The organism is Leminorella grimontii (assembly GCF_039789245.1).
In the GTDB taxonomy this organism is placed as follows: domain Bacteria; phylum Pseudomonadota; class Gammaproteobacteria; order Enterobacterales; family Enterobacteriaceae; genus Leminorella; species Leminorella grimontii.
In genome coordinates, this window is record NZ_CP146357.1 from 2,271,229 (window position 1) to 3,092,500 (window position 821,272).

At 54.1% G+C, this 821,272-nt stretch carries 716 protein-coding genes, 10 tRNA genes, 2 rRNA genes, 1 other RNA gene, 5 pseudogenes, 1 CRISPR repeat array, 2 riboswitches and 2 other annotated features (2 of these 739 running past the window's edge); of the genes and pseudogenes, 316 read left to right on the forward strand and 418 right to left on the reverse strand.

The genetic code is table 11. The features are described from left to right. Positions 1–11, forward strand: partial view of a ribonucleoside hydrolase RihC gene (gene rihC, locus V8L73_RS10660; protein ID WP_347252961.1) — the end only. Its footprint begins 913 nt before the window's first position; 11 of the gene's 924 nt are visible here — the last part of the coding sequence; its start codon lies beyond the left edge, outside the window; the stop codon is at positions 9–11. Positions 12–210: 199 nt separating this feature from the next. Next, positions 211–1,452 carry a Zn-dependent hydrolase gene (locus V8L73_RS10665; protein WP_347252962.1) on the forward strand — a complete coding sequence of 414 codons (1,242 nt, stop codon included), beginning with the start codon at positions 211–213 and terminating at the stop codon, positions 1,450–1,452. Between the two features lie 76 nt (positions 1,453–1,528). Here the strand turns inward: V8L73_RS10665 and V8L73_RS10670 are convergent, their stop codons facing one another. The 10 genes from V8L73_RS10670 to lolC are packed head-to-tail and all read right to left on the reverse strand — an operon-like array spanning position 1,529 to position 10,048. Further along, positions 1,529–2,173, reverse strand: coding sequence for a hypothetical protein (locus V8L73_RS10670; RefSeq protein ID WP_347252963.1), 645 nt, complete (start codon positions 2,171–2,173; stop codon positions 1,529–1,531). 54 nt (positions 2,174–2,227) lie between these two features. After that, positions 2,228–3,280, reverse strand: coding sequence for a DUF1963 domain-containing protein (locus tag V8L73_RS10675; RefSeq protein ID WP_347252964.1), 1,053 nt, complete (start codon positions 3,278–3,280; stop codon positions 2,228–2,230). Beyond that, positions 3,277–3,945 carry a hypothetical protein gene (locus V8L73_RS10680; RefSeq protein ID WP_347252965.1) on the reverse strand — a complete coding sequence of 223 codons (669 nt, stop codon included), beginning with the start codon at positions 3,943–3,945 and terminating at the stop codon, positions 3,277–3,279. The genes V8L73_RS10675 and V8L73_RS10680 overlap by 4 nt, the downstream gene beginning before the upstream one ends. A 30-nt stretch (positions 3,946–3,975) precedes the next feature. Beyond that, positions 3,976–4,563: a transglycosylase domain-containing protein gene (locus tag V8L73_RS10685; RefSeq protein ID WP_347252966.1), complete on the reverse strand. Its 588-nt coding sequence runs from the start codon at positions 4,561–4,563 to the stop codon at positions 3,976–3,978. Positions 4,564–4,580: 17 nt separating this feature from the next. Beyond that, positions 4,581–5,027, reverse strand: coding sequence for an acetyltransferase (locus V8L73_RS10690; RefSeq protein WP_347252967.1), 447 nt, complete (start codon positions 5,025–5,027; stop codon positions 4,581–4,583). Positions 5,028–5,056: 29 nt separating this feature from the next. Continuing rightward, positions 5,057–5,908, reverse strand: a complete 852-nt coding sequence (gene cobB, locus V8L73_RS10695; protein ID WP_347252968.1) for a Sir2 family NAD+-dependent deacetylase — start codon at positions 5,906–5,908, stop codon at positions 5,057–5,059. Between the two features lie 51 nt (positions 5,909–5,959). Then, positions 5,960–6,871, reverse strand: a complete 912-nt coding sequence (gene nagK, locus V8L73_RS10700; RefSeq protein WP_347252969.1) for an N-acetylglucosamine kinase — start codon at positions 6,869–6,871, stop codon at positions 5,960–5,962. Positions 6,872–6,895: 24 nt separating this feature from the next. Next, positions 6,896–8,149, reverse strand: a complete 1,254-nt coding sequence (gene lolE / locus V8L73_RS10705) for a lipoprotein-releasing ABC transporter permease subunit LolE (RefSeq protein WP_027273037.1) — start codon at positions 8,147–8,149, stop codon at positions 6,896–6,898. Further along, complete coding sequence (lolD, locus tag V8L73_RS10710; protein ID WP_027273036.1) at positions 8,149–8,853, reverse strand: lipoprotein-releasing ABC transporter ATP-binding protein LolD; 705 nt, start codon at positions 8,851–8,853, stop codon at positions 8,149–8,151. The genes lolE and lolD overlap by 1 nt, the downstream gene beginning before the upstream one ends. Then, positions 8,846–10,048 (reverse strand): lipoprotein-releasing ABC transporter permease subunit LolC, encoded by a 1,203-nt coding sequence (gene lolC, locus V8L73_RS10715; protein WP_261830860.1) that lies wholly within the window; start codon positions 10,046–10,048, stop codon positions 8,846–8,848. The genes lolD and lolC overlap by 8 nt, the downstream gene beginning before the upstream one ends. A 417-nt stretch (positions 10,049–10,465) precedes the next feature. Here lolC and mfd point away from each other — a divergent pair, with 417 nt between their 5' ends. After that, positions 10,466–13,912, forward strand: a complete 3,447-nt coding sequence (gene mfd, locus V8L73_RS10720; protein ID WP_347252970.1) for a transcription-repair coupling factor — start codon at positions 10,466–10,468, stop codon at positions 13,910–13,912. A 224-nt stretch (positions 13,913–14,136) separates the two neighbouring features. After that, the gene (locus V8L73_RS10725; RefSeq protein WP_347252971.1) at positions 14,137–15,021 is read left to right on the forward strand and encodes an endonuclease/exonuclease/phosphatase family protein; all 885 of its coding nucleotides are present in this window, start codon (positions 14,137–14,139) and stop codon (positions 15,019–15,021) included. A 44-nt stretch (positions 15,022–15,065) separates the two neighbouring features. Here the strand turns inward: V8L73_RS10725 and V8L73_RS10730 are convergent, their stop codons facing one another. From V8L73_RS10730 to V8L73_RS10760, 7 genes are all read right to left on the reverse strand, one after another. Further along, the gene (locus V8L73_RS10730; RefSeq protein ID WP_347252972.1) at positions 15,066–16,370 is read right to left on the reverse strand and encodes an NAD(P)/FAD-dependent oxidoreductase; all 1,305 of its coding nucleotides are present in this window, start codon (positions 16,368–16,370) and stop codon (positions 15,066–15,068) included. A 268-nt stretch (positions 16,371–16,638) separates the two neighbouring features. After that, positions 16,639–17,178 carry an alpha/beta hydrolase YcfP gene (gene ycfP / locus V8L73_RS10735; protein ID WP_027273031.1) on the reverse strand — a complete coding sequence of 180 codons (540 nt, stop codon included), beginning with the start codon at positions 17,176–17,178 and terminating at the stop codon, positions 16,639–16,641. A gap of 71 nt (positions 17,179–17,249) precedes the next feature. Next, entirely contained in the window at positions 17,250–18,284 is a 1,035-nt protein-coding gene (gene nagZ / locus V8L73_RS10740) for a beta-N-acetylhexosaminidase (protein ID WP_261830856.1), read from the reverse strand. 187 nt (positions 18,285–18,471) lie between these two features. After that, positions 18,472–19,047 carry a penicillin-binding protein activator LpoB gene (gene lpoB, locus V8L73_RS10745; protein ID WP_027273029.1) on the reverse strand — a complete coding sequence of 192 codons (576 nt, stop codon included), beginning with the start codon at positions 19,045–19,047 and terminating at the stop codon, positions 18,472–18,474. A gap of 10 nt (positions 19,048–19,057) precedes the next feature. Then, positions 19,058–19,408, reverse strand: coding sequence for a purine nucleoside phosphoramidase (gene hinT, locus V8L73_RS10750; RefSeq protein WP_027273028.1), 351 nt, complete (start codon positions 19,406–19,408; stop codon positions 19,058–19,060). Positions 19,409–19,552: 144 nt separating this feature from the next. Further along, entirely contained in the window at positions 19,553–19,705 is a 153-nt protein-coding gene (locus V8L73_RS10755) for a hypothetical protein (RefSeq protein ID WP_154656325.1), read from the reverse strand. A gap of 282 nt (positions 19,706–19,987) precedes the next feature. Continuing rightward, positions 19,988–22,390, reverse strand: coding sequence for an autotransporter outer membrane beta-barrel domain-containing protein (locus V8L73_RS10760; RefSeq protein ID WP_347252973.1), 2,403 nt, complete (start codon positions 22,388–22,390; stop codon positions 19,988–19,990). A gap of 524 nt (positions 22,391–22,914) precedes the next feature. Between V8L73_RS10760 and V8L73_RS10765 the strand changes: the two genes are divergently transcribed. The 4 genes from V8L73_RS10765 (at position 22,915) to V8L73_RS10780 (ending at position 26,942) form a co-directional block, all read left to right on the forward strand. Further along, a complete protein-coding gene (locus V8L73_RS10765) occupies positions 22,915–23,145 on the forward strand; it encodes a DNA polymerase III subunit theta (RefSeq protein ID WP_027273024.1) in 231 nt (76 codons plus the stop codon). A 177-nt stretch (positions 23,146–23,322) separates the two neighbouring features. Further along, complete coding sequence (locus V8L73_RS10770) at positions 23,323–24,549, forward strand: PfkB family carbohydrate kinase (protein ID WP_347252974.1); 1,227 nt, start codon at positions 23,323–23,325, stop codon at positions 24,547–24,549. 36 nt (positions 24,550–24,585) lie between these two features. Then, positions 24,586–25,533 (forward strand): nucleoside hydrolase, encoded by a 948-nt coding sequence (locus V8L73_RS10775; protein WP_027273022.1) that lies wholly within the window; start codon positions 24,586–24,588, stop codon positions 25,531–25,533. Continuing rightward, positions 25,530–26,942: an MFS transporter gene (locus V8L73_RS10780; protein WP_347252975.1), complete on the forward strand. Its 1,413-nt coding sequence runs from the start codon at positions 25,530–25,532 to the stop codon at positions 26,940–26,942. The genes V8L73_RS10775 and V8L73_RS10780 overlap by 4 nt, the downstream gene beginning before the upstream one ends. 144 nt (positions 26,943–27,086) lie before the next feature. Here the strand turns inward: V8L73_RS10780 and V8L73_RS10785 are convergent, their stop codons facing one another. The 3 genes from V8L73_RS10785 to V8L73_RS10795 form a co-directional block, all read right to left on the reverse strand. Beyond that, positions 27,087–27,479 carry a hypothetical protein gene (locus V8L73_RS10785; RefSeq protein WP_027273020.1) on the reverse strand — a complete coding sequence of 131 codons (393 nt, stop codon included), beginning with the start codon at positions 27,477–27,479 and terminating at the stop codon, positions 27,087–27,089. Positions 27,480–27,937: 458 nt separating this feature from the next. Next, positions 27,938–28,366 (reverse strand): universal stress protein, encoded by a 429-nt coding sequence (locus V8L73_RS10790; RefSeq protein WP_027273019.1) that lies wholly within the window; start codon positions 28,364–28,366, stop codon positions 27,938–27,940. Between the two features lie 431 nt (positions 28,367–28,797). Next, complete coding sequence (locus tag V8L73_RS10795) at positions 28,798–29,709, reverse strand: LysR family transcriptional regulator (RefSeq protein ID WP_347252976.1); 912 nt, start codon at positions 29,707–29,709, stop codon at positions 28,798–28,800. A gap of 92 nt (positions 29,710–29,801) precedes the next feature. Between V8L73_RS10795 and V8L73_RS10800 the strand changes: the two genes are divergently transcribed. Continuing rightward, positions 29,802–30,944, forward strand: coding sequence for an alanine racemase (locus V8L73_RS10800; protein ID WP_347252977.1), 1,143 nt, complete (start codon positions 29,802–29,804; stop codon positions 30,942–30,944). A gap of 106 nt (positions 30,945–31,050) precedes the next feature. Here V8L73_RS10800 and V8L73_RS10805 read toward each other — a convergent pair whose 3' ends face one another. Together V8L73_RS10805 and V8L73_RS10810 are read right to left on the reverse strand one after the other, a co-directional pair. Continuing rightward, entirely contained in the window at positions 31,051–31,650 is a 600-nt protein-coding gene (locus V8L73_RS10805) for a response regulator transcription factor (RefSeq protein WP_027273016.1), read from the reverse strand. An 11-nt stretch (positions 31,651–31,661) separates the two neighbouring features. After that, a complete protein-coding gene (locus V8L73_RS10810) occupies positions 31,662–33,458 on the reverse strand; it encodes a sensor histidine kinase (protein WP_347252978.1) in 1,797 nt (598 codons plus the stop codon). A gap of 223 nt (positions 33,459–33,681) precedes the next feature. On the opposite strand from V8L73_RS10810, the gene dsrO reads away from it, so the two are divergent. The 4 genes from dsrO (at position 33,682) to V8L73_RS10830 (ending at position 39,229) form a co-directional block, all read left to right on the forward strand. After that, positions 33,682–34,431, forward strand: coding sequence for a sulfate reduction electron transfer complex DsrMKJOP subunit DsrO (gene dsrO, locus V8L73_RS10815; RefSeq protein ID WP_347252979.1), 750 nt, complete (start codon positions 33,682–33,684; stop codon positions 34,429–34,431). Further along, positions 34,428–35,522, forward strand: a complete 1,095-nt coding sequence (gene nrfD, locus V8L73_RS10820) for an NrfD/PsrC family molybdoenzyme membrane anchor subunit (protein ID WP_347252980.1) — start codon at positions 34,428–34,430, stop codon at positions 35,520–35,522. Before dsrO ends, nrfD begins: the two co-directional genes overlap by 4 nt. Further along, positions 35,515–38,607, forward strand: coding sequence for a tetrathionate reductase subunit A (locus V8L73_RS10825; RefSeq protein WP_347252981.1), 3,093 nt, complete (start codon positions 35,515–35,517; stop codon positions 38,605–38,607). Before nrfD ends, V8L73_RS10825 begins: the two co-directional genes overlap by 8 nt. A 130-nt stretch (positions 38,608–38,737) precedes the next feature. Continuing rightward, positions 38,738–39,229: a hypothetical protein gene (locus V8L73_RS10830; protein ID WP_261830843.1), complete on the forward strand. Its 492-nt coding sequence runs from the start codon at positions 38,738–38,740 to the stop codon at positions 39,227–39,229. Positions 39,230–39,266: 37 nt separating this feature from the next. Here the strand turns inward: V8L73_RS10830 and yajD are convergent, their stop codons facing one another. Further along, positions 39,267–39,608, reverse strand: a complete 342-nt coding sequence (gene yajD, locus V8L73_RS10835) for an HNH nuclease YajD (protein ID WP_027273010.1) — start codon at positions 39,606–39,608, stop codon at positions 39,267–39,269. A gap of 799 nt (positions 39,609–40,407) precedes the next feature. Between yajD and V8L73_RS10840 the strand changes: the two genes are divergently transcribed. Together V8L73_RS10840 and V8L73_RS10845 are read left to right on the forward strand one after the other, a co-directional pair. Then, complete coding sequence (locus V8L73_RS10840) at positions 40,408–42,423, forward strand: multiheme c-type cytochrome (protein WP_347252982.1); 2,016 nt, start codon at positions 40,408–40,410, stop codon at positions 42,421–42,423. A 77-nt stretch (positions 42,424–42,500) separates the two neighbouring features. After that, positions 42,501–42,968: a rhodanese-like domain-containing protein gene (locus V8L73_RS10845; protein ID WP_071783231.1), complete on the forward strand. Its 468-nt coding sequence runs from the start codon at positions 42,501–42,503 to the stop codon at positions 42,966–42,968. A 246-nt stretch (positions 42,969–43,214) separates the two neighbouring features. On the opposite strand, the gene ccmI is transcribed toward V8L73_RS10845, so the two are convergent. Together ccmI and V8L73_RS10855 are read right to left on the reverse strand one after the other, a co-directional pair. Further along, positions 43,215–44,108: a c-type cytochrome biogenesis protein CcmI gene (gene ccmI, locus V8L73_RS10850; protein ID WP_347252983.1), complete on the reverse strand. Its 894-nt coding sequence runs from the start codon at positions 44,106–44,108 to the stop codon at positions 43,215–43,217. After that, a complete protein-coding gene (locus V8L73_RS10855; protein WP_347252984.1) occupies positions 44,105–46,066 on the reverse strand; it encodes a heme lyase CcmF/NrfE family subunit in 1,962 nt (653 codons plus the stop codon). The genes ccmI and V8L73_RS10855 overlap by 4 nt, the downstream gene beginning before the upstream one ends. A 673-nt stretch (positions 46,067–46,739) precedes the next feature. Here V8L73_RS10855 and V8L73_RS10860 point away from each other — a divergent pair. The 4 genes and pseudogenes from V8L73_RS10860 (at position 46,740) to V8L73_RS10875 (ending at position 51,933) form a co-directional block, all read left to right on the forward strand. Further along, positions 46,740–47,378, forward strand: coding sequence for a 4Fe-4S dicluster domain-containing protein (locus V8L73_RS10860; RefSeq protein WP_261830840.1), 639 nt, complete (start codon positions 46,740–46,742; stop codon positions 47,376–47,378). A gap of 13 nt (positions 47,379–47,391) precedes the next feature. Then, a pseudogene (phsC, locus tag V8L73_RS10865) lies at positions 47,392–48,168 on the forward strand (thiosulfate reductase cytochrome B subunit); the annotation flags it as partial. A gap of 539 nt (positions 48,169–48,707) precedes the next feature. Further along, positions 48,708–50,060, forward strand: coding sequence for an APC family permease (locus V8L73_RS10870; protein WP_027273006.1), 1,353 nt, complete (start codon positions 48,708–48,710; stop codon positions 50,058–50,060). Between the two features lie 151 nt (positions 50,061–50,211). Further along, positions 50,212–51,933: an amidohydrolase gene (locus V8L73_RS10875; RefSeq protein ID WP_347252985.1), complete on the forward strand. Its 1,722-nt coding sequence runs from the start codon at positions 50,212–50,214 to the stop codon at positions 51,931–51,933. Between the two features lie 83 nt (positions 51,934–52,016). On the opposite strand, the gene V8L73_RS10880 is transcribed toward V8L73_RS10875, so the two are convergent. The 4 genes from V8L73_RS10880 to V8L73_RS10895 all read right to left on the reverse strand — a co-directional run bounded on the left by V8L73_RS10880 (position 52,017) and on the right by V8L73_RS10895 (position 58,983). After that, on the reverse strand, positions 52,017–53,333 hold the full coding sequence (locus V8L73_RS10880; protein ID WP_027273004.1) for a M20/M25/M40 family metallo-hydrolase: 1,317 nt from the start codon (positions 53,331–53,333) through the stop codon (positions 52,017–52,019). 272 nt (positions 53,334–53,605) lie between these two features. Then, positions 53,606–56,047: a trimethylamine-N-oxide reductase 2 gene (locus V8L73_RS10885; RefSeq protein ID WP_027273003.1), complete on the reverse strand. Its 2,442-nt coding sequence runs from the start codon at positions 56,045–56,047 to the stop codon at positions 53,606–53,608. Between the two features lie 57 nt (positions 56,048–56,104). Beyond that, entirely contained in the window at positions 56,105–57,199 is a 1,095-nt protein-coding gene (locus V8L73_RS10890; RefSeq protein WP_347252986.1) for a NapC/NirT family cytochrome c, read from the reverse strand. A gap of 587 nt (positions 57,200–57,786) precedes the next feature. After that, complete coding sequence (locus V8L73_RS10895) at positions 57,787–58,983, reverse strand: amino acid aminotransferase (RefSeq protein ID WP_347252987.1); 1,197 nt, start codon at positions 58,981–58,983, stop codon at positions 57,787–57,789. A gap of 270 nt (positions 58,984–59,253) precedes the next feature. Here V8L73_RS10895 and cobO point away from each other — a divergent pair, with 270 nt between their 5' ends. Next, positions 59,254–59,853 carry a cob(I)yrinic acid a,c-diamide adenosyltransferase gene (gene cobO / locus V8L73_RS10900; RefSeq protein ID WP_347252988.1) on the forward strand — a complete coding sequence of 200 codons (600 nt, stop codon included), beginning with the start codon at positions 59,254–59,256 and terminating at the stop codon, positions 59,851–59,853. A 62-nt stretch (positions 59,854–59,915) separates the two neighbouring features. Here the strand turns inward: cobO and V8L73_RS10905 are convergent, their stop codons facing one another. Beyond that, positions 59,916–60,473, reverse strand: a complete 558-nt coding sequence (locus V8L73_RS10905; protein ID WP_027272999.1) for an acyl-homoserine-lactone synthase — start codon at positions 60,471–60,473, stop codon at positions 59,916–59,918. Positions 60,474–60,574: 101 nt separating this feature from the next. After that, positions 60,575–60,982 (reverse strand): DUF4902 domain-containing protein, encoded by a 408-nt coding sequence (locus V8L73_RS10910; protein ID WP_071783227.1) that lies wholly within the window; start codon positions 60,980–60,982, stop codon positions 60,575–60,577. 281 nt (positions 60,983–61,263) lie between these two features. On the opposite strand from V8L73_RS10910, the gene V8L73_RS10915 reads away from it, so the two are divergent. Further along, positions 61,264–61,974, forward strand: coding sequence for an autoinducer binding domain-containing protein (locus V8L73_RS10915; protein ID WP_036023053.1), 711 nt, complete (start codon positions 61,264–61,266; stop codon positions 61,972–61,974). A 236-nt stretch (positions 61,975–62,210) separates the two neighbouring features. Here the strand turns inward: V8L73_RS10915 and cobT are convergent, their stop codons facing one another. Genes cobT through V8L73_RS10940 form a run of 5 tightly spaced genes read right to left on the reverse strand, consistent with a single transcriptional unit; the run spans position 62,211 to position 66,757 of the window. Then, the gene (gene cobT, locus V8L73_RS10920; protein WP_027272996.1) at positions 62,211–63,260 is read right to left on the reverse strand and encodes a nicotinate-nucleotide--dimethylbenzimidazole phosphoribosyltransferase; all 1,050 of its coding nucleotides are present in this window, start codon (positions 63,258–63,260) and stop codon (positions 62,211–62,213) included. Positions 63,261–63,282: 22 nt separating this feature from the next. Further along, complete coding sequence (locus tag V8L73_RS10925; RefSeq protein WP_347252989.1) at positions 63,283–63,891, reverse strand: histidine phosphatase family protein; 609 nt, start codon at positions 63,889–63,891, stop codon at positions 63,283–63,285. Positions 63,892–63,894: 3 nt separating this feature from the next. Then, positions 63,895–64,647: an adenosylcobinamide-GDP ribazoletransferase gene (gene cobS / locus V8L73_RS10930; RefSeq protein WP_036023052.1), complete on the reverse strand. Its 753-nt coding sequence runs from the start codon at positions 64,645–64,647 to the stop codon at positions 63,895–63,897. Between the two features lie 5 nt (positions 64,648–64,652). Next, on the reverse strand, positions 64,653–65,213 hold the full coding sequence (cobU, locus tag V8L73_RS10935) for a bifunctional adenosylcobinamide kinase/adenosylcobinamide-phosphate guanylyltransferase (RefSeq protein WP_261830834.1): 561 nt from the start codon (positions 65,211–65,213) through the stop codon (positions 64,653–64,655). Continuing rightward, complete coding sequence (locus V8L73_RS10940; RefSeq protein WP_347252990.1) at positions 65,210–66,757, reverse strand: cobyric acid synthase; 1,548 nt, start codon at positions 66,755–66,757, stop codon at positions 65,210–65,212. Before V8L73_RS10940 ends, cobU begins: the two co-directional genes overlap by 4 nt. A gap of 170 nt (positions 66,758–66,927) precedes the next feature. On the opposite strand from V8L73_RS10940, the gene V8L73_RS10945 reads away from it, so the two are divergent. Continuing rightward, positions 66,928–67,131, forward strand: coding sequence for a 2-hydroxymuconate tautomerase family protein (locus V8L73_RS10945; protein WP_027272991.1), 204 nt, complete (start codon positions 66,928–66,930; stop codon positions 67,129–67,131). Between the two features lie 46 nt (positions 67,132–67,177). Here V8L73_RS10945 and V8L73_RS10950 read toward each other — a convergent pair whose 3' ends face one another. Further along, positions 67,178–68,068 carry a VanW family protein gene (locus V8L73_RS10950; protein WP_347252991.1) on the reverse strand — a complete coding sequence of 297 codons (891 nt, stop codon included), beginning with the start codon at positions 68,066–68,068 and terminating at the stop codon, positions 67,178–67,180. A gap of 339 nt (positions 68,069–68,407) precedes the next feature. Between V8L73_RS10950 and V8L73_RS10955 the strand changes: the two genes are divergently transcribed. From V8L73_RS10955 to ade, 3 genes are all read left to right on the forward strand, one after another. Next, the gene (locus tag V8L73_RS10955; RefSeq protein WP_261831149.1) at positions 68,408–69,718 is read left to right on the forward strand and encodes an NCS2 family permease; all 1,311 of its coding nucleotides are present in this window, start codon (positions 68,408–68,410) and stop codon (positions 69,716–69,718) included. A 17-nt stretch (positions 69,719–69,735) separates the two neighbouring features. After that, positions 69,736–71,541, forward strand: a complete 1,806-nt coding sequence (locus tag V8L73_RS10960) for an adenine deaminase (RefSeq protein ID WP_347252992.1) — start codon at positions 69,736–69,738, stop codon at positions 71,539–71,541. Between the two features lie 70 nt (positions 71,542–71,611). Further along, positions 71,612–73,351: an adenine deaminase gene (gene ade / locus V8L73_RS10965; RefSeq protein WP_347252993.1), complete on the forward strand. Its 1,740-nt coding sequence runs from the start codon at positions 71,612–71,614 to the stop codon at positions 73,349–73,351. A 48-nt stretch (positions 73,352–73,399) separates the two neighbouring features. Here ade and V8L73_RS10970 read toward each other — a convergent pair whose 3' ends face one another. After that, the gene (locus tag V8L73_RS10970; protein WP_027272985.1) at positions 73,400–73,612 is read right to left on the reverse strand and encodes a YccJ family protein; all 213 of its coding nucleotides are present in this window, start codon (positions 73,610–73,612) and stop codon (positions 73,400–73,402) included. A gap of 232 nt (positions 73,613–73,844) precedes the next feature. Here V8L73_RS10970 and yqhD point away from each other — a divergent pair, with 232 nt between their 5' ends. Further along, complete coding sequence (gene yqhD, locus V8L73_RS10975) at positions 73,845–75,002, forward strand: alcohol dehydrogenase (protein ID WP_027272984.1); 1,158 nt, start codon at positions 73,845–73,847, stop codon at positions 75,000–75,002. Positions 75,003–75,060: 58 nt separating this feature from the next. On the opposite strand, the gene V8L73_RS10980 is transcribed toward yqhD, so the two are convergent. Together V8L73_RS10980 and nikR are read right to left on the reverse strand one after the other, a co-directional pair. Continuing rightward, positions 75,061–75,975 carry a hypothetical protein gene (locus V8L73_RS10980; protein ID WP_347252994.1) on the reverse strand — a complete coding sequence of 305 codons (915 nt, stop codon included), beginning with the start codon at positions 75,973–75,975 and terminating at the stop codon, positions 75,061–75,063. Between the two features lie 34 nt (positions 75,976–76,009). After that, the gene (gene nikR / locus V8L73_RS10985) at positions 76,010–76,492 is read right to left on the reverse strand and encodes a nickel-responsive transcriptional regulator NikR (RefSeq protein ID WP_027272983.1); all 483 of its coding nucleotides are present in this window, start codon (positions 76,490–76,492) and stop codon (positions 76,010–76,012) included. A 296-nt stretch (positions 76,493–76,788) separates the two neighbouring features. Between nikR and V8L73_RS10990 the strand changes: the two genes are divergently transcribed. The 6 genes from V8L73_RS10990 (at position 76,789) to V8L73_RS11015 (ending at position 83,673) form a co-directional block, all read left to right on the forward strand. Continuing rightward, a complete protein-coding gene (locus V8L73_RS10990; RefSeq protein WP_347252995.1) occupies positions 76,789–77,379 on the forward strand; it encodes a phosphatase PAP2 family protein in 591 nt (196 codons plus the stop codon). A gap of 167 nt (positions 77,380–77,546) precedes the next feature. Next, entirely contained in the window at positions 77,547–78,275 is a 729-nt protein-coding gene (artP, locus tag V8L73_RS10995) for an arginine ABC transporter ATP-binding protein ArtP (RefSeq protein ID WP_027272981.1), read from the forward strand. A 17-nt stretch (positions 78,276–78,292) separates the two neighbouring features. After that, positions 78,293–79,024: an arginine ABC transporter substrate-binding protein gene (artJ, locus tag V8L73_RS11000; protein ID WP_027272980.1), complete on the forward strand. Its 732-nt coding sequence runs from the start codon at positions 78,293–78,295 to the stop codon at positions 79,022–79,024. Positions 79,025–79,036: 12 nt separating this feature from the next. Next, positions 79,037–79,738: an arginine ABC transporter permease ArtQ gene (artQ, locus tag V8L73_RS11005; RefSeq protein WP_027272979.1), complete on the forward strand. Its 702-nt coding sequence runs from the start codon at positions 79,037–79,039 to the stop codon at positions 79,736–79,738. 2 nt (positions 79,739–79,740) lie between these two features. After that, on the forward strand, positions 79,741–80,406 hold the full coding sequence (gene artM, locus V8L73_RS11010) for an arginine ABC transporter permease ArtM (RefSeq protein ID WP_027272978.1): 666 nt from the start codon (positions 79,741–79,743) through the stop codon (positions 80,404–80,406). Positions 80,407–80,937: 531 nt separating this feature from the next. Beyond that, positions 80,938–83,673 (forward strand): autotransporter outer membrane beta-barrel domain-containing protein, encoded by a 2,736-nt coding sequence (locus V8L73_RS11015; RefSeq protein WP_347252996.1) that lies wholly within the window; start codon positions 80,938–80,940, stop codon positions 83,671–83,673. 39 nt (positions 83,674–83,712) lie between these two features. Here V8L73_RS11015 and V8L73_RS11020 read toward each other — a convergent pair whose 3' ends face one another. Beyond that, on the reverse strand, positions 83,713–84,531 hold the full coding sequence (locus V8L73_RS11020; RefSeq protein ID WP_347252997.1) for an SDR family oxidoreductase: 819 nt from the start codon (positions 84,529–84,531) through the stop codon (positions 83,713–83,715). A 383-nt stretch (positions 84,532–84,914) separates the two neighbouring features. Here V8L73_RS11020 and V8L73_RS11025 point away from each other — a divergent pair, with 383 nt between their 5' ends. From V8L73_RS11025 to V8L73_RS11070, 10 genes are all read left to right on the forward strand, one after another. After that, positions 84,915–85,547, forward strand: coding sequence for a glycoside hydrolase family 19 protein (locus V8L73_RS11025; RefSeq protein WP_261830825.1), 633 nt, complete (start codon positions 84,915–84,917; stop codon positions 85,545–85,547). A gap of 196 nt (positions 85,548–85,743) precedes the next feature. Continuing rightward, positions 85,744–85,870 (forward strand) — a sequence feature (His leader region). Positions 85,871–85,920: 50 nt separating this feature from the next. Continuing rightward, positions 85,921–86,820 (forward strand): ATP phosphoribosyltransferase, encoded by a 900-nt coding sequence (gene hisG, locus V8L73_RS11030; protein WP_261830824.1) that lies wholly within the window; start codon positions 85,921–85,923, stop codon positions 86,818–86,820. 4 nt (positions 86,821–86,824) lie between these two features. Next, positions 86,825–88,135 (forward strand): histidinol dehydrogenase, encoded by a 1,311-nt coding sequence (hisD, locus tag V8L73_RS11035; protein WP_347252998.1) that lies wholly within the window; start codon positions 86,825–86,827, stop codon positions 88,133–88,135. Beyond that, a complete protein-coding gene (gene hisC, locus V8L73_RS11040) occupies positions 88,129–89,190 on the forward strand; it encodes a histidinol-phosphate transaminase (RefSeq protein ID WP_261831148.1) in 1,062 nt (353 codons plus the stop codon). The genes hisD and hisC overlap by 7 nt, the downstream gene beginning before the upstream one ends. A 12-nt stretch (positions 89,191–89,202) precedes the next feature. Further along, complete coding sequence (gene hisB / locus V8L73_RS11045; protein WP_027272971.1) at positions 89,203–90,270, forward strand: bifunctional histidinol-phosphatase/imidazoleglycerol-phosphate dehydratase HisB; 1,068 nt, start codon at positions 89,203–89,205, stop codon at positions 90,268–90,270. Beyond that, entirely contained in the window at positions 90,270–90,857 is a 588-nt protein-coding gene (hisH, locus tag V8L73_RS11050; protein ID WP_347252999.1) for an imidazole glycerol phosphate synthase subunit HisH, read from the forward strand. The genes hisB and hisH overlap by 1 nt, the downstream gene beginning before the upstream one ends. A 6-nt stretch (positions 90,858–90,863) precedes the next feature. Further along, a complete protein-coding gene (gene hisA, locus V8L73_RS11055) occupies positions 90,864–91,601 on the forward strand; it encodes a 1-(5-phosphoribosyl)-5-[(5-phosphoribosylamino)methylideneamino]imidazole-4-carboxamide isomerase (protein ID WP_261830821.1) in 738 nt (245 codons plus the stop codon). Further along, entirely contained in the window at positions 91,583–92,359 is a 777-nt protein-coding gene (gene hisF / locus V8L73_RS11060; protein ID WP_261830820.1) for an imidazole glycerol phosphate synthase subunit HisF, read from the forward strand. The genes hisA and hisF overlap by 19 nt, the downstream gene beginning before the upstream one ends. Further along, the gene (gene hisIE, locus V8L73_RS11065; RefSeq protein ID WP_027272967.1) at positions 92,353–92,973 is read left to right on the forward strand and encodes a bifunctional phosphoribosyl-AMP cyclohydrolase/phosphoribosyl-ATP diphosphatase HisIE; all 621 of its coding nucleotides are present in this window, start codon (positions 92,353–92,355) and stop codon (positions 92,971–92,973) included. Before hisF ends, hisIE begins: the two co-directional genes overlap by 7 nt. 270 nt (positions 92,974–93,243) lie before the next feature. Next, complete coding sequence (locus tag V8L73_RS11070) at positions 93,244–94,293, forward strand: DUF695 domain-containing protein (protein ID WP_036023051.1); 1,050 nt, start codon at positions 93,244–93,246, stop codon at positions 94,291–94,293. Between the two features lie 47 nt (positions 94,294–94,340). Here V8L73_RS11070 and V8L73_RS11075 read toward each other — a convergent pair whose 3' ends face one another. From V8L73_RS11075 to V8L73_RS11110, 8 genes are all read right to left on the reverse strand, one after another. After that, entirely contained in the window at positions 94,341–94,673 is a 333-nt protein-coding gene (locus V8L73_RS11075) for a type II toxin-antitoxin system HicB family antitoxin (RefSeq protein WP_261831147.1), read from the reverse strand. 38 nt (positions 94,674–94,711) lie between these two features. Beyond that, positions 94,712–94,987, reverse strand: coding sequence for a type II toxin-antitoxin system HicA family toxin (locus tag V8L73_RS11080; RefSeq protein WP_027272965.1), 276 nt, complete (start codon positions 94,985–94,987; stop codon positions 94,712–94,714). A 134-nt stretch (positions 94,988–95,121) separates the two neighbouring features. Next, entirely contained in the window at positions 95,122–95,439 is a 318-nt protein-coding gene (locus tag V8L73_RS11085) for a hypothetical protein (protein ID WP_261830818.1), read from the reverse strand. Continuing rightward, the gene (gene nanR / locus V8L73_RS11090) at positions 95,436–96,134 is read right to left on the reverse strand and encodes a transcriptional regulator NanR (protein WP_261830817.1); all 699 of its coding nucleotides are present in this window, start codon (positions 96,132–96,134) and stop codon (positions 95,436–95,438) included. The genes V8L73_RS11085 and nanR overlap by 4 nt, the downstream gene beginning before the upstream one ends. Before the next feature lie 164 nt (positions 96,135–96,298). Then, on the reverse strand, positions 96,299–97,156 hold the full coding sequence (locus V8L73_RS11095; protein ID WP_027272962.1) for a phosphogluconate dehydrogenase C-terminal domain-containing protein: 858 nt from the start codon (positions 97,154–97,156) through the stop codon (positions 96,299–96,301). Between the two features lie 19 nt (positions 97,157–97,175). Next, the gene (locus V8L73_RS11100) at positions 97,176–97,973 is read right to left on the reverse strand and encodes a sugar phosphate isomerase/epimerase family protein (protein WP_027272961.1); all 798 of its coding nucleotides are present in this window, start codon (positions 97,971–97,973) and stop codon (positions 97,176–97,178) included. A 2-nt stretch (positions 97,974–97,975) separates the two neighbouring features. Further along, complete coding sequence (locus V8L73_RS11105; protein WP_027272960.1) at positions 97,976–99,337, reverse strand: MFS transporter; 1,362 nt, start codon at positions 99,335–99,337, stop codon at positions 97,976–97,978. 675 nt (positions 99,338–100,012) lie between these two features. After that, on the reverse strand, positions 100,013–100,537 hold the full coding sequence (locus V8L73_RS11110; protein WP_347253000.1) for a GNAT family N-acetyltransferase: 525 nt from the start codon (positions 100,535–100,537) through the stop codon (positions 100,013–100,015). 318 nt (positions 100,538–100,855) lie between these two features. On the opposite strand from V8L73_RS11110, the gene fucO reads away from it, so the two are divergent. The 4 genes from fucO to V8L73_RS11130 all read left to right on the forward strand — a co-directional run bounded on the left by fucO (position 100,856) and on the right by V8L73_RS11130 (position 103,672). Continuing rightward, positions 100,856–102,007 (forward strand): lactaldehyde reductase, encoded by a 1,152-nt coding sequence (gene fucO / locus V8L73_RS11115; protein WP_347253001.1) that lies wholly within the window; start codon positions 100,856–100,858, stop codon positions 102,005–102,007. A 202-nt stretch (positions 102,008–102,209) separates the two neighbouring features. Further along, the gene (locus V8L73_RS11120) at positions 102,210–102,521 is read left to right on the forward strand and encodes a nitrous oxide-stimulated promoter family protein (protein ID WP_347254815.1); all 312 of its coding nucleotides are present in this window, start codon (positions 102,210–102,212) and stop codon (positions 102,519–102,521) included. A 34-nt stretch (positions 102,522–102,555) separates the two neighbouring features. Continuing rightward, positions 102,556–102,705, forward strand: coding sequence for a hypothetical protein (locus V8L73_RS11125; RefSeq protein ID WP_347253002.1), 150 nt, complete (start codon positions 102,556–102,558; stop codon positions 102,703–102,705). 646 nt (positions 102,706–103,351) lie between these two features. Next, positions 103,352–103,672 carry a hypothetical protein gene (locus tag V8L73_RS11130; protein WP_347253003.1) on the forward strand — a complete coding sequence of 107 codons (321 nt, stop codon included), beginning with the start codon at positions 103,352–103,354 and terminating at the stop codon, positions 103,670–103,672. Between the two features lie 591 nt (positions 103,673–104,263). Here the strand turns inward: V8L73_RS11130 and V8L73_RS11135 are convergent. Next, positions 104,264–104,971 (reverse strand): GNAT family protein, encoded by a 708-nt coding sequence (locus V8L73_RS11135; RefSeq protein ID WP_347253004.1) that lies wholly within the window; start codon positions 104,969–104,971, stop codon positions 104,264–104,266. A gap of 200 nt (positions 104,972–105,171) precedes the next feature. On the opposite strand from V8L73_RS11135, the gene sbcB reads away from it, so the two are divergent. Then, on the forward strand, positions 105,172–106,602 hold the full coding sequence (sbcB, locus tag V8L73_RS11140; RefSeq protein ID WP_347253005.1) for an exodeoxyribonuclease I: 1,431 nt from the start codon (positions 105,172–105,174) through the stop codon (positions 106,600–106,602). A 46-nt stretch (positions 106,603–106,648) separates the two neighbouring features. After that, the gene (gene rarD, locus V8L73_RS11145) at positions 106,649–107,572 is read left to right on the forward strand and encodes an EamA family transporter RarD (RefSeq protein ID WP_027272953.1); all 924 of its coding nucleotides are present in this window, start codon (positions 106,649–106,651) and stop codon (positions 107,570–107,572) included. 184 nt (positions 107,573–107,756) lie between these two features. On the opposite strand, the gene V8L73_RS11150 is transcribed toward rarD, so the two are convergent. The 3 genes from V8L73_RS11150 to V8L73_RS11160 form a co-directional block, all read right to left on the reverse strand. Next, positions 107,757–108,524 carry a hypothetical protein gene (locus V8L73_RS11150; RefSeq protein WP_347253006.1) on the reverse strand — a complete coding sequence of 256 codons (768 nt, stop codon included), beginning with the start codon at positions 108,522–108,524 and terminating at the stop codon, positions 107,757–107,759. Positions 108,525–108,777: 253 nt separating this feature from the next. Further along, positions 108,778–109,536, reverse strand: coding sequence for a hypothetical protein (locus tag V8L73_RS11155; protein ID WP_347253007.1), 759 nt, complete (start codon positions 109,534–109,536; stop codon positions 108,778–108,780). A gap of 137 nt (positions 109,537–109,673) precedes the next feature. Continuing rightward, positions 109,674–111,092, reverse strand: coding sequence for an APC family permease (locus tag V8L73_RS11160; protein ID WP_081650707.1), 1,419 nt, complete (start codon positions 111,090–111,092; stop codon positions 109,674–109,676). Positions 111,093–111,742: 650 nt separating this feature from the next. Between V8L73_RS11160 and V8L73_RS11165 the strand changes: the two genes are divergently transcribed. The 4 genes from V8L73_RS11165 (at position 111,743) to sanA (ending at position 115,760) form a co-directional block, all read left to right on the forward strand. Continuing rightward, positions 111,743–112,138, forward strand: a complete 396-nt coding sequence (locus V8L73_RS11165) for a CidA/LrgA family protein (protein WP_027272950.1) — start codon at positions 111,743–111,745, stop codon at positions 112,136–112,138. Then, positions 112,138–112,821 carry a CidB/LrgB family autolysis modulator gene (locus tag V8L73_RS11170; RefSeq protein ID WP_347253008.1) on the forward strand — a complete coding sequence of 228 codons (684 nt, stop codon included), beginning with the start codon at positions 112,138–112,140 and terminating at the stop codon, positions 112,819–112,821. Before V8L73_RS11165 ends, V8L73_RS11170 begins: the two co-directional genes overlap by 1 nt. Before the next feature lie 296 nt (positions 112,822–113,117). Continuing rightward, complete coding sequence (locus V8L73_RS11175; protein ID WP_027272948.1) at positions 113,118–114,815, forward strand: NAD-dependent malic enzyme; 1,698 nt, start codon at positions 113,118–113,120, stop codon at positions 114,813–114,815. Positions 114,816–114,998: 183 nt separating this feature from the next. Further along, positions 114,999–115,760: an outer membrane permeability protein SanA gene (gene sanA, locus V8L73_RS11180; protein WP_027272947.1), complete on the forward strand. Its 762-nt coding sequence runs from the start codon at positions 114,999–115,001 to the stop codon at positions 115,758–115,760. Here the strand turns inward: sanA and yeiB are convergent. Next, positions 115,757–116,923: a DUF418 domain-containing protein YeiB gene (yeiB, locus tag V8L73_RS11185; RefSeq protein ID WP_261830807.1), complete on the reverse strand. Its 1,167-nt coding sequence runs from the start codon at positions 116,921–116,923 to the stop codon at positions 115,757–115,759. The genes sanA and yeiB overlap by 4 nt on opposite strands. Before the next feature lie 9 nt (positions 116,924–116,932). After that, on the reverse strand, positions 116,933–117,604 hold the full coding sequence (gene folE / locus V8L73_RS11190) for a GTP cyclohydrolase I FolE (protein ID WP_027272945.1): 672 nt from the start codon (positions 117,602–117,604) through the stop codon (positions 116,933–116,935). 218 nt (positions 117,605–117,822) lie between these two features. Here folE and moeA point away from each other — a divergent pair, with 218 nt between their 5' ends. From moeA to dusC, 4 genes are all read left to right on the forward strand, one after another. Next, complete coding sequence (moeA, locus tag V8L73_RS11195; RefSeq protein WP_347253009.1) at positions 117,823–119,064, forward strand: molybdopterin molybdotransferase MoeA; 1,242 nt, start codon at positions 117,823–117,825, stop codon at positions 119,062–119,064. A 2-nt stretch (positions 119,065–119,066) separates the two neighbouring features. Next, positions 119,067–119,822, forward strand: a complete 756-nt coding sequence (moeB, locus tag V8L73_RS11200) for a molybdopterin-synthase adenylyltransferase MoeB (RefSeq protein WP_347253010.1) — start codon at positions 119,067–119,069, stop codon at positions 119,820–119,822. A gap of 214 nt (positions 119,823–120,036) precedes the next feature. After that, positions 120,037–120,321 carry a hypothetical protein gene (locus V8L73_RS11205; RefSeq protein ID WP_027272942.1) on the forward strand — a complete coding sequence of 95 codons (285 nt, stop codon included), beginning with the start codon at positions 120,037–120,039 and terminating at the stop codon, positions 120,319–120,321. A gap of 215 nt (positions 120,322–120,536) precedes the next feature. Further along, the gene (gene dusC / locus V8L73_RS11210; RefSeq protein WP_347253011.1) at positions 120,537–121,469 is read left to right on the forward strand and encodes a tRNA dihydrouridine(16) synthase DusC; all 933 of its coding nucleotides are present in this window, start codon (positions 120,537–120,539) and stop codon (positions 121,467–121,469) included. A 23-nt stretch (positions 121,470–121,492) separates the two neighbouring features. Here the strand turns inward: dusC and V8L73_RS11215 are convergent, their stop codons facing one another. Next, on the reverse strand, positions 121,493–122,083 hold the full coding sequence (locus V8L73_RS11215) for a hypothetical protein (RefSeq protein ID WP_051155520.1): 591 nt from the start codon (positions 122,081–122,083) through the stop codon (positions 121,493–121,495). A 338-nt stretch (positions 122,084–122,421) separates the two neighbouring features. On the opposite strand from V8L73_RS11215, the gene pbpG (V8L73_RS11220) reads away from it, so the two are divergent. The 10 genes from pbpG (V8L73_RS11220) (at position 122,422) to V8L73_RS11265 (ending at position 138,253) form a co-directional block, all read left to right on the forward strand. After that, positions 122,422–123,357, forward strand: coding sequence for a D-alanyl-D-alanine endopeptidase (gene pbpG / locus V8L73_RS11220; protein ID WP_347253012.1), 936 nt, complete (start codon positions 122,422–122,424; stop codon positions 123,355–123,357). Positions 123,358–123,446: 89 nt separating this feature from the next. Beyond that, positions 123,447–124,370, forward strand: coding sequence for a D-alanyl-D-alanine endopeptidase (pbpG, locus tag V8L73_RS11225; protein ID WP_347254816.1), 924 nt, complete (start codon positions 123,447–123,449; stop codon positions 124,368–124,370). Between the two features lie 101 nt (positions 124,371–124,471). After that, complete coding sequence (locus tag V8L73_RS11230) at positions 124,472–125,407, forward strand: DUF808 domain-containing protein (protein ID WP_347253013.1); 936 nt, start codon at positions 124,472–124,474, stop codon at positions 125,405–125,407. Between the two features lie 577 nt (positions 125,408–125,984). Continuing rightward, positions 125,985–128,168, forward strand: coding sequence for a 1,4-alpha-glucan branching protein GlgB (gene glgB, locus V8L73_RS11235; RefSeq protein WP_347253014.1), 2,184 nt, complete (start codon positions 125,985–125,987; stop codon positions 128,166–128,168). A 1-nt stretch (position 128,169) separates the two neighbouring features. Next, positions 128,170–130,164, forward strand: a complete 1,995-nt coding sequence (glgX, locus tag V8L73_RS11240) for a glycogen debranching protein GlgX (protein WP_347253015.1) — start codon at positions 128,170–128,172, stop codon at positions 130,162–130,164. Positions 130,165–130,243: 79 nt separating this feature from the next. Beyond that, the gene (gene glgC, locus V8L73_RS11245; RefSeq protein WP_027272935.1) at positions 130,244–131,527 is read left to right on the forward strand and encodes a glucose-1-phosphate adenylyltransferase; all 1,284 of its coding nucleotides are present in this window, start codon (positions 130,244–130,246) and stop codon (positions 131,525–131,527) included. Positions 131,528–131,614: 87 nt separating this feature from the next. After that, a complete protein-coding gene (glgA, locus tag V8L73_RS11250) occupies positions 131,615–133,048 on the forward strand; it encodes a glycogen synthase GlgA (RefSeq protein ID WP_261830798.1) in 1,434 nt (477 codons plus the stop codon). A gap of 136 nt (positions 133,049–133,184) precedes the next feature. Then, positions 133,185–135,629, forward strand: a complete 2,445-nt coding sequence (glgP, locus tag V8L73_RS11255) for a glycogen phosphorylase (protein ID WP_261830797.1) — start codon at positions 133,185–133,187, stop codon at positions 135,627–135,629. Positions 135,630–135,674: 45 nt separating this feature from the next. Beyond that, positions 135,675–137,780 (forward strand): 4-alpha-glucanotransferase, encoded by a 2,106-nt coding sequence (gene malQ / locus V8L73_RS11260; protein ID WP_422655626.1) that lies wholly within the window; start codon positions 135,675–135,677, stop codon positions 137,778–137,780. Continuing rightward, entirely contained in the window at positions 137,777–138,253 is a 477-nt protein-coding gene (locus tag V8L73_RS11265; protein WP_347253017.1) for an AraC family transcriptional regulator, read from the forward strand. Before malQ ends, V8L73_RS11265 begins: the two co-directional genes overlap by 4 nt. A gap of 336 nt (positions 138,254–138,589) precedes the next feature. On the opposite strand, the gene V8L73_RS11270 is transcribed toward V8L73_RS11265, so the two are convergent. From V8L73_RS11270 to V8L73_RS11295, 7 genes and pseudogenes are all read right to left on the reverse strand, one after another. Next, positions 138,590–139,036: a hypothetical protein gene (locus tag V8L73_RS11270; RefSeq protein WP_027272932.1), complete on the reverse strand. Its 447-nt coding sequence runs from the start codon at positions 139,034–139,036 to the stop codon at positions 138,590–138,592. A 3-nt stretch (positions 139,037–139,039) separates the two neighbouring features. Further along, a pseudogene (locus V8L73_RS19885) lies at positions 139,040–139,087 on the reverse strand (hypothetical protein); the annotation flags it as partial. Positions 139,088–139,374: 287 nt separating this feature from the next. Further along, positions 139,375–139,746 carry a hypothetical protein gene (locus V8L73_RS11275; RefSeq protein ID WP_027272931.1) on the reverse strand — a complete coding sequence of 124 codons (372 nt, stop codon included), beginning with the start codon at positions 139,744–139,746 and terminating at the stop codon, positions 139,375–139,377. Between the two features lie 10 nt (positions 139,747–139,756). After that, positions 139,757–140,320 (reverse strand): RHS repeat-associated core domain-containing protein, encoded by a 564-nt coding sequence (locus V8L73_RS11280; protein WP_347253018.1) that lies wholly within the window; start codon positions 140,318–140,320, stop codon positions 139,757–139,759. 52 nt (positions 140,321–140,372) lie between these two features. Continuing rightward, positions 140,373–140,633, reverse strand: coding sequence for a hypothetical protein (locus V8L73_RS11285; RefSeq protein WP_134389065.1), 261 nt, complete (start codon positions 140,631–140,633; stop codon positions 140,373–140,375). A 49-nt stretch (positions 140,634–140,682) separates the two neighbouring features. Further along, positions 140,683–141,171, reverse strand: coding sequence for a hypothetical protein (locus tag V8L73_RS11290; protein ID WP_027272929.1), 489 nt, complete (start codon positions 141,169–141,171; stop codon positions 140,683–140,685). A gap of 242 nt (positions 141,172–141,413) precedes the next feature. Then, positions 141,414–141,584 (reverse strand): hypothetical protein, encoded by a 171-nt coding sequence (locus V8L73_RS11295; protein WP_154656324.1) that lies wholly within the window; start codon positions 141,582–141,584, stop codon positions 141,414–141,416. 138 nt (positions 141,585–141,722) lie between these two features. Between V8L73_RS11295 and V8L73_RS11300 the strand changes: the two genes are divergently transcribed. Beyond that, positions 141,723–141,842, forward strand: coding sequence for a SymE family type I addiction module toxin (locus V8L73_RS11300; RefSeq protein ID WP_134389066.1), 120 nt, complete (start codon positions 141,723–141,725; stop codon positions 141,840–141,842). A 75-nt stretch (positions 141,843–141,917) separates the two neighbouring features. Here the strand turns inward: V8L73_RS11300 and V8L73_RS11305 are convergent, their stop codons facing one another. From V8L73_RS11305 to V8L73_RS19890, 3 genes and pseudogenes are all read right to left on the reverse strand, one after another. Beyond that, positions 141,918–142,289, reverse strand: coding sequence for a hypothetical protein (locus V8L73_RS11305; RefSeq protein WP_027272928.1), 372 nt, complete (start codon positions 142,287–142,289; stop codon positions 141,918–141,920). Between the two features lie 217 nt (positions 142,290–142,506). Then, complete coding sequence (locus tag V8L73_RS11310; RefSeq protein WP_071783223.1) at positions 142,507–142,953, reverse strand: RHS repeat-associated core domain-containing protein; 447 nt, start codon at positions 142,951–142,953, stop codon at positions 142,507–142,509. 6 nt (positions 142,954–142,959) lie between these two features. Beyond that, positions 142,960–143,100, reverse strand: a pseudogene (locus V8L73_RS19890) (RHS domain-containing protein); the annotation flags it as partial. A gap of 815 nt (positions 143,101–143,915) precedes the next feature. Between V8L73_RS19890 and V8L73_RS11315 the strand changes: the two are divergent. From V8L73_RS11315 to V8L73_RS11325, 3 genes are all read left to right on the forward strand, one after another. Beyond that, positions 143,916–144,377, forward strand: a complete 462-nt coding sequence (locus tag V8L73_RS11315; protein WP_347253019.1) for a hypothetical protein — start codon at positions 143,916–143,918, stop codon at positions 144,375–144,377. Continuing rightward, positions 144,374–144,586 (forward strand): helix-turn-helix transcriptional regulator, encoded by a 213-nt coding sequence (locus tag V8L73_RS11320; protein WP_347253020.1) that lies wholly within the window; start codon positions 144,374–144,376, stop codon positions 144,584–144,586. Before V8L73_RS11315 ends, V8L73_RS11320 begins: the two co-directional genes overlap by 4 nt. A gap of 280 nt (positions 144,587–144,866) precedes the next feature. Further along, positions 144,867–145,745: an AraC family transcriptional regulator gene (locus V8L73_RS11325; RefSeq protein ID WP_347253021.1), complete on the forward strand. Its 879-nt coding sequence runs from the start codon at positions 144,867–144,869 to the stop codon at positions 145,743–145,745. Positions 145,746–145,867: 122 nt separating this feature from the next. On the opposite strand, the pseudogene tnpA reads toward V8L73_RS11325, so the two are convergent. Both tnpA and putP read right to left on the reverse strand, forming a co-directional pair. Then, positions 145,868–146,322 (reverse strand): annotated as a pseudogene (tnpA, locus tag V8L73_RS11330) (IS200/IS605 family transposase). A gap of 211 nt (positions 146,323–146,533) precedes the next feature. Then, positions 146,534–148,024 carry a sodium/proline symporter PutP gene (gene putP / locus V8L73_RS11335; RefSeq protein WP_027272921.1) on the reverse strand — a complete coding sequence of 497 codons (1,491 nt, stop codon included), beginning with the start codon at positions 148,022–148,024 and terminating at the stop codon, positions 146,534–146,536. Positions 148,025–148,478: 454 nt separating this feature from the next. On the opposite strand from putP, the gene V8L73_RS11340 reads away from it, so the two are divergent. After that, positions 148,479–149,234 (forward strand): IclR family transcriptional regulator, encoded by a 756-nt coding sequence (locus V8L73_RS11340; RefSeq protein ID WP_027272920.1) that lies wholly within the window; start codon positions 148,479–148,481, stop codon positions 149,232–149,234. Positions 149,235–149,451: 217 nt separating this feature from the next. On the opposite strand, the gene V8L73_RS11345 is transcribed toward V8L73_RS11340, so the two are convergent. The 4 genes from V8L73_RS11345 to V8L73_RS11360 form a co-directional block, all read right to left on the reverse strand. Next, a complete protein-coding gene (locus V8L73_RS11345) occupies positions 149,452–149,841 on the reverse strand; it encodes a M15 family metallopeptidase (protein WP_347253022.1) in 390 nt (129 codons plus the stop codon). Positions 149,842–150,017: 176 nt separating this feature from the next. Further along, positions 150,018–150,809: a contractile injection system tape measure protein gene (locus tag V8L73_RS11350; protein ID WP_347253023.1), complete on the reverse strand. Its 792-nt coding sequence runs from the start codon at positions 150,807–150,809 to the stop codon at positions 150,018–150,020. 213 nt (positions 150,810–151,022) lie between these two features. Beyond that, positions 151,023–151,892, reverse strand: coding sequence for a LysR family transcriptional regulator (locus V8L73_RS11355; protein WP_027272917.1), 870 nt, complete (start codon positions 151,890–151,892; stop codon positions 151,023–151,025). A 746-nt stretch (positions 151,893–152,638) separates the two neighbouring features. Next, complete coding sequence (locus tag V8L73_RS11360) at positions 152,639–156,796, reverse strand: hypothetical protein (RefSeq protein ID WP_347253024.1); 4,158 nt, start codon at positions 156,794–156,796, stop codon at positions 152,639–152,641. Positions 156,797–158,380: 1,584 nt separating this feature from the next. Here V8L73_RS11360 and V8L73_RS11365 point away from each other — a divergent pair. The 6 genes from V8L73_RS11365 (at position 158,381) to V8L73_RS11390 (ending at position 165,179) form a co-directional block, all read left to right on the forward strand. Then, on the forward strand, positions 158,381–158,938 hold the full coding sequence (locus V8L73_RS11365; protein ID WP_027272915.1) for a fimbrial protein: 558 nt from the start codon (positions 158,381–158,383) through the stop codon (positions 158,936–158,938). A gap of 85 nt (positions 158,939–159,023) precedes the next feature. After that, a complete protein-coding gene (locus tag V8L73_RS11370; RefSeq protein WP_027272914.1) occupies positions 159,024–159,728 on the forward strand; it encodes a fimbrial biogenesis chaperone in 705 nt (234 codons plus the stop codon). A 119-nt stretch (positions 159,729–159,847) separates the two neighbouring features. Continuing rightward, complete coding sequence (locus tag V8L73_RS11375; RefSeq protein ID WP_347253025.1) at positions 159,848–162,394, forward strand: fimbria/pilus outer membrane usher protein; 2,547 nt, start codon at positions 159,848–159,850, stop codon at positions 162,392–162,394. A gap of 10 nt (positions 162,395–162,404) precedes the next feature. Then, positions 162,405–162,695 (forward strand): IS1 family transposase, encoded by a 291-nt coding sequence (locus V8L73_RS11380; protein ID WP_134389068.1) that lies wholly within the window; start codon positions 162,405–162,407, stop codon positions 162,693–162,695. A 2-nt stretch (positions 162,696–162,697) separates the two neighbouring features. Continuing rightward, on the forward strand, positions 162,698–163,903 hold the full coding sequence (locus V8L73_RS11385; protein WP_261830785.1) for a fimbrial protein: 1,206 nt from the start codon (positions 162,698–162,700) through the stop codon (positions 163,901–163,903). Between the two features lie 172 nt (positions 163,904–164,075). Next, complete coding sequence (locus tag V8L73_RS11390) at positions 164,076–165,179, forward strand: fimbrial protein (protein WP_161624097.1); 1,104 nt, start codon at positions 164,076–164,078, stop codon at positions 165,177–165,179. 114 nt (positions 165,180–165,293) lie between these two features. Here the strand turns inward: V8L73_RS11390 and V8L73_RS11395 are convergent, their stop codons facing one another. From V8L73_RS11395 to V8L73_RS11405, 3 genes are all read right to left on the reverse strand, one after another. Next, positions 165,294–166,205 carry a dihydrodipicolinate synthase family protein gene (locus V8L73_RS11395; RefSeq protein ID WP_347253026.1) on the reverse strand — a complete coding sequence of 304 codons (912 nt, stop codon included), beginning with the start codon at positions 166,203–166,205 and terminating at the stop codon, positions 165,294–165,296. Between the two features lie 94 nt (positions 166,206–166,299). Then, positions 166,300–168,015 carry a dihydroxy-acid dehydratase gene (ilvD, locus tag V8L73_RS11400; RefSeq protein WP_261830783.1) on the reverse strand — a complete coding sequence of 572 codons (1,716 nt, stop codon included), beginning with the start codon at positions 168,013–168,015 and terminating at the stop codon, positions 166,300–166,302. Between the two features lie 56 nt (positions 168,016–168,071). Beyond that, on the reverse strand, positions 168,072–169,343 hold the full coding sequence (locus V8L73_RS11405; RefSeq protein WP_036023040.1) for an MFS transporter: 1,272 nt from the start codon (positions 169,341–169,343) through the stop codon (positions 168,072–168,074). 412 nt (positions 169,344–169,755) lie between these two features. Here V8L73_RS11405 and V8L73_RS11410 point away from each other — a divergent pair, with 412 nt between their 5' ends. After that, positions 169,756–170,856 (forward strand): glycerol dehydrogenase, encoded by a 1,101-nt coding sequence (locus V8L73_RS11410; RefSeq protein WP_347253027.1) that lies wholly within the window; start codon positions 169,756–169,758, stop codon positions 170,854–170,856. A gap of 68 nt (positions 170,857–170,924) precedes the next feature. Here the strand turns inward: V8L73_RS11410 and amyA are convergent, their stop codons facing one another. The 4 genes from amyA to V8L73_RS11430 form a co-directional block, all read right to left on the reverse strand. Beyond that, the gene (gene amyA, locus V8L73_RS11415; RefSeq protein WP_347253028.1) at positions 170,925–172,403 is read right to left on the reverse strand and encodes an alpha-amylase; all 1,479 of its coding nucleotides are present in this window, start codon (positions 172,401–172,403) and stop codon (positions 170,925–170,927) included. A 167-nt stretch (positions 172,404–172,570) separates the two neighbouring features. Beyond that, on the reverse strand, positions 172,571–173,041 hold the full coding sequence (locus V8L73_RS11420) for a hypothetical protein (RefSeq protein ID WP_347253029.1): 471 nt from the start codon (positions 173,039–173,041) through the stop codon (positions 172,571–172,573). Positions 173,042–173,090: 49 nt separating this feature from the next. Next, positions 173,091–174,119, reverse strand: a complete 1,029-nt coding sequence (locus tag V8L73_RS11425) for a LacI family DNA-binding transcriptional regulator (RefSeq protein ID WP_347253030.1) — start codon at positions 174,117–174,119, stop codon at positions 173,091–173,093. A 12-nt stretch (positions 174,120–174,131) separates the two neighbouring features. Then, on the reverse strand, positions 174,132–175,859 hold the full coding sequence (locus V8L73_RS11430) for a solute:sodium symporter family transporter (protein ID WP_347253031.1): 1,728 nt from the start codon (positions 175,857–175,859) through the stop codon (positions 174,132–174,134). A 221-nt stretch (positions 175,860–176,080) separates the two neighbouring features. Between V8L73_RS11430 and araD (V8L73_RS11435) the strand changes: the two genes are divergently transcribed. From araD (V8L73_RS11435) to V8L73_RS11470, 8 genes are all read left to right on the forward strand, one after another. Further along, positions 176,081–177,832, forward strand: a complete 1,752-nt coding sequence (araD, locus tag V8L73_RS11435) for an L-arabinonate dehydratase (RefSeq protein WP_347253032.1) — start codon at positions 176,081–176,083, stop codon at positions 177,830–177,832. Positions 177,833–177,881: 49 nt separating this feature from the next. Continuing rightward, positions 177,882–178,673: an HpcH/HpaI aldolase family protein gene (locus tag V8L73_RS11440; RefSeq protein ID WP_027272902.1), complete on the forward strand. Its 792-nt coding sequence runs from the start codon at positions 177,882–177,884 to the stop codon at positions 178,671–178,673. Between the two features lies 1 nt (position 178,674). Then, a complete protein-coding gene (locus V8L73_RS11445) occupies positions 178,675–179,559 on the forward strand; it encodes an aldose 1-epimerase (RefSeq protein ID WP_347253033.1) in 885 nt (294 codons plus the stop codon). Next, positions 179,552–180,424 (forward strand): SMP-30/gluconolactonase/LRE family protein, encoded by an 873-nt coding sequence (locus V8L73_RS11450; protein WP_027272900.1) that lies wholly within the window; start codon positions 179,552–179,554, stop codon positions 180,422–180,424. Before V8L73_RS11445 ends, V8L73_RS11450 begins: the two co-directional genes overlap by 8 nt. Continuing rightward, positions 180,424–181,287: an NAD(P)-dependent oxidoreductase gene (locus tag V8L73_RS11455; protein WP_347253034.1), complete on the forward strand. Its 864-nt coding sequence runs from the start codon at positions 180,424–180,426 to the stop codon at positions 181,285–181,287. The genes V8L73_RS11450 and V8L73_RS11455 overlap by 1 nt, the downstream gene beginning before the upstream one ends. 21 nt (positions 181,288–181,308) lie before the next feature. After that, positions 181,309–182,076, forward strand: coding sequence for an SDR family NAD(P)-dependent oxidoreductase (locus V8L73_RS11460; protein WP_027272898.1), 768 nt, complete (start codon positions 181,309–181,311; stop codon positions 182,074–182,076). A gap of 9 nt (positions 182,077–182,085) precedes the next feature. Further along, positions 182,086–182,979 (forward strand): sulfite exporter TauE/SafE family protein, encoded by an 894-nt coding sequence (locus V8L73_RS11465; RefSeq protein WP_027272897.1) that lies wholly within the window; start codon positions 182,086–182,088, stop codon positions 182,977–182,979. A gap of 164 nt (positions 182,980–183,143) precedes the next feature. Continuing rightward, positions 183,144–183,959, forward strand: coding sequence for an ankyrin repeat domain-containing protein (locus V8L73_RS11470; RefSeq protein WP_347253035.1), 816 nt, complete (start codon positions 183,144–183,146; stop codon positions 183,957–183,959). A 68-nt stretch (positions 183,960–184,027) separates the two neighbouring features. On the opposite strand, the gene V8L73_RS11475 is transcribed toward V8L73_RS11470, so the two are convergent. The 5 genes from V8L73_RS11475 to V8L73_RS11495 all read right to left on the reverse strand — a co-directional run bounded on the left by V8L73_RS11475 (position 184,028) and on the right by V8L73_RS11495 (position 188,860). Beyond that, the gene (locus V8L73_RS11475) at positions 184,028–184,582 is read right to left on the reverse strand and encodes a YfaZ family outer membrane protein (protein ID WP_347253036.1); all 555 of its coding nucleotides are present in this window, start codon (positions 184,580–184,582) and stop codon (positions 184,028–184,030) included. Positions 184,583–184,868: 286 nt separating this feature from the next. Continuing rightward, positions 184,869–185,606, reverse strand: coding sequence for a tetratricopeptide repeat protein (locus V8L73_RS11480; protein ID WP_027272895.1), 738 nt, complete (start codon positions 185,604–185,606; stop codon positions 184,869–184,871). A 266-nt stretch (positions 185,607–185,872) separates the two neighbouring features. Continuing rightward, entirely contained in the window at positions 185,873–187,204 is a 1,332-nt protein-coding gene (rhlE, locus tag V8L73_RS11485; protein WP_261830779.1) for an ATP-dependent RNA helicase RhlE, read from the reverse strand. 241 nt (positions 187,205–187,445) lie between these two features. Beyond that, positions 187,446–188,147: a Bax inhibitor-1/YccA family protein gene (locus V8L73_RS11490; RefSeq protein WP_347253037.1), complete on the reverse strand. Its 702-nt coding sequence runs from the start codon at positions 188,145–188,147 to the stop codon at positions 187,446–187,448. 128 nt (positions 188,148–188,275) lie between these two features. Continuing rightward, positions 188,276–188,860 (reverse strand): flavodoxin family protein, encoded by a 585-nt coding sequence (locus V8L73_RS11495; RefSeq protein ID WP_027272892.1) that lies wholly within the window; start codon positions 188,858–188,860, stop codon positions 188,276–188,278. A gap of 446 nt (positions 188,861–189,306) precedes the next feature. Here V8L73_RS11495 and V8L73_RS11500 point away from each other — a divergent pair, with 446 nt between their 5' ends. After that, positions 189,307–190,401, forward strand: coding sequence for an endonuclease/exonuclease/phosphatase family protein (locus tag V8L73_RS11500; protein ID WP_347253038.1), 1,095 nt, complete (start codon positions 189,307–189,309; stop codon positions 190,399–190,401). A gap of 103 nt (positions 190,402–190,504) precedes the next feature. Here V8L73_RS11500 and moaE read toward each other — a convergent pair whose 3' ends face one another. The 5 genes from moaE to moaA form a co-directional block, all read right to left on the reverse strand. Then, positions 190,505–190,963: a molybdopterin synthase catalytic subunit MoaE gene (gene moaE / locus V8L73_RS11505; protein WP_347253039.1), complete on the reverse strand. Its 459-nt coding sequence runs from the start codon at positions 190,961–190,963 to the stop codon at positions 190,505–190,507. Between the two features lies 1 nt (position 190,964). Beyond that, complete coding sequence (moaD, locus tag V8L73_RS11510; RefSeq protein WP_027272889.1) at positions 190,965–191,210, reverse strand: molybdopterin synthase sulfur carrier subunit; 246 nt, start codon at positions 191,208–191,210, stop codon at positions 190,965–190,967. Between the two features lie 14 nt (positions 191,211–191,224). Continuing rightward, positions 191,225–191,707 (reverse strand): cyclic pyranopterin monophosphate synthase MoaC, encoded by a 483-nt coding sequence (gene moaC / locus V8L73_RS11515; protein ID WP_347253040.1) that lies wholly within the window; start codon positions 191,705–191,707, stop codon positions 191,225–191,227. Between the two features lie 14 nt (positions 191,708–191,721). Then, positions 191,722–192,237, reverse strand: coding sequence for a molybdenum cofactor biosynthesis protein B (gene moaB, locus V8L73_RS11520; RefSeq protein WP_027272887.1), 516 nt, complete (start codon positions 192,235–192,237; stop codon positions 191,722–191,724). A gap of 62 nt (positions 192,238–192,299) precedes the next feature. Further along, positions 192,300–193,283, reverse strand: coding sequence for a GTP 3',8-cyclase MoaA (moaA, locus tag V8L73_RS11525; RefSeq protein ID WP_027272886.1), 984 nt, complete (start codon positions 193,281–193,283; stop codon positions 192,300–192,302). After that, positions 193,272–193,406: riboswitch (molybdenum cofactor riboswitch) on the reverse strand. It overlaps the preceding gene by 12 nt. Before the next feature lie 257 nt (positions 193,407–193,663). On the opposite strand from moaA, the gene yvcK reads away from it, so the two are divergent. Then, positions 193,664–194,575, forward strand: coding sequence for a uridine diphosphate-N-acetylglucosamine-binding protein YvcK (gene yvcK / locus V8L73_RS11530; protein WP_347253041.1), 912 nt, complete (start codon positions 193,664–193,666; stop codon positions 194,573–194,575). A gap of 61 nt (positions 194,576–194,636) precedes the next feature. Here yvcK and V8L73_RS11535 read toward each other — a convergent pair whose 3' ends face one another. The 10 genes from V8L73_RS11535 to V8L73_RS11580 all read right to left on the reverse strand — a co-directional run bounded on the left by V8L73_RS11535 (position 194,637) and on the right by V8L73_RS11580 (position 213,171). Further along, positions 194,637–195,122, reverse strand: a complete 486-nt coding sequence (locus V8L73_RS11535; RefSeq protein WP_347253042.1) for a glycine zipper 2TM domain-containing protein — start codon at positions 195,120–195,122, stop codon at positions 194,637–194,639. A gap of 290 nt (positions 195,123–195,412) precedes the next feature. Then, a CRISPR array of direct repeats spans positions 195,413–199,765; the repeat unit is 28 nt; unit sequence TTTCTAAGCCGCCTATGCGGCGGTTCAG. Between the two features lie 189 nt (positions 199,766–199,954). Then, complete coding sequence (gene cas6f / locus V8L73_RS11540; RefSeq protein ID WP_347253043.1) at positions 199,955–200,566, reverse strand: type I-F CRISPR-associated endoribonuclease Cas6/Csy4; 612 nt, start codon at positions 200,564–200,566, stop codon at positions 199,955–199,957. A 3-nt stretch (positions 200,567–200,569) separates the two neighbouring features. Beyond that, positions 200,570–201,568: a type I-F CRISPR-associated protein Csy3 gene (csy3, locus tag V8L73_RS11545; RefSeq protein WP_347253044.1), complete on the reverse strand. Its 999-nt coding sequence runs from the start codon at positions 201,566–201,568 to the stop codon at positions 200,570–200,572. A 40-nt stretch (positions 201,569–201,608) separates the two neighbouring features. Next, entirely contained in the window at positions 201,609–202,583 is a 975-nt protein-coding gene (gene csy2 / locus V8L73_RS11550; RefSeq protein ID WP_347253045.1) for a type I-F CRISPR-associated protein Csy2, read from the reverse strand. Continuing rightward, positions 202,580–203,869, reverse strand: coding sequence for a type I-F CRISPR-associated protein Csy1 (gene csy1 / locus V8L73_RS11555; RefSeq protein ID WP_347253046.1), 1,290 nt, complete (start codon positions 203,867–203,869; stop codon positions 202,580–202,582). The genes csy2 and csy1 overlap by 4 nt, the downstream gene beginning before the upstream one ends. A gap of 107 nt (positions 203,870–203,976) precedes the next feature. Then, positions 203,977–204,174, reverse strand: coding sequence for a hypothetical protein (locus V8L73_RS11560; protein WP_347253047.1), 198 nt, complete (start codon positions 204,172–204,174; stop codon positions 203,977–203,979). A 458-nt stretch (positions 204,175–204,632) separates the two neighbouring features. Then, positions 204,633–208,085, reverse strand: a complete 3,453-nt coding sequence (gene cas3f / locus V8L73_RS11565) for a type I-F CRISPR-associated helicase Cas3f (RefSeq protein ID WP_347253048.1) — start codon at positions 208,083–208,085, stop codon at positions 204,633–204,635. Then, the gene (gene cas1f, locus V8L73_RS11570; RefSeq protein WP_347253049.1) at positions 208,082–209,047 is read right to left on the reverse strand and encodes a type I-F CRISPR-associated endonuclease Cas1f; all 966 of its coding nucleotides are present in this window, start codon (positions 209,045–209,047) and stop codon (positions 208,082–208,084) included. Before cas1f ends, cas3f begins: the two co-directional genes overlap by 4 nt. A gap of 75 nt (positions 209,048–209,122) precedes the next feature. Then, positions 209,123–209,377 (reverse strand): VF530 family DNA-binding protein, encoded by a 255-nt coding sequence (locus V8L73_RS11575; RefSeq protein ID WP_027272883.1) that lies wholly within the window; start codon positions 209,375–209,377, stop codon positions 209,123–209,125. A 164-nt stretch (positions 209,378–209,541) separates the two neighbouring features. Beyond that, positions 209,542–213,171 carry an autotransporter outer membrane beta-barrel domain-containing protein gene (locus tag V8L73_RS11580; RefSeq protein WP_347253050.1) on the reverse strand — a complete coding sequence of 1,210 codons (3,630 nt, stop codon included), beginning with the start codon at positions 213,169–213,171 and terminating at the stop codon, positions 209,542–209,544. 1,110 nt (positions 213,172–214,281) lie between these two features. Here V8L73_RS11580 and V8L73_RS11585 point away from each other — a divergent pair. Further along, positions 214,282–216,942, forward strand: coding sequence for a hypothetical protein (locus tag V8L73_RS11585; RefSeq protein WP_347253051.1), 2,661 nt, complete (start codon positions 214,282–214,284; stop codon positions 216,940–216,942). A gap of 72 nt (positions 216,943–217,014) precedes the next feature. Here the strand turns inward: V8L73_RS11585 and uvrB are convergent, their stop codons facing one another. Continuing rightward, entirely contained in the window at positions 217,015–219,036 is a 2,022-nt protein-coding gene (uvrB, locus tag V8L73_RS11590; RefSeq protein WP_347253052.1) for an excinuclease ABC subunit UvrB, read from the reverse strand. Positions 219,037–219,763: 727 nt separating this feature from the next. Between uvrB and V8L73_RS11595 the strand changes: the two genes are divergently transcribed. Next, a complete protein-coding gene (locus V8L73_RS11595) occupies positions 219,764–220,588 on the forward strand; it encodes a pyridoxal phosphatase (RefSeq protein WP_027272879.1) in 825 nt (274 codons plus the stop codon). Between the two features lie 48 nt (positions 220,589–220,636). On the opposite strand, the gene modC is transcribed toward V8L73_RS11595, so the two are convergent. The 4 genes from modC to V8L73_RS11615 form a co-directional block, all read right to left on the reverse strand. After that, entirely contained in the window at positions 220,637–221,704 is a 1,068-nt protein-coding gene (gene modC, locus V8L73_RS11600) for a molybdenum ABC transporter ATP-binding protein ModC (protein ID WP_347253053.1), read from the reverse strand. Beyond that, the gene (modB, locus tag V8L73_RS11605) at positions 221,704–222,393 is read right to left on the reverse strand and encodes a molybdate ABC transporter permease subunit (protein WP_027272877.1); all 690 of its coding nucleotides are present in this window, start codon (positions 222,391–222,393) and stop codon (positions 221,704–221,706) included. Before modB ends, modC begins: the two co-directional genes overlap by 1 nt. Then, complete coding sequence (gene modA, locus V8L73_RS11610; protein WP_347253054.1) at positions 222,390–223,166, reverse strand: molybdate ABC transporter substrate-binding protein; 777 nt, start codon at positions 223,164–223,166, stop codon at positions 222,390–222,392. The genes modB and modA overlap by 4 nt, the downstream gene beginning before the upstream one ends. A gap of 212 nt (positions 223,167–223,378) precedes the next feature. Then, complete coding sequence (locus tag V8L73_RS11615) at positions 223,379–223,510, reverse strand: AcrZ family multidrug efflux pump-associated protein (RefSeq protein ID WP_027272875.1); 132 nt, start codon at positions 223,508–223,510, stop codon at positions 223,379–223,381. A gap of 246 nt (positions 223,511–223,756) precedes the next feature. On the opposite strand from V8L73_RS11615, the gene modE reads away from it, so the two are divergent. From modE to gpmA, 11 genes are all read left to right on the forward strand, one after another. Then, positions 223,757–224,542, forward strand: coding sequence for a molybdenum-dependent transcriptional regulator (gene modE / locus V8L73_RS11620; protein WP_027272874.1), 786 nt, complete (start codon positions 223,757–223,759; stop codon positions 224,540–224,542). 246 nt (positions 224,543–224,788) lie between these two features. Beyond that, a complete protein-coding gene (gene modF / locus V8L73_RS11625) occupies positions 224,789–226,267 on the forward strand; it encodes a molybdate ABC transporter ATP-binding protein ModF (protein ID WP_347253055.1) in 1,479 nt (492 codons plus the stop codon). A 28-nt stretch (positions 226,268–226,295) separates the two neighbouring features. Continuing rightward, on the forward strand, positions 226,296–226,841 hold the full coding sequence (locus tag V8L73_RS11630; RefSeq protein ID WP_347253056.1) for a hypothetical protein: 546 nt from the start codon (positions 226,296–226,298) through the stop codon (positions 226,839–226,841). Positions 226,842–226,873: 32 nt separating this feature from the next. Then, entirely contained in the window at positions 226,874–227,446 is a 573-nt protein-coding gene (locus V8L73_RS11635) for a cysteine hydrolase family protein (RefSeq protein WP_027272871.1), read from the forward strand. 209 nt (positions 227,447–227,655) lie between these two features. Further along, a complete protein-coding gene (locus V8L73_RS11640; RefSeq protein WP_027272870.1) occupies positions 227,656–228,138 on the forward strand; it encodes a hypothetical protein in 483 nt (160 codons plus the stop codon). A gap of 165 nt (positions 228,139–228,303) precedes the next feature. After that, positions 228,304–229,323 (forward strand): UDP-glucose 4-epimerase GalE, encoded by a 1,020-nt coding sequence (galE, locus tag V8L73_RS11645; RefSeq protein ID WP_347253057.1) that lies wholly within the window; start codon positions 228,304–228,306, stop codon positions 229,321–229,323. Then, positions 229,316–230,371: a galactose-1-phosphate uridylyltransferase gene (gene galT / locus V8L73_RS11650; protein WP_027272868.1), complete on the forward strand. Its 1,056-nt coding sequence runs from the start codon at positions 229,316–229,318 to the stop codon at positions 230,369–230,371. Before galE ends, galT begins: the two co-directional genes overlap by 8 nt. Before the next feature lie 138 nt (positions 230,372–230,509). After that, a complete protein-coding gene (gene ytfE / locus V8L73_RS11655; protein ID WP_027272867.1) occupies positions 230,510–231,172 on the forward strand; it encodes an iron-sulfur cluster repair protein YtfE in 663 nt (220 codons plus the stop codon). A gap of 171 nt (positions 231,173–231,343) precedes the next feature. Continuing rightward, positions 231,344–232,510 (forward strand): galactokinase, encoded by a 1,167-nt coding sequence (gene galK, locus V8L73_RS11660; RefSeq protein WP_347253058.1) that lies wholly within the window; start codon positions 231,344–231,346, stop codon positions 232,508–232,510. After that, complete coding sequence (gene galM, locus V8L73_RS11665) at positions 232,504–233,550, forward strand: galactose-1-epimerase (RefSeq protein WP_347253059.1); 1,047 nt, start codon at positions 232,504–232,506, stop codon at positions 233,548–233,550. The genes galK and galM overlap by 7 nt, the downstream gene beginning before the upstream one ends. 153 nt (positions 233,551–233,703) lie before the next feature. Then, positions 233,704–234,456 (forward strand): 2,3-diphosphoglycerate-dependent phosphoglycerate mutase, encoded by a 753-nt coding sequence (gpmA, locus tag V8L73_RS11670; protein ID WP_347253060.1) that lies wholly within the window; start codon positions 233,704–233,706, stop codon positions 234,454–234,456. Between the two features lie 61 nt (positions 234,457–234,517). Here the strand turns inward: gpmA and aroG are convergent, their stop codons facing one another. Beyond that, positions 234,518–235,585 (reverse strand): 3-deoxy-7-phosphoheptulonate synthase AroG, encoded by a 1,068-nt coding sequence (gene aroG, locus V8L73_RS11675; RefSeq protein WP_347253061.1) that lies wholly within the window; start codon positions 235,583–235,585, stop codon positions 234,518–234,520. A 117-nt stretch (positions 235,586–235,702) separates the two neighbouring features. Further along, entirely contained in the window at positions 235,703–236,116 is a 414-nt protein-coding gene (locus V8L73_RS11680) for a hypothetical protein (protein ID WP_347253062.1), read from the reverse strand. Between the two features lie 240 nt (positions 236,117–236,356). On the opposite strand from V8L73_RS11680, the gene V8L73_RS11685 reads away from it, so the two are divergent. Continuing rightward, on the forward strand, positions 236,357–236,566 hold the full coding sequence (locus tag V8L73_RS11685) for a hypothetical protein (RefSeq protein ID WP_027272861.1): 210 nt from the start codon (positions 236,357–236,359) through the stop codon (positions 236,564–236,566). A 275-nt stretch (positions 236,567–236,841) separates the two neighbouring features. Next, on the forward strand, positions 236,842–237,699 hold the full coding sequence (locus V8L73_RS11690; RefSeq protein WP_347253063.1) for a hypothetical protein: 858 nt from the start codon (positions 236,842–236,844) through the stop codon (positions 237,697–237,699). Positions 237,700–237,701: 2 nt separating this feature from the next. On the opposite strand, the gene V8L73_RS11695 is transcribed toward V8L73_RS11690, so the two are convergent. The 24 genes from V8L73_RS11695 to sucA all read right to left on the reverse strand — a co-directional run bounded on the left by V8L73_RS11695 (position 237,702) and on the right by sucA (position 258,011). Continuing rightward, positions 237,702–238,172, reverse strand: coding sequence for an SF0329 family protein (locus tag V8L73_RS11695; RefSeq protein ID WP_347253064.1), 471 nt, complete (start codon positions 238,170–238,172; stop codon positions 237,702–237,704). An 18-nt stretch (positions 238,173–238,190) separates the two neighbouring features. Beyond that, positions 238,191–238,520 carry a hypothetical protein gene (locus V8L73_RS11700; RefSeq protein ID WP_347253065.1) on the reverse strand — a complete coding sequence of 110 codons (330 nt, stop codon included), beginning with the start codon at positions 238,518–238,520 and terminating at the stop codon, positions 238,191–238,193. A gap of 23 nt (positions 238,521–238,543) precedes the next feature. Next, positions 238,544–239,404, reverse strand: coding sequence for a WGR domain-containing protein (locus V8L73_RS11705; RefSeq protein WP_347253066.1), 861 nt, complete (start codon positions 239,402–239,404; stop codon positions 238,544–238,546). 104 nt (positions 239,405–239,508) lie between these two features. After that, complete coding sequence (locus V8L73_RS11710) at positions 239,509–240,021, reverse strand: hypothetical protein (RefSeq protein ID WP_347253067.1); 513 nt, start codon at positions 240,019–240,021, stop codon at positions 239,509–239,511. Between the two features lie 85 nt (positions 240,022–240,106). After that, a complete protein-coding gene (locus tag V8L73_RS11715) occupies positions 240,107–240,598 on the reverse strand; it encodes a hypothetical protein (protein ID WP_347253068.1) in 492 nt (163 codons plus the stop codon). Positions 240,599–240,747: 149 nt separating this feature from the next. Continuing rightward, positions 240,748–241,314 carry a hypothetical protein gene (locus tag V8L73_RS11720; protein ID WP_027272855.1) on the reverse strand — a complete coding sequence of 189 codons (567 nt, stop codon included), beginning with the start codon at positions 241,312–241,314 and terminating at the stop codon, positions 240,748–240,750. 94 nt (positions 241,315–241,408) lie between these two features. Next, positions 241,409–241,615, reverse strand: a complete 207-nt coding sequence (locus V8L73_RS11725) for a helix-turn-helix transcriptional regulator (RefSeq protein ID WP_347253069.1) — start codon at positions 241,613–241,615, stop codon at positions 241,409–241,411. A 177-nt stretch (positions 241,616–241,792) separates the two neighbouring features. Beyond that, a tRNA-Lys gene (locus V8L73_RS11730) sits at positions 241,793–241,868 on the reverse strand. A gap of 40 nt (positions 241,869–241,908) precedes the next feature. After that, positions 241,909–241,984: transfer RNA gene (locus tag V8L73_RS11735), tRNA-Lys, on the reverse strand. Positions 241,985–242,148: 164 nt separating this feature from the next. Beyond that, positions 242,149–242,898 carry a tol-pal system protein YbgF gene (gene ybgF, locus V8L73_RS11740; RefSeq protein WP_027272853.1) on the reverse strand — a complete coding sequence of 250 codons (750 nt, stop codon included), beginning with the start codon at positions 242,896–242,898 and terminating at the stop codon, positions 242,149–242,151. A 9-nt stretch (positions 242,899–242,907) separates the two neighbouring features. After that, positions 242,908–243,420, reverse strand: a complete 513-nt coding sequence (pal, locus tag V8L73_RS11745; protein ID WP_027272852.1) for a peptidoglycan-associated lipoprotein Pal — start codon at positions 243,418–243,420, stop codon at positions 242,908–242,910. Positions 243,421–243,475: 55 nt separating this feature from the next. Then, positions 243,476–244,768: a Tol-Pal system beta propeller repeat protein TolB gene (tolB, locus tag V8L73_RS11750; RefSeq protein ID WP_027272851.1), complete on the reverse strand. Its 1,293-nt coding sequence runs from the start codon at positions 244,766–244,768 to the stop codon at positions 243,476–243,478. Positions 244,769–244,894: 126 nt separating this feature from the next. After that, the gene (gene tolA / locus V8L73_RS11755) at positions 244,895–245,896 is read right to left on the reverse strand and encodes a cell envelope integrity protein TolA (protein WP_027272850.1); all 1,002 of its coding nucleotides are present in this window, start codon (positions 245,894–245,896) and stop codon (positions 244,895–244,897) included. Positions 245,897–246,000: 104 nt separating this feature from the next. Next, the gene (tolR, locus tag V8L73_RS11760) at positions 246,001–246,432 is read right to left on the reverse strand and encodes a colicin uptake protein TolR (protein WP_027272849.1); all 432 of its coding nucleotides are present in this window, start codon (positions 246,430–246,432) and stop codon (positions 246,001–246,003) included. A 15-nt stretch (positions 246,433–246,447) separates the two neighbouring features. Next, positions 246,448–247,131 (reverse strand): Tol-Pal system protein TolQ, encoded by a 684-nt coding sequence (tolQ, locus tag V8L73_RS11765; protein ID WP_027272848.1) that lies wholly within the window; start codon positions 247,129–247,131, stop codon positions 246,448–246,450. Continuing rightward, the gene (ybgC, locus tag V8L73_RS11770) at positions 247,128–247,532 is read right to left on the reverse strand and encodes a tol-pal system-associated acyl-CoA thioesterase (RefSeq protein WP_027272847.1); all 405 of its coding nucleotides are present in this window, start codon (positions 247,530–247,532) and stop codon (positions 247,128–247,130) included. The genes tolQ and ybgC overlap by 4 nt, the downstream gene beginning before the upstream one ends. Positions 247,533–247,680: 148 nt before the next feature. After that, positions 247,681–247,974, reverse strand: a complete 294-nt coding sequence (gene ybgE / locus V8L73_RS11775) for a cyd operon protein YbgE (RefSeq protein ID WP_347253070.1) — start codon at positions 247,972–247,974, stop codon at positions 247,681–247,683. Continuing rightward, on the reverse strand, positions 247,974–248,078 hold the full coding sequence (gene cydX, locus V8L73_RS11780; RefSeq protein WP_071783221.1) for a cytochrome bd-I oxidase subunit CydX: 105 nt from the start codon (positions 248,076–248,078) through the stop codon (positions 247,974–247,976). The genes ybgE and cydX overlap by 1 nt, the downstream gene beginning before the upstream one ends. Before the next feature lie 23 nt (positions 248,079–248,101). Next, positions 248,102–249,241 (reverse strand): cytochrome d ubiquinol oxidase subunit II, encoded by a 1,140-nt coding sequence (gene cydB, locus V8L73_RS11785; protein WP_347253071.1) that lies wholly within the window; start codon positions 249,239–249,241, stop codon positions 248,102–248,104. Between the two features lie 14 nt (positions 249,242–249,255). Continuing rightward, a complete protein-coding gene (gene cydA, locus V8L73_RS11790) occupies positions 249,256–250,827 on the reverse strand; it encodes a cytochrome ubiquinol oxidase subunit I (protein WP_027272844.1) in 1,572 nt (523 codons plus the stop codon). Between the two features lie 819 nt (positions 250,828–251,646). Continuing rightward, positions 251,647–252,558, reverse strand: coding sequence for a succinate--CoA ligase subunit alpha (sucD, locus tag V8L73_RS11795; protein ID WP_051155514.1), 912 nt, complete (start codon positions 252,556–252,558; stop codon positions 251,647–251,649). Continuing rightward, positions 252,558–253,730, reverse strand: coding sequence for an ADP-forming succinate--CoA ligase subunit beta (sucC, locus tag V8L73_RS11800; protein ID WP_027272843.1), 1,173 nt, complete (start codon positions 253,728–253,730; stop codon positions 252,558–252,560). Before sucC ends, sucD begins: the two co-directional genes overlap by 1 nt. A 214-nt stretch (positions 253,731–253,944) precedes the next feature. Next, complete coding sequence (gene odhB / locus V8L73_RS11805) at positions 253,945–255,180, reverse strand: 2-oxoglutarate dehydrogenase complex dihydrolipoyllysine-residue succinyltransferase (protein WP_027272842.1); 1,236 nt, start codon at positions 255,178–255,180, stop codon at positions 253,945–253,947. Positions 255,181–255,194: 14 nt separating this feature from the next. Then, on the reverse strand, positions 255,195–258,011 hold the full coding sequence (sucA, locus tag V8L73_RS11810) for a 2-oxoglutarate dehydrogenase E1 component (protein ID WP_347253072.1): 2,817 nt from the start codon (positions 258,009–258,011) through the stop codon (positions 255,195–255,197). A gap of 744 nt (positions 258,012–258,755) precedes the next feature. Between sucA and V8L73_RS11815 the strand changes: the two genes are divergently transcribed. From V8L73_RS11815 to V8L73_RS11825, 3 genes are all read left to right on the forward strand, one after another. Beyond that, entirely contained in the window at positions 258,756–260,051 is a 1,296-nt protein-coding gene (locus V8L73_RS11815; protein ID WP_036023031.1) for a citrate synthase, read from the forward strand. 198 nt (positions 260,052–260,249) lie between these two features. Next, positions 260,250–260,879, forward strand: a complete 630-nt coding sequence (locus V8L73_RS11820; protein WP_347253073.1) for a TetR/AcrR family transcriptional regulator — start codon at positions 260,250–260,252, stop codon at positions 260,877–260,879. 8 nt (positions 260,880–260,887) lie between these two features. Then, on the forward strand, positions 260,888–261,745 hold the full coding sequence (locus V8L73_RS11825; protein WP_347253074.1) for a DUF6920 family protein: 858 nt from the start codon (positions 260,888–260,890) through the stop codon (positions 261,743–261,745). 44 nt (positions 261,746–261,789) lie between these two features. Here V8L73_RS11825 and phsC (V8L73_RS11830) read toward each other — a convergent pair whose 3' ends face one another. From phsC (V8L73_RS11830) to V8L73_RS11865, 8 genes are all read right to left on the reverse strand, one after another. Beyond that, entirely contained in the window at positions 261,790–262,545 is a 756-nt protein-coding gene (gene phsC / locus V8L73_RS11830; RefSeq protein WP_347253075.1) for a thiosulfate reductase cytochrome B subunit, read from the reverse strand. Beyond that, on the reverse strand, positions 262,542–263,111 hold the full coding sequence (locus V8L73_RS11835) for a 4Fe-4S dicluster domain-containing protein (protein WP_027272836.1): 570 nt from the start codon (positions 263,109–263,111) through the stop codon (positions 262,542–262,544). The genes phsC (V8L73_RS11830) and V8L73_RS11835 overlap by 4 nt, the downstream gene beginning before the upstream one ends. Positions 263,112–263,123: 12 nt before the next feature. After that, positions 263,124–265,403, reverse strand: a complete 2,280-nt coding sequence (gene phsA / locus V8L73_RS11840; RefSeq protein WP_347253076.1) for a thiosulfate reductase PhsA — start codon at positions 265,401–265,403, stop codon at positions 263,124–263,126. A gap of 366 nt (positions 265,404–265,769) precedes the next feature. Then, complete coding sequence (locus tag V8L73_RS11845; protein ID WP_347253077.1) at positions 265,770–266,369, reverse strand: hypothetical protein; 600 nt, start codon at positions 266,367–266,369, stop codon at positions 265,770–265,772. Positions 266,370–266,452: 83 nt separating this feature from the next. After that, entirely contained in the window at positions 266,453–267,244 is a 792-nt protein-coding gene (nei, locus tag V8L73_RS11850; RefSeq protein WP_347253078.1) for an endonuclease VIII, read from the reverse strand. A 26-nt stretch (positions 267,245–267,270) separates the two neighbouring features. After that, positions 267,271–268,029: a Nif3-like dinuclear metal center hexameric protein gene (locus V8L73_RS11855; protein WP_347253079.1), complete on the reverse strand. Its 759-nt coding sequence runs from the start codon at positions 268,027–268,029 to the stop codon at positions 267,271–267,273. A gap of 99 nt (positions 268,030–268,128) precedes the next feature. Further along, the gene (locus V8L73_RS11860) at positions 268,129–268,524 is read right to left on the reverse strand and encodes a hypothetical protein (RefSeq protein ID WP_347253080.1); all 396 of its coding nucleotides are present in this window, start codon (positions 268,522–268,524) and stop codon (positions 268,129–268,131) included. Next, a complete protein-coding gene (locus tag V8L73_RS11865; protein WP_261832379.1) occupies positions 268,509–268,682 on the reverse strand; it encodes a hypothetical protein in 174 nt (57 codons plus the stop codon). The genes V8L73_RS11860 and V8L73_RS11865 overlap by 16 nt, the downstream gene beginning before the upstream one ends. A 191-nt stretch (positions 268,683–268,873) precedes the next feature. Between V8L73_RS11865 and V8L73_RS11870 the strand changes: the two genes are divergently transcribed. Beyond that, entirely contained in the window at positions 268,874–269,302 is a 429-nt protein-coding gene (locus V8L73_RS11870; protein WP_027272823.1) for an EamA family transporter, read from the forward strand. A 45-nt stretch (positions 269,303–269,347) separates the two neighbouring features. Here V8L73_RS11870 and V8L73_RS11875 read toward each other — a convergent pair whose 3' ends face one another. From V8L73_RS11875 to seqA, 3 genes are all read right to left on the reverse strand, one after another. After that, positions 269,348–280,906 (reverse strand): autotransporter outer membrane beta-barrel domain-containing protein, encoded by an 11,559-nt coding sequence (locus tag V8L73_RS11875; RefSeq protein WP_347253081.1) that lies wholly within the window; start codon positions 280,904–280,906, stop codon positions 269,348–269,350. Between the two features lie 409 nt (positions 280,907–281,315). Beyond that, positions 281,316–282,968, reverse strand: coding sequence for a phosphoglucomutase (alpha-D-glucose-1,6-bisphosphate-dependent) (gene pgm, locus V8L73_RS11880; protein ID WP_027272821.1), 1,653 nt, complete (start codon positions 282,966–282,968; stop codon positions 281,316–281,318). Positions 282,969–282,990: 22 nt separating this feature from the next. Continuing rightward, positions 282,991–283,518 (reverse strand): replication initiation negative regulator SeqA, encoded by a 528-nt coding sequence (gene seqA, locus V8L73_RS11885; RefSeq protein WP_027272820.1) that lies wholly within the window; start codon positions 283,516–283,518, stop codon positions 282,991–282,993. A gap of 150 nt (positions 283,519–283,668) precedes the next feature. Between seqA and V8L73_RS11890 the strand changes: the two genes are divergently transcribed. The 7 genes from V8L73_RS11890 (at position 283,669) to fur (ending at position 290,330) form a co-directional block, all read left to right on the forward strand. Beyond that, on the forward strand, positions 283,669–284,430 hold the full coding sequence (locus tag V8L73_RS11890) for an alpha/beta fold hydrolase (protein WP_347253082.1): 762 nt from the start codon (positions 283,669–283,671) through the stop codon (positions 284,428–284,430). 116 nt (positions 284,431–284,546) lie between these two features. After that, the gene (gene ybfE, locus V8L73_RS11895; RefSeq protein WP_347253083.1) at positions 284,547–284,816 is read left to right on the forward strand and encodes a LexA regulated protein; all 270 of its coding nucleotides are present in this window, start codon (positions 284,547–284,549) and stop codon (positions 284,814–284,816) included. A 128-nt stretch (positions 284,817–284,944) separates the two neighbouring features. Continuing rightward, positions 284,945–285,460 (forward strand): flavodoxin FldA, encoded by a 516-nt coding sequence (fldA, locus tag V8L73_RS11900; protein WP_027272817.1) that lies wholly within the window; start codon positions 284,945–284,947, stop codon positions 285,458–285,460. 671 nt (positions 285,461–286,131) lie between these two features. Continuing rightward, complete coding sequence (cstA, locus tag V8L73_RS11905; protein WP_027272816.1) at positions 286,132–288,198, forward strand: pyruvate/proton symporter CstA; 2,067 nt, start codon at positions 286,132–286,134, stop codon at positions 288,196–288,198. An 85-nt stretch (positions 288,199–288,283) separates the two neighbouring features. After that, a complete protein-coding gene (locus V8L73_RS11910) occupies positions 288,284–288,478 on the forward strand; it encodes a YbdD/YjiX family protein (protein WP_027272815.1) in 195 nt (64 codons plus the stop codon). Between the two features lie 130 nt (positions 288,479–288,608). Continuing rightward, complete coding sequence (locus tag V8L73_RS11915; RefSeq protein ID WP_347253084.1) at positions 288,609–289,658, forward strand: CobW family GTP-binding protein; 1,050 nt, start codon at positions 288,609–288,611, stop codon at positions 289,656–289,658. Between the two features lie 222 nt (positions 289,659–289,880). After that, positions 289,881–290,330: a ferric iron uptake transcriptional regulator gene (gene fur, locus V8L73_RS11920; RefSeq protein ID WP_027272813.1), complete on the forward strand. Its 450-nt coding sequence runs from the start codon at positions 289,881–289,883 to the stop codon at positions 290,328–290,330. A 122-nt stretch (positions 290,331–290,452) separates the two neighbouring features. On the opposite strand, the gene glnS is transcribed toward fur, so the two are convergent. Continuing rightward, positions 290,453–292,123, reverse strand: coding sequence for a glutamine--tRNA ligase (glnS, locus tag V8L73_RS11925; RefSeq protein WP_027272812.1), 1,671 nt, complete (start codon positions 292,121–292,123; stop codon positions 290,453–290,455). Positions 292,124–292,321: 198 nt separating this feature from the next. Then, positions 292,322–294,274 (reverse strand): PTS N-acetyl glucosamine transporter subunit IIABC, encoded by a 1,953-nt coding sequence (nagE, locus tag V8L73_RS11930; RefSeq protein ID WP_261832386.1) that lies wholly within the window; start codon positions 294,272–294,274, stop codon positions 292,322–292,324. Between the two features lie 376 nt (positions 294,275–294,650). On the opposite strand from nagE, the gene nagB reads away from it, so the two are divergent. From nagB to V8L73_RS11985, 11 genes are all read left to right on the forward strand, one after another. Continuing rightward, positions 294,651–295,451 carry a glucosamine-6-phosphate deaminase gene (nagB, locus tag V8L73_RS11935; RefSeq protein ID WP_261832387.1) on the forward strand — a complete coding sequence of 267 codons (801 nt, stop codon included), beginning with the start codon at positions 294,651–294,653 and terminating at the stop codon, positions 295,449–295,451. A gap of 19 nt (positions 295,452–295,470) precedes the next feature. Beyond that, the gene (gene nagA, locus V8L73_RS11940; protein WP_347253085.1) at positions 295,471–296,628 is read left to right on the forward strand and encodes an N-acetylglucosamine-6-phosphate deacetylase; all 1,158 of its coding nucleotides are present in this window, start codon (positions 295,471–295,473) and stop codon (positions 296,626–296,628) included. Between the two features lie 17 nt (positions 296,629–296,645). Continuing rightward, complete coding sequence (gene nagC, locus V8L73_RS11945; RefSeq protein WP_027272808.1) at positions 296,646–297,869, forward strand: DNA-binding transcriptional regulator NagC; 1,224 nt, start codon at positions 296,646–296,648, stop codon at positions 297,867–297,869. 219 nt (positions 297,870–298,088) lie between these two features. After that, entirely contained in the window at positions 298,089–299,759 is a 1,671-nt protein-coding gene (gene asnB / locus V8L73_RS11950; RefSeq protein ID WP_261832389.1) for an asparagine synthase B, read from the forward strand. 221 nt (positions 299,760–299,980) lie between these two features. Then, positions 299,981–300,057 (forward strand) — tRNA-Met (locus V8L73_RS11955). Between the two features lie 3 nt (positions 300,058–300,060). After that, positions 300,061–300,145 (forward strand) — tRNA-Leu (locus tag V8L73_RS11960). A gap of 30 nt (positions 300,146–300,175) precedes the next feature. Then, positions 300,176–300,250 (forward strand) — tRNA-Gln (locus V8L73_RS11965). Positions 300,251–300,297: 47 nt separating this feature from the next. Then, positions 300,298–300,372: transfer RNA gene (locus tag V8L73_RS11970), tRNA-Gln, on the forward strand. 201 nt (positions 300,373–300,573) lie between these two features. After that, a tRNA-Met gene (locus tag V8L73_RS11975) sits at positions 300,574–300,650 on the forward strand. Positions 300,651–300,678: 28 nt separating this feature from the next. Then, positions 300,679–300,763: transfer RNA gene (locus V8L73_RS11980), tRNA-Leu, on the forward strand. Between the two features lie 27 nt (positions 300,764–300,790). Continuing rightward, a tRNA-Gln gene (locus V8L73_RS11985) sits at positions 300,791–300,865 on the forward strand. An 86-nt stretch (positions 300,866–300,951) separates the two neighbouring features. On the opposite strand, the gene ubiF is transcribed toward V8L73_RS11985, so the two are convergent. Continuing rightward, positions 300,952–302,142 (reverse strand): 3-demethoxyubiquinol 3-hydroxylase, encoded by a 1,191-nt coding sequence (ubiF, locus tag V8L73_RS11990; protein WP_422655627.1) that lies wholly within the window; start codon positions 302,140–302,142, stop codon positions 300,952–300,954. Between the two features lie 200 nt (positions 302,143–302,342). Between ubiF and miaB the strand changes: the two genes are divergently transcribed. From miaB to lipA, 23 genes are all read left to right on the forward strand, one after another. Beyond that, positions 302,343–303,767: a tRNA (N6-isopentenyl adenosine(37)-C2)-methylthiotransferase MiaB gene (gene miaB / locus V8L73_RS11995; protein ID WP_027272805.1), complete on the forward strand. Its 1,425-nt coding sequence runs from the start codon at positions 302,343–302,345 to the stop codon at positions 303,765–303,767. Between the two features lie 152 nt (positions 303,768–303,919). Further along, a complete protein-coding gene (locus V8L73_RS12000) occupies positions 303,920–304,975 on the forward strand; it encodes a PhoH family protein (protein WP_347253087.1) in 1,056 nt (351 codons plus the stop codon). A 17-nt stretch (positions 304,976–304,992) separates the two neighbouring features. Beyond that, complete coding sequence (ybeY, locus tag V8L73_RS12005; RefSeq protein WP_261832392.1) at positions 304,993–305,466, forward strand: rRNA maturation RNase YbeY; 474 nt, start codon at positions 304,993–304,995, stop codon at positions 305,464–305,466. 18 nt (positions 305,467–305,484) lie between these two features. Next, positions 305,485–306,363, forward strand: a complete 879-nt coding sequence (gene corC / locus V8L73_RS12010; protein WP_027272802.1) for a CNNM family magnesium/cobalt transport protein CorC — start codon at positions 305,485–305,487, stop codon at positions 306,361–306,363. Positions 306,364–306,370: 7 nt separating this feature from the next. Next, positions 306,371–307,903: an apolipoprotein N-acyltransferase gene (lnt, locus tag V8L73_RS12015; protein ID WP_347253088.1), complete on the forward strand. Its 1,533-nt coding sequence runs from the start codon at positions 306,371–306,373 to the stop codon at positions 307,901–307,903. Between the two features lie 421 nt (positions 307,904–308,324). Further along, a complete protein-coding gene (locus V8L73_RS12020; RefSeq protein WP_027272800.1) occupies positions 308,325–309,221 on the forward strand; it encodes a glutamate/aspartate ABC transporter substrate-binding protein in 897 nt (298 codons plus the stop codon). Positions 309,222–309,310: 89 nt separating this feature from the next. Further along, on the forward strand, positions 309,311–310,048 hold the full coding sequence (locus V8L73_RS12025) for an amino acid ABC transporter permease (protein ID WP_027272799.1): 738 nt from the start codon (positions 309,311–309,313) through the stop codon (positions 310,046–310,048). 3 nt (positions 310,049–310,051) lie between these two features. Beyond that, positions 310,052–310,735 carry a glutamate/aspartate ABC transporter permease GltK gene (gene gltK, locus V8L73_RS12030; protein WP_027272798.1) on the forward strand — a complete coding sequence of 228 codons (684 nt, stop codon included), beginning with the start codon at positions 310,052–310,054 and terminating at the stop codon, positions 310,733–310,735. After that, entirely contained in the window at positions 310,735–311,460 is a 726-nt protein-coding gene (locus tag V8L73_RS12035) for an amino acid ABC transporter ATP-binding protein (protein WP_027272797.1), read from the forward strand. The genes gltK and V8L73_RS12035 overlap by 1 nt, the downstream gene beginning before the upstream one ends. A gap of 234 nt (positions 311,461–311,694) precedes the next feature. Next, a complete protein-coding gene (gene leuS / locus V8L73_RS12040) occupies positions 311,695–314,277 on the forward strand; it encodes a leucine--tRNA ligase (protein ID WP_347253089.1) in 2,583 nt (860 codons plus the stop codon). A gap of 14 nt (positions 314,278–314,291) precedes the next feature. Beyond that, the gene (lptE, locus tag V8L73_RS12045; protein ID WP_261832395.1) at positions 314,292–314,843 is read left to right on the forward strand and encodes an LPS assembly lipoprotein LptE; all 552 of its coding nucleotides are present in this window, start codon (positions 314,292–314,294) and stop codon (positions 314,841–314,843) included. Next, complete coding sequence (holA, locus tag V8L73_RS12050; RefSeq protein WP_347253090.1) at positions 314,840–315,862, forward strand: DNA polymerase III subunit delta; 1,023 nt, start codon at positions 314,840–314,842, stop codon at positions 315,860–315,862. Before lptE ends, holA begins: the two co-directional genes overlap by 4 nt. A gap of 1 nt (position 315,863) precedes the next feature. After that, positions 315,864–316,526: a nicotinate-nucleotide adenylyltransferase gene (gene nadD / locus V8L73_RS12055; protein WP_027272793.1), complete on the forward strand. Its 663-nt coding sequence runs from the start codon at positions 315,864–315,866 to the stop codon at positions 316,524–316,526. 127 nt (positions 316,527–316,653) lie between these two features. Continuing rightward, the gene (gene rsfS / locus V8L73_RS12060; RefSeq protein ID WP_261832397.1) at positions 316,654–316,971 is read left to right on the forward strand and encodes a ribosome silencing factor; all 318 of its coding nucleotides are present in this window, start codon (positions 316,654–316,656) and stop codon (positions 316,969–316,971) included. Between the two features lie 3 nt (positions 316,972–316,974). After that, positions 316,975–317,445, forward strand: coding sequence for a 23S rRNA (pseudouridine(1915)-N(3))-methyltransferase RlmH (gene rlmH, locus V8L73_RS12065; protein ID WP_027272791.1), 471 nt, complete (start codon positions 316,975–316,977; stop codon positions 317,443–317,445). 24 nt (positions 317,446–317,469) lie between these two features. After that, entirely contained in the window at positions 317,470–319,371 is a 1,902-nt protein-coding gene (gene mrdA, locus V8L73_RS12070) for a peptidoglycan DD-transpeptidase MrdA (RefSeq protein ID WP_027272790.1), read from the forward strand. Between the two features lie 21 nt (positions 319,372–319,392). Beyond that, a complete protein-coding gene (mrdB, locus tag V8L73_RS12075) occupies positions 319,393–320,502 on the forward strand; it encodes a peptidoglycan glycosyltransferase MrdB (RefSeq protein ID WP_027272789.1) in 1,110 nt (369 codons plus the stop codon). 40 nt (positions 320,503–320,542) lie between these two features. Beyond that, positions 320,543–321,595, forward strand: a complete 1,053-nt coding sequence (gene rlpA / locus V8L73_RS12080) for an endolytic peptidoglycan transglycosylase RlpA (RefSeq protein WP_347253091.1) — start codon at positions 320,543–320,545, stop codon at positions 321,593–321,595. 166 nt (positions 321,596–321,761) lie between these two features. After that, positions 321,762–322,973 carry a D-alanyl-D-alanine carboxypeptidase DacA gene (gene dacA / locus V8L73_RS12085; RefSeq protein WP_347253092.1) on the forward strand — a complete coding sequence of 404 codons (1,212 nt, stop codon included), beginning with the start codon at positions 321,762–321,764 and terminating at the stop codon, positions 322,971–322,973. Between the two features lie 118 nt (positions 322,974–323,091). Beyond that, positions 323,092–323,355, forward strand: coding sequence for a DUF493 family protein YbeD (gene ybeD, locus V8L73_RS12090; protein WP_027272786.1), 264 nt, complete (start codon positions 323,092–323,094; stop codon positions 323,353–323,355). Between the two features lie 152 nt (positions 323,356–323,507). Further along, a complete protein-coding gene (locus tag V8L73_RS12095) occupies positions 323,508–323,927 on the forward strand; it encodes a VOC family protein (RefSeq protein WP_347253093.1) in 420 nt (139 codons plus the stop codon). 127 nt (positions 323,928–324,054) lie between these two features. Beyond that, positions 324,055–324,726: a lipoyl(octanoyl) transferase LipB gene (gene lipB, locus V8L73_RS12100; RefSeq protein ID WP_347253094.1), complete on the forward strand. Its 672-nt coding sequence runs from the start codon at positions 324,055–324,057 to the stop codon at positions 324,724–324,726. Then, a complete protein-coding gene (lipA, locus tag V8L73_RS12105; protein ID WP_347253095.1) occupies positions 324,719–325,684 on the forward strand; it encodes a lipoyl synthase in 966 nt (321 codons plus the stop codon). The genes lipB and lipA overlap by 8 nt, the downstream gene beginning before the upstream one ends. A gap of 66 nt (positions 325,685–325,750) precedes the next feature. Here lipA and tatA read toward each other — a convergent pair whose 3' ends face one another. Continuing rightward, positions 325,751–325,954, reverse strand: coding sequence for a Sec-independent protein translocase subunit TatA (gene tatA, locus V8L73_RS12110; protein WP_027272782.1), 204 nt, complete (start codon positions 325,952–325,954; stop codon positions 325,751–325,753). An 835-nt stretch (positions 325,955–326,789) separates the two neighbouring features. Here tatA and V8L73_RS12115 point away from each other — a divergent pair. Then, a complete protein-coding gene (locus V8L73_RS12115) occupies positions 326,790–327,158 on the forward strand; it encodes a hypothetical protein (RefSeq protein ID WP_347253096.1) in 369 nt (122 codons plus the stop codon). Here V8L73_RS12115 and V8L73_RS12120 read toward each other — a convergent pair. The 6 genes from V8L73_RS12120 to V8L73_RS12145 are packed head-to-tail and all read right to left on the reverse strand — an operon-like array spanning position 327,155 to position 332,891. Further along, positions 327,155–327,565 (reverse strand): hypothetical protein, encoded by a 411-nt coding sequence (locus V8L73_RS12120; protein WP_347253097.1) that lies wholly within the window; start codon positions 327,563–327,565, stop codon positions 327,155–327,157. The genes V8L73_RS12115 and V8L73_RS12120 overlap by 4 nt on opposite strands. Next, a complete protein-coding gene (locus tag V8L73_RS12125; RefSeq protein ID WP_347253098.1) occupies positions 327,562–328,893 on the reverse strand; it encodes a phosphatase PAP2/dual specificity phosphatase family protein in 1,332 nt (443 codons plus the stop codon). The genes V8L73_RS12120 and V8L73_RS12125 overlap by 4 nt, the downstream gene beginning before the upstream one ends. A 55-nt stretch (positions 328,894–328,948) precedes the next feature. Beyond that, entirely contained in the window at positions 328,949–330,706 is a 1,758-nt protein-coding gene (locus V8L73_RS12130) for a bifunctional alpha/beta hydrolase/class I SAM-dependent methyltransferase (RefSeq protein ID WP_027272779.1), read from the reverse strand. Continuing rightward, positions 330,703–331,341 (reverse strand): lysophospholipid acyltransferase family protein, encoded by a 639-nt coding sequence (locus V8L73_RS12135; RefSeq protein ID WP_027272778.1) that lies wholly within the window; start codon positions 331,339–331,341, stop codon positions 330,703–330,705. The genes V8L73_RS12130 and V8L73_RS12135 overlap by 4 nt, the downstream gene beginning before the upstream one ends. An 11-nt stretch (positions 331,342–331,352) precedes the next feature. Then, positions 331,353–332,273, reverse strand: a complete 921-nt coding sequence (locus V8L73_RS12140) for a phosphatidate cytidylyltransferase (RefSeq protein WP_347253099.1) — start codon at positions 332,271–332,273, stop codon at positions 331,353–331,355. Positions 332,274–332,291: 18 nt separating this feature from the next. Continuing rightward, complete coding sequence (locus tag V8L73_RS12145) at positions 332,292–332,891, reverse strand: CDP-alcohol phosphatidyltransferase family protein (protein WP_027272776.1); 600 nt, start codon at positions 332,889–332,891, stop codon at positions 332,292–332,294. Positions 332,892–333,103: 212 nt separating this feature from the next. On the opposite strand from V8L73_RS12145, the gene V8L73_RS12150 reads away from it, so the two are divergent. The 3 genes from V8L73_RS12150 (at position 333,104) to prfH (ending at position 335,686) form a co-directional block, all read left to right on the forward strand. Then, on the forward strand, positions 333,104–333,721 hold the full coding sequence (locus V8L73_RS12150) for a YiiX family permuted papain-like enzyme (RefSeq protein ID WP_261832406.1): 618 nt from the start codon (positions 333,104–333,106) through the stop codon (positions 333,719–333,721). A 214-nt stretch (positions 333,722–333,935) separates the two neighbouring features. Continuing rightward, a complete protein-coding gene (locus V8L73_RS12155) occupies positions 333,936–335,075 on the forward strand; it encodes an RNA ligase RtcB family protein (protein WP_347253101.1) in 1,140 nt (379 codons plus the stop codon). Further along, entirely contained in the window at positions 335,072–335,686 is a 615-nt protein-coding gene (prfH, locus tag V8L73_RS12160) for a peptide chain release factor H (RefSeq protein WP_261832408.1), read from the forward strand. The genes V8L73_RS12155 and prfH overlap by 4 nt, the downstream gene beginning before the upstream one ends. A 295-nt stretch (positions 335,687–335,981) precedes the next feature. Here the strand turns inward: prfH and V8L73_RS12165 are convergent, their stop codons facing one another. Continuing rightward, positions 335,982–336,299, reverse strand: a complete 318-nt coding sequence (locus tag V8L73_RS12165; RefSeq protein WP_051155511.1) for a hypothetical protein — start codon at positions 336,297–336,299, stop codon at positions 335,982–335,984. A 238-nt stretch (positions 336,300–336,537) separates the two neighbouring features. Further along, positions 336,538–337,239: a deoxyribonuclease I gene (endA, locus tag V8L73_RS12170; protein WP_261832409.1), complete on the reverse strand. Its 702-nt coding sequence runs from the start codon at positions 337,237–337,239 to the stop codon at positions 336,538–336,540. 284 nt (positions 337,240–337,523) lie between these two features. On the opposite strand from endA, the gene V8L73_RS19895 reads away from it, so the two are divergent. Further along, entirely contained in the window at positions 337,524–337,733 is a 210-nt protein-coding gene (locus V8L73_RS19895; RefSeq protein ID WP_420864726.1) for an ECs_2282 family putative zinc-binding protein, read from the forward strand. Positions 337,734–337,952: 219 nt separating this feature from the next. Here the strand turns inward: V8L73_RS19895 and V8L73_RS12175 are convergent, their stop codons facing one another. The 7 genes from V8L73_RS12175 to V8L73_RS12205 form a co-directional block, all read right to left on the reverse strand. Further along, entirely contained in the window at positions 337,953–338,183 is a 231-nt protein-coding gene (locus V8L73_RS12175; RefSeq protein WP_081650700.1) for a YceK/YidQ family lipoprotein, read from the reverse strand. Positions 338,184–338,206: 23 nt separating this feature from the next. Then, the gene (locus tag V8L73_RS12180) at positions 338,207–338,566 is read right to left on the reverse strand and encodes a hypothetical protein (protein ID WP_027272771.1); all 360 of its coding nucleotides are present in this window, start codon (positions 338,564–338,566) and stop codon (positions 338,207–338,209) included. 60 nt (positions 338,567–338,626) lie between these two features. Beyond that, positions 338,627–339,274 (reverse strand): leucine efflux protein LeuE, encoded by a 648-nt coding sequence (gene leuE, locus V8L73_RS12185; protein ID WP_027272770.1) that lies wholly within the window; start codon positions 339,272–339,274, stop codon positions 338,627–338,629. 309 nt (positions 339,275–339,583) lie between these two features. Beyond that, positions 339,584–339,763: a hypothetical protein gene (locus tag V8L73_RS12190; RefSeq protein WP_027272769.1), complete on the reverse strand. Its 180-nt coding sequence runs from the start codon at positions 339,761–339,763 to the stop codon at positions 339,584–339,586. A 68-nt stretch (positions 339,764–339,831) separates the two neighbouring features. Next, a complete protein-coding gene (locus tag V8L73_RS12195) occupies positions 339,832–340,254 on the reverse strand; it encodes a hypothetical protein (RefSeq protein WP_027272768.1) in 423 nt (140 codons plus the stop codon). Positions 340,255–340,567: 313 nt separating this feature from the next. Continuing rightward, positions 340,568–340,828 (reverse strand): DUF333 domain-containing protein, encoded by a 261-nt coding sequence (locus V8L73_RS12200; RefSeq protein ID WP_051155510.1) that lies wholly within the window; start codon positions 340,826–340,828, stop codon positions 340,568–340,570. A gap of 208 nt (positions 340,829–341,036) precedes the next feature. After that, entirely contained in the window at positions 341,037–341,258 is a 222-nt protein-coding gene (locus V8L73_RS12205) for a YgdI/YgdR family lipoprotein (RefSeq protein WP_027272766.1), read from the reverse strand. Between the two features lie 247 nt (positions 341,259–341,505). Here V8L73_RS12205 and V8L73_RS12210 point away from each other — a divergent pair, with 247 nt between their 5' ends. Together V8L73_RS12210 and V8L73_RS12215 are read left to right on the forward strand one after the other, a co-directional pair. Next, positions 341,506–341,733: a DUF465 domain-containing protein gene (locus tag V8L73_RS12210; RefSeq protein ID WP_027272765.1), complete on the forward strand. Its 228-nt coding sequence runs from the start codon at positions 341,506–341,508 to the stop codon at positions 341,731–341,733. 348 nt (positions 341,734–342,081) lie between these two features. Then, a complete protein-coding gene (locus V8L73_RS12215; RefSeq protein WP_261832411.1) occupies positions 342,082–343,173 on the forward strand; it encodes a porin in 1,092 nt (363 codons plus the stop codon). A gap of 74 nt (positions 343,174–343,247) precedes the next feature. On the opposite strand, the gene V8L73_RS12220 is transcribed toward V8L73_RS12215, so the two are convergent. From V8L73_RS12220 to folD, 3 genes are all read right to left on the reverse strand, one after another. Then, complete coding sequence (locus tag V8L73_RS12220; protein ID WP_027272763.1) at positions 343,248–343,775, reverse strand: low molecular weight protein arginine phosphatase; 528 nt, start codon at positions 343,773–343,775, stop codon at positions 343,248–343,250. A gap of 251 nt (positions 343,776–344,026) precedes the next feature. Then, complete coding sequence (locus tag V8L73_RS12225) at positions 344,027–345,211, reverse strand: MFS transporter (RefSeq protein WP_261832413.1); 1,185 nt, start codon at positions 345,209–345,211, stop codon at positions 344,027–344,029. 210 nt (positions 345,212–345,421) lie between these two features. Further along, complete coding sequence (folD, locus tag V8L73_RS12230; RefSeq protein WP_027272761.1) at positions 345,422–346,282, reverse strand: bifunctional methylenetetrahydrofolate dehydrogenase/methenyltetrahydrofolate cyclohydrolase FolD; 861 nt, start codon at positions 346,280–346,282, stop codon at positions 345,422–345,424. A 229-nt stretch (positions 346,283–346,511) separates the two neighbouring features. Between folD and V8L73_RS12235 the strand changes: the two genes are divergently transcribed. Then, positions 346,512–346,588 (forward strand) — tRNA-Arg (locus V8L73_RS12235). A gap of 981 nt (positions 346,589–347,569) precedes the next feature. Beyond that, positions 347,570–347,938, forward strand: coding sequence for an MmcQ/YjbR family DNA-binding protein (locus V8L73_RS12240; RefSeq protein ID WP_027272759.1), 369 nt, complete (start codon positions 347,570–347,572; stop codon positions 347,936–347,938). A gap of 116 nt (positions 347,939–348,054) precedes the next feature. On the opposite strand, the gene V8L73_RS12245 is transcribed toward V8L73_RS12240, so the two are convergent. From V8L73_RS12245 to V8L73_RS12270, 6 genes are all read right to left on the reverse strand, one after another. Continuing rightward, positions 348,055–350,352 carry a hypothetical protein gene (locus V8L73_RS12245; RefSeq protein WP_347253102.1) on the reverse strand — a complete coding sequence of 766 codons (2,298 nt, stop codon included), beginning with the start codon at positions 350,350–350,352 and terminating at the stop codon, positions 348,055–348,057. A gap of 78 nt (positions 350,353–350,430) precedes the next feature. After that, complete coding sequence (cysS, locus tag V8L73_RS12250; protein ID WP_261832417.1) at positions 350,431–351,819, reverse strand: cysteine--tRNA ligase; 1,389 nt, start codon at positions 351,817–351,819, stop codon at positions 350,431–350,433. A 257-nt stretch (positions 351,820–352,076) separates the two neighbouring features. After that, on the reverse strand, positions 352,077–352,526 hold the full coding sequence (locus V8L73_RS12255) for a RidA family protein (protein ID WP_347253103.1): 450 nt from the start codon (positions 352,524–352,526) through the stop codon (positions 352,077–352,079). Positions 352,527–352,599: 73 nt separating this feature from the next. Further along, positions 352,600–353,466 carry a dimethyl sulfoxide reductase anchor subunit family protein gene (locus tag V8L73_RS12260; protein ID WP_347253104.1) on the reverse strand — a complete coding sequence of 289 codons (867 nt, stop codon included), beginning with the start codon at positions 353,464–353,466 and terminating at the stop codon, positions 352,600–352,602. A gap of 11 nt (positions 353,467–353,477) precedes the next feature. Further along, on the reverse strand, positions 353,478–354,032 hold the full coding sequence (locus V8L73_RS12265; RefSeq protein ID WP_027272755.1) for a 4Fe-4S dicluster domain-containing protein: 555 nt from the start codon (positions 354,030–354,032) through the stop codon (positions 353,478–353,480). A gap of 2 nt (positions 354,033–354,034) precedes the next feature. Beyond that, on the reverse strand, positions 354,035–356,368 hold the full coding sequence (locus V8L73_RS12270; RefSeq protein WP_347253105.1) for a molybdopterin-dependent oxidoreductase: 2,334 nt from the start codon (positions 356,366–356,368) through the stop codon (positions 354,035–354,037). Positions 356,369–356,647: 279 nt separating this feature from the next. On the opposite strand from V8L73_RS12270, the gene V8L73_RS12275 reads away from it, so the two are divergent. The 5 genes from V8L73_RS12275 (at position 356,648) to purK (ending at position 360,460) form a co-directional block, all read left to right on the forward strand. Further along, complete coding sequence (locus tag V8L73_RS12275) at positions 356,648–357,355, forward strand: IclR family transcriptional regulator (protein WP_027272753.1); 708 nt, start codon at positions 356,648–356,650, stop codon at positions 357,353–357,355. Between the two features lie 111 nt (positions 357,356–357,466). Continuing rightward, on the forward strand, positions 357,467–357,961 hold the full coding sequence (gene ppiB, locus V8L73_RS12280) for a peptidylprolyl isomerase B (protein ID WP_347253106.1): 495 nt from the start codon (positions 357,467–357,469) through the stop codon (positions 357,959–357,961). A 17-nt stretch (positions 357,962–357,978) separates the two neighbouring features. Then, complete coding sequence (lpxH, locus tag V8L73_RS12285; RefSeq protein ID WP_261832420.1) at positions 357,979–358,704, forward strand: UDP-2,3-diacylglucosamine diphosphatase; 726 nt, start codon at positions 357,979–357,981, stop codon at positions 358,702–358,704. Between the two features lie 173 nt (positions 358,705–358,877). Further along, complete coding sequence (purE, locus tag V8L73_RS12290; protein WP_347253107.1) at positions 358,878–359,387, forward strand: 5-(carboxyamino)imidazole ribonucleotide mutase; 510 nt, start codon at positions 358,878–358,880, stop codon at positions 359,385–359,387. Next, positions 359,384–360,460 carry a 5-(carboxyamino)imidazole ribonucleotide synthase gene (gene purK / locus V8L73_RS12295; protein ID WP_261832422.1) on the forward strand — a complete coding sequence of 359 codons (1,077 nt, stop codon included), beginning with the start codon at positions 359,384–359,386 and terminating at the stop codon, positions 360,458–360,460. Before purE ends, purK begins: the two co-directional genes overlap by 4 nt. A 28-nt stretch (positions 360,461–360,488) precedes the next feature. Here the strand turns inward: purK and V8L73_RS12300 are convergent, their stop codons facing one another. The 3 genes from V8L73_RS12300 to V8L73_RS12310 are packed head-to-tail and all read right to left on the reverse strand — an operon-like array spanning position 360,489 to position 362,811. Next, complete coding sequence (locus tag V8L73_RS12300) at positions 360,489–361,223, reverse strand: phosphodiester glycosidase family protein (RefSeq protein WP_422655584.1); 735 nt, start codon at positions 361,221–361,223, stop codon at positions 360,489–360,491. Positions 361,224–361,272: 49 nt separating this feature from the next. Beyond that, entirely contained in the window at positions 361,273–361,863 is a 591-nt protein-coding gene (locus tag V8L73_RS12305) for a DUF6000 family protein (RefSeq protein ID WP_347253108.1), read from the reverse strand. A 51-nt stretch (positions 361,864–361,914) separates the two neighbouring features. Then, positions 361,915–362,811 (reverse strand): DUF4261 domain-containing protein, encoded by an 897-nt coding sequence (locus V8L73_RS12310; protein ID WP_347253109.1) that lies wholly within the window; start codon positions 362,809–362,811, stop codon positions 361,915–361,917. 351 nt (positions 362,812–363,162) lie between these two features. Here V8L73_RS12310 and V8L73_RS12315 point away from each other — a divergent pair, with 351 nt between their 5' ends. Then, positions 363,163–363,417 (forward strand): type II toxin-antitoxin system RelB/DinJ family antitoxin, encoded by a 255-nt coding sequence (locus V8L73_RS12315; protein ID WP_347253110.1) that lies wholly within the window; start codon positions 363,163–363,165, stop codon positions 363,415–363,417. Between the two features lie 53 nt (positions 363,418–363,470). Further along, positions 363,471–363,773, forward strand: a complete 303-nt coding sequence (locus V8L73_RS12320) for a type II toxin-antitoxin system RelE/ParE family toxin (protein ID WP_347253111.1) — start codon at positions 363,471–363,473, stop codon at positions 363,771–363,773. Here V8L73_RS12320 and yddG read toward each other — a convergent pair. From yddG to ybbA, 4 genes are all read right to left on the reverse strand, one after another. Continuing rightward, entirely contained in the window at positions 363,770–364,648 is an 879-nt protein-coding gene (yddG, locus tag V8L73_RS12325) for an aromatic amino acid DMT transporter YddG (protein ID WP_347254818.1), read from the reverse strand. The genes V8L73_RS12320 and yddG overlap by 4 nt on opposite strands. A 115-nt stretch (positions 364,649–364,763) precedes the next feature. Next, positions 364,764–367,916, reverse strand: a complete 3,153-nt coding sequence (locus tag V8L73_RS12330) for an autotransporter outer membrane beta-barrel domain-containing protein (RefSeq protein WP_347253112.1) — start codon at positions 367,914–367,916, stop codon at positions 364,764–364,766. A gap of 678 nt (positions 367,917–368,594) precedes the next feature. Next, positions 368,595–371,030 carry a putative ABC transporter permease subunit YbbP gene (ybbP, locus tag V8L73_RS12335; RefSeq protein ID WP_347253113.1) on the reverse strand — a complete coding sequence of 812 codons (2,436 nt, stop codon included), beginning with the start codon at positions 371,028–371,030 and terminating at the stop codon, positions 368,595–368,597. Then, on the reverse strand, positions 371,027–371,713 hold the full coding sequence (gene ybbA, locus V8L73_RS12340; protein WP_347253114.1) for a putative ABC transporter ATP-binding protein YbbA: 687 nt from the start codon (positions 371,711–371,713) through the stop codon (positions 371,027–371,029). The genes ybbP and ybbA overlap by 4 nt, the downstream gene beginning before the upstream one ends. On the opposite strand from ybbA, the gene tesA reads away from it, so the two are divergent. The 4 genes from tesA to V8L73_RS12360 all read left to right on the forward strand — a co-directional run bounded on the left by tesA (position 371,684) and on the right by V8L73_RS12360 (position 377,605). Further along, complete coding sequence (gene tesA, locus V8L73_RS12345) at positions 371,684–372,343, forward strand: multifunctional acyl-CoA thioesterase I/protease I/lysophospholipase L1 (RefSeq protein WP_051155509.1); 660 nt, start codon at positions 371,684–371,686, stop codon at positions 372,341–372,343. The two genes, ybbA and tesA, sit on opposite strands and share 30 nt — an antisense overlap. Before the next feature lie 19 nt (positions 372,344–372,362). After that, complete coding sequence (locus V8L73_RS12350; protein ID WP_261832430.1) at positions 372,363–373,139, forward strand: SDR family oxidoreductase; 777 nt, start codon at positions 372,363–372,365, stop codon at positions 373,137–373,139. Between the two features lie 75 nt (positions 373,140–373,214). Further along, complete coding sequence (locus V8L73_RS12355) at positions 373,215–374,069, forward strand: co-chaperone YbbN (protein WP_027272737.1); 855 nt, start codon at positions 373,215–373,217, stop codon at positions 374,067–374,069. A 602-nt stretch (positions 374,070–374,671) separates the two neighbouring features. Next, complete coding sequence (locus V8L73_RS12360; RefSeq protein WP_347253115.1) at positions 374,672–377,605, forward strand: autotransporter outer membrane beta-barrel domain-containing protein; 2,934 nt, start codon at positions 374,672–374,674, stop codon at positions 377,603–377,605. 63 nt (positions 377,606–377,668) lie between these two features. On the opposite strand, the gene V8L73_RS12365 is transcribed toward V8L73_RS12360, so the two are convergent. The 4 genes from V8L73_RS12365 to yfbV all read right to left on the reverse strand — a co-directional run bounded on the left by V8L73_RS12365 (position 377,669) and on the right by yfbV (position 380,381). Then, the gene (locus tag V8L73_RS12365; RefSeq protein ID WP_347253116.1) at positions 377,669–377,902 is read right to left on the reverse strand and encodes a hypothetical protein; all 234 of its coding nucleotides are present in this window, start codon (positions 377,900–377,902) and stop codon (positions 377,669–377,671) included. Between the two features lie 563 nt (positions 377,903–378,465). After that, positions 378,466–379,125 carry a sugar phosphatase gene (locus V8L73_RS12370; protein ID WP_347253117.1) on the reverse strand — a complete coding sequence of 220 codons (660 nt, stop codon included), beginning with the start codon at positions 379,123–379,125 and terminating at the stop codon, positions 378,466–378,468. A gap of 75 nt (positions 379,126–379,200) precedes the next feature. Next, positions 379,201–379,707 (reverse strand): YfbU family protein, encoded by a 507-nt coding sequence (locus V8L73_RS12375; protein WP_027272734.1) that lies wholly within the window; start codon positions 379,705–379,707, stop codon positions 379,201–379,203. Positions 379,708–379,928: 221 nt separating this feature from the next. Then, complete coding sequence (gene yfbV, locus V8L73_RS12380; protein ID WP_027272733.1) at positions 379,929–380,381, reverse strand: terminus macrodomain insulation protein YfbV; 453 nt, start codon at positions 380,379–380,381, stop codon at positions 379,929–379,931. Between the two features lie 436 nt (positions 380,382–380,817). Here yfbV and ackA point away from each other — a divergent pair, with 436 nt between their 5' ends. Together ackA and pta are read left to right on the forward strand one after the other, a co-directional pair. Continuing rightward, entirely contained in the window at positions 380,818–382,020 is a 1,203-nt protein-coding gene (gene ackA / locus V8L73_RS12385) for an acetate kinase (RefSeq protein WP_027272732.1), read from the forward strand. A 74-nt stretch (positions 382,021–382,094) separates the two neighbouring features. Continuing rightward, positions 382,095–384,251: a phosphate acetyltransferase gene (pta, locus tag V8L73_RS12390; protein WP_027272731.1), complete on the forward strand. Its 2,157-nt coding sequence runs from the start codon at positions 382,095–382,097 to the stop codon at positions 384,249–384,251. Positions 384,252–384,312: 61 nt separating this feature from the next. Here the strand turns inward: pta and V8L73_RS12395 are convergent, their stop codons facing one another. From V8L73_RS12395 to yfcE, 3 genes are read right to left on the reverse strand one after another with little or no spacing between them, the layout of a single operon-like run. Further along, on the reverse strand, positions 384,313–384,789 hold the full coding sequence (locus V8L73_RS12395) for a hypothetical protein (protein ID WP_347253118.1): 477 nt from the start codon (positions 384,787–384,789) through the stop codon (positions 384,313–384,315). A gap of 55 nt (positions 384,790–384,844) precedes the next feature. Next, the gene (yfcD, locus tag V8L73_RS12400; protein WP_027272729.1) at positions 384,845–385,387 is read right to left on the reverse strand and encodes an NUDIX hydrolase YfcD; all 543 of its coding nucleotides are present in this window, start codon (positions 385,385–385,387) and stop codon (positions 384,845–384,847) included. A gap of 14 nt (positions 385,388–385,401) precedes the next feature. Continuing rightward, on the reverse strand, positions 385,402–385,947 hold the full coding sequence (gene yfcE, locus V8L73_RS12405; RefSeq protein WP_347253119.1) for a phosphodiesterase: 546 nt from the start codon (positions 385,945–385,947) through the stop codon (positions 385,402–385,404). Between the two features lie 245 nt (positions 385,948–386,192). Here yfcE and V8L73_RS12410 point away from each other — a divergent pair, with 245 nt between their 5' ends. Then, positions 386,193–387,095, forward strand: a complete 903-nt coding sequence (locus tag V8L73_RS12410) for a TIGR01777 family oxidoreductase (RefSeq protein ID WP_027272727.1) — start codon at positions 386,193–386,195, stop codon at positions 387,093–387,095. Between the two features lie 16 nt (positions 387,096–387,111). Here the strand turns inward: V8L73_RS12410 and V8L73_RS12415 are convergent, their stop codons facing one another. From V8L73_RS12415 to pdxB, 10 genes are all read right to left on the reverse strand, one after another. After that, positions 387,112–387,684, reverse strand: coding sequence for a UbiX family flavin prenyltransferase (locus V8L73_RS12415; protein ID WP_027272726.1), 573 nt, complete (start codon positions 387,682–387,684; stop codon positions 387,112–387,114). Positions 387,685–387,850: 166 nt separating this feature from the next. Next, entirely contained in the window at positions 387,851–389,368 is a 1,518-nt protein-coding gene (gene purF, locus V8L73_RS12420) for an amidophosphoribosyltransferase (protein WP_261832435.1), read from the reverse strand. 45 nt (positions 389,369–389,413) lie between these two features. Continuing rightward, the gene (gene cvpA, locus V8L73_RS12425) at positions 389,414–389,908 is read right to left on the reverse strand and encodes a colicin V production protein (RefSeq protein WP_027272724.1); all 495 of its coding nucleotides are present in this window, start codon (positions 389,906–389,908) and stop codon (positions 389,414–389,416) included. 131 nt (positions 389,909–390,039) lie between these two features. Next, on the reverse strand, positions 390,040–390,738 hold the full coding sequence (dedD, locus tag V8L73_RS12430; RefSeq protein WP_347253120.1) for a cell division protein DedD: 699 nt from the start codon (positions 390,736–390,738) through the stop codon (positions 390,040–390,042). Next, the gene (gene folC, locus V8L73_RS12435) at positions 390,731–392,008 is read right to left on the reverse strand and encodes a bifunctional tetrahydrofolate synthase/dihydrofolate synthase (RefSeq protein ID WP_347253121.1); all 1,278 of its coding nucleotides are present in this window, start codon (positions 392,006–392,008) and stop codon (positions 390,731–390,733) included. The genes dedD and folC overlap by 8 nt, the downstream gene beginning before the upstream one ends. Before the next feature lie 87 nt (positions 392,009–392,095). After that, a complete protein-coding gene (gene accD, locus V8L73_RS12440; RefSeq protein ID WP_347253122.1) occupies positions 392,096–393,022 on the reverse strand; it encodes an acetyl-CoA carboxylase, carboxyltransferase subunit beta in 927 nt (308 codons plus the stop codon). Positions 393,023–393,257: 235 nt separating this feature from the next. After that, positions 393,258–393,923 carry a DedA family protein gene (locus V8L73_RS12445; protein WP_027276008.1) on the reverse strand — a complete coding sequence of 222 codons (666 nt, stop codon included), beginning with the start codon at positions 393,921–393,923 and terminating at the stop codon, positions 393,258–393,260. A gap of 8 nt (positions 393,924–393,931) precedes the next feature. Next, entirely contained in the window at positions 393,932–394,741 is an 810-nt protein-coding gene (gene truA / locus V8L73_RS12450) for a tRNA pseudouridine(38-40) synthase TruA (protein ID WP_027276007.1), read from the reverse strand. Then, a complete protein-coding gene (locus V8L73_RS12455; protein WP_347253123.1) occupies positions 394,741–395,751 on the reverse strand; it encodes an aspartate-semialdehyde dehydrogenase in 1,011 nt (336 codons plus the stop codon). The genes truA and V8L73_RS12455 overlap by 1 nt, the downstream gene beginning before the upstream one ends. Before the next feature lie 186 nt (positions 395,752–395,937). After that, positions 395,938–397,065 carry a 4-phosphoerythronate dehydrogenase PdxB gene (pdxB, locus tag V8L73_RS12460; protein ID WP_027276005.1) on the reverse strand — a complete coding sequence of 376 codons (1,128 nt, stop codon included), beginning with the start codon at positions 397,063–397,065 and terminating at the stop codon, positions 395,938–395,940. 272 nt (positions 397,066–397,337) lie between these two features. Here pdxB and queC point away from each other — a divergent pair, with 272 nt between their 5' ends. Further along, the gene (queC, locus tag V8L73_RS12465; RefSeq protein WP_347253124.1) at positions 397,338–398,027 is read left to right on the forward strand and encodes a 7-cyano-7-deazaguanine synthase QueC; all 690 of its coding nucleotides are present in this window, start codon (positions 397,338–397,340) and stop codon (positions 398,025–398,027) included. 14 nt (positions 398,028–398,041) lie between these two features. On the opposite strand, the gene V8L73_RS12470 is transcribed toward queC, so the two are convergent. The 10 genes from V8L73_RS12470 to V8L73_RS12515 all read right to left on the reverse strand — a co-directional run bounded on the left by V8L73_RS12470 (position 398,042) and on the right by V8L73_RS12515 (position 414,897). After that, positions 398,042–398,398: a ComEA family DNA-binding protein gene (locus tag V8L73_RS12470; protein WP_347253125.1), complete on the reverse strand. Its 357-nt coding sequence runs from the start codon at positions 398,396–398,398 to the stop codon at positions 398,042–398,044. A 170-nt stretch (positions 398,399–398,568) separates the two neighbouring features. Continuing rightward, entirely contained in the window at positions 398,569–400,455 is a 1,887-nt protein-coding gene (ppiD, locus tag V8L73_RS12475; RefSeq protein WP_347253126.1) for a peptidylprolyl isomerase, read from the reverse strand. Between the two features lie 224 nt (positions 400,456–400,679). Then, on the reverse strand, positions 400,680–400,952 hold the full coding sequence (hupB, locus tag V8L73_RS12480; protein ID WP_027276001.1) for a nucleoid-associated protein HU-beta: 273 nt from the start codon (positions 400,950–400,952) through the stop codon (positions 400,680–400,682). A 183-nt stretch (positions 400,953–401,135) separates the two neighbouring features. Next, positions 401,136–403,502, reverse strand: coding sequence for an endopeptidase La (lon, locus tag V8L73_RS12485; protein ID WP_347253127.1), 2,367 nt, complete (start codon positions 403,500–403,502; stop codon positions 401,136–401,138). Positions 403,503–403,696: 194 nt separating this feature from the next. Continuing rightward, the gene (locus V8L73_RS12490) at positions 403,697–406,567 is read right to left on the reverse strand and encodes an autotransporter outer membrane beta-barrel domain-containing protein (protein ID WP_347253128.1); all 2,871 of its coding nucleotides are present in this window, start codon (positions 406,565–406,567) and stop codon (positions 403,697–403,699) included. Positions 406,568–407,254: 687 nt separating this feature from the next. Then, complete coding sequence (locus V8L73_RS12495) at positions 407,255–409,750, reverse strand: autotransporter outer membrane beta-barrel domain-containing protein (RefSeq protein WP_347253129.1); 2,496 nt, start codon at positions 409,748–409,750, stop codon at positions 407,255–407,257. A gap of 1,072 nt (positions 409,751–410,822) precedes the next feature. After that, positions 410,823–412,097 carry an ATP-dependent protease ATP-binding subunit ClpX gene (gene clpX, locus V8L73_RS12500; protein ID WP_027275997.1) on the reverse strand — a complete coding sequence of 425 codons (1,275 nt, stop codon included), beginning with the start codon at positions 412,095–412,097 and terminating at the stop codon, positions 410,823–410,825. A 141-nt stretch (positions 412,098–412,238) separates the two neighbouring features. Further along, the gene (gene clpP / locus V8L73_RS12505; RefSeq protein ID WP_036024601.1) at positions 412,239–412,874 is read right to left on the reverse strand and encodes an ATP-dependent Clp endopeptidase proteolytic subunit ClpP; all 636 of its coding nucleotides are present in this window, start codon (positions 412,872–412,874) and stop codon (positions 412,239–412,241) included. Positions 412,875–412,976: 102 nt separating this feature from the next. Next, entirely contained in the window at positions 412,977–414,281 is a 1,305-nt protein-coding gene (tig, locus tag V8L73_RS12510; protein WP_027275995.1) for a trigger factor, read from the reverse strand. Positions 414,282–414,600: 319 nt separating this feature from the next. Further along, entirely contained in the window at positions 414,601–414,897 is a 297-nt protein-coding gene (locus V8L73_RS12515) for a BolA family protein (protein WP_347253130.1), read from the reverse strand. Between the two features lie 318 nt (positions 414,898–415,215). On the opposite strand from V8L73_RS12515, the gene V8L73_RS12520 reads away from it, so the two are divergent. Genes V8L73_RS12520 through V8L73_RS12530 form a run of 3 tightly spaced genes read left to right on the forward strand, consistent with a single transcriptional unit; the run spans position 415,216 to position 418,040 of the window. Then, a complete protein-coding gene (locus V8L73_RS12520; RefSeq protein ID WP_347254819.1) occupies positions 415,216–415,806 on the forward strand; it encodes a YajG family lipoprotein in 591 nt (196 codons plus the stop codon). A gap of 46 nt (positions 415,807–415,852) precedes the next feature. After that, positions 415,853–417,328 (forward strand): muropeptide MFS transporter AmpG, encoded by a 1,476-nt coding sequence (gene ampG, locus V8L73_RS12525; protein ID WP_027275992.1) that lies wholly within the window; start codon positions 415,853–415,855, stop codon positions 417,326–417,328. Between the two features lie 31 nt (positions 417,329–417,359). Further along, the gene (locus tag V8L73_RS12530) at positions 417,360–418,040 is read left to right on the forward strand and encodes a hypothetical protein (protein WP_347253131.1); all 681 of its coding nucleotides are present in this window, start codon (positions 417,360–417,362) and stop codon (positions 418,038–418,040) included. Between the two features lie 58 nt (positions 418,041–418,098). Here the strand turns inward: V8L73_RS12530 and araD (V8L73_RS12535) are convergent, their stop codons facing one another. The 3 genes from araD (V8L73_RS12535) to V8L73_RS12545 all read right to left on the reverse strand — a co-directional run bounded on the left by araD (V8L73_RS12535) (position 418,099) and on the right by V8L73_RS12545 (position 422,376). Continuing rightward, positions 418,099–418,797 carry an L-ribulose-5-phosphate 4-epimerase gene (araD, locus tag V8L73_RS12535; RefSeq protein ID WP_027275990.1) on the reverse strand — a complete coding sequence of 233 codons (699 nt, stop codon included), beginning with the start codon at positions 418,795–418,797 and terminating at the stop codon, positions 418,099–418,101. A 335-nt stretch (positions 418,798–419,132) separates the two neighbouring features. Then, positions 419,133–420,635: an L-arabinose isomerase gene (gene araA / locus V8L73_RS12540; protein ID WP_347253132.1), complete on the reverse strand. Its 1,503-nt coding sequence runs from the start codon at positions 420,633–420,635 to the stop codon at positions 419,133–419,135. Between the two features lie 64 nt (positions 420,636–420,699). Then, entirely contained in the window at positions 420,700–422,376 is a 1,677-nt protein-coding gene (locus tag V8L73_RS12545) for a ribulokinase (protein ID WP_347253133.1), read from the reverse strand. Positions 422,377–422,775: 399 nt separating this feature from the next. On the opposite strand from V8L73_RS12545, the gene V8L73_RS12550 reads away from it, so the two are divergent. The 8 genes from V8L73_RS12550 (at position 422,776) to V8L73_RS12585 (ending at position 432,660) form a co-directional block, all read left to right on the forward strand. Beyond that, positions 422,776–423,765: an arabinose ABC transporter substrate-binding protein gene (locus V8L73_RS12550; protein ID WP_027275987.1), complete on the forward strand. Its 990-nt coding sequence runs from the start codon at positions 422,776–422,778 to the stop codon at positions 423,763–423,765. 167 nt (positions 423,766–423,932) lie between these two features. Next, complete coding sequence (araG, locus tag V8L73_RS12555; RefSeq protein WP_027275986.1) at positions 423,933–425,456, forward strand: L-arabinose ABC transporter ATP-binding protein AraG; 1,524 nt, start codon at positions 423,933–423,935, stop codon at positions 425,454–425,456. Positions 425,457–425,471: 15 nt separating this feature from the next. Next, positions 425,472–426,476 (forward strand): L-arabinose ABC transporter permease AraH, encoded by a 1,005-nt coding sequence (araH, locus tag V8L73_RS12560; RefSeq protein ID WP_347253134.1) that lies wholly within the window; start codon positions 425,472–425,474, stop codon positions 426,474–426,476. Between the two features lie 103 nt (positions 426,477–426,579). Then, a complete protein-coding gene (araC, locus tag V8L73_RS12565; protein WP_261832204.1) occupies positions 426,580–427,482 on the forward strand; it encodes an arabinose operon transcriptional regulator AraC in 903 nt (300 codons plus the stop codon). 709 nt (positions 427,483–428,191) lie between these two features. Next, entirely contained in the window at positions 428,192–429,124 is a 933-nt protein-coding gene (locus V8L73_RS12570; protein ID WP_373876175.1) for an autoinducer 2 ABC transporter substrate-binding protein, read from the forward strand. A 116-nt stretch (positions 429,125–429,240) separates the two neighbouring features. Next, positions 429,241–430,722 carry a sugar ABC transporter ATP-binding protein gene (locus V8L73_RS12575; RefSeq protein WP_027275982.1) on the forward strand — a complete coding sequence of 494 codons (1,482 nt, stop codon included), beginning with the start codon at positions 429,241–429,243 and terminating at the stop codon, positions 430,720–430,722. Then, positions 430,715–431,695, forward strand: coding sequence for an ABC transporter permease (locus V8L73_RS12580; protein WP_027275981.1), 981 nt, complete (start codon positions 430,715–430,717; stop codon positions 431,693–431,695). Before V8L73_RS12575 ends, V8L73_RS12580 begins: the two co-directional genes overlap by 8 nt. Next, the gene (locus tag V8L73_RS12585; protein WP_027275980.1) at positions 431,692–432,660 is read left to right on the forward strand and encodes an ABC transporter permease; all 969 of its coding nucleotides are present in this window, start codon (positions 431,692–431,694) and stop codon (positions 432,658–432,660) included. The genes V8L73_RS12580 and V8L73_RS12585 overlap by 4 nt, the downstream gene beginning before the upstream one ends. A gap of 172 nt (positions 432,661–432,832) precedes the next feature. Here V8L73_RS12585 and V8L73_RS12590 read toward each other — a convergent pair whose 3' ends face one another. From V8L73_RS12590 to V8L73_RS12605, 4 genes are all read right to left on the reverse strand, one after another. Then, positions 432,833–433,321, reverse strand: coding sequence for an SMI1/KNR4 family protein (locus tag V8L73_RS12590; RefSeq protein ID WP_347253135.1), 489 nt, complete (start codon positions 433,319–433,321; stop codon positions 432,833–432,835). A 183-nt stretch (positions 433,322–433,504) separates the two neighbouring features. Next, positions 433,505–434,293 carry a hypothetical protein gene (locus V8L73_RS12595; protein ID WP_347253136.1) on the reverse strand — a complete coding sequence of 263 codons (789 nt, stop codon included), beginning with the start codon at positions 434,291–434,293 and terminating at the stop codon, positions 433,505–433,507. 342 nt (positions 434,294–434,635) lie between these two features. After that, positions 434,636–435,091 carry a hypothetical protein gene (locus V8L73_RS12600; protein WP_347253137.1) on the reverse strand — a complete coding sequence of 152 codons (456 nt, stop codon included), beginning with the start codon at positions 435,089–435,091 and terminating at the stop codon, positions 434,636–434,638. Between the two features lie 264 nt (positions 435,092–435,355). Then, a complete protein-coding gene (locus V8L73_RS12605; protein WP_261832216.1) occupies positions 435,356–435,994 on the reverse strand; it encodes a hypothetical protein in 639 nt (212 codons plus the stop codon). A 109-nt stretch (positions 435,995–436,103) separates the two neighbouring features. Between V8L73_RS12605 and V8L73_RS12610 the strand changes: the two genes are divergently transcribed. After that, a complete protein-coding gene (locus V8L73_RS12610; RefSeq protein WP_347253138.1) occupies positions 436,104–436,424 on the forward strand; it encodes a hypothetical protein in 321 nt (106 codons plus the stop codon). A gap of 62 nt (positions 436,425–436,486) precedes the next feature. Here the strand turns inward: V8L73_RS12610 and V8L73_RS12615 are convergent, their stop codons facing one another. The 3 genes from V8L73_RS12615 to V8L73_RS12625 are packed head-to-tail and all read right to left on the reverse strand — an operon-like array spanning position 436,487 to position 439,478. Further along, the gene (locus V8L73_RS12615; RefSeq protein ID WP_347253139.1) at positions 436,487–437,488 is read right to left on the reverse strand and encodes a tripartite tricarboxylate transporter substrate binding protein; all 1,002 of its coding nucleotides are present in this window, start codon (positions 437,486–437,488) and stop codon (positions 436,487–436,489) included. Between the two features lie 37 nt (positions 437,489–437,525). Next, positions 437,526–439,046 carry a tripartite tricarboxylate transporter permease gene (locus V8L73_RS12620; protein WP_027275978.1) on the reverse strand — a complete coding sequence of 507 codons (1,521 nt, stop codon included), beginning with the start codon at positions 439,044–439,046 and terminating at the stop codon, positions 437,526–437,528. Positions 439,047–439,058: 12 nt separating this feature from the next. Next, positions 439,059–439,478: a tripartite tricarboxylate transporter TctB family protein gene (locus tag V8L73_RS12625; RefSeq protein WP_027275977.1), complete on the reverse strand. Its 420-nt coding sequence runs from the start codon at positions 439,476–439,478 to the stop codon at positions 439,059–439,061. A gap of 603 nt (positions 439,479–440,081) precedes the next feature. Here V8L73_RS12625 and V8L73_RS12630 point away from each other — a divergent pair. Further along, positions 440,082–440,888 carry a hypothetical protein gene (locus tag V8L73_RS12630; RefSeq protein WP_347253140.1) on the forward strand — a complete coding sequence of 269 codons (807 nt, stop codon included), beginning with the start codon at positions 440,082–440,084 and terminating at the stop codon, positions 440,886–440,888. A 54-nt stretch (positions 440,889–440,942) separates the two neighbouring features. Here V8L73_RS12630 and V8L73_RS12635 read toward each other — a convergent pair whose 3' ends face one another. Continuing rightward, entirely contained in the window at positions 440,943–441,434 is a 492-nt protein-coding gene (locus V8L73_RS12635; RefSeq protein ID WP_027275976.1) for a YajQ family cyclic di-GMP-binding protein, read from the reverse strand. 204 nt (positions 441,435–441,638) lie between these two features. Between V8L73_RS12635 and V8L73_RS12640 the strand changes: the two genes are divergently transcribed. The 3 genes from V8L73_RS12640 (at position 441,639) to yajL (ending at position 442,826) form a co-directional block, all read left to right on the forward strand. Next, on the forward strand, positions 441,639–441,878 hold the full coding sequence (locus V8L73_RS12640; RefSeq protein ID WP_261832220.1) for a type II toxin-antitoxin system RelB/DinJ family antitoxin: 240 nt from the start codon (positions 441,639–441,641) through the stop codon (positions 441,876–441,878). Then, positions 441,878–442,165: a type II toxin-antitoxin system RelE family toxin gene (locus V8L73_RS12645; RefSeq protein WP_261832221.1), complete on the forward strand. Its 288-nt coding sequence runs from the start codon at positions 441,878–441,880 to the stop codon at positions 442,163–442,165. The genes V8L73_RS12640 and V8L73_RS12645 overlap by 1 nt, the downstream gene beginning before the upstream one ends. A 73-nt stretch (positions 442,166–442,238) precedes the next feature. Beyond that, the gene (gene yajL / locus V8L73_RS12650) at positions 442,239–442,826 is read left to right on the forward strand and encodes a protein deglycase YajL (RefSeq protein WP_027275975.1); all 588 of its coding nucleotides are present in this window, start codon (positions 442,239–442,241) and stop codon (positions 442,824–442,826) included. Positions 442,827–442,900: 74 nt separating this feature from the next. Here the strand turns inward: yajL and agp are convergent, their stop codons facing one another. The 3 genes from agp to V8L73_RS12665 form a co-directional block, all read right to left on the reverse strand. After that, a complete protein-coding gene (gene agp, locus V8L73_RS12655; protein ID WP_347253141.1) occupies positions 442,901–444,145 on the reverse strand; it encodes a bifunctional glucose-1-phosphatase/inositol phosphatase in 1,245 nt (414 codons plus the stop codon). 151 nt (positions 444,146–444,296) lie between these two features. After that, on the reverse strand, positions 444,297–445,760 hold the full coding sequence (locus V8L73_RS12660; protein WP_347253142.1) for an alpha/beta hydrolase: 1,464 nt from the start codon (positions 445,758–445,760) through the stop codon (positions 444,297–444,299). A 42-nt stretch (positions 445,761–445,802) separates the two neighbouring features. Further along, positions 445,803–446,084 carry a CopG family ribbon-helix-helix protein gene (locus V8L73_RS12665; protein ID WP_261832224.1) on the reverse strand — a complete coding sequence of 94 codons (282 nt, stop codon included), beginning with the start codon at positions 446,082–446,084 and terminating at the stop codon, positions 445,803–445,805. A 400-nt stretch (positions 446,085–446,484) separates the two neighbouring features. Here V8L73_RS12665 and V8L73_RS12670 point away from each other — a divergent pair, with 400 nt between their 5' ends. The 3 genes from V8L73_RS12670 (at position 446,485) to V8L73_RS12680 (ending at position 448,667) form a co-directional block, all read left to right on the forward strand. Further along, positions 446,485–446,946 (forward strand): hypothetical protein, encoded by a 462-nt coding sequence (locus V8L73_RS12670; protein ID WP_347253143.1) that lies wholly within the window; start codon positions 446,485–446,487, stop codon positions 446,944–446,946. An 8-nt stretch (positions 446,947–446,954) separates the two neighbouring features. Further along, on the forward strand, positions 446,955–447,161 hold the full coding sequence (locus V8L73_RS12675) for a helix-turn-helix transcriptional regulator (RefSeq protein WP_347254820.1): 207 nt from the start codon (positions 446,955–446,957) through the stop codon (positions 447,159–447,161). 585 nt (positions 447,162–447,746) lie between these two features. Next, a complete protein-coding gene (locus V8L73_RS12680) occupies positions 447,747–448,667 on the forward strand; it encodes an amidohydrolase family protein (protein ID WP_347253144.1) in 921 nt (306 codons plus the stop codon). Between the two features lie 134 nt (positions 448,668–448,801). Here the strand turns inward: V8L73_RS12680 and V8L73_RS12685 are convergent, their stop codons facing one another. The 4 genes from V8L73_RS12685 to V8L73_RS12700 form a co-directional block, all read right to left on the reverse strand. Beyond that, positions 448,802–449,023 carry a hypothetical protein gene (locus V8L73_RS12685; RefSeq protein WP_347253145.1) on the reverse strand — a complete coding sequence of 74 codons (222 nt, stop codon included), beginning with the start codon at positions 449,021–449,023 and terminating at the stop codon, positions 448,802–448,804. Between the two features lie 55 nt (positions 449,024–449,078). Beyond that, entirely contained in the window at positions 449,079–449,948 is an 870-nt protein-coding gene (locus V8L73_RS12690; protein WP_422655585.1) for a HEAT repeat domain-containing protein, read from the reverse strand. Between the two features lie 71 nt (positions 449,949–450,019). Further along, entirely contained in the window at positions 450,020–450,331 is a 312-nt protein-coding gene (locus V8L73_RS12695) for a hypothetical protein (protein ID WP_347253146.1), read from the reverse strand. Positions 450,332–450,524: 193 nt separating this feature from the next. Further along, positions 450,525–451,145: a hypothetical protein gene (locus V8L73_RS12700; RefSeq protein WP_347253147.1), complete on the reverse strand. Its 621-nt coding sequence runs from the start codon at positions 451,143–451,145 to the stop codon at positions 450,525–450,527. Between the two features lie 70 nt (positions 451,146–451,215). Here V8L73_RS12700 and V8L73_RS12705 point away from each other — a divergent pair, with 70 nt between their 5' ends. Continuing rightward, positions 451,216–451,353 carry a hypothetical protein gene (locus V8L73_RS12705; protein ID WP_347253148.1) on the forward strand — a complete coding sequence of 46 codons (138 nt, stop codon included), beginning with the start codon at positions 451,216–451,218 and terminating at the stop codon, positions 451,351–451,353. 162 nt (positions 451,354–451,515) lie between these two features. Here the strand turns inward: V8L73_RS12705 and V8L73_RS12710 are convergent, their stop codons facing one another. Continuing rightward, positions 451,516–452,568: an ElyC/SanA/YdcF family protein gene (locus V8L73_RS12710; RefSeq protein ID WP_347253149.1), complete on the reverse strand. Its 1,053-nt coding sequence runs from the start codon at positions 452,566–452,568 to the stop codon at positions 451,516–451,518. A 290-nt stretch (positions 452,569–452,858) separates the two neighbouring features. On the opposite strand from V8L73_RS12710, the gene V8L73_RS12715 reads away from it, so the two are divergent. After that, complete coding sequence (locus V8L73_RS12715; protein WP_347253150.1) at positions 452,859–454,478, forward strand: FAD-NAD(P)-binding protein; 1,620 nt, start codon at positions 452,859–452,861, stop codon at positions 454,476–454,478. Positions 454,479–454,584: 106 nt separating this feature from the next. On the opposite strand, the gene V8L73_RS12720 is transcribed toward V8L73_RS12715, so the two are convergent. From V8L73_RS12720 to V8L73_RS12740, 5 genes are all read right to left on the reverse strand, one after another. Next, a complete protein-coding gene (locus V8L73_RS12720) occupies positions 454,585–455,349 on the reverse strand; it encodes a hypothetical protein (protein WP_347253151.1) in 765 nt (254 codons plus the stop codon). A 44-nt stretch (positions 455,350–455,393) separates the two neighbouring features. Further along, positions 455,394–455,843: a hypothetical protein gene (locus tag V8L73_RS12725; RefSeq protein ID WP_347253152.1), complete on the reverse strand. Its 450-nt coding sequence runs from the start codon at positions 455,841–455,843 to the stop codon at positions 455,394–455,396. Positions 455,844–455,857: 14 nt separating this feature from the next. After that, positions 455,858–457,312, reverse strand: a complete 1,455-nt coding sequence (gene thiI, locus V8L73_RS12730) for a tRNA uracil 4-sulfurtransferase ThiI (RefSeq protein ID WP_347253153.1) — start codon at positions 457,310–457,312, stop codon at positions 455,858–455,860. Positions 457,313–457,536: 224 nt separating this feature from the next. Then, positions 457,537–458,340: a hypothetical protein gene (locus tag V8L73_RS12735; protein ID WP_347253154.1), complete on the reverse strand. Its 804-nt coding sequence runs from the start codon at positions 458,338–458,340 to the stop codon at positions 457,537–457,539. Positions 458,341–458,721: 381 nt separating this feature from the next. After that, positions 458,722–460,164, reverse strand: coding sequence for a protein adenylyltransferase SelO (locus V8L73_RS12740; RefSeq protein WP_347253155.1), 1,443 nt, complete (start codon positions 460,162–460,164; stop codon positions 458,722–458,724). A gap of 412 nt (positions 460,165–460,576) precedes the next feature. Between V8L73_RS12740 and xseB the strand changes: the two genes are divergently transcribed. The 3 genes from xseB to dxs are packed head-to-tail and all read left to right on the forward strand — an operon-like array spanning position 460,577 to position 463,624. Beyond that, positions 460,577–460,819: an exodeoxyribonuclease VII small subunit gene (gene xseB / locus V8L73_RS12745; protein ID WP_027275963.1), complete on the forward strand. Its 243-nt coding sequence runs from the start codon at positions 460,577–460,579 to the stop codon at positions 460,817–460,819. Next, positions 460,819–461,721 (forward strand): (2E,6E)-farnesyl diphosphate synthase, encoded by a 903-nt coding sequence (gene ispA / locus V8L73_RS12750; RefSeq protein ID WP_347253156.1) that lies wholly within the window; start codon positions 460,819–460,821, stop codon positions 461,719–461,721. Before xseB ends, ispA begins: the two co-directional genes overlap by 1 nt. Positions 461,722–461,758: 37 nt before the next feature. Further along, positions 461,759–463,624, forward strand: coding sequence for a 1-deoxy-D-xylulose-5-phosphate synthase (gene dxs / locus V8L73_RS12755; protein ID WP_347253157.1), 1,866 nt, complete (start codon positions 461,759–461,761; stop codon positions 463,622–463,624). 308 nt (positions 463,625–463,932) lie between these two features. Here the strand turns inward: dxs and thiL are convergent, their stop codons facing one another. From thiL to nrdR, 5 genes are all read right to left on the reverse strand, one after another. Next, positions 463,933–464,901: a thiamine-phosphate kinase gene (gene thiL, locus V8L73_RS12760; protein WP_347253158.1), complete on the reverse strand. Its 969-nt coding sequence runs from the start codon at positions 464,899–464,901 to the stop codon at positions 463,933–463,935. An 85-nt stretch (positions 464,902–464,986) separates the two neighbouring features. Beyond that, positions 464,987–465,421, reverse strand: a complete 435-nt coding sequence (gene nusB / locus V8L73_RS12765) for a transcription antitermination factor NusB (RefSeq protein ID WP_027275959.1) — start codon at positions 465,419–465,421, stop codon at positions 464,987–464,989. 53 nt (positions 465,422–465,474) lie between these two features. Next, positions 465,475–465,945: a 6,7-dimethyl-8-ribityllumazine synthase gene (gene ribE / locus V8L73_RS12770; RefSeq protein WP_027275958.1), complete on the reverse strand. Its 471-nt coding sequence runs from the start codon at positions 465,943–465,945 to the stop codon at positions 465,475–465,477. 102 nt (positions 465,946–466,047) lie between these two features. Beyond that, the gene (gene ribD / locus V8L73_RS12775; RefSeq protein ID WP_347253159.1) at positions 466,048–467,163 is read right to left on the reverse strand and encodes a bifunctional diaminohydroxyphosphoribosylaminopyrimidine deaminase/5-amino-6-(5-phosphoribosylamino)uracil reductase RibD; all 1,116 of its coding nucleotides are present in this window, start codon (positions 467,161–467,163) and stop codon (positions 466,048–466,050) included. Between the two features lie 6 nt (positions 467,164–467,169). Further along, the gene (nrdR, locus tag V8L73_RS12780) at positions 467,170–467,619 is read right to left on the reverse strand and encodes a transcriptional regulator NrdR (RefSeq protein ID WP_027275956.1); all 450 of its coding nucleotides are present in this window, start codon (positions 467,617–467,619) and stop codon (positions 467,170–467,172) included. Between the two features lie 313 nt (positions 467,620–467,932). On the opposite strand from nrdR, the gene V8L73_RS12785 reads away from it, so the two are divergent. From V8L73_RS12785 to V8L73_RS12815, 7 genes are all read left to right on the forward strand, one after another. After that, the gene (locus V8L73_RS12785; RefSeq protein ID WP_347253160.1) at positions 467,933–468,559 is read left to right on the forward strand and encodes a DUF2589 domain-containing protein; all 627 of its coding nucleotides are present in this window, start codon (positions 467,933–467,935) and stop codon (positions 468,557–468,559) included. A gap of 83 nt (positions 468,560–468,642) precedes the next feature. Beyond that, positions 468,643–469,230, forward strand: coding sequence for a DUF2589 domain-containing protein (locus V8L73_RS12790; RefSeq protein WP_027275954.1), 588 nt, complete (start codon positions 468,643–468,645; stop codon positions 469,228–469,230). Between the two features lie 3 nt (positions 469,231–469,233). Further along, the gene (locus V8L73_RS12795; RefSeq protein ID WP_261832236.1) at positions 469,234–469,680 is read left to right on the forward strand and encodes a lysozyme; all 447 of its coding nucleotides are present in this window, start codon (positions 469,234–469,236) and stop codon (positions 469,678–469,680) included. A gap of 34 nt (positions 469,681–469,714) precedes the next feature. Continuing rightward, on the forward strand, positions 469,715–470,203 hold the full coding sequence (locus V8L73_RS12800; RefSeq protein ID WP_347253161.1) for a ribonuclease: 489 nt from the start codon (positions 469,715–469,717) through the stop codon (positions 470,201–470,203). Between the two features lie 44 nt (positions 470,204–470,247). Beyond that, positions 470,248–470,817, forward strand: coding sequence for a hypothetical protein (locus V8L73_RS12805; RefSeq protein ID WP_347253162.1), 570 nt, complete (start codon positions 470,248–470,250; stop codon positions 470,815–470,817). 91 nt (positions 470,818–470,908) lie between these two features. After that, positions 470,909–471,361, forward strand: a complete 453-nt coding sequence (locus tag V8L73_RS12810; RefSeq protein ID WP_347253163.1) for a hypothetical protein — start codon at positions 470,909–470,911, stop codon at positions 471,359–471,361. Positions 471,362–471,777: 416 nt separating this feature from the next. After that, on the forward strand, positions 471,778–472,299 hold the full coding sequence (locus V8L73_RS12815; protein ID WP_347253164.1) for an RNase A-like domain-containing protein: 522 nt from the start codon (positions 471,778–471,780) through the stop codon (positions 472,297–472,299). A gap of 53 nt (positions 472,300–472,352) precedes the next feature. Here the strand turns inward: V8L73_RS12815 and V8L73_RS12820 are convergent, their stop codons facing one another. Next, positions 472,353–472,952, reverse strand: a complete 600-nt coding sequence (locus V8L73_RS12820; RefSeq protein WP_027275948.1) for a LuxR C-terminal-related transcriptional regulator — start codon at positions 472,950–472,952, stop codon at positions 472,353–472,355. 272 nt (positions 472,953–473,224) lie between these two features. Between V8L73_RS12820 and V8L73_RS12825 the strand changes: the two genes are divergently transcribed. Further along, a complete protein-coding gene (locus V8L73_RS12825; RefSeq protein ID WP_347253165.1) occupies positions 473,225–473,686 on the forward strand; it encodes a lysozyme in 462 nt (153 codons plus the stop codon). A gap of 100 nt (positions 473,687–473,786) precedes the next feature. After that, entirely contained in the window at positions 473,787–474,263 is a 477-nt protein-coding gene (locus V8L73_RS12830; protein ID WP_347253166.1) for a ribonuclease, read from the forward strand. Positions 474,264–474,326: 63 nt separating this feature from the next. Here V8L73_RS12830 and V8L73_RS12835 read toward each other — a convergent pair whose 3' ends face one another. After that, positions 474,327–475,190, reverse strand: a complete 864-nt coding sequence (locus V8L73_RS12835; protein WP_347253167.1) for a DMT family transporter — start codon at positions 475,188–475,190, stop codon at positions 474,327–474,329. Between the two features lie 16 nt (positions 475,191–475,206). Next, on the reverse strand, positions 475,207–476,496 hold the full coding sequence (gene bioA, locus V8L73_RS12840) for an adenosylmethionine--8-amino-7-oxononanoate transaminase (RefSeq protein ID WP_347253168.1): 1,290 nt from the start codon (positions 476,494–476,496) through the stop codon (positions 475,207–475,209). Between the two features lie 119 nt (positions 476,497–476,615). On the opposite strand from bioA, the pseudogene bioB reads away from it, so the two are divergent. The 3 genes and pseudogenes from bioB to V8L73_RS12855 all read left to right on the forward strand — a co-directional run. Then, positions 476,616–477,552: pseudogene (bioB, locus tag V8L73_RS12845) on the forward strand (biotin synthase BioB); the annotation flags it as partial. 113 nt (positions 477,553–477,665) lie between these two features. Further along, entirely contained in the window at positions 477,666–478,370 is a 705-nt protein-coding gene (bioD, locus tag V8L73_RS12850) for a dethiobiotin synthase (RefSeq protein WP_347253169.1), read from the forward strand. Positions 478,371–478,434: 64 nt separating this feature from the next. Beyond that, on the forward strand, positions 478,435–479,484 hold the full coding sequence (locus tag V8L73_RS12855) for a mechanosensitive ion channel family protein (RefSeq protein ID WP_027275942.1): 1,050 nt from the start codon (positions 478,435–478,437) through the stop codon (positions 479,482–479,484). Between the two features lie 78 nt (positions 479,485–479,562). Here V8L73_RS12855 and secF read toward each other — a convergent pair whose 3' ends face one another. From secF to queA, 5 genes are all read right to left on the reverse strand, one after another. After that, positions 479,563–480,531: a protein translocase subunit SecF gene (secF, locus tag V8L73_RS12860; RefSeq protein WP_027275941.1), complete on the reverse strand. Its 969-nt coding sequence runs from the start codon at positions 480,529–480,531 to the stop codon at positions 479,563–479,565. Between the two features lie 10 nt (positions 480,532–480,541). After that, positions 480,542–482,392 (reverse strand): protein translocase subunit SecD, encoded by a 1,851-nt coding sequence (gene secD, locus V8L73_RS12865; RefSeq protein WP_347253170.1) that lies wholly within the window; start codon positions 482,390–482,392, stop codon positions 480,542–480,544. Positions 482,393–482,467: 75 nt separating this feature from the next. After that, the gene (gene yajC / locus V8L73_RS12870) at positions 482,468–482,800 is read right to left on the reverse strand and encodes a preprotein translocase subunit YajC (protein WP_027275939.1); all 333 of its coding nucleotides are present in this window, start codon (positions 482,798–482,800) and stop codon (positions 482,468–482,470) included. 19 nt (positions 482,801–482,819) lie between these two features. Beyond that, positions 482,820–483,953 (reverse strand): tRNA guanosine(34) transglycosylase Tgt, encoded by a 1,134-nt coding sequence (tgt, locus tag V8L73_RS12875; RefSeq protein ID WP_027275938.1) that lies wholly within the window; start codon positions 483,951–483,953, stop codon positions 482,820–482,822. Positions 483,954–484,201: 248 nt separating this feature from the next. Then, complete coding sequence (queA, locus tag V8L73_RS12880) at positions 484,202–485,266, reverse strand: tRNA preQ1(34) S-adenosylmethionine ribosyltransferase-isomerase QueA (protein WP_347253171.1); 1,065 nt, start codon at positions 485,264–485,266, stop codon at positions 484,202–484,204. Positions 485,267–485,431: 165 nt separating this feature from the next. On the opposite strand from queA, the gene V8L73_RS12885 reads away from it, so the two are divergent. Together V8L73_RS12885 and V8L73_RS12890 are read left to right on the forward strand one after the other, a co-directional pair. Beyond that, entirely contained in the window at positions 485,432–486,013 is a 582-nt protein-coding gene (locus tag V8L73_RS12885; protein WP_347253172.1) for an ACP phosphodiesterase, read from the forward strand. Between the two features lie 270 nt (positions 486,014–486,283). Further along, positions 486,284–486,886 (forward strand): peroxiredoxin C, encoded by a 603-nt coding sequence (locus V8L73_RS12890; RefSeq protein WP_027275935.1) that lies wholly within the window; start codon positions 486,284–486,286, stop codon positions 486,884–486,886. Positions 486,887–486,980: 94 nt separating this feature from the next. On the opposite strand, the gene V8L73_RS19900 is transcribed toward V8L73_RS12890, so the two are convergent. The 6 genes from V8L73_RS19900 to brnQ form a co-directional block, all read right to left on the reverse strand. Then, complete coding sequence (locus tag V8L73_RS19900) at positions 486,981–487,214, reverse strand: IS1/IS1595 family N-terminal zinc-binding domain-containing protein (RefSeq protein ID WP_422655587.1); 234 nt, start codon at positions 487,212–487,214, stop codon at positions 486,981–486,983. Positions 487,215–487,339: 125 nt separating this feature from the next. Continuing rightward, positions 487,340–491,485, reverse strand: a complete 4,146-nt coding sequence (locus V8L73_RS12900; protein ID WP_347253173.1) for an autotransporter outer membrane beta-barrel domain-containing protein — start codon at positions 491,483–491,485, stop codon at positions 487,340–487,342. A gap of 621 nt (positions 491,486–492,106) precedes the next feature. Next, a complete protein-coding gene (locus tag V8L73_RS12905) occupies positions 492,107–497,473 on the reverse strand; it encodes an autotransporter outer membrane beta-barrel domain-containing protein (protein ID WP_347253174.1) in 5,367 nt (1,788 codons plus the stop codon). Positions 497,474–498,206: 733 nt separating this feature from the next. Further along, the gene (locus V8L73_RS12910) at positions 498,207–501,596 is read right to left on the reverse strand and encodes an autotransporter outer membrane beta-barrel domain-containing protein (protein ID WP_347253175.1); all 3,390 of its coding nucleotides are present in this window, start codon (positions 501,594–501,596) and stop codon (positions 498,207–498,209) included. Positions 501,597–502,292: 696 nt separating this feature from the next. Then, positions 502,293–503,657, reverse strand: coding sequence for a proline-specific permease ProY (gene proY / locus V8L73_RS12915; protein ID WP_027275931.1), 1,365 nt, complete (start codon positions 503,655–503,657; stop codon positions 502,293–502,295). A 97-nt stretch (positions 503,658–503,754) separates the two neighbouring features. Continuing rightward, a complete protein-coding gene (gene brnQ, locus V8L73_RS12920) occupies positions 503,755–505,080 on the reverse strand; it encodes a branched-chain amino acid transport system II carrier protein (RefSeq protein ID WP_134389122.1) in 1,326 nt (441 codons plus the stop codon). 464 nt (positions 505,081–505,544) lie between these two features. Here brnQ and V8L73_RS12925 point away from each other — a divergent pair, with 464 nt between their 5' ends. The 5 genes from V8L73_RS12925 (at position 505,545) to V8L73_RS12945 (ending at position 509,039) form a co-directional block, all read left to right on the forward strand. Then, the gene (locus V8L73_RS12925) at positions 505,545–507,074 is read left to right on the forward strand and encodes a DNA-3-methyladenine glycosylase 2 (RefSeq protein ID WP_347253176.1); all 1,530 of its coding nucleotides are present in this window, start codon (positions 505,545–505,547) and stop codon (positions 507,072–507,074) included. Then, positions 507,061–507,573 carry a methylated-DNA--[protein]-cysteine S-methyltransferase gene (locus tag V8L73_RS12930; protein WP_347253177.1) on the forward strand — a complete coding sequence of 171 codons (513 nt, stop codon included), beginning with the start codon at positions 507,061–507,063 and terminating at the stop codon, positions 507,571–507,573. The genes V8L73_RS12925 and V8L73_RS12930 overlap by 14 nt, the downstream gene beginning before the upstream one ends. A 6-nt stretch (positions 507,574–507,579) precedes the next feature. Continuing rightward, the gene (locus V8L73_RS12935) at positions 507,580–507,903 is read left to right on the forward strand and encodes a YnfA family protein (protein WP_027275928.1); all 324 of its coding nucleotides are present in this window, start codon (positions 507,580–507,582) and stop codon (positions 507,901–507,903) included. Positions 507,904–508,001: 98 nt separating this feature from the next. Beyond that, positions 508,002–508,634 carry a LysE family translocator gene (locus V8L73_RS12940; protein WP_027275927.1) on the forward strand — a complete coding sequence of 211 codons (633 nt, stop codon included), beginning with the start codon at positions 508,002–508,004 and terminating at the stop codon, positions 508,632–508,634. Between the two features lie 114 nt (positions 508,635–508,748). Continuing rightward, on the forward strand, positions 508,749–509,039 hold the full coding sequence (locus V8L73_RS12945; protein ID WP_027275926.1) for a hypothetical protein: 291 nt from the start codon (positions 508,749–508,751) through the stop codon (positions 509,037–509,039). Between the two features lie 97 nt (positions 509,040–509,136). Here V8L73_RS12945 and V8L73_RS19905 read toward each other — a convergent pair whose 3' ends face one another. The 5 genes from V8L73_RS19905 to frsA all read right to left on the reverse strand — a co-directional run bounded on the left by V8L73_RS19905 (position 509,137) and on the right by frsA (position 514,314). Further along, positions 509,137–509,310 carry an IS1/IS1595 family N-terminal zinc-binding domain-containing protein gene (locus tag V8L73_RS19905; RefSeq protein ID WP_422655628.1) on the reverse strand — a complete coding sequence of 58 codons (174 nt, stop codon included), beginning with the start codon at positions 509,308–509,310 and terminating at the stop codon, positions 509,137–509,139. A 736-nt stretch (positions 509,311–510,046) separates the two neighbouring features. Then, a complete protein-coding gene (gene proA, locus V8L73_RS12950; protein ID WP_261832255.1) occupies positions 510,047–511,297 on the reverse strand; it encodes a glutamate-5-semialdehyde dehydrogenase in 1,251 nt (416 codons plus the stop codon). A gap of 12 nt (positions 511,298–511,309) precedes the next feature. Then, positions 511,310–512,413 carry a glutamate 5-kinase gene (proB, locus tag V8L73_RS12955; protein WP_261832256.1) on the reverse strand — a complete coding sequence of 368 codons (1,104 nt, stop codon included), beginning with the start codon at positions 512,411–512,413 and terminating at the stop codon, positions 511,310–511,312. 192 nt (positions 512,414–512,605) lie between these two features. Then, the gene (crl, locus tag V8L73_RS12960; RefSeq protein ID WP_027275923.1) at positions 512,606–512,977 is read right to left on the reverse strand and encodes a sigma factor-binding protein Crl; all 372 of its coding nucleotides are present in this window, start codon (positions 512,975–512,977) and stop codon (positions 512,606–512,608) included. A gap of 89 nt (positions 512,978–513,066) precedes the next feature. Next, positions 513,067–514,314, reverse strand: coding sequence for an esterase FrsA (frsA, locus tag V8L73_RS12965; RefSeq protein WP_347253178.1), 1,248 nt, complete (start codon positions 514,312–514,314; stop codon positions 513,067–513,069). 512 nt (positions 514,315–514,826) lie between these two features. Between frsA and V8L73_RS12970 the strand changes: the two genes are divergently transcribed. The 6 genes from V8L73_RS12970 to V8L73_RS12995 all read left to right on the forward strand — a co-directional run bounded on the left by V8L73_RS12970 (position 514,827) and on the right by V8L73_RS12995 (position 520,672). Continuing rightward, entirely contained in the window at positions 514,827–515,345 is a 519-nt protein-coding gene (locus V8L73_RS12970) for a Csu type fimbrial protein (RefSeq protein ID WP_027275921.1), read from the forward strand. Positions 515,346–515,439: 94 nt separating this feature from the next. After that, entirely contained in the window at positions 515,440–515,904 is a 465-nt protein-coding gene (locus V8L73_RS12975; RefSeq protein ID WP_347253179.1) for a spore coat U domain-containing protein, read from the forward strand. A gap of 16 nt (positions 515,905–515,920) precedes the next feature. Then, positions 515,921–516,478, forward strand: a complete 558-nt coding sequence (locus V8L73_RS12980; RefSeq protein WP_347253180.1) for a spore coat U domain-containing protein — start codon at positions 515,921–515,923, stop codon at positions 516,476–516,478. A gap of 23 nt (positions 516,479–516,501) precedes the next feature. Beyond that, positions 516,502–517,233, forward strand: a complete 732-nt coding sequence (locus tag V8L73_RS12985) for a fimbrial biogenesis chaperone (protein WP_027275918.1) — start codon at positions 516,502–516,504, stop codon at positions 517,231–517,233. A 9-nt stretch (positions 517,234–517,242) separates the two neighbouring features. Further along, positions 517,243–519,714 (forward strand): fimbria/pilus outer membrane usher protein, encoded by a 2,472-nt coding sequence (locus tag V8L73_RS12990; RefSeq protein WP_347253181.1) that lies wholly within the window; start codon positions 517,243–517,245, stop codon positions 519,712–519,714. Beyond that, positions 519,707–520,672: a spore coat protein U domain-containing protein gene (locus V8L73_RS12995; protein WP_347253182.1), complete on the forward strand. Its 966-nt coding sequence runs from the start codon at positions 519,707–519,709 to the stop codon at positions 520,670–520,672. Before V8L73_RS12990 ends, V8L73_RS12995 begins: the two co-directional genes overlap by 8 nt. A 94-nt stretch (positions 520,673–520,766) precedes the next feature. Here V8L73_RS12995 and V8L73_RS13000 read toward each other — a convergent pair whose 3' ends face one another. From V8L73_RS13000 to V8L73_RS13015, 4 genes are all read right to left on the reverse strand, one after another. Further along, on the reverse strand, positions 520,767–521,057 hold the full coding sequence (locus V8L73_RS13000) for a type II toxin-antitoxin system RelE/ParE family toxin (protein ID WP_347253183.1): 291 nt from the start codon (positions 521,055–521,057) through the stop codon (positions 520,767–520,769). Continuing rightward, positions 521,026–521,262: a ParD-like family protein gene (locus V8L73_RS13005; RefSeq protein WP_071783424.1), complete on the reverse strand. Its 237-nt coding sequence runs from the start codon at positions 521,260–521,262 to the stop codon at positions 521,026–521,028. Before V8L73_RS13005 ends, V8L73_RS13000 begins: the two co-directional genes overlap by 32 nt. A gap of 184 nt (positions 521,263–521,446) precedes the next feature. Next, on the reverse strand, positions 521,447–522,715 hold the full coding sequence (gene mtr, locus V8L73_RS13010) for a tryptophan permease (RefSeq protein WP_373876176.1): 1,269 nt from the start codon (positions 522,713–522,715) through the stop codon (positions 521,447–521,449). Positions 522,716–522,841: 126 nt separating this feature from the next. Continuing rightward, complete coding sequence (locus tag V8L73_RS13015; RefSeq protein ID WP_036024623.1) at positions 522,842–524,215, reverse strand: tyrosine phenol-lyase; 1,374 nt, start codon at positions 524,213–524,215, stop codon at positions 522,842–522,844. A gap of 707 nt (positions 524,216–524,922) precedes the next feature. On the opposite strand from V8L73_RS13015, the gene V8L73_RS13020 reads away from it, so the two are divergent. Continuing rightward, positions 524,923–525,219, forward strand: a complete 297-nt coding sequence (locus V8L73_RS13020) for an Imm53 family immunity protein (protein ID WP_347253184.1) — start codon at positions 524,923–524,925, stop codon at positions 525,217–525,219. 100 nt (positions 525,220–525,319) lie between these two features. Here the strand turns inward: V8L73_RS13020 and V8L73_RS13025 are convergent, their stop codons facing one another. The 6 genes from V8L73_RS13025 to rlmD all read right to left on the reverse strand — a co-directional run bounded on the left by V8L73_RS13025 (position 525,320) and on the right by rlmD (position 533,554). After that, positions 525,320–525,520 (reverse strand): hypothetical protein, encoded by a 201-nt coding sequence (locus V8L73_RS13025; protein WP_261832264.1) that lies wholly within the window; start codon positions 525,518–525,520, stop codon positions 525,320–525,322. Between the two features lie 301 nt (positions 525,521–525,821). Then, the gene (gene eno, locus V8L73_RS13030; protein WP_027275910.1) at positions 525,822–527,120 is read right to left on the reverse strand and encodes a phosphopyruvate hydratase; all 1,299 of its coding nucleotides are present in this window, start codon (positions 527,118–527,120) and stop codon (positions 525,822–525,824) included. A gap of 176 nt (positions 527,121–527,296) precedes the next feature. Then, entirely contained in the window at positions 527,297–528,943 is a 1,647-nt protein-coding gene (gene pyrG, locus V8L73_RS13035; protein ID WP_027275909.1) for a glutamine hydrolyzing CTP synthase, read from the reverse strand. Positions 528,944–529,094: 151 nt separating this feature from the next. Further along, positions 529,095–529,901: a nucleoside triphosphate pyrophosphohydrolase gene (mazG, locus tag V8L73_RS13040; RefSeq protein ID WP_347253185.1), complete on the reverse strand. Its 807-nt coding sequence runs from the start codon at positions 529,899–529,901 to the stop codon at positions 529,095–529,097. An 81-nt stretch (positions 529,902–529,982) separates the two neighbouring features. Further along, complete coding sequence (gene relA, locus V8L73_RS13045) at positions 529,983–532,214, reverse strand: GTP diphosphokinase (protein WP_027275907.1); 2,232 nt, start codon at positions 532,212–532,214, stop codon at positions 529,983–529,985. Positions 532,215–532,234: 20 nt separating this feature from the next. Next, positions 532,235–533,554 carry a 23S rRNA (uracil(1939)-C(5))-methyltransferase RlmD gene (gene rlmD, locus V8L73_RS13050; RefSeq protein WP_261832266.1) on the reverse strand — a complete coding sequence of 440 codons (1,320 nt, stop codon included), beginning with the start codon at positions 533,552–533,554 and terminating at the stop codon, positions 532,235–532,237. An 81-nt stretch (positions 533,555–533,635) separates the two neighbouring features. Between rlmD and barA the strand changes: the two genes are divergently transcribed. From barA to V8L73_RS13065, 3 genes are all read left to right on the forward strand, one after another. Then, a complete protein-coding gene (barA, locus tag V8L73_RS13055; protein WP_027275905.1) occupies positions 533,636–536,428 on the forward strand; it encodes a two-component sensor histidine kinase BarA in 2,793 nt (930 codons plus the stop codon). A 361-nt stretch (positions 536,429–536,789) separates the two neighbouring features. After that, positions 536,790–537,038 (forward strand): CopG family ribbon-helix-helix protein, encoded by a 249-nt coding sequence (locus V8L73_RS13060; RefSeq protein WP_027275904.1) that lies wholly within the window; start codon positions 536,790–536,792, stop codon positions 537,036–537,038. 3 nt (positions 537,039–537,041) lie between these two features. Continuing rightward, a complete protein-coding gene (locus V8L73_RS13065; RefSeq protein WP_347253186.1) occupies positions 537,042–537,317 on the forward strand; it encodes a type II toxin-antitoxin system RelE/ParE family toxin in 276 nt (91 codons plus the stop codon). Positions 537,318–537,450: 133 nt separating this feature from the next. On the opposite strand, the gene pdxJ is transcribed toward V8L73_RS13065, so the two are convergent. The 6 genes from pdxJ to lepA form a co-directional block, all read right to left on the reverse strand. Next, positions 537,451–538,185 carry a pyridoxine 5'-phosphate synthase gene (gene pdxJ / locus V8L73_RS13070; protein ID WP_027275902.1) on the reverse strand — a complete coding sequence of 245 codons (735 nt, stop codon included), beginning with the start codon at positions 538,183–538,185 and terminating at the stop codon, positions 537,451–537,453. A 167-nt stretch (positions 538,186–538,352) separates the two neighbouring features. Beyond that, the gene (recO, locus tag V8L73_RS13075) at positions 538,353–539,081 is read right to left on the reverse strand and encodes a DNA repair protein RecO (protein ID WP_347253187.1); all 729 of its coding nucleotides are present in this window, start codon (positions 539,079–539,081) and stop codon (positions 538,353–538,355) included. Between the two features lie 9 nt (positions 539,082–539,090). Next, positions 539,091–540,017: a GTPase Era gene (gene era, locus V8L73_RS13080; protein WP_036024577.1), complete on the reverse strand. Its 927-nt coding sequence runs from the start codon at positions 540,015–540,017 to the stop codon at positions 539,091–539,093. Further along, positions 540,014–540,694, reverse strand: coding sequence for a ribonuclease III (gene rnc / locus V8L73_RS13085; protein WP_027275899.1), 681 nt, complete (start codon positions 540,692–540,694; stop codon positions 540,014–540,016). The genes era and rnc overlap by 4 nt, the downstream gene beginning before the upstream one ends. Before the next feature lie 236 nt (positions 540,695–540,930). Next, positions 540,931–541,920 (reverse strand): signal peptidase I, encoded by a 990-nt coding sequence (lepB, locus tag V8L73_RS13090; protein ID WP_347253188.1) that lies wholly within the window; start codon positions 541,918–541,920, stop codon positions 540,931–540,933. Between the two features lie 9 nt (positions 541,921–541,929). Next, positions 541,930–543,747 (reverse strand): translation elongation factor 4, encoded by a 1,818-nt coding sequence (gene lepA, locus V8L73_RS13095; RefSeq protein ID WP_027275897.1) that lies wholly within the window; start codon positions 543,745–543,747, stop codon positions 541,930–541,932. Positions 543,748–544,059: 312 nt separating this feature from the next. Between lepA and bhsA the strand changes: the two genes are divergently transcribed. Beyond that, positions 544,060–544,320, forward strand: coding sequence for a multiple stress resistance protein BhsA (bhsA, locus tag V8L73_RS13100; protein WP_027275896.1), 261 nt, complete (start codon positions 544,060–544,062; stop codon positions 544,318–544,320). Between the two features lie 109 nt (positions 544,321–544,429). Here bhsA and rseC read toward each other — a convergent pair whose 3' ends face one another. The 5 genes from rseC to V8L73_RS13125 form a co-directional block, all read right to left on the reverse strand. Next, positions 544,430–544,891, reverse strand: coding sequence for a SoxR-reducing system protein RseC (rseC, locus tag V8L73_RS13105; RefSeq protein WP_261832271.1), 462 nt, complete (start codon positions 544,889–544,891; stop codon positions 544,430–544,432). Between the two features lie 12 nt (positions 544,892–544,903). Continuing rightward, positions 544,904–545,848 carry a sigma-E factor regulatory protein RseB gene (gene rseB, locus V8L73_RS13110; protein WP_036037990.1) on the reverse strand — a complete coding sequence of 315 codons (945 nt, stop codon included), beginning with the start codon at positions 545,846–545,848 and terminating at the stop codon, positions 544,904–544,906. Positions 545,849–545,851: 3 nt separating this feature from the next. Beyond that, positions 545,852–546,487: an anti-sigma-E factor RseA gene (rseA, locus tag V8L73_RS13115; RefSeq protein WP_051155831.1), complete on the reverse strand. Its 636-nt coding sequence runs from the start codon at positions 546,485–546,487 to the stop codon at positions 545,852–545,854. Between the two features lie 51 nt (positions 546,488–546,538). Beyond that, positions 546,539–547,114 carry an RNA polymerase sigma factor RpoE gene (gene rpoE / locus V8L73_RS13120; RefSeq protein ID WP_027275893.1) on the reverse strand — a complete coding sequence of 192 codons (576 nt, stop codon included), beginning with the start codon at positions 547,112–547,114 and terminating at the stop codon, positions 546,539–546,541. 330 nt (positions 547,115–547,444) lie between these two features. Then, on the reverse strand, positions 547,445–548,194 hold the full coding sequence (locus V8L73_RS13125) for a tRNA1(Val) (adenine(37)-N6)-methyltransferase (protein ID WP_347253189.1): 750 nt from the start codon (positions 548,192–548,194) through the stop codon (positions 547,445–547,447). Positions 548,195–548,420: 226 nt separating this feature from the next. On the opposite strand from V8L73_RS13125, the gene srmB reads away from it, so the two are divergent. Then, positions 548,421–549,740, forward strand: a complete 1,320-nt coding sequence (srmB, locus tag V8L73_RS13130; RefSeq protein WP_027275891.1) for an ATP-dependent RNA helicase SrmB — start codon at positions 548,421–548,423, stop codon at positions 549,738–549,740. Between the two features lie 66 nt (positions 549,741–549,806). On the opposite strand, the gene grcA is transcribed toward srmB, so the two are convergent. Then, on the reverse strand, positions 549,807–550,190 hold the full coding sequence (gene grcA, locus V8L73_RS13135; RefSeq protein ID WP_027275890.1) for an autonomous glycyl radical cofactor GrcA: 384 nt from the start codon (positions 550,188–550,190) through the stop codon (positions 549,807–549,809). 360 nt (positions 550,191–550,550) lie between these two features. Here grcA and ung point away from each other — a divergent pair, with 360 nt between their 5' ends. Next, the gene (gene ung / locus V8L73_RS13140; protein ID WP_027275889.1) at positions 550,551–551,228 is read left to right on the forward strand and encodes a uracil-DNA glycosylase; all 678 of its coding nucleotides are present in this window, start codon (positions 550,551–550,553) and stop codon (positions 551,226–551,228) included. Between the two features lie 266 nt (positions 551,229–551,494). Here the strand turns inward: ung and V8L73_RS13145 are convergent, their stop codons facing one another. Both V8L73_RS13145 and grpE read right to left on the reverse strand, forming a co-directional pair. Next, positions 551,495–552,895: a cytochrome-c peroxidase gene (locus V8L73_RS13145; protein WP_261832276.1), complete on the reverse strand. Its 1,401-nt coding sequence runs from the start codon at positions 552,893–552,895 to the stop codon at positions 551,495–551,497. A gap of 288 nt (positions 552,896–553,183) precedes the next feature. Beyond that, on the reverse strand, positions 553,184–553,765 hold the full coding sequence (grpE, locus tag V8L73_RS13150; RefSeq protein WP_347253190.1) for a nucleotide exchange factor GrpE: 582 nt from the start codon (positions 553,763–553,765) through the stop codon (positions 553,184–553,186). Between the two features lie 103 nt (positions 553,766–553,868). Here grpE and nadK point away from each other — a divergent pair, with 103 nt between their 5' ends. The 3 genes from nadK (at position 553,869) to bamE (ending at position 557,029) form a co-directional block, all read left to right on the forward strand. Further along, positions 553,869–554,750, forward strand: coding sequence for an NAD(+) kinase (gene nadK, locus V8L73_RS13155; protein WP_261832278.1), 882 nt, complete (start codon positions 553,869–553,871; stop codon positions 554,748–554,750). Positions 554,751–554,846: 96 nt separating this feature from the next. Further along, positions 554,847–556,508, forward strand: a complete 1,662-nt coding sequence (gene recN / locus V8L73_RS13160) for a DNA repair protein RecN (protein WP_347253191.1) — start codon at positions 554,847–554,849, stop codon at positions 556,506–556,508. Positions 556,509–556,681: 173 nt separating this feature from the next. Continuing rightward, positions 556,682–557,029: an outer membrane protein assembly factor BamE gene (gene bamE, locus V8L73_RS13165; RefSeq protein ID WP_347253192.1), complete on the forward strand. Its 348-nt coding sequence runs from the start codon at positions 556,682–556,684 to the stop codon at positions 557,027–557,029. A gap of 41 nt (positions 557,030–557,070) precedes the next feature. Here bamE and V8L73_RS13170 read toward each other — a convergent pair whose 3' ends face one another. Both V8L73_RS13170 and V8L73_RS13175 read right to left on the reverse strand, forming a co-directional pair. Further along, a complete protein-coding gene (locus V8L73_RS13170) occupies positions 557,071–557,364 on the reverse strand; it encodes an RnfH family protein (RefSeq protein ID WP_347253193.1) in 294 nt (97 codons plus the stop codon). After that, positions 557,351–557,791 carry an SRPBCC family protein gene (locus V8L73_RS13175; RefSeq protein WP_027275882.1) on the reverse strand — a complete coding sequence of 147 codons (441 nt, stop codon included), beginning with the start codon at positions 557,789–557,791 and terminating at the stop codon, positions 557,351–557,353. The genes V8L73_RS13170 and V8L73_RS13175 overlap by 14 nt, the downstream gene beginning before the upstream one ends. A gap of 217 nt (positions 557,792–558,008) precedes the next feature. On the opposite strand from V8L73_RS13175, the gene smpB reads away from it, so the two are divergent. Then, a complete protein-coding gene (smpB, locus tag V8L73_RS13180) occupies positions 558,009–558,491 on the forward strand; it encodes an SsrA-binding protein SmpB (protein WP_027275881.1) in 483 nt (160 codons plus the stop codon). 49 nt (positions 558,492–558,540) lie between these two features. Continuing rightward, positions 558,541–558,905: a transfer-messenger RNA gene (gene ssrA / locus V8L73_RS13185) on the forward strand. A gap of 442 nt (positions 558,906–559,347) precedes the next feature. Here ssrA and V8L73_RS13190 read toward each other — a convergent pair. Next, complete coding sequence (locus V8L73_RS13190) at positions 559,348–560,556, reverse strand: DNA (cytosine-5-)-methyltransferase (RefSeq protein ID WP_347253194.1); 1,209 nt, start codon at positions 560,554–560,556, stop codon at positions 559,348–559,350. Between the two features lie 99 nt (positions 560,557–560,655). On the opposite strand from V8L73_RS13190, the gene V8L73_RS13195 reads away from it, so the two are divergent. Beyond that, positions 560,656–560,892 carry a helix-turn-helix transcriptional regulator gene (locus V8L73_RS13195; RefSeq protein WP_347253195.1) on the forward strand — a complete coding sequence of 79 codons (237 nt, stop codon included), beginning with the start codon at positions 560,656–560,658 and terminating at the stop codon, positions 560,890–560,892. 5 nt (positions 560,893–560,897) lie between these two features. After that, complete coding sequence (locus V8L73_RS13200; RefSeq protein WP_347253196.1) at positions 560,898–561,992, forward strand: restriction endonuclease, SacI family; 1,095 nt, start codon at positions 560,898–560,900, stop codon at positions 561,990–561,992. Between the two features lie 332 nt (positions 561,993–562,324). On the opposite strand, the gene V8L73_RS13205 is transcribed toward V8L73_RS13200, so the two are convergent. Further along, entirely contained in the window at positions 562,325–562,612 is a 288-nt protein-coding gene (locus tag V8L73_RS13205; protein ID WP_422655588.1) for a helix-turn-helix domain-containing protein, read from the reverse strand. A gap of 162 nt (positions 562,613–562,774) precedes the next feature. Between V8L73_RS13205 and V8L73_RS13210 the strand changes: the two genes are divergently transcribed. After that, entirely contained in the window at positions 562,775–563,077 is a 303-nt protein-coding gene (locus tag V8L73_RS13210; protein WP_347253197.1) for a helix-turn-helix transcriptional regulator, read from the forward strand. Positions 563,078–563,226: 149 nt separating this feature from the next. Here V8L73_RS13210 and V8L73_RS13215 read toward each other — a convergent pair whose 3' ends face one another. Beyond that, positions 563,227–564,111, reverse strand: a complete 885-nt coding sequence (locus V8L73_RS13215) for a phosphorothioated DNA-binding restriction endonuclease (RefSeq protein WP_347253198.1) — start codon at positions 564,109–564,111, stop codon at positions 563,227–563,229. 331 nt (positions 564,112–564,442) lie between these two features. On the opposite strand from V8L73_RS13215, the gene V8L73_RS13220 reads away from it, so the two are divergent. The 6 genes from V8L73_RS13220 to V8L73_RS13245 all read left to right on the forward strand — a co-directional run bounded on the left by V8L73_RS13220 (position 564,443) and on the right by V8L73_RS13245 (position 573,834). Then, positions 564,443–565,411, forward strand: coding sequence for a methionine ABC transporter ATP-binding protein (locus V8L73_RS13220; protein ID WP_347253199.1), 969 nt, complete (start codon positions 564,443–564,445; stop codon positions 565,409–565,411). 41 nt (positions 565,412–565,452) lie between these two features. Further along, complete coding sequence (locus V8L73_RS13225; RefSeq protein ID WP_347253200.1) at positions 565,453–566,127, forward strand: methionine ABC transporter permease; 675 nt, start codon at positions 565,453–565,455, stop codon at positions 566,125–566,127. A gap of 21 nt (positions 566,128–566,148) precedes the next feature. Then, positions 566,149–566,991: a DUF169 domain-containing protein gene (locus V8L73_RS13230; RefSeq protein WP_051155829.1), complete on the forward strand. Its 843-nt coding sequence runs from the start codon at positions 566,149–566,151 to the stop codon at positions 566,989–566,991. A gap of 21 nt (positions 566,992–567,012) precedes the next feature. Beyond that, positions 567,013–567,819 (forward strand): MetQ/NlpA family ABC transporter substrate-binding protein, encoded by an 807-nt coding sequence (locus tag V8L73_RS13235; protein ID WP_027275873.1) that lies wholly within the window; start codon positions 567,013–567,015, stop codon positions 567,817–567,819. A 346-nt stretch (positions 567,820–568,165) separates the two neighbouring features. After that, the gene (locus tag V8L73_RS13240; protein WP_347253201.1) at positions 568,166–569,863 is read left to right on the forward strand and encodes an amidohydrolase; all 1,698 of its coding nucleotides are present in this window, start codon (positions 568,166–568,168) and stop codon (positions 569,861–569,863) included. Between the two features lie 869 nt (positions 569,864–570,732). After that, complete coding sequence (locus V8L73_RS13245; RefSeq protein WP_347253202.1) at positions 570,733–573,834, forward strand: autotransporter outer membrane beta-barrel domain-containing protein; 3,102 nt, start codon at positions 570,733–570,735, stop codon at positions 573,832–573,834. 134 nt (positions 573,835–573,968) lie between these two features. Here V8L73_RS13245 and V8L73_RS13250 read toward each other — a convergent pair whose 3' ends face one another. The 6 genes from V8L73_RS13250 to V8L73_RS13275 form a co-directional block, all read right to left on the reverse strand. Further along, on the reverse strand, positions 573,969–576,641 hold the full coding sequence (locus V8L73_RS13250) for an autotransporter outer membrane beta-barrel domain-containing protein (RefSeq protein ID WP_347253203.1): 2,673 nt from the start codon (positions 576,639–576,641) through the stop codon (positions 573,969–573,971). Between the two features lie 185 nt (positions 576,642–576,826). Further along, on the reverse strand, positions 576,827–579,346 hold the full coding sequence (locus V8L73_RS13255; RefSeq protein ID WP_347253204.1) for an autotransporter outer membrane beta-barrel domain-containing protein: 2,520 nt from the start codon (positions 579,344–579,346) through the stop codon (positions 576,827–576,829). A 679-nt stretch (positions 579,347–580,025) separates the two neighbouring features. Beyond that, positions 580,026–580,265, reverse strand: coding sequence for an acyl carrier protein (locus tag V8L73_RS13260; RefSeq protein WP_027275868.1), 240 nt, complete (start codon positions 580,263–580,265; stop codon positions 580,026–580,028). Position 580,266: 1 nt separating this feature from the next. Next, positions 580,267–581,976 (reverse strand): AMP-binding protein, encoded by a 1,710-nt coding sequence (locus tag V8L73_RS13265; protein ID WP_347253205.1) that lies wholly within the window; start codon positions 581,974–581,976, stop codon positions 580,267–580,269. Continuing rightward, entirely contained in the window at positions 581,973–582,545 is a 573-nt protein-coding gene (locus tag V8L73_RS13270; RefSeq protein WP_027275866.1) for a GNAT family N-acetyltransferase, read from the reverse strand. The genes V8L73_RS13265 and V8L73_RS13270 overlap by 4 nt, the downstream gene beginning before the upstream one ends. A 71-nt stretch (positions 582,546–582,616) precedes the next feature. After that, a complete protein-coding gene (locus V8L73_RS13275) occupies positions 582,617–585,694 on the reverse strand; it encodes an autotransporter outer membrane beta-barrel domain-containing protein (RefSeq protein ID WP_347253206.1) in 3,078 nt (1,025 codons plus the stop codon). Positions 585,695–586,904: 1,210 nt separating this feature from the next. Between V8L73_RS13275 and V8L73_RS13280 the strand changes: the two genes are divergently transcribed. The 4 genes from V8L73_RS13280 (at position 586,905) to V8L73_RS13295 (ending at position 601,169) form a co-directional block, all read left to right on the forward strand. Next, positions 586,905–596,333, forward strand: a complete 9,429-nt coding sequence (locus V8L73_RS13280; protein WP_347253207.1) for a BapA/Bap/LapF family large adhesin — start codon at positions 586,905–586,907, stop codon at positions 596,331–596,333. A 66-nt stretch (positions 596,334–596,399) separates the two neighbouring features. Beyond that, a complete protein-coding gene (locus V8L73_RS13285) occupies positions 596,400–597,806 on the forward strand; it encodes a TolC family outer membrane protein (RefSeq protein ID WP_347253208.1) in 1,407 nt (468 codons plus the stop codon). Continuing rightward, on the forward strand, positions 597,803–599,992 hold the full coding sequence (locus V8L73_RS13290) for a type I secretion system permease/ATPase (protein ID WP_347253209.1): 2,190 nt from the start codon (positions 597,803–597,805) through the stop codon (positions 599,990–599,992). The genes V8L73_RS13285 and V8L73_RS13290 overlap by 4 nt, the downstream gene beginning before the upstream one ends. Next, positions 599,973–601,169 (forward strand): HlyD family type I secretion periplasmic adaptor subunit, encoded by a 1,197-nt coding sequence (locus V8L73_RS13295; RefSeq protein WP_347253210.1) that lies wholly within the window; start codon positions 599,973–599,975, stop codon positions 601,167–601,169. Before V8L73_RS13290 ends, V8L73_RS13295 begins: the two co-directional genes overlap by 20 nt. 238 nt (positions 601,170–601,407) lie before the next feature. On the opposite strand, the gene caiD is transcribed toward V8L73_RS13295, so the two are convergent. From caiD to caiT, 5 genes are all read right to left on the reverse strand, one after another. After that, complete coding sequence (gene caiD, locus V8L73_RS13300; protein WP_347253211.1) at positions 601,408–602,193, reverse strand: crotonobetainyl-CoA hydratase; 786 nt, start codon at positions 602,191–602,193, stop codon at positions 601,408–601,410. 128 nt (positions 602,194–602,321) lie between these two features. Continuing rightward, the gene (gene caiC / locus V8L73_RS13305) at positions 602,322–603,872 is read right to left on the reverse strand and encodes a crotonobetaine/carnitine-CoA ligase (protein ID WP_261832887.1); all 1,551 of its coding nucleotides are present in this window, start codon (positions 603,870–603,872) and stop codon (positions 602,322–602,324) included. A gap of 91 nt (positions 603,873–603,963) precedes the next feature. Further along, positions 603,964–605,190 carry an L-carnitine CoA-transferase gene (gene caiB / locus V8L73_RS13310; RefSeq protein ID WP_036023858.1) on the reverse strand — a complete coding sequence of 409 codons (1,227 nt, stop codon included), beginning with the start codon at positions 605,188–605,190 and terminating at the stop codon, positions 603,964–603,966. 79 nt (positions 605,191–605,269) lie between these two features. Continuing rightward, positions 605,270–606,412: a crotonobetainyl-CoA dehydrogenase gene (caiA, locus tag V8L73_RS13315; protein ID WP_347253212.1), complete on the reverse strand. Its 1,143-nt coding sequence runs from the start codon at positions 606,410–606,412 to the stop codon at positions 605,270–605,272. A gap of 41 nt (positions 606,413–606,453) precedes the next feature. After that, entirely contained in the window at positions 606,454–607,983 is a 1,530-nt protein-coding gene (caiT, locus tag V8L73_RS13320) for an L-carnitine/gamma-butyrobetaine antiporter (protein ID WP_027274600.1), read from the reverse strand. 684 nt (positions 607,984–608,667) lie between these two features. On the opposite strand from caiT, the gene V8L73_RS13325 reads away from it, so the two are divergent. The 5 genes from V8L73_RS13325 to V8L73_RS13345 all read left to right on the forward strand — a co-directional run bounded on the left by V8L73_RS13325 (position 608,668) and on the right by V8L73_RS13345 (position 613,515). Continuing rightward, positions 608,668–609,441 (forward strand): electron transfer flavoprotein, encoded by a 774-nt coding sequence (locus V8L73_RS13325; protein WP_027274599.1) that lies wholly within the window; start codon positions 608,668–608,670, stop codon positions 609,439–609,441. 11 nt (positions 609,442–609,452) lie between these two features. Beyond that, positions 609,453–610,394 (forward strand): FAD-binding protein, encoded by a 942-nt coding sequence (locus tag V8L73_RS13330; RefSeq protein ID WP_347253213.1) that lies wholly within the window; start codon positions 609,453–609,455, stop codon positions 610,392–610,394. Positions 610,395–610,456: 62 nt separating this feature from the next. After that, positions 610,457–611,746, forward strand: a complete 1,290-nt coding sequence (gene fixC / locus V8L73_RS13335) for an FAD-dependent oxidoreductase FixC (RefSeq protein ID WP_347253214.1) — start codon at positions 610,457–610,459, stop codon at positions 611,744–611,746. Beyond that, complete coding sequence (locus tag V8L73_RS13340; protein WP_027274596.1) at positions 611,743–612,030, forward strand: 4Fe-4S dicluster domain-containing protein; 288 nt, start codon at positions 611,743–611,745, stop codon at positions 612,028–612,030. Before fixC ends, V8L73_RS13340 begins: the two co-directional genes overlap by 4 nt. A gap of 168 nt (positions 612,031–612,198) precedes the next feature. After that, positions 612,199–613,515, forward strand: coding sequence for an MFS transporter (locus V8L73_RS13345; RefSeq protein WP_027274595.1), 1,317 nt, complete (start codon positions 612,199–612,201; stop codon positions 613,513–613,515). Positions 613,516–613,554: 39 nt separating this feature from the next. Here V8L73_RS13345 and aes read toward each other — a convergent pair whose 3' ends face one another. Further along, on the reverse strand, positions 613,555–614,520 hold the full coding sequence (gene aes / locus V8L73_RS13350) for an acetyl esterase (RefSeq protein WP_347253215.1): 966 nt from the start codon (positions 614,518–614,520) through the stop codon (positions 613,555–613,557). A gap of 472 nt (positions 614,521–614,992) precedes the next feature. On the opposite strand from aes, the gene caiF reads away from it, so the two are divergent. Further along, entirely contained in the window at positions 614,993–615,394 is a 402-nt protein-coding gene (gene caiF, locus V8L73_RS13355; protein ID WP_347253216.1) for a carnitine metabolism transcriptional regulator CaiF, read from the forward strand. A 55-nt stretch (positions 615,395–615,449) separates the two neighbouring features. Here the strand turns inward: caiF and yrbL are convergent, their stop codons facing one another. The 4 genes from yrbL to V8L73_RS13375 form a co-directional block, all read right to left on the reverse strand. Further along, a complete protein-coding gene (gene yrbL / locus V8L73_RS13360; protein WP_347253217.1) occupies positions 615,450–616,082 on the reverse strand; it encodes a PhoP regulatory network protein YrbL in 633 nt (210 codons plus the stop codon). Positions 616,083–616,495: 413 nt separating this feature from the next. Then, positions 616,496–616,579: a damage-inducible type I toxin DinQ gene (gene dinQ / locus V8L73_RS13365; protein ID WP_081650777.1), complete on the reverse strand. Its 84-nt coding sequence runs from the start codon at positions 616,577–616,579 to the stop codon at positions 616,496–616,498. Positions 616,580–616,963: 384 nt separating this feature from the next. Further along, a complete protein-coding gene (locus V8L73_RS13370) occupies positions 616,964–617,512 on the reverse strand; it encodes a hypothetical protein (protein WP_347253218.1) in 549 nt (182 codons plus the stop codon). A gap of 49 nt (positions 617,513–617,561) precedes the next feature. After that, positions 617,562–618,461 carry an acetamidase/formamidase family protein gene (locus V8L73_RS13375; protein ID WP_347253219.1) on the reverse strand — a complete coding sequence of 300 codons (900 nt, stop codon included), beginning with the start codon at positions 618,459–618,461 and terminating at the stop codon, positions 617,562–617,564. Positions 618,462–618,900: 439 nt separating this feature from the next. On the opposite strand from V8L73_RS13375, the gene cfa reads away from it, so the two are divergent. Further along, positions 618,901–620,052, forward strand: a complete 1,152-nt coding sequence (gene cfa / locus V8L73_RS13380; RefSeq protein WP_347253221.1) for a cyclopropane fatty acyl phospholipid synthase — start codon at positions 618,901–618,903, stop codon at positions 620,050–620,052. Positions 620,053–620,129: 77 nt separating this feature from the next. Here the strand turns inward: cfa and V8L73_RS13385 are convergent, their stop codons facing one another. Beyond that, positions 620,130–621,029, reverse strand: coding sequence for a diaminopimelate dehydrogenase (locus tag V8L73_RS13385; protein ID WP_347253222.1), 900 nt, complete (start codon positions 621,027–621,029; stop codon positions 620,130–620,132). 347 nt (positions 621,030–621,376) lie between these two features. Between V8L73_RS13385 and V8L73_RS13390 the strand changes: the two genes are divergently transcribed. From V8L73_RS13390 to V8L73_RS13410, 5 genes are all read left to right on the forward strand, one after another. Continuing rightward, positions 621,377–622,705 (forward strand): MATE family efflux transporter, encoded by a 1,329-nt coding sequence (locus V8L73_RS13390; RefSeq protein WP_027274586.1) that lies wholly within the window; start codon positions 621,377–621,379, stop codon positions 622,703–622,705. 176 nt (positions 622,706–622,881) lie between these two features. Next, positions 622,882–623,232 carry a hypothetical protein gene (locus V8L73_RS13395; RefSeq protein ID WP_027274585.1) on the forward strand — a complete coding sequence of 117 codons (351 nt, stop codon included), beginning with the start codon at positions 622,882–622,884 and terminating at the stop codon, positions 623,230–623,232. A 69-nt stretch (positions 623,233–623,301) separates the two neighbouring features. After that, complete coding sequence (locus V8L73_RS13400) at positions 623,302–623,694, forward strand: VOC family protein (protein ID WP_347253223.1); 393 nt, start codon at positions 623,302–623,304, stop codon at positions 623,692–623,694. 129 nt (positions 623,695–623,823) lie between these two features. Beyond that, the gene (gene grxB, locus V8L73_RS13405) at positions 623,824–624,471 is read left to right on the forward strand and encodes a glutaredoxin 2 (RefSeq protein WP_347253224.1); all 648 of its coding nucleotides are present in this window, start codon (positions 623,824–623,826) and stop codon (positions 624,469–624,471) included. Positions 624,472–624,634: 163 nt separating this feature from the next. Further along, positions 624,635–625,330 (forward strand): pirin family protein, encoded by a 696-nt coding sequence (locus tag V8L73_RS13410; RefSeq protein WP_347253225.1) that lies wholly within the window; start codon positions 624,635–624,637, stop codon positions 625,328–625,330. A 79-nt stretch (positions 625,331–625,409) separates the two neighbouring features. Here the strand turns inward: V8L73_RS13410 and V8L73_RS13415 are convergent, their stop codons facing one another. Further along, positions 625,410–625,979: a recombinase family protein gene (locus V8L73_RS13415; RefSeq protein WP_036023854.1), complete on the reverse strand. Its 570-nt coding sequence runs from the start codon at positions 625,977–625,979 to the stop codon at positions 625,410–625,412. A 36-nt stretch (positions 625,980–626,015) separates the two neighbouring features. On the opposite strand from V8L73_RS13415, the gene V8L73_RS13420 reads away from it, so the two are divergent. Both V8L73_RS13420 and V8L73_RS13425 read left to right on the forward strand, forming a co-directional pair. Beyond that, a complete protein-coding gene (locus V8L73_RS13420) occupies positions 626,016–626,375 on the forward strand; it encodes a gp53-like domain-containing protein (RefSeq protein WP_347253226.1) in 360 nt (119 codons plus the stop codon). Positions 626,376–626,377: 2 nt separating this feature from the next. After that, entirely contained in the window at positions 626,378–626,806 is a 429-nt protein-coding gene (locus V8L73_RS13425) for a tail fiber assembly protein (RefSeq protein WP_347253227.1), read from the forward strand. Here the strand turns inward: V8L73_RS13425 and V8L73_RS13430 are convergent. The 23 genes from V8L73_RS13430 to V8L73_RS13540 form a co-directional block, all read right to left on the reverse strand. After that, a complete protein-coding gene (locus tag V8L73_RS13430; protein WP_347253228.1) occupies positions 626,778–627,203 on the reverse strand; it encodes a tail fiber assembly protein in 426 nt (141 codons plus the stop codon). The two genes, V8L73_RS13425 and V8L73_RS13430, sit on opposite strands and share 29 nt — an antisense overlap. Position 627,204: 1 nt before the next feature. Beyond that, entirely contained in the window at positions 627,205–627,939 is a 735-nt protein-coding gene (locus tag V8L73_RS13435; protein ID WP_347253229.1) for a phage tail protein, read from the reverse strand. Between the two features lie 109 nt (positions 627,940–628,048). Then, a complete protein-coding gene (locus V8L73_RS13440; protein ID WP_347253230.1) occupies positions 628,049–628,960 on the reverse strand; it encodes a phage tail protein in 912 nt (303 codons plus the stop codon). A 121-nt stretch (positions 628,961–629,081) separates the two neighbouring features. Then, positions 629,082–629,675, reverse strand: coding sequence for a tail fiber assembly protein (locus V8L73_RS13445; RefSeq protein ID WP_347253231.1), 594 nt, complete (start codon positions 629,673–629,675; stop codon positions 629,082–629,084). Then, positions 629,675–630,376: a phage tail protein gene (locus V8L73_RS13450; RefSeq protein WP_347253232.1), complete on the reverse strand. Its 702-nt coding sequence runs from the start codon at positions 630,374–630,376 to the stop codon at positions 629,675–629,677. The genes V8L73_RS13445 and V8L73_RS13450 overlap by 1 nt, the downstream gene beginning before the upstream one ends. Beyond that, entirely contained in the window at positions 630,373–631,113 is a 741-nt protein-coding gene (locus V8L73_RS13455; RefSeq protein WP_261832904.1) for a DUF2612 domain-containing protein, read from the reverse strand. Before V8L73_RS13455 ends, V8L73_RS13450 begins: the two co-directional genes overlap by 4 nt. After that, positions 631,110–632,531: a hypothetical protein gene (locus V8L73_RS13460; RefSeq protein ID WP_347253233.1), complete on the reverse strand. Its 1,422-nt coding sequence runs from the start codon at positions 632,529–632,531 to the stop codon at positions 631,110–631,112. Before V8L73_RS13460 ends, V8L73_RS13455 begins: the two co-directional genes overlap by 4 nt. Before the next feature lie 2 nt (positions 632,532–632,533). Further along, positions 632,534–632,884 carry a hypothetical protein gene (locus V8L73_RS13465; RefSeq protein ID WP_027274614.1) on the reverse strand — a complete coding sequence of 117 codons (351 nt, stop codon included), beginning with the start codon at positions 632,882–632,884 and terminating at the stop codon, positions 632,534–632,536. Continuing rightward, positions 632,881–633,546 carry a Gp138 family membrane-puncturing spike protein gene (locus V8L73_RS13470; RefSeq protein WP_347253234.1) on the reverse strand — a complete coding sequence of 222 codons (666 nt, stop codon included), beginning with the start codon at positions 633,544–633,546 and terminating at the stop codon, positions 632,881–632,883. Before V8L73_RS13470 ends, V8L73_RS13465 begins: the two co-directional genes overlap by 4 nt. After that, positions 633,533–634,498 (reverse strand): phage protein, encoded by a 966-nt coding sequence (locus V8L73_RS13475; protein ID WP_347253235.1) that lies wholly within the window; start codon positions 634,496–634,498, stop codon positions 633,533–633,535. The genes V8L73_RS13470 and V8L73_RS13475 overlap by 14 nt, the downstream gene beginning before the upstream one ends. A 36-nt stretch (positions 634,499–634,534) precedes the next feature. Beyond that, a complete protein-coding gene (locus tag V8L73_RS13480) occupies positions 634,535–634,855 on the reverse strand; it encodes a phage baseplate plug family protein (protein ID WP_347253236.1) in 321 nt (106 codons plus the stop codon). Positions 634,856–634,892: 37 nt separating this feature from the next. Then, entirely contained in the window at positions 634,893–635,567 is a 675-nt protein-coding gene (locus V8L73_RS13485; RefSeq protein WP_347253237.1) for a phage baseplate protein, read from the reverse strand. Beyond that, positions 635,564–637,177: a hypothetical protein gene (locus V8L73_RS13490; protein ID WP_347253238.1), complete on the reverse strand. Its 1,614-nt coding sequence runs from the start codon at positions 637,175–637,177 to the stop codon at positions 635,564–635,566. Before V8L73_RS13490 ends, V8L73_RS13485 begins: the two co-directional genes overlap by 4 nt. Next, entirely contained in the window at positions 637,174–637,305 is a 132-nt protein-coding gene (locus V8L73_RS13495; RefSeq protein WP_347253239.1) for a hypothetical protein, read from the reverse strand. Before V8L73_RS13495 ends, V8L73_RS13490 begins: the two co-directional genes overlap by 4 nt. 65 nt (positions 637,306–637,370) lie before the next feature. Continuing rightward, on the reverse strand, positions 637,371–637,787 hold the full coding sequence (locus V8L73_RS13500) for a phage tail assembly chaperone (protein ID WP_347253240.1): 417 nt from the start codon (positions 637,785–637,787) through the stop codon (positions 637,371–637,373). A gap of 92 nt (positions 637,788–637,879) precedes the next feature. Further along, positions 637,880–638,317, reverse strand: coding sequence for a phage structural protein (locus V8L73_RS13505; RefSeq protein WP_347253241.1), 438 nt, complete (start codon positions 638,315–638,317; stop codon positions 637,880–637,882). Between the two features lie 26 nt (positions 638,318–638,343). Then, the gene (locus tag V8L73_RS13510; protein ID WP_347253242.1) at positions 638,344–639,426 is read right to left on the reverse strand and encodes a DUF3383 family protein; all 1,083 of its coding nucleotides are present in this window, start codon (positions 639,424–639,426) and stop codon (positions 638,344–638,346) included. Positions 639,427–639,430: 4 nt separating this feature from the next. Then, the gene (locus tag V8L73_RS13515) at positions 639,431–639,928 is read right to left on the reverse strand and encodes a phage neck terminator protein (protein ID WP_347253243.1); all 498 of its coding nucleotides are present in this window, start codon (positions 639,926–639,928) and stop codon (positions 639,431–639,433) included. Positions 639,929–640,338: 410 nt separating this feature from the next. After that, a complete protein-coding gene (gene lysC / locus V8L73_RS13520) occupies positions 640,339–640,491 on the reverse strand; it encodes an Rz1-like lysis system protein LysC (protein WP_261833084.1) in 153 nt (50 codons plus the stop codon). Beyond that, complete coding sequence (locus V8L73_RS13525; RefSeq protein WP_347253244.1) at positions 640,481–640,843, reverse strand: hypothetical protein; 363 nt, start codon at positions 640,841–640,843, stop codon at positions 640,481–640,483. The genes lysC and V8L73_RS13525 overlap by 11 nt, the downstream gene beginning before the upstream one ends. Next, positions 640,840–641,265 carry a lysozyme gene (locus tag V8L73_RS13530; protein WP_027274623.1) on the reverse strand — a complete coding sequence of 142 codons (426 nt, stop codon included), beginning with the start codon at positions 641,263–641,265 and terminating at the stop codon, positions 640,840–640,842. The genes V8L73_RS13525 and V8L73_RS13530 overlap by 4 nt, the downstream gene beginning before the upstream one ends. Beyond that, entirely contained in the window at positions 641,255–641,566 is a 312-nt protein-coding gene (locus V8L73_RS13535; RefSeq protein WP_309297255.1) for a phage holin family protein, read from the reverse strand. The genes V8L73_RS13530 and V8L73_RS13535 overlap by 11 nt, the downstream gene beginning before the upstream one ends. A gap of 344 nt (positions 641,567–641,910) precedes the next feature. Beyond that, positions 641,911–642,270 (reverse strand): antiterminator Q family protein, encoded by a 360-nt coding sequence (locus V8L73_RS13540; RefSeq protein WP_081650780.1) that lies wholly within the window; start codon positions 642,268–642,270, stop codon positions 641,911–641,913. A 140-nt stretch (positions 642,271–642,410) separates the two neighbouring features. On the opposite strand from V8L73_RS13540, the gene V8L73_RS13545 reads away from it, so the two are divergent. From V8L73_RS13545 to emrB, 4 genes are all read left to right on the forward strand, one after another. Next, on the forward strand, positions 642,411–643,127 hold the full coding sequence (locus tag V8L73_RS13545) for an XRE family transcriptional regulator (RefSeq protein WP_027274627.1): 717 nt from the start codon (positions 642,411–642,413) through the stop codon (positions 643,125–643,127). Positions 643,128–643,390: 263 nt separating this feature from the next. Continuing rightward, positions 643,391–643,897 (forward strand): transcriptional repressor MprA, encoded by a 507-nt coding sequence (gene mprA / locus V8L73_RS13550; RefSeq protein WP_027274628.1) that lies wholly within the window; start codon positions 643,391–643,393, stop codon positions 643,895–643,897. A 244-nt stretch (positions 643,898–644,141) separates the two neighbouring features. Further along, positions 644,142–645,320, forward strand: a complete 1,179-nt coding sequence (gene emrA / locus V8L73_RS13555; RefSeq protein ID WP_347253245.1) for a multidrug efflux MFS transporter periplasmic adaptor subunit EmrA — start codon at positions 644,142–644,144, stop codon at positions 645,318–645,320. Continuing rightward, positions 645,317–646,870 carry a multidrug efflux MFS transporter permease subunit EmrB gene (emrB, locus tag V8L73_RS13560; RefSeq protein ID WP_347253246.1) on the forward strand — a complete coding sequence of 518 codons (1,554 nt, stop codon included), beginning with the start codon at positions 645,317–645,319 and terminating at the stop codon, positions 646,868–646,870. Before emrA ends, emrB begins: the two co-directional genes overlap by 4 nt. Positions 646,871–646,932: 62 nt before the next feature. On the opposite strand, the gene V8L73_RS13565 is transcribed toward emrB, so the two are convergent. The 6 genes from V8L73_RS13565 to V8L73_RS13590 all read right to left on the reverse strand — a co-directional run bounded on the left by V8L73_RS13565 (position 646,933) and on the right by V8L73_RS13590 (position 654,079). Beyond that, entirely contained in the window at positions 646,933–648,069 is a 1,137-nt protein-coding gene (locus V8L73_RS13565; RefSeq protein WP_347253247.1) for a glycerate kinase, read from the reverse strand. Positions 648,070–648,155: 86 nt separating this feature from the next. Then, positions 648,156–649,040 carry a 2-hydroxy-3-oxopropionate reductase gene (gene garR / locus V8L73_RS13570; protein ID WP_245614590.1) on the reverse strand — a complete coding sequence of 295 codons (885 nt, stop codon included), beginning with the start codon at positions 649,038–649,040 and terminating at the stop codon, positions 648,156–648,158. Positions 649,041–649,139: 99 nt separating this feature from the next. Next, complete coding sequence (gene garL, locus V8L73_RS13575) at positions 649,140–649,910, reverse strand: 2-dehydro-3-deoxyglucarate aldolase (RefSeq protein ID WP_027274633.1); 771 nt, start codon at positions 649,908–649,910, stop codon at positions 649,140–649,142. 58 nt (positions 649,911–649,968) lie between these two features. Further along, positions 649,969–651,309, reverse strand: coding sequence for a glucarate dehydratase (gene gudD / locus V8L73_RS13580; protein ID WP_261832367.1), 1,341 nt, complete (start codon positions 651,307–651,309; stop codon positions 649,969–649,971). 68 nt (positions 651,310–651,377) lie between these two features. Next, the gene (locus V8L73_RS13585; RefSeq protein WP_261832366.1) at positions 651,378–652,712 is read right to left on the reverse strand and encodes a glucarate dehydratase family protein; all 1,335 of its coding nucleotides are present in this window, start codon (positions 652,710–652,712) and stop codon (positions 651,378–651,380) included. A gap of 17 nt (positions 652,713–652,729) precedes the next feature. Further along, the gene (locus tag V8L73_RS13590; protein WP_036023863.1) at positions 652,730–654,079 is read right to left on the reverse strand and encodes an MFS transporter; all 1,350 of its coding nucleotides are present in this window, start codon (positions 654,077–654,079) and stop codon (positions 652,730–652,732) included. A gap of 544 nt (positions 654,080–654,623) precedes the next feature. Between V8L73_RS13590 and garD the strand changes: the two genes are divergently transcribed. Continuing rightward, complete coding sequence (gene garD / locus V8L73_RS13595; RefSeq protein ID WP_347253248.1) at positions 654,624–656,186, forward strand: galactarate dehydratase; 1,563 nt, start codon at positions 654,624–654,626, stop codon at positions 656,184–656,186. Positions 656,187–656,252: 66 nt separating this feature from the next. Here garD and V8L73_RS13600 read toward each other — a convergent pair whose 3' ends face one another. The 4 genes from V8L73_RS13600 to dgt form a co-directional block, all read right to left on the reverse strand. Beyond that, entirely contained in the window at positions 656,253–656,972 is a 720-nt protein-coding gene (locus tag V8L73_RS13600; RefSeq protein ID WP_347253249.1) for a type 1 glutamine amidotransferase, read from the reverse strand. Between the two features lie 115 nt (positions 656,973–657,087). Then, positions 657,088–657,843, reverse strand: a complete 756-nt coding sequence (locus tag V8L73_RS13605) for a hypothetical protein (RefSeq protein ID WP_347253250.1) — start codon at positions 657,841–657,843, stop codon at positions 657,088–657,090. A 200-nt stretch (positions 657,844–658,043) separates the two neighbouring features. Continuing rightward, on the reverse strand, positions 658,044–659,198 hold the full coding sequence (locus tag V8L73_RS13610) for a CdaR family transcriptional regulator (RefSeq protein ID WP_027274640.1): 1,155 nt from the start codon (positions 659,196–659,198) through the stop codon (positions 658,044–658,046). Positions 659,199–659,376: 178 nt separating this feature from the next. Continuing rightward, complete coding sequence (gene dgt / locus V8L73_RS13615) at positions 659,377–660,873, reverse strand: dGTPase (protein WP_261832362.1); 1,497 nt, start codon at positions 660,871–660,873, stop codon at positions 659,377–659,379. A 267-nt stretch (positions 660,874–661,140) separates the two neighbouring features. Here dgt and mtnN point away from each other — a divergent pair, with 267 nt between their 5' ends. The 3 genes from mtnN to V8L73_RS13630 are packed head-to-tail and all read left to right on the forward strand — an operon-like array spanning position 661,141 to position 663,319. Continuing rightward, positions 661,141–661,845 carry a 5'-methylthioadenosine/S-adenosylhomocysteine nucleosidase gene (gene mtnN, locus V8L73_RS13620; protein ID WP_347253251.1) on the forward strand — a complete coding sequence of 235 codons (705 nt, stop codon included), beginning with the start codon at positions 661,141–661,143 and terminating at the stop codon, positions 661,843–661,845. A gap of 26 nt (positions 661,846–661,871) precedes the next feature. Continuing rightward, a complete protein-coding gene (gene btuF, locus V8L73_RS13625; RefSeq protein WP_261832375.1) occupies positions 661,872–662,687 on the forward strand; it encodes a vitamin B12 ABC transporter substrate-binding protein BtuF in 816 nt (271 codons plus the stop codon). A gap of 17 nt (positions 662,688–662,704) precedes the next feature. Continuing rightward, positions 662,705–663,319 (forward strand): TRIC cation channel family protein, encoded by a 615-nt coding sequence (locus V8L73_RS13630; protein ID WP_027274644.1) that lies wholly within the window; start codon positions 662,705–662,707, stop codon positions 663,317–663,319. 50 nt (positions 663,320–663,369) lie between these two features. Here V8L73_RS13630 and erpA read toward each other — a convergent pair whose 3' ends face one another. Beyond that, complete coding sequence (gene erpA / locus V8L73_RS13635) at positions 663,370–663,714, reverse strand: iron-sulfur cluster insertion protein ErpA (RefSeq protein WP_027274645.1); 345 nt, start codon at positions 663,712–663,714, stop codon at positions 663,370–663,372. Between the two features lie 379 nt (positions 663,715–664,093). Here erpA and hemL point away from each other — a divergent pair, with 379 nt between their 5' ends. Beyond that, positions 664,094–665,377, forward strand: a complete 1,284-nt coding sequence (gene hemL / locus V8L73_RS13640) for a glutamate-1-semialdehyde 2,1-aminomutase (protein ID WP_027274646.1) — start codon at positions 664,094–664,096, stop codon at positions 665,375–665,377. A gap of 59 nt (positions 665,378–665,436) precedes the next feature. Here hemL and V8L73_RS13645 read toward each other — a convergent pair whose 3' ends face one another. From V8L73_RS13645 to acnB, 8 genes are all read right to left on the reverse strand, one after another. Further along, positions 665,437–666,414, reverse strand: coding sequence for a hypothetical protein (locus V8L73_RS13645; RefSeq protein ID WP_347253252.1), 978 nt, complete (start codon positions 666,412–666,414; stop codon positions 665,437–665,439). 2 nt (positions 666,415–666,416) lie between these two features. Further along, the gene (gene phsC / locus V8L73_RS13650) at positions 666,417–667,202 is read right to left on the reverse strand and encodes a thiosulfate reductase cytochrome B subunit (protein WP_261832357.1); all 786 of its coding nucleotides are present in this window, start codon (positions 667,200–667,202) and stop codon (positions 666,417–666,419) included. Further along, positions 667,199–667,870 (reverse strand): 4Fe-4S dicluster domain-containing protein, encoded by a 672-nt coding sequence (locus V8L73_RS13655; RefSeq protein WP_347254822.1) that lies wholly within the window; start codon positions 667,868–667,870, stop codon positions 667,199–667,201. The genes phsC (V8L73_RS13650) and V8L73_RS13655 overlap by 4 nt, the downstream gene beginning before the upstream one ends. A 190-nt stretch (positions 667,871–668,060) precedes the next feature. Continuing rightward, positions 668,061–668,768: a YdhW family putative oxidoreductase system protein gene (locus V8L73_RS13660; RefSeq protein ID WP_347253253.1), complete on the reverse strand. Its 708-nt coding sequence runs from the start codon at positions 668,766–668,768 to the stop codon at positions 668,061–668,063. A 17-nt stretch (positions 668,769–668,785) separates the two neighbouring features. Next, on the reverse strand, positions 668,786–670,888 hold the full coding sequence (locus V8L73_RS13665) for an aldehyde ferredoxin oxidoreductase (RefSeq protein ID WP_347253254.1): 2,103 nt from the start codon (positions 670,886–670,888) through the stop codon (positions 668,786–668,788). 56 nt (positions 670,889–670,944) lie between these two features. Then, complete coding sequence (locus V8L73_RS13675) at positions 670,945–671,574, reverse strand: ferredoxin-like protein (RefSeq protein WP_027274652.1); 630 nt, start codon at positions 671,572–671,574, stop codon at positions 670,945–670,947. A 640-nt stretch (positions 671,575–672,214) separates the two neighbouring features. Continuing rightward, entirely contained in the window at positions 672,215–672,577 is a 363-nt protein-coding gene (gene yacL / locus V8L73_RS13680) for a protein YacL (protein ID WP_027274653.1), read from the reverse strand. Positions 672,578–672,720: 143 nt separating this feature from the next. Next, positions 672,721–675,321 carry a bifunctional aconitate hydratase 2/2-methylisocitrate dehydratase gene (gene acnB / locus V8L73_RS13685; RefSeq protein ID WP_027274654.1) on the reverse strand — a complete coding sequence of 867 codons (2,601 nt, stop codon included), beginning with the start codon at positions 675,319–675,321 and terminating at the stop codon, positions 672,721–672,723. Positions 675,322–675,713: 392 nt separating this feature from the next. On the opposite strand from acnB, the gene V8L73_RS13690 reads away from it, so the two are divergent. Further along, positions 675,714–675,998: a hypothetical protein gene (locus V8L73_RS13690; protein ID WP_027274655.1), complete on the forward strand. Its 285-nt coding sequence runs from the start codon at positions 675,714–675,716 to the stop codon at positions 675,996–675,998. Positions 675,999–676,060: 62 nt separating this feature from the next. Here the strand turns inward: V8L73_RS13690 and V8L73_RS13695 are convergent, their stop codons facing one another. From V8L73_RS13695 to pdhR, 7 genes are all read right to left on the reverse strand, one after another. Continuing rightward, a complete protein-coding gene (locus V8L73_RS13695) occupies positions 676,061–678,739 on the reverse strand; it encodes a beta-N-acetylhexosaminidase (protein ID WP_347254823.1) in 2,679 nt (892 codons plus the stop codon). Between the two features lie 41 nt (positions 678,740–678,780). After that, positions 678,781–679,107 (reverse strand): ChiQ/YbfN family lipoprotein, encoded by a 327-nt coding sequence (chiQ, locus tag V8L73_RS13700; protein ID WP_347254824.1) that lies wholly within the window; start codon positions 679,105–679,107, stop codon positions 678,781–678,783. A gap of 56 nt (positions 679,108–679,163) precedes the next feature. Beyond that, the gene (chiP, locus tag V8L73_RS13705) at positions 679,164–680,543 is read right to left on the reverse strand and encodes a chitoporin ChiP (protein ID WP_347253255.1); all 1,380 of its coding nucleotides are present in this window, start codon (positions 680,541–680,543) and stop codon (positions 679,164–679,166) included. Between the two features lie 497 nt (positions 680,544–681,040). Continuing rightward, positions 681,041–682,465 carry a dihydrolipoyl dehydrogenase gene (lpdA, locus tag V8L73_RS13710; RefSeq protein ID WP_347253256.1) on the reverse strand — a complete coding sequence of 475 codons (1,425 nt, stop codon included), beginning with the start codon at positions 682,463–682,465 and terminating at the stop codon, positions 681,041–681,043. A 181-nt stretch (positions 682,466–682,646) separates the two neighbouring features. Continuing rightward, entirely contained in the window at positions 682,647–684,518 is a 1,872-nt protein-coding gene (gene aceF / locus V8L73_RS13715) for a pyruvate dehydrogenase complex dihydrolipoyllysine-residue acetyltransferase (RefSeq protein WP_347253257.1), read from the reverse strand. A gap of 25 nt (positions 684,519–684,543) precedes the next feature. Next, positions 684,544–687,213, reverse strand: a complete 2,670-nt coding sequence (gene aceE, locus V8L73_RS13720; RefSeq protein ID WP_347253258.1) for a pyruvate dehydrogenase (acetyl-transferring), homodimeric type — start codon at positions 687,211–687,213, stop codon at positions 684,544–684,546. Positions 687,214–687,319: 106 nt separating this feature from the next. Beyond that, positions 687,320–688,081: a pyruvate dehydrogenase complex transcriptional repressor PdhR gene (gene pdhR / locus V8L73_RS13725; protein ID WP_027274662.1), complete on the reverse strand. Its 762-nt coding sequence runs from the start codon at positions 688,079–688,081 to the stop codon at positions 687,320–687,322. Between the two features lie 802 nt (positions 688,082–688,883). Between pdhR and V8L73_RS13730 the strand changes: the two genes are divergently transcribed. Further along, positions 688,884–690,227, forward strand: a complete 1,344-nt coding sequence (locus tag V8L73_RS13730) for an amino acid permease (RefSeq protein ID WP_261832350.1) — start codon at positions 688,884–688,886, stop codon at positions 690,225–690,227. Positions 690,228–690,298: 71 nt separating this feature from the next. On the opposite strand, the gene ampD is transcribed toward V8L73_RS13730, so the two are convergent. Then, entirely contained in the window at positions 690,299–690,841 is a 543-nt protein-coding gene (gene ampD, locus V8L73_RS13735; protein ID WP_347253259.1) for a 1,6-anhydro-N-acetylmuramyl-L-alanine amidase AmpD, read from the reverse strand. Between the two features lie 247 nt (positions 690,842–691,088). On the opposite strand from ampD, the gene ppdD reads away from it, so the two are divergent. The 8 genes from ppdD to yjfF all read left to right on the forward strand — a co-directional run bounded on the left by ppdD (position 691,089) and on the right by yjfF (position 700,224). Continuing rightward, complete coding sequence (ppdD, locus tag V8L73_RS13740) at positions 691,089–691,538, forward strand: prepilin peptidase-dependent pilin (RefSeq protein WP_027274665.1); 450 nt, start codon at positions 691,089–691,091, stop codon at positions 691,536–691,538. Further along, positions 691,535–693,007, forward strand: a complete 1,473-nt coding sequence (locus V8L73_RS13745) for a GspE/PulE family protein (protein ID WP_347253260.1) — start codon at positions 691,535–691,537, stop codon at positions 693,005–693,007. The genes ppdD and V8L73_RS13745 overlap by 4 nt, the downstream gene beginning before the upstream one ends. Beyond that, positions 693,004–694,191, forward strand: a complete 1,188-nt coding sequence (gene hofC / locus V8L73_RS13750) for a protein transport protein HofC (RefSeq protein ID WP_347253261.1) — start codon at positions 693,004–693,006, stop codon at positions 694,189–694,191. Before V8L73_RS13745 ends, hofC begins: the two co-directional genes overlap by 4 nt. A 98-nt stretch (positions 694,192–694,289) precedes the next feature. Then, positions 694,290–695,183 carry a drug/metabolite exporter YedA gene (gene yedA / locus V8L73_RS13755; RefSeq protein WP_261832346.1) on the forward strand — a complete coding sequence of 298 codons (894 nt, stop codon included), beginning with the start codon at positions 694,290–694,292 and terminating at the stop codon, positions 695,181–695,183. 461 nt (positions 695,184–695,644) lie between these two features. Beyond that, the gene (gene ytfQ / locus V8L73_RS13760) at positions 695,645–696,601 is read left to right on the forward strand and encodes a galactofuranose ABC transporter, galactofuranose-binding protein YtfQ (protein ID WP_027274669.1); all 957 of its coding nucleotides are present in this window, start codon (positions 695,645–695,647) and stop codon (positions 696,599–696,601) included. Positions 696,602–696,683: 82 nt separating this feature from the next. Continuing rightward, positions 696,684–698,192, forward strand: coding sequence for a galactofuranose ABC transporter, ATP-binding protein YtfR (gene ytfR / locus V8L73_RS13765; protein ID WP_347253262.1), 1,509 nt, complete (start codon positions 696,684–696,686; stop codon positions 698,190–698,192). A gap of 12 nt (positions 698,193–698,204) precedes the next feature. Next, positions 698,205–699,221 carry a galactofuranose ABC transporter, ATP-binding protein YtfT gene (ytfT, locus tag V8L73_RS13770; protein ID WP_261832344.1) on the forward strand — a complete coding sequence of 339 codons (1,017 nt, stop codon included), beginning with the start codon at positions 698,205–698,207 and terminating at the stop codon, positions 699,219–699,221. Then, positions 699,214–700,224, forward strand: a complete 1,011-nt coding sequence (gene yjfF, locus V8L73_RS13775; protein WP_347253263.1) for a galactofuranose ABC transporter, permease protein YjfF — start codon at positions 699,214–699,216, stop codon at positions 700,222–700,224. The genes ytfT and yjfF overlap by 8 nt, the downstream gene beginning before the upstream one ends. 72 nt (positions 700,225–700,296) lie before the next feature. On the opposite strand, the gene V8L73_RS13780 is transcribed toward yjfF, so the two are convergent. Next, complete coding sequence (locus V8L73_RS13780) at positions 700,297–701,340, reverse strand: GMP reductase (protein ID WP_261832343.1); 1,044 nt, start codon at positions 701,338–701,340, stop codon at positions 700,297–700,299. 177 nt (positions 701,341–701,517) lie between these two features. On the opposite strand from V8L73_RS13780, the gene V8L73_RS13785 reads away from it, so the two are divergent. The 4 genes from V8L73_RS13785 to yacG are packed head-to-tail and all read left to right on the forward strand — an operon-like array spanning position 701,518 to position 703,938. Next, entirely contained in the window at positions 701,518–702,333 is an 816-nt protein-coding gene (locus V8L73_RS13785) for an A24 family peptidase (RefSeq protein WP_347253264.1), read from the forward strand. Then, a complete protein-coding gene (gene coaE / locus V8L73_RS13790; RefSeq protein ID WP_347253265.1) occupies positions 702,330–702,953 on the forward strand; it encodes a dephospho-CoA kinase in 624 nt (207 codons plus the stop codon). Before V8L73_RS13785 ends, coaE begins: the two co-directional genes overlap by 4 nt. Beyond that, positions 702,950–703,702, forward strand: coding sequence for a cell division protein ZapD (gene zapD / locus V8L73_RS13795; protein WP_027274675.1), 753 nt, complete (start codon positions 702,950–702,952; stop codon positions 703,700–703,702). Before coaE ends, zapD begins: the two co-directional genes overlap by 4 nt. Positions 703,703–703,740: 38 nt before the next feature. Beyond that, on the forward strand, positions 703,741–703,938 hold the full coding sequence (gene yacG / locus V8L73_RS13800; RefSeq protein ID WP_027274676.1) for a DNA gyrase inhibitor YacG: 198 nt from the start codon (positions 703,741–703,743) through the stop codon (positions 703,936–703,938). Between the two features lie 5 nt (positions 703,939–703,943). On the opposite strand, the gene mutT is transcribed toward yacG, so the two are convergent. The 3 genes from mutT to secM all read right to left on the reverse strand — a co-directional run bounded on the left by mutT (position 703,944) and on the right by secM (position 708,164). Then, positions 703,944–704,357: an 8-oxo-dGTP diphosphatase MutT gene (gene mutT / locus V8L73_RS13805; RefSeq protein ID WP_027274677.1), complete on the reverse strand. Its 414-nt coding sequence runs from the start codon at positions 704,355–704,357 to the stop codon at positions 703,944–703,946. Positions 704,358–704,824: 467 nt separating this feature from the next. Then, positions 704,825–707,539 carry a preprotein translocase subunit SecA gene (gene secA / locus V8L73_RS13810; protein ID WP_027274678.1) on the reverse strand — a complete coding sequence of 905 codons (2,715 nt, stop codon included), beginning with the start codon at positions 707,537–707,539 and terminating at the stop codon, positions 704,825–704,827. Between the two features lie 106 nt (positions 707,540–707,645). After that, positions 707,646–708,164, reverse strand: a complete 519-nt coding sequence (secM, locus tag V8L73_RS13815; RefSeq protein WP_422655589.1) for a secA translation cis-regulator SecM — start codon at positions 708,162–708,164, stop codon at positions 707,646–707,648. Positions 708,165–708,199: 35 nt separating this feature from the next. Between secM and V8L73_RS13820 the strand changes: the two genes are divergently transcribed. Beyond that, a complete protein-coding gene (locus tag V8L73_RS13820) occupies positions 708,200–708,709 on the forward strand; it encodes a DUF721 domain-containing protein (protein WP_347253266.1) in 510 nt (169 codons plus the stop codon). Positions 708,710–708,717: 8 nt separating this feature from the next. On the opposite strand, the gene lpxC is transcribed toward V8L73_RS13820, so the two are convergent. The 27 genes from lpxC to cybC all read right to left on the reverse strand — a co-directional run bounded on the left by lpxC (position 708,718) and on the right by cybC (position 735,094). Further along, on the reverse strand, positions 708,718–709,635 hold the full coding sequence (gene lpxC / locus V8L73_RS13825; RefSeq protein WP_027274681.1) for a UDP-3-O-acyl-N-acetylglucosamine deacetylase: 918 nt from the start codon (positions 709,633–709,635) through the stop codon (positions 708,718–708,720). A 109-nt stretch (positions 709,636–709,744) separates the two neighbouring features. Beyond that, positions 709,745–710,902 carry a cell division protein FtsZ gene (gene ftsZ, locus V8L73_RS13830; protein ID WP_027274682.1) on the reverse strand — a complete coding sequence of 386 codons (1,158 nt, stop codon included), beginning with the start codon at positions 710,900–710,902 and terminating at the stop codon, positions 709,745–709,747. A 67-nt stretch (positions 710,903–710,969) separates the two neighbouring features. Then, positions 710,970–712,226 carry a cell division protein FtsA gene (gene ftsA, locus V8L73_RS13835; RefSeq protein WP_027274683.1) on the reverse strand — a complete coding sequence of 419 codons (1,257 nt, stop codon included), beginning with the start codon at positions 712,224–712,226 and terminating at the stop codon, positions 710,970–710,972. Beyond that, the gene (gene ftsQ / locus V8L73_RS13840; protein ID WP_027274684.1) at positions 712,223–713,059 is read right to left on the reverse strand and encodes a cell division protein FtsQ; all 837 of its coding nucleotides are present in this window, start codon (positions 713,057–713,059) and stop codon (positions 712,223–712,225) included. The genes ftsA and ftsQ overlap by 4 nt, the downstream gene beginning before the upstream one ends. A 1-nt stretch (position 713,060) precedes the next feature. Continuing rightward, complete coding sequence (locus V8L73_RS13845; RefSeq protein WP_027274685.1) at positions 713,061–713,972, reverse strand: D-alanine--D-alanine ligase; 912 nt, start codon at positions 713,970–713,972, stop codon at positions 713,061–713,063. Further along, on the reverse strand, positions 713,965–715,392 hold the full coding sequence (gene murC / locus V8L73_RS13850; protein ID WP_036023871.1) for a UDP-N-acetylmuramate--L-alanine ligase: 1,428 nt from the start codon (positions 715,390–715,392) through the stop codon (positions 713,965–713,967). The genes V8L73_RS13845 and murC overlap by 8 nt, the downstream gene beginning before the upstream one ends. A 97-nt stretch (positions 715,393–715,489) precedes the next feature. Beyond that, positions 715,490–716,548, reverse strand: coding sequence for an undecaprenyldiphospho-muramoylpentapeptide beta-N-acetylglucosaminyltransferase (gene murG, locus V8L73_RS13855; protein ID WP_036023872.1), 1,059 nt, complete (start codon positions 716,546–716,548; stop codon positions 715,490–715,492). After that, positions 716,545–717,753, reverse strand: coding sequence for a cell division protein FtsW (ftsW, locus tag V8L73_RS13860; protein WP_027274688.1), 1,209 nt, complete (start codon positions 717,751–717,753; stop codon positions 716,545–716,547). Before ftsW ends, murG begins: the two co-directional genes overlap by 4 nt. Then, positions 717,754–719,073 carry a UDP-N-acetylmuramoyl-L-alanine--D-glutamate ligase gene (gene murD, locus V8L73_RS13865; protein WP_036023874.1) on the reverse strand — a complete coding sequence of 440 codons (1,320 nt, stop codon included), beginning with the start codon at positions 719,071–719,073 and terminating at the stop codon, positions 717,754–717,756. 2 nt (positions 719,074–719,075) lie between these two features. Further along, the gene (gene mraY / locus V8L73_RS13870; RefSeq protein ID WP_027274690.1) at positions 719,076–720,158 is read right to left on the reverse strand and encodes a phospho-N-acetylmuramoyl-pentapeptide-transferase; all 1,083 of its coding nucleotides are present in this window, start codon (positions 720,156–720,158) and stop codon (positions 719,076–719,078) included. After that, positions 720,152–721,528, reverse strand: coding sequence for a UDP-N-acetylmuramoyl-tripeptide--D-alanyl-D-alanine ligase (murF, locus tag V8L73_RS13875; protein WP_347253267.1), 1,377 nt, complete (start codon positions 721,526–721,528; stop codon positions 720,152–720,154). The genes mraY and murF overlap by 7 nt, the downstream gene beginning before the upstream one ends. Further along, on the reverse strand, positions 721,525–722,952 hold the full coding sequence (murE, locus tag V8L73_RS13880) for a UDP-N-acetylmuramoyl-L-alanyl-D-glutamate--2,6-diaminopimelate ligase (RefSeq protein ID WP_422655629.1): 1,428 nt from the start codon (positions 722,950–722,952) through the stop codon (positions 721,525–721,527). The genes murF and murE overlap by 4 nt, the downstream gene beginning before the upstream one ends. 58 nt (positions 722,953–723,010) lie before the next feature. Continuing rightward, entirely contained in the window at positions 723,011–724,783 is a 1,773-nt protein-coding gene (gene ftsI / locus V8L73_RS13885) for a peptidoglycan glycosyltransferase FtsI (protein WP_027274693.1), read from the reverse strand. Between the two features lie 65 nt (positions 724,784–724,848). Then, entirely contained in the window at positions 724,849–725,169 is a 321-nt protein-coding gene (ftsL, locus tag V8L73_RS13890; RefSeq protein WP_027274694.1) for a cell division protein FtsL, read from the reverse strand. Further along, positions 725,166–726,107, reverse strand: coding sequence for a 16S rRNA (cytosine(1402)-N(4))-methyltransferase RsmH (rsmH, locus tag V8L73_RS13895; RefSeq protein WP_027274695.1), 942 nt, complete (start codon positions 726,105–726,107; stop codon positions 725,166–725,168). The genes ftsL and rsmH overlap by 4 nt, the downstream gene beginning before the upstream one ends. A 2-nt stretch (positions 726,108–726,109) precedes the next feature. Then, positions 726,110–726,568, reverse strand: coding sequence for a division/cell wall cluster transcriptional repressor MraZ (gene mraZ / locus V8L73_RS13900; protein ID WP_027274696.1), 459 nt, complete (start codon positions 726,566–726,568; stop codon positions 726,110–726,112). A gap of 465 nt (positions 726,569–727,033) precedes the next feature. Then, on the reverse strand, positions 727,034–728,038 hold the full coding sequence (gene cra, locus V8L73_RS13905; RefSeq protein ID WP_027274697.1) for a catabolite repressor/activator: 1,005 nt from the start codon (positions 728,036–728,038) through the stop codon (positions 727,034–727,036). A gap of 146 nt (positions 728,039–728,184) precedes the next feature. Further along, positions 728,185–729,006, reverse strand: coding sequence for a hypothetical protein (locus V8L73_RS13910; protein WP_347253269.1), 822 nt, complete (start codon positions 729,004–729,006; stop codon positions 728,185–728,187). A gap of 41 nt (positions 729,007–729,047) precedes the next feature. After that, complete coding sequence (locus V8L73_RS13915; RefSeq protein WP_347253270.1) at positions 729,048–729,440, reverse strand: hypothetical protein; 393 nt, start codon at positions 729,438–729,440, stop codon at positions 729,048–729,050. Then, entirely contained in the window at positions 729,440–729,853 is a 414-nt protein-coding gene (locus V8L73_RS13920; protein ID WP_347253271.1) for a hypothetical protein, read from the reverse strand. Before V8L73_RS13920 ends, V8L73_RS13915 begins: the two co-directional genes overlap by 1 nt. Before the next feature lie 59 nt (positions 729,854–729,912). Further along, complete coding sequence (locus V8L73_RS13925; RefSeq protein ID WP_347253272.1) at positions 729,913–730,167, reverse strand: hypothetical protein; 255 nt, start codon at positions 730,165–730,167, stop codon at positions 729,913–729,915. 122 nt (positions 730,168–730,289) lie between these two features. Continuing rightward, positions 730,290–730,571: a hypothetical protein gene (locus V8L73_RS13930; RefSeq protein WP_347253273.1), complete on the reverse strand. Its 282-nt coding sequence runs from the start codon at positions 730,569–730,571 to the stop codon at positions 730,290–730,292. 10 nt (positions 730,572–730,581) lie between these two features. Beyond that, on the reverse strand, positions 730,582–731,673 hold the full coding sequence (locus tag V8L73_RS13935; protein WP_347253274.1) for a hypothetical protein: 1,092 nt from the start codon (positions 731,671–731,673) through the stop codon (positions 730,582–730,584). Positions 731,674–731,788: 115 nt separating this feature from the next. Continuing rightward, entirely contained in the window at positions 731,789–732,280 is a 492-nt protein-coding gene (gene ilvN, locus V8L73_RS13940; RefSeq protein WP_036023881.1) for an acetolactate synthase small subunit, read from the reverse strand. A 2-nt stretch (positions 732,281–732,282) separates the two neighbouring features. After that, on the reverse strand, positions 732,283–734,001 hold the full coding sequence (ilvI, locus tag V8L73_RS13945; RefSeq protein WP_261832331.1) for an acetolactate synthase 3 large subunit: 1,719 nt from the start codon (positions 733,999–734,001) through the stop codon (positions 732,283–732,285). Between the two features lie 199 nt (positions 734,002–734,200). Then, the gene (locus V8L73_RS13950; protein WP_347253275.1) at positions 734,201–734,707 is read right to left on the reverse strand and encodes a cytochrome b/b6 domain-containing protein; all 507 of its coding nucleotides are present in this window, start codon (positions 734,705–734,707) and stop codon (positions 734,201–734,203) included. Further along, complete coding sequence (gene cybC / locus V8L73_RS13955) at positions 734,708–735,094, reverse strand: cytochrome b562 (protein ID WP_027274702.1); 387 nt, start codon at positions 735,092–735,094, stop codon at positions 734,708–734,710. It abuts the gene before it with no gap. Between the two features lie 369 nt (positions 735,095–735,463). Here cybC and leuA point away from each other — a divergent pair, with 369 nt between their 5' ends. From leuA to thiQ, 9 genes are all read left to right on the forward strand, one after another. Next, a complete protein-coding gene (gene leuA / locus V8L73_RS13960; protein ID WP_347253276.1) occupies positions 735,464–737,011 on the forward strand; it encodes a 2-isopropylmalate synthase in 1,548 nt (515 codons plus the stop codon). A gap of 70 nt (positions 737,012–737,081) precedes the next feature. Further along, the gene (gene leuB / locus V8L73_RS13965; protein WP_027274704.1) at positions 737,082–738,173 is read left to right on the forward strand and encodes a 3-isopropylmalate dehydrogenase; all 1,092 of its coding nucleotides are present in this window, start codon (positions 737,082–737,084) and stop codon (positions 738,171–738,173) included. A gap of 14 nt (positions 738,174–738,187) precedes the next feature. Continuing rightward, a complete protein-coding gene (leuC, locus tag V8L73_RS13970; RefSeq protein ID WP_347253277.1) occupies positions 738,188–739,588 on the forward strand; it encodes a 3-isopropylmalate dehydratase large subunit in 1,401 nt (466 codons plus the stop codon). A 12-nt stretch (positions 739,589–739,600) separates the two neighbouring features. Beyond that, positions 739,601–740,203 (forward strand): 3-isopropylmalate dehydratase small subunit, encoded by a 603-nt coding sequence (leuD, locus tag V8L73_RS13975; RefSeq protein WP_027274706.1) that lies wholly within the window; start codon positions 739,601–739,603, stop codon positions 740,201–740,203. Positions 740,204–740,893: 690 nt separating this feature from the next. Further along, positions 740,894–741,625: a winged helix-turn-helix domain-containing protein gene (locus V8L73_RS13980; RefSeq protein WP_347253278.1), complete on the forward strand. Its 732-nt coding sequence runs from the start codon at positions 740,894–740,896 to the stop codon at positions 741,623–741,625. Positions 741,626–741,906: 281 nt separating this feature from the next. Next, positions 741,907–742,623: a DUF554 domain-containing protein gene (locus V8L73_RS13985; RefSeq protein WP_027274707.1), complete on the forward strand. Its 717-nt coding sequence runs from the start codon at positions 741,907–741,909 to the stop codon at positions 742,621–742,623. A gap of 67 nt (positions 742,624–742,690) precedes the next feature. Then, a riboswitch (TPP riboswitch) is annotated at positions 742,691–742,804 on the forward strand. Positions 742,805–742,911: 107 nt separating this feature from the next. Continuing rightward, positions 742,912–743,916 carry a thiamine ABC transporter substrate binding subunit gene (thiB, locus tag V8L73_RS13990; RefSeq protein ID WP_347253279.1) on the forward strand — a complete coding sequence of 335 codons (1,005 nt, stop codon included), beginning with the start codon at positions 742,912–742,914 and terminating at the stop codon, positions 743,914–743,916. Continuing rightward, on the forward strand, positions 743,892–745,496 hold the full coding sequence (gene thiP / locus V8L73_RS13995) for a thiamine/thiamine pyrophosphate ABC transporter permease ThiP (protein WP_347253280.1): 1,605 nt from the start codon (positions 743,892–743,894) through the stop codon (positions 745,494–745,496). The genes thiB and thiP overlap by 25 nt, the downstream gene beginning before the upstream one ends. Next, entirely contained in the window at positions 745,483–746,178 is a 696-nt protein-coding gene (thiQ, locus tag V8L73_RS14000) for a thiamine ABC transporter ATP-binding protein ThiQ (RefSeq protein WP_347253281.1), read from the forward strand. The genes thiP and thiQ overlap by 14 nt, the downstream gene beginning before the upstream one ends. Before the next feature lie 11 nt (positions 746,179–746,189). Here the strand turns inward: thiQ and V8L73_RS14005 are convergent, their stop codons facing one another. Both V8L73_RS14005 and V8L73_RS14010 read right to left on the reverse strand, forming a co-directional pair. Next, entirely contained in the window at positions 746,190–746,879 is a 690-nt protein-coding gene (locus tag V8L73_RS14005; RefSeq protein ID WP_347253282.1) for a DsbA family oxidoreductase, read from the reverse strand. A 256-nt stretch (positions 746,880–747,135) separates the two neighbouring features. Then, positions 747,136–747,714 carry a hypothetical protein gene (locus V8L73_RS14010; RefSeq protein WP_347253283.1) on the reverse strand — a complete coding sequence of 193 codons (579 nt, stop codon included), beginning with the start codon at positions 747,712–747,714 and terminating at the stop codon, positions 747,136–747,138. 203 nt (positions 747,715–747,917) lie between these two features. Between V8L73_RS14010 and V8L73_RS14015 the strand changes: the two genes are divergently transcribed. From V8L73_RS14015 to rluA, 3 genes are all read left to right on the forward strand, one after another. Then, positions 747,918–750,284: a DNA polymerase II gene (locus tag V8L73_RS14015; protein WP_347253284.1), complete on the forward strand. Its 2,367-nt coding sequence runs from the start codon at positions 747,918–747,920 to the stop codon at positions 750,282–750,284. Positions 750,285–750,400: 116 nt separating this feature from the next. Then, positions 750,401–753,313, forward strand: a complete 2,913-nt coding sequence (gene rapA / locus V8L73_RS14020) for an RNA polymerase-associated protein RapA (protein WP_347253286.1) — start codon at positions 750,401–750,403, stop codon at positions 753,311–753,313. Between the two features lie 20 nt (positions 753,314–753,333). Next, on the forward strand, positions 753,334–753,987 hold the full coding sequence (rluA, locus tag V8L73_RS14025) for a bifunctional tRNA pseudouridine(32) synthase/23S rRNA pseudouridine(746) synthase RluA (RefSeq protein WP_347254826.1): 654 nt from the start codon (positions 753,334–753,336) through the stop codon (positions 753,985–753,987). Positions 753,988–753,992: 5 nt separating this feature from the next. Here the strand turns inward: rluA and V8L73_RS14030 are convergent, their stop codons facing one another. Next, positions 753,993–754,520, reverse strand: coding sequence for an ATP-binding protein (locus tag V8L73_RS14030; protein ID WP_347253287.1), 528 nt, complete (start codon positions 754,518–754,520; stop codon positions 753,993–753,995). Positions 754,521–754,555: 35 nt separating this feature from the next. Further along, positions 754,556–755,365, reverse strand: coding sequence for a co-chaperone DjlA (gene djlA / locus V8L73_RS14035; protein WP_261832322.1), 810 nt, complete (start codon positions 755,363–755,365; stop codon positions 754,556–754,558). Between the two features lie 290 nt (positions 755,366–755,655). On the opposite strand from djlA, the gene lptD reads away from it, so the two are divergent. The 6 genes from lptD (at position 755,656) to apaH (ending at position 762,504) form a co-directional block, all read left to right on the forward strand. Then, complete coding sequence (lptD, locus tag V8L73_RS14040) at positions 755,656–758,016, forward strand: LPS assembly protein LptD (protein WP_027274717.1); 2,361 nt, start codon at positions 755,656–755,658, stop codon at positions 758,014–758,016. A 77-nt stretch (positions 758,017–758,093) separates the two neighbouring features. After that, positions 758,094–759,431 (forward strand): peptidylprolyl isomerase SurA, encoded by a 1,338-nt coding sequence (gene surA, locus V8L73_RS14045; RefSeq protein ID WP_347253288.1) that lies wholly within the window; start codon positions 758,094–758,096, stop codon positions 759,429–759,431. Continuing rightward, positions 759,421–760,416, forward strand: coding sequence for a 4-hydroxythreonine-4-phosphate dehydrogenase PdxA (pdxA, locus tag V8L73_RS14050; protein WP_347253289.1), 996 nt, complete (start codon positions 759,421–759,423; stop codon positions 760,414–760,416). The genes surA and pdxA overlap by 11 nt, the downstream gene beginning before the upstream one ends. After that, positions 760,409–761,239 (forward strand): 16S rRNA (adenine(1518)-N(6)/adenine(1519)-N(6))-dimethyltransferase RsmA, encoded by an 831-nt coding sequence (gene rsmA, locus V8L73_RS14055; RefSeq protein WP_027274720.1) that lies wholly within the window; start codon positions 760,409–760,411, stop codon positions 761,237–761,239. Before pdxA ends, rsmA begins: the two co-directional genes overlap by 8 nt. A gap of 5 nt (positions 761,240–761,244) precedes the next feature. Further along, entirely contained in the window at positions 761,245–761,622 is a 378-nt protein-coding gene (gene apaG, locus V8L73_RS14060) for a Co2+/Mg2+ efflux protein ApaG (protein ID WP_027274721.1), read from the forward strand. A gap of 48 nt (positions 761,623–761,670) precedes the next feature. Beyond that, positions 761,671–762,504 carry a bis(5'-nucleosyl)-tetraphosphatase (symmetrical) ApaH gene (gene apaH / locus V8L73_RS14065; protein WP_027274722.1) on the forward strand — a complete coding sequence of 278 codons (834 nt, stop codon included), beginning with the start codon at positions 761,671–761,673 and terminating at the stop codon, positions 762,502–762,504. A 47-nt stretch (positions 762,505–762,551) separates the two neighbouring features. Here apaH and folA read toward each other — a convergent pair whose 3' ends face one another. The 10 genes from folA to ribF form a co-directional block, all read right to left on the reverse strand. After that, on the reverse strand, positions 762,552–763,037 hold the full coding sequence (gene folA, locus V8L73_RS14070) for a type 3 dihydrofolate reductase (RefSeq protein WP_027274723.1): 486 nt from the start codon (positions 763,035–763,037) through the stop codon (positions 762,552–762,554). Between the two features lie 31 nt (positions 763,038–763,068). Then, complete coding sequence (locus tag V8L73_RS14075; RefSeq protein WP_261832318.1) at positions 763,069–763,533, reverse strand: threonine/serine exporter family protein; 465 nt, start codon at positions 763,531–763,533, stop codon at positions 763,069–763,071. Continuing rightward, on the reverse strand, positions 763,530–764,309 hold the full coding sequence (locus V8L73_RS14080) for a threonine/serine ThrE exporter family protein (protein ID WP_027274725.1): 780 nt from the start codon (positions 764,307–764,309) through the stop codon (positions 763,530–763,532). The genes V8L73_RS14075 and V8L73_RS14080 overlap by 4 nt, the downstream gene beginning before the upstream one ends. Before the next feature lie 506 nt (positions 764,310–764,815). Beyond that, positions 764,816–768,037 carry a carbamoyl-phosphate synthase large subunit gene (gene carB, locus V8L73_RS14085; protein ID WP_027274727.1) on the reverse strand — a complete coding sequence of 1,074 codons (3,222 nt, stop codon included), beginning with the start codon at positions 768,035–768,037 and terminating at the stop codon, positions 764,816–764,818. A gap of 17 nt (positions 768,038–768,054) precedes the next feature. After that, positions 768,055–769,206: a glutamine-hydrolyzing carbamoyl-phosphate synthase small subunit gene (gene carA, locus V8L73_RS14090; RefSeq protein ID WP_261832317.1), complete on the reverse strand. Its 1,152-nt coding sequence runs from the start codon at positions 769,204–769,206 to the stop codon at positions 768,055–768,057. Positions 769,207–769,686: 480 nt separating this feature from the next. Beyond that, entirely contained in the window at positions 769,687–770,505 is an 819-nt protein-coding gene (dapB, locus tag V8L73_RS14095) for a 4-hydroxy-tetrahydrodipicolinate reductase (RefSeq protein ID WP_027274729.1), read from the reverse strand. Between the two features lie 190 nt (positions 770,506–770,695). Then, positions 770,696–771,640 carry a 4-hydroxy-3-methylbut-2-enyl diphosphate reductase gene (gene ispH, locus V8L73_RS14100; protein ID WP_027274730.1) on the reverse strand — a complete coding sequence of 315 codons (945 nt, stop codon included), beginning with the start codon at positions 771,638–771,640 and terminating at the stop codon, positions 770,696–770,698. Positions 771,641–771,717: 77 nt separating this feature from the next. Further along, positions 771,718–772,206, reverse strand: a complete 489-nt coding sequence (lspA, locus tag V8L73_RS14105) for a signal peptidase II (RefSeq protein WP_027274731.1) — start codon at positions 772,204–772,206, stop codon at positions 771,718–771,720. Beyond that, the gene (gene ileS, locus V8L73_RS14110) at positions 772,206–775,022 is read right to left on the reverse strand and encodes an isoleucine--tRNA ligase (protein WP_347253290.1); all 2,817 of its coding nucleotides are present in this window, start codon (positions 775,020–775,022) and stop codon (positions 772,206–772,208) included. The genes lspA and ileS overlap by 1 nt, the downstream gene beginning before the upstream one ends. Positions 775,023–775,056: 34 nt before the next feature. Continuing rightward, the gene (ribF, locus tag V8L73_RS14115; protein ID WP_027274733.1) at positions 775,057–775,995 is read right to left on the reverse strand and encodes a bifunctional riboflavin kinase/FAD synthetase; all 939 of its coding nucleotides are present in this window, start codon (positions 775,993–775,995) and stop codon (positions 775,057–775,059) included. Between the two features lie 372 nt (positions 775,996–776,367). Between ribF and rpsT the strand changes: the two genes are divergently transcribed. Further along, complete coding sequence (gene rpsT, locus V8L73_RS14120; protein ID WP_027274734.1) at positions 776,368–776,631, forward strand: 30S ribosomal protein S20; 264 nt, start codon at positions 776,368–776,370, stop codon at positions 776,629–776,631. 174 nt (positions 776,632–776,805) lie between these two features. On the opposite strand, the gene nhaA is transcribed toward rpsT, so the two are convergent. The 3 genes from nhaA to dnaK form a co-directional block, all read right to left on the reverse strand. Then, positions 776,806–777,987 carry a Na+/H+ antiporter NhaA gene (gene nhaA, locus V8L73_RS14125; protein ID WP_347253291.1) on the reverse strand — a complete coding sequence of 394 codons (1,182 nt, stop codon included), beginning with the start codon at positions 777,985–777,987 and terminating at the stop codon, positions 776,806–776,808. A 313-nt stretch (positions 777,988–778,300) separates the two neighbouring features. Next, on the reverse strand, positions 778,301–779,437 hold the full coding sequence (dnaJ, locus tag V8L73_RS14130; RefSeq protein WP_347253292.1) for a molecular chaperone DnaJ: 1,137 nt from the start codon (positions 779,435–779,437) through the stop codon (positions 778,301–778,303). A 113-nt stretch (positions 779,438–779,550) separates the two neighbouring features. After that, positions 779,551–781,470, reverse strand: coding sequence for a molecular chaperone DnaK (dnaK, locus tag V8L73_RS14135; protein ID WP_027274744.1), 1,920 nt, complete (start codon positions 781,468–781,470; stop codon positions 779,551–779,553). A 340-nt stretch (positions 781,471–781,810) separates the two neighbouring features. Between dnaK and satP the strand changes: the two genes are divergently transcribed. Then, positions 781,811–782,389: an acetate uptake transporter gene (satP, locus tag V8L73_RS14140; RefSeq protein ID WP_027274745.1), complete on the forward strand. Its 579-nt coding sequence runs from the start codon at positions 781,811–781,813 to the stop codon at positions 782,387–782,389. A 106-nt stretch (positions 782,390–782,495) separates the two neighbouring features. Here the strand turns inward: satP and ttdR are convergent, their stop codons facing one another. Continuing rightward, complete coding sequence (gene ttdR, locus V8L73_RS14145; protein WP_147654616.1) at positions 782,496–783,419, reverse strand: L-tartrate utilization transcriptional activator TtdR; 924 nt, start codon at positions 783,417–783,419, stop codon at positions 782,496–782,498. A gap of 290 nt (positions 783,420–783,709) precedes the next feature. Between ttdR and ttdA the strand changes: the two genes are divergently transcribed. The 4 genes from ttdA (at position 783,710) to V8L73_RS14165 (ending at position 787,737) form a co-directional block, all read left to right on the forward strand. Continuing rightward, positions 783,710–784,618 (forward strand): L(+)-tartrate dehydratase subunit alpha, encoded by a 909-nt coding sequence (gene ttdA / locus V8L73_RS14150; protein WP_027274747.1) that lies wholly within the window; start codon positions 783,710–783,712, stop codon positions 784,616–784,618. Next, positions 784,615–785,220 carry a L(+)-tartrate dehydratase subunit beta gene (gene ttdB, locus V8L73_RS14155; RefSeq protein WP_027274748.1) on the forward strand — a complete coding sequence of 202 codons (606 nt, stop codon included), beginning with the start codon at positions 784,615–784,617 and terminating at the stop codon, positions 785,218–785,220. Before ttdA ends, ttdB begins: the two co-directional genes overlap by 4 nt. Positions 785,221–785,297: 77 nt before the next feature. Further along, complete coding sequence (locus V8L73_RS14160) at positions 785,298–786,761, forward strand: anion permease (RefSeq protein ID WP_261832312.1); 1,464 nt, start codon at positions 785,298–785,300, stop codon at positions 786,759–786,761. A 61-nt stretch (positions 786,762–786,822) separates the two neighbouring features. Next, a complete protein-coding gene (locus V8L73_RS14165) occupies positions 786,823–787,737 on the forward strand; it encodes a LysR family transcriptional regulator (RefSeq protein WP_027274750.1) in 915 nt (304 codons plus the stop codon). A gap of 57 nt (positions 787,738–787,794) precedes the next feature. Here V8L73_RS14165 and V8L73_RS14170 read toward each other — a convergent pair whose 3' ends face one another. The 6 genes from V8L73_RS14170 to tal form a co-directional block, all read right to left on the reverse strand. Further along, a complete protein-coding gene (locus tag V8L73_RS14170) occupies positions 787,795–788,655 on the reverse strand; it encodes a fumarylacetoacetate hydrolase family protein (protein WP_347253293.1) in 861 nt (286 codons plus the stop codon). Positions 788,656–788,903: 248 nt separating this feature from the next. After that, on the reverse strand, positions 788,904–790,214 hold the full coding sequence (locus V8L73_RS14175) for an MFS transporter (RefSeq protein ID WP_027274752.1): 1,311 nt from the start codon (positions 790,212–790,214) through the stop codon (positions 788,904–788,906). 496 nt (positions 790,215–790,710) lie between these two features. After that, positions 790,711–792,042, reverse strand: a complete 1,332-nt coding sequence (locus V8L73_RS14180; RefSeq protein WP_347253294.1) for an MFS transporter — start codon at positions 792,040–792,042, stop codon at positions 790,711–790,713. A 229-nt stretch (positions 792,043–792,271) separates the two neighbouring features. Next, complete coding sequence (gene mog, locus V8L73_RS14185) at positions 792,272–792,853, reverse strand: molybdopterin adenylyltransferase (protein ID WP_027274754.1); 582 nt, start codon at positions 792,851–792,853, stop codon at positions 792,272–792,274. Between the two features lie 242 nt (positions 792,854–793,095). Further along, positions 793,096–793,560 (reverse strand): hypothetical protein, encoded by a 465-nt coding sequence (locus V8L73_RS14190; protein ID WP_347253295.1) that lies wholly within the window; start codon positions 793,558–793,560, stop codon positions 793,096–793,098. A 120-nt stretch (positions 793,561–793,680) separates the two neighbouring features. Next, positions 793,681–794,634, reverse strand: a complete 954-nt coding sequence (gene tal / locus V8L73_RS14195; RefSeq protein WP_027274756.1) for a transaldolase — start codon at positions 794,632–794,634, stop codon at positions 793,681–793,683. 263 nt (positions 794,635–794,897) lie between these two features. On the opposite strand from tal, the gene yaaA reads away from it, so the two are divergent. Beyond that, on the forward strand, positions 794,898–795,677 hold the full coding sequence (gene yaaA / locus V8L73_RS14200; protein ID WP_347253296.1) for a peroxide stress protein YaaA: 780 nt from the start codon (positions 794,898–794,900) through the stop codon (positions 795,675–795,677). Between the two features lie 324 nt (positions 795,678–796,001). Here yaaA and thrC read toward each other — a convergent pair whose 3' ends face one another. The 3 genes from thrC to thrA all read right to left on the reverse strand — a co-directional run bounded on the left by thrC (position 796,002) and on the right by thrA (position 800,852). Next, a complete protein-coding gene (gene thrC, locus V8L73_RS14205) occupies positions 796,002–797,291 on the reverse strand; it encodes a threonine synthase (RefSeq protein WP_261832307.1) in 1,290 nt (429 codons plus the stop codon). A 170-nt stretch (positions 797,292–797,461) separates the two neighbouring features. Continuing rightward, entirely contained in the window at positions 797,462–798,391 is a 930-nt protein-coding gene (thrB, locus tag V8L73_RS14210) for a homoserine kinase (RefSeq protein ID WP_261832306.1), read from the reverse strand. 1 nt (position 798,392) lies between these two features. Next, a complete protein-coding gene (gene thrA / locus V8L73_RS14215; protein ID WP_347253297.1) occupies positions 798,393–800,852 on the reverse strand; it encodes a bifunctional aspartate kinase/homoserine dehydrogenase I in 2,460 nt (819 codons plus the stop codon). A 77-nt stretch (positions 800,853–800,929) separates the two neighbouring features. Next, positions 800,930–801,049 (reverse strand) — a sequence feature (Thr leader region). 947 nt (positions 801,050–801,996) lie between these two features. Here thrA and arcA point away from each other — a divergent pair. Further along, entirely contained in the window at positions 801,997–802,716 is a 720-nt protein-coding gene (gene arcA, locus V8L73_RS14220; RefSeq protein WP_027274762.1) for a two-component system response regulator ArcA, read from the forward strand. A 72-nt stretch (positions 802,717–802,788) separates the two neighbouring features. Here arcA and creA read toward each other — a convergent pair whose 3' ends face one another. Next, complete coding sequence (gene creA, locus V8L73_RS14225) at positions 802,789–803,271, reverse strand: protein CreA (protein ID WP_027274763.1); 483 nt, start codon at positions 803,269–803,271, stop codon at positions 802,789–802,791. Between the two features lie 254 nt (positions 803,272–803,525). Between creA and robA the strand changes: the two genes are divergently transcribed. Continuing rightward, complete coding sequence (robA, locus tag V8L73_RS14230; RefSeq protein ID WP_027274764.1) at positions 803,526–804,398, forward strand: MDR efflux pump AcrAB transcriptional activator RobA; 873 nt, start codon at positions 803,526–803,528, stop codon at positions 804,396–804,398. Here robA and gpmB read toward each other — a convergent pair. Next, complete coding sequence (gene gpmB, locus V8L73_RS14235) at positions 804,395–805,042, reverse strand: 2,3-diphosphoglycerate-dependent phosphoglycerate mutase GpmB (RefSeq protein ID WP_027274765.1); 648 nt, start codon at positions 805,040–805,042, stop codon at positions 804,395–804,397. The genes robA and gpmB overlap by 4 nt on opposite strands. Positions 805,043–805,099: 57 nt before the next feature. On the opposite strand from gpmB, the gene yjjX reads away from it, so the two are divergent. Beyond that, positions 805,100–805,627: an inosine/xanthosine triphosphatase gene (yjjX, locus tag V8L73_RS14240; protein ID WP_027274766.1), complete on the forward strand. Its 528-nt coding sequence runs from the start codon at positions 805,100–805,102 to the stop codon at positions 805,625–805,627. 48 nt (positions 805,628–805,675) lie between these two features. Here yjjX and trpR read toward each other — a convergent pair whose 3' ends face one another. Together trpR and sltY are read right to left on the reverse strand one after the other, a co-directional pair. Continuing rightward, positions 805,676–805,975, reverse strand: coding sequence for a trp operon repressor (gene trpR, locus V8L73_RS14245; RefSeq protein WP_027274767.1), 300 nt, complete (start codon positions 805,973–805,975; stop codon positions 805,676–805,678). 85 nt (positions 805,976–806,060) lie between these two features. Further along, positions 806,061–807,968, reverse strand: a complete 1,908-nt coding sequence (gene sltY, locus V8L73_RS14250) for a murein transglycosylase (RefSeq protein ID WP_347254827.1) — start codon at positions 807,966–807,968, stop codon at positions 806,061–806,063. A 305-nt stretch (positions 807,969–808,273) separates the two neighbouring features. Here sltY and ettA point away from each other — a divergent pair, with 305 nt between their 5' ends. Then, entirely contained in the window at positions 808,274–809,941 is a 1,668-nt protein-coding gene (gene ettA / locus V8L73_RS14255) for an energy-dependent translational throttle protein EttA (protein WP_027274769.1), read from the forward strand. 104 nt (positions 809,942–810,045) lie between these two features. Continuing rightward, positions 810,046–810,690, forward strand: coding sequence for a hypothetical protein (locus V8L73_RS14260; protein WP_347253298.1), 645 nt, complete (start codon positions 810,046–810,048; stop codon positions 810,688–810,690). 23 nt (positions 810,691–810,713) lie between these two features. On the opposite strand, the gene V8L73_RS14265 is transcribed toward V8L73_RS14260, so the two are convergent. After that, complete coding sequence (locus V8L73_RS14265; protein WP_027274771.1) at positions 810,714–811,613, reverse strand: LysR family transcriptional regulator; 900 nt, start codon at positions 811,611–811,613, stop codon at positions 810,714–810,716. A 106-nt stretch (positions 811,614–811,719) separates the two neighbouring features. On the opposite strand from V8L73_RS14265, the gene V8L73_RS14270 reads away from it, so the two are divergent. Continuing rightward, positions 811,720–812,721, forward strand: a complete 1,002-nt coding sequence (locus V8L73_RS14270; RefSeq protein WP_347253299.1) for a zinc-binding alcohol dehydrogenase family protein — start codon at positions 811,720–811,722, stop codon at positions 812,719–812,721. Between the two features lie 52 nt (positions 812,722–812,773). Here V8L73_RS14270 and radA read toward each other — a convergent pair whose 3' ends face one another. Together radA and serB are read right to left on the reverse strand one after the other, a co-directional pair. Further along, on the reverse strand, positions 812,774–814,153 hold the full coding sequence (gene radA / locus V8L73_RS14275) for a DNA repair protein RadA (RefSeq protein ID WP_347253300.1): 1,380 nt from the start codon (positions 814,151–814,153) through the stop codon (positions 812,774–812,776). Positions 814,154–814,211: 58 nt separating this feature from the next. Continuing rightward, positions 814,212–815,189 carry a phosphoserine phosphatase gene (serB, locus tag V8L73_RS14280; RefSeq protein WP_347253301.1) on the reverse strand — a complete coding sequence of 326 codons (978 nt, stop codon included), beginning with the start codon at positions 815,187–815,189 and terminating at the stop codon, positions 814,212–814,214. A 128-nt stretch (positions 815,190–815,317) separates the two neighbouring features. Here serB and V8L73_RS14285 point away from each other — a divergent pair, with 128 nt between their 5' ends. Then, positions 815,318–816,001 carry an AhpA/YtjB family protein gene (locus V8L73_RS14285; protein ID WP_261832301.1) on the forward strand — a complete coding sequence of 228 codons (684 nt, stop codon included), beginning with the start codon at positions 815,318–815,320 and terminating at the stop codon, positions 815,999–816,001. On the opposite strand, the gene V8L73_RS14290 is transcribed toward V8L73_RS14285, so the two are convergent. From V8L73_RS14290 to V8L73_RS14310, 5 genes are all read right to left on the reverse strand, one after another. Next, positions 815,992–816,777, reverse strand: a complete 786-nt coding sequence (locus V8L73_RS14290; RefSeq protein ID WP_261832300.1) for a TatD family hydrolase — start codon at positions 816,775–816,777, stop codon at positions 815,992–815,994. The two genes, V8L73_RS14285 and V8L73_RS14290, sit on opposite strands and share 10 nt — an antisense overlap. 154 nt (positions 816,778–816,931) lie before the next feature. Further along, positions 816,932–817,123: a CsbD family protein gene (locus V8L73_RS14295; RefSeq protein ID WP_373876177.1), complete on the reverse strand. Its 192-nt coding sequence runs from the start codon at positions 817,121–817,123 to the stop codon at positions 816,932–816,934. A gap of 59 nt (positions 817,124–817,182) precedes the next feature. Then, positions 817,183–817,830, reverse strand: coding sequence for a molecular chaperone OsmY (gene osmY, locus V8L73_RS14300; protein WP_027274777.1), 648 nt, complete (start codon positions 817,828–817,830; stop codon positions 817,183–817,185). Between the two features lie 490 nt (positions 817,831–818,320). Continuing rightward, positions 818,321–818,436: ribosomal RNA gene (gene rrf, locus V8L73_RS14305) — 5S ribosomal RNA — on the reverse strand. 110 nt (positions 818,437–818,546) lie between these two features. Next, positions 818,547–821,272, reverse strand: a 23S ribosomal RNA gene (locus tag V8L73_RS14310) (it continues 268 nt past the right edge of the window).

Consider the following 821,272-nt stretch of genomic DNA (forward strand, 5'->3'; position numbering starts at 1 on the left):
GGTGTCATTAGCCAACGCATCGGCGCGGCGAGCCTTTTCCCCTTTGTATGACCTATATCAAGCTCGCCGTGAATTAGACTAAGGTCTTAATCTCTTATACTGTTATGATGTTCAAAAGCGTTGGTACCCTGCGACGCTAAAGGTTTCAGTTTGGAATACGGGCATCCCCCTCCAAATATTCAGGCAACAACAGACATAAAGGATACTGGAATGGCTCAAGCTCTCACTAAACAATCGGCGCTCGATCTTTTCGAACAAATCACCGCCTTTACCCTTAACGACGGCTCACCGGGCATTACTCGCCTCGCCTACTCCAAAGAGGATGAACAGGCTCACCGGCTGATGATAGAAAAGTGCCGCGAGCTGGGGCTTGAGGTGCGTCAGGACGCCATGGGCAACGTCTTTGCCCGCCTGCCGGGGAAAAATCCCGAACTGCCCGCCGTCGGCACTGGCTCTCACATCGACTCCGTGCCGCAGGGCGGCGCCTACGACGGCGTTATCGGCGTTATGGCTGGCCTGTATGCCATTTCCCAGTTCAAGCCGCAGCAGCTCAAGCGCTCTCTTGAACTGGTGATTTTCCGTGCGGAAGAGTCCAGCCGCTTCGGCTTCGCCTGTATGGCCAGTAAGGTGATGGCCAGCCAGGCCGACTTTGACAAATGGGCGAAAAACACCGACAGCCAGGGCAACAATATTTTCCAAGTGCTGGATAACTGCGGCTATCAAAGCCAGAAGCTGAAAGAGTGTCGCCTGCCGACCGACTACTTCTCCGCCTTTATCGAAACCCACATCGAACAGGGCAAGGTGTTAGAGCATCAGCAAAAACGCATCGGCGTCGTTAACGGCATCGCCGCCCCCTGCCGCTACCGCGTAGAGGTTCACGGCCACGCCGACCACTCCGGCGCAACGCCGATGAGCCAGCGCCACGACGCCCTGGTGGCAAGCGCCGGTATCATTACCGACATCAACACCGCCGCCTGCTATGAGTCCGCCTACGGAACGGTTGGCACCGTCGGCCGCTTGGACGTCACGCCGAACGCCATCAACGTGATCCCCGGCGACGTGACCTTCTACGTCGACATCCGCGGCGTCGATAAATCCAGCGTCAACCGCGTGGTCGCCAAGTTCCTGGCCTCCGTTGAGCACGCCAAGTCCGTACAGGACGTCGTCATACACGTACACGAACTGGCTAACGATATGCCGGTGTTGATGAACGACGATATCGTTCACCGCCTTGAGCGCATCTGTCAGGAACAGGGCGTCCCTTCCGTCACCATGATGAGCGGCGCAGGCCACGACACCATGTACATGGCGCAGGACTTCCCCGCCGGTATGCTGTTTATTCCGTCCAAAGAGGGCATCAGCCACCACCCGGACGAATACAGCGAGTTTGACGACGTCATTTTGGCGGCGGAGATTCTGCAGCAGGCGCTGGGGGAATTGGCTGACGCATAAGCCAAACCTGATGCGCTGTCTTACGAAAAAGCCGGGGGGTTCCCGGCTTTTCTTTTTTAATTAACTCGTCTGGAATTCAGCGCTTTTGTTCCGATTTTTGCCTGATAAACGCCAATACCTCATCGCGCGGATATCCTTCCAGTTCCGCCGGGATCCACAAAAACAGCCCGGAGGTGAAAATGATGTAGTCCACGTTCTTATCGCTAGCCACCGCACTAACCTTGCCCCAACCTAGATTGATCCGCCAGCTTTCAGGTCCTGTATTTATCAGACTGGTTGCGCAGACGCCGCTTTCCGTCAGCTCAAGCAGGCACCCGTCCCTTATGCTGTCGTTCGTGCGGTAAAGAATTTTACTCTGTCGGAGAAACTGCCTTCTCAGCCATAAAACGCCCGCCAGCCCGCCGGAAAGAAACAGCAGCAGGAAGAAGGAGAAGGCATTATCAAAATAGAACAGATAATCATCCTTTGTGTAGGACCAGGCCGAGGCGACAAGTTGAATGCTGCCGCCCTGCGATAACAGTTGGAAGCCAACAGTCATGGCTATCCCTAAAATAGCGCCGCTGGCTATCGACTTCAGGCGAGAAAGAGGCTGCGGCGGACGGGCCTTCATAACGACCTGACTGCATCCTTTCAGGTACTCTTTATACGACAGCGCCTTGGCCGGTATTTCAATACGAAATCTGATTTCGCCTGATGGCATATCTTCTTGGCTATTTGGCATATTCCCTTCTGTATTGCGTTTGATACTTAACCAAAAACACGCAGCTATCCCTAATTAATCAAACTGTAGTTCGCCACTGACGCGATCAAAGCGCCAAGCGGTAAGGTCATCTTCTCTTATCATGGCGTAATAGGTCCCGCCGCCCTGGAGCCCCGACAGTAGGGCCGTATCGGCATAACACTCTTCGCTCCAGGTGAACAGCAGCCGCCACAGAGACTCATCCCCCTTTGCTTCCGCATTAAGTTCCTCTTCAACGCTTTGCTGAATGGGCTCGGCCCAGCCACCCAAAAGCTCACCGCCATAGCTGGCGTCTTCTTCATCAAAAACGGCCTTATATTCGTTATCTAGGTATATTAATTCTTTATACCAGCGTTCATATATTTCTTGCTCTGTCTCACTTAAACCAGGACATACCGCTGGCACACTGATAACAGAACGGGGCTCTAGGCACTCAACCTGCGTCAGGCTGCGCCACGGCTCCCCTATATACTTATCGTGCAGCTCTATCAACGCCTCCGGCGCGGGCAACGACCTCAGGGCATCCAGGGCAACGTCATGCCAGAAGACGAACGGTTGAGCGTCGTCCCTTGTTATATCTCTAAAAAAACTCAATAGCCCACGCTTGGGCAACTTGGGATCGAAGCCCGGATGCTGAGACAGCTCCTCCAAATTAAGCTGAACGACGAAAGCCAGCGGGAAGTCCATTATTTGAGCCAGTTGCAACGCCTTCAACCGTTCTGCTTGTTTTGCTTCTACCTGTTGGAAAATCGCTTTCTGTTCGCCGTTAAGCGGTTCCTGAATACTTTGGTACATATTTTCCATTTCTTCCGCAAACGTCGTATTTCTGGCCAGTTCTTCCTTCAGCGCCAAAATACGCGCCGACGCGTCAACCGGCTTTTCACGCATTGGCCAGCCTTTGCCCGGTGGCCAATCCGGCAGGCCACCCAGTCGGGAACAGCATTTCTGTACGCTGACCATATCGTGCTGGCGGCGCACAAACGCCACAGCGGGGCGCGCCTGTTCCATCACTTTATTTTGGACTGAAGCGCTCAGCGTTGATGCCGCCAGCGCGGCGGCTAAGCGAGTGTGCTCGTGAAACAGGCTCATACGATTTTGTCCTGATTATTAGTAACCTCAGTGCGCTTCGCCTCAATAAACGCCAACGTTTCATCGCGCAGATACCCTTCCAGCGCCGCAGGGATCCACAAAAACAATCCCTCTTCTACCAAGATATAATCAATGTCGTTATGGCTAATAACGCCCTGGATTTTCTGCCAGCTAATACAGCTGCTGGCCTTTGCATTGGCGCAGCGAACTCCCTTTTCCGTTAACTCCAGCAGGCAACCGCCCTGTATGCTGTCATTAACTTGGTAAAGCCGCTGGAGATTTTTTCGATACCTTCTTTTAAATACAAAAGAACGAAGAAGAGAACCTAAGATAAAGGCGCAGAGAAGAATAAACAGCACCTGAGCATTCCGCGCCCGAAACAGCCAATCGGATGAACCGTTGTACCAGCCGGAAAGATTCAGCCTGACGCCCTTTACGGAAAACAGAAACTCACAGGCGAGAATGGCCAGAAGGCCGCATATCAAGCCGAAAATAACGTTTTTTGTGGAGCCTAAATAGCGGTGATGAGATTTCTTTTTATTCCAGGCAAGCCAGCCGCCAACCTGATAGTCGCTAAACGATAAGGACTTTGCGGGAATAGCGATACGATATCGAGCCTCGCTCGCTTCATCGAAAAAGTAGGACTTATCAAACTCCGTTGACATTGGCGTCATTCCTTAACGTAATGTGGGTAACTATTTCTCGGGTAACGATTGTAGCGCACAAAGGGACATGAAGCGCTGGCTTCCTTTAACCAAGCGCTCTGAGCCTGGTTTATAAAGCGAAGGTGCCTTCAGCATAACCACCATCTGCACCCGCTGCTCGCACGAGGTCTTCTCCAGCGTGGTATGAAACAGCTTCTCTGCCGCCTCCCGCGCGCCGTAGACGGCGTTGCCCTGTGCATCCTGACCAAAATAAGCTTTAGCTAACGTCATTGAATACAAAGAATCGTCATCGTATAGAGCGCTCAACCAGTAAGTCCAAACGACGGCTTCCAAATGACGATATAGATGCTTTTTAGCGGGAGGTTTTATCACGCGGACAATATAGCCAAGCGAATTACCGGTTATTTTTATCGCCGTTTCCCGCAGCGATTTCATAACAGGCTCGTCGCTCAAATAGGGCTGAGCTGACACAAGCGACGTCTGAACAACGGGACGAATTTCCAACCAATAATAGGCCGTCATACAAAGATAAACGGCGCATATCAGCACGACAATCTGATGAAAGCCCCAAATCAATAGTGCACCCAACGCCCTCAACGTTCTCTGCCGCCATTCCATGGCAAGGTTCCTTACGCTCAGTTATCCAGCGCCAAATGCAGCAACGGATACGGCTTTCCCATGCCGTCCAGCTCAGAACGCCCTATCACGCTAAAACCATATTTCTGATAAAACGCCAGCGCATCAGGGTTTTGTTCGTTGACGTCGACCTTGCGGATACCGGCTTCGTTGACCGCGTAGTCCATCAGCGCCCTTCCCAGCCCCTTCCCGCGGCAGGCGTCGTCAATAAACAGCATCTCAACCTTATCGTCCGACAGGCCGATAAAGCCGGTGGGCTCGCCGCGTTGGTTGCGCGTGCAGCGTAGCGTCACCTGCGGCAAAAAGTCGTTTAGCAACAGCGGTCTGAGCGCCAGAATGTCGGCCTCAGGCAGAAAGTGGTGGGTTGCACGCACCGAGCGTTCCCAAAGCGCGGTCAGCGCCGGATATTCGTCAGGTGAAACGGTATCAATCTTAATAAAGCTCATGTCTAATCTATGGTCCTAGGCTTCTTACGCTATTTATCTTTACAGCAGTCAAAAGAAAACGCGTCAAGAAACGTTTGTTGAACGTATTCAGGCACGGTTTGGCTGGCTAAGCCGTAGTGCGTTTCGGCAAAGCTGCTGCCCACCTTGCTCGGCTCCAGATTTAACTCTACCGTATGGGCGCCGGACAGGCTTGCCGTACGCACAAACCCGGCCGCCGGATAAACGTGGCCCGACGTGCCGATGGCGATAAAATAGTCCGCCTCGGCCAGCGCCTTGCTAATCTGCTCCATCTCCAGCGGCATTTCGCCAAACCAAACGATGTGAGGACGCATCGGCTGCGGCGGCGTACAGCAGTCGCAGCGGTCGTCAACGGAAAGGTCGCCCTTCCAGTCAAACACTTTCTCAGAGCACGTGCAGCGCACCTTCAGCAATTCGCCGTGCATATGGACAACCCGCAGATTGCCCGCCCGCTCGTGAAGGTTGTCTACGTTTTGCGTGACTAAAAGAAACTTGCTGCCCAGCAGGTTCTCCAGCTTCGCCAGCGCCTTATGGGCCTCATTGGGTGCGATGTTTGGGCTAAGCAGCTGGCGGCGGCGGGCGTTGTAAAACGCCTGCACCAGCTCGGGGTTAGCCTCATAGCCTTCCGGCGTTGCGACGTCCTCAATGCGGTGCTCTTCCCAAAGGCCGTCAGAGGCGCGAAAGGTGCGAATGCCGGACTCGGCGGAAATGCCCGCACCGGTAAGAACGACAACGGAAGGATAAATGCTGGCCTTCATTTCACTGCACTCCGCGTAAATCCGGCCGGAATAGTAGCGCATGCGCCGAAGCCTATGGCTGGCACGCTTCATCTTACGGTGATGCAAACGTCGGTGAATGCGCATGGCGCAAAACTCCTTTTCATCCTGAAGGGCATAACGGCCCTCTATTCTGTCTTAAACGCCGAGATTAAGAAAGGCCGCGCCGCGAACGCCGCCGGAATCTCCCCAGCGCGCTTTCTCAATCGACGGCACGCGGGCCACGCTCAGCAAATGGGGACGAATGCGCTCCGGCAGCAGCAAATACATCTCGTCAAAATTGGACAGCCCGCCTCCCAACACGACCGCATGCGGATCGAGCACGGTAAACACGTTCGCCAAGCACACCGCCAACACGTCGATAAAGCGCGCTACGTGTTCCTGTGCGCGTGCGTCCTTAGCCCTGTAGCGTTCGATAATCGCCTGTGCCGTCAGCGGTTCCTGATAAAAGTGCTGATAAAGCCATTCAAATCCGCGCCCGGAAATATAGTTTTCTATACAGCCGTCGTGGCCACAGCCGCAGTGAACGCGGGGAATGTCTCTGCCCAACAGCTCTAATGCGTCAACGGGAAGGCGAAGGTGGCCAAACTCGCCGACGATATGGTTACGGCCGGAGAACGGCCTGCCGTTAATAATAAGCCCGCCGCCGACGCCGGTGCCAAGGATAATCCCCAGCACGCTCGGATAGTCGACCATCGCGTCATCCCAGGCTTCCGACAGCGCAAAGCAGTTTGCATCGTTCTCAACCTTGACCGGTCGCCCGATGCGTGTCGACAGATCCTTTGCCAGCGGCTTTCCCATCGCAGCCGGAACGTTGGCGGTAAACAGTGCGCCAGTCTCGCCATCCGGCATACCGGGAATGCCGATGCCAACGGAGCCGACAAGGCCCAGTTCGGAGTCGGCTTCCAGCGTCAGGCTCGTAAAGACATCCAGCAGCGCCTGGTAGTCATCGCGCGGGGTGGGAACGCGCTTTTGTATCAGCCGGTTACGCTGTGCGTCAAAAGCGCCAAACTCGATTTTCGTACCGCCCATGTCAAAACCGTAATACATGGTGTACCTCCTCGTCTTATCGTTTTACTGGCCGCTCAATACCCGCGCCGGATCGATGCGGCTGGCCCTGCGAGCCGGATACCAGCTGGCCAACAGGCTCAGCGCAATGGCGGTTGCCAGTACGATAATAATGTCCTGCGGATGAAGTTCTGACGGCAGGAAGTCAATAAAGTAAACGCCGCCGGAAAGAAACTGGTGCCCGACCAGCACTTCAACTTTCTTGATGATGGCGGTCAACTGAAGCGATACCAGCACGCCAAACGCCACGCCGCACAGGCTGCCCACCAGCCCCGCCAGCAGGCCGTACCAAATAAACACGGCGCGAATAAGGCGATCTTTCGCCCCCAGCGTACGCAGCACCGCAATGTCCGAACTCTTGTCTTTTACCGCCATAATCAGCGTTGAGACGATATTAAAGCAGGCGACGCCGATGACCAAAATCATCGCCAGATACATCACGCTGCGCACCAGCTGGATATCGCGGTACATATAGCCGTAAGAGGCAATCCAGCTGCGATAGTAGGCATACTTCCCGCTCGCTTCCGCAGCCGATTTCGCCACGACGTTGGCGGCAAACACGTTGTCGGCCTTAAAGGCAATCCCCGTGACGCTGTCACCCATATCCAAATACTGCTGCGCATCGCCGAGCGGCACCATGCCGTAGCTGTGATCCAGCATGCCGCTAAGCTGCAAAATGCCGGTAACGTGCAGGCGAATGCGCTTAGGCTGGCCTATTTTTAGCTCGTCGCCGCTGCCGTCATTGTTGGGGATCATCACCGTTACCCAGTCGCCCTGCTTCACGTTTAGCGAGTCGGCAATGCCCTTGCCTAAAATCAGCTGCTGCTCGCCGGCCTTAAAGGACTTCCAGGCGTCATTCAGCACGAACTGCGGCAAAGCGCTTAAGCGCTCTTCATCCTTCGGCTCGACGCCCCGGATCTGTATGGCCTTAAGCTGTGTGCCGCTCTCTACCAGCCCGGTAAACAGCACGTACGGCGCAACGGCGGCCACGCCGGGCGCGTGAGACATACGCTCTTGGGCCGCAGGCCAGTCGTTAAACGGCTGCTCCGGCTCAACTTCACCGTGAGGAACCACCGCCAGTACGCGGTTTTTCAGCTCGCGCTCAAAGCCGTTCATGGCGGACAGGCCGATAATCAGCACCGCGACGCCCAGCGCAATGCCTATCGTCGAAATAACGGAGATGAGCGACACCATGCCGCTTCGACGCCGTCCGCGAATAAACCGCAGGGCGATGGTTAGCGAAAGAGGCAGCGCCGACATTACTCAACCTCCAGCACGCTGGCCCGCTGGCTCAACACGCCGTCGCGCATCTCAAGCTGCCTGTCGAGGCGCCGCGCCAGTTCCAGATCGTGCGTCACCACCAGAAACGCCGTACCCTGTTGGCGGTTAAGGTTGCCCAGCAGCTCAAAAATGCTGTCGGCCGTGTTTCTGTCCAGGTTGCCCGTCGGTTCGTCCGCCAGCACCAGAGCCGGGTTATTCACCAGCGCGCGAGCGATCGCCACCCGCTGGCGTTCGCCGCCGGAAAGCTCAGACGGCCGGTGGGCTGCCCGCTTCTCCAATCCTACCGCCGCCAGCATGGCGCGCGCCTGTTCCAACGCCTGAGACGGCTTTTTGCTGCCGATTAAAAGGGGCATTGCGGCGTTCTCCAACGCGGTGAAGTCCGGCAGCAGGTGATGAAACTGATAAATAAAGCCCAACTGAGTATTGCGCAGCTCGGCCTTTTCGGAAGCGCTCATACGGCTGAGCGAGCGGCCGTTGAAAATCACGTCGCCGTAGGTTGGCGCATCCAACCCGCCCAGCAGGTGCAGCAGCGTACTCTTACCGGAACCCGAGCTGCCGACAATCGCCATCAGCTCGCCCGGACGCATGGAAAAGTTGACGCTTTTAAGCACGTCCGTCTTAAGCTTGCCTTCCTGATAGGTTTTGCAAAGGTCTACACATTGCAACAATAAAGAATCACTCATAGCGTAACGCCTCTGCTGGTTGAACGGCGGCGGCCCGCCATGATGGGTAAAGAGTGGAAAGCAGCGCCAGCCCCATAGAGAACAGCGCGATAGTAATAACTTGAGAGTAGTCAATAAGCACCGGCAGCTTCGCGCCGCCGAGCGACATGCCGAAGAACGACATTATGGCGTTAAGCTTATTGGAAAGAAGCAGGCCCAGGCCGGTTCCCAGCAGCGAGCCGATGATGCCGCTGGTAGCGCCCTGCACCATAAAAATACTCATTATTTGGCGACGCTTAAGCCCCTGGGTTTGTAGAATCGCCACTTCGCCCTCTTTCTCCATCACCATCAGGCTGAGCGAAGTAATAATGTTGAACGCCGCGACGGCGATAATCAGCCCGATGAGCAGGCCCATCATGTTTTTTTCCATCCGTACGGCCTGGAACAATTCGCCTTTGCGCTCCCGCCAGTCCTTCATCACCAGCCCTTCGGGAAGCGGCTGCTGGCTTACGCGGTCAATATCGAGCGGGCGCGTCAGGTACAGGCGCCATCCGCTGACGTTGCCGGTCGGATAGCGCATCAGGCGCGAAGCGTCCTGCTGGTTCACCAGCAGTTGGGTGCCGTCAACTTCGCTGCCGGCGGCGAAGGTGCCGATCACGGTAAACAGGCGCTGGCTGGGAATGCGGCCCATTGGCGTAAACTGGCTGGCGCCGGTGACCATCAGGCGCACCCGATCGCCCAGACGTACGCCAAGCTTTTCCGCCAGCTTCTCGCCCAGAATCACTCTGTAGCTGCCGGGCTCCAGCGCGGATACGCTGGTGCTGTAAACGTCGCCCGCCAGCGGGTCGTTATCCTCTTTGGTTATGCCGAGCATGACGCCGACGGCGATGCCTTTAGCGCTCTGCATCACAACGTCGCCGGTGGTCAGCGGCTCAACGCGCGTTACGCCGGTCAGCGTTTTCAGATTGGCCGCGGGAACGGTTTGGGGATTCAGGCTGCCCTGAGGCGTCGTCACCAGCGCCTGCGGCATCAGGCCGAGAATGCTTTTCTCAAGCTCCTGTTCGAGGCCGTTCATGACCGACAGCACGGTCACCAGCGCCATAACCCCAAGCGTAATGCCTATGGTGGAAAGCCAGGAAACGAACTGGCTGAATCGGTCTGACGCTCGCCCACGCATGTAGCGCAGACCTATAAATAACGCAACGGGTTGATACATTAAGGTATGTGACTCAGTTTATCGACGCTTGCGCAAAGCTTGGCAAGCGGCGCGACCAGTTAGAGACATCGGCCTTTCGTCCGGCTATTCGATGTCGTTTTTGCATTCGGTATCCGACGGCGACGGTAAGTTTATCATCGTTATGCCGCTGGAAAAATCCCCGTTTTCTATACCTTAGGCGCGGTAGGCTGATAATCCCGCCGATGGCAGGCCGCTATTTTTTCAGACAAGCCTTTAGGGTTGGATTACTATATGTACCAAATCCTCGCCTGACCGTTTTGAAATGACGTTTGAAACAAAGAATGGGGCGAAGAAAACGTAAGACCCGACAGAATGGGATAGCGGCAAATCGCCGCGCCCAGCGGACGCTATTTGTCCGCCCAATCTGCCAGTTTGATAAAGAGACTTGATGACAGTATGCCTTCTCAACACCGCTTTACTCTGCCCGTGCGCGCCACAGACGTCAGGCAAATCGGCCATTTATACGGCTCCTCTTCCGCGCTCGTTTGCGCCGAAATTATCGACCGCCATCCAGGCCCGGTACTGCTCGTTGCCGCCGACATGCAGCTGGCGCTGCGCATAAACGATGAGCTCAAGCAGTTTACCCAAAAGCCGGTCACTGCGCTGCCGGACTGGGAAACGCTGCCCTACGACAGCTTCTCTCCCCATCAGGAGATTGTCTCATCGCGGCTGCTAAGCCTCTATCAACTGCCGCAGATGCAAAACGGCGCCACTATTCTGCCGGTCAACACTCTGATGCAGAAGGTGTGCCCCCATTCTTTCCTGATGGGCCACGCGCTGGTGACAAAGAAAGGCGATCGCTTATCCAGAGACGGCCTGCGCGCTCAGTTAGAACAGGCGGGCTATCGCGCCGTCGACCAGGTGTTGGAACACGGCGAATTCGCCACTCGCGGCGCGCTGCTCGACCTGTTTCCGATGGGGAGCGACGTTCCCTACCGGCTGGACTTCTTTGACGACGAAATTGACAGCATCCGACTGTTTGACGTCGATACCCAGCGCACGCTTACGGAAGTCGACGCCATCAACCTGCTGCCCGCGCACGAATTCCCAACGGACAAGGCAGCCATCGAGCTTTTCAGAAGCCAGTGGCGAGAGACCTTTGAGGTAAGGCGCGATCCGGAGCACGTTTATCAGCAGGTCAGCAAAGGCGTTTGGCCGTCCGGTATCGAGTACTGGCAGCCGCTGTTCTTCAGCCAACCGCTGCCAACCCTGTTCAGCTACCTGCCCGCCAATACGCTATTGGTGACGCTGGGTGATATCGAAAGCGCCGCCGAGCGCTTCTGGCAGGACGCAAACCAGCGCTTTGAAAGCCGCCGCATTGACCCAATGCGCCCGCTTCTACCGCCGGACGCCCTCTGGCTGCCGACCGACAGGCTGTTTGGCGAGCTGAAGGCCTGGCCCCAAATGCGGTTAAAAAGTGACGACGTCACAGAGAAGGCCGGCAGCATCAATCTGGACTATCGCCCCCTGCCGGACCTCTCCGTTCAGCATCAGAGCAAGTCTCCGTTAGACAACCTGCGACGCTTTACCGAAAGCTTTGACGGCAGCATCGTCTTCTCCGTCGAAAGCGAAGGCCGACGCGAAACGCTTACGGAGCTGCTGGCCCGCATCAAGCTCAAGCCTCGCTCGATAGACGCGCTGCAGCAGGCCGATAAGCCGGGCCACTACCTGATGATAGGCGCCTGTGAGCACGGATTTTTAGACGTCGAAGGCAGGCTTGCCGTTATCTGCGAAAGCGACCTGCTCGGCGAACGGGTAACTCCTCGCCGCCAGGACAGCCGCCGCGCGATCAATACCGACACCCTTATCCGCAACCTGGCGGAACTGCGCCCAGGCCAGCCCGTCGTTCACCTTGAGCACGGCGTCGGCCGCTATGCGGGGCTGACAACGCTCGAAGCCGGCGGCATCAAGGCGGAATACCTGATTCTAACCTACGCAGGGGAAGACAAGCTGTACGTCCCCGTCTCTTCGCTGCACTTAATCAGCCGCTATTCCGGCGGCGCAGAGGAAAACGCACCGCTGCACAAGCTGGGGGGCGACGCCTGGAGCCGGGCGCGCCAAAAGGCGGCGGAGAAGGTGCGCGACGTCGCGGCGGAGCTGTTGGACATTTACGCACAGCGCGAGGCCAAGCCCGGCTTCGCCTTCAAGCAGGACAAAGAGCAGTACCAGCTGTTTTGCGAATCCTTCCCCTATTCCCCTACGCCGGATCAGCAAAACGCCATCGGCGCAGTGCTGGGGGATATGTGCGCCAAGTCCGCCATGGACAGACTGGTCTGCGGCGACGTCGGCTTTGGCAAGACCGAAGTCGCGATGCGGGCCGCGTTTCTGGCCGCCATAAACAACAAACAGGTCGCGCTGCTTGTGCCAACCACCCTGCTCGCCCAGCAGCACTATGACAACTTCCGCGACCGCTTCGCCAACTGGCCGGTACGCATCGAAGTCATGTCGCGCTTTCGCAGCGCCAAAGAGCAGCAGGCCATTTTGCAGGACGCCAGCGAAGGCAAGGTCGATATTCTTATCGGTACCCATAAGCTTTTACAAAGCGACATCCGCTGGAAGGATCTCGGGCTTTTAATCGTCGATGAAGAGCACCGCTTCGGCGTTCGCCAAAAGGAGCGCATCAAAGCCATGCGCGCCGACGTAGGCATCCTGACGCTGACCGCGACCCCTATTCCGCGTACGCTGAACATGGCCATGAGCGGCATGCGCGATCTGTCGATTATCGCTACGCCACCGGCCCGCCGGCTGGCGGTGAAAACCTTCGTTCGCGAGTACGACGACCTGATTATTCGCGAAGCCATTCTGCGCGAAGTGCTGCGCGGCGGGCAGGTCTATTACCTTTATAACGACGTCGCGACCATTAACAAAGCGGCGGAACGCCTGTCGCAGCTGGTTCCCGAAGCGCGTGTCGCCATCGGCCACGGCCAGATGCACGAACGCGACCTTGAGCGCGTGATGTCCGACTTCCACCACCAGCGCTTTAACGTGCTGGTCTGCACCACGATTATTGAAACCGGCATCGACATTCCCAACGCCAACACCATCATCATGGAGCGTGCCGATCGCTTCGGCCTCGCGCAGCTGCACCAGCTGCGCGGCCGCGTAGGTCGTTCGCATCACCAGGCCTACGCCTACCTGCTAACGCCTCATCCAAAAGCCATGACGCCGGATGCCGTGAAGCGCCTGGAGGCCGTTGCTTCGCTGGAAGATCTCGGCGCCGGATTTGCGCTGGCAACCCACGATTTGGAAATCCGCGGCGCGGGCGAGCTGCTGGGCGAAGATCAGAGCGGTCAAATCGCTTCCATCGGCTTCTCGCTCTATATGGAACTTTTAGAAAGCGCCGTCGATGCGCTGAAGGCGGGTCGAGAGCCGTCGCTGGAGGACTTGACCGCCAGCCAGACCGACCTCGAGCTGCGCGTTCCCGCGCTGCTGCCGGATGACTATATGCCGGACGTAAACACTCGTCTGTCATTCTATAAGCGCATCGCCAGCGCTGCGTCCGACGAAGAGCTGGACGAGCTGAAGGTGGAGCTTATCGACCGCTTTGGCCTGCTCCCGGATGCGGCCCGCAACCTGCTGCAAACGGCGGCCATGCGGTTACGGGCGAAACGTCTGGGAATTCGGCGCATCGAAGGGCATGAAAAAGGCGGGTTCGTCGAATTCAGCGACAGCAACCACGTCGATCCGACCTTCCTTATCGGCCTGCTGCAAAAACAGCCGCAGCGCTATAAGCTCGACGGCCCCAGCAAGCTCAGGTTTAATCTCGACCTGAGCGATCGCCCCAAGCGCCTGACCTTTGTCAGCGAGCTGTTGGAGCAGTTTGAACAGCACCGCATCGGCTAACTCCACCGCCTGCCGGTTTTCCCGGCGGGCGTGCTTCCGACCTCGCTACCATTTTTTTCTTTAGGAAAAAACCGATTATCCTCATCAGAGTCCCCCCTACCTGAAAGGCATTTTTTATAAAAAATTTTTATAAACGCAGCATATTGTTTGTGACGTCCGGCACTTTTTTATCCTTGAGCATTAAGTATACCTGTAGCCTCTACTCGAAAAGAGGCTAATCAAAAATGAAAAAGAAGCTCCCCTTGCTCCTACTGGCGGCGCTGTGCAGCTTTGGCGTTAATGCAGAAACAAAAGTTCTGACGCCGGAAAAAGGCGGTACGCCGAATAAAGTCTTCACCGCGGCTCAGGCACCGACAATGACGGTTGCCACTTACAATATGGCCGCCGGGCGGGTTTCAAACCTTACCCAGGTGGCGCAGGCGATAAAAAGCCTGAACGTCGATCTTCTTGCGCTCAATGAAGTCGACGTCAACACGCAGCGCAGTGGGAAAGTCGATCAGCTCGGCGAACTGGCGAAAATGACCGGTATGCACGGCGCCTTTGGCCGGGCGATTGATTTTGAAGGCGGACAGTACGGCGTCGCCATTTTGTCTCGCTATCCTATCGAAAAGCAGCAGGTCTTCCCTCTGCCTTCCGGCGATACCGAGCAGCGCGTTTTGCTGATCGTTCAGGTTAAAAAACCGGGGCTGGACGAGCCTGTGCTGTTTATGACTACGCACCTGGACTGGCAGGCGGATCCAACGCTGCGCCAGCAGCAGATCCGAGAAATTCAAAACATCGTCAGCGGCAGTACGGACTCTTCCTTCTCTGAAATCGCTTCCCGCATCAAAATCCTGGCCGGAGACTTTAACGACGTTAGCGGCAGCGCCGTTATCAACGAGCTGCAGAATCAGTGGACGCCCGTTCTGCAAAAAGATAAAGACATGCGATCTTGGCCGGCGGCCAACCCGGCGTTTGACTTAGACCACATCTTCACCTTCCGCGGGCAGCGGTGGTCCGTCGAATCGCTGGTCGTTCCGAATCAGAAAGCGCAGTGGCAAGGCGTTGACTGGCCGGCAACCAGCGATCACGTGCCGGTGGTCGCAAAGCTGAAGCTAATGGAACAATAAGAAGGTACGTTGGGCGGCCCAAACGGCCGCCCGGAAAGCGCTGTCTAGTGCAGCTTGAGCCTGGGTCGAATAATGCGGTTAATGCTGCCCACCAGCATAATCAGTCCGGTTTTCACATAGCCAAACAGCGCGACCTGATGCATACGGTACAGCGAAATGTAGGCAAGCCTCGCCAGCCGCCCTTCAATCATCATTGAGCCACCCGTCAGGTTGCCCATCAGGCTGCCGACGGTGCTGTATTTAGACAAAGATACCAGCGAACCGCGGTCGGTATAGCGGTAATTCTTCAACGCCTGCCCATTCAGCACGGCCAGCACGTTCTGGTAGCAAAGCGTCGCCATTTGGTGTGCGGCCTGCGCCCTCGGCGGCACGGGGACGCCGCTTTCCTGCATAAGGCTTGCGCAGTCGCCGATAGCGAAAATGGACGGATCTCGCGTCGTTTGTAAGGTAGGCTCAACCACCAGTTGGTTAATACGGTTGGTTTCCAAACCGCCCAGCTCTTTCATAAAGTCCGGCGCCTTGATGCCCGCCGCCCATACCATCAAATCCGCCTGAATGAATTCGCCGCCCTTCGTGTGCAGCCCATTTGCGTCCGCGCTGGTGACCATGGTTTGCGTCATCACGTTGACGCCGAGATTAATCAGTTCCTGATGCGCCGCTGAAGAGATGCGAACCGGCAGTGCGGGCAAAATGCGCTCGCCGGCCTCAACCAGCGTGACGTTTAGCGCGCTGTTGTCTAACCCCTTATAGCCGTAGCTGTGTAGCTGCTTCACCGCGTTATGTAGCTCCGCCGACAGCTCCACGCCGGTAGCTCCGCCGCCGACGATGGCGATGTTCACCCGCTCCCGCTCGCCCGAATGCGCGGAGAACTTCAAAAACAGATCCAGCATGCGGTTGTGAAACAGCTGCGCCTGTTTAGGGTTATCGAGATAAATGCAGTTTTCTTTCACGCCCGGCGTGCCAAAGTCGTTGGACACGCTGCCCAGCGCCATCACCAGAATGTCGTAGGGGATCTCGCGTTCGGGCACCAGTTCTTCGCCCTGCTCCGTGTTGATTCGCGCCAGGCGTATCCGCTTGGCCTCGCGTTCAATGCCGATAAGCGTTCCCAGCTGGAAGTGAAACGCGTTATTTCTGGCGTGGGCCAAATAGCTCAGGGCGTCAACGCCGTCGTCCAGCGCGCCGGTCGCCACTTCGTGCAGCAGCGGCTTCCACAGGTGGCTTTGGTTTCTGTCCACCAGCGTGATTTCCGCTTTGCCTTTACGCCCCAGTTTCTTACCCAGACGCGTCGCCAGCTCCAGCCCTCCGGCGCCGCCCCCGACAATCACTATTTTTTTCTTTTCGCTTTGCACGTTGATTTCCACCTCAATAAGCCATCAATTTCGGTTGGTCATGGCGCAATGCGCCGGTATAAATACGCCTGGCACGTGACCGCCATCACACTAATGGCGGCAGATTATCATATTTGACAATTTGGTTACATTAAAAATGATTTGAATCAATTTTGATAAAATAAACACGCATTGAAATAAATTATAGACGCCGGAATTCGTCGTTACCAGAAAGACAAAGCCCCGCCAGGCTTAGCCCGGCGGGGCTTTGTCGTCTTCACATGAAGTATCAGCGAAGCTTAAACGCTTTAATTTTCTGCAGATGGGGGGATATCTCTTTAAACTTGTGGCCCTGCTTTTCATCCCACAGGATAGGATAGTAGGGAGAAAGCTGCTGGGCGCTGCGCTGGCTGTCCAGCGCTTCATCAAGACGCGAAAGGATCACCAAGCAGTTGTCGCGATTCTTAACGCGAAAATCTTCGACGCACTTGGTGATAATGTCCAGATACTCCTCCGGGCGGTCGATTTTCCCCGGCATGTTTTCATGCGGAAACAGGTTTGGATTGAATATCGTTTGGCGAATACCGCAAAGAAACCCAATCCTCTCAGCCCAAAAGCCGCCAAGGCCTACGCCGCAAATCAGCGGGTTCGGATCGTCAGACTGCTGTATCGCTTTATCGGTCTCTTTGAGCAAGTGTTGCATATCGTGGCGCGGATGCAGCGTGCTGTAGCTGATAAAGCGCACGTCGGGATCGATAAACTGCAGCTGTAAGATCTTTTCATGATTTCCCGGGCTGGTTGAATCAAAGCCGTGCAAATAAATAATCATCTAAGCCTCACTCTGCTGTTTTTGTACCTGATTGCTATCTTGCCCAAAAAGCCGGTTTTTATTCAACCCTTTTATCTTGCCAGCTGCTGTTTGTGCAGATCCCAGCGTTCGCTAAGCTCGGTCAGGCTTTTACTAATGCGCCTGTAGCGTTCGCTTGCCAAAAGCTCTTTGCGCGATATTCTCGCACCGTGCAGCAGGCGAGTTACGCGCTCCGGGTGCATTCCCTGCGGAAGCCCGTCCAGCACCTCAACGGCGCCGTCGCGGTTGTTGCATACCAGAATCATGTCGCATCCTGCGTCCAGCGCCGCCTGGCCACGCTCGGCGTAGCCGCCCATAATGGCAGCGCCTTCCATTGAAAGATCGTCAGAGAAAATGGCGCCGCCAAAGCCTAGCTGCGAGCGCAAAATTGTTTTCAGCCAATGGGAAGAACAGCTGGCGGGACGGTCGTCAACGTCGGGATAAATCACGTGCGCCGGCATAACGGCGTCCAGCAGGCCAGCGCTGAACAGGCGACGAAATACGGCCATGTCGTTCTCATACAGCGTCTGATAAGGACGTGGGTCCACCGGCGTCTCTTTATGAGAATCGGCAGAGACCGCGCCGTGCCCTGGAAAATGTTTCCCCGTCGCCCGCATGCCCGCCTCGTTCATTCCCTGAATAAACTGGGACGCCATAACGGCAACCACCTGCGGATCGCTGTGAAAGGAACGTTCGCCAATGGCTGCGCTCACGTGGCCGACGTCCAGCACCGGCGCAAAGCTGACGTCGATATCCAGACTTACCAGCTCGGCAGCCATCAACCACCCCGCCTCTTTTGCGGCGACTTCGGCCTCATCGTTGTCCAGCAGCGCAGCGAACGACTGGGCGGCAGGCAGGCGCGTGAACCCTTCGCGAAAACGCTGTACGCGACCACCTTCCTGATCGACGGCCAGCAGAAGGCGGCTTTTCGACACAGCTCTTATTTGGCGAACCAGCTCGGCCAGTTGAGCCGGATCGTGAAAGTTGCGGGCAAAAAAGATAACGCCCCCCACCGACGGGTGCTGCAGAATTTCACGCTCTTGCGCATCCAGTTCATAACCGACGACGTCCAACATTACCGGGCCCACGTTTACCTCTCTTATCTGCGATCGTATTGATTAGCGCGCTGTACAAACCGTACGTAGAAAACGCCGTTCATTCTAATTGGGGTATGAAAATAACGAAATAGCGCTTTTGGCAAATCTGTGCGAAACAAACGTCCGTTAAGAAAAAGGCCCGATGAAGTTCGGGCCTCCGTCGTTTGTTTTAGTACGGCTAACGCTGCGCGTTACCCTGACCGGACCAGATAATTTCGCCGGTTGAGGTTTGCATCAGTTGAATAGTGATTTCCGGCGCGCTAGGGCTACCGCTCGCCGAGGCGTAAACGATGTACTTTGCGCCCAGATAGCGAGCCAGGCTCATCGCCTTACTGCGAGAAATCAGGCTATCGTCGCCCTGAATGCCCAACGCCTGGCGAGCGGCCTGCAGCTTGTCGTCCGGCACTAAATCAAACCGCGCGGTGGACTGCAGGGAGTCTTTCAGCGCGTCGGTCGCTACGGACGCCGCCAGCCGCCCGCTGGTGTTGTTTTTCATCTGCTCGAGCAGCAAAATCCCCTTCTCGCTTTCTATCCCCGGGGTGCTGACCATTTTAGCCACCAGCGGCTCTACGCTCGCAGCCCAGTTAATCGCGGTCTCCGGCGGCGGCAGCGTCGGCGGAGTTGGCGGCGGCTCGTAAGGCGGCGGCGCGGGCGGAACGACCACTACCGGCGCTTTATTTTGCGGCTGGTTAACCTGGCAGCCCGCCAGCGCCAGCATCGCTGCGCCCAGAAAAAACCAATGCGTCTTTTTCATACCCGCTCCTTTAGCGCGCCAGCATCGGCCCCAGCGCCTGACCGCCGACCAGATGCATATGAAGATGATAAACCTCCTGGCCGCCGTGACGATTACAGTTAACGATAAGGCGATAGCCGTCTTCTGAAATGCCTTCCTGCTCGGCAATCTTGGCGGCGACAACCAGCATGCGGCCAAGCGCCACCTCGTGTTCTGTTTTGACGTCGTTAACCGTCGGGATCAGCACGTTGGGAATAATGAGAATATGGGTAGGCGCTTGGGGAGAGATATCGCGAAACGCGGTGACCAGTTCGTCCTGATACACGATGTCGGCCGGAATTTCCCGGCGAATGATTTTACTGAAAATCGTCTCTTCAGCCATGTGGTATGCCTCTTAAATGATTGTACTGACAAAAAAGCGTATGCCCCAGTATGAGTAGATAATGCGACGCTTTCAAGCGGTAAGTCCCTTTATAACCTTACGTTTATAGCCTTACGTTACTGAGTAAACGCGCCTATGCCGGGCCTATGCCAGACCGAAAAAGTCGATAAACAGCGTCAGGCCGGCAATGGCGGCGATGGCTATCAAAAAATAGCGCACGTGAAAACGGGTCCCTCTGGCGGCTAAAACCAGACAACCGATGATGATTGCAATGCGAAAAAGGTCTTCAGAGTCCATGCCATTTCCTATTCACGCAGTTCGAAAGAAAATTATAAATTGGTGGCATTATAAAACGCATCGAAGCAATAGTAAGCCCTATCACCATTCCGATGCCTATTTTTATCATTTTGACGAACGACAGACATAACCACAGAGTTAATTCACCCAGCTATCAAAGAAAAAATAAGAGGGTGCAAAGCACCCCCCTTATCACGCTATGGATATTACTATCCGCTTTATCCCCTTCATTCTTCAAGCTGCATAAACATTGGTTGCGACTTGAATTATTTATGGTATCGGTTAAAAACGGCCCTGCACGCCAGCGTGAACGGCGTATCCATTCAGATCGCCTTCAAAACTCTGCATGTATTTCGCATCCAGATAGAAGGAGGTGTTTTTCGCCGCGTTGGCGGTAATGCCTACGCCCGTTTGCCACCAGACGCGATCGACATCAGGGCGTAGCTTAGCGCTGCCTACCTGTACCTCTGGCGTGTCATCAAGATTGCCAACAACGTCAGCCGTCAGATAAGGCTTAAACACTTCATTTTCTTTGTCGAGGGCCGCATCACGGAAGAAACGAACACCGGCGCGCGCAAGACCGCCGCTATAACTATCGCCGCGAACGTCTGAAATCTCATCATTGAAATCATCTGCATTGAGGAATTGGTAAACGATCTGCCCTTGCGGTTCAATCTTCCAGTTTTCCGTCACGCCGAAAGGCTTACCCCCCTCAAGAGAAAGAATCAAACCGTAGCTCTTCTGGTCGGCATCATAGCGGCTGCTATAGTGGTTATCGTAATAGGTAAACTGTGTAACGGCATCAATATATCCGCCATCGTTCGCATAGCGAGTATAATAGCCGCCAATGCTGTAAGCGTTAGTCGTCACGCTACCAGTATCGGCACTTTGACCAGAATAATGGCGTCCTTTATCCCTGGCATCGGTCTGCTGACGACCTAACGTTACGGTTACACCGGCTGTCACGCTTGTGTCTTCTTCTGTGACGCTTTGATATAAATCGCGGCCAAATTGGGCAAACATGGTGTCAAAGTCATAGTTAAAGCGACCGGCTTTAGATTCGGAGTGATTGCCGCCAAAACGTCCCCAAGTCTTATTATCATACCCTCTAGCGAATTGCTGGGTATCACCCATTCTTTCATGTAGCGTGCCAACAGTCTGGTAACCGTACATCATGTTAGCGTACGGAGTGATGATATAGCCGGGCACTTCTTGACGATATTGAACGGGGCCGTCCACTGCGCTTGGCGTACCGTTATCGCTCTTGCCGCCGTTATACGTGCTGCGAAGATACCAGTCGTTCTCGTCGCTAGTGTTACCTTCTTGGGTGCCTTCATGCAGATAGTAATCATAGGCATCCATGCTGATGTAGCTTATATCGCCGCCGGATTGATTAACCAGTTTGAATGAGGCGGTGCTTGTTCCATCAATCTGCACCACGTTAATGCCGTTGCTGGTTGTCTGGCCCCCCTTGCTGCCGGATGCCGCAACCACATAAAGACCATGTTGCCCTTCCGCATCCCCCGTAACGACAATCCGGTCGGTCTGTGCGCTACCGTCTGAATTGAATTTAGTGTTGATTTGGAACGTACCGTTTCCAGAAAGCGCTCCGGTCGTCAGCGTCTTGTCATTGCCTGAGGCAAAATTAACTCGGCTACCGGATTGGAGGTTTAATGAGCTGACGGTGGAACTGCCAGTCATTTCCCAAATACTGTCATTAAGCGAAAGGTTAAGCGTACCTTCATTTGAAGCTTTACCTGTCAGGTTAGAGCCAGCCATATTCAGCGTAAATGTAGAACCGCCCGCAGCACTCAAATCCCCCGTCACCGAAGACTCACTCTCCGCTGACACTAAAAGCGTTGCTCCAGAGCCGGTAATTATGTCTCCATTACTACTTACCTTGGCCAAATTTACGTTCCATTCACCGCTATCAGCATTAATTACGTTAGCAGCAACGTTGTTAGAGTTCAACGTACCATTGGAAAGTGTCAACGTACCTTCAGTTAAGACGCCACTCTCCAATTTGATCAGATCTGTTGCACTCTTTGTTGTAAGTGAACTTACCTGAGCATTATTACCAACAGCTACTGTCGCACCATTTTTTAATAAAAGAGCCGAGGATTGCGCTGTAATATCCACTTTACCACTTAATGAGACCGTACTATTATCTTCAGCAACTAAACCATTACCACCTGAATTAATAGTAGTGTCTTTTTCTATAGCAATTGAACTGCCATTACCTTGGCTATAAATACCATCTCCGGAGCCTGTCGTCGTTATTCCAAGTGAAGTATAGCCTTCAGCATTATCTCGCTTAATTGTGACCATTCCGCCATTTGAAGCATGTACCCCACTACCATCTTGGACCTGAATCAAATCAATATGTCCTCCCGTTGGTCGCGCTCTATCAGCAGTGGTCAACTCCTGAACTATGGAGTTCGAGCCATCGGCAAGGATACCATCCATATCCACTTTAAGCGGATCGCCATCGGGAATATTGACACAGGTGTAACTAAAACTGCCGTTGACTGTATAACGGTCTCCTCCCTCCGCAATGACACTCATATTAGAGCAGTCTGCAATAGCGTTACTGCTATGGCTAATCGCCACAATTACGACAGAAGACAACAATATTTTTGATATAGACACAGCCAACACTTTTCTTTTCAAATTCTCATTAAGCATTCTGGTTCTTCCTATGATGAACAGAGATTATTTAAATCCCTAAAGAAAAACTTATTAAGTAACAATAGAAAACCGACCTAATACAATAAGTATTTTCCTATAATAATCCCGCTGTGGTCCTGTAGAAATGACAAACAGAGCGGATAAAACATTCGAACTATAGCCCTCAACATCCAAAAATAAAGAAAAATATCTATTACCTGTATCTTAGTACAAGTATCTATTGAAATTTTAAAAACAGGATGAACTAAATAATTCAATTTCGTTGTTTGTAATGCAAGCAATTAAAAATAAAACTGTAGTATATAAAAATTAAATTGAGACTCATTGAAATCATCTCAACACCATAAATTATCTGACTTATTGTTTAATTGGTTAAATAAGAACGCATCAAAAAATCTACTTTATTCTAACGCATACTCTTCTCCATATTAAACACGCCTTATTCAAATCACCTACAACAACCAACACAATGAAATCACGATCTCGTTACTGTATACTTCTCCCAAAACGGAGGAACCACCATGACCCACAACCTTGCCGATCTCAACGCTGAAGATCGCGAAAAGGTCGACATCGACCTGCACGCATCAGGCATTGCCTATAAAGAACGCTACGGGATGCCGTTCAACTACCGGGACATCGAGGCCATCATCCCGAAGGCGCAGTTAGACTATTTTAAAGAGCGCGTTGAATTTTTCCGCTCTAACCCCTATCGATTGGGAAAGCTTCCCTACAATCCCGGTGAAAAATAGCGCCTAACGCACGCGGCGTTGCGGTCCGTCAGCGCTGCGTTCTTTCTGTCCTCCTTTTTATCCCTGTTTTTCCGTTTACTTCCGTTTAATTCCGATTCTATTCCGGTCATATGACTGTTATCACTCTTTACTATCCGATGCTTGACTATGATCGCCATACTAAAAGGGAGAGATGCGATGTTCTTAGAAGAAAGAAGAACCCACATTCTGGCTTTTCTTGATAAAAACGAGCGGGCTACGGTGAATCAACTGGCAGCCCTGTTTTCTCTTTCTAAAGAAACCATCCGTCACGATCTCAACGCTCTGGCGAATCAAGGGCTGGTTCAGCGCTGTCACGGCGGCGCACAGATCGTTCGCAAATCGTTCCAGTCCGACCTTATCGGCTCGTCCGACAGCGTAAACATCGAGACGCTGTTAAGAAAAATTAACCGGAAAAAGCCCCGCGCGGCGCGCGTTGAACGCACGGGTCAGTTGACCGGTGGAAAAGTCTGCATTTTAGGATCGTTTAACGTCGACATCGTGGCGAAGGTTGAGCGCTTTCCCAAAGGCGGTGAATCCATTATGGCCGTCGACAGCGCACTAGGGCCGGGCGGGAAAGGCGCCAATCAGGCGCTGGCGGCCAGCAAGGCCGGCGCCGACGTGCACTTTGTCTGCAAGGTCGGTAAAGACCGCTTCAGTCAGCTCGCCTATGAGCACCTTTCCGCATCCGATATTCACTCCTTTACGCTTTATCAGTCAGAGAGCGTCCCTACCGGTAACGCTATCATCTACGTTTCCCAGCAAAACGGCGAAAACATGATAGCCATACACTCAGGGGCCAATCAGGCGATAACCGAGAGCGAAATTATTGCGATACACGAACGGCTGGCGCAGTCTCACGTGCTGCTGGTCCAGTTGGAAAACAACTTTGACGCTACGCTTAACGCTATGAAGATTGCCAGCGCCTTAGGCGTCAGCATCATCGTGAATCCGGCGCCCTATTCTCATGAAATTTTGCCGCATCTTTCTCTGGTCGACATCATTACACCCAACGAAACGGAAGCCTCGCTGCTTTCAGGCATCGAAGTCACCGATTGGAAGAGCGCCAAGAAAGCGGCGCAAGAAATTGCCGGCAAGGGAGTAAAGACCGTTATTATCACCATGGGCAACCAGGGTGCGCTGATTTATGAGAATCAGCGCTTTTATGAAGTTTCCGCGTTTCCCGCCGTCGCCGTAGACACGACCGGCGCCGGCGACGCGTTCACCGGCGCGCTGACGGCGGCCGTTGCCTCTGGGCAAAGCATCCGCTGGGCGGCGACCTACGCCTGCGCCTTCGCCTCTTTGGCGGTGGAGCGGGAAGGCGCTGCAAATATGCCGTCTCATGAGCAGGTTTTACACCGCCTGTCTCAAACCGTTCGCCAATAGGCCTTTTTCATCCTTAACTTAAAGGGAGTGTAAAAAATGACCAAGAAGATTATTCTCGACTGCGATCCCGGGCATGACGATGCGATCGCTCTCCTTCTCGCCCACGGCAATCCGGACATCGAGCTGTTAGCGGTGACCACCGTCGTCGGCAACCAGACGCTGGAGAAAGTCACCCGCAACGCGCTGGCGGTCGCCCGCATTGCTAATATCACCGGCGTTCCCTTTGCCGCTGGCGCGGCGCGCCCTCTGGTGCGTCAGGTAGAAACCGCGCCGGACATCCACGGCGATTCCGGCCTGGACGGCCCAGTGCTGCCGGAACCGACGCTTTCTCTCGATGAGCGCCATGCGGTAGATCTGATTATCGACACCATCATGTCTCACCCGCCCAAAACGGTAACCATCGTTCCCACCGCCGGGCTGACCAACATCGCTCTGGCCGCGCGCATGGAACCCCGCATCGTTGAGCGAGTAAAAGAGATTGTACTGATGGGCGGCGGCTATCACGTAGGCAACTGGAGCGCCGTCGCGGAATTCAACATAAAGATCGACCCCGAAGCCGCCCACATTGTTTTCAACGAAAAGTGGCCGCTGACGATGGTCGGCCTAGACCTGACCCACCAGGCTCTGGCAACGCCGGACGTCGTAGAGAAGATTACGGCCGTCGGCACCCAGCCCGCCAAGTTTGTACTGGAGCTGCTGGAATTCTTTGGCAAAATGTACAAAGACGCTCAGGGCTTCGACTACCCGCCGGTTCACGATCCGTGCGCCGTTGCCTACGTTATCGACCCTTCAGTGATGACCGTACAGAAAGTCCCGGTCGACATTGAGCTGACAGGTACGCTGACGCTCGGCATGACGGTGGCCGACTTCCGCGCTCCGGCCCCGGCGGACTGCCACACGCAGGTTGCGGTCAAGCTCGATCACGAGAAGTTCTGGGACATGGTAGTCGACGCGCTTAAGCGCATCGGAGAGGTACGCGTATGACCGCCACTCCGTCTTCAGGAACAAAGGTCAGCGCGTCGGTCCTGATGACCGCACTGCTGGCCGCCTGTGTGGCATTCCAGCTTAACGCCAGCATGCTTGGCCCGGTGTTGGTCACTATCGCGGAAGAGCTGCACACCGACGAAGCCGCCGTCTCCCTGTCGCAAACCGCATTTTTTACCGCGGCGGCGCTGTTCTCTCTATTTTTACCCCGCCTGAGCGATATCAAAGGGCGTAAAAAGGTGCTGAGCTGGATGCTCGCCATCATGACCGCAGGAACCGTACTGGCCGCGCTGGCGCCCAACATCACCGTTTTGTATATCGCTCGCGTTATACAGGGCGTTTCCGGACCGGTAGTCCCCCTGTGTCTATTGATGCTGCGCCACGAGATTTCCGACGCAAAAACCTACGGTACGCTGATGGGGATAGTCACCGCCGTTAACGGCGGCATCGCGGGGATCGACGCCATTGCCGGCGGGCTTTTAGCCGCCAACTTCGGCTTTCGCTCCGTATTTTGGACTATCACCGTCATTGCGGCGATAGCCACCCTGATGGTGATGAAGTGGGCGCCGGAGTCAAAACCGTCCGAAGGCGTCAAAATGGACTGGCCGGGCGTTATTCTGCTCGTTCTGTCTCTGGCGGCCATGCTGATTGCGCTCGGACAGGCCGGTAATCTGGCCGCTGCAAACTGGCCGCTGGTATTCGGCTTAGCCGCCTTTTCTATCGCCATGTTCATTGCGTTCTGGCAGGTAGAAAAGCGCAGCCAGCAACCGCTGGTCACGACCTACTATTTGAAACAGCGCAGCACCTGGGCGTTATTGCTGACCACTACGCTGACCATGACCGGTATTTTCGCCGTTGTTAACGGGCTGGTGATGTCGTTTGCCCAAAATCAGGCCGTTGGTTTCGGCATGGGCGCGGATACCGCAGCGCTCGCATTCTTAACGCCCTATGCGCTTATCGGTTGGCTGGTTGGCCCCTTCTCCGGTCGACTTGCGCCTACGCTGGGCTATAACCGCGTTTTACGCCTCGGAATCATAGGCAGCCTTATTTCCCTAGGCTTGATGATGCTGATGGGGCTTAACTCGCTGCCTTGGCTTATCGCCGCCGTCTTGCTGATAGGCGTTAGCTACGCGGGCGTCGCCAACATTATGCTTAACGGACTCGGCATCGTGCTGTCGCCTAAGGATAACCCTGGGTTCCTACCCGGTATGAACGCCGGCGCGTTTAACCTCGGCGCAGGCCTGAGCTTCGCCCTGCTGCCCGCCGTTCAAATCATGACGACGCCGACGGGAGGCTCAACGCCTGAAGGCTATTTCAACGGCATTCTGGTTGGCTTGGGCATCACCGTTCTGGCCCTGCTGAGCTCTTGCCTGATACCAAGGCCGGTCGACGCAGAGGTGAAACCTTAAGCGGCCCAATATATTGGTTATTACGCAAAGAGGGCGTGGATTTATCCACGCCCTCTTTTGTTTTCTCGATTTTTACTTCTTGTTTTACCTATTGATTTCCAAAAGCTCTGCGTCTCTTTTTCCGTCTGAAATCCGCTCAACGGATTAACGTATGCCGCGGATAGTAATTCCACCAACCTTTGACCCCGTTTTGGGCATAGTGCTGCCTTCAGACTGGCTGCTTCCATTGGTCGACGCGCTTCCCGCTTTACTGCCGCTGGCGGAGATACCCGCCTTTTTAATACAGTAATTAGCCGTATCGGTCATCACTTTCTGGACTTTCGCCTGGGTTGGGTTGTCCATCGACTGAATCTTTTCAACGTCTTTCTCATGGCGAGATTCAATACACTGGCAGACTTTCACGGCCTGGCTGCGCGTAATTTTCGAGTTCGCCTGTTGCTGCATATCCGCGCAAGCCTCGACATAGCCGCTGTTGGCGGCAAAGGCCGCTCCGCTGATAAATAGCCCGGCGCACAGTAAAAGCGTATTTTTAAACATGAGCTTCATCCCTGATTAATAAAGAAATTAGATGGAATCATTATCTGACGGCGCCAATTAGTCAATACCGGTAAGCGTATTAACTCTATTTTTCATTGCGTTTTTTTCTGTACGTAGAAATACCCCCCTTCCTTTTGTACGCTTTCTTATCCACTTTCGTTAATTTCTCTATACGCCATCTAAAAAGGCTTTTCCCGGCCTCCACTTTGCTGACGGCGTTCGCGTGATTAAAATCACGTTTAATAAATTAATTAATGAAACATACACTGTAATAAGTGATTTTCATCACATGATATAGAGAGGAATGCGTGATGAAGACGATACAAAACCTATTTTCCCGCCTGAATCGGCTGGTTAATGCGCTATCAAGGCCTGCCTTCTATGATATTCCCGGCGAAGGGGTTGAAAAGACTAAAAAATAAAGCCACAGAAGTGGCTTTATTTCTCTATCCCAGAAACTATCTCACAATCAACACCGACGTCGTCGCGTAACGAACGATGCCTGAAGCGTTGGATCCTAACAGGTGAGTCGTGATGTTCGGCCGTCTTGAACCAATGACGATTAGGTCAGCCGAAACCTCTGAACAGGTAACGGCTATCTCATCCCTTGGCGAACCAAAGGCTAAAGAATAAGAGACGGACTCCCGGGGCAGGTCTATCGAATCGGCTAGCTTTTTCAGCTCTTCTTCGGCCTTAATTGACGCCTTGTCCTTAAATTCCAGGTATCCAAGCGCATAGGAGTTAATAATGGCCGTTGAAATAGGCAAAACGTGGAGCAGGTGGATTTTGCCTCCCGTCAGCTTCGCCAGATAAACCGCGTGCTTAATGGCGTTGTTGGTAAGTTCTTCTTCCAGAATATCCACAGGGACTAAAATAGACCGGTACATAGCGCACTCTCCTCTATTGATACATGACCCTATTTCAAATGTAAAAAGATACCTTTTAACTATATTCACTCTACGGAAATTTTTTTGTGAACCGGCTAACCGAATCGGCAATGAAAAAAATTTGCTATATCGTTTCTGCAACGTCCTCACATTCATCTGGATATACGTTGCATAGCGAGCCATGATGCTAAAGAAAAGGCGTTTCTTCCTGTTATCTACTGCACTTAAGCCTCGCTTAATGAAAACGCCAATCCATCACTATTATTAATTTGTCGCTAACCGGGACCTGTGACACTTTAAATTCAGCAGCGTTAATTCTATCTCTGCGTTTATAATAATAAATTGACAGCTATACCAAGGTGATAGCCCTCGCTTTACGCGTGGGCTTTTTTTTTACCGTATGCCTAACCGCCCGTTATCGTAAGGCAGCGTCATTTTCGCCATGGGCGATCGGAAAGCCTTTCTTTTAACAGGGAGATGAAACCGTCGACTTTAGGCGAACTGCGCCGCTGTTCCCCCGCCACCAGCGCGACGATGTCCGCATCCGGCAAGGCATAATCTGCAAGCACTCTTATCAGCGTTCCCTCTTTTATCTGCGGCGCCACGTCCCACTCGGAGCGCATGATGATGCCGTTTCCCAAAAGTCCCCATTGTTTAACCACCTGCCCGTCGTTGCTCGCTAGCAGAGGGTGAATGCGTTTGGCTACCCGGTTTCCCGTAGCGGGATCGGCAAAACGCCACTGCGTAACGTCTTCGCTGTTTTCCCTTAATGCAATACAGTGATGGTGATGAAGATCGTCCGGCGAAAGCGGCATGCCCATACGGGCGATATATTCCGGCGACGCGCACAGGTAGCGCGCGTTTTTAGCAAGCAAAACGCGCTTAAGCGAAGAGTCTCTCAGCTCACCGATATAGATAACGATGTCCCAATCCTGCGCCGTCGACCAGTCCGGCGCGTCGGAAAGTGAAAGCTCAATGCGAAGCTCCGGATGTATACGGCTAAATTCACCCAGCAGCGGCGCCACGTAGCGATTGCCAAAGCCCAGAGGCGCCAGCACGCGCAGCGTGCCGCACACTTTCTGCGAACGGTCGTCCAACAATGCCTGAAGCTCATCCATGTCGTCCAGTATTCTGCCCGCACGCTCCAGCAGCAGCCGCCCTTCCTCACTAAAACGCAGCCCCCGCGCCGGTCGTTGAATAAGCTGAACGCCCAAGCGTTTTTCCAACGCCTTCACCCGAAGCGTAACGGACGCAGCCGATACGCCCAGGTATCTTGCCGCAGAGGCCAGGCTCGGATGTGAGGACAACTCCCGCACAAAGCGCAGATCGTCGCTGCTTATCATTAAGTTTCACCTTAACCTATAACTAAATTAACGTTTATTTTCATCTTATGAGAATGATGAAAAACTACAAACTCTTTTTACAGGGGGGAACTATGAACGCAGACCAGCTGACCGACGGCCTTCAAACGCCTTTTTTGCTTATTGATAAAAACAAACTTCAGGCTAACGTCCACCGCCTACAAACGCGCATTGAGAGCCTGGGCGCCGTTTTGCGCCCGCATCTGAAGACGGTCCGCTCTCTCGAAGCGACCGCGCTTATTTTGCCAACCCGCAGCGCGCCGGCTACGGTTTCAACGCTGGCCGAGGCAGAGGCGTTAGCCGATGCGGGCTACGACAACCTGCTGTACGCCGTCGGTATTTCCGCCAACAAGCTGGAAAGAGCCGCTGCGCTCTTACGCAGAGGCGTTAATCTGCACATTTTGTTGGACAGCCTGGAGCAGGCCGCAGAGGTCGCCGAGTACGGCCTTGCTCACGGCGTAACGTTCAGCGCCTTTATCGAAATTGACTGCGACGGACATCGGGGCGGCCTGCCGGCTGCCGACCCTGCGGTTGTTGATATCGCCCGTCGCCTGTCCGGCGCGGGGGCCCGCTTTCAAGGGCTGTTGACCCATGCCGGAGAGTCCTACTCCTGCTCGACGCCGGACTGCATTCGCGCCGCGGCGCGTCAGGAATGCGGCGCGCTGCTACAAACCGCCGAACTGCTGCAAAGCCAGGGGATCGCCTGCCCAACGCTCAGCGTAGGCTCCACGCCTACCGCCCACTTCGCCGACGATCTGACGGGCATCACTGAGGTTCGAGCGGGCGTATTCACTCTGTTCGACCTCTTTATGCATAACGTCGGCGTCTGCGCCATGGACGACATCGCCATTTCCATCGTCGCCACCGTTATCGGCCACAATAAGCGTCGCAACACGCTGTTTATCGACGCCGGCTGGATGGCCCTTTCCCGCGATCGCGGAACGGCCTCGCAGAAGCAGGACTACCTTTACGGTCAGGTGTGCGATATGTCCGGCACGCCCCTGCCCGGCGTTCGGGTAAATTCCGCCAATCAGGAGCACGGCCTTATCGAGCTGCCCGCCGACGGCCCTTGCGCACTTGAGCGTTTCCCTATCGGCAGCCGCCTGCGCATTCTGCCGAACCACGCCTGCGCGACAACCGCCATGCACCTGCAGTATCAGGCCATTGACGAAAAAGAAGGAACTCGGGAAGTATGGACGCGCATTACCGGCTGGTAGTCGCGTGCGCTTTTAAGAACATTCGTTTATAAGAATAAGCCGCAGCTATGCGGCTCAACGCATGTCAAAACAACGAGGATTTAAGTGACAACGTAACTAAATGAGCTTAAATGACCTCATTCTCGTTTAACATCGAATAAACTACCGCCAGCTCGGAGACCGTCTTGGCGTTCAGCTTTTTCATCAAGTTGGCCCGGTGGACTTCTACCGTTCTGACGGCAATATTCATTTTATCGGCCACCTGCTGGTTTTTATAACCCTGCGTAATCAAAGAAAACATCTCTTTCTCACGCGCCGTCAGCTGGTTCACCAATCGGCGATATTCCCACATGCGTTTATGCCGTTCAGACAAAAGCAGCGCTTTCTCAAGCGCTGCGGCAAGAGCGTTGCCGTCCACCGGCTTTTGGAAAAAGTCGACGGCGCCCTTTTTAAAAGCATCCACCGCCATGGGAACGTCGCCCTGCCCGGTTAAATAAATAACGCTCAGCGGGCTTTCTTTCTCATTCAAAATACGCTGAACCTGCTGGCCGCTCAGGCCCGGCATGCTGCTGTCCAGTATGACACAGCCCGCTTGCTCAAGATCGACGCGGCTTAGAAAATCCTCTCCGCTAGCGTAAACTGCAACCTGAAAGTCGTACCCCTCCAGCATGAATCCAAGCGAACTGCGAACGGAGTCATCGTCATCAACAATATGAATATTTGCCATATCTCTACCGGTTAATCCGGCCCGTCAGTAAGAGGAAATACAATCTCAACGGCACAGCCGTGAGGCAGAACGTTAGTCATGGTCATCCGCCCATGATGGCTTTTCACCACGTCTCTGCATATCGCCAATCCCAGCCCCAGCCCCTCGTCTTTCGTGGAATAAAACGCGCTTTGCAGCAGCTCAGGCTCCGCCGTCATACCGCTTCCGCTATCAACGATTTTGACCGTGGCTTCCCGAGAGGAAAAATGCAGGTAGACAGTAATAAACGCGGAAGATTGACCGTATTGACGGCAGGCGTCGATGCCGTTTTTTATCAGATTAAGGATCAGCTGCTGAAACCCTACCGGGTCGATAAAGACCTGCCGCTCTTCGCCGTCGCGATGAAACGTTACCGATATGCGATGCTTGTCCAACTCATATCTTAAAAGCAGCAGCGTGTCGTTAATAATTGCCGCCATATCGCTCGGCGCTTTCATGCTGGCGCGCTTGTTAATCAGCCCTCTCAGGCGCAAAACGACATCGCTAGCGCGGCTAACCTGATGCTGAATCTGCTCCAACACCGGCAGCAGTTCGGCGGCAGGCTTCCCTTTACCAATGCGCATCAGCCCACCCTGACTGTAATTTTGGATTGCGGCCAAGGGCTGACTAAGCTCGTGCGCAATGCTGCCGCCAAGTTCACCGACGACGGCGACCCGCTGCGCGTGTTCCAGCATAGCGATTTTTTCGTTTAGTTCGTTTTGCGTTTGCTGCAGGCGACGCTGATTTTTATTAAAGCGGTACTCCAGCAGGAAGTGGTAAACGTTGAGCACCACAATGAGCAATATTGCCAACCAGCCCCACTGCTGATTAGCCTTCAGCCAGACCAGCGCCTCTTTCCACCACGGATTTTGCAGAGGATGCATATCCAGATCCTGATACAGCCGGTCGATGGTTAGCTGGCTAACCGGCGTCGTCCACCCCAGCGAGTCAGCGGCGACTGAAGCCGGATGATTCTCAGGCAAGGCCAGCAGAGCGGCGGTAACGCGCTTTGCCATGGCGTCCGATACCTTGCCCGTTTTAGCAAAAGACCAGTTGGGATAAAGCCTGGTTGACGTTTGACAGGCGAATCCCAGCGGAGCCTGATTGTCCAGCACTCGAAAGCCGTTCACCTCGACCCGCCCTTCGCGGATCATGTTCTCCAGCTGACACACGGGTAAAATAGCGCCTTCAATCTTACCGTCGCGCAGTCGATAAACAATGGCGTCCAGCGGGAATCCGTCAAACTCAATAGAGGAAAAGAAGCGGGCGGGATCGTTCCCCGCCTGCTGCATTTCTCGCTTTAGCGTCAGGTAGCCCCCGAACGCCATTTCCGACACGGCGGCGATTTTTTGCCCCTTCATATCGCTGAGGTGGCGGTAAGGCGAATTCTGTCTGACAACGAAGGCGGAGCCGATGGCGTGGGTCGTTCCGCCCTGCTGACGGCTTCGCAGCGTAGCCAGCCAGGAAAACGGATATTGCCGCCCCAATTGGACCGACTGCCCGGGGTTGGTGATAATAAAGTCAACGCTCTGCAACTTAACTGCGTCAGCCATCTGTTCAAGCGTATAGGGATGCAACTCAAAGCGAACGTTGCCAACGCGCTGTGACAGCCACGCCATCATCGGACGCCAGCGCTCAACCGCAGCGAGATCCCCGCGCGTCGCCAGCACGCCGACGTCTATCGTTTCATCCGCCGCTTCGGGATGCGGCTGTGCCATTGCGCTGCTTGAAACGGCGATACCTAACGCCAACGCAAGCCAAATCATCCTCTTTTGTATCTGTTTAAACATGGCTATCCCATATCGATCGCCAAACGGCCTTTCCAGTTGAGCAGTCCCCTAAGGTTACCCGCTTTAATCCGTCTGAGCGAAAAAATCCCCTTCGATTCCTTTGTTGTAGATCAAGAAAGCCCGATACATGTGGAAAACCACAATAGTCGGAAAAAGCCTGCGACGTTAACAATAGCTCCGTATCGAATCACACACTTTCACTGTCAGTTAACGGGATTTCGCTATGGATAAAAACAGACGCCATTTACTTTCCGGCCTCGGCTTAATCACCGCCGGCGCCGCGCTGATCCCGACCGCGCGGGCGGCCTCGACCTCTGACGGACCGAGAGAAGGAATGCGCGGCAAACGCTTTGCAATGGTGATTGACCTGCGCAAGTGCGTAGGCTGCCAAGCCTGTACCGTCGGCTGCGCTATCGAAAATCAGGCGCCGCTGGGGCAGTTTCGCACAACGGTTAAACAGTATCAGGTTTCGATCCCCCCAACCGATATCACCCCCGGCCAGGTCAAAGCCTTTATGCTGCCGCGCCTGTGCAACCACTGCAACGATGCGCCCTGTATACCGGTTTGCCCGGTTCAGGCTACCTACCAGCGTGCAGACGGCATCGTAATGGTTGACAACCAGCGCTGCGTGGGCTGTGCCTACTGCGTACAGGCCTGCCCTTACGATGCTCGTTTTATTAACGAACGCACGCTAACCGCCGATAAGTGCACCTTCTGCGCGCACCGTTTGGAAGCGGGCCTGCTGCCCGCCTGCGTGGAAACCTGCGTCGGTGGCGCAAGGGTAATTGGCGATCTAAACGATCCCAAAAGCGAAATTAATCGGCTTTTGAAAGAAAACGCGGCGGATATCAAAGTGCTCAAGCCTGAGCAAAAAACCGCGCCGCACGTTTTTTATATCGGCATGAGCGAGGAATTTACCTCTCACGTAAAGGGTAACCCGGTCGCCTATACGCCCCAGGGGGAAACGCTATGATAATCACTGAAATCCTTGTTCCCGCCCAGGAAACCGCATGGCTACCGTGGGCCGTTCAGTACTTTTTCTATATTGGGTCAGCTTACGGGGCGGCCATTCTGTTTACGCTGTCCCTGCTGCGTCATCGCCAAACCTCACCGGCGTTAAGAAGCTCGCTGGCGCTGGTATTAGCCATTTCTGCCGCCGTCGGCCCTTTGGCCCTTACGGCCGAACTGCATCAGCCAGGTCGGGCGTGGCACTTTTTCGCTCATCTGACCCCCAGCTCGTGGATGTCGCGGGGCGCCGTTTTACTGCCGTTGTTTTCTTTACTGGCGGTACTGACCGCCTGGCTTTACCTGCGTCCGTCAATACGCGCCCTAGAACAACACCCTAATTCAACGATGCGCAGACTCGCCCTCCTGTCGCTGGGAAAATGGCCTACGTCGCCGCGCACCTTAACGCTCGTTGCTTTGATTACCGTGATTTCAGGGCTCAGCGTTGCGCTTTATACCGGCGCAGAAGTCGCCGCTGTCGCCAGCCGCCCGCTTTGGCATCAGCCAGCATCCCCACTGCTGTGGTTTGTCACCGCCTTTTTAGGAACATCGGGTTTGACTCTGTTGATGCTGTCGACCCTTAGCCGCTTTTCGGCGCCCGATGCGTCGTTTATCCGCAGGGCGATCCTCATCTCTGCACTACTGAGCAGCCTGCTGTTTCCGCTTTGGCTCATCAACGGTCAGGGAATGAATCTAATGATTCATGACGTTTGGCGTTGGCGCATCGGGGGCGTTATGGCGCTGCTTATCGCCTGTTTCATTGCCGCTAGCCGTTCTACGCTTTCTCGCCGGTGGGCCGCTGCGCTCGGCCTTCTTTCTGTGGCGGCCTGCTGGTTCGTTCGCTGGGTAACGCTGTTGAATGTTCAAAGCGTGCCGCGCTACGACGCCGGTCTTTACCCCTATGCCCTGGACTGGGGAACGTCCGGCGTTTTAGGCATTGTCGGTATGGCCGGACTTTGGCTCGCGCTTGCCGTCGTAACGTCAGGCGTCATCGCTAACGATACGTCGCCCTCCCGTTTATCCAACGTTTCAACCGTTCAAGGTGACCGTCATGAATAAGAATCGCCGCAACCTTCTTAAAGCCGGGCTGGCCGTCGGCGGAACCTCCGCGTTTATCGCCGGTTATGGGCAAACGGCTAAACACATACTGGAGGGCGTCATTACCGGCTCTTCTGGAGAAAAGCCTAAACATGCGCACTTCGGCAATTCGCTTGAGCCGGAATACCAGATAACGCACAAGGAGCGCCTGATCGCCAATCCCAATCAGCGCGTAAGTCCGTCAATGTGCCTGGGTTGCTGGACGCTGTGCGGCGTCCGGGTGAGAATCGACAACAGAACGGACGAGATACTGCGCATTTCCGGTAACCCCTATCATCCTCTTTCTCAAGAGCAACAGCTCCCGTTTGAAACGCCGATAAAACGGGCCTATCTGTCTCTGACCGGGGAGTCCGGCACGGGTGACGGCCGTTCCACCGCCTGCGCCCGCGGCAATGCGATGCTGGCGCTGCGCAACAGCCCCTATCGCATTACTCAACCGATGAAGCGAGCAGGGAAAAGAGGAGAAGGCAAGTGGCTCCCCATCAGCTATGAACAACTCTTAAATGAGATCATCGAAGGAGGAGACCTGTTCGGCGAAGGCCACGTCGACGGCCTGCGGGCAATCCGCGATATTGAAACGCCGCTGGACGCTCAAAACCCAGAGTACGGCCCGAAGGCCAACCAGCTGTTGGTTACCAACGCCAGCGATGAGGGCCGCGACGATATTCTTAAACGCTTTACGTTTAACGGCTTCGGCACGCGCAACTTCAGTAACCACGGCGCCTACTGTGGTTTTTCATTCCGTGCGGGGTCGGGCGCGTTGATGAACGATTTGGATAACTATACTCACGTTAAGCCCGATATCGAAAACGTTAAGTTCGCGCTGTTTATCGGCATGTCCCCGGCCCAGGCGGGTAATCCGTTCAAGCGCCAGGCACGACAGCTTGCCAGCGCCAGAACCCGTCCCGACTTCGAATACGTCGTTGTGTCTCCTTCTTTGCCCGCGTCGTCCAGCCTATCGGCCGGCGACAACAACCGCTGGCTGCCGATAAAACCCGGCTCCGACGCGGCGCTGGTGATGGGCATGATCCGCTGGATAATCGAAAATGAGCGTTTCAACGCCCTGTTTTTATCTCAGCCCGGCGAAGCTGCCATGGCGGTGGCCAATACGGCCCACTGGAGCAACGCCACTCACTTAGTTATCTGCGACGAGCAGCACCCAAGGTGCGGCGCATTTCTGCGCGCGTCTGAAATGAATATGCCCTACGGCGGCGAACCGTTGTCCGACGACGATGTGCCTTTAGTTATCGACAAAGCGAGCGGGCAACTCACACTAAGCACGCAGCCTGCACCCGCTCAGCTGTTTGTTGATACGAAAATAGCGACACCGTCGGGAACGGCTCACGTGAAGTCCTCGCTCCAGCTGTTAAAAGAAGAAGCGATGAAGTACGACCTGGATTTCTACAGCCGAGAGTGCGCCATCCCCGTTGAGGAGATTATCCAGCTGGCCACCCGGTTCACCAGCCACGGAGATCGGGCCGCCGTCGATACCCACGGCGGCACCATGCACAGCAGCGGCTTTTATACCGCCTATGCCATCCTGATGCTCAATGCGCTGATCGGCAATCTGAATGTCAAAGGCGGCGTGATGGCCAAGGCCGGGCGCTACCCTACCAGCGGAAAGGGGCCAAGATATAATTTTGCGCAGTTTCCCAACAAAGTTGTTCCTAAAGGCGTTTTCATTTCCCGCAACCGGTTTAAGTATGAGAACACCAGCGAATACCGGCGCAGAGTCGATGCGGGCCAATCCCCCTATCCCACCCGCGCCCCATGGTATCCGTTCTCTCAGCCGCTGATGACCGAACAGCTAAGCGCGGCTATAGACGGCTATCCCTATAGGCTAAAGGCCTGGATAAACCACATGGCCAATCCGCTGTACGCTATCCCGGGAATTGCCGCGCTGTTGGAAGAAAAACTTAAAGACCCACAGCAGCTGCCGCTCATTATCACTATCGATCCCTTTATCAGCGAAACCGGCGCGCTGTCGGACTATCTCATCCCTGACAGCGTAACCTACGAAAGCTGGGGCATGGCCGCGCCGTGGCACGGCGTGCCGACAAAAGCCACCACCGCCCGCTGGCCCGTAGTGAACTGCCTGAATGCACATACGCCCGACGGTCGCCCTATCAACATGGAGAACGTGATTATTGATATCGCCAAGCGGCTTAAGCTCGGCGGCTTTGGCGAAAAGGCAATACAGGACGCCGAAGGAAGCTGGCGCGATATTCACAGCGCGGAAGACTACTATCTGATGGCGGCTGCCAATCTCGCCTTCATTGACGGCGGCGTGCCCAACGCCAGCATGGAAGACGTTCAGCTGTCCGGCCTTGAGCGTTTACTCCCCGCGATGGAAAAAACGTTGGCACCCGACGAGCTGCTCAAGGTCGCCTACGTGCTTGCCCGCGGCGGCCGCTTTGAAAACGCTTCGGAACGCTATCAGGGAAATAGGATGAAACACCGCTGGAAAAAGCCGCTGGCCGTTTGGAATGAAACGCTGGCAACCAGCAGAAACAGTCTGTCAGGCAAACGCTATGTCGGCTGCCCTACCTGGTATCCGCCGCTGACGGCCGACGGCACGCCGCTTCGACAGGTTTATCCTGAGGGCGAATGGCCGCTGCTGCTGACCAGCTTTAAATCCAACGTCCACAGCAGCGTTTCTCAGCTATCCCCGCTTCTTAACTGCGTTAAGGGCGCCAACCCGGTTTACATTCACCCTCAGGACGCCGAGCGATTTGCTATTTCTACCGGCGACGCCTTTACCATTGCAACGCCGGGCGGAGAAATGCGAGCTGCCGCCATCGTCGTGGAAGGGGTTATCCCCGGAACGCTGGCGATAGAGCACGGATTCGGCCATAAAGAACTCGGAGCCAGAGCCCATACCGTTGGAGATAGGCCGCAGGAACCGCGCACAGATGACGTTAAGGGCGTCAATATTAACGACATCGGCCTCACCGATCCGACTCGAGAAGGAAAAGGCGTCCTGCTCGACTGGGTGGTCGGCTCTGCTGCAAGACAGGCGCTGCCAGCGAAGATATCGCGCAGCTAATCCCTCCTCGACGCGTTTATTACGGCAAGCCGCCCGCCGGGCGGTTTGCGTTTATGCCGTATAAAACACATCCTCACTCTTCGCCTTCTGCTACCATATCCCCACACAAACGGCTTAAGAGGGGAAAGCGGTGACCGAGGTAAAATACGCCTATCATCTTAAACGCAGCGCGATTTTGTTAGGCATCCTGTTTTTTGGCTGGTTTACCGGCTTTTCCTACCAGCAGATAGACCAAACCTCTAACTGGCTGGAAGTCGGCCGTTCGGCGACCCTCACGGTAGAACAGACCAAAACGCTGCTGGCCGCAACCACGGCCATATTTGCTCTGCTCACCATAATGTCTCTTATCGCTCTGGCAAACAGCTTTATTTCCTCACGCTGCCGCCTGATCTTCGGCGATAGTGCCGTCAGCTATCCAAAGGGGCACGTGTTTCCTAAAACGATTGAGGTCCCCTATCGGGATATCATCAGCATCGAGCGGGTTAACGCGCAGTTTAATGAGGCTATGGCGGTGACCACTTTGCAGGGCAAGCACGTAATTCAAAAAGGCATGATGAAAAACGAAGCGGCGTTCACCGAGGCGTACGAATACTTGAAAAAGAAGATCGAGGCGAAAGGCTAACACGCCGCGACAGCGCGGCGCGCTATATGTAAAAAGGCTATTTCTTCATTAAATCCTTCAGGTTTGCAAAGGGGCTATAGGTCGCCTCGCCTACCTCTTTCTGTGCATCTTCGCCGGCAACGACCGTCGTACCATACTGTTCCGCTTCCGTATACTTCGAGTGTTCATGGTCGTGGCAGTACAGGCAAAGCATTTCCCAGTTGCTACCGTCTTCCGGATTATTGGAATGGTCGTGATCGATGTGGTGAACCGTCAGTTCGCGCAGGTTTGAATAGGTAAATTCGCGCGCGCACCGCCCGCACACCCAGGGAAAAAGCTTCAACGCCTTCTCCCGATAGCCGCTCTCCAGCCTGGCATAGTTTTTAGGAATGTAAGCCATAAGCCCCGTTCTCATTAATGTTCGATAGAAAGCGCCATTTTAACGCTAAAAAAACCGGGTGAACAGTCGGCGTTAAGGCCCGCTCTCACTTAGCGTCAGCGCGCAACACGTTCCTATTTCCCCTTGCGATTTTTTGATTAATCGCCTTCTTCGTTTTTTAATTAAGAAAGAATTAACAGGAACGTTTCCATTTACTTCTTTATATTAGCTACACCGGTAAGCTTAATCGAGAAATCTAATTATAAATATATTAAATGCATATTTAATTAATCTCGAAATCGTAAAGAACCGTAAAAATAATTAATGACACAGATCACAAAAATATAAAACCAAATGAAAGTGGAATATGTAATGAAAATGAAAAAAGCATGCATACAAGAAAAACAAATAACATTTATCTCAAATATAGATATATCAAAAAACTTCTTAAATGATCTTCTCACACGCATATAAACAGAATTTAATAACGGAATAGATCTTATGAAAATTGAATAATCCTTTTCCGATTTATGGAAAATTAATTAATTGTTAAATAAAAGAAACAATAAGCGTTTTGGCATTCCGCCACAAACGCTTTCCATCAGGCTTATCCCCTTAAAATTAATGACTAAAATCAAAAACCACTCAGTCTTTATGGTTATCTTATGCTTCGGTGATACCTCTTTGTGATTAATTTTTAAGGCAAGGATCACTTTCAGCCCCGCCGCCTCCCCGGCGCGGGCTGGCTAATAAAAATAGCCGACAAAGGGTGTCAGCACCCAAGAAGCAATGCATTTATTCTTATACCAAGGGGCCCACAATGAGCATACGTCGACGATCGCTTTCCTGTGCGCTGTTACTCTCGTTCGGAGTAATGTTGCCTCCCACCGTAGCGCAAGCGCAGCCCTCCGCCGCGCCCGCCGCTACGTCAGGAGCACCGGCGCAACAGGCGGCAACACCGCCGGTTGAACCGTATCCTCCCCGCACGCTGGAAGGATACGTAGTTCAGGAAAAAGATTATTGGGATTATCTGCTTAAAAACCATCCCGTTTTCAAATATCAGGCCGCAGGCCGAATAGTAGGCGAACCCCAGCTTAGCGACCGGGGTGAAGAGTTTGTAGAAATTAGCGGCGGCAAAGCCTATGCGGAAAAACACGGGCGGCCGACCTCCATCACTTATCGCCTGGGCGCAGAATCCTTTCTGGATTTACCCAACAAGTTTGTTGGTCCGGAGAAGTGCGGAGAATGCCACCCGGCACAGTATGAAAAGTGGGAGCGCTCGCGCCACGCCAAGACCATTCGCTTCCCAAGCGAGATGGACGAAGTGCCGGATAAGGACTTCCATAAAGGCATGTACGGCAGTAAAGCCTCTATTCTTCCACAGGGGATTACGCACGACGCTATCTTCGCTATCGTCGGTACGCCGCGAACCAAATACGGCTTTGTTGACAGCTACCTTGTTCGCGGAACCTACCACATTAAAGATGGACTGTTAAAAGACGGCACCGGTACGCTGGTCGCCGGCGGAAACCAGTTCTCTCGCGGCTGGGCGGAGACCTTAACGCCAGAAATGGTGAAGAAGATCGCAAGCTACGTACCGGGTTTCCCCACCAAGCCGGAAGACTTTGGTATCCGAGGCTCTGAAGTATGGGGCATGACGTCTTACGGCGCATCCGACCGGAAAAACTTCCTGTTCCAGCCCGCCAGTTCCTATTGCGAAGTGTGCCATACCTTCAAGTTCGACTTTAAGAATTCGAATGAATTCTTCGCCGCTCTCGGCAAGCCGGAAGAGCTTAGGAAGCATACCATCAGTAAAGGCATCGCCTGTGAAGAGTGTCACGGTGCGGGCGCACACCTTTACGGCGCGCGCGGCGCGGGGATGCCTTCTAACTGTGAACGCTGCCACCAGCGCTTCGCCTGGGACCCTAAAGACGCCGAGAAGAACCCTAAAAATCCGTTCAACTCTTACTTCAAGTCCGCCTGTCCGGCTTGCGGTACGGAAGGTTCGCAGATGTTCAACACCGCCCACTATGAAAAAGGGATGCGTTGTTCTACCTGTCACGATCCGCATGAAGTCACTTCCAACGACTGGAAGTCCGGCTTTACCCGCACCAACCTGAAGAAGCAGTGTACGGACTGCCACGAACAGCAAAAGCAGTTTATGGCTCAAGGGGATACCCACAGCAAAAACAACTGTACCGCCTGTCACATGCCTAATATGGGCAGCTGCGAGAACTTCGCGGCGATCCAATTCCCCGATATGGCTGGCTTCGACAACGTTCGTAAATCGCATATCTGGAAGATTAACGTAGACGAAAAGGCGAAAACGCTGAACCCGCCGGAAGGAAAGCCGCGTGATTCTAGCGTCAAAGGTTGGACCATCGCCAAGCAGGACGGTAAAGGCTATATCGACCTGATGTGGTCCTGTGGACGCACCAGCTTCAGCGATATCGACGTTGCTGAAGGCGGCGGCTGTCACAGCCCGGTGCAGACCGTGCTGTCTGAAAGGCTGCAGTTCAAAGATCAGGAAACCATCTACGGCAAGGTTGTAGAGTGGCAGACCCCGGTTAAAACCGGCTACGCCGAGATCGAAAACGGACTGAAGCTTATCGACAAAAAGCTGCCTAAGAGCGGCCTGAGCCTGGACGAAAAAGTTCAAGTTCAGCTGTTTGCCAAGCAGGCTCGAGAAATTGCCGATGCGGTCAAGAAAGACGGTTCGTGGGGCGTCCATGGCCCACATTACACCAAGAGCCGTATTGAGGAAGGCCAGGCCTATATTCAACAGGCTCAGGCTATTCTGAGCGGCGAAGCCCGCAAAAATAAAGGCAAAATGTAATTCAGCGCCATCACTCATTGAACTACGTCAACGGCGCCCGCAGGGGCGCCGTCATATTCAACCGGTAAGGACGTTCTATGTTAATTCGACATACGCTTATTCCCGCACTGGCGCTCATTGGCGCGGTCGCCCTCTCGCCACTGTCTTACGCTGGTGGCATGGAAGCGCCCGAACGCGTTCTTGATGAATACACGCCGATGCACATCACGCTGAATCAGGCTGAGGCCATGCACGGGCAAAAAAACGTCTACTTTCTTGACGTTAACCCCGATGAAATCTGGAATCAGGGGCATGTTCCCGGCGCTATCCACATCAATCAGGAAAAGTGGCAAAGCCTTCTCCCCAAGGACAAGAACGCAACGCTTATTTTCTACTGCATGAATAAGCTTTGTACCGCCAGCACCGATGCAGCCCGAGAGACGAAAAAGCTTGGCTATACGCACGTATACACCATGCCGGACGGCGTTTTCGGATGGATGGAGTCAGGGAAAGACCTCGAACGAGGAGAAATGCCTAAAACGGACTTTACGCCAGGAAAGAGCTAATTTCCTATCCTTGTATCCAAAGGGCGCAATGCGCCCTTTTTTCATTGCCCGCATTTGGCCCTTAGCGTACGTTTCTGCGCTTTTTTGAGAAATCCGACTCCCAGTCCTGCGCTTCTATTTTTCAGGCGCTACGGCTTCATTAGGCGGCTTAAACGCCGCCATTCTCTGTCGGCAAGCAATAATGCGCGGGCAGAAAAAAGCCACTCGCATTCACGAATGGCCTTATGTTTCTCACGCTATGCGGCGTTAAGGGCGCGCTTTTCCACCGGACTGCGCCAGACGTATGCTCTCTTCTATCGCCGCGATGCGTTTGTCATTTGGCGGCAGCAGATGCAGTAAACGCTTCCAAGCGCGAACGGCCTGCCCGTAATCCTGCAGTTCGTAAGCGTTATAGCCGAACAGGCTAAGCGCCTGAATATTATCGCCATCCTTGTTCAATACGCCGACCAGAACCTCGCTGGCGAGGATATTGTCATTACGCTCTTCGGAACGCACCAGAAGCTCCGCATATCCCAATTGGATATCGACGTTTCCCGGCGCTCTGCGGCTGGCTTCGGCAAACGCCTCTATGCCGGTGGTCATGTCGCGCATATACAGCCCCAGTCTTCCCAACATAACCCAGTCGTCAACCCGCTCAGGATGCTCCGCAAGCTCGCTGCGAAGCCCTACGGCCAGCGTCGCCAGCTGCTGCCTGTCCATACTCTCAACGCCGGATTCAATCAGTGTTTGACGCAGCGCGGGAAGCTGATTCACCCCCTGACGCCATTCGTCCACCTTTTGATAGCTGCCGTTTAGCCAATAAACGCCGATAGAAACCGCAAGCAGCAGCGCCACGCCGGGAAGCGCCAGCATAAGCCGGTGGTTTGCCGAGGATGAGGAAGGCCCCGCCTTTTTCTCCTTCTGCGGCACGTCCTCCAACAGGTTGAACTGCAGCTCCTCTACCATCGGCGCGGCGTCCGCAACCAGCCCCTGCCCCTCTTCGCGGGCAAGTTCGTCCAGCCGTTGCTGATAGAAGCGCTTGTTCAGTTCGTCTCGCGCCAGCGATGATTGCGCTTTTTCACTGCGACGATACAGGGGCCAGACAAAGGCAAAAACGCCTATCAAGAGCGCCAGTACGATGGTCAATATCAGTGACGTCATGATGCGACTACCTCTCTTTTTGCCGCCTTAAGGGGACGATATCGGGCGTCCAGCATGCACAGAATGCCGCCCAATGCCATAAACAGGCCTCCAAACCAAATCCAGCGCATAAAGGGCTTATAGTACAATCGAACGGACCACTGCCCGTCCCCCAGATTTTCTCCCAGCGCGCCGTAAAGATCGCGGCCAATGCCAGCGTCAATCGCCGCTTCCGTCATCACCATTTTAGTCGTTGCGTAATAGCGTTTTTCAGGCGTCAGCGTCGCAACCTGACCGTCGCCTTTTGTGACGACCAGCGTACCCACGTCCGCCGTATAGTTGGGGCCGTCGATAAGCTTAACGTCGACGAGCTTAAAGCTATATCCCTCCAGCGCCACGCTGTCTCCGGGCTTCATGCGCACGTCTCTTTCAATGCTGTAGTTTTGGCTGAAAGCAATGCCGATAACCGTTACCGCAAGTCCCATATGGGCAAGAAACATACCCCACTGGCCGGCCGACAGCCTGCGGGCGCCTTGCCAGAACGAATGCCGATAGGTAATGCGCTCGTAAAAGGCAAAGCAGCTGAGCGTGGCTACCCATATCGCCATCATGAGCCCGATAAACGCAATCACCGAAAAGCGGGATTCGGTCAGCAAAAGGCCCCAGGAGATGCCGACGGTTAGCAGCCCCCCAATCATCAGCCGCTTGGCCAGCGGTGACAGAGAGTCTCTGCGCCAGCGCACCAGCGGGCCAACGCCCAACAGCAGCGCAAACGGGGCCATAATCCAGACAAACATGGTGTTAAAAAACGGCTCGCCGATAGAGATCGAGCCCAATCCCAGCTGCTTATGCACCAGCGGCAGCAGCGTTCCCAGCAGTACGACCAGCATGGCGGCCGTCAGCAGAATATTGTTGGCCAGCAGCATCGTCTCTCTGGAAAACAGGTCATAGCGTACTCGGCTCTTGTTCACCTGCCCGCCCTTAAAGGCGTACAGCAGCAGAGAGCCGCCGATAACCAGCACCAGAAAGCCCAGAATGAACATGCCGCGCGTCGGATCGGAGGCAAAGGCGTGAACCGACACCAGAATGCCCGAACGCACCAAAAACGTTCCCAGCAGGCAGAGCGAAAACGACACAATCGCCAACAGCACCGTCCAAGCTTTGAAGGTTCCGCGCTTTTCGGTGACGGCCAACGAGTGCAGCAGCGCCGTTCCTGAAATCCACGGCATCAGCGAGGCGTTTTCCACCGGATCCCAGAACCACCATCCGCCCCAGCCAAGCTCGTAATAGGCCCAAAACGACCCCAGCACGATGCCCAACGTCAGGAATATCCAAGCGGCCAGCGTCCAAGGCCTTGACCATCTGGCCCAGGCGGTGTCGAGCCGCCCGCTCATCAGCGAAGCGATGGCGAAGGCAAACGCGACGGAAAAGCCGACGTATCCCATATAGAGCAGCGGCGGGTGGAAAATCAACCCGACGTCCTGTAGCAGCGGATTCAGATCATGCCCGTCGATAGGGAAAAACGGCAGCAGACGCTCAAACGGGTTAGAGGTCAGCGTCACAAACAGCAAAAAGCCAACGTTGATCATTCCCATCACCGAAAGCACCCTGGCGACCGCCTCAAGCGGCATACGGCGGCTGAACAGCGCAACGGCCAGCGTCCAGGACGACAGCAGAACGACCCAAAGCAGCAGCGATCCTTCATGCGCCCCCCAGGCGGCGGCAATGCGGTAATATACCGGAAGCTCACTGTTGGAGTTGTTAGCGACGTATACCACCGAAAAATCATTGTTAATCAGTGAATAAACCAGGCACAAGAAGGAAATCATCGTTGATGCGAACAGCGCATAGCTCAAAGGCCGTGCCGTATTCATTATCTGTTGATGTTGGCGATAGGCACCGATGAGAGGGTAAACGCTAAGCAATGCCGCCAAGGCTAAAGAGAGCGACAGGAAAAAGTGGCCCGTTTCCGGTATCATGACGGCGCTCTCCCGGAGTTAACACGCTTTTTGCTGACACAGATATACGCAGAGTGCTTCATCTATCGCTTCCTTCACAGAAAAGTATTTATTAAAAAAATCGATATAGAATCTTTTATCTCATTATTATTTTGGTCCAGTCGAGGTTCAATTCTGGCCAAATCTTAGTAAAATCGATAACGCTAACCACTTTATCTAATATATTAAATTGTCTTTGAGATAGTATCGGCAAAGGCAAAATGCTTAAACCGCATTATTTCGCTTTATTGCTCCACATCAAATAATAAATCCGCCCATCCTGGATGAATGAAGTTTATTTTTCATACCAAATGTTAAATTGAGATAGATCAATCAAAGTCGCTATAAATAACTCTAAAGTACTAACTGGCTTTTAATACCCAAAACAGGTGCCAAAACAAGTAAAGCCAATATATGAAATGCGGATAACAATTATCCCTATAACGCATTTTTCTATTCCTTTATGGAGTAGTCATTTTTATTTTTCACTATTTTATAAAAATTAAAAAAGACTGGAATCGTGTTAAGAGGAAAAAACAATGACCCCCGTTTTTCTATTTAAGCCTCTGTCGTCAATACCTACAGCCTCCCCTTTTCCGCCAAGGATCGTAGAGCAAGCGCAGGAACTCGCCAAAGCCGGTAAAAGGAGAATGCCATGAGCCACTCTCGCCGCCGTTTTTTACTGGCCGTCGGATCCGCCGTATTAATAGCAGGTTCGGGAAGAGCGATCGCCAACGCCATGACTCAAAAGGGCAAGCGCTACGCGTTAATTCACGATGAAACCCGCTGTATCGGATGCAATGAATGCGCCGTCGCCTGCGCCAAGGCCAACGACGTTCCCGCGGGCTACTCGCGCCTTAGCATGATCCCTCTGCCCAAATCCGAGCAGAACGACAATGAAGAACGCTACTTTCGCCACTCCTGCCAACAGTGTGACGATGCGCCCTGCATCAGCGTCTGCCCGACCGGTGCCTCCTATCGGGACGAAAACGGCATCGTACAAATTAATAAGGCGCTGTGTTTAGGATGCGATTACTGCGTTTCGGCCTGCCCTTACGACGTGCGCTATATCGATCCGGTTAAGCACGTCGCCGATAAGTGCGACTTTTGCAGTGAAAAGCGCCTGAGTCAGGGATTCATGCCGGTCTGCGTCAGAATTTGCCCGAAAAACGCGCTGTTTTTCGGCGAAGAAGAAAGCGCAGACGTTCAGCGCCAGCTGCGCGTCGGCACCTACTATGTCCATCAGCTGAAAAACGTCGGTAAGCCCCATATTTACCGCATCGTTTCTTTATAAAAGGAGGCAAACGATGAGCCACTCATGGAACGCCGAGCAGTTTCAGTCTCAACTCTCCTCCCACGTTACGGTGTATACGCCCGACTATTGGCCCACCTGGCTGATTTTAATCGCTTTGGCGATAGTCGGCATGCTGGCCGCGTTGGGTCTCCACGCCTTTTTACGCTATAAGCTTGCCCCCAAAATCAGGCTTGGGCATCAGCATAAAAGCTATTTGTACCCCATCAGCGTCAGGGCCTGGCACTGGAGCAACGCGGCGCTGTTCGTCGTACTGCTGGCCAGCGGCCTGCTTAACCACTTTGCGGTAGGCCCCTATCAGCTCATGGCGACGCTGGTTCAGGTACATAAAATCGCCGGCTTCCTCCTATTAATAAGCTGGATAGGTTTTGTGCTAATCAACGCCTACGGCGGAAACGGTCACCACTATATCGTTCGCTTCAAAGGATTTGTGGGCCGTGCGGTTAAACAAACCCGGTTCTATCTTTTCGGCATCATGAAAGGAGAGCCCCACCCTTTCGAATCCAATGAGGAAAATAAGTTTAATCCTCTGCAACAGGCGGCCTATGTCGCCATAATGTATCTTCTGGTGCCCGCGCTGCTGCTAACCGGTTTTCTGTGCCTGTATCCCTCCTTAGGGCTGGCTGCGGGAATGGGATTTTGGGCGCTGAAGCTTCACTTTGTGCTGGCTCTGGCGGGCCTGATGTTTATGCTGGGCCACCTGTATCTTTGTACGACGGGCGATACGCCGACCACCTCTTTTCACTCAATGATCGACGGCTATCATCGCCATCATGACATTGAAATTATCAGTGAAAATAAGCCGGTGGAAGCGGCGCAGCGGCGCGCTACCGGCCAAACGGTGACACCGTAGCGTAAGCGTAAACAAACAAAAAAGCCGCCGCGCCAGGTACTTCATACGTATCTGGCGCGATGCTTTACAAGAAAGATATTTCATAGAAAAAGAAGCCTTAGTCCAATATTTTATTCTGAGACAACAACATTTATTTACAAAATGAATCCGGCGCAAAGCCTTGCTACGCCTGGCCTGAAGGCAACCTGCGCTAGCGGAGGCAATTTTTGCCATTGTGAAGGATTGCCAAAGCGTAATAAGTGCTATATGGTACGCCCCCTGCGCTCACCCCAGCGGATGGAGATAGCATCGCTATCACCGACGTTTCATTGAAGCATGTCTTATCGGTAAACGATTGACGCCGATAATTCGGAGGTTCTCTGAAAATGAGTGCGGAATTGATTATTTCAGGTGTGGATATTGATGAATGACATCTTTACCCACATTGAATAGGGCTTTTGGGAAGGGCTTGGAAAATAATGCAACAAAACGCGGTACGAATGAAAAGAGTACTTACAGCCCCCGCGCTGGTATTCTTTGGACTGGCCTATATGGTTCCCCTCGGCATCTTTACTACCTACGGACAAGTCACCGTACTTAGCGAAGGCCATCTGCCCGTAGCTTACGTGATTACGCTCGCTGCGGTTCTGTTCACAGCACTCAGCTACTGTCGTATGACCAGCGCGCTCCCACTGTCGGGTTCAGCCTACTCTTACGTACAAAAGACCTTTGGCGGCAATCTGGGCTTTCTGGTCGGCTGGACTCAGCTGCTCGACTACCTGTTTTTGCCGATCATTAACTACATCGCTATCGGCATCTATATGCACGAGGCTTTCCCCTCGATACCGATGAGCGTCATTATCTGCAGTACGATTTTCGTCGTGACCATGCTGAACATTCTCGGCATCAAACTCGTCACAATGATGAACATGCTGATCATCGTTATGCAGCTCGTCTTTATCGGCATCTTCTTATATCTTTGCGTGAAGACTTCATTCACCTTCGATCCGGAAGTTCTGCTGCGGCCGATTCTGTTCGCGACAGATCAGGTCTCAGGCCTGTTTGCCGGTGCGGCGGTGCTGTGCCTCGCCTTCCTGGGCTTTGACGCCATTTCAACCATGGCCGAAGAGACGAAGGACGCCAAACGCGCCCTGCCGCGTGCGATTATGTACACCGTATTTATCGCCGGCGCGCTGTTTATCGTCATCTCCTACTTCGCCCACTTGACCTACCCGGCGTGGCAGGACTTCATTCCGAACGCGGACACCGCCAGCATTGAGGTGATGAAACGCGTAGGCGGAACGATGCTGGCGTTCAGCTTCATCATGGCTTACGTGATCGGCGTTTTCGCTTCGGCCATGACGTCTCAGGCAAGCATCGTACGCATCTTTTACGCCATGGGCCGCGAAGGCGTACTGCCCAAGTCGGTATTTGCCTATATACACCCGAAGCTGCAGACGCCGGTGCTGTCGATTATCTTCGTCGGCCTGGTCTCGCTGTTCTCTCTGGTGCTGTCGCTCGGCATGGTTGCGTCAATGATAAGCTTCGGCGCGCTTATCGCCTTCACGTTCGTCAACCTGTCGGTTATCAAGCACTTTATCATCGACAGCAAAGAGCGCCACGGCGTGAAAAAGCTGTTTACCTGTCTGGTGCTGCCTTCCATCGGCGTACTGCTCACGCTGTGGCTCTGGACCAGTCTTGATAAAGAAGCGCTGACGGTGGGAATTATCTGGCTAGCGATAGGTACGGCGTATCTCACGTTTATTACGCGCGGCTTCCGCAAGACGCCGCCGTCAATCTCCGCTGAAGAAGTCGATCTGATTATCGGCTAATCCGCCTGCGGTTACGCTAGTAAAGCCTAACGGGGGGAATTCAGTTTCCCCCCGTTTTACTATTTAAGACACCCGCCCTGTCGCGGGAAACGCCGGTAGCCCTGTCGCCCTGCCGGTGGGTATCAACATTGACATAAGTGGACTTTCGATAATGACGAAAACCGTGGCCGACGCCATTTATCATAATGGCTATATCTATACTGCCGACGCGCAAAACCGCGTTGTCGACGCTATCGCTATCGCAGCGGGTAAAGTGCTTGCCTGTGGCAGCGTCGAAGAGATGGGTCAATTCGCCGGCTCACATACCGAGCAAATCGATTTACAGGGAAGAATGATGATGCCGGGCATCATCGATGGCCATATGCATCCCTTCTGGGGCGGTGAACAGCTTTCCGGATGCCACCTAAACTATGAATCGCTCACTATCGAACAAATTCTTGAGCGCGTGCAGCAGCACCTGGACAAAGACGTATTAAAAGGCGAAAACGACTGGCTGAAAGTAACCGCCTGGCTTCGTCAGGGCATGCTGCCCGCGGGCGTTAACATGTACCGTTCGGACATGGACCGCCTAAACACCAAGCGTCCCGTTATCCTGTTTTCCAACGACTGCCACACTCTGCTGGCAAACAGCCGGGCGCTGGAGCTATTTGGCATCGATAAAAACGCGCCGGAGCCGAGCGACGGCAAAATCGGCAAAGACGAAAACGGCGAACTTAACGGCATTCTGGAAGACGCGCCCGCCATGCGCGCCGCCGACAGCATTCCGTCTCTCAACGCCGCTCAGGCCGTCAAGGTTGCCGCCATGGTGCAGCGCGAGCTGAACAAACAGGGCGTAACCGCCGTCATGGACGCCCGCGTTTCCCCCCTTCAACTGGACGCTTTCAGCGAGCTGCAAAAGTCCGGCGAGCTGACGGTTCGTTTCCAAGCGGCGAAAGAAATTACGCCGGACGACGCCTACAGCGTTGAAGCGGTCGGTAAAGCGGTGGATAACGCCGTAGCCTTCGCAAACCGCTACCATCAGGCCGAGTGGACGCCGGCGCCGGGCATTGGCCTGCGCAACATCAAGATGTTTGTCGACGGCGTGCTTCAGCCGCCGACCATGACCGCCTCGCTGCTTGAGCCCTACACCATCAACTTCGGAACCGAAGCTGAACCAAACTGGCAAAAGACCGAACGCTACGGCGATCTCTACTTCACGCCGGAGATCCTCGACGAGCTGATGGTGAAAATCGCAGCCGCAGGCTTTGATCCTCATCTTCATACGGTCGGCGAAGGCGCAGTGTCCATTGCCCTGGATGCTATTGAAAAGATGCGAGCGGCCCATCCCGGTAAGGACATCCGTCCCGGTTTGGCCCACAACGAGCTGGTTCACGAGAAAGACTATGAGCGCTTTGCCCGCCTTGGCGCTATCGCCTGCCTGTCCTTCCAGTGGGCTGCGCCGACGGCGGAGCTTATCGCCGCGGAAACCATGATGCTGGGAGAAAAGCGCATGGAAAACCTGGAGCCCATCGCCAAATTTGTTGACGCCGGCGCGGTCGTCGCCTTCGGCAGCGACTGGCCAATCGACGCGCTGGACGAGTGGTTCGACCTGAAAGTTGCCGCTACCCGTCAGGGCCGTACGGTAAATGGCGTAACGCCGCCGCGTCTGGATAACGATCGCAATCTGACCGTAACCGAAGTTTTACGTTCAGCGACTATCGACTCAGCCTACGCTCAGCATCGAGAAGACGTTATCGGCTCTCTGGAACCCGGCAAGTTCGCCGACATGATCGTACTTGACCGCAACGTGTTCCAAATTCCCGCGGCCGACATCGAGAACGTGAAGGTGCTTTGCACCGTCGTGGGTGGAAAGACCGTATACCGCGCGGAATAATGCGCATCGAGTAGCTAATAAATAAAAAACCGCCCCTGCGTTTTCGCAGAGGCGGTTTTTTACATTTGCAGAAAAGCTATGCCCTACTTGGCGGGAGCAATCACGCCCTCTTCAACGACTTTATCCAGCGTCATGATCATCACCACCGTACGGGGAACGAAGGTGCGCACGTCGGCACGCTCGTTTTCCAGATCGTGCGCATTGCTGGTCTCTACGCCCAGACCATCGATGGTAGGAATGTAGCGAGAGGTAAAGTTGCCGATAGAAACGCCGCCGGTCGCCCATTCAACCACGTTGGCGCCGTACTGCTTGTGGGCAATGCTCTTGTAAATATCCGCAAGCTTGGCCGCCTGAGGCGTTTTTTCCATTGCTGGCATGGAGTTTGACGGCCCAACCAGCGTTACCTTCGCCCCCTTCACGGTCGGCGACGCGGCAATCTTTTTAAGTTCGGCGTCGATTCTGTCGCGATCCGCGCTCTTGAAGCCGCGAATATCCAGCTTGGCGTAGGCATCTTTCGGAATGGCGTTGACCTTGGTATTGCCCGTTTTGATAACGCCGACGTTGATAGTAATCTCAGGCAGGAACTGGCCATGGTCGACAACGCCGCGCTTTTTCAGCGCCTCGGCGGTGTAATCAGCGGGGTTTCCCGGCAGCGGCGTCGCCAGCTTCATGATGCGGGTAATCTGATTAGCCAGCTCAACGGTTGCGCTGGCGCTTGACTGCGCGCTGTTGCCCGCGTGCCCCGTCAGCCCTTCGACGTTGATTTCATAGTTCACCACCCACTTACGCTGGGTGTTCATGCCCCATCCGGTCGGAGAAGAGTCGACGGACAGCGTCAGGTCGTGGCGCTTGGCCAGCTCTTCGAGGATCTTGTCTTCCGTTGCGGAGCCGGTTTCTTCTTCAGCGTCAAAGTAGAAGGTCATCTCGGCAAAATTAGTGAAGCCGAGCTGCTTGAGCGATTTGGCAAAGTGAAGCAGCTGCGCAACGGATGCCTTGCTGTCCCCAGCCCCTGGCCCTTTCACTAGCCCGGTAGACTCATCATAGCCGTAGGGCTGCTTTGCCAGGCTGCCGACCGGCTGTACGGTATCCGTATGCCCCAGAAGCAGCACGCGCAGCTTGCCGTTGCCCTTAATATTGGCGATAACGTGAGTTCCCTGTTCGTTCTGGCGAAACTCGACCTGATAACCCAGCGCTTCAAACTGCGCCTTCACCCATTCGGCCATTTTTTTGCTGCCTTCCAGATTACCGGTAGGCGATTCAATTTCAGTAATCGTTTTATGATCGGCCAGATAGGCGGGGAACGCGTCGCCGACCACCTGCTTGACGCGCTCGGCCTCCAGCGCGGCAAAAGAGGAAAAACTCAGGCCCAACAGCAAAGGCGCCACCGCCAGCTTATGCATTTTCACTTACTTGATTCTCCGTATCGTTATTGTTGTTTTTTCGCCGATGGTAACGAATGTTCCACATTGGCGAATTTTTATGTTTATATCATGGCAAATGGTGAATATAAATTTATTTTTAATGACAAATAAATCATAAGAGCAAATATTGAACATACCGAGAATGGATGGGATGCGGTGGCTGACAAACGCCTGTAAAGGTGTTCCATCAGAAAAGACAAAGCCTCTTGGCTAAATGCCAAAAGGCTTTGACGTTACGTCAGGTTAAAACCTCAAGCGGATACTGGTTCACCTTTCGGAGGATCGAACGCCGTTACCGCTAGCGCCGGGCCGGTATATTTCTCAACGGAAACCAGCGAAGTATTGCAAGAACAGCTGTTGGCCAGTTGGGAGGATGGAATATCGTCTGTCAGCACGTTAGCGCCGCCGTTCTTACAAATTCCCGTCGCCGGATCCAGATCGGGCCAGGCCCCTTCGTGAATACAAACGACGCCCGGCTTAATGCCGTCGGTAACCACCGCGCCGACCAATACTTGGCCGCGATCGTTATACGCACGAACCAGATCGCCGTTAGCGATGCCACGCGCTTTAGCATCGTCAGCATTAATCACGATAGGTTCGCGACCGGCTACGGCATACTGCTCTCGCAGCGTCGCATAGTTTAGCTGGCTGTGTAGACGATGTGGCGGATGCGAAGTAATAAGCTGCAGCTGTCCCTCTTTTGCCGAGCCTTTCCATTCCTTAGGTTCAAGCCAAGCCGGGTGCGCCGGGCAGTCCTTATAGCCGAAGCCTTCAATGGTCTTGGAGTAGATTTCTATCTTGCCGCTCGGCGTCCCCAGCGGGTTCATTACCGGATCGGCGCGGAACTCGGCGTAGCGCACGAACTTTGCGTTTTTGTCGCTCTTGCGCATTTCAATCAGCTTGTTTTCCTGCCAGAACTGGCTGAACATCGGCATCGCCACGCGTTGAGCGCGTGCGCCCTTCTGCGCTGCGTCATAGAACTCTTTCAGCCAATCCATCTCCTCTTTGCCTTCGGTAAAGACCTTGCGGCCGCCAGCCTTGAGCAGCTCGGTCATATCGGCAAACACGTCAAAGTCGTTGCGCGACTCGTACATCGGAGGAACAACCTGCTTCATCGGCACCAGGTGCTGGTTACTGTAGTCGCCGCTCATGGTCAAGTCGTTGCGCTCAAACGAGGTGGTGATCGGCAGCACGATGTCCGCATGCTTGGCCGCTGCCGTCCAGTAGCATTCAGAGATTACGATCATCTCCGGCTTCTGCCAGGCCTTGATCAGACGGTTAGTGTCCTGATGGTGGGTAAAGTTCGCGCCGCCGGTCCACCAAATCATCTTGATGTCAGGAAGCGTAACTTCATGGCCGTTATGCTGAATTTTTGTATTTGGCTTTTCCAGCGCATCGACGATACGCGCTACCGGAAAACTCGCGACGACTTCAGTCACCGGCCAGTCACTCCCCGCCGCGACAGAAGAGGACATTGACGGCAACACGCCGCCGACGCGAGTTGGATTGCCCCCATTCGCATAGTGGAAGGAGAAGCCAAAACCGCCGCCTTCAGTACCGATCTGGCCCAGCATCGCCGCCAGCGTCACCAGCATCCAATGTTTCTGTTCGCCGTACTGCTGGCGCTGAATACCCCAACCGCCCATGATCATAGTGCGGTTCTTGCTGAAAATTTCCGCCAGCAGCTCAAGCTGCTCGGCCGGCACGCCGCAGATCTCAGCCGCCCAGGCCGCGGTCTTCGGCGTCTTGTCGGTTTTGCCCAACAGGTACTCTTCGAACTTGTCGTAACCGGTGGTGTACTTATCCAGAAACGCCTTATCGTGCATCGACTTGGTGACCAGCGTATGGGCAATACCCAGCATCATCGCTACGTCGGTACCGACGTGAGGCGCAATCCACTGAGCGTTATCACCGAAAAATTCAATCGTTTCAGAGCGCATCGGGTCAATGGCGATCACTTTCTTGCCCGAGCTTTTGAGCTGGTTAAAAAACTCCAGCCCCTGCTCATCGGTAATCGAATACGCCGCTTTCAGCGTATTGAGCGGGTTAACGCCCCACAGCACCACAACCTGAGAATGCTCTAGGATCAGCGGATAAGAGGTCTGCTGTTCGTAAACCTCAACGGAACCCACCACGTGTGCCATAATGACCTGCGCCGCGCCCGTTGAATAGTCTCCCATATAGCCACAATAACCGCCCGCCAGGCTCATATAGCGCTGCATCAACGGTTGCGCCTTGTGGAGTACGCCGCTGGAACGCCATCCTGGCGCACCGGCATATATGGACGCAGGGCCGTACGCCTTACGAATACGCATATGCTGCTCATGAATGAGTTTATACGCCTCATCCCAGGAGACGCGGACAAACTCGTCGCTGCCGCGCTTGCCGTCCGGCGTGGTTGGGTTCGCCATAAAGCCCTTGCGCACCATCGGATACTTGATGCGCGCTTTAGTATAAAGCTGATCGACCACGGTCGATTGCATGCTGTTTGGTATCGTCTTCGCCAATGCGCCTTTGGAAGAAACCGCCTTCCCGTCTTTGACCTCTACGTACATTGCCCCCCAGTGAGCGGCTGTCAGTACGGTTCCGGCAGGGGCCTCGGCCCATGCCGGAAGAGGGATTGCTGAGGATATCGCCATAGCCCCAGCCGTTACTCCTGCACCCTTAATAAAACCTCGACGCGTTACGTTCATAGGTTATCCTCTTTTATTATTAATAATGACTTCATGTCTTACTTCTTACTTATTTTCTTACTGTTTCATGTCCTTCGCGTTGTACTGGAAGTATCGGGTCAAAATGTCCAAATTCTGTGGCGTAATGTCCGTCCGGTCCCCCATACCTTTGGCTACGGCAGGCCAGGCGTTAACGGTATAGTGTTTAGATGAAATCTTGGCGTGGCAGCCGGAGCAGTAAACGGTGTCCAGATTTTCCGCATAGCCCCACAGCGCTTTTCTGTCGGCCAATACCGGCTCGGTAATCGTTCCCGCCAGGCTGACCGGGCGCCACTCGTTGCCATAATCATCCTTAACGTAGTCGCCCTGCACCTTCAGCGCCGCCTGCCCTGCTTCGCTTAAGCTTGCGAGGATCAGACGCTGGCCTTTTTCCAGATAGATAACCTGCTCTGCACCCTTCATCTGGGAGCCCCTCAGTTCCACTTCACGCGTAGCACCGTTTGCCTTCATTACCTTCAGCGCAGTAGCCGGGTACACGGTCGCCAGGTCGCCCATTTTGACGGGCGTCGCCGGATAGACCACTTTGGCGTCGGCAGCGGTTTGCTTGGCGACATTCATCACTTCGTCCAGCGCCTTATCGTCCATTTTGATTTCCGGTGGGAAGTGAGCAACGCCCTTGTGGCAGTCGATGCAGGTCTGCCTCTCTTTGATACCAAGATTGTGCATCTTCTGCGCGTCCTGACTTTGCGAAGCAAGATCCATAGCATCAAAGGTGTGGCAGGAGCGGCAGGTGGCGGAGTCGTTCGCCTTTAGCTGGTCCCAAACGGTCTGGGCCATCGCCAAACGATGCTCTTCATAAAGCTCCGGCGTGTCGATTTTTTTACTGACGAACTGGTGGTAGACGTCTTTGCTGGCCTTCATCTTGGCGACGAAGAAGTCGAGAGGCGCTTGAGGAATATGACAGTCGGAACACTCGGCGCGAATGCCTTTCTGATTTTTGAAGTGGACGGAGCCCTGATACTCCTCATACGGCGCCTGCATGGTGTGGCAGGAGAGGCAGAAGCTGGTTTCTGACGTTTTGTGCAGCATATAAGAACTGCCGCCAAATCCGAGTACGCCAATAACGATCCCTAATATAATGCCAAAGGCAAGCCTGGACTTCCTTATTTTCATAATAAAGCTCTTCTCTTTCATTAATAAAATGCCCATGATTGAATATGACAGTCGGGCTATAAATAACAGATCTAACTTCTATTGATTTTTACAGGCGGGAATTGAAGATGGATATATTTGACATATAAAAACTACTTTACATATAAAATCATTTTTAACTTCCTTGTGCCTGACGGAATCACCAGAAGGATCACATAGGCTATCTCCCTTTTATTCTCATGGCCATAAAAATTTGTTATTTATTGATATCAAACAATAATTATTAGTAATGATTGTTATTATTGTGAATTAAATTAAATCAAATGAATGTGATATTCATCACAATTTTTCAGAAACGGATGTTTTCCATAGTGTATTAAAATGTGTTGATAAAAAAACATTTGAATCACAAAATAACAACAGCACGAAGATTAAAACCGTATAAATATATCTAACCTCCTTATGGTCAGCATTAATAATTTATAATAAAAAACAGTCAGGTGCTCTCAACATATAATTTCACCTGAATTCATTTTTATCATTTATGAAGCCCTATATAAAACGGCCCGACAAATTTGCCAGGCCGCCGATAGAGAAAAGAAAAGTAATTACGCCAGAACGGCGGCAAACGCCTGCGCGACGCGATCGACGTTACGACCATTAAGCCCCGTCAGGCACATACGCCCGTTTCTGACCAGATAGATGGCGTGCTCTTCTTTCAGACGATCGACCTGTTCAGGCGAAAGGCCGGTATAGCTGAACATGCCGGTCTGCTTCACCAAATAAGAAGCATCCAGACCCGGCAGCGTTTCGGCCATCACGTCAACCATTCGCTGGCGCATGGCCAAAATGCGGGTACGCATCTGCGCCACTTCGTCTACCCACACGGCCTTCAACTCCGGGTCGGACAGCACGGTAGCGACGATCTGCGCCCCGTTAATCGGCGGGCTGGAATAGTTGCGGCGCACCGTTGCCTTGAGCTGCCCCTGAACTCTGGCAGCCTCGTCGGCGCTGTCGCAGAATACCGATAGCCCGCCGCAGCGCTCGCCGTAAAGCGAGAAGTTTTTAGAGTAGGAGTTAGACAGCAGGCAAGGAATACCGGCGTCAGCCGCAGCGCGAATGGCGTAGGCGTCTTCGTCCAGGCCTTTGCTAAATCCCTGATAGGCGATGTCCATAAAGGCGATAAGGCCACGGTTGGCCAGTACGGCGATGACGCGATCCCACTGCGCGGGAGAAATATCGGCGCCGGTCGGGTTATGGCAGCACGGATGCAGCAGAACGATGCTTTTTGGCGGCAGCGTTTCCAACGTCGCTAGCATTTGCTCAAAATCCACGCCGCCGGTCTTGCTGTCAAAATAGGGATAGCGGTTAACCTTAATGCCTGCCCCCTCGAAAATCGCTACGTGGTTATCCCAAGTGGGGTTGCTCACCCACACCTGAGAATCGGGGAAATAGGCCTTAAGAAAGTCAGCTCCAACCTTCAAGGCGCCGGAGCCGCCCAGCGTCTGGATTGTCGCTACGCGCTTCGCCTCAAGCGCTGCGCTCTCTTTTCCCAACAGCAGGCGTTGGGTTACGGCCTGATAGGCCGGCATGCCGTCCATCGGCAGATAGAGCAGCGGCGTATCCCGCTGCTTAAACAGGCGCTCCCTGGCTTCGGCAACGGAACTCAGCACCGGCACCCTTCCCTGCTCATCATAGTAAAGGCCGATGCTCAGATTGACCTTATTCTGCCGCTCGTCTTTAGAAAACGCTTCCATCAGGGACAGTATTGGATCCCCGGCATACGCATTAACATGTTCAAACATTCCTTACCCCTTTCCTTATATGTATAGACGGCAGGCTCATTTACGCCGTTTTTAATCTTTCAGACCTTCGCCCCTACGAAACACGTTCCATTCTAATACCATAAGAGCCCGCCAGAGCGATAGCCCCGCCGCTAATAATGTTCAGAAATCGTTTCTCTTTTTGGCCTTCATGCTACCCTTTAGACGATACCGCACGGTAAATCGTAAACCGCAAGCGGTATACAGCAACGTTTACTTCAATCCTTATTCAGGAGCTTTGAGCCTATATTTATGGATGCGCAAAACCAGCAACGCCATCAGCTGCGCCAGCAGAAAATCAAGCAGCAGGTCGACAAGCGCATCGCCGACGCAACCGAGTCGCGCGGGCTGCTTATCGTTTTCACCGGCAACGGAAAAGGCAAGAGCACCGCGGCCTTTGGTACGGTGACCCGTGCCGTAGGACACGGTCAGCGAGCCGGCGTCGTTCAATTTATCAAGGGCGAATGGCCGTGCGGCGAACGTGACCTTTTGGCAAAGTGCGGGGTGGAGTTTCAGGTTATGTCTACCGGTTTTACCTGGGAAACCCAAAATAAAGAAACGGACCGTCAGGCTGCGCAGGAAGTCTGGCAGCACGCCAAGCGCATGTTGAGCGACAGCGACCTTGACCTGGTCGTGCTCGATGAGCTCACCTATATGGTCGCCTACGGCTATGTCGATCTTAATGAAGTCATCGACGCCGTTCACCGTCGCCCGACAGAACAAACCGTCATCGTTACCGGTCGCGGCTGCCATCGCACTCTGCTCGACATGGCCGATACGGTTAGCGAAATGCGTCCGATAAAACACGCGTTCGATAGCGGATTAGCGGCACGACGCGGCATTGACTGGTAGAAACGACGATAGCCAGCCTTTTTCACCGGCTGGCTATCGAAAAACGGCTTAAAAATACCTCGTTAAGTTAAATCAATAATGCAGGCGATAACCGGTTGGCCGTCGACCTTCACCGGAGCCCCGCCCCGGTGTACCTTGTAACCTAATCCCCTGATCAGCCGCTCGACCGCCAGCGGTGAAACGGTAACGATGGTCGTGATGTTATACCTTGCCAAATAGTCTACCGATGCCTTTAATAGCCCTGCGGCTACCGTTGAAGAAAGGCTCCCTTTCTGCTTTTCTAAACTTGGCGCATTCAAATCCAGTGCGGAAAAGCGCGATATCTCCCAGATGAAGGGGGAATGAGGAGGTGGATTGCCGTTAAGCAGCTGGGGGAAAACTTCGCTGAGAAGATAAGGTTCGCTGGTAGGTAGAAGTCTTGAACATCCGACGATCTCTTTCTTTTCATTTCTGGCTACAACGTAAATGGTATCGGGCTTATCAAACTGATCCCTTTCGTATCCGACCGGGGTGTCCAGTTCCCAGCCCAATTTTTCGACAAAAACGCGATACCGATAGGCGGCCAGTTCATGTTCTAAACCGCGGGGTAGTGTGCTTGTAGAACCGGTTAAAAATTCCATTGTAAATGCTCCAATATTATTAACTGTTGGGAAAAAACATATTAATAACATCGCATTACCAATGGTAACCTGACAGTTTTACTAGCTATAAATCGCAATTCTCAGGTGATATGATGAAATATTTCGTGCTCCCATCTCATCGTATCAAGCTTACTGGTCAAAACTCGCTGCAGGTATTCTTCATCACAAAGGATAAGCCCTTCGCCTTCATATCGTTGAAAGGCTACGTTGCTAAACACCGGGCCGGATTTTACAAATCGACAGACTGCGTTTTCATAGCGCAGCTCCCAGTCCCATCCAAGAGATACTGTTGGGGAATCGCCGCTGACCCACTCCGTATAGCCGCCAATCGTTGTAACAACGCCTCCTGTAGAATGCAACCATTCTGGTTCTTCATAGGCGGCAGAATACAGATGAGAGAACTGAAGGTTGTAAAAATCATCCACGTTGATATACACGCGGCAATCCAGCCCACATCCTCTCTGTTCCACCTCTCGCTGACTCTCCAATGAACTCTCTCCTACGGTTTGCTGAGATCCTACATAACAAATGTGACTATTGTAACTTCCTTCGTTTACAGCTCTCAATTATGATATTAGTATGCTAGTAACCTTAATATGTCACTCGTTCAATTATTACCGTCGAGAATATGTAAAACCAGTTTTGTGAATTTGCACAATACTTATACTACCTATAGAGTAAGTAACACATTGGCTATATCGGTTATAATATAATGGCGTTTGGCGTTTCTCTTTGGCCTACCGCCTGTACAGCTACAAAAGGACTGATATTGAAAATCAATTTATATAAGACTTATGAGAGCCTATCAAAGTCTAAAAGTAAGGATGCATTTTTCTCTACGCTTCAAAAAGCGGCGCAGAATTTGGGATTCGAGTATTGCGCTTATGGCGTTAGATCTACCTATCCCGTTTCGTCTAATAAGACCCACGTGATAAATAATTATCCAGACGACTGGAACTTGACGTACCAGCTAAATAACTATTTTGAGATCGACCCTACCGTACATCACGGCCTGCGCTCTACCCAAGCCTTTTTGTGGGAGGAAAGCATCCACAAGGAAGCTCCCATATTTTGGGAAGAGGCGAAAGCCTTTGGTATCAATTATGGCATGTCGCAATCCCAGAAAGACGCCTTTGGCCGTATCGGCATGCTTTCCTTCGCCAGCGCAAACAACCATATGGACGCCAAAAGTCTGTTAGTCCATGCGCCTTCTCTTATCTGGCTTTCCCAGATAGCCCATGCCCGTCTGTCCGATTATTTAATGCCGCTGGAAAATGGTGAAACCGACTATCAGCTCACCAAGCGCGAGAAAGATATTCTGCGCTGGACTGCGGAAGGCAAAACGTCAAATGAGATTGCTATCGTTATGTCTATCAGCGACAGAACCGTTAATTTCCATATAAACAATATTATTAAGAAACTATCCGTTCCAAATAAAACCGCGGCGGCGGTAAAAGCGTTAGTACTTAATCTTCTTTAAGGCGCCTTATTGCCGAAAAAGAAAAACTCTTTTCCATTATCGGGATCAAAATATTCCTACGGACTCTCACGCCCGTCCAAACAAAATAGCATAATAATCTATATTATTAATTATAACGATCGAATCGATCGAATAAATCAATAAAAATAATAAATTAATTAAAACCCTCAAAACGCAATTGGCAGAAAGGTGAATTTTTTTCCCCACTTATTGGGCATTCGCACAATAATGCACGGCTACTTGGACAGTGCGATATCACCCGACGCCAGCGTTCCCATGTTTGCAGGAATTGCGCACGCAGCATCAATAATAGGAAACATCAGCGCCGCACCGCTGCCTTCTCCCAGTCTCATACCCATATTAAGCACCGGGTGCAGTTTCAACGCCGCTAACGCAATCAGCGTTCCTTTTTCAGCCGAAGAATGAGACGGCACTAAATAAGGATAGACCCGTGGCGTAATTTTCACCGCCGCCAGCGCCGCCGCATAGGAAAGAAATCCGTCCAGAACGACGGGGACGCCCGCTGCTGCCGCGCCGATAATGACGCCAGTCATGCCGCAGAGATCGAATCCCCCCACCTTCGCCAGAACGTCAACGCCGTCCTGCGCATCTGGGCGATTAACGGCTATCGCTCGGTTCACGACCTCAACCTTATGCTGCAACCGCCGCTCGGGAAAATTAGCGCCGACGCCCACCGTTAGCTCCGGCGCGGCGTGGCACATAACGCTAACCATTGCCGCCGCCGGCGTCGTGTTCGCCATCCCCAATTCGCCCACGCCAATCAGGCTTACGCCTTTCTCGACCTGCGCAATAGCCAGGTTCGCACACCGCTCGATTAAACAATATGCCTCATCGCGCCGCATCGCTGGCCCCATCGCAATATTGTCGCTTCCCTGTCTAACCCGAAAATCAAGCACGCGGTCAATCGTATCGCCCTTGATGCCGGTATCCACCAACAGCACCTCCGCGCCGGCCTGCTTCGCCAACACGTTTACGCCCGCCTTTTCCTCAACCATATTGACCATTTGCATGCGGGTAACGACCTGTGGCGCGCTCGATACGTCCTCATCATATACGCCATGATCGGCCGCCGTTACGATAATCTGTTTACGTGGGTAAGCGGGGGCAAGCGTATGGGATATCCCACTAAGCTGAATGGCTAACGACTCCAGCCTTCCGAGGCTACCAATCGGCTTAACCAGGCCGTTCAGGCGTTCCGCCATCCCCTTTTCACAGGCGTCGCTCGGTGTGTTAATCGCGTTAATAATGTGGTTAAGCGTTTGCATGTACGGTCGCCTTCATGTTGCGTTAAGCGTGCGGTAAGGCGTCAACGTTTAGCTGACGAACAACCGCGTGCCCTTGATGAATGTCCACGACGCTGTAAGCGCCGTGAGAAAAGGTGAAGTGCCAGAACGCGCTCGGCGGCATGTTCAATAGGGAAAGAAGAATACAGCGCAGCGTACCCTGGTGCCCGACGAACAGCACCGTTTCGAACGAGGCCTCTTCCGCACGTTTTAACCATGTACTAAAGGTCTGTGCAATACGCGCGGAAAAATGCTCAAAGCTTTCGCCCGCAGGCGGCGCGACGCTTTGCCAGTCGGCGCACCATTTTTCATAGTTCTCTGCGTCGTTAAGCGCAATTTCCTGATAGTGACGGTCTTCCCATTCGCCAAAGGCTATCTCGTTGAATCCTTCAATCGGCTCACAGCGCGCGTCCGGCGCAATCAGAGACGCCGTCTGACGGGTTCGCCGCAGGCCGCTCGCAACGGCGACGTCAAACGGCAGGTGGCCGATGGCTTTCGCCAAGCGCTTCCCCTGCTCTACGCCGCTTTCATTAAGTCCGTAATCGGTTAGGCCCGCATAAACGCCGCGTTGATTGACCTGCGTCTCGCCGTGGCGCACAAAGTAAATCCGCATCCGTCAGTGCGCCATCAGCAAAAGGAATACCAGTTCCGAAATTTCAATACCAGCGCCCACCGTATCTCCGGTTTGGCCGCCCAGCTTATTCTGAATCATGGCGCGATACACCAGTAGGAAAACGCCGCTTGCCGCCGCCATCAGCACGCCGTAGCCACCGGCGAAAAGGAACGTCAACATCGCCCCCAAAATAAGCGCCGTGTAAAATTCACCTGCGCTGATATTACCGATAAACAGATTTCCCATGCCGCTTTCTCTCGCATAGCGCTGCCGATACATCAGCAACGCGCCAAGCGAACGCCCGACCACGGGCGCGGCAATCAGTAGCCCGATAGCGGAAGGTTTACTTTCCGCTATCTGGTAAATCGCCAGCACGTGTAACACAACCTTAAAAATCAGCGCCAGCGCGCCCTGCGTGCCGATACGGCTGTCGCGCATAATTTCCAACATGCGTTCCCTGGGGCGGGAAGAGAAAATGCCGTCAGCCGTATCCGCCAGGCCGTCCAAGTGGAAAGCGCCGGTTATCATTGCGACGGTAAGCACCGCAAAGGCCGCCGCCAGCAGGTTCCCCCACCACAGTTGAGTGATTGAAAACACAAACGCGCTGCACAGGCCGACAACCAGTCCTGCGAGGGGAAACGCTTTAATCATTTGGCGATAGTCAGCGAGCGGGACCGGATCGGTATAGCGCCCAGGAACGGGGATTCGAGTAAGAAACTGTAGCGACAGTAAAAACAGCCTGAAGAATGCTCTCATGATAATTAACCCTTTATTTTTACCTCGATGCCGGACACCGTCAGGTAGACCTCGTCCGCCCGTTCCGCCATCTTTTGGTTGACTCGCCCGGCGATGTCGATAAACCGCCGCGACAGCGTATTATCCGGTACGACGCCCCACCCCAGTTCGTTAGTGACAATAATCACCTCGCCGTCCACCGTGCGGCAAGCCTCCAGCAGATCGTCAATTTCAACCGCCAGCCAGCGCTCCAGAGCCCCGTAGTCCAACGCCTGCGGATCTCGCCCGTCCGCCCAGTCAAACAGCAGGTTCGTCAGTAGGGTCGTCACGCATTCCAAAAGGATAACCGAATGGGTATTTGACCGTTCGCGCACCGCATCGCCCAACCGGCGATGGCCTTCATAAGTATGCCATCCCTGTGGCCTTGACCGCCTGTGGCGAGCAATCCTTTCCGCCATCTCTTCATCAGTAGGCAGCGCGGTCGCGATATACAGTACGTCTCGGCCGAGCCTTGCAGCCGCTTCGTTAGCCAGTCGCTCCGCCGTTTTGCTCTTTCCGCTTCGGGCTCCGCCGGTAATCAAAATCATAACCGCTCCACCGCGGCGGTTTGCCGCATAATGCGATAGATCCGTTCGATATCGATGCTGGCGCGCATCTGGCGCGCCAGCCTTTCGTACTCCTGCTCTTTGAAGGCGCTAAAGCTGCTATCCTGCGCAAGCGACGCGAGCCCTTTGCGCAGTCGAAGCCGGTTGAGCAACGTTCTGGCAAACGGCCCTTCGTCAAACAGGCCGTGCAGATAGCTGCCCATCACGTTGCCTTCCGCGTTTATCGCGCCGTCCGTCTCGCAAACGGCCGCTCCGTTACGGGCGTTCAGGCGGCAGAATGAAGATAAGGGCGCACAGCCCACCGTCTGCCCCATGTGAATTTCATAACCGGTAACAGGGATTTCACCAAGCGAGGAAAAAATGCCCGTTCCCTCCGGTGAATCAATTGTGGCACTCACCTGCGCCGTCGTTTTCTGCGGGAAAAAACGCGTCTCAATCGGCAGCACCCCCAGCCCCTCGCATTCCTCAATGCCGGACTCCACGCCGTCGAATACGCGCCGCCCCAGCATCTGATAGCCGCCGCAAATGCCCACGATCGGTACGCCGAGCGTAGAAAGCCTGCGTACCTCATCCGCCAATCCGCTGTCGTGCAGATAGTTCAGATCCCCTATCGTATTTTTACTTCCGGGAATAATCAGCAGATCCGGATAACCAATCGTCTCTCCGCGCGCCACATAGCGCAAAAGGACGTCAGGCTGAGCGGCCAGTGCATTAAAATCGGTGAAGTTAGACATATACGGCAGGTGAATGACGGCAACGTCCAGCTCTTCGCCTTTGGCTCGCCGCAGCTGTCGGTACTTGTTTTGGCTAACGCCTACGCTGTCCTCGTCTTCCAAAGACAGCGTCATAAACGGCATTACGCCCAGCACCGGTACGCCGGTCAGCTTTTCAATGGCGTCAACGCCGGGCGCCAGCAGTGCGATGTCGCCTCGAAACTTATTGATAATAACGCCCTTAATTCTGGCGCGTTCCTCTTCCGACAGCAAAGCCAGCGTGCCGTAAATGGCGGCAAAAACGCCGCCGCGATCGATATCGGCGACTAAAATAACCGGTGCATCGACTCGCTCGGCCAGCCCCATATTGACCAGATCGCCTTCGCGCAGGTTGATCTCCGCCGGGCTGCCTGCGCCTTCGATTACGATTGCGTCGAATTCATCCGCCAGGCTGCAGTAGGCCCGTTCAACGATTTCCATCAGGCGCGGTTTGCTCTGGTGGTAGCTTTGGGCTTCCATATCGCTAAGCGCTTTCCCCATCAGCACAACCTGGGCCCGACAGTCGCTGGTCGGCTTAAGCAATATGGGGTTCATTCGCACGTCGGGGGCAATGCCTGCGGCTTCGGCCTGAAAGATCTGGGCTCGCCCCATTTCTTCCCCGCTGGCCGTAATGCCTGAATTCAGCGCCATATTTTGCGATTTAAACGGCGCAACGCGAAGGCCATCCTGTCGGAAAATACGGCACAGGCCTGCGGTCAAGACGCTCTTACCAACGTCCGACGCGGTTCCCTGCAACATGATGGATAAGGTCATAAAAAGCGGCTACCCTTGCGCTAAGAAAAATACAAAATGAAAGCGTGGTCTCAACGTTAGAATACCGTTTTTTGCGCTACCGCCCAACTGACACAGCCAGCTATGGAGAAACGCGACCTCCTTAGTCATACTTCAAAAGAAAGTGTTATACAACTAAACGGAGCCTTTTCATGCCCTACGTTAACATCAAAATCACGCGCGAAGGCGCAACTCAGGAACAGAAAAAGCAGTTGATAGAAGGCGTCACCCAGCTTTTGGTGGACGTGCTGAATAAAAATCCGGCCACGACCGTCGTCGTGATTGACGAGGTCGATACCGACAACTGGGGTATCGGCGGCGTTCCCGTTACCGAGCTAAGAAAAATCCCGCGCTGAGTTAACCACCGTCGCGTTTTCTCGACCTAGCCCAAGCGTGGCGGTTTCAGGAAAGCATCGCGTCATCAACCGAATACTTAACGATGACGCGATTGTGGTACAGGCGCTCTGACGTCAGGATCTGCGGATCCTGCCCTTTGGTTGATATGTCCCGCCAGATCTCGTTGTGACGATACACCGCCTTCCCTTCGCGCACGAACCGGTGTTCCTTTTGATAAACGTGATATTTAACGTCTCTTTGCGCGGTACACAGCAGCTCGCCCTCCAGCTGATGTTCGGCGACGTTAAACACCAGTTGGAAGGTGTCTTGCGTTGGGTTATAGAGCACCAAATCGATATAGTTATAAAAAATGGCGGCGCCGGAGCCAAACGGCAAAATGCGCCCTTCGTCAGGGAAAGGATCGAAGCTGTGATTGGCTCGCTCAACCACCTTCAGCGGCGAATGCAGCGCCATCCAGTGAATCAGGTTGCTTAACTGGCAAATTCCGCCGCCGACGCCGCTCCTCGCTTCGCCAAACGACAGCTCCATGCCTTCCACAAAGCCGCGGCTGCGGGTGGGCTTCCCTACCAGTTTACAGAAAGAAAAGTACTCACCGGGGCCGATAACGATGCCGCTGGTCGCTGCCGTCGCCAGGCGCAGGTTAATCACTTTGTTATGCTGCAACGCCATGTCGCAGTCTCCCAGCCTGCGGATAAGCTTGGACGTATGCTTGATAAAGCGATATTCAAGGCGATTGGGATCGATGCGGCTTGCATACCGGCGAGAGGAGAAGCGCCAGCTTAACCGCCGAAACAGCCTGCGCTGTTCGACCCTTAGCCGATAAAGTACGGGATGATAAGAAGACAGCGGTTTGCGCACGGGAGTTAGTCCATTAACGGAAAGCGGTGAGGCATACTGGCCGACGTTTATGTGCTGGGCATGAAGTACGCCGGTCAAATCTCCTTTTTGGCGCGGTTCTTTGTTTCAAAAAGAAATAATGCCTTATACATCAAATTGTTTTATAGCATCTTCAGACATCTATCTCATAAACTGAAAGCAAACGTTTGCATTTTTACGAAAACGTTTGCTATACTACGCGCAGAAGATAAAAAAACGATGAAAACCGTCCTTTTGGTTGGTTTTATAAAAACTTAATCTCCCTGATTACGGTCGTGCCGCTACACTATGTGTAGCGGCATTTTTCTTTTTTAAGGCCTCTGAAATCAGGGAAATAGCACACCCGGTTCAAACAGCCTACGGAGAAAAAAAGTGGCCGATGTCGCAAGCAGCGTATCCATGACCAAGCCAAAGCGTTCGCTTTTACAGCGCCTGTTCAAGCTCGAAGAACACGGCACAACGGTAAGAACCGAACTTATCGCCAGCTTTACTACCTTCATCACGATGGTTTACGTGATTTTCGTCAACCCGCAGATCCTCGGCGCCGCCGGCATGGACATGAAGGCCGTGTTCGTTACCACCGCGCTTATCACCGCCGTGGGTTGCATTCTGATGGGCTTTATCGCCAACCTTCCGATAGCCGTAGCGCCGGGCATGGGCATCAACGCCTACTTTGCCTACGTGCTGGTCGCCGGTATGGGGCTTGCCTGGCAAACTGGGATGACGATTGTCTTTCTCGGCGCGGTCGGCTTTTTCCTGCTGTCCATATTCCGCGTTCGCTACTGGATGGTGTCGAATATTCCCCTCTCGCTGCGTATCGGCATCGGCAGCGGATGCGGCCTGCTTATTGCGCTGATCGGACTTCATAATGCCGGCATCATCGTCGCCAACCCCGACACCATGGTCACTATCGGCAACGTCAAGTCCATCCCCTTCGCGCTGGGCAGCCTGGGCTTTCTCTTGATTGCCGTTCTGGCCTATCGCGGCCTGCACGCGGCAGTGCTGATTTCCTTCGCCGTCGTCACGTTTATCGGCTGGCTTTTGGGCGACGTACAGTACAAAGGCGTGCTGAGCGTCCCGCCAGACATCTCCCCGGTCGTCGGCCAGCTCGATCTGAGCGGCGCGCTCAATATGACGCTGGCGGGCATCATCATCTCTGTGATGCTGATTAATCTGTTCGAATCCTCCGGCACGCTAATCGCCGTCACCGACAAAGCGGGCCTGGCTGATGAAAAAGGCTGCTACCCGAATCAGCAAAAGTCCCTGTGCATTGACAGCCTGAGCTCCGTCGGCGGCGCCTTTATGGGCACGTCTGCGGTGACCGCCTATATCGAAAGCACCTCCGGCGTCGTCGTCGGCGGCCGTACCGGCCTGATGGCGGTCGGCGTCGGCGTGCTATTCCTGCTGGCGATTTTCTTCTCGCCGCTGGCGGAAATGGTGCCCGCCTACGCGACCGCCGGCGCCCTGATTTACATCGGCGTGTTGATGATGTCCGACCTGACCCGCATTGACTGGAACGACCTGACCGAGTCGGTCCCGGCCTTCGTTGCGACCGTAATGATGCCGTTTAGCTTCACCATTACCGAAGGGATCGCCGCAGGCTTCGTCGTCTACTCGTTTATGAAACTCGGCACCGGGCGCTGGCGTGAAGTCTCCGCCTGCACCGCGGTAATGACCCTTTTGTTCCTAGGACGCTACATCTTTTTATAAAAACTGGAGTATCAGGCATGTTACAAGAAGACTTACGTGAAATGATCGACGCCGGCGCCGCCAAGCGCGCTGCGGATCTGGTTATCTGCAACGGCCAGTTGGTCAACGTAAACTCTGCGGAAATCTATCCGGCCGACGTGGCTATCTATCGCTCGCAAATCGTCGCCACCGGCGATGTGTCCGACTATATCGGCCCTAATACCCAGCGCATCGACGCCAAGGGCAAGTATCTGGTCCCCGGGCTTATCGACGGCCACCTGCACATCGAATGCAGCAAGCTCTCCATGACCAGCTTCGCCAAGGCGGTAGTACCACACGGCACCACCAGCATTATTTCCGGTCTGGATCAGTACGTTGTCACGTCCGGGCTTGAGGGTATTCGCGAAGTGCTTGACGAAATCGACCAAGGCCCGCTGAAGGTATTCTGGGGGCTGCCGTTCATCACGCCCTATACCCTGCCCCAAAGCAACGTCGGCTTTAACGTCACGGCTGAGACCCACCGTGAAGTACAAAAGTGGCCGGAAGTGTTCGGCATATGGGAAACCGTATCCGAGTTCGTAGAAAACCAGCACGACGACGTGATGAAGGCCATTGAGCTGGCGCGCGAAAACCGCCTGCCTGTATTCGGCTGCGCGCCGATGACCCGCGGCAAGAAGCTGAACTCCGTCCTGTGCGCTGGCCTGCGTCTGGACCACGAAAGCTACGATCATCAGGAGATGATGGAGAAAGTGCGCAAAGGCATGTACGTGCTGATCCGCGAATCCTCCATCTCCCACTTCATGCGTGAAAACATGAAGATCGTGACGCATCTGAATCCGCGTATCTCTCGCCGCGTCAGCTTCTGTACCGACGACGTCATCGCCTCCGACATTATGACTAACGGCCACATGGACAAGCTTATCCGCATGGCGATTTCCTGCGGCGTAGACCCCATTACGGCCATCCAGATGGGCTCTATCAACTCGGCAGAGGCCTACCGTATAGACCACCTGGTCGGCTCCATCTCTCCAGGGCGCTTCGCCGACATCCTGCTGGTAGAAGACCTGCGCGAATTCAACATCGATACCGTGATCGCTAAAGGCAAGCTTACGGTAGAAGGCGGCAAGATGGCCTACGATCTCCAGCCTCCGGTTCGCAGCGCCACGCTGCTGCAAAGCATGAAGCTTAAGCCGGTCGCAGCCGCCGACATGAAGGTGCGCACGACGCTCGACGCGCCGCGCGTTCACGCCCTGTCGCTGGACGTCGACTTCAACGTGCCGTTCGTTCGCAAGGGTCGCAACGTCGAGCTGGACGTGGTTGACGGTGTGGTCATGCCGGACGTCGCCAACGACGTGCTGTATGCTACCGTGGTCGAGCGCTTCGGCAAAACCAGCACTAAGCCGGCGGTCGGCTTCTGCTCCGGCTGGAAGCTAAAGGCCGGCGCGATGGCGAGCTCCTGCGCGCCTGACGACAACAACGTCATCTGCATCGGAACCAACTCGGAAGATATGGCGCTGGCGATAAACCATTTGGCGGAGAACGGCGGCGGTCAGGTTATCGTTCGCGGCGGTAACATTCTTGGCTTCCTGCCGCTGCCCATTTGCGGTATCGTGTCCGACCTTGAGCCGGAGGTCATGGCGGCAGAAGAAGAGAAGCTGTTGCAAATTGCCCGCGAGCTGGGCTGCGATCTGCCTGACCCGCTGTTCTACATGTGCTGTCTACAGATTACCGCCATTCCGGACTATGCCATTACCGATCTGGGCGTGATTGACTTCCACCAGCAAAAGGCCTTCGACCCGGTCTTACGCTGCGGCTGCAGCCACGGCAAGCTGCACAAGCACTAATCATCATTTGTTTTAACCGCGGCGCGCCTGGGTGCGCCGCAAATTCTACACGCATTCCCCGAGGTACACCGTGAGCGATAAAGACCAGCTGGCAACCCTGATAGATATGGCTGCGGGCCGCATTCCCGCAGACCTGCTTATCGTTAACTGTAAAGTCGTCGACGTATTCAACCAAACGCTGATAGACGGCCCTCTGGCCATCGGCTGTGGTAAAGTCGTCGGCTGTGGCGACTACGAAGCCAAAGAGATTCTCGACGCCAAAGGCGGCTACGTAATGCCGGGCCTTATCGACGGCCACGTGCACATCGAGTCCTCCTCCCTGACGCCGCCGCAGTTCGCCCGCTGCATTTTGCCTCACGGCACCACCACCATCATTGCCGATCCGCATGAAATCGCCAACGTCTGCGGCCTTGACGGCATTCGCTACATGTTGGACGCTTCCCGCGAGCTTCCCCTGAACGTGAAGGTCATGCTGCCCTCCTGCGTACCCGCTACGCCGTTTGAGCAGGCAGGCGCCGTGCTTGAAGCGGAAGATCTGGTCAAACTTATCGACGAAGACGGCATTCTCGGCCTTGGCGAAGTGATGGACTACCCCAGCGTCATCAACCACGCGCCGTCGATGATGGAAAAACTCATGATGGCCAAGCGCCATGACCGAGTGATTGATGGCCACAGCCCCGGCGTCAAGGGCAAAGACCTGACCGCCTACGCGATGGCCGGCATCATGACCGACCACGAATGCAGCCATCGCGAAGAGATGATAGCCCGCCTGCGGCTGGGGATGTATATCTTGCTGCGCGAAGGCTCAACCTGCAAAGACCTGCTCAACCTGCTGCCGGAAATCACCCCGGCCAACGCCCGCCGCTGCGTGATGTGTACCGATGACCGCGAGCCGTCCGACATTCTGACTACCGGGCACATCAATAAAAACCTGCGCCTGGCGGTCGAGGCGGGTCTGGATCCGATGCTGGCCATCACCATGGCGACTCTGAACGCCGCCGAGTGCTTCCGCCTGCGCGGCAAAGGCGCGCTGGCGCCGGGCTATGATGCAGATATTCTTATCGTCGACGACCTAAAGAACTTCAGCGCCAAACACGTGCTGACCGCCGGTAAGGAAGTCGCCCGCGACGGTAAAATGCTGATCGAGCTGCCCAACTACGTTTCCGACGCCGTGCTAAACACCGTACGCCTGGCGCCGCTTTGCGAGGCAGACTTCCAGCTAACGTTAACCAGCCGTCAGGCCCGCGTTATCGGCGTTATCCCCAAGAGCGTCGTCACTAAAGGCCTGACGATGGAGATCAATCTTGACGATCGGAGCCAGTTCACCTGCGAACGTAATCCCGGCCTCAACAAGCTGGCGGTCATTGAGCGCCACCACGCTACCGGCAACATGGGGCTGGGCATTCTGGCCGATTACGGCCTTAAGAACGGCGCAATCGCAGTTTCCGTCGCGCATGACTCCCACAACATCGTGGTCGTCGGTGATAACGATGCCGACATGCTGGCAGCGGTTAAAGACGTTGAGGCGATGGGCGGCGGCTTTACGCTGTGCCGAGCGGGCAAGATTTTAGCGCACCTGCCGCTGCCGGTAGGCGGTCTGATGTCGGACAAAAGCGCACAGGAAGTGGCCGAGCAAATCGAGCGCATGCTGCTGCTTGCAAGCAATGAGTTTGGCATTAACAAAGAAATCCAGCCGCTGATGACGCTGGTATTTATGACGCTGCCGGTGATCCCGCAGCTCAAGTTAACGTCCAACGGGCTGTTTGACGTGGTTAAGTTCCAACCGGTCGAAGTTTCTCTGGCGGATTAAAGCGAAAAGGCCGCCGACACATGCCGGCGGCCCTTAAGGATTCAGGCGTTAAACGTTTTTACGTTCGACGGTTTCTTCACCCCAATAGAGCACGTCGGCCTTAGTTTTACTGAAGGCCAGCGGCAGCACTTCATCTACGCCCTCTTCCCAAATTTGCTGAGCCTTTATTTCATCATTATTCGCCAGTTCGAAAATGGCCTCCGCTATCTCAATCGAGGTCTCGCGTACTTTGGCCCATTCTTTAACGTTGGTATTCGGCATTCCATCTTCTCCTGAAAAATCATAGTTAGGATGTACCCCTATAAAGTATTGCCCAATCAGCGGAATTTGCACGGGCATAACATGCTTTCCTTAGGAAAAAGCCACTTTTCGACATTGAAATTCCACCTGCCGGCCCCCATACTTTGTGGCAGTCAACGTACTATCAAAGGCATAAAATCCACTATGGACACCCCGTGCCTTATCACCTTTTCTCCATCAGGGAGCCTATCGTATGAATAACTTCACGCTTCATCTCGCCACGAAAGTCGTCTTTGGCCAAGGGCAGATAGCCCAGCTTCCCAAGCTTATTCCTGCTGACGCCCGCGTACTGATTACCTACGGCGGCGGCAGCATCAAGCGCAACGGCGTGCTCGATCAGGTCCATCGCGCGCTGGAAGGCTACCAGCTGTTCGAGTTCGGCGGCATTGAGCCTAACCCGGCCTATGAAACGCTGATGAAGGCCGTGGAAGCGGTTCATAACAACAAGGTAGACTATCTGCTGGCGGTCGGCGGCGGCTCCGTGCTGGACGGCACCAAGTTTATCGCCGCGGCGGCAAAATATGCCGGCGACACCTGGGACATTATCAGCAGCGGCGGAAGAAAGGTGGCCGACGCGCTGCCCATCGGCAGCGTACTGACGCTACCAGCAACAGGTTCCGAAATGAACAGCGGCGCAGTCATCAGCCGTAGAGAAACCGGCGACAAGCAGGCCTTTCATTCCCCCTACGTGCTGCCGCGCTTCGCCATTCTGGATCCGCTGACCACCTACACCCTGCCGCCGCGTCAGGTCGCTAACGGCGTAGTGGACGCGTTTATCCACACCGTCGAGCAGTACCTGACTTACCCGGTTGACGCCAAAGTGCAGGACCGCTTTGCAGAAGGGCTTTTGCTCACGCTGATTGAAGAAGGCCCCAAGGCGCTGAAAGAGCCGGAAAACTACGCGGTGCGCGCCAACATCATGTGGAGCGCAACGATGGCGCTTAACGGGCTAATCGGCGCCGGCGTGCCACAAGACTGGGCGACCCACATGCTGGGCCACGAGCTGACCGCCATGCACGGCCTTGACCACGCACAGACGCTGGCCATCGTGCTGCCGTCAATGCTCCGGGCGAGAAAGGCCCAGAAGTGGGAAAAACTGCTGCAGTATGCCGAGCGCGTCTGGGGAATTGATACCGGGACCGAAGACGAGCGCATCGAGGCCGCCATTAAGGCGACGGAGAAATTTTTCCAGCAGATGGGCGCACCGACCCGCCTTTCCGACTACGGCCTGGACGGCAGCACCATCCCGGCGCTGGTGAAAAAGCTGGAAGAGCACGGCATGACCCAGCTCGGTGAACGCCGCGACGTTACGCTGGAAGAGAGCCGGAAGATTTATGAGGCGGCTCGCTAAAGGCATAAGCGAAGTGTAAAAGAAACGCCGCCCGGGTTATCCTCGGCGGCGTTGTTATTTATTCAGTGCCCTTCGCGCCGTTATTAGCCCTTTTCGACGCCTCGGCAAGCGCGGCCTTCGCCTTACTCAGCTCATCCGCCGTCATCTTTTCTTCACAGCGCTTAACCATCGTCAATGCGTCTTCATCTCCGCTCTGGGCCGCCAGCGAGAACCAGACGTAGGCCTGTGTGTAATCTTTGTCTACGCCTCTTCCGTTGTAGTAACGAATGCCAACATTGTAACAAGAGTCGGTATCACCCTGTTCCGCCGCTTTGAGATACCACATCATCGACAACCTGTCGCTTTTGGGGACGCCGCGGCCGCTGCTATAAAGCCCGCCGAGATTATACTGAGCGTCGATAGTCCCCTGTTCGGCAGCTTTGCGATACAGCTCTGCCGCCATGACCTCATCCTTCTCAACGCCATACCCATTTTCATACATAAAGCCCAAATTGCTTTGCGCCCGTCCAAGTCCCTGCTCGGCCGCCTTTCGATACCACTTTACGGCCTCAACGTCATCCTGTACCACGCCAGTCCCGCGCCGGAACATCAGCCCGAGGTTAAATTGGGCATACGAATCTCCCTGCTCGGCCGCTTTTCGGTACCATTCAGCCGCCTGCTCATTGTTTTGCTCAACGCCCAACCCCTTGCGGTACATAATCGCGAGGTTGTACTGTGCGTCGACATATCCCTGTTGCGCCGCCTTTCGATACCATTCAACTGCCCGCACGTCGTCTTGCGCAACGCCCTCTCCGTGACGATATTTCAGCGCCAGGTTGTACTGTGCGACGGGGCTTCCCAGATCGGCCTGACGCTGTAGTTCATCCAGCGTTTCTTGCGCCGACGTGCAAAAGCTCAGCAGCGCACCAATAAACGCCAGCGCGGCGGCCACGTGTTTGAAGCCACGCGCTGCAATAGAAGAGAGAAAGATCATAGTTCTACAGTCCTTATAGAAACACCCAACGTTCCTAGTCGTCAGCCTCAGGCACATCGTGCTCATGATGATGGTGAGAATGGGAATGTCCGTGATGAGAATGCTCGTGTCCGCCGGTGTTGTCCGGCACTAAAATAAGCTTGCCGTACCTGACGCCGCGCTCGGTGATCACCTGCTCCGCCAGCTGGCTAACCCGATCGGCTTCGCCTTTTAGCATCGACACTTCCATACAGCTGCCGTGATCGAGGTGCACGTGCAGGCTGGCCAGCGTCAGATCGTGTTGCTCATGGAAGGTACGCGTCAGCCGCTTGGAGAGCTCTCTGGATTCATGATCGTATACATACACCAGTGCGCCCACGCAGGGCGGATTCCCCTCTACCGCAGAGGACGAGTGCTGAATGCCCGCACGCGCTAAATCGCGAATAGCCTCTGAGCGATTCTGATAGTTCTTTTTCTTGATGATGTTATCAATCTCTTCCATCAGATCGTCATCGATAGAAATCGTAATGCGCTGCATTTCCGTTCCTCCTGCCGTAGGGAACCGTCATAAAGTAACGGATATCATAGCCTTTGCCGCCGGGGCCGTCGAGGTTCGAACCCTATTTGTCGCGTTTACAGCGGCATAAAAATGAGCGACTCATGTTACAAAAATTAACCTATTGTAAATATAAACAATTTTTATATTTTGAAACAAATAACACGTTTCTTTATTTCTCCATTTAAGGGATTTTAATACCCAAGTTCCGAGGATTTATATACCATCGTCGGATCTACTCGGCTCTATAACATTAAATCAAGTTAAAGGAATAACCCGTGAGTCCCATTGATTATGCTATTCACTTAATACTTAGCGGAATTTTGATCGTTGGCGTTTATCAGTTTTACTTTTTCACCCAACGACACATGCTGGTTAAGCCACGTGAATTCAACTCCACCATTGATGAAAAAATCCCTTTTTGGCCCTGGTGGTCGTGGATTTACAGCTTTCTTTACTATCCGGCCATTCTTTATATCAACTGGATCGTAGAAGACTCTCGCCACTTCATCATGATAGTCTTTAGCTACATCATCCTGTTGGTGATGCAGATGACGTTCTTCTCCCTGTTCCCGGTTTCAACGCCCAAGCACTGGCGGAGCATCAACACCGGCAAAAGCTGGTCGGAAAAATTCCTGCTGTTCGTTCAGAAATTTGACGATTCATCCAACTGCTTCCCCAGCATGCACGTTTCCGTCGCTACGCTGACCGCGCTGCTGGCTTACAGTACGTTAGGTCCGTGGGTATTCCTGTTCCCGGTGCTTATAGCCCTTTCGTGCACCTTTACCAAGCAGCATTACCTCCTCGACCTGCCGGCAGGCGCCGCGCTGGGCTGGGCCGCTTATGAGATCCACTGCCTGATTATGTAACCTTCTTTATCGGCGGCCGCGTCGTTGGCCGCCGCTATCTCTTTCATACCGTCCGTTTCTTAAAGACCGCTTTTCATCAAATAGCAATAAAATTTATCCGGCTTTGATTGCATCCCCATCCCGTCGACGATACCATTACCGCATTCATTACTATTCATTAATGTCGCATGAGTATTCACTTAAAAAACATTAACTGCTTCTACGGCAACCACCAGGCGCTGTTTGACATCTCGTTAGACTGCCCAAGCGGTGAAACGCTGGTTCTGCTTGGCCCGAGCGGTGCCGGTAAGAGCTCGCTGATTCGCGTGCTTAACCTGCTGGAAATGCCGCGTTCAGGCCAGCTTTCCATTGCCGGCAACGACTTTAACTTCAGCGTGCCGCCTTCTGAAGGCGCCATTCGCGAGTTACGCCGTAACGTCGGTATGGTGTTTCAGCAATATAACCTGTGGCCCCATCTGACGGTAATGCAAAACCTGATTGAAGCGCCCTGCCGCGTGCTTGGCCTGTCTAAAGACGTAGCCATCAATCGAGCGGAAAAGCTGTTAGCCCGCCTGCGGCTGGGTGAATTTAGCGCACGCTATCCTTTACACCTTTCCGGCGGCCAACAGCAGCGCGTCGCCATTGCGCGGGCGCTGATGATGGAACCGCAAATTCTGCTGTTTGACGAACCCACCGCGGCGTTGGACCCAGAAATCACCGCACAGGTTGTTAGCATTATTCGCGAACTGGCCGATACTGGCATTACTCAGGTTATCGTGACTCACGAAGTGGAATTCGCCAAGAAGACCGCCAGCCGCGTCGTCTATATGGAGCAGGGGCACATTGTCGAATACGGCGACGCCCAGGCGTTTACCCACCCGCAAACCGAGGCGTTTGCCGGATATCTTTCTCACTAAATTCTCTGGAGCTCGTTATGAAAAAACTGCTGATCGCTACGCTAATCGCCGGAATGAGCCTCTCCGCCGCCGCTGCGGAAAAAATTCGCTTTGCAACCGAAGCCTCCTACCCTCCGTTTGAGTTTATGGATGCCAATAACCAAATTCAGGGGTTTGATATCGACCTGGCTAACGCGCTGTGTAAAGAACTTCAGGCGGAATGCACCTTTACCCACCAAGGTTTTGACAGCCTGGTCCCCGGCCTGAAGTTCCGCCGTTTTGACGCCACGATCGCCGCAATGGACGTCACACCGGAGCGCCAACAGCAGGTTGCGTTCACTAATACCTACTATGACAACTCCGCGCAGTTTATTGCTATCAAGGGCAAGGTCGCCAGCATTGACGCGCTGAAAGGCCAGCGCGTAGGTATGCAAAACGGTACAACTCATCAGAAGTACCTGCTGGACAAGCACACCGAGATGACTCCCGTTGCCTATGACAGCTATCAAAACGCCATTCTTGACCTAAAAAGCGGCCGCGTTAACGCCGTCTTCGGCGATACCGCCGTCGTCGCCGAGTGGCTGAAGAAAAACGACGACCTTGAAACCGTCGGCGACAAGATCAATGACAACACCTACTTTGGCACCGGTTTCGCTATCGCGGTCAACCAAAAGAACACGGACCTTCGCGATAAGCTAAACGGGGCGCTGGAAAAAATTAAGCAAAACGGCACCTACCAGGCTATTTATGATAAATGGTTTCAAAAGTAAGTAAGCCCATAGATGAATGAAATACTGCCCCTAGCAAGCGCCACCGGCATGACCGTTGGCCTTGCCGTTTGTTCGCTGGTATTAGGACTGGCGCTGGCCATGCTGTTCGCCGTCTGGGAACTGGCGCGCGTGCGCGTCGTCGCGCTTATCGCCACGGTAATCGTCACGGTGCTGCGCGGCCTGCCCGAGATACTGGTCGTGCTGTTTATCTACTTTGGCGCATCGCAGCTTTTAATCACGCTGGCCGACGGCTTCACGCTGTTTGGCGTCACCGTTCAGGTTGAGATTGAAAACTTCGACGTTAGCCCCTTCCTGTGCGGGGTTATCGCCCTTTCTCTGCTGTACGCCGCCTACGGCTCGCAGACGCTTCGCGGCGCGCTTAAGGCCGTTCCGCGCGGCCAGTGGGAATCGGGTCAGGCGCTGGGGCTAAGTAAGGCGGCGATCTTCTTTCGCCTAATCATGCCCCAGATGTGGCGCCACGCCCTGCCCGGATTAGGCAACCAGTGGCTGGTGCTGCTAAAGGATACGGCGCTGGTGTCGCTTATCAGCGTTAACGATCTGATGATGCAAACCAAAAGCATTGCTATCCGCACTCAGGAACCCTTCAACTGGTTCATCATCGCCATGCTGATTTATCTGGTCATTACGCTCATAAGCCAGCGCCTTTTGGCCTATATAGAACGGCGGATCGTCCGCTTTGAGCGGAGGGCGTAACCATGTTGAAATATTTACCCGACGTCCTGCAAGGCCTGCACGTCAGCCTGCTGCTCACGCTGATTTCACTGGTTCTCGCCCTGTTTTTAGCACTGCTGTTCACCGTCGTACTCACGCTAAAAACGCCGGTGATAACTCAGCTGGTCAAAGGCTACATCGCGCTGTTCACCGGAACGCCGCTGCTGGTACAAATCTTTCTTATTTATTACGGCCCCGGTCAGTTCGAAAGCCTACAGGACTATCCCAAGCTTTGGCTCATAATATCTCAGCCCTGGCTTTGCGCTATAGTGGCGCTGGCGCTTAACAGCGCGGCCTACTCGACACTGCTGTTTCACGGCGCCATCAAGGCGATTCCCGACGGCCAGTGGCAATCTTGCCATGCGCTTGGGATGTCTCGCGGGCAAACGCTGCGCATCCTGCTGCCCTACGCCTTTAAGCGCGCGCTGTCGTCCTATTCCAACGAAGTCGTGCTGGTGTTCAAAAGCACCTCTCTGGCATTCACCATCACGATGATGGACGTCATGGGCTACAGCCAACTGATGTATGGCCGCACCTATGACGTGATGGTTTACGGCGCGGCGGGCCTTATCTACCTGTGCGTCAACGGCGGGCTAACGCTGATGATGCGCGTGATTGAGAAAAAAGCGCTGGCGTTTGAACAGCGTTAGATAGTTTTTCAGTTTATCTTTCCCCCGCTAACGGCCCTGAACCCTGTTCCGGGCCGTTATTTTAAGCGCCTCTCCTATACGATCGGCACATCCGAAACGTCATCGTATTTTTTATCCGTCCTACTTTTCATTAAACGGAAATACTCATAAAGAGTTATTTTTATTAATTCAAACAAAATAACTTAATAAAATATCAAACGCATTAAAAAATAAACCTCAATTCAATTCACTTAAATAAAACAAAAAAAATACAAATCCAAAAATGGACTAATCCATTCATTAACTCACACTGCCATTAACGATTGGTTACATAGATATACTGGTAAACATCCAACACAGAGAGACAACGCAGCATAAATAAGTATAATTCGCCCATGCTAAGGCTGCTCTCGCGGCGCTTCCACAGCAGGATAAAGGCCCCAAAATTTATTAATAAAAGCGTTCAATTAACACATTGAGCGTTAAGGTTTTATTTTTAAATTCGGCCGGATGACGAGTTATTATTTAATGGAATTATTCTTTAGTCATTATATGAACCTGAAAACAAAACCCGTTTTATTATCTATTGCCATAAGTTCAATACTCTTTGAATGCCCCGCATTAGCCTATACCGCCACCGTCGCTAAAGGCGCTACGGTTTACGGTGAGACCATTACCGGAAGCACAAACGCAGTCCAGAACGTACACGGTACGGCCAACGACACGACGATTATGATGGGCACTCAGTCTATCCAAACCGGAGGCGTCGCCAACAATACGACCATTAACGCAGGCCAGCAGAGTATTTATGCAGGTGGAACTTCAAATGAAGTCACCCTGAACGGTGGAATGGTGCAGATTAACGGCGTGCTCAACGGAATTACGGCGACGGGAGGAAAGGTCATCGTTAACGCGGGTCAAGGCGGCGCAACGAATCCCTATGCGGCCGGCCAGCTTCACAACGCCGTACTATCAAACGCAGCCCAGCTGGTTAACCGCTTCGGCATTGATTACGACACCGTTGTCAACGCAGGCGGCCTGCTTGAAACAGGCACCACCACGGACTACGGCTGGAAAAACAGCGCTATTTCCAACAACGCCGTCATAAACGCAAACGGCAGACAAACGGTGGACAATGGCGGAACCAGCAACGGCAGCACGGTTAACGTCGGCGGCGTTCTTGCCGTCAAATACTACACCCATAAAGAATTTTCCTGGGATACTGCCGGAACGCAATACGGTACGGCCAACGGTTCCATCGTCTACGGCGTGATGAACAATAGCGGCGCTGTAGACAATGCGACGGTTGTTAAATCCGGCGGCCAGTATACAGCGACGGGAAACGCAGTCGACAACAGAATAGCCACCTCCTATGACGCCGTCATCGAATCTGGAGGAAGCGCTACGCTGTATAAAGACGCGGTAGCCGCGGGCTGGAACATTCAGGGCCGCGCCGACGTTAACAGCGCGACGGCCTCGATTAAAGACAGTACGGTTAACGGCGGCAGCCTGCAAATAACACAGGGTACGGCAAACGGCGTCGTCATTAACGGCGGCATCATGCGCAATGTTTCAGGCCAAGACGTCAACACCGTGGTGAACGGCGGCTCGTACTCGCTTGGCGGAACGTTGAGCGCATCGTCCTCTCACCTTACGGTTAACGACGGCGGCCGCGCCGACGTTTATTCAGGTACGCTGACGGACGCCGAGATCGGTGGCGCAATGTTTGTCACCGCAGACCCCTCTGCGCCCGAAAGTACGTCTACCCTGCTCGGCCACTTCGCGGTGAACGAAGGCGGGACGCTCAACCTGTCATCCGGCATCAACGCGCTGGGAGCAAACTTTACGGTATCCGACTCTGGCGCCATTTATCTCAGCGACGGCGCCTTCACGGTGACTCATGCGTTAAACGCAGTAACGCTCAACGGAGGACGCATCGTCTTTATGCAACCGAAGAGCGGCAATACGCCTGCAAATTACGCCACCCTGACGCTCGATAGCCTGAGCGGCTCGGGGCAATTCATAATGAACACCAGTCTGGCAGGCCTGCGGGGCAACCTGCTGAAGGTCACCGGCCAGGCCAACGGGAGCTTCGGCGTTCACGTCGCCGATACCGGCGTAAGCCCTACCTCAGACGCAGGCCTTTTGCTGGTTAAAACCGGCGGAGGAAACGCCGATTTTACGCTGGCTAACGCCGGAGGCGCTGTCGATCTGGGGACCTACCAATACCGGCTTGTGGGTGATGGAAACGGCGCCTGGACGCTGACGGCCTACGCGCGCCCGGCTCCGACGCCAGAGCCGCAGCCAGAGCCAGATCCCGCGTCAGACGGCGATTCAGTTCCGGATCCCGTCCCTGCGCCTCTAACACCGCCAGCTCCTTCAATAACGCCCAGTACGGCGGCGGTGCTGTCAATGGCGACAACGGCGCCGATGATATTTGAAACCGAACTAAATCCGGTGCGAGCGCGCCTCGACCAAACGCGCACGCATGCGCACGGCGCTGACGCATGGGGAAGCTATATTACGCGTCGAGTCAGCGTCAACAGCGGCGCTGGCGCTGGTTACGATATGGATCTCAACGGCCTCTCCGTCGGCGCTGACGCAACCCTGGATACCGACAGCGGCGCACTGACCAAGGGCATATTCTTTTCCTATAGCCGCTCCGACGTCGATTTCGATCGTCAGGGCAGCGGCGACGTCACGGCCTATTCTATCGGCGCCTATACCAGCTACCTTCACAACGACGGCTTCTATCTCGACGGCATCGTTAAGGTCAACCGATTTGAAAACGACGTTAACGCAAGAATGACCAGCGGCGCTTCTGCCGACGGCAGCTACAACTCCAGCGGGATCGGCGCAAGCGTTCAGGGTGGGAAATACTTTTATGCGGGTAAAACCTACTTCGCCCCCTATCTGTCCATCACTGGATTTATGACTGACAGCAGCCGCTATCGGCTCTCTAACGGCATGCAGGCTCGCGTAGACGCCCAACGCTCGCTGTTGGCGGAAGGCGGCATCAACGTGGGGCATGAGTTCAGCGTGAAAAGCGCCAGCGTTGTTCCTTATTTAAAGCTTGCGGCGGTTCAAGAGTTTGCTAACGGCAACGACGTAAAGGTCAATGACGATCGCTTCGTTAACGACCTCAGCGGCACGCGCGGCGTATATCAGTTCGGCGTCAACGCGCGGCTAACGCCGAGCCTGTCGCTGCACGTTGATGCAGGATATATGCAGGGCAGCGGCGTAGAGTCGCCGTGGGCCGTCGGCGTTGGCGGTTCATGGTCGTTTTAATCCCAAAGCGCCCGTCGTAAGGCCGTCTTCCCGTCGGCCTTACATTCTCATCGGATCCGGAAAGCGGTATTCAAACCCCAGTTCGCGGCAAATCGCCTGCCCGTTAACGATACGCCCCAAAGAGGTTTTCTCCGTCGGCGTAAAGGTCGGCTCGGCCAGCCCCAGGCTTTTCGCCGCGGCGGGATAGAAGTCACGCTTGCGGGGGTGTTCCGGCGCGCACAGGTTATAAATCCGGCTGTCGTTCTCCTGTCGCAGCAGCAGCGCGATGGCAGCCATCACGTCCTCCTGATGCACTAGATTTACGCCGCAGTTACCCTCCGGCAGTTCCTGCCTACCCGCCATAAAGCGCCCAGGGTGTCGCTCCGGCCCCACCAACCCTGCGGGGCGAAGAATGTCTACCGACGTATGGGGCAGACCGTGCAGCCAGTCCTCCAGCGAAGCCAGCACACGGCCGCTGGCGGTTTGTGGATGTCTGGGCGACACTTCGGTCACTTCCCCCTCTTCACGGCCGTATACCGACGTAGAGCTGATAAAAATAATCCGGCCCACGCGCTGGCTTAGCGCGCCGTCGACCAAGAGCTGAACGGACTGCCGATAGGCCTGTGCGCTCTCTTCATCCCTGCCCGCAGGAAGCGTGATGATTAATACGTCGCACGCCATCAGCTGCTGCCAGTCCTCTTCTTCGCATAAGGGCTGGGGCTCCATGACCAGCGGATAGGCCTCTATGCCCGACAGCCGCGCAGCTTCCACGCCGTCCGCCGTCGTTTTGCTGCCGACAACGCGATATCCCTGCCCCATTAAAGTCAGTGCCAGCGGCATGCCGAGCCACCCCAGTCCAATAATTGAAATTGTTTTCATCGTCTGTTGCCCGTCTCGTTTTTGGTTGGCCATGAGTTCATTTTATATACTATAGCCTCTAAACTACAAATCCCCTGTTTTTCAATCAATAACATGACATTGCGGACAGAACAGGCGCCTTTAACGAGCGGCCTAAAGTAAGAACGCACCCATTCCTTTCTTCCGTTTTATAAGATTAACGTATCAATTTGATTTAACGACAAAAATCGATGCCAAATTTAGTCACTCTTCCTGTGTACATTTGAACTCCATCGCAAAATATAAGTTCAAACGCTATATGCTGAAACGGTAGGAAAAAGCATCAAGGCTGAATAAATCATAAATATTTTCATATAGATAAATTATTAACAGCCCTTAAGAATGGCTATTATGGAGGAAATCCAATGACTCGCGACCAGTTCAGGAAGGCGGCAGGCATCAGCGACGCTTTAGCCGACAGGTGGTATCCCAGCATTATTTCGGCTATGAATGAATTCAAAATAACCACGCCACAAAGGCAGGCGGCGTTTCTGGCGCAGGTTGGCCATGAATCCGGAGGCTTTTCCAGAATAGCGGAAAGCTTTAACTACAGCGTTTCCGGGTTAAGCATTTTCAGTAAATATCTTACGCCAGCACAGCGAAACGAATTAGGCCGCCAGACTCGAGAGAAAACCGTGCCTAAAGAGCGGCAGATAAAAATCGCCAATCTGGTTTATGGCAATCGTTATGGCAACGGCGCAGACGAAGGCTGGAAGTTCAGAGGCCGGGGACTAATCCAGATCACCTTCAAAAATAACTATGCTGACTGTGGTAAAGGCTTGGGCGTCGACCTCATAAGCAAGCCAGAAATGCTTGAATGGGAAGAATATGCCGCCCGCTCTGCCGGATGGTATTGGGACTCGAGGAAGCTAAACGCGTTTGCAGACGAGGGAGAGTTCACCAAGATTACCAAGGCTATCAATGGCGGCCTTAACGGACAGGAAGACAGGATAAAAAGACGGAAGCTGGCCGAGAGCGTTTTGCTCCCAACTAAATAGAACGGGCGTGGGGAACGCCCGGTTCCCCCTAGTCGGTTCCTCTTTTACGCGCTAACCCAAACAAAAATAAAAAGAATGAAAAAAACGGTTGCCATTATGGGGCGATATAGAGTAGGTTAATCGGCAGTGCATAATTATTAACCCCGTTATTACGTTTAAAGGCGCAAAAAATCATGTTCAACGTTTTGTTCAACCACCATCATCACCATCACCCTGACTAGTCTTTCAGGCGATTGGTGCTGGGAGACGACTCGATTCTTCCAGCGGCGGACAAGCGTTAACAAAGAGAGCCCTCGGAAGAATTCTTCCGAGGGTTTTTTTATGTCCGCCGTTTTAACATCACAACCTACAGAGCGATAAGAAGAGGATTACCATGTTAGACAAAAGCCGTTTACGGATAGCCATTCAAAAGTCAGGCCGTTTGAGCGAAGAATCACAAAAGCTGTTTGCCAACTGTGGCATCAAAATCAACCTTCAGCAGCAGCGCCTGATCGCCTTCGCTGAAAACATGCCGATGGACATCCTGCGCGTGCGCGATGACGATATTCCGGGGCTAGTGATGGACGGCGTAGTCGATCTGGGGATCGTCGGCGAGAACGTGCTGGAAGAAGAGCTGCTCAACCGCCGCGCCCAGGGCGAAGATCCTCGCTACAACACCCTGCGCCGCCTCGACTTCGGCGGTTGCCGTCTCTCTATCGCCATGCCGCTGGACGCCGAATACACCGGCCCGCAAAGCCTGCAAAACTCACGTATCGCTACCTCTTATCCTCACCTGATGAAACGCTATCTGGATGAACAAAACGTTCGCTTCAAGTCCTGTTTGTTAAACGGCTCCGTTGAAGTCGCTCCCCGCGCCGGCCTGGCTGACGCCATCTGCGATCTGGTCTCCACCGGCGCTACGCTTGAGGCCAACGGCCTGCGCGAGGTCGAAGTTATCTATCGCTCCAAGGCAACGCTGATTCAGCGCGAAGGCGAAATGTCCGATGACAAACAGGAGCTTATCAACAAGCTGCTGACCCGCATTCAGGGCGTCATTCAAGCCAGAGAATCCAAGTACATCATGCTGCACGCGCCTAACGACCGCTTAGACGAAATCGTCTCGCTGCTGCCGGGCGCTGAGCGCCCCACCATCCTGCCGCTGGCGGGCGACCAAAATCGCGTGGCGATGCACATGGTCAGCAGTGAAACCCTGTTTTGGGAAACGATGGAGCGTCTCAAAAGCCTCGGCGCCAGCTCCATTCTGGTACTGCCAATCGAGAAGATGATGGAGTAACGACATGCAACTGACATACTGGCAGCAGTGTAACCCACAGCAGCAGCGTGAGCTGCTGTCACGCCCGGCGGTCAATGCGTCAGCGCGCATCAGTGACGCCGTCAGCAACATCATTGAAAAGGTGAAGTCTCAGGGCGATCGCGGGCTTTTAGAGTTAAGCGCCCGCTTTGATAAGGTCCAGACCGACAGCCTGCGAGTGAGCCCGCGGGAAATCGACGCTGCCGCGGCCCGCCTGGGCGACGATATCAAGCAGGCGATGGCCATCGCCGCACGCAATATCGAAACCTTTCACCGCGCACAGGTATTGCCCGACGTTGACGTTGAAACCCAGCCCGGCGTGCGCTGCCGTCAGGTGACGCGCCCCATTGACGCCGTCGGCCTTTATATCCCCGGCGGCACCGCGCCGCTGCTTTCAACGGTACTGATGCTCGGCATTCCTTCACGCCTGGCGGGCTGTCGTAAGGTGGTGCTCTGTTCGCCGCCGCCCATTGCCGATGAGATTCTTTATGCGGCGACGCTGTGCGGAATTCAAGACGTCTTCCAAGTCGGCGGCGCGCAGGCGATTGCCGCCATGGCCTTTGGCAGCGAAAGCGTGCCGAAAGTCGATAAGATTTTTGGCCCCGGCAACGCCTACGTTACCGAAGCCAAGCGCCAGGTCAGCCAAGCGGTCGGCGGCGCAGCCATCGACATGCCCGCCGGGCCGTCAGAAGTGCTGGTGATCGCCGACGGCGGTTCAACGCCCTCATTTATCGCCGCCGACCTGCTGTCGCAGGCGGAACACGGCACGGATTCGCAGGTCATCCTGCTGACGCCGGACGAAGACATCGCTCAGGCAGTTTCGGAAGAGCTGGATAAACAACTCGTGACGCTGTCACGAAAAGAAATCGCCGTTCAAGCGCTGGCGGAAAGCCGCCTTATCGTCACGGAAAGCCTGGATCAGTGCGTTGAAATCAGCAACCGCTACGGGCCTGAGCACCTGATTTTGCAGACCCGCGATCCCGAATCTCTGGTTGAGCGCATCACAAGCGCCGGTTCGGTATTCCTCGGCGACTGGTCGCCGGAATCCGCCGGCGACTACGCCTCCGGCACTAACCACGTGCTGCCGACCTATGGCTATACGGCAACCTACTCCAGTTTGGGCCTGGCCGACTTTCAAAAGCGCATGACCGTACAAAAGCTTACCGCCGAAGGGTTTATGGCGCTAGCGCCGACGATAGAAACGCTGGCGCAGGCAGAACAGCTTACCGCCCACCGTCGAGCCGTTTCGCTGCGGGTAGAAAAATTAAATCAGCTAAATCAGGAGGCGTCATCGTGAGTAACATTGAGCAGCTTGTCCGTGATAACGTCAGAAAACTGACTCCCTATCAGTCCGCCCGCCGCATTGGCGGTAAAGGCGACGTGTGGCTCAACGCCAACGAATATCCGGAAGCGACGGCCTACCAGCTGACGGAACAGACCCTTAACCGCTACCCGGAGTGCCAGCCCGTTAAGGTGATTGAACGCTACGCCGCCTATGCGGGCGTCAAGCCCCAGCAGGTGCTGGTCAGCCGCGGCGCCGACGAAGGCATTGAGCTTCTGATGCGCGCCTTCTGCGAACCGGGAAAAGACGCCGTGCTCTACTGCCCGCCGACCTACGGCATGTACAGCGTCAGCGCGGAAACGTTAGGCGTAGAGCGCCGCACGGTGCCCGCCACCGCCGACTGGCAGCTGGACATTCCCGCCATTGAGCGCGCGCTCGACGGCGTGAAGCTCCTTTACGTCTGCAGCCCCAACAACCCGACCGGCAACCTCATCAACCCGGACGATATCCGCACGCTGCTCGACATGACAGCAGGCCGCGCGCTGGTGGTGGTCGACGAGGCCTATATTGAGTTCTGCCCGCAGGCCAGCGTGGTAAGCTGGCTGAAGCAATATCCGAATTTAGTGGTGCTGCGCACCCTTTCCAAAGCTTTCGCCCTGGCCGGGCTGCGCTGTGGATTTACGCTGGCAAGCGAAGAAATCATCGGCATTTTGCTTAAGGTTATCGCCCCCTATCCGCTTTCCACGCCGGTGGCCGACATCGCCGCCCAGGCGCTGACCGAAGCGGGCATATCCACCATGAGAAAGCGCGTCGAGTCCCTTAACGCCCGCCGCGACCGCCTGCTGCAGCAGTTGAAAGAGTGCGGCGACGTAACGATGACCTACGGCAGCGAAACCAACTATCTGCTGTTTAAGCTCACGGATTCCGAGCGCGTATTTAAAGCGCTGTGGGATAAGGGGATTATACTTAGAGATCAGAACAAACAGCCGGGTCTGCAGGGATGCCTGCGTATTTCCATCGGTACGCAGCGCGAATGCGACGCCGTCATCGACGCCCTGAAAGCCCTGTAAGGAAAAGCGCCAATGAGTAAAAAATACCTCTTTATTGACCGCGACGGCACGCTGATTGCCGAGCCCCCCGTCGACTTTCAGGTCGACCGGCTGGACAAGCTGGCGATGGAGCCGTTCGCCATTCCCGCCCTGCTGAAGCTGCAGGAAGCCGGCTTTACGCTTGTGATGATCACCAATCAGGACGGGCTGGGCACCGCCAGCTTTCCGAAAGAAGACTTTCTGCCGCCCCACAGCCTGATGATGCAAATCTTCGAATCGCAGGGCGTTCGCTTTGAAGACGTGCTTATCTGCCCGCACATGCCCGCCGACGGCTGCGACTGCCGCAAGCCGAAAACCAAGCTGGTCGAACGCTATCTGAACAGTGAGGTAATGGACTACGCTAACTCTTGGGTCATCGGCGACAGGGAAACCGACCTTCAGCTGGCTGCCAACATGGGCATCGGCGGTATCCGCTACCAGCGCGATGAGGCGGGCTGGAATCAAATCGTCAAGCAGCTCACCCAGCCGGACCGCCATGCTCACGTCGTTCGCACCACCAAAGAGACCTCCATCGACGTTGAAGTGTGGCTCGACCGCGAAGGCGGTAGCCAAATCAACACCGGCATCGGCTTCTTCGACCACATGCTGGACCAGATAGCCACCCACGGCGGCTTTCGCATGAACGTCAACGTGAAGGGCGACCTGATTATCGACGATCACCACTCGATTGAAGATACCGGGCTGGCGCTGGGCGAAGCGCTGAAAAAGGCGCTGGGCGACAAGCGCGGCATCGGCCGCTTCGGCTTCGTGCTGCCGATGGACGAATGCCTGGCGCGCTGCGCGCTGGACATCTCCGGCCGCCCGTGGCTTGAGTACAACGCCGAATTTAAGCACCAGCGCGTCGGCGATATGAGCACCGAGATGGTCGAACACTTCTTCCACTCGCTGGCCTATTCGATGGCCGTCACCCTGCACCTGAAAACCAAAGGTAAAAACGATCACCACCGGGTCGAAAGCCTGTTCAAGGCCTTCGGCCGCACGCTGCGCCAGGCCATTCGCGTTGAGGGCAACGCGCTGCCTAGCTCAAAAGGAGTGCTGTGATGGACGTCGTCATTCTGGACACCGGCTGCGCCAACCTGGCTTCGGTGGCTTACGCCATCAAACGGCTGGGCTATGAGCCCTCCGTCAGCCGCGAGCCTGACGTGGTGCTGCGCGCCGACAAGCTGTTTCTGCCCGGCGTCGGCTCTGCGCCGGCGGCGATGAACATGCTGCAAGAGCGCGACCTCATTACGCTGATTAAGGCCTGCACCCAGCCCGTGCTGGGCATCTGCCTCGGCATGCAGCTGCTGGCCGCACGCAGCGAAGAGGGCAACGTCGATACGCTCGGCATCATCGACGCGCCTATTAATCGGATGGAGACCGGCGGCCTTCCCCTGCCCCACATGGGCTGGAACCGCGTTACGCCGCTGGCGGGCCATCATCTGTTTCGCGGCATCGACGATGACGCCTACTTCTATTTCGTCCACAGTTTCGCCATGCCGGTTTGTGAGGCGACAATCGCGCAAAGCGACTACGGCGGCGCGTTTACCGCTGCGGTCGAACAGGACAACTTCTTCGGCGTACAGTTTCACCCGGAGCGCTCCGGTCAAGCCGGCGCTCAATTGCTGAAAAACTTTTTGGAGATGTAAGCCCAGATGATCATACCCGCACTAGACCTGATTGACGGCGCCGTCGTGCGCCTGCATCAGGGTGACTACGGACAAAAGCGCGACTACGGAAACGACCCGCTGCCGCGTCTGCAAAGCTATCAGCAACAGGGCGCCGAACTGCTTCACTTAGTCGATCTGACCGGCGCCAAAGATCCCAGTGCCAGACAAATTCCCCTGCTGCGTAAGCTGCTGGCCGGCGTCAGCGTTCCAGTACAGGTCGGCGGCGGCGTTCGCACCCAAGAGGATGTCAGCGCCCTGCTGGACGCCGGCGCTACACGCGTCGTAATCGGTTCCACCGCAGTGAAGCAGCCCGATCTAGTCACCGGCTGGTTTAAGCGCTTCGGCGCAGACGCGCTGGTGCTGGCGCTGGACGTTCGCATCGGCGAAGACGGCAAAAAGCGCGTCGCCGTCAGCGGCTGGCAGGAAAATTCCGACCAAACGCTGGAGGAAGTCATAGAGCGCTATCGCCCCTACGGGCTGCGGCACGTGCTGTGCACCGATATCTCCCGCGACGGTACGCTTGCCGGCTCTAACGTTGAGCTGTATCGCGAAACCTGTGCCCGCTATCCTGATATCGCCTTTCAGGCTTCCGGCGGCATCGGCGACCTAAACGACATTGCGGCGCTCACGGGCAGCGGCGTTGCCGGGGTTATCGTTGGGCGCGCCCTGCTGGAAGGCAAATTTACCGTAGAGGAGGCCATCTCATGCTGGCAAAACGGATAATTCCCTGTCTGGACGTTCGGGACGGCCAGGTGGTTAAAGGCGTTCAGTTTCGCAATCACGAGATCATCGGCGACATTGTGCCGCTGGCCAAGCGCTACGCCGAAGAAGGCGCTGACGAACTGGTGTTTTATGACATCACCGCCTCTTCCGACGGCCGCGTGGTGGACAAAAGCTGGGTATCCAAGGTTGCGGAGGTAATAGATATCCCCTTCTGCGTCGCGGGCGGCATAAAAAGCGTTGAGGACGCAGGGCAAATTCTCGCCTTCGGCGCGGACAAAATTTCCATCAACTCACCGGCGCTGGCCAACCCGTCGCTGATAACTCAGCTTGCCGATCGCTTCGGCGTTCAGTGCGTCGTCGTAGGCATAGACACCTGGTACAACGCCGAGCAGGAAAGCTATCAGGTTTATCAGTTTACCGGCGACGAAGCCCGCACCAAGGCAACCGCTTGGCAAACTCTCGACTGGGTTCAGGAAGTGCAGGCGCGCGGCGCGGGCGAAATTGTGCTAAACATGATGAATCAGGACGGCGTTCGCAACGGCTATGACCTCAAGCAGCTAAGGCTAGTGCGGAGCGTATGTAACGTACCGCTTATCGCTTCCGGCGGCGCGGGCACGATGGAACACTTCTATGACGCCTTTAGCGACGCCAACGTCGACGGCGCGCTGGCGGCCTCGGTGTTCCATAAACAGATTATCAATATCGGCGAGCTGAAACGCTATCTGGCCGATAAGAAAGTGGAGATACGCCTATGTTAACGCAATTAACGCAAGAACAGCGCCAGGCGCTCGACTGGGAAAAAACCGACGGCATGATGCCCGCCATCGTACAGCACGCCGTTTCCGGCGAAGTGCTGATGATGGGCTATATGAATCAGGAAGCCCTGCACGCCACCGAACAAAGCGGAAAGGTCACCTTCTTCTCGCGCACCAAGCAGCGGCTGTGGACCAAGGGCGAAAGCTCGGGCCACTTTCTTGACGCCGTCAGCATTACGCCGGACTGTGACAACGATACCCTGCTGGTTTTGGCCAAACCCCATGGCCCTACCTGCCACAACGGCACCGACAGCTGCTTCGCGCCCGCCGAGCCGGAGTGGACGTTCCTCTACAAGCTGGAACAGCTTCTGGCCGATCGCAAAACCGCCTCGCCGGAAAGCTCCTACACCGCAAGGCTTTACGCCAGCGGCACCAAGCGCATCGCGCAGAAAGTGGGTGAAGAAGGCGTAGAAACCGCGCTGGCCGCCACCGTGCACGACCGCGAAGAGCTGACCAACGAAGCCGCCGATCTTGTCTACCACCTGCTGGTTCTGCTGCAGGATCAGGATTTGGATCTCAGTGCGGTGATAGGAAGGCTGAGGGAAAGGCATAGTTGATGGAACGGGCGGCGTTTTGGGGTTATGGAACGCCGCCGGTTTTTATTTTCTGCTTTTCCAACACCTGCTGCCGTTTGGATATTCTTAGCCGTACATACTCATAGCATGACGAATATCATTCCCTTCAAATCCCTTTTTAAGCCACTTACTCTAGCCGTCTTTTCAAATTCACAATAATATCTAGGACGACAGAATCCATTTGATAAATTGCACATTGGTTGATTATTTATTACGTTAAGCCAGGAATCTAAAAACGGAGTTAAATAAAAAATGGAATTAACCACAAACGACACAAACGACGCAGTCGCACAATTCTGGCGGGATTTCGTCGCGCTTGAACCCTCTCTTAAGGGCCTCTCTTCGCGGGAGCGTTTTGACAAAGCCAATGAGGTTCTGGCGACCTATTTCTCCGACATTGCGCTGGAAATGGCCGGTTCGCCGGAACATGAACCGATGGAGATGATTTTCACCGCTCACGGCGTGCGCGATCGCTTTCCGCTAGTGATGGAACTCGTCGCAGGAGCGCCGACGCTGCAATATCATCAGGTCGTCGCCTTTCGTCAACGGATGGCGAATCCTGAACGCTTTGCCTTTCGAATGATGGATAACCCGTTTGAACTGAGCGCAGAAAAGATGAGCTTCGCCTGCGAGGCGGACGGCGGGCAAGTCGGCCTGTACCTGAAGTTCGACTTTGAGGTGCCGTACGATATGCGCAATCGCATACAGAATATGGCTTATATCACTCTCGACCACGTGCTTGGTGAATACGACTTCGCCGTTAAGACCGGCTTTGTCGAGTTCGATCTCAGTGAAGAACAGCAGCAGCGCCTCACCTGGACGCCGCTCGGTCAGCTTCCCGCCATTTTTGACCGCTTCTGGCGCGGCGTTTCCGGTTATACCGGCGTATTCCCCGTTGGCGAAGAGCGCAGGTGGTGCGGCCTGCGGGCGGAAACGGACGACGGCGAGCTGCTGGTGACGGTACACGACAGCGCCAGAAACGTGGCCATGCGCGCCGACCTTGGCTGGGTCACGCGGCTACAAATCGACGTGGCGGATAACGGCTTGGAAACCGTTCAGGACCTACAGGACGAAATTGACGCCTATCTGGAATCTCAACGCGAAGGCGTGATGGCCTATTCGCAGCTGCAGGCGCCCTTTCGCGAAGCGGCGTATTACTCCGGCGACGCGGCAAAAACCGAGCGGCTTATCCGTCAGGCCCTGCAGCGGGCGGGCATTGAGCAGTTTGAGCTGAACAGCGAATACGATCCGTCGTGGCAGCAGTATTTCGGCTATGCGGTGCACGTTCCTCGCGATGCTTAAGCCTTACAAGAAATAGACGTCCCCTTCGGGGGACAATTTCACTATCCTCAATGGCGCGACAGCCGCTCTTTCAACGCTTCAACAATAAACGAATTCAACGACACTTCAGACGCGGCGGCGGCATGCTCCAACTGCTCGCCGAACCATTCAGGATAGCGCAGCGTAAACGTCCTTTGCTTTTCCTTTCGGGCATACGGCTCGATCCCGTGCGCTTTACAGTCTTCCAGATACTCATGTAGAGAAATCTCGCCTTCGCGTTTTAGTGCGCTAATGCTATCGGCGACAAAATCACAGTAACCGGACAGGCCAAGAAAGCGACCGCGAAAGGCGTTCAGTTCTGGAACAAAGCTAATAATCGCCGGCTGACCGGCTACAACCATGGTGTTAAGCGTATTAATATCAGGCTGTTTCTTCATATTCATGGCATTACCCCCAAACTCATAAGCCAATCACGAACGTTGACGACAGCCCCTTTATCCGTATCCGGTGACGGGTGCGGACGATGAAAATGCGCGATGCTGCCAGCCAGAAAGAACTTTATTCTTGAGCCGCGCCCCTCTTTCACTTCCCCACCGAGAGCAATAATCAACGACTCAATTTCTTTCCATTTTATCCCTGCCAAAGCAGGTGTCTTAAAAATTTGCGCCAGGGTAGAATATTGCCTCTTCCTTAGCAATTTCACCTTTCCTTGCATACACCCATCACGACTTCATATAGTGAAGTCATAATAGCGGTGTAAAAAATGAAGTCAATAAATGAAGTCAAATAATGAAATTTTTTTATCAGACTTTTAATAAAAATGAAGAGTCGTTCAAAGCCGTTGAGGATTCACTTTTTCCCTATAACCTTCCCTTCCCCAACGATATTCCCACCTTCCGAAATAGAAAACTCAGCGCCTTCCAAAAACAGCGCCCCATAATCCACGCCGCCATACATCGTTTCAATCACGGAGCTTCCCCAGCCGCCCAGCGAAATTGTATCGCCGTCCACAAACCGGACGCCGAGATAGTCCTTCGTTCCTTTCACTATAAGATGGGGACAATAGAAGCGGCAGGAAAGATTGGGCGCAGTTGAGCGGCAGCCAGGCCCGGAGGCGTAAAACAGCACGTCGACCAACAGCGTTTTTATTTCTGCGCCCGCGCTCACTTCATCAACACGTGATCGAGATGCTCAATCATCGCCTTCTCCGCGCCAATGGGATCGTGCGCGGCAACGCAGCGGTAGATTTCTTCATGCTCTTTTTGCGTTACGTCGCGCGGCTTGAAGTTGAGCATTTCGCCTCGGAAGTCCGCCATCCACTGAAACACGGCTTCGGACACCGCCATGTAGATAGGGTTGCCGGAAATGCGCGCCAGTTCCTGATGGAAGGCCATGTCCGACAGCACGAATTCTTCGTGGGTCGGCGCGTCGCGCATGGCGTTCAGCTCGTTTTGCAGCCTAGTTAAGTCGATGGCGTTGGCCTTCTGCGCCGCGATTTTGGCAATGCCGGATTCAAAGAAGATACGGGCCTCAAGCAGGTAGTCGATATTACGGCTGGAGCTCGACAGCATGTGGCGCGCTGTGAGGTCGATTTGTTCGATCATCGAATGCATGTCCACCCGAGCAATGCGGGAACGCTCGCCGTGGCGGATGGTGATAATGCCCATGCCGGAAAGGCGCTGCATCGCTTCGCGCACCACCGGGCGGCCTACGCCGAACAGGGCCATCAGTTCCCTTTCCGTCGGCATCGGATCGCCGGGCTGCATATCCTCTTCGCGAATGAGGTTAAGCAGCTGCTCAAACACTTCGTCGGACAGCTTCTTACGCTGGATCACGCGCGACTTCATTTCGGGAATGGCCATCAACGCACCTGTATTAAACACAATCAGTTAGACGGCATTCTATCGGCATAATCCGGGAGGCACAACAGAGGGACGGCAAAAGCAAAAAAGGCGGACCGCTCGCCGAATCGCGCGAAGGCCCACCTTGGGGACGACCGTTAAAACAGGAGGCTCAGTAGCCTATCTTAGCGCTTGATGGCGTCAATTTTCAGCATCCGCGCCAGCACGATATCCAGCTCTTTTTCATCAAAAATGGTTTTCCAATCCGGCTTGATAATCTTCTCTTTGCCGTAGTCGATAGCGATCATACAGGCGTCGGAGAACGGGTTGGTAGCGCGGAAGGCGACGGCCAGCGCAATCTGAACGTGCCCATACATGATGGCCTTCGCCGCCGCTTCCGGCACGCCGCTGTAGCGCACGGTTTCGTCCAGCGCTTCTTTCATCAGCGTACCGACCATGCAGGTGACGGTTTCCACCAGCGTTGGCTCCAGATAGGCCAGCTGCTTGACGGTAATCCAGTGAACGTCGTCAACCGGTGCATACATCTGGCGAACGATCTTCTCCAGCGCTTGGCGCTGTGCGTCAGTGCCCTGCTCAAACGACGCCACGATAGACTGCACCGCCGCCACGCCGCCAAAGGCGTCGGCATACTCTTCCTTGGTGTAGCGCTCAAGGAATACCGACGGATGGCACGGGTGCGCTACCGCGTACTGGACGCCTTCGCGCTGGAAAATCAGGTTGGCGTAGGAAGCCGCCGGGTCGAGCGTCAGCAGAATGGCGCCCTGCTTCATTTTCGGCACCACGTCGGCAGAGATTTTTTGCAGCGCAATGTCCGGCACCGCCAGTATCACCACGTCGCTGTTGGGAATGGACGCATCAGCGTCGGTCACTTTACGACCGGCGTCTTCAACCCGCTTTTGCCCCGCCGGCGCGTTTTCACAGTAGTAAACCTGATAGGCGCTTTTTTGCAGATTGTCGGAGATGCGCATCCCCATTTTGCCGCCGGCCCCTAACAAAGTGATGGTTTTCAGTTCAGTAGACATTCAAGTGCTCCTTATTGATTTAAAGACGATTGCGTATGTAGTTCAGGCTGTGGCGCGTCCACTGATTTTCCAAACGACAGGTGGTAACGGCGTTGGTCTCCCACGGCAGCCAGTGCTCTACGATTTGGTTAATTCCCCTCTCCTGCGGACGGACTTTTTCTACCATGTAGTCGTAATCTAAAAGCCCTTCCCCCAGCGGGCAGCCGACCAGGTTGAACCCCACCCAGCCCGCCTGACGGGTGAAGTGGAAGTCCTTAACGTGCAGGTTCAGCACCCTGTCGGCGGTGTTGTTAATCACGTCGCGAGGCTGCTCCAGCGCGGCGACGCAGTTGGCGGGGTCAAGGCATATTCCCAGCCACGGCGAGTTTATGCTGTCGATAACCGACATCATGGTTTGGCTGCTGACCTGTTCGTAGGTCTCAAGGCAGAGCCGGATATTTGACGCTTCAAACTCAGGCAAAGCCCGGCGCAGCAGCGCCTCGGCTTCCTGCGTCGTTGGGCGATGAGTCGGCGAATTGAACATGCTGCGCAGCAGGCGGACGTTTAGCTGCCGACCAATATGTAAATAGCGATCCAATACTTCCGCCGAAACGCCCTTGGTGCCCAGCTCCAGCTCAATGCCATAGCCTTCGGCCTGCTTGCGAAGCGCGACCAGCTCGGCATCCGTCATCCTCGTCACGGCCTCAAAGTCGCAGATCTGGAACAGCTTCACCTCCATCTCTGCGCACTGTTCGAGCATCTGCGGCAGCCCCATCGGGGACGTAACCCTGTCAGACGCGCGCCAAAAGAAACAGTAAGTGCTAAGCCCTACGCCCATAGTTAGTTTTCCTCCGGTGATAACGTATTTTTCATGTCGGACTGCACGGGCGCATTCGCCGCGCCGTAGCGCTGCAAGAGCGTCATCAACACGGCGGAAAGCAGCATAAAGCCGCCGACGACAAACATCGGCACGGTGTAGCCGCCGGTAGCATCGCGCAGCATGCCGGTGATGTAGCCCGCAGAGAAGCCGGCGATATTGCCGATGGTATTGATAAGCGCGACTGCGGCAGCGGCGGCAGCGCCGGTTAAAAAGCGCGTCGGCAGCGTCCAGAAGTTGGGCAAAGCGCAGAAGATGGCGCAGGCCGTTACGGTAATCACGGCAATAACGGCGGTTGGCGATTCCATATACAGCGCCAGAGGTACGCTAATTGCCCCCGCCACGGCGGGAATGGTGATGTGCCAGCTGCGGATGCCCCGCTTCGACGCATCCTTGGACCAAAAGTACAGCGCAACGGCTGCGGGCAAATACGGAACGGCGGTAATAAGCCCCTTGTCGAAGACGTTGAACGTCACCTGGAACTGCTGTTGGAAGCCGTTAATGATGGTCGGTAGGAAGAAGCCCAGCGCGTACAGGCCGTAGATAAAGCCGAAGTAGATAAGGCACAGCATCCATACCTGGCCGTTGAACATCACCGTCATCACGGTCGGATGTTTATGAGTCTGCTTGGCCTGATGCTCACGGTTAAGCTCGGTTACCAGCCAGCGCTTTTCGTCTTCGTTGAGCCACTTGGCCTCTTCCGGCTTGTCCACCAGATAGAACCAGGCCAGGATGCCGACAAGAATGGCGGGGATGGAAACGCCGAGGAACATAATCCGCCAGCCCGGCAGGTCAAAAAGCCCGTGCTGTTCGATCATCATCGCGGCCAGCGGCGCACCGATTACCGTCGTCAAGGGCTGCGCCAGATAAAACAGCGACAGGATCTTGCTACGGTAGGCGGACGGCACCCACAGGCTTAAGTACAGGATCGCGCCGGGAAAGAAGCCGGCTTCGGCAATCCCCAACAGTACGCGCAGCGCATAAAGCTCCGTCGAGCTGGAGACCCAGGTAAACAGCAGGGACACAATACCCCAGGACACCATGATCCTCGCCAGCCACTTTCGCGCGCCGTAGCGGTGCAGCGCCAGGTTGCTAGGTATTTCAAGCAAAATGTAGCCGATAAAGAAAATGCCTGACGCCAGCCCGAACTGCGCCGCGGTCAGGCCAAGATCCTGCGTCATGCCGTTTGGCCCGGCAAACGAAATCGCGGTTCTGTCCAGAAAGTTAATAAAGAACATCAGGGCCACGAACGGCACCAGACGCATAGAGATTTTCTTGATGGCCGACTTCTCGGCCTGCTCGGGGGAGCTATTCTGATGACTCATTGAGCTACCTCATTGTCATCACCCATCCTGCCAGCCGCTTCTATATTGTTTATGTCAACTGGTATGATGAGGTGATATCTTGTTGTATAAATGACAATTCGCTCAGCTTCCGCGGGTACAGAGGCCGAACGTACGAAAAATCAGTGGGTATAACGGGCTACCGCAGCGCCCAACCGCCGCGATAAGCAGAAACCGCCTTTGGCTGGCGCGGTAATAACAGCGTTCTTGTATCGGCTCACGGCACGCATGGTCTCGTCCTCCCTTTTACATACCCGGCTGTAAGCCTCTGTTCGCCGCTAACGTTTTCGCGTACGTCAAACTTCATCGACAATTGGTATGATGAGGTGATTTCTTTTTATAAGTAGAAGAGAAACCGCATTAGCGTCAATCGGTCCCTCTACCGTCACGGATCATTTGATACAAATAAAGAACAAATGATTAATTACCATTTGCCCTTTTTATGGTCAAACACTTCGCCGGTTTAAAGTTAAGGGATACGATTCAGCTCACATATTGGTCAAAATGACGGAATTAGCAACAATACCTTTTCATTAGTGTTAAATATTTTAAACAAAATGGCCTAAACGTGTGCGGGACAGGTCAAAGACAAATGTTTTCATCCACAACAAAAATGAACATAAGATCATCAAATGAATATTTGAAATGAAAAGATGGCTATTTTGCCATTACGACACCGCAGAGATCCTGGTAAAAACGCTGATACTCTTGCGGCGCCAGCGCTCGCCCATGGCTAAGCACCTTTAGGGCATGGCCATCGAATTCAGCGCGATACGGCGGGTGAACGTGGGAATAACCGTTTTCAACAAATCCCAATCCGCGATAGAAGCTTAACCTTTTGGTGGAAACGTCGTCGACAACCGGGTCAATCTCCAGAATGACCGTCTTCTCCGTACTCGAAAGCAGCTCGGTCAACAGGCGAGAGCCGTATCCTTTGCCGCGGACTTCGTCGCTGATGGCGTAGTGTTCAATATAGATATAGTCGTCAAACGCCCAATAGGCGACGAAGCCAATAAAAGCGCCCTCTTCCTGATAGGCATAGAGGAAGTAGTTATCCGCCGTTAATCCCTTGGCCTGATGCTCGAACGTTCGCTGCTCAAACCTGGGAAAGGCGCGGCCGTACAGTTCACGAAGCGGGGCAAAAAGGGGCTCATCGGTGCGGGTAATGCGGATAACGTTCATCTCAATCTCTACAGGTTAGATAATAAAGCAATGCTACAAAACGAAGAGAGAAACATACCCCAGCTGCCGGTATTTTCCAACCATTCCATTCTGTTAGAGGCTGATATTTTGTTTATCGACCGGTCAGTTTATATTTATCATCGACAATTCACAAAATAACGAGAAAAAGACTGAAATCAGCGTTTTATAACCTACATCAACGTTCTTCAAAGTAACTAAACCTACTCTGGTCTCCATTATGGTGAAGTTAATTCCAATACAGTGGAAACCTACGCTCAGCCAGCATTTTTAATATTCACACGTTTATGGAGCTTACCTATGACAAACAGAATGATCCTCAATGAAACCTCCTATTTTGGCCCCGGAGCCATCGCCCACATCGTCGATGAAGTGCAAAAACGCGGCTTTAAAAAGGCGCTTCTGGTAACGGATAAAGATCTGATTAAATTCGGCGTTGCCACCAGAGTCAGCGCGCGGCTTGAGAAGGCCGGACTGGCCTACGAAATTTTTGACGACGTCGTCCCCAACCCAACGATCGCCGTCGTTACAAAAGGCGTAGAGGCCTTCAAGCGCGCCGGCGCGGACTACCTGATTGCCGTAGGCGGCGGCTCCCCGCAGGACACCTGCAAAGCCATCGGTATCATCATCAATAACCCCGAATACGCCGACGTCAGAAGCCTGGAGGGCGTAGCCCCCACCAAGAAAGCCAGCGTACCGATGATAGCCATCCCGACAACGGCGGGAACCGCAGCCGAGGTCACAATAAACTACGTGATTACAGATGAAGAGAACCGCCGTAAGTTCGTCTGCGTCGATCCTCACGACATTCCCATCGTCGCCATTATCGATTCGGAAATGATGGCCAGCATGCCGCCGTCGCTGAAAGCGGCAACCGGCATCGACGCCCTGACCCACGCCATTGAAGGCTACACCACAAAAGGCGCCTGGGAGCTGACGGATATGATGCACCTGAAGGCGATTGAGATTATCGCCCGCTCCCTTCGCGCGTCGGTAAAAGGCTCCCCAACGGGCGTTGAAGACATGGCGCTTGCCCAGTACGTCGCCGGGATGGGCTTTTCCAACGTCGGTCTGGGGCTGGTGCACGGCATGGCTCACCCGCTGGGCGCGTTCTACGACACGCCGCACGGCGTTGCAAACGCCATTTTACTGCCGCACATTATGGCCTATAACGCCGACTTTACCGGCGAAAAGTTCCGCCAAATCGCCGTCGCCATGGGCGTAAGCGCAGCCGCCGACATGCCGATAGCCCAAGCGAGAGAGGCCGCCATCGAGGCCGTTAAGCAGCTCAGTAAAGACGTCGGCATTCCCGCTCGCCTTCGCGACGTCGGCATGAAGGAAGAAGACATTGACGCGCTGGCGAACGCCGCGTTTGCCGACGTTTGTACCGGCGGTAACCCCCGCGATACCAACGAGGAAGACATCAAAGCGCTGTACCGCTCTATTTACTGATTGCCGCGAGTTCAGGGGCCCTTCAGGTAAACGCCAGGGCCCTTTTCTTTTGCGCTTTTGATGGATTAAACATGCATAAAAAACACACTTTATACTTTACCCCACGCGTCATTAAGATTATCGTCTGACCCTGAAGCCGGAACAAAGGAGAAAGTCAGCCGTGGATAAACGTCTCAAGCGCGAAGCCAAAACCATCGAAAACATGATTGAGCTTTATGCCCGCGCGCACCCGCCCGAGGAGGAAGACGTCGATCGCTACCAGCGGCTGTATCAATATGCGCTCAAGCGTTTAGAAAAATGTCGCTTTGGCGCCCAAAAGCCCGCCTGTAAGCAGTGCCCTATTCACTGCTATCAACCCCAAAAGCGAGAGGAAATTAAAGTCGTCATGCGCTGGGCGGGGCCAAGAATGCTCCTTCATCATCCCATATTGGCTATTCGTCACCTGATTGACGATCGTCGGCCCGTCCCTCCGATACCGGAAAAACGGCGAGCGCCAAAAGCGCTCGAGAAATAGCCGTTGATACAGCTTCAGCAGCCTATCCCAACACATGAGCCGCCCGCGTTCTGAAGGCGACGCACAAACGCTAAAGAGCGCCCACGCCGATACGAGCCAGAAAATGAATCAGCCGGATGGACAAATTGACGATGGCAGGCAGAAGCATTTCGCAGGAATTTCCGGCATTGCGGAAATACCGTGACCAAGACCTCTTTATCCCATAACCCCCAACGGGAATTGGCCCTGAGCGCAGGCGGATCTTATGAATGGTCGCGTTACCCGAGACGGATAGCGCAATATCAAAACGATGAAGCGGAGCAAAAAGCAACGCATTAATCAACACGCATTCGAAATGGAAAATAGCATCAAGAAATGTAAATTCGAACGCCTAATGTAAACAAAGGTAATGGTCATTGCGGGTGATAAGTTAATTGATTAATATTACTAACGCTATAGACACATAGCGAACGTATTTTCATGATTTCCTTGCCGCCCCGCCCCCCTGCGGGGCTTTTTTTTAACTACTTACGCCCTTATTTTTAGATTGTGCGATGACTATCATTAAGTATAGACCGCCCGACACCAAAGCGTTGCAATTCGCCACCACAAAAGCTCACAAACCGTTTATTTCATTTGAAGCTATATGTCGTAATTTCCATAAAATAAGTGGCAATTATTTTATGGAAATTAATAATTGTAAAATGAAAATTCAAATTAACTTAACAATTAATAAGTTAGCGCCATCCACCACTTCGTGTTTGTTATAAAAAAGCTAGTAAGAACGGAATTCACGCTATATTATCGCCACAGCTTTATAGGGTTGAACTTATCTAAATCAGGAGGATTATATGAAAATAGCTAAGGCGTTAGCCTTAATCGCCGCCGCTGCCGTTATTGCGGGCTGCTCATCAAATGTGAAGGAGCAGGATCTGCAAACTAATGCCGCATTTGCTTTGGGAGTCGACACCAATAAAGTGGCCGTTTCCAACGTTCAAAAAAGCGGCGTTAAAACAACGTTCAATGCTCAAGTAGGAAAGAAAACTTACAGCTGTTACGTTACCTCTACGCCAAGATACCTATGGATCCCCGGCGCGGTTTCTGATGCAATCTGTTCTGGCGGAGGGAAAAAGACCTGCGACGCACTTTCCCAAAAGGCCGGCCGTTGCTAGTCACAAAGTATAAAAATTTGCTTTCTAATTAGTCGTGCTATGCGCACAATTGCCCTTGCAATAAGGGCAATTAAAAGCTATTCGTCCTTAGTAAAATAGGCTTCAAATTGAATAACAGCCCGTTATGGGTATCCGACCTTATTTCATTTTCCGCATGCGCCGCGCAGGTAAACGCCAATAATAACGGTATGGACAGCCGGTAAAGTTTCACTTTCATGAAAGTTTGCCCGTTTTGAAACTCGCGCCGGCGTTTCCGCTTCGCATTATTCGATCAGTTAATAAAGCCCAGCTCCAGATCGCATATCAGCTTTATCAACGGCAAAATCACCATCGCGCAGGCAAAAAAGAAGGTTTTTTTAGTCATTGAACACATCCTTGTATCTAAAAACGTTAAAGCGCTAATCCTTAGCGCTTACGAAGTCGAAAACGCCCCGCTTTCGACATGGGAGAGCACCGGTTTCAACGCCATGCGAGACTCGACGGACGCGCCCAATCGGATAGCGATGAAACACTGTGCCGGCAATTAAATAATGAATTGATTTTTAATTCAAATAAAAATGCGCCCTTTCCTTTACCTATCGGCCATACGCTTCAAGAACGAAAAAACGACAGCGGATGAAGCTGGGAGCCGTTTGCATCAAAGTTATCGCCTGACAGCCAGGACGCCAGCGCCTTTTTATTGGACGGCCATTCTTTATCAAGCAGCGAGAACCACGCCGTATCGCGCGTGCGCCCCTTGTACACCACGGCCTGACGAAAAACCCCTTCCGGCTGGAATCCCAGACGCTGCGCGGCTCGGCGAGAGGGCTCGTTGAGGTTATCGCACTTCCATTCGTATCGACGATACCCCAGGGTATCAAAGACGTATTTCATCAGCAGATATTGCGCTTCCGTCGCGACCCGCGTGCCTTTTAGCAGCGGAGAATAGGCGACGTGCCCAACCTCGACGACGCCGTTGCGGACGTCAATGCGCATCAGCGCCACGCTCCCCACCGGAAGCCCGCTTGCGTTATCGACGATGGCGTAATGCAGCGGATCCTGACTTTGTTCCATCGTCACCGCGTACTCAAGGTAGTCCTGTTCCGCTAAGAATGGTCCCACCGGTAACCAGGTCCAATCTCTTCCGTCCTGCGCCTGAGAGTAGGCGTGAAACAGCGCCTTACCGTGCTCTTTGGCGCTAAACGGCGTCAGGGTACAGTAATCTCCGGTTAACGCGATGCGTTCAGGCCTTGGACGCGCCTCCCATTGAGGAAGATCGTCGCCGACGGGCTGACCGTAGCTATTGATGCGAGGTGACATGGGCTCTCCACTTTCCAAATTATCAATATCGTAGTCTATAACGCATCTGCTTAAATAAGCTATGGGGTCGTCACTTATATGAAGCCCTATTATCTATCATCCCCTTTTGCCCGAACAAAATTGAAAGGCTTGAATTTCCCGTTAATGTTATCCTAACGCCCAGACAATCCATTCACGACTGCGGCACGGCAATAAAAAGCATGAAAGACGAAAAAGCACAGCCCACTTTCTATGTCCATGATTATGAAACCTTCGGCATCAGCCCGGCCTATGACCGCCCGGCGCAGTTTGCCGGCATTCGTACCGATGCAGATTTCAACGTTATCGCCGAACCACAGATAGTCTACTGCAAACCCGCCAACGACTACCTTCCCGACCCCGATGCCGTGATGATAACGGGCATTACCCCGCAGGAAGCACAGCGCAAGGGCGTGGTTGAGGCCGAGTTTGCACAGCAAATTCACGACCAGTTCAGCCATCCAAATACCTGCATCGTTGGCTATAACAACGTGCGCTTTGATGACGAAGTCAGCCGCAATCTGTTTTATCGCAACTTCTTCGACCCTTACGCCTACAGCTGGCAGCAGGGCAACTCGCGCTGGGATTTACTCGACGTAATGCGCGCCTGCTATGCGCTTAGGCCGGAAGGCATTGAGTGGCCGCTAAACGAAGAGGGGCTGCCCAGCTTTCGCCTGGAGCACCTGACCAAGGCCAACGGCGTAGAGCACAGCCATGCGCACGACGCAATGTCCGACGTGTACGCCACTATCGCTATGGCAAAGCTGGTCAAGCAGGCGCAGCCCAAGCTGTTTGACTACCTCTATCAGCATCGCGGCAAGCGAAAAATAGAAACGCTGATCGACATCGTCAACATGGCGCCGCTGGTGCACGTTTCCGGCATGTTTGGCGCACAAAGGGGAAATACCAGCTGGGTAGCCCCCCTCGCCTGGCATCCTGAAATGAAAACCGCAGTTATCGTCTGCGATCTGGCGGGCGATATGTCGCCGCTGCTGGAACTCGACGCAGACACGCTGCGCGAGCGGCTGTATACCCGCCGCGACGAGCTGCCGTCAGGGCAATCGCCGGTTCCCCTGAAGCTGATTCATACCAACAAGTGCCCGGTGCTGGCGCCGGCCAAAACGCTGCTGCCGGAAAACGCCGAGCGTCTGAACATTGACCGTCAGCGCTGTCTGAAGAACCTGCAACTGCTAAAAGAGCACCCTGAAGTGCGCGAGAAAGTGGTCGCGGTATTTGGCCAACCGGCGGAATTCCCGCCGATAAGCGACGTTGACGGCCGCCTGTACGACGGCTTTTTCAGCGACGCCGATCGAACCGCCATCGGCATTATCCGCCAGACCAAGCCGGAAAACTTGCCCGCGCTGGAACTGAGCTTCAACGACGACAGGCTTGCCCCGCTGCTGTTTCGCTATCGCGCCCGCAACTATCCGCATACGCTGGACGACGGCGAACTTCAGCGCTGGCACGCCCACCGCCAGGCGGTGCTGACGCAAGAGCGCCTGCTGGCCTATGCGGAGAAAATCGAGGCGCTGGCCGAGCAGCACGCCGACAGCGAAGAAAAAATAGCATTGCTCAAACAGCTCTATCTTTACGCGCAAAAACTGGTAGGGTAAGACCAATATGATTACGCCGCGCATCGTGTTCCGACGATTGCGGTGAATGCTGAATAAAAAGGAGAGCGCGTTGAAATCCGGCGCTGCGCTGGCAGTCTTTTCCTTCGTGCTGTGGGGCATTACGCCGCTTTACTATCGGCTGCTGCCCGGCGCATATCCTCTTGAGATGTTAGCGCAGAGAGTGCTGTGGTCCGTGCCGCTACTGCTGCTGGTAAGACCGCTGTTTTCCCACCGTACCCGCTGGAAAGAGGCATGGCGGGACAAACGCTCCATTCTGTTTTGCCTGCTAGCGACCGCCATCATGGCCGTTTCCTGGTGTACCTTTACCTACGCCTTAACTCACGGGCAGGTGCTGGCGGCAAGTCTGGGCTATTTTATCAATCCCCTTTGCTCCGTCCTGCTCGGAACGCTTTTTCTGCGTGAACGCATGAGCCTGCCGCAGAAGCTGGCGGTCGGCTTTGCCGCAGCCGGCGTAGCCTATCAGCTTATCCAATATGGCCAGCTGCCGGCGTTGGCGCTCATTATGGGCAGCGCTTTTGCTCTGTACGGCCTTGCCCGTAAGTTTATCCGCTTTGACATCATTACCGCTCTGACAATCGAAACCCTGTGGCTGGTGCCGCTGGCTCTGTTAATCACCCTTCTTCTACCGATTTATGGCGAAAGCCAGCTGGCGAACGCCGACCTGCAGACCTACGTTTACTACGCGCTCACCGCCCCCGTCACCCTGCTGCCGCTGATGTTCTTCGCCGCCGCCGTCAGGCGCACTACGCTGATTACCGTCGGGCTGGCGCAGTACATCGAGCCCACGCTACAGTTTTTACTGGCGATTTTTCTGTTCAACGAGGCGTTCGACAGCGTTAAGGGCGTCAGCTTCGGCCTGATTTGGATTGGCCTGCTGTTTTGCGTTTCGGGCATGTTTAGCCAGTGGGTTCGGCAGTGGAAGAGCAAAAGGCTGGCGGCGTTGAGATGAGAAAAATGGAATAAGCAAACATAGACTCAGCTTACGGCCAATATTTTTCCTACCGCCTGGCGTAGGTGGCGATTGTTGACAATAGCCGGTGAAAAATTGTTGTTTTTTAATAAAGAGGAAAAGTCGTGAGGCAACTACACACGATAGTCATGTGCAGCGCCTCTTTGACATAGTGATAAAAAAGTTACTTCATCATATCCTGACACTCTTTCGCCATGCCGTCCGTATCGCTACCGTAGAAGTAGTTCCAGTAGGCGCGCTTTACCATTGCGATTGGCAGCAGGCCGCTGCTTCTCATTCGGCCAAGCACGAAGGCCTCGTTAAAGGAGAGGTTTTCTTTTTCGATAAACATCACCGTTTCAAATTCTTCAAGCCCAATCTCACACGCCTGCGACAGCGGATAATCGGCTTTGCCCTTAAGATAGTCATCCTTACTCAGGTTGCCCTCTTTTTGCCAAACCGAAGCCGCATAGTCACAGTAGGCCTTCAGCGTTTTCTCTCCCTTCACGCTTTTCAGGAAATAGAGCTCTTTGTCCTTTTCCTTGAGCATGTTGAACATCTTGGATTCATCCATTAGCGTAGCCGACATTTTTTCCTGGAACGAGGCGCGATACTGAAGGCATATCTGCGGCACCAGGCTGTCGATGTGGGCGGTTAGCGCATCCTGATTCAGGGACATGGTTTCATCGCATTCTTCAGCCGTTTTATTTTCGCTGATAAACTTCTGTTCCAGCAGCTTTTGCTGCGCCCGGCGGTCTATCCCCACCAGCTCTGCAGGCACCTTATCGCCGGCGGCCTGCATCAGGCTCGGCTCGGTCATAAAGTCGACCATCACCCGGCAGCTCTGCGGCAGGCGGGGATCGTAGTTGTGCTGCCCGGTCGTCGAACAGGCGGAAATCAGCAGGGAAGATGCGGCAACGCACCAGAGGGCAAAGGCTTTTTTAGTTTTCATAGGATTGTCCATTCCAATTTTGGTTATTAATTTACGAAAAAACCGATGATAACAATCAATGTGGATTAAGAAAAAGCATTAACGCAAAAAATAGAGAATCAACGTAGAAAATTGAGTGAATAGTGGTTCAAATAATGGCGCCGTAATAGGCTAATTGTAATATTCCATGCCCATAATATTTTAAAATAGCGATCGTTTACCCGATCGCTAAACATGCTAATAGAACTTCATTGACTTCCGCTTATATTCTCACTTAGCGAGCGTTAATCAATTCACCTACTTTCTGACACTTTTTCGCCATTGCTTCTGAATCTTTTCCGAAGAGGGTATTATTATAAACTCGCTTAATAAGCATCTCAGACATCATGTCTATTTTCTTCTTTTTATCGTTATCAGAAGCCGCTTGCGTATCGAATAACTTTGGTTCTAACTTTGCCAAATTATTTTCGCACGGCTGGGGTAAAGGATAGGCAGATTGCAATTTACGATAGTCATCAAGCGTTAGCAGTTTGTTGGCTCGCCAAGTAGAAACCGCATAGCTACAGAAATTCTTCAGGACCTTTTCTCCTTTAATCGCTTTAAGTCGATAAAGCATGGCGTCCTCGTGCTCCATTTGAATGTTTGTATAACCATCGCCACGCCCCTTTGCGTCAAGCCTTTCTTTAAATAACGCTCGGTGCTGTAGACAAACCAAAGGCATCATTTTATCTGGGCCTACTTTTGTTATTCTCCCAGTTAAAAATAGGAGGCAGTCCTCATCGCTCTTATTTGCGCCAAGCAATGTTTTTTCCATCCACTTCCGCTGTTGATCGCGACTTTTTCCCTTCATCTCTTTAGGAATAAAATTCTCCCCTTCAGCAATCATGAAAGGTTCTGTCATAAACTCGGCTACGGCGCGACAGCTCAACGGCAATTCAGGCGTGTAGCGATACGACGCAGCGATTGAACTCGTTGAGGCTAATAAAGTAGAAGAGGTGATAATGCAGCAGAGTAAAAATTTAGTTTTTGACATGTTAAGGCACTCACCATCCATTTGAGTTATAAATAATATCCTCTTAGTACTTTAAATAAAAAATCGCTCAAATAAAACAAAAAACCGCAGGCCGTTTGGCACTGCGGTTTTTTATTTTCAGCTTGGGCCGACGTTCGCTACTCGACCTTCAGCGGCTCCGGCAGCACTTCCTGCACCGGGGCTTTTCCCCGGTTGGCGCCGAGCGTCGGCACCGGACGGCGGAAGCCGCGGGTGATAAACGCCAGATAGAGGATCCCCAGCCCGCCCCAAACCAGGCCCAGACGCAGAGAGTCCGCCTCCAGGTTCAGCCACAGGATAACAATCATCAGCGCGCCCAATAGCGGCAGCACGAGGAAGCTGAACACGTCTTTGGCCGTTTTATTGCGCTTTTGGCGAATAAAGAAGAACCAGAACACGGAGATGTTCACAAAGCTGAACGCCACCAGCGCGCCGAAGTTAATCAGCGAAATGGCGCTTTCCAGGTCTAAAAACAGCGCCAGCAGCGCAATGACGCCCACGATCAGAATATTGCTGACCGGCGTCTTCCACTTCGGATGCACGTAGCCAAACACCTTCTCTGGCAGCACGTTGTCGCGCCCCATGACGTACAGCAGGCGGGCGATGCTCGCGTGAGAAGCCAGCCCGGACGCCACCGCACCGACGACCGTACAGCACAGCAGAACGGACTGAAACAGCTTGCCGCCGACGTACAGCGCGATTTCCGGCGTGGCGTTGTCCGGGTCGTTAATCAGCGTCAAGTCGGGAAAATAGAGCTGAATAAAGTAGGAAACCGCCACGAAGATAATGCCGCCGTACAGCGCGGTCAGGAAAATCGCGCGCGGAATAACGCGCTTGGGATCCGGCGTCTCTTCCGACAGGGTGCTGACCGCGTCAAACCCGAGGAAAGAGAAACACAGCACCGTCGCCCCGGCGATAATCGGCACCAGATGCGCTTCGTTTGAGAAGAACGGGCGGGTCAAATCAACCGCATGTCCCGGTTCCCCTTGGCTCAGTCCGCTCCACACCAGATAGATAAACACCACCAGAATGGCGACCTGAAAAAACACCAGCACCATGTTGAGGTTAGCGACCCAGTTAACGCCGCGCAGGTTGGTGATGGTCATGACCAGGATGCAGCCAACAACCCAGATCCACGAATGCACGTCAGGAAACAGCGCCGTCAGGTAAATCTTCGCCAGCAGCACGTTGATCATCGGCAGGAACATATAGTCCATCAGGGAGAGCCAGCCCACCATGAACCCAACGTAGGGATTTATCGCCTTTTGCGAATAGGTGTAGGCCGAGCCCGCCTCAGGGAACTGGCGCACCAGCTTACCGTAGCTTATGGCGGTAAACAGCACCGCCGCCAGCGCAAGCATATAGGCGCTGGGCACGTGCCCTTCCGTCTTGCCGGAAACGATGACAAAGGAGTCAAATACGGTCATGGGCGTCAGATACGCCAAACCGATGACAACGATTTGCCACATTTTCAGCGTACGCTTGAGCTGGACGCGATTAGTAACGGGTATAGAAGTCGCAGATAGACTAATAGACATAGCCGCATTCCCCCGTGCTCTCAACTTTTTTACTCGATGAAACGTAAAGCAGAGAGGCCGCAAGGGAATGACTTAGGCGGCTAATAGAAGAAGGGTAACATCGGATGGCCAAGTGCAGGACGTTGGGGGCTCCATAGTCGCTGCGGCGGTATGAATTACCGACGCAGAGAGGTGGTTTAAGGATGGATATTTTCATATTTATTCCTTATTCAATAAGTTACCGGTTTAATCGGTAGTAGCGAATAATTATTAACCTCGGAATAAGCCCTATAAACCTTTATAACTTAAAGATTTATAACCATTTTTCTCTGGCCGGATGCAAAAAAATAACCGACATTCTTTTATGCCGGTTATTCAATATCGGATGCATTTTGCACCACAATTATCCCCTTGCCAATAGGTGAAAAAAAATAATTTTTTCTTTTATAGAAACATTTTAAAACATCAATAAAAACAAATAATTAAAAACAACAAATGCGGCGTAAGTTTCCCTTTTTATTGACATATTCTCTATACTTTTTCTCACCGCGGATGACCGGTTTAGAAAAATTTTGAAACCATTTCCGGGGTGGTGTATTTTTGTGATCGGTAGCACAATCTAATTTTTAATTTGTATGACAAATAGAACAAGGCATAGAGGGTTATAAACCATGCTTCCCTTTTTGAGCTCCTGCTGGCAGTACGTCAGGGCCTTTGCCCTGATTTATCTCTGCCTGCTGGCGGGCAATCTGTGTGCGAGCGTTATTCCTTTTGAAATTCCCGGCAGCATTATCGGCATGATTATCCTGTTTGTGCTGCTTTGTTCACAAATCCTGCCTTCCGCATGGGTAAAACCCGGCTGTTATCTGTTTATTCGCCACATGGCGCTGCTGTTCGTGCCCGTCTGCATCGGCATCATGAAGTATTACCCTCTGCTGGTCAGCCAGCTTGGCGCGCTGGTCGTTTCCTGCATTGTAAGCAGCCTCGTGACGATGCTGGTCGTCGGCTATTCCTCTCATTATGTGCATAGAGAAAAGCGGACGAACGGCAAAAAGGAGTCATCATAATGTGGTGGGCTATTCCCCTGACGGCAATCGCATTTTACGGCGCGCGCTTTTTAGCCATCAAGCTGAAGACGCCGCTGCTTAATCCAATGCTGATTGCGATGCTGATTATTATTCCGCTTCTGCTGCTGACCCATACCGACTACGACAGCTATTTTGAAGGCAGCTCGCCGATAAACGCCCTGCTTCAACCGGCCGTGGTTGCGCTGGCTTTTCCGCTGTACGAGCAGCTGCATCAAATTCGGGCGCGCTGGAAGTCCCTTCTGCTCATCTGCCTCGGCGGCAGCCTGTTGGCCATGGGCAGCGGCGCTGCGCTGGCGCTTTGGCTCGGCGCATCGCCGGATATCGCCGCCTCCGTGCTGCCCAAGTCCGTCACTACGCCAATCGCCATGGCGACGTCCCACGCGATCGGCGGCATTCCCGCCGTTACCGCGCTCTGCGTCATGCTGGTCGGCATTTTCGGCGCCGTTTTCGGCTACCCGTTGCTTAAGCTGTTAAGGATCACGACCACTTCCGCGCGCGGCTTATCCATCGGCGCTACCGCTCACGCTCTCGGCACCGCCCGCTGCGTAGAGGAAGACTATCAGGAAGGCGCCTACAGCTCGCTGGCGCTGGCCATCTGCGGGGTTATCACCTCCCTGGCCGCACCGTTTGTCTTTCCCATTATTATCCGGCTGTTTTCTTAAATCTTTACGCTGCGTGAGCGCCGAAGGGAGAAAAATCCCTTCGGCGTTAAAGCCGCGTTGCATTTGTTTACATCGCACAGGCAGCAGAATGCCACACTTTGCGCTATACTCAGCAACCCAAGGGAATTGCTCGAACGACATCCGCTAAAAACGTCACACGGATCTCAATATTCAACACAATGTCTATATTTTCATAACATTGCCTGTACATTTGAGCCGAGTTTCTTAAAATTAGCGGACGACGAAGGGCGATGCCCGACTATACCCCCACTGATCCGATATGAAGAGCCAACCTCATGGAACTCGAATACGAAAGTAAACGTCCGCTTTATATCCCTTATTCCGGCCCTGCTCTGCTTGAAACCCCTCTGTTGAATAAAGGCAGCGCCTTTACCGACGAGGAGCGCAGCAACTTCAACCTGCACGGGCTGTTGCCGGAAGCGATTGAGACGATTGAAGAGCAGGCCGAACGGGCCTACAAGCAGTTCATTGAATTCAAAACCGACATCAACAAGCACATCTACCTGCGCAACATTCAGGACACCAACGAAACGCTCTTTTATCGACTTCTCGACGATCACCTGAGCGAAATGATGCCGGTTATCTATACGCCGACCGTCGGCGAAGCCTGCGAACACTTCTCTGATATCTACCGTCGCCATCGCGGCCTGTTCATCTCCTATCCGAACAAAGACAACATTGATGACATGCTGCAAAACGCCACCAAGCAAAACGTCAAGGTGATCGTCGTCACCGACGGCGAACGCATTCTTGGCCTTGGCGATCAGGGCATCGGCGGTATGGGGATCCCTATCGGTAAGCTTTCTCTTTACTGCGCCTGCGGCGGCATCAGCCCCGCCTACACGCTGCCGGTGGTGCTTGACGTCGGCACCAACAACCAGCAGTGCTTGAACGACCCGCTCTATATGGGATGGCGCCATCCGCGCATCACCGGCGACGAATACTACGAATTCGTCGACGCCTTCATCAGCGCCGTTAAGCGCCGCTGGCCCAACGTGCTGCTACAGTTTGAAGACTTCGCGCAAAAGAACGCCATGCCGCTGCTGACCCGCTACCGCGACGAGCTGTGCTGCTTTAACGACGACATCCAGGGTACCGCCGCCGTAACGCTGGGCAGCCTCATCGCCGCCAGCCGCGCGGCCGAAAGCCAGCTTAAGGATCAGACCGTCGTCTTCCTGGGCGCAGGCTCCGCTGGCTGCGGCATCGCCGAGCAAATCATCGCCCAGATGATCGCCGAAGGCCTAAGCGAAACCGAAGCGCGCGCGCGCATTTTCATGGTTGACCGCTTCGGCCTGTTGACCGATCAGATGCCGACGCTGCTGGACTTCCAGGCCAAGCTGGTGCAAAAGCACGATGCGCTGAGCCACTGGAGTACCGACAGTGAAGCTATCTCTTTGATGGACGTGATCCGCAACGCCAAGCCAACGGTGCTTATCGGCGTTTCCGGCCAGGCCGGGCTGTTTACCGAAGAGGCGATCCGCGAAATGCACCGCCACTGCGCGCGCCCAATCGTCATGCCGCTGTCTAACCCAACTTCAAGGGTGGAAGGCCGTCCGGAAGACATCATCAACTGGACCGACGGCGCCGCGCTGGTTGCCACCGGCAGCCCCTTCGCGCCGGTGATGTATAAGGAAAAGACCTATCCTATCGCCCAGTGCAACAACTCCTATATCTTCCCTGGCATCGGCCTTGGCGTTCTGGCGGCTAAAGCAACGCGTGTCACCGACGGCATGCTGATGGCGGCCAGCCGCGCATTAGCGGACTGCTCGCCGCTGGCCAAGCACGGCGAAGGCGCGCTGCTGCCGGAAGTCGATGACATTCAGGAAGTGTCCCGCTATATCGCGCTCAAGGTTGCGAAGATGGCGCAGTTGGAAGGCGTCGCGGTCGTCACCTCTGACGAAGCGCTGCAAAAAGAGATCGACAGCAACTTCTGGACGCCGGAGTACCGCCGCTACAGGCGCACCTCGTTCTAACCGTTCCAATCCAGCGCGGCGGAAGGCTCTCCGCCGCGTTTTTTCTTCAACCACAATCCCCTACCGCTCCCCTTATCTTTAACCTTTCGCCTTAACTTTTCACTTTTGCTCTCTTGTTTTCACGCTTGGCGTAAAGTAGCCTTGATCGGTCTCTGCCTTAAAACAGACTCAATGACGATGCTGATATTCAAACGATTGATTTATAGCCTATTGGCGCTGCTAATTCTCGCACTTGGCGCCGCACTGCTGCTTGACCGCTGGATAAGCTGGCGCACGGCTCCCTATGTCTATGAAAACATCGACGAGCTGCCGCCAAGCCAGGTCGGCGTGGTATTAGGCACGTCAAAATACGTCCGCACCGGCGTCGTTAATCAGTATTATCAGTTTCGCATTCAGGGCGCGCTGAACCTGTATAACGGCAACAAGGTCAGCTATCTGCTTCTCAGCGGCGATAACGCGCAGATGAACTACAACGAGCCCATTACGATGCGCAAAGACCTGATTCAGGCCGGCGTCCCTGCCGCCGACATCGTGCTCGACTACGCGGGCTTTCGCACGCTGGACTCGATAATTCGCACCCGCAAGGTGTTCGACACCAACGGTTTTACCATCATCACCCAGCGCTTCCACTGTGAGCGTGCGCTGTTTATCGCCATGCACAGCGGCATCAAGGCGCAGTGCTACGCCGTGTCTTCGCCAAAGGATATGTTTATGGTGCGGGCCAGAGAGGTGGGCGCCCGGCTGGGCGCACTGTTGGATTTGTACATTCTGGAACGGGAGCCGCGCTTCCTTGGCCCCCTGATCCCTATTCCCACGCCCTATACCTTAAAGAGCGACGAACAGGGATACCCGGCCGTATCGCCGGAACAGCTTTCAACGCTGGATGAAACGCCGGCCAGTGCGCCTTCCCCAACGTCTCCCGCTTCCGCCTCCGCGGCACATTAAGCCCCACGCCTTTGCACAACGGCGTCCGTTAGCTTACGCCACAGCCACTCCAGCGGCCCCTGCCTGAAGTACCTCAGCCAAATAAGAGAAAAAAGCAGATTAACGCCCCAGACGGCCGGAACAAACGCCAGCAGCGTCAGCCTGTCGAAGTGCCGATAGCCGCCAAAATGATAAAACAGCGTAGTGCAAACCAGCGTTTGCAGCAGATAGTTGCTGAGCGTCATTCGCCCCACCTGAGACAGTAAGCTGCGAACGCGGGCCATACCGGCGCTTTGGCCATAGCCGAACCACAGGGCCAGATAGGCCAGCCCCTGCAAAACTGAGCCCACCTCTTTAACAACCTGTAAATAATAGCCGCTCACGGCCAGATCCCACTCAAAGCGCCACTGCAGCGCAACAGCGAAGGCCTTTATCGCTAACGAAGCCAGCAGCCAGAACCAGCCCTGACGACGATAAACCGCCGTACTCCACTCGCCCTTTAGCCAGCCGTTTCTCATCAGCGCCGCGCCGATAAGCATCAGCCCCAGCAGCTGCCAGCCGTACTGTAGAAAAACCGAAAGCAGCACCGACAGCGTCATACTCAGACGTTGGCCCCTTGCCGCTTCACCGCCCGCCAGTTTCCAAGCTGCTTCGCGCGCGATGTCCGTCGCCGTGGGCGTCCAGTCGGCGCTGGTTACCCCTGCCATCAGGGTTCCCATCCAGAAAAGCAGCAGCAGGCCTATGGCAAACAGCACGACGCCGGTGCTCAACAAGCCCCTCACAGTCGATGACGCGCGCATCACCAAAACCCCGCCGATGCCAACCAGCGCATAGGTAAGCAGAATGTCCCCTTCCCACAGCCATACGCCGTGAACAAAGCCCAGCATCGCCAACCAGCAGAGGCGAGACAAATTCCAAAACGAGCCGCGTCGGTGCAAAAGCTCAAGCCCCGCGCCGAACAGCAGCGCGAACGCGGCGAGAAACGATCCCTGCGCCGCGACGTTAAGTATCGTCCAAACCGCGCCGTCGCTAAAAGAGGGCGTTCCGGCGTAAGCGGGGTTCATATAGGCGGCGCGCGGCAGCGCAAAACCGCCGATATTGAGGATAAGAATGCCAAACAGCGCCAGGCCGCGCGCGCCGTCCAGCGCCTGAATGCGGGATGCCTTAACCGGCTCTGCGGGCATGGTTATCGATTAGGGGTGGTGGGGAGCGTGGCGAACCGAGCGTAAAAACTCTTGGCGCGTGCTCGGATTGCTTTTGAATATGCCGCCCAGCGACGTGGTGCTGGTCGAGCTGGTTGCGTCACAGACGCCGCGTGATTTTACGCAGTAGTGGATGGCGTCAATAGACACCGCTACGTTGGTCGTGCCCAAGAGCGTTTGCAGCGCAACCAGGATCTGCTGAGTCAAACGCTCCTGCACCTGCGGACGCTGGGAGAAAAACCTGACGATGCGGTTAATCTTCGACAGGCCGATCACGTAATCCTTTGGAATGTAGGCTACCGTCGCCTTCCCGTCGATGGTGACAAAGTGGTGCTCGCAGGTGCTGGTCAGGGTGATATCGCGCACCGTTACCATCTCATCGACCCGCATCTTGTTCTCAATCAGCGTGATTTTAGGAAAGTTGGCGTAGTCCAGGCCGGAAAAAACCTCATCAACGTACATCTTGGCGATGCGCGAAGGGGTTTCAGCCAGGCTGTCGTCGGTTAAATCGAGATTCAACAGCCCCATTATCGCCGTCATATGCTCTTCGATTTTCTGCTTGCGCGTATCGGCATCCACGGGCGTTCCCCGCAGCGGCGTTTCGAGCCCTTTGGCCTCCAGCGCGGCGTGGACTAATATGGCTTCCTGACTCAGCGACGACATGGCTTGCTCCGTGAAATGAAAATAGTTTGATGGGGATCACAGCCCAACACTGTAATTTAGGCCGCCGTCTTTATCCAGCCCTCTGTAGAAATTTTGTTAACGCCGGTCGCTGTGGATAAATAACCGACATAAAACGAGTGTGCTCACCGCCGGTAAATCGGGCATAATAGAGGCCACTTTTTTCAGCTCAACCCTCGGGTTTGTAATGGAGCCGTCGAATGGACTGCTGTTCAACTACCTCATCGCTGCTTTCTCTGGAACAGGCTTTAGAAAAACTTCTTTCTCAATCCGCCGCGATTACGCAAACGGAACAGATCCCCCTCGCGCAGGCCGTCGGGCGCATTACCGCCCAACCTCTGATTTCACCGCTTAACGTTCCCCCCTTCGACAATTCGGCGATGGACGGCTATGCCGTTCGCCTGGCGGACGTCACGTTGGACGCCGTACTGCCTGTCGCGGGCAAAGCCTTTGCCGGCCAGCCGTTTCAGGGCCAGTGGCCCGCCGGCAGCTGCATTCGCATCATGACGGGCGCGCCGGTTCCTGAAGGAACGGAGGCGGTCATTATGCAGGAACAGGCCGAAGTGCTGGAAAACGGTGTACGCTTTACCCATCTTCCTAAGCCGGGGCAAAACGTGCGCCGCGCCGGCGAAGACGTTCGCTGCGGCGCTGAAGTGCTGCCCGCAGGCTCACGCCTGGGGGTCGCCGAGCTGCCGATTCTGGCCTCTCTTGGCATCGCGCAGGCGACCGTTTATCGCCGCCTGAAGGTTGCGCTGTTTTCTACCGGCGATGAGCTGCAGGCCGTTGGTCAGCCCCTTGCCGACGGGCAGATCTACGACACCAACCGCTTTACCGTTCGCCTGATGCTTGAACAGCTCGGCTGCGACGTTATCGACTTTGGCATCGTCCGCGACGACGAGCAGGCGCTGCGCCAGGCGTTCAAAGACGCCGACGCGCAGGCCGACGTGGTGATCACCAGCGGCGGCGTCTCCGTGGGCGAAGCGGACTACACCAAGCAGATTCTGGATGAGCTTGGCGAAATCGCCTTTTGGAAGCTGGCCATCAAGCCGGGTAAGCCCTTTGCCTTCGGCAAGCTGGACAACGCCCTGTTCTGCGGCCTGCCGGGCAACCCGGTTTCCGCCGCGCTGACCTTCTACCAGCTCGTTCAGCCGCTGCTTATCAAGCTTTCCGGCTACAGCCAGTGGCAGCCGCCGAAGCGCTTTAAGGTCAAGACCACCTCGCCGCTTAAAAAAACGCCGGGCCGACTGGACTTCCAGCGCGGCGTGCTTAGCGTCAACGCCGAGGGCATGCTTGAAGTGAGCACCACCGGCCATCAGGGTTCTCACGTTTTCACCTCGTTTAGCCAAGGCAACTGCTTTATCGTTCTTGAGCGCGAACGCGGCGCAGTCGCGGCCGGCGAGTGGGTCACCGTTGAGCCCTTTAACCACCTGCTGGAGCGCTAAACATGCTGCCGGAATTAAGCGATCGCGAAATGCTGCGCTACAATCGCCAGATTATTCTGCGCGGCTTTGACTTCGACGGTCAGGAAAAGCTGAAGGCCTCTTCGGCGCTGATCGTCGGGCTGGGAGGGCTGGGCTGCGCCGCAACGCAGTACCTCGCCGCCGCCGGCATCGGTTCAATGACGCTGTTGGACTTCGATACCGTATCGCTCTCCAACCTGCAGCGCCAAATTCTACACCGCGATGACCGCATTGACGTTCCTAAAGTCGACTCCGCCGCCGCAACGCTCGCGGAAATCAATCCGGGCGTTACGCTCAAAAAGGTTAACGCGCGGCCCGACGACGCCGAGCTGACGGCGCTGGCCAGCTGCGTCGACATCGTTGTGGACTGCACGGATAACGTAGAAACCCGCAATCAGCTTAATCAGGTCTGCTTTAATCTTAAAAAACCGCTGGTCTCCGGCGCGGCTATCCGCATGGAGGGCCAGGTCAGCGTCTTTACTTACCGCCCGGGGGAACCCTGCTACCGCTGCCTGAGCCGACTGTTCGGCAGCGAGGCGCTGACCTGCGTAGAGGCAGGCGTTATGTCGCCGCTGGTTGGAATGGTAGGCACGATGCAGGCAATGGAAACCATCAAGGTGTTGACCGGCTACGGTATGCCCCTGAGCGGCCGCCTGCTGATGATTGATGCGATGACCATGCAGTTTAGAGAAATAAAGCTGCCGAAAGACCCCGCCTGTCCCGTATGTTCTGCAGCCTAAAGGCGGAAGTAATGCGGCGCCGATAAAAGGGCCGCCGAGCGACAGCGCGCGCTTGGCGGCCATATAGTGACATCGTCACACATCCGACCTCCCCATATTCTCTCTTATATTTGCGATCAAACACTTAGACAAACAACAAACTATTTCTAAAAGAAACTATTTTATTGTAGATTAAGAGTTTATTTGGTTAAGCGGCAGCAGGAAGCCCTTTTTCATGACTTCAAATTTAAAATCATATCGATGCGATCGCTGTGGAAACTATATTCATCGCGGTACGGAAGCCGAAGAAGAAAGCGTCGAAACCGGCAGAACTAAAATAGAGTATCAGGCCACGTTCGCCAATAAGTCCGACAGCCACTGGCTCGGCAGCAACTACAGCGGCATCAAATGCCTTTGCCTGGCCTGTACGAGAGATTTTCTCTCTTTTATCATAGGCGAGCCTACCCCGGCGCCCGCCAACCAAACGAATAAGAGTCGAGCGTCAAGAGACAAGATATAGCGTCGTATCAACGCCAACGTATTCAGCGACAGCGGTCTCCGTAGAACAACGCGTTGAAGATCGCCTGACTTTCTTATTCAGCAACGGGCTTTGGATACCGTTCAACTTTTATATAGTCATCACTCTTTTTTTACGATACAACGAACGCATGACAGACAGCGCCCAACGTGTAAGAATGCCCTCCGCTTTTTATCCAACCCATTTTCGGTGATCCCATGCGCGTTATGCTGGCCCCTATGGAAGGCGTTTTAGACGCCTTCGTACGGGAGCTTTTGACTGACATCAACGACTACGATCTGTGCGTTACGGAGTTTGTGCGCGTGGTGAATACGCTGTTGCCGAAAAAAACCTTCTATCGTCTTAGCCCTGAGCTTCTGCGGGGAGGAAAAACCGCCTCCGGCACGCCGGTTCGCGTGCAGCTTCTCGGCAGTTCTCCCGAATGGATGGCGGAAAACGCCGCCCGCGCCGTCGAGCTGGGTTCCAGCGGTATCGATATCAACTGCGGCTGCCCGGCCAAGAACGTTGTCGGCAGCGACGGCGGAGCCAGCCTGCTGAAAAAGCCGGAAACCATCTATCAGGTCACAAAAGCCGTTCGCGCGGCGATACCGGCAGGCCAGACGCTTTCGGTAAAAGTCCGCCTCGGTTGGGATTCCATCGACCGACGGTTCGACATCGCCGACGCGGTGCAGCAAGGCGGCGCCGATGAAATCGTCGTCCACGGCAGAACCAAAGAGGACGGCTACAAAGCAGAGCGGATCGACTGGCGGGCCATCGGCGATATTCGGGAACGCCTCACGATCCCCGTTATCGCCAACGGTGAAATCTGGAGCTACGAAGACGGGCAGCGCTGCATTGAGCAGAGCGGATGCGAAGATCTGATGGTTGGCCGCGGCGCGCTTAACGTGCCGAACCTGGGCTCCGTCGTCAAACACCGCGCCGCTCCCCTGCCCTGGCCCCAGGCGCTGGCGCTGCTGAAAAAGTACATGCAGACGGAAAACCCTCACGATACCGGCCACTATAACGTCGCCAGAACCAAGCAGTGGCTGGGGTATCTTAAAAAGGCCTATCCACAGGCCGACGAGCTGTTTTCGGTGATAAGAACGGTGAAGGACGCGCCAACGCTTTCAGCCATTTTATTGGCCGCCTAAGCGGCCCTATTCAAGAAGATTGATTACTGCGTGCTGTTCATCAGCGCCAGCAGGCTATTGCGCCGACCGCGCCACGAAATATATCCTCGATACCACTGCGAACCGCTGTCTGACGTATAGAGTTCCATTTCCTGACGCCGTTTGATTAAAACAAACAGGCCATAGGCCGTTTTCACCGCGCTATACAGCATACTTAAAAAGATAACGGCGGATATGGCATCAATTACCCAGTGTCCGATGCGTAGGGTTTGAATGCCTAGAAACGCCATCGCCGTTACCTGAACGGCGAACTTGGCGATAAAGGCGAAAAGAAAAAAGCGGCGTGCGCTTTCTTCATCAAAGAAACAGGGATTCATCAGTGTGGAACGCTTTTCCCGAATCGGGCCGCCGTAGGTATATACGGTCCAGTCTGACTCGCTGGGCGGAACGGTTGCAACCCCCTTTTCTTTTAACTGATGCAGGCGCAAAGAGAGCGCCACGGGAAGCATTAATCCGACAATGACTAAATAGCACAGCGGCGCGCCTATCCCAATAAATGACAGCGCTACCGCTATGATAATCTTAAAAAACAGGGTCGCAGAATAAACAAAAATTCCTGCTGATTGATAGTTCATCGAGCACGCCTTCCTTGTTGGCCACATAAAAAATGACGCTGGGATCATAAGAACTCTTTTATATCGAGTCAATTTATCAACCGCCGATAAAAACGACTGAAGCCTGTCTCATCATGGCGAAACGACTATTATTTAGCCAAACTGGTTCAATTGCGCACCGCGATGCGTTGCTACACGATTTATAATAATTTGAGCCCAATACAATTAATTACAAATAATCGCTCCTGAACGGTAAAAATAACGCATAAATCCCCTGTCCGTAACGCCAATACAAATTTATAATTTTTCTGGCTGAACGTTTTCGTTCAATATTACGTCTCTTATTTAAGTCATCTCATATGCGTACAAAAATTCGTTTAACTTTATTGAGCCTGGCGCTATTGACGTCAGGTTTTGCGATGACAGCGTCCGCAGAGGCCAAAAGCGCCTCTTCGCACGCCCAACCGGCTCAAAAAACGCCCGCCGGCCCGGCGCTTTCGTCAAAGAGCGCACTGGTTGTAGACGTTAAAACCCGCAAAGTCATTTACGCCAATAATCCCGATAAGATTGTTCCTATCGCATCGCTTACCAAGCTGATGACCGCGATGGTGGTGCTTGACGCCAAGCAGCCGATGTCACAGGTCATCCCGGTAAAAATCAACGAAACCAAAGAGCTCAGGGGCGTCTATTCCCGCGTTAAGGTCGGCAGTGAAATCACCCGCAAGGAGATGCTGCTGCTGGCGCTGATGTCATCGGAAAACCGCGCGGCGGCAAGCCTGGCCCACAACTATCCGGGCGGCTATCGGGCCTTCATTAAGGCAATGAACGCCAAGGCGAAGTCGCTGGGCATGAAAAATACCCGCTACGTTGAGCCGACCGGCCTTTCAGAGAAGAATGTCTCTACCGCGCGCGATCTGAGCCGCCTGATTCTGGCGACGCAAAAATATCCGATGCTGAGCCAACTGAGCACCACACAGGGCAAAACCGTGACGTTCGAGCATCCTGCCTATACGCTGGAGTTTCATAACACTAACCACCTGCTGCGCAACGGCAGTTGGGACATCCAGCTAACGAAAACCGGCTACACTGATGAAGCGGGGCGCTGCCTGACGATGCGAACCACCATTAACCACCGGGAAATGGCGCTGATCATGCTGGACGCCTACGGGAAATACACCCATTTTGCCGACGCCAACCGGCTGAGAACCTGGATAGAAACGCAAAAACCGCTGCCTATTGCCGATAACCAGAAGAGCCCCAAAAAGCAAAAGGCCAAGAAGGTCAAACAGAGTTAACGACACGGCCGCTATCACCGGATAGACGGCGTATTTCACTACCCCGCGGCCCCTGGCGGCGGGAAGATTAAATGTTAAAGCGAGCGATGATGAAAAAACGGTTTTATCGCAGTTTACCGCTGGTTTGCCTATTGGGCCTCGGCGGCAACCTGGCCCTTCCCACCTACGCAGCCGAGGCCGCTACAGCGGCACAGCGCAGCAGCCTGCCCGAAATCGCCTCCGGCAGCGCGCTTATCACCGATACCAAAACGGGAAAGGTCATCTATACCCTTAATCCAAACAAGCAGGTTCCCATCGCTTCTATCACCAAGATTATGACCGCTATGGTGGTGCTGGATAAAAAGCTTCCCCTGACGGAAGTCGTCCCCGTAACGATAAATCAAACCAAGGAGCTTGAGGGCGTTTATTCCCGCGTCAGGGTCGGCAGCCACGCCAGCCGCGAAGACATGATGGTCATGACGCTGATGGCGTCCGAAAACCGCGCGGCGGCGGCGCTGGCCCACAGCTATCCCGGCGGCTATGCGGCGTTTATACAGGCGATGAACGACAAGGCGAAGGCGCTGGGCATGAAAAATACCCACTACGTCGAGCCTACCGGGCTGTCCGAACAGAACGTCTCCACCGCCGAAGACCTGACCCGCCTGCTGCTGGCGACCCGCCAATATCCGCTGCTGAGCAAGTATTCGACCGAGCACGAAAAAACGGTTCACTTCCGCCAGCCGGACTACACGCTGGAATTTCGCAATACCAACTATCTGGTGACGAAAGACGAATGGAAAATCCAGCTGACCAAAACCGGCTTTACCAATCAGGCGGGCCACTGCCTGGCCATGCGCACCTCTATCGCAGGGAAAGACGTAACGCTGGTGGTGCTGGACGCCTTCGGTAAATACACCCACTTCGCCGACGCCAACCGCCTGCGCAAGTGGATGGAAACCGGCGAAGCCCCGCCGGTGCCCAAAGCGGCGAAGGAGTATCGTCGCCAGAAGGCTATTGAAACCACGCAGCGTTGATAATTTAACAAAATGCTCCGGTTGATAATAATTTGTTAAGCTTTAGATAAGCCTTTGCGCGTATAATCGGCAAAAATCTTTTATTCTCAGGAGAATACCCCTTGGCAGGAAGCAGCTTACTCGCATTACTCGACGATATCGCCACCGCGCTTGACGACGTCGCGCTGATGACCAAAATGGCGGCTAAAAAGACGTCCGGCGTTTTGGGCGACGATTTGGCGCTCAACGCCCAGCAGGTGACCGGCGTCAGGGCCGATCGCGAACTGCCGGTGGTCTGGGCGGTAGCGAAAGGCTCTTTCCTTAACAAGCTGATTCTGGTTCCGCTGGCGTTAGCCATCAGCGCCTTTATCCCTTGGGCGGTAACCCCACTGCTCATGCTCGGCGGCATCTTCCTTTGCTTTGAAGGGGTCGAAAAGCTGGCCCACCGCTTTTTTCACAAGGATGACAAGGCGCACGCCCAAGGCGGCGAACCAGAGGTAAAAACGCCGGAAGAGATAGCCGCTTATGAGAAGGAGAAGATCAAGGGCGCCGTCCGCACCGATTTTATTCTATCGGCAGAAATTATCGCCATTACGCTCGGTACGGTAGCTGGTGCGACGCTCTCTCAGCAACTGACGGTGATGTCCAGCATCGCCATTATTATGACCATCGGCGTTTATGGCCTGGTTGCCGGTATTGTCAAACTGGACGACGTCGGTTTCTATCTGGCTAAGAAAAAGGCCGCCGCGCTGCGCACCGTTGGCAACGGGCTGGTCAACGTCACGCCCTACCTGATGAAAACCCTTTCCGTCGTCGGCACGGCGGCGATGTTTATGGTCGGCGGCGGCATTCTAACCCATGGTATACCCGCCGTTTCCCGCGTGATTGAAGGCATTGCCCATTCGGCGCTGGCCGCCGTACCCGGCATCGCCGGGCGCATTATTCACGCGCTGACGCCTACGCTGCTAAACATGGCCTTCGGCGTCGTCGCTGGCGCCGTCGCTTTGCTGCTCGTCATGCTTGTCGGGAAAATGAGGTCGTCAGCAAAAGCGGCGTAATTGCACTTTTAAAATAAAAAACCGGCTGTTGCCGGTTTTTTATTTCCTCCAGAAAATGAGCTAACTGTCACAGTTGCTAAGCAGGAACCCTGTTTTAATTAAAAAGATAAATCCCCTCGCTTTATTTTTCCTACTTCCATCTATTTCAATAGCACCGACAACGCTTATAGCACATAACAAACCTCGTTTATTCATTTAAAATCAACGGCAATAATATTAATAGCACATAATATTTGAGTCTCATTTTCAGTATTCTGCGCGCCTACTCGTTTTGCCTGAACGGCCACTGCAAGCGCCGCCGCGCACAGGCTTCTCCGCTGAAAAAATGAGATTTGAATTTCAAAGAGACCGGAAACTCGCCTTTATTTAATTAATAAAAACAACCCAAGTAACATATTGAGCTATCTGGCTAAAAAGAGAGAACAATATAAGAAGCGCCTCACAGAATTCATTTATCAATTGCGTATTGTTAATTATGTAATCCATTAATGTCGCTTTGCATTTTGCGATGGGGACGTTGTTTATTTTTTTCGGCTATTCTTTTTTTATAGCCACAAAACGCAAAGGGAGAATATGGATGTCGACAGCGATCGATGAAAAAGTGATCCAACGACTGTCGTTGGGAAAATGCGCGGATCCGTTCTCCATTTTGGGCCCTCACGCAACGGAAGACGGACTAACCATCAGCGCATTCCTGCCTGACGCTTCGCGCGTTACCGTTTTGGATAAAGACAGCGGCGCCTCGCTGCTTACCCTAACGCCGGGCGAACATAGCGGCTTCTTTCAAGGCGTTCTGCCTCATCGCGACGCGCCCTATCGTTATCAACTCGCCGTCGAATGGGATCGGTATCGGCAGGTTATCGAAGATCCCTACCGCTTTGGCCTGCTGCTGCAGGAAACGGACAGTTGGCTTCTGGCCGAAGGCACCCATCTGCGCCCTTATGAACGGTTGGGAGCCCATCCAATGCGGCTGGACGATATTGACGGCATGGCCTTTACCGTTTGGGCGCCCAACGCGCAGCGCGTCTCGATCGTGGGCGACTTTAACCACTGGGACGGCCGCCGCCACCCTATGCGCCTAAGATCGGAAAGCGGCATATGGGAGCTGTTTTTACCCCATGTCGGCATTGGAGAGCTGTACAAATATGAGCTGGTCGACGCTCACGGCCATCGGCGACTAAAGGCCGACCCCTACGCCTTCGACGGCGACGCGCGGCCGGAAACCGCGTCGCGCACCGCCCTGCCGCCTCACCGTTCGGCCATGCCTCAGTGGCGACGGGAAGCAAACCAATTCTCCTCGCCGATGTCGATTTATGAAGTTCATCTCGGCTCCTGGCAGCGCCACGACGACGGCAGCTGGCTCAGCTATCGCGAACTGGCGGAGCGCCTTATTCCCTACGTGAAGTCGATGGGCTTTACCCACATCGAGCTGCTGCCGATACATGAACATCCCTTCGACGGCTCCTGGGGCTACCAGCCCGTGGGGCTCTATGCGCCGACCCGCCGATTCGGCTCGCCCGAAGACTTTCATTTCCTTATCGACTGCGCTCATCGCGAAGGCATCAGAGTTCTGCTGGACTGGGTCCCTGGCCACTTTCCCAACGACGAGCACGGCCTCGCCCGGTTTGACGGCACCGAGCTCTACGAATACGCCGACCCTCGCGAAGGCCTTCATCAGGACTGGGACACCCTTATCTATAACTACGACAGGCACGAGGTCCGCAACTACCTTACCGGCAACGCCCTTTATTGGCTGGAGCGCTTTGGCCTGGACGGCCTTCGCGTCGATGCGGTCGCCTCCATGCTCTATCGAGACTACAGCCGTGCCGAAGGCGAATGGATCCCCAATCGCCACGGAGGCCGAGAGAACCTTGAAGCCATCGAGTTTTTGCGCTCCGTCAACAGGACGGTAGGCGCCCAGCGGGAAGGCGCGGTGGTTATTGCCGAAGAGTCCACCGACTTTCCCGGCGTCACTCTCCCGCCGGAAAGCGGCGGACTGGGCTTTCACTACAAGTGGAACCTGGGCTGGATGCACGACACGCTCGACTATATGTCCCTTGACCCGATTTACCGCAAGCACCACCACGGCCTGATGACGTTCGGTATGCTGTACGCCTATTCAGAAAACTTCGTGCTGCCGCTGTCGCACGACGAGGTGGTTCACGGCAAGCGCTCGCTGCTTGGGCGCATGCCCGGCGACGCCTGGCAGCAGTTCGCCAACCTGCGCGCCTACTACGCCTTCATGTGGGGATATCCGGGGAAAAAGCTGCTGTTTATGGGCGGCGAATTCGCCCAAGGCAGAGAGTGGAACCACGATGCGAGCCTCGACTGGCACCTGCTTGACGACGTTAACGACGGCTGGCACTGCGGCGTTCAAAATCTGGTGCGCGATCTTAATCACGTCTACAGAGCGCTGCCGCCGCTTTATCGGCTTGACTATCGGCCAGAAGGGTTCGAATGGTACGTGGTGGACGACTGCGAAAACTCGGTGTTCGCCTTCATCCGCCGCGACGAAGAGGGTAATGAGGTGATGGTGGTCAGCAACTTTACGCCAGTGCTGCGGCAAGGCTACCGCATCGGCGTAGCCCAACCCGGCTTTTGGCGTGAAGCGCTCAATACCGACTCGCAGCTCTATCGCGGCAGCAACGCGGGCAACTTCGGCGGCGTCCACAGCGATGAAGCGCCTTCGCACGGCAGGCCTTACTCCCTGTCTTTGACGCTGCCGCCGCTGTCTACCCTCTATTTCGTTCGGGAGGGATAGCATGACGATAGCGCTCACTGCGGGAAAGCCTTATCCCTTCGGCAGCCATTACGACGGCGACGGCGTCAACTTTGCGCTCTATTCCGCCGACGCCGAACGGGTAGAGCTTTGCCTGTTTGACGACGAGGACAACGAGCTGCGCTACAGCCTCCCCTCGCGCAGCGGCAACGTCTGGCACGGCTACCTGCCGAACGGGCTGCCGGGCCAGCGCTATGGCTATCGGGTTCACGGCCCGTGGCAGCCCGAGCGCGGGCTTCGCTTCAATCCGCAAAAGCTGGTTATCGACCCTTACAGCCGAGGCGTAGACGGCAAAGCGCCGGACGCCCCCGAGCTGCTCGATGAAGGCGCTTGGCCCAACGAGCAAGACAGCGCGCCGTTTGCTCCCAAGAGCATCGTTATTGACGAACCTTACGACTGGCAGGACGACCGAAGCCCCCGAGTCGCCTGGCGCGACACCGTGATTTATGAGGCCCACGTCCGCGGACTAACCAAGACCCACCCGGCTATCCCTGCCGTCCTGCGGGGAACCTACGCGGGGCTTTCTCATCCGGTGATGGTGAACTACCTGATTACGCTTGGCATCACCACCCTTGAGCTCATGCCGGTGCAGCTCCATATTGACGAACCGCGCCTGCAGCGCATGGGGCTGGTCAACTACTGGGGCTACAACGTGCTGGCGCCGTTCGCCGTCGAGCCTCGTTACTGGTCGCAGCGCCCCGACTCCACCCCGCTGTCGGAGTTTCGCGACATGGTGAAAACGCTGCACCGCGCGGGCATCGAGGTAATTCTGGACGTGGTGCTCAACCACACCGCCGAGCTGGACGAATCAGGCCCGACGCTCTCTCTACGCGGCATCGACAACCGCACCTACTACTGGCTGGAAGAGAACGGCCGCTATGCCAACTGGAGCGGATGCGGTAACTCGCTGCGCCTTAACGCCCCCGTCGGCCTTCAGTATGCGCTCGACTGCCTGCGCTTTTGGGCGACCGAGTGTCGCGTGGACGGCTTTCGATTCGACCTCGGCTGCGCGCTGGGCAGAGAACCCGAATTCTCTCCCTCTTCCCCGCTGATGGTGGCGCTGCAAAACGATCCGCAGCTGTCGAAGCTAAAGCTGATTGCCGAACCTTGGGATCTGGGCCCCGGCGGTTACCGGCTGGGGGACTTTCCCGCGCCGTTCGCCGAGTGGAACGATCGCTTTCGCGACGCGATGAGGCGCTTTTGGCTGGAAGGCGACGTCGGGCTCGGCGAATTCGCCCGCCGCCTGGCCGCCTCCAGCGACCTCTTCGACAAAAACGGCCGGCGCCCCTACGCGTCGATTAACCACATTACCGCTCACGACGGCTTCACCCTAAAAGATCTGGTGAGCTTTGACCGTAAGCATAACCGGCTCAACGGTGAAGAAAACCGCGACGGACACGGTGATAACCACAGCAACAACCACGGCTACGAAGGGCTGGACGCCCCAGCGGACGTCCTGCTGCTGCGCGAGAGGTCTTCGCGCTCGCTGCTGGCCACCCTGCTGCTATCGCAGGGCACGCCGCAGATTTTGGCCGGGGATGAGCTCGGCAACGCCCAGTGGGGCAATAACAACGCCTACTGTCAGGATTCTCCCCTGACCTGGCTCAACTGGCTGTCGGCGGACGAATCGCTTACGGACTTTGTGTCCGGCCTGATTTCTCTGCGCCGAAAAATTCCGGCATTGGCCGCGCCAAACTGGTGGAAAAGCGGAGACGGCGCGACGGACGTTCAGTGGCTAACCACAGAAGCCGAGCCCATGACGCCCGAGCGCTGGGAGTCCCCTCCCGGCGTCTTGCTGATGTTGTTCTCCAACGAATGGCTCGCGGTGGTTAATCCCTGCGATACGCCGCAGCGCCTTGGCCTCTCAGAGGCGCAGTGGTCCATCGCCGAGCCCTTTTCTCTTGGCGATATTGAAGTTCAAAACCAACGCTACGTGGCACAACCGCGCAGCGTCAGCGTGTTACAGAAAAAAACTTAACGGCAGCTTTGCTGCGCTTACTTTTGCCGTTCCTGATGCAGGAACCTTTATATAGGAATTTTCGATGTTTGGAGGAAACATGGTTAAATCGGACGCCAATCACAAACTCATGCTGGCAAGGCAACTCCCTAAACAGTCCGTCGCGCTGATTCTCGCCGGCGGCCGCGGCTCCCGCCTGAAGGACTTAACCTCCAAACGGGCCAAGCCCGCCGTCCACTTTGGCGGCAAATTCCGTATCATCGACTTTGCCCTGTCCAACTGCATGAACTCCGGCATTCGCCGCATTGGCGTTTTGACCCAGTACCACTCCCACTCGCTGGTGCAGCACATTCAGCGCGGCTGGTCGTTCCTTAACGAAGAGATGAACGAGTTCGTCGATCTGCTGCCTGCTCAGCAAAGAGAAGATCACGAAGAGTGGTATCGCGGCACTGCCGACGCTATCTACCAGAACCTGGACATTATCCGACGCTACCGGGCCGAATACGTGGTCATACTGGCCGGCGACCATATCTACAAAATGGACTATTCGCGCATGCTGCTGGACCACGTGGAAAAAGGCGGGCAGTGCACCGTCGCCTGTATCGCGGTTCCGCGCTCTGAGGCTTCGGGCTTTGGCGTAATGGACATCGCCGAAGACCACCGGATCGTCAACTTTCTGGAAAAGCCGGAGAACCCGCCCGCCATGCCGGGCGATCCGGAAATGTCGCTGGCCAGCATGGGCGTATACGTGTTCAACGCTCAGTACCTCTACCAGCTGCTGGAAGAAGAGAGCCTGAACAGCGAAACCAGCCACGACTTCGGTAAGGATCTCATCCCCAAGGCGGTTTCTCAGGGCGTCGCCTGGGCGCATCCGTTTGACCTCTCCTGCGTCACGTCGGACGTCAACGCCAAACCTTACTGGCGCGACGTCGGCACCATTGACGCCTACTGGAGCGCCAACCTCGATCTGGCCTCGGTAATGCCGGAGCTGGACATGTACAACACCGCCTGGCCTATCCGCACCTACATGGAGCCGCTGCCGCCCGCCAAGTTCGTGCAGGACCGCTCCGGCAGCCACGGCATGACGATGAACTCGCTGATCGGCGCCGGCTGCATTATTTCTGGCTCGGTGGTGCTCAACTCGGTGCTGTTCCCTCGCGTTCGGGTCAACTCTTTCTGTACGCTGGACTCGGCGGTCGTTCTGCCGGACGTGCACATCGGGCGCTCCTGCCGCCTGCGCCGCTGCATTATCGATCGCGGCAGCCACCTGCCTGAAGGGCTGGTCGTTGGAGAAAACGTTGAAGAAGACGAGCGCAGGTTCTGCCGTTCGTCGGGCGGCATTGTGCTGATAACTAAAGACATGCTGGCGAAGATGGAAAAGTAGCCGTTTTCCATCGGCCCTCACCGCTGGCGAGGGCCGCCAAGTAGTGCTTAGATTACTAATATGAATGTTTTTTAATCAGGGGTATGGATGCGAGTATTACACGCCTGTTCTGAACTTTTTCCGCTGTTGAAAACCGGCGGTTTGGCCGACGTGCTCGGCGCGCTGCCCAACGCGCAGGTGGCCGCCGGCGCGGACGTTCGCCTGCTGATGCCGGGGTTCCCGGCGTTAGTGCATCAAATTCTTCCCACTTCCGTGGTTGCCGAGGTGGAAACGTTCGCCGGCAGGGTCGTCCTGCGGTATGGCACCTACAACGGCATCGGCGTTTATCTGATTGACGCCCCCCACCTTTACGACCGGCCGGGCAGCCCCTATCACGACGGAGCGCTGCACGAATACGCCGATAACTATAAGCGCTTCGGCCTGCTCGGATGGATGGCCTGCGAATTGGCCTGCGGTCTGGATGCCTTTTGGCAGCCGAACGTGGTGCACGCCCACGACTGGCACGCGGGTCTGGCCAGCGCCTATCTGGCCGCGCGCGGCTATCCTGCCCGCTCGGTGTTTACCGTGCACAACCTGGCCTATCAGGGGCTGTTCTCCGCTCGGCATATGAACGAGCTTTATCTGCCTACGCACTTTTTACAGCCCGAGGGGCTGGAGTTCTACGGGCAAATCTCTTACCTGAAGGCGGGCCTGTACTATTCGGACATGGTGACAGCGGTCAGCCCAACCTATGCCGAAGAGATAACCCAACCGGAATACGGCTTTGGCATGGAGAACCTGCTCAGCCAGAGAAAGCTGCGCGGCAAGCTGGTCGGCATCCTCAACGGCGTGGACTACGACGTCTGGAGCCCGGAGAAGGACGCCCTGCTGCCTCATGACTACGGCAGCAAGAAGATGACCGGTAAGGCGCAAAACAAGGCGCTGTTCCAGTCGCAAATGGGGCTGGACGTCTCCCCCGACGCGCCGCTGTTTGCCGTCGTCAGCCGCTTGAGCAGCCAAAAGGGGTTAGACCTGCTGCTACAGGCGCTGCCCGAAATTCTCGATCGCGGCGGCCAGCTAGCTCTGTTGGGCAGCGGCGATGAGAACCTGCAGGAAGCCTTTATGGAGGCGGCGCGCCGCCACATTCGTCAGGTGGCGGTTAAAATCGGCTACGACGAAACGCTGGCTCATCGCATTATCGGCAGTGCCGACGTCATACTGGTGCCCAGCCGCTTCGAACCCTGTGGGCTGACGCAGCTCTACGGGCTGCGCTACGGCACCCTGCCGCTGGTGCGCCGCACCGGCGGCCTGGCGGATACGGTAGCCGACTGCTCGTTGGAAAACCTGATGGACAAAAGCGCCACCGGATTCGTGTTTCGAGACAGCAGCGTAGAAGAGCTCAGCGGCGCAATCCGCCGCGCCTTTGCCCTGTGGTCGGATAAGCCCCGCTGGCGCCGCGTTCAGCGCCAGGCCATGGAAAAGGACTTTAGCTGGCGGAACGCCGCCGAAAAGTATCTGGCGATGTATCAGCGGCTGGGCTAACTGCGCCCGCCGCGTTAACACCGCAAAAGGCGGCTTTCGCCGCCAATGCGACAATGATTTACAGCGATCTACGGGCTTCTCTGGCTGAAACGGATTTCCCACAGATTTACCGCTAGTCAATATACGGATTAAGAACATGTCACAATTTCACTTTGAGTCGCCCTCTGAACGCATCATGAACCTGAAAACTGCGATTCAGGAAAAGTTAAAGTTCATTATTGGTAAAGAGCCCGCGCTGGCAACCGAACACGACTGGCTCAACGCCGCCTCTTTCGTCGTGCGCGATATGATGGTCGAACGCTGGCTGCGGTCAACCCGCGCCCACTTTTCCCAATCCGGCCGCCGCGTGTCTTACCTGTCAATGGAGTTCCTGATTGGCCGTACGCTCTCCAACTCGCTTTTGAACCTCGGCATTTACGACGAGCTTGCCGAAGCGCTGGACGACATGGGATTCAGCATCGAGCAGCTGATTAACGAAGAAAACGATCCCGGCCTCGGCAACGGCGGCCTGGGCCGCTTGGCCGCCTGTTTCCTCGACTCGCTGGCCACCCTCGGCCTTCCGGCCCGAGGATACGGCATTCGCTACGAGTACGGCATGTTCAAACAGAACATCGTCGACGGCCAGCAGGCGGAGTCGCCGGATAACTGGCTCGAATACGGCAACGCCTGGGAGTTTCCTCGTCACAACGTGCGCCATAAGGTCTTCTTCGGCGGTCGCGTACAGACGGAAGGCAAACTGTGCCGCTGGGTAGAAACGGAAGAGGTGCTGGCCTGCGCCTACGACCAGATAATCCCCGGCTTCGACACCGATGCGACCAATACGCTGCGCCTGTGGTCGGCGCAGGCCAGTAATGAGATCAATCTGGGTAAGTTTAACCAGGGCGACTACTTTGCCGCCGTTGAGGACAAAAACAACTCGGAAAACGTATCGCGCGTGCTCTACCCCAACGACGCCACCAGCTCTGGCCGCGAGCTGCGCCTCAAGCAGGAATACTTTCTGGTATCCGCCACGCTGCAGGACATTCTCTACAGCCACTGGAGGGCGTATGAAACCTACGACAACCTGGCGGATAAGGTAGCCATCCACCTCAACGACACCCACCCGGTGCTGGCGATCCCCGAGCTGATGCGCCTGCTTATCGACCACCACCACTTTACCTGGGAAGACGCCTGGGAGATGACAATCCGCATCTTCTCCTATACCAACCACACGCTGATGAGCGAAGCGCTGGAGACCTGGCCTGTAGAGATGATGGGGAAAATCCTGCCCCGCCACCTGCAGATTATTTTTGAGATTAACGACTACTTTTTGAAGGTGGTGAAAGAGCAGTTCCCTAACGATCCTGACCTGTTGACCCGCGTTTCCCTGATTGATGAAAGCAACGGTCGCCGAGTAAGAATGGCTTGGCTGGCGGTGATCGGCGGCCATAAGGTTAACGGCGTATCCGCGCTCCACTCAGAGCTGATGGTAACTTCGCTGTTCGCCGACTTCGCCAAAATCTTCCCGCACCACTTCTGTAACAAGACCAACGGCGTAACGCCGCGGCGCTGGATTGGCCTGGCCAACCGGCCGCTGGCCGAGCTGCTGGACGCCAGCATCGATCAGACCTGGCGCACCGACCTGAGCAAGCTGTCGGCGCTGAACGCGATGGTAGACTATCCGGCGTTCATCGAGCAGATTAAAAAGGTCAAGCTGGCCAACAAGAAGAGGCTGGCGGAGTACATCGCTACGCATCTGAACGTCGTCGTTAATCCAAACTCGCTGTTTGACGTTCAGATTAAGCGCATTCACGAGTACAAGCGCCAGCTGCTGAACCTGCTGCAGGTGATCACCCGCTACAACCGCATTCTGAAAGCGCCGGACGATCCGTGGGTGCCAAGAACGGTGATTTTTGCCGGCAAGGCCGCCTCTTCCTACGTTAACGCCAAGCTTATCATTCGGTTGATAAACGACGTAGCCAAGGTCATCAACAACGACGAGCGCATTAAAAACAAGCTGAAGGTGGTGTTTATTCCCAACTACGGCGTCAGCCTGGCGCAAATTATCGTCCCGGCCGCCGACCTGTCGGAACAGATTTCCCTGGCGGGCACCGAGGCGTCGGGCACCAGCAACATGAAGTTCGCCCTTAACGGCGCGCTGACCATCGGCACGCTGGACGGAGCCAACGTAGAAATTCGTGAACACGTGGGCGAGGAGAATATCTTCATCTTCGGCAACACCACCGAAGAGGTTAACGCGCTGCGCCGCAACGGCTACGATCCGCGCAAAATCTACGAAGAGGACACCGAGCTTCATCAGGTGCTAAGCCAAATCGCGACCGGCTTCTTCAGCCCGGAAGAACCCTATCGCTACGGCCCGCTGTTTGACTCGCTGGTCAACTTCGGCGACTACTACCAGCTGCTGGCCGACTATCGTTCCTACCTCAACGCGCAGGAGAGCGTCGACCGGCTGTACCTGAAGCCGAACACCTGGGCGCGGAAGGCGGCGCTAAACATCGCCAACATGGGCTATTTCTCTTCCGACCGAACGATTCAGGAGTATGCGGAAGAGATCTGGGAAATAAAGCCGACCAAGCTGTAGGCGGAGTACGAGATGGATAAAATGCGCCAGACGGCAGACGCCGCGATGGGCGACGACGGGCAAGACCGTTACGACGAGGTCGGCATTGCTCGCGGCTATGTAAACGCCGCGGGCCTTATTGAGCCCATCGATGAAACCGCGCGGCGGCGCATTTATGACGCCATGGCCAGCGGCCTGGAGAGCCCGAATTCCCCGCTGCCGCCGGTGTGCGTTTTCTCAATCGGGGAAAGTTACAATGTCACCTTATTAATTCCCAATCTCTATCAGTGGAAGCTGCGGCCCAATGACTATGCGCTTGCCCCCGCGGACGGCGGCGGATTTTATGAGGGGCAAATCGTCCCCTCTGACGAGCAAATCACCCTGCCCGCCGACCTTGCCTGCGGATACTATCGACTAACGCTACGAGCCGGCGACGCGCTTTGGCACACCAGCGTCATTATCTCCCCCGCCCGCTGCTTTGCGCGCCCGGTGGACGAGCGGCTGTGGGGCATGTGCGTGCAGCTCTATACGCTACGCTCGGCGAACGACTGGGGCATCGGCGACTTCGGCGCGTTGAAAGAGGCGCTGTACGAAACCGCGCGGCGCGGCGGCGCCTTTGTCGGCGTCAACCCTCTGCACGCGCTGTACCCCGCCGTACCGGAAAACGCCAGCCCCTACAGCCCCTCCTCTCGCACCGCGCTGAACGTCGCCTATATCGACGTCGAGGCCGTCGCTGAATTTCAGGCGAGCGAATCGGCCATCGCGTGGTGGAAAAACGCCGACGTTCAAAACGAACGGCAGCGGCTGCGGCAAACCGACAGCGTCGACTATGCGGCGGTGATGACGCTTAAGATGACGGCGCTGCGGCTGGCGTGGCAATCGTTCAACGATCCGCTGCGAAAGCAGGCCTTTCGCCGCTTTCTGGCCGAGCGCGGGGAAGCGATTATCCGCCAGGCGGAGTTCGACGCCCTGCACTACGCGCTGACGCAGAGCCAGGAAAACGCCTGGGGCTGGCCGGTCTGGCCCGAAGACTATCGCCGGCATGATTCTGAAACGGTTCGCCGCTTCGCCGAAAGCCATGACGACGACGTTCGGTTTTACGCCTGGCTACAGTGGCTCGCCCATCAGCAGCTTAGCGAATGCTTTACGCTTTCCCGCCGATTGGGCATGGCCGTCGGCCTGTATGGCGATTTGGCGGTCGGCGTCGCCGAAGGCGGCGTACAGACCTGGTGCGACAAAACTCTCTACCGCATGAAGGCGTCCGTAGGCGCCCCTCCCGACCCGCTCGGGCCGCAGGGGCAAAACTGGGGGCTGCCGCCGATGGATCCGCACGTTTTACGAAAGCAAGCCTACCGCCCGTTTATCGAGGTATTGCGCGCCAACATGCGCTACTTCGGCGCGCTGCGCATTGACCACGTGATGTCCCTACTTAGGCTTTGGTGGGTACCCTATGGCGAAACCGCCGACGCGGGCGGCTACGTGGCCTATCCCCTTGACGACCTGCTGGCGATTTTAACGCTGGAAAGCCAGCGCCATCGCTGCGTGGTCATCGGAGAAGATTTAGGCATCGTGCCGCCGGAGATCGTCCAAAAGCTGCGGGACGCCGGCGTCTATTCCTATAAGGTGCTCTACTTTGAAAAAGAAGGGGTCGGCTTTCGCCCCCCCGAACGCTATCTCCCTCAATCGATGGCTACGCCGACCACCCACGATCTGCCGACGCTTGTCGGCTATTGGCAAAAAGGCGACCTTCGGCTTGGGGAGTCGCTGGGCATCTATCCGGACGCCGAGGTGCTGGCCGCCTTGGATAAGGCCCGCGACGACGACAAGCGGGCGTTGGAAGCGATGCTGCTTGAATACGGTTTCTTAGCCAAACCGCTGTCGCCCGGCGCCATGACGGACGAGCTGAACGTCGCCCTGCACCGTTTTATCGCTTCGACCTCAAGCCAGTTCGTCGGCCTGCAGCCGGAAGACTGGCTGCGCGTTGAAACGCCCGTTAACGTGCCGGGCACCTCCGACCAATATCCCAACTGGCGAAGAAGGCTCCCTGCCACTCTCGCCAGCGCCTTTGAAAGCCCGCTGGGGCAGCGGCTGCTGGAAGCCGTTCAGCGAGGCCGTGAAGGCCGCATGCTCGACGCGGCTGTTCAAACGAACCTTGGGGAAACGCACAAGTGAACATCACGATTGAGACCCGAACCACCCTCACCGTTTATGGCATACGCCACTGCGGCCCCTATAACGAGATATACAGGGCGTTCGACGAGCTGTGGCGCTGGGCTCAGGCCGAAGGGCTGGAGTCGCGAACGCTGTGCGCCATTGCTGTCTATTATGACAATCCAAAGGTCGAACGCCCTGAGCGCTGCCGCTCGGACGCCTGCCTACAGCTCGACGGCCCGTTGGCCGACGAGCAAATGTCGGAGCTTATCGAACCCGTCGAGCTGCTCGGCGGCTGCTACGCCAAGTATCGACACGTTGGCCCCTATGAGGCGCTGGAGCCCGTTTATCAACGGTTCTATCAGGAATGGCTGCCGCAAAGCGACTACCTGCGCGCCAATATGCCGTCGTTTGAGGTCTATTTGAATAATCCGCGCACCACGGCGGCTGAGGCGCTGTTGACGGAGGTTTATTTTCCGGTTGTGCCTAAGTAGCTGGGGGGCTTTTTGTAGGGAGGGGTTGGTGGTAAATCTCGCGGGGTGGATGCGTCAGCACCCGGAATGAGGACCGTCAAGCCACATTGGTCCGCGATTACTCACATAGCTCCATTCAGCACCCAAAGGGCGACTGGCTGGGGCGGAATTTGAGGCCGGGCGGGGTGCGACGATGAAGGTTTTAGAGGAGGTGTATTGTGCTTGTATGCTGCACAGCTACCATAGAAAGATAATGGTTTACTCCCTACCACAGCAGTTCTTCCAGCATGTTCCCGTAGGCATAATATCAGATAGCAAGACCTCAAAGATTTAAAGGGGGTTTCCTGGCTCTTATCTTCAGTATGGGGACTTATATCTTTGAACAGTAAGTTCCGTTTTTATTTTATCTATAGATTTTTCAGGGCAAGTATTACATAAAAAATACATGTAGAAATCATAACCAAAATGAAACTCACACTCATCGGATATAAGCTTGCACCATATATCTTCTCTTAATATCGATTGAACAACCGCTTTAAGTTCACCAAGCGGTATCGCGCCACCTTCAACATAAGGACATTCATCATTATTCAGTTCCAGCCCCTGAATTTTTAGTGATTTTACACCAAGGAAATTACAAGCATCCAGAATATAATCAATATATCTCCCTTCAACTTTTTTATATTCATCCTCTGTTACCTTACAGCCTATATCATAAAAGCTAGTCCATTCGCTCGAAGATGAGCATAAATTATCCAGCTCATCGGTTTGAGCATATTTAGTTATTCTATATGAGTATTTCATTCATTAATCACCTCTTCGAGTGAAATCGGCATCATAAGTTCCAGCTCTTGTCCCTTTGCTTCTTAAATTTTTAACACTAACGACTGCTTTCTAAAATCCCCCACTATGTTAAGCAACAGCTGGGGTAATATATTTTTGCACATACGCCTGGAGGTTTAATCCTCCCGCCAGTACTGTAACGAGGCGCAGGAGCTGAGAGAACAACTTTATCAGGCTGAACAGGTGGTTAAGGGGATTAAGGATGTGCTGGGTTAGTGGACTAAACGGAGATTAAACAATAAAAAGCCGGGAAGATTTAATATCTCCCCAGTTTATGAAAATAAATAGTACAAAAGGTTCTATAGTTTATCTATCCACGTTCTCATATGATTGACATCTCCATCAAAAATAAAACCTTCTCCATTATCGGGCAAGAATAATCGACCGGTATCAAATCTTAAAAACAATTCTTTTTTTGCTTTCTTCTGCTTAATGGAAAAGTCATCACTCCATTTTAATATCTCTTCATTGTGCTTTTTTTCATCAGATAAAAAGACCACGACTGAATTTTCCAATTGTTCATAAGAATGATAAGTTTTCTTGAGTGTAATATCGAAATTTAAATCATCAATTATGTTATATGTAATAAATAGTTCGTTTCCAGACGATTCAATGGTCCTTTCCACCAATGGTATTGAGCCTAACATACTATTATCTATTGTATTTCTCATGTAAACCTCACTAAGGAACGATAATTATCCCAGCTTTAGTACCATCACCAAAGATAATATTATAGTGCGGATTATTATCGTGTAATGGATTTTTCATATTATATAAATCACCCCGATATATTCCCGCTGGTTGTTTCCATACATCACTGAATTTAGTAGCACTATAAAGCTCACCAGACCTTGCAGGGAAATTGTCAACATGAGGTCTAAGATCCGGCATGTTATCTAATAACGCTCTTGCTTCATCAACACTTCTAACCGTGACACCTTTACCATTTCGTAAATCAGATATATTGCGGCGTTGTTGAGCATTACATCCAGCTAATCCTAATGGATCTATCCAAGAGAGTGGATTAGACGCATACGCATATAAGTTTAACCCGCCTCTCAGCCCTATCGGGTCCGGCTGATAATACCTGTTCAGATTGTAAAAGAGCCCGGACTCCTCATCCTCGTACTGCCCCTGAAAGCGCAGCGGATTGCGGAAGCTTATCAACCGTTCGCCGGTCTGCCAGTGGGTGGCTATATCTTCTTCCACCAGATTGCCGTAGGCATCAAACTGGCAGCGGTACACCTCCTCGCCGTTGATGTTCGTCAGGCTGTGCGGCGTGCCGACCAGTTAATGGTTATCTTTTATTTTCTTTATTTGAGACAATGCTTTTAATATTTTCTCTGCCTTGGTTTATTCTATCTCCCTCCGTATATATAGAGAAATGGTTACTATTTTTGGGGCAATAAAGCCCCAAAACAGATTGTCTATCAATTGCATTTTCTGGTATTGTTTGCAAAGGTATACGGCAAAGTGGACATATAAAATCCTCTCCAGATCTAAATTTCCTTAAGACTTCATAGGAATTCATCTTTCTAATATTATCATTCACGCTCATGGTAACCCTCTGTTTAAAGACTTCTTCCTCTATACTTTTTTTGTAAATTCTAAGTGAAGATAAATGGTTTGTTCGTTATTTCTTTTGCCACATTTATTTTACCTAGAGAATATTTACCAACCATAAATTCACCATGGTGGAAGCCAATTGTACAACCATTCTCGAAAATCCTTATCAAGGGTTCAAAAACATCTCTATTTTTAACTGCAATAGCATTTTTTAAATCAATAAAATAATTCCACTTTATATACTCTATTAAATATGCAGCAATATATGCATTACCTGTTTTTTCAATTAACGTCGAACGTAATTTATCTATCTCCATACCTATACTTTGCTGGCATTCAATGCCGAGAATACGGCAGCAATCAAACCTAGGTGATGGGGTATGTTTCCCCTCTAAAAAAGAGAACATAATGGCGACTCGCCGAAAATATTCACGGATAAGAAAAAAATTAACATCAGGAATATCATCGTATTTTTCTATATGCTCAATTCTCAATGCGCGCATTGTTGCTTTTTTCATATTATTAAACATATATCAATACCTTAAAATTTTGGTGAATATCCAGGATATATACCAAAACCTGGCTGTGTAGGTGCCAGATCCTGGGCTCCAGAAGGGGGAGTATCGAATCTCTTTATTGTTAAGTTCCATGATTCAATCCTGCGATATGGAATCCCTTGCCCCATTAAATATCGCTCACCTAACTCATGATTGGCAAGTTGTCTAAACCACGATTTTTGAGCATCAGTTAACTCCTGCTTCTGAGCCATTTCCTAGGTATAAGCGATTTTATCATCGGCTTCAAATCTTCCTATGACTATTAAAGGGCCTTCATCGGTTGCTATTGGATATTCATGCCTGCCGTAGAATATATGTTTTTTTAAAGTTGTAACTTCCTCTGTTGATAAACCTGTATTTTGAGCAACTGTTGGAATATCATCCATTTGGGATAGTCTTATTCTGGCATAGGCTGCATCAGCTGCTGCATCATACTCAAACGGTATATTTCCCCGTTTGGTTTTTTATAGAACTTTGCATATATCGAACATCTTTTGGATCAATATTTCCGTCAATCTTTCCACATGTCAGACCCAACGGGTCGTGAGCTGTATCTGGCGGGGGACTGGCTGACGCAGTGTAACCTTACCGAGCAACCGCTGGCGATCAGCGTGATGCCTGATCAGGTGGTTATTCAGATTTAACAGAGTTGTATGTGCACTGACATTTAATAATTAGCAGGAATGATCCTGATAGGATCATTCCACGCCAGAAGAGAGTTAGCCAACATTCTCCCTTTTAACTAATCTTCCATCATCAAGTGTCAGATAGTCTCTCTTATCTCCATGTGTGATCTCCACATATTCATTAACCACAACCGCATCAACAATTCCACAGAGGTAATGCCAAAAAGACTTTTTGGCATTATTATAAAGAAGCACTCCCCACTCACATGGAATTAAATAGCGCTCTTCAGGAAGATGGATAACATCATACACAATTCCGCCAAGTCGTGATATTTCAGAGCGAGCTTCTTCTGTAAAAACTATTAACCCATCATCTTTTTCACCTTGAGATGCATTACAATCTGGACATCTTTCCAGATCCGACTCATAGCTAGAATAACAATTTTGACATGTAGTATATTTCATCAACCATCTCTTATTTAATTGGAATACTAGATGTAATAACACCTGGACCAGTACCACCAATATGCGGATCAACATGGTCTTAATAACACGTATTTTCTGTGTTACCCCATTTTGGGTCGATGTGCCTTCAAATACCTTACCAAAGAACCCTTCCCTATTAGAAATGACTTGATTTGCAGGGTTATTAGCAACCTCCACTGTAGCATGCGCAATATCTCTATTGCTCCACTCCGATGGGAATGGCGAACCTTTTTTGCCTTTTAGGCTTCATTGATGCATATGGTTCTTGCTTAGGAGGACCAACATGAGGAGAGTGTCTTCTTAAGATATGGCGAAGTGAGCCAAAAGAGAACTTATAGCCATCATTGCCTACAGGAGGGCACGTCGCTAGTCCAAGCGGATCTATCCAATTATTCGGGTTATGTACATAAGCATATGGGTTATATCCACCCATCAGCCCTATCGGGTCAGGCGTAATATACCGCCCCAGTTCCGGCTGATAATATCTGTTCAGATTATAAAAGAGCCCGGACTCCTCATCCTCGTACTGGCCCTGAAAGCGCAGCGGATTGCAGAAGCTTATCAACCGTTCGCCGGTCTGCCAGTAGGTGGACGTCTCTTCTTCCACCAGATTGCCGTAGGCATCGAACTGGCAGCGGTACACCTCTTCGCCGTTGATGTTCGTCAGGCAGTGCGGCGTGCCGAGGTGGTCATTGTGATACCAGTAGACTTTCGATTCCAGATATTTCGGCAGGGTAAGTTTGTTGCCGTCAATCAGCGCCAGCGGGCGGTGGCTTCCCGGTTCATACAGGAACGTCTGCCAGTGGCGCTCGTTGCTCTGACTCTGCTATCGTCACCTCTGAATGTGTTATTTTTTTGTTATAATAAAAAAATGACTATCGTTTTTGGGACAATGTAGTCCAAGAGCATTTCTCCTATCAGAAATATTTTCGGGTATTGAAACTAACCGTAACTTACAATATGGGCACATAAAATCAATTCCATCCCTATACAATCTAAGGACTTCATACGAGTTCATCTTTTTTATATTTTTTTCACACATATCATTACCTCAAAAAGGATTCTTCCCCTGAGGTAGCTCAGAGTAATCACGTCTAACTCTCTCCATCTCTTCTAATCTTTATTTAAGACCGGGTCTCTTTCCTAGTTTAAAAACAAGTTTCATCCTGGCAGCTAAATACTCTTCATATTGTGTCCAATTAGGTATTCTGTTATTTGTGCTATTCTAAATTAGGAGACGCTACTCCCAAAACCTGCCTGCGATCTATTATTTTGCGAGACATCTCCAGACATTTAATTCCTTTTATTGCTGCGAATTATTAGCCGCAGTATTGTCGCGTCGTGCCTGCAAAATCAGGCCACGGGATTGACCTCCTGTATCATTCTTATCAGCAACAGACGGTGCATTTGCGTCTTTCTATATCGTGTGTCCAGCTTTGGAAGCGATATACTCACGCTTCTCCACTCTATGGTGAGCTGGGCGAGGGCATCGTAAGGTGCGCCAGTGTCTGGTAAGGCTGGTAAGGTCAACCCCGTTCAGTTCACCACCCACGAGATTGACCGCTTCGTTGGTGGTTCCATATTCTACTTACCAGAGGCTGCCCTATGGCTACTACCCCAACCCAAACTCACCCGTTACTTTCTCTCTTTCTAAATCCTAACGTCGATTTCACCACCCTGGCCGACCGCTGCGAACTGTACGCCGAAGCCCAGGCGGAGTTAGACTTTCCGGTGCTGCGCGCCGCGTTTTGCGAGCGCCTCATCGCCTGCCTCACGTGGCTTAAAGATACGCAAAATGACCCGATCCCCCGCCATCTGGAATCACAATTTATTATTAATAGCTATCCCCTTGCTTATCCTCGCTTTGAGCCAGATACGGGGCAGCTGTGCGACTACTGCCTTGCGCTGGCGCAGATTCTGGCCAACCGGGAGCTGCCGCACGACGTGGAGCAAACGCTGTCGGACCTGCTGTTTGGGCTGGTCTGCTACCTCGCGGCGGAGCTTAAAGCCCCGCGCTGGGTGCGTACGGCCAATGGGATCGTTCCCGTTCATGGAGGTGAGCTATGAAACCGCAGGACTGGCATTCCGCCGACGTTATCGCAGCATTAAAAAAGCGCGGCACGTCCCTTGCCGCCGTCTCTCGCGACGCGGGGCTGGCGTCCACCACGCTGGCTAACGCACTGGCTCGCCGCTGGCCAAAGGGGGAAAGGCTGATTGCCGGGGCGCTGGGAGTCACGCCGGAGGAAATTTGGCCGTCTAGGTATTACGGCAGGTAGAACGTTTTCTGAGGGGCTTCCCGCGCTGCCGTTAGCCGTGGCGCGGGTCTCCGGGCAGACCGCATAATGGGTAAGCCTTTCACCTCGTCAATCAAATACTGCGATGCCGATAACACGCTGGGCGAACGTTCCGTTTGCCCTTCTCTTCTAACCACCACTTAGAACCCATCCCTTTCAAATTCAACCGCGAGCAAACGCACATTTTCGCAATACGGGATAAGTTTGGGTTAAAAGTACTGGTTATACTTCCATATAAATTTACTAAGGAAGGCGCCACGTCATGATGAAAAAGCCCGCCACGCGGGAAGCGTATCGAAAGCGCATCAGAAAATCTTACGCGCTGCTTGCCCGCTCGCTGGACGCGCCGGTAAACATAGACGCGCTGGCCAGCGAGTCCGCCTTTTCCCGCTACCACTTTCACCGCATCTACACTTCGCTGGTAGGAGAAACCGTTGCCGACACTCACCGCCGCCTAAGGCTAGACCGCGCGGCGTCTTACGTCGCCTCCGGCGCGCGCAGCATCACCGATATCGCCATGGCGTCAGGTTATGAAACGCCGCAGTCATTTTCACGCGCTTTTAAAGCGCAGTTCGGCCTCTCGCCCGCTCAGTATAGAAAAGCGGGAAAATCGCCGAACGACGGGGCGCACGCCCCGCTCTATCCCCCCATCAATCAGGAGACTATCAGCGTGAACGTCACTATCGAAAACCGTCAGGAAGAAACCGTCTACGGCGTCCATCACGTCGGCCCCTATAATGAAATCAGCGGCGCATTTAATGCCCTGTGGCAGTGGGTAATGGAGAATAATCTGCAGGAGCGGGCCAGAGCCGGCATCGGCATTTATTATGACGATCCCACCGTAACGCTCCCCTCGCAGTGCCATTCCGACGCCTGCGTCGCGTTTGACGCGCCGCTCGCCGAGCCGCCGAAGGATGAAAGAATTCAGACCATTCAGCTGGCGGCCGGGCTTTACGCCCGCTACCGCCACGTCGGCCCCTACTCTACGCTGGAACAGGCCTACGGCGCCTTTTATGGCCAGTGGTTGCCCAACAGCGGCTATGAGTGCGCCGATCTGCCGGCGTTTGAAATCTATCTCAACAACCCGTGCGATACGCCGGAAAGCGAGCTGATTACCGATATCTATATGGCGATTAAATAGTAAAAATCATAACCACCCGCATAGCGGGTGGTTTGCTCTTGCCCTATAAGGGCTTGTTACCGACTGCGCCTAAATGACGCCGCTTTCTCTTCGTTCAAGCTAAGTGTCTTTGCTACTTTGGCTTACCCCTTGAAGGGGTCTGTATACTCTTTGCTGCTCAATTTGTCTGAGACTAAATCTGATTTCTCTTGTTCTCTGATATATTTTTGGATTGTCGCTTCATTTAGCCCTACCGTACTTACATAGAAGCCTTCGCTCCAAAATTTTCTGTTGCCAAACTTATATTTTAGATTGGCATGTCTATCAAAAATCATCAGCGAACTTTTCCCTTTCAGATACCCATAAAGCTTGAAACACTCAACTTCGGAGGAATACTTACCAACATATGAACATGATCCGGCATCAGGTGACCTTCTATTATTTCCACTCCTTTATACTTACAAAGGTCTCGTAATATCTCACCTACGCTTGAACGTATACTATTGAAAATCACTTTCCGTCTGAACTTCGGCGAAAAGACGATATGGTATTTGCACAGCCACTTTGTATGCGCTGAGCTTTGTGCTTTAATGCCCATAAACACCTTTCCTCATTTTAGTTACGGTTATTAGCTTGAACATCTATATCGTAACGGAAAGGTGTTTTTCTTGGTATAACCCTTTGATCCCACCCGCAAAGCAGGTGGTTTTATGTTTAAGACGCTAACGCGACTTAAACTGGCTAAAGCCATAATAGAAAGGCGGAATATTATATTCCGCCTTTTCCAATATCACTCTATTACTCTTTTATCAGTCCTTCTCGCCCTGATATTCCGCTTCCGCTTCGTCAAAACGGGTCAGCATTTTTTCGCTTGGCTTGCCGCCCACGCGGCTGAAGACAACGATAGCGATAGCGCCAAACAGGAAGCCAGGGATTATCTCGTACAGGTTAAACCAGCCAAACTGTTTCCATATCAGCACCGTTGCCGCCCCAACCAGCATGCCTGCCAGCGCGCCGTTGCGGGTCATCCCTCGCCACAGAACGGAAAGCAGAATAACCGGGCCAAACGCGGCGCCGAACCCGGCCCAGGCGTACGCGACCAGCCCCAGAACGCGGTTGTCGGGGTTAGAGGCCAAAACGATCGCGATCACCGCCACCAGCAGCACCATCAACCGCCCTACCCACACCAGCTCGCGCTGGCTGGCGTTCTTACGTAAAAACGCCTTATAGAAGTCTTCCGTCAGCGCGCTGGAACAGACCAGCAGTTGGCAGCTCAGGGTGCTCATCACCGCCGCCAGAATGGCCGACAGCAGCACGCCGGCGATCCAAGGGTTAAACAGCAGTTTGGAAAGTTCAATAAACACCCGTTCGCCGTTTTCGCTTACGTTGCCCGCAAGCTGCGGATTGTTGGAGAAGAACGCGATGCCGAAGAAGCCGACCGCCACCGCGCCCGCCAGACAGAAAATCATCCAGGTCATGCTGATGCGGCGGGCTTTGTGGATCACGTGGTGGGAATCCGCGGCCATAAAGCGCGCCAGAATATGCGGCTGCCCGAAGTAGCCCAACCCCCACCCCATAAGGGAAATAATGGCAACCCAGTTAAGGCCTTTAAACATATCCAGATATTCGACGCTTTTCGCCTCAATGACGTCCATCGAGCTGCCAAAGCCGCCGACGGCGATGATTACCATCACCGGCGTCAGTATCAGCGCGAAAATCATCAGCGAGGCCTGAACGGTGTCGGTCCAGCTCACGGCCAAAAAGCCGCCGATGAAAGTGTAGGCGATGGTCGCCGCCGCACCGACCCACAGGGCGGTGTGGTAGTCCATGCCGAAAGTGCTTTCAAACAGGCGAGCGCCCGCCACCACGCCGGAGGCGCAGTAGATGGTGAAGAAAATCAGGATAACCACGGCGGAGAAAATGCGCAGCACGCGGCTTTTATCTTCAAAGCGAGTGGTGAAATAGTCCGGCAGCGTCAGCGCGTTATGGTTGACTTCAGTATGCACCCGCAGGCGACCGGCGACGATACGCCAGTTCAGGTAGGCGCCTATCGTAAGCCCGATGGCAATCCAGCTTTCGGAAATGCCGGACAGAAAGACGGCTCCCGGCAGCCCCATCAGCAGCCAGCCGCTCATGTCGGACGCGCCGGCGGACAGCGCGGTGACAAAGCTGCCCAGACGGCGGCCTCCTAAAATGTAATCGCCAAAGTTGTTGGTCGCACGGTAGGCGGCCAACCCGATAACGATCATCCCCACAATGTAGACCACAAAGGTCACTAGCATTGGTATGCTTTCGGTCATGCAGCTCTCCACATCCACGTCTTGCCGTTATTCAGTCGCTGCCGATGACGGTCGTCTTTTATTGATATTGATAATGCACCGCTCGTCGGCCCATATTCCCGCAGGCGAACGGACAAAAAAGACCGAAATTATCGCCATCTTTCCGCAAGATGACAAGCCGATGACGGATATTCCAATAAATCGTTTTTATGCAGCATGAATCACCACTTGCCGCGAAATTAACCCCACAGGGTTCGCCCATTTTCATCACAAATATCACATTTAAAGTTTGGGCTTTTGCACAGAAGGCGGGCAACGGCGACAAACCGCTCGAAAATTCGTCTCTATTCCCGCGATTTACCCGAGGTTTTCCGAATTTTATCCCCTTTTTCAATCACGAATATTGTGGTTATACTATGAACAACTTTGAATATTGCGCGATACCTCCCAGGTTGGCCATAAATCAGCGATTGCCATGAAAACGATCTCTACCTCTGTCCCCGCTCTTGATAAGGTTGTTCGCGTCTGCGACTTTTTGTCCGATAAAAACGGCGCAACCTTTAGCCAAATTTATCAAGGCGTCGGCATGGCTAAAAGCAGCACCTCTTCGCTGCTTAGCGCCATGGTGACCCACGGCCTGCTGCGGCAGGACGGCGATAAATACTATCTGGGCCTTCGGCTGTACGAGCTAGGCAATAAGGCCGTAGAACAGTACGACATTAAGAAAATTGCCCAGCCGGTGCTGGCCGCGCTGCGCGACGATACCAACTTGACCTGCCACTTGGGCGTCTTACAGGGTTCTTCCCCTATTTACCTCACCAAGCTGGAAAGCCCACAGGCAATTGTTATCCGCAGTTGGGAAGGCAAACGCCTTTCGCTGCACAGCTCCGGCCTCGGCAAAGCGATTATGGCGTGGCTGAGCCCCGAAGAGGTGGACGACCTGCTGAGCGACGAGCTGCCGCTAACGCGCTTTACCGACACCACCATCACCGACGTTCCTACGCTCAAGAAGCAGCTTGCGCTTATCCGACAGCGCGGCTGGGCCTACGACGACGAAGAAGACAGCCAGGGCGTGCGCTGCATCGCCGTGCCGGTGTTTAACCCTCAGGGGCAGGTTATCGCCGCCATCAGCGTTTCCGGCGTGGCGTTCCAAATTCCGGACGATAAACGCGAACAGCTAGCGGAGCGAGTGATGCTGGCGGGGAAGGAGCTGTTGGGAAGGTTGAGGTAGAGGAGTTGCAACTTTCGATGCAAATATAGGCCCCCCTCTTGGGGGCGGGATCTAACACAGGCGCAGTCCCTCATCACCCATAACTAAAGAAAGCCTTCTCCTCCTTCTACAGATCGCGGGCTTTCTTATTGACTCTTTCTGCTTCATGGCGTGCAGCCCTGTTCATCGAGTTAATACACCGCCACGGCCATCGCTAAACCACCGATGATGAAGCGCGTTATTTAGGGTACTCAGACCAAGGCAACTGGTAATGAGGCCCGTCTTTTAACGACTTCCAGTCACCGCCCCATTCAATAACGATCCTTAATTCATTCGCCGCCGCCTTAAACGCATTGGCAATTTGCACGTAGTATTTCCACTCCCAGGATCCGGCTGACGTTGGATAGGCAAATACGTCGACCGCATGACCCGTTAAATGGCGACTATTTGATGTCTGGCTCTTGCCGGCTGCGACTAATTGCTTTTGGCGTTCGATGCTGCGTACCCCTTCGGTAATGGCGAAATCAACCGGGGATAGTTCCAGCGCTCGCCGGACTACCTTGACTAAATCAGGGTGTACGCCGTTCAGGTTGCGCTCGCTTCGACCGCTAAATTTGAAACTGCTCATTTACTCCTCCACTTTTTATGAAACATAGCTAACACGTTGCCGCGAGCGTTCCAGCTCGCGATGCACCAAATCAGGTTTAGTCGCCTCTCTACCCAATCGATGTAGACATACTGTCTAGCGGCGACGCAGCAAGTGAAAGGTCGTTCTGTTAGATATCCGGTTTTATCGCTATGCGCCTAGCTCACCAGCTTTCGCACCGCTTTTTGTTGAAGCAGCGCGCTTATCCACAGGCTCAAAGCGGATGAAGCCGTAGCCGATATCGAAGGGCCACCGACCAGCAGCGGCGTCAGCAGCTGCTTTGTTTCAGCCTGAGCGCAGTCAAAAAGCGGCAGTTTCTCTACGGGGCCCAACAGGTAATTAGCCTGTAAATGTGGATGACGCTGAAAATAGCGCAGCGCATACAGCAACAGATTCGCCTCAGACTTCGGCCATGCGTAGTAGTGCCGCAGAACATAATTCTGCTCAAACAGCAGCCACAGACGGTGGCGTGGTAGCGCCTGCAAGCAGGCGCTCATTACAAAGGGATACCACATCTCCTGAGCTGTTATCAGCTGTTCTACCAGCCAGCTTGCGGGATCCTGCTGCCATTTATCGGCATAAGGCCAGCAGCCGCTGTACAGATAACGGGAAAACACCCGTTCCGAATTGCTAAGCGTTGCTTGACTGACTTCATTGTGCTTAATGTTTCTCTGTTCAAAGTAGCGCTCAGTTAACTGTTTCCGAAAAGTTTCAATAAATCGCGAGCGAAACTGAAATTCAAACGTGCCGTATGAAAAATCGTCGAGACAGATATTGATAGCACCAATATTAATATCTATATCATTATCACCGACAACCTCCCGTATAATATTTTCACAGCCATATTTTAACGACAAGCGAGAAAAAGAATCATGTTGAGTCATAATTTTATGATGTTCATAATTAAATATTTCCATTATCATATTGCAACGATGAATTTTATTATCCATATTTCCCTCAGCGATAAGTATTGAATGCTATTATTTTGATGCTTTAATTAAGTTAATTAAATTTTAATAATGCACATCAATATATAATATCCACCTGAACTTCATGGTATGATTCGACAGCTTAATCTCATGAGAATGAGGTTTCCTACTGCCTATAGAAATAGATGGCAATCTTGTGAAGCAAGCAATTCAACAAGATTGCTTTAGCAAAAGCTAGCGTTCAAACATACCTATAACTTCTCTCATTTCTTTATCGCCAATAGCATTGTTATAGTGTATTGACAAGCTAACTTTGAGATCGGCAAACTCATACTTATTGATATGCTTTATATTGAATAGACCAGCAATACGTTCTGGCATGATAAGCATAGCTTTACCATTTATCACACTAAGCAGCATTGAGGTCATATCCTCATCAACATCCTCAATTCTGAAACAGGGATACGTTTTACCAATTACGTTGCTTAACATCCCTTTAAGCTCATCTCCACCATTACTTTTCTTCCTAATCAGAATTGGAATATTGTTCATCACCTCGCGACTAGAAAAGTCATTTTCATGGATATTTCCAGGACAACATATTACAACGCTTTCTTGTTCAAGAGTTATTTTTTTAATATGAGGTATAGGGACGTGAGAGCGATAAGAAATAAGGATAGTGTGTTTATTTGCCAATAAAAACTCAAATTCCTTAGCTGCAACATAGACATAGTGATATGTAACAGAAAAATTCGCTATGTCAAATTGCTTGATGAAGTTGCATACCATAAGATGTGGAACAGAGAGATCAAATATTATATGAAATTTCTTACCGCGTTTCCTTGGATTAAGATCATTCTCTAATGACAATAACTCATGGTAAATTGGAAGAAGCCTCTTGTGAATTTTAAAAGCTATCTCCGTGGGCTCAAGCTTATTATACTTTCTTATAAATAGCCTTTCAGACAAAATACTTTCTAAATCACTCAGTGATTTTCCTAGTGGGGAGCGTGTAATACATAACTGTTCCGCAGCCTTATTTAAACATTGTGTTTCCATAGCCATCATGAAATATTGCAATCGTTTATTAATAAAAGTATTCATTACTCCCCTCACATTCCAATGTAATAAAAACCAAAATATTCCCATTCACAAAAATACATCATTTGATAATAGCTAACTGACTAATATAATCAAAAAATAATTCCTGTTTTAGTCATTTTGCAAGCAAAATTGCGACCCAGTACAAAGAATAAGATAGCATTTTTATAGTAATACAATTGCTATTAACAATAATTTGGAAACAAACGCTTCGTTAAGCGGCCATATACTTCAAGAAAGGATTACTAGTTTTCTCACAAACCCTTTTTAAACATTAATTTCCATTTGTTATACAATCACCAATAAATACAGTTTATACCAGTCAAAAAAAATAATAATACTTAACTGTAGACAAGGAAAACATCTCAATAAAGCAAATCACACATAAAGGGAGAGAAAAAGTCATTCTCTGTTGATGTTAAACAGAAAAATAGCTATCTCAGTACATGAAAGCAATATGTTCTTAACCTTTTCAGAGCAAACAACAGAATGGTTTACAACTTACTTGTCGACATTGCTTGTGGTCTGTACAGATTTAAGTATTTTGGCATTAGTATTAATGAGCTAACATGATGAACAACCAAACCGCAGGCTCGTTAGTATGCGGTTTTATTTACATAAATTTGTGTAATTGTCTGATTTTGATTTGTTCTATCAAACAATATTCATATGCGGGTCAACTCTTTTCGGGAATTCGCCCATAAGGGCGAATTCCTTCAGAAGAAAAAATAAATCTTATTGGCTTCTATTTACCAATCCATAACGTCTTTAAACTCCTCAGTGATGTAGCGTTTTTCCAGCTTAATTGCCAGGAAACTCCGCAAGGCCTCTTTTTCAATATTAAACCTGTCAGCAATCGACGTCAGGGTACGTCCTCGCCTATACTCCTCAACGATGACGTTTTGGTCTCCTTCCGGCAGATCAAAAACATTGTTATACTGATGCTCTGGCGATACAGGCTTTTCGGGTGTCGCCGGTGTTTCTGGTGAAGACTCCTCTGGCGATACCGGTTTTTCCGGTGCTGCGGGTATTCCTGATGGGCCAGGCTCATCGATCCGGGGCCTTTTTGCAGGCAAGTCTAAAAATTCCTCTAATTCATCTAAATCTTCCAACGGAAGTGCATCAATATTCTCCATAATACGCTCAATCGAATGAATATATTTTATCCCCAGAATTTCAGTCACCTTTTGAAGTGAATTCCCTTTTATCAGCAAATCCAGCGCTTGAATTTTTTGCTCATCAGTCAGCTCAGTGATAACCCTGATAGTGGACGCAGACGAGCCTGGTAACGGTGGAGCGATAATGATATTTCCCGCAGCATCCTCCCTTTCAATCACGCCCATCTCTTCCTCTGAAAGGCCTAAATTATGCATAATATCCTGCGGTTCCAAATCGTTACGAAGCATGAAGATGGCCGAATCCCGTGTTTCCACAGGAATTGAGTCCAGCACGCGTTGACTCTCATCGTGCTGGATCTTCTCCACCATCCAGTACGAGATGCCTTGTTTCTCCGCGATTTCCTGCTTGGTCAGCGCCCCCTCACCGCGCTGGTTCAGTAACGTCCACACTTCCGCTCGCTCGGCCGCCGTCAGGTGGATATCGTGCGTACTTGGCGGCATATCCTTGGCAACCCTGGCTACCACCGATTTCGAAATGCCGAACTCCTTCGCCACCGCCTCTATTGTCTTGCCTTGCCCCAGCCTTCCGACGATTAATTTATTACGCGCCCAAATAATCTGGTTTGCAATACCGCGAACGGTTTCTGCTTGTACTTTAAATCGTCCCGCTATCAGTGCTGTGTTCCGTTCACCGTCTTCCAGAGCTTTAATTATTCCGGTACGTATTTGGGGTTCTGCCCGCCACCAGGCACGCGTACCCGTTTCTGAATTAAAGTTCTTCAGCGTATCCCAGACTCTTCGTATGTTGATCTTCAGTTCTTTAGAAATATCAGCTGCCGACATCCCAAAATCCGACAAATCAAAGATCTGCCTCGCCTGACCACGTGTAACCAGCGCCACGTTTGAAGAGATGCGCATCCGAACCGCTCTACGACTCAACCCAATTGGCGTCGCCTCAATATTACGCTTCGCCAACTCGGAAGCCACCTGTGTAAAACTCTCATTTTCCGCGTTAGTAAATCTATCAATAAGCTCAAACAACTCCATCTCTGGCACGAAACCCGGAATCAATTTATTCCGCAAGGCAATCTTTCTTACCGTCGACTTTGCTACATATCCTATCTCAGCCGCTATCTCACGAGAGACTTGCGTAAAGCTTAAAGGCTGGTTATTAGCTTTCATTAGCTCCAGCTTTTGTATTACCAAACTTTCAATCTCCTCAGAAATTACTCCCCGGTTATAAACCTCTGCAGGAATTATTCCGTGAGTCCTCAGGATATCTCGCACTGCATTTGAATTTATAGGGGTTCCACTCTGCGTCAATTCTCTGGCAATGACTACTGAACTTTTTGTTTCATATAATTCAACAATCTTTTGTTGTACATCTTCCGGGTACTTGGTAGACGCTCCCCCTCCGGTTGAATAGGCTGGCCTGATATTTTTCTTTTTTAATTCATAACCAATTCTACTACGGGTTATACCCAGGCCTGGGTAAGCCTCGTTCATCTTTATGGCTATATCTTTTGTTGAATAAGATTCACTAGTTAGCCTAACAATAAAGTCGACTTGTTCATCGGTTAGTTTTATTATCGGTCGCCTGCTTGAAATTCCCAACGTCAATTTTATATCTAAAATTGTCTTCCTCGTGAGAGTCCTGTATTCCTTTGCCACCTCCTTTATAATATCGTCTACAGCAATATTATTGTTCAACATCGTTATTATATTGTCTTTAACAGATTCCGGGATTTTAGTAAAAGATGAACCAATATTTTCTTTTGCCGCAATTTTACCGACCAGTCCCGGCCTAACCCCTAGACCATTACGAAGATGAGTTAATCGTCTGGAAATCTCGGCGTAATTAACTTTTCCCTCCTGCCGCTGTTGTTCCCGTAACGCATCGACAACCTGCTGCTTCTCTTCTGCAGTTAAGGGGGGATTTTGTACTTTTCCTCCACCTTTCAGGCCCACATCGGAATGCGTTTGCCAGACGCCCTCTTCATCCAGAAAAACCGGGTACTGATATTTAACGTTCTTCCCCTCCGTCGAATAGACTCGCCAGGTATCATTTCCCGCGTCAAAAAGGACCGGATAGATATCGCCCGACTGGTTGATATAGTGATGTCCCTTCTCATCAAACAGTATCCCGGTCCCCTCTTCCTCGCTGAGCGGCCCTTCCGGAAACACCTTGTACTCTTCCGGCAGGCTGACCGATGAGGCCGTTTTCTTTGCCTCCGTCAGTACCTCTTCAGCCAGCATGGGGTGGAACTGCCAACGCCCCTGTGGACTCTGCTTCATGGCAAAATGCGGTTTAAATAAATCGTTTCCATTAAACAACTGGAACCGATCCTGACCAGGGTGCCAGTACACTTCATAATATCGCCCGTCCTGGAAAAGGTAATAGTTTCCCGCGTTATCCACATGAATACCGCTATAGCCATTTACCGGCTTCAGTTCCCGCACATTCTTCAGCGTCACCTCGTAACCGCTGAACGGGATATGCTCTGTGGCTTTGGCTTCATTGCGAATTTGCGCCAACGCTCGGATTTCCGTCGCCAGCGTCCCTTCCAGAGCCTTTGCTTCTTTTGCGAGAATGCTGACTGTCTTACCGACCTCATTTAACGCTTCCGCTATAGAGCCGCCGGGAATAAACTCGCTGACCACCATCGCAGCCAAATCGATACCCTGACGAATATTTGCCGGCAGGTGGGGCGTCTGAATGTACCCAGCGGCCAGATTCATAAAAGGAACCAAATCGAATATCGCCACTTCGATGCCTTCCACCGCAGCCAGTAATTTATCGTGCTGCCTGGCGCCTGGGTACGCATCCTGCGACAGGGCATTGTTACTCACCAGCAGAGCCACAAACGCCTCCCACAAATAGTCGGCATAGTAAATGTCCGGCGAAACGGGCAGGCTCAGCAGTGAGAAAAATGAGGTTGGCCCCGTGCGCTGTTCCGCATTCGCGAGTTCTGCAACCTCAACCTCCCACCCACTAATTTTCCGGCTAAAACCGTCGTCCACGCTCAGTTTGTTGAGAAATGCCAGCAGAATCCGATAGGTATATTTATTCGGGTGATTCGTAAACATCTGGCTTCCCAGCGTTCTGAGACGAACCCAGGGATCTCTTTGCGCGCCAGCCGCCGCGACCAGACGCTCCACTTCCGTATTCGCCTCATTCCAGAGCATTTCCTGCTGAGCACGATGGAACTGCAGCCCTTCAAATATTCTTTCCTGAATTTCGATTTGTAGCTCGATAGCCCGGTAGAAATAGAGCTCGGCTCTTTCAATCGTTGGATTATGGGTGAATAATTCCTGTAAAATTTCCAGCTGAATGACCGGCGTAAGATCCTCAGCCGCGATCCAGCGCGTAGCGCCGATCGGCAGCGTAAACATACGCATGACGAATTCGCCTGGGTCGTTCATTGCCGCTGCGGCTTCCTGATAGATACCTTCCGCGATATGAGTAAACTCGTCCATAACTTGTTTACGCTGGTTAGTATCCTGACTGGTGTGGGCATGGTAGATACTTAGCAGCGTTAAAATCTGCCCTAACCAACGCTCCTGCGAGTCATTGGAGACATTGTTGAGTCGATGGTAAATAGGCAGCAGCCATTCATGAAGCGTCTTCACATCATTCGGATATCCGCGATAAGACTGGGCCTCAACGTTTTTCCACATGGCAAAAGCTTTATTTGTCACCTCTTCCAGCTCATAGTTATAGTTCTGGAGGAAATCCGTATGCCATTTTTGTAACTGGGCATTTTCAATATTGGGATAAATTCTCATCATTGTCTTCCTTAAGATTAATTAATTTCAGCAAGATTGCTGACAGTAATAGAACTTGGCTAACGTCTATTTTTAAAACATCTGACTGGCCTGGTTACAGGCTGAGAAACCTTTCTGTTACCAAGAGGAATTACATCGAAAAATGTTGCTCAATATATCGCTCCCCTGATGCTATTAAAAAATAAGACGGCAGGCGTGATACGCTTAACCAACACACAAGACGTTATTAAATTCTGAATAAAACGCGTCAAATGTGCAGAGAAAAATACCATAAACACAGGGTGCAATAATTATCAAAATCAGCGCAGCAAAATGCTTTTAAATGTTCAGTTAAGCGGGCTTAGTATCATAAAAAAGCCTCAATAATAAAAATACAATCACATTCAACAAGATAGCTTCAAGCCACAGATGAATTCTCTTACACTATATTGTATATACAAACGAAAAATTCGATAAAGAACAATTTTAAAATTAGTATTTTTAAACGTGAGATAATTTAAAAAAAACTTACTTACGTTAATTATAATAAAAACTAATTATATAGAGCTAAAATATTATGAAATACTTTCATTAATATTTTATAATATTACATAAAAACATATTTTAACTATCAAAAAAAATAAGAATAAAAATAGATGAGATTAATTATTAAGAATCCTCCAAAAACCCTAGAGACTAAACGGAAAGAAAGTTAAAAGGAGGATCGAAAACGTCAAGCCTGCACATAATTTTGTAGCGCGACACGAGGCTATTCCTATAGTTGCTTTAGCCAATATGTAGTAATAAGTGTAAAGAAACCGGCTGTCTCATCGGCAGTTCCCTACCCAACCGTGCGTTGGGAGTAATTTCAGGGCGCAAAGCCTCGGGGACAATGTAACTACAAAGTATCCGTAAGAATGGGCCTTGAGACTCAATCTGAAGCTGCCAGCCGCAGACGGTAAGAAGCTTAAAAACAAAAATCAATCATACAATATTAAAGCAACACCTTTAAATAAAAATAATAACAACAAAAACCATAATATATGGATACAAAAACCCCGTAAAAATATAAGTAAAAGCTTAAAAAAAGTGATATCAACTAAATATAGATCTAATAGATCGCATTGATATCGCTCATTAGATCTGGAGCAAAACTCACTGTTGGTAGATAGGTCATTAAAAGAATATTATTCTCATTGCAAATGTTTACACAGAATTATAGATCGTGTTTAATCCACAAAAAGATGGATATCTCTCGTCAAGGATGAGGCGCAGCATGGGCCTAAAAGACGGCCATCACCCTTCACCTTCCTTGATAAGAGCTATACCCCACAGCTTAAGACACATTTAGCATGGGAAATTTAGCCATCTAAAAATACAGACCAAAAATTAAACAACACATTAAACATATTATTTTTTGACAAAGAATTCTCATTCTACCTAAAAGTGGGAATGTTTGCGCGAGCAGATGTGAAAAAAGTCTCTCTATCCCTTTTTCGCCCCTTGATTCGCGTGATGAAGGAAATAATTGGCCTAAAAGATATTTCATATATCACGGTTGATTATTCCAACTTTAAATGACGATGTAAGACCAACATGGAGTTTGTTATGAAGTTCAGTAAATATCTTTTAGCTACCGCTATCGCAGCAACGTTTGGCGCAACCGCCGTTCAGGCCGCGTCTAACGGCACCGTTAACTTCACCGGTGAAGTGATCGACAAGACCTGCGATATCACCATCGACGGTAACGCCAGCCCGGCGACCGTCGTGCTGCAGGCCGTTGATAAAACTCAGCTGGCCGCGGCCGGCGCAACCGCCAAGCGCACCGGCTTCAACATTGAGCTGAGCAACTGTTCTGGCTCCGCCTCTGTGACCAACGCCGCAGCGTTCTTTGAGAACGGCGCTACCGTCGATCCGGTCGGCTACCGTCTGAACAACACCATCACCGGCGGAACTGAAGCCAGCAACGTTCAGCTGCAGCTGGTTGACGCCGCGACCGGCAACGCCATCAAGGTGGGCAGCCCGGATCAGCACACCTCTTCCACCACCTACGATCTGAGCTCAGGCTCCGCTACGCTGCCGTACGCCGTTGAGTACTACGCGACCGGCGCCGCCACGCCGGGCCTGGTCGCCAGCGCCGTTAACTTCACCATCAACTATTTCTAATCGGTCGCTATAACCGATTAATCGTATTGATGAGCGTTACACGGGGGGCGGCCAGCCGCTCCCCGCATCAGGGAGAAAAGCCTTCATGAACCACCGCACCGTTTACCGCAGCGCAGCCGCGCTCGTCTTCTCTTTTATCCTGACCGCGCCCGCGCTGGCCGGGATTGTCATCACCGGTACGCGCGTCATTTACCCGGCCGGTGAGCGCGAGGTCACGGTGAAAATCGACAATCGGGGAGATAAGCCCGTTCTTGCCCAAAGTTGGGTCGATGACGGCGACCCGGAAGCCACGCCGGAAACGGCTAAGGCCCCTTTCACCATCACGCCTCCGGTCAACCGCATCAACGCGGGAAAGGGCCAAACGCTGCGCCTGATGTATACCGGCGAGCCGCTGCCCACCGACAAAGAGTCCGTATTCTGGCTCAGCGTGCTGGAAGTGCCTCCTCTGAACAAAGAAAAGCAAAATCAGCTACAGATGGCGTTCCGCTCGCGCATCAAGATTTTTTATCGTCCGGCCGGCCTGCCGGGCAACGCTAACCAGGCAGGACAGTCCGTTACCTGGAAAAGAGTCAAAGGCGGCGTTGAGGGAACGAACCCTACGCCCTACTACGTGTCTCTGGCAAACATCGCTGAAGACAAGGCGGGCAAACGCCCGATCGGCGACGGCGGCATGATAGCCCCCGGCGGAAAAACGTTTTTCTCGCTGAAAAAGAGCCTCGGCACAATCTATCCCTCTTATATCAACGACTATGGCGGCATCAATCCAACGCCGCAGCCGGTTTCCCCGTAAGAGGCGTTGACTAAAAAACACAAAGAGAGCGCCGCGCGCCGGCGCCAAAATAAAAACGTTTCATTTTTTATCAACTATCGCGTCGTTCCGTTACGGCGCTTTTAGTGAAAGGAATTCACATGTCCTCTTTTCATCGTTCACTGTCACCGCTGACCGCCGCCGTTCTGTTAGCCCTCCCCGGCTGGGCCGCTGCGGATGACGACATTGAGTTCAACCCCTATTTTATGAGCCCCGGCAGCCAGCAGCGCATCGACCTGACGCGCTACAATCAGGATCTGGCGCCGGCGGGCGTGCACAGCGCAGAGCTTATCGTCAACGGCCGCCGCATCGGTCGGGATGAAGTCACCGTGCAGGACAGAACGGTGGACGGCAAGCGGGTGCCCAAAGTGGATCTCTGCGTCAAATCCTCTACGCTCGCCGCGCTGGACATCAACGTCGAGCGGCTAAGCGCACAGGCGCAAAAAGAGATCGCCGACCACAAAGAGAACCAGTGCCTGGCGCTAAACCGCCTGCTGCCCGAAGGCAGCGTGACGTTTGACGCCAACGAGCAGTCGCTCAACCTGACCCTACCGGAAATTTATATCGTCCGCCGCCCCCGCGGCTACGTTAACCCCGAGCAGTGGGATACCGGCATCACGGCGGCGACGCTGGGCTACAACCTTAACGCCAGCCGCACCCGCTTTAACGGCAAGGACAACGACACGCTCTACGGCAACATCAACAGCGGCTTTAACCTCAAGGGCTGGTACTTCCGCCACAACGGCGTGTACACCAAAACCACCGATACCGGCAGCGACTACAACAATATCAACACCTACCTGCAAAGAGACATTCCCGCCGTTCAGGGGCGGCTGCTGGTCGGCGACGCCAACACCAAGGGCGAGCTGTTTGACACCCTGTCGTTTCGCGGCGCGCAGATAGCCAATGAAGAACAGATGTTGCCCAACTCGGTCAGGGGCTATGCGCCGGTGGTTCGAGGCACGGCGCGTACGGCCGCTAAGGTCGTTATTCGCCAGGCGGACAACGTGATTTACGAGCGCACGGTCGCGCCCGGCCCGTTTGAAATCACCGACCTGTACCCCACCGGCTACGGCGGCAATCTGGACGTGTCTATTGAGGAGGCGGACGGCTCGCAGCAGAACTTCCAAATTCCCTACTCGTCAACCAGCAACCTGCTGCGCCCGGGCACCCATCACTACAGCCTGACCTACGGCAAGCTGCGTACCACCCAGCTTAGGAGCGAACCGACGCTGATGGAGGGCACCTATCGGCGAGGCGTCAACAACGCCCTGACGCTGTACGGCGGCCTGCAGGGCAACGGCGACTATCAGGCGGCACAGGGCGGCGCGTCTATCGGTACGCCGATCGGCGCCTTCTCGCTGGACGTCACCCACGCTCGCACCAAGCTGGGAGACGCCTGGGGCGTAGATCAGGGAACGATGTCGGGGGAAAGCTATCAGCTCAAATACAGCCAGATAGTGCAAACCACCGGCAGTAACCTGTCGGTGGCGGCCTACCGCTTCTCAACCGACGGCTATATGGACTTTATGACCGCCATGTCGACCCGCGAGCTGCTGTCGCAAAACTACGGCAAGTCGCAGTATCGACGCGCTAAAAACCGCCTGATGGTAAGCGCCTCCCAGCCGCTGCCGCAGGGCTGGGGCCAGTTTTACGTCAGCGCCTGGCAGCAGGCGTACTGGAACGATCAAAGAACCGATCGGCAGTATCAGTTCGGCTACAACAACCGCTACAAAAAGCTCAACTACAACCTGAGCATCAACCGAAATCAGGACGCGTTCGGCAAGTTCCAAAACACCTACATGATTAACCTGATGCTCCCGCTGGACAACCTGTTCGGCTTTAGCCAAATGGGCACCACGGTAACTCGCGGGCCAGGCAACACCATGAATGAACAGCTGTTCGCCTCCGGCACGGCGGGGGACGAACGCCAGTACAGCTACAACGTCACGGCGGGCCACAACCGTCAGGGCGGCGAAGGGCGTGGAAGCAGCAGCAGCCTGGTGGTCAACGGCTCAATGCGCACGCCGTACACCACCATGAGCGCGCTGGCGGGCAGCGGCAAAGACTACGAGACCTACTCGGCCGGCCTGAGCGGCGCGATGGTAGCGCACTCCGGCGGGCTGACGCTTTCGCCCTACAGCGGCGACACCTACGCGCTGATCGAAGCCAAAGGCGCCAAGGGCGCAAAGATGGTGAGCTATCCCGGCATCAAGGTGGACGGCTTCGGCTACGCTCTCGTTCCCTACCTGACGGCTTATCAGCTTAACGAGGTTGAAATCAGCCCGAAGGGGCTATCGAACAACGTAGAGCTGAACCTGACCAGTCAGAAAGTCGCGCCGTACAGCGGCGCAGTGGTGAAAGTGAAGTACGACACTACCGTAGGTTACCCGGCCCTTATCAGCGCGCCGATGGCCAACGGCCAGCCGCTGCCGTTCGGCGCGGAAGCGTTTGACGCCGACGGGCGCCGCATCGGCGTCGTAGGCCAGGGAGGACGCCTGTTCGCCCGCGTTCCGTCAACCGAAGGACAGGTCAAGGTCGTGTGGGGCGAAGCGCCGGACCAGCAGTGCCAGGTGCGCTACATGCTGCCGGCCAATGCGGATCTGGAGAAAGACAATGCCATTAAGTTTAACTCTCGCTGTGAGTAGAAGTAACGTTATGAGATCGCCAAACCTATTCAACCCTCTGTGCCCCTACTGCCGTAAAAACGACAGAGTGACAAAGCACGGAAAAGGCAGCTCCGGGCTGCCCCGCTACCACTGCAAAGCGTGCAGGCGTTCGTTTCAAACGCAGTACTACTACCGAGGCAATCGCCCTGAGACAAATGAGCAGATACGTCAACTCATCGAACAGGGCTGGGCGCCGGAGAAGATTGGCGCCTATCTAAAAATCAGCGCTAACACGGTCAACCGTCGGTTATCGCTCTATAAGCAAAATAAGGGACATTGATGATGAAAATAGCGACACGCCCCTTTGCGGTACACAAGCCAACGCTAGGGAAATATGCAAATCAGCTTGGCTGTCTCTTATTCAGCTCGCTGGCACTGGCGGCATTTCAGTCGCAGGCGGCAACCTGTAAGCCCTATGTTCCCACCTACTACGAAGACTTCTCGATGCCGATTATCGGCCCGGACATATCGACGATTGGGGAAGATATTACCGTTGGATCGGTTATCTACAGCGGCAGCTATAACTTTACCGTCGACAACAATAAAAGAATTGGCTGGAACTGCAAGGTAGAAGCGGCGGACGTTCCTACCACCTACGAAACCTATATTAAGGCCGACGTTATCGCCATGCCGTCGGGGGGGCCTACGTTCTTTGGCGACAAGGCCGTGTATCCGACCAACGTTCCCGGCATCGGCGTCGCCATCAACGTGCAGCCCGCGGCTCTGAACACCTGGAAATATCCCGATACCTGGTATCAGGACCCTACCCCTATCACCTACGCTGGAACGATAGGGAACTTTGGCTACATGGGGTCAACCAAAGTACAGCTTATCAAAACCGGCCCCATCGCCACGGCGGGAACCCAGCAGGTGTTAAGTTCGTCGTTTCCTACAATCCAACTTTCCGTCGGCGCCATCGCGCCCGCCCCGTTTGAACAACCCTTTATGACCCTCAGCTTCAGCGGCGCAATGACCATGCATACCAAAACCTGCCAGTTGGAAACGACGGTGATAGACGTAGAGTTAGGCTCGCACCCGCGCGCCGACTTTACCGGCGTCGGCAGCGGCACCGAGTGGAAGGATTTTGACATCATTCTGAAAAACTGCCCGCCGTTCCACGGCTACTCGCAGGAAAACGCCTACGAATATTCTTACGTTGAAAGCACAGATAGAACGTTGGGCAACGGCAGAGCCAACAATGTCTCAATCACCTTTAACAGCGCCCACGGCACTTATAACGCGCGCACGGCCCTGCTGGAAAGCGGACCGGACTCTGCTGAGGGCATCGGCATTGAGGTTGCCAGAAGAGGAGACTACACCTATAACGTCAGCCTTAACGGTATGACGCCCTACTCAATTCCTTCCCTAACCACCAGCGATGGAGGAACCTACGTCTACCCGCTGAGGGCCAGATACGTCCAGTACGATTCCAACGTCAAGGGCGGCAAGGCGAACGGGGCCGTGGTTTTTACCGTTACCTATCAGTAACGGAATACGGATGAGAGACAGGGTTCCGCTGACCGACGGTTATCTAAAAATCGGCGTTAACGCGACCGCGCGCCGGTTAACGTTTTATAAGCAAAATTAAGAGACTTTAATAATGAAAATGACGGCGCGCAGGACGTATACAGGGCCGCTCTGCCGACTTTTATCAGGCGCTTTGGCACTGGTAGCGCTACAGGCGCAGGCGGTGAACTGTGAGTTTACCTCTCTTTTCACTGAAAACCTGACAATCCCGGTGATCGGGCCGGGTCTTTCAACGGTCGGAGAGGATGCTCCCATTGGAAAAGTCATTTATTCCGCCCAGTTCATGGGCACGTCCAGAAATACCTCCTATGAATGCACGATAACCGTAGAAGATCTGGAGGCCGGGCAAGGCCAGCAGTTAATGAACGTTTATAACAAGATTGAGACGATCGCCACGCCGTCAGGCGCGCCGACGCAGTCTGGCGATAAGTCCGTTTATCCGACAAACGTTCCCGGCGTCGGTGCCGTTTTTTATATGACGGGCTCGGTTTTTAACAACGCACAGTATCCCGCTATTTGGGAAAGAGAGTTTCAGATAGGGTATGGCACGACAACTCAGGGCCTGGGCCAGGTTTCAATAGTAAAAATAGAGCTGATTAAAACCGGGCCAATACCGGCGGGTACTCAGCTGGTTTTGGGATCTTCGTTTCCCACCTTTCAAATATCCTCCGGCTCCAAATCCCCGATCGCTACCGATCGCGTATTTGTCACGGTGAATTTTAGCGGCGCCATCACAGCGCATACGAAAACCTGCCAGCTGGCTACGCCGGTGATTGACGTCAGCCTTGGCCTGCATCAACGCGCCAGCTTTACCGGCGTCGGCAGCGCAACCGAGTGGAAAGGGTTTGAGATTACGCTGAAGGACTGCCCTCCCTTTTATGGCTACGGCCAGTATAGATATACCGAGTCCAGCGGCTTAACAACCGGTACAAGCAGCGCTAACCGCGTAGCGCTGGCGTTTAACAGCGCCCACGGCGTTGTTGAAAACAATCCCCTGCTGGCCAAGCTGGAAAGCGGGCCGAACTCGGCCGAAGGTATTGGCATTGAGGTGTCCGAAGGTGGTGTAGATAATCCTATAAATCTTGATGGGACCGGCGGCTTCGATCTTCAGAACTTACTCACGGATGACGGAGCGACCTACGTTATTCCGCTGAAGGCCCGCTACGTTCAGTATGATACAAACGTAAAAGCCGGAATCGCGAATGGCGCCGTGGTTTTTACTATCACTTATCAGTAGCGTAATGAAAAGCCCTTGCTGCCGGTTTCACGGATACCGCACCGGTGAAACCGGATGAAAAAAGCCAGGTTTTCCCTGGCTTCATAAACGTGAAATAAACTTCTAGCGAAGGATCTAAACCTTAATCCCCGCCCTTTCCATCACCTCAACCAGCTTCAGCGTCTTCTCGTTAGACAGCCGCTCTACCGGCGCCAGCACCTCGGGGGAGATGTCCAGCCCGCTCAGGCGAATCGCCTGTTTGATGACGCCGAAGAACGGCGTTTCCAGGCCGTAGACCGTCGACAGCTGAGAAAGGCGGCGCTGCAGGTTAAACATCGTCTCATAGTCTTTCTCTTTCCAGGCGCGATAGATGCCGCAGGTAATGTCGGAGGCAAAGTTGGCCGTCGCCGGAATGCCGCCGTTGCCGCCCATAATCAGCGTATCCATCATGTATTCGTCAAAACCCGAGAACACCACGAAGTCGCTGCGTACCGGGCGAACCTGATTGATGATTTCACGCACGTGGCTAATGTTGTCCACCGTGTCCTTGATGCCGATAATATTCGGTTCGTTTTCCGCCAGACGCTTGATAAGGCCGACGCTGATATCCTGCCCGGTCAGCGCCGGAAAGTTGTACAAAATCACCGGCGACTTAACGGCGCGGGCCACGCGGCTGAAGTGGTTATACATGAACTCTTCGCTGAGCAGCGCGTAGTACGGGTTCAATACCAGCACGGCGTCAACGCCGAGAGCGTCGGCATGCTGGCCGAACTCAATCACCTCTTCGGTGCTTGGGCTGCTGATGCCCAGCAGCACCGGCACTCGCCCGGCGATGTGCTTAACGGCGAACTCTGCCACCTCGAAGCGGCGCGCTTTCGGCATGTGGCAAAACTCGCCGCCGCTGCCGAGGATCAGCATACCGTCTACGCCTTCGTTGACCAGTTTATCGATGAGCTTGCCCATACCAACGGTATCAAGACGCCCGTCCTGATGAAATACGGTAGGAACCGGCGGATAGACGCCGCAAAACTTGCTTAAGTCAGCCATTATGTACCTTCTTACTCCATGAAAAATCGGTCTGCGGCGCCCCGCACGAAAGTGGACGGGGCGCCGCGCTTACTGCTTTGTTATCGCCAGTCGACTAGCTGGTATAGGCGCCCGCCATCAGGGACGCGGCCCGCTGGGTAAACTGCTTATAGATGCCTCTGCGCTTTGAGTAGTCCGGCTGCACCCAGCGCGTGCGGCGCTCGGCCAGAATGACCTCGATCTCTTCCGGCGTCTTGCGCTCGCCCTTCACGCCGACGACGTTCAGGCGGCGCGCGGGAACGTCCATCTCGATCAGATCGCCGTCTTCCACCAGCGCAATCGGCCCGCCGTCCGCCGCTTCCGGCGAAACGTGCCCAACGCACGGGCCGCTGGTCGCGCCGGAGAAGCGCCCGTCGGTAATTAGCGCTACGCGGCCGTCAAGGCGTGCGTCATAGACGATGGCATCGGTCGTCATCAGCATTTCCGGCGCGCCGGAGCCTTTTGGCCCTTCGTAGCGAATGAACAGCACGTCGCCCGGCTCAACTCGGTTGTTGATAATCGCCTGCTGTGCGCCCTCTTCCGAATCGAACACCCTCGCCGGGCCGGTGTGCTGATGCATGTCGGCGCGGCAGGCGGCGTATTTGATAACCGCGCCGTCCGGCGCGATGTTGCCCTTCAGAATGGCGATAGAGCCCTTCTTGGTCGCGGACTCCGGGTGTCTTATCACGTCTTCCGGCGCCACTCGGTGGTTGGCCAGATAGCCGCGGTTGCGCTCGAAGAAGCCGGACTGCTGCAGCATCTCCAGGTTATCCCCCAGAGAACGGCCGGTGACCGTCATCACGTCCAGATCCAGCTTGTCGCGCAGCAGCCACTGGATCATCGGCACGCCGCCGGCGAACCAGAACAGCTCGGTGACGTACTCGCCGCTCGGCTGAATGTTGGTCAGATACGGGATGTCGTGGTTAATGCGGTCAAACGTTTCCGGCTTAAGCTCCCAGCCCAGCTCGTGGGCAATGGCCGGCAGGTGGATAAGCGCGTTGGTGCTGCCGCCGATGGCCGCGTGCACCTTGATGGCGTTTTCAAACGCCGCCGGGGTCAGGATCTTACCGCTGGTAATGCCCTTCTCGGCCAGGAACATGGCCTGATGGCCCGCGGCGCGGGAAACGCGGCGGATCTCCGACATGGTGGACGGCATAATGGCGCTGCCCGGCAGGGCCATCCCCAGCGCTTCGGACATACACTGCATGGTGCTGGCGGTACCCATAAACTGGCAGGCGCCTGCGGTCGGGCAGCCGCACTGCTGGTGCGCCTCAACCTGCCTGACGCCGATCTCCCCCTTCTTTAGCTTGGCGGTCAGGCCGCCCAGATCGGAGGTGCTCATATTCGGCGCGGGCCGCATGGAGCCGCCCGGAATGTGCACCAGCGGCATGTCCAAACGCGCGGCGGCGATCAGGTGCGCCGGCACGGATTTGTCGCAGCTGGAAATCAGCACCGCGGCGTCATAGGGCACCACCGAGGCGTGGATTTCCACCATGTTGGCGATGGCTTCGCGGGAGGCGAGGATGTAGTTCATCCCGTCGTGGCCCTGCCCCCAGCCGTCGCAGATGTCGGTGACGTGGTGGCGCACCGCGCGGCCGCCGCTCTCGTGGACGCCCAGCACCGCCTCATACCCTAACTCGCCCAGATGGAAGCTGCCCGGATGGCTTTCGCCGTAGCAGTCGTCAATCAGCACCTGCGGCTTTTGCGTATCTTCCTTGCTGTAGTTCATGCCCATGCGTAGCGCATCTAATTGGGACCAGAGGTCGCGGGCGCCCTGACATTTTTGTTTCATTGCTCTATTCCTTCTTTCTGATTTATTCAATCACGACAGTGTTTATTGGCCGACCGCTACTGCTTGGGCGGGCGCGCCGTAATGGCGGGTAAGGTAAACAGCAGCCCGCTGGCGATAAGCAGCGCGGCAACCAGTACGAACATGCCGGCATTCTGGCTGACGGTCATCGTCAACAGGCCAACCAGATACGGGCCGATGAAGCCGCCGAGGTTGCCCAGCGCGTTGATGCTTCCGCGCACCCCGCCAAGAACGTTGGACGGGAACAGTAAAGGCGGCAGCGTCCAGAACGGGCCGGCGTAGGCCTGCAGGAAGAAGCCGCACAGCACCATGATGCCGTAGGAAACCCAGATGCTGTCTTTCATCACCAGCGACAGCGTCAGGCAGACGGCGAAGCCCAGCAGTGGAATGGCCGTATACAGGCGGCGGTTCATCGTCTTGTCGCACCATTTGGCGATGTAGTACTGGCCGAAGATGCACAGCACGTAAGGGGCTGCCGTCAATACGCCGACCATCGTCATGCCGCTGCCGGTCAGGTTTTTAATCAGGTTCGGCATCCACAGGGCAAAGCCGTAGAACCCGACCTGAACGAAGAAGTAGATGCCGATAAGCTTCCACAGGTTGACGCTGCGAATGACGGTGCTGATGCTGGCCTTGTCGTCTACGGCGGCGTTGGCTTTGTCTTCCGCCAGCTTACGCTCAATCCACTCGCGCTCTTTAGGGTCAAGCCACTTGGCCTGATGGGGGTGGTCGGACACCATCGGCATCCACACGAACAGCAGCGCCAGCGAAAGTACGCCCTCGATGATGAACATTTCGCGCCAGCCGTGCAGCTCGATAAGCCAGCCGGACAGCGGACCGGTGATAATAGACGCCACTGCCAGGTTCATCTGGAAGAAGGCAATCGCGCGCGCCCTCTCCTCGTTAGGGAACCAGTGGCCTATCAGCGCCAGAATCGCCGGATACACGCCGCCTTCCGCGACGCCGAGGATAAAGCGGATAATCAGAAGCTGGGTCTGATTCTGTACGAAACCGGTTAACAGCGCAAAGCCGCCCCAGGCGACGATCGTCCAGGCGATAAACTTTTTGGCGCTGTAGCGTTCGGCGATGTGGCCGCCGGGAATTTGCAGGAAAATGTAGCCGATAAAGAATATCCCGGCGACCAGCCCGGCGAAGGAAGCCGTCATGCCGAGATCTTTATCCATGCCGCCGGCAATACCGATCGCGATATTGGTGCGGTCCATATAGGCAACGATATAGACGAGAATGGTGGCCGGGATGATGTGCATCCAGCGACCTTTCCCTACGGGTTTATTGGAATCTGTGCTCATTTAATAATGTTCCTTGGCTCAACCGCTAAATGTTTAACAGGGAAACGCATCGTTTTACTCATTGTCTTATCCCTTTCGAGATTTCGTTCCATATACAGAACTATCGTTCTATATATAAAACAATCTTCATCTCATCTCTTTCGCGTGTCAATCACCGCATAACGGAAAGTTGAATAACTGTGAGCTGCCTCATGCTGTAAACGCTGAATCCATCCAACATATTGGAATTCTGTTTCTTAAAAATCATAACACGATGATTTAAATGAAAATATTTTATATCACTTCTAAAACATGCTCTCTGTCGCAAAATTTTCCTTTTCGGTTGACGCTTCCTGATGAAGGGTGAAATATAGATCTACATATAGAACAATTGTTCCATATACAGAATCACAGTTAATCTTAAGGAGACGTTATGATCACGACCGCCATTTTCCCCGGCCGCTACGTACAGGGCGCAGGAGCAATAGAGCACTCTTTGGCCGATGAGTTATTGAGATTGGGCAAAAAAGCGTTGGTGTTGCAGGACCCCGTCGTTCACCAAAAGCTGGGCGCGGCCATAGACAAGGCGCTACAGGGAAAGATCGACTACCGCGTTGAAGTGTTCAACAGCGAATGTTCCGATGAGGAAATCGAGCGTATATCAGCGCTGGCTCAGTCCTACGGCACAGAGGTTATCGTCGGCATCGGCGGCGGAAAAACGCTGGACACCGCCAAAGCGACCGGCGCGTCGCTCAAGCGCCCCATCGCCATCGTGCCGACGCTGGCGTCCACCGATGCGCCCTGTAGTTCTTTAGTGGTTATCTACACCGCACAGGGGCAGTTCAAGCGCTACTTGATGATCCCGCGCAACCCGGACGTAGTGGTGGTTGACTCTTCCGTTATCGCCCAGGCGCCGGTGCGCTTTTTAATCTCCGGCATCGGCGACGCGCTGGCCACTTGGTTTGAGGCGGAAGACTGCCGCATAAAAATGGCGGGCAACATGACCGGCCGCCCCGGCCCGATGTCCGCCTTCGGGCTGGCCCGGCTCTGTTACGATACGCTGTTGCAGTACGGAGTGTTGGCCAAATCCGCCTGCGAGCAGCAGAAGGTCACCCCGGCGCTGGAGCACGTTATTGAAGCCAACACGCTGCTTTCCGGCCTGGGCTTTGAAAGCGGCGGCCTGGCGGCGGCGCACGCCATCCACAACGGCCTGACCGTTTTACCGCAAACCCACGGCTACTGGCACGGCGAAAAGGTAGCGTTCGGTACGCTGGCGATGCTAATGCTGACCGACCGCGAACCGGAGGTTATCGATACGGTTTACCGCTTCTGTCAGGACGTCGGCCTGCCGACAACGCTGGCTGACATCGGCCTTGCCAACGTCAGCGACGACGACCTAATGAAAGTGGCGCAGGCCTCCTGCCAGCAGGGAGAAACCATGCACAACGAGCCGCATGAAGTGACGCCTAATAGCGTGCTGGCCGCCCTGCGCGCCGCCGACGCAGAAGGATGCAGACGCAAAGCGATACGTTAAGGCGCGCGCGCCATAAAGCAAAGGCCCGGCGTTACGCCGGGCCAATATGACGAACTTCTGCTGCCGCTCTACTCCGCCACCCACACGCTCACGCTGGCGTCATTGCAGGTAAAAACCCCCTTTCCTTCGCCGTCGCAAATGACCTTTTCCTGACGATGTCCCAGCAGGTCATACCAACTTTTTCCGGAGAAGTGCTCCCCCATCGGGATCGTTTTCTCCCCGTCATCGCCGTTGGACATCACCACCACACATCCCGGCTTATCCTCCGTGCCGCTGCGGGTGAAGGCAATACAGTTCGGGTGATCCAGATAGTCGGTCTGCACGCCCCAAGCGAAGCGCTGCCGCGCCGATATCAGGATTTCCAGCTCGGCGATGACGGGCATATCAATTTTATAGGTTTCGCCATCGCCTCCGGCGCCCTCGTAGCTGGCGCCGAACAGATCGGGATAGAACACCGTCGGTACCCCCTGCTCGCGCAGCAGGATCAGCGCGTAGGCTAACGGCTTAAACCAGGGTTCCACCGGCGCTTCGAGAGACTGCAGCGGCTGAGTGTCATGGTTGGCGACGATGGTCACGGCGTGCCACGGATCGGCGGCAACCAGCGAACCGTCAAAGATTGTGGACAAATCGAAGTCGCGCCCCTGAAGCGAGGCCTGGTGAAAATTGATATGCAGAGGCGCATCAAACAGCATGGTTTTCCCCTCGACCTGGTCGATGTACTGCTGAAGCCTGTCGGTTTCAAAGGACCAATACTCGGCAACGATGAACTTAGGCTCCTCTGACGCCGCCTGAACGTGCTCGATCCAGTCTTTATAAAACCAGGCGGGGATATGCTTGACCGCATCCAGCCGGAAGCCGGAACACGGCACCTGCTCCATTACCCAGCGAGCCCAGTATTTAAGCTCCTCGCTGACCGCATAGTTACGGAAATCGACGTTAGCGCCCATCAGATAGTCAAAGTTGCCCAGCTCTTCATCAACCTCCGTATTCCAGCCTTCCTCCGTGTAGTCGTTAACGATTTTGAAAACGCCGTTTTCATCAGGGTTTTCAATATGGTCAACGCCGCTGAAGCAGTGATAGTCCCAGACAAACTGCGAATACTTTCCCCCGCGGCCGGGAAACGTGAAGCGCGTCCAGGCTTCAGCCTCAATGACTTCGTCGTCAATCTCTTCCCGATTATCCGGATTCACGCGGTTTACCCTAACCGCTTCCTTCTCATCTGCGCCCATTTTGTGATTAAGAACGACGTCCAACAAAACGCCGATCCCGTGCGCCCTCAGCGCTGAAACGGCATCGATCAGCTGCGCCCTGTCGCCATATTTGGTAGCGACAGAGCCCCGTTGGTCAAACTCGCCGAGATCGAACAGGTCATAGGCGTCATACCCTACCGAATAGCCGCCGGAGCCGCCCTTGTACGGCGGCGGTAGCCACACCATAGAAATACCCGTCTGCGCCAGCCACTCGGCGCGCTCGACCACTTCCGGCCACAGCTTGCCGCCTTCGGGGTAATACCAGTGAAAGAACTGCAGCAGGGTTGGATTTTCCATCTTGCGACTCCGTTAAAGAACAGGCTTTAACTTAAAGCCTAGCCGCGAAATGGGGAAATATGTAAAAAGAGGGACGATGAAGCTATGGCCCGACGTAATAGTGGGCCATGGCTTAATGATATTTATTATTTCTTGGCGCCTATATAAACAAGCTGCAGCCACGGAATCTAACCTTTTTTAAACGCCGCCCACTGCTGAAAACGTTCGTCTATCTTTTTTGCCATCAGCGCATAGTTTTCATCCGTATCTTCAACATGATACAAAGAATCGTACTCAAATCCGCCCTTCTCTGCCTTTTCATTAAATACGTCGCAAAAATCGCCGATGAAATAGCTATATTTCTTTCCAAACTCAGTGCCGTCTTCATAGTAATCATTGGCAAACGCGATGCCTGTCTCTGACAGATCTTCATCCAACAGTTTCTCATCGCAGATATCAATTAAAAACTGGGCGCCCGTCATTTCTCCCTGCATCACTTTTTGGATCTCGTCTTCGCAGTCCTCTTTTAGGTCATTCGAAGCAAAGCCGTTGCGTATGCACCATTTAAGAAACATCCCGATATGGACCGCCGCACATTCCGGCGCCAGGTCAGCCGGGTAATCTCCCTCGTAGTGCCAAGATGCATCATCATATTTCATCACGGATCTTCCTAATCTAACGTTGTTTACAGTTGAACGTACAGTAAGGCTAAAACGGCAGCCGCGTACTCCCCCGCGGCATAATCTCAAATCCGACGTCGACGATTTCCCCTTGGTACGATGAATCCTGCGTCATTTTCAGCATCATGTCGGCGGTTCGCGTTGCGATGACGTCGGCGTTCAGGTTAACGCTGGAAAGGGATATCGGCGACAGCCAGGCGCTGGACGGGAAGTCGCCGTAGCCGAGAACGCTCAGCTGGCCAGGGATGGAAATGCCCCGGTCCTGAGCCTCCATCAACAGCGCCGTCGCAATGGCATCGCTGGTGCAGAATATACCGTCAATGCCGCGCTCCTTCACCAGCGTTTTTACCAGCGTTTCCCGGCTAGCCTGCCAGATATTTTCCGAGCGAGGAATGTCGACCAGCAGCGCCCTTTTTCCCTCTTCCTCCAGCGCCCGGCAAAATCCCTCATAGCGCACGCGCGCGCGGATATCGTCGTCAAATCGGGTGGTGAAATAGGCCAGTTGCGCACAGCCGGTGTCAAGCAGATATCGTGCAGCGGAGTAACCGATATGCTCGTGGTTGTTACCCACCTGCGCTGCAAAATCGCCGCCGTTGACCTGCCACATCTGCACTACGGGTACTCCGCTGTTATGCAGCATTTTGAGAGTCGAAGGCTTGTGGTCGGCGCCGGCGATGGCGATAACCGCCGGCGACCACTGCAGGATGGCGCGGATCTGCTCCTCTTCCTTATCGAGGCTGTGGTCGTGAGAGGCGATAGAAAGTTGAAAGCCGCGCTCGCTCACCGTCGACTCAATGCGTTGAATAACGTGGCTAAAGAAAATGTTCGCCAGCGACGGCACCACCACGGCCATGTTGCAGCTGCGCCCGCCGGTGAACTGGCTCGCGATTTTATTGTGCACATAGCCAAGGCCGTCTATCGCCGTCTGGATTTTCTTCCCGGTCTTTTCCGATACGCGCTCAGGCTGTCGAATATAGAGCGATACCGTAGAGGGGGACACTCCGGCCTTAAGAGCGACATCATCAAGTTTTATATTCTGGCGCGATCTTTGACGCATTTATCTTCCGCACTATTCAATACTTTCCACTATGGGTCGCTGCTGAAAGCGACGGCTACGGCGCGCTAATCCAAAAATCACGGCCAGCGCCACGGCCCAAACGGCCGCCAGGAGATAGCCAAAGCTTTCGGGGATACCGTTCTTTTCGGCCAAGCCAAGCGGAGACAGTGTAATGTAGATACTGATTAGCGCTGCCATCATGATAACGCAAATCGGTTCCGCGTATCGCCACTTCTGCATCGGGATCTTGGCCGGTGGATGAACCGGCTCAGAGGCGGTACGAGGCTTAAATCTGCCAATCAGCAGCATCATCAATACTTCGATAACGAACAGGATCCCCATAATATGAATAAAATGTAGTGGAATCAATTTGTCCAGCCCGGCGAAGGTGTATAGGCCATAGACAACGATGTGGAAAATCAGCACGCATTTTGCCGCCAGCGCAGGGACGCTCCGCGTCAAAAAGCCGACCAGTACGATAGTGATAATCGGAATATTGTAGAAGCCGGTAAAGTGCCGCATCAGGTCAAAAATTCCGTTCGGCGTGTGCAGCAGCAGTGGCGCAATCACGATGGAAATCAGGGAAATGGCCAACGAGGCTATCTTCCCCATGCGCACCAGCTTTTTCTCATCACGACATCCCGTCAGCGGGCCGTATAAATCAATCACAAACAGCGTCGCGCTTGAGTTAACCACCGAGTTAAAATGGCTGATAACCGTACCGAAAATCGCGGCGGCGAACATGCCGATAAGCCACCATGGCAATACCGCTTTAACCAGCGCGGGATAGGCGTAGTCGGCGTTGGTAAAAACGGGGCCAAACATGTTAAAGGCGATAAGCCCCGGCAGCACCATGGCCAGAGGCACCAACAGCTTGATGCTTCCTGCCAGCAGGACGCCCTTTTGGCTCTCCGCCAGCGACTTTGCGCCCAGCGTGCGCTGAATGATCATCTGGTTGGTACACCAGTAAAACATGTTGGCGCACAGCATGCCGGTAAAAATAGTGCTGAAAGGAACGGAAGAGGTTTCAGAGCCGATCGCATTAAGCTGTTCCGGGTGGCTTAAAAGCGTTCTCCCTCCCGCCATAAAAGAGCCGTCCCCGAGTACAAAAAGCCCCAAAACCGGCACCAGCATCGCAGCAAACAGCAAGATAAGCCCGCTGATAGTATCGGATATCGCGACCGCCTTAAGCCCGCCGAGCGTGGCGTAAAGCCCGCCAATCGCCCCCATCGCAAACGCCAGGATGCCGATGGCGCTCCAGTCCGGAATGTTAAAAAACGCCTGGAAGTCAAACAGCTGATTCATGGTAATCGCCCCGAGATACAGGCTGCAGGGGTTAGCCATCAGCGCGTACCCCACCAGCAGCATCACGCTGACTATCCGACGGGTATTGTAGTCAAACCGCTCTTCCAGAAACTGCGGCATGGTCGTAAGCCCGCGGCGCAAAAAGCGCGGAAGAAAGAAAACCGCCATGACGATCGTCGCCACCGCCGCTGTGCTTTCCCACGCCATCCCGCTGATATCAAAGCGGTAAGCGTTACCGTTAAGCCCCACCAGCTGCTCAGCCGACAGGTTAGACAACAGCAGAGAACCGGCGATGAAATAGCCGCTAAGCCCTCTTCCCGCCAGAAAGAACCCTTCCACGCCAGATTCCGATATTCCCTTTGTCTTTCGATATGAATATAGCGCTACGAACAAAAGAAAAAGAACAAAGGTGACAATAGAAAACAGCATTTCCATAGCAAACGCCCTTGATGAATACGTTATTAATTTACTATTACACAGCCTTATATAGGGAAATAGAGCCGATGTCTCAAAAACTTGACGCAGATAGATAAAAAGCGAAGACCGAAAATGAAAATCAAGACATCGATCACATAACGCGGATCATTTTCGTTGACTATCGTAGCGCTACGATATTAGTGTAATAGCGAATTTAAACCGATTAAAGGTAGTCAACGATGTTCAACAAGGACAGCTTAACGCGCCGTGAAGTCTCTCAGTTGCGCAGTCAGCGATGGTATACCCCTGAGACAATCAGAGCCTTCGCTCACCGGCAGCGCACTCAACAGATGGGCTTTGCACGTGAAGAATTTATGGGCAAACCGGTCATCGGCATCATCAACACCTGGAGCGATATGAGCGCCTGCCACTCCCACCTGCGCGAAAGAGCTGAAGCAGTGAAGCGCGGCGTCTGGGCGGCGGGCGGATTCCCCGTTGAGCTGCCCGCCCTCTCCATGGGCGAAGTGATGGTGAAGCCCACAACCATGCTGTATCGCAACTTTCTCGCGATGGAAACCGAAGAGCTGCTCAGGCAGCATCCCATCGACGGCGTCGTGCTGCTCGGCGGCTGCGACAAGTCTACGCCTGCGCTGCTGATGGGCGCACTGTCGATGGATATCCCCACCATTTTCTGCCCGGCAGGCCCGATGACTACCGGCAAGTGGCATGGCCAAATCACCGGCGCTGGAACCCACACCAAAAAGTTTTGGGACCAGCTTCGCCTCGGTTCCATCACGCAGCACGACTGGATTGAGCTGGAAGGCGCAATGACGCGCTCCATCGGCACCTGCAATACGATGGGCACGGCGTCCACCATGACCTCTATCGCCGACGCCATGGGCTTCACGTTGCCCGGCGCAAGCTCAATACCCGCGGCGGACTGCCGCCACCCGCAGATGGCGGCCCAGTGCGGCCATACCATCGTCGACATGGTGTGGTACGACCATAAGCCTTCCCGCTGGTTAACGAAAGAAAACTTCCTTAACGGCATCGTCGCCTATATGGCGCTGGGCGGTTCCACTAACGCGGCGATTCACCTGATCGCCATGGCGAACCGCGCGTCCATTCAGCTCACCCTTGAAGATATGGAAAACATCGCCCGCAAAGTACCGGTGCTGGCCAACCTGTTCCCTTCCGGTCGGGCCTTGATGGACGATTTCTTCTTTGCCGGCGGCCTGATGGCGCAGTTGAAAAAGGTCGGTCGGTTCCTGCATCGCAACGCACGGGGCGTGACCAACCACACCGTCGAAGAGTGGATTAAAGACGCCGACTGCTACGACGATGACATTATCCGCGACCTTGATAATCCGATTATTCCCCTGTCTCAGGGATGTGCTCTGGCAGTGCTGCGCGGCAACCTGTGCCCGGACGGCGCGGTGATGAAATCCTCGGCGGCCAGCCCGCAGCTGCGCCACCATACGGGCCCGGCGCTGGTTTTCGATACCCACCAGGAACTCTCTGACCGCATCGACGATCCTGAGTTGGACGTCACCAAAGATACCATCATCATTCTGCGCAACGCAGGCCCAGTAGGCGCGCCCGGCATGCCGGAATGGGGCAACCTGCCGATCCCGAAAAAGCTGTTGCAGCAGGGAGTGACCGACATGGTGCGCATTTCCGACGCGCGGATGTCCGGCACTCACTACGGCACCTGCATTCTGCACGTCGCGCCGGAATCCGCCGTCGGCGGGCCGCTGGCGCTGGTGCAAACGGGCGATCTGATTGAGCTAAACATTGACGCAGGCACGCTGAACATGCAGGTCGACGAGCACGAGCTTGCCCGCCGACGCAGCGCGCTGAAAGTCACCCATAAGGTATTTGGCCGTTCGTGGGCGGCGCTGTATCAACAGCACGTCACCCAGGCGAACGAAGGCTGTGACTTCGACTTCCTGCAGTCAGGCAGCGACATCCCTGAACCGCCTATTTTTTAAAAACGTTTTAAAGAACCTGTTTTAAAGAACCCTTTTTTAAGGAGCAATAATGAACAACTTCAAACGCGCAATTACCTCCGGCCAGCGCATGCTCGGCACCTGGATGATGACGGGCAGCGACACCGTCGCCGAAGCGATGGCGACGGTCGGCTTTGACTTTCTGGTGTTGGATCAGGAGCACGTGGCGGTAGACACGCTGGACGCCATCCGCATCGACCGCGCCGTTCGCAGCGTCAGCGCAACGACAACGCCGCTGTATCGCCTGGCGGGCAACGACGTGGTGCTGATAAAGCGCGCGCTCGACGGCGGAGCGATGTCCTTGATGATCCCCTTTATCAACACGGTGGAAGAAGCTAAAAAGGCCGTAGAGTCCGCCTACTACCCTCCTTACGGCAAGCGGGGATTCGCCGCTATGCATCGCGCGTCCTGCTGGGGCGGTAATCCGGACTTTGTTAAAGAGTCCCGCGACGAACTGTGCCTGATTCTCCAGCTCGAAACGCCGGAAGCCATCGCCAACGTTGACGCCATCGCCGCGATTGACGGCATTACCGGCTTCTTCATCGGCCCCGGCGACCTTTCTTCCGCTATGGGTCACCCGGGCAACCCGTCTCACCCTGACGTTCAGGCCATGATAAAGCGCGGGCTCGACGCCTGTATCCGCCTCGGCAAGCCCTGCGGCATCGTCGGCGGCAATCCGGATTTGGCGAACAAATATCAGCAAATGGGCTTTACCTACGTCGCGCTGGCCTCCGACATGAGCTTCCTGCTGAGCCGTGCAAAAGAGCAGCTGGCGGCCATACGCGGCCAGAAACTGCACATCGCCGGCGGCGAGGTCTACTAGCATGACGCGCGTGATTGAACGCTCGCGTGGAAACGTCAGCATCGCCGTCGCCCCTGAGTTGGGCGGCGCACTCGCCTGGCTGCGCTGGCGCGGTCACGACGTTCTGCGCCCGTTCGACCCGGCGGGCGAAAAGCGCGCCAACCTGTGCGGCAGCTACCCGCTGGTTCCCTGGTCAAACCGCATTGCTGACGGCCAGTTCTCCTTCGCGGGCCAGCGGCACAGGCTCGTCAGGAACTTTGGCGACAGCCCGCACGCCGTTCACGGCATCGGCTGGCAGTCTACGTGGGAAGTGGTGGAAGAAACGGCCAGCGACATTGTTATCGGTCTGGAACGCGCCGCATCCGAAGCTTGGCCCTGGCCGTGGCGCGCCGAGCAGCGGTTTACGCTGACGGACGACGCCCTGACGATAGCGCTCTGCTACCGGAACCTTTCCGAAGGCCCGGTTCCGGCCGGGTTGGGGTTTCATCCCTTCTTCGCCAACGCGGCGGAAAGTCAGGTGCGCTTTCCTGCTGAGCGCGTTTGGCTCAACGATGAAGCGAGCCTTCCAAAGGAAGAAATCGCCGTACCGGAAAAGTGGGACTATAAAGAGTTCAGGACGCCGGTACACGGCTCGGTCGACAACTGCTTTTGCGGCTGGAACGGCGAAGCTGCCGTACGCTGGCCCAGCCGGGGCTTTAGCGCGACGCTGACGGCTCCCGGCGTCAGCAACGCGGTTTTCTTTATTCCCGGCCCAGAGCGCAACGTCGTGGCGATTGAGCCGGTAAGCCACATCAATAACGCCATCAACCTGTTTTCCTCCGACGACGATGAGCGGGCGATGGACATAGTTAACCCCGGCGACGCGCTTTGCCTTCGCATGACCATAAGGATGTCCGACGATGAATGAACCCCGCGTTCTTTTTGATTATCAGGGCGAGCTGCCGGAGTGCCCCATCTGGGACGCCGACAGCCAGTCGCTTTACTGGACCGACATACTGAAAAAGCAGATCCACCGCTACTGGCCTGCGGATGGCCGCCATTCGGTTTTGACGTTTGAAGAAGAAGTCGGCTGCTTTGCACTGCGCGAACGCGGCGGCTTTATCGTCGCTATGCGCTCAAGCATCTGGCTTGCCGACGCTGACGGGCGGCTTTCGCAGAAGGTCTGCGATAACCCCAACAACCCGAAGCTTGCCCGCTTTAACGACGGCGGCACCGACCCGCTTGGCCGCTTCTACGCAGGCACCTACTGGGGGCCCAGAGACTATAACGGCGCGCTGCTTTGCCGCGTGGATTCTGAGCTGAAAACCACCGTCGTTCAGTGCGACATTCTCGGCGCCAACGGGCTTGCGTTCTCACCCGACGGCCACTGGATGTACACCAGCGATACGCCCAACCACGTTATCTACCGGACGCCGTTAAATCAGGGCGAACCGGGCCTGCGGCAGGCATGGAAAATCTTCGAGCCGGGCAACGGCCGCCCCGATGGCGCGGCGGTAGATGTCGAGGGATGCTACTGGAGCGCGCTGTTTGACGGCTATCGCATCGCCCGCTTCTCTCCTGAAGGCGAACTGCTTGAGGAACATCGACTGCCGGTACGCTGCCCGACCATGGTGTGCTTCGGCGGGTCGGATATGAAGACGCTTTATATCACCACTACGCGGGAAAACATGACGCAGGAAGAGATCTCCGCACGCCCTCTGTCAGGAGCCATTTTTACGCTGAACGTCGCCGTTGCCGGCGCTTATAAACCTAAATTTAAAGAGAAAGAATAATGAAAACCATCGGTTTTATCGGGCTTGGCCTTATGGGCGAAGCCATGTCAAAAAACGTCGTCGCCAAGTTTGACGGTCCCGTTCTGGTTTACGACATCAGCCCGCAGGCCGTCGCCAAGCTGACCTCGGTCGGCGCTCAAGCGGCGGAGTCCGTTGAAGATATCGCTAAGCGAGCTGACGTTATCATCAGCATGGTTCCCCGCTCTGAGCACGTCATCGCCGTTTATGAGCAAATGCTCCCCCATCTGCATGAGGGGAAAATCACTATCGATATGTCCACAATTGAGCCTTCGGTGTCCGAAGCGCTGGCCACCAGAGTCGCGAAAACCGGCGCCGTCATGCTCGACGCGCCGGTAGTGAAGTCGGTCCCGGCCGCCGTTAAGGGCGAACTGGGGATCTACGTCGGCGGCGACAAGTCGGCGTGGGAAACCGTACGTCCGATTCTCGCTATGATGGGTTGCAATCAAATCCACATGGGCCAGAACGGCCGCGGGCTGGTGATGAAGATGCTGCATAACGTACAGGTGGCGGGCATCCAAAACGCCGTCAACGAAATGCTCACGGCCGCAGAACACTATGACATTGCCAAATCGGCATTTCGTGAAGCCATCTCCTACGGCGGCGCGACCTGCTTTTATCTCGACAGCAAAATAGACAGCCTGATTGCCGAAGACTATCGCACCGCCTTCTCTCTGCAAAATATGGCCAAAGACGTCAACATCATGAAGAAAATGCTGGAGGAATCTGGCCTAAACCTCCCCGGCGTCAACGTCGTGAAGTCCGTCTATGACAAGGGGCTGGAGTCTCACCTCGGCGGTGAAGACTTCTGCGCCACGTTCAAAATCGTCAAAAACAACGCCTAACGCCCAATAAGGATAATAAAAATGAACTACAGCGAAAACGTAACCTATCGCTCTCTTAAAGATAAGGTGGTCGCCATCACCGGCGGCGCCAGCGGGATCGGCGAAGAGCTGGTCCGCGCCTATGTCGCCCAGGGCGCGCGCGTCGCCTTTCTCGACTTCAATCAGGCCGAGGGCGAAAAGCTGGCGACTGAGCTGGGCTGCCTGTTTTTATTCTGCGACGTCACCAATATTCCTCAGCTTAAGGCCTGTTTTGAAACTATCGCCGATCGCCTGGGCGACGTTGACATTCTTATCAACAACGCCGGCAGCGACGATCACCATACCATCGACAACCTGACGGAAGAGTATTTCAACAACCGCATCAACGTGAACCTGCGCCACCACCTGTTCGCCATTCAGGCGGTTATTCCCGGCATGGAGAAAAAAGGCGCCGGCAGCATCATCAACATGGGGTCAATCAACTGGATGCGCGGGCGCCCCGGCCGCGTCTGCTATTCGCTGTCGAAGGCGGCCATTCACGGCTTTACCCGCACGCTGGCGCAGGAGCTGGGGGCGCGCGGCATTCGCGTTAACAGCCTGGTGCCCGGCGCGATCAAAACGCCCAAGCAGGAAGCCATGTGGGCCAAGCTCGATCCGGCGGCGGTTAATCAGTTTATGGAGCTTCAGGCGCTGAAGGTTCGCCTCGATGGTTCCCACTGCGCGCGCTTGGCGCTATTCCTCGGCGCTGAGGAGTCCTGCGGCTGCACCGGGCAGGACTTTATCGTCGACGCAGGCCTGTCGCTCAACTAAGAGGTGAATATGGAATTTTTCAACCTGTTTACGCCCGACGGCGCTGCGCTGGAAACCAGCGCCATACTCATCGTCATTGCGGTGATGTTTCTCTATACCTTTGTGGGCATCTGCGCCGGCTTCGGCGGCGGATTAACCTCAATGCCGCTCATCACCATGGTGCTGCCGTTAAAAATGGCGGCGCCGATGTCGGTCATCGTCGGCACCGCTACCGCGCTTTACGCCACCTGGCTGTCGCGTAAAGAAACGGACTGGAAGTCGGCCGCGGTGCTCATCCTGTTCTCTTTCCTTGGCATACCCGTGGGGCTGTACGCGCTGTCCTACGTGCCTGACCATATGATGAAAATCGGGCTGGGCGGCTTTCTTATTCTCTATTCGTTCTACAGCCTGTTTATTCCGAAGCTGCCCATTTACGACCGCCGATGGATTGCCGCCCCAATGGGCGCCATTGCCGGGGCGCTAGGCGCGGCCTTCTCCACCAACGGGCCGCCGGTGGTGATGTACGGCATGCTGAGAAACCTCGGGCCAGCCGCGTTTCGCGGCACGCTGAACGCCTTCTTTACCGCCAACAACATCGCCATCGTCGGCGGCCTGGCTACCAGCGGAATACTGACGATTTCGACCTTTAAGCTGGTTATTTTCTGCATTCCGACCATGATTTTAGGCTCGATCGTCGGCCAGTACGTTCACAAGCGCATTTCGGTGAAGGTGTTCCGCGTTATGGTGTTCCTGCTGCTGATAGCCTCCGGCGCGATGCTGATCAAGGGTGCGACCGGCATATCCGCACTGAGCGCGCTGCTTCCGGCATTTGCGCTGCTGGTTATCCTTCAGTTGGCGTTCGGCAAAAAGATCGCCGCCATCCGCGCTGCCGATGAAGCGGCCAGGGCGCAGCAGTCTTCTTGATGATTTAAGTTATTTGTATATCCAATGGCTCATCCTCATGGGCCATTTGCTCTTCCTGCTTCAGACGCTTTACCCACGCTCCCCTTCGTTAAGCAAAAGGAATATGATGGGCAAACTTATTCCGACGACGCTGGAATAAGTTTCTATCATATGAAACGGATTGCATGATGAAAACACACAACGATATTTTCGAGGCCGCCAGAGCAGGAAATTTACAGCAGGTCGACGCTTTTTTGCGCTCAGGTGCAGATCCAACGGCAGTAAACGACTACGGATTTACCGCACTTCAATGTGCGGCGATGGGGACAAACTCGGTTGAGGAAGCGCAAATTACCCCCGTTATCCAGCGGCTTATTGGAGCGGGAAGCCAATTAGAACAACCGAGTAAAGATGGTCGGACAGCACTTTATCTGGCAGCCGAATTCTCCCCTTTCCTCACCCCCGTTCGCCTGCTGGTTGAGGCGGGTTCCAAAGCAGATATCTATCATTCTGACAGCGGCGGCCCGCATATTGTCATTAACGCTATGGCACCTGAGGTCCAGCAATACCTCTCCGCGCTCACCAGCTTCCCTATACCTGAGCCCAAACCGGAAATTCCGTCCGTAAAAATGACGGCCGCACGGTGGAAAGAAGCTCAACGTCGTATAGAAGACGTTTTTATATCACTGCGGGAAAGCGGCATTATCGCGCTGCACGATGCGGGCTACACCCAAGATGATGGCTTCAGCGACTGCTGCGAGCTTTACGCTGAGCAAGGCGGGGAAAAAGCAAAGCTCAATGGATTTTGTTTTTATACACGTCAGGATCTGAACCGCGCCAAGAGAACGAGCCAGCTGGCTCTGGCGTTTTGGGGTGCGCCAGAGGGCGCAGATAAAGATATGGAGCACGTCGGTCGGCAAATCGTCGAAACCTTTCGCCAAGCAGGCTTGACAGTCTATTGGAATGGATCTGCTTCAGCCAGGCCAATTCTTTATCTCTAAACCGCTGCCCATAATAAAAGCGGCCCAGCGGGGAGTCTCCATCAGGCCGCTTTTCTCATTCGCGTAGATTAGAAATGCACGCTGCCGCCCAAGTACGGGCCATCGACAATCGCGTTATCACGGTTGCCGTCTTTTCCTTCCAGATTAACGTAGCGATAGCCGGCTTCAACGCTAAAGGGCCGCAGGATGTCCCACCGCACGCCGCCGGTCAGTTCAGAATAGGAATTAATGCCGCTGGATAGGGAGTCCGGCGCGTAGTAGGCAGAGCCCTGTAGAGAAAAACGCTTGCCAATCGGCAGACGAAGGCCGCCGCCGACGGCGGCCGCGTAGTCGTCGCTGTCTTCGCTGTGGTCTTTAGAACGTAAATACATGCCTTTGCCGCCGACGGAAATCGTCATTGGCCCTAACGGAAGGCCTACGCCTAGCCCCAGGCCGACGATATCGCCGTTATCATCGTTGTGCGTCCAGTCCACGGTGGAATACAGGCCCGTGGAGTCTGTTCCCATTCCCACCTGAAGGTTGGAATAATCTTCCCCAACCTGCCCGTTTACGCTAATAGCCATCGCCGACGCCGACGTGAATAACGCAACGCCGACGGCTAAGCGACAAAGTGACTTTTTCATTAATTATTCCTTGGTGATTGTTGAAACCCTTGATTCGGGAATAATTAATTATTTCATATTCTTTTAATGGAAAATAAAGAAATAAAAAAGGCCAGCACGATATGTTAATAATATTCAGCCAATTAACGCGACGGGGGACTAGTTATAAAAAAGTGTAAATATAATTAACCTGTTATTACATTTGTCGCGTGGAAATATATAAATGGCCTGCGCCAGATTTAGCAATAAGGATGAGTTTTGCCGGCCCGTTTATTTTATAGGCCGGCAAAAATAGCGGTAAATAAAACTACAGCGCCTTAAGCTCCTGATTAACCTTGGCCAGCCAGGCCTTGTGCAGCTTGCGGTAGTGGGGCTTTGACCGGCGGGCGATAAGCGCAATCGTCTCCAGCTGGTGTTTGGCTCCGGCAAAGTCGCCTTTATCCTTTAGCAGCTGCGCGTAGCGAAAGCGCGCCTCCGGGCCAGAGTAGTAGTCAATCAGCACGCGATATTCATCCTCTGCCTTATCAAGCTCCCCCTGAGCCGTCAGCGCGCGGGCGTACAGCAGGTGGCCGTCCGGCGACATAAAGTCGGGATTGTGTTTGATAAGGTCATCAAGCGTATTGCGACAGGCGAGCGCATCGCGGCTGGCCAGCTGCGCCGCCGCCAGCTTGAGCATAATGTGAGGATCGGTAATAAAAATACCGCTCAGCGCCTTCCCGTAGTGAACGGCGGCCTCTTCGTGTTGCCCAATGCGAGCCAGCTCGTCGGCCAGATGAAGGTGGTTTTGGCTGGTTTCTGCGATCTCCAGCTCTTCTCGCAGCGCGCGCAGGTGGCGTTCAGGGTCAATTTTATCGTGAGCGTGGCGGATAAGGCGCTTTCCGTCGCGGCTGCCGAGCCAGTCCGGCACCATCACCGCCAGCGCGTAAATCGCACACCCGAGCCCCGGAAGGCCGATAATTAGATAGAGCCAGTATCGCTCCTGCCCGCTTCTTACGGCATGAATACCACACATGACTTGAATAAACACAATTAATAAAGCGGGCATTTCAGCGCTCCTTGCCAAAATAAAAAGAAAACGTCCGTGGTACAAAACGGCGGCCATTTTAATTGATGGCGATTAAAAATAGCAATCGCCGCGTGCGCAACCAAAATAAAACAACATAATCCATGATGGCCTGCATATTTCTTGGCATATTCTAGGGGAGAGTAAAGCGCCTAATATAGAAAAAAGCCTGCGATGTAAACCACAGGCTTTTAAACGTTGACGCTTATTTCAACAGGGAAGACGACTTCCCTTCCGCAAGAGGCTAATTAACCTTCCGACGGTCGACGCGACGCCTGAGGCTTGCGGCGGCGCTGCCCCTGCCCTTGACGCTCGCCTCTTCTCTCGGCCGACGGCGCACGATTGGCCGACGGCTGGGCGCGACCACCGCCGCCGTTACCACCGCCGCGCTGGCCGCGGTTTTGGCGACCGTTAACGATAGGCTCAGCCTGAATGCTCGGATCGGGCTCATAGCCCGGCAGCGCCATGCGCGGAATTTCAAACTTCAGCAGGCGCTCGATGTCGCGCAGCAGCTTGTGCTCATCCACGCAGACCAGCGACAGCGCTTCGCCGTTACATTCCGCGCGACCGGTGCGTCCGATGCGGTGAACGTAGTCTTCCGGCACGTTAGGCAGCTCGTAGTTGACGACGTGGGGAAGCTGCTCGATGTCTAATCCACGGGCGGCGATGTCGGTTGCCACCAGCACGCGAATATTTCCCTGCTTGAAGCCTTCAAGAGCGCGCGTTCTTGCCCCCTGACTTTTGTTGCCGTGAATAGCCATCGCGCTGATGCCGTCTTTATTCAACTGCTCAGACAGATGGTTAGCACCGTGCTTGGTGCGGGTAAATACCAGCACCTGACGCCACTGCCCTTGCCCAATCAGGTGCGACAGCAGCTCGCGCTTGCGCTTCTTATCGACAAAGTGCACTTTTTGGTCCACCAGCTCTGACGGCGCATTGCGCGGCGCAACCTCAACCGAGGCCGGATTATGCAAAAGCGTAGAGGCCAGCGCCCTGATGTCGTTGGAAAACGTCGCGGAAAACAGCAGGTTTTGCCTTTTGGCCGGCAGGCGCGCCAGCACGCGGCGAATATCGTGAATAAAGCCCATGTCCAGCATGCGGTCGGCTTCGTCCAGCACCAAAATCTCAACCTGAGAGAGGTCAACCGCGTTTTGATGCGCTAAGTCCAACAGGCGGCCCGGCGTCGCGACCAGTACGTCAACGCCGCCGCGAAGCTTCATCATCTGAGGGTTAATGCTAACGCCGCCGAACACTACCAAAGAGCGGATTTTCAGGTAGCGGCTATAGTCGCTCACGTTTTCCCCTATCTGCGCAGCCAGTTCGCGCGTCGGCGTCAAAATAAGCGCTCTGACGGGGCGACGACCGCCTTTGGCGGCAGGAGAGGTCGTTATCAAGCGCTGCAGCAGCGGCAGCGTAAATCCGGCGGTTTTACCGGTGCCGGTTTGGGCGCAGGCCATAAGGTCGCGGCCGGAAAGTACCACAGGAATGGCCTGCTGTTGGATCGGCGTAGGCTGGCGGTAGCCCATCTCTTCTACGGCGCGGAGAATATCGGCGCTTAGGCCAAGAGAATCAAAAGACATGCAAAAAAGCTCCAGCCCCGTCCGGCAGACCACCATATATGGCAACAGGTCTGCTACGGCCCCGACGAGACATTCAAATAAGGGAATAACGCTGGCGTAGACCGAAAGTACGCCGGACGCGCAAGCGTATACTAAACTGAGAGGCGTGTCACGAAAAGACGCGTCGGGAAGAGGCGCCCTACCGGAAATGATAAGGGCGCGTTCATCAACGCGCCCTTAAAGAATAGCCCACCGCTCGAAATTAGCGACGGTCGCCCAAAATGCGCAGCAGCATCAGGAACAGGTTGATGAAGTCCAGATACAGGGTCAATGCGCCCATGATGGAGTTCTTACGATAGGACTCGCGGTCGTCCATAGAGGCGGATTCGCCAATCGCTTTCAGCTTCTGGGTATCATAGGCGGTCAGGCCAACGAACACGATAACGCCGATGTAGGTGATGGCCCAGTACAGCGGCGCGCTCTTCAAGAAGATGTTGACGATAGAAGCCAGCAGGATGCCGATGAGGCCCATCACCATCAGGCTGCCCAGCTTAGTTAGGTCACGCTTGGTGGTGTAGCCGTATACGCTCATCGCGCCGAAGGTGCCGGCGGTAATAAAGAACGTGCTGGCGATCGACGCGGAGGTATAAACGATAAATACGCTGGAAAGCGTCAGCCCCGTCAACACGGAGTAAAGCATAAACAGCGTCGTCGCCATCGCGCCGCTAATGCGAGACACCATGCCGGAGAGGAAGAACACCACGCCCAGCTGCACGATGATAAGCCCGTAGAAAGTGATGTTGCTGGAGAAGATAAACGCCTGCAGCGCCGTACCGGGCACCATCCATGCGGTGACGCCGGTCAACAGCAGCCCGCAGGTCATCCATCCATAGACCTGAGCCATAAACGCCTGAAGACCGCCCTCAGCGCGCTGTGTAATCGTACCGTTATAACGAGGATCCATTAAGTCTGTCCTTCTTAATTTGAACCAAAACAAAGGGTATAAAAAACCACCGAACCTTTACTTAGGTTACCATAGATTAAGACAACGAAGAGAAGAAATAATTTCCCTCCGTGAGCCTTTTTAATGCGCTACTGCGACCTACCCGACCAGCGCAGCGCCGCCTGTGCAACCCGTTGCCCAAACAGGCGCGCGGTTTCCAAATCGCCCGGCAGCGGCGCTTCTTCTACCGATGCGTCCGCCGGCGACACCGTCATCAGCCCCGAAAAGCCGGCGACGTAGTTTACGTCGTTTCGCGTCGCCGCCTTGGTATTGGAAGGCAACATGCCCATGCCAACCCAAACGCCGCCGTGCTCCTGAGAAAGGTGGAACAGGTAGTCGAGGGTGCTAAGCTTGTCGCCGTTCATGCTGGCCGAGTTGGTAAAGCCGGCGAACAGCTTGTCTTTCCACTGCTGCGCCACCCATTGGCGGGACGACGCATCGGCAAACCGTTTAAACTGCCAGGACGGCCCGCTCATATAGGTCGGGCTGCCAAACACAATGGCGTCCGCCGCGGCCAGCGCCGCCCATCCCTGCTCGGAAAGGTTGCCCTCGGCATCGATGGCAAACGCTTCAAGCCGTACGCCGTTAACTTCCCCTATCCCTTTGGCAACGGCGTCCGCCGCCTTTGCCGTATGTCCATATCCGCTATGAAAAACCATGACTATGTGGGTCATTACATCTACAACCTATTAATAAAAAACAATTTCCGCTAAACAGCGCTCAGCGGCGGAGGGGATGATACCAATTTTTCCCGTCATTGTGTTATTGAGTAGGTAAAGATAGGTAATCAAGAGAGTTGCTGATGCAAAATAGAGCCATTTCATTAACGCACTTCCAGCGAAGCGAATAACCGTACGTTTAAACACTCATGTTGATTATGTTAATACTCTCACTTTTTTTGCCCTTAATAATTGTAATAGTGCAAATGAGTTAAACCGACTTTTGATTATCCAGACGCTTTTCCCCTGCCGGAAGAGTTCAAAAATGGTGGCATAAAGTTTAACTCAACGTTTTCACGTTAACGTTGGGTTATCGTTCACCATCGACATATTCGCATCGGCGAAAATCACAAATACTGGGATAAAAGGCGCCCCCCTTATAAATAGCAAGGAGATAATAAATGAAATATTTAGTACTTTTTCCCGTTTCGCTTATGCTGTGGACGACAGGCGCTATTTCTGCGCCGCAAGAAATAAAATTCCTGACCTGGAATATCTGGCACGGTTCCCAAGATAGCCATCTGACTCGAGACATAGAGTCCATGCAGCCCAACGTTATGACGCTCCAGGAAACCTATAGCCGACAATCGGCGATTAAAGCGGCCTTTGCGAAGGCAAATAATATTAAACCGGAAAACGTATTCAGCTATACCGTGTCCTGTTTTGCGAATAAACAGCATAAATTTACCGGTGAGCAAGGCAGCTGTTTTCCCGGAAAGTATGAAATGGGACTGGGAAATGGTTCCGCTGACAACCTGACGATTTGGTCTATTTATCCTATTACCGACTATCATATTTTTGATAGTGCCGACACGACCATCAATAATCCTAAAATTAATCGTTTTAACTATGGCGCAGTAAAATTAGACGTAAAAGGCTCGCCATTATGGGTAGCGAATTTCTGGCTGACGTCATCCTGGGGCGCAGAGCAAGACCTCAATCAGCTGTATGTTGACAGGCGAAATGTAGAAACGCTTCGCTATGACAGCACGCTTGATGAAAAACAGGCGATTAAAACAATTCTCGACAAAGAGGCTCATCGCGCCGATCAAGCAAAACAAATTGTCGAAAAAAGCGCTTCCTTGCTAGCTAATGCGGATAAAGAGCCGTTCATTCTGGCCGGTGACGGTAACTCGTTCTCACATTTGGACTGGGCGGAAGAATGGAAAAGCGGACATTTTGGTATTGCGATCCCCTTCCCCGTATCCAAAGTGTTTATGGCTGCGGGGCTGAAAGACTCCTATAGAGAGGCCAATCCAAACCCGCTGACTCACCCTTGCTCAAGCTGGCAACCGCAGGCTGCCGATGCGCCCAAACCGCGGACGTGGTCCGACCGAGAGCCTACGATGATCGCTCCAGGACGCATTGATTACATTTATTACAAGGGAAGCCGCTTGTCCGTTAAGAATTCTGTCTGTGTGGGTAATATCGGCGGGGGCGCAACGGGCGGAACGTCCGATCATGCCGCCGTTATGACTACCTTTATTCTTAACTAACCATCTCGCGTCGTGAAGGCTATCGGCATAGGGGTCGTTCGTTTTAAACAACCTCTATGCCGCGCTATTGAGTATTTACGCCATATTTGAGCGCGCTGGCGCCTTACCAGCGCTCCGCCGCTTCACGATCGCTGTCGCGAGACTCGACCCAGCGGTCGCCTTCCTGCGTCGCTTCTCGCTTCCAAAACGGCGCTTTGGTCTTCAGGTAGTCCATGATGAACTCGGCGGCGTCGAACGCTGAGCCACGGTGGGCGCTGGTCACGCCGACAAAGACGATCTCATCGCCGGGAAACAGCTCGCCGACGCGGTGGTTTACGCTCACGCGCTGTAAGGGCCAGCGTTCACGGGCGGCAACAACGATTTCCGCCAGCGACTTCTCGGTCATCCCCGGATAGTGCTCCAGCGTTAACGCGCTAACGCTGTCACCCAGATTGTGATTGCGCACTTTGCCGGTAAAGGTGACCACCGCGCCGTCGTCATCGCACTGAGACAGCCACTGGTACTCTTCGCCGACGGAGAACGGCGCGACGCCGACAACGATACGGGTGTTGCTGTCCGTCATATTAACCCCCGGTGACCGGCGGGAAGAACGCGACTTCGTCACCGTCCTTTAGCGGATGATCGGCGGTAACCAGCGTCTGATTGACCGCCATCAAAAGCTTACCCGGCTCCAGAGCCAGCGGCCACCGGTTGCCTCGCTGGCAGAGCGCCTGACGCAGCGCCTCAACCGTCGCATATTCCGCAGGCAGCGACAGCGTATCGGTGCCAACCAGCTCTCTGACCTGAGCAAAAAAAACTACGTTAATCATGACGTATCCGTTCCTTAAATGTCGCCGGCGCGAAAGTCGCCGGACTTCCCGCCGCTTTTGGCCAACAGCCTGACGGGGCCGATAACCATATCTTTCTGTACCGCCTTGCACATGTCGTAGATGGTCAGCGCCGCTACGGATGCGGCGGTCAGCGCCTCCATTTCAACGCCGGTTTTTCCCGTAAGGCGGCAGCAGGACTCAACGCGAACCCGGCTATGCTCCGGCTGCGCCTCCAGCTGGACTTCCACTTTGCTCAAAAGCAAGGGATGGCACAGCGGAATAAGCTCCCAGGTGCGCTTGGCGGCCTGAATGCCGGCGATGCGCGCGGTGGCGAAGACGTCCCCTTTGTGGTGGCTGCCTTCAACGATCATCGCCAGCGTCTGCGGCAGCATAGTGACAAACGCCTCAGCGCGCGCCTCTCTAACGGTTTCCGTTTTCGCCGATACGTCGACCATGTGGGCTTCACCGGCGGCGTTGATGTGGGTTAACTGTGACATGGGCAGGTTCGTCTCTATTTTTTACGAAGATGGGGAAGGAAGTTACAGGGGCGATGGCGCGCGTCCAGCTGTTCAACGATGATGCGTTCCCAGGCCATGCGGCAGGCGTTGGTCGAACCGGGTACGGCGAAAACGATCGTCTGATTGGCGATGCCGGCTACGGCCCGCGACTGGATGGTCGAGGTGCCGATGTCTTCATAGGAGAGCATGCGAAACAGTTCGCCAAACCCTTCCACTTCGCGGTCGAACAGCGGCAGAAGCGCTTCTGGCGTATTATCACGCGCGGTAAAGCCGGTGCCGCCGGTAATCACCACCGCCTGAACGTTCTCATCGGCAATCCAGGCCGACACCACGGCGCGGATCTGGTAAATATCGTCTTTGACAATGCGCTTGTCGGCAACCTTGTGCCCGGCGCTCTGCGCCGCTTCAACCAGATAGTGGCCGGAGGTATCCTCAGCCTCTCCACGAGAGTCGGAAACGGTCAGTACCGCAAGAGAAACCGGAATAAATTCGCTGGCTGCGTGTCCCATAAAGACTCCTTATCGTTCTTGTATCGCAGTTCGGGCCGAGAATGCGGCCCGCCCGTCGGCGTTTAGCCGCCGATAAATGACAGGTTTTGCGTAATGCCGCTGTTGCCCTGATGCAGGAAGTGGGTCTGCTTTTTCATCAGCAGCTTTTCCTGTATGCGATCTTTTAAATCGTCCAGCTGAGCGTCGTCGGCCAGCAGATCGCGCAACGAAATGCCCTGCTCGCCAAACAGGCAAAGGTGAAGGTTGCCGACGGCGGAGACGCGAAGGCGATTGCAGCTCAGGCAGAAATCTTTCTCATAAGGCATGATGAGGCCGATTTCTCCCTGGTAGTCGGGATGGGTAAACACCTGCGCCGGGCCGTCGCTATGGCTGCGTTCCGCCTGCTGCCAGCCGCTGGCCAGCAGTTGACGACGAATGACTTCACCGGAAACGTGATGCTGGCGAAAGAGCGATGAGCCCTCACCCGTTTCCATCAGCTCAATAAAGCGCAGCTGGATCGGCCGTATGCGGATCCACTCAAGGAAGGTTGACAGCGAGGCGTCGTTAACGTCGCGCATCAGCACGGTGTTGACTTTGATCTTCTTGAAGCCGGCGGCAAAGCCGGCGTCGATGCCGTCCATCACCTGGCGGAACTTGTCTTGGCCGGTGATGGCGTGAAACTGACGCGCATCCAGACTGTCGACGCTGACGTTGATGGAGGTCAGCCCCGCCGCTTTCCAGCTTTCCACGTCTCTGGCCATGCGGTAGCCGTTGGTCGTTACCGCAAGCTGGCGGATAGCCGGGTTGTCGCGCAGCGCGGCAATCACGTCGACAAAGTCGCGGCGCAGGGTGGGTTCGCCGCCGGTTAGCCGGATTTTATCCGTACCGAGTTCGGCGAACGCACGGCCGACGCGTCGAATCTCGTCCAAAGACAGGAAGCGCGTGTTGTCATGAGGCTTATAGCCGTCGGGCAGGCAGTACGTACAGCGGAAGTTGCAGACGTCGGTAATCGACAGCCGCAGATAATAGAACTTGCGATCGAAAGCATCGGTCAGTTGAGATAGCATAAAACACCTTTCCAATTCGGGAGGCGCAGGCATTTCTACCTTACACCCTGGTGACTTAAAGCCACGGCTGCAGCACCATATCGAGTCGACTTAGGTCGGAGCAGCTCAGAGTTTCATTTCTTGTTTATAAGCGGACGGTTGCCGCCTATTTCACTAATACTAACGGCTAAAATAGCCCTTTTCCAGAACAAATTATCGTTATGCAATAATTTATATAACGTTTATTCTTTACCAATTGTGAGAACCATACTGAAAATCCTCCGCCAAGTGATTGACGCAGGTCAAGCTTGATAAACATCAAGCAACGCAACGGAGATTTCGCCTTTTTTGAAAAAATCGGGTAACTTATGCCGCGAAACCGGGCTTTTAAAAGGAATCTTATGCGTAACCGCACGTTAGGCTCTCTGGAGCACGTTGTCTCCCTTGGCGGAGGACACGGCCTTGGCCGCGTTATGTCGGCGCTTTCATCTCTAGGCTCCAGACTTACCGGCATCGTGACGACAACCGATAACGGCGGTTCTACCGGACGGATCCGAAAGTCTGAAGGCGGCATCGCCTGGGGCGATACGCGCAACTGCCTTAATCAGCTCATTACCGAACCGAGCATCGCATCCGCCATGTTTGAATATCGCTTCTCGGGCAGCGGCGAACTGGCCGGGCATAACCTGGGCAATCTGATGCTCAAAGCGCTGGACAACCTGAGCGTCAGACCTCTGGACGCCATTAATCTTATCCGCAATCTGCTCAAGGTCGACGCCTACATCATTCCCATGTCGGAGCACCCGGTCGATCTGGCGGCCAAGGACGTCGAAGGCAACGTGGTCTACGGCGAGGTCAGCGTTGATGGCCTTCACCAAATGCCGGAAAGGCTGTGGCTTGAGCCAGCGGTGAGCGCGACTCTGGAAGCCATCATCGCCGTTAGCAAAGCCGAGCTTATCCTGATTGGCCCAGGCAGCTTTATGACCAGCCTGCTTCCCCCCTTGCTGTTGGCCGATTTGGCCGATGCGCTGCGTCACAGCAAGGCAAAAATCGTCTACATCGGCAATCTGGCGAAAGAGCTAAGCCCGGCCGCTGCGTCGCTCAACCTCAAGCAGAAGATGAGCTTTATCGAACAAACGCTCGGCGGGCGAAAAATAGACGGCATCATCGTCGGGCCGCATACTCCAACTATGGATATCACCGATAAGGCGATCGTCCAGCAGTCGCTGGAGGCGGAAGACATCCCCTATCGCCACGATCGCGATATGCTGCGCAACGCGCTGGAGCGTATGCTGGAAAAGTTTGGCGACTAAAAACGAAATAAAAAGCGGCTTTTCCAAACGGTAAAAGCCGCCTATGAAGACAGGTCATCGATTATTTCTGCGCGTCAGGCCGCGTATCGGCAATCACTCTAGCCTGTTTCCCCTCAATCACCAGCACGCGCTGCCCAACGGCCAGTGGTTGATCCGTGCCCTGCGCGACGGTGATAAGCCCGTTGCTGTCGGTCTGGATTACATACTCAATCGCCTGCTGCTTGGACGCGCCTTTTTCCACCGAAGAGCCGAGCATGCCGCCAAGCAAAGCGCCGCCGATGGCCCCCAGCGCGTTAGCCCTGAAACCGCCGCCAATGGCGGAACCAGCAACGCCGCCCGCGGCTGAGCCCACCAGCCCGCCTACGCTGCTGTTGCCCTCGACGTCGACAACCCGCGAGCTGACAATCACGCCGGCCAGCGTCCGACTCGCCTGCCCGACCTGCCCTTCTTTATAGGAATCAGAAGAAATATTAGAAGCGCATCCCGCCATGGATAAAACAAGGCCGACGGCTAAAGAGGAACGTAAAAATCGTGGCGATCTCATCATTGCTCTCCCTCCAGATGCAAGACATCTATTCCATAAACAAACGTTAACCATGACACGAATTGGGTGTGAATAGAATAAGTATAGTCCGCACTGTGTAGCTCAAACAGCCCGCCATGCACCAAGAATAGGGGCCAAATGCAAAACAAGATGGATAAAAAATCCACTGATGACATTAGGAATTGATGTATTGGTTACGTTTAAGCGGTAAAGGGTGTTTAATCGGTTTGATTGTCTTGGGCCGCCTATGCGGCGGTTCACTTTTCTCATTCCGGCATAACGCCAATCTCAAATTTCTAAGCCGCCTATGCGGCGGTTCAGTCTTTAGCGGCGGCGGCGGCGCCCTGCATTTTTTTCTAAGCCGCCTATGCGGCGGTTCAGACCAATTAGCCCACGGCAACAACCACCAAATATTTCTAAGCCGCCTATGCGGCGGTTCAGTGCGGCCTTTGTCATCAACCGGCGCGTCTTCATTTCTAAGCCGCCTATGCGGCGGTTCAGAACGTAAGCACCATTGACGACGACCCCAACATTTTCTAAGCCGCCTATGCGGCGGTTCAGCCCTAGTATATTGTAGCGCTCTACTCCATCCTGTTTCTAAGCCGCCTATGCGGCGGTTCAGGAAGAGCTGATCAGCATGATTGCTGCGCTGGATTTCTAAGCCGCCTATGCGGCGGTTCAGTCTACATGAGACGCGTAACAGAATGGGGAATATTTCTAAGCCGCCTATGCGGCGGTTCAGGCGCTGAGGCAGTTAAATTCGGGCGATACCCTTTTCTAAGCCGCCTATGCGGCGGTTCAGTCTTAGCGAATTTGGCCGGTCATTGATCGCGTCTTTCTAAGCCGCCTATGCGGCGGTTCAGATCCGATTGACGACCTGTTAACCGGCGTTGTCTTTCTAAGCCGCCTATGCGGCGGTTCAGGAGAAGGGCGAATAACGCCGATTCAACGTTACTTTCTAAGCCGCCTATGCGGCGGTTCAGACTGGTTTTATTGATGTTGAAAGGGTGCATCTTTTCTAAGCCGCCTATGCGGCGGTTCAGTTGATACGACCGCTGACCACTTCTCTGGCGATTTTCTAAGCCGCCTATGCGGCGGTTCAGGCTCTTCCCGAAGCCGTGAAGGACGGCAAAAATTTCTAAGCCGCCTATGCGGCGGTTCAGCGTAAAAATAGCACTAGCAACGGGGGCGCGCTTTTCTAAGCCGCCTATGCGGCGGTTCAGCTGCCTTTTCATACATTTCTTTCATTTCAATATTTCTAAGCCGCCTATGCGGCGGTTCAGCCGTTTTGAATCAGCAAAATCATACCTCGACTTTTCTAAGCCGCCTATGCGGCGGTTCAGCGTTCATTTATTCCTGATGATGTTTTATTTTTTTTCTAAGCCGCCTATGCGGCGGTTCAGATGATATCTCTTTCAACGATGAATATATCCAATTTCTAAGCCGCCTATGCGGCGGTTCAGCCTCTCAATTCTATCGTGCAAAGTTTATTGATTTTCTAAGCCGCCTATGCGGCGGTTCAGGTTCACTCATATCGTATCTCTCTATGTTGTATTTTCTAAGCCGCCTATGCGGCGGTTCAGGATGAGCGCGGCCAACTGACCTTATCTTACGTTTTCTAAGCCGCCTATGCGGCGGTTCAGAGTTATGAAGATTCAACCCACGCTGCGCGATATTTCTAAGCCGCCTATGCGGCGGTTCAGGGAGAGTTTGAGCAATTCGAGGATTTCCACAATTTCTAAGCCGCCTATGCGGCGGTTCAGCCGTATCCGTGAAGCAACCCAATGCGGCTACATTTCTAAGCCGCCTATGCGGCGGTTCAGTTATGCACTATATGATTTAGTGCTTCCCTGGATTTCTAAGCCGCCTATGCGGCGGTTCAGGTTATGCCGATGGCATACCATCGTCGGGGTTGTTTCTAAGCCGCCTATGCGGCGGTTCAGAATGTTTAGGCCGTGGCTTGCGTTCTGCTCCATTTCTAAGCCGCCTATGCGGCGGTTCAGTTGGCAAACGGTGGCAAACCGACATTGCAGAATTTCTAAGCCGCCTATGCGGCGGTTCAGGCCTGGCTGATAAGCTGCGGATTTCGTGATATTTTCTAAGCCGCCTATGCGGCGGTTCAGGCGTGAGCTATGACGATTTTCTTGTCATGCAATTTCTAAGCCGCCTATGCGGCGGTTCAGTTCATTCATACCTGAGCATCACTAGGCATTTTTTTCTAAGCCGCCTATGCGGCGGTTCAGGCTGAAATCGAAGCTTTCCCCTCCGCCGTGCTTTTCTAAGCCGCCTATGCGGCGGTTCAGATCAGTCGGTAGCGGAGGCGCTTGATTCAACGTTTCTAAGCCGCCTATGCGGCGGTTCAGGCTTCGGCGCGCATCGCTGCTGCGTCGGTGCTTTTCTAAGCCGCCTATGCGGCGGTTCAGACTTCCTGCATTTACCGTCATTATTTTCTCCATTTCTAAGCCGCCTATGCGGCGGTTCAGTTGTGGGTTGAATACCATCTGAGTATCACGCTTTTCTAAGCCGCCTATGCGGCGGTTCAGGCCTGACAAGGTGAAGAACCTCGAATTGCTCGTTTCTAAGCCGCCTATGCGGCGGTTCAGGATTCTACTGCATATACGCGATAACAAGGCATTTTCTAAGCCGCCTATGCGGCGGTTCAGAATTAGCTGCATCAGCAAAGCGGAAACGTTCATTTCTAAGCCGCCTATGCGGCGGTTCAGGATTATCACAAAAAGCGTTAGCCAGGAGCATTTTTCTAAGCCGCCTATGCGGCGGTTCAGGGGCGATGATGAAACGCTTATCGAATTCCTCTTTTCTAAGCCGCCTATGCGGCGGTTCAGTGGTTGACCTTGATTCTCAATGTAATCTTACTTTTCTAAGCCGCCTATGCGGCGGTTCAGAGCTTATGGAGTGTTGCTGAATGGCGCAAGCTTTTCTAAGCCGCCTATGCGGCGGTTCAGTCTGAGCCAAGGCTTCAGCCAGTCTAATGCTTTTTCTAAGCCGCCTATGCGGCGGTTCAGATCGTCACAATGAATTTCCATCATTTCGCCGTTTTCTAAGCCGCCTATGCGGCGGTTCAGAAAAGTATGTGTTAGCTGCGGAAAAATTTCATTTTCTAAGCCGCCTATGCGGCGGTTCAGGTTCAAAGAAGCGTATATCGCCGAGTTTAATCTTTCTAAGCCGCCTATGCGGCGGTTCAGATCAGTAAAGGCCGCTCTTTCAATTCCTGGCCTTTTCTAAGCCGCCTATGCGGCGGTTCAGTGACAGTTCGGCATCGTCAGCGACGGGTTACATTTCTAAGCCGCCTATGCGGCGGTTCAGGTCTGCCTCGCGGGTTCGCTCATCATGTCTCATTTCTAAGCCGCCTATGCGGCGGTTCAGAAAAAGTAATCGATTAACAGCCACCGGACGGTTTTCTAAGCCGCCTATGCGGCGGTTCAGCGATCGGATAGGAATCTATCTGGTCGGATTCGGTTTCTAAGCCGCCTATGCGGCGGTTCAGATTTTCGCGATGCTTAACCATTTCGATTAACATTTCTAAGCCGCCTATGCGGCGGTTCAGCGGGGCCGGTGAAAACATCAATCAGTTTCGGATTTCTAAGCCGCCTATGCGGCGGTTCAGTGACAGTTCGGCATCGTCAGCGACGGGTTACATTTCTAAGCCGCCTATGCGGCGGTTCAGCGCTGTTTCTTTTCGTACTGAAAACCGTCATCTTTCTAAGCCGCCTATGCGGCGGTTCAGCTCAGTATCAAACATAGCAACAGGCTTTTTCATTTCTAAGCCGCCTATGCGGCGGTTCAGATGAGCACGAAGGCGAGGTTGCAGCCTGCCACTTTCTAAGCCGCCTATGCGGCGGTTCAGGAAAAATATTTAACCCAGAAATAAATACGAAATTTCTAAGCCGCCTATGCGGCGGTTCAGGATGAAAATATAAGTATAATCGCGTTTTCCGTTTTCTAAGCCGCCTATGCGGCGGTTCAGAAGCTGAGGATGAATACAGGTTTCATGTATCATTTCTAAGCCGCCTATGCGGCGGTTCAGAGGCATATCAACAAGGCAATAAGCCTTTGGAGTTTCTAAGCCGCCTATGCGGCGGTTCAGAAATATCTGTAACTGGCCGGAAATTGAACAAATTTCTAAGCCGCCTATGCGGCGGTTCAGAACAACCGATCAAAACCCAACAGGGGATCACTTTTCTAAGCCGCCTATGCGGCGGTTCAGTTTGGTTTCTCTTCAAAATGTGCATTACTCTTTTTCTAAGCCGCCTATGCGGCGGTTCAGAATACAAGATGAGGAATGACCAATGAGTATTATTTCTAAGCCGCCTATGCGGCGGTTCAGTATTCGAAAGCTGGGCTTGGAAGAGCGTCAGAGTTTCTAAGCCGCCTATGCGGCGGTTCAGACAAAGTTATTTCACTGACCAGCTCAATATGTTTTCTAAGCCGCCTATGCGGCGGTTCAGTATCTCCGGTTAAACGCGCTCGTCGTTCTGCTTTTCTAAGCCGCCTATGCGGCGGTTCAGATCCGATGTTCTTGCGGGCCTCGATGACCCAATTTCTAAGCCGCCTATGCGGCGGTTCAGACGCAGGCGACGCTCTTGTAATGAGCCTACCCTTTCTAAGCCGCCTATGCGGCGGTTCAGTAGACTTTTTCACCTTAAAAGCGCCGGCCAGCCCTTTTCAAGCGGGCCTTTTTCTTTCTTACCGACGGAAATACCCTTTTTTTGACTTTAAACATAACCCGTTGATTTATATGGATAGTTAAATAACCAATAAAAAAAGGGTCTGCGAGGTTCGCCTGATTCATTTGCGGCCCCGCAGGTTTATGCAAACTAAAAAATAGGCATACTCATCTTGTTCTGCGGATCGCTTAACCCGTAGCGAGTCACCGAGCCGTTTCGCCGTGGACCAGCCTCTTTAGCGATAAACAGGTGGAAGCTGTTTTGTGTCTCTCCTTCGGCCGGTTTTGAGCTGTGGCTGGCGAGATGAACAAAAGGCAGCGTGCAGTGCAGCTTTTCCATAAAGCGGCGCAGGCTCTCTTGCGCCACATCGTTCCATTCGCCGTTGGCCTTTTTCAGTAAATACCGCCGCTTTCGATCAACGTCGCGCATACTTTTACAGTGTTTACGAACAAACGATGCGTATTCGCTAACAGCTCCCGGAACGTCGCTGATTTCGCCAACGAAGGTATAGTCGCAAAACTCGCCCATCGTTGTCTGTACGTCCAGCTTGGCCAAATCGCCCCGCTGGCCGTGCAGCCGCAGTAAAGAACCTAAAGATCCTGCCGATGCCTCATCGCCCATACGGTACTGCGGAAAGCTCACGCCGACCTGAAGCTCACTCGCCGCTAACCTCAGGTGCAGTCGGTAAAACAGCCCATTCATCACTACCGGCGCGGCAATTTCCGGATTTGGCAATATCTGGATATCGATATAGCTCTCCATGGATCACTCCTTGCCGCTTTCACCGAATACGCCGCCGCGAATAAGCGTCGCCACGACATAGTGTTGTTCCTCAAGTACAGGCGCTTTGTCTTTAAGCACCCAGCCGTCAAACAGCGTGTAAAAATCACAGTTTTGCTTCGGCTGACGGAAAGCTGTTCCCATAGATGTTACAGAACCGTACGGTTCAACGGCAATGGGGAACTGCGCCTGCGGATACCAGGTATCGATAGTGCGTAGCGCATTGCTGACCTTCTGCGAGTGCATGGCAGCCGTATCGCCAACTTCATACAGCGTCTTGCTCTTGCGAGTACCCTTATCCAAAATCAGCTCTTGAGAGGGATACACTTCCTGCCCTTGTCCTACTCGGGCATAAGCTTCAACGTGCAGTAGCACAAACCGCTGGTTGCTTAACCCTTGTTCGATGAGCGAAGCCAACTTATCCAGCTGTGGGTCCGCGTGGTCAAACGACGTTAGAGAGATCGACTTAGCGTCAAACGACATCGGAGTTTCTCCCTCAGCCCGAACGATAACCTCAATGCGCTCGGCGCCCATGCGATTGCGCCATAGGTATCTCCCGTTAGCGACGTTCACCGCATAGCGCTTTGCCAACTCGGCAAAGCCTACCTTGTCGATATAGGTTTGCAGCGTTTCGGTCAGCTTGGTTTGATAGTCCAGGCTGTTGCAAACGCAGGGCTGGCCGGTAAACGGCAGCACCTTCAGGCTCCATTTGACCAGCAGAGTATCGTGCTGGCCGTCCAGCGCCGCTGCGTCGACGGTCTGTAAGTTAGCCTTTTGGATTTCTGCATCCAACTTGGTCGGGTCGCTGCTAATAGCGTTTTTCAGGCGGTTGGAAATCGTGCCTCGCACCGATTTTTCGCCAATTTTGACGGCGATCGCCGCTTCCCTATTTTCCCAATGAGTTTGATAAAACAGTGCGTCAGAAACGTCAAAGCAGCGCTCAAAAGCAAGGACGGAAGCGGTTTTTAATGCGGATTTAGACATCTTGTCACTCCTTGAAAAATAAATTCGTTATTGAAAATCACTAAAGCTCGACGATTTCTTCGTCTGCATTATTCTGAGTAACCAAAAACAGCTGGCGTTCGCCGTCAGTTTGATAGCGCCAGAAGATGCGCCCAAACTGCCATGTGGGAAGCGAGGCGGAAAACAGCCATTCTCCGGTTGAATACACGGTTTCCACAAAGCAGGTCGGGTAGTTTGGCGCGCGAACGTCGGCCATCTCACCCGGTGCAAACAGGGGCGTTATGCTCTGGTACCCCACTGGGATAGGCACCAGCCAGCCGGACTTATGAGAAATCGCTTCCCACTCGACCTTGCCGACTTTTTCAATGTCATCGTCAGATTCACGCCCTGTCACTTTTGGCTGCCAGTGGATGCCGCACAGGTCAATCAGGGCATCGAGAACCGTTTTTTCAGCGTCTTCAGCCTGTAACTTCTGCGTATGATCAATCAGCGCCTGCCTACGCTCCATGAGCAAAAATCCGGGCGTAAGCCGCAGCATCAGCTCTCTGATAGCCTCGATGTTCCCATACGGATCGTTATAGATCTGAACTTCACGTCGCCCATTGCCAATGCTAAGCACGCTGCCGCCGGCCAGGCGTTGGCGCATCATTTGGGCATAAACCGCTTTGCAGAACGCTCTTTTTTCTTCATCGTTCCAGTCCACTTCGCCGCTGACTTCTACCAACAGGCTTACGCGCAGGTGAACGTAGCCCTCTTCAACGATAGAGGGAGAGGAACCGTCTTTTTTGATCGGATGACGTGATTGAATAAAGCTCCAGTCGGCATAGGAGGCTGGCCGGGAAATCTGCGGATCGCACTCATGCGCCGCAATCGCTACGCCGCCAAGCCGAACGGGAAAGGTTCCCGACAGCTTTCGCTCTAACGCATGCGCTGCGCCGGTAAAGGCGGTAATGGCAGGGAAGCCGTAGGATAGAGGGCCTGAAATCGCGTTAGCATTTTGAACGCGGATATCGGGGATCAGTAAATAGTAGTTCATGCAAATACCCCCGCGCCCAGACGTTTATCCGCTTTCATCAGCTCAAGCGCAGCCGTTTTCCACTCCTGATGCTCGGGCGTAGCCAAATAGACGAGACGAGCGTTTTGATAGGCTCGGTTAATCTGTTGATTAAGCCAAAGCGCAAAATCGTGGGCCAGTTCAACGCGCCAATTCACCGCCTCCCGACGCTGCGCCCACTCTTTATCCTCCTGTGCCCGTTTGGGATCCAACCAAAGGGCCTGCGCCTCGTTAAGATGATGGGCTTTTTGCGACCATCCTCCTTCCAAGCTCCGGACGCGTTCGCCGTACAGCATCAGCGCACCGAGTATTTCCTGTAGGATAGATTCTCGCCTTTCCCGTACCCGCTTGTTATTGCGCGCTTCGTCAATAATCTCAAGGCAAAAGCGCTGAACGCAGTGGCGAGCAAAATAGGGAAAAGCCCGCTCGAAGATGGACCGCTCGTAAATAGGCGCCCTGACGCTTCGATACTCAAACGTCGGCGGCAGTGACGGCAACAGGTAGTTTCGGCCGCCTCGCTCAGAGTTCAGCTGAGAGATATTCTGCGGCTTCGTGCCTCCCAGCTTGATATAAGCAACGTCAGGCAGTTCGGTATAACCGTTCGGATGCGACTTTTTCTCACGCCTTGCCTCCTTCGCGGGTTTTACCTCCTCACCAAAGCGAATCTTCTGCAATGACTGATAAACCTGATGAACCAGGCTGGTAGGATAAAGCGGCACCAGATTCAGATAGCTGTCGTGATGCTGCGCGTCATCACCCTCAGGCCACAGCAGCTGTTTCATTAGCTCATAGGTTTTCGCACCGGAAGACTCACGCTGGCCGATAGCCTTAAACGCCGCCAGATGAGCGCGAGCCTCTTCTTCTCGCTCCGCCAGTATCGGCAGCAGGCGCTCATCTTCAGCCTCAACCAAATCGAGCAGCCTGGTTTCACCATCTATAGGGAGCATCAGCAGCTTGTAGACATCCAGCGCCGCCGCGTTGCCCACAACATCGAGCCGGCGATTATTGAGAGAAGCAGAGCCAACTAACCCTTCCGGCAGAGCCGAAGGATGGGCGTTAACGTTGGTACCTTTGCTGTCGGGGTGAATGCCTTTAACGGTGTGGGTAGCGAACTGAATTTGGCTGGAGCGCCTGGCCGCATCGGCAATCCAGCAGTGTGGACGATACTTTTCGGCCAGCTCGTCCCGCTCCTGCTGAGACTTCGCGCCGTCAAGCTTCGTCTGCAAGCGTTCAGCGATAAACGCGTGAACCGCTTGTTGAATAGGCATGGTTACCTCCTTGCAATCAACTTTGAATTATGAGAATTGCTGGTAGTCTCCAAAAGGGCTTTCTAAATCGCCTACCAGCAACCCAAGACTCCTTAATTAGCTATGAATTAACTTCTTTCCAATTGAAAATTGAGATTTAAACTAAATTGAAAAATTACTTTTATCTTTTGCTTGAAGTTCAAAAAGCTAGATCCCTTCAATTTATCCTGCTCACTCGGAAATAGTGGAAGATACTTCGCAGAATCTTCATCCAATTGGCTCAGCTCTACGGTTTGAATCTTTTCATTTCCATTTCGATCACTCATAATGAATTCACCTTTCGTGCTAGAAAGTGGTTTGTTGAAACTACATCAGTACCGCGTTTCCGCGCGGTACTGATGTGACTGACGCATACATAATCTCACGCATCAAAAACAAAGTACCACGTCAATAGTTTGCTTCGCAATCTTTTTAAATCAACAATTCAAAATACATAGGAATACATAAAAAATACATACTCTGTATGTAAAAAATACAGACAAAACATTCATTCATAAAAACACAATAAAATCAAAAAAATAGGCCACACAATCTCTTGCGCAGCCTATGTTAATATCCTCCACCTATGCGGTGGTATAGGTATAACCAACAATATAAAATACATATTTCTAAGCGGCCTATGCGACCGTCATTTGGAATACTCCAAATGCGCCGAAAGACTAGCATCCCCCGTAGCCCGATTCAAATAAAATAGTTAACGCTTCTGATACAGCAAACTATTTTCCTATCTTTCTGGCCAAAACCCCAACCGCGGATGAAAGTTCCACTTATCCACGTGCGCATCCAGCTCAACGTAACCAAACCTGATACACAAATAGCGCAAGTCAAGATTAGGCAGTTCCCTACCTAACGTCTCAATCACGTCGGCATAGTCGCGGTTTAGCCAAGAGGCAACGCCGTCTCCATATTCAAAATCAACCAACGTAAAAGAGCGATCGTCATCCTTATCCAGCGCCTCAATAAAATAAAACTTCCCCTGCCCTTCATCATCCAGCAGGCGAACGTAGCGTTTCTGCAACGGCCCGGCCCGGAAAGGCGTTAATCCTTGGAGATGAAACAGGTAAGGATTGGCTGAATGAGACTCACCTCCGCCTTCTGGCGCCCTTCGCCACCACGCGTTGGTTTGGTTCAGACCAGGATTATCCATCACCAGCATCGTAACCACGTGTTCCAACGTTGACAGTGCATTGATATTAAAACGCTTTCCCTTCAAAGGGATCGCAGGCCCATCGATGCGGGAGCCGGAGTGGATATGCTCAAACTGTTCAGATAAAAACAGGGCTTGCGAGCAATGGCGCTTAAGCCAGACGCTATAAGGATAAAGCAAATTATGCCTTCCCAGCTCGAAGCCCGGTTTTACAAATATCGACTTACAGTCCTTCTCATCCTTTGGTTCTTTTTCATTCTTCGGGTCTATTCCCATCCTCAACGCCCGAATCGCTGTCTCCATTACCAAAATATTCGGCGCCGTCACCGGCCTGTTTCTATGCCGCAGCACCCTCCCCGCCAGTTGAATCAGCGAGCGCATGCTGGAAGGCTCGACGATCGCCCAGTCGTAGTCGTGATCTCGCCCGACTTCCGCCACCGGCGTCGCCAGTACGATAAATATCACGTCCTGCTCTGCGCTCTGTTCGAGCACGTTTTTTACGTCCACGTGCTCGAATCCCCCTTTCCCATTTTCCTTACGATTGAGTATTCCATCCAACCGCTGTTCCAAATCAGAGCGCAACGCCAGCAGCTGGCGCGCGTGATAAACGCACAGATGAATCTCTGCGCCGTCCAGACCTTCGCTGCAATACAGCGCCTGTGCCAATGAAACCAGCGGGTTGATATTACTCAAACGAATAAGGCCAAAGCTAACGCGCTTTCCGCTATGCGGGCAGCGTTCTCCGTGCGCGGCGTGCAACCGCGCTGCGCCGGAAAGAATATCCTTCGCCAGACCGTCATAATCCAGATTGCGCTCAGGCTTCACCGAAGGCAGCGGCAAAATATCCGCCTGCCGCAGAACGGGAAGCGTCTTCAGGTAGCTCATTCGCGCCTGAACAAACGCCGCGTGTGCCGCCCAAAACGCTGACTTATCTGCGCAGTCGGCCGCTGTCGCACTACGCTCGTCAAACCAGGCGCAGGCTATTGGCGCCCGAGCTATGCCGTGGTGCCGGTTCCAGATTTCACGCCCGGCCCGATAGGCGTCAAACAACCCGGCCAGCATGTGGGGCGGCAGCGTTGCCGACGACAGCAGAACCCGCGATCCCATCATGCCCGCCATATTCACCAGCCTCGCCAGCGCGGGGTTGTCCTCAACGTTAAAATCGTCTGGTTCATCCAGTATCAAATCGGACGACAGCAGGCGCAGCAGCGGGACGATAAAGCGGCCGCCACGCGAGGTTTCGGTCGCCCCCATCAGCCTGTCGACGGTACAGGTCACTACCGGCGCGTAAAGCAGCTTTCTGGCTCCAGCGTCGCGCAATACGGTCCCCAGTTCCTGTTCGGCGATTGGGCTGTCATAGTGAATGAACGCATCTTCAAGCGGCTGTACGGATTCGCTGCCCGCGCCGTACTTTTCGGCCAACGCCGTTAGCGAATTCACCTCCGACGCCGCCAGTTTGATAACATCGTCCCTCGTCGGTTCGATACCCCTGCTTTCGCCGTTGTTCAGATTAAACAAATCAACAACGGACTGGCCGCCCACCAGAATAGCCAAATCGTCTTCACCGAGCCCCAGCCAGTCCTGATAGGCTTTCCCCGTTTGCAGCGTCAGTACCCGCAGGCCCAACGCCATGGTAAAGCGAGCTCCACGCTCGGGATCGCTTAATCCGTACATAATGCGCCCGTTGCCCAGCGTTTTACCGCAGCCGGTGGAGGCCATATTGACGCCAAAAAAGCCGCCGCGCTGGCTTTTTTCCCTCAGGCTGCGGGCCTTCTCGTAAGCAAGATTCTGCCACTGAAAGCGCGCGTCTTTCGCCCGTTTACGAAAACCATCGTGATGTGCGATTGCAGGCAGGCTATCGCACAGGGCCGGCAGTCGGCGGCTAAAGCGCTCAGCCTGATGCGCAACGCCGATCAGGTGTTCATCCAACCTCTGGCGCAGCCGGATCTCCGTATCGCCCTCATCACGCTTTTGTGTATTGGCGTAAAGCGCAAAGCGCCTGTCGCCAAACTGCGGGCTATGCGGCAACGCGGAATAATTATGATCGCCCGCCATCAGGCTCAGGCGAGCAAGGTGCATGAGCAATGGATCGAAAAAGGAAAAGTCGCACTGCTTAGACAAATGGCGATCCGTCAGCGCGCGTTCCGCCCAATGTGCCATACGCCTGCGCCACGCCCGGCTGTCGGTCGCCATTGATGAAAAGGTCCAAAATGGTTCGATAGGCTTAGCGTCAGCCAGCTCGCCCTGAGTATTTTTCACCCAGCCTTCGACCGGCGTCAGATACTTCTCAAACAGCGTATCCACCGATCGCGTAAATTCTCGTTCATCCTTGCCGTAAAACGGCAATCGATGATGGGAGACAATCAGCCAGCCTACGGCGCGCGCCAGAGGCGGCATTTTTTTAAAAGGAGAAACGGCATACGGCAGGCTTCCGGCGCTACTTACGCCGTCTTTGAAAAGATCTTCCCGCCAAAGAGGATATGCCTGCTCAAACGCATCAAAATCAGCCAGAAAGCGCAACCACTGTTCGTCATTTTCCGCTTTCTCAACGATGGCCTGAAAAATACGTAACGATATCCACTCGTGGCGAAACGGATCGCCTTTGCCATCAAAGGCTCGGCGTAGCTTGCGCTGAAATCCGTCAGACGATTTTCCCAAGTCGTGCAGCAGCGCAGCCAGCACCGTTAGCACTATCAGGCTTTGGGAGAATGCCCAGCTGTCCTCATCGGTTCGCCTCAAGACGTCGCGCTGCGTACGGTTGGTAGGAACGCGGCCTTCGGCGTTAAACGCCTGACGGTTGCCGACGATCCACAGCAGTTCAGTCCGATTTTGCCCCCGAGTCCAATAGCAGGCGACGGCCGTATTTTTACGCGCTGTCTTGCGTAACAGCTTGCGCAGCGTATCCAGCCCGTCCCGAGTCATCGCCGTTTGCCACGTTCTGTCGCCGCAGCGTTCGGCGAACTGGTCAATAATGCGTCGTGTTTCCGTAAGGGCTTTTTTATGACATTGAGAGATAAGCAAAACGTTCACGCTACATCTCCTACATTCGCCATCTCGTCAGCGATTTGCTTTAAGCTGTCTATCATAAAATCCAGCGCGCTGAAGGTCGTCAAGGTTTGGATACAGGACTGTCTGAACTCCCGATCTTCATGGCTCAAAGAAGCGGAAATAAACGCCTGTGGCAATATCAGCGCATCCTTCACCAAATCGGCGGCGTCAAATACCAGCCCACCACGCCGCGTTTTACCGTGCAACAGCGCAACGCCGTGAGGAAGCCCCAATACCCATGTCGCCGTCGCCCCAAGCCCGTAGGCCAAATAGTTGCCGTGATCGAGAAGGCGGTTCGCCGTATCCCCACCGCCCCCTTTAACGCGCTGAAACGAGCCGTATCGCACCGCATTGGCAGCCAGCGCGTACAGCGTTTTCGTCAGCCGCCCTTCCTGAGTCAACAGGTGAGTTACGTCAGGCGCTTGCGCTATGTCCTCTCTGGCGCGCCGCAGCGCGTTTCCTAACGCGACGCCGTCGACGGCAAACGCCCCATGCTTGGGCCAGCAGGCTTCAACGAAGGATAGCCGCGCCAACTGCAGCATTTTTGCCGCCGCCAGCCGCTTTTCATCGTCAAACCAGAATCGTATCCATCTTTGTAAATACTCCGTTGGTCGATATTCGCTTTGAGGCGTAAACCAAACCACTTCGCAGTCGACTTCGTTCGCGGAAAACAACGGCGTTCCGCCGCCGCCGCAAAAGCCAATAAGAACGCCCGCTTTTGCAAGCTCTCGCACCGCGGCCTGCGTAATTGACGTTCCGGTTCCCAGTAAGATGGAAGTGGTATTGGCGATGGGGATATTCCAGTAGAGCGACGACTTTCCGGCATCGGTCACATACTCAACCCGACCACCGTTAACCAAAATGCGGCAGTGTTCCAGATAGTAAAGATTGGCTCGTTTGGAATGAAGAATGGTCTTTAAATCAGAGGGAGAAAAGTCGTCCATAACCTGTGCTCGTTGTGACCCAGTGAGATAATCACACCATAGCACATTCAAAGAATACGATGCACCATCAATGGGTTACTCCCCCCATTTCCCCCACGGATTTTCAACATCGTCATCGCGCTTTTCGAGCAGGGACAGATAAAGTTCCTCAACCTGCTTGCGCGCCCACGGCGTACGGCGCAGGAACTTCAGGCTGGATTTGACGCTGGGGTCGTTTTTGAAGCAGTTGATGTTTACCTGGTCCGCTAAAAACGCCCAGCCGTGTCGTTCAACCAGCTCGGTAAGCAGACGCTCAAGCGTAATGCCGTGCAGAGGATCGTTAGAGTGCATGTACTCGTATCGTAATATTTGCCGCAGTGAGGGGCGTCATAGTAACAGCGCGGCGCCTCAGAGTCACCTGAGTATCGTGCCGGCGTATTTATCCGGATGCGCGGGCGATATGAAAAACGCCGGGTGCGTAATGGCGTACCCGGCGTCGTTAGGTTTAACGCCAATCAGAAGCTCACTTTAATCCCCAGGCGGCCTCCGTAGCCCTCCATATTGCCGTCAAAGCCTCGCTGGTATTTAGCGTCTGCGTACACCTGAGTATCTTCCGCCAGCTGAACGCTCACGCCCGCGCCGGTTTGCCACCAGGCGTCGGTGAAATCAGCGCTTATGTTAGTACCGCCGACGTTCACCGCCGTATCTGCCCCCAAGCGCTGCACGACGTCCATAAGAACATAGGGCTTGACCGTCGTCGCGTCGTAACTTAAACGCAGGCCGCCTCTGGCTAACCCAGCATGGGCGGAGACGCCGTCTACGTCGCCAACGTCATCGTCAAAATCCTTCAATGATAGATACTGATACATCAGCTGAAGCTGTGGTTCCAGCGACATATTGCCGCCCAGAGCGAACGGCTTGCCGACCTCGGCTGACGCTACGATGCCGTAGCCGTTCTGCGTAGCGTCGCGATCGCTTTTATACTTATTGTGGTAGAACGTTCCCTGCCCCACCAGATCGAGATAGCCGCCGTCTTGCGCCATGCGGGTATAGTATCCGCCAAGGCTGTATCCGTCGCTGACCACAGAGCCGGTATCGCGAGACAGCCTGACGTCGAGCGAACGCGTGCGATCCTGGGCATCGGTATCCTGAGAGCCAAGCGTCGCCATGACGCCCGCATTAATCTGAGTGCCCTCAGCGCTCACGTCTTGATACAGGTCGTGGCCAAACTGAACAAACCAGCTGTCGCTTTTATAGCTAAAGCGATCGGCGTCGTTCGTTCTGTGCTGGCCGCCCATCCTGGCCCAGCTTTGGTCCCCGCGACGAATAACGGTGTCGCCGACCCGCTCGTGGTAAGTGCCTATGATGTCAAAACCGTACTGCTGGTTTAGATACGGCGCAGCTACATAGCCCGCTACCTCGGGGCGATAGATAACGTTTTCCGCTGGCGTTGGCTCAGCATCTGGATCCGGCACCGAGGGCGCCTGATAGAAAGAGCGCAAATACCAGTTATCCGCATCGGCGGCGCCCCCCTGATACAGCAGGTACTCATAGGCGCCCGCGCTGACCGTATTGCCCAGCGTAAAACCAACGCTGGAAGCGCCATCAATTTGAACAACTTCGATGCCGTCGCCAACGGTAAGCGCGCCCATGCCTCCCGCATTTTTAATAATAAGTACGTGATCGCCGCTCGCGCCGGTGGTGACGTGGACTTTATCGGTCTGTGTATTAATACCGCCTTCGTTGAGCACGGTATTAAGCACAAACGAACCGCCGTTACCCGACAGCGTATTGATCTTCAGCGTTTTAAATGCGCCGGAAGCCGGCGGATTAAACACGACGGAAGCGCTGTTGATAACGAACTTGTCAACATCAGAATCGGCGGTCATTTGCCACAGGCTATCGTCCATACGCAGAGACGTTACGCCGTGCGCCGCGCCGTTTAGCAAAGAACGAGCGCTTAAATCGACGTTAGCAGTACTGTCAGTGGACGTCAGAAGGTCGCCCTTAAGAGTCGAGCCTTTGGCCGTCAGCGTAACCAGCGCATTATCCATGGCGTTCAGAGCGTTGGCGCTACCGCTAACGCTGGCGTTCGTCAGGGTTATATCTCCCACGGAGGAGGAAACTAATACGCCGTCAGACTGAGCGCTGTTTACCGCTGAATCCGTTAGGTTCACTTTCCCGGCGCTCAGGCTTGCATCGTGGATAAAAATGCCTGCGGCATCTGAACCATAGGTCGCAATTGACAGATTGCGGCCCTCAACGGCGCTGCCGTCGCCTAAAACAGCCGCGCCGTGAGCCGAATTGCCCTGCGTGTTGACGATAGCGCCATCCAGTTTCACCTGGCCCGCGTTAATCGCCGTAACGGCGAACGCGTTGCTGCCCGCCGTTTCTAACGTCGAGCCAACGGCCTCGATGGACGAATCAACGCCGTTTGCGCGAACCGCAGAGCTATCGTCACCGGTGGCTTTTACCGTCCCCCCGTGCAGCACGGCGGAAGCGCTGGCCTCGGCCCGTACGCCGTCTGCGCTATTGCTGCTTACCGTAATCGTACCGCCCTTCGTCGAAACCGTTGTTCCGCTTCCATTAGCGACAACGCCACCGGCGCGGCTTCCCGTCGCGCCGGCTCCGCTTACGGTGACGTCCACGCCGTCAAGCACGGCAGAACTCGCTGTGGAGGCATAGACGCCAAATGCGCCTTTTCCTGTCGTTGTTACCTCGGAATTTTTAACGTTTACGCTTGAGTTTGAGCTGGCATAAACGCCGTGAGATGAGGCGCCTTTGGTGACAACGGTCACGTTGTCCGCCACGGCCGAAGAACGGTTCGTGGCATAAATACCACCGCCTCCGGTTGAGTTTATCGTAATCTGGCTATCGGAAACTTCCACGTTGCCATAGAACAAGGCAAAACCGTAGGAATCCGCGTTTTTCATGTTGAATTCGCTGTTGGTTACTACCGTCTTCGCCGTGCCGGGAGCCGTGCCGTTTATCCATACGCCGTGCGAGTTTTTACCGTTGGTAATAAGCTCTACGTTGTCCAGCGTTGTTTGGACGTTTGGCCCGATATAAATGGCCGAAGCGTTGTGTTTCCCGCCAATAATGGCGTTTTTTCCCGTTTCGATTTTCGTATTGCTAACGTTAAGCGAACCGCTGCCAGAGAAGATGCCATAGCCGCTGGCGCCGGTTGTTTTAATATCCGCGTTTTTAATCGTTACGTCTCCGCTCACGGAAACGCCTCGAGAAGTATCTCCACTCACTCGGATAATCGTGCCGTCGATGCTGACCCGATTTCCCGCGACGTCGCTGATGACGCCCGCCGACTGGCCGGCGCCGGTCGTCGTTATGCTTCCACCCTTCATTTCAAAGGAGGAAAGGCCGTCATAAAGGCGTACGCCTGACGCCGCAGAAGCGCCCGACGTTGAAATTGCGGTATCGGTAATGGAAACGTGAGAAGCCTGAGTTGCTCCGGAACCGCCAATCCCTACTGCGTCGCTGTACCAGTGCGCGGTAGAAATCTCGCCTCCGGTCACCGTTGCTTCGCCGCCGTTGTTCACCAACAGCCCCTTAGTCGCAAGCGCACCCTCGGCAGAGGTGCCGGAATAGTTAGCTTTAATGGAGACATCCGTCAGAGTGGCCTTTCCTGCGTTGACGCTAACGCCCACCGCTCCGCCGCCGGAAGTCACCACGTCGGTATTATAAAGCTTAAGAACGCCGTCTTTTACCGAAACGCCAAACGATCCTATCCCCGTCGTTTCCAGCAAATTCCTCTGTGAGGCATTTTGATTAATCGTCAGAATTGCATTTGGCCCCTCAACGGCCACCGCATAGGCCGAAGCGCCCGACGTTGATACCGTTAGAGGCGCGTTAAACGTCGCATCGCCCGCACCATTGACCAGTAAGCCTGAGGGCGTCGCGGGAATGCCCGTGAGTAACAGCGGCGTATTGAACGTTTGTTGATTGGTGATGGTTAACGTGTAGTCGGCAGCGCACGCATTCCCGATAGGTAGCGAAGCGGCGATAACGCCACAGCACAACGCGGTTTTTAATGCAGATAATGCAGACTTTTTCTTGCCTCGGCTAAATTCTGAAGCGACAACCCATTGTCCGAGAGAGTGATTCCATATAATTCTATAAATTTTATTCACGATCCCGCTCCTTGATTTAAAAAATCCTTTATTTCCGTTAAGTTAATTTTTTAATCCAATTGATTTACAGTTGAAATTAATTTGAAAACCCACTTCTTAATTAAAAGTATTAATGGAAAACGCCTCAAAGCTATTTAAACCAAAGCGCCCCACCCCATTATTATAAAAACAGGAATTAAAACTCTTTCTTTTGAGCATCATAAGAAGTTTTGGTAAATCACACATCCACGAGCAGATAATTAGGCAGACGTATTAATTAAACAAGTCACAAAAAACTATCAAAAACAGAAAAACAATAATTTTTCACTATCAATCAAAAAATTTAACAACCCATTTAAAATTGAAATTAAAAATAACCAACAAACTGAAATATATAGATAAAATCAATTTAAAATAACAAATATACAAAAAATAAAAAACAAAGATAAAATAAAAATTAAATTTTGAAATAAAAACACAGAATCAATATTTATATTTTAAATAACAAACACAAAGCAACTCATATAGCAATACAACAAATAACAACTAAATACATATTAAACAAAAACCCAACCTAATGAAGAGAAGAACAAAAATAAGATCATTATGATTAATAAGAGAAATCTAAACGCCAATAGTTCTTATTAACAATAATGCGTAGCAATATTTTTACTACCCGAAGGAAACACCGCTTTTGCGGGTAAAGATATCTAATCTAAACTCGCGAAAAATACAACGCTTTATAAAAATCGAAATGGATCATTTTATAGAAAATAGGAGAAAATCAATAAAAACCAATGGACAATCGTCCAAAACGCTCAAAAAACCACCACAAATTCACACTTTGTTACAATATTACTTAAAAAAAGACTTTCCAAAAAGCATGAAGAAAAACAGTCATCCAGGCCAAATTGCTCATAAGCGAAGAAAGAATGGGCATCGCCTCTTCATCATAGAATATTACCAATTCGGTCAGCCATGCGCGGCTAACGCGGAAAATGCAGTACGTCGAACGGTAAAGCCACTTCTTGCCAAACTCATCGACAGATAAGTATGCAAGATACCCTCTGGCTAGCGCCTTAATGCACTCCCTCCTAAGCTTAAGTAATATCCGTCTGCTAAAGAGAGCCGATGATGAAAACATCTCCCTTTATTCTTTTTTGCGCAGCCCTGCTGACCGGCTCGCTGACCGCTATTCCAGTGACCGAAAGCTGGGCGGCAACCAATACGCAAGCGGCAACCCCGCCCGGAAAAGAATCACCCTGGCCCCACAAATACGTCATTGACGGAAACACCGTCACTTTTTATCAGCCCCAATTGGATAATTTAGAAGGCGACCGCTTAACCGGGCGACTGGCGGTATCCATTGACAGCAACGGCGAAGCAGATAAAAAAGCGTCGAATAAAAACAAGGGAAAGGCAACGCCGGCCCGCTATGGCGTGGCCTGGTTCTCCGCTCGAATTGAAACGGACACGCTGGCGCGTACCGCACGCTTAAGCGACATAACGTTGGATAAAGTCAATTTTCCAACGGCGGCGGAAGACAGCGCCCGCTACTTAGAAATAATGAAAAGCGCTCTGCCGCGCGAAACCCTTACGGTGAATTTAGATCAGCTAGAGGCCTCTTTGGCTATCAGCCAGGCAGAAAACAAGCAGGCCGACGCCGCCGTTAACAACGAGCCGCCGCACGTCCAATTTTCCTTTACGCCCGCCCTGCTGATATTGGTAGACGGCGATCCGGTACTTAAAGCCACGGCGTCGGAAGGCGTATCGCGCGTTATCAACACCCGCTCACTGCTGCTGGTAAAAGACGGTCGATGGTATCTGCGCTTCGCTAACGTATGGATGAATGCGCCTGCGCTAAATGGCCCCTGGCAGTCAATCAGCCAGGTTCCTTCCGGCGTAGAGAGCGCGATGAACGAGGCGGTCAAGTCACACCTCGTGGACGTAATGCCCAACCCCGGCGACGAAATGAAGCGTCGGCTGGCGGAAGGGAAATACCCTACCGTCTATGCGGCAACCCACCCTACCGAGCTGATAGAAGTGGAAGGTGAACCGCAGTTCTTACCGATAGAGGGCACCAAGCTGATGTACGTCAGCAACACCAACGCCGACGTTTTTATTGACGCCAACGCCGACAACGCCTGGTTTGTTCTGCTGTCCGGCCGCTGGTTTACCGCTACCTCAACACAGGGGCCGTGGAGCTACGTTCCCGGCGACAAGCTGCCAGAGGACTTTGCTCACATTCCGTCCGATAGCCCCAAGGGCGCCGTATTGGCATCAATCCCCGGTACGCCGGAAGCCAAAGAATCTCTGATAGCTAATGCGATCCCCCAAACCGCCAGCGTCGACAGGGCGAAAGCGAAGCTTACGGTAAGCTATGATGGAGGCAAGCCGGTCTTTAAGCCGATTGAAAGCACGACGCTCTCTTATGCGGTCAACAGCGCCCTGCCGGTGATTGAGATAAAGCCGAACCTCTACTACGCGCTGCAAAACGCCGTATGGTTTACCGCTGACTCCCCCAGCGGCCCGTGGCGCGTAGCGCTTTCCGTTCCGGCAGAAATCTACGCAATCCCCGTTTCTTCTCCCGTTCACTACGTGACCTATGTCCACGTCTACGGCCATACGGACAGCGTGGTCTACGTTGGCTATACCTCCGGCTATTACGGCACCGTCGTCAGCAACGGCGTGGTGGTTTACGGCGGCGGCTATCCCTGTAACGCCTGGGTCGGCAACGTTTGGTATAGCTGCCCGACCACCTACGGCTATAACGCGGCCTTTGGCTACGATCCTTACGTCGGCTGGACCTTCGGCTTTATCTCTGGAATGGCCTGGGCTTCAGCCTGGTACGGCCCTTACTGGGGACCGTGGTATGACGATCCGCCGGACTGGTGGCACGACGGCCCTTCTATTGCCGTTAATAACGTCTATGCCAGATGGGGAAACACCGTTGCGCAGGGCACCCGCGTCTCCTGGTCCGATCCCTGGAGCGGGAATTATGGCACCGGCGTGAGGGGCAGTTTCCACAATGACGTTACCGGTGGGCACGGCTACGGCTATGCCGGGCGCAACGTGAACGACTATACCGGCGTTCATTCCGCCGCAGCCGGCGGCGTTCGCTACAATCCGCAAACGGGTCGCGCCGTCGCGGCTACCGGAGGCGCGGCCTTTAACCCCGATACCGGCAACGGCATCGCCGGCGGCGCTAAAACCTCGGTCAACACCCGTACGGGCCGGGTCACCGACAGCGTTAATCGCGCAACGAGAAGCGATGAAGGCGCGACGGCCGCTGGCGCATTCAATAGCCGAGGCCCCGGGGGCGATGCGCACGGCTCTGGCTACGTGCACTATAACGCTGACACGGGCGAGGTGACTCACGGCGGCGTGGTGCATACCGACGGCGGCATCTATGCGGGCAAAGACGGCAACGTCTATCGCTATAACCGAGACAACGGCTGGCAGCAAATGCAGTCCGACGGTCAGTTTAAAAGCGTAACCCCGCCCTCCGGCTCAGGTATCCATCAGGACCAGCTGGCGCGTAGCCGAGGCGATCAGCGAACCCAGGTGCGCAACAACTTTCAGACCATGCGTCAAAATTCAGCTAATACGACGGCAGGCGCCGCGCCGCGAGGACAGATCCACCGCGATATCGGCTCTCGCCCTGCCGTTAGCGGCACGGCCCCCCGCCTCTCCGGCAATGGAGAACGCCTGCAAAACCTGCACGGTTTTGACCGCAGCAACTACGGTCAGGGATTTCACGGCCATATGGGAGGATTCAGGCACTTCCGCTAGCGGCCAGAGGCGTACAGGCTGAAAAACAAAGAGGCGACCAACGTCGCCTCTTGCCAATTAGAAGAACGCCCCCTACGACTGCGCGATAAACTGCTCGCGCAGGCGCTGAAGCTCGTCGCGAACCTGCGCAGCCTCTTCGAACTCCAGGTTTTGCGCGTGCTGATACATCTGCCCTTCCAGCTCGCGGATCTTTTTGTCCAACGCCTGCGGCGTAAGCGCCTGATAGTCTGCGGTCGGTTCCGCCGCTCGCTTCTTACCGCGCCCCTTGCTGTGTTTCAAGGTTCCTAATCCCTGACCCAGCTCTAGGATGTCGTCGACCGACTTATTCAGCCCCTGAGGAACGATGCCGTTCTCCTCGTTATAGGCCATCTGCTTCGCCCGACGGCGTTCGGTTTCTTCAATCGCCTTCGCCATTGAGTTGGTTATCCTGTCGCCGTAAAGGATTGCCTTGCCGTTGAGGTTGCGCGCGGCGCGACCGATGGTCTGAATAAGCGATCGCTCGGAGCGCAGGAAGCCCTCCTTATCGGCGTCCAAAATCGCTACCAGCGAGACTTCCGGCATGTCCAGCCCCTCTCGCAGCAGGTTAATCCCGACCAGCACGTCAAACTCGCCCAGACGCAAATCGCGAATAATCTCGACCCGCTCGACGGTGTCGATATCCGAGTGCAGGTAGCGCACCCGTTCGCCGTGTTCTTCCAGATACTCGGTCAGGTCTTCCGCCATTCGCTTGGTGAGCGTCGTCACCAGCACCCGCTCGTTCTTCTCCGCGCGCAGGCGAATTTCCGATAGCAGATCGTCCACCTGCGTCGCCACCGGGCGAACTTCAATTTCAGGATCCAGCAGGCCGGTCGGGCGCACCACCTGATCGATAACCTCGCCGCCCGATTTGTCCAACTCGTAGTTGCCCGGCGTCGCCGAGACGTAAATCGTCTGCGGGGCCAGCTGTTCGAACTCTTCAAAGCGCAGCGGGCGGTTGTCCAATGCGGACGGCAGGCGGAAGCCGTACTCCACCAGCGTCTCTTTCCGCGCCCGATCGCCTCGGTACATACCGCCAATCTGCGGCACCGTTACGTGGGATTCGTCGATGACCAGCAGGCCGTCCGGCGGCAGGTAATCAAACAGCGTCGGAGGCGGTTCCCCTTCTTTGCGCCCGGAAAGATAGCGGGAGTAGTTTTCAATGCCCGAGCAGTAGCCGAGCTCGTTCATCATTTCAATATCAAACTGAGTGCGCTGCGACAGGCGCTGCTCTTCCACCAGCTTGTCGTTAGCCAACAGCACTCTGCGGCGAGAGGCGAGCTCGTCCTTGATGCCCTCAATAGCCTCAAGGATGCGCTCGCGCGGCGTGACGTAGTGGGTCTTCGGATAAATGGTAAAGCGCGGCACCACCTGCTGAACCTGCCCGGTCAGCGGGTCAAACAGCGACAGGCGTTCAACCTCGTCGTCAAACAGCTCAATGCGCAACGCGTACTCATCCGATTCGGCGGGAAAAATATCAATCACCTCGCCGCGCACGCGGAAGGTACTGCGCTGGAAGACCTGATCGTTACGCGTGTATTGAAGCTCAGCAAGGCGCTGAAGGATCGCCCTCTGATCGATAATCATGCCCCGCGTCAGATGCAGCATCATTTTCAGATAGGCGTCGGGGTCACCCAGACCGTAAATTGCCGATACCGACGCAACTAGTACGACGTCCCGCCGCTCCAGCAGCGCTTTGGTGGCCGACAGCCGCATCTGTTCGATGTGTTCGTTGATGGAGGCGTCTTTTTCGATAAAGGTGTCGGAGCTGGGCACGTAAGCTTCCGGCTGATAGTAGTCGTAGTACGAGACGAAATATTCGACGGCGTTTTCCGGAAAAAAGGCCTTCATTTCGCCATAGAGCTGAGCCGCCAGCGTTTTGTTAGGCGCCAAAATCATAGTAGGACGTTCAAGCTGGGCAATAACGTTAGCAATGGTGAACGTTTTGCCGGAGCCGGTCACACCCAGCAAAGTTTGGTGCGCAAGGCCGTCTTCCAGACCTTCAGACAGGCGGCGGATCGCTTCCGGCTGATCGCCCGCGGGCGCAAACGCCGAATGCAGCTTAAATGTTTTGCTCATGGTTAATGACTACCTGCTCTCATCGTTAATGACCGACGGTTAGAAATCATAGTTTCTATTATGTGAACCAGAAGGACTTTTTACCATCGCCATTATACTGTATATTTAAACAGCGCGAAACCACCGCCCACCCATTCGTTTTGTTCATTGTTGCGTGCATATTATCTTCATCGTTTGGGGACACGCTAAACGCGATTCGTCAAGCAACAAAAATCTATTTTATCCCCAGAAAGCGATTGACATTTTGTTTTCTGGAATTTTTCCTGCAAACGCAGAACAATGATGAAAGGTGCGGACGATGGCCCTCTTGATTTTAATTAATTTATTGATAATAAATGAATTCCAATGAATGATGATAATCCAGTCAAAAACATAAAAAGCCGCATTCCAGCTAGCCTGAAGTCATTTTTCTAACGTTAATACACAAGGTTATCCACAGGAATAGTGGATAAGTAAAATTTTCCTACTAATACTGCAACATTGCGATCGCCTCCCCTTTGATTTGCGCAGAAAAAATGCCGCAAACAAAAAAATTTTTGTGCTGTTTTCGCCAAAAAGAACGCATAAAAAAACCAGCGGATTGCGCAGTATCTTCCATAAGGGAGAGCAACGAAGCGGCCTTATTGCGTCTATCTGTCGACAGGGTATGCAGATCTTTTGATCGCCCGGCCATTTTGTGTTCGAATGGGGACATTTCTTACCATTCAATCCAGCCCTGTGATAAACGATGAAATATCAAATTATTGCTCTTGATCTAGACGGCACGCTGCTTACCTCGCAAAAACAGATTTTACCCGAATCCCTTAGCGCACTGGCCGAGGCCCGCCGTCAGGGCGTTAAGGTGGTCATCGCCACGGGGCGTCACCACGTTGCCATTCATCCTTTTTATCAGGCGCTGGCGCTGGATACGCCCGCTATCTGCTGCAACGGTACGTATGCCTACCACTATCAAAGCCAAAGGGTGCTCTCCGGCACGCCGCTGACTAAAGCACAGGCGCTTCACGTAGCCAAGCGGATTCGCGACCTTCCCATTCGCAGCCTGCTGTACGTCGATAACGCCATGCAGTACGAGCGCCACGATGAGGCTATCGGTCGCTGGCTTGCCTGGGCCGGGCGGCTGCCCGAGCATCAGCGCCCTGCGATTGAGCAGGTTGAAAGCTATGAGGCCGCTATCGAGCGGGCGGACAACGTATGGAAGTTCGCAACCGTCTGCGATGACGCAGAGCTTCTGGCCACATTCAGCGCGCAAATAGAACAAGAGCTGGGGCTAACCTGCGAGCGCTCTTGGCATAACCAAATCGATATGGCGCAGGGAGGCAACAGCAAGGGCAGCCGCCTGCGGGAATGGGTAACGTCGCAGGGGCTGTCGATGGAAAACGTCATCGCCTTTGGCGACAACCTTAACGACATCAGCATGCTTTCTCAGGCGGGTTTGGGCGTCGCAATGGGAAACAGCAGCGACGAAGTAAAGGCCGCGGCCGACGTCGTTACGACGGAAAACGAAGCGCCGGGCATTGCAGAAACGATCAGAAAACACGTACTGGCCGCCTAACGGCTCCCTTAGCCGCCCAGGCGGTTAAGGGAACGCTATACGGGCCTGTTACCACACCTCTCGGCTGATAGAGACGCTTTTTATCTGGGCGAACAGCCGCTGGCCAATGGCGATGCCCAGCTCGTCGCGCGCCCACGGCGTGATCCTTGCCCATAAGAAATGCTGGCCGACGATAAGCTTTACTTCAACCCTGTCGTCATAGGGATGCAGCTCAACCACCTCGACAGGCAGGATATTGCGAATGCTGCTGTGCTCAGGCAGGCTCAGCGTGAGCGAGACGTCCGCCGCGCTGATGCGAACCCTGACCCGTTGCCCTGTCGGCACGTCCAGACGATTGACCCACAGATGATAATCACCCAGCGCCAATGCGCTCATCGGATAGACGTCGTGTTGTCGTGACATCGTCACGTTCCACACGCTGCTCTGCTCTTCTTGCTGTAGCCAGGGAAGCATGGCGTCGCTGGCCCAAACGGCCTCCAGCTCACCGGAGGCCCTCACCTTGCCGGCGTCCAGCACGATCACCTGTTCGGCCAGCCGAAGGATCTCTTCCATGCTGTGGGTGACGTACAGAATAGGAATATTGACGTCCTTCGCTAACCGCTCCAGATAAGGGATCAGCTCGCGCTTACGCGGTACGTCAAGAGAGGCTAAAGGCTCGTCCATCAGCAGCAGCTCCGGCGCGGTTAACAGCGCGCGACCGATGGCGACCCGCTGCTTTTCCCCGCCGGAAAGCGTCATCGGAAAGCGCTTAAGCAGGTGGTCTATACCCAACAGCTCTACAATGCTATCGAACTGGCCGCGCATCTGCGCTTTCATTCCGTACTGCAAATTCCCGCGGATGCTGTAGTGAGGAAACAGCCGCGCTTCCTGAAACACATAGCCGATGCGTCGCTTCTCCGGCGGTATAAACACGCCCCGCCCGCAGTCAACCAGCGTACGGTCATTTAGCATAATGACGCCGCTGTCCGGCTTCGTCAGGCCGCTCACGGCGTTAATCAGCGAGGTCTTTCCCGCGCCGGACAGGCCGAAAACGGCGGTAATGCCGTTGGCCGGCACCTCAACGGAAACTTCCAGCCCCAGCGCTCCCAGCTGCTGTTTAAAATCAAGTTTAAGCATTAGCTTTTAAGCCTCCGCTGGCTCCAGCGCGCCAGCCACTCCGACATCAGAAGCGACAGCAGAGAGAGCAGAATAGCGATAAGGCACAGCCGCGCCGCGTCGCCCTCGGCGCCGGGCGTTTCAATCAGTGTATACATCGCCAGAGGAATGGTGCGCGTCTCACCGGGAATGTTGGAAACGAAGGTGATCGTCGCGCCGAACTCGCCCAGCGAACGGGCGAAAGCCAGCACGACGCCGGCAAGCAGACCGGGAAAAGCCAGCGGAAGCGTCACGGTGAACAGCACGCGCCAAAAGCCGGCGCCCAGCGTTCTGGCCGCCTGTTCCAGCCGACCGTCCACCGCTTCAAGCGCCAGCCTAATCGCCCGAACCATTAAGGGAAAGGCGATCACCGCAGACGCCAAGGCCGCGCCGCGCCAGCTAAAGGTAAAGCTGAAGCCAAACCATTCATAAAGCCACTGGCCAATGACGCCTTTACGCCCCATGCCGATAAGCAACAAATAGCCAATAACCACGGGAGGCAGCACCAGCGGAAGATGAATAATGCTGTCAACGAGCGCCTTGCCGGGAAACTGACAGCGCGCCAAAACCCAGGCGACCATAATGCCGATAGGCAGGCTGAAGGCCACCGCTACTGCGGCCACCTTCAGGCTCAGCAGCAGGGCTTCTAGTTCATAGGCGGAGAGCATTATTTATTACGCGGGCTAAAGCCGTAACGGGTAAACACCTCTGAAGCTTCCGGCGTCGCCAGATACTTGGAAAAGGCCTCTACCGCAGCCGTTGAGTGGCCTTTTACCGTCGCCATCGGGTATTCAACCGGTAGGTGGCTTTCTTCAGGGAAAATGCCGACTACCTTCACTTTCTGGCTGGCGACAGCGTCAGAACCGTAAACGATGCCCAGCGGGGCTTCTTCCCGCTCAACCAGAGCCAGAGCGGCGCGAACGTTATTGGCGCGGGCCATTTTCGGGGACAGCTGCTCCCAGGTGCCCAAATAGGTCAGCGCCTGCTTGGTATAAATACCGGCCGGTACGTGGTCCGGATCGCCAACCGCCAGCCTGCTGTCCTTCAGCAGGGATGACCAGTCGGTAACTTTGTTGACGTTAACATGCTTCAACTGGCTGTTCAGTGGCGCAACCAACACCAGATCGTTGCCCAGAAGCGTTACGCGGCTTTTTTCTTCAATCAGCTTTTTATCCGCCACGTAGTCCATCCACTGCTGATCGGCAGAGATAAACATATCGGCGGGAGCGCCCTGTTCAATCTGACGGGCTAGCGTGGAAGAGGAGGCGTACGAGGCTTTAATTTCCACGCCCGACGCTTTCTGGTATTTCGCTGCGACCTCATCCAGCGCGTTGGTTAAAGACGCCGCCGCGAATACGGTGATTTTTTCCGCCGCCGCGGCAGAATTCAGTACGCCAGCGGCCAACAAGGCGATAAACGCCGTCATCTTAAATGTCTTTTTCATTGTTGCCTCGTTTTTATGAGAGAGGAAGTAAGCGGTAACGATTCGATATGTAATCGATAATATAGCGACTTATTGTTCGCTTGTCATTGCCTCAGTCGAGTTACTCGCGATAAAAACATAAAAACGGCGGACATAAAAAAACCGGCGCGATATTATTCAATCGCGCCGGTTTTTTAAAAGAGAGGGTACGGACTGCTAACGAAATGCAATCGCTATTCGCTATGGCCAAAGCTGGAAATAAAGTTGCACAGCTCGCCGAAAGCGTAAATAAGCCCTAGAATGATCGCCATAACGACGGGGACCAGACAGGTCACAACTACTAAGCTTTTCAATAATTCAAACATCGTTCTTCCACCAAAATCTGGGAAGCGCCCTTCGCTTTCCGCATTCGTACTTGTAGATAATGATAGCACAGTTTATTTCGTTTCCATCGACAAGTTTCAGCTATCCGTGCGGTGACATTTCTCCGCATTACGACGCCGCTTAATGGTATCATTTATCAAAATGTGAAGGACGGCGTCTTGTTCCTTCCCCTCTTCCTATGGCAAGGTTATCAATAACTTCTTTCTATTTTATACGGGTCCTGTCTGATGAATGCTGAAATTTTACTGACATTAAAGCTCCAGGGACACCTGTTCGCCGATCCTAAACGCATTACGCTGTTAAAGCAGATCGACAATACCGGTTCGATAAGCCAAGGGGCCAAGCAGGCCGGCATCAGCTATAAAAGCGCCTGGGATGCCGTTAATGAAATGAATCAGCTGACCGACAGCCTGCTGGTTGAGCGCGCAACGGGAGGAAAAGGCGGCGGCGGCGCCCATTTGACCTCCTACGGCAAACGCCTGCTTCAGCTTTACGGCCTGTTGGAAAAAATTCAGCAAAAGGCGTTTGACGCCCTGCAGGATGACGACATTCCCTTAGACAGCCTGCTGGGCGCCATCGCCCGCTTCTCGCTGCAGACCAGCGCCCGCAATCAGTTTTTCAGCACCGTGCTCCCGGCAGAAACGTCCGCGCCGCCGGGATACGTGCGCGTTTTGCTGGCCGACGGGAAAACGAGCCTGTATGCCTCGTTAACTCACCAAAGCATTAAAAGGCTCGGCCTCGTTCAGGGCAAAGAGGTGCTGGCGTTGATAAAAGCGCCCCTCATCGAGCTTCACAATGCTGAAGTCAAAGATGCCGACAACTGCCTGTCGGGGCGCGTGGCATCCATTACCGAAGGCGAGCGGCGCGTCGAAGTGCTGTTAACGCTGGAGGGCGGAGAAACTCTATGCTCCACCGTCAGCCACCCACGGGCAAAGGCGCTGGCGCTTACGGAAGGTCAGGCGCTCTGGGCCACTTTCCAGGCGGAAAGCGTCATTATCGCTACGCTGTGCTAGCCTGACCTCTGTCACCGCTTCGTTTAAGTCAGCCGCATATTTCTGCGGCCGACGTTTTTTTCAGTTCATGGATCCCATTCTGGCAGCACGTTATGTTGCTGCATTTTTAGCGCATGTTTGACATGATGAAAAATGTCATAACTAAAAAATAACAATAACCGCAGCGTTACTATAGTCGACATCCCTCAAGATGCCTCGAGGCCGCTTGAAGGATGTCGAATATACATTGTCAGGAAAGGCTACATAATGAAACAGCTCACCATTTCAGAGGGAAACTTTCGGCTAAGCGATACCAAAACTCTGCTTTTACCAACGATCTGCCTTAAGGAAGGCGAAAGCTGGGCATTCGTTGGCAGCAACGGCAGCGGAAAATCCGCTCTGGCGCGCGCGCTTTCTGATGAACTTACGTTGCTCGGCGGCGTAAGAGAAACCGACTTCACGCACATCGTTCGTCTTTCATTCGAACAGCTGCAAAAGTTGATTACCGAAGAGTGGCAGCGCAACAATACCGACCTGCTTAGCGAAGGTGAAGACGACACCGGCCGCATGACCGCCGACATTATCCAAATGAACTATCGCGATGAGAATGCCTGTCGGCAACTCGCCGAAACGTTCGGCATTACTCACCTGCTCGAAAGGCGCTTTAAGTATCTTTCTACCGGAGAAACCCGCAAAACGCTGCTGTGCCAGGCGCTAATATCCTCTCCTGACCTACTGATTTTAGATGAGCCGTTTGACGGGCTTGACGCGGCGTCGCGCCAACAGCTGGCGGCGCTTCTGTTCGAACTTTCTCGCGGCGGCATTACGCTCGTTTTGGTGCTTAACCGCTTTGATGAAATTCCCGATTTTATTAGCCACGTCGGCATCTTGGCCGACTGCCAGCTTGTCAGAACGGGCTTGCGGCGTGAAATCCTCGCCGAAGCGCTGGTTGAACAGCTGGCGCAAAGCGAACGGCTGGCGGGTACTGAGCTCCCACCGCCAGAGTTAAAGGAAACCGCGCCCTTCCCACCCGACGAACCACTGATTGAACTCAACAACGGAATCGTCACCTATAACGACCGGGCGATTATCAACGGGCTGAACTGGCAGGTTAATCAAGGGGAGCATTGGCAAATCGTCGGCCCCAACGGCGCGGGGAAATCGACGCTGTTAAGCCTCATTACCGGCGATCACCCGCAGGGATACAGTAATGAGCTGACGCTGTTTGGCCGTCGGCGCGGCAGCGGCGAAACCGTTTGGGACATCAAAAAGCACATCGGCTACGTCAGCAGCAGCCTGCATCAGGATTACCGGGTCAGCGCCAGCGTGCGCAACGTTATCCTGTCGGGCTATCTGGACTCGATCGGCGTTTATCAGGCCACTTCGGATACTCAACAAAAGCTCACACAGCGCTGGCTAACGCTGCTTGGCTTTGACGCCATCGCCGACTCGCCGTTTCACTCGCTTTCCTGGGGGCAACAGCGGCTGGCGCTCATCGCCCGCGCACTGGTGAAACACCCCAGGCTGCTGATTTTGGACGAGCCGCTTCAAGGGCTCGATCCGCTGAACCGCCAACTGGTGCGACGCTGGATTGACGTTTTAATGCAGGAAGGTAAAAGCCAACTGCTGTTCGTCTCCCATCATGCACAAGACGCCCCCGCCTGCATCACTCATCGATTGAGCTTTATCCCGACGGGCAACAGCTATGCCTACGGAATCGAGCAGCTGCGATGCCCTGCGGCCTGACAACGAAAATAAAATAAGGAGCGGTTTTATGGAAAAAGCGGCCTTTTTTCACGAGGACGACTATTGCCAAATAGAGATTTTGCCATGCGAAAATCTGACGTACTGCAAAAATCAAATGGACGAGATTGATGGGTTTAGCGAAGCTCACCGGGACGGTGACGGCTTTACGGATATATTTATTCGCGAAGACAATCCCATCAGCCTGGCTGAGCGAAAAATTCCCGTCACGCGCCTTGAACAGGCGCTTGGCCCCGTTCTGAAAAAATATGACCGCGTTCTCACCGGATACAGCTCATACCGTGAAGAGTGTAAAAACGCGGGCGCCTTCGTCTACAATGAAAACATCTCCGTTTTCTATGACGTCGACGGCGACGTGATTCACCACCTGTGGCTGATGCTGGTTCCGTATACGCAAGAAGAGTTGGAAAAAGGCATTGAGGCGCTCAACGCGCTCGCTTCGCTGGGGGATCTTATCCTGGCGGACTGGGGCTGGAGCGTTGTGGAACGCCTGCAAAACCAAGCGCAGATAGCCCATTATATGAATGAGCGATTGAAAGTATTCAGCGAATTATAGAAACGCATTTTTACATCAAGAGAGATTACGCCATGTCTAGTGCACTCATCGTTATCGACCTCATTGAAGAAATCATCGGCGAACGCGGCCGCTCAAACGGCAGCGCCGGGCAAACGAAGGATCGGAACGTGGTGGCGAAAACCAACCTTGCCGTCGCCGCAGCCCGCGCCAAATCCATCCCTATCGTTTGGGTGAAGGTCGGATTCGCCGACGACTACAGCGATATTCCGCCCTATTCGCCAATGTTCAACGCGGCCAAGCAAAACGGTGCCCTGCGCCTGAGCGACCCCGGATGCGACTGGGTAGAAGGCCTCGACGTGCAGCCACAGGATGAAGTGGTGGTAAAAAAGGCCGTATCCGCCTTTGCCGGCAATGCGCTGCTATCCTGGCTGACGGACAGAGGCTATGACCACGTTCTGCTGGCGGGCGTCAGTTCGGCGATGGCTATCCAGAACACCGCCCGTCAGGCGCACGACCTCGGCTTTCGCGTCACGGTGCTGGAAGATCTTTGCGCCGCCGCGACGGCAGACCTTCATCAACAAAGTATGGATATGCTGCGCCCGATGGCAGAAATCACTACCAGTGACGTATTTTTCAAGTCATAGTTTTAATATCGGAGCTAACTAAAAAATTAGCTCCGTTTTTATCCTCTCTGATTTTGGCTCCCCCGTATAAACTGCTACACTCGGCGCCGAAACGGTTAAGGAAGACCGAGCCTTTTATACAGTTCAAGTATGCAGTCTGGGTGACTACCGACGGTTTCGTTTTAATAAAATTTTCGTTATTGGCTTTTTTAAGGGATTAAACGCTTTCTATGTTTCCTATTAATACCATCTATATCATTTTCGGCGTTGTTGCCGCTATCGCAGCTATTGCCCTGTTTATCGTTTTCCGTAAAAACGACAAGCTGAAAAAAGGCGCCCCTGCCTTAGCGCTGGTGGCGCTGGCCGGCGTTTACTTTTTCTTCGTTAATCACGTTTACGTTGTTACCGACGATAACAGCGTCGACGAATACGGCCTGATTATGTCCAACGACTTCACTCTGGTAAACGGAACCACCGTTCGCATGGAGCCGGAAAAGAAAATGGATAAGTCCTGGCTTATCAATAACGGCAGCCGCCAGCTGGTGTTCGAAACGGTCGTTTACGGCAGCACCAGCGAAGAGCCGTACGAGTTCGAGCTGGCCGGATACAAGGCCATCGGCCTGAATAGCTCCATCGACTACCTGTTTGTCACGCCGCCAAACAGCATTAAAACCAAGAGCAAGTCCGTCACTAAAGGCTGGCTACACCGCTAATTGATTATTCCCTGAACGCGCCCGCCTACCCGCGGGCGTTTTTATATCTCGTTGATTCCACTGCCTATCGCCCTTCGCCTTAACGTTTCAACTTTTTAACCTCCGTCACCTTCCCGCTAAGCGGCTGTGCTATTATTAAGCCGATTTTACTTTTGGAATAGAAACATGAATGTACTGATTACCGGCGGTTTGGGTTACATCGGCAGCCACACCTGCGTGCAGCTGATTGAGGCGGGTCATTCGCCCATCGTTATTGATAACCTGTGCAACAGCAAGAGAAGCGTTCTGTCTCGCATCGCCCAGCTCACAGGGCAAGAGCCCGTTTTTTATCAGGGTGATATTCGCGATGAGGCGCTGCTGGAAAATATTTTCGCCCATCACGCTATCGACGCCGTTATTCACTTTGCCGCTCTTAAGGCTGTCGGCGAGTCGGTACAGAAACCGTTGGAATATTACGAGAACAATATTTACGGCTCTTTAACGCTGGTGAAGGCTATGCGTAAAGCCGGTGTAAAAAACTTCATCTTCAGCTCGTCGGCAACCGTTTACGGAGAGCAGCCGAGCGTCCCTTATGTAGAAAGCATGCCTACAGGCTATCCCACCAGCCCCTACGGCCAAAGCAAGCTGATGGTCGAGCAGTGCCTTAAGGACTTGCAAAAGGCCGAGCCGGACTGGAGCATCTCGCTGCTGCGCTACTTTAACCCAGTCGGCGCACACCCTTCAGGCCTGATAGGTGAAGATCCTCAGGGCATCCCCAATAACCTGATGCCGTTTATCGCCCAGGTCGCGGTAGGCCGTCGGGAATACCTGTCCATCTTCGGCAACGACTACCCGACGCCGGACGGCACCTGCGTGCGCGACTATATTCACGTCGTTGACGTGGCCGATGGCCACGTCGTCGCGCTCAACGCGCTAACCCATCGTCCGGGTACCCATATTTACAACCTCGGTGCGGGAACTGGCTACAGCGTCCTTGACGTGGTCAACGCCTTCAGCCGCGCCTACGGTAAGTCGATCCCCTATCGCTTCGCACCCCGCCGAGCGGGCGATATCGCCTGCTTCTACGCCGATGCGACCAAAACCGCCAATGAACTGGGCTGGCGGGTAAAGCGCAGCCTGGACGACATGTGCGTCGATACCTGGCGCTGGCAGTCCAATAACCCTCAGGGCTATCCCGATGAATGATGACGCAGAAGGTAAGTTCACGCCGTTAGATCACCCGCATCGCCGCTACAATCCGCTGGCCGATAAGTGGGTGCTGGTCTCTCCCCATCGGGCGAAGCGCCCGTGGCAAGGGCAGCAGGAGCCGCCCGATACCCACCAGCGGCCGTCGCACGATCCTTCATGCTATCTTTGCGCCGGTAACGTACGGGTTACCGGCGACGTCAATCCCGACTATCGGGGAACCTACGTTTTCACCAACGACTTCGCGGCGCTAATGCCGAATACGCCTACGGCGGAATCGTCAGGCGATCCCCTGCTGCGCTACCAAAGCGTTCGCGGCACCAGCCGGGTTATCTGCTTTTCTCCCGACCACGGAAAGACGCTGCCGGAACTTTCTCTGCCCGCGTTGGAAGAGATTGTCGCCACCTGGCGGCGTCAGCTCACCGAACTCGGCGCCGATTACCCCTGGGTTCAGATATTTGAAAACAAAGGCGCGGCGATGGGCTGCTCAAATCCGCATCCCCACGGGCAGGTGTGGGCCAACGATTTTTTACCGAACGAAGCCGAGCAGGAAGACCGCCTGCAGCGTGACTGGTTTAATCGGCACGGTTCGCCGATGCTGCTTGACTACGTCAATCGCGAGCTGGCCGACGGCAGCCGTACGGTGGTAGAAACCGCCCACTGGCTAGCCGTGGTTCCCTATTGGGCGGCCTGGCCGTTTGAGACGCTTCTACTGCCTAAGCGCCACGTTCGCCAGATGACGGAGCTTAGCGCAGAGCAAAGCAGCGATCTGGCCGTAGCGTTGAAAAAGCTCACCAGCCGCTACGACAATCTGTTCACCTGCTCGTTCCCCTACTCGATGGGATGGCACGGTGCGCCCTTTAACGGTCAAGACAACGCCCACTGGCAGCTGCACGCTCATTTCTATCCGCCTCTGTTGCGCTCCGCCAGCGTGCGCAAATTCATGGTCGGTTATGAAATGCTGGCCGAAACGCAGCGCGACCTGACGCCCGAACAGGCGGCTGAGCGGCTTAGGGCCGTGAGCGACGTTCACTACGCCGAGTCATAACGGTTTTCCGGCCTCCTCCGCTTGGTGGGAGGCGCTTCTCTTCTCCCTGTAAATGCTTTCCTCACCCGAATGGGTTATGGCTTTTATTAAAGATGCATTTAAAATGCAATTTATATTCTATAGAGAGAGGCAACTATGATGGCTTTTCGCGATCGTCCGCTGGGTGAACTGGCCCTGAGCATTCCTCGCGCTTCTGCGCTATTTCGTAAGTACAATCTCGACTTTTGCTGCGGCGGCAAGCAAACGCTGCTTCGCGCCGCGACCAAAAAAGAGCTCGACCTTGACGCCATAGAGGCCGAGCTTGCCGCACTGTCTACCGAAGCGCCGGAAAAAGACTGGCAAAGCGCGCCGCTGGGCGACATTATCGATCGCATCATCGTGCGCTATCACGATCGCCACCGCGAACAGCTTCCCGAACTGATGCTGCAGGCGGCCAAAGTCGAGCGCGTCTATGCCGACAATCCTAACGCGCCGCGCGGCCTGACGAAGTACCTCACCATGCTGCACGATGAGCTTAGCAGCCACATGATGAAAGAAGAGCGGATCCTGTTTCCGATGATTAAACAGGGCATGGGTAGCCAGGCCGCAGGCCCGATCTCGGTCATGGAAAGCGAACACGACGAGGCGGGCGAGCTGCTGGAAGTCATCAGGCACGTCACCAATAATGTGACGCCGCCGCCGGAAGCCTGTACGACGTGGAAAGCGCTTTATAACGGCATCAATGAGCTGACCGATGACCTGATGAACCACATCAGTCTGGAAAACAACGTGCTGTTCCCACGCGCCTTAGCGGGCGAATAACCTGCCAACGGCCATATATCAAAGCGGGCCATAGAGGCCCGTTTTGGCTAAAAGGGCACCGCCTCAAAATAACTTCAGCAATACCCAACCTGCTATTCCGTTAATTAGCACAAAGAACTGAGAAATTTCTGATGCTACACTAGATAAACTACAGTGAATCAGGAGTTTGTCATGAACGCGCTCGTTGCCCGCACCCGGTCCCTGTTTCAGAATACCTTTGGCTTTTCCCCTGCCCTGAGCGTTCAGGCGCCGGGTAGAGTCAACCTTATCGGCGAACATACCGATTATAATGACGGCTTCGTTTTGCCCTGCGCCATCGACTACCAGACCGTTATCTGCGCCTCGCCCCGTGACGACAACATCGTACGCGTTATTGCCGCCGACTATCAGAATCAGCAGGACAGCTTTTCCCTGACGCAACCCATTGAACCCCATGCCGAGTCTATGCGGGCCAACTTTATATGGACCAGCTATGTACGCGGCGTCGTGCTCTACCTTCAACAGCGCTCGCCGGGATTCAACGGCGCAGATCTGGTTATCAGCGGCAACGTGCCTCAGGGCGCGGGCCTGAGTTCGTCGGCATCGCTGGAGGTCGCCGTCGGCAAGGCCTTTCAGTCGCTCTATCAGTTGCCGCTCGACGGCACTGCGCTGGCGCTCAACGGCCAGCAGGCGGAAAACCAGTTCGTCGGCTGCCAGTGCGGCATTATGGACCAGCTTATTTCCGCTCTTGGAGAAAAAGGTCACGCGCTGCTGATTGACTGCCGCAGCCTGCAAACCCGTGCGGTGCCTATGCCTGCGGAAATGGCGGTGATGATTATCAACTCTAACGTCAAGCGTGGGCTGGTCGGCAGCGAATATAACGTCCGGCGGGAGCAGTGTGAAACCGCAGCGCGTTTCTTTGGCGTGAAGGCCCTGCGCGACGTGACGCTGGAACAGCTGATTTCGGCGCAAAGCCAGCTGGACCCGGTCGTGTTTCGCCGCGCCCGCCACGTCATTACCGAAAATGCCCGAACGCTGGCGGCAGCCGATGCGTTAACAAAAAGTGACTGGGTCACTATGGGCCAGCTGATGGCGCTGTCGCATGCCTCCATGCGCGATGACTTTGAAATCACCATCCCTGCAATCGACGCTCTGGTCGAGATCGTCAAAGACGTTATCGGAGAAGCCGGCGGCGTACGCATGACCGGCGGCGGCTTCGGCGGCTGCGTCGTCGCGCTGCTCCCTGAATCCAACGTCGACGCCGTCAGGCGAGCCGTTAGCGAACAGTACCACTCTCGTACCGGCATGACGGAAACCATTTACCTATGCAAAGCCTCAGCAGGAGCCAGCCTATGTTGACCGCTTCTCCCTCGCTCGCCCCGGACAGCGCGCCTTTCACGATTATTCACCTGACAAACCGCCAGGGAATGCGGGTCGCGCTGATGGACTGGGGTGCGACCTGGTTATCCTGCGAGTTGCCTATGGGCGCAGGAGAAATGCGGGAAGTGCTGCTGGGCTGCTCATCCCCGGAAGGCTATCTGCGCCAGACCGCCTATCTTGGCGCCACGGTTGGGCGCTATGCGAACCGAATCGCCTTCTCGCGCATTACGCGCGGCGAGCTGAGCTTCACGCTGGTTCCCAATCAGGGAGAACACCAGCTGCACGGCGGCGCTAACGGGCCGGACAGGCGGCGGTGGAGTGTCGTTCGTCATGATGAAAACAGTGCAACGTTCAGCCTCGACTCGCCGGACGGCGACAACGGCTTTCCAGGCAACCTCCACGTAGAGGTCACCTACACCCTGACTGACGACGGCCGCGTTGAAATCAGCTATTTCGCCACCGTCGACAGCCTCTGCCCGGTGAACTTCACCAATCACGCCTATTTCAATCTGGACGGTAAGAGCGCCGACTGCCGAACGCACAGGCTGCAAATTGACGCCGACTATTTCCTGCCGGTAGATAAAGAAGGCATTCCCGACGCGGGCCTGACGCCGGTTACCGTAGGAGGGATGGACTTCCGCCAGTCCAAGCGCATCGCGCAGGACTTTTTAGCGGATGACTGCCAGCGTAAGGTCAGCGGCTACGATCACGCCTATCTGCTGTCGGAGCGCTGCCGCGAAGGAAAAATCCCCGCCGCAAGGCTATGGTCGTCCGACGAACGCGTGGTGATGAGCGTCTACACCACCAAGCCGGCGCTCCAGTTTTACAGCGGCAACTTCCTTGCCGGAACCCCCTCGCGCGACGGCGGCGAGTACGGCAGCTTCGCCGGGCTGGCGTTGGAAAGCGAGTTTCTGCCCGACAGCCCCAACCATCCCGAATGGCCGCAGCCCGACTGCTGGCTTAAGCCGGGAGAAGACTATCGTTCAACAACGGTTTACCAATTCAGCCTTATAAATTAACGCATCTTAGCCCGGTTCAAGCGAGCCGGGCCGCTTCCTCTCTCCCGCCGCCGTCAATGAATTCGACTATTCTTAATCTGTCAGTTTGCATTTATCACAACAAGAGTATAATGATAATTATTATCAATAACACCTAGCAGTAAGGAGCATATCATGGCCGTTAAAAAACTGGTTCTCGTCAGGCATGGTGAAAGCGAGTGGAACAAAGAAAACCGTTTCACCGGCTGGACCGACGTCGACCTGTCCGACAAAGGGCGCGCCGAAGCGGCTCAGGCGGGCGAACTACTGAAGGAGGAAGGATTCGTCTTTGATTTTGCCTATACTTCGGTCCTGAAACGCGCCATTCATACCCTTTGGGGCATTCTGGACAAGATGGACGCCCAGTGGCTGCCGGTAGAAAAGTCCTGGAAGCTCAACGAGCGCCACTACGGCGCGCTGCAAGGGCTGAATAAAGCGGAAACCGCGCAGAAGTACGGCGATGAGCAGGTTAAGCTCTGGCGTCGCGGGTTCGCCGTTACGCCGCCTGAACTGACCAAAGAAGACGAACGCTATCCCGGCCACGATCGTCGCTACGCGAGCCTTACGCCCTCTGAGCTGCCGGTGACCGAAAGCCTGGCCACCACCATTGAGCGCGTCATACCCTACTGGAATGACGTCATCAAACCGCGCGTAGCCAGCGGCGAACGCGTTATTATCGCCGCCCACGGCAACTCGCTGCGGGCGCTGGTCAAATTTTTGGACAATATGGGCGAAGAGGAAATCCTGGAGCTCAACATCCCCACCGGGGTGCCGCTGGTGTATGAGTTTGATGAAAAGATGAATCCGGTTAAGCATTACTATCTGGGCGACGCCGCCGAGATCGCCGCCAAGGCGGCAGCGGTGGCTAATCAAGGTAAGGCTAAGTAAGCAGGCTCTAAAAGCAAAACGGGAGAGGCATCCCTCTCCCGCATTGCCATCACGCGTTAACTTACTCTTCTTCGTGACGATCGCGGCGCGCACGCACCGCGTAGGCGAGATTTTGCAGTAGCAGCTCGGTATCTTCCCAGCCGATGCAGGCGTCGGTCACACTTTGGCCGTAGATTAACGGGCAGCCGCCTTCGAGGTTTTGCGCGCCTTCAACCAGATGGCTTTCCACCATCACGCCGGTGATTGCCGTATCGCCGCCGGCGATTTGCTGACAGACGTTTTCGCACACTTCCATTTGCTTTTTATACTGCTTGCTGCTGTTAGCGTGGCTGAAGTCAATCATCACGTTCTGCGGCAGCTTGGCCTTATTCAGCGTCTCTTTTACTAACGCGACGTCTTCCGCGCTGTAGTTCGGCTGCTTGCCGCCGCGCAGAATGATATGGCAGTCGTGGTTACCGCGCGTATTCACAATGGCGGAGTGGCCGTACTTGGTCACGGACAGGAAGCAGTGCGGCGCGCTGGCGGCGTTGATGGCGTCGATGGCGATTTTAATCGTACCGTCGGTGCCGTTCTTAAATCCGACCGGGCAGGAAAGGCCCGATGCCAGCTCGCGGTGAACCTGAGACTCGGTGGTGCGTGCGCCGATGGCGCCCCAGCTCATCAGGTCCGCCATGTACTGAGGCGTGATCATATCCAGAAACTCGCCCGCCGTCGGCATGCCGCCGTCGTTGATGTCCAGCAGCAGCTTACGGGCGATGCGCAGACCGTCGTTAATCTGGTAGCTGTGGTTCAGGTAAGGGTCGTTGATTAACCCCTTCCAACCTACGGTGGTGCGCGGCTTCTCAAAATAGACGCGCATAACGATTTCCAGATCTTTGCTCAGGCTCTTGCGCAGTGCGCTCAAACGACCGGCATACTCTAGCGCGGCGTCAATGTCGTGGATGGAGCAGGGGCCGATAATCACCAGCAGGCGATCGTCCTCGCCGGCTAAAATGTTGTGGATCGCTTCGCGGGCGCTTGCCACCGTCACCGCCGCTTTTTCCGTTGCGGGGTATTTTTCCAGCAATGCGACCGGAGGCAATAGCTCATTAATTTCTTTAATTCTTATATCGTCGTTCTGATAGTTCATGGTTGTCCTTCTTACCATCCGGTGTGTTTGTCTATGTATATTTGTCTGTCTGTTCTTTTATTTAATGCGCAATTGTACAGCCTACAACAAATGGGCTGAAGGACACAACCAGAGCCTTTAATCCGGCGAATAGTGTTCAATAATCGTCGTACCCTTCTCTCCTTCGTCCAGCGTAATGGTCGTTACGCCGCCGCCGAAAAAGAGCGTCAGCTCCAGGTGCTTTTTGCCGGTCCACTTATACTGGTTCGTCGGATAGCCGTTTTCGTCATCGGGGAGTTTATCCGTAACGTTTTTACCGGGAACCGGATTTTGGCGCAGCGTCTTGCCAAAATATTGGCTCTGCTGCCGCTGGTAAAAATCTCGCCATACCGCTTTAAGCGTTGATCCTGGCCAAAAGCAGCGCGTGCCAAAGTCATACCCTTCGCCTTCCGGGAAGGCCAAATCCTCACACTGAGGCTTCGCTGCGGCATGTACGGATAAGGACAGGGAAAGCAGCAGCGGCGCCAGAAGGTATAACAGTTCCTTTTTCATCTCAGGGTTCCAAGCGTAGGTATCAACAACGGGCGCTATTTTCACACAGGTCAGCGCTCTGCGCTTGGCTAATTTTTGTTTTCACCCGCTGCGTTGCGATCTGCGCGGTAATGTATCTATACGTCATTGAAGAATATGCGCAAAGTGTGAACTGCGTACGCCATTATTGATTCATTTCATTGGCAATATTAAGGCATAGCGGCTATACATAATTCACCGCTTTTTAATGGAGGGTCAACGATGGGACTTAACGAGCGTGAATTCGTTAATTTTTCTGAGGACTACGAGCTCGACTATCACCTGCGCAAGGCCGAGAAGCAAAAGTCGGAAGTCAACCGCATGACGCTCCGGATCATGGGCAACGAGTTGAAAAAGCGCCTCGACGCCCAGCGCGTGACGCACGAACAGCTGCACGGGTATATTGTTGAGCAGCCGTACAGGCTGAGCTAGCGCTATACGCTATCACCCGTAAAAATAAACAAACCATATCGGACTTAGCTGCCTATTTTGGCAGCATTATGGTTATTTTCATTTTAATTATCCCCGTTTGCTCGTAAATTAAACGGCCTATTCGATTAAATCTCGATTCACCGCTAAGCATTTCATGCACCTAATTCATCGCTTGTTTCCAGTATATTTCTTCCCTCACGGTGTAATTCGCAGCAGTAACTCGCCAATACCGTTGTTATGTTCACGATAAATTAGACATTAAAAAGGACAGTTTTATGTTGAAAGGAGCGCTGGTCTTAATCGCGTGCATTAGCTTAGTCGGCTGTTTTGGCGGCAGTAAAGAGTTTTCTATTGATAATCCTACCGACAGGCCGCTGTCTGTTTCCATCGACAAGAAAGAAATTACCGTTCCTGCCGGAGGAATGCAAAACATCACGCTAGATGCTGGCCCCCACCAGATGACGCTGCCCGATGGTAAAAAAGTAAAGTTCAGCGTGATTTGTACATACGGAAATTCAGAAAGAGCGGGAATAATTAACCCAACGCAGACGCGTTACGTTCGTGTTATACAGAAATATTTAGCCGAGGACACCACGCCCTTTACTGAAAATGGCGATGTGCATGTGCTTAATATCAATGGCGAAGAATTTACTGGACCGTTTACTGACTTTGGCAGCGAATTCTTTATCGACAATGCTAACGTAGATTGGAACTTCGGCCCGACGGAGTCGCTGCCCGAAACGGTTTACGCCAGCGGCAAAGACACCTACAAAACCAAGCTGTTCCGGGTTAACGACTTTGTCGATTACTACAATACCGACTTCTCACCTTCTGAAGACTACAGCCGCCGCACCCGCATTCGTGAATCCGTCTATAAAAAGCCGGAATTGACCTATAGCTTTACCGAACCGGAACTTCGGCAAAATCTCGCCGACGCGTTAGAAATTTATCATCAGTTTATCCATGCGGACTCAGCGAGCGAGCAAAAGGATTTGAAGAAACAGTTTGAAAAGCAATATCGTGGTAAATGGCGAGATCCCAAAACCAAATCGGATGAAAACGCCCATTACTATGAAGTGATGGGCAATATCAGCCGCGTATTTTGGAGTTCTGTCGTTGAATTAAGCGACTAAATTTACTCCGCTATCTGATTTTCCCGTCGCCGCATAATCACCTTTATCGCGGCGACGTTGTGCGTTTTTCGTTTTAAATCATCCAACCGCCTTGCACCAATTCTGCGATCGGCCGCTCGAAGGATATTCACTAATCCCCATTTGTCATTCATGAATTGCTTATCGAGCAGCTGCTCTTTCGGCGTATCTATATATTCCCGAATGAGATTGGAAATATCGGCAACGTCGCTCAGATAGGGATAATATTGAGTGACTTCACCGGCGCAGTTTTTAATGAGTCCTTCCTCTGTAACGAAGTCCTTCGGGTAGTCCCAGATAATTTCTTTTCCCAGCGTAATCCAATAGCGCGGCAGATTGGCGCTGCCGCTCTGGCTGCGCATGGGGTAAGCCGCGCAGTGGATTTGGAAATTGATGTCCGGTGAAATCAGGAGATAGATTTCTCTTTGCAGTTTGCTCCAGGGTCTTTGTTTCATTGAGTTTCGACAACGCGTTTAGCTACGCCCTTTTTCTTGAAAATATCCATACGCATAGGCTTCAATATCGCCGCTACCGGTGAGTTCATTATTATCTTCATCATAAATTCGATACGGCATTTGGCGCTCGCCAATATTTGCTTCGCCGTCAAGCCCCAGAAGTACGGTATAGAGCGCATCCGTTAATACTGCGTCTAATACTTCTCTTAACTGCCGATGCTGGACGTCGGTCAGCCCCATGTCCTTAACCAGCTTTGACGTAAGCCGCTGGTTATTAAAATCCAATGCGCCATTAACGTCTGACTCTTTTAGCAGCCAAAACTCTTTTACGAATTCTTCCGGGGTCATTAAGGGTTCCTTTTTCTAATCGACTAACGAATCGCCACAATCGCAGCCACCAGCTCAGGATAGGCCTTTTGCAGCTCACGGCCAGACATCGGTTCTCTGTCCATCACGCGATCCATGGAGTCGTAGTCCATAACGTCGTCCATCGCGTAGACGGCGTCGCGAATTTCGGAGTCGTCCTGATTGTCGTGGTTTTCCGAATAGGCGTCATCAGCCACGTAAAGCAGCCCTTCCGCCCAGAAATCGCCGATATTGAAAGCGTATTTGCCGTTGATAAAGGCGTTGATATCCTGCGAAATCTCGTCAAAAAACGCCTTACCTTTTAGCAGCAGCCAGCATCTGAAATAGATAAATCCGTCTTCGGAGATATAGTCGTCAAAAGTTATCGACTCGCCTTCTCTGGTGAATTTGTTTTCTAAAATAATGCTGAGTTCGGCAATTTGCGCCGTATAAAGCCGGTGAAGGTTAATCTGCAGCTGGCGTTCGAAGTGAATCAGCTGCTTTTTGCTTTTCTTAGCCAGCAACGCCGTCAGGTTCTCAATATGCTCATCAACATCGTATTCCGACCAGTGGGCCGTCTTCCATTTGTTGGACTTGCTGATAGCGTCCCAAAAGAGCGCTTCGCCCTGCTCTTCTTCCGTCAGTTCACGCTTTTCCGGTATCGGCTGAGCGTCGGAGCCTTCCACGTAGCCCTTCTTCAACTTTTGGGCAATCAGCTTTTCCGCGTCCTTCTTGCAGCTTTGCGAGTCGGAAAATTCCTTTTCTGAGCTTCGCCCTTTGGTATCCACTCTTCCCCAGTGGATAAGCTGCGTGCAGCCATCGGTTTCTATTTGCCAGAATTTATTGGAAGTTCCGTCCTGTTGGATAAGATATTTTCTGATTTCCATTTTTTCATCCCTGAATGATTACGAACGATGTAGCCTGTCACCCTATGGTTTAGCCCTGCCATTTGAAAAATTAAAAGAGACAATAAAACGGCCAATATCTAATCTCAAATTTCTTTCCAGTTATTTCCTAAGCAATGGCTAATCGTTTCCTTAGAATTAAATCGTTCAACTGACTCAATCAGCATCTCATCCATATAATCGCCATCTGACATCGTCATAAAAAAAATCAGCTCATCACGTTTGTAACCAGCTTTTGAAAAAACTTCATCCGGCAATAGCTGTAGTTGTTCACTAAACACGGCCATCAGCGTTTCTGCAAATTGCCATTTCTCTTTTGAAGGCTCCATAAAATTAATATATTCATTTTTCTCGACTACGTCGACGAGCGGCTGATAAAGAAAGTCCGGTGATAGGCCTTGCCCCCATTCTGAATGCTCCCAAATATTTTGTTCCTCAGGTCGGTTATATGTCACAAACGCCCCATAAAAATCATCCGTCGTGACAAAACCAATGTAGGTTACGCGTTCCTTTGCTTGCAAAACTTGTCGTATCGACTCGGCTAAATTCGAATTCAACGTCTTCTCAAAATCAGCGAATTCAATTCTCAGTTTATCCATTTTTATGCACTCTTTTAAAATAGTATATTCAAAAAACTAGTCGCCTTATTACACTAGCGTCAATTTTAAACACAGTATGGCGAGGCTATTTATTAAATATGCCTCGGTAAAGCACATCGGCTTCCATCTGAGCCACTTTACGTTCTTCAGTATTCAATCGCATGGACAGTTTCTCCATCATCCCTTGGTGGGTGGGATCGTAGCATTCCGGGGCATCCCATTTGCAGAGCGTCAGCTTTTCCGACAAAACGCGGTTAGTAAGAACATACCAGACGTAGGCCTGTCGATAGTCCCCGTCCTCTTCGTACTGCATGGCGTTAAACAGCATGCCCTGCGCGTCGCCCAATTCCGCGATTTTTTCATACCAGCGGTGCTTATCTTTTGAAGTTAGGGAATATGCGCTATCGCTTAGCAGAAGCATCGCGCTGACGTTGTTTTTCTTGGCCGCCGCTTCCAGCCACATTTTAGCCGCAGCGTTATCGCCGGCAATGTGAGCGCTTCGACCAAGATAATACTGGGCCTCAGCATTTCCCGCTCGGGCCAAAGCGCTTAGCTCTTGGCTCGACATCTGGCTCATCTGCACATCCATCGACAGTGGCTGTGGCCAGACGTGCATGCTAAAAAGAAAAAGGAAGGATGCGGACAGTATACGGACGTTGAACACCTTTGAATTCCTTAAAAACGAGTCGCTGCGAAGTTGGGAAATATTATAATATCGAAAGACGCTTATCCCTTTTCCGGTACGGCCACGGCTTCACTTTCCAATCTTTCGCAGTCGCTTTTAGCGATCGTGTAGGACATGATTTCTTTCTTATTATTATCCTTAGTCACCATGGTTAAATTAAACTTATCGTCAATAAAGCGCCTAAAGAAGCCTTCCTTATTACAGGCGTCAGGCAGCGTTTCTTCCAAGGTGCTCTTTTTCACTTTCTCGAAATCAGCCTTAATATGCTCCAGTTCCTCTTGCTCCATGGGCTCCATTTGCACAGAAGTTAGGACAATATCCTCTCCATTTCGAACGATGCTCTCAATGTAGCTTCCCTCTTTGGCTTTATCCTCGCCAGAAACTTTCTTATTGACCCTCTCAAGCACCGAATCTACGTAGTCATAGCGGGCCTGCATCATCTGATAAACCAGATTCATCCCGCTGTTCCTGGCCTCTTCCCTTTGCCGGGGTTCAACGACGTGTTCCTGATAAAGCCTGGCGCCCAGCTTGCCAAACGCAATCAGCGCGACCACGACCGTCAAAGCCACGTGCCATGAGGCAAGCTTTCCGCCTTTTTTACCTTCCATAGTTTGGTTCCTTTTGAAATACAGGCGCTACTTTATCACAAGACGTTTGAACGGCGACATGGAAGAAGCCGTCAGGCGCTTAGTCTTGCGCATATTAGATATATCTGGAAGGCCAAATATCCTTCGGCTCCATCCCCAAGGCCTCGGCAATCAGTCGTTCTCCCTTCGGCCAGCGGCGCACCAGCGCGTTAGCCAGCGTGGAAGAGGCCAGCCCAGCCTGTCTGGACACTTTCGCCAACGACGTGCCTTTCTTTTTAAGCGCGGCAATGATGTCGGCGGAATGCCAGTCAACGTTGTTCATCTTATTACCTCCTTATCATTAAACAAGGCGATAAGCATGACGCGTTATCAACAGTCGCACCACGGACTATAAGTCACATAAGGAATAAACTATTTTCAGAAATGATAAGAAACGAGGAGAAGGACAGCGACTGAAATACAGATACAAAAAAAGCGCCTACGGCGCTTCAATTCAGCATGGTGGGTCGTATAGGATTCGAACCTATGACCAATTGGTTAAAAGCCAACTGCTCTACCGACTGAGCTAACGACCCTCGCTGAGAGTATCTTTCAATTCTAAGTGCAACGTTTGAATGGTGGGTCGTATAGGATTCGAACCTATGACCAATTGGTTAAAAGCCAACTGCTCTACCGACTGAGCTAACGACCCTTAAACGTTACGGCTGCCGTTATCACCGGCAACGGCGGCCTATATTACTGACTTCAGAAAAGTGTGCAACAAAAATTTTCCGTTTTTTGTTTAACTGTCCGATATTTGGCCACTAGCCGCCATAACGTGGTAATTATGGCGAAAAATCAGGCAGAATATAGCGATCAGAGCCCGCTCAGACGCTTTTCAGCCTGTTTAGCAATGGCAGTATTCGGATAAAGGGAAACCACGCGCTGATAAACCGCCTTGGCGCTGGCCTTATCGCCCTTCTCCTGCATGATAATACCCACTTTCAGCATCGACTCGGAAGCCTTAGGAGATTTCGGATAGTTTTTTACTACCGTTGCATAGTAGTAAGACGCATCGTCCTTCTTACCTTTGCTGTAAAACAACTGCCCCAGCCAATAGTTGGCGTTGGACTGATAGCTAGACTTTGGATAGCGCTTAACAAAGTCTTGAAACGCGCTAATGGCGCTGTCGGTCTTGGACTTATCGTTCACCATCGCAACGGCGTTGTCGTAGTCCTGCTTCTCGTTGCCGGTTGACGCCGCCGGAGAGGAAGCCCCCGTAGACGCTGAACTCGCTGCGCTGCCGTTGGAAGTAGAGGTAGACGCAGAGGAAGAAGCCCCTTTGCTGCCCAGCTCATCAATTTGCTGCAGGATTATCTTCTGACGTTCAACGATCTGTTCAAGCTGATACTGGTTCGTCTGGATCTGGCCGCGCAGCGTATCGATATCGCGCTGCGAATCAGACAGCTGCTGCTGTAGCTGAGTCAGAAGCTGCCCCTGAGCGTTGGAAATACGCTCAAGCTGAGTAATGCGGTCGTCCGTTGACGAGGCGATAGCGGCCACGGGGGCCGCTATGCCGACCAGTAACGACAGACTGAGTACACAACATCTGAAATTACCGTTCATGACGTTCTCTTAGTAGACCAGTACGGCGCGGCGGTTCTTAGAATAGGCCGCTTCGTCATGGCCCAGCACTGCCGGCTTTTCTTTACCGTAGGAAACGATAGACATCTGCTCGCCCGGTACGCCTTTACCCTGCAGGTACATCTTCACGGCGTTAGCGCGGCGTTCGCCCAGCGCAATGTTGTATTCCGGCGTACCGCGTTCGTCCGCGTGGCCTTCGATGGTCACTTTATAAGACGGGTTAGAGCGCAGGAAGGCCGCGTGAGCGTCCAGCATTTGAGCGAAGTCAGAGCGAACATCGTAGCGGTCGTAGTCGAAGTAAACCACGTTCTGCTGCTGAAGCTGTTGCAGCGTCAGGCGTGCCTGCTCGTCACCGGAACCAAAACCGCCGTTGCCGCTGCCGTAACCGCCCAGCCCGCCGTTGCCATTGCTGCCGTCAGAGTTGCTGTCGGTAGAAGAACACGCGGCCAACGCCATAATCGGAAGAGCAAGCATCAGGCCTTTAACCACTTTATTCAATTGCATTATTTTCGATCCTATTCAAGATTAAGTTGCAATACAGACTTTTTTTATATGAGCATCACAGGTACGGCGACCAGGCAGGGAATTTAACCTGACCATCGGTTGCCGGCAGACGCGCTTTAAAACGCCCGTCGGTCGAAACTAAACGTAATACGCTACTCAGCCCTTCAGAGGCGCTGTAAATAACCATAGTACCGTTAGGCGCGATGCTGGGCGTTTGATCCAGGAAGGTATCGGTCAATGTTTGCACCGCCCCCGTGTCCAGATCCAGTTTAGACAGGTGCTGCTGACCGCCGCCGGAGCTCACCATCACCATAAACTTACCGTCTGGTGACACGTCCGTGTCTTGGTTCTGAGCGCCTTCCCAGGAAACGCGAGCCGGAGCACCGCCGTTAATATTCACTTTATAAATTTGTGGGCGACCGCCCTGGTCCGAAGTATAGGCCAGAGTCTGGTTATCCGGATACCATGAAGGTTCGGTATCGTTGCTGCGGCTGCGGGTCACCTGAGAGATCTGCCCGGAAGCCAGATTCATCACGTACAGGTTCAGGCTGCCGTCTTTTGATAGTGCAAACGCAAGCTTGGAGCCATCCGGCGAGAAGGCCGGCGCACCGTTGTGGCGCGGGAAAGAGGCGATGCTGCGGGTAGCGCCGTTAGACAGCGTCTGCACTACCAGCTCAGAACGTCCGCTTTCAAAGGTAACATAGGCGATTTTGCTGCCGTCCGGCGACCAGGCCGGAGACATCAGCGGCTGAGAGGCGCGGCGAACGGTAAACTTGTTAAAACCGTCGTAGTCGGCAACCTGCAGCTCATAGGGGAACTGCCCGCCGCTCTTCTGTACGATATAGGCAATACGCGTACGGAATACGCCCTTGATGCCGGTTAGCTTTTCAAAAATGCCGTCGCTGGCGGTGTGGGCCGCGTAGCGCAGCCACTGCTTGGTCACTGGGAACTGGCTTTGAACCAGCACCGTCGGCGTAGCAGAAGAGGTATCCACCAGCTGGTAAGAAATCAGATAGCCGCCGTTGGCGCTTGGCTGAACCTGCCCCACCACTACGGCGCTAATGCCCAACGCAGACCACGCGGCCGGCGTCACTTCTGACACGGTGGTCGGCGACTGGGGGTTTTTAGACGCAGGCAGCGGATTGAATTTTCCGCTGTTTCGTAAGTCGGATGCGATGATATCGCCAATGTCTTCAGGCATTGAACCGCTGCCGGTCCATTTAAACGGAACAACGCCGATCGGGCGAGCTGAGTCTACGCCACCGTCAATCAGGATCCTGACTTCCGCGTGCAGCACGGAAGTCCATAGAATAAGCAGTCCCATCGCTAATCGAAATGCATGCTTCATGTTTTCTCCCTTATCTTAGCCCCTGGCCTCGATAATTTGCTGTTTACTAACAAAGCGATATCGCTAAGCTCATCAACTATTGGTTATAACGCGCATTAAATCAAGTCGCAGTTATCTCAACCAACCTTATTTCGGCTGAAAATCAACCAGCGCGTTTTTAAACTTCTCATAAACCGCCGTTGACGGCGGTTTGGGGATCTTGGCCTGCTTGGCCGCCATGATCGCGACCTGGCACAGCGTTGCGTCGCCGCTTTCTGCCTGAACGCTAAAGAGCGTGCCGTCCGGCGCCAGCTTAACCCTCAGCGTACAGGTTTTTCCCTTATACAGCTGAGGATCGATAAATTTGTTCATGATAGCGCCGCGAACCTGCGCCATATAGGCATCGACTTCAGGCCCGCTGGCCCCTGCCTTGTTGCCGCCGCCGGACGCGCCGTTAGCGGAAGGCGCATTCTTATCGGACGCCAAGCCGCCGAAGATATCGTCGACCTTCTGGGCCGCTTCGGCATCCGCCTTGGCTTTGGCGGCCGCCTCGGCTTTAGCTTTCGCTTCTGCATCGGCTTTTGCCTTAGCTTCCGCTTCAGCCTTTTGCTTAGCCTCTTGAGCCTTCTTCGCGTCGGCCTCAGCCTGCTGCTTCTTCGCCTCAGCGGCAGCCGCGGCCTGTTTTTGAGCCTCGGCGTCAGCCTTTGCCTTAGCGGCGTCGGCTTCGGCCTGCTTCTTGGCCGCTTCCGCCTTCTTCGCTTCCTGCTCGGCAAGCTTTTGCTGTTCCTGCTGCTTTCTGGTCTCTTCCTGCGCCTTCAGGCGATCTTTTTCCGCCTCTTTCAGGCGTTTCTGCTCCGCAGCCTGCTGCTGTTTAAGCTCTTCAGCCTGACGTTTAGCCTCCTGATCGCGCAGCTTTTCCGCCCTTTGCGCGTCCAGCTTTTGCTGCTGCACCCGCTCGGCCTGCTGGGCCATCATGTTGGGATCGACCATCACCGCGTCAATAACAGAACCGCCGCCTCCGCCGCCAAACAGCGCGTCTTTTTGCATAAATGCGCCTACGGCCAACAGGCCGATAACCACAATATGCAAAACGATCGACGCCATTACGGAGCGATTTAGCTTATCGTTATGCTCTGTATTCTTTCCCACTTGAGGCTTCCAAAAAACTGATTAAAAAACCGCAATCCATCCGCTTTCAAACGCCGATCGCGTCGGCGTTGTTTAAAAGCGGAGTAATTACGTTAGCAGCACAATCATATCGGCTGAGTCATCAACCCAACGGACGTGACGCCGGCGCGATGCAGCATATTTAGCGCCTTGATAACCTCATCGTAAGGCACCTCTTTCGCACCGCCAATCAAAAAGACCGTTTTCGGATCTTCTTTATGAATGCGCTCGACTTCGGCTACGACCTGCTGCTCCGGAAGCTGAGGCATTCTGTCCTTATCAATCACCAGCGTGTACTGCCCTACGCCTGACACTTCGACAATCACCGGCGGCTTGTTGTCCGTCGAGACGGTTTTAGAGTCGGTCGCTTCCGGAAGGTCGACTTCAACGCTTTGGGTTATGATCGGTGCTGTTGCCATAAAAATCAACAGCAACACAAGCAGTACGTCCAAAAGCGGAACAATATTTATCTCGGCGGGTTTACCCGTGCCGCGTCGGGAAGAACGTTTATACGCCACGTTTACCTCCTAACCCTATTTATTCTCGGTTGAGAACGCCTGACGGTGGAGAATCGTCGTAAATTCTTCCATAAAGTTGTCGTAGTTCTGCTCGAGCTTAAATACCCGCAGGCTAAGACGGTTGTGGGCCATAACCGCAGGAATAGCGGCAAACAGGCCGATTGCCGTCGCAATCAGCGCTTCGGCAATACCCGGCGCCACCATTTGCAGCGTCGCCTGCTTTACCGCGCCCAGCGCAATAAACGAGTGCATGATGCCCCATACCGTACCGAACAGGCCGATATACGGACTAATAGAACCCACGACGCCCAAGAAAGGAATGTGGTTTTCCAGATTTTCAAGCTCGCGGTTGAGAGACAGACGCATAGCCCGAGTCGCGCCCTCAATGGCGGCCTCCGGCGCATGAGTATTGGCACGGTGCAGGCGGGCAAACTCTTTAAAGCCGGAGTAGAAAATTTGCTCGGAACCCGCCAGCTCATCGCGGCGGTTGTTGCTTTCCTGATACAGGCGAGACAGATCGATACCGGACCAGAACTTGTCTTCAAACGCCTCGGCTTCTCGGCGGGCGGTGCTCAATATTCGCGTGCGCTGAATAATGATGGCCCAAGAGGCAATCGAGAATCCGATCAGAATCAACATAACAATTTTTACGAGCAGGCTAGCCTCAAGAAACAGGCTAAGAATATTCATGTCGGTCACTTCTTTAACTCCGCGACAATAGACCTGGGAAGCTTTGCCGGCTTCATCAGGCGTGAATCAACACATGCGACTAGCACATCGGCCTGGCTTAATAATTTGCCATTCTGGTCGAAGATGCGTTGTGCAAACGTAAGGGATGCGCCACCGATAGCAACAATTTCAGTTTCAACTTCCAGCAGGTCATCAAGACGAGCGGGAAACAGATACTCAACGGCCATACGGCGAACGGCGAAAGCGACATGCTCACTCAGCAACTGCTGCTGATTATAATTGTATTGGCGCAGCATCTCAGTGCGCGCTCTTTCATAAAAAGCCACGTAGCGGGCGTGATAAACCACCCCACCTGCATCAGTGTCTTCAAAGTAGACCCGAACGGGCCAACGGAACAGCGAGTTACTCACGATATTTCCAGTGTTTCTGACTGTAGCACTAAACAGTTGATACTATACGCAAGTGAAAACCGCTTGGGAATGGGAAGAAAGCGCGTAGGCTAAAATAATTCTCAGTCAACAAAGCCGAGAATTATTTTTCCTCATTTTGCGAGGCAGATTATGCCAAAAAGTAGGCGAGCCCTGCGATCAAGATCGCAACTGCGGGAAGCGGCGTGAAAAAAGCCTTCCAGTGCGTTTTTCGCGGCCTGAACCCTACCCCGTGAATAACGCCGGCGCAGATAGCCCACATAATAAGATAGCTCTGCCAGATAGCAATAGAACTGGTTTTCGCCGCAAAGCGGGTCGGATCCCAGAACACGCAAAACGCCAAAGCGAACGCTAATATTAAAGAAAGGGCCCGTAACGGGCCCTTATCCATAACAGCGTACAGTTTATCGAACACAGTACCCATTATTTTTGATCGTCATTCCCGTTGTTGGTTTCATACCATACTGCACCGATGATACCACAAGCACAGGCAAACAAAGTACCGAGACTCCAGGCGAAATACCACATTGTTTTGCTCCTTATCGTTGGTATCAATACAGTGACGCATGGTTGTCTTCGATATGTTTCTTATCGAGACGGCCAAACATCTTGATGTAGCTCCAAAGCGTATAGATAAGTACGATCGGAACGAACACCAGCGCTACAAACGTCATCACGGTCAGCGTCAGGTGGCTGGAAGTCGCATCCCACATCGTCAGGCTGACGTTCGGGTTAATGCTTGACGGCATAATGAACGGGAACATGGTGATCCCAGCCGTAAAGATAACGCACGCCATCGTCAGCGATGAGAACAGGAACGCCATGCCGCCGCTGTTCATGCGGGAAGCAATGATGGTCAGAAGCGGAAGTACAACGCCCAAAGCGGGGATAGCCCACAGGATGGGATAGCTGTTGTAATTCGCCAGCCAAGCGCCTGCCTGATGAGCGACTTCCTTATTGATCGGGTTAGACGGCGCGGTGTGATCCAGTACCGACGTCACCACATAGCCATCCATATAGTAAACCACCCAAACGCCCGCCGCAGCGAAGGCCACCAGCACTACCAACGCACAGATTTGCGTTGCGGCGCGGGCGCGCAGGCGAAGCTCTGCGGTCGTCTTCATCTGCAGCCACGCGGCGCCTTGAGTAATCAACATCATCAGGCTAACGATGCCGGCAATCAGGGCAAACGGGTTAAGCAGCTGGAAGAAGTTACCTTCATAGCTCAAGTGCGACATGCTGTTCATGGTGAACGGCACGCCCTGCAGCAGGTTGCCGAACGCCACGCCGAAAACCAGCGCAGGAACGAAGCTGCCGAGGAAAATGCCGTAATCCCACATGGTGCGCCAGCGCGAATCGTCGATCTTACCGCGATAGTCAAAGCCTACCGGGCGGAAGAACAATGACGCCAGCACCAGAATCATCGCAACGTAGAAGCCGGAGAACGCGGCCGCATACGCCTGTGGCCAGGCGGCAAACAGCGCGCCGCCGGCGGTGATGAGCCATACCTGGTTTCCGTCCCAGTGCGGCGCAATGCTGTTGATCATGATGCGGCGCTCGGTATTGGTTTTACCGATGATAGGAACCAGAATACCCACGCCCATATCAAAACCGTCAGTAATGGCAAAGCCAACCAGCAGCACGCCGACCAGCAGCCACCAGATAAATCGTAGTGTATCGTAATCTAACATGACTGGACTCCTGTTTACCGTGCGTCTTGCGCTAATGCCGCGCTGCTCTGTTCAAAATGGTAGCGTCCGGTTTTCAGGCTGCTCGGCCCCAAACGCGCATATTTAAACATCAGATACATTTCAGCGATTAAGAACAGCGTATACAGTCCGCAAATCAGGATGATTGAGAACCAGAGGTCGCCGGTGGTCAACGCTGACGTCGCTGCACCGATGGGCAGAACGTCCGCAATGGCCCAAGGTTGACGACCGTATTCGGCGACAAACCACCCTGCTTCACAGGCAATCCACGGCAGCGGAATACCATACATCGCCAGACGCAGCAGCCAAGGCTTCTCGCCGATGCGGTTTTTCAGCACGTGGTAGACCGAGAACAGAACAATGATAAGCATCAGGAAGCCGCAGCCTACCATCAGACGGAAAGAGTAATACAGCGGAGCGACTTCAGGAATAGTGCTCTGAGCGGCCGCCTTGATTTCATCTTCCGTCGCGTTATTCATGTCTTTGGCATGCGTGCTCAACAGGATGCCGTAGCCCAGATCTTTCTTACTCTGCTCAAACGCGCTGCGCACCGTCGGGTCGGTATTGCCGGAACGCAGCTTCTCCAACATCTGGTAGGCGGTTATGCCGTTACGAACGCGCTGCTCGTTCTCTACCAACAGATCTTTAATACCGGTAATTTCGGTATCCAGAGAGCGAGTCGCGATGATGCCGAGAGCATAAGGGATTTCGATCGAGTAGTGGTTCGTCATTGCTTTCTGATCGGGAATACTGATCAGGTTGAAGTTGGCGGGCGCCTGCTGCGTATCCCACTCGGCTTCAATGGCCGCCAGCTTCACGCGCTGCACGTCGCCCAGTTCGCGACCGGACTCATCCCCTAACAGGATAACGGACAGCGTGGCCGCAAGGCCAAAGCAGGCTGCGATAGCAAACGAACGCTTGGCGAAAGGCAAATCGCGCTTTTTCAGCAGATAGAACGCGCTGACGCCCAAAATGAACATGGAGCCCGTTACATAACCAGCAGAGACGGTATGAACAAACTTCACCTGCGCAACCGGGTTAAGCACCAGTTCGGCGAAGCTGACCATTTCCATACGCATGGTTTCAAAATTGAACTCCGAGGCGACCGGGTTTTGCATCCAGCCGTTGGCCACCAGGATCCACAGCGCGGACAGGTTGGAACCCAACGCCACGAACCAGGTCACTGCCAGGTGCTGAACCTTGCTTAAACGATCCCATCCGAAGAAGAACAGGCCGACCAGCGTAGACTCCAGGAAGAACGCCATCAGGCCTTCAATGGCGAGCGGGGCGCCAAAAATATCTCCCACGTAGTGGGAGTAGTAAGACCAGTTGGTGCCAAACTGGAATTCCATGGTTAAGCCGGTGGCCACGCCCAGCGCAAAGTTAATACCGAATAACTTGCCCCAGAACCTGGTCATATCTTTATAGATTTGCTTACCCGTCAGCACATACACCGACTCCATGACTGCCAGCAAAAACGCCATACCCAGCGTTAGCGGAACAAACAGGAAGTGGTACATTGCCGTCAGGGCAAACTGTAATCGTGATAGTTCGACGATATCAAACATCTTGACTCCTTGCTCCTCAGGAAGACCCCGGACGCGCTTTGATAGCCACTTAACGCGCCGTTCGCTTTACCCCCAATTACTCACCAATGGTGAATGCCTTAAAATTCTTTTTCTATCAGCTACAAGCAAAGTTTGCCGCATTAACTCTCTTTTAGTATACGCCATGCGCCAAACGTTGCTTCCCACACAGAACAAGCGGCGCAAGCCGCCCGTATCCGAATACCACACATTGAATATTACGCTTCTAATCCCCTACAATAAATAGGTATTTTATATAAAAATCAGAATTGTGAACTCAAATCAAAATTGATATATCGCATAAAAGAATCAAAATTGATGTAAAACAATTTCAGCCAATTACACCATAAATTAAGGAATTTTCAATTCTCTTAAACTGCTATTTTAACTCATCCTCAGCAAATATAACTCTCTTTACTTCAATTGAAACAATTAATTCATAAAAATAAATACAATTATTTAACATTTAATTATATTTATTAACTGAAAAAAGAGAAAAATAGAGAATGCTGAGGCGAAAAGCAGGCTCAGGCCGTTGAATACAGCCTCTCCTCGCATCAGGCCGCTGTGGTTTACATCACATTCAATAAGTTGTTTGTTTTTTAAACGAAGCAATCCGGATGGGAATAAAGTAGAAAATAGTTGAGTAATTTAGTCGGAAATAGAATGAGCTAAAGGCGTTAGATAAAATACCCACAATAATAAGTTTAATATCAATGAACGCTGAAAAAAGTTCGGGCGCATAAACGCGCCCGAAGAAATAACCGCCAATGGCTTATCGCAAAGGCGGATTAAGCTTCATTAGTTGACGTCGGCCGAAGCCCTCTTCGCGCCACAGGATTTCCCCGCCAGCGCCTTTTTCACCGCATCACCGATATCGGCCAGGCTGCGCACGGTATAAACGCCGGCGGCTTCCAGCGCGGCGAACTTCTCGTCCGCCGTCCCCTTCCCTCCTGCGATAATCGCGCCCGCATGCCCCATGCGCTTACCCTTCGGCGCCGTAACGCCGGCAATGTAGCCAACCACGGGCTTCGTGACGTGGTGCTTGATGTAGTGGGCCGCCTCTTCTTCAGCAGAGCCGCCAATCTCGCCAATCATCACGATAGCTTCTGTTTGCGGGTCCTGCTCAAACAGCTTAAGGATGTCGATAAAGCTGGAACCGGCGATAGGATCGCCGCCGATACCCACGCAGGTGGACTGCCCCAGGCCCGCGTCGGTGGTTTGCTTGACGGCCTCATAGGTCAGCGTCCCTGAGCGGGAAACAATGCCGACGTTGCCGGGCTTATGAATATTCCCCGGCATGATGCCGATCTTACAGGCGCCCGGAGTTATCACGCCCGGGCAGTTCGGCCCGATCATCCGCACGCCCATTTGGTCAAGCTTTACCTTAACCGTCAGCATGTCTAGCACCGGGATGCCTTCGGTAATGCAGATAATCAGCTTGATGCCCGCATCGGCAGCCTCAATGATGGAATCTTTGCAAAACGGCGCGGGGACGTAGATAACCGACGCGGTCGCGCCGGTAGCCTCAACGGCTTCGCGCACGGTATTAAATACCGGTAGCCCTAAGTGCTCCGTACCGCCCTTACCGGGCGTGACGCCGCCAACCATCTTTGTGCCGTACTCCAGCGCCTGCTCTGAGTGAAACGTGCCCTGGCTGCCGGTAAAGCCCTGGCAAATGACCTTGGTATCTTTATCTATCAGAATGGACATTAGCTTCTCTCCCCGGCGGCAAGCGCCACCGCACGTTGGGCCGCATCGGTCAGGCTTGACGCGCCGACGATATTCAGGCCGCTCTCGCTTAGCGTCTTGACGCCAAGCTCCGCGTTATTCCCTTCCAGCCGAACGATGACCGGAACCGTAACCCCCACATCCTCAACCGCGCTGATGATGCCGTCTGCAATCAGGTCGCAGCGCACGATGCCGCCAAAAATGTTGACCAGCACCGCTTTGACCTTTTCATCGGAAAGAATGATTTTAAACGCTTCGCTCACGCGCTCTTTGGTTGCGCCGCCGCCGACGTCAAGGAAGTTGGCCGGGGAGCCGCCGTGCAGCTTAACGATGTCCATCGTTCCCATCGCCAGCCCCGCGCCGTTCACCATACAGCCGATGTTGCCGTCCAGCGCGACATAGTTAAGCTCCCACTGGGCCGCATGCTCTTCTCGGGCGTCTTCTTGGGAAGGATCGTGCATCGCCCGAAGCTCCGGCTGGCGATACAGCGCGTTAGCGTCAATATTCAGCTTGCCGTCCAGGCAGATGAGATCGCCCGATTTGGTAACGACCAGCGGGTTTATCTCCACCAGCGAAAGGTCGCACTCCAGGAATAGCTTGCCCAGCGAGACGAAAATCTGGCTGAACTGATTAATTTGCTTGCCGCTCAGGCCCAGCTTGAACGCCAGCTCGCGCCCCTGATACGGCATCGGCCCTACCAGCGGATCGAGGGCGACCTTATGAATAAGGTGCGGGGTTTCGTGAGCGACTTTCTCAATTTCTACCCCGCCCTCCGTCGAAGCCATAAATACGACTCGACGCGAAGCGCGATCGACAACGGCGCCCAGATAAAGCTCCTGTCCGATATCGGTTGCCGCCTCAACGAGGATTTGTTCTACAGGCAGGCCTTCTGGCACGGTTTGGTAGGTCGCCAGGCGCTGGCCGAACCAACGTTGAGTAAAGCCGAGTATGTCTTCCTGGCTTTTCGCCAACATTACGCCGCCGGACTTACCGCGTCCGCCCGCGTGGACCTGACATTTTAAAACCCAAGGCGCTGCGCCGAGCTTTTCGGCCGCCTCAAGCGCTTCCTGAGCGTTTTTGCAGGCATATCCGGCAGGCACCGGTAGCCCATACCGAGCAAAAAGCTGTTTTGCCTGATATTCATGTAGGTTCATGTGTTCTTTCCAAGTCGGTGTGATTAAAGAACAACGTATTTCGGCGTTCGGGCCGTCGTTCCATCCAGACTGACGGCCGATGCAAAAACACACTCATTATGATAGGTACTCTCATTCCCGGGGAGGAAACGTTTCCTATCGTATATCTCAGCGTTGCCACATAGCCGCCGCCAGGGGCGGCTATGTCCGTTGCCTGACGTTTAGAGTCAGAGCGCTACACGTCCAAAAGCAGGCGCGTAGGGTCTTCCAGCAGGTCTTTTACCGCTACCAGGAAGCTCACCGATTCACGACCGTCAATCAGACGGTGATCGTAAGAGAGCGCCAGATACATCATCGGCAAAATCACTACCTGTCCGTCCACCGCCATCGGGCGATCCTTGATGGCGTGCATTCCCAGGATCGCGCTTTGCGGCGGGTTAATAATCGGCGTGGACATCAGCGAACCGAACACCCCACCGTTGGTAATCGTAAAGTTACCGCCGCTGAGATCTTCCACGGTCAGCTTACCGTCGCGCCCCTTCACGGCGAGATCTTTAATATTTTTTTCGATATCCGCCATGCTCAACGCGTCGACGTCGCGCAGCACCGGCGTCACCAGGCCGCGCGGCGTAGAAACCGCAATGCTGATATCAAAATAGTTGTGATAGACCACGTCGTCGCCATCAATGGAGGCGTTAATTTCAGGGAAGCGTTTAAGCGCTTCAACCACCGCCTTCAGGTAGAACGACATGAAGCCCAGGCGCACGCCGTGGCGCTTTTCAAACGCGTCGCCGTACTGCTTGCGCAGATCCATCACCGGCTTCATGTTCACTTCATTAAAGGTCGTGAGCATGGCCGTGTTGTTTTTCGCTTCCAGCAGGCGTTCAGCGATACGCTTGCGCAGGCGCGTCATCGGCACGCGCTTTTCGCTGCGGTGAGAAAGCGGCGCGCTGGCGGCGGCCTGAGGCTTTTTAGCCTCCGGCGCGGGAGCCGCGGCAGGCTTGGCGTTCGCCTGCTGGGCCAGATGCTGATTGACGTCCTCTCGGACGATGCGCCCGCCGACGCCGGTGCCCTTAATGGCGTTCGGGTCAAGGCCGTGCTCGGCGATCAGGCGGCGCACCGCCGGGCTGAGCGCGTCGTTGCTGCCCTCTTCCAGACTGGCGGTCTGGCGCTGCGCCGGCGTAGACTCAGTGGCCTGCGGCGCTTCGGTGATCTGATGACCGGTAATATCCGCCGGGCGCAGGCGCCCAAGCAGCTGGCGAGAGGTTACCGTAGCGCCTTCGTCTTCAAGAATGGCGTCCAGAACGCCAGCCTCCAGCGCGGGAACTTCCAGCACCACTTTATCGGTTTCAATTTCAACCAACACTTCATCGCGCTCAACGCTATCGCCTGGTTTCTTGTGCCACGTAGCGACGGTCGCATCAGCAACAGATTCAGGAAGGTCCGGAACGAGAATATCTATGCTACTCATTATTTGTCCTTAATTCATTTTACGTTAAGCGCGTCTTCGACTAATTGCTTTTGCTGTTCCTGGTGTACCGACGTATAGCCTACCGCCGGTGAAGCGGACGCCGGACGACCTGCATACTTCAGTACGGCGCCCTTCGGCATCACCTCGCGGAAATGGTGCTGGCTGCAGTACCAGGCGCCCTGATTCTGCGGCTCTTCCTGACACCAGACGAAATCCTTCACGTGAGCGTAGTCGTGCAGCGCGTTCAAAACCGCCTGCTGCGGGAAAGGATAGAGCTGTTCGATTCGTACAATAGCGACGTTGGTCTGGCCGTTGGCGCGGCGCTGTTCCAGCAGGTCATAGTAGACTTTACCGGAACACAGAACGACGCGTTTAACTTTTTTCGCATTCAGATTGTCAACTTCACCGATAGCCGGCTGGAAGCTTCCGTTAGCCAGCTCGTCCAGCGTCGAAATCGCCAACGGATGGCGCAGCAGCGACTTAGGCGACATGACGATAAGCGGACGACGCATTCCCCGCAGCGCCTGACGGCGCAGCATGTGGTAAACCTGCGCCGGCGTGGAAGGCACGCAAACCTGGATGTTCTGTTCCGCGCACAGCTGGAGATAGCGCTCCAGACGCGCCGAAGAGTGCTCGGGCCCTTGGCCTTCGTAGCCGTGCGGCAGCAGCATAACCAAACCGCACATCCGGCCCCACTTCTGCTCGCCGGAGCTGATGAACTGGTCAATAACCACCTGAGCGCCGTTGGCAAAGTCGCCGAACTGCGCTTCCCAGATGGTCAGCGTGCGCGGATCCGCCGTCGCATAGCCGTATTCAAAGGCTAATACGCCCGCCTCCGTCAGCACGGAGTCCCAAACCTGGAACCCACTTTGAGCGCTATGGATGTTGGCTAAAGGAATATAATAGGAACCATCTTTCTGATTATGAACCACTGAGTGGCGATGGAAGAAAGTCCCCCGACCGGAATCCTCGCCGGAAATGCGCACCGGCGTATTTTCATCCACCAGCGTCGCGTAGGCCAGGTTTTCCGCAGCGCCCCAGTCAAACGGCTTTTCGCCTTCCGCCATCAGCGCGCGGTCGTCATAAATCTTAGCCACCCTAGGATGCAGCTCTATGCCTTCAGGGATCTGCGTAATACGACGAGCTAAATCCTGAAGGCGCTTGATGTCCACCGCGTTCGGATAGGCTTCATCCCACTCGTGGTTCAGATACGGCGCCCACGACAGGTTCTGCGTATTGAGCGGCCGCCACTCTTCCACCACGCAGTCGCCGCGATCCAGCGCATCGCGATAGACGTTCACCATTTCGGTGACTTCTTCCGCAGAGGCCGCCTTCCCTTCAATCAGGCGATCGGCATAGACTTTACGCGGCGTCGGATGCTTTTTGATTTTGGTGTACATCATCGGCTGAGTCGCGCTCGGCTCATCGGCCTCGTTATGGCCGTGACGGCGATAGCACAGCAGGTCGATCATCACGTCCCGCTTGAAGGTATTGCGATAGTCCAAAGCCAGGCGCGTAATAAAGGCTACCGCTTCCGGGTCGTCTGCGTTGACGTGGAAAATCGGCGCCTGGATCATCTTGGCGATGTCGGTACAGTACTCCGTAGAGCGTACGTCCTGCGGATAAGAGGTGGTGAAGCCAATCTGGTTGTTAATGACGATACGCACCGTGCCGCCCACTTCGTAAGCGCGCACCTGAGACATGTTCAGCGTTTCCTGAACGATGCCCTGGCCAATAACCGCCGCGTCGCCGTGGATGGTAATCGGCAACACCCGGTTGCTTTCGCCTAATCCAGCCGCTTCCAGACGGTCGCGGCGGGCGCGCACGGAGCCGATAACGACGGGACTGACGATCTCCAGGTGAGAAGGGTTAAACGCCAGCGTCAGGTGAACCTGATTGCCCTCGGTTTCAAAGTCGGAGGAGAAGCCTTGGTGGTACTTCACGTCGCCGGTGCCGAGGTGCTCTTTATGAATGCCGGCAAATTCGTCAAACAGATCGCCAGGGCGCTTACCCAGCAGGTTGACCAAAACGTTGAGGCGGCCGCGGTGGGCCATGCCGAGCACGACCTCTTTAGCGCCGCTGCGGGCGGCGTGGCGGACCATCTCTTTAAGCATCGGGATCAGCGCATCTCCGCCTTCCAGCGAGAAGCGCTTGGCGCCGGGATATTTGGCGCCAAGATAGCGCTCCAGACCTTCCGCCGCCGTTAGCTCCTGCAAAAAACGCTTCTTTTCTTCCAGGCTAAAATCGCCCTTACCGGATACCGACTCAAGGCGCTGTTGGATCCAGCGCTTTTCTTCGGTATTGGTGATGTGCATATATTCAGCGCCGATGGTATCGCAGTAGGTCTGCTTGAGCGCCTGATACAGGTCGGCCAGCTTCATGGTCTCTTTGCCGATGGCGTATGAACCCACGTTGAAGGTTTCCTGCATGTCCTCTTCGGTCAAATTGTGAAACGCGGGGTCGAGCTCTTGAACGGGTTCTTTATAGCGAAGCTTAATCGGATCGAGGTTGGCGTTTTGGTGGCCGCGAAAACGAAAGGCGTTAATCAACTGCAGGACTCTTACCTGCTTGGCGTCTTTTTCCGGATCGCTGACGCTGGACGTATAGCGCTTGGCGTCTTTAGCTAAGCGACGGAAATAGTCGCGAGTCGTAGAGTGAAACTGCTCGGGGCCGAGAACGTCAGCGGGCAGAGTGTCAAAAATTTTGCGCCAGCTGTCGTCAATAGAGTCAGGGTCCGTCAGATAGTCTTCATAGAGTTGTTCTATATAGGACTGGTTCGCACCAGCAAGATAGGAGGAGTCTAACCAAGACTTCAGTGCACCGTTCTGCATTATGACCTCTTAAGCATCATGCTTTAAGTATGTGCCGTCGCAGAATCAGCAGCGTCTTTAACATGTCGTTACGTAAAAACCACAATCCTTGATGGTAAATGATAAAAGATGCTGTCTGTTTCGCTTTATTCGGCACGGAAAACGTTCGCCGTGACTACATTCGCTTTTATTAATACCAGATAATTGCTTTCAATATAAGCCGTTACACGACAAAGGCTGCTGCTTTTCTCGCCATTCACCGTTCGTCGTGGTATTAAATAAATGAGGTATAACCCACATCAAACGCCTCAATGTAGCAACCTTCTTGCAACATTCCGGCTGGGATGCCCTTGAGTATAGAGCCTAATTTTACAAATACAATTCAAATAAAAACAGATTTATAACATTTTTGCCCAAATAGTGAGCACGATCACAATCGAGAAAAAACCATTAAAAACAATAAGTTTATGTGAAACGCATCATCTATATTGTTAATGAAATGATAACATACCCCAAAATTGTAAAAAAAAAGTAAAATAAATCTTCACGATGGTCTAAATTTATGCAACTGTAATAGACATAAATGCACCAAATTATTCAGGATGCGTCGACGCGGCAGGCATGAGAGGGATAGCTTCGTAGGTAACGAATAAGCCCCGCCGGTGAAGAAACAGCCAGAATGGTGGGGTGCAAGAATGACAAGAAAGGCAATCACGGTTTTACATTGCCAGACTCCTTTGAACTGAATATATAACGGAGACAATCATGGCTGTAGAAAAAAAAGCGACGCTGGTTCTTGATGACGGCAGAAATATTGAGCTTCCTATCTTAAGCGGAACTCTGGGGGAAGACGTGCTGGACGTAAGAACTCTGGGCTCAAAGGGGCTGTTTACTTACGACCCGGGCTATCTGTCCACTGCGTCCTGCGAATCTCAAATCACCTTTATCGACGGTAACGAAGGGATTCTATTACACCGTGGTTTTCCCATTGCCCAACTGGCGAAAGAGTCTACCTATCTGGAGGTCTGCTACATCCTGCTGTACGGCGAAACTCCTACCGCAGAGCAGTTTGCTACCTTTAAAGATATCGTGACGCGCCATACGATGATCCATGAGCAGATCACCCGCCTGTTCCAAGGCTTCCGCCGCGACTCACACCCCATGGCGGTGCTGTGCGGCGTAACCGGCGCTCTGGCCGCGTTCTATCACGACTCGCTGGACGTTCACAACGAGCGCCACCGTGAAATCACCGCGTTCCGCCTGCTGTCGAAAATGCCGACCGTAGCGGCGATGTGCTACAAGTATTCCGTCGGCCAGCCGTTCATGTATCCGCGCAACGACCTCTCCTATGCGGGTAACTTCCTGCATATGATGTTCGCCACTCCGTGCGAAGACTACGTGGTTAACCCTATTATCGAGCGCGCCATGGACCGCATCTTCATTCTGCACGCCGATCACGAACAAAACGCCTCAACCTCGACGGTCAGAACCGCGGGCTCCTCCGGCGCTAACCCGTTTGCCTGCATCGCGGCCGGCATCGCTTCGCTGTGGGGGCCGGCGCACGGCGGCGCGAACGAAGCCTGCCTGAAGATGCTGGAAGAGATCGGCAGCGTAGAGCGCATTCCCGAATTTATCGCCAAGGCTAAAGATAAGGACGATCCGTTCCGCCTGATGGGCTTCGGCCACCGGGTGTATAAAAACTACGACCCGCGCGCCACCGTGATGCGCGAAACCTGCCATGAGGTTCTTCAGGAGCTCAAGCTTGATGACGAGCTGCTGGATATCGCCATGGAGCTGGAAAAAATCGCCCTTAGCGACCCGTACTTCATCGAGAAGAAGCTCTACCCGAACGTGGACTTCTACTCTGGCATCATCCTGAAGGCTATCGGCATTCCGACCTCTATGTTTACGGTTATCTTCGCCATTGCCCGCACTATAGGCTGGATCGCCCACTGGAACGAAATGTACGAAGACGGCGTTCGCATCGCTCGCCCCCGCCAGCGCTACATGGGCTATACCGAACGCGAGTTCCACAGCCAGCTGCCTAAGGCGAAAGAGTAGCTTTTCAGCATTGCTGCAACGTAAAAAGTCCGGGAAATCCCGGACTTTTTATTTTTCGCTACTCGTTGCCCCTTCCTTTTCCGCTCGATTTTCTTCGGATTCCTTTTCGTTTGCCTGGCTCCCTATATTGACAAACTTAATGCCATTAATTTAATATCATTAACTTAATGACATTAAATTAATTAAATGGGAATGCTCATGGCTCGCCCCAATAAAAGTGAACAAATCAACATCACGAAATGTTCTATTGAAGCTACTCTACGGCTGCTTGATACACATGAAGCATCAACAATTACGCTAGCGCAGGTAGCCGAGGAAGTCGGATGTAAAGCGCCGGCGCTTTACAACCACTTTTCTAATAAAGACGCCCTTATGTATGCCGTTCAGCAAAAGGGATTTCAGATATTGTTAAGTGAAAAACTGCGCATTGCCGTCTCGAACCAGCAGAGGCCGCTTGAGCGGCTGAGAGAAGGAGGAAAAGCCTATCTACGCTTCGCCTTTGCATATCCCAACCTGTATCGTCTCATGTTCTCCCCTACCACTTTTAGTGAAAGCGCCCAAAATCCATTCGACACTCCCCTTGGCTCAGAATGTCTGGAAACCTTACGTATTGCAGTTCAGGCATGTCAGGTGCAGGGATATTTAAAAGATAAGGACGCGGGCCACATTGCCTTTACCCTATGGTCCGCCATCCACGGATGCGCATGGCTCATACTTCAGGGGCAGGCCCCTCTTCTTTCAGAAAAAGACGTGGAATGCGAAGCGCTGGCGCTGGCGCTGGTTGACACAATGATGAGCTTTATTCATACGCCACGCCCCAACGCTTAGGAGCCACTATGCAGAAATCCCTTTTTCCAAAACGCCGCATTTTAATTGCTGTCGGATTAACTATTGCCGTCATTTTCATCTGGATAGCCTGCGCCATTCGCCAAACGGAACGAGACATTGCCACCCATGTGGATAGCGTTCGCAAAATAGCTATGGCTAACGACATGCCGCCGGAACAATTTGCTGGACTGGCACATTTGCCAACGCCGGTGCAAAAATATCTACGCTTTGCCGTTCCTAATCCTCAATCCGCCTATCGCTTGGTAAACGCTGAACTTGAGGGGCAGTTTCGCCGCCCTTTAATGACTGAATTCAGCCCGACCAGCGCTAATTTAGCGGTGGCAATTGGCGAGCCGGCAATGCTCTTTTCCGCTAAGACATCAATGGAGCTTGGCTTATGGGCTAAGGCCTATGACTTTTTTGCTAACGGAAGAATGGAAATGCGGGCCAAGATCGCTTCAGCAATCGCCGTAGTGGACGAAAAAGAAACGCCTGAGCTAAACAGAACGTCTTTAAGACGCTGGCTTTTAGAAAGCCCGCTGTATCCGCTATCACTTTTTCCCGGAGGCCCAGTTCGTTGGGAATCGATTGACGACACTCGCGCCAGAGCTATCGTTTCTGGTTTCGGTATGGAAACGTCGCTTATCGCAACGTTTCGACCGGATGGAAGCCTGGAAGCGTTTTTTTCTGAAGAAGATGGCGATCTTACTACTCCCTATCACGGGTCAGGTGAATACGCCCTGCGCAACGACTATCGTCTGGTGCAAGGAATGATGATCCCCCATTCATTTGAAATTGCCCGCGCGTCTAAAGGGCAACGCTATCCATTTTGGCGAGGAAAAATACGCGCTATAACGTTTGAATAGCTGAAGTCAGGCCTCATGATGCATTCCATGAGGCCTGAGAAGCGTTATTCGCTATTGCGCTGATGGCGATGGCGGTGATAACCGTCCACCATGCTTCTAAACGTCTGGGTCGGCGTATCGCCGGTCGTACAGAGATAGAAGTGGCCGCAGATAAACAGCAGGCCGGCGATGGCCAGTACTAGATGCGCCTTAAGCATCCAATAGCCGTTGCCTACAATCTCAGGGAATAGGCACAGCAGGCCGGTTAGCAGCAGCAGCGGCACCAGCAGATACATCACGCCAACGTACGCCAGCTGTTGCAGAGGATTAAATTTCCCCTGCGCCGTTGCCGGGAACGGATGACTTTCCCCTTTCATGATGCCAAACAGATAAAAGCGCGCCTGCCGCAGGCTGCGTTCGACAAGCCCGGCGCTTCGGATCCGGTAATGAACGCCGTTGCCGCCAATCATGTTGATAACCACGAAGCCAATCCAGAACGCTAGCAGCAGATAGCCGCAAATTTCATGCAGCGCGACCTGAGCCGCAACGTTGCCAATAGAGAAGTGGTTAAACAAACCACTGACCAGCAGCAAAATAAACAGCAGCGCGTTCCCCCAGTGCCAAAAGCGAACGGCCTTTGAGTAAAGATAGGTTTTCTCTTCTACGCCGCCGCCCGCTGACTTGGGTGCAAGCCAACAGCGCATCAGACCGTGCAGCGCGAGTACCGCCAACAGGCCGACCACCAGCATGCCGGCGATGATTAACCACGCGGGCCAGTAGTCTGGCGTATAGTGGAGTTCGGCTCCCCATAAGCTGTTCATGCTTTATCCCCCTGATGGATCTCTTTACGACGGAATAACGCCGGTTTCCCCACGTTTTCCAAGTGATACTGATAGGCGCCGTGTTGGGAAATCCACTGCTTGATTGCGGGCTCATCGGCACGGCCAAAGCGCAGCGCGTCCGTCGGGCAGACGCTGACGCAAGCCGGTTCAAGCCCTTGGGCAAGGCGCGTATCGGCGCAGAAGTTGCACTTGTCGGCCACGTGCGTTTGCGGATTCAGATAGCGTACGTGATAAGGACAGGCCGCAACGCAGTAGTCGCAGCCCAGGCACTTTTTGGCGTCGACGCGAACGACGCCGTTTTCATCTCTCCAGGATGCGCCGGTCGGGCACACGGAGATGCACGGCGCGTCTTCACAGTGCTGGCAGGAAACGCGGAAAAACTGAAAGTGCATTGCGCCCGCGCCCTCTTCCGGCCCCCGAATCTGGACCTGAAGCCGGCTGTAGCCTTCGGGGATATCGTTCATCGTTTTACAGGCGACGGTACAGGCCTGGCAGCCGATGCAGCGCTTTTCGTCGTGCAGCATGACGTAATGATTATTGCTCATCTCTCTTTCTCCTTAGCCACGACTCAGCTGAACGCCCGCGGTGTGAACGTTGGTGCCGCAAACCGGGCTCGTTTCGTGAGGCAACAGGTTGCCGCAGTGTACGCCGTGGGTGGTGGCAGCGGTTTTAGCCCCCGCCTTGGCGCCAAAGCCCATATAGACAAACAGCGTGTCCGGGCGGATGGCTGGAGTAACCAACGCCGTGCCCTTTTCTTTACCAATCTTGTTGCTTAGCCAGACCGCGTCGCCGGTCTTGATCCCCTTCTCTTTTGCCGTTTGAGGGTGGATCCACACCGGGTTGTCCCACATGAGCTCCGACAGCATCGGGACGTACTGCGTCGCGCCGTTGGTATGAACGGCCACCTTGCCCTGAATAAAGTAAAGTTCGCCGTCCTCCTTTAGCGGGAACTGGCGGTAAAGCGGCGCGCCAAAGCCTTCGGCCAGGCCCTCGAGCGTTTCGGAATAGAGCTCAATCAAACCGCTGGGCGACTTGAACTTCAGCTCGTCGCCAAAGGTGCCGTCGACGGACAGCCCCGCAGCCGCCTTTGGATAAGCCTTAACGAACGTGCTGACAGAATCCGGTTCACGCAGCAGCAGAGGAATGCCGTAGGAGAGATAGCCGGTTTGATGAATTTTCTTGTAGAGATCCTCGTCCCCCTTGGCCTGAAACAGTTGGCGGGTCGCCATATCCTTCCAGGGGAAGTATTTCTCTAACCCCAGAGCGCTCCCCAACTCCTGCCAAATTTGCCAGCTTGGCTTGGCGTTGCCAATCGGCTTAACCACCTGCTGGCGCACGGCGTAGGCCGGATTCAGGCCTGATACGTCGGAGATTTCCTCATCCCGTTCCAGATAGGTGCACTCGGGCAGCAGGTAGTCGGCGTAGGCGGCGCTTTCGCTCAAATAGACGTCGCAGCTGACCACCAGTTCCAGCTTTTCGATGGTTTTAACTAACTCCGGACGGCAGGAGACGGTTTGCAGCGGGTTATGGCGAGACATCATCCACGCCTTAACCGCATAGGGCTTTTCCGTTTCAACGGCGTCGATGATGCTCTGAACGATGCCGCCGCCTTTGTTGATGTATTTAAACTCGGGCCGAGTCGCGTCTATTCGCTTGGCCTCAATCTTCGGCATGTCTTTTACGCCGGGCTTCGCCAGCGTCGGCGCGACGGCCTCTCCGGCCAGCTTGTTATACTTCTCTGCCCCCTTCTTCTGATACATCCCGCCGCGGCGCTCGATGCAGCCCAACAGCGCGTTCATGGTGAAAATCATCCGACGCATGTCGAGCTCTTCTTTGTTATAGGTCGCTCTATGCCCAGGGTTAACGATGACATGGGGCGCCGCAGCGGCGATTTCACGCGCAACGCGGCGAATCACGTCGGCAGAAATGTCCGAATGCTTTTCGGCCCACTCCGGCGTGGTGTCTTTAAGCGACGCCGACAGCCGATCGAAGCCGACCGTGTAACGTTCGATAAACACCTTGTCGTACAGGTTTTCTTCAATCAATACGTGACACATCGCCTGAAGCACGGGCAAATCGCCGCCCGGCCGGATCGCGTGCCACTCGTCGGCCTTGCTGGAAAACACCGACAGCCTGGGATCGAAGCTGACAACCTTGGCGCCGCTCTCCTGCGCCATCATCATTTCATGCGTATCGGCAACCTCAATACCTTCATAAAGGTTGTGGCCGAAGGCCACCATATAACGGGTATTTTCGATATCCATTGCCAGGTCGCCGCCCATCATGACCTGAGCGGCAATGGCTTTCCCTGCCGGGCAAGTCGTTGCATGAGTAAAGGTATTGGGAGAGCCAAATGCGCTCGCCAAATGGAATAAGTGGGAGGAAAGCGATCCTGACTTAGAGGAAAATACAACGCTTTCAGGCCCAAAGGCCTTCTTTATCGCATTAAGCTTTTCCGCTATTTCTTTATAGGCCTGCTCCCAGGTGATGACTTCCCACTCGCCGGCGCCTCTAGGCCCCTTGCGCTTCATCGGTTGAACGATCCGCGCTGGGTCGTTAATCAGGCTGACGCCGCTGCCGCCCCGCGCGCACACTCGGGAGCCCTGATGCTCCGCGTGGGTATTCCCCTGAATAAAAACGGTTTTATTGTTAATGACCTGGGCCTCTATCGGGCAGCGAAACGAACACATTTCACACAGGCTCGGCGTTAAACTGCTCTTCCCATCCAACATATCGGGCTTTTGGAGCGCCAGCGCCCCCGGAGCAAAGCTGCCGATGGCGTACCCGGCACAGCCTACGCCAACGCTTTTGATAAAATCACGACGATTAATGCTCACACATCCTCCGACTATTTTTGTTATTCGGATAATCATAAAGAGTTATGTTCGTGATTTTGTTGACCGGCTCGACAGTTTCACTGATAAATCACGAGTGAAACCATATATGAAGATAGTTAACAGTATTAAATTGGTTAATAATGTGGTTAATATGTTAAATATTAATATCATTCACTTAGAGAATCGTGCCGTGCTGAATCGGCTAATGAGAGTGGCGCAAACAGGCTGATGGGCTTAATACAGACGACCGTGAATAAACCTACCGCATTCTGGATATGGCGATCGCGCAGGAAAATATGAAGCTAGGTGCGGATAGTTTTATCATTAAGCTTTTATTCGTTAATGATGTATTTTCACGCAGACATCCTAATTAGAACCATTTATATTGATTAAACCCTCACCATTATTTATGAACACATTGAAATTCTTACTTTTAGAACAATAATGTAGAAACTCCTGGCACGAACTTTTTTCTGAGTTAAGTCCAATACATCCAAAGCCTACATCATCATGAGGATATACGGCGATATTCAATAATGGGTTAATATAAAAGCACACTTCACCTATCACTCCCGCATGACACATCATCAATTTTGACATCTCTACAAAATCATTTTTGATAAAGCTAATGCTAAGAGAATCGGCGGGTAGAACAGAGTCCCCGTAAAGATAGTCTTCATAAGGTTCGGTCATTGGCAAGAGTAATCGCTTACCTTTCATTTGTTCATACAGAGAATGATATTTTCTAATGGTTTCCTCATTGTCTTCTTTCCGGTCGTCAAAAGATAAGGCGGTGAGAACCATTATGTTTTCATCTTTTTCTTTAAAAAAGCCTTCAAACAAAGATATTGCTTCTTCAATTAATGAAAATGAAAAGCCCTTATTTATCGCAAAATATCCCGCCCAGCTTTCTGATGCGCTGAATCCACTGAAATTAATATCATTTAATGAAAAATTATTTGCCAATTTTAGTGATTCCTCCGTCACTCACGCCTATAGCTATTGTATGCCTTGGTTTCATTTCGAGTTGACCTAAATAAACAGGCGACCTAACGCTGGCAACCGGGGCAATAAAAAAACGGCCGAGACGACAGCGCGCATTTAACGATCTCCGTACCGCACCGTTCGCAGGGCTGCCCCTCTTTGGCGAAGACGTGAAACCGAAACAGCGCGCCGTGATGATGCGCCGGGTTAGCCTCTCCTCTCGTTTGGTAAGACAACCGGGGAATAGCCAGAAGCGATTTTGCCAATGCCGTAAGCGCATCTTCCGTCAGACTCGATGGCTTATGAGAAGGCAGAAGCATCGCATCCCACAGTATTTCGGCCCGGAGATAGTTACCCAATCCGGCCAAAAAAGCCTGATCGAGCAGCATGCCTCCCAGCTGACGCTGGCGAAAGCCTTTTGACAGCAGGCGCTCACGCACGCTTTGCCAGGTTAGAGAAGGATTCAGCACGTCAGGACCGATGCGCTGCAAAAAGGGGTGTTGAAGGATAACGTCTCTCGGCGCAACCTCAATGTCAGACGCGCTGTACAGCAGGATCCCCTGCTTTCTGGACTCCAGCGCAACGCGAAGCTCTCGCTTGGTTTCCGGGCGCTCGCCGGACTTCACTACCTTCCAGACGCCGTAAAGCTGGTTGTGGCTATACATGCTCAACCCGTTAGAGAAGTGGGTCAGCAGCGCCTTTCCTCGCGTTTCGATTTCATCTATCTTCTGCCCTACGAGCTGGTGCTCATAGGGCTTAAGCGCAGGAAACGCAAACCATACGTTGGTTAACGTATCTCCCTCAATCGCATTAACCAGCGTGTCCGCCGCGCGGCGGATTTCAGGTCCTTCCGGCATGTTGACTCCCTCATTGATAAAAACGGTTAAACCGGATTATCAATATCCACAAAGGTCACGTCAAACTGATGCCGCTGCGCCAGCCACTCTCCCAGCGCTTTGATTCCATAGCGCTCGGTCGCGTGGTGCCCGGCAGAATAGAAGTGAATCCCCATTTCCCTGGCGACGTGTATCGTCCGTTCGGAAACCTCGCCGGTGATAAAGGCGTCAAACCCGCGCTCGGCAGCGGTTGTTATATAGTCCTGCCCGCCGCCGGTACACCAGGCAACGCGGCGAATGCTTTTCGGCGCGCCGTCGCCGCAGTAAAGCGGCGTGCGGCCAAGGCGTTCTGTTATACGTTCGGCCAGCGCTTCGCCGCTCAGATCGGTAGAAAATTCGCCCTGCCAGATAAAGCAGTCCGACGCTTCAGGTTCCAGCGCCTCTCCGTCTTCAATGCCAAGCAACTTGCCCAAGAGCGCGTTGTTGCCCATCGTTGGATGCGCATCCAGCGGCAAATGGTAGCCATAAAGGTTGATGTCGTGCGTCATCAGCGTTTTCAGGCGACGGTGCAGCATACCGGTAATCACCGGTTCGTCGTTTTTCCAAAAATAGCCGTGGTGAACGAGAACCGCATCCGCGCCCTTTTCTACCGCAGCGTCAAGCAAAGCCTGACAGGCGGTGACGCCGGTCACGATGCGTTTTATTTCCGAACGCCCCTGAACCTGTAGCCCGTTAGGCGCATAGTCGCGAAAGCGGCGAATTTTCAACTCATCATTAATCAACGTTTCCAGTTCAACATTCAGCATAGCGATTCCTGCAAAAATAGGGGCGAGCGGCCAAGCCCCGTGGCCAGGCCGTATAACCAACGAAAGGCGAGTATAACAAAAAAATACCGCCGCATACCCCTAGTCTGCCGTCTGCCACACCTCCTCCAAACCAGAAGCGCCCGGAACGGAAAGCGGGATCAGCGCCAACAGATAAATAGACGGCAGGCGATTGAGATAAAGAATAAGCCAGCCGTCGTCGCACAGCTCTCTAAGCTCCGGGCACTCAAAGCGCTGAGCCAGCTGCCACCTTAGGCGCTGATTGTCGCTGCTGGTCGCCGTTCGGTTGAGAAGCAGCCGCCCCCGGCAGGGGTAGCGGCCAATATCCGATAAAATCTTCCGCCGAACCCAGCTTCGCGTAATGTCGGAGCGATTGGCCGCCTCAGACATCATGCGCAAAAACTGATGCGTGTAGTAAAAGTGATAGTCGCTCTCTTCAAGCGCCTGACGGGAATAACGCGCTATGGCTCTCGGCATGACAGATACTCCGTCGCCAGCGCTTCCCTTTGGCTAACCGTATAGCTGCGGTTAACTTCATCCATTCCCCTGAGCGCCGCCAGCAGCGTTGCGTTATGCAGCTGTTGATAAACGGCAAGCAGCGCCATCGGCTCCCTACTATCGTCACTTAACGCCATGGTTCCCTTCTTCTCCCTGCCGCTATCGTCGGCGGCTTATCTAAACGTTACCCGTTTGAGTAACATAGTTATCTAAAGGTCAGCCAGCCAGAGCCATAAAAGAAAAGTGCGCAACGCCTCCAAAGAATTTTTCATTAATGAGAATAAGTCGTAATATCAATTATTATTTATTAGATCGTACAAGGAAAGATATGAGCACCTGGCTGATTTACGCGCTGCTTTCTGCCCTGGCCGCGGCAATGGTCGCTATTTTCGGCAAGATAGGCCTGCAGCATCTGGATGCCAATACGGCCACTGCGGTTCGCTCAGTGGTGATGGCCGTCTTTCTCATTGGCGTGGTAGTGGCGCAGGGAAAGACTTCGCTAATTAATGACATTATGGCTGACAGGAAAGCGCTGCTTTTTATTGTGCTCAGCGGGGTCGCTGGCGCACTTTCCTGGCTTTTCTACTTTATGGCCATCAAATACGGCACCGTTTCCCAAGTAGCGCCCATAGATAAGCTCAGCGTCGTATTCGCCGTTATCCTGGCGGTTATTTTGTTTGGAGAGAAGGTGTCGCTGTACGCGGGGATAGGCATCGGCATGATTGCCATCGGCGCGCTGCTGGTTGCGCTAGGATAAATAAAAAACGGCGCCCTCTTAGAGAGGCGCCGCTTTTAACGCGCACTACCAGCTGTAGCGAACGCTTATGCCGCCGCTGTACTGGCGGTAGTCATCTGCACCCGTTTGAGCATCAAAGTGAATCCACGTGCTCCAGCGGCTGTCAAACTCGCTCTGCACGCCAACCTTCACTTCCGCACGGTTTTTCGGCGCGTTCATCTGGACATTCTCGCCGTCAAACGCCACAGAAGCCGGCTGTCGGTTATACAGCCAGTTAAGCTCAGCGTAAGGGTGGAACAGCGAATCACCGGCGGTTAAGCGGCCCATCACGCGGCTACCGACGCGCACCGTCCAGGACTCGCCTTTCTGGTTGCTTATCTCAGTACCGCTGACGTCCGTTAGCGAATCGGCAGAATAGTGGCTATAGACGACCTGCGCCTGCGGCGCCAGGCTCCACTGGGAGAACTTGTCTTCATTCATTGCCCAGATATAGCCGCTTTCCAGCGACGCGGTCCACAGGCGAGAATCATAGCTGTCGCTGGACATCCCCTCCCCGTTTACGCTGTTGCTGTACCAGCCGTGTTGTAACCAGCTGTCTACGTAGGCGCCCCGCTCTTCTTTCGCGTCAGCGAACCAGGTGACATACATTCCCAGGCTATAGCCATCGACGGAGCCGTTAGCCTTGTAGCGATCGCCGTTAGCGCTGCGGTTGCCGGTGGAATCCGTCTGCGCGTCGCCATAGCTCGCCATGACGCCGACGTTGATCCCTTGGTCGCCCAGGCTCAGCGTCAGCAAATCGCCGCCTACCTGAATCAGCGTATAGTCAGTATTCATATCGACATGGTGACCAGCCGCTTTGCTGTCCTGACTACCGGTGACGATCCGTCCCCAGGCGCTGTCGTTGGCGCTCTTGAACTGCGTTCCCTTACGGTCAAACAGAGTTTGAGTCTGCATCACGCCAACGATTGACTGATTGCCGAGGTAGCCGCCGATTTCAGGCCGCCACTGCGGCTCTGAACTGCCGCCCTGCGAACGTAAATACCAGTTGCCGTTCATCGCGTTTGGCAACCCCTGATACAGGCTGTATTCGTAGGCTCCGGCCACGACGCGGTTAGTAAGCGTAAACTGCCCGTCCGACTGGCCGCCGACGCTGATGACTTCAATCCCGTTAACGGTTTGCGCCCCCGCGCCGCCGGCGTTATTTACGACGACGCGCGTTACGCCCGACGTATTGCCCAACACCACCAGACGATCGGTATCCGCATTATCTCCTTCCAGAACGGTACTCAGCGTCAGTAATCCGTTACTACCAACGTAGTCGCCGTTAACAACCAGTCGGCTGGTTGGCCGTACGCTTTCCATACGAATTTCGCCGCCGTTGGTTAAACGGCCGCCGACGGTAAAGGTCCCCGACGCCGCGTTAACATCATTGAGCGCCGCGTCAGCCACGGCCAGAAGCCCCTGGTTGTCGACATCACCGCCAACGCCGCCGTAGCCGCCCAACATCGCGCCGCTCGCGACGGCAACGTTTGAGGTTCCGCTAAGCTGCGCGTTGTTCAACAGCACGATGCCCCCAGCGTCGATCGTCGTTTTACCGGTGTAGCCGTGGCTTTGGGTCAGCGTCAGGATGCCGTCGCCCTGTTGCATAACGTCGCCAGCCCCATTGATAGCATGGCTATAAATACGGTTAACGCCGAAGTCAAACACCACCAATCCGGCGTTATCGATATCGCCATCGACAAGCCCCTTCTCTCCACCGTTACCCAACAGGAGCGTACCGTCTGCAACGGTGGTCATGCCGCTATAGGTTTGGTCTGAGGTTAACTGCAGCTGGCCGCCGCCGACTTTCTCCAGCTCGCCGCTGCCGCTGATGACGCCGCTAAACAGGTCGTTGCCCTGCGTATTGACCGTCAACCTGGCGCTGCCCAGCTTCACGTTACCGGCCCCGTTCAGCGCGTTAACGTACTGATCGAAGTCGTTCATATCCAGCGTGGCGCCCTGAGAAATCGTCAGGCGCTCGCTTTGAGCGATAATATCGGTATGTCCGGCCATCAATGCGCCGCCGTCAATACGCGTCTCCCCGGTATAGGTATTAGCCTTCGACAGCTTGAGCGTGCCGTCGCCGAGCTTGGTCAGGCTCTTACCGTCCCAGACCGCGCCGTTGGCGGTTTCATCCGCCATCACCACGTCCAGATCGAAGAACTCGTTCGCGCCGGTCAGCGTAAAGTTACCGTGGGCGTTGGTCGGCGTGATGGTATGCGCAGCGTACCAGTTCAGCCCGAGGCCGATCCGGTAGTCCTGCGTATCGCTGCTCGCCGAGACGGACAGGTAATCAACCGGGCTCGTCGCCCCGCCGAGATTTACCGTTTGGAAAGCGCCGGTCAGGTTGCCCGGCGCAGCGGTATGGATGACGGTAAAGGTCGAATAGGCCAACTGTGCAGCGCTGGTCGTCTCCGGCGCGCTATAGCCCGACAGGTTAAAGGCGGAATTTACGCCTAAATCAGCGCTGATGGCGTCAATCGCATTCTGGCTATTGCCTGCGACTAAATCCAGCGTCCCTTGGTGATCGAACAACCCGCTGACGTTCAGCCTTGAATCCGCCGCCAGTGACGTTGTCGCACCCAGGTTTGTCGTATAGTTCCCCGCAGTAAACAGGCCGTTCTCACTAAAGCCAAGCGTACCCTCTCTTACCGTCACGCTGCCCTGAGATGAGCCAGACGCGGTCAGCGATGCCGTACCCGATCCGCTCTTAATCAGCGCGCCGCTGCCGCTTAGGGCGTTGTTCACTGTACCGTTGCCGCTGAACGCCAGCTCCAGTTCGGCATTGTTGTTAACGCTTCCGGTGCCGATGGACTGGCTTTGGGTCGCGATAAGCCGCCCCTGCGAAACTGCCGTTCCTCCGCTATAGAAGTTAACGCCGGTTAGCGTAACGTTCTGCGCGCCCGTTTTAACCAACTGGCCGTTGCCGGAAATCGCGCCGTTAAACGCGCTGTCCGTCAGGCTATTCACCATCAGGTTGCCGTTGCCCAACAGGATGCTACCGGTGCCGGACAGGTTATTGAGACGCTGGCTAAAGCCGTCGAGATTAAGCGTAGCGGCATTGGCAACGATGACGTTGGCGCTTTGAGTAAACGCGTCCGCAATCGCCGTTTTCAGCACGCCACCGTTCACTCGCGTATCGCCAGTATAGTTTTGCGCCGCAGAAACCGTCAGCGTACCTTGGCCCTGCTTATTCATCGTTTTACCGTCCCAGCCTGTCGCAGAAACGCCTTGATCGCTTAACGCAACGTCAAGGTCAAACGCGGCCTGCGCCGCCAGCGTAAATACGCCGTGTCCCAGCGTATTTCCCGCAATCCAGGTCAACCCAAGGCCCGCATGATAAGACAGGCCGTCTGCGCTTTTGCTCGCGTCGACGGTCAGGAAGTCGACGTTACTCGCCGCTCCGTTCAAATCGACGGCGTCAAAGTCGCCGGTAATGCCGTTCGTTGTCTGAATAAGCGTAAAGCGCGTATTGGGCATTTCACTGGCTTTGGTTGGCGTGTTCCCGAGGTTAAAGTCAATGCCTACGATCTTTAACTCTCCGGCCAACGACGCATCGTCAGCCGCTATCACAGGCTGGGCTGAACCCAGCGTCATTTCCAGCGTTGAGCCGCTTTGCTGAGACAGACTGCCGTTCAGCTCCAGCGTCGCATCGGCGGCTATTGCGGTTGTCGCGCCGCTCTTGGTGGTCAAGCTGTCGGCGTTAAATGCACCGCTTTGGGCAAAGGCCAACGCGCCAGCCTCCGCGGAAACCGCGCCCTGCGAAGAGCCGGTCGACGTCAAGGTCGCACTTCCCGCGCCGGTTTTCACCAGTGCGCCGACGCCGCTCAGCCGGTTGGCCAGCGTTCCATCACCGACGAAATCCAGCTGCAGCGTGCCGTTCGCCCCGTTATTTACCGAACCGCCGCCCAGCGCCGATGCGCTAGTTGCGATAAGCGTGCCGATATTGATGGCGGTACCGCCGGCGTAGCCGTTATTGCCGCTCAGCGTCAGGGCGCCCGTACCGGTTTTAATCAGCTGACCGTCGCCGCTTATCTGCCCGCTAAACGTGCTGTCACTGACACTGTTCACCGTCAGCGCACCGCTGCCCAGCTGTACGCCGCCCGCGCCGGACAGGTTATTAGCCTGCTGAGCGGTGCCGTTCAGGTTCAGCGTCGCACCGCTGTTCACCAACACGTTGGCGCTGTTGACAAAGGCGTTATTCACCGTAGTTTTAAGCTCGCCACCCTGCACTCGCGTATCGCCGGTATAGCCGTTAACCACGGACAGCACCAGTTGACCGCTGCCGGCCTTGGTCAGGCTCTTGCCGTCCCAGCCGGTAGCCGAGGCGCTCTGGTCGCTCAGCGCAACGTCCAGCTCGAAAGCGTCGGTCGCGTTGGCCAGCGTGAAATTCCCATTGCCCAACGTCGCGCCAGCCAGCCAGGTCAGGCCAAAGCCGACGTTGTAGTCCAGCCCGCCGTTGGCCAATCCGCCCGACATCGTCAGGTAGTCGACCCGGCTGCTTGCGCCGCCTAAATCTACCGGGCTGAAGTCACCGGTAATGCCGTTAGCGGTATGAAGCACGGTAAAGAGTTCGCCCAGCAGCAGGCTGGCCTTCGCCGGCTCGCTGCCGCTAAAGCCAGTGACGTTCAACGTACCGGCAATCTGTGCGCTGTCGGCCACGATGGCCGGCTGAGCGCTGCCGATAGCGACGTTCAGCGTTGCGCCGCCGTTTTGCGTCAGAGCGCCGTTTAGAATCAGCGTGGCGTCGGCAGCTATTGCTGTCGTCGCGCCGCTCTTAGTAGTCAAACTGTCGGCGTTAAACGCGCCGCCTTGGGCGAAAGTCAACGAACCCGCATTGACCGAAACCGCCCCCTGCGAGGAGTTGGCGGAGGTCAACGCCGCATTGCCCGCGCCGGTTTTCACCAGCGCGCCGGTGCCGCTCAGCCGATTGACAAGCATCCCGTCGTTGGCGAAGTCCAGCTGCAGCGTGCCGTTCGCGCCGTTGTTTACCGAACCGCCGCCCAGCGCCGATGCGCTAGTTGCGATAAGCTTACCGACGTTAATAGCGGTACCGCCGCTGTAGCCGTTATTGCCGCTCAGCGTCAGGGCGCCCGTACCGGTTTTAATCACTTGACCGCCGCCGCTGATCTGCCCGCTAAACGCACTGTCGCTGGTGCTGTTCACCGTCAGCGTGCCGCTGCCCAACTGCACGCTCCCCGCGCCGGACAGGTTGTTAGCCTGCTGGGCGGTATTGTTCAGGTTCAGCGTCGCGCCGCTGCTCACCGAGACGTTGGCGCTGTTGACAAAGGCGTTATTCACCGTGGTTTTAAGCATACCGCCCTGTACCTGCGTATCGCCGGTATAGCCGTTGACGGCAGACAGTATCAGCTGACCGCTGCCCGCTTTGGTCAGGCTCTTGCCGTCCCAGCCGGTGGCGGAAACGCTCTGGTTGCTCAGCGCGACGTCCAGCTCAAAGACGTCGGCGGCGTTGGTCAGGGTGAAAACCCCGTTGCCCAACGTCGTTCCCGCCAGCCAGGTCAGCCCAAAGCCGACGTTGTAATCCAGCCCGCCGTTAGCCAGCCCACCGGACACCTTCAGATAGTCAACTCGGCTGCTCGCGCCGCCCAAATCAACCTGGCTAAAATCGCCGGTGATGCCGTTGGTGGTATGAATAACGGTAAAGGCTTCGTTAAGCAGCTGGCTGGCCCTCGCCGGTTCGCTGCCGCTAAAACCAGTGACATTCAAGCTACCGGCGAGCTGGGCGCTGTCGGCCGCTATCGCCGGTTGGGCGCTGCCGATAGCGACGTTCAGCGTTGCACCGCTGTTTTGAACCAGGCTGCCGCCAAGCTCCAGCGTCGCATCGGCAGCTATCCCGGTCGTCGCGCCGCTCTTGGTCGTCAGGCTGTTAGCGTTAAACGCACCGCTTTGGGCGAAGGTCAGCGCTCCCGCGTCCACGGAGACGGCGCCCTGCGAAGAGCCGCTTGAGGTTAGCGTTGCGGCGCCCCCACCGGTTTTTACCAGCGCGCCGCTGCCAATCAGCCAGTTAGTCAGCATGCCGCTACCGGAGAAATCCAGCTGTAGCGTGCCATTCATACCGTTACTTATCACGCCGCCGCCGAGCGCCGCGGCGCTGGTGGCGATAAGCCTGCCGGCGCTGATAGACGTACCGCCGGCATAATCGCTATTGCCGCTCAGCGTCAGGGCTGCCGTGCCGATTTTAATCAGTCGACCGCCGCCGTTTACCTGCCCGCTAAACGTGCTGTCGCTGGTGCTGTTTACCGTCAGCGTGCCGCTGCCCAACTGCACATCACCCGCGCCGGACAGGTTGTTAGCCTGCTGGGCGGTATTGTTCAAGTTCAGCGTTGCGCCGCTGCTCACTGAAACATTGGCGCTGTTGACAAAGGCGTTATTCACCGTGGTTTTAAGCGTACCGCCCTGCACTCGCGTATCGCCGGTATAGCCGTTGACGGCAGACAGTATCAGCTGACCGCTGCCCGCTTTGGTCAGGCTCTTGCCGTCCCAGCCGGTGGCGGAAACGCTCTGGTTGCCCAGCGCGACGTCCAGCTCAAAGACGTCGGCAGCATTGGTCAGAGTGAAAATTCCGTTGCCCAACGTCGTCCCTGCCAGCCAGTTGAGGCCGAAGCCGACGTTGTAGTCCAGCGCGCCGTTCGCCAGTTTCCCTGTCAATCTCAGATAGTCAACGGAGCTGCTTGCACCGCTGAAGTCGTATTGGTCAAAGTCGCCGACGATGCCCTGCGTCGTATGAACCAGCGTAACGTCAGACTCAGCCAGCAGGCTGGCCTTTGCAGGCGTCGCGCCGAGGCTTAGCCCGGACACTTTCAGCGTGCCGCCGATCGTTGCCTCATTGGCGGTAATCACCGGCGTCGTACCGCCCAGAGCGATATCCAACGTTGATGACGGCCCCTGCGTCAGCGTATCGCTGAGCGACAGCGTCGCCCCCGAAGACAGCGCCAGCGTCGCGTCGTCCCCGGTGTATACGTTTTCTGCGTTGAACGCCACGTTTTGGGCGACGGTTAACGTACCGCTCTCAACGGAAACGATGCCCTGCGAAGAGCCGGTCGCCGTCAGCGTCGCATTACCATCGCCGCTCTTAATTAACTCACCGGCGCCGCTTAGCACGTTGTCAAACGTATCATCGGCGTCAAAATTGAGCTCCAGCACCGCGCCGCTGGCGTTATCAACGTCGCCGCTGCCCAGCGTCTGGCCGTGCGTTGCGATAATCCGGCCGGATTCAATCGTGGTGCCTCCGGCATAATCGCTGGTGCCGCTCAGGGTTAATGCTCCACTGCCGCTTTTGGTAACTTTCCCGCTGCCGCCGATTGACGCCAGATAGCTTGACGTATTGCTACGGTTAAAGATCACTTCGCCATTGTTTAAGATATTGCCGACGTAGCTGCCCGACGTTCCGCCGTTGCCGACTTGAAGAGTAGCCCCGGACGCAACGGTGGTGTTTCCGCTATACGTATTGCCGCCCGTCAGGGTAAGAAGACCGCCGCTCACCGTCAGCGCCCCCGTTCCGCTGATGACACCGCCGAACGTTCCGCTGCCCGCCGTCGTCAATTGACCTGCGTTGACGTTTAAGCTGCCAGCGCCGCTGAGCCCACCAACGGTTTGCGAGTATCCGTTTAAATCAACCGTCGCGCCGCTTTGAATATCAAGGCCGGAAGTCTGGCCTAACGCCCCGTTCGCGCCTAGCGCCAGCGTACCGCTGCCAACGGTCGTTAAGCCGGTATAGATATTGCCGGTATTGTTAAGCGTGATGGTATTGGTGGCGTTAACCAGCAGGCCGCCGTCACCAATAAGTTTCGCATGCAGTTCGTTTGCGCCGCTCGGCGTTGCCGTATCACCGGACAGCGTCAGCGTTTTTCCGCTTTGCAGGTTGAGCTGAGTCAGCGCGTAGTGTGCATAAAGCCCGGCGCTATCGCTATTAAGCGAGAAGCCGTAGTCACCAACAGCCACCAGCTCGCCGCCTTGTATAACGTTGGCGGAATCGGCCACCTCGCCGCCGCTGAGGTTTGTTAGCGTCAGATTACTGGCCGAACCGGATACGCTACCGGCGTTCACCAGATAGACGTTTTGACCTTCATCCTGAACCAGCAGATTGCCGGTTGAGTCAACGATGGCATCAGGGTCGATAGCGACGGTGCCTGAATTGAGCGCCAGGGTCTGCGTGGAAATTACGCCGCCGCTGGCAAAGTTATTAAATCGCAGCAGGCCGCCGTTAAGGTTCAGGCCACCGATAGCCTGCACGCCGGCGCCGACGTCAGTGGTGTTGCCTGCATCCAGCTGAAGCGTGGCGTTTGTCAGCGCCGAGGTTCCGGTTCCCGCCAGAGTAAACAGGCTATTGCCGAGTTGAACGACGCCGCTAAAGCCGTTGCCGACGCCGCTACCGAAGCTGAAACCATCGGTGATGCTGGAGAGATCGACATGAAGCAGGCCACTGCCGGAGAGTAGTTTATTGAAGGCGTAGCTTCCGCCGGTCGGCGTATCGATAAACAACTCAGCGCCTGCATCGATCGTTACGTTGCCGCTGCCCAGCGCGCCTGAATCCGTCTGGCGCAGCGTTCCGCCGGTAACGTACGTTAATCCGCTATAGGCGTTTAGGCCGGTCAGCGTCAGCGTTCCCACTCCCGCCTTGTTTAACCCTCCGCTGCCGCTGAAAATATTGCTGGTCGCGATGGTAAAGCCGTTAGAGTCTAGCGTAACGCCGCCGGAATTCAGCACCAGAGAGCCGCTGGTAAAACCGTCGATAAAAGAATTATTATCCGAAGCAGCCCGCAGCGTACCGCCGCTAAAGTCGACGCTGCTGGCGCTGCTCTGGCGCGTCATGCTCTCGGTTTGTAGTACGGCGCTCCCCGCAAGCCTAAGCTGACCAACCGCGCCGTCCGTCGAGCCTAAAACCAAATCGCTGACCTGAACCAGCGTATTCGCGCCGTCGACTGTTAGCGTACCGCTCCCAGCGCTGCCGCTGCCCACGTTAAGCACGCCGTCGTGAGAAAGATTGGCGCCGGTGTTAACGCTCAACGAACCGACGCCAGCATCGCCAACGATGAAGCTGCCGCCCTCGTTTTCCCAACGGCTGGCGCTGAGCGTAACGGTGCCGCTGGCGCCGCTTTTACCAATCGATACCTGTTTCGTTTGTAGTACAGATCCGCCGCTGGCCGCCATTGACGAAGAGCCGCTCGACGCGCCGACTGACAGAGCGTCCGCCGTTAACGAGCCTGCGCTGCTGACCGTTAGCGCCGCGCCGTTATTGACGGTCGCGGCATTTTGTACGACAACGCTGCCGCCGCCGATCGTCAAACCGCCCGCCAGCGCCTCTATCTCGTTCACGCTTGAGCTGCCGGTCAGCGTCAGAACGCCGCTTCCCTGCTTGCTCAACCGGCCGTTACCCACGATCGCGCCGGCGTAGGTGGTGTTCACCGCACCGTTAACCGTCAGCTGGCTGCCGCCGGTTGTTATGACTTGCCCACCGAGGCCGGCAAGGCTGCTAACCGTTTGATTAAACCCGTTGAGGTCAAACGCGCCGCCGTTAACCGTCAAGCCGCTGCTGGTCTGAATGACGTTGGTATTACCCGCCTTCAGCGTGCCTGCGCTCACCGTCGTCGCACCGGTATAGGCGTTAACTTTTGTCAGCGTCAACGTCCCGTCGCCAACGTTGTTAAGCCCGCCGGCGCCGGTCAACACCGCATCAAGGATCAGCTCTTGACCGCTGTCCGCATTGCCTCTGGATATGTTGCCGCTGGCACCAAGAGAAATCAGCGGCGCAGCGATAGCGCCGTAGCCGCTGAACTGGCCTGCGGTAACGGTAACGCCGCTACCGACGTCAAGGTTAAAAATCCCCCCGCTGGCCGCAATCGTGCCGCCATTTATCGAGATAACGTTAGCCCGCAGGGTGCTGCCGTTATTTCCACTCACCGTACCGCCGCTGGCGACGGTAAATACGCCTTTGGTTTTATCGCCGTAAATGACGCGGTCGACCAGCGAAAACGCGCCGGCGCTGACGGTAGTGTTCGTGGTAATAAGAGAGTTGTGGATTGCGTCGTTGTTGCCGTAGAAAATCGCCTCGCCGTCGCCCGTTTTATTTACCGTAATCGACGCCGAAGCGGCTGAAGCAATCGGGTCATAAAAGCGAATGGCGTAGCCTTCGCTGGCGTAAAGGTTCAGGCTTCCTGTCCCTCCCAAATAGACGGCGTTAGGATCTCCCGTACCGCTGACTGGCTTGAAAAAGCCGTTGCCGGGATCGGTAAAAAAAGCATTTTGATAGTTGTTTTGCAGAACAATGTCGCCGCCGTCGGCGCTAAGATTAATATTACCCGTCTGTAAGTAGATAGCGCCGCCAAGGGTTTTTGCATAGTTATTGATAAGCCTGGAGCCGGGGCCCAGCGTCAGGTTGGCGGTAGAACCGGCGTCGTAGTAAATGGCGCCGCCGTAGCCATAACCGTTGGCCGCCGTCGAATAGACGTAGTTGCCGTCGAAGGTCGTCGGTCCGTTAAAGTTCATAAAATATAAGCGGTTGGTACCGTTACCATAGGCACTAACCGCACCACCCAAGGCATTTTTAGCCGATTTGGCTTCAACCACGAAGTTACCGATAAACTGCGTCTCGCCGTTAAAATTCAGGTTGAGACCACTAGCGCCAGCTGCGTTATAGCCCAGATTGATAGCGCCCCCCCTGCTGTGCTGATCGGTCACGTGAGCGGGATAATCGCTTGATGTGCTCGGCGAACCATAAACGTAGTTCCCCTGAAACAGCGTCTTGCCGTTAAAATTGGTGTCGGAAGCGCCGCCCCAATAGTCAATCGCACCGCCGAAAACAGCGGAATGGTTATTGATAAAATTCGTCTCATCGGCAAAGGTTAACTTGCTGCCGTTAGCCTCATAGACGGTGATTGCGCCGCCGTAATTGGCGGTCCAGTTACTATCAAAGGTGACTTTGCCGGTAAAGTTCATCGCGTTGGTGCTGTAAAGGCCCACGGCGCCCGGCTGATCGGCCAACCCATGGTTGCCCTGAAATAGAACGCCAGCTGTACCAGCGCTGATATTCATCACGGAATTAGAAGAACCTCGCGTATTTAAAATCGGCCCATAGTCGGCAGAGGCGTAGGTGCCGCTGTCCGTTGGGCCAATGTTTTTAAACGCGGTGTTTTCTAAATTGAGGTTAAGCGTCGCGTTATTCGCATTAATCAAAATCAATCCATATCTCGGCCCGGTAAAGCTGCCCGATGTGATAACCGCGTTATTGATATTGATGGAAGTGGCGGCCTGCGTGATATTAAGCAATCGCTGCGTATTAGAATTACCAATAACGATAGTACACGCGTTGCCGTCGATGCTGATATTTGACTTAGCAGCGCTGTTAACGTTGAACACCGAATTCCAGGTCACGTTACCGTTTAGGAGCAAATCGTAATTGCCGAGAGAAAGTCCTGCTGCGGCAACGTCCTGCCCGGCGTTTAAAGGCACGGCGGCATGAGAGATACCCATTCCTATTGCCAGCATGGGGAAAGCGATAATGATTGCTTTAGTTAACCGATTAAGAGAACTACCGTGATTATGACGGCCGTATTGTTTTTTCATCATTTACATCCCTTGCTCCATGACAACAATATCTTAAATTCGCCACCCAAATATCACTCACCACGTTTAAAAAGGTGGTAAGCACTGAATAAATAGAATAAAAAATGAAACCAATAAATAAAGACGGCGATTTCAGAATAAAATTAAAAAATAAATCATTATAAATCAATAAAATAAATACCCTTATTAAATATAGGCCAAAGAATGAAAAAACACAAAATGCAGATAAAAATATTTAATAAGAAAAATATAGGCTAATATTTTCTTAAAAATAAAAATCAAATTAGATAACTATTTTATGGGGATAAAAACGGTGGGTATGAGAAAATCGATAAGTAACAGAAAAAATAAAACGGTGGCTTTTCACAATACCACCGTTTTATTAAACGCAAAAAAGGTTAATTATTAACCTTTACGACGTTGCGCCTGCGCCGCTCAGCACGTCGCTGACGATCTCAACGGCTTCTCGCTCAATCTTTTCGCGATGGGCGTCGCCGAGGAAGCTTTCGCAATAGATCTTGTACGCCTCTTCAGTCCCCGAAGGGCGCGCGGCGAACCAGCCGTTGTCGGTCATCACCTTCAGGCCGCCAATCGAGGCGCCGTTGCCGGGCGCATTCGTCAGGCGAGCGATAATTTTATCTCCCGCCAGCGTATCGGCCTTCACCATTTCAGGAGAAAGCTTGGACAACACGGCTTTTTGAGCGTGAGTAGCCGGAGCCTGAATTCGGTTATAGCTGGGCGCGCCGAACTTTTGCGCCAACAGCTCGTAGTGCTCCTGCGGATCTTTGCCGGTGACGGCGGTCATCTCTGCTGCCAAAAGGCACATGATGATGCCGTCCTTGTCCGTTGACCACGGCGTGCCGTCAAAGCGCACGAACGAAGCCCCTGCGCTCTCTTCCCCGCCGAAGCCGAGGCTGCCGTCAAACAGGCCATCGACAAACCATTTGAAGCCGACGGGCACTTCTACTAAACGACGCCCCAGATTTGCCACCACGCGGTCAATCATCGCGCTGGAGACCAGCGTTTTTCCAACGCCGACGTCGCGGCCCCACTGGGCGCGATGCTGATAGAGATAGTCGATGGAAACGGCAAGGTAGTGGTTAGGATTCATTAACCCCTTCGGCGTGACGATGCCGTGACGGTCGTAGTCAGGATCGTTGGCAAACGCCAATCTGAAATCGTTTTTTATCGCCAGCAGCCCGGCCATTGCGCATTCGGAAGAGCAGTCCATCCGAATCACGCCGTCGTGGTCGAGATGCATAAATCGAAATGAAGGATCGACAGCGTCGTTCACCAGCGTTAAGTCAAGGCGGTAATGCTCGCCGATACGCTGCCAGTACTCAATGCCCGCGCCGCCCAAAGGATCGACGCCCAGCTTAAGGTTCGAGTTCTGAATTGCCGCCATGTCCACTACCTGCGGCAGCTGCTCGACGTAGGATTGAACCAGATCCTTCTCGTGAATATGGCCGCTTCTCTTCGCCGCCGCCAGCGTAACGCGCTTAACGTCGCTTAAGCCGCTGCGAATCAAATCATTGGCGCGCTGCTCTATCCACTGAGTCAGGTTGGTATCCGCCGGGCCGCCGTTCGGTGGATTATACTTAATGCCGCCGTCTTCCGGCGGATTGTGGGACGGAGTAATGACGATGCCGTCGGCCAGGGCGCGCTCGCTTCGGTTGTGACAAAGAATGGCGTGAGAAACGGCGGGCGTCGGCGTAAAACCGTTATTCTGCTGAATAATCACGTCAACACCGTTAGCCGCCAGCACTTCCAGCACCGAAATAAACGCAGGCTCAGACAGCCCGTGGGTGTCTTTTCCGACAAAACAGGGCCCTTGGATGCCGTTCGCCTTTCGACTTTCGGCGATGGCCTGAGCGATAGCCAAAATATGAAGCTCGTTAAAGCTTTGACGTGAAGCCGATCCCCGGTGCCCAGAGGTGCCAAACTTAACGGCCTGGGCCGGATCGTCGCAATCAGGTTGCAGTTCGTAATACTGCGCGATGAGCTGCGGCACGTTGATAAGGTCACTCTGTCTGGCGGGTTGCCCTGCCCTTGGGTGCTTGGCCATAACACTCTCCCTGATAAAAAGGTTAAATCATTGAACAAACTTCCCCGGTCAACGTCTCCGGGAACCGCATTTCCGTCATGATATGCTCAACCATGTTACGCTTGCGTTCAGTATTAGTATTGGTAATCACCCAGTAAGGCGTATCGGGAATGCTCTTTGGCTTGGTGTGGCGTCCGTTTTTCAAAAGCGTCGCTTCAGAAAGAGAAAAATAGACCCGCGTTCTTCCCATAAGGGACTCGGTTGCCTCAGCAAAGCCGGACTTATCGAGACCGTACAGCGAGGATAAGATCAAGAGAAAGCGGTCCACTGCCTTTTTCTGTTCACCCGCCTGACACTCGGCTAGACGCTGGCGAAACGCGCTCTCGCGAGAGGCCGGAGGCTCAATGGAAACCGCTGGCAGCGCTTCGACGTTTGCCATCGGTACTTCGTCGCCATCAGCCGGCGGCAGGTTAAGCATACGGCGTAAAATTTCAGACGCGCTCTCGCCAATATGCAACGTGTGGCTGGCGATATAACGATAAAGCGCCTCGTCAACTTCGATAGTTTTCATCTTTATCCTATAATCTTTTTTAAATGATTTCGGTAAATTATACCTATTCAGTCCGCGATACTCTAGGCGACTACTCTCAATTATGCTTGGTTATGCCGACGAATGACGAGATATCGCTCAACTTAACAATAACGTAATTGTGAAATGGTCATGAAATTGAACTATCGCCTTCAGGGAAGCGGCGAAACCGTCGTATTAATTCACGGGCTGTTCGGCAGCCTGGACAATCTGGGCGTGCTGGCCCGAGACCTGCAGGACTCATATCAGGTTTTACAAGTCGATCTGCGCAACCACGGCCTTTCGCCCTGGTCGGAAGACATGAACTATCGCGCAATGGCCGAAGACGTGCTCGCCCTGCTTGAGCAGCTTGAACTAAGAGACGTCATACTGGTTGGGCATTCTATGGGCGGCAAGGTCGCTATGATGATAACGTCGCTGGCGCCAGAGAGGGTCAGGCGACTGGCCGTTATCGATATTGCGCCCGTCGCCTATCAACAGCGCCACCATGACGACGTCTTCGCTGCGCTGAAAGCCGTTACTCAATCGGGCGTAGCCACTCGCCCCGAGGCGGCCATCGTCATGCGCTCGGCCGGGCTGGAAGAAGGCGTCCTCCAGTTTTTGCTTAAATCGTTTCATCAGGGGGCGTGGCGTTTCAACGTTCCGGCGCTTTGGCAGCACTATGATGACATCATCGGCTGGCAGGAAGTCGCTGCTTGGAACGGCCCGGTGATTTTTATTCGCGGCGAGCTGTCGCCTTACATACGGGAGAGCGCCCGCGACGCCATTGCGCGCCAGTTCCCTAGTGCGCGCGCTTACGTCGTCGCCGGCAGCGGCCACTGGGTCCACGCCGAAAAGCCGCAGCAGGTTACGCGCATACTGCGCCGGTTTATGCTCGATGGCCCCTCAGAGTAATCATTGGCATACGGCGCGACAGGCGTTATGATGCGTCGCAATAAAATGATTCCCCCCGCGGCGTTGTGTAAGTAGGCGCCGCTTTGCTTTTGTATTTCGATTTTAACGTTAGGTTTATGGCAAAAGAACAGTTAGACCGCACGACTATCGATCTCTTCGCCGACGACAGAAGGCCCGGTCGCCCAAAGACCAGCATGCTGACTCGCGATGAGCAGTTGAGGATAAACAAGCGCAATCAGCTTCGCCGCGACAGGATGAAAGGGTTAAAGCGCGTCGAACTCAAGCTTTCACAGGAAGCGGTTGCGATGCTGGACAAGCTTGCTCAAGAGCAGGGCCTCAACCGCAGCGAAATCATCGAGAACCTGCTGTCCCTGCAGGCGCGCTAATGCGCCCTTTTGTCGTGTATTCCCGATCCCTGATAGCCCGACAGATTAACGATGCCAATGGGCATCAACGATGTTATATTACGAAAGACATTGTCTTAAATATTGACTTTTAAAGGTGTAACGCAACTATGGCAACCGTAGGTATTTTCTTTGGTAGCGACACGGGCAATACAGAAAACATTGCCAAAATGATTCAAAAACAGCTGGGTGCAGGCGTCGCGGAAATCCACGATATCGCCAAAAGCAGTAAAGAAGACATCGAACGTTTTGACACCCTGCTGCTGGGTATTCCCACCTGGTATTACGGCGAAGCACAATGCGACTGGGACGACTTTTTCCCAACGCTGGAAGAGATCGACTTTGAAGGCAAACTGGTCGCTATCTTTGGCTGTGGGGATCAGGAAGACTATGCAGAGTACTTCTGCGATGCGATGGGCACCATTCGCGATCTCATAGAGCCGCGCGGCGCGACGATCGTAGGCAACTGGCCAACGGCGGGCTATCACTTTGAAGCATCAAAAGGCCTGGCCGACGACGACCACTTTATCGGTTTGGCTATTGACGAAGACCGTCAGCCGGAATTAACCGCTGAACGCGTGTCTGCCTGGGTAAAGCAGATCTCTGAAGAAATGAATCTTGCCTGATTTACTCCTGCGAATTCCTTCAGTTTCGGGATAAAAACGCAGCCTCTTCGAAATATCTAAATGGAATAATCATCCTTATCAAAAAGGATGGTTATTCCCTCTTTTATTACCTGAATTGAATTAATCAATAAAAATTGAAATACCCCATAATAAACAGGGGCATTCAGCTTATTGGCTAATAAAAATTTATCCAACCTGTGAGCAAGTGCAAAATCACTTTAGCAAACTGCTGATACACTCATTTCACATAGCATATTAATTTCCTCCATCATTAAAAGCCTAACGATACGGGAATAATAGACACGCATTGGATCTAAATCAGAGGAAATAAGTAAGACATCAGTCTATATTTATAGGCTACCTCATTTTGGTTATGGAAAACCAACAGGCGCGGATACCGCGCCTGTTGCTTGAGATACGGTACGTTTAGCTTATTTTACAACATTATTATGAAAGCTTGACCTGAAAGGATTAAGCCCAAAACAGCAACCTTTAAAAAGCAGGAGGTATTATCTAAGGTTAACGAGGAGTTTGATTAAACGTAGTCCGCTTTATAACAGCATTCATATAGATTTATTTGCTGTCTTTGGCTGGGAAATTTTATTTAGGGTAACGACGAGTTTTACTTTTTATTTTCCTTAACGCTTTATTAAAAATGAGGAGGAGCGCCTATGCGCAGCATAGCGTCTCATATTATATGGCTCGCTCTCGCTATTCTTGGCGCCTGCGGGCTCGCTATTATTGCCTTAAATAATGGCGAAAAAGTGAATGCGCTTTGGATCGTTGTAGTCGCCGTTTCTGTTTATTTAATCGCATATCGCTATTACAGCAAATTCATCGCCGACAAGGTGCTGTCCCTTGACGCCACGCGCATGACGCCCGCGTATCGCCATAACGACGGTCTGGACTATGTGCCAACCAACAAGTATGTGCTGTACGGTCACCACTTTGCCGCCATCGCCGGCGCAGGCCCGCTGGTCGGCCCGGTGCTTGCGGCACAAATGGGCTATCTGCCGGGCATGATCTGGATCCTCGCCGGGGTCGTTTTGGCCGGCGCCGTACAGGACTTCATGGTGCTGTTCGTTTCCACCCGCCGCGACGGCCGCTCTCTTGGCGACCTGGTCAAGGCCGAGCTGGGACAGGTTCCGGGCGTTATCGCGCTGTTTGGCGCGTTTATGATCATGATTATCATCCTGGCCGTTTTGGCCCTGATCGTGGTTAAGGCGCTGATCAACAGCCCGTGGGGATTCTTCACCGTTGCGGTGACCATCCCTATCGCGCTGTTTATGGGTATCTATACCCGTTACATTCGTCCCGGAAAGATCGGCGAAGTCTCTATCATCGGCTTTATTCTGCTGATGCTGGCGATTATTTACGGCGGCGAAGTCGCCAAAAGCCCGTCTATCGCGCCTTACTTCACGCTGGATGGCGTAGAGCTGACCTGGGCGCTGATTATCTATGGCGGCATTGCGTCTATTTTGCCGGTTTGGCTGCTGCTCGCTCCGCGCGACTACCTGTCCACCTTCCTGAAGATAGGCACCATCGTCGGCCTGGCAATCGGCATCGTCTTTATTGCGCCTTCGCTGGAAATGCCGGCGACGACGCGGTTCATCGACGGCACCGGCCCGGTATGGGCAGGCAACCTGTTCCCCTTCCTGTTCATCACCATTGCCTGCGGCGCGATCTCCGGCTTCCACGCGCTGATCTCTTCCGGCACTACGCCTAAAATGCTGGAAAACGAAACGCACGCCCGCTTTATCGGCTACGGCGGCATGCTGATGGAATCATTTGTCGCCATCATGGCGCTGGTCGCCGCGTGCGTTATCGACCCAGGCGTTTACTTCGCCATGAACAGTCCTCTGGCGGTGCTTGGCCCAACGGTAGATTCCGCCGCGCAGGTCGTCAGCTCTTGGGGCTTTACCGTTACGCCTGACGTACTGACTCAGTACGCAAAAGACGTCGGCGAAGCGTCCATCGTCTCCCGCGCGGGCGGCGCTCCTACTCTGGCCGTCGGCATGGCGCACATCTTAAGCCAAATCACCGGCCCGGCCATGATGGCCTTCTGGTATCACTTCGCCATTCTGTTTGAGGCGCTGTTTATCCTGACCGCCGTTGACGCAGGCACTCGCGCCGGCCGCTTTATGCTGCAAGACCTGATGGGCACGTTCGTCCCTGCGATGAGGCGTACCGACTCTTTACCCGCTAACGTCACCGCTACTGCGCTGTGCGTTGCCGCATGGGGTTACTTCCTCTATCAAGGAGTCGTCGATCCGCTGGGCGGCATCAACACGCTGTGGCCGCTGTTCGGCATCGCTAACCAGATGTTGGCCGCAATTGCGCTGACGCTCTGCGCCGTCGTTCTGTTCAAGATGAAGCGCGAGAGATACGCTTGGGTTGCCGTCATTCCAACCATCTTCCTGCTGGTATGTACGCTAACCGCCGGCTGGCAGAAGGTGTTTGACGCTAACCCGCGGGTTGGCTTCCTGGCGCTGGCCAAGAAGTATCAGGCCTCGTTGGATAAAGGCGAGATTCTGGCGCCGGCCAAGTCTCTCGATCAGATGAGCGCGCTGATTTTCAACAACCAGCTTGATGCCGGATTAACCATTCTGTTTATGCTGATAACGGTAAGCATCGTGGTGTTCGGCCTGCGCACCGCCTTTAAGGCCAACGCCAATCCGAAACCAACGGCCAACGAGGTGCCCTACGAACCTCTGCCAAGTTCAGCGACACAAAGCTGACTATTGATGTAAACTAAGAGCCTAAAAGCAGCCGCAGTGCGTTTTGCGGCTGCTTTCTTAAACCCGCGCTAAAAAAGGCAACGCTATGTTTGAAGATCTGGCGAAAGTAGGTCGTTATCTGGGACAGGCAGCCCGCCTGATGGTCGGCGTACCTGACTATGATACCTACGTTCAGCACATGCGCTTAACGCATCCTGACCAGAAGGTCATGAGCTACGAAGAGTTTTTCCGCGAGCGGCAGGAAGCCCGCTATGGCGCCGGAGGCGGTCGCTGCTGCTAGGACGCGTTCCTTAGCTGTTTATGTAGACCAAGGCCGGATACTAAAATAACGGCCAACGTGCGCAAACGGCTAAAGAACGCGGCCTGATGCAGGCCGCCGTGATCTATTACTCGGAGGTAGAACTACCGCTATGACTGCCCTTTCCCCGCTTCCCGTAACGATACTGACCGGCTTTTTAGGCTCAGGCAAAACGACGCTTATCAACCATCTGTTAAAAAACTACCCCAACGAAAAGATCGCTATTGTAGAAAACGAGTTTGGCGCCGTCGGCATCGACGGTGGCCTGCTGGAACGACGCGGTGACGTTGAGGTGATTGAATTAACCAACGGTTGCGTGTGCTGCAGCGTGCGCGGAGAGCTGACGGAAGCGTTAAAAAACCTGCTGACCCAGAGAGATGAAGGAAAGCTCTCTTTTGAGCGGCTCCTGCTGGAGACAACCGGCCTGGCAGACCCTGCCCCGATAATACAAACCTTTTTCGTTGACGACGTTCTCAGAGAGCGCCTGATGCTCGATGCCGTCATTACTCTGGTTGATGCAGAACATGCGCAAAAGCAGCTTAGTGAACACCGGGTCGCCGTTTCTCAAGTCGGTTTTGCCGACCGGCTGATTTTAACCAAGCTCGATCGCATAGATGAAGAGACCAAACGCCTGTTGCTTGAACGCCTGCGTGCGATCAACGCCAGAGCCGTCGTCTGCGAGGCCCGCAGCGGCAGGTTGGAAAAAGAGGCGTGGATAGGCATTGAGGCGTTTAATCTGGACGAAGGTTTTACCCTGAACGCTACCTTCACGCCTTCATTGAAAAACAGCGCTACACCGCTGCGATTCCGTCCTCTGGAGCAGTCTGACGCCTCCCGCTCGTGGAATGACGACATCACGTCGCACGTTTTTGAAGCTGGCGATGTGGATATCAAGCGCATCGGCGCATTTATGGAAGGCGCTATCGAGAAATACGGCAACGATATGCTACGCTATAAGGGCATTCTGGCCGTTGCGGGAGAACCCCGTAGGCTTATCGTTCAAGGCATACACCGCGTCGTAGGATTTGACTACGGCAGCGAATGGCGAGCGGATGAAGCACGTAAGACCATGCTGGTCATCATCGGGCGCAGCTTGCCCATTGACTCTCTTGAGCGGGAGTTTATGTCCTGCGTGAGTCAAAGCGAAGCTTATCCTCGGTAGGCTCGCAGCATAAGCGCCGTATTATGAAAAATTGCGATACGCAGTTTAACTGTTGAATATGCGATCTGGTGAAAAGTTATTTGTAAAACCTATTGATACTATCGGTTTTTCCAGCGCTTTCATTAGGTTTTCATTTCGCATCTCAGGCTCTATAATGATACATTATACTTTTGTTAAGTACCCGCTGGCTGTATCACGGCGCCCGAATTTAGGACACCTCGCATGACTGACAACAATACCGCACTGAAGAAAGCTGGACTAAAAGTGACGCTTCCTCGCCTTAAGATCCTGGAAATTCTTCAGGAACCGGAGAATCATCACGTCAGCGCTGAAGATCTCTATAAGAGACTCATCGATATGGGCGAAGAAATTGGTTTAGCGACGGTTTATCGCGTATTGAACCAGTTTGACGACGCCGGTATCGTGACTCGCCACAGCTTTGAAGGCGGAAAATCCGTTTTTGAACTGACGCAAAAGCACCATCACGATCACCTGATTTGCTTGGACTGCGGCAAAGTTATCGAATTCAGCGACGAATTTATCGAGCAGCGCCAGCGCGAAATCGCTGATAAATACAGCATTAAGCTGACTAACCACAGCCTTTACCTTTACGGTAAGTGCAGCTCCGGCGACTGTCGTAAAGACGAAAGCGCCCATGATGCAAAGAATTGATAGCTGTTCTTTCTAAAAACAACGCCGGCATTAGCCGGCGTTGTTGTTTCTGCCCGTAAAAAATCTTTTTTAGGTAAAAAAATACCCGCGTTAACCGCGGGTATTTTGCCTTTCTTAGGAGATCAGGCCGCGTTCGAAGCGCCCCAGGTATCTCTCAGCCCGACGGTTTTGTTGAAAACCAGCGCATCGGCCGTTGAATGACGCCTGTCGGCACAGAAGTACCCTTCACGCTCAAACTGATAGGCAAACTCCGGCTTCGCCGACTTCAGAGAGGGCTCCACAAATCCGTGAACCACTTTCAGCGACTCAGGGTTAATAGTCGACAGGAAGTCGTCCGCTGCGCCCGGGTTCGCCACGCTAAACAGGCGATCGTAAAGGCGGAATTCCGCCGGCAGCGCGTGCGCCGCAGAAACCCAGTGGATGACGCCTTTAACCTTACGTCCGTCCGCAGGATCTTTGCCCAGCGTCGCTGCGTCGTGGCTGCAGTAAATCGTGGTGATATTACCTTCTGCATCCTTCTCGACGCGCTCGGCCTTAATCACGTATGCATGTCTTAAGCGAACCTCTTTGCCCAGCACCAGGCGTTTATACTGCTTGTTAGCCTCTTCGCGGAAGTCTGCGCGATCGATATAGACTTCATTGCTAAACGGCACGGTGCGGGAGCCCATTTCCGGGCGGTTCGGATGAACGCCGACGGTCAGGTTCTCTTGATGTCCCTGCGGCAGCGTTTCAATAACGACCTTCACCGGATCGAGCACGGCCATCGCACGCGGCGCGTTTTCGTTCAGGTCATCGCGGATACAGGTTTCCAACGCTACCATTTCTACGTTGTTATCCTGCTTGGTTACGCCGATGCGGCGACAGAATTCGCGGATAGAAGCGGCGGTATAGCCGCGGCGACGCAGGCCGGAAATCGTCGGCATGCGCGGATCGTCCCACCCTTCTACGACCTTCTCCGTCACCAACAGGTTCAGCTTGCGCTTGGACATGATGGCGTATTCCAGATTCAGGCGAGAAAACTCGTACTGGCGCGGGTGACAGGGAATGGTGATATTATCCAGCACCCAGTCATACAGGCGGCGGTTGTCCTGAAACTCCAGCGTACACAGCGAGTGGGTGATCCCTTCCAGCGCATCGGAAATGCAGTGGGTAAAGTCGTACATCGGGTAGATGCACCACTTATTGCCGGTCTGGTGGTGTTCAGCAAACTTGATGCGGTAAAGCACCGGGTCACGCATAACGATAAACGATGAGGCCATATCGATTTTCGCGCGCAGGCAGGCGGCGCCTTCGGCAAACTCGCCGTTTTTCATCTTTTCAAACAGCGCCAAGTTCTCTTCTACGCTGCGATCGCGATACGGGCTGTTCTTACCCGGCTGAGTCAGCGTGCCGCGATATTCGCGCATCTCTTCGGCAGACAGCTCGTCCACATAGGCCAACCCCTTATTGATAAGCTCTATGGCGTAGCTATGCAGCTGGTCAAAGTAGTCGGACGAATAGCGCACTGCGCCGTCCCAGTGGAAGCCGAGCCACTCAACGTCGGCTTTAATGGACTCAACGTACTCAACGTCTTCTTTAACCGGATTGGTGTCGTCAAAACGCAGGTTGCAGCGCCCCTGATAGTCCTGTGCGATGCCGAAGTTCAGGCAGATGGACTTGGCGTGGCCAATATGCAGATAACCGTTCGGCTCGGGCGGGAAGCGGGTCACTACCGTAGTGTGCTTACCCGAAGCCAAATCTTCATCAATAATATGGCGAATAAAGTTAGTCGGGCGGACTTCGGCCTCACTCATTTATTTTTTCCTCTATGCAAAAGCGCTCACAACGTATAACCATATATCATCTAACAACGCCCCTCAGGACACAACCGTTAGTTACATTTCCTGATAAAAATGACGCGACTACGGAAATTTTCAGGCGTTTTGCAAACAAAAAAAAGCGGGAAGGTTCGCCTTCCCGCTCAGACTCCGCATTAAACGGAGGGTAACGAACTAGCCCTTAACGTCAAAGAGCTTAGTCTGTCCGGCTACGACTTGGCCGCTGGCAACGTCCGCCAGACCGCTGAAATCGTCGATGTTGCTGACCACCACTGGGCTGATGATGGAAGCCGCATTGAGGCTCAGGTAGTCCAGATCCAGCTCCAGTACCGGGTCGCCGGCCTTCACTTCCGCGCCCTCTTCCGCCAGTCGCTTGAAGCCCTTACCTTCCAGCTTAACGGTATCGATACCGATATGGACAACCACTTCCGCGCCGTCTTCCGTTTCCAGACAGAAAGCGTGGTTGGTGCCGAAAATCTTCACCAGAGTACCGTTTGCAGGAGCGACGACGATTTTATCCGTCGGGCGAATGGCTATGCCGTCGCCTACGGCGCCGCTGGCAAACGCTTCGTCCGGCACTTCGCTCAGGGCGACGGTTTCACCGGTAATCGGAGAAACAAGCGTACTGAGGCGCGTTGACTCGGCCTTTTTAACCGCGGCCGGCGCCGGTGCGCTCTCTACCGCCTTAACGGCAGCGGGAGCTACGGAACCCTTCGGCGCTTTACCGGAGGCAATCAGTTTACGCATGCTGTCAGCGATGGATTCCGCCTTGGCGCCTACGACGATCTGAATGCTTTGTTTATTTAACTTAACTACGCCCGCAGCGCCCAAGTGCTTAGCAGCGGCGGAATCGACCAGCCCTGAGTCTTTAACCGTCAGACGCAGGCGGGTAATACAGGCGTCAATGCCGGTCAGGTTGTCGGTACCGCCAATCGCGCCGATATAGGCGTTAGCCAGTCCGGCCAGCCCTTCTTCAGTGTTGCTGTTTTCCGGTGAGGTTTCGTCCTGCACAACGTCTTCACGGCCCGGCGTTTTCAGGTTCAGCACGCGGATGATGACGGAGAACAGTGCAAAGTAGACGACGAACGCTACTACGCCCATCACCAACAGGATCCAAACGTTGCTGCTGGCAGCCGGCAGTTTGAACATCAGCGCATAGTCGATAGCGCCTGCGGAGAAGGTAAAGCCCGCGTGAATGCCCAGCGCTGTCGCAACATACAGGCTGATACCGGTCAAAATGGCGTGGACCAGATACAGCAACGGAGCCAGGAACATAAACATGAACTCGATAGGCTCGGTAACGCCGGTCAGGAACGCGGTCAGCGCAACGGACATCAGCAGGCCGCCGACGGCTGGGCGACGCTCCGGCTTGGCGGCCAGATACATCGCAAACGCAGCGCCCGGAAGGCCGAACATCATGATCGGGAAGAAGCCTGACATGAACATCCCCGCGGTGGCATCGCCGTTATAGAAACGGTTGATGTCGCCGTGGAACACCTGACCAGCCGCGTTGGTGAAGTCACCAATCTGGAACCAGGCGATGGTATTAAGAACCTGGTGCAGGCCGGTTGGGATCAGCAGACGGTTAACGAAACCGAAGATGCCTGAGCCCAGCGCGCCCTGCGCTACGATCCATTCACCGCCAATGCGGATCCCTTCCTGAATCGGCGGCCATACGTAACCAAAAATACCGGCTAAAATCAGACAGAAAAAGCCGGTAGCGATAGGTACAAAGCGCTTGCCGCCAAAGAAGGTTAAAAAGTCGGGCAGCTTGATGTCGCTCCAGCGGTTGTAAACCATACCGCCGATAAGACCGGAGATAATACCGGCCAATACGCCCATATTGATGCTGGCCTCAATGGTCACCGTCGCTTTGGTAAGGATAAAGAACCCTACCGCACCGGCAAGCGCCGCTGAACCCGCGTTGTCTTTAGACCACGTGGCCGCGACGCCGATGGCGAAGATCAGCGCCAGGTTGTCGAAAATCGCCCCGCCCGCCTGCGCCATAAACGGCAGGTTCAGCAGGTCTGGTTGACCGAATCGTAGCAGCAATGCGGCTACGGGCAGTACGGCGATCGGTAACTGCAGCGATCGGCCTAATCGTTGAAAAAACCCAAGTATATTCACCTTGCTTCCCCCTGCTTACCCTGAGTGAGACGTTATTTTTATACTCAACGTCGGTCTGAATTACACATTCAGCCGCCGTTGACGATGCTGAATAGGTCTATTAGGTATAACCGATTTATAGTGTAAAAAATATATTTTGCATCACAAATTAAAAGCTTCGATTATGTGACAAACATCACCAATTTGGTCAATATTTTTTCTAATATGCTGGCCATGCACCGCCACTTATTTTATTATACAAAATATCAATTACCGGCGTGAGAGCGTGTGCTATCAGTACAGAGGCGCTATAGTCAGTTCATCAACGCGTTGCGTTATCTTCACATATGACTTCACGTAAAAGTATAGACCCGTTACGTCGCCAAGAGGTTCTTATATGAGACTTATTCCATTAGAAAGCGCGCAGGATGTCGGTTTATGGTCAGCGCGTCATATCGTCAACCGCATTAACGCCTTCAAGCCGACCGCAGATCGCCCTTTCGTTCTCGGCCTACCTACGGGCAGCACGCCGCTAAAAACTTACGTACGCCTAATCGAACTGTATAAAGCGGGTGAAGTCAGTTTTAAACACGTCGTCACGTTTAATATGGACGAATACGTCGGGCTGGAAGAGGCGCATCCACAAAGCTATCACACTTTTATGTATGAAAACTTTTTCAATCATATCGATATCCAGCCGGAAAACGTCAACCTGCTGGACGGCTGCGCCGAGGACGTGCAGGCCGAATGCAAGCGCTATGAAGACAAAATCAAATCCTACGGGAAAATAAACCTGTTTATGGGCGGCGTAGGTAATGACGGCCACATTGCGTTTAACGAACCGGCTTCATCTCTCTCTTCCCGCACTCGGATCAAAACCCTAACGGAAGATACGCGTATCGCCAACTCGCGCTTTTTTGATAATGACATGAACAAGGTGCCCAAATACGCGCTAACGATTGGCGTCGGCACGCTGCTGGATTCAGAAGAGGTCATGATTCTGGTTACCGGCCCGAACAAAGCGCTGGCGCTGGAAGCCGCCGTCGAGGGCTGCGTCAACCATCTGTGGACCGTATCGGCGCTTCAGCTGCACCCCAAATCTATTTTGGTTTGCGACGAACCCGCCACGATGGAACTGAAGATGAAAACCGTGAAGTACTTCCGTGAACTGGAAGCTGAAAACATTAAGAAGCTATAGCCTGTTGCAGGGGGTTACGATGTACGCATTAGCTCACGGCCGGATTTATACCGGCCATGATATTCTTGATAATCACGCCGTCGTCATCGCCGACGGCCTTATTGCTCAGGTTTGTCCTTTAAACGAACTTCCGACCGGTATCGAAACCGTTGACCTGAAGGGCGCGATCCTAGCGCCCGGATTCATCGACCTTCAGCTTAACGGCTGCGGCGGCGTGCAGTTTAACGACGCTCTGGAGAATATCTCGCAAAAAACGCTCGAGATAATGCAGAGCGCTAACGAGAAGTCCGGCTGCACCAGCTATCTTCCGACGCTTATCACCTGCAGCGATGACTACATGAAGCACGCCATTGACGTGATGCGTAGCTATCTTAAAAGCCATGAAAACAAGGCGCTGGGCCTTCATCTTGAAGGGCCTTACATTAACGTCGCTAAAAAGGGCACCCACAATCCCGACTTTATCCGCAAACCGGATGACGCCATGATTGACTACCTGTGCGCCAACGCAGACGTTATTACGAAAATTACGCTGGCCCCCGAGCAGGTTGACGGTCGCGTTATTCGCAGATTAAAGGCGTCGGGCATCGTTGTTTCCGCCGGGCATTCTAACGCCAGCTACGAACAGGCACGCGCAGGCTTTGCCGCCGGCATCGGCTTCGCAACGCACCTGTACAACGCCATGCCCTATCTGGCAGGCCGTGAGCCTGGTCTTATCGGCGCCATATTTGATACGCCTGAAGTCTATACCGGCATTATCGTGGATGGCTATCACGTCGCCTGGCCAAGCATTCGCAATGCCAAAAAGCTTAAAGGCGATCGTTTGGTATTAGTCACTGACGCAACCGCTCCTGCCGGCGCCGATATCGACCATTTTATTTTTGCAGGCAAACCCGTATATTATCGCGATGGCAAATGTGTAGATGCTAACGGAACGCTCAGCGGTTCGGCATTGACCATGATTGAAGCCGTCACCAACAGCGTTCAGCACGTAGGGATCGCGCTGGATGAGGCGCTACGCATGGCGGCGCTGTATCCCGCACGCGCAGTCGGCGTGGACGACCAATTAGGCAGCATCGAAGTGGGTAAGGTCGCAAACCTCACCGCATTTAGTCACGACTTCAAAATAACGCATACCTGGGTAAACGGCCGTCTCAGCGAGGGCCAAAGCAGGTCATAACAACAGCAGAGGTAAGGATGACGACGGGCGGTCAAATTGGCAATATCGATCTGGTAAAACAGCTCAACGGCGCAGTCGTCTACCGACTCATTGACCAACAGGGGCCTATCTCCCGCATCCAAATTGCGGAGCTTAGCCAGCTGGCCCCTGCCAGCATCACGAAAATAACCCGTCAGCTGCTTGAACGAGGGCTGATTAAAGAAGTTGAGCAGCAGGCCTCTACCGGAGGCCGACGCGCCGTTTCTATCGTTTCGGAACACAAACATTTCCACAGCGTCGCCGTTCGCCTCGGGCGTAACAACGCCACTATCGCCCTTTATAACCTCGGCGGTAAGGCGTTGGCCGAAGAGCACTATTCTCTGCCCGAGCGGACGCAGCAGGCTCTTGAAGACAGCCTGCTCGACGCTATCGCCCGCTTTATCGATGCCTACTCAAGCAAAATTCGCGAGCTTATCGCCATCGCCGTTTCACTTCCCGGGCTGGTCGATCCGGAAAGCGGCGTAGTCAAATACATGCCCCATATTTCCATCGGCGACTGGCAGCTGGGTCAGGCCATACGAGATCGCTTTAGCGTCAGCTGTTTTATCGGCCATGACATTCGCAGCCTGGCGCTTGCGGAACACTATTTTGGCGCCACCAAGGACTGTGAAGATTCCATGCTGGTGCGGATCCACCGGGGTACCGGCGCGGGATTTATTATCAACGGGCAAATATTCCTCGGTAAGAATCGCAACGTCGGCGAGATTGGCCATATCCAAATAAATCCGCTGGGCGAGCGCTGTTACTGCGGTAACTTCGGCTGCCTTGAGACCGTCGCCTCCAACCTCGCCATCGAACAGCGGGTGCGTCAGCTGCTGAGCCAAGGCTACAGCAGCCGGCTTACTCAGGAAGATTGCAGCATTTCCGCTATCTGTAAGGCCGCCAACCGGGGTGACGATCTGGCGGTCAACGTGATTGAAGACGTTGGGCACCAGTTGGGGAAAGCCATTTCGCTGGCGGTTAACCTGTTTAATCCGCAAAAGGTAGTCATCGCGGGTGACATTACTGAAGCCCAGAAGGTGTTGATTGCCGCCGTCCAAAGCTGCATCGACCATCAGGTTCTGCCCAACTTCCGGCAGGATTTGCCCGTAGTGACGTCGCAGCTTGACCACTGTTCCGCCATTGGTTCTTTTGCGCTGGTCAAGCGCGCCATGCTAAACGGCTCCCTGCTTCAGCATCTGCTGGGCGACAGCGCCGACTGATCGACCTCTACACCCTTTTCTTTTCGATGCGCCCCTTTTTGGCGCATCTTTCCCTATTTTTGCTCTTCTCACGCACCGTTACCGTGCAAAGCGGCTATGATTAGGGTTAAGCGCTTCAGCTTTTCTCTGTCTCCAGTACGCAACGCGCATCTGGCTCGCTTTTTGCTTAACTATCAAACAGTGTAGTTTTTATTACGGCAACAGAATAAGGGAGAAACTATGTGTTCAATATTTGGTGTACTCGATATTAAGTCCGATCCGATTGAGCTGCGTAAAAAAGCGCTGGAAATGTCTCGCCTGATGCGCCACCGCGGGCCGGACTGGTCTGGCATTTACGCAACGGACAGCGCGATTCTCGCCCATGAACGCCTCTCCATCGTGGACGTCAACAACGGCGCTCAGCCCCTGTATAACGCCGCGCGTACCCACATTCTGGCCGTTAACGGCGAAATCTATAACCATCAGGAACTTCGCCGTCAGCTAAAAGACAAGTACGAATTTCAGACCGAATCCGACTGCGAAGTGATCCTGGCGCTCTATCAGGAAAAAGGCGTCGACTTCCTTGACGACCTTCAGGGCATGTTCGCCTTCGTCCTTTACGACAGCGAACGCAACCGCTATCTGCTCGGGCGAGACCACATCGGCATCATTCCCATGTATACCGGGTACGATGAGTACGGCAACTTTTTTGTCGCCTCAGAGATGAAGGCGCTGGTCCCGGTTTGTAAAACCCTGAAAGAATTTCCTGCGGGAAGCTACCTTTGCAGCGACGACGGAGAAGTACGCCGTTACTATCAGCGCGACTGGATGAGCTATGACAGCGTGAAAGATAACGTCACTGACGCCTATGCGCTGCGTAACGCGCTAGAGGAGTCGGTCAAAAGCCACCTGATGTCCGACGTGCCCTACGGCGTGTTGCTGTCCGGCGGGCTTGACTCCTCCGTGATTTCCGCCATTACCAAGAAGTATGCTGCGCGCCGCATTGAAGACGATGAGCGGAGCGAAGCCTGGTGGCCACAGCTTCACTCCTTCGCCGTCGGTTTGAAAGGGTCGCCGGATCTGGCCGCCTCGCTGGAAGTGGCGCGCCATCTAGGCACCGTACACCATGAAATCCACTTCACCGAGCAAGAAGGCCTGGACGCCATCCGCGACGTGATTTATCACATTGAAACCTACGACGTCACGACCATCCGCGCATCAACGCCGATGTATCTGATGGCGAGAAAAATCAAGGCGATGGGTATCAAGATGGTGCTGTCGGGCGAAGGCGCTGACGAAGTCTTCGGTGGCTACCTCTATTTCCATAAGGCGCCCGACGCGAAAGAGTTCCACGAAGAGACGGTGCGTAAGCTTTTGGCGCTTCATATGTACGACTGCGCTCGCGCCAACAAGGCTATGGCCGCCTGGGGCGTTGAGGCCCGCGTACCGTTTTTGGACAAGAAGTTTCTGGACGTCGCTATGCGCATTAACCCTAAGGATAAAATGTGCGGCAACGGAAAAATGGAAAAATACATTATTCGCGAGGGCTTTGAATCCTACATTCCGGCAAGCGTCGCCTGGCGTCAGAAAGAGCAGTTTTCCGACGGCGTAGGATACAGCTGGATAGACACGCTAAAAGCCGTCGCCGCTGAGCAAATCAGCGACCAGCAGTTGGCCAACGCAGCCTTCCGCTTCCCTTACAACACGCCGACCTCAAAAGAGGCCTACCTGTATCGGGAAATATTCGAAGAGCTGTTCCCCCTTCCCAGCGCCGCCGAGTGCGTTCCGGGCGGCCCTTCCGTCGCCTGTTCGTCGGCCAAAGCGATTGAATGGGACGAATCGTTTAAGAAAATGGACGACCCATCGGGGCGTGCCGTAGGAGTTCACCAGTCAGCCTACAAAGTACAATAATCTCGGAAAATAAAGCGGCGGAAGAGGCCGGAAATACCCTCTTCCGCCGCTTCGTGAATGAGCGATAAATGGCGCCAATTCGCCTCTTTTATAATCATATCGGTTATAACCCAAACAATCAGACGCAACATCCCCCATTAAGAGAAAAAACTTGTTGACGATGGTGCATGAGATACGCATAATGCGCCCCGCAACGCCGTTGAAGGTAATGCGAAAAGAATGGCTACGTAGCTCAGCTGGTTAGAGCACATCACTCATAATGATGGGGTCACAGGTTCAAATCCCGTCGTAGCCACCATTCGCGGGAGTGGCGAAATTGGTAGACGCACCAGATTTAGGTTCTGGCGCCGCAAGGTGTGCGAGTTCAAGTCTCGCCTCCCGCACCATTTATCTTCAACGCATATCGTATCTTAAGTTGGGATATCGCCAAGCGGTAAGGCAGCGGGTTTTGATCCCGCCATTCCCAGGTTCGAATCCTGGTATCCCAGCCATTTTTTTTGCGCTCAATAAGTTGAACGTATTTGGATATATCTTAAGTTGGGATATCGCCAAGCGGTAAGGCAGCGGGTTTTGATCCCGCCATTCCCAGGTTCGAATCCTGGTATCCCAGCCATTCCTTCCCATCGCTCCCTCTATATTTTCCCGGTTTAGCATCCTGTATTTGGCTATACGTATGGTGAAATATTCACCATTTATCTTTTTCGTCAACAGCTTTAACCATTTTTCTGCGCCAAGCGTCAACGTACGTCTTGACGAACGGGAAAGAGATACGCATAATGCGTCCCTCAACGCTGTTGAAGATAAGCAGGGTAATGGCTACGTAGCTCAGCTGGTTAGAGCACATCACTCATAATGATGGGGTCACAGGTTCAAATCCCGTCGTAGCCACCATTTTTACTCCTGCGAAAATAACGACGTTGCGGAAGTGGCGAAATTGGTAGACGCACCAGATTTAGGTTCTGGCGCCGCGAGGCGTGCGAGTTCAAGTCTCGCCTTCCGCACCATTTATTTTCAACGCGTATCGTATCTTTTGGGATATCGCCAAGCGGTAAGGCAGCGGGTTTTGATCCCGCCATTCCCAGGTTCGAATCCTGGTATCCCAGCCATATTTTTAGGCTTTGGCCTAAACGTAAAAAAGCTCGCTTAACGCGAGCTTTTTTACGTCTTTCTTCCGGGGCTTCCCGTCTGAGAACTACAGCCCCAGCGCGTACCTCAAGGCCTTCTCCTTTAGCTTTCCTGAACGCTCGGCCATCATAAGGCCAAGATTGCGCACCAAAGCCAATGGCGCCAGATCGTTGCTAAACGCGTTATAGAAAACGTCCATGCCGGTCTGCATCAGCAGGTTGTCCGGGTAGCGCCGACGCTCGTAGCGCCGGAGCGCCTCATCACAATCACCCTTTGCCTCACGCTTTTCCTCTTCCGCCAAGACGTCAAGCAGCGTTTCAACGTCGCGATAGCCGAGGTTAACCCCCTGCCCCGCCAGAGGGTTAATGGTGTGCGCGGCGTCTCCGATGAGAACGACGCCGCGCCTCACGTAACGCTGGGCGTGCCTGCGCACCAGAGGGAATGAACCGGCGCCCTGTACCTCAACGTTGCCCAAACGCTCGGGAAACGCCACAAGGATCTCTCTAGCCAGCGCCTCATGGGACATTGCCTGCAGCTGGCGAATTCGCGCCGGCGCGTCATACCACACCAGCGTCGCGTAGCCGCCAGAAAGCGGTAAAAATGCGCGCGGGCCGCTAGGGTAAAAGCGCTGCCAGGTCACGTCCTGCTGGGGCAAATCGGTTTTTATCAGAATCAGCATGCACCATTGACGATACTGCCAGCCGGTAACGCCAATCCCCGCCAGTTCCCGCACCGCGGAGTTTGCGCCGTCAGCGCCAATCACTAGGGGCGCTCGAAGCCGCTCGCCGCTGTCCAGAGTAAGTTCCCAGCCGCTTTTTTGAGCGTCGGGCCGAACCATGTCAGCCAGGCGGGAGGGACAATATAGCTGCAGGCTTGGATAGCGCTCGAACTGTTGCCATAACCCCAGCTGCAATACGCGGTTTTCTACCATAAAGCCCAATTCAGGCAGGGCCAACGCCTGAGCGTCAAAGACGACGTTGCTGTTATCCCACTCCCAGGTTTCTAACCTGCGGTAGGGCGCTGTGCGCATCGCCGCAATGCCGTCCCATGCGCCCAACCGCTTGAGCAAATTTACCGACCTACAGCCAATGGCCGATATGCGAATATCCGGCGCGCTGTCGGGGACAAAGGGTTTCGGCGTCTCATGCTCTATTACCGCAACCGAACGCCCTCTCATCGCAAGCCCTACGGCCGCCGCGGCGCCAACCATACCTCCGCCGACGACGATCGCATCATGGGTTTTAGCCGTGTCGTTAATCATGTCATTACGCCATCATTGAACTATCATGTTGCGAAGTGTACCGGATTTTTACGCTTGCTTCAGTGACGGATGTAGTCAATCTCTGGTCAGGCGAACAACAAACCATTACAATACGCGCCCTGCGCGGAAATTAGCGCCGTATTGGTCGGCTCGCTCGCAGGAGCCTAATGCCAAGCCTTTCACTGAGTAACAAACCGATGACGAAAAAACTGTACATAAAAACCTGGGGCTGTCAGATGAATGAATACGATTCATCGAAAATGGCGGACCTGCTGGCAAGCACTCACGGCTATCAGCTGACGGAAATCGCAGAAGACGCGGACGTCCTGCTGCTGAATACCTGTTCGATTCGCGAAAAAGCGCAGGAAAAGGTTTTTCATCAGTTGGGTCGTTGGAAAACGTTCAAGGAAGGAAAGCCGGACCTGATTATCGGCGTTGGCGGCTGCGTTGCCTCCCAGGAAGGCGACCACATTCGCCAGCGCGCGCCCTTTGTCGACGTGATCTTTGGCCCCCAGACGCTCCACCGGCTGCCCGAAATGATAAACCGCGCCCGCGGCACCCGCAGCCCGGTAGTTGACGTCAGCTTCCCGGAAATCGAAAAATTTGACCGCCTGCCCGAGCCGAAGGCAGAGGGCCCAACGGCGTTTGTTTCCATTATGGAAGGCTGTAATAAATACTGCACTTATTGCGTCGTGCCCTACACGCGCGGCGAAGAAGTCAGCCGCCCCTGCGACGACGTGCTGTTTGAAATAGCCCAGCTTGCCGCTCAGGGCGTAAGGGAAGTTAACCTGCTGGGGCAAAACGTCAACGCCTACCGCGGCCCGTCGTTCGACGGCGGCATTTGCTCTTTTGCCGAACTGCTTCGCCTGGTGGCGAGCATCGACGGCATTGATCGCGTGCGCTTTACCACCAGCCATCCGATTGAGTTCACCGACGACATTATCGAAGTCTATAAAGATACGCCCGAGCTGGTCAGCTTCCTGCACCTGCCGGTACAAAGCGGCTCGGACAGAATTCTCAACCTGATGGGCCGTACCCACACCGCGCTGGAATATAAGTCGATTATCCGCAAGCTGCGCGCCGCGCGTCCGGATATTCACATCAGCTCCGACTTTATCGTTGGCTTCCCCGGCGAAACCCAGCAGGATTTCGAACAGACCATGAAGCTTATCGCCGACGTCGACTTTGATATGAGCTACAGCTTCATCTTCTCTGCTCGTCCCGGTACGCCGGCCGCCGATATGGCTGACGACGTCAGTGAAGAGGAGAAGAAGCAGCGCCTGTATATTCTGCAAGAGCGCATCAACCAGCAGGCGATGCAGTACAGCCGCCGCATGCAGGGCTCCATTCAGCGTATTCTGGTGGAAGGCACTTCCCGCAAGAGCGTCATGGAGCTTTCCGGCCGCACCGAAAACAACCGGGTCGTCAACTTTGAAGGAACGCCCGACATGGTGGGCAAGTTTGTTGACGTTGAAATCGTCGACGTTTACCCCAACTCTCTACGAGGCAAGGTCGTCAGAACCGAAGCGGAAATGGGGCTGCGCGTTCAAGATTCACCGCAAGCGGTGATCGCCAGAACCCGTAAAGAAGACGAGCTGGGCGTTGGCCACTATCAGCCGTAACTCTCCTCTCGGAAGGCCGCTGATGCGGCCTTCTCCTCTCGTTTCCACAACGCGCCACGCGCGCGCTCGACAAATCCCGATGAATAATGACGGCTATTTACCTATAATCAGGGCAGATATGCCTCACACTCTTAATCATAACGAGGTTCAATTTGAAGATTGATACTTTGGAAGTTGTACTGGAGCCCTCTGATAACGAACGCTTGCAGAGCCTGTGCGGCCCGTTTGACGATAACATCAAGCAGCTTGAGCGTCGCCTTGGCATCGAAATCAACCATCGCAACAATCACTTCAAGCTGGTCGGCAAGGCTTCCTGCGTCAACGTCGCCAAAGAGATCCTGCTTAACCTCTATGTGGATACCGCGCCGGTACGCGGCATCATTACCGATATCGAACCTGACCAAATTCATCTGGCTATCAAAGAGTCCGGCGTGTTGGAGCAGGTCGCCGAGTCGGTTCCCGACTATGGTAAAGCGGTGATCATCAAAACCAAGCGTGGAATGATAAAGCCGCGCACGCCGAATCAGGCGCAGTACATCGCCAACATTCTCGACCACGACATCACCTTCGGCATTGGCCCTGCCGGCACGGGGAAAACCTATCTGGCGGTCGCCGCAGCGGTCGACGCGCTGGAGCGTCAGGATATTCGCCGCATTCTGCTGACCCGCCCTGCGGTCGAAGCGGGAGAAAAATTGGGCTTTCTGCCGGGCGATCTGAGCCAGAAGGTTGACCCCTACCTGCGCCCGCTGTACGACGCGCTGTTTGAGATGCTCGGCTTTGAGAAAGTGGAAAAGCTGATAGAGCGCAACGTGATTGAGGTCGCGCCGCTGGCCTATATGCGCGGCCGCACGCTGAACGACGCCTTCATTATTCTTGATGAAAGCCAGAACACCACTATCGAACAGATGAAAATGTTCCTCACCCGCATCGGCTTTAACTCCAAAGCGGTGATTACCGGGGACGTCACGCAGATAGACCTGCCTCGCAGCCAGAAATCAGGCCTCCGCCACGCCGTTGAAGTACTTTCCAACGTGGAAGAGATAAGCTTTAACTTCTTCCACAGCGAAGACGTGGTCAGGCACCCGGTCGTCGCACGCATCGTTAACGCCTATGAGGCGTGGGAAACCGAAGAGCAAAAGCGCAAAGAGGCGCTGGCGGAACAGCGCAAGCGTGAGCAGCAGTACATTTCAAACGCCGGTTCAGAATAAATTAGGTGAAAGATTTAATGGAACACGTCATTTTAGACCTGCAGCTCGCCTGTGAAAGCCAAAATGGCCTGCCGGCCGAAGCGGACGTTCAGCGCTGGCTGGACGCCGCCGTCCTGCCCTTTCAGGCCGAGGCGGAAGTTACGGTACGCTTGGTGGACAGCGAAGAAAGCCATGAGCTTAACCATACCTACCGAGGAATGGACAAGCCGACCAACGTGCTGTCATTTCCTTTTGAAGCACCCCCGGGCATGGAGATGCCGCTGCTCGGCGATCTGGTGATATGCCGCCAGGTAGTTGAAAAAGAAGCACAAGAGCAAAACAAAATTTTAACTGCACATTGGGCTCACATGGTTGTCCACGGTAGCCTCCATCTGTTAGGGTATGATCACATCGACGATGACGATGCGCAGGAAATGGAATCTTTAGAAACTGAGATTATGCAGAGCCTGGGTTATCCCGACCCCTATGCCTCAGAAAAAGATGAATTTTAACCAACTAATTGATATTGCATGAGCGACGATCACTCTCAAAATAATGAAGGTCCTGCCCCCAAAAAGGGCTTCTTCTCTCTTCTTCTCGGCCAATTGTTTCACGGCGAGCCTAAAAACCGCGGTGATTTGGTCGAGCTGATTCGCGATTCAGAACAGAACGATCTGATAGATCCCGACACGCGCGATATGCTCGAAGGCGTCATGGACATCGCCGAGCAGCGCGTGCGCGACATCATGATCCCTCGTTCCCAGATGATCACGCTGAAGAAAAATCAGTCTCTGGAGGAGTGTCTGGAGGTCATTATTGATTCCGCCCACTCCCGCTTCCCTGTCATCAGTGAAGATAAAGACCATATAGAAGGCATCCTGATGGCCAAGGACCTTCTGCCGTTTATGAATAAGGATGCGGATACTTTCAGCATTGATAAGGTTCTCCGTCCTGCCGTCGTTGTCCCTGAAAGCAAGCGGGTAGACCGCATGCTTAAAGAGTTTCGCTCACAGCGCTACCACATGGCGATCGTTATTGACGAATTTGGCGGCGTTTCCGGTCTGGTAACCATTGAGGACATTCTGGAACTCATCGTCGGCGAAATCGAAGATGAATACGACGACGTGGAAGACCGCGACGTGCGCCAGCTGAGCCGTCACACGTTTACCGTGCGTGCGCTGACGCCGATTGAAGACTTCAACGACATATTTTCCACCAGCTTTAGCGATGAAGAGGTGGACACCATCGGCGGTCTGGTAATGCAGGCGCTGGGTCACCTGCCCTCGCGGGGAGAAATCGTCACGGTTGACGGATATCAGTTTAAAGTCGCCATGGCCGACAGCCGGCGCATTATTCAGGTGCACGTCACTATCCCCAACGAAGCGCCGCAGCCCTATTTAGAAGACTAATCTATAAATGACTCACGCCTCTTTTCTTGACCGCCGCCCGATTCGCCTCGGGCTGGCGTTTATTTTTGGCGCCAGCGGAACGCTAGCCTTCTCCCCCTTTAGCCTCTGGCCAGCCTCTCTGGTCGCGCTTTGCGCCCTGCTGGCCCTGACGCTTAACCGCTCACCCAAATCCGCCATGGGCGTCGGTTTTTTTTGGGGATTAGGGCTTTTTTGCAGCGGCGTCAGCTGGGTCTACGTCAGCATCAATCAATTCGGCGAACTTCCCCTGCCCGCAAGCGTAGGACTGGTGCTGCTGTTAGCCGCCTACCTGTCGCTCTACCCAATGCTGTTTACCTGGCTGCTTGCAAAGTTTTGGCCGCAGACCGGCGCATGGCGGCTGGTTTTTGCCGCGCCCGCGCTATGGCAGGTGACCGAATTTCTGCGCGGCTGGGTGTTTACCGGCTTTCCGTGGCTTCAATTTGGCTATGCGCAAATCGACGGCCCGCTCAAAGGCATCGCGCCGCTGTTTGGCGTCAACGCGATAACCTTCCTTTTGATGGCCGTCAGCGGTCTGCTGGTGCTGGCGGCCTCTCGCCGCCGCATCGTTCCGGCGGCTATTGCCGTAGCCTTGATGCTCCTGCCCTGGCCGCTGCAAAAGCTTCAGTGGTTTACCGAGCAGCCGGAAAGAGCAGCCGACGTGGCGCTGGTGCAGGGCAACATCGAACAGTCGCTAAAATGGAAGCCAAACCAGCTGCTGCCTACGCTTGAGGCCTACGTCAACGCGTCTGAACCCTACGTCGGCAAAGCCAAAATCGTTATCTGGCCGGAAGCGGCCATCCCCGATGTAGAAATGCGGCAGGCTTCTTTCCTGAAGTCGCTGGATGAAGGCTATCGCCAGAGGCACACCTCGCTGATAACCGGCATTATTGACTACCGCATTGCCCAAAACGGCGATGGCGGCAACTATTACAACACTCTTATCGTGCTTGGCAACCGACAGCCTTATCGGTATGAAGGCGATAATCGATACAACAAGCACCACTTGGTCATCTTCGGCGAGTACGTTCCTTTTGAGTCCATTCTCCGGCCTCTGGCGGCGTTTTTCGATCTGCCCATGTCCTCTATCAGCTCCGGCGACTATCGCCAGTCCCCTATTGAGGCTAACGGGTATAAAATCACCAGCGCCATTTGTTATGAGGTTATTCTCGGCGAGCAGGTCAGAGACAACTGGACGCCCGATACCGACTTCCTGTTGACCATTTCAAACGACGCCTGGTTTGGCGACTCCATCGGCCCCTGGCAGCATTTAGAGATGGCTCGCATGCGCGCGTTGGAACTTGGCCGTCCAATGCTTCGCGGCACCAACAACGGCGTGACGGCAGCGATCTCCGCCAGCGGCGACGTCATCGCGCAGATCCCGCAGTTCAAGCGCCAAGTGCTGGAAGTTAACGTTGCGCCCACAACCGGCATTACGCCTTATGCCCGCTGGGGCAGCCTTCCCGTCTGGCTTCTGACGGCGGTATTCATCGGCGGTTCTTTCCTGCTTTCTCGCCGCCGCTAAGCTATTCCTATATCGCGCGTTCTACCAAAGCCCTTCGTCATTCGGCGAGGGGCTTTGGTTTATATGCTTAACGCCCCTATGCCATCACGCTCCTTTACTTCTTAATTTAACAAGAAAATAACACCAATAAGAGTTGGCACACGCCTTGCTACATACTCTATGAACCTGAACAAAAAGGCCAAAATAACCTTAACGGATATGGTTCTTGAGCGGGGTCGCACTCTATAAGTGCAGAATTGCACCAATAAAGAGCAGAGTTGTGAAATCGTTCACTGTTGGTGCATTTCGTAGGTAAATGAAGTGTTATGCGTTTTACACAAATGCATCATTAAACTACATTTTAATTACATCACTTGCGGCAAATTCGTCGACTTGTGAAACACAGCAAAAACACCACACTGATAAAATGAAGGAGTAAGTCATGCAATTACGCAAGTTAGTACTGCCGCTGGTTTTAATGGGCCTGACAAGCACTTCGCTCCATGCTGAAGAACTCAACGGCACGCTAAAGAAAATCAAAGACAGCGGCGTGATTACCGTAGGTCACCGCGAATCTTCCGTACCTTTCTCTTATTATGACAATCAGCAAAACGTCGTAGGCTATTCACAGGACTACTCCAATCTCATCGTTGACGCGGTGAAGAAAAAGCTGAATATGCCTAACCTTCAGGTCAAGCTTATTCCGGTGACGTCTCAAAACCGTATCCCGCTGCTGCAAAACGGCACCTACGACTTTGAGTGCGGCTCAACGACTAACAACGCAGAGCGTCAAAAGCAGGTCGATTTCTCCAATACCCTGTTCATCGTCGGTACCCGTCTGCTGGTTAACAAGGACAGCGGAATTAAAGACTTCGCCGACCTTAAGGGCAAAAACGTCGTTGTCACTTCCGGCACCACCTCTGAAGCGCTGCTGAACAAAATGAACGACGCCGAGAAGCTCGATCTGCGCATTATCAGCGCCAAAGACCACGGCGACTCCTTCCGCACCGTTGAAAGCGGCCGCGCCGTTGCCTTTATGATCGACGACGCCCTGCTGGCCGGTGAAAGAGCCAAGTCGAAGAAACCGGATCAGTGGGAAATCGTCGGCAAGCCTCAGTCCTTTGAAGCCTACGGCTGCATGTTGCGTAAAGATGACGCGCAGTTTAAAAAGCTGATGGACGACACTATCGCTCAGGCGCAAAAGTCCGGCGCGGCGGAAAAGTCTTACGACAAGTGGTTCAAAAATCCTATCCCGCCCAAGGGCCTGAACCTGAACTTTGACCTGTCTGACGACATGAAAAAACTGTTTAGCGCACCTAACGACAAAGCCCTGAACTAACGGCAGGCGTACCGCTTACCGTCTCTGGGTTAGCGCCCCTCGTCATAAGGCGAGGGGCGCTGATAAGAAGAAAAAAGAAGGGCTTAGCTATGTTTGGTAATTGGCATTGGGGAATATTTCTGGAACAGGCCCCGTTCGGGGATACAACCTATCTGGGATGGTTGTGGGTCGGCTTTCAGGTCACTATCGCGCTGTCTTTTTGCGCCTGGATTATTGCGTTCATTCTGGGATCGCTATTTGGCATTTTGCGTACGGTGCCCAATCGCTTTTTGTCCACGCTTGGCACCATTTACGTAGCGCTGTTTCGCAACGTTCCCCTTATCGTTCAGTTTTTTATTTGGTACCTACTGGTTCCTGAACTGTTACCCGAATCTATCGGCAGCTGGTTTAAGGGGGAACTGGATCCCGATATCCAGTTCTTTATTCTTTCCATCTGCTGTCTGGGCGTATTTACCGGCGCTCGCGTCTGTGAGCAGGTCAGAACCGCCATTCAGGCGCTGCCGCGCGGCCAGAAAAGCGCGGCGCTGGCGATGGGGCTTACGCTACCGCAGGCCTACCGCTACGTTCTGTTGCCCAATGCTTACCGCATTGTGATACCGCCGTTGACGTCTGAAATGCTCAACATGGTAAAAAACTCCGCCGTCGCCTCGACCATCGGCCTGATTGAGCTGTCGGCTCAGGCCAGCAAGCTGCTGGACTACTCCGGCTACGCCTATGAGTCATTCCTGGCCGTTACCATTGCCTACGTGCTGATAAACGCCGTGCTTATCAGGGTGATGAAAATCGTCGAGAAGAAACTTCGTCTACCGGGCACTTTCGGAGGATAAGCCATGTACGAATTTGACTGGAGTACGATAATTCCCAACCTGCCTTACCTTTTGGAAGGCATGTGGGTCACGTTTAAAATCGCCGGCAGCGCGATTTTGGTGGGCATAGCCTGGGGTACGGCATTAGCCATTTTCCGTCTGGCGCCGCCCAAGTTCCGCTGGATAAGCTACATCGCCGCCGCCTACGTCAACACCTTTCGTTCGGTGCCGCTGTTTATGGTGCTGCTGTGGTTCTACCTGATCGTGCCACAGGTGCTGAAAACCTATCTCAATCTGTCGCCGCAGACCGATATTCGCTTTATTTCCGCCGTGGTCGCCTTCTCGCTGTTTGAAGCCGCTTACTACTCGGAGATTATCCGCGCGGGCCTGCAAAGCGTCGCACGTGGCCAAAACTCGGCCGCGCTGGCGTTGGGCATGACGCCCTGGCAGTCCATGCGCCTGGTTATTCTACCGCAGGCCTTCAGAGCCATGACGCCCCTGCTGCTGACGCAGGGGATCATTCTGTTTCAGGACACCTCGCTGGTGTATATCATCGGGGTGGCGGACTTCTTCCGCAGCGCAAGCAACATTGGTAAGAACTCGGGAACCGAAATCGAAATGGTGTTATTCGCCGGTTTCGTTTACTTTGTCATCTGCCTATCTGCTTCTATGCTTGTTACTTATTTGAAGAAAAGGACAACCGTTTAATGATTTCCTTAAAGAACGTTTCCAAATGGTACGACCGTTTTCAAGTACTGTCAGACTGCACCACCGAAGTAAAAAAAGGTGAAGTTGTGGTAGTCTGCGGGCCTTCCGGTTCAGGCAAGTCAACGCTTATCAAAACCGTAAACGGACTTGAGCCTATTCAGCAGGGAACCATTACGGTTGACGGCATCGTCGTTAACGACCCGAAAACCGATCTGGCCCGGCTTCGCGCCCGCGTCGGCATGGTGTTCCAGCACTTTGAGCTTTTCCCCCACCTGTCCATTATTGAAAACCTGACGCTGGCGCAGGTTAAGGTGCTTAACCGCAACAAGGCCGAGGCGGAACATAAAGCCATGGCGCTGCTTGAGCGCGTTGGGCTTGCGGCCCACGCAAGCAAGTTCCCTAGCCAGCTTTCCGGCGGCCAGCAGCAGCGCGTCGCCATTGCGCGCGCGCTGTGCATGGACCCTATCGCCATGCTGTTTGATGAACCTACTTCGGCGCTCGACCCGGAAATGATCAACGAAGTGCTGGACGTTATGGTTGAGCTGGCCTATGAAGGCATGACTATGATGGTCGTTACGCACGAAATGGGTTTCGCCAAAAAGGTGGCCCACCGCATTCTGTTTATGGATGAAGGGAAAATCATTGAAGATACGAGAAAAGAAGAGTTCTTCAATAACCCTCAGTCGGACCGTGCGAAAGACTTCCTCGCAAAAATCCTGCACTAATCCTACGGGCGCCCTTAGCGGCGCCTTTTTTATGACCCACACGTCAGAACCTTCCCGGCGCTTTTTCCAACAAATAATCGCATCAAAGCGCATTTACGTCGCTTTAGAGTATTGTTGAGTCCGATGCTTACCGCTATCCTATACCGATCTGTATATCGTAAACGAACGCCGTCGCTATGGGTCAGCCGATAGCCGGACGGCGGTTTTGATAAAATATAAGGACGACGCGTCGCCATGCAAGAGCATTACCGCCCGGAAGATATTGAATCTCACGTACAAAATCATTGGCAAGAAAAGAAAACCTTCCAGGTCACTGAAGACCCGACCAAAGAAAAATACTATTGCCTTTCCATGCTGCCCTACCCTTCTGGGCGACTTCACATGGGTCACGTACGTAACTATACGATTGGCGACGTTATCTCCCGCTACCAGCGCATGCTGGGCAAAAACGTGCTTCAACCCATCGGCTGGGATGCTTTCGGCCTGCCGGCCGAGGGCGCAGCGGTAAAAAACAACACCGCCCCCGCCCCCTGGACCTATGAAAATATTGACTACATGAAGAACCAGCTGAAGCTTTTAGGCTTCGGCTACGATTGGAGCCGCGAATTCGCCACCTGCGACCCCGACTACTATCGTTGGGAGCAATGGTTCTTCACCAAGCTGTACGAAAAAGGCCTGGTTTACAAGAAAACCTCCGCCGTGAACTGGTGCCCGAACGATCTGACCGTGCTGGCTAACGAGCAGGTTATCGACGGCTGCTGCTGGCGCTGCGACACCCCTATCGAGCGTAAAGAAATCCCGCAGTGGTTTATCAAAATCACCGCCTACGCCGAACAGCTGCTTAACGATCTGGACACGCTTGAAAGCTGGCCAGAGCAGGTTAAAACCATGCAGCGCAACTGGATTGGCCGCTCTGAAGGGGTTGAAATTACCTTTGCCGTTGACGGCAGCGATGATGCGCTGTCCGTTTACACCACGCGCCCCGACACCTTTATGGGCGTCTCCTACGTCGCTATCGCCGCCGGCCACCCGCTGGCAGCTCAAGCGGCCAAAAACAGCCCCGAGCTGAGCCGCTTTATCGACGAATGCCGCAACACTAAAGTTGCCGAAGCCGACATGGCGACCATGGAGAAAAAAGGCGTCGCGACCGGCCTGTACGCGATCCACCCGCTCAATGGCGAAAAGCTGCCTGTTTGGGTCGCCAACTTTGTCTTGATGGACTACGGCACCGGCGCGGTGATGGCGGTCCCCGGCCACGACCAGCGCGACTGGGAATTTGCCACTAAGTATAGTTTGCCCATCAAGCCGGTTATTCTGGCCGCCGACGGTACGCCGCCGGATCTGTCAGAAAGCGCCAATACGGAAAAAGGCGTACTGTTCAACTCCGGCGAATTTGACGGACTGGACTTTGACGCAGCGTTCAACGCCATTGCCGACAAGCTGGTTTCATTAGGTATCGGTGAGCGCAAGATAAACTATCGCCTGCGCGACTGGGGCGTCTCCCGTCAGCGCTACTGGGGCGCGCCGATCCCGATGGTGACGCTGCCGGACGGCACCGTAGTGCCTACGCCAGAAGGAGAGCTGCCGGTTATCCTGCCGGAAGACGTAACGATGGATGGGATCACAAGCCCGATCAAGGCCGATCCCAACTGGGCAAAAACCACCTATCAGGGGCAGCCAGCCCTGCGCGAAACCGATACCTTTGACACCTTCATGGAGTCTTCCTGGTACTACGCGCGCTACACCTGCCCGCAGTATGACAAAGGCATGCTGGATCCGGCCGCGGCAAACTACTGGCTGCCGGTCGATCAGTACGTCGGCGGCATTGAGCACGCCATCATGCACCTGATGTACTTCCGCTTCTTCCACAAGCTGATGCGCGACGCCGGTCTGGTCAATTCCGACGAGCCCGCCAAGCGTTTGCTATGTCAGGGTATGGTGCTGGCGGATGCGTTCTACTACACCTCACCTACTAACGAACGCATTTGGGTTTCGCCTAAAGACGTCACCGTTGAGCGCGACGACAAACAGCGCATCGTTAAGGCATTCGATAAAGAAGGCCGTGAGCTGGTCTATACCGGTATGACCAAGATGTCGAAGTCCAAAAACAACGGCATCGACCCGCAGGACATCGTTGAAAAATACGGCGCCGATACGGTTCGCCTGTTCATGATGTTCGCCTCTCCGGCGGAAATGACTCTGGAATGGCAGGAGTCCGGCGTAGAGGGAGCTAACCGCTTTATCAAGCGCGTCTGGCGCTTGGCGTACGACCACCTAGCCAAGGGCCCAACCGGCAATCTGGACGTCAGCAGCCTGAACGAAGAACAAAAGGCGCTGCGCCGCGAACTGCACAAGACTATCGCCAAAGTGACTGACGATATCGGCCGTCGCCAAATCTTCAACACCGCTATCGCGGCCGTGATGGAGCTGATGAACAAGCTGACCCGCGCGCCGCAGGAAAGCGAGCAGGATCGCGCGCTGATGCAGGAAGCCCTGCTGGCCGTAGTGCGTCTGCTTTATCCGTTTACGCCTCACGTCAGCTTCGCTCTGTGGCGCGAGCTGGGCGGCGAAGGCGATATCGACATGGCGCCGTGGCCGGTTGCCGACCAAGATGCAATGGTTGAAGACGCCAAGCTGGTCGTCGTTCAGGTTAACGGCAAAGTGCGCGCTCGCATCACCGTTGCGGCGGACATCAGCGAAGAGGACGTCAAGGCTGCGGCTATCGCCGATCCGCTGGTGGCGAAGCACCTGAATGGCGTCACGATCCGCAAGGCTATCTACGTGCCCGGAAAACTGTTAAACCTGGTTGTGGGTTAACCCGAGGAGCTACTATGCGACATCCTATTCTTGCAGCCCTGCTGTCCGTCGCCGTGCTGGTCACGGCCGGATGCGGATTTAGCCTGCGCGGCACTACCAGCGTGCCGCAAAGCCTGCAAACGCTGATTATGGAAGGCGGAGACCCTTACGGTCCGATGTCCCGCGCGGTGCGCAGCCAGCTTCGTCAGAGCGGCGTGACCATTGAAGAAGATAAGACCCGTAAAGACCTGCCCGTTCTTCGCCTTGGCGGCGAAGGCAGCAGCAAAGAGACGGTATCCATCTTCCAGACCGGCACCACGGCAGAGTACCAGATGGTCATGGCGATCAGCGCTCAGGTGATTATTCCTAACGAAGGGGTCTACCGCATCAGCGCCAAGACGTTCCGCTCCTTCTTCGATAACCCCTTAACCGCTCTGGCAAAGGACAACGAAGAAGACATGATCTACCAGGAAATGCGTGAACAGCTGGCCCAACAGCTGGTGCGCAAGCTGGCGACCGTTCAGACCACGGGGAAAGATCAGAGCGATGACGAAGCGCAGCTTGAAGGCGCCGTACCGGCTCAATGATCAGAATCTACCCTGAACAGCTAGCGGCGCAGCTCCAGGAGGGGCTGCGCCCTTGCTATCAGCTCTATGGCAATGAGCCTCTTTTGCTGGAAGAAAGTCAGGATGCGGTACGCCGCGCCGCGACGGCTCAGGGGTTCAGCGAAACCTTTACCTATGACCTCAACGCACAGGCGGACTGGGACGACATTTTTACCGAATGCCAGTCGCTTAACCTGTTCTCCACCCGAAAGATTTTTATCCTACAGTTTCCCGACGCGGGCGTTAACGCGGCCTTAGGCGAACGCCTGACCGAGCTCAGCGCCCTGCTCCACTCCGATATACTGGTTATCCTTCGCGGCTCAAGGCCGACGAAATCGCAGGAAAACGGCGCCTGGTTTAAAGCGCTTGGCGAACACGGCGTTGTCGTAAGCTGCCAGACGCCGGAGCAGGCTCACCTGCCGCGCTGGGTGGCGCAACGAGCCAAAATGCGTCAACTATCCATCGATGACGCGGCCATTCAGCTGCTTTGCTACTGCTATGAAGGAAACCTGCTAGCGCTGTCTCAGGCCCTTGAAAGGCTCTCGCTGCTGTTCCCTGACGGAAAGCTGACGCTGCCGCGCGTAGAGCAAGCGGTTAACGACGCGGCGCACTTTACCCCTTATCACTGGGTGGATGCGATACTGGCGGGAAAAATCAAGCGGGCCTACCACATTTTGCATCAGCTAAGGCTAGAAGAATCCGAGGCGCTGATCCTGATTCGAACGCTACAGCGAGAGCTGCTTCAACTGCTTCATCTGCAGAGAAAAATGCAGGATACGCCCTTGAGAGCCCTGTTCGATAAGCAAAAGATATGGCAAAATCGTCGCCCTTTGGTGACTGAGGCGTTACAGCGTTTGGATGCGGCCCGGCTGGCGCAGTCCGTTTCCCTGCTAACGAAAATAGAACTCACTATAAAGCAGGATTTTGGTCAATCAGTCTGGGATGACCTTGAAAGCCTGATGATGCTGCTTTGCGGCAAACCCTTATCCGAGGCGTATTAACATGTCTGACAGGCTAAGCCGCCACGAGCCGGTCCATGCTCTGTTCGGGGGAACGTTTGACCCGATCCACTACGGCCACCTTAAGCCGGTTGAGGCGCTGTCCAAGGAGGTCGGCCTTCAGCATATTACGCTGTTGCCCAACCACGTTCCGCCCCATCGCCCTCAGCCGGAGGCTAACGCGCAGCAGAGATTGAAAATGGTGGAGCTGGCGATTGAAGGCAATCCGCTATTCTCGGTTGACGAAAGGGAGCTACATCGAACCGCGCCCTCTTACACTATCGATACGCTCGAAGAGATCCGCAGGGAAAAAGGCGACGGCCAGCCGCTGGCGTTTATTATCGGTCAGGATTCGCTTCTTACGCTACATTACTGGCACCGATGGCAGTCCCTGCTCGACGTCTGTCACCTACTGGTCTGCGCCCGCCCGGGTTACGCCAGCCGGCTCGATACGCCGGAGCTTGAGCGCTGGTTGGAAAGCCACCAAACGACCAACGTCGAAAGCCTTAAACAGCGGCCGCACGGCCTTATTTACCTGGCGCACACGCCCCTGCTTGACATATCGGCGACCGACATCCGCCAGAGAAAGCGCAAAGGCTTAAGCCTCGACGATCTGCTTCCAACGTCCGTACAAACGTACATTGACCAACAGGGTTTGTACATCTGAAACGGGAATCATGTTACTATCTTAAATTGCGCCGCGCCGGGCGAAGATACTCTCTCCGGGCGGGAACCGTCTTAACGCGTCACGTAAACGCTTTTTAATAAATACCTATTGTATTCTGGGGGAACCTTTGCAAGGCCGCGAGCTCCAATCATTTGTTATCGATAAAATCGAAGACGTAAAAGGTCAGGACATCGTCAGCATCGACGTCAGTAAGACGTCCAGCATCACCGACTGCATGATTATCTGTACGGGTACGTCCAGCAAACACGTACAGTCCATTGCCGAGCACGTTTTTCAGGCCGCCCGTCAGGCCGGGATGGATCCGCTGGGCGTTGAAGGCGACGCAGACGGCGAATGGATCGTTGTCGATCTCGACGACATCATGGTGCACGTGCTGCAAGACGAAAGCCGCAGGCGATATGAACTGGAAAAGCTTTGGAGCTAACGGGTGAGGCTACAGCTTATCGCCGTTGGCACGAAAATGCCGGACTGGGTGCAGACCGGATTTAACGACTATCAGCGCCGCTTTCCTAAGGATATGCCGTTTGAACTGACGGAAATTCCAGCCGGAAAGCGGGGCAAGAATGCAGACATTAAGCGCATTCTGGAAAAAGAAGGCGAGCTGATGCTGGCCGCTGTCGGTAAAGGCAACCGCATCGTGACGCTGGACATCCCGGGAAAGCCTTGGGATACGCCGCAGCTGGCCCAGCAGTTGACGCAGTGGAAGCAGGACGGCCGCGACGTCAGCCTGCTTATCGGCGGCCCGGAGGGTCTGGCGCCGGCCTGTAAACAGGCTGCTGAGCAAAGCTGGTCGCTGTCGCCGCTTACGCTGCCGCACCCGCTGGTCAGAGTGTTGGTCGCAGAAAGCCTTTATCGCGCATTGAGCATCACGACGAACCACCCGTACCACCGTGAATAGCCATTTAACTAACGTAGTTTTGGGATGAAAAAAGAACCTAACGCTTTCCGTGACCACACGGCTGAATCAGCACTGTTTCTACGTCGAGCCCTGATCGCTGTCGTCATCGTTTTCATCCTTATCACTATTCTGATAGCCAACCTGTATAACCTTCAAATCGAGCGTTTTGAAGACTACCGCACCCGTTCCAACGACAACCGCATTAAGCTGGTGCCCATTGCGCCCTCGCGCGGGCTGATTTATGACCGTAACGGCACTCTGTTAGCGGAAAACCGCACCATCTATCAACTGGAACTGGTGCCGGAAAAAATAAGCAATCTTAAAGAAGTCATAGAGCAGTTGCGCTCCATCGTCGATCTTAACGACGACGACATCGCCAATTTTGAAAAAGAGCGCAAAAACTCGCGCCGCTTTACACCCATCGCGCTAAAAACCAAGCTGACTGACCTACAGATCGCCCGCTTTGCCGTTAACCAATACCGCTTTCCCGGTATCGAGGTCAAAGGCTATCAGCGGCGTTACTATCCCTATGGCTCAGCGCTGACTCACGTCGTCGGCTACGTATCCAAAATCAACACTCAGGATCTGGAACGGCTGGCGGCCAGTGATAAGCTGCAGGACTACTCTGCCACGCACGACATCGGCAAACAGGGCATTGAGAAATATTATGAAGACGTGCTGCACGGCAAGCCGGGCTATGAAGAGGTCGAGGTCAACAGCCGCGGGCGCGTGATCCGCCAGCTTAGCGAGCAGCCGCCGCAGGCGGGGAAAGACATTTATCTGACTATCGACCTTAGCCTCCAGCAGTACATAGAAACGCTGCTGGGGAACCGCCGCGCGGCGGTCGTGGTCAGCGATCCGAGAGACGGCGGCGTCCTCGCTATGGTTTCCAGCCCTAGCTACGACCCCAATATGTTCGTTGATGGAATAAGCTACGCGGACTATCAGAGCCTGCTTAACGATCCCAACCGCCCACTGATTAACCGAACAACGCAGGGCACCTATCCGCCCGCGTCTACCGTGAAGCCTTACATTGCCGTCGCCGCGCTCTCTTCCGGCGTAATTACCAAAAAAACCACCCTTTTCGATCCGGGCTGGTGGCAGTTACCGAATACCGACAAGCGCTACCGCGACTGGAAGCGCTCAGGCCACGGTCAGCTAGACGTCACCCGATCGCTGGAAGAATCAGCCGACACCTTCTTTTATCAGGTCGCCTACGACATGGGCATCGACCGCCTGTCGGCCTGGATGAAAAAGTTCGGCTATGGCGAATACAGCGGCATCGATATTGCGGAAGAGTATCCAGGCGTCATGCCGACCCGCGAATGGAAAATGAAGCGCCATAAGAAACAGTGGTATCAGGGCGATACCATTCCGGTCGGCATCGGCCAGGGCTACTGGACCGCGACGCCGATTCAGATGTCCAAGGCGCTGGTTACGCTGATTAACGACGGGTTGGTAAAAACGCCGCACCTGCTGCTTAGCACCAAAGTGAACGGCAAGCTTGAGCCCTACCGGCAAAAAGAGAATACTCACATCGGAGATATTCATTCCGGCTACTGGGAAATTGCTAAAGACGGGATGTACGGCGTCGTCAGCCGCCCGAACGGTACCGCACGGCGCGTATTTGCCGGCACGCCCTACAAGGCGGCGGGAAAATCCGGTACGGCGCAGGTTTTCGGCCTGAAGAAGAACGAAGTCTATAATGCAAAAAGAGTTGCTGAACACCTGCGCGACCACGCCCTTTTTATTGGCTTTGCCCCCTACGATAACCCTAAGGTGGCCGTATCGATGATTCTGGAAAATGGCGGCGGCGGTGGCGGCAACGCGGGGCCCATCGTGCGCCGCATTCTTGACCACATCCTGCTGGACGACCAGAATACCGCGTTGCCCGAGTTAACCACCCTGCCGCACGAAGGCGACTGAGAACAGTAATGCAGGTAATCCATGAGTGATAACAAAAAGCCGTCGTTTTGGACTAAAATCCACATCGACCCGATTCTGACCTTCTTCGTGCTGACCCTCTTGGCCTACAGTTTTTTCGTTCTGTGGAGCGCCAGCGGCCAGGACCCGGACATGATGCAGCGCAAGGTAAGCCAAACGGTGCTTGGGCTTGGCGTTATGCTGGTAATGGCGCAGGTCCCGCCCCGGATCTATGAAAACTGGGCGCCCTATCTTTATATTTTTTGCGTTATCTTACTCATTCTGGTTGACGTCTTCGGCCAAATCAGTAAAGGCGCCCAGCGCTGGCTCGATCTGGGCTTTGTACGATTCCAACCGTCGGAAATCGCAAAGATAGCCGTCCCGCTTATGGTGGCGCGCTATATTAACCGAGACTCGTGTCCCCCTTCGCTAAAAAATACCGGCATCGCTCTGGTGTTGATCTTTTTCCCTACGCTTTTGGTCGCCGCTCAGCCCGATTTGGGGACAGCCATTCTGGTCGCGGCTTCAGGCTTATTCATTCTGTTTTTAGCCGGCATGAGCTGGCGGCTCATTCTTATCGCCGCTCTGGCGCTCGCCGCCTTTATACCGATACTTTGGTTCTTCCTTATGCATGACTATCAGCGGGGGCGTGTCATGATGCTGCTCGATCCTGAAAGCGATCCGCTGGGCGCAGGCTACCACATCATACAATCCAAAATTGCGATAGGCTCAGGCGGACTGTGGGGGAAAGGCTGGCTGCACGGCACTCAGTCCCAGCTTGAGTTTCTTCCCGAGCGACATACCGACTTTATTTTCGCCGTACTGGCGGAAGAGCTGGGATTGGTAGGCGTACTGGTACTGCTGGCGCTTTATCTTTGCGTCATCGTCAGGGGCTTCATGCTGGCGGCCAACGCACAAACCAGCTTCGGCAGGGTGCTGATAGGCGGCATCGTAATGATTTTGTGTGTGTATGTTTTTGTCAATATAGGTATGGTTAGTGGAATTTTGCCCGTCGTTGGCGTACCGTTACCCTTCATCAGCTACGGCGGCTCCGCGCTGATTGTGCTTATGGCGGGATTAGGCTTGGTGATGTCGATACACACTCACAGAAAGCTGCTTTCTAAAAACGTATGAGGGTTGTTTGATGCGCAAATCATGGCTATGGATTGGAACAATGAGCCTTTTTCTGGCGGCCTGTCAGACGACGACGCCCACCAACACCCTGCCGCCGCTGCCCCAAACCGGACCGGCAAAAGAGATAGGCGGCGCCGAACCGCGCTACGAGCCTTACAACCCGGGCACGCTTAAAGACTATAAGATAAACGGCACCACCTACCGTATCATCACGAATCCTGAAAACTTCAGCCAGGTTGGGCTTGCAAGCTGGTACGGCAACGAGCTGCACGGCAACAAAACGGCCCTTGGCGAAGTCTTTGACGCAACGGAGCTCACCGCCGCGCATCCTACCCTGCCGCTTCCTAGCTACGTTCGCGTAACCAATTTAAGCAACGGGCGCCAGATAGTGGTGCGCGTCAACGACAGAGGCCCTTTCACCAAAGGCCGCATCATCGATTTATCTAAAGCCGCCGCGGACCGCCTCAACGTCACCAGCCAAACCAAGGTTCGCCTTGACGTCATTATCGTTTCACCGGACGGCAGCCTGTCCGGCCCCGGCACTGTCGGTTCCACCGTCGTGAAACAAAGCTACGCACTGCCTGCCCGACCGGACTTTGGCGGCACGAACGGACTTAGCGCACAGCAGAGCGAACCCGTTAACTTGCCGACACGGCCCGATAATAAGCTGTCGATCCCAACGCCGCCACCGGCCGATACGCCCACAACCCAGTTGAGCGCCCCCGTTCAGGGAGAGAACGTTACGCTGCCGGCCGCGTCGGGCAGCCAGCTGTCGATACCCGCCGCACCCGATACGGTCGCTGTGGTGCCAGCGCCGGTAAATGCCGACAATGCGCGCCCGGTGAGCGCCTCGAGCTCAACTTCAGGCTATGTAGTACAGGTAATGGCGACCAATGACCGCACCAGAGCCCAAACGCTACAGCAAAACCTCAGCAGCCAGCTTAGCGTTCCCGGGCGAGTGACGGAGAGCGGCGCGTTTTATCGCGTTCAGATGGGCCCTTTCGCCAGCAAAGCGCAGGCCCAGTCACTGCTGCAACGCCTGTCCGATAGCGGACATGCAAACAGCTTTATTACTACGGCCGGCGCGCTCTGAGTTACAGCGCATTCAGGCCAACGTTCGTTGCTTATCGCAACCGCTTAACCGCATCAGGACGGTCTTTTTGGCCCTATCAGGATGCTCTCTCGATTGCCACTTGTTATACTGTGGCCGTTTTTAACCCTTTACGGATAGTGTTGTCCCGCTTATGAAACAGACCTTTATGTACAAAAAATTTAGCCATCCGTTAATTAAAAGCCTGACGTTAGGCGCGCTGATTACCCTCAGCGGCGCAGTCGCAGCGGATCCTAACGACGTTAATCTCACCACCGTTATCCCTGCAGTGCCGCAGATAGACGCGGAGTCCTACATTCTGATGGACTACAACTCGGGCAAAGTGTTGGCCGAAATGAACGCTGACACCCGCAGAGACCCCGCCAGCCTGACCAAAATGATGACCAGCTACGTTATTGGTCAAAGCATTAAGGCCGGGAAAATCAGCCTGGATGACAACGTGACGATCAGTAAAGAGGCGTGGGCAACGGGCAATCCGGTCTTTAAAGGCTCTTCTTTGATGTTCCTACAGGCGGGAACGCAGGTTAAAGTCTCCGACCTCAACCGCGGCATTATCATTCAATCAGGCAATGACGCCTGCGTTGCAATGGCTGAGCACGTAGCCGGCAGTCAGGACGCCTTCGTCAACATCATGAACAACTACGTTCAGGCGCTGGGGTTAAAGAACACCCATTTTGAAACCGTTCACGGACTTGATGCGCCGGGCCAATACAGCTCGGCCCGCGACATGGCCCTGCTGGGCCAAGCGCTTATTCGCGACGTACCGGACGAATATTCCGTATATAAAGAGAAAGAGTTCTATTTCAATAATATCAAGCAGCAGAACCGTAACGGCCTGCTGTGGGACACCGGCCTCAACGTCGACGGTATCAAAACCGGCCACACTTCAGCGGCAGGGTACAACCTGGTTGCCTCCGCTACGGAAGGCAACACGCGCCTGATTTCCGTCGTCATGGGCGGACGTACGTTTAAAGGGCGCGAAGCGGAAAGCAAAAAGCTGCTGACCTGGGGCTTCCGCTTCTTTGAAACCGTTACCCCTCTGCAGGCGGGTAAAGAGTTCGCCTCCGAGCCGGTCTGGTTTGGCGACGCCGATCGCGTTCAACTGGGTATCGATAAGAACGCGGCGTTGACTATTCCTCGCGGTCGCTTGAACGATCTTAAGGCCAGCTATACGCTGACCGCCCCCGAAATCAACGCGCCGTTAACCAAAGGCCAGGTCGTAGGCACCATCAACTTCCAGCTGGACGGCAAAACGATTGAACAGCGCCCGCTTGTCGTTCTGAACGACGTTCAGGAAGGCGGATTCTTTAGCCGCATGGTCGATCACGTGAAGCTGATGTTCCACCGCTGGTTTGGCTAATGGCACTTGAAAAAACCGCCATCGCCACCATATAGCTTACATGGCCGAATGACGTTGACTCCCGCTTTGCGGGAGTCGTTATTTTACGGCTTTCTCTTATTAACACCGTGGAGTCGCCATGAAAACAAAACTGAATGAACTGCTCGAGTTCCCCTGCTCTTTTACCTATAAAGTCATGGGGCTGGCCAAGCCGGAGCTGGTCGACCAGGTGGTAGAGGTCGTGCAGCGTCACGCGCCCGGCGACTACAATCCGCAGATAAAGCCCAGCAGCAAAGGAAACTACCACTCTGTTTCCATTACGATCACCGCTACCCACATTGAGCAGGTGGAAACGCTGTACGAAGAGCTGGGTAAAATTGAGATCGTCCGCATGGTGCTGTAGGCGTTTAGCAAAGCCGTCAATGCGATAAGAGGAGTCAGGCCAAGGCCTGGCTCTTTCTTTTTTAGCATGCCCTCCCCCCAACTGGCGCCACCACCTTACCCGCACTATGCTTGAAGCATAGCCCCCGCAGTACGTATTCGAGAGGAACTATTATGGAGCTGCAACCCTATCTGTTCTTTGCCGGTAACTGTGAAGAAGCGCTACAGTTCTACCAGAGAAGCATCGGCGCCGAAGTGACCTACCTGCTGCGTTATAAAGACTCCCCCGAGCCGCATTCGGACCCCATTCCCGAAGAATGGCAAAATAAAGTGATGCACGCCAACGTACGGATCGGTGAAAGCCAGTTTATGGCCTCTGACGGCAAGTGCGACGACAACTATCCCGACTTCAACGGATTTAGCCTCACCCTGCACGCCGACAGCCGTAAAGAAGCTGAAAGGCTATTCAAATCGCTTGCGTCCGGCGGTAGAGTAACACAGCCGTTTCAGGCGACCTTTTGGTCCAGCGGATTCGGTATGGTGCTCGACCGTTTTGGCGTCAGCTGGATGATTATGAGCGATATAGACGGCTGAATTTTATGGCCGTTGAGAAAATTTACTGAAATTTTTCCTTAATCGCACAATAAAAGCCCGATGTCCCGATTTCGTCTGGAGCTATGAATAAACGGCGGGTATAATAACGTCATCATTTTTTAACGTTATGATGACTTCCTTGCAACAAAACGTGCTTATATTGCGGCAACTAGGGATCCAACCCTATCAGGCCGTTTCCGACGCAATGCACCGCTTTACCGACCGGCGCGACGCCCAGACGCCTGACGAACTCTGGCTCGTTCAGCATCCGCGCGTTTTCACCCAAGGGCAGGCGGGTAAACCGGAGCACGTGCTGGCCGCCGGAGACATTCCCATCGTTCAAAGCGATCGCGGCGGCCAGATAACCTATCACGGCCCCGGCCAACAGGTGATGTACGTGCTTGTTGACCTGAAAAGAAAAAAGGTCGGCGTTCGCGAGCTGGTTACGGCGCTGGAAGAGACGGTCATCAAAACGCTCAACTGCTTCAATATCGCTTCCGCGGCGCGCCCAGATGCCCCCGGCGTTTACGTTGACGGCAGCAAAATTTGCTCGTTGGGGCTTCGCATTCGTCGCGGCTGCTCTTTTCACGGGCTGGCGCTCAACGTAGATATGGATCTTGAGCCCTTCACGCGCATTAATCCCTGCGGCTATGCCGGCATGCGGATGACCCAGATAAAACAGCTGAACCCTTCGGTAAGCTTCAATGAAATATCCCCAATTTTAGTACAGGCATTCACTCAACGACTTGGTTATCCGCAAACCGAGTCCGGCAATTGGAATCTTAAAGACTATGAGTAAACCCATTCAGATAGAGCGCGGCGTAAAGTATCGCGACGCCGACAAAATGGCCCTAATCCCGGTAAAAGCCGTCGAGAGCGAATCGCAGGAGATTCTACGTAAGCCTGAATGGATGAAAATCAGACTGCCTGCGGATTCAACCCGCATTCAGGGCATCAAGTCCGCAATGAGAAAAAACGGCCTCCACTCCGTCTGCGAGGAAGCCTCATGCCCTAACCTGGCGGAATGTTTTAACCACGGCACGGCAACGTTCATGATCCTTGGCGCAATCTGCACCCGACGCTGCCCGTTCTGTGACGTCGCCCACGGCAGGCCGATGCCGCCGGATTCGGGAGAGCCGCAAAAGCTGGGGCAAACGATTAAAGACATGGCATTGCGCTATGTGGTTATCACCTCCGTTGACCGTGACGATCTGCGCGACGGCGGCGCTCAGCACTTTGTCGACTGCATCAGCGCCATTCGCGCTCACAGCCCTAATATCAGAATAGAGACGCTGGTCCCCGACTTTCGCGGCAGAATGGAACGCGCGCTGGAGATTTTGAATACATCTCCGCCCGACGTATTTAACCATAACCTGGAAAATGTGCCTCGTCTGTACAGGCAGGTTCGCCCCGGCGCAGACTACCATTGGTCGTTAAAGCTGCTTGAGCGCTTTAAAGAAGCGCATCCGGACATTCCGACTAAATCGGGCCTGATGGTCGGTTTGGGGGAAACCAATGAAGAAATTCTGGACGTCATGCGCGATTTACGCACCCACGGCGTGACAATGCTGACGTTAGGGCAGTACTTACAGCCCAGCCGACATCACCTTCCCGTTCAGCGCTACGTTAGCCCCGCAGAGTTTGATGAAATAAAGGCTGAAGCGCTGGAGATGGGCTTCACCCACGCGGCCTGCGGCCCGTTCGTCCGTTCATCCTACCACGCAGACCTGCAGGCGCAGGGCGTAGAGGTTAAGTAGCGTCGCATAAACAAGAAAAGCGCGCCTTCACGGCACGCTTTTCTCTGCGAAGATGAAACTCGCTTCTTAAGAAACTTTCTTGTTTTCTACCTGAGGAGCGTGAGTTTCACTGGCAGCGTCGCTGGATGGCGTATCGTTATCCATAGCTTTTTTAAAGCCCTTGATTGCCGCACCAAGGTCGCTACCGAGCGTACGCAGTTTGTTAGTACCAAACAGCAGGACAATCAGCGCCCCAATGATTAACAGCTTAGTAATGCTTATACCGGCCATATTAACCTTCTTACTTTATTTCTTGGATGAGTTCAACGTCATCAGACTATGCCTCGCCATTACGCAGCAACAAGACACAGCCTAAGCCTACCTCTGTTTTACGCCAAATAGCGATTAATCACAATATTGAAATGTAACAGATTAAAAAAAACGCTTATTATCAAAAGACAAGAAATATCCCGTTTGACAAAAGAGCGCCATAAAACGCATTTCCAACAAAAAATGCCGGCTTCATATCGGTTTTATAAAAAGGCGAATCTATTATTTCATACGTTAAGCACCTAAAAAACTGGCCAAAGGTAATATCCAATCCATATTTTATAATAATATGTGATAATTTCTTAATAGAACAAATTACTCGAATAAACAAAAATGAAAATGATTAACATTTACATTAATCTATAAGTTAACTCTATTATTTCGAAATTATATAGCGTAAGAATCCCGTATGTTTTTACTTCTCAGCATAAATAAATGCTGCCTTTATGCTATCACTCACCTATCCTTAAAATAAAAGTATTGTACAAAAAAACGTAATACAATAACGCCCGCTTCAATCTTCATGCACAAATAAAAATTAAACATGGATAAATTGACTCTCTATATTTAGCCATTACAATCCCTCTTAGCGGAAATATAAAAGGCAAGTTACTTATTTCGTTAATATATCGGGAAAGAAATAGCCCACTATTCCTATTTAATAAACTCACCTCAAAAGCATGGATAATATAAGTTGAAAATATATTCTATTCTCTTACATGACTACCTCTCATCACGGTCTCAGTCGTCTCCCAATGCGCAAGTTGCCGTATCTTTGAGCCGAATGGCGGAAGAAATGAGAACGGATAAAGGCGTAATTTTAAGAGCGCTAAAATCGCTGGAACAGGAAGGAACCATAGGAAAAGAAGGATTTGATAGCCAAAGGACGCGAATCTATAAGGTTAACAAACAGAGTACTCTTAATTTTGATCTCAGCTATCTTGACGTATTTCCTTCGGCCATACAGGCCTATATTTATCACATTATTTCCCAATATAAAGTTATGCCTTCCTATAAGGAAATTGCGTTAGAGAGTCGACTAAGTGAAGGCACAGTGAGACGCGTTTTTTCTGCGCTAATAGACCAAAAGCATATTAAGAATATAGCGTTAGTCGGCGGCAAATCCGGAAAACACGTCTTAGCAAAAAGAAAAACGTCGACTTAGCCGACGGCAGGCCAAAGGATCGCGATAAGAATGAATAGCCACTGCCCTACAACGCCTGCGGCAGCCAGAATAAACAGGCGCCGCGCGCCCTGCCAGCGTGCGGCCATATCCGAACGGGGCTTAACGCCCCTTCCCCAAAACTGACCCAGCGCGGCGTCAAACTCTTCTTCTTGTTCAGGGTGGCTATACAATAGCCTAAACAGGCGGCAGTCCATCCATACTCGCCAGCAGTAATACTGCGCGCACAGCCCGCAGGCTAAAGCCAGTGCGAGCAACATCGGAGCGTAATCGCCGCCGTGAAGCAGGCCCAAAATAAAGACGCCTCCGCCTCCGGAGAGGGCGGCCAAATAGCGCCAACCGCCCAGCGCCGCAAGCAGCACTTCGCCTGCCACAGGATGTTTTATCACGTCGGCTCCTTATTAATATACTTAAGCGACCACTGGGTTAACGCCTCAACGTGAGACTCCCTGAGTATCACGCCAGGGCGCGCCCTTTGAACCTGCGCGACGGCCTGCGTAATGGACTCAGCATTCCCCTGTTGAACAAGCCATGCCGCAACCACCGTCGCACTGCGCGAAAGGCCCAACGCGCAGTGAACCAATACTTTTCCTCTATCCTGAAGCTGATTAAGCGCCAGCACCGCTCGCTGAAGCTCTTCGACGCTTGGCGCCAGCAGGTCCATCTGTGGACAGGCGATATAGGGTAAGTGGGCAACGTGACGACTACGGGGCCATTCAGAAGTCATATCCAATACGGCGCTGGCCCCTACGCGCCCTCTGGGATAGCTCCCCAACGCGACAACCTGCGTCACGTCGCTGCTTACGGAATACTTTGCGCTAAAGTAGCGAAACGAAATCCACGCGCCTGCCCAATAGGGCGCCAGCAAAATGCGGGCAGAGGGCGAAGCCCGCCCTTGTCTGCTTTTCTGGAACACGGTGTCCCCCAAACCGCAGTATCCCAACGCCACCATCAGCAGTGCGAAAGCGGGCCAAAGGAGTAGCCAGCCTGCGCCGCTCAGGAAAACGGCAAACAGCGCACACGCGGCGGAGCCGATAGCGTAATAGCCTGCCAGGCGGCGAGCAAACGGATCTCGACTCGGCCGCCAGCGCCAGGTTTTTGCCATCGGCAACGCATAGCTGATTATCATACCGACAAAAAGCCCGGTCACAACGTCGATCGCGTGATGCTGCCAGGTAGTCAATACGGAAACGCCAATCAGGCCGAACCAGCCGTGCAGCAGCCAACGCCAGCGCGGCGCAACGTGCGGGTAAAAACGCAGCCACAGCAGCCAAAGCAAAATAATGTGCAGGGACGGCGCCTGATTGTACGGTAAATCGAACAGCTCCAGCTGCGCAAACAGCCAGCCGAATGCTCCGTCGCTCGCTGGTCGAACAAAGCTAAAGCGCAGAGGAAACAGTAAAAAGCCAAGGCAGGCGACCGTTGACGCCAGCGCCAGGCGGCAGCCGTGAATCCACAGCTCGCGACGTGAAGTACAAACGAACAGGGAAATGCCGTACAGAAGATCGATGCTCCAGTACGGTACGATAGTCCAGGGCCAAAACGGAATAGCGGATTCCCAGCCGAAGACCAGCGTAGCCACGTCGCTTCGAGTGGCCGTAAACTGATTCACCTGGCCGTAGGTTAAAAAGAAGTAGGGTCCCAGAAACAGAAGCCAAAGCAGCGCCTTTGGCCACAGCTCTCGCCTAAAGTTTGGGGTTAATGCGCACTCTTTCATAAAACGTTATTTGCTCCGGGAGGCAATGGCGGCGCCCGCCGCCATTGCCTCTCTCTCAGCGTTTTTCCGCAATTGAGACGCTAAAAATACCCCAGTCGTCAATCAGCTCCAGGCGTTTCGTAAAGCCGGCTTTTTCAACCAGAAAGTCCATTTCGCCCTGCGTGCGGCGTCGCATCACCCACGGCTTGCCGCTTTGGTGGCTGGTCAACAGGCGCGCTATCGTTTCCAACTGCGGATGCCACGGCTGACCGGTATAAACCAGTAGGCCGCCTGATGGGATCGCATCCCCCAGCCCCATCAGGGAAGCCTGAACCGGTCCGTTGTCGGGAAAGAGCTCATACAGACCGGAGACAATTCCCAGCGTCGGCTCGGGCGTAAGCTCCGCCAGGCTTTGGCGGTTAAAAGCGTCGCCAACGACGAATCGGACCTTATCTTCCAAACCGCGTTCGACAATCATCTCATTGCCTTTGGCGACGTTCAGCTCGCTGTAATCTCTAAGCAAAATAGACTCCACGCCCTGCGCATCGCCGATCGCATCAAGAATATAGCGGCCGTGGCCGGCGGCGACGTCAACGATGCGCACCGGCATTCCTTTGGCCTGCAGTTCGGCAATCGCTTGGCCTATTAACGACTCGATATTGACTTTTCTTTGGCGAATGCCGCGCCAGCCGATGCTGTTGAGGTAAATCTTATCGATAAAGCGGCCAAAGGCGTTGTCGCCCTCGGGCTGATTGCGGTAAACGTAGTCCAACGTACTGCCGGAATCAAAACCGGTCTCAAAGCCCAGGCGAACGCCCTTAGACGAGGTGCCGAGAGACGCCATCGCCTTGCGCATGCCCACATAGGCATAGCGCCTGAGCGAGCAGTGCGGCAGAGGCGCCTGCAGCTCGCGATATTCGTCCGCCGTATGGCTCCAACGGTCTTCGTCTGAATAGTCGTGATATTCCGGCTTCTGAGCAAAAACGCGGTCAATAAACGCGCGGATTTTATCGAACGCCAGTCGCCTCTCCTTCTCTCCCAGCGTATCGTGGTAGAAGCCGCCCAAAACGTGCTTCTCCTTAATTCGCGCGTTGATGCGCTCATAAAACTGGTGCTGGGGCTTATGGTGAACCACATAGTCGTCACCCGATATCAAAAGCTGAGTTGGAACGGTAATAGCCGAGGCGTCGGCTACGATACGTTCAGAAGTTTTATATAGCTCTAGCAGAATGTTTACGGCGATGGCGCGAGTTATCAGAGGATCCTGATTAAACGATTCGATACGCGCTTCGTCGTGGGTCAAATATTTTCCCTTCACGTAGGAATTAACATAAAACAGCCCGCGGAAGTTTTGCATCAATCCCAGACCCGGGCGGGCGAACGGCACGTAAAGCTTCACTTTAAACGCTGGCGACGCCAGGATCAGCGCGCGAATTTTAGGCGCAAAGTCGTGAGCCCATGTGGCGGCCAGCACGGCGCCAACGCTCTGCGCAATGACGACCACGTTTTCCATCGGCACTCCGCTATCCTGCACCACGTAGCGAATAAATTCGTCAACGTCCTGCACCGAGCGCCCCAGGCTTGGGCTATGCCCACGAGGGCCGGGCGACTTGCCGTGCCCGCGGGCATCCCATGCGTACATAGGGACGTCGCCCATCTCCAGTTCGTCAACAATGTGCTGTAGGCGGCCCGAATGCTCATGGCCCCGGTGAAAAAGTACGACTACGCGATCTGACGGCGCGCTTTCGGCCTGCCAGTGGCGAAAAAACAGCTCTGTTCCATCAGAGGTCTTAAACCAGCGCTCTTGCGCCGTTCTTGGTTGAGATAGACTCATTGCTTACTCCCTTGTGCTCTGTTCTGTAATGTCAAAAAACGTTCCTGTAATGCCTGAATAAACGCGTCCTTTTCTTCATGACAATAGACGGGCTCATCAATAAATACGTCGATAAAAAAGGGAACCGGGATCCTCTGCCCCTTTCCCATCGCTCTTCCAAGGCCGTACATAAATATCGGCGTTATCGGCACCTCGGGAAACTGGCGGCACAGATACCACAGCCCCGATTTAAACGCCGACAGCGTTTCTGGTTCGCCGCGCGTCCCTTCGGGGAAAAGGACCAAAATACTTCCATTCCGCAACGCCTGCGCGCAGCCGGCCAGCGGATCGTTCTCACGCGGGTTTCCCCCTCTGACAACGGGAATAATGCCCACCACGCGGGTAGCGAACCAAGCCATCAGGCGATTTTTTAAGAAGTAGTCCGCCGCCGCCGCGGGCTGTACCAAATGCACCTTAGACAGCGGAAACAAAGTAAGCAGCGTGAGTAAATCCAGATGGCTGTTGTGGTTGGCGATAACAATCGCCGGCCCCTGCAAAGGAAGGCGTCGACGATTAATCACTGAAACGCCAAGCCAGGCCAACACGACGGGATAAGCCACCAGAATCACAAACAGGCGACGCAGCCATGGGTTCACGCGACCTCCTCTCAGAAATGCAGGTAGTACAGCACGTGGAAAAACAGCGGCGCGGTATAAATTAGAGAGTCCAGCCGGTCGAGAATGCCGCCGTGCCCCGGCAGTATGCTGCCGGAGTCCTTAACGCCGATATCCCGTTTCACGGCCGACATGACGACGTCGCCGATAAAGCCGGTAATGCCGATAAGGAAGCCCATACCGACGGACTCCCAGCCCGACAGCGGCGTCAATACGCCCCCCAGCAGCCAGGCGATGACCATCGTGGTGGCTATCCCGCCAAGCAGCCCTTCCAGCGTCTTATTCGGACTGACTTTAGGAATGACCTTTATGCGCCCCAGGCTTTTTCCCCACAGGTACTGAGCGATGTCGTTACACTCGGTCAGCGCCACCAGGTAAATAACCAAAAGCGGACCGGTTTCCGGCGTCTTGCTCGGCAACACGGTCAAATAGGCAACGTGGCTAATGGCGAATACTGTTGTCATTACGCCCCAATGCAGCATCGACGCGGAGCGGAGAAAGTCCTTATTGTTGCCGATAAGCACCATGCGCATCGGTAAAAACAGAAATACGTAAACCGGAATAAACACCAGAAACATGCTGTACCACTCGATGCCAATCCAATAGTACTGGATCGGGATCGCGATATAGGCCCAAAGGAGCGGCATGCTGTCAGATCGGCGAGTAGGAATAAGCGTCAAAAATTCTTTTAGCGCCAGGAAGCTGATTATCGCAAAAACGGTAAGAGACACCCCGCGCGGCGTCGCCACGGCCAGAGAAAAAACGATAACAATCCACCACCAGGTGGCAATACGCTTTTTGAGTTCGCTCCAGTCCTTTTCCGGCGAACGGCGGGCCAAAATCCTAATCGTTACGCTGGCCACAACCAGCAGCGCAAACAGGATCAGCAGCGCACGAATGAGTATTGGACTCATCTTACTACTCCCTGAAAATTAGCGAACTTCCGCCAGAGCCCTGCGACAGCGGTTTAAGCAGGTCCATACCAACAAAACGCTGACTGCGGCGAACACCAGCCAGCTCCATGCCATTAGCTGCGGCCAGAGGGCAATCGCCAGCCCGTAAGCGCCAAAGACCAAAGCCCGATCGCTTTTCCCCATGGGGCCGTCGTAGCGTCGGGAAGCGCCTATCGTCTGCGCCAACACGCCGCAAAACTCGGTCATCGCAGCTAAAAATACCGCCAGCACCACCAGCCAGAGCGAGGCGCCGGGCAGCAGCGCAAAGGGAAGGTAAAGCGCCGCATCAGACAGAACGTCGCCCGTTTCGTTTAACAGCGCGCCCAACTTTGACTTTTGATTAAACTCTCGCGCCAGCAGGCCGTCTATTGCGTTAAGCGCCATGCGAATAAAAAGAAAAACGGGCAGGATGAAATACAGCGAAGAATAGGGAAAAGACGCCAACAGCGCGCCAACGATGACTGATGCCGCCAGCGCCGCTAGCGTAACCTGATTTGCCGTCGCACCGGCGCGATACAGCCTGTGGAGCAGAGGCCGCAGCAGAGCCTGAAACTTAGGCTTAAGATCGTATACCGTCATAATTCCCTTTATCTATGCCGAACCTTAATGCCACCACGCTACAATAGCCACTCTCCTCAATCAATAAGAATGCATACATTTTTTAGGGAACTAACGGCATAAATTGTAACATTTCACTGCCATTCGCTTTAAATGCCTGACAAAACTTCACAGTGGCTTCACTATCGCCCGCTACTCTGCCGCCCAAACCATCAACACAGGACGTTGACGATATGGCCTCTCATCGCCACATTTATCTTTACGCTTTTCTTTTTGTTGCGCTACTCGCTTTCGTCATTCCGACGGGCCATGGCTACGAGCCCCAGACGGGAGATATCATTTTTCACACCTCCCGTTCCTCACAAAGCCTGGCGATCCAACAGGCAACCGGTTCCCCCTATAGCCACATGGGTATGGTCGTCATTCGCGATAAAAAGCCCTACGTTTTTGAAGCGTCCAGACGCGTCACCTATACGCCGCTGGACGTTTGGATTGCCCGAGGCGTGGATGGAAAATTCGTCGCCAAGAGGGTTAAAGCGGGGCTTTCCTCCGACCAGCAAAAACGGTTACAGCAGACGGCAGAACGCTATGTGGGTAAGCTCTATGACTTAACCTTTTCCTGGTCTGACGAACGTCAGTACTGCTCGGAAGTCGTGTGGAAAATCTACTCTAACGCGCTAGGCATGAACATCGGCCAACTGCAAAAACTGGGCGACTTTAATCTCAATTCCCCAGCCGTCAAGGCCAAGCTGAAAGAACGCTACGGCGACCGCATACCGCTAAACGAAACGGTAATATCCCCTCAGGCGATGTTCGACGCCGGGCAGCTGTATACGGTTGCAGAAAAATAGCTTGCTATTTACGTCGGCGCGCACTACGATGCGCGCGATTTTTCATCATTTTGTATCTTAATATTCATTTACCCGCAAAGGAGGTATGTCATGCAGCAAGTTCAACACATTACCCTTTGCAGGCGTATTCAGGGCTAATTACCTTTCAGTTACTCCCCCTGGCTTCGGCCTGCCAACTCCATTTATTTTTATTCACCTTTCTATGGATTGGTATATGGGCAATTTTATTCGTCCCTTATCCGAGCGCGCATCCTATATCGCGTCGGATGACCTCTGGATCGAAGGTTTAGCGATCCAACAATTACAAACTACCGCCGCAATGCCGGGAATGGTCAGCGTCGTCGGCATGCCGGATTTGCATCCCGGCAGAGGATACCCCGTCGGCGCCGCATTTTTCTCCACGGGCTGCTTCTACCCTGCACTTGTGGGCAATGACATTGGTTGCGGCATGGGGCTTTGGCAAACGTCTATGACGTTAAAGCAGGCCCGCCTGGATAAGCTTGAAAAGAGGCTGCCCGGCCTTGGTGATTTTGCTGCGACGGAATGGCTGGAAACGTACGCCCTGTCGTCGATGCAGCAACATCCCTTTTATAACTCGCTGGGCTCTATCGGCGGCGGCAACCACTTTGCCGAACTGCAAGCGGTTGATACCGTTTACAACAGCGATGAAGCAGAGGCGCTTTCAATTGATGCAAGCGCCCTACTGCTGTTAGTACACAGCGGCTCACGCGGATTAGGACAGGCTATCTTGCGCGATCACGTTGAACGTTTTGGCCACCGCGGCCTGCTCGAAAACGGCGAAGATGCAAAGCAGTATCTTGACGCTCACCGGCAGGCGTTAGGCTTTGCTGAAGAAAATCGGCGCCTGATCGCGCTGCGCATGCTGGAACAAATCAGAACTGAAGGTCAACGGATAGTCGACGTTCATCATAATTTGGTTGAGCCGAGCAAAATAGGCGGCAGCGATGGCTGGCTACACCGTAAGGGTGCGACGCCGTCCGACCGGGGTGCCGTTATTATACCCGGTTCACGAGGCGACTATAGCTATCTGGTTAAGCCACGGTTATCAGAAAGCAGCCTCCATTCACTCGCCCACGGCGCAGGCCGTAAATGGATGCGTTCTGACTGTAAAAACCGGCTGTCGGCACGCTTTACGCCAGAACAGCTGAGCCGAACGGCAATGGGAAGCAGAGTCATCTGTCAGGACAGGCAGCTTATTTATGAAGAAGCGCCACAGGCCTATAAGTCAATAGACAGCGTAGTAGATACCCTGACTGGCGCAGGTTTGGTCGTTCCAATCGCCCGCCTTAAGCCGATGTTGACCTACAAGACGAGCGGAGGAAAAAGCGAATGATATTGCTACAACTCTCCTCTGCCCAAGGACCGGAAGAGTGCTGCCTGGCCGTCAGTAAGGCGCTGGACAGACTGCATAAAGAAGCCGATGGGTCAAATGTGAAGCTGGAACGTCTGGAACTAGAACCGGGACGACATCGGGGCACTCTGCGCTCGGCGCTGGTAGCCCTTTATGGCGAAGGTGCCGAAAAGCTGGCAGAACGCTGGTGCGGCGCCCTGCTGTGGACATGTCAAAGCCCCTATCGCCCCCACTACGGGCGTAAAAACTGGTATATCGGCATCGCTCGCTTCGAACGGCCTAGCTCTGCTCTGGAAGGCGAAATCCGCTTTGAAACGCTTAGGGCGTCTGGCCCAGGCGGGCAGCACGTTAATAAGACGGACTCAGCGATCAGAGCAACGCATTCAACCAGCGGTATCAGCGTGAAGGTGCAGTCCGAGCGGAGCCAGCACGCCAACAAAAAGCTCGCCGTTTTGTTGATATCCCACCGGTTGAGCCAGTTGGAACAGCAGGCCATCTCGACGCAAAAGGCGGAGCGCCGTCTTTTCCATCATCATATTGAACGAGGAAATCCGTCGTTAGTGTTTAAAGGTGAAGCATTTAAACCGGCATAACCGACTGTAAAGAAATAAGGCCGCTTTCCTCAACGAAAGCGGTTTTATTTTAAATTAGATGTAAATAGATAATATCACGTTACGTTATATATACTAATAGGCAACATTATGGCTATATTTACTTATAAAAAATAAATAAAAACAGAAAGCGTGCGCTTAATAAGTTATCAGAAATAAGAAAACGCGGGGAAAAGGCTTATTCATTTTGAGAATAAGTAGCGAACTTTGATAAAGATAGAATGAGGGGAGGAAACACATCACACCGCAATTTCTCGCGGTGTGATAATGAGTAAAATTAGCAGCCCAGCTGAGACAGGGTCGGCTTGAACGCATCCATAGCGGCTTTGCAGCTATTCTTCAGCGCTTCTTTATCAGCCATTTGTTTCCAGGACTCGGTAGCTTGGTCCATTTGAGTCTTGAACTGATCGGCCATTGCTTTGTTGTCTTTGCCCAGCTTGTTTACACAGGCGGTGATGGTATTTACATACTCATTGCACTCGGCAGGTAAACCATTATCAGCTTGTGCAGCCGGCTTGTCCTTTTCACCACAGCCGCTTAAAGCCAACAGAGAAAAAGCAACAACAGAAGAAAGAAGAATGCGAGAAGGTTTCATGTATTCATTTCCTTGAAATATGTTTATTTAAAATAACCAGTTAGAACAACATCATGCTTGTTCTTTAAAAATTATATCATCAAATAACTAATATGAGTAGTATCAGTGAAAGCGTTTCCAATACCCCTTTATTTAATTAATAGGTAAGTTGTTTATCCTATTACCGGGTATAAAAAATTTTATGCTATCAGTGAACGCCTTTACCCTCACTAGGCCCGATGAAATGCTTTGATAAACGCTATCTTTTACAGCGTTTGGTCACATAGGGATTGTCGTTGCCCTGCACCTGTAAAATGCGCCTGTTGCGTTCACACTCCCAAGACGTTGCCGGGTATAACATATCCCATACGCGAAACAGTTCCGCCTGTTGCTTGGACAGGGTTAGCCGGTATCTATCTCTCATATAAAAATAGGTTCTCGCAATCGCCCCCCGAGCTCGTTCCGGTGGCTCAACTGCGCGATCTTTGAAATCGATTTTCATTTGGCATTGCCCATATTGCTCGCCAAGGCCGTTCCACTGCTCAAATCGAAAGTTGGAGCGATCGTCGTTTACTTCGCCGATAGAAGGCTGCAGGTTGTGTAAATCCGTCTCCATGACGTTATAAACCGGGTCTTTAGTACAGTTTTTCCTTCCACCGTTTTGCCAGCACTGTCGCTGGTGGCCAAACTGCCAAGCAGGCACTACGTGCTCCCACTCAATGCGTCGAGCACGCTCCTCGTTATGACGGATTTTATATCCGCAAGATTTTAAATCCGGAATGCCCTTCTTTCCCTGCCATCGAATTTTACATCCGCAGTAAAACGTCAGCGCCTTCTCTTTATGAATCTCAACGGCCAGACGTTTCGCCTGGCTAAAGCTGATGTTTGGCGATGCGTCCTTTCCATAACCAGACGCCGGTGACAGGATGATAAAAAGCAATAATACGGCAGGACAACGCATAACATGAAAGCTCAGAAACAGCGGCAAAGCCGGAAGAGTAGCGGATTTAGCCGTATCGAACAACCGTCAGGAAAGATTAAAAAAAGAAAAACACGTTATATGGATAAAATTAATTTAAATAGAAACGCCTAAAGAGTTTCCCATTTTATATATAATATAGAAATAAACACTATTTTATTGGAAATAAAAAAACTCCTTAAGTGTACTAAAGAACACCTGTATTTAGTGGGGGTATATGGTATAACTAGCGCTAACAAAGTAACCCTTCATATAGAGAGGTTTCTATGTGTCCTGACTTTACGTTTCAATGCTCAAAGTGTGGTTGCGACTCATTCCGCTCAAATCATCCGGTAAAAACCCTGGATGATATACATGGGGCAATATGTTCAAGATGTTACAAAACTGTTGCACTTCGCGATATTACTGAGCATAAAATCAGGAGAATGCAGCTGATAATACAAAGGAAAATTACGGAAGGCGCTCCTGCTATTTAAATAGCTTCAGGCCATTACGTAGCAAACTGGCCTACAAGACAAACTAATACATTAATTAACAAATGCAGAAGAGTTGTAAATTAAAAATAACAAATACTAGTTTTATAAAAAAATTAAGCAATGTGTACCGGCTAATAATTAGCATATTTAAAGAGTTATCTAGATCCCAACAGATAAACACCCTGTAATAATTAACAGGGTGTTTTTCTATAAATCCAGCTACCGAGAAGACTCTATGCGAATGGCATCTGCCGGAAGCATTACCGTATCAAATAAAAAAGAGAACGGTACGTCAACATAATATGCGGGATAACCTTCTCTGGCTCTATCAAGCGAGTACTGTACCCCAGAATAGTATTCGTCTCCGTGTCCGTTAAATCGGCTGGCAAAGCTGCCACATCCGGCCAAACAGACCAACGCGAGCGCTAAAAGCCCTGCTCTGATTCGCATGTGCCTTCCTTCTCTTTTCGCATTTACTGACAGGGAATGACTTCTCCGGTAACCTCAAGGACGCACATATCCTGCCTGTTCCGGATCCGGTAGCAGCCGGAATCATCACACCAGCGGTCTACCGCATACGTTGATTCATCAACGACTCGAACCCGCGAGCGACGATCGGAACCTGAAGTAACAGCGCCAGAACGAGCGGGCCGCGAATTAAAATAGTAGTCATTGCCACGGCAGTCGTTAAAAGATACGGCGCGTTGGCCAGCCGCATCAGTATACTTTTCAACACAGACCTGATAGCTTTCGGCCTGAACGGCCGGCGCGCTCATTGAAGCCGCTAACCCTGCGGCGCCGATAAGCATAAAAAACAGGCGTTTTTTCATCATTGCATCCCTTCTTTGTGACTTCCCTAATTGAAAACTGACGCCGATATAAACTCAGCGAGCTTACGATGTCGTCAACGCAAGCTTCAGGCCAAAGGCCAGAAAAAGCGTTCCTATACAACCATGCGATAAACGAGCAAGACTATAGCGCTGTTTTAGCATAGCGGCCAGCGTTGCGCCGCTAAAAATGAGCACCGACAGGTATATCATACTGAACGTTTCTAAAATAGCGCCCAGAATAAAAAACGGCATTGCCGTTCCTGGATAGGCTGGATCGACGAATTGAACGAAAAAAGAAACGTAAAATATGATCATTTTGGGATTTGTGACGCTCAGCAGCAGCGCCTTTCTAAAGCAGTTAGCTTTCGACAGGCCTACAGATGCAGCCCGCTCTTCTCTATTGTTACGTCCGATAAGCGTAGAATAAAGAATCGAGCCCCCCAGATAGAGTAAATAAGCGGCTCCCGCATACTTAACGACGCTGAAGAAGAGAGGTGATGTGCGAACCAGTGACGCCACGCCGAGAAATGCCAAAAATATTAGCGTCGCGTCCCCCAAGAAAACGCCAAAGGCAGACTTATAGCCTTCTTTAACGCCGTGCTTGGCGCTACTGGTTAGCACAAACAGCGAATTTGGCCCCGGCACCAGCGTAATGAAGATCACGCCAATAATATAAGTCCACAGGTTAATAACTCCCATGCTTTCAAACATAGTCTCTCTTCTCCACCGTTCGCCGTTGAGAACGAGGTCGTTCGCGCCTCGCTCCGCTCATAGGTTCACACGACAGAAATATACAGACTAATAAACCAAAATCAACGCAACTAAAAACAATTTAAAACCAATAAATTCGATAATCATGGCTACATAAACTAAAAATAAGGCATTAGATTGAAATTAAATTCCAATAATAATTTTTAATCAGATAAAGGTATGATATTTAGAGGCTGCAAAAGAAATTTAGCAGGTATCGTTTGCCGAAGCGTAAAGCTAAATTCACGCTGATGTATACCTATTTTTTGACTAAGACAGCCCATAATGATAGACAACGTAACCTACTGACAGCACAAAGCTGATTGCCGCCAGAGAAAGGAAAAGGGGAAGAAAGGAGAGCGTCTTTCCCCACAGTCTGGCCACATATCTGATAGACATAGCCAGCGCCGCAGGAAAAATAACAAACATGAAAAGAGGTAAACCGGCCATCTATTGTGCTCCTGTCATAGGCTAAAAGCAGCCTGACGCTACTTTTAGTATAGTTCAGAGCAATGATTTCACAGATCGCTGAGACGATACTTCAACGTGTTCTTTTTCAGCGTAGTGTCATCCACATAGCTAACCTCAACGTTGCTGTTTGCTGTCATTCGGTAGGTCATTTCCATCGTTCCAAACATCTCTTGCGCATCTCCCCAGACGATTCGATTACCATCAGTACGACAAAGGTATTTAAACGTCCTCTGCTGGGATTTTTTGAACGCGAGGATGTAACCGCCGCTTTTGCGCTGCTCGACAATGGAAATACGGCTATTAATTTCACGACCGTCGAGTTCAAAGTAGCTGGCGATGGCAGCCTTACACTTTTGCTTCTCGTTCATCTCCGGTTTTGCTAATACCTCACCCGCCAACGCTACCGAGGCTAATATAACAACCTTTCCTAACGTTTTTCCAGAACGAAGCCAGCGGTGCTCTCCTGCCATTGCTCTATCCCTATATGACTGAATTTCAATGCGACATCATATGACAAAGCGCCAGAAAATAGAACGGTTGCGGCGTAGCTAAAAAGATGATTTTTAGATCAACGTCTTTTCTTTTTGAACGTTGAGAACAATAAAAAAAGAAAAGCCCCGATGGCGATCGGGGCAAAGCGAGCAATTTAACAGTATATCTAATCAAGCCATTCGGTGAGGATGTGCTTAATCGATATATAAAATATTATACAACGATAGGTAAGTCAATACGTGAATCGCACTCCGGCGAATTCACTTTTCTAAGTACAGTCAAAAAGTAGGATTATCCCTTGTGATTCGCCCGATAAAGTTCCCAGGTATCAACCTGGACGCCGTCAGGGAAAGAACAAAGGGAGTAGGCGCCTTGCGCATTCTGCTTGGGAATAACCTTCCCTCCAGACTCTACACAATAAACATCTGCTGGATTTCCCTGCCCGCCAATGCGCGGCGAGTTTGACCGTTCCGCTTCTGATGAGCAGCCCTGAATAGCCGATATGGCCAGCAGGCTGGCGGCAACGTAAAACGCTTTTACCTTATTCCCCATGCTTTAATCTCCATCTATTGAAAGACATCGATACATATATGAACGCCACGCAGGCCGCGCTTTCAGTGCTGGCTCGCCGGAACAACCGTTACGTTACTTTCAATCATAGACGATAACACAGGTGACTAAGTAAAAATCAAATTATCTTAAAACATACCGATGCCCCCGACGCATGTGCAGAGACACGGTATGCAAAAACGATCTTAAATTACTTTTCCACCAGCTCAGCGACGTCCGCTGAATTGATTTGGTGTTCGTTACCGTCCTGATCCGTATAACGCGTCATGCCGGTTTCTTTATCCAACTCAGGTTTGCCATGCGTTACGATAGTCTGGCCGGTTTTCGTGGTCATAACGTACTGGCTTGCACAGCCCGAAAGGCCAAAGAGCAGCGCAACACCGGCCGCCATAATCATAAATTTCTTCACCATCATTCAGTCCTCATACTGTTCGGTTAACGCCCGGTAGGTGATGCAAAAACGATACCGGTTACTATTAACATAGTCCGAATCTCCTCACTCTGATAAACAACTAATGCTAAATATCTTCCCTCTCTCGCGCCAATCGGCCTTCTATGGCTGATTCTATAGGTGATTGACTTTGTGACTGGGCTCTAATCTAAAGGGCTAGAGGCTTGTTATAGTGGTAAAGCGGTTAAACAACCATCAAGGAGGTACTATGTTTCCAGAATATAGAGCGCTGATCTCCCGTCTCAAAACTGTCCATCCTCGCTTTCATTCTCTGTTTGAAAAGCACAATGTGTTAGACCATGAAATACTTAGACTAGAAGCCCAGGGAGGCAATGCTCTAAACGAAAAAATATCCCAACTAAAAAAAGAAAAACTACGCATTAAAGATGAGCTCTATCGCATTCTGCGCGAGCAGGATAGAAGCGCTGAGGCGTAAACTCTCCTCCATTCAGAGGGCTATTTTGCTCTTCCGACGAGAGTAATTGATATTTACCTTGAACACAGCCCTGATCGCGGGGCTGTTATGTTCCACACCTTCGCTCATTTCCTGTAATCACGATCTTTATATTCACCATTTTGCCCACACTCGCCGCCCGATCCCCATCAACCTTTTACACTTTTGACTCAGAGCAAATGATAATGAAAATAATTATCATTAATATTGTCTATCGACCTATTGTCTGGTTCAATAAAAAACGATGCAAAGTGGAAAAATCGCCTCGTTAAACCTTTCCTCTAACGCATTGCGGTTGATTCAATCAGCTTACAACTCAAGGAAAAAATAATGAAAAACTACAGACTATTGGCAGGGCTGCTGCCCGTAATGATGGTGGCGGGAGCGGCAAACGCCGCCGAGATGTACAATAAAGACGGCAACAAATTGGACATCTCTGGTCAAATTGAAGGAAACCACTATTTCTCTAACGGCGACGGTGAAGACGGTGACAACAGCTACGTTCGCTTCGGCATCATGGGCGAAACGCAGGTAAACGACCAAATCACTGGCTATGGATACTATCAGGCGGAACTGACCGCCAGCTCGTCGGAAGAAAGCGGCGACAACGGTTCGACCACTCGCTACGCCTATGCGGGCATTAAAGTGGGCGACGCGGGTTCCTTCGACTACGGCCGTAACAACGGTATTCTCTACGACATTGGCGGCTGGACGGACGTTCTACCTGAATTCGGCGGCGACTCCTACCAGCAAACCGACGTCTTCATGACTCAGCGAGCCGGTAACTTGGCCACCTATCGTAATAAGAGCCTCTTCGGCCTGGTTGAAGGCCTGGATTTTGCCGTCCAATATCAGGGGCGCAATGACAAAAACGATCGCAACGGCACCGACCGCAACGGCGATGGATGGGGCATGTCGACGACGTACGATCTGGGTATGGGTCTTTCTTTCGGCGTAGCCTATGCGTCGTCCGACAGAACGGATGCGCAAACGGAAGACGGGAAAGGCGATCGCGCTGACGCAGTAAGCGCCGGCTTCAAGTACGACGAAAACAACGTTTATCTGGCCGCCCTCTATGCCCAAACGTATAACATGAATATTTACGGTGAAGATGATACCGTCGCCAACAAGACGCAAAATATCGAAATCGTCGCACAGTACCAGTTCGATTCCGGCCTGCAACCTTCACTGGCCTGGGTTTACTCTAAGGGTAAAGATCTTCAGCACGACGTAGGCGGCAAAACGTATAACAGCGAAGAGCTGGCTAACTATATTGATGTAGGCGCAAACTACTACTTCAACAAAAACATGGCGGCCAAGGTTGACTACAAGATTAACATGTTAGACGACAACGCCTTTACCAAAGACGCTGGCATTTCCACTGACAACATTGTCTCCGTCGCGTTCGTTTATCAGTTCTAATACTCGATTAACGACGGTATAAACGAGAAAAGGCGCATACGCGCCTTTTCTGTTGGTCACCCGCGCTCATCACGCTATTTTTTATCCTGAGCAATCTTCTTAAGCGCCAAAGGCAGCAGTTCGTCCAGCTGCTTTTCTACCGTCCTATAGGCTTCCAGCGGCTTACCGTATGGGTCAGAAAGATCCTCTTGCCGGTTAGCGGCAAACTCGGCGAGCGTATAGACTTTGCCCTTCGCCGCCGGGAAGTTGGCTAAAATCTTGTCCTTATGCCCTTGCGTCATCGTCAGCAAAAGCGTCGACGTGTCGACGTCGGCCTGCGTAAGCTGAGTCGCCTGATGATGGGAAATATCGATGCCGCGCTCTTTAAGCACGGTTACCGTTCCCTTTTCCGGCGTAGTTTCTTTTGGGTCGACGTTTACGCCCCGCGACTGAACAAGAACGTTCAAACCGTCCTTTTTAATCAGGTCTGAGGCCAGCGCCTCTGCCATCGGGCTACGACCGGTATTTCCGGTACAAACGAAGGTCACCAGCGGCTCTGCGGCCGAAGCTATCATGCTGAAAAGCGACAGTGCGCCAGCAATCATCAAGTGATTCAGTTTCATGCTATTCCTTATTGTATATGCTGCGTTTTATCGACGGCGAAACCCCGAACGTAGGAAAATCGCCCCTGATGCTTTTACTACAACTAAAGCTCCCTCTGTTCCCTGGTAGTAATACGATGCGAAAAGAGAGAACAACAAATATACGATTGAAGGGCACGCTGGGCAACAGATCCTATATTAGCTTTCACTTTATCTTTCAAATGAATAATCAATACAGGGCCTCAATAACTCAGGCTCGGTAAGAATAAACGTCAGGCGTTTCGGGGCGTATATTGAGTAACGATTAACGTGACTAAACAAATAGCGGCTCCCGCAAAAAACGTTGACGCAGAGCCCCAAACGTCCCACAGAAGGCCTGCGCCAAGGCTCGCCAGCAGCATCGCGCCGCCGCTTATCAGGCTAAAAATGCCAAACGCCGTGCCCCGTAAATCGGCCGGCGCTGCGTGGGCTATCATGGCGTTAAACAGGCCCTGAGTCATCCCCAGGTGAATGCCCCACAGCGCAACGCCCAAGATAATGCCCTGCCAGCTATGGCTCATCGCGAGCACAACGTCAGCAGCCACGAGAACGAACAGCCCAAGCTGCAATATGCGACGATGGCTCATCGTGTCAGACAAGCGGCCAAAAGGATAGGCGGTGACTGAAAACACTACGTTCATCGCTACCATCACCATCGGGATCAATGCCAGGGAGATCCCCACTTCCTGTGCGCGTAAAACTAAAAATGCTTCGCTAAAGCGAGCAAGCGTAAATATGCCGCCCAAGAAAATAATCCACCAGCAGCTGCCGCCAAGGCGTTTCAGGCTCTCTTTCTTGATAGGGTTTGTGCGGCGGTGTTCAACAGGAGTACGAGGCTCATGAAGCCCCCAAAACAGCAACGCCACGGCCAAAAATGCGGGAATGGCGGCGACCCAGAAAATAGTGCGGAAGTCGTTGCTCCATAACAGCATTAACCCTACGGCCAGTAAAGGCCCCAGAAATGCGCCTGTCGTATCCAGCGACTGCCTTAAGCCGTATGCGGCCCCTCTGATTTCCGCTGGCGTAATGTCGGCAACCAGTGCGTCGCGCGGGGCGCCGCGGATCCCCTTGCCCAAACGGTCTATCAAACGGGCGCTGAGAATCATTCCAGACGTTGAGGCCAAAGCGAAAAGCGGCTTGCTCAACGCACCGAGGCCATATCCCAGCACCGCCAGCCCTTTTCGTTTACCAATGTAATCGCTTATCGCACCGGAAAATACCTTCACGGCAAGCGCGGTCGCTTCCGCCAGCCCCTCGATGAGCCCTATCAATACCACAGGAACGCCAAGCGTCGTGACCATAAAAAGCGGCAGCAGGCTGTGGATCATCTCAGAAGAAATGTCCATCAGCAGGCTGACAAAGCCGATAGTCCAGACGCCGCCGGGTATCTGTTTTAGCGTCGCAAAACGCGAAGACATCATAGATCCCTTTAAATGCTTATGAGAGATGCAGTAGTAGGTAATAGCACCTATTACACATTATTAAGAACGCATATGAAATCAGAATAGTATCGAAACGCTCATTCGACAAAAGGGGGAACTGAAGCGCCGCAGGGGCATTTAAATCGAGGGAAAATAGAGGCCATCAATGCAACAAAGCCGCCCAGAAAGAGCGGCTTTCAATGATGATTACATCGGGTCGTGATACATCTCGCAGGCCTGTAGCGTATTTTGCATCAGCGTCGCCACCGTCATCGGGCCCACGCCTCCGGGAACCGGCGTAATCCAAGCCGCGCGCTCTGCCGCCGTTTCATACTCTACGTCACCGACCACTTTACCGCTTTCCAGCCGGTTAATGCCGACGTCGATAACGATAGCGCCCGGTTTAATCCACTCTCCGCGCACGAACCCGGGGCGACCAACGGCCGCGACGATCAGATCGGCCTCTCTCACCTTTTTCTCCATATTCTGCGTGAAGCGATGAGTCACGGTTGTCGTACAGCCGGCCAGCAGCAGCTCCAGCCCCATGGGGCGACCGACGATATTGGAAGCGCCGATAACTAACGCATCCAGACCGTACGTGTTAATTTCACAACGCTGCAGCATGGTAATTATGCCGCGCGGCGTGCAGGGACGGAGCTTCGGAGTACGTTGACACAGGCGGCCGATGTTATAAGGATGGAAGCCGTCGACGTCCTTCTCCGGAGAGATGCGCTCAAGGATCTTAGTGTTATCAAACCCCTCCGGCAGCGGAAGCTGAACCAAAATGCCGTCAATCAGCGGGTCATTGTTTAGGGAATCGATCAAAGTGAGCAGTTCATTCTCAGAACAGGTGTGGTCCAGATTAAACGAGCGGGAAAGGAAGCCAACCTCTTCACAGGCGCGTCGTTTACTGTTGACATAAATCTGCGATGCGGGATTTTCCCCAACCAGAACAACGGCCAAACCGGGCGCCCTTCTGCCCGCCTGAATTCGCTTTTGTACGCTAGCGGCAATCTCCGCTCTTAGCTGCTGAGCAATTGCCTTACCATCAATAATCTTTGCTGACATCTGAGAATCGATCCACTGTTTAATCACGGGGGACCTATTCTGTCAGATGAAGAACGTTCTGTCAGGGGTAAGTTAAGATTAATTGCCTCAGGCGAAACGGTCACGTTATGTTCAGTTACGAAAGAAGCGGCGCATTATCGGCCAGTTAGCGCCTAAAATCATTGACCTTCCGAGGAAGAGCCGTATAATTCGAGCCCACTGACGCCTTTCTCGCGTCGCTCATCCCAACGCTCCCATAGCTCAGCTGGATAGAGCAACGGCCTTCTAAGCCGTAGGTCGAAGGTTCGAATCCTTCTGGGGGCGCCATTAAATCAACGATAGCATCAAAAGACGCTCTTCCGCTTTAGAGCAAGCAACTAACCAGATAACTAGTCTATAGTTTGGTAAGAATTTCCCTACTCCGTTTTGTTTCCACATAAATAATTGTTCCGTTTTGGATAATTAATAATATTAGAAATAAAACTGTAGCTTATCTCAGATAAGTACATTCAACGCTCAATATTACCGTTCATTAAATTAATTAAATAAATAAAAATTTCATCAAAAGTATATTAAACATCTCTTTTTACTTTTATCAAAAAAGGATATATTCGCGTCCGTAAACTTGGCGTGATGATTTCATTATTTCACATAAAAGAGAGATTTTTGTCACATAATTCGGCCATATATTTAATTATTAATATATTGAAAGAACCGTAGGCGACGTCTCTCAACAAATAAAATCAATAAATAACAATTTGTTATATTTAAAGCTGTTGTATATAAACCCATTCCTCACACAGCTTCATGCTCGCCGATAGTAATGGCATTGACGGTTAAAGCGGGCATTCGCCGTCATATAACAAAAATTTAAAAATTCAGATACGAGAAAAAGACAAGAGTTTATAGCTAAGAAAATTATGTTTAATATAGTAAGAGGTTGTTATGGTACAGTATTTCAAATTACGTTCAGTTGTTATTAATAAAACCGGTTATGTTTATGCCGACGACGTATACGACGCGTTAAACATTAATAAACATAAGGCGTTAGAAATTCTTGATAGCGCAGATATTATTGTTGATAAAGGCATAGAGCTTATTTCAGACTGGATGTTAATGGCGCTCGATCTGCAGATAAAAGAGAAGAATCTTTACAGGGAATTTGTTTTTATTTAAAGAGTTCGGTCCGTTCTTTCCGTGCGCGGGGTTCCGTCGTCGCCCCGCGGCCGGCCCTTTCAGCTCGTCCCTTCCTTACTCCACCGCATCGTGTAGTATGTAGCCATCCCTCTACTGAATAGGAAGTCGACAATGAACAATGAAGAACTCATCGCCTACTGCTTAACCAAGCCAGGAGCGGTGCACGACTATAAGGCCGAGTGGGAAGCCGATCGCGTCTGCGTTTTCGGAAAAATGTTTGCCCTGCTGGGCGAGCTTAACGGGCGGCCTATTATTTCCCTCAAAAGCAATCCTGACCGTTCCGACATTCTGCGGCAAACCTATCCGGACGTCATTCCGGGATACTATTTAAACAAGAACCACTGGAATTCGATGTTTTTTGACGGCGCCTTAACCATAGACTTCATACAGGAAAGCATCGATCATTCGTATAACCTGATCGTCCAAGGCTTACCCAAGAAAACGCAGGCGCTGTTAAAGGCGCCGCAGCAGGCCGAATAGGCCACGATCAAGGTCAACGCTAACCGCCAAGCGGGCAAGCGGCAGCCTTAATCCTCCGCCGGCGGCGTGGAGGACTAAGGCCGTCCATTCACCAAATAAGCGCCTCGAACAGGCGCTTATTGCATCATCGGTTCGCCTTTTAACGGTTGGTTTTCACGCCAATGGCGTACTTTATCCACCTCAAACAGCGTCGACTGTTTAAAGTTCGTCAACCACATCTGTAAATACCCTTCTTGTACTACGCGATAATATTTATATTCCGCCGGAATAATCGTTTCGCCCCGTTCGCTGACAATTCCAAGGCGCCAATCTTTACTACCGTCAACGCCCGTGGTCAGCGCATAGGCGTCAATCTCAGGGATATATTGAAGCTCACGGCCTTTGTGGTTAAACAGCACGTGGCCCTGCTTGTCCATCAGGCTAACGCTTCCGCCTTCATCCGTAGCAATAATGCGATCCTTACCGTCAACCTCCTCAATGCTTTTTCCCTTTACCAACAGCCGCCCCGTTCTGTCAAACAGGTAATCACGCAGATGCTCTCCTCCGCTATCGTCAGAAGCGATAAACATCCCGTTTTTCCAGAACAATCGGCTATGCGCAGGCGCCACCAGCCATTTCTGACTTTTCAGGTCGTAGAGGCCCAGCCTGTCGTTATCACCGGCGATAGCTAAATGCTGTTCTACTATCTCTTTAAACTCATTCGTATGGAGAAGCCGCTTTCCTTTTTCATCAAAAATAAATCCTTCCGGCGTTCTGCGATAAATCTCCCTCTCGGTCCCTCCTTCCCTTTTCCACTTGGTGCCCACAATGAAAGGCTGGCTTTCGCTAAATTCATAATAGCCGTCTTCAGGGTTTGGGACGATCAGGTTGCCCTGACGGTCAATCAGCCCTTCATAAAGCGAAAAATAACGGTCGTCGGGTTCACTGCCGGCATAGCGCTTTTGGCTATACTTAAACAAGTTCTTCCGCTCTTCGGGGGGAATCTGGGGGAACTGCGTCAAGTCAAGCTGCTTGAAAACGTGCAAAAACATCATTCTTTCCAGCAAGTTTCCCGACTCGTAAGGCACCGTAAGCTTTAGCGTTAACCCATCGCCCACGCTCACGTAATAGTCATAGTTCGTTTCGCTCTCATCGCCGTAGATGAAGACATCTCCAACCCGCTTCCCCTTCGGAGCCTCTTTTTGAGCCTGCGCTAGCAGCTCAGAAACAGGCCGGGAGTAGAGCTCGATATAAACTTCGCGCTCAAACGTTTCTGACGGAAACTTCACCCGAACAGGGTTCATCGACTTTCCGCGCTCTACAAAACGACCAGGCTTTTCCAGAATGTTGTCAATCCTATGCCAAATCGCCTGATGAACCTCCGCAACGTTAAAATAGTCGCTCACCTTAGCCTGATATTTTTCTTCCAATGCGGGTTGCGAAAGCGCCAGATCGCCAATCGTAATGACGTTCTTACCGCGGTAGCGTTCATCCATCGTACGCAGTATGGAAAAGGCTTTCGCCGCCGCCTCTGCCGTTTGTACGTCCGCCAGCCCGACGAAGTAGCGGCCGATTGAATCGTCATACTGAAAGTACAGCACTTCCATTACACCATACTGGTTGTAATAAACCGCGCCGTTTTCCGACTGAAACAGAACGTCGCCTTGGCTTACCAGCCACGAGGCGAGGCCAAAGTCGCTTTTTTTAGCGCTGACGACAAAAAGCTCGGCGCTGATGCCGCTTTGCTTATCGTTGAAGGTGTAGATTGCCGTGTCTTCATTTTCCATGTCGACCAGCAGCCCTTCCATCCTGCGCAGGTAGATCCCTGAGTTTCTGCGCTCTAGCGTATCGTATGCGTCAACGGGCAGCTTGACGGTAAAATGGCCAAGGGGAGAAAACGGGACGCCGGGAAAGTCCTCCATAGGTGTACGGCTAAACGCCTCTTTCTCCTGTAGAAGCGTCGCCTGATACGCCTTTTCCTGCTGCTCAAAGCGCTGTTTCATCGCCACCAGCTCAGGGGCCGTTTCGTCAGCGCTTTTCAACGTCATGGTGATAACGCAGTCATAGAAACCGCAGGTCATGTCCTTATCCGATATAAGCCTGATAACGCCTTTTTTATCCGCCTTTATCGTATTCCAAGTATTGTTTACTTGAAATCGCCCGTCCTTAACGCGCTCGCTACGCTTCCCGTCAACGGTGTAGTAAGAAACCTCCGCCGGAGTGATGTTGAAATAGATGTCGTTTTTGACCTTCCCTATGCTCTCGGCAATGCCTTCCTGAAGAGACGCTCGCCCTTCGGCCCCGTCCTGCTCTTTACCGTTGTCAAACTCCACCCGGATATCGTCAACCAGGTAGTAGCCGTCTTTGGGCTTGCTTTCTCCATCGCATCCCGACAGCAGCAGCGCTATTGCCGCTGCGCTAACGTATTTCTTCATCGCGTCGTCCCTATTGCCTAAAAAAAAGCCTCTGAACGCACGGGCGTCAGAGGCTATCAATAATTCGCTGCGCTTAACCTACTTGCGTCGCCAGGTCGTCCCGCCCGCTCCGTCTTCCAGCACGATGCCCATCTCCGTCAGGCGATTGCGCGCTGCGTCAGCCGCGGCCCAGTCTTTAGACTGACGGGCGTCGTTGCGCTGCTTGATTAACGCTTCGATTTCGGCAACTTCATCGTCATCGTCGCTATTGGTTGCGCCCTGTAAAAACGCTTCCGGATCCTGTTCCAGTAACCCCAGCACCTGAGCCACTCGACGCAGCTCCGCCGCCAATTGGTTAGCCGCCACTACGTCTTCGGCCTTCAGGCGGTTAACTTCGCGCGCCATGTCAAACAGTACGGAATAGGCTTCAGGCGTGTTGAAATCGTCGTCCATCGCTTCGCAGAAACGCGCTTCGTATTCGGTGCCGCCGAGCGCCTTAACGCTGGCGTCGGTGCCGCGCAGCGCGGTGTAAAAACGCTCCAGCGCCGCTCTCGCCTGCTTTAAGTTTTCTTCGCTGTAGTTAAGCTGGCTGCGATAATGGCCGGACATCAGAAAATAGCGCACGGTTTCGGCGTCGTAATGCTTAAGCACGTCGCGGATGGTGAAGAAGTTGCCCAGCGATTTGGACATCTTCTCTTTATCGATCATCACCATGCCGGAGTGCATCCAGTAGTTGACGTAAGGCCCGTCGTGAGCGCAGGTAGACTGCGCGATTTCGTTTTCATGATGGGGGAACATCAGGTCAGAGCCCCCGCCGTGAATATCAAAATGCTCGCCCAGCTGCTTGCTGTTCATCGCCGAGCATTCAATGTGCCACCCCGGACGCCCCGGCCCCCACGGAGATTCCCAGCTCGGCTCGCCCGGCTTGGACATCTTCCACAGCACGAAGTCCATCGGGTTGCGTTTAACGTCAGCCACCTCAACCCGCGCGCCGGCCTGAAGCTGCTCCAGATCCTGACGTGACAGCAGGCCGTAGTCTGAATCGGTATCTACGGCAAACATCACGTCGCCGTTGCTCGCCACGTAGGCGTGGCCGCGCGCCAGCAGAAGCTCTACCAGCTCGATAATCTCTTTAATATGATGCGTTGCCCGCGGCTCCAGATCCGGGCGTAGGATGTTCAGCGCGTCAAAGTCCGCATGCATTTCCGCCAGCATGCGCGTCGTCAATTGATCGCAACTCTCGTTATTTTCCGCCGCGCGGCGAATAATCTTGTCGTCAACGTCGGTGACGTTGCGCACATAGGTCAGGTCGTAACCGGCAAAGCGCAGATAGCGGGCAACAACGTCAAAGGCGACAAAGGTTCTTCCATGCCCGATATGGCACAGGTCATAAATCGTTACCCCACACACGTACATACCCACTTTACCGGGATGAATAGGCTTGAATTCCTCTTTCTGTCTGCTCAGGGTATTAAAAATCTTTAGCATGGGGATGACCGTTATTATGTGTTGTTAAAACAAGCCCTATTAATCAAACGTAGATAAAGCGTGAAAACGGCCGCTCAGAACGAACAAAAAAGCCGCCGCACGCTGATATAAGGCGATAATGCATAAGCGTCATATTGAAACCTGATTAAACAGGCTTTGCAAGAGAAACCCCCCGAAACCTTCGGGGGTAAATAGAGATTGTGGAGACGAGAAAAGTGAAAAATAAGGCGGTTACAGAAAGTTGTCGTCTACCCGACTCACTTTACGGCAATACCTTCAATTTCAATCATCGCTCCCATAGGAATTTTCCCTACCTGTAAGGCCGTTCTGGCAGGAGGCGCGCCGTTAAAGGCTTCGGCATAAATCTTATTCATCGTGCCGTAGTCATCCATGTTGCTAAGGTAAACGTTCACTTTCACCAGCTTATCCATCGATGAACCACTGGCTTCCAACACGTTACGCAGGTTGGCGATAGCTTGACGAGTTTGCGCTTCGATACCCTCCGGCAGCTTGCGGCTTACCGGGTCGATGCCTATTTGCCCCGACGTAAAAATAAATCCGTTAGCTTCTATCGCAGGTGAATAAAGCGCCGACGGCTTAGCGCCTTCCGGTACGATCGCTTTTCTGTCGCCGGCCTGCGCCGCGCTGGCGGAAAACAAAATCGCACCTAGCGTCATGATTAAAAGAGGCTTATGAAATTTAGACATGCTTATCATCCTTAAGGTCATTAAAAAGAAAGCGTCAGGCCAAGCGCTCTGCACTTGGCCTGACGTATACCGTTTAGAACCAGGGAGACTGGCTCATTACGCCGTAGTAAAACAGCATGCGACCGCATACCGCCGCGGACAGCACCACCAGCATCAGCACACCGCCGGTGGCTACCGATATAGAGGGCTTACGCAGCAGATATACCGCCGTCCCCGTTCCCGTCACTACGCCGCCGAAGATCAGCCATCCCATCAAGCCGGAGCTGAACAGTACGATGGCGCTGTGCATCAGCTGATCCTGACGCACCAGCCCTTGGCCGTACCACAGGATAACCACCAGCAGGGCTATTGCCCCCAGCAAGATGCCCATAGGCAGTAGGCTCGGCATTGCGCCCTTATCTTCACCTTCGACGTTATAAGCGCCGACCACGATGCTTAGGCTGGCAAAGCCTAGCAGCAACGCGGTAGCGATGAAGCTTAGGTGGGTCATGGCTGAATGCCACATCGGGTGGCTGCCCATCTGATAGTAGACCTGAGCCGATACCAAAATGGCTGCAACTCCCACAATCGAAGTCAGCAGGCTAATCCCCTTCACCAGCGCATGGCGACGGCCGCCAAAGACGAAGGCGACGGTCCAGAAAAACGCCACGACGTTCAGCAGAAAAAAGGCCACGACTTCACGGCTTAGCCACGAATGCCCAATGCCGAGAATCGCTCGATAGGCGCCCGTCGGCGTTCCCAGGTGCAGAAGGGACAGCAGCGAGCCGATGACGTTAACGATAAAAACGCCGACGGCAACCTTACGCAGGCAGGCAAAGCGCTTTTCATCCGTCAGCCATGCGGGCCGGGCATAGATAAGCGCCGTGACGGCGACAATCGCCCCAATAGCCCACTGGCAAAGCACGGTGAAAAAAACCAGAGGAAACTCATATTCAGACATAGCGCTTCTCCTTATTCCTTATCGCCTGCGGGGATGATGACGATATTCGGGCCGCTGATGCGATGGTCAGGCAGCTTATATCGGGTTTCAATGCGCGACAGGTCGGCGCTGTAGCGACGACGAAGCTCGTCGATATCGCCAAACTGTAAGACGCCCGCCGGGCACGACTCCACGCAGCGCGGCTTCAGCCCTTCATCCAGACGTTCCGCACACAGGTTGCACTTGCTGGTCTTCCCTTCCGCCGGGTCAAACACCGGCGCATTGTACGGGCAGGCCATGATGCACATCCGGCAGCCGATGCACTTGTCGTGATCCTGTACCACGATACCGTCAGGGCGTTTGGTGTAGGTCCCCGCTGGGCATACCTTCATGCATTGAGGATCGTCGCAGTGGTTACAGGACATCGAGATAAACGCCATGCCGTTCGGATCGTCAAAGCTGAACTCTCTGACTTTGCGCCACAGCACGCCGGGCGGCGTCGCGTTTTCCGATTTACAGGCCATGGAACAGGTTTTGCAGCCGTAGCAGCCGCGCATATCGACTAAAAATCCATACTGTCTGACCATGATTATGCCTCCGCCTTAACGTCAACCAGGGTGCTGTTGCAGCAGTGCCCCGTGCTCAGAATTTCGGAGTAGTCATTGGTGACGTGACTGCTGCTTCCCCCCTGCTGTTCCCACCAGCCGTTGTCCAGGCTCACGACCCCGCGCTTAATCTGGCGCGTGACAATGGCGATAGCGCGGTGTTCCCCGCGATCGTTAAACGCAATCGCCCACTCGCCGTTGCGAATGTTGCGCTTTGCCGCATCGTCCGGGTGAATAAGCAGGTTAGGCTGATTGCGCTGAACCTCCAGGATCCACTCGTTCATGCCGTGGCTGGAGTGAATGCTGCGCGCCAGCTTGCGCTGAACCGCCATCAGCGGATACTTTTTCGCCAGATCCGGCGAGCCCTTGGGCGACTCTTTTACCTGCATGTAGGTCACGACCGGCGAGAAGTCCTTCTTCTGCCACTCTTCAATAAAGAAGTGCGCCTTCTTGGTTGGCGTACGGAATACCCCATCTTTGAAAGGGATCCACGGCACTGCGGCTGGTTTCACAGGCCCCTTTTTCAACTGCTCGATGGTGATGCCGGTATCCTTCAGGCAGTTTTCGATATAGTGCTCGATCGGCTGATTAAACACTTCACCAAAGCCAAAGCGCTCCGCCAGACGGGCGAAGATCCAATAGTCAGGCTTGGCTTCACCCACCGGCTCAACGGCCTTTTGCATCAGTTGAACGTAGTGGCTGCGCACGCCGGCCATCAGGCTGACGTCTTCAAAGATGGTCGTTACCGGCAGCACCAGATCGGCGTACATCGCGGTAGATGTCATCAGGTTGTCCGCCACCACCACAAAGGGCACCTTCTTCAACGCCTTTTTCACCATATTGGTGTTCGGCAGTTGAGTCACTGCGCTCAGGGTCATGAGCCACCAGAAGTTGATGGGATGCGGGCGATCGTTAACAATCCAGTCTCCAAGCTTGGCGACCGGGATAGGCGGGATCTTCTCTACGTTCGGCGCGGGCGGTACCGGCGCATTGATTTTCGCCATCTGACGAACGCCGCCTGCGTCGCACACGCCGCCGCCGGCCTTACCCACGTTACCGGTCAACAGCGCCAGATAGAACTGGCTGGCGGCCACATAGGTGCCAAACTCGGTGCGCTGAGCGCCGGACATGTTCTGTATAATCATCGCCGGCTTGCTGCGGGCGTATTCGTTTGCCAAACGCTGCACCGTCGCGGCGGGCACGTCCGTCTCAGCTTCGACTTTAGCCAAATCCCAAGGCTGGGCTTCGGCGCGGATCAGCTCAAATACGGTGGTGTAATCGGCGTTTGCAGGCAGCTCGGCCCGAGTTAACGCAGGCACGATGCCCGGTGCGTCGTGACGAACCGCGCGCTGGCTTATCGTGTCATAGACCAGATAGCTTTCTTTATCTTCAGCGCTTTCCCGCTTTTGCTTTTTATCGGCGTCCACCAGGTAGGGCGCACCGGTGTGCTGACGCAAATAGTCGGCGTCGTAAAGCTGCTCGTCCATGATGATTTTAATCATCCCCAGCGCCAGCGCCGTGTCGGTACCGGGCACGATGGGGATCCACTCGTCGGCCTTGGCGGCGGTTTCGCTGTAGCGGGGGTCTATCACTATCAGACGCGCGCCGTTGGCCTGTGCCTTCAGGTATTCTTTAAAGTAGGCCTGCATGGTGACGGCAGGGTTGTTGCCCCAGCACAGGATATAGCGGCTGTCGGCAATCGTGTCGCGCGTATCGGCATAGCGTAGGCCCAGCATTGGCATCATCGCCGCCGTAACTGCGGCGCAGCATAGCGATCCCGCCTGCTTGGTCGAACCGCCCAGATAGTCGAAGAAAGCTTTGCCCATGTCGTTTTTGATGGAGTCCATGTTGCCCGACGCGGCCGAAAACAGCATGCCCTTATTGCCGAATCTGGCGATGGTGTCGCGGATATTTTTCTCAATCAAATCCAGCGCTTCATCCCAACTAATCGGCTTAAATTTTCCTTCGCCCTTCTCACCAATTCTGAGCAGCGGCGTTTTCACTCTAAGCGGGTGATAAACCCACTTCGTACGGCTCATGCCACGCAGGCAGCACTTCACGTTGAAGTCCGGACTTGCTTCAATCTTTTTCAGCTCCCCCTGATAGACATAGGCCGTCAAATTGCAGTGCAAGCACTCCATTGCACAGGTTGAACGAAAGGTCTGATAGTCGCCAAGCTTTAGACGCACGGTCGGCAACGGCTTTTTATCCGCGCTTGCCTGCGAAAATGCACAGGGCGATAAGGACGCCAGACCAATCACGCCAAGCCCCTTAAGCAGGGTTCGGCGCTTCATTCTGATCTCCGATAGATTTTTCATACAGTTCCTCACCACGTTCTTATTTTTTTCATCTTGCTCACATTGATGCTTATTTCGTCATTCTGAGAAAATGAGACACCATAAGTAAACCATGGTTAACTTATGGTGTACTTATCGAAATCAAATTACCCCTAAATAAGTATTCAACGCGTGGTTTTAAAAAAGAGTGAGAGAAAATAAAAACAATAATAATCAAATAATTGAATGCACCGTAGTCATAAATAACAAGAAATGATAGGCTATGCCCCGTTAATCACTACCTCAGAAAGGCCGGAATGCATGTCAGAAACGCAGACGCAGGGCGTAAACTCAGTCGAAATCGCCGTTACGGTGCTGGAAGCCATTGCTGAACTTGGCGCCTCCGCCAGGGCCATCGACATCGCCCGGCTGTCAGGCCTGTCCAAGAGCCGTTTGCATAAATATCTGGTTTCACTGTGCCGCAGCCAGCTTATCTATCAAGATCCGGAAACCAGCCTTTATTCGCTGGGCAGTAAACTTTCAACGCTGGGCGACGCCGCCAAAATGCAAAACGCCGCCCTGGTCGTTATCAACAACGCCCTTTGCCAGCTGAGGGACAGGCTCAATATCTCTACCGGGCTCGCGGTAATCACGGGCGATACGCCGACGCTTATCAACTACAACCGCAGCAATAAGAACATTGAGCTGGACTATAAAGACAATACGCAAATTCCCTTGCTCACCAGCGCGGCAGGGAAAATCTTTTTGACCTTCTCAGCGCGTTTTCGCGATCAAAACCTGCTGACTAAAGAAGAAGAGAAACAGATCCTGCACGACGGCTACGCCATTCGCCTGACGGAAACGGAAGGCATTCCCGGCGCCAGAGCCATCGCCTGCCCTGTTTTTAACACCAACCGTAGCCTCATTGGCGCCGCCGTCATTATGGGACTTCTGCCCGACGACGACGGCGAACTGCGCCAGCTTGCCGACGTACTGCTTAACGTTATAAAAGAAATTCACATAGGATAGGCGCACTCATCCCGGCGCCGCCGAGGCTAAAAGGAAATACGATAGTGCAGCCTCTAACGCCATCATATACAATACCTATTTGACGTACTCTAACCAGGCTTAGGAAATTCAATGATTACTCTTCATACCAACCACGGCGATATCGTTATCAAACTGTTTAGCAATGAGGCGCCTATCACCGCGGCCAACTTCCTGGACTACTGCCGCAGCGGGTTTTATAACAACACGATTTTCCACCGCGTCATTAACGGCTTTATGATTCAGGGCGGCGGTTTTGAACCCGGCATGAGCCAAAAAGAGACCAAGGCAGAGATTAAAAACGAAGCCAACAACGGCCTGAAAAACACCCGTGGAACGCTGGCTATGGCCCGCACGCCGTCCCCTCACTCAGCTACGGCGCAGTTCTTTATCAACGTCGTCGACAACGACTTCCTGAACTTCCGTTCTGAAAGCCCGGACGGTTGGGGCTACTGCGTATTTGCAGAAGTCGTCGAAGGCATGGACGTTGTAGACAGCATCAAGCAGGTTAAAACCGGCCGCAGCGGTATGCACCAGGACGTCCCGGTCGAAGACGTCGTCATCAACAGCGTTACCGTTAACGAATAAGGTTCTGCCCGAGATCGATGACCATTCTGTTTATCGCCGACCTCCATTTAAGCGAATCCGAACCGGCAATTACTGCCGGTTTTCTCGCTTTCTTACAGAGAGAAGCCGTCAACGCTTCTGCGCTCTACATTCTGGGCGACCTGTTTGAATTCTGGATCGGCGATGACGAGTCAAGCGAGCTGCACGATACCGTCGCAAAAGCGCTAGCGGCGCTGCACGACAGGGGCGTCCCCTGCTACTTTATCCACGGCAACCGAGATTTTCTTATCGGCCAGCGCTACGCCGAGCGCTGTAAAATGACACTGCTGCCGGAAAAACAGATCGTTGACGTTTACGGCACGCCGGTTCTTATCCTGCACGGCGACACGCTCTGCACCGATGACCCGGGCTATCTGCGCTTTCGCCGCTATATGCACAATCGGCTTATTCAGCGCGCCTTTTTATGTCTGCCGCTCTGCCTGCGCCTTAAGATAGCCAGTCGGCTACGCCGCCAAAGTACGCTTAGCAACCGGGTTAAATCCCAACTCATGATGGACGTCAACCAGCTCGCGGTGATAAGCGACATGAAAAAGCATGGCGTACTGCACATGGTTCACGGACACACTCACCGGCCGGCCGTGCACGATATGACGATTAAGGGCGAGCAGTCTCAACGCGTCGTACTCGGCGCCTGGCATACTCAGGGCTCAGTCCTGCGCGCATTCCCTGACGGCAGCATCGATCTGGCCAGCTTTCCACTCTAGACTGCGCCGCATACAGCTATGGGGCACAGCCTGATTCCCCTCTTCAATTTTCCTCATTTTCTTTTAGTTAAGCGAACGCAAACGTTTTCCTTCCCACGGCGGCGTGTTATGCTTGCGGCCCTGAAAGAGGTTATTATATTTACCCCGCACGACCTTACAGGAGCATGCCCCCTATGCCAGTCAGCGCCGACAAGGCCAAAATCGCCATTGTGATGGGTTCCAAAAGCGATTGGGCGACCATGCAGTTCGCCGCAGAAATCCTTACCGCATTAGACATTCCGTTCCACACCGAAGTCGTTTCTGCCCACCGCACCCCGGATAAACTGTTTAGCTTCGCCGAAAGCGCAAAAGAGAACGGCCTTGACGTGATCATCGCTGGCGCCGGAGGCGCGGCCCACCTGCCGGGTATGCTGGCTGCCAAGACGCTCGTCCCGGTGCTCGGCGTGCCGGTTCAAAGCGCTGCGCTCAGCGGCGTCGATAGCCTGTACTCTATTGTCCAGATGCCGCGCGGTATTCCCGTCGGAACGCTGGCTATCGGCAAAGCCGGCGCGGCCAACGCAGCCCTGCTGGCGGCGCAGATCCTTGCGTTACACGACGAGAAAATAGGTTCTCGCCTCGCCGCCTGGCGTCAGGCGCAGACGGATGACGTCCTCAACAACCCCGATCCCAGGGAGAATCCATGAAGCCGGTTTGCGTTTTAGGAAACGGCCAGCTTGGCCGCATGCTGCGCCAGGCGGGTGAACCTCTGGGCATTGCCGTTTATCCCGTCGGGTTGGATGCAGAGCCTGAAGCGGTTCCTTATCAGCAGGCGGTCATCACCGCAGAAATCGAGCGCTGGCCCGATACGCCCCTGACGGAAATCCTGGCCCGCCACCCCGGATTCGTTAACCGCGACGTTTTTCCACGCCTGGCCGATCGCTTGACGCAAAAGCGCCTGCTGGACACCCTGAAGCTGGCGACCGCCCCCTGGCAACCGCTGGAAAGCGCCGAACAGTGGCCGGAAGTCTTTCGTTCTTTGGGGGAGCTTGCCATCGTCAAACGCCGCGTCGGCGGCTACGACGGCCGCGGGCAGTGGCGGCTTAGAGAGAGTGATGTCAACACGCTGCCCCAGGATGCCTACGGCGCCGCCATTGTCGAACAGGCGATTGCGTTTTGCGGCGAAGCCTCGCTGGTTGGCGCGCGCGACCGCCACGGCCGCTGCGTGTTCTATCCGCTGACCCACAACCTGCATCAAGAGGGCATCCTGCGCGCCAGCGTGGCGCTGCCCAAGCCTGACGCTCGCCTTCAGCGTCAGGCGGAAACTATGCTGTCGGCCATACTTAACGCGCTGGACTACGTCGGCGTGATGGCGATGGAGTGCTTTATCGTCGGCGACAGTCTGCTAATCAACGAGCTTGCGCCCCGCGTGCACAACAGCGGACACTGGACGCAAAACGGCGCATCTATCAGCCAGTTCGAGCTTCACCTGCGGGCGGTGCTTGACCTGCCGATGCCGAAGCCAAACGTTTTTAGCCCGTCGGTCATGGTAAACCTGATCGGCACCGACGTTAATCCGCGCTGGCTGTCTCTGCCGCTGGTCCATCTGCACTGGTATGATAAAGAGGTTCGCCCCGGCCGCAAGGTGGGGCATTTAAACTTGAACCACGCCAGCGTTGAAACGCTTTGCGATACCCTTGCCCACTTGAAGCCGATGCTCGACGGCGACTATCACGCCAGCATTGACTGGGCGATAGAGACGCTGAAAGAAAACGAATAACTCTCCATAGCCTCGCTTGACCGCGGGGCTATTGCTTTGGCGCCTCTTTTTTCTCCACGGTTATCATGGTCACAAACGGATAATACTGCCAGGGTACGCCCTCCCCCTTTTGGTACATTTTTGAGATGGTGCCGTCCAGATAAAGCATTTGACGAACGTTTAGCTGGGACTTCGCATAGCAGGCGAAGTCGTAAAAGTTAGCTTCGCGCTGGCTCATCATAAACACCACCTCGCCCTTTTGCGTAATGCCTACGCCGTTGCGAACCTTACGCGACTCCACGCCGGGCTTCAGGCGGGAGTTGATCGCGCCGTTTTCAATCATCATTGGCCCGGACTGAACGGCGAAATCCGCGCCCGTTACCGATTTAAACTCGTCCAGGCTGACGATACCGTAGCGCTCATCCTTGACGTAAAACACTCCGCCGGGTCGAATAAAAAAGTTGCCGCCACCGGAGGCAAGGTTCAACGCCACCTTCTGTTCGCCGCTCTCTATATACAGGCCGAGCGGCGCATATTCTTTATCATATATGCCGCCGTTCATCGCCATCTGCACTCGCCCGTCGCCATTGATACCAGATAGCAGGGCGCGCAGCGAACCGTAGGCTTCTCCATTCCCCTTTTGCCAGTACGTTCTTACCCGTTCGGTTTGAGGATTGAGAGTATAAGTTTGTAGCTTAAGGGAGGGATCGGAGAGGGTGCAGTTGTCGGCAGCAAAGATGTGGAAAGGTAATAACGATAGAGCAAGAAAAATCCGTTTTTTCACGATAAAAAACCTTAACGTTTTATAACAAACCCGACTAGGTAGTCTCTAGTCATAAATGACTATCAAGCAGCGCCATCACGGCCAAAAACCGTTTCCGTACATCAGGTAATGAGTGTCTTAGACGGCTTCCTATATGCCAGTGAGGATGTAGAGAGTCTATGTTTTCGCAGTAACGATCCAAAGCATCTCTATACGCCTCCTCGTCTTCCGGTTTAAGCCAACACAACGCGGCAAACGCAACATCCACCCGCAGCGCTTCCCATTCAAGTTGCATAGGAGACGTTTCGAAGCAGCGCTCAAGATACTGCTCCAGAGCCTCGCTGGCTTCATTACCTGCCAGACGGGCAAGGCAAATGCACAGGTGTTCTGGATGAGGCGTAAACCGGAGCAAAAGTTGAATAACAACAGATAAGAAAGTATGTTGCCTACGCTGTGCAATCACCCACGCAGCGACCTTCTGCGAGCGCCAACTTTGATACAGCATTTCTCGCAGCATCGCGTCTGAATATTCAGGCAAGCGCCGATGAAAATCGGCCAGTATTCTCCTTTGCTCTTTCTGTGAACTGCGAAGGATATTGCCATTCATAAAGACGGAGTAAAACGGCTCAACGAGCGTTGGGTGAAAGCTCCAGTCGGGCATAGTTCTCTATCTTAACCTCACGCGGCTTCTATTGAACGCGATAGAACAGGCTCACTGCGCAATCTTAAGAGCATCAGTAATCTCCGCAACCAGCACCGTACCGGGCCCATCCAGAAAGTACTCGCTCTCCGCCGGCTCGCGGAGCTTCATGACCTGCCCCTGCGCCACTTCCATCGTATGGCCGGCGACCATTTCCGCGCCGCTGTCCAGCAGATAGCGCAGAATATTACTGAAGATGTCGCTGTATTTTTGCCCCTCTTCATGCCCTGAAGCCAGCACCGCAAAGTCCGGCAGTCCGAAGCCGTTTGCGCCATAGGTGCGCATCCAAACGCCGTCAACGCCCTCGACCTCATACTTCACAAAGCCGCAGAACAGCATCGTCAAAGGCAGGCCATAGCGCAGAATATCAGCGCCGTCCTTTGCGGCGGCCATTTCGCCAAGCACGCCCGCCGGCAGCGAGGTGTAGGCGCTTTCATTGAGCACCGCCAGCGCGCCAAAGCGCTCTAACGCGCCTGCCACCAGCGCAAGCGCGATATATTGCTCCAGCACGTTGTCGTCGTAACCGGCGTACCATAAAAGAACATGGCTCTCATTGGCACGAACCTGCTCTTTCATCTCGGCGCCATAATGGGAAGGTCCAACGCACTTTTCCAGATGCTCCGCAGGGAAAGGCGCATTAAAACCTACCATGCGAACCACGTGCTTCCCCCAGCCGACCAGCGCAAAGAAATCGCCAAGCTCGGGATCGCGCTGGCAGCGCGCCTGCTTCATTGACGAGTCAAAGCCGCGCAGCGCCTGCTCAAGCTTGTTTTCATCAATGGAAAGATGGCCGCTGAACACGACCTGTAGGCTTAGGCTATTTTCTTGATTGGGATTGGCGACCAGCTCCGCCGGTGACTGGCTTTCTTTTTCATCGCGACGGCCGAAAAAACGGGACAAAATGCTCATAAACGCTCCTTGTTTATTTGCCGCCCAAGGCGGCTGCTTCTGAACTAATAACACCAAAAACCATTTTGGCAGGGTATCCATTCTATACCAACAAACGCCTTGGAGGCATCTTCCGATTTTTTGCGAGACGTATCCAGATAAACCAATGCCCTCGTTGCTCAACAATAATACATGAAGTACCGTCCGTTTCGTTGACGAGATACCGAACGCCAGAGCGTCACTATATCATTAACAATATTAGGATTACTTCAAAATGATTGTTGCAAAACCGCCCCATAGCGCTCAGTTAGCAAGCTTGCATTGCGCCCCCCCACAGGGGCCACAATAGACACGCAGCCTATTGGAGGAATTATGATGAACAACGCAATGTTAAAAGTTCGGGTATCTGAAGAGCTCAAGGCAGCCGTCGCTCAGGCCGCTAGTGAATGCAATCTGGACATGTCCAGTTTCATTCGCCTGGTGTTAACCCGTGCAACAAAAGCAAGCATGGTTCCAAACGCCGCCACTCAGGCGGCGATTCGCGAACTGAGCGACAACAATGGCGAACGCGCTGATAACATTGACGATTTTGGAATGATATTTTTAAGTAGCCATGCTAAAAATTAGGTATGCCGCTGCGTTCAAACGGGATATGAAGTGTTATCAATTAAAGCAAAAACATGATGTATAAACTGTCCCACCTGGCCGCCATTGATTTCGCCAGCATTTACGAATATACGCTGACGAAATTTGGCGCACTCCAGGCCGATAACTATACGGAGGCGCTGGAAATTACCCTGACGTCAATTGTTCAGTCGCCTTTTATCGGACGAACCTATCCCGAAATCAATGAAGACGTTCGCCGATTAGACTACCGGCAGCGCCGTATTTTACCGGCTACGAGAGAACGGCGTTTTTATACTACGTATCCTGCATCAGCAGATGGAGCCACTGCGCCACTTTTCCGAAGAGTGACTGTCTAATCTCTGGTTGAATACCAGCAAATTAACGACCCCGCGCAAACCATCAAAGCGCCGGTCCAAAAGTATAGGCTTAAAGACTCCCCTAAAAGCATCGCAGCAAAAAGCGCCGATATAACGGGGGTAAAATACGAAGCGGTTGCCAGAAGGGTCGCATTGCCATGAAGCATCCCAATATTCCAGGCTGCATAGCCTAATCCCATCGCGATAGAGACCAAAACCAAATTAACCAATACGTGCAGGCTAAAGTGCATCGCTGGCGTATCCGTGAGGAAAAACTTAAGCCACAGCGTCGCCGCCGTCAGCATAAAAAATAAAGCGATGCCGTTGCTGCCGTTGGCAAACTTTTTGGTCATGACGCAATAAGCGCTCCATATCACCGCTCCGGCAAAGGCCAGCCCATAGCTCAGGGGGTTAGACGCGACGTTGCTAGCCATATCGCTTAACGAGAGGCCGTTTTCGCCTCCCAATACTTTCCCTATCCCCGCTAGGCAAATCAGCATTCCCGGCAGCATCAAAAATTTAGGCCTTCTACCGTCAGCCAAGGTAACAAAAAGCAGCGTCAGGCTGGGCCACAGGTAGTTGACCATACTGACTTCAATCGCCTGCGAACCCGAGTTGGCAAACCCGACGGAAAGCGAAAGGCAGATTTCATAGGAAACGAAAAGAGCGCATCCCCAATAGAGGTACTTTCGAGGAAATGAAGATAGTTTGGGTAAACCGACGATAAACAGCAGCAACAGAGCGCTGAGGCTGTAAACCATTGCCGCCCCGCCTATCGCGCCTAGCCCCTCGGAGACGCTTCGAAGAAATCCGACTACGGTACTCCATAAAATAATGGCGGCTAAGCCTATCAGAGTGGCGTTTCTGGCTGACATCAGGGGTAAAAATTCCATCTTTATCTCGGTGCGGGTCCGTCACCTTAACACAATTGCAGAACGCAAAAGGGATAGTTTCCTATCCCTTTTCACTACTTTTGAGCTATCAGCGAGCTTAGAACGTCATTTTCACTCCCACCATCCCCTCATAGCGGGTATAGTCGTTCGCCCCCCACTGTTGGCCCACGTGGCCCCATACCTGCCAGCCTTTGGCCACTTCGCCCTGAAGGCCGACCTTCACCTCCAGGCGTGAGGAAGGCGTGCCGTCTTCCACTTTTTCACCGTTAAACTTCAAGGTGTTGTCTGCGCCGCTGTACCACCAGTTGGTCTCGACAAAAGGCTGAATGCCGTTGCGGTTTTGCTTGTCATGGCGATACAGGCGTACGCCCATCCGCGTGATAAGGCCGCTGGCGTCGCCGTCGGTCACGCGCGTGCCGTTGCTCTCCGTGTGGTTATCCTGACTAAAGTTGTTCCACGCTACCTGAGCCTGAGGCTCCAGCATCAGCTGATAGCGTTCGCTTTCCTTCGCGACGAAGGCATAGCCGCTTTCAACCGAAGTCGTCCATCCACGGCTGTCGTAACTTTCCTCGGGCAGGCCCGAGCCGTTGACCTTGTTCTTGTACCATCCATACTGAGACCAGACGTCCACGTAGGGCCCGGTCGGCTCGTCGCCGTTTTTAAACCAGGTGCCATACGCTCCCACGCTGTATCCCGTTACCTTGCTGGAAGAGTAGTCATGGGTAATCGTGGAGCGGCTGTGGTTGTTGTTGCGCCCATATCCGCCCATCAGGCCAACGTGATAGCGATCGCTGCCGTTGCTGCTCCACTGCGCGATATCACCGCCCAGTTGAACGACGGACGTATTCGAGGTCTGATCCAGATCGTGGACCGTATCCTGTGCTTTATTCGCTGCGATGCGCAGCCATAAAGAGGGTGCCGCGTCGTTTCCTTTATAGGCGTCGGTAAACTGCGGTTCGCCCAAGCGTTCGTGCATCGTATGAACAAACATCGTGGACGCCGTCGACAGGTTGCTCAAATACGAACCGACTTCGGGGCGCAGAGGCGTAACGCTCGGTCCGCCGTCGATGACGGACGGCGTTTCGCCGCTACCGTCCGAAGGCGTGGGCGCCAGGTAGTCCGTACGCAAATACCAATTACCGTCATCTGGATTAGAAGCGCTACCCTGATAGAGATGATAGTCATACAACCCGGCCACGACGCGGCCATTCAGCTTAAAGCTACCATTGGAATCGCCCAGCACCTGAACGACCGGGATGCCTTCAGCCGTTTTCGCCCCCTGACCGCCGGCGTTAGCAACCTGTAAAAGCGTTTCCCCCTGCGTATTACCCTGCACAATCAGCCGGTCGGTAAGAGAATCATCACCGCCTAAGCGAGTATTCAGGCTGACGGCGCCGCTCTGAGCGCTATAGTTTCCGCGCACGGTCAGCGTTTTAAAGTCCGATGATGATGGCGCAGTAAAGGCCAGCGCACCGTTGTTCAAGGCCAGGGAGCCAACGTCGGAATGGCGCGTTATTTGCCACAGGCTACCGTCGTTAAGTGCAACCGCACCAACGTTTTGCGCGCCGCCCTGCCAGGCGGAGGCGCCGTTAAGCGTTAACGAAGCGTCGCTTCCCGTTCCGGCATAAGCGTCGCCGTAGAGCCGACTGACATTGTCCGCCGTTAGCGCAACGGTGCCGCCGTCAGCCAACGCCAGCAGCTGCGCGTCGTTCTTCGCTACGGCGCTGCTGCGATCCAACGTTATAATATTGCTTATTCCCTGAACGGTGAAAACCGAAGCGCCGCCACCTTCAACGGTCGAGTCCGTCAATGTCAGGCTGCCTGAGTTTGACAGAATCACCGCGTTACTCTTATTGCCTGCAGCGGCAAGCCGTCCGTTGGTTATAGAAACGCTATCGCCGTTTTTCAATGCCGATGCGCTTTCTCCATTAGCCACAACGTTCAATCCGTTTGCCGTCAGCGTTCCGCTGATCACGCTAATACCGGTCGTCTGGCTTCCCTCCACGCTGATTGTGCCATCGTTGAGCGTCGCTTGACCGCCGTCTACAATGGACATCCCCGTAGAGGCATCGCCCGTCGCGCTGACGGTCAAGGCATCGCTCACCAACTTGCTGTCTATACCAACGATCACCCCGGTGAAAGCATTGCCATAGCCGCTTATCGTCGAGTTGTTGAGCCACCCGTTGGAGCTCTTAGCTACGCGAACGCCGATGCTGTCTGTGCCATAGCTGGAAATGTTGACGCCGTCGGCATTAAGCGTTTGACTATGATGGGCGACAATCCCCTTGTCCGCGTTGCCCTGCATAATCACCTGCACGTCTTGCAGATTTATTTCTCCCCCAACGTAGCCATAAATGCCGTAGCTGCCGTTGGTCGCTTCGGTCAGCACGATCTTTCCGCCTACCATATTCAGTTGAGAACCGTCTTTTACGATAATGCCGCTGTTGGCCTGATTATCCATAATGATGTCGGTATTAGTCAGGTTCAGCACGTCCTGATTCCACAGGGTAAACCCCGTATTCCGTACGTCCACGTAATAGACGTTTACCGGCCAATAGATAAGACCGTCATCAAGAGACGCGCCCGCTACGTAAACCCGGCTGTTCGTCATCGTCAACTCTGCGCCGTTGGCGAGAAATCCGCCGACGTTTACCGCGTTGCCTTCTATAGACAGACGATCGAAAGACGCATAGGCGCCAGCGCCCTGCAAGACCAATCCCATTCTGGCGTAGCTGTCAACGCCTGCCTGCTGCCTGTCGACGCAAATAACCATGTCGCTGCCAAATGCGCTATCGTTCATTGCGGTATTGTCGATATATATGCCCGCAGCCCTGTTGCCCACGTCGGCATTGACGTTAATCACAGTCCCCTGCCCAAGCGAGACCTGCCCGTCGTTGCTGGCATAGACGCCAATACCGTTACTATTAACGACCGTCATGCCGTAGAGAGTGACTAGCGATCCGCGATCTGAGACGGAGATCGTCTTCTCATTGCGCGCCGAAGATCCTATGGACATGTCTTTCCCGATGACCGAGCCGCCGCCGGACACCAAAATCGCGCTGCCGCTCGGCGCCATAACGCTTTCCCCATCGGGAAGCGTAACGGACTGATTTGTCGTCACGGAAACCGGACCGAGTTGGGCTATTGCCTGCGGCATCGCGCTTAAGACCAAGGAAACTAACAAAGAGAGTTTAGTTAATCCAATCTTACGTTGAATCAATAATGAAGAATAAGCTAATGAGCTGGACATATATATTCCCTTATTTAAAAATGCACCAAAAAGAACAGAGATAGATACAACTAAATAAAAATATCCGTGGAATTACACAATTAATAAACCCATGAAAATAAAAACGTTCCCTTACGAGAAAATATAAGCATTTCAGAATATCGCCATTACATAACGCCCAATCACTTTAACCAATTGAGTTTATGTAATTATTTAATAAATAAAATTATTTACTTTTTCCGCTATAATAGGATAGCGACAGGGTCGAGTAGATAAACCATAGACAAAGAAACATTAAGTCATTCAGAGCAATGAAAGGCATTATATATATTAATGATTCTCAGTTAATATCTCTTAATCAAGATCGACCAATTCTGTCAATAGAGGATACAACCCCCATTAGGTACATATATTCGTCCAATGAAAAAGTGGGTATTAGAATAATACACAAAAAAAACCACATTGGAAATGCGTTTTATTATGTATTAATGAATAATTACAAATGTTATCAAGTGGAATGAAAACAGCATCATTATCAAAAAGATAAAGACATTAAAGTTAGCAGACTATATATTATTAAGCTAAGCTGTTTTTAATAATATATGGCCCCAACGCTATCAAAATAAGCTAATAAAACGGTACGAGAGTAAAAACGCTCGTACCGTTCACTTATCTATATGTTTTATATTGTTTTACCCTCTACTCCTGATACCGCCGATACAGCGCCTTGCCGCCCAGCAGGCGAACGCCTAGCCAACCGCCGCACAGAGACAGCAGCCCAGCGCAGAAAGCCGGGAGCAGTATCCACATGGCGAAGTTAGGCTGCCACGGAAACTCAAACAGCGTGCGCTGAAGCCACCACAACGACAGCTCTGCGCCTACCACGGCGGTGATCCCCGCAGCCAGCCCTAGCAGCGCAAACTCGCTCCACAGCGTACGGCGAAGCAGGCGCTTGCCGGCCCCCAGCGTGCGGTAAACTACCAGCTCCTGCCGCCGTTGGCGCATGCCGACCTGAACCTGCGCCAGCAGCAGCAGACCGCCGCAAACGATCACCAGCGCCACCATTGCCTCCAGCGCGCGCCCTACCTGCTGAAACACCGTCGTCACCTGCTTGAGCATGCTGCCTATATCTAACAGACTCAGGGTTGGATACTGCCGATACAGCTCGACCAGCGCCGTGCCGTCTTGCTGATAGCGGAAGCTGGTCAGGTAAGTCTGAGGCAATGAGTCCAACGCCCCTTGAGGAAATATAAAGTAGAAATTAGGGCGCAGGCTCTCCCAATCAACGTGGCGCAGGCTGGATATCGTCGCGCTAAACTCCTGCGTATCGCCAGTGAACGTCAGCTTATCGCCAATGCGTAGCCCCAGCCGCTCGGCCAACCCGGCGTCAACGGACACCTCATCATTTTTCGGCGGCCAGCTTCCTTCCGTCACCTCATTAGGAGAAGGCCTGTCGGCAGGAAGCCAGGTCAGATTCAACTCTCGGTTGACCGCCTCGCCGCCGGGCTCGTCTTCTTTTACTCTCTCCGTCGCCTTTTGCTGATTGATGCCCGTCAGGCGAACGCGGACGATCGGGTAGAAGTCCCCCGCCTCAATGCCGTGGCCGCTGAGAAACTGCCTGAGAGAAGGTAGTTGTCCTTCAGTCATATTCATCAAAAAATAGTTGGGGCTTTCCGGCGGTATCTGCTGCCGCCAGCGGTCAAGCAGGTCACCCCGAAGGATAATCAACAGCGCCAACAGCATAAATGAGAAGGAAAAAGCAGACAGCTGGGTCGTCGTCAACCATGGCTGCCTCAAAAGACGGTTAACGGCCAAGCGAAGCGCCAGCCCTTTAAGCGTCAGGCGACGAAGCAGCAGCAGGCTGCACCACCCAAGCGCTCCCAGCAGCAGGGAGAGCGCCATAATGCCGAACAGGATCCCCCACCACACCAGGTTGAACCCGGCTACCAGCGCTAACAGCAGCGCAACGGTCGCTAACATGATTGGAATGTAGAATTTCAGCGGCCAAACGTTGGACATGGCGTCGGCTCGAAGCACGCGCAGAGGCCGTGTCGCCAACAGCTGCTTATAGGGGCGCAATCCGACCATGAGCGAGATAATCAGCAACGCGCCCAGGCTCCACAGCCACGGCCACGGGCCCGCCGGCGGCAGCGCTTTGGGCAACAGAGGCGCCAGCAAAGCCATCAGCCCTTGTTCAAACAAAATACCGATCAGGCTGCCAACTGCGCCGGCCAGCGCCAATACGGACAACCACTGCCCGATAACCAGCCTGCGCAGCGCCCGCTTTCCCGCCCCCAGCGTCTTAAGCACGGCCACCAGGTTATAGCGACTGCGGCAATAGTGCCCCATCGAAACAGCGACCGCAGCGACCGCCAACAGCAGCGTTAAGACGGCGGAAAGCAGCAGGAAGTTTTGCGCCCGCTGGAGAGACTTGCCGACCGCCGTACCGGACTGCTCGGTGCCAAACCAGCGCTGATCCGGGCGCAGCTGAGGCACGACAAATTCGCCAAAGCGCTCAAGCGCGTTCGGCTCGCCGGCAAACAGATAGCGGTAGGTCAATCGGCTCCCCGGCTGAACCGCGCCGGTCTTATCGATATCCTGGTAGTTGATTAAAATTCTTGGCGCAGTCTGAAACGGGTTAAAGCCAGCGTCCGGTTCCTGAACGACTTCACCGCTGACGGTAAGCTCGGCGTCGCCCACTTCCAGCCTGTCGCCAACCTTTAGATTAAGCAGCGCCATCAGCCTCGGCGCCACCAGCGCCGTTCCCGGCTGAGGCTTGGCCTGAACGGGCTGAGTTTCCAGCTTACCGTACAGCGGATAGTTACCGTCGACGGCCTTCACGGCGGAAAGCAGCGGCGCGTCGTTGGCGTATGCCATGGTCATGAACGACAGCTGCCGACTGACGCTCAGCCCCTCTTCTTTAGCTTTTTGCAGCCAGGCGTCGTCAACCGGGCGACTGGCGGTCAGTACCCTGTCGGCGGCGATAAAGTCGCGGCTTTGCTGGCTCAGCCCCTGTTCCATGCGGTCGCTGACGCGCCCCAGCGCCAGCACGCAGGCGACAGCCAGCGTCAACGAAAGCCAGACTATCAGCAGCGACGGCGAGCGCCATTCGCGCCAAAACCAGCGCCAGATCATGATGCCTCCCACAATTGCCCGTCGCGCAGCCGCAGCTGGCGCTGGCAGCGGGCCGCGAGCGTCTCGTCGTGGGTGACCAATATCAGCGTGGTAGCAAAATCGCGGTTAAGAGAAAACAGCAGATCGGCAATTTTTACGCCGGTCTGGCGGTCAAGGTTGCCGGTCGGCTCATCGGCAAACAGAATGGTTGGTCGGCTAATGAAGGCGCGGGCAATCGCAACCCGCTGCTGTTCGCCGCCGGACAGCTGAGTCGGCAGGTGTCCCGCGCGTTCCCCCAGCCCCAGTTGCTCCAGAAGCGCCAACGCCTGCGCCTTGCTTTCGCGCTCGGAGTCGCCTCGCAGCAGAGCCGGCAGTTGGACGTTTTCCAGCGCCGTCAGCGTCGGCACCAGCATAAAGGACTGAAACACGAAGCCCACGTCTTTTGCGCGCAGCGCGGCTCTGTCCTCCTCGTCCATTTCCGGCAGAGAATGCCCAAGAAGCTTAACGTCGCCGCTGGAGGCGTCATCCAGCCCGGCCAGGATACCGAGCAGCGTAGACTTCCCCGATCCCGATTCACCAATCAGCGCAATTGTTTGTCCTGAATTGACAACCAGCTCAACTCCGGTGAGGATGTTAAGCCTGTGCTCTCCCTCACCGACAGACTTATTTAAATGATGAACTTCAAGAACGTGATTTTCAGACATCTGCCAATCCTTTTATTGCTGGGGCTGTCATCTTTGCGCGTCGCGGCGGCGGACACGCTGCTTATTCTGGGCGATAGCCTGAGCGCCGGCTTTCGGCTGCCAATCGAACAGGCATGGGCTAGCCAGTTAGGCGATCGCTGGAAGGACCAGCCTAACGCGCCGAAGGTCATCAACGCCAGCATCAGCGGCGATACCGCGGCCCAAGGGCTTGCGCGACTGCCTGAACTTTTGAAAACCCATCAGCCGCGCTGGGTGCTCGTCGAACTGGGCGCTAATGACGGCCTGCGCGGCTTTCCGACAGCGGACATCGAGCGCGACCTGACGCAAATCATTACCGTCATTAAACAGGCTAACGCCCAGCCGCTCTTGATGCAAATCCGCATCACGCCCAACTACGGCAAGCGCTACACCGACGCGTTTACCGCTATTTATCCTAAACTTGCGCAGGAGCAAAACGTGCCTCTGCTGCCTTACTTCATGGAAAAAGTCGTGGTTAAACCGGAGTGGATGCAGTCCGACGGCCTGCACCCTACCGCGGACGCCCAGCCGTTTATCGCCGACTTTATGGCACAGGCGCTTGCGCCCTACGTAGGTCTTCTTCAGTCTACAACACCGGCTAAACAGAGCTAACTCACGGAAAGGTAAAGTTATGCAAAAGGCAGTATTGATTACCGGCTGCTCCAGCGGCATTGGTCTGGTTGCCGCCAGAGATCTAAAACAACGCGGCTATCGCGTTATCGCCGCCTGTAGAAAATCTGAGGACGTAGAACGCCTGCAGCAAGAAGGATTTGAAACGGTAAAGCTCGATTTGGACGACAGCGACAGCATTCGTGAAGCTGCCGAAGCGGTGCTGAGGCTAACCGAAGGCAAGCTTTACGGCCTGTTCAACAACGGCGGTTTCGGCATTTACGGCCGGCTGAACACCATCACCCGACCGCAGTTCGAACGTCAATTTTCCACCAACCTGTTCGGCGCCCACGAGCTGACCCAGCTTCTGCTGCCCGCCATGCTGACTCAGGGCGAAGGCCGAATCATTCAGACCAGCTCAGTCATGGGAATTATTTCCACCCCCGGCCGCGGGCTATACGCCGCCAGCAAGTATGCGCTGGAAGCCTGGTCGGATGCGCTCCGCCTTGAGCTCTACGGCAGCGGCGTTCAGGTCAGCCTGATTGAACCGGGACCTATCAGCACAGCGTTTAGCAGTAACGTAAACCAAACGCAGCAGGATAAACCGGTCGAAAACCCGTCCATCGCTCGGCGCTTTACTCTACCGCCAGAGGCCATCCTGCCCGCAATTCGCCACGCATTGGAAAGCCCGCGCGCGAAGATACGCTATCGCATAACTCTGGTTACCAAAGCGATGGCTATATGCAAAAGGCTACTGCCCGACAGGCTGATGGACCGCATCTTAAGGGATAAAGGATAGGTCCCAAAAGGGCTTGAAATTTATCGAGGTTGCCTACATATAGGTAACAAATACACGTGTAAAAGAGAGTGCCCCATGCCAGCGAACTTCGTTATTGACGTCAATGAATCCAACTTCCAACAGGTGTTGGAACAGTCTTCACAGGCGCCGCTGCTGTTTTACTTTTGGTCCCCCCGCAGTCAGCACTGCCAGGTTCTAGAGCCGGTGCTTACCAAGCTGGCTGCCGAATACGGCGGTAAATTTATTCTTGCGACAGTGGACTGCGACAGCCAGCCGATGGTTGCTGCCCAGTTTGGCATCCGCGCGATCCCAACCGTTTATCTGTTTAAAGACGGCCAGCCGGTCGACGGTTTTCAAGGGCCACAGCCTGAAGAAGCTATTCGCGCCCTGCTTGACCGAGTACTGCCGAAGGAAGAGGAGTTGAAAGCCGCCGAAGCGCAGGCGCTGATGCAGGAAGGACGTTTTATCGACGCCCTGCCCCTACTGAAGGACGCCTGGCAGCTTAGCCAACAGCGCAGCGACATCGGCCTGCTGCTGGCGGAAACGCAAATCGCCCTCAGCCGTACCGAAGAGGCGGAAGCCGTACTGGCCGCCGTGCCGCTGCAAGATCGCGATACCCGCTATCAGGGGCTTATTGCCCAGATTGAACTGTTGAAGCAGGCTGCGGATACGCCGGAAATTCAGCAATTGCAAAAGCAGGTAGAAGCCGATCCAGGCAACGTCGAACTGGCGGTTCAGCTTGCCCTTCAGCTGCATACCGTAGGCCGTAATGAAGAGGCCCTCCTTCTACTAATGGGCCACCTCAAGCGCGATCTCAACGCTGCAGACGGAAGCGCGAAAAAGACCATGATGGACATTCTGGCCGCGCTGGGCACTGGCGACGCACTGGCGTCTAAATTCCGCCGTCAGCTATATTCATTGTTGTACTGATTTAGCCCTAAAAAGCAAAAGGCATACATATGCCTTTTGCTTTTATCTTCCATTGCTTTTTCAGCGTAACCGCCTATTTCTGTTTTTTATACCTACTGCGGAAGGGATCGTTATACCGCTGCGCATTTATTGCGATCGTTAAGGCGCCTGTTAGCGCCATCATTATTTCTATCGTGGTTATTGCCGTAATGACGGTTGTCCGCTCTCTCATTCTTTATATTCTCCCACACTGATGCATTACTGGCCGACAAATCTCCTCCCCCCTGATTTGTCAGGCATAGAACAGGGCACTAAATATAATATTTAATTTATTAATAGAAAAAATGCAGATAGCTCAGACGCTACCATCATCCGAATAAAAATATTAACATTAAAACACTCTTTATTAATTACCCAAGTCAAGAGCAAAAAACGAAAAGCAAAGAAATAAAACCAGATAACCATCGACGCCAAATCGTAACCAAGTGAATATTATAAATATTAATACAACCTTAATATGATGAAATAAACCATTGGCAATAAAACACCGTTTTTTTATATAATTTAAAAAAATAAAAAAACTATTAAATCAACTTCTTTATAGATGATAAGGATATCTTCTTATGAGCAATGAAAAACTCATTTCCATCGCTATTGCCATGGCTGTCGGTTCCGTTAGCTATACTACTCAAGCCACTATTACCACGAGAACAACGGCAGGGTCAGGACAAAACGTCACAATTACGGATGACGTCGAATATTCCGGTTTCAACTCAAGCGCGCTTTATGCTCACGACGGAGGAAAGATCGCTTCTGACGGATATAACATTCAAGGCGGAACGGCCGGCAGCGCTATTTACGCTTCCGGCGGTACCATCGAGGTAAAAAACGGCACTCTCTCTGGAAACGTATATCAATACGTTAATGTTGATAACGGCGGGCAAGCGATTCTGGACAATATCCAATTCGATAGCGATCCGAGCAACGTCCAAATTAAAGCCGCCGGCGCAGGCAGCTTTGTCTCATTCTCGAATTCAATTATTCACGACTTTGACGACATGCTGATCTCGATGAACGATCGGGCCGAGATTAGCCTTGATAACGTCCAGTTAAATCAAACCGGCTCCAGCAGCGGCGCCGCTATCCTCTATATGGATAGCAAAAACAGCGCGACTATCACCAATTCCAGCCTAAGCTCCATTGGTAGCAGCACAATAACGGCAAACGATGGCAGCATAGTAACGCTTGATCGCGCCTCGCTGAGCACCACCTATGATAACGGCGACTATCCTGGCTCCTATGCCGTCGTAGGGCTAAGCAACTCCACGCTGGAAGCCAAAAACACCACATTTACAGCCAATGGCGACGTTTGGGGTATTTCCGCCTCTTCCAGCGACGTTACGTTAAAAGAGTCGCACCTGGACATGAATATTAACCAGGCTTACGGCATTAACTTAAGCAATAGTGCGCTAACGCTAAGCGACTCTGTGATTAACGCCAGTGGCGACGGCAACTATCTTGTTATTGCCAACGGGGGCTCAAACAACAGTTTGTCGGTAACAAATTCTCAGATTACGGCAACTGGCGATAAAAACTATGCTTTTTACGCCGACGGCTATTATGGAAACAGTCTCTATAACATTACCGATAGCGCAATATCCGTTAGCGGCAATACATCCTATGGCGCATTTATTATTGGAAGTAAAGCAGCCGGAGAGATTATCAATACAACCATAACCGCTGAAGGCGAAAACAGCTCGGCCCTAAGGCTTGCCGACGTAGGCAGCACAAAAATTGTCGGCAGCACTCTCTATTCAAAAAACTCAACCGCCGTCGTTTTACAGGACAGGAATGATGAAAGTGACAACGATCCGCTTTCCTTAACGCTGGATAACGCCCAGATCATTAGCGACAGCGGCTTGGCCTTCAAAATTTACGACTACAATAACAACTCAGGTCTGCTGCTAAACGAGGTAAATATTGATGCCACCAACGGCACGGCAATTACCGGTGACGTGTTGGTCAATTCTTCCAATGTCGACAGCACGCTGGTATTTAACCTAAGCGGCGCCTCTACCCTCACCGGCGCTATTAACACTCAGGGCTATGCTGGCGCCTCAACGGCGAACATTGACGCCACCAGCCGTTGGAACGTAACGAGCAACTCAGCGCTGACAACGCTTAACAACGCAGGAACCGTCTCCTTTGTAACCCCTGACGACGCCAGCGGCTTTAAAACCATCACCGTCGACGGCGACTACTACGGCGCAGACGGCAGCAAGCTGTTGATGAACACCCAACTCGGCGACGACAGCTCCCCGACCGACATGCTAGTCATTAACGGCGATAGCGCGGGCAGCACCAGCGTCAGCTTTAACAACGTCGGCGGCAGCGGCGCGCAAACCGTTGAAGGAATAAAGGTCATTGACGTCGCCGGGCAGTCCGATGCCGTCTTTACCATGGAAGGCAGAGCCGTAAAAGGCGGCTACGATTACAGCCTGTATCAAGGCAGCGTCAGCGACCCAGCTAATGGAAACTGGTATCTTCGCTCCGTCGATTCGCCCAATCCAGATCCCACTCCGACGCCTTCCATCAACCCCACTCGCCCGGAGGCCGGCGCCTACCTGGGCAACCAGACGGCAGCTGTTAATATGTTCACCCACACGATGCACGAGCGCCTGGGCGAGCCAGAATTTACCCAGCCCAACGGGACCGACGGCGGCGTTGGCGGCATGTGGCTGCGGGCCGTCGGTAATTCAACCGACAGTAAAGCGGCCGGTCAGTCGCTGAACGTCGATACCGACACCACTCTGGTTCAGCTGGGTGGCGATCTGGCGCGCTGGGACAGCAACGACCAGCGCTTCCTGTTCGGCGTGATGGCGGGCTACGGCCACAGCGACGTCGACAGCACCAACCCTAATGCCTATAAGGCCGACGCCAGCAAGGCATCCGGCGACGTCGACGGCTACAGCGTCGGCCTTTACGCTACCTGGTTCGGCAGCGCGTCAATGGCGACCGGCGGCTATATGGACACCTACGTACAGTACGCCTGGTTCGACAACACGGTAAAAGGCCAGGATCTGCCCTCTGAAGAATATAAAAGCCGACTCTGGCAGTGGTCTGTCGAATCCGGTTACGCCTTTACGCTGGGCAATGCCGGCAACTATCAGTGGCTGGTTGAACCGCAGGCTCAGCTGATTTACGACTGGTATAGCGCCGACACCCACACGGAACAAAACGGCACTCGCATACACGGCGGCGACGCCAATGGCCTGACGACGCGCCTGGGCGCCCGCCTCTATGGCCGTATGGAACGTGGTGAAGGCGTTCAGCCGTTTGTCGGCGTCAACTGGTGGCACGGCGACGCCAACAACGCGCTGAAAATGGACAATGACCGTTTCTCGCAAGACGTTCCCGACAATCGCTATGAGGTTGAAATCGGCCTTCAGGCTCGCATCAGCAACGGTTGGCAGGCCTGGGCGCAGTTGAGCAACCAGACCGGAGAGAACGGCTATCGAAACAGCGAAGGGGTTATCGGCGTTAAGTACGTTTGGTAAGCGCTTATAAAAAAAGCAGTAAAAACGCCGTCCGGCTTTCTGGACGGCGTTTCAAACTACGGCCTAGCGGCGATGGCCTTTATCATGACGCCCTTTATCGCGGCGATCGTCGTGACGGCGATCGTGATGGTCATCGTCGTCGCCGCTTACCGCAACGGCGGCAATCGCACCAACAATAACCGCGCCAATCGCAAGCGCGCCCCAATCCTCTCCCGTCATGTTTTGGCATCCAACGGTACTGATACAAAGCAGCCCAATAAATCCTATCTTGATTCTATTAGATACAGAGCTAGTCATGATAAATCCTTTTTAAGAATGTTCTAAAAGGCTTTTTTATAAATTAACGTTCAACTAAGGATCTATATTAAAATAACGCACATTTCTAACAAGCGAATTTAAACCAATCATACTATAACCTTACAATAATAATACAAAAGTCCCATTAATAAATAATACCGATAAAATCACTTAGATAGCGGGGCACAGAGAAGTTGGTTAATAATTTGATTAAAAAGAATTATTAAGCCAAGAAACGCCGAGAAAGGTCGGTGTTTCGCCAACTTACTCATTAACAAACAGATGAAAATTTTAACCATAAAGAAAAAACAAGAGATGTTAATTAAAGATGATTTTTATTATGTAAGCTTAACAAAAAATACATATTCCCCTGACGCTAATTTTTATAGTTACCACTAAATTAATAAATAAATTCCGCTATGCTATATATGGAAAGGAGAAAGGAGAAAGGACAATCTCCGGCTAATATATGGATAAGCCTAAAAAAGAATATATACCAAGAGTGCTTACAAAAACGCCGCCTAACAATGGGCAGCGTTTTTCATAAGTAAAAGCGTAAAACGTTAGCTGGCCTGACTAAACGCCAGCGTCGCTACGCCGTTTTCATAGGTGACGCTAATTTGCTCCAGTGAAGCCAACGCTCTGTCGACACGCGCCAGATCCGGCGTATTCTCCGCATTGACCGCAATAACTTGACAGCCTGCGGCTAAACCGGAGGCAATGCCCGCCGCAGCGTCTTCAACCACAACGCACTCCTGTGGTAAGAATCCCAAACGCTGCGCCCCAAGAAGATAGGCGTCAGGCTCCGGCTTTCCTCTGGCGACCAGCTCAGCGGTAACGAACACTTCCGGCAGCGGTATGCCCGCCGCTCGGCTTCTCGCCTGAGCGATAGGAATGGTGCCTGAAGTGACAATAGCCCAGGGAATGCCCAACTCGTTGAGCCGATTCAACAGCGCAACGGCGCCCGGCAGCGCGACGATGCCGTCAGTATCTACCGTTTCTTGATGCTCCAGCGCCTTAAACTCTTTTTGAATATCTTCATCACTATAGCCCGCCATGAAGTGGCGTAGAGAGGTGATGGCCTGTTTGCCGTGAATGAAGTCCAAAACCTCTTTCGGATTAAGCGAATACTTATTGGCCAGCATGAGCCACGACCGCTCCACGACCGCCAGCGAGCTCACCAGCGTGCCGTCCAGATCGAACAGAAAACCTTTGCAGTTCAACTTTTGCCTTCCCGTTTTTTCAGTGGCTAAAAACGAAGACCCGCAAATGCGGGCCATTATCACGTTAAGCATAAATCAGGCGTTGATTATTTGCGAAATCTCAATCGCACAGAGATGATACTGACGCGGGCAAGATTGCCAAATCGCCAACATGCGCTGATATTTGTCCCACATCTTGGTCTGGGAGTTAAAGCCGTGCGTGCCGGAATCAAAGTGGGTATAGCGGCCTTCGGTATTCACCAGGAAGCGAACATAGCTCAAATAGCGCGCTTCGGTCGCGGCATCAAAGCCCAGAAAAGCAATACGACGCTCATCAATTTCAGCTTTGTCCTTCAGATGATCGCGCAGATTCTCAAACGAAACGCGCAGCGCATGGTGCATTTCCATAATGTTGATAATCGTACGACAGGTCTCTTCCGTCAGCTCGCCAAACTCGCGCTCAAGTTCCTTCATTTGCAGGCCAAAACCGCGCTCAACGATAGTCTGCAAGCGACGATAGCGTTCGGCATTCTCCGGATCCAACATCGTCATCATCTTGTACTGATTCGACAGAATCAGCCTTTGAGCATTGGTCATTTCCACAATAACAACTCCTACGGATTGAAAACAAAAAAATAAACCGGTGAAGTCGCGCCTAGGAATAGGCTCTAAAGCGCTTCGAATGACTAGAGAATGTCACATTGAGCCAAAGAGTGATACCCGTTGCGCGCAATTTTTTGCACGATCGAGAAGGAAAACGATAAACAACACAGGAGTGAAATCTATCGCGCTCAGAACGAAAAGCGCAGCAGATCGAAGATACGTTAGAGGTCGTCCAGAAAAGTTTTGTCCAACCGGCTGAATGCCTGCTTTAGCAGTACGGCAAGGTGCTGATAGGTTGGCTCCTCTTCCAGCGGCTCACACTTCTGCCCCGCTTCGGTGAGCTTCGCACGAAGAGAAAAGAACCACTGCTTAAGCGTAGGAGGAAGCACGGCGCATGAGCGCTTTCCCAACCACCACAGCCCCTGCATTGGCATACTGCAGGCAAAGATTGCCGTCGCCACCGCGGGCCCCAGGTTTCCGCCCATGGCGATTTGCCAGGCCAGCGTAAAAACGGCAACGGGAGGCATAAAACGCACGCCAAAGCGTGTCGCCGTAATGATGCGATGCTCAGGAAACACCACGCCCAAACGCTTTTCGTTTGGCCACGTTTTCATGTAGGTCTGCCCTAGCGTAAAGAGCTTTAGCCAACGTACCGGCCCTAAAGAACGTTTCATAGCCTGTTGCCCTCCGATCTGCCTACACAACACATATATAACAGTTATACCTTATCTTACGAGATCTGTCAGATTCACATTTGGATAGTTAGAGTGAGTTAACTTCAAAAAAATTCATAAAATTTAAAAAAATCGCATAAAAAACTTGATGCAGTTTAATAAATATCAATTTAATTTGTAATTTGGTTTTCTTTTTGAACTATCAGGGATTATGCTAGCAGCGCCCTCTGGGCCTAATGGCACATTTCAAGCTATTTGTGGAATGAATGAAGTAATAAATAATAGCAATAACCTGTTCTCAGGCAATTGTGTACAATATAAAGAAACGCTACGCGGGTACGCGGCGAAACAACGGTCTAAGGAGCCTGGCTCCTACCTCCGGGTGCCAAGTTCCCGATTTTTGTATTTCCAATCACGAATAAAATAGGTACTTCTCATGTCGAGTAAGCTGGTTCTGGTTCTTAACTGCGGTAGTTCTTCTCTGAAGTTTGCCATCATTGATGCTGCCAATGGCGAAGAACACCTTTCTGGTTTAGCCGAGTGCTTCAATCTGCCGGAAGCCCGCATCAAATGGAAAATGGACGGAAGCAAGCACGAAGAAGCCCTTGGAGCAGGCGCTGCTCACAGCGAAGCTCTGAATTTCATCGTTAATACCATTCTGGCGCAAAAACCAGAACTGTCAAACAGCCTGACGGCGATCGGCCACCGCATCGTGCACGGCGGCGAGCAGTTTACCCAGTCAGTCGTGATTAATGACGACGTACTTAAAGGCATCGAAGCGGCCGCTCCGTTCGCTCCGCTGCACAACCCTGCCGGCCTTATCGGCATTCAAGAAGCATTCAAAGCGTTCCCTTCTCTTAAGAATAACAACGTGGCCGTTTTTGATACCGCTTTCCACCAAACTATGCCGGAAGAATCTTTCCTGTATGCCCTGCCCTACAGCCTGTACAAAGAGCACGGCATTCGCCGTTACGGCTTCCACGGCACCAGCCACTACTATGTCAGTCGCGAAGCCGCCAAGATGCTGAACAAGTCCGTCGATGACCTGAACGTCATCACCTGCCACCTGGGCAACGGCGGTTCCGTTTCTGCTATCCGTAACGGCAAGTGCGTTGACACCTCTATGGGTCTGACCCCGCTGGAAGGCCTGGTCATGGGCACCCGCAGCGGCGACATCGATCCGGCTATCATTTTCCACCTGTACGACGTGATGGGAATGAGCATGGAGAAGATCAATACGCTTTTGAACAAAGAGTCCGGCCTGATGGGGCTGACCGAAGTCACCAGCGACTGCCGCTACGTTGAAGACAACTATGCAGAAAAGGCTGACGCCAAGCGCGCCATGGACGTTTTCTGTCATCGCCTGGCCAAGTACGTCGGCGCCTATACGGCTCTGATGGACGGCCGTCTTGACGCCGTTATCTTCACCGGCGGCATCGGTGAAAACGCCGCGATGGTTCGCGAACTGACGCTGGACAAGCTGGCACTGCTCGGCTTCGCCGTTGACCACGAGCGCAACCTGGCCGCCCGCTTCGGCAAATCCGGCAACATCGCCAAAGACGGCACCCGCCCGGCGCTAATCATCCCGACTAACGAAGAGTTGGTCATCGCGCAGGACGCAGCCCGTCTTGCCGCATAAGAATTGAAGGTCACACCGTCAGCCCAGGCTGGCGGTGTTGTTTTGACGAAAGCACAACCGAAAGAGGTTTAGCCGTGTCTCGTACAATCATGTTAATTCCCACCGGCACCAGCGTAGGCCTGACCAGCGTCAGCCTCGGTGTCGTGCGCGCCATGGAGCGCAAAGGCGTCCGTCTGGGCGTATTCAAGCCCGTCGCTCAGTCTCGCTCCGGCGACGAAGTTGCGGATCAAACCACCACCATTCTACGCGCAAACTCTAACGCCACGACGGCAGAGCCGCTGAGCATGACGCTGGTTGAAAGCCTGCTGAGCAACAACCAGCAGGACGTACTGATGGAAACCATCGTTGCGCGCTATCAGGAATGCGCCAAGGGTTCAGAAGTCGTTCTGATCGAAGGTCTGGTTCCTACGCCTAAGCATCAGTTCGCCAACGCGCTGAACTATGAAATCGCCAAAACGCTGGGCGCGGAAATCGTCTTCGTCATGTCTTTGGGCAAAGATTCTCCGGCGCAGCTCAAAGAGCGCATCGAGCTGGCCCGCTCCAACTTTGGCGGCAGCAAGAACGAAAATATCACCGGCGTTATCATCAACAAGCTGAACGCCCCGGTTGACGATCAGGGCCGCACCCGTCCGGACCTGTCCGAAATGTTCGACGACGCCACGCAAAGCAAGGCGCAGATCACCGCCGTTGACACTGCGAAGCTGTTCACCAACTCCAGCCTGCCGATTCTGGGCTGCATTCCGTGGAACATCGATCTGATCGCAACCCGCGCCGTCGACATGGCTCACCACCTGAAGGCCCGCATCATTAACGAAGGCCAGATCCGCACGCGCCGCATCAAGTCCATCACGTTCTGCGCCCGCAGCATTCCGAACATGCTGACGCATTTCCGCCCCGGCTCCCTGTTGGTTGCCTCCGCGGATCGCCCGGACGTTCTGGTCGCCGCCTGCCTGGCCGCCATGAACGGCGTAGAAATCGGCGCCATCCTGCTGACCGGCGGTTATGAAATCGACGAGCGCATCGCCAAGCTGTGCGAGCAGGCGTTTGAAACCGGCCTGCCGGTCTTCATGGTTGACACCAACACCTGGCAAACCTCGCTGTCCCTGCAAAGCTTCAGCCTGGAAGCGCCGTCCGATGACCACGAGCGCATCGAACTGTCGCAAAACCATATCGCCAACCACATCAACAGCGAGTGGATTGACGCGCTAACCGCCAACACCGAAGGCTCTCGCCGCATGTCTCCGCCGGCGTTCCGCTATCAGCTGACCGAGCTTGCCCGTAAGGCCAACAAGCGCGTCGTGCTGCCGGAAGGCGACGAACCGCGCACCATCAAGGCGGCCGCTATCTGTGCAGAACGCGGCATCGCACAGTGTATTCTGCTGGGCAACCCTGAAGAAGTGAAGCGCGTTGCCGAAGCGCAGGGCGTTGAGCTAGGCAAAGGCATTGAAATCGTCGATCCGAACGAAGTTCGCGAAATCTACGTTCCTCGCCTGGTTGAGCTGCGCAAGAGCAAGGGTATGACCGAAGTCGTCGCCCGCGAGCAGCTGCAAGACAACGTCGTTCTGGGCACCCTGATGCTGGAACAGGGCGAAGTCGACGGTCTGGTTTCCGGCGCGGTTCACACCACTGCCAACACCATTCGTCCGCCGCTTCAGCTTATCAAGACCGCGCCGGGCAGCTCGCTGGTGTCCTCCGTATTCTTCATGCTGCTGCCTGAACAGGTTCTGGTTTACGGCGACTGCGCCATCAACCCGGATCCGACCGCAGAACAGCTGGCGGAAATCGCTATCCAGTCCGCGGACTCCGCCGCCGCCTTCGGCGTCGATCCTCGCGTTGCGATGATCTCCTACTCTACCGGTAATTCCGGCACCGGCAGCGACGTAGACAAAGTGCGCGAAGCGACCCGCATCGCTCAAGAAAAGCGTCCTGACCTGGTTATCGACGGCCCGCTGCAGTACGACGCGGCCATCATGGAAGACGTTGCCCGCTCCAAAGCCCCCAACTCACCGGTTGCGGGTAAAGCCACGGTATTCATCTTCCCGGATCTGAACACCGGTAACACCACTTACAAAGCGGTACAGCGTTCAGCCGATCTGGTCTCCATCGGACCGATGCTGCAAGGCATGCGCAAGCCGGTTAACGACCTGTCCCGCGGCGCGCTGGTAGACGATATCGTCTACACCATCGCCCTGACGGCGATTCAGGCCGTGCAGATCGAAGCGGCTAAGTAAGATAGCGTAACGAAACGGGCCGCTGAAAGGCGGCCCGGAATAAAACAAGGCGCCAAAACCGTCACTCGGCTTTGGCGTTTTTATTTTGTGGGAAATAGTGCAGAAAGAAGTTATACACCACTTCAGCCTCATCAATCGCATGAGCAAAATGAGATACAACGTCCTCTACCTGAACGCCTTCAAGATTTCTATCAAACTCCGTAGCTTCTATGTCATTAAGCATACAAAAGAAATACGAACAGTCGACGCTATCCTGATAGGCATCGGTATAGCTTCCCGCCTTCCCAAGAAACGTCGCCCAGGAAATTTGACCAATACGATATTTTAAAAACAGGCAGGCAACATAGAACTCCGTTGTCCCCAAGAATTCGATAAAAGGCTCTGAATAGGCATAAGTACAAACGATACTGATTGCACCAGGTTGGAACTCTTCAGTCGCCAACTCAAGTATCCAGTCTGGTGGGGTGTCTTTACGTAAAATAACGTCATCGCACCAGGGAATAAAATATCGGTAGTCAATCAGCTCGGCCTCCAGCATGAGACCAAGCCTGACGGCAAACGCCTTTGATAAAGGCGATAAGCCGGAAGGAAGGCTATTGGTCAACCGAGGCCATGCCCATCTCATCGGGGTTGCGCGAAAGCCACAGGTTCAGCGCCTTGATGGAGTCCGGCGTAAACTCGTCCGCCCGCTGGTTGATTTCTTCCAGCGTCATCCAGTGAACGCTCTCCACCTCGTCCTCCTGTAGCGCAAACGGGCCGTGGGAAACGCAGCTGAACAAGCCTCCCCAGACCATGCAGCTTTCGGACTCATAGTAAAACGTGCCGTGATCGGCGAACGGCACGTCGGCGATGCCAAGCTCTTCCTCCGCCTCGCGGCGTGCCGAGGCCAGCATCTCTTCGCCCTTTTGCACCACGCCGCCCGCGGTGGCGTCTAACCATCCCGGATAGAAGTCCTTATTCTTGGTGCGGCGTTGAACCAGCACCTTGTCCATACCGTTGTGCACGACGATGTAGGTCGCTCTGTGACGAAGATTCTTTTGCCGCATCTGTTGGCGAGTTGCCTGCGCCATCACGTTATTGTTTTCATCGACCACATCAACCCATTCGATGCGCTCTGCCTGGCTTTGCTCTTCCATCTATGAAAAACCTTTTATAAAGATACCTGAACGAGGGGATGCCCCTGAGATAACGTCATAACCCTAAGCATACCGTCTTCCAACATGCCGAAGCTTGCCGGATACCCGCCCTTGGGGAGGCTGGCCGAGCCGGGGTTGAACAGGAATATGTCTCCCTGCTTCTCCGCCTGAGGAATATGGGTATGGCCGTAAACAAAAACGTCGCCTTTGCTAAGCGGCGGCAGCTTTTGCGGATGATAGTGGTGCCCATGAGTGAGAAAAAGCCGACGATGATCAAGTACGACCTGTTGCCAGGTAGCTTCAATAGGAAACGTCAGCAGCATCTGATCGACTTCGCTGTCGCAGTTTCCGCGTACGGCAACGATCCTATCGGCGACGTCGTTAAGCCGCTCGGCGACCTCCGCCGGCGCATAACCTTCCGGTAGAGGATTTCTCGGCCCGTGATACATCAGGTCGCCTAATAAAATCAGCCTGTCGGCGCCCTGGCGTTCAAACGTCGCCAGCACGCTTTCCGTTGCAGGTAGAGAGCCGTGCAAATCGGAAGCAAACATCAGTTTCATGGATACATCATCCCGACACTTCGCATGGCGGCAAATATACCGCACTTTATCGCGTCATGCGACGGTTTATCACCGTTTGCCTAAACGCTGACCAACGCCCCACTCGGTTGGATAAAAAGGAAAAATCTCTTGATGTTGTGAACCATCAAACGCTATTGCGTCATCAATTAGCTATCATTAAGGTATCTGATTATACAAGACGACTTTAGGCTGTGTCCTTTCACGGCAGCCTCAGGAGATCGCCCATGCATATACTGATTACCGGCGCCACCGGCCTCATCGGTCGCCCGTTGACAAAAAAGCTGCTCTCTCTGTCGCATAGCGTCACGCTTCTCAGCCGCAGCCCGGACAAGGCGCGGGCTTTATTTGGCGACGGCGTTACCGTTTTAGGTTCCCTTGATCACCTTCCCTCTCTGGACAACGTCGACGCGGTGATCAACCTGGCCGGAGAACCGATTGCCGACAAGCGCTGGAGCGACGGGCAGAAGCGCCTCCTCTGCCACAGCCGCTGGCAGCTAACGGCGCAGCTCAGCAAGCTTATTCTCGAAAGCCAGACGCCTCCGGCGACGTTTATTTCCGGCTCCGCCGTCGGCTACTACGGCGATCAGGGGCAAAGCATAGTGACAGAAGACGAAACGCCGCACAGCGAGTTCACCCACATGCTCTGCCAACGCTGGGAGCAAGAGGCGCTGGCGGCTCAAAGCGAAAAAACGCGGGTTTGCCTGCTTCGTACCGGCATCGTGCTGTCAACCGAAGGAGGCGCGCTGGCGAAGATGATGCCGATATTCAAAGCCGGACTCGGCGGTCCTATCGGCAGCGGCCTTCAGTACATGCCGTGGATCCACATCGACGACATGGTCAACGGCATCCTGTTTTTACTCAACACGCCGGTTCTTCAGGGGCCGTTCAACATGGTCGCCCCTTACCCCGTTCACAACGAGCTGTTTACCGACCTGCTGTCGTCGGCGCTGGACAGGCCGCACTTTTTCCGAACGCCGGCCTTCGTCATCCGCCTGCTGATGGGAGAAGCGTCCGTTTTGGTTCTCGGTGGACAGCGCGCGCTGCCCAAGCGACTGGAGGAGGCGGGCTTTGAATTCACCTATTCAGAACTGGAAGATGCGTTTAAAAACCTGTTTCCCGATAGCTAGCGAACGCGTTGGAACGCTAAGATTTTCCCCGCCAGCGGGTAAACAGTTCGGCTGCCGGTTCGATATCGAACTGATCCAGCACCCGGCTAACGGTTTGGTCAACGATATCTTGAATTGTCTGTGGCCGGTGATAAAAGGCCGGCACCGGCGGCATGATAACCGCGCCCAGCTCCGCCGCCTGCGTCATCAGCCGCAGGTGCCCCAAATGCAGCGGGGTTTCGCGCACGCAAAGCACCAGCGGCTTTCTCTCTTTTAACGTCACGTCGGCAGCGCGGCTCAGCAATTCATCGGTATAGCTGTTAACGATAGCGGAAAGGGTTTTCATCGAACAGGGAAGAACGACCATGCCGTGGCAGCGAAAGGAGCCGGAAGACACCGAAGCGGCGATGTCGCGCACGTCATGGACCACGTCGGCCAGCTCTGTCACCTCACGCAGGGAATAATCCGTCTCTAAAGACAGCGTCTGGCGCGCGGCCTGGCTCATTATCAGGTGGCTTTCTACCTGCGGGCAGTCTCGAAGCACCTGAAGCAGGCGTACGCCGTACAGCGCGCCGCTGGCGCCGGAAATGCCGACGATCAGTCGTTTCATCATGGGGATTATGTCCTTCCTCTCTTTTGAGCACTGACTTTGCCGCAATCACCGGCCTGAATCAATCTTAATCATAGAGAGAAAAAGGGATTTTATTCGTGCGCGGACGCAGAAAAGCAAAAGGCCCAGCGACAACGAGCGTCGCCGGGCCTTTTAGAAGATAGCGTTAGCCTTCGTTATACATCTCGAGGTTTTCTACGGTCTGCTGCTCTTTGTCCGCCTTCGCGTCGTCGTTACGCAGCCCGTCGAGATAGTTCAGATAGTGCTGGTCGATGTCGTTGGTGACGTAGATGCCGTCAAACACCGAGCTTTCAAACTTCTCAATGTCGCGGTTATCGTCGCGCACCGCTTCCACCAGATCGTCAAGATCCTGAAAAATCAGCGCGTCGGCGCCGATGATGCGATTGATTTCTTCTACGTCGCGACCGTGGGCAATCAGCTCATTGGCGCTCGGCATATCGATACCGTAAACGTTGGGGAATCGCACCTCCGGTGCGGCCGAGGCCAGGTAAACCTTCTTCGCTCCCGCTTCGCGAGCCATCTCAACGATCTGCTCCGACGTCGTGCCGCGAACGATAGAGTCGTCCACCAGCAGCACGCACTTATCGCGAAACTCCGCTCGGTTGGCGTTCAGCTTGCGGCGCACTGACTGCTTTCTCTTTTGTTGACCGGGCATAATAAACGTCCGCCCGACGTAGCGGTTTTTCACAAAGCCCTGACGATAGGGTTTATCAAGAATGCGGGCGATTTCCAGCGCGATGTCGCAGGAGGTTTCAGGAATGGGGATCACTACGTCGATCTCAAGATCTTCCCACTCTTTGGCGATCTTCTCGCCCAGCGTTTTACCCATGCGAACGCGGGCGCTATAGACGGAAATCTTATCGATAAACGAGTCCGGACGGGCGAAATAAACGTACTCAAACAGGCAGGGATGATTCTTCGGGCTGTCGGCGCACTGTTCGGTGAACAGCTGCCCTTCCAGCGTCACGTAGATAGCCTCTCCCGGCTCCACGTCGCGCATAAACTCAAAGCCCAGAGTATCCAGCGCCACGCTCTCGGAAGCCACCATATACTCAACGCGCCCGTCGGCCAGCCGACGCTTGCCGATAACCAGCGGCCGGATGCCGTTAGGATCGCGAAACGCCAGCATGCCGTGGCCGATAATCAGCGCGACGCAGGCATAGGCGCCGCGGATCAGGCGATGGGTGTTACGAACGGAGGTGAAAATATCTTCCGGCGTGAGCGGATAGTGGCGAAAATTGTCCAGCTCGCTGGCTAAAATATTGAGAAGCACCTCGGAGTCAGAGGTGGTGTTCACGTGACGGCGGGCGACCTCAAACAGCTTGTCCCGCAGCTCGTGGGCGTTGGTCAGATTGCCGTTGTGAGCCAAAGAAATGCCGTACGGCGAGTTGACGTAAAACGGCTGCGCTTCGGAGGCGCTGGAGCAGCCTGCGGTGGGATAGCGAACGTGCCCAATGCCAAGCGAGCCCTGCAGGCGCTGCATGTGCCGCATTTCAAACACGTCCTTAACCAGTCCATTGGCCTTTCTCAGGCGAAAGTTATTGTTTCCATCAATGGTCACGATGCCTGCGGCATCCTGACCTCGGTGTTGGAGCACGGTGAGTGCATCATAAATGGATTGGTTAACGGGGGTGAACCCGGCAATACCGACAATACCGCACATGCTGTCTATTCCTCATCAGTATCACCGCACGCCCCCCTAGCCAACCTAAGGCATCGCGTGCGGCAAGAAACTCGACGAACTCTGTAAATGGTCAAAGAACCACTTGATTAGTGGGCTAAACTGCGGAATAAGCTGGGATTGCGCCCAGGCTTCGCTTTGAGAAAACGCCGTAAAGGAGTCGAGGAAAAACAGCAGCGCCGCGACAATCAGCGCTCCGCGCAGCGCGCCAAAGCAGACGCCCAGCACGCGATCCGTACCGGAAAGCCCGGTATGTTTCACCAACGACCCAATCACATAGTTAACAATAGCACCCACAATTAGCGTCGCAACGAACAACGCGGCGATAGCAATAGCGTTACGTATCAGCTCATCCTGAAACTGCGTAAAGTAGACCGTCAGATAGGGATAAAAACGACTGGCGACAAAAAACGCCGCAACCCAGGTCACCAACGACAGCGCTTCACGAACGAACCCCCGAATCAGGCTGACCAGAAGAGAAAAGGCGATAACGCCGATAATGACATAGTCAACCCAGTTCAGCATACCCACATCCATGCAGTGACGTAAAACTTCATACAATTAACCTATACAAAATACTACGCCGTCGCGTTGCGGCGCATTCTATCAGAAAAAGAAAACGTTTGCGTAGCCATTTTATCGCCAAGCAAACGTTACCGTGCAGTTGTATATGCTTTGACCTGCCCGCTAAGGCCGGTCAAACGATTAAGCTCCGGCAGCGCGGATTCGAGCTTCTGCTTCGACGGATCCGGCCCTACGATAAGGCGAGTAACCTTCCCTTGCACCGGAGTAGCCGGAATGGTGTAAACCCGGTAGCCCGACAGGCGCAGCGTAGCCACCAGCTCATTCACCTTATCGGCATTTTTCAATGCGCCCAGCTGTACGATGTAGGCCTGACCGACGGGCGGCTTTTCCTGAGGCTTCTCTTTTGGCTTATCCTTGGGTTTTTCCGCCGTATCCGTCTTCGCCGTCGTTGGTTTAGTCTCAGTCGACTTTGTATCGACAGGCTTGCTGTCAGGCTTCGTCGTGGTCGCAACGTTTGTCGACGGTGGAGCCTTCGGCGCTTCCGGCGTCAGCGTAGGCTCTGGCGGCGCCGTTTCCGCCGTCTGAGCAGCGGCCGGGCTCTCACCCGCCGTGCCGCCGCTCGAAGGCGACGTTTGCGGCAAATTGTGGTTTACCGACGGCAATATTTCCGCACTCTGCTCGTCGCCTTCTTTAGGCACCAGCGGAATTGAGGCGAAAGTATCCTCATAGTGTTTTTTCTTGCCGTCAAACAGGTTGGGCAGCACGATAACGCCGATGGCGACGATGATCACTGCGCCAACCAGCCTGTTTTGAAACTGGCTAGCCATGCTGTTCTCCCTCTGATAGTGCGCCCGCCTCCATGACGTGAGCGACGGTATGAAACGATCCGCAGACCACAATTGTGTCTGCCGGACTAGCATCGTTTTGCGCCTGACGCCACGCCTCGGCCACGTCGGCAAAAATTCGAGCACCTGGCAGGTGCTCCGCCAACAGCTCGGCCTTCGCGCCGCGCGGGCCTTCCAGCGGCGCGCAGTACCATTCGTCCACCTGTGGTTTTAGGTATTCGAGCGTCCCGGCAATGTCTTTATCCGCCAGCATGCCCACGACGGCGTAAACTTTGCCGCCCCGCTTGGGCAAAGACGACAGGCGCTGAGCAAGATAGGCCGCCGCGTGCGGATTGTGAGCCACGTCCAATATTCTTAGCGGAGCGTCGCCAATGATTTGAAAACGCCCGGGCAGCGAGGCCTGCATCAATCCCAGGCGAATTGCGTCCAAGCCGACGTCTAACCCGGAATAGCGGATCGCCGCCAGCGCCGTGGCGGCATTGGGCATAGGAATGGAAGGTTCGGGCAGCGCGTTGAGCGCAACGTCTTTCGAGCGCCAGCTCCACGCGCCTTCTACCGGTTCGTCAAACGACCAGTCTACGCCGCGCCGATAGAGCACCGCCCCCGTCGCCGCAGCGACGTCGGCAATAGAACGCGGCATATCCGGCTCGCCAACCACCGCGGGCTGGCCTGCGCGGAAAATACCGGCCTTTTCTCTGCCTATCGCCTCGCGATCGGAACCGAGCCAGTCGGTATGATCCAGTGCAATGCTGGTAATAACCGATACGCTAGGGTCGACGATATTCGTCGCGTCCAGACGGCCGCCCAGCCCGACTTCTAAAATTACTACGTCCAGCTTGGCGCGTTTAAACAGGTCAAGCGCCGCCAGCGTTCCAAACTCGAAATAGGTCAGCGAAGTGTTTCCTCTTCCCTGCTCTACGCGAGCGAAAGCCTGACAGTGATCGCTTTCCGGCAGCTCCATCCCCTGAATTCTCACCCGCTCGGTATAGCGAACAAGGTGGGGCGAACTGTAAACGCCAACCTTAAGCCCCTGCGCCATAAGGATCGCTTCCAGCGTACGGCAGGTCGTACCTTTTCCGTTGGTGCCAGCGACGGTAAAAATAAAGGGGGCGGGGGTTAGCAGGTCGAGCGATGCCGCAACGGCGCGTACGCGCGTAAGCCCCAGCTCAATGGCTTGGCTGTGCAAGCGCTCAAGATAATAAAGCCACGCGGCGAGTGGCGACGTGGCTTGAGGTATGTCCAGCTCTTTCATGATTCCCGTTCACTTGATTACGGTTTCACTCATTGGCCCGACTGCTCGGGCCGCTGATTGGCTGTTCGCAACGAACGAGCCGAGAAATTACTCTGCGGGCTGCTCGGGCTGCGCTGCCTTATCCGATTCGCCGTTTTCAGCAACAATCACTTCGCCTTCATGCGGCAAAGGACGATTAGTCAGCTTGGCCAGCAGCCCCGCTAGGCGATCGCGCATCTCAGGCCGGCGAACAATCATATCGATCGCGCCCTTCTCAATCAGAAACTCGCTGCGCTGGAACCCCGGCGGCAATTTCTCGCGCACGGTCTGCTCGATAACGCGTGGACCGGCGAAGCCGATCAGCGCCTTGGGCTCGGCAACGTTAATATCACCCAGCATCGCTAAACTCGCAGACACGCCGCCCATGGTCGGGTCAGTCAGTACGGAAATATAGGGAAGGCCGCGTTCCTGCATTTTCGCCAGCGCTGCGCTGGTTTTCGCCATCTGCATCAGCGAAAACAGGGATTCCTGCATGCGGGCGCCGCCGCTGGCAGAGAAACAAACCAGCGGGCAACCGTCTTCCAATGCCTGCTCAACCGCACGCACGAAGCGAGCGCCAACGACGGATGCCATTGAGCCGCCCATAAAAGAAAATTCAAACGCGGCGGCAACGATAGGCATACCGCACAGGGTGCCCTTCATGACGACCATCGCGTCTTTTTCATCCGTCTCTTTCTGAGCGGCGGACAGGCGATCTTTGTACTTTTTAGAATCTTTAAACTTCAGCAGATCCTTTGGCTCCAGCTCGCTGCCCAGCTCCGTTTCGCTGCCTTCGTCAAGGAAGCTGTGTAAGCGCGCGCGCGCAGTAATGCGCATATGATGGTCGCACTTCGGACACACTTCCAGATTACGATCCAGCTCGGCGCGATAAAGCACCTGTCCGCAGCTGTCACACTTAGTCCACACCCCTTCAGGAATGCTGGCCTTACGCGTAGGCGTACTGCTTTTACTTAAAATTCTTTCAATCCAGCTCATTGATGACCTTTCTGTTTAAACCGGTGACACGGCGGCCTTCTCGTCAAGCGGGATTTTCCCGCGATAGCGACTGCCGGTGTCGGACACAGAGATGCTGTCCATTAAACCATAACGCCCCGATAGAGTGGAACAAAACTTATCGAGACACCAAATTCTCAGTGCGATTTGTGCGGTAATCGTCGTTTTATTGCTCGCTTTTTATTACCTTACGCTAGGGCATGTCTCACAACACGACCTATTTCGCACCATTGTTTTTCGCCGCTGCCCTGCGGTGGCGCCATACTTCTATCACGCCGGGCATCACGGAGATAATAATAATCGCGACAATCAACAGCTTCAGGTTGTCCTGCACGATTTTTAAATCGCCGAAAATATATCCTGCATAGGTGAACAGCACAACCCAGACCACTGCGCCGATCACGTTATACGCTGCAAAATGACGATAGCTCATGTGCCCCATTCCCGCCACAAAGGGCGCAAATGTCCTCACGATGGGCACAAATCGCGCCAGAATAATCGTCTTTCCGCCGTGGCGCTCGTAAAATGCGTGGGTTTTATCCAGATAGCTCCTGCGGAAAATCTTAGAATTCGGGTTCTTAAACAGCCGTTCGCCGAACAGTCTGCCGATCGTATAGTTCACCGCATCGCCGAGAATGGCCGCCGTAATCATCAGCAGCGCCATCAGGTGTACGTTGATATCGTTGCCCGGCAGCGCCGACAGAGCACCCGCGACGAACAGCAGCGAATCTCCCGGTAAGAAAGGCGTAACCACCAGCCCCGTCTCGCAAAACAGAATTAAAAACAGGATTGCATAAACCCACATGCCGTAGTTTTCAAAGATCTGCGCCAAATGCACATCAATATGCAGGATAAAGTCAATCAGGTAGGTAATGTATTCCATAGCGAGATTTATTCACCAAGATCGTTATTTAGAAACAGCGGCCCCAGAGGAGGCGCCGGAAGCTCAAAGCGCTCAGGATAATCGACGGACACCAGATAGAGCCCCTCCGCCTTAGCCGTCGCTGCCGCCAGAGTGCGGTCTTTCGCCGCTAACAGCTGCGCCATCCAGCCTTCTTCCTGATTGCCGCAGCCGATTTCCAACAGGCTGCCGACGATGTTTCTCACCATATGGTGAACAAACGCATTGGCCTTTATGTCTACCACGACGTAGGCGCCGTGTCGCGTGACCTTTAAATGATTTACATTCCTCCACGGCGTCCTGGACTGGCACTGGACGGCGCGAAAAGAGGTAAAGTCGTTCTCACCCAGCAGGCACTGCCCCGCACGGTGCATCCGCGCTTCGTCCAGCGGCAGATGAAAGTGGCTGACGCCGCGCCCGAGGATCGCGGGGCGAAAGCGATGGTTATAAATAATATAGCGGTAACGGCGCGCCGTTGCGCTAAAGCGCGCGTGAAAATCCGGCTCGACGCTCTTCACCCAGCGCACGGCGATATCGGAAGGCAGGTTGGCGTTTACGCCCATCGTCCAGGCGACGTCTTTTCTGTTAGAGGTCGTTTCAAAATGCACCACCTGCCCGGTCGCGTGGACGCCGGCGTCGGTTCTGCCGGCGCAAAATACGGTCACCGGATGGTTCGCCACCTGGCTTAGCGCCTTTTCCAGCTCGCCCTGAACGCTGGCCACTTCCTGCTGACGCTGCCAGCCATAGTAGCGGCTGCCGTCATACTCGATGCCCAACGCGACCTTAACGCTTTCAGACATCAGTACAGATACTCCTGGATCAGGCTTTCGGCCGTTTTCACCGCCATCAGCGCGCCGCCAAAGCGGACGTTGTCAGCCACCGACCAAAACTGTAAGCGCTCCGGCTGGCCGTAGTCACTGCGCAAGCAGCCGATGCTCAAATGCGGGTTCCCCGTGGCGTCGCCGACCTGCGTCGGATAGTCGCCCTCTTCGCTTACCTGCACGTCGTCGGCATTTTCCAGCGCCTGAACGGCCTCTTCGGGAGACATTTCCCTCATGCCTTCAAAGTGAACGATCTGAGCGCTGCCGTAAAACACCGGCGACTGAATGCAGGATGCGGATACCGGCAGCGTGTCGTCCTGCAATACCTTGCGCGTTTCATCAACCAGACGGCGTTCTTCAAGTACGCTGCCTTCCGCATCCGGCAGCAGAGGAAGCAGGTTAAAGGCCAGCTGGCGGTTAAAAATACCCTCTTCAATCGGCAGCCCGTTAAGCAGGCGCGCGCTTTGCCCCGCCAGCTCCTCAACGGCCGCCTTGCCGTGAGCCGAGGCCGCCAGCATGACGGTTGCCTGTAAACGGGCGATCCCCGCCGATTCAGATAGAGGCTTTACCGCCGTCAACAGCTGGCCGGTCAGGCTGCTGGCAACGGCAATGATATTTCGGTTGCGGTACTCGGATAACGCATGATTATTAACGCCCGGAACGATAAGCGGTACGTCCGGCTCCAGAGAAAAAACGCCGCTGCTGTCGATAACCAGGCAGCCCGCGTCGGCAGCCGTTTGCGCGTAGCGCAAAGAAGCCTCGGCGCCGGCGACGAAAAACGCCAGCTGGGCCTGCGACCAGTCAAATTCGGCCGCATCCTGTACGACGTGGCTCTTACCGTTGAAGCGTATGCTTTCACCCGCCGAACGAACGCTTGCTAAAAGGTGAAGCTCGCCCACGGGAAACTCACGTTCCGCAAGCAGTTCAAGCAGCGCTTCACCTACCGCGCCGGTTGCGCCGAGAACGGCGATTTGCCATCCGTCTGTCATACAGAATTCTCCGAAATCGTTGTTTAAATCGTTATATACCCGTCATACTTCAAGTTGCCTGTGCGTTGGCTGCATGCAGCTCGAATTATTTAGGGTATACGGGCAGTCAAGAATAAGCGGGGCGCGATTATGAAGGCTTTTACCCGCAGATAAAAGCCTCCGCTTCTATTTTATGACGTATCGCGTTTACAGAAGAGAAGTCGTAAATCCTATCAGCCGCAGGCGCTCCGCCGTTTCCGCCCTGTCGCACTCGACGTGCAGCGACGACCATTCGCGGCGCTCAACGTACTCTTTACGCTGGCGGTCGAACTCGCCTTTTATCCCCGCGTCCCTGCGCAGAGGCGCATCGTCACGTCGGACATCATACACCAAATGGACCAATCGTTTTAGCCGCGCTTCATCAAGTTCGCCGTGAAAGCGAACTCGGTTAAACTCGGCCTGCGGCAGCAGTGAAGAGAGTGCAATGCGGTCTGGGCGGCCAAGGTATTCGCTGAGCGCCTGATAGATCTGCGTCGTTCCGCGCGCTTTGCCCTCAAGGGAATAGCCAGCGATATGCGGCGTGCCGATATCAACCCGGTGCAGCAACGGTAAAAGCAAATCGGGCTCTGGCTCCCACACGTCAAGCACCGTACTTATCCTTTTTCCCTTTTCCAGGGCGCGAAGCAGTGCGATGTTGTCAACGACGGCGCCGCGGCTGGCGTTGATAAGAATGCGGCCGTCGGGAAACGCGCCGAGCAGCGCTTCGTCCGCCAGATGGAAAGTCCTGTATTCACCGTCCTTAATCAGCGGCGTATGGAACGTCAGGATATCCGCCTCTTTAACCAGCTTCTCCAACGGCCAAAAGGTTTCTTTGTCCCCGTTCTTTTCACGAGGCGGATCGCACAGCAGCGTCTTCACGCCCATGGCGCCAAGTCGAGCGTTCAGTCGAGAACCGACGTTGCCTACGCCGACGATGCCAACGGTTTTATCCTTAAGCAAGAAACCGTCCCGCTCTGCAAGCAGCAGCAAAGAGGAAATAACGTATTCGACAACGGCAATAGCGTTACAACCGGGCGCGCTGGAAAAGCCAATACCGTGCTGCTTTAACCAAAGATTGTCAACGTGGTCGGTTCCGGCCGTGGCCGTCCCCACAAACTTGACCTCGGTTCCGCTCAGCAGATCGCCGTTAACCTTCGTTACTGAACGCACCATCAGCACGTCAGCGCCTTCCAACTGAGCCGCCGTCAAACCGCGACCGGCCACCAGCTTAACTTCGCCCAAGCGCCCGAAAAGCTCCCGGGCATAGGGCATATTTTCATCCGCCAGAATTTTCACGCTTATTCTCTCTTCAGTTGCCCGCACCCTGCGGGACACCGCCTAATTAAACGACGACAGCCGTGATAAAACGGTTTGTTTGCCGAAACATCTGCAAATAATGCACCGCATCGCGCCCCGCCGGTCGCACAACCCACTCCTTTTTATGTGATTGCCGACCAATTCGGTACAATGTAATGAAGAACGCCCAGAAAGTACATGATGATTAAAACGAGCGAGCCCTAAATAATTCAACCTGAAGTATGACGGGTTCCATTGGAGTTAATAAAAATATGAAACGTGCAATAGTCGTCTTCAGCGGCGGCCAGGACTCAACAACCTGCCTCATTCAGGCGATGGCCAACTTTGATGAAGTTCACTGCGTCACTTTCGACTACGGCCAGCGCCATCAGGCGGAGATTGACTGCGCTAAAATATTGGCCAAGCGGCTTGGCGCGGCGGCCCATAAGGTTATGGACGTCACGCTGTTAAACGAGCTGGCTATAAGCAGCCTGACCAGAGATAACATTCCTGTGCCGACGCAGGTCGAAAACGGGATCCCCAACACCTTTGTTCCCGGCCGCAATATTCTGTTCCTTACGCTGGCGGGCATTTATGCCTATCAGGTCAAAGCGCAGGCGGTGATCACCGGCGTATGCGAAACTGACTTTTCCGGCTATCCGGACTGCCGTGACGAATTCGTCAAAGCCCTGAATCACGCCCTGCGTTTGGGAATGGACTACAGTCTGGAGTTAGTCACTCCGCTGATGTGGCTTAACAAAGCAGAAACCTGGGCTCTGGCCGACTATTACGACAGGCTGGAGCTCGTCCGCCAGCATACCCTTACCTGCTACAACGGCATTCAGGGCGACGGCTGCGGCGAATGCCCCGCCTGCCGCCTGAGGGCTAACGGCCTGAACCAGTATCTGGAAAACAGGCCGCAAATATTGAAGGACGTAAAGCGCAAGCTCGCGCTTGCGTAAGCGAAAGCGCGGCCTTACAGCTTCAGGCGTGAAAGGTTGCGCTCTACCGTCGCAAGCCCAATACCGGGCACGTCCTGCAGCTGTTCTATGCTGGAAAACGGACCGTTTTGGTCGCGGTAGTTAACGATGCTTTGCGCCTTTTTCAAGCCAATGCCCAACATCACCTCAGACAGCTCTTCAGCCGTTGCCTGATTGATATTGACCTGAGCATCAACGGAAGCCTTTTTTCCCTTCGGCGCGGCCGACTGCTCCGCCGTCGCCAAAGGCGCGGCTACACTCTCCTGCGACGGCGTCTGCGCCAGCGTCAGGCCGGAAAAAAGCAGAGTGCCGGAAAATAATACGCACGACAGCGCGGTAGATAACTTTTTCATTGTCTTACTCCTTTTGTCTCATCAATGGATTACGCCGCCTATGGCAGCGGGAGATACATTGCGGGTAGAGAAGGCAACGAACAATAAGCAAAAGACGAATATGGAAAAGGCCGCGAAAGCGGCCTTTGATTAGAACATTGCGTTACATATAAATGCGAGCGATGCCGCCTTTATTTCACGCCGGCGGCTTCGCCGATTTTAATTTTAGCCTGAGCGCGCAGGCTGTTAATCAGCGCATCCAGAGCCATGCTGCCGTTTTGCTGAGCCAGCTGGGCAGTAACGGCCTGCGCCTGCTTGTCTTCCAGTTTACCCGGCGCTACCGCATCCAGAGCGACCAGCACTACGTTGCCCTTCATATCGCTCGCTACGCCGAATGCAGGCTTGCCGTCTTTCGGTAAAGGCAGCGCAAACACGCTGTCTGAGATTTGGGCGTCATCAGAGAAGCGGGTAACTTCCTGCTTATCGCCAAACTTCACGCCCGCCGCAGCCAGCGCTTCGTCGCCCTTACCTGCCTGCAGCGCGGTTACCAGCTCCTGCGCCTGCTTGCGGGCCATTTCGGTGATGTTTTGACGCTTAAGCAGCGCGGTAATATCCGCCGCGACGTCCTCAAACTTTTTCACCGCTTCAGGGCGATGTTCGGCAATGCGAAGCATAAAGGCGCGATCGCCCTCAACCGTAATCAGATCGGAGTTGGCTCCCGGCGCCCCTTTAGCACCAAAAAGCTCGCCGCCAAACACGGCCTGAGTAACTTCCGGATAGTTAAGCGCCTGCGGCACATCGTCTCGAGTAAACCAGTCGGTTTCAACCACCTTCAGGCCCGCAGCCTTGGCGGCGCCGTCGAGAGAAAACTTATCGTTGGCGGTTGCATCCAGCATCTTAGTCTGCAGGTCTTCATACTTCTCGTAAGACTTATCCTGCAATAAAGCCTGAGTAATCTCTTTCTTCACGTCCGCTAAAGGCTTCTCTTTCGCCTCTTCTGAACCGTTAAGGCGAACGACAAGATAGCCAAGATCAGAGTGAATGACGCCGGACAGCTGCCCTTTTTCCGTCAGCTTCGCCGCCAGGATGTCGTCAGGAATAGCCGTGCTCTCCAGCCAGCCCAGATCGCCGCCTTTTGCGCCGGAATCTTTATCAATAGACTTCTCTTTAGCCAGAGCGGCAAAGTCGCCCCCCTGCTTTAACTGCTCCAAAACCGCCTTTGCGTCGCCCTCTTTATCGAGCACGATCACGCTATAGTTAAAGCGCGGCTTTTGGATATACATCGGCTTGTTCTTTTGGTAGAAGTCGGCAATTTCCTGCTCGCTGACGGTCAGGCCGTCGCCGAGAGAGGCTGCGTCGACCTCAATGTAGCTGACCTTAACGCTTTCAGGAGTGGTAAAGCGGGTTTTATTCTGCTCATAAAATGCTTTTACCTGCTCGTCGGAAGGCATTGCCTCTTTCTTTTCCGCCAGCGCAGCGGTATTGATTGGCGCCAGGCGAACGTCGCGCTTTTGCTGAATCAGCGCAGCGGTAGACTCGGCTTCAACCGGCAGCGCAAAGTCGCTGCCCGCGAACGCGCGGACTACCTGCTGAGACAGCAGCTGCTTACGCACGATTTCGGCGTATTGCTCCGGCGCAAGGTTGATGCGGTTAAGCAGATCGCGGTATTTGGCGTTATCAAACTTACCGTCGGTAAAGAATTCGGGAGAATTTTGAATTGACAGCTTAACCTGATCGTCACCAATGGCCATGCCCAGCTTGGCGGCGTACTGGTCGATGAGCAGATCGTTAATCATGCGGTTAAGCACGTCCTGACGAAGCTGCTTGATGTAGGCATCGTTGCCCATCAGCTGTGAAAAATTATCGCCAAGCTGCTGTTGAAGACGGTTGCGCTCATTGTTAAATGATTGTTCAAAATTCGCGCTATTGATCTCTTGTCCGTTGACTTCGGCTGCATAATTCGCAGAACCGCCGGTCAGATAGCCGCCGACGCCGGTCAAAATGAACGACAGCATGATTGCGGCCAGAATAACTTTAAGCACGACACTGTTAGAGGCCGCGCGTAGATTGTCCATCATAGGGTGACAACTCTCCGCTGTATTGGTCTACATCATGAAACGCCTGCGGGGCTTCCAATTCTACGGAAAGCCGTTTTACGGAATATTCCCGCCGGGCAACGCAAGTTTCAGTTTATGATAGCCCTTTAAAAAGGCATAAAAAAAGCGCATCAAACTGATGCGCTCCTATTCTACCAGTTCATTGCCGGAAGGTAATGCCTTACCGGGCAAAAACGGGAAAAATCTTAGTTAACGGCATCCTTCAGCGCCTTGCCCGGACGGAAAGCCGGAACTTTAGCTGCTGCGATTTTGATTTCTTTGCCGGTTTGCGGGTTACGGCCGGTACGAGCTGCACGCTCGCGAACTACGAAAGAACCGAAACCAACCAGAGAAACCTGATCGCCGTTCTTCAGTGCGTCAGTTACTGCGTCAATAATTGCGTCTAATGAACGGCCAGCGGCTGCTTTAGAGATATCCGCTCCAGCAGCGATGCGTTCGATCAGTTGTGATTTATTCACTATAAAATCCCCTTTACGATAAATTGTCGTCCCTGATTCGTTGATAGGGATGCGACACAGTTACACCAGATAAAACAAGCGCTAGCATGTCAACCTGACGCTGTAATTTAACGGTACATATAAAAACTGGCAAGAGAGAAATCTCTTGCCAGAGTAGGTTTTATCTGGATTTCTTGCTCTATGTCACTTTTTTGCCTTCTTGGAGGCCACCGGACGGGCCCCGAACGGCGGGTTTTGCAACGCAATCTCCAACACTTCTTCAATGCGTTCTACCGGATGAATCTCCAAATCGGCAATGACGTTATCCGGAATTTCTTCCAGGTCGCGCTTGTTTTCCGCCGGGATCAGTACGGTTTTGATGCCGCCACGGTGAGCCGCCAACAGCTTCTCTTTCAGGCCGCCAATCGGCAGAACGAGACCTCGAAGCGTAATTTCACCGGTCATCGCTACGTCGGCGCGCACTGGGTTGCCCGTCAGGCAGGAAACCAAAGCGGTACACATTGCCGTACCGGCGCTCGGGCCGTCTTTCGGCGTAGCGCCTTCCGGCACGTGAACGTGGATATCGCGCTTCTCATAGAAGTCTTCATTGATGCCAAGCTTATCGGCGCGCGCACGCACGACCGTCAGCGCCGCCTGAATGGACTCCTGCATGACCTCGCCCAATGAGCCGGTGTAGGTCAGCTTGCCTTTGCCGGGAACGCAGGCGGTTTCAATCGTCAACAGATCGCCGCCGACTTCGGTCCAGGCCAGGCCGGTCACCTGCCCAATGCGGTTCTCGCTGTCGGCGCGGCCGTAGTCAAAACGCTGAACGCCCAGATACTCCTTCAGATTGTCGGCATTGACGGAGATATGCTTGACTTTTTTATTCATCAACAGCGTTTTCACCGCCTTACGGCAAACTTTGGAAATCTCGCGCTCAAGGCTACGCACGCCCGCTTCGCGGGTATAGTAGCGAATCATGGCGATGATAGCGGAATCCTCTACCGCCAGTTCGCCCTTCTTCAGCGCGTTGCGCTCAAGCTGCTTAGGCAGCAGGTGCTGCTTGGCGATATTGAGCTTTTCATCTTCCGTATAGCCGGAAAGGCGGATCACTTCCATACGGTCCAGCAGCGGCGCAGGGATGTTCATGGAGTTAGAGGTCGCCACAAACATCACGTCGGACAGATCGTAATCCACTTCCAGATAATGGTCGTTGAAAGCGATATTCTGCTCCGGGTCTAATACCTCCAGCAGCGCAGAAGCCGGATCGCCGCGCATGTCCGAAGACATTTTGTCAATTTCGTCCAGCAGGAACAGCGGGTTTTTTACCCCAACCTTTGCCATCTTTTGAATCAGCTTGCCCGGCATAGAGCCGATATAGGTGCGGCGGTGGCCTCGAATTTCGGCCTCATCGCGCACGCCGCCCAGCGCCATGCGTACGTATTTGCGCCCGGTCGCATTGGCGATAGACTGCCCCAGAGACGTTTTACCCACCCCCGGCGGCCCAACCAGGCAAAGGATTGGCCCCTTGATTTTACTCACCCGGCTTTGTACCGCTAAATACTCAAGGATGCGGTCCTTAACGCGATCCAAGCCGTAGTGGTCGGTATCCAGCACTTCCTGCGCCTTGATAAGGTCTTTCTTCACCTTGCTTCGTGCGTTCCACGGCACCTGGATCATCCAGTCAATGTAGCCGCGCACTACCGTGGCCTCTGCGGACATCGGCGACATCATTTTCAGCTTTTGCAGCTCGGCTTCGGTTTTCTCCCGCGCCTCTTTTGGCATTTTGGCCGCTTCGATCTTGCGCTTGAGGGTTTCGATTTCGTCCGGCGCGTCGTCCATTTCACCCAGCTCTTTCTGGATGGCCTTCATCTGTTCGTTTAGATAGTACTCGCGCTGGCTTTTTTCCATCTGCTTTTTCACGCGGTTGCGAATGCGCTTTTCCACCTGCAGCAGATCGATTTCAGACTCCATCATCGCCATCAGGAATTCTAAACGCTCCCCAATGTCGACCATTTCAAGCACCGTTTGCTTGTCGCTAAGCTTGAGCGACATGTGCGCCGCGATGGTATCGGCCAAGCGAGCCGGATCTTCTATGCCGTTTAACGAAGTCAGCACTTCCGGCGGGATCTTCTTGTTCAGCTTGATATAGCCGTCAAACTGATTGATCGCCGTGCGGATCAGCACTTCCTGTTCCTGCTCGTCAAGCCCGACGCTCGGCAGGTACTCCGCCTGTGCGGAGAAATGCTCGCCGTTATCGCTCAGGGTTGTCACCTTCGCGCGCTGTAAGCCCTCCACCAGCACTTTTACCGTACCGTCCGGCAGCTTCAGCATTTGTAAAATAGAGGCGACGGTTCCTACAGTAAACAGATCGTTCACGCCGGGTTCGTCCATGGTGGCGTCCTTCTGGGCGACCATCAAAACCTTTTTATCTTGTTCCATCGCCGCTTCAAGACAACGGATAGACTTCTCTCTGCCGACAAAAAGCGGGATCACCATGTGTGGATAGACCACCACGTCTCTTAAAGGCAGCGCAGGGATTTCAATGCGTTCGGAACGCTCAGCACTCATAGAACTCTCTCTTTGTTCGTTTTCACCGACGGGCTGTCGATGAAAAGTGGGATACGCTAATTGCGTAATACATGAAGAGTATATGGGGACGACGGATCGACATTCAACCGTACATAAAGAGAAAAAATGCCCGGAACGCAATATGACGCTCCGGGCTTTATTTAACAACGGGTTATCAAACTAATAACGATAAATTACCAGCGATAGGTTACGCCCATCGCACCGCCATAGCTTGCGAAATCACCGCTCCCCTGCCGCGTTGAGGCTTCAGCCCAAACGTTCAGCTTCGGCGTCACCTTTCCCTGAATCCCCAGCTTCGCTTCGTACACGTTCTTCTGGTTGTCCATTGAAACGCTGTCGCGGTTCATCCAGACGCCGTTGTCTCCCTCATGGCGCCACCAGCTAACTTCCGCATAGGGCTGCACGCGCGCAGTACCGGATGCGCGAAGCCCCAGCCGGCCGGTGAAACCGCCGCTGTCCTTGGTGCGTACGCGCGTACCGCCGCCGTCATAGTGGTCATCGGCGTCATAGCGGTTAAATATCGCCTGCACCTGCGGTTCCACCATCAGGCTTTCAACCGGCTGCCACGCATAGCCCGTTTCTACCGAGAACGCCCAGTTGGTTGAGTCGTACTTATCAGAGCTGGACAGCGCGCCGCTGACCTCATTGTTAAACCATGAATACTGAAGCCAGCTGTTCACATATAGTCCGCGCCTTGCTTCTGCGTCAGCAAACCAGGTCCCGTACAGGCCTGCGTTATAACCGTCTACCTTGCCGTCGGCGCTTACGCGCTGGCCGTTGGTTTTAGAATGCGAATCGGTTTTAGCGTGGCCGTAGCCGCCCATGACGCCCAGAATAAACCGGCCGATGTCAGTTTGTTGGTTCAGCACGTCCCCTCCCAGTTGGAACACGGTAGAGTCAACGTCAAAATCGATTCGGCCGCCCGCCGCGCTGTAGCCGTTAGCGTTTTGCTCATCCAGCCTCATCCACATCGCCTGAGTGGCGTCGTCACCGCTGCTGACGCCTTGCCCCGCGGTACTGTTGTTAGTGCGGCGATCGTGCAGCGTCGTGGTAAACATCGACTGGGCAATCAATTGGTTGCCCAAATAGGCGCCGGCATCCGGTCGTACGTTATAGTCTGACGGAGTTGGGATTGGCGCAGGTTCCGGGTTCGGGACAGGCTCCGAGTCTGGGATCGGGTCCGGAGTCGGATCCGGCTCGGGCGTTGGCATCGGTTCCGACGACGTTGAGGCATAGCTCAGATACCAGTCGTTTTTATCGTCAGTTCCGTCACCACGCACCAGATTGTAGTTATAGGCACCGATAGCTACCGTATCCGTACCGTCGTGATTGTAGTTGCTGGCCGCGGCATTAAAGACAAAATCGCCTTCCGCCGTTATTGCGCCGTTTTGAGCGTCAACCAACATAAGTGCGTCATAGTCGATGCTGTCGGAGTTATAGCCCTTACCGTTGATGCTGACCTTCGTCGTCTGCTGAGGCGTCGCCGATGCGCCGTCCAGAATCAGCCGGTTGCTGCCGTGGTTTTCAGTTGAGACATCGGCGTTAAAGGTGATGTTACCGCCGCCGACGTATTCATGCACCGTCAGGGTATTGAATACGCCGCCGCTGTCGTTATCAGCAAAAATAACGTTGCCCGCATTTGCTAGCCGATCCACTTCAGAGCTGCCGGTAACCGTCCAACGGCTGGTATCGTCAAAAGAAAGGTTAACTATCGTTGAACTGTTATAGACGATGCTATCACCGGCATAGGCGTTAACGGCGCCGTTAAGCAGAGAATTAGCGCTGAAGTCCATATTTAGCACCGTCGTACTCGCCGGGTTGTCATCAATCCTAACGTTGCCGGTTAATGCCGAATTATTCTTAACCGTAATGTTGACGTCATCGGTATAGAACGTCTGGTATACGCTATCGTATGTACTGCTATAGTGGTCAGCGACATACAGCGCGTTATCGGCCGTTACCGTAGTGTTATCCAATACGCCCTGAAAATCGCCCCCGCTCAAAAAGATGCCCGTCGTAGCGTAGAGAGGGGCATCGGGGTTATCTTCGGTCATCAGCGTACTGTTAGCGAAAGAAAAGCGGTTGGTCATACCGGCAGAAGCGCTGGTAAAAGCGATGCTGCTCTCCCCTCTGACCAAAATGTCCGCCCCCTGCCTGCCTGAAGCGGCATCGCCAAGGACAACGTCATTGCCGTTATATTGCTCAATCCCACGCGCCCCCCAGCCGGTAACGGTAATTTTCGTGCCGTCATCGACGTAAAGCGAGGAGATCCCCTCATCTCGCGCGTCGTCAAATCGGGGATCGATCCGAATGCCTATCCCGCCGTCGCCGTTAACGGTAATAGCGCCGCCGTGATACTGAACGTCACCCTGTAGAAGCCTAATACCGATGCCTGAGTATGTTGAATATCCGGCGTTGTCTGTCCAGTAGTTGCCATAGAAATCATTAATGACAATATTTGTATTCGTTGCCTCGAGAGCGGGCTTGGTCGCGCGCGCGGCCATGACGCTAATCCCAACGAAAGGGCCTACGCCGATAGTGATATCACCGTCGGCACCTTCCCAGGAACCAACGTTGATATCGACGTTATGAAGCGTCGTACTGCCGTCAAACACTATGGTAAAAACGCCTAAGGCAGCAGAATTCAGCGAATCAATATCGTCGCTGAATCTGACGTTAATCTCAGAGTCTGATAAAACCAAATCTCCGCCAGTATTTTTTACGGCGTAATTTCCGGCCTCTTCGTCAGCATCCAGATTGATTATCAGGTGAGAAAAGTCTCTTTGGCTCCAGCCATACATATAGAGACCGCCCTCATTTTCTACCGTAATGGTATCGCCATCTTTAAGATCGTCGCTGCATTCCGTTGAATAAGCGCAGACTATCGTTGAAGAAAACTCTTCGGCATTAACACCGTTACCAACCAGCCCTAGACATAAGGCAAGCATCGAGCGAGGAAAGGTTATCGCAGGCTTTTTTGAAAAGCGGCGAAAAGGAAACGAAGGAAAACTACGGTCCTGTTCCCTATTGGTACAATGACTCATGGTATACGAACGTCCTGTTTCTAGTAAAAAGTATCCTGCGTTGACTTAATGTTATTCAACGCATCCGATTGTTAAAATTTATTTTCAGTTTAGTTTTTATAAATAAAGCCGGCCATTATTCATTTCATATGAAAATGAATAATATTATTACGTCATTACGACAATGAGCATTATGCGCCAATAAGGAAACCAGCATCATTCAAACAAAACAGGCCACTACCAAACCACGCCCTATCTAATAACAATGAATTAACTAGTATTAAAAACAATAAATCAAAAATAAGGCAAGGGTGTTTATACAAAGAATGCTACATCAAAAATCACCAGGTGTTAAGCCTGAAATGAAAACAAATAAAAGCACAAAAAACCAGAAATTAATCACAATATAATTAAATAAACCAAAATAAATCACACAACCAAGAATAAATTAAAACATATACAAACTGGTTATTAAATATTATTAAATTCAATTTAAAAATGTTTATTTATTAATTTTCAGAAACAATATAAAAATCAAAAATAGCCAACAAAGAAGGAAAAAGATTAGCGAATAAAAATTAACAGGTTAAAAATGTTGAAGTCTCCTCCATTCTATCAGCCACGGCACACCTTGAAAAAAAGACGCCCGAACGGCAATATGCCATTCGGGCGTTATTTAAGGTAAAGCTGTCGCTTTATTGCCGAGTATTACCAACGATAGTTAACCCCTACGGCGCCGCCGTAAGCGTCAAAATCGCCGCTGCCAAGCTGCGTCGAGATCTCAGCCCAAACGTGCAGCTTCGGGGTCACCTTTCCCTGGATCCCCAGCTTTCCTTCATATACGTTGCTCTGGTTTTTCATTGAAACGCTGTCGCGGTTCATCCAAACGCTGTTGTCGCCCTCGTAATGCCACCAGTTGATTTCCGCATAGGGCTGCACTCGTTCGGTGCCGGAGGCGCGAACGCCCAGACGGCTGGTAAAATCGCCGCTGTCCTTGGTGCGCACGCGCGTACCGCCGCCGTCATAGTGGCTGTCGGCATCATAGCGGTTGAATATTACCTGCGCCTGCGGTTCCAACATCACGCTTTCTTCCGGCTGCCACGCATAGCCGGTCTCTATCGAGAACGCCCAATTAGTGGAATCATACTTATCGGTACTGGCCAAAGCGCCATTCACCCTGTTGTCAAACCACGCGTACTGAAGCCAGCTATCCACATACAGCCCCTGCTGCGCTTCCGCATTCGCATACCAGGTGCCGTACAGGCCAACGTTATAGCCATCCACCTTGCCGTCGGCGCTTACGCGCTGGCCGTTGGTTTTGGAATGCGAATCGGTTTTAGCATGGCCGTAACCGCCCATAACGCCCAGAATAAACTGGCCGCTGTCGGTTTTTTGGTTCACCACGTCGCCACCTAATTGGAACACCGTGGCGTCGACGTCAAAACCAACTCGGCCATCCGCCGCGCTGTAGTCGTTAGCACTCTTCGTATCCAACCGCATCCACAGCGCCTGAGTATGCTCATCACCGCTGCTGACGCCCTGACCGTCGGTATCGTTATAGCTGCGGCGATCGTGCAGCGTTATGGTAAACATCGACTGGGCAATCAGCTGGTTGCCCAAATAGGCGCCGGCATCGGGCCGCACGTTGTGGTCCGACGGAGTCGGTGTAGGATCGGGAACCGGCGCTGGGTCCGGGTCTGGCGTTGGACCTGGATCCGGCGTTGGTTCCGGCGGCGTTGGCGACGTAGAGGCGTAGCTTAAATACCAGTCGTTTTCATCGGCCGATCCGTTGCCGCGCACCAAACTGTAGTTATAAGCCCCGATGGCTACCGTATCCGTGCCGTCGTGGTTGTAATTTCTGGCGGCGGTATTAAAGATAAAATCGCCTTCCGCCGTCGTCGCGCCGTTTTGAGCATCGACTAACATCATGGCGCCGTAGTCGATGCTGTCGGAGTTATAGCCCTTGCCGTTGACGCTGACCTTTGTCACCTGCTGAGGCGTTGCCAGTGCGCCATCCAGAATCAGCCGGTTGCTGCCGTGATTTGCGGTAGAAACGTCCGCATTAAAAGTCATATTGCCGCCGCCGACGTATTCATGCACCGTCAGCTTACTGAATGCGCCGTTGCTGTCGTTATCAGCAAAAATAACGCTGCCCGAGTTTGCCAGCCGGTCCACTTCAGAGCTATCCGTAAGCGTCCATGCGCTGGTGTCATCCAGAGAAAGGTTAATGGTCGTTGAACTGTTATAAACAGTCTTGTTTCCACTGTAGGCATTGACGGCGCCCTTAAGCCAGGAATTCTGGCTCAAGTCCATGTTCAGCACCGTCACGCTGTTGGAGTAATCCTGTACTTTAACGTTTCCTAGCAGCTGTGAACCGTTTTTTACCTGCATACTAACGTTTTTGGAATAGAAGGTTTGATACACTCCTTCATACGTACAGCTATAAGACCTCTGAACATAAAGCGCGTCGTCCGCAGTGACCTTTGTATTATCCAAAACGCCTTCAAAGTCACCGCCCGATACAAAAATGCCGGTCGTCGAATAGCCGAGATTATCGGGGTTCTGCTGGGCGGTGAGTGAGCTATTAGCAAAGGAAAATCGATTCGTCATTCCCGTTGAGGCACTCGCATACGCGATACTGTTTTCCCCCTGAACCAGAATGTCAGCGCCCTGCTTTCCGGCTGCCGCATCGCCGAGAGTAACGTCGTTTCCGTCATACTGCCCAATTCCTAGGGCATTCCAGCCGGTAACGGTTATTTTTGTACCACCATCGATATAAAGAGAAGAAAGCCCCTCGTTCCTCGAATCGCCAAGCCAGGGAGTAATCCAAATGCCCATGCCTTCGTCGCCGTTAACGGTAATGGAACCGCCGTGATACCTAACGTCCCCCTGCTGGAGCTTGATGCCGACGCCGGCATACGTAGAATATTTCGTGCCGTTATTCCAAACATAGCCGTAATAATCGTTAACGACAATGTCCGTATTCGTCGCTTCCAGGGCAGGTGCTCCGCCTCGCGATGCCATCACGTTAATCGCTACATATTTCCCAATCCCCTCCCTAAGCTGGGCGTCATCCCCTTCCCAGGTATCAAGATTGATATCTACGTTGTTAAGAACCGTACTGCCGTTCGAACCGGAGGTTTTGACGCTTACAGCGTTGGTATTCAGCTCGTCAATATCATCGCTGAACTTTGCGTTAATCACAGAATCGGATAAAACCAGGTTGCCTCCCGAGTTTTGTATCCCGTGACTTATATATCTCCCATCAACGTCCATGCCGATCGTTAAGTTCGAAAAGCTTCGCTGGCTAGCTCCATACATATTGAGGCCGCTTTGATTTTTAACCGCGATCGTGTCCCCATTCTGAAGGGTAGGACTACAGTCTGGCGTATTAGCGCAGGTTACCGTTGAGGTAAGTTCCGTAGCGCTAGCGGCACTACAGGCTAGCCCCAGGCATATAGCAAGCATTGAACGTCGGAAGGTTATCGCTGGCTTCGTTGAAAAACGGCGGTGAGAAAATGCGGAAACAGTACCATCCTGCTCCCTGATAGTAAAATAACTCATGATGAACAAACGTCCCTGTTTCTGATAAAAAGCGTTGCACGCAAGCGTACCGTTATTCAACGCATCTATTTGTTAAAATTAATTTTTATTTTCATTCCACAAATAACATCGACATTACTCATTACTTATAAAAATAAGATAAGTTATTTGAATCACCACCTAATACCTTAAAATGGCAAACAATAACCCTGAAATCAATATGAAACAAATCCCACAAAACCCATTGAATTTACAAAAATACAATATGTTATGAAAATTTACTCCAAATAAATAACTTGTAAGGCATGGGTGTTTATAGCAAAAGGTTACACTAAAAACTCACAATCGTTAAGTTCAAAATGTAGATAATTATTAGAATTAAATTTGGATAATAGGGGGAATCCCTAGAAGCTAACGCAGGAAATTAACACAACATAATAAATGGCGAAGTGTCTACAAAATAATCATTAAATATGATCTTATTTACTTTAAAAATGTTAATAACTCAAATTAACCCAATTCAAAAATGTTGAAACCCCATAAAATCGATACACATGAACAAGGGTAATGAAAATAAGTTCATTAATATTAGTTGGTTATGTTGATACCGAGGCTATCGAAGGGAAAGCGCAACGCGTCAACATGCGCCATTCGAATGAAAAACCCGAAATAGGGATAAAAAAACGGCGACACGCTAAACGCCTGTCGCCGATTCTGCTTTAACGCGGTTGCTTTACTCTCCCGCCGCCTGAGCCTCCTGCTCCGGCTGGCCGTAAATCAGCAGCGGTTTAGACTGTCCGTCAATCACGGACGCGTCGATCACTACTTTCTCTACGTTCTCCATAGAAGGGATATCGTACATCGTATCCAACAGTGCGCCTTCAACGATGGAGCGCAGGCCGCGAGCGCCGGTTTTGCGCGCCATGGCCTTCTTGGCGATCGCCCTAAGCGCCTCTTCACGGAATTCCAAATCGACGCTTTCCAGACGGAACAGCGCCTGATACTGCTTGGTCAGCGCGTTTTTCGGCTCCTGCAGAATTTGCAGCAGCGCGGCTTCGTCGAGCTCGCTCAGAGTCGCTACTACCGGCAGGCGTCCGATAAACTCGGGGATCAGGCCAAACTTGATCAGATCTTCCGGCTCGACCTGCTTGAGCAGCTCGCCTTCTGTCGATCTGTCGGACGGATTCTTAACCTTGGCGACAAAGCCGATGCCGGCGCCGGTCTCCACGCGACGGTCAATGACCTTATCCAAGCCGGCAAACGCGCCGCCGCAGATAAACAGGATCTTAGAGGTGTCTACCTGCAAGAACTCCTGCTGCGGGTACTTACGGCCGCCCTGCGGCGGAACGGAAGCCACGGTGCCTTCAATAAGCTTCAGCAGCGCCTGCTGAACGCCTTCGCCGGAAACGTCGCGCGTAATGGACGGGTTGTCAGACTTGCGGGAAATCTTATCGATTTCATCGATATAGATGATGCCGCGCTGCGCTTTTTCCACGTCATAATCACACTTTTGCAGCAGCTTCTGGATAATGTTCTCAACGTCTTCGCCCACATAGCCGGCTTCCGTCAGCGTCGTGGCGTCAGCCATGGTGAACGGCACGTCAAGGAAACGGGCAAGCGTTTCCGCCAGCAGCGTTTTACCGCTGCCGGTAGGCCCGATCAGCAGAATGTTGCTCTTGCCAAGCTCGACGCCGTTGGCGTCGCCGCTGCGCAGCCGCTTGTAGTGGTTATACACCGCAACGGCCAGCACCTTTTTCGCCTGCTCCTGACCGATAACGTAGTCGTCCAGGTGCTGTCGAATCTCATGGGGCGTCGGCAGTGAGTTACGCTCTCTATGCGGAACGATCTCTTTAATTTCTTCGCGAATGATGTCGTTACACAAGTCGACGCATTCATCGCAGATATACACCGACGGCCCGGCAATCAGCTTACGCACTTCATGCTGGCTCTTGCCGCAGAAGGTGCAGTAAAGCAGCTTTCCTGAACCGTCTTTGCCTTTATCTGTCATCAGCAAACCTCTTAAATTTCATCTTTTCTTTTGCGTCCTGCGCCAGAAACATCGACTAAACAAGGGGCATGCTGCTGCTATCGCAGCACGCCTCGCCTTTTTTCGGTTTCTGAATTCCTATATGGCGCCGATCAAAGGAATTTACAAGCGCGTGGTCAGAATATCGTCCACCAGCCCGTACTCTTTGGCTTCCTGCGCCGACATGAACCGATCGCGATCGGTATCTCTTTCAATCGTTTCGAGAGACTGCCCGGTATGTTGAGCCATCAGCTCATTCATGCGGCGCTTGGTCTTCACGATTTCTTCCGCGTGGATCTGAATGTCCGACGCCTGTCCTTGATATCCGCCCAGCGGCTGGTGAATCATCACGCGCGCGTTCGGCAAGCAGAAACGCTTGCCCTTGGCGCCGGCCGTAAGCAGGAAAGAGCCCATGGAGCAGGCCTGTCCCAGACAGATAGTGCTGACGTCGGGCTTGATAAACTGCATGGTGTCATAAATAGACATACCGGAAGTAATCACGCCGCCCGGAGAGTTGATGTAAAGATAAATGTCTTTTTCCGGGTTTTCCGCTTCCAGAAACAGCAGCTGAGCGACTATCAGGTTAGCCATATAGTCTTCAACCTGGCCGTTAAGGAAAACGATGCGGTCCTTTAACAGACGGGAATAAATATCATACGAGCGCTCCCCGCGGGAAGTCTGCTCAACCACCATTGGAACTAACGCCATAGACGGCTCCATGCCAGATGAAAAACGGTCTTGATTACCACTGTAGGACATTATTGTCTCCCGATAAAAAATGGCCCGGAAACAGAGCCTCCGAGCCATATTTGCAGAAGTATAGTGATTAAGTCAACTATTAACCTGCATCCACAGGCTGCCTTACGCAGCCGGAGTCTGATTCATTAACTCGCTGAATGACATGGTTTTTTCAGTAACTTTAGCGCCAGCCAGCAGGGTTTCCACTGCCGCTTCTTCCAACGCCACGTTGCGCATGTTGTTCATCAGCTCGCTGTTCTTATTATAGAACTCAATTACTTCTTGCGGATCTTCATAAGCAGAAGCCATTTCTTCAATCAGCGCGCCAACGCGAGCCTGATCGGCCTTCAGCTCATTTTTACGGATGACTTCGCCCAGCAGCAGACCGACCTGAACGCGACGCTTTGCCTGCTCTTCGAACAGTTCGCGCGGCAGTTCCATCGCCTGCTGTTGGTTGCCGCCAAAGCGCTGTGCCGCCTGCTGACGCAGAACGTCAACTTCGCCATCAATCAGCGCGGACGGGATTTCAACGTCGTTCGCCTTGACCAGACCGTCGATAACCTGCGTTTTAACGCGGTTGCGAACGGCGCCCTTCAGCTCGCGCTCCATGTTCTTGCGCACTTCAGCCTTCAGGCCTTCCAGCGTGCCGTCGGCAACGCCGAAGCGAGAGATAAATTCTTTGGTGAACTCAGGCAGCTCGCGCTCTTCAACCTTCTTCATCACGATGGCGAACTTAGCGGCTTTGCCCTTCAGGTTTTCAGCGTGATAGTCTTCCGGGAAGGTGACGTCGATAGTGAACTCATCGCCCTTCTTGTGGCCAACGATGCCTTCTTCGAAGCCTGGGATCATGCGGCCCTGGCCCATGGCCAGAACGAAGTCGCTCGCCTTGCCGCCTTCAAACTCTTCGCCGTCGATAGAACCGGTGAAATCAACGGTCACGCGGTCTTCAGCCTTAGCGTCGGCGTCGATTTCCTTCCAGGTCGCCTGCTGCTTGCGCAGGGTGTCCAGCATGGTATCGACATCTTCGTCTTTAACTTCAACAACCGGCTTTTCAACTTCGATCGCGTCCAGATCCTTAAGCTCAACTTCAGGATACACTTCGAACTCAACGCTGTACTGGAAGTCTTCGCCCAGCTTGTACTCGCCCGGAACGTACTTCGGCGCACCGGCCGGATTGATTTTTTCTTTGATGATAGCGTCGATGAAGTGACGCTGCATCAGCTCGCCCAGCACGTCCTGACGCGCGGAAGCGCCGTAACGCTGAGCGATGATGTTCATGGGCACTTTGCCCTTGCGGAAACCGTCAATACGCACTTTCTTGGCGATATCGATAAGCTCTTTTTTTACAGCTTCTTCAATCACGTCCGCTGCGACATTAATTGATAAACGGCGACCTAGGCCTTGAGTTGTTTCAACTGAAACTTGCATCTTATTACCTCAAAAAATCACAGTGCTCGGTCAACTTCAGAAGCCGTTTTTAGCCGACGCTAAAACGTTTCTTAAGACCGGGACGGCCGCACAGAACGCAATCCAATCCCTTATCGTCAGAAGCATCCCGAATGAAGTCAGGAAAAAATAGACGCCGCATTATAGCTGCGCATTGTTTATGAGTCGAGAAAAGAGAGGCGCTTAGCGGCGATAAATCGTCATTTTGGGCTCAGAAGTACATTTTACAGCAGCAATGCTCCCGAGACTGCCCAAAAAACAGGCGAACCGCGACTCGTTTATATTAATATCTCCGACGCCCCTAACCTTTACACACCGGAGAATCGGGCACGTCGTCCTGCGCGCTTTCCCATTCCTGCGGCGTATAGGTATGCAGCGCCAGAGCGTGAACCTGCTTCGCCAGCTCTTCGGCCAGCAGCCCATAAACCATCTGGTGACGAGCGACCGGGCGCTTGCCCTCAAACTCCGCCGACACGACAATCGCTTTAAAATGGGTCTGCGAGCCCGGCGGCACGTGGTGCATGTGGCTTTCGTTAATCACTTCGATAAACGTCGGCGACAGCGCCGCCAGCTTTTGTTCGATCTGTTGTTGCATCATGGGTCGACATTCCTCTCTGTTTACCTTTTGCCCTTGGGCGCCCATCTGTCGCTTGCCGAAAACGAATCATAGTCTGTTTATCGACTTTAAGTATAAAAAAGACATTTTTCCATCATCAATCATTGCGCGACGCGACTCGGCGAGTAAAAAACGCGCCGTTTTCCCCATACTTTCCTCTTTCCCACGTCCAGAGCAGTGATATGATATGCCCTGTTCTTTACAGCCATATGCGCATTAACTGCGACAACGACCGGTACAGCCCCGTTCCGGCGGTACACATGGAAATTAACTGACGACAAAAGGTTTACCGTGAGAAAAATAACTTTATCCCAACGCCTGTTTTTCCCCCTGTTGGCGCTGTTTCTTTTGGCCGGCTGCGCGACGCGCCCCGACACCACGCTCAACATTAATCCGACCATCGCCCTGCCGCAGCAGGACGCCAGCCTGATGGGCGCCACCGTAAGCCTGGTGGGCGACGACCAGCGTCAGGATCCTTCACTGGCCAAAGTGAATCGCGAAGGCCAGCTTCTGAGCCTGACGCCGTCTCGCGACATGCGCTTTTTAATGCAGGAAGTATTGGAAAAACAGCTTCGCGCCCGCGGCTATATGGTTGGCCCTGAAGGCAGCGTCAACGTTCAAATCGTTATCAATAACCTGTTCGCCGACGTGCAGGAAGGCGATCTGCGCTACAGCATTTCCGCCAAGGTAGATATCTCCATTATCTGCCAAGCGAAGAGCGGCGCGACGCAAACCAAAAACTTCCGCTCGACGCACAACGTGAAAGGCGCCTTTAGCGCCACCAACAAGAACATTGAAAACGTGCTTAACGACGCGCTGACCTCTACGATTCAGGATATGGCTGAAGATACCTCCATCAGCGACTTCATTCGCCAAAACGCTCGCGGCTAACGGCGACAGTATCTCCCCGCGCTCAACGCGGGGAGAGCGCAACATTATGACAAATAGCTACTTTAAAGCGTTCACCGAACGCAACGCCGCCGTTTTGCTTCTGCTGGGCTTCTCCTCGGGCCTTCCGCTGGCGCTAACGTCCGGTACGCTTCAGGCCTGGATCACCGTCGCCGGGATGGACGTCACCACCATCGGCTTCTTCTCGCTGGTTGGCCAGGCCTACGTATTTAAGTTTCTCTGGTCTCCGCTGATGGACCGCTACCGCCTGCCGTTTCTCGGCCGCCGCCGCGGCTGGATGCTGCTGACCCAGATTGCGCTGGTGGTGCTTATTCTCGCGCTCGGCTGCCTGACGCCGCAAAACGATCTCTGGCTGATGGCGGCGCTTGCGGTGCTCATCGCCTTTTTCTCCGCCTCGCAGGACATCGCCTTCGACGCCTACAAAACCGACGTACTGAGCGCCGAACAGCGCGGCAACGGCGCGGCGATTTCAGTGTTGGGCTATCGCCTGGCGATGCTGGTTTCCGGCGGGCTGGCGCTGTGGATTGCCGACTACTACATCGGCTGGCAAAGCACCTATTGGCTGATGGCGGCTCTGATGGTGATTGGCATCATCGCCACGCTGTGGGCAAAAGAGCCGGACACCACCCCGTCACCCAAGACGCTGAAGCTGGCGGTCGTTGAGCCGCTAAAAGACTTCTTCGGCCGCAACAACGCCTGGCTGATTTTACTGCTGATCATTTTATACAAGCTGGGCGACGCCTTCGCCGGCAGCTTAAGCACCACGTTCCTTATTCGCGGCGTCGGCTTCTTACCCGGAGAAGTCGGGCTGGTCAACAAAACGCTGGGCCTGCTCGCAACGATTATCGGCGTGCTCATAGGCGGCATCCTGATGCAGCGCCTGACGCTGTTTCGCGCGCTGATGCTGTTTGGCATCCTGCAGGCGGTGTCCAACTTCGGCTACTGGATACTGGCGGTGACCGACAAAAGCCTTATCACCATGGGCAGCGCCATCTTCTTTGAAAACCTGTGCGGAGGCATGGGAACCGCCGCCTTCGTCGCCCTGCTGATGACCCTGTGCAACAGGTCGTTTTCCGCCACCCAGTTCGCCCTGCTGTCCGCCCTGTCGGCCGTAGGCCGGGTTTACGTCGGGCCGGTCGCGGGCTGGTTCGTCGAGCGCTACGACTGGCCGCTGTTCTACCTGTTTACCGTCATCGTCGCCCTGCCCGGCTTAGCCCTGCTGATTTTCGCCCGCCAGACGCTGGCCTATACGCAGGAGACGGGCGGCTTTTTACCACGCACGCGCTTTGCCGGTTATTATCAAAAGGCCATTCGCTTAGTGGTAGCCGGAGTAACGCTGCTTGGCATTTGGCTGGCGTTACTGTTTTGGTCAGCGGACGCGCACAGCGGCTTCTACTATTTAAAAAGCGGCCTGCTTGTTGTTGGCAGTCTGTTAACCCTGCTGGGGATCGCGCTGGGCTGCATTCTGGACTATCGCGCCATCCGGGAGCCCGTGGAGAAGTAAGCGCACCGTTTGCGTCTATAAGGACATTGCCATGTTAAAGAACTGCCTGTTGATATTATTCAGCCTGCTTGCCCTAAGCGGGTGTACAAAAACGGCCAACGTGCCTACCGATATTCCTCTCGACCAAGAGGCGACAAAAGCGGCGCCGTGGAAACCGGGAGAAATCGTCGCTCAGGGAAACGGCCTTATCTACTACGACATCGCGGGCAGTAAGAGCGTTAGTCGCTCCTACCCCATCTACCGGGCCTTTGTCGGCGTCCTGCCCAACGGCCACTATATGGTGCAGGAGTTTTACAGCGACTCCGACCGAAAGTTCACCGATCCGTACGAACTCAGCGAAAGCGCCGACGTTAACGTTATCAGCCCGATAAGAGACAGCCAAAGCATTAAGGGAACGATAACAACCTGGTATCCCAACGGGAAGAAATACGGCGAAGACGTAAGAGGCGAAGAGCGCGGCTCGTTTCAAAGCTGGTACATCAACGGCAAGCCCTGGATGAAAGGCTCGCTGTATAAAGACTTGCCCTATGGGCATACCACCTACTGGTACCCCAACGGTCAAAAAAGCCACGAAGGCGAGCAGCACTATTCTGAAGACGTCGGCGAGTGGAAATATTGGGACATGCAGGGCCGAGAGCTAACGAAAAGAGAATTCAGGCATTATCAGGAAACGGAGTATCAGTTGCTGTCTCCGGATGACTATCTCAAATGACAGGTATAAAAGACGCGCCGTTTTCAGGCGCGTTTTTTTAAATATCAAATCTAACGTCCTACTTCTGCCCGTAATAGGCATTCTTCCCATGCTTGCGCAAATAGTGCTTATCCAGCAGCTCCTGCTGCATGGCGCCAAGCTCGGGAGAGAGCTGGCGGGTAAACAGGTTCATGTAGGCGATTTCTTCCAGCACCACGGCGTTGTGCACCGCGTTGTCCGGCGAGGTTCCCCAGGCGAACGGGCCGTGGGAGTTCACCAGCACGGCGGGAACGTCCTTCGGCGCAATCCCGCGAGACTTGAAGGTCTCAACGATAACGTGGCCGGTTTCCAGCTCATAGTCGCCATTGATTTCTTCCGGCGTCATGCGGCGCGTGCAGGGGATTGGCCCGTAGAAGTAGTCCGCGTGCGTGGTGCCCCAGGCGGACAGATCGCGACCGGCCTGCGCCCAGATGGTCGCATGGCGCGAGTGGGTGTGCACAATGCCGCCAATTTCAGGGAACGCGCGATAGAGCGCCAGGTGAGTGTCAGTATCGGAAGACGGCTTTTTCGTGCCCTCAACGACCTTTCCTGAATACAGGCTCACTACCACCATATCCTCAACGCCCATGTGTTCATACTCGACGCCGGAAGGCTTGATAACCATCACGCCGCGTTCGCGGTCGACGCCGCTGACGTTGCCCCAAGTGAACGTCACCAGATTGTGGCGAGGCAAAGCCAGATTGGCTTCCAGCACCTGCTGTTTTAACTGTTGATACATAGTCTGTGTTCCAAATGTCATAAAACGCTAAGGCTAAACGTCGATCTTCGACGCTTGAGATTGATGACAAAGGTCTTGAATAAAGCCTACGAGGTCAAACGGCGGGAGAGGCCTCCGTTGGGGTCGACTTGGCGTGAGCCAACGAAGCGCCCGTAGGAGGGCTAGGCCCGCCGCACTCCCAAAGCTAATACAAGCGCCCTTCCGGCCGAGCACCATGATGATATAAGTAGGCTGAATTTTCGGCCGGAATATCCTCTGAAGCTTATGAAGACGGTTTGTCAGCAGTCTCAAGCGTCGATCTTCAACGCTTAACCCTTTTAAAAAAACCTTAACGCTTAACGGCAAAGCTTATAGTAAACCTCGTTCCAGCGGATTTCATTTTTAAACGCCGGAATACGCGTTTCGCTGTCGATAACCAAAAGCTCAATGCCGCACAGGTCGGCGTAGATGCGCATGTGCTCGACGTCCAGCGCTTGGGTAAACACCGTGTGGTGCGCCCCGCCCGCCAGGATCCACGCCTCGACCGCCACTTCTAGCGAAGGATGGGTTTTCCACAGCGCGCTGGCGACCGGAAGCTTAGGCAGCGCATGCGGCGGCGTCACCGTATCGACCGTATTCACCAACAGGCGGAAACGGTCACCCATATCGATAAGGCTGGCGTTCAGCGCAGGCCCTGCCGGAGCGGTGAAAATCAGCCGCGCCGGATCGTCCTTGCCGCCGATGCCCAGATGCTGTACGTCCAGCAGCGGTTTCTCTTCGCTGGCGATGGACGGGCACACTTCCAGCATGTGCGAGCCCAGCACCAGATCGTTGCCCGGCGCAAAGTTATAGGTGTAATCCTCCATGAAGGAGGTGCCGCCCTTAAGGCCGCGCGCCATCGACTTCATGATGCGCAGCAGCGCCGCCGTCTTCCAGTCGCCTTCCGCACCAAAGCCGTAGCCCTGCTGCATCAAGCGCTGTACGGACAGGCCGGGAAGCTGCTTAAGGCCGTAGAGGTTTTCAAACGTGGTGGTAAAGGCGCCAAAGCTGCCCTGCTCAAGGAACTTCTTCAGACCCAGTTCGATACGGGCCGCGTCGATCAGGTTGTCGCGCTTGCTGCCGCCCACTTTCACCACGTCGGTCAACCGGTAGGTGGCTTCGTATTCGTCAATCAGCGCGTTAACGTCCCCTTGGGATACGGCGTCGACAACGGAAACCAGATCCCCCAGCCCGTAGCCGTTAACCGCGTATCCGAAGGCAATTTGCGCCGAGACCTTGTTGCCTTCCGTCACCGCCACTTCGCGCATGTTGTCGCCAAAGCGCGCCACCTTCAGGTTTTGGCTCTCATACAGGCCCGCGGCAACGCGCATCCAGCGATCCAGCTTTTGATGAACGCCTTTGTCCTGCCAGGAACCGACCACCGCCGTGAACTCGCGGCGCATGCGGGCGCCGATGAAGCCGAACTCGCGGCCGCCGTGCGCCGTTTGGTTCAGGTTCATAAAGTCCATGTCGATGCTGTCCCAGGGGATCTCATTGCGATACTGCGTGTGCAACTGCAGCAGCGGCTTCTCCAGCACGCTCAGGCCGCCAATCCACATTTTCGCCGGAGAAAACGTATGCAGCCAGGTCACGATGCCGACGCAGTTCTTCTGATAGTTGGCCTCGCGGCAAACGGTCAGTATTTCATCCGGCGTGGTCGCCAACGGCTTCATCGTAAGCTTGATGGGCAAGCCCGCGTCTCTATTGAGGCCATCAACCACTTCCTGTGCCTGAGAGGCCACCTTCTTCAGCGTTTCAGGCCCATACAGATGTTGACTGCCGACGACAAACCAGACTTCTAACTGACTAAAAACACTCATATCGACTCCTCACAGACGGGCCTGCGCAACGTTATGGCGTCAGGCGTTCATCACATTTAACGGATTACTTAGTCTTTGCCGCATAGCAAGGTTCCGCTACGCCGCCCCACTGCCGATAACGCTGATAAAGCTGCTCATACTTGGCCGCGCGCGCCGGATCCGGCGTTAGCGTGCGTTCAATTTTACAGGCCATGTGCTCCTGCGCCTGCGGGATCGACTCATAAACCCCGGCCGCGACGGCGGCAAAAATGGCGGCGCCCAGCGCACAGCACTGATCGGAAGCCACAATCTGCAGCGGTCGGTTCATCACGTCGGTACAGACCTGCATGATGACCGGAGATTTGCGGGCGATGCCGCCCAGCGCCAGCACGTTTTCTACCGGAATATTCTGATCGACGAAGCACTCCATGATGGCGCGTGCGCCGAAGGCGGTTGAGGCGATAAACCCGCCGAACAGGGTCGGCGCGTCGGTGCCCAGATTCAGATCGGCCACCACGCCCTTCAGGCGCTGGTTGGCGAACGGCGTACGGCGGCCGTTAAACCAGTCCAACACCACCGGCAGGTGGTCTAAAGACGTTTCTTTCGCCCAGGCCTCCGTCAGGGCGGGCAGCAGCATAGACTCCACCTGCTTTAAAGAGGCGGCCATGTCGGGGTTCTGCTCGGCGGCATAGTTAAGCGGCCACGCCAGCAGGCGGCTGAACCAGGCGTACATGTCGCCGAACGCAGACTGCCCCGCCTCCATGCCGATAAGCCCCGGTACGACGCTGCCATCGACCTGGCCGCAAATGCCAGCAATGGCGCGATCGCCGACCAGATTCTCTTCCGCCAGCAGGATGTCGCAGGTCGAGGTGCCGATGACCTTCACCAGAGTATAGGGCTGAGCGCCCGCGCCGACGGCGCCCATGTGGCAGTCAAACTCGCCGCCGGAAATCATCACACTCTCAGGAATGCCCAAACGCGCAGCCCAGGCCTTGCTGATTTGGCCGACCGGCTTTTCAGCGGTATGGGTATCGGTAAACAGAGGGTAGTCGAGGTCGCTAACCAGAATCGGATCCAGCGCGTTCAGGAAGTCGCGCGGAGGCAGCCCGTTCCAGTCCATGTGCCAAAGCGCCTTGTGGCCTGCGGCGCAGCGGCTGCGCATGACGTTCTCCGGCGCTTCGGTGCCGGACAAAAGCGCAGGCACCCAGTCGCAAAGCTCAATCCAGGAAACCGCTGCATCGCGCACTCTCGCGTCGGCTCTTGAAACGTGCAGAATTTTAGCCCAGAACCACTCGGAAGAGTAAACGCCGCCGATGTAGCGAGTGTAGTCTTCGAACTGGCCGCTGTGGCACAGATGGTTAATTTCTTCCGCTTCCTCTATTGCCGTGTGATCCTTCCACAGCACGAACATGGCGTTCGGATTGTCGGCAAATTCAGGACGCAATGCTAAAACGCGGCCTTCTCTGTCGATAGGCGCAGGCGTCGACCCCGTGGTGTCCACGCCGATGCCGACAATGCCTTCGCGCTGCGACGGCGTCAGCATAGCGACGACGGCCTTAATCGCCGCTTCCATTGACTCGATATAGTCCAGCGGGTGGTGACGGAACTGGTTATCGGCAGGCTGGCAAAACAGCCCCTGCTTCCAGCGAGGATAATAGACAACCTCGGTAGCCACTTCCGCGCCGCTGACGCAGTCAACGGCCAGCGCCCGCACGGAGTCGCTGCCAAAGTCCAATCCGAGCGCGATCGCATCTTTCGCCATACAAACCTCAAGCGTAATAATAGAGTTAGAATTATTTGGGAATACCTTAAGAAAAAGCGGCGATACCGGCGAGGAGCCGTTGGCTAGATATATGCACGATATTGCTTTCTCCCTGCAGATTGTGATCCAGTTCAAAATCAAAATACATCACATTTCAACTGAATATATGCATTAAATTGCTGTAATTCTCGTTTGTGATGGCGCTCTAATCTCTCATATCTTTTTACGTCTAATAATTAAGCCACGTTGTTAAAAACTTTGACACTATCGGCTCAATATCCAGCTATATCGGTGAATCGTTACGAGTCTGGCTTTTACAACTCAGGTACATCTCGCTGCATCACCCTTTTTATCACAGCTGTTTTAGCTATATGGATACGAACAGGAGAGATAGACGATATGCATAAATTCACTAAAGCGCTTGCCGCGATAGGATTGTCCGCGATTATGTCACATTCAGCTATCGCTGAAACGATGAAGCTCGGCTTTCTTGTTAAACAACCTGAGGAACCCTGGTTCCAGACGGAGTGGGCATTTGCGGACAAAGCCGGTAAAGATCTTGGCTTTAGCGTGATTAAAATCGCCGTACCCGATGGAGAAAAAACCCTTAACGCTATCGACAGCCTGGCCGCCAGCGGCGCTAAAGGCTTCGTTATCTGTACGCCAGACCCCAAGCTCGGCCCTGCCATTATGGCGAAGGCGAAAAGCTATAACCTGAAGGTCATTGCCGTTGACGACCAGTTTGTCAACGCCAAGGGCAAACCGATGGAAACCGTTCCTTTGGTCATGATGGCCGCTACTAAAATCGGCGAACGTCAGGGCCAAGAGCTGTGGAAAGAGATGAACAAGCGTAAATGGAACGTCGCCGAAACCGGCGTTATGGCCATTACCGCAAACGAACTCGACACCGCGCGCCGCCGCACCAGCGGCTCAATGGAAGCGCTGAAGGCCGCCGGCTTCCCGGAAAAGCAGATTTATCAAGTTCCCACCAAGTCCAACGATATCCCCGGCGCGTTTGACGCCGCTAACTCCATGTTGGTACAGCACCCTGAAGTCAAGAACTGGCTGATTGTCGGCATGAACGACAACACCGTTCTGGGCGGCGTACGCGCGACGGAAGGCCAGAACTTTAAGCCGGAAAACGTCATCGGCATCGGCATTAACGGCGTTGACGCCGTTAACGAGCTGTCCAAGTCCAGCGCCACCGGCTTCTACGGTTCACTGCTGCCCAGCCCGGACATCCACGGCTATAAGAGCATCCAGATGCTCTATAACTGGGAAACCAAAGGGGAAGAGCCGGCCAAGTTTACCGAAGTGACCGACGTTGTTCTGATCACTCGCGATAACTTTAAAGCAGAGCTAGAGAAGAAAGGGTTAGGGCCTAAGTGATCCTTACCGGCGGGCAGGCCTACCCTGCCCGCCCGACAGGCTTACCCCAATAATTACGTACGCTGACAGTTGAATCACGCTTATTCCATCGCCTGCCGGAAGGATTTCGTTCAACCTCCGTTTAGGCCTTTCGTTAAGAGCAATAAGCGCTATTAAGGAATCGACCTATGTCTGTGCAACAGCCTCCTTACCTTGAATTTTGCCGCATCAGTAAAGCCTTCCCTGGCGTAAAAGCGCTACAGGACATCAGCTTTACCTGCCACGCGGGCCAGGTTCACGCGCTGATGGGGGAAAACGGCGCCGGGAAGTCAACGCTTTTGAAAATTCTCAGCGGAAACTACACCCCAACCGACGGAGAAATCCGGCTAAAGGGCCAAACGGTCAAGTTCAACAACACCATGGACGCCCTCAACGCCGGCATCGCCATCATCTATCAGGAGCTCCACCTGGTGCCCGAAATGACGGTGGCGGAAAACATTTATCTGGGCCAGCTGCCGACCAAAGCCGGCGGCATCGTCAATAAAAAGCTGCTTAACTTCGAAGCCAAGGTGCAGCTGGAACACTTAGGGTTGGATATCGCCCCCGATACGCCGCTGAAGTACCTTTCCATCGGCCAGTGGCAGATGGTGGAGATAGCCAAAGCGCTGGCGCGCAACGCCAAAGTGATCGCCTTTGACGAACCCACCAGCTCCCTCTCCGCTCGAGAGATAGAGAACCTGTTTCGCGTTATCCGCGAACTGCGCGCCGAAGGCAGAGTCATCCTCTACGTGTCACACCGCATGGAGGAGATTTTTGCCCTGAGCGACGCCATCACCGTCTTCAAGGACGGCTGCTACATGAAAACCTTTACCGATATTCCCAACCTCACCAACGACGAACTGGTGCAAACCATGGTTGGCCGAGAGCTTGGCGATATCTATGGCTACAGCCCAAGGCCGCACGGCCCGGTACGCCTTGAGCTTAAAAACGTCAAAGCGCCCGGCGTCAAGCACCCCATCAGCTTTCAGGTTCGTCAGGGGGAAATCGTCGGCCTGTTCGGACTGGTGGGCGCGGGCCGCAGCGAGCTGCTCAAGTCGCTGTTTGGCGCAACCCGCATTACCGGCGGCGAGATAACGCTGGACGGCGAGCGGCTGAACGTTCAGTCGCCGATAGACGGCATTAGCCAAGGCATCATGCTCTGCCCGGAAGACCGCAAGGCCGAGGGCATCATTCCCGTTCACTCGGTGCGCGATAACATCAACATCAGCGCGCGCCGAAAAACGCTGACCGCAGGCTGCCTTATCAACAACGCCTGGGAGGACAGCAACGCCGACAGACGCATTCAGGAACTGAATATCAAAACGCCCTCTGCCGCGCAGCTGATTATGAACCTCTCCGGCGGTAACCAGCAAAAGGCGATTCTCGGCCGCTGGCTCTCCGAAGAGATGAAGGTCATCCTGCTGGACGAACCGACGCGCGGCATCGACGTCGGCGCCAAGCACGAGATTTATCACGTTATCTATGAGCTGGCCAAGCGGGGCATCGCCGTGGTGTTCGCGTCAAGCGACCTGCCGGAAGTGCTGGGGCTTGCCGACCGCATTCTGGTGATGCGCGAAGGCGCTATCTCCGGCGAGCTCAGTCACGATGACGCCACAGAAGAAAAAGCGTTAAGCCTGGCCATGTTAACGACAGCCGCCGAAGCGGCTGCCTAAAAGAAGGAATTCGTCATGTCGACAACTACGTCTACGCCCTCATCAGCCAACGTGAAAAAACAGGGCTCAGCCTCAGCCATCAGCCTTTCCCGCATTTGGGACAGCTACGGCATGCTGGTGGTATTCGCCGTCCTGTTTATCGCCTGCATGATTTTTGTGCCCAACTTCGCCTCCTGGATCAACATGCGCGGGCTGGGGCTTGCCATTTCCATGTCGGGCATGGTTGCCTGCGGCATGCTGTTCTGCCTGGCCTCCGGCGACTTCGACCTGTCGGTCGCGTCCGTCATCGCCTGCGCGGGCGTCACCACCGCCGTGGTGATTAACCACACCGAAAGCATCCTCCTCGGCATCGGCGCCGGCCTGCTGCTAGGCTTAGCCTTCGGCCTGCTTAACGGCTTCGTTATCGCCCGGCTCAAGATCAACGCCCTGATAACGACCCTCGCCACTATGCAAATTGCCCGCGGGCTGGCCTATATTATCTCCGACGGTAAAGCGGTCGGCATCGAAGAAGAAGGCTTTTTCGAACTGGGCAACACCAGCTGGCTGAGCGTTCCGGTGCCGATTTGGATAACGCTGGTCTGCTTCATTCTGTTCGGCTTCCTGCTAAATAAAACCACCTTCGGCCGAAATACGCTGGCGGTAGGCGGCAACGAGGAAGCGGCTCGACTGGCGGGCGTGCCCGTGGTTCGCACTAAGATTATTATCTTCGCTCTGACCGGCCTTATCTCGGCGGCCGCCGGCATCATTCTGGCCTCCCGCATGACCAGCGGCCAGCCCATGACGTCCATCGGCTATGAGCTTATCGTTATCTCCGCCTGCGTGCTGGGCGGCGTTTCGCTCAAGGGCGGCATCGGCAAAATCTCCTACGTTATTGCTGGGGTGCTGATTTTAGGTACGGTCGAAAACGCCATGAACCTGCTGAACATCTCGCCGTTCTACCAGTACGTGGTTCGCGGCCTGATCCTGCTCGCTGCGGTTATCTTTGACCGCTACAAGCAGTTGGCAAAACAGAAGGTCTAAAGGTTACACTAGACCATGGCGCAAAATCCCTTATCGGCTTTTGCGCCCATTTTTACTACACGGAACCATACCAGAACTACACCGTCAGCCTCAGGAGGAAAGCGTGTATCAACGAATCGCTTCAGACTCACAGCCAAACCCCCTACTGCCTGGCTACGCTTTTAACGCCTATCTGGTTGCGGGGCTTACGCCGATTGAAAAAGACGGCCCGCTCGACTTTTTCATCGACCGTCCTAACGGCATGAAGGGCTACATCCTGAACCTGACCACCAAAGGCCAGGGGCAGGTGCTTGACGGAGAAGACGCCTTCTACTGCAACCCCGGCGACATGCTGCTGTTTCAGCCCAAAGAGCCCCACTACTATGGCCGCTCGCCGAACAGCTCGTGCTGGTACCACCGATGGATCTACTTCCGCCCCCGCGCCTACTGGGCAGACTGGCTGGAGTGGTACAGCCAGACTAACCGCATAGGCCGCCTGACGCTGCCGACGGACGACCTGCGTGAAGAGTTCGAGCAGCTATTTATCTCCATTGAGCAGACCCACCAGTCGGGCCGCCGCCTGTCGGAAGAACTCGCCATGAACCTGCTGGAAAGGCTGCTGCTGCGCTGCATTGAAGAAGACCCGCAGCTGCCGCAGAAAATTATGGACCCCAGGATCATCGAAGCCTGCCAATACATGACCAGCAACCTGTCGGAAGACGTGCGTATCGAAGACATCGCCAACCACGTGTGCCTGTCGCCGTCGCGGCTTGCGCACCTGTTTCGCGAGCAGGTCGGCGTCAACATGCTGCGCTGGCGAGAAGACCAGCGCGTGATCCGCGCCAAGCTGCTGCTGCAAACAACGCAGGAGTCCATCGCCAGCGTTGGGCGCATCGTCGGCTACGACGATCAGCTCTACTTTTCCCGCGTGTTTCGCAAGCGCGTTGGGGTAAGCCCCAGCGACTTTCGCCGCAGAAACCTGGAGCTGACCATGTACTCGTCCGCTGAGCGAGACGCCGTCATTTAAACCGAGCCATAGGCCACAGCGGTTGCTTTTTAAAGCGGCCGCTGTAAATGTTCATAGAAAAGAGTCTGGTTTACTTTTTTTAATTATATTTTGGGCTAAAACAACATTATCTCGATTATTTTATCGTTTCAGCTTTTATATAAGGCTATATATTTAATTTCGATGACCAGAAAATAAAAGATAGCGGTGAAACTATTATTCACGTATTTACTTTTTATAAACTTAATGAAAGGGCGATAAATAGAGGAACGGTAGCGCTTCAATCGGAATAGCGTCAAATTGTGATCCATATCTCAAATTGAAACAGCAGCGCTAGAATCCATATTTACGACAAAAAAGTACATAACGATTTAGCCCTTAAAACTCTACATTCCTCTTGCGCAATGGCGGTTTAATCGGATTTTAGAAAGGATGCGATAGCAACGCCGGTAGATTTTTCATTCGATACGTGAAGATTCTGTAGCTAACTATTACATAGAGAAGCCCGTCCAATATGGATGATTTTCACCTTTTAACCACTTTTTATTGCGCGTCTTAAAAAAGAGAAAAGCGGCGTTGCGCTGCATTTTTATACGTTATTATTTTAGAGCCTATCCACGAAAGGTAATGGAATAGGCGCTTAAACCAACCTGTTTTTACCACCAAGCAGAGGTATGCGATGAGTAAAATGAATTTAAAAAACCTATTGTCAGCAAGCGTGCTGGGATTAATGGTCTGTGCCACCTCAGCCATGGCAAAAGAGATTGAAGTCGTCAATATCTCTAAAATTGCCGGCATGCCCTGGTTTAACCGCATGGGCGAAGGCGTAGAGAAGGCCGGTAAAGATCTGGGCATCAAAGCCTATCAGGTCGGCCCGTCCAGCACCGACGCCCCGCAGCAGGTTAAGATTATCGAAGACCTGATCGCCAAGAAAGTCTCTGCCATCAGCATCGTGCCTAACGACGCCGACGTGCTTGAGCCGGTATTTAAAAAGGCGCGCGCTCAGGGCATCGTCGTTCTGACCAACGAATCTCCGGGCCAGCCTTCTGCTAACTGGGACGTTGAAATCATCGATAACGAAAAGTTCGCAGCCGATAACGTGGAAGAAATGGCGAAGGCCATGGGCGGTAAAGGCGGCTACGTTATCTACGTTGGCGGCCTGACCGTGCCTCAGCACAACCTGTGGGCCGATCTGTTCGTTAAGTACCAGAAAGCGCACTACCCTGACATGTACGAAGTCACCAGCCGCATGCCGGTGGCTGAAAACATCGACGACGCTCGTCGTACCACGCTGGACCTGATGAAGGCGCACCCTGATATGAAGGGCGTCGTGGCGTTCGGTTCTCAAGGCCCGATCGGCGCAGGCCGTGCGGTAAAAGAGAAGCGTGCACGCGGTAAAGTCTTCGTCTTCGGCATGATGATCCCGTCTCAGGCGGCGTCTCTGGTCAAGAGCGGTGACATCACCATGGGCGTAACCTACGATCCGGGCACAGCGGGCTATGCGCTGGCCGCCGTGGCTAACAAAATCCTTAAGGGCGAAGAAATCACCAAGGATCTGGAAATCCCGAACCTGGGCAAAGCCGACGTCGACATGGACAAGCGCATCATCAAGTTCCATAACGTACTGCGCGTAACCAAAGACAACGTAGACAGCCTCTACTAAGGTCTTATCGCAGGCACCCGGCGTTAACCCGCGCCGGGTGCTTTTGCCATTCTGCTGTTTCAAGAGCCCAAACAAACCGGTTCTTGGCGGGTTAATTGGTTCACATAGAGGTAGTCATGAAGCCATTTATTTCACTGGCGAATATCAGCAAGACGTTCTACGGCGTCAAGGCGCTGGACAACCTGGCGCTCACCCTGCTGCCGGGAGAAGTTCACTGTCTGGCCGGCCAGAACGGCTGCGGTAAGTCGACCCTGATAAAAATCATTTCCGGCGTCTATCAGCCGGACGACGGCGCGAACATCGAGATCGACGGCCGCCCCTATTCCCGACTGTCCCCGGTTGACTCCGTCAAGGCCGGCGTTCAGGTTATTTATCAGGATCTCTCCCTGTTCCCCAACCTGACGGTGGCTGAAAATATCGGCATCCATCAGTACCACCAAAAGGCCTGGGTCAACAATCGCGAAATCCGCCGCGTCGCCGAACTCACGATGAAAAGCATCGGCGCCCAGCTGGATCTGGACGCGGCGGTCGAAACTCTGCCTATCGCCCAGCGGCAAATCGTCGCCATCTGCCGGGCGCTGGCGCAGGAAGCCAAGCTTATCATCATGGACGAACCTACCGCATCCCTGACGATGCAGGAAGTTAAGGGCCTGCTGCAGGTCGTCCACGATCTGAAAAAAAGAAACATCTGCGTAGTGTTCGTCAGCCACCGTCTGGACGAAGTGATGGAAATCTCCGACCGCATTACCGTACTGAAGGACGGTAAGCTTATCGGCACCTATCCCGCTTCGGAGATAGACAACAAGAAGCTGGCGTTCCTGATGACCGGCCAGGCGTTTTCCTACGAGTGCCTGCCGCCGATTAAAGAACAGGGCGACGTCGCGCTGGAAGTGAAAAACTTAAGCCGCGGCAGCGAATACCAAAACGTCTCCCTGCGCGTGCATAAAGGCGAAATCGTCGCCATTACCGGCCTGTTAGGCGCCGGGCGCACCGAGCTTTGCATGAGCCTGTTCGGCCTGACCACGCCCGATTCGGGCGAAATTCTGGTGGAAGGCAAGCCGGTTCGCTTCTCAAGCAACCGCGACGCCATCAACGCCGGCATCGGCTACGTGTCGGAAGACCGCATGAGCACCGGGCTAGTGATGGAACAGTCCATCAACGACAACATTATCTCCACCATCCTGACGCGCCTGAAAACCGCGCTGAAGCTTATCGACAAGAATAAGTCCGACGAGGTGGTCAACGGCTTGGTTAAACAGCTGACGATTAAAATCGGCAGCGTAAACCTTCCGGTCAACACGCTGTCGGGCGGCAACGCCCAGCGCGTCGCTATCGCTAAATGGCTGGCTATTAAGCCCAAGGTGCTGATCCTCGACTCCCCTACCGTTGGGGTAGACATCGCCAACAAGGCGGGAATTTACCAAATCGTATCGGCGCTTTCGCAAAACGGCATCGCCGTGCTGATGATTACCGACGAAATCGACGAGGCGTTCTTTAACAGCCACCGGATCCTGGTGATGCGTAAAGGCGAGCTGACGTCGGAGTTCCTACCGGGAGAAACCACGGAAGCCGCGCTGGCAGAGGTAGTGAATGGTTAACAAATTAGGCATTAAAAAGCACGAGATGTTTCTCGGCCTGACGATCCTCGTCATCGGCGGCTATCTCTCGTTTGCAAGCCCGGACTTTCTGACGCTGGGCAACGTTTACGATCTGGTCAACAACTACGCGATGTTGACCATCCTGGCCTGCGGGCTGTTTATCGTTTTGATCTCCGGCGGCATCGACATTTCGTTCCCCGCGATGACCATCATCTCTCAGTACGTGATGGTGACGTTAATTCAAAACACCACCGGCAACTTCGCGCTGGCGTTTGCGCTAAGCGGCGGCATTGGCCTGCTGCTGGGGCTGGTCAACGCCCTGCTGGTCAACCGGCTGAACGTACCGTCCATCATCATCACCATCTCTACGCTGAACATTTTCTACGGCCTGCTTTTGTATCTAACCAAGGGCGTTTGGCTGTACAGCTATCCGGAATGGTTTGAGCACGGCGTGATGCTGTTCAAGTTCACCGCCGCCGACGGCTACGACTACGGGCTGAGCCTGCAGATCCTGACGGTGATCGCCGTAGTGGCGCTGACCGGCATCATCATGAATAAAACCAGCATCGGCCGCACTATCTATGCGATGGGCGGCAACAAAGAGGCCGCCTCCCGCATGGGCTTTGGCATTCTGAAGCTGCAATTGTTCGTTTATGGCTATATGGGGCTGATGTCCGGCGTGGCGGGCGTAGTTCAGTCCGCCACCGTACTGACCGTCGCGCCCGATTCGCTGCTCGGCTACGAGCTGACGGTGCTCGCCGCCGTCGTGCTGGGCGGCACCAGCATCGTCGGCGGGCGCGGCACGCTGCTTGGCACCCTGCTGGGGGTCATCCTTTTGGCCGTGCTGCAAAACGGCCTTAACCTGCTCGGTATCTCCTCTTACTGGCATACCGTCGTTACCGGTCTGGTCATCGTCGTCAGCATCAGCATGACGGCCTGGAGCCAGCGCAAAAGTCAGGGAGTTGCGCTATGAGCGGCAGAAAAGTCAAAGACAACGTAGAAATTTACCTAAGCCTGCTGATTGGCGCGACCGTCGTCGCCTTCAGCTTCCTTATTCCCGGCGTATTTTGGTCAGCGGCCAACTTCCAGTCCATCGCCTCCCAGATGCCGGTGCTCGGCGTGCTGGCGCTGGCCATGGCGGTCACGATGCTGACCGGCGGCATCAACCTGTCGATTATCGCCACCATGAACGCCTGTGCGCTGGTGATGGCGTGGGTCGCGACCCACTACGCGCCGGACGCCATAGGCATGACCATGATGCTGCTGGCGGGCCTCGCCATGGCGATGGTCATCGGCTTTATCAACGGCTTCCTAATCGCGGTTGTTCGGGTATCGCCGATTCTGGCGACGCTTGGCATCATGACGCTGCTTAACGGCGTCAACATCCTTATCTCCAAAGGCTCGGCGATTTCCAACTTCCCGGACTACGTGCTGGTCATCAACAGCTCAAGCCTTTTCGGCATTCCTACGCCGCTGCTGGTGTTTTTGGCGGTAGTCGCCGTGATGTGGGTGATTTTGGAGAAGTCCGCCTTTGGCCGCACTATCTACCTTATCGGCTCTAACGAGCAGGCCAGCCACTACTCCGGCATCAACACGCGCAAAACGCTGATTTGGGTTTATATCCTCTCTTCCGTGCTGTGCGTGATTGCCGGGCTGTTGATGATGTCCAAGCTCAACTCCGCCAAGGCGTCCTACGGTGAATCCTATCTGCTAGTGTCCATCCTGGCGGCAGTACTGGGCGGAGTGAACCCGGACGGCGGCTTCGGCAAAGTGTTCGGCATGGTGATGGCGCTTATCCTGCTGCAAATGCTGGAAAGCGGCCTGAACATTCTGGGCGTGAGCAGCTATATCACGATGGCGCTCTGGGGCGGACTGCTGCTGGCGTTTATCTTCCTGAAGGGGGTTAATCTTTCGGGGATGTTTGCTAAGGCGAAGTGAGTTGGTTGATTGAGTATTGAGAGAGCGGCGGGCGTGGCCCGCCGTTTTTTTATGGTGATTCGGCCAAATTGGCTTTTATGGATATTTCGGCCGGGAGGGCTTTGTAACTATATAATCTAGCATAAAATCATAAATAACGACAAAGACGGCGGGAACTTCCTAGCATATATATTTAATCATAAGCATCACCGTAACTTTTATTTTTCCAATAAAGATCGTTACCGCCTGAGTTATATAACTCTGTTAATAACTCCGTAAAACTCAGTGCTATTATTGGACAACTACCGGCAACGCCATGGATTTCATAATTGCTATCATAACAGCGTCCATTTCTTTCAAGCGATAAGTCTATGGATAAATAATCATTATTATCTGTTTTTCCAATTAAATACCATGAGGAGGATATATCATCTTCACATGGCTCACCTACAATAGTCATATTCGACTGAAGTATTTCATCTTGCGGTAAAATTGAAAATGAAACCATACGATTTCCATGAATAAACAGTTCTACGCCATTACATTTACTATAAAAATAAGAAACATCATCAGGAATTTTTAACATTCGCCCTGATAGCTCAGGTAACCTCCCGATGGGGGGATACGCGACACAGCTATTATCACTAGTAATCATATCAAGCAATAAATCTATTTTTTCCATACTATTTGCCTTAAAAAGCGTCAGGCGCGGATATAAACGTAGTGAGGAAAGCCCTCGTCGTCATAGTGACGTACAGCGTACCAGTCGACGCTTACCATTCTATTCATACTGGTGTTTACGTTGTCCGAGATAGACATATACCGCCTGAAATAACAACATACGTCAAACAAGATGACAATACTTTTAAGGTAACTTAGGCTTTCTTTTTTTAGCCTTTAACTCCCAAGCAATTAATATTCCAGCTTCGCCACAGTAGTTATTTAAATCATCTAGAATATTTTCATCAACAATCCATAACCATAATTTTTCATTTAGTCTTTCAAGTTTCCCATGGCATTCATTACTTAATATCCACTCGTTAAGGGTTTTTCCTTTGACATCAATTTGGAGGTGATCTTCATTTATAATGTTTATTGGGTAAATCATTCTTAACATTGAATCCTTGTAACGTTCACTTCCAGGAAGTTCCCCTGGTGTTTCCTCTTGGAATGCCGAAGGGTTTTCATTGGTATATTTCGTTAATAAATTTCCGCCAAATGAGTAAAAGTATGCGCTAGTCGTTTTATTGTACGAATATACAATTCCATAAGAAAAGGTTATTTTACTAAGAAAATTCCTTATAAAATCTAAGATTCTCTCTTTATCTTGAAGTGGGCTCTGCATATCAATATGATAAAAGTTGCCGAACTCGTTGGTTGAATAAGCAAAGGATGCTAACCAAGGGAGTTGATTTTTATCTTCATTGTATATTCTGAAAGACATTTTTTCACCGCTATTAATTTTACTCTTTAACGTTGAAAGTGATATATCGATAGTTTTATGGTCTCCTTTATGATCGCCTTTTTTTAGGTACTTAGTATATCCGGCAGAGGAAATTTTAATATTCATTGAGTTAAAGAATGATATCCCTATTTCTAGGGCTAAAGATGAGGAAATACTCTCTGTTCCATATAATGCAATCCCGTTATACATACTTTACCTCAACTATCTGGTTATAGCACTTCATCTCACTCAGTGACCTGTGATACTAACTAACATTAATGCAATTTATAAAGCCATCTTTTGTTCTCATATAATTGGCATCCGTTACTCTGGAAAAGCCCTTTGAAACCAAGAAAAACTTTAACTGTTTGGCATTCATGATGTAATACCTATCGTCCATAATCTATTCTGTTGGTACCCGCCAGGTCGCACTGATAATCTCTTTTAGAGTATCACCTTCTCCGTTACCCTGCCACAGGCGGCCCTCGCCGTTCATATAACCAATTCGCGATCCTTACCTCATTAATACTATTTTACTAAAGAACAAAAGCCTTAGTAGCGTGGGTAATTAGTATCCCATTGTGGTCTAAAATCCTCTGGTTCAACGGAATATTCTTCTTTTAAAAAATCCATGCACTTATAAAAATCATCAAAACAGAATAATTTACAGTTTATGGCGTGTTCTGCATACACTTCTGAATCGGAGTCTTCAAGGTATATTGTTTCTATATCATCGACAAAAACATTATATAACCAAAATATTATATTTTCATCTGGGGTATAACCCAACCTTTCTATTTCTGGATAGAAACTTTCCATTGTAGAATAACCGTCAGCAATAAGTTGGTCTTCTCTTTCCTTGTCACTTCGATAAGGTTTTGAATGTATAACAATAAATCTTGTGAATCCATTTCCTAACTCAATTTCACAATAACTTTGTTTTCTTCCGTAGAGGGTGTCACATCTAAAACCATAGGGAAAAGGATTGTAAGGAGTGATTTTTTCCATAGTTCGCCTTATTTCTCTTTCTTCGTAAAGAAAACTCTTATGATTTTCCCACCATAGAGATGGATTTGAAGATGCGCGTCTAAACATGCGTGATCACCACTCTTTGCATTCGAATCTGCTGCATCGCAGTAATAGATGTTTTGTTTGTCCATAAAACATCTCCTCCTAGTTACTGAGTGAGTAAAGATGTTACGCTGCTAACATAGAAAATCCAGATAAAATGGCAGTGATGAATCTTGACTGAGCATTTGAACGAATCAATTATCAATATATATCATATAGCAAATCTATATGCTTATTTTTTAGATAAAATCTAACTGTGGCATAAATATCAATCTCCGATAACTCTGCAATAAAATCAAAAATTCTCAGCAATGCATCTTCGTCTTTTTTATAAAAACCGCCCTTTGCTAAAGAAAAATCTAAACAGCGTGTATTATTATTTACATTAACAATACCTGTCCACATGCAATCAATGTATTCTTTATTTTTTTGTGCGCATTCCCAACTCTTTAAGCAAACGACAACCCTTTGACTGAAAATAAAAAATTCATCATCGGGCTCAAAATTACTTCTACTCAGGTCTTTTATTAAACAGAATTCATTCAGAGAAAATTTCTTTTCACCAACGACATCAATTAATAGTTCCATATTAACTGATATTATTTTTATTAAATCAATTGCGGAATTATAGTTATCGTGAGTTGAAGATAGCTTTAATTCTATTTCTCGTATAACACTACTCTTATCTTCAGTATAGAATAGCCATATATATTTTCCTTTTATTTCAAAAGCATATTCTTTTTTTCCATTTCTCTGTCCACCGATTTGCTCAAGCAATGAACAAAAATCATCTGATTTACAACTATTGTTTAATACACTGGCTGATATAGATCTACTCATATTACAGGCTCCTCAGTGTCAGAATTAAATATCTAAATCTCTTACAACTATAACACCAATATTTGTTACATCTTATTCCGGGCCTATTTTATAGTTTGCCACGCGCAAAATGACAGAGAATTTATCAGAATTAATAATCTCATCGCTCATCAGCGTTCCTATTTGTGATAGCTTCCCTTTTGGTTTTGATATTACGTCTATGGCTACTTTAGTTGGGCTGATGGATTCGCAAATTCAAGCCACCGGCCAAGCCTATCGGGTCATTAAGTACAGTTGGGAGGGCATATTTGCATTGGCTCTGGGGGTGCAGCGGGCAAAGCGCCCGTCTTCTTATGGTAAAGCCGTCAAATCAGCTTCTGTGGATATTCCGGCCGTAAATATGCCCTGCTTATATCACTATAGTGCTCGGCCGGGAGGCCGTTTGTATTGAGGGTAAGCGTACGGCGGGCAAAGCCCGCCGTTTTACTTTCGAATCAACTACGAAAAACCGCGCTACTTCTTCTTAATCAATCCATCCGCAACAAACCTCTCCATCGCGCCTTCGGACTCCCTAAGGAAATACTCTTTGGTGCCTTTGGCGTCGACAAACACCGGGGTGAGGAAGTTTTTCTCGATGTAGTTGGTTTTCCACTGCGGCGTCTCGGTCACTTTCTTCAGCAGCTGCTCGTAGTAGGCGACCGCTTCTGCCGACATGCCCGGAGGGCCGGCGATGGCGCGGGCTTCTCTTAATACCAACTGCGGATAGCCGAGCTCTTTAAACGTGGGGGTGTTGGCGAATTCGCCGGTCAGGCGCTGGTCCGAAAAGGTCGCCAGCGGGACGAACTTCCCGGCTCTGGCCTGGGCGATGCATTCGCTAGGGTTGAAGATGCCGATGTTGACGTGCCCGCCCAGCATGGCGGAGGTGACTTCGCCGGCGCTGTTGAACATCACGTACTTGAAGTCCGAGCCGGTGTTCTTATTCATCATCAGAAACGACAGGTGATCGCCGTTGCCCTTTTGCGAGCCGCCATAGGTGATGCGCTGGGTTTTGCTTTTTTCTATCAGCTGTTTGATATCGGTATATTCCGAGCCCGCCACGGCGCACAGCACCATGTCGTCAAACGCGACGATGCCGATGTAGCTGAGGTCTTTCCCCTTCACGTCCCAGTCCAGCACGTAAGAGCCGAGATCTTGGCCGCTGTGCAGCACCATCAGCGTATTGTCGTCGCCCTTTTTCTTATTCATATAGGAAAAAGAGACCGCGCCGGAACCACCGGGCTTGTTGACCACCATAATGTTCTTGGAGATCAGGTTTTCCTGCCTGGCGATGTCGGCTATCGTTCTGGCGTTTAGATCGCTGCCGCCGCCGGGCGCGGAGGGAACGATAAACTCGACGTCCGCCGTCGGCTCCCACGCCGAGGCGGGGAAGGACAGGCAGGCCGTTAATGCCAGCGCCGAAGCCAGCGCCATGCGGGAGGAAGAGAGCCACGTTTTTTTCATTACGTCATTTTTCATAATCACACTCCATAGGGTGTACGGGTAAGCCGTATTGTTACCGTCGAATAATTGCTTTTTTCAGTATCGGGATCAGGCAAATCAGCACCGTGATCGCCAGAAAGGTCGCCGCTATCGGGCTTTGAATGAAAATCGCCGGGCTGCCGCCCGAGATTTCAAACGATGCGGTAAACGATTTTTCCAGAATCGGCGCCAGTACAAAGGCCAGCAGCAGCGGCGCAATCGGATAGTTGTACAGCGCCAGATAGTAGCCAACCACGCCCGCCGCCAACATCAACCCTACGTCAAACAGGCTGTTACCGACGCTGTAGGAGCCCACCACGCAAACTACGGTGATAATAGCGACGATCAGGCGGCGGGGAACGCGCAATATATTCATTAGAAACGGGATAATCAGAATGGCGATAAAGACACATATGATGTTCCCTACGTACATCGACGCTATCAGCCCCCAGGCAAACTCAGGGCTTTCGCTGAACAGCAGCGGGCCGGGGCGCAGCCCCCACATCATCAGCCCGCCCAGCAGCACCGCCGTAGTGCCGGAGCCGGGAATGCCTAGCGACAGCAGCGGTGCAAACGCCCCCGCCGCAGCCGCGTTATTGCCCGCCTCTGGGGCGGCGACGCCCACCAGCGCGCCGCGCCCCATTTCCGCGCCGCGGCGACCGTTGGTTTTTTTCTCAACGATATAGGAAAGAAATGCCGCCATCGTCGCGCCCGCGCCGGGCAGCACGCCGATAAAGGTGCCGAACAGCCCGGTTTTCACGGCGGTGGGCACCACCTCCTTGACTTCGCTTTTATCCAGCAGGCTGTTTTTTATCGTCAGCTTTTGTTGAACAACGCCCTCTTCCTTTGGCGCTTCGTCGGCTTCGCCGCGCCTCATGTCGCGCATCAGCAGCATCACCTGGGAAAAGCCGAACATGCCGATCACCAGCGGAATAAAGCTGACGCCGCTCATCAGCTCCGGTACGCCAAAGGAATAGCGCGACGCCCCCGTCGACAGATCTACGCCCACGGTGGCTAACAGCAGGCCTAAGCCGGTCGTCACCAGCCCCTTGACCGGATTGTCGCCCAGCACCCAGCCGATAGAGGTTAGCGCCATCAGAATAATCATGGTCATTTCGGCGGGGCCGAACCTCAGGCCGACGTCGGCCAGGCCGGGGCCAAGGAACGTCAGGATAACGATGCCGACGGTGCCGCCGGTAAAAGAGGCGATAATCGCAGTCAGCAGCGCCTTTCCCGCCCGGCCTTTCTGCGTCAGCTTATAGCCGTCGATGGCGGTCATCACGGCGGGAGAATCGCCTGGGATGTTCAACAGAATGGCGCTGAACGATCCGCCGTACATGTTGGCGTAGTAAAGCGCCGCCAGCATGATAATGCCCGCGCTGGGGTCAAGCTTAAACGTCAACGGCAGCAGCAGCGCTACGCCCGCCAGCGAGCCGATGCCCGGCATTGCGCCTACGATAAGCCCCATCATCGCGCCGACGGCGGCCATCATGATGTTATACGGCTGAAGCGCTACGCCAAAGCCCATGCCAAGAGAGGAAAAAATGTCCGACATGCCGTGCCTCCTTTAGTAAAACAGGCCGGTGGGAAACGGCACGCTCAACCACAGCCTGAAGATCAGCCAAACGACCACCAGCACGCCCGCCGACACCACAAACGAGAAGCGCCACGAATAGCCGGCAAGCAACGCTAACCAAAGCAGCAGCATGATAAACAGCGCGGGAAACGTGCCGACAATAGGAATAGCGCCAATCAGCGCCGCAACGATCGCCACGGGCATCAGAGCGTATAGAGAATGATGTAGAGAGACGAAGTCGACTTTAATCAGGCTGACGACGCTGAAAACCAGCAAAACCCCGCCAGCAATCAGCGGCATAAATCCGCCTCCGGGCCCCTCATCCCATACTTCATAGGCGGTGACGCCCATATACATCCAAAACAAAGCCAGCAGGGAAAGAAGAGTCGGTATGACGTAATATTGTTTCATACGATTTCCTCACAGAAGGTAAAACCAGACGCCCCAAAGGAAGGGGGAAACTTGCTTTTTATTGGTAGAAATTATTTATAAAAACATTGCGTTCAGAACGTCCGGGCGCGTCGGGCTCGACGCCTTTCTCTCAGAATGGTTTCATTGCATTCACACAGTACATCTGTGCATTACTCTGCATCCCACCATGCATCATATGTTCAATTAAATATCATATGAGCAACCAAGAATGGTCTGAAAACTACCTTTTAATTCACATTAATTCAACATGGCATTGTCAAAAGCTGTGCTTCATGTCTAAGTTTTAATCTTTAGAAGGGGAGAAATGTGCGCTGAAACGGTTATTGCTTGAGAGAGATCGCCGCTTACTCGTCGCCAGCGCCGACAATAATCTTATGATCTTTTTTTGTTCTTTTGTTTAACTAGAAAACAGGAGTAAGCATTGCTAAGGAAAATAAATTTCCCTGTAGTAAACGCCGACATTTATGCAAAAAAGCTTATTGATTTACGAACGAACGCGAGTAAAGCCACAGCGCGTCAATTGATATAAAATGGCTTCAAACCGACAAAATCCGAAGCAACTAATGAAGAAAGGACTCTCGTATGTATAAATCAAAGGCCGCGTTGGCCGTTTTCATTCTGGCATTCGCCTCGGGCGCATGGGCAAATATGCGTGCGGCGATCAACCATATCGAACTTCCTTCTTCTCCCCTGACATTGCCACAGGGGCAAAAGCCAATGCCGCAGCTGGTCGTACAGTCAGAGACGCTGGACGTCGACTGCGACTATGACAGATGCTGGGTTGAGGCGGTTTATCACATCACGTCAAGCGCTGACGCCACCTTGGATTTTGCCTTTATCATGCCGGCAAACACCCCCGTTGAGGCGAAGGTTGCCGGTAAATACAGCGCGGCAAAAGTTACGTTAGAAAGAGACGCGCCTGAAGCACCGGATCCGTCATACTGGAATCGCTGCTGGTCAGCGTCCGAATGCGCCGCCGTGTTGTCGCTTTATCGCGCCTCTTTCACGGGGAAAGTGTTCAAGGGAAAAAATACGGTTGAGGTCGCCTATTTCCAGCCGATAACGCACTTGGAAAAGGCCTACGGCTACTTCACCTCCAGCCGCTCTATTGAAGTCTTCGCCTATGAAATGGCGCCGCTGAAAGAGTGGCAATTGGCCGACGATTTTACGCTCAAGGTTACGCTGTCCGCCCTGCGCGAACGCCCGGAGCGGGACGGAGGCAGCAGCCTGTTTAGATCTCGATCCGTCAACTGTATTCTTCCCGGCCAGAAGGTGGAGAAAAACGGCGAATACCTGAACCTGGAAGCGACGCTTGACCAAAATTTCCCCGACAGGCTGGTTTGCAATATTGGCGATAGCGATCTGATAGACGGCAACGACTACAACTGACGGAGCAGGAAGGCTTAGACGGCCCCGCCGATACGGCGGGGCCCGATCGAAAGGTTAATCGCGGAAGTTGTTGAACTGGAACGGCTGCCCCAACTCGGCGCCCCTCACCAGCGCAATTACGCCCTGAAGGTCATCGCGGGCCTTGCCGGTAACGCGCACCTGATCGCCCTGAATTTGGGCCTGCACTTTGAGCTTGCTGTCTTTAATCAGCTTCACCAGCTTTTTGGCCATCTCGCTTTCGATGCCCTGCTTAAGCTTGACCTCGACGCTGTAGGTTTTGCCGCTGTGGTCCATCTGTTCGGGGATGTCCAGCGCCGCGCCGTCGATGCCGCGCTTGGCCAGCTTGTCGCGCAGGATGTCCAGCAGCTGCTGCACCTGGAATTCGGACTCGCTGGCAACCTTGATGGTTTCATTCTTTTCATTCAGCTCAAAGCTGGCCGGGACGTTGCGAAAGTCCCAGCGGTTAGTCAGATCGCGGGTGGCGTTCTCAACGCCGTTGCGCACTTCCGGCATATCGATTTCAGAAACAATATCAAAAGATGGCATACTCTCTTCCTTTTTCGTCACGTGACGCTTTTCATCATAGGTAATTTGTGCATGATAACCGTTATCGCCTCGCCTGCAAAATATCGGGCCATATCAATTAAGCTCAAATCGTAATATCCCCTTTCGATTCTAAATTGTCACTCTCCAGCACCCGTGTCATAATTGTAATGACAAACGTAAACACACTCTTGAGGGAGAGTAATCATGGGTAATATAAACCTTCGTATTGATGATGACCTGAAGGCTCGCTCATATGCAGCCCTGGAGAAAATAGGTATGACACCATCTGAAGCCTTACGACTGACATTAGAATACATCGCCGACAATGGGTGCCTCCCCTTTAAACAAACGCTGCTCAGCAACGAGGATGCCGAGCTTGTCAACATTGTTAAAGAACGTCTGCGCAATCCCAAACCGGTTCGCGTCACGCTGGACGATCTTTAATGGCTTACTTTCTGGATTTCGATGAACGTGCGCTTAAGGAATGGCGCAAACTTGATTCAACCATTCGTGAACAGTTAAAAAAGAAGCTGGCGGAACTGCTTGAGTCACCTCGAATTGAAGCCAACAGGCTTCGCAATATGCCCGACTGTTATAAGATTAAACTGCGTTCTTCTGGTTATCGACTGGTTTACCAAGTTCAGGATGACATTGTGGTGGTTTTCGTTGTTGCCGTAGGCAAACGACAGCGTTCAGATGTTTACACCAAAGCGATAAAACGCGTTCCTTAGAACCGAGCTGAGCGATTTCCGTTTTATGTTAACGTCTATTTCTCAATTACGCTTTTCAATTAAGGAGCAATACATGACACCGCGCGCACTCGTCTGCCTGGCCCACGGCAGCGAAGAAATGGAAGCCGTCACAACGATCGACATACTGGTTAGGGGCGGCGTTGAAGTCACTACCGCAAGCGTGGAAGGCGACGGCAGTCTGGAGATCGTCTGCTCGCGCGGCGTCAGGCTGCTGGCGGACCGCCCGCTGGTCGAGGTGGCCGACGAGGCGTTTGACGCCGTCATTCTGCCCGGCGGCGTTAAGGGCGCGGAGTGCTTTCGCGACAGCCCGCTGCTGGTAGAAAAGGTTCGTCAAACCCACCTAAGCGGCAACATCGTCGCCGCTATCTGCGCCGCGCCGGCATTAGTGCTGGCCTACCACGACCTGTTTCCGGTCGGCAACATGGCGGTCTACCCGAGCTTCAAGTCCCACATTCCTGAAGGGCAGTGGATCGACCGCCGGGTTAACTTTGACGACAGGGTAAATCTGGTCACTAGCCAAGGGCCCGGCACCTCCATCGACTTCGGCCTTAAGCTGGTTGAGCTGCTGGTCAGCCGCGAGAAGGCCGCCGAAGTGGCGGAGCAGCTTATCGTAGCGCAGGGCATTTACGCCTATTTTTAGCCGCTAACGGCGAACGGCGCTTCTCCCTACGTCAGGCCGCGCACCACAGTAGGGGGACGCGGCCTGATTTCTTTCTATTTCACCGCCTGATTCAGCACGTCGGCAAACTTGTCCCACGGGCAGAATCCGTTGGCGTCCGTTGGGCAGCCTTCCAGCGCCAGCGTTACGCGCTTCGGCGGATTCTGTAAGGTCAGCGATTCGCCTTTACGCAGCTGCTCGGCGCTCTGATAGACATACTCTATTTTCATCAAGTCGCGGTTATTTGCCTTGTCATGCCAGCGCTGGAACACGATTTTCCCGCCGATCGGCGTGCGCTCGTACTGCCCCGGTAGCTGATACGGCTTGAATTGCAGCGCGCTTAAAAGAGAAGCGATGTTGGAATCATGCCCCACCATCAGCGTGACCTTCGGACCCTTTGCCGCCCCCTCTCCCACCAGGGCTTTCTGAATGTACTTTATCAGCGGCGACGCCACGTTGCGCGCCACGTCCGGCGAGGTAAACAGGGTATCCTGATAGCCGTTCTTCAGTTGGGACAGCGTGCGCCACTGCGCGTCGGTCTTGATTTTTCCCCAGGCGACCTTATCAAGCGGGAACCCCTCGTAATACTGTAGGGTAAAGGCGTCCACCAGCGCGTTGCCCACCTTCAGCGGCCCGCTCACGCCCGGCTCTTTGCCGGAGTCCGCGCTGAATTTGTCTTTCTGCGCGGTTAAGTCACACAGTTGTTTTTCTTTGCAGGTGGGCGAGTTTCGATACGTGACGACCTGCTCCAGCATCTTATAGCTGTCCGCCAGGCGGTACTTTTCGCGCTGCTGCTCCATCGCCTTAACGGCCTTCTCGGTAAATTCCGCCGAATCGTTGACGATCACCGGATTAAAGGTCGGATCCATCGTGCCCATGCGTTCCTGGTGATGCACCGGCACGTCGCAGCCGGGGAATGCGCCGGTAATAAAGAACTGCGCAGTGGCGACGGTGCGTTGCAGGCTGTTGGCATAGGCATACACGCTTTGCGGCGCCGGGCACTCGCCGCTTTTCACCAGCCCCTGCTCCGCCAGCCATTCGCGCATATAGTGCCCCATATACACTTCAAGCACGCCGCCTTTGGTGGTCAACTGCCCTCCCGGCACGTCCCATTGCGGCCATTGTTGAGCCGTAGACTGCTCCAGCACGCTGCCGCTATTGGCCAGCGGCGCGCGCAGGTTGTGGCGACTCATCATCAGAACCTGCTCCAGCTGATAGCCTTCCGGTGCGGCTGCCGCACTCGCCAGGCCGGGTACAAAACAGGCAACGGCCAGCAGTGAAGCAACGACTTTTTTATTCATACGTTTATCCTCGAAAAATGAGTAAACAGCGGTGTCGGCACATTGTGGCAAAAACACCGCCCTGCGCCTGTCGAAGGGATCGCAAAATCGTCGGCCGCGCATTAATCATTTTGTCTTACGATGCGACGCTACGGCGCGAGCCTTCCCGTTCCTAATCGCAGGTTTTATCGCTCATCGCCCGCGAGGGATCCAGCAAATAGCCCACCACGGATGCGTCCACGCATTCGCTTAAGCCCGTCAGCGCCAGCGTGTGCCCGTCCTGACGGCGCGTTATCAGCGGGCTATTAAACCAGGACGCCATGTCTCTGGCGTTTTGGTAAGGCGTAGTGGCGTCATACGTCTGGGCGACAAACAGCAGCTTGGGCAACCGCGGGGATGGATTGGGAACGTGCGCCACGTCTTTTCCCGGATAGGGCCACAGGCTACACACGTCGGGGGACGCCTCGCCGCTTATCGGCTGATAGTCGGCAAACCCCGACGCCTGCGCGACCTGTAGATCGTGCCAATAGGAGACGGTTAACGGGAGGCCCGGCTGGGCGACGTCCGCACAGGAGATGGCCGTCAGCGCCGACGCTTCGTCGTCCGGCAGGGCGTTATCAATCGCGGCGATAACCGTGTCCACGTCGCGCCGGTAAGCAACGGCGGAAAGAAAGTAGGCCAGCCCGTCCCACCCCTCTTTCCACAGCAACAGCGTGTTGGTCACGTTGATCACGTCCTCCGGCTCAACGAACCGACCGGTAGATGAAAACAGCGGTCGATAGGCAAGCGAACGCAGCAGCGACTGGTACTGCGCCACCGCTACTTGTGGGGAACCGGAAAACGGGCACGTCTGGCGCGCCGCGCAGTCCTTGGCAAAGCGGATAAAGGCGGTCCGATAGGTTTTAGACTGATTGATGCGCTGGGTTACATCGTCCTCGGCCAGCGAAACGACGCCGTCGAGCACCAGCGCGCGAACGTTCTGCGGGTAGCGCTCGGCGTACAGCGCCGCTACCTTAGTGCCGTAAGAGTAGGCCACGGCGGTTAAGCGCTCATCCCCCAGCGCGGCGCGAAGCGCCTCCAGGTCGTCGACGGCGTTGTCCGTGCCGATGTTTTTCAGCACATCCGCCCCCATCTGGGTAGCGCAGTTTTGAACGCGCGCCCTGAGCGCCTGCTCGGACTCAGTGAAAAGCGCCTCGCCGCTAAGCTCGCAGGTAATTTTAGGCCGCGTTTGGCCCACGCCGCGGGGGTCGTAGCCAATGAGGTCATAGCGCTTTCGCAGCCTGTTGACCGTCTGCGTATCCGCCACGGGCAGCTCAATGCCGGACATCCCCGGCCCGCCGGGAACAAACACCACGCTGCCGAGCGAGACGCCGGTGGCAGGCAGACGAGTGACGGCAATCCTCACCTTTTTCCCCGACGCGGCGCCGCGCGCTTTCCTCGCGCTCGCGGGGCGCACCAGCGGCGCGTTAACGTATCCGCACTGCAGCTCCGGCACGGCACCCTCTTTAAACCAGCCGCGAAACGCGGGGGCCGAGCACGGCCGCCAGTCGATAGCGACGTGCGGCACGGCGGATTTAGCCCATGCGGGCAGGCTGCCGGTTAGAAGAAGTAAGAGTAAAAGCGCTCTGTATGGCATAGGGTCTCTTAAAGGGTGGATATACTAAAAATAGTGGCAACATTATGGTTTTTTGCCAGCCAGATTTTCCCGACGCGCAGCGAACATACGTTCGACGTATTCATTACTTACTCCTTCTCCGGCCCGTATGGACTGTCGGCCTTTCTCTACTTTTTGCGCCAGATAATTATCATAATCCTGTGACTCGGACTGCTTCTGTATATAGTCGCGCATCAAGTCCCGCATTATCTGGGAGGCTGGTCGGCGGCTAGCTTTCGCTGCGGCCATAAAGCTTTCCCGCAACGAAGGCTCCAGCTTTATAGTAAACACGGCGTCTTTAGGCATAATGCTTTTCCTGTTCGCGTTGCTTATTCCTCATTGGCCACTATATTCGCTCTATTTAATCTCAAGTTATAGCCGCCATTCGTTATTTTGCGAGCCGTCTCCAGAGATTAAATTCACTTCCTTGTTGTGCGCCGTCACTCGCTATATCGTTGCGGTACGCCTGCAAAAACAGGCGGCGGGATTGACCTCCTGAAGAATCTTAGTGGTGACACAGCGGCGCGCCTGCGCTTTTCTTTGTGTCATTCGTCCAGCTGTTGCATACTATGGCGGGCTGGACGAGGGCATCGCAAGATGCGCCGGTTTCCACTAAGGCCGGTAAGGTCAACCTCGTTCAGTCCACCTCCGTAAGATTGACCTCTTCGTTGGTGGTATTTCAATATCGCTTAGTGGAGGCTGCCATATGGCTACAATCCCCAACCAAACTCACCCGCTACTTTCCATCCCCCTTAGCGCCGCAGCGGACTTCATCGCGCTGGCCGACTGCTGCGAACGCTTTGCCGAAGCCCTGACTGAGAGCGACGATCCGGCGCTGCGCATTGCGCTGTGCGGGCGGCTGGCTGCCAGCCTTACGTGGCTCAGAGCAACGCTGGACGACCCGATCCCCACGCACCTGATTGAGCGCCTCACCGCCGACGCGCTCCCGGTTTCCTCCCCTGGCTTTGAGCCTGATTCAGAGCGGCTGTGCGCCTACGGCCTCGCGCTGGCACAGCTGTTAAGCAGCCGAACTCTACCGCCGGATATGGAACAAACCCTCTCCGAACTGCTGTTCGGGCTGGTCTGCCAGCTCGTCGATGGGCTCAACGCCCCGCGCTGGGTGCGCACTGCCGACGGCGTGACGCCGATAAGTGAGGAGCCACTATGAACAAACTGGTGAAGCGACAGGACTGGCACTCCGCCGACGTTATCGCATCGCTGAAAAAGCGCAGCACCTCGCTCGCCGCCGTCTCCCGTGAGGCGGGGCTGGCCCCATCAACGCTCGCCAACGCGCTGGTGCGCCGCTGGCCCAAAGGGGAAAAACTGATTGCGCAGGCGCTGGGCATGGCGCCAGAGGAGATTTGGCCTTCACGATATGGTTGATAGATAATTTCTGATAACGCTAATCCGCATCATCTACGGTGGTGCGGATATTGACGTAGCTTAATGGCAAGCTCGCTAATCGGCATCATTAACAGCCTCTACAACAGGGGCAGCATGAACTTGCCAATAGACATAAAAAATAATTTAAATTTTTCCAATCATAAATGTTTTTTCACCATCAACGGTGGTGAAAAAATAACTAATTGATATAAAAACACTAAATAAATATCCACGTAATTATAAATGTGATTACAATCAAACTTTACTCCTCACTACTTCATATTTCATTGCTAAATGAAATTCATGCATTTCATTTATAAATTCGAAATATTATCTTCATCACAAAATATCCCCGCATTGCATTTACCATAGAAATTAACGCTATTGACATCATTTATTTTACAATCATATGATGCAGATATCGCTCTTTATTTTCGCATTCGCCTAACTATATAAATGGAAATAAAGAAAGTCTGATCCGGCAATGAATAATCGCTGGCTATCCTTTCCTGCCATAAAAATAAAGCGCAACCCACACGCTATCGTAAAAATAGAAACGTTCGCAAAATTAAGGAGAACATAATAATGCCAATAACGCGTCGACGCTTTTTACAAATAAGTTCCGCGCTTGCCGTAGCCTGTTCATTTCCTGCAGGAGCACGGGTTCCATTCAGTCGGGGAGACGAACGCCCGACGTTAATCCCGCCCGCTGGCAGCGTTGACTGCCATATGCACCTGTACGACAGCCGCTACCCTGTCGCTCCGGGGGCAAAATTGCGCCCCGCAGACGCATCTTTGGAGGACTATCGCCAGCTACAGCAAAGGCTGGGCCTTCAGCGTATGGTGATTGTCACTCCGTCAACCTATGGCACCGACAACCGCATTCTGCTTAACGGGCTGGCGGCCAGCAACGGCAATGCCCGAGGTATTGCGGTATTGGATATGTCGGTCACCGACGATGAGCTACAGCGGCTACATCAGGCCGGCGTGCGCGGCATTCGCTTTAACCTGCGCTACGGCGGCGCGTCCTTAGACGATCTCGACGCGCTTGCCGCTCGCGTGCAGGCGCTGAACTGGCACGTACAGGTTGTGTCATCAGGCGACAAGCTGGTAGAGCTGGAGTCCCGCCTGAAAAACCTGCCGACGTCGCTGGTTATAGACCATATGGGGCACGTGCCCCAGCCGGATGGCGTAAACTCGACGACGTTCGCCGCCATTCGGCGCTTGCTCGACGGCGGAAAGACCTGGGTTAAGCTCTCCGGGCCTTATATTGGCTCTCATTCCGGCGCGCCGGATTACGCCGATATCGCGCCGGTGGCCCGCGAACTGGTCAAGATCAGCCCCGAACGCCTGCTGTGGGGAAGCGACTGGCCGCATCCAACCATGCCGGTAGACAACAAGCCGGACGACGCCGCCATCCTCGACCTGCTGGCGACTTGGGCGCCAAACGACCGCGATCGGCAGCGGATACTGCGTGATAATCCTGTGGAGCTTTATGGGTTTTAATCAATCACGATAGGAGATATCAGACTTTCCGAATATCGTAATTCTGATATTTCCTAATAATAACCTTCCGCGCTGTGGCTGAACGCGGTGCGGAAATGGTAATAACGGCGGGATTAACACTTCATTTTAACAATCTAATTTAATTCTTTAGGCTTTATATCCGGATGTTTCTTATATAGCGGGTTTAATATATTCAACAGCATGTCCGCCATAAGATTTACTACTTGCTTTTTATAAACAAGGAATTCATCTTCATTACAACGGGCTTGAACCAAAAATAAAGAATCATTCAGCTCTCCGCCCATTTTCAGTACCATTTCACTAATCTTTTTAGCTACTTCTTTATCAGTGATCATATTGTTCTCTTTATTCGTGAAAACTTTCTGTAAATCAGTTTGTTAAAACTAATCCTTACTTCTTCAGGCTATCGCTTCCCAATTTATTTATTGCAGCAGATATCACATCGCACTCATCAAACCTATCCAACATGGCATTCAATATGGGAAGCAGCGTCCTGTCTCCCAATGCGCCAGCGGCTTCAATAAAATCATCATAGACTTCATCCCGTTCCAGCTCGTGGCGCAGCGCAGGCAAAACCCTTTTATCCTGCCGGTTGGAAAGCCCGATTATCGCTTCGCCGCGGGCTTCTTGATGTACATCCTGAAGCATTTCTACCAGGCAGTTTCTTATCTCTTCGGTATCATACTGATTGAGGTTGATGGCAAAAGCGGCCCAGTTTCTGACGTCTCCGCTACCGTCTTTTGCCAGCTTAATGAGCAATGGGACCGTTTGGCTATCGCTGATAGCGGATAACGCAAACGCGGTTGCTCGTCGAGCATTCATCGATTTATCCAACGCAGAGGTGGCGGATTGCACTATCAGCCGTGGCGCATAGGCTGGATTTCTCTTGCAACGCTGCGCGGTGGATTCAATCGCAGCAGCCCGAACCCGCGCGCTCTTATCATACAGAGCCAGACCGTTCAGAAGGGTCAAGATACCCTCCTCTCTTTCATAATGAAGTTCTATTTGCCCCAGAATAAATGCCCCGGTTTCTCTGCGAATATAGCTATCGTCGCGACAAAACTTTTCAGCCAACGTCACGGCTTCGCCGTTCCCCCGCAGTTGCAATTGACGGGCGGCGGCAATTCTTTTTAGAGAACTCTCGTCGTCTAACAGGGGAATTAATGCATCAATGTCCAATTTCTTATATTGGCCGTGTAAAACAACTTCTTCATTTGCCTTACGCCTTTGGTATCGGGTTGGCACGATGGCACTCTCCATCAGCAATTTATATTTTCACTGTGAAATTGCCCTGCAATCCCACACAAATAATACGACCATCTATTTGTCACCTAAGAACCGTACCTATTCACAAGAATAACGCCGATTGCAAAGGACATAGCAAACCCGGCGACAATCCCATGAATTAAGCTCTGACGCAGACGACCATGACTCCTCCGATATGACACACAAGCAACGGCGGAACTCCCCATAATCATGCTGATAATGAAATAGAGCCCCACGTAAAAAAAGTACTGCCCAAAACCTGCCGCAACGATCTGCGTATAAATCAGAACCGTCACGGCGACGATTGCTAACGCTACGGCTGAGAGCAAAAGAAAGGCCTTTGTTTTATTGGAGGAAAATTCCCATCGTCCTTGCATAGCCTCGTCCTTAGCTATTTATTCGAATAATATTTTTATTGTTATCTCAAACAGCGGTGGCGCATCGCGTTTAGCAAGTAGTAATAATCCATGCCTTTGTACTTTCCGATATTTTTTCATTGACCATGAATCATTAAAAGCCTTCACCATATTGTTGAATCCAATTGTTAAGCCTAATTAATTCCTTATAGAATCACACAGCCATTTCTATATCATATATTATCTTTTTGTAATCATCAGGATAAAAATTATTTTTTGCCCCCTTTATGAATTCATTAAAAATGCAAATAACCTTATCTCTATAATCGTAGGGAATGCCTTCGCCAGAATCTATTATTTTTTTCATTTCAATATAAAAATTTCTCTCTGATTTTAATTTAGGCGCTATATTAGGAATAGAAAGAAGGTAATCCCACTTATCTGAAAGTGAATGAAACTGAGGAAACTGGGTAATAAATAATGAGACATAGTAGTTAACTTTTTTGATCATTCGTAAATTATAAAAAAATTCAAAGAGTTCATCAGTGGGAGGAAGGCCATATCTTTTAATCATATTCCCAATTAAAGAAATGATATTTACTGCTACTTTATCATTAAAATCCATCCTATTATAGAAAGATAATAATTCATTAGCCAATGAAATATCGCTAAAAAAGGCTTCATAATGGCTAGATTTCTCAGCTCTAACAATCAGCTCTAATTTGGTTATTAGCAATAGCATTTCCTCATAATCACTGCCCAACTGATGACTATGATGCTTTATTTTACTGGTAACAGTATTGAGAACACCAATATTTCGTTCAATTCTATTCATTCAATAATTTCGCATTACAAGCAAGTGTTTTCAGGATAGTTCTTTCTTACTCATAATACTATAAGCTTTATTGCCATATCCAACCATGCCGGTAGACAACAAGCCGGACGATGCCGCCATCCTCGACCTGCTGGCGACTTGGGCGCCAAACGACCGCGATCGGCAGCGTATACTGCGTGATAATCCTGTGGAGCTGTATGGTTTTTAAAGGAACAACGATAGCGATAGATAAGGGTGACCTATGGCGCATCAATGCGCCATAGGCGTAAAAGAACAAATCTTGGCATGGCGGTAAGTTGGACAATTTATGATATTTACTGCCCGCACTGCGATCGCTCACCGCAAGGCTCAGCCACTTTTACACCACGCATCAAATCTCCAACAGCTCTGGCGCAGCCCGCATCATGTACAAACCGTATGCGCGCAATGCGTCGCGATAAATTCCCAGCGTGCGTGCGCCTTCATCCTGCAGCTCCGCCAGCGGCTTGTCCGGCGCGGCGACCATCTGCACGTTAAACTCGCCGCCGTTTTTCCAGCCCAGCACCTCTAAAATCGCCTTACCGCGACGAACATGCGTACCGGAGCTAATCAGCACCACGTTCTTCACCTTCAGTTCGTTGATGATGTAGCGGGAATAGACCATGTTCTCCACCGTATCGCGCGCGTAGTTTTCGTCGATAATCCTCGCGCTACCGATGCCCTTTTCCATCAGCCAGCGCTTCATCTCGATACCCTCGTTCTTGCCGCTCTTCGGCACGCCGCCGGTGACGATGATTTTGGCCTCAGGCAGCGCTTTCGCCACCTCCAGCGTCTTGTTAAGGCGTTCAATCAGCGTTGGCGCCATCGCGCCGCTGTCTTCGAGGGCATAGCCCAGCGTAACAATCACGGTCGGCGTATCGGGCTTAAACGAGGCGGGCAGTTTATCAACGACCGGCGTGCGCAGCGTATTCTCTACCGAGGCAAAAAGCTTGTTCAGGCCCTCTGCGCGGGAGGGGAAGTTTTTTTCCAACGTTAATAAAGCGGGATTATCCTTCTTGCCCTGAGCCCGAGCGTACAGCGCCTGATACGTCAAGGCATCGACGTCGTTCGGCGACAGCTTGAGGATAGTACCGTAGGTCTCCATCGCCTCGTCCAGCCGACTATCCCAGACCTGAGTCGCCGCAATGCTGAACAGAATATCCAGCCGATACGGCGCGAGCCGATATGCGGCCTTCAGGCTTTTCTCAAGCGCGGGCATGTCCCAATCGACATAGGCCTGATGCGCCTGAGCCAGATAGCTATGCACTTCATCACGCTGGGTATTGGCGGTTTGGTAATTAAACGTCGCTCCCTGCGTCGATGCCGCTATGGCGGATTCGGGGACGCAGTTAAGGCTCATGGCGACAAAAAGCGCCGTAAAAACAGCCGTTTTCCTAAGCTTCATATCACACACCTCTAACGTATTGATAATTAATGAACAGGCTATTATTTAACCAAATTATATTTTCTGTCGCGAATTATCAACGTTGTGCTGCGGGAAATGTGATCGGTTAGGAAGAAAAGGTTGAACGATAAATGTGAGCGTAATGACTTTTAAATCCCGCCCTACGGGTTGGCTCAAACCGCGTTTTCTACCACACTTATTTCGTGAAGTATTTAACGGCGCGCGCCTTTGGCCAAGCCGTATTTCCGGCCTACGGATGCGCCTTATGAAAGCACGACAGGTGAACGCCTATGAAAAAAATCGCGATTGTCGGCGCGGGGCCGACGGGGATTTATACGCTATTCTCTCTTCTAAAAAACGCGACGCCGCTTTCCGTGTCCGTCTATGAGCAGGCCAGCGAAGCGGGCGTCGGTATGCCTTACAGCGACGAAGAAAACTGTCGAATGATGCTGGCCAACATCGCCAGCATCGAAATCCCACCCATTTTTACGACCTACCTCGACTGGCTGCAAAGCCAAAGCGAGGCACGGCTGGCGCGTTACGGCGTCGATAAATCCGCGCTTCATAACCGGCAGTTCCTGCCGCGCATTCTCCTTGGGGAATATTTCCGCGACCAGTTTCTAGCGTTGGTGGAGCAGGCGAAAAAGCACGGCGTTGAAGTGGACGTTCGCGAGTCCTGCCGGGTCACCGATCTGGAGGCGTTAGCGGACGGCGTCTGGCTTCAGGCGGAAGGCAAGCCCGCGCCCGCGCTTTTCGATCTCGTCGTCATTGCGACCGGGCACGTCTGGCCTGACGAAGAGGCTTCGACACGTTCCTTTTTCCCAAGCCCGTGGTCAGGCCTGATCGAGGCCGAAATCGAGCCGTGTAAGGTCGGGATTATGGGTACGTCGCTGAGCGCCATCGACGCGGCAATGGCCGTGGTGGTGCAGCACGGCCATTTCGTCGAGGCGGATAATGAGCGCCTACAGTTCAACCTGAATGAAGGGAGCAAGGGGCTTGAGATCGTGCTGATGTCCCGATCCGGCATTCTGCCGGAAGCAGACTTTTTCTGCCCTATCCCCTATGAGCCTTTACGCATCGCAACAAAAAGCGCCGTTGAGCGCGAAATCGCTGCCGGAGCAGACGGCCTGCTTGACCGGGTTTTTGCGCTTATCGCCAGAGAAATCGCGCTGGCGGACCCACGGTGGAGCCAACGCGTGTCGCTCAGCGCGTTGGATGCGGACAGCTTTGCCGATGCCTATTTTGCCGATCGCAAAAGCCACTCCCCGTTCCTCTGGGCCGAATATAACCTTCGTGAAGTCGAACGCAACAAGCGCGACCAGCGCACCATCCCTTGGCGCTACGCAATTTTGCGGCTGCATGAAGCCGTTCAGGACATCGTCCCCCACCTTGACGAACGGGACAGAAAGAGGTTCGACGCCGGCCTCTGCCGGGTCTTTATCGACAACTATGCGGCTATTCCGTCGCAGTCTGTCCGTCGGCTGCTGGCGCTGCGCGAGGCAGGGATAATCCATATCCTCACCCTTGGGCCGGATTACGAGATGGCGGTAAAAGAGAGCCGGACGGTGATTTCCATCGGGAATACAAAGCATGAATTCGACGTATTTATCGACGCGCGAGGGCAAAGGCCGTTAAAGACCAAAGACCTGCCGTTTCCGACGCTGCGAAGGCAGCTCCAGGCCACCGGCGACGACATACCGGACGTCGGCGACGACTACACCCTGCAAGAACCCGCCTTGGTGCGCGGGCGCATTACGTTTGGGGCGCTGCCTTATCTTATGCACGACCGCCCCTTCATTCAAGGCCTTACCGCCTGCGCGGATATCGGAGCGGCGATGGCAAAGGCGGCGTTGCAGCCTGCGTCACGCTTTCGTAGGCGGTTGCTGTTTTTTGATGCGGATCCGTTTTGATGGGGAGAGTGTCTGCAAACGCCAGACAATGGCCTAAAGAAGAAAGAGTGATTACACGAACGTATCAGAGGTCGCATAGTATCAAGGCCAGAAAACCTACAGCCTCTTATATAATAACCAGTTTTTCTTTTGCGTAGCCGACAGGCCAATGCCCTTGATAATAGATATCAACGATTCTTTGCCACAAATTGCCAAGGTCGAAGTACTGCTCATAGACATATTGTCTGAATGCAAATCCAATTGCGCTTCTGGCCGCGACACTGAAGCTATGAGCGCCACAGAGAAATGGATCGTTTTTCATATTTCTGGTGCTTAACAGAATGGCCTTATTGACCTTTGCCCTCATTGCCATGAGGTCTTCTGGCATAGCCTTTTTAGAATAAAAAGGATCCTCCTGCGTTGAAGACGTCGGCAACCACGCTATAAGAGAGTAGTAACCATGAAAATCGCTTTCCGTTGGTTCGACAAAAGCCTTTCTGACGCTCTCGATTAAGATTATAGAATCATCAGGGAGATCGTTAATCCCCATCCTTGAAAAGAAGATGGCGCTTTCTATTTTTCTTATTTCTTTTTCAATATCAATCATATAATCCACACAAACAACGGACTTATTTAAATACTCTGTAATCAGGAGGTTACCGACTTCACGCTCTGACGACTCAAAAAACCGTATAACATCTCCCGGCCTCAATATGCCATTAAAACTAGCAAACTCAATGTCGACGCTTCTGACTTCGTTTGTATGGATATCATCACCGTCAAAGCGCACAACGCCCGAAAAATATTCGTTATCAATCAGAAAAAGAGGCCTGTATCCCGTTTTTATTGGATGCTTTCTTTTTGACGTAACGGTTAGTTTTGCCTTTATCATTTCAAACACACCTAAAGCATCAGCAGTGCATATAAGAGATAACTTTATTCTTCTGGAAGTTTATGAAGATCAATCCGGCCCCCTATAACATAACACTCACCGTAACGACGAACGTCTTCAAACGTTGAGGGCGCCTGCCCCATAGGATAATTCCCATCAATATCCATGCACAGCTGCGCCCCCTCTCTCAGTATGCTAACGCCATGAAAAATTGAATTAAAAGTATTCCCCTTTACCTTCACGCATAGCTCTTTCACGTCTGAAATCATAATGCAGACTTTGTCCCAACTTCCACTTTCGGACATGGCATTTCGCCCATGAAGCACCGCTTTTACTGCAAGCCTGTTATTTTCATCATAGAAATACTTAAATGAGAGCAATAATCCATCTTCAAACTTATTGTAATCGCTAAGAATTCTTTCCATACAATCTGTCATATCGATTTCCTGTCTCCCTATAGACAAAAGGCCCGCCAAAGCGAGCCCTTCCGTCATCTACCAAGCAAACCCTACTTCGCCGCCCGATACACCTTCACGTTATCAAACCCCTGTTCTTGCAGGTAGAGCGCCTGCAGGCGGCTCATCACGCCGCGATCGCAGTAGAGCAGATAGGTCTTGGACCGGTCCAAATCGCCGAACGCGGTGCCGAGCTTGTAGAACGGAATGTGCAGGGTTTCAACGCCTTCCAGCGCCAGCGGGCGGGTTTCTACTTCGTCCACCGAACGAATGTCGATAATCACGTCGCTTTCGCCGAACGCCGCCACGGTCTCAACTTCGGCGACCTGCTCCTGCGTTTGCTCGGCGATCTGGCGGATGTCCATGTTGACCGCATTCGCCACCACGTTCTCAAGGATGCTGAAGTCGAACTTGGCCTCTTCTTCCTCGATCTTGGCCTTCACCGCCTTCACGGTTGGGCTCTTTGAGATCACGCCGCAGAACTCCGGCATGGTCTTGGCGAAGTCTTCGGTACCGATCTTGCGCGCGATATTGATGATGTGCTCTTTATCGTGGGAAATCAGCGGACGCAGCACCAGCGTGTCAGAAGCGTTGTCAATCAGGCGCAGATTGGTCAGCGTCTGGCTGGACACCTGCCCCAGCGCTTCGCCGGTGACGATAGCCTGCACGCCGTAGCGCTCGGCCAGCGCCGAGGAGGCGCGCACCATCATGCGCTTGAGCACCACGCCCATCTGGCCGTCGTCCACCTTCTCAAGGATTTCGCCGACCACCGGCGCAAAGTCGACCGCCAGGAAGCGCACCTTGTGGGAGCTGCCGTAGCGGCTCCACAGGTAGTGCGCCACCTGCTTAACGCCGATCTCATGGGTCGCGCCGCCTAGGTTAAAGAAGCAGTAGTGCACGCGGCAGCCGCGGCGCATCAGCATATAGCTGGAGACGCCGGAGTCAAAGCCGCCGGAAATCAGCGACAGCACGTCTTCCTGCGTGCCGATGGGGAAACCGCCCAGCCCTTCATAGCGGGCCTGGATCATAATCAGCCTGTCGTCTTCAATCTCTAAGCGCACCGTGACCTGCGGCGACGTCAGGTTGACTCTGGCGGATTCGATATGCTGATTCAGCCCGCCGCCGACGTAGCGCTCGACGTCCTGCGAGGAAAACTCGTGCTTGCCGCGACGCTTGACCCGCACGCAGAAGGTTTTGCCTTCCAGCTGTTCCCGATAGTTGGCCAGCGCCTGCTCGAAGATGTCGTGCATGTCGCTATAAGGCGTCTCATCCACTTCCAGAATGTGGTGAATGCCGGGGATCCTAACTAGCGCATCGCGCACCGTCGGCGCGTCGGCATCGTCCTTAATGCGGACTTCGATAAAGTCCCAGTGGCGGACAACGGCGCACTCTTCCAGACTCTGCCTCAGCACGTTGCGAATGTTGCCGGTCAGCATTTTGATGAAGCGCTTGCGCACGGACTGGCTTTTAATCGTAATTTCGGGGAACAGCTTAATGATAAACTTCATGGTCGTCGCGAATTGAATTAGTTAGATGGCTCAACGGGTAGTCGTTTTTAACGCGCGGGGAGTATACACCCGCAGGGGTCGACGCGCACTAAGATACGCTAGATTGTGTTCTACACCTACTCGCCTGCAATCTTTACAGCCTCTTTTACCGCCCAAAGTGGATTTCAAAAAAGCCTGTCATACCGTACCATCCCCCCGCGACTAGCCTGAATCGCAGCATCAACTCAACGAGCCGGCGCCTTATCGTAATACACGCCGTCAAGATAATCGCGATATTCTAATACCTGTGCGTTTATCTCATCATTGGAACCGAAGAAATACATGTAAACTTTGATTCCTGAAACTCTCAATAATTTCAATTTCAACCTATCCGCTTGAGAAGTCGGACGCCCTGCAACGACATATCGGATATTATTATCTTTCAAAAACTGAACGCTCGATATAAAGAAAATTTTTTCGAAAGTAGTCTTAGATATTTTTTTCAACGTGTAATAGTTTGCCATTCCACCATTAAGGGACTTCCCGGCTTCTTTAATCGAGCCTTCTGAAAACAATTCCATCTTTAATCGATTTCTATCAATAAATAATTTCACGATGGCAGACGGATTATCTATTTTATCGGTAACCAACACAGCGTCAGGATGCGACAGAAACCAGTGGTTGATATCACCAAAATCTAACGACGTATATTTGCCCAAAATCTTATACTGCTTAAACACAGATAACAGAGGAGGCAGCTCGCCTCGATAGCCCACCTGGTGTGCCCACGTATCCCAGTCGTGTACAGCGACAAAATGACCATCTTTAGTTTTACTGATATCAAGTTCAAAAATGCGTATCCCTTGCAGATATGAGTGATTCAGCGCATCCAGGCTATCCGTATAAATATTGCCATCAATTTCCCCACCGGCATGAGCAATGACAGCAATCTCACTACGGTTTAATTCAGCTATTTTATATTCAATAAAAAATAGCGAACCCGCGGACAGAATAGCAATCAGAGAAACCGCATAAATTAAAATACGCATTGCTTTTTTCATATTCACAAAAATAACTAAAATTCATGTACAACATTAATTTTAGCTTATCATTTCCATTACAGTGCCGTCGTTTCGCGGCACCAAACCCTTTAGGATGAACACACAGTATCATCCTTTTTACGCCCAAGCACTCCAGATTATCTGTAGAACGTATATATCCGTCGCATCACGCCGATGGATTAGGCAAGGCCAAGCAGCATCTTCTTCACCGCCAGCACGTGCTTGCAAGGGCCCCACACTCCCTGATGGTTGATGGCTCACCCGCAGGTACACAATTATACGGTAACTTGTCCAAGCCGTTTCGTAAAATAACAAAACGCCTAAAGAGAATTTAGCCCAGATAGTGCGAACTACGCATTGACGCGCAACTTAGCTCGAACAAGACACCTCAATCCCCTTCCCTTCCTCCGAAGGCGGCGCCTCCAGCGATTCAAACTCTTTCGCTTCGAGATAAGGGTCAATCAGGCCGCGGTGCAGCAGCGCCAGCGGCGCGACGTCGTCGCGCTCGGCAGCTTCGATGGCCTGCTGGGCCAGGTAGTTGCGCAGCACGCGTCGGGGGCTGGCGGCGCGGATGCTTTCTTGCCTTTGAGCGTCGTCGATGCCTTCGCGCCTCAGGCGCTCGCACCAGCGGCGGTGCCAGTCGTCAAAGGCGGCCCTGTCGATAAAATCGTCTCTAAGCCGCATCGGCGAGCCGCTCTGCTCCACTTCGGACAGGAGGCGGAACGTGGAGGTATAGTCGCGCCCTTCCTTTTCCATCAGGTCCAACAGGCCATTAAGCAACTCGCTGTCGCCCTCTTCCCGCGTAAACAGCCCGAGCCTGGCGCGCATCCGACGACCGTACTCTTCCCTCAGCGCGGGCTCATAGGCCGCAAGCCCGGCCTGAAGCTGTTCTACGCTCATCACGCCCGACAGCGCATTAGCCAGGCGATGCAGGTTCCAATAGGCGACGGACGGCTGGGCGTAAAACGCATAGCGTCCCTGATAGTCGCTGTGGTTACAGACGAAGTTGGCCCGATAGTCGTCCATAAAACCGTAGGGGCCATAGTCGATGGTGATGCCCAAAATCGACATATTGTCGGTGTTCATCACGCCGTGGGAGAAGCCAACCGCCTGCCAGGCGGCGATAAGCCTACCGGTGCGCTCGGCGACGTCTTTAAACCATAGGAAGTCGCGATCCGCGTCATCCACCAGTTCCGGCCAATGGTGGCGCTGCGTGTAGTCCAGCAGTTGCCTGACCTGTTCCTGCTGCCCTGCGTAGAAAAAGTGCTCAAAGTGGCCAAAGCGAACGTGGCTTGGCGCAATGCGCATCATCATTGAGCCGCGTTCCTCGGTTTCACGATACACCGGTTCGTCGCTGGCGACGATCGTCAGCGCGCGGGTGGTGGGAATACCCAGGCCGTGCAGCGCTTCGGAGGCAAGGAACTCCCTGACCGTCGAGCGCAGCACCGCTCGCCCATCCCCCATGCGGGAATAGGGCGTCAGCCCTGCGCCCTTTAAGTGCCAGTCCAGCTTCGCGCCGCCTTTAGTCACCTGCTCTCCCAGCAAAATGCCGCGCCCGTCCCCCAACTGGCCTGCCCACACGCCGAACTGATGGCCGCTGTAAACCTGCGCCAGCGGCTTCATGCCCGGCAGCAGCGACTCACCGGCCCATACGCCGACGCTCTGCGGCTGAAACATCTCAGGAGAAAGCCCAAGCTCCGCTGCCAGCGGTTGGCTATGGTACAGCAGCCGGGCGCCCTTGAGCGGCGTCGGCGACAGGGCGGTATAGAACCCCGGCAGTTCGTCAAAGTAGCTGTGGACAAATTGGGGCATCGTTTTTCTCTGCTTTTTGTGGGTGGCTCTTGCAGTGTAGAACTCTAAACAAATAATTAACACCGCCAAAAGGTAGGGAAATAATAAGCGTTTTCGGCTACTTCCCGAGGTGACGGGGCTTTACGTACGAACTGGATGTTAAAATTATGTACAAGCGCACAATTTGACGGTTAACTTAGCTCAATCGAAGGCGATTTAGTGGTAGACTCTGGCACTATTACTTTTTCTTCGACGATGATATCGCCGCACCGGCCTGGAGGCGTGCTCATTTCCCCGTCTTTAGCGGAAAAATGCACGGGCGAATCCGGCGTGATATTATACTGCCCGGGTTTTGTCACGAAGACAGACTTGCTCTATCAGAAGCCAGACTGAAGACCAAAACGAACCAAAGTTACCATCGGATATGCCCAAGATGCCCAAAAAAGCGCCGGAAGCGGCCAGTTTTGAAACCGCGTTAAGCGAGCTGGAACAGATTGTTAGCCGTCTTGAAAACGGCGATCTCCCGCTGGAAGACGCCCTGAACGAATTTGAGCGCGGCATTCAGCTGGCCCGCCAAGGGCAGCAGCAGCTGCAGCAGGCGGAACAGCGCGTTCAAATCCTGCTCAACAGCGACCCCGAAGCGCCGCTCTCTCCTTTTAATCCGGACGAAGCCTGATGACGACCTTTATCCAGCTTCAGTCCGGCTACCGAGCGCGCGTCGATCGCGCGCTTGAGCTCTACCTTTCCGCCCTGCCTGAACCACGGTCGCCGCTGGCTGAAGCCATGCGCTACGGCGCTCTGCTTGGGGGAAAGCGCCTGCGCCCCTTTCTGGTTTACGCCACGGGGGAGATGCTGGGGCTAAGCGTTGAAACGCTGGACGCCCCCGCCGCAGCCATTGAATGCATTCACGCCTATTCGCTTATCCATGACGATCTGCCCGCCATGGACGATGACGATCTTCGCCGCGGCCAGCCGACTTGCCACGTCAAGTTTGGCGAGGCCCACGCGATTTTGGCCGGCGACGCGCTGCAAACGCTGGCCTTCTCCATTCTTTGCGATGCCGACATGTCTGACGTCGAAGCCCCTGACCGGCTGGCCATGCTCAGCGAACTGGCTCAGGCCAGCGGCGCTGCCGGCATGTGTGCAGGCCAGGCGCTGGACTTGGAGGCAGAAAAGCGTAAGGTAAGCCTGACTGAGCTTGAGCGGATCCACCGCCATAAGACCGGCATGCTGATCCGCGCCGCGATCCGCCTTTCCGCACTGGCTGCGGGGGAACGCGGAAAAAAGGCGTTACCGCTGCTGGACCGCTACGCGGCCGCCGTTGGGCTGGCGTTTCAGGTTCAGGACGACATTCTGGACGTGATTGGCGCAACCGAGAAGACCGGCAAGCGTCAGGGAGCGGATCTCCAGCACGAGAAGAGCACCTACCCTGCGCTGTTAGGCATAGACGGCGCGCAGGCCAAGGCGCAGGAGCTTTATCAGGAAGCGGTCGACGCCCTGGCCGAGCTTTCGTCTCTGTCTTACAACACGACGGCGCTACAAACACTGGCCGGTTTCATTATTGAACGCGATAATTAAACCGTACTTTTAAGCACACTATTTAAACGAGTTTTGGATGAGCCTTGATATAACCCAATATCCCACGCTGGCGTTAGTCAACAGCCCCGACGATTTACGCCTTATCGCCAAAGAGAGTTTGCCCAAGCTGTGTGAAGAGCTTAGGCAATATCTGCTTAACAGCGTAAGCCGCTCCAGCGGGCACCTGGCCTCCGGTCTGGGCACGGTAGAGCTGACGGTTGCGCTGCACTACGTCTACAACACGCCCTTTGACCACATCGTCTGGGACGTCGGCCATCAGGCCTATCCGCACAAGATCCTGACGGGCCGTCGCGATGAAATGCCGACTATCCGTCAAAAGAACGGGCTGCACCCCTTCCCCTGGCGGGAAGAGAGCGAATATGACGTGCTGTCCGTCGGCCATTCGTCCACCTCCATCAGCGCCGGGCTCGGCATGGCTATCGCCGCCCAGCGCGAAGGCAAAGGCCGCCGCACCGCCTGCGTTATCGGCGACGGCGCAATGACCGCAGGCATGGCCTTTGAAGCCATGAACCACGCGGGCGACGTAAAGCCGGACATGCTGGTCATCCTTAACGACAACGAGATGTCGATTTCCGAGAACGTTGGCGCGCTCAACAACCACCTGGCGCAGATCCTGTCCGGCAAGCTGTACGCGACGCTGCGCGAAAGCGGCAAGATGATGCTTTCCGGCCTGCCGCCGATCAAAGAGCTGGTCAAACGCACCGAAGAGCACCTGAAGGGCATGGTGGTGCCGGGCACGCTGTTTGAAGAATTCGGCTTTAACTACATTGGCCCGGTCGACGGCCACGACGTGCAGGGGCTGGTGCAAACGCTGAAAAACATGCGTAGCCTGAAAGGTCCTCAGCTGCTGCACATCATGACCAAAAAAGGCAAAGGCTACGCGCCTGCCGAGCAGGATCCGATCGGCTGGCACGGCGTGCCGAAGTTCGACCCGGAAACCGGCACCCAGCAAAAGAGCGGCGGCGCTCACCCCAGCTACTCTAACGTCTTCGGCGACTGGCTGTGCGAAGAGGCAGCGGCGGACGACAGGCTGATGGCCGTAACGCCCGCCATGCGTGAAGGCTCCGGCATGGTGCGCTTCTCCAAAGAGTTCCCGGAACAGTATTTTGACGTCGCTATTGCAGAGCAGCACGCGGTGACGTTCGCCGCTGGCTTAGCTATCGGCGGCTATAAGCCCATCGTGGCGATTTATTCCACCTTCCTGCAGCGCGCTTACGATCAGGTGATTCACGACGTGGCTATCCAGAAGCTGCCGGTGATGTTCGCCATCGACCGCGGCGGCATCGTCGGCGCCGACGGCCCGACTCACCAGGGCGCGTTCGACCTAAGCTACCTGCGCTGCATTCCCGACATGGTTATCATGACGCCGAGCGATGAAAACGAATGCCGCCTGATGCTGCATACCGGCCATCGCTATCAGGAAGGCCCAACCGCCGTCCGCTACCCGCGCGGCAACGGTACCGGCGCCACATTGACGCCGCTGGAAGAACTCCCCATCGGTAAAGGTCGGCTTTGCCGCCAGGGCGAAAAAGTCGCCATCCTCAACTTCGGCACCCTGCTGCCGGAAGCGCTGGCGGCCGCCGAACGCCTTAACGCCACCGTCGCTGACATGCGCTTTGTGAAGCCGCTGGACGAAGACCTGCTTCGCACGCTCGCCGACAAGCATGATGCCTTCATCACTCTGGAAGAAAACGCCGTCATGGGCGGCGCCGGCAGCGGCGTCAACGAATGGCTGATGGCCCAGCGCCTGAACGTGCCGGTACTCAACGTTGGCCTGCCGGACGCATTCGTGCCGCAGGGCGGCCAGGAAGAGATCCGCGCAGATTTGGGGCTTAACGCCGAGGGGATCGTTGAGCGCTATCGGGCGTGGGTAGCCGATTAATCGAAAAGACTGGAAAAACCCTCGAATTTGAGGGTTTTTGAGACAATGGATAAACCATCTGAATTAGCTTCAGAGGATATTCCGGCCGAAAATACAGTCTACCCATATTGCTATCGTGCTCGGCCGGAAGAGCGCCTGTATTAGCTTTGGGAGTGCGTTGGGCATAGCCTTCCTACGGGCACTTCGTTGGCTTACGCCAAGTCGACCCCAACGGAAGACTCTCCCTCCGATTGACTACGCTGATGTTATCCAAAATCTTTGTCAACAATCTCAAAAACCCTCGAATTCGAGGGTTTTTCTTTTAGCATCTATCTAAAGTGATCGTACCCACTGACCCCTAACTCCACCGGCTCATCACCATCAAACACCTTCATCCCGCCGTTGGCGGTTATCTGGCCGATGCAGGTACAGGGCAGCTCCAATGCGGCCAGCGCCGTTTCTATCGCGCCGCGATTTTTCTCCGGTACGGTAAAGCACAGCTCGTAGTCTTCGCCGCCGGTCATCGCCCAGCGCTGCGCCTGTTCCCGAGAGCTATTGCGTAACAGCTCGTCGGATAGAGGCAGCTTATCCAGAAAGAGCTTCGCGCCGCAGCCGCTGGCCTTCAGAATATGCCCCAGATCGGACGCCAGGCCGTCGGACAGATCCAGCGCCGACGAGACAAGCTGTCGAAGCGCCTGCCCGGCCAGTATGCGCGGCGTAGGCCGGAGGTGGCGCTTAACCAGATAGTCGCGGCTTTTCGAATCATCAACGCGCAGGCGGTTTTGCAAAATCGCAAGCCCCGCGGCGCTGTCGCCCAGCGTTCCCGTTACAAAGATCCAGTCTCCCGCCTTGGCGCCGCTGCGGGTTAACGCCTTGTCGACCGGGATCCAGCCGTGTACGGTCAGCGTCAGGCTCAGCGGCCCCCGCGTGGTGTCGCCGCCGATAAGCTGCATCTCGTAGTAGTCCAGCAGGGAAAACAGGCTGTCGCTAAAGGCGGCAAGCCAGGGCTCGTTCACCTCAGGCAGCGTCAGCGCCAGTGAGAGCCAGGCAGGGTCGGCCCCCATAGCGGCCAAATCGCTTAGGTTCACTGCCAGCGCCTTGTAGCCAAGGTCGGCGGGATCGATATCGGGAAGAAAGTGGGTTGCGCAAACCAGCGTATCGGTACTGACGGCCAGTTCGTTTTGCTGTGGGGGGATAAGCAGCGCACAGTCGTCGCCAATGCCTAAGCGGACGTCTTTGCGGTTATCTTTTTGCCTATGAAAATAGCGGGTAATCAGATCAAACTCACCGCATGACATAAGTACGGTACTCCAGGCCAGCGAAAAAAATTCAGGCCAGCAATGCCGGCCTGAGAGTAAGGATGTCCGTTATCGCCTCGCGGCGTTAGTCGTCTTTACGAGCGTCCTTACGAACGCGCAGACGCGGTACGACCTTATCCAGTACGCCGTTAACAAACTTGTGGCTGTCTTCCGCGCCAAACGTTTTGGCAAGCTCAATGGCTTCGTTAATCACCACTTTGTAGGGAACGTCTTCGCGCTTGCTCAGTTCGAAAACCGCAACGCGCAAAATCGCCCTTTCAATTTGGCCAAGCTCGTCCAGCGTGCGGGACAAATAAGGCGCCATTAGCTTATCCAGCTCCTGAGCCTGCGTCGCCGCCCCGGAAAAAAGCTCGCGGAAGTAGGTTAAATCAACGCCGTTAACGTCCTGTTCCGCCAGGAAGGCTAATTCGACATCGGCGATATCGTTTTTTGATATCTGCCATGAGTATAGCGCCTGAACGGCGCACTCGCGGGCTCGGTGGCGAGCTGAAGGTTTCACGGGTCTACCTCTTAAATTCAATCAAACTCTCACGACGCTTGATGCATCGTGCTTCAGGCTTTAATCGCCTTGATGACGTTAATCATTTCCAGTGCGGTCATGGCGGCCTCGGCCCCTTTGTTACCCGCTTTGGTACCGGCGCGCTCGATGGCCTGTTCGATGTTTTCCGTCGTCAGAACGCCAAAGGCGACCGGAACGCGGCTGTTCATCGCCACGCTGGAAAGGCCGGAACTGCACTCGCCCGCCACGTATTCAAAGTGGGCGGTGCCGCCGCGAATAACGGTGCCCAGCGCGATAACCGCGTCGTAACGTTCGGTTTCGGCAAGCGTACGCACCGCCAGCGGAAGCTCATAGGCGCCCGGCACCCATACGACCGTAATGTTGGCGTCAGAAACCTGGCCGATGCGCTTAAGGGCGTCAACCGCACCTTCCAGCAGGCTGTCGTTAATAAAGTTGTTAAAACGCGCAATCGCGATAGCTACGCGCGCCTGCGGTGCAGCAACATTGCCTTCGATAACGTTCATACGAGTAATCCTCGGTGTTTTTACTTTAATCACTGGGTTAAGGGGGCGGATTCTATCACATTCTTTTACCCGCTGCGCTGCGGATTTTACGCCGCCGCGCCGTTAGCGCTCCGAATTAGGAAACAGGGACAGCCGAAGGTCGTCCCCTACCCGCTTAACGTCGCCAAACGTAAAGCGCGGCGCGTCCGCCAGGCGCTCGATGCCCGGCAGGCGACACAGGCCGCGCGCATCGTCGCCCAAAAGCTTGGGCGCGGTATAGAGCACCAGCTCGTCCACCAGCCCCTGAGTCAGCAGCGCGCCCGCAAGCGTCGCGCCCGCTTCCGTCCAGACGCGGTTAATCTGCCTGCGCCCCAGCTGCATCATCAGCACCACCAGATCGACGCCGCCGGACGCTGCCGGAACAATAAGCTGCTCTACGTTATCCGACCAGGCTTCATTCCCCTTTTGGGTACGCACCAGCAAAATGGGCCCCGGCAAAGAGAATGCTTTCAAATCAGGGGTAAGGCGGTTTCTGGCATCGAGGATCACGCGAAGCGGCTGGCGCAGGCGCTCTTTGGGATAAACGGCCTGAACGTCGTCGCCAAGCTCTTCCCAGCGCACGTTCAAAGAGGGGTTATCCGCCAGCACGGTTTCACTGGTGCTGAGGATAGCGCAGCTCTGCGCCCGATAGGCCTGTACGTCGCGCCTGGCTTCGTTCGAGGTTATCCACTGGCTTTCGCCGGACGCCATGGCGGTTTTGCCATCCAGCGAAGCGGCCATTTTAAGCTGAAAGTAGGGGAAGCCGGTTCTCATGCGCTTAAAGAAGCCGCGGTTCAACGCTTCGGCCTCTTCCATCATCAGGCCATATTCAACCTCAATGCCGGCCTGCTGCAGGCGATAAAGGCCGCGACCGGCGACTTCCGGATTCGGGTCCTGCATGGCGGCGACAACGCGCGCGATGCCGGCTTCGATAAGCGCGTCGGCGCAGGGCGGCGTTCGCCCATGGTGGCTACAGGGCTCCAGCGTGACGTAGGCCGTAGCGCCGCGCGCCTTTTCTCCCGCCGCGCGCAGGGCATGAACCTCGGCGTGCGGTTCTCCGGCGCGCTGATGGTAACCCTCGCCGACGATAATCCCGTCGCGCACGATAACGCACCCGACGTTAGGATTGGGGGAGGTGGTAAAACGCCCCAGCCAAGCGAGCTCAACGGCCCGAGCCATATAAACAGCGTCGTTGTGCATAAAATATCAGTCCTGCAGTTTGGCAATTTCTTCGCCAAACTCGCGAATGTCTTCAAAGCTGCGGTATACAGAGGCAAAGCGAATGTAGGCGACCTTGTCGAGCTTGCGCAGCGCTTCCATCACCAAATTTCCCACCATCGACGCCTGGACCTCGCGTTCGCCGGTCGCCCGCAGCTGGGATTTGATATGGCTAATCGCAAGCTCGATGTCGTCAGAACTCACCGGCCGCTTCTCCAGCGCCTTCAGCATGCCTCGGCGAAGCTTGTCTTCGTCGAAAGGCTCTCGGATATCGTTGCGCTTGATGATCCGAGGCATAACCAGCTCGGCAACTTCAAACGTCGTAAAGCGTTCATTGCAGACCAGACACTGACGGCGGCGGCGAACCTGCGAACCATCCCCAACCAAGCGTGAATCAATCACTTTGGTGTCTACGGCAGCGCAAAATGGGCAATGCATAACGTCTCCTGGAAAATGTCTGAAAATTATCGCCTTCAGGGCGGCGCATCGGCCCTATTCTAAACGCCCCGGCCAAAGAGCGATACACCTCAGATACATTGGAAGCTATATTTTTCTAACCGTTGGATAAATAAAAACACAAAATCTGACAACATTTGTCTCTCATTTGATAAAAGCCTCGCTCTATCCCCTCAGCCCTATGCCAATTATCGTTATATCACGCCGACATTAGACCGATATTTTTCACTATTTCATGGCGTTAAGTTTATCTCGCGAATTCGCATCCATAACCAACATAAACAGGAGTAACGCAATGAACGAAAAATTTATCGGTTCGGTGATCAACGCCCTGCCGCTGGAACACATGATCGGCGGCCCGCTGCAGGCGATGATCAAAGCGCAGATTCAGGCGACCAAATCATATACAGACTTCCTGCTGTCGGTCTGCATTAAGGACGGTAAGGCAAACGCCGTCCAGTTCGACTACGACGAAACCGTTGTTGATGAGCAAGGCGTTGTGCAGGGCGTGATGACAAAAACCATGCGCATTCCCCTGCTGGCGGCCGTCACTCACCCGATCATCTGTATCGAAGAGGGTACGATCGACTTTGAGCTCGAAATCTCGCAAAGCGAATCGGACAGCAGCAGCACCGAGGCCGAAGCCGGCCTGGAAGCCTCCGTTGGCTGGGGGCCTTTCAAAGCCAAGGTTACCGGCCGCGTCTCCCACAAGTCAGAACAGACGCGAAAAACCGACACCCGCGCCAAGTACAGCATCCATACGCAGGTGAAGCGCCAGGATCCGCCGGAAGCGCTGATGCGCGTCATTGACTTTTTAACGGAGTCAGCGACCAAGCCAGTGGTTCATAAGGCCAATAGCGAAAAGCTTGAAGAGTTCCAGACGACGGAATCGCTGCAGCAGAAAGAAAAGCAGGCCGCGTAACCCCTCCTCGTTGAAGAGCTTCAATTCATTAACGCTACCAAGGGGCGGCTGTTTATAGCGCCTCTTTATATCAGGAGTCCCTTATGTCATTGAAAGACTGGTTACGAGGAAAGCCCGACGCACAGGAAACGTCAGGCGAAAACCTGGGCGGCGCCGGAGGAGGCGAGCCGCCGCAACCGCCGGAAAATCGCGGATCGCCCATCACGCTGGCGGACATCACGCGCGGAATGCAGTACGCCGCTACCGCCGCTAACCAGCTTATTGCGCACCAGTACATGCAGTCGCTGGAACCGTTTTTCGAACCCATGCCGGACGGCCGCCTGTCGCCCCGCACGGTGCAAATGATGCTGGATGAAAAACACAACTTCGATCTGCCGCTCATCGCGCTGGCGACGCCTCGCGGGCTGATGCTCGAAGAGATGAAGGTTCACCTCACCGTCAGAACCGACGCGGTTGAACAGGTTGAAGCCGCGCCGGGCGAGAACAGCGACACCGTGGGCCGCTTTCAGGTCAGCCTGTCGCCCCACAGCAAGGACAAAGGCGGCAGAGACAGCCAGCACGTGGATATCGAGATGCTGTTCAAAGTGCTGGAGCCCCCCGAGAGCGTCATGCGGCTTATTGACGAGTATACCAACCGCGTACTGCCTCAGCCTGTCGATACGGAGGAATAACCCATGTCTAACCTGCCACAAAACACCGGCCAGGCCGGTATCAACCTGATTAAGGAATTTGAAGGGCTCAAGTTAAGCAAATACCGGGACGCCGTCGGCCTTTGGACCATCGGCTACGGCCATTTAATTCGCTCCGGGGAGACGTTTGAGCGCAGCCTTACGGAACAAGAGGCGGAAGCCCTGCTGCGTAAAGATCTGCTGGAGTCGGAGCGAGGCATCAGGCGGCTGGTTTCCGTCCCGCTCACGCAAAACCAGTTCGATGCGCTGGTCTCTTTTGTCTTTAACGTCGGCGTCGGCAGGCTGGCCACCTCGACGCTGTTGAAAAAGCTTAACGCACAAGACTACCGGGGCGCCGCCGACGAGCTGCCGAAGTGGAACAGGGCCGGCGGCAACGTGCTGGAAGGCTTGACCCGTCGACGCCAGGCTGAAAGAGCGCTTTTTAAGCAATAGGTCCATTTATCAATAACATCGTAAGGAGTTCATCATGAAAGTACGTCACGTTTCTTTGCTTTTTATTACCGCGCTGCTCTTCGCTATGGCCAGCGCCCTTTGTCGGGCGGACGCGCCGGACGTCGTCAGCTGCGAACAGGCCGTCGCTAGCGCCAACGTCGCGTTCAAGCAGCAAAGCGGCAGCGAAATCAACAGTGAGAAAGACCTGGTCGAGCTGGTAAGAATCCTCAACCGGGATAACGTCCTCCCTATTGCTTACGTCACCACCCAAAAGGCAAAAGAGGCCGGCTGGGATGGAACGGGCTCCCTGTGGAGCAAATTCATACTGAATAAGAAAATCATCGGCGGAGATCCCTACCTCGGTAAGCCGGTATCGGACAAAGGAAGCTGGTTTACCGCCGATCTGGAATCCGTGTCGGGCCACCGCAGTAGCAAACGCCTTATTTACAGCCCAAACAGTAAAACCCGCTATTTATCCACCGAGCTTTATGAAAGCGCGGCGGAGATCGTCCCCTGCCGGTAATACGGCGCCACAACGCTTTTTATTCCAAACAAGAGGAACGTTATATGTTTTCTAAATACACCTGTAAGCAGCCCGATACGGGCAACGTAAACCAGTGCGGCGGCTATGCGCTGGCGGCGTTAATACACGCCAGCAGAACTCCCCCCTGTGACAATCAGCCCAACGGCAGCGACATATATAATCAAGTCATCGCCTTTCAGAATGACTGTGATATTCCACTGTTTTCGCCAAAAAACCAGAAAGGAGCCAGAAGTCTGCCTTCAAGCCTGATTAAGACAGCCAAAGAGAATGGCTTTACCCGATATAAGCTAACGGTAACAAAAGCCTACGGCCAGAAGCACCCTGAGCTCATCACGTCCGAAAAAGGACGCCTGAATAAAGAGGTGGAAATCACTAAAGAGGTGAAAATAACTGAAGACAGTGAGAAGACTCTCGACCAACTGTTAAAGAAGGACGGCTACTATCTGGTTCTGGTCAACGACGGCAATCACTGGATTGCGATGGGTAAGCGAGGGGAGCGCGTCTATTTCTACGATCCCGGCGGCGCTGGCGACGTTGACGAAACGGGCAAACCGACGATTAACTTCTCAGGCGTCATCATCCGGCTCAACTAAATATCGCGAAACGTCCTCAAAAAGTCGGCCCATAGCGCACGGTAGTTCGCTGTGGGTCAACGTCCAACACGACTTTCGTACGCGAGGCGCTATGGATACTACCCCGATTGACGCCGGCATCGACGTCATCTTTTATCAAGGGCTTTCTTCGCTGTCCGGCCGGCTTGGCGGATTGAGCATCTCATTTTTTTGGCGGCCCAAAAAGCTCCACCAGCGCGGCCGATTCGCAGCGGGTTTGATCATCGGCAGCATCAGCGTTTCCGCCAGCTTCGCCTTTACCGGACTCACCTCACGCTGGCTGGGCATGAACATAGGTGAAATCGACATTGCCTTAGGCGTTGGGTATTTCGTCGGCGCAATTAGCGTTGGGACCATCGCCTGGCTTGGCAATTTTTTCAGCCACCGTGAAGACAGCGACCTGCTCGAGGTGGTTAGCGACATAAAAAACACCGTTTCATGGGCTCCGCCGCCCGCCAAAACAAAGCGGCGCGCTCCTTCATCAAAAACGAAGCAGAAAGAGGACGACGATGAATATAACCTTTGAATGGCTATTTTTTTTACTGCTGGCCGTTATCAATATTATTACTGCGATATTTATTTTTTGTAGCGCCCTCCATCCGTATATATATCGACGGCCGACCTGGTATAAGCTGGCGCTCATTATGACGGCGTTCGGCTTTGCGGCACAGGGGGCATTAAGTTTTCCTTATTTAATTTACGGCTATGAAATATATAACAACTCACTTCCTATATGGATTTTTAATGACATTGGAATTGCAATAATTAGCGGCCATTATTTCTTTAAAATTATACTCAGAAAATAACCAGACATTTTTATCACTAAAATAGCCTAGGACATTTACATCCATCAACTATAACAAAAAGCGACTATTTACCAAAATAACAAGGCGTTAGATTTTCCCCTGCGAAATAACTCGCATTATATTAAAGGAGAAAATCATGACTAATTTTTATTTATCTAAATATGTAAAAAACTTATTTACCCACCTGTTATTTCTAGGTTGTCTTTTAGCCTCAGGCTCTTCATTTGCCGACAGGCTACCGGGTGTTTTATGTGAAAAGCTTCCGGGGGAAGATGGAATGACCATTACTGGCTGGCTAACAGCACAAGAGAACAATGGAGGCCATACTCAAGAAAGGCATATTAATAAAGATGAAAAATATCTCCAAAACAGAAATATTGCTATCGCTTCTACATGGCTCAATGAAGAAACAATGTGGAAATACATAGCTAAAGACGTTCAAGCTTTCTGCGAAAATGCTATAAAACGAGGAAATGAAGCAGTATCCAGTAATATAGCCCTATCCGGGGAGAGTAAAGAAGCCGTAGGAGAATACTATATTAAGAACTCTGAGGGTAAAAAATCTATTCAAGGGAATGAAAGAGCAACCATTGTTTATAAGAATGGCTTTTCAGGATGGTATTTATTGACCACCTATCCTCAGCCTGTCGGTAGATAGTAAAATGAAAAACGGATGGGACTATATCAAATAGTCCCATTTTTCATGAAGCGTTATTCCTCTTCAACAAACATCATCGCCGCCTGGGTGCGGTTATTGACGTTCAGCCGCCGAAAAATAGACTCCAAGTGGGCTTTTACCGTACCGGCGCTAATGTTCAAACAGCGGCTAATCTGCTTGTTAGACTGGCCGTCGGCAAGCAGGCTAAGAATTTCTCTCTGGCGTTCGCTCAGCGTTTCTACCGAGCGGCAGCGGTCATCATCAAGCACGGAGCTGTCGGGCAGGCACACCAATCCGGTCTCAGCGGCACGCAAGACTTGTACAACGGCCTCCAGCGGCTGATCTTTACAAATAACGGCAGCGGCTCGGTGCCGTAAATATTGGCGCACCAGCGATTTTTTTACCTTTCTCAGCGAGACGATAACGTGTACTTCCGGATATTTTATAAAAATCTCATCAAGCAGATCGACACAGCAAATATGTTCCATTTCCCCGTCGAGTAAAATAATTGAGATATCTCCCTCATTTAATGCCAACCAAAAGCTGTCAATATTACTAGTATTAACAATTTTTGCCTCCGGCAGCATTTTAACCAGCCCGGACTTTAATCCATGAACATAAATTGGCAATGTATCAATGATTAAAATATTCATTTATATTTCCCCTGTGTTTATTATGACTCTCTCTCTCTTACCCATGCTGTAAAATGAAAATATCGCCATTAAACAATAAAATAAAGGCGACATTTGCCGTATACCATTTCTCTTAACGAGAGAGATTTATAAATGAACCAGTTCGACATCCCTACCTATATTTGAGAAAGACGTCACTATTTTGAAATAAAGTAGAAAAACGCTACGTTATTGCCTACCTTTATATAAACCACAAAAAATAAATGGCTATTTGAAATAGCATAAGGAAAAAAATGGCTAACGAAATCAGCTATACGGGAAAGAATGGAATTGAACTTATAAAGCGTTTTGAAGGGCTATCGCAAAACAAATGCCGTAACGCCGTCGGCTTTTGGACCATCGGCTACGGCCACTTAATTTCCCCCGGTGAAACCTTCGACCACCCTATTACAGAACAAGAGGCGGAAGCCCTGCTGCGTAGAGACCTTTCACCAGCAGAAAAAAGCATTAACAAGCTGGTTTCCGTACCGCTTACGCAAAACCAGTTCGATGCGCTGGCCTCTTTTGCCCTTAACGTCGGCGTCGGCAGGCTGGCCTCCTCGACGCTATTGAAAAGGCTCAATATGGGAGATTATCACGGTGCCGCCAATGAGCTGCTGAAGTGGAACAAAGCCAGCGGCCGAGTGTTGGTGAGCTTAACTCGCCGCCGACAGGCTGAGCGAACGCTGTTTAACCAAAGCGAGACGGCAGAGTAAAGCGCTTAAAAAGGCAGATCGGAATCAAATTCTCAGATATGTGACGCTGAATTAGTCACTACAGGCATGAAATAATCACGCTACCCATAAGGATATCTCCATGAAAACACGCTATGTTTCACAATTAATTGCCGCCACGTTAGTATTTAATATGGCTAACGCCTTCTCTGCGGAAACCGTCAGCTGCGAGCAGGCCGTCGCTAACGCCAACGTTGCGTTCAAGCAGCAAAGCGGTAGCCAAATTAACGACGAAAAAAGCTTGGTCACGCTGATACGCGTCCTCAACCGGGATAACGTCCTCCCTATTACTTACGTCACCACCCAAAAGGCGAGAGAGGCCGGCTGGGATGGAACGGGCTCCATGTGGAGCAAGTTCCTGCTGAATAAGAAAATCATCGGCGGAGATCCCTATCCCGGTAAGCCAGTATCGGACAAAGGAAGCTGGTTTACCGCCGATCTGGAATCCGTGTCGGGCCACCGCAGTAGCAAACGCCTTATTTACAGCCCAAACAGCAAAACCCGCTATTTATCCACCGAGCTTTACGAAAATGCAGCGGAAATCGTTCCCTGCCAATAGCTCCCTAAATATTCCGTAGGCTAAACGCTACGTTTGCCTACGGAAAAAGAACATACTCCCTGCTTAAACTACTTCCTCCCGCGGCGCTATCCACCGCTGGTGAAACCAGAGCGTAAACAGCAAAATCGCGCCGCCCGCCAGCGTATTTCCCCACGCCGGCTGCTCCTGCCAAATGACGAAATTAACCAGCAGGCCGACGGGGATCATGGCGTTATTCATAATCGCCAGCGTACCGGCATCGACTTTGCCTGCGCCGTAGTTCCACATAAAGTAGCCCAGCCCGGAAGCCCCCAGCCCCAGCCAGACCAAAATCAGCCACTGGGTGGACGTCGTCGGAAGCCCGCCTGCGTCCCCCTGCCACAGCCAGGCAAGGATCGCCACGCACAGCGCGCCTAAGTAAAACAGCGCACCGGCCTGAGTCGGCGGCAGCGCATAGCGCTCCATCGCTCGCTTATAGCCCACCTGCCCCAGCGCGAAGAAAAAGTTCGCCGCCTGAATAATCGCCATGCCGAGCCAAAATCCCGGCTTGGGGTGGCTAAAGTTGATGACGCCCGCCCCCAGCACCGCCAACGCTGCGCTGAACAGGTAGCGCCAGCGCAGCGCCTGGCCGCGAAGGGCGTCATAGATGAGCGTAATGTAAATCGGCATGGTAATGCCGAACAGCAGCACTTCTTCGACGCTGAGATAGAGAAAAGAGTGATAGTAAAACAGGTACATCACGCCAAGCTGGCTGGCGCCCGCCGCCATAAAGGCCAGCGCGGGCACGAGCCGTAGCCCCTTGGGCTTTAAGAAAGGAATAAACAGCAGCCCCGCCAGCCCGATGCGCATCAAAACCGAAAACCACGGATCGACCTGCCCGGCTAAATAAACGCCGATCAGGCTAAAGGAAAACGACCAGATAACGGTGGTCACAATAAGATAAGGCATAGAAACTCCAGAAGCGCTAGGCGTGACAATATAGATTATAATCAGTGACCGCTTTTGAAACGGCCTGAGTCAAACAGGTAAGCTGCTTGGGGCTAATCACGTAGGGCGGCATCAGGTAAATAAGCCGCCCGAACGGACGGATCCACACGCTCTGCTCGACGAAAAACCGCTGTATTTTTGCAAGACTGACCGGCCGCTTCATTTCAACCACGCCGATCGCGCCAAGCACCCTGACCTGCTCGACAAACTCGCAGGACGCCAAAGGAGCAAGCTCGCGCTTAAGCTGCGCCTCTATCTCGGCGACCTGAATCCGCCATTCTCCCGTCGCCAGCAGGTTCAGGCTGGCGCAGGCGACGGCGCAGGCCAGCGGGTTGCCCATAAAGGTGGGGCCGTGCATCAGGCAGCCCGCTTGCCCGTCGCTTATCGTCTCCGCTACGCTGCGCCGGGTCATCACGGCGGACAGCGTCATATAGCCGCCGGTCAGCGCCTTTCCCAGACACAAGATATCGGGCGAAATATCGGCGTATTCGCAAGCGAACAGCCTGCCGCTGCGGCCAAATCCGGTGGCGATTTCATCGGCGATAAGCAAAATGCCGTAGTCGTCGCACAGGCGACGGATTTGCTTTAGGTATTCAGGATGATAAAAGCGCATCCCCCCTGCGCCCTGCACGATGGGTTCCAGAACGACGGCCGCCAGTTCGCGATGATGGCGCGCCATCGTCTCTGCGAAAGGCGCTATCGCCTCTTCTCGCCATTCACCGTCAAAGGGAATATCCATACCGTCCACAAACAGCCCGTCGGGCAGAAAGCCGCGATAGAGCGAATGCATGGACGACGCAGGGTCGCTCACCGACATGGCGCCGAAGGTATCGCCGTGATAGCCCTTCGCCAGCGAGAGAAAGCGCCTTCTGGGCTCGCCTCGCCCCTGCCAGTACTGCAGCGCCATCTTCATGGCGACCTCAACCGCCACCGAGCCGGAGTCGGCCAAAAAGACGCACTCCAGCCCCTTCGGAGCGATGCCTACCAGGCGACGACACAGCTCAATGGCCGGTCCATGGGTCAAGCCGCCAAACATAACGTGGGACATCTTTTCCAGCTGTTCCGCTACCGCACGGTTGAGCGCCGGGTGATTATAGCCGTGCACCGCAGCCCACCAGGACGACATGCCGTCGATCAGGCGCTCGCCGCTCTGTAAATGAATTTCGCATCCCTGCGCTCCGCTTACCGCATAGCAGGGTAAAGGCCGCGTTATTGACGCATAGGGGTGCCACACGTGGCGCCGATCGAACTCTTCGTTTGTAAGCATGGTATTTATCATCAAAATCGCATGTAAAAATCATATGTAAACCAATTTGACATAAATTTAGTTTACAATTACATTTTCTCAAAACCAATCCTTTTTATCGATTGAGAAAAACAGAAAACATGACGACTTCACCCGTTCGCTGGACGCAAGGATCCGCCCTTAAGCTATTCAACGAGCCCCTGCTGGAGCTGCTGTTTCGCGCGCAGACCGTACATCGCGAGCACTTTAACCCTAAGCGCATTCAGCTCAGCACGCTGCTGTCGATTAAAACCGGCAACTGCCCGGAGGACTGTAAATACTGCCCGCAGAGCGCCCGCTACCACACCGGCGTTGCCGGTGAGCCGCTGATGGACATCGAGACGGTGCTGGCGGAAGCCCGCCGCGCCAAAGAGGCCGGAGCAAGCCGCTTTTGCATGGGAGCTGCCTGGAAAAACCCGAAGGATCGCGATTTGCCGCATCTTGAGCGCATCATTACCGGCGTAAAGGCGTTGGGGCTTGAGAGCTGCATGACGCTGGGCATGTTAAGCGCCCATCAGGCCCAGCGGCTGGCGCAGGCCGGGCTGGACTACTACAACCACAATCTGGACACCTCCCGCGACTTCTATCCGCACATCATCACTACCCGCAGCTATCAGGAACGATTGGATACGCTGGAGCACGTGCGCGAGGCGGGAATGAAGGTGTGCAGCGGCGGTATCGTCGGGCTGGGAGAGTCCGTTAGCGACAGGGCCGCACTGCTGGTTGAGCTGGCCAACCTGCCCGAACCGCCGCACAGCGTCCCGATCAACATGCTGGTCAGCGTCGCGGGAACGCCGTTGGAAAACGGCCCGGATATCGATCCCTTCGACTTTATCCGCACCGTCGCCGCCGCCCGCATCATGATGCCCACCTCCTACGTTCGGCTTTCCGCCGGCAGAGAGCAGATGAGCGAACAAACTCAGGCCATGTGCTTTATGGCGGGCGCCAACTCGATTTTTTACGGCTGTCGGCTGTTAACCACGCCCAACCCGGAAAAAAATCGCGACCTGGCGCTGCTGGAAAAACTGGGGCTGGAAACGGAGCGGGGAGACGTCAAACGAGAAGAAGACGAGCGGCTTCATCACCTGGCGGCTCGGCAAAAAGAGGCCGATACCGAGCTTTACTACAACGCCGCGCGCTGAGGAAAGAGCATGTCGCTACGCTGGTTTATCACCGCCACGGACACCGACGCGGGAAAAACGGTCGCCGCCTGCGCCCTGCTTCAGGCGTGCGTGAAAGAAGGTTATCGCGCCGTCGGCTACAAGCCGGTTGCTTCGGGCGCTTATCCCACTGACGGCGGGTTAAGAAACGACGACGGCGTCAGGCTTTGGCAAAACGCCAGCCCTCGCCTGCGCTATGAGGAGGTCAACCCGCTGCTGTTCAAAGAGGCAACGTCGCCGCACCTCGCCGCCGAGCTGGAGGAAAGGGAAATCGAGCTTGGTCAGCTCTCGTTAGGGCTATCGCGGCTGGCATCGCGTTACGATGCCGTCGTCGTCGAAGGCGCGGGAGGCTGGTTCACACCGCTTAACTGGCGGGAGTGCCTGTCAGACTGGGTCATTCAAGAAGGGCTTGGCGTGATTCTGGTCGTCAACATGAGGCTTGGCTGTATCAACCACGCGCTGCTCACCCAGCAGGCCGTGCTTGGCGCAGGATTACCGCTCGCCGGCTGGATTGCCAACCGAACCGCGCCCAATCCGCATCAGGAAGCAGCCTATCTGGAAACGCTGAAGCAGCGCCTCAATGCGCCGATGGTCGGCGATATTCCCTATCTGGCCGAACCGTACCAGGCTAACTTGGCGCGCTTTATTCGATTGGACTTACTCTATCCACCAGGCGTTTTATCAAATAACCGGTAAAGCGTTGCACCACAAAGCGAGATCGGTTACAAGAGGGCAGCCAAACGTCAGGGGATTGCCCATCATGAATCGCGAATTTTTAACTGATAACGTATTAAGCCTGGTGGTGCTGCTCGCCTGCTTCCTGTTCCTGCTTGGAATGAGGATTTATGGACGCAGCCACCGAAAATTCAAACGCGGTTTTCTTGTCCACGCCATTCAGTTCTTGCTCTGGTCGACGATCATTATCATTCTGGGCAGCTACGTCGACGATGCGATTTCCCGTTTCCATCTCACCTTTATCACGCCATCGGCGGTTAACCTGGCGAGCGTATCGCTCATCGCCGCCATCTTGCTGCATAAGCTGTTTTTAACGATTAACCGTCTGGAAAAAAATCAGATCGACAAAGGCAGCGACGTTACCAGTGCCCGCATGATTTCCCGCGTGCTGAAAATTACGCTGATTGTGGTCATCATACTGCTCTACGGCGAGCACTTCGGCATGAGCCTTTCCGGCCTGCTGACCTTCGGCGGCATAGGCGGCATCGCCATCGGTATGGCCGGTAAGGATATCCTGAGCAACTTCTTTTCCGGCATTATGCTGTACTTCGATCGCCCGTTTAACATCGGCGACTGGATCCGTTCGCCGGATCGCAACATTGAGGGTACGGTGGCGGAAATTGGCTGGCGCACGACTAAAATCATGACCTTCGATCAGCGACCGCTTTACATCCCCAACTCTATCTTCGCCGCTATCAGCGTAGAAAATCCGGGGCGTATGACGAACCGCCGGATCAATACCGTAATCGGCCTGCGCTACGAAGATGCCGACAAGATTGCGGTCATCAGCGACGAAGTTCGCGCCATGCTGAAATCCAGCGAAGATATCGATAAAAACAGGGCGCTGCTGGTCTATTTCAACGGCTTTGGCGATTCTTCCCTTAACATCATGGTTTACTGCTTCACCCGCACGACCGCGTGGGCCGAATGGCTGGAGATTCAACAGAGCGTATTTTTGAAGATTATTGAAATCGTCCATCGCCACGGGGCAGACTTTGCGTTTCCCAGCCAGACGCTGTACGTGCAGGAGAGCGGCGGACTCCCGCCGCCCCAACGGGAAGCGCCGGTAAAATAACGTCCGACCGCATACAAAAAGAAAACGCCCTCGACCGCAGGGCCAAGGGCGTTTTAAACCAGAGAAAATCCGTTTGGGTTACGGCAGCAGAGAAGGCTGATCCGCCCCCTCTTTTTCTACCTTGGTCGGCAGCATGTGTTCACGCTTCACGCCAAGCTTCAGCGCCATAAAGGCGGCAACCCAGATAGAAGACGCAGTGCCCAGCAGGATGCCGATAGCCAAAGACTCAGAGAAGCCCTTAAGCATTTCGCCGCCGAAGAACAGCAGGCACAGCACCGCCAAGAGCGTAGTACCCGAGGTCATCAGCGTACGGCTCAGGGTCTGCGTCAGCGAGACGTTCATGATTTCGTACGGCGTACCGCGACGGATTTTGCGGAAGTTTTCGCGCATCCGGTCAAATACAACGATGGTATCGTTGAGCGAGTAGCCGATGATCGACAGCATGGACGCCACGATGGTCAGATCCACTTCGCGCTGGAAGAACGAAATGATGCCTAGCGTGATCACCACGTCGTGCGCCAGCGCAAACACCGCGCCGGTCGCCAGACGCCATTCGAAGCGCACCCCGACGTACACCAGGATACACAGCAAACAGACGATGATGGCCATCAGCCCTGACTGAGCAAGCTCCGCGCCGACGCTCGGGCCTACGAACTCAATGCGCTTGATGGTCGCGCCTTCGTCCGCATTTTTGTGCACCGCATCGAGGATCTTATTGCTCAGCGCTTCGCTGTTCATTCCTGCAATCGGCGCCATGCGGATCATGACGTCGCGACTGCTGCCGAAGTTCTGAACAATCGGGTCTTTAAACCCTTGGGCGTTCAGCTCGTTACGGACCTTTTCCAGATCTATCGGATGGGTCAGCTTAACTTCAACCACCGTACCGCCGGTAAAGTCCAGCCCCCAGTTGAAGCCCTTCATGCCCATAATGACAAACGAAGCGACAACCAAAATCATTGAAACAACAAAAGCGGCGTTCCCCACGCGCAGGAAGTCATACACCCTGCGTCCGTGGTTAAGCTGCTCTACTTTATATTCCTCTGCCACAACAGACTCCTTAAATAGACAGCTTAGCGACGCGTTTGCCGCCGTATATCAGGTTCACGATGGCGCGGGTGCCAACGATCGCCGTAAACATGGAAGTCAGTACGCCGATAGACAGCGTAATGGCAAAGCCCTTGATAGAACCGGTACCCACGGCGTACAGAATAGCCGCGGTAATCAGCGTCGTCAGGTTGGCGTCAAGGATACTGCTAAATGCGCCCTTGTAGCCTTCATGAATCGCCTGCTGAACGCTGCGCCCGTTTTTAAGCTCTTCTTTTATCCGCTCGTTGATAAGCACGTTGGCGTCCACCGCCATGCCCACCGTCAGCACGATACCCGCAATCCCCGGCATGCTCAGCGTTGCCCCCGGCAACAGCGACATAGTGCCGACGATAAGGATAACGTTCACCAGCAGCGCCAGACTCGCCATCACGCCGAAGAAGCGATAAACAAGCAGCATGAAGATAACGGAAACCATCAGGCCCCAGAAGCACGCTTCCAGCCCCTGTTCGATGTTCTGCTGCCCCATGGAAGGACCGATGGTGCGCTCTTCAACGATTTGGATAGGCGCAATCAGCGCGCCAGCGCGCAGCAGTTCTGACAACGTCCGCGCTTCCTGAGGCGTTGAAATGCCGGTGATCTGGAACTTGTTGCCCAGGCGGTCCTGAATGGTCGCAACGTTAATCACCTCTTCATGCTTTTCCATGATGGTTTTACCGTTAGCGTCCTTCTTGCCGCTGTCTTTATATTCGACAAACAGCGTCGCCATAGGCTTATAAATGTTGTCCTTAGTGAAGTTGGACATAATGTCGCCGCCGGCGCTGTCCAGCGTGATGTCAACCTTCGGACGCCCGTTCTGATCCATACCGGACTGAGCGTAGGTGATATGGTCACCGGTCAACACCACTTTCTTGTACAACACGACCGGAGAGCCGTCCTGACGGTACTTCACTTCTGACTTGCTGCGATCGCGGCCGCGCAGCACGGAGGCCGCGTCGATGCTGGAATTCACCAGGCGGAATTCGAGCGTCGCGGTAGCGCCGAGAATTTCCTTGGCGCGGGCCGTGTCCTGAATGCCCGGCAGCTCAACGACAATGCGCTCTGCGCCCTGACGCTGAACGACCGGCTCCGCTACCCCTAGCTGGTTGACGCGGTTACGCAAAATGGTGGTGTTTTGCTGAATGGCGTCTTCACGCGCTTCCCTCAGGCGCTCGTCGGTCATGACCGCCGAGAAGCTGTTGTTGGCTCCCGCGGTGAAAACCAAATCGCGATGGCGCGGCGTCAGATAGTCAATCGCCTTGGAGCGGCTGTCGGCATCGGGGAAACGGGCAACCACGCTGCCGTTCTCACCTTTAGCAAGATCCGTAAACGGGATCTTTTGCGACTGAAGCTCGCTTTCAATGCCGTCCAGCGTTTGCTCCTGCAGCTTGCCCATTGCCGTTTCCATATCCACTTCCATCAGGAAGTGAACGCCGCCGCGCAGGTCGAGGCCGAGCTTCATGGGTTCGGCGCCGATGGCGGTCAGCCAGGATGGCGTTGAGGGTGCGAGGTTGAGCGCAACGACGAACTTGTCGCCCAGCGCCTCCATCAGCACTTCTCTGGCGCGCAGCTGAACGTCGGTGTTGTCAAAACGCAGCAAAAGCGTGCCGTTTGACTCCATAGCGGACGATTTAAAGGCGATCTTTTCTTTGGCCAGGGCATCTTCAGCCTGGCCCAGCGTAGCCTGCGTGGCCTGGCCGCCGCGGGCGCCGGAGATCTGAATCGCCGGATCCTCACCGTAGAGATTAGGAAGCGCATACAGCAGACCGACGCAGATAACGAACACCAGCATCAGATACTTCCATAAAGGATAGCGGTTTAACACGATAGTTTCCCTTCGGGAAAGACAAAAAACACAGCGCTTCGTCTATACAGGATATAGAGAAGCGCTTTCATAATATTAGAGCGCTTTCATCGTGCCCTTAGGCAGGACGGCGGCAACGAAGTCACGCTTGATGGTCACTTCGGTGGTGTCGTTGAGCGCAATAACGATGTAGCCAGTGTCAGAGACTTTGGTTACGCGACCAACCAGGCCGCCGTTGGTCAGAACTTCATCGCCTTTAGAAATAGAGCTCATCAGGTTTCTATGATCTTTGGCGCGCTTTTGCTGCGGACGCAGGATCATAAAGTAGAAAATCAGACCAAACACCACCAGCATGATAATCAGAGAGTAAGGGCTGCTTTGGGCTGGCGCACCGGCAGAAGCGACGGCGTCAGAAATAAAAAGACTCATTGATGAGATTCCTCGTTTGTTATTGGGATGAATGTGTTAAAGGCGGGACGGGTTTCTCCCTCCTGCCATAAAAGTCAGCAACAAAGTGCTCTAATGTACCCTGTTCAATGGCCTCACGTAAACCCGCCATCAAGCGCTGATAGTATCTCAGGTTATGGATGGTGTTTAAGCGAGCGCCGAGAATTTCGTTACAGCGGTCAAGATGATGCAAATAGGCCCGGCTGTAGTGACGACAAGTGTAGCAGTCGCAGTGCTCGTCGAGTGCAGAAGTATCATCTTTATATTTAGCATTGCGGATTTTAACCACTCCGCCGGTAACAAACAAATGCCCGTTGCGCGCATTGCGCGTCGGCATCACGCAGTCGAACATATCGATACCGCGGCGTACGCCTTCCACCAGGTCTTCCGGCTTGCCGACGCCCATCAGGTAACGAGGCTTGTCTTCCGGGATCTGCGGGCAAACGTGCTCTAAAATCCGGTGCATGTCCTCTTTCGGCTCGCCGACCGCCAATCCGCCGACCGCGTAGCCGTCAAAGCCGATGTCCACCAGCCCCTTGACGGAAACGTCACGCAGGTCTTCATAGACGCTGCCTTGAATAATGCCGAACAGCGCATTTTTATTGTCCAGCGAGTTGAAGCGCTCACGGCTGCGCTTGGCCCAGCGCAAAGACATCTCCATCGAACGCTTGGCGTAGTCCCAGTCCGCCGGGTAAGGCGTACATTCGTCGAAGATCATCACGATGTCGGAACCCAGATCGTACTGGATTTCCATCGACTTTTCCGGGCTTAGGAAAATCGCGTCGCCGTTGATCGGGTTGCGAAAATGAACGCCCTCTTCGGTGATTTTGCGGATATCCCCCAGGCTAAAGACCTGAAAGCCGCCAGAGTCGGTCAGGATCGGGCCGTCCCAGTTCATAAATCCGTGCAGATCGCCGTGCTGGCGCATGATTTCCTGCCCAGGGCGCAGCCACAGGTGGAAGGTGTTGCCCAGAATAATCTGCGCGCCGGTCGCCTTCACTTCCTCCGGCGTCATGCCCTTGACCGTACCGTAGGTGCCTACCGGCATAAAGGCCGGCGTTTCGACCACGCCCCGGTCGAAAACCAGACGCCCGCGGCGCGCGCGCCCGTCTTTCTTTTGTAACTCAAACTTCACTTAAAACCTCCGATACCAGAGAAACAGTCTGGTAAGAATAAAAAGCATGACGCTTATCGTCCGCTTCCGTGACATAGATTCTGACACGCTTAAAGCGCGAGATTTTACACGCTTTATGCCTTACGGGCGAGTCATCTCATTATTAGTGCGTAAGAAAAAACGCATAGCCTTACAGTGGAAATGCTAACGCCCTTTTAGATAAGGGCGCAGCGTCTAAACCGTCAAGAAGTGATTATCGATGCCGATAATTAAGGAATTTCATTAATAGCCTGCGGATTGCGCGTAATAAACATCGCATCCCCGTAGCTAAAGAAGCGGTACTGCTTTTCTACCGCCTGCCGATAGGCCTTCATGGTGTTGGCGTAGCCGGCGAATGCCGACACCAGCATAATCAGCGTTGATTCAGGCAGGTGAAAGTTGGTGATAAGCGCGTCAATCACCCGAAAACGATAGCCCGGATAGATAAAGATGGCGGTGTCGTTAAAGAAAGGCTGAAGCTCCCCCTCTCCCGACGCCTGAGCGGCGCTTTCCAAAGATCGCACCGAAGTGGTGCCCACCGCGATAACCCGATTGCCGCGCGCTTTGCAGGCCAGCACGGTGTCAACCACGTCCTGCGGCACTTCGGCATACTCCGAGTGCATCACGTGCTCTTTGACGTCATCAACCCTGACCGGCTGAAAGGTGCCTGCGCCGACGTGCAGCGTGACGAACGCCATTTCTACGCCCTTTTGGCGCAGCGCCTCCAGCAGCGGCTCGTCGAAATGCAGCCCCGCCGTCGGCGCGGCGACCGCGCCGGGCTTTTCGCTGTAGACGGTCTGATAAAGCTCCCGATCGGCCTCTTCGTCCGGTCGGTCAATGTAGGGCGGCAGCGGCATGTGGCCTGCGGCGTTAAGGATCGCCAGCACGTCGCGACCGTCGTCAAAACGCACCTCGAACAGGGCGTCGTGGCGCGCGACCATCGTTGCCGGAATCGACTCATCGTCTCCCAGCAGCAGCTGTGCGCCGGGCTTAGGCGCTTTAGACGCCCGGACGTGCGCCAGCACGCGGTGGTCGTCCAATACGCGCTCTACCAGCATCTCGATTTTGCCACCGCTGGCCTTACGGCCGAACAGGCGGGCAGGAATAACGCGGGTATTGTTAAACACCAGCAGATCGCCGGCCTCAAGCTTGTCCAGCACGTCGGTAAACACGCCGTCGGACAGCTCGCCGCTTTCGCCGTTCAGGCCAAGCAGGCGGCAGGCGCTGCGCTGTTTCTGAGGATAGCGGGCGATTAACGACTCGGGAAGTTCAAATGAAAAATCGGATACGCGCATAGCAGTTTATGAATTTACGTTTAGAGACGAACAGGCGGCTTAGTCTAGAGCCTGCCTTAGCGGGCTGCAAGAAATAAGGCGAGAAAAGTCCGCGCTTTCGGCAAGAACGGGCGAGCCGCGCGGCGCCCCCAAGACGGCAGACTCACATTAGGCTATACTTGCGCCATGAATTTTCTCGCACACCTTCATTTAGCGTCGCTTGCCGAAAGCTCTCTGCTCGGCAATCTGATGGCCGACTTCGTTCGCGGAAGGCCCGACGCGGACTACTCTCCGGAGATTGCCAGCGGCATCATGCTGCACCGCCGCATCGATAGGCTCACCGATGGCCTGGAGGCGGTTAAAGAAGCGCGATCGCTGTTTAGCCGCTCCAACTACCGCGTTTCCGCCATTGCGCTGGACGTGCTGTGGGATCACTTTCTGTCGCGCCGCTGGGAAGACGTCGACGGCAGAACGCCGCTGCCGACGTTCATCAAGCGGGCCAAAGCCAGCATCGATCCTCTCGTTGCCCTGACGCCCCCCGGCTTTCAGCGGCTGAATCAGTACATCTGGCAAGACCGCTGGCTTGAGCGCTACGCCGAGCTGCCGTTTGTTGCCGATGCGCTCAACGGCATGGCGGCTCGCCGCCCGAAGCTTGAGGCGCTGTCGCGCTGTATGAGCGACATTGAACAAAACTATGAAAGGCTGGAAGCCAGCTTTTTAAGCTTCTATCCGGAAATGATGGCGATGGCGGAGAAACGTCAGCTATAGGCATTGCCTTGCAATCGCGCGCATTGTTGGGGTTGGTAAATTAGCGTATAACGCCTTTACAGCCCTACATGTTATGGGTATGTTTAACAGCTGTAATCGCATCGCGGCATTCAGGCTGCGCCTCGCCATTATTCGCTATAGCGACGCGGCCTAATAGGTGGAAACTATCTCAATAATCGGCCAGATGTCCTTTAAGACTGACGCTCAACTGCCTATACTTGCCGTCACGTTTCATTCATTATCATTAACTTATTTGACAGGAGAGTTATTATGGTTCTGGTTACTCGCCAAGCCCCTGATTTTACCGCTGCGGCTGTTCTTGGTAACGGAGAAATCGTTAACAACTTCAACCTCAAGAATCATCTGAACGGTAAGCCTGCCGTTCTGTTCTTCTGGCCAATGGACTTCACTTTCGTTTGCCCGTCTGAACTTATCGCGTTCGATCACCGCTATGAAGAATTCAAAAAGCGCGGCGTTGAAGTTGTCGGCGTTTCTTTCGACTCTGAGTTCGTTCACAACGCATGGCGTAAGACCCCGGTTGACAAGGGCGGCATCGGCGAAGTGAAGTACGCTATGGTTGCCGACGTTAAGCGCGAAATTCAAAAAGCTTACGGCATCGAACATCCGGACGCAGGCGTTGCGCTGCGCGGCTCATTCCTGATTGACAAAAACGGCGTTGTTCGCCACCAGGTCGTTAACGACCTGCCGCTGGGCCGCAACATCGACGAAATGCTGCGCATGGTTGACGCTCTGCAGTTCCACGAAGAGCACGGTCAAGTTTGCCCTGCACAGTGGGAAAAAGGCAAAGAAGGTATGAAGGACTCTCCGGAAGGCGTGGCCAAGTACCTGTCTCAGAACGCTGCTGCGCTGTAATTTTAAGCACTGCGTTAACAAATTGGAAAGGACCGCACTTCGGTGTGGTCCTTTTTCTTTTCCGCTAAATAATTGTTTAGGCGTAAAAATTAGCTTAACCGGGATACCCTACCGTTACGTCTTGCAGTCCCCCGGACATACCGCCCGCACCGGTCATAACGACCTCCTTTTCCTCATAATGCTTGTACGCCTGATAAATGTACTTCAGCTGAAACGTCCTTCGACACTCGGTACATAGATAGCGCTGATGCCCCGAACGCGCCGTCCCGTGTTTTCTGACCTTATTTGCCTGTAGGCAAAAGCGGCAGAGGGGTTTTCCCGTAAACATCGTATAGTCTCCATTTTCTATAGAAGTTCATGTCCAACGAACTGGATAAGTTACTCAATAATAGATAAGGCGATAAAGGAGGAAGCCGATAGACAAAGCGCTATCGGCTCCCTGGCTTTATGCGATTACCAGCTGTAGCGCGCGTTGAGGCTAAAGCTTGCGTCGCCGTAACCGTGACTGCCCTTCTGGCCCACGGCCTGCGCCGCCACGCTCCAACGTTCGCCCAGGCGGGTCTGAACCCCCGCCTTCAGTTCCGCTCTGTCCGCCGGCAGGTCCTGCCTCACGCTGGCGCCGTCAAACGAAACCGACACGTCGTCGGTGCCGTGTAGCCAGTTGGCTTCCAGGAACGGCTGGACCACGTTTTGATCCTTATTCAGCTTGCCTGCTACTCTCAGGCCTAAGCGGCTGGTCCAGCTATCGCCGTTCTGGCCGTCGACCCGCACGTCGTTGAAGTCCACCGCGTCGGCACGATAGTTCTGCCATACGATCTGCGCCTGAGGAATAAGGCTTAGCGTTCTGCCTTCGCTGATAACAACGTCATGACGATAGCCGGTTTCCAGCGACACGGCGTTAGCCGTCGAGTCATAGCTTACTGAGCCCAGATCGTGGTTATCTACCGCGTTGTCATAGATGCCGTACTGATACCAGCTGTCTACGTACAGGCCGCGGTGAGTTTGCGCATCGGCAAACCAGGTCGCGTAGACGCCCAGGTTGTAACCGTGCGCATCGCCGGAGGCCGAGAACCGGCTGCCGTCCGCGCCGCGGTTGCCGTCGCTGTCGGTATCCGCCTTCACGTAGCTGCCCATCACGCCCACGTTCAGGCTCTGCGCACCGTTACCCCACGCCGCAATGTCGCTCCCCAACTGGACCTGCGAGTAGTGGTTGTCGATATCTACTTCACCGTTGGCGACCGTCGAGTCCGCCTGGCCGGCCTTGAAGCGCATCCAGACCGCACCGTCCTCCGAGCGAAGCTGGCTGCCTTCACGGTCGTACAGCGTCTGCATTTGCAGGTTTTTCATCATCGACTGGTTGCCGATAAATGCACCGATATCAGGGCGATACTGCGGATTGACGTCGGGATCGGGGGTAGGATCGTCGGACAGCGTACGCAGATACCAGTTGCCGCCGTCTTTATACAGACGGTACTCGTATAGCCCGATTTGTAGCCGGTTGCCTTGGGTGAAATCGCCGTCAGAACGCCCGGCGACGCTAACCACCTCAATGCCGTTATTGGTATCCGCTCCCTGACCGCCGACGTTATTGACCATCAGCGTCGTCGTGCCCGACGTATTGCCGTTTACCACCAGCCTATCGGTCAGAGAACCGTCGTCCCCCAGTTGAGTATTGAGCGTCAGAGTGCCGCCGCTGCCGGCATAGTCGCCGTTAATGAGCAGCTTTCCACCCGGCGCAATATTGCTGCTGGCAATATTGCCCGCATTGGCGACGTTACCGTTGACGGTAAGCAGCGTATCAAAGCTTATCAGGCCCCGGTTATCCACGTTGCCGTTTACCACGCCGCTGCCGCCGAGCGTCCCTGCAGGCGCCACGTTCACCGCCTGCTGGCTGCCGGTTGCGCCAATAACGCCGGTTTCGGTCAGCCACAGCGTGCCGCCCTGCACGTCGGTCGTTCCGCTGTAGGCGTTGTCGGCAGAGAGGATAAGCTTGCCGTCGCCCTTTTTAGTCAGCGATTTGCCGTCCCAACCGGTTGCCGCTTCCGGAGCGACGTCCACCAGCGCGGTAGTGACCTCAAAGGATTTCCCTTCACCCAGCGTGAAGTTGCCGTGGGCGGGCGTGACGGCCATCGTCGAAGAAGGCTCCACGTACCAGCTCAAGCCGCCGCCCAGCAGATATTGCGTATCGTCGGCCTCGCTGATCCTGCCGCTGAAAGCTAAATAGTCCGGTACCGTCATCGGATCCGTCGACAGGCTGGAAAAATTACCCGTAATGGCGCTGTCCGCGTCAATCAGCGTTACCTGCATCTGGGGCAAATCAGCGTCTGACGTCAGGGCGCTGAGGCCGAACGCATCGCTGACGTTGCTAAGGTGGAGCACGCCGTCCAGATCGATGTCATTGCCGGCGATCAGCGGCGTACCGGCATCGCTACCCAGGGACGCGGCGCCAAGATCGACATCCAGTTCGCTGCTGCTCGCAAGCGTAAGCTTACCGGCCTTCAGCGTGCTGTAGGCTCCGGCGTCACTGTCGTAGGCGAAAATCACCTTACCGGCGTTGTCGAGCCTGCTCAGGCTTGAAACGTTGGTCATCGCCCACTGGCTTCCCTCAGCCATCGCCAGATTTAGCGTGGAGTTATCCGCAAGCTGCGCATTAACGGAGGTTTTTCCCTCAAAGCGCGAGTCGGCGTCCATAGTAAGGTCAATCGTTCCCCACCCGCTGTTGATGATGTCGCCGGTAATGTCCATCTTTCCGGTGCCGGTGATGGTACCGCCCTGATAGACAAGGCTTGGGTCGCTGGAACTGCTGACAAGTGGGTTCCAAACGGCCACGCCGCCGTCGGTTTTTATCGTTGTATCGCCGGACAGATTAACGATGCCGCCCTGTTGAACCACAACGCCATAGCCATTCGCGCCAAGGCTTGTCATATCCAGCATGACGTTTTTAGCGTTGATGATCCCCGCCTGCGTAAAGCTGTAGTTGCCGATAGCCCACAGGCCGTATGAGCGCTTGGAACCGCTCATTATGATGTCCGTATTGGAGATATTGAGCGTTTGTCCGTTAAACTGCGACGAAGCGCCGTAACCGTTTACCGCATAGATGGTATTTCGATTCTGCTCGGTGCCGTTAAAGTTAACCACGACCGTTCCGCTGCCGTATCCTTTATAGCCCGCGCAGATGCCGTTCGTCTTTCCGGACGCGCCGACGTTTCTGCCGTCAATCAGGCTGCCCGCGCCGATAGTGATTGTCCCGCCCTGAGCCAGAACGCCCGTCGCCTGCGAGGTTTTAACGGTGAGCGCGTCCGCTTTCAGCGAGCCGCCGGTCACCCAAATGCTTTCAGCTACTCCGGTCGCGCTAATGCTGCTGCCGGAGCCGAGATCGACGTTTCCGCCGTCGACCTTGACCCCGTAAACCCAGTCGCCGTCTACGTCTACCGTCAGTTGATTAGCTTTAAAAGAAACCGGCGTGGTTCTGTTGGCTAAAGTTACTCCGCCGCCGTTGTAATAGCCGTGCATAGAGATTGTGCTACCGCTGCCCAAGTCTACGCTTGCGCCGTCACCATAAACGTCCACGCCCTTTCCAGTTATGCTGGTAGTGCCGGTGCGCGTCGTATTCATGGTGATGTTGATGCCATTGGCGACAAAAGATGCGCTTTTTCCGCTGAGATAAACGCCGGAGGAGGAATTGGTATTGCCCTGTATATCAATCGAGCTTCCCTCGCCAAAATCGACCGCGCTGCTCGCGTCTACCGTTACGCCATAGGTCGTGCCGGCGCCCTTAACGCTGACCTCGATACCGTTACCGGTAAGCTTACCGTTTGTACCAACGGCAACCCCCGTACTCGAGCCCGTCCCGCTTTCAGCTTCAATTCGGGTATTTTCCCCCAGATCGATGTCGACATATTTTGAATATTCCGCGCTAAGCCCCGTCGCCTGCGCGGTAGCTGATTCCGCACGGATAAATCCGTCGTCGATACTAAAGCTGCCCTTATTGTCGTTGAGGTAAACGCCGCGAGCGATATTGTTGCTGGATTTTGCGGTAATGGAGCTCCCCTCGCCCAGAGAGATAACGTCGCTGCTGCCGCCGCTGTAAATACCGTAGGCGCTTTGCTTAGCGCTTACGTCAACCACGAGGCCGTCGGCATTCACGCGAGTGCCGGCGTTATTTTTTTCAATATCAAGGCCTATGCTTGAAGAGTTGGTTGTCGTTCCGGTATCCGTGATGTGAATTTCCGTTTTATCACCCAGACTGTTAGCGTCCGAGTTATCCAGCTTCACGCCGATGGATCCCACATCGCCAGAGATGCTAATGACGGCTTTGCCATCAATTTGCAAGCCGCTGCCGCCGGTCGTCGAGCTGTTGATCCCCGTACCGCCCGTCGTAGCCGTGACGGTATCGCCGTTTTGCAGCGCAATGCTGGCGCCGCTTTGGGGACCGACTTCATTTGCGTTGGCACAGCCCAGCCCGGATAAAATCAGACCTATCGCCGCGCCTACCGTACGAACCCGGTTCTGTACCCGACTGTCTCCACACGCCAATTCGGAAGCCACAACGTACATATTTCTCGCAGCGTTCCAAACAATACTGTAGTTTTTGTTCATATTCCGTATTTCTCATCCTTAATGAAACAAAGCGCACCGCAACGACGGCCGCATCGGCGAAATAGAGAATGCATAGAAAAGAAATAAAAGTTCAGTGAAGAAAACGCGACCATATCCTTAATCGGCGTCTTTAAATAGACGTCGAGCATCGATACAAATTAATGTATTAGCTCTCGACTCAATCCTGATTAATAAAGATATAGGCTTATTTATATATCAACCCCAGCGTCTTTCACCTCATTCTTAATCCTCTTCCCCCTTTACATTCAAGCATTCGCTGACAAAATTAATCAGTTGTTTAATAAGATTAATTTACATTACTACCGCCCATTTTCTCCTTTCACAGGAGTAGCTTTCACCCCGATAAAAATAAGAAAACAGTGGTTAAATGCAATGCTACATGATGCGTTGCTGAGATCGAACTTTTACTTTTTCCAAAAAAAATATATTAATAGATCCAAAAATGGATAATTAAAATAAGGTAAAAGCTACGGAAAAAAATGAAATAAAACCAACGGTTGGGATTACGGAGTAAATACTGACAGGTAGGTAAGAGAAGATGGCTTAATTAAAGCAATAGGGGGACTGACTCCCCCTATTGCCCTTTTCAGATTTTGCCTATTACCAGCTATAGCGCACGTTCACCCCAAAGCTCGCATCGCCATAGCCGTGGCTGCCCTTCTGGCCTGCGGCCTGCGCCGCTACGCTCCACTGTGAGCCAAAGTTAGCCTGGATGCCCGCCTTAAGCTCCGCCCTGTCCGCCGGCAGGTCCTGCTTCACGCTGGCGCCGTCAAACGAAACCGACACGTCATCGGTGCTGTGCAGCCAGTTGGCTTCCAGGAACGGCTGAATGACGTTCTGGTCCTTGTCCATCTTGCCCGCTACGCGCAGGCCTAAGCGGCTGGTCCATGAATCGCCATTCTGGCCGCCGACCCGCGTGCCGTCGACGTTCACCGTATCAGCCTTATAGTTCTGCCACACCACCTGCGCCTGCGGGATAAGGCTCAGCGTTCTGCCTTCCCGGATAACAACGTCGTGACGGTAGCCGGCCTCCAGCGACACCGCATTAGCCGTCGAGTCATAATTGGCCGAACCCAGCCCATCGTTGCTTATCGTGTTGTCGTACATGCCGTACTGATACCAGCTGTCGACATACAGACCCTGATGGCTCTGCGCGTTGGCAAACCAGGTGGCGTAAACGCCCAGGTTATAGCCGTGCGCATCGCCAGTAGCCGAGAACCGGCTGCCGTCCGCGCCGCGGTTGCCGGTACTGTCGGTATCCGCCTTGACGTAGCTGCCCATCACGCCCACGTTCAGGATCTGCTCGCCCAGACGCCATGCGGCAAGGTCGCCGCCCAGCTGGATTTGCGAGTAGTGGTTGTCGATATCCACGTTGCCGTTCGCCGCCGTGGAGTCCGCCATACCTGCTTTAAAGCGCATCCACACCGCGCCGTCCTTCGACTGAAGCTGGCTGCCTTCGCGATCGAACAGCGTCTGCATTTGCAGGCTCTTCATCATCGCCTGGTTACCGATGACGGCGCCGATGTCCGGACGGTATTGAGGGGTGACGGCATTGCCTGAATCTGACGGGTCAACCGGGTCAACGGGATCGGAAGACTGCGTGCGCAGGTACCAATTGCCGTCGTCTTTATACAGACGATATTCGTGTAGTCCGATTTGCAGGCGGTTGCCCTGGGTAAATACCCCATTAGAGCTGCCGCTGACGCTCACCACCTCGATGCCGTTTGTGGTATCGGCTCCCTGACCGCCGACGTTATTGACCATCAGCGTCGTCGTGCCTGACGTATTGCCGTTCACTACCAGCCTGTCAGTGAGCGAAGCGTCGTCCTCCAGCTGTGCGTTAAGGGTGAGCGTACCGCCGCTGCCGACGTAGTCGCCGTTCACCAGCAGCCGGCCCCCCGGCGTACCGTTACCGCTGGCGATATTGCCGGAGTTGGTGACGCGGCCATTAACGGTAAGCAGCGAATCAAAGCTCAACAATCCCCGGTTGTTGACGCTGCCGTTCACCACACCGCTGCCGCCGAGTGTTCCCGCCTGCGCCACGTTTACCGCCTGCCGGCTGCCGCTTGCGCCAATAGCGCCGGTGTCGGCCAGCCACAACGTACCGCCCTGAACGTCCGTCGCGCCGCTATAGGCGTTGTTTGCCGTAAGGATCAGTGTGCCGGCGCCCTTTTTGGTCAGCGACTTGCCGTCCCAGCCGGAGGCGGCTTCTGGCGCAACGTCGATCAGCGCCGCGTTTAGCGCAAAGCTTTGTTCACCCTCCTTCAGGGTGAACGTGCCGTGCGCCGGAGACATTGACGTGTAACCTCCGGCATACCAGCTCAGCCCGGTGCTGAGTTCATACTGCGTATTATCGGTGGCGCTTATCCGCCCGCTGACGGCCATAAAATCCACCTGCAGCGCGCTTATCCCGGCCACGGTCAGGCTATCGAAGTCGCCTCCTATGGCGCTATCGGCGTCAATAACGGTAAAAGTGCGAAACTCATGGTCAAGCTCGTCTTCGATATTGCCAAACCCGGTGATGTTCAGGCCGCCCGCCAGTTGAACGCTATCGGCAGCGATAATCGGGCTGCCGGAGTAGGCATCCAGCGCGATGTCCAGTCGGCTACCGCTCTCTTGCATCAGCGAAGCCGCATCCAGCGAGCTGCCCGCAGACAGCGCGGTGGCGCCGCCGCTGCGCGTGGTTACGTTCGCCAGCGTAAACGTGTCGTTCACGTTTAGCACCAGTCGACCGCCGTTGTCGATGTCTCCCGCTCCCAGCGCGTTAACGTTGGCGGCCGTTAGCGTACCGCCGTTAATCGTCGTACCGCCGCCGTAGGCGTTATTGCCGGAAAGCGTCAGTTCGCCGCCACCAACCTTCACCAGTTCGCCGGTTCCGCTTAGCGTGCTGCTCAACTCGCCTTCATTGAGCTTCAGCGTACCGTTATTTTCTACGTTGCCCACGCCCAGCGCGCTGGCGCTATTGGCCGTCAGCGTACCGCCGCTAATCGTCGTGCCGCCGCTGTAGCCGCTGCTGTCGCTGAGCGTCAGCTCTCCCCCGCCGCTCTTTACCAGGTTCCCGCTGCCGTTCAGCGCGCCGGCTAACGTACCTTCGCTTAATTGCAGCGTTCCCTCATTGTCAATATCGCCAATACCCAGCGCACCCGCATTATTGGCAATCACCCGGCCGGCAGTAATAGTAGTGCCGCCGCTGTAGGAGTTGGCCGCATCGGCTAGCGTCAGGGAACTTGAGCCGATTTTCACCAACAGGCCAGCGCCGCTTAAATGGGCATTCAGCGTGCCTTCGCCCAGCTTCAGCGTGGCGTTGTTTTCTATATCGCCAGAGCCCAAAGAATAGGTGTTATTCGCTATCAGCGTACCGCCATTGATAACCGTGCCGCCGCTGTAGGTGTTGTTGCCCGTTAAGGTAAGCGCGCCCTCTCCGCGTTTAGTCAGCGTTTTACCGCCCCAATCGGTGGCGGCCTCCGGCGCGACGTCAACCAGTGCGCTCGTCACCGTGAAACCGTCGTCGGCATCAGCCAGCGTAAACGTGCCGTGAGCCGGGGTGGTTGACAGAACGCTCGGCGCATCGCCCACATACCAGCTTAGGCCCGTGCTCAACAGGTATTTGGTATCGTCGTCGGCGTCTATCCATCCCTTAACGGCGATGTAGTCCGGCATACTCACTGCCGCAGACAGCCTGTCAAAATTGCCAACGATGGAAGTATCGGCATCAATCAGCGTTACCTGCTGCATGCTGGCCAGATCGATATTGGCAGTGACGTTGCCGACGTCGGTGATAACAAGAGAGCCGTCCAGCGTCACGCCGTTGCCGGTAATCAGCGGGCCGCTGACGGCGGCGTCAACGCCGACGTGAACTTCGCTGGTATCTCTTAACATGAGTTCGGTCGCCTTTAGCGTACTGCGGCCGCTGCTATCGGAGGTAAAAATGACCGTACCCGCGTTGTCAAGCTTACTTACTGCGGAGCTCTGCAAGCTGCCCGCGTAATCAATCGTCCACTGGGCCTTTTCTTTTAGCGTCAGATTCAGAATGCTGTCGCTGGTAAAAGCGCCGCCGTTAAAATTCGAGCCCTCGTCCATGACAAGTTCGGTCTCATATGCGCCGCTGGCAAACACGTCGCCGCGGATGTTCATCACGCCGCTACCTTTAATCGTGCCCCCCATACTGTAGATAGCATACGCCGAATCCTTGGCGCTAATTGTCGTATTGCCGTTGAAGTTAACAAGGCCGCCCCACTGTGCGGAAAGGCCGTAGGCGCCGCCATTCACTTCAATGTTCATATTTTTGGCATTAATAATTCCAGACGTCGATGAAGCGGTGCTAGGCCCCGTTGCCAGTAGCCCGCAGCTGCCTTGCCCCGTCGCGACAATGTCGGTATTAGAAATATTGAGCGTATACCCTGCGCTGTATGCTGATGCGCCATAGCCTTTCACCGCATAGATAGCGTTACGGTTTTGCTCACTGCCGTGAAAATCAACAATTGAGCCCATGCTGCTGCCGCCAATTGACGGAGAGTATCCGGCCAGAATGCCGTTGGTCGATTTTCCTGAAACGGCATCTCGCCCGTCAATCACGCTGCCTGCGCCAATTGACACCCTTCCGCCGGAAACGTAAAGCGCCGTTGCCTGCGCCGTCTTGACGGTAAGCTCTTGCGCCGTCAGCTTGCCGCCGTACATAAAAATCGTTTCTGCGCGGCCGTCTGCGCTGATGCGGCTGCCCGAACCCAGATCGACAATATTGCTATCGCCTTGAACATTGATGCCATATAAGTGGGTACTATCGTTGTTACTCACATCCAAGGTAAGGCGATCGGCTTTAAAAGAACCGGCGCCTCGAAAAAGGATAATCCCATATCCTTGATTGGCGCCCCGTATGGTAATCGTTGAGCCGCTGCCTAAGTCTGCGCTTGCTCCGTTACCATGGAGATAAATACCATGAGCAGATGGGGCGCCCGCAGAAGTAGTCGATATGTCAACGTTGAGGCCGTTCGCCTTAAAAGAAGAATTCTTACCGTTTAAATCGACGGCTACGCCATAAGAAGCGGCTCCGGTAATGGAAATTGCGCTTCCCTCACCCAAATCAGCACTGCTACTGTCATATAACCGAATACCGGCTGAAGTCCCTCTCTTAATATCGGTATTTATCGTCAAGCCACTGGCCTGTAAAGTTCCGTTCTCTCCTATGGCTATCCCGTCTCCCTGATTTTTAATCTCGATTTGGGTATTTTTACCAAAATCAACTGAGGCACCGCCCTTACTATAAATACCGTAGCTATAATTTTCTTCTACAACAACGCGAATAGCGCCGTTATCCATCTTAAAGCTCTTAGTATCGCTGTCTAAATAAACGCCATAAGCACCGTAATATCGAGCACCTACGCTACTCTCCACGTTAATAGCGCTATTTTTCCCCAAATCTATCGAACTGCCCTTTCCTAAGCTTTGGATACCATAGAGGACTTCCTCTCCAGCGACATTCAGCTTAAGCCCATCGGCTTTTACGCTGGTTGGGGTTTCAACATTGTCACTACCAATAAAAAGGCCAGTTGCGCTTGAATTGATGCCCTCGGTCGTAACGCTAATTTCCGTCCCGCTCCCCAGACCGTTATCAACGCCGTTGTCCAGCGTTATTCCGCGAGACTCGGCGCGGCCGGAAACGTCAATAACGACTTTACCGTCGATCTGTACGCCGTCACCGCCGGTTACCGAACTATCGACGCCTGTTCCGCCCGTCGTCAACGTTATCGTATCACCATCCTGCAGCGCCACGCTGGCGCCACTCTGCGGCCCAACCTCGTCGGCTAATACGTTCATCGAGGTTATGCCCGTTCCCACCATTGCCAGCCCAAGGACTATGCCAACGGCGCGCACCTGACCTTGTATTCTGTTATCTCCGCGCGCCAGTTCGGACGCAACGACATACATATTCCGCGCCGCGTTCCAAACAATGTTATAGCTTTTATTCATATGACAAGCATCTTTCATTAGGTAAAACAAAAATCGCGTTGAATGCGATTACGCTTAAGTTTTTGAGAGCGTTTAGGTGAGTGATAAAAACTCAATGAGCAGAAATATGCCGTCATTCTTATCTGGCTTTTTATGGGCTATTTTCACGTTCTAAAAGAATAGGATTGAAAGTCCAAACATAGACCTTAAGTCTATTATAATACTATTTCCAGTGCCTCATCCCTAAGCTCACCCTCTATTTATTAAATAGAGAAAACAATAACATCCTGATAAAAAACAACCCTTAACAAATAAAATAAGAGTTGCGATACCTTATTTTAAACAAAAAACAAACGATAATTAAGATCTAAATCACTTTTTTACAGTTAAAAAAATCGAATAAACAGAAAATTAAGATTTAAAATAACACACTCAGACAGCGATAATGCTCCACTTGATGTATGTCAAATTAATTACAGATACCAACCAGGATATGAAACTATTTTCAACAAATTAGAATAAATTAAGTCAGTGAAATTATTAGCAATAAAATAAACGCAAATAACCCTATGGCTACATACAATTTTTGCAGCCTACATAGGGAAAAATTCTATTTATAAATAGCTAGAGCGCCCCCTAAGGATAAATACATTAGCCTAATATTTAAAAACCTTTATGTAGCCTCGGAGTAATATGGTTCTCAAAAAGGCTAAGGCCGGAATTACCGGCCTTAGCGTGTTATTACAACTTTGACTTACCAGCTATAGCGCACGTTCAGCCCAAAGCTCGCGTCGCCGTAGCCGTGGCTGCCCTTCTGGCCGACGGCCTGCGCCGCTACGCTCCACTGTGAGCCAAAGTTGGCCTGTATACCCGCCTTCAGCTCGGCCCTGTCCGCCGGCAGGTCCTGCTTCACGCTGGCGCCGTCGTACGAAACCGATACGTCATCGGTGCTGTGCAGCCAGTTGGCTTCCAGGAACGGCTGAATAACGTTCTGATCCTTGTCCATCTTGCCCGCTACGCGCAGGCCTAAGCGGCTGGTCCACGAATCGCCATTCTGGCCATCGACCCGCGTGCCGTCGACATTCACCGCATCGGCACGGTAGTTTTGCCATACTATCTGCGCCTGCGGGATCAGGCTCAACGTTCTGCCTTCGCGGATAACAACATCGTGGCGATAGCCGGTTTCCAGCGACACCGCGTTGGCCGTCGAGTCATAATTTGCCGAACTCAGCCCAGCGTTGCTCACCGTGTTGTCGTACATGCCGTACTGATACCAACTGTCTACGTACAGGCCCTGATGGCTTTGCGCATTGGCAAACCAGGTGGCGTAAACGCCCAGGTTGTATCCGTCAACGCTGCCGGTGGCCGAGAACCGGCTTCCGTCCGCACCGCGGTTGCCCTTACTGTCGGTATCCGCCTTGACGTAGCTGCCCATCACGCCCACGTTCAGGCTATGCTCGCTTAGGCGCCACGCCGCAAGGTCGCCGCCCAGCTGGATTTGCGAGTAGTGGTTGTCGATATCCACGTTACCGTTCGCCGCCGTGGAGTCCGCCATACCCGCTTTAAAGCGCATCCACACCGCACCGTCCTTCGACTGGTACTGGCTGCCTTCGCGATCGTACAGCGTCTGCATTTGCAGGTTCTTCATCATCGCCTGGTTGCCGACAAAGGCGCCGATGTCCGGGCGGTACTGCGGAGTGACGGGATCGACATCAGGATCGATATCGGGATCGGGGGTGGGCGTCGGATCGACGGCCAACGAGCGCAGGTACCAGTTGGCACCATCTTTGTACAGGCGATATTCAAATAATCCGGCCTGCAAGCGATTACCCTGAGTAAACTCGCCGTCGGAACTGCCGCTGACGTTCACCACTTCGATGCCGTTTGTCGTTAACGCGCCCTGACCGCCAACATTGTTGACCATCAGCGTCGTCGTGCCCGACGTATTGCCGTTGACCACCAGCCTGTCGGTCAGCGAGTCGTCGCCGTTCAGTTGAGTATTGAGCGTCAGAGTACCGCCGTTACCGACGTAGTCGCCGCTGACGGAAAGCGTGCTGCCCGGCGTAGCGCCGCCGCTGACGATGCTGCCCCCGTTGGTCAGGTTACTCAGGCTGGAGCTGCTGGTCATCGTCCACTGGGCCCGGTTCTCCAATGCCAGATTCAGAGTTGAATCATCGCCTAATGCGGCATTGACAGAGGTCGCACCGGTAAATAGAGACCCCGCGTCCATGGTGAGATCGATAGTTCCCCAGCCGCTGTTGACGATATCGCCGGTAATGTCCATTTTTCCGGTACCGGTAATCGTACCGCCCTGATAAACCACATCGGGATCGCTGGAGCTGCCAACGCGCGGGTTCCAAATCGCTACGCCACCGTCGGTTTTTATTGTCGTATCGCCTGTCAGATTAACGATACCGCCCTGCTGAACAACGACGCCATAACCGTTCTCGCCAAGGCTGGTCATGTCTATCGCTACGTTTTTGGCGTTGATGACTCCCGCCTGCGTAAAGCTGTAGTTGCCGATGGCCCACAGGCCGTATGAGCGCGATGTACCGCCCATAACGATGTCCGTATTGGAGATATTGACCGTTTGCCCCGCAAACTGGGAGGATGCGCCATAGCCGTTCATACCATAGATGGTGTTTCGATTCTGTTCGGTGCCGTTAAAGTTGACCGTGGCCGTTTCATTACCAAATCCCTTATATCCGGCCGCGATGCCGTTGGTAGACCCCGACGCGCCGACGATCCTGCCATCGATAACGCTGCCCTCGCCGATCATTACCGTCCCGCCTTGGGCGAGGATGCCTGTCGACTGCGCCGTCTTAACGGTAAGCTCTTTTGCCTTTAGCTCACCGTCGGTAACCCAGATAGTCTCTGCCGTTCCGTTAGCGCTGACGCTGCTGCCGGAACCGAGATCCATCGTTCCGCCGTCAACCTGAATGCCATTGACGCTCTTACCCGTTACGTCTACCGTTAGCCTATCGGCCTTAAAAGAAACGGGGGCATATCCAGAATCCCGACCGGTTAAGGTGATCCCGCCCCCGGCCGTGTAGCCATGTACGGACACGGTACTACCGCTCCCTAAATCCACGCTGGCGCCTTCTCCGTAAACTTCAACTCCACGCCCGGTAGAACTACCGGTACGCGTTGTTTCCATGTTGAGGCTAATGCCGTCAGCAGTAAAAGAGGAATTTGTTCCGCCCGTATAAATGCCGGTGGAGTAGCTGGCGTTGCCCTGCATGTTAATTGAGCTACCTTTGCCGAAGTCAACGGTACTGCCTGAGCCGACCGTTACGCCGGAGGTTGTATTGGCGCCCTTAACGCTAACCTCAACGCCTTCACCGGTAAGCGTGCCGTTTGAGCCCATTGCAACACCCGTACTTGAGCCGAGTGCGCTTTCAGCCTCAATTCGGGTATCTTTTCCCAGCGTAATATCTGCGCGATCTGAAAACTCCGCGCTAAGCCCGGTGGCCTGATCGGCCGCCGCCGTTTCGGCACGGATAAAACCGCCGTCAATGCTAAAACTGCCGTTGCTATTACTCAGATAAACGCTGCGGGCAATGCTGGTGTCAGATTTTGCGGTAATAGAGCTCCCTTTACCCAGAGAGATAGCGTCTCCACTGCCATCGGTATAGATGCCGTAGGCGCTTTTATCCGCGCTCACATCAACCACAAGCCCGTCAGCATTAACGTGGGTTCCGGCGTTATTATTATCAATATAGAGACCGGTCGTTGAAGCGCTGGTTGAAGTTCCGGTATCCGTGACGTGAATTTCCGTGCCGACGCCCAGCTCGTTGCTCGCAGAGTTATCAAGCTTCACGCCGCTGGAGCCAGAGTCGCCGGAAACGTTAATGGTCGCCTTTCCATCGATTTGCAGGCCGCTGCCCCCGGTCACCGTACTGTTAATGCCCGTTCCGCCCGTCGTTACCGTAACGGTATCGCCGTTTTGCAATACAACGCTGGCGCCGCTCTGCGGGCCGACTTCTGCGGCGCTCGCATAGCCCATTCCGGATAAAATCAACCCCACAGCGACGCCTGCGGCACGAACCCGACTCGGTATCCGACTATCTCCACAGGCCAGCTCAGAAGCCACTACGTGCATGCTGCGAGCGGCGTTCCAAACAATATTGTAATTTCTATTCATATTCCGTATCTCTCATCACTAATGAAGCAGAAAACACATCACGGTGGCGAGACAGGAAAGACTTAGACAAGAAATAAAAAATCAGTGTTAAATGTGCCTAACGGCTCTAACATTCATCCCTGTTTGAATATTAATCCCTAAAAAAGGCGAACGACCACCCTTTGAGAGTTATTCATCCCAATCTAGGTATATTTATTTACAGTAGTTACCGATCGCTTAACCTCTTCCCTAAGCCACTCCTCCCTTATACTTCCAACAACCACCGAAACAAAGTAACCCATTGTTTAATCGATTACTTTTGTATTTAGCCAACGGTTTAACTATTTCAAATGAGGTAAAAAAACCCTTATTAAAAAAATAGAAAATTGAGCGGCGGACATATTACACGATATTTGTACGATCATTAAGATCAAATTTTAATTTTTAATGTCCAAATTTAGATCGAAAATTAAATATTTTACAGAATTAAATTCCAAAAAAATCATTCACCATGAGACAAAAGCAAAAAATATGGTCAAAAACAGATAATTAAGGAGAAATAAGGCAAGAGTTTTTTGAATGGTAAAGAAGATAAAAAGAAAGGAAAATATGCTAAAAGGATAGGGTATATCGTAATAGAACGGTCTCTAAAACAATTAAGTCGGCCAATATTGGCCGACTTAATTTTCATCTACGAGCTGTATTAACGCAATTGAGCTACTTACTGCGCCTGATGGCTTTATTTACATAGTAGGCTAGCACCATAAAAGCTACCCAGGCCAGGCCGACGTACAGCGACACTCGGGTCGTCGGGAAGTAGCCGATAAGTACGATAATGCCCACCAGGAAAATCAGTGCAATCACCGACGTCGTCGCACCACCGCGCAGCGGGAACTCCAAATTAGCCACCTGTTCCGGCGTCAGCTTGCGGCGAAAGCCAATCTGCGCCAGCAGGATCATTATCCATACCCAGACCGTTGCAAAGGTCGCAAGCGAAGCAATCACGACGAACACGTCTTCCGGAATGATGTAGTTAAGGTAGGCCGCCACCAGCAGACCCACCATCATCACGATGACCGTAACCCATGGCACACCGCGTTTATTCACTTTGGTAAACACCTTCGGCGCATGCCCCTGCTCGGCAAGCCCGAACAGCATGCGTCCCACGCCGAAGACGTCGCTGTTAATCGCGGAAAGCGATGCGGTGATAACGACAAAGTTCAGAATGCCGGCGGCGGCAGTAATGCCCAGATTCTCAAAGGTCAGTACAAACGGGCTGCCGTGCGTACCCACCTGATCCCACGGAAAGATGGACATAATAACGAACAGCGTACCGACGTAGAAAAGCAGGATACGGAACGGTACGGAGTTAATCGCTTTGGGAATGGTCTTCTTCGGATCTTCCGCTTCACCGGCGGTGATGCCGATGATTTCAATTCCGCCGTAGGAGAACATCACCATCTGCAGCGACAGGATCATGCCCAGCGCGCCGTGGGCAAAGAACCCGCCGTTGGTCCACAGGTTGTGAATGCCGGTCGGCTGGCCCTGATTGCCAAAGCCCCAGACGATGATGCCGATCCCAGCCAAAATCATAATGACGATGGTCGCTACTTTGATAAAGGCCAGCCAAAACTCAAACTCGCCGAAGACCTTCACGTGCACCAGGTTGATGGCGCCGATAATCAGCACGACGCTTAAGCACCAGACCCACAGCGGCACGGTTGGAAACCAGAAGCTCATGTACAGGCCGAACGCCGTGACGTCGGCGATAGCGACGATGAGGATCTCAAAGCAGTACATCCAGCCCGTCAAATAGCCGGACAAAGGCCCCAGGTAGTCCTGCGCGTAGCGAGAAAACGAGCCCGCCTGCGGATTATGGACCGACATTTCCCCCAGCGCTCGCATAATGATAAAAGCGAAAATACCGCCAATAAGATAGGCTAAAAGCACGCTTGGCCCCGCCATCTTGATTGCGCTTGCTGACCCGTAGAACAGGCCGGTACCTATGGCAGAACCTAACGCCATAAACCGAATATGGCGGGCGGTCAGCCCCCGTTTAAGCTTGTTGGTCTGTTTTTCCATGCGATGTTTACTCTTCTCTTATCATTATTACGCCGCAGACAGGGCCGCGGCGTTTTTCATGCATCGGGTCATTTTGCCCGCTAGTCTAACCGGATAGTTAAGCGTTGGATGTCTTGTTCGGTGCAGCGCACAGGCGGTCAATGATGCCTGCAATCACCAGCGTCACCAGCATGGGAACCAGCCACGCCAGCCCTTGACTCGCGCCCGGCAGTTTTCCAACCCATGACGGCAATATCTCCGCCATAGGAGAGCCTTTAATCGCGTCCAAAACGCCGACCAGTGATGTTACCAGCATTACCGGGATCATAACACGACTTTCACATTTCCAAAGATTGCTGATGAAGCTTAGCAGCACCAGAGCAATACAGGGTGGATAGATGATGGTCATCACGGGGACAGAAAATTTAATCAGGTGGCTAAGCCCCATGTTAGACACCACCATAGAGAAGAGAGCCAGTATGAAAACCAGCGAGCGGTAAGACAGCGGCAGCAGCTTCGAGAAAAACTCGGCGCAGGCGCAGGTCAATCCTATCGCCGTCACCATGCAGGCGACGAAGATCATGATAGCCAGAAACAGGCTGCCATAACCGCCGAACGTATACTGTATATAGGCGTGAAGGATATCCGCACCGGTGGTCGCATTAGCAGCAAGAGAACCGCTGCTCGACCCCAGATTGAACAGGCTTAGGTAAACCAGCGTCAGGCCGATGCCGGCAATAATGCCGGCTATCATCGTATAGCGCGTCAGCAGCATCGAGCTTGATACGCCGCGAGAACGGGCGGCGTTGACGATAATAATGCCGAACACCAGCGCGCCGAGCGTATCCATCGTAAGATAGCCCTCAACGAACCCTTTGGAAAAAGGAATATTTTGATAGACCTCTAGCGCAGGAAGATGGTGCCCTGCAGGCCAAATCAACGCCGTCGCGCCCAGAATCGCCAGCGAGACAATCTTAAGCGGTGCCAAAAAGCGCCCAACGGTGTCCAACAGCCTGCCCGGATAGAGGGAAACCAGAATCACCAAAGAGAAATAAACGAGGCTATAGATAAATAGAGGAAGCGGGCTTTCTTTATTCGTCAGCAGAGGCGCAATGCCCAGCTCGAAGGAAACGGTGGTGGTGCGCGGCGTAGCGAACAGCGGCCCGACGGACAGATAACACACCGTCGCCAGCAGCAGGCCGGCTTTTTGACCGATGGGCGCGCTTAACGACTCAATGCCTCCGCCGACGCGCGCCAGCGCGATCACGGTAATGACGGGAAGACCCACCGCAGTTAACAGAAAGCCAAGGGAGGCAAGCCAAACGTTTTCACCCGACTCTAGCCCCACCATAGGTGGAAAAATGATGTTCCCAGCGCCGACAAACAGGGCAAAGGTCATAAAGCCCAGGGCAATGATATCTCTAGAATTTAACTGTTTCATAATAAGGAATTTGGCAAAAATGAATCTTTTTCGCTACGCATCGGATACGGCGATTGACGCTTTTTCATCGATTAAAGACGCAAAGTTTCCCTAAAAAGGTCTGGAGAAAAAGGCATTCCGCACGCGCTTTTTACGATAGCGCCGTTCAGGACGCGCTAAGTAAACACAATAACAGTGTTAAAAAACAACCCTCGGCGGCCATCACAGAATAATCATCTAAAGATAATTCTAATACAGGTGATATAGCCACACAAAACCGCAGAAATAACCAATAATCATCGAGCGACATGCTCACATTTTAATCAGCTAATCGCACGGGTAAGCGGGCAAACCCCAAAACGTTTCCCCCTGCTACGGCTCAGCGGCAGAATAAATATCTAACGGTATGAATGAGAGGAATTTCCCTCCGCCGGCTGCCACACTGTCGTACAGCATTTGGTTATGCTCAGATTTAAAAAACGGATACCATGACGAAAAAAATCGGCAACGCCGCTATAGGCGGCAGACGGGGATTGACGATGAAACAGGCACCGCTACGCTGGAGCGACGATTTTATGTATCAGGCCATCCTGAGGCACGATCGCAGCTATGACGGCAAATTTCTGACCTGCGTACTGTCCACCGGCATATACTGCCTGCCTTCCTGCCCAGCGAGAAAACCGCTGTTAAAAAACATCCGCTTTTTAGCCAACGAGAGAGAAGCGGTTGATGCCGGATTCCGCATCTGCAAACGCTGTCGACCCGACTTGTTCTATCGGGGAGAAAACGCCGACGTTCGGCTGTTTGACGCCATGCTTGAACGCCTTCGCGCAGAGCCTGCGAAAATCAAAGGCGTCGCCGCGCTGGCGAAGCTGTGCGGCGTTAGCAGCACCAAGCTTAACGAGTTGGTGCGCCACCACGCTCACCTTTCCCCCGCGGACCTTATCGGCAAAGAGCGCGTACGAACCGCCGGTCATGCGCTGCTCTCAACGACTGAAAACGTCTTGAACGTGGGGCTTTCCGTCGGCTTCGCCAGCGAGGCAAGCTTTCATCGGCAATTTTTGGCCCATATGGCCATGACGCCCAGCACCTATCGGGCGCTTAGCCGAGCGAATGAGTTTAGCCTAAAGCTGCCCACCGACTATTCGCCGGACGGGATCTGGCGCTACCACCTGCGCGACCAAAGCGGGCTATCAGAACGGTTTGAAAACGGCGTATTTACCCGTGCGCTGTGGCTTGACGATCGCCCGGCGGTTGTCACGCTGCGCATCGGCGACGGGCAGGCCCACTGCCGCTGGGAAACGGCCCCGAGCCCAGAGGCGTCGGCAAGCGCCTCTGGAGTGGAGGTCCACCGTCAGGTGATGAAGCTGCTTGGGCTGCATACTGATACAGGTGCCTTTTACGCTGCCGCAAAGCAAAATCCGACGCTCAAGCGGCTAGCCGACGCGACGCCCGTTCTGTACGTTCCTCTTACGGCAACGCCGTTTGAGGCGCTGACGTGGGCGATTATCGGCCAGCAGATTAACCTGACCTTCGCTGCTGCGCTGAGGCACGATTTAATCAAGCTTGCGGGAAGACAGGCCTCCGACGGAGGGCTTTGGATCCACCCTCGCCCTTCCGACATTGCCGTACTGTCCCCCGAAAGCTTGACCCGCATTCGATTTTCTCGCGCCAAGGCCAATTACCTCATTGACGCGGCTCGCGCTATTGCCGACGGCTCGTTCGACCTTGATTCGCTGGCCTACGGCTCTGCCGAAACGGCAGAAAAGACGCTTTGTCAACTCAAGGGCGTCGGCCCCTGGACGGCGCGCTATACCATGATGCGCGGACTGGGCTTTGCCGACAGCGCCCCCGTCGGCGACAGCGGCCTGGCCGCAGCGCTGGTACGATTCTACGCGTTGGAAGCCCGCCCCAACGCGGCTCAAGCCGAGCAGCTGATGCTGCCCTTTACCCCTTTTAGAACACAGGCGACGGCCCACCTGTGGGAAACCCTGAGGACACCCTATGCAACAGAGTAATAAACCCCTGCGCAACGCGGTCGCTTTTGGCCTGATAGAAAGTCGATTTGGTCCGCTAATTGCCTGGATTAACGATGACGGCCAGTTGGTCAGGCTCTCTTTTCATCTGGAACACGACAAAGACTACGCGCAGCAGCACGGCATTGAACGCTGCGATAAGCGCATTGCCTTCGTTGCAGAGCAGATCCAACAGTATCAACGGGGCGAGCGCCGCACGTTCGATCTCCCCATTGCGTTAAACGGCACGCCCTTTCAAATGCGCGTCTGGCAGGAGCTGTGCCGCATTCCGATGGGCGAAACCATCACCTATCGTACGTTAGCGGAACGCATCGGCAACCCCAAAGCGGTGCGCGCGGTGGGGAGAGCCAACGGCACCAACCCTATCAGCCTGATCGTTCCCTGCCATCGTGTCATCGGTTCGGACGGTTCTCTGACGGGATATGAGGGCGGTATTGCCATTAAAGAAAAGCTGCTGAACTTCGAGAAAGGAGCGCAGTAATCCGCCATGATAAAAACGGTTTTGCTGTTTGTCGCCACCGCGCTGGCGGAAATCATCGGCTGCTTTTTACCCTGGCTTTGGCTTAGGAAAGGCGCATCCGCATGGCTGCTTTTTCCCGCAGCGGGAAGCCTGATGCTGTTCGTCTGGCTTTTAAGCCTGCACCCTGCCGCCAGCGGACGCGTCTACGCCGCCTACGGCGGCATCTATGTCGCCACCGCTTTAGTGTGGCTGCGCTGGGTCGATGGCGTAAGGCTGTCAACCTACGACTGGCTGGGCGCAGCCGTCGTCGCGTGCGGCGCGCTGATTATTATCAGCGGCTGGCGCGCCTAAGGCAGGTAAACCTTAAGTTTGTGATTGTTACATCAAAAAAAGCGTGGGAAATCCGCTATAAGTTTGAAAACGAGCCACTTCATACTTAAGGATCTCCCATGCCGGATTCATCCCAGCTTATCGCCTTTTCCCTGCTGTCGCTCGGCATGGCCTTAACGCCCGGCCCCAATATGCTCTATCTCGTTTCTCGCTCGCTGTCTCAGGGAAGAACCGCGGGGCTCATCTCTCTGATTGGCGTTGCCTTGGGATTCGTTTTTTACCTTTTCTGCGCCGCGGCGGGCATTACGACGCTGATGCTGGCAGTCCCTTACGCTTATGAAGCCCTGTGCTTTGGCGGCGTGATTTACCTATTGTATTTAGCCTGGCAGGCGATAAAGCCCGGCGGCGTTTCGCCGTTTCAGGTGCGCGACCTGCCCAAAGACGGGCCCAAAAAGCTGTTTATGATGGGACTGGTGACTAACCTGCTTAATCCCAAAATCGCCATTATGTACCTTTCCTTGTTGCCGCAGTTCATTACGCCGGCCCACGGCAGCGTGATGACTCAATCGTTGATCTTAGGCTCCATTCAGATTGTCACCAGCATTACCATAAATGCCGCTATCGCGATTAGCGCAGCCTACATCGCCAAGTTTTTAACCGGCCGCCCCGCCTGGATCCTGGTTCAACGTTGGCTAATGGGCGGCGTATTGGCGGGCCTTGCCGTTAGGATGGCGTTTGAGGCGAGAAGATAAGCCACATCTTTGCAAAAAGTTTCTATCATTGTTACTTTGCAACCAAATATAAGCGGCCATAATCAGCTATGATTAAGCTACATTTGGAAACTTACTACAGTGCGCGGAGCAACTATGAAAAAGGCAATGGCAATTTCTCTATTCTCTCTGTTTATGCTGGCCGGCTGTAGCAGCTCGCCAACCGTCGGCAACTGGTCAAAGGAAGGTACCTCCGCAGAATCGGCCAACGCGGACAGAATTCAGTGCGAAGAGGAAAGCAGAGCGTCAGCCAATTCCAGCTATCACCTCGACGTCATTGACGGAGGCGGTACCGATGAGGCAATAAACAGCCTTTTGGTGAAGGAACAGCAGCAGGTTGATAAGGTGGGTGAATGCATGAAGGCAAAGGGCTACAGCAACTATTAGGCTATTATTCCGAGACACCGCCAAAATCAAGCGTCGTAAAAGATCGCCAGAGCCCGCCAACGGCGGCGGGCTCTATAGTCAGCCTTATACCGTTATTTCACTCTTTATAAGCGCCATAGATGTACTTAAGCTGAAAACTTTTTTTACACGCCATGCAGCGATAACGAGTCATTCCAGATTTGGCTTTTCCATGCAAACGAACGTCAGATACCAGCCCACAGTGCCGACAGGCCGGCTTTTCCTTTCGTTTTAATAAGTGCATATAGTCCATAAGTAGGTTCAATTATTATTCCCTAATAAAATGGCTTTTCAAAGCGGCGATCACAAGAAAGAAAAACAACCCCTATTCAATCAATAATTCTCTGAGAGTAAATAGCACTTATTTTTCTTCCACCTAACAACTACCAGAACATAAAGTAAAGTGCGGCATTAATATTCTTAAAGAAGCTAATCCATTTAAGATTATAGTCTTAAACAGAGGCTTTGATTTTGCCATAAAAAAGTCAAAATAGATAAATTAGATCGAAAAATTCATTTATATAAGATATACATTATAAAAAACATAAAACTACAGATAAATACTCCAATTATCAGGTTTCAATCAATCTAATGATCTAATTATGAGTAACAATCAGAAATAATTAATTATATTCAGGTTTGGCTTTTACGGAAAAGATAAGCGGATACAGGGTCGATTTGAGTAATACGCCACTTGTTTAAGAAAATAAAATTAAAAAAATAACTAAATGGCCTATTAGTACAAAACAGAGTATTCATAAAAACGTCATCTGATATGGCCAAGCGAAAACAACAGATTTGATACAGTTCAATCTGTCGAGCCATCATTGTTTTTAAGAATAAAAAGATAAATATAGCAAACAGAAATTAATCAACACATCGATAGCAAAATGCCGATTTAAACACGACCAGACGAGAAACGAACCCAACGGCTGCCCCATCGTAAAACACAAACGGCGGCCTTGGCCGCCGTTAAACGCCTTTATCGCTTAGCGACGAACCAAATCGTCGCCGTAGCCTATCCACTTATAGGTCGTTAACGCTTCAAGCCCCATCGGGCCGCGAGCGTGCAGCTTCTGGGTGCTCACGGCCACTTCGGCCCCTAACCCAAACTGCCCGCCGTCGGTAAAGCGCGTGCTGGCGTTAACGTACACCGCTGCGGAGTCCACCTCGTTTACAAAGCGTTCCGCGTTAAGCAAAGAGCGGGTCAGGATGGCATCTGAGTGAGCGCTGCCGTGTTCACGGATGTGCTCGATAGCTTCGTCAATCCCCTCAACGATAACGACGTTGAGATCTAAAGACAGCCATTCGTTATTCAGCTCTTCCTCGTTAAGCGCAACCACCTTCGCAGGGCCTGACAGGTGCATTTGGGCTTCCGGCGTTGCGTGCAGCGTCACGCCGCAGGAAGCCATTTTTTCACTCAGACGCGGCAGGAAGGAAGACGCTATCGAGCGCTGCACCAGCAGGGTCTCCAGCGTATTGCAGGTGCTAGGGCGCTGGGTTTTCGCATTTTCAATCACCGTCAGCGCCTTATCGACATCGGCCGTCTCGTCGACAAAAGTGTGGCACACGCCAATCCCGCCGACAATCACCGGAATCGTGGAGTTCTCTTTGCAAAGCTTATGCAACCCGGCGCCGCCCCGGGGAATAATCATATCGACATAGCGATCGAGCTTGAGCAGCTCGTTGATGAGCGCACGGTCCGGGTTATCGATAGATTGAACGGCCGCCGCAGGCAGCCCGCACTTCTTCAGCGCCAGTTGAATAACTTCCACCATCGCCTGATTGGTGTTGACCGTCTCTTTGCCGCCTCGCAGGATAACCGCGTTGCCGGTTTTCAGGCACAGTGAGGCGACGTCTATCGTCACGTTGGGGCGGGACTCGTAAATCACGCCCACCACGCCGAGCGGAACGCGACGGCGCTGAAGATTTAGCCCGCTGTCGAGCAGTGAACCATCGATGACGTGTCCCACCGGATCGGTCAGGCGGTAAACGTGGCGAACGTCGTTGGCAATGCCCGCCAGTCGGGAAGGCGTCAGCAGCAGGCGGTCTATCATGGCTTCGGTTAATCCGGCCTGCCTGGCGCTGTCGACGTCTTTTTCATTTGCCGCCAAAATGACGTCGCTGTTCGCCTCCAGCGTATCCGCCATAACGGCCAACGCCTGATTCTTTTTCGCCGAACTTAACAGCGCCAGCTGCCAGGAGGCCTTTTTGGCTGCAATACCCATTTGTTCTAACATTGGCTACTTCTCCTAGTTGACTATCATGTCGTCGCGATGGACGGCGACCGGGCCGTATTCATATCCCAGAATGTCGTCAATCTGCTGGGAGTGATGCCCTGCAATCATTCTTAACGCGTCGCTGTTGTAGCGCGCAACGCCGTGCGCCAGATCGCGGCCGCTTTTATCGCGAATGCGGATCACTTCGCCGCGAGAGAAGTTCCCCTTCACTTCTTTAATGCCCTTAGGCAGCAGCGAACTTCCGCGTTCTAAAATGGCCACTACGGCGCCGTCGTCGATGTTGACCTCGCCGGCCGGCGGCGCGCCGAATATCCAGCGCTTGCGGTTTTCCAGCGGAGAAACCTGTGCGTGAAAGCGGGTGCCGACGGAAACGTTATTGATAACGTCGACAATGGCGCCAGATTTGCTGCCTGCGGCAATAACCACCTCAATGCCCGCTCTGCCCGCGACGTCCGCGGCCTGAAGCTTGGTGGCCATGCCGCCCGTACCCAGCCCAGAGACGCTGTCGCCGGCAATCGCCTTAAGCGCGCTGTCGATGTTGTGCACTTCTCTGATAAGTTCCGCATCGGGATTGGCGCGGGGATCGGCGGTAAATAGCCCTGGCTGGTCGGTCAGCAGCAGCAGCTTGTCGGCCTCGCCGAGGATGGCCGCCAGCGCAGACAGGTTGTCGTTATCGCCCACCTTGATTTCCGCCGTAGCGACGGCATCGTTTTCGTTAATGACGGGGATAATGCCGTTATCCAACAGCGCCTGCAGCATATCGCGGGCGTTGAGAAAGCGCTCCCTGTCCTCCAGATCGGCGCGAGTCAGCAACATCTGACCGATATTTATGCCGTAAATAGAAAACAGCTGCTCCCAAAGCTGGATCAGGCGGCTCTGCCCGACCGCCGCCAGAAGCTGCTTGGACGCGATGGTTGCCGGAAGTTCCGGATAGTTCAGGTGTTCCCTTCCCGCAGCGATCGCGCCGGAAGTTACGATAATAATGCGATGCCCCTGCGCATGAAGCTGAGCGCACTGGCGAACCAATTCAAGGATATGGGCGCGGTTCAAGCGAAGCGAACCGCCCGTTAATACGCTGGTACCCAGCTTGACAACCAGCGTTTGGCCGTTATTCATAGTTATTCTGCCGTCATTAACACCAAGAAAATAAAGAGTGAAGACCTTTTTAGCAGGTGTAACGCATTATGCCAACAGGCAGCATGAGATTATCGATAAAAATCCTCGACAGGGAGGAGAATGGCGGCGTTTCCCCTCGCGCCCGGCGTTTTAAAGCGGCGAGCGCAAGGGCGCATTTTAGGGCGCGAGCCCCTAGCGTTCTGCCGGGCGAAGCGTCAGGTTTAGCGAGGAGAGATAGTCGTTCAGGCGCTGTTGGAAAACCTTCAGGTTGCTGTCAATTTCAGACATCACCGCGGCGTCTTTAATCGCCTTAGCCTGCCAGTCGCCGGCTTTATCATACAGCCCAACCTGACAGCGGTAGGTAAATCCCTGCTCGTCGGCTTCCAGCTCCATCCACCAGCCCCAGAACTCTCTCTTTTCCGGCGCGGGCTTGCTGCTTACGCAGACCGCCAAACAGTCAAAAAAGTAGCGATGCCCTTTACTCTGAGCTTCCCTAATGTACGGCCCCAGGCTAACAAACTCTTTCATCAACCGACTTCTTGAATGACCATTTGGTAACAGCATCGCGTTGCCCCTGTTATTGGATGTATATCATCTTTCGCGTATTCGGCCGCGCTGACGTACCCAAACGACGCGCGGAAAATAACACTATGTTAACATATTTTCTGTTGGATCCATCCTGTCAATTGTGTCAGCCCCTCTTTTAAGTTACCGAGCAGCGGCGTCGCGCCGACGTTTATCAGCTTGCCTTCGGCGCTGGAAGAAACGATGAGCTTGGATTCCGACTGCGGGCTAATCACGTCGTTCTCAAAGTTGACGCTGCACATGGGCAGCGGGTTGCGGCGGCCAAGCAGGCCCTGTACCTTAAGCGAATAGCGGCTAAGCTCGCTGTGCAGCAGGTTATCGGTGGTGGAGTCCAGCTTCAGGCGGCTGGCGATAATGTCGCGATAGACGAGCGACGTTTTAGCCTGGCTCTGTGCGTTGGTGAACAGATCGTGGACGATAGGCCCAATGCAGGCGACGCCCTGCAGCCGATGGGATTCCAGATAGCCCAAACGCACGGCGACATTGGCGCCGAACCGGATGCCCAGCGCAACGACTCGCCTGTCGTCCACCCAGGGAACGCTATTTAGCTGGCTCAGCACCTGACGGTGCAGCAGGCTGGTGTCTTCCGTCAGGGTCCACTTTGAAGAAAAGCCCAGCGAGGGCAAATCGACGCACAGCATGGCAATGCCGCTGGGCGCCAAATACTGACGAAACAGCGAAGAGTAGTCGCAAAGCAGGTTATCCAGATTCCCGCACATTAGCACCGTAGGGTAAGGCCCTTTGCCGCCCTCGGGAAGATGCAGAAAACCGGTCAATGTGCCGCCTTCGACCTTAAAATCAATCGACTTAAGCTCATAGGGAAGATAGTTGGCCGCTTCCCTATAGGCGCGATCGGCCAGCAGCTCGGCCTGCTCCGCCAGCCTGTCGCCCCGTAAGTGCGGATAGCTGGCGATACTGTACAGGCTGCACGCTTTAAGCCAGCAGGCGCCCGCCTTGGCCGGATCTTTACAGGCGAGATCGAGCGCCTCTTTCTGCCATACCATACCTTCCTTAGCCCACTCATAGATCCAGTTACCGCCGCGATAGCCAACGACCGTATCAAGCAGCGCCTCATTCGTGCGCTCGTTGGTCGACGCCGCGATGCGCGCCAGCACGTTTTCCACCTCAATCGGATCGACGCCGCGCCACGCCCAAACGACCTTATTGATCATCCGGTACCAGTTCGACTGACTTTCTCCGTCAAGAGAAGAGTGAACGCTGCCGCCGGTCTGAACTACGCGTTTGACCAGCGTAGAGGTTTCCGGATGCTTGAACGAAGGTTTAAACAATATTTCAGAAAGGTTTGATTTTGGCATTGATGGACAACCGCCTCCTGCTTAATCGCGAGAGTGTGAGGACAATAGCCATGATACTCAATAAAGCAACACGGGAGAAGAGAGCGGCAAGATTTATATTCGTTAAACGCGTGTGATTAAGAAAAATTGAAGAAATATAAAAACACATCCATCTTAGTGCATCTAATAACGTAATGAAGGAACGTCAATACCGAGATCTATTATTGAGACAATGATGTTATTTCCTAATAAAAAGCCACTTTTAAAAATAGACAATAAATAAAACCTTGCTAAGACAATGGGCCATTAGTACAGGTGAAAAACAGTAATTCCATGATTAATATTAAAAAATAAATTACCAAAGAATTTATGGCATTACGTATCCGCCCCGCTATAGTTATTAAAAAGAGGAATTAAAAGGTTCGGGTCATATCTCCACCTGAATGAATAAATCTCAGGATGAACAATTTATTGTTGAATATAGTCTCTCTGGTTTATCACGTTTGATTTAAAAATTATCTAAAGGTGGCAACATGAAAATATGGCCAGCACCTGCGCTCGGCTTACTGTCCGCGCTGTTTGCTTTTTCTTCATTTGCAGATGAGGTCAACGGTACGCTCGGCGTGAAGTTAATCATCACAAACGGCTGTGCCGTCAACGGGGGCGGCGTCACTGCATCCAGCCCCGATATGGGTCTGCTGGACTTCGGCAGTACGGCGACGCTGTCTCAAAGCCTCGATGGCGAAGCCATCAGCACCACAGCTGGCGCGCTCCAAATTCAGTGCACCAGCGCGTTACCCTACAGCATCCTTATCGGGGCAGGCTCCCACGATCTGGACGATCAGCGCCGTATGGCTAAAGGATCCGAGTACATTAGCTACAACCTGTACCAAGATACCGGACGCAACACGCAGTGGAGCAAAACCGGAACCGTCTCAAGAACGGCAACCGGCGCTCAGGAAAACCTTGCTATTTATGGACGAGTCCCTCCACAAGACGTACCCAGCGCCGGCACCTATACCGATACGGTACAGGTTACGGTGAGCTGGTAGCCGCCGGAAACAGCAAAAAGTGTTCGGCCTTTATCCGCCAATACGAGCCCGCTATAAACGCGGGTTCCTCTGCCTGCCTCTGCTTTTCCACGCTATGGCAGGCAGTAGCGCAACCCAGTCGACGTCGCTCACAGTTTCAGCAACGCTGCTTGCTACCTGTAGCGCCGGTTCAACCACCAACGGCGCTACAACCTTTGGCACGCTGGACTTCGGCAGCCGCTCTCTCATATCACAAAGCGTCGACGTCGTCGGCCAGGCTAACGCCGGCGCGGTGACGGTGCAGTGCTCCAGCGGCGTCAGCTACCGCGTCGTGCTCAGCGGCGGCAACAGCGGCAATACCGCCCAACGCTATATGCTTGGCAAAAACGCCGGACAAACGCTGCCTTACAACCTGTACAGCAACGCAGCCTACACCAGCGTATGGGACAGCGTCAGCGGCGTAACCCGCACGGCGACCGGCCAGCCGGAAGTGCTTCCGGTTTATGCGCGCGCCCCCGCGCAAAACGCTCCCGTTGCGGATACCTACCAAGACACCGTTCAGGTCACCGTAAGCTGGTAAAGAGGAGAAGACGGCGATGCCTACGTTCAGTCAGACGCTTCGACGCGCTCTCCCGCTCGCACTTTTAAACGCAGCCCTGCTTAACGGCGCCTACGGGGAAACCATCAGCACGCAGCTGCAGGCCAGTGCGACCGTTACGGCGGGGTGCGCCTTGGGCTCAGGCGGCTCGGGGAGCGCTTCATTCGGCACGCTTAACTTCGGTAACGGCATTACCACCCTTTCCACCCCTATCGACGTTGCCTCTGCGGCGAACGCCGGCTCAATCTCGCTAAGGTGTACTCCCAGCACGCTGGTAAAAATCGACATCGACAGCGGGCTTTACGCCGGCGGCGTCATCGGTTCAGGAAGAGCGATGAAGCATGCCACTCAGAGCGGCACGCTGAAATACCAGCTTTATCAAGACAGCGTGCGCACCGTGATATGGGGCAACGGCAGCAACGGCGGCCAGTCGATGAGCTTAACCACCGACGGCACTCAACAAAACGTCACTATCTATGCTCGCCTGTTTTCGCTGCCCGGCATTCCGGCCGCGGGCCAGTATAGCGATACCGTCATTATTACTTTTACCTATTAATACAGTGAACGTTGGATAACATAATGATTAATCTAAAAACATTGACTCTGGCCTGCCTTCTGGTTCCGACGTGCGTAAACGCGGCCTCGGTGCTCATCTCCCCTATCGATCCGGTCATTGAAAGCGACCAAAACGGCGCATCGCTCTGGCTCGAAAATCAGGACAGCAAGCCCGTCTACATGGAAATTAAAGCGGTTCGCTGGGAGCAGCGCAGCGGTGAAAACGGCTATGCCAAACAGAGCGAGGTCACCGTAAGCCCGCCTTTCGCGCTCATCTCCCCCGGTAAGCGCCAGCTTATCCGGCTGATAAAAAACCAGGCCGCTCCCGCGGGTCAGGAACGAGCTTACCGCATTTTTATCGATGAAATTCCTCAGGCGGCCAATGAAGAAAAAGGGGGAGCAAGCGCTGGCGTCAACTTTCAAATGCGCTACTCCATTCCCCTGTTTGTCTACGGTACGGGCCTGACTGCCAGTCAGGAATACGCAAAAGCCAAAGGGCTTACTTCCGCTCTGCCCGCGCTTAGCTATCGCCTGACGCAGGGCAAGATTGAGGTCAAAAACGACGGTGCGGTGCACGCCCGATTATCAAAATTGACTAATGCCAACGGAGGCGTGCTGATTGACGGCCTGGTCGGCTACGTCTTACCCCATTCAAACGTAGCCTTTCCGCTCCCCAAAGGAAAAAATCCGGCAGGCGGCGCGCTACAGGCAACGGTAAACAGTGAACGGGAACCCGTACGGCTGACGCCGCGTTGATGTGACGCTATGCCCCGTCAATTCAGGCGTTCATCGCCGCTCGCCGTCGGCTCTGTCGCGCTACTGTCTTTACTGACAGCAGCGGCCTTCGCCAATTCGGAACAAGAGCCGTCGATTTCCGACGACGGCGTCAAAGCGCCAAGGGCAGTCGGTGCGCTGCCCGATATGTCCCTGATGTTGGAGCCGGTCATCAACGGTCGGCCCGGCCAGAACGTGCTGGCGGTGGACTACAAAGACGGCCACTACTATATCTCCGCCTCCGAGCTTAGCCGCCTGGGGCTTCCCGTCGATGCGTCAAGTACGGAAAAAATAGCGGTCGATGAAATAAAAGACGTCACCGTGACGTACGAAGGCGAAAGCCAGAAGCTGTTTATCAGCGTTCCGACAGAATGGCTGCCGGAGCAGCGGCTGTCTGCGTCAAGGCTCTCGTCGTCGGCGGCGGCGGAAAACCCGCTGGGGCTTTTGCTCAACTACGACATCTACGCCAGCCATTCGTCAGACGATTCAAGCCCGGATGCGGTTTCTGCCTACACCGAACAGAGGGTATTGGGACTGTTCGGCTCGCTTTCCAACAGCGGGGTTTACAATCAGCATATCAACGGCGAAAGCGAGGACGAGAATAACCATCGCTATCTTCGCTACGATACGGTGTGGCGCTATGACGACGAACCCCGCATGCTCAAGTATCTCGTAGGAGACGCCATCACCGGTTCGCTGCCGTGGAGCAGTTCGGTTCGCCTCGGCGGCGTGCAGATCTCTCGCAACTTTTCCGCCAGGCCCGATTTGATAACCTACCCCTTGCCGCAGTTCGCGGGGCAGGCCGCCGTCCCCAGCTCCGTTGACGTCTATCTGAACAACTACAAGTACACCAGCGCTAACGTCAACCCTGGCCCCTTCACCGTTGAGACCGTGCCTTACATCAACGGCGCGGGCAATGCGACGGTGGTCGTAACCGACCCGCTGGGGCGACAGGTTAACACCGTCGTCCCCTTTTACGTTTCCAGCTCGCTGCTAAAACCCGGCCTGACGGACTTCAGCCTGTCCGCCGGTAAAATCAGAAATAACTACGGCATTAAAAATGCCGACTACGGCGCTAACGCTGCCAGCGGCATCGGGCGCGCGGGCCTGACGAGCTGGATGACGCTGGAAGCTCGGGCAGAAAGCGCGGAAAAGCTGAACGTAGGCGGCCTGGGCGCCGTAATTAAAGTAGGGAACCTCGGCGTCGTCAACGGCGCTTACGGCATCAGCCGCTCCCGCCCCGGCGCCTTTAGCGCGTCAGAATCAGAAATGGATGACGCCAGCCAATCCTCGTTCTACAGCTCAAAGCAAACGGGCCGACAGCGCTCGCTGGGCTACGCCTACACGCAAAACTACTTCAGCGTCAACGCGCAGCAGATAGACCGCAGCGACGGCTATGGCGATTTGTCCAACTATCAAAGCGGCTACCGGCTGGACAAGCGCAGCCGTCAATTGACCGGCAGCGTCTCTCTTCAGCGCTTTGGCTCCGTCGGCGTCGGTTATTTTGACGTCATGCAGTACGACGACAGCCGCCTGCGGCTGCTCAACGTCTCCTACAGCACGACGCTTTTTGGCAACAACAGCCTATATGCATCGATGAACCGTGAAATAGGTTCGTCCGGATACAGCGCGCAAATCACTATCAGCATTCCGTTCAATGCTATGGGCAGCGCGACCGTCACCTCCAGTCGGGATACGGAAAACCGCTGGAGCCATCAGGCGACCTACAGCAAAGCCGCGCCTACCGACGGCGGCCTGGGCTGGACGCTGTCCTACGCCAAGCGGCCAAACGACCAGTCTGACTATAAGCAGGCCAACCTCGACTATGCAGCCAACGCCTACCGGCTACAGGGCGGCATTTACGGCGATCGCGATAAAACCTACTGGGGAGAGCTCAGCGGGTCGCTGGTCGCCGTGAAGGGCAACTTGTTCGCTTCAAAAACCATCAACGACGCCTTTGCGCTGGTTTCGACCAACGGCTATGCCGGTGTCCCCGTTCGCTACGAAAACCAGCCGCTGGGAAAAACCGACGACGACGGCTACCTGCTAATCCCCTCCGTGACCGCCTACGCAGAAGGGAAATATGAAATAGATCCGATGGGCCTGCCGGTTGACGTTCAAATACCGACGGTTGAACAGCATCGTGCGGTGAAGGGAAGCGGGGGAACCGTTATCGAATTTCCGCTGCGCAAGGTCGTCGCCGTCACCTTGACGCTGGTCGATGAAAATAGAACGCCACTCCCCAGAGGCAGCCTGGTGCGTCAGGAGGGGCAAGAAGACATCGCCTACGTCGGCTGGGACGGAGAAACCTACCTTGGCAACGCCGCCGCCGACAATGCGCTGCGGGTGACCCGCGCCGACGACGGGCGTCAGTGCCGGGCGAGCTTCGCCCTTCCTGCCCCTATTCCCTCCGGCTGGACGCCGGGCGAACTTATTTGCAAAGAGAGCCACAGCCATGACTAAGAAAACGGCGCTACGCGTTTCGTCCCTCGCCTTCGGCCTGTTCTTGTGGACGGCGCTTTTTACTCCCGTCGCCAGCGCTGCCTGCAGCATCACGTCGCCGTCCACCCCCATCAGCCTCGGCACGGTTAGCGCCTTTAATATCAATAATGCGCCGCTGTCGTCGTCCGGCGCGGGCGGGATGGGCTGCTCCGGCCTTAGCGTCGGCATCCTGTCGGAAAACACCTTAACCGGTAAAATACTGACGTCCAGCGGGCAGCTCAATCTGGTCAACGAGCAGAACGCCAACTACAAAATTCCCTACGGCCTGTATGCCGATAAAAATTATCAGTACCCGTTTACGCTAAGCAATACCATAAACTACGGCTCTTCCGGGCTTAACCTGCTGTCGCTGATTTTCGTCAGCAGCGGATTTAACGTCACGCTCTATGCAAAAACCTTTGCCAACTCGTCGTCTCCGGTGCCTGCGGGAACCTACAGCGACACCCTAACCATTCGTTGGACCTACCACATGTGCACCGCCCTGCTCTGCTTGGGCTATGAAGACGGCAACGATATCAGCACGATAAAGGTCACCGTCGTTGTCACCAAGGACTGTAAAATCGACAGCGCGCAAAATATCGCCTTCGCCCCCAGCGCGCTGGTCGACGGCTTTACGCCCGTCACGCCCACGGTCGCGCTGACCTGCTCGCTCAATACGCCCTACACCGCCTATATCAATAACGGCACTTACTACAGCGCGCCGTGGAGAAGAATGAAAAAGAGCAACGCCGAAAGCTACCTTCAATACAACCTTTATGCGCCAAACGACTCCACGGTCTGGAGTAACAGCACGCCGCTTTCAGGCAGCGGCACGGGCTACAGCCAGACCCTTTCCTACAGCGCCCGTATCAACCCTAACCAGCCGGCCGCACCGGCAGGGAGCTATAGCGATACGCTGATGTTTGTTGTGGAGTATTAGAAGAGGGTTCCCATTTGAGAAAAAAGAAAGCCCTGGAAATTTCCAGGGCCAAAAGCTATTTCATCAATTTCAAATCAGCCTTTCGGTGCTTCTTTTACTCTTGATAAAAGTTTTCATGTGAATCCAAACTAAGAAGATACAGCTCGATTTTGTGTTCTATCCAACTGTAGCCAAGTAACGCCAACTGATTATTTAACTTAAACTTATGTACTCTCAAATAGCTGAGAACGCCTTTCTTCTGCTCCCCTAGCTCGGGGTTGTCTAAGATCTTATCGATCTCGTTTTCGACTATTTGCTGCAGTTTTTCAGGAAGTTTATCCAGCGCCTTTTCAAAACGGTTTGACTGATAAACGTCAATCTCCTGATTTTGGGGTCCTTCTGACATATCGACTTACCTTATGGTTATCGACTTCGCCCTTCGCCAGCAGGGTTTCAAGAATGAAGCTATACGGCAAATCAGGGTTATCTTCAGCGATGCGGCCGATTTTAGCCCAATGCTCAATTTGCTTAGGAACACTTCGACTCGAAGCCTCTGCATAGATCTTAACATCTGTAACGAAGTCATCGTCTAAACGGATGCTTGTGGCCATTGTTCGTACCTCGGTTGTAATAAATGTGTGGTCAACACAAATATAATTTATCGCATTAAATCGCATTAAGCAACAATTTGTCGCATCCGACATCTTTCCTAAAATTGAAAAGAAGCCGCAGCGTTATCCGCTACGGCGTTCTTCACAGCTTAATCAACGGACGCTCCCTCAATAAGAAAGCCCGCTACCGATACGTCGGCAAAATGTTCAGCGAAGAGAGAACGTGCGCCAGCATAGTCAATACGCCGAAGGCGATAACGACGTACACCAGCGGCGTGCCGCCCCAGGTGCGGAACATCGGGTTGCCGAACTTGACGCGGGAGGCCTTCGCCAACAGCGCCGGAACGATAATCGCCCACACCGCAAACGCCAGCCCGGCATAGCCAATCGCGTAAAGAAAGCCGTTCGGATAGATTGAGCACAGGATGGCAGGCGGCACGTAGGTCACCAGCGCCGTTTTAGCGCGTCCGCCGTTATCGTCCTTGAATTTACACAGGTCGGCAATGTAGTCAAACAGCCCCAGCGTCGCGCCCAGCATTGAACTTGCCACCGCAAAGTTGGCAAAGAAGGTCAAAATGACGTCCATTGACGCGCTGTTGAGGATCCCGCCCATAGCGGTGATAAAGACGTCAATATTGCCGCCCTGTGCGATGATGGGCTTAAAGTCGAGGCGGGAAATGTTGCCCATCGTGCAGTAAAGCCAAAACGCATAGAGGAACAGCGCAAACAGCGTGCCGATAAGAATACAGGAAACGATGCGCTTCGGATCTTTACCGTAGTGCTTCACCAGGCTCGGCACGTTGCCGTGAAATCCGAACGACACGATACAGAACGGCAGCGTCATCAGCAGATACGGTAGATAGCTTGTGCCCGCCGGCGCCATGACGTCCATCAGGTTATCGACCTTCACGTAGCCCAGCAGGCTGGCGAAGGTCATAAAGAACGCAATGAACTTGCCCAGCAGCAGGATAGTCGTGATGCGGCTTACCGCGGTTGAGCTCCACCAGACGATAAAGGCAACGACAATAGTAAAAATAACCCCGGTGACGCGAGACGACACCCCCACGTTCATATAGTGCGTCAGGGTTTGGGAAATCACCGCCGCACTGCCGGATATATAGGCGTAAGCGAGAATATAAAGGACGAACGCGAAGGTAAAGTTGGTCACCAGGTTCCAGAATCTGCCCAGCAGATCTTTGGTTAAGGTGTCGAAGCTGGCGCCGACGTGATAGTTAAGGTTGGCTTCAAGCAGCATGAAACCAGCCATAATCATAACAAAACAGGTAACTACGAGGACCACTAAAGCCCACGAAAACCAAATACCGGACATGGCCACCGGCAACGAAAACATACCGGCGCCGACGACGGTCGCGGTTGTAATCATCGCCCCGCCGATCACCGATTTGCTTTTACTCTGGGCAGAGCCTTGATTCTCTACGCTGACCGTCATAATCGATTCCTTTATTGCGAATTTTAAGTGGAAAAAATCTATTCATGACCTACAACAGCTCCAGACGATAACGCCCTTCATCCGCCCGGATGAAGGGCGCTTCCTTTACTCCACTAGTGGGAAAACGCCTTATTTGAGAGGCTCAAAGCGAGCGGTGAAGAAGCGTAGGAACTTCGGCTCGTACACCATCTCCAGCCCTTTGATATTCTCGCGGTTCTTGTACAGGCGAATAACCGACTCAGCGACGATATCCAGGTGAGCGTAGGTGTATACGCGACGAGGAATAGTCAGACGAACCAGCTCCAGCTTCGGCATATGGTTCTTGCCGGTCTTCTTGTCGCGCCCGGCGGAGATGATGCCGCGCTCCATGCTGCGAACGCCGGAGTCGATGTACAGCTCTGCCGCCAGCGACTGCGCCGGGAACTGTTCCTGCGGCACGTGCGGCAGGAAGGCTTTGGCGTCCAGGAATACCGCATGTCCGCCAACCGGTCGAACGATCGGCACGCCGGCTTTGGTCAGCTTATCCGCCAGGTAGTAGCACTGGGCGATACGGTGCTGGATATAGGCGAAATCGACGGACTCGACGATGCCGCGCGCCATGGCTTCCATATCGCGCCCCGCCAGGCCGCCGTAAGAAGGCATGCCTTCATACAGCACGACCATTTCACAGGCCTTCTGATACAGCTCGTCGTCGTTCATGCACAGGAAGCCGCCGATGTTGACCAGGCAGTCTTTCTTGCCGCTCATGGTGCAGCCGTCGGAGTAGCTCATCATCTCCTTCAGGATGGCCGCGATGGTGGCGTCCTTGTACTCCGGCTCGCGCTCTTTGATGAAATAGGCGTTTTCAACGCAGCGGGTTGCGTCGTACATCACCAGAATGCCGTTTTTGCGGCACAGCTTGCTGACTTCACGCATGTTGGCCATGCTGACCGGCTGGCCGCCCGCCAGGTTGACCGTCACGGCCAGACAGACGTAGGGGATCTTGTCGGCGCCGACCTCGTTAATCAGCTTTTCCAGCTTAGCGACGTCGATGTTGCCCTTAAACGGCAGCTCTTTTTGCGAGTCGTGCGCTTCGTCGATGATGATATCAACGAAGGTCGCGCCGTTGCGCTCCTGGTGGGCGCGGGTAGTGGTGAAGTACATGTTGCCCGGCACGTAGTCGCCGTCTTTAATCAGCAGCGAAGAGAGCAGGTTTTCCGCGCCGCGCCCTTGGTGAGTCGGAACCACGTGCTTGTAGCCGTAGTATTCGGCAACCACGTCCTGCAGGTGATAGAAGTTGGCGCTGCCTGAGTAGGCTTCGTCGCCCAGCATCATACCCGCCCACTGGTTGTCGCTCATCGCGGTGGTGCCACTGTCGGTCAGCAGGTCGATATAGGTTTGTTTAGACTGCAGCAGGAATGTGTTGTAACCAGCATCTTTAATATACTGTAAGCGCTGCTCACGGGTGGTCATTGCGATAGGTTCAACGACTTTGATTTTATAAGGTTCAGCTGGATATGACATTATATTTTCCTCATTGGCTATTTTATTAATAACGTTTATTTCGGACGCTTTCATTCTTGCTTTTTACGTTATCTTTTCAATAGCGTGGGGCAACGTCATTTAACTCTTTCCTGTAACCTTATTATTACGAACATCATTCTAATAATATTTCATTTAAATACCGAGCCGCATCGCTTTCTTTATCACTACCGCTTCCCTTTTCGTGATCCGGATCATGCTTTAGATTAAACGCGTGACCGTGATTACATTTTAGATGTCGTTCCGACACCTTATTTCTTATGTACATAATGATTTACACTGAATAATGAAATTAAAATCATTACATATCATATAAATAACAAAATAATGGCTGAGTATCATAAATTTGAGAACCAGATCGATTGACTGAAGGAGCTTAAAATGGTTATCTCGCGAGGGGTGTTTTTTGGCTCAATACATTAGAATATAAAATGATAATGATTTTAAAATGATAAATAAGTAACGAATTTAATTTGTAAAATAAAGATGACTATTTTATCGATATTAGTTTTTTACGTTTTCTGGCATTGATATAAATACCAAAACCCTCATGGTAATTATTTATTATCTAGGGCATTTGAAGGGAAAAAGTATGCCCGTTTCTATCTTAACTATGAAACAATGCCTACCGATACTATAATCCGTCAAGGCACTATAGCCTCACGAACAAATCATAGGGAATAGCTTTAATGGATATCAATTTCATTGAATACTTTCAACATTGGTATATCTCTAAATGTGATGGAGTGTGGGAGCATTCATATGGTTTTACCCTTGATACGATAGATAACCCAGGGTGGCGGGTCATCCTCGACGGCGAAAGCAATCGAAGACCCATAACCGTTAAAATTCCTAGTGCCGCTGACTTTGACGATAATGATAACTGGATAGTTATCGATGCCAATGACAATAAGTTTGAAGGCCACTGTAGCCCTCAAAACCTGCCTATCGTATTGCAATATGCAAAAGAGTGGATAGAAAAATAAATGCGCTCCTTAAGAAAAATTGCGATGCCTTTTAGGTTAAACAACATAAAGGCCGTACCCGTTAGGGACGGCCTACTAATCAGAGCGACTGGAATAAGGCTTAAACCTTTGCTTCAGCCTTGGTTAAGAACTCAAGCGCCATTGTCGCAACCCTGTTGCGTTCTGACCCCGCATCCTCTTTGTGCGTTACCCTTAATAGCTTTTCGATGATGGAATCTCTGTCTATCGGTACATTTTTATCGCACAGCTTTACGACCACTTCACCAATCATTTGCTGAATTGACTCTCTTGCGTTCGCCATAGTCCACCTCATCGATTAATGGAATCACCATTAAGCTATAACAGCCTCTCTTATTCAAGAGGTAATAGAGAGAAACGTGCGTTGCGCCATAGGGAGAAATGGCGCACGGAAATGCCACTTTATCACCCTTAAATCGCCCTCTTTTTACACACTCTCGGCGATATTCACGCGCTTTAGCATTCCGCACGATGCCTCTCTCCCCTTTTTCCCCACCCGCTAAGCTACGGTGAAAAAAAGACAAAAAAATCCCGCGCGGGAAACCCAACGCGGGACGTTATTAGCGAGCTAAGGCGTTAGCGAATTACGCCTGGCCCTTAACTTCTTTCAGGCCGTTGAACGGCGCGCGGTCGCCCAGCGCTTCTTCGATACGAATCAGCTGGTTGTACTTGGCTACGCGGTCAGAACGGCTCATAGAACCGGTCTTGATTTGGCCAGCCGCAGTACCTACCGCCAGATCGGCGATGGTCGCGTCTTCGGTTTCGCCTGAACGGTGAGAGATAACGGCAGTGTAGCCGGCGTCTTTCGCCATCTTGATAGCAGCCAGAGTTTCGGTCAGAGAACCGATCTGGTTGAACTTGATCAGGATAGAGTTCGCGATGCCTTTCTCGATGCCTTCTTTCAGGATCTTGGTGTTGGTGACGAACAGGTCGTCGCCCACCAGCTGGATTTTGTCGCCCAGAACCTTGGTCTGATAAGCGAAGCCAGCCCAGTCAGACTCGTCCAGACCGTCTTCGATAGAGACGATCGGATACTGCTTGGTCAGCTCTTCCAGGAAGTGAGTGAACTCTTCAGAAGTGAACGCCTTATTGCCTTCACCGGCCAGAACGTACTTACCGTCTTTGTAGAATTCAGACGCTGCGCAGTCCATCGCCAGAGTGATGTCTTTGCCCAGCACGTAGCCAGCGGCCTTAACGGCTTCAGCGATAACGGCCAGCGCTTCCGCGTTGGAACCCAGGTTCGGCGCATAGCCGCCTTCGTCGCCAACGGCCGTGTTCATGCCTTTGGCCTTCAGCACTTTCGCCAGGTGATGGAATACTTCAGAACCCATGCGTACGGCTTCTTTCAGCGTTTTAGCGCCGACCGGCTGGATCATGAATTCCTGAATATCAACGTTGTTGTCGGCGTGCTCGCCGCCGTTGATGATGTTCATCATCGGCAGAGGCATAGAGTATTTGCCCGGAGTGCCGTTCAGCTCGGCGATGTGTTCGTACAGCGGCATGCCTTTTGATGCAGCAGCGGCTTTCGCAGCGGCCAAAGACACGGCCAGAATGGCGTTAGCGCCGAAGTTGGACTTGTTCTCAGTACCGTCCAGCTCGATCATGATGCGGTCAATGTTGGCTTGGTCTTTTGCATCTTTACCAACAACGGCTTGAGCGATCGGGCCGTTAACGGCGGCAACCGCCTTCAGAACGCCTTTACCCAGGAAGCGAGACTTGTCGCCATCGCGAAGTTCTAACGCTTCACGAGAGCCGGTTGAAGCGCCTGACGGCGCAGCGGCCAGACCTACAAAACCGCCTTCTAAATGCACTTCCGCTTCAACGGTCGGATTGCCACGAGAGTCGATGATTTCACGACCGAGCACTTTAACGATTTTGGACATTCGGTTTTTCCTCTAGTCACACGTTGATTTTTCAACAAACTGTAGACAACGACGGCCAGGCCGTCACGCGTCCCGCTCCTGTTGGGGCAATAAACGCCAGGATGCTATCGCTGGCGTTTTGTTGCGTTGCCCTTAAGTGCGGGCCTTCCTGAAAATATTTAACTCTCTGACCGCGCTTAGTCGCATTCGCCGCCCCGGCACTTTTGATATTCGCCGGCGGCCTTAACGAAGCCGGAGAACAGCGGATGCCCGTCTCTCGGCGTTGACGTAAACTCAGGGTGGAACTGACTGGCGACGAACCACGGATGGTCCGGAAGCTCAATGATTTCCACCAGCTTGTGGTCAGCGGAACGCCCCGCAACCCGCAGCCCGGCCGCTTCAATCTGCGGCAGCAGCATGTTGTTCACCTCATAGCGGTGACGGTGACGTTCTGAAATTGTCGGTGCGCCATACAGCTTACGCGCCAAACTGCCCTCGGTTAAATGGCACGGCTGGCTGCCTAAACGCATGGTGCCGCCCAAATCGCTCTCTTCCGTACGGACTTCCACGTTCCCTTCTTCATCGCGCCACTCGGTGATGAGCGCGATAACCGGATACTTACAGTCTGGCACAAATTCGGTCGAATTGGCGTCGGCCATGCCGACAACGTTTCGGGCAAACTCCATCATCGCAACCTGCATGCCCAAACAGATGCCCAGATAGGGCACTTTGTTCTCGCGCGCATAGCGTGCGGCAATGATTTTGCCTTCCACACCGCGGTAGCCGAAACCACCGGGAACCAGAATCGCATCAAGACCGGAGAGGATTTCTTCACCCTTGGCCTCAACGTCCTGCGAATCGATTAGCTTTATATTAACGCTGAATCGATTCTTCAGTCCACCATGCTTTAATGCTTCGATGACAGATTTATACGCATCGGGCAGCTCAACGTACTTGCCGACCATGCCAATCGTGACTTCGCGGGTCGGATTGGACTCTTCATAAATAACCTGTTCCCACTCGGCCAGATTGGCTTCCGGGCAGGAAAGATGGAATCTCTTACAGATAAATTCGTCAAGGCCCTGAGATTTGAGCAGCGCCGGGATCTTATAGATGGAGTCAACGTCTTTAAGAGAAATAACCGCCTTCTCCGGCACGTTACAGAACAGCGCAATCTTGGCGCGCTCGTTGGCCGGGATGGCGCGATCTGAACGACAGACCAGAATATCCGGCTGAATGCCGATAGATAGAAGCTCTTTAACAGAGTGTTGAGTCGGCTTGGTTTTCACCTCGCCGGACGCCGCCATATAGGGCACCAGCGTCAGGTGCATGAACAGCGTTTTCTCACGGCCGATTTCCACCGCCATTTGGCGAATGGCTTCCAGGAACGGCAGGGACTCGATATCGCCCACGGTACCGCCGATTTCCACCAGCGCTACGTCGTGACCTTCTGCGCCGGCGATGACGCGTTCTTTAATGGCGTTAGTAATATGGGGAATAACCTGCACTGTAGCGCCCAGATAGTCGCCGCGGCGCTCTTTGCGCAGCACGTCCGAATAAATGCGGCCAGTGGTGAAGTTATTGCGGCGGGTCATCTTGGTGCGAATGAAGCGCTCATAGTGGCCCAAATCCAGATCGGTTTCCGCACCGTCCTCGGTAACAAACACTTCGCCGTGCTGGATGGGGCTCATGGTACCCGGATCGAGGTTAATGTAGGGATCCAGCTTCATCATTGTGACGTTTAGGCCACGAGCCTCAAGAATAGCGGCAAGAGAAGCGGCTGCAATGCCTTTGCCGAGTGAGGATACAACCCCACCTGTTACGAATATATAATTAGTTGCCATGCTGAACCTGAAGGTTAGGTTTATAAAGACGAAAAGGGAGTACTAGGACGGGAAAGCAGTATACCAGAGCCTTCCCGCCACAACAATTAATGAAAGCCAAACCTACGAAAAATTAGTGCGTATGCCCCGTCGCCGCTGGACTAGCGGCGCCCTAATTTTTTATTTGGCTCTCTTCCTCTTTTACCTGATGCCACACCATGTCCATCTCATGCAGCGAGGCCTGTTCCAGCGTTTTGCCCGAGCTTTTGACTATCTCCTCCACCCGGCGGAAGCGGCGTTCAAACTTGCGGTTGGCGGCCTGCAGCGCGCTTTCCGCCTTATGGCCCAGATGGCGAGAGAGATTGACCGTCGCAAACAGCAAGTCTCCCAGCTCTTCTTCCAGTTTAGACTGGTCAACCACCGCCTGCCTGGCTTCGTGCATCACTTCTTCCAGCTCTTCATGCACCTTATCCACCACCGGGCCCAGCGTCGTCCAGTCAAACCCCACGTTCGCGCAGCGCTTTTGGATTTTATGAGCCTTCATCAGCGCCGGCAGCGCGTCGGGGATATCGTCCAGCACGGAGTGCTGCGCCTTTTTCTCTCGCTCGGCGCTTTTACGCTTTTCCCACTCAGCGCTCACTTCCCCTTCATTGGCGGCGTTTCCGTCGCTGAACACGTGCGGATGCCGCCGCACCAGCTTGTCGCTGATGGCGTTGCATACGTCGTTAAAATCAAAGCGCCCCTGCTCCTGCGCCATGCGGGCGTAGAAAACGATTTGATAGAGCAGGTCCCCCAGCTCGTCGCGAAGGTCGTCAAGATCGCCGCGGGCGATAGCGTCCAGCACCTCGTAGGTTTCTTCCAGCGTGTAGGGGGCGATGGTGTCAAAGGTCTGCGCCTTATCCCACGGGCAGCCCCTTTCAGGCGCTCTCAGGGTGTCCATAATGCCCAGCAGGCGGTCGATTGCGGTGGCTTCACTCATGTCTGTTTATTCTGTCTTTACGGTAGATTTAAAATTTAGCCCCGCCTTTATCGGCAGGGCCAAGAGCGGTTGAAGCGCGGGCTACTTGCTGCCCAGTCGCTTCGCTTCAATGACGTCCGGCAGTTGGCTTACGCGGGTCAACACGCGCGACAGCGCCTGAAGGTTGTAAAGCTCGATTTCCATATCGATGGTCGCCATCTGCTTTTTCACGTCGCTGCGGCTCGACACGCTGAGCACGTTCACCTTTTCGTTAGCCAAAATGGTGGTGATGTCCCGCAGCAGGCCGCTGCGGTCGTTAGCGATAACCCTCACCACCAGCGAATAGCCGCTGGAGTAACAGTCGCCCCACACAGCCTCCACCAGGCGCTCCGGCGCGTGGTTTTTCAGCTCCTGCAGCTGATCGCAGTCCGCGCGGTGGATAGAGATCCCCCTGCCCTGCGTGATAAAGCCGACGATGTCGTCGCCGGGAATAGGCTGGCAGCAGCGGGCAATGTGGTGCATCAGGTTGCCGACGCCTTCCACTACGATCTGGCTGTTGCTCTTGGCGTTACGCTGGGCCGCTGCGGCCGTCTTCTGATTAAGCTGACGCAGCGCTTCGCGATCGGCCTCCTCCGCCGTCGGTTGGTTAAACTTGCTTTGCAGGAAGTTCACCAGCTGATTGAGGCGAATGTCGCCGCCGCCGATGCCGGCCAGCACTTCATCAAACGAATGGACGTTATAGCGCGGCACCAGCAGCTTCTCGGCGTCCTTGAAGCTGATATTCAGCCGCTCAAGCTCTTCGTCCAGGATCTGCCTGCCGGCAAGCACGTTCTTATCGCGATCCTGCTTCTTAAACCAGGCCTGGATCTTGGCGCGCGCCCGGCTGCTGTTGACGAATCCCAGATTAGGGTTCAGCCAGTCGCGGCTCGGGTTAGGCTGCTTTTGGGTGATAATTTCAATCTGATCGCCCATCTGCAGCTGATAGGTGAACGGCACGATGCGGCCGCCGATCTTAGCGCCGATGCAGCGGTGGCCGACGTCGCTATGAATGTGGTAGGCAAAGTCCAGCGGCGTTGAGCCGGCGGGCAAATCGATAACGTCGCCCTTGGGCGTGAACACGTAAACGCGGTCGTCAAACACTTGGCTTCTGACTTCGTCCAGCATTTCACCGCTGTCGGACATCTCTTCCTGCCAGGCGATGAGCTTACGCAGCCAGGCTATGCGCTCTTCATAGCCGGAGCGGCCGGAGACCGCCCCCTCTTTATACTTCCAGTGCGCCGCTACGCCGAGTTCGGCGTCTTCGTGCATCTGGCGAGTGCGGATCTGAATTTCTACCGCTTGCCCTTTAGGGCCAAACACCACGGTATGGATCGACTGATAGCCGTTCGGCTTGGGGTTGGCGACGTAGTCGTCAAATTCGCTGGGCAAATGGCGAAAGTGCGTATGCACCACCCCCAGCGCGGCGTAGCAGTCCTGCAGGCGTTCAACCACGATGCGCACGGCGCGCACGTCGTAGAGCTCTTCAAACGCCAGCGACTTTTTCTGCATTTTGCGCCAGATGCTGTAGATATGCTTCGGGCGGCCGTAGATTTCGCCCTTGATGCCCTCTTCCGCCATCGATTCACGAAGGGTCTTCACGAAGTTGTCGATATACACTTCGCGGTCGATGCGGCGCTCATGCAGCAGGTTGGCTATTTTCTTGTATTCGTCCGGATGCAGGTAGCGGAAACAGAAGTCCTCCATTTCCCACTTCAGTTGACCTATCCCTAAGCGGTTGGCCAGCGGCGCATAGATGTTAAAGCACTCTTTGGCCGCCAGAACGCGGACCTCTTCCGCTTCGTCCTTGACTTCCCGCAGGTGGGCAATACGCTCCGCCAGCTTGATAACCACGCAGCGGAAGTCTTCCACCATCGCCAGCAGCATGCGGCGGACGTTGTCCACCTGAACGGAAGCGTTATTGCCGCTGTGGGTGGCTTTTAACTGGCGGATAGCGTCCATTTCAAGCACGCCGCGCACCAGATAGGCCACTTCGTTGCCGAACTGTTCTTTTAGCGTCTCTTCATCAAGAATGTCGGCGTCCGCCAGCGGAAACAGCAGCGCGGCGCGCATGCTATCGATATCCATGCTGAGGGTGGCCAGAATTTCCACCACCTCCAGCCCCCGCCACAGCAAGAGGGAAGCGTCGGGATTGTCTTTCACCCGCTGTTCGCAATATCGCCAGGTCGCGGCTAAACGCTCGCTCTGCTCAGAATGGGTTATTCCCAGGCTGGCAATCCATTTATCCAGCTCAAACTCACCGGCCGTGTTTAAATGGGCACTTCTTACCGCAACCATAACGCTTCCTCACAGCTTAACTATTTGAGACTAATAAACAACGCCATTGACTCAATATGCCCGGTCTGCGGGAACATATCCAGTATGCGCAGGCCCCCGAGAGCATAGCCGCCGGCCAGCAGCGCCTTGCTGTCTCTGACCAGCGTTTGCGGGTTGCAGGAGACGTACACGATGCGCTTGGGCGCCAACCTGACTATCTGCGCCATTGCCTCTGCGGCGCCGGCGCGAGCCGGGTCTAGCAACACTTTATCAAATCCCTGACTCGCCCACGACTGTTTACTGACGTCCTCTTCCAGATTGTGGTGTAAAAAAATCGCATTATCCAGACCGTTAGCAAGCGCGTTCTTTTGCCCTCGGGCAACCAGCGCCTCTACGCCCTCCACGCCGACGACCTCTTGGGCCCTTTTCGCCATCGGCAGCGTAAAGTTTCCCATACCGCAGAACAGATCCAACACGCGGTCCGTCGGCTGAAGCTCCAGCCACGCCAGCGCCTGTTCAACCATCAGCCGATTTACGCCAGCGTTCACCTGAATAAAATCACGAGGATTAAAGCCTAACGTCAGGCCATCAAGGAGATAGAAGGGATCTTCTCCCGCCAGGCGCTCCAGCGCGCCCTCCTCGCCCGCAAGCCAAACGGCGACGCCGTGGGACTCGGAAAACGCAACCAGCCGCTGGCGATCGCCGTCGGATAGCGGCGCCAGATGCCGGAGCGCCAACAGCGGGCCGTTATCGGCCTTCACCAGCTCGGCATGCCCCAGCTTTTTAACGCACTGAAGGGAAGAAAGGCAGCGATAAAGCGGCGCCAGCAGCGCGTCCAGTTCTGGCTCCAAAACCGGGCAGGTCGTTACGTCAACCAGAGAGTTGGACATCTGCTGACGAAAGCCCATGCTCAGGCGCTTGTCTTTAGCCACATACTGTAGGCCAAGGCGCGCTCGGCGCCGGTAGCCGTAGCCCGCCGTAAAGATCGGCTCGCCCTGCGAGACGCTCAGACCGGCTTCCCTGACAAACAGCTGATCCAGAGCATGGGATTTGCTACTATGCTGCAACGCTGACGCGACGTGCTGCTGGTTGCAGCCGCCGCATACGCCGTAGTGAGGACACGGCGGCGCGAGGCGATGTTCGCTCGACGAGAGGCGACGCACGGCTTTCGCCCTGGCATAGCTGCGCTTATCTTCGTAAATTTTGACCTCGACGCGCTCTTGCGGTAGTGCGTCGGTCACAAAAATCGTTTTCCCCTCATGGCGAGCGACGCCCTGACCTTGTGTATCAAGCTCGTAAGGGGTAACAATAAGTTTCTGCTGTATCGCCTTCCGGCGGCTGGGCGAGTAGAATTGCACCATGATGATTTAAAAGTATCCGTCACTGCGTTATTGAATAGCCTGATTCGCTATCGATAGTTGATTGTCCCATATTGGATCCTTATGACCAAATATAGCCTTCGCGCCCGAATGATGATTCTGATTCTGGCTCCGACGCTCCTTATCGGGCTTCTTATCAGCACATTTTTCGTGGTACACCGCTACAACGAGCTGCAAGACCAACTGGTCGACTCGGGCTCAAGCATCATTGAACCTCTCGCTATCGCCAGCGAGTACGGAATGACCTTTAGCAACCGCGAAGGGGTGCGCCAGCTGGTCAGCATGCTGCACCGCCGCCATTCCAATATTGTACGGTCAATTGCCGTTTTCGACACGCAGAATCACCTGTTGGTCACCTCCAACTTTCATCAGAACTACGCCCTATTGCAGCTGCCGAAAGGCGCGCCGGTGCCCGACGACCTGACGGTCACAACAAAAGGCGACTCGCTGATTCTGCGCACGCCTATCGTTTCGGAAAACCAGCTGCCGGATATGGACGTCAGCCTGGAGCCGGGACACAGAACGCTGGGCTACATCGCCATTGAGCTCGATCTTCGCACCGTTCGCCTACAGCAGTACAAAGAAATTTTTATCGCTACCCTGCTGCTTAGCCTCTGCCTGTGCATCGCAATGCTGTTCGCCTATCGGCTGATGCGCGACGTGACCGGCCCTATTCGCAACATGGTCAACACCGTAGACCGCATCCGGCGCGGCCAGTTGGACAGCCGGGTTGAGGGCTACATGCTCGGCGAGCTCGACATGCTGAAAAACGGCATCAACTCGATGGCCATGTCGCTCGCCGCCTACCATGAAGAGATGCAGCAGAATATCGATCAGGCCACCTCCGATCTGCGCGAAACGCTGGAGCAGATGGAAATCCAAAACGTCGAGCTGGATCTGGCGAAAAAGCGCGCCCAGGAAGCGGCGCGAATCAAGTCGGAGTTTTTGGCCAATATGTCCCACGAGCTGCGCACGCCGCTCAACGGCGTGATAGGCTTTACTCGTCAGACGCTGAAAACCACCCTCACGCCGACCCAGACCGACTACCTGCAAACTATCGAACGTTCCGCCAGCAACCTGCTGAACATCATCAACGACGTTCTCGACTTCTCGAAGCTGGAAGCGGGCAAGCTGGTGCTGGAGCATACCGAATTCTCTCTGCGCGGCACGATTGATGAAACGGTGATCCTGCTGGCCCACAGCGCGCACGAGAAGTCGCTTGAGCTGACGATGCACATCGCAAGCGACGTGCCGGATAACGTTATCGGCGATCCGCTTCGCCTCCAGCAGGTGATAATGAACCTGCTGGGTAACGCCATCAAGTTTACCGAACGGGGCAATATCGACATCTACATTACCCTGCGCCATCAGTACGACAACAGTGCGGATATCGAAGTGCAGGTGAAGGACACCGGCATCGGCATTTCCGAACGCCAGCAGTCGCAGCTGTTCCAGGCCTTCCGGCAGGCCGACGCCAGCATTTCCCGCCGCCACGGCGGCACCGGCCTTGGCCTGGTTATCACCCAGCGCCTGATCCGGGAGATGGGGGGCGACATCAGCTTCCAGAGCAAGCTGCACGAAGGGTCGACCTTCTGGTTTTATATCAATCTGGAGCTGGAAGGCAGCGGCATCGTTCATCACGTGCCTAACCTTGAGAAAATATCCGGCCAGCGCATCCTCTATATTGAAGAGAATGAAGGCGCCATGCAGGCGACGCTCGAAATCTTAAGGGATGAGCCAGTCGAAGTTATCCCCTATTCCAACTTTGAGCTTGTCCCTAAGCGTCATCAAGAATACGACATTGTCCTGCTTGGACTACCGGTCGATCTGGCCGACGTTCAGCGCTATCAAGACACCGTGATGAAGTGGGCACTGGAAATCTCCTCTCGCCTGATATTAGCCATCCCTAACCGCCCGAATATCGACGTGGAAGCGTTAAAACAGGTCGGCGCTCAGGCCACCCTGTGTAAACCGCTTTCCCGCAATCGCCTGTTTGACGCGCTGTTGAGCGCCCGCTCCGACGCCAGCCTTCCCGCGCCGGTGCAGGCCCATACGCTTCAGATGCCGCTGACCGTCATGGCGGTAGACGATAACCCGGCCAACCTGAAGCTTATCGGCGTTTTGCTTAGCGACATCGTTTCCCGCGTTATCCTGTGCAACAGCGGCGAAGAAGCCATCGAGTTTGCCAAGAAAAACGACCTCGACATTATCCTGATGGACATTCAGATGCCGGAAATTGACGGCATCAAGGCGGCCGAAATAATTCATCGATTGCCAAACCATCTGATAACGCCGATCGTCGCCGTGACGGCCCACGCGGCGATCGGCGAACGCGAGCGCCTCATCGGCTGCGGCATGGACGACTATTTGGCAAAGCCGATTAATGAGGAAATGCTGATTAACGTCCTGCAGGCGCAGTGCAAAGTCTCACCGCAGGCCAAAAAGCCCGTGACAAAGCCCGTTATTGAAGAACCCGTATCAGCCCCAGCCCTCACCCAGGACGCCGTAGTTGAATCGCCCCGCTCTTTAGACTGGCAGCTGGCGCTAACGCAGGCAGCCAATAAGGAAGATCTGGCGAAAGACCTGCTAAAAAGCCTGATAGAATTTTTATCCGAAGTCGAAGAACGGATACAAAACGTACTGGACGGGCAGCAGGACGACGATATGGTCAACCTCATCCACAAGCTGCACGGCAGCTGCAGCTATAGCGGCGTGCCGCGGTTAAAGCAGCTGTGCCACTATCTGGAAAGCCAGCTGAGAAACGGCGTCAGCGCGACCGACCTCGAGCCTGAGTGGCTTGAAATGCTGGACGAGTTTGAGAACGTGCGGCAGGAAGCGGGCGAATATATTGATTAATTCATCAAGAAACGCCTTCGTACAGAAGGCCAGAGGCTTGGGCGATTTTGACATACCCTCCAGGCAAGTCCCGTATGCATCCATTTATTATCAACGCCCACTGCTTGGTGGGCTGTTACAGATTTTGGGAGAAAACGCGCACTTATAATGAAATAAGCGCAACTCTGTGTAATTTCCTACGAGCTATCTTCCTAGTTTACCGCTTCTCGCTTTTCTCCTTTTTTACTCGCCGCATAATGCAGACAGTTTTTTAGCAACGCGCTTTTCATCATCCATAATGCAATGAAAACGATACTTGTATAGGTACCCACATGCTAAACTTAATAGGAGTTATTAAATGTTATTAAACGAGGTAATTCCTATGGGCTCTTCAGCTAAGCAAACCATCAGCGCTCAAATCCCCGTTGAGCTGGCCCTTGCCGTTGAAAATCTGGCAGTAGAACTGGATCGTTCAAAAAGCTGGATTATAAAAGAAGCATTGCTTTCCATGTTGGCTGAGCGGGAACGCCGCCATCAAAGCGTGCTGGAGGGGCTGGCTGACGTCGATGCGGGCCGTGTGATGAGCCATTCAGACATGGTGGATTTTGCTGAACGCCTAAAGAAAGCCTGATAAATGGAAATTTACTGGACGCTTAAGGCTCAGAGCGACCTGGAGCGTATCTATCTCTTTGCCCTTCAATACGCTCACCTGCACGCTGAGGATATTTTAGATCGTCTGATAACCGGAAGTACCCTCTTTACAACGCATCCGGCAATCGGCACGCCTCAATCGCGATATGCTCCTCGCGAGGTCAGGAAATTTTTGCTAGACGACTACGAAATTCATTACGAAGTCAAAGATAACGCCATTTTCATCGTTGACGTTTGGCATACAAAAGAAGAGCGTTAATATTTCAAACATACACTAAAACTCTGCCTTAGTATTCGTCCGATATTTCCATAAAAAAGCTGCACCTTACTAAGTTGATGTTCAACCTTTGGGATGCAGTACAGCCTTATTAAAGGCGCTTTGTTTCTCTTCCCTACGCCCTTCTCGCCGCCAGCATCAGCGACTTCATGTCCGCTACCGCGTCCTTCAGGCCGGACATCACTGCCCGCCCGATAATGGCGTGGCCGATGTTCAGCTCGTACATTTCCGGCAGCGCGGCGATAGCCTGCACGTTGTGGTAGGTCAGACCGTGGCCCGCGTTGACAAAAAGCCCCTTGTCTTTGGCATAGCTGGCCGCGTGCGCAATTCTTTTAAGCTCCGCCGCGCGGGCGATTTCCGTTGTCGCATCGGCATAGTGGCCGGTATGAATTTCGATAAAGGTCGCCCCCGACGCCACCGCCGCATCAATTTGGCGAACGTCGGCATCGATAAACAGCGAAACGGCGATGCCCGCATCCATCAGGCGCTCTACGGCAACCGTCATTTTGTCCAGCTGCCCGGCAACGTCCAGCCCGCCTTCGGTCGTCACCTCCTGACGCTTTTCCGGCACCAGGCAGCAGAACGCAGGCTTAACCTCGCAGGCGATGCCGACCATCTCGTCGGTTACCGCCATTTCCAGATTCATGCGCGTCTGGATAGTTTCCCGCAGCAGGCGCACGTCTCGGTCGGTAATGTGGCGGCGGTCTTCCCGCAGGTGCACGGTAATGCCGTCCGCGCCGGCCTGTTCGGCAATAAACGCCGCCTGAACCGGATCGGGATACGCGGTTCCGCGCGCGTTGCGTAAAGTGGCAATGTGGTCGATATTAACGCCTAACAATAAGTCCGACATGACTTCTACCTCGAGCGTACAAAAGTGAAAAGTTAGCCGCCGCGCGCACCGTCGCAGCAGTCTGAAAACAGTGTATCCCTTTTACCGGATTTCGAGGCAAAAGAAAATCAAACCGAAGGCATGTCGGAAATTTATCAACGTAAAGAAGACGCTACCAGGCTGTCAACCTAATGGTCAGCCTTAGATTCCGGCGTGCGCGGAGTGAACTGGCGAAACAGCTCTCGGCTTTTTAGCGACTTGCCGCCCAGATAGGGCTTAAGCGCCATGCGGGTGAAGCGCTTGGCCGAACGCAGCGTTTCGTCATCGGGAAACTCGCGGTTTGACAGCGCCACCAGATCGCGCCCCGTAAAGGTATGGTGGTCTATCACCAGGCTTGCGATAAAGCCCTTCTCTTCGCGATAGCGGTAGGTCATCGTTTCACTGACCGGTTCGCCGCTGCCTGCGCAGTGGAGAAAATCGATGCCGTAGCCAAGGTGCCCCAACAAGGCCAGCTCAAAGCGCCGCAGGACGCGCTCCGGCGAGCCTGATTCGCCGGCAAGCTGTTGGATGCAGGCCAGATAGTCAAAAAACAGAGAGGAATACGGCGTTTCGTCTTCCAGCACTCGAGAGAGCACTTCGTTGACGTACAGGCCGCTATAAAGCGTAATGCCGGACAGCGGCAGCGCCAGAGAAACCGCTTCGGCACCGCGCAGCGTTTTCACGCCGCCCTTCCCGCCCCAGCGCACCAGCAGCGGCGTAAAGGGCTGTAGGCAGCCTTTAAGCTGAGAGCGGCGGCCCCGCGCCCCTTTCGCCAGCGCCTTAATGCGGCCATGGCTTTCGGTAAACAGGTCCAGCATCAGGCTGGTCTCACTGTAAGGCCGCCCGTGCAGCACAAAAGCGCGTTGCCAGCCGTCCACGGGGGCGCCTTAGAGGTCGTCCGTGTAGCCCAGGCTTCGCAGCGCGCGCTCGTCGTCCGCCCAGCCCGATTTCACTTTCACCCAAAGCTCCAGGTGAACCCGCGCTTCGAACATCTCTTCCATGTCCCGGCGCGCTTCAATGCCGATGGTCTTGATCTTTTGCCCTTTATTGCCGATCACCATTTTCTTCTGACCGTCGCGCTCAACCAGGATCAGGCCGTTGATGTCGTAGCCGCCGCGCTCGTTGGCGACGAAGCGCTCAATCTCCACCGTCACGGAATAAGGCAGCTCGTCGCCTAAAAAGCGCATCAGCTTTTCGCGGATAATCTCCGCCGCCATAAAGCGCTGCGAACGATCGGTCACGTAGTCTTCGGGGAAGTGGTGCTCAGCGATCGGCAGCTGGCTGCGCACAATTTTGGCAATCGCGTCTACGTTCATGCCCTCTTCCGCTGCGATGGGCACGATCTCCATAAAGTTCATCTGCTGGCTTAAAAATGCGATGTGCGGCAGCAGCGAATCTTTATCCGTCACGTTGTCCACTTTATTGATAGCCAGGATCACCGGGCACCTGACGCTGCGCAGCTTGTTGAGCACCATTTCGTCGTCCGGCGTCCAGTGGGTGCCCTCCACGACGAAAATCACCAGCTCGACGTCGCCTATCGCGCTGCTCGCCGCTCGGTTCATCAGGCGGTTAATCGTCCGCTTTTCTTCGATGTGCAGCCCCGGGGTATCGACGTAAATCGCCTGATAGGCCCCTTCGGTATGAATGCCCATGATGCGATGGCGCGTAGTCTGCGGCTTGCGGGAAGTGATGGACACTTTCTGCCCCAAAAGCTGATTCAGCAGCGTCGATTTGCCCACGTTGGGTCGGCCAACGATGGCGATAAAGCCGCAGCGGTTAGCTTCCTGCTCCGGCGTTTGATTTTCTGTCGTCATTCTAATCCTAAGTGCTTAAGCGCCTGCTCGGCCGCAGCCTGCTCCGCCTTGCGGCGGCTTGCGCCGATGCCGACGATATCGTCGTTAATACCGCTGACCCGGCACTGAATGGTAAATTCCTGATCGTGCGCCTCGCCTCTGACCTGCGTCACCAGATAGGTTGGCAGCGGAAGATGGCGCCCCTGCAGGAACTCCTGCAGCCGGGTCTTGGGATCTTTTTGCTTGTCGCCGGGGCTAATGGACTCCAGGCGAGAATGGTACCAGGCTAAAATCAGCGTCTGGACCTGGTGAATGTCGCTGTCCAGGAAGACGGCGCCGATCAGCGCCTCTACCGTATCGGCCAAAATGGACTCACGGCGATAGCCGCCGCTTTTTAGTTCACCCGGCCCTAAGCGTAAGCATTCGCCTAAATCAAATTCGCGACCGATCTCCGCCAGCGTATTGCCGCGCACCAGCGTGGCCCGCATGCGGCTCATATCGCCTTCGTCTACGCGAGGAAAGCGTCGGTACAACTCATCGGCGATCACGAAACTCAAAATGGAATCGCCTAAAAACTCCAGACGTTCGTTATGTTTGCTGCTGGCGCTTCGGTGCGTCAGAGCCTGCTGTAAAAGCGATTGCTGTTGGAACGTATACCCCAGCTTTCGCTGTAGCCTTTCAATAATGATAGGGTTCATGCATTTCCAATAACTAGTTCAAATCAAAAAAAGCGCTCGGTTTATTTTGTGGGCCGAGGCATCCCGTTAGGCTGTACCCCGCCTAATAGCAAAATCCGGATTTAAGTCGGGCTCAAATCCGGATGCTCGTCTTTTAATAGACGTTCAGGCCGCGTCCTTCGGCCCTACCACGCATTTTAGCGAAGTAGAGACGCCGCGCAGTGTCACCATACGCGGCTCAGTATAACCTAAATAAACTAGTGAATCCCACCGATGCGGCTTAAACGCACTCCGGTTGGCCATTCGCCTTCCTGCTTTTCAAAGCTCATCCAGATGCCCGTGGCCTTACCGACGAAGTTTTCTTCCGGCACAAAGCCCCAGTAGCGGCTGTCCGCGCTGTTGTCGCGGTTGTCGCCCATCATGAAATATTTCCCCTGAGGCACAATCCAGGTATTCGCCGGCGAGCCGGGCTGCTGATAGTACTCTCCGGCGCGGGCAACCACGTTGGGGATGGTCAACGTCTGGTGAACCACGTCGCCCAGCGTTTCTTCACGCTGCTGCATATCTACGCCAATCAGCCCCCTGGCGCGCTCCGCCTCGGTTTCCAGATCGAAGAAGCGGTTTCTCATTTGGCCGAAGTGCCCTTCTACGGGCTCAGAGCCAATAAACCAGTTGCTCTTTTCCAGCGCTGAATACTCTAACTCCTGCGCCGGCTCACAGTCCTTATCCGTTGGGCAGGCTGGCGTAATCGTCAGCTTTTTCGAGGTCGGATCGTAGTGCACCGTATCGCCCGGCAGTCCAACCACCCGCTTGATGTAGTCCACGTTTTTATCCAGCGGATATTTAAATACCGCGATGTCGCCGCGCTGGGGCTTACCGGTTTCAATCAGCGTCGTCTGGGTAATCGGGTCTTTAACGCCGTAAGCAAACTTCTCCACCAGAATAAAATCGCCGATAAGCAGCGTCGGCATCATGGAGCCGGAGGGAATTTGAAACGGTTCATAAAGGAAAGAACGCAAAATAAACACAACGGCTAAAACGGGAAACAGAGAGCCAAGCGACTCCTTCCAGCCCAAACCGCCGACAATTTTTTCTAGCGCCTGGCGGTCAATTTTGCCGTCGTTTTCCACTCTGAGCGCCTCAATCTTGAGACGACGAGCCGGCGCCCACTTAAAGCGCTCAAGGCACCAAAATACGCCGGTTAGCAGCGTAGCCACGGCCAAAATCAGGGCAAACATATTCGCCATGCGAACTCCTTAGGACTTACCAACGTGAAGAATGGCCAAAAACGCTTCTTGCGGAACTTCGACGTTCCCCACCTGCTTCATGCGCTTCTTACCTTCTTTTTGCTTCTGTAACAGCTTCTTCTTACGGCTTACGTCACCGCCGTAGCACTTCGCCAACACGTTTTTACGCAGCTGTTTTACCGTCGAGCGGGCGATAATGTGGTTGCCGATCGCGGCCTGAATAGCAATGTCGAACTGCTGGCGAGGAATGAGCTCACGCATCTTTTCCACCAGCTCGCGACCGCGAGTCTGAGAGTTATCGCGGTGGGTAATCAGCGCCAGCGCGTCCACGCGATCGCCGTTGATCATGACGTCAACGCGCACCATGTCCGACGCCTGGAAGCGCTTAAAGCCGTAGTCGAGAGACGCATAGCCGCGAGAGGTCGACTTCAGGCGGTCGAAGAAGTCCAGCACCACTTCCGCCATCGGGATGTCATAGCTCAACGCGACCTGATTGCCGTGATACACCATGTTGGTCTGCACGCCGCGCTTTTCTACGCACAGCGTGATGACGTTGCCCAGATATTCCTGAGGCAGCAGCATGTGGCATTCCGCTATCGGTTCGCGAAGCTCTTCAATATTGTTCAGCGGCGGCAGCTTGGCGGGGCTGTCGACGTACACCGTTTCTCCGGCGGTCGTAATCACTTCGTAAACGACCGTCGGCGCGGTGGTAATCAGGTCAAGATCGTATTCGCGCTCCAAACGCTCCTGAATGATCTCCATGTGCAGCAGGCCGAGGAAGCCGCAGCGGAAGCCGAAGCCCAGCGCGGTAGAGTTTTCCGGCTCATAGAAGAGGGAAGAGTCGTTCAGGCTCAGCTTGCCCAGCGCGTCGCGGAAGGCGTCATAGTCGTCGGAACTCACCGGGAACAGGCCCGCATACACCTGCGGCTTCACCTTTTTAAAGCCCGGCAGCGGCCTGTCGGCCGGATGGTGGGCGCCGGTCAGCGTATCCCCCACCGGCGCGCCCAGGATGTCCTTGATCGCGCAAACAACCCAGCCTACTTCGCCGCAGCCCAGCTTCTCGGTGTCAATACGTTTTGGGGTGAACACGCCCAGGCGGTCTACGCCGTAGGTTTGGCCGGTGCTCATTACCTTAATCTTGTCGTTTTTACGCAGCACGCCGTTTTTAATCCGCACCAGCGACACAACGCCCAGATAGTTGTCAAACCAGGAGTCGATGATCAGCGCCTGCAGCGGCGCGTCAGCGGAGCCTTCAGGCGGCGGGATGTCCCTTACCAGGCGCTCCAGCACGTCCGGCACGCCGACGCCGGTCTTCGCCGAGCAGCGCACGGCGTCGGTCGCATCGATGCCGACGATGTCCTCGATTTCCTGCGCCGCGCGATCGGGATCGGCCGCCGGCAGGTCAATTTTGTTCAACACCGGCACGACTTCCAGATCCATTTCAATGGCGGTATAGCAGTTGGCCAGCGTCTGGGCTTCTACGCCCTGACCCGCGTCCACCACCAGCAGCGCCCCTTCACAGGCCGCCAGCGAGCGAGAAACCTCATAAGAAAAGTCAACGTGCCCCGGCGTGTCGATAAAGTTTAGCTGGTAGGTTTCGCCGTCTTTAGCCTTGTAGTCGAGCGTCACGCTGTGCGCCTTGATCGTAATGCCGCGCTCCCGCTCTAAATCCATAGAGTCCAGAACCTGTTCCGCCATTTCACGATCGCTCAAGCCGCCGCAGAGTTGAATAATGCGGTCAGACAGCGTCGACTTGCCGTGGTCAATGTGGGCAATAATCGAAAAGTTTCTTATGTTCTTGTTTGCGATAACTTTATTATCAGTCATTTACCTAAATCCGGCTGATACAGAAACACACGAGTACGCAGTAAACTCCATGCCCACCGCGCCCCGAAAAATTTTACGTCAATATTAAACTGGCGGACATTCTACACGTCGGGATGGTTAAAACATAGCGACATACGCGATGAATGCCCCTTACCGACCGTCCTCTTATTTCTTAAATTCGCTGACAAACAGTCAAAAAAATTGAATGAAATTGTCAATTTACTCCGCTATCCATCGTGAGTCAGACGCCTATAATGACACACATCGAGAGAACATCTTCTCTCTTCCTTAAACCAACTGGAGTTAATTACCATGAAAAACGTTAAATTAATCGCTGCCGCCGCCGTACTGTCCGCTTTATCCTTCAGCTCTTTTGCCGCAGAGCAGGTTGACAGAACTAAGACAGAAAATTTGGATAAGATTGGCACCGTTTCCGCCAGCAGCGCTATCAGCCTGACCGCACTGGAGAGCCAGCTTGCCGCAAAGGCGGACGCCCAGGGCGCCAGCTATTACTACATCGTTTCCGCTTCCGGTAACAACAGGGTCAGCGGCACGGCGATTATCTACAAGTAACGCCTAGGGCGTGTCCCGTAACTCTCTTCCCTCATTACGACGTTTCATCATTTTCTGTACTTCCTGTCTTTCACTCCGCTTACGCGGAGTGTTTTTTATTCTCTCTTTTCTAAACTGCATCTTCGTCCAGGTTAACGCCGGGCAGCGCCACCCGGACGATGGTCAGACGCATCGTCGGCCTTTTCGCCAGCCTGACGGCGTAAAAGCGCGCGACGCAAAATCCGGCGGCCGCGCCAAACGCAGCGCCAACCACGGCGGCCAGATCGGTTCCGGCCCAAAAATAAAGCAGGGAAGAAAACAGCAGGATGCCTAAAAGCGGCACCATATAGACCAGTAGAGCGGAAGCAATCAGGCTGGATTCGGGAATCGCCAGCTCCACGCGCTGCCCCGGAAGCAGCGGCTGGGCATAGTCGACCTTCAGTTCGTGGATGCCGTTAGGCCCAAGCTTGCTCAAAGCTCGCGTTCCGCAGCTGGCGGAGGAACGGCAGCCGCTGCATCCGGAGCGCTGCTCGCAGCGCAGCGTCGCCACCCCTTGCTGCCAGTCGACGACGGTAGCCCATTCGCTCAGCATATCTGGCGCGCTCTAGTTAAAAACGACGCCGTCGGCAATGCGTTTTGCCGTAGCGGGAGGAAGCTCGCCGATAACGGTAATTTCGACGTTATTGCGAGTTTCGGTATGAATTGTCCGCCGTCCCTGCCGCAGCTGGTGCTCGCCGGACTGATAGCCGGTCGGCGTAATGCTTAAAGAGAAGCTGAACAGGCCGTCGGAAAACAGGCGCGACTCAACGACCGTGTTTAAATTAGGTACGCCGTGGCGGCTGCGGGACGATTCGGTAAATCCGACCGGCAGCCAGCCGGCCTTCCAGTTGAGGGAAAGCTTGTCGCCGGAAGGGATAGAGAGCAGCGGCGGCATATCGGGTAAAGCGCCGCTTGCCATCTTCTCACGCACGCTGTCGCCGGCAGTAAAGGCGATAACGCGAAACTGCTCCAGCGTGTCGCCGTCGCGATCGATAAGATCCGCCCGCAGCGGCAGCCTGGTTTCCGTATCCAGCCATACCGCGTAGCTATAGCGCAGTCCGTCTCGAGGAACGACTCTCACCACGTCGCACAGGCGGTTGGCAATGCGCGAGCGCCCGACTTTAACGAAGTCATAGTAGCGCTCAAGGCGAGCGATATCGGCAAACACCAGCGCCGGCAGCGAATCAACGATGTGATCGCCGCGAATGCTGAACGGCTCCATACCCGGTTCAAAATAGCTGACTTCGGATCCGCGCATGATGGCTTCGCGCTGCGGGCCGTCCATGTTAATCATCTGGACCAGCGGCTGACCGTTTTGCAAAGAGTGGCTGTACTGGAGAGACTCAACGCCCATCTTGCTGACGTTGATATAGGAAAGCTCATAGCTCATCGCCCGGCTGGCGGAGGTCATTTCCTCAAGCAGCGCTTCGGTTGAGCCTTGCGGATTAGCAAATGCCGGGGAGACTAATCCCCCCAGCAAACTACAGAGAATAAAAGCAGCTGACTTCATCGACTACTGGGATAACCCTTGTTGTGCAGACTGACCGTTGTTAGCGCTAGAGCTTGCGGACGGCTGTACCGTTTTTAACTGTTCAGCATGCAAACGGCGCTGCAGTTCATAGTCCTGCAAAATAGCGTTAATGCGCTTACGCTGTTCCGATGCCTGCTGATTAATGTTTTGCGCGCCTTCGGTCGCAACGTCAAAGCTGACCGGCGACGCCTGGCCGCTTAAAGGCACCGTATTGAAGACGGGAGCATCCGGAGCGCCCTCTTCGCCGTGCTGATTAAACTGCTGCACGCCGACGATCACGGCTAGAGATACGCAGGCGGCGACGGCCACTTGCCCCATTTGGGAAAACCACGGGCGAACCTTATGCCAAAACGGCATTTTCTGCCAGGTTGACGGATGCGGCTGTGAAATCTCGGGTTGGGAGACATCAGAGAGCTCAGGCTCAAGAGCGAGTGCAGCGGACACTTTATCGGCAATATCCAAATGGACTACGTCGCCGATATCCCCGCGCATCGTATCGCGAATCAGGTGGTAGCGATGCCAGCTTTGTTGAAGCGTTCTATCTTGAGACAGTTGTTCGATCGTTTCACTGTCGATCGATTCCCCGTCCATCAGAGCGGAAAGCTTTTCTTTTTGCATGCCTTATACCCTTTTTCTTTTTTACAACATCCCAATTGCCTAAAAACACAGCTAACGCTGTATCAACGGTTGTACTTTATTATCAATCGCCTCTCGAGCTCTGAAGATGCGGGAGCGAACGGTGCCTACCGGACAGTCCATGATTTCCGCAATCTCTTCGTAGCTCAAACCATCGATTTCCCGCAGGGTGATTGCCATTTTCAGGTCTTCCGGCAGCGCCTCGATGGTGCTAAAAACGATTCTCTTCAGTTCCTCAGACAACATTAAGTTCTCAGGGTTCGAAATTTCTTTCAATGCGCTCGCATTTTCAAAATTTTCTGCGTCCCCCGCGTCTACATCGCTGGACGGCGGGCGGCGCCCCTGGGCAACCAGGTAATTCTTTGCCGTGTTCACCGCAATGCGGTATAGCCAGGTATAAAACGCGCTGTCTCCACGGAAAGAGGCCAACGCCCTGTAAGCTTTAATAAACGACTCCTGCGCCACGTCGGAAACGTCCGCCTGCGGCACATAGCGGGAAACGAGGCCCGCAACTTTACTCTGGTAACGGACAACCAGAATATTAAATGCCGCCTTGTCTCCTCTTTGGACTCGTTCAACCAACGCTTGGTCGGTTACTTGCTCGCTCATCCGAGGTAATGCTCCTCAACTATCTCGATGCGTACTTATTGCTGACCCGTTTTTTATCTTCACTTTGAGCAAGCAATCGTTAGAAACCCATTATTGCAATAAGTTCCATAGCGTTACGCGATACTGTTATTGTTTACTAATTATTCAACCAGCCAGCGCCGCTATTTCACTTTTCATTTTACCCGCCAGGCCGCAGCCTAAGGCGTTATAGATTAACACAAAGTTTACCATTAAACCGCAAACTTACTTGTCTTGACACAGAGGATTCGCGCTTCTTTATTAATTTTAGAGTCTATTTCAATTTATTTTGGAACCTTCCCGCTCAACGGCTTAAAAAGATAAGTAGAAATCCCGCGTTAAGTGCTTAAAGGCTTCCGTATAGCTGCGCCCGTCCGGTTCTCGTATAAACAGGTGCGTCTCATCGGTTGAGCACGGCGTTTTCACCAGTTCCAGCAGCGTAACGTAGGGCGAACGCCCTTCGCGATGGCTTACCCAGGCCCGGCGTCGAACAAACCATCCGATCTCTCGCGCAGTTTCCTGCAGCGACGCCGCCTGCGCGACCGGTAGGATCAGAGAAAACGCCCCTTGCGGCGCCAGCAGCGCGTCGGCGCAGCAAAGAAGGTCGCGATGGCTGAGCGCCGCCGTATAGCGCGCCTTTGCCCTTGGCGTATCGCGACATTCACACCCTTGTTCAAAGTAGGGAGGATTGCTGACAATCACCTCGTAGCCGCCGGGGTTTTCCTGCCCGAACGCTTTTATATCCTTCCGAAATACGCGAATGCGCTGCGGCCAGGGCGACGCCGCCGCGTTTTCTTGCGCCTGTAGGGCGGCGGCGTCGTCGATTTCAACCGCGTCCAGTACGACGTCGTCCCCGCTGCGCTGCGCCAGCATCAATGCCAGCAGCCCGGTTCCGGTTCCAATATCCAGAACGCGACGACACGAGCCGCCGATCGCCGTCCAGCTTCCCAAAAGAATGCCGTCGGTCGTCACCTTCATGCCGCACCTGTCGTGCGCAACAAAAAAGCGTTTGAACGTAAAGCCGCCTCGGCGATGCGCTATCGCCCCTTTTTCTGTCTTCATCTCTCTGCCCAGCGGAATGTTCGCTTTTTATCGCCCGTCGTCAACGCGGTAAAAGGTCGATTTTAACCAAAAATGGGGGCGAATGCGCCATATGCAAGCGGCTTAAATAAAAGCGCCGTCGCCTCTGACGGCCCTATGCCGAAGAAAGAAGAGAGGAAGATCGACAATAACGGGTGAAGATCCCGCATAATACATCTATAATCGGCGCCCCAAGCAGAGGTAGACCATGACCGTATTAGACTTTTCCGCACTAGAACTCGACCAGCCGCTGTTAGACGCCCTCAGCGACAAAGGCTACGCTCGCCCTACGGCGATCCAGGCAGTGGCAATTCCGCCCGCAATGGAAGGACGCGACGTCCTCGGCTCCGCGCCGACCGGCACGGGTAAAACCGCCGCGTACCTGCTTCCGGCGCTTCAGCACCTGCTCGACTCGCCGCGTAAAAAGTCGGGCCCGCCGCGCGTTTTAATCCTGACGCCGACCCGCGAGCTCGCCATGCAGGTTGCCGACCAGGCCCGCGAGCTGGCTGCCCACACCCATCTGGACATCGCGACCATTACCGGCGGCGTCGCCTACATGAACCACGCCGAAGTGTTCAGCGAGAATCAGGACATCGTGGTCGCCACCACGGGGCGGCTTTTGCAGTATATAAAGGAAGAGAACTTTGACTGCCGCGCGGTTGAGATCCTTATTCTGGACGAAGCGGACCGCATGCTGGACATGGGCTTTGCTCAGGACATCGAACACATTGCCGGAGAAACCCGCTGGCGCGAGCAGACGATGCTCTTTTCCGCGACGCTGGAAGGGGAAGCGATTAACGACTTCGCCGAGCGCCTGCTCAAAGATCCCGTTCGCGTAGAGGCCGAGTCGTCTCGCCGCGAGAAAAACAAAATCCACCAGTGGTACTATCGCGCCGACGATCTGACCCACAAAACCGCCCTGCTCAGCCACTGGCTCAAGCAGCCGGAAGTCAGCAAGTCGATAGTCTTCGTGCGCAAGCGCGAAAGGCTGCACGAGCTGGTCCGCTGGCTGCGAGAGGCCGACATCAAGTGCTTCTATATAGAAGGCGAGATGGTGCAGGCCAAGCGCAACGAGGCCATCAAGCGCCTGCAGGACGGTACGGTGCGAGTGCTGGTTGCAACCGACGTCGCCGCTCGCGGGCTGGACATTCAGGACATCAGCCACGTCTTCAACTACGACATGCCGCGCACTGCCGATACCTATTTACACCGCATTGGCCGCACCGGCCGGGCGGGGAAAAAGGGCGTCGCCGTCTCTTTTGTTGAAGCGCACGACCACCCGCTGCTGGAAAAGATAGAACGCTACCTGAAAGAGCCGGTCAAAATGCGGGTCATCGACGAGCTTCGGCCCACGACCAAAACGCCAAAGCCCGGCGACCACAAGCCGTCTAAAAAGGCCAAGGCCAAAGCGGCGGAGAAGCGTAAAGAAAAGAGCAAAGAGAAGAAGGTGAAGGTTCGCCATCGCGACAGCAAGAACGTCGGCAAACGCCGCAAGCCGTCCGCGGACGCTGAGTCAAGCCAAAGCTAACGCTTTCTCAACGCATAAAAAAGGCCGCTTGCGAAAGCGGCCTTTTCATATCCTAAGCGCAGTAAATTACAGGCTTTCGGTGAAAGTACGGGTAATGACGTCGCGCTGCTGCTCCGGCGTCAGAGAGTTGAAGCGTACCGCATAGCCTGAAACGCGGATGGTCAGCTGCGGATATTTTTCCGGGTTGTTTACCGCGTCTTCCAGAGTTTCGCGGCTCAGAACGTTAACGTTCAGGTGCTGACCGCCTTCAACGCGAACGGTCGGCTTGACTTCCATCGGAACTTCACGATATTCGAACTGGCCCAGTTGGCTCACAGGCACAACCTGATCTTCCACATAGTCAGCCTTAGCACAAACGCAGCGAGCTTCTGACGCTTCGTTGTCTAACAGCCAGAAAGAGTTCAACAGTGCGGCGTTGTCTGCTTTAGTAATTTGAATACCAGTAATCATTTGGTGCCTCCATCAGTATTTAAAATCGACGTCCTCTGAGCGCTGGGAAACAACAAACTCTCTTTTGCAGCGCACCTGTAGGACCAACCAGCTTGCTATATCCTCTTATATAACAGTGAAATTAGAGGAATTCTTTGATAAAAATCAATTTTAAAAAATCGTAAATTCATCCAACTTCTACAATTTTTTGTTTTGCATCAATTTTTACCATTTTAACCCCTTTAATTATTTTTGTAAATTTTCAAATTTTTTTATAACCCGGCGCCGTACGGTGGGGAAATTGATAAAAAAGCTCATCATTATTTTGGCCTTACGGTATGATTTCGGTAACTTCCGCTCCCAAAAGTAAAGGAGACGCTGATGAGCGATAAACTGACGTGGAAAGACGTGATTGGTCAGGAGAAAACCCAGCCCTATTTTCAAGACACGCTGAAGTTCGTCGCCTGCGAACGCGCGGCGGGCAAGGCTATCTATCCCCCTCAGAAGGACGTCTTTAACGCCTTCAGTTCAACGGAACTGGCGGACGTTAAGGTCGTCATTTTGGGGCAAGACCCATACCACGGCCCCAATCAGGCCCACGGGCTTTCATTTTCCGTACTGCCGGGCATCCAGCCACCGCCCTCGCTGGTCAACATGTATAAAGAGCTAAGCCAAGACATTCCGGGCTTTCATATTCCTAACCACGGCTATCTGCAAAGCTGGGCCGATCAGGGCGTGATGCTGCTCAATACGGTGCTCACGGTGGAGCGCGGCCAGGCCCACTCTCACGCGAGCCTGGGCTGGGAAACCTTCACGGATAAAGTGATCGCCGCCCTCAACGACCATCGCGACGGCATCGTCTTCCTGCTGTGGGGCTCCCACGCGCAGAAAAAAGGGCGCATTATCGACCGCAGCCGCCACCACGTGCTGACGGCGCCGCACCCTTCCCCGCTGTCCGCCCACCGAGGGTTTCTGGGCTGCCGCCACTTTTCACAGGCCAACGCGCTGCTGGAGAAACAGGGGCTAACGCCGATAGATTGGCAGTTGCCAGATCTTTGATGGGTAGAGAATCTGTTAAATAAGCTTCAGAGGATATTCCGGCCGAAAATACTATTTGCCAATATAACCATTGTGCTCGGCCGGAAAGGCGCTTGTATTAAGCTTGGGAGAGCTGCGGGCCTACCGTCCCTAGGGGCACTTCGTTGGCTTACGCCAAGTCGACCCCAACGGAACGCTCTCCCGCAGTTCAGCGCCGCATGTAAGAAAAATAAGAGCCGCATTCGCGGCTCTTTCTGTTTATAGCTTTATACTTCGCGCCTAAACGATTATTCCAGCTTCATCGGATATTCGCGCTTGTATTCGCCGGTCAGGGAGGTCAGGAAGGCGACGATGTCGTCGACGTCTTTCTTCGGCAGCTCGTTTTCCAGCTGGAACTTCAGCATCATTTCAACCGCGCCCTGCAGCGAGTTAATGCTGCCGTCGTGCAGGTAAGGCGCCGTTAGTTCGACGTTACGCAGCGTCGGTACCTTGAAGCGGAAGCGATCGCGGTCGAAGGTGGTGAAGTTAAAGCGGCCCAGGTCGGCGTCGGTAATGGCGTTGCCGCGCGCGGCGAAGTAGTCTTCCTTCAGGCCCATCATTTCAAACGACTGGCCGCCCAGGTTTTTACCCACGTGGCAGGTGTCGCACTTGTTGTCTTTAAACAGCTGGAAGCCGCGCTTTTGCTGCGCCGTCAGGGCGGCATCATCCCCTTTCATATAGCGGTCGAAAGGCGAGTTGGGCGTTACCAGCGTCTTTTCGAACTCGGCGATGGCGTCGGTGATGGTGCCCGCCGTAAAGCCTTCCGGATACACTTTGGTAAACTCGGCGCTCAACGCCGGGTCTTTCGCCAATTTACCAATAATCTGATCCCAAGACTCTGAGCCCATCTCAATCGGATTCAGCGGCGGCCCGCCGGCCTGCTCTTGCAGGTTTTTCGCCCGGCCGTCCCAGAACTGCTCGACGTTATAGACAGAGTTAAACACGGTCGGCGCGTTGATCGGCCCCATTTGGCCCCTGATCCCCTTGGACGTCACCATGTTGTCTACGCCGCCGGAAGAGAGGCGGTGACAGGTTTCACAAGACAGCGTGTCATCCCCCGACAGGCGATTGTCGTGATAAAGGATTGAACCCAATACCACCTTTTCGACGTTCACCTTCATCGGCTCAGGCAGAGGCTGAACGGCTTCGTTCTTAAACTCGTCCCTCACCCCTTTCGTGACGTAGTAGGCAGCCCGCTGCGCTTTTGCCCAGTTGAGAACGGCATCACGGTCTTCCGTGCTCATACCGCCGTTCCAATGTACGGCGGTATAGCGGGTTGGCGGCATATTGTCGTCTTTAACAACGCGTTCAATCTTGGCCAGATCGGACTCCGGCGCGGCCGTTCCGTTAACCAGGCTATCCATCGTAGCCTGTAGGTTAAAGTGAACGTAGCCCATCTTGACGTCATGAGTCATCAGCTGTTTCGCGATGGGAAATGACGCATAAAAAGGCATATCGGCGTTCGCCGTGTGGCAATACTCACAGCCGCGCTGGTAGAAGATCTCTCGCACCTTCGCATCGCCTTTCGGCGTTGCGGTGGCGATCAGTCGAGCGCTTCGGTCTTTGTCATAATTGTAAATATAAGCGGCGGTTCCCAGGTAACCGATAATGCCGACGGCACACGCGCCTATGAAGAGCTTCTTTATCATAGATACCCCACATCCTGCTTCGTTTTAATAAGTGCTATGAGAAAAATCCCTCTCATGAAGAAAAAAGAAAAGCGGGGAAATTATCGGCGCTGACGCAAAATGCGAATTGATAGGGATCAATTACAACCGGCAGTCGTACCTATCGTTAGAATAGGAGGGGGCTATCAATAAATTATTTATATTCAATGAGTTGTTTAAGGGGCTACTGAAACGAATCACCCCTTCAAACGGGATGGAAAAGCGGTAAGAGGCGACGTTTCACACAACGCCGCCTTTTTATAGCAAGGCTTACTTAGATACGGCGACCATCGCCGGGCGAATCAGGCGACCGTTCAGGGTGTAGCCCTTTTGCATCACCATCATTACGTGATTAGGCGCATGGTCGGCGGATTCAAGCATCGTCATGGCCTGATGCAGCTCGGGGTTAAACGGCACGTTAACCTCTTCTACCGGCTCAACGCCAAACTTGCGCACCGCGCCCAAAAGCGATTTCAACGTCAGCTCAACGCCTTCAGTAAAGGTCGCCATGTCCGGGTTTTCTCTATCGGTTGAGCTCAAGGCGCGCTCGAGGTTATCGATAACCGGCAGCAGCTCGGCGGCAAACTTTTCCAACGCGAACTTGTGAGCCTTTTCGACGTCCTGCTCGGCACGGCGGCGGGCGTTCTCAACTTCGGCGCGGGCGCGAAGCGCGCTCTCTTTTTCCTGCTGCTGAGCCAGAGCCAGCTGAGCCTCCAGGTTTTCAATACGCTCAAGGTACTGGCTGGCGATATCTGTCTCTGCGGCCGGCTCAGCGGCGTCCACTTGCTGATGCTCGTCATTTATCTCTTCTGAGACTTGCTCATTAGGGGTGTTTTGTTCTTTACTACTCATGTCTATCTCCGCAGTTTGGCATTACGCTTGCTTATTTTTGTATATTATGGGGATGAAAAACGACGAATCAAGGAAGTCGTTCATATTCTCCTGGAAACAATAAATGAATCATAACGCGTTCAGTTGCATTGGATTAGTTGGACATCCCCGCCACCCGGCGGCGTTAGCCACCCACAAGGCGCTCTACCAGTGGCTTATCTCGCGGGGCTACGAGGTTATCGTCGAGCAGCAGATCGCCGGTGAGCTCGAGCTTCAGGGCGCAACCACCGGCAGTCTGTCGGAAATCGGCCAAGAGGCGGATTTAGCGGTCGTTATCGGCGGCGACGGCAACATGCTGGGCGCGGCGCGCATTCTTTCGCGATACGATATCAAAGTGATCGGCGTAAACCGCGGCAACCTCGGCTTTTTAACCGATTTAAACCCGGACAACGTTCAGCAGCAGCTGGCCGAGGTGCTGGAAGGCGACTACATCAGCGAAACGCGCTTTCTGCTCGAAGCCCAGCTTCACCGGGCCAATCAGCCAACCCGCACCAGCACGGCGATAAACGAAGTGGTGCTGCACCCCGGCAAAGTGGCCCACATGATCGAGTTTGAGGTCTATATTGACGATAACTTTGCCTTCTCCCAGCGCTCCGACGGCCTGATTATCTCTACGCCGACCGGTTCTACCGCCTATTCCCTTTCCGCCGGCGGCCCTATCCTTACGCCGACGCTGGACGCCATCGCGCTGGTACCGATGTTCCCCCATACGCTAACGTCGCGCCCGCTGGTGATTAACGGCACCAGCACCATTAATTTGCGCTTTGCCCACTACAGCAGGGATCTGGAAATCAGCTGCGACAGCCAAATCGCCCTGCCCATCCAGAAGGATGAGCACGTCATCATTAAGCGAAGCGAAGCCCAGCTGCACCTGATCCACCCTAAAAACTACAGCTATTACAATACGCTAAGCACCAAGCTCGGCTGGTCGAAAAAATTGTTCTAAAAGCGCACGATCCGCTTTACTGTATAAAAAACCAGTTTATACTGTACGTAATTACAGTGGCTGGTTTTTTGTTTTTATTAATACGGGAATAGGATCATGCTGGCACAGTTAACCATTAGCAACTTCGCCATCGTCCGCGAGCTGGAAATCGACTTTCACGCCGGCATGACGGCAATCACCGGCGAAACCGGCGCGGGTAAGTCTATCGCCATCGACGCGCTGGGGCTCTGCCTTGGCGGCCGATCTGAAGCCGCTATGGTGCGCGCAGGCGCCGGCCGGGCCGACGTCAGCGCCCGCTTCTCCCTGAAAGACGCGCCCGCCGCCCGCACGTGGCTGGAGGAAAACCAGCTGGACGACCAGCAGGAGTGCATCCTGCGCCGGGTGGTCAGCGCCGACGGCCGCTCGCGGGGCTTTATCAACGGCACCGCCGTGCCGGTTTCCCAACTGCGCGAGCTTGGCCAGCTGCTGATTCAAATCCACGGCCAGCACGCCCACCAGCTGCTGCTAAAGCCCGATCATCAAAAGCGCCTGCTCGACGCCTACGCCCATCAAACCGACCTGATGGCCGAAATGAAGCAGGCCTACCGCCAGTGGCACCAAAGCTGCGCCGAGCTCGCGCAGTATCAGCAGCAAAGCCTGGAGCAGGAGTCCCGCCTGCAGCTTTTGCAGTACCAGCTCAAAGAGCTGAACGACTTCGCCCCTCAGGCAGGGGAATATGAGCAAATCGACGAAGAGCACAAGCGGTTGTCCAACGGCGGTCAGCTGCTTTCCCTCAGTCAGGACGCCCTCCAGCTGCTGGCGGAAAACGACGAGCAAAACGTGTTGAGCATGCTCAACCACGCCAAGCACAGCCTGCAGGAGCTGGCCGCCATCGACGGCAAAATGGGCGAACTGTTGAACATGCTGGAAGAGGCCTCTATTCAGGTCAGCGAAACCAGCGAAGAGCTTCGCCACTATGCAGAGAGGATGGAAATCGATCCCGTTCGCCTTTACGAACTGGAGCAGCGCCTCTCGCGCCAAATCGCGCTGGCCCGCAAGCACCACATTGCGCCCGAACAGCTGCCGGAGCTGCATCAGCAGCTGCTGGACGAGTTCGCGCAAATCAGCCGCCATGAGGAAAACTACGAAGCGCTGGTTCAGGACGTCGAACGCCACCACCGGTTCGCACTGGAAGTGGCAAAACGCCTGCACCTGTTGCGCATCGAATCCGCAGGCGAACTGGCGTCGCTGATTACTGACAGCATCCACGCCCTCGCCATGCCGCACGGCCAGCTGACCGTTGAGGTCAAGTGGCAGCCGGAGCACCTCAGCGTTGAAGGGGCCGATCGCATCGAGTTTCTGGTTAGCACCAACCCCGGTCAACCTCAGGCTCCGCTCGCCAAGGTCGCCTCCGGCGGCGAACTGTCGCGCATCGCGCTAGCTGTTCAGGTGATCACGGCGCAGAAGATGGAAACGCCGGCGCTGATTTTCGACGAAGTGGACGTCGGCATCAGCGGCCCAACCGCCGCCACCGTCGGCAAGCTGCTTCGCCAGCTGGGGGAATCAACGCAGGTGATGTGCGTCACCCACCTGCCGCAGGTCGCCGGCAGCGGGCACCACCACTTCTACGTGAACAAGCGCACCGACGGCGCGCAGACGGAAACCGACATGACGCTGTTAGACAAAGCGGCCCGCCTGCAGGAACTGGCCCGCCTGCTGGGCGGCAGCGAAATCACCCGCAACACGCTGGCCAACGCCAAAGAGCTGCTGGCGGCCTGAAAAAATAAACGTCGCCCGCCCCAACTTTTTGGTAAAAGCGCAGTCAAAAATAAACGCATCGCCCTGCCGGTGCGTTTTTTTATATAATGGACTGATAAACAGTACGATGAAGGTTTCCAAATGCCGCAAGGTCTATTATCATCGTCAGCCTACGTTCTAAAGGAAAGTATACTATGCGCTGCAAACTGCTGACTGCCGTCGTCATGGCGATTGGACTAGTAACAACCGGATGCTCTACGTTAGAGAAGGTGGTCTATCGTCCGGACATCAACCAGGGCAACTACTTAACGCCCGATGACGTCGCGAAAGTGCAAAAGGGCATGAGCAAACAGCAGGTGGCCTATATTCTCGGCACGCCGATGCTGCACGACCCGTTTGGCTCTGAAACCTGGTATTACGTTTTCCGCCAACAGCCGGGGCATCAGGACGTTTCTCAGCAGACCCTGACGCTGACCTTTGACAGCGGCGGTACGCTGACCAGCATCACTAACGACACCTCGATGACGAAGCAGGAAAACTGATCTTCTTTAACGCGGTAGCGATGAATTACAAAACAGGGCCTCTATGAGGCCCTGTTTTTTGACTTCTCCGCCCGCATTCGCCGCAGCTCCTTTGGGTCGGCAATCAGCGGCCGGTAAATCTCCACCCGGTCGCCCTCTTTCACTTCGTCCGTAAGCTTGGCCGCCCGGCTAAAGATGCCGACCTTATTAACCCCCAGGTCGATATCCTGCCTGGTCTCCAGCAGGCCCGACATGCGGATGGCCTCTTCGACCGTCGTTCCCTGCGGCACGCAAAGCGGCTTCAGGAACTGCTTTTCCGGCAGCGCGTAGACGACCTCGATGTTAACGTCCGACAACGTACACCTCCTTCGCCCGCTTGATAAAGGCCTGAACCATGTTTTGCGTCAGCTCGTTGAAGATGCGCCCAAAGGCAATTTCTACCAGGCGGCTGCTGAACTCAAACTCCAGCGCAAACTCGATTTTACAGGCGTCGTCTCCCAGCGGGGTAAAGTGCCAGCCGCCCTGTAGCGTCTTAAACGGCCCGTCCACCAGCGTCATGTCGATAACGGAGTCCACCACCATGCGGTTGCTGGTCGTGAAGGTTTTGCGTATCCCTACTTTCGCCACGTCGATAGAGGCCACCATGGTCGTTTCGGTTTGCTCGTGGATCCGGCTGCCGACGCAACCCGGCAAAAACTGCGGATAAGAGAGCACGTCGTTAGCTAAATGATACATCTGCCCGGCGCTATAGTTGACCAGAGCCGAACGCTTGATACGCTGCATGATACTTCCTGACTAAATCGGGTTTGAAAAAGAGTTAAGGCAAAAACAAAAACGCCGCAAATCATACCACCTAACGCCCGCCGGCCCAAACGCCTTCCATGCGCCACGCCCTCCCCTATAGGGGGTAGCCGCACTTCCTTTGGCGCGTAAAAAATCGCGCGGCCGACGGGCGCGAGGGATATCTTTCGGCTCATCATTCAGTATAATAAAAACCACTATGACTAAGAAAAAAGCCTACAAACCCGGTTCCGCAACCATTGCGATGAACAAACGCGCGCGCCACGAATACTTCATTGAGGAAGAAATCGAGGCCGGCCTCTCCCTACAGGGGTGGGAAGTCAAATCCATGCGCGCCGGTAAAGCCAACATCGGCGACAGCTATGTCGTTTTCCGCAACGGCGAAGCCTACCTGTTCGGCGCCAGCATCATTCCGCTGAACGTGGCCTCTTCGCACATCGTCTGCGACCCAACCCGCACCCGCAAGCTGCTGCTGAGCCGCAAAGAGCTCGACAAGCTGTTCGGCCTGGCCAATCGCGACGGCTACACCATCGTCGCCCTCTCCCTATACTGGAAGAACGCCTGGGCGAAGGTCAAAATCGGCGTCGCCAAGGGCAAGCAGGTGCACGACAAGCGCACGGACATCAAAGAGCGCGAGTGGCAGCTGGACAAAGCGCGCATTATGAAGCACGCCAACCGCTAAGCCGCTGGCGTAACGGTGTGAAATTCTGATATACTTGTTTTAACACTCTGGGCCTGATTCTGGATTCGACGGGATTTGCGAAACCCAAGGTGCATGCCGAGGTGCGGTAGGCCTCGTTAACAAACCGCAAAAAAATAGTCGCAAACGACGAAAACTACGCACTAGCAGCTTAATAACCTGCTTAGAGCCCTCTCTCCCTAGCTTCCGCTCTTAAGACGGGGATCAAAGAGAGGTCAAACCCAAAAGAGATCGCGCGGATGCCCTGCCTGGGGTTGAAACGTTAAAACTAATCAGGCTAGTTCGTTAGTGGCGTGTCTGTCCGCAGCTGGCGTGCGAATGTAAAGACTGGCTAAGCATGTAGTACCGACGGCGTAGAAATTTCGGACGCGGGTTCAACTCCCGCCAGGTCCACCAAAATTCTTTGTCGGTGATTACCAGAGTCATCCGATGAAGTCGAAAGCCCGCATGGTGTAAGCTGTGTGGGCTTTTTTGTGCTCTCAATTTGTCCGGCAAAGTCTGAAACCACTTGTAGTCTCTCTTTTTTACTACACAGGCATCCACAATAAACATATCAAACCCATTATTACCGCTATAATTTAAATTACTATTTTTATAAAAATGACTTTAGTGATTAGTGATGAAGTTAAGTAATTTTATAATAGAACTATTTATCTCAAACAACGGCGAAAAATAATGGATTAGTAGTAAATATCTACTGAAGAAAGGGTAAGGTGAGTATTATTTTGATGCAAACTATAGGCTCTTTTATAAAAGCTTACTATCATAAAGTAGCCTAATATCTATTAGGCTACTTACCATTAAATATCTCTTTTGAGCCAATAGTTTATTTTCCACCTTATGCGCGTTTCTTCCCTGGGTGATCAGGGTATTCACCAATTAGTAGTCGATATTTTTGAGGTAACGGAGTTAATGCTTCTGGCTCCGGAATTGGATAACGAGTAGGTGGTAATAATTTTAATATATCATTACGCTTTTTCTCATCAAAAAATTGATGCCTAATCTCTCTTGCCAAGACCTCTGATAATAGAGAAGGCACTGCATTACCGATCATTTTTTGAATATCCGATTTTGCACATTTAAAAATCAAGCCGTCAGGAAAGGTTTGTAAACGACACATTTCATACGGCGTCAACTTTCTATTTTTCCAGTGAAATGGACCAATAGATGAACCCGGTTGAGCTTGAATAGTCCAAGATGGTTGATTTTTAGCTAATTTAAGCAAAAAACTCCAATATCTAGTCCGCCACCCAAATAGGCTTTCGCCACCACCACGAGATGTGTGCCACAAATAATTTTGGCCTTCAGGAATTGTTGAAAGCAGATCCCCCCATTTTCCTCCAACTTTATATGCAGAATAGTCCTGTTCTTGGTTATCTAAATCACCAATAGCATCCCAAGCGGTCCGATAACATTCTTTACCAAATAGATACGCTTTTTTTTCATCTTCATGTGTGCTTTCAGGAAAAACAAAATCTTTCCCATCACGGCTTCCTATCAGAAAAACACGCTCTCGATTTTGAGGAACACCAAAATTAGCAGCATTAAGGGCTTTCCAACTTACTTTATAATTCGTCCCTACTTCATTATTAATATTTTTTATGCCACTTAAAAGATGCTGCAAACCTTCATCTTTACCTTTGTATACAAGTCCTGCTACATTTTCAATCAAAAAAGACTTGGGTTGAGTGTCTCGCAAAACTCTAAGATAAGCAGTTAGCGTGTCGGCTCTAGGATCGTCAAGGCGTAATGTATCACCATTAACCCAATAAGATGATTTAGAAAATGGTTGACATGGAGGGCCACCAATTAATATATCTATTTCCCCAACGTTAGATCCAGACTTATTAATTATTTCATCTGACGATATATTATGTATATCACCTTCAATAAGATTCCAATTAGGACGATTGAGCCGGATTGTTGAACAAGCGGCTGTATCAAGCTCAACAGCTACCACAGTATCAAAATCTGCAGCTTCAAAACCAAAATCAAGGCCACCAACCCCAGTATATAAACTGATAGCCTTAAGTCGCCGAGATCCCACAGTAGCCTCCTACAGCAAATATACAAGCGAATTCATAGATATTAAGATATAATATTAAAAGAAAAAAATTGTACTGTCAATACAATATCAGAGGTTTTCATGGCGATATTAAAAGTCAATTTGCGAGATGTAATGGAGAAGTATCAGTCTCAGACAGGTATGAAAATGACATATGATGTTCTAGCAACAAAAACAGGAATATCCAAGTCAACTCTAGAGTCTATTGCTACTCGTGAAGATTATAATACTCGTCTTAGTACCATATTGAAATTATGTGAATTTTTCAATTGTCAGCCTGGCGAGCTTCTTGAGCTAAAGCAAGTAGCAGAAGATTAATCTTTATGAAAATTAAAAATTCAGTTGCTGAACATATTCTTCGCGAAGAAAGCAGTAATGTTGACAACAACATTATTGATTTTTCTTGGGTTGAGAAAATTGAATTATTTTCTCATTTATGTGAAGAATGTGATGCAAGAACTCATATTGCCTTTTTAGGGACTAGTTGTTTAGCAAAAGCAGTAAATAAAGATGTGGATTTATATGCAATAAAGCCAACTCATTCTCCCAATAATTTATTTTCATATTCAGCAAGATCACTATGCCACAATATACTAGTACCTTTATCGGCTGAGCTTGGGTTTAGCATAGGAACGACAGGAAGAGAACCATTAAATAATCAGCCATATTTTAGAATGAGATTCTTAAATGATGGTACACCGGTACGGCAAAGCGCTTTACGCGCCTTCAGTTACATGCTGGAATTAATAGATGAGCTACAAAAATCAACAGATGAAAATGTTGGGCGGAAAGCACTTTGTGCATTTATAAAAGTTAGAAAAAATTACCAAATTAGGCATGCAGACTTTAGTCATAAGCTAACTATTAGCCCTAGAAAACTAACTAGTATAATTACAACTTTTGTTAACTCAAATTCAGAAAGCGGAAAAAGAGCACAGGCTGTTGTCGCAGGGTTAATGGATACATGGACTAATTCTCAATACGTTGAAAGCGGAAGAATTAATGATCCAAGCCGGCATTATCCAGGTGACGTATGTATACGAGACTTTTCTAACAATCTAATTTGGCAAAAGGCTATTGAAGTTAGAGATAAACCTGTAACTAAGTCAGATGTGATTATTTTTTGCAGAAAGTGTATAGACAATAACATTAAGGATGCTTGTATAGTCATGGCTTCACAACATCAGACTAGATTGGATGAAGCCAAAATAAATTCTTGGGCTAATCAGTATGGCGTTGATATTACTTTCTTTTATGGCTGGGATATATTAGTAGATCAGATCCTTTTCTGGTCAAATACACCAAAGCTTATAGCGGCAAATTATGCAATAGATTGTATTAATGAAAGATTAAAATTGGTGGAGGTTCACCCTACTAGCTTAATCCAATGGCAAAGTCTAATACTAGAGAAAGAATAACATCAAATCCCCCACTTTTAAATAATGAGGATTAATTAATGCACACACATGCAGATATGTGCTAAATTTTTCGTAAAGACAATACAGTTTTATTACTTGGTAAAAAACAATTGACATGCATTTAAGTATATGAAGAAAATATTAAAATATAGTATTTTATATACGAAAACTTATACTGTATATTAATACTCTGCCAGCATATACCCCCTTGATATTTATGCTAATTAATAGCAGTATAGACATTCAGAAATATTTTATTATTCCCCCCGGAATGGGATTTATTAAAACCCATTAGTACCCCTCACAAACTCAAAGTTACCTCTATCCCCCATTCACCCCGAAGCAATCAAAACCCTCGCCCCCGGATTCCCCTTCCTAAACCGATGATACTGCAAAATCAACTCCGCCAGATCGTCATCGACCGCATAAAAATACGCCTCCGGCACGTCAAGCGCCGCAGCTAGCCTGCACACCAGTTTAAAATCGGGCGCATGAACTTCCTTTTCATACGAACTGATGCGGGCGCTGGCCGATTCTTCATCCAACCCGGCGCGAACGCCGAGTTCTGCCTGCGTCAGGCCTGCGCTGACTCTTGAAATTTTTAGTCTTTTCCCAATCACGGCCGCTACCTAATTCCTGTTTACGTGCAGGAATTATCCGCCTACGAACTACGCCTCGCTTCATGCATTCCCTTATAAATTCACGTATTTCTTGAATTAAGGTTAAAATAAGCGCAAAATTCAAGCAATGTATGATTTATCACGGTTTAACAAGGAGAAAACATGAATAAACAGACAACCACAGACTGGCACTCTGCCGACATCATCGCGGCGCTAAAGAAGCGGGGTACCAGCCTGGCAAAGCTCTCGCGGGAGGCCGGTCTGGCGTCTTCAACGCTTGCAAACGCGCTGGCGCGCGCATGGCCGAAGGGCGAGTGGCTGATTGCAGCGGCGCTAGGGGTTCCGCCTGAAAAGATTTGGCCCAGCAGGTATGCCAAAGCAAGGCAAAAGCGGGCGCCGAGGCTGCCGCTTCCGATACCTATTGATACCTGCGGAGAAAACGCCAATACGTCACGAACCGAGTAGCAAAAACAGAATGCATTAACCAACCAGCAGGGTGCTCATTCCTAATAAAACAGTGGGGGCTGTTTATGTTTGCGCAACCGCATCTGCCCGTCCTGGCGGCGATCGCGCCTTATCAAACACGCATACTGCGTATAGCCGATATCAGGCAGCTACTTTCTCATTTCTCCTTTAAACACTTCCCCCCGATGCCACGCCACAAACCCTTCCAGCGGATAGCTCTCCGCGCTCTTCGGTAGCCCAATCTGACGCCCGGCAAAATCCCAAAACAGCTTTTCGACAATCTGGCTGCCGTTAACCCCTTCCGACACCAGCAGCTTCATGTCGCCGTCCAGGCTAATCACGCCCATATCAAACGCCGAATGGTGCAGCGAGCACAGCGCCAGGCCGTTGGTTACCGTGCAGGGGCCGCCGTACTGCTTCCACTTGATGTGGGCGGCCTCCAGGCCGACGACGGTGCTGTCGTGCCGAAGATCGTAGCCGCATACAGCGCACCGGTAGTTGTAGGCGCGCAGTATCGTCTGCCGGAAGTGAGGATCGCGGGCCTTGCGAACGTCGATGAGGGAAAATCCCAGCCGGTTGGCGATAAGCTCCTGAACGCTTTCGGGAAAGTGCTCGCTGAGAATTTGCTGGGCCAGCTTATCGATAAGGGCCGGTTTTTTGAGGATCAGCCGATAGGTTTCCGCATCGAATCCGCCCATCACGCCGTGCTCAATCAACTCCCGGTTGGGCGGCTCTTTGCTGCCCTTCTGCGGCGTGCAAAGCTCGTCGTTTTGCAGTTGCCAAAAGCCGTCGCCGCGCAGTCGCCAAAACGGCATGGACGGATAGTGGCTCCGCCGCTGCGGGCCGAAGCTCGTGAGCAACTCAAGCAGTTGGGAATAAACTTCTTCACCGTAGTTAAACAGCCGCTCGTGCCCTTTACGGTATTCAGAGAGAACGTACAGCAGCAGCAGAGGCTTATGCGGCGCGCGCTGGTCGCCCTTGCGCCAAACGCTTAGGTGAGAAAGTGCATCTTGTAGCGCCTTTTCCGTATTCATGCGGCTCGCTTCCGGCGGGAGTCAATTTTGCGATCATGCTCGCAAACCTAATGAAACTCAAGGCGTTTTAGGTACAAAAAAGCCCCCTTATAAATGCTCCCTGAAATCAAAATACCTTTATCTTAAAACACGCAGGAATATCGGTAATGACGGGCAGCCATGGGCGAATACATTCATTATTACAATCACAGCGCGGGCAAGCCCCCCAACCATATTGATAAACCCACCCACCCTACTTATACTGGCGGGCTCCAGCAAAAATGTTTTGATACTCGCCCAACAATAACATTTAGCCATTAAAATCAATGCAGTACGCCGAGAGCGTTTCATTTTGATCAGAATACGTAACTTAAGCAAATCCTATTGCGGGAATACTATCCTGGATAATATTAATCTGGACGTCGCTCAGGGGGAGATCCACGGCCTCCTTGGGGTTAGCGGCGCGGGCAAATCGACGCTGCTACGCTGCATCAACGGTATTGAACAGTTTAGCGATAATGGCAGCGTCCGGGTTGATAACACCGAGATACAGCGCCTGTCGCCGTCCGAACTGCGGGCCTTTCGTAAGAATATTGGCATGATCTTCCAGAACTTCGCCTTGCTGGAAAGAAAAACGGCAATAGAAAACGTGATGTTGCCCATGTCGTGCTGGAATATGTTTAGCCAAGAGATGAGATCCCGCGCCGAGCGCCTCTTGCAGTCGGTCGGCATGGAAGACAAAGCCGGCAGCCGCATAGCCGAACTGTCCGGCGGGCAAAAGCAGCGCGTCGCCATTGCCAGAGCGCTGGCGCTACGGCCTAAAATTCTGCTTTGCGATGAGGCCACGTCGGCGTTAGACCCGACAACCGCGAAGTCTATTTTGGATTTGCTTAAGCGCATTAACGAGGAGTCAGGCATCACCATCGTGATGGTGACCCATCAGATGGACGTCGTTAAATATGCCTGTGACAGGCTGTCCGTTATTGAGCATGGCAAGCTGACGTTAACCGATACGGTTAAGAACGTGTTTTCCCGCAGGCCCGATGCGCTATCCGAGCTTTCAAGCAATATTGACATCGTTCTGAAGGATGGCGAAGTCGGCTTTAACATGACGCTTGCCGATATCGAGCAAAGCGCGGACGTCCTGCTGCAGCTGTCAAAGCTAACCGGCGAAAAGCTCAGGATATTATTTACTCGAACCGACGGCTGTAAAGCTGGTACTATTGCGCACTACACGATAGCAGTGAATCAGGCTGACTATACGAAAATAACCGCTTGCCTGACCCAAAATAACATTCAGTTTCAAAAGCTAGTTGCTTGATGTCTGAGTTGGCATGTCATGCTACTTAACAGGAATAAGCTATGTTCGTCGATTTTTCTCAAACCCGCGTGTTTGAATATTTACCCAAGGTTATCTGGCCCGCCTGCTACGCTACCTTTGCAATGCTCCTGATTTCGCTGCTTTTAAGCACGGTTATTGGTATCGGCATCGCCGTCGTTCTTACCCTGACCCGCGAAGAGGGGCTATCGCCCAACCGGTACGTTTATCGCTTTTTAAACACGCTCATTGATGCTATCCGCTCATTTCCCGCCATTATATTAATCGTGGTATTTACGCCGTTAACGCGATGGATTGTCGGCACGTCCGTTGGCTGGGTTGCGGCAATCATTCCCTTAACCATCGTTGCCTTTCCGGTTATTGCCCGATTAATAGAAAATGCCCTGTCTGAAGTTGATAAGAGCGTGATTTTAGCCGCCAGATCCTTTGGCGCCAGCAATACGCAAATTATCGGTAAAGTGATGTTTTTTGAAGCTATGCCGACAATTGTTTCCAGTATGACGTTTGCTTCCATCCAGCTTCTTGCCAATACCGCCTTAGCCGGCGCCGTGGGTGCGGGAGGTTTGGGGGCCGTGGCCCTAACCTATGGCTATCAGCGGTTTGATGACGCCATGACGTACGCAGTGGTCTGTATCCTGTCCGTCATTGTTCTCGTCATTCAATATGCCGGAAGAATCGTTTATCGATTAATTAAATAGTACGAGTAGATGAGGTGCTCTGTGAGAAATGATGCTCTTTGGCTCAGCGTAATGCTGGAGCTAAAGCGAGCTCCGGTTGGAATTCGCTTTTTATACGATAAGTCCGAATACGACTCATGCCCGACGCCTGAATTATCAGGTCCGCTCCCCTACTGTGCGGCGGTAAAAAATGCGGCATCCGGTATCCCCTGTAAGCTGAGCCTGGAACAAACGGCCTGCCTGTCGGGGGCCAGAGCGTTAGGCTTGTTAAAACCGGAGGATGATATCGTTAATCCAAACGATATTCTCTCCGGTAAGCGCCACCACAAAATGGGGCTGTACGCGGACTACGCCATCAGCCGCCAGATAGCCAAAGACATGGTCTACTGCGACCATCACGTTTACGGCATAGAAATCGCCGAACTCGCTCTCTATACGGATTACAACCCCGACTTGGTGATTGTCATCGCCAATGCCGCCAACGCCATGCGTTTGATCCAGGGCTATTCATACCACTATGGGCAGCTGAAAAACGTCAAGATTACGGGCAATCAGGCAATCTGTCAGGAATGTACCTCTTACCCGTTTGAAATGAATCAGGTCAATATCTCATTACTGTGTTCAGGTACGCGACAGGTATCAAAGTGGGATGACGATGAAATGGGTATCGGCATTCCCTTTAATCAGCTGGATAAAATCGTTGACGGCATTCGCCAGACGTCCAATCCGATGGACAATAATAAGACCAAAAAGAGTATAAAAAGCAAAGCCGAAAAACACGGCGTTGAAGAGCAGGTAGATATTCAGCTAGGCAGCAACTACTACACGGGCGGCTACGGCACCATTGAATATCACAAACGAAAACAGGCCAATAATCAAAAATAAGTTTCCCGAAAGGACCATATGATGAAGAAAATACTGTTGTTAGCTCTGTCCCTATTCGCGACGTCGGCGTTAACGGGCTGTGATGAACAAAAAAGCGCGGACAGTTCAAAAGAGGCGACGATTAAGGTCGCATGCACGGAAATCTCCGAGTCCATTTTTTCCCCGGCGCTGCCCCTGCTGAAAGAACAGGGGCTGAACGTCGAGCTCGTTATCGTGGATAACAACGTCAATGTCCTTAGATCCGTCAATGACGGCAGCGTTGACGCCGGGCTGGGCGTACACATTAAGTTTATGGACAGCTTTAATCAGAAAAACAGCGGCCAGCTGGCGATGGTAAAACCCTACCCCTTTACTACCGGTATTGGCCTCTACTCTGAGCGCTATAAAACGCTCGCGGATTTACCGCAGGGCGCAACCATTGCCATCATGAACGACGCGATGAATATGGATCGCGGCCTACGCATGCTGCAGGATGCGAATTTAATTAAGCTGGATCCGAATAAAAAAGACGACGTCAGCCTGCTTGATATCACAGAGAACCCTAAAAACTTTAAGTTTGTGGATATGGACCAAATCCAGACGGTCAGAGCGCTATCGGACGTCGACGCCTCGGTGGTTTTCTTTACCCATATGCGTAATGCAAATAAGGACTTCCGTTCGTTTCTGATAAGAGATAAGAACGCTCGCGAATTCCCGATGGGGCTTGTGGTGCTTCAATCCAACGTCGATAAACCGTGGGCAAAAACGCTGGCGGAAGGATTGAGATCGCAGCCCGTCAGAGACGGCATAAAGAGTAATTTTGACGGCGTTTTTGAGTATTTGGACTAATTTACGCTTTCCACAAGGCCCAATAGCGCTTATTGGGCCGAGTATTCAATGCAATAAATGGCATCACGCCATATGCTCGGCCTACTTCAAGCGGCCCGTGCGTTGGCGGTACTGTTTAAAACATCCCTCACGTTTTGTCATATAAGCCGAATTATGTAGGGTGTAAAATACCCGCAGCCAATAAATGCGCCGATAGTCTTACCGTACATTTCTACGGGCGTTGAGTCCCTAGAGCATTGCGGTTCAGTCGTTTCAACCAACGATAAAAAAACCCTTTTGATTATCATTCCCCGGCCGTACCGGAGGAAGCGCATTTTCTATCATAAGCGGAATAGGGAGAGAGTTTATGGCAGCTGCGGATACGGTATTCATTAACGGCAAAGTCGCGACGGTAGACAGGCACTTTAGCTTTACACGCGCGATCGCGGTGAAAAACGGCTGGATTATTGACGTCGGCGAAGACGAAGAGATAGCCGCTCACATCGGCCCTCAAACGCAGGTCATTGACCTGCGCGGGAAGCTAATTCTGCCCGCCGCCCACGATTCCCACGTTCACATCGGTTGGCTTTCGGACAGCTGGCAGTGCCTCAACTGCAGCAAGGTGCGCACCCTAAGCGAGCTGCATCAGCGGCTGCGCGAGCGCGCGGCGGCAACGCCGCCCGGCGAATGGATCCGCGCCTGCGGATTAAACCCTGCCGTCATCGCGGAATGCGCGGCGCAGAACCGCTCGCTGACGCGTCAGGATATCGATCCGGTCACGCCGGAACACCCGGCAATTCTGGTGCTGTGGGACGGCCACTCCTGCGTGGTCAACGGTAACGCGCTGGCCAATGCCGGTATTACTCGCGCCACGCCCGATCCGATTGGCGGCCACATTGGCAAAGATTCAAACGGCGAACCGGACGGCAACTTCCTTGATATTCCGGCGCTGCAGCTGGTCACTCAGAACATGCCGCGCCTGACGGTGGAGCAGCTTAAGCAAAACTTCATCGCCGCCCAGCGGTTTATGAACCGCGAAGGCTACGCCAGCTATACCGAAGGCGCGATGGGGCCGGGGGAAAATACCCGCGAGGTCGGCGCCGCCGGTGAGCTTGGTATTACCGCCTATCGCCAGCTTCAGGATGAGGGGAAGCTGACCGCCCGCGTGTCCGTCGCCTTCTACTGTGCCGATAAGGGCGTCCAGTCATATGAAATCTTAAAACGCGATCTGGACAATTACACCTTCCCGGCCTTCCCCGACCGAAACTGGTTCGACTGCCACACGGTCAAAATTTTTTGCGACGGTGTCCCTATGTCGCATACGGCGTGGATGAATCAGGACTACGCCGACAGGCCCGGCTGCTCCGGGCGCTCGGTATTTTGCGGCCCGACGGCCACGCAGGAGGAACAGGTTCAGGAACTGCACAAGATGATCCTGCTGGCGCACGAGCGCGGCTTTCAGTTGGCCGTTCATGCCGTCGGCGACAGAGCGGTAAAAGAGACCATTAACGGGTTCGTCAACGCGATCCAGACCTGCCCCGGTCCGGACCGGCGCCACTACGTGTTGCACGGCTCAATGGGCGATCGGGATGATTTCGTCAAGGCTGCCAAATACCGTATCCTGCTGTCCGAACAGCCCTCCCCCAGCGGCTCGGCGTATGACTATGAGCGCCGGGCGCAGACCTGTGGGATCAAAGGCGAAATCTGTAAAGGGTTAAAAGATATTATTGACCTCGGCGTGGTGGTCTCCGGCGGCTCCGACGGCATTATGGACCTGGTCAACTGGCGGCAGATGGTTCAGGCGGCGGTCACGCGCAAATCGGCGTCCAGCGGTAAAGTTATCAGACCGGAGCTGGCGATAAGCGTCGAGGACGGCGTTCGTATGTACACCATCAATGCGGCCTGGCAGGAGTTTCAGGAAAACGTTCGTGGCTCTATCGAAGTCGGAAAAGTGGCCGACTTTCAGGTACTGGATCGCGATATTTTCTCTGTGGCACATGAGGACATCGGCGCAAGCGAGGTGCTGATGACGATGGTTGACGGCAAGATTGTGTGGCAAAAATAGCCTCGCCCTAACAAATGCGTTTTTCTCTCTCAAAGCGCCCCTCTTCGACCAGCAAGCGACGAAACCATCAAACGCGTTGTGCCTGCGATACGGAAGCTTCCCGTCGCCAATATTCTATCAACAATAGCATCAAGCATTATTCCCCTGCTTGATGCTATGGACGCCGCCATATTCCAGAGCAACGCGGGCCAGAGTACTCATTCAAAGTTAATGTGATTACTATCAAGGGCAAAGGTAAAATATATCATTCTAAAAAGATAAATATCGGTAACAAAGAAAACGGGGTGAAAAATCATTATTAATAGATAATCTCAAAATCAACTAATGAACATCAATAAAAAACCTCATTTTCATCAATTTTACACCCTGTAATAAAAACAAATCGTAATTATATAAATCGGCAATAAAAAAGATTAAATATGATTGTCAATAAAGTTTTATAGAAGACTAATGATTACGATGAGTGACAAATAATACAGAAAATTATACCCCCACAATCAAATCAATCAATAAATAAAAAAATATCAATACAAATCAAAATGATAAATAACAAAAAATAAAGAAAACAATAAATAACACCCATATCTTATGTAAAAAATATTAAAAAACAAAAAATTTATTTTAATAAAAAAACATAAAAGTCCACATTAGGACTTTACTTATAGCTATCGCTATCCTGTACAATTACTCGTTCTTTAAACGAGGGAATTAAAGGTCATCAATAATCCCTCCACGTCTAACCACCAAGATAGTAAATAAATACAATTAGTTAATTCAAAAACAGCAAACTCAGAGTCTAATAAATGGATTTAGTTAATAACTTTAAAGTTAACAGTACCTTATTAAAAATTTCAGCAGCGCTTGGCCTCATGATAGCAGGTACTCACAGCGCATCATCACAGATCGTCGTTGACGGCGTTACGGTTCATTCTCCCGCAGGGACGTTAGAAAATATGGGAACGACGGACTATACCCCGGCCGTCAACATACTTAATAACGGCAGCTTCATTACCGATGGCGATCTTTCGCTATCAACCGAAGGGCGAAATGCTAACGGCATTACCGTTAACGGCGCCGGTAGTTCCGCAACTCTTACCAGCGGGAATCTTTTAATCAATACGTTTGGTGACGTTTCTACGGCAATCGAAGTACAAAGCGGAGCCGTTGAGATCAACGGAATAGAAGCAAATACTCACGGCTTTAATGCCAACGGCGTGTTCGCTCAGGGAAACGACAGCAGCGTTAATTTAAAAAACGGCAGCATTAATACCAAAAGCGGCTACAGCCATGCTTTGCACGCGGCGTCTAACGCTGTCGTCTTAACAGACGGCATTAACGTAGCGACGTCCGGTGATATCGCTTTTGGTATTTACGCTAAGCAGAACGGGCGCATTTCGTTTCTTAACGGAAACGTCGCCACCGAAGGCGACAATAGCGACGGTGCGCACGTAGCCTCAGACGCCACGCTGAATATCGACCGCGCTACCATAGAGACCCAAGGCCTGCTTTCTGGCGGCGTAAGAAACGATGGCAGCACAGCAACCGTCCAACGTTCGAAAATCACGACCCGCGGCGACGGCGCTTACGGGCTGGATGCGATTAACGCGGGCAGCGTCCTTAATGCAGACAGCGTGAGCGTCACGACGTTCGGCAATATGGAGCCTACGGGTACCACCTCTTCCGCCGTAGTGGCGGAGTTTGGCGGCGTCATCAACCTGATCGGCGAAAGCACGATTAACACCTCTGGCGCCAACGGCATTGGGCTGTTGTCGCAGGTGAGCGGAAGCAGCCTGCCCGATACCGTTATTAACGCCGGCGACGGCAGCAGCCTCCTCAGCATTAACACCACCGGAGCCAGCGGTTTCGGCGTGGAGGCATGCTCGCTGCACGGCGAAGGCCTAGAGTGCGCCAACAGCTTGCAGGACAACATCGGCACGGCCGATACCTCAACCAGCAGCAAGGCGATGGTCAACGTCAACAAAGCGACGATTACCACTTCCGGTCAGAATGCGTACGGCCTGTATGCCGTCAGCCAGGATGCAAAAATCGACGCATCGGGCCTGACCGTCAACACCTCAGGCGAGTCCGCTCACGCGATCGCCATCCTTCGCGGCGGCGAGATCGCCATCGCGGATAGCCAAATTGAAGCGCACGGAGACCAGGCCGACGGCGCGCGCATCGTTGGCGGCTCGCTCAATGGCCACACCGCCTCTTTATCGCTAAATAACAGTACGCTAAAGAGCGATAGCGGAAGCGGCGTTTACGCCGAGTTGGGGGATAGCGCCGTTTCCCTCGACCGCAGCCGGCTGTCGGGCAAAGAGGCCGCCATCGTGACCGCATCAACGGGCAGCATGTCGTTCAGCGCGACCAATGGCTCCGAGATCCAGGGCAACGTTGACGCCTCCGGCAGCCTGGATATCGCTCTTAATAGCTCAACGCTAAATGGCGATATCATTTCCAGACTGGGGAATACTAATTTCGACGCGCTGTCCGTTAGCGCGGCCAACGGTTCTACCGTAACCGGCAGCATGACGGACGTCAGTGCCACCAGCCTGAGCAATTCACAGTGGAACATGACGGCGTCTTCAACCATTACCGGGCTATTGAGCCAGCCGACGAGCGGTTTGCAGCTTGACAATGGCTACGTCAACTTGGTATCCGACGGGCAAAATTATAAAACCTTAACCGTCAGCGCATTAAGCGGCAGCGGAACGTTTGCGCTGAATACCGAGCTGAACGACGGCGGATCGAATACCCGTTCAGACCTGCTGCACGTGACCGGAAAAACTAGCGGTAGCTACCTGCTTATTGTGAACAATACCGTCGGCGCCGGCGCGCAAACGGTGGAAGACGGCATTCGGGTCGCTCAGCTGGACGGCGACAGCGTAGGTACCGCCGTAGCGCTGGGAAGGCCCGTCACCGCAGGCGAGTATGAGTATCTGCTTTATCAGGGCGGCGAAAGCGACGCCAACGACTGGTACCTGCGTTCACAGCTGGCAAGCCCGTCGCCTACCCCCTCTCAGTCATACAATCCCTCGGTGCCGGGCTATGTCATTGGTCCTTACCTGAACCGAATGTATGGTTTTGATACGATTGGAACGCTGCACGAGCGCGTGGGCGACCAGGAAAACCTGCGTAAAAATCAGGAATTCAATCAGGGCGTATGGGGCCGCATCCACGGCGGACAAACCAAATCCTACAAGGATAGATTCACTTACGATGCTGAAACCTGGTTTGCACAGTTTGGCGGCGATCTCTATCAGTCCTACGATGACTCAGGCGCCAGAACCCACGCGGGCGTCATTGCAACGCTGGGGCAAGTAACGGCTAACGCCAAAGACGCCTTACGTCCGCTGTATAAGGGCCGCTCAGAAAAAACGGGCAGCGTAAATTCCAGAGGCTACGGCGTTGGCGCTTACTACACTCGCTATGCGGCAAACAGCGCCTATATCGATACCGTGGCGCAATATACCCATTACCACAATAGCTATAACAGCGTTTACGGTGACGATGCAAGCCAGGGCGGCGACGGCGTAACGCTATCGGTCGAGGTTGGAAAACCGTTTAAGAACGCCAACGGCTGGTTTATTGAGCCTCAGGCCCAAATCATGTATCAGTACCTGCATTTGGACGCCATGAACGACGGCGTTGCCGCTGTATCCAGCACTAGCGATAATTCGGGATTGGCACGATTAGGCGCGCGCGCCGGGTATGACAGCGCGGCAACCTCTAACATTCATCCTTACGTCACCGCAGACGTAATTAGCGTCATTGGCCGTTCGCCGGACGTCACCGTCAGCGGCACGACGTTCAATCAGGACTATAGCAGCCAGTGGGGTGAAGTGGGCGGCGGCGTTACCGGCGACATGACCAAAAACGTCACCTTCTATACCACCCTTAAGTACAAGCAAGGGTTTGATGGCGACATGCACGGCGTCACCGGGGATGTCGGTTTGAGAATCAACTGGTAATAAAATAAAAGTAGCGTAAAAGCCATCTGCACGGCAGATGGCTTTTTTTTAACCCTCAAAACTCACTTAAACAAAACGCCCGATGTCTCCACCGGGCGTTATTATAAAGTCCTGCCGTTGCAGTCAGGCTGCTATCAGAAGCTCACCTTCACGCCCACGTTGCCGCTGTAGCCGTCAACGTCTGACGAGAAGTCCTTCTGGTATTTCACGTCGCCGTAGACCGACACGCGGTCCGCCACCTTCACGCTGACGCCCGTACCCATGCGCCACCAGGTTTCGGTAAACCCGGAGCTCATCTTAGTGGAGCCGACTTTCACGTCCGGCGCGTCGTTCAAGCTGTGAACCACGTCCATCGTCACGTATGGCTTCACGGTTTCCATGTCCTTGGTGATGCGCAGCCCGCCGCGAGCGCGGGCGCTGCTGTGGGACACGCCCTCAACGTCGCTGACGTCGTCATGGAAGGCGTCCAGGTTCAGATACTGATACATCAGCTGCGCCTGAGGCTCAACGCTCCAGCCGTTGCCTAGCGGGAAGGCCTTGCCCACTTCGGCGGACAGCACCGCGCCGTAGCCGGTTTGCTTGGCATCGTAGTCGCTGCTGTACTCGTTGCGGTAGTAGGTTCCCTGCGTCACCAGGTCAAGGTAAGCGCCGTCCTGCGTATCGCGAGAGTAATAGGCGCCCAGGCTGTACATATCGCTGTCGATGTTGCCGACCGACGTGGAAGAGTCAAGCATCAGGCGGCGCACGCTGTCCTTGGCGTCCGTCATCTGGCGGCCAAGGGTCATCATCACGCCTGCGATAGTTTTCGTGTCGGCATCGTTTTGGGCCTGATACAGGTCCATGCCCAGCTGAGCAAACCAGGTGTTGGTCGTATAGCTAAAGCTGCCCGATTCGTTCTCTACGTGCTGGCCGCTGATGCGACCCCACGCGCCGTTCGCCGAGCGGCTAACGTCGTCGCCGATGCGCTCGTGGCGGGTTCCAATCGCGTCAAAGCCGTACTGTTCGTTCAGGTACGGCGCGGCAACGTAGTTGGCCACTTCCGGGCGATACAACACCAGCTTCGCGCCTTCACCACTACCGCCACTCGCACTTCCGCTCGCACCCTCGCTGCCGCTTTCGCTTTCATCCGTCGGCTCTGCGGGGAGCTGCACATAAGAACGCAGGTACCAGTCGTTGGCATCGCTTTCGCCGCCCTGATACAGCAGGTATTCGTATGCGTCCGCGCTGACCCTGTTGCCCAGTTTAAAGCTGCCGGTAGCGTTGCCGTCGATAGCGACCACCTGAATGCCGTCCCCTTCGGTCAACGCGCCCAGACCGCCGGCCTGATTAATCACCAGCGTATGGTCGCCGCTGGCGTCTCCGGTAATGTGGATTTTATCGCTTTGCGCATTGGCGCCGCCTTCGTCAAGTACGGTGTTTAATACGAAGGTCGTATTACTTCCGCCAAGCGAGCCTAGCGTTAGTGTCTTGAACGCGCCGCCCTCAGGGGCATTGAAAGCCACGGTAGAACCAACGGCTTTGAATACGTCCACTCTGGAATCTCGGCTCAAATTCCACCGGCTGTTGTCCATATCTAACATCGTTACGCTATCGGCCGCACCGTTAAACACGGAGGAGTTTTTTAGCGTGACGTCTGCCGTACTGTCAGCAGAAACTACCAGATCGCCGTTTAGCGTGGAATCGTCGGCAACCAGCGTACCGGTTGATCCGAGCGTCACGTTCATGGCAACACCGTTGCCGCCGGTCACCGAACTGCCGGTCAAATTCACGGCGCCGATGGCCCTGTATAGCCTGATACCGTCAGACTGCGCGCTGCTGATACGGCTGTTTTGCAACGTGGCGCGCTGCTCTGCGCTGTTGGTGTCGAGTAGAAGCGCCGCTGCGTTTTCGCCTTTTACCGTCACTCGCACGTCATTGGCAGTGACAGAGGAGGAGGAAGAACCATATAGTCTAATACCGTGCGCCTCCTTGCCTTCTGTCGATATATCGCTGTCGATCATATCGACTGCGCCACCATACACGTTAATACCGTTTGCAGTACTGCCGGAAGTGGTAATATCGACGTTCAAGAGCGACAGTGAGTCACCGTACATAGTGACGCCAGTGGTATCGTTACCCTCAGTCTTAATGACTGAATTTTTAACGGTGCTGTTGGTTTTTACATTGGCATCGAAGCCTATCCCACCGGCGCTGTTGACGAAAATATCAACGTCTTCCAGCGTTATAGTGGAATGGGAACCAAAAACGCCGGTAGCCTGACTCCCGGTCGCAGAAATCTTGGTCCCCGTAATGCCTAGCGTAGAAAAATAAACGGTAATGGCCCCGGCTTTGCTGCTAGTACCAGTGGTAATGGTACCTCCAGACAGGTTAACAACGCTGCTGACAGCATTAATCGCATAATCAACGGAAGAGATATCGGTATCGACAAAATTCAACGCCCCTCCGTTTTGAAGCAAAATGCCCTGCGCAGTACTACCGTTAGCAATAATCGTCGCGCCGTTTGCATTCAATACGGCGCCTGCGCCCGATACGCTTATGGCGCCCTGTTTGTCTCCGATCGCGGTAGGAACAACGCGGTCTCCAGGAGACAACGTCAGGGTTTGGCCTGCGCCGACAACCAGTTTGGTGTTGTATTCCGTCGCCGCTTTGGCATTCGTTGAATAAAAAGAAATGACGCTCGCGACGGCTAACGCCATTGCGCTATAGCGCATGAGTTGGGGGGATTTGCTTTTCTTTGCTCGGGAACCATCAGAGGCCGGCTGAGCAACCAATGCATTTTCTACAAGATAATGACAGGTTGTATTCATATAAACATTCCATGTATCTAATTAAACAAAACTTCGCGATAAAAATAGCGTAAATAGTTACGTTCCCCTCCCACTTACTTCAGGAACGATGACCAAAAAAACGTTCGGCGTTATTGCCAAGATCCCCCGCCCGGTGGAATTCACCGGGCGTCATCGCAAAACCAGCGTTCTTAGCCGAAAAGTCGTTAGAAGCTCACCTTCACGCCCACGTTGCCGCTATAGCCGTCAACGTCTGATGAGAAGTCCTTCTGGTATTTAACGTCGCCATAAACCGATACCTTGTCCGCCACCTTCACGCTGATACCCGTCCCCATGCGCCACCAGGTTTCGGTAAACCCGGAGCTCATCTTAGTGGAGCCGACTTTCACGTCCGGCGCGTCGTTCAGGCTGTGAACCACGTCCATCGTCACATACGGCTTCACGGTTTCCATATCCTTGATGATGCGCAGCCCGCCGCGAGCGCGGGCGCTGCTGTGGGACACGCCCTCGACGTCGCTGACGTCGTCATGGAAAGCGTCGAGGTTCAGATACTGATACATCAGCTGCGCCTGCGGTTCGACGCTCCAGCCGTTGCCTAACGGGAAGGCTTTGCCCACTTCGACGGACAGCACCGCGCCGTAGCCGGTTTGCTTGGCGTCGTGGTCGCTGCTGTACTCGTTGCGGTAGTAGGTTCCCTGCGTCACCAGGTCAAGGTAAGCGCCGTCCTGCGTATCGCGAGAATAGTAGGCGCCCAGGCTGTACATATCGCTGTCGACGTTGCCGACCGACGTGGAAGAGTCAGGCATCAGGCTGCGCACGCCGTCCTTGGCGTCCGTCATCTGGCGGCCAAAGGTCATCATCACGCCTGCGGTCGTTTTCGTGTCGGCATCGTTTTGGGCCTGATAAAGATCCATGCCCAGCTGAGCAAACCAGGTGTTGGTCGTATAGCTAAAGCTGCCCGATTCGTTCTCTACGTGCTGGCCGCTGATGCGACCCCACGCGCCGTTCGCCGAGCGGCTAACGTCGTCGCCGATGCGTTCGTGACGAGTGCCAATCGCGTCAAAGCCGTACTGTTCGTTCAGGTAAGGCGCAGCAACGTAGTTGGCCACTTCCGGGCGATACAGCACCACGCCCTCGCCTTCCCCTTCTGCGCTCGGATCTTCTGACGTCTGCAAATAAGAGCGAAGATACCAGTCGTCAACGTCGCTTTCACCGCCCTGATAGAGCAGATATTCGTAAGCGCCCGCGCTAACCCTGTTGCCCAGCTTAAAGCTGCCGGTGGCGTCGCCGTCGATAGCGACGACCTGAATGCCGTCCCCTTCGGTCAATGCGCCCAGGCCGCCGGCCTGGTTAATCACCAGCGTATGGTCGCCGCTGGCGTCTCCGGTCACGTGGATTTTATCGCTTTGCGCATTGGCGCCGCCTTCGTTAAGCACAGTGTTTAATACGAAGGTCGTATTATCGCCAGCCAGAGAACCAAGCTTTAACGTCTTGAATACGCCAGCGTCAGGCGTATTGAAAACGACGGTAGAATCGACGCCTTTGAACACTCCCACGCTGGAATCCCCGCTCAGGTTCCATTGGCTGTTGCTCATGTTCAACACCGTTACGTTATCGGCCGCGCCGTTGAGCACGGACGCATTTTTCATCGTCACGTCCGCCGTGCTGTCGGAAAACACGGCCAGATCGCCGTTTAGCGTGGATGCGTCGGCAATAAGCGTGCTGGTTGAATTATTTTGCACCGTCATGACGGTCCCACTGCCGCCGGTGACCGTGCTGCCGATCAGGTCAACGTAACCAACGGTGTCATACATAAATATACCGTCGGACTGTGCGCTGTTGACGCTGCTGTTTTGCAGCGTCGCGCGCTGCTCTCCGCTGCTACCGCTGATGAACATAAGCCCTACGGCATCTTCACCTTTTGTCGTCACCCGCAGGTTGCTCGCGTTTACGATAGGGGAAAAAGAGCCGCCTAAGTGAATGGCGTCAGACGAATCCCCTTCAGTCGACACGCTGCTGTCCGCAATGTTGACTACGCCGGCATTTACGAAAATACCGTTGGAAAAATCGCTAATAGTAGTAAGTTCAACGCCTGATACCGACAGCACGTCGCCAGACATGATAATCCCCATTCCACCGTCGCTATTCCCACTCTTAATCACCGAGTTTTTGATCGTACCGTTGCTGCCTAAATCAACGTTTACGCCGACGCCGTTGACGCCATCGATAAAAATATTGACGTCTTCCAGCATCATAGTGGAATCGACACCCTCAACGCCTCTTGCGCCATACCCTACGGAAGAAATCTGCGTCCCTTTGATATCCAACGCAGACAGCTTAGCCGAAATTCCCGCCACGTAGTCGTCCGCACTGACGGAAATCGTTCCGCCGGTCAGATTAATGGAGGCTTCTTTAGCAACAATACCGCTGCTGTCGGATGAGATGTCGGTATTTACAGCGTTCAGCGTTCCGCCGTCTCGAACGACCAAGCCGCGAACAAAGTTACCGTGAGCCTCGATAGTTGCGCCGTTTGCATTCACAACGGATCCGGCGCCCTCTACGGTGATGGCGCCTTCATCATCACCGATAGAAGCGGGAATAACGAGGTCTCCGGAAGACAGCGTCAGCGTTTGGCCCGCGCCGACGACTATCTGGGTATCGTAGTCCGTCGCTGCGTTGGCATTCGTTGAGTAAAAGGAAACGGCGCTCGCAACGGCTAAAGCCATTGCGCTATAGCGCATAAACAGGGGGAATTTATTTTTATTAGCCCCTAATCCATTAGAGACAGAGTTACCGGTTAAAGAGGGTTTTATAAAACAATGACAGGCTGCATTCATATAAACATTCCGTGTATTTGATATAGATTAAATATATCTATTGAAAATGGTAAAAAGCACTAAAAGCCAATAAACCAGACCTTTAGCTACAAGCTTATGATAAAAATAAATTATTGAACTGAGATTTAAACATCCGCTATTTCCAAAATCCGTTTTTACTACGCCATTAGATTTAAGCGTCAACCAGTTAATTAATAAAAGATTATCAACAGCACGGTCCTTGCTATATACCGATTATCGCGCCTTCTGCATGTGCTGACCTATACAGCCGCAGATGACATACTTAATAATAGTTATAGCTATAAGTACAATATATTAATGTAAGCATTTCCAAACTTCTTCTACCAAATATGTATATGTCTAATAGTAGACACATTTAACCCATTATATGTATGAAAACTTATTAATCTTGTTAAATAAATGAGTTTTTTATGATCGAAAAAAGAAAAATTAGCGCTGCTCATTTTTAATTATGGCCAATTATAAATAAGCAATTAAATGTTGTTTATAAAATATACATAATAAAAAGCCGCCCTAATAAAGGCGGCCCTTAGAAACGGCACTTACTTTACTCTCGCCCGTGCCTCTCTAAAATCCTCGCTAAATCGGCAGCGGTTTCCAAATCCAGCCACTCCGCGGCCGGAACCTCTTTTTTCACTCGCCGCTCCACCTCCATCATAATGCTGGCGAAGGTGACGCTGTCGAGGCCCGGCTTTAGCCCTTCAAGGGTGCTGTCTGCTTCAATACGGTCAACGGGAACCGACAGGCAGCCGGACAGGATTGTTTTACTTTGCTGTAAATAGTCCATCTCAGAGCGTCTCCTCATCGTAATGGATAATCGTAAATTGATTGGCCAGATAGGCCTCTTTTACCTGCGCGCGGGCCAGCTTGCCGGAAGCGGTGAGCGGCAGCCGGTCGGCAATGAATATCACCTCGGCGGTAACTCCGATCGCCTGCGCCAGCGCCTTTTTTATCGTCAGAGCAATCCGACGCAGCGTCGGTTTATCCCGCGCAACCTCTGGTGAAACGCAGACCAGCGTAGCAAGCCGCTCCTGAAGGCCATCGTGCAGGCCGATAGCCGCCGCGTTGCCGGCGCCGATGTTCGGCTGCGCCTGCGATACCGCCCATTCGACGTCCTGCGCCCAAACGTTGCGGCCGCGAATGATGATCACGTCCTTTTCTCTGCCGCTGATGTACAAAAGCCCCTGCGACAGATAGCCCAAATCGCCGGTATACATAAAGCCTTCACCGTCGAAGGTGATCCGCTCGCGATCGTCAATATAAGACGTCACGACGCTTGGGCCCTTCACCCATATCTGGCCAACCTGGCGTTCCGGTAGCCTCTTCCCGCCTTCGGCGTCCGTGATTTTAATCTCAAAACCGGGCAGCGCCCGACCGCAGGAAACGAGCGTCTTGCTCCTGTCGTCGTCCGGTGAATCAATGGCCGCCGGCGCGTCAAGATCGGACGCCGTCACCGCCAGCGTCGTCTCCGTCAGTCCATAGCACGGTAAAAACGCCTGGGCCTTAAAACCCGATGGCGCAAAGCTGGCGGAAAAGGTCGACAGCACCTCGGCGCTAATAGCATCGCCGCCGATGCCCGCCACCCTCAGCGATGAGAGGTCCAGACTGGGCTTGCTCTCACTTTCGGCATACTTTTTCATTGCCAGCTGATAGCCAAAGGCCGGAGAAAAGGTGATAGCCGTCCTGTGTTTGCTCATCAGCTCAAGCCAAACCAGCGGATTTTGCACAAAGTGTTCCGCGCTCAGGCAGTCAACCGAACGCTGACCGTAAACCGAGGCCAGCATAAAGCCCACCAGCCCCATATTATGGTGAAACGGCAACCAGTTAAACGAGCGGTCTTCAGGGCGAAGCTGCATGCCATAGCGGAGAACGGCGTGAATATTCGCCTCCAGATGGCGCTGGCTCAGCAGTACGCCTTTGGGCCGCGAGGTAGAGCCTGAAGAAAACTGAACGTAGGCCGGGTCGTCTGCTCCCAGCGGCGACAGTTCGGACGCCTCCGGCTGGTGAAGCAATGTAGCTTCAGCCAGCATGCGCTCGCTTACCAAAAGCGGTTTGGCGATATGCTGCCCAAGCGCGTCGGCAACGTTTTTTGAGCACATCACCGCCTTCGCGTCGGCGTTTTCAAGCCAAAGGCTGAGCTTCTCGGCGTAGGCCGCCATGCCGCCCGGATTCAGGCTAAACGCCATGGGGCAAGGAATAAGCCCCGCATACTGACAGGCAAAGAACAGGATCGGGAAGTCGGGCGTCGTTTCCGCTATCAACGCCACGCGATCGTAGCGGGCGAATCCCTGCTGCTTGAGGTACAGGCCTGCCCGCATCGACTCCCGCCACAGGCGACGATAGTCAAGAACGGCGGTCAGCTGGCCTGCGGCGTTAAAAAAGTTAAACCCGGCTTCGCCCTGGGCCGCGTAGGCCAGCGCGTCAGTTGCCGTTGGAAAATCGCCGTGGCGAATTGGAATGCTGTTTACCGTCGGCGTAACGGTCAGCATGGCCGTCATTCGCCGACCTCAGGTTGGAAAGAGGAGAAAATCAGTATATCGACGCGATCGCCGTTCGGCGCCTGGCATTCTCCCTTCAGCGTGGCTTCCAGCACAAAGCGAGGATTTTTTACAAAGCAGAACAGCATACGCCTGTTTCTGGCCAGAATGCGCGCCACCACCTTATACAGGTCTCGATAGGTGTAGAAATGGTCAAGCAGAGCGTCAATCGTCGCCCACAGCACTGTTTTACCCACGTAGCCCGGTTCGCCAACGCCGGCGGTAATGTTGCCGACCCGATGCGTCAGGTTGACGTCGATGGTATAAAAACCCACCAGCCTATTGCCGTTTTGCTTATCAAAAATGCCGATAAAGTAGTTGTGCAAATTATCAAACCGAGCGATGTACTCGGCCAACTGCGCGTGGGTAAAGTTGAGAGGCGGAAGGTTCAGCCCTTCCATCATCTCTGAGCCGTTCATCCATGCCAGAAATGAAGCCGATACGTCGCTCGGGGTCAGGCTGCGTAAAAGAAATCCATTTGTTTCAATAAAGACCGGCACTCCCGCCAGACTGGATGCCCGTTGAGTCATAGGATTTTCCCGTTTTGTTCTAGCCTCAGTGCAAAATATCCGCGAGGTTTTACAACACGTTGTATAGGTTATCAAAAACGCCAGTTAAAATAGATTTTTGCGCCGTGATCCTCGGTACTGTTGCCGATATTGCCGTTATACGTCACGCCGATGTCGACAGACGGCGTAGTCTCAATCTGTGCGCCGACTTCCAGTACGGCCACGTCCCTGCTTACTGACGTGCCGATAACCTCGAAGCCTTTCCCACCGATAAAGCTCATTTTCGTCGTTGGCGTAACGTCATTATAGGCGTGGCGCCAGCCGACGTTGCTCCAGAGCTTCGCATTTTGGCCGTTATCTAACGCATAGGCCTTCGACGCGCGCAGGCTCAGGGTAGTGAAAAACGTGTCCATGCTGTCGCTGGCGCCCTGCAGCCTTGCTTTACCGCCGCGTTCGGTGAAACCGTCAGTTTCAACGTGTACGTAAGCGGCGCCGGCATACGGCTCCAGTGCCAGACCGTCTTTCACTTCAAACAGATAGCGACCTTCGGCAAACATCTGAGAGGTTGAGGCGTTATAGTCAGCGCTCGGGCTGTCTTCTAGCTTCTGAAGCCTTACGCTGCGCTCGGTGGAAACGTCGTGCCACGTATAGCCTACACCAGTATGCAGATTAACGTTGCCCCACTGTCCTTTAGTATAGGCGCCGACGTGATAATCATAGCGATCGGCCGACGAGGCGCGCTCTGAAACGCGAACGTTCGCTTTACCGTAGCCGCCTGCAAGCCCCAACGTCCAGGTTTCGTTCAGCGACCTGTCGACGCCCAAAATAACGCCCGCGATATCGCGCTTCATCTGCGCAGCGCTGTCGCTGTTGTCGAACGAGCCCCATGAGGTATAGATATGCCCCCACGCGCCGGTTCCTACGGCTGGATCCCGCAGGCGGTTATTGACCGCCTCGCGCAGGAAGCGGCTGTCCTCCAGCATGGCGCTCTTGGCCGACGAGTGAACCTCGCCGGAAAGCTGGTTCAGCGCATTTTTTGCGGATTCTTTATCTGGCTGAGAAATGATTTCATCCACGATGTCGCCGCCGTCCTCCTCATCGACGCCGCCGCCGACGCTACACTCGTTTGAGGTCATGCCGTCCATGCAGATATCCTGCTCGTTGCGCGTCACTACCAGATAGGCGTTATTCGCATCGTATTCATAGTCCATATCGACGTAGGGCCGCGCGGTAAGCGTACCGAACTCGCCGCTCACGCCGCCCGTTGCGCTAAGAATATGCCAGCGGCTGTTAGGCACGTACAGCACCTGGTTACCGCCCGCGACGGCAAGCACGTTCGCGCCGCCAAGCGTGGCGAGGCCGTCAACCTGAATACGATCCGAGCGATAGGTATTTACCGTTTCGCCGTCGGCATTCTGCGTTGAATAGTCGAGGTCGGTCGTCAGGTTAGTGACGTAAATCGCTCCCGATGTCATGGTGAGATCGCCTGCGACAGTGAGCGTTTCAGGCGTAACCGTATTGAACGCGCCCGGAGAAATCGCCCCCCCGCGCTCAACGGTCGTCGAACCGACGGAACCGATGCCGGCCAGCGTGCCGCTGCCGGAAACGGATACCGTACCGCCCAGAACGTTGTTAACTTCCAGCGTGCCGCCGCTAATCAGCGTTTTGCCGGTAAAGGCGCTGCGATCCGTATTAAAAACGGTCACGCCGTTCACCTGCTTAATCGTGCCCTGCCCATGCGAGCTGCTGACGACGTCGAGGTCAAACTGGTACAGGCCGCTGCTGTCGGTATGGTTAAATACCAGCGTGCCGTTGCCCGCGCCCATTACGATGCTGTTAGCCTCAACGGTTCCTACCGCCTGAGCCGAGCCGTTTTCAGCGCCGCCGATATTCAGCGTGCCGACGCCGTCCGCCTGATTCCCCAGATACAGGTCGCCCAGCCGGGCGCTATCAAAGGCAATGTCGTAGTAAGAGGCATAGGTTTCGGGATCGTAGTCATAAAGGTAGTCAATCCAGCCGACGGAAACCCGCCCGCCGTTGGCCAACGTCAGACTACCGGTACCACTTTCACCGATCGACAAGTGGCCGAGGCGGTTATCCGTATTGTGGATGGAGGTTCCGCCGGAGACCAGCCACTCGCTGCCCTCGCCGGAAACCAGCACCGAGCCGGTTCCGCCGTTAACGCCAACGTAGGCGCCTATCGCGCTCGGGTCGCCGATGGTTCCCATCGTCGCCAGGCGGCCGCCGTCGGTGACCTGAACGGAACCGACGCTGTCCGCCCCGTGGCCGACGTACAGCCCCTGACCGAAATAGGCTCGGCTTTTGCCCGTTCCGGCGTCGCTGCTCATGGAGCCGGAAATGTTTAACGCGCCGCGCCCCTGATTGACGCCAATCACGGCGGAAGGTTCGGTATAGGGAGAATACCCCAAAGAGGAAGAGACCAGCGCCTTACCGCCGGACAGTACGTTCATCGTTCCCTGGCTGTTCAGGCCGTCTCCCAACGAGAACGCCGTCGTATAATTGCCCGAAGAGTGCCTGTCGATAACAATGCTGCTGCCGTCGACGTTCAATACGCCGCTGCCGCCGTCAACGCCGATGCGCATTTCCTGCGTTTCCAGCGTGCTGTTGGACATCGTCTGTTCAGTGGTCGTTTTTCCCTGACCGAACAGAGAAACGGTTCCCATACTGTTAAGGCCAGAACCAATCGTCAGCGTGGTAACGTCGACGCCGTAAAAGGAACCATCGAACTTACCGTGGCTATACTCAACCAGCCCACGCCCTTCGTCAGCGCCCACGACCATATCGCCATAAAGATAGGCGCGAGCGTAATAGGCGTTATCCGTCGTTGAAATAAACTTCAGGCGTGCATCATTGCCGGCGCCGTGACCAATGTAGAAACGGCCGTCGCCGGACGTGAAGTCAGGGTAAGTAGAGGCAAGCTCGAACTCAACGGTCTGACCGCCGCTGTTATGTAAATAGAGGTCGCCGTCAGCCAGTGAAGGGGGGGTTAGCGTATCCCAGTTATTAGCGTCTAAAAACTGATTATTGCCGACGGCGTTAGTCCAGTATGAATCCGCAGAAACGGAAAAAGAGGCCAGCGCGGGCAGCATGCTGACAAGAATAAGATTCTTTCTGAATGCGTTTGTCTTAAACTTTCCCTGTGTTTTCAAAATGATTCACCTTTATCCTTGGCAACGACAATAACTCACAGAAACTATTCTACAGCAATAAAACGCTTTAAGTACACATCAAAATAATAAAACAATAAAATTAAAGCGTTTTAAATAATGAAATACATTACTAATTAATTGATTTACAATAAAATATAAATCACAATAAAAAAATTAAATATGTTGCAAATGCAATAATTAGCCATAAGGCATATAAGTGAATTAGACATATGAATGTTAGCCAGATAAGCATTTATGCGATTAGTAAATCATTAAGTTATAGGTATTAAATTAACCGCTTAATTTTAAAAATTATTTTATTTTGTAGTACAAATAGCCCGTCGCCTTGCCGCTTCATTGAGAGTCATCGAACCTTGTGCGAACTCCATCTCACCCCCGGCTCAGGCTGACATTCGTCGATGAGGTACTTCTCCCTTCACACCAGCAAACCCATTCAAAAAACGCCCTATCCAGAGGAGAATAAGACAGTAAGACTATTTACTATCAAGAGCGAAAAATGGAAATAGCAAGATAGTCATCTCAATAATAAAAATAAAGAAGGTGCTCTATTGAAAAACAAACAGGAAAGTAAAATAAACCACAACCCCACAATAAGCATTATTATCCACCTTAATACCAATACACACTGCAGGGATAGTTTATAATTTTTCTTTAGACGCTATAAAATAAAATGGGATAGGTTAAATTTAAGAAACCATAACAACACGTTATAGAAAAAATAAGCATCAAGGGAAGAGAGATAGGCTCAGCCACCGCATTTTTCGCCCCATCAAGAGAGAAGAAGAGGCGCTCCATTTAAATACCAGCTTTGTATCCAACCCTATTAAATAAGAAAAAACAAGACGACCGTCTATATATTTATTCTAAAAAACCCTATAAAAAAAACAAAAAAATGAAAAATAAAACACACTTACACACCCAAAAACACGTCTATTACAACACTACCAAAACAGTATTTTAACCAATATTCATTTGCGCTTTCTTTCCTTTGCGTCTATATCATAATCAGTCATCCCACTAATACTTTCATACTATTTTTTGGAACGCCGTCGTCAGCCATGGCCGATATTCTTTTGTCTTAAAAAATCAGCGGGATAAGTAAATACGGCTACATCATGTGAATGGAGTTACGAGCGGGGTAATAACAATCAATGCACCCACTGCATAAACCAGTCAAGAGTGATACTCAATGAACCCAATATCCGTTATCTCCAAAGCAACCGGCGCTACGACCAGCGTTAACACCAGCAGCATCAGCCTGAACGGTTCCTCCGTCATCGTGCTTCACGCGCAAAAAGAGGACATCGCCGCGCTAACTCGCGTCGATAACAACCTTGTCATCACGCTCCACTCCGGTGAGAAAATCACTATCGCCAACTTCTTTGTCGCCGATGAGAAAGGAACGAGCCAGCTGGTATTGGAAGACAGCCAGGGTGCGCTGTGGTGGCTTGAAGAACCGTCAACCGGCATTCACTTTGAACCTATTTCCAGCGTTGATGAGCTTATCGCAGGCGCAGAAACGTCAGACCATATGGGCGGCGCAGTCTGGCCCTGGGTTCTGGGTGGGCTAGCCGCCGTCGGCGGCGCCATCGCGCTGGGCTCTTCGGGTGGAGGTGGCGGAGGCGGTGGAAGCGACAATGACAGCGGCAGCGCGACGCCCCCCAACAACGACGAAGAAACCAAAGACACTACTCCCCCCGGAGCACCGGGCAATCTGGTTATTTCCGTCGATGGAAAAACCGTTTCAGGCACGGCGGAGCCCGGCAGTTCCGTCACCGTTCGCGACGCCGACGGCAACGTAATAGGCACAGGCACGACGGGAGACGACGGCCAATTCACCATCGACCTCAATACCCCACAGACCAACGGCGAAACGCTGACCGCCAACGCTACCGACGCGGCAGGCAATACCGGCCCGTCGGCCAACGTCACGGCGCCGGACTCCACGCCTCCCCTGGCGCCAGTGATTACCAGCATTGTTGACGGGGTCAGCCCCGTTACGGGGACCGTTGCCAACGCTCAGTCTACGAACGACAGCCGCCCGACGCTTAACGGTACCGGTGAGGCAGGTGCGACCATCACGATTTATGACGGCAATGCGGCCATCGGCTCCACGACGGTGGCCGCAGACGGCAGCTGGAGCTTCAGGCCGAACGGCCCGCTGCCCGAAGGCAGCCACACTTTCACCGTTACGGCAACCGACCCGGCGGGAAACACCGGCGTCGCTTCCAGCGCCGTGACGATCGTCGTCGACACCGTTTTGCCAACGATTTCTAATCTTAACGTGTCAAACGACGGTACGACGGTCACGGGTGAGTCGGAGCCCCATGCGATCGTTACCGTCAAGGACGCTGGCGGCAACGTAATTGGCAGCGCGACGGCCAATGAAAGCGGCAGCTTTAGCATTACGTTGACCTCAACGCGCAGCGCGGGAGAAACGCTGGCCCTAAGCGCCGTCGACCCGGCGGGCAACCTCAGCCTCCCTACCGTCGCGCTGGTTCCTAGCGCCCAACAAATCGCCACGCCGACCATCACCGCTATTGTCGACAACGCCCTTCCTGCAACCGGCCCCATCGCCGATGGACAAGCCATCAACGACACGGCGCCGACGCTGAGCGGCCGCGCCGAAGCGGGCGCTATCGTCACTATCTACGACGGCGAAGACAACCCGATCGGCAGCACCACCGCCGATGACAGCGGCGACTGGCACTTCACTCCGGACGAACCGCTGGGCGAAGGCGAGCACGCGCTAACCGCCATCGCCACCGATGCCGAAGGCAACGAGAGCCTGACCTCAACGCCCTTTAACCTAACGGTAGACACCGTCGCCCCCGACGCCCCAACCATCACCGACGCGGTCGGCGGCGCCACCACCAGCGACACCACGCCCACCCTTAACGGCAAGGCCGAAGCGGGCGCGGTGGTCACCATCTTCGACGGTGAAGACAACCCACTCGGCAGCACCACCGCCGATGACAGCGGCGACTGGCACTTCACCCCGGACGAACCGCTGGACGAAGGCGACCATACGCTAACCGCCGTCGCCACCGATGCGGCGGGCAACGAAAGCCCGGCGTCGACGACTTTTGACCTCACGGTAGACACCCTCGCCCCGGACGCCCCAACCATCACCGACGCGGTCGGCGGCGCCACCACCAGCGACACCACGCCGACGATTAACGGCAAGGCCGAGGCCGGTTCTGTCGTCACCATTTACGATGACGAAAATAACCCCATCGGCAGCACCACCGCCGATGACAACGGCGACTGGCACTTCACCCCGGACGAACCGCTGGACGAAGGTGAGCACGAACTGACCGCCATCGCCACCGACGCCGCGGGTAACGAAAGCCCGGCCTCGACGATTTTTGACCTCACGGTAGACACCCTCGCCCCCGACGCCCCAACCATCACCGACGCGGTCGGCGGCGCAACTACCAGCGACACCACGCCGACCCTTAACGGCAAGGCCGAAGCGGGCGCAGTGGTCACCATCTTCGACGGCGAGGATAACCCGATCGGCAGCACCACCGCCGATGACAACGGCGACTGGCACTTCACCCCGGACGAACCGCTGGACGAAGGTGAGCACGAACTGACCGCCATCGCCACCGACGCCGCGGGTAACGAAAGCCCGGCCTCGACGACTTTTGACCTCACGGTAGACACTCTCGCTCCCGACGCGCCGACCATCACCGACGCGGTTGGCGGCGCTACCACCAGCGACACCACGCCGACGATTAACGGCAAGGCCGAAGCGGGCGCAGTGGTTACGATTTACGACGGTGAAGACAACCCGATTGGCAGCACCACCGCCGATGACAACGGCGACTGGCACTTCACCCCGGATGAACCGCTGGACGAAGGCGACCATACGCTGACCGCCATCGCCACCGACGCGGCGGGCAACGAAAGCCCGGCCTCGACGACTTTTGACCTCACGGTAGACACCCTCGCTCCCGACGCGCCGACCATCACCGACGCGGTCGGCGGCGCCACCACTAGCGACACCACGCCGACGATTAACGGCAAGGCCGAGGCCGGTGCAGTGGTCACCATTTACGACGGCGAGGACAACCCGATCGGCAGCACCACCGCCGATGACAACGGCGACTGGCACTTCATCCCGGACGAACCGCTGGACGAAGGCGACCATACGCTGACCGCTACCGCCACCGACGCCGCGGGTAACGAAAGTCCGGCCTCGACGACTTTCGATCTGACGGTAGACACCCTCGCTCCGGATGCCCCAACCATCACCGACGCGGTCGGCGGCGCAACTACCAGCGACACCACGCCGACCCTTAACGGCAAGGCCGAAGCGGGCGCGGTGGTCACCATCTTCGACGGCGAAGACAACCCGATCGGCAGCACCACCGCCGATGACAACGGCGACTGGCACTTCACGCCGGACGAACCGCTGGGCGAAGGCGACCATACGCTAACCGCCATCGCCACCGATGCGGCGGGCAACGAAAGCCCGACGTCGATCGCCTTTGACCTCACGGTAGACACCGTCGCTCCCGACGCGCCGACCATTACCGACACGGTCGGCGGTAGCACTATCAGCGATACGACACCAACGATTAGCGGCAAGGCAGAAGCCGGTGCAGTGGTCACCATCTTCGACGGCGAAGATAACCCGATCGGCAGCACCACCGCCGATGACAGCGGCGACTGGCACTTCACGCCGGACGAACCGCTGGGCGAAGGCGGGCATACGCTGACCGCTACCTCTACCGACGCCGCGGGTAACGAAAGCCCGGCGTCGAACGCCGTGGCCTTCACGGTAGACAGCATCGCGCCCGATGCCCCCGTCATCACAGAAATCAACGACGCCATCGGCATTTTCACCGGCCCGTTGGAAGACGGCCAGTCTACCGACGATCCGCGTCCGGTAGTTAGCGGCACGGCAGAAGCCGGTAGTACCATTACTATCTACGTTAACGACATCTCGCAGGGCACCGTCACTGCGGACGAGTTTGGCGCCTGGAGCTGGCAGCCGGAGTTGGGCGCGCCGCTAAAAGAGGGTGAAAATCGACTGAACTTTACCGCCACGGACGCCGTGGGCAACGTCGGCGACCGGTCGGAGACGACAACCATCATTCTGGATACCACGCCTCCGAGCGAACCTTCCGATCTACAGGTTTCCGACAATGGCACCACGCTGACCGGAACGGCGGACCCCGGCAGCACCATCGTCGTGAGGGACGCAGGCGGCAACCCGTTAGGTTCTGGCCTCGTCGGCGAAGGCGGCAGCTTCAGCGTCACGATTGCTCCTGCGCAAACTAACGGTGAAACGCTGGTCGTGCTAGCCCGTGACGACGCAGGAAACTTTAGCGATAACATAAACGTTACCGCGCCAACTACCGGCCTACCGGACGTCCCTGAAATTACCGACATTATCGACAGCGTCGGCATCCATACGGGCAACCTGAACGACGGGCAGAGCACTGACGATCGGCTGCCAGAAATCCGCGGCAAGGGCGAAGCGGGATCGACGGTGACGCTTTATGACAACGATGAGATCCTTGATACGGTCTTGGTGAATGGCGAAGGCGAATGGACGATCGTCCTGACGGACGAACTGCTCGACGGCCCGCACGCTTTTACCGTCAGTGCAACCAACGTTAACGGTACCGGGGGAACCTCCGCACCGATTACCATCGTAGTCGATACCGTCGCTCCCGACGCGCCAACCATCACCGACGCGGTCGGCGGCGCTACCACCAGCGACACCACGCCGACGATTAACGGCAAGGCCGAAGCCGGTGCTGTCGTCACCGTTTACGACGGCGAGGACAACCCTATCGGCAGCACCACCGCCGATGACAGCGGCGACTGGCACTTCACCCCGGACGAACCGCTGGATGAAGGCGACCATACGCTGACAGCTACCGCTACCGACGCGGCGGGCAACGAAAGCCCGGCCTCGACGACTTTTGACCTCACGGTAGACACTCTCGCCCCGGACGCGCCGACCATCACCGACGCGGTTGGCGGCGCTACCACCAGCGATACCACACCGACGATTAACGGCAAGGCCGAAGCGGGCGCAGTGGTTACGATTTACGACGGTGAAGACAACCCGATTGGCAGCACCACCGCCGATGACAACGGCGACTGGCACTTCACCCCGGATGAACCGCTGGACGAAGGCGACCATACGCTGACCGCTACCGCCACCGACGCCGCCGGTAACGAAAGTCCGGCCTCGACGACTTTTGACCTCACGGTAGACACCCTCGCTCCGGATGCCCCAACCATCACCGACGCGGTCGGCGGCGCCACCACCAGCGACACCACGCCCACCCTTAACGGCAAGGCCGAAGCGGGCGCAGTGGTCACCATCTTTGACGGCGAGGATAACCCGATCGGCAGCACCACCGCCGATGACAGCGGCGACTGGCACTTCACCCCGGACGAACCGCTGGGCGAAGGTGAACACGAGCTGACCGCTATCGCCACCGACGCCGCGGGCAATAACAGTCCGACGTCTACCGCCTTCGATCTGACGGTAGACACCCTTGCCCCGGACGCCCCGACTATCACCGACGCGGTCGGCGGCGCCACCACCAGCGACACCACGCCGACGATTAACGGCAAGGCCGAGGCCGGTTCTGTCGTCACGATTTACGACGGTGAAGACAACCCGCTCGGCAGCACCACCGCCGATGACAGCGGCGACTGGCACTTCACGCCCGACGAACCGCTGGGCGAAGGTGAGCACGAACTGACTGCCGTCGCCACCGACGCGGCGGGTAACGAAAGCCCGGCGTCGACGACCTTCGAGCTCACCGTAGATACCGTCGCGCCAGCGGCGCCGACCATTACCTCTATTGTTGACAACCTTAACCCAACAACCGGGCCGATCGTCGCAGGCGTAGCCACTAACGATCCTGCGCCAACCCTTAACGGCCGCGCCGAAGCGGGAGCCATCGTTACGATCTTTGACGGTGAAGACAACCCGATCGGCAGCACCACCGCCGATGACAACGGCGACTGGCACTTTACCCCTGACGAACCGCTGGGTGAAGGCGACCACGAGCTGACCGCCGTCGCTACCGACGCGGCGGGCAACGTCGGCGGAGCCTCGCCTTTCGTCGCTATAACTATCGACACCACCGCGCCAGATGCGCCGACCGGACTGTCCGTTTCGCCCAGCGGCACGCGCGTTACCGGCAGCGCAGAACCCGGCAGCACCGTAACCATTACCGACGCTGACGGCACCGTACTGGGTTCAGCAACGGCCGACGGCACCGGCAGCTTTACCGCGACGATTACCCCAGCGCAAACCAACGGTGAAAGCCTGCTGGCTTTCGCTCAGGATAAGGCGGGCAACGTCGGCGAAGCCGCCGGCTTTAGCGCCTCAACCACCGGGCTGCCGGACGTACCGACCATTGAAACAGTGACGGACAACGTCAGCCCGATAACCGGCCCGCTGGAGAACGGACAGAGCACCAATGAAACCCTGCCGTTACTTAGCGGTAAGGCGCAGGCGGGCGCAACCGTCACTGTTTATGACAAAGGGGCGGAAATCGGCACAACGACGGCGGACGACGACGGCGTCTGGAACTTTACGCCAACCGTTCCGTTGACCGAAGGCCAGCACGTCTTTACGGCAACCGCCACCAACGCCAGCGGAACGGGCGGCTTCTCAGAGCCTCGCTCAATCGTGGTAGACACCATTGCGCCAGACGCCCCCACCGCAACCGTCAGCGCCGACGGCAGTACGATTAGCGGGATTGCCGAAGCGGGCAGCACGGTGACCATTACCTTGGCCAACGGCACAACGGTGACGACGGCCGCCAACGACAGCGGCGGCTACAGCTATACGTTCCAGAGCAAGCAAACCGACGGCGAGCAGCTGTTCGTTACGGCGACCGACGCGGCAGGCAACCCCTCACCCCGCACTCAGGCCGACGCGCCGGACCTGCCGCTGTCGGCTAACAACAACGTCATTGAGCTGGCGCTGACCAGCGATGCGCCCGTCACCACCACGCAGTACGGCGACTACGGATTTTTGCTGGTCGGCGCGCTAGGAAATCTGGCTTCGGTGCTTGGCAACGACACCGCGCAGGTCACCTTTACGGTGGGCAACGGTTCAACGGCGGACGTCAAGATTGACGCCGACGCGACCGGCATCGTGCTGTCCTTGCTATCAAGCCTTGAGCTCGTCGTTCAACTGCACAACTCGGCCAACGACTCCTGGACCACCGTCGTCGATACGCAGGACCCCCGCTGGGCCAGCCTGCTAACCTTCGGCGACAGCGGCATCAGCCTCAACCTTGATGCGCTGGCGGCGGGAACCTATCGCGTGGTGTCCTACAACACCAGCCTATTGGCCACCGGCTCTTACACCAGCCTGAACGTGTCGGTGATTGAAACCGGTGCGGGCACGGTTAACGGAGATACGACCCATTCCGGCAACGTTATTCTCGATGACGACCCGGTCTCCGGCAGCGATACGGCGTCTGGCGGTGCGCTAGTGACGCAGGTGACCAACGCTCAGGGAACCGTCGTTCCCGTCACGGCGGACGGCGCGGTTATTCAAGGGACTTACGGCACGCTCACGCTCTACCCGGACGGCAGCTACACCTACACGCTGTTCAACACCTCCGCGTCGGTGATCGGCCACAAGGACAGCTTCAGCTATACCCTTTCCGACGGTACCATCAGCGATACGGCCAGCCTGGTGATTTCCCTCGGCGAAGGCGCCGTAACGGGTCAGGCCGTGGCCGTCGACAACGCCGCCAGCCTCCTCTTTGACACCGAGGTCGCCACGATAGACAACGGCACCTGGTCGCAAAAAGGCTATACCGTGGTTAATCTCGGGCTGGGCGACGCGCTGGACGTCGGCGTTCTGGACGACCTGAGCAACCCTATCGTGTTCAACGTCGAGCAGGGCACCACCCGCAGCTTAACGCTGCAGTCGGAGGTCGGCGGCATCGCGCTGGCGTCCAAATTCGACCTTTATATCTACAAGTTTAACGACGAGACCCAGAAGTACGATCAGTATAAGAGAGTTGAAGACTGGCTGGAGGCGCCGCTGTTTGGCGGCAAGTCCGACGAGCTGGACCTGACGCTCGACGGCGGGAAATACCTCTTCCTGTTGGATACGACGTCCGGCCTCAGCGTTCTGACGGGCTACTCTCTGAAGGTTCTGGAAGACCACGTTTATAGCGTCACCAGCGTCAGCGCCAGCACCTCCGGCGAGGTGTTAGACAACGACATCGCGCCGCCGAACACCGTCGTCAGCGCGGTGAACGGCGTCAGCGTCGCCGCCTCGGGCGATACCGTCATCGTCGGCCAATACGGCACGCTGACCATTAACGCTCAGGGGCACTATACCTACACCCTGAAAAGCGGCGTCGGCGCGGACAGCATCAGCACGCCGGACAGCTTCATCTACACCATTACGGCGCCTAACGGCGACAAGGACACCGCCTCGCTTAACGTTACGCCTGCGCCAAGGGGGCTGGATGCGGTGGACGACGTCAGCGCGGCTATGACGGTGACGTCGATTCAGGATACCTCAGGCTACAGCGACACCTCTGTGGGAACGGCCAGTTGGTCAAGCTCACTGGGAAAAACGACGGGCAACGGCAGCGGCACCTTTGTCGTCGATGAAGGTTCGGCGTTAAAAGATATCGTACTGACCTTCAAAGCCAGCTCAACGCTGCTCCTAGGCTCTGCCGACATTAGCTGGGAAATTCTGGAAGGCACGACGTCTATCCGCTCCGGCACCACCTCCGCCAGCATGCTTCTGGGAGGTTCACCCGGTACGGTAACGCTCAGCGGGCTTGAGCTGGATGCTGGCACCTACACGCTGAAATTTACCGGCAGCGAAACCGGCCTCGTCGGGCAAATCACCGTGACGCCGAGCGTCAGCGGCACGCTTGTCGACCTGTCCGACTATCTGAGCACCGCAGGCCACGCGGTCAGCGGCAATATCTTTGACGGCAGCGATTCGGCGGGCGCAATGGACCAGCTCTCGTCGGTCGGCACCACGTTGAGCATTACCGACGCCAACGGCGTCACGACAACGCTGGATCCGTACGCCACCAGCAACGCGACCGCCAGCATTCACGGCCAGTACGGCACGCTGACTATCGGAGTCGACGGCACCTACAGCTATACGTTGAACCCAGGCGTATCGCTGTCAACGATAACGGAAAAGGAAACCTTTAACTACACGCTGACTTCCTCCAACGGCCAGACGGCGAACGCCACGCTGACTGTCGACATGGCGCCGCAGTTCGTCAGCTCCGGCCATAACGACGTGATTACCGGCACGGCCTACGCCGACACCGCTATCTATCACCTGCTTAACGCCGCCAGCAACACCGGCGGTAACGGCAGCGACGTCTGGAGCAATTTCTCGCTCCAGCAGGGGGACAAAATCGATATCCACGAACTGCTGGTCGGCTGGAACGGCCAAACGTCTACGCTGGGCAACTACCTGAGCGTCACCACCAGCGGCAACGACACGGTTATTTCCATCGATCGCGACGGAGCAAGCGGCCAAACCTACCAGTCGACCACGCTTATTACGCTGGAGAACGTACACACTACGCTCGACGAACTGATAGAACAGCACCACATCATTACCCATTAAAACAGTACCCCCGGGCGCGCAGACGCCCGGGGCAATAAGATTAAATATTTAGAGATAGTTACTATCATGGAAAAATTACGACCCTTAGGGCGGTGGCTGACCGGCTGCCTCTGCGTGGCTAGCCTTCACGCCGGCGCACGGGAGCAAAACGTCTCTGCCGAACGGCTTATGCAGCAGCAAGAGCTCCCCTCGCTAAACGGGCGAGCCGCGCTGACGCAAGCCGCCACGGCGCCCACCTCCTTAAAGCTTGAACAGGCGGTAAACCGCGCGGTTTCCTGGCATCCAAGCATTCAGGAAGCGGTCAGCAGGCTCTATCAGCAGTCAGAGCAGGTAGATGTAGCGCTGGCGAAATACTATCCGCAGATAGAGGGCGGCGTGAACGGCGGCTACACCAACAGCTATAGCGACAGCGGCTTTAGCCCTTCGCTGTCGCTTTCCCTTTCGCAAATGCTGTACGACTTCGGCAAAGTCGACAGTCAGGTACGTGCCGAACGGGCGGGCGTCGCTCAGGAACAGGCCAACCTTCTGGTAGCTATCGACGACGTTGTTCGCGACACTGCAATGGCGATCGTTCAGGTTCAAACCTGGCAGCAAATGGTAGAAACGGCGCAGGCGCAGCTGGCGGCGCTAACCGACATAGGCCGCCTCACGCAGCAGCGCCACAGCGAAGGCGCGGCCACCCTGTCCGACGTGGTGCAAACCGAGTCCCGCATAGAGGGCGCCCGCGCCCAGCTGACCCAATATCAGGCCAGCCTGGACAGCGCGCGAGCGACCCTGATGGCCTATCTGGGCTGGGACAGCCTCAACGAAGTAGACAACGGCTTTTCCGACGCGTTTAGCCGCGCCTGCGACAGCGCCGAGCCCGACTATCGCCAGGTTCCTTCGGTGCTGGCGGCCTGGGCGCAGGCCAACGTCGCTCAGGCGCGGCTGGACAACGCCAACGCTCAAATGACGCCGACCGTCTCGCTGGAGCCGGAAGTCAGGCACTACCTTAACGACCGCTACGTCAACAGCGAAACCCTCGACCGCACGCAGTATTCCGCCTGGGTCAAGGTCTCAATGCCTATCTATCAGGGCGGAGGACTCACCGCCAGCCGCAACGCCGCGGGTCACGCGGTAGAAGCGGCCCGCGCCGCAGTTCAGCGAGCGCGGCTCGATGCGCGCCAGAAGCTGACCGACGCCTACAGCCAGTCGCTCAACTTAACCAACACGCTGCAAACGCTGACGCGCCAGCAGGCCTTAACCGAACGCACTCGCGACCTTTATCAGGAACAGTATCTCAACCTTGGCAACCGCCCGCTGCTGGACGTGCTCAACGCCCAGCAGGAAGTGTTTCAATCGCGCTTTTCGCTACAGCAAACGCGCAGCCAGCTTCATCAGCTTCGGCTTCAGTGCCTTTACTACACCGGCAAGCTGCGTAACGCCTTTAAGCTTGAAAACCGCAACATTCAGTCCGTGGAGATCCGCCCATGAGCCGAGCCTCTCGCCTCGATGATGAAGAAACGCTGTCCGGCGAGGCCCTGGCCGACTGGGCGCAGGCCATCGGCTACGTAGCCGGCCACTATCGCGTTAACGGCTCAGCAGGCGCGCTGAGGGCCGATGCGCCCTGGCTTAGCGGAAAAGCGCGGACAGCAGCCCTGACGCACCTTGCACGTCAGGCCGGGCTCTCCTTTACGGCGCTCTCGCCGTCACAGGAAACGCTGAGCGCCTGGCAGCTGCCGATTATCGTTCAGCTCGCGAAGGGGGAACTGGGGATCGTTGAGCGGTTTGACGGCGATGATACGGTCGACGTCCGTTTTATCGGTGAGAGAAGCGGCTCAAACCGCGTCTCGCTGCGCGAGCTGCTGCCTGACGTTCGCTACGTCGCCGCGCTGCGCCCGCTGTCGGCGCTGAAGGACAGCCGGGCCGACGCGTACGTTTCGCGCTATCGCCCGGACTGGCTGCGCAGCCTAATCGTAGGCGATATTAAGCCCTACGGCAGCGTGATGCTGGCGGCGCTGCTGATTAACGTTCTGTCGCTCTCGGGGATCCTGTTCTCTATGCAGGTTTACGACCGCGTGATCCCGGCGCAGTCCTATCCCTCCCTTTACGTACTGGCGTTCGGCGTGCTGATCGCCTCCCTTTTCGGCTTTTTGCTGCGCCTTGCGCGTGGACACCTCACCGACCTGCTCGGCAAGCGGGCGGATATCCGCATTTCCGATCGCGTTTTTGGCCACGCGCTGCGGCTGCGCAATAGCGCTATTCCGCGCTCCACCGGCAGCTTTCTCTCGCAGCTGCGCGAGCTGGAGCAGATCCGGGAAACCATCGCCTCCTCCGTCGTTTCATCGGTGGTCGATCTCCCCTTCTTCTTCCTGTTCCTGCTGGTGCTGGCGCTGATTGCCCCACAGCTGGCGTGGATAGCGCCGGTCGCCGCGCTGCTGATGGTGCTGCCCGGCCTGCTGCTGCAAAAAAGGCTGGCGACGCTCGCCAATCAGGCCGCCCACGAAAGTACGCTGCGCAACGCGGTTCTGGTGGAAAGCGTACAGGGCCTGGAAGACATCAAGCTGATGCAGGCGGAAAATCGCTTTTTACAGCAGTGGAACGGCTATATCCAAATCACTGCCGAATCCGGCCTGCGCACCCGCAGGCTCACGCAGGGGCTGCTCAACTGGGGGATCGCCGTTCAAAGCCTGGTTTACGCCGCCGTCGTCATGATGGGCGCGCCTTTAGTGATAGAAGGGGAAATCACCACCGGCTCAGTGGTCGCCGCCTCCATGCTCGCCTCGCGCATGATAGCGCCGATGGCGGCCCTGTGCGGCGTACTGGCGCGCTGGCAGCAGGTGAAGGCGGCCAAAGAGGGGCTCGACAACATCATGCAGTTGCCCGTTGAGAACCAAGGCGAAGAGCAGCGCGTACATCAGGACGTTCTGCTCGGGCACTACCGATTTGACAACGCCCAGTTTCGCTACCGCGCCGACGATCCCATTATTCCACTGCGCATCGGCCGGCTGGAGGTTGCGCCCGGCGAACGCATCGCCGTGCTGGGTCGCAACGGCGCCGGCAAGTCGACGCTGCTGCAGGCAATGGCGGGCGGCATGGAGCTGGTCAGCGGGGAAGCGCGTCTGGATGAGCTGAGCCTGCCGCACATCGACATCGAAGACGTTCGCCGCAACGTCGGCTTTTTGACGCAAAACGCCCGTATGTTTCACGGCACGCTGCGGGAAAATATCGCGCTCGGCGCGCCTAACGCCACCGATGATGACATTTTCAGCGCCCTTCACATCAGCGGCGCGGCGGAGTTTGTCAAAAAGCTGCCCAAGGGGCTGGATCACCCCATCATGGAAGGCGGGGCCGGGCTCTCCGGCGGCCAGCGCCAGTCCATACTGCTGGCGCGCATGCTGCTGCGCGATCCGAATATCGTGCTGTTAGACGAACCAACCGCCTCTTTGGATGAGCACGCCGAGCGCGAGTTCATTCAGCGCCTCGGCCAGTGGCTGGGCCACCGCACGCTTATCGTCGCCACCCATCGCGTGCCGGTGCTGGAGCTGGTAGAGCGGATCGTGGTGCTTAAAGAGGGCCAACTGGTGATGGACGCGCCAAAAGCGCAGGCGCTCAGCGCCGGTCGAACGACACAGGCGCCTAACGAACGGGAGTGGAAACATGAACACCAGTCGGCCTGAGGCGATTATCGACACCTTGAATAACGCCGACGCGCCGGAAAACGGCTACGTCGAGGCGAGGCGCATCATTACGCTCAGCGCCCTGCTGCTTCTTATCGCGTGGCTTTGGGCCAGCTTCAGCACGCTTGACGAAGTTTCCAGCGGGACGGGGAAGGTCATTCCCAGCTCTCGGGAGCAGGTGCTGCAGTCCCTTGACGGCGGCGTTCTGGCGGAACTCATGGTGCACGAAGGCGATAAGGTGTCGGCAGGCCAGGTGGTGGCGCGTCTCGACCCAACCCGCTCAGAATCCAACGTTGGCGAAAGCGCGGCCCGCTACCGCGCCTCTCTGGCCTCCAGCGTAAGGCTCAATGCTGAAGTCAGCGATCTGCCGCTGGCCTTTCCCGACTCGCTTAACCCCTGGCCGGACCTTATCGCCTCGGAGACCCGGCTGTACACCTCGCGACGCGCACAGCTTGAAAGCTCAGAAGCAGAGCTCAAAGAGGCGCTTTCGCTGGTCGATAAGGAGCTGGCGATTACCGAACGGCTGGTAAAAACCGGCGCGGCAAGCCACGTTGAGGAGCTGCGCCTTCGCCGCCAGAAAAGCGATCTGGCCCTAAGGCTGACCGACCTGCGCTCGCAGTATTACGTGCAGGCGCGCGAAGCGCTGGCGAAGGCGAACGCCGAAGTGGATATGCTCTCCTCTGTCATTAAGGGCCGGGAAGATTCGGTGACTCGCCTGACCCTGCGTTCGCCGGTACGCGGCATTGTAAAAAATATCCAGGTGACGACGCTCGGCGGAGTTATTCCGCCGAACGGCGAGATGATGGAAATCGTGCCGGTCGACGAACGGCTGCTGATAGAGGCCCGTATTTCACCGCGCGACATCGCGTTTATCCACCCCGGCCAAAAGGCGCTGGTGAAGATTACCGCCTACGACTACGCCATCTACGGCGGGCTTGACGGTGAGGTGGAAACCATTTCGCCGGATACGCTACAGGACAAGGCCAAGCCCGAGATTTTCTATTACCGGGTGCTGATCCGCACGCATCAGGACTATCTGCAAAACAAAGCCGGACGGCGCTTTTCCATCGTGCCGGGCATGATCGCCTCGGTGGACATCAAAACCGGAGAGAAAACCGTAATGGACTACCTGATTAAGCCGTTTAATCGCGCGCAGGAAGCGCTGCGGGAGCGATAAGGAGAGCCCTGAGTAATCCGTTAACAAACAGTCCTAATTAGCTCTGGAGGATATTCCGGCCGAAAATACGCTGTGCTTATATCACTATCGTGCTCGGCCGGAAGAGCGCTTGGATTGAAATTGGGAGTGCGGCGGGCACTGCCCGCCGTTGAATAGCAACCCCATCGATCTGATAGAGCAAAACTCAGTGCGCAGCAAAAAGCCTGCGCGCAGGGTTCACGCGCCGAAGCGCGATGGCCTATTTCCCCTTCCACACCGGCTCGCGCTTCTCGGCGAACGCCGCCGGGCCTTCCAGGGCGTCCTCTGAGTGCAGCACCGACGGATAGTTTTTCAGCTTGCCGCTGCGGATGTGGCGATAGCCCTCTTCTACCGACATCTCGCCCGTTTCGCGAAAGATCTCCTTAATGGCAGCGATGGCCAGCGGCGCGCTTTTGCACAGCTGGCGCGCCAGTTCGCGGGCGGTATCCATCAGCTGTTCACCGTCGACCACTCGGTTAACGATCCCCCAGCGCAGCGCCTCTTCTGCGTCTATTCTGCGGCCGGTCATCATCATTTCGTTGGCAATCGTCGGCGGCACCAGCTTGGGCAAGCGCAGCATGCCGCCGCTGTCGGGCACGATGCCGAGCTGGCTTTCCGGCACGGCGAAGCTGGCGTTGCGCGAGCAGACTATCATGTCCGCAGCCAGCGCCAGCTCAAAGCCGCCGCCGAAGGCGTAGCCGTTGACGGCGGCAATCACCGGCTTGTCCAGGTCGAACAGCTCCGTCAAGCCAGCAAACCCGCCGGGGCCGAAGTCAGCGTCCGGCGCTTCCCCTTCCGCGGCGGCCTTGAGGTCCCAGCCCGCAGAGAAAAAACGCTCGCCCGCGCCGGTGACGATCGCGACGCGAAGGGTAGGATCGTCGCGAAACGCAATAAAGGCTTCGCCCATTTCAAAACTGGTTTTGGCATCGATGGCGTTCGCCTTGGGGCGGTCTAAAACGATTTCCAGAACGTCGCCGTTGCGGGTCACGCGTAATGATTCGCTCATGCTAATACTCCATATAAAAAGAACAAATAGAACGGCGCGCCGAGCGGATAACGAGATGCAGGAGGCCGATGCCGCACGCTTTATTAACGTGCGGCGCAATCGCAGCTTCGACTATTTCGCAAACCGGCTCAGTGCAAGCCTTTTTTGATCACTTTTCCGGAACAGCTTCTCGGCAGGCTCTTCCTGATTTCCAGAAACGAGGGCACCTTAAACTTGGCCATGCGGCTCTCGCAGAAGGTAAAAAACTCCTCTTCGGTCATCGTTTCGCCTTCGTTGAGCACGATGAAAGCCTTAATGGCTTCGTCTCGAATGGAGTCCTTCAGGCCGATAACCGCAACGTCCATAATTTTCGGGTGTGCGGAAATCACGTTTTCCAGCTCTACGCAGGAAATGTTTTCGCCGCTTCGCTTAATCATGTTGCAGCTGCGCTCGACGAAGTAGAAAAAGCCCTCTTCGTCGACGTAGCCATAGTCACCGGTTCGCAGCCAGCCGTCCGCGCTCAGCGCTTTGGCAGTCGCCTCCGGCATGTTGTAATACTCTTTAAACAGCGTCTTGCCCGGTACGCCCTTAAGGCAGATTTCGCCCGTTTCGCCTACCGGCAGCTCGTTGCCCTGGCTATCCCTAATCTGCGCCTCATACCCCATGCCGACGCGGCCGATAGACGGCCAACGGCGTTTGTCCCCCGGCCTGTCGCCAATGGCGCCGACGATGGTTTCCGTCATGCCGTAGGAGGTCAGCAGCCTGACGCCGAAGCGCCGTATAAACGCATCCTTTTCCTGTTCGGAAAGGTTGAGGTAAAACAGCACCTCTCGCAGGCAGTGCTGCCTTTCCCACGGCATTTTAGGCTGCATCATCAGGGTTTTAATCATCAGCGGAATGCATTCGGTCACGGTGGCCCGGTATTTACACACCTGCGACCAAAACGCGCGGGCGCTGAACTTTTCCAGCAGAACGAACGTCGCCCCGGCGGAGAATGCCGCCATCGCGGCGGTACACTGGCAGTCGATGTGAAAAGCAGGCATCGGCGTCATATAAACGTCGTCCTGACGCAGCGCGCACTGCCAGGCCGTATAGTAGCCGGCGAACCTCAGGTTATAGTGAGTGATCACTACGCCCTTGGGGCTGGACGTTGTGCCAGAGGTAAACAGGATTTCCGCCGTATCGTCCGCGCAAAGCGCCACCTGCGGGATAAGGTGAGCGGGCTGGGCGCGCTTCAGGGCGTGAAAATCCAGCGCGTTGAGGGACTCGGCGTTCCCATCTATCAGGAGAACCGTTTGTAGCGAAGCATCGTCGGCCTGCCGGATCTCATCATAAATGCCGTAAAACTCACCGGCGGTTACCACGACGGTGGCGCCGCACATGCGGATCACGTATTCGCTCTCGGCCTTGAGCAGGTTGGCGTTCACCGGCGCCATCACGGCGCCGATTTTAGCCAATCCAAACCAGCAAAAGATGAACTCCGCACAGTTATTCAGATGCAGCGCAACCCGATCGCCCTTAGCCACGCCGAGCGCATAGAAAAGATTGGCCGTGCGGTTAATCTCTTCGTTCAGCTCGCGATAGCTGTATTCAGACGCCAGCCCGTGCAGGCTCTCGACGATAAGCGCCGTCCTGTCGCCGTGCAGCTCCGCCAGGTCGTCCCACATCTGCCGTAAGTTTTGTTCACCAATTATGTCCATTGCGCACCCATACGTACCTATACTCGCTTACCAATAGCGCCGTTGCTTTACTGCAAGCCGGGCGACGGGCGGCCGCCCTTTTATCACCAAGCTATTGTTGCCCGCCAAGCTTGGCCAACCCTTTTTCCGCCAGCGCCTGAATTTGTGCGTCACTGTAACCAATGTCCGCCAAAATAGCAGCCGTATCCATACCAAGCGTCGGCATTCCGCGCCAAATTTGACCAGGATTGTTCTTAAACTTGGGCATAACGTTCGGCCCTTTGCAATCGCGCCCGTCGATGGTTTTCCAGGTCGTTATCGACTCGCGCGCCACGTACTGCGGGTTGCCCTCCAGTTCTGGGATCGTCAGCACCTTGGTCGACGCGACGTTCAGTTCGGCAAAGCGCGCCAGCACCTCGGCGATGGACTTACCGGCCAGATATTCGTCCAGCTTGTCTTCCACCAGCTGGCCGTACGGGCATTCAATGCGGTGAATCAGCTGGGTGCCGTCAGGAATCTCCGGCGTGCCCCACAGGTGCTCAATGCCCATGTCTTTGAACGTTTCCCGGATCTGGTTTACTCCCACCAGCTCCATCACGATGTAGCCATCCTTGCACTTGTAAAGCCCGCAGCCGGTGTAATAAGGATCCTTGCCCTTGGTCATGCGCGGACAGATTTCGCCGCCGTTGAAGTAGTCCATCATGAAGTACTGCCCCATGCGCAGCATCACTTCGTACATCGCGACGTCAATGCTTTCGCCCACGCCCGTCTCGTGCACCTTATGCAGCGCGGCGAGCGTAGCGGTCGTCACCGTCATGCCGGAGAAGTAGTCTGCGGTGTAGGGGAACGCCGGCATCGGCTGGTCCTTGTCGCCGTTTTGGATCAGATAGCCGCTGAACGCCTGCGCGATGGTGTTATAGGCCGCCAGGTTGGTGTATTCATCCGTGCCGTACTGGCCAAAGCCGGAGAGGTGAGCAATCACCAGCTTTTTGTTGTGCTGCCAAAGCAGCTCGTCCGTAATGCCGCGGCGGGCAAAGGCCGGCCCCTTGCTGGCTTCGATAAAGATATCCGTCGTTTCCATCAGCTTTAAAAAGGCTTCCCGCCCTTCGTCCTTAAAGATGTTTAACGACAGCGCGTGCAGGTTGCGCCGTGAAAGCTGAGGATAGTTGGGCTGAACCCGGATCGTATCGCCGTAGGCGACGTTCTCAATCCAGATAACCTCGGCGCCCCATTCGGCAAACATCTGTCCGGCAAAGGGGCCGGCGATTTCAATTCCAGAAAAAACGACCCTGAGCCCGGACAGGGGGCCAAACTTGGGCATGGATAACCGTGCAGACATACGCATCACCTTCTTTACTCAAATCACATGTCAAGGCGCCCGCAGCCCCGGCCGCAGGGCGCCCTATCTTAACCGGCGGTTAGCGGTACTTCTTCAGCTCCGCGCGGCCCAGCGTCAGTATCTGCATTTCGTCGGAACCGCCGGAGATGCGGTCAACGCGCAGGTCGCGCCAGAAGCGGGTTACGCGGTGATCGCCGGCAATGCCGATACCGCCCAGCACCTGCATCGCGGAGTCAACCACTTCAAACGCCGCGTTGGCGCAGAAGTACTTACACATCGCCGCGTCGCCGGAGGTCATCAGGCCGTTGTCGCTCTTCCAGGCCGCTTCGAACAGCATGTTTTTCATGGCGTTTAGCTTGATGGCCATATGGGCGAACTTTTCCTGAATCAGCTGGAAGCGGCCGATAGCTTCGCCGAACTGCACGCGCTGGTTGGCGTAGCGGGCCGCGTCTTCATAGGCGCAGTAGGCGGTGCCGTAGTTGGTCAGCGCCACCAGAAAACGCTCGTGGTCAAACTCTTCCTTCACGCGGTTAAAGCCGTTGCCTTCTCGGCCGAACATGTCCTTTTCTTCCAGCTCGACGTTGTCAAACACTACTTCGCAGCAGCTGTCCATGCGCAGGCCCAGCTTCTCCAGCTTGGAAACCTTGATGCCCGGCTTGCTCATGTCGACAAACCATTCGGAGAAAATCGGCTTGTCCGGCGAGGCGCTGTCGCGCGCCATCACCACCAGATAAGGGGTATAGGCGCTGCTGGTGATAAAGCACTTGCTGCCGTTGAGGTAGACCTTGCCGTTCTTGCGAGTGTAGTTGGTCTGCAGGCTGCCGACGTCAGACCCTGCGCCGGGTTCGGTGATGGCCGAGTTCCACATCTGCTTGCCGGTGCCCTGAAACGCCATGATCTTGTCGATCTGCTCCTGCGTTCCCTCGCGCAGCACGGTATTGAAGCCGCCGGGCAGCTGATACAGCACGTAGGTCGGCGCCCCCAGGCGGCCAAGCTCGGCCCAAACCGCAGCCACAGTGACGAAGCCGGCGTCGAGGCCGCCGTGCTCTTCCGGCAGCAGCAGGCTGTCGATTCCCATGTCCGCCAGCGCCTTAACGAAGCGCTCCGGATATTCGCTGTTGCGATCGCACTCGGCGAAATAGGCTTCCCAGTTTTCCTGCGCCATCAGGTCGCGGATGCCGGCAACGAACAGCTCCTGCTCATCACTTAATCTAAAATCCATACTTTTAACCTCTTAAATGTTCAAATTCACAGTAAAAACACTCAGTCTTTCCAGTTCTTCTTGGCGTCCTTGATAAAGGAGAGCGTGACCATAATGTTGACGAAGAACAGCGGGCAGCCGCCGGCGATAATCGCCGTTTGAATGGGCTTAAGCCCTCCCAGCGCCAGTAGCACGATGCCGATAACCCCAACCAGAACGGACCAGCCAATGCGTACCAGCAGCGGCGGCTCTTCGCCATCGCGAACCGCACGACAGGTGGACATCGCCAAGGTGTAGGAACAGGCGTTAATCAGCGTAACCGTGGCAATGAAGCACAGAATGAAGAAGCCCCAGATCGTTGCGGTACGCATCGGCAACGCGGCCCAGGTTTCGATAATGGCGCGCGCTACGCCGTACTGTTCGATAAGGTTCGGAATGTTGATGACGTTTTTATCCATCAGCAGCAGCGTGTTGCTGCCGAGGATCGTCCACAGCAGCCACGTCCCGGCGGTCAGGCCTGCCACCATTCCCAGACACAGTTCGCGCACGGTGCGCCCTTTGGAAATACGCGCAAGGAAGATGCTCATCTGGATGGCGTAAATAACCCACCACGCCCAGTAAAATACGGTCCAGCTCTGCGGGAATCCGCCTTTGCCGATGGGGTCGGTGTAAAACAGCATGCGCGGCAAATACATCAGCAGCGTGCCTACCGAGTCGGTGAAATAGTTGACCATGAAGCTGGCGCCGCCGACGATGCAGACCCATCCCAACATCAGGAAGCTCAGATAGCTGCGCACGTCGCTGGCGATCTTTACGCCCTTTTGCAGGCCGAAGGCCACGCAGATAGCGTTAAGCACAATCCAGCAGGTAATAATGATGGCGTCCAGCTGTAGGGTATGCGGCACGCCGAAGAGGAACTGAATGCACTCCGTCACCAGCGGCGTCGCCAGACCAAGGCTGGTGCCCATAGCAAAGATCAGCGCCACCAGATAAAAGTTGTCGATGATGGTGCCGAACAGGCCGTTGGCGTGCTTTTCACCCACCAGCGGCGTCAACGTAGAGCTGGGACGGATAACGTCCATCTTGCGCACAAAGAAGAAGTAGGCAAAGGCAACGGACAGGAAGCTGTAAGTCGCCCACGGCAACGGCCCCCAGTGCAGCAGGCTATAGGCCAAACCAAACTCTTTTGCCGTGACCGAGTTGGGCGCTATCGCAAAGGGCGGGCTGGAGACGTAGTAGTAAATCTCAATCGATCCCCAAAACAGCACGGCGGCGGACGTACAGGATGCGAACATCATGAAAATCCAGCTGGCGGTGCTGAATTCAGGCGCTTCATTTCCCAAACGCTTTTTAGCGTAGGGGCCGAAGATAAGCCAGAACCAGCCGAAGAACATCACGACCATGTACCACTCAAACGCCCATCCCCAAACGTTAGTCACGTAGCTGAAGACTGCGTTAATCACTTCATTTGCCGCATCCAGATCGCGCACGGTCAACCAACAGAGGATCCCAACAATAATCAGCGGGGGAAAAAAGACCTTTGGTTCTATCCCGCTTTTCTTCTGTTTACCTGCTTCAATTTCACTCTTCATTTACGTCTCTGCCTCATGGAAATATCTTCCTCGCAATGACAACCTGAGGGTATTGTTTCTAAATAGACGCGGTTTACAACGCCATATATATGGCGAGCAAGACTTAACGCCGATATGCCTTTAATAAAAAATAAAACCCGAAAGTAATAAATCACCACATGTTAAAAAATAGTGTATTAACGTTAAATATATCCATTAACGTAGAAACAACCTGGCCGATTAATACGGAACTTATAATGAGTTTTAGAACTGCAATAATCCGTGATCTTAATCAAACTATCCTCCCCATCGGAGAGAGTCCCCTTCTCATTTTTCATCATAAACCTCACAAATCAACAAAATAAATCATTTAATATCAATTAATTGAATGAATAACACTTTATGAGTAAGCGCGCCGTGGCGCAGGCCGACTCTTTCAATATTGGTGATCCAGGTATTACTTTGATGGGGGGAATCATGGTATTTCTATTGCCGTCAAATTGATTCCAGAAAGAGGAAGCTGATAAGTAAAACCGTTATTAGTTTAATTACCCGTCGAATAGTTTTATTTACGAACAGCTATACCGATTTTTATAAACGACTTTGAACAAAGCCGTCGTTTTAATTTGTCCTGATTGTGTATTTCACTCCTTATTTGGGAGTTGTTTCACAATATTGAAAATTATATTGCCTATCGGAGAAGTGATGAAAATTATTGCATGCTATAAGCTCATCCCCGAGGAGCAGGATATTACCGTTAACGGTGATGGCTCTCTGAACCTCAGTAAGGCGGATGCCAAAATCAGCCAGTTTGATCTTAACGCGATTGAAGCAGCCTGTGCCTTAAAACAGCAAAATGACGATGTTCATATTGTCGCCATGAGCGTGGGTGGCGAAGCGCTGGCAAATCCCAAGGGGCGCAAGGACGTGCTGTCTCGCGGCCCGGATGAACTGGTTGTGGTTTCTGACGCCGGGCTGGAAAACCTTCTGCCCCATCAGACGGCAACCGTGCTGGCGGCGGCGGCGAAAAAAACCGGTTTCGATCTCATCCTGTGCGGCGACGGCTCTGCCGACCTCTACGCCCAGCAGGTCGGCCTGCTGCTCGGCGAGGCGCTGAGCGTGGCCGCGATTAACGGCGTCAGCCGCATCCTTAGCGTATCCGACGGACAGGTTCAGGTAGAACGCACGCTGGAAGACGAAATTGAAACCCTGACGCTCAGGCTGCCGGCGGTGATTTCCGTATCAACCGACATCAACGATCCTCAGATCCCTTCCATGAAGGCCATTCTCGGCGCGGCGAAAAAACCCGTACAGGCCTGGAAGCCAGCGGATCTGGAGCTGGGCGGCGTTGCGTCCTATACGGCGCTGCTTAGCGTACAGGCTCCGAAGCAGAAAGCGCGCGGCCGCGTGATTATCGAAGGGGACGGCGAAGAGCAAATCGCCGAGTTTGCAGAACATCTGCGCAAAGTTATCGGCTAATGGGGGTCGTCATGAGTAAATTTTCAACCGTTTGGGTATTTAGCGACGATGCCGCCCGCCTGCCGGAACTGATGGGCGGCGCGTGCGAGCTGGGCGAAAGCGTTCAGGTCGTCACGCTAAGCGCAGAGCAGTCGGCGCAGGCCTTCCGCCTGGGCGCCAACGCGGCCTATCAACTGGGCGCCGTCCCCGCCGATCGCATCATCGAAGACTATGCGGATACGCTGGTTCGAGCGATTAAGGAACACGGCCCCTCGGCGCTGGTTATCCTGCCGGCGACCCGCCGCGGCAAAGCGCTGGCGGCTCGTCTGGGCGCTCGGCTGGAGGCCGGCGTGGTTAACGATGCGGCGCAGCTGTTTGCCGAAGGCGGCCATCCGGTCGCAACCCACATGGTGTACGGCGGCTTGGCCTTCGGTAAGGAGCAGATAACCACCGCCTATGCGGTCGTCACCTTAGGCAGCGGCACGTTTGCACCCGCGCAGGAAAACACGGCGCTCAGCGGCAGCGCCGTCGAGTTGACGTTTGTCGCACCGGCAAACCCCATCACCTGCGTATCGCGCAGCGCCAAGCAGGGTGAAAGCGTCGATCTGGGTAAAGCCCGTCTGGTGGTCAGCATTGGCCGCGGCATCGGCAGCAAAGAGAACATCGCCATCGCCGAAGCCTTCAGCAACAGCATAGGCGCCGAGCTGGGCTGCTCCCGCCCGGTAGCGGAAAACGAGAAGTGGATGGAGCGCGAACGCTATGTCGGCATCTCCGGCATCATGCTCAAGCCGGAGCTGTATCTTGCCGTCGGCATTTCCGGGCAAATCCAACATATGGTCGGCGCCAACGGCGCGCAAACCATTATGGCCATCAACAAAGATAAAAATGCGCCGATCTTCCAATATGCCGACTACGGCATCGTGGGCGATCTGATGAAGATCGTACCCGCGTTGACCAAAGCCTTAAGTCGGTGAAATAGAAACGTTAACGAAACGGCGGGGCCGCTAGCGGCTCTGCCCTTCTTGCTGGAGACACTATGTCCGAAGATGTATTTGACACCATAATCGTCGGCGCCGGGCTAGCGGGCGCGGCGGCAGCGTTAGTGCTGGCGCGCGAAGGCGCCAACGTTTTGGTGATTGAGCGCGGCAACTATGCGGGCGCAAAAAACGTCACCGGAGGTCGGCTCTACGGCCATAGCCTGGAGCGCCTTATCCCCGGCTTTGCCGAGCAGGCTCCGATTGAACGCCGCATCACGCGGGAAAAGATCTCTTTTCTGACCGACGACAGCGCCGTTACCCTCGACTACCACAACGGCCGGGACGCCGTGCCGCCGCAGGATTCCTACTCCGTGCTGCGCGCCAAGTTCGACCCTTGGCTGATGGAACAGGCGGAAGCCGCCGGCGCGCAGTTTGTACCCGGCATTCGCGTCGACAGGCTGGTTCAACGCGACGGTAAGGTCATCGGCGTCGAAGCTGACGGCGACGTGCTGGAAGCCAATACTGTCATTCTGGCCGAAGGCGTTAACGCCATACTTGCCGAACAGATCGGCATGGCGCAGCCGGTTTCAGCCGCGTCGGTCGCCGTCGGCGTGAAAGAGCTTATCGAGCTGCCCCGCGAATTACTGGAAGCGCGTTTCGGTCTGGAAGGCGACGAAGGCGCGGCCTGGCTGTTCGCCGGTTCGCCGTCCGACGGTCAGATGGGCGGCGGCTTTCTGTATACCAACGGCGACACCCTGTCTCTCGGCCTGGTGTATGGGCTGCACCACATCGAACACGCGAAAAAGTCAGTCCCCCAGATGCTGGAAGATTTTAAGCAACATCCGGCGGTGCGGCCGCTTATTGCTGGTGGGAAAACCATCGAATACGCAGCGCACGTGGTGCCTGAAGCCGGCATCAACATGCAGCCCAAGCTGGTTGGCGACGGCGTGCTTATCGCCGGCGACGCGGCGGGCATGTGCCTGAACCTCGGGTTTACCATTCGCGGCATGGATCTGGCTATCGCCTCTGGCGAAGCCGCGGCGCGCGCGGTACTGGAAGCAAAAGAGAAAAATGACTTCAGCGCCCAAGGGCTCGGCGGCTATCTGCAGCAGTTAGAAAGCCTGTCGGTAATGAAAGACCTGCGCCACTATCGCAAGGTTCCGGCGATGATGGACAACCCGCGCATGTTTACGCTCTATCCACAGATGGTGGCTGGCATCATGGCGGACCTGTTTACCGTCGACGGGCAGCCGCCGCGGCCGCTGCGTAAAAAGCTCATGCGCCACTGCAAAGAGGTCGGCTATATGAACCTGCTTAAGGACGGCATAAAAGGAGCAACCGCATTATGAGTGAGCCAGTCAACGTTGACGTCAAGCTGGGCGTCAACAAGTTTCACGTGGACGAAGGCCATCCGCACATCATTATCGGCGAGCATCCGGATATGGCTGCGTTTCGCCTGTTGACGCTGGCCTGCCCCGCCGGCCTCTACAAGCAGCTGGAGGACGGAACTATCCGCTTCGACTACGCCGGCTGTCTGGAATGCGGTACCTGCCGCATTCTGTGCCGTAACTCGGTATTGGAAGAGTGGACCTACCCGCGCGGAACCTTCGGCGTAGAGTATCGCTACGGTTAACGCCCTGCGGTAAAGGCGGGGCGCATCCGCTTTTACCCTTTTTAACCTCGCTATTTCATCAGGAGATATATGTATTAACGCTACGGCTTGAAGGGTAACGAGTACAACAATAATAGCCCTCCGATTACCCGTATAGACGGGGAGGCATCGCAAAATGGCCTACTACCTATGGAACAGAATAAAAAATTCGATGACATCAGCTTTTCGCCGGTTCACCGTAAGATAATGCTTTGGGGCAGCGGTGGCCCCTTTCTTGATGGCTACGTTCTCGTCATCATCGGCATCGCTCTGGAACAGCTGACCCCGGCCCTGAAGCTTGACGCAAACTGGATTGGCCTGGTCGGCGCCGCCACGCTGGTGGGACTGTTTATCGGCACCTCCCTGTTCGGCTACGTTGCCGACCTGGTTGGCCGCCGCCTGATGTTTCTGGTAGACATCGTTGCCATCGGCGTGATTTCTGCCGCCACCATGTTTGTCTCTTCTCCGCTGGAGCTGGTGCTTTTGCGATTTCTTATCGGCATCGTTATCGGCGCCGACTACCCTATCGCTACTTCGATGATCGCCGAGTTTTCCAGCACCAGCCAGCGAGCCTTCACTATGGGCTTTATCGCCGCTATGTGGTACATCGGGGCTACCGCGGCCGATCTGGTGGGCTATATGCTCTATGACGTTGAAAACGGCTGGCGGTGGATGCTCGGCAGCGCCGTGATCCCTTGCGTCGTCATCCTTCTCGGCCGATTTGACCTGCCGGAATCCCCTCGATGGCTAATCCGCAAAGGTCGGATTAAAGAATGCCAGGAACTGATGATCAAGCTGTTCGGCCAGCCCGTCACGTTCGATGAAGAGGAGGTGCAGGAAACGCGCTATAGCCAGATTTTTACGCGCCGCCACTTTACCTCAATTCTGTTCGTCGCCGCGATTTGGACCTGTCAGGTGATCCCGATGTTCGCTATTTACACCTTTGGGCCTCAGATTATCTCGCTGCTAGGGCTCAATGAGGGCAGAGAGGCCGTTTTAGGCAACGTGGTGATAAGCTTCTTCTTCATGATTGGCTGCCTGCCCGCCATGTACTGGCTAAACAGCGTCGGCCGCCGGCCGCTGCTTATCGGCAGTTTCGCCATGATGACCGCGGCGCTGGCGCTGTTAGGGTTTATCCCTGAACCGGGCATTTTCCTCATCGTTGGCGCCTTTGCCCTGTACGCCTTTTTCTCCGGCGGCCCCGGCATTTTGCAGTGGCTGTACCCCAATGAACTTTTTCCTACCGCGATTCGGGCCTCTGCGGTCGGCGCGGCCATGTCCTTAAGTCGAATAGGCACCGTGATTTCTACCTATGCACTGCCGCTGTTTATGCAGCAGCACGGCATTTCCGCCACGATGCTGGTCGGCGCGGGGATCTCGCTCTTTGGCATGGTGATATCTATTATCCTCGCGCCGGAAACGCGCGGCATGTCTTTGGAGCAAACCAGTAAAATCAAGCTGTGCTGAGTGACAAACGGGCGCAGGCCGCGCCCGTTCGTCGTCCTGCTACTTCAGATTCTGCTTAAAATAGTCCGCGCCGTCGCGAAGCGCTTGGTCTGCCATCTTCATCATGCGGGAGTAGTGCAAAAAGGCGTGAAGGGTTCCCGAATAGGTTTGGTAGTGGCAAGGTTGGCGGTGTTCACTCAGGGTTTGGTATAGGGCGCGACTGTCGTCAATCAACGGATCGAACTCGGCTCCGGCAATAAAACAGGGGGGAACGTTGCGAGACAGATCGTTGTTAAACAGGCAGTAATAAGGTGATTCACGATCCCGTTCATCGGCCAGATAGGCATTCTCATAGTCCTGAAGGTCTTGTTGAGTCAGCCCATCCCAAGGGCCACCGTAAAGACGACGGGTTACCGAATCCCGCAGGCCGAACAGGCCGTAGTAGAGCAAGACAGCCATGACGTCACCGCAGTTGATATCGCGATCGCGCAGCCATAGCGTCGTTGCCATCGCCAGCATTGCTCCGGCCGAGTCGCCGGCAAAGCCGATGCGCCTGGCGTTTAGACTATAATCCGCCGAATGAGTGTGAAAAAATTGACAGGCGGCAACGGTTTCTTCAATGGCCTGGGGAAAGCGGGCCTCCGGCGACAGCGTATAGTCTATGCCTATCACCGCACAGCCGGTATAGTGGGCCAGCAGGCGCATAATGCGATCGTGTGTATTTAAATTGCCGAGAATAAAACCTCCGCCGTGTAAATAGAACAGCGTTGCCTCACCGCTCATTTTTGGATAATAAACTCTTGTTCCTATTTCACCATATTTAGTCGCAATCTTAACCTCCTGTACTTTCATCATTTCCGGCCCTTGCTCATTCCAATACTTTCGCTCTTGGTTATAACAGAGCCTAAGCGTTTCATAATGAGAGTCCGCCGGTAAAGGTTGCGGATTGTCTAATTGGAATTGCAGTACGCTACGCATTTCTTCTGAAATATTACTAAGAACATTGACCTTATTTTCTGGTTTCATTCATTCCTCCTGACAGATACTTTATTATTTTACCCCTTGCCCATATCTGATTTGCGACCCACACCACAAAACAAGACAACATCATGAATTTATTAATAAAATAAAAGCCACAGAAGTATAAGAAAAACTTATACCAGACATGATTATAAAAATAACAAGCGTTTTTACTCAGTACGTAAATAGTAAAAACAATCACACAGCTACGCGATAATGTCATTTTTAATTACGCTATTTATACGTTATTAAAACAATAAATTAACATCAATAGAAAATAGTATAATTAATAAAAAAATCACATAAAATTCATGGTTATTATCTTGGCAATTAGGTATATTCAGATAGACCAACGGCGAGCGTTGAAAATAAAAGAGCATGCGCAAAGCACCTTATCGTCAATCCGAAATAGATAAATAGCGTAGCGCAATCAAGTAGGGTATTAGTTAATTAAAGTATTGGTTAAATAGGTGAGAATATGTATAGAGAGTATGTTCAAGAGCCTTTATATCTCTCCGTTGCCCGCTGGGTCATGCAGCAAAAGCGTTGGGTGAGCGCAACGGAAATTGCAGAGCACTTCAATCTGACCACCTGCAAAGCGATAAACACCGTTTCCTATATTCTTTCCGAAGTTAGCGAAATCGTCTGTAAAACCAAAAGCGTTCCCAATCAGTTGGAGGGCCGCGGATGTCAATGCCAGCGGCTGATTCAGGTAGACAGCATTGACGATTTGATTTCAAGCCGCATTAAGAACGCCGTGAATGCTGAGGGCGAAAGCGACTCGGACGAACGCCTGGAACAAGGCGTGCGCGTTCCCCCTTCCGAACTAAACCGGGAACAAAAGTGGCAGTGGATGCTGTCGAAGGGGCAAAGAAAATAGGCGCAGACCGGCTACCCTATCGTTTTATTCTAGGCCCACCTCTACGGCGGTGCGCCTAGACCTGCTTGGCGCTAAGATCTAACGAATTCTGACCCGATATAAGAATTTCTAATTTCTTCGACTGCCCACTCTCAATCAGCTTTTCAATAAAGCGCTTCCACACGCGCTCCATTTTCTTTTCATAGAAAAATTGACTAAGGGTTGCCAGAGGAATAAGCGTACCTTCACCAATATTGTCCACGATCGTTAAGCGCCCTTTTCCCGTGGCCTCTTTACGCAGCAGGATGTTTTGCGGCTTGATGGTCATTGTCACGATCTGGTTACGAAACAGGTACTCTTTTAAAGCCTTGAGCAAAGCAACCAGCTGAGAGCTGCTCAATCTGTCGGTTTCATCTTCAAGGTAGTGAGAAAGCGCTTTTGACGGCGAACCGTCGGCATCGCAAACAAATTCAAAAACGTGCCCCACGCCAAGGTCGGTCTCGATGGCGCCAAAATACTTAGGAAGCCCGCTCCAATCAATGTTGCGAGCCTGAAGACGGCGGTAATACGCAAGCTCTCGCTTGACCTCTTTTTCACCACCGCTCTCTTTATTAAACAGTATCTTTATACACTGGGTGGGATTATCAGGGTGGACAAAGCATTTCCGATGACGGCCTTCACCGATAGGTCGCGCTGTTGAAAGCATCATTTAAACACTCCTTGTTTCAACAACATAAATCATGTAATGAGACGCGTTATTATAACAACGCATTTCTTAAACACAAATGATTATATTGAAAATATTTGAAACGCCTTTGTCGAACTGTGTCATTTGATAAAACCCACGTCTTTATTATTTATGCATCCTCTTGTTAAAAATAAAGTAATTAATATGGCTTTTATAATATTAAATCATCATCAGAAACCTTCCCAAGCGCCCAGTTTTACTCTCATCCCTTACTTTCTAAAAACAGGCAAAATGTCCCACGCCGCATAGGGTTCATAAAACAAACCCAATAATCAAAACAATCGCTTTACAGGTGATTAAAACCGGCCTGACGTTTTGCCTGCATATTAAAGGCCGAAGGGGGTTAGCCTTCGGCCTTAGTTACGTTTCCGCTATCAGCCCATTAACTGGAGAAGGCAGCGGATCAGCTCAAGAAGCGCGATTAACGCCCCCAGAACGACGATCGCTTTTTCAATCATCCGTTTTCCCTATAAAGGGAGCGAGAACGCCGCAGCTTACTCTTACACAGCCTGTCACTGCGGTTTCTTATGTTAGTTAAAGAGAGTCTCACTCCTGCCAGAGCACTGAAACCGGCACCACCCGTAGCTTCAGCCAGGACTTTCAAACCCGCGCGTGAGGTGGGCAGAAGTAGAAAAACGCTTTTTATAACTAACTTACTGAGTATACGCGCGTTCTGAATGCGCTGTGAATAGACATCTAGTTCAGGCATTGCGTTTACGTTGATGAAGGCATAATATTAAGACGTTAGTTAAAGAGAGTCTCACTGTGGCCAGAGCGACCAACTCAGCCCCGGAATGTAAAAACCCGATGATTAAATCGGGTTTTTTTATGCCTTAATTTCTCTAAACGGGCCGCTCCAGCTTCGCTGCCGCCTTTTCCAGCAGCGTATCCAGGCTTGAGGGCAGAAGGCGGTTTTTAACCGGTTTGCTCTCTTCCAGCAGCTTTGAGCCAATCTTCCTGTCCATGGTAAAAACGCTGACTTTACCTTCCTGATGCAGATAGATAAGTAGGCCGTCAATCCCTGCGCCGTCGTAGTCGACAAAGCGGTTAATGACCGTCTGCATGCGGCGTTTTGCCCCATCGTCACCGCCGACGGCGGCGCGCAGATCGTCAATATCCAACCCGACCGGCAGCGTGTACAGATAAATCACGTCGATAAAGTAGTTGTCTTTCGCTCCGTTGCATAAGAAACAGTACTCTTTCTGCACTTCCGAAAGCCGGTCCATTTTTCGTAGCTCTATCGCAAGCGCTTGTCCGTCCTGATAGGAAGGTTCAGAAATATCAACAAACGCGAGCCGATAAGGGCCGGGATCGCCTGCCTGAACCGACAGGGAAAAACCGCCCACCATCACAAATGCGGCAAACGCGAGCCACTTCCCAAGCTGGGACATATACATCTCCTTATATTTACCGTCACAAAGCGCCATCAGCTTTCCTAAATCACAGGCAGACGCCTAACTGATTAAGCACTGCCATCGGCATCGCGAAACGGCAGGTCTTCTTCGGGTCAACCACCTGACACACCTGCAGATCGCCGGTGATGCTCATCAGGCTGATGGCATCCTCCGGGCTAAGCCCTGCCCGCTCCACCAGCAGCCGAGCCATATTTTTCGTCGCCCGCGTCGACGCGTCGTCCAGCATGGTGGCGGAAGCCAAAGTATAAACCCTGTCGTCATCCGTCACCATCGGCAGCGGATAGGGGCGCCCCTTAACGACCTCGACCGACAGCAGCACCTCGCCGGCGACTTCCAGACCGCAGCCGGACACTTCGCCGTCCCCCATTCCCGCATGCAGGTCGCCCAACGCCAGCAAAGCGCCTGGCACGTTGACCGGCAGCCACAGCGTCGTACCCTCGCGGATAATTTTGCTGTCCATATTGCCGCCGTGATCGTCCGGCGTACCGCAGGAGACGGCTTCGCCTTCCGGCGCCACGCCAATAACGCCGATCATGGGGCGAACGGGTGCACAGACGCCGCCGGGCAGGTAAGCTACGCCATCAGACAATTCAACCATATTCACCTTCGCTTCTGTCAGCTCATCGCCCAGCACGCCGAGCTGCGGCAGCGTGACCATCACCGCCTGTGGAGACGTAATGGTAATGCGCTTGATGGCTATTTTCAGGCTGTCGCCCGGCTCCGCGCCCTCAATCCAAACCGGCCCGGTCGCCGGATTGATTCGCTGCCAGTCGAGGCGGTCAAAGGGCGTGTCGACGGAAGTAATCTGGTCTTCAAAGCAGTCGCAGGTTTGAAACAGCAGCTCCGTATTGGGCGCTGCGCGGCACGCCGGCGGGTTATCCGCCGACATAGCGTAAATAAGCTGAGTGCAGGGAATGACGGTCATCAGAGGCTCCTGGTTTTTATTCTTTGGCTAAGCGGACATGACGTAACATAACCGCGTTATCCGCCTTCGACAATAAAATGATAGGACCTTACGCCTTTCTCTTGGCTTTACGGTTCATCGCCCGTTAATAATGATATGGAATAAAAACGCCCACGCTCTAGGCCAGACTAGACGTTGAACATCCTATTTTCTGGTTTTATACTTAACAAATTGATAACTAAAAATACGTACTGCGTTTTATCATCTCTTGACGGTAGTGGACCATACCGCCATTGGCCAACGGACTGGCTAACCCGACCGACATTCCTTTGGGTTTTTCTCTTTATTTTGTAACTGACAGCATTCGCGTGACGCGCTGCGGCTCCAGGCCAGGCTCGGCCTCCCTTTACCTCAAATATCTCTGAGGCAGCGAGCGTTACGACAAAGTGACGGAGAAACTATGAGCTCATCTTATATTGAAGATATCGGCATTCAGGCCAATTCCTGGTATCGAATGACCGTGGAACTACTGCAAAAAGCAGACATTACGATTAACGGCTCGCGCCCGTTCGACATTCAGGTTCATAACCCCCACTTCTTTAAACGCGTTTTGCAGCAGGGTTCTATGGGGCTGGGAGAAAGCTACATGGACGGATGGTGGGACTGCGCGCGTCTGGACATGTTTTTTCATCGCGTTCTGCGCGCCGGCCTTGAAAACAGCATACCCAAGCGCATCGGCGATCTGATGCGTATCGTCGGTTCACGCCTGTTCAACCTACAGTCAAAGCGGCGAGCCTGGATGGTGGGAGAACGCCATTACGATCTCGGCAACGATCTGTTCAATGAAATCCTCGACCCTTATATGCAGTACTCCTGCGGCTATTGGAAAACGGCGACGACGCTTGAACAGGCCCAGCAGGACAAGCTGAAAATGATTTGCGAGAAGCTCCAGCTGCGCCCGGGTATGACGCTTCTGGACATCGGCTGCGGCTGGGGCGGATTAGCCGCCTTTGCGGCGAAAAACTATGGCGTCAGCGTGCAGGGTGTGACCATCTCCAAAGAACAGCAGAAGCTGGCGCAGGAGCGCTGCCGCGAGCTGGACGTAGATATCCTGTTTCAAGACTATCGCTCGCTCAATAACCGCTACGACCGCATCGTTTCTGTCGGCATGTTCGAGCACGTCGGCCCGAAAAACTATGCCACCTACTTTGACGTTGCTTCTCGCAACCTTAAGCCTAACGGGCTGTTTTTACTGCACACTATCGGCTCTAAAGAAACCAAGGACAACGTCGATCCCTGGATAAACCGCTATATTTTCCCCAACGGCTGTCTGCCGTCAGTAGCCAATCTGGCGCACGCCTGTGAAAAACGCTTTGTCATTGAGGATTTACACAACTTTGGCGCAGATTACGATCCGACGCTGATGGCGTGGCACCAGCGGTTTATCCAAAGCTGGGATAAGCTTTCCGCACGCTACGACGAGCGCTTTAAACGCATGTTCAGCTACTACCTTAACGCCTGCGCCGGCGCTTTCAGGGCCAGAGATATTCAGCTTTGGCAGGTTCTGCTAAGCCCCAAAGGCGTTGAAGGAGGGCTTCGCGTACCGCGTTAACCACAAAAAAAACGCGGCCCCGTATCCAGTTTGGAAACGGGGCCGCGCCTGTTTTACCGATGTGCTATATCAGCAGGTTATACCAAACGCTCAATAAGCTTATCGGTATCGCCCGGCAGGTAGTGGATTGGCGCCACTTCAATCACCGTGTAGGCTCCTGCGGGGATCTTCATGGTCGCCCGAGCGGCGGACACCAGAAACTGAGAGGTCAGCGCCGGGTTGTTGATCCGCATTGAATATTCAAACAGCTGGTTTTGCGTCGCGCCGGAAACGCCCTTATGGGTCAGGTGCACGCCGTGGCCCATGTCTTTCAGGCTGTCTACGCAGTCGACCTGCTTGACGTGGGTTTCGTCAGAGGCAAAGTAGTCGTCCGCCTTGAGCGTACGGGCAACGGTGTCGAAATCTGCGCCGCTTTCCAGCTCAACGTAGACCAGGCGGCGATGAACGCCGGTGCCTAGCGGAACGGTCACGGACAGCGCGTCCTTAACGCCTTTGATAGATTTGGCGGCAACGGAGTGCCCCATGCTCATCCCCGGCCCGAAATTGGTATAGGTGATCCCTTTGGGCGCCATCGCCAGCATCAGTGCGCGGATGATAGAGTCAGAGCCCGGATCCCAACCTGCGGCAACGACCGATACCGCGCCGTTGGCCTTGGCGACCGGATCTAGCGAATGTTTCAGGTCGACGATCTGCGAATGGACGTCAAAGCTGTCGACGGCATTGATTCCCTTAGCCAAAATCTGAAGCGCCACTTCTTTTACCGCGCGCGTCGGAGAGCACAGAATGGCGACGTCAACGTTGTCCAACTTATCGATGGAATCTACCACCGGATAAGCCGCCAGCTCCGCGGGTTTATCGCCAGCACTGCGACGCACTACGCCCGCAATCTCAAAGTCATCAGCCGCATTCAGGGCTTCTATCGCATATTTTCCGATGTTGCCATAGCCGACAACCGCTGCTCTGATTTTCTTAACCACGTTCTTTCCCTATTCATCGTTATAGTTTTATACCTATTCGAAGCCGCTCTTATTTCGCCGCCAGCCGCGGCGGCGACACAAAAACAAACTACGTCGCCTAGCATAACATCGGAAAAAAGCGATCCCCCAGCGGTTTTTTATAAAATTTCAGGAAAGAGCAATGACTTAAAGCGGGGTTAGCTTAAAAAGCGATACGTTTGCGGCAGAAAAACGAATAAAAGGCGCGTTTATTGTTGGAGACTGATTGTTAAACGATGATACACTACGCGTCGGATTTTTCCCCTCTCCAGACGGGCTCTTGGACCGGTTCCTTGAACGCCTTTAAGTAAAGTCATTAAGGTTTTTAAATGCATCATAACGATGTTACTGAGCGATCGCTGTTTTCGCTGAGCTGGCCGATTTTTATCGATCTCCTGCTGCACTTTTCTACCCTGCTGATTAATACCTACATGGTCAGCCAGGTTTCCACCTCCTATCTGGCCGCGATGGGGCCGGGCAACCTGGTGTTTGACCTGTGCATCACTATCTTCAGCTTTATCAGCGTGGGCTGCAGCGTGGTTATCGCGCAGTATCTGGGCGCGCGCCAGCCGGAAGTGGCCAAAAAGGCCATTCACGTCTCTATCGCCTTCAACTTCGTTATCGGCCTTTTCTGCGCCGCCATGCTGTTCTTTTTCGGCAACTTCGCGCTGGAAGCCATGAACATGCCGCCGCACCTGATGAAGGACGGCTTCAACTATTTGCACATTATCGGCATCTGCCTGATCCCGGAAGCGGTGTCGCTGATTCTGGCCGCCTGCCTGCGGGTGTACGGCAAGTCCAAGGTGGCGATGTACGTGACGCTTATCGTCAACGCCATCACCATTGTCGGCAACATTTTTGCGCTCTACGTGTTCGATGCGGGGCTGGTGGGCGTCGCGTGGTCGACGGTGTTCGGGCGGGTGATCTGCATTATCCTGCTGGCCTGCCTGCTTAACTACGGCCTGCGCATTCGCCTGGAATTTCGCCAGTTCTTTCACTGGTCCAAAGACCTGCTGGGGAAAATTCTCTACATCGGCCTGCCCGCCGCCGGTGAGAACCTGCTGTGGATGCTGCACTACATGACGGCTAACGCATTTATCGGCCTGATGGGAGAAACCGCGCTGGCCGCCCAAACGCTCTATTTCCAGATCGCGCTGTTCGTCATGATGTTCGGCATCGCCGTCAGCATCGGTAACGAGATCTTCGTCGGCCATCTGGTCGGCGCCAAGCGCTTTGAAGACGCCTATCGGCGGACGTTCAAGAGCCTGAGGTTCGGCATTATCGCCACCATCGTTGTGGTCGTGCTGTTCTGGCTGTTTGACAAGAACATCATGGGCCTGCTGGCGAAAGATCAGGATATGATCAACATGCTGCTGCCGCTGTTTATCCTGTCTGTCTTCCTTGAGCCAGGAAGAACCTTCAACATTGTGATGGTCAACGCCCTGCGCGCCTCCGGCGACGCCTGGTTCCCGGTCAAGACCGCGCTGTTTTTCATGTGGTGCGTCTCAATCCCCATCGGCTACTTTCTGGGCATCAAGATGGGGATGGGCATTATGGGGATTTGGATCGGCTTTATGTGCGACGAATGGCTGCGCGGCATCGCCAATACCTGGCGCTGGAAGTCCCGTAGGTGGCAGGCAAAACGCCTGGATATTTAGGCCGTATCTCCTTTCAGTTTCTCTATTCAGGGCGCCTTTTCGGCGCCTTTCTTTTGTGCCTCGCTCCTTTTCCGTCAGGCAAGCGTAAAAAAAGCGTAAAACGCCTTCGGTCGCGTTGAACATTTTTTTTCAGCTGCAATGATAGAGATAAGTTCTCTAATAAGGGGTATACGGAAATGCTAAAGAAAATATTGCTCGTCGCCATACTGGCCGTTTCATTCTGCGCTTCGGCAAACGCAGCGTCACATAATCGCCACGGTAATAGCAACCATGGCCATCAGCAGCGCCATAGCAGTTCGTCATACCATAACAAGCACTACCGCGGTCCCAGCCACAACAACTACAAGCGCTACTACAACAGTCGTTACAATAATAGCTACAGCAATCGTTACAACCACCGTTATAACAATCACGGCTATCGCAACGGCTATAAAGCTACCTCTCGCCCGTACTACAACGGCTACCGCCCCGGATATCGTTCAAACGGTTACCGTCCAAGCCACGGCCGCCCGGCCCATCTGCGTTAAGCCTAACGTGCACTTTCCTGCGGGTTCGTTCATAATTTAAACAGTGACGAACCCACGGGATAAATCATCATGGTGAAATTCGGCTACACGATCGTCTACGTTGACCACGTGGAAAAAACGCTCCACTTTTTCAATCAGGCCTTCGATTTGCCCACTCGCTTCCTGCATGAGAGCGGAACCTACGGCGAGCTGGATACCGGAGAAACCATACTGGCCTTCGCCGACAGGCTGCTGGGCGACAGCCACTTTCCCGACGGCTACGTTCACTGCGGCGACAGCGAAAAGCCGCTGGGTATGGAAATCGCGCTGGTGACCGACGACGTCGCCAAAGCCCACGCCTCCGCCCTGCTCTATGGCTCAACTGAGCTCAAGGCGCCGCAAACCATGCCCTGGGGGCAGACGGTCTCTTACGTGCGCTCTCCATCGGGGATCTTAATCGAACTGTGCAGCTCCATCGACTAACCTTGCATATGGCTCGAAAGCGCCTTTCACCGCGACAGCAACGGTGAGATAATCGTAATATCCACCCGCGCTCTGGGTTAACGCCACAAATTACGGGCCGTTCCGTTGGCCTAAATTGAGGACTCCGTTATGAAACTTTATGTTTACGATCACTGCCCCTACTGCGTGAAGGCGCGCATGATATTCGGCCTAAAGAACATTCCGTTTGAGATGATAACCCTGCTTAACGACGACGAAGAAACGCCCATCAGCATGATTGGCCAAAAGATGGCGCCCATTCTGGAAAAGGACAACGGCAACTGCATGCCGGAAAGTATGGACATCGTGCACTACGTTGACGAAAGCTTCGATAAGCCGGTGCTGACGGGAAAAACCAATCCCGCCATCGCTGACTGGCTAAGAGACGTCTCCGCCTATCTTAATCAGCTGCTGATCCCGCGCTACGCCAAGGCCGAGTTTGCCGAATTCTGTACGCCGTCCGCCCGCGCCTACTTCACGAAAAAGAAAGAGGCCGCTATTGGCAGCTTCGCCCAGCACCTTGAGAACACGCCTACGCTGAAGGCGCGCCTGGAAGAGGACCTGCAAAGGCTTGATGCGCTGATCCAGTCGCCTGAAGCCTGCAACGGCGAGCTGTCGGTCGACGATATCCACCTGTTCCCCTCGCTGCGCGGCATGTCTATCGTTAAGGACGTCCGCTATCCGGCCAAGGTGGACGCCTATCGTAAGGCGATGTCTAAACACAGCGGCGTAAACCTGCTGGACGCCATCGCACAGTAGCCCTTTTTTACCTTCAGTAAAAACGGCGTTCCGATAGAGAACGCCGTTTTTGCTTGGTTCATCACTCTTTATTCAATTATTTTGACCCTCTTCGTGACTTAATTCCGCTTTCTTGGCGGACTCAATGGACTACACTTAACTCAAACGTTAAGGAGGTTTCATTATGATTTATCTACGTAAAGCCGACGTGCGCGGCCACGCCAATCACGGCTGGTTGGACAGCTGGCACACCTTCTCATTTGCCGACTATTACGATGAGAACTTTATGGGATTCTCCGTTTTGCGCGTGATTAACGAGGACAGGGTAACGCCCGGTCAGGGGTTCCCGACGCACCCTCACAAAAATATGGAGATCCTCTCTTACGTGCTGGAAGGCGCCATTGAGCATCAGGACAGCATGGGAAACAAAGAGCGGGTTCCGGCCGGTGATTTCCAGATAATGAGCGCAGGAACGGGCGTTCGCCACTCGGAGTACAACCCGAGCGCAGCCGACCCGCTGCACTTCTATCAAATCTGGATTATTCCCAACGAGCAGGACATCGCACCGCGCTACGAGCAGAAATCGTTTACGGAAAAGCACGCACGCCAACTGGTGCTGTCGCCGGACGCGCGCGACGGTTCATTGAAAGTCTATCAGGATATGGAGCTGTGGCGCTGGGGGCTTAGCGATGGTGAAAAGGCGGAATATCCCATCACCAAAGGCCGCCGGGTCTGGATCCAGGTGGTGAAGGGCCAGGTTGAAGTCAACGGCGTTCAGGCCACCGCCAGCGACGGCGTCGCCCTGTGGGACGAAGAGACGCTTAGCGTGACTTCCTACGGTGATAGCGAGGTGCTGGCGTTTGATCTGCCGGGGGTTTGAGGGGATTAAATAAGCTATAGAAGTGGAATAGATTCGCCGCCGGAAATAAGAAATACATTATTTTCGGCGGCGGTTTTGTTTATTTTATTGGCGGGAAGTTTTTTGCCGGATGGTATTTATAGATTGTTTTTTCGGATATGTCATAAATACGGGAAATCTCTGCGCGAGAGTGGCCTTTTTCAATTAAGCGGCCTATTTGCTCCCACTGTTCTGCCGTTAGCTTTGGCCTTCGTCCTCCAATCCTCCCCTGCTCCCGAGCGGCGGCCAGCCCCGCATTCGTTCGCTCAACGATAAGCTCGCGTTCCATCTCCGCTAGCGCGCCCATCACGTGAAAAAAGAACCTTCCCATGGACGAAGAGGTGTCAATGCTGTCCGTGACGCTGCGAAAGTGCACGCCCCGCAGATGCAGTTCATCAATCAGCAACACCAGATTACGCATCGACCGCCCAAGCCTGTCAAGCTTCCACACGACAAGAGTATCGCCCGAATTCAACTGCCTCAGCGCCTTTTTTAACCCAGGCCTGTCGGCCTTTTTACCGCTCATTTTATCTTCGAAAATATGCTCACAGTTTAAGCACTCAAGCGCCTTTCGCTGTAGTTCGGTGTTTTGTTCATTAGTTGAAACCCGAACGTAGCCGATGATTGCCATTTTCAGCGTCCTGTTTTTGGATTGAGGGGGCTTATTGTGGCAAATGTGGGTGGGGAAGGCATTCTTGAAAACCTTGGTTTGGGGGAATTGGCCCTCGCAGGCGTAGCCGCAGGAGTTTTGGGCGAGGGAATTTCTCCGGGATATTTTAAAATTCCTGGGCTAGTCGGTGGGCAGCGACGAGAACTAATTATTCAATGGTATACAGCCGTTGCGCCAACTGCGGGATATTTTTCGTTTAATTTCCCTATCCCTTTTCCAAATGCTTTCTTTGCTGATGCAGCGATGCCAGGTGGCGCGGTGGGAGCAACTGTAAATGGCGGTTCAGTATCAAGAGTAGCTCGTATGCTGAACTTTAGTGCCCCTATGAGCGTCGCAATAATTACAGTGGGATGGTAATCATGTATTTATTTTCTAGAACAATGTTAGCGTTTTATCCAATATCCGAAAAACAATTATATCTCGATGCTGGCACACTTCCTGAAGATGTCATCGAGGTAAGTACCAATGTGAGAAATACTTATAATAAAACTCCTCCAGAAGGAATGAAATTAGGAGCAAACCATGAAGGGTATCCAGAGTGGATTGAAAAATCCTACGCTGAATACATGGCTACAGCCAATCTTTTGCGAACAGTGAAAATTGGCGAAGCTAATGCGTTTATGAGCAGTAAGCAGTGGCCCGGAAAAGCAGCATTAGGACGGTTGGAAAAAGCGGAGCTGGAGCAATACAATCTATGGCTTGATTATCTAGATGCACTGGAGGCTGTTGATACATCCAGCGCATCTGATATTGAATGGCCTATACTACCGGTGGTGTCGGCCAGTTAACTGGACTGGCGGAGGTATCAACCCGGCTTAACAGAACTCGATATCTCCGCCATTCATCATACAGTCTTAATTCTTCAGTGGTTACAATACCAAGATCTATAGCATCAACAATTGGCGTAATTAATGCATTTGCTGCCATCATCAATTGGCGTTTTTTAACTTCTGCTACCGCGATTAACTGTTCCTGAGAAGGGGAAGGTGACTCAATCCAACAAGGAAAACCGTTATTATCAGTAGCTCGAATTTTACCTTCTGGCGAAGAACCAGAAAATTCGTTAAAAACAGCTTCATCAACAGTAACTGCATCTATGGGCCAAGTTCCGCTTGCCTCATAAGCTGATCTCAACTCTACAGGATAAAATGCATTGGATGTTGAGCTATATACATATTTTTTCATGTTAAAAACCTACCGCGATCCATTGAATAGAAGGATAAGACACTCCAGGATAAATAGTCTGAACAAGAGCTCTTGCGCCAGTTTTATTTATTGCGAATGTTTGTGCCGTCGCCACCCATTGCCCAGAGCTACCACCGGAAAGTAAGCTGCACGCAGTTGATAAACAGGCACCAGGGAACGCAATTGGAAACGCAAAATCCATACTGAATTGTTGCCACCCACTGTAACTTGCTTCAGGTGATGCGGGTAATGTTACTGTTCCCCATTGAAGTACCAGATTTTTCTGATTGCCGAAAGCGTAAGCGGGAACAGATAACCAGCCATTAGCAGTATCAGATGCGGTAATCCCGTTCCTAGCAGCCGCCTCCCCCAAACCAAGGTTTGTAAGAGCATCAGCTACGTTTGTTAAGTCCGCTAAATTGGACTCTTTCATCAGCGCCTTTCCGGCCAAATCATAAGCTGATTTAACTGCCTTAGACGTTGCCGCAATACCTTCATCACTGCTGTTTACGGCGCTGCTTAATTTGGTTAATCCAGAAGTCGTCAGAGAAGCTGCTGGGGGAGTAACGTAGCGCTTCAGCGTTTCACCCTTGAGGGATTTATCTAAAATCCCCTGGCGAACCAACATGAGATCGCTGCCGTTTAATTCACTTGCGCAATCGAGTTCTGAAAGCGTTAGTTTTTGTTCATCAAGCAGGGCAAGAAGAGCCTGCTCTTGTTCGAGAGTTAAGGCCATAAATATTCCTTATACTTTTCCACTAAAAATATTTATATATTCGATAATTTAATGATAAAAAGTTAATATATTAAAAGGTATAATCACATAAGAAAGTAATACGTAAAAACTAAGCCAATTTTACGATGTAATTAAAAGAGATGTTTTTTACTGTATTTTCCACAGCACCAACAACATCAACAATTATTGCGTGATTATGAGAGCCTATAATCACTGCATGAGTATGGTTACCCGCCCCGGTGGCGACACCGGTAACGGTGTGCGTGTGAGCGCCTGTTGAGCTAGTTCTGTAATGACCACCGTTTGCGCGACCACTTCCACAGTCCCAGTTTGCGAAACTGTCTTTAATCGCAAACTCAGCAAGAGAATCATCGCCGACATATGTGTGATAGTGACCTCCGGCGCTAGAAGTAGAACCGGTCACGGAATGCGAGTGCACTCCTGTTGCTGTAGTTGTTCTTACGCCTAGATCTGTATCTGACGCGCGTGCGGTATGATTGTGAGCTTTGATGTTATCAAGCTCTATTGATAAAGTAGCGCGACCAGTGGCAGGAGTTCCTTTAATCATCCAACCACGCATATCAGGTATAACGCCTGTCGGATAAGCCTTAGCCAGTTGAGGATAGAGCGCTTTATCAAACGCCTGTCCCACCATCGCCGCATAGCCTTCAGGGATAGTGTCGGACGGCCAAGGTATGGGGGCACCAACTGGGTAATCCAATGCACTTTTTGCCAGATCGTAAGCCTCTTTCACCGCCTTCGGCGTCGCCGCCGTTGTTTCATCGTGACTATTAACATTGCTGTTTAGTTTTACAATACCAGACGTCGTCAATGACGCATCAGGCGGCATAACGTAGCGCTTTAACACATCGCCGGTTATCGATTTATCAATAATACCCTGACGCGTTAACATCAAATCGTCAGCGCCCAGCCCGGTGGCTGCGGGCAGCTCTGACAGGGTCGTTTTTTTCTCGCTGAGCAGCGCCAACAGCGCCAGCTCCTGTTCAAGGGTTAAGGCCATAATGTTTCCTTTGCGTTTTCCTGTAGAAAATCGCCGCTCAATGCCCAACGGCAGGTAGCCGCCGTCGGGCAATCGGAGATTGTTTGTTGTTCAAAAAGACTTTTAAGAAAGAAGAAATAAACTAGTCGGCAGGAAGTGCGGGCCAAGTGACACCGGGCGCAGCCTGAACGTCGACGCGAGACAGCTTAACGCGGTAGGCCCGCCAGGCCTTCAGCATCTCTTCATCGCCCTGTTCTGCCAACCCCAGCTCAATTGCATCATTTAGTGTTTCAATCGCCGCGTTGGCTTTCTGCTCCAAATCGCGCTTTTGCCGCGCAGCGGCTTCAACCTCGGCCTGATGCTTTGCCGCTTCGTCTGTTACCCAGTTATCGCCATTCCAACAATCAAAAGGCGTCGCTGGATGAAGTGTCGTTACGTCAGCGGGCAACGGCCCTAGCATCGTGATCTCAATAGGTTTCTGAGTTTGGGTTGAATAAGCTTCTACGCCTCGATGATCCTCTACATATTCCCAATTATCATTGATTCGACAAACGGCAAAGCCGGGTTTCGCCGAAAGCGGGACATCAATACAGCTATAAGCAGGAATGCCCACACCAACAGAAACCCATTCATCCGACTCAAAAAGAAACTCTCCTGAATCTGGGGCAACGTGATACAGGTGAACGGTTCCAGTTAATTTGGCAAAACCCAAGTCATTAAACTGAACGCCCACCATTATGCCGCCCTCACAATGTATAGGAACGCTATGTTACGGGGGCGAGTTTCAACAGCAGCAGTACCTTTTGTTAGTTGCATATCAGTACCAAAAGACCTGAAATCTCCAACAGTCCCTGTGCTATATGTTGACGACATTGAACCGCCATCTCCCGAGCCTGCAGCCGGATATTGAGTCACTCCATAATCTCCGGTTGTCATATTCCTTGTGAGCAAAGAAGCTCCGGTCCCAGTTCGCATTGTCAATCCATGTGCATGATTTTCTAATGCATCAGATTGCAAACTTAACACCCCCCGCCCCACATCCACCCCTCTCCCATCATCCCACCCGCGAATAAACTCCCCTCTCAAATCCGGCAGCCTGCCTGACGGATACCCCTGAGCCAGCTCGGGATACAACTCTTTATCAAACGCCGCGCCGTTGCACTTCAGGTAGCCTTCCGGCGCTTCTTCCATCGGGCAGGGGATCGGCATCCAGGCGGGGATCACTCGGCTGGCCAGCGTTTCGCTCTTTTCCTTTAGCTCGTTGGCGTGGCGGTAAAGGTCGCGCATCAGCCAGTTCAGATACTGGGCCGGCAGCGGCATGCCGGGGGCGTCGCGGGTTTCCGGCGTGAAGCCGTTGCGCATAATCGCCTCCGGCAGCGGGACGACGTTAATCTGCCCGTCGGGGAAGACGATGTGCTTTTCTGCAAACGTAGTCATTGAAATACTCCAGGTAAACGGTATCCGTTATCGAACACCTCATAAGTTGTACTGACGGCTAATATGCCCTTGGCGGCGCGGATTTTGGCCCGATTGGCCAATAGCGGCGTTTTTGCCGGCACCATGCCGCTCAGGCGGGCGGAGCCGATGGGGTTGCTGCCGCTCACACTCAGGCCTTCGTTATTCACCTGCAGCTCGGCGTCGCCCTGCTCGCTCGAAACGCTCAGGCCGGACGGATTCGACAACCGCCCGGTGCGTAAAGGCTCGGTGCGGCCGTAGCTGACGATAAGCGGTACGTTTTCAATCGCCGCCGGCGCGATGTCCTGCAGGATAGCCTGGCTGCCCTGCGGCACCGTCTTGCCGTTGGAAAACAGCAGCGCGCAGGCCGGGTAGCTTTCCAGATACTGAACCTCCGTCGCCTTGGTCAAAAAGCGAACGCCTTCAATCAGGTCCTGCGGCCTGGCGCGAGAGCTGTTGCTGAGAATGCGCGACTTGATAGCGGTGCGATACTCCTCGTCGCCGCGGCTTTGGCGAGCTACGCCGACGATATAGCCGCAGCCGTCCAGCTGGGCGCCTTCGGCGGTGTCCACCCAGCGCCGGTGCTTGATCGCATCCAAATCGTCGGATATCGCTTCCAGCGGCGCGACCATCGACTCCACCAGCCCTTTCACCTTCTCTTTGTCGTGAAACTGCCCGACCAGGCGCGACAGCGCGGTTTGTCTAAAAGGAATGGTCATAGGCCGATAACCTCCAGCCGGGCGGCGTCAAACACCGCCGTACTGCGCTTATCGATGGCGATGTTGTCGCTGCCGTAGTCAGGCGATGCGTCCGGCGACTCGGTCACGGCGGCTTCAATGGTGATTTGCGAAAGCCCGGTGGTGTTGGCGTAAATCGGCCCCAGCATGCGCTGGAGGATGATATCCTCACCGATGCTCAGGGTTTCACCATAGCTCATCACCGACCGCTTGATGGTGCTGATAACGTCCTGCGGCAGCGCCTCTTCGTCATACAGGCCGGTAACCCGCACGCGGATCCAGGCGTACTTTTGCGCTGCGCGCGAGAAGCAAATCCGCTGGCCGTCGCCGTTTTCATCCTTAACCAGCATGGAATTGGCGCCGTAAGTTTCGATACCGGCCGGCTTGTGCTTCCACAGCGCGTCGGCGACGCTTTGATCGCTGCCGCCCACCACCAGCGCCTCAAAGGCGTGAGGCGGAATGCCGTCTTCCGAGGTTTGGTTGGTTCGGTTCTCAAAGATCCGCACTTCGCTAACGCCGGACACGTCCTGAATCAATCGGGCGCGGATGGCCTTCACGGTCGCAGAACCCAGCGACTGGCGGGACTGCTCAAAGCGGGTGCGCAGCTCGGTGTCGCTCTCCCGTTCGCGCCCGGTAACGCCTTCAATCAGGTTACACACTTCGTCCCAGCCGCTGCGCGGCGTGACGATCTCCCGCAGAGCACCCTGCGGCAGCACCTTACGCCCTTCGTTCATCGCCACAAAGCGGGCGGGAGAACCGATGCGGCTAAACTGCATTCGCTCGCCGACCGAAAGGGCGAACGGCGTAACGCCGTCGGCGGCAAAGACCCTGAAGCTCTTATCCTTAACCTCGTAGCGAATCGCTTCAGGATTGAGCTGTTCGCCAAGCCCTGTGGCAATCTCTTCCAGCGTCGCGTTTGGGCCGCTCACGTAGCTGATAAGCGTACCGTTCACGTTAAGCACGTAGTCCGCGCCGTTTTGCACCGTCATGTCAATCAGTGTATCGATGGCGTTTGCTCGGCTGATAACGGCGTCCAGCACGCTTTGATAGCGCTGAACGCCGTCAGAGGCTTGTGCGCCGCTTTTCAATAGCGTCGATTCGCGACCATACACGGCGGCAATAGTCCAGGTCGCCGTCGCGGCAAATCGGGTAATGCCGACGTAAGACACGGCGCCGTCCAGAGATACGCCTTCGGCGCTGAACGGATACATGGCGTGGTAGGTGTCCTGCGCCTGCTCGTAAATGTTGGCCAGCGCTTCTGCCCAGATGCCCTCTAACTGACCGATAACCGAATCCGGCTGCGTGTTGATGGGGCCGAAGCGGTTAATCAGCAGGCGGTCGTACTCTTTTTTTAGTTCGGCCAGCCTCTTAACGGCATAGCCCTCTTTTGTTAAAGCCATTTTTAGTTACCTTTGTAGCTGACCAAACCATAAGGCGTTTTGACGGCAAACTGCACTGTCAGTAAGCGCGTCTGCCGGTCAAAGTCATAGTTGAACTGAGCTATCTCCCGTACACCGTCCACCTCAAGAATGCTGTTTTTGAGGGCGGCTAGCGCGCCGTTGAGAGTTATCTGCTTGCCTAAGATCTGTTGAAGATACGGCGTGCCGAAAGCGGTATTTAAAAACCACTCTCCGCGCCACAGCTTCAGCTTTATCTGTAGCTGCTGATGCACCCGTTCGGCGCCGTCTACCCAGGTCAGATCGTTACGACGCAGGTCGAGATCGCCTGAGGCGTCAAGCTTTAGATCGATCATTGCGCGGGTCCCGTCGATGGCCCATCGTGTTCACGGTGGGTGTGTTGAATAAGAGAAATGCCGCTGCCCTGAACGTCGCCGGTGGCTTTGACCGTACCGTTGATGGTGGCGCCGCCGCGCCCGGACATACCGGACTGATAGCTAAGCTGCCCAACGGTTGTCAAAAGCCCCTTGTTCAGCGTCTCCGGCGTGGTGATTTCGACGCCGGCCGGCGCGTTGATCAAAAGCTTCCCGTCCTCGGTCAGAGCCACGTAGGCATCATTGAAGTAAAGCTGCATCTGGTCGTTTTCCGCACCGCGTTCGGTCGCCGCGCCGAATCCGCCGACGATGCAGTAGGCGTCGTTAAGAGAGAAGCGCCGCTCGTCGTCGCTGCCGTCCACCGCCTGCTGGCAGAACACCAGCAGGCACTTGTCCCCCGGGCGTACCGGCCCCTTCACGCCCGCTTTGTCGCCGGCAAAGCGGGGCCACATGACGGGGACGTTGGGGATGACGGGGTAGTCCAAAGCTGTTCCATCGATAAACTTTTGTTGAGGGATGGGTTTAACGCTGGCTATACCCGCCGAATAGCTTTCAATAACGCCATCAACCGCCGTATTTATTTGACTGGTTTCTGACTGAATCAGCGACTGAAACGCCTGCATTAGATTATTATTTTCCGCCATTGTCTTTCCTCTGCTGAATTGACTTCAATTCACATTCAGTTACCCAATCTCCTTGGAAAGTATCACCGCTATGGGTTACAACCTCAGCACGGAAAAAGGCTCTTGGGCGCTCCGTTCTGTCTTTATCCGCACTCGGATCCAGCAACAGCATGTCACTCTCAAGTCCCACATAGCAGCCAGGATAAAGGCGTGGTTGTAAAAGGCTTTTTACCCGATAGCCTTCAATTTGATATTGGGTTTTATCCGACTGACTTTCCGACAAAATAAGCTGTGACGGAGGAGAAGATTCCCCTTGAGACTTATTTCTTGTAGAATCAACGATGCGTGTTGGAATACCTACCAGCCCATTTTCTGGCGTTAAAACTACTAGCTCATCGCCAATAGGGTTATCCTTACTTAAAATCTGAATTTCGTGATTTTGAATTGACCAAGTCAACCCCAGATATTGACAAATATCACGCATCGCCGTTTCCGCCCGGCCACAAAAAGAGAATCCTCTTTGATAAGGCTTATCAACGATGTTTTCCGGCATTGCTTTAACGGGCAAACCAAAAGACTCAGCGACATCATGAAGGATATCCAGTGCAGAAGTACCGGGTGAATAGCTTAGAGACAGCTTTGTCTGCCGAAGCGGCAAAGCACCATCACGAACAGACAGTTCAGTGATAGTGTCATTCCCCTCTCGGACCGTCCAAGCACTAACCACCGTCCCTGTAAATATAGTGACGGGGCCAATATCATCTTCATATCCGGCCTTCAAAATGACATTATTATTAACGCGCTCTACTAAATTACGCGTTTGGTTATTCATGTTATAGATTTTTAGCGCCAGCTTATTAGTCGTTTTATCGTTATCTTTCGTAATTTCAAAAGAAAAACGCAGGTCGTTAATAATAACGGCCTTGCCGTTAGCTTCACCAACGACTAATTCGGCGACACGATTAAACAGCATACCGCCTCTCTATATATCTAAAAGATGATTAAGTCGTTAGTTTCGAGTCTTATACAGCAGAAGATGGTCATTCCCCAAAGAATAGAAATCCGGCCTGGACTTTCCGCTATAATTATCCATAAAGATAAACTCGCCTTCAGGTACAGAAAGCTGATAGCGCCTTAGCAACGGAATATCCTTTACCATTTTTACGCCACTAACGATGGGATCGCCATTTCGTAAACCTAAAGATAAATACCAATATTCACCGAATTCATTCCAAGTAACTCTTAGCGTCATTGGTTTATTATCTAACGTAATATCCATTTGCTGATCGGCAATACCTGTATCTAACGGTATTTTTAATACTGTCGACATGTGTTACCCCCTCACTTAATAGGACAATAAGCGTTTGTTACTTATCCGCATTAATTTCAATCTCTATTGAGTTTTCAATCGTCGTCGTCGTTTTATTCTCAACGTAAACAGTCGTATCAGAATCCGCTGTCGATGGATACGTTGGGCCCTTATTCTTTTTCGGAGATGACTTCCTTTCCGTTTCCGGAGAATCAGACTGCTTAGGATTAATTCCTGCCTCTTCAGCATCAACAACCAGCGTAGAAACGCGGCGGATATGGGTAAAAGTTGCAGAAAACTCGATTGAATCGCCTTCACCAACCTTACGGGGTATCGATAGTCTCGTTAATACCATATCGGGATAAGTTCGATATTTGGTGTAAACGATCACAGGCTGTCGGTCATCCAGCAATTGTCTTAGCTGGTCAAACGCTTTTTGCACGTTTGATTCAGAATTTAGCAGTTCAAGAATGGACTCGACAAACTTTCCTCGCCAGCGCTCAATCGTCGAATTGCTGATGACACCGGAAATTTCTAACGAATCCGGTTTCACCTGCACGTGATCCGCAACCATAACTCCTGTCTCAACCGGATTGGAAGTAACGTCAGCCGTCCAGGTGTGACTTTCGTTGGTGACCACATCAAATTCCATATTGACACTGTCACCTTGAAAACCGACAACGCCGGAAGGGGAACTCAATAGCTTTGTTAAAATGCCCCAAACGCTACTCATGACAAACCTCCTGTCACTACCGCCGTCAACTGCTTCTCCCCTTGCTTTACACCTTCCATTGCGGCCAAACGAATATCATTAGCCTGCTGCTCTGGCGTGCCTGGTAGAACGTTTATTTGAAACTGGGGATTGCTGTTAACCGTATAGTTTGCCGAATTAGACGATGCCGCAGAAGCCGCCATATCCGGCGTTACGGTTTGTGGGTACACTTCAGTCGGCGGCTTCCCCTCTCCTTCAGGGCTAGCTTCCTGTTCCTTAGACGCCTGATATTTCTTATAAGCATGATAGCCCAGTCGAATGGCCCCTTCCGCAGCCAGAGATGCCCAGCCCAGCGGTGTGGCCAATCTCCCCACTCTCAGACCAACAGAGGCTACCTTTCCTAACACGCTCAGTATCTTGCCGTTGCCTAACAGGCTCTTACCGACAGAAAATGCCCCACCGGCAACTGATTTAATTACGCCAGGCGCCTTGCTAATCAGGTTTTTCCCCATCGACGCCAGCGGACCAGCCATATGCGCAATCAGACCTGCCCCCCGGCTTAGAAGACCACCACCTTTACCAACAACTCGCCCAGCAGCGGATTTAGCAACGTCTTTTCCCTTAGATACAAGCGAGCCAATCTTGTCAAAAAGTCCTTTGCCAAAGTTAAACGCCGACTTTGCTCGCTCTTTCCCTGAAGCAATCAGGTTTGAGGCCTTCTCTTTACCTGAGGAAAAAAATGCTTTTGCCTTTTCCCCACCAGAAGAAAGCACACCACCCACTTTCCCTTTTACCGCATTGAATACCCCTTTCGCTTTATCCTTTCCTGCAGAAAATAGCTCCTTAGCTTTAGTACCTGCTGAGGAAATGGCACCTTTAGCACGCGAATAGCCTTGACTTACCCCCGACATGACTCTTTTAGCTATGGAGCTAGCCGTTTTGCCTATAGCAGAGAATACTTGTCCTGCTCGGCGGCCAATAAAGGATGCGGTATTGGAGATGACGCTTTTTCCGGCAGTGAAAATCCCTTTAACCAGCCCTTTTGCTGCCGATAACACCTTACCGATTCCGCCAACAATATTTTTGAGGGCAGGCCCCAATCCTTTAAGTTTCTTTAAAGCGTCGAGAATAGAGAGCAGATCGGCGATAAAACCGACGATTTTCGCGATTGTGTCAAAAGCGCCGCTTCCACCACCCTTATCGCCATCCCCCTTTTCACAGCAACAAGGATCACTGTCAACCTCCGGAACGGGCGTACACTCCCACTTTGGCGTACATTCTGACTTTGACGCAGGTTGCGATACGTTCACTTTCAGCGAGATATCATTCTTAATCCGCTCGCTGATATGGGAAATAAAAAAGAACTTTTTTACTGATTGATTAATTTGTGGGGAAGACTTCGCCAAAACCTTGGCAGAAACGCGGCTTAATCCGCTTAAGATATGGTTAATATTGCCAGAAAGCTGCTTTACTTGTACTGATGCAACCTTCTGGGTAACACCTATCTCGATGCCAATATTTTTAGCGACGTCATCGATTTTTTTATTTAATTTTTCCAATCCAGGCAGCGACGCTTTTAGCCCATTAAGTACAGGCATAACGTCAGCCGTTCCCTGAGTAAGATTGCTCATGCTTGACTCTCCAACTGCGCCTGTAAGCGTATCGCTTCACGCATATCCAATAGCGCATTGAGTTTTAGTAAATCGTCGACATCAACCTCACCGTTTTTAACCTCGCGTAACGTGATCAAGCGGGCCATTATCGGACGCCATATCCATAACTCTTGCTGCAGATCCTCTCGAAGGGTTCCCGCACTATCGCTGCTTATTCCCCGCCCGCCGGAACGCTGTCTTGAAACCCAAAGTGGGCGCTGGCGCGTTCGATAAAAGGGGCGAAGTTTAGCTTCAGCACCTCCCACACCAGAAGATAAAAGTCCAGTAAAGTGTCGACGTTAAAGCACATATTCATATCGGAGATAGAAGCAATTTTTCTTTTATCTTCAATAGAATAAACAGCCGATGCCGCCAGAATAGGAAAAATGATTTTTTCATGCGCTTCTTCATCAAGCCCGGAGAACAGATCCAGAAGGTTTACGTCATCGGAGCTATCCGCCTGAGAAAACGCCGTCAGCGCAGGAGCTGCGACATTCTTTATCTTGAGAAGAAAGCGCCCAGCGTCAAACGCGTTCATTTTCTTTGCCGTATATTCGCGGTTACTAATAATAAAAGTTTCGACTTGCATGTTCGTTTTCCTAAAAAAAGGGAGGCATAAGCCTCCCAAATACATAATTTCAGATAAAGATAGAGCGAGGATGAGCTAGTTAAATACGAGACTTAGTTACCGCCGACGTAGACCTTCAGGTCAGCACATTCGAAAGACCACAGTCGCTCCGAAATGTCTTTACCAAAAGAAACGTCCGGCACGTTCTTCAGCCACGCATGCCCTGCCGAACACAGCGTACGGCCGTTGCCGTCAGTGACGCTGATAGGTAAAACGGGAGAACCGTCTTCGTTAAAGTTGTCCACGTAAAACAGATCGGAAAGCTCGTCGTTGACTTTACTGGTCTGCAACAGCTTAATTTCAATCGTTCCGGACTTGTTAGCATTGCGCACGCGCGCTACGCCGCCGTCGATACCCACTTTTGACGTATAAAGCCCTTCTGCGCGCTTCACCGAAATCGCATCCCCATCGCTGAAGCCGGAAATCAGTACCGGTCCAACGGTCACAAACACCTGATCGCCTTTGTAAGTGCCAGTTAATTCTGCTGCCATCGTTTATTGCTCCTGTTAGCGATTAATTACTGTAGTTCGTACGACAGATTGCCGTCGATGTTGGTTAAATGAATAGCGCCGGCCAGGCGAGCGGAGAACGACAGGTTCAACACGCGGGCAGCCTTGTCCTGGAACGGAACTTCGACGCTCCGAGGATAGGTCACAACAAAGCCTTTAACGCTGTTGCCGTCGGCGTCGATTTCGTCCGGCGCGATGCCGCCGACGCGCTGGCCTTCCGTCAGGCAGCCGGTCAGGTTGTTGACGATAAGCGCAATGCCGCCGTCGGTATAAGGCACCTTGTTGCGGTTGATCATCAGCGTGCTCAGGCTGGTCTGGATGGTGTCGGCCAACCAGTCGCGGAAGCGGATAACGTCAACCCATTCGCCACTGACCACTTTGCCCGGCGTCGTCAGGTAGATTTGCGGCGCAAAGCGCTCAAAGGTGTTGCCGCCCTTCTTCACGATGGTCTGCTGTTCGGTCGCACTCCAGTCGGAGGCCTGAACGCCGGAAAGCTGCTTAAGCGCCCAGGTTTCACCGCCCGGCGCGATGGTAAAGCAGCGCCCCATCCAGGCCATTTCCAGATACTGTTCGGTGGCGTGCTTATCGACAATCACCGCCGTGCGCAGGAAGCGTTTGGCCATCAGCCGAGACAGAACGTCTGCCGAGTTGGACGCGTCGGTAATTTGCGCATCGGCGCTGGAGGTAAAGAAGATCTTGGTTTGCGTCTCGGCCCACTCTGCCGCCGCCATTTGTAAATCGGCATCGCGCTTGGTCAGCGCAAAGCCGTACCAGTTGGCGTCTTCAGACTGGATAGCGCTAAGCTGTACGCCCAGAGAAGCGGCATCGATCGCGCCTTCAGCGCTGACGTCCAGACGGCCTACTTTACACATTTGCGGACGAGGCGTTTGGCTAAACACCGCCTGCAGCGCCTTCAATACCTCAGCCGGCAGATTGTCCTCGACCGCCGCGTTGTAATCCTGATACACGCGAACGCGCTCGGAGAAAGCCGTCAGCGGCGCCACAATCATCGGAACGCCAAACACGCCACGCGCAACGCTGGTCGTACTCAGAGCAATATTTACGTTCACAATTTGATTCAGAGAACCCATTGTTTTACCTCGTTATGTTAAAAGTAATATCGCCGCCGTCGGTGGCGGCATGAACACGCTCAATGACGCTCACGGCGTCCTTGATTGTCACGGAGTAGTGGATGAAAAAGCTCAAGTAGGTTTCTGAATTCGGCGTCCACTGGGCGTCTTCCTTCATTTCCGTCTTAAGCTGCGGGCTCCCCTCTACCCCAATTTGCGCCAGCTGAAAACGCTCTGACACAGAAACCCTTCTGAACCCGTCAATAACCGGCATCAGCGCCTCAACCGGGTCGCAGCCCGTGCAGTGAATGGCAATCTCTGCGCGCCGCTGGCCGCGAATAAGCAGGTTGCCTTCGTCATCGACGGACTTTGCCACCTCATCGCCCATGCCTAACGCAGTAAGAGAGACAACGCTCAGCTCCGCGTACGCAGACGACGGAGGAGCTTCTCCTTTTGCGATCAGGCTGACGTTCAGTAAAGGCTGTAACAACGCCTTTAACCGCTGTTCAATGGTTGTTGTCATGAAAACCTCAGAAATGAACAGAGTGAGAAAAAGAAAAAGCCCCGCAAGCGCGGGGCCCAAGTGCAGTACGCCAACGAAGGCTAAACGTCGGACTCGTTGGGCTTATCCCCTTTTTATCCATCGTCGCCCAGACAGACTGGAAGCACCCGCGCAAGCGCCGACGCATTCTTTAGCCCTTCGCCTCATAGGGAAAAGCGCGTACCAAAAAATCCTAATCCTGTCTTCCTACGCCTAAAAAGCAAAAGGCCCACATCAAAGATGCGGGCCTTGCTTAACAACGTTTAAGATACAGTTTTATGACTTTATAGTGGTTACTATACCTGATAATCAGATTGAGTCAACCCCTTTTAGTTGTTTTTATCACAACCAAAACAATAATCAGGGTTATGCAAGCTACAGTAGCCTGAATATTACCGCAGGCGTTCAATATTCCGAATGCCCAGAAGCCGCTCGTTACACTGCTCAATCACCGCCAGCAGCTCGGCAACGTACCCTGGATAATCACCGTAGTTCTTCACGCGGTATTCCGGCGCCAGGCAGGGCTGTAACAGGCTATCTGGCATCGGCAGCGGCATTGACGGCAGAGACTCTTTCACACAGCCGCAGAGTAACAGCATCAGGAACGCGCTGACCGGCACACGGAACGGCGCGCTGAACGTCGTCCAGCTCGGTACGAAGTCGCCCCGCCTCGCGGTCGCTTTCATTTTTTTTCTTCGCCACATCGTCCAGCACCTCCTGAATTTGCGCATATTGGCGCCTTAACCCTTCCACGCTGGCTCTTTCAACTTTCAGTTCGCTTTCGGCCAGTTCCAGCTTTGCGCCAAGCGATTTCATCTGGCCGAAGGCCCACCAAACGACAATGCCCAGAAGAACAATCACGACGCCAGGCGCGGCATGCCTAATCAGCGCATTCATGATTCAAACATCCTCTTTTCTAACCGCCGCCGCCGCTCTAGCCCAGCAAGGCGCTTACCGTTGGCATAAACCCAACGGAAAAACTCCTCTGCGGCGCCGGCGTAATCCCGAGCGTTAAGCTTACGCAGCAGCGTGGAAGTGCTCAGCGCACGCGTCCCGCAGTTAAAGGCAAAAGAGACCAGCGCATCAAACTGCCCCTGCGTCAGAGGGACGCGAACCAGAATGCGGACGTCTTGCTCAACGCGCACCAAATCCGCCTTTAGGTAGCGTTCAGCCTGCGCCGAGGAAATTTCATCGTTGGGCCTCACGCCCGAAGTGTGGCCGTAGCCGATGGTCCACACGCCGGCCGGGCACAGGTAGGCCTTCAGGCGGCAGGACTCAAAAGACTTGATAAGATCGACGCCCTGCTGACTAATCATCATGTCGCACTTCCCCCAAACGCTTTAGGAAGCGCTTTTCCAGCAGCTTAATAAACTCAGCGCCGGACCACCCGGCCAGCCCCGCCGCACCGCCGGCAAACTCGGCCGCCCAGTGGTAATAGCTGGCCGCCAGCAGCACCATGGCGCCGGTAAACACGGCCACGATGGCCTGAAGAAAAAGAATCGACCAGCGAAACTCCTCTCCGTTCAGGATCCTATAGGCATAGCTCGCCACGGCGCCCAGCAGCGTCATAACCAGAACCAGAACGTGGCTTATCACGTTATAACTTTGTAATTCTTTCATTGGCATGGAGTTCCCCCGTATAAAAAGCACAAAAAAGGGCCTCCAAAGGAGGCCCTGAATGAACGCATAGATATTGAATCAAGCCTGAACTCAGGCGATCGACATGGACAGGCGCGATAGCGCCATAACAAAAAAGCCCACGGATAAGTGGGCTTTTAAACTTGGTGTCTGGATATATAAAGGTGACTTTATAGTGCTTACTATACCTGATAATCAGATTGAGTCAACCATTTTAAGTTGTTTTTACAACTTTTGCTTTTTTACTCTCTATCATGCAAATGCCGCCCTGTGCGGCGGCATTTGATAAAAATCGTGATGATAAATTGCTGTGAAAAATCACTTTCCTATACGGAAAGAACCTCCCCCGTTTGAACGAAAATCTGCCCGGCGATAAACGCCTCGGCAATGCGTAGGATCCCCGCAACGTAGCTCTGCGCTTTTCCAAGCTGCTTGGCCAGCTTGGTTTGACTAATGCGATAAACATAGTGTGCAATCACCAGCTTATAAGCCAAACTGTCGAAATGGCGCAGCCCGGCGACGGCGGAATCCACCACCATCCCCTGCTTGTCATCGGAACGAAAAAGCGTCGAAGACTCTCCCGGTAAAGACGCCTGAAAGGTGACGTTAACCTTCGCATATTCCGTACCTACGCCGCAGCGAGCCCAGTTGCCCCACATCTCTAATGTCGTTTTAATACTGTCCATTATCCCCCCGAAAAATAACAACAATAAGTTGTACAACTATAGTAATCGATCATTATCGGTTGATCAACACAAATTAGTTGTTATAGTAGAGTTCTATTTCGCTGTATTTTCCCAAACCGATTACATCAAAGAGAATGCCTATGCAAACGTTAGCAGAACGCGTCGCCTGGAGGCGCGAACAGTTAGGCTTAAGTCAAAAAACGCTGGCGGAAAAAATCCGGGTGAGCCAGCAGTCGATTAATAAAATAGAGTCTGGGCAAACCAAGGCGCCGCGTAATCTGGATAAGCTGGCCGAGGCGCTGAGCGTACCGCCCCAGTGGCTGATGTTCGGCGACGAACACGTCAAGGTCAAATCCGCTGAAGTGTATGACTCGGAAATTAAGGCCAGCAGCCTGAAGGTCGAAGAGTGGGAATCCATGAACCACGACAGGGACGAGTTTGTAGAAGTCTCGATGCTTAACGTCGAAGCCGCCTGCGGCGATGGCGCAATGGCGGAGAACGAGCATGAAATTTATGCGCTGCCGTTTCGCCGCTACACCCTGCGCAGGATGGGCGTCAACGCGCGCAACGCGCGCGTAGTCAGAGTTATTGGCAACAGCATGGCGCCGATGCTGCGAAGCGGCGACGTGGTTGGTATCGACACGGCTAATAATTCGCCTATCATCGATGGCGACCTCTATGCTATCCGTGACGGCAACCTGATCCGCGTGAAGCAGCTAATTCCTCGTCCGGACGGCGGTATTATTATTAAAAGCTTTAATAATACCGATTATCCTGACGAACATTTGAGTCGGGAAGAATTTGAACAAAGAATTCACATCATTGGGCGAGTATTCTGGTCCTCTACACTTTGGTAACACCCTGTTTACACCCACCCTACGCGCCGCGATCCCATGCGGCGCCGCCTTTCCCTCGGAAACGCCGCACCACGTTTAATCTTTTCAGAATATTTCTCGCTGTATATCAACAAAGTCGCAAAAAAACGTTGCAAACACGTTGTAATGATGCATTAAATTAATCAACACACATTAATCATCTTAAAAAATTAAAACAGATAATATTTACTAGTAAGTAATAATACAGCTATAATACAACGATACAAAAAAGGAGAAGAGCGCACATGGGAAGTTCATTTACACCAACGGAAGACATTTTAAACCTATATTTATCTATACAGGACGATTTTCCTTACGAGGAGATTCACCTGACCCGTCTCAGCATGCATACCTATGCAAAACTGCTTGAATACCGGAATAAAAACTTCAAAACCTTGGGTATCAATGAAACCCTCTTTATGGCGTTAATTATTCTGAATACTCAGGAAGACAAGTCGATACAACCATCGGAACTCAGCCTGGCGCTAGGCTCATCAAGAACGAACGCAACGCGCATTGCCGACGATCTTGAGAAGAAAGGTTGGATCGTGCGTAAAGAGAGCGATCGAGATCGCCGCTGTCTGCATCTGTTCCTGACTCAGGCGGGACAAGACTTCCTAAACAGCCTTCTTCCACAGCAAAACGCCAATCTGTTAAAGATTTGGTCGGCGTTTTCCAAAGAAGAACGCGAGCAGCTGGACCTCTTGAACCGCAAGCTGCTAACGCGTTTAGAAACTCTCGACCCTGCATAACGGTTGTTTTTAACCTTCATACCGGGCTGTGCCTCTTAACGGCTTTCACTTAGCAAACCGTTAAGAAGCGCAGCCTTAGCGTTTTTATCATTTAGCTAAATATGCGTTTATTACGCACAACGATAAATAACTGCATCATTTTCCTGCCCTATCGTTTGATTTGCTTATAAACTATAGCGTTCACGAACACGTTGTATGGCCCGTTTTTGGCTTTCTCCAACCGCTCTATCAAAGGTGATATCGAATGTCCGCGGATACTTCAGCCCCGCAGCCCAATAAGAAAAAACGCTCACGTAAGCTGGCCATGTGGATTGCAGCCACGCTGTTTATCGTCGCCGGCGCGGGTTATTCCATTTACTGGTTCGTCGCTCTTCGCCATCACCAAACGACGGATGACGCCTACGTAGCGGGCAACCAGGTGCAGGTGATGTCGCAAATTTCAGGCAACGTCACGGCTATCTACGCAGACAATACCGATAAAGTTAAAAAAGGCGACGTGCTGGTCATGTTAGACCAAACGGACGCCCGGCAGGCCTTCGAGCGGGCGCAAACGGCGCTGGCCAACAGCGTTCGCCAGACGCACCAGCTGATAATCAATAACCGTCAGCTTAAGGCCAATATCGAGCTTAAAACCACAGCCCTCAATCAGGCGCTGGCAGACTTAAACCGCAGAGAAACGCTGGGCAAAACCGGCGCTATCGGTAAAGAAGAGCTGCAGCACGCCAGAGACGCCGCGGCCAGCGCCCGCGCCGAGCTGGAAGTGGCGATGCAACAGTATCATTCAAACAACGCGCTGGTGTTGGGCACGCCGCTGGAGCAGCACCCTTCCGTTCTTCACGCCTCGTCGCAGCTGCGTGACGCCTGGCTGACGCTACAAAGAACTAAAATCGTTGCCCCGGTAGACGGCTACGTCTCTCGTCGGAGCGTACAGGTCGGCGCACAAATCACGGCCAACACGCCGCTCATGGTCATTGTTCCCGCCGAGCGGGTTTGGGTTGACGCCAACTTCAAAGAAACCCAATTGGCCAACATGCGCATTGGCCAACCGGTTAAGGTTATCAGCGACTTTTACGGCGAGGACGTGGTTTATAAAGGCACCGTCGTCGGTTTGGACATGGGAACAGGAAGCGCGTTCTCGCTCCTGCCCGCACAAAACGCCACCGGCAACTGGATCAAGGTCGTTCAACGTCTTCCGGTCAGAATCGCACTGGATCCGGAGCAGGTAGCACAGCACCCGCTGCGCATAGGCCTATCGATGGACGTCACCGTTGACACGGCGAATCAGGAAGGAGACGTTCTGGCGAAGGCGCCGAGAAACGAAGTGGTCTACCAAACTGACGCGCTGACCCACTCGCTGGCCCCTGTCGATAAGCTTATCGCGGAGATTGTGCGCACTAACGCCGGGCAGCCTGAGGCCAAATGAAAACGCCCGCAGCGCCGCTAGAGGGCGCCAAACTCGGCTGGATCACGCTGGCGCTTGCGCTGGCGACCTTTATGCAGATTTTGGACTCAACCATTGCCAACGTCGCTATTCCTACGATTTCCGGCGATCTTGGCTCTTCCCTGTCGCAGGGAACCTGGGTCATTACGTCTTTCGGCGTCGCCAACGCGATTTCTATCCCGCTCACCGGCTGGTTGGCCAAACGTCTGGGCGAAGTCCGCCTGTTTATGGCCGCCACCATTCTGTTCGTCGTTGCGTCATGGCTGTGTGGCATGTCGCACAGCCTGGAAATGCTGATCGCGTCTCGGGTGCTGCAAGGGCTGGTGGCGGGCCCCATCATGCCGCTGTCGCAGAGCCTGCTGTTAAATAACTACCCTCCTCTTAAGCGCAGCATGGCGCTGGCGCTGTGGTCAATGACCGTGACCGTCGCCCCCATCTTTGGCCCAATACTCGGCGGCTGGATCAGCGACAACTACCACTGGGGGTGGATTTTCTACATCAACGTGCCGGTGGGCGTCGCGGTTGTCTCTATCACCTGGCTCATCCTTAAGGACAGAGAAACCGCTACTGAAATCAAGCCGATTGATACCGTAGGGCTCGTGCTGCTGGTGGTCGGCATCGGCTGTTTCCAGATGCTGCTCGACCGGGGAAAAGAGCTGGACTGGTTTGAATCGACGGAGATTATCACGCTCTCCATCATTGCGGTTGTCGCCATTACCTTCCTCATCATATGGGAGCTGACGGACGACCATCCGATTGTCGATCTTTCTCTGTTCAAATCGCGCAACTTCACCATTGGCTGCCTGTGCACCAGCCTGGCGTTTATGCTGTATATCGGCTCGATCGTTTTGCAGCCTCAGCTTTTGCAGGTCGTCTTTGGCTATACCGCCACCTGGGCCGGGCTTGCCGCGGCGCCAATCGGGCTGATACCGCTGATGCTGGCGCCGGTCATCGGCAAATACGGCCCCAAAATCGACCTCCGTCGCTTGGTAACGTTCAGCTTTATCGTTTACGCCGCCTGCTTCTATTGGCGCGCCTATACCTTTGAGCCCCAAATGGGATTTGGCGCCGTCGCCTGGCCGCAGTTCGTTCAGGGCTTCGCCGTTGCCTGCTTCTTTATGCCGTTGACGACCATCACCCTTTCCGACGTGGAGCCGTCAAAAATCGCCGCCGCTTCCAGCCTGTCGAACTTTCTAAGAACGCTGGCGGGATCGGTCGGTACGTCGATCACCACAACTGGATGGACCCAGCGCGAGTCGCTCCACCACACGCGTCTAACGGAAGCGATTACGCCCTATAATCCGATAGCGCAGCAGACCTACGACTCGCTGGAAAAGCTGGGAATGAGTTCAACTCAGGCTTCCGCCTACCTCAACAACCAGATAACCAATCAGGGCCTGATTATGTCCGCTAACGAGATTTTCTGGCTCAGCGGTGGGATATTTCTCGTTCTGCTGCTGTTCGTCTGGTTCGCCAAGCCGCCGTTCATCATCGGCGGAGGTAGCGCTCGCCCCAGCGGCGGCGAACATTAGCGGAATAACCCACAAAAAACCCCGCCGTTCGGCGGGGTTCGTTTAGCCAAACGGTCACGCTTTCACAGCCTACCCAATCGATAAGCCATCGCTACGTTTCTGGCGGTCATTTTCACGTTGTCCGCCGCCTGCTTGAGGGCATCGTCCAACGAAGTGATTTTGTACAGTACGCTAAAGACGGCATCCAGCCCGTGCTGATAAACCACCTCAACGTCGCTGCTCAGGCTTCCGGCGATAGCAATCACCGGTTTGCCGTAGCGCTTGGACACGCGCGCCACGCCAATTGGCACCTTGCCGTTTACCGTTTGGCTGTCGATGCGGCCCTCGCCGGTAATGACCAGATCCGCATCTTTAACCGCGTCGGCAAGGCCAACCGCCTCGGTGACGATCTCTATGCCGGGTCGAAGTTCCGCCCCCAAAAACGCCAGCAGCGCAGCCCCCATGCCGCCCGCCGCGCCGGAACCCGGCACGTCGTTGACGTCCTGCCCCAGGTCGCGTTTAATCGCCTGCGCATAGTGCAGCAGGTTCGCGTCCAGCGTGGCTATCATCTCCTGCGTTGCGCCCTTCTGCGGGCCAAAGATGGCGGATGCGCCCTGCGGCCCGGTCAATGGATTGGTCACGTCACAGGCTACCTCAAATCGGCAGGATTTAATGCGCTTGTCCATACCGCTGGCGTCTATCCTGTCCAGCCTGGCGAGCTCTGCGCCGCCGAAGCCTATCTCTTTACCCTCTTTATCGAGCAGCTTTGCGCCCAGCGCCTGCACCATGCCGGCGCCGCCGTCATTGGTTGCGCTGCCGCCGATGCCGATAATGCAGTGAGTCACGCCGCGATCCAGCGCCTTGGCTATCAGCTCTCCGGTACCGTAAGAGGTTGTCACCATTGGATTACGTCGGCTAACCGGCACCCTTTCCAGACCGCTGGCTGCCGCCATCTCAATAATGGCGTAACGCTCATCGCCGGACAGGCCGAGGAAAGCTTCTCCCTGTTCGCCTAATGGATCGGTCACGTCTACAGTAAGAATCGTTCCTGACGTAGCGGCTACCATCGCGTCAACGGTACCCTCTCCCCCGTCAGCAACGGGCAGCTTAACGTACTGCGCATCGGGGAAAATCTCACGGAACCCGGCCTCAATCTGCCGCGCAACGTCCAGCGCGCTCAGGCTCTCTTTGTAGGAATCCGGTGCGATGACTATTTTCATAACCTGTCCATATAAAAGATAACTAAATGACCAGAGTAATACGTTCCGTTAGCGCCGCGGACGCGCTTGCCCGCGGCACGGCGTCATTACCGGGCGACTTCCACTTTCGCCAGCTTCTCGTAGTAGCGAGCCAGAGCGCTGTGATCGCACGTTCCCATATCGTCCGCTTTCAGCGCCTGCATCATTTCCATCACGGCGGCGGTCAACGGCAGTTGAGCCCCTACGCCGTGGGAAGTATCCAGCGCGTTAGCCAGATCCTTAATGTGCAGATCGATGCGAAAGCCCGGCTTAAAGTTGCGATCGAGCACCATTGGCGCCTTCGCATCCAGTACCGTACTGCCCGCCAGGCCACCGCGAATGGCCTGATAAACCAGCTCAGGATTCACGCCCGCCTTGGTCGCCAACACCAGCGCTTCGGACATCGCGGCAATGTTTAACGCCACGATGACCTGATTAGCCAGCTTGGTCACGTTGCCCGCGCCGACGTCTCCAGTATGAACCACAGATCCGGCCATTGCCTTCATGATGTCGTAATGCTTATCGAAAATCGCCTTATCGCCGCCGACCATCACCGACAGCGAGCCGTCAATCGCCTTCGGCTCGCCGCCGCTGACCGGCGCATCCAGCATCTCGACGCCCTTTTTGGCAAGTTCGGCGTAGATCTCACGGCTGGCCAGCGGCGCGATGGAACTCATATCAATAACCACCAGCCCCTTCTTCGCGCCTTCGATAACGCCATTCTCTCCCAAAACGACGTCCTTAACGTGCGGCGAGTTGGGCAGCATAGTGATAACCACGTCGCTCGCTTGTGCAACCGCCTTCGGCGACGAGGCTGAAACCGCACCGGCAGCAACGACTTCCGCCACGGCGTCCGCATTGCGATCCATAACCACCAGCGAGTAGCCCGCTTTCAGCAGGTTCTTACTCATTGGCTTACCCATAATCCCTAATCCAATAAAACCGATTTTCATTGTTTGTTCCTCATAGTCCATAAACTCCGCGCGGTCATTCGCACGGGCTGCTGAAAACGCGGCGGCGCCTCACATGAGGCAGCGAGCCTGACTTGTACTTTACTGCCGATACTTATCGCTAAGCGCCTGCGTCGCGCCGCGGAAAACGCCGAGATCGCTGCCGACGGCGACGAACGTCGCGCCCCATTCGAGATAGCGGCGGGCGTCCGCCTCAACCGGAGCCAGAATGCCGCAGGCCTTGCCGTGCTTTTTAGCGCAGTCAAACACCTGACGGATCGCCTTTTGCACGTCGGGATGCCCGGCCTGGCCTAAATACCCCAGCGCGGCCGACAGGTCGCTTGGGCCGACGAACAGCGCGTCTACGCCGTCAACGGCAGCGATAGCGTTAAGGCTGTCCAGCCCCTTCTGGCTCTCGATCTGCACAATGACGCTGATATTGTCGTTAATTTTGCTGAAGTAGCCCGCTTCGGTACCGAACTGGTTGCTGCGGTGAGAAACGGACACGCCGCGGATGCCGTGCGGCGGATAGCGGGTAGACGCCACGGCGCGCTTTGCTTCCTCTTCGGTCTCAACGAACGGGATCAGGAAGTTATAGAAACCGATATCCAACAGGCGTTTGATCGTTACCGGATCGTTAGACTGCGGGCGCACGATGGGGGTGCTGTCTGAATCCTTCAGCGCCATCAGCTGAGGGATAAAAGTGCCTACGTCGTTGGGCGCGTGCTCACCGTCAAGCAGCAGCCAGTCAAAGCCCGCATAGCCCAGCACTTCGGTAGTGATAGGGTTCGCCAGCGCGGACCAGCAGCCGATAAGCCGCTTGCCGCCCAACAGGTCGCGGCGAAACTGGTTTGGAATGTAACTTTTAGCCATGATGAAACCTTCTCTCGTATTTACAGCGCTCGGGCCGCTAACGCGGCCCCTCAAGGGATTAACGCACCAGGCACGGACGCTTGTTGTCAAACGTCCAGTTGGGGATCAGATACTGCATTCCCATGGCGTCGTTGCGTGCGCCCAGCCCCATGTTTTTATACAGCTCGTGGGCCTTAAGCACCTGGTCCATATCAATCTCGATGCCCAGCCCCGGCTTCTTCGGCACCTGCACCATGCCGCCTTCAATCTTGAGCGGCTCTTTGGTAATGCGCTGGTTGCCCTCTTGCCAGATCCAGTGGGTGTCGATAGCGGTGATTTTGCCCGGCGCGGCGGCGGCGACCTGAGTAAACATCGCCAGCGACACGTCAAAATGGTTGTTGGAGTGAGAGCCCCAGGTCAGCCCCCACTCGTGGCACATCTGCGCCACGCGAACCGAGCCCTGCATCGTCCAGAAGTGCGGATCGGCCAGCGGGATATCGACAGAGTGCAGTTGGATAGTGTGCCCCATCTGGCGCCAGTCGGTGGCTATCATGTTAGTGGCGGTCAGAAGGCCGGTGGCGCGACGGAACTCCGCCATAATTTCACGGCCGGAATACCCCTGTTCCGCACCGCACGGATCTTCCGCATAGGCCAGAGAGCCGCGCAGATACTTGCCAATACGGATGGCTTCATCCAGCGACCAGGCGCCGTTCGGATCCAGCGTGATGCGCGCCTGCGGGAAGCGCTTGGCCAGCGCCACAATGGATTCTGCTTCTTCTTCACCGGCCAGCACGCCGCCCTTCAGCTTAAAGTCGTTGAAGCCGTATTTTTCATAGGCCGCTTCCGCCAGGCGTACGACGGTTTCCGGCGTCAGCGCCTCTTCGTGGCGCAGGCGATACCAGTCGCACCTGTCGTCAGGCTGGCTTTGATAAGGCATATCCGTCTTTTTGCGATCGCCAATGTAGAACAGGTAGCCGAGCATCTCGACTTCGTCGCGCTGCTGCCCGTCGCCCAACAGGGAGGCGACCGTTACGCCAAGATGCTTACCCAGCAGGTCCAGCATGGCTGCTTCAATGGCGGTAACCACGTGGATGGTGGTGCGCAGGTCAAAGGTCTGAAGCCCGCGGCCGCCGGAATCGCGATCGGCAAACCGATCGCGCACCGCATTCATCACGTTCTTATATTCGCCCAGCGTTTTTCCGATGATAAGCGTCTTGGCGTCTTCAAGCGTTTGGCGGATCTTCTCGCCGCCGGGGACTTCACCTACGCCGGTATTGCCCGCGTTATCCTTCATAATCACGATGTTGCGCGTAAAGTAAGGCGCGTGGGCGCCGCTCAGGTTCAACAGCATGCTGTCGTGACCGGCAACGGGAATTACCAGCATCTCAACAACGCTTGGCGTCGAATTCGGGGTCATCATTTTATTCACCTTAATTATCAATGCGTAAATCAGTTCATCGTGCGCCGCAGACGACGCATACGAAGCGGTTAGCGAACCATCGCCGGGCGCTTTTTATCGAACGTCCAGCCGGGGATCAGGTACTGCATGGCCTGTGCGTCGTTTCGCGCACCGGACGGCATCTTCTTATGCAGCTCATGCGCCTTTTCCACCTGCGCCATGTCCAGCTCGATGCCCAGCCCAGGCCTATCGCTCAGGGCTATTTTGCCGTTGACGATTTGCAGCGGTTCCTTCGTCAGGCGCTGGCCTTCCTGCCAGATCCAGTGGGTATCCAATGCGGTCGGATTACCCGGCGCAGAGGCGCCGACGTGGGTAAACATCGCAAGCGACACGTCAAAGTGGTTGTTGGAGTGGCAACCCCAGGTTAGCCCCCATTCGTTGCACAGCTGTGCCACGCGGGAAGCGCCGGTCAGCGTCCAGAAGTGCGGATCGGCCAGCGGGATATCCACCGCCTGCAGCATGATGGCGTGGCACATCTCGCGCCAGTTGGTGGCCACCATGTTGGTCGCGGTCGGCAGCCCGGTAGCCCGACGGAATTCCGCCATAACTTCGCGGCCCGAATAGCCGTTTTCCGCGCCGCAGGGGTCCTCTGCGTAAGTCAGCACGTGGTTCATGCCTTTGCACAGCCGGATAGCCTCATCCAGCGACCAGGCGCCGTTCGGATCCAGCGTGATGCGGGCATCCGGGAAGGCGTTAGCCAACGCGGTGACGGTTTCGATCTCCCGTTCTCCCGGCAGCACGCCGCCCTTCATTTTGAAATCCTTAAAGCCGTAGCGATCTTTGGCCGCCGCCGCCAGTTCAACCACCGACGCGGTATCCATCGCTTCCTGATGGCGCAGTCGGTACCACTCGTGTTTGCCGGTTTCCGGCGCCTGATAAGGGAGGTCTGTCCTCTGGCGATCGCCGATATAGAACAGATAGCCCAGCACCGTTACTTCATCCCGCTGCTTGCCGGGGCCGAGCAGTTCGGCGACCGGCACGCCCAGGTGCTGCCCCATCAGGTCCAACAGGGCGGACTCCAGCGCCGCGACGGCGTTGACCCGCAGTTCAAACGTCCAGGCCCCTTTGCCGAAGGTGTCATAATCCGCGTTCAGGTTGCCTTGGTGCATCCTGTCCACCAGACGGTTGAGAATGGCGACCGGCTGCCCTTCTATATGAGGGACAGCCTCCTGCAGCGTGCGCAGGATCGTCTCTCCGCCCGGCGCTTCGCCAACGCCGGTATGTCCGGCGCTGTCCTTAAGGATGACGATATTTCGCGTAAAATAAGCGCCGTGTGCGCCGCCAACGTTCATCAGCATGCTGTCATGGCCGGCAACCGGAACGACCTGCATGGAAACAATTTTTGGCGTGTCTTGAGTGTGCATAGCGGCCTCCTTTCCGATTACAGCTTAAGTTCGATACGTTGAATTTTGCCGACCACGAACAGATAGCTGAAAATAGCGATAGCCGCGTGAACGCCCACGTATATCAGCGCGCCGTTAAACGAGCCGGTGGAGTAGACGATATAGCCGATGGCAATAGGCGTAACGATGCCGGAAATGTTGCCGCACATGTTGAACAGCCCGCCGCTCAGGCCGCTTATTTCTTTTGGCGCCGTATCGGCCATGACGGCCCAGCCCAGCGCGCCGATGCCTTTACCGAAGAAGGCCAAGGCCATAAAGCCGACGACCAGCATTTCAGATTCGATATAGTTACAGAACACCATCGAAATAGAGAGCAGCATGCCCAGAACGATGGGCGTTTTTCTCGCCAGCGTCACAGAGCCGGTGCGCTTCATCAGGTAATCGGAAATCACGCCGCCCAAAATGCCGCCGGCAAAGCCGCACAGCGCAGGGACGGAAGCCACAAAGCCCGCCTTCAGAATTGACATGCCGCGAGCCTGAACCAGATAAACCGGGAACCAGGTAATAAAAAAGTAGGTCAGCGCGTTGATACAGTATTGGCCGATATAGATACCGACCAGCATCCGCGAACTCAGAAGCTGCTTGACGTAGCTTAGCTTCGGGCCGGAACTGGCGTCTTTTTTGCCGCCCGCCTGATCCATATTGGTCAGCGCGCCGCCGCGTTCGATATGGTCTATCTCGCCCTGGTTGATGCTCGGGTGGTCTTTCGGGTTATGAATAACTTTTACCCAGATAAAGCTGACGATGATGCCCAAGCCGCCCATAAAGTAGAATACGAACTGCCAGCCCAGCTCGTGGGTCAGCCAGCCCATGATGGGGGCAAAAATGACGGTGGCGAAATACTGCGCCGAGTTAAAGATAGCGACAGCCGTGCCGCGCTCCTGCGCGGGGAACCACGCGGCGACGATGCGGCTGTTGCCGGGAAAAGAGGGCGATTCAGCCAGGCCGACCAGAAAGCGCAGCGTAAACAGCAAAACCAGCGCCCACATGCCGCTTAGAAAGCCAATGGCACCCTGCAGCAGCGTGAAGGTTGACCAGGTAAAGATACTCCAGAAATAAACTCGCTTGGAGCCGAAGCGGTCTAAAAGCCAGCCGCCCGGCAGCTGGCCTAATACGTAGGCCCATGAGAAAGCTGAAAAAACGTAACCCATACCGACGGCGTCAAGTCCCAGCGAGGAGGACATCGGCGCTCCGGCAATTGACAGCGTCGCGCGGTCGCCGTAGTTAATTGCGGTCACCGCAAACAGCATGACAACAATCCAGAAACGCACGCGGGTGGGTTTTACCCCACTCACGCTGGCGCTTGTCGCTGAATTAATAGACTCCATGTTATTCTCCTATAGATAAAGTTATTTACCCTATCCAATCGTTTTAATTCTGTTAGTTAACAACCCCATTGGATGAAAATAATTTCTGGTGGTAATACTATTCCGCTCAGATTTATTTCCCCGCCAAGAAATAAGAAAATAGAAAAATAAGAATTCACGGTTCCGCTGAGGGAATACTACTGGCTATGCATAAAACGGGTCATTGGGCATATGCCCAATGATTTATGTAACTTGGGCCATTTTTTAGCCTAAAAACGACCTAAAAACTGTAAATACTAAGTAAAATCATTGAATTGAAGCACCATTAAAACATGATAAACAAATAGGGAATTAGTGCGGAAAGGTGAAACTCATCACATATTGTTTGATTTATTAAACACGCTACGAATACGTCATAAAAATAGCTATTGTTATTTTTAATTTTTGGAAGTAGATATATTGTCAGGACATAATTGAAAAATAGAAAAGAATTCACGCGCCGCTACGGGCATGGCTTTTAATGATAGCCCGATCACATTTATTTAATGGAATGAAGGTATCTACAATGAATAAAGAGAATAGCCTCTCGACGCCGCTTTATATTAAAGTCGACGAGCGGGACAATGTAGCGATCGTCGTCAATGATAACGGACTTCCCGCCGGCACTCGCTTTAGCTGCGGGCTTGAGCTGGTGGAGCACGTTCCCCAAGGGCACAAGGCGGCGCTGGTTAACATCGCCGAAGGCGAGGCCATCGTTCGCTACGGCGAAATCATCGGCTATGCCGTGAAAGATATTCCCCAAGGCGGCTGGATAGAAGAGTCTCTGGTCACGCTGCCCGAAGCGCCGGCGCTGGAAACGCTGCCTCTGGCGACCCACGTTCCCGCCCCCCTTCCCCCTCTGGAAGGCTATACCTTCGAGGGCTATCGCAATGCGGACGGCAGCGTCGGCACCAAAAACCTGCTGGGCATCACCACCAGCGTTCAGTGCGTGGCCGGCGTGGTTGACTACGTGGTCAAACTTATCGAGCGCGACCTGCTGCCCAAGTACCCCAACGTTGACGGCGTCGTAGGCCTGAATCACCTTTACGGCTGCGGCGTCGCCATCAACGCCCCCGCCGCCGTCGTGCCGATCCGCACTATTCATAACCTGGCGCTGAACCCCAACTTCGGCGGCGAAGTGATGGTAATAGGCCTCGGCTGCGAAAAGCTTCAGCCGGAGAGGCTGCTGGAAGGCACGCCGGATACGCAAAAAATCATTCTCAAAGACAGCCCGATCGTTCGCCTACAGGATGAGCAGCACGTCGGCTTTGGCGCCATGATTAAAGAGATTATGCGGGTGGCAGAAATTCACCTTCAAAGGCTGAATGCCAGAACGCGGGAAACCTGTCCGGCGTCCGAGCTGGTGGTCGGCATGCAGTGCGGCGGCAGCGACGCGTTCTCCGGCGTCACGGCCAACCCGGCAGTAGGCTTCGCTTCCGACCTGCTGGTGCGCGCCGGCGCAACGGTCATGTTCTCTGAAGTGACCGAAGTGCGTGACGCCGTGCATCTGCTGACGCCGCGCACCGTCGACGAGCAGGTCGGCAAGCGCCTGCTGGAAGAGATGGCCTGGTACGACAACTATCTCGACAGCGGTAAAACCGACCGCAGCGCCAACCCGTCGCCGGGTAATAAAAAGGGCGGACTGGCCAACGTGGTGGAAAAGGCGCTGGGCTCGATCGCCAAGTCGGGCAAAAGCGCCATTGTGGAAGTGCTGTCGCCGGGCCAGCGCCCGACCAAGCGCGGGCTTATCTACGCCGCCACGCCAGCCAGCGACTTCGTCTGCGGCACCCAGCAGCTGGCTTCCGGCATCACGCTGCAGGTATTTACCTCCGGGCGCGGTACGCCTTACGGTCTGGCCGCCGTACCGGTGATCAAGATGTCGACCCGCAGCGCGCTGGCGAAGCGCTGGTTTGATCTGGTGGACATCGACGCGGGCACCATCGCCACCGGCGAAGCAACCATCGAAGACGTAGGCTGGGAGCTGTTCCACCTGCTGCTGGACGTCGCCAGCGGCCGCAAAAAACCGTGGTCCGATCGATGGGGGCTGCACAACGCGCTAGCGGTGTTTAACCCGGCGCCAGTGACCTGATGGTTTAATCAAAGAGAGAAAGCGGCCCGCAACGGGCCGTTTTTAAACAGACAGGATCAGGAAAATTTATCTCGCAGAAAAACCGGCTACCCACTTATCCAGAAAACCAAAAAGCGCCTCGTTCATCTCCCGATAGTCGTTACGGCGCAGTTCCTCCGGCGTCTGAACAAATTTGAACTCATCGGCGCGGCTTAGGTCGCCGGTCGAATTGGCGATCAGCAGTTCCACTACTTCCGGCGTGAGCTCTAGGTGGCACTGAAAGCCGTAGACGTTATCATCGTATTCGACGATCTGCCGCGGACATCCTTCGCTGTAGGCAATCACTTTTGCTTCAGGCGTCAGGCCGGGCATGTCATTGTGCCAGTGGCCGACGTCTATCGTTTTGCCAAAGTGGGTAAATCTGTCGTTGCTCAATCCGTATTCGGTTAGCGCGATGGAATATTTGCCAATCTCCTTCTCCGGGCTGTGCCCAAAGCGCGCCCCCATCGCTTCGCCGACCAGCTGAGCGCCCAAACAAACGCCCAGCACCCGCTTACCGGCGGCGATAGACTTGGATATCAGCGCCTTTTCCGCCTCAGCGTCAAAGTAAGAGCATTCCGCCATCGTGGTGCTCGGCGACTGGGGGCCGCCCATTACGATCAGCATGTCGATATCCGCAACCGACTCCGGCAAGCGCTCTCCTTCATAGATTCGAGAGCGGCTGACGGAATGACTGCGCATTTTAGCCCAGTCCTCATAGGCGCCGGGCGCCTCAAAGGATTCGTGAATAATGAAATGAATTCGCACCGCTTATTGCCTCCTGATGATTGGCTCGTTAATTCCCTTTTAGACAATACTTTTGCCCATAAGACTTGAAGGGAAATATGCTAAATAACTTTTGATAAAATAGCGCACGCCACTGTTACTCATCATAAACATAAATATACCCATAAGGGTTATATAAAAAGGCGTCCTCTTCATAGAATTTACATTCAATAAGTCTGGAATTACGTTTAGCTAGCTCAGAGGCGTTTATTTCCTGAGTAATATCCTCAAAATTACCGTTGGCTTTAAAAACGATATTGGCGATGCTGTCTATATTTTTTGACGCATCTTCAGCGGACTCCTGCGTAGCGTCATAACTATAAAGCACGTCCGGCAGCCCGAAAAGATGAAGGCCGCAGCTGTGAAGGCCGTATTCGGTGCCAATCGGCCTTCTAACAAACGCGTAATACAGGCACGACCGAGAAGGCGCATTGGCGCAAGATTCGCTTAAGGCCACCCAACGCGACCGGCCATGGGCGATGCCTTGGCTTTCGGCTTTAAGCGCCGTAACGCCGAATTCATTAAACAGGCGTTTAATAAAAATCAGCGACTTCGTCATCATAGGTTCTAAATCTTCGCGCCGTTTTACTCTGGGCGCTAAAAAATAGGCGACGCCGCCGTGGCTTTCAATGGCCCGCAGGTCTTCTTCGGTAAATGAATAGTGGACCAGATCCGCAGAGACCTCAAAGGAATTGGGCATTCGGTCGTCATGCTCTAATCCAGAAAAGGTTTCATCAAACTCAAATCCCGCTTGCCCTATTGCCTTTTTTAATACAGAAAATTCAGCGGATGACCAGTTTCCCAGCGCACAAAATACCGATCTGGGCATGATGTTGGAAAACGTTTTTACCATAGAGCTCCCTCTTCAATTATATTCTTCCCATAAACGATGGAGGCCACAGGCCACATTGATATATATTCAAAAATATCAATTAGCACCGTATTAAAGCGGAATAGGAAGGGAGAATAAAGAGGAAATAATAAGGTTTTTTAACGGTATAAAGAAAAAAGAACCCACGAGAAAGCCGCTGGCTTCAGATTCTTGGTAAAACGCTATTCTTCATCCAGCTGTAGCGCAATATACAGCTGCATATGATCGTCAAACTTTTTCAAATTAAGCCCTGTAATCTCGGAAATACGATTAAGGCGATAATCAAGCGTGTTTCGATGAATATAGAGCGACTTTACCGTAGCGCCAGGGTGCATGTTGTGTTTAAACCACGCCAGCAGGGTGCGTCGCAGCAGGCCGTTGTTGTCCATCGCCTTGAGCTTGATTAGCGGGCGATTCAGTTCATTCACCTGCCAGCCACCGCGCAGGCTGTCGAGCAACACCGGCAGCATCAGGTCCTGATAGTAGTAGCAGCGCAGCTCAGGCATCCGCTTTTTGCCGACTGACATCGCGGCTTTGGCCGTACTGTAGGAGCGAGCGACGCTTCCCGGCCCGGAAAAATGGTTGCCAAGCGCCACGCTGACCTTAAGGCGGGTATTCTCAGAGACGCGCTGCAGCAGGGCGTCTACTCGCCTGCGGTGTTCGTCAGCATCCCAGCGCCCGTGAGAGTTTAAAGCCGGTTGCAGCACCACCATCTCATTAAGCGACACAATCGCGATAAGGTTGTCCCGATCGGGAGCCGTAAGCAGCGCCTGCATCTGTTGTAGTTCAGTCATCGACACCTCGACGCCAAGGTGACCGCTTTCCAGCTCGATAAGGGTCACGATCCTCGGCTGCGCCAGGTCGATTCCCAGCCGTTGAGCCCAGTCAGTCAACGCCGCTGGCAGCTCATCGCTGCGAATAAGGTTCAGCACCAGCGCTTCCCGCATTCGGCTGTCCTGCGCCAGCATGTTAAGCAGCCGGGCCTGCTCCAACATCATCTCCGCCGCCATGCTGACCAACTGCCCGTGCTGACGCAGTAGGTCGGGATCGCCGGTCAGACCGATAACGCCAACTATGTCGCCCTCAACCCGAAGCGGAAGGTTAATGCCAGGCCTGACGCCCTGAAGGCTGGCGGCGACCGCGTCGTTGATTTCTACAATACGCCCCTGCGACAGCGCCAACAGCGCCCCCTCGTGCAGCTCACCGATGCGATTGGCGTCACCGCTGCCGATGATGTTCCCCTTGGCATCCATTACGTTGATATTGCTATCAATAATCTGCATCGTCCGGCTGACGATGTCCTGGGCGAGCTTGGCATCAAGGTGGTAAAAAGACATGGCGGTATCCTTACAACGCGCTTAACCCGCCCAGACTAATCGGAGTGAATGATCTGCGCATTGTGCAATTGCACAAGATTGCGCTCTATTTATTCAAAGTGAGGGAATAATCACAAATATCAACGCGTAGGAAGAAAAAACGAAAGCGGGCGCCGCGCTGACGCCCGCCTAAAGGCAGTTAATCCGCAGCCATTAGCCGCCGATATTCGTCATAGGCGTACAAATCGGTCATGCCGCTGATGTAGTCCTGAATCAGCCGGGCGCGAAAATAAAACTCCCGAATTTCCCGCTGTGCTTCAGGTAAATGCCCTAATTGCGCCACGGCCTCTTTGTAGGCCATGCAGTGCTTGGTGGAAAGCTTATGGTAGAGGCGGGTTTCTATCAGGTAGCCGCGGTGGCGATTCTCTTTCACCAGTTGGTTGAAGTCGGCCAACGGCATATCCAGAAGCGGACTATAGATATCCAACAGGCCGCTGATAACCCGATACCCCTGAAGCTCAAGCTGTTCAACCTCATCCTGGCTAAACACATAGGTCAGCGCGACGTCTTTATAGACGCTGAGCAGCTTAAAGGCCTCGTCTCCTCCCTCCAGCAGCGCCTGATTAAAGCTGCCTTCGAAAATTGCCGGCAGGTGGTTGATAAACCTCTCGGCGGCCCTCGGCACCAGTTGCCCGATGGTAAAGACCCGAAGATACATAAAGAACTGATCTTCCCTGTGGCGATGGCCGCTGCCCTGCTCGACCTTGCGCAGCGCACCGCCGATGGTTTTATCAAACAGGTCGCCTTCCGCCACATCTCCCCAGGACTTCTTCAAAAGCTCGTAAAGCCGATCGACGGTCAAAATATTCTTTTCCACCGCATCTTCCAGATCGGCGATGCAGTAAGAAATATCGTCAGCCGCCTCCATAATGTAGGTCAGCGGATAGCGGTTGAACCCTTCCATGCCCAGCTGGTAGCGCAGCTCGGATACAAAGTTCTCCTCGGCCATATAGTAGCCAGGTTTTTTCATCAGATAGCCATACTGCGGCGGCACCTCGCCGGACCAGTAGGCCGGCCGGGTATATTTTAAAATGCAGGCGACCTGGGAGTAAGTGAGGTTGAGCTTCAGCAACGTATGGACTAGCCGGATGGCCTGCGCGTTGCCCTCAAAGTTACTGAGGTCCTGACACACCCGCAGCCGCAGCTGATTGAGCTCCGGCTGTTCATCCTCCAGGCGCAGACAGGGATAAACGCACAGCTTGCCCGCGCCGTCGCGCAGGTGCTTACGAAACCAGTTGTTGATGGCCGCTTCGCCGAAGTGCCCGAAGGGAGGGTTCCCTACGTCGTGCATCAGGCAGGCCATTTCCACGATGCTTTCAAAGGCGTCAAACAGGTTTTCCAGCCCCAGCTCCTGCGTTCTCCCCGCCTTTTTGAGCCGATTGAGGATCTCTTTGACGATGTGGCGGCCAACCTGCTGGACCTCCATTGAGTGCGTCAATCGGCTGCGTACGGCGGCGTTGCGCTCCAGAGGAAAAACCTGCGTTTTCTGCTGAAGCCGACGGATTGCCGCGGAGTTGATGATGCGTCCGCGATCGCTTTCAAACTGGCGAGTAATGCCGTACTCGCCCTCTGGGGCGGATGAGGAACTAAAAGGACGTTGAACCCTGATTCGTTTAGAAAAATCGATCCCGGACATGGCTTTTCCTAGTCTGCGCTAACGCCGTTGCTTTACTTTCAGCGCCTTTGGCAATAGCGCCAAAAATAGCGACGTTATCTCGATGAAAAGTAAAACGCTTTTATATCATTGCTGAAAAAGTGCTCCGCAAACCATCATACATTATCCGCAACAGGATAAAAGGAACATCTCGGTCGAAAAACTCTGCATGAGGGGGAGCTTAATTTCTTCTATTAGCATGTTAGACTACCGGCCACGTTTATACACAGAAGATGACGGACAGACACCATGAAAGTAGGCATTATTGGCGCAATGGAGCAGGAAGTAACCCTGCTGCGTTCACAGATTGAAAACATGACCACCCTACGGCGCGCCGGATGCGAAATCTATACCGGACGCCTGAACGGCGTCGAGGTTGCGCTGCTGAAGTCCGGCATCGGCAAAGTCGCTGCGGCCATGGGCACCGCGCTGCTGCTGGAACTCTGCCGTCCGGATGCCATCATCAATACCGGCTCCGCCGGCGGCCTGTCGCCGTCGCTGAAGGTGGGCGATATCGTCGTTTCCGACGAGGTTCGCTACCACGACGCCGACGTTACGGCGTTTGGCTACGAGCCGGGCCAAATGGCCGGCTGCCCCGCCGCCTTTAGCGCCGACGTCGCGCTTATCGGCCTTGCCGAACGCTGCATTCGCCGCTGTGAGCTGAACGCCGTTAAGGGACTGGTGTGCAGCGGAGACGCCTTCATTAACGGCGCCGAACCTCTGGCCCGCATTCGCAGCGTATTCCCTCAGGCGATCGCCGTTGAAATGGAAGCCGCCGCTATCGGACACGTCTGTCACCAGTTCGGCACGCCGTTCGTCGTCGTGCGCGCTATTTCTGACGTCGCCGATCGGGAATCTCACCAGAGCTTCGACGAGTTTCTTGAGCTGGCCGCCAAGCAGTCGTCACTGATGGTGACCACCATGCTAACCGAGCTGGCTGAACAAGCTCCGTGATCGGGCCAAAACCATCGCGTGTACAACTGGCCGGGTGGCTCTCGGCTATCGTTTTTAGCCTCGTCGGCACGGTAGCCTTTGCCGCCGCCGAGCGCGTCATCAGCTTTGCGCCGCACGCGACCGAGCTTGCCTACGCGGCAGGCCTTGGCGACAGTCTGATCGCCGCCAGCGACTATTCTGACTATCCTCCCGAAGCAAACCGCCTTGAGCGTGTTGCTTCCTGGCAGGGCATCAACCTCGAACGGGTTTTAGCCCTCAAGCCGGATTTGATTCTGGCTTGGCGCGGCGGCAATCCGCAAAAGGTGCTGGACCAGCTTAGCGGGTTCGGTATTCCTATCGTCTATACCGACGCCGATACCATTGACGGTATCGCCGCAGACCTTTCCCAACTGGCGCCCTACAGCCCGCACCCGGAAGAGGCGCAGCAGGCGGCGCAGAAGCTGCTGGAACAAAAAGCCGCGTTGGAAAAACGCTATAAAAAGGCGGACGCGCCGCCGATAAACGTCTTTCTTCAGTTCAGCAATCAGCCGCTGTTTACCGCATCGGGAAAAACGCTGCAAAGCGAGGTGGTTTCCCTGTGCGGAGGAAAAAACGTCTTTGCCGACAGCCCGGCGCCCTGGCCGCAGGTAAGCCGCGAGCAGGTTTTGGCGCGTCGGCCGGAGGCTATCCTGATTGCCGGCGACGGCTCGCAGGAAGAGAACGTCAGGGCGTTTTGGCGCGGCCAGCTCGAGGTCCCCATTATTAGCGTCCCTGAAGACTGGTTTAACCGCAGCGGCCCAAGGATTATGCTGGCCGCGGAGGCGGTATGCCAAAAGCTTTCGCAAATTTCATCTGGTTCATAGGATTGGAGCACTGATAAATGCTGGTTTACTGGCTGGACATACTTGGAACATCGGTCTTTGCCATTTCGGGCGTTCTTTTAGCGGGAAAGCTGCGGATGGATCCCTTCGGCGTGCTGGTGCTGGGCGTCGTGACCGCCGTCGGCGGTGGGACGATTCGCGATATGGCGCTGGCTAACGGCCCGGCGTTTTGGGTTAAGGATCCCACCGATCTGGTAGTGGCGCTGGTCACCTGCGTCGCTACCATCGTGCTCGTACGCCATCCCCGCACGCTTCCCAAGTGGATCCTGCCGGTGCTGGACGCCATCGGGCTCGCGGTTTTCGTCGGCATCGGCGTCAATAAGGCATTCGCAGCAGGAACCGGCCCGCTGGTGGCAACCTGCATGGGCGTGCTGACCGGCGTTGGCGGCGGCATCATTCGCGACGTGCTGGCGCGGGAAGTCCCGATGATACTTAGAACCGAGGTCTACGCCACGGCCTGCATCATAGGCGGCTCAATCCATGCAACAGGCTACTACTTTTTCCGCCTCGATCTGGATGACGCAGCCTACATCGGCATGATTATTACTCTGGCGATCCGCCTGGCGGCGATTCGTTGGAGCCTCAAGCTGCCGACGTTTAGCTTGGAAAAATAGCAAAAAGCACGGCGATGCCGTGCTTTCTCAGTAAAAGTCTAAAAACTGTATCAGATGCTAAACGACGATCCGCATCCGCAGGTGCTCTTGGCATTCGGGTTTTGAATGATAAAACGGGAGCCTTCCAGCCCTTCGGTATAGTCAACCGCGCCGCCGACCAAATATTGCAGGCTCATCGGATCGACCACCAGAGAAACGCCCTGCTTCTCGATAACCATATCTCCGTCGTTTACCTTTTCATCAAAGGTAAAGCCGTACTGGAAGCCGCTGCATCCGCCGCCGGTGATATAAACACGCAGCTTAAGTTCGGGATTGCTTTCGTCTGCAATCAGCGCTTTTACCTTATTGGCTGCCGCATCGGTAAACTCCAAGGGCAGTGCTGTTGAATCGCTCATCAATTATCTCCGGCTTATCTATTCATTTTAGTCTGCGCTGGTCATTTTAGCCTGCGCTGGCCCGCTGCGTTGGCGAACCGGTAATGGCTACGATTATCCAATAGTTGACTAAAACGTTCAAGTATTCTGCGCATTCGTTTACCGTTCTCGCCGACCTTGGGGGCAGCCCTGCGGGCCGTTTGACACCGTAAACTACGCCTCATTTTGTTATTTTACAACAGGCGAAAGCACGATGAGAGAACCGGCATCCGCTTTTAACGCGGAATCTATTTAACCTGGCACAAACATTAACAATCCGACGCTGTTATTTAACGACAGTTCTTTTAGAATGGACGGCGTTTCCCGATTTTCCAGATAATTAAGGCAGGAGCCCGCCATTATGAGCAAGTCAGAAAATTTATACGCACAGGCACAGAAAGTGATCCCTGGCGGAGTAAACTCTCCGGTACGCGCCTTTACCGGCGTCGGCGGCGTGCCGCTGTTCATTGAACGCGCCGACGGCGCCTATCTTTATGATGCCGATGGCAAAGCCTACATTGACTACGTGGGATCGTGGGGGCCAATGATTCTGGGCCATAACAATGACGTCATCCGCGATGCGGTTATTGAAGCCGTTACGCAGGGCCTGAGCTTCGGCGCCCCGACGGAAATGGAAGTTGAAATGGCTACGCTGGTGACCGAGCTGGTGCCCTCCATGGACATGGTCCGGATGGTCAACTCCGGTACCGAAGCCACCATGAGCGCCATCCGCCTGGCCCGCGGCTTTACCGGTCGCGACAAAATCATCAAGTTTGAAGGCTGCTACCACGGCCACGCCGACTGCCTGCTGGTCAAAGCCGGCTCCGGCGCGCTGACGCTGGGCCAGCCCAACTCGCCGGGCGTCCCCGCTGACTTCGCCAAGCATACGCTAACCTGTACCTATAACGATCTGAGCTCCGTTCGTGAGGCGTTTGAACAACACCCTGAAGAAATCGCCTGTATTATCGTTGAGCCGGTCGCAGGTAACATGAACTGCATTCCGCCCCAGCCGGACTTCCTGCCCGGCCTGCGCAAGCTGTGCGACCAGTACGGCGCGCTGCTTATCATTGACGAAGTCATGACAGGCTTTCGCGTAGCGCTGGGCGGCGCCCAGGCCCACTATAACGTAAAGCCGGATTTGACCTGCTTAGGCAAAATCATCGGCGGAGGCATGCCAGTCGGCGCGTTCGGCGGCCGCCGCGACGTGATGGCCGCGCTGGCGCCAACCGGTCCTGTCTATCAGGCGGGAACCCTGTCCGGCAACCCGATAGCCATGGCCGCAGGCTACGCCTGCCTGAGCCAGTTGACCGACGTGGGCATTTACCCACAGCTGGCGGAAAGCACTCAAATGCTGGCAGACGGGCTGCTTGAAGCCGCTAAGCGCCAGGGCATTCCGCTGGTGGTAAACCACGTGGGCGGCATGTTCGGCCTGTTCTTTACCGATGCCGACACCGTGACCTGCTATCAGGACGTAGTGAAGTGCGACGTCGAACGCTTCAAGAAGTTCTTCCACCTGATGCTGGAAGAAGGCGTCTATCTGGCGCCGTCCGCCTTTGAGGCCGGCTTTATGTCGCTGGCGCACTCAAAAGAAGACCTCCAGAAAACCATCAGCGCCGCCGAGCGCTGCTTTGCGAAGCTGGCGTAAGCGCTAACCATACTCTCCATAAGAGAAAGGCCGCGTTGTTTGACGCGGCCTTCTTGCTTCTATCCTTGATACTCAACAAACTCATGCCGCTCGTTCAGGCAATATCTCACCCCAGCCCGAATGCCGTTCTCCCCCTCGTAGGCGATCGCAAACCGCGTTCTTTCACCGTCAAAGTAGGACAGCGCGGCGCAGGCGCCCGGCCCCAAAATAACGTAGTCGACGCTGCCGGTTGAAACGACCTGAGCGGCGTCTCCCATCGCCACAAGCCGTGCGCCGTCGCCGACGTTGGCAATAGCGCTTTGCGCGCCGAAGCTTGATACGTGGCACAGGTCTCCGGCATTAGCCACTTTGGCACGCTCGCCGGCGCTGCCAATGCGCCCGCGCATGCCGGCATTAGCGGCACGTACGCCGTCCCCGGTGCTGCTAACCTTGGCGGAGTTGCCGGCGCAGGCGATCCTGGCTCTGTCGCCCGAACTGCCAATGCGTACGTCGTGCCCGACGCAGCCTATGCGCGACGCGTAGCCCGCGCTGGCTATCTGCGATGCATAGCCGGAACTGCTCAGCCAGCCGTATTCGCCCGTGCTGCCGATGTGAGCGTTAACTCCGCTACAGGAAATGCGCGCGCTGCCGCCGCAGCTGCCAATGCGAGCGTCATCCCCGGAACAGCCTATTTGCGAAGCGTTATCCACGTCCATCCAGCGGTAGCCGTCGATTTGCGAGGCGACTTTCTGGCTATAGGCGTATGGGCTCACGGCTGGGGAAGGTCTGACAAAATCGAGTCCAGCGTCCTGCGTCTGATTAAGGCCGCAGGCGAGCAAATCGGTCGCCTGCGTTTCCTGACGGACGAAGCCTTCCTTTTCCAGCCACAGAGAATAGGCGTATTCAACCAGGCTGGTGGCCCAGTTGACTCTGCCGCTTTGAATAAGCAGGCTGTGAACGTCGGCGTAGCGCCCGCCGGAGGGAAAATGGCGTATGAACCAACGATAGATATCGGGGCTGACGCGCCAGCCCCGAAGATCGTGACGAGTAATTAACATCGTTAGTGACGATGGTAACCGTCAACCATGCACTTGAACGTCTCGGTCGGCGTACGCCCGGTCGTGCACAGGTAGAGGTGACCAAAGATGAAGAACACGCTCAGCACCGCCAGCACGAAGTGCGCCTGCAGTATCCAGTAGTGAGCGCCCGCAGCATTGAAAGACATTGCCTGTGGATACAGAGACAAAAGTCCGGTAATCAGCAGCAGCGGCACTAGCGCATACATCACGCCCAGATAGGCTATTTGCTGCAGCGGGTTGAACTTAGACTGAACGGTTGCCGGGAACGGGTGCTCTTCTCCTTTCATGATGCCAAACAGATAAAAGCGAACCTGCTTCGTCGCACGCCCAATCCACCCCTGCGGCTTGATAACGTAGTGATGCCCGTTGCCACCTACGGCGTTAATCAGCACAAAGCCCAGCCAGCAGGCAATAAGCAGAAAACCGCAGATCTTGTGCACGCCTACCAGGCTTTTTACCGCCTCGGACGCCACCAGGCCAAAGTGGTTAATCAGGCCGCTGCCCAGCAGCAGAATGAATAACAAGGCGTTGGACCAGTGCCAAAGGCGCACCGCTTTAGAATAGAGATAGACCTTCTCATGGCTTTCTCCATGCTTCTTCCCGCTTTGGCGAGCGCGCAGCATCGCATGCAGCGCCAGCACCAGCAGCATGGCCACCAGCGCCAGGCCGGCGATGGTGAGCCACACCGGCCAATACTGCGGCGTAAACAGCGGCACGTACTGATGAAGCTGGGACTGGAACTGTTCAGCATTCAGCGCGGCGTTCATACGCTATCCCCCTTTTTTATCAGGTGTTGACCGAAAAGGCGGTACAGATGGGGCTTGCCTACGCCTTTTAGCTGGTACTGATAGAACTTATTGTTCGCAAGCCAGGCCTGTACCTCTGGGCTATCCTCTTTGCCGAAGATCAGCGCGTTCTGCGGACAGACGTTCACGCATATCGGCGCAAAGCCCTTGGCAAGGCGAGATTCGACGCAGAAGTCGCACTTATCGGCTACCTTGGTTTTAGGATTCAGATAGCGAACCTGATAAGGGCAGGCGCCGATACAGTAGCTACAGCCGATGCAGTTTGACTTGTTCACCCTGACGATGCCGTTCTCGTCGCGGTAGGATGCGCCGGTCGGGCAAACGTTGATGCAGGGCGCGTCCTCACAGTGCTGGCAGGAGTGACGGAAAAAGTGGTACTGGGTTTCGTTCTCGTTGTCGGAAACGGGAATATGGGCGATTGACAGGCGGCTGCCGCTATCGGGAACGTGGTTCACCTTGCGGCAGGCCCTTGCGCACAGATTACAGCCGTTGCAGCGGGTCTCATCGTGGATCATCGCATAGCGTACAGGCTGGGTTTTGCCCGATGCCGCCAACACGCTTCGACCGGGGCCGGTAAAGAAGATAACCGTTCCCATGCCGATGACAAATTTACGCCGAGTGTAGGTCATCTGCTCATCCCCCGGTTCTGTTGACGGCAATAGCCCGGCTTTCGCCATAACGCTAAATATACCTTGCTCATTTGTATTGCTCCGCCATTGCCTATTTCGAATCAATGAAATAGTTAAAGTGGTTGCTTAATTGGGTCATGGCCTGTCGGTATTCTTTTTGGCCGCCACGACCCGATGCTGCCTTAAACGTTTACGGATTCTGAAACTGTTCGATTTCAAGCCATTCGCACAGCCCGTAGGCCTTGCCGAAACTCATGAAACGCTCGCTGAACAGGTAGTCCACGTCGTTTGATGAAGACACCGGCCGAATGTCGGCATAGTCCGGATGCGAATCTATTGCGGCCAGCGCGGCCTCAATCTCTTCAGGCGAAAAGCGGTACGGCTCCTGCGTCAACATGGCGACCTTGTAAGGGCGCGGATAGGTTTCACACTCAAACCTCACCGCGTGCGCGATGGTCTTGCAGATATCCTTCTCCATCACCAAAACGCACATGTTGGCGTAGTTTGTCGACATGCCCTGGGTCGAGTAGTAATAGCGCTCCTGCTCTCCCGGGCAAACGACGATATCGCCGCACTCTTCAGATTCAAACACCGCCTGCATCACGTCATCCAATGCCTTCTCGGAAATCGAATACGGCGGCAGAAGAAACGTGCCGTGCGTCACCAGCGTGCCGGCCATCGAACGCTGACGGATAAAGTCAGCCACGATGTCGACCGGAGAAATCTGGGTCGCCTCAAGCTCTGCCTGGGCTTCTTCGATTTCCCGCTGTAGCGACTCGCCCTGCAGCGAAGACCGGCTAAACAACCGACGCTTACCGGCATCGACCGCTTCGTCAGCCTCGGCATCGGCCCCTGGCGCCGCGTCCGGATTCAGAATCTCTTCGTTTAACGCGCTCATCGGTACCCTCACCGAACTTAAGAAGGCAGCAGGTTCATAGAGGCCAGGTCGGCCGCTACGTCCTCAAGGCCCAGACGGTGAAGCGTCTCTTTCGTCGGGCAGCCCAGCTCAGGATCCCAACCCATCTCGGTGTAGAACATGGTGAACGACTTATGCATGTCGTCGCGATCCATTTTGTCCGTCCCTTCCGTGAAGGCCGGGATCTTCGGATCTTTGTCAAACACCCATGAGCAGATGAGGTCGTGCTCGTTACGCATATCCATGGTCTGCATCAGCTTCACCGTATAGGCGCGGTGCAGAGTGAAAATACGTTCGGCGGCCAAATCCAGAGAGGCCTGCGTTGCGTCGTCGCCGGTTACCGCTTTGAAGAATTTCGCTTCAAGTTCCAGATCGCCGCGATAGTTGCGGCTCTTGAGCGGAGATACCGTCATCGGCCACACCCAGTTACACAGCGTAACGGCGTTATGCAGGCAAACCTTAAGCAGCGTCCACTTGGCGTATTTGATTTTTGCCGGATTAATCGGCGTATAGTTTTTCGTTTCGTCGTAAGCGTCTGCGGAGCCGAACAGCTCGGCGGCCACTTCCCTTTGCAGCTTCAAAGGCAGACCGGAACCAATAAAGTTGATATGGGTATGGGTCATGCAGTCGCGGTTAAACATGCAGTTGGTGATAGCCCCCACCTGTGCCGACGCTTCGTTGGCGTGGTGAACCGGGTAGCCGTACGGCGACCACAGCTTGTTTTTGGCGTAGGCCCAGTACTCTTCGCCCAAATTCCAGCGTTCGGCAATCGCGTAAGAGCCGTCCGACAAATGGCTCAGCTCGCCTACACGATGCGCCAGGCGGTAGTACAGATCTTTTACGAAGTTGATGTCGCCCGCTTCCAGCTGATCCCAGCGGATTTCCGCATACTCTTCCGCCGGCAGCACGCGTTTGAACACGCCCTTGCTGTAGCAGTAGGTGAAGTCTCTATGCAGCTGACCGTAGTTACACCATAGGCCGTAGTCATCAAACAGGTTTAGCCCAACCAGGTTGCCGATAACGCGCCCGTCGTCCTTCTCCTCAAAGTCTTTTGGCCCTTTGGGGAAAATGGTCGTATGGACAAAGTTAGCCACGCAGGTGTTACCGCCGGTGGTCGGCACGCCAAAGTCTTTGACTCTGGGGATGTTCATTTGCGTCATGCAGCGAATAGGGCAGGAGTGGCAGCCGCTCATTTTTACCGTGTACTTCTCGGCGACCGGCCCCAGGTCGAAGACCGACTTATAGGTTCTGAAACCAACGGTGTTTTGGTTGCCCGGAGGGATTTCCCCCGTCTCAATCGGACCGCCCTCGGCCGCGCCCCAGAACAGGCCTTTACGCGCCGTCCAGCGGGAACCCGGCGCCGAGTATTCAGCCCACGCCTGCGGCGTGCTCGGCACAACGTGGTTGTTATTAGCGCCGATAAGCTCGGTCATCATATAGTCGTTCAGGCGCTTCATTTCATGACGATCGGCAATGCCGACGCCCTTGGTGCCTTCGATGGCGATCGCCTTCAGCTTCTTAGAGCCCATAACCGCGCCGGTGCCCGCACCGCCGCTGTGGCAGCGGCTGTTTAACATACCGGAAAGCGGCACCAGGTTTTCCCCGGCCTGACCGATAGTCGCTACGCAGGTTTCCGCGCTGGTCATAGCGCAAATCTCTTCCGTCGTGGCGCGCGTGCCTTTGCCCCACAGGAAGTCAGCTTTCTCAATGCTGACCTTATCGTCCTTAATGTTAATCCAAACCGGCGTCTCGGACTTGCCTTCAATGATGATGACGTCGTAGCCCGCAAACTTCATCTGTGCGGCGAAAAAGCCGCCCATGTGCGCATCCACTACCAGGTTGCCCTTGGTAAAGGTCGACAGGCTGGTGATGTTAACGCGAGAGCTACAGGGCGCCCCCGAGCCGGTTAACGGCCCGACGGCGAAAACCAGCTTGTTGGCTTCGTCAAAGGGCTTCGTGCCAGCAGGCACTTCGTCATACATGATGCGGTAGCCAAAGCCCATACCGCCGATAAACTGCTTATATTTGCTGGAATCTTCGAGAGAAATCTTTCCCGTCGAAAGGTTGATTCTTAATATATTACCCGTCCAACCGTTAGCCATGATCTTTTCCTTAACACGCTGAAATCAAAAGGAACCGCTGCCAAGACATAGGTCGCTTAGACCGTAATGTCTTTCCACTCGATGATTTTTAATGCGCCCGTCGGGCAGGCGTTTGCGCACTCGCCGCACAGAACGCATTTAGACGACTTATGCGTCTGGGTGTTGACGGTCGCCATCATCCATGGACAGGCCGTAGTACAGGCGCTACATCCAATACAGCGCTTATGATCGACGGTAATGCATCCCTCTTTTTCGCTATAGGAGATAGCCCCGATGGGGCATACCTTCATGCACTGAGGGTCTTTACATTGCCTACACGTGTCCGGCGTATAGTTCAGATCGCCGAAAAGCCCTCCGCCAGACCCAACCCGACCGTCGCCAAAGAAGTAATTGCGGTGGATTTTGATTCTGGAGAAGAACGTTCCGACGGCCCCATCGTTATAGTTGGTGCAGGAAATCTCGCAGCGGTGGCAGCCGGTACACCGGGCTCTTTGCGTAACTAACACCCCTTTAGGCGTCGTTATTAAGCCAACGGTACCGCTGTCAACGTCTTCCTGTGTACAACCAAAGAGTGATAGTAAAGAAGGGGCAATGGCCAATCCCGTAAGGCCTTTACCTGATATACGCAGAAACTCGAGTCGTGTTAAACCACTATCTAAAAATGGACGTTCGACGTTATTAGACATTTATTTCACATCCTCTTCCGTACTCGCTGAAATAACAACACGTTCGATATTATTTTTATAATTTCTTCACATTTACCAATAAAGAGGTATACGCGCGATAATAGTCGTCTTATTTCTCGAAATAATCTGTGATCGTTATCAACTAAAACTGAAAACCCGCACTAAATGAATGGTTATTGATATTCATTATCATTAATATAGAACCATTAATCATGAATAAATGCCTTTTAATAACAAACAAAACATTATCAATAAATATCAATGAAATAGTTAACCAATTGTTATCTTTTTTTATTGTTATAAAAAGGAAAAAGGAGAGGTTTTCTTAATATTGATAGGCTTAAATTTATACCTTTTTATAAAAATAAAAGCATCTTTCTTACATTAATAACAAATAGTCATCATTCACGGTCTATTAATAAAATGACTGTATTCTATGGACAAGAATCTTAAAGACGACAGAAACACTCATTGTGACCAATTAGAAATAAAATGAGGGGAGAAAACATAAAAAGAGAAACGAGGCGTCTGCCATAATTAACGCCGTCGAGAAAACGGCAGAAGGGAGAAACGAAGAGAACCGTGGCGCTTTTAAAAAGCGCGGGCAATCAAAATGCGGCATCAGGCTAACCGCTGAGGCCTATTTCCCAGCCAGAAACGCCCGATAGTCCGCCAATACGCGAAGAAAGTCCTCAACGCCGCAGCAAGACATGCTCTCTTCGTCGTAGTAAAACATGCCCTCTTCCAGCTCATCGCTTTCAAGCTCAAGCTGATTGGCGCGAACGATAACTTCTTCGGCATCGAGCCAAAGAGTATATTCGTGGCCTACCCTTTGCCACTGCCGCTCGCTGCCGCGAACGCCTTTAACCGCGGCCTCTACCTCGTCAAGCAGCGCCACGTTGCCTTTAGCCTCTTCGTTCAGCCAGTGGCCAATCGCCTCATGATCCATAGAGAAACGGGCAACGACCTGGCCTGTAATATCTAACGTAAATTCATAGTCCATCGTATGCTCCCGCCGTATGTTAACGTTATTCCATAATCATCATACCCGTGAAGCCCCTCGCCGCACCACCGAGATGCACATATATTCACATAAAAAAACCGCGCCGAGGCGCGGTTTTTATCTATCAACGGCTTAACAGGTCGTTAGACAGCGGCCTGAAAAATGACGCCGTCAGCCTTCTTGGTGTACTCGCTGAGCCGATCGAAGTTGAGGTAGCGGTAGGTATCCTGCGCGCTCTTGTCTACTTCGGCCATATAGCCCAAATATTCCTCAGCCGTCGGCAGACGCCCCAGCAGCGCGGCAACCGCAGCCAGCTCGGCTGACGCCAGATAAACGTTAGCGCCGGTGCCCAGACGGTTCGGGAAGTTACGGGTTGAGGTGGACACAACGGTCGCCCCTTCGTTCACTCGAGCCTGGTTGCCCATGCACAGAGAACAGCCCGGCATTTCGATACGCGCGCCGTTTTGGCCGAATACGCTGTAATAGCCTTCTTCGCTCAGCTGAGAGGCATCCATCTTGGTCGGCGGGGCCAGCCATAGGCGGGTCGGCAGTTTGCCCTTCACGTTTTGCAGCAGCTTGCCCGCCGCGCGGAAGTGGCCGATGTTGGTCATACATGAACCGATGAACACTTCGTCGATCTTGTCGCCGGTCACATCAGACAGCAGGCGAGCGTCATCCGGATCGTTAGGCGCGCACAGAATAGGCTCCTTGATCTGGTTCAGATCGATATCGATGACGGCTGCATATTCTGCATCCGCATCGGCTTCGATAAGCGTCGGGTTCGCCAGCCACTCTTCCATCGCCTTCACGCGGCGCTCAATCGTACGAGCGTCGCCATAGCCTTCGGCAATCATCCACTTAAGCATAACGATGTTAGAACGCAGATACTCTTCAACCGGCTCTTTGTTCAGCTTGATAGTACACGCCGCCGCAGAACGCTCTGCCGAGGCGTCGGCCAGCTCAAACGCCTGCTCGGCCTTCAGCTCTGGCAGACCTTCGATTTCCAGAATGCGGCCAGAGAAGATGTTCTTCTTGCCCTGCTTCTCAACGGTCAACAGCCCTTGCTTAATCGCAAAGTAAGGGATGGCGTGAACCAGATCGCGCAGGGTAATGCCCGGCTGCATTTTGCCGCTAAAGCGCACCAGCACGGATTCTGGCATATCAAGAGGCATCACGCCGGTCGCCGCGGCAAACGCCACGAGGCCAGAGCCCGCAGGGAAAGAGATGCCGATCGGGAAACGGGTATGGGAGTCCGCACCGGTACCGACCGTATCAGGCAGAAGCATGCGGTTCAGCCATGAGTGAATGATACCGTCGCCCGGACGCAGAGAAACGCCGCCGCGGTTCATAATAAAGTCAGGCAGAGAGTGGTGCAGCTGCACGTCAACCGGCTTCGGATAAGGCGCGGTGTGGCAGAACGACTGCATAACCAGATCGGCAGAGAAGCCAAGGCAGGCCAAGTCTTTCAGCTCGTCGCGAGTCATGCCGCCCGTGGTATCCTGAGAACCCACCGAGGCCATCTTCGGCTCGCAGTACTCGCCGGGACGAACGCCCTTCACGCCGCAGGCTTTGCCTACGATCTTCTGCGCCAGCGTGTAGCCTTTGCTTGACGCATCGGCAGACTTCGCCTTGATAAACACGTCGCTCGGCGCCAGGCCCAGAGATTCACGAGCCTTGCTCGTCAGGCCACGGCCGACGATTAACGGAATGCGGCCGCCGGCGCGCACTTCATCCATCAGAACGTCAGTCTTAAGCTTAAAGGTCGCCAGCAGCTCATTGGTGGCGTGATTGCGCACTTCGCCTTTAGCCGGGTAAATATCGATAACGTCGCCGGTATTGAGCTTAGACACGTCAATGTCTTCAATCGGCAGCGCGCCCGCGTCTTCCATGGTGTTAAAGAAGATTGGCGCGATTTTGCCGCCCAGCACGACGCCGCCGCTGCGCTTGTTCGGCACATATGGAATATCATCGCCCATAAACCACAGCACGGAGTTGGTTGCGGACTTACGGGATGAACCGGTACCCACAACGTCGCCCACGTATACCAGCGGGAAGCCCTTCTCTTTCAGCGACTCCAGCTTTTTCACCGGGCCGACTTTGCCAGGCTGATCCGGCTCGATGCCGTCGCGGGCGATTTTCAGCATCGCCATCGCGTGCAGAGGAATATCCGGGCGGGACCAGGCGTCCGGCGCAGGAGAGAGGTCATCGGTATTGGTTTCACCGCTGACCTTAAATACGGTCATGGTCAGTTTTTCTGCCAGCGCTGGGCGGGAAAGGAACCACTCTGCGTCAGCCCAGGACTTCATCACCTGCTGCGCATAGACGTTGCCGGCCTTTGCTTTGGCTTCGACATCATAGAAGCTGTCAAACATCAGCAGCGTATGTGAAAGCCCCTTCACGGCGATGGGCGCCAGCGCGGCGTTATCCAGCGCGTCAATCAAAGGTTGGATGTTGTAGCCGCCCTGCATGGTGCCCAGCAGCTCAACGGCTTTTTCTGGTGAAACCAGCGGCGAAACGGCTTCGCCTTTAGCGATGGCGGCCAAAAAGCCGGCCTTAACGTAAGCGGCTTCGTCAACGCCCGGCGGCACGCGATTGGCCAACAGGTCGAGAAGCACTTCTTCTTCTCCGGCCGGCGGGTTCTTCAGCAATTCAACCAAGCCTGCGACTTGCGCCGCATTCAGCGGCTTTGGTACAACGCCTTCTGCAAGACGCTCAGCGACATGTTTACGATATTCCTCTAGCACGACGACTTCCCCCACTAACTTGTTATATTGAGCAGCGAATTTTATGGTGTTAATGTGCATAAAATTGTTAATCTGCGGTATATTCAAACTGAGAGTAAATTGCATCAGAGCGCTGGTTTCGCCTAGTGACAAACGAAAATTCTGTTACTTTAATCACACTAAGTCTATATGCACTTTATAGCCTTTATGATGCAAACCAGACAGCAGAAGGGCTCCCACCGCAGGATTTCACAAGTATAGCTATTTATCACATTTTTATTACAATTTTGCAAAGAAAATAGATTTCGTTTTTCTATTTATTTTCAGATATATTACGCTGTATCGCTTAATCAAAAGCGATGACCAAAAGGATTGGTTGATCCAGCGTTTTTTCATTCGCGAAAGGAATCGGGATGATGCGTAAACCGCGTTTCAGGCTTTATCACTTAATACTTCTGATCGCCGTACTGAGCATTATGGTGCTGCTTGTCGCTCGCTTTGCTTCCCCCCATATGCACGCAGATATCTACCACCCGCAGAATGTCGACGCGCCGGAAGAACTATGGGATCCGCTCTATTCCTCAATGAAGTTCGGCCTCCAGTATCTTCTCATCGCGCTGATTGCCGTTGGCACCATGGTGTCCGCCCTCCTGTTCTTTGTCTTTCGCGACGACGGTTCCTCCTCTATTTCTTCATAGCCTATTAATAAAAACGCCCCCGGCACGGGCCGGAGGCGCTTGAATAACGGTCGGTAGCCGTTTTACTTCACAACGGGTTCTGCGCGACTAAAACGCTTGCCGTCATGGCTTTGGCTACGAACGGTAACGTCACCGCTCACTGAAGGCTTTGCCGCATCGTCATAGCGCTTCCAGCTCTTGCCGCCGTCAGTGGAGTATTGGATATTGAGCCCAGGGAAAGCAACGTTGGCGGCCAGTTTGCCGTTCACGACTTTCGCTCCCGGCACCGGCAGGCGGTACCCTACGCCCGCTTTGTCCAGTTTCTCAAGCTCCCGCTGCCCCAGCAGGTTGGCGAACAGGATCCAGTCTTTGTTTAGCGCTTTGCTATCGACAAAGTGGGTTTCGCCGCCCTTAAATTCTTTCCCGGCCTGATAGTCCAGCTCCCAGGAAGCGCGGTGCCACGCGCGTTCCGCCAGCGGTAGAATGCGCGGATAGAGCATATACTCCATCTGGGCATCGGTGCGAACCACTTCGCTCCACAGCTGGGCGGAAATACCGTAAGCTCCTGGCCAGGCCTTATCGCTTTTCGCAGAGAACGCGTTGCCGTCTCTGTCGACGGAGGTTTCCGCATTTTGCGGCAGGTTGTTAGGCGCAAAACCGAAGATCTTGCGTTCGTCGCTAAAGCGCGTGCCCCAGTAGTAGCCGCTCTCCTGCGGGTTCACCTCATAAGGGAAGTCGACGTACACATAGTCCGGGTTAGAGATAGTCACCTCATAGCCCTTGTTGGCCCAGTCATTAGCCGAATCGAAGCCGCCCCAGTACAGCGTATCCCAGAAGTTGACGCCAACGCGCTTGGTCGCAAAGGACTTGGCGCTTTCGGCATCCTTCAGCCCGTCCTGCCAGGCCTGCATCTTCTCGATGCCGTGCGCATCGACGATTTTACTGACTTCCAGCGCAAAGTGGCTGGGCAGGTGTTCGAAGTCCTGCACTTTGCCTTCTTTGATCATCGTCTGGCATGCCTGAGACTTGGACCAAGGCTTATCTTCATTACTCTGATCGATAGTGCCCTTGAAGGCCTCTTTCTTCTCGGCGTTGATGTCCTGATAGCCGGCGCCCAAGCGGATATTTTTCGCTTCGTCGCCGCCAAAGTGCCAAGTCGTCAGCGGCAGGCCGGCTTCTTTATGCATAGCCGCAACTTCAGTGATGACTTTGTCAACGAAGCGCTTAGAAGAATCCAGGCAGGGGTTCAGATAGCTTTTACGATCGTAAAACTGTACCGACGTGGTGTTTGAAGTATCGGTCGGGTCCAGAAGGCGATATTCATTCGCCTCTTTTTCTTTACCCTCTTTGTGCAGGCGGTCATAGCGCGCTTCCATAGAAACGATCGCCGCGCGGGCGTGCGCCGGCATGTCGATTTCAGGGATCACGTCGATTTGACGCGCCTTCGCATACTTCAGGATCTCGATATAGTCCGCGCGGCTGAAGTGGCCGCTGCCCATGTTGTTGCTGTCAGGGCCGGAGCCAAGCTGCGGCAGCAGGCAGGTCTTTTCCGTCAGGTCATGACAGCGCTTGCTGCCAATCTCCGTCAGCTCGGGCAGGCCTGGGATTTCAATTCGCCAACCTTCGTCGTCGCTCAGGTGGAAGTGGAACTTGTTCAGCTTGTAGGTCGACATCTGGTCAAGCAGGCGCAGCACCGCTTCTTTAGAGTGGAAGTTGCGCCCAACGTCCAGAAACACGCCGCGATAGGCAAAGCGCGGGGCGTCTTTCGCTTCCAGAGTCGCGATTTTTTTACTGCCGCTGGCCGGCAATAAAGAGAGGATAGACTGCAGGCCGTAGAAAACGCCGCTGTCGTCATAAGCGGTAATTTCAGCGCCCTTCTCGCCAATCTTAAGCATATAGGCGCCGGAAACCGCCATGTCCTTGCTGAACTTATCGGCAGAGACAACCGCCTTAATCGGGTAACCTGCCGCGTTTGATTTCACGCCCAGCGCGCTAAAGTGCTTAAGCACCGTAGAGACAGCGGCGTCATCTAACGAACTGGCCGTCAGCGCAATGCCTTTACTCAGGTCTGCGTCCTGCTGATGGACGACGACTTCCATCGGCGTAGGCACGATCTGGCCGCGCAGCGCATCCGCAGGAAGCTTAGCCACGTCCGCGTTTTTGTCGAAGCGGTTGGCGGTGTTCATCAACACGTTGTGGTCGTCTTTGGTTCTCTTCCACAGGGAGCCGTAATCGTTGCCCGCCAGCGGACCGCTGAACTTGCTTAAGTCTTCCGTATTGGTGCTGGCGATAACTTTAGGCTTGGCGCCTTCGGAGGTCGCGTACCAGCGCGGTATCGCATCAGTTTTGAAGATCTGCCAATATTCGGCAATAACCGGAATTTCAACGGCTTTGCCCGCCGAGAAGCCGGTGAATTTTTCAGTTGGCTCAATTTTATGCAAGTCGCCGGTCACAAAGGAAATCTTGAACTGGTCGTTATCAGTACGCAGGATCTGACGAATGCTGTGGAAATAGATCGCCCAGTCTTTATCCTTAACGTCAGTAGGGCTTTCCAGCGTAAAGGTCAATTTGGTACAGGACGCCCAGTCCGCGCCGAGAGCGCTGCAGTCAACGCCGTGATCCGCCGCCAGGTTGTCGACTATCTGATAGTTCACCTTTAGCTGGCTTAGCTGGTCAACGGTTTTCTGAGACGCGTGGGCGCCGCCGGCAAAAGCGCAGGCAGCGAAAAGCGTCGTAAAGGCGCTCAGCGTGAACTTATTCATACTCTGGTTGCTCATATTCTGGTTGCTCCATTTCAGACTGATTAATTGTTTGCGCGGATCTCTTGCCAAACCTTGTCGCAATCCGCCTTACGCGCCTGGCTGTCGCCCGTTTTCGTCGCCGTCAGGCAGTTCTGATAGTCCAACACCCGCACGCTCTCTTTCTCGGCAAACTCACGGTGGGAATTATCTTTTCTCAATACGTCCAGCACGGACTGACAGGCCTCCAGCTTTTCCGGAGATCCCTGAGCCGTCGAAATGCAGGCGTTATAGGCGTCACGCAGGGTAACGTCTTCCTGCGCCTGATTGTCCTGCTGTGCGCAGGCCGTCAGGCCCAGCGCCAGCAGTGCGGTAAGCAGCGTTTTCTTCATCATCATCAATACCCCTATTGCGCCCGACCGCAGGAAAGAGGCCGGGCGCCGTATGATTAAAAGACCGTGAACGGAGCGATTACGATGAACTTAACGTCACGCTCGTCCTGGAAAATGTTGCCGTAGCCGCCGCCCCAGCTGGCGTTATCGGAGTGGTTGTCGTACTGAGTGAAGTGCAGCTTAAACAGCGTGCCTTTAGCGCGGCCTTCTTGTACGGTGTACATCGCATCAAGGCTGTAGGCGCTCTCTTTCAGGCGCTGGCTTTGATCGTAAGCGGCGTTGGTGCTGGGCTTCGCGTCCCAGGCGTAAACGCCCGATGCGCCCACCGCCCATCCAGGCAGATCCCAGTTGCTTAAGTCATACATCACGCCGGCAAACACGGCCTTTTCGCCGTTGGCGTTAAAGTCGGAGCGGTTATCCCACCAAATGTCCAAACGACCGTTGGACGACGCGTAGGTCGGCGTCATGCGCTGCAGGAAGAACCCCTGATTGCCCTCGGCTTTTACCCAGGTTCCTTCCAGGCGCAGGTCGAACTGGCCGACCTTATATCCAAACGTTAATGCCTGCAGCCAGGCCAAGCCGTCGTAAATATCGTTAGTGCCGCCGCCACCCACTTTGTCCTTCGCGCCATAGAACTGATAGCTGGTGGACAGCGGATTGCCAGCCAGATCAAATTTGTATGAGCTCTTGCCGAAATACTGGTCAACATATCCTTCGGCCTGGCCGAAGGCGGCCTCAAGCACCAGATCGTTTTTGAAGTCGTACTTCGCGCCGATAGAGTGCAGATAGTCGACTTTGGTTTTCTTATCGTTCTGGTAGAAATGGTCGGTTTCAATGTGCCACGGCGCTTTGTATTCGTTAGCCCACATGTAGGAGAAGCTCAGCGCGCCGGAGGCGCCGAAGTCCAGATTAGCGCCGGCTTCCGCCCCTTGATAGGTGCCGGGCATAAAGCTCCAGTGCGGCGCCAGCAGCGTTTGGCCGGAAGGCTGGATGTAGCCGCCGCGCGCCCAAACGGGGCCGTATTTGAATTTCGCCGCCGCCTTATACAGGCTCACGCCGCTCTTGTCGCCGGAGTAGTCCTCGTCATAGGTCTTATTTTTTGATGAAAACGCAATTTCGTTGGGGTGGCCGCTGTCGTGGTCTTCCGCCATTTCAATCGCGCCAAAGGCCCCTACGTCAAGCCCGAACATATCGGCGGCGTAGCCAGATGAGAAGTCCAGGCTGACGTTCCAGGTTGAGTGCGAAAGGTTGGTTTCATAGTCACCGGTAGTCACGTCTTTGCGGTCGCGCTCGCGCTGCCAGTAGTAAATCCCACCCGTCATCTTGGAATCATCAACAAATCCTTCCGCCGACGCCTCAGGAACAATGACTCCGCCAGAAGCCAGAGCAACAAGACACGTCAGACATTTAACCTTAAAGCCTTTTCTCACCTTCATTTTTGCCACTCCAATAGTACATCGTTAAATTCACCCGCTGAACGCTGGGTTTCGCGGGCCTTTTATTTCGTTCTAGTGGTTTTAAGCATATTTTCGCGTCGCGAATTATCAATACATTATTTAAAGAAATGTAAAAATTATGATGTATAGCACAAAATAATAAAAAACTACTCAGAGAACCAAAATGAAAGTAATTACCTGATTTAAATGAACTAATGTGAATAACTTGAATTATGGCTACTATAGAAAAAATAAAATGTTAATTATCTTATTAAACAAAGACTAAATAATCATAAAAATAAAGAGACATAATTCTCAATAAGAATTATCTAAATCAAATTAAAAGAGAGTAAAACGGAGAAAAGTTAATATAAAAATGGAAAAACGGCGGTGATAGTAGAGGAAAAGTGGACTCAATCTCGCGATTGGCAAACAATAAATTCGCGCAATAAAAAAACCGCCGAAGCGGTTTTTTTAGCATCCTTAGACGGTAAGAATTACTTCTTCTTCGCCTTCGGGTTAGGCAGGTCGGTAATGGTACCTTCGTAGACTTCCGCCGCTAAACCAACGGATTCGTGCAGCGTCGGGTGAGCGTGGATGCTAAGCGCGATGTCTTCCGCGTCGCAGCCCATCTCAATCGCCAGGCCGATTTCGCCGAGCAGCTCGCCGCCGTTAGCGCCGACAATCGCGCCGCCGATGATGCGGTGAGACTCTTTATCGAAAATCAGCTTGGTCATGCCGTCCGCGCAGTCAGAGGCAATCGCACGGCCGGAAGCCGCCCACGGGAAGGTGGAGACTTCGTAGTTGATACCCTGCTCCTTCGCCTCTTTCTCCGTCAGGCCGACCCACGCCACTTCAGGCTCGGTATAGGCGATAGACGGGATCACTTTCGGGTCGAAGTAGTGCTTCTTACCGGCGATGACTTCAGCGGCTACGTGGCCTTCATGGACGCCCTTGTGCGCCAGCATCGGCTGACCAACGATGTCGCCAATCGCATAAATGTGCGGCACGTTGGTGCGCATTTGCTTATCTACGCGAATAAAGCCGCGCTCGTCGACCTCAACGCCGGCCTGACCCGCGTCCAGCAGCTTACCGTTCGGCGTACGGCCGATAGCCACCAGAACAGCATCATAGCGCTGAGGTTCTGCAGGCGCCTTTTTGCCTTCCATCGAAACGTAAATACCGTCAGCCTTGGCTTCTACCGCCGTGACTTTCGTTTCCAACATCAGGTTGAACTGCTTGCTGATACGCTTGGTGAAGACCTTAACGATGTCTTTGTCCGCTGCCGGGATCACCTGATCGAACATTTCAACCACGTCGATCTGAGAACCCAACGCGTGATAAACGGTGCCCATTTCCAGACCGATGATGCCACCGCCCATAACCAGCAGGCGCTCCGGCACGGTCTTGAGTTCTAATGCGTCGGTTGAGTCCCAAACCCGCGGATCTTCATGAGGAATAAACGGCAGTTGGATCGGGCGAGAGCCCGCCGCGATGATGGCATTATCGAAGTTAATATTGGTAATGCCGCCTTCGCCTTCAACCGCGATGGTGTTAGGGCCGACAAACTTACCGTGGCCGTTAACCACTTTGACCTTACGCATTTTGGCCATACCGGCCAGCCCGCCCGTCAACTGGCTAACAACCTTCTCTTTCCAAAGGCGAACTTTGTCAATGTCAGTCTTAGGCTCGCCGAAAACGATGCCGTGTTCGGCCAACGCTTTGGCTTCTTCAATCACTTTCGCGACGTGCAGCAGCGCTTTTGAAGGGATACAACCGACGTTCAAACAAACGCCGCCCAGCGTAGAGTAGCGCTCTACGATAACGGTCTCCAGCCCCAGATCCGCGCAGCGGAAAGCGGCGGAATAGCCCGCGGGGCCAGCGCCAAGTACCACAACCTGAGTTTTGATATCAGTACTCATCTATGTACCTCTTAATTATTTTCCCGACCCACCGGCGTAAGGTTTTCGCTATTTACCGTGCATTTGCCGGAAGCCCACCCAACCGTTTCAGTTTACATAAACATAACAATTGTGCAAACGCCGCAGGGAGATATTCGTGTCGCGTCAAAAAATCAGGGCCGACACAGGTCGGCCCCGAGGATTACATCACCAGACGGCGAATGTCAGACATCGCGTTGTTGATGAAGCTGATGAAGCGAGCGCCGTCCGCTCCGTCGATCACGCGGTGATCGTAAGAGAGCGACAGAGGCAGCATCAGGCGAGGCGCGAACTCTTTGCCGTTCCAGACCGGCTTCATTGACGACTTGGAGACGCCAAGGATAGCGACTTCCGGCGCGTTGACGATCGGCGTAAACGCCGTACCGCCGATGCCGCCGAGGCTGGAAATGGTAAAGCATCCGCCCTGCATATCGCCAGCGGTCAGCTTGCCGGCGCGAGCCTTCTTGGAAATCTCTGCCAGTTCGCGAGACAGCTCAATAATGCCCTTCTTGTTCACATCGCGGAATACCGGAACCACCAGACCATTAGGCGTATCAACCGCCACGCCGATGTTGATGTACTTCTTCAGTGTCAGCTTCTGACCGTCTTCAGACAGGGAGCTGTTGAACTTAGGCATCTCTTCCAGCGCTTTCGCAACCGCCTTCATGATGAAGACCAACGGCGTGATTTTCACGTCCAGCTTTTTCTTCTCGGCTTCGGCGTTTTGCTGCTTACGGAAGGCTTCAACGTCGGTAATGTCCGTTTCGTCAAACTGCGTAACGTGCGGGATCATGACCCAGTTGCGGTGCAGGTTGGCGCCGGAGATCTTCTGAATGCGGCCCAGTTCGACCTCTTCCACTTCGCCAAACTTGCTGAAGTCCACCTTCGGCCATGGCAACAGGCCGGGCAGAGAGCCGCCGGTTGCTGCCTGAGCGCCCGATTCAGCGCGCTTAACGGCGTCTTTCACATAGGCCTGAACGTCTTCTTTCAGGATACGGCCCTTACGGCCTGTACCTTTTACCTTCGCCAGGTTAACGCCAAACTCGCGGGCCAGACGGCGGATAACCGGCGTAGCGTGCACGTAGGCATCGTTCTCGACAAAGTCGCCGCCGGCAGAGGCAGCCGGTGCAGCGGCAGGCTTAGCGGCCTGAACCGGCGCAGCGGGGGCTGGGCTGGCGGCAGGCGCCGGTGCGCTGGCAGCAGGTGCGCCGCCGGCCACTTCAAAGGTCATAATCAGCGTACCGGTAGACACCTTACTGCCCACCTGCACTTTGATTTCTTTAACCACGCCGGCAAACGGCGCAGGCACTTCCATAGAGGCCTTGTCGCCCTCTACCGTGATAAGAGACTGCTCGGCTTCGATCTTATCGCCAACCTTCACCAGCACTTCGGTAACTTCAACCTCATCGCCGCCGATGTCAGGTACCTGAACGTCTTTCACAGAAGACGCCGCAGGAGCCGCAGGTGCAGCAGCGGCTGGCGCACTGGAGGCTACGGGCGCTCCGCCGGCCACTTCAAAGGTCATAATCAGCGTACCGGTAGACACCTTACTGCCCACTTGCACTTTGATTTCTTTAACAACGCCGGCAAACGGCGCAGGCACTTCCATAGAGGCCTTATCGCCTTCTACGGTAATCAGCGACTGTTCGGCTTCGACCTTATCGCCCACTTTAACCAGCACTTCAGTGACTTCAACTTCGTCGCCGCCGATATCCGGCACCTGAACGTCCTTCACTTCGGAAGCGGCTGGCGCGGCAGCGGCAGGAGCCTCAGCGGGAGCAGAAGCCGCAGGGGCCTCTGCGCCAGCGGCGTCAAAAATCATAATCAGAGAACCGGTAGCCACTTTACTGCCTACCTGCACTTTGATTTCTTTAACCACGCCGGCCTGCGGGGAAGGGACTTCCATAGAAGCCTTATCGCCTTCTACGGTAATCAGCGACTGTTCGGCCTCGACCTTATCGCCAACTTTGACCAGAAGCTCGGTAACTTCCACCTCATCCGCGCCAATGTCCGGCACTTTAATTTCAATCGTCATTTGTTCTACCTCTTATACGGGACGCTTATGCCAGACGCGGGTTAACTTTATCAGCGTCGATACCGAACTTGGCAATCGCTTCGGCTACGGCATCCGCCTTCACTTCGCCACGCTTGGCCAGTTCACCCAGCGCCGCAACGACGACGTAGGAGGCGTCCACTTCGAAGTGGTGACGCAGGTTTTCGCGGCTGTCAGAACGGCCAAAGCCGTCGGTGCCCAGTACGCGGAATTCGCTGGCGGGGATAAAGTTACGGATCTGCTCAGCAAACAGCTTCATGTAGTCGGTAGAAGCCACCGCCGGCGCGTCGTTCATCACTTGAGCAACGTAAGGCACGCGCGGAGTTTCCAGCGGATGCAGCATGTTCCAACGTTCGCAGTCCTGACCGTCGCGGGCCAGTTCGGTGAAGGAGGTCACGCTGTAAACGTCAGACGTCACGCCGTAGTCTTTCGCCAGAATCTGTGCTGCTTCGCGAACGTGCGGCAGGATTGAGCCAGAACCCATCAGCTGTACGCGACCGCGGCCGCCTTCGGCGTTTACCGTCTCCAGCTTGTAGATACCCTTACGGATACCCTCTTCTACGCCTTCCGGCATGGCCGGCATGTGGTAGTTTTCGTTCAGCGTGGTGATGTAGTAGTAAACGTTCTCCTGGTTGCCGTACATGCGCTGCAGGCCGTCGTGCATAATCACGGCGACTTCATACGCGTAGGTCGGGTCGTAGGAGATACAGTTCGGGATCGTCAGCGACTGAATGTGGCTGTGGCCGTCTTCATGTTGCAAACCTTCGCCGTTCAGCGTCGTACGGCCGGAGGTGCCGCCGATAAGGAAGCCGCGCGCCTGCTGGTCGCCCGCCGCCCAGCACAGATCGCCGATGCGTTGGAAGCCGAACATGGAGTAGTAGATGTAGAACGGGATCATCGGGAAGTCGTTGGTGCTGTATGACGTCGCAGCGGCCAACCAGGACGCGCCTGCGCCCAGCTCGTTGATGCCTTCCTGAAGGATTTGTCCCTTCTCGTCTTCTTTATAGTAGGCAACCTGCTCGCGGTCCTGCGGTATGTACTGCTGGCCTTTCGGGCTGTAGATGCCGATCTGACGGAACAGGCCTTCCATACCGAACGTACGGGCTTCGTCCGCCAGAATCGGCACCAGACGAGGTCCGATAGAGGCGTCTTTCAGCATCACGTTCAGCGCGCGAACGAAGGCGATGGTGGTAGAAATTTCTTTGTTCTGCTCTTCCAGCAGCGCGCTGAACTCGCTCAACGGCGGAATGGTCAACGGCTGGGTGAAGTTCGGCAGGCGAGTAGGCACGTAGCCCTGCAGCGCGCTGCGGCGTTCGTGCAGATACTTGTACTCTTCGGAATCTTTATCCAGAGAAATGAACGGCAGTTTTTCAATGTCCGCATCGGCAACCGGTACGTTGAAGCGATCGCGGAACAGGCGTACGCCGTCCATGTTCATCTTCTTGACCTGGTGAGCGATGTTTTTGCCTTCGGCGGTGTCGCCCATACCGTAACCCTTGATGGTGTGAGCCAGGATCACGGTCGGCTTGCCTTGGGTTTCCTGCGCTTTCTTCAGCGCCGCGTAGACTTTTCTCGGATCGTGGCCGCCGCGGTTCAGCGCCCAAATTTCGTCGTCGGTCATATCTTTAACCAGCGCAGCCGTTTCCGGGAAGTGGCCAAAGAAGTGCTCACGCACGTAAGCGCCGTTTTTGGACTTAAAGGTCTGATAGTCGCCGTCGACGGTTTCGTTCATCAATTGAATCAGCTTGCCGGTGGTGTCTTTCTTCAGCAGCTCATCCCAGCGGTTGCCCCACATAACCTTGATAACGTCCCAGCCGGCGCCTTTGAAAATGCCTTCCAGTTCGTTAACGATCTTGCCGTTACCGGTGACCGGGCCGTCCAGACGCTGCAGGTTACAGTTGATGATGAACACCAGGTTGTCCAGCTTTTCGCGGGTCGCCACGGTGATGGCGCCTTTGGATTCCGGCTCGTCCATCTCGCCGTCGCCGAGGAACGCGTAAACGGTTTGTGCAGAGGTGTCCTTCAGACCGCGGTTGTGCAGATACTTAAGGAAGCGCGCCTGATAGATGGCTGCCATCGGGCCAAGGCCCATAGAGACGGTCGGGAACTGCCAGAATTCCGGCATCAGCTTCGGATGCGGATAGGAAGAGAGGCCGTTGCCGTGAACTTCCTGACGGAAGTTGTTCATTTGGTCTTCGGTTAAGCGGCCTTCAACGAAGGCGCGAGCATAGATCCCCGGAGAGATGTGGCCCTGGAAGTAAACCAGGTCGCCGCCGTCTTTCGCATTGCGCGCGCGGAAGAAGTGGTTGAAGCACACTTCGTAAATCGTCGCGGAGGACTGGAAAGAAGCCATGTGCCCACCGAGCTCCAGATCCTTTTTAGACGCGCGCAGCACGGTCATAACGGCGTTCCAACGGATAATAGAACGAATGCGGCGTTCCAGATCGAGGTTGCCCGGATAGGCCGGCTCTTCCGACGTAGGAATAGTGTTAATGTAGTCAGTAACGAGTGACGAACCTGTAGGCAGGTTGACGCCCGCCTGACGCGCAGAGGACAAAACCTTATCGATCAGGTATTGAGCGCGCTCAACGCCTTCTTCACGGATGACCGATTCGATCGCCTGCAACCAATCGCGGGTTTCAATCGGATCCACGTCTTGATTTACAATTTCCGACATGGTGGTTTCCTTATTCTATCTTTACGTTGTTGGTCAAAGCCTGTCTTAATAACGTCTTTGGCATTTCGCCGGCAAACGCCATTAAGACAGGCTCGGTGGTTAAGTGCTAATCCTTACGCTGTAAAAGCCGCAGCGATCGCTCGCGACGGCTGTGCTCTCTGTCGAGCTCTAACAGCACTTCCTCAATAAAGGCCAAATGTCGATGCGACGCCGCCCTCGCCTTTTCCGGCTCGCGGGCTACGATGGCTTCGAAGATATCAGCCCTGTGGTTACTTACTCTTTCCAGCATCTCGCGACGGGAGTAGAGCAAATCAAAATTCTGACGGACGTTTTGTTCAAGCATGGGAGCCATGCAGCGCAGCAGGTGCAAAAGAACGACGTTGTGACTGGCTTCGGTGACGGCGGTCTGATAGTGCATCACCGCGTCAGCTTCCTGCTGCCGGTCTCCAGAGGCCTGCGCGACTTCGATCTGTTGGTGATATTGGCGAATGCGCAGAAAATCCTCATCGGTACCCCGCAGCGCCGCGTAGTAAGCAGCAATGCCTTCCAGCGCGTGACGCGTTTCCAACAGGTCGAACTGGGATTCGGGGTGATCGGCCAACAGCTCGCTGAGCGGGTCGGTGAGGCTCTGCCAAAGGTTGGTCTGAACGAACGTTCCTCCGCCCTGACGGCGGTAAAGCAGGCCCTTGCCTTCCAAGCGTTGAATCGCCTCTCTGAGCGAAGGCCGGGATACGTCGAACTGTTTGGCAAGCTCGCGTTCAGGAAGCAGTTTTTCTCCGGGGCGCAGGGTCCCTTCAAGGATCAGCGTTTCAAGCTGCCGTTCAATGGCGTCAGATAGCTTGGGTTGACGAACCTTGTTATAGACCATAGTGCGTTAAAATGCCTCGGAGTAAATTGGTATTACCAATATCAAAAGCGCGTGGCTAAAGTAACAAAATATTCACCTTTTGTCTATACGGCCTTTGATCAAAGTCATGAAATAACGCCTATCGCTCTGATATATGGCAAATATCGTTAGCTTTCATACTACTAACGAGGTAATGGCGATTCGGCCTGGCATAGATAAATTTAACATTTTTTAAACGAATAAAAAGTAGAACTGAAGCGGGTCAGCAGACCAATTGATGAATAAAAATTCCAAATAATCGAATTTTATTTCACACCAGTGAAGACAGGATAAACCAAGGAAAGGCTGATGGCGTTCCAAAAATGACGATAAAAATCTGTGAAAATGCCTAACGCGCGGCCCCTCTTCCCCTCAAAACGACCTCCCGCCAGCGACGGATACGACCTGCTGTTTAAAGCATAGCCGCCACCGTTCAATCGGGCCAACGGTTATAGACATTCAATACGGATAAAAGGACGTCACCTGATACCGCAAAGAAGACGAAAAAAAAATCAGCACATTGAAAAATAAATAATTTTACAAAAACCGTACGGTATTAATGACACAAAACAGAGAGGCAGCGCAGATTAGAAACAGAAAAAGAATGCAAACGTCGACATTTACCACTATTCTTGCCGCTCTGGTAGGGTTCAGCCAAAAATGTTTTATCTGTAGCCGTACAGATTTCATTACATGCAGAACTGTATTACTAAAAAACGGCAACATTCGGCCAGAAGCCATACATCGTAAACGTTGCGACATCGCAGGTGAGGAAAAAATAATAATGAGTGACCAGCTCAAACGCGGCCTTAAAAACCGCCATATTCAGCTTATTGCTCTGGGCGGCGCGGTGGGAACCGGCCTGTTTCTCGGCAGCGCTCAAACTATCAGCATGGCGGGCCCCTCCGTCATACTCGGCTACGCTATCGGCGGCATTATTGCCTTTCTCATCATGCGCCAACTGGGCGAGATGATCACCGAAGAACCCGTCGCAGGCACCTTCAGCCACTTCTCTTATAAATACTGGGGACCGTTCGCCGGCTTTCTTTCCGGCTGGAACTACTGGATGCTGTTTGTGCTGGTCAGCATGGCCGAGTTGACCGCCGTTGGGGAATATATCCAATTTTGGTGGCCGGAAATCCCAACCTGGGCTTCCGCCGCTTTTTTCTTTGTGCTGATTAATCTGGTCAATCTGGCTAACGTCAAGATATACGGCGAAATGGAGTTCTGGTTCGCCATTATTAAAGTCGCTGCCATTATCGGCATGATTATCTTCGGTTCCTATCTGTTAATCAGCGGCAATGGGGGTCCAGACGCCGGGCTCCATAACCTATGGTCTCAAGGTGGGTTCATGCCCTTTGGATTTAAAGGGCTTATTATGGCAACCGCTATCATAATGTTCTCTTTTGGAGGCTTAGAGCTTATCGGTATTACCGCAGCTGAAGCCGATAATCCGGAAAAGACCATCCCTAAAGCTATCAATCAGGTGCTATACCGTATCCTTATTTTCTATATTGGCTCATTGGTGGTTCTGCTTTCTCTTTATCCGTGGACCAAGGTAGTTCAAGGTGAAAGCCCATTCGTTATGATTTTTCATTCTCGAGACAATATGGAAGCCGTGACTATGGTGCTATACGTCGTTGTACTGACGGCGGCGCTATCGGTCTACAATAGCTGCGTATACAGCAATAGCCGAATGCTTTACGGGCTGGCATTGCAAAAGAATGCACCGCGCATGCTGGCCAAAACCAGTAAGAATGGCGTACCGGTCAACTCCATTCTATTTTCCAGCTCTGTGGCGGCAATCGGTATCGTCATTAACTACCTCATACCGGAAGAGGCGCTCGGCATCCTGATGTCGCTGGTAGTATCCAGCATCGTAATCAACTGGGTCATGATAAGCCTGTCGCACCTGAAGTTCCGCGCGGCTAAGGACAAAGAGGGCGTGACGACGAAGTTTAAAGCCATTTGGTCGCCCTTTAGCAACTACCTTTGCCTGCTGTTCCTGACCGGCGTGCTGGTGATTATGTACATGACGCCGGGGATCAGAATCTCCGTACTGCTTATCCCAGTTTGGCTGTTGATACTGGCAATTGGCTATGCGGTAACTCGCAAAACCGTTCGCTAGCGTTTCTTTTAATTATCCCGTTGGATTGTCCCGCAGATCGACCTGCGGGACGTCTGTCTGCAATATTCCCGCTATTTCCCTATCAGACTACGGTAACGATCCCAATAAAAATGCGGCCCCGGATCGGACTTTCTCCCCGGAGCGATGTCGCTGTGCCCCCGAATCCTCTCAGGCGTAATGGGATAATTCGCCACTAGCAGCTCCGTCACCCGAGCGAGCTGGCGGTATTGCTCGTCGGTAAAGTCCGCCGTGTCGGTACCTTCCAGCTCGATACCAATAGAAAAGTCATTGCAGCGTTCCCGTCCTTCAAAGATGGAAACGCCCGCGTGCCAAGCCCTCTTATCAAAAGGCACGTATTGGACGACTTCGCCGTCGCGCCGAATCAGGCAGTGGGCCGAAACCCGCAGATGGTGGATTTCAGCAAAGTAAGGATGTTCGTTCGGATCTAGCCGGCCGGTAAACAGCCTGTCTATATACGGGCCGCCAAACTCCCCCGGGGGCAAACTAATATTGTGCACCACCAGCAGCGAGGGGATTTCGCCTTCCGGCCTCTCGTCAAAATGGGGCGACGGCACGCGCGTTGCCTCGTCAATCCAACCGTCCGTCAACTTCATACTTCCCGATATCCCCTTCTTTATAAAATCTGCGTTCGATTATAAGGCCCGCCGCTGCGACTGCGTAGCCGTTTCCTTCATTTATGGAAATAATGCGCGCCCTCTTCCAGCTTTCTGTGCAACTCTGAACCATCGAGAGAATCACTTCACGCCTTATTCCATAACGCCCAATCCGCTCTTTTTCATCCGGTTCTTTCAACGCATCGTTACTCCGCCATAGGGCTAAACCACATACAGGAGCGACGTTATGAATACACAGGCCGGATTTACTCTGTTTGAACTGATGATAGCCATCGCTATCATCGCCATCTTGACCGCTGTCGGTATCCCAGCCTATCAGGGCTACATTCAGAAGGCGGCATTGACCGATATGCTACAGGCCATGGTGCCTTATAAAACCGCGGTTGAACTCTGTGCGTTGGAAAAAGGCGAACTTAGCGCTTGCCAACAGGGAAGCGCCGGGATCCCCGCAGGCAAAACCACCCGCTACGTATCACAAATCAGCGTCACCGCCGGGGCGATCGCGCTGGTGGGCCAAAATGCGCTGCAGGGGCTTACCGTTACGCTAACGCCCACGCTGGACGAAGCCTCGGGCGACCTCCAGTGGCAAAAAGCGTGCAGCAGCAACCGGCAAAACGATGGGCGAATAGACGCCTGCAACGACGTATTTCGCTTCGGCAATGAGGCGAATCCATGATAAACGCCAAGCCTCCTAAGCCCGCAGCCTGCGACGTCAGTGCGGAAGTCGCCGCGGAATGCCTTCGCCATCGGCTCGTCCCCGTCAGCATCGACGACAGGCAGCTGACGGTTGCCGCCGTGGAAGGAGAATGCGTCGATGGCGCTATCCAGACGCTGTCCTTTATCAGCAGGCGCGACATCCACGTTCTGTTTTGGCCACAGTCCCAAATGGAGAGCTATCACCAGCGCCTTGCCGACTTTCAGTCGTCTGCGGCTGAAGTACAAAAAAGGCGAGAAGAGCGGCAGGAAAACGCCTGGGAGCGTCACTCTGACGAACGTAGCGATGATGAGGTGGTACGGTTCCTCAATCAGCTAATCAGTCAGGCAATGAGGCGCAGGGCTTCCGACATTCATTTTGAGCCCTACGCCAACCGCTATCGCGTACGCTTAAGAATCGACGGCGCGCTGCAGGAGGCAGCTGAACCGCCGATAGACATCGCGGCTCAAATCACTGCCCGGCTTAAGATCATGGCGAAGCTGAACATTGCCGAGCGCCGGCTTCCGCAAGACGGGCAGATGGTTATCCATGGCGATCGGGAGACGCGCTCCCTTCGGGTGTCTACCCTTCCCGTCGCCGACGGAGAGAAAGTGGTGCTCAGGGTGATGCCGGCGGACGCCTGCACGCACTCTATCGATTCGCTCGGCATGTCCGATGACGAGCGGCGCCGCTATCGCGAAGCGCTGGACTTGCCTCAGGGAATGATTTTGGTTACCGGCCCCACCGGAAGCGGAAAAACCGTCACGCTCTACAGCGGCCTGGGCTACCTTAACGATGCCTCCCGCAACCTTTGCAGCGTAGAAGATCCCGTTGAAATACCGATCGCCGGCATTAATCAAACGCAGGTAAACGGTAAGATAGGCCTTACGTTTAACGCAGCCCTGCGCGCCTTTTTAAGGCAGGATCCTGACGTTCTCATGGTTGGAGAAATCCGCGATCGAGAAACCGCAGGCACCGCGATTGAAGCAGCGCAGACCGGGCACTTGGTCTTGGCCACGCTGCATACCAACAGCGCGGCAGAAACGCTGGTGCGTCTTGGCCAAATGGGTATAGAGCCCTATCTGCTGGCCTCCAGCCTGAAGCTGATTATCGCCCAGCGTCTGATTCGCTGCCTTTGCCCACACTGCCGTCGTCCTCAGACGCAGGAAGCCACTGCAGGAAACGGCCCATCGACCTACGACGCCGTTGGCTGCGAGCGCTGCGTCGGCGGCTATTACGGCAGAACCGGCGTTTATGAAATGCTCGTTCTGACCGACGCTCTTCAGCGCGGCGTAGCAGAAGGGTTCAATGCGAAGGCGCTGCATCAACTGGCCCTCGCTCAGGGCATGGTATCGCTGAAACAGGCGGGGCTTCGCCTGGTGAACGGAGGAGTCACAACCCTCAACGAGCTCTACCGCACCCTCGGCGGCGACGGTTGGAACGACCAATGAGAAACGAGCGGCTTTTTCTATGGCGAAACCCTGAGGGTAAAAAGGGAGAGCTTGTCGCCCACTCGTGCGACCACGCCCGCTATCTGTTAATGAGCCAAGGCGTTAGAGCGGCCAAAGTCACGCGAGAAATTAAACTGAGGAAAAGCCGCTGGAGGTCGAATGAACTCGCCCCTGTCGTTCGCCAGATGGCGACGCTGCTTCAGGCGGGCCTACCGTTAGTTAACAGCCTTGAGCTGATAGCCGCGGAGCACCCCAATCCCGTCTGGCGCTATGTACTCAGAGCAACGAAAGATCGGGTCGTACAGGGTTCGCCGCTGTCAGAGGCCATGGGGGAACACCCTAATGCCTTTCCTGCGCTGTTTATTGAACTCATCGCCACGGGAGAGATAACCGGGCGGCTGGAGCAATGCTGCCAGCTGCTCGCCAACCGGCTGGAAAAACAGCAGATGCTAAACTACAAGGTGCGTAAAGCGCTGCGTTATCCGCTGTTTATTTTAAGCGCGGCGCTTTTGGTAACTCTGCTGATGCTGGCCTTCGTGCTTCCCGCGTTCAAAGAGATCTACGACACGTTTGACGCTCCGCTTCCGACGTTTACGCTGGCGATACTATTGATTTCAGACGCCGTTCAACGCTACGGCGCCGGTATCCTGTTGTTCACAGGCTCGCTGGCCGCCTACTATTTCAAACGGCTTCACCATCAGGAAAAATGGCGACGAAGGGAGCAGCGGCTGTGGCTCAGGCTCCCCCTTGTAGGAAAGCTCGTTGAAGCCAATATTTTGGCCCTGCTTTTCCGCTCGCTGGCAATCACGCAGCAGGCTGGGCTTTCGCTCATGCGCGGCATTCAGTCCTCTGCCAACGCCTGCGGCGATTTACAGTATGCAGACGCCATGCTGCAAGTGCTCAATCAGGTTGAGCGAGGTTCGTCGCTGTTTAACGCCTTCAGGCAGTTACCCCTGTTTCCCAGCCTGACGATACAGCTTATTCGCGCGGGTGAAGAGTCGGGAACGCTGGACCTGATGTTGGAGCGACTTGCCGCCGTTTATGAAAGCGAAGCCGAGAATATGGCGGAAGGCCTCGCTTCCCGTATCGAGCCCGTGCTTATGGGCATACTGGGCATTCTGGTCGGAGGCATGACGATCGCCATCTATCTCCCTATATTTCAGCTGGGAAACGTGATGGGTTAATAAAAGCACACTTTTGTCGCCACGGAAGAAAACCACTCGCCAAGGGCAACGTTTTCACGTTTACTATGAGCGATATATCCATTTCACCGCGAGGAAACATGCGCTTCAGGCAATTCTTACCGCTTATCGGGGCGCTGTTTGCGCTCTATATCATCTGGGGATCGACCTATCTGGTTATTCGAATCGGCGTTGAAAGCTGGCCTCCCTTTATGATGGCGGGCGTTCGATTTCTGTCGGCAGGAACGCTGTTAATGATTTTCCTGCTGCTTCGCGGGCACAGGCTTCCTCCCCTTCGCCCGATGCTCAACGCGGCGCTTATTGGCGTTCTGCTGCTGGCGGTGGGTAACGGTTTCGTCACAGTCGCTGAGCATCAGGACGTACCTTCAGGCATCGCCGCCGTTATGGTGGCTACCGTCCCGCTGTTTACCCTGTGCTTTAGCCGCTTTTTCGGCATTAAAACGCGCTGGCTGGAGTGGGTAGGCATTGCCATTGGCCTGGTAGGAATTATTCTGCTTAACAGCGGAGGAAGCCTGAGCGGGAACCCGTGGGGCGCAGTGCTTATCCTCGTCGGTTCCATAAGCTGGGCCTTCGGTTCGGTTTACGGCTCTCGCATTGAGCTGCCGGCGGGCATGATGGCCGGAGCAATAGAGATGCTGGCCGCAGGCATTCTGCTGATGGTCGCTTCGCTTTTAACCGGTGAAAGACTAACGGAAGTTCCCTCGCTGTCAGGCTTTATGGCAGTGGGCTATCTGGCTCTGTTTGGCTCTATCATCGCCATTAACGCCTACATGTACCTTATCCGCAACGTCCCTCCGGCTATCGCCACCAGCTACGCCTATGTCAATCCGGTTGTCGCCGTATTGCTGGGCACCAGCCTCGGAGGAGAAAGCCTTTCTTCAACGGAGTGGATTGCGCTGGGGATCATCATCCTGGCCGTCGTGCTGGTAACGCTAGGCAAATATCTCTTTCCTGCGAAAACGTCGTCTTATTAAACACGGCAAAGAGGCGGAATTCTCCGCCTCTTTAAGAACCTCGTTTCGTATTATTAAAAACCTGCAGTCGCTCACATTAATAAAACCCCTGACTAATTAGGGGTTAAACCGCACTTATTGAGTTATTTATATTCACTTTTCTGCTATTTGTGGCTATATGCGAAGTCGCTCTCTTTTTATTCTTCTTTTTTTGCCAAATTGTAGATTCAATGGATTTAGGCTGCTTTACCTCATATACCCTAAGTAATTCGAGCTGCGTGGCAAAACGCACAGGTAGCTTGAAGCAAGGCGGGTATAAACGCAATCAAACAAAACGCATTTGCAGCACCGCTTTCACGGCGCTAAAGGCCGTTGTGAATAAATAACGTTAGCGGATTCGTTTACCGTAAGGCCGTCTAAAATAAAGGGTATGTTCGTTTACTGCTGTTTTACCGTCCCCCAATACGTCAGAGGAAAGTAACATGCTAAAACGCTTACTGATCGCCAGCTCCGTTGCCACACTGCTCACCGCCGCTGCTTCCGCACAGGCTCTCACCGTCGGCTTTTCACAAATTGGTTCTGAATCCGGATGGCGGGCGGCCGAAACGTCCGTCGCCAAAGAGCAGGCCAAAAAGCGGGGCATTACGCTAAAAATTGCCGATGCTCAGCAAAAACAGGAAAACCAAATCAAGGCCGTCCGCTCTTTTATCGCTCAGGGCGTTGACGCTATCTTCATCGCGCCGGTCGTGCAAACAGGTTGGGAACCCGTATTGGAAGAAGCCAAGGACGCAAAAATTCCGGTCTTCCTGCTGGACCGTAACATAACGGTGAAAGACGACTCGCTCTATATGTCGGTCGTGACGGCGGATAACGTTCTCGAAGGTAGAGTCGCCGGCAACTGGCTGGTGAAGGAAGTCGCAGGTAAACCCTGCAACGTGGTCGAGCTACAGGGCACCGTCGGCGCCAGCGTCGCGCTAGACCGTAAAAAGGGCTTTGCAGAAGCCATCGCCGCCGCGCCCAACGTTAAAATAATCCGCACCCAGTCCGGCGACTTTACCCGCAGCAAAGGGAAAGAAGTCATGGAGAGCTTCATTAAGGCCGAAAACCGCGGCAAAAACATCTGCGCCGTCTTCGCCCATAACGACGATATGGCCATCGGCGCCATTCAGGCGATAAAAGAAGCAGGACTGAAACCCGGCAGCGAAATTAAAATCGTCTCCATTGACGCCGTTCCCGACATCTTTAAAGCCATGCAGGCGGGCGAAGCCAACCTAACGGTCGAACTGACGCCTAACATGGCCGGCCCGGCGTTTGACGCTTTGGAAGCCTATAAAAAAGACGGCACCATCCCGCCAAAAGTCATCCTGACGGAGTCCAAGTCCTTCGGACCGGACAGCGCTAAGGAACAAATCGAGCTGAAAAAAGGCATGGGATACTAAGCCCAAAGCCGCTAAACCGCGCCGCCGAACCGGCTTCGACGGCGCAAGCCCAGCGCCACGCACCGTTACAATAGGGGAACCTATGACAGAACAGCGGCCAGCAGACGATACGGTTTTAGACATCAGGGGCATCAGCAAGTATTTTCCCGGCGTTCGCGCTTTGCATAACGTGTCGCTAAGCCTGCGGCGGGGAGAAATTATGGCCCTGCTGGGAGAAAACGGCGCAGGCAAATCTACGTTGATAAAAGCGCTAACCGGCGTTTACCCGAAAGATGAAGGGGTTATCCTGCTGGAAGGCAAAGAGGTCAACCCCACCAGCACCGCCCACGCGCAGTCCATCGGTATCGGTACGGTATATCAGGAAGTTAATCTGCTGCCCAACATGTCGGTCGCCGATAATCTGTTCATCGGCCGTGAGCCTAAGCGCTTCGGCATGGTCAACCGTAAAGAGATGATTCAACGCTCCGAACGGATCATGACGGAATACGGCTTCGAGCTGGACGTCACCCAGCCGCTGGGCCACTACTCGGTCGCTATGCAGCAGATTGTCGCCATTGCTCGCGCGGTAGATCTGTCGGCCAAAGTGCTTATTCTCGATGAGCCCACCGCAAGCCTTGACACTAACGAAGTCGAGCTGCTGTTCACCATTATGCGCGCGCTGCGCGACAAGGGCGTCAGCCTGATTTTTATCACCCACTTTCTCGACCAGGTATATGCCGTCACCGACCGCATTACCGTTTTACGCAACGGCGAACTGGTGGGCACGCGCGTTACCGCAGAACTCCCCCAAATTGAGCTGGTAAAGATGATGTTGGGCCGAGAGCTGGATGACAACGCGCTTAAGCGCGCCGGAAAAACCCTAAGAAGCGACAGTCCTACCGTTCGCTTTGAACAATACGGGAAAAAAGGCGCGATACTCCCTTTCGATCTCCAGGTCAGGCCGGGCGAAGTCGTGGGACTGGCAGGGCTTTTGGGCTCGGGACGGACGGAAACGGCGGAAGTGATTTTCGGCATCCGCTCGGCCGACACCGGGCGAGCCTGGGTAAAAGAAAAAGAGGTAAAAATTACCTCGGCCAGGCGAGCGGCGTCCCTCGGCTTCGGCTTTTGCCCCGAAGATCGCAAGACGGACGGCATCATCGGCGCCGCGTCGGTCAGAGAAAACATCATTCTGGCGCTACAGGCCAGGCGCGGCTGGCTACACCCGATCTCTCGCCGAGAACAGGAGGAGATTACGGAGCGCTTCATTCGCCAGCTGGGGATTAAAACGCCGAACGCAGAACAGCCCATCCAGTTTCTCTCGGGCGGCAACCAGCAGAAGGTTTTGCTGTCCCGTTGGCTGGTGACGCGCCCGCAGTTTCTCATTCTGGATGAGCCAACGCGCGGTATCGACGTCGGCGCTCACGCAGAAATTATCCGTTTGATTGAAACCCTGTGCGCCGACGGGCTGGCCCTGCTGGTCATTTCATCCGAACTGGAAGAGCTGATTGGCTATGCTGACCGCGTCATCATCTTACGCGACGGCAGGCAAATTGCGGAAATCCCGGCGCAGAGCCTGTCAGTGCCGGCCATTATGAACGCGATAGCGGCTTAAGGAGGATACCCGGTGACTTTCTTCTCCCACTCCGCCAAAAGCGAAGGTTCGACGCTGCGGCTACCGAAAGGCAGCGCACAGCTCGCCGCTCTGATAGCCATACTTATCGTCAACGCCTTCGTCGCAAACGACTTTTTTTCTATTCACCTTCAGGACGGCCGACTGTTCGGCAGCCCTATCGACATACTTAACCGCTGTGCGCCGGTTGCCATTCTGGCGTTGGGCATGACGCTCGTCATCGCAACGGGAGGCATCGACCTCTCCGTCGGCGCCGTCATGGCGATTGCGGGCGCTACCGCCGCCAGCCTGACGTCGGCGGGCTTTCCGCTCTACGTCGTTTTACTTGCCGCGCTGGGTTCAGGAATTCTGTGCGGGCTATGGAACGGCTTTCTGGTCGCCGTTTTTAAAATTCAGCCGATTGTCGCCACGCTGATGCTGATGGTGGCCGGGCGCGGCGTCGCCCAGCTGATTACCGAGGGGCAAATCGTTACCTTTACCGATCCGGCCCTTGCCTGGATAGGCAGCGGCAGCTTTCTCTATCTGCCTACGCCGGTATCCATCGTCATCGCCGTATTCATTCTGCTCTGGCTGCTGACGCGTAAAACGGCGCTGGGGCTGTTTATCGAGTCCGTCGGCATCAACCTGCGGGCGGCGAAAAATGCGGGCGTCAGCGCAGGCCTGGTGGTGATGTCTACCTACGTCATCAGCGGCATCTGCGCGGCGGTGGCGGGCGTCATTGTGGCTGCCGACATCCGGGGAGCGGACGCCAATAACGCAGGCCTATGGCTTGAGATGGACGCCATTCTTGCGGTCGTTATCGGTGGCGCGTCGCTGATGGGAGGGCGCTTTAATCTGATGCTCTCCCTTATCGGGGCGCTTATCATTCAAGGAATGAACACCGGTATCCTGCTGTCCGGCTATCAGCCGCAGTGGAACCTGGTGGTTAAGGCGCTGGTGGTGCTTTTAGTACTGGTTTTACAGTCTCCCGCCTTTGTGCGGCTGTTTAAAAGGAGAAGCGGTCATGTTTAAGCGCCATCTTCCTCTGATGATTACCATTGCCGTATTTATTCTCGGCTACCTGTTCTGCTTTGCCCGCTTTCCCGGATTCGCCTCGACGCGCGTAATTTGCAACATTCTGACGGACAACGCGTTTTTATGCATCGTCGCCGTCGGCATGACGTTTGTTATCCTTTCCGGCGGTATCGACCTCTCCGTCGGTTCAGTGATTGCCTTCACCGGCGTTTTTTTGGCAAAGGCCATTGGCGAGTGGGGCATTGAGCCGTTTACCGCCTTTGCGATAGTGATGGTGATGGGCTGCTGCTTTGGCGGCCTGATGGGCTGGCTTATCGACACGCTAAAGATCCCCGCCTTTATCATCACGCTGGCGGGCATGTTCTTTCTACGGGGCGTTAGCTTTCTGGTGTCGGAGCAGTCGATCCCTATCGATCATCCGCTATATGGTACGCTGTCCAGTATCGCGTGGAAGCTCCCCGGCGGGGGCCGCTTTAGCCTGCTGGCGCTGATTATGCTGCTGGTGGTGCTGTTCGGCATGTTCCTCGCCCACAGAACGCGCTTTGGCAACAACGTTTACGCTATCGGCGGCAACGCCACCTCAGCTGAACTGATGGGCATCTCCACCCGAAGGACAACGATCGGCATTTACATGCTGTCGACCGGTATGGCGACGCTGGCGGGTATCGTGTTCTCGTTTTACACCTCGGCGGGCTACGCGCTGGCGGGCATCGGCGTCGAGCTGGACGCCATCGCCGCCGTAGTCATCGGCGGAACGCTGCTCAGCGGCGGCGTCGGTACCGTCTTCGGCACTCTGTTCGGCGTACTGATTCAGGGGCTTATCCAGACCTATATCAACTTCGACGGCACCCTAAGCTCCTGGTGGACCAAAATCGTTATCGGCATTCTGCTGTTCGGCTTTATCGGGCTACAGCGGCTGCTGACCGTGTTCTGGGCCAACCGGCAGATCGCTACCGCCAGAAGGATTGGCGGCAAAGCGCAGCCGCTGGGTTCGACCTGACGGGGAATTGAGGAGATAAAAAAGTACGCCGGATTGGCGCACTTCTCTTTATAACGCGTTATCCCGCTGGGATTAAAACTGGTTGAACACGCGGTTTTCCTGCTCGGCGACGCGAATAAACGTAGTGCGCTTGGTCAGCTCTTTCAATCGAGACGCGCCGACATAGGTACAGGCCGAACGCAGCCCGCCCAGAATGTCGCGCACGGTGTTATCTACCGGGCCGCGGAAAGGCAGCTTAACGGTTTTACCCTCCGCCGCGCGATAGCCGGCAACGCCGCCTACGTGGCGATTCATCGCCGACTCGGAGCTCATGCCGTAGAACTGCATGTAAGAGCTGCCGTTCTCTTCAATAATCTTACCTTCGCACTCTTGATGCGCGGCCAGCATGCCGCCGAGCATCACGAAATCTGCGCCGCCGCCGAACGCTTTCGCCACGTCGCCCGGCGTCGTGCAGCCGCCGTCGCTGACGATTTGCCCGCCCAGACCGTGCGCCGCATCGGCACATTCAATTACAGCGGACAGCTGCGGGTATCCGACGCCGGTTTTCACCCGCGTGGTGCATACGGAACCGGGGCCAATGCCCACTTTAACGATGTCAGCGCCGGAAAGAATCAGCTCTTCCACCATCTCGCCGGTCACCACGTTGCCCGCACAGATAACCTTATCCATATAGGCTTCGCGCGCCTTATTCAAAAAGCGGACAAAGTGCTCCGAATAGCCGTTGGCGACGTCAATGCAGATAAACTTCAGCGCAGGAGACAGCGCAAGGATCTGGTTAAGCTTGGCAAAATCGGCGTCAGAGGTACCGGTAGAAACCATCACGTGGCGCAGGACCGACTCGGACGAACGCGCGACGAACTCGCGCCACTGCTCAACGGAGTAGTGCTTGTGAACGGCGGTCAGCAGGTCGAATGAAGCCAGCGCTTCAGCCATGCTGAACGTGCCTACCGTATCCATATTGGCTGCAATAATCGGTACGCCGGACCATTCATGACCAGAGTGTTTGAAAGTGTAGGTGCGCTCAAGCTCTACCTCTGAGCGACTTTGTAACGTAGAACGCTTAGGACGGATCAAAACGTCTTTGAAGCCCAGCTTCAAATCTTCTTCAATGCGCATAGTGATAGGTTTCCTGGTTTTTGGCGACGTATCGCAAATTAACTACAAGCTGTGTGTAGGCCATTCCCAGTGACGTTATCATACACATGAATAATAACTGAGCAAGTCTGATACTTTCTCAAAATTTCAGATATACTCCCATAAATTTACCTGCGAAAGGCGGGTTTAAGGTTCGTTATGGATAACGCCTTCACGCTGCTTGCCTTTGGCCTTATCGGCCTGTTTATCGGCAATGTCATTGCGCGTTTAAGCCACGTTCTTCCCTCCGCAGTTTTCGACGGCCAAGGCCTTTTCCGCTGCGTTCTGACTTCTGTTCAATCTCTGTTCTCTTCAGATGCCTGCTGCTTCGCCGCTCGCCAATTTCCCCTTAGCGTTTCGCTATTCAGGCAACTTTTTCGCCGAGGGCGATGCCCTCACTGCCGTCGACAGGCTCCGGCCGACGCGGCGTTTATTGAACTAGGGTGCGCTTTTATTTTCATGTGCCTGACAAGCGAGAGCAACAGTGCCGCCTCCCTTGTGACAACGCTGGCCCTAACGGCGACGCTTATTTTGCTAACACTGATTGACGCCAAATACTACCTGCTGCCTGACGCCCTTACGCTGCCGCTGTTGGCTAGCGGCCTTATTGCAGCCTACGCCGGCGCGTCCTCTCTTTCGCTCGATGAGGCCATCGCCGGCGCGATTTTCGGCTACGCGCTGCTTTGGATACCCGCCCGCCTCTTCCTGTACTTTCACCGCGTTCATGGACTGGGGCAAGGAGATATCAAGCTGATGGCCGCCGTCGGCGCGTGGCTTGGCGCAGGAATGGCGCCCGTCGTGCTGCTTGTCGCCAGCCTTCTGGGCGTGCTGTTTTTCATTTTGCGGTATGCGATGACGGGCGCGGTCAAAAGGCACATTCCCTTTGGCCCTTTTATTACGTTCAGCATGTGGCTTGCACTTCTCAAAGATCCCTTTATCATCGACTTATCTATAGGTATACAGGCTTGGTTATGACTTACATCGTCGCGCTTACGGGAGGCATTGGCAGCGGGAAATCAACCGTCTCAGACGCGTTCGCCCGTTTAGGGGTTCCCGTCGTCGACGCTGACGTAATCGCGCGTCAGGTCGTCGAGCCGGGAACCGAAGCGCTGGAGCGCATCAGGGCTCACTTTGGCCCCTCGGCGTTTCTTACCGATGGCAGCCTCAACCGCAAGCGCCTTCGCGAAGTGATTTTTGCTCAACCGGAAGAAAAATCCTGGTTAAATGCCCTGCTCCATCCTCTTATTCAGAAAGAAACCCGACGTCAATTGGCCGCCGTTACGGCACCTTATGCGCTTTGGGTTGTCCCACTATTAATTGAGAACGGCCTGTGCGACAGGGCTAACCGCGTTCTGGTGGTCGACGTGAGCGAAAACGTTCAGCTACAGAGGCTCCTCGCGCGCGACGGCGGAGGCAGGCAACAGGCCGAACAGATTTTAGCATCCCAGGCGTCTCGAGCGCAGCGCCTGGCCTGCGCCGATGACGTCATTCTCAACAATGACTCGCCCGAAGCGCTGGGGCCCCAGGTAGAGCGGCTGCATCGACGCTACTTAACTTTGGCAAATGATTTCAACAGGCAGGATCCGTCTATATGAGCGATTTATCTCAAAATATCCTTTTTGAACATCCGCTGAACGAAAAAGTCCGCACCTGGTTGCGCATTGAGTTCCTGCTACAGCAGTTACAGAACAACCGCTCATTGACCAATTTATCCAATACGTTAGGCTTTTTTCGCACCATCAGCGAGCTGCTGGACATCATGGATCGCGGCGACGTGCGTACGGAGCTGGTAAAAGAGCTGGAGCGCCAACAGCAAAAGTTAATGCAGTGGATCGACGTACCTGGCGTAGATACCGACAGGCTAAACGCCCTGCGCCACAACCTGAAAGAGCTATCCAACGTGCTGCTGGCCGCCCCTAGACTGGGGCAGTCGCTAAAAGAAGATCGCCTTATCAGCATGGTGCGCCAGCGGTTAAGCATTCCCGGCGGCTGCTGCAGTTTCGACATGCCGATTCTTCACATGTGGCTGCACACCCCTAAGTCCGAACGGGACAAGCAGGTAGTGAGTTGGATTGAAACTATGGATCCGCTCAACAACGCGCTAAACGCCTGTCTGGATCTTATCCGTCAGTCCGGCCATTTCCAAAAGCAGACCAGCCTGAACGGCTTCTATCAGGACAACGCCGAGGATTGCGACATTCTGCGCATTCGCGTCGATTCGTCCCACCAGCTCTATCCTCAGGTGTCCGGCCATAAAACCCGCTTCGCTATCCGCTTTATGCCGTTTGACAGCGAGCTTGGCGAAACGCCTGAACGCTTTTCTTTTGATATCGCCTGCTGTTAGGCTATCTAAAATTGTTTGTTAAGGAGAAACGCGCAACGATGAACGACGCGCCGATAAAAGTAAACTGCCCCACCTGTGACAAAATCGTCGTATGGAGTGAACTGAGCCCCTATCGCCCGTTTTGCAGCAAGCGCTGCCAGCTTATTGACTTAGGCGAATGGGCGGATGAAGAAAAGAGGATCCCCAGCAGCGGAGAACGTTCCGATAGCGAAAACTGGGGAGAAGAAGAAAAATAATCATATCAGGCGGCGCAGTACCGCCGCCTGATGTCCTCAATCACTGGCCGATTGGCCTCTGGAAACTCGTCAGCGATCAGCTCAGATGCAGGGAGCCACCGGGATTCCTGCCCTTCACAGCTTTCAGGCTGACCTTTCCAACGGTCTACGATAAAAAAGTGCAGCGTCAGACTGCGATCGGGATAGTCATATTCCAGCGTCTTCAGCGGCTCTGCGCGTAAGACCTCAATTCCCACCTCTTCCCAAAGCTCTCGGCTCAGCGCCCGTTCCGGAGTCTCTTCATTAACGGTTTCAACCTTGCCACCGGGAAACTCCCAAAGCCCGGCAAGATGGCTGCCCTTCTGCCTGCGGGTAATAAAAATCTGTCCCTCTTCGTTAACGATGATGCCAACGGCGATGTCAATGCGCTTTTTCTCCACGGGGCCTCCTGATTACGAACGATTGCATACATAAAGAGCGCCTAAAGGCGCTCTGAGAGTGTTGACAAAGGTCTTGAATAAAACTTACGGAGTCAAACGGCGGGAGAGGGTTACTCGCTTCGCTCGCCCTACGGGCCAACACGTTGTGTTGTTCAACGCCTAAAGGCGTTGTCCGTTGGGGTCGACTTGGCGTAAGCCAACGACAAACCGGCAAAGCCGGTTTGAACAGCGCTTGCGCTGGCCCTTTAGGGGGAAGCCCGAAGGGCTTCATAACGGCCCCTAGGAGGGCTAGGCCCGCCGCACTCACAAAGCTAATACAAGCGCCCTCCCGGCCGAGCACAATGCTGATATAAGTAGGCTGTATTCTCGGCCGGAATATCCTCTGGAGCTTATTAGGACGGTTTTTCCGCAGTCTAAAGAGCGCCCAAAGGCGCTCTTTATCTTAACGGTTACGGCTCGCTCTGTCTTTAGTTCAAACGTCCGTGGCACTGCTTATACTTCTTGCCGGAGCCGCACGGACAAGGGTCGTTTCGGCCGATTTTACGCTCTTCGCGCACCATCGGGCGGTTGCCCTCTGGTTCTTGCGCCAGCGCATTGTCATCCTGATGGCTAAACTGCTGCTGGCGCGCCAGGCGCTCAGCCTCTTCGCGGCGCTGCTGCTCGACGGCCTCTACCTCTTCCGGCATGCGAACCTGCACTTTGCTCAGAACGCTTATCACTTCATACTTCAGCGCTTCCAGCATGTTGGCGAACATGGAGAAAGATTCGCGCTTGTACTCCTGCTTCGGATCCTTCTGCGCATAGCCTCTTAGGTGAATGCCCTGACGCAGATAGTCCATCGCCGCTAGGTGCTCTTTCCACATGGAGTCCAGCGTTTGCAGCATGACGCCTTTTTCAAAGTTACGCATCATTTCATCGCCGACTATCTCTTCCTTCTCCTTATAGCGATTCACCGCCTCTTCAATGATGCGCTCGCGCAGAGGCTCTTCGTGAAGATCGTGCTCTTTATCCAGCCATTCTGAGATAGGCAGATCGAGATCGAAATCGTTCTTCAGTCGAGTCTCCAGACCGGGAACGTCCCACATTTCCTCCAGCGACTGCGGCGGAATGTAGTTGTCGATCACCAGGTTAAAGACGTCGCCGCGAATGCTTTCAATCGTCTCGCTGATGTCGCCCACGTCCAGCAGCTCGTTACGCTGTGCATAGATAGCTCGACGCTGGTCGTTGGCGACGTCGTCAAACTCCAGCAGCTGCTTACGAATATCAAAGTTACGGCTTTCCACCTTACGCTGGGCGTTAGCGATAGCCTTGGTTACCCATGGGTGCTCAATGGCTTCTCCCGGCTTCATGCCAAGCTTGCGCATCATGCCCGCGACGCGGTCGGAGGCAAAAATACGCATCAGCGCATCTTCCAAAGAGAGGTAGAAGCGAGATGAGCCCGGGTCGCCCTGACGGCCCGAACGGCCGCGCAGCTGGTTGTCGATACGGCGAGATTCGTGGCGTTCGGTACCGATAATATGCAGGCCGCCCGCCGCCAGAACGCGGTCGTGACGAACCTGCCAGGCGTCTTTAATCGCCTTGATTTGCTCTTCCGTCGGCGACTCCAGCTCGGCGATTTCGCTTTGCCAGCTGCCGCCCAGCACGATGTCGGTACCGCGGCCGGCCATGTTGGTTGCGATAGTCACAGCCCCTTCCTGGCCCGCATTAGCGACGATTTCCGCCTCTTTCGCGTGGAATTTTGCGTTCAACACCTGGTGAGCGATTCCGGCTTTCTTCAGCTCGCGGGAAACCACTTCAGACTTCTCGATAGAGATAGTACCTACCAGCACCGGCTGCCCGCTAGCGCTGCGTTCCTTGATGTCTTCAATAATCGCGTCGATTTTCTCTTTTTCCGTCATATAGACCAGATCGGGCAGGTCTTTACGGATCATCGGGCGGTTCGTCGGCACGACGATGGTATCGAGACGATAGATCTGGCGGAATTCGAAAGCTTCCGTATCCGCCGTACCGGTCATACCCGCCAGCTTTTCGTACAGGCGGAAGTAGTTTTGGAAAGTAATGGACGCCAGCGTCTGGTTTTCATTTTGAATGTCGACGCCTTCTTTCGCCTCGACGGCCTGATGCAGGCCGTCTGACCAGCGGCGGCCTTCCATCGTACGGCCGGTGTGTTCGTCAACGATAATGACTTCGCCGTCCTTCACGATGTAGTCCACGTCGCGGGTAAACAGCGCGTGAGCGCGCAGCGCGGCGGTTACGTGGTGCATAAGCACGATGTTGGTCGGAGAATAGAGAGACTCGCCCTCGGTCATCAGGCCGATGTCCATCAGCAGGTTTTCTACCAGCACCAGACCGCGCTCGGTCAGGTTGACCTGACGGCTCTTTTCGTCAACGGAGAAGTGGCCTTCGCCCTGGAAAGTGTCTGAATCTTCTTTTTCCTGGCGCTCTAACTTGGGAATAATTTTATCGACTTTACGATAAAGCTCGGAGCTGTCTTCCGCAGGGCCGGAGATAATCAGCGGCGTACGGGCTTCGTCGATCAGGATGGAGTCCACTTCGTCCACCAGCGCGTAGTGAAGCGGACGCTGTACGCGCTCTTCCGGGCTAAACGCCATGTTGTCGCGCAGGTAGTCGAAGCCGTATTCGTTGTTGGTGCCGTAGGTAATATCGGCCGCGTAGGCCTCGCGCTTGGCGACCGGCGGCATGCCCGGCAGGTTGATGCCGACCGACAGGCCCAGGAATTCAAACAGCGGGCGATTGTTTTCGGCGTCTCGGCGCGCCAGATAGTCGTTGACGGTTACGACGTGAACGCCGCGGCCGGTGATGGCGTTCAGGTAAGCGGGCAGCGTCGCGGTCAGGGTTTTACCTTCACCGGTACGCATCTCTGCGATGCAGCGATCGTTTAGCACCATGCCGCCGATAAGCTGTACGTCAAAGTGGCGCATGCCGAATACGCGCTTGCTGGCCTCGCGGACTACGGCAAACGCTTCAGGGATCAGCGACTCCAGTGATTCGCCTTTTTCAAGGCGCTCGCGAAACTCTACGGTCTTCGCCCTAAGCTGCTCGTCGCTCAGCGCTTCGAATTCAGGCTCAAGGCGGTTGATAGCCTCAACGTTTTTGCGCATGCGGCGCAGAGTACGATCGTTGCGGCTACCGAAAATCTTGGTCATCATTTTGGTTAACATGGATATAGAACCTCTTTATTACCGCCCGCTGCGCGGACGTAAAAAACTAAAATCGTTACGTCAAATATTCAAATCGCTCAAAAAAATGAAGCGATTAGATAAGAAATCACGCAAACGAAAGAGGCCCCGCACGAATACCCTGTGCGCGGGATAACCAAGACCTGACGGGATGAGGAGAGTAAAAAATATCTGCGGGCGACAGCCTTGTCAGCGTCTGCGGCAGATAGCGTTTAACCGCTGAAGAAACGGAGAGAAAGTCCAGCAGCGCATAGTGGCTAAGCGTCGTTTCAGCCTTCTGCCCGGCCTTTTCGGCCATCGGATCCGCATCCACCTGCTGGAGAGACCCGCCCAGGCGAGTCAAATAGTTGCGTAGCGCAAAGCGCTGCCAGGAGTTTAAATTCTGTAGAGGGCGAGAGTCGGCGCCGTGAGACAGCACCAGATGCCCTATTCCAGGAATGGCAGTATTAACGGAGTCGAGCCTGGCCAGAGCCGTTGACAGAGAAACCTGCTGGGGAAGACCGTTCAGATTGACGGGCATGCCGACGCTGGCCGCTACCACCCCGAACAGAAGGTGAGGCCAAAAATAACGCCTGCCAAATTGTCGCCAACGATTTAGAATGCCCATTATCAACTAACCGTTTTACTACCATGGAACTTACTATGCGAGACAGCCGCCCGCTATTATTAGATACGCTGTTTGACGATGCAAATTTATTGCGCGATCTTCAACAACGCGCCATCGCCCTGCTAAAGCTAAACAAAGCGGTCAAGGCTCTGCTGCCTAAGGCTATGCATGAACACTGTCGCGTAGCCAACTATCGCCATAGCGTACTGGTGCTGGAAGTTTCCAACGCCAGCTGGCTTACTCGCCTTCGCTACGAACAGCCCGCCCTTCTTACGGCGCTCAGACATGAAATTTTACCATCATTAGCCTCAATCGACATAAAGATTAATCCATCTCTGAGTACAAAAATTCAGCATCCGGCAGCGCCACGCTCTAATCTGCCTGAAAATAAGCCCGACCCCGTTCGCAGGCTCAGCGAGCAAAGTGCGGAACAAATCAGGGGACTGGCGGCAAGAAGCAAGGGAAAGCTGAAAGAGAAATTAGAACGACTCGCAGCGCTGGCGGAGAGAGGAGCCAGCACGGCGAGCCGTGATGAAAAGCCGTAATCGGCGCGTTAGGCCAGAACGGTTCTTGACGTTTTGAAAGCCAAAGGCATTTCTGCTTCGTCTTCGAAAGTCACGAATTCCCAAGCTTCCTGCTTGGCCAACACGGCCTGCAGCAGCTTGTTGTTCAGCGCATGGCCAGACTTAAAGGCGGTAAACGCGCCGATAATGTTGTGGCCGCACATAAACAGGTCGCCGATAGCATCCAGCATCTTGTGGCGAACGAACTCGTCTTCAAAGCGCAGGCCGTCTTCGTTCAGAACGCGATAGTCGTCAACGACGATTGCGCAGTCGAAGCTGCCGCCCAGACAAAGCCCTTTAGACTGAAGATATTCAATATCGCGCATGAAGCCGAAGGTACGAGCCCGGCTGATCTGACGTACGAACGCGTCCGCCGAGAAGTCCATGCGATAACGCTGTGAACCTGAATCGATAACCGGATGCTTGAAGTCGATAGTAAAGTCAAGGCTGAAGCCGTTGTACGGCGTCAGTTCGGCCCACTTGTCGCCGTCTTCAATGCGCACTGGCTTAGTGATGCGAATAAACTTCTTCGCCACGTTAAGCTCTTCAATGCCCGCATCCAGCAGCAGATAGACAAACGGCGCCGCGCTGCCGTCCATAATCGGAATTTCAGGCGCGTCGACTTCGATAACGATGTTATCAATACCCAGCCCCGCTAAAGCGGCGTTCAGGTGTTCAACCGTCGAGATACGTACGTCATCCTCGTTTACCAGACAGGTACACAGCATGGTATCACGCACGGATTTAGCGTCCGCAGGAAAATCGACCGGCGGAGTCAAGTCAGTACGACGATAGATGACACCCGTATTCGCTGCAGCTGGGCGCAGCGTCAGGGTGACTTTACGGCCGGTATGAAGACCGACGCCAGTCGCCTGAATAATGCGTTTAAGTGTCCGCTGTTTAATCATCGTAATATCTCGCAACGTTAGTTGAATATCCCATAGTGTAGGCTATGGTCTCCGCAATACTTTAACATAAAAAGCGGAGAATCAAAATCATTCAGCGCATTTAGCCAAATCAGTCGGCTTGCTTACGCAAAAATGCCGGAATGTCCAAATAGTCTGGTTCTTTACTCGGCTGAACGCTCTGGTCGTTAACCACTTTCGCCGCCGCAGGCTTAGCTTCCTGCTGTTGCAGCGGAGCCAGGCCGTGCTGGCCGTAGCGGTGGTCAACGGTTTGAGCGGCCGGAGACTTGGAAACCAGCGTAATTTCCGGACGCTTGTCCATGCCGATGCCGGTCGCGACCACGGTCACGCGCAGCTCGTCGCTCATATCCGGATCCAGCGACGTACCGATAACTACGGTCGCATTGTCGGATGCAAAAGCGCGGATAGTGTTGCCGACGGTTTCGAACTCATCCAAACGCAGGTCAAAGCCGGCGGTGATGTTAACCAACACGCCGCGCGCGCCGGACAGATCGATATCTTCCAGCAGCGGGCTGGAAATAGCCATTTCGGCCGCCTCTTCCGCACGGTCTTCACCGCTCGCAACGCCAGAACCCATCATGGCGTAGCCCATTTCCGACATCACTGTGCGCACGTCGGCAAAGTCTACGTTCATCAGGCCCGGACGCGTAATCAGTTCAGCGATACCCTGAACGGCGCCCTTAAGAACGTCGTTAGCCGCGCCGAAGGCGTCCAGCAGGGAGATACCGCGGCCCAGAACTTTCAGCAGCTTGTCGTTAGGGATGGTAATCAGCGAGTCGACGTGCTTGGAGAGCTCGGCAATGCCCTGCTCTGCAAACGTCATGCGCTTCTTGCCTTCAAAGTTGAACGGTTTGGTGACAACTGCAACCGTCAAAATGCCGAGGTCCTTAGCCACTTCGGCAACAACCGGAGCCGCGCCGGTACCCGTACCGCCGCCCATACCGGCTGCGATAAAGACCATATCGGCCCCTTCCAGCGCGGCGCGGATCTGCTCGCGGTCTTCTTCGGCGGAGTTGCGGCCCACTTCAGGGTTTGCACCGGCGCCAAGACCTTTGGTCACGCCGCTGCCGATTTGAATAGTCTGGCCTACGGCCGTTTTACGCAACGCTTGAGCATCGGTATTGACGGCGAAGAACTCCACGCCCTCAATGTGCTCGCGCACCATATGTTCGACGGCGTTACCGCCGCCGCCGCCAACGCCGATGACTTTAATCACCGCATCGTTGGTTAGCTCCATCGGTTCAAACATAGTTTCTCTCTCCGTTTTAATACTTAGCGGTGAATTATCGCCTAAAATGCACCAATTGCACCACTGATTAAAATTCTTTACGTAGCCAGCCGCTAATGCGCTGCGCCCAGCTGCGTACAGACGTTCTTTTTTCTACTTCAGATTCTCCCCGCAGGTGAGATTCTTTACCGTAGTGCAGAAGGCCTACCGCCGTTGAGTAGTAAGGCTCCTGCGCATAATCCGTTAGTCCCGTGATGTTCAGCGGCTGCCCGATACGCACCTGCGTATGAAACACTCGCTGAGCACACTCCGCCAGGCCGTCGATTTGCGCGGCCCCGCCGGTTAATACGATACCGGCGGCTAAATGATGCTTTACGCCCTGTTGGCGCAGCTGTTCCTGAACCTGCAAAATCTCATCGTTCACCAGGTTGAGCAGCTCGGTATAGCGCGGCTCGATAACGTCGGCCAGGGTCTGACGCTGAAGGCTGCGCGGCGGACGACCGCCAACGCTCGGCACCTCGACCGTTTCGTCTTTGCTGACCAAAGAGCCCAGCGCGCATCCGTGACGCACCTTGATGGCTTCTGCGTCGGTCGGCGGCGTGCCAAAAGCGTAAGCGATATCGCTGGTCACCACGTTGCCCGCATAGGGGATAACTTTAGTATGGCGCAGCGCGCCGCCGGTGTAGATCGCAATATCCATCGTGCCGCCGCCGATGTCGATCACGCAAACGCCCAGTTCTCGCTCATCTTCGGTAAGCACGGCATAGCTTGCGGCCAGCCCGGCAAATATAAGTTGGTCAACTTTCAAACCGCAGCGTTCCACGGCTTTCACAATATTTTTCGCCATATCATTATGGCAGGTAATCAGATGCACCTTAGCCTGCATCCGAACGCCGGACAGGCCGACCGGATTCTTGATGCCTTCCTGATAGTCGATGGCGTATTCTTGCGGAATAACGTGCAGAATGCGGTGTTCGTCGCGCACGCGGACGGATTTGGCGGTATGTACCACGCTCTCAACGTCTTCCTGCGTTACCTCTTCTTCCGAAATCGGCACCATGCCGATTTCATTTTGGCAGCTGATATGCTTACCGGACAGCGCCAGATAAACCGACGCAATCTGGCAATCCGCCATCAGTTCGGCCTGATCGATAGCTCGCTGGACCGACTTCACCACCGACTCAAGGTCGTTAACGCCGCCCTTGTCCATCCCTCTGGATGGGCAACTGCCGACGCCGATAATATTGACCATACCGTCAGGCAGCACCTCGCCAACCAGCGCCGCGACTTTCGCCGTGCCGATTTCCAGTCCAACCACCAGCTTTCTGTCTGTCGATTTGATCATTGTTGCTCTGCCTGACCCTGTTGTTGTGTCCAATCAGATAAAAAATTCTGACCATCAATAAATGCGGGCGCCCAACCCACCGCCGCGCCGGTGTCGTAACGCATATCCAAAGAGGCGATGCGTTTGTCCGCTGGAGCCTGCTTAAGCAGCGTTGGATAGAGCGCGATAAACCGCGTCAGCCGCTTAGTGCGGTTTTCTCTACCCAGCTCAATTCGGACATCGTTGTCTAACATCAGCTGCCATGAGCGACGTTCGCTCATCGACACCGTCTTTAACTTAAACTTTGCCTCCGCCAGCGCGCTGCTCATGCTGTTATAGCCTTCCAGCACCTCTTTTTCGCTGCCCTCCGGCCCGTACAGCAGCGGAAGGGAGCGATCGCTCACCCGCTCTGCCGGCACGCTGAATACGTTACCTTCTTTATCCATCAGCTGGAGGTCGTTCCAGCGGGCATAGGGCACGTATTCAACGATGTGTATCTTCAGCTCATCCGGCCACTGCTTGCGCACGCTGGCCTGCTTAATCCATCTCAAGTGCAGTATCTGCTGCTGCAGGACGTCGACGTCCTGCGACATAAAGGTTCCCGGCGATCCGGACGACAGCACCGCCTGGCGAATATCGTCATCGGTAGTGATAGCTCGTTCTCCCGTCACCACCAAACGCGATAGCGGTAGCCGCTGTGCGTCATCCATCCACTGAACTACCGCCCAGCATCCCCATACGACGGTGCCTATCACCATCAGTAAGAAGATAATGCCGATAATCTGCGTTCCATTGCTGCGCCCGGAACGCGTTTTCTCCTGCTCTTCCCGGACGTTTCGAGCCGCCTGAGACATACTAATCAGCCAACGCCAAAATCTTTACGACCAGTTGAGAAAAACTCAGGCCGCTTTCGCGCGCCGCCATAGGCACAAGGCTATGATTCGTCATACCGGGCGCCGTATTCACTTCCAGCAGATAAAACTGCCCGTCGCTGTCCTGCATGACGTCCACACGCCCCCAGCCCCGGCAGCCGACGGCCCGATAGGCAGACATCGCCAGCGCGCGCAGCGCCTGCTCTTTCTCATCGTTAAGGCCGCTTGGGCAAAAGTATTGCGTCTCATCGGACAGATACTTCGCCTGATAGTCGTAAAACACGCCGGCGGGCTGAATGCGAATCGACGGTAAAACATCTCCGCCCAGAATGGCGACCGTGAATTCCGGGCCGCTCAGCCATTTCTCCACCAGCACGCAGGTATCGTGCAAAAATGCGTTTTCCAGAGCCGGTATCAGCTCTTCTACCGCGTTGACCTTGCTCATGCCGACGCTGGAGCCTTCGCTGCTCGGCTTAACGATCAGCGGCAGGCCGAGACGAGCAACGATCTTCTGAGGATCAACCTGCGTCAGCTCTTCGCTTTGCAGCGCGACGTAGGGAGAAACCGGCAGATTCGCACCCTGCCACAGCAGCTTGGTGCGCAATTTGTCCATCGTCAGCGCAGAAGCCATTACGCCGCTGCCGGTATAGGGCAGCCCGAGGAATTCCAGTACGCCCTGTAAGGTGCCGTCTTCACCGCCGCGCCCGTGCAGCGCAATAAATACTTTGTCGAATCCGTCCGCTTTTAATTGAGCAACGGGATACTCTTTCGGATCGATAGGGTGCGCATCGACTCCAGCCTCTTTCAGCCCCGCCAGCACCGCAGCGCCTGAATTAAGCGAGACTTCGCGCTCTGCCGATGTTCCTCCAAAAAGTACCGCTACTTTCTCAGCCATGACTTTCCTCGTTTGTATTTATTGGTTGTAACTTTAATTCCGCTAACCGGCGCGCCATGCGCCCAATGTTGCCGGCGCCCTGCATCAGCACCAGATCGCCGCCGGATATAACCTGCGACAGCATCTGCGGCAGTTCGTCCGCGTTAGTCACTAAAATAGGGTCCAGCTTGCCGCGGCCGCGAATGGTACGGCACAGCGAGCGGCTGTCAGCACCCGGGATCGGCGCTTCGCCGGCCGGATACACGTCAAGCATAAGCAGCACGTCAACCTGCGACAGCACGTTGGCGAAATCGTCGTACAGATCGCGCGTTCTGGTATAGCGATGGGGTTGGAACACCATCACCAGCCGGCGCTCTTTCCAACCGGCCCGCGCGGCCTTGATGGTGACGTCCACCTCGCTGGGATGATGGCCGTAGTCATCAACCAGCATGACGTCTCCGCCTTCGCGCTCAAAGCTTCCCAAAAAGTCGAACCGACGACCGGTTCCCTGGAAGTTGGCCAGTGCGCGAATAATGGCCTCGTCGTCAATGCCTTCTTCGGTCGCCGTGGCAACTGCCGCCGCCGCGTTCAGGGCGTTATGGCGACCGGGCGCGTTCAGCATGACTTTCAGATCGCTGCGATCCTGACGGCAAATAGTAAAGAACCCCTGTGAGCGAACCTGCTCATAGTCCTTCACTCTGACGTCGGCGTCTTCGCTAAAGCCGTAGGTGATTACCTGACGCCCAACTTCAGGGATCAGCTCACGCACAACCGGATCGTCGATACACATCACTGCGCGACCGTAAAACGGCAGGTTGTGCAAGAACGTAATAAACGTCTGCTTTAAGTTTTCGAAGTCGCCCTGGTAGGTATCCATGTGGTCGGCTTCAATGTTGGTTACGATCGCTACCATCGGCTGCAGGTGTAGGAAGGAAGCGTCGCTTTCATCCGCTTCTGCAATCAGGTAGCGGCTACAGCCAAGCGCAGCGTGCGTTCCCGCCGCCTTCACCAGGCCCCCGTTAACGAAGGTCGGATCGAGCCCGGCCTGTGCGTAGATCCCCGTCACCATTGCCGTAGTGGTCGTTTTGCCGTGCGTGCCGGCAATCGCAATGCCGTGACGAAAGCGCATGATCTCCGCCAGCATCTCCGCGCGGCGAATAACCGGAATACGGGCTTCGCGGGCGGCAACCACCTCTACGTTGTCGGCCGGGATCGCCGTAGAAACGACGACGACGCTTGCGCCCTGCACGTTCTCCGGGCGGTGGTTAAAATGAATTTCAGCCCCCAGCTCGCTGAGCTGCTGCGTGACGGCGTTCGGCGCCAGATCGGATCCGCTGATGTGATATCCTTCGTTGGCCAGCACCTCTGCAATCCCGCCCATGCCCGCGCCGCCGATGCCGACAAAGTGGATATGTCGGACGCGATGCATCTCGGGCACCATGGTGCGAAGCTTTGTCAGTCGCTGTCTGTCTACACACTCGTTCACTGTATTCTTTTTACTCTCGTTAAACCGCGGGTTCTGCCCGCTAAAATCTCATTTATTTAGCGACGCTTTTAACCACGTCGGCCACCCTCTTGGTGGCATCGGGGATCGCCGTTGTTTTCGCCTGCATCGCCATCGCCAAAAGGCCGGAACGATTAAGATCTTCCAGCGCGGCCGTCAGCGTTTCGACGTTAAACTGAGGCTGTTCAATAATCTTCGCTGCGCCGGCTTTCTCCAACGGCAGCGCGTTCCAGTACTGCTGGCGGTCTTTGTGCATAAAGGGCACGAAGATAGCCGGCAAGCCCGCCGCCGCAATTTCGCTAACGGTCAGCGCGCCGGAACGGCAAACGACGACGTCAGCCCACGCATAGGCGTTAGCCATGTCGTCAATAAATTCCGTCACTTTATGGTGGGCCATCCCACGCTGTTCATAATCCTTTTGCACGCTTTCCTGCGCGCCTTTACCCACCTGGTGCCAAATAACCACCCGATCGCCCAACCGTTCAGCCGCCTGGGGAACCGTTTGGTTCAACACTCTGGCGCCCTGACTTCCGCCGACGACCAAAACGCGGATCGGCCCGCTACGCTCGGACAGGCGAACTTCCGGCGCGGGCAGGTCCAAAACGTCGGTACGAACCGGGTTCCCTACCACTTGGGCATTGGGGAACGCACCGGGAAACGCCTGCAGCACGCGGGTCGCGATTTTAGCCAGCCAGCGGTTAGTCAGGCCGGCAATGCCGTTTTGCTCATGCAACACGACGGGGATGCCGCAGCGCCACGCCGCCAGCCCGCCGGGGCCGGAAACGTAGCCGCCCATGCCGAGCACGACGTCGGGCTGATAGCTGCGCATGATGGCTTTGGCCTGACGCACGGCGCGAAAAATGCGAAACGGTGCGCATAATAGCGCAATTACGCCCTTACCGCGAAGGCCTGAGATCGTAATGAAGTCGATATCGATTCCGTGCTTAGGCACCAAATCCGCTTCCATTCTGTCCGCCGTACCCAACCAGCGAACCTCCCAGCCCTGCGCCATCAGGTCATGAGCGACGGCCAGCCCGGGGAATACGTGCCCGCCAGTGCCTCCCGCCATAACCATTAAACGCTTCTGCTTCATCGTGAACCCCTTACGTGCGCCTGGCAGTTGGCCAAGCGCGTCTCATAATCTATCCGCAGCAGCAGCACCAGCGCGGTCGACATGACCAGAAGGCTTGAACCACCGTAGCTAATTAGCGGCAGAGTAAGCCCCTTAGTCGGCAGAATTCCCGCCGCAGCGCCAACGTTAACCAGCGTTTGAAAGCTAAACCACAGCCCGATTTCACAGGCTAAAAATCCGGCAAAGCGCTGGTTGGCTTCCAGAGCGCGTCGGCCAATCTGCATGGCCCTAAAAGCGACGAAGAATACCATTAAGAGCACTAAAACCACACCAAAATAGCCCAATTCTTCACCGATAATGGCAAAAATAAAGTCGGTATGCGCTTCGGGCAGATACTCCAGCTTCTGAATCGAATTGCCTAGCCCCTGCCCCCAGATATCTCCACGGCCAAACGCCATCAGGGATTGCGTCAGCTGATAGCCTGCGCCAAACGGGTCGTCCCACGGTTTCCAGAACGACGCGACGCGCTTCATTCGGTAAGGTTCAGTAATAATCAACAGAGTGACCGCGAATATGCCGGTGCCGATAATCGCCAAAAATTGCCAAAGCTTCGCCCCGGCTAAAAACAGCACGCCCAGCGTGGTGACAAACAGCACGACTACCGTTCCCAGGTCAGGCTGAGCCAGAAGCAGAACGGCCAGCACCACCATCACGCCCATCGGCTTGCAGAAGCCCCAAAAGTTATTTCGAACCTCGTCAACCTTGCGCACCAGATAGCTGGCCAGATAGAAAAACAGCGCCAGCTTCGACAGCTCCGCCGGCTGAATTCTTATCGGGCCAAGCGCAATCCAGCGCGACGCACCGTTTACCGAGCTGCCGACAACCAGCACGAGCAGCAGCATGACGATCGCAACCATCAAAATAATCGGACTGTATTTTTGCCAAAACGACAGAGGAATACGAATAGAAACCAGCGCAGCGGCAAATGCTAGCCCAATATAAATCGCATCGCGCTTGGCGAACAAAAACGGGTCTTCCGTATAGCGCTGCGCAATGGGCATCGACGCTGAGGTCACCATCACAAAACCGATAATCGCTAAACCGAACGTCAGCCACAGCAGCGTACGATCGTACATGACGTCGTAGTCCGATGCGCCGTTTTGGCGGCTGCCGCTTACCCACTGGGTAAAGCGCGCCAGCGGCTGGTTAAGGTTTAGCAGACTCATTTAGCCTAACTCCTGAGCCAGCCGGGCGAATTCGTGCCCCCGCTGCTCGTAATTCTTAAACTGGTCCAAACTGGCGCAGGCGGGCGACAGTAGCACCGTATCGCCGCGCTTCACGCGACCGGCAACCTTCGCCATCGCTTCCGCCATCGTTTCCGTCATTTCGGCGATCTCCGGACGCAGGTTAAACAGCGCCTCGCGGTCCCTGCCGAAGCAGTAAATCCGCACGTTATCGCCCATCAGGTGCGCGCGCAGGGACGAGAAATCGGCCGATTTGCCGTCTCCCCCCAAAAGCAGGTGCAGCACACCGTCAACGTGAATGCCGTTGAGCGCCGCCTCGGTGCTGCCGACGTTAGTCGCCTTGGAGTCGTTAATCCAACGCACGCCGTCGTTCTCCCAAACCAGCTGGAAGCGGTGCTCCAGCCCGCGAAACTCGGTTATCGCCTGAAGACTGGACGCACGAGGCAGAGAAACCGCATCAGCCAGCGCCAGCGCGGCTAAGGCGTTAAGATAATTATGCTGGCCAACGACGTTCATTTCTGCCGTATTCAGCACCTTTTCACCGCGAACGCGCAGCCAGATTTCTCCCTGCTGGCGGCTAAGGTGATAGTCGCCGATATCCGCGCCAAAGCTGACGCAGCGCTCGTCCGCGCCGTGCAGCGGCATAGTCAGGGCATCGTCGGCATTAACGACGCAGACTTTAGCGCCGTTGTAGATGCGAAGCTTAGCGTCGCGATACTGGCTCATGCCATGCGGATAGCGATCCATATGGTCTTCGGTGACGTTGAGGATCGTTGCCGCCGCAGCCTGCAGGCTAAAGGTGGTCTCCAACTGGAAGCTGGACAGCTCCAGCACATACAGCTGACATTCGTCATTCAGCAGCGAAAGGGCAACCTGCCCTAAATTACCGCCTACGCCGACGTGCAAACCGGCCGCCTTTGCCATGTCGCCAACCAGCGTGGTCACCGTACTTTTACCGTTTGAACCGGTAATAGCGACGATCGGCGCCTGCGCTTCACGGCAGAACAGCTCAATATCGCCAACGATTTCAATGCCGGCCTCGGCCGCTTCTTTCAAAACCGGCGTCGCCAGCGCGATGCCGGGGCTGACGACCAGCAGGTCCGCCCCCAGGATCCAATCGCGGTTAAGGCTGCCCGCGTGGCATTCAACGCCTTCGGGAAGCTTGTCCATTCCCGGCGGCGTCGCTCGGGTGTCCACTACGCGAGGCATTACGCCGCGCGCCGTAAAATAATCGACACAGGATAAACCCGTGAGGCCTAATCCGATGATAACAACCTGCTTACCCTGATAGTCGATTGCCATAATTAACGCACCTTAAGCGTGGCTAAGCCAATGAGCACCAGCATTAATGAAATGATCCAAAAGCGCACGATAACGCGCGGTTCCGGCCAGCCCTTGAGCTCATAGTGGTGGTGAATCGGCGCCATGCGGAAAATGCGCTGACCGCGCAGCTTAAACGAGCCGACCTGCAAAATAACCGACAGGGTCTCCACCACGAACACGCCGCCCATAATGACCAGCAGGAACTCCTGACGCAGCAGTACGGCCAAAATACCCAGCGCGCCGCCGAGCGCCAAGGAGCCCACGTCGCCCATAAACACCTGCGCCGGGTAGGTGTTAAACCACAAAAAGCCTAAACCTGCGCCGACGATGGCGGTACAGAAAATCACAAGCTCCCCGGCGTGGCGAATGTAGGGAATGTGCAAATAGGCGGCAAAATTGACGTTGCCCGTGGCCCACGCCACCAGCCCGAAGCCTGCGGCGACAAACACCGTCGGCATAATCGCCAGCCCGTCCAGGCCGTCCGTTAGGTTGACGGCGTTGCTGGTGCCGACGATAACAAAGTAGGCCAACAGAATATAAAAGGCTCCCAGCTGCGGCATAACGTCCTTAAAGAACGGAACGACCAGCTGAGTCGCCGCGGTGTCTTTACCCGATGCGTACATCACAAACGCCACGATAAGCGCGATCACCGACTGCCAGAAATATTTCCAGCGGGCAATCAGCCCCTTGGTGTCTTTACGCACCACCTTGCGATAGTCGTCAACAAAGCCTACGGCGCCGTAGCCCAACAGCACGAACAGCGCGCACCAGATGTACGGGTTGCTCAAGTTGGCCCACAGCAGCACGGACACGGTTATAGAAGCCAGGATCATGATGCCGCCCATGGTGGGCGTGCCTCGCTTGCTGAAGTGCGACTCTGGACCATCGTTACGCACGACCTGCCCTATTTGCAGCTTTTGCAAATAGGCAATCAGGCGCGGCCCCATCCATAAGGAGAGAAACAGAGCGGTCAGCAGGCTGACGATGGCGCGAAACGTCAAATAAGAAAAGACGTTGAAGCCTGAATAAAGGGAAGCCAAAAGATCGGCCAGCCATACTAACATTGAACTGTCTCCTGTACTCGATGCACGACCTGCTCCATCGCGGAGCTGCGTGAACCCTTAACTAAAATCGTGATAACTGCGTGCTCAGACAACAACTGCTTCAAACGTTCGGCAACCGCTTCTTTATCATGAAAGTGTTCACCACGCCCGCTGGCCGTACTTATCGTTTCGCTTAACGCGCCGACGCTCAGCACCTTGTCAACGCCGGCAAGGCGGGCAGCCTCACCGACCTGACGATGGCAATCCACCGCGTCGTCGCCTAATTCGCCCATATCGCCCACTACCATAACCCGGTAGCCGGGCATCGCCGCCAGCGTATGCGCCGCGGCCGTCATCGATCCCACGTTGGCGTTATAGCTGTCGTCCAGCAGCAGCTTGCCTTCACCCAAGGGAATGGGAAACAGCCTGCCGGGCACCGCGCCAAGGGTTGCCAGCCCCGCCCTCACCGCGTCCAACGTTGCCCCGACGGACAGCGCCAGCGCGGCGGCGGCAAGCGCGTTCGCTACGTTGTGCGGCCCCGGCAGAGGCAGAGTTACCGCAACGTCGCCCAAAGGCGTATGCATTAAAAACTGCGAGCCCAGTGGGTTAGCGACGACGTTTGTTGCATAAAAATCGACGCCTTCGGTTTGCTTTGCCGAAAACAGCCACACGCGCTTATCCGCTAATGCGTTTTGCCAACCTTTTAGGTCGTTGCTGTCCGCATTGACGATGGCGACGCCTTCAGGAGGCAGCCCGCCAAAAATTTCGCCCTTGGCCTTCGCCACGCCCGCCAGGGAACCAAATCCCTCGAGGTGAGCGGCGGCCAGGTTATTTACCAGCGCCGTTTCGGGCTGCGCCAGATTGACGGTATAGGCGATTTCGCCCGCGTGGTTCGCGCCCAGCTCAATCACCGCAAAGCGATGAGACTTCGTCAGGCGCAGCAGCGTCAGCGGCGCGCCGATGTCGTTATTTAGGTTTCCTGCCGTATAGAGCACTTCGCCGCACTGCTGCAAAATCGCCGCGCTCATCTCTTTCACGCTGGTTTTACCCGAAGAACCGGTCAGCGCCACCACTCTGGCGGGCACCTGCTGCCTGACCCAAGCGCCTAAACGCCCCAGCGCAATGCGGGTGTCCTGTACCACTATCTGGGCCACGTCTAGCGGTAAATGGCGGTCAACCACCAGCGCCGCCGCGCCGCCCTTTATCGCCTCAGCGGCAAAATCATGCGCGTCAAAACGCTCGCCTTTGAGCGCAATGAACAGGCAACCGTCTTCAACCTTTCTCGTATCGGTCGTTACCGCCGTAAACTGGCGGCCGATAATGTCCTGCGTCCCGGCAATCAGCCTGCCGTCAACGGCCTGGGCCAGCTGAGTCAGCGTTGCGGGGATCATGCCAAAACTCCTTTTGCCATGCCCAACAGGCTGGCGACGGTCTCGCGGTCGGAATAGTCGAGGCGGCGAGAGCCGATAATCTGATAGTCTTCGTGGCCTTTACCGGCGATCAGCACGACGTCATCCACACCGGCCTGCATGATAGTGCTGGCTACCGCTTCGGCGCGGCCGGAAATGGCCTGGGCCCGACCGGCGTCGACAAACCCGGTTAAAATATCGGCCACGATAGCCTGCGGCTCTTCGCTGCGCGGGTTGTCGTCGGTCACGACTACGCGGTCGGCCAGCCGTTCGGCGACGCCGCCCATCAGCGGGCGCTTGCCTCGGTCGCGATCGCCGCCGCAGCCGAATACGCACCAAAGCTGGCCCTTACAGTGCAGGCGAGCGGCCTCAAGGGCTTTTTCCAGCGCGTCCGGCGTGTGGGCATAGTCAACCACTACCGTTGGGCGGCCCGGTGCGCTAAAGACTTCCATACGACCACAAACCGGCTGCAGCTTCGAAGACGCTTCAACCAGTTCGGAAAGTTCATATCCCAGCGACAGCATGACGCCAAAAGCGACCAGCAGGTTGCTGACGTTAAACGCCCCCATCAGGCGGCTTTCCAATACGCCGGTTCCCCAGCTTGAATCAAACGCTACCGTCGCGCCGTTATCGTGATAGCTGACGCTGGTGGCTTTCAGCCAGCGCCCGTTCCAGCCTTCCGGCAGGTTATCTTCCATCGTAACGGCGACGGCGTTCGGGATCTCAACGATGCGGCGATGCCCTACCGGGTCATCAACGTTAATCACCGCTTGGCCAACCTGATGTTCGGTAAACAGCCGCCACTTGGCTGCTTCGTACTCTTCCATGCTGCCGTGGTAGTCCAGATGGTCGCGGCTCAGGTTGGTAAACGCGGCGGCGGCAAAGCGCAGCGCCGCTACGCGGGCCTGTACCAGGCCGTGGGAAGAGACTTCCATTGCCGTAAAGGTCGCCTTAGCGCTCGCCAGTTCGTCAAGTTCGCGCTGTATGTCTACCGCAGAGCCGGTCGTATTTTCGCTGGGGATAACCTGCCCCAGCAGGCCGTTGCCGACGGTGCCCATGACCGCGCTGCGCTCGCCCAGAAGCTGCCCCCACTGGGCCAACAGCTGGGTCGTCGTGGTTTTGCCGTTAGTGCCGGTTACGCCAACCAGCCGCATGCGGGCGGAAGGTTCGTCGTAAAAACGACCAGCGATTTTAGACAGCTGCTGGTTAAGCCCCTGTAGGTATACGACGGGAATGCCGTGAGAAAGAACGACGCTGCCGTTTTCCGCTTCGCCCTCTGCTTCGGCAAGCACTGCCGAAACGCCCTGCGCGATCGCCTGCGCGATGTAGCGTCGGCCGTCGGTCTGATGACCTTTTACCGCCAGAAACAGATCGCCTGCGGCCGCCTGACGGCTGTCGAGCGTCATTTCTTTTAAGCGGCACTCTGGGACGTCAATACGCCACGGAGCAAGCAGATCTTTCAAACTAAGACTCTCCACCGGCAGCTCCTTTCTGATTTATCACAAGTTGGGTCTTTTCATCTTCGGGCAGGGCATCGGGCTTCACGTTCATCGTTCTCAGCACGCCGCCCATAATGGCGCCGAATACCGGCGCGGAAACCGCACCGCCGTAATATTGACCGGCTGAGGGATCGTTGATAACGACCACCAGCGCATAGCGCGGGTTGCTGGCCGGCGCGACGCCTGCAGTATAGGCGATGTATTTGTTAACATAGCCGCCGTTTGGCCCGACCTTCTTGGCCGTACCGGTCTTGATGGCGATACGATAGCCTTTCACTGCCGCCTTGGTGCCGCCGCCGCCCGGCAGCGCAACGGATTCCATCATGTGCACTACGGTGCGCACCGTGCTTTCCGGGAACACGCGCTTACCCTGTACCGGCGGGTCTATCTTGGTAATCGACAGCGGTCGATAAATACCGCCGCTGCCAAGCGTTGCGTAGGCACGCGCTAACTGTAACGGAGTCACCATTAGCCCATACCCAAATGAAAGGGTGGCCCGCTCTATGTCGGCCCACCGTTTTCTTTCTTTATGAAATATGCCACTACTTTCTCCAACCAGCCCTAAATTGGTCGGCTGCCCCAGTCCAAAACGCGTGTAGGTGTCTACCAACGCTTCAGGAGGCATATCCAGCGCCAGGTGAGAAACCCCGACGTTGCTGGATTTTTGTAGAATACCCGTAATCGAAAGCTCGGGATAAAGGGCCACGTCCTTAATTTCGTGACCGTTTACCCGATAAGGACGAGTATTCAAAACGCTGTTTTCTTTGATGATGCCGCGATCGAGCGCCGTCAGCACCACCAGCGGCTTAACGGTAGAACCTGGTTCAAAAATGTCAGTAATCGCACGGTTACGGAAGAAGTCGGCCGGCGTACCTACGCGGTTATTGGGGTTATAGGAGGGACTGTTGACCATCGCAAGCACTTCGCCGGTATTCACGTCCACCAGCACTGCGCTGCCGGATTCCGCCTTGTTCGTCGCGACAGCGTTGCTCAGCTCGCGATAAACCAGCGCCTGCAGGCGTTCGTCGATGCTCAGCGTCAGGTTGTGGGCAGCCTGGCTGTCTACGGAAGAAATGTCCTCAATAACGCGACCATAGCGATCTTTGCGCACGGTGCGCTCGCCGGATTTGCCCACCAGGTTGCTTTCAAAGCTCTTTTCAATGCCCTCGGTGCCACGATCGTCGATATCGGTAAAGCCGACAATGTGGGCGGTGACGGAACCGGCGGGATAGAAGCGGCGGGATTCGCGCTTAAGGTAGATGCCGGGCAGCTTAAGCTGGCGGACGTAGTCCGCCGTTTCAGAACTAACCTGACGCGCTAAATAGACAAAACGCCCCTTGGGATTGGCGTTAATGCGTTCAGACAGTTTTTCCAGCGGCATGCCGGCGACGTCGGCCAGCGCTTTCCACTTCATATCGGAAGAGACGCCGCCGCGCTCGTTCAGCTCTTTGGGGTCGGCCCAGATAGCGTTAACCGGCACGCTGACCGCCAGCGGCCGCCCCTGGCGATCGGTGATCATGCCACGCGCTGTAGGCACTTCCTGCACGCGCAGAGAGCGCATATCGCCCTCTTTTACCAGCATCTCCGGCTCAATGACCTGTAGCCAGGCCGCGCGCGCCATCAGACCAACCATAGCCAATAAAATGAACAGGCTGAGCAAACCAAAACGCCAGCTTACAAAGCCGGCCTCGTTTTCGGGTCGCTTGACCTTAATTTTATTGGTACGCGCTGCTTTCATCGTATTTTTAGCCAAAGTTGTTTTTCATTCCGTTAACTTTCTAATTCGCACTCCGTGCGCGTTTTTTATTTCTGGATAACAATCTGTTCCTGATCGGGCGTCACGTGCTGCATGTGCAGTTTTTCCGCAGCAAGCCGTTCAATGCGGCTGTGGTCGGCCAGGGCGTTCTCTTCCAGAATCAGATTGCGCCACTCAATTTCTAACGAATCACGTTCTAAAATCATCTGTTCCCGCTCGGCGGTCAAAAGCCTGGTTCGGTGGCTGGACAGCACAACCGCAATGGCGGAAGCCAGAACGAGCACGGTCAGCAGCATCGGCAGCTTGGCGTGAAGCAGGAGGTCGTCCTTAACGATCGCCGCCAGACTGTGGCGCTCGTTGGGGATCATTCCGCCGTCCTCTGCGCAATGCGCAGTACCGAACTGCGCGCCCGCGCGTTGTCGCCGATTTCCCGCTCGGAGGGCATCATTTTGCCCAACGCTTTGAGCTTTCTACCGCCGTGCTGTCTTAGCTGTTCTTCCGTAAGCGGGATGCCGGCGGGTACTTTAGGCCCCTGGCTGTGCTGACGGATAAAACGCTTCACGATGCGGTCTTCCAGCGAATGGAAGCTGATGACCGACAGGCGACCGCCTTCGGCCAGCGCCGTAAGGGAGCCGTCCAGCGCGCGTTCAATCTCTTCCAGCTCGCTGTTGATATAAATGCGAATCGCCTGAAAGCTGCGGGTCGCCGGATGCTTGTGCCGGTCTTTAATCGGCGTCGCGGCAGCGATAAGCTCCGCCAGCTCCCTGGTGCGCGTCAGCGGCTGTTCCCGGTTGCGCTCCACAATGGCGCGAGCGATGCGTTTAGCAAAGCGCTCTTCGCCGAACGTCTTCAATACCCAGGCGATGTCCTCTTCTTCCGCTTTTAGCAGCCATTCTGAAGCCGACAGCCCGCGCGTAGGATCCATGCGCATGTCCAGCGGACCGTCGCGCATGAAAGAAAATCCCCTTTCGGCGTCGTCCAACTGTGGGGAAGAAACGCCGAGATCCAGCAAGACGCCGTCAATTTTGCCGGTTAATCCCAGCTCGTCAACGTAGCTGGCCAGCTCGGAGAAAGGCCCATGAACGATGGAAAAGCGGGGATCGGAAATTGAGGCCGCGGCGGCGATAGCCTGCGGGTCGCGGTCGATAGCGATAAGGCGCCCTTCCTCTCCCAGTTGGGAAAGAATGAGGCGCGAATGTCCCCCACGGCCAAACGTACCGTCAATGTAGATGCCGTTTTGCCGGACGTTCAGCGCGTTAACCGCTTCGTCCAGCAGCACAGTGGTGTGCTGAAATTCTGTCGACATATCTATAGTGACAAATCCTGTAACCGTTCAGAAAGAGGAGAATCGGCAAGCTGAGCCGCTTCGATGTCTTCCTTAACCTGTTGATACCATGCTTCTTCATTCCACAGTTCAAACTTGTTGAACTGCCCAACCAGCATCACTTCCTTCGTTAAGGACGCGTGGCTGCGAAGCGTCGGAGCGATCAATAAACGCCCTGCGCTATCCATCTGGCATTCGCTTGCATGCCCCAGCAGCAGTCGTTGAACCCGGCGTTCAACCGGATTCATACTGGACAATTTGGCCAGCTTTTCTTCAATTTTTTCCCATTCGGGCAGGGGGTAAAGCAACAGGCACGGCTGATGGAGGTCAATGGTACACACCAATTGCCCTTCACATTCATCCACTAATGAATCCCGATAGCGAGTCGGCACGGCGAGCCGGCCTTTGCTGTCGAGATTTACCGTCGTTGCTCCACGAAACATGGGCGGGTTACTCCTTCGCGACAAGATTTACCACTTTACCCCACAAAATCCCACTTGGATAGAGTTTAAGGAGGGTATCAAAAGCTTGTCAAGACGAAGCTAAGCCTCTTTTCAACGCGCACGCGGCTTCTCACGCCTGTCCCATAAGAAACGAGCGAGCAATAACGTGAATACAAGTAAATTAATAACATGAATAATAACAATATTTCTTATATACGGATTTACGATACGGCTAAGTACGCACCGCGTTTATCGACAAATAAAAAATCTGCCAATATCAAAAAAATCTCTGCCGCTATACCAACTCATTCAGGAAGTGAATCGTGAGGGAGGAAAGGAAAGAAGGCGGGATGCGATTTTACTCGTCGCCTTACGTTTACTTTAGCGTTTAAAAGTAACATAACGTAACGAATAAAAACGCGTCGGGCCCCGTTACGGAGCCCGAATAAGAGGATAGGAGACGGACTAAGCCCGGCTCAGGCAGCCTCGGCGGCAAAGGTTACGGCGGATGCGGGTCAGCCCCGGTTTCGGCCGCTGCGGTTCATCGATACTGGCTAACACCAGCTCAAGCACGCGCTCGGCGACCTCCCGGTGGCGCTGTGCGACAGACAGCACCGGGCACTCCAGAAAATCGAGCAGCTCATTGTCGCCAAAGGTAGCGATGGCCAGATTTGCCGGCAGGTGCCCCTGCTTTTGCAAAATCACGTCCATCACGCCCTGAAGCAGTGAGAAAGAGGTCGTATAAATCGCCTGAGGAATGGAATTGGACTGCAGCCAGTGGCCAAACACTTCGGCCGCAGACTCTCGCTCATAGCTGTTGGCGTAGAGATAGTTAACCGGACGCTTGTCCTCTTTCCAAGCCTGACGGAAGCCCTGTTCGCGCAGTTGGCTAACCGACAGTTCAGGCAGCGCGCCAAGATACATGACCGACTGAGCGTCAAACCGACGCAGCTCGCCTGCCAGCATCTCGGCGTCTTCGTAGTCTGCGCCGACCACGCTGATGAAGTGCTCGCGATCCAGCGCGCGGTCAAGCGCAATGATGGGGAAATTGCCGTTGGTCCAGCGCTGATAGAACGGGTGCTCCGGCGGCAGCGCGGTGGAAACGATAAGCGCATCGACCTTGCGCTGAAGCAGGTGCTCCACGCAGCGCATTTCGTTGTCCGGCTGGTCTTCCGAACAGGCGATCAGCAGCTGGTAGCCGCGCTGACGCGCCTGACGCTCAAGGTAGTTGGCGATTCGGGTATAGCTGGTGTTTTCCAAATCGGGGATCACAAGTCCGATAGAACGGGTTCGGCCAGCGCGAAGCCCGGCCGCTACGGCGTTGGGTTGATAATTATGTTCCCGGACTACCGCCATGACCTTCTCGACCGTTTTATCGCTCACCCGATACTGCTTCGCCTTTCCGTTTATGACGTAGCTGGCCGTGGTGCGCGATACGCCCGCAAGACGCGCAATTTCATCCAGTTTCACATTAGCCCCTTAAGTATTTATTTAAGTCCCATAGAGGGTTGCACTTGTTCATATTAATACAGATAACCGGGCAATATGAAGATTTAATCTGATGCCGGTCAATGTGGTGTTGGCTTAATGCATTCAGCTTGAACGACGATAAAAGCTTAGCGATAGATTAGCCTCAGCGCGTCAAACTGCTGCTGCGCACTAAAATCCTGACAGACGTCCAATACCATAACGGCCTTGACGTACTCATCAGGCGGTTGATAGCCGTGTTCTTCAATATAGTGGATGATTAACGAAGGCGAGGCGTAAAATTTACCGTTTTCAAGCGATGGGATCAGCAGCTCGCAAAAACCTAACGGTATCTCTCTATGCATTGTGTCTATAACGAGGCATTCCCAGCAGATGACGCACGGAGAATTTCCACGGACCCGGTTAAAGGCAAAATCTGCCCGCTCAGTACCGCGAAAAACGGCCTTGAGCTTGCCAATAAATTCAGGAGCACAGCGCCCTCTAGGATACTCTCCCAGCCCGGCTAGCCAGCCGACGTTATAAATGACGTCAATCGGCTTATTTAAGTAGTATGCGTAGCTAGAAAGATCCTCAAAATCACTTTTAACTACGCCATGTTGATTAGAATAAGCAAAGGGTGATTCAAACGCTAAAGCTAATCGCGCCGCCCAAGACATAATCTCTTCTATTTTTAACGCATTGCCTTTTATACGAATTCTTTTTGACTCTGAAATCATCATATTCGCAGTCAGATAATTAACATTACAGAGCTTCGCAATAAAGGCGATATGCGATTTGTTGCTTGGGTTCAACCCTTCGACTATCTGTGAATAAACGGGAATATCTAAATCAACATCACTGATGGTATAGAAACCGTCTCGGCATTTTTCGCAAAACAGACCTAGAGCATATCCGTGATTTTTATATACCAATCCGTGGTGCCCGCAGGCTTTACACTCATTGTCTTCCACACTTTTATCCTTATAAGACTACCTACAAACCGTTAATTCATTTAGATCATTAAAGAACTAAGCCAACGCTGATAGTTATTTTCCTGTTCGTCCGGCGTCAACGATATTTCTTTATCGTCAAATTCAAAAATATTAACGATGTTGTCATTCTTTGCAGGTTTTCCCATCGTATATTCATAAGCAACAAGCCCATGCGCCATTTGCCGAGACATACGAGAAGGATAAACGTTCTTTCTGGCGCCTTTACATAAAAAAATTACACCCGGATAGCGACGTCTCAACATCTCAAGGCATATGAACAAATCGTCGCCGACGCTATAAAGACATTTCCCATGCGGCAATTTAACGGTTAGCTCACACTTGTCACCGATAAGGTAGTCAACTTCGACCTCATATTTTATGCCTTCAATGGTTACCCAAACCGTCTGGCGCATTATAGAACCCGCGCTTTTTGATAGTTAAACATGGCCCGCTCGCTTTTAGTCAAATCTTCCAGCGACAAATCGCCGACAAGGCCTTTCAAATGTTCCAGTAACGTACGCATAAAAACCCGACCGTCAACCAACTCTTCTCTAAAGATAAGCCCCTCAAATATCTCGTCGAAGCGCTCGGATTCGTCTTTTAAGTAGTGTTCCAATATTAAAATCGGGATCAGATAGCTTGATGGCTGCGAGAACGGTTCAATCTTAATAAATTCATCCAATAACGCCAAAAATTGCTCTCGTTGATTAACGCTATATAGTGATATTAGTTTTTCATCATCTTCATTAACCGCTTCGAGATTAAATCCGGCTAACACCGCCCCCAAATAGTTCATTGCATTGGATCTTTTTTTATTATTTTGCATCTTGTCTTAATCATATTCAGAACCGAGTTCACAAAAATACCGACGCTCAAAGCGCTGCCTTAACCATCGCTTTTTTGCAATAATTTACCTGTAGATTCTCTCATCACACTCATATTTTCTCCTTCACGATATACAGAAAAATGGTTAGCATTATTAGGACAATAAAGTTGCATTACACTTTCCCGCCTCTCTGGATCTTCTGGTATTGCCGCTAAAGGGATTCGACAAAAATGACAGATAAAATCCTCACCGTTTCTATAACGTTTAAGAACTTCCCCTCCATCCATCTTCCTAACATTATCGGTAACAGACATTATTTCCCCCCTAGCCAAACTCGCTGTTAATAAGTCTTGCTAAAACGATGAATGCTTCTTCACAGCAGAAACAAACGGAATTCAACAATCAGTCATCCATAGATCTAGGCCCTCACATTACATTATTCGACTAATTTTATATAAGAATGCCTTTCCAGGAATAAACGCTGCTCTTGGTCGTGAATAAGAGGCTTTATCCCGGCAGGAACCTTCGTTCTCGAAATTCTTATCCCTGATTTACAGGCTTCACACCATACTAACGCCCACCCCATTTCACTATCCTGAAATCCAAAATACTGACAGGACAAACCTATAGCGCCGCAGGAGGGGCAATGGGCCATTGAATAAGGTTCCTCTTTTTTAGGCAACGATTTTGCCCATTGAAGATGCGCCGTTTTTTTCATTTCATTACCCCTATTTAAACGGCTTTTCAGAATTTGCTTCTACCTCATTCAAATCAATCAACAAACTCTCATCCTCCACCGTCAGCGGTATTTCCTCCCTCCGCCACGACGTTTTTATTCCATGACGCAAAGCGGCGCGATGGGTTTGCAGCAGCGCTTCAACTTCAGGATAAAGGCCGTGCTTAACGCTAAAGCGAAATTTCCCCTGCCCCAGGCTTTGCGGGGATTCCAGCGACGCGCAGTAGAAGCGGTCGCCGACGTCAAACGTCGCAAACGGCTGGTCAATGACAAACCAGCGCCCCCGAAAGTAGAGATGAAAAATCTTGTTCGCGTTCTCGTCCGGCGAAACGCCTTCAACGCAGCACTCCTCTGCATCCGCGCTGATAAAATAGCCTCGTTCGGGCGCTCGCATAAAGATATCGAGCGGGCGGCCGTTCATACACAGCTGGTAGAACTTATTTCTTATAAAAAACAGCGGCTCTTTCATCATAAAGAGATCGTCCGGCATGACTCTCTTTGCCGACATCTCGTTATTTGAAAGCGACGGGAGGATAACCTCGGGCTCGTCAACGTGACGCTGCGTCAAATAGACGCCGTGATACTCATACAGCGCCACTTCATGCGCACCGCTCTCAAGCAGCTTGCGTAGTTCAGCGACGATGGCGCGCTCCTCGGCGTGCGCTTTAAGCAGCGGTATAACGCCTTTCATCGCCTCTGGGGGAAACTGAAAGAGCCGGTTCGCTTGCTTATCATAGATATGATAGAGGTCTGGCCCACGGCAGGCCTCTCGGGCCAAACGCAGGTTTCCGCCGTCAAAGTCCATTATCCCGTCGCAAACGCCGCCGAAATAAACGCGCTCCTTAAGCAGGTAATATTCAATGTTCGGCCCCCCCATGCCAAGTTCCCCCCATTCAACGAGGCGATCTGACGCAGGCGGCGTCGAGTGGCGCTCAAACCATGACGACGTTTTCCTGAAAACGCGACTGGCGGCATCGCCGCTACTGCGCGAGGCTACCGCGCCACCCCGCTTCTTGCGCATGCGATTGCGCCATAGAAGAAAAGCCACAAACAGAATGAGAAGACAGAATATTAGCTTGGTCATGGTTTTCCTGAGGCCCGCGTAAAAACGTCAATATGACCTAAATAACCCAAAGAAAAAAGCCTGCAACCGTTGTTTGCAGTTGCAGGCTCTCGCTTTAAACCTATAAAAACGCGACTCAGCGCATAATCCGCTCGCCGCGCCCTACTCCCACCAGGCCCGAGCGGGCGACTTCCACTATCTCGCCCGCGTCGCGCATCGCCGCCAAGAAGGCGTCCAGCTTGCCGCTGTTGCCCACCAGCTGAACGGTGTAAAGGGATGAGGTTACGTCGACCACCTGACCGCGGAAGATGTCCGCGCAGCGCTTGACCTCTTCACGGCCTTCGCCGGACGCTCTGATTTTTACCAGCATGATCTCACGCTCGACGCAGTCGCCGTCCGTCAGTTCAGTCACCCGCAGCACGTCAACCAGCTTGTGCAGCTGCTTTTCGATCTGCTCAAGCACCTTGGCGTCGCCCTTGGTTTGGATGGTCATGCGCGACAGCGTCGGATCGTCCGTCGGCGCCACCGTCAGGCTTTCAATGTTGTAGCCGCGCTGAGAAAACAGGCCAATCACGCGGGACAGCGCGCCGGACTCGTTTTCCAGCAGTACCGATAAAATACGACGCATAATCAGCTCCTCTCCGTTCTGCTTAACCACATTTCGTCCATAGCCCCGCCGCGGATCTGCATCGGATAGACGTGCTCTCTTTCATCGACGGAGACGTCGACGAACACCAGGCGATTTTTCACCGCCAGCGCCTGTGCCAGCTTGGTTTCAAGCTCTTCCGGCCTGGAGATGGAAATGCCGACGTGGCCATAGGCCTCCGCCAGTTTGACGAAGTCCGGCAGCGAATCCATGTAGGAATGGGAGTGGCGGCCGGCGTAAATCAGATCCTGCCACTGCTTCACCATGCCGAGGAACTTGTTGTTCAGGTTTACCACCACCACCGGCAAATCGTACTGCAGCGCGGTCGAAAGCTCCTGAATATTCATCTGGATGCTGCCGTCCCCGGTAACGCACACCACGGTTTCCTTCGGCAACGCCAGCTTCACGCCAAGCGCGGCGGGCAGGCCGAAGCCCATGGTGCCGAGGCCGCCGGAGTTAATCCAATGCCTGGGTTTATCAAACGGATAGTAAAGCGCCGCGAACATCTGGTGCTGGCCCACGTCAGAGGCAATATAGGCCTTGCCCTCCGTCAGGCGATAGAGCGTTTCAATCACCGCCTGGGGCTTGATGCGATCGCCGCCCTTGTCGTAGGCCAGAGATTTTTTACCACGCCATCCGTCAATCTGACACCACCAGTCGCTGAGATCTTCAAAGCCCTTTTCCGTATCGCGCTGCCCAAGCAGCTCAATCATCTGGCTCAACACCTGCTTGGCGTCGCCGACGATCGGCACATCGGCGTTGACGGTCTTGGAAATTGACGTCGGATCGATATCAATATGCAGCACGGTGGCGTTCGGGCAGTACTTCGCCAGATTGTTGGTCGTGCGGTCGTCAAAGCGCACCCCGACGGCGAAAATCGTGTCGGAGTTGTGCATCGCCATGTTGGCCTCATAGGTGCCGTGCATACCCAACATGCCGATAAAGCGTTTGTCCGTCGACGGAAACGCGCCGAGCCCCATCAGCGAGCTGGTCACCGGCAGGTTCAGCGTTTCCGCCAGCGCCTTCAGTTCAGCGTCGCAGCCGGACGCAATCGCACCGCCGCCGACGTAAACCACTGGCCTTTTCGCCGCCAAGAGCGCTGAAAGCGCACGCTTAATCTGCCCGCGGTGGCCGTGCGTCGTCGGGTTATAGGAACGCATTGAGATCTGGTCGGGATAAGAATAGGGGATCTTGACGGCCGGGTTGAGAATATCCTTCGGCAAATCCACGACGACCGGGCCGGGCCTGCCGGTGCTGGCGACGTAGAACGCCTTTTTCAGCACCACGGGAATATCCTCTACGTGCTTAACCAAAAAGCTGTGCTTCACTACCGGGCGAGAGATGCCCACCATGTCGCATTCCTGGAAGGCATCGTTGCCGATCAGCGAAGTCGCCACCTGGCCGGACAGCACGACCAGAGGAATAGAATCCATATAGGCTGTCGCGATGCCGGTAATGGCGTTCGTCGCTCCCGGTCCCGATGTCACCAGCACCACACCCACTTCACCGGTCGCACGGGCAAAGCCGTCCGCCATGTGAACTGCCGCCTGCTCGTGGCGCACCAGCACGTGATCGATCCCCCCGACCGTATGAAGCGCGTCGTAAATATCGAGCACTGCGCCTCCCGGATAGCCGAATACGTGCTTCACGCCCTGATCGATAAGCGATCGAACGACGATTTCAGCGCCTGATAACGTCTCCATTAAACTCCTCCTCGAAATGCTGGTTTGCCGCCAGATGTTTGTCATTATTATTTGAAGCTATATCCATCATACTTCAGGCCGCTTCATAAGGAAGCGGCCTGAAGGTTTAAATAAAATAGCCAACCGATTACCTACCTATTACCACAGCGCTCATCGGTTGACAAAGGGGTTTTGTGGGTAGAAAGAGAAAGATGAGCGCTCAGCGCCTTCCCGGCAGCATAGCCGCAATCAGGTTTTTCTTAAGCCAAAGGGACATCGTGACCACGGCCAAAACGTGGAGGCAGACCAGCGCGGTGACCGCGTTAACCAGCCAATAGTGCCACACTTCAACCGGCCAACGGTCGATAAGATCGGTCCCCTGCGCCCAGCCGGTGAGCGCAACCAGCGGCAGCAGCAGCCAGAACAGCCAAATGGCCATCGCGCCCAGCGGATTGTGCCCTAAGGCCTTAGGAGTACGGCGCTCGGCGATATCGCAAAAGTGCTCCGCCAGCGACGCTCTGGTGGGAATAATCGCGGACAGCCTTGCCGGACCGTGCGCACCCGTCACGCCCCATACGAGGCGGACGATAACCAATACCGCAACGAGCAGCCCGACGCTCCGATGCCATACGCCGCCCGGCTCCGTCAGATGAAGCCGGTTAGCGAGAAAGCCCAGCGCGACGCACCAGTGCGTCAGCCGCACGACGCGATCCCAGCGCTCAATCATCTACTTGTACTTCTTATGGTATTCATCACGAGTGGCCTTAAACTGCTCGGCGGCCTGCTTGGCCTGATCCAGCTTACCCGCGTCCGCCAGCGCCTGCGCGGCGTCGATTTCGCCAATCAGCTCATCCAATCCGTGACGGAAATCTTTCATTTCCGGGCTGTCCGGCGATTTTCCTTCAAGCTTGTCCGGCACGCCCTTTTGCGCCAGCTGCGCCTCCTGCTTCATCGTCGTCAGGCCCTGCTTAAGGGCTTCCGGGGAATCCGCGTTTAGCACCGTGCGATAACTTTTAGCGATGGCTTTCATATGCTCATCGACGCCTTGTGCATGCGCCAAGCTGCCTGCCGTTAAGGCGCACGCCGCCAGCGCGCTGACTAACCATTTATTCATAGGCTCACCTATCCGTTTAATAAAGTTATAAAAACGAGACTGCTCACGACGCTTTTAAGTGTAGTAGCCATGAGGAATAACGGCGAATGTGCATCTTTTAAACGCGATGAAAAACAATCGTTGACAACAATCCGTCAATCCAGTATCTATATTCGCCTAAACCGTTTTATCAAGGTACCGTATTCATGTTCATAGAAGTTCGCCTCCTTAGCCTCCTCCTCCTCGCATCGTCTTGCGCGGATGACTTGTGGGCAGCGAACTGAGCTGAATCGAAAAGAACACAAGAACCCGCGCGACCTGCGCGGGTTTTTTTTTGACCTCGCAGGGAGTCTGAACCGACAAACCGTTACACAGTTAAAGGAACACGCTATGAGCCAACAAGTCATTATCTTCGATACGACCCTGCGAGACGGCGAGCAGGCGCTGCAGGCCAGCCTGAACGTCAAAGAAAAAATGCAGATTGCCCTGGCGCTGGAGCGCATGGGCGTTGACGTCATGGAAGTCGGTTTCCCGGTTTCCTCCCCCGGCGACTTTGAGTCCGTACAGGCCATCGCCCGCCAAATTAAGAACAGCCGCGTCTGCGCCCTGGCTCGCTGCGTGGATAAAGACATCGACGTCGCGGCAGAAGCGCTGCGCGTCGCCGAAGCCTTTCGCATCCACGTCTTCCTGGCCACTTCCACGCTGCACGTCGAGTCCAAGCTGAAGCGCTCTTTTGAAGAAGTGATGGAAATGGCAGTCCGCTCCGTCAAGCGCGCGCGCAACTACAGCGACGACGTCGAGTTCTCCTGTGAAGACGCCGGACGTACGCCGATAGACAACCTGTGCCGCATCGTCGAGGCCGCCATTGGCGCCGGGGCTACCACCATCAACATTCCTGACACCGTCGGCTACACCGTTCCTCGCCAGTTCGGCGGCATCATCGAAACCCTGTACCAGCGCGTCCCAAACATCGACAAAGCGGTTATTTCCGTCCACTGCCACGACGATCTGGGCATGTCGGTCGCTAACTCCATCACCGCCGTACAGGCCGGCGCTCGCCAGATTGAAGGCGCGATGAACGGCATCGGCGAACGCGCGGGCAACTGCGCGTTGGAAGAAGTCATTATGGCGATTAAAGTGCGTCAGGACATTCTGGGCGTACACACCAACATCAACCATCAGGAAATCTATCGCACCAGCCAGTTGGTCAGCCAGCTGTGCAACATGCCGGTCCCCGGCAACAAGGCGGTAGTCGGCTCTAACGCCTATGCGCACTCCTCCGGCATTCATCAGGACGGCGTGCTGAAAAACCGCCAAACCTACGAAATCATGACGCCGGAATCCATCGGCTTTAGCCAGGTACAGCTGAACCTGACCTCGCGCTCCGGGCGCGCCGCGGTGAAACACCGCATGGAGGCCATGGGCTACAGTGAAGACGACTACTCGCTGGACGAACTGTACGCCAACTTCCTGAAGCTGGCGGACAAGAAGGGCCAGGTGTTTGACTACGATTTGGAAGCGCTGGTGTTTATCAGCAAGCAGCAGGAAGAGCAGGATCGCTTCTCGCTGGATTACTTCAGCGTACAGTCAGGCACCAACCTGATGGCGACCGCGTCCGTTCGTCTGACCTGCGGCGGTGAAGTGAAGTCGGAAGCCGCCACCGGCAACGGCCCCGTTGACGCCGTATATCAGGCTATCAACCGCATTGCGGACTACCCGATTTCTATCGTCAAATACCAGCTGACCGCCAAGGGCCAGGGTAAAGACGCACTGGGCCAGGTGGACATCGTCGCGGAATACGAAGGCCGTCGCTTCCACGGCATGGGATTGGCGACCGACATCGTCGAATCGTCGGCGTTGGCGCTGGTGCACGTGCTGAACCACGTATGGCGCGCCCAGCAGGTGGAAGCGCAAAAGCAAAAATTGGCGCACGCTTAAAGCAAAACGACATCGGCATAAGAATTAGTATTAGAACATTAAAAATAAACAACAGAGGTAAAGAGCAACTATGACGCGTTCCTATCACATTGCCGTTCTGCCCGGAGACGGCATCGGCCCCGAAGTCATGCAGCAGGCGATGAAGGTGCTAGACGCCGTGCGCCAACGTTTCGATATGGACATCACGACGCAGGAGTATGACGTCGGCGGCGCAGCCATCGACCGCCACGGCATGCCGCTACCGCCGCAAACCGTTGCCGGCTGCGAAAAGGCCGACGCTGTGCTGTTCGGTTCGGTCGGCGGCCCCAAGTGGGAGCACCTGCCGCCTAACGAGCAGCCGGAACGCGGCGCTCTGCTGCCCCTGCGTAAACATTTCCAGCTTTTTTCCAACCTGCGCCCGGCCAGCCTGTATAAGGGGCTGGAAGACTTCAGCCCGTTAAGAAGCGACATCGCCCATAAGGGGTTCGACATTCTTTGCGTACGCGAGCTGACCGGCGGCATTTACTTCGGCCAACCCAAAGGCCGCGAAGGCAGCGGCCCGCAGGAAAAGGCGTTTGATACCGAGGTGTATCACCGCTATGAGATTGAACGCATCGCCCATATCGCCTTTGAAGCCGCGCGCAAGCGCCGCTCAAAGGTGACGTCTATCGACAAATCGAACGTGCTGCAAACCTCCATTCTGTGGCGTGAAGTCGTAACGGAAGTCGCGAAGCAGTATCCGGACGTCAGCCTGAACCACATGTATATCGACAACGCCACCATGCAGATGGTGAAAGAGCCGTCTCAGTTCGACGTGGTGCTATGCTCCAACCTGTTTGGCGATATTTTGTCCGACGAATGCGCAATGATCACCGGCTCCATGGGCATGCTACCGTCAGCCAGTCTGAACGACAAAGGATTCGGCCTGTACGAACCGGCCGGCGGTTCCGCGCCGGACATTGCCGGCAAAAACATCGCCAACCCGATCGCCCAAATTCTGTCGCTGTCGCTTCTGCTGCGCTACAGCCTGAACGCCAATGACGCCGCCGACGCGATTGAAAACGCCGTCAACAAGGCGCTGGCGCAGGGATACCGCACCGGTGATTTAGCGGGCAACGGTCCGTCCGTTTCTACCAGCCAAATGGGCGATGCTATCGCTCAGTTCGTCGCACAAGGAGCATAACGATGTCTCAGAGCATGTCGAAAACACTGTATCAAAAATTATACGACGCACACGTTGTGTACGAAGCGCCGAACGAAACGCCGCTGCTGTATATCGATCGCCATCTGGTGCACGAAGTCACCTCTCCCCAGGCGTTTGACGGCCTGCGCGCCATGAAGCGCCCGGTTCGCCAACCGGAGAAAACCTTCGCCACCATGGACCACAACGTTTCAACTCAGACTAAAGACATCAACGCCTGCGGCGAGATGGCCCGCATCCAGATGCAGGAGCTGATTAAGAACTGTAAAGAGTTCAACGTCTCCCTGTACGATCTGAACCACCCTTATCAGGGCATCGTACACGTTATCGGGCCGGAACAGGGCATGACCCTGCCGGGTATGACTATCGTATGCGGCGACTCCCACACCGCCACTCACGGCGCGTTCGGCTCGCTGGCTTTTGGCATCGGCACTTCTGAAGTTGAGCACGTGCTGGCAACCCAAACCCTGAAGCAGGCCCGCGCCAAGACGATGAAAATCGAAGTGAACGGCGCTACCGCTCCGGGCATTACGGCGAAGGACATCGTGCTGGCCATTATCGGTAAAATCGGCCACGCCGGCGGTACCGACCACGTAGTGGAATTCTGTGGCGAAGCCATTGAAGCGCTGTCGATGGAAGGCCGCATGACCCTGTGCAACATGGCGATCGAAATGGGCGCCAAGGCCGGGCTGGTCGCGCCGGACGACGTTACCTTCAGCTACGTGAAGGGCCGCCAGTTCGCACCCAAGTCGGAACAGTGGGACGAAGCCGTCGCCTACTGGCGCACGCTGAAGTCCGATCCGGGCGCGTCGTTTGACGCCGTAGTGACGCTCAACGCCGCCGACATCGCCCCGCAGGTAACCTGGGGCACCAACCCGGGCCAAGTAATGGCGGTCGATCAGGCAATCCCTGCCCCCGAATCGTTCAGCGATCCGGTTGAACGCGCCTCGGCGGAAAAGGCGCTGGCCTATATGGATCTGAAAGCGGGCCAGAAGATGACCGACGTCGCCATCGACAAAGTGTTCATCGGCTCCTGCACCAACTCCCGTATTGAGGACCTGCGCGCCGCAGCCGCCGTCGCCAAGGGGCGCAAAGTCGCACCCGGCGTCGTCGCCATGGTAGTGCCGGGCTCCGGCCCGGTGAAAGCGCAGGCGGAAGAAGAAGGCCTGGACAAAATCTTTATCGAAGCCGGCTTTGAATGGCGCCTGCCGGGCTGTTCAATGTGTCTGGCGATGAACAACGACCGGTTAGAGCCGGGCGAACGCTGCGCGTCGACCAGCAACCGTAACTTTGAAGGCCGTCAGGGCCGGGGTGGGCGTACTCACCTGGTTAGCCCCGCGATGGCCGCCGCCGCAGCCATCAGCGGCCACTTTGCCGACATCCGTTCGCTGGCTTAAGGAGACAACAGCATGACGAAGTTTACTCAACATACCGGCATCGTAGTGCCGTTAGACGCCGCCAACGTAGATACGGACGCCATTATTCCCAAGCAGTTTCTACAAAAGGTCACCCGCACCGGCTTTGGCCAGCACCTGTTCAACGACTGGCGCTTTCTGGACGACGCGGGGCAAAAGCCCAATCCGGACTTCGTGCTGAACAAGCCGCGCTATAAGGGCGCGTCCATTCTGCTAGCGCGCGAAAACTTCGGCTGCGGCTCCTCTCGCGAGCACGCGCCCTGGGCGTTGACAGACTACGGCTTCAAAGTGGTGATCGCGCCAAGCTTTGCCGATATCTTTTACGGTAACTCCTTTAACAACCAGCTGCTGCCGGTCACGTTGGCCGAAGCGGAAATCGACGAACTGTTCGCGCTGGTAGCGGCACAGGAAGGCGTCACCTTTACCGTCGATTTAGAAAATCAAAAGGTGATTGCGGGCGATAAGGCCTACGCCTTTACCATCGACCCTTTCCGCAAGCATTGCATGATTAACGGATTGGACAGTATAGGCCTGACGCTGCAACACGACGATGCGATCGGCGCCTATGAAGCGAAGCAGCCAGCGTTCTTGCGATAGGCCGTCATTTTGATTGGTAAGCCCCGGCAAGGGGCTTACCTCATTAAAAACCCAATGTGTTTTCCACACACTTTTAAGCCATAATATAATTCATCCCCCACCCTACCAGCCCTTTAATATAATCATCTTTATAGAAAATACTTTCTCAAATTAGAAAGCCATCACCGCCCCTTAAAGGCCATAATATTAAAAAGGTTTTTACCCTATATTATTCTATAGAGTTAAAGAGATTTATTCTTATTAACATCTTTCCATTAACTAATAACAACCAAATAAAAACATAGTTACAACAAAACAAAAACAATAGTAAGAACTTGATAAATTTAATAATTAAAATAAATTATCATAATGAAACAAATTCTTACCTAATTGCCCATAAAAATATAACCTAATTTAAAACAACAAGATACGATAATTATTATTTAAAATAACTATTATTTGATTATTGATTATTTTAACTGCTTAACGTATTAATATATCCACGTCTGACATACAAAACCCAGGCAGGCAACACATTAATCAAGAAATAATTTTTATATTATTTTAAAACCCCATTTTGACCGATAGTAACGCTGCGCCCCGCTATAATCATCTTCGCGCAAATCAGACTGCCGTATTCAGGAAGAAAACACCGCGTCATCAACCGTCGTTCTATCGATCAAAATGCCGTTTATAAGGCTTGTTCTTTCTATGAAAAAAGATAGCAAAAACACGCATTGCGTCATTAACGGTTGGCTAATCGATAGCGCAACTGATTCCATCATTCATCAAGAGACAAAAGAAGTTAAACGCCTCGGTGAATTTCAATTCAAGCTGTTGCTGATCTTAAGCGAGCACGCCGGCGCCATACTTTCCAAAGAACGCTTGAACTCTCTGGTCTGGGAAAAGAGAGTCATTGGGCAAAACAGCCTCCCCAACGCAATACACGCGCTGCGGGCCGCGTTGGAAGACTCGGGGAAAGATCAGAAGGTCATTATCACCGTTCCACGAAAAGGCTATCTGCTGGAAAAAGCCTACTGCGTTTTGCAAACGCCTGCCGAAGACGGAGATAAAGCAGCGGCAGAGATAGAAACGACGCGGGTCGCGCCCCCTACTTTCACGATTGCCGAATCCAGCGAATCGCTTCCTCAAAACGAAAGCGCTTACCTTCAGGACATCGCATCGATGCGGACAGCCTGGGTGACAGGCCCCTCGGCCATCAAAGCCAAACGTCAAGGCCGTGGGCTTTACCTCAGCCTGTTTATGATGGTCGTTAGCGCCTTCACACTGGGCGTTTATGCCTTCACGCCCTCTCAGGCGTTTTCTGACGAAGAAAACGTACAAGAGTGCCAGAGCCCTTACAGGCTCACTCAGCTCAGCCAACCGGATACAAATGACCTGGCGTTGACAAAGATGCTTCATCTATTGAAAGAAAATGGGTAGGGAAAAGGCTCGCAAAAGGATCGTATAAGAAAAATTCTTACTCGATCCCGCGCCGCCCTATTTACTGTTGCGCCTTATTTCGCCAAAATGAGGGCCGCTTTTTAGATTCCCAACGCGTTATCATCAGTTTCTCTAAAATTGTCCATCGAACTTCTGCGGACAGCGAATTCTGTAAACGCTTATGTCATCGCCAGGAACGGCGCCTGCGCTAAATCCTTCGATTTAACCGCGCGGACGTTAATCCTTGCGTCAGAGTTTGATTGATTAATTCAGGAAAATACATGCTCGGTCCATATCTTAACGGCGCCGCAATCTTTTTTGGCGGCGCTCTCGGCCTTCTACTCGCGCCCATCATTCCTCTACGCCTGCGCGAAGGGCTTCCCGCCGCGTTTGCTATGACCTCCATCGCGATGGGCGTCGTCATGACGATCAAAGTACATCAGCTGCCCGCCGTCGCGCTGGCGCTGATTCTGGGCGTCGCCATCGGCGAACTTTGCTATATGGAAAAAGGCGTTCAGAAGTTCGGTTCTTTTATTCAACGCGCGCTGGCTCATATTGTTCCAACTCGCCATCACGGCATGACGCCGGAAGCCTATAGTCAGAATTTTACCGCTCTTATCGTGCTGTTTTGCGCCAGCGGCACCGGCGTCGTCGGTTCTTTGACGGAAGGTATGACCGGCGACTATCAGCTTTTACTGGTGAAATCGCTGCTCGACGTCTTCACCGCTGCTATTTTCGCAACGACCCTCGGCGTCGGCGTTATGACTATCGCCCTTCCCCAGTTAGCCATTCAGGCCGCCCTGTTCTGTTCCGCTCGCCTTATCATGCCCTTTATGGACGACGTTACGCTGGGCGACTTCTCTGCCTGCGGTGGAATTTTGATGATTGCCGTAGGGCTTCGCATCGCCCAAATAAAAACCTTCGCCGTGGTTAACTTCCTTCCGGCACTGGTTCTGATTGTTCCCATATCGCTCTATTGGCATAAGTTTATGGGATAAGCCCTCTTCTCGCCGCAGCCTTAAAATAAATCCGCTTCCTCCCCGCGGCGAGAGCAACTACAATATATTCACCTCAACGGGGTGCTTGCCTAAAAGCTGAGAATGCGTTCGGTCGCCTGAACCTTACCCGTAGAACCTGATCCGGTTAATGCCGGCGGAGGGATTTGAGAACGCGTATAGCCTAAGCCTACCGCTCAACGCGCCGTTGACTCAAAGACCTTTGTTTCCTTTTGTTTTATGACTTTTTTATAGCTTTTTATAGCTATTTATAAAAACCAGGAGCGCAAAGTGTTAAGAAAAGCCGTCGTTACTACGCTGCTGCTTATCGCCGCCAGCCCTATCTTTGCTGCCGACACAAAGCCGGTTCTGACCGTCTACACCTATGACTCCTTTGCCTCCGAATGGGGCCCGGGGCCCAAGATCAAGCAGGCTTTTGAGGCCGAATGCGGATGTACGCTCAATCTCGTTCCCCTGTCCGACGGCGTTTCTCTGCTCAACCGCCTGCGGATGGAAGGTAAAAACAGCCCTGCCGACGTCGTTCTGGGGTTAGACAACAACCTTACCGCTGCGGCTAAAAAAACCGGCCTGTTCGCCCCCCACGGCCAAGATGAGGACATGAAGAAACTCACCGTCCCCGGCGGCTGGCAGGACGACACCTTTATTCCCTACGACTACGGCTACTTCGCCTTTGTTTACAACAAAGAGGCGCTAAAAAATCCGCCTAAAAGCCTGAAAGAGCTGCTAGAGGGCGAACAAAAGTGGCGCGTTATCTACCAGGATCCGCGCACCAGTACACCCGGCCAAGGGCTGATGCTGTGGATGCAGAAAGTCTACGGCGATGAGGCAGCACAAGCCTGGCAAAAACTGTCAAAAAAAACCGTTACCGTGACCAAGGGCTGGAGCGAGTCCTACAAGCTGTTCTTAAAAGGCGAGGCCGATCTGGTGCTGAGCTACACCACCTCGCCCGCCTATCACATGATTGAAGAAAAAATCGACCGCTACGTCAGCGCGCCGTTTGAAGAAGGGCACTACCTGCAGGTTGAGGTCGCAGGGCGCCTCAAGGCAAGCCAACAGCCGGAGCTGGCGGATAAATTTATGGCGTTTATGACAACGCCGGCCTTCCAAAGCCAAATCCCCACCGCTAACTGGATGTATCCGGTTATCGACATCCCGCTGCCGGAGGCATTCTCACGCTTAGCCAAGCCGACCAAAGCGCTTCAGTTCAGCGCAGAGGACGTTGACGCCAACCGCGCATCCTGGATTCGGACGTGGCAAAGCGCCGTCAGCCGCTGATAGCGCCCTGGCTTTGGCCGGGCCTCCTGTCTGCGGGCCTTATTGTCAGCGTTGCTCTGGCCGCATTTATCACCCTATGGCTATACGCGCCGCCGGGCAATCTGCGCGCTTTGGCGAGCGACGCCTATCTATGGCACGTCGTACGCTTTACCTTCTGGCAGGCATTCTTATCCGCCGTCATCGCCGTGACGCCCGCGGTATTTATCGCCGGGGCGCTGTTTCGCCGAGAGTTTATCGGCAAAACGCTGCTGCTTCGCCTGTGCGCCATGACGCTGGTGCTGCCGGTGCTGGTGGCGGTATTTGGACTTCTGAGCGTTTACGGACAGCAGGGCTGGCTTTCTCAGCTGCTGCGGCTGATGGGCTTCACGCCGGAGTTTTCTATCTATGGCCTGACGGGCATCCTGCTGGCCCACGCCTTTTTCAACCTGCCGCTGGCGACCCGACTGCTGCTACAGGCGCTGGAAGGCGTGGCCGTTGAACAGCGCATGCTTGCCGCACAGCTGGGAATGAACGCCCGACAGCGCTTTCGCTTCGTCGAATGGCCTGCCTTGCGGCGCCAGCTTCTTCCCACTCTGGCTTTGGTATTTATGCTGTGTTTCGCCAGCTTCGCCACCGTGCTCACCCTCGGCGGCGGCCCCCGGGCAACGACCATTGAGCTGGCCATCTACCAAGCGCTTTATTACGACTTCGACTTGCAACGCGCCGCGCTGCTCGGCCTGATCCAACTTTTCTGCTGTATCGTCGTGGTGCTCGTCAGCCAACGTCTCAACGCCGCGCCGCCGGTTGGCGCGACCTACGGCCTGCGCTGGCGCGATCCTCGAGACTCGCGCCTGCGTAAAGCCGTCGACGCCATGCTTATTGTTGGCACTATGCTGTTTTTGATTCCGCCGCTGCTGTCGGTCATCATCGATGGCGTAAACGCCGCTGCCCCAAACGTTTTACGCCAGAGCGCGCTTTGGCAGGCGCTGTCGACGTCGCTGCGCATCGCGGCCGCTTCCGGCCTGCTTTGCCTCGCGCTTACCGTGATGCTGCTGTGGAGCAGCAGAGAGCTTAAGCTTCGCTACAGCCCCTGGGGAGGCCGACTTGAGGCCTGCGGCATGATGATACTGGCCATGCCGGCTATCGTGCTGGCCACCGGCTTTTTCCTGCTGCTTAGCCACAGCGTTGGCCTGCCTAAATCCGCCGACGGGCTGGTTATTTTCACTAACGCGCTGATGGCCATCCCCTATGCGCTCAAAGTGCTGGAAAACCCGATGCGGGATCTGGCGGAACGCTATACGCTGCTGGCCCAGTCACTCGGAATGAACGGCTATAGTCGCCTGAAATGGATCGAACTTCGCGCGCTCAAGCGCCCTATGGCTCAGGCGCTGGCCTTTGCCAGCGTGCTGTCTATCGGCGACTTCGGCGTTATCGCCCTGTTTGGCAATGACGAATTTCGCACCTTACCCTATTATCTTTACCAGCAGTTAGGCAACTACCGCAGCGCGTCTGCGGCCGTTACTTCGCTACTGCTGCTGCTGGTAAGCTTCGCCCTGTTTACACTGATTGAACGGTTACCCGGACGCCATGATCGCACTTGATGACCTCTGCTATCCCTATCCGCCGCTTTTCCTGCGCTTTACTCTTAAGGCCAAGTCGGGCGAGCGCATCGCTATTCTCGGCCCCAGCGGCGCGGGTAAAAGCACGCTTTTGCACCTTATCGCCGGCTTTGTTTTTGCGCACAGCGGAGAGCTTAAGCTTAACGGGCAAGATCACCGAGACACGCCGCCGTCCGAGCGCCCGGTTTCCATTTTGTTTCAGGAAAACAATCTGTTCGCGCACCTTACCGTCGAGCAAAATATCGGTCTGGGCCTGGATCCCGGGCTTAGCCTGTCGGAAGAACAAAGGCAAAAAAGGCGGGATATTGCCAGCAGGGTTGGCCTGTTCGACTACATGGACCGCCTGCCGTCGCAGCTGTCCGGCGGTCAGCGTCAGCGGGTGGCGCTGGCTCGCTGCCTGGTGAGAGACCGGCCTATCCTGCTTCTGGATGAGCCCTTTTCGGCGCTGGATCCGGCGCTGCGAAGCGATATGCTCACGCTGTTGGAAGAAGTCTGCGATGAGCAAGCGCTCACCTTGTTGATGGTGTCGCACAATCTGGACGATGCGGCCCGCATCGCCGACAGAACGCTGCTGGTGAATGAAGGCTGTATCGTTTATGACGGGCCGACGGCCGCGCTGCTGAGCGGCGGCTCGGAAGCAGCGGCAATTCTCGGAGTTCGCTAACGGCCACGCCGTTAGCCAAAAGCGTCCTCCTGATGGGAAGAGCCGCCGTTCAGGCGGCCAAGCCTTTGCGCCTCCTGCTCCACCTTCACCAGCACGTCGCTAAAAACGTCTACCGGTTGAGCGCCCGACACCGCATATTTATTATCAAAAATGAAGAAAGGCACCGACGTGATTTTCAGCTGGCGGGCAAGCCCTTCATCGGCGCGCACCGCCTCGCCATAGCGATCGCTCACTAACATTTCTCTCGCTACGTCGACGTTCAACCCTGCTTTCTGTCCAAGCTCAACCAGCGTGCGCCGGTCAGACAGATTTCGCCCCTCGGTAAACGACGCGTAAAACAACGCCTCGCCGACGGCATCGGCAGAACCGCTGCCCGCGGCGAAATGCAGCAGCCGATGCGCATCAAACGTATTGGTAGGAATGAGCCTGTCGAAGCGAAAGCTCAGGCCGGCAATGGCCCCCTGACGCGCAATCTGTTCGGTCATCTCTTTTACTTCCATGATGCCCATATCGTACTTTTCCGACAGGTGACGATAGATATCTCCGCTTTGTAGCGAAACGGCGCGAGGATCCAGCTCGAAGCTTCGAAAAACGATCTCTGCACGCTCGATAAGCCCGCATGCGGACAGCGCTCTCTTAAGGTGCTGCTTGCCGATATAGCAAAACGGACAGGAAAAATCTGACCACATCTGTATCTTCATCGTTCGTTACCCCTACCTATTGAGGCGGCGCAAAAAGCCATCGGCGTCCGTTACGACGCACAGGCAGCTTAAAGAATGGCGGATATCTCTCCTAAAAAGCGTGTTTTCAGGCTGTGGCGCACAGTTAACCGACCACCTGATTTAAGGGTAGAACACGCTTTCATGAAAATAGCAGTCTAAACGTCAACCAAAACGCAAGGATGTGACCACGATCGAAGATCCCGCCGGACCCGGCGGGATTGTAAAGCCTAATGCATCACGGAAAGGACTGGCTCGACGTCAGCATCAGCCGGTTATTCTTGAAGGTAAAATAATGATTCGTCAGCCCAACGCAGCCTTCGGCCTGCTCGTCCGTTGCGCTATCCAGCGCGTCAACCTCAATGCGAACCAGCATCCCCGGCGCGTAATCGCCAAGCTCTTTGGCGGAAAAGCTGCCGCTGAAGGTGGTGACGCAGCCGTTCTCCTTGTCTTCCGTTTTATGCGTCTTAAAGCCCCGCCCGTCGGCGCTTAGCGCAATCTGACGGATAGACTGAAGGTTTCGCAGCACGTTGGCGCCGCAGGCCTCGATATCCTTTTGCTCCATAACGATGGAACCATCGCCGGCCGAGCACATCTCAGGCCCGCTTTCCCCTGCGGCTAGGTGGTCAAGCTGGAACACTTCCGGTTCGATAAATCGGCTCACCGCGCCGATGTCTTTGTTCGCGACGGCGGTCTGAAGTTGTTCAAACTGGAGCAGCGCCTGAGCGCGCTGGGCATCGTTTAATTCGGATGCTTGAACCGAAGCCGCAGAGCACAGCGCGGCGGCGGTCAAAAAGGCGAGAAGTTTCCCCTTCATCGGATGACTGTCCTTATTAGCTATGTTGATAAAAATGACGCTCGATAAGCTCAATGTATACACTATGCGGCAGTTTGCAACGGATTTTCCGCTTGAAATCGGCGACGGTATCGGACGCGTCCAAAAGCGTTAACGCCTGTATGGATATACATGTTAGGCTTTATTCGCATAAGCATATTTTACGACGATAAAAGGCATAGGGCGTGAGCACGGCGCAACGGGGTTTTATTCTTACTCGACACTGGCGGGACACCCCCGCGGGGATTGAGATTGACTACTGGCTGGCGACCGACAGCGGGCCGGTCCGACTGCGCCTGCCGCTCCAGCAGGCCGTTGCCTTCGTTCTCGCAGACCGGCGTTCCGCCGTTGAGGCTCTTATAGCCAGCGAGCGCGGCTGCCGGATAAGGCCGCTCACGATGCGGGACTTCCAGCGTCGTCCGGTCGACGGATTATACTGTAGCCAATACCGTCAGCTGCAAAGGTTGGAAAAGCAGCTGGAGGAAGCCGGTATTCCCGTGTACGAGGCCGACGTTCGTCCGCACGAACGCTACCTGATGGAGCGCTTTATCACCGCTCCGGTCTGGTTTCAGGGCGACAAAGCCGCCGACGGCAGCCTTCGCTGCGCCCGCCTTAAGCCTGCGCCCGACTATCGCCCCGCCCTTCGCTTTGTTTCGCTGGATATCGAAACCTCCGAGCGCGGAGAACTTTACTCCATAGGGCTCTACGGCTGCGGGCAAAGCCAGGTCTACATGCTGGGGCCGCAAAGCGACGAGCGGCAGCCGGAGGGCGTTAACCTGGAATACGTCGCCAGCCGCCCGCTGATGCTGCAAAAACTCAATCAGTGGCTGGCGGAGCACGATCCCGACGCCATTATCGGCTGGAATCTGGTGCAGTTCGACCTTCAGGTGCTGCAAAAGCACGCCGAGCGCTATCGCGTTCCGCTGCTTTTTGGCCGAGGGGCAAGCGCGCTTGAGTGGCGCGAGCACGGCTTCAAACAGGGCCACTTTTTTGCCTCAGCCAGCGGCAGGCTTATCATCGACGGCATCGAGGCGCTAAAAAGCGCGACCTGGAACTTCCCCTCGTTCAGCCTGGAAAACGTCTCCCGCGAACTGCTCAATGAAGGCAAGGCGATTGATAATCCCTATCAGCGCATGGACGAAATCAACCGCATGTTTCGGGAGGACAAGCCGGCTCTCGCCTACTACAACCTGATGGACTGCGTGCTGGTGGCGCGCATCTTTGAAAAAACCCAAATGTTTCCTTTTTTGCTGGAGCGCGCAACCGTCACCGGGCTTGCCGCCGACCGCAGCGGCGGCTCCGTCGCCGCCTTCAGCCACCTCTATCTGCCGCGCATGCACCGCATCGGCTTCGTGGCGCCGAGCCTGGGCCGCCTGCCGGAAGAACACAGCCCCGGCGGCTACGTCATGTCGTCCACGCCCGGCCTGTACGACTCGGTGTTAGTGCTGGACTACAAGAGCCTGTATCCATCCATCATCCGCACCTTTCTTATCGATCCGGTCGGGCTGATTGAGGGCACGCTCAATCCGGACGATGTCGACACCGTCGCCGGCTTCAGACAGGCGCGCTTTTCCCGCAGCGTACACTGCCTGCCCGATATCGTTAAAGGGATTTGGCAGGGGCGGGAAGAGGCCAAGCGGCAAAACAACAGACCGCTTTCTCAAGCGCTGAAAATCATCATGAACGCCTTCTACGGCGTGCTGGGCTCCAGCGGCTGCCGCTTTTTCGACCCTCGCTTGGCATCGTCAATTACCCTGCGGGGTCATGAAATTATGTTAAAAACGCGCGAACTGATTGAGGAACGGGGCTTTGACGTCATCTACGGCGATACCGATTCAACCTTTGTCTGGCTTAAGGAAAAGCACGACAACGCACGGGCGCAAAAGATTGGCCGAGAGCTCGTCGCCCACGTCAACCAGTGGTGGGCCAGAACGCTCAAAGAGAACATGGGGCTAGACTCAGCGCTGGAGCTTGAATTTGAAACCCACTTCAACCGATTCCTGATGCCCACCATCCGCGGCGCCGAAGAGGGCAGCAAAAAGCGCTACGCCGGGCTCATCGTTCATGACGACGGCAGCGATGAAATCGTCTATAAGGGAATGGAAACGGTTCGCACCGACTGGACCCCGCTGGCGCAGCATTTTCAGCAGGAGCTCTATTCGCGCATTTTCCACGGGCTTCCCTATCAATCGTTCGTTCGCGACTACGTGGCGAAAACGCTCGCCGGCGAGTTCGACGATCGGCTGATTTACAGCAAGCGCCTGCGCCGTCGGCTGGCCGACTATCAGAAAAACGTGCCGCCGCACGCGCGCGCGGCCCGGCTGGCGGACGACTACAATCAGGCGCACGGCAGGCCGCTGCAATACCAAAACGGCGGCGTCATTCGTTACCTGATAACCCTACAGGGCCCTGAACCGCTGGAAATCCTGCGCTCCCCCATCGACTATCAACACTATATTTCGCGCCAGCTTGCGCCGATTGCGGATGCAATCCTGCCGTTTATGCACGATAATTTTGATTCGCTGATTACCGGGCAAATGGGCTTGTTTTAACGACTTCCGATCATTACCATAGCGCCCTTATTTTTATACGCCTCGCCTTGCCGCCAATTTGTGCGGCGGCCTCCCCGATGGCGAGAGTCAACCACCATTAAGAAGCCGATAGATATATGCCTTTTACTGTAGGTCAACGCTGGATTAGTGACACGGAAAGTGATTTAGGGCTGGGAACGGTCGTCGCAACAGACGCGCGCACGGTTACCCTGCTGTTCCCCGCCATTGGCGAAAACCGCCTCTACGCTCGTAAAGATGCCCCCATCACTCGCGTCATGTTCAACCCAGGCGACCGCGTGACCAGCCATGAAGGCTGGCAGCTTATCGTTGACGAGGTCAAAGAGGCGGATGGCGTTCTGACCTACCTGGGCCGCAGAACGGACGGGGATGAGGACGTCGTATCCCTCCGGGAAATTATGCTCGACAGCAAGCTGACCTTCAGTAAACCGCAGGACAGGCTGTTTGCCGGTCAGATTGACCGCATGGACCGCTTTTGCCTGCGCTATCGCGCCAGAAGGTATCAAAGCGAACAGTTTCGCATGCCGTGGAGCGGCCTGTGCGGCGTTCGCGCAAGCCTTATCCCCCATCAGCTGCATATCGCGCACGAAGTGGGACGCCGCCACGCGCCGCGCGTTTTGCTGGCCGATGAGGTTGGTCTGGGGAAAACCATCGAGGCCGGTATGATTATTCACCAGCAGCTGCTGGTGGGTCGCGTCGATCGCGTTCTGATCGTGGTGCCGGAGACTCTCCAGCACCAGTGGCTTATCGAAATGCTCAGGCGCTTCAACCTGCACTTTTCGCTGTTTGACCACTCTCGCATTTATGACGAAACGCGGCAGGAATCAGAAAACCCGTTTGAATCGGAACAGCTGGTCATCTGCTCGCTGGACTTCCTTTGCCAGCTCGACGCAAAACAGCAGGCGCAGCTGGTTGACGCCGGCTGGGACATGCTTATCGTCGACGAAGCGCACCACCTTGAGTGGAACGAGGCCGAGCCCAGCGTTCAGTATCAAATCATCGAGCGACTGGCGCAGCATATCCCTTCAGTGCTGTTGTTAACCGCCACGCCGGAACAGCTTGGTCAGGAGAGCCACTTTGCGCGCCTGCGCCTGCTGGACTCAAACCGTTTCCACGACTACCGGGAGTTCCTCGCCGAGCAGCAAAAGTATAAGCCGGTCGCTGACGCCGTTAGCCTGCTGGTCAGCGGCGAAACGCTGAACAATGACGCCCTCAACGCGCTCGGCGAGCTGATAAGCGAGCAGGACATCGAACCGCTGCTCAAGGCGGCGAATCTGAAAGGCGACGAAGGCGAAAGCGCCCGCCAGGAGCTGGTGACCATGCTGATGGACAGGCACGGCACCAGCCGCGTGCTGTTTCGCAATACCCGTCAGGGCGTGAAAGGCTTCCCTCTGCGCTACCTGCACCAAATCAAGCTGCCGCTCCCGGCGCAGTACCAGACCGCCTTCAAGGTCGCCCGCATGATGAACGGCTCGGCGTCGCTCTCTTCTCGCGCGCACGACATGCTCTACCCGGAGCAAATTTTTCAATCGCTGGAAGGCGACGGCATCAGCTGGCTGAACTTTGACCCGCGCGCGCAGTGGCTTATCGACTATTTAAAGCAGAACCGTCAGGAAAAGGTGCTGGTTATCTGCGCCAAGGCCGCAACGGCCCTACAGCTGGAGCAGGTGCTGCGCGAGCGAGAAGGCATCTACGCGGCGGTCTTCCACGAAGGGCTGTCTCTGGTTGAGCGCGATCGCGCCGCCGCCTGGTTCGCCGAACGGGACAACGGCGCTCAGGTGCTGCTGTGCTCTGAAATCGGCTCTGAAGGCCGTAACTTCCAGTTCGCCAACCGGCTGGTGATGTTTGACCTGCCGTTTAACCCTGACCTGCTGGAACAGCGCATCGGCCGTCTGGACCGCATAGGCCAAAGCCGCGACATTCAAATCATGGTGCCCTATCTGGAAAATACCGCGCAGGCCATTCTTATCCGCTGGTTCCACGAAGGGCTGGACGCCTTTGAACACACCTGCCCGACCGGCCGCCCTGTGTATGACGCCGTGCGCGACGAACTGATGGGCTATCTAGCAGAGCCGTCGGTACAGGAAGGCTTTGACGACTTTATCGCCCGCAGCCGCGAAAAGCACCTGAGCCTGAAGGCCCAGTTGGAAAACGGCCGCGACCGCCTGCTCGAAATGAACTCTAACGGCGGCGAGAAGGCGCAGACGCTGGCCGGCGCCATCGGCGAGCAGGACAACAACGTCGACCTGGTCGGCTTTACGCTCAACCTGTTCGACATCATCGGCATCAATCAGGACGATGACAGCGACAATCTGATGATCCTGACGCCGTCTGACCACATGCTGGTGCCGGACTTCCCCGGACTGCCGCAGGACGGCTGTACGATTACCTTCGACAGGGACATCGCGCTGTCCCGCGAGGATGCTCAGTTTATCAGTTGGGAACACCCTATCGTTCGCAACGGCCTCGACCTGATTCTGTCCGGCGATACCGGCAGCTGTGCCGTTTCGCTGCTGAAAAACAAGGCGCTGCCGGTCGGCACCATGCTGATGGAGCTGATTTACGTGGTGGAGGCGCAGGCGCCTAAGAACCTGCAGCTTACCCGCTTCCTGCCGCCGACGCCGGTCCGCCTGCTGCTTGACCGCAAGGGCAACAATCTGGCCGACAGCGTCGAGTTTGAAAGCTTCAATCGTCAGCTTAACGCCGTTAACCGCCACACCGGCAGCAAGCTGGTTAACGCCGTTCAAAAGGACATTTATGAAGTTTTGCAGCTCGGAGAAAGCGCGATAGCAGAACGTGCGGCAGCGCTTATCGAAGCAGCTCGCCGCGAAGCCGACGACACGCTGACGCAGGAGCTCAGCCGCCTGAACGCCCTGAAGGCGGTTAACCCGACCATTCGGGACGATGAGCTTGAGGCGATTGAGCAAACTCGCCAGCAGAGCCTGCTCTGCCTGGAACAGGCGACCTGGCGGCTCGACGCGCTGCGCATGATTGTCGTCACGCACCAGTAACCAGAGAGACTTGCGCCATGATGGAACACTACGCTCCGCCAACCGAACCCTGGCTTCACGTTCTGTACCAGGACGACCACATCATCGTGGTCAACAAGCCGAGCGGTTTACTGTCGGTGCCGGGCAAAGCCCCGGAGCACCGCGACAGCGTCATGGCGCGCGTTCAGCGCGACTTCCCCGCCGCTGAGTCCGTCCACCGGCTGGATATGGCCACCAGCGGCGTGATGGCCGTCGCGCTCACCAAGGCCGCGGAGCGCGAGCTTAAACGCCAGTTCCGCGAACGGGAACCGAAAAAAAGCTATCTGGCCCGCGTGTGGGGCCATTTGGAAAAAGATGAAGGGCTGGTTGACCTGCCGCTTATCTGCGACTGGCCTAATAGGCCGAAGCAAAAGGTCTGTTTTGAAACCGGCAAAAGCGCGCAAACCGAGTATCGCGTGCTGAGCCGGGACGCCGACGGCACCACGCGCGTTCTGCTTATGCCCATCACCGGCCGCTCTCACCAGCTGAGGGTGCATATGCTGGCGCTGGGCCATCCTATTCTGGGAGACAAGTTCTACGCCCATCCGGAAGCCAAAGCCATGGCGCCCCGCCTGCTGCTGCACGCCCGCGAGCTGTGGATTACCCACCCGAAGTTCGGCGGGCCGATGCATTTTACGTGCGAGGCGGAGTTTTAAGGCCGTCAGTCACAGGCCTTCAGGTGAGTTAAAAGTTCATCAATACACGCATCGACGCCTTTACCTGCGGTATCAATAACAATGCGAGGCTCTTTCCAGGGCCAGTATTCTCTTTCGTGCATAATCTGTCGCCAGGTCGGCAACACCAGCCCGGGCACTTCCGACCGACGGGCTTCAACCCGCTGGCGGTGCTCATCTTCGTCGCTACAGACAAACTCCACGTCCAACGACACAACGCCCGCCTCTTGGGCAATTTCCCGCCAGCGCATGCGGGACCAGTCGACGGGGTTGACGCAGTCTGCGATCACGCAGTGGCCTAACGCCAGATTATCCTTCGCCAGCGCGCCGCAAACTTCATATCCGGCAATGCCGACGTCGTTTCTGAGCACGTCCGAGCGGCGAATCGCCTGCTCCGCAGAGTCAATTCGTAAATAGACCGCCTGCGTGCGGGCCGCCAGCGCCTTGGCTATCGTACTTTTTCCTACGCCCGGCAGCCCGCTGAAGATAAGTAACAGATTTTCTCGCGTCATCATGTCGATAAAGGCTCCTCAACGTAGGGCTGGACTTACTATTTAAACCCCTTCTCCCGCTTGATGAGATCGTAAGCGGCCTGAATTTCCTGCGCCTTCTGCTTGGCGATTTCCATCATCTCAGGCGGCAGCCCTTTGGCAACCAGCTTATCGGGGTGGTGTTCCGTCATCAGCTTGCGGTAAGCGCGCTTGATGGTGGCCGCATCGTCTTCCGGCTTAACGCCCAGCACGCTACAGGCATCCTCCAGCGTCGGGCCGGAATGGGCGCTATAGCCGCCCTGCTGCCCCTGCCAGCCGCCGCCGAACTGCCGACCGCTTTGGATCATATCCAACAGCCTGTCGAGCTGTACCCGGGAAATGCCAAGCTCTTCGGCGATAACGTGCAGCACCTGACGCTCGTTGGGGTGCAGCACGCCGTCGGCAAAAGCCGCCTGCAGCTGAATCTCTAAAAACATGCGCAGCAGGTCTGCTCGCCCAAAGCAAACGGTTCGAAATTCTTTAAGCTTTGCCCGCAGCGGGTAGCTGCTTTGTTTACCCTCGCGAAACGCCTGTTGGGCGTCTTCTCTGCGTGAGCCAAACAGCTGCATTCTGTCCATGATGATCGAGGCGTTTTTAATATCCACTTCCGTCACTCGCCCCTTGGACTTGGTCAAGTGCCCCATGACCTGGAACGTCGTTCGGAAAAACAGCGCCTGCCGCGCCTGCTGGTTAGCAAAAAAACCTCCACGGCGGACATTTCTGGCATTATCAATCATATGGCCAACGATAAGGCCTAAAAGAATCGCCCAAAATCCGCCGCCGGAGACGATCCCCAGCAGAACGCCCAGAATTTTACCCCAATACTGCATATCACCCTCAATTGACCATGCTGCAAACTGCAAATTGCATTATCATACTCGTCAAAGATTGAACCGCCTAACGGTGATGATAAGATTTAACGCTGGAGTAACAGCGGGGAGTAGGCTACTCTCACGAGATTTGCTTCTGCTAATATTTATACTTGGAAGTGTTCGAGCTACTTTTTCGGGCGGTTTTTGCTGTCCCTATGCCGAATAAAACAGGTAGAATTCGCTAATACCGCGTAGCTCGAAGGACTATCGGGTACAGCCGCAACAGATGGAATATCAAGACGAAACGCATGAAAAAACGTTACCCTACTCTGCTGGCCTCCACCATTTGGATGGCTTTATACAGCCAGAACGCCTTGGCCGACACCAACCCGCTAGCCGAACAGTGTATGCTCGGCGTTCCTATGTACGAGCGCCCTCTGGTTTCAGGGGATCCGAACAGCCTGCCGGTTCATATTGAATCCGACGACAGTCAGGTAAACTACCCCGCCAGCGCCGTCTTTACGGGTAACGTCATTATTGAGCAGGGTAACCGCCTGATGACGTCCGATCAGGCTGAAGTGCACCAGACGCCTCAGGAAGGGCAGCCCGATCCGCTTCGTACCGTCACGGCTACCGGCAACGTCAAGTATGACGACAACATGATCAAGCTGAGCGGCCCCAAGGCGTGGTCGAACCTGAATACCAAAGATACCGACCTCTATGAGGGGCAGTATCAAATGGTAGGCCGCCAGGGGCGCGGACAGGCCGACGTGATGAAAGTGCGGGAAGCGAACCGCTACGCGATCCTTGAAAACGGCACCTTTACCTCCTGCCTTCCCGGCGATAACAGCTGGAGCCTCGTCGGTTCGGAAATCATCCACGACAACGAAGAAGAGCTGGCGGAAATCTGGAACGCCCGATTTAAAATAGGGCCGGTCCCCGTTTTCTATAGCCCCTATTTACAGTTCCCGACCGGCAACAAGCGCCGCTCCGGCTTCCTGTTGCCCAACGCAAAGTTCAGCAACAACAGCGGCTTTGAGTTCGCACTGCCGTACTACTGGAACATTGCGCCCAACTTCGATGCCACCATTACGCCCCACTACATCGCCGAACGCGGCATGCAGTACCAAAACGAATTCCGCTACCTGCTGGCGCCGGGCGCCGGCCTGATGGAGTTCGACTGGCTTAAGGGCGACAATAAGTTCTCATCCGATTATCCCAATGAAGACAACAGCGACCGCTGGCTATTCTACTGGGCGCACTCCGGCGTCATGGACCAGCACTGGCGCTTTAACGTCGACTATACCAAGCTGAGCGACTACCGCTATCTGAGCGATTTCGATAGCGAATACGGTTCCAGCACCGACGGTTACGCTACGCAAAAATACAGCGTCGGCTACGCCGCTCAAAGCTGGAACGTGACCGCCGCGATGAAGAAGTTCCAGATTTTCGACCAAGGGGGCAACGCTAACGCCTACCGCGCCGAGCCTCAGGTAGACTTTAACCAGTATATGTACGATCTGGGTGGATTAGATCTTCATACCTATGCGCAGGTCGCCAAATTTACCAGCGAAAACGCCAGCAATCCGAAAGCGGTGCGCGCCCACCTCGAGCCGACGCTCAGCCTGCCGCTGGCCAACCGCTGGGGCAGCATCGACAGCGAAGTCAAGCTGATGGCGACCCATTACGATCAGGATATTCCCGACAGCAACACGAATACCAAGCTTAAGGATTCCGTTAACCGCGTGCTGCCGCAGTACAAAGTCTCCGGCAAGGTGGTTTTCGACAGGCCTATCGACATGTGGCAGGACTATACTCAAACGCTAGAGCCTCGCGTTCAGTATCTATACGTCCCGTATAAAGACCAAAGCGACATCAATATTTACGACTCGACGCTGCTGCAGTTCGACTATACCGGCCTGTTCCGCGATCGCGCCTACAGCGGGCTTGACCGCATATCCTCCGCCAATCAGGTTACTACGGGGTTAACGACCCGGGTTTACGATGAAGGGCAAAACGAGCGTTTTAACGCCTCTATCGGCCAGATTTATTATTTTGAAAAACCACGCATTGGTGATGATACAAACACTAACAGCACCAGCATGGACAAGGACAGCGATACGGGCAGCGTTATCTGGGCCGGCGACACGTTTTGGAAAATCAGTCCGACTACGGGGCTGCGCGGCGGCGTTCAGTACGATACGCGCCTCGATACCATTTCGGTTGCCAACGCCGTCGCTGAATACCGTAAAGACAGCGAACGCGTTCTACAGATAAGCTATCGCTATGCCAGTAAAGAATACGTTTCCGCCATGACCACCAACCTGTCTACGGGAAGCTCGGCCTATAATCAGGACATTTCCCAAATCGGCGCCATCGGCACTTGGCCTATTGCCGACCGCTGGTCGATGACGAGCGGCTATTACTATGACACGAAACTAAAACAGACTGCTGATGGTCTAATTGGCGTTCAGTACAACACGTGCTGTTGGGCCGTCGGCGTTCGCTATGAAAGAAAGATCGTCGGCTGGGACAACACCAAGTTCAACAGTGACTACGACAACAAGGTTTCGTTCAACGTTGAGCTTCGCGGCCTGAGCCGTAATTACAACCGCGGCGGAACCAAGATGCTGAGCAGGGGCATTCTCCCTTATCAGCAGGCTTTCTAAGGGTTCACGGCACGCTAAAGACAGCCTTACATTTTTACGATAAACCGCTAAAAGCGAATGATGAAATGAAAAAAGTAATGAAAAACTGGAAATCGCTGGCTACAGGCTTGGCGCTGTGTACGTCGGTGGCATCCATGTCGTTGGCATCGTTGAATGCGATCGCCGCTCCTCAGGGGCAGCACGTCGATCGCGTTGCGGTCGTCGTTAATAACGGCGTTATTCTGGAAAGCGACATCAACACCATGATGGCGTCGGTCAAAAACGGCGCTCGCCGCGCTGGCCAACAGCTTCCCGACGACAGAACCTTACGTTCTCAGATTACCGAACGGCTGATTATGGACACCATCATCGCTCAGTTGGGCGACAAAATGGGGATCAAAATTGACGACGCCCAGCTCGACCGCGCCATTGCCGACATCGCTCGCCAAAACCGCATGACCGCGGCGCAGTTGAAAAGCCGCCTCGGCGCGGAAGGCATCAACTACGGGAAGTACCGTGAGCAAATCCGTAAAGAGATGCTGATGAGCGAAGTCAGAAACAACGAAGTCCGCCGCCGCGTCACCGTGCTGCCGCAGGAAGTCGACGCGTTGGCAAACCAGATTTCCAAACAAATCAGCGGCAGCGCCGAGCTGAACCTAAGCCACATTCTTATCGCAATGCCGGAAAACCCGAACTCCGAGCAGGTGGCTAAAGCCAGCGAGCTGGCCAACAGCCTGGTCGAACAGCTAAACGCCGGTGCCGACTTCGGCAAGCTGGCGGCCTCCTACTCCGCTGATCCTCAAGCGCTTAAGGGCGGCAAAATGGGCTGGGCCAAAATGGAAGAGCTGCCTTCCGTTTTCTCCAGCGAGCTGCAAAATTCCAAAAAGGGCGGCATCGTCGGCCCTATCCGCTCAAACGTCGGCTTCCATATCCTGAAAGTTAACGACATTCGCGGTGAGCAGAAGGCCATTTCCATACTGGAAGTCCACGCTCGTCATATTCTCATCAAGCCTTCTATCGTCATGACGGACGATCAGGCCCGCGCCAAGATTGCTTCTATCGCAGACGACATCAAGAGCGGCAAGACGACGTTCCAGGAAATGGCCCGTAAGTACTCAGAAGATCCGGGCTCGGCTCAACAGGGCGGCGATCTCGGCTGGTCTTCTCCTGAATCTTACGATCCGGCCTTCCGCGACGCGCTGATGCGCCTGCAGAAAAACGAAGTCAGCCAGCCTATTCGCTCTTCTTTCGGCTGGCACTTGATCCAGTTCCTGGACTCTCGTCAGGTCGACAAGACCGACGTGGCGCAAAAAGATCGCGCTTACCGCATGCTGTTCAACCGTAAGTTCTCAGAAGAAGTGCCAAGCTGGATGCAGGAAGTCCGCGCCGGCGCCTACGTGAAAATTATGGATAACGGCAGTAGCGATGCACAGTAATCCTCGAAGGGTCGTCATTACGCCGGGGGAACCTGCCGGCGTAGGCCCAGACCTCACCGTTCAACTGGCCCAGCAAAGCTGGCCGGTTGAACTGGTCGTCTGCGCCGATCCGGACCTTTTACAGCAGCGGGCAGCCCTCTTGGGGCTACCTTTGCAATTACGCGCCTATGAGCCTTCAGCTGAGCCAAGGCCGCAGGAAGCGGGAACGCTTACCCTGCTGCCAATAGGCCTAAAGGCGCCAAGCGCGCCGGGCCAGCTTTGCGTCGCCAACGGCCAGTACGTGGTGGAAACCCTTGCGCGCGCCTGTGACGGCTGCCTGAGCGGCGAGTTTGCCGCGCTTATTACGGGTCCGGTACACAAAGGCGTCATTAACGATGCCGGCGTTCCTTTTACTGGCCACACTGAGTTTTTCGCCGAGAGGAGCCACCGGCCGCGCGTCGTCATGATGCTGGCAACGGAAGAGCTTCGCGTTGCGCTAGTCACTACCCACCTTCCCCTGTCGCAGGTATCTGGCGCCGTGACCGCGCAAAGCCTGACGGAAACGATTGAAATCCTTCAGCACGACCTGCAAACCCAGTTCGGCATCGATAGCCCCCGCATTTACGTTTGCGGCCTGAACCCCCACGCGGGCGAAGGCGGACACATGGGACGGGAAGAAATCGACGTGATTATTCCTACCCTTGACGCCCTGCGCGAGCGCGGAATGAACCTTGTCGGCCCGCTGCCCGCCGATACGCTGTTTCAGCCCAAGTATTTACAGCACGCCGACGCCGTTTTAGCCATGTATCACGACCAGGGCCTGCCGGTTCTGAAGTACCAAGGTTTTGGCAGAGCGGTCAATATTACGCTGGGCCTCCCCTTTATCCGCACGTCGGTCGATCACGGCACAGCGCTGGATCTGGCCGCTACCGGACAGGCGGACGTTGGCAGCTTTACCGTTGCCCTTAATCTCGCAATAAAGATGATAAATAACCGTAATGAATAATCGAGTCCATCAAGGCCACTTCGCCCGTAAACGCTTTGGGCAAAACTTTTTAAGCGATCCTTACGTCATTGACAGCATCGTCTCGGCTATACACCCGCTTCCGGGCCAGGCCATGCTTGAAATCGGCCCCGGCCTTGCCGCACTGACCGAGCCGGTCGCAGAGCGGATAGACCACCTAAGCGTCGTCGAACTCGATAGGGATTTGGCCGCCAGGCTGGCGGTCAATCCAAAGCTTAAAGACAAGCTGACCATCTATCAGCAGGACGCCATGACCTTCGACTTCGCCGCCCTCGCTAAAGAACTCGGCCAGCCGCTCAGGGTCTTCGGCAACCTGCCCTATAACATCTCGACGCCGCTGATGTTCCACCTTTTCAGCTATACTGGTGCTATCAGCGATATGCACTTTATGCTGCAAAAAGAGGTGGTCAATCGGCTGGTATCGAGTGAAAACAGTAAAGCCTATGGCAGGCTCAGCGTTATGGCGCAATACTATTGCCGGGTGATCCCGGTTCTGGAAGTGCCGCCTTCCGCCTTTAAGCCCGCGCCGAAGGTTGATTCTGCCGTGGTACGCCTCATTCCGCACGACGTTCTCCCCTATCCGGTAAAAGACGTTCGCGTGCTCGGTCGCTTGACCACTGAAGCTTTCAACCAGCGCAGAAAGACTGTCCGCAACAGCCTGGGGCACCTGTTTACCCCAGAGCAGCTGGTCGAACTGGGGCTGGACTTAAACATGCGGGCGGAAAACATCTCCGTAGAGCTGTTCTGCAAAATGGCTAATAGCCTATCGCAGAGAAGCGAACTGCCGCAGGCCGCACAGGAGTAATCACCATGATCGACAAACCCCGGATTTTTATTCAAGCGCAAAGCTTCTACGTTGAGGCCCAGTCCTCGCCGGAAGAAGGACGTTTTGTTTTCGCGTATACGATGACAGTACGCAATCTGGGGCGCGAACAGGTGCAGCTGATGGGCCGCTACTGGCTCATTACCAACGCTAACGGCAAGCAAACCGAAGTACAGGGAGAAGGCGTCGTTGGCGAACAGCCTCTCATTCTCCCTGGCGGTGAATATCAGTACACCAGCGGCGCCGTACTGGAAACGCCGCTGGGTACAATGGAAGGCCACTACAAGATGGTAGACTGCGACGGGCAGCCTTTTGAGATTATCATTCCGGTCTTCCGCCTCGCGATTCCGTCCCTGATCCATTAACGAAGCCTTCTCACGGGCTCCAAAACAACGAAAGGCTGATTTCTGTCTATGGCAACACTGTTAGTGGGCGACGTTCACGGCTGTTTTCGTGAACTTAAGGCGCTTTTAGCACAGGCCGACTTTAATCCGAAGCAGGATACGCTGTGGTTAACCGGCGATCTGGTCGCTCGCGGCCCCGACTCTTTAGAGGTGCTGCGCTACGTGCGTTCGCTGGGTGACTCCGTACGCCTGGTGCTTGGCAATCACGATCTTCACCTGCTGGCTATTTACGCCGGTATCAGCCGCAACAAGCCAAAAGACAACCTGACGCCGCTGCTGGAAGCGCCGGACTGCGACGTCCTGATCAACTGGCTTCGCCGCCAGCCGGTATTGCAGGTCGATGAAGAACTCAAAATAGCGATGGGCCATGCCGGCATTAGCCCGCAGTGGGACCTGGCTACGGCCAAGCGCTGCGCGCGTGAAGTTGAGGCGATTCTTGCAAGCGACAGCTACCCGCTGTTTCTCGACGCCATGTACGGCGACCTGCCAAACTGTTGGAACGATGACCTGTCGGGGCTTCCCCGCCTGCGCTACAGCACCAATGCTCTGACGCGCATGCGTTACTGCTATCCAAACGGCTGTCTGGACATGATCTGCAAAGACGTACCCCAGAAAGCGCCCGCGCCGCTTAAGCCCTGGTTCGATCTCAACGGGCCGGTGGCGCAGGAATATTCCATCGTTTTCGGCCACTGGGCGTCGCTGGAGGGGAAAGGCACGCCGGAAGGCGTTTATGCGCTCGACACCGGCTGCTGCTGGGGAGGCCAGCTCACCGGGCTGCGCTGGGAAGACAAGCGCTATTTCTATCAGCCCTCGCTGTCTAAAGAGCGCGTTCACCACGGCTGAAAATCACGTCTAAACGCCGGACCAAAAGGCCCGGCGTTCGGGCTTGCTTAACGCGCTCTCTCTAAAATCTCAAAGCGGTAGGCGTGGCCGTTCTTTTCATCCGCTTCATGCCGCTCACTGAAGCTTTGTTTCCAGGCGTAGCGCTGATAGTCAGGGAAATGGGTATCGCCGGAAAGCGACGCCTCGATGTGGGTCAGATAGAGCCTGTCCGCCCTTTCTAACGCCTGCTGATAAACGTTTCCACCGCCTATCACCATCACTTCATCTACCGCCCCGGCCTCAGAGAACGCCTGTTCCAACGTCGAAACCCAAACCACGCGCTCATCGCTGTGCTTCTGGCGGCTAATGACGATATTTTTCCGACCGGGCAGCGGCCTGCCGATAGACTCATAGGTCTTTCGCCCCATAATGACCGGCTTATTAAGCGTGTTTTGCTTAAACCAGGCCAGATCGGCCGGCAAGTGCCACGGCATAGCGTTGTCGGCGCCGATGGTGCGGTTCTCCGCCATGGCGGCGATAAGGCTAACGATCATGCAAGTATCCCTTCATTGTAAATAGCTTGCGCTACACGCTCGGGCGACGGCGGTAAATCCACAGCGCCGGCAGCGAAAGGCCGATAGAAAGCGCGCCGACGATAAACGACGCTTTCAAAAAATAGGTGATCAGCGTTTCAAACAGCTCAGGCGTGTAGCCCTTATGGGAAAGCTCTACCAGAGCAATCATCGCCTTATAGGCGAACACCCCGGGGAACATCGGGATCACCGCCGCGACGGTGAACACCTTAGGGTGAGCCAGAAAGCGGCGCGACCAGCGAATGCCGATAGATCCTATCAGCATGCTGGTAAGCAGCGTACTCCACTCCAACGGCAGCTGATAATACATCAGCACCGTACGAAAGCCGTATCCAACGGCGCCCAAAAGCGCGCAGTACTTCAGCGCCTTAACCGGCACGTTAAACACCAGCGCAAAGCCGACGGCGGGCACTGACGCCAGAAGCATATTTTCAAACAGCGTAAGAATCAGATTCATACCCAGCTCCGAAATCCCCAGATTGCCATAGCGACCACAACGCCGATACAGGTTGCCAGCGTCAGCAGGCTCGCCATCATCCAGCGGGCCATACCGGTGTTGATATGGCCCTTAAACATATCGGCAACGGCGTTAATAAGCGGAAAACCGGGCACCAGCAACAAAACGCAGGAGGCCATTGCGATAGGCGCTTTGGAAATGTCCAGCCAGTTCACCAGCCAGCCCGAGGCGCTGGTAGCGACAAACGCGGTGGCAAAAAAGTTTATCAGCGGGTTTATCTGCAGCGACGTCAGCACCTGACGAGCGTACATTGCCAGGGCGCTGGCGAAGAAAGTAGCGGTGACCGTGTCCAGATTTCCCCCGGCCAGTCGGCAAAAGCAGGCGCAGGAAAGCCCGACCATCACGACCATAAGCCAGCGCGGATAGCGCAGCGGCTTGATGTGGTCCAGGCGCTTTTGCACTTCCTCAATGTCCAGCAGGCGGTGCTCGGTTAAAATAACGATGCGCTGAACTTCCGTCACTACGTGCATATTTATGCCGCGATCGACGTTTTTACGGGTAGAGGTCACGCAGTGCCCCTGATGGATAGTGCTTAACACCACCGCGTTAGCGGAAATAGAGCTTTCCACCTCCTCCACGCCCAGCGCTTTTCCAAGCCGGCTGGAAAGCTGTTCAACCAGCATACTTTCTGCGCCGTGCTGCAAAAGCAGTAAAGCGCTTTGAATGCACAGGCGGGTAATTTCCCGCTGGCGTTGTGCAATAAGGTCAGACTCCACGTGTTTCACCTGACAGAAAAAGGGTAATAAAGGGAAGGAGCGTAAGCATAGCACCGACGCTCTCACGGCTTCAAATAGCGTAGCATTCGTTGTGCATTTTTTATTTTAGAAAAAAAAAGGAAAACCCGCGAATATGTGTCAGGTTGTTGACAACAATTCTAATCAGCCTCAGAGGATATTCCGGCCGAAACTACAACCTACTGATATTACCATCGTGCTCGGCCGGAAGGGCGCTTATATTAGCCTTGGGAGTGCGTCGGGCATAGCCTTCCTAGGGGCCGTTATGAAGCCTTTCGGCTTCACCCTAACGGGCCAGCGCAAGCGCTGTTCAAATCAGCTTGCGCTGGTTTGTCGTTGGCTTACGCCAAGTCGACCCCAACGGAAGACTCTCCCTCCGATTGACTTTGTAGGCTTTATTCAAGACCTTTGTCATCAATCTCAATCCGCGAATTGAACTGGCCACTTAAAGTTAGACAGTTTTCTTAACGGGCTATTTCAGGTATCAGCTACTTCAGAAGCTGGTGCATTTCCTGTACGGAAATGACCTTTTCCGTTGCATCGGCGTTCATGGCCATGGTGGTGGCGAAGCCGCCGTTCAGCGTCGTGTCGTAGTGAACCTTATACTGAAGCGCGCTGCGGCGGATAAGCTTCGAGTCCTCAATCGCCTGACGCCCTTCGGTGGTGTTGACGATATAGGCGTACTCGCCGTTTTTAGTTCTGTCCTGAATGTGCGGACGGCCTTCGTGCACCTTGTTTACCAGACGTGGATTGATGCCCGCTTCGCCCAGCACGACCGCCGTGCCGTGAGTCGCATCCAGCTCGAAGCCCTGCTTGAGCAATTTGGCCGCAAGGTCAACCACGCGAGCCTTGTCCCCTTCGCGCACCGACAGCAGCGCACGCCCCTTCGGGATAAGCCGCGAGCTGCTGCCCAACATGGCCTTGGCGAACGCCTCTGCGAAGCTGCGGCCTACGCCCATCACTTCGCCGGTCGAACGCATTTCCGGCCCGAGGATCGGGTCCACGCCGGGGAACTTGTTAAACGGCAGCACCACCTCTTTTACCGAGTAGTACGGAGGAATAACCTCTTTGGTCACACCCTGTTCGGCCAGCGATTTGCCGGCCATGACGCGAGCGGCCACCTTCGCCAGCGGAACGCCGGTCGCCTTGGAGACAAACGGCACCGTACGCGCGGCTCGCGGGTTTACTTCAATTAGGTAAACGTCGCTGCCCTTCACGGCAAACTGGACGTTCATCAGGCCGCGAACGCACAGCTCAAACGCCAGCTTCTCGACCTGGCGACGCATTTCGTCCTGTATGTCCTGGCTGAGGGTATAGGCCGGCAGCGAACAGGCCGAATCGCCGGAGTGCACGCCCGCCTGTTCGATGTGCTCCATAATGCCGCCGATAAGCACGCGCTCACCGTCGCAGATGGCGTCGACGTCCACTTCGATGGCATCGTCGAGGAAGCGGTCCAACAGCACCGGCGCATCGTTAGACACGCTGACGGCGGTTTGGAAGTAGCGGCGAAGGTCGCCCTCGTCGTAGACAATCTCCATCGCGCGCCCGCCTAATACGTAGGAGGGGCGAACCACCAGCGGATAACCGATGGTTGCTGCCTTGTCCACCGCCATCTCGATGGTCGATACGGTAGCGTTCGCCGGCTGGCGCAGCCCCAGACGGTTAACCGCCTGCTGGAAGCGCTCGCGGTCTTCGGCGCGGTCGATGGCGTCCGGCGAGGTGCCGATAATCGGTACGCCCGCGGCCTCAAGGGCACGCGCCAGCTTCAGCGGCGTCTGGCCGCCGTACTGAACGATAACGCCCTGCGGCTGCTCGACGCGCACGATTTCCAGCACGTCTTCCAGCGTAACCGGCTCAAAGTAGAGGCGATCGGATGTGTCGTAGTCGGTAGAGACGGTTTCCGGGTTACAGTTAACCATGATGGTTTCAAACCCGTCTTCCCGCAGCGCCATTGCCGCGTGCACGCAGCAGTAGTCAAACTCGATGCCCTGCCCTATGCGGTTTGGCCCGCCGCCCAGCACCATCACCTTTGGCCGATCGCTGTTCGGATTGGCTTCACACTCATCTTCGTACGTGGAGTACATGTAGGCGGTATCGGTAGCAAACTCGGCCGCGCAGGTGTCGACCCGCTTATAGACCGGGAACAGGTTGAACTTATGGCGCAGCTTACGCACTTCCGCCTCTGAAACGCCGGCAAGCTTGGCCAGACGCGCGTCGGCAAACCCCTTGCGCTTAAGCTGACGCAGGAAGACCTCATCCAGCCCGGTCACGCCAAGCTCCTCCACCTTCGCTTCCAGGTTGACCAGCTCTTCGATTTGAACCAGGAACCAGCGGTCAATGTTGGTCAGGTTGAATATGCCGTCGACCGACATACCGGCGCGGAAGGCGTCAGCGATGTACCAGATTCGCTCCGCGCCCGCCTCTTTCAGCTCGCGGCGAATGCGGGTCAGCGCATCGGCGTCGTCCAGATTCACCTTGGGGTCAAACCCGGCTGCGCCCACTTCCAAACCGCGAAGCGCCTTTTGCAGCGACTCCTGCTGGGTGCGGCCAATCGCCATCACCTCGCCGACCGACTTCATCTGGGTCGTTAGGCGGTCGTTAGCGCCAGCGAATTTTTCAAAGTTGAAGCGGGGAATTTTAGTCACGACGTAGTCGATAGAAGGCTCAAACGAGGCCGGCGTTCTGCCGCCGGTGATGTCGTTCATCAGTTCGTCAAGAGTGTAGCCAACCGCCAGCTTGGCCGCGATCTTGGCGATCGGGAAACCGGTCGCCTTAGAGGCCAGAGCAGAGGAGCGAGACACCCGCGGGTTCATCTCAATGACGATCAGACGTCCGTTTTTCGGGTTAACGGCGAACTGGACGTTCGAGCCGCCGGTTTCAACGCCGATTTCGCGCAGCACCGCCATCGAGGCGTTGCGCATGATTTGGTACTCTTTGTCCGTCAGCGTCTGGGCTGGTGCTACGGTAATCGAGTCGCCGGTGTGAATCCCCATTGCGTCAAAGTTTTCGATGGAACAAACGATGATGCAGTTGTCGTTTTTATCCCGCACCACTTCCATTTCATACTCTTTCCAGCCGATCAGCGATTCGTCAATCAGCAGCTCTTTAGTCGGCGACAGGTCCAGGCCACGCTCGCAAATTTCTTCAAACTCTTCCCGGTTGTAGGCGATGCCGCCGCCGGTGCCGCCCATGGTGAACGAAGGGCGGATAATGCAGGGGAAACCAACGTCGGCCGCAACGGCGTGCGCCTCTTCCATCGTGTGGGCTATGCCGGAACGGGCGGTTTCCAGCCCGATCTTTTTCATCGCCTTATCGAAGCGCTGGCGGTCTTCGGCTTTATCAATCGCGTCGGCGGTCGCGCCAATCATGGTCACGCCGAACTCGGCCAGCACGCCCTGACGCTCAAGCTCCAGCGCGCAGTTGAGGGCCGTTTGCCCCCCCATGGTGGGCAGCACGGCATCCGGGCGCTCTTTTTCAATAATCTTACGCACCACTTCCCAGTGAATGGGTTCAATATAGGTGGCGTCGGCCATCTCCGGGTCGGTCATGATGGTGGCCGGGTTGGAGTTAACCAGAACGACGCGGTAGCCCTCTTCTCTGAGGGCCTTACAGGCCTGTGCGCCGGAGTAGTCGAACTCGCAGGCCTGACCGATAACGATCGGGCCTGCGCCAAGGATCAGGATACTCTTAATGTCTGTACGTTTTGGCATAGTCAATGGCTCCCGATCTAGTTTGCTTTGTTCACACGGTAGGTCTGAATCAGTTCAATAAAATGGTCAAACAGCGGGGCGGCGTCGTGCGGCCCGGGGCTGGCTTCCGGGTGTCCCTGGAAGCTAAAGGCCGGTTTATCCGTCCGGTGAATCCCCTGCAGCGTTCCGTCAAACAGAGACTTATGCGTCGGCCGAAGGTTGGCGGGCAGCGTTGACTCATCGACGGCAAAGCCGTGGTTCTGGGCGGTAATCATCACGCGGTTGCCGTCGAGATCCTTGACCGGGTGGTTGCCGCCGTGGTGGCCAAACTTCATCTTTTCGGTTTTAGCGCCGCTGGCAAGCGCCAACAGCTGGTGCCCCAGGCAGATGCCAAAGACCGGAACGTCGGTGGTCAGGAAGTGCGCGATGGCGCTGATGGCGTAGTCGCAGGGCGCCGGGTCGCCGGGGCCGTTAGAAAGGAAGATGCCGTCAGGGTTCATCGCCAGCACGGTTTCTGCCGGCGTTTGGGCCGGAACCACCGTCAGGCGACAGCCTCGGTCGACCAGCATACGCAGGATGTTGCGCTTCACGCCGTAGTCGTAGGCCACAACGTGGTAAGGCAGCTCGCTTTCGCCCTTCGCCGTCGGCAAACCGCTCATCAGCGACCAGCTTCCCTGAGTCCAGCTATAGGCTTCTTTGGTTGTGACTTCTTTGGCCAGGTCCATCCCTTTCAGCCCAGGGAAGGCCAGCGCCTTTTCCAGCGCAAGCTTCGCGTCGGGCGAGTCGCCTGCGATAATGCAGCCGTTTTGAGCGCCCTTCTCGCGAAGCAGTCGGGTCAGCTTGCGGGTATCGATATCCGCAATGGCGACGATATTATGACGCTTTAGGTAGTCGGACAGGCTTTCTTGACTGCGAAAGTTGCTGGCTATAAGGGGAAGGTCGCGAATAATCAGCCCCTGCGCATGAACGGCAGAGGACTCCTCGTCGGACGAGTTAGTACCGACGTTGCCGATGTGGGGATAGGTAAGAGTAACGATTTGGCGAGAATAGGATGGGTCTGTCAGAATTTCTTGATAACCGGTCATGGAAGTATTGAATACCACTTCCCCAACCGCCGTGCCTACGGCCCCGATTGCGCGGCCATAAAATTGGGTTCCATCTTCCAGAACCAGTAGCGCAGCTTTACTCAAAGCGTCCTCCCAAATAGAATAAACAGTCACAAATAGTGCATATTAATGCATTTAACTATACCTTCTAAATAGGCACAAAAAAAGCCCCGTTGGCAAATTTTGAGCAAATTGGGCGCATTCTAAAGATCGAGCCGCCTTTTGTCCACACAAACACGCATTTTATGTTGTTTTTTTGAGATCTCAACAAGAAATGACAGGATAATCTCAAAAAAAATAAAACAACATCACAATAGAAAACGTTTGGCTATGACTTATTGTGAAAAATAAAGTTAAAAAGAGGAATTAGGGCGAGATGGGGATAATTTAGTTATAAAGACGGGATAAAAAGGAAGATAAATATAAAAAACATCAGTTATATTAAAAAAACAATCCAAACACACATAAAATAAATAAACGAAAACAATTCAATGATATTGAATAAAAAATAAAAAAGGCGAGCACAATAAAATACTCACCTTTAAGTAAAAAAGACGTCAATAATCAGTCATTGAGGGACAAAACGTCTCTCATATTGTACAAACCTGACTTGTACTGACTTACCCACTCGGCGGCACGCACGGCGCCGTTAGCGAACGTCATTCTGCTTGAAGCCTTGTGGGTAATTTCTACGCGCTCGCCAATGTCGGCAAACATAGCCGTATGCTCACCCACGATATCGCCGGCGCGCAGCGTCGCAAAGCCGATAGTTTGTCGGTCCCGCTCGCCGGTATGGCCTTCACGCCCGTACACTGCGCACTTTTTCAGGTCTCTGCCGAGCGTATTGGCAATCGCTTCTCCCATTGCAAGCGCGGTCCCTGAAGGGGCGTCTACCTTATGGCGGTGATGGGCTTCAATAATCTCAATATCGGTATAGTCGCCCATCACTTTCGCCGCCTGCTCAAGCAGCTTCAGTACGAGGTTTACGCCTACGCTAAAGTTGGCGGCGAATACGACGGGGATCTCTTGCGATGCCTGCTCAATAGCGACCTTTCCCGCATCGTCAAAACCGGTCGTGCCGATAACCATTCCTTTACGATGCTGACGGCAAAAGGCCATGTGCGCCAACGTGCCCTCTGGGCGCGTAAAATCGATAAAAATATCAAAATCGTTGGCAACCGCCTCAAGACGGTCGTTAATCTTGACGCCTACGGCGCCGATACCGGCCAGTTCGCCCGCGTCTACGCCAACCAGCGACGATCCCTTGCGCTCCAGCGCGGCGCCCAAAACTACGCCTTCGGCCTGAGATACGGCCTGAATCAGTTGACGCCCCATGCGCCCGCCCGCACCGGCGATGGCAATCCTAACCTGTTTAGTTGACATGCTGTTCCTCTGAATAGTTAACGCCATAGTTATGCGTCAGATTAACGCCCTACCCTACGGCGTGACAAACACATTTATTTATTCTTCAGGCGGTTCGAACAGTTATTCTTATATTTGAACCGCAACGTGTAAAAAAACGGGCTGAAAATTCAGCCCGTCAGGATATCTGTCGTTAAAGCGCTATCGCCTTTCAGTCAACCTGCTTCACCCGCAGCTCTTTCGGCACTTCAAAAACGATGCTTTCTTCGCGCCCTTCCATTTCGACGGCGGGCTGGCCGCCCAGCGCGCGCAGCTTGTCTATCACGGCCTGAACCAGCACGTCAGGCGCCGATGCGCCGGCCGTTACGCCTACAGAAGCAGCGCCCTTAAGCCATGCTTCCTGAATATCGCTCGCCGTGTCGATTAGGTAGGCCGGCTTTCCGACCCTTTGCGCCAGCTCAGCCAGGCGGTTGGAGTTGGAAGAGTTTTTCGAGCCGACGACCAGCACCACGTCTGAACGCTGCGCCAGATTGCGCACCGCCTCTTGGCGGTTAGTGGTGGCATAGCAGATGTCGTCTTTGCGTGGCCCGATGATGTCCGGGAAGCGTTCGCGCAGAGCGTCAATCACATCGGAGGTGTCGTCAACGGAAAGCGTCGTCTGGGTCATAAAGCACAGGTTGTGCTCATTTTTAACGTTAAGCCGCCACACGTCCTCCGGCGACTCGACCAGGTACATACCGCCCTCTTCGTTGCTGTATTGCCCCATCGTGCCTTCTACTTCCGGGTGGCCGGCATGACCTATCAGTATTGCCTCGCGGCCTTTACGGCTGGCCCGAGCGACTTCCATATGCACTTTAGTCACCAGCGGACAGGTCGCGTCGAAAACGGTCAGATCGCGCGCTTTCGCCTCGGCGCGAACCGCCTGGGAAACGCCGTGCGCGGAGAAAATAAGGATCGCGCCGTCCGGCACTTCGCTAAGCTGCTCGATAAACACCGCGCCGCTTTCGCGCAGGCTGTCTACCACATAGCGATTGTGCACCACTTCGTGGCGCACGTAGATAGGCGCGCCGTAAATTTCCAGCGCACGCTCAACAATGCTGATTGCCCGGTCTACCCCGGCGCAAAAACCTCGGGGATTTGCCAACAAGATCTGCATGCCTATTCTCCAAACGGATAACAAAAGCGAGCGCTCAAACGAGGCGCCCGCAGCAAACGCTTCGACGCGGCCGAACGCTATTCGGCCGTTTTCTCTTTTTTAAAGATAAAGCCTTCCAGCACCACCATCACCGCGCCGATGCAAATAGCGCAGTCGGCTACGTTGAACGTCGGATAGTGCCAGTTGCCGATAAAGAAATCGAAAAAGTCGACAACGAATCCATGATACAGGCGGTCGAACAGGTTGCCCAACGCGCCGCCAATGATTAACGCAAAAGCGCAGTTGCTCCATTTGGCCGACGCCTGCGAGCGGTACATCATCACGATAAGCACAATAGTTATCGTGACGGCGACCGCCGCCAGCGCCCAGCGCTGCCCCATAAAAGAGCTAAAGGCCGCGCCGTAGTTACGAGCATAGTAAAGATTGAAAAACGGCAGCAGGTCGACGGACTCCCCAAGCCTGAAACGGCTGATAACCACAAACTTGCTGACCAGATCGACAATCACTACGATGACCGCCAGCCAAAGCCAGCGGACTCCCGTCGATAAAAGCGGTGTCTTATTCATCAGGCAAACTTACGCTCTTCGCCCTGACCCACAACGTTGGTCACGCAGCGGCCGCAAAGTTCAGGCTGCTGTGCATTCTGACCGACGTCCTGAGTATAGTGCCAGCAGCGCGGGCACTTACAGCCGGGCGCCTTGGCCAACCCAATCTTAAGCCCCTTGATGACTTCGCTTTGCTGAGCGTCGGCAGAAGCATCCGCCAGCGGCGCGGTCTTAGCGCCGGAGGTCAGCAGCACAAAGCGCAGCTCGTCCTGCAGAGCGTTCAGCTGTTTCTCAAGCTCCGGTTCGACAAACAGCGTAACCGTCGCTTCCAAAGACCCGCCGATAAGCTTATCGCCGCGCGCCTGCTCCAGCACCTTGTTCACCTCACCGCGCACTTTTAACAGCGCATCCCAGTATTCGTCGTTCATCGACTCGCCGTCGGCCAGCCCGAACAGGCCCTGATACCATTCGCCGGTGAAGACGAAGGTATCGCGCTCGCCCGGCAGGTACTGCCAGATTTCATCGGCGGTGAAGGACATCACCGGCGCCATCCAGCGCACCAGCGCTTCGGCGATATGATAAAGCGCCGTTTGGCAGCTGCGGCGCGCCAGGCTGTCGCCCTTGGCGGTATACTGCCTGTCTTTAATGATGTCGAGATAGAACGAACCCATTTCTACCGAGCAGAACTGCATCAGGCGCTGGATAACCACGTGGAAATCGTAGTTGTCGTAGCTATAGGCAATCTCTTGCTGCGCCTGCAGCGCCTTACCAACCGCCCAACGGTCCAGCACCACCATCTCTTCCGGCTTCACCATGTCGCGAGCCGGATCGAACCCGTTGAGGTTCGCCAGCAGGAAGCGAGCGGTGTTGCGGATGCGGCGGTAGGCGTCGGCGGAACGCTTGAGGATTTCGTCAGACACGGCGATTTCGCCGGTGTAGTCCGTCGACGCAACCCACAGGCGAAGGATGTCGCCGCCGAGCTTGTTCATCACGTCCTGCGGGCTGACGGTGTTGCCGATAGACTTGGACATCTTGCGCCCTTGGCCGTCGACGGTAAAGCCGTGGGTCAGCACTTCGCGATAGGGCACTTTGCCCTTCATGGCGGTAGAGATCATCAGCGAAGACATAAACCAGCCGCGGTGCTGATCCGAACCTTCCAAATACATGTCGGCGCTGTGGCCGTGGAATTCAGGGCGTACGTCAACCACCGAGGAGTGCGTTGAACCGGAGTCGAACCAGACGTCCAGCGTGTCCGGCACTTTGACGTAGTCGGCGGCTTCATCGCCAAGCAGATCTTTAGGGTCGAGATCCCACCACGCCTGAATGCCGTGCTCTTCAACGCGCTCCGCTACCTGCTCCATCAGTTCCAGCGCGCGAGGATGCAGCTCATCGGTATCTTTATGCACAAACAGCGACATCGGCATGCCCCAGGTGCGCTGGCGGGAAATACACCAGTCTGGGCGGTTTTCCACCATGCTCTCGATGCGCGCCTGACCCCAGTCCGGGATCCAGCGTACTTTCTTGATCTCCGCCAGGGACTGCTTGCGCAGGCCGTTTTGATCCATGCTGACGAACCACTGCGGCGTCGCGCGGAAGATGATCGGCGACTTGTGGCGCCAGCAGCAGGGGTAGCTGTGCTGCAGTTTTTCAACGTGCAGCAGCGCGCCGCGGGTCTTGAGCAGCTCGACGATAACGTCGTTGGCCTTAAAGACGTTCAGCCCGTCCAGACCCTCGCCGGTGCCGGGCTGGTAGCAGCCGTCCGGCCCGACCGGGTTAGCGACTTCGAGCCCGTACTTCAGGCCGATGGTATAGTCGTCCGGGCCGTGGCCAGGCGCGGTGTGAACGGCGCCGGTACCGGCGTCCAGCGTAACGTGTTCGCCAAGCACGATCGGTACGTCGAAATCGAGGAACGGGTGCTTAAAACGCATTAGTTCAAGATCCGCGCCCTTGGCGTCGCTTAAAACGATCCAACTGGTAATGCCGGCGCGCGCCATGACGCTCTCTACCAGTTCGGCGGCAAGGATAAGGTACTCGTCGCCGACCTGCACCAGCTGGTAGTCAAACGTTGGATGTAAAGAGATTGCGCGGTTAGCCGGCAGCGTCCACGGGGTTGTCGTCCAGATAACGGCATAAATAGGCCCCTTGACGTTATGAACGTCAAAGGCTTTGGCTACGGCGACCGGGTCTACGGCGGCAAAGCGCACGTCGATAGACGGAGAGGTTTTGTCGTAGTATTCAACCTCGGCTTCCGCCAGAGAAGAACGGCAGTCGATGCACCAGTGAACCGGCTTGGCGCCCTTGTGCAGATGGCCGTTAGAAATAATCTTACCCAGCGCGCGGATGATGTTGGCCTCGGTCTTGTAGGCCATCGTCAGATAGGGGTTATCCCAGTCGCCCAGCACGCCCAAGCGAATAAAGTCTTTCTTTTGCCCTTCTACCTGACCGGCGGCATAGCTGCGGCAGGCTTTACGAAACTCGGCGGCGCTGATCTTCTCGCCGGGTTTGCCCACCAGCTGCTCGACCTTAAGCTCAATCGGCAGGCCGTGGCAGTCCCAGCCGGGGACGTAAGGCGCGTCGAAACCGGCGAGGCCCTTTGACTTAACGATAATGTCTTTAAGAATCTTGTTGACCGCGTGACCAATGTGAAGATCGCCGTTCGCGTAGGGAGGGCCATCGTGAAGAATAAACGTTTTTTTACCCTTCTTGGCCTGGCGAATCGCACCGTAAAGGTCCGCTTCATACCAACGCTTCAGCATATCCGGTTCGCGCTTGGCGAGATCGCCGCGCATCGGAAAACCGGTTTCCGGCAGGTTCAACGTGTTCTTATAGTCAGTCATTCGATTCTCTGTTCCATTAATCTCGACAAATGTATTAAGTCCGCACCGTCTGCCCAAAAAACCGACGGGCGGTGGCGACATCGTTTTCAATCTGTTGCTTCAACGCCTCCAGCGAGGCGAACCGCTGCTCGTTGCGCAGCTTTTCTCGTATTACGACATTAATATGGCGGCCGTAGAGGTCCATATTGACGTCCAGCAGGTGAACTTCAAGCTGCTGGCGGACGCCGGACACCGTCGGACGCGTGCCTATGTTGGCCACGCCGGGCAGCGGACGCTCCGAAAGGCCCATTACCTCAACGGCGTAAACGCCTTTTATGGGCGCGACCAGCCGCTTCATCGGCAGGTTGGCGGTGGGAAAACCTATCGTACGCCCCAGCTCGTCGCCGTGCACTACGCGGCCGCACATGCCGTAAGGCCTCCCCAGCAGGGATTCGGCCAAAGCCAAATCGTCATCCTGTAGCGCCTGACGAATCATCGTACTGCTGATGCGCTTGCCTGCTTCGCAAAAGCTTTGCGTGTTGGCGACAGAAAAACCGCTTCGTTCCCCGGCCTTTTGCAGCAGGGCAAAATCCCCTTGACGACAGGCGCCGAAGCGAAAATCATCACCCACGGTCAAAAACTTAACACCTAGCCTTTCAACCAGCAACCGGGAAATAAAGTCCTCGGCGCTGACGGCGGCGAACGCGTCGTCAAACTTCACGCACAGCAGGTAGTCAATGCCCGCCTCCGCCAGATGAAGGCACTTATCGCGCAGCCGGGTCAATCTTGCCGGCGCCTTCTCTGGCGCAAACAGTTCCAGAGGCTGCGGCTCAAAGATCATAACCATCGTGGGAAGCCCTAGACGCTCCCCTTCCCGTTTCAACTGACGCAACAGCGCCTGATGGCCCAGATGGATGCCGTCAAAGTTTCCTATCGTCAGAACGCAGCCATGGTGGCGAGGTCGGACGTTGTGTATGCCGCGAATCAGCTCCATAAATCAGCTCAGGGATTCTGTACAAATCGAAGGCGCCGATTATAGCAACTGCCGCGGCGAAGGTTAACCGGCGATTGCGCGATCGGCTAAAATCTTCTTGTTGCCTGCGGCGACGAAAGCCATTGATAAATCCCATCCAGCGCTCAGTTATTCAGCACCTATGCAAAGAAAACGCGTTAATGACTGTATTCCGGCGCGCAAAGCTGTTAGAATTCTGCGCCATCGATAATCGCGGTGTCGCTCTTTCTTTATTCCTACAAGAATAAAAAAATGGCGGCGCTAATTTGCACAAATCCGTTGACAAAAGAAGGTCGAAAGGGCATATTCCTTCGCCTTTAGAATGTCCTCAAGAAACTATTTGGGAGTTGGACCTTGGCTAATATCAAATCAGCTAAGAAACGCGCCATCCAGTCTGAGAAGCGCCGCAAGCATAACGCAAGCCGCCGCTCTATGATGCGTACCTTCATCAAGAAAGTGCGTATGGCGATCGAATCAGGTGACAAAGCCGCCGCAGTAGCAGCTTTCAGTGAAATGCAACCGATTGTTGACCGTCAGGCAGCAAAAGGTCTGATTCACAAAAACAAAGCAGCGCGTCATAAGTCACACCTGACTGCACAAATCAGCGCAATGCAGTAATGCTCCGCGCTTTTTGAAAAAACCGGCTATGCCGGTTTTTTTATGTCCGAAAAACGGTCAACGGCCAATTCAAATTTTTAGCGGGTGCTTCTGTTCCCGGCATGCGTTGAAGGAATGGCTTTAACGTTCACCCCGCGAGCACCGCGGGATGAGCGAAATCGTAAACAAAGGGCGTTAAGCGTCCTTTTTAACCTCCGCACGGCAAAGCGCTCGCTTCAACAGCGCATAGCCCAATACTGCCGCCAGCGTGGAGCCGATGAGGATCCCCAGCCTTGAGTAAGTCATATACTCCTCCCCCATTCCTTCAAATGCCAAAGAAGAAATGAAGATAGACATGGTGAAGCCGATGCCGCACAGCACGGAGACGGGGAAAATCAGCTTAAGATTAACCGATGGCGGCAGCGAAACCAGCCTGGCCTTTAGCGCCAACCAGCAAAAGCCAAAAATGCCCAACGGCTTTCCTACCACCAAACCAACCATGATACCCAGAGGCAAAACGCCGCCCAGAGAAGAAAGCGTTACGCCGCTTAAGGAAACGCCCGCATTGGCAAAGGCAAACAGAGGCAGAATCAAAAAGGTCACCCAGGGGTGAAGCTGGTGGATAAGGCTGTCCAACGGCCTGCTGTTTTCCTTACCGCTGAGCGGAATGAAGAACCCGGTAATAACGCCTGCAAGCGTCGCATGCACGCCGGACTTAAGCATAAAGACCCAAAGCACGGCGCCGGCTGCCATATAGGCAACCTTGTTGCCGACGCCGTGTCGGTTCATCAGCACCATTGCGACGATAGTTAGGGCAGCCCCGGCCAGAGCCGCGCCGGACAGCGTTTTAGTATAAAACAGCGCGATGATGACAATAGCGCCCAGGTCGTCAATAATCGCCAGCGCCATTAAAAAGGCCTTCAGGCTGGTAGGCACCCGGCTGCCCAAAAGCGCCATCACGCCCAGTGCGAAAGCGATGTCGGTTGCAGCAGGGATCGCCCAGCCGCTGCGGGTTACCTCATCTCCGGCGTTAAACGCTAAATACAGCAGCGCCGGTAATACCATGCCGCCGACGGCCGCCACAACGGGAAACATCGCTTTATCTCTACCGGCCAGAGAGCCTTCAATCAGCTCCTTTTTCACCTCAAGGCCAATAACCAAAAAGAAGACGGCCATCAGCCCATCGTTAATCCAATGCGCCAGAGAGTTGCTGAGATCTAAAGACGCCACCTGGACGACGACGGGAATATGAAGAAAACTTTCGTAAGCCATTCTCAGAGGCGAATTAGCCATCACCATTGCCACAATGGCGGCAAGAATAAGTAAAATGCCGCCGGAAGCCTCAAGCTTAAGAAATTGACGCAAATAGTGAGTCATTACTCGTAATTCTCCTACGCAGCAAGGCCGAAGCCCGCCAATCAATCGCAATAATCATAGGGATGAATAGTACAAAACAACGCATAAATGAGCAAAGCAGGCAGCCTAATTCGAAACTAACCGTGAAAATAGTGAAATAACTAACTACCATTAAAAATTAATTTAATATTAGATAATTATGAAAGCAGATTGAAAAAAATGGCCATTATATAGAAGTATGGTAAGAGAAATATTTACACAACTTCACCAAGCGCAGATAAAAACGCCCGGCCAAAAGGCCGGGCGAATCAGGCAGGACACAGTCTAAAAAACGTTAACCGGTCAGATCGTCGAAAAACTTCTTCACGCCGTCGAAGAAAGACTTGGAGCGCGGGCTGTTTCTTGAGCCCTTATCGCCGCCCAGAGATTCATCCAGCTCCTTCAGCAGCTCTTTTTGCTTCTCGTTCAGCTTCACCGGCGTTTCAACCACAACCCGGCACAGCAAATCGCCCTGGCTGCCGCCGCGAACGGACTTCACGCCCTTACTGCGCATGCGGAACAGCTTGCCGGTCTGGGTTTCCGCCGGGATCTTCAGGCTCACCCGACCATCGAGGGTCGGAACCTCAATCTCACCGCCCAGCGCGGCCATAGCGAAGCTGATTGGCACTTCACAGTACAGATTGTTGCCGTCCCGTTCAAAGATCGGATGCTGCTTAACCTGTACCTGAACGTACAAGTCTCCTGCTGGAGCGCCGTTCTCACCGGCCTGCCCCTCGCCGGAAAGCCGCACGCGGTCGCCGGTATCCACGCCCGCCGGAATTTTAACCGACAGCGTTTTGGTTTTCTCAACGCGCCCCTGACCGTGGCACTTGGTGCAGGGATCCTTGATTATCTTGCCGCGGCCATGACAGGTCGGACAGGTTTGCTGCACGGCAAAAAAGCCTTGGCGCATCTGCACCTGGCCGCTGCCGTGACAGGTAGAACAGGTCGTGGCCGAGGTTCCTGCCTTCGCGCCGCTGCCGTGGCAAACGTCGCACTCGGCCAGCGTCGGAATGCGGATCTCTTTGGCTACGCCGCGCACGGCCTCTTCCAGCGTCAGCGTCATTGTATACTGCAGGTCCGCTCCGCGGCTTGCGCGCTGACGACGGCCGCCAAAGATATCGCCGAAAACGTCGCCAAAGATATCGTTAAAGTCGGCGCCGCCGCCGAAGCCGCCGCCAAAGCCGCCTCCGCCCATACCGCCTTGCTCAAAGGCCGCGTGTCCGTACTGATCGTAAGCCGCTTTTTTCTGCGGATCGGTCAGAACCTCATAGGCCTCTTTGATTTCCTTGAATTTCTCTTCGGAATCCTTGTCGCCCTGATTTCGGTCGGGGTGATGCTTCATCGCAAGGCGCTTATAGGCCTTCTTGATTTCACGCTCATCCGCGTCGCGGCCTACGCCCAGGATCTCATAATAATCTTTCTTTGCCATCGGTGGACTTTACCCTATATATGCGTGCACGGGCGCAGAGTTTCCTCAACGCCCGTGCCAAGTTCCGTTAACGATCCCCGTTCAGGCATCGTTACCGTGCCCGCTTAGGGCGATTACTTCTTGTCTTTAACTTCTTCAAACTCGGCGTCGACGGCATCGTCATCTTTACCGGAAGCGCCCTGCTGAGCACCTGCGTCAGCAGATGCGCTTTCAGCGTGCTGCTGTTGCGCCATCTCCATCAGCTTGCCGGAAGCCTCTACCAGAGCCTGAATCTTGGCTTCGATGTCCGCCTTGTCTTCGCCCTTCAGAGAGGTTTCCAGTGCGCTTAACGCGCTTTCAATAGCGGCCTTGTCGCCCGCTTCCAGCTTATCGCCCGCTTCGGTTACCTGCTTACGGGTGCTGTGCAGCAGATGGTCGCCCTGATTACGAGTTTGAACCAGCTCTTCAAACTTACGGTCGGCGTCGGCGTTAGCTTCAGCTTCGCGCACCATCTTCTGGATTTCATCCTCGTTCAAACCGGAAGAAGCCTTGATGGTAATGTTCTGCTCGCGGCCGCTGTTCTTATCCTTCGCGGATACGTGCAGGATACCGTCAGCGTCGATGTCGAAGGTGACTTCGATTTGCGGCATGCCGCGCGGCGCCGGCTGGATACCGTCAAGGTTAAACTGGCCCAGAGACTTGTTGTCCATTGCGCGCTTGCGCTCCCCCTGCAGCACGTGGATCGTTACCGCAGACTGGTTGTCTTCCGCCGTTGAGAACACCTGGCTGTGCTTGGTTGGGATGGTGGTGTTCTTGGCAATCAGAGACGTCATCACGCCGCCCATGGTTTCAATACCCAGAGACAGAGGCGTTACGTCCAGCAGCAGTACGTCTTTCACGTCGCCGGCCAACACGCCGCCCTGAACCGCAGCGCCGATAGCGACGGCTTCGTCCGGGTTAACGTCTTTACGCGGCTCTTTGCCAAAGAAGTCAGCCACTTTCTTCTGTACTAGAGGCATACGGATCTGGCCGCCGACCAAAATGACGTCCTGTACGTCGCTGACGGACAGGCCTGCGTCTTGCAGAGCAACTTTTACCGGCTCCAGAGAGCGGTTAACCAGATCTTCAACCAGAGACTCAAGCTTTGCGCGAGTCACTTTAATGTTCATGTGCTTAGGACCGGTCGCGTCTGCAGTGATGTACGGCAGGTTAACGTCGGTCTGCTGCGCGGAAGAAAGCTCGATCTTGGCCTTCTCGGCCGCTTCCTTCAGGCGCTGCATCGCCAGCGGGTCATTGCGCAGGTCAAAGCCCTGCTCTTTCTTGAATTCATCGACCAGATAGTTAATCAGGCGCGTATCAAAGTCTTCGCCGCCCAAGTGGGTATCACCGTTGGTCGCCAGAACTTCAAAGGTCTTCTCGCCGTCGACTTCGTCGATTTCGATAATAGAGATATCGAAGGTACCGCCGCCCAGGTCGTATACGGCGATAGTGCGGTTACCCACTTCTTTATCCAGACCGTAAGCCAGCGCCGCAGCGGTCGGTTCGTTGATGATGCGCTTAACGTCCAGACCCGCAATACGGCCAGCATCTTTGGTTGCCTGACGCTGGGAGTCGTTAAAGTACGCAGGTACGGTAATAACCGCTTCAGTTACCGGCTCGCCGAGGAAATCTTCCGCGGTCTTTTTCATCTTTTTCAACACTTCGGCTGAGATCTGGGGCGGAGCAATCTTTTGCCCTTTCACTTCAACCCAGGCGTCGCCGTTGTCTGCGCCGATAATGTTAAACGGCATAATGTCGCGGTCACGCTGAACTTCATCATCGCTAAAGCGACGGCCAATCAGGCGCTTAATGGCGAAAAGCGTGTTTTGCGGATTGGTTATCGCCTGACGCTTAGCCGGCTGGCCTACCAGAATTTCGCCGTCTTGGGTATAGGCGATAATTGACGGAGTAGTACGATCTCCTTCAGCGTTTTCAATGACGCGTACCTGCGAACCGTCCATCACGGCGACGCATGAGTTCGTTGTACCCAGGTCAATACCAATAATTTTACCCATTACATGTTCTCCACTTAAAAACTGTCTTCGTTCACATACTCACCTATATGGGGATGCCAAATAACTTTTCAACTGCCGTTTTTAAGTTATGCATCTATAGATGAGCCTTAACCGTTGTTCATAACATGGGGTCAACCCGGCGAGCATCAAGGGGGGAGAAATAAAAAATTTTCTACCTATTTCTGATCTAGACCATTGTTTAACGCTGACACGCTCATTATGATGCGTCGCCCACCCGCAAAGTCTGTGCTTTACGGGCGGCGACGTAAAAAATCACCGCAAGATGCGGGATAAAAAACAAGTTATTAAACAAACGTATTCGACTGAGTACAGAGGATATATGCACTCAATTAAATTAGCGAACCCGGGTCCGTTAGGATTAATGGGGTTTGGTATGACCACCATTTTATTAAACATCCATAACGCGGGATTCTTTCCAGTCATGTCGGCCATCGTTGCCATGGGGATTTTCTACGGCGGCATGGCGCAGGTTATCGCCGGCATTCTGGAGTTTAAGAAAGGGAACACCTTTGGCGTTACCGCCTTTACTTCTTACGGCTTTTTCTGGCTGACGCTGGTCGGCATCTGGTATCTTCCGAGCAACGACCACGTCGCGGCTACCGACGGCGTATTCCTCGGCATCTATCTGGCGCTGTGGGGCGTATTCACGCTGTTTATGTTCTTCGGCACCCTGAAGGGCAACCGCGTGCTGCAGTTCGTTTTCGCAAGCCTGACCGTGCTGTTCTTTATGCTGGCTATCGGCAATATTACCGGTAATAAAGGGCTTTTGAACATTGCCGGTTTCGAAGGCATCGTCTGCGGCGCCAGCGCTATTTATCTGGCCATGGCGGAAGTGCTGAACGAGCAGTTTGGCCGCACCGTACTGCCGATTGGCGCGCCTAAAGGTCAAGCGCACTAAGTCTGTTTCAAAATAAAAATAGAAACCGCTAAACAAAACCGCATTTCAAACGTTGGCCTTACGGCAAATGGAAATGCGGTTTTTTTATCTTCAAACGCCCAACGGGCTATCTTTTTTCCAATCCGCCAAACAGCCGCTGGCAGTATTCCGTCAGGTATTCCACGCATACGCGCAGCTTGACGCTTTGATAAAGCGGCTCCTGATAGACCGCCCAGATATTGGCGCTTTGTGAATATTCAGGCAGGATCCGCACCAGTTCCCCCCGCTCGAGAAACGGCATAACGTCCCATTCGGAACGCAAAATAACGCCCTTTCCCTCCAGCGCCCAGCGCAAAACGATTTCACCGCTGTTGGAAGAGAGATGACCTGAAATCTTGACGGACTTTTTCTCGCCGCTCCTTTCCAGCTCCCAGATACCGGGCGTGACGTCGCGCTCTTTGGTAATCAGACAATCGTGGCCGGTCAGCTCGCCGAGCGATGCGGGCAACCCGTGTTTTTCAATATAGGCCGGAGAAGCGCACAGGATCCGCTTATTTTCCGCCAGCCGGCGGGCAATATAGTTTTCCGCAATGTCGTCGTTGATGCGGATATCGAGATCGATGCCGTCCCGGCTTAGGTCAATCTGCCGGTCAAACAGCTCAAAGTGGATTTGCAGCTCGGGGTATTGCCGCATCAGTTCCGTAATTGCCGGAGCAATATGCGTGCGGCCAAAGCCGAAGCTGCAGCCTATGCGGATCATCCCGGCCGGGCGGGTTTTCATTTGGGTAACGTCGTCTACCAGCGTCTGCATGTGATTGAGCACGTTCAGGGCATGATCGTAGCAGCGCTTGCCGCTTTCCGTCAGCGCAATGCCGTGGGCCGAGCGATTAAGCAGCGTCGTGTTTAACGCAGACTCAAGGATATGTATGCGTTTAGTGACGAAGGCCGGCGTCTGCCCTAGCCTCTCCGCCGCTCCGCTAAAGCTGCCGCTGTGCACAATCTCTACCAAAACCTGAAGATCTTTAGGAAGGGGATACTGATTTAACGCCATTGGCCTGTCCCTCAAATAAGAATCCATACTCGGCAAGGGAATAATGAACTTAACTTCACGCCTCTTCAATCTGCATCCCGCCGGAATTTGCCAAGTGCGGCTCCAAAAACCCTTTTATTTATGTGGAATTGCCAGAATCCATCTAATTCCAAGGGTAAATTAACAAAACGCTAATCGATCATTCACGGCGCCAGAAAAAATAAAACCCTATTTTCCATGGTAGTTTCCTCATGACGTTTTCGTTCTTTTTCGTTTTACCCCCAATGAATTCAAGAGCTGGAGTAATGTCCATGAGTACACAAAACAAACAGGAAGCCGTCGGCAAACTGACGCAGATCGTCGCTGACTTTACCGCGATGATCTCAACGCGTATGCCGGATGACGTAGTCGATAAACTAAAGGCGTTGCGAGACGCTGAAACCTCCCAAATGGGAAAAATCATCTACCACACCATGTTCGACAACATGGAAAAGGCGATAGAGCTCAACAGGCCAGCCTGCCAGGATACCGGCGAAATCATGTTTTTCGTCAAGGTTGGCAGCCGTTTTCCGCTGTTGGGTGAACTGCAGGCCGTATTAAAGCAGGCCGTCGAAGACGCCACGGTGAAAGCGCCGCTGCGCCACAACGCGGTGGAAATCTTTGACGAGGTGAACACCGGCAAAAACACCGGCAGCGGCGTCCCCTGGGTGACCTGGGACATCGTTCCGGACGGCGACGATGCGGAAATTGAAGTCTACATGGCCGGCGGCGGCTGCACCCTGCCCGGCCGCTCAAAAGTGCTTATGCCCTCCGAGGGGTATGAAGGCGTAGTGAAGTTCGTGTTTGAAAACATCTCTACGCTGGCGGTTAACGCCTGCCCTCCCGTGCTGGTCGGCGTTGGGATCGCCACCTCGGTCGAAACCGCCGCGGTGCTGTCGCGCAAAGCGGTTCTGCGCCCCATCGGCACCCGACACCCTAATCCTAAGGCGGCGGAACTCGAGCTGCGCCTGGAAGAAGGCCTCAACAAGATGGGGATTGGCCCGCAGGGACTGACCGGCAACAGCTCCGTGATGGGCGTACACATTGAGTCCGCCGCTCGCCACCCGTCGACGATCGGCGTCGCCGTTTCCACCGGCTGCTGGGCTCACCGCCGCGGAACCCTGCTTGTCCATCCAGACCTGTCGTTTGAAAACATTTCCCACACTCGGAGCACGCTATGAAAAAGATCCTGACTACGCCCATCAGCGCCGACGACCTGAAGGATATCCGCGCAGGAGACGTAATTTACCTGACCGGGACGCTGGTAACCTGCCGTGACGTCTGCCACCGCAGGCTTATCGAGCTCAAGCGCCCTATTCCTTACGATCTGCGCGGCAAGGCGATTTTCCACGCCGGCCCTATCGTGCGTAAAAAAGGCGACGGCTGGGAAATGGTCTCCATCGGCCCGACTACCAGCATGCGTATGGAAGCGTTTGAGAAAGAGTTTATCGAGCAGACCGGCGTGAAGCTTATCGTAGGTAAAGGCGGCATGGGGCCGCTGACCGAAGCCGGCTGTAAAGAGAACAAGGCGCTGCACGTCATTTTCCCCGCCGGATGCGCGGTCGTGGCCGCAACTCAGGTTGAAGAAATTGAAGAAGTGCACTGGACCGAGCTGGGCATGCCTGAATCACTGTGGGTTTGCCGCGTAAAAGAGTTCGGCCCGCTTATCGTCTCTATCGATACGCACGGCAATAACCTGATTTCCGACAATAAAAAGCTGTTCGCCGAGCGCCGCGAACCGATCGTCGAAGAGATCTGTGAGCACGTTCACTACATAAAATAACAACTCGATAAGACAGAAGTAGCGCCTATTTCCATTTCTCTGGGCGCTACGACTCTCTCCTTTTACAGGACACCACAATGGCTACGTTCCGCAACTACTGGCGGTATTTTGTGCCGCCTGTTGTCAGTATTCTTCTTGCCTTAATGCCGGCGCCCGCCGGTCTGGACGCTCACGCCTGGCTTTACTTCGCCGTATTTATGGGCGTCATTGCAGGCCTTATTCTTGAGCCTGTCCCCGGCGCGGTGGTCGCGATGATCGGCATTTCCGTTATCGCGATTTTATCCCCGTGGCTGCTGTTTAGCCCGGAACAGATGTCGCAGGGCGGATTCAAATTTACCTCTAAAGCTCTCTCCTGGGCGGTATCCGGGTTTTCCAACTCGGTTATTTGGCTTATCTTCGCCGCCTTTATGTTCGGCATCGGCTACGAAAAAACCGGCCTCGGCAGGCGCATTGCCCTGATGCTGGTAAAAAAGATGGGGCATAAAACCCTGTTTTTAGGCTACGCGGTGATGCTGTCCGAACTGGTGCTGGCTCCCGTCACTCCGTCCAACACGGCCCGAGGCGCAGGGATAATCTATCCCATCATCCGCAACCTTCCGCCGCTTTACGACTCCAAGCCCGACTCCGCGAGCGCCCGCAGCATCGGCTCTTACGTGATGTGGATGGGCATCAGCGCAGACTGCGTCACCAGCGCGATTTTCCTGACCGCAATGGCGCCGAACCTGCTCCTGGCCGGACTGATGAAGGGCGCGGCAGGCTCTGCGCTGAGCTGGGGCGACTGGTTTTTGGGCATGCTGCCGCTTAGCATCCTCCTGATTCTGCTGGTGCCTTGGCTTGCTTACGTGCTGTATCCGCCGACGCTTAAGGTAGGCGACCAGGTGCCTAAGTGGGCGGGAAAAGAGCTCGAATCGATGGGGCCGCTCTCTCGTCGCGAAAAGTGGATGCTGGCGCTAATGCTCGGCGCGCTGCTGCTGTGGATCTTTGGCGGAGAGTACGTCGACGCGGCAATGGTAGGCTACGGCATCGTCGCGCTGATGCTGGTGATGAAAATCATCAGTTGGGAGGACATCATCAGCAATAAGTCCGCCTGGAGCGTCTTCTTTTGGCTCGCGTCCCTCATTACGTTGGCGACCGGCCTGAACAACACCGGCTTTATCGCCTGGTTCGGCCAGCTTTTGGCTCGAGGGCTAGGCGGGTTCTCGCCGCTGGGAGTTATGGTAGCGCTGATCGCAGCGTTTTACCTTCTGCGCTACTTCTTCGCCAGCGCCACCGCCTATACCTCCGCGCTGGCGCCGATGATGATCGCCGCCGCCATGGCGATGCCGGACATGTCGCTGCCGGTCTTCTGCCTAATGGTAGGCGCAGCTATCGGCCTGGGAAGCATCCTTACGCCCTACGCGACCGGCCCCAGCCCAATTTACTACGGCAGCGGCTATCTGCCCACCGCTGACTACTGGCGGCTCGGCGCCATTTTCGGCGCCGTGTTCCTTGTACTGCTGATAGCCACCGGCCTGCTCTGGATGCCGCTGGTGCTGGCATAAGGCGCAGTCCGATATCGAAAGCCGGCGTCAGGTCGGCTTTATTCATAACGAGGAGGCTACCGTGGAACTCAATCAACTCCGGTGTTTTATTGCCGTTGCCGACGAACTCCATTTCGGCCACGCGGCGCAAAAGCTGGATATGCTGCCGTCGGCACTGGGTCGCTACGTTAAGCTATTGGAAGAAGAGCTGGGCATCCGGCTTTTGACGCGTTCGACTCGCAACGTTTCCCTGACGCCCCACGGGCGGCTGTTTCTTGATGAAGTCAGAAGCATCGTCAGCGGGACCGACAGTCTGGTACAGCATTTTCAGAAGCTAGGCCGCCAGCAGGGAGGCCGGCTTCGCATCGGCACCATAGACAGCACGGCAGTAAGCCTGATCCCTCCAATTCTGCACGCGTTTCGCAGCGCTCATCCGGACGTCGACATCCAAATCGTAGAAGATAAAACATCAAGGCTGCTGCCCAAGCTTCAGTCCGGGCATCTGGATCTTGCCTTCATTCGCCCGGCGGAGCGCCAGAACGAAGGGTTGGAGAGCCGCTTTCTGTTTTATGAAGACATCGTGTTGGCCATCTCCGACCGGCATCCGCTGGCGCGGCTTGACGAAGTTCGCGTTGAGGATCTGGCAGACATTCCGCTTATCGTGCCGCAGCGCAGGGTGCGCCCCCACAGCCACGACCTTACGCTAAACCTGTTCCAAAACGCGAGGCTCAAGCCGCTTCTGATACAAATCGGCGACGAAAAGCAGACCATTATAAACATGGTGGCGGCTGAGATAGGCGGCGCCGTGATGCCCCGCTGGGTAACCCGGATGTCCCTGCCTAACGTCAGTTTTGTCCCTCTGGCGAAGGAGTATGAGCACGTGCGGAAAATGCTGCCCGTCGCCGCCGTCTGGGTGAAGGGGATACGCGATGAAGCGCGGGACAACATGATGTCCATCGTTAGCCGAGAGCTGGAGAAAGTTTCAGCACGATGCTAGAAGATAGAGAACGGCTAAGCCTTCCGGCCGGGCGAACTGCACCCGGCCGAAATAGCCTCAGCGAGACAGCACCGCCGACAGCGCAGACACCCTGTTCACCAGGCGGCCAATTTTATCAATTTCCACCTCGATGACGTCCCCTTCCTGCATAAACAGAGGCGGGTTGCGCTTTTTACCTACGCCGCCGGGCGAGCCGGTAATAATCACATCGCCGGCCACCAGCGGGCTAAAACGAGAAATGTACTCCACCAGGCAAGCAATAGAGTTAACCATATTGCGCGTTGAGTCGTTTTGAACCTGATTGCCGTTCAAAAACGTTTTGATGGTGAGATCCTGCGGATCGGTGATTTCGTCGCTGGTCACCAGCCATGGCCCGAACGCGCCGGTTTTGCGCCAGTTTTTACCTGAAGTAAACCAGGTAAACTGCATATCGCGCACCGAGCCGTCCATGAAGCAGCTGTAGCCCGCGATGTGTTCCAGCGCGTTTTCACGGGAGACGTTATCAGTATCTTTTCCAATAACGACGGCCAGCTCGCCCTCATAGTCAAACTCATTGCTTTCATCGGGCTTACAGAGCGCTCCGTCGTGAGCGGCAAGCGAATCGGGAAAGCGAATAAACAGCGTCGGCGCGTTGATGGTTTGCTCAAACTCAACGCGCTTTTCCATATAGTTCATGCCCGCGCAAAAGATCTTCTTCGGATTTTCTATTACGGGTAAAAACTGAATGTCCTCCAGGTTAAAGTCAGCCTGTTCCAGCTTCATTTCTTTGAGTTCTTCTAAAACCCGCCCTGCAATGGCCGACTTAAGATCGGGAAAATAGGCGCTGTAGCGTTTTCCTAAATCATAAACCTGATTACCCTCAACCCGCCCCCAGGTTTTATTTCCCGTCGTCGGATTAATAAAGCTCAATAGCTTCATATTCGTGCCTCGTATAGCCTGTTTGTTAAAAATCTGACTCGTTAATTCATTATGTTTCTACAGTCAATTACCCGCGCACGTACTTGCACACAGCTGCGCATAAATAAGGCGTCGTCATTTTCTTTGAAGAAATAGTTAGCATCAATGTAAATGATTATTTATTTAAATTATTTAATTTGGTTAATTTTCAACATATCCGACACGCCGCTACGTTTGATAATGCCGACGTGCCGGACAGCGCCTCGGGTTTACTTGCTCAGCTCGGGAGAAAGAGACGCCCTCTTCTCCTGCCTTCTGCGGTTAAAATCAACCAGCAGGGTCAGCAGCGCAGATATCACCAGCATTCCGGCAACGCAGTAAAGCGCAGCGGAAAAATCCCCGGTCGTCTCCTTTAGCCAGCCGATAATGGTCGGTCCGGCAAACCCGCCCAGGTTGCCGATAGCGTTGATGGCAGCAAGCCCCGCAGCTGCCGCTGGCCCTGAGAGGAAGAGGGAGGGGATGCTCCAAAGCGGCGGCTTGCATGAAGAAATGCCGATATTCGCCATCACCAGCGCCACAATCGCGACCGGCAAGATCTGAGCTGAGCCCGTCAGGACAAATCCGGCACAGGCCAGCAGGCAGGCGCAAACCACGTGCCAGGTGCGCTCTTTGGTTTTATCCGAATGCCTTGCCCACAGGATCATGGAGATAGCCGCCAGCGCCGAAGGAATGGCGTTAACAAAGCCAATCTGTAGTGTCGTCAGCCCGAAGGACTTGATGAACTGGGGCGACCAGATGTTAAGAGAATAAAGCCCGGCCGAGGTGCCGAAATAAACCACGGCAAGCGTAAGCACGCGAATGTCCGTCAGTCCCTTCCAAACGCTGGTTTTTACCGCCGTTGCCTGATTTTGCTTTTCCGCCGCCAGAGTACCAATCAGCCACTGGGTTTCCTGCTCCGTCAGCCAGCGGTTTTTCTCCGGGCGGTCGTTCACGTAGAAGAGCGTAAACACGCCCATAACGCCGGCGGCAATGGTGCACAGTAAAAACATCAGTTGCCACCCTCGAAGCCCCAGCGCGCCGTCCATGCTGAGAATCGCCCCGGCCAGCGGAGAGCCCAGCATCGCCGACAGCGGCGCCGCCGCCATAAACAGCGCAATCACCTGCGCCCTGCGCTTAACGGGGAACCAGGTGCTCAAATAGAGGATAATGCCTGAGAAAGAGCCCGCTTCCGCAACGCCCAGCAGGAAACGCACAACGTAAAACCCGGTCGCCGTCTCTACATACATCATGCAGGCGGTAATAACGGACCAGCTGATAAGGATCCTCGCCAGCCAAATGCGCGGCCCGACCTTTTGCAAAATAATGTTGGAAGGAACGTCCGAAATAAAGTAGCCGAGAAAAAACAGCCCTGCCCCTAATCCAAAGACCGCGTCTGAAAAGCCGAGATCCTGATTCATGGTCAGCGCCGCAAAGCCAATGTTGATGCGATCGAAGAAGCCGATGAAATAAACCAGCATGACGTAGGGGACGATTCGCCACGTAATTTTCTTCAGCGTTATTTGTTCCATAGAGTTATTCATAGTCATTTCCCGGTGTGGTTGAGAACGCCTTAGTCGCTTTGTTTTTGCCTGTTACGAATAAGATTCAAAACACTGCTCACGGAAAATATGCGCCGCCGCGCCGGGATAATCATCCCATCGGAATTATATAAAAAATTAGAATTATCTATTTAATTAAATATAAGTACGGTAAATACTGAAGAAAAAATACTATCACAATGAAATACATTGAATTAATTTGTCTACAAAAACGACTTCCTTATCCTTTCCCTCGTCTTTACGGGCCATGATTATCGTTAATAATTGTGATAAAAATCAACATTTGACAAATTTAATACGATAGCTGCCATTAATACTTTTTTTGATAGCGCAATAGAATGAATTTTAACAGGTTAATATTTATGAAAGGCCGAAATCGGTTAGAGGATTGAAATAACGACCGCGCCCCGGGCAAAGCCCGAGACGCAGCGTTGAGTAGTAAAATGACGAGAGGCTTAAAGCGAAAGCGCCTTTCTTTTTATCCCACGACGGTAGAGCCTTCCTCCACCTTTGGCACCGCGCTGACGAGCGGGGCTTCCGTTTCGTTTAAATCGTTGCGCAGATAAACGCCTAACAGAAAGCCCATAATCGACAGCGCCAGAACGTAATAGGCCGGCGCCATCGGCGTGAGCTTCATAATGTAGGTCACGCATACCGGCGTAAGCCCGCCGAAGATAGCGTAAGAAACGTTATAAGAGAAAGAGAGCCCGGAGAAGCGAACCACCGCAGGGAAGGCCCGCACCATCACGAACGGCACCGCCCCAACGACGCCCACGCACAGCCCGGCGATGCCATAGGTGATAAACAGCAGGTCGACGTTGGTCGCCGAGTGGTAGAACACCCAGCTTGCCACCGCCAGCATCAGGCTGCCGCCGATAAAGGTTTTACTGGCGCCGAAGCGGTCCGCCGCCAGCCCTGAGAGCACGCAGCCCACGCACAGCGCGATAATCGCTACGCTGTTAGCCTTCAGAGCGATAACGCGATCGATGCCGAACTGCGTTTGCAGGTAGTTGGGCGTCATCAGAATCACAACCACGATCCCCGCCGACAGCAGCCAGGTCAGCAGCATGGATACTACTACCGCACGCGGATAGTTCATTACGACCGACTTCAGCGGCAGCTCGGCAGCCAGCGCTTTGCGCTGCTGCATTTCAACGAATACCGGCGTCTCTTTCAGCCAGCGGCGCAGATACATGGCCACCAGGCCAAAAATGCCGCCCATGAAGAACGGAATGCGCCAGCCGTATTGATGGATGGTTTCGATGCTCATTGACGAGTTAATCAGCGTGGCGATAAAAGAGCCCAGCAAAATGCCGATCGTAAGCCCAGCGGTCAAAACGCCGCAGGCGATGCCAATGCGCCGATTCGGCACGTGTTCCGCGACGAACACCCACGCGCCCGGCACTTCCCCGCCGATGGCGGCGCCCTGCAGGATGCGCATCAACAGCAGCAGCAGGGGCGCGGCAATGCCGATGGTTTCATAGGTCGGCAGCATGCCCATCGCCAGCGTTGGCAGCGCCATCAGAAGAATGCTCAAGGAAAACATCCGCTTGCGGCCAACCAAATCGCCAAAGTGCGCCATGATGATGCCGCCTAGAGGGCGAGCCAGATAGCCAGCGGCAAAGATGCCGTAGGTCTGCATCAGCACCAGCCACTGCGGCATCTCGCTGGGAAAGAACAGCTGGCCGATAACCACGGCGAAGAAGACGAAAATGATGAAGTCGTAAAACTCCAGCGCGCCCCCCAGGGCGGCCAGCGTTAACGTCTTATAATCCTGCTTGTTCAGAGGGCGATTTTTTTGCTGAATCATAAAAAACCATCTATTGCCATAGGGTGAATAAAAATAATATGAAAATTCATGTAAAATATTTTTTACTATATCGTAATCATAACAATACACCAGCAAAGAACGCAGCTATTTTGTAAAAACGTGAAGAAACCGAGTTAATATTTTGATGAGAAAAGAAAAATAGGTTTTCAGAGAAAAAAAGCCCAACTGCGGGCTACGCAATCGGGCTTATTTAAAGAGAAGCGCTATGTTATTTAGCGCGAATGGCGCTCTTGGGGCGGAAGGCGGCAACGACGTCGGTATGAGTTTCCACGTAGGGGCCGTCCAGCAGCTGAATGCAGTAAGGAATGCTGGCGAAAATGCCCGATACCAGCACCTTGCCGCTTTCGTCCTTAACGCCTTCCAGCGTCTCTTTTATCGACTTCGGCTGCCCCGGCAGGTTAACGATCAGCGCCTGCTTGCGAATAACGCCGACCTGACGCGAAAGGATCGCCGTCGGTACATAGTGCAGGCTAATCTGACGCATCTGTTCGCCAAACCCCGGCATCAGGCGATCGGCCACCGCCAGCGTCGCGTCCGGCGTAACGTCGCGCCGCGCCGGGCCGGTTCCGCCGGTGGTCAACACCAGATGACAGCCTCGCTCGTCCACCAGCTCGCAGAGCGCCTCTTCAATCATGGCCTGTTCATCGGGAATAAGGCGGCTTAGGGTTTCAAACTCGCTGCTGACGGCGGCCTGTAGCCACGACTCCAGCGCGGGGATCCCCTGATCCTGATAAATGCCGTTGGAAGCGCGGTCAGACACTGAAACCAGACCGATGCGTAGCTTATTCATAGTTACCTCTGTTGCTCGCTGAACCCTGTTGCTAAACCCTATTTATATGGCGCGTATCATACGCTGATTGAGGCGGTTTTTGCAGTGTTGTGCGGTGAAGGGCGTGATGGGGGCGAAAAAATACCGGTCAGAAGACCGGTACAGCAATGTAACTGCGAGAAAATGGGATAAATAAGGCAGCCGTGCAATACAGCAATCACCGTCATTGGAATCGCTATCCCTCAAACGGATGACATGGTGCCCTAATGGCCTCCCGCTTTGAGGTAAATATCAACAATCGACGAAGGAATATCATCGGATATTTTCTCAACCCCAAAAACATCCGACTGAAAACCTGCCATATACATGATGACAAACGGCGTTCCAGGCTTCTTCTCGGTGAGATAATTTTGCGATTCAGACGAGACGCTATAAGTTTTATTTTTATCAGAAGGCATTAACAGCTCCGCGCCCTTAATGATAACGGTACATTCGGGAAACGACTCCTCTCTGAGCTGCTCTTTTTCCGGCACAATGACAGGCATAAAGTTGGGCTGACGGTTTGCCGACTCAACCATCGCAAGGTAACTGCTATCGCTTTGCTTTTGGATATAAAGATCGGTCTGCCCCTCTATTTTATAACTCCCCTGAAGTTCCGGACAGGCATGAGCAAAAACTGACACCATCAGTAGGAATCCACCCAATATCACTCTCGGTAGTCGCGTCATAAATTGTCCCTTTTATTAATGACCAGTCGGCAAATCAGAAGGCGTAGCCTCTAATCGTAAAAAAGACGCCCGCAGGCGTCTTCTTGTATTCGGCAGACCAAAGCCAGCACAGATTGTTGATTACATCAGCCCAACAATCATCTTCTCCAGCTTTTCCTGGTCGATAGCAAACTTGCGGATGCCGTCCGCCAGCTTTTCTACCGCCATCGGATCCTGATTATGCTGCCAGTAGAACTCGGCTTCGGTAATCGCCTGAGGACGCGCCTTGACTTCGCCCGCGTAGGACAGCTTGCGCTCAACTTCGCCTTGGCTTTCGGACAGCTCTTTAAGTAGCGCCGGTGCGATGGTCAGGCGGTCGCAGCCCGCCAGCTCGAGGATCTCGCCGGAATTGCGGAAGCTTGCGCCCATCACGACGGTGCTGTAGCCGTGCTGCTTGTAGTATTCGTAAATCGCGGCCACGGAAATTACGCCCGGATCTTCTGCCGGCGCGAACTCTTTCTTCTCGCCGTTGGCCTTGTACCAGTCGAGAATGCGGCCAACGAACGGAGAAATCAGATAGACACCCGCTTCGGCACAGGCGCGCGCCTGAGCAAAGGAGAACAGCAGGGTCAGGTTACAGTTGATGCCTTCTTTTTCCAGCTGCGCGGCGGCGCGGATGCCCTGCCAGGTTGAAGCCAGCTTGATAAGAATGCGATCGTTAGTAATGCCCGCATCGTTGTAAAGCTTAATCAGGCGCTTGGCCTTGGCGATGCTAGCTTCGGTGTCGTAGGACAGGCGCGCGTCAACTTCCGTTGAAATGCGGCCCGGGATAAGTTTGAGGATCTCAAGACCGATATTCACCGCCAGCTTGTCGGAGGCGTCGATAACCTGCTGCGCACGGTCGCTGCTTTGCCCCTTCGCCCAGGCGATTGCGTCGTCAATCAGCTTACGGTATTCCGGCAGCTGGGCCGCATTCAGAATCAGAGAAGGGTTGGTGGTGGCATCCTGCGGCTTGTACAGCTTCATTGCGGCGATATCGCCGGTGTCCGCTACTACCGTGGTGATTTTACGTAAAGAGGTAAGTTTATCAGTCATGATCGCTCTCGTATTAAGTCGGTGGGCCGTGGTTAATTATCACCGAATGATAATAACATGACTTATTTCGGGCGCAACGATGTCGCTTACGGCTTGCCAAACCAAAGCCTCTGCTAACCCGCAGGCTTTGAATTAACTCACTGATAGTAAAAATAAAAAATCATTCACAATTCGGCCTCGCCAATTATCCTATTGAATCTATCGATTTTTTAACGATCGATTTCTGATAAAGTGGCGGATAATCGTATTCTCAGGAGCTGACAATGCTTATCGCTATCTCCCCTGCCAAAACGCTGGACTACACGAGCCCTCTGGTCACGGAGCGCTACACGCAACCCGAAATGCTGGACCAGTCTGAACGACTGATTAAACGCTGTCGTAAACTTACCCCTGCGCAGATCGCAAGCCTGATGGGGATAAGCGACAAGCTCTCCGGCCTTAACGCCGCCCGCTTTGCGGAATGGACGCCCGAATTTACACCAGAGAACGCCCGCCAGGCGCTGCTGGCGTTCAAAGGCGACGTCTATACCGGGCTGCACGTTGAAGACTTCAGCGAGCAGGACTTCGACTTCGCTCAAAGCCATCTGCGCATGCTCTCAGGCCTTTACGGCGTGCTGCGCCCGCTCGACCTGATGCAGGCCTATCGGCTGGAGATGGGAACCAAGCTTGAGAACGAGCGCGGTAAAGACCTCTACGCCTTCTGGGGCAAGCGCATTACTGATAAGCTTAATCAGGCGCTCGACGAACAGGGCGATCGCATATTCATCAATCTGGCCTCCGATGAATACTTTAAGGCGGTGCAGACCGACGCGCTAAATGCGACCCTCATTAAACCGGTGTTTCTCGATGAGAAAAACGGCAAGTACAAAATCATCAGCTTCTACGCCAAAAAGGCGCGGGGCCTGATGAGCCGCTTTATTATCAAAAATCGCCTGACGACGCCGGAGCAGCTGCTGGACTTTAACCTTGAAGGCTACCAGTTCGACGAAAGCGCCTCTTCAGGCAACGAGCTGGTGTTTAAGCGCCCAGAGCAGTACGCCTAAAAGCGTTTTCCAATAAGCCCTTCAAATGCAAAAGGCTCGCATTAAGCGGGCCTTTGAGATTGCAGACAAAGGTCTTAAAAAGCTAAACGGAGGGAGAGTCTTCCGTTGGGGTCGACTTGGCGCAAGCCAACGAAGCGCCCCTAGGAAGGCTATGCCCGACGCACTCCCATAGCTAATACAAGCGCTCTTCCGACCGGGCACATCGGTGATATCAGCACAATGTAATTATGGTCGGAATATCCACTGAAGCCAATTTAGAATATTTGCTAACACTCTAAAGCCCGCCGATTTCATGAACAAGCGGGCCCTTTGCTTAACAATGTCTTACTTCGGCAGCGCCATCAAAAAACTACGCAGCGGAGAGAAATCCGCGGGCAGATAATGAGACAGCAGCGGCAGCTCGGCTCTGTCCGCCAGCGCTTTCGGCAGCGGCAGCTCGGTATCCAGAACCTCTTCAACCACTTCCTTAAACTTGGCCGGATGCGCCGTTCCCAAGAACAGGCCGTATTCGCCCTCTTTCAGGCTGTCACGCAGCGCACGATAGGCAATAGCGCCGTGCGGCTCGGAGGTATAACCCTTCTTCGCCAGTTCACGCATCGTTTCGCGCGTAGTTTCATCACTGACCGCCTCATAGGCTAACGCGCTTAACGGCCACTCTTTACGACGGAACAGCTCTTCGATGCGCGGCCAGTTATTGGGCTGGCTGACGTCCATGGCGTTAGAAAGCGTCGCCACCGTCTTGTGCGGTTCCCACTTACCGCTGGAAAGATAGCGCGGCACCGTATCGTTGGCATTGGTCGCGGCGATAAAGCGCTTCACCGGCAGCCCCATCGACTTGGCCAGCAGGCCCGCCGTCAGATCGCCGAAGTTGCCGCTGGGAACGGAGATCACCAGCTGATTGCGTTGATCTTGGCTAAGCTGCGCCGCGGCCTCAAAGTAATAACAAATCTGGGCCAGCAGGCGGCTGATGTTGATGGAGTTGGCGGAGTTCAGGCCCAGCGCCGCCTTCAGCTCTTCGTCGTCAAACGCCTGCTTCACCAGCGCCTGGCAGGCGTCGAAGTCGCCATCGATAGCGACGGTGTGGATATTATCGCCAAGCGTACAGAACAGCTTCTCCTGCAGCGGGCTGATTTTTCCGTTCGGGTACAGGATCACCACGCGAACGTTTTTCAGGCCGTAGAAGGCGTGAGCCACCGCCGCCCCGGTGTCGCCCGACGTCGCGGTCAGAATGGTAACCGGCTTGTCGCCCGCGACCTCCGCCAGCATCTGCGCCATGATGCGCCCGCCGAAGTCTTTAAACGCCAGCGTCGGGCCATGGAACAGCTCCAGCGTGCCGACGTCCTCTTCGACGCTCACCACCGGAGCGGGGAACTGGAACGCCTTGGCTACGCGCTCGGCGACGGCCTTGGCCGCGATCTCATCGCCGATGTAGGCTGAAAGAATGCGGGCGCTGCGGCTAACGAGATCCATCTCCAGCAGCTCGTTGATTTCCGATGCGTCAAACGACGGCAGCTCCGCAGGGAAAAACAGCCCCTGCTGCTTTCCTAACCCCTGACGCACCGCTTGACCAAAGCTGACCTGTTCGTTGTGATCTTTTAAGTTATACAGTTTCATTGTGTTTGCTAATTTCCGTTAATTAGAGCCTATCTCAGTAGGCGTATATTGGCGCAGTCAGTTTGGGCGCGGACAGCGCGGAGAAACCGGAGCGTACACGTAGTACGTGAGGATTTCGAGCACTGCCCAAGCCAAAACTGGCAAGCAAAATAGCCTAATGGGATAGGCTCTTAATCCAGTCGGCGCGCGCCTGCGGTATCCAGACGACAAACGTGAACGAAGCCTTCTTCATTCTGCACATAGTTTTTCTCAAGCCAAGCCTTAAGGCGCTGCGCCGTATCCAAGCGATCGGTGACGGTAAACAGCGTCGGGCCAGACCCGGAAATGCCGCACGCCAGTGCGCCGATGTCCTGAGCGGCCTTGCGCGCCTCGGCGAAGCCGGGCAACAGGCGGGTGCGGTAAGGTTCGGCGATAACGTCCTGCATAAGCTTGGCGGCCAGCAGCGGCTGCTGAGTGTGGCAGGCATGAATAAAGCCGGCCAGATAGCGTCCGTGACGAATGCAGTCCTGCCGCAGATACTGCGCCGGCAAAATGGCGCGCGCCTCGGCGGTAGACACTTTGATGCCCGGATAGGCCATCACCCAATACCATTCGTCAAAGCCCGGCACCGGCTGGCTGATAATGCCGTTTTCCTCCAGCATCAGCTGCATGCCGCCCAAATAGCAGGGCGCCACGTTGTCATAATGAACGCTGCCGGAAATTCTTCCCTCCAGCTCGCCCATCATCGCCAGCAGCGCCGTTTCATCAAACGGCCTGTCGCAGTATTCGTTCAGCGCCATCAGCCCCGCTACGACGGAGCAGGCGCTGGAGCCGAGGCCGGAGCCGATCGGCATGTTTTTCTCCAGCACCATCGCCACCGGCAGCTGGCGGCCGAGGCGTTCGCAAAACAGCTCCCAGCACTGATAAACGATGTTTTCTTTAGGTTCGCTGGGAAGCTTGCCGACGAAACGCCCCCTGTTGCTAAGGCTAAAACTTTCGGCGGCCTCAACGCTCACGCAGTCGCCTAAAAGCGTTCCGTCAACCGGCGATACCGCCGCGCCCAGTACGTCAAAACCGACGCTGACGTTGCCAATGGAGGCAGGCGCATAAATCTTAATCATGTCAAACTCCCAGTTTTCCCGACAGGGTACGCAGAAGGTCGGCGAATACGCCCGCCGCCGTTACGTCATTGCCTGCGCCATAGCCCCGCAGCACCAGCGGCAGAGGCTGATAGTAGCGGGTGTAAAACGCCAGCGCGTTTTCACCGTTTTTCACTTTAAACAGCGGATCGTTATCATCCACCGCGTCAATCTTCACCCGGCATTGGCCGTCTTCAATCATGCCGACGTAGCGCAGAACTTTACCCTCTTTGGCTGCGGCCTGTACGCGCTGGACGAACTCGGCGTCCAGCTGCGGCAGGCGCTGCATAAAGGTCGCGACGTCGCCGCTGGCGTCAAACGAGGCGGGCAGCACCGACTCTACGTCGATCTGGTCCAGCTCCAGCGTATAGCCAGCTTCGCGCGCCAGAATCAAAAGCTTGCGGGCGACGTCCATTCCAGAGAGGTCGTCACGCGGATCCGGCTCGGTGTAGCCCTTCTCCTTGGCCAGCTTGGTCGCGTCGGACAGGCTAAGCCCTTCGTCAAGCTTACCGAAGATAAACGACAGCGAGCCGGACAGGATACCGGAAAAACGCAGCAGTTCATCGCCTGCGTTCAGCAGATTTTGCAGGTTTTCAATAACCGGCAGCCCCGCGCCGACGTTAGTATCGTACAGAAACTTGCGGTTGCCCGCACTGGCTGCCTGACGCAGCTGATGATAATAGTTCATCGAGCCGGTATTGGCCTTCTTGTTCGGCGTCACAACGTGGAAGCCGTCGGCCAGGAAGTCGGCATACTGTGAGGCCACCTCTTCGCTTGAGGTGCAGTCGACAATGACCGGATTGAGCAGATGATACTCCTTCACCAGGCGGATCAGTCGCCCGAGATTAAACGGCTCTTCCGCAGAGGCCAGCGCTTCACGCCAGTTTTCCAACGGGATGCCCAGCGTGCTGGTCACCATGCCGCGAGAGTTGGCGATGCCGCAAACGCGAAGGTCGATGTTTTTCTGCTTCAGCCACGGCTGCTGGCGCTGGATCTGATCCAGCAGCGCGCCGCCAACTCCGCCGACGCCAATGACGAAAACGTCCAGCACCTGGTTGGTTTCAAACAGTACCTGATGGCTGGCTCTGACCGCCGTGATCGCCGAGTCGTTGCTGACGACGGCGGAAATGGATCGCTCGGACGACCCTTGCGCAATGGCGACGATGTTGATATTCGCCCTGGCCAATGCGCTGAAAAAGCGTGCCGACATGCCACGAAGCGTACGCATGTTGTCGCCGATAACCGAGATAATCGCCAGCCGCTCTACGACGTCCAGCGGATCCAGCAGGCCGTCTTTCAGCTCCAGATAGAACTCGTCTTCCAGCGCTCTTTGCGCACGCGCCAGCTCGCCCTGAGGAATACAGAAGCTGATGCTATATTCAGACGAAGACTGGGTGATCAGCACCACCGAAATGCCTGCGCGAGACATTACGGAAAACACGCGCGCCGCCATGCCGACCATGCCTTTCATTCCCGGGCCGGACACGTTTACCATCGCCATGTTGTTAAGGTTAGTAATGCCCTTGACCGGATAGCGGTCGTCGCCGCTTTCACGGCTAATCAGCGTCCCGGGGGCCTGAGGATTAGCGGTATTTTTTATCAGACAGGGAATTTGGAACTGGGCGATGGGAGCGATAGTGCGTGGGTGGAGGACTTTAGCGCCGAAATAGGATAGCTCCATCGCCTCCTGATAGGACATCGACTTAAGCAGCCTGGCGCTCGGTACCGATCTGGGATCACAGGTATAAACCCCGTCGACGTCGGTCCAGATCTCACAGCTGTCCGCGCGCAGGCAGGCGGCCAGCACCGCAGCGGAGTAGTCGGAACCGTTGCGTCCAAGCACGACAAGCTCGCCTTTCTCGTTACCCGCAGTAAAGCCGGCCATCAGGATGACGTGGTTTCCGGGGATCGCCATTTCCTTCAGGCGACGGCTGGACTCGGCGATATCGACGGTAGACTCCAGATAGTGACCGTGCGCCAGCAGCATCGTCACCGGGTTGATAACCGTGACTTCATAGCCGCGAGCCTTAAATACGGCCTCCATGATGGCAATAGACAGCTTTTCACCGCGGCTAATGATCGAGGCGTTTACGCCGTCGGGACACTGGCCGAGTAGAGAGATACCGTGCAGCACGTGTTTTAGCTGAGCAAACTCCTGCTCGACCAAACGCTTGAGCTCGCCAGCCTCAAACCCAGGCTGGCTTTGCGCTAGGCCGCTCAGCAGTTCTGAAAAGATCTGTTCGGCGTCGCGCATGTTGGTGATGACGTCCTGACCGGCGACGGTTTTTTCAATCATCGCTACCAGGTGGTTGGTTATCTTTGCAGGAGCGGAAAGAACCGTAGCAACCTGGCCTTGACGCGCATTATTTTCGATGATGTCCGCTACGCGCATAAAGCGCTCGGAGTTTGCTACTGATGTACCGCCAAATTTCAGAACTCGCATTTTCGGCCTCTCCTGCCTGTTTAGTATTCGATTTTTTTACTGTGGCTTTTACCCTAGAAAAACCATTAAAAATCAGCCAAAAAAAAGCCCGCACTCGGTTCAACGGTGCGGGCTTTTTTAGATTCTCTTTACGCGTCAGCCCGCTCCGCTACCTGTGGTATCGGTTGTGGTGGTGGTAATAATAGCCAAGCTGATGCTGTACATAATATCGTTTATCTCTGTGATGTGTGCTTTAACTAGCGCCCTATATTGGTTAAAGCAAATGCTTACCAGAGTCAACTTTTTTTTCATTTTTCAACGAAAAAAGCCACTTATCTTAATGACTAGCGCGCTAAAATATCAATATATTACCGATAATAATCATACAATTAAGGATAAATACAATTATTTGTCCATAAAATTATCTTCATTTCAAATGATTACTAATTTATTTAACCAGTTAAATACGTTTTATTAGCATTATTTACTAGCTGGCTGCTGACAGGATTCAGTATCACTATGTTATTTAAATAATTATATTCCACTTTGCGGAAAATGTGGCTTATCGATTATGTGGCAAAAATGATAATGATATGTTAAAATAAAATCATTCTATAAACAAGAATGCAATAAACGGCTAACGGTACAAAAAGTACCAATTTCGCTATGAAAAACAGGGCTTATGTAGGAAAATCATGGCCCCGAAGCGAATGACACACGTTTTGAAATGAGAATAAAATGTGAGAAAAAGGTCAAAAAATAGCGATTCATATGCGCAAAATTTGTAGATTTTTCTCACAAATCGGCTAATGTGCTATAACTATTATTGACATATATCAACAAGCCCCAATTTTGTTGATTGGTAAAAGAGAGACTCCTGTTATATTACGCCGCATAAAACGGCTGCAGGCGATCGGTTTTAACAAATCACGGGTGTGTCAGGTAGTTACTTTTAGCCGAACCAGAGATTGTTGAAATTTGAAATATACCCTAAATAATTCAAGTTGAATGAAGGCGGCTTGAAGTATGACGGGAATAGCATTGGAGGGACTCGTCCCTTACTGTGTGCAGTGGTCTGGGTTAACGATCGCTATCGTACCCTGACGTTAATTCAGATCGCTGTAATATTACAATTTGATTTTGTTGGCAAACTTAGGTAACAGACATGCAAACCCCGCATATCCTGATCGTTGAAGACGAATTAGTAACTCGTAACACGTTAAAAAGCATTTTCGAGGCGGAAGGATACGTTGTCTTTGAAGCCAATGATGGTGCAGAAATGCATCGGATTTTGTCCGACCATAACATCAACCTGGTTATCATGGATATCAACCTACCCGGTAAAAACGGCCTGCTGTTAGCGAGGGAATTACGCGAACAGGCGGCGGTCGCCCTTATGTTCCTGACCGGCAGAGATAACGAAGTCGATAAGATCCTTGGTCTGGAAATTGGCGCTGACGACTATATCACTAAACCGTTTAACCCACGTGAACTGACCATCCGCGCAAGAAACCTGCTTTCTCGCACCATGAACCTTGGCGCGACCGGAAGCGAAGAGCGCCGGCAGGTAGAAAATTACCGCTTCAACGGTTGGACGCTGGACATCAACAGCCGTTCGCTGATTAATCCGGAAGGCGAGATGTTCAAGCTGCCGCGCAGCGAATTCCGTGCCATGCTGCACTTCTGCGAGAATCCGGGCAAAATCCAGTCTCGCGAAGAGCTGCTGAAGAAAATGACCGGCCGTGAGCTCAAGCCGCACGACCGTACGGTTGACGTAACCATTCGCCGCATCCGTAAGCATTTCGAATCCACGCCGGATACGCCGGAAATCATCGCGACGATCCACGGCGAAGGCTACCGTTTCTGCGGCGATTTGGAAGAATAAGCCGATTCGGCCATTGCCAACAAACGCTAAGAGCCTCCGCATTCGGAGGCTTTTTTATTTATCTCGAATGGCCTACTTCTCGCCCTGCGCCCAAGGGATGATCGGCACCGTGCTTAGCGCATTCTTCGGCGAACCGTCCACCAGCTTGTCGGAGTAAACCAGATAAACCAGCGTGTTGCGCTTATCGTCGTAGAAGCGTACGACCTGCATGGACTTAAATACGATAGACGTGCGCTTTTTAAACACCGTCTCGCCGTCAGCCTTGCGGCTTTTTATCTTATCGCTGAGCGCAATAGGACCAACCTGAATGCAGGAAAGCGCGCCGTCGGCGGTGTCCTCCGCAAGCCCAAGCCCTCCCTTGATGCCGCCAGTTTTCGCTCGGCTTAGATAGCAGGTTACGTTTGCAACGTCAGGATCGTCGAACGCTTCTATAACAATCTTATGATCCGGCCCTATCAATTTGAACACGGTGTCCACTGAGCCGATTTGCTCAGCGCTGGCGTAGCCAACGTAGGATAAAGCAAGCAGGCCCACGGCCAGAATCCCTTTCCTCATACGTTTCTCCGATAGATATGATGGTTGACGTTATTAGGAAAAATTATTTTCCAGATTTGAATAAAATCCTAAGCATCAGTATAGCAACACCTTGTTTCATGCCGGGTATTGCGTCAGCATCGCTAACTTGGTAAAAAGTGCTATTCCATATCGGCAACTGTGTCATTACCTAAATAGTTTCGGGAATAGCGACCTTCCCCCAAGCCGATCTGTCACTCTGTAGAACATGCTCTATATTATGAGGAAGTCTTTTTATGGAACAAGCCAGTATTATCCGCGATCTTTTGGACTGGCTGGAAAGTCATCTGGATCAACCTCTTGCACTGGATAACGTTGCAGCAAAGTCAGGTTACTCCAAATGGCACCTACAGAGAATGTTTAAAGACGTAACGGGTCAGGCCATCGGCGCCTACATCCGCGCCCGCCGCCTTTCAAAAGCGGCCGTAGCCCTTCGCCTGACGTCTCGCCCTATTCTGGACGTTGCCTTACAGTATCGCTTTGATTCCCAGCAGACGTTTACTCGCGCGTTCAAAAAGCAGTTTTCTCAAACGCCGGCATTCTATCGCCGTTCGGATACCTGGAGCGCCGTCGGCATTTGCCCGCCAATCAAGCTTTCGGGCAACAACCTGGTGCCGGTCGAATACGTCACTCAGCCGGAAAGGCGCCTGATCGGCATGACGCAGAGCTATACCTGTACGCTTGAAGACTTGATGAAATCCAGAGCGGAAATTCGCACTCAGTTCTGGAAACACTATTTGGGCGATCGGCTGGTAGAAATTCCTCCCGTGCTTTACGGGCTGCACCATACTCAACCAAGCCAGGAAAAAGACGACGAGCAGGAGGTGTTCTACACGACCGCGCTTGAAGAACAGCACCTGCCGCCGAACGTTGAGGGTGAGCCGGTTATCATTCCTGAAGGAGAATACGCGCTGTTTCGCTACAACGGCGCGCCGGACGGCTTACAGCAGTTCATTCTCTCTCTTTACGGCACCTGCCTGCCGCTTTTGAAGCTGACCCGCCGCAAAGGGGCCGATATTGAGATCTTCTACCCTAAAAACTTGCGGGTCGTCGACAGAGAACCACCTTCAGTGATTACCGCTGCCTATATGATTCCGATCCAGCGCTAGCGCTGGATCTCATCAAGGCTATCTTCTACGAGGTGCTGGGTATCGCCGGCGAACTCGACTACCCACCCCGGCGCCAGCCACGGGCTGTTTTGGCTTTCCACCAGCGACAGCGAGCAGTTGCGCAGGCGCAGGCGCCGTTCGGCATAGGGCGGCAATCCAATCACGCAGCCAAGCAGGCTTCCTAGCGCGATACCGTGGCTGACCAGCAGCGGGCGGCTCCCCTGAGGTAGGCGGATACACTCATCCAGTGCGGACTTCATGCGTTCAGTCAGCTCGGTGAGAGATTCGCCCTGCGGGATTCGGCCAAGCGGATTTCCGTTCAGAATTTGCAGGCGATGCTGCTCCTCTTCGGCCGTCAGGCTATCCACAAAGCGCTGCTCGAGGATCCCCATATTTAATTCACGAAGACGGGCGTCAAAAACCGGCTCAACGTTACAGAATTCGGCAATCAGGTTCGCCGTCTGTCGCGTGCGCCCGAGATCGCTTGCGATAATGTGCGTGATCCCTAAATGCTTCAGCCGCTTACCCGCCTGACGCGCCTGACGCACGCCCTGTGACGTAAGTGGGCTGTCGGTCTGGCCTTGAATTCTGCGAGCAACGTTCCATTCTGTCTCGCCATGTCGAATTAAGTATACCTGTGTCATGCCTCTTATCCGTTATACTGTGAAAATTGTCTTCTTACCGCTTCAAAAGTAATGAGTATGTACCACGTTATTGCAGCTACCACCAATCCAGCAAAAATTAATGCGATAGGCCTGGCCTTTACCGAACTGTTCGGCCCCGACAGCTATAGGCTTGAAAGCGTCGAGGTCGACAGCGGCGTACCAAATCAGCCTATCGGCGACAAAGAGACGCGCACCGGAGCGCGCCACCGCGTGATGTCCGCCCGTCAGGTTCGCCCCGAAGCCGACTTTTGGATCGGCATCGAAGCCGGCATTGATGATGATATGACATTTGCCTGGATTGTCATCGAAAATAAGCTTTGCCGAGGCGAGGCCCGTTCAGCCAGCCTGAAGCTGCCGCCGATAGTGCTAAAAAGCCTGCAGGAAGGTAAAGAGCTGGGCGATGAAATGTCGCGGCTAAGCGGTATCGAAAACATTGGCCAACAGGGCGGAGCCATCGGCCTGTTCACCGGCGGAAAGCTGTCTCGCACCAGCGTTTATCACCAGGCGCTGCTGCTGGCCTTCGTTCCCTTCCACAATGATATCTATCAGGTATCGCTTGAGTAATGTGAAAAAGCCGTCCGCACAGCGGACGGCCTGTCTCTTCGCTTTTATCTAACGGCCGGGAAGCAGCGTCTCTTCCAACCAGGCGCGAAACTCCGGCGCGGCGATTTTAAGGCTGTTCGAACCTCGAGTAATCGTTGCGATCCCCGCACCCAGCTCGCTTTTCAGCTCCCGTTGGCTCATTTCGCCACGCATCAGCTCTTCTATAATCCTGACGCGCGTGCCCAGCGCTTCGCGTTCATCCGGCGTTAACAGCAACGTCAGCAAATCCTGCTGGTTACCCTTGGCAAACGACTTTTCCAACAGGTCGACGAACCCTTGCCATTCCTGCTGGCGCTGTGCCTGTGACATATTATGAACCTCTGCTAGTGAACCACATTGCTAGTACGATAGCATAAATGAGACTGAAAGACAGATTTTTACTCTTCCTTCATCGTCAGTACGCCCTGCTCCACTCTGCGTCGGTCATCACTATGCCCGGCTGGCTCATAAAGCTGCGATAAAACAGATCGTAGGCCAGCACGTTTTTAACGTAGCCCCGCGTTTCATTAAACGGAATGCTCTCTACAAAAGCCACAGCGTTAAGGCGGCCAGCGCTGTTGTTAAGCCAGGCGCTAACCCGATTTGGCCCCGCGTTATAGGCCGCGGCCGCCAGTATGCGGTTCTGGCCGAACGTCTGGTAGGTATGCTCCAAGTAGGTGGTGCCCAACTGAATGTTGGTTTGCGGATCGAACAGCTGACTCACGTTACTGTAGGTGCTTATATCGTTCTGCTTCGCCGTATGCTTCGCGGTCGCGGGCATCAGCTGCATCAACCCTCGAGCGCCTACCGGAGACTGCGCCTGAGGATTCCACGCGCTTTCCTGACGGGCAATCGCCATAGCGAAAGAAACGGATATATCTTTATCGTTGGTTGAAGCCTTAAACAGCGTCGGATAGGCCAGCGGGAAGCGCTCCTGTAAGTGATCCCACAGCTTGGCGACGATGGTGGCCTGAACGCTCAGGTCAGCCCAGCCCTGATCGTAGGCATATCGGGCCAGCGCCTCCTGATCGGGCTTCGGCAGGCTTGAGATCAGATTGCTCCACTCGCTGCGGGCAAGGTTATCCATCCCCCAGTACATCAGCTCCCTCACCCGGTTAACCTCTGGCCGCTGCGTTAGCGCCTTCGTCGGCTTCACCGCCGTTTCCAGCTTCACAACGTAGGGAACGCCAAGACGCTGCGCAGCCACCATGGGATAAAAGCCGCGCTGGGTCATCAGATCTCGCAAAATAGCTTCACCTTCGCTGCGCTTACCGCGCTCTATAAGCGCATCAGCACGCCAATAGCGCCATTCATCCTTCGCCGCGGTATCCGCCGACAGGCGATTAACCCACAGCGAGACGCCCTTTTTATCGCCTTCACTAAGCGCAAGGCGAATGCGCCGCTCAATGAGATCCATGTCCTGACTGCGAGAAATGACGCCATCGCGCCAAACCGCCTGCTGAGCGCTGGCGGAGGTATTCATCAGCCGACCGGCGACGATCTCCTCTAACGCCTGTTTGCTCATCTTTTGCCGCTGGGCGATTTGCGGGATCATCGCCTGCGCCTTGTCGACGTCTTTCCGCGCCGCTCTGGCAAACGCCAGGCGCGTTTCCTCCCGGGTGAAATCAGTCGGGCCAAAATTGCGGGCAAACGCGTCCACCGTCATGGGATCTTTTTGCAGTTTGTTGAGCCCTTCCGCTATCGATTTATAGCTGGCGGGGAGTTTTTTCGTCAATGCGCTTACCAGAGACGTATTATTTTCTCTGCTGGCCAGCCGAATGCGCTCCAGAACGCTTTCCGGCGTTTGCAGGCCCGCACTGCGCCAGGCGTCAAATAGCCCCTCGCAGGAAGAAGGCAGCGATTTTCCACTTAGCCAGATAGCGCCAGCCTCTTTATACGCCTCTTGCTTAGCGCCGGTGGCCCACTTCGCATAGTAAAAGTTACAGCGAGCCGCGGTGGAGGTCGGCGCCTCCGTGGCAAACTGCACGATGCCCTGCCAGTCCTGCCGACGCGCAAGCTCGTTAATAAAGTTGGTTTTCAGATTACGAGAAAGAGGCAGCGTCGGATAGCGCGTAATAAAGCCATTGGCCTGTTTAATCTCAAGCGCCGACAGATCCTGCGTCAGCTGGCGATACTCTAAATAGGGATAGAGCGGATATTCTCTGAGCGTAGGCAGCAGCCGAGCGACTTCATCCATCTGTTGTCCGTCCCAGGCGCTTTTAACCTGCTGATATCGCTCCCGCTGGGCGCTCAGCGAGTCCGCCCATGCGCTCTGCAGCGCCATCGCGGCCACCAGACCTACCGCTACGGAGCCATTTTTCATCAGTTTTTGCCAACTGTCCCTCATTACTACCCTCTCTTTCTTAACCGTTAAACGCGAATCAGTTAGGTCGTGCGTAAACGTATATAGTATAGGCTATCGCATACTCCATGTTTCGCTTTATCTGACGCAGGTTAGAGCGCTTTTTTATCATAGCGTTCAATGCGAAAGGCACTTTTACATTCGCTGCGGTTCCTCTTCTTCTAAGGTGCGCCATAAGTTCGCGGATAAAATAGACTTCCCACCGGGAAGCGCTACAATAGGCGGCAATTCTGTACACCACTATTTTATTGGATACCAATAAGGCTATGGCACAATACGTCTATACCATGCACCGCGTTGGGAAGGTTGTTCCGCCCAAGCGGCATATACTAAAAAACATCTCCTTAAGCTTCTTCCCCGGCGCGAAAATCGGCGTACTCGGCCTTAACGGCGCGGGTAAATCTACGCTGCTGCGCATTATGGCCGGAATCGATACTGACATTGAAGGCGAAGCGCGTCCGCAGCCCGGCATCAAGGTCGGCTATCTGCCGCAAGAGCCGAAGCTTAATCCAGAGCAAACCGTACGCGAGGCGGTTGAAGAAGCGGTCAGCGAAGTGAAAAACGCCCTGACCCGTCTGGACGAAATTTACGCCGCCTACGCCGAGCCGGACGCCGACTTTGACAAGCTGGCCAAGCAGCAGGCCGAGATGGAAGCCATCATTCAGTCGCACGACGGCCACAACCTGGACAACCAGCTGGAGCGCGCCGCCGACGCGCTGCGCCTGCCGCAGTGGGATGCCACTATCGAACACCTTTCCGGCGGTGAGCGCCGCCGCGTCGCGCTGTGCCGCCTGCTGCTGGAAAAGCCGGACATGCTGCTGCTCGACGAACCGACTAACCACCTTGACGCCGAATCCGTCGCTTGGCTGGAGCGATTCCTGCACGACTACGAAGGCACCGTGGTCGCTATTACCCACGACCGCTACTTCCTCGACAACGTCGCCGGCTGGATCCTGGAGCTGGACCGCGGCGAAGGCATTCCGTGGGAAGGCAACTACTCTTCCTGGCTCGAGCAAAAAGACCAGCGTCTTGCGCAGGAAGCTTCAGCTGAAGCCGCCCGCCGTAAGTCTATCGAGAAAGAATTGGAATGGGTCCGCCAAGGCGCTAAAGGCCGTCAGGCCAAGGGCAAGGCCCGCCTTGCCCGCTTTGAAGAACTTAACAGCGTCGAGTATCAAAAGCGTAACGAAACCAGCGAACTGTTTATTCCACCCGGACCTCGCTTAGGCGACAAGGTGCTGGAAGTGCAGAACCTGACTAAGTCCTACGGCGACCGGGTGCTTATCGACAACCTGTCGTTCTCTATTCCCAAAGGCGCTATCGTCGGGATCATCGGCCCCAACGGCGCGGGTAAATCCACGCTGTTTCGCATGATTAACGGCGCCGAACAGCCGGATTCCGGCACCATCACGCTTGGCGATACGGTAAAAATCGCCTCCGTGGACCAGTTCCGCGACGCGATGAACGACAAGAAAACGGTATGGGAAGAGGTTTCCGGCGGTTTGGACATCATGAAGATCGGTAACTTCGAACTTCCAAGCCGGGCCTACGTGGGGCGTTTCAACTTCAAGGGCACCGATCAGGGCAAGCGCGTCGGCGAGCTGTCCGGCGGTGAGCGCGGACGTCTGCACCTGGCCAAGCTGCTGCAAGTGGGCGGCAACATGCTGCTGCTCGACGAACCGACCAACGACCTTGACGTAGAAACGCTGCGCGCGCTGGAAAATGCCCTGCTGGAGTTCCCCGGCTGCGCAATGGTTATCTCGCACGACCGCTGGTTCCTTGACCGCATCGCGACCCACATTCTGGACTACGGCGATGAAGGCAAAGTGGAGTTCTTTGAAGGTAACTTTACCGAATACGAAGAGTGGAAGAAGCGCACTCTGGGCGCTGACGCCCTTGAACCTCACCGCATCAAGTACAAAAGAATGACAAAATAAGAGAAGCCCGCCGCATTTCTTTATTATGCCCCTGCCCGTCAGGGGCATTTTTTCTCCGGCTGTGCCACAATATGACAACAGTTTCCCCACGCCAAGGGCCGTTTATGCCGATAAACATTCTGCTTTTAGGCGCAACCGGACTTATCGGTAGCCATCTGCTGAAAATACTCACCGCCTCTGAAAACGTCGCGAACGTCTATGCGCCGACGCGCCGCCCTCTGCCCAGTACGGACAAGAAGGTCATAAATCCTTGCGGCAGCGATCTCAAAGCGCTTCTCGATGCGCTAGAGGCCCCGGTAAACGTCGCCTTCTGCTGTCTGGGTACTACCCAGAAAACAGCCGGCAGCAGAGCGGCATTTCGTCACGCCGACGTTACGTTACCGGTATATGGCGGCGCTACGGCGCTCAGATTGGGCGCGACTCACTATCTGGCCGTGAGCGCGCTGGGCGCTAACGCTAACTCATGGTTTTTCTACAACCGCACCAAAGGGGAAATGGAACAGCAGCTAATAGCTCAAGACTGGCCCCATTTAACCCTCGCTCGCCCCTCCATGCTGCTTGGCGAGCGCAAAGAACCAAGAACGACCGAGCTGCTGGCCGCTCCGCTGTTTCACTACTTTCCGGGCAAGTGGAAGTCCATTCCGGCAGGCGACGTCGCTAAAGCGCTTTGGCTTCAGGCACGTTCTTCATCGCCGGATGCCCTGACGATAATCGAATCGGACGCCCTGAGGGCCATCGCCGAACGTTGACGCAAAGCCTCGCTCAATAGGTTTCAGCGGGTTATCGAATGCGCGGCCACCAGAGGATGGCTCAAAATCATCTCTATCAGGCGTTCCAGCGCGGAGGTATTGAGCTTACGTTCCGGATACACCAAATACAGCTCGTTGCTTTGCGCCTGCCAGTCTTCCAAAACGGGAACCAGCGTTCCCTGCTCTATCGCTTCCGTCGCTAAAAAGGACGGCAGCAGTGCGATTCCTCCGCCGGAAATAGCGCACTGGCGCGCGTACAGCAGGTTGTCCGTCACGTGGCGAGAGGAGGCCGACCAAAGAAAAACCGACTTTCCTTTTCTCAGCGTACACTCTGACCACGCCCGATGCGTGATGCATCGATGCCGCTCCAACTCTGACGGATGCGCAATCTCCGCCTCGGTCGACAGGTAGCCGGGAGAAGCAACCAGACGGCGGGGATAGTTCCCTAAGAATCGCCCAATCAGGTTCGAGTCTTTCGGCTTTCCGGTTCTGATACCGATATCAAACCCGGCGGCAACCAGATCGGTCACGACATCAGAGACGTAAACCTCAACGGAGACCTCGGGATAGCGAGCTTGAAAATCCACCACAATTGGCGCCAGCAGCGTGACGGCCAACCCGGCCGGCGCAGTGATCCGCACGCGCCCGCTCACGGACGACTTCAGCTCCTCGACGGCCCGTTCGGCCCGTTCTGCAGCCTGCAGCATTTCACGACAGTGGATTAAATAGCGCTCCCCGGCAAACGTCAGGCTAAGCTGCCGAGTCGTCCTCATCAACAGGCGCAGCCCCAGCTGTTGTTCCAGATGGCTAATACGCTGGCTCACGCTGGACTTGGGCAGCCCCACGCGCTTGGCTGCTACCGTAAAACTTCCCGCCTCTACAACAACGGTAAACAGCGCCATATCCTGTAGTTGTTTAAACACAATTGTTCTCATTTAATGAACATTAAGTTCTTATAATAGCATCTTATCACACCCCATCCGGGCGGATAGACTGAGAAACATCGTCATTACGCTAAGGAATTACGCTATGTCCAGATTCGCTATCGCTGTCGATCCTAAAAATCCTCAGCAATTTATTCGCATTGACCAGCCGGAGCTTTCTCCCGGTCCTTTAGACCTGCTGGTTGAAATTAAAGCCATCGCCATGAACCCGGTCGATACCAAAGTCCATGCGGGATTGAAAAAAAATGGGCTGCCTCAGCCGCGCATTCTCGGCTGGGACGCTGCGGGCGTCGTTATCGGCGTCGGTTCACAGGTTCAAAACTTTACCGTGGGGGATGAAGTCTGGTACGCCGGCGACATCACCAAACCGGGCTGCAACGCGACGCATCAGCTGATTGACTCCCGGCTGGTGGCCCGCAAGCCGTCTTCCTTGAGCTGGGCGGAAGCGGCAGCCGTTCCGCTCACGGCGCTCACCGCTTGGGAAGGGCTGTTCGAACATCTGAAAATTCAGGACGCCGGCGCAGACAAAACGCTGCTCATCATCGGCGGTGCGGGCGGCGTTGGTTCACTGGCAATTCCGCTGGCGGCGCTTAAAAGTAAAGTCCGCATCGTGGCGACCGCTTCGCGCCCTGAATCCGCTCAGTGGTGCCTTGAGCGCGGCGCTTCGCTCACGGTCGACTACCGCGACCTGAAGCAAAATCTGCTCAGCCACGGCATTAAGCAGGTGGACTATATTTTCTGCCTGAACGACACCGACGCCTACTGGAACGCCATGGGCGACATCATTGCTCCCTTTGGCCACATTTGCTCTATTGTCGAAAGCCACAAGCCGCTAGAGCAGTCGCTCATTCGCTCTAAGGGCGTCGCGCTACATTGGGAGCTGATGTTCACCCGCAGCATGTACCAGACGCCGGATATGGCGGAGCAGGGACGGATCCTGGAGCGCGTCGCCGCACTGATTGATGAAGGCAAGCTAAAGGGAAGCCTGAGTACGACGCTGCACGGCCTGAGCGTTGACAGCATTACGCAGGCGCACCAAAAGCAGCTTGAAGGGACAACCATCGGCAAGACGGTTATTGTCTATTAAGTTGGGCGCTTCTCTCCGGCCGACTGCGGCCCGAGAGAAGCGAAGCATCGCTCTACAGATCTTCCAAAACGGATAGCGCGTCAGAAAGCTTCTTCACACCGAAAACCTGCATATTGGGAATCGCCTTCTTTGGTGCGTTGGCAAACGGCACGATGGCGCGCTTAAAGCCGTGCTTGGCCGCCTCGATGATTCTTTCCTGCCCGCTGGGGACCGGGCGAATTTCCCCCGCCAGCCCTACTTCGCCAAATACCACCAGATCCTCCGGCAGAGGGCGGTCGCGCAAGCTGGAAACCAGTGACAGCAACAGCGCAAGGTCGGCGCTGGTCTCCATCACCTTTACGCCGCCAACGACGTTGACGAACACGTCCTGATCCGCCATTTGTAGGCCGCCGTGGCGATGCAGCACCGCTAGCAGCAGCGCCAGTCTGTTCTGTTCAAGGCCTACCGCTACCCGCCTTGGGTTCGACAGCATCGAGTGGTCTACCAGCGCCTGGATCTCAACTAGCAGGGGGCGAGAGCCTTCCCACAGCACCATCACCGAACTGCCGGAAGTGATCTCTTCGCCGCGGCTTAAAAAAATGGCCGACGGGTTGTTGATCTCTTTTAGCCCCTGTTCCGTCATGGCGAAGACGCCCAGCTCGTTCACCGCACCGAAACGGTTTTTGTGGCTGCGCAGCGTTCTGAAGCGGGAATCGGCGTCGCCGTCCAACAGTACGGAGCAGTCGATGCAGTGTTCCAAAACCTTGGGGCCGGCCAAAGAGCCGTCTTTAGTCACGTGCCCTACCATAATGATGGCTACGCCCTTGGTTTTGGCAAAACGCGTCAAATAGGCCGCCGTTTCCCGCACTTGTGCAACGCTGCCGGGAGAGGACTGCACGTCGGCCATGTGCATGACCTGTATGGAGTCGATGACCATGATCTTAGGCTGCTCTTGCTCGGCAATCAGGCAAATCTGCTCAATGCTGGTTTCAGACAGCATTTGAAGGTGCTCGGTGGGAAGCCCCAGGCGATGCGCCCTCATGGCAACCTGCTGTAGCGACTCTTCGCCGGTAACGTACAGCGTTTTCATCTGCCCGGCCAGTTTGCACATGGTCTGCAACAGCAGCGTACTTTTACCCGCGCCGGGATTGCCGCCGATAAGGATCGCGCTGCCCGGCACTACGCCGCCGCCGAGAACGCGGTCAAACTCCTTAAAGCCGGTAGAAAAACGAGGAAGCGCCTCCAGACTTATCTCTGACAGCTTCTGAACCTTAGAAACGCCGGAATCTCCCGCATAGCCCGAGAAGCGGTCAAGTCGGGCCGACGCGGCGGCGGCCAGGCGGATCTCGGTAATGCTGTTCCAGGCCTGACAGGCGCTGCACTGCCCCTGCCAGCGCGGATAGTCCGCTCCGCATTCATTACAGACGAACGCGCGTTTAACCGGCTTTGCCATGACGACTCCCCATTAACTCAACGTCTCCTAACGGTGCTGTGTAACAAAAAAGCCAACTCTATTTACCTTCATGGTTTAAGCTGGAGGAAAGAATGCAGAGTACCCCAAGCAGGTTCGCCATACGAATCGCCACCTTGGATTTGGAATACACCTTCGGCTTTGCGTGATAGGCAATGCCCAATCCAGCCACCTTGATCATTTTCAGATCGTTCGCGCCGTCGCCGATAGCTACCGTTTGGCTCATGGGAATGGACAACTCTTCCGCCAGTTGTTGAAGCTTTTGCGCTTTAAATTTGGCGTCAACGATAGGCCCTACTACCTTACCGGTCAATTTACCCTGCTTTATACCGAGCTGGTTGGCCGATACGGAAATCAAATCCAGGCGCTCGCGCAGATAGTCGGCAAAGTAGGTAAATCCGCCGGAAACGATAGCAACGTGCCAACCGGCCTCGTGCAGACGCTCAACCAGCGTCGTCAGGCCCGGCATCAGGGGTAAACGCTCCTTTACCGAGTCAAGAATAGCGGCATCCGCATCCTTTAAGGTCGCCACCCTCTGACGCAGGCTGGCGGCGAAGTCCAATTCTCCACGCATTGCCCGCTCGGTAACTTCAGCAACCTGTTCTCCCACGCCGGCCAGACGGGCGATTTCGTCAATACACTCAATCTCAATCGCCGTAGAATCCATGTCCATCACTAAAAGTCCAGGGGAGCGCAATGAGGGTAAATTCCCCATCTGCGCGACGTCCAGCCGATGCTCTTCCGCAATTTTTTTCGCCTTCACTGAAAGCACGCCGGCCAGGCGAACAACCCGGTATTCTTCCACGCTCCAAGCGGACACCACAACCAACGGCTCGTTCAGTCGACGCTGAAACTGGGAAAGCCGCTGCTTGTCCAATCCTTCCCCGTACAATAGCCAACCCGTGTGGCCGGCCCAGTAGTCAAGCGGCATAACCTCATCGCCGCTAAGCGACAGCGGTAGCCCGGGCCAGCAATCAATCTCCGCGGGCAAATCGCTATAGGTCAGACTAATAGGCATATAACAAACTCCTTCAAAAGACGGGGCAAATCGGCTAAATCACTTTTAGCCGGCAAACAGCGTTCAAAACTATCCTAACTAATAGAGTTCTGGCAACATAAAACATCTTCTACATATAGGGTGACGGCATGTCCAAGCGGCTTAAGATAAAATTTCAACTGCATCGGATCGTTATCGTTCTGTTTTGCCTGGCGTTGTTGGCCGCCCTTATGCAAGGAATCACCTATTTCAGCCTAAACGGTCAGGCGACACAAGCAAAACAGGCTCAGGCGCTGGCCAGAACGCTGGCTAAGCAGGTTACGTTCTCTCTTGTTTCTATGATGGATGAACCAACGGAAGAAAGCGATGAGCCGCAGATCCGCGCCATTTTACGGCACGTAACTGAAAATAGCCGCGTACTTGACGCCTCCGTTTATCGCGTCGGCGGCGCGCTTATCGCACAGGAAGGCGAGCAAACCGGCGCTCGCGAACGCTTGGCTATAGATAATAAAGGTTCAGTTAAACCGGAAAATCAGCAGATTGTGGAAATGATTGAGGGTAAAGACGGCCCCTTGGGTTTCGTTCGTCTGACTCTCGATACCCACGTATCTAAAGCAGAGACGGCGGAACAAAAAAAAGCGACCAATATGCTTCGGCTAATGCTCGTGCTGGCGGCAGCCGTTGGCTTTATACTGGCTCGAGCGCTGCTGGCCCGCAGGCTGGAGGATAAATCAACGGCCGCTCCGGCGCATCCCGAAAGCACATCGACAGAAGCGAACAACCCGACGCAGCCGAAAAAGAAGCGCCCCCATAAGAAAAAACCCTATCGCTGACCGGGCCAGAAAAGAGCTAATGAGTTTAAATAGATCTGTTGGGCTATCTGCTCAGGCGGCTCTTCTCTCAGCAGGCAAAGCTGTTCAAAGACCTGCACTATCCGTTCCGGCCGATTAGGCTGCCCCTGAAATCCGGCCAGCGGCATATCTGGCGCATCGGTTTCCAACACAAGCCTTTCCAAAGGGAGCTTAGCGATAGCGCGACGAGTTTTTTGCGCTCGCTCATAGGTAATAACGCCGCCGACGCCGATAAAATAGCCCAGCTTAATAAACGCCTGCGCCTGAGAAAGGCTGCCGGAGAACCCATGAATAACGCCCGTTCTGCTCTGATTTGCTTCACGAAGCAGCTTGGCCAGACGATCATGAGTCCGCCGAGAGTGCAAAATGACGGGAAGATTGAATCGTTCTGCCAGCCTTAGCAGCTCGATAAGCAACTGCTCCTGGCGCGCCAGCTGCGGAGTTTCCATATAGTCGTCCAGCCCAATCTCCCCTACAGCAACAATGCGATGGTTTTTCTCAGAGAGGTATCGTTCCAATTCATCCACATCACTATTTTTGTGGCGGTCTATATAGAGCGGATGCAGGCCCAGTGCGCCATAAACGGAAGAAAAACGCCCGATAAGCCGCGTAATGTCATCGAACCTGTCTCGGGTTACGGCAGGGACAACCAGGCGCTCAACGCCGCTGTGCCCAGCCAGTTGAAGGCTTTCTTCCTCATGCTCCAGAAAAGGGGGAAAATCAAAATGGCAGTGAGTATCTATAAAAGCGGCTTTCACTCGCACTCCTCTGAAAATCAAAGCTGTCTATATCCGATCTGTCGTTGACTATAGCAGAGAGCGAGCTGCAGGCTGGAGGAAATATGTACTTGCGAATAGTAAAGAAAGGTCACGATCGCTAAAAAACGACCGTGAAAGAAAAAATAGATAACCGTTAGTGCCTGACCTTGGTTTCCAGGTCAAGTCGCTCCTGCTCTTTGCCGTAGTCTTCCTGCAACAGGCCAGAAAGCCAGTCGCTGTTTCCAGCAAAGTATTCGTTTTCCATACCGGCAAATTCCGCCCACCATTCTCTAAAGCTGCCTTTCCACTGCTTTAGCCTACCTAGAATAATATCGCTATTCATCATGATGGCCTCCTCTGTTAGTCGGTAGCGGGTAAAGCTGTCGCTTTACCCTATTAATAGCGCTACGGTTTAATTTCTATGTCATTTTTTACGCTTTTCACGCCGTTCACCTCAGCGGCGACGCGTTCTGCCTGAGCACGCTGTTTTTCAGTTTTTACCGTACCGCTTAACAGTACCGTGCCTTCGCTGGTCTGTACCTTAACGGTGCGGGAGGGAACTATGCTGTCAGCCAACAGTTTTGCCTTAACTTCACTGGTAATGGCCGTGTCGTCCACATAAGCCCCAACCGAGCTTCCTTTGCCCTGTTGTACCTGAAGTTTATTACTAACAGATTTCACGCCTTCAACCTGCTTAGCTATGTTCTCTGCCTGAGCGCGCTGCGCCTCACTGCCGACAAAGCCTCTCAACGTTACGGCGCCAGCGCTGGTTTTAACTGAAATATCGGTGGATTGAATGGCCTTATCGTCTAACAGTGCGCTCTTTACCTTCGCTGTAATCGTACTGTCGTCCATAAAGCCGTCGACTTTCTTCATTGACTTGTCAATTTCTGTTCCGGCCTTATCTACCGAGCTTTCAATAGAAGTACCAAGCCCCTTAACCGCATTCTCAGTTTTAGCGGCAACGGTCTCTTCGGCAAGTGCGGCACCGCTGCCAAGCAAAGCAGCCAACACAACGGCCGTAGTGGAGCGAACAAGAAAAGTATTATTCATTGATAACCACCTCTATAGATAAAGTTGTTTAGCAATGTCTGGCGACTCGTCCCTGTTGAATATCATTGCAGTAAAGATCTTTCCGTAAAGTGCATCATGCAAGTGTTGGGCCACATTCATAATTCATTAATTATTCAATAGGTTATTAGAATCACCGTTTCTTATATTTGAGATAGCGTCTCTTATTGACGACATTATGCAAATTAAAAGAAACATTTCGGCAACAAACAAAATAACGTATTGAATTAACTAATAATTAACTGTCACCAATTGGCAACAGCCCACGATGAACACCATTATCCCCATGCAGAAATGCCAGACAGGTACTTTTTAACTATAGGATAAACACGGGTAAAGTGTTGTATAGATCACAAAAAAAACGTCACTGAACTTATAGTTCTTATCGTAACTAATAAGAAAGTATGAAGGGAAAGAAAAAAAAGATAAACGCAAAAAGGCCACTCTTTCGAGTGGCCTCTTCTAATTAAAAGCCTGGCAGTTCCCTACTCTCGCATGGGGAAGCCCCACACTACCATCGGCGCTACGGCGTTTCACTTCTGAGTTCGGCATGGGGTCAGGTGGGACCACCGCGCTATCGCCGCCAGGCATATTCTGTTTTACTCCGCCGCTTTCGTATTCATCATACTTCCGCCACAGAGCTTCAATCCACAAACAAGCTAAATAATTCTTCGTCTCTAAAACGCCTTCGGCGTTGTAAGGTTAAGCCTCACGGTTCATTAGTACTGGTTAGCTCAATACATCGCTGCACTTACACACCCAGCCTATCTACGTCATCGTCTTTAACGTTCCTTTAGGGAGCTCAAAGCTCCAGGGAAGACTCATCTTGGGGCAAGTTTCGCGCTTAGATGCTTTCAGCGCTTATCTTTTCCGCACGTAGCTACCGGGCAATGCAATTGGCATCACAACCCGTACACCAGCGGTGCGTTCACTCCGGTCCTCTCGTACTAGGAGCAACCCCCCTCAATCTTCCAGCGCCCACGGCAGATAGGGACCGAACTGTCTCACGACGTTCTAAACCCAGCTCGCGTACCACTTTAAACGGCGAACAGCCGTACCCTTGGGACCTACTTCAGCCCCAGGATGTGATGAGCCGACATCGAGGTGCCAAACACCGCCGTCGATATGAACTCTTGGGCGGTATCAGCCTGTTATCCCCGGAGTACCTTTTATCCGTTGAGCGATGGCCCTTCCATTCAGAACCACCGGATCACTAAGACCTACTTTCGTACCTGCTCGAGCCGTCACTCTCGCAGTCAAGCTGGCTTATGCCTTTGCACTAACCTCCTGATGTCCGACCAGGATTAGCCAACCTTCGTGCTCCTCCGTTACTCTTTGGGAGGAGACCGCCCCAGTCAAACTACCCACCAGACACTGTCCTCACCCGCGATTCAGCAGGTCGAGTTAGAACATCAAACATTAAAGGGTGGTATTTCAAGGTTGGCTCCATGCAGACTGGCGTCCACACTTCAAAGCCTCCCACCTATCCTACACATCAAGGTTCAATGTTCCGTGTCAAGCTATAGTAAAGGTTCACGGGGTCTTTCCGTCTTGCCGCGGGTACACAGCATCTTCACTGCGAGTTCAATTTCACTGGGTCTCGGGTGGAGACAGCCTGGCCATCATTACGCCATTCGTGCAGGTCGGAACTTACCCGACAAGGAATTTCGCTACCTTAGGACCGTTATAGTTACGGCCGCCGTTTACTGGGGCTTCGATCAAGAGCTTCGCTTGCGCTAACCCCATCAATTAACCTTCCAGCACCGGGCAGGCGTCACACCGTATACGTCCACTTTCGTGTTTGCACAGTGCTGTGTTTTTAATAAACAGTTGCAGCCAGCTGGTATCTTCGACTGGCTTCGGCTCCATGGGCAAGCCACTTCACCTACTGCCAGCGTGCCTTCTCCCGAAGTTACGGCACCATTTTGCCTAGTTCCTTCACCCGAGTTCTCCCAAGCGCCTGAGTATTCTCTACCTGACCACCTGTGTCGGTTTGGGGTACGATTTCGTGTTACCTGATGCTTAGAGGCTTTTCCTGGAAGCAGGGCATCAACCACTTCATCTCCGTAGAGACTCGTCATCACGCCTCAGTGTTAATAGCGGTCCGGATTTACCAAGACCACCCACCTACACGCTTAAACCGGGATAACCGTCACCCGGCCGGCCTAGCCTTCTTCGTCCCCCCTTCGCAGTAACACCAAGTACGGGAATATTAACCCGTTTCCCATCGACTACGCCTTTCGGCCTCGCCTTAGGGGTCGACTCACCCTGCCCCGATTAACGTTGGACAGGAACCCTTGGTCTTCCGGCGAGCGGGCTTTTCACCCGCTTTATCGTTACTTATGTCAGCATTCGCACTTCTGATACCTCCAGCAGACCTCACAGTCCACCTTCGCAGGCTTACAGAACGCTCCCCTACCCAACGAACGTATCCCTAAGCCAACTCGACGTTGTAAAACGCATTGACGTCGCTTCGCTCCGTCAATCGTCAACTCTGCAAAGTTGTCTTGGGTGATACGTTCGCTGCCGCAGCTTCGGTGCATGGTTTAGCCCCGTTACATCTTCCGCGCAGGCCGACTCGACCAGTGAGCTATTACGCTTTCTTTAAATGATGGCTGCTTCTAAGCCAACATCCTGGCTGTCTGTGCCTTCCCACATCGTTTCCCACTTAACCATGACTTTGGGACCTTAGCTGGCGGTCTGGGTTGTTTCCCTCTTCACGACGGACGTTAGCACCCGCCGTGTGTCTCCCGTGATAACATTCTTCGGTATTCGCAGTTTGCATCGAGTTGGTAAGTCGGGATGACCCCCTAGTCGAAACAGTGCTCTACCCCCGAAGATGAGTTCACGAGGCGCTACCTAAATAGCTTTCGGGGAGAACCAGCTATCTCCCGGTTTGATTGGCCTTTCACCCCCAGCCACAGGTCATCCGCTAATTTTTCAACATTAGTCGGTTCGGTCCTCCAGTTAGTGTTACCCAACCTTCAACCTGCCCATGGCTAGATCACCGGGTTTCGGGTCTATACCCTGCAACTAAGACGCCCAGTTAAGACTCGGTTTCCCTGCGGCTCCCCTATTCGGTTAACCTTGCTACAGAATATAAGTCGCTGACCCATTATACAAAAGGTACGCAGTCACCCTGATAAATCAAGGCTCCCACTGCTTGTACGTACACGGTTTCAGGTTCTATTTCACTCCCCTCGCCGGGGTTCTTTTCGCCTTTCCCTCACGGTACTGGTTCACTATCGGTCAGCCAGGAGTATTTAGCCTTGGAGGATGGTCCCCCCATATTCAGACAGGATAACACGTGTCCCGCCCTACTCATCGAACTCACACCAACTGCACTTTCATGTACGGGGCTATCACCCTGTTTCGCGCGACTTTCCAGACGCTTCCATTAATGCCGCTGATGATTCAGGTTCTG

Excerpts from the sequence above, each read along its gene's own strand:
- V8L73_RS10665 (WP_347252962.1), top strand. The coding sequence starts at position 211 with ATGGCTCAAGCTCTCACTAAACAATCGGCGCTCGATCTTTTCGAACAA.
- V8L73_RS10670 (WP_347252963.1), bottom strand. The coding sequence starts at position 2,173 with ATGCCAAATAGCCAAGAAGATATGCCATCAGGCGAAATCAGATTTCGT.
- V8L73_RS10675 (WP_347252964.1), bottom strand. The coding sequence starts at position 3,280 with ATGAGCCTGTTTCACGAGCACACTCGCTTAGCCGCCGCGCTGGCGGCA.
- V8L73_RS10680 (WP_347252965.1), bottom strand. The coding sequence starts at position 3,945 with ATGTCAACGGAGTTTGATAAGTCCTACTTTTTCGATGAAGCGAGCGAG.
- V8L73_RS10685 (WP_347252966.1), bottom strand. The coding sequence starts at position 4,563 with ATGGAATGGCGGCAGAGAACGTTGAGGGCGTTGGGTGCACTATTGATT.
- V8L73_RS10690 (WP_347252967.1), bottom strand. The coding sequence starts at position 5,027 with ATGAGCTTTATTAAGATTGATACCGTTTCACCTGACGAATATCCGGCG.
- cobB (WP_347252968.1), bottom strand. The coding sequence starts at position 5,908 with ATGCGCATTCACCGACGTTTGCATCACCGTAAGATGAAGCGTGCCAGC.
- nagK (WP_347252969.1), bottom strand. The coding sequence starts at position 6,871 with ATGTATTACGGTTTTGACATGGGCGGTACGAAAATCGAGTTTGGCGCT.
- lolE (WP_027273037.1), bottom strand. The coding sequence starts at position 8,149 with ATGTCGGCGCTGCCTCTTTCGCTAACCATCGCCCTGCGGTTTATTCGC.
- lolD (WP_027273036.1), bottom strand. The coding sequence starts at position 8,853 with ATGAGTGATTCTTTATTGTTGCAATGTGTAGACCTTTGCAAAACCTAT.
- lolC (WP_261830860.1), bottom strand. The coding sequence starts at position 10,048 with ATGTATCAACCCGTTGCGTTATTTATAGGTCTGCGCTACATGCGTGGG.
- mfd (WP_347252970.1), top strand. The coding sequence starts at position 10,466 with ATGCCTTCTCAACACCGCTTTACTCTGCCCGTGCGCGCCACAGACGTC.
- V8L73_RS10725 (WP_347252971.1), top strand. The coding sequence starts at position 14,137 with ATGAAAAAGAAGCTCCCCTTGCTCCTACTGGCGGCGCTGTGCAGCTTT.
- ycfP (WP_027273031.1), bottom strand. The coding sequence starts at position 17,178 with ATGATTATTTATTTGCACGGCTTTGATTCAACCAGCCCGGGAAATCAT.
- lpoB (WP_027273029.1), bottom strand. The coding sequence starts at position 19,047 with ATGAAAAAGACGCATTGGTTTTTTCTGGGCGCAGCGATGCTGGCGCTG.
- hinT (WP_027273028.1), bottom strand. The coding sequence starts at position 19,408 with ATGGCTGAAGAGACGATTTTCAGTAAAATCATTCGCCGGGAAATTCCG.
- V8L73_RS10755 (WP_154656325.1), bottom strand. The coding sequence starts at position 19,705 with ATGGACTCTGAAGACCTTTTTCGCATTGCAATCATCATCGGTTGTCTG.
- V8L73_RS10760 (WP_347252973.1), bottom strand. The coding sequence starts at position 22,390 with ATGCTTAATGAGAATTTGAAAAGAAAAGTGTTGGCTGTGTCTATATCA.
- V8L73_RS10765 (WP_027273024.1), top strand. The coding sequence starts at position 22,915 with ATGACCCACAACCTTGCCGATCTCAACGCTGAAGATCGCGAAAAGGTC.
- V8L73_RS10770 (WP_347252974.1), top strand. The coding sequence starts at position 23,323 with ATGTTCTTAGAAGAAAGAAGAACCCACATTCTGGCTTTTCTTGATAAA.
- V8L73_RS10775 (WP_027273022.1), top strand. The coding sequence starts at position 24,586 with ATGACCAAGAAGATTATTCTCGACTGCGATCCCGGGCATGACGATGCG.
- V8L73_RS10780 (WP_347252975.1), top strand. The coding sequence starts at position 25,530 with ATGACCGCCACTCCGTCTTCAGGAACAAAGGTCAGCGCGTCGGTCCTG.
- V8L73_RS10785 (WP_027273020.1), bottom strand. The coding sequence starts at position 27,479 with ATGTTTAAAAATACGCTTTTACTGTGCGCCGGGCTATTTATCAGCGGA.
- V8L73_RS10790 (WP_027273019.1), bottom strand. The coding sequence starts at position 28,366 with ATGTACCGGTCTATTTTAGTCCCTGTGGATATTCTGGAAGAAGAACTT.
- V8L73_RS10795 (WP_347252976.1), bottom strand. The coding sequence starts at position 29,709 with ATGATAAGCAGCGACGATCTGCGCTTTGTGCGGGAGTTGTCCTCACAT.
- V8L73_RS10800 (WP_347252977.1), top strand. The coding sequence starts at position 29,802 with ATGAACGCAGACCAGCTGACCGACGGCCTTCAAACGCCTTTTTTGCTT.
- V8L73_RS10805 (WP_027273016.1), bottom strand. The coding sequence starts at position 31,650 with ATGGCAAATATTCATATTGTTGATGACGATGACTCCGTTCGCAGTTCG.
- V8L73_RS10810 (WP_347252978.1), bottom strand. The coding sequence starts at position 33,458 with ATGTTTAAACAGATACAAAAGAGGATGATTTGGCTTGCGTTGGCGTTA.
- dsrO (WP_347252979.1), top strand. The coding sequence starts at position 33,682 with ATGGATAAAAACAGACGCCATTTACTTTCCGGCCTCGGCTTAATCACC.
- nrfD (WP_347252980.1), top strand. The coding sequence starts at position 34,428 with ATGATAATCACTGAAATCCTTGTTCCCGCCCAGGAAACCGCATGGCTA.
- V8L73_RS10825 (WP_347252981.1), top strand. The coding sequence starts at position 35,515 with ATGAATAAGAATCGCCGCAACCTTCTTAAAGCCGGGCTGGCCGTCGGC.
- yajD (WP_027273010.1), bottom strand. The coding sequence starts at position 39,608 with ATGGCTTACATTCCTAAAAACTATGCCAGGCTGGAGAGCGGCTATCGG.
- V8L73_RS10840 (WP_347252982.1), top strand. The coding sequence starts at position 40,408 with ATGAGCATACGTCGACGATCGCTTTCCTGTGCGCTGTTACTCTCGTTC.
- V8L73_RS10845 (WP_071783231.1), top strand. The coding sequence starts at position 42,501 with ATGTTAATTCGACATACGCTTATTCCCGCACTGGCGCTCATTGGCGCG.
- ccmI (WP_347252983.1), bottom strand. The coding sequence starts at position 44,108 with ATGACGTCACTGATATTGACCATCGTACTGGCGCTCTTGATAGGCGTT.
- V8L73_RS10855 (WP_347252984.1), bottom strand. The coding sequence starts at position 46,066 with ATGATACCGGAAACGGGCCACTTTTTCCTGTCGCTCTCTTTAGCCTTG.
- V8L73_RS10860 (WP_261830840.1), top strand. The coding sequence starts at position 46,740 with ATGAGCCACTCTCGCCGCCGTTTTTTACTGGCCGTCGGATCCGCCGTA.
- V8L73_RS10870 (WP_027273006.1), top strand. The coding sequence starts at position 48,708 with ATGCAACAAAACGCGGTACGAATGAAAAGAGTACTTACAGCCCCCGCG.
- V8L73_RS10875 (WP_347252985.1), top strand. The coding sequence starts at position 50,212 with ATGACGAAAACCGTGGCCGACGCCATTTATCATAATGGCTATATCTAT.
- V8L73_RS10880 (WP_027273004.1), bottom strand. The coding sequence starts at position 53,333 with ATGCATAAGCTGGCGGTGGCGCCTTTGCTGTTGGGCCTGAGTTTTTCC.
- V8L73_RS10885 (WP_027273003.1), bottom strand. The coding sequence starts at position 56,047 with ATGAACGTAACGCGTCGAGGTTTTATTAAGGGTGCAGGAGTAACGGCT.
- V8L73_RS10890 (WP_347252986.1), bottom strand. The coding sequence starts at position 57,199 with ATGAAAATAAGGAAGTCCAGGCTTGCCTTTGGCATTATATTAGGGATC.
- V8L73_RS10895 (WP_347252987.1), bottom strand. The coding sequence starts at position 58,983 with ATGTTTGAACATGTTAATGCGTATGCCGGGGATCCAATACTGTCCCTG.
- cobO (WP_347252988.1), top strand. The coding sequence starts at position 59,254 with ATGGATGCGCAAAACCAGCAACGCCATCAGCTGCGCCAGCAGAAAATC.
- V8L73_RS10905 (WP_027272999.1), bottom strand. The coding sequence starts at position 60,473 with ATGGAATTTTTAACCGGTTCTACAAGCACACTACCCCGCGGTTTAGAA.
- cobT (WP_027272996.1), bottom strand. The coding sequence starts at position 63,260 with ATGCAAACGCTTAACCACATTATTAACGCGATTAACACACCGAGCGAC.
- V8L73_RS10925 (WP_347252989.1), bottom strand. The coding sequence starts at position 63,891 with ATGCGGATTTACTTTGTGCGCCACGGCGAGACGCAGGTCAATCAACGC.
- cobS (WP_036023052.1), bottom strand. The coding sequence starts at position 64,647 with ATGAGAGCATTCTTCAGGCTGTTTTTACTGTCGCTACAGTTTCTTACT.
- cobU (WP_261830834.1), bottom strand. The coding sequence starts at position 65,213 with ATGATTTTGATTACCGGCGGAGCCCGAAGCGGAAAGAGCAAAACGGCG.
- V8L73_RS10940 (WP_347252990.1), bottom strand. The coding sequence starts at position 66,757 with ATGACCTTATCCATCATGTTGCAGGGAACCGCGTCGGACGTTGGTAAG.
- V8L73_RS10945 (WP_027272991.1), top strand. The coding sequence starts at position 66,928 with ATGCCCTACGTTAACATCAAAATCACGCGCGAAGGCGCAACTCAGGAA.
- V8L73_RS10955 (WP_261831149.1), top strand. The coding sequence starts at position 68,408 with ATGACCAAGCCAAAGCGTTCGCTTTTACAGCGCCTGTTCAAGCTCGAA.
- V8L73_RS10960 (WP_347252992.1), top strand. The coding sequence starts at position 69,736 with ATGTTACAAGAAGACTTACGTGAAATGATCGACGCCGGCGCCGCCAAG.
- V8L73_RS10970 (WP_027272985.1), bottom strand. The coding sequence starts at position 73,612 with ATGCCGAATACCAACGTTAAAGAATGGGCCAAAGTACGCGAGACCTCG.
- yqhD (WP_027272984.1), top strand. The coding sequence starts at position 73,845 with ATGAATAACTTCACGCTTCATCTCGCCACGAAAGTCGTCTTTGGCCAA.
- V8L73_RS10980 (WP_347252994.1), bottom strand. The coding sequence starts at position 75,975 with ATGATCTTTCTCTCTTCTATTGCAGCGCGTGGCTTCAAACACGTGGCC.
- nikR (WP_027272983.1), bottom strand. The coding sequence starts at position 76,492 with ATGCAGCGCATTACGATTTCTATCGATGACGATCTGATGGAAGAGATT.
- artP (WP_027272981.1), top strand. The coding sequence starts at position 77,547 with ATGAGTATTCACTTAAAAAACATTAACTGCTTCTACGGCAACCACCAG.
- artJ (WP_027272980.1), top strand. The coding sequence starts at position 78,293 with ATGAAAAAACTGCTGATCGCTACGCTAATCGCCGGAATGAGCCTCTCC.
- artQ (WP_027272979.1), top strand. The coding sequence starts at position 79,037 with ATGAATGAAATACTGCCCCTAGCAAGCGCCACCGGCATGACCGTTGGC.
- artM (WP_027272978.1), top strand. The coding sequence starts at position 79,741 with ATGTTGAAATATTTACCCGACGTCCTGCAAGGCCTGCACGTCAGCCTG.
- V8L73_RS11015 (WP_347252996.1), top strand. The coding sequence starts at position 80,938 with ATGAACCTGAAAACAAAACCCGTTTTATTATCTATTGCCATAAGTTCA.
- V8L73_RS11020 (WP_347252997.1), bottom strand. The coding sequence starts at position 84,531 with ATGAAAACAATTTCAATTATTGGACTGGGGTGGCTCGGCATGCCGCTG.
- V8L73_RS11025 (WP_261830825.1), top strand. The coding sequence starts at position 84,915 with ATGACTCGCGACCAGTTCAGGAAGGCGGCAGGCATCAGCGACGCTTTA.
- hisG (WP_261830824.1), top strand. The coding sequence starts at position 85,921 with ATGTTAGACAAAAGCCGTTTACGGATAGCCATTCAAAAGTCAGGCCGT.
- hisD (WP_347252998.1), top strand. The coding sequence starts at position 86,825 with ATGCAACTGACATACTGGCAGCAGTGTAACCCACAGCAGCAGCGTGAG.
- hisB (WP_027272971.1), top strand. The coding sequence starts at position 89,203 with ATGAGTAAAAAATACCTCTTTATTGACCGCGACGGCACGCTGATTGCC.
- hisH (WP_347252999.1), top strand. The coding sequence starts at position 90,270 with ATGGACGTCGTCATTCTGGACACCGGCTGCGCCAACCTGGCTTCGGTG.
- hisA (WP_261830821.1), top strand. The coding sequence starts at position 90,864 with ATGATCATACCCGCACTAGACCTGATTGACGGCGCCGTCGTGCGCCTG.
- hisF (WP_261830820.1), top strand. The coding sequence starts at position 91,583 with ATGCTGGCAAAACGGATAATTCCCTGTCTGGACGTTCGGGACGGCCAG.
- hisIE (WP_027272967.1), top strand. The coding sequence starts at position 92,353 with ATGTTAACGCAATTAACGCAAGAACAGCGCCAGGCGCTCGACTGGGAA.
- V8L73_RS11070 (WP_036023051.1), top strand. The coding sequence starts at position 93,244 with ATGGAATTAACCACAAACGACACAAACGACGCAGTCGCACAATTCTGG.
- V8L73_RS11075 (WP_261831147.1), bottom strand. The coding sequence starts at position 94,673 with ATGGTTGTAGCCGGTCAGCCGGCGATTATTAGCTTTGTTCCAGAACTG.
- V8L73_RS11080 (WP_027272965.1), bottom strand. The coding sequence starts at position 94,987 with ATGCAAGGAAAGGTGAAATTGCTAAGGAAGAGGCAATATTCTACCCTG.
- nanR (WP_261830817.1), bottom strand. The coding sequence starts at position 96,134 with ATGGCCATTCCCGAAATGAAGTCGCGCGTGATCCAGCGTAAGAAGCTG.
- V8L73_RS11095 (WP_027272962.1), bottom strand. The coding sequence starts at position 97,156 with ATGTCTACTGAACTGAAAACCATCACTTTGTTAGGGGCCGGCGGCAAA.
- V8L73_RS11100 (WP_027272961.1), bottom strand. The coding sequence starts at position 97,973 with ATGGGCGTAGGGCTTAGCACTTACTGTTTCTTTTGGCGCGCGTCTGAC.
- V8L73_RS11105 (WP_027272960.1), bottom strand. The coding sequence starts at position 99,337 with ATGAGTCATCAGAATAGCTCCCCCGAGCAGGCCGAGAAGTCGGCCATC.
- V8L73_RS11110 (WP_347253000.1), bottom strand. The coding sequence starts at position 100,537 with ATGAACGTTATCCGCATTACCCGCACCGATGAGCCCCTTTTTGCCCCG.
- fucO (WP_347253001.1), top strand. The coding sequence starts at position 100,856 with ATGACAAACAGAATGATCCTCAATGAAACCTCCTATTTTGGCCCCGGA.
- V8L73_RS11120 (WP_347254815.1), top strand. The coding sequence starts at position 102,210 with ATGATTGAGCTTTATGCCCGCGCGCACCCGCCCGAGGAGGAAGACGTC.
- V8L73_RS11125 (WP_347253002.1), top strand. The coding sequence starts at position 102,556 with ATGAGCCGCCCGCGTTCTGAAGGCGACGCACAAACGCTAAAGAGCGCC.
- V8L73_RS11130 (WP_347253003.1), top strand. The coding sequence starts at position 103,352 with ATGAAAATAGCTAAGGCGTTAGCCTTAATCGCCGCCGCTGCCGTTATT.
- V8L73_RS11135 (WP_347253004.1), bottom strand. The coding sequence starts at position 104,971 with ATGTCACCTCGCATCAATAGCTACGGTCAGCCCGTCGGCGACGATCTT.
- sbcB (WP_347253005.1), top strand. The coding sequence starts at position 105,172 with ATGAAAGACGAAAAAGCACAGCCCACTTTCTATGTCCATGATTATGAA.
- rarD (WP_027272953.1), top strand. The coding sequence starts at position 106,649 with ATGCTGAATAAAAAGGAGAGCGCGTTGAAATCCGGCGCTGCGCTGGCA.
- V8L73_RS11150 (WP_347253006.1), bottom strand. The coding sequence starts at position 108,524 with ATGAAAACTAAAAAAGCCTTTGCCCTCTGGTGCGTTGCCGCATCTTCC.
- V8L73_RS11155 (WP_347253007.1), bottom strand. The coding sequence starts at position 109,536 with ATGTCAAAAACTAAATTTTTACTCTGCTGCATTATCACCTCTTCTACT.
- V8L73_RS11160 (WP_081650707.1), bottom strand. The coding sequence starts at position 111,092 with ATGTCTATTAGTCTATCTGCGACTTCTATACCCGTTACTAATCGCGTC.
- V8L73_RS11165 (WP_027272950.1), top strand. The coding sequence starts at position 111,743 with ATGCTTCCCTTTTTGAGCTCCTGCTGGCAGTACGTCAGGGCCTTTGCC.
- V8L73_RS11170 (WP_347253008.1), top strand. The coding sequence starts at position 112,138 with ATGTGGTGGGCTATTCCCCTGACGGCAATCGCATTTTACGGCGCGCGC.
- V8L73_RS11175 (WP_027272948.1), top strand. The coding sequence starts at position 113,118 with ATGGAACTCGAATACGAAAGTAAACGTCCGCTTTATATCCCTTATTCC.
- yeiB (WP_261830807.1), bottom strand. The coding sequence starts at position 116,923 with ATGCCCGCAGAGCCGGTTAAGGCATCCCGCATTCAGGCGCTGGACGGC.
- folE (WP_027272945.1), bottom strand. The coding sequence starts at position 117,604 with ATGTCGTCGCTGAGTCAGGAAGCCATATTAGTCCACGCCGCGCTGGAG.
- moeA (WP_347253009.1), top strand. The coding sequence starts at position 117,823 with ATGGACTGCTGTTCAACTACCTCATCGCTGCTTTCTCTGGAACAGGCT.
- moeB (WP_347253010.1), top strand. The coding sequence starts at position 119,067 with ATGCTGCCGGAATTAAGCGATCGCGAAATGCTGCGCTACAATCGCCAG.
- V8L73_RS11205 (WP_027272942.1), top strand. The coding sequence starts at position 120,037 with ATGACTTCAAATTTAAAATCATATCGATGCGATCGCTGTGGAAACTAT.
- dusC (WP_347253011.1), top strand. The coding sequence starts at position 120,537 with ATGCGCGTTATGCTGGCCCCTATGGAAGGCGTTTTAGACGCCTTCGTA.
- V8L73_RS11215 (WP_051155520.1), bottom strand. The coding sequence starts at position 122,083 with ATGAACTATCAATCAGCAGGAATTTTTGTTTATTCTGCGACCCTGTTT.
- pbpG (WP_347253012.1), top strand. The coding sequence starts at position 122,422 with ATGCGTACAAAAATTCGTTTAACTTTATTGAGCCTGGCGCTATTGACG.
- pbpG (WP_347254816.1), top strand. The coding sequence starts at position 123,447 with ATGAAAAAACGGTTTTATCGCAGTTTACCGCTGGTTTGCCTATTGGGC.
- glgB (WP_347253014.1), top strand. The coding sequence starts at position 125,985 with ATGTCGACAGCGATCGATGAAAAAGTGATCCAACGACTGTCGTTGGGA.
- glgX (WP_347253015.1), top strand. The coding sequence starts at position 128,170 with ATGACGATAGCGCTCACTGCGGGAAAGCCTTATCCCTTCGGCAGCCAT.
- glgC (WP_027272935.1), top strand. The coding sequence starts at position 130,244 with ATGGTTAAATCGGACGCCAATCACAAACTCATGCTGGCAAGGCAACTC.
- glgA (WP_261830798.1), top strand. The coding sequence starts at position 131,615 with ATGCGAGTATTACACGCCTGTTCTGAACTTTTTCCGCTGTTGAAAACC.
- glgP (WP_261830797.1), top strand. The coding sequence starts at position 133,185 with ATGTCACAATTTCACTTTGAGTCGCCCTCTGAACGCATCATGAACCTG.
- malQ (WP_422655626.1), top strand. The coding sequence starts at position 135,675 with ATGGGCGACGACGGGCAAGACCGTTACGACGAGGTCGGCATTGCTCGC.
- V8L73_RS11270 (WP_027272932.1), bottom strand. The coding sequence starts at position 139,036 with ATGAAATACTCATATAGAATAACTAAATATGCTCAAACCGATGAGCTG.
- V8L73_RS11275 (WP_027272931.1), bottom strand. The coding sequence starts at position 139,746 with ATGAGAAATACAATAGATAATAGTATGTTAGGCTCAATACCATTGGTG.
- V8L73_RS11285 (WP_134389065.1), bottom strand. The coding sequence starts at position 140,633 with ATGAGCGTGAATGATAATATTAGAAAGATGAATTCCTATGAAGTCTTA.
- V8L73_RS11290 (WP_027272929.1), bottom strand. The coding sequence starts at position 141,171 with ATGTTTAATAATATGAAAAAAGCAACAATGCGCGCATTGAGAATTGAG.
- V8L73_RS11295 (WP_154656324.1), bottom strand. The coding sequence starts at position 141,584 with ATGGATGATATTCCAACAGTTGCTCAAAATACAGGTTTATCAACAGAG.
- V8L73_RS11300 (WP_134389066.1), top strand. The coding sequence starts at position 141,723 with ATGTCAGACCCAACGGGTCGTGAGCTGTATCTGGCGGGGGACTGGCTG.
- V8L73_RS11305 (WP_027272928.1), bottom strand. The coding sequence starts at position 142,289 with ATGAAATATACTACATGTCAAAATTGTTATTCTAGCTATGAGTCGGAT.
- V8L73_RS11315 (WP_347253019.1), top strand. The coding sequence starts at position 143,916 with ATGGCTACTACCCCAACCCAAACTCACCCGTTACTTTCTCTCTTTCTA.
- V8L73_RS11320 (WP_347253020.1), top strand. The coding sequence starts at position 144,374 with ATGAAACCGCAGGACTGGCATTCCGCCGACGTTATCGCAGCATTAAAA.
- V8L73_RS11325 (WP_347253021.1), top strand. The coding sequence starts at position 144,867 with ATGATGAAAAAGCCCGCCACGCGGGAAGCGTATCGAAAGCGCATCAGA.
- putP (WP_027272921.1), bottom strand. The coding sequence starts at position 148,024 with ATGACCGAAAGCATACCAATGCTAGTGACCTTTGTGGTCTACATTGTG.
- V8L73_RS11340 (WP_027272920.1), top strand. The coding sequence starts at position 148,479 with ATGAAAACGATCTCTACCTCTGTCCCCGCTCTTGATAAGGTTGTTCGC.
- V8L73_RS11345 (WP_347253022.1), bottom strand. The coding sequence starts at position 149,841 with ATGAGCAGTTTCAAATTTAGCGGTCGAAGCGAGCGCAACCTGAACGGC.
- V8L73_RS11350 (WP_347253023.1), bottom strand. The coding sequence starts at position 150,809 with ATGGATAATAAAATTCATCGTTGCAATATGATAATGGAAATATTTAAT.
- V8L73_RS11355 (WP_027272917.1), bottom strand. The coding sequence starts at position 151,892 with ATGAATACTTTTATTAATAAACGATTGCAATATTTCATGATGGCTATG.
- V8L73_RS11360 (WP_347253024.1), bottom strand. The coding sequence starts at position 156,796 with ATGATGAGAATTTATCCCAATATTGAAAATGCCCAGTTACAAAAATGG.
- V8L73_RS11365 (WP_027272915.1), top strand. The coding sequence starts at position 158,381 with ATGAAGTTCAGTAAATATCTTTTAGCTACCGCTATCGCAGCAACGTTT.
- V8L73_RS11370 (WP_027272914.1), top strand. The coding sequence starts at position 159,024 with ATGAACCACCGCACCGTTTACCGCAGCGCAGCCGCGCTCGTCTTCTCT.
- V8L73_RS11375 (WP_347253025.1), top strand. The coding sequence starts at position 159,848 with ATGTCCTCTTTTCATCGTTCACTGTCACCGCTGACCGCCGCCGTTCTG.
- V8L73_RS11380 (WP_134389068.1), top strand. The coding sequence starts at position 162,405 with ATGAGATCGCCAAACCTATTCAACCCTCTGTGCCCCTACTGCCGTAAA.
- V8L73_RS11385 (WP_261830785.1), top strand. The coding sequence starts at position 162,698 with ATGAAAATAGCGACACGCCCCTTTGCGGTACACAAGCCAACGCTAGGG.
- V8L73_RS11395 (WP_347253026.1), bottom strand. The coding sequence starts at position 166,205 with ATGGCTGACTTAAGCAAGTTTTGCGGCGTCTATCCGCCGGTTCCTACC.
- ilvD (WP_261830783.1), bottom strand. The coding sequence starts at position 168,015 with ATGAAACAAAAATGTCAGGGCGCCCGCGACCTCTGGTCCCAATTAGAT.
- V8L73_RS11405 (WP_036023040.1), bottom strand. The coding sequence starts at position 169,343 with ATGAGCACAGATTCCAATAAACCCGTAGGGAAAGGTCGCTGGATGCAC.
- V8L73_RS11410 (WP_347253027.1), top strand. The coding sequence starts at position 169,756 with ATGATCACGACCGCCATTTTCCCCGGCCGCTACGTACAGGGCGCAGGA.
- amyA (WP_347253028.1), bottom strand. The coding sequence starts at position 172,403 with ATGGAAAATCCAACCCTGCTGCAGTTCTTTCACTGGTATTACCCCGAA.
- V8L73_RS11420 (WP_347253029.1), bottom strand. The coding sequence starts at position 173,041 with ATGAAATATGATGATGCATCTTGGCACTACGAGGGAGATTACCCGGCT.
- V8L73_RS11425 (WP_347253030.1), bottom strand. The coding sequence starts at position 174,119 with ATGCGTCAAAGATCGCGCCAGAATATAAAACTTGATGATGTCGCTCTT.
- V8L73_RS11430 (WP_347253031.1), bottom strand. The coding sequence starts at position 175,859 with ATGGAAATGCTGTTTTCTATTGTCACCTTTGTTCTTTTTCTTTTGTTC.
- araD (WP_347253032.1), top strand. The coding sequence starts at position 176,081 with ATGTTCAACAAGGACAGCTTAACGCGCCGTGAAGTCTCTCAGTTGCGC.
- V8L73_RS11440 (WP_027272902.1), top strand. The coding sequence starts at position 177,882 with ATGAACAACTTCAAACGCGCAATTACCTCCGGCCAGCGCATGCTCGGC.
- V8L73_RS11445 (WP_347253033.1), top strand. The coding sequence starts at position 178,675 with ATGACGCGCGTGATTGAACGCTCGCGTGGAAACGTCAGCATCGCCGTC.
- V8L73_RS11450 (WP_027272900.1), top strand. The coding sequence starts at position 179,552 with ATGAATGAACCCCGCGTTCTTTTTGATTATCAGGGCGAGCTGCCGGAG.
- V8L73_RS11455 (WP_347253034.1), top strand. The coding sequence starts at position 180,424 with ATGAAAACCATCGGTTTTATCGGGCTTGGCCTTATGGGCGAAGCCATG.
- V8L73_RS11460 (WP_027272898.1), top strand. The coding sequence starts at position 181,309 with ATGAACTACAGCGAAAACGTAACCTATCGCTCTCTTAAAGATAAGGTG.
- V8L73_RS11465 (WP_027272897.1), top strand. The coding sequence starts at position 182,086 with ATGGAATTTTTCAACCTGTTTACGCCCGACGGCGCTGCGCTGGAAACC.
- V8L73_RS11470 (WP_347253035.1), top strand. The coding sequence starts at position 183,144 with ATGATGAAAACACACAACGATATTTTCGAGGCCGCCAGAGCAGGAAAT.
- V8L73_RS11475 (WP_347253036.1), bottom strand. The coding sequence starts at position 184,582 with ATGAAAAAGTCACTTTGTCGCTTAGCCGTCGGCGTTGCGTTATTCACG.
- V8L73_RS11480 (WP_027272895.1), bottom strand. The coding sequence starts at position 185,606 with ATGCCCGCTTTATTAATTGTGTTTATTCAAGTCATGTGTGGTATTCAT.
- rhlE (WP_261830779.1), bottom strand. The coding sequence starts at position 187,204 with ATGTCTTTTGATTCTCTTGGCCTAAGCGCCGATATTCTCCGCGCCGTA.
- V8L73_RS11490 (WP_347253037.1), bottom strand. The coding sequence starts at position 188,147 with ATGGATCCTCGTTATAACGGTACGATTACACAGCGCGCTGAGGGCGGT.
- V8L73_RS11495 (WP_027272892.1), bottom strand. The coding sequence starts at position 188,860 with ATGACCCACATAGTCATGGTTTTTCATAGCGGATATGGACATACGGCA.
- V8L73_RS11500 (WP_347253038.1), top strand. The coding sequence starts at position 189,307 with ATGAAATATTTAGTACTTTTTCCCGTTTCGCTTATGCTGTGGACGACA.
- moaE (WP_347253039.1), bottom strand. The coding sequence starts at position 190,963 with ATGACGGACAGCAACACCCGTATCGTTGTCGGCGTCGCGCCGTTCTCC.
- moaD (WP_027272889.1), bottom strand. The coding sequence starts at position 191,210 with ATGATTAACGTAGTTTTTTTTGCTCAGGTCAGAGAGCTGGTTGGCACC.
- moaC (WP_347253040.1), bottom strand. The coding sequence starts at position 191,707 with ATGTCACAGTTAACCCACATCAACGCCGCCGGTGAAGCCCACATGGTC.
- moaB (WP_027272887.1), bottom strand. The coding sequence starts at position 192,237 with ATGGGACACGCAGCCAGCGAATTTATTCCGGTTTCTCTTGCGGTACTG.
- moaA (WP_027272886.1), bottom strand. The coding sequence starts at position 193,283 with ATGCTATCTCAACTGACCGATGCTTTCGATCGCAAGTTCTATTATCTG.
- yvcK (WP_347253041.1), top strand. The coding sequence starts at position 193,664 with ATGCGTAACCGCACGTTAGGCTCTCTGGAGCACGTTGTCTCCCTTGGC.
- V8L73_RS11535 (WP_347253042.1), bottom strand. The coding sequence starts at position 195,122 with ATGATGAGATCGCCACGATTTTTACGTTCCTCTTTAGCCGTCGGCCTT.
- cas6f (WP_347253043.1), bottom strand. The coding sequence starts at position 200,566 with ATGGAGAGCTATATCGATATCCAGATATTGCCAAATCCGGAAATTGCC.
- csy3 (WP_347253044.1), bottom strand. The coding sequence starts at position 201,568 with ATGTCTAAATCCGCATTAAAAACCGCTTCCGTCCTTGCTTTTGAGCGC.
- csy2 (WP_347253045.1), bottom strand. The coding sequence starts at position 202,583 with ATGAACTACTATTTACTGATCCCCGATATCCGCGTTCAAAATGCTAAC.
- csy1 (WP_347253046.1), bottom strand. The coding sequence starts at position 203,869 with ATGCCTATTCAACAAGCGGTTCACGCGTTTATCGCTGAACGCTTGCAG.
- V8L73_RS11560 (WP_347253047.1), bottom strand. The coding sequence starts at position 204,174 with ATGAGTGATCGAAATGGAAATGAAAAGATTCAAACCGTAGAGCTGAGC.
- cas1f (WP_347253049.1), bottom strand. The coding sequence starts at position 209,047 with ATGGACGACTTTTCTCCCTCTGATTTAAAGACCATTCTTCATTCCAAA.
- V8L73_RS11575 (WP_027272883.1), bottom strand. The coding sequence starts at position 209,377 with ATGCACTCTAACGATCCTCTGCACGGCATTACGCTTGAGCGTCTGCTT.
- V8L73_RS11585 (WP_347253051.1), top strand. The coding sequence starts at position 214,282 with ATGATGAAAACATCTCCCTTTATTCTTTTTTGCGCAGCCCTGCTGACC.
- uvrB (WP_347253052.1), bottom strand. The coding sequence starts at position 219,036 with ATGAGCAAAACATTTAAGCTGCATTCGGCGTTTGCGCCCGCGGGCGAT.
- V8L73_RS11595 (WP_027272879.1), top strand. The coding sequence starts at position 219,764 with ATGAAATATCAAATTATTGCTCTTGATCTAGACGGCACGCTGCTTACC.
- modC (WP_347253053.1), bottom strand. The coding sequence starts at position 221,704 with ATGCTTAAACTTGATTTTAAACAGCAGCTGGGAGCGCTGGGGCTGGAA.
- modA (WP_347253054.1), bottom strand. The coding sequence starts at position 223,166 with ATGAAAAAGACATTTAAGATGACGGCGTTTATCGCCTTGTTGGCCGCT.
- V8L73_RS11615 (WP_027272875.1), bottom strand. The coding sequence starts at position 223,510 with ATGTTTGAATTATTGAAAAGCTTAGTAGTTGTGACCTGTCTGGTCCCC.
- modE (WP_027272874.1), top strand. The coding sequence starts at position 223,757 with ATGAATGCTGAAATTTTACTGACATTAAAGCTCCAGGGACACCTGTTC.
- modF (WP_347253055.1), top strand. The coding sequence starts at position 224,789 with ATGAAACAGCTCACCATTTCAGAGGGAAACTTTCGGCTAAGCGATACC.
- V8L73_RS11630 (WP_347253056.1), top strand. The coding sequence starts at position 226,296 with ATGGAAAAAGCGGCCTTTTTTCACGAGGACGACTATTGCCAAATAGAG.
- V8L73_RS11635 (WP_027272871.1), top strand. The coding sequence starts at position 226,874 with ATGTCTAGTGCACTCATCGTTATCGACCTCATTGAAGAAATCATCGGC.
- V8L73_RS11640 (WP_027272870.1), top strand. The coding sequence starts at position 227,656 with ATGTTTCCTATTAATACCATCTATATCATTTTCGGCGTTGTTGCCGCT.
- galE (WP_347253057.1), top strand. The coding sequence starts at position 228,304 with ATGAATGTACTGATTACCGGCGGTTTGGGTTACATCGGCAGCCACACC.
- galT (WP_027272868.1), top strand. The coding sequence starts at position 229,316 with ATGAATGATGACGCAGAAGGTAAGTTCACGCCGTTAGATCACCCGCAT.
- ytfE (WP_027272867.1), top strand. The coding sequence starts at position 230,510 with ATGGCTTTTCGCGATCGTCCGCTGGGTGAACTGGCCCTGAGCATTCCT.
- galK (WP_347253058.1), top strand. The coding sequence starts at position 231,344 with ATGAACGCGCTCGTTGCCCGCACCCGGTCCCTGTTTCAGAATACCTTT.
- galM (WP_347253059.1), top strand. The coding sequence starts at position 232,504 with ATGTTGACCGCTTCTCCCTCGCTCGCCCCGGACAGCGCGCCTTTCACG.
- gpmA (WP_347253060.1), top strand. The coding sequence starts at position 233,704 with ATGGCCGTTAAAAAACTGGTTCTCGTCAGGCATGGTGAAAGCGAGTGG.
- aroG (WP_347253061.1), bottom strand. The coding sequence starts at position 235,585 with ATGAACTATCAGAACGACGATATAAGAATTAAAGAAATTAATGAGCTA.
- V8L73_RS11680 (WP_347253062.1), bottom strand. The coding sequence starts at position 236,116 with ATGAAAAAGGAACTGTTATACCTTCTGGCGCCGCTGCTGCTTTCCCTG.
- V8L73_RS11685 (WP_027272861.1), top strand. The coding sequence starts at position 236,357 with ATGGGACTTAACGAGCGTGAATTCGTTAATTTTTCTGAGGACTACGAG.
- V8L73_RS11690 (WP_347253063.1), top strand. The coding sequence starts at position 236,842 with ATGTTGAAAGGAGCGCTGGTCTTAATCGCGTGCATTAGCTTAGTCGGC.
- V8L73_RS11695 (WP_347253064.1), bottom strand. The coding sequence starts at position 238,172 with ATGAAACAAAGACCCTGGAGCAAACTGCAAAGAGAAATCTATCTCCTG.
- V8L73_RS11700 (WP_347253065.1), bottom strand. The coding sequence starts at position 238,520 with ATGACCCCGGAAGAATTCGTAAAAGAGTTTTGGCTGCTAAAAGAGTCA.
- V8L73_RS11705 (WP_347253066.1), bottom strand. The coding sequence starts at position 239,404 with ATGGAAATCAGAAAATATCTTATCCAACAGGACGGAACTTCCAATAAA.
- V8L73_RS11710 (WP_347253067.1), bottom strand. The coding sequence starts at position 240,021 with ATGGATAAACTGAGAATTGAATTCGCTGATTTTGAGAAGACGTTGAAT.
- V8L73_RS11715 (WP_347253068.1), bottom strand. The coding sequence starts at position 240,598 with ATGAGCCAGATGTCGAGCCAAGAGCTAAGCGCTTTGGCCCGAGCGGGA.
- V8L73_RS11720 (WP_027272855.1), bottom strand. The coding sequence starts at position 241,314 with ATGGAAGGTAAAAAAGGCGGAAAGCTTGCCTCATGGCACGTGGCTTTG.
- V8L73_RS11725 (WP_347253069.1), bottom strand. The coding sequence starts at position 241,615 with ATGAACAACGTTGACTGGCATTCCGCCGACATCATTGCCGCGCTTAAA.
- ybgF (WP_027272853.1), bottom strand. The coding sequence starts at position 242,898 with ATGAACGGTAATTTCAGATGTTGTGTACTCAGTCTGTCGTTACTGGTC.
- pal (WP_027272852.1), bottom strand. The coding sequence starts at position 243,420 with ATGCAATTGAATAAAGTGGTTAAAGGCCTGATGCTTGCTCTTCCGATT.
- tolB (WP_027272851.1), bottom strand. The coding sequence starts at position 244,768 with ATGAAGCATGCATTTCGATTAGCGATGGGACTGCTTATTCTATGGACT.
- ybgE (WP_347253070.1), bottom strand. The coding sequence starts at position 247,974 with ATGGGTACTGTGTTCGATAAACTGTACGCTGTTATGGATAAGGGCCCG.
- cydX (WP_071783221.1), bottom strand. The coding sequence starts at position 248,078 with ATGTGGTATTTCGCCTGGAGTCTCGGTACTTTGTTTGCCTGTGCTTGT.
- cydB (WP_347253071.1), bottom strand. The coding sequence starts at position 249,241 with ATGTTAGATTACGATACACTACGATTTATCTGGTGGCTGCTGGTCGGC.
- cydA (WP_027272844.1), bottom strand. The coding sequence starts at position 250,827 with ATGTTTGATATCGTCGAACTATCACGATTACAGTTTGCCCTGACGGCA.
- sucD (WP_051155514.1), bottom strand. The coding sequence starts at position 252,558 with ATGTCCATTCTGATAGATAAAGATACCAAGGTCATTTGCCAGGGCTTT.
- sucC (WP_027272843.1), bottom strand. The coding sequence starts at position 253,730 with ATGAACCTACATGAATATCAGGCAAAACAGCTTTTTGCTCGGTATGGG.
- odhB (WP_027272842.1), bottom strand. The coding sequence starts at position 255,180 with ATGAGTAGCATAGATATTCTCGTTCCGGACCTTCCTGAATCTGTTGCT.
- sucA (WP_347253072.1), bottom strand. The coding sequence starts at position 258,011 with ATGCAGAACGGTGCACTGAAGTCTTGGTTAGACTCCTCCTATCTTGCT.
- V8L73_RS11815 (WP_036023031.1), top strand. The coding sequence starts at position 258,756 with ATGGCTGTAGAAAAAAAAGCGACGCTGGTTCTTGATGACGGCAGAAAT.
- V8L73_RS11820 (WP_347253073.1), top strand. The coding sequence starts at position 260,250 with ATGGCTCGCCCCAATAAAAGTGAACAAATCAACATCACGAAATGTTCT.
- V8L73_RS11825 (WP_347253074.1), top strand. The coding sequence starts at position 260,888 with ATGCAGAAATCCCTTTTTCCAAAACGCCGCATTTTAATTGCTGTCGGA.
- phsC (WP_347253075.1), bottom strand. The coding sequence starts at position 262,545 with ATGAACAGCTTATGGGGAGCCGAACTCCACTATACGCCAGACTACTGG.
- V8L73_RS11835 (WP_027272836.1), bottom strand. The coding sequence starts at position 263,111 with ATGAGCAATAATCATTACGTCATGCTGCACGACGAAAAGCGCTGCATC.
- nei (WP_347253078.1), bottom strand. The coding sequence starts at position 267,244 with ATGCCGGAAGGACCTGAAATCCGCCGCGCGGCGGACACGCTGGTTAAT.
- V8L73_RS11855 (WP_347253079.1), bottom strand. The coding sequence starts at position 268,029 with ATGCTGAATGTTGAACTGGAAACGTTGATTAATGATGAGTTGAAAATT.
- V8L73_RS11860 (WP_347253080.1), bottom strand. The coding sequence starts at position 268,524 with ATGCCGAGAGCCATAGCGCGTTATTCCCGTCAGGCGCTTGAAGAGAGC.
- V8L73_RS11865 (WP_261832379.1), bottom strand. The coding sequence starts at position 268,682 with ATGGCGTTAAGTGACGATAGTAGGGAGCCGATGGCGCTGCTTGCCGTT.
- V8L73_RS11870 (WP_027272823.1), top strand. The coding sequence starts at position 268,874 with ATGAGCACCTGGCTGATTTACGCGCTGCTTTCTGCCCTGGCCGCGGCA.
- V8L73_RS11875 (WP_347253081.1), bottom strand. The coding sequence starts at position 280,906 with ATGATGAAAAAACAATACGGCCGTCATAATCACGGTAGTTCTCTTAAT.
- pgm (WP_027272821.1), bottom strand. The coding sequence starts at position 282,968 with ATGGCCAAGCACCCAAGGGCAGGGCAACCCGCCAGACAGAGTGACCTT.
- seqA (WP_027272820.1), bottom strand. The coding sequence starts at position 283,518 with ATGAAAACTATCGAAGTTGACGAGGCGCTTTATCGTTATATCGCCAGC.
- V8L73_RS11890 (WP_347253082.1), top strand. The coding sequence starts at position 283,669 with ATGAAATTGAACTATCGCCTTCAGGGAAGCGGCGAAACCGTCGTATTA.
- ybfE (WP_347253083.1), top strand. The coding sequence starts at position 284,547 with ATGGCAAAAGAACAGTTAGACCGCACGACTATCGATCTCTTCGCCGAC.
- fldA (WP_027272817.1), top strand. The coding sequence starts at position 284,945 with ATGGCAACCGTAGGTATTTTCTTTGGTAGCGACACGGGCAATACAGAA.
- cstA (WP_027272816.1), top strand. The coding sequence starts at position 286,132 with ATGCGCAGCATAGCGTCTCATATTATATGGCTCGCTCTCGCTATTCTT.
- V8L73_RS11910 (WP_027272815.1), top strand. The coding sequence starts at position 288,284 with ATGTTTGAAGATCTGGCGAAAGTAGGTCGTTATCTGGGACAGGCAGCC.
- V8L73_RS11915 (WP_347253084.1), top strand. The coding sequence starts at position 288,609 with ATGACTGCCCTTTCCCCGCTTCCCGTAACGATACTGACCGGCTTTTTA.
- fur (WP_027272813.1), top strand. The coding sequence starts at position 289,881 with ATGACTGACAACAATACCGCACTGAAGAAAGCTGGACTAAAAGTGACG.
- glnS (WP_027272812.1), bottom strand. The coding sequence starts at position 292,123 with ATGAGTGAGGCCGAAGTCCGCCCGACTAACTTTATTCGCCATATTATT.
- nagB (WP_261832387.1), top strand. The coding sequence starts at position 294,651 with ATGAGACTTATTCCATTAGAAAGCGCGCAGGATGTCGGTTTATGGTCA.
- nagA (WP_347253085.1), top strand. The coding sequence starts at position 295,471 with ATGTACGCATTAGCTCACGGCCGGATTTATACCGGCCATGATATTCTT.
- nagC (WP_027272808.1), top strand. The coding sequence starts at position 296,646 with ATGACGACGGGCGGTCAAATTGGCAATATCGATCTGGTAAAACAGCTC.
- asnB (WP_261832389.1), top strand. The coding sequence starts at position 298,089 with ATGTGTTCAATATTTGGTGTACTCGATATTAAGTCCGATCCGATTGAG.
- miaB (WP_027272805.1), top strand. The coding sequence starts at position 302,343 with ATGACGAAAAAACTGTACATAAAAACCTGGGGCTGTCAGATGAATGAA.
- ybeY (WP_261832392.1), top strand. The coding sequence starts at position 304,993 with ATGGAACACGTCATTTTAGACCTGCAGCTCGCCTGTGAAAGCCAAAAT.
- corC (WP_027272802.1), top strand. The coding sequence starts at position 305,485 with ATGAGCGACGATCACTCTCAAAATAATGAAGGTCCTGCCCCCAAAAAG.
- lnt (WP_347253088.1), top strand. The coding sequence starts at position 306,371 with ATGACTCACGCCTCTTTTCTTGACCGCCGCCCGATTCGCCTCGGGCTG.
- V8L73_RS12020 (WP_027272800.1), top strand. The coding sequence starts at position 308,325 with ATGCAATTACGCAAGTTAGTACTGCCGCTGGTTTTAATGGGCCTGACA.
- V8L73_RS12025 (WP_027272799.1), top strand. The coding sequence starts at position 309,311 with ATGTTTGGTAATTGGCATTGGGGAATATTTCTGGAACAGGCCCCGTTC.
- gltK (WP_027272798.1), top strand. The coding sequence starts at position 310,052 with ATGTACGAATTTGACTGGAGTACGATAATTCCCAACCTGCCTTACCTT.
- V8L73_RS12035 (WP_027272797.1), top strand. The coding sequence starts at position 310,735 with ATGATTTCCTTAAAGAACGTTTCCAAATGGTACGACCGTTTTCAAGTA.
- leuS (WP_347253089.1), top strand. The coding sequence starts at position 311,695 with ATGCAAGAGCATTACCGCCCGGAAGATATTGAATCTCACGTACAAAAT.
- lptE (WP_261832395.1), top strand. The coding sequence starts at position 314,292 with ATGCGACATCCTATTCTTGCAGCCCTGCTGTCCGTCGCCGTGCTGGTC.
- holA (WP_347253090.1), top strand. The coding sequence starts at position 314,840 with ATGATCAGAATCTACCCTGAACAGCTAGCGGCGCAGCTCCAGGAGGGG.
- nadD (WP_027272793.1), top strand. The coding sequence starts at position 315,864 with ATGTCTGACAGGCTAAGCCGCCACGAGCCGGTCCATGCTCTGTTCGGG.
- mrdA (WP_027272790.1), top strand. The coding sequence starts at position 317,470 with ATGAAAAAAGAACCTAACGCTTTCCGTGACCACACGGCTGAATCAGCA.
- mrdB (WP_027272789.1), top strand. The coding sequence starts at position 319,393 with ATGAGTGATAACAAAAAGCCGTCGTTTTGGACTAAAATCCACATCGAC.
- rlpA (WP_347253091.1), top strand. The coding sequence starts at position 320,543 with ATGAGCCTTTTTCTGGCGGCCTGTCAGACGACGACGCCCACCAACACC.
- dacA (WP_347253092.1), top strand. The coding sequence starts at position 321,762 with ATGTACAAAAAATTTAGCCATCCGTTAATTAAAAGCCTGACGTTAGGC.
- ybeD (WP_027272786.1), top strand. The coding sequence starts at position 323,092 with ATGAAAACAAAACTGAATGAACTGCTCGAGTTCCCCTGCTCTTTTACC.
- V8L73_RS12095 (WP_347253093.1), top strand. The coding sequence starts at position 323,508 with ATGGAGCTGCAACCCTATCTGTTCTTTGCCGGTAACTGTGAAGAAGCG.
- lipB (WP_347253094.1), top strand. The coding sequence starts at position 324,055 with ATGATGACTTCCTTGCAACAAAACGTGCTTATATTGCGGCAACTAGGG.
- lipA (WP_347253095.1), top strand. The coding sequence starts at position 324,719 with ATGAGTAAACCCATTCAGATAGAGCGCGGCGTAAAGTATCGCGACGCC.
- tatA (WP_027272782.1), bottom strand. The coding sequence starts at position 325,954 with ATGGCCGGTATAAGCATTACTAAGCTGTTAATCATTGGGGCGCTGATT.
- V8L73_RS12115 (WP_347253096.1), top strand. The coding sequence starts at position 326,790 with ATGAGAACGGATAAAGGCGTAATTTTAAGAGCGCTAAAATCGCTGGAA.
- V8L73_RS12125 (WP_347253098.1), bottom strand. The coding sequence starts at position 328,893 with ATGAAAGAGTGCGCATTAACCCCAAACTTTAGGCGAGAGCTGTGGCCA.
- V8L73_RS12130 (WP_027272779.1), bottom strand. The coding sequence starts at position 330,706 with ATGAGTCTATCTCAACCAAGAACGGCGCAAGAGCGCTGGTTTAAGACC.
- V8L73_RS12140 (WP_347253099.1), bottom strand. The coding sequence starts at position 332,273 with ATGAGTCCAATACTCATTCGTGCGCTGCTGATCCTGTTTGCGCTGCTG.
- V8L73_RS12145 (WP_027272776.1), bottom strand. The coding sequence starts at position 332,891 with ATGACGGTATACGATCTTAAGCCTAAGTTTCAGGCTCTGCTGCGGCCT.
- V8L73_RS12150 (WP_261832406.1), top strand. The coding sequence starts at position 333,104 with ATGGCCTCTCATCGCCACATTTATCTTTACGCTTTTCTTTTTGTTGCG.
- V8L73_RS12155 (WP_347253101.1), top strand. The coding sequence starts at position 333,936 with ATGGGCAATTTTATTCGTCCCTTATCCGAGCGCGCATCCTATATCGCG.
- prfH (WP_261832408.1), top strand. The coding sequence starts at position 335,072 with ATGATATTGCTACAACTCTCCTCTGCCCAAGGACCGGAAGAGTGCTGC.
- V8L73_RS12165 (WP_051155511.1), bottom strand. The coding sequence starts at position 336,299 with ATGAAACCTTCTCGCATTCTTCTTTCTTCTGTTGTTGCTTTTTCTCTG.
- endA (WP_261832409.1), bottom strand. The coding sequence starts at position 337,239 with ATGCGTTGTCCTGCCGTATTATTGCTTTTTATCATCCTGTCACCGGCG.
- V8L73_RS19895 (WP_420864726.1), top strand. The coding sequence starts at position 337,524 with ATGTGTCCTGACTTTACGTTTCAATGCTCAAAGTGTGGTTGCGACTCA.
- V8L73_RS12175 (WP_081650700.1), bottom strand. The coding sequence starts at position 338,183 with ATGCGAATCAGAGCAGGGCTTTTAGCGCTCGCGTTGGTCTGTTTGGCC.
- V8L73_RS12180 (WP_027272771.1), bottom strand. The coding sequence starts at position 338,566 with ATGATGAAAAAACGCCTGTTTTTTATGCTTATCGGCGCCGCAGGGTTA.
- leuE (WP_027272770.1), bottom strand. The coding sequence starts at position 339,274 with ATGTTTGAAAGCATGGGAGTTATTAACCTGTGGACTTATATTATTGGC.
- V8L73_RS12190 (WP_027272769.1), bottom strand. The coding sequence starts at position 339,763 with ATGGCCGGTTTACCTCTTTTCATGTTTGTTATTTTTCCTGCGGCGCTG.
- V8L73_RS12195 (WP_027272768.1), bottom strand. The coding sequence starts at position 340,254 with ATGGCAGGAGAGCACCGCTGGCTTCGTTCTGGAAAAACGTTAGGAAAG.
- V8L73_RS12200 (WP_051155510.1), bottom strand. The coding sequence starts at position 340,828 with ATGGGGAATAAGGTAAAAGCGTTTTACGTTGCCGCCAGCCTGCTGGCC.
- V8L73_RS12205 (WP_027272766.1), bottom strand. The coding sequence starts at position 341,258 with ATGGTGAAGAAATTTATGATTATGGCGGCCGGTGTTGCGCTGCTCTTT.
- V8L73_RS12210 (WP_027272765.1), top strand. The coding sequence starts at position 341,506 with ATGTTTCCAGAATATAGAGCGCTGATCTCCCGTCTCAAAACTGTCCAT.
- V8L73_RS12215 (WP_261832411.1), top strand. The coding sequence starts at position 342,082 with ATGAAAAACTACAGACTATTGGCAGGGCTGCTGCCCGTAATGATGGTG.
- V8L73_RS12220 (WP_027272763.1), bottom strand. The coding sequence starts at position 343,775 with ATGAAACTGAATCACTTGATGATTGCTGGCGCACTGTCGCTTTTCAGC.
- V8L73_RS12225 (WP_261832413.1), bottom strand. The coding sequence starts at position 345,211 with ATGTCTTCGCGTTTTGCGACGCTAAAACAGATACCCGGCGGCGTCTGG.
- folD (WP_027272761.1), bottom strand. The coding sequence starts at position 346,282 with ATGTCAGCAAAGATTATTGATGGTAAGGCAATTGCTCAGCAGCTAAGA.
- V8L73_RS12240 (WP_027272759.1), top strand. The coding sequence starts at position 347,570 with ATGAACAATGAAGAACTCATCGCCTACTGCTTAACCAAGCCAGGAGCG.
- V8L73_RS12245 (WP_347253102.1), bottom strand. The coding sequence starts at position 350,352 with ATGAAGAAATACGTTAGCGCAGCGGCAATAGCGCTGCTGCTGTCGGGA.
- cysS (WP_261832417.1), bottom strand. The coding sequence starts at position 351,819 with ATGCTAAAGATTTTTAATACCCTGAGCAGACAGAAAGAGGAATTCAAG.
- V8L73_RS12255 (WP_347253103.1), bottom strand. The coding sequence starts at position 352,526 with ATGTCTAAATTTCATAAGCCTCTTTTAATCATGACGCTAGGTGCGATT.
- V8L73_RS12260 (WP_347253104.1), bottom strand. The coding sequence starts at position 353,466 with ATGTCTGAATATGAGTTTCCTCTGGTTTTTTTCACCGTGCTTTGCCAG.
- V8L73_RS12265 (WP_027272755.1), bottom strand. The coding sequence starts at position 354,032 with ATGGTCAGACAGTATGGATTTTTAGTCGATATGCGCGGCTGCTACGGC.
- V8L73_RS12270 (WP_347253105.1), bottom strand. The coding sequence starts at position 356,368 with ATGAAAAATCTATCGGAGATCAGAATGAAGCGCCGAACCCTGCTTAAG.
- V8L73_RS12275 (WP_027272753.1), top strand. The coding sequence starts at position 356,648 with ATGTCAGAAACGCAGACGCAGGGCGTAAACTCAGTCGAAATCGCCGTT.
- ppiB (WP_347253106.1), top strand. The coding sequence starts at position 357,467 with ATGATTACTCTTCATACCAACCACGGCGATATCGTTATCAAACTGTTT.
- lpxH (WP_261832420.1), top strand. The coding sequence starts at position 357,979 with ATGACCATTCTGTTTATCGCCGACCTCCATTTAAGCGAATCCGAACCG.
- purE (WP_347253107.1), top strand. The coding sequence starts at position 358,878 with ATGCCAGTCAGCGCCGACAAGGCCAAAATCGCCATTGTGATGGGTTCC.
- purK (WP_261832422.1), top strand. The coding sequence starts at position 359,384 with ATGAAGCCGGTTTGCGTTTTAGGAAACGGCCAGCTTGGCCGCATGCTG.
- V8L73_RS12305 (WP_347253108.1), bottom strand. The coding sequence starts at position 361,863 with ATGCCCGACTGGAGCTTTCACCCAACGCTCGTTGAGCCGTTTTACTCC.
- V8L73_RS12310 (WP_347253109.1), bottom strand. The coding sequence starts at position 362,811 with ATGAGCATTTTGTCCCGTTTTTTCGGCCGTCGCGATGAAAAAGAAAGC.
- V8L73_RS12315 (WP_347253110.1), top strand. The coding sequence starts at position 363,163 with ATGATGAACAACGCAATGTTAAAAGTTCGGGTATCTGAAGAGCTCAAG.
- V8L73_RS12320 (WP_347253111.1), top strand. The coding sequence starts at position 363,471 with ATGATGTATAAACTGTCCCACCTGGCCGCCATTGATTTCGCCAGCATT.
- yddG (WP_347254818.1), bottom strand. The coding sequence starts at position 364,648 with ATGTCAGCCAGAAACGCCACTCTGATAGGCTTAGCCGCCATTATTTTA.
- V8L73_RS12330 (WP_347253112.1), bottom strand. The coding sequence starts at position 367,916 with ATGTCCAGCTCATTAGCTTATTCTTCATTATTGATTCAACGTAAGATT.
- ybbP (WP_347253113.1), bottom strand. The coding sequence starts at position 371,030 with ATGATCTGGCGCTGGTTTTGGCGCGAATGGCGCTCGCCGTCGCTGCTG.
- tesA (WP_051155509.1), top strand. The coding sequence starts at position 371,684 with ATGAACTTCAAGAACGTGATTTTCAGACATCTGCCAATCCTTTTATTG.
- ybbA (WP_347253114.1), bottom strand. The coding sequence starts at position 371,713 with ATGTCTGAAAATCACGTTCTTGAAGTTCATCATTTAAATAAGTCTGTC.
- V8L73_RS12350 (WP_261832430.1), top strand. The coding sequence starts at position 372,363 with ATGCAAAAGGCAGTATTGATTACCGGCTGCTCCAGCGGCATTGGTCTG.
- V8L73_RS12355 (WP_027272737.1), top strand. The coding sequence starts at position 373,215 with ATGCCAGCGAACTTCGTTATTGACGTCAATGAATCCAACTTCCAACAG.
- V8L73_RS12360 (WP_347253115.1), top strand. The coding sequence starts at position 374,672 with ATGAGCAATGAAAAACTCATTTCCATCGCTATTGCCATGGCTGTCGGT.
- V8L73_RS12365 (WP_347253116.1), bottom strand. The coding sequence starts at position 377,902 with ATGACTAGCTCTGTATCTAATAGAATCAAGATAGGATTTATTGGGCTG.
- yfbV (WP_027272733.1), bottom strand. The coding sequence starts at position 380,381 with ATGAAACGTTCTTTAGGGCCGGTACGTTGGCTAAAGCTCTTTACGCTA.
- ackA (WP_027272732.1), top strand. The coding sequence starts at position 380,818 with ATGTCGAGTAAGCTGGTTCTGGTTCTTAACTGCGGTAGTTCTTCTCTG.
- V8L73_RS12395 (WP_347253118.1), bottom strand. The coding sequence starts at position 384,789 with ATGCTGGAGGCCGAGCTGATTGACTACCGATATTTTATTCCCTGGTGC.
- yfcD (WP_027272729.1), bottom strand. The coding sequence starts at position 385,387 with ATGGAAGAGCAAAGCCAGGCAGAGCGCATCGAATGGGTTGATGTGGTC.
- yfcE (WP_347253119.1), bottom strand. The coding sequence starts at position 385,947 with ATGAAACTGATGTTTGCTTCCGATTTGCACGGCTCTCTACCTGCAACG.
- V8L73_RS12410 (WP_027272727.1), top strand. The coding sequence starts at position 386,193 with ATGCATATACTGATTACCGGCGCCACCGGCCTCATCGGTCGCCCGTTG.
- V8L73_RS12415 (WP_027272726.1), bottom strand. The coding sequence starts at position 387,684 with ATGAAACGACTGATCGTCGGCATTTCCGGCGCCAGCGGCGCGCTGTAC.
- purF (WP_261832435.1), bottom strand. The coding sequence starts at position 389,368 with ATGTGCGGTATTGTCGGTATTGCCGGGTTCACCCCCGTTAACCAATCC.
- dedD (WP_347253120.1), bottom strand. The coding sequence starts at position 390,738 with ATGGCTAGCCAGTTTCAAAACAGGCTGGTTGGCGCAGTGATCATCGTC.
- folC (WP_347253121.1), bottom strand. The coding sequence starts at position 392,008 with ATGAAAGAGCTGGACATACCTCAAGCCACGTCGCCACTCGCCGCGTGG.
- accD (WP_347253122.1), bottom strand. The coding sequence starts at position 393,022 with ATGAGCTGGATTGAAAGAATTTTAAGTAAAAGCAGTACGCCTACGCGT.
- V8L73_RS12445 (WP_027276008.1), bottom strand. The coding sequence starts at position 393,923 with ATGGAATACATTACCTACCTGATTGACTTTATCCTGCATATTGATGTG.
- truA (WP_027276007.1), bottom strand. The coding sequence starts at position 394,741 with ATGTCTGAAAGCGTTAAGGTCGCGTTGGGCATCGAGTATGACGGCAGC.
- V8L73_RS12455 (WP_347253123.1), bottom strand. The coding sequence starts at position 395,751 with ATGACAGACGGATGGCAAATCGCCGTTCTCGGCGCAACCGGCGCGGTA.
- queC (WP_347253124.1), top strand. The coding sequence starts at position 397,338 with ATGAAACGTGCAATAGTCGTCTTCAGCGGCGGCCAGGACTCAACAACC.
- V8L73_RS12470 (WP_347253125.1), bottom strand. The coding sequence starts at position 398,398 with ATGAAAAAGTTATCTACCGCGCTGTCGTGCGTATTATTTTCCGGCACT.
- ppiD (WP_347253126.1), bottom strand. The coding sequence starts at position 400,455 with ATGATGGACAATCTACGCGCGGCCTCTAACAGTGTCGTGCTTAAAGTT.
- lon (WP_347253127.1), bottom strand. The coding sequence starts at position 403,502 with ATGAGTGCTGAGCGTTCCGAACGCATTGAAATCCCTGCGCTGCCTTTA.
- V8L73_RS12490 (WP_347253128.1), bottom strand. The coding sequence starts at position 406,567 with ATGAGTCATTGTACCAATAGGGAACAGGACCGTAGTTTTCCTTCGTTT.
- clpX (WP_027275997.1), bottom strand. The coding sequence starts at position 412,097 with ATGACAGATAAAGGCAAAGACGGTTCAGGAAAGCTGCTTTACTGCACC.
- clpP (WP_036024601.1), bottom strand. The coding sequence starts at position 412,874 with ATGTCCTACAGTGGTAATCAAGACCGTTTTTCATCTGGCATGGAGCCG.
- tig (WP_027275995.1), bottom strand. The coding sequence starts at position 414,281 with ATGCAAGTTTCAGTTGAAACAACTCAAGGCCTAGGTCGCCGTTTATCA.
- V8L73_RS12515 (WP_347253130.1), bottom strand. The coding sequence starts at position 414,897 with ATGATGCAACAACAGATCGAACAAAAGCTGGCGGCGCTGTCGCCGACG.
- ampG (WP_027275992.1), top strand. The coding sequence starts at position 415,853 with ATGACAAATAGCTACTTTAAAGCGTTCACCGAACGCAACGCCGCCGTT.
- V8L73_RS12530 (WP_347253131.1), top strand. The coding sequence starts at position 417,360 with ATGTTAAAGAACTGCCTGTTGATATTATTCAGCCTGCTTGCCCTAAGC.
- araD (WP_027275990.1), bottom strand. The coding sequence starts at position 418,797 with ATGTATCAACAGTTAAAACAGCAGGTGCTGGAAGCCAATCTGGCTTTG.
- araA (WP_347253132.1), bottom strand. The coding sequence starts at position 420,635 with ATGAGTGTTTTTAGTCAGTTAGAAGTCTGGTTTGTCGTCGGCAGTCAA.
- V8L73_RS12545 (WP_347253133.1), bottom strand. The coding sequence starts at position 422,376 with ATGGCGAAAGATGCGATCGCGCTCGGATTGGACTTTGGCAGCGACTCC.
- V8L73_RS12550 (WP_027275987.1), top strand. The coding sequence starts at position 422,776 with ATGCATAAATTCACTAAAGCGCTTGCCGCGATAGGATTGTCCGCGATT.
- araG (WP_027275986.1), top strand. The coding sequence starts at position 423,933 with ATGTCTGTGCAACAGCCTCCTTACCTTGAATTTTGCCGCATCAGTAAA.
- araH (WP_347253134.1), top strand. The coding sequence starts at position 425,472 with ATGTCGACAACTACGTCTACGCCCTCATCAGCCAACGTGAAAAAACAG.
- V8L73_RS12570 (WP_373876175.1), top strand. The coding sequence starts at position 428,192 with ATGGTCTGTGCCACCTCAGCCATGGCAAAAGAGATTGAAGTCGTCAAT.
- V8L73_RS12575 (WP_027275982.1), top strand. The coding sequence starts at position 429,241 with ATGAAGCCATTTATTTCACTGGCGAATATCAGCAAGACGTTCTACGGC.
- V8L73_RS12580 (WP_027275981.1), top strand. The coding sequence starts at position 430,715 with ATGGTTAACAAATTAGGCATTAAAAAGCACGAGATGTTTCTCGGCCTG.
- V8L73_RS12585 (WP_027275980.1), top strand. The coding sequence starts at position 431,692 with ATGAGCGGCAGAAAAGTCAAAGACAACGTAGAAATTTACCTAAGCCTG.
- V8L73_RS12590 (WP_347253135.1), bottom strand. The coding sequence starts at position 433,321 with ATGGAAAAAATAGATTTATTGCTTGATATGATTACTAGTGATAATAGC.
- V8L73_RS12595 (WP_347253136.1), bottom strand. The coding sequence starts at position 434,293 with ATGTATAACGGGATTGCATTATATGGAACAGAGAGTATTTCCTCATCT.
- V8L73_RS12600 (WP_347253137.1), bottom strand. The coding sequence starts at position 435,091 with ATGGAAAAAATCACTCCTTACAATCCTTTTCCCTATGGTTTTAGATGT.
- V8L73_RS12605 (WP_261832216.1), bottom strand. The coding sequence starts at position 435,994 with ATGAGTAGATCTATATCAGCCAGTGTATTAAACAATAGTTGTAAATCA.
- V8L73_RS12610 (WP_347253138.1), top strand. The coding sequence starts at position 436,104 with ATGACAGAGAATTTATCAGAATTAATAATCTCATCGCTCATCAGCGTT.
- V8L73_RS12615 (WP_347253139.1), bottom strand. The coding sequence starts at position 437,488 with ATGAAAAATGACGTAATGAAAAAAACGTGGCTCTCTTCCTCCCGCATG.
- V8L73_RS12620 (WP_027275978.1), bottom strand. The coding sequence starts at position 439,046 with ATGTCGGACATTTTTTCCTCTCTTGGCATGGGCTTTGGCGTAGCGCTT.
- V8L73_RS12625 (WP_027275977.1), bottom strand. The coding sequence starts at position 439,478 with ATGAAACAATATTACGTCATACCGACTCTTCTTTCCCTGCTGGCTTTG.
- V8L73_RS12630 (WP_347253140.1), top strand. The coding sequence starts at position 440,082 with ATGTATAAATCAAAGGCCGCGTTGGCCGTTTTCATTCTGGCATTCGCC.
- V8L73_RS12635 (WP_027275976.1), bottom strand. The coding sequence starts at position 441,434 with ATGCCATCTTTTGATATTGTTTCTGAAATCGATATGCCGGAAGTGCGC.
- V8L73_RS12640 (WP_261832220.1), top strand. The coding sequence starts at position 441,639 with ATGGGTAATATAAACCTTCGTATTGATGATGACCTGAAGGCTCGCTCA.
- V8L73_RS12645 (WP_261832221.1), top strand. The coding sequence starts at position 441,878 with ATGGCTTACTTTCTGGATTTCGATGAACGTGCGCTTAAGGAATGGCGC.
- yajL (WP_027275975.1), top strand. The coding sequence starts at position 442,239 with ATGACACCGCGCGCACTCGTCTGCCTGGCCCACGGCAGCGAAGAAATG.
- agp (WP_347253141.1), bottom strand. The coding sequence starts at position 444,145 with ATGAATAAAAAAGTCGTTGCTTCACTGCTGGCCGTTGCCTGTTTTGTA.
- V8L73_RS12660 (WP_347253142.1), bottom strand. The coding sequence starts at position 445,760 with ATGCCATACAGAGCGCTTTTACTCTTACTTCTTCTAACCGGCAGCCTG.
- V8L73_RS12665 (WP_261832224.1), bottom strand. The coding sequence starts at position 446,084 with ATGCCTAAAGACGCCGTGTTTACTATAAAGCTGGAGCCTTCGTTGCGG.
- V8L73_RS12670 (WP_347253143.1), top strand. The coding sequence starts at position 446,485 with ATGGCTACAATCCCCAACCAAACTCACCCGCTACTTTCCATCCCCCTT.
- V8L73_RS12680 (WP_347253144.1), top strand. The coding sequence starts at position 447,747 with ATGCCAATAACGCGTCGACGCTTTTTACAAATAAGTTCCGCGCTTGCC.
- V8L73_RS12685 (WP_347253145.1), bottom strand. The coding sequence starts at position 449,023 with ATGATCACTGATAAAGAAGTAGCTAAAAAGATTAGTGAAATGGTACTG.
- V8L73_RS12690 (WP_422655585.1), bottom strand. The coding sequence starts at position 449,948 with ATGGAGAGTGCCATCGTGCCAACCCGATACCAAAGGCGTAAGGCAAAT.
- V8L73_RS12695 (WP_347253146.1), bottom strand. The coding sequence starts at position 450,331 with ATGCAAGGACGATGGGAATTTTCCTCCAATAAAACAAAGGCCTTTCTT.
- V8L73_RS12700 (WP_347253147.1), bottom strand. The coding sequence starts at position 451,145 with ATGAATAGAATTGAACGAAATATTGGTGTTCTCAATACTGTTACCAGT.
- V8L73_RS12710 (WP_347253149.1), bottom strand. The coding sequence starts at position 452,568 with ATGAAGCTTAGGAAAACGGCTGTTTTTACGGCGCTTTTTGTCGCCATG.
- V8L73_RS12715 (WP_347253150.1), top strand. The coding sequence starts at position 452,859 with ATGAAAAAAATCGCGATTGTCGGCGCGGGGCCGACGGGGATTTATACG.
- V8L73_RS12720 (WP_347253151.1), bottom strand. The coding sequence starts at position 455,349 with ATGATAAAGGCAAAACTAACCGTTACGTCAAAAAGAAAGCATCCAATA.
- V8L73_RS12725 (WP_347253152.1), bottom strand. The coding sequence starts at position 455,843 with ATGACGGAAGGGCTCGCTTTGGCGGGCCTTTTGTCTATAGGGAGACAG.
- thiI (WP_347253153.1), bottom strand. The coding sequence starts at position 457,312 with ATGAAGTTTATCATTAAGCTGTTCCCCGAAATTACGATTAAAAGCCAG.
- V8L73_RS12735 (WP_347253154.1), bottom strand. The coding sequence starts at position 458,340 with ATGCGTATTTTAATTTATGCGGTTTCTCTGATTGCTATTCTGTCCGCG.
- V8L73_RS12740 (WP_347253155.1), bottom strand. The coding sequence starts at position 460,164 with ATGCCCCAATTTGTCCACAGCTACTTTGACGAACTGCCGGGGTTCTAT.
- xseB (WP_027275963.1), top strand. The coding sequence starts at position 460,577 with ATGCCCAAAAAAGCGCCGGAAGCGGCCAGTTTTGAAACCGCGTTAAGC.
- ispA (WP_347253156.1), top strand. The coding sequence starts at position 460,819 with ATGACGACCTTTATCCAGCTTCAGTCCGGCTACCGAGCGCGCGTCGAT.
- dxs (WP_347253157.1), top strand. The coding sequence starts at position 461,759 with ATGAGCCTTGATATAACCCAATATCCCACGCTGGCGTTAGTCAACAGC.
- thiL (WP_347253158.1), bottom strand. The coding sequence starts at position 464,901 with ATGTCATGCGGTGAGTTTGATCTGATTACCCGCTATTTTCATAGGCAA.
- ribE (WP_027275958.1), bottom strand. The coding sequence starts at position 465,945 with ATGAACGTTATCGAAGGCAATGTTGCTGCACCGCAGGCGCGCGTAGCT.
- ribD (WP_347253159.1), bottom strand. The coding sequence starts at position 467,163 with ATGCACAACGACGCTGTTTATATGGCTCGGGCCGTTGAGCTCGCTTGG.
- nrdR (WP_027275956.1), bottom strand. The coding sequence starts at position 467,619 with ATGCATTGCCCATTTTGCGCTGCCGTAGACACCAAAGTGATTGATTCA.
- V8L73_RS12785 (WP_347253160.1), top strand. The coding sequence starts at position 467,933 with ATGAACGAAAAATTTATCGGTTCGGTGATCAACGCCCTGCCGCTGGAA.
- V8L73_RS12790 (WP_027275954.1), top strand. The coding sequence starts at position 468,643 with ATGTCATTGAAAGACTGGTTACGAGGAAAGCCCGACGCACAGGAAACG.
- V8L73_RS12795 (WP_261832236.1), top strand. The coding sequence starts at position 469,234 with ATGTCTAACCTGCCACAAAACACCGGCCAGGCCGGTATCAACCTGATT.
- V8L73_RS12800 (WP_347253161.1), top strand. The coding sequence starts at position 469,715 with ATGAAAGTACGTCACGTTTCTTTGCTTTTTATTACCGCGCTGCTCTTC.
- V8L73_RS12805 (WP_347253162.1), top strand. The coding sequence starts at position 470,248 with ATGTTTTCTAAATACACCTGTAAGCAGCCCGATACGGGCAACGTAAAC.
- V8L73_RS12810 (WP_347253163.1), top strand. The coding sequence starts at position 470,909 with ATGGATACTACCCCGATTGACGCCGGCATCGACGTCATCTTTTATCAA.
- V8L73_RS12815 (WP_347253164.1), top strand. The coding sequence starts at position 471,778 with ATGACTAATTTTTATTTATCTAAATATGTAAAAAACTTATTTACCCAC.
- V8L73_RS12820 (WP_027275948.1), bottom strand. The coding sequence starts at position 472,952 with ATGAATATTTTAATCATTGATACATTGCCAATTTATGTTCATGGATTA.
- V8L73_RS12825 (WP_347253165.1), top strand. The coding sequence starts at position 473,225 with ATGGCTAACGAAATCAGCTATACGGGAAAGAATGGAATTGAACTTATA.
- V8L73_RS12830 (WP_347253166.1), top strand. The coding sequence starts at position 473,787 with ATGAAAACACGCTATGTTTCACAATTAATTGCCGCCACGTTAGTATTT.
- V8L73_RS12835 (WP_347253167.1), bottom strand. The coding sequence starts at position 475,190 with ATGCCTTATCTTATTGTGACCACCGTTATCTGGTCGTTTTCCTTTAGC.
- bioA (WP_347253168.1), bottom strand. The coding sequence starts at position 476,496 with ATGCTTACAAACGAAGAGTTCGATCGGCGCCACGTGTGGCACCCCTAT.
- bioD (WP_347253169.1), top strand. The coding sequence starts at position 477,666 with ATGTCGCTACGCTGGTTTATCACCGCCACGGACACCGACGCGGGAAAA.
- V8L73_RS12855 (WP_027275942.1), top strand. The coding sequence starts at position 478,435 with ATGAATCGCGAATTTTTAACTGATAACGTATTAAGCCTGGTGGTGCTG.
- yajC (WP_027275939.1), bottom strand. The coding sequence starts at position 482,800 with ATGAGTCTTTTTATTTCTGACGCCGTCGCTTCTGCCGGTGCGCCAGCC.
- queA (WP_347253171.1), bottom strand. The coding sequence starts at position 485,266 with ATGCGCGTATCCGATTTTTCATTTGAACTTCCCGAGTCGTTAATCGCC.
- V8L73_RS12885 (WP_347253172.1), top strand. The coding sequence starts at position 485,432 with ATGAATTTTCTCGCACACCTTCATTTAGCGTCGCTTGCCGAAAGCTCT.
- V8L73_RS12890 (WP_027275935.1), top strand. The coding sequence starts at position 486,284 with ATGGTTCTGGTTACTCGCCAAGCCCCTGATTTTACCGCTGCGGCTGTT.
- V8L73_RS19900 (WP_422655587.1), bottom strand. The coding sequence starts at position 487,214 with ATGTTTACGGGAAAACCCCTCTGCCGCTTTTGCCTACAGGCAAATAAG.
- V8L73_RS12900 (WP_347253173.1), bottom strand. The coding sequence starts at position 491,485 with ATGAACAAAAACTACAGTATTGTTTGGAACGCTGCGAGAAATATGTAC.
- V8L73_RS12905 (WP_347253174.1), bottom strand. The coding sequence starts at position 497,473 with ATGAATAAAAGCTATAACATTGTTTGGAACGCGGCGCGGAATATGTAT.
- V8L73_RS12910 (WP_347253175.1), bottom strand. The coding sequence starts at position 501,596 with ATGAATAGAAATTACAATATTGTTTGGAACGCCGCTCGCAGCATGCAC.
- proY (WP_027275931.1), bottom strand. The coding sequence starts at position 503,657 with ATGGAAAAACAGACCAACAAGCTTAAACGGGGGCTGACCGCCCGCCAT.
- V8L73_RS12925 (WP_347253176.1), top strand. The coding sequence starts at position 505,545 with ATGACGAAAAAAATCGGCAACGCCGCTATAGGCGGCAGACGGGGATTG.
- V8L73_RS12930 (WP_347253177.1), top strand. The coding sequence starts at position 507,061 with ATGCAACAGAGTAATAAACCCCTGCGCAACGCGGTCGCTTTTGGCCTG.
- V8L73_RS12935 (WP_027275928.1), top strand. The coding sequence starts at position 507,580 with ATGATAAAAACGGTTTTGCTGTTTGTCGCCACCGCGCTGGCGGAAATC.
- V8L73_RS12940 (WP_027275927.1), top strand. The coding sequence starts at position 508,002 with ATGCCGGATTCATCCCAGCTTATCGCCTTTTCCCTGCTGTCGCTCGGC.
- V8L73_RS12945 (WP_027275926.1), top strand. The coding sequence starts at position 508,749 with ATGAAAAAGGCAATGGCAATTTCTCTATTCTCTCTGTTTATGCTGGCC.
- V8L73_RS19905 (WP_422655628.1), bottom strand. The coding sequence starts at position 509,310 with ATGGACTATATGCACTTATTAAAACGAAAGGAAAAGCCGGCCTGTCGG.
- proA (WP_261832255.1), bottom strand. The coding sequence starts at position 511,297 with ATGTTAGAACAAATGGGTATTGCAGCCAAAAAGGCCTCCTGGCAGCTG.
- proB (WP_261832256.1), bottom strand. The coding sequence starts at position 512,413 with ATGAATAACGGCCAAACGCTGGTTGTCAAGCTGGGTACCAGCGTATTA.
- crl (WP_027275923.1), bottom strand. The coding sequence starts at position 512,977 with ATGCTGTTACCAAATGGTCATTCAAGAAGTCGGTTGATGAAAGAGTTT.
- frsA (WP_347253178.1), bottom strand. The coding sequence starts at position 514,314 with ATGCCAAAATCAAACCTTTCTGAAATATTGTTTAAACCTTCGTTCAAG.
- V8L73_RS12970 (WP_027275921.1), top strand. The coding sequence starts at position 514,827 with ATGAAAATATGGCCAGCACCTGCGCTCGGCTTACTGTCCGCGCTGTTT.
- V8L73_RS12975 (WP_347253179.1), top strand. The coding sequence starts at position 515,440 with ATGGCAGGCAGTAGCGCAACCCAGTCGACGTCGCTCACAGTTTCAGCA.
- V8L73_RS12980 (WP_347253180.1), top strand. The coding sequence starts at position 515,921 with ATGCCTACGTTCAGTCAGACGCTTCGACGCGCTCTCCCGCTCGCACTT.
- V8L73_RS12985 (WP_027275918.1), top strand. The coding sequence starts at position 516,502 with ATGATTAATCTAAAAACATTGACTCTGGCCTGCCTTCTGGTTCCGACG.
- V8L73_RS12990 (WP_347253181.1), top strand. The coding sequence starts at position 517,243 with ATGCCCCGTCAATTCAGGCGTTCATCGCCGCTCGCCGTCGGCTCTGTC.
- V8L73_RS12995 (WP_347253182.1), top strand. The coding sequence starts at position 519,707 with ATGACTAAGAAAACGGCGCTACGCGTTTCGTCCCTCGCCTTCGGCCTG.
- V8L73_RS13000 (WP_347253183.1), bottom strand. The coding sequence starts at position 521,057 with ATGTCAGAAGGACCCCAAAATCAGGAGATTGACGTTTATCAGTCAAAC.
- V8L73_RS13005 (WP_071783424.1), bottom strand. The coding sequence starts at position 521,262 with ATGGCCACAAGCATCCGTTTAGACGATGACTTCGTTACAGATGTTAAG.
- V8L73_RS13015 (WP_036024623.1), bottom strand. The coding sequence starts at position 524,215 with ATGTCATATCCAGCTGAACCTTATAAAATCAAAGTCGTTGAACCTATC.
- V8L73_RS13020 (WP_347253184.1), top strand. The coding sequence starts at position 524,923 with ATGGATATCAATTTCATTGAATACTTTCAACATTGGTATATCTCTAAA.
- V8L73_RS13025 (WP_261832264.1), bottom strand. The coding sequence starts at position 525,520 with ATGGCGAACGCAAGAGAGTCAATTCAGCAAATGATTGGTGAAGTGGTC.
- eno (WP_027275910.1), bottom strand. The coding sequence starts at position 527,120 with ATGTCCAAAATCGTTAAAGTGCTCGGTCGTGAAATCATCGACTCTCGT.
- pyrG (WP_027275909.1), bottom strand. The coding sequence starts at position 528,943 with ATGGCAACTAATTATATATTCGTAACAGGTGGGGTTGTATCCTCACTC.
- mazG (WP_347253185.1), bottom strand. The coding sequence starts at position 529,901 with ATGAGTGAAGCCACCGCAATCGACCGCCTGCTGGGCATTATGGACACC.
- relA (WP_027275907.1), bottom strand. The coding sequence starts at position 532,214 with ATGGTTGCGGTAAGAAGTGCCCATTTAAACACGGCCGGTGAGTTTGAG.
- rlmD (WP_261832266.1), bottom strand. The coding sequence starts at position 533,554 with ATGGTGCAATTCTACTCGCCCAGCCGCCGGAAGGCGATACAGCAGAAA.
- barA (WP_027275905.1), top strand. The coding sequence starts at position 533,636 with ATGACCAAATATAGCCTTCGCGCCCGAATGATGATTCTGATTCTGGCT.
- V8L73_RS13060 (WP_027275904.1), top strand. The coding sequence starts at position 536,790 with ATGGGCTCTTCAGCTAAGCAAACCATCAGCGCTCAAATCCCCGTTGAG.
- V8L73_RS13065 (WP_347253186.1), top strand. The coding sequence starts at position 537,042 with ATGGAAATTTACTGGACGCTTAAGGCTCAGAGCGACCTGGAGCGTATC.
- pdxJ (WP_027275902.1), bottom strand. The coding sequence starts at position 538,185 with ATGTCGGACTTATTGTTAGGCGTTAATATCGACCACATTGCCACTTTA.
- era (WP_036024577.1), bottom strand. The coding sequence starts at position 540,017 with ATGACGACAGAAAATCAAACGCCGGAGCAGGAAGCTAACCGCTGCGGC.
- rnc (WP_027275899.1), bottom strand. The coding sequence starts at position 540,694 with ATGAACCCTATCATTATTGAAAGGCTACAGCGAAAGCTGGGGTATACG.
- lepB (WP_347253188.1), bottom strand. The coding sequence starts at position 541,920 with ATGGCGAATATGTTTGCCCTGATTTTGGCCGTGGCTACGCTGCTAACC.
- lepA (WP_027275897.1), bottom strand. The coding sequence starts at position 543,747 with ATGACTGATAATAAAGTTATCGCAAACAAGAACATAAGAAACTTTTCG.
- bhsA (WP_027275896.1), top strand. The coding sequence starts at position 544,060 with ATGAAAAACGTTAAATTAATCGCTGCCGCCGCCGTACTGTCCGCTTTA.
- rseC (WP_261832271.1), bottom strand. The coding sequence starts at position 544,891 with ATGCTGAGCGAATGGGCTACCGTCGTCGACTGGCAGCAAGGGGTGGCG.
- rseB (WP_036037990.1), bottom strand. The coding sequence starts at position 545,848 with ATGAAGTCAGCTGCTTTTATTCTCTGTAGTTTGCTGGGGGGATTAGTC.
- rseA (WP_051155831.1), bottom strand. The coding sequence starts at position 546,487 with ATGCAAAAAGAAAAGCTTTCCGCTCTGATGGACGGGGAATCGATCGAC.
- rpoE (WP_027275893.1), bottom strand. The coding sequence starts at position 547,114 with ATGAGCGAGCAAGTAACCGACCAAGCGTTGGTTGAACGAGTCCAAAGA.
- V8L73_RS13125 (WP_347253189.1), bottom strand. The coding sequence starts at position 548,194 with ATGAAGACAGAAAAAGGGGCGATAGCGCATCGCCGAGGCGGCTTTACG.
- srmB (WP_027275891.1), top strand. The coding sequence starts at position 548,421 with ATGACCGTATTAGACTTTTCCGCACTAGAACTCGACCAGCCGCTGTTA.
- grcA (WP_027275890.1), bottom strand. The coding sequence starts at position 550,190 with ATGATTACTGGTATTCAAATTACTAAAGCAGACAACGCCGCACTGTTG.
- ung (WP_027275889.1), top strand. The coding sequence starts at position 550,551 with ATGAGCGATAAACTGACGTGGAAAGACGTGATTGGTCAGGAGAAAACC.
- V8L73_RS13145 (WP_261832276.1), bottom strand. The coding sequence starts at position 552,895 with ATGATAAAGAAGCTCTTCATAGGCGCGTGTGCCGTCGGCATTATCGGT.
- grpE (WP_347253190.1), bottom strand. The coding sequence starts at position 553,765 with ATGAGTAGTAAAGAACAAAACACCCCTAATGAGCAAGTCTCAGAAGAG.
- nadK (WP_261832278.1), top strand. The coding sequence starts at position 553,869 with ATGAATCATAACGCGTTCAGTTGCATTGGATTAGTTGGACATCCCCGC.
- recN (WP_347253191.1), top strand. The coding sequence starts at position 554,847 with ATGCTGGCACAGTTAACCATTAGCAACTTCGCCATCGTCCGCGAGCTG.
- bamE (WP_347253192.1), top strand. The coding sequence starts at position 556,682 with ATGCGCTGCAAACTGCTGACTGCCGTCGTCATGGCGATTGGACTAGTA.
- V8L73_RS13175 (WP_027275882.1), bottom strand. The coding sequence starts at position 557,791 with ATGCAGCGTATCAAGCGTTCGGCTCTGGTCAACTATAGCGCCGGGCAG.
- smpB (WP_027275881.1), top strand. The coding sequence starts at position 558,009 with ATGACTAAGAAAAAAGCCTACAAACCCGGTTCCGCAACCATTGCGATG.
- V8L73_RS13195 (WP_347253195.1), top strand. The coding sequence starts at position 560,656 with ATGGCGATATTAAAAGTCAATTTGCGAGATGTAATGGAGAAGTATCAG.
- V8L73_RS13200 (WP_347253196.1), top strand. The coding sequence starts at position 560,898 with ATGAAAATTAAAAATTCAGTTGCTGAACATATTCTTCGCGAAGAAAGC.
- V8L73_RS13210 (WP_347253197.1), top strand. The coding sequence starts at position 562,775 with ATGAATAAACAGACAACCACAGACTGGCACTCTGCCGACATCATCGCG.
- V8L73_RS13215 (WP_347253198.1), bottom strand. The coding sequence starts at position 564,111 with ATGAATACGGAAAAGGCGCTACAAGATGCACTTTCTCACCTAAGCGTT.
- V8L73_RS13225 (WP_347253200.1), top strand. The coding sequence starts at position 565,453 with ATGTTCGTCGATTTTTCTCAAACCCGCGTGTTTGAATATTTACCCAAG.
- V8L73_RS13235 (WP_027275873.1), top strand. The coding sequence starts at position 567,013 with ATGAAGAAAATACTGTTGTTAGCTCTGTCCCTATTCGCGACGTCGGCG.
- V8L73_RS13240 (WP_347253201.1), top strand. The coding sequence starts at position 568,166 with ATGGCAGCTGCGGATACGGTATTCATTAACGGCAAAGTCGCGACGGTA.
- V8L73_RS13245 (WP_347253202.1), top strand. The coding sequence starts at position 570,733 with ATGATAGCAGGTACTCACAGCGCATCATCACAGATCGTCGTTGACGGC.
- V8L73_RS13250 (WP_347253203.1), bottom strand. The coding sequence starts at position 576,641 with ATGAATACAACCTGTCATTATCTTGTAGAAAATGCATTGGTTGCTCAG.
- V8L73_RS13255 (WP_347253204.1), bottom strand. The coding sequence starts at position 579,346 with ATGGCTTTAGCCGTTGCGAGCGCCGTTTCCTTTTACTCAACGAATGCC.
- V8L73_RS13260 (WP_027275868.1), bottom strand. The coding sequence starts at position 580,265 with ATGGACTATTTACAGCAAAGTAAAACAATCCTGTCCGGCTGCCTGTCG.
- V8L73_RS13265 (WP_347253205.1), bottom strand. The coding sequence starts at position 581,976 with ATGACGGCCATGCTGACCGTTACGCCGACGGTAAACAGCATTCCAATT.
- V8L73_RS13270 (WP_027275866.1), bottom strand. The coding sequence starts at position 582,545 with ATGACTCAACGGGCATCCAGTCTGGCGGGAGTGCCGGTCTTTATTGAA.
- V8L73_RS13280 (WP_347253207.1), top strand. The coding sequence starts at position 586,905 with ATGAACCCAATATCCGTTATCTCCAAAGCAACCGGCGCTACGACCAGC.
- V8L73_RS13285 (WP_347253208.1), top strand. The coding sequence starts at position 596,400 with ATGGAAAAATTACGACCCTTAGGGCGGTGGCTGACCGGCTGCCTCTGC.
- V8L73_RS13290 (WP_347253209.1), top strand. The coding sequence starts at position 597,803 with ATGAGCCGAGCCTCTCGCCTCGATGATGAAGAAACGCTGTCCGGCGAG.
- V8L73_RS13295 (WP_347253210.1), top strand. The coding sequence starts at position 599,973 with ATGAACACCAGTCGGCCTGAGGCGATTATCGACACCTTGAATAACGCC.
- caiD (WP_347253211.1), bottom strand. The coding sequence starts at position 602,193 with ATGAGCGAATCATTACGCGTGACCCGCAACGGCGACGTTCTGGAAATC.
- caiC (WP_261832887.1), bottom strand. The coding sequence starts at position 603,872 with ATGGACATAATTGGTGAACAAAACTTACGGCAGATGTGGGACGACCTG.
- caiB (WP_036023858.1), bottom strand. The coding sequence starts at position 605,190 with ATGTCTGCACGGTTATCCATGCCCAAGTTTGGCCCCCTGTCCGGGCTC.
- caiA (WP_347253212.1), bottom strand. The coding sequence starts at position 606,412 with ATGGATTTTAGATTAAGTGATGAGCAGGAGCTGTTCGTTGCCGGCATC.
- caiT (WP_027274600.1), bottom strand. The coding sequence starts at position 607,983 with ATGAAGAGTGAAATTGAAGCAGGTAAACAGAAGAAAAGCGGGATAGAA.
- V8L73_RS13325 (WP_027274599.1), top strand. The coding sequence starts at position 608,668 with ATGAAAATTATTGCATGCTATAAGCTCATCCCCGAGGAGCAGGATATT.
- V8L73_RS13330 (WP_347253213.1), top strand. The coding sequence starts at position 609,453 with ATGAGTAAATTTTCAACCGTTTGGGTATTTAGCGACGATGCCGCCCGC.
- fixC (WP_347253214.1), top strand. The coding sequence starts at position 610,457 with ATGTCCGAAGATGTATTTGACACCATAATCGTCGGCGCCGGGCTAGCG.
- V8L73_RS13340 (WP_027274596.1), top strand. The coding sequence starts at position 611,743 with ATGAGTGAGCCAGTCAACGTTGACGTCAAGCTGGGCGTCAACAAGTTT.
- V8L73_RS13345 (WP_027274595.1), top strand. The coding sequence starts at position 612,199 with ATGGAACAGAATAAAAAATTCGATGACATCAGCTTTTCGCCGGTTCAC.
- aes (WP_347253215.1), bottom strand. The coding sequence starts at position 614,520 with ATGAAACCAGAAAATAAGGTCAATGTTCTTAGTAATATTTCAGAAGAA.
- caiF (WP_347253216.1), top strand. The coding sequence starts at position 614,993 with ATGTATAGAGAGTATGTTCAAGAGCCTTTATATCTCTCCGTTGCCCGC.
- yrbL (WP_347253217.1), bottom strand. The coding sequence starts at position 616,082 with ATGATGCTTTCAACAGCGCGACCTATCGGTGAAGGCCGTCATCGGAAA.
- dinQ (WP_081650777.1), bottom strand. The coding sequence starts at position 616,579 with ATGATTGAAAAAGCGATCGTCGTTCTGGGGGCGTTAATCGCGCTTCTT.
- V8L73_RS13370 (WP_347253218.1), bottom strand. The coding sequence starts at position 617,512 with ATGTCCCAGCTTGGGAAGTGGCTCGCGTTTGCCGCATTTGTGATGGTG.
- V8L73_RS13375 (WP_347253219.1), bottom strand. The coding sequence starts at position 618,461 with ATGACCGTCATTCCCTGCACTCAGCTTATTTACGCTATGTCGGCGGAT.
- cfa (WP_347253221.1), top strand. The coding sequence starts at position 618,901 with ATGAGCTCATCTTATATTGAAGATATCGGCATTCAGGCCAATTCCTGG.
- V8L73_RS13390 (WP_027274586.1), top strand. The coding sequence starts at position 621,377 with ATGCATCATAACGATGTTACTGAGCGATCGCTGTTTTCGCTGAGCTGG.
- V8L73_RS13395 (WP_027274585.1), top strand. The coding sequence starts at position 622,882 with ATGCTAAAGAAAATATTGCTCGTCGCCATACTGGCCGTTTCATTCTGC.
- V8L73_RS13400 (WP_347253223.1), top strand. The coding sequence starts at position 623,302 with ATGGTGAAATTCGGCTACACGATCGTCTACGTTGACCACGTGGAAAAA.
- grxB (WP_347253224.1), top strand. The coding sequence starts at position 623,824 with ATGAAACTTTATGTTTACGATCACTGCCCCTACTGCGTGAAGGCGCGC.
- V8L73_RS13410 (WP_347253225.1), top strand. The coding sequence starts at position 624,635 with ATGATTTATCTACGTAAAGCCGACGTGCGCGGCCACGCCAATCACGGC.
- V8L73_RS13415 (WP_036023854.1), bottom strand. The coding sequence starts at position 625,979 with ATGGCAATCATCGGCTACGTTCGGGTTTCAACTAATGAACAAAACACC.
- V8L73_RS13425 (WP_347253227.1), top strand. The coding sequence starts at position 626,378 with ATGTATTTATTTTCTAGAACAATGTTAGCGTTTTATCCAATATCCGAA.
- V8L73_RS13430 (WP_347253228.1), bottom strand. The coding sequence starts at position 627,203 with ATGAAAAAATATGTATATAGCTCAACATCCAATGCATTTTATCCTGTA.
- V8L73_RS13435 (WP_347253229.1), bottom strand. The coding sequence starts at position 627,939 with ATGGCCTTAACTCTCGAACAAGAGCAGGCTCTTCTTGCCCTGCTTGAT.
- V8L73_RS13440 (WP_347253230.1), bottom strand. The coding sequence starts at position 628,960 with ATGGCCTTAACCCTTGAACAGGAGCTGGCGCTGTTGGCGCTGCTCAGC.
- V8L73_RS13445 (WP_347253231.1), bottom strand. The coding sequence starts at position 629,675 with ATGGTGGGCGTTCAGTTTAATGACTTGGGTTTTGCCAAATTAACTGGA.
- V8L73_RS13450 (WP_347253232.1), bottom strand. The coding sequence starts at position 630,376 with ATGACTACGTTTGCAGAAAAGCACATCGTCTTCCCCGACGGGCAGATT.
- V8L73_RS13455 (WP_261832904.1), bottom strand. The coding sequence starts at position 631,113 with ATGACCATTCCTTTTAGACAAACCGCGCTGTCGCGCCTGGTCGGGCAG.
- V8L73_RS13460 (WP_347253233.1), bottom strand. The coding sequence starts at position 632,531 with ATGGCTTTAACAAAAGAGGGCTATGCCGTTAAGAGGCTGGCCGAACTA.
- V8L73_RS13465 (WP_027274614.1), bottom strand. The coding sequence starts at position 632,884 with ATGATCGATCTAAAGCTTGACGCCTCAGGCGATCTCGACCTGCGTCGT.
- V8L73_RS13470 (WP_347253234.1), bottom strand. The coding sequence starts at position 633,546 with ATGGCGGAAAATAATAATCTAATGCAGGCGTTTCAGTCGCTGATTCAG.
- V8L73_RS13475 (WP_347253235.1), bottom strand. The coding sequence starts at position 634,498 with ATGCTGTTTAATCGTGTCGCCGAATTAGTCGTTGGTGAAGCTAACGGC.
- V8L73_RS13480 (WP_347253236.1), bottom strand. The coding sequence starts at position 634,855 with ATGTCGACAGTATTAAAAATACCGTTAGATACAGGTATTGCCGATCAG.
- V8L73_RS13485 (WP_347253237.1), bottom strand. The coding sequence starts at position 635,567 with ATGAGTAGCGTTTGGGGCATTTTAACAAAGCTATTGAGTTCCCCTTCC.
- V8L73_RS13490 (WP_347253238.1), bottom strand. The coding sequence starts at position 637,177 with ATGAGCAATCTTACTCAGGGAACGGCTGACGTTATGCCTGTACTTAAT.
- V8L73_RS13495 (WP_347253239.1), bottom strand. The coding sequence starts at position 637,305 with ATGGCCCGCTTGATCACGTTACGCGAGGTTAAAAACGGTGAGGTTGAT.
- V8L73_RS13500 (WP_347253240.1), bottom strand. The coding sequence starts at position 637,787 with ATGCAAGTCGAAACTTTTATTATTAGTAACCGCGAATATACGGCAAAG.
- V8L73_RS13505 (WP_347253241.1), bottom strand. The coding sequence starts at position 638,317 with ATGGCAGCAGAATTAACTGGCACTTACAAAGGCGATCAGGTGTTTGTG.
- V8L73_RS13510 (WP_347253242.1), bottom strand. The coding sequence starts at position 639,426 with ATGGGTTCTCTGAATCAAATTGTGAACGTAAATATTGCTCTGAGTACG.
- V8L73_RS13515 (WP_347253243.1), bottom strand. The coding sequence starts at position 639,928 with ATGACAACAACCATTGAACAGCGGTTAAAGGCGTTGTTACAGCCTTTA.
- lysC (WP_261833084.1), bottom strand. The coding sequence starts at position 640,491 with ATGCCAGATAGCCTGTTACAGCCCTGCCTGGCGCCGGAATACCGCGTG.
- V8L73_RS13525 (WP_347253244.1), bottom strand. The coding sequence starts at position 640,843 with ATGAATGCGCTGATTAGGCATGCCGCGCCTGGCGTCGTGATTGTTCTT.
- V8L73_RS13530 (WP_027274623.1), bottom strand. The coding sequence starts at position 641,265 with ATGATGATTAGTCAGCAGGGCGTCGATCTTATCAAGTCTTTTGAGTCC.
- V8L73_RS13535 (WP_309297255.1), bottom strand. The coding sequence starts at position 641,566 with ATGAAAGAATTACAAAGTTATAACGTGATAAGCCACGTTCTGGTTCTG.
- V8L73_RS13540 (WP_081650780.1), bottom strand. The coding sequence starts at position 642,270 with ATGGACAGTATTAAAACGACATTAGAGATGTGGGGCAACTGGGCTCGC.
- V8L73_RS13545 (WP_027274627.1), top strand. The coding sequence starts at position 642,411 with ATGCAAACGTTAGCAGAACGCGTCGCCTGGAGGCGCGAACAGTTAGGC.
- mprA (WP_027274628.1), top strand. The coding sequence starts at position 643,391 with ATGGGAAGTTCATTTACACCAACGGAAGACATTTTAAACCTATATTTA.
- emrA (WP_347253245.1), top strand. The coding sequence starts at position 644,142 with ATGTCCGCGGATACTTCAGCCCCGCAGCCCAATAAGAAAAAACGCTCA.
- emrB (WP_347253246.1), top strand. The coding sequence starts at position 645,317 with ATGAAAACGCCCGCAGCGCCGCTAGAGGGCGCCAAACTCGGCTGGATC.
- V8L73_RS13565 (WP_347253247.1), bottom strand. The coding sequence starts at position 648,069 with ATGAAAATAGTCATCGCACCGGATTCCTACAAAGAGAGCCTGAGCGCG.
- garR (WP_245614590.1), bottom strand. The coding sequence starts at position 649,040 with ATGAAAATCGGTTTTATTGGATTAGGGATTATGGGTAAGCCAATGAGT.
- garL (WP_027274633.1), bottom strand. The coding sequence starts at position 649,910 with ATGGCTAAAAGTTACATTCCAAACCAGTTTCGCCGCGACCTGTTGGGC.
- gudD (WP_261832367.1), bottom strand. The coding sequence starts at position 651,309 with ATGATGACCCCGAATTCGACGCCAAGCGTTGTTGAGATGCTGGTAATT.
- V8L73_RS13585 (WP_261832366.1), bottom strand. The coding sequence starts at position 652,712 with ATGCACACTCAAGACACGCCAAAAATTGTTTCCATGCAGGTCGTTCCG.
- V8L73_RS13590 (WP_036023863.1), bottom strand. The coding sequence starts at position 654,079 with ATGGAGTCTATTAATTCAGCGACAAGCGCCAGCGTGAGTGGGGTAAAA.
- garD (WP_347253248.1), top strand. The coding sequence starts at position 654,624 with ATGAATAAAGAGAATAGCCTCTCGACGCCGCTTTATATTAAAGTCGAC.
- V8L73_RS13605 (WP_347253250.1), bottom strand. The coding sequence starts at position 657,843 with ATGGTAAAAACGTTTTCCAACATCATGCCCAGATCGGTATTTTGTGCG.
- V8L73_RS13610 (WP_027274640.1), bottom strand. The coding sequence starts at position 659,198 with ATGTCTTTTTACCACCTTGATGCCAAGCTCGCCCAGGACATCGTCAGC.
- dgt (WP_261832362.1), bottom strand. The coding sequence starts at position 660,873 with ATGTCCGGGATCGATTTTTCTAAACGAATCAGGGTTCAACGTCCTTTT.
- mtnN (WP_347253251.1), top strand. The coding sequence starts at position 661,141 with ATGAAAGTAGGCATTATTGGCGCAATGGAGCAGGAAGTAACCCTGCTG.
- V8L73_RS13630 (WP_027274644.1), top strand. The coding sequence starts at position 662,705 with ATGCTGGTTTACTGGCTGGACATACTTGGAACATCGGTCTTTGCCATT.
- erpA (WP_027274645.1), bottom strand. The coding sequence starts at position 663,714 with ATGAGCGATTCAACAGCACTGCCCTTGGAGTTTACCGATGCGGCAGCC.
- hemL (WP_027274646.1), top strand. The coding sequence starts at position 664,094 with ATGAGCAAGTCAGAAAATTTATACGCACAGGCACAGAAAGTGATCCCT.
- V8L73_RS13645 (WP_347253252.1), bottom strand. The coding sequence starts at position 666,414 with ATGTTAATTACTCGTCACGATCTTCGGGGCTGGCGCGTCAGCCCCGAT.
- phsC (WP_261832357.1), bottom strand. The coding sequence starts at position 667,202 with ATGAACGCCGCGCTGAATGCTGAACAGTTCCAGTCCCAGCTTCATCAG.
- V8L73_RS13655 (WP_347254822.1), bottom strand. The coding sequence starts at position 667,870 with ATGACCTACACTCGGCGTAAATTTGTCATCGGCATGGGAACGGTTATC.
- V8L73_RS13660 (WP_347253253.1), bottom strand. The coding sequence starts at position 668,768 with ATGAGCGCGTTAAACGAAGAGATTCTGAATCCGGACGCGGCGCCAGGG.
- V8L73_RS13665 (WP_347253254.1), bottom strand. The coding sequence starts at position 670,888 with ATGGCTAACGGTTGGACGGGTAATATATTAAGAATCAACCTTTCGACG.
- V8L73_RS13675 (WP_027274652.1), bottom strand. The coding sequence starts at position 671,574 with ATGTCTAATAACGTCGAACGTCCATTTTTAGATAGTGGTTTAACACGA.
- yacL (WP_027274653.1), bottom strand. The coding sequence starts at position 672,577 with ATGGACTATGAATTTACGTTAGATATTACAGGCCAGGTCGTTGCCCGT.
- V8L73_RS13690 (WP_027274655.1), top strand. The coding sequence starts at position 675,714 with ATGATGCGTAAACCGCGTTTCAGGCTTTATCACTTAATACTTCTGATC.
- V8L73_RS13695 (WP_347254823.1), bottom strand. The coding sequence starts at position 678,739 with ATGAATAAGTTCACGCTGAGCGCCTTTACGACGCTTTTCGCTGCCTGC.
- chiQ (WP_347254824.1), bottom strand. The coding sequence starts at position 679,107 with ATGAAGAAAACGCTGCTTACCGCACTGCTGGCGCTGGGCCTGACGGCC.
- chiP (WP_347253255.1), bottom strand. The coding sequence starts at position 680,543 with ATGAAGGTGAGAAAAGGCTTTAAGGTTAAATGTCTGACGTGTCTTGTT.
- lpdA (WP_347253256.1), bottom strand. The coding sequence starts at position 682,465 with ATGAGTACTGATATCAAAACTCAGGTTGTGGTACTTGGCGCTGGCCCC.
- aceF (WP_347253257.1), bottom strand. The coding sequence starts at position 684,518 with ATGACGATTGAAATTAAAGTGCCGGACATTGGCGCGGATGAGGTGGAA.
- aceE (WP_347253258.1), bottom strand. The coding sequence starts at position 687,213 with ATGTCGGAAATTGTAAATCAAGACGTGGATCCGATTGAAACCCGCGAT.
- pdhR (WP_027274662.1), bottom strand. The coding sequence starts at position 688,081 with ATGGTCTATAACAAGGTTCGTCAACCCAAGCTATCTGACGCCATTGAA.
- V8L73_RS13730 (WP_261832350.1), top strand. The coding sequence starts at position 688,884 with ATGAGTGACCAGCTCAAACGCGGCCTTAAAAACCGCCATATTCAGCTT.
- ampD (WP_347253259.1), bottom strand. The coding sequence starts at position 690,841 with ATGAAGTTGACGGACGGTTGGATTGACGAGGCAACGCGCGTGCCGTCG.
- ppdD (WP_027274665.1), top strand. The coding sequence starts at position 691,089 with ATGAATACACAGGCCGGATTTACTCTGTTTGAACTGATGATAGCCATC.
- V8L73_RS13745 (WP_347253260.1), top strand. The coding sequence starts at position 691,535 with ATGATAAACGCCAAGCCTCCTAAGCCCGCAGCCTGCGACGTCAGTGCG.
- hofC (WP_347253261.1), top strand. The coding sequence starts at position 693,004 with ATGAGAAACGAGCGGCTTTTTCTATGGCGAAACCCTGAGGGTAAAAAG.
- yedA (WP_261832346.1), top strand. The coding sequence starts at position 694,290 with ATGCGCTTCAGGCAATTCTTACCGCTTATCGGGGCGCTGTTTGCGCTC.
- ytfQ (WP_027274669.1), top strand. The coding sequence starts at position 695,645 with ATGCTAAAACGCTTACTGATCGCCAGCTCCGTTGCCACACTGCTCACC.
- ytfR (WP_347253262.1), top strand. The coding sequence starts at position 696,684 with ATGACAGAACAGCGGCCAGCAGACGATACGGTTTTAGACATCAGGGGC.
- yjfF (WP_347253263.1), top strand. The coding sequence starts at position 699,214 with ATGTTTAAGCGCCATCTTCCTCTGATGATTACCATTGCCGTATTTATT.
- V8L73_RS13780 (WP_261832343.1), bottom strand. The coding sequence starts at position 701,340 with ATGCGCATTGAAGAAGATTTGAAGCTGGGCTTCAAAGACGTTTTGATC.
- V8L73_RS13785 (WP_347253264.1), top strand. The coding sequence starts at position 701,518 with ATGGATAACGCCTTCACGCTGCTTGCCTTTGGCCTTATCGGCCTGTTT.
- coaE (WP_347253265.1), top strand. The coding sequence starts at position 702,330 with ATGACTTACATCGTCGCGCTTACGGGAGGCATTGGCAGCGGGAAATCA.
- zapD (WP_027274675.1), top strand. The coding sequence starts at position 702,950 with ATGAGCGATTTATCTCAAAATATCCTTTTTGAACATCCGCTGAACGAA.
- yacG (WP_027274676.1), top strand. The coding sequence starts at position 703,741 with ATGAACGACGCGCCGATAAAAGTAAACTGCCCCACCTGTGACAAAATC.
- secA (WP_027274678.1), bottom strand. The coding sequence starts at position 707,539 with ATGTTAACCAAAATGATGACCAAGATTTTCGGTAGCCGCAACGATCGT.
- secM (WP_422655589.1), bottom strand. The coding sequence starts at position 708,164 with ATGGGCATTCTAAATCGTTGGCGACAATTTGGCAGGCGTTATTTTTGG.
- V8L73_RS13820 (WP_347253266.1), top strand. The coding sequence starts at position 708,200 with ATGCGAGACAGCCGCCCGCTATTATTAGATACGCTGTTTGACGATGCA.
- lpxC (WP_027274681.1), bottom strand. The coding sequence starts at position 709,635 with ATGATTAAACAGCGGACACTTAAACGCATTATTCAGGCGACTGGCGTC.
- ftsZ (WP_027274682.1), bottom strand. The coding sequence starts at position 710,902 with ATGTTTGAACCGATGGAGCTAACCAACGATGCGGTGATTAAAGTCATC.
- ftsA (WP_027274683.1), bottom strand. The coding sequence starts at position 712,226 with ATGATCAAATCGACAGACAGAAAGCTGGTGGTTGGACTGGAAATCGGC.
- ftsQ (WP_027274684.1), bottom strand. The coding sequence starts at position 713,059 with ATGTCTCAGGCGGCTCGAAACGTCCGGGAAGAGCAGGAGAAAACGCGT.
- V8L73_RS13845 (WP_027274685.1), bottom strand. The coding sequence starts at position 713,972 with ATGGCTGAGAAAGTAGCGGTACTTTTTGGAGGAACATCGGCAGAGCGC.
- murC (WP_036023871.1), bottom strand. The coding sequence starts at position 715,392 with ATGGTGCCCGAGATGCATCGCGTCCGACATATCCACTTTGTCGGCATC.
- murG (WP_036023872.1), bottom strand. The coding sequence starts at position 716,548 with ATGAAGCAGAAGCGTTTAATGGTTATGGCGGGAGGCACTGGCGGGCAC.
- ftsW (WP_027274688.1), bottom strand. The coding sequence starts at position 717,753 with ATGAGTCTGCTAAACCTTAACCAGCCGCTGGCGCGCTTTACCCAGTGG.
- murD (WP_036023874.1), bottom strand. The coding sequence starts at position 719,073 with ATGGCAATCGACTATCAGGGTAAGCAGGTTGTTATCATCGGATTAGGC.
- mraY (WP_027274690.1), bottom strand. The coding sequence starts at position 720,158 with ATGTTAGTATGGCTGGCCGATCTTTTGGCTTCCCTTTATTCAGGCTTC.
- murF (WP_347253267.1), bottom strand. The coding sequence starts at position 721,528 with ATGATCCCCGCAACGCTGACTCAGCTGGCCCAGGCCGTTGACGGCAGG.
- murE (WP_422655629.1), bottom strand. The coding sequence starts at position 722,952 with ATGACGCTCGACAGCCGTCAGGCGGCCGCAGGCGATCTGTTTCTGGCG.
- ftsI (WP_027274693.1), bottom strand. The coding sequence starts at position 724,783 with ATGAAAGCAGCGCGTACCAATAAAATTAAGGTCAAGCGACCCGAAAAC.
- ftsL (WP_027274694.1), bottom strand. The coding sequence starts at position 725,169 with ATGATCCCCAACGAGCGCCACAGTCTGGCGGCGATCGTTAAGGACGAC.
- rsmH (WP_027274695.1), bottom strand. The coding sequence starts at position 726,107 with ATGTCGACAGAATTTCAGCACACCACTGTGCTGCTGGACGAAGCGGTT.
- mraZ (WP_027274696.1), bottom strand. The coding sequence starts at position 726,568 with ATGTTTCGTGGAGCAACGACGGTAAATCTCGACAGCAAAGGCCGGCTC.
- V8L73_RS13915 (WP_347253270.1), bottom strand. The coding sequence starts at position 729,440 with ATGCGCCAGACGGTTTGGGTAACCATTGAAGGCATAAAATATGAGGTC.
- V8L73_RS13920 (WP_347253271.1), bottom strand. The coding sequence starts at position 729,853 with ATGCAAAATAATAAAAAAAGATCCAATGCAATGAACTATTTGGGGGCG.
- V8L73_RS13925 (WP_347253272.1), bottom strand. The coding sequence starts at position 730,167 with ATGTCTGTTACCGATAATGTTAGGAAGATGGATGGAGGGGAAGTTCTT.
- V8L73_RS13930 (WP_347253273.1), bottom strand. The coding sequence starts at position 730,571 with ATGAAAAAAACGGCGCATCTTCAATGGGCAAAATCGTTGCCTAAAAAA.
- V8L73_RS13935 (WP_347253274.1), bottom strand. The coding sequence starts at position 731,673 with ATGACCAAGCTAATATTCTGTCTTCTCATTCTGTTTGTGGCTTTTCTT.
- ilvN (WP_036023881.1), bottom strand. The coding sequence starts at position 732,280 with ATGCGTCGTATTTTATCGGTACTGCTGGAAAACGAGTCCGGCGCGCTG.
- ilvI (WP_261832331.1), bottom strand. The coding sequence starts at position 734,001 with ATGGAGACGTTATCAGGCGCTGAAATCGTCGTTCGATCGCTTATCGAT.
- V8L73_RS13950 (WP_347253275.1), bottom strand. The coding sequence starts at position 734,707 with ATGATTGAGCGCTGGGATCGCGTCGTGCGGCTGACGCACTGGTGCGTC.
- cybC (WP_027274702.1), bottom strand. The coding sequence starts at position 735,094 with ATGAATAAATGGTTAGTCAGCGCGCTGGCGGCGTGCGCCTTAACGGCA.
- leuA (WP_347253276.1), top strand. The coding sequence starts at position 735,464 with ATGAGCCAACAAGTCATTATCTTCGATACGACCCTGCGAGACGGCGAG.
- leuB (WP_027274704.1), top strand. The coding sequence starts at position 737,082 with ATGACGCGTTCCTATCACATTGCCGTTCTGCCCGGAGACGGCATCGGC.
- leuC (WP_347253277.1), top strand. The coding sequence starts at position 738,188 with ATGTCGAAAACACTGTATCAAAAATTATACGACGCACACGTTGTGTAC.
- leuD (WP_027274706.1), top strand. The coding sequence starts at position 739,601 with ATGACGAAGTTTACTCAACATACCGGCATCGTAGTGCCGTTAGACGCC.
- V8L73_RS13980 (WP_347253278.1), top strand. The coding sequence starts at position 740,894 with ATGAAAAAAGATAGCAAAAACACGCATTGCGTCATTAACGGTTGGCTA.
- V8L73_RS13985 (WP_027274707.1), top strand. The coding sequence starts at position 741,907 with ATGCTCGGTCCATATCTTAACGGCGCCGCAATCTTTTTTGGCGGCGCT.
- thiQ (WP_347253281.1), top strand. The coding sequence starts at position 745,483 with ATGATCGCACTTGATGACCTCTGCTATCCCTATCCGCCGCTTTTCCTG.
- V8L73_RS14005 (WP_347253282.1), bottom strand. The coding sequence starts at position 746,879 with ATGAAGATACAGATGTGGTCAGATTTTTCCTGTCCGTTTTGCTATATC.
- V8L73_RS14010 (WP_347253283.1), bottom strand. The coding sequence starts at position 747,714 with ATGAAGGGGAAACTTCTCGCCTTTTTGACCGCCGCCGCGCTGTGCTCT.
- rapA (WP_347253286.1), top strand. The coding sequence starts at position 750,401 with ATGCCTTTTACTGTAGGTCAACGCTGGATTAGTGACACGGAAAGTGAT.
- rluA (WP_347254826.1), top strand. The coding sequence starts at position 753,334 with ATGGAACACTACGCTCCGCCAACCGAACCCTGGCTTCACGTTCTGTAC.
- V8L73_RS14030 (WP_347253287.1), bottom strand. The coding sequence starts at position 754,520 with ATGATGACGCGAGAAAATCTGTTACTTATCTTCAGCGGGCTGCCGGGC.
- djlA (WP_261832322.1), bottom strand. The coding sequence starts at position 755,365 with ATGCAGTATTGGGGTAAAATTCTGGGCGTTCTGCTGGGGATCGTCTCC.
- lptD (WP_027274717.1), top strand. The coding sequence starts at position 755,656 with ATGAAAAAACGTTACCCTACTCTGCTGGCCTCCACCATTTGGATGGCT.
- surA (WP_347253288.1), top strand. The coding sequence starts at position 758,094 with ATGAAAAACTGGAAATCGCTGGCTACAGGCTTGGCGCTGTGTACGTCG.
- pdxA (WP_347253289.1), top strand. The coding sequence starts at position 759,421 with ATGCACAGTAATCCTCGAAGGGTCGTCATTACGCCGGGGGAACCTGCC.
- rsmA (WP_027274720.1), top strand. The coding sequence starts at position 760,409 with ATGAATAATCGAGTCCATCAAGGCCACTTCGCCCGTAAACGCTTTGGG.
- apaG (WP_027274721.1), top strand. The coding sequence starts at position 761,245 with ATGATCGACAAACCCCGGATTTTTATTCAAGCGCAAAGCTTCTACGTT.
- apaH (WP_027274722.1), top strand. The coding sequence starts at position 761,671 with ATGGCAACACTGTTAGTGGGCGACGTTCACGGCTGTTTTCGTGAACTT.
- folA (WP_027274723.1), bottom strand. The coding sequence starts at position 763,037 with ATGATCGTTAGCCTTATCGCCGCCATGGCGGAGAACCGCACCATCGGC.
- V8L73_RS14075 (WP_261832318.1), bottom strand. The coding sequence starts at position 763,533 with ATGAATCTGATTCTTACGCTGTTTGAAAATATGCTTCTGGCGTCAGTG.
- carB (WP_027274727.1), bottom strand. The coding sequence starts at position 768,037 with ATGCCAAAACGTACAGACATTAAGAGTATCCTGATCCTTGGCGCAGGC.
- dapB (WP_027274729.1), bottom strand. The coding sequence starts at position 770,505 with ATGTCAACTAAACAGGTTAGGATTGCCATCGCCGGTGCGGGCGGGCGC.
- ispH (WP_027274730.1), bottom strand. The coding sequence starts at position 771,640 with ATGCAGATCTTGTTGGCAAATCCCCGAGGTTTTTGCGCCGGGGTAGAC.
- lspA (WP_027274731.1), bottom strand. The coding sequence starts at position 772,206 with ATGAATAAGACACCGCTTTTATCGACGGGAGTCCGCTGGCTTTGGCTG.
- ileS (WP_347253290.1), bottom strand. The coding sequence starts at position 775,022 with ATGACTGACTATAAGAACACGTTGAACCTGCCGGAAACCGGTTTTCCG.
- ribF (WP_027274733.1), bottom strand. The coding sequence starts at position 775,995 with ATGGAGCTGATTCGCGGCATACACAACGTCCGACCTCGCCACCATGGC.
- nhaA (WP_347253291.1), bottom strand. The coding sequence starts at position 777,987 with ATGACTCACTATTTGCGTCAATTTCTTAAGCTTGAGGCTTCCGGCGGC.
- dnaJ (WP_347253292.1), bottom strand. The coding sequence starts at position 779,437 with ATGGCAAAGAAAGATTATTATGAGATCCTGGGCGTAGGCCGCGACGCG.
- dnaK (WP_027274744.1), bottom strand. The coding sequence starts at position 781,470 with ATGGGTAAAATTATTGGTATTGACCTGGGTACAACGAACTCATGCGTC.
- satP (WP_027274745.1), top strand. The coding sequence starts at position 781,811 with ATGCACTCAATTAAATTAGCGAACCCGGGTCCGTTAGGATTAATGGGG.
- ttdR (WP_147654616.1), bottom strand. The coding sequence starts at position 783,419 with ATGGCGTTAAATCAGTATCCCCTTCCTAAAGATCTTCAGGTTTTGGTA.
- ttdA (WP_027274747.1), top strand. The coding sequence starts at position 783,710 with ATGAGTACACAAAACAAACAGGAAGCCGTCGGCAAACTGACGCAGATC.
- ttdB (WP_027274748.1), top strand. The coding sequence starts at position 784,615 with ATGAAAAAGATCCTGACTACGCCCATCAGCGCCGACGACCTGAAGGAT.
- V8L73_RS14160 (WP_261832312.1), top strand. The coding sequence starts at position 785,298 with ATGGCTACGTTCCGCAACTACTGGCGGTATTTTGTGCCGCCTGTTGTC.
- V8L73_RS14170 (WP_347253293.1), bottom strand. The coding sequence starts at position 788,655 with ATGAAGCTATTGAGCTTTATTAATCCGACGACGGGAAATAAAACCTGG.
- V8L73_RS14175 (WP_027274752.1), bottom strand. The coding sequence starts at position 790,214 with ATGAATAACTCTATGGAACAAATAACGCTGAAGAAAATTACGTGGCGA.
- V8L73_RS14180 (WP_347253294.1), bottom strand. The coding sequence starts at position 792,042 with ATGATTCAGCAAAAAAATCGCCCTCTGAACAAGCAGGATTATAAGACG.
- mog (WP_027274754.1), bottom strand. The coding sequence starts at position 792,853 with ATGAATAAGCTACGCATCGGTCTGGTTTCAGTGTCTGACCGCGCTTCC.
- V8L73_RS14190 (WP_347253295.1), bottom strand. The coding sequence starts at position 793,560 with ATGACGCGACTACCGAGAGTGATATTGGGTGGATTCCTACTGATGGTG.
- tal (WP_027274756.1), bottom strand. The coding sequence starts at position 794,634 with ATGACTGATAAACTTACCTCTTTACGTAAAATCACCACGGTAGTAGCG.
- yaaA (WP_347253296.1), top strand. The coding sequence starts at position 794,898 with ATGCTTATCGCTATCTCCCCTGCCAAAACGCTGGACTACACGAGCCCT.
- thrC (WP_261832307.1), bottom strand. The coding sequence starts at position 797,291 with ATGAAACTGTATAACTTAAAAGATCACAACGAACAGGTCAGCTTTGGT.
- thrB (WP_261832306.1), bottom strand. The coding sequence starts at position 798,391 with ATGATTAAGATTTATGCGCCTGCCTCCATTGGCAACGTCAGCGTCGGT.
- thrA (WP_347253297.1), bottom strand. The coding sequence starts at position 800,852 with ATGCGAGTTCTGAAATTTGGCGGTACATCAGTAGCAAACTCCGAGCGC.
- arcA (WP_027274762.1), top strand. The coding sequence starts at position 801,997 with ATGCAAACCCCGCATATCCTGATCGTTGAAGACGAATTAGTAACTCGT.
- creA (WP_027274763.1), bottom strand. The coding sequence starts at position 803,271 with ATGAGGAAAGGGATTCTGGCCGTGGGCCTGCTTGCTTTATCCTACGTT.
- robA (WP_027274764.1), top strand. The coding sequence starts at position 803,526 with ATGGAACAAGCCAGTATTATCCGCGATCTTTTGGACTGGCTGGAAAGT.
- gpmB (WP_027274765.1), bottom strand. The coding sequence starts at position 805,042 with ATGACACAGGTATACTTAATTCGACATGGCGAGACAGAATGGAACGTT.
- yjjX (WP_027274766.1), top strand. The coding sequence starts at position 805,100 with ATGTACCACGTTATTGCAGCTACCACCAATCCAGCAAAAATTAATGCG.
- trpR (WP_027274767.1), bottom strand. The coding sequence starts at position 805,975 with ATGTCACAGGCACAGCGCCAGCAGGAATGGCAAGGGTTCGTCGACCTG.
- sltY (WP_347254827.1), bottom strand. The coding sequence starts at position 807,968 with ATGAAAAATGGCTCCGTAGCGGTAGGTCTGGTGGCCGCGATGGCGCTG.
- ettA (WP_027274769.1), top strand. The coding sequence starts at position 808,274 with ATGGCACAATACGTCTATACCATGCACCGCGTTGGGAAGGTTGTTCCG.
- V8L73_RS14260 (WP_347253298.1), top strand. The coding sequence starts at position 810,046 with ATGCCGATAAACATTCTGCTTTTAGGCGCAACCGGACTTATCGGTAGC.
- V8L73_RS14270 (WP_347253299.1), top strand. The coding sequence starts at position 811,720 with ATGTCCAGATTCGCTATCGCTGTCGATCCTAAAAATCCTCAGCAATTT.
- radA (WP_347253300.1), bottom strand. The coding sequence starts at position 814,153 with ATGGCAAAGCCGGTTAAACGCGCGTTCGTCTGTAATGAATGCGGAGCG.
- serB (WP_347253301.1), bottom strand. The coding sequence starts at position 815,189 with ATGCCTATTAGTCTGACCTATAGCGATTTGCCCGCGGAGATTGATTGC.
- V8L73_RS14285 (WP_261832301.1), top strand. The coding sequence starts at position 815,318 with ATGTCCAAGCGGCTTAAGATAAAATTTCAACTGCATCGGATCGTTATC.
- V8L73_RS14295 (WP_373876177.1), bottom strand. The coding sequence starts at position 817,123 with ATGATGAATAGCGATATTATTCTAGGTAGGCTAAAGCAGTGGAAAGGC.
- osmY (WP_027274777.1), bottom strand. The coding sequence starts at position 817,830 with ATGAATAATACTTTTCTTGTTCGCTCCACTACGGCCGTTGTGTTGGCT.